This is a genomic window from Mucilaginibacter defluvii (genome assembly GCF_039543225.1).
Taxonomy (GTDB): Bacteria; Bacteroidota; Bacteroidia; order Sphingobacteriales; family Sphingobacteriaceae; genus Mucilaginibacter; species Mucilaginibacter defluvii.
Map to the genome: position 1 here is coordinate 288,357 of NZ_BAABJI010000001.1, position 922,746 is coordinate 1,211,102.

Below are 922,746 nucleotides of genomic sequence, written 5' to 3' on the forward strand. Positions count from 1 at the left end.
CCTTATTATTTACTACGAAAGATATGTAGTTATACAGCCTGGTATTAAAGAAGGTGACGGCATCCAGAAAATGGATTTCCTGACTGAAGAAGAATACCTGGACGTATTAGATACTTTACCAAAAGAGAACCAATATCTTGACGACAAAGATCCACAGAAATTTGTAGCCAAGATGGGTGCCGAAGCGCTTGAAGAACTGTTAAAGCGTATAGACCTGGATTCACTTTCATACAACCTGCGCCACCAGGCTGCAAACGAAACTTCTCAGCAACGTAAAAACGAGGCTTTGAAACGCTTGCAGGTTGTTGAAGCTTTCCGTGATGCACAAGGCCGCATCGAGAATAACCCAGAGTGGATGATCGTTAAGATCGTACCGGTTATCCCGCCTGAACTGCGCCCGTTAGTGCCGTTGGAAGGTGGTCGTTTTGCCACTTCTGACTTGAACGACCTTTACCGTCGTGTGATCATCCGTAACAACCGTTTAAAACGTTTGATCGAGATCAAAGCGCCGGAAGTGATCCTGCGTAACGAAAAACGTATGTTACAGGAAGCTGTTGACTCGTTGTTCGATAACTCACGTAAGGTTAACGCGGTAAAAACTGAAGGTAACCGTGCCCTTAAATCACTTTCAGACATCCTGAAAGGTAAGCAAGGCCGTTTCCGTCAAAACCTGTTAGGTAAACGTGTGGATTACTCTGCCCGTTCGGTAATTGTTGTAGGGCCAAACCTGAAATTACACGAATGCGGTTTACCAAAGGATATGGCAGCTGAACTGTTTAAACCTTTCATCATCCGCAAAATGATTGAGCGTGGTGTGGTTAAAACAGTAAAATCAGCCAAAAAGATCGTTGATCGTAAAGACCCATTGGTTTGGGATATATTAGAAAACGTACTTAAAGGTCACCCGGTGTTACTAAACCGTGCGCCTACGTTGCACAGGTTAGGTATACAGGCGTTCCAGCCGCGTTTAGTTGAAGGTAAAGCTATCCAGCTGCACCCGTTAACCTGTACCGCGTTCAACGCCGACTTTGACGGTGACCAGATGGCGGTTCACGTACCGCTGGGTAACGCGGCTATTTTGGAGGCTCAGGTATTGATGCTTGCATCGCATAACATCCTGAACCCTGCAAACGGTACGCCGATCACCGTACCATCTCAGGACATGGTGCTTGGTTTGTACTACATAACCAAAGGCCGTAAAACTGATGAGAAACGTGTGGTAAAAGGCGAAGGCCTGTCATTCTATTCTGCTGAAGAGGTAATTATCGCCTACAACGAGAAAAAGCTTGACCTGCATGCCTTTATTAAAGTAAAAGCAAACGTCAAAGAACGCGATGGCAGCATCGTCAATAAATTGATCGAAACTACCGTTGGCCGCGTACTGTTTAACCAGCACGTACCTGAAGAGGTTGGTTACATCAATGAGTTGCTGACCAAGAAATCATTACGTGATATTATCGGTGAGGTTGTAAAAACTACCGGTATGGCCCGCGCGGCACAATTCCTAGATGATATTAAGGAATTAGGTTTCCAAATGGCATTCCGCGGTGGTTTGTCGTTCAACCTGAAAGATATCAATATACCTGAGCAAAAAGTTAAACTGATTGACCAGGCATCTAAAGAGGTTGAAGAGGTAATGAACAACTATAACATGGGTTTCATTACAAACAACGAGCGTTACAACCAGATCATTGACATCTGGACACGTATCAACAACCGTTTAACTGCAAACGTAATGGAGATACTGTCAACAGATAACCAGGGCTTCAACTCTGTGTACATGATGCTTGACTCAGGTGCGCGTGGTTCTAAGGAGCAGATCCGTCAGCTGGCAGGTATGCGTGGTTTGATGGCTAAGCCGCAGAAATCAGGTTCAGGTGGTGAGATTATTGAAAACCCGATCCTTTCAAACTTTAAAGAAGGCCTTTCGGTATTAGAGTACTTCATCTCTACCCACGGTGCCCGTAAAGGTTTGGCGGATACGGCGTTGAAAACAGCCGATGCCGGTTACCTGACCCGTCGTTTACATGACGTTGCCCAGGACATGATTGTTGGCGAGGTTGATTGCGGTACCCTGCGTGGTATTTACACAACAGCGCTTAAAGACAATGAGGACATCGTTGAGCCATTGTACGACCGTATATTAGGCCGTACCTCACTTCATGATGTTACCGACCCGCTTACTAACGAATTGCTGGTATCAGCCGGTCAGGATATTACTGAAGAGATCGCTAAAAAAATAGAGAACTCTCCGTTAGAGGGTATAGAAATACGTTCGGTATTAACATGCGAAAGCAAACGCGGTGTATGTACGCTTTGCTACGGCCGTAACCTTGCAAGCGGTAAACGCGTGCAAAAAGGCGAGGCTGTGGGTGTTATCGCGGCACAGTCAATCGGTGAGCCGGGTACACAGCTTACACTCCGTACCTTCCACGTGGGTGGTACCGCATCAAACATCGCGGCTGAATCTCAGATCAACGCAAGGTTTGATGGTATTATCGAATTTGAGAACGTACGTACTGTTGAGTATGAGACAGAAGAAGGCGCTGTTGATGTAGTGTTGGGCCGTTCAGGCGAATTCCGCATTATTGAAGAGGGCAGCAATAAAGTGATCATGACTAACAACATCCCATACGGTTCATACCTGTATATCAAGGATGGCAGCAAGATCACCAAAGGCGACCGTATCTGTTCATGGGATCCGTACAACGCGGTTATCATCTCTGAATTTGCAGGTACTGCAAGGTTCGACGCCGTATTAGAAGGTATTACCTTCCGTGAGGAGTCTGACGAGCAAACCGGTCACCGCGAAAAAGTTATTATCGATACTCGTGATAAAACCAAAAATCCGGTTATCCAGATTGCGGATAACAAGGGCGAAATTATCAAAGGGTACAACATCCCGGTAGGTGCGCACATCGCGGTTGACGAAGGTGATAAGCTTAAAACCGGTCAGGTTATCGCTAAAATCCCTCGTTCAACAGGTAAAACGCGAGATATTACAGGTGGTCTGCCTCGTGTAACTGAGTTGTTCGAGGCACGTAACCCATCAAACCCGGCCGTTGTTACTGAAATTGACGGTGTGGTAACTTTAGGTGGTGTTAAACGTGGTAACCGCGAGATCACTATCGAGTCGAAAGACGGACAGGTTAAAAAATACCTGGTGCCACTTTCAAAACACATCCTGGTACAGGATAACGACTTTATAAAAGCAGGTATGCCGCTTTCTGACGGTTCAATATCACCTGCCGATATATTGGCCATCAAAGGCCCTGCAGCTGTGCAGGAGTACCTGGTAAATGGTATTCAGGAAGTTTACCGCTTACAGGGTGTGAAGATCAACGATAAGCACTTTGAGGTTATCGTTCACCAGATGATGCAGAAAGTATCTATCGAAGATGCAGGTGATACCCGTTTCCTTGAAAAAGAAGCTGTTGACAGCTGGGATTTCATGATGGAGAACGATGAGATATTTGACAAGAAAGTTGTGGTTGATCCGGGAGATTCAACTACGCTTAAAGCGGGTCAGATCATTTCATTGCGTAAACTGCGCGATGAGAACTCAGCACTTAAACGCCGTGACATGAAACTGGTTGAGGTAAGAGATGCCATCGCGGCAACATCAAGCCCGATACTGCAAGGTATTACCAGAGCGTCATTAGGTACTAAGTCGTTCATCTCGGCTGCATCGTTCCAGGAAACTACCAAAGTATTGAACGAAGCCGCTATAGCTGGTAAACGCGACAGCATGCTTGGTTTGAAGGAGAACGTAATCGTAGGTCACCTGATCCCGTCAGGTACCGGTTTACGCGAGTACGAAAACATCCGCGTTGGCTCTCAGGAAGAGTTTGACCGTTTGATGGCTTCAAAAACCGAAGACGTAGAAGCATAAAAACTTCGGCGAACAAATATTTATCAAAGCCTTCCGTTATAACGGAAGGCTTTTTTATTTTAGGCGGTTGCAAACCTAAAAGTAAATTATCCGTTAACTTAAGCTATTATGTTCAGTTTTTTTAAGAAGAAGGCATTGCCTGAGGTGCGGTTTGACTGGCTGGGTACTGATATACACTCTCATTTACTGCCCGGTATAGATGATGGCTCGCCCGATCTGGAATCGAGTATATCCTATATTAAATCTCTAAACCAATTAGGGTTTCAAAAATTTATATGTACGCCACATATTTTTATGGAGGTGCACCCCAATAATCGGGGTACTATAACAGGCGCTCTTGAAAAGGTACTGGCGGCTGACGAAATTAAAAGGCTTGGTGTAAGTGTATCTGCCGCTGCGGAATATATGGTTGATAATGACTTTGGCCCGCTGATGAATGCCGCCGATGGCATGATGGAGCTGCCCGGTAAGCATTTACTGATTGAAATGTCGTACCTTTCAGAAACACCCGATATTGAAAATTATATATTTGAACTAAACGTACGCGGTTATAAGCCTATACTTGCACATCCTGAGCGTTATACCTTTTACCACCGCAAACCCGAAAAAATAAACCGGTTTAAGGATATGGGCTGCCTTTTGCAACTCAACCTGTTATCGGTAACGGGGTATTACGGCCGAGAAGCTAAACATACGGCGTTGAAACTGCTTAAAGAAGGCGTTTACGCGCTGGCAGGTACTGATTTCCATCACGATAAACATTTGCAGGGTTTTTTGGATGCCCGTATCTGGAAAGATGTTTATGACGAAGTTAAAGATTATGGTTTTCGAAATAAGGAATTGTTCGGTTAAAATTGATGAATATTTATCTTGCTGGCAAACAATATATGATGTATAACGTATTAAGCCTCTAAACGACTGTATTATCTCGGTTTGCGATTTTGATAATAAAAGGCGGATAAAAATAAATTTCTTTTCATTTTTTTTCTATTTTAGTAAGAAAATTTAATTTAATATCTATCTTAGCACAGTAATACTGTGGTTATTACAGTAGTTTAATAAATTCATAATAATTATTTTTCTATATAGTAATAAACCCAAACTTTATAACTCACTTCAATCTATATATGAACAAGAAAATCACTAAAATTTGCTGTATTGGAGCAGGATATGTTGGTGGGCCTACCATGGCAGTAATCGCACAAAAATGTCCGCATATAAAAGTTACCGTAGTCGATCTGAACGAAGCGCGAATTGCTGCTTGGAATGATCCCGATACAGAAAATATTCCTGTTTACGAGCCGGGCCTGTCAACGGTAGTTGCTGAAGCACGTGGCCGTAACTTGTTCTTTTCAACAGAAGTGGATAAGGCTATTGATGAAGCCGAAATGATATTTATATCAGTAAACACACCTACCAAAACTTACGGTACCGGTAAGGGTATGGCTGCTGACTTAAAGTACATCGAGCTATGCGCGCGCCAGATTGCCCGCGTAGCTAAAGACGATAAAATCGTTGTGGAAAAATCAACCTTGCCGGTACGTACGGCCGAGGCGGTAAAAAATATCTTACAAAATACCGGTAATGGTGTAAACTACCAGATACTATCGAACCCGGAGTTTTTGGCCGAGGGTACGGCGGTTGAAGATTTGCACGCGCCTGACCGTGTATTGATAGGTGGAGACACCACCCCTGAGGGGCAGGAAGCGCTTAACGCACTTGTTGAGGTTTACGCCAACTGGGTGCCCCGCGAACGCATATTGACCACTAACCTTTGGTCCTCAGAGTTATCAAAACTTACTGCTAACGCTTTTCTGGCGCAGCGTGTGTCGTCGATCAACGCACTGTCTGAACTTTGTGAGCGTACCGGTGCAGACGTAACCGAAGTAGCCCGCTCAATTGGTACGGATAGCCGTATCGGCCCTAAATTTCTTAAAGCTTCTGTAGGTTTTGGCGGCTCATGCTTTCAAAAAGATATTCTGAACCTGGTATATATTGCCCGTTCGTATGGCTTGAAAGAAGTTGCTGATTACTGGGAGCAGGTAATCATTATGAACGATCATCAAAAAAGCCGCTTTGCCAACAATATTGTAAAAACACTTTACAATACCGTGTCAGGCAAAAAGATCGCTTTTCTGGGTTGGGCGTTCAAAAAGGATACTAATGATACACGCGAATCTGCCGCTATCTATGTAGCTGATGCGTTGTTGAACGAAGAAGCGGGCATTGCCGTTTACGATCCTAAAGTACCGGAATCTCAGGTGTTTTTTGACCTTGATTATTTAGGAACACGCAGCCCTGAAAAGAACAAGCAACTGGTTACAAATTTTACCGACCCTTATGAAGCTTGTAAAGATGCGCATGCTATCGCCATCCTTACCGAGTGGGATGAATTCAAAACTTACGATTGGCAGCGCATTTTCGACAATATGAAAAAGCCGGCGTTTGTGTTTGATGGCCGCAGCATTGTTGATTCTGCCGCTTTAACCGATATTGGTTTTAAAGTATATACTATCGGTAAATAAGCGATGGCTTAATTACCGCGATGAATTTTTGTATCAAACTAACTCAAGTCTGAATTTGCAGGTAAAATGTCCCATTTAAGGGCTTTTTATCTGCTTATAATGTTTTGGCTATATAAGCGCATGCGTGTGGTTGTTTTTGCTATGGAAAAAAAGTGTTAGTATTGTAAAATGATCATTTTAATTTATGTATAGAATTTTTCGCGATTGCAGGGTAATCATTGCATTTCTGTTGCTTAGCTATAGCTTCACATCCTGCGTTTCCTATAAAAATGTCCCTTATTTTCAGGATCTGGACTCAACCCAGGTAAAAATAGCTTTAGAGCAATACAGGCCGCAAATAGTACAGCCGAATGATGTATTGAGTATTAAGGTAACCTCGCTAAGCGCCGAGAGTAATGTGTTGTTCGGTGATAACATGACCGAATCGCGTATGGGTGGCGGCAGTAACAATAACAACAACGCCAATACCTTACAATACGGAGGTTTCCTGGTAAACGAAGTAGGCGAGGTGGAACTGCCAACCCTCGGGAAAATCAAGGTAAAGGGTTTAACCACTACACAGGTTAAAGATACCGTAACGGCACTGGCAGCGCGGTATGTTAAAAACCCAACAGTTACCGTGCGGATGCTTAGCTTCAAGATTTCTGTAACAGGTGATGTTACCCGCGCGGGTACATTCCAGATCACTAACGAGCGTGTAAGTGTGCTCGAGGCTATCGCCCTTGCGGGTGATTTACGTGTTACCGCGCGCAGGGAGAATGTGTTGGTGATTAGGCAAAACGGCGATCAGATGCAGTTTGCACGGTTAGACCTGCGTTCAAAAAAGGTATTTGAGTCGCCGTATTTTTACCTGAACAACAATGATGTGATATACGTTGAGCCCAATATTAAACGTTTGGAACGAAACGAAAACTTATATCAGAACACTACATTAATAGTAAGTATTTTAACTACCGTTTCACTTTTAATTTACCGGTTTAGTAGTAACTAAACCACCACCATTTAACTATGCAAGACGGAACAGTAACTGCCCAAAACGTGCAAAATACTGACGAAGAATCGGTTGATTTTAAGCAAATATTATTCAGGTACCTCTATCATTGGCCGTTGTATGTTGTTGCAGCGGTTATCGCTATTTGTGCCGCTTTCTTTTACATGCGCTACACCCCGCCGGTGTATCAGATGCAAACTTCGTTATTAATTAAGAACGACTCAAAAAATGGTTCAGCTCCGCAAATGGCTCTGAGCGAAATTGACCTCTTCTCCAATAATAAAGTTGTTGAAAACGAAATCGAGATTTTGAAATCAAAAGCCTTGATGGAAAAGGTTGTCACCAACCTAAACCTGGGCATTGAATATTACTCAACTAACGACATTATTGAACGGCCGTTATACAAAAATGGGCCTATAGATATGTACGCTATTGAATTTAACCCTAATTCGCGCGCATATGAATTGATGTTCACTTATTTAGGCGGCAATAAATTCGTGGTTCAAAATAAAGAGGGTGAAAAATTCAATGGAGAGTTTGGTAAGATATACCATAAATTCTTCGGTTCATGGAAAATTGATAATACCAAAGATGTTCAGGCGTTCAAAGGCCATGAGATCAAGATCAAGATTGCCAAGCCATACCTCATTGCAAACCGTTTACTAGGTAGTTTATTAATTACTCTACCAACTAAAAACGTTACAGTTTTACAGATTTCCCTTGAGGATGTTATACCAAAAAGGGGAACTGACATCTTAAACCGCTTGATTTTCGAGTACAACAAAGCCGCCGTTGAGGACAAAAACCTGGTTACCGAAAGTACGCTTAAGTTTGTTCAGGACCGTTTAGACTCGTTAGGCAGTGAACTTAACATAGCCGAACGCAGAGTAGAAGAATTCAAAAGCAGCAAGGGTTTAACCAATATCTCATCAGAGGCGGATATGGTGTTGAAGAATATTCAAACTGTTGACGCTAAGCTGAACGAGGTAAACATCCAGTTGAGCGTTATAGAGGGTATAGAGAAATACGTAGCCAATGCAGATCAAACATCTTCAGTACCTACAACACTTGGCCTTAATGACCCGGTATTGTTAGGTTTAATTTCCAATCTTACCGATCTTGAAGCAAAAAAGGCAAGCATATTGTCAAACGGTACGGTTAATAATCCGTTATTAGAGCCCTTGCAGGTACAGATAGAAGCTTCGAAAAGAGCGATAAGCGAGAGTGTGCAGGTAATGAAAAATTCGTTATTACTTACCAAGCGCGATCTAACCTCTACTACCAGCCGGATGGAAGGGGCCATCAGGCAGATACCGAAGCAGGAGCGCCAGTTCATAGACCTGCAACGCCAGCAAACTATTAAGGATAACCTGGTAACCTACCTGTTGCAAAAACGCGAGGAAGCAGCCTTATCATATGCGGCAACCATTGCCGATAGCCGTGTAATTGATGAACCTTATGTGAATGATTCACCAATAAAACCTAAAGCGCAAATTGTTTATACATTGGCTTTGGTGTTAGGCCTGGTTGTGTCAACCGGCTATGTTTATATTAAAGATCAGCTTAACAATAAGATTGCGAGCCAGCAGGATGTGATGGATAAAACCAAAGCGCCAATACTTGGCCAAATTATGTTTAGTGATGGTTTTGAGCCGGTAGTGGTTAAGCCTAAAAGCCGTAAAGCAATTGCCGAGCAGTTCAGGGCATTCCGCACTAACCTTCAATTTGTGTTTGGCGCCAAGCAGGAATCGCATGTAACGTTGTTTACTTCCAGCATGTCTGGCGAGGGTAAAAGCTTCGTGGCGCTTAACCTGGGTGCTGCTTTCGCGATATCAAACCGTAAAACGGTTGTTTTAGAGCTCGATTTACGTAAACCAAAAATCTCAACAAGTTTGGGTATCGATAACTCTTTTGGTATGAGTAATTACCTGATCGGGAAGGCTACAAAAGAGGAAATTGTTAAGCAGAGCGAGGTACATCCAAACCTGTATATTATTAGTTCGGGGCCTATTCCACCAAACCCTGCCGAGTTATTGGAGCAACAGGCGATGGACGACCTGATCGCTTACCTGAAGCAAAATTTTGATGAGATTATTATTGACTCACCACCGGTAGGCCTGGTTACTGATACCCTGATACTTGCCCGTTTGGCTGATCTGAGCTTGTACATTGTAAGGCATGGTTATACCCAAAAAAACCAAGTGCAGATGCTCAATCAGCTTTACGAAGAGCGCAAATTGCCTAAGCTGGGTATCGTAATGAATGCAATTCAGTCAACAGGAAGCTACGGTTACGGTTACGGATATGGCTACGGATATGGCTATGGATATGGCTACGGATATGGCTATTACTCAGATGATAATAACCGTACAAATACTTCTTTCAAAAAGAAAATAGCTAAATTCCTGAGTCGTTTTTAGAATGTAAAGTTTAACAAATGCATATCATTAAATATGCATTTTATTAATAAAAACACCTTTTTAATGACTAAATGCAAAAAATATGAACTATTTTTTGCATTTAGTCATTTTTTTTGCCTTAATTTGTGTTAAGATAATAAATGAGTAGTTATATTACTCATTTATGATGTTGAGTTAAGCGCGTTTAAACATCTACGCAGCACGCCAAATAAATATGCTCGAGACGCTGATTACATCGAAAACACGAATTAAATTGTTGTTAAAATTTTTTCTTAACAGCGATACCAGAGCTTATTTGCGTAGCCTGGAATCCGAGTTTGGCGAATCAAGCAATGCTATACGTTTGGAGTTAAACAGGTTTGAAGATGCCGGCCTGTTGGTATCGTCAGCCTCCGGAAATAAAAAATTATATCAGGCAAACCGCTCTCACCCCTTTTTTAACGAACTGAATAACATAATATTCAAGTTTGTAGGCATTGATGAAATTATTGAAAAAGTATTGCGCCGCATTGGCGATCTGCAATCAGCTTACATAACCGGCGATTTTGCCCGGGGACGCGATAGTAAGGTAATAGACTTGTTACTTGTAGGCGCCGAACTTAACCGTGCCTATGCTGCAAAACTGGTTGAAAAGGCAGAAAAAGTTATAAAGCGCAAAATACGTTTGCTGATAATGGATGCGGAGGAAGTAGACAGTTATATATCTACTAACGAAGCGCTATTAATATGGGAGCGTTAAATTATAGATACCAAGAATATCCGATTGATAAATGAAACTGAAATTTAAAAACAACTTTATAGGGTACTTCCAATTTTACTATAACGTTATAGGCAACAAGCTGCTTTTAAATACCGGTTTAGGTATCATGGTAAGCTTTTTGGATGGTATGGGCCTGGCTATGTTTATGCCCCTGCTGCAATCAGTTAGTGATACCGGCGAAATGAATTCGTCGGGCAAGTCAATGGGTAAGCTGCACTTTTTAACGGATGCCATTACCTCGCTTGGTTTCCAGATCAATCTTAACTCTATACTTGTTGTGCTGGTGCTGTTGTTCGCTGTTAAGGGCGGATTGAAGTTTTTTCAGCAAAACGGGCAGGTGCAATTGTGGTTTTACTTTATGCGCCGCATACGTTTTGCCATGCTGGCACAATTGCAGGGTTTAACTTATCGCGACTTTTTAAAGCTTGATACCGGCCGTATTCAAAACACCCTGACCGGTGAGGTGGGCAGGCTGAACCAAACGGTTAAGTTTTATTTCAATGCCATACAGTCGGCAGTAATGCTGTTAACTTATGTGGTGCTGGCGTTTTTGGCTAACTATCAGTTCGCGCTTATTGTAGGTGTGGGCGCGGGTATATCAAGTTTGCTGTACAGGCGTATTTATCGCTCAACTAAAAGCGCTTCCCTGAGCATATCAAAAACAGGTAACCAGTTTAATAAACTTATAACGCAATCCATTTACTATTTCAAGTACCTTAAATCAACGAACTATTTCGCACGTTTTTCTGACCACATAAAGGGGGTAATACGCGATTCGGAAGAGTTCAATAAGAAAATGGGTTATAACGCCGCTATCACCAATAGTGTTAAGGAGCCCGTTATCATATTAATAGTTGCGGGTGTGATCTATATACAGGTAAGCTACATGGGTACCATGTTAAGTACCATATTGTTAAGCTTGTTATTGTTCTACAGGGCGCTGATGTCATTAGTACTTGTACAGAACTTTTGGCAGAGCTTTATCCAGAACAGTGGTTCGATGGACTCGATAGCCAGCCTTTATACAGAGATGGCAGAAGGGCAGGAGCATGAGGAAAGTAAAGCCTATAAAGGATTTGAGCATGGCATAAAAATCTCGAACAGTTCGTTCTCGTACGATAAGGTTAAGCAGATACTGGATAACGTAAACATAGATATCCCTAAAAACAAAACCATCGCCTTTGTTGGGGAGAGTGGCTCGGGTAAAACCACGTTGGCTAACATCCTGGTGGGCTTATTAAAACCGGATTCAGGCCAACTGTTGGTGGATGGTGATGTGCTGAACCAGTATAACCTCAACAGCTTCCGTAACCGTATTGGTTATATATCGCAGGAGGCCGTGGTGTTTAACGATAATATTTATAACAACATCACTTTTTGGGCTGAACGTACGCCTGAAAATTTAGCGCGCTTTAATAAAGCGGTTGAACTGGCATCGTTAACCGCGTTTATTGACAGCTTGCCCGATAAGGAGAATACCATGCTGGGCGATCATGGTACGTTAGTATCAGGCGGACAAAAACAGCGTATATCCATTGCCCGTGAATTATATAAAGATGCCGACATCCTGATATTGGATGAGGCTACCTCTGCGCTCGACTCTGAAACTGAGCGCGTGATACAGGATAACATTGAAAAGCTGCACGGTACTTATACCATGATCATTATAGCACACCGCTTGTCAACCATTAAAAATGCCGATACCATTTACCTGCTTGAACAAGGGATGGTAGCGGCTAACGGCACTTTTGACGAAATGGTTGAAACGTCTGAACGTTTCAGGCGCATGGTAGAGTTGCAGGAAGTTTAAGAACCGGTTATAATATTTGCAGATGAATAAGAACGAAAGAATTTTTGGCCTTGACCTGATGCGCTGCATAGCGATATTGTTTGTGCTTTTCAGTCATGCCCGGTTTTATCTACCCATTGCCGATCAGCAAAGCATTACTGTGTTGGGCTTTTGGGGTGTTGAACTTTTCTTTGTGCTTAGCGGTTTCCTTATTGGTGGCATACTGATCAAAACATTTGAGAAAGAAGCTACCGGCGGTTCCCTCAAAACTTTTTGGGTGCGCAGATGGATGCGTACGCTGCCTAACTATTACCTTTTTATATTTATTAACATAGCCTGCGTGCTTTTGCTTAAGCCGCCACATATACGCATACAGCATTTGAGCTGGTACTTTGTGTTTTTACAAAATTTTGCCTGGGTTAAACCATCGTTCTTCAATGTGTCATGGAGTTTATGTATTGAGGAGTGGTTTTACATGTTTTACCCGCTGGCTGTTTTATTCTTCAGGTATGTATTCAAGTTCAGCATCCGTAATGCATTCTTAACTGCAACATTGTTGTTTATTATAGTACCGATAGGTTTCCGCTTTTATTGCTTAACTGTAAAACATTACTATTTCTGGCAAACCCGCATGATCGTGATCAGCAGGCTTGATGCCATGATGACCGGTGTATTCGTAGCATTCCTGAAATTTTATCACCGTAAAACTTATGAAAAACTGGTTGGCCCCGGCGCTATAATAGGCGCTGTAATAGCGGCAGGTTTGTTCGTGTTCTATTTAAATAATAACGCAATGGAAGGCGTTAACCCGGTTGTACAGGTGTTCTTTCTAACGGTGATGACGATAGCATTTGCCTTGTTTTTACCGGCTTGCAATAATTTAAAAACTAAGAGTTCAAACTTTGTTTATACGGCTATATATAAAATATCGCTGTGGTCATACTCAATCTACCTGATAAACTTTCCGGTAGTATACGTGCTCAACACGGTTGAAGAGAAATTCGGGTTAAAGGGCGGTGTTTATTCGCTTATATTCTTTGTGTTGTTCTTCGCGCTTAACTTAATTATATCAAGTTATCTGTACAGGTTTGTTGAAAAGCCTTTCCTTACGCTGCGCGATAAATATTTTAAAGAAGAAAAGCCGGGTACCGCGGTACCTGCAACGCCTATAATCAGGTAAACAATTTAGTAGGGATAAGTGACGGGTGTTTAAATAATAGTATAAAACAATTGTAATCAAATTGAATAAATTCAGATGAGAAACTTACAGATCACTACACGCTGGTTAAATAAAGAGCAAAAAACGCTCAAAACTACGTTGGAAGAAGCCAGTGTTCCGGAATTAAGGCAAGGTGAAATTTTAGTTGAAATGCTTGCCATACCTATGCACGGAAGCTTTTGGCTGGCCTCGCACCCGGATGGTATACACCCGCGTCGTGATGAGTTTATGATTGATGACGAATTTGTTTTTGGTAACGGTGGCGTTGGCCGTGTTATCCGCTCAAATGCTGATGCGCGCGAGATAGCCGAAGGTGATTATGTAACTGTATTTGGCCACGTGCCCTGTGAGCATTACGATTGCTACGCCTGTACTGTGTTACACCGTTATACCGAGTGCGACTACGGCGAGAGTACCATCATAGGCCACGGTAAGCACAGCTACGACGGCTCATACGCCAAATACGTAGTATTGCCAAAATACTCGTATGAGATATGCTACCGTAAACACGAAAACCCGACCATACAACAGTTAATGCCTTTCATGTTCGGCTTTTTAATTGCCGATGTGCGTAACGCGCTTACCCGCCATGCCGATTCATTACGTATGCGCAGGTTGCTTTTAGTAGGTTCAGGTTTTTCTGGCTTGATAGCCGCTTATATACACAACCGTACCTGCCCTGAATCAAGAATATTTGTTTTGGATTCATCAGAAGAGCGTTTGGCGGTGATAAAAGCCATCGATCCGGAATCTATAGAAACTTATGTATTGCCTGAAGAGATTGTAGGCGAGTTGAACAACAAACAGCAAAGCCTTGGTTTCAGGCACGAACTGAACAGCAGCATTGAAGATATCGCCAAAAAAATGAAAGCTCATTTTGGTGGCCGTGGTTGTAACCTATTGTTCGATAGTTCATCAGGTAATACAGCGCCGATCTGGGATAACAAAAATATATTGAGCCCGTCAACACACTGTATACCTTTCGGTTTCGGTTCGCACTACATCCTGTTGAATAAGGATCTGATCCAGTTTTCAGGTTTGAATATCATGATGTCTCGCGGAGTGGGTAACATTCGTAACCGTAAAGAGGTAATTGAGTTGATAAAGGCCGGTGCGAGCGCGTTTATTGAGGAGCACCTGATTGAGCCGGCCATACGTTTGCAAGGTTTGGAAGAAGGAATAAAATATATTGACGAAATGCATAATCCGCCAAGGCCACTGCACCAGGTTGGTCATGCATACATTATTCCGAATCCTAACTTCAATGGGTAATGAGGATTGACTTGTTACTTCTGATGTACAATCGTCCGGAGCACACGTTAAGTACGCTTGAGGGATTGGCGGCCAATGGCATAGCGCACGTTAAAGCCTATTTGGATTACTCGGACAAACCCGAAGTGATCGAGAACCAAAAGCAAATACTTGACATTGTACACAACTTTAAAGGACTGAACATTACGCTTACCCAGCGTACCGAAAAGTTTGGCCTTGCAAAAAGTGTACGTACGGCCATGAGCGACGCGTTTGCTGATGGAGCTGATGCTGCTATATTGCTGGAGGATGATTGTGTATTAAGACCGGGGGGCTATGAATTTTTCAGGCAAGGCCTTACCGAGCTGAAGGATAACAAGAAAATACGGAGCCTTTGTGGCTACCTGTTTCCGAATTGTAACTTTATATTTGATCCGGAAGCTGATTTATTGTTGCTCAACCGCTTTTCAACATGGGGCTGGGCAACATGGGCGGATAGATGGCAGCAGTACGAAGTTGACCTGGCAAAAGTGGTATCGTTATTTGATACAATCGGCTTTTCGATAGAGGATTTCTCGACCGATATGGCCATCCTCTCAAAATCTGAAAAGTTTTTGAAAGGCCAGGTAGATATATGGAGCGTGAGCTGGATATTGCTGCATTATCTAACATCCACCTTTGCGGTATATCCAAAGGAGGCTGTGATAGACAATATAGGGCTTGATGGTAGCGGCGCCAATTGCGAAGATACAGAGGTTTTTAAAACAGGTAAATCAAACGCTGTTATTAACCAATACAATTGGAAAGGGCTCAACTACTTTTTGGAAAACGAGGAAATTATTAAAGAGTTTATGGCCATTAACGGCTTAAAAACATATCCGAAACCATAATGGAAAACGTTACAGAATCAGCTATAAATGTAAATGCAGCAGCACTGGAGGCCTTTGCCCAAAAGTTGTTGCTTGCCGCCGGTTTTGATGGACTTTCGTCGCGCACAGCGGCCGAGGGTTTGGTGCAGGCATCATTACGCGGTGTTGATTCGCATGGTATACGGTTATTGCCTCATTATGTAAAGGCGCTAAAGGCCGGGCGTTTAACCCCACAGCCAGAATTTAAATTTGAACAGACGGGGCCAACCACCGGCATCATCAATGCCGACCATGCACTGGGTTTCCCGGCAGGCCAAACAGCCATTGATAAGGCTATGGAGATTGCTGCCCAACAAGGTATGGCCGCGGTAACGGTTACCAATTCGTCGCATTGCGGTATGTTGGCGTACTATACCATACAAGCCGCCAAAAAAGGCTTTTTTGCTTTAGCGGTAACTAACACCACGCCGAGGCTTATCCCGACAGGTTCAAAAAAGGCATTTCTAGGTACTAACCCATTTTGTTATGCCTTTCCGTTGCAAAACGAAGAGCCGCTATGTTATGATGCCGCTACTACGCAGATTACCGGTAATAAAATACAATTATACCGCCAGTTAGGGCTTGCCTTACCTGATGGTGTAGCTGCCGATAAGGATGGCAACATCACCACTGATGCTAAATTAGCCGAGCTGTTGGTGCCATTTGGAGATTATAAAGGCTTTGGGATTGCTTTGCTGGTAGATATACTTTGCGGCGCGCTATGCGGTATGCCTAACGGCGACCAGGTAAGTGCCATGTACGGTGCCGATATATCAGGTAAAAGACTGCTTGGTCAGTTTTACCTGGTATTTGATATCAACCGCTTCAGGCCGCTACAGGCTTTTGCGCAGGAACTGCAGGAAGAAATGGACCGCCTGCGTGCATTGCCATCCGTTGATGGCCGCGCTATAATGGCTCCTGGCGATCCGGAAAAATTGATCAGTGCTGAACGCGCTACATCAGGCATCCCTCTGGAGCCCGAGATTTTTGCATCGTTACAATCGGTTGCTGATGAACTGAATGTAACCGGAATTAATGAGATAATTTTAAACTGATATACATATCTTAATATGGAGAAGAAATCAATAGTACTGGCTATTACACCGGCAAGGGGCGGCTCAAAAGGCGTTCCGCGTAAAAATATTATCGATCTGGGTGGAAAGCCACTTGTTGCACATACCATTACACAGGCGAAAAAGGCCACGCTGATTGACGAGTATATTGTAAACAGTGAGGACGAAGAAATCCGTCAGGTAGCGGAAAAGTGGGGTGCCAATACCATGACCCGCCCGGATATGTACGCCCATGACCAGATATTGCAGGAAGTTGATTTGTTGCTGAAATGGACCGTAGAGCAATTTGAGGAAGCTAACCCGGATAAGCACGTTGATATAGTAGTATTGCTATACCCGACAGCGCCGCTGCGTAATGTATCAGCTATTGATGCTGCTATTGATCTGGTGAAAAACCAGGGATATGATTCGGCATTGAGCTTATACTATGATACCCGTTACCTATGGAGTGTAACCGACGAAGGAACTACAGTAGAACCGCGTAATTACGACCCAAACAAGCGTATGCCGCGCCAAAAAGAATCATGGAACCAATGGGCAGAGAACAAAGCCATTTATGCCACCAAGCGTGATATACTATTTTCTATCGGTCGTATCGGACCAAAATGCGGGTACGTAGAAATGGAAAAATGGCGCTCAATAGACATTGACGAACCTGTAGACCTAGAAATGGCTCGCGCCCTATATCAAGCTAAAAAAGACATACTGGATTCGTAATCATTACACTATTAGTAAGCAATTATTCAAAAGAATATGATCGTCGGCAAAGAATACAAAGACAAGTTTCTCCCCCACTGGGAAAAATGGAAACGCGTAACTTTCCGTGGTTATAATTATGGAGGGATAATTGCGAATGAGTTATCTCATCTTCATCACATAGATGGTAATGGTAAAAAATATAATCTTGCAGGCGAACTGAAATTTTTATTAAAAAGTTTGTTTTATAAGAACTTAAATTTACCAGTTTCTGTAACCAACATATCAGGTAATGCATCTTGTAGCAATACTATTGGTTTTGTAATGGATGATGATAATCGTGGTGATTATTTAAAACAATGTGAATTTGTCTTAAATCAATTGAACGATTATAAAATACGTGTTTTTACAGTTGTTAAGGACGTTAAACTAAAAAAGCGATTTGCTTTTGGCTCAAGCATAAACAAGCTTATAATTGTAGTAAAAGTATTATCTAACGTATCAGTTAAAAAGTCCTTCAAGTCACAGTCATTATCAAAGAATATAAATCTGCTTGCCAAATGTCTTTTTTATTATGATGTGATTGAGAATATTAAACTAAACAAACTCTTAGATAATGTAGATTTATTGATTGCTTTCTCAGATATGAAGCAGTACGGTAATATCTTTGTCCAATCTGCAAAAATACAGGGTATAGTGACAGGGACATTACAGCATGGTATATATATCAGGCACAAAGATGATCAATACTCTCAATCAGCTATTAATTATTTGAATTCACCTGCTGATTACTTATTGGGCTGGGGAGAAAGTATTGTAAACGTTTTTAATGTGGATGGTCAAACGGTTAAGAAAGTATTATTATCAGGCAGTTCTGTAAAAGACTATCAAATAGATGATTACTATACTACAATGGACCAAACCAGATTGCCATCAAATAAATTCGTTGTGTTGTTCTCTCGAAGTACACTAAGGCAGTCAAATGCTGATATGCTTCGCATTTCGCAAATAGTTGCATCCGAAACGGGATATCGGTTTGATGTATTAATGCACCCTACTAATAAAATGGAGCATTATGAGTTTGATAAATGCACTAATCTTAATAAGATTTATCAAGATTCATCATTATTACTAAAACTCATAGATGATTCTGACTTCTGTATTTGCCATTCTACTACTGTATATTTTACATCGTTGTTAAAACACAAAGCTTGTTTTAGGTACGAGGATAAATATTTTATTGATTATGGAGGACTTAATGATAAGTTCAGTGATGAAAAAGAGCTTCTCAACAAAATTACAGAAAGTGCTCATTCTCTTGAAAACGATAAAAAGAAGCAGGTAGAAATGTTGCTAAAACATCAGTTTGGAAATATCGAATATTCTTATAAAAAAAGCATACAAACGTTATTAAATCAAGCCGTTAAAAGTTAAAATATATCTTGTAAAGACTGACTATGAATAAAAAAGCCAGAGTAATTGCATTCTATTTGCCACAGTTTTATCCTATACCTGAGAACGACAAATTTTGGGGGAAAGGTTTTACAGAATGGACGAATGTAGCGGCAGCTAAGCCTCTTTATAAAGGGCATCAACAACCGGTCATTCCCGGAGATCTGAGTTTTTATGACTTAAGATTGCCTGAAATAAGAGAAGCACAAGCTAAGTTGGCTAAAGAGCATGGTGTGGAAGCATTTTGTTACTGGCATTATTGGTTTGGCCGTGGACGTCGTATTCTTGATCGTGTTTTTGATGAGGTAGTTAAATCAGGTACACCTGATTTTCCATTCTGTCTTGGGTGGGGTAACGAGACTTGGTCAGGAATATGGCATGGTTCACCGGGTACTGTGCTTATAAAACAAGAATATCCTGATGTGAGGGACTTTGAGGATCATTTTAACACAATTTTACCAGCTTTTTTGGATAAAAGATATTTAACGGTAGACGGAAAACCTTTATTTCTCATATATCGTCCAGGAGATAAAGATTTCGATATACATCTTTTCGTTTCAACATGGCAGCGACTTGCCAAGCAAAACGGACTCCCTGGCGTATATTTTGTTGGTGTACTCAATGGTAAGAAACCGTCTGAGGTAAGCATGGACGCTCTTGTGTCAAATGCAATTAGCCCTGTGGTAACGCAAGTAGAAAAGAAAAAATTTGGAAATATTCAAATGAAGGCTCGCCGAAAGTTTCCACTTTATAATTCATTTTTTCTACCGCGCCGCATATCGTATAAAGACTTTATTGCTCAGCAAGAAGCGGATGGATTACCTGAAGGCTATTTACCTAACATAGTGCCACGTTGGGATAATACGCCCAGAAGTAAAAAAAGGGGAGTAGTACTAATGGACTCAACGGCTGAGCTTTTTGAGATACATGTTAAAAGCGTAATCAAATCAATCCAAAATAAACCAGAGCAGGAGCGTATAGCATTTCTTAAATCTTGGAATGAATGGGCTGAAGGTAATTACATTGAGCCTGATCGCGAAACTGAAAATTCATATTTAGAAGTTTTAAAAAAATGTGTTGAGGGTTGATATGAAAGTTTTGTTGACATCAAATGCTAATAATCCATATATAACAGAACTTGTAAAAGAGTTGTCAAAAGTAATGGAAATTAAAAATTCAGTTACTGATTTTTGGGAATCCGATGAAATATTTGATGTTGTTCATATACAATGGCCCGAAGAGTTATTTAAATGGTTAGCCCCCTCTGACGAACAGTTAAATCATTTTAAAGTTCGGTTTGAAACTTGGAAAGGGCGTGGAAGTAAAATAGTGATTACAAGGCATAATGAATTGCCAAATAAGGAAGATGCCTTAAGCTTTAAGTCACTTTATGATTTTTCATATGCAACGGCTGATGCGGTTATTCATTTGGGACGATACAGTTTTGAACGGTTTGCTGATAATAGAACTATAAATGAGGTTATTCCACACCATGTTTACACAAGTTATCCAAATTTGGTAAGTCGGAGTGAGGCTAGAAGTAAGCTTGGTATACCTGAAAAAGCTAAGGTTATATTATGCTTTGGAATGATTAGAACAAAGGATGAAAAAAAACTTATTTTTAAGGCTTTCTCCAAATTAAATATCACTAACAAATATTTATTAATACCTGGTTTTTTTGAACGGTATTCTTTTAAAAAACTTCCGTTAAAAAAGACGGTAATTAGATTAAAGCATTATTTTAAAAGTGTGTTTTCAAATCAGTGGCTTGGTTTTAAATTCGTTCCACACAATGAAGTCCAATTTTTTTTCAATGCTGCTGATGTCGTTCTAATACCGAGACTGGAAAATTTGACATCTGGAGTAGTTTATTTATCTCTGGCGTTTAATAAATATGTAGTAGGGCCTGAAAATGGAAATATTACTGAAGTTTTAGATAAGTTTGGCTTTCCGAAATTTAATGGAGCGGATGAATTATCTGTGATCACTGCTTTAGAGAAAGCACTATCTATTGAAGAATGCGGCAAAGTTTCAGAAGCAGCTAAAGAGCAATTTTCATTGTCTCATTCAGTCAAGCTGCATGTAGACCTATACACCACCATAACCCAATAGTCAAATGCGAACTTATACTCCATTCGTCACCGTCATTATCCCCACTTTTAACGATTGGGATAGGTTGGCGTTGTGTTTGCGAGCGTTGGAACGGCAAACTTATCCGGCTGACAGGTTTGAGATTATTGTCGCTAATAACAATCCTGTTGATATAGTGCCTGAGGGTTATAATTTACCTGCTAACTGTCAGGTAATCACTGAGGCAAAACCCGGTTCGTATGCGGCGCGTAACGCCGCGCTTAAAATTGCAAAAGGGGATATATTGGCGTTTACCGATTCGGATTGTATTCCGTATGATGACTGGATCAGCACGGCCGTTAATCATTTTGATAATCATCCGCAATGCTATCGTATTGGCGGCAGTGTAGAGTTGTTTTACCAATCAGCAAAGCTTACTAAAGCAGAGCTATATGAAAGTGTCTTCGCTTTCAACCAGGAGCGATATGTAAACGTAGAAGGAACCAGCATCACAGCCAATATGTTTACTAGGCGTAAGGTTTTTGATGCGGTAGGCGACTTTAATGATACGCTGATGTCGGGAGGTGATTATGAGTGGGGCGTTCGTGCGTTAAAAGGAGGGTTCGGAATTGATTACGTTCCGGAGTTAGTTATTAAACATCCGGCCAGGCATGATCTGAAAGAGATTGCCGACAAAGCCCGCCGTGTTGGTGGCGGACAAGCGGGTTTTCAGCAGAATAAAAAGATCGATAAACTGGGGCACATCATCAGTTTCATAAAAGAAGTAAGGCCAACCGGGGGGGATATCAGGTATATTATGAAGAAAGGGAAAAACCTTTCTTTAAGGCAAAAACTTGACGTTTTCTTTGTTCGATATTACCTCAAGGCCGTTCGTTCAGCTGAGCGTTACAGAGTGTTAACCGGCAAAAAGGCCAGCAGATTTTAGTTATGAAGTTTTCGGTTATCATACCCACATACAATCGTCCGGCATTTTTAAAGGAAGCGCTGCAAAGTGTTGCTGAACAAACTTATACCGACTACGAGGTTGTGGTGATTAATGACCACCAACCTGACCAGGAAGAAGTTGATAGAGTTTGCGCACAGTTTGAAAAAGTTAGGGTTATTCATCATGAGCAATCAAAAGGCGGTAACGCGGCACGAAACACAGGTATAAAAAACTCGGACGGCTCACTGATCGCTTTTCTGGATGATGATGATCTGTGGCTTCCAAACAAACTTGAAGAACATTACAAAACACATAATTCAGCGCCTGAAATCGGGTTGGTTTATTCCAACTGTATCATGTTCAGCGATGAAAGCCCAGCGTTAAGCGAGGCAAAGCGCGATCTGCCGACTGATGTGTTGAACGCAATGCGTAAAGGCGATTTTTGCCCTATTACCACCACCAGTGTTACGGTTACCAAAAAGGCGATAGAAGAGAGCGGGCTGTTTGATGAAAACCTGGTATCTTTTCAGGATTGGGATATGTGGTTTCGCATTGCACATCAATATAAGTTTGCGCATATAGATAAATCACTAATCAAATTTAGGGAGCACTTTGGCGAACGTACATCAAAATCCATAGACAAACGTTTAAAAGGTTTAGGGCAGGTAGTACAGAAATGGAAAGCTAAAGTAGATATGTCGGCATTCAATAAGATTTTTCTGCGTAGAACTTACTACTTTTATGCGTGTGATCTGATAACGGCAAACAAACGGTTAAAAGCTTTGTCATACTCGTCAAAACTGCTAAGCCCGGATTTATTGTCTGTAGATTCACTTAAAAGGTTTATAAAAGTATTGGTTGGTGTAACGCGTCCGGCGCGTACATCTCAACATAAAGTGTAACATGACGCTAAAAAAGAATTTAGCTTTTATATCAGTTTTCCTGCTAATAGCAACCTCAGGTATTCCCTTTTTTCAAGGGCAGATGGGGTTTATCGCTATCGGCTTAATGTGTAGCTTAACAAGCTTTTTGTTGTATACTGATCGAAAAGTTGATAAACGATTCTTATTGTTTATGACAGTCGTGTTACTGGTACAAATATTTCAGGGTGCGTCGGGTGGTCAATATTTCTGGTCTACGTATTTTGGTTTGATGCTGCGCTTTTTTTGGGGTTACATGGTTATCCGTACAACCAAAATGGATTTTTTGAAATTGTACGTCAAGCAATTGTATTTTTTCTCGTACATCAGTATATTTTTCTACCTGGCTATGGTTCTCGTGCCTAATTCAGAGGCCATATTCGGTAAGTTATCGGCGCCATTCGCTTTCTTTCCGTTCAGTTCCACACTCGAAAATTCTGATCAAACTTTCCATATCATTATATATAACTTTCACGGCTACCGGTATTTGTATCAATCTAACGAATCGTTACAGATGATACGTAATTGCGGCCCTTTCTGGGAGCCGGGTGCTTTTGTAGGGTTCCTAATCATGTCGCTGTTTTTCCTGTACATCTCTGAGGGTACAATAAAAAACAAAAAAGGGCTTGTGTTCATCATAGCCATGGCTACTACCTATAGTACTACGGGTTACCTGGCATTAATGTTATCGCTCTTTGTACTGTTAAAAGCTGAGTTTAATAAATATAAGGTAGTGATTATACCGTTGTTAGCGGCTATTTCGATGTATGCCTTCTTCAACTTATCCTTCCTTAATAGTAAAATTAAAGATCAAAGTGCGAAGGATTCTGACAAATCTCGTTTCGGATCAGCCGCGAGGGATTTAGAGTTCTTCTTTGATAGTCCGTTTTTTGGACAGGGTCGTAATGCCGAAAGTGCTTACGGTCAGGCAACATCCGGCGATGCCACAACCAATAACGGGTTAACCAGTACGCTGGCCGGTATGGGTATCGTATATATGGTTGCCTTTTCGTGGATGATAATTTACTCGCTGCGGCGTTTAAGCAAGTTTTACCAGCGACGATCCGTTGTGCCGCTTTATTTCATCTTTTTGCTGATCAGTTTTTCCGAAACATATTATACTATTCCCTTTTTCATGAGTTTAGCATTCTTATATGTAATTACCGACTATAAGATAGGCGCCACCGTAAAAAAGGGATTTAAGATAGCGCCGGTAAAAATTTCTTATTCATAAATAAAGCCAGTTAAGTATATAAGTTTGTATGAAAGTAGCATTAATAGTTCCAACGTTTAACAGGAGCCAGATATTAATGAATCTGGTGAGTTACATCGAAAATCAAACTGTAAAGCCCGAGCTTTTTATAGTGGTTAATGATGGGTCAACTGATAATACCTCTGAACTGCTTGCCGCGCATCCTATGGTTACTGAACTTAAAGGCGACGGCAACCTTTGGTGGACAGGTTCTGTTAACCTTGGCATCAAATACGTTTTGGATAATCATCCCGAAATTGACCATATAATCCTGCAAAACGACGATGTGATAATAGCTGACGACTGGCTGGAAACGCTGATCAAAGTTGGTGAGCAAAATCCTAAAGCTTTGGTAGGTTGTGCTGCCGTTGATTACCGCGATAAGCAATCCATCACTTACGCGGGCAAGTATACCAATAGCTGGTTTGCTTTTAATAAATTTGTTTATAAAGGTAAAAAGCTGGATGAAATTGACCGCGAGTTACCTATTTATCCATTTGACCTGATTGGCCGTGGTATTTTGATACCCGTTGAAGTTTTTCATAAAATAGGCCTGTTTGATGCGGAGCATTTCAAACACCGCGGCGATACCGAACTGCCTTTGAGGGCGCGCAAGGCAGGCTATAAGCTTATCTTATCCTTTAAACCGCTGGTGTTTGAAATGCCTGACAAAACGCATGGTGTAGATATTAAGCAGAAATATACATTTAAAGATGTTAAACCATTCTTTTGGGATTTCAGATCATCAACCTACATTAAATACCGTTTTTATTATTCCAGGATAGTTGCTGATAATCCATTGCAATTCGTTACTTTCTTCACCTTCAGTTTGATGGCGCATTCGCGTAAATTTCTTAGGAGATTTAAGCTGGTATGAGCAGTCCGCTACGTTATTTAAGGGGGTTATCTCAATCGCTTAAAAAGCTTAGCCCATCACTGCATAGTAAAGTACTCAATGTAGCAAATCGCTCGTCGGAGTTATTCATGCTCAAAATTACCGACAAGGGAAAAGGCAACAAGATAGACTATAGCAGCGTATTGTTTAAAACGGTAAAGGTTAGATTTAGCGGTAATAACAATACCATCACATTGGGTAAAAATGCTAAGCTGCTCAATGTAACTATTCATGTTAAAGGCAGTGGGCATAAATTACTTATCGGCGAAAACTGTATCATCCAAAACAGTAAGCTTTGGTTTGAAGACGATAATAGCCTGATAGCTATAGGTGCCGGTACTGATATGCGTGGGGCAGCAATAGCGGTTACAGAGCCATCAGGTAGCATAACCATTGGCGATGGTTGCCTTTTTGCGGCCGGTTTAGATATACGCAATGGCGACTCTCACTCCATATTAGATAAAACAACCGGCAAGCGTATTAATTACGCCAGTGATATCAGCATAGCTGACCGGGTTTGGATAGGCCGGGATGTTTCTATTTTAAAAGGAGCCAGTGTAAGCAGCGAGTCTGTAATTGGTACACGCTCATTAGTGCCGGGCAAGCAATACCCTGCCAATGTACTTATAGCCGGCATACCGGCTAAAGTCGTTAAAGAAAACATTACCTGGGATGCCAAACGGATATATGATAACATATAATCAGCTTGCCCATTAAATTGCATTGTTTTGTTGAAAAAGCATGTAATTGATTAATTTATTATTAAAATTTTATTTTTTTGATTGTATTATTAAAAAAGTATTATTTAATGTTTACTTTCGTAAAGTCGAATATTATATATCTGCCTGAGTGATTTGGTGTAGGGGATATCGCAAGATCATTAAACTACCGATGTTTAAAATCAATTGGTCTTGCCGTTAGTACGGTGTTATATATCGATATAAACAATTAAGTTGTAATAAAAATAGCTGATGCTTTTCAACTCCATCCAATTCGTTGTTTTTTTATTTATCGTATTAATTGTATACCGGTTACTTAACCAAAAAGGCCGGTTGTATTTCCTACTCGCCGCAAGTTACTTTTTTTACGCTTGCTGGAGCTTCAGCTACCTCGGCCTCATATTCTTTACCTCGGCATCCTGTTTTTTAGCGGGATTAATGATTGAAAAGGCGCCTGATAAACGGCGTAAAAAACTGTTTTTAGCGCTGAGTATAGTCATCAACTTTTTGATATTATTTATATTCAAGTATTTTAACTTTGTTGTTCAGGCAGCTCAGGATATATCGGCCTACTTTAATCATCCGGCTCATTTTGATTTTCTGGATATATTGCTGCCGGTGGGTATATCATTCTATACATTTCACTCCATCAGTTACGTGATCGACGTTTACCGCGGCGAGGTACAAACCGAGAAAAACCTGTTCAGGTTCCTGCTTTTTGTATCCTTTTTTCCGCAATTAGTTGCCGGCCCTATAGCCCGTACGCGGGACTTGCTGCCGCAGCTGCGCCATCTCGACAATTATAAGTACGAAAATTTCAGAAAAGGCTTTGTACTCATTTTTTGGGGATTATTTAAAAAGATGGTAATTGCCGACAGGCTGGCAATCTCTGTTAATCATGTATACAACCATGTCGACCAGGCTTCGTCGCTATCATTGATCATCGCTACCATATTTTTCACCTACCAAATCTATTGCGACTTCTCGGGCTACTCTGATATCGCGCTCGGCGTTTCAAAACTGTTTGGTATTGATTTGATGCTCAACTTCCGCTCACCGTATTTCTCAAAAACAGTTACGGAGTTCTGGCGCAGATGGCACATCTCGCTATCAACCTGGTTCCGCGATTATTTGTACATCCCGCTGGGCGGTAACAAAGTATCGCAAGGCAGGTGGATATTTAACACCGTTTTTGTATTCGTGATAAGCGGATTATGGCACGGCGCAAACTATACCTTTTTAGTATGGGGCGCCATACACGGCATAATGCTGGTGATAGAGCGTTACGTGTACGGCCGAAGCATTCGCGATATTCAACCGGGCGTTAATTTCAAAAACATCATCCGCTGGGGCATAACCTATATTATCGTGATCATCGGCTGGGTGTTTTTCCGGGCCAATAATATTTCAGACAGCTTTGCGGTGTTCGGCAAGATACTGGAATTCCGCAATGTAATGCCTGATGTCCGTAGCCTGTTTGTGCCGGGCGGCGCCGAGAGTTTAATCGGCTTAAAATTCTATGATTTTGTGCTGGCCATCTTTTTTATACTGATGCTGGTAACCGTATCATTCGCTGTGCGCAAAAGTGGTATTATCAATGCGGTTTTAAACCTCTCGGCAGTGCCGCGCTGGGCCTTTTATATTGGCGTTACCTTCCTGGTATTATGGTTCGGAAAATTTGGTGTTAACGAGTTTGTTTACTTTCAGTTTTAACAATGGAGAAGAAGATATTAAGCAGGGCCGTAATTTATCTGGTAACCGTTGTAGTTATATGTGAGTTGTTGAGCTTTGTTATTCCGGCAGAAAGTGTAACCGTTCAAAAAAACATGATCAACGCCGTGTACACGCGGCGCGATAAAATTGAGTCGCTTGCCTTTGGCCGCTCACACGGCGGTTCGCTCGATTATAATATATGGGATAAACCAGGTAAAAATTTATCAATGGGTGGTCAGGATATCGCATCCATTAAATATAGCCTTGACTACCTTTCGCCAGAGCTGCCGCATTTGCAGGAAGTTCTTATTTGTATTTCATACTCGTCGCTCTATTTCGATAATGAAGCCCTTTCAAGCGGTAACCTTAACGATGCGCGTAAAGGTTTGTACGCGGCCATTCCATCATATAAACTGATATCAGCGAATGATTATAATAATATGGTGTTCGGCAAGCTATTCGCTTTTATACAAGCCGATTATGGTTTTCGCAAATTGGTTAAAGCGGTAAAAGATAAAGAAGAGAAGAAATCTTCAAAACAAGTTGGCGATATTTTGGTTGATACAGCCAAAATGCTGCAATCGGCCAAAGTGGATGCATTTGATCATAGTAAAGATAAAAAGCTCGCCTTGCAGTATAACCCGCAGATACGTGAACAATATTTAAATTACCTTAAAGAGATAGCGCTAGAACTGAAAGCCAGAAAGGTGAGATGTATTTTTTACACGCCGCCTTTTTACAATGCTTATACTGACAACTATCCGCCAAAAGACATTGAAGAAACAGAAAGGGTAATAGCTGATCTTTGTAAGCAAACCGGTACAACCTATTATGACTTTTCGGCGTATAGAACTATGGCAGACAATATGACCCTGTACAGCAATGCCGATCACCTTAACCTTTCAGGTAAGGAGCAGTTTACAAAAGCCTTTAAAGAGGTGCTTCGCAATGGCAAGGGTCCGGCCGATTATCCTGGCCTGAAGATATTTAAATAAGCGCGTTAACTTTTATTTAACCTGCATTGGGTTATACTTCAGAAACGTGTTAATTAATTGTTGTGTTAATAAAATTTTATTTTATTGCGCTGATAATTAAAAAAATAGTATTTTTATACGCGTTTTAATGCAAATATCCACAGCGGAAAAAATGGGCATTTGTTTATAAGACGCGGTGTTGTGCTTTAAAGCCGACATTTATCTTTTAAAAACGTAACCGCATCGCTAACCTATGAGTAGATGGAAGTATATTAAAACAGTAAAATTATCTGACTTATCCCTGCAACGGATAAAAAAGGTAATCATGAACCGTTTAAAATATATTCCACATTCCTTAGCCTGGAAACTCAACACTGCCCCCGCCAAACAAAGCAAGCTTAATCTGGATAAATACCGTGATCTGCATAAAGGCAAACGTTGTTTTATTGTAGCTAACGGGCCGAGCCTTAAGGTGACAGACCTGAGCAGGCTGGATGGGGAATTTACCTTTGGCATGAACCGCATATATTTGTCCGGTTTTGAGCCTACATATTTGGTGGTTACCGATATTGAAACCATGTTGAAACAGTTTACAGATGAGTTTAGGGAGCGTAAAGGCCCTAAGTTTTATAACTGGCGTACCCGCAACTGGTTTAAGAACGTACCCGATCTTACTTTTATTAACCTTGATTATAACGCGCGCTTTTCAACCAATCTGAATGAATCGGGCTGGGGAGGGCATAGCGTAACCTTTTTGTGCCTGCAGTTGGCTTACCATATGGGCTTTAGTGAGGTAATACTTATAGGCAAGGATCACAGCTATAAAGGCCAGGGCGTACCTGGCCAGTTTGTTGCAGCTACAGATAAGGAAGAGAATCATTTTATAAAAGATTATATACCTAAAGGTAAAGGCTGGAAAATACCCGATTATAAGGGTGAAGAGCTGGCGTATGAACTGGCACGGGAGGCTTTTGAAAAAGATCGCCGCAAGGTGTATGATGCGACGATAGGGGGGATGCTCGATATTTTCGAGAAAAAGGATTATAACTCATTGTTTACTAAAGAACAACCGGCATAAGCTGGCAACATCATAGTTCAAATAAATTATTAATGAAATACGTAGCTGAGATTCCTGTACGATTAGGAAGCAAACGGGTCCCAAAGAAAAATCTCCGTTTAATTAACGGTAAGCCAATGGTGGGTTATGCTATTGAAGCCTGCAAGGGCTCCAAATACATCAGCGAAACCTATATCAATTCCGAAGCTGACATTATGAAAAAATTGTGCGATGATTATGGCGTGCAGTTTTACAAACGTAAGGATGAACTGGCCGAGGATCATATCGTTCAGGATCAGTTTAACTACGATTTTTTATTGAATATTGATACCGAAAACCTGGTAATGGTTAACCCGGTATCGCCACTGGTATTGCCGGAGGATATCGACAGCGCCATTAAGTACTACGAGGATAACCAACTGGATTGCCTGATCTCGGTACGCGAGGAAAAATTACAGTCGTTTTTAGACGGTAAGCCCATCAATTTTAACGATCAGGCATTACTGCCTATGACACAAAACCTGAAGCCGGTACAGCTTTGTGCCTGGACGGTTTGTATATGGAACGCCAAAAAGTTTATTGAGCATTATGAACAGCATGGCTACGCGGTGTTTGTAGGCAATTATGGCTTATATCCGTTTGACCCGGTACGCTCAATAAAAGTAAGCACCGAAGAAGATTTTAAACTTGCAGAATTATACCTATCAGCAAAATCAGCTAACGCTGAAGTAACACCCGAATATTATGAATAAAGTATTGCTTTCACCTTCATCTTTTGGCGAATGTGGCTTACAGCCCATTGAATTGCTTGAAAATGCAGGTTATACCGTTATAAATAACCCTTACAAGCGTAAACTTACCGAGGCCGAGGCTATTGAGCTGGCCAAGGATTGCGTAGGCATAGTAGCCGGTGTTGAACCGCTTACCGCCGCGGTAATGGATGCCCTGCCTGACCTGAAAGTGATTAGCCGTGTAGGTGTAGGTATGGACAGCGTTGACCTTGACCACGCTGCCAAAAAAGGCATCAAAGTGCTAAACACACCTGATGGTCCTACACGTGGCGTTGCCGAACTTACCCTGGCCATGACGTTTGCCATGCTGCGCAAAATACCGCAGGCTGATGCCGCCATGAAAAATAAGGTTTGGAAAAAGCAGACCGGTAACCTTATCATCAACAAAAAGATTGGTGTTATTGGTTTAGGTCGTATAGGCCGTATGGTAGCAGGTTTGTTCAGGGGTATTGGTAACCCGGTTATCGGCTTTGATCTTTACCCGGATACTGCATGGGCTGAGCAAGCCGGTGTTGAAATAGCCGATTTTGAAACCGTGATTTCGCAAGCCGATATTATTACGGTACACGTACCTGGCAATGCCGATAAATCAGCGGTGATAGGCGCTAAGGAATTTGAAAAAATTAAGGATGGCGCATTCCTGGTTAACATAGCCCGTGGTGGTGTTGTTGATGAGGAAGCTTTGTATAACGCGCTTAAATCAGGCAAACTATCTTCAGCAGCGGTTGATGTTTATAACAAAGAGCCGTATGACGGGCCGCTTTGCGAGTTAGATAACATTATACTTACGCCGCACCTGGGCTCGTACGCTACCGAAGGCAAGTTGCAGATGGAGATAGACGCGGCTCAAAATTTAATTGACGCCTTAGCGTAACGGCATGAGCGGCTTATCGGGCAAGTTAAAAGCTGATATAAAGCAGTTGCGTGGAAAGGACAGGAAACCTTTGCCGGTACTCTTTTTAACAAAAAAGAATTATCGTATTGTTATTCTGTACCGCATACTTAACCATTTTCACAAAAGCACTTTGGCGTCGCTTTTATTATTGCCGTTAAGCTTATACTATAGGTTAATGACCAACAGGTACTGTGTTGACCTGCCGGTTGACACGCCGATAGGGGAAGGATTGAGGCTTAATCACTGCTATTGCGTGGTTGTTAACCGTAAAGCCATCATTGGTAATAATGTATATATAGGGCATAGTGTAACTATCGGCTCAAATGGTGACAGGTACCCGGTTATTGGTAATAACGTATTAATAGCTCCCGGTTGCCTTATTATAGGGGATGTTAAAATTGGCGACAATGTAATTATCGGCGCCGGCAGCCTGGTGGTAAAGGACGTTGAAGCCAACTCAATAATAGGCGGGCACCCGAGCAAATTTTTGCGGGTAAAAGAATAACACACACACACAAGGAAAATATAAATTATTAAACAAGTATGAACTTAAAAGTTGGTATTATTGGTTACGGTGTAATGGGTAAAACCAGGCACCAGGCTATTGACGAACTGAAATGCGGCAAAGTTATCGCGGTATCTGAACCGAATAACCAGCCCGAAATTAATGGCTTACCCAATGTTGACCATGACGGGATCATCAAACATCCCGATATCGACATTGTATTTGTTTGTACACCAAACTTTTTGAACAAGGATCTGACCATTCGCTCCCTGAACGCGGGCAAGCACGTTTTTTGCGAAAAACCTCCGGCTTTTACCGAAGCTGATGTGGCCGAGATACGCGAAGCCGAAGTAAAAAGCGGCAAAAAACTGATGTACGGTTTTAACCACCGCCATCATGACAGCGTTATCCGCATGAAGGAACTGATAGACAGTGGCGAGTATGGCAAGGTGTTATGGCTGCGCGGCCGTTACGGCAAAAGCGTTACTGCCGACTACTTTAACCAATGGCGCGCTAAAAAAGAGCTGGCCGGTGGCGGCATCCTGATGGACCAGGGTATACACATGCTCGATTTGTTCCTGTACCTTTCTGGCGATTATGACGTAGTTAAGGCCGAGGTATCAAACCTGTACTGGCACATGGATGTGGAGGATAACGCCTTCGTTATCTTAAAAGATACCAAAACTGGTAAGGTAGCATCACTGCATTCCACCATGACCCAATGGCGTCATCTGTTCTCGCTGGAGATATTCCTTGAAAAAGGTTATATGGTATTGAATGGATTGATCACGTCAACCATGTCATACGGCGAAGAAACCCTTTCGATAGCCCGTAACCGCTCAACCGCCCCTGCCGCTACCTGGAAAGACGAGGTTACCACCAAGTATACCAATAACAATAGCTGGCGTTACGAGGTTGACCACTTTTTTGATGCGGTTACCAAAGATCAGCCGGTGGTCATCGGCACGTCTGACGATGCTCAAAAATTAATGCGAATTATTGACGAAGTATACAAACAAAAAGACTTTTAAAAACAATCAATCATGGATAGAAAGAACACCGTAACCGAACACTTAGTTAGCTACAAACAAAAGATCGTTGATCTGCTTGACCTGATCGATCCGGCTGAGCTTGAGCAGGTAATAACTGTTTTTATCGATACATTTAAAAACGGTAAAACTGTATATGTTGCCGGTAATGGCGGCAGCGCTGCTACTGCATCACACATGCAGGCCGATTTCCGTTTCTTCGTGCGTTATTTCTCAAAATTCCGCCCACGAATACTGGCCCTTACTGACAACGCACCATTGATGACCGCTGTTGGTAACGATACCGACTTTAACGATATTTTTGTTGAGCAGATGCGCGGCGTATTTGGCGAAGGCGATACCTTGGTTGTTATTTCAGCAAGCGGTAACTCAGAAAACCTGGTTCGCGCGGTTGATTTTGCTAACGAGCAAGGTGGTAACTCTATATCATTTATCGGCTTTAAAGGCGGTAAACTAAAAGAGAACAGCAAATACAAAATTTATACGCCAAACCAGGATAAAGATTACGGCCCGATCGAGGATATTCACATGATCATCAACCACATCATTGTGAATTACCTGGCTAAGGACGAAGAATTTTTAAGCCTGTAATTATAAGCAACCGCTGTATAAATGGATAAAGAATTAGCTAAGCAAAGCCTCGATGCCGCTGTAAAAGCAGCCACTAAAGCCGGGAACGCATTAAGAGAATTATTGAGTGCTGATATTAAAATTAACAGCAGCGTAGGTAAGGACATTAAGCTGGAGGCTGACCTGGTGGCCGAAAAGGCGATATTGGATACACTGCATGCCGAGTCGGCATTCGGTATACTGAGCGAAGAGGCGGGTGAAGTGCTGAACGCGGATGGTACCAAAGGCGACTCGCAGTACCAGTGGATTGTTGACCCATTAGATGGCAGCCTTAACTTTTCGAGAGGTATTGATATTTTTTGTACCTCAATAGGGTTATGGAACGGCAGCGAGCCGGTGTTAGGCGTGGTGTATGATTTTATGCACGGCAGGCTATTTACCGGTATAGTAGGCGAGGGTGCCTGGCTTAATGGCGATGCCATCAGCGTAAGTGCTATAGCCGAGAAAAAGGACAGCATTCTGGCTACCGGCTTCCCTGTTTATCTGAAGTTTGATACAGCGGTTCTGCAGGATTTTGTTAAAAATATTCAGGATTATAAAAAAGTGCGGCTATTTGGTTCGGCAGCAACATCACTGGCCTATGTGGCCAAAGGCAGCGTTGAGGCTTATGCCGAAAACAACATTGCTGTTTGGGATGTGGCTGCCGGCCTTGCACTTGTTTTGGCCGCCGGCGGCAAGGCCGATATCAGCAACGGTACAGGCAAAAACTTTCTGAACGTTTATGCTTACAACAGTTTAATACAACAATAATACATGATCGTTGATTCACTCGACAACCTGGAGTTTTACAAAAACATCCACGAGGATATTTACCTGGGTTTAAGATTTATTAAAGGCCTGGGCGCTGATGTGGAGCCGGGTACTTATACCGTATCTCCAACGGCTAAAGCTATTGTAATGGAATACGGTACATCGTACGAAAACGATTTTGGTTACGAAACCCACCGCCACGTTATTGATGTACAATACTGCATTGTAAATACCGAGCTTATACGCTGGGCGCATGTAGATACCCTTACCCCATACATCCCCTATGACGAGGAAAAAGACAGGCGTTTTTATAATAATGACAGCGGTAACTTTACCCCTGTGTTAACCGGCAACGGCATATTCGCGGTGTTTTACCCGTCGGACGGGCATGCACCGCAGTTGTGTTTAAATGAGCCGGAGCAGATTAAAAAAGTGGTTATCAAAATTAAGTGCTGATAAAAAATATGGCAAAAAGTCACTATCTCCCCGCGCTGGATGGCCTCCGTGGCCTGTCGATCATGGTGGTATTGCTGGGCCACATCGGATTGAACATTCCGGGCGGGTTTGGCGTGAACGTATTTTTCTTTATCAGTGGTTTGCTGATCACTAACCTGCTGCTTATCGAGTACGACAAACACGAGCGTATCGATTTTAAGAATTTCTTTATCCGAAGGTTACTAAGGCTATACCCGCCTTTGCTGTTGATGATACTGGTTACCTGCATAGTGCCACCGTTAAATAAAGGTATCACTATGGATAAGGTCTGGCCGGCTTTATTTTATTACCAAAATTATTATTACATAGCCAATTTTGAGGCTTTTCATTCAGGGGCAAGTAAGTCATATTTTGGCTTTATATGGTCATTGGCCATTGAGGAACATTTTTACCTGCTGTTCCCTTTCTTATTCGCGTTCCTGGTAAAAAACAAAAAAGCGCTTATTGGTATCACCGTTACCATTATTGTTTCGGCCTTAGTTTTCAGGTTAATAGGTACTTACCGTTATGGTGTCAACCCTTTTGCGTTTGAATATTGCTACGCCGCAACCGAATGCCGGTCAGACGCGATTATGATGGGCTGCCTGGCCAGTATATTGATTTATATTGACAGGGATAACCGCTTTTTAAAGTTTGTATCATCAGTACCTGTATTCGTGATCGCTTTTATTGCCATGTTGTTGAGCATCGTTATAAAAGATCACTTTTTTAAACAGACCTTTATGTACACCATACAGAGCCTTAGTTTCATGATTATGATACCGGCTATTCTGTATGACAAGAAATATGAGTTTTTAAACCGTTTTTTTTCGACCAAACCTTTGGTGTTTACCGGCCGGTTGAGCTATTCGCTTTATCTTTTCCACCTAATATTTTACAGGTTGGAGGTTGCGTACATCTCTAATGGTAAAAAGGATATGCTATATTATATACTCGGTATCCCCGGAGCATTCCTTTTAGCCACCATAAGCTACTACCTGGTTGAAAAGCCGGTAATGGGGCTCAGGCGGAAGTTCGGTTCGGTAGCCGGTAAAAATACCGACGCGCCCGCCGGTACTGCCATTCCGGAACATGAACCGCAGGTTGCCATTAAAAATTAAAGTATACTTACAGTTTAGAAAAACTGTTAATAAAGATAAAGCGGCGCGGGTTAAGTGCCGCTTTTCAAATAAAATATCAAAATTAATATGCAAAGCTTAATAAAAAAAGGTAGAACTATAATGCAAACCGATGGCCTGAAAGTTTTTTCGGAGCGTTTGGTTAAATATGGCATTGTTAAGCTTAAGCGTGCCTTCCAAAAAAAGGACGAGCATAATATTGAAAAATGGAAAGCGCTGAAAGATAAGTATAAAGGCCAGCGTGTTTTTGTTGTGGGTGCAGGCCCAAGTATCAACAAAACGCCTTTGTATTTGCTTAAGGACGAATATACCATGTGCTTTAACCGCATTAACCTGTTGTACGAGCGCCTGAACTGGCTGCCCGATTTTTACCTGGTTACTGACGATTTAAAGATGAAGGAGATATACAAGGAGATAGACGAGGAAATATTGCCGGTTGTTAAATATGCTTTCTTCCCTGATCTGCACCCCTCAAACGTCGACTTTAAGAGCTATCTGCCCGAGTCGGAAAAAATACACTGGCTGTATATGGATAAGCCGGAATACTCGCTCAATTTACCTGAATGCGGTATCAACAAAACGGTAGTTAACGGCGGCTTACAAATATTGGCCTATCTGGGCTTTGAAGAGATATATATGCTGGGTGTTGACATGACCTTTGCCAAACGCAGTGTTGAAAAAATAAGCGAACGCGATTGGGTGGGTAAAAAAGATGATGACCCTAACCATTTCGACCCGCGTTATGATGGTAAGGGCATGGCCTACCGCAACCCTACGGTTGAGGATATGATTGAGAACTTTAAGGCCGGCCGCCAGTTTTTTGACAAGCACGGTAAAAAGATATATAACGCCTCATTCGGTGGCGTGATGGAAGAATACCCGCGGGCTAACCTTTACGATGTGCTTGGCCTGTCGGACGAAGAACAATTCAGGTTATTTGTAGATATGGTATTGCCGGGTAACACATTTAACACGTTTGACGAAGCCTTCGCCAGCTACGCCACGCTTGAAAGTGCCGACGAGTTCACAACTGAAACAGGCGATTTTATTTGCAGTGCTGATATAGCCCCGGCCATGATTAACAAAGCGGTGTTTACGCATATTCCGTTCGGGCCTTATCAAAATAAATACGTATTCAAAAAACGATAATCCTGATGTAGCAACAGATGAAGATATTATACGTTAGTTTAAAGTTGTTTGATGATTATAATAAACTTACGTAGTTAATCTTTGTCTCACTATAAAACGTATCGTGATGAAGCATAAAATTTTTGCAATAAAATATCTGTTCCTGTTGGCTGCAAGCACACCCGCTTTTGCACAGTCAACCTATTACGTATCTGCCGATGGTAACGATGCTAATGCAGGCACATCTACAAATGCTCCAATAAAAAGTATTGATAAAGCCAACCAACTAATATTAAAGCCCGGCGATGTATTGTCATTTAAAAAAGGTGATGTATTTAGCGGTCAGCTTAACATTAAACAATCAGGCACCAGCGCGGCGCCTATAACGGTGAGCTCGTACGGTAGTGGCAGCAAACCGGTTATTGATGGTTCTGTTGCGGTTACCGGCTGGAAACGTTCATCAGGAAATATCTGGGTAGCGAGCCTGAATGCTTATAACGGTAGCGCTATAAATCTTTTCGCGAATAACCAGCCACTGCCTTTGGGCAGATACCCTAACAGCGGTTATTTAATTATCCGCTCACATTCAGGCAAAACCCAGTTAACCAGCAAACAGTCCTTAAATGGCAACTGGACGGGCGCCGATGTAGTAATACGCAAAAACCTGTGGCAGATTGATACCGACAAGATTATTAGTCAGCAAGGCAATACCTTAACTTTTAAAGGTACGCCTACAGCGATGAATGATAATTGGGGGTTCTTTATACAGGATCACCCTAAAACGCTTGATCGCGATGGCGAATGGTATTTCAATCCGTCAACTAAACAGATCATGCTTTATTCATTAGCTGATCCCGGTAGCAAAAATATCGAAGCCTCGATATATACGGCAGGTATCAACATCGTTGGCCAATCTAACATCGTGATTAAGGATATCGCTATTGCCGAGCAGCGTCAGTTTGGCATCAATGGTAAAAACCTTAAGGGGCTAGCTGTAAAAAACGTAACCATAAGTGATGTTGGTCAGGATGGCATTTCGATATTAGGCCGCGGCAATAATGTAATTATTGATGGTTGCACCATATCGGATATCAATAACAACGCAGTAGTGGTTTACGATCATTCGGGCTTCAGGTTCAGAAATAATACTATCAAAAATATCGGCCTGGTAGTTGGCCGGGGTACTAATAGCTCGGGTAGTTTTGTTGGCTTGCGTTATAATGCTAAGGCTGGTAGCGCTATTATTCAAAATAACACCATCGAGAATGTAGGATATAGTGGTATCGATTTCCGTTCGGCTAATGTTACCATCCAAAACAACCTGATCAAAAATATTAACCTTACCAAGAGTGATGGTGGAGGTATTTATACTTATAGCGGCAAAAATCCTAATAATTATACCAACCAAAAAATAGTATCAAATATTATATTAAACTCTGTCGGATCGTATGACGGATCGTACAATGCCAACCAGAACGCGCATGGCATTTACCTGGACGATAGATCGCACGATATAGATATTCAGAATAATACCATCGCCAATTGCACTGGTTCGGGTATATTTTTAAACGGAGCGAGCCGTATAAATATCCAAAACAATACCTGCTACGGCAACGGTACGCAATTACTGGTAAGTACAACACCGGGTGCCGATCCGGTGAACAATACCATATTGAGTAATATTTTGGTAGGTAAAAAGAAACAGGTAATGTCATTAAACCGTAGCAGATTGCTGCGTACGGCAGTATCTCTGGCCAATTCAAATAAACAACTGCAGGACATTAGTGATGATGCCGCCCGTTTTGAATACAATGCCAGCGGATCGCCAAAGACGATAAACCTTAACGGTACATATAAGGATGCGAATAACAAAACCTATACCGGTAAAGTGACCCTGCAGCCATTTTCATCAATTGTGTTAACTAAGTAAATAATATATATAACCTGATAAACAGTATTTAAAAGAATATGGGTAACGAGTATGATCTGATTTTAATTGGCGGGGGTATTGTAGGCCTGGCCACAGCATTTAAAATAAATTCACGTAACCCTGATCTGAAAATACTGCTGCTTGAAAAGGAAGACCACGTGGCTGCGCATCAAACCGGCCATAATTCAGGCGTTATCCATTCAGGTATATATTACAAACCCAATTCGTACAAGGCGCGCTTGTGTATATCGGGCCGCAGGGAATTGGTTGAGTTTGCTAAAGAGCACCGCATCCCGCATGATATATGCGGTAAGGTGATCGTGGCAACTGATCCGTCTGAACTGCAACACATGAACCGCGTTTACAACAACGGTTTGGCTAACGGGGTTGAAGGTATCGAGAAGATAGGTATCGACCGTATAAAAGAGATCGAACCATATTGCAGCGGTATTGAAGGTATTTGGGTGCCGTGTACCGGTATTATTGATTTTGCAAGCGTTGCCGCTAAATATAAAGAGATAATAGAAGCCCGCTTTCCGCAAAGCAGGGTGTTGACCGGCTACGAGGTAACCGGTATTGACCGCCAGGGTGATGTTACTACGGTAGCCACGCCGAGAGGAATTTTTAAAGCGAAGAATATAATCGCCTGTGCCGGTTTGCAGGCCGACAGGATTGCCCAGAAAACAGGTATTAATACAGATGCACGCATCATCGGTTTCCGTGGCGATTACTATGACCTGTCGGAAAAAGGGATGAGCAAGGTGCGTAACCTGATCTACCCGGTGCCCGATCCTAAATTCCCGTTCCTGGGTGTTCACTTTACCCGCATGATACAGGGCGGGGTGGAATGCGGCCCGAACGCGGTATTTGTATTTAAACGCGAAGGCTACGGAAAAACTGATTTTTCATTACGCGATACGGCTGCGGCTTTCGGTTTTAAAGGTACCTGGAAGTTTTTTGCCAAGCACTGGAAGTTCGGTATCGACGAATATCAGCGTGCTTTCTCAAAACGCATGTTTTTAGATCGCCTGCAAAAACTGATCCCGAGCCTGCAAATGGATGACATTGTACCCGGCAGGGCGGGCGTTCGCGCTATGGCGGTTAGTAGTAATGGTGAAATGATAGATGATTTTAAAATAGAGCAGCAAGGCAACATGATACATGTGCTAAACGCCCCATCACCGGCAGCAACAGCATCATTAGCCATCGGGAATGAGATTGCCGGTATGGCCAGCAAACAGTTTGGGTACTATTAATATTAATTATTTATTATTTTGACAATAAAAAGCTTTTTTATTGTTATCTTCACATAATTTTTTACGTAATGATGTGAAAAATAAAATTTAACATCAATCTGATACATCCTATACAAAATAAATTATCACTCTACTAAACATAATATGGGCAAAAAAGCATTAATTACAGGTATAACAGGTCAGGACGGTGCATACTTAACCGAACTGTTGCTGAGCAAAGGTTACGAGGTTCACGGTATTAAACGCCGTAGTTCATTGTTCAATACCGACAGGATTGACCACCTTTATCAGGATCCGCACGAACTTAACCCGAAACTGGTTTTGCATTACGGCGACCTGAGCGACTCAACCAACCTGATACGCATTGTACAGGATGTACAGCCCGATGAAATTTATAACCTGGGTGCCATGAGCCACGTAAAAGTGAGCTTTGATACACCTGAATATACCGCTAATGCCGATGGTATTGGTACACTGCGTATACTGGAAGCGGTACGTATTTTAGGTTTAACTGAAAAAACCAAGATCTACCAGGCATCAACTTCTGAGCTTTATGGTTTGGTGCAGGCTGTTCCGCAATCAGAAACTACACCTTTCTACCCACGCTCGCCTTACGCGGTGGCTAAGTTATACGGTTACTGGATCACGGTTAACTATCGCGAAGCTTACGGTATGTATGCCTGCAACGGAATCCTGTTCAACCACGAAAGCCCGCTGCGTGGCGAAACCTTTGTAACCCGTAAAATTACTCGCGGTACCGCTAAGATTGCCATGGGCTTACAGGATAAACTTTACCTGGGTAACCTTGACGCGCAACGCGACTGGGGACACGCTAAAGATTATGTTGAGGCGATGTACCTGATATTACAGCAGGAAACTCCGGAAGATTATGTTATCGCGACTGGTGTAACTACCCGCGTGCGTGAGTTTGTTCGTATGTCATTTGCTGAAACTGGTATCGAAATTGAATTTAAAGGTGAAGGTGCAGAAGAAAAAGCATACGTAGTTAGCTGCAACAACCCACTGTATCAACTGCCTGTTGGCAAAGAGGTGGTAGCGGTTGATCCTAAATATTTCCGTCCCACTGAAGTGGAATTGCTGATAGGTGATCCTACCAAATCAAACCAAAAATTAGGCTGGAAACCTAAATATGACCTGCAAGGACTGGTTAAAGAAATGATGGCTTCAGATCTTGAACTGTTTGAGCGTGAAAAATTGCTTAAAGATTCAGGTTATTCTATCAAAAATCAGTACGAATAAGCTATCTAATTAAAGTCTGTATATTTAAATGGATAAGAATTCCAAGATCTATATAGCAGGGCACCGTGGAATGGTTGGTTCGGCCATTTACCGTAAACTGCAAAAGGAGGGTTATACCAATATTATAACCCGCACATCAGCCGAGCTTGACCTGCGCGACCAGAAACAGGTAACTGATTTTTTCGCTGCCGAGAAGCCCGACTACGTGTTTTTAGCCGCCGCGAAAGTGGGGGGTATTGTTGCCAATAATACTTACCGTGCCGAGTTTTTGTATGATAACCTGCAGATACAAAATAACATCATTCATAACGCCCATTTAAACGGCGTTACCAAGCTGATGTTCTTAGGTTCAAGCTGTATTTATCCTAAAATGGCCCCGCAGCCGTTGGAGGAAGATTACCTGCTTACTGGTCCGCTGGAGCCTACAAACGAGCCGTACGCTATTGCCAAGATAGCCGGTATCAAAATGTGCGATGCCTACCGTGATCAGTATGGTTGCAATTACATATCGGTAATGCCTACTAACCTTTACGGTTATAACGATAATTATCACCCGCAAAATTCGCACGTACTGCCGGCATTGATCCGCCGTTTTCATGAGGCAAAGGAGTCGGGTGCGGCTACCGTTACTATTTGGGGTACGGGCTCGCCAAAACGTGAGTTTTTGTTTGCTGATGATTTGGCCGAGGCTTGTTACTACCTGATGGAGCATTACAACGAGCCGGGTTTGGTAAACATAGGTACAGGCGAGGATATTGCTATCAAAGACCTGGCTTACCTGGTGAAAGATATTGTTGGCTTTGAGGGTGACATTGACTTTGATACCACCAAGCCCGACGGTACACCACGCAAGTTGATGGATGTAGGTAAACTGCACGGCTACGGCTGGAAACATACTATCGAGTTGCCTGAAGGCATCAAGCTGGCGTACGAAGATTTTAAAAGCAAACTGTAATCGCTTTAAATATTAATTGATAGCCTTGCCTTGCCCATAAACCGGCGAGGCTATTTTGTTTTATACTTGGCGGTATTAACCCGGCTTAGTAATTTAGTAGTATGGAAGAACAAAACGACAACCAATTAAACATAGAGCTATCTGAAGAAATGGCCGAAGGCATATACTCTAACCTGGCCATCATCACACATTCAACATCAGAGTTCATGCTTGATTTTATACGTATTATGCCGGGCGTACCTAAGGCTAAAGTGAAATCACGTATTATACTGACGCCGGAGCACGCCAAGCGCCTGTTGACCGCTATTGAAGAGAACGTTGCCAAATTTGAAGCTGCCAACGGCCGCATCCGCATACCTGAAGATAATCCCGGTTTCCCGATGAATTTCGGCGGACCGGTAGGGCAGGCTTAATGGTCAGTGGTCAATCATGAAATTAAAGCTGATTTTGTTTTTTTGTGGGATTTGTTTCAATTCGTTGGCACAGCAAGTTCCCAAGCGAGCTTCTTTTGAAGATACCATAAAATTTATTGAACATGAAGTGGTTGATCTGACCGCTATTGGCGATTTATTTATTGTTGATGCTTTTACTGATATATACAAGCAACCTGCTTTATATCAGGATTCAGTTTTAACGTTCTTAAAACAGCATCATACTTATCAGCAAAATGTTATTGCTGCCTGCTCTATGATGGGCCTTCCGCGTGAGCAGTACTTGTCTTTATTGTTATCCTATTATGAACTGTACAAACAGGGTTACATCGATGAAAAGTTACTCAATGAAATCATCTTATTCAATCCTGCTGATTCGAGGTATAAATTCATAAGTAGTTACAATAACGACAAAATGAAGCAATTAGCATTGCTGATACAAAAGGATAAAAGGCTGTCAAAAAAATTTAAAAAGTGGATGGCTAAAATAGCCAGTGGTAAAATTTACAAAGACCTCAAGGGAGGCGGCTTTATTCCGGATTAACTAAAATAAAAAGGCTCACTGTTTAGGTGAGCCTTTTCTGTATTCATATGCTGGATAAATTATTCCCAAAGGTTAGCCGGGTAAGTGCCATTCTCAACCAGCTCAGAAATGCTTTTCTGTACGATTGGCTTGTCCTCTTTGTAAGTAACACCAAACCATTTATTAGCGGTTGGGATCACTTTAAATGATGCCGTACCTGATTTTATCAGTTCGTCAGCCACCAGCGGGATAAAGAATTCAGCTTTAGGGTTGTTTTCATTTTTGTGGGCGAACTCCACGAACATTGGCTCGCTTTGCTTAAATACAGCCGGTGTAAAGCCCCAGAAGTTCATTGATACGCGGGTATCATTTGATAACGGATATTCAACGCCGCCTTCTTCATAAACCACGCTGCCGTCTTCTTTAAAGTAGACCTGGGTACGCTCGTTGATCTCAACCATGTTGCCATTATCATCAACCTTACAAACACCACGTGATACCGAACCATGTTCTGAAAGGGTTTTGTCGATCTGGTAGCCAATCAGCGAGTAAGTATCATCGCTAACTTCGCTGGTCAGGAACTTTGCCATTTTTTCAAAGGCATCATAACCATAAAAATCGTCGGCGTTAATTACGCAGAAAGGCTCGTTAACCTGGTTGCGGGCAGCTAACACCGCGTGGGCGGTACCCCAAGGCTTAGCGCGCTCAATTTCTTTATCAATACCGTATTGCGTCAAATCAAAATTCTGAAAAACATAATCAGTTTCAACGCGGCCATTCAGTTTCGGCTCAAATATGGCTTTAAATGATTCGGCAAACTCTTCGCGAATGATGAAGCTTATTTTACCAAAACCAGCTTTGATGGCATCATATATAGAGTAATCAATAATCGTTTCGCCGTTGGGGCCAAAGCCGTCAATTTGCTTCATGCTGCCATAGCGGCTTGCCATGCCCGCTGCAAGTATCAGTAAAGTTGGTTTCATGTTGTTTTTATGTTATTGGAGTATGTTAATTATTGTTGAATGCAATTTTGAGCATTTGGTTTTAAAAAAAGTGCAGATGTGTTTTTTAAAGTGATATTGTTAACAATAATAACCAGTAATATCCGGAATTATATGCAATAGTAGGTTTTATTGAAAATTTAACACGTTTACCGCAATAATAAAAAGTATTTAATAATAATCTCATCATTATTTCAAAATATTACGCTATGTGCCGCTTTTTAATGCCTTTAGCTATTGGGCATCCCTTAATGATATTTTGTACGTAATTTAGCTGCGATGGGTTATTCAAGTTTACAAGCCTGCGTTGCCGACCTTGAGCGCAATGGCCACCTGATACGTATTAAGGAGGAGGTTGATCCGTACCTGCAAATGGCAGCTATACATCTGCGTGTTTTTGAACACCAAGGGCCGGCCATATTGTTTGAGAATGTTAAGGGCAGTAAGTTCCCGGCGGTATCAAACCTGTTTGGTACGTTGGACAGGTCGAAGTTCATCTTCAGAGATACCTTAGAGAAAGTAAAGACTTTGGTCGACATTAAGAATGATCCTGTTAAGGCTATTAAGAATCCTTTTAAGTACGCCAATGTAGGTTTAACCGCCCTCTCGGCATTACCCATGAAGGTAGGCCGGCGTTCGGCGCCTATCAGCTTTGGCCATACGCAGATAAGTGAGCTGCCGCAGGTAGTGAACTGGCCAATGGATGGAGGCCCTTTTGTAACGATGCCGCAAGTGTACACTGAGGATATGGACAAGCCCGGCATCATGAATGCCAACCTGGGTATGTACCGCATACAACTTGCCGGTAACGATTATGTGTTGAACAGCGAGATCGGCCTGCATTACCAGTTACACCGTGGTATAGGCGTGCATCAAACCAAGGCCAATGCCAAGGGGCAGCCACTCAAGGTAAGCATATTTGTAGGTGGCCCGCCATCGCACCCGGTGGCGGCGGTAATGCCTTTACCCGAAGGCTTGTCGGAAATGACCTTTGGCGGTGCCTTGGGTAACCGCCGGTTCCGTTATTTTTACGATGATGAGGGTTTTTGTATTTCGGCTGATGCTGATTTTGTAATAACCGGTACCGTGATGCCGCATGATAATAAACCAGAGGGTCCCTTTGGCGATCACCTGGGATATTACAGCTTAACGCATCCTTTTCCGCTGATGAAGGTTCATAACGTATATCATCGTAAGGATGCCATATGGTCGTTCACGGTAGTAGGCCGCCCGCCGCAGGAAGATACCAGCTTTGGCGCCTTGATCCATGAGATAGCGGGATCAGCTCTGCCCAAGGAAATCCCGGGCCTTGTAGCTGTTAACGCTGTTGATGCCGCGGGTGTGCATCCGTTGCTGTTCGCTATCGGCAGCGAGCGTTATACGCCTTATTTGAATGAGCGTCATCCGCAGGAGATATTGACTATTGCCAATCATATATTAGGCAAAAATCAACTTAGCCTGGCTAAGTACCTGTTTATTGCTGCTAAAGAGGATGACCCCGAGCTGGACATACATGATATTGGCGGTTTCCTGAAACATATATTGCAACGTGTTGACCTAACCCGCGACCTGCACTTCTATACCAAAACCACAATTGATACCCTTGATTACAGTGGTAGCGGACTAAACAGCGGCAGTAAAGTAGCTATTACCGTAGCCGGAAGTATAAAGCGTGAACTTTGGAATGAACTGCCCACGTGGTTTAGTGTGCCAAGGCCCTTTACCGGCTTTAAGATGGCTATGCCGGGTGTGCTGGCCGTTGAGGTGCCAAAAAATATTACCACCAGCGATATGCCCCTGATGCTGGAGATACTGGAAGAGGAGTTGGGCAACAAAGAATTGAACGGCCTGCCGTTAATTATACTTTGTGACGATGCCGCTTTTACCGCGCAAACCATTAATAACCTGGTGTGGGTAACTTTTACCCGCAGCAATCCATCGCACGATATTTATGGCATTGGCAGCTTTACAGAGCACAAGCACTGGGGCTGTACCGGTCCGCTGATTATTGACGCGCGTATAAAACCGCATCATGCGCCTGTGCTGGAAAAAGATCCGGCTATTGAAAAGCTGGTTGATAAAATGGGTGAAAAGGGCGAGGCCTTATATGGAATTATATAAAGCGCCCTTTAATTATTCAGTAATACCGTAAAGGGAAATCCTAAATAATCAAAAACGATTATTGTTACGTTCCAGGGAATTTAATGCCTTCTTGATTTAAGCGGTTAATCAGCTTTTCCTGCAAGGCTATTTTTACGTTCAGGAATTCGGCAGGCAATACCCAAACGTTTATAATATAAGTAGCGCGATCAAAACCCACACGCACCAGGCCTACTTTTGACGGTTTGTTTTTTACTACACCATCCGTGTTTTGCAGCGCTTCGTTTATAACGGCGATTACTTTCTCGGTATTCGCCGCGTAGGTGAGTTCCACCTCAAAATCAAGCCTGCGGCTTCCGGCGCGGGTAACGTTTACAATTACCTCGTTAAAAAGCTTTCCATTGGGTATAATAATGGTTTTGTTATCAGCGGTGAGCAATACAGTATAAAATATCTGTATCGAGGTTACCTTACCGTCCTGCCCTTGCGCTATAATGTTATCATTCAGTTCAAACGGCTTTAACAGCAAGATGAGCACACCTCCTGCAAAATTTTGCAAGGTTCCGGAAAGCGCCAGGCCGGCAGCAACGCCGAAAGCGCCTACCAGCGTAGTAAATATGGCGGCATCAATACCCATCAACGTCATTACCAGTAAAATCAGCAACACGTTAAGCGCGGTAATGCTCAGGCTGAGCAAAAAAGGCTGTAGGGATGAATGCACCTCTTTGGTGCTCATTTTATTACGGATGCGGGTTTTAAGCAGCCGGATAAACCAAAGGCCTACTATGAGTACTATTAAACCAAAAATTATATTGGGACCGTGGGTAAGGAGCCACGTGTAGGCAGTATCGTAAAGTTTTTCGAGCTTCATGGGTTAAATCAAGACGCTCCGAAATTACTAAAAATCAGAGAAGCGATACCAGAAATTCCGGCGACTTAAGAATTACCCATTCAAAAATACGGGTTTGTATATGTTTCCGTTTCCGGGTTAACTGTTTCATGCGCTGTTTATATCAAATGCTATGCCTCAACGGCCTGGCTTTAAGTAGCTACGCATAAACTAACGCAATAATTACAATGATGGCGGTTATTTAATATTTGATGACAATCACCTTAACATATGTACCCCTAATTATACAGTAAAAAGGTCAGTAAAAAATAAAACCCTGTATGCAATTGCATACAGGGTTTTTATATAGCGATCCCCTCAGCTGAGGAGGGTACGAATGATGTGCTATTACATCATGCCGCCCATGCCGCCGCCGCCCATTGGTGGCATACCGGCACCTGCTTTTTCGTCTTCCGGATCGTCAGCCAACACACACTCGGTGGTTAACAGCATTGATGCGATAGATGCAGCGTTTTCTAAAGCTACACGTCCTACTTTAGTTGGGTCGATAACACCAGCGCCAATTAAGTTTTCGTAAGTGTTGGTACGTGCATTATAACCATAATCAGCAGTACCTTCTTTAACTTTTTGTACTACGATTGAACCCTCGATACCTGCGTTCTCGCAAATCTGACGAAGAGGCTCCTCGATAGCGCGACGGATGATCTGGATACCAGTGTTCTCGTCTTCGTTATCGCCTTTAACATTAGCTAATGATTCAACCGCGCGGATGAAAGCAACGCCACCACCTGCAACAATGCCTTCTTCAACAGCGGCACGGGTTGCGTGTAAAGCGTCGTCAACACGGTCTTTTTTCTCTTTCATTTCAACCTCAGTTGCAGCACCTACATAAAGTACAGCCACACCGCCTGAAAGTTTAGCTAAACGCTCTTGCAGTTTTTCTTTGTCGTAATCAGATGTAGTAGTTTCAATTTGAGATTTGATCTGGCTTACACGAGCTTTAATATCCTCAGCAGAACCTGAACCATTGATGATGGTAGTATTATCCTTATCAACAACAATTTTCTCAGCAGTACCCAGGTAAGATAGATCAGCGTTTTCTAATTTAAAGCCTCTTTCTTCTGAGATCACTGTACCGCCGGTTAGGATAGCGATATCCTCTAACATCGCTTTACGGCGATCACCAAAGCCTGGAGCTTTAACAGCGGCAACTTTCAGTGAACCGCGAATCTTGTTAACTACTAAAGTAGCTAATGCTTCGCCGTCAAGGTCTTCAGATATAATTAAAAGCGGCTTGCCTGTTTGTACTTGTTTTTCAAGCACTGGCAGCAACTCTTTCATTGAAGAGATTTTTTTGTCGTAGATCAGGATGTATGGGTTATCCAGTTCTACTTCCATTTTATCGGCATTGGTTACAAAATATGGTGACAGGTAACCACGGTCAAACTGCATACCTTCTACAGTTTTAACTTCTGTTTCGGTACCTTTTGCTTCTTCAACAGTAATAACACCATCTTTACCTACTTTGGCCATAGCTTCAGCGATCAATGAACCGATAACCTCGTCGTTGTTAGCAGAGATAGAGGCAACTTGTTTGATCTTGTTATTATCCTCACCAACAGTTTGTGATTGCGCTTTCAGGTTTTCAACAACGGTAGCAACCGCTTTGTCAATACCGCGTTTCAAATCCATTGGGTTTGCACCTGCAGCTACGTTTTTAACACCTGCGGTAACAATAGCCTGGGCTAAAACGGTAGCGGTAGTAGTACCATCACCTGCAATGTCAGCAGTTTTTGAGGCAACTTCTTTAACCATTTGGGCGCCCATGTTCTCTAAAGCGTCTTTCAGTTCAATTTCTTTCGCTACTGAAACACCGTCTTTAGTGATTGATGGAGAACCGAATTTTTTGTCGATAATTACGTTACGGCCTTTAGGACCTAATGTTACTTTAACCGCATTGGCTAAAATATCAACACCGCGCTTTAAAGCGTCGCGTGCTTCAACATTGTATTTTACTTGTTTTGCCATTTTTTTAATGATTGAATTAGTGAGTTATTGAATTAATGAGTTTTAAATTCAATACACATTAATTATTTTTTTTGACCAGAAGGAAGAAATCAATAAATCAACCTTCAATAATTCATTAATTGATTAAAGAACCGCGTATATATCAGATTCGCGCATAATTAAATACTCCTTGCCTTCGTAATTGATCTCGGTACCGGCATATTTACCGTATAGTACCTGGTCACCGGTTTTTACGGTTAAGGGCTCGTCTTTTTTACCTTCGCCAACAGCTACTACGGTACCGCGTTGTGGTTTCTCTTTTGCAGTATCAGGGATGATGATTCCGGAAGCAGTTTTTTCTTCGGCCGGAGCAGCTTCCACTACTACCCTGTCTCCGATAGGTTTAATGTTTAATGACATAACTATGCTTAATTTGATTTAATAGATTTTGGTTAAACTTAAATAAGTTGTTAACGCCCTTTTATCATCATCAATTGTGCCAATTGGCTAATTGTACTTTTTGACATTTTAAAACTGTTGTATTGTCAGCAAAACGTTTGACTGAATATTTATCCTTAACAATTTTTTAAAACGGGCGGTGTCATCATGTCAGTTGTAAAGCTTGGTGTTCCCGATCTGTCCGTAGCTATAAACGGCCTATGCATCCCTTAGATAAATGCGTTTACTTATTGTTCTTGTAACGAATTAATGACAAGGTGTATTTATTACAATTAGTTTAAAAAAGCATGTAACATTTTGAACAATTTCGCCTCAAATTCAAAATTGATCAAAAAACACCATGAAACGTATTTACTTAATCCTATTCCTTTTATGCGCTGCGGTTGCAGTTAAGGCACAAGTGGGCCTTGGCGGTGGCGGCGGTTCGAGCATCGTGGGCCGTATATCAGGCACGGTGATCGACTCGCTGACCAAAAAGCCGTTAGACTATGCTACCGTAAGCATTTATCGCAGCGGCGGTACCGCGCCCATGAATGGCGTACTTACCGACGAGAAAGGGAATTTTAAAATAGACAACGTTAAAGCCGGCAGTTATAAAATAGGCGTATCATTTATCGGTTACCCAACCAAGTTTATCGATCCGGTTGTTACAAGCCTGTCAAAACCGGATGCCAACATGGGGCAGATTTTAGTTGCCCCAAGCTCAAAAGCGCTTAAGGAAGTAACGGTTACCGGCCAGGCATCACTGGTTGAAAACCGTATCGATAAAATTGTTTATAACGCTGAGAAGGATCTGACCTCAGCAGGTGGTAACGCTACCGACGTATTGCAAAAAGTGCCGCTGGTATCAGTTGATATGAACGGTAACGTTGCCGTGCGCGGCGATCAAAATGTACGCGTTTTAATTAACGGCAAACCATCCGGCGCTACCTCGGCCAGTTTGAGCGATGTATTGAAAACCATCCCTGCCGACCAGATTAAGAACGTTGAGGTGATCACTTCGCCATCTGCCAAGTATGATGCGGAAGGTTCGGGCGGTATCATCAACATCGTTACTAAAAGTAAAAATGCATCAGGCCTTAGCGGTAGCGTGAGCGGCGGCGTGGGTACCCGTCAAAACAACGGTAACCTAAACTTTAACTACAATAAAAACCGGTTTAATTTTGGCGCTAACATTGGCGGCAATGCCAGCTGGCCGCAAACATCGTATACTGATTTTAACCAGAGCCTTACTGCTGACGGTATCAACCAGCGCAATACCAACAACTCACATAACGAAATAAAACGTCATGGTATCCGCGGATCGTTAACCGCAGGCTATGAGTTTAACGGCTTTAACAGCATCAACAGTACCCTGGCTTTAAACGATGGTGGTTTTAACGCCGATGGTGGTGGTAGTTACTTGTTTGAGAATTTGCTTGACTCGACTCAAAACCGCAGCTATACCGGCCGTACCATATCGCACAATAAATTCAGGGGTTTTGACTGGAATATTGATTATACGCACAAATTCAAGAAACAAGGCCATGAGATCGTTGTGTCGGGACAGTGGAGCCATAGCATCATCAAAACAGATTATACCAACCTGTTCTCTGCGCAATACCAAAGTCAGTTAGCCAATAACAATGGTAAAAACAACGAGTACACCGGCCAGGTAGATTATACTTTACCGATTAATAAAGTGTTCAAACTGGAAGCCGGTGGTAAAACTATCCAAAGGCGTATAAACAGTAATTACGATATTTTTACGGTTGATCCAAACGGCAATAATCCCGAGCTTGACAGGCTAAACTCAAACCTGTATGATTATACGCAGAACGTATATGCCGGTTATGGTGTGTTGACCATTACCCTGCCTAAAAGCTATGCGGTGTTAGTAGGTTCACGTTTAGAGAATACGCGTATTGAAGGCGACCCGGAAGCGCCTTATGCTGATGGAACAAACGCACAAACGCTGGAGCCGTTCAAGGCAAGCTACAATACCTTTATACCGAGCTTAACCGTGCAAAAAGTATTCGGTGCCAACACACTGAAGTTATCATACAGCAAGCGTATACAGCGCCCGAGCTTACAGGTTTTGAACCCGTTCATCAACCGTAGCAACCAGCAAAGCCAAAGCGTAGGTAACCCTAACCTGGCGCCGGAGGTGTCGCAAACGGTAGAGTTGAACTACAACGCGTTTATTAAAACATCGGTGTTAAACTTTTCGGTTTACTACAAAAATACCAGCAACCTGATTGAAGGTATTGCCAGCCCGGTGGAGGATAATGGCGTTGTGATTAACCGTACTGTACAAAATAACGTTGCCGAGAACAACTCTTTAGGCGGTAGCTTTTTTGGGTCGATCAACCCGATCAAGCCTTTGACTATCCGTGCTAACATTAACGTGTTTACTTATAACCCAAGTGTTTACTCGGCGTATGTTGATTTTATAAATCCTGACGCGTTAAAAACCAGGCTGATGACTACCGTATTTGGTAGTGCAACGTTAAACCTGCCAAAGAACTTTATATTCGAGGCATTCGCGTTCAATAACTCGGCGCGCCGTACCATACAGGGTACAAGCCCCGCGTTCGGTATCTACGCTTTCGGTATCAAAAAGCAGTTTATGGATAAAAAGGCATCAATCGGCTTTAACACCATACAGCCTTTCGCGGTTGATAAATCATTCAACCAAAGCATATCAAGCCCGGGCTTTACGCAAAGCGTGCGCACAAGGATTCCGTTCCAATCGTTCGGTATCACCTTTAGCTACAGCTTTGGTAAAATGAGCTTCAGCAACCCGCAGCAAAAGAAAAAGGGCGTTAATAACGACGACGTTAAGAGCGGCGACCAAGGTGGTGGCATGGGTGGCGGCATGAACGGCGGTAACTAAACCACTAATATATTAACTAAGAGGCCTGCCTACAAGCAGGCCTTTTTTTGTTATGCTAAGGGTGGCTAATAAAAACCGTATACTTGCTTAACCATGAAGAGCCTGCTCAATAATCTTACCTTTCGTGTTATCATCGCCATTGTTTTAGGGGTGATAGTGGGTTATTATTTTAAAGGCTTTGCGCCTATTGCGCAGATGATCAGCAAGATATTTATAAACCTGATCACGATGCTGATAGCGCCTATCATATTCTTCACCATTGTTTTGGGCATAGCCAACATGGGCGATATGAAAAAGGTGGGCCGGGTAGGGGGCAAGGCATTGCTTTATTTTGAGATTGTTACCACGTTTGCCTTGCTCATTGGTTTGGTGGTGGCCAATGTGCTTAAGCCGGGGCATGGTATTGATGTAAACAAAAGCGTGGATGCATCAAAGGTAGCTCAATACCAAAAGGCGGCGCATGACATGGATTGGGGCGAATTTATACTGCACATAGTACCACATAACGTTTTTGATGCCTTTACCCGTGGTGATATTTTGCAGATACTGTTCTTCGCCATACTGTTTGGCTACGGCTTGAGCAAAATGGGTGAAACCGGGAAATCGCTGTTAGGCACTTTAGATAAATTGAGCAAGGTGTTCTTTAACATTATGAAGATAGTGATGGCGTTGGCGCCTCTGGGCGCTTTCGGTGGTATGGCATACACTGTTGGTACTTATGGTACAAAGGCATTGCTGCCCATGGCCAAGCTGATGGGTTCGGTTTACCTGACCATGTTTCTGTTTATCTTTGTGGTGCTGCATATTATTTGCCGGTTATACAAGTTCAGCCTGTGGCAATACCTTAAACACATCAGGCAGGAAATACTGGTGGTGTTGGGTACCTCATCATCCGAATCGGCCTTGCCAAGCATGATGGAAAAGATGGAAAAGTTCGGCTGCTCGCGTTCGGTTGTTGGGCTGGTTATTCCCACAGGATATTCCTTTAACCTGGATGGCACCACAATCTACCTAAGCATGGCAACTATATTTTTGGCGCAGGTATATGGCATCCCATTGTCCATAGAGCAGCAGCTAACCATCATAGGTATATTAATGGTAACATCAAAAGGGGCGGCAGCAGTTACCGGCGGGGGCTTTATTGTGCTTACCTCAACATTGGCCGCCATAAAAGTTATCCCGGTTGAAAGTGTGGCTATACTGCTGGGGGTTGACCGTTTTATGTCCGAGGCGCGGGCTATCACCAACCTTATCGGCAACGGTGTTGCTACAGTGGTAATTGCTAAAAGTGAGGGGGAGTTTCATCCACCGAAAGAAATAACCGCCGATGAGAATATCTAATCTTTCTTCTTTTTCTCTTTAGCTTTTTTCTGCTTTTCCAGGTCTTTTTCGCTGATTTTAGAGTTAGCCTTCTTTTCGTCCATATCGCTAACACCGGCGCATTCCTTTATGCCGGCAAACAGGGTTTTCCAAACCAGTTTAAAAAAGGCGTAGTTAACCGGGCGAATGAAATTGACATTTGCCGAGCGTGGCGCTTTGCCCGGCTCGTCGGGATTGTTACGTTCAATCACCAGGTGATTGGCCAGGATGGACATTAAGCCTTTTTTCTTAAGCTTGCCATCATCCTCGTCGCGTTTCAGTATCCCTATTTTCAAGTCATTATACAGCATAGTTACCTTACCTCTGGCGCGGTAACGGTTGGCCTCAATATTAAAATCGAACTGTTTTAAGTTACCCGAGGTAACTTTTACCATGGATATGGGGGCTACGCCGCGATTAATACGCGATAGATCCATAGGCCCTAAACTTCCCCGATAGCTGAAAGCCGCATCCTTATCGGTAAGGTTAAGCGTAAACTTTACATCGAGCCGGCCGCGGTTCATGAAGTAGCTGGTAAGGCTGATGTTACATAGGTTGTTTTTCTGCAACGCGCGCTTGTTATTGGTAATATTAAAAAGCCTGCCGCTTGTTTTGCTGAAGGTAAGCGAACCGGTTTGTCCTGATTTTTTGTTGTACTCGGTGTAAATTAAATTAACCTTCTTTAACGTAACGGTATCAACCCGCAAGCCAAAATCAAGGTTGCGCAGCGCCACATGCGGAAAACTTTTAAAATTCTCTTTAGCTGGCATGCCGATCTTGTTAGGCGCTTTATAAATACTGATGGTGCCGTTGCTGATTTTGATACCCTCAGCAGAAAAGCTTCGGTATTTATAAAAGGTCATGAAATCAAACCGGTTCAGTTGTACCGAATCAAGTGACACCGTGAACCGGTCGCTGCGTGTTTTGTTGAAAAACAGCAGGTTATTAAAGGGTTTGAGTTTGATGCCCTGTATACAAAGCTGTTTGCTGCGGGTTGACAGCTTGATGCTATTAATATCATACAGGTATAAGGCATCCGGCGTTTTGCCGCTGTAATTCTTTATTTCGGTAGTAACGTCCTTACAATAAAAAAAGCGTGAAGTATCGCCCTGTGTGGCCGAGTCGATCAGCAGGTCGGCAGCATGCAGGTTTACCTCATTTATTTCGGTAAGCAGTGGGCGCTTATGCGCGTAATCAATATGCCTGAACTTCAGGTTATCAAGCACAATCTCACCTACATGGATGCTTTTCAGGCTTTTTGAAATACGCTGCCAAATAGTGCGCTTATCGGTACTGGGTTTGTCTTCCGTATTATTGGCTTCATAGCTCATGTCAATTTCAGGCTCAATAAGTATAATGCGGCCGACATCTATTTTTTTGCTGAAATAAAACTTCAGCGCCTTTACACCAGTCAGCGTTATCTGCTTTACCTTAAGGCTGTATAAGTTGTTAGGCGCGGTGTCTGCTTTCTTTTTCGCTTTGTAAACACCGGTGTCAACCTTAAGGGTAGCGCTGTCAATGGTTATTTTACCTTTTAACAAACTTATCCCGGCTTCCTTAAAATCTACAATATAAAGGCTGTCGCTGCTTTCGCGTATGCTGCTGCGCAACTTATCCTGTAGCATGGGTTTAAGGTAATGGTTTAGCACCAGGGCACCGGCAATTATTAAAAGGGCAGCGGTAAGCAACGTATATACCGTTACCCTTTGCCATTTATGCTTTAAAAATTTTGATGCCATTTACAGTCAGGGAGTTTAGTAAGGACTTATTGCTTCAATTTAGGGCAATTTAATCAGCATAACAACAAAAAGCCTATTTTGTTAATTAGCTGACAAACTGTCACCCATAATTTGTATTTTTGCAGCCACAAGAATTTTAGCATGATAGATTTGGTAATTCCGGATAAAACACACGACGAGAACAGGCAGGGCGAAGCTTTAATTTTGGAACCTAACGGTAAAAACAACGGCCGCAAGCTATACATTGAAAGCTATGGCTGCGCCATGAATTTTTCGGACAGCGAGATCGTTGCTTCTATTTTGGCCGAGAAAGGTTTTGAAACCACTAAGGACTATAACAGCGCCGATGTCATCTTCATCAACACCTGCTCAATACGTGAAAACGCCGAGCAGCGCGTGCGTAACCGCCTGAAGGAATTTACGATTGCCAAGGTGAAAAATCCGGATATGGTGGTAGGCGTGCTTGGTTGCATGGCCGAACGCCTGAAATCAAAATTCTTAGAAGAAGAGAAACTGGTTGACGTAGTAGTAGGCCCCGATGCTTACCGCGACCTGCCCAACCTGATAGATAAAGTTGACGGCGGCCAGAAAGCCGTAAACGTATTATTATCCCGCGAGGAAACGTATGCTGATATAAGCCCTGTGCGCTTAAATAGTAATGGCATCAACGCCTTCGTATCCATTATGCGTGGCTGCGATAATATGTGCTCGTTTTGCGTAGTGCCGTTTACCCGTGGCCGCGAGCGCTCTCGTGATGCGCATTCCATCGTTGCGGAATGTACCGACCTGTTTAATAAAGGCTACCGCGAGGTAACCCTACTGGGCCAGAATGTGGACTCATACAAATGGAGCGCGACCACACCTGCACAATATGGTGCTGAAAGCACTGTTGTTGCAGCCGAGGACAAACAAGTCCTCCCCCCCGGGGAAGATTTAAGTGGGGTTGTTGTGAACTTTGCCAACCTTTTAGAGATGGTGGCCAAGATCAGTCCCGAACTGCGTGTACGCTTCTCAACCTCACACCCAAAGGATATCACCGACGAGGTGCTGTACACCATGGCTAAGTACGATAATATTTGTAATTATATACATCTGCCGGTACAATCAGGCAATAGTCGCGTATTGGAGTTGATGAACCGTACCTACGACCGCGAATGGTATATGGACAGGGTGAATGCCATCCGCCGTATTATTCCGGGTTGCGGTATATCAACTGACGTGATCACCGGTTTTTGCACCGAAACAGAGGAGGAACATGCCGACACGCTGAGCATGATGGACTATGTACAGTATGATTTCGCGTACATGTTCATGTACTCCGAAAGGCCGGGTACGCTTGCCGCCAAACGCTACGCTGATGATATTCCGGAAGCTGTAAAAAGCCGCCGTTTGAAGGAAGTGGTTGCCAAGCAGCAGCATTACTCATACATCAAATTACAGGGGCAGTTAGGCAAAGTACAGCGCGTGCTGATCGAGGGCTTCTCAAAAAAATCAGACCAGGATTATTGCGGACGTAACGATCAGAACGCTATGGTAGTATTCCCGGTACACCCGGATTACAAACCCGGCCAATATGCCAACGTGTTGGTTGAACGCACCACTACAGCTACGCTGATTGGTAAGATTATACCTCAGACCCTTTAAAGGGAAGTTGAGACTGCAAGTGCAGGGATAATTAGACTTAAATTTTAACATTATTCCCCCTTTAGGGGGTTAGGGGGCTCATGGATATACAAGAAATTAAACAGCGCTTTGGCATCATCGGCAATTCGCCGCTGCTTAACCGGGCTATAGATATTGCCAACCAGGTTGCCCCTACGGATATTTCGGTATTAATTACCGGCGAAAGCGGTAGCGGTAAAGAGGTATTCTCGCAAATTATACACCAGATCAGTCCGCGCAAGCATGGGCCGTTCATCGCCGTGAATTGCGGTGCCATACCTGAAGGAACCATTGATTCAGAACTTTTCGGTCACGAAAAAGGAGCTTATACCGGTGCCGTAGGCGAGCGTAAGGGTTACTTTGAAACCGTTAACGGCGGTACTATATTTTTAGATGAAATTGCCGAAATGCCGCTGGGCACCCAGGCGCGTTTACTGCGTGTGCTGGAGTCGGGGCAGTTTATAAAAGTGGGTTCGTCCAAAGTTGAAAAAACCAATGTAAGGGTTATTGCCGCTACTAATGTTGATGTATATGACGCGGTTAAGGCAGGCAAGTTCAGGGAAGACCTGTACTACCGTTTAAATACGGTGCCGCTGCGCATTCCACCGCTGCGCGACCGTAAAGAGGATATTTACCTGTTGTTCCGTAAGTTTACTTCAGACTTTACAGCTAAATACCGTACGCCGCCTATCCAACTTGATGATGAGGCCCAGCAGGTATTGATCAACTACTCATGGCCGGGTAATGTGCGCCAACTTAAAAATATGGCCGAGCAGTTGGCCGTGCTCGAACGCGACCGGGTTATTACCGCCCAAACGCTGCTTACCTACATTCCGCACGAAGTAAGCCGCAGCAATTTGCCTATGCGGTTGGATAATCAGCCTAAAGAGGATTTTTCGGAACGGGACATCCTATATAAAGTGCTTTTTGATATGAAGCGCGACATGGTCGAACTAAAAAAACTGGTAGCCAACATTATTGAGCACGGCGGCGTACCGGCCAATTACGATGACCATTCGCAGGCTATAAATCAACTTTACAGGGATATTGAGCTGCCGCAAAACACCGAGGCACAATTTACCTTGCATCATCCCGTTAACACGAATATCAGTACACCGGTAAACACCCACAATGGTAATAACGATTACCATATTACGCACGACGCAGAAGAGGTTGAGGAATCACTTTCGCTGATTGAAAAAGAATCAGACCTGATACGTAAGGCCTTAAAAAAGCACAAAGGCAAGCGTAAACTGGCTGCTAATGAGTTGGGGATATCCGAGCGTACCTTATACCGCAAAATCAAAGAGCTAAATTTATAAGGCTAAATGAGAAGAGTACTTGTTTTTTTTGTTGCGATGACGGGGCTTATGTTCCTTTCACAATCGTGCAGTATATCACTTAACGGCGCCTCCATACCCGCAGGTTTAAAAACCATCAACGTGGAGTTTTTTGAAAACAACGCGCCGCTGGTTGTAAGTAACCTGAGCCAGGATTTTACCGAGGCCCTGAAAGCGCGTATACGTTCACAGTCGAGCCTGAGTATCGTGCGCGATCCGGCTGCCAATGCTACCATGTCGGGCGCTATCGTAAATTATACCATTACGCCGGTATCGGTTGAGGCGACGAATCCCAATACGCCGCCTATAGCCAACGCCTCACGCCTTAGTATTACCGTTAATGTAAAATACACTAACGAAATAGAGAAGAAATACAACTTTGAGCAGCAATTTACCAAATACCAGGATTTTCAGGGCGACATATCATCGCAGGAGCAAACGCTGATACAGAACATTGTACGCCAGTTGGTAGATGATATTTTTAATAAAGCTTTTGCCAATTGGTAAGCAATTCGTAGTTTCAACCTCGTGGATCAGTATAACAATAACCAGCAACACTCATTTTTAGCGCATTTGCTAAGCAACCCGGCCGACAGCGGGGCGGCTTATGTAAGTGAGCTGCAGCAACTGGTGAAAAACTATCCGCAAAGCGGAATATTACAGGCTCTGCTTTCGCGCGCGCTTGACGAGAAGCAAAGTCCCTCCGCAGTGCTTTACTTTGATCCGCAGGGATTATATACCTTAATGCATGCTGCTGCCGGTCTACCAACCGTACAACCAAGCCAAATATATATTCAGCAGGAGCGTATCGCGCCAAAAGCAAAAAATGGTGCCGTTATAACGCAAGCGGTCGATACCCTTGAACAGCCGGAACAAAACATGGCGGGCATTGAAACCGAAGATTTGCCGGAGCCTGAAAGCGAGATAAATGCAGTGCAGGAGGCCGAGGTTGAAAATATTCAGCAGGATGTTATTGACCCGGTTGAGGCATCAACGCAACAACCGGTTGCCGAACCTATAGAGGAAGAGGTTTACGATGAAATAGTAGGCATTGAGGATATAGCGATCTCCGCTAAAACGGATGCGCCTGCTGATAATTCTGATTTAAGTTACGAAGACCCATACAGCGCCGCAGATACCCGCGATTTAGTTAGTAACGCGTCCGAAAGCAGCGAAGCAGCTACAGCGCCCGAAGCCGTAAAACCCCGACTTCAGTTGGATGACGAAGAGGAAAAGCTTATTGTTGGCAATATTGCGGCTACCGATTACTTTATGTTCGATAAGGCGTTCGGGCAAATTGGCGAATCGGTGCCGGAAACTGAAGCCGAATCGTCGTCCGTGCCGGTAAAAGAGGAACCGGAGGATGCCGCAAGCAAAAAGAATGTATCGCGCTACCATGATGAGCAAATGCCTTATACTTTTTTATGGTGGCTTGATAAAACAAGGCACGAGTATTCTGGCATCTATCGTCCGTATTCCAAATATACACCGGAGCAGCAAGCCATTGTAGCCGAAAAAATGGCCGCGGCTGATGCCTTGCAGCAACAGTATATCGAGAATATTTTTCACCTTTCATCAGTTGATAGCTTAGACAAGCATACCGCCGATAACCCGGCTGTAACTGTAAAACACAAAGGCGACGAAATAATTGAGCGTTTTATAAAAGAAGAGCCGCAGATTAAACCCCCGAGCGTTGAGAAGCTCGATAACGAAAATAAGGCCAAGCGCAGCTCAGAAGATGACAGCGAACTGGTGAGCGAAACACTGGCCAACATTTATGCCGACCAGATGCTTTACCACAAAGCCATAGGTATTTACCGAAAATTAATGTTGAAATTTCCGGAAAAAAGCCGTTACTTTGCCGACCGTATACAGAGTTTAGAAAAGAAAACAAGTTGATTATAAACAAATGACAATTTTATTATTAGTTATAGCCGTTATAGTGTGCATACTGTTAGGGCTTATTGTGTTGATACAAAACCCTAAAGGCGGTGGCTTAGCTTCAAACTTTTCAGCATCATCACAATTGATGGGCGTACAAAAAACCGGCGACTTTTTAGAAAAAGGTACCTGGATACTGGCTATTACTTTGATGGTACTTTCGTTAGCTATCAACGTATCTGTTAAAAGCGGTGGTACAACCTCAGGCGACAGTGATTTGAAAAAACAAATAGATAACGCTTCAAAACCGTCAGCACCTGCTACTACGGCACCGGTTCTTCCGGGAGCAGCTGGTTCAGGCGCGGCACAAAAACCGGCTGATACTACAAAGAAATAAGCAAGATAAAATCCTTAAAATATTAAGGCCTCAACATTGTTGAGGCCTTTTTTGTGTTTGAATAATTATCGTGGGCGTAAAAAGTTGCGAGGTACAAAGCAATCGCTTAGTTAAAGCAAGAAGTTAATCCCTTTTGTTAATTTCTTTTGTGCGAACAAAAGAAACAAAAGTCGCCGGCTGTTTAATTTTCTGTGAAAGTTAATGCATCCACGTGCTACCCGAAAATTAAGAGTCCGGAGGAGTTGGTTATGAGCGGTCTACTTATTTTTTAAATGACAAAAAGAAAAGCGTCGGTCTGCCGGAAAACCGTGCCGGGAGTATGGCCTGTGCGGATGAAGGTTTTTTCCGGCTTGATGTTTGGTTACTTTGCATCTAAGGTAAAGTAACTCGTCGCTGCGCCCAAGAGCAGGCTGACTTCAAAAGAAGCACTAACGCTCAATGAAGTAAAATTCACTCCCTGTCCTAAACTTCTTTTGTGCGAACAAAGGAAGCAAAAGTCGCCAGCTGTTTAAATTTAAATACTCTGCCTTGCCTTTATCTCCAGATACCGGTTTATGGTATTGATGGTCAGGTTCTCCGGCGCTGTGAGGATGGATTGTATACCATGCTTGGCCAGCTCTTTCACGATGAGTTTCTTATCGTTGGCAAACTTTTCGGCAATGGTTTTTACGTAGATATGCTCCACATCGCCGGCGGGTTTTTCACTGAGCGATGTCAGTTCGGTGTTTTCAAAAAACACGACCAGCAGCAGGTGGAACTTAGCTATCCGCTTTAAGAACGGTAGTTGCCGCTGCATAGCAAACATACTCTCGTAATTGGTGAAAAATACTACGAGGCTGCGTTGTTTAAGTATCCCGCGAATAGTGGCATACAAGGCCTCCATATTGGTTTCCAGGTAACGCGTTTTCTCCTTATATAACACCTCGAGTATACGGTTAAGTTGCACGGGCCTGCGGTCGGCCGCTACTACCGAGCCTATCTTTTCGGCCACGGTGATCAACCCGGCCTTGTCTTCCTTCTTTAGGGCGACGTTTGATAAGGCAAGCGAGGCGTTGATGGCATAATCCAGCAGACTCAAACCGTTAAAAGGCATTTTCATGGCGCGCGATTTATCGATCACGCAATACACATGCTGCGATTTTTCGTCGGTGTAGGAGTTCACCATAAAGTTACCGTTACGGGCGGTAGCCTTCCAGTTAATGGTGCGATAATCATCACCCGGAACATAAGTTTTAACCTGCTCAAACTCCATGCTGTGGCCCAGCCGGCGGATTTTTTTTATACCATATTCGCTCAACCGGTTTGATATGGCCATCAGCTCGTACCTGCGCATCTGTAAAAACGAAGGATAGGTGGGCAGCGTTTCGGCTTGCTCAAAATTAAAGCGCCTGCTAATCAATGCCAGCGGCGAACGTACAAATACCCTGATCATACCAAAGGTATACTCGCCACGCTTGGTAGGGCGCAGGTTATAGCTTATGCGTTTAGGTATGCGCGGAGAAAGCGTTGTGGCAAACCATACATCGCGGCGTTGAAATTGTACGGGAATCTCATCAATTATGCCCGCTTTTATGTTAAACGGGTAAATACTTTCAACATAGATACCCAACTGGTTATCATCGCTGTTGCTCAGGCGTTCGGGCGCGTGGCGACGGGCAAATATTCCCTGGCTTTTATGGTATAGCAGCACAATATCCAGCAGCACAAGCAGCAAGAACAAGCCCAGCATTACATCCGGAATTATGCCCAGCCAGTTAAACAAAAACCTGAATATATACAGCATACCGCAAACAGCCAGCCCGGCAAATAAGCGGTTGGTTAAAAACAGGTTGGTGTAAAACAGGCCGAAAAACTTTTTCACGCTGGTAAATTATCTTGGCACTTCAATTTTGTGGATGATCTGGCCGATCACATCGTCGGTGCTCAGGCCTTCCATTTCCTTGTCAGGCGTAAGCATAATGCGGTGGCGCAATACGTGCGGGACTACCCAGATAACGTCGTCAGGTGTAACAAAGTCGCGCCCATTGATGGCAGCCAGGGCTTTTGCGGCGTTAATAATAGCCAGCGATGCACGTGGCGAGGCACCCAGGTACAGCGATTTATTATTACGGGTTTCAAACACAATGCGGGCTACAAATTCCAGTATCTTAGGCTCTACGTGAAAGCCGCGTACCTGCTCACGCAGGGCAACAATCTCCTGTGCCGAAAGTACGGGTTGTATATCGCTCAGCTGGTCGGCACGTTTATGCTGATGCTGGTTGGTAATAATGGCTATTTCTTCCTCAAGCGTAGGATATTTAACTTCTATCTTGAATAAAAAGCGGTCGAGCTGTGCTTCGGGCAGGCGGTAGGTACCTTCCTGCTCGATAGGGTTTTGGGTGGCTAACACCAAAAATGGCTCGTCCATTTTGTAGGCGGTGCCATCAATCGTCAGCTGGCGCTCTTCCATTACCTCAAACAAAGCCGATTGTGTTTTTGCCGGGGCACGATTAATCTCATCAATCAGGATGATGTTGCCAAAAATTGGCCCGTGCTTAAACTCAAATTCCGATGTTCGTGGGTTGAAAACAGGTGTACCCAAAATATCCGACGGCATTAAATCCGGCGTAAACTGTATACGGGAGTAAGCAGCATTAATGGCTTTAGCCACCAGTTTAGCGGTCAGTGTTTTGGCAACGCCGGGTACACCTTCAATCAGTATATGCCCGTCGGCCAGTATACCGGCAATTATCAGGTCAATACTTTGGTGCTGGCCTACAATTATTTTGCCCAGCGTATCTTTTATCTGGCCAACCGCGGCGTTAAGCTTGTGCAGGTCGGTACGGTTCTCAAATATTTCTTCTTCCATTTTAATGTCCTGATAAGGTATAAAATTTTTCTATCAATCTGTTCAGTTCTATCAGTTCAGCATCGCTGATGCTGGTTTGGTTAAATATAAAGCCAATGTAATCGGTCATCATGCGTATAAAAGCCGCATCAACGCCCGAGCGTTTGGTAAGCGCTTCTACAAATTCCGGGTCGAGCTTATTGGTTTTAATATTATACTTTTCGCGCAGCGATGTTAAAAAGTATATGGATTTTTTTTGAGCGATGTCAACATTGTTCCGGCGCTCGTAATACACCTGCCCAACGGTAGTTACAAAATCAACGGTAGCATTGGGTAAAGGTGTAACAATAGGTATAGCCCGCTGGCGGCGCTTAATGCCGTAAATAACAAAAGTAAGCAAGCCAAACAACGCGATGTATAATGCCATCCGTAAGGAGTCGTTCGCCAGTATGAAACGCAACGGTGTATCGGTACCGGCCATGCCCTGGGTATAATATTCATCCCAAAGAATGAGTTGAGGCTTGCCCAGATATGATAATGCCGTTGCCGCGTATTGCGCCCCCTGCGTTTTTAGTAAGCTGTAATTGGTAAAAACCTTAGGATTAGCCGAGAGATAGAGGCTGCCTTTGCCAAACCGGTATTTTATAAAGTTTACATCGCCTTTGTTATTTTGCCCGAGCAGTATGGCGCGGCTGCTGTCAACCATGTCAAAATAGTTGCTTACAGCGCCCTTGTCTACAAAGTATTGCCGCTCATTATCCAGTTTGGGGTTAAGAAAAGTGATATATTCCGATGGGTCAACCATCCCGAAGATACTGGCCGTGCTAACGTTTAAACTATCCTGAAACAATTTGCCATACGTTTCGGCTGCGATGAAAACATCATTGCCGTCGCGAATGTAATCCATCAGGAATATATAATCTTCTTCGGATGGGGCAACGCTGCTGGCTACTACAATATACGCCGACTGTTTGTAGGGATCAATGAAAAGCTCAAAAGGTGTTTGCCTGGTAGCATTTATTTTGGCGGATGGAAAGATGTCCTTTATCCGGTTGAAAGTTATAAACGTTCCATAAGGTTTTGTATGCCTATCGTTAAAGGTAACGGTCCAGTCGGTAGGTTTAGGTCGATTGTATTCGAGCACGGCATAGCCGATGACCAGCAGGCCTGCAATAATGAGATATATTTTAAGACTCCTCATTTAAAGCTGCTCCCTGAATTTACTGAATAACTGGTCAATATCGTTATACGCCTGCTCGTCGATATGGAAATTACCATACCATACGTACTCAAAACGGCGGGTTAACGAGCCAAAGGCATCGCGCTGCGGTTTTTGCGCAAGCTCATAATAATATGCTTTGTTCGTTTTGTCTATCTGCCATTGTATAAGCCCTTTATCGCTTAATTGCTTCAGGCATTTGAGATACAGTAAACGCACTGCAAGACGGTAGTTGCGGTTACTAACGGCTTCGTCCAACTCATCGTCAAAATTAATTTCGTGTATGTTTTCCAGTGATTCAACGTAAGGCAGCGACGTTTTTTTTGCGCCTTTACGCAAAAACATACCCACATCAATGCCAATAGCTTTTAATACGAGGAATATTACACCGGCAGCTATAAGTCCCAATATCAAATATTTAAGGATTACCAGCAATAGGGGTGAACGACCAACCTCGGCCGCAAGCATGTTCAACACCCAGGCCACAAACAGATTCCATAACGATAGTTCTTGCTTGGTTTGAGGATCTACGTACTTAAAGTCATCACTTTGGCTGTAAGTATTGATGGCTTCATCGCTGAATTGCCTTACCTGCACGGCAGAACTGTCGCGCGGCATTACCACCGGCTTCTTTTTGCCTTTTTGGGCGAAAGTAAAAACCGATATCAACATGAACAGGCCGAACAGCCAATATGCCAGCGCTTTTATCCGCATATTAATATTCCTCTTCAGGCTGATGGGTGGTGTCCGGACCTTTCTCACCAAGTGTATTAATGCGGCTTAAAATGCCTGTGCCTTCTTTTTGCTCCTCAAAACTGAAATAACATAAGGACATAGCGATAGCCATTAACGAGTAAGAAAGATAAATCAGGCTCAATAATAATGAGAGTACCAAAAGTATAGGGTACATTAAAAAGTCGAGCTGTAATAACGTTTTTGCCGCGATAACAATACCCATCGGCACACTTACTATAGCGCCGCTGAAACTGATAATTAACGATATCACGAAAATGATTCCAAATGTCATCCACCAATTGCCTTTTATCAACTGAAAACACTTGTTAAAGGCATGGCCGAACGATCCGTTCTCCATAATGATGATGGGCAGTATTAAACCGAATACAACGAACAAGTATACGCCGGGTAAAAGGCATAAAAAGCAACCGGCTATGCTGAGCAAGGTAACTACAAAGTACGAGCCTATCGAGCGGAAGAAGTAATATTTAAAATAACCCCAAACCTCAACTAAAGTAGGTTTTTCGCCATCGGTTTTATCTTTATAAACCGCTATATAGCAATAAGTAACTATAAAAATGCTTGTTGCAAATAAAAACAGGCTGGTATAGTTTATAAGCAGGTTTATAAAATAGTTGTCGCCATATTGGCTTGCAAAAACGTTGCTGGGGCGTGATGTCTCCTGCATCTTTGCCTCGGTCATACCTGCGTATAAATTGGCCAGGGTGATGGTGTTGATCACTATAAAAAAGCCGCAAATAACCAGCAGCGGTTTTATCAGTGCCTTAAAATTTTCGCGGATGAAGGTAAACGTATCGCTTATGGTTTCGCCAAAGTCGCGTACGCGGCGTAATTCAAAATGAGGTTTCATCAATATCAGTTTGTAACAAATTAAGCTTTCTGTTCAGCATTGCCGGGTACAGCAACACATACCATATAATAAAGGTGAACGAGGTGGCCAGTATAGCAACACTGGCGGCCATGGGCATTTCGGTATGGCGGGTTACATAACCCTCTAAAAAAGCGGCCACCAAAAATATAGGTACTATGCCGATGGCTATCTTAAGGCCATCAAGCGCACCGCGTTTAAGCGATACCAGGCGTTTGTAAGTTTTAGGGAAAAGCAGGCTGTTGCCCATAATCAACCCTGCCGCGCCTGAAAGTACCAGTGCAGAAATTTCGAGCGTGCCATGTATCCATATTACCAGTACGGATTGCAGCCCCAACCCTTTACTGAAGAAGTAGTATTGGAATGAGCCCAGCATCAGGCCGTTTTGCATCAGGTTATATACGGTACCCACCGAGCAAAGTATGCCCAGTGCATACATGCGTAGTTCAACAAAAATATTGTTGGCTGCAATGGCGGCAAACATCCAGCCCGAACTGCCAAATTTATACACGCCGAACGGGTCGCCTTTGGCAATGTTATCATTAGTCATGTTCACGTAGTCGTTGCCCAAAATAAGGCGCACGAAGGTATCGTCATACATGGCCGATAACATACCGATAAGGCAAAATGCCATAAAAAAAGCGAACGAGTATAGCAACTGCCGGCGGTGTTTATAGAAAATCAAGGGCAGCTCGGTTTGCCAAAACGTTACAAAACGGTTGGTTTTCTCTTTTTTGTTGCGATAAATGGATTGGTGAAATCCCGATGCAAGCCCGTTCAGGTACTGTGTGGTTTTTGAGTTTGGATAGAAAGTTTTGGCGTAAGCCAAGTCATCGGTGATGCTTATAAAGCTGTCAGCCAGTTCATCAGGATCTTTGCTCTTGTTGAGCTCGTACTGTTTCCAGCGCTCCGAATTTTGTTTTATAAACAGGGCCTCACGCATGTTATAAGCTTCAGGGATTTCGGTGTTTAAAATACCGATAAAAAATTAATCTGCAATAAAAATGCAACAATCTGCTATTTTTAGGCCATGCAAACCGTTACCATACAAACCACACAAAATGTAGGCATTGATTATGAAATAGCCGGCGTAGGCGACCGCGTTCTGGCCCGCATGATTGACTACGGTATTTTCATTGCATTAGCAATAGCAGGCGGTATAATCATGACCAGTGGTGGATTTGGTGATAGTATCATGGGATGGTACTTTATAGTTATCGGTACCATCTTTGTTTTGTACGATTTGATTTGCGAAGTGTTCTTTAATGGGCAAAGCCTGGGCAAGCGGGTAATGAAGATCCGGGTGATCAGTTTGAACGGAAAACGCCCAACCTTCGGACAGTATCTCATACGCTGGCTGTTCCGGATAGTTGATTTTATGATAACCGGGGTAATTGGCCTGATATGCGCCGCCGTAACAAAAAATGTGCAGCGCGTAGGCGATATTGTAGCCGGAACCACCCTTATACGTACCAAGCCGCGCACTACTATTGATAACCTGGTGTTTACACCTACGGTTGATACTTATGAGCCGGTATTTAAGGAAGCAGCGCAGTTAACAGATAGAGACATTGCTTTAGTTAACGAGGTAATACATACTTATTTTAAAACAGGTAATGCAACGTTAATATATAATATGGCCGGAAAAATAAAGCAGCATCTCGCTGTAAATCCGCCTGAGACGATGAACGATCTGCTTTTTTTGCAAACCATAGTTAAGGATTATAGCCACATGGTAACCATTAATGCGCAGCTGACAAATAGCTAAAAGGTATAGCGTTGATATTTCGCATGATCCAAAAGAGGGTAGTAATGGCAAAAAAGATAATAGGTGTTTTAGGGTGATAAAGCAGGTGCCATTGTTTAGGTTTGCCTGAAATATAAGAGCTAACCTTAAACAGCATGTGAATAAACAACATCGGTAAACTTAATACCAATAATAGGTTAAAATCACAAGCCTTGACAATTTCACCGTGCAACAATGCATGTAAAGCGCGCTGAGAACCACAACCCGGGCAATCAAACCCGGTTAACAGATAAAAAGGACATTTTGGAAATAGGTTGAACCGCAATGGATCAAAAATATAGTATATAAAAGCCACAGCCATAACAATAGCTATTGTTATGGCTGTAAGTATTTTATTTGAAGTTGTGGTAATCACACCAATTATGGTCTGCTCAAAAAAGCGCCGCTGAAGCCTAACACGACAAAGAACAAAATATATAATATCCAGAACACGATACCAACCCAAAAAGAGATCTTAGTCCATTTGCCTGCTTGTTTAGATGCGTTTTCAGCACCTATGTAATCTCCGGCATCAAAACGATTATTTACAGATGCGGCATTAACAATAGCAACTATCCCCAATGGAATACAGCAAAATATGGTTGCTAAAATTGATTCAACCAGCCAGTTCTTCGGCCTTAAGCCCGGTGTCTGACCAAAACCCGGCGATTGACCGAATGGTGAGTTAGGTTCCATAGTGTGAGATTATAAGATTTAATGTGGTTTATTAACCGCAAGGTAATTGTTTGGTTTTCAGAAATGAAAATTTTTATTCAAATATTCGCCAATGCCAAATTATTCGTAATTTTCTGCCCTTAAACTATTTGATTGTATACCCTACACCTTAACACATGAAAAAACTTATCCCAGGTTTACTTTTGGGCGTGTTTTGCTTATCAGCAAACGCTCAAAAGGCTGTTTCTCCGGCTGCAACGTACCTTAAGCCGTTTGGCAAAATAGAACAGGCCGATCTCGAACTCAAGAACTGCGATTTTGAACCCGATGCCAATGCCGAAGTGCTTTTTGACAAAGCCGACGTTTATTTTGACAACGATTTTAACATTGTTACCGAGCGCCATAAACGCATCAAGATATTCAACGTTAACGGAAAGAAGAATGCCGACATCAGGGTAGAATACTATGGCGGCAACCGTTTGGAGTATATAACCGACCTGCAGGCGCAAACCATCAACCTGGAAAACGGTAAAACCGAGATCACCAAGATTGATAAAAAACTGGTTTTTACTGAAAAGATTGATAAGATGCGTTCGGCGCTGGTATTCTCATTTCCTAATGTTAAACCAGGCTCGGTGGTTGAATTTAAGTACCGCCTCACCGCGAATTCCATCGCCGATTTTCCGAGCTGGTATTTCCAGGGTAAAATACCGGTACGCTACAGCCAGCTAACCACCAAGGTGCCTGAGTATTTTTACTACCGCCCGCAGCTGCGCTCGCCGCGTATGTTTACGGTTAATACTTCTACACAGGAGTCAGGTATGCTGGGTTCAGGTACACAGTCGTTAGGCTATACTATCAACGTTGATACAAGGGGTATGGCCAATGTACACTCGCTTAGTGACGAGCCTTTAATGCGCTCGGATGTGGATAACATGCAAAGCATCGTATTCGGGCTTAACACCGTGAGGCCGATAGGTGGTTTTGTTAAAACCTATGCCGATACCTGGCCCAAGGTTGGCGGTATTTTAGCTGATGATGAGGACTTTGGTAAACAGCTTAAACGTAAGCTGGAAGGTGAAGATGCCATTGTAAATAAAGCCAAACAATTCGCTACTGACGATGAGCGCATAAGCTACGTGTTTAATGAAGTTAAAAAGGTGATGAAATGGAATGATATCGATCGCTGGTTCACTAATGATGGTACCGTAAAAGCCTGGGAGAAAAAAACAGGTAACTCGGCTGAGGTAAACCTTATACTTTTTCACCTGCTAAAGCAAAGCGGTATTAAAGCTTACCCCATGATTGTTAGTACACGTGATAATGGCCGTGTAAACCCGTTCAGCCCTAACCTGCACCAGTTTAACCGTGCCGTGGTTTATATCCCGATTGATACTACCAGGCATTACGTGCTTGATGCAACAAACAAGTATAACCTTTTCAATCATATTCCTGATAACCTGCTTAACTCATCAGGCTTATTTATTGATAAGGAGAGCAACCAGTATGATATCGTTTTTCTACAAAATCTCGAGCCTATAAGGCAATCATTTTATGTAAACGTTGAAATTAAGCCGGATGGTAAAATGGTAGGCACCAACCAGGTGAGCAGCTATGGTTATAATAAGGTATCGCGCACGGCTAAATATAAAACCGACGGCGAAACCAAATTCATCGAGTACCTTAAAAATAAGGATAACAACCTGCGCATATCTTCCATAAAGTTCGAGAATATGGATATTGATACCCTGCCGCTGGTGCAAAGCATTAACTTCGACCTGGATTTGACCGGGTCCGACGGTAATTTTATCTACTTTAACCCTAACGTACTCACCATGACGAACACTAACCCGTTCCTCAGCGAGAACCGTTATACTGATATTGAATTTGGCTACCGCGATAACATGACCTTTACCGGTATGTACAAAATTCCGGCCGGTTACAAAGCCGAAACTTTACCTAAAAGCGTAAGCCTTACCACGCCGGACAAAAGCGTTGTGTTCCGCAGAATGGTAAACTTTTCAAACGACGTGATATCGGTACGTTACTATGTTGACCACCTTAAGACTACTTACTTTAAAGAAGATTATGCCGATTTTCGTGAATTTAGCCGCCAGATGTATGAAATGCTGAATGAGCAGATCGTGTTAAAGAAATCGTAATCCCACATGTTTAAGAGATTGTTTTTATTAGGTATGCTGCTTGCGGGCGGCATACCTGTTTTTGCCCAAAAAGTATCGCCGGAATTATATAAGGCTTCAACCATACCTGATTCTCTTAAAACGGACGCGGATGCTGTATTGCGTTACAAAAGCGAGGAAATTACCATCAGCACACCTGGCCGCAGAATACATAAGGCGCACTCGGTAGTTACCGTGTTAAACGAACATGCTATTGATGAAACCCGCATTATATTACCGTATGATAAAACCTCGTTCATCAATTCTTTCCAGATGATTGTTTATAACGCGGATGGTGGTGTCATTAAAAAATATAAGAAAAGCGATATGTACGACCGGTCGGCTATCGACAATATTTCCATAATAACCGATCAGCGCATAAAGGCTATTTCACATACGGTAGCCTCATATCCGCTAACTATCGAAATGATATTTGAGCTTGAGGATGATGGTATTCTGAGCTATGGAAGCTGGCAGTTGCAGGAAGCGGAACGTTCAGTGCAATACTCATCATGTACGTTTATTGTTAACCCCGCAGCCGGCTTACGCTATAACAATCGCAATACCACCATTAAGCCACAAAAATCAGTTATAAACGGTAACGATGTTTATAGCTGGAGCGTGTCAAACCTGAAGGCTTTTAAAAACGAAAAAGGGGTGCCCGAATGGTGTGTTGCGCCACGGGTTGATTTTTCGCCGGTTAACTTTTCTTATGATAATCGCCCAGGAAAATTAGATACCTGGGAAAATTTCGGCAAGTGGATTCAAGCGCTCAACAGCGATGTAAACACCCTGCCGCCTGCCCGTGCCGAAGAGTTCAGGAAAATGACTGCTAACTTTAAAACGGATAAAGAAAAGGCTAAATTTTTATACGAGTATTTGCAAAAGAACATGCGTTACGTGAGTATTCAGTTGGGTATTGGCGGTTTAAAGCCATTTGCCGCGAGCTTTGTCGACCAAAAAAAGTATGGCGACTGTAAGGCCCTTTCCAACTATATGTACGCTATGCTTAAAGCGGTGAACATACCGGCCAACTATGCCCTGATCCGGGCCGGCGAAAACAGCGAACCTGCTGATTTTGCATTTAGCCAAAACAGGTTTAACCATGCCATATTGTGTATTCCCTTTAAAAACGATACCACCTGGCTGGAGTGCACGAGTGATACACAGCCATTCGGTGTGTTAGGCACATTTACTGAAAACCGTAATGCTTTACTTATAACCGAGAGCGGCGGCAAACTGGTGAGCACGCCTAAAACCAAAGCCGCAAACAATGCCTTTAACAGCAATGTAAATATTAAGCTTAATGCTGATGGCAGCGCGGTATCAACCATAAAATTAAAAAATACCGGTGAGTTCAGGAGTATGATGCTTGGGGTTGCCGAAATGTCGGTTGATGAGCAAAAAGAATTTTTTATCCGGTATCTTAAAATGAAGCAACCCGCTGCATTCAATATTAAGCAAGCCGATGATAAGGATGGCATGAAAGAACTGGAACTGGAAATGGCGTACGATAAATTCAGCGATGTAATTGCCGGGCCGCGCCAGTTTTATAAACCGGCCGCGTTTGACCTTTGGGCATACACCTGCCCGGCGGAAGAAAAGCGCAAAGCTGATTTTTACTTTGACCATCCGTTGTTAAAAAATTGTGTAACCACCATTAGTTTACCCGAAGGGTTTGAGGTGGAGAACATGCCGGCTAATCAAACCTTAAAATTTGCCTACGGCGATTATACTCTGAACTACGCTTATGATGCAGCCAAAAATGAAGTGGTTAGCACGGCTAAATTTACGTTAAACAACCACATTATCCCGGCGGCAAAGTATACCGAAATGCAGCAATACCTGGATAACGTAGCGAAAGCGCAAAACAAAAAGCTGGTTATAAAACGCAAGGCGTAACTTTGCGCCGATGATTTTCAGGCTTGATGAACGTTTGCTGTTTCCGGATCCGGCCCTGGCCGAAGCGGATGGCCTGCTGGCCATAGGCGGCGATTTGAGTGCCGGACGATTGATGCTGGCTTACCAAAACGGCATATTTCCGTGGTATAGTGATGACACACCCATACTGTGGTACTCGCCGCACGAGCGCTTTGTGCTGAACCCGGCAACGGTAGTCATCTCAAAAAGCATGCGGCAGGTACTGCGCTCGGGCAAGTTCAGGGTAACATTTAATACTGCCTTTGCAGAGGTAATAAAGGCTTGTTCGCTGGTACCTCGCGAAGGGCAGGATGGCACCTGGATCACCGGTGATATGATGGCGGCTTACATCAATCTGCACCAACTGGGCAAAGCCCATTCTGTAGAGGTTTGGCAGGATGAGGCGCTGGTTGGCGGCCTGTATGGGGTAGAAGTAGGCAAGGTTTTTTGCGGCGAAAGCATGTTCAGCAAAGTAAGCAATGCTTCAAAAACCGCGCTTATTACACTCTGCAAAACAGGTAAGTACAGCCTTATTGATTGCCAGGTATATACTGAACACCTGGAAAGCATGGGTGCGGGCATGATCGGCCGCGATGAATATATGGCCATACTGCGGCAATAAACTGTTACCTTCGCATTTGTACATGCAAAGCACCAATACACAAGAGCGTATAATTTTAGGCATCGACCCGGGTACAGCCGTAATGGGTTACGGGCTGATCAAGCAAACCGGCTCCAAATTGGAGCTTATTAGCCTGGGCGTGGTAAAAATGGGTAACATTGACGATCACATGCTCAAGCTGCAGCGCATCTTCGAAAAAACGGTAGCGCTTATTGATAACTATCATCCCGATTGCCTGGCAATTGAGGCGCCTTTTTACGGTAAAAACATTCAGGTAATGCTTAAGCTGGGCAGGGCACAGGGCATGGCTATGGCCGCGGCTTTGTCCCGTAATGTTGATATAACCGAATATGCTCCCCGCAAAATAAAACAATCCATAACCGGTAACGGCAATGCCACCAAAGAGCAGGTTGCCGGTATGATACAACGCTTGCTGAATTTTACCGAAACCCCCGATTTTCTCGACGCTACAGATGGCCTGGCCGTGGCGGTATGTCACGCGTTTCAGCGCAGCGTTGTTAGCGGCTCCTCTTCTTCTTCAAAAAAATCATACTCCGGCTGGGATACCTTTGTAAAGGATAATGCCACCCGCGTATCAGGCGTTGGTAAAAAGAAGTAGTAAGGTGTTTATAACTTACCCCAGATGTTAAAAACTATCATTACCTCGATACTTCCCTCGTCGCCTATCTTTGAAAGCACCAAATAGTTCTTTGTAAACACCGTAAGGTTGCCGGTTTTATAACTGGTATTAAAAGGGAACCATGTTAAACTCATGGGCTGACGTTGCAACTGTATCGTTTTAGTCATCAGCGAGTTGTGAATAGTGAATGGTGAGCGGTGAGTAGTGATTGGATGTCATTCCAATGCTCACAACTGACTACTAACCACTCACCAGTGACAACTGACCATTGACCAAAACAAAGCCAGACACCTGCCCTGCGGTATTTGACAGAACTTTCACGCATAGGGTTTTGCCAAAAGAAGTAGCCTGCCTGCCGGCGCCATTGAGCGCTTGCCTGTCGCGCCCTCGTCTTTTGTCAGTACCTGCTGCAACACATACAATAATTTAATTAACGAGGCGCTTATGAAACAGGAAAACGATGAAGTATTGCTACGAGAGAACAAAGACCGCTTTGTGATTCTCCCCATTAATTACCCCCGTATTTGGGAAATGTACAAAAAGCACGAAGCCAGCTTTTGGACAGCCGAGGAAATTGACCTTAGCGACGACCTGAAGCACTGGGAAACGCTTAACGCCGGCGAAAAGCATTTCATATCGCACATACTGGCGTTTTTTGCCGCCAGCGATGGTATTGTGAACGAAAACCTGGCGGTGAACTTTATGAGTGAAGTACAGGTTCCTGAAGCACGCTGCTTTTATGGTTTCCAGATCATGATGGAGAATATACACTCTGAAACATACGCCCTGTTGATTGATACTTACGTTAAAGACCCTGTTGAAAAAGACCGTTTATTCCATGCCATTGATACCGTGCCATGTGTAGGCAAAAAAGCCGAATGGGCCCTTAAATGGATTGAGAACGGCACCTTTGCGCAGCGCCTTGTAGCTTTCGCCGCGGTAGAGGGTATCTTTTTTTCGGGTAGCTTTTGCTCACTGTTCTGGCTTAAAAAACGTGGCCTGATGCCGGGCTTAACTTTTAGCAATGAGCTGATCTCTCGTGATGAAGGTATGCACTGTGAGTTTGCCTGCTTACTATACAGTATGCTTAACAACAAGTTGAGCAAAGAGGAAGCAACGAGCATTATTACCGATGCCGTTGAAATAGAAAAGGAATTTGTAAGCGATGCGTTACCGGTTAACCTGATAGGCATGAATGCCAAGCTGATGAGCCAGTACATTGAGTTTGTGGCCGACAGATGGTTGCAAGAGTTGGGTTATGATAAGCACTATAACGCTACCAATCCGTTTGATTTTATGGAGATGATAAGCTTGCAGGGTAAAACCAACTTTTTTGAAAAGCGCGTAGGCGACTATCAAAAAAGCGGTGTACTAAACAACGTACCCGAGAGCAAATCGTTCTCGCTGGATGAGGACTTTTAACAGCCCCACCCAACCTCCTCTAAAGGAGAGGAGCAAAAAAGATAATTAACTATAATAAATACACTCACTTAGAAACTCCCCCTTTAGGGGGTTAGGGGGCACGCAATATGTTTGTAATAAAAAGAGATGGCCGCAAAGAGTCGGTAAAATTTGATAAGATAACAGCACGTATCGAGAAGTTGTGCTACGGGTTTCAACTGGTTGATCCGATTGACGTTGCCAAAAAGGTGATTGAGGGTTTATATGATGGCGTAACCACTTCGGAACTGGATAACCTGGCTGCTGAAACTGCCGCGTCATTAACCACCAAGCACCCGGATTATGCTTTGCTGGCATCGCGTATAGCTGTGTCAAACCTGCATAAAAACACGGTAAAATCATTCAGCGAAACCATGCGTATGCTGTATGAGTACGTAGATAGCAAGAATGGCAAAAACGCATCGCTGATCGCTGATGACGTTTGGGAAGTGATCAGAGATAATGCTGAAGTGTTAGACAGCACCATTATTTACGACCGCGATTTCGGGTTCGATTACTTCGGCTTTAAAACGCTTGAAAAATCATACCTGCTAAAAATCGACGGTAAAATAGTGGAACGTCCGCAGCACCTGTTTATGCGTGTATCGGTAGGTATCCACAAAAGCGATATCGACAGCGTTATCAAAACTTACAACCTGATGAGCGAGCGTTGGTTCACCCACGCTACACCTACGCTATTCAACGCGGGTACGCCGAAACCACAAATGTCATCATGCTTTTTGCTGACCATGAAGGATGACAGCATTGACGGTATTTATGATACCCTGAAACAAACCGCCAAAATTTCGCAAAGTGCGGGTGGTATAGGTTTGAGCATCCATAACGTACGCGCAACAGGTTCATACATCAGCGGTACCAACGGTACCAGCAACGGTATCATACCGATGCTGCGTGTATTTAATGATACTGCCCGTTATGTTGATCAGGGTGGCGGCAAGCGTAAAGGCGCTTTCGCTATTTACCTGGAGCCTTGGCATGCTGATGTATTCGAGTTTCTTGACTTACGTAAAAACCACGGTAAGGAAGAAATGCGCGCCCGCGACTTGTTCTATGCCCTTTGGATTTCAGACTTGTTTATGAAACGCGTTGAGGCCAATGAGGATTGGAGCCTGTTCTGTCCGCATGAAGCACCGGGTTTAGCGGATTGCTTTGGTGCCGAGTTTGAAGCATTATACACTAAATACGAACAAGAAGGCCGTGCCCGTAAAACCATTAAAGCACAGGAGCTTTGGTTTGCGGTGTTAGACTCACAAGTGGAAACCGGTACGCCTTATTTGTTGTACAAGGATGCCGCAAACGCCAAATCAAACCAGCAAAACCTGGGTACTATAAAAAGCTCAAACCTTTGCACCGAGATCATGGAATACACCTCGGCTGATGAGGTAGCGGTTTGTAACCTGGCATCGCTGGCCTTACCGCGCTACATCAACAACGGCGTGTTCGATCACGAGAAATTATATGAGGTTACTTACCAGGTTACATTGAACCTGAACCGCATTATCGACCATAATTACTACCCGGTTGATGAGGCCCGTAACTCAAACCTGCGCCACCGCCCGATAGGTTTAGGCGTACAAGGTTTGGCTGATACCTTTATACAACTGCGTTTACCGTTTGAAAGCGATGCCGCCAAACAACTTAACAAAGAGATATTTGAAACCATCTACTTCGCTTCAATGACGGCTTCAAAGGATTTGGCTATCCAGGATGGCGCTTACGAAACCTTCAAGGGTTCACCGCTATCACAAGGGAAATTCCAGTTCGATCTGTGGGGTGTAACTCCGGAAAGCGGCCGTTGGGATTGGGAAAATCTGCGCCTTGATGTAATGAACCATGGTGTGCGTAACTCACTGCTGGTGGCGCCAATGCCTACCGCATCAACCTCGCAAATATTGGGTAATAACGAGTGCTTTGAGCCTTATACCTCAAACATCTATACCCGCCGTGTATTAAGTGGTGAATTCATCGTGGTAAACAAATACCTGTTGCGCGACCTGGTTAACCTTGGTTTATGGAACACCACCATGAAGGATAAGATCATCAGCGCTAACGGCTCAATTCAGGATATTCCTGAAATACCTGCCGATATTAAGGAACTGTACAAAACCGTATGGGAAATTAAGATGCGTAACATCATCGATATGGCAGCCGACAGGGGCGCTTATGTTTGCCAGTCGCAATCGCTTAACTTGTTCATTAACTCGCCAAACGCGTCAAAACTTACTTCAATGCACTTTTACGCATGGAAGAAAGGCCTTAAAACAGGTATGTACTACCTGCGTACGCAGGCGGCATCACAAGCGGTTAAGTTTACGGTTGAAAACCAGGGCGGCAAAAACATGGAACCGGTTATCCCGGATCACGTTGCCCAGGTTGCCGATGAGATACCTGCAGGCCCAAGCTGCTCAATGGAAGAGGGCTGCGTAACCTGTTCGGCATAACTACGATCCTGTAGCTATTAAAGTGTCAGTTTAATAGTTTTACTAAAAAAGCGTGGGGCGTTTTGGAATGCGTCCCCGCTTTTTTGTTTACAGGCATTTTTTTGCATGACGAGCATCATCCCCGTAGGTGCTCCCCGTCATGTGTCGCCACTGCGGCATCCAATACATTTGAGGCATAGATCAACTTAAATGTATTATGAAAAATTTACGAATACTACTTGCCGCAATTTTACTTATTACTTCAACAACCACCTTTGCTCAACAGAAAGGCGAATGGAACATTCGCTTGCGTGGTGTGGGTGTTATCCCGCAGGAGAAAGCCAATATAGGCGTAATCGGTGGTGATGTCGACATCAGCAAAAGCTTTATCCCTGAGCTTGATTTTACTTACTACTTCGCCAATAACTTTTCGGCCGAACTGATATTGGGTACAACCCGCCACAAAGTGAAAACCACATCATCAAACCTCACCGCTATTGGCGGCCCTGCATCTGCCGATGTTGACCTGGGTAAAGTATGGTTGCTGCCGCCAACGCTAACGCTGCAATACCATGTGCCTACTGGCAGTATAGTAAGGCCATATATCGGCGCGGGTGCCAACTACACCATATTTTATGGTGCCGATGAAGGCTCGACCGTTAAAGGCGTTGATTACAAGAATAGCTTTGCCTTTGCCGCGCAGGCCGGTGTGGACATCGACCTGAATAAAAAATGGTTTGTAAACGTGGACATGAAGAAGCTGTTCCTCTCAACAGATGTTACAGTAGATGCTTCAAACCTCACCCCGGCGGGTAACCCAAGTCTTGAGCCAACACTGCGCAACATACCTGCCGATGTTAAGATACGCCCATGGCTGATAGGCATAGGTATAGGCTGCCGCTTATAAAAAATTGGTTTAGATAAATAAAAGCGCTGTGCCGGTTAAACGGTACGGCGCTTTTTGCGTCTGTACCAGTAATCAACCAATTGTTCACCTTTACCCTGATCATATAATGATAAACCTGTACCATTTTAAGTTACCCGCAGTCGCGCTTTTATTAATAGCCCTGTTTTACTGCCCGGCGGTTAAAGCACAAACACCGGTTATAGAGTATGAGCCTGATGAAAGTTATGTTGGCTTTAACCAGGGCAAGGGCTGGGCTATAGGCGGGCAGTTCGGGTACGATTTCCCGACAGGGGCGTTGAGCCAAAACTACCGTGTTACCCCGACCTACGGCATAGGCTTATATAAAAAGGTAGATGATTTTACACTGAACTTTAACATTAACCACCATGCTTATCCCGTAAAAAGTAATGCTATAGGCATGGTTGATAACAGGTTTATTGTATTAGGATTTTACTTTGGTGGCGCTTATGATAAATTGATAACGCCTTTTTTTAAGGTATACGGTGGCCTCAACCTGGGGGCCTGGCTTAAGCGTTACGAGGATATTTACAATTATGATGACGAATGCGGTTGTGAAATTAACAATACCAACTTTTACTTTGCTCCTAAGGCTGGTTTTACTTATCTCACCAGTAGCCGCATAGGCATAGGTGTTGAAGCTAAATACAACGTTTATGTAACCGGCTATGATTACGTTACCAATACCAGCGGAGGCAAATTATTCAATTCAGTAGCTGCTACGCTGATACTTACTTATCATTTTTAGCATGTGGGTTTAACTTGTTTTTGTTTGGTTTGTAGTGTTTTAACCGGTAGTTGATTTTTGAATTAATTGGTATTGTTTGTTAGGGTGCATGGGGTTATTTATATACTTTTACCAGTGATAACCTTATCGCAAAGCATGAATATCAACATCCCCAAATTTGCACTTAACATTATAGGTGCGTTATTACTCGTTTTTTTATTTTGCACGGAGGCTGATGCGCAGCGACGCTCAAACCGTGGATTGAACTATGACGGCGACGCGGCGGGTGTTGGCAACGGCGGCTCGGGTGAGTTCGGGTATGCATCATGGGGAGTATCACTACAGGCAGGTTTTGATTCGCCGCAAGGCGATTTGGGCGCGAACTACAAAGGCGCGCCGCTTATCGGCATCAGTGTATCAAAATACGTGGGCAACTTTACCTTCGGCATCACGTTAAGCAGGCACAGCTACAAGCCGGCTATTAACGATGTTTCTGTAAGCGTTGATATGGGCGAAGCAGGGGCTGTTGACCAGAGTGTAAAACTAACTAACAACAGTTTTACCGGTTTTTATGGCAGCGCGATATACAACTTTAACCTATCGGGCGGGTTCAGGCTTTTTGGTGGTGTAAACCTCGGTAACATGACGTCTCGCTACGGTGCAGTGGTGAGCGGTTCACAGGGCAATTTCTCGCAAAGTTATGTAGACAAGTGGGGGTATTTTGCACCTAAACTGGGTATAGATATAGCGCTTAACGACGCTTTCAGTATTGGTTTTGAAGGAAAATATAATATCTTTATGCAAGGCAGCGCCAATAGCCGCACGGGTGGCGATTTTCAGTCTGCTAAGTCGGTTGCTGGTGTGGCTACGCTCACCTACAGTTTTTAGGTGTGCTTAATGAGGATAGGATATGCATTCAAAACATGAGATAATAAGATGTGAACGCTGCAACGCGGCGTTTGAATGCAAGGCCAACTCCTATACCAAATGCCAGTGCAGCGCCGTGCAGCTTACCCTTAACGAAACCCAATACATCAGCGAAAATTACGACGGCTGCCTGTGTGCCCAATGCTTGCTCATCATTCAGCAGGAGTATAGGGAGATGGTACTTTAGTTTTTAAGTCCGTGAGCCCGCACGTCCGAAAGTAAAAGAAGCTTCTTCCGAACTTTCCGTCTTTCGAACTTCCGGACTAATTTCTTACCTTCACAGCCTCATATTCAACACTGAAATAATGAAACTATTAGAAGGAAAAGTTGCCCTGGTTACAGGCGCTTCAAAAGGTATAGGCCGTAAAATAGCCGAAAAATTTGCTGAACAAGGTGCAAAAGTGGCTTTCACTTATTTATCGTCTGTAGAAAAAGGGCAGGCACTTGAGCAGGAGTTACAAAGCTTTGGTACCCAGGTTAAAGGTTACCGCAGTGATGCTTCCAAATTTGATGAAGCCGAAAAGCTGATCAATGATATTGTTACCGATTTCGGCACGATTGACGTAGTGGTAAATAACGCGGGCATCACTAAGGACGGCCTGCTGATGCGCATGACCGAGGAGCAATGGGATGAGGTGCTTGACGTAAACCTGAAATCAATATTCAACGTAACCAAAGCCGCCTCAAAAATTATGATGAAGAACCGTAAAGGCGCGTTCATCAATATGAGTTCGGTAGTAGGTGTGCAGGGTAACGCTGGCCAATCTAACTATGCGGCATCAAAAGCCGGTATCATTGGTTTTTCCAAATCAATAGCTAAGGAGTTAGGTTCGCGCGGCATACGTACCAACGTGGTAGCGCCGGGCTTTATCCGCACCGAAATGACCGACGTGCTCGACCCGAAAATAGTTGAAGGCTGGACAGCCAATATTCCGCTTAAACGTGCCGGTGAAACCGAAGACATAGCCAATGCCTGCGTGTTCCTGGCGTCGGACATGGCAGCTTACATCACCGGCCAGGTTATCGCGGTTGACGGTGGTATGTTATAGACCGTATTTTTGCATAAACACAATAAAAAAACAGCATATTTGGTTATCAAGTATGCTGTTTTTGTTTTCAATAACCTGGGGTGATGTTTCGGGCTGGTGGGTGCCGGTGTGCATGCTTACGGGGCTGTTTTATGCGTGGTTATTGTACAGGCAACCGGTTAACATCTCCAAGAGTTTTCGATACGGGCTGTCTGTGCTGCGGGCATTGGCTGTGGCCCTAATTGCATTTCTGCTGTTATCGCCCCTGGTAAAATCTGTTACTTACAAACCCGAGAAACCGCTGGTGCTGGTGCTTCAGGATAACTCAACATCAGTAAAATCGTCTGCAAATTCTATATCTGCCCCATTAAGGCAGCTAAAGCAGCAGTTAGGTGATGATTACCATGTGCAGGAGTTTAATTTTGATAACGGTTTGCACGATGGCCTTGCCTCCGGTTACAGCGGCAGGCAAACAGACATCGCCTCGGCATTAAAACAATTGAATAACCGCTTTGTAAACCGCAACATCGGTGCAGTGGTTATAGCTTCGGATGGTATATATAATCATGGCGCTGACCCGCGTTATGAAGCCCGCAACATCAAAGCCGGTTTTTACACTATTGCCCTGGGCGATACCACACAACATCGTGATGTTCTCATTAGCAACGTCAACTATAATAAAACCGCTTTTTTAGGGAATGATTTTGAGGTGGAGATACTGGCCTCGGCCTACCAAAGTAACGGCGAAGCTATGCGGCTCAGTATTACCGACGATGGCAGGCAGGTTTACAACCGCGCCATACCAATTAAGGGGAACACCTTCAGGCAGGTAGTGCCGGTTAAACTTAACGCCGGTAAAAAGGGCTTGCATAAATTTACCGTTAACCTTGCGCCGCTTAGCAACGAAGTAACTACCGTAAACAACAATGAAACTTTTTATATAGATGTGCTGGATGCCCGCCAAAAAATACTGTTGGTCTACCAAAATGTTCATCCGGATATAGCGGTCGTTAAAAACGCCATCGAGGTAAATCGCAATTACGAGGTAAAAACTGTATTACTTACTGATTTGGCTACTATAAAACCTGCCGAGTATAACCTGCTGATATTATTTCAATTGCCCGCATCGGCACCAGGAGTTCAGCGATTTGTGGCGAATACCAGCCTGCCGGTTTGGTATATGGCAGGCGCGCAAACGGATATTACTGCTTTAAATGCCAGTCAGCAACTGGTTAGCATTTCGGCCGGCCGCAGCGAAATGCAGGAAGTATTCGCCCAGCCTGCCGAAAATTTCTCGGCATTTACCTTGAGCGATTCGACCCGGCAAAAAATAAATAAAATGCCACCACTACTGGCGCCTTTTGGCAATTACGGCAGCAAGTCGGCCACCGGTATACTATTTAAACAGCGTATAGGTAATGTAAGCACTACTTACCCCTTACTGGCTTTTGCAGCTGAAGGTGGCAGGCGTACAGCCGTGTTAACCGGCGAAGGTTTATGGCGATGGAAGCTGGCCGAGTACGCCGCTTTTGGAAACAACAACGCGCTTAACGAGCTGATGAGCCAAAGCGTGCAATACTTAACGGCCAATGCCGACAGGCAGCAATTTAGGTTGTACCCCGCTAAGGCTGTTTTTGATGAAGGTGAGGATGTGCTGATCAACGCCGAATTATATAATGATGCCCTTGAACTGGTAAACACGCCCGATGCCCGCATTAATATAAGGGACGCAAAAGGACGTAACCTTAGTTTTTTATTGAGCAGGACAGGGCAGAGCTATAGCTTAAATGCCGGGGCATTGCCGCCGGCGGAGTATTCATATACCGCTACTGTTAAATTAGGTAACCGTGCATTTACCGCCTCAGGTAAATTCACCGTGAAGCAAATAGATGCCGAGGCGCGCCAATCGGTTGCGAATCATCAGTTACTGCATGATATAGCCCAGGAAAGCGGGGGTGTAATGCTGATGCCATCAGACTTAGGCAAGCTGTCTGATCTCATCAAAAAGAATGAAAGTGTAAAAACGGTAGTTTACGAGGATAAACACTACAACGAACTGGTAGATTTAAAATGGGTGTTCGGCGCGATACTGCTCGTTATATCTGCTGAGTGGTTTATCCGAAAACGGGAGGGAGAGGTGTAACCGGGTGATTCAACTATGATACAGCCATGCTAAGGTATCCGCGTGCGCACAACTCCTCATACAATATCTTAAACCAATACGTATATTCTTCGGGATGTTCCTTTAAGTCGCGCGCGATCATTTCGGGAGCCATATATAACCAGTCGGCTACCTCGTCGGGGTTTACCTCGGGTTTGCAGGAGTAAGTGCCTGTAAAAACATGGTCAAATTCGTGTTCAAATAAGCCCTCGCCTAAGTCGGCCTTATAAGTGAAAGAGAAAGCTTCGGTAAGTTCACAAGTTATGCCCATTTCTTCCTGCAGCCGTCTTTGCGCGGCATCCATATTACTCTCGCCCGGACGGGGGTGGCTGCAACAGGTGTTCGTCCACAAGCCGGCCGAGTGGTATTTGCCGGCCGCACGTTTTTGCAGCAGTAATTCGCCCCTGTTGTTAAGCAATATAATAGAAAAGGCACGGTGAAGAACGCCCTTATAGTGCGCTTCCATTTTTTCCATAGTGCCTATCGGGTTATCGTTACTGTCAACAAGAATTACTTTTTCCATTTGCTGTATATACGGCAGAATTAGCCATGCGGATGAATGTCAGGGGGGTAAAATACAAACTATAAACGCAAATGTTGTTTAAACATTTCATTAACGCACTGCTCAACACCTGCTCAACCTGATAAGCGGCGTGTAAACGCCGTAAATCAGTTTAAATAATTCGTTGATTTGGTGATGTGATTATTTTATTAATAGTCTGATATTTAATTATTTATTTTAATAGTAACCTTAAATTTTAAATAAAAAACCGTTGTTCGCGCAAATACTTTACAAAATTTGCCTTAACCAATATTTACTTATAAACCATTTAGCGTATGCGTAGTTATTTATTATTGATGCTGTTAATATGTGCCGGTATATTTTCTGCAGATGCCCAGCAGATCACCTCGCCCGATAAAAACCTTGTACTCAATTTTGAGCTTAAGGATAACGGGGTACCAACGTACAGCCTTACATATAAAAAGAAAGATGTTATAAAAACCAGCAAGCTTGGCATCGAAACCAAGGATGTTCCCTCATTTTTAAACGGTTTTACCATTACCGACACACAAAAAAGCACGTTCGACGAAACCTGGCAACCGGTTTGGGGCGAGCAAAAAAATATTCGCAACCATTATAACGAGTTGGTGGTAACACTTACCCAAAAAGCAGAGAAGGATCGTTTTATCCGCATTCGGTTCCGTTTGTTTAATGATGGTTTGGGTTTCCGTTACGAGTTTCCTTCACAAAAAAATCTGAACTATTTTATTATTAAAGAGGAGCACACACAGTTTGCCTTAGCCGGCGATCATAAAGCGTTTTGGCTGCCCGGTGATTTTGATACGCAGGAGTACAGTACCGTAACTTCAAACTTGTCTGAAGTTCGTGGTAAAATGAAGGCCGCCGTTACCCCAAATGTTTCGCAAACCACCTTCTCGCCAACCGGGTTACAAACCCCGCTGATGATGAAGAGCAAAGATGGCTTGTACATCAATATACATGAGGCCGCGCTGGTTGATTACTCGTGCATGTCGTTAAACCTGGATGATAAGAATTTCGTGCTCGAATCATTTTTGACCCCTGATGCTATTGGCGATAAGGGCTATATGCAGGCGCCTACCCAAACACCATGGCGTACGGTTATCGTGAGCGATAAAGCCGGCGATATCCTGATGTCGAAACTGGTATATAACCTGAACGAGCCAACCAAGTTCAAAGATGTATCGTGGATAAAGCCGATTAAATACGTGGGTGTATGGTGGGAGATGATCACCGGCAAAAGCACCTGGGCTTATACCGATCTGGAGAATGTACAGCTTGGAGTAACCGATTACAGCAAGACCAAACCGAATGGTAAGCATGGTGCCAATACACAACACGTTAAGGAGTATATTGACTTTGCCGCTAAGAACGGGATAGATGCCGTATTGGTTGAAGGCTGGAACCAGGGCTGGGAAGACTGGTTTGGCAAAACCAAAGATTACGTTTTCGACTTTGTTACACCATATCCTGATTTCGATGTAAAGGAGCTGCATCGCTATGCCGAATCAAAAGGCGTAAAGATCATTATGCACCACGAAACATCTGGCTCGGTACGTAACTACGAGCGCCATTTGGATACTGCTTACAAGTTTATGGTAGAGAATGGTTACAACGCCGTTAAAAGCGGCTACGTAGGGCAGATCATTCCGCGTGGAGAGCACCATTACGGCCAATGGCTGGTTAACCATTATTTGTATGCTATTACTAAAGCTGCCGATTATAAAATTATGGTGAATGCGCACGAGGCCATCAGGCCTACCGGACTGGCACGTACCTATCCTAACCTCATCGGTAATGAGGCGGCACGTGGTACCGAGTACGAATCATTCGGCGGTAACAATCCCGATCATACTACTATCCTGCCATTCACCAGGCTGATCAGTGGCCCGATGGATTATACGCCGGGTATCTTCCAAACTAAAATTAGCGCTTACAACCCTGACAATAATTCATTTGTACATACCACGCTGGCTAAGCAACTGGCTTTGTATGTAACCATGTACAGCCCGTTGCAAATGGCTGCCGATTTGCCTGAAACTTATAATAAGTTTTATGACGCATTTCAGTTTATTAAAGATGTGGCGGTTGATTGGGATGACTCTTACGTATTAGAGGCTGAGCCCGGCGACTATATCACTATCGCCCGTAAGGCCAAAGGTAAAAACGAGTGGTTTGTAGGCAGTGTTACAGACGAGAACGCCCGTACAGCCGTAGTTAAATTTGATTATCTGCCCAAAGGAAAAACTTACGAAGCTACCATCTATGCCGATGGCAAGAATGCCAGTTACGATAAAAATCCGCAAAGCTATACCATCCGTAAAATTAAGGTGACCTCAAAAACAGTACTTAAACAGGCTGTGGCACCGGGCGGTGGTTTCGCTATCAGTGTAAAATAATAAAATTGGTTCTATTAGGTTTATAAAGGTGTCCCCCGTGTGCGCAAGTGCCGGGGGATTTTTTGTTCTTATGCGCTTTTCTCCATCTCTTATGTAAACTATAAATATTCATACCTTTACCGCATATTTTAACTTATTTATATAAGCCGGTTAATTGTTTATTGGTTATGATGCCTGTACTGCGTTGGGTGAAGTTATGTGTAATTGTAATGCTGATGCCGGTTATTGGTTTTGCCGCCAATATTCGCAGCATTGGTGTGCCTTATGTGCAAAACTACCCTAAAAGCCTGTACCAGGCCGGTAACCAAAACTGGGCCGAAACGCGCGATGCAGATGGCTTGATGTACTTCGCCAATTCGGAAGGGTTGCTGGCTTACGACGGGCAAAACTGGCAGTTGCACCGTATGCCCAACGGCTTGATAGTGCGTGCCGTAGCTGCCGATGGAAGAGGTAAGATTTATACCGGTGCCTTCGGCGAGATCGGCTACTGGTCAAAAAGTGCCTCGGGCGTGTTCAAATATACTTCATTAGCGCACCTCATACCTGCCAAATATCGCCTTAACGAAGAAGTTTGGAAGATATATGTAAGCGACAAGCAGGTTGTATTTCAATCGTTTGGCGTGATATACATTTATAGGGACGGCAAGGTAAGTACTATTAAAACCAAGCCATACCTGTTTTTATTTAAAGCGGGCAGCCGGTTCATTATTGAGCAGCTCAACATTGGCCTTTTTGAAATGAAAGGCAACAAGCTCGAATTTATTAAAGGTAGCGAGATACTGAAAACGGGTGTGCTTACCATATTGCCTTTTGGCGATGGGCGCTATCTTATCGGTACCTCAAAAAACGGATTGTATTTATACGATGGGCAAACCATTACGCCCTGGAAAACCCAGGCTGATGAGTTTTTGCAGCGCTACCAGCTTAACAATGGTGTTGCCATACCCGGCAATTACTTTGCCTTTGGCAGTATATTGAACGGTATCATCATAATTGATCGCGCGGGTAACGTTGTACAGCATATCAACAAATCAAGCGGCTTACAAAATAATACGGTTCTGAGTCTTTATTTAGATAACGAGCAAAACCTATGGGCGGGTTTAGACAATGGTATCGACCGTATAGAGATCATATCTCCGTTGTACTTTTACTTTGATAAGAGCGGCAAATTTGGCACCGTATATTCCAGTATCATCCACAATAATAAAATATACCTCGGTACCAACCAGGGGCTTTATTACAGCGATTGGGTGCCCAACAAAAACCAGCTTTTCCAGTCGTTTGATTTTAAGCTGATACCCGGCAGCCAGGGCCAGGTTTGGGATTTGTCGCTGGTGGATGGCCAGTTGTTATGCGGGCATAACGATGGTACCTTCATTGTAACCGGGGCACAGATCAAGCAAATATCAACTGAAAATGGCGGCTGGATGGTGAAAAAGCTGAATGCCAACCAACTGATACAAGGCACCTATACGGGTTTGGCGGTTTATAAAAAACTGCCTGATGGCCAATGGGCTTTTGATTATAAGATCAGCAATTTCATCATTCCTGCGCGCTATGTTGAGCCCGACGGCAAAGGGAAGATATGGGTAAGCCATGCATACAAAGGCATTTACAGGGTTGAGTTAAGTGCCGATGGGCGTAGGGCAGCGGCTATAAAGTATTATGATGAAAAGAACGGCCTGCCCGGCAGTTATAATATTGGCGTTTTTAACCTGGACAACCGGGTAGTGTTTTCCACCAACAACGGGTTTTATGTGTATGACGACATCAGCGATCATTTTTACAAGTACGATCAGCTGAATAAAAAGCTGGGTTCTTTTGCCTCAGCCAACAAGGTGATACCGGCCAACGGCAGCAAGTACTGGTTTATTGACCGGGGCAGGGCGGCCCTGGGCGATTTAGCTGTAACCGGTAACCTAAACCTTGATTCAACCCGTTTTAGCATACTTAACGGGCGCATGGTGAAGTATTACGAAAATATTAGCCGTATCAGTCCGAGCCTTTATCTTATCAGTATTGATGATGGTTTCGCCATATTTAATGATCAGCCCGAAAAAGCGGTTAAAGAGGCGGGGGTACCCAAAGTGCTGATCAGGCGGGTAGAGAACTTTACGGATAAGATCCGGAATATTACCGACTGGAATAATATCGCGATAGCTTACAGGCGTAACAATATCCGCGTACGCTATGTGCTCCCGGTTTTTCATCAGGCTAAGGTTGAATACCAATACAACCTTAAGGGCTACTCCGGAAGCTGGTCTGAATGGAGTGCGCAGACACAACGCGAATTTACCGGGCTAAGGCAGGGTGATTACCGCTTTGAAGTTCGGGCGCGAATTAACGGGCGTATAACGGATGTAACAACGCTTAATTTTACCATATTACCACCCTGGTATCTTACTAAAACAGCAATTCTTTTCTATATACTTTTTGTTATCGCTGCCTATTATCTGGTACGGCGCTATTACCGCTTTAAACTGCAGATACACAACAAGCGCATGCAGCAGAAATTGCAGCGCGAAAAAGAGGAGTTTTTGAAACGCGAAGCAGAGGCCAACGAACAACGTTTATTTAAGCTGAAAAATGAGCAGTTACAGGCTGACCTTGACCGTAAAGGCCGTGAGCTGACTAATTCAGCCATGAACATTGTTTATAAGAATGAGTTGCTGCAACGTATTCTTGATGAAATTGCCGAACTTAAAGACGCAAACGGAAAAACCTTGCCTGCCGAGCAGCTCCGTAAAATACAAAAGGTGGTTGACGAGGGTAAGAGCGACGAGCGCGACTGGGTGTTGTTTGAGAACAGCTTTAATGAGACCCACGAGAATTTTTTTAAGAAATTAAAAGCCCAGCACCCGGATCTGGTACCCAACGACCTTAAGTTATGCGCCTATCTGCGCATGAATATGAATAGCAAAGAGATGGCATCATTATTGAATATCTCATTAAGAGGAATTGAGATACGCCGCTATCGCCTGCGTAAAAAGCTCGGATTAGAGCATGACAAGAACCTTGTAGAGTTTTTAATGGAGGTTTAGCTACTACATCATCACCTCTCATAAACCGATTAAGCTAATACCTGTACAATTGACACTCACCTCTTGGGTGAGTAGGTGGATTATTTTCATAAATAATTATAAATCAAATAATTAAATTTTATTTCAACTGCGTTTGAGCAAGTATTTTACTGCTGATGTAGTAATGTAGAGTGCAAAAAATTGAAACAATGTACTACACTTCACAGTTTTGCAGGGTGAATACACACAATTATTATTACCTAAAAAATTAATTAACCATTTTATGAAGAGAATAATTACTATCTCATTGTATGGGGTATTGTGTCTGCTTTTCATCAACAGTGCGTTTGCGCAGAATGTTACCGTAAAAGGTACCGTGAAAGACGCTACAACTGGGGAAACGCTAATTGGCGTAAGTATAGCAGTACAAGGAACCCAAACCGGTACTCAAACCGGTCCTGACGGTACGTATACCATTTCGGCTCCGGCCAATGGTAACTTAGCCGTTAGCTATATTGGTTACGCAAGCCAAACCGTAGCCGTTAACGGGCAAAATACAGTAAACATCAGCCTGAAGGCTCAATCAAACGAGTTGCAGCAGGTAGTGGTAGTGGGTTACGGTACTCAGCGTAAAATAGATGTTACGGGTTCTGTAGCGTCAGTAAAGGGCGAGGAAATATCGAAACAGGCATCGGTTAACCCGGTAGGCGCTTTACAGGGTAAAGTTGCCGGTGTACAAATTACTAACAACGGATCGCCGGGCGCCTCACCTCAAATTACCATTCGTGGTTTAGGCACAATTTACGGTGCTACTAACGTGTTGTATGTAGTTGATGGTGTTTGGTATGATGACATCAGCTTTGTTAACCCAGCTGACGTAGAAAATATAAGTATCCTGAAAGATGCGTCGAGTACAGCTATCTACGGTTTGCGGGCCGCTAATGGCGTTGTTTTAGTGACAACTAAACGAGGCAAGAAAAACTCAACCAAGGTTGACTATAATGGTTACGCCGGATGGCAAACCGTTACTAACCCTGTAAAAATGGCTAACGCTACCGAGTACGCAACCATCATTAATGAGTTGTATGCATTGGGTGGCAAAAGCCCTTTGTTCAGCGATCCAAACAGTTATGGCAAGGGTACTGATTGGTACGGCCAGGGCTTGCGCGATGCATTTGTTACCAATCATCAGGTTTCTGTAAATGGTGGCGGTGAAAAATCTACTTACAACATGTCGTTAGGCTACTTGAGCCAGGATGGTAACGTTCGTGGTAACAATTATGAGCGTTTCACGGCACGTATAGTAAACGATATTGAGCCGGTGAAAAACCTGAAGTTCGGTTTTAACATCGGTGGGTTGTACAGCAAGTCAAAAGATATTCCCGGTGGAATATTCCATGAGCTTTATTCAGCAGCCCCGGTAGTACCGGTTTACTATGCTGATGGTAGCTACGGTGACCCGAATGATTTTAACCTTGGTAGCAACCCGGCATTCAACCCACAGGTAACACTTGATTACTTCAATCAAAAATCGCAGAATTACCGATTTAACGGTAACGTTTACGGCGAATTAAAATTCCTGAAAAACTTTACGTTCAAAACCAGTTTAGGTGGCGATATCGGTCAGGCAGAAAGCCGTAATTATAGCCCGGTTTATGCAGCTACACTAACACAACGTAACACCATAAGCGTACTTGGCGTTAACCGCACCGAGACCCGCAACTGGATTGTTGAAAATACCTTAAGCTATTCAAATAAAGTTCAGGATCATAGTTTCACGGTGTTATTAGGACAAACGGCTCAGCGTAATAAATCTTACAGTTTGACTGCCAGAGCACAAAACGTGCCTTATGGTAGCGAGGGGGATTTATACTTGACGCTTGGCGACCAGGATAGCCGTTTCATAAGTGACGGCGGCGGATTGACTACATCAGTATCTTATTTTGGCCGTGTTAACTATTCATTCAAGGATAGATATTTGCTTAATGCGTCGTTAAGAGCTGACGCGAATTCCGGGTTTTATGGCGCTAATTTATGGGCATATTTACCCTCAATAGGAGCCGGCTGGGTTGTGAGCAATGAGTCGTTCATGAAAGATCAGGAGTTATTTAACACCTTGAAAATAAAAGGTAGCTGGGGTAAGGTAGGTAACGCGAATGTACCGCGTAACCCAACTATTCAAGAGGTAACGCAAATACCCCAATATGCGGCTATTTTTGGTGTCGATCAGCAACTATATACAGGTGCTAATATCGCATCATTTGTTCCGCCAACAATTGTTATCGAGCGCGGTGTAGGTACTGATATAGGCATCGAAGCGTCTATGCTTAACAGCCGCTTAACCATTGAAGCTGATTATTATAACCGTAATACCAACCAGGCTATATTTGGCATTCCTATTTTGCAATCATTGGGAGCTAATGTGTCCCGTATAGTCGGAAATCAAGCTCAGTTTCGAAATACAGGCTTTGAATTCAGTGCTGGCTGGAGAGATAAAGTTGGAAAAGACTTTAGTTATTCATTAAGTGGTAATTTTAGCATAAACAATAACAAAGTTGCCGAAGTTGTAACCGGTCTTAACCCAATATATGCGGGAGGAAATGGTATAACGAACGGCGCTTTAGCTACCCGCACAGTATTAGGTCGGCCAATAGGTGAATTTTACGGTTACAAAGTAGACGGCATCTTTCAAACAGCTGAAGAGGTTGCACAGTCATTGCAAACCTCAGCCAAACCAGGTGATTTTAAATACGTAGATACGAATGGTGACGGTATACTCGACAGCCGTGACCGTGTGGCTTTAGGCAATCCAAACCCTAAATATTTCTATGGTTTTAACACCAGCTTTAACTATAAAAACTTTGATCTGGCGTTGGATTTCCAAGGCGTGGCCGGTGTAAGCATATACAACGCTAACATTGCCTATCGCTTTGGTAACGAAAATTTCACCAAAGATTTTTATGATAACCGCTGGCATGGAGCAGGTACATCAAACACCTATCCTTCTGCCGATGTAGGTTCTACTTCAAACTCAGCGCCTAACTCATTCTATGTTCAAAGCGGTGCTTATTTCAGGGTACGTAACATACAGTTTGGTTACACCTTGCCTGGCAATTGGTTAAGTAAATGGAAAATTCAGCGTATCAGGCTGTATGCAAATGCGCAAAACCCAATTAACATCTTTAGTTATAAAGGCTTCAACCCCGAGGTTGGCGGCGCGCCTACCGAAGCAGGTATTGATGCCAACGTGTACCCGCTTTATGCAACCTATAATTTTGGTGTTAACGTAAGTTTCTAATAAAATGAAGAAGATAAATAATCAATATAAACACAGCTTCGTAGCTATGGCTATGCTTGCTACGCTTTTTGTATCTCAAGGATGTAAAAAAAGCTTTTTGGATGTGCCATTGCAAGCACAGCAACCTAGCCAAAACTTTTTTGTGAACGCGGGTGATGCCGATAAAGCAGTAAACTCGTTATACGGTAACCAGCGCGATTGGAATAATGTTGCGTTCGCACCTATAGCGCTTGAAAGTGTAGGCTCTGATGAGGCCGAAAAAGGCAGTACACCAAGTGACGCTACCTTTTTTAATAACTATGATAACTTTACCGTTACTGCCGGCGAAGGCCAGTTAGGTGGTTTTTGGCAAGGAAAATATCAATCTATAAACCTGGCTAACCAGGTGCTTGAGAACGTGCCAAAAATTCAAATGGATGCAGCATTAAAAAACCGTTACCTGGCTGAGGCTAAGTTTATGCGTGCTTACAGTTACTTCCGTTTGGTTAGGGCTTTTGGTGATGTGCCGTTACGCTTGAATTTACCCAAAGATGCGACAGAATTTAATATTCCGCGTACGCCAAAAGCACAGGTTTATGCAGCAATTGAAAAGGATTTGACTGAAGCTGCTGCCGCGCTGCCGCAAAGCTATCCGGCTGACCAGCTTGGCCGTGTTACAAAGGGTGCAGCTTTGGCATTACATGCTAAAGTTGCTATGTATCAGCAAAAATGGGCTGATGTGCTTGACCTAACCAACCAGGTTAAAGGTTTAGGTTACTCATTGTTCCCTAACTTCTATCAGTCGTTCAGGGTAACCAATGAAAATAACTCGGAGTCTGTTTTTGAAATACAGGCTAAGCGTGTTGATGGCAACCCGTCAGCATCTAACTCTCAATATTCACAGGTTCAGGGTGCCCGTGGTACCGTAGGCGGTGGTTGGGGTTTTAATGTACCTACTCAGGAGTTAGCCGACGCATTTGAAGACGGTGATCCGCGCAGGGCTGCAACCATCATGTTCAGAGGCCGTACCACCCCTGATGGCGATGCCGTGCCTGCAAATGCTGATAACCCGATGTATAACATGAAATCGTACGTTCCGTTCAGGTATTTTGTTAGCGGGTATAATGAGGGGGCCGACCAAAATATTCGTGTTATACGTTATGCGGATGTTTTATTAATGAATGCTGAAGCAGCCAATGAACTTGGGCAAACCAGCGCAGCTTTGGAGTCACTGGAGCAGGTAAGGGCTCGTGCCCGTCAGGGTAACAACAGCATATTGCCACGCGTTACTACCACCAACAAAGATCAGCTACGTTTAGCCATATGGCATGAGCGCCAGGTTGAACTGGCCATGGAGTTTGACCGTTATTTCGACGTAATACGCCAAGGCCGCGCCGCGCAGGTTTTTGGGCCTAAAGGCTGGAAGGCAAATAAGAACGAGGTTTGGCCTATCCCACAAAATGAGATCGATTTAAGTGCGGGTGTTTTAACACAAAACCCGGGTTATTAATCACTAAGCATTATCATTCATGAAAAAGTATAGCTTTAAAAATATATTAGGTGTAGCCCTTGCGGGGTTGGCACTATCATCCTGCCAAAAGGATTTTGATCCTAAATCGTATGCCCCGCCATTAAATATAGGTGGTTTTACCAGTGCTGCACAGGTTGCTCCATCAAACCTGGTAGCTCATTGGGCCTTTGATGGTAATTTGGCGGATAGCGTATCAAAAACTGCCGGAACAGCTACCGGTACTTCATTTACCGGCGGCATTAAAGGGCAGGGCTTGCAAGGCGCTTTAAATAGTTATGTAATTACCGCACCCAGTGCAACTATAACCGGTTTAACCAGTTTTACCATGACGGAGTGGGTTAATACGCCGCCGCCATCAACAGGTATAATAGGCTTATTCAGTTTAGCTAAAACCAATGCCTTTTGGGGTAATTTCGAAATTTTTATTGAGAACGGCAGCACCAACGATAACGGTAAGCTTCGTGTGCATTTCTTTAACGGTACCGATGATGTTACCTACGCGCTTGATAACGTGAAAAACATGTTTGATAAATGGGTAAACCTGGGTGTATCGTACAATGAGTCGACCTCGGTAGTAACTGTTTACTTGAACGGATCGGAAGTGGGCAATACCAAACTAAACGGATTGTCGGGTGCGTTAAAGTTTCAAAATACAGGTAACATCGTTTTTGGCTGCGTTCAGTTTCAAACAGATCCGAGCCAGACAACAGCCACCGGCAAGCAAAGCTGGGCAAGTTACCTTACCGGGCAGCTTGATGAGGTACGCATTTACAACAAAGCGTTAAGTGATAATGAAATTAACGCGGTAGTTAAACTTGAAGGCCGGGGCAAATAATTATATAGTGTTTACAATTGGTAGTTACCCACCTCAAAAGGGTGGGTAACTTGTTTAAAAAGTGATTATGGTGAAAAGGATATTGTTCTACTTAGGTTTGATATTAGTCACGGCATCGTGCAGTAAAAGCGGAAATGATACCGTTGAACCGGTAACACCGCCGCCAACGCAGCCGGGTTCGTTTAGTTTTAATGCTTTACGGGTTAATGGGGTATCATCCGGTTTTAACTATCGTAATATCAATACATCGCCCGTAATTAAAATATCTTTCTCGGCAGCTTTGGATAAAAGCACGGTGAAAAACAGCGTCACTTTTAAAACGGCATCCGGCACCAATGTAAACTATGATGCTACTTATGAGGATGATGACAAAACCATCGTGATCAAGCCATCATCTGCCTTACAAAACATAACTAAATACAGCGTTGATGTTACTACCGCGCTTAAAGCTAACAATAAAGGCAGCCTGCAATCGGCTGTATCAGTACAATTGCTAACAGCTATCGATTCAACCGACAAGTTTCCGCGCATTTCTGACGATGCTTTGCTCAATTTGGTGCAGCGCCAAACCTTTAAATACTTCTGGGACTTCGGCCATCCAAACAGCGGCATGGCGCGTGAGCGTAACTCATCAGGCGATGTGGTAACTACCGGTGGTTCAGGCTTTGGCATAATGGCTTTGGTGGCCGCGGTTAACCGCAATTTTATAACCCGCGCCGAAGGTTTGGCACGGATGCAGAAGATAGTCGGCTTTTTAAAAACCGCCGATAAATTTCATGGCGCTTTCCCGCATTGGCTGAATGGCGCTACAGGCAAGGTGCAGCCATTCAGCGAAAAGGATAACGGTGCAGACCTGGTGGAAACATCGTTCCTGATGGAAGGCCTGATTATCGCGCGTCAATATTTTAATGGCGCAGGTAATGCCGAGACTACGCTTCGCAGAGATATTAACGAGTTATGGAACGGCGTGGAGTGGGACTGGTTCCGTCGCGGTGGTCAAAATACCCTCTACTGGCACTGGAGCCCTAACTACAATTGGGACATGAACATGCAGGTAAGCGGCTGGAACGAAGCCCTGTCGGTGTATGTATTGGCGGCATCATCAAACACGCACGCTATACCAAAAATAGTTTACGATAATGGCTGGGCAGGCAACGGCGCTATGCGCAACGGCAACACCTATTTTGGTGTACAATTGCCATTAGGACCTACCCAGGGCGGGCCAATGTTTTTTGAACATTACTCGTTCATGGCCATTAACCCAACCAATTTAACTGATGCTTATGCTGATTATGATAAGCAAACCAAAGCGCACACACTGGTTAACTATAACTACTGTGTAAGCAACCCCAAACAATATAACGGCTATAGCGCCGACTGCTGGGGACTAACCGCCAGCGATATTAAAGGTGGTTATACGGCCAGCTCGCCAACTAATGATGTAGGCGTGATTGCACCAACGGCTGCCCTTGCATCCATGCCTTACGCGCCGGAGGAAAGCATGAAGGCATTAAAGTTCTATTATTACAAACTGGGTGATAAGCTATGGGGCGATTATGGCTTTTATGATGCCTTTAACCTAACCGACCCATGGTTTGCCGACTCGTACCTGGCTATTGACCAGGGGCCTATTGTTACCATGATTGAGAACCATCGCAGCGGCTTGTTATGGAACCTGTTTATGAGTGCGCCCGAAGTAAAAAAAGGCATGAAAGGCTTAGGTTTTTCGGGACCTAATTTATAACACGTTTTTATCGTACATAAAAATGAAGAAACTGATATTATTAACACTGTTGCTATCAACAGCTTACCATTGCTTTGCCCAAAGCAAAAAGAACACGGTAAAATATACGGCCATTAAACCGGTTGGGGTTATCAAAAATTTAAGCGACAGCGCCCTGCTTGATGTGGTGCAGCGCCAAACGTTCCGTTACTTTTGGGATTTTGCCCACCCGGTTAGCGGCATGGCGCTTGAGCGTAGTAACGAGGCTTTTGATTACGGCGGCGAGGTGGTTACCACCGGCGGCACCGGTTTCGGCATTATGGCCATGATTGTAGCGGTTGACCGTAAGTGGATACCGCGCGAGCAGGCGGTTGACCGTATGCTCCATATGGTAAAATTTCTTTCTAAAGCAGATGCTTACCATGGCGTTTTTCCGCATTGGTTGAACGGTGCAACCGGCAAGATCATCCCCTTTGGGCGTAAGGACGACGGCGGCGACCTGGTGGAAACATCATTCCTGTTCCAGGGATTGCTTACCGCCAAACAATATTACAATGGCACAAGCCAAAAAGAAGAAGAGTTGCGCAACCGCATAGGCTGGTTGTGGAGCGAAATTGAGTGGGACTGGTATACCCACGAGCGGGACAACCTGTACTGGCACTGGTCGCCAAACAATGGCTGGGCCATGAATTTTCCGATACGTGGCTTTAACGAATGCCTGATTACCTATGTGCTGGCCGCCAGCGCCGAGCGTTACCCAGTTGACGCTGCACGTATTTATAACCGTGGCTGGGCACAAAGTGATTTTTTTAAAAATGGTAAATCGTTCTATGGCATTAAACTGCCTTTAGGCTTTGATTATGGTGGTCCGTTGTTTTTTTCGCATTACTCTTTCTTAGGCTTAAATCCTCAAGGATTAAAAGATCAATATGCTGATTACTGGGAGCAGAACGTAAACCATACCCGCATCAACTACGCTTACTGTGTTGATAATCCTAAAAAGTTTAAAGGCTACGGCGAAAACTGCTGGGGCTTAACCGCCAGCGATAACCATGAGGGTTATAACGCACACTCGCCAACTAATGATCTTGGTGTAATTACACCGACAGCGGCATTATCAGCATTCCCATACACGCCAAAGGAATCAATGAAAGCACTGCGCCATTTCTATTATGGTTTGGGTGATAAGATATGGGGCGAATACGGCTTTGTGGATGCTTTTAACGAGAGCAAAAACTGGTACGCTAAATCATACCTGGCTATTGACCAGGGCCCTATCGTGGTGATGATCGAAAATCACCGCAGCGGCCTGTTATGGAATTTGTTTATGCGCGCGCCTGAAATACAGGGCGGCCTTAAAAAGTTGGGTTTTGAAAGTCCGGCTATAAAAAGCAACTAATGGTTAGTAGGATAAATATATGGGGCATTGCCTGTGCTTTTCTGCTGTTTGCCGGTGTTGCTACCGCGCAAAACAGCCAGCGTACGTATTGTAACCCGATCAATATTGATTACGGGTACACACCTATCCCCAACTTTTCAACCGCGGGTCGTCACCGTGCTACGGCCGATCCGGTTATTGTTACCTATAAGGGCGATTACTACTTGTTCAGCACCAACCAATGGGGCTACTGGTGGAGCAGCGATATGAGCAACTGGCACTTTGTAGCCCGCCATTTTCTACGCCCCGAGCATAAGGTGTATGATGACCTGTGCGCTCCCGCCGTATGGGTGCAGGGCGATACCCTGCTGGTGTTCGGCTCAACCTATTCAGATAATTTTCCGATTTGGATGAGCACTAATCCGAAAGGTAATGAGTGGAAAGAAGCTATCCACAAGTTTGAGCCCGGCGGCTGGGACCCGGCCTTCTTCAGGGATGATGACGGCAAGCTGTATATGTACAATGGCAGCAGCAATGTTTACCCGGTATATGGTGCCGAGGTTGATCCCACTACATTTCATTTAAAAGGCTACCGTAAGGAGATGTACCTGCTGCAACCTTACAAATATGGCTGGCAGCGCTTCGGCGAAAATCTGGATAACATTTTTCTTGATCCGTTTATGGAGGGTGCCTGGATGACCAAGCACAACAAAAAATACTACCTGCAATACGGTGCCCCGGGTACCGAGTTCAGCGGCTATTCGGATGGGGTAATTGTAGGCGAGGGGCCTTTGGGGCCATTTAAGCCGCAGCCTATGCCGTTTAGCTACAAGCCGGGAGGCTTCGCGCGTGGTGCCGGGCATGGCGCTACCTATCAGGATAAATGGAATAACTACTGGCATGTATCAACCATGGTTATCGCCATAAAAAATAATTTTGAGCGCCGAATAGGTATATGGCCTGCCGGCTTTGACAAGGATGATGTGATGTATTGCAACACCGCCTTTGGCGATTATCCTACCTATCTGCCCACCGGCGAAACGGATCACCTGAAAAGCCGCTTTACCGGCTGGATGCTGCTGAATTATAACAAACCGGTAACCGTATCATCAACCCTGGGTAATTACTCGGCCAACAACGCGGTTGATGAAGATATTAAAACCTACTGGAGCGCCGCGAGCGCCAACGCAGGCGAGTGGATAGCAACCGATTTGGGTAATATAAGTACAATAAACGCTGTGCAGATAAACTATGCCGATCAGGATGCTAATGTATTGGGCAAACCTTCGGGGCCGTTCTATCATCAGTATAAATTACTTTACTCTACTGATAACAAAAGCTGGAAAACTGTTATCGACAAAAGCAAAAACAAGACCGATGTGCCGCATGATTATGTGGAACTGAACAAACCGGTTAAGGCGCGCTATATAAAGTTGGTGAATCAGCACATGCCTACAGGCAAATTCGCCATCAGCGGCTTACGGGTTTTTGGCAATGGCGGTGGTACAAAACCTGATACCGTAAAGGAATTTATTGTACTCCGCACCGAAAAGGATAAACGCGATGCCTGGATTAAATGGCGCCCGGTTGATAATGCCTATGCCTACAATATTTACATCGGCGTGGCATCCGATAAGCTATACAACTGCATTATGGTACATAACGCCAGTCAGTACTTTTTTAAGGCGATGGATAAGGATATGCCTTACTATTTCCGGATAGAAGCCGTTAACGAGAATGGAGTTTCGGAGCCAACGGCGGTTATTAAATCAGAATAGAAAATAAGTTTAACTCAAGTATATACTACAGATTATGAAGTTATCAAAAATAGTCATTGCATCGTGCCTGGTGTTAACAGGCTTCGGGGCATCGGCACAAAAAGCCGCCCGCGATGCTAAGATGGATGCCTACATCAATAAACTAATGGCTAAAATGACGATTGACGAAAAGATTGGTCAGTTAAATTTGCCATCTATCGGCTTTGACGTTACCGGGCCAATATTGAGCCAGGGTGTGGAAGAAAAAATTGAAAAAGGCATGGTAGGCGGTGTATTCAACACCTACACGCCAAACGCGGTGCGCAAGCTGCAAGAATTGGCCATTAAAAAAACACGCCTTAAAATTCCATTGCTTTTTGGTTATGATGTAATACACGGGCACCGTACTATTTTCCCTATTCCGCTGGGTTTATCCGCATCGTGGGATATGCCTTTGATCCAAAAAACCGCCCGTGCTGCTGCTGATGAGGCTACTGCCGATGGTTTAAACTGGGTGTTTTCGCCAATGGTTGATATTGCTCGCGATCCTCGTTGGGGCCGTGTGGCCGAAGGCGGCGGTGAGGATACCTGGCTGGGTTCGCAAATTGCAAGGGCGATGGTTAAGGGTTACCAGGGCGAAAAGAATGACCTTCGTCGTGAAGATGCCGTGCTGGCCTGTGTAAAACACTTTGCATTATACGGCGCTGCCGAAGCTGGTCGTGATTACAACACCGTTGACATGAGTATGCGCAAAATGACCGAAACATACCTGCCTGCTTACAAAGCCGCTGTTGACGCGGGTGTGGCCACGGTAATGAGTTCGTTTAACGAGATAAATGGAGTGCCTGCTGCTGCTAATCACTGGCTGCTTACTGATTTGCTGCGCAACCAATGGGGTTTTAAAGGTATGGTAGCAACCGACTATACCGCCATAATGGAGCTTAAAAACCATGGTATGGGCGATGATGCGCAGGTAGCTAAACTGGCACTGGTTGCCGGTAATGATATGGATATGGTGAGCGATCTGTTTATTGGCGAACTGAAGAAACTGGTTCAGGCTAAAAAGCTGGATGTAAAATACATCGACCTGGCTTGCCGCCGTGTGCTGGAATCAAAATACAAACTGGGTTTGTTTGATGATCCGTACCGCAATATAAGCGAAGATCGTGCTAAGAACAATATCATGAATGCTGAAAAGCTGGCTTTGGCTAAAGAAGCGGCTGAGAAAAGCATGGTATTGCTAAAAAATGATAACAACACTTTGCCATTGCAGGCCGGTAAAAAAATAGCCTTTGTTGGCCCGATGGTTAAAAATCAGCGCGACCTGATCGGTAACTGGAGCGGTGCTGGCGACTGGAAAAAAGCCACCAGCTTTTGGGATGCTTTGCAGGCACAATATCCGTCGAACAAGTTTACATATGCCAAAGGCTGTAATATTTTAGATGATAAGGCGCTGATAGATAAGCTTAATCCGCATGACGCGCAGATCGTATTAGACAGTAAATCGCCTGCCGATATGATTAAGGAAGCGGTTGAAAAAGCAAAGGATGCAGACGTGGTTGTTGCCATGCTGGGTGAAGCGTTCGGCATGAGCGGCGAAGCTGCCAGCCGCAGCGACATTGGTTTGCCGGTAAATCAACTAAACCTGTTAAAAGCCCTGCGCGAAACAGGCAAGCCTATTGTGCTGGTATTAATGAACGGTCGCCCGCTTACTTTACAGTGGGAGCATGACAATACCGCCGCTATACTGGAAACCTGGTTTGCAGGTACTAAAGCAGGCGATGCCATTGCTGATGTACTTTTTGGTAAATACAATCCGTCAGGTAAATTGAGCATGACCTTTCCGCGTAGCGTAGGGCAGATACCCATTTATTACAATGCAAAAAGCACAGGCCGTCCTTTTAACGACGAGCAAAAATATACTTCAAAATACCTGGATATACCTAACACGCCGCTTTACCCGTTTGGCCATGGTTTAAGCTATACTACTTTCAGTTATAGCGATGTTAAGCTGAGCAAAACCAGCATCCGCAACGGTGAGCGTTTACAGGCCACAGTTACGCTGAGCAATACCGGTAAATACGACGGTGAAGAGACGGTGCAGTTGTACATCCGTGATATGGTAGGTTCAGTTACCCGCCCGGTTAAGGAGTTGAAAGGCTTTCAAAAGATATTTTTGAAAGCAGGTGAAAGCAAAACAGTAACTTTTAACGTAAGTACTGACGATTTGAAATTTTACGACATCAACATGAAATATACTACCGAGCCTGGCGACTTTAAGCTGTTCATCGGTAGCAGCTCGGCTGATGTTAAAGAAGCTGATTTTAAACTGTTATAACGATCTTTCTTTTCTCGGATTTTTAGTGTGTTAATTAAGTGTATGCCCGGCCTTGTGCCGGGCTTTTTTGTTGCAGGCATAATCATGTAAATATTACGCGGAATGATGTAAAACTGAGGCGGGCATAGCAGCTTAGCTTTGTAGTAGTTGATTTAACTACCACACCTTTATGATGAATAAACTGCTCCTGATACTTTCATTTTCGATATTGACTGCCCTGCCCGCCCTGGCACAGCACGATCATCATATGCAAAAAGATGTTGCCAGGCCCGATACTGCAAAACATCAGCATAATATGCAAATGGATGATATGGCTGGTATAAAACATGATACTATGGCCATGCCGGGCATGCACCATTCGTACTCGCTTAGTCTGCCCATGAATCGTAATGGTTCCGGCACCTCATGGATGCCTGACAATACACCCATGTATATGCTGATGAAGCATACTAAAAAGGGGATGTTCATGTTTCATGGCAGCATGTTTTTGCGCTACAATAATCAGCAGTTAAATGGCAAAACCCAACGCAGCGATACACAGTTTGATGCGCCCAACTGGTTTATGGCCATGTATAACCGGCAGGTGGGTAAAAACGGTTTGCTAAATATCAGTGCCATGCTGAGTGCCGACCCATGGACGGTTACTGAACGAGGTTATCCGTTACTGTTTCAAAGCGGAGAAAGCTATAAAGGCCAAACCCTGGTTGACAGGCAACACCCGCACGATCTGTTCAGCGGGCTGACCATCGGCTATACACAACGGCTTAGTAAAAAGGTAGATGTGTTCGGCTACTTTGGTTATCCGGGCGAGCCTGCACTTGGCGCTCCCGCGTTTATGCATCGTATTGTAGCGTTGAATGATCCGGATGCACCGCTGGGCCACCACTGGCAGGATGCTACGCACATTACCTACGGAGTAGCTACGCTGGGTGTTCGGGTTGATAAATATAAACTTGAAGGATCGATATTCACCGGCCGCGAACCTGATGAGGATAGGTATGATTTTGATAAGATGCGTTTTGACAGCTACTCGTGGCGGGCATCGTTCAACCCGAATAAGGCATGGGCGTTCCAGGTATCGCAGGCGTATATCAACAGTCCGGAGCTGCTGCATCCCAATGAAAATATATGGAGATACTCCGCGTCGGCATTGTATGCTTCACCGGTATCGCACGATGGAAAATACTTTACCAGTGCATTAGTTTGGGGCATGAATCACAGCGGCCACGGCGACGAACATTCCCTTTTAGCCGAAGGCACGCGCCAGTTAAATAAACAGGCAATATATGGCCGTTACGAATTCGTACAAAAATCAGCCGAAGAGCTGGCGCTCGAGGATCAATTCGGCGCCGCCGTATTCAATGTACATAAACTAACACTGGGCACCAATCGCCGTTTGTTTAAAACAGGCCCGATAGAATACATCAGCGGCATCCAGGCGTCTATCAACTTTGCGCCTGAAAAATTAGACCCGTTATATGGCAGTACCCCCATGAGCGGGCAGATATACTTGCAAATACGGCCGGGACTGATGAAACACAAGATGTAATAAACAAAAAGCGGCATGATTGAAATCATGCCGCTTTTTGTTTATTATTATTACAAAAGCTTTCAGCTTTAGCCTTTACGCTTTCAGCTATTAATAACGGTAATACTCCGGTTTAAACGGGCCTTCAACAGTTACGCCGATGTATTCAGCCTGATCCTGATCAAGCACTTCCAGCTCAACACCAATTTTGGCAAGGTGCAGGCGTGCTACTTTCTCGTCAAGGTGTTTTGGCAGGGTGTATACTTTGTTCTCGTACTTATCGCCATTGGTCCAAAGCTCTAATTGGGCAAGGGTTTGGTTGGTGAATGAGTTACTCATTACAAAGCTTGGGTGGCCTGTAGCACAACCTAAGTTTACCAAACGGCCTTCAGCTAACACAATTACGTCTTTACCGTCAATAGTATATTTATCAACCTGTGGTTTAATTTCAATTTTAGTATTGCCATAAGCGCCGTTTAACCAAGCCATATCAATCTCGTTATCAAAGTGACCGATGTTACAAACGATAGCTTTGTCTTTCAAGGCACGGAAGTGCTGCTCACGTACAATATCCTTATTACCGGTAGCGGTAACCACAATATCAGCCTCAGAAATGGCAGTGCTCAGTTTTTTAACCTCGAAGCCTTCCATGGCCGCTTGTAAGGCACATATTGGGTCAATCTCGGTAACAATTACACGCACACCGGCGTTGCGTAATGAATCGGCAGAACCTTTACCTACGTCGCCATAACCGCAAACAACGGCTACTTTACCGGCCATCATCACGTCGGTAGCACGGCGGATTGCGTCAACCAGTGATTCGCGGCAACCGTATTTGTTATCAAATTTTGATTTAGTTACCGAGTCGTTCACGTTAATGGCAGGCATTGGCAGCGTGCCATTCTTCATGCGTTCGTACAGGCGGTGTACACCGGTCGTAGTTTCTTCAGACAGGCCTTTGATCGCGCCAATCAGTTCAGGATATTTATCCAGTACCATGTTGGTTAAATCGCCACCGTCATCTAAAATCATGTTAAGCGGCTGGCGCTCTTCGCCAAAAAATAAGGTTTGCTCAATACACCAGTCAAACTCTTCGGCGTTCATACCTTTCCAGGCGTAAACCGAGATACCGGCAGCAGCGATAGCCGCAGCGGCATGATCCTGGGTAGAGAATATATTGCATGACGACCAGGTAACTTCAGCACCCAGCTCAATCAAAGTTTCAATCAATACGGCAGTCTGAATGGTCATGTGCAAACAACCAGCAATGCGCGCGCCGGCCAATGGTTTTGAAGGGCCATACTCGGCACGTAACGCCATCAAACCCGGCATTTCAGCCTCGGCCAGTTCAATTTCTTTGCGGCCCCACTCAGCCAGCGAAATATCTTTTACCTTGTATTTCAGGTAAGTAGTCTCTACAGTCGACATATTATTTATTTTTCTGTTATTAGAATGCAAAAGTACATAATAATGTTTTCTTAATGAAATGCGGGCTTGAGGTTCAGCTTATTGGTAAACTTTTTGCTTCAGTACAAACTTAAACCAATCATATGTTAGAACACGCGCTCATTATCGCCATGATAGTATTGTTTATACATGCCTGTAGTTGGCGCGGGATGATATTTGAAGGCATCAAAAAAATTGTTGAACCTAAGGGAATGCTCTATAAGCCGCTATATGGCTGCCCGATCTGCATGACGCCCTACTATGGTACTTTGATCTACCTGCTGTTTTTCCGTCAATCTGTTGCTGATGGCTTGCTTACGGTGGCCGCTGCCAGCGGACTGAATGTTGTATCGGTGTTGCTGATCGATATAAAGGACGGTATTTGCAAGCGCGATGAATAGGGCTACCGTCAAGCCAATGTTATTATTGCGCCTGTGTGAATTGTTTTTGTAGAGAATTGATATTTTTGTATTGATTTAATTTTAAGGATAGTATATGATGTACCCAGAATATTTAGTTGCCCCCATGCGTGCCGAACTGACCAACGCGGGCTTTGAAGAACTTAAAGATGCCGACGCGGTAAAAAACGCCATTGAAAGCGAAGGTACCGTATTGGTAGTTGTTAACTCGGTTTGCGGTTGTGCCGCTGCCAACGCGCGCCCGGCCGCCCGTGCCGCCGTAACTTATGAGAAACATCCGGATAAACTGGTAACCGTTTTTGCAGGTATGGAAAGAGATGCGGTTGATGCTGCCCGTAACTATATGCTGCCTTACCCGCCGTCATCGCCATCAATGGCTTTGTTTAAGGATGGCAAGCTGGTACACATTATCGAGCGCCACCAAATTGAAGGCCGCCCTGCGCAAATGATTGCCGATAATCTGGTATACGCTTTTGATCAGTACTGCTAATCAGTATAAATAAATAGAGAGCCCGTATCGAAAGTTGCGGGTTTTTTTGTGGGACGATCAATCGTTAGTACGGCGGTGCAGCAGCCAGTACCAGCCTAAATTAAAAGCGATAACCGCGTGGTTGAACAGGGTAGGTATCAACCCGTAATATTCGCGCATAATGTTAAAACGCTCAACCAGGCTTTGCCGGTGCTTTTGTTTGGACATGCCGCCCACCAGGTATTTAGCCACATAGCGTTTAACGTTTACAATTCTTTTGGCTTGTCTGGCGGCATGTAATATCCAGTCGATATCGGCACTTAACTGGTAGCGGCTGTCATAAGGTTTTGTCAGGCTGCGCCTGATGTAGATGGCCTGATGGCTTACGCTCATGCCGTATTTAAAACTTCGCCAGTTGAATTTACCGGGTGCTTTGTGGCGGCGCTGGCCGAGGCTTTTACTGTCCGCATCAATCATTTCAGTTTCGCCGTAATAAATATCAGCGTCAGGCGATGATGCGAAAACAGCTTCAATGGTACCGGCATCATATAGCTCGTCCCCCGAGTTCATAAACAACACATAATCGCCGGTTGCTAATGCCAGCCCTTTGTTCATGGCATCATAAATACCCTTGTCTTTTTCGCTCACCAGGCGGGCAATACGGTTTTGATGTTTTTGAATGATAGCTAAAGTACCATCGGTTGATGCCCCATCGATTATGATATACTCAATATTGGCATATGTTTGCCTTAATACCGAAAGCATGGTGCGCTCCACATCGCGTACGTTATTATACACAACGGTGATGATGCTGAGGGTAGGGTTAAACGCTGCCATTTATAATATCGAATTGTAAAGATCAATGTATTGTTTGGCCACTTTGTTATTGGTAAAATTTTCCAATACCTTTTGCCGGGCCGATATTGATAAGCCTACATTATCTTCAGAAAATAACAAGTGCCTGATACCCGCTGCCAAATCGGCCGCTGATTTATATTCAGCCAGGTACCCGTTCTGCTGATGGTCTATCAGGTCAGGTATTCCGCCCGAGTTGAATGCAGCCACAGGTGTACCGCAAGCCAGGGATTCCATGATCATGTTAGGAAGGTTATCTTCCAGCGATGGCGACACAAACACATCCGCGGCACTGTAGATCTCGGCTAGGTCACTTTCAGCGTTGATTATGCTTAGTTCTTTCACCTTGAAGGGAAGGGTAGCGGTGTCGAAATGTTTATTCTTACCGAAGATTACCATTTGTACAGGAGCATCGCCGGTTTGTTGTTTCAGCAGGTGCAAGGCTTCAACCAGGTAAATGATACCTTTGCGGCGGTCGTTTATATTAGCAGCGCCAAAAAGAATAATATTAGCATCGGTATCAATACCCCATTTTTTGCGAACGGCAATTTTATCTTTTGGTGAAAAGGTATCTACATCAATTGGGTTAGGGATGGCAACCGTTGGCCTGCTACCCAACAAGCCGCTGCCGCGCGATACATTGCCCAGCCAGTTGCTGCAGCTTACTATGGTTAGGTTTTGGGCGCTTTGCAGCATAGCGAACTTACGCTGCCATACCTTATGCGAAAGATCATTAGTCTTTGGGCGGCGCAGCATCCAGCAGTTACCGCATTGGTTTACAAAATGATCACAGCCGTTAGAGTAGTGGCAGCCGCCGGTAAAGGCCCACATATCATGCAACGTCCAAACCACGGGTTTGCCTAATTGTAGTAATTGCTGCAGGTTTTTAATGCTGAGGTACCCGGAGTTCGTCCAGTGCAGGTGCAATATTTCAGCTTCCTGTATAGCAGGATGATCGAGTATGTTACTTCCTGAATTTGCAGGTGAAAAAGCAAAACGTACCGATTTGTCCCTCTCCTCAAAAGCGATGAATGGTAAGCGTTCAAGTAAAAAATTAGCTTTGGCTATGCGTTTTCCCGTTGTAGTAGTTACCCTTTGCTCGGTGGTGAGCCTTTGCTGAACGGCCATGGTTACATCAACACCGTTTTGCACCAGCGCTTTAAGCAGGCGCATACAGGCGGCGGGCGCGCCGCCACCGGCATCGGCAGTGTTGATCAATGTAACCTTCATGTATTAAAACCGGCACAAGTATAGCTAATTGCAGGCATTTATGCTTAACATAGGCTGCTAACTAAGCATTGCCTGTTTATAATGCAAAAAGCAGCGGCATGTTTAACAAACCCGCCAATTATTTTACTTTTGAGGAATCGCTAAAAAATCATCAACGTAAAAATGAACCCTTTTGCTTACTTGTTTCAGGACCGGAAAGCTAACCGCGGGAATATAAAAGGCCAGTTGGTGCTTTTTATGTTCAGGCTGGTGCAGTTGATTAACCGCTCGATGGTAGCAAAGGTGATACTTTTTCCATACCTCATGTTTTACCGCTTTTTTGTGGAATGGAGCCTGGGTATCGAGCTGCCGCGCAAGCTAACGGCGGGTAAAGGACTGATCATTTACCATGGGCAGGCACTGGTAGTTAACCAGGGCGTGGTGCTTGGCGAAAACTGTGTGCTGCGCAATTCGGTAACCATAGGGCATAAAAAACTGGCTGACGGAAACTTTAGTGGTTGCCCGCGCATTGGGAACAATGTTGACATTGGCGCAAACGTTTGTATTATTGGCGATGTTACCATTGGCGATAACGTAATAATAGGGGCGGGCGCAGTAGTGGTGAAAAACATACCGGCCAACAGTGTAGCCGTGGGTAATCCGGCGCGCATTATCGAACAAAAAACAACCATAACGGAAACAATTATTACAACAGGTGCTTAAAAATTAAATGGATAATAACTTAACCGACCGCTCGTTCTGGAAATCATTTTGGGAAGCAAAAAAGGGCCTCATTTTTCCTATCAAGGCAAATTACGTATTCGGCGATATATTAGGCAAGCTAATAGCCGAGAAGCAAATAAAAACAGCGATTGAGTTGGGCGGTTTCCCGGGTTATTACGCCACGTATCTTAAAAAGTATCAAAAGCTGGATACTACCCTGTTTGATTACTACATCCACCGCGACATCATCAAAAAGCTGCTTGAGGCAAATGGGTTAAGCGAGTCTGATATTACCATCATCGAAGCCGACTTATTTAACTATACACCCGAAAAACAATACGATCTCGTATCATCCTTTGGGTTGATAGAGCATTTTAACGATACCAAGGCCATTATTGAAACCCATCTTCAGTTTTTAAAACCCGGCGGTGTGCTGTTCATCACCCTGCCAAATTTTGTAGGCGTTAATGGCTGGGTGCAGCGCAAATTCGACCGTGATAATTACGATAAGCACAACATCAACAGCATGAACCTGCAACTGCTGGCCGATAGCTGTCGCCAGTTAGGTTTAAAAGAAGTAGAGTGTTACTACTCCGGCAAGTTTTCCATCTGGCTGGAAAATAAAGCGGAGCAAAGCGCATTGGCAAAAGTTTTTGTAAAAGGCTTATGGTTTGCCGGCAAAGTGTTTACCAAGATAGTACCTGTTGAAAGTAAGGCGCTTTCGCCTTATATTGTGTTAAAAGCGGTAAAGTAGCCTTATAATGAAAATGAAGCAATCGGCAATTAATGTAATAGCAGCAATAGCTGTATCAATTATTGTTTATTTTACAGTTCCGGCACTTTTGTACAACAGCTTTTTTGTTTCATTAGCGCCTGGTTGGCATACTACCATTTACCCGTTTGGGAGCAACTTAAATTTAACTGTGCTTATTTTAATAGTTGCTGTAATTGTGAATTTGTTATTTAAGGGAATAGCAATGTTGTTAAAGAGAATAATTGCACAGTTCTAAAGCGCCAAATACTATTTTTCAGATTCCTAAATTTTGTAAATTCAGGTTCAAGACTTTTTCAGATATTTTATCCGCCACTGCTTTATCAGCCGTAACCCACGTTGTAATAAACTGCCTTTGCGGTTCTTCAAAAAGTTACGAATGGCAATATGTGCCTGCTTGTCTTCCGCTATTATGGTCGGGAATTGCTTTACCGGCTTATCGGTAATTTGCACCTGGTACATATTCTCGATGTTGGAGTGCACACCCGTGCCATCATGCCCGATGTTGTGCACCAAAGAGTGAGATGGGTTCAAAGTCAACCCACCTTTCAAGAATATGGATGCATACCAGCGTATAGCCCAGGAGTTGTTTTTACCTGCCTTGAACTCCTGCATCTGTTTCCAAAAGTTCATGGTGTTCTCTACCGAAAAGCGGTGCTTTTTCTCGTGGTCAAATTGGGCCATCAGCTTATCGATATCCGGCTCAAAGTTTTTCCACGCCCGTGCCCACGTAGCCCATCCCCAACTTGTAGCAATATGATGAAAGAAGGTTTGCGGCAGTTTGTCATTATTTAAACCGTACATATATGCGCCGATGTGCATAACCTGCTCCTCGTTAGCATAGCGGTTAAGCGCCTCGTTAAAATATTGCAGGGTATATTTTGAGGAAAGCAGATCATCCTCAAACACGATCACCTTACCGTAATCGTTCACCAACCGGGTAACACCGTCAATAATAGATGCTGCCAAGCCCAGATTTTGTTCTCGCTCAATAACCCTAACCGATTTAAAGCCTGAAACTGTTTTTACGTATTGCCTTACCTGCTCTACTTTCTCTTTATCAGCGTCGGTTTTGGCTGCATCAGCAAAAATATACAGGCGTGATTCCTCAGCCAGTAAATTTTTTTGCAGGTAGTTAAGTGTTCTGCGGGTATGATCAGGACGGTTATAAACAAATAAAGCAATGGGGGCAAGGTTTTGCATGCTCAGTAAAACAGTATCTTTTTTGATTGAATTAACCGGAATGTAACCGGCAGGTTTTAAAAATATAATAATGCTTACCGGCGTACAAATTTAGCTATCAACTCATCAACCTTTTCGTTAACATCTGCCGATATTTTAAATAAGTAAGTAAGTACCGCGTATACAAGGGCGGTGACGCCGCTACGAGCCATAATATCAAGCCATACATTAGGCAAGCGCCAAAAATTGAAGCCGATAAAATAGCTGATGGCCGCGATAACCACTACCAGCAAATGCTTGTACGTAAAGGGCTGCATTTTAAAGCGGATCTTGATATATAGCCAAGTGGCGAAATTCATACCCACAATAGTAATGAAATAAGCTATTGCTGAGCCCAAACCTTCATAAATAGGGATAAGCAAATAGTTAAGAATGACGCAGATAACGCACATAATTACGGTGATGAGCGTTACCAGGCGGTATTTGTGTGAGGTGGTTATAATATAGCTGTTTAAACCGCCGGTAATATCAGCCAGAAAGCCAAGCCCGATAACTATAAAAAGCATAAAATATTTCGGGTCGGTAAAATCCTTATTACGGGCAAGGGCATACAGGTTATCCCGGTTAATAAATATGCCTATAAACAGCAGCATACCTACCACTAACTGTATGATAGATGTTTTGGCATAAATATCGGCAATATTGGCCATGTTTTTTGTTCGCCACGAATCGGCAACAATGGCGTAAGTGGTACGGCTGAGCGCCTGCGCCGGAATGCTGATCACCATAGCAATATTGAAGTACCAACTGTATACCCCCGTTACCGCATCACTGGCCATAGAGCTTAGCATCAATGTATCTACCTTTTGCAGCAAAGTATAAACAGAACCTGACACGAGCGTAAACATACCGAAGTTGATCATCTCCTGCTTTTTATCGCCGGTTAAGGTGCTTGTTACGCTACCCAGTTTAAAACTTCCGGATACGAGCAAATTGATAAGCAGTATAAGCGAAATAATTCCGTTAACTATAATGTATCCAAATATAAATCCCTCAAACGTGAGCCATTTCTGCGTTATCATCAGCAGCATTATGGTAGTGGCCAGGCGCAACACCACAAACTGTAGTATGTTTGAGAATATGGTACGGTAAACTGCCCGACCCATCATCTCCAAAAAGTTAAAGGCGATGATGAACAACGCCAACGGTATCATGTAATAATAATACTTTACAAACAACGGCGAGCTTTGCGCGTAAGCGCCGATGATGGCTGGTTTAAATACCAGGTACAAAGCTGTTGCAACTGAAAAGCCTATCAATGCCAAAAATGCCACCCAATGAATAAAGCCGTTGTGCTTGCCGTCTTCGGTGCGGTAAAAAGGGAAATAGCGTGCTATAATACTGGGTACACCCATTGCCGACACCAGCGAGTATAATACCGATACGCTGATAACCAGGTTATAAAAGCCGAAATTATTATCGCCAACGATGGGCGGAAAAAGCAATACCGTATTAATATACGCTATTGCCATACCTAAATAAAGTACAAGGGTATTTTTATAAGCCTGTTGCTTTACTATACCCATTGTTTATTTCCATTTTATAGCTATACGTCCGGTATAGTCAATCCGGTTTAACAAAACCGGGAGCTTATGTTGTTTGATATACTCATCCACAGCCTTTCTGGCGCCTTCCCAATGGCCGTAATCATCAATAATCAAAACACCGCCTTGTACCAGCAGCGGATATAAATAATGCAATTCATGCCTGGTGGATTCATAAAAGTCAGTGTCGAGTCTTAATATAGCGATTTTGCCAGGTAGCGTTGCCGGAATAGTATCTTCAACCTTGCCTTTTATGTAAAAAATTTTTTCATCCGGATAGTCAAGCATTCTTACGTTATTTTGCACCTCTTCAATAGTAGAATAGCACCATACTGATGTGGGGTCTTCTTTATCCGATGTATTCATTAGTTCAAGAGCTGACGTGCCGGAGAGTACTTTGTCATCTTCAGTAGGGGCAGACATGCCCTCAAAGGTATCGTATAAGTAGATATTTCTACTCAAATCCTTATTATTTACTAATGTATCTATGGCTGCCATTGAACTTCCGCCGCGCCACACACCGCATTCCACAATATCACCTTCAATGTTATTTTCTGTTATATAGTTTACAGCGTTACATAACGCGGCAATTCTTTCGGGTGTGGTAAGTGTATACGGCTTTACTTTTTTATATGTTTTTATGATGCTTTTGTCAAAGTCAGCGGGCAAGCCATCCACTATTAATCGTTTATCCGGTTTTATTATGTCGTAGCCCAATTTTTTAATAAAGCTCAAAGCTATTTTCTTTATCATTTTATTGCTTTTTTGCGTTTAGTAATAAGGTTGTCAATTTAGATATTCTATTATTAACGTCGTAGTTATTACGAATATGTGCTGCGGCTGCATTGCCAAGTTTCACGGCTAAGTTAATATCACCGGCTATATTCAGCATGTAAGCGCCCATACCTTCAATGTCATGCTCAGGCACCAGGTAACCTGTTTCACCATTGATTACGGCCTCCTTTATACCCGAGTGCAGGGTGCTTACAATGGCCAGTCCCGATGAGCCCGCTTCTAAAACCGACACGGGCGTACCTTCCTTGTCGCCATCAGCCGCCGTAACTGAATGTTGTACAAAGCACCGGCTTTGTTTTAACAACACTTTTATTTCGTCAGGCTTTAAAACCCCTCTTAATGTTACCTGAGCGTCCAGGCCAGATACTCTTATAAAAGCGGCCGTTTCATCAAATAAAGGGCCATTGCCTACCATGTTTAATGTAGCATCCTCATATTGATCAGCTACTATTTTAAAGGCTTTTACGACAGACAGGGGCGACTTTTTCTCCACAAAGCGGCCAATCGAAATAAAGTTTCTCCCGTTGGATGATATGTCTAATTGCGGAAAGGCATGCGTGTCCACTCCGCAGGAAGAAAGTGTAATTTTGTCGGCCGGAGCGCCCATTTGTTTTAAGGTCTCCACCATATCGCCCGACACAGCTATAAAAGCGCTCGCGTAATTAAAAGCCTTTTGATATTGCGCGTAATACTTTTTTACCGTACCGGCGTGGTGAACGTCGGCGCCATGATAATGTATCACCAGCGGAACGCCTGCAAGTTTACAAGCATCGGTAACCATTGCGCCAACCATACCATATTCGGCAAACACCACATCAATTTCATTTTTTGTGAAATAATTTGCCAGAGCCTTGTTGGCTATGCCTATAGATAGCTTTTTAAATATTCGCTTTTGTATCAGATATAACAAAAGTCCCCATTTCGACACGATGATAAACTTGCCCTCATCATCGTACACAGGGAAAGCCCCGCCCCACAGCACCTTTTTGTTGCCGGGCAAACGCTTTATATGTTCTTCAATAAATGTTTCGGAGAAAGCGTTGTTATTGGGTTTTATAATGCATAGGTTAAACTCACCCATCACTTATATCGGCTTTGTAGCAATAACAACGTATAATGATGCATCCCTGTCTCGCTGGCTTTGCGAGTTTATTTTGTTGAATAAGCCGATCATGCCCTGCATCACTAAAGCAAATGGCGGAATCAGGAATTTAGGCATCTTTACCGCTATAGCATCCTGTAACAATTGTAAGCCGCTGGCAGCCAATCCCATAATGCCATGAAAAGAGGAGATGATAAAACCTTCTTTTTCTACCGTTTTGCGCAAGCCCGCGCTCGTCCAGCGCCAATAATCATTCGGGGTAGGGTGATAAAACCAATAACCATGTGTAGTAAGTATTAGCGTGCCGCCGGGTTTAAGTATGCGTAACGCTTCCTGCAGGTAACCCGCAGGCGAGTCTACATGTTCTAACACCTGGTTTGACAGTACGATATCAGCGTAGTTATCAGGCAAGGTGGTCTTGCTGTCGAAATCAATATGGTGTTCGGCTTTCGGGTTCATTTCCAGGTCGACCCCCAGATACTTGCCTACCTTTGGCTCAATAACCGATCGGTAAGGCATATCGCCGCAACCAAAATCAACCAATAGCTTGTTAGGGCTATTGGTTGTTAATTGGTTAATAACTTTTATTGTTGCATCCCGCAGATGTGTTAAATGCACATAGCGCGTATGAAATATAGTAGGATTTAACCTGTCATTCCCTTTCATCCGGCTAATTTAACTTTTGTAACGTTATTCGGGAAAATAATAATCGGGCTTATCTTATTGTTGTGATAATTTGGCCGACTGTTCCTGGGTTAAAACAAAAAGTTTCTGCATTTCGGTATCGCTTATAATGCGGTTATAGATGCGGATATCATCAAGCCTGCCCATAAAATAATATGGCTCGGTACCATCATAAGGGAAAATACTGTCGCGGCCGATGAACAAAGGCGCATCAGTAAGGGCGTTAGGCGTAGGTATGTTTTGTGTAACTGCGTCTAACTTGCCGTTTATGTAAGTGGTATAGGTTTGTGCTTCCAGGTCATACAGAGACGTGATCATATACCAGATACCCTTTTGCAGGTATTTCTCACCCACGGCAAACGGATCGTCGCCGGCGGAAACGCCGTAAGAGGGCCTGCCCACTTTACCTACGCTGGTATGTTGTGCTTCAGCACCCGAAAAAGATAAATGCCAGCCGTTGCGTGAACCCGAACCGCGTTTATGTAATATGGCCGAACCGTGCGAAAGGTTATAAGCATCAACATATATCCAGTAGTTAACGGTAAAGCTGGTGTTATAAAGGCGTAGGTCTTCTTCGTCTTCCACCCTTACAAAAGCACTATAGCCATTAAACTCGTATGCCGAAGCGGGCTTGTTAAATCGGTTCTTTGCATCGGTAATATTATAAACCAAACCGTTATGCTTATTGCCTGAAAGATCCTTGGCATTGCCATCAAACGGATAAAATGCGATGAGGCCGGTTTTTAAACTATCAAGTGTAAGATCAATAGTATCTGTTGGGATTTTGGTGGAGTCAGCTGGATCGCCTTCAGGTTCAAGGGAGGTTGACTGGCAGGAAATAAAGCTTATTGAAAATAATATTGTAGCTAACAATCCAAAAAAGTGCTTCATGTATTTGTGTGATAAAATTTGCACTAATATACGTGATTTTGCAAAAATAGAATAACCCTTATTGATGATTTATGGCTGGAAGAATGGGATTACATATCCACTTTAAATGAATAACAAGTTTTCTTTCTTGGATAACATTTCTTTATATTTAATCAATTGTATTTCCTTTTAACCTTAAAACTAAAAAAATGAAAAAATTAGGCTTACTTTCAATGATGTTGCTGTTTACTGTGACCTCAATTAATGCAGTTGCTGAAGTTAAAATTCCGGCATTGCAACCACCTGCAAGCGCGGGGATAAATTTTGCTACAGTTGATATCGGAGGATTTGCTTATTCCGGTGATAATTATGTTATGTATGGCGATAACGTTACAAATAAAATAGTTGGGGTGTATTTAATTGATATTTATTTCAACCTCACACCGGTTTTTTCATTTACAAACGGGTCTTGGTACTACACAACATATCCTACAGTGTATGCCGGACCTGTGAAAATCAGAAAAACCTCAACCTCCGCACTATTTACTTTTGAAGGGACGACTTTGTATTATTAATAGAAACGTAAATAAAAAAGGGGGCCAAAAAGCCTCCTTTTTATTATATAAAGCTATTTATTGGTTGCCGTATACAACTGCAATATATTGACAAAATTAGAGCGCCCGCGAGGAAGAGCGTGCAGATAACGCGCGTTTTTATGGTCATGATAATGGGTTTTAAGTTTATGTAATGAATAACAAGAACCCAAACCGCATTAACAAGAAAAATTTTCTTTAACAGAAAATTAAAATAAAATGGCCATCCGGTTGGGATAGCCATTTTATTTTAATTAGTAATAATAATATTACGACTGGAATTTTTTACCGTTTACCTTACGCTCGTTTTCAGTTAAGTAAATTTTACGTAAGCGGATGCTTTGCGGCGTAACCTCAATGTATTCATCAGCCTGGATATATTCCATTGATTCTTCAAGCGAGAATTTGATGGCCGGTGCAATACGTACGTTGGTATCACTACCGGATGCGCGCATATTGGTTAACTGCTTGCCTTTGGTAAGGTTAATAACCAAATCATTATCGCGTATGTGCTCACCTAATATTTGGCCTTCATAGATATCTACACCCGGATCAATAAAGAAACGGCCACGATCTTGCAGTTTATCAATAGCAAATGCAGTAGTTTTACCGCTATCCATTGATATTAATACACCGTTTAAACGAGCAGGGATTGTACCTTTCCATGGCTCATAGGCTTTAAAGCGGTGTGCCATGATAGCCTCACCGGCAGTAGCGGTTAATACGTTGTTACGTAAACCGATGATGCCGCGAGACGGGATATCAAACTCAAGGTGTTGTAAATCGCCTTTTGGCTCCATAATCAACAGATCGCCTTTACGCTGGGTAACCAGTTCAATTACCTTGCCGGCAACGTCACCAGGTACATCAACTATCAGGGTTTCAATCGGCTCACATTTAACACCGTCAATCTCTTTAACAATAACCTGCGGCTGGCCCACCTGTAACTCATAGCCTTCGCGGCGCATGGTTTCAATTAGTACTGATAAGTGGAGGATACCACGGCCATATACCAGGTATGAATCAGGCGAATCGGTTTCAACAACACGAAGGGCCAGGTTCTTTTCAGTTTCCTTAATAAGGCGGTCGCGCAGGTGGCGTGAGGTTACAAACTTACCTTCTTTACCAAAGAAAGGTGAGTTATTGATGGTGAACATCATGTTCATGGTAGGCTCATCAATTTTGATAACTTCCAGTTGCTCCGGTTTTTCAAAATCAGCAATGGTATCGCCAATATCAAAACCATCAATACCTACAACGGCGCAAATATCGCCTGCTTTTACTTCGGTAGCTTTTATTTTACCTAAGCCCTCAAAAGTGTAAAGCTCTTTTATACGTGATTTTTGGATAGTACCATCGCGTTTCACCAATGATACCGGCATGTTCTCTTTAATGGTGCCGCGCGCAACACGACCGATCGCGATACGACCTACAAAAGATGAATAATCAAGCGAGGTAATTTGCATTTGCAGCGAACCTTCGTTAAACGGAGCCGGCGGGATGTGCGCCAAGATGGTATCCATCAGCGGGAAGATGTTATCGGTTGGGGTTTTCCAATCGGTATTCATCCAGCCTTGTTTTGATGAACCGTAAATAACCGGGAATTCCAGTTGCTCTTCGGTAGCATCAAGGTTAAAAAATAGTTCAAAAATCTGCTCGTAAACCTCTTCAGGGCGGCAGTTCTCTTTATCAACCTTGTTTACAACTACAATAGGTTTTAAGCCTAAAGCCAAAGCCTTTTGGGTAACAAAACGGGTTTGCGGCATGGCGCCTTCAAATGCGTCGCAAAGCAGCAATACGCCGTCGGCCATTTTTAACACACGCTCAACCTCACCGCCAAAGTCGGCGTGACCAGGAGTATCAATAATATTGATCTTAACGTCTTTGTATTTAACCGAAACGTTTTTTGCAACAATGGTAATACCACGTTCACGCTCCAGGTCGTTATTATCTAATATCAATTCTCCGGTTTCCTGTCCATCACGAAATATTTCGCAGCTGTGCAGAATTTTGTCAACCAGTGTGGTTTTACCGTGGTCAACGTGTGCTATAATAGCTATGTTTCTTATTTTTTGCATGTAAATGCGGCTCTAAAATTTGGCGCAAAGGTACACTTAATTTATTGCATTTTAAAGCTTTTACTACATTATGAATATATTAACAGCGTAGTTATCAGCCCAAAGATTGCCCCTTAAAGCTGATTTGGATACGATTTTAAGCTAATCCGCACACTGTCATTAACATGTAAATCATTATCGCGGTTATATCATGGCTCGGGTTGCTGCGTTTCAATAATATAATTTGTAATTTTGTGCCGATGAATATTCAGGTTGTAATAGTTGTTATTTTATTTGTGGCCGCAGCGTTCTATCTGGGCCGTAAAATATATAACAGCCTGTTTGCCAAAAAAGGCTGCGGTACCAATTGTAAGTGCGGCGTCGATTTTAGCAGCTTACAGCCTGATAAGCATAAATAGCCCTTTATTCCCTAATTTTTGCTATTAACATTTCATGTCACAAAAGCAGGTTTTTCAGGCCGATACGCCTGGCAGATGGAAACGCTTTAAATGGTTTAGCCGCATTTTTTTATTAGTGCTTATATGCGGTATTATTGCCGCCGCTATTACCGTTACCGATAAAACCTATCCCAGCCTTCCAAATTTAAACCCCTCACCTAAAAAGCTTACCGCACAGCAGCTCGAGCAATTAAAGCGCTCAACCAAATACCGAGATTTTAAGATACAGAAAAAGCAACTGCAAAACCTGCAGCAGGCGCGCAGGCTACAGCAACTTAAACACCCCAACAACAAACGCCGCATCAATGCCGCCTTTTACCGGGCATGGGAACCGCAGGCCTACAACTCGTTAGCCGAAAGTTTGCCCAAGCTGGATATGGTTGTGAGCGAAGGTTTTTTTATTAAGCCGGGGGCTAATGTGGTGAACGTGGCTATTGATACCGGGCTCATCAACCTGAATAAAAAGTACAAGAAGCCGGTAGTTGTCAGCCTATCCAACTATGTTAATTACGACAACCTGCGCGGGGGGTACGATACCGAAACACTTAATCGTATTACCGGTAACGCGCAATTGCGGGCCGCTTTTATTGATGACATAGTTACGCAGCTGAAAAAGCGGAATTTTAGAGGGCTTAATATTGATGTGTACGATATAGACATCAACAGCCGTAAGTTCCGCAGTTTTCAAAAAGAACTCTATACTGCCCTGCACGCTGAAGGTCTGATACTTACCCAAAATGTTATTGCCGAGGATGAGAACTACCGGCTGGAACAGTTGCAGCATGTGAACGACTACCTATTCGTGATGGCTATTGATCAGCACAACGAGTCGAGCAACGCGGGTGATGTATCGCACCAGGAATGGGTGGAGGAGCTGATAGATAATGTGTGCGCGCGGGTACCCAGCGAAAAGGTGATACTCACTTTTCCGGGTGGCGGGTTTGACTGGCCTGATAATAGCGTGGGCTCGCCTGTAAGTTACCAGCAGGCTATAAGTGTGGCCAAAGAAAATAGTGCACGTATTGTATTCGATCCGGCATCGGCTAATATGCATTACACTTACCTTGGGCTGGACAGTTTGAGGCACACCGTTTATTTTGCTGATGCGGCCGCCAATTTCAACATCATCCGCATGGCGGACGACTGGGGTACGGCGGGCGTGGCGCTGTGGCGTTTGAGTTATGAAGATCCGCGGTTGTGGAGCTTCATCTCCAAAAACCTCACTATTGATTCGCTGCGTAAAACGGGTTTTGATACCCGTTTGCTGTCATCGGTAGGTTTGAATGATAAGATAGATTACATTGGCGATGGCGAAGTGCTCGACCTGATTACTACCCCGCACGCGGGCGAGATTAAATTGCGGATGGATACCACCAGTTACACCATCACCAAACAGCAATACATTACGCTGCCTACTAAATACGTGATACGCCGCTACGGTTATAAGCCCGGCAAACTGGTATTAACTTTTGATGATGGCCCCGACCCTGACTATACCCCGCGTATATTAGACATATTGAAGCGTGAAAACGTACCTGCGGCCTTTTTTGTGGTAGGCGCAATGGCCGAAAAAAACATACCCCTGCTAAAGCGTATACATGATGAAGGTTATGAAATAGGTAACCATACCTATCTGCATCCGGATATATCAAAAGTGAGCCCGGAGCGGGTAAAGCTGGAGTTAAATGCTACCCGTAAATTAATTGAATCCGTTACGGGGCGCAGCACCATCCTGTTCAGGCCGCCGTTTAATGCGGATGCCGAGCCGCAGACTATTGCCGAGGTAATACCCGTGGCTGAAAGCCGCAGGCAAAGCTATATCAACATCGGCGAATCCATTGACCCTTGGGACTGGTATCCGGGTGTTACCGCCGATAGTATTTACGCGCGCACTATTCGCGATGCGCACAAAGGCTCCATGATATTATTACACGATGCCGGGGGCGATACCCGCGAGGCTACGGTGCAGGCGCTGCCGCGCATTATTAAAGAGCTAAAACGCCAGGGCTACAAGTTTACCACCATTGCCGATGTGATCGACAAAACGCGCGACGATATAATGCCCGTTGTTAAAGATGATGCCAACAGCGGCATTACCGGGCCTTTGTATAACGCCGTGGTGGCAGGTTATTTTTATGGCAACTGGTTTTTGTTCTACGTGTTCTTGTCGGCCATATTTTTGGCGATAGGCCGTATTATATTGATCGGTATTTTGGCTGTAAAGCAATTCTTTGAGAATAAAAACCGCCAGGCAGCTGTGGCCGACACTGATCTGCCGGCGGTTAGTATCATAGTACCTGCTTATAACGAGGAGGTTACGGCGGTTAAAACCATCAACAGCCTGCTTAAATTAAACTATCCACGCTTTGACATTATTTTTATAGATGACGGATCAAAAGATAATACCTACAAAGTAGTAAGCGAGGCGTTTGGCAATCATTCGTCGGTAAAAATATTTACTAAGGCAAATGGGGGTAAGGCATCCGCGCTCAATTACGGCATCGAGTATTCGACTAATGAATACCTGGTTTGTATTGATGCTGATACGCAGTTAAAGAGCGACGCAATTTATCATCTCATGGCATGCTTTACTGATGCCGAGATCGGCGCTGTGGCAGGTACCGTTAAGGTTGGCAATGCGCATAACCTCATCACCATCTGGCAATCCATAGAGTACATTACGGCGCAAAATATGGACAGGCGGGCCTTTGATCTTATCAACAGCATTACCGTGGTGCCAGGCGCTATCGGCGCGTTCCGTAAAGAGGCCATTTATAAAGCAGGTGGCTTTACGTCGGACACGTTGGCAGAGGATTGCGACCTGACCATGCGTATATTGAAGCAGGGCTACGTTGTGCGTAATTGCGGTGATGCTATTGCTTATACCGAAGCGCCCGAAACGGTAAAGATGCTGCTTAAACAGCGCTTTCGCTGGAGTTTTGGGGTAATGCAGAGTTTCTGGAAAAACCGTGATGCGCTATTCAATAAAAAATATCGCTTTTTTGGGATGGTAGGCATGCCTAATATCCTGATCTTCCAGATTATATTACCGCTTTTTGCACCGCTCGCCGACCTGATGATGGTGCTGGCACTTTTTGAGCCTAAGCCTGAGCGTTTGCTGAACTATTACGGGGTTTTCTTGCTGGTTGATTTTGTAGTATCCATTATTGCTTTCCGCATGGAGCGCGATGATTACCGTAAACTCATCTACATCATTCCGCAACGGTTTATGTGGCGGCAGCTGATGTATTACGTGTTATTTAAATCGGTACGCAAAGCCTTAAAGGGTGAATTAAACAGTTGGGGGACCTTGAAACGTACAGGCAGTGTTAAAGTATAATAACTATATTTGATTAGTACAATCTGTTATAATATGCCTGACCGACAGCCGTTTTCAATTAAGCAGCTAAGTGCCGATGATCTTGAAAAATACATAACTCAATTGGCTGATCTGCTGCATGCCTGTGTGCATGCCGGGGCGAGCATTGGCTTTGTGATGCCGTTTTCGCAAACGGATGCGGAGGATTACTGGGCCTCGCGGGTTTTATCGGCCGTGCAAACCAACAGCATCATAGTACTTGCCGCCATAGCCGGTGATGAATTGGTAGGCAGCGTACAACTGGATATAGACACCATGCCCAACCAGCCGCACCGTGCCGAGGTACTTAAGCTGTTGGTGCAGCCGGGTTTTCGCAGGCAGGGCATAGCTAAAACCTTGATGCTGGAGATAGAAAAAATTGCCGAAGAGCACACCCGCAGTTTGCTTACCCTTGATACCCGCACCGGCGATATAGCCGAACCTTTGTATACCTCGTTAGGTTATAAAATAGCGGGCGTTATTCCGGGCTATTGCCTCGATACTTTTGAGGACAGGCTTGACGCTACAACCATTATGTATAAAACGCTGCAATAGCTTTACACCGTTGTGCAGCGCAATACCTACATTTGCGGCATGACCAGCATCTCACCGGAAAACAAAGGCAACGCCAAAACTTACCAGCATATATTTTTCGACCTCGACCATACTATTTGGGATTTTGACCGTAATGCCGAAGAAACTTTGCAGGAGCTTTATGTTATACATAAGTTAAAAGACCTTGGCTTGCCTGTGGCCGATCTGTTCATTGAAACCTATACCCGTAATAATCACCAGCTTTGGGCTGATTACCATTTAGGTAAAATAAATAAGCAGCAACTGCGCGAAACACGTTTCAAAAAAACTTTTCAGGATTTAGGCATCGACCCTGATGTTGTGCCGCAATCGTTTGAGGATGATTACGTGCAGTTGTGCCCCACCAAAACCAACCTGTTTCCGCACGCGCACGAAACGTTGCAATACCTGCAATCCAAATACAGCCTGCATTTAATTACCAACGGCTTTAAAGAGGCCACCGAACTAAAAACAACGGGTACCAATATTGCCGGTTATTTTAATAATATCATCATCTCTGAAATAGTGGGGGTTAACAAACCCGATAAAGCCATATTTGAACATGCCGTTACCCTGGCGGGTTGCACCAAGCATAGTTGCCTTATGGTAGGCGACAGCATAGAGGCCGATGTGCGCGGCGCGCTGGCCTACGGTATGGATGCCATTTACTTTAACCCGCACAATGCCCAAAAACCAGCGGATGTGCCTCAGCAGATCAGTAGTTTGAAGGAGTTGGTGGAATTGTTGTAAATGCCGACGTTGATTTTATGCAACGACGGAATTCAAAGGCAAATCGAAACTCAAACAAGCAACATTTATACTTTTTTATATTTTTGCATCAAACTCATTTATACCAATGGCCGAAATAAGCATTAGCAACCAGGACTGGAACCGCGTTAAAATAAAACTGCAACGCAAATACAATCATCTTACTGATGCGCAATTACAATATACCGAAGGGCAGGAGGACAGCCTGATTACCCGTATTATGGAACTCGTTAACCGCGACCGGGATTACGTGGTTTTTACCCTCAAAAAGGCGCTGGTAAACATTGATAACAATCGCCTGTAAAATTTAAAGACCCTCCGCAAAAACCGGGGGGCTTTTTGTACATTTATATTATAGTAGATAAGACGAATACCGCAAAGTGAAGATCAAAAAATATAAAGTACAGTATTTAGTAACCGGCATCATTGCCGTTGCCGCCATCACCTTCAGTTTTAAAGATGATCTTTTCCAGATATCGAAGAACCTCGACGTTTTTGCCTCGCTGTACAAGGAAGTAAATATCAATTATGTTGATGATATCAACTCTGCCAAAATGGTTAAAACCGGGGTTGATGCCATGCTCAACGGATTGGATCCGTATACGGAGTTTGTGCCCGAATCGGAGATTGAAGATTTTAAGCTGCATTACGTAAGCACGCAATATGGCGGCATTGGCGCATCGGTATTTACACGTGATGATAAAGTTTATATATCCGACGTTTTCAGCGGTTTCCCCGCACAAAAGAATGACATACGCGCGGGCGACCAGATTTTAAAAATAAACGGCTTAACCCTTAACGGTAAAAATAACGAGGAAGCAAGCCAGTTGCTGAAAGGCCAGAAAGGTGCGCCTATAAAAATAGTGTTGAAACGTACCGGAGAGGTAAACCCGATTGAAAAAAACATCCTGCGCGACGAAATAAAGCAACCCAATGTTGCGTATTACGGCATGGTTGATGGCAATATGGGTTATATCAAGCTTGATAAATTCCTGGAGCGATCAGCTGATGAAGTGAATGCCGCGCTTTTAGCTGTAAAAAAGAATAATCCCGCAGGTATTATCCTTGATCTGCGCTCAAACGGTGGTGGTATTTTGCAGGAAGCTGTTAAAATAGTTAACCTTTTTGTGGCCAGGGATGTGAAGGTGGTATCGCAAATGGGTAAAATAAAAGAAAAAAACTATGTGTACACCACACAGGATAACCCCCTTGAACCCGATTTGCCGCTGGTGGTATTGGTAAACAACCGTTCGGCATCAGCTTCAGAAATTGTGGCCGGTACGCTTCAGGATATGGACAGGGCAATCATCATCGGCCAGCGCAGCTTTGGCAAGGGGTTGGTTCAGCAATCATTCAGCCTGCCTTACAACAATCTGGTGAAGATAACCGTGGCTAAGTATTACACTGCATCCGGGCGTTGCGTACAGGAGCTGGATTACGCGCACCGTAAAAACGATGGCAGCGTGGTTAAGGTAGCCGATTCATCCATCCATGAATTTAAAACCAAAAACGGCCGCTCTGTTTATGATGGCAGCGGTGTATCGCCTGATATTGAGGTTAAGCGAGAGAAATTCGCGCGTATTACGCAAACGCTGGTGGCCAAGCTGTTGATATTTGATTACGCTACGCAATATAAAAACACGCATCCTAAAATAGCCGACGCGCGTTCGTTCGCGCTTACTGATGCGGAGTATGATGACTTTGTAAAGTACCTGGCGGGGAAGGATTATAAATATACCACCGCAACCGAAACGCTTTTGAACAGCCTGAAAACCCAGGCCACTAACGAAAAACAGTTTAACGAGATACAGGCTGAATACGAGGTGCTGCGCAATAAGCTGTTGGCCAGCAAGGGTAACGACTTAAAACAACACAAGCAGGAGATAAAAGAGCTGCTTGAAAATGAAATATCAGCGCGTTATTATTTTGAGAAAGGCCGTTACGAAACGCATTTTAAGTACGATAAAGAACTTGCCGAAGCTATTAAAACCATGCAGGATAAGGCGCTGCTTGCCGCTGTATTGTCCGGCCAGGGCAAATATAAAAGCATCGGTAAGCCTCAATTAGCCGCGGTAGCGGTTAAAAAAGATGCCGCTTTGACTGATAGCGACGATGATGAATAGCGGCTTCGGTACACTATCAGTTAATTATTTAATTATTGATATAGGTTAAAAGATATTATAATATCTGAATAATAGATTTTATTGTATTGATAATCAGTGTTTTGTTATTTTTTATAGCTCCTGAATAATGCGTATTTAAACTTTTTGCACGGTATGGTTGTCTTACCATCATAACACAACTAATAAACGTTATGAAAAAGTTTATAATAACAACCGCCATAGCCTTAAGCTTTTTAACTATACAAAAGGCAAGCGCGCAGTTAAGCGTAAATATAAATATTGGTAGCCAGCCGGCCTGGGGCCCTGTTGGGTATGATTATGTAAATTATTATTACCTGCCGGATATTGACGCGTATTATGATGTTCCCGCACGCCGGTATGTATATTTAGATAATAATGTTTGGGTGCACCGTACATACCTGCCTTCTCGCTACCGAAACTATAATTTATATAACGGTTACAAGGTGGTAATTAACGACCGTGACCCTTGGCGTAACCACACGGTTATACATAACAAATATGTAAGCTACCGTGGCCGCCCGAGCACAACCGTTATACGTGATAGCCGCGATGCTAAGTATGTTAAATACCGCACTGTTAATCGTGTAAATGTTAAGCACCAAGGTCCGGGTAAATCATTTGTTAAAGCAAAAGGAAAGGGTCACCCGGGTTACGGCAATGGCCACGGTAAAGGCAATGGCCACGGCAAACACTAAAAGAAAGTTTCTGTCAAAAATAGTAGTAGTAAAAAGTAAAACGGCTGCCCGGTAATGGACAGCCGTTTTCGCTTTTTATAGCATTATTATATACTACCATTTAACGCCCATGTTGTAAAACATGAACGACCATTTATCAGCTTGTTCACTGATGATTTGCGCGGTTGAACGGCCGGCACCATGGCCCGCGTTGGTTTCAATGCGGATAAGTATCGGTGCAGTGCCCTTCTGCATCTCCTGCAAGCGCGATGCGAATTTAAAAGAGTGCGCAGGCACTACACGGTCGTCATGATCGGCCGTGGTGATCATGGTAGCCGGGTAGCTTGCCGGTTTAATGGCATGGTATGGCGAGTATTTGTACAGGTACTCAAACATTTCCTTTGAATCTTCGGCCGTACCGTAATCATACGCCCAGCCGGCGCCTGCGGTAAATTTGTTGTAACGCAGCATGTCTAAAACACCTACAGCCGGGAAGGCTACTTTGCATAGGTCAGGCCGCTGGGTAATGGTGGCGCCTATCAGCAAGCCACCGTTTGATCCGCCTGAAACGGCCAGGTAATCCTTTGATGTATATTTATTTTTGATCAGGTATTCTGCTGCCGCGATAAAATCATCAAACACATTTTGCTTGTTGAGCTTGGTACCGGCAAGGTGCCATTTTTCGCCATACTCACCACCACCACGAATGTTTGGTACGGCATAAATTCCGCCATGCTCCAGCAACACAATGTTCGAGGTGCTGAAACCAGGTGTCATGCTCGCGTTAAAGCCGCCGTAAGCGTAAAGCAGTAACGGATTTTTACCATTCATTACGGTACCTTTTTTATAAGTGATGATCATCGGTATTTTAGTGCCATCCTTTGAGTTGTAGAATACTTGTTTCGACTCATACAGATCAGGATTAAACTGTACGCCCGATTTTTTATATAGCTCAGATTTACCGGTAGCTATATCATACTTAAAAATGGTAGAAGGGTAGATGTATGAAGTGAAGGTGTAGTACAACTCTTTCTCCTCTTTTTTAGCCCCGAAGCCGCCCGCTGAACCCACAGATGGTAAGGTGATATTGCGCTCCAGTTTGCCGTTCATGTCATACTGCTGCACAAACGAGGTTGCATCCTTCAGGTAGCTGGCAAATAGCTTTCCGCCGCCGGTTGATATATTCAATACATTTTCGGTTTGCGGTATCAGGTCTTTCCACTGTGCTGATTTAGGGTTATTAAAGTCAACCGTAACCAAGCGATAATTCGGGGCATTTAAGTTGGTGTGGATGTACAGCTTTTCGCCAACGTTGTCAACCACGCTGTTATCGTTATTAAAGTTATCTACAATATTGATGATCGGGCTGCCTGGTTTGCTCAGATCCTGGATGTAGAGCTCATTACCTGTAGTGGTAGTCGCCGCGCTGATCACCAGGAAGCGTTCATCTTCGGTTAAACCGGCACCAATATAACGGCGCGGTGTTTTCTCGCCGCCGAAAATCAGCTTATCCTCGCTTTGCGGCGTGCCCAGTTTGTGATAATAGAGTTTATGATACTGGGTTAAACCTGCCAGTTGGCTGCCCTCTTTCGGCTTATCGTAGCTGCTGTAGTAAAAACCATCATTACCATGCCATGATGTGCCCGAAAATTTCACGTCGATCAGCGTATCGCCAACCACGCTTTTATCATCCGTTTTTAAAACGATCACCTTGCGCCAGTCTGATCCGCCCTCAGATATCTGGTAAGCCGCCAAACTACCATCCTTGGTAAAGCTGATACCCGCTAATGAGGTAGTACCATCCTTAGAGAATTTGTTAGGGTCCAGAAAAATTTCCGGCTCGCCCTTATCTACCTGGCGCCATAGTACGGATTGGCTTTGCAGTCCATCGTTTTTATAAAAATAGGTGTACTTGCCTTCTTTAAACGGCGCGCCATATTTCTCGTAGTTCCAAAGTTTGGTCAGGCGTTCTTTGATCTGTTCGCGGTAAGGTATTTGCCCTAAATAGTTTTGGGTAACCTTGTTTTGTTCCTGCACCCAGGCTTTCGTGTCGGCGGCGCGATCATCTTCCAGCCAACGGTAAGGGTCGGGCACGGTAGTGCCAAAATAAGTGTCGGTTACGTCGCCCTTTTTAGTTTTAGGGTAAGGTAGAGTTTTAATATTCATGGTTTGTGCATGCGTATAGCCGTATAACATTACGGCCACGCTAAGTAGTGAGGTAAATTTTTTCATCAATAATAAATGATTATGAGGCGTAGCAAGATACAAAAAATACCCCACCCTAATCCTCCCCGAGGGGGAGCATTCTAAGAAAGCTTTGATCAAGGGTTTGTGCTTCATCATCTTTAGTCTGCTCTTGGCCGCAGAGGCCAGTTACTTTACCTTAGATGCAAAGTAACCAAACATCAAGCCGGAAAAAACCTTCATCCGCACAGGCCATACTCCCGGCCCGGTTTTCCGGCAGGCTTACGCTTCTCTTTATTTAATTTGCAAGAAGCATAAACCACTCATAATATATAATTCCGGCCTCTTAATTTTCGGATAGCAGGTGGCTGCACTAACTTTCATAGAAAATTAAACAGCCGGCGATTTTTGTTTCTTTTGATCGCTCAAAAGAAATTCAGGATAGATGATGAATATGCTGTGATTATTTTGCCATACCTAAAGCGTTACATTTTCGTACTTTTGCTTAAATATATCTTTGATAGCATGAATGCTGATGCCGTTAAGCAGCTGAAGGGCCGCTACTGTAATTCGTTAACAGAATACTCCCGCTTTGTTACCCGTGAAGTTAAGATTGGTGATGTACCGTTGGGCGGCAATAACCCCATCCGTATACAGAGCATGACCACTACCGACACCATGGACACCATCGGCACGGTAGAACAATCCATTCGCATGATAGAGGCCGGTTGCGAATACATACGCATTACCGCGCCCAGCATTAAGGAAGCCCAAAACCTGGCCGAAATAAAAAAACAACTACGCATGCGTGGCTATAATGCCCCACTGGTTGCCGATATACACTTTACACCCAACGCCGCCGAAGTGGCCGCTCGCATTGTTGAAAAAGTGCGCGTTAACCCGGGTAATTATGCCGATAAAAAACGCTTTGACCAGATAGACTATACCGATGCCGAATACCAGGGCGAATTGGAGCGGATCTATCAAAAATTCGCCCCGCTGGTAAACATTTGCAAGGAATATGGCACAGCCATGCGCATCGGCACAAACCACGGTTCACTGTCCGATCGTATTATGAGCCGCTATGGCGATACCCCCCAGGGCATGGTGGAGTCGGCTATGGAGTTTATCCGCATTTGCGAATTGCTGAATTACCGTAATTTGGTGGTTTCCATGAAATCGAGCAACCCGCAGGTAATGGTGCAGGCCTACCGTTTGCTGGTTGAAACCATGGTAGCCGAGGGCATGAACTATCCGCTACACCTGGGCGTTACCGAAGCGGGCGACGGCGAGGACGGTCGCATTAAATCTGCCGTAGGTATTGGTACTTTATTAGAGGACGGCCTCGGCGATACCGTACGTGTATCTCTCACCGAAGAACCCGAAGCTGAAGCCCCGGTAGCCATCGCGCTGGTGGAGCGGTATAGTAAGCGGAAATCCGGAAGTCAGGAAGTCCAAAGGACCGAAAGCAAAAATACAACTCCCTCTCCTGTGGAGAGGGTTGGGGAGAGGTATTCTCCTTACGAATATAAACGCCGCGAAACCACCGAGGCAAATGCCTTTATTGGCGGGCACATGGTGCCGAGGGTGGTGGTTGATCTGTCGCAGGCTAATTTGAAAGACCCATCGATATTGAATGATGCAGGTTACCTGTACTCTCCCATACTGGATAAATATAATATGGCCGAGCAGTCGGTTGATTTTGTTTACCTGGGCGATAGTTTGCCGTCATTCACCTTTCCTGGCAACCTTAAACAGCTATATAATTATAGAACATGGGTAGGCTTAGCCAATAAATTTTTGTGCCATCCGGTGTTTACGCTGGATGAATACCTGGACTCCTCTGCCGACCGTTCATCGCCATTGAACTTGGTGCGGGTTACGGCCAATGACTTAATGAGAGAGGATTTCGCTAACCTTCCGAACCACGGTTCATTAGTGTTTGTGCTGGAAACTGACAAGGCGCACGGCATGGCCGATCAGCGTACATTCTTCTTCAAATTAATGGAACTGGGGTTGAATACGCCGGTCATTGTAAAAAGGAGTTATGACTTTATAGTCGATAGTACATCGACCATAGACCATGGAAAATCAACTATGGACTATGGCCGATCGACCATGGACCAAAGAGTTACTTTACTCCAACTTTATGCTGCTACCGATATGGGGGCTTTGCTGGTTGATGGTTTCGGGGATGGCATCTGGATTGACGCGCCTGGGCTGCCTACGCAGGCAATTACCTCAACCTCGTTCGGTATATTGCAGGCTACACGTTCGCGCATCTCAAAAACAGAATATATTTCGTGCCCAAGCTGCGGGCGTACCTTGTTTGATTTGATGATTACCACGCAGATGATCCGCAGCCGTACCAGCCATCTTAAAGGATTGAAGATTGGTATAATGGGTTGCATCGTAAATGGTCCCGGCGAAATGGCTGATGCCGACTACGGCTACGTAGGCTCCGGTACCGACCGTATCACCCTTTACCGCGGTAAGGAAGTGGTGAAAAAGAACGTAACATCCGAAAACGCGCTGGACGAACTAATCAACATCATTCGTGAAGATGGTAACTGGATTGAGCCGGTAGAGAACTAACACTATGCTATGAATAAGTTGAAGTTATTGCTGCCGGTTGCTTTTTTGATGTTAATAACCTCTTGCACAGTTAAACATCAAACTGTACAAACCCGCTCCGTAGCCAACAATGGCAAGGCCTGGGCATCGGTCTGGCAGCAAAGGGCGGCGGAGTACAAGGCATTATGTTTCCAGGCATATAATGCAGCGCGCGTACAGGTTGATCTGGCTATAAAAACACCAACGGATAAACCACTGGCTATTGTTACGGATATTGATGAAACTGTGTTGGATAATAGTCCTTACGATGCGCAGCGTGCGCTCAATAACTTAGAGTTCGATACCAAAACCTGGAAAGCGTGGACAGCCAAAGCCATTGCTGATACAGTTGCAGGTGCCCCGGCGTTTTTAAAATACGCGGCATCAAAAGGCATCACCGTATTTTACATTACCAACCGCGATGAGGACGAACGAGGCGGTACGTTAAAAAATCTCAAGCGCTACGGTTTGCCTGATGCGGACAATGCGCACCTGTTGCTTAAACAAACCTCATCAAGTAAGGAGAGCCGACGCCAGCAGGTACAAAAAACACACAACATCATTTTGCTTTGCGGCGATAACCTGCCCGATTTTGATGCCTTGTATGACAACAAGCCCAACGAGCAAAACCGTGATCAGGCTACCCGTAAACTGGCTAACCAATTCGGAACAAAATATATTGTATTGCCCAACCCGTCGTATGGTGATTGGGAGGGTGCTTTGTACAAATGGAATTATAAGCTGACACCGGCACAAAAGGATTCGGTAATCCAGGCAGCAACCAAAACAGATCAGTAGTTGCAGGTTGTTATAATTTTAGCATTTTTGGCGTATCATAAACAAAAGACATCAGCTAAAGTTATCCATCTATGACAACCATTGAGAACGAACACTTACGCGTATCTATCCGTAGCAAAGGCGCCGAACTTACATCGGTATACAATAAGGCAAATGGTATTGAGCAGCTTTGGCAGGCCGATGAGTCGGTATGGCCCTGGCATGCACCCAATTTGTTCCCGATAGTAGGGATGGTGCTCAATAACGAGCTTTTAGTTGATGGCGAAAAGTATACACTGCCTCGACATGGCTTTGCCCGCAACAGTGAGTTTGTATTGATTGACCAGAGCGAGGTACACGCCACTTACTCGTTACCTAACAGCGCCGAAACGCTGAAGGTATATCCTTATAAATTCGATTTCCAGATAATTTATACTCTTATTGAGAATGCCCTGCGGGTTACTTATAAAGTGATCAACCTGGATGACCGTACTATTTATTTTTCGGTAGGCGGGCACCCGGCTTTTAATGTACCTTTTACAGCAGGCGAAAATTATGATGATTATTACCTGGAGTTTGAAACGGAAGAGGAACTGAATAGATACGTGCTTTCTGATGGCGGATTCCTGACCGGCCAAACCGAACCTGTGGCGCTCGATGGGAAGAAACTCCGTTTAACCAAAGAGCTTTTTAACCGCGACGCACTGGTGTTTAAGAACATCAAATCGAAAATGCTGGTTATTAAAAGCGAAAAGCACGATAAAACATTAACCGTTGAATATCCGCATTTTGACCATTTAGGGATATGGGCAAAACCCGGTGCCGATTTTGTTTGCATTGAGCCCTGGCTTGGGTATACCGATACCGAAGGCCACCCGAACGACATCAGCCAAAAGGAAGCCATACATTCCCTAAAACATGGCCATACCTTTGAAGCAGCATGGTACGTAAGCGTATAAGGTTTTGAATGTTAAATAATTGCAAATTCTCAAAACATTTCAAAGCGTTTAAATATTATTCAGTTTAAAACTCACAATAATTTAACTGCTATGAAAAGGAAAATTTATCTATTAGCTACTACTTTGCTGCTAACTTTTGCAGCTTTTACCAGCAATGCCGCTACTTATAACGACGACAAGAAGGACGGCGTTAATAAAGAGGCCATCGCTAACATGACCGAGGAGCAAAAGCAAGCCCGTGTAGAAGAAATAAAATTACGCGTTGCCGAGATTAAAGAGATGGATAAATCAGAATTGACTAAAGCTGAGCGCAAAGAACTGAAAAACGAGCTTAAAGGTTTAAATAAAGAAGCTCAGGCGCTTGGTGGAGGTGGTGTTTACCTTTCAGTAGGTGCTATCATCATCATCATCCTGGTACTGATCCTGATCCTGTAATCCGGGCAGAAAAATACTTTAATGGAAAAAGCGGCGCGATTTATTGCGCTGCTTTTTTTATGCGAATTTGCCGGATTGTAATTTCCTTAATTCCGCATTGGCATAGTTAAACCATTTGCGGTTGCTTTTGCGCTCTACTGGGGTAAGGTGCGGTTGCTCCTCCAGCATATCGGCCAAAATATCAGCCGCATCCTGGTGCCGGTTATTGCGTATCAAAAATAACGCATATTCATAACGTTGCTCAAAGTAGGAGTAACGGCCCTTCATCAATTTAAATTCAGCTTCGGCCTGTTCAGTTTTACCCGTTTTTTCAAGGGCAATGGCGTATAGTATATGCGAGCGCGAGCGGATGAACTGCGGCAGCTTATATATTTTTTGAGCCGTAGCTATAGTATCATCATAACGTTCGCTTTGGTTATACGCGATTATCAGTTGCTGTAAAACGTGTTCGTTTTCGGCGAAAGCGCCGGTGAGGCTGGCTTCATAAAGCTCAATGGCCTGCTGGGTGTATCCGCCTTCCAGGTAAGCGTCGGCCAGTTTAATACGGTTGGCAAAAGTATCGCTAAAGCGCAACTGCTCCTCCAGGCGTTTGTATTTAACACCGGGATTGATGATGGCCTTAACATCAATATTGGGCTGGCGCATCCTACGGCCCGACAGTACTTCTGAATACAGGTACGCAATGCAGCCGATAACCGGCAGTATAATAATTACCCACAGCCATTTTTGCTGATGCCCGTTGCGTATGCAATGGATGGCGCATATGCCCTGTAAAACTAATGGTATATAATAGAGATAGCTATTATCAAGAGCAAACATAAAAAAGGAATCAGTTAATATGATAAAGCACTAAGTACCATCAAATATAACTAATTCCTTTTGGTTTAAAACAGGCCTAACTGCCCTTTATCGTCCATATCTATATCGTCCGGGTTGGTAATTTCCAGATCGATCTTTTTAGCAGGTTTTTCTTCAGATATATTATTAACGGGCGCGTCCGCAGCGGGAGGGGCGTCAACCGTGGTTTTATCTTCAGGCGTCTGGATAATCTCGGTAGCTTCAACACTGTCCGGTGCCGGATCGGGTACATCGGCGGCATCGTCATGCTCGGCAATCAATTCAACGCTTTGCACCACGTGTGCAGACAAACGGTTGCCCATCGCTTTCATGCCTTTTACATCTATCAGGTCGGCCAGGTTAAGCTCAACTACCTCTGGTATTTGGGTTTTGCCTTTCAGCTGCTCTACCTTAACCACTGCCTGTGCAGCGCCGGAGATGATGATGAGTTTAGATCCGTTTTCATCGCTGATGATACTGGTTTGCCTTCCTATAGCGGTATTTTCAAACACAAAGCGTTTAACCATATAGTTTTTAGCCTTGCCCTCAAAATGCACTACAGTATAAACCTTTTCCGGATCGTATTTTTCAATAACGATCATCTTATCATCAAAATGGTTATTCAGGTCAAAGCTGGTTAACTCGTACACGCCATTGCTCATTACAGTCAATACACGGTCGTCGCCATCAAACTCACCAAGGTACTTACCGCGCCCATCAGCGTTCAGGCGTTTAAGCACCTCATCATACCAAATTTTACGGCCGGCAAGCGTACTCACCCCTTTACTTTTCAGTGTGATTTTTTTAACCGGATATTTGGTTACGATATTACCCATCGAACCGCGGCCCTTGATGCCGATCTCCGCAAAATCCAGATCAAACTGTAATTTTTTAAGCTTGGAATGCGGTTTCAGTTGTATGTTGATCACCTCGGCCTCGCCGTTCGGGTTAGCACTGAAGTATAATGATTTGGAGCCTTTGGTGCCCTTGGTCAAATCGTACTCCTTATCGCGCGTAATGCCGGTTACCGCAAAGCGTTTTACATAGCTTACTCCGCTTTCGCCATCTTTATATACCATATTGTAGATGGTGCGCTCGTCGTTCTTTTTAAATACCGCTACGTGGATGATATCCTTACCCACAAATACTTTATCCTGGATGCGTACTACGCTGAAACGGCCGTCGCCACGGAAAACAATAATATCGTCAATATCCGAGCATTCGCCAACCAGTTCTACATTATCGTCGCGCTTTAAGCCGGAGCCCACAAAACCGTCTACCCGGTTTACATAAAGCTTCACATTGGCCAGGGCCACCTGTGCGGCCTCTACTTTATCAAAAGTGCGTAATTCGGTTTTGCGCCCGCGATCTTTACCGTATTTATCCTTCAGCTTTTCAAACCAGGCTATCGCATAATCATTAAGGTGTTTAAGGTGATGTTTTACTTCCTTAATCTCATCCTGCAGATTCTTGATCTGCTCATCCGTCTTTTTAACATCAAAACGGGTGATGCTGCTCATTGGCTTATCAATCAAGCGCTTGTAGTCCTCGGGCAGTATTTCGCGGTAAAACTGCGGAAAGAAAGGTTCGAACAAGCGGTTAAGCACGCCAACCACTTCCTCAAAATTGGTTGAGCTTTCGTAGTCGGGATGCTTGTACATCCCTTCCTGGATAAATATTTTAAGCAGCGAGCTGAAGAATATCTTTTCCATCAGCTCCTTCAGCCGTATTTCTAGCTCCTGCTTCAGCAGGTCTTTGGTGGTTTCGGTACATTCCACCAGCATATCGTTCACACTAACAAAGCGTGGCTTATCATCCTGAATTACACAGGTATTAGGCGATATGGATACTTCGCAATCGGTAAAGGCGTAAAGGGCATCAATTGTAACATCAGGCGAAATGCCCGGCGCGAGGTGAATGATGATCTCCACATCCTTAGCCGTGTTGTCCTCTATCTTTTTGATCTTGATCTTGCCCTTGTCGTTGGCCGCAATCACGCTGTCTATCAAACTGCCGGTTGTGGTGCTGAAGGGTATCTCGGTAATGGCTAAGGTTTTTTTATCACGCTCAACTATGCGCGCGCGTACCCTTACGCGGCCGCCACGCTGGCCTTCGTTGTAGTTTGAGCAATCGGCCATACCGCCGGTGCTAAAATCGGGCATCAGGTTGGGGCGGTTCCCACGCAGTACTTCCACCGAAGCATCGAGCAGCTCAACAAAGTTATGCGGTAAAACTTTGGTGGCTAGGCCCACGGCAATACCCTCGGCGCCCTGCGCGAGCAGCAACGGAAACTTAACCGGAAGGGTTAGCGGTTCCTTGTTACGGCCATCATAACTTGCTTGCCAGTTGGTGGTATCGGGGTTAAAAACTACCTCGTTAGCAAATTTTGAAAGCCGCGCCTCAATATAACGCGGGGCCGCTGCCGAGTCGCCGGTTACCGGGTCGCCCCAGTTACCCTGAGTATCTATCAGCAGGCTTTTCTGCCCTATCTGTACCATGGCATCGCCAATGGATGCATCACCATGCGGGTGATACTTCATGGTATGGCCAATAACGTTGGCTGCCTTGTTAAAGCGGCCGTCGTCCATCTCCTTTAACGAGTGCAGTATGCGGCGTTGTACCGGTTTTAAGCCATCATTGATGTGTGGCACGGCACGGTCAAGTATTACGTATGAGGCGTAATCCAGGAACCAGTTTTCGTACAGGCCATCAAGTGAGATAACATTGTTTAATTTTTCTTCGCCGTTAGCAGGTATATCGTTAGTCAGATCGTCACTCATTTATTAGCAATAAAAAATATGGATGGGTAAAGATAAGGCATCCCGTGCTATTATCTAAGTCAACTTATGAACATGTTAACTTGATCAGTTTCAATTTAGCAATTTTCTAAAGAAAATTTATCAGCAGCTGTAACCTCTTTAAATTTCGAGGTGTCTTATTAATAAAAACATTAACAAAATTAAATTAACCCCTTAACTACCGTATCATGAAAAATTTAAGGATACTGTTCGCCATGCTGCTGATGCTGGCCGGCAGCTTGGCAAAGGCCAATAACGATGACGATTACAAACTGACAAAAACATACGCTACCAATATTTATGTAGAGGCGGTAACGCTGGGTAAACTAGGAGGTTTCGAGAATATATTGGATAAGGATGCCAAGTTTTGCATACTGATGGGCAACAAGCGTGTGGCTACCTATGGCAAGGCTGAAATGCTGAAGTACATGGAAGCAAATTTAAAGGGAATTAAACAACTGTGCGATACCCATAGTACAGTTGTGGAGGAGAACGGACAAATGTCTGTACTCAAGGTAGAAATGAAGTATGGTAACTTTATCCGTACCAACTACGTGACCTTTGCTGACACAGGCAAAGGCTGGAAAATTACTAATGTTTGCTCGGTATATAAGTAAGCGTTGGTGTATAACAATTGTGTTTAAAGGGTCCCGATTTGGCTTTCAGGGGCCCTTTTTATTTTTATTCCTTGCGGGATGCGCGCAGCATTTGGCCGTAATCCCACCGGTTTACGAGGGCGTTTACAGTTAACGCAATGCGCTTATCGCGCGTGGGCTGGGTTTTGGCACTGTCAATCCATTTAACAAAATAGCCGCGGTGCGATGGTGTGAGCCCGTAAAAGTAATTAGCTGCCTCAGGTTCATATTCCAGGCATTCGGTTAAATCATCGGGTATCTCAACCTTAAAATCCTTATCATCTTCTAACTGCACATGCAACATGGCACCCTCGCCCTTTCGGGTACCTTTTCGCATTTGTCCGTTTATGGGTAATATAAAATTACCTTCGCCGGCCGGCAGCAGGGCTGCACCGGCAATGGCAAAGCCATCCAACAAACCCCGCACGCGGAATGACCGTTTATGGCCGGGCTTAATTTCGGCCGCAATGTGGGCGGGTATATCAATATAAGTCCAGCCGGTTTTATCGCCATTCTCGGCAAACTGTAATATAATGGTTTCAAATGTTATCATAACCGGGTTTTGGCTTTACGGGTATCCATATCTCTTCTTCTGATTCCGGATCATTATTTTTATACTTTTCACCCAATACTTCAAAATGCGGGCGGTCATCTAATAGGTAACCCGACGCGGGCAGCCATTCAGAAAATATATAATTGAAGATGCTGGTGTCCGCACTTGAGCCTTTGTAATTGAACGCGGCATATAGTCCACCCGGCAAATCAAAGGTTTCCATGGCTTCCGGTACAGTTGTTTCTGTATCAATCTCTACCAAGGCCCATTTTTCAAATTCCCTGTTTGCATCAAAGGATTCAAAATAACCTGCGGGATAAACCTGCAGCGAATACAGGTGATTTGATAATGCATTGCTTATTTCTTTACGTCGCGGCATAAAGGTTTGCCACAACTGCCCGGTTCGGTTGTCGGCAATGCTGGTAGTTATATACATACCTATCAATTTTTTTGACATTATTTGCCGCAAGGCGGGATGCTTAAACATGCTAGTTTGCAACGGCATAGGCCAGTAATTACAATACGGTTAAATAATGAGAGTTTTAAGCCTTCAAAACAATCAATTTAAGGCCAATTGTTAAATATATGTTAAAAGTGGTTGTAGAACTAAAATTGTTGTAACGTTTGCAATAGTGCTACTGTCTTATAGATATAAAACAAAACATAATTTATTTATACAAACCTTTAAAACAATAATATCATGAAAACCTTAAAATCAATCCTGTTAGGCTTAGCATTAATCATAACCTCAAACTTTGTAAAAGCCGACGACATCGCTAAATTAACAAAAGATTACGCTGTTAACTCATACATTGAAGCCGTTGCGCATGGTAAACTTGATGGCTTTGCCCAGGTGCTTGACAATGGTGTTAAATTCAGCATGATGCGTGGCCAAAAAAGCCTCAACTTCAGCAAAACTGAAATGTTGAACTTCCTGAAATCAACCAAAAATACTGATCAGGAATGTAAAGTAAATACTTCAACAGTTGAAAGTAACGGCGAGGTTGCCATCGTAAAAGTTGACCTGGAGTATGACGGTTTTACCCGCAGTAACCTGGTAACAATCACCAACACCGGTAACGGCTGGAAAATTACCAGTGTGCACTCAACCTTTAAAGCATAATTACATTAGTTAGTTTTAGTTTATTTTTTCAAGAAAAAGCCTGAAGCAGATAAAATTGCTTCAGGCTTTTTTGTTGCTATTGCCCGGTAGCCGTTTGCGTGGTACCGGCTTTATAGTAAAGCTCGGCCAGGGTTTTCTGATAGCCGGCTACCATACTCTCCCGCTTTATTTTCATATCAATCAGCTTGCTTTCGCGACTGTTGATCAGGAACAAGGTACTCTCACCCAAATCAAACTTCTGCAGCTCACCGGTTAACAGCGTTTGCTGATTGTTGATGCTTTGCACTTGCACCACTAATTGCGAGCGGTAAGCGTTCAGATCGTTATATGACGATCGGATATTGTTACTTATTTCACGGCCATACTGTTGCAGGTCATAATTTAGTTGTTGCTGCTTAATTTTAACCTCGCGTAACTTACCACGTTCCTTACGTAAAAACAAAGGGAAGGCAAATTCAATACCTACCTTATAATTGCTCCAGTTAAAATCATAATAATCGGGCACGTAACTGTTAAAATCGCGCCGGGTGGATAGGAGTGAGCCACTAACGTTGATCTTGGGTTTGAGCATCTCCTGACGGTAGCGCCTGTCAATATCAAGTTGCGCGTTTTTAGCCCGTAGCTTTAACAGTTCGGGGTGTTGCTGCTCGGCCTGCCCCAGCAGGTTCTCCAGCAAAGCGTTCTCCGGCAATGTAATATTATTATTTACCGGCTGCGGTACCGCATTAGGTGGTAGTTCAAGCGGTATGCCTTCGGCATTCCATAGGTGGTTTGATAGTATTAAAGCCGAGTTTTGCAGGGAAATAGTACTTTTTGCAAGTTGTATCTGCCGCTCCTGCACCGTAATACTCGCTTCTACCGAGTCGATAGGCGGTTTATCGCCAATTAAAGTTTGCCGCCTAACGGCTTCAAAACGTTTCTCGGCAAGCGTTACGCCCTCTCTCAATAACAGGTATTCGCGATAGGCATAGTACCAGGCCCAGTAATCCTTGGCAGCGGCGTACCATACGCTGTTTATCTGTTTAACCTTTTCAGCCTCGGCATAATTAACCATAACCTTGGCCTGTTGCAGGGTGCTACGGCGTTCGTCAATAAGCAAACCCTGCCCCAGGGGTATGGTAAGGCCCACGCCTGTTAGCCCCGAAAGTGGTGTGCGTGTTTCCGGATTGGTATAGGTACCCACGCTGCGGTCATACCCAACTTTTAAATCGGCGCCGGCTACGTACAGAGGTACCTTAAGCTCGCTGTTCCAGTTATTATAATACTCAGTATTTCCAAAAAGCTTACGACCAAATGAGGCTTTAATTGCCGGGTCAAAATATCCGGATGACTGTAGCACGTTCGCTTTTGCAGCCTCACTTAGCAATGCGGCCTGTTTTACTATCGGGTGATTGCGAAAAACGATCTCCTCCAGGTCATCAAGCGAGAAAATCTTCCCGGTATCAGTTGCTGCCCTTGGCTGTGCCATAGCGCCAAGCGCGCTAATGAGCATCAGCAGTCCGGCTATGTATCTTCTAAAATTCATAGTTATTTACTTAACTAAGTACAGCAGTTTATTTTGATTTTTCTGCTGCTGTTTCATTGTCCTTGGGTTCTTTTTCCAAGCTTGGCGGGAAACCGTTCAGCTGTCGCCATATTTCATACCATACCGGTACCGAGCGTAAAATGATACGCCCATACACACCCGAACCCTGCCTTAATTGTATTGGCCATGGTTCGTCTTTCGTAGGTACAGGATTTGCTGGCCTGATCAGCACCCGGTACTTACCGCCGTTGCTGCTCACGCGGTCAATAGCCCAAACCTTACCTGCAAATGTGCCTACGGCAACTGATGGCCAACCCGAAAACTGCACCGATGGCCAGCCTTCAAACTGCAGGCGTACATCGCTCGTATCTAAAATCAGCGGAACGTCCATCGCGTTAACATACAGCTCGGCCGCTACCTGCGGATGCAGGGGTTGCAGGGTAACTACTGATTCGCCGTCCTTAATATTTTCGCCTATACCGGCTTTAAGCGTTTTTACCACATAGCCGTCCTGAGGGGCGCGTACGATGTAGTGTCCGCGCCGCACATCTATATTAGCGATATCATTACGCAACTTAGCTATTTCGCCGCGCACGCTGGCACGGCTTGATAACGCCGAACTCAGGTCAGACTGTGTTTTGGCCAGGGTTTCCTGGTACTTGGCGCGGATGTTATCCAGGTCGATACGTGCGTTAAGCAACGCCTGGGTTGAATTGTTGAGCTTGTTTTGCTGCCCAACCACTTTCGCGCGGTCTTCCTGAAGCTTTAAGCGGCGCGTTTCAATGTCGGTTAATGAGAACAAGCCGTCTTTAAAACCCTTTTCGTAACGCGCAAGCCTTGCCTTTGAAGTTTCGTAGTAGTTGGTTACCGCTACCAGGTCGGCGCTGTCCATCTTTACATAGTTTTCTGCCTGGCGTACCTTGTTTTCCGCAGCGGATAACTGAAAGCGCAAGCCGTTGGTAAGCGCCTTTATCTGCGCTTCGGTAGCGTCTATTTTTTGTACGGCCGCTTTTTCGCTGTTTTGTTTGGCTTCCAGTTGTTCCTTCAGCCTAAGCGGAAGTTCAGGGTCAAAGTACGATTGGCTGGTTTCGGATATTACGAGGATGGTGTCGCCTTTTTTCACTTCCTGCCCGTCGCGCACAGTCCAGCGTTCAATACGGCCGCCAATTTGGTTTTGTACGGTTTGCGGGCGGTCTTCCGGCCTCAGTGCGGTTACAGTACCACGGCCGGGTATGGTTTGCCGCCAGGGCAGTAATAATATAATAATGAAAACAATAAGGCAAACCGTCATAATACGCCCTAAAGTTCGTGAACCTTTAATGCTGATCAGTTTTGTGCGGGATTGCTGGGCCAAAGCCTCCATCTCCTCAATATGGGCGGTGTTATGTGATGCAGATGCCATTTTAGTTTTCCTCCTCCAATTCCATATCGGTAACTACGGCAAGTTTTTCACTGCCGGTAACCATGTCAAACAATGTGTTCAGGTTGGTCATTAATTTTTCAACCGCGTAGCTAATTTGTACAACAATTACCTCAGCTGCTACGAACTGCCCAAAGGTCATCTGTCTTTCAACCACAAAGAATGATCCCAGCAGCAGCAGCGCGCCCATCAGCACCGTGCGCAGGGCAACGGCGCTAACAAAAAATTTCCGCAGCACGCTAAAGTGATCGTTACGGGCCATCAGGTATTTTGCGTTTATTTCGTCGGTAGTTTTAACTACTTTATCCATCATTAATTTATTGCCCCTATAATTATCAAGGTCGCCTGCTACTTCCTCCAGATGGGCAACCAGTTCATATTTATGCTCCGACTCTTCAATACTCGTATCAACACCCCGGCGATAGTAAAGTAATACAGTAGCTACTATAGCTCCTATGGCCAAAAAGCCAAAAACAAAGAAAACCGGGTGATAAAACGTAAGCAGTACAGCGCTAAAAAATATCTGCACTGATGAGGCAACAATATCAACCAGCAACTTGGTAAGGCCTTTTTGTATAGTTAAAATATCAAAAAAGCGGTTAACCAGTTCTGGTACATGTTCTCCTTCCAGTTCCTGCTTTTTTATTCGCGGCAGCCTGTAGGCAAACTCCATTGATGTACGTGTAAATATTTTTTGTTCCAGAAATTCAACCAGCGTGAGTTGGCCTATCAGCAGCGCGCCGCCAATAATTACGCCAACAAGCACCACGGTTATCAGCAGGTAGGTAGAGCTATACATAGCGCCGTTTGAGAGTAGGTTGAATACAGCCGTTGTGCCAAGCGGCAAGGTAAGGCCAATTAAACCAATCAGCAGCGCGTAAATAAAAATATAGTTGATGGTTGACCGCTCGTAATGTAACAGTCTAACAAGCCGTTGCCAAGGAGTAGGGGCATTAATGATTTTTTTCTTTTTCATAAAAAGATAAAAAATAATATATTAAATAAAAATGTTGTTAAGTAAGATAGCGGGCGTTCAAAACCGATCGTTTTAAGCTGTAAACGCTTTATTACAAGCACTATGGCTTAAACTATATACATGGTTGTAAATATTATAACCCGATATATAATAAATCAAAGTATAAATGGTTTTGACTTGAGAAAATATTTTCAGGCCATGTTTGGAGGCGGTGTGAGCACATCGCGCAGGGGCTCTTTAAATATGGAGAAGCTATATACCCCGTAAACAGGAGACGATGGAATTATATGGTGTACAATGTTATAAATATAGCCGTATTCATAGCACGAGTACAATTTTTTATCAGCCTTGTCAAAACAGTTTTCACCCGTGCGGTTACTGCCCTCTTCTTCGGCTTTTTCTACGGCGTAGGCTTTGCTGATATTTTTATAGTACCCGATAAACAGATCGCACGATTTTAGCGCCAGCACCGCAATAAGCAGCAGGCCTAAAATTGTTTTAAAATATCCGTTTCGCAGTATCCCTGTCATTTTCAGGTGGCAAATATAAGTCAAAATGAACTTAATGATCTCTGAAAAGCGTTAATAAACTGTTAAAAAACACAAGTGTATGACAAATTTAATTTTTAGTTATCTGCTATTAGCGATTTATTAAACAGTTGTGAGAAAAGTATTAGAAAAGGCTTTCCGATACCTGTAATTTTCGTTTTCTCATATGCGTTTTGATCTAAGAGCCTTTAAAAATATGCGTTGCGATAGGAAATACCACAGTTATAAAGGATAAAATTCGCTAAACATAAGGCAATATCATCAGCATAGGGTAAGTATCAACTTATGATATTTATAAATAATATATAACCTATAAATTATGATGACGTTAGCGCAAAGGATCAACCCCGGGAATTACCTCGCTTGGCTTAAAACATTACTCTGCCTGTTGGTAATATTCAGCTTGTTTTTGGGCAGTTGTAAAAAAGCACAGCGCGGGGATGAGCAGCCCGCGCCGGAGCCGGCAAAAAAGGACACGCTGGCTATTTACACGCCGCAGGAATTTAAAGACAACGACTTTAATAATCCGGCAAGTAAATGGGCTTACAAGCGCAGCCGCCAGTCAGAACATTTCATAGTTTTTTGGGACGCTAAGTACGGGGCGAATGACCCGAACGCTGCTGCAGTGCCCGAGCAATACCGTGTAGATATTAATGACTTGTTGCTAAAGGCCGAAGGTTTTTACAAGCTCAATATCAATACGCTTAAGTTTGCCGAGGTAGGCAATGGTAAATCTAACCTGGATAAATACAAGATGATGATCTTTTTGTATTACCAGGATGAGTGGCTGGCAACAGGCTCCGGGTATGACGATGTGATAGGCGCGCTATGGATAAGCCCCAATACAGTAAAGCCGGTAGGCTCTACGCTGGCGCACGAGATAGGCCATAGTTTTCAATACCAGGTACGTTGTGACAAGGGCGGAGCATTCGGCTTCAGGTATGGGTTCGGCGGTAAGCCGGGCAATGGTTTTTGGGAACAAACCGCGCAATGGCAGGCTTTTCAAAGCTATCCGGAAGAAGCTTTTAGCTCCTATGATTTTGGTGTGTACATGGATAATTGCCATCGTCACTTTCATCATGAAGCACAACGTTACGCGAGTTACTTTCTGCAAACCTATTGGGCATCAAAACACGGTATTGAAATTGTTGGCCGCATTTGGCGCGAGGCCTTGCAGCCCGAGGATGGCATACAGGCCTATATGCGTTTAACCGGCATCAATAATAAACAGCTTAATGATGAAGTGTACGATGCCGCCGCCCATTTTGCCACCTGGGATATTGACGCGATAAGAGACATCGGCGCCGGTTACATAGGGCAGCAACCGTATGAGTTTGACAAGCTGAGCGATGGTAGTTTCCAGGTAAAATATTCGCGTTGCCCGGGTACTACAGGCTTTAATATAGTACCTGTTAAAGTTCCCGCAGGCGGAAACATAATAAAAGCCGCCTTTACCGGTTTGGCCAATGCCGGCGGTTATAACCAGGTTGATGCCGCCAAAGCCGGTTGGCGATATGGTTTTGTTGCCTTACTAAACAATGGTACACGCGTATATGGCACCATGTTCGAAAATAAAAGCGGTGATGCCAACTTTACAGTACCAGCCAATTGCAGCAAACTATGGTTTATAGTAACCGGCGCCCCCACAACGTATGCCCAGCACGGTTGGGATGATGATAACAGCAACGATGAGCAATGGCCATATAAGATTAAATTTACCAACACCACATTGTTAAATGATATTGAGATTCCAACGGGATCAACGCCTAAGGATGTTACTTTTAATATAGATGTTACCGTACCTTACGATACCGAGAACTACAGTCGCAGCACCGTAACTCCTGATCTGGAAAAACTTGCGCAGGCCTTTGTGCTTACTCCGGCACAGATAACGCAAGGATTAGCCAATAAAACCATTAAGTTTTACGCGGTTGAAAGTAACGGTACGCTTAACGCGCAAACTACAGCCAATGGTTACGGCCACTGGTTTAACGCCGCCGGTAATGTTATTGGCTGGGGAGGCGATGCCCGGGTATTCTCAGAAATGAATGCCGATAAGTTTACTTTCGATATAGGGCAATTCCCGAAACAAGTGGTGCTAAACGATAAATTTAACATTAGCCAGGCGCTGGTTTATGAATATGCAACAGATAAAACTGTAACAGCTACCTTTAAATTTGCCGTAACTGTTAAATAAGCCTGATCGCCTTTTATCTGAATTTTTGCAGAAGCCACATCGTAAAAAGGTGTGGCTTTGTGTGAAAATAGCATAGATTTCAGGTATTTACCGGTCGTGTTAATTAAGCCGGTCAAAGTTTTTATACCATATGCGCACGTTGCTAAGTATCCGGGCAATAAAGAATACTTCTAAATAACGTGTTGTTGATTAGCTTAACATGCGCTTTACTTTTTTGCAACATGGTGGATTTAGTTTTGGCACAAACAGAACTATTACACATGAACAATTTTTTACTTAACCGAAAAGCATTAAGTATTGCTGTGGCCCTTTTTGTAAGCTCGGCAGTGGTTTTTACCGCTTGTACCAAGGACAAAAATGACGATGGAGAGGTGCCAACGCCAACCCCAACCGCTCCGATTGAACTGAAAGACTTTTCAGTAAACCCCTCGTTAATTAAAACGATGAGCGGTTTTGAAGATCTGAAGATCACTACCCTGATCAGTTCTGACGATGTGTTGGCTGAGTCGCCAAGCTTTATATTCGGTGCACAGCCTGATGGTGCCGGTATACTTAAAAACCCGGCAGGCGAAGGTTTTATCATGATCAATAATCACGAGATATTGCAATCAGTATCACGCGTGTATCTGGATAAGAACTTTAAACCGGTTAAGGGTGAATACATTGTTGATTCGGACGGCGGCATGACACGATTATGCTCTGCTACCATGGCAACGCCTGAGGAGCATGGTTTTGCTAAACCCACCTTTTTAACTGCCGGCGAAAGCGGTGCCGAATCCATGATCCATGCTATCGATCCGTTAGCTGCTGCTGATAAAAAGAATAATCAAAGAACCGTAGCCGCCCTTGGCCGCTGGAGCGCCGAAAATGCGGTACCACTGCCTAAAGGCAGCTTTACCGGTAAAACCGTTATTATGATTGGCGAAGATGAAGGCGACGGACAACTGGCCATGTATGTATCAAATACCCAAGGCGACCTGCAAAACGGTAAGCTGTATGTAATGAAACGTACCAATAACGATCCTGTTGAAACCAACATGAGCAAAGGCCAGGCTTACGATGTTGAGTTTGTAGAACTTGATAACGTAAAAAGCAGCACCGGCGCGCAATTGCAACAACAAACAATTGATAAAAAAGCTTTGATGCTTGCCCGTGTTGAAGATATTGACTACCGTAAAGGAAGCGATGCCAACGGCCGTGAAATTTATTTTACCGCGACCGGCGTTAGCCAGGGCGATAAGTTAACCCCAGTAAGCGGAAAAACCATGTGGGGCCGTGTTTACAAATTGGTTCTTGATGCTAACAACCCGCTTAAAGGCAAACTGGAAGTAGCGGTTGACGGTGCCGACGATCCGGGTAACAGCATTGTTAACCCTGATAACCTTTGTGTAACCGAAAATTATGTTTACATACAGGAGGACGGCGATTCTTTTTACAAGAACAACAACCACGATGGTACCATCTGGCAATTTGCAATGGCTAACAAATCACTGAAAGCCATGCTGCAAATGAACCATCGCCGTACAGACGCCACGTTTAACACCAAGTATAATCCATCAAACAACTTGCAGTTAAGCACCTGGGAGTATGGCGCTATGTATGATATTTCTAATCTTACAGGCATTCCGAACACATTCGTGGTAAATATTCACCCGCACACCTGGACCAGCGATAAATATAAAAATTCTGACGGTGGCACAACCCGCTTAACCAACAACAGCGAGGGTGGCCAGGTTGTCATCGTTCGTGGCGTAGCCAAGTAATTAGTAATTTTTTCAAAAGGTCCCCCTGTGGTAATGCCGCAGGGGGACTTGTTTATACAGGAATTTTTAATCTCCAATATGTCCGGAAAGTACCGCATCATTATTCCGTTATTACTAATAGTTATAGCTGTGTTCTTTGCGTTCTGCAAACGCGATGAAAAGCCGCCTGCACAGCTCGTAAAGCAATCATTTGATAAGGAACTGGTACAGTTGCAGGCCATAGTTGATCAGAAACTGTTTCCGGCAGTTCAAAAGTTTGATCTGGCAAAAAGCAAAACCGCTTTTCTGGATGCACGAAATCAGTATAAAAGGGTGGAGTATTATATAGAATATTTTTTCCCCTCCACGGCCGTAATGATAAACGGAGCGCCGGTTGATGAAATTGAATTGGGCGAAAACCTGGTTGAAAACCCGACCGGTTTCCAGGTAATGGAAGGCCTGATTTATGGTGACGAACCTGCAAAGAACGCTGATGAGCTGCTTAACGAAGTGAAAAAGATGCAGCTTAACCTGAAAAGGGTTGCCCGCTTTAATGCGCAATACACCATTACGGATGCGCAACTGTTTGATGCCATCAGGCTGGAAATTTTCAGGATAACCGGGTTGGGCATTACCGGCTTTGATACACCTGATGCCTTACAATCTGTACCCGAAGCCGCGACAGCGCTAAGCGGCGTAAGTACTGTACTCGCTGCCTATGGCGATAGTGAGGCGTTAACAACATCGCGGAGGGCTGCCGATTATCTAAATAAAAACCATGATTTTAATAGGTTTGACAGGCTGCTATTTATAACTGATTATATTGATTCGCTGGGTTTACAAATAGGTGAATTACGCAAAAAGCTTGGCATTACTACCGCAGCGAGCGGCTCCGCGCTTAATGATGATGCCGTAAGCCTTTTTCAAAATAAGGCCTTTAATGTAAACAGGTTTGTAGGTAACAGTTCCGAGTTTATCAGCAAAGAAAAAGTAACATTAGGCGAGGCCTTATTTAACGATGTAATCCTGTCCAACAGCGGAAACCGGAGTTGCGCAAGCTGCCATAACACATCAAAAGCCTTTACAGACGGCCTTACAAAAGCAGCTGCCATAAGCGGCAACAAATCACTTCAGCGTAACACGCCAACACTGGCTTATGCAGGTTTACAACGCGCCTTTTTTTACGATCTGAAAGCAGGCTCTCTTGAAGATCAGGCGCTTGACGTGGTTCATCATAAACAGGAAATGGATGGTTCTCTGGATCAGGCTTCGCAGCGTATCAATTTAACTAAACGTTACAAGGCCTTATTTGATAAGGCTTATAATGATAGCACAGGTAAAGCAAACCCTTGGCGTATTCAACATGCGCTGGCATCTTATATACGTTCATTGGCTCCGTTCAATTCCAGGTTCGACCGTTATATGCGTGGCGATAAAACGCAATTGACCAATGAGGAAAAGCGCGGCTTTAACTTATTTATGGGGAAAGCCAAGTGCGGGAGCTGCCACTTTGCGCCGGTATTTAACGGTACCGCCCCACCGCTATTTAATAAAAGCGAGGCAGAGGTATTGGGCGTGCCTTCAAGCGCTGATACGTCAGCCTTAAATATTGATGCCGATCTGGGCCGGTACTCGCTATACAATTATCCGCAGTACAAACATGCTTTTAAAACTTCCACTGTTCGTAATATAACCAAAACGGCTCCGTACATGCACAACGGGGTTTATAAAACTTTAGATGAGGTTCTGGATTTTTACAACAGGGGTGGCGGTGCAGGTATGGGCATCGCGGTTGATAATCAAACGCTTTCGTCAGACAAGCTTAATCTGACCAAACCCGAGATAAAAGCCGTTATTGCTTTTCTGGGAGCTTTAGAAGACCAATAAATAGTTGACACCGGTATTTTACACAGAAAAGGGTGCAGGCTTATGAGTCTGCACCCTTTTGTCATTTGTTGTTATCTTTCGTTCCCGCTTGCGGTAAGGTACCGGTAAACAGCCAGTTGGTTGTAGTAATCGGTATAAGCGGTGGTGAGTGTGCCTGCTGCTTGCTGGTAGCTGGCCTGAGCATCCAGTACATCTGTTACCGGGCTAAGTCCGGCTTTGTAATTATCCTGGTTAACCTTCATGTTTTCAGTGGCCAGTTCCAGGTTTTCGCGCGCGTATACAATTTGTGTCAGTTGGTCTTTCATATTGTACCAGTAGCGCGTTATACCCAGCCTGATCTGGTCCTGGGCATCCCGCAGGTCATTTGCGGCTATGCTTTCGTTAAGCTTTTGCTGTCTTACCTTTTGCTTGCCTCGTCCCCACAAACCGTTTGAAATGGGTATGCTCACGGTTAAGAATCCCGAAGGAACAAATGAACTACCCAAACCGCTGTTAAACGAGCCGGCTTGTGCTGCGCTTATACCTACTGACACGCTGGGCAAGTTATCGCCTTTAGATAAATTGGTCTGAAGTTTTTGTGCATCAATACGTTTCTTAAGTAACTGATAGTCGAGGTTTTTAGCCAGCAACGTATCCGGCGATGCTCCCGGTAAAACCGGTAAACGCTGTTTGTCCAGCGTGTCCTTCATCGTCATGGTCGAATCAAATGCAAGCCCGGTGTACATGGAAAAGTCGAGCAAGGCAACCCGGCGCCCGTTTTGCAGTTTGCTTTTTTGCACCTTTAGCTGACTTAGCTGAACTTTTACCTTTAAGAGGTCATTCCGGGCAATCAATCCCGAAGCGAGCATGTCCTTTTGCATTTTAAGCACGCTGTTAAGCAGTACTTCATTAGCGGCAACAGTTTTTTGCTGCTCCTGTATGTTAACCAGGTTCCAGTATTTTTGCTCGGTTAGCAGCAATACCGAATCTGTTGATTGTTGCATGCGGATTCGCGTTACTTCCAGTTGCAATGCGGCCAAATCGTTGCCGGTTTTTATTTTGCCCCCTGTATACAGCGGCTGCATGCCGGTTACGCCTAGCAGGTAAAAGTTATTAATGCCCTTTTCAAGCAATGGCGGCATGGCCGATATAAAATCCTTAAACCCCAAAAGCCCCACGCCAGTAGCGCTTACCGATGGCAGATAATCGGCTTTGGCGGCTGCCACGCCTGCTTTTGCCGATTCAACACGTAGCTCCCCGTTTTTCAGGGTGTTGCTGTATGATAGCGCCGCGTCTTTACTTTCGCGCAAGGTAATTACCCGTTGCTGGGCAATTGCGGGTATATGGCTTATAGCGATTATTAAAACTAAAATATATCTTTTCATAAACGTTATGTTAAGCATTGGGGCTTGGTTGATTTTCAGTCCGCTGCTTATCTTCTTTACGGAAGAACAGCCAATACATGGTTGGTAATGCAAACAGGGTAAGCAGCATGGATACCAGCAGGCCGAAGCAGATAACCGTACCCAGTGGACCCCATAGTGATGATCGGCTGATGATCATCGGGATAACGCCTACAGCTGCCGCCGATGAGGTCAGGAATATAGGCCGCATCCGTCGTTCTGCCGATAGTTTGGCGGCTTCGAACACCGATGCCCCTTCGTGATGGCGCAGCTCCTCGGCAAAGTCAATCAGGATCACGCCATTCCGTACTACGATGCCGCAAAGCGCAAGCAAGCCTAAAAACGAGGTAAAGCCAAAAGGATAACCCGCAACCAGCAACCCGAACGACGCGCCCAAGATGCTCAGCGGCATGGTGGTTATACTCAGCACAGCGTGTTTTAAGTGCTTAAAGTGCCACAGCAATATCAGGAAGATAAGAATTACGCTCAGCCCTAATGCCATACCCATGGGCCCCATATTTTCGTTTTGCAGTTCGAGTTCGCCACCGTATGTGATCTCAACACCCTGCGGAAGTTTGACTTTTTCGATATCCGGTTGCAGCTCTGCCAGTACACCGTTGGCTACCGCGTCGGGCTCCACATCCATGCGTACTGTAAGCGTGCGTATGCTGTTACGACGAACAATCTGGCCCTCATTCCAGTCCGGTTTAAGCTCAGCTACCTGCCGCAGTGGTACCGCCGCGCCGGTATTGGGCGACATTACCTTGAGCTCATTCAGGCGGGCAACATCCATACGTACTTTTTGGGGCGTTTTGATCTCCACATCTATCGGATAGGTTTCTTCCCAAAGCTGGGTGGCCTTTATGCCGGTTGTTTGGGCGGCTATGGTATTGGCAATGTCGTTTTTGCTGATGCCCAGGCGTGCGGCTTCGGTAGTTTTTACATCGATGCTTAAACCCTGTTGCATATCGTCATAATCCGTACGTACCCAGGTGATCTGTTTATGGCGTTTGCCTATAGCCGCTACTTTGTAAGCTACTCTTTTAAGATCAGCTATGCTGTCTCCCGAGATACGGACTTCGATCGGTGCCTGCGCATTCACCATGTTAAGCTGTTTCATGCGTACATAGGCAATAGGAAACTGCTCGCTGTATTTAGGGATGTACTCTTTGATTAATTCCTCGGTAGCATCTTCCGATTCGGTATTCAGCAATATCTGCGCGTAATTTTTTGCGGGCAGGTTTGGTGCATATACCATGTGAAAACGCGGCGAGCTATTGCCTATAAAGCTGGTGTAATTTACCACACGCTTATCTTTAGCCAGTATGCGCTCCATCTTTTTTACCACACTGTCCGTTTGTGAGAGGCTGTAGCCGCTGGGCAGGTAGATCTCGATAGCGAACTGGTTGCGCTCCACTTTAGGGAACAACTGCTGAGGCAGTAACCCCATCAGGAAAACGCCCACAACTACTGATAGTATAGCGAAAAGCACTGTTAACCGGTAATGGCGCATGGCATTGCCGATGTGTTTATTGAAAAAGTCCTGCAAGCGGTCAAGAAAGGATCTTTTATCATCCTTTTTATCGCCATGCACAAGGCCTTTTTTGATGAATAAGGTGTTAAAGAATGGTACCAGCATCATCGAGATCACCAAGGATAGGGTAAGGGCGATGATGATGGTGATGGGGAACACGCTGATAAAATCCTTGGCTGTACCCGTCATGAAGAACATCAGCGGTACAAAGGTTGCCGATATGGCCAACGTAGCTGTAAACACTGAAGGAAAAAGCTCTTCGGCACTGCTTTTTGCGGCATCCCAAACGGACATGCCATGATCCAGCTTTTCGATGTGATTATCTATAACCACAATCGGGTCATCCACTACTATACCCAGTACCACAATAAGCGCCGCAAGGGTAACTGTATCCAGCTCAATGCCGGCCAGGTACATTATGGCCAGCGTTGCGGCAATGGTTATGGGTATGGTTGCCGCCGCTACTGCCGCCACGCGGAAGGGCAACAACAGCAAGGCCACAATAATTACCCCGATCAGCGCGAAGGCAAACTCCTTCATAAAGTGCGCTATTGATTCATCCACCACCTCGGGCTGATTGGCCAGCTTAACCATCTTGATGTCCTGCGGTAAATGCTCGCGCACCACGTCCAGGCGTTCTTCCAGCTTTTCGCCAAACTGTACAATGTTTTTTCCGCTCACCATTTCCAGCGAGATAATGATGGATTTTGTGCCGTTGGCGGTTACATAGCTGTCGGGTTCCTGGTACTCGCGCTTAATGCTGGCTACATCACGCAGCCTTACGGTGTTGCCTTGCTGATCCTGCTTTATAATTTGTTCGGAAAGATCGGCCTCGGTTTGAAAGAATGTGCTGAGGTGTATCGGGCGGTCGATAACGTTACCCTTTTCAACCCCCGCCGGCGTGATGGCGCCCGCGTTTTGCAGCACCTGCATAATGGTATTAACAGATATGCCCTGCTGTTGCAGTTTGTTATTATCTATATAAACCGATATCTGCTCGTTAAGGTTACCGCTGTGCGATATTTTGGCTACATCCTTAACATGGCGCAACTGCGATTCAATATATTCTACGTTATTCAGTAACTCCTTATACGGGCGGTTTTTTGATTCAACCGCCATAAGCAGGGCAGAGGTACTGCCAAAATCACTGTTCACATAAAAGCCGCGCACTTCCTTTGGCAACTGGGCTTGCAATATGAACATGCCGTTCTTAATCTTATTCCAAAAGGTTTTGCTCTGAACGTCGTTATACTTGTCTGATACCTCAACAAATATGTACATCATCCCATCGCGCGAGTAGGAGTAGGTCTTGGTTTTATCAACTTCGTTATTGCTAAAGAGATACTCTTCAACCTTTTTGGTGAGCTGCTCCTCAACCTGCTTGGCCGAAGCGCCGGGATACATGCCTATTATAACTCCCTGCCTGATGGTAAAATCCGGAAACTCATTCCGCGGCATATTAAATAATGCCGCTATACCGAGTATAAACAATATCAGGGCAAGCACCACCGGAAGTACATGGTACTTCATTGCCCATTCAATCATGTTTTCTTTTTTCTCTTTCATGTGGGCGTTATTTGTTGATGGTTACAGGCGTTTGATCGGCAAGCTTTTGATAGCCAGAGGTGATTAGTTGCTCATTGCCCTTAAGCCCCTCGGTAATGGCAATGCCGTTGCTGTAAAGCTGGCCGGTTTTAACCTGCCGGCGTTCGGCCTTATTGCCTGATGCTACCAGGTACACAAACTGGTTGCCTTTTTCATCAACCTGTACGGCCTGTACCGGTACCACAACACCGGCGCTATCGGTTTTAACGGCGCTTGTTTTTGTTGTATTGAAGTTGACCTTGCTTAACATGCCCGGTTTAAGCATGCGGTCGGGGTTGGATATTTTAACCTTAACATTGTAATTAGCGGAGGTATTAACAGCCAGAACGCCTACTTCAGAAACTACTCCCTCGAACAGGCGGTTGCCTATCGCGTCTATTTTAATAGTGGCCGGTGTGCCAGCCGGAAAGCGGTTCACCTCATTCTCGGGCACTGCTACCAATACCTGTACCGAGCGGGTATCAAGCAGCTGCGCAACAGGTTGCCCGGGGCTGGCCAGGCCACCGGCTTCAAGCATTTTCTGTCCGATATAGCCCGACTCGGGCGCATAAAGGCGCGTGTGCGCAATGTTTTGGTAAGTTGCCTTGGTCGCCGATGTTGCCTGCTCGTAATTTGATTTGGCTTCGAGCATTTTTATTTCGGCAATGCTGCCTTTGCGGTAAACTTCTTCTATACGTCGATAATTTTCCTCCGCAAGCTTAGCCTGCGCCAACTGGGCGTTGTACTGATTGCGATAGGTAGTTTCATCAACCTGTGCAATCAGTTGTCCTTTATTTACATAATCACCGGCTTTTACCGGGAACGATACAATAGTGCCTGAAACCTGGAAGCTCAGATCGATCACCTTATCGGCCTGTAGCGTACCGTCATAAACGGTTTGCTGCGCGGTTTCGCTGTTCACTTTGCTCAGGTCGCTTACCTCAACGGCCAGCGTGTCAGGTCCGCTTTTCGTTTTTTCTTCGTTACTGCATCCGCTCAGGCAAACCAGTACCGCGAGGGCGCCGCCCGCATTAATTATTGATTTCATGGTTTTAGGATAAAACATAAATGTGTGTTTGGCCTTTGTATCTTTTTTGATATATGAATTTTTCGATAAAACAATAAGCAAGTTCAACTGCTTTTTGAGTCGAATACAAAAACACATAAAATGTCCGTATGTTTTATAGGTTTTTTATTTTTATGACTTAAGATTTACCATTTTTGCCGGCGGGGCGTGAACATGAACTGTTTTAAAATCACAGATTTATTTAAAAAGAAGCAGGAAACTGCGGGTGACGGCGTGCGGGAAGAGATTATAGCCGGCGCTGAGATCGCTTTTCAGAAGTACGGGTATTTGCGGGTAACCATGCAGGATATCTCCAAAGAGGCAAAAAAAGTACGCAGTACCGTTTATAAATACTTTGGCAACAAAAATGAAGTGCTTGATGCCGTGGCGATCAAAATAATGTCGGCCATTATTCAGGATTGCCTGCTGGTAATCAGTAAAGAGCATTCATTTGCAATCAACATTGAAAAATATTTTAGCCTGAAGCTGGAAAAAATTAAAGAGCTGATGGTAACGTATGAATTGCTGATGGCCGATTTAAAAGCCGACCCGGCGGTGATCCTCACGCGGTCAAGAATCATGCTGGATGACGAGCTCGCGGTTATGGACGGAATAATTGTATGGGCGATGGAGAACAAGGAAATAAAACCCCTGAACGAGGAAGACCGCATGTTTTTGGCCGAGACGTTATACACGGCTTTTAAAAGCTTCGAGATGGACATTATATTATTTGAGCGTTTCCCGAAATATGACGAAAAGCTATCGTGGCTGGCACAAATGCTTCACAAAGGGCTGTCCTGATAGCTTGTACTTAAACATCGTACAAAGAAAATAATCGCGCCGCACCTTTTAGCACGACGCGATTTTCTCTGTTCCACTTACAGTTTTTCGCGGATGATTCTTACGGGATTACCACGTTCCAACGCGTGGTGGCTGAGCCATTGTTGCTGTTGCCGGGCAATCAGTTGTTCTGCCTGCAGGGCCATTACTTTAGCTTGTAAACGCTCAAGGCAAAGCTTTTTATTTTCGAGTTGCGAACGGCTGTCCATTGCCAAAACCTGTATGCCTGATGGTGCGTGTGTGCCGCGCACGGCGGTTTCAACCTTGTTTACGTTCTGTCCGCCAGGCCCCGAAGCCCGGCAGGTTTCTATTCGTACATCGGCATCATTCCATACAGGCAAAGCTTTAACATCAAACACGGCAACACCCACAAACCAGTTTTTACGCTTGTGCCCCTTACGATAGGGGCTTTCTGCTATCCATTGCACGGTTCCGTGCCAGGCAGCTGTAAAGCTGCTTAGCTCATTACCTTCAGCCGTAAACGTGGCCGATCTGAATGTTTCTTTATTTTCGCCAGCCACTAATTCAAGCGCTTGTGTTTTAATATTTTGTTGTTCGGCTTGTTGCAGCATCAACCGGTAAACCCGGGCAACTGCCCGGCAGCATTCGGCCGGGCCTTTACCGGAGGTTATTTGTATTATAATTTTTTTCATGTAATTACTCTTTACTCATCCTTACTAGTTTAGGCATAAACCTGCCCTGAACATCTACCAGCGCGTGTTGGGCTTCCATCACTTTATCAATGTTTTTATAAGCCTGCGGATTCTCTTCCACGCTGCCGCCAATAAGCGTTACATCAGCATTTGCGAGCAGCTTTTTCAGGCCCGAAACCGTCATGCTGTTTTTTGCTTTTTGCCTGCTCATGGCCCGGCCCGCGCCGTGCGATGCAGAGTACAATGCATCGCCTATACCTTTACCAGCCACCAGGTAAGCGGGTGTAGTCATGCTACCGGGAATAATGCCCATTTCACCGGCATGGGCAGGTGTGGCGCCTTTGCGATGTATAATTGCCTCGCGGCCGTCGGCTAGTTTATCCTTCCAGGCAAAGTTGTGATGGTTCTCAATAACAGTTAGCGGCTTTAAACCCAATGCTTTTAACAGGTTTGCGTGTATACGCTCGTGGCAAGCCCGCGCGTAATCTCCGGCCAGGGTCATGGCAAGCCAGTATTCCTGCCCGGCTTCGGTATCCATATCCAGCCAGGCTAATGGCTGCGCATGGCGCGGCAGTTTACAGGTATTCATGGCCAGCTGGGTATAGTGCTTGGCAATAGCCGCGCCTAAACCCCGGCTGCCTGAATGCGAAAGCAAGGCCACATACTTTTTAGCGGGCAGCCCCAAAGTGTTATCGGCGGCAAGCTCAATCGTACCAAACTCCACAAAGTGGTTGCCGTTGCCTGATGTACCCAACTGCCTCACCGCCTTACCGTGCAATGGCCGCAGAAACGGAAGTTCACGAAACACCGGGCTATCCAATACCTCATGTTCCTGCCTTACGTCAAGCCCGCCTTCCATCCCAAAATGGGTATGGTTTTTTAGCGCTTGTTTTACCTGGTAGGCATAGCGGTTAAAAAAACTCTCGCTTTCATCCACAATAGATAAGGCCATGCGGCAGCCAATATCCATACCTACGGCATACGGTATCACCGCGTTATCAGTAGCCAGCACACCGCCAATTGGCAAACCGAAACCCATATGGGCATCAGGCATAAGCGTTCCCTGTAAGCTAACCGGCAATTGCATGGCCAGTTCCATTTGCGTATGCGCCGCGGCTTCAATGTTGCGGGCACCGTAAGTTTTATAGGGTTGCGGCTGTTGCCGTAGTTCATGCACCGTAAATGCCGCCTCTTCGGGTTTCCCTATTATTTTTTCGGCTATTTTGCACGCCACCACGTCATTGAGGTATTGCTCGGGCCGCTGTAAAATATCAGTCAGCAGGCTAAGCAACTGTCCGTTGGTATGGTGTTTAAAATGTTTTGAAGCTATATTGATCACCAAACTACGCAGCTGATTATCGGTATAGCCAATTTTGCTTAAATCTTTTGTTTTTAAATTGCCCATGTGAGGGTATGATTTTAAAATCCGGTCGGTATATTTTCTTAGTTACCTCTCCGGATGATTTTAAACGCAATTTGTATGTACAGGGCGGCAGCATCTCTGTTAAGGATGAATGCGGATATACCTGCACACTGCAATTGCGTGTCGACTAAATAAATTGATTTAATTACGGGTTTTATTCATCCCGTGGATGGGATATACCCTTTCATGGTGCTACAGCAACCATACTAACAGGCAGGCCAAATATTTAACCGGTTGCATAAATGGCAACATCAGCTAAGCGTTTTCAAAAAATAAAAACAGGGAATGCGGCGGCCGGTCAGGCTTTAGGCGAAAGGGGCGATATGTGAATAAATTCAGTCATGATTCCTTGATATTTAAAAAGTTAACAGATCAGGAATTGATGCAAAGGTAAGATAAAACAAATAATATCTGCAAATTAATTAACAGGTACATCATTAAAGCCAGTTTATGGCGTTATGGTGAGCGGGCAGTAATAATCTGATTGTTATCTTTATCTTTACGGTTCATAAACTTTAAATCACAATTAATTACCATTATATAAATGCATAATAAAAAGCGGGTGTTGTTTTACCTGGTGGATGGAGCTCACAGCGAAATAATGCCCGAGCTGATAGCCAATGGCACCCTACCTAATATAAAACGTATAATTGATGAGGGCACTTACCGCAAGGCTACCAGTTGTTTCCCGTCAACTACAGGCCCCGCCTATCTGCCGTTTTTGACGGGGCACTATCCCGGCACTATGGGCATTACCGGTATACGCTGGTTTGATAAGCAGGAGTTTAAACGCAGCCGCTGGAACAAAATGGCCATGCGCTCGTATTGCGGACCCGAAGCTGCTTTTTTTAACACGGACATGCCGGCAGATAAGCCTACGCTTTTTGAGCTGATGGGTGAATCGTATAATCTGTACAACATGATCACCCGTAATGTTAAGGATGAGTATGATCTGGGTAAAAAGGGCAAAGGCTTGCTATACACCCGTGCGCACTTTTGGAAACACCATCACCCGGTAGATCACCAGGGGCATCAACGCGTGATGGAGATGCTGCAATCGGGTAAGGATTTTGATTTTCTTTTCGCGGTGTTCCCGAGTGTCGACTGGGATTCGCATTACCACCACGTGCGCGACGAACGTACCATTGAGGCTTATAAAATAGTAGATAACAGCTTGGGCGAAGTGCGTGCGCTGCTGCAAAAACAAGGCAAATGGGATGATACCCTTTTTGTGCTGACGTCAGACCATGGCCTTACCCCAACGCACACCCATTTGGATGTGGGCGACTGGTTCACCAACAACGGCCTTAAATCGGTTTATTATCCGGTTATCTGGAAAAGTAACCCAAAGTCAGCGGTGATGATATCAGGTAACTCCTTTGGCGCGGTACATTTGCTTGACCATAAAGGCGACTATGTGCTGCGCGAAAAGCAGATATTTGAGCTGATGGGCAAGGAGCGCTTTGATAAATTATTGAATGAGAACGCCATCGACTTTTCCACTTATCGTGGCGAAGCTGAGAATACCTATTATGTGCACAACCGGAACGGGCGCGCGCTGATCAGGAAAGAAGGGGAGACCTACAGCTACCGCCCTGAAACTGCCGACACGCTTAAACTGGGCGGCGATGTTATGGTAACCGGTCATCGTGCAGCATTGGAAGCGACGTTTGAAGGCGAATACCCGGATGCGCTGTTCCAGATCCATCAATTGTTTCAAAGCCGCCGGGCGGGCGATATTGTATTAAGCGCCAGCCTGGGGCATGATCTGCGCGACTTTTGGGAATACCCGGAGCACGTAGGCTCGCATGGTTCGCTGCACAGGCTGCATATGCATGTGCCGCTTATTTATAATCAAAAAAACTGGGCCACGCATCCGGCCCGCACTGCCGACCTTTTCAATACCATTTTGAAATGGAAAGGCATCACCCCACAATCATCTCAAGGCGAACCGCTATTTTAAACCATGCAAACTAACCCCACCACACCAGCCACCGCCGAAGAAGATAAGCAGCCTGAAAAAGAATCGGTATTTAATAAACAGCTGATTATCAAGGGCTCGTTATGGTTCGCGTTGATTACCATTATCACCATCGCGGGTATATTCTTTTATAATAATACCGGCGATGCGGTAAAAGCGCTTTCACACATATCAGGTAAGTATATAGTAATATGCCTGCTTATGCTGTTTGTTGACCTGATGCTGGGCGGCTGGCGTAACCATATTTACATACAAAAACTGGCACCCGGCGTATCGCAATGGGTGAGTTTTAAGGCTAATGTAGCCAATATGTTTATGGGCGCAGTAACACCCGCGCATGGGGGGGCAGGACCGGCGCAAATTTATGTGTACACCAGCAATGGGGTCACTTTTATTGATGCCTTCGCGATAAGCCTTATCAACATGGGCGCTACGTTGATATTTATGCCCGCTGCCGGCTTTATAGCCATTATGCTGATGGATACCAGCTACGTAAGCGGTATAGTGCCGGCCATGCTGCAGTATGGCTTTATCTTCTTCCTCCTGTTTTTGGTAGCTTTTTTATTAGCGTTTTGGAAACCCACGTGGATAGGTGCCGCCATTAAGCAAATAGCCGTTCTGCTCTCCAAAATAATCCCGAAGAAAAAAGAGAATTTGTATAGATGGGCTGAAAAATCAGGCGCTAATATAGCACGTTATCAGCAAACCTGTAGTGTAATATTGAAGCAAAACCCCTGGCTGTTTCCGTTAAGCATACTGATAACTACCGTACTTTATTTAAACAAGTACTGTTTACAGTATGTGATATTGCTGGGCCTGGGTATTAACACCAGTTTGGTACAGGTTATTTCTATACAGATATTGATCCAGTTCATGATCTACTTTGCGCCGAGCCCGGGTGGCAGCGGCTTTGCTGAGGTGGGCATATCGGTATTATTCGGCAAAATAGTGCCTAAAACCGCCATACCGATCTTTACGTTGCTGCAACGCTCGTTCCTGCTGTTCATTCCGGCTATGGTAGGGGCTTATGTGGTAATCAGCCTGCTGCGCAGGCAATCCGTAAAATATTCGGCTGATAATTAAGATTATGAAACATCAGCAAACCATAAAAGCGTTGACAGATTAAAATCTGCCAACGCTTTTTTTGGTATTAAGAAGATATATATTCCCCAATATTCGCTGCAGCAACACTTAAATTATTGCTTATGACACCACCGGCAGCGAACCGCCGTCAATGGCGTAAATTGTGCCGGTAAGGTAAGCGGCAGATGGTGATACCAGAAAGTGGACAAGCTGAGCAACTTCTTCCGGCTCGGCCATGCGGCCCATTGGTATGCCACCTGTTTGCGCCATCAGTTGTTTCATTCCCTCTTCCGGTGTTATACCCGCCGAGGCTGCATAATCATTTAAAAACTTCACCATCGGTTCTGTCCTGGTAGCACCGGGTGAAACAGTCAATACACGCACACCTTTGTCGGCCAGTTCTGTAGCCAGGGCTTTGCTGTAACTGTTTAATGCGGCCTTAGATACGGCGTAGGCCATATTTAAATTCCATAAGGCCTGTTTCCCGGCAACTGAAGAGATATGGATAATTACGCCGCTTTTTTGTTCGATCATTTGCGGCAGTAAAATCCTGTCCAGCCGGATAGCGGCGATGAGGTTCAGGTCAAGCTCCTGGTGCCAGTGCGCGTCGGTAAGCGTGCTGTGGCCGCCGCCGGGCGTGGTGAGTCCGCCAACGTTATTAATCAGTATATCAATACCGCCAAACGTGTTCTCTATCTCATTAGCCAGCGCGGTTACCTGGTCGGAGTTAGTTAAATCCGCAGCGATAAAATGGTGAGTAGTTTCGTCGGGTTTTGTGCGGGCGCTAACAATAACCGTTGCGCCTGCGGCGGCTAACTCGTCGGCAATTGCTTTACCAATACCTTTGGTACCACCTGTAACCAGGGCTCTTTTTCCTTTGAGATCTTTCAATTCCATGATTTGTGTGTTTGATATTCTGAAACAAATGTTTCAGAATATATTAAAAAAATTATTTAGTTAATTGTTTAATAAAATACTCTGCCATGCGTTTAATCTTGACCGGATCCTTATGCAGGATATAGGATTCGTACCAGCCGGCCCAGGCGCTGTTAAAATAATCGGCCAATAATCCCGGGTCTTCATCGGCGTGGATTTCGCCTTTGTCCATAGCTTTTTTAATCAAGTCATGCAGAAACCGGTACGAACGCTGATCGTCGGCTGCCAGTATTTGCTTTACCCGCTCATCATTAGTAGCTACCTCGAACGCGCTTTTTACGGCCATGCAGCTGTCCTCGCCATTGATGATGATGTTCACCGCTTCGTGAATATAATCCACCAACACGGCTAAGGGCGACCTTTTGCTTGCCAGGCGTTTGTCCCAATCCTGTTTCCTGATATCTGTATAATGCTGTACGCAACGTACAAACAACTCCTGCTTATCACCGATGGTGTTATACAGGCTGCTGCTGTTGATCTGCATAGCCTCGGTGAGGTCGCGAAGTGATGTAGCGTTATAGCCCTTCTTCCAGAAAACCTCCATCGCTTTCCGGATAGCTTCAGCTTCGTTAAATTCTACATTCCTTGCCATTACGATGCAAAGGTAAATAAAATCTGAAACGTCTGTTTCAGATTTGTGTCATAAGCAGCAGTAACAGGTTATGATGCGCATCTCAAAAAAGGTAAGGTATATATATGATCAGAGCGCATATAACGGCAAATACGCAAATGATCAGCACGGCGCCCGAAGCAATATCCTTTACCTGTCCGATAAGCAGATCTTGTTCTTTAGTTACGCGGTCGGCCAGCTTTTCGATGGCCGTATTGAAAAGTTCTGCCATCCAGGCTAAGCCAATCAGCATAAGCGTGATGAGCCATGCCGTGCGATCGACGTTAAGCAGGCTGTTTGTCAGGATCACCGCAATAGCAGCAACAAAGTGGAAAATCATGTTGGGTTCACTACGAAACGCTAACCAAATTCCGTTAACGGAGTACCGGTAGCCTGCCAAATGTTTTTTAATGATATTCATGCCGCTTCTATTTAAAAACGTGTGCTAAGTAAACGATGCCGTAACTGATTAAACAGACCAGCGTTTTTGAGTTTAACGAAGTAAATATATGCTGCTTTTCCTCTTTGGGGTTAAAATTGTAACAGCCAAACAGCCAAAACAAAACCGACATGCCAATGTCCATCCAATCAAAACGGCCGTTAGTTACATGGATCATTTGCAATATCTCCAACGAAAGGCAAAACAGTAATGGCATGTACAGGCAGTTGAAGCGCCTGCCAAATATTATAAAATGGTAAGGTTTAGAAGTTAGTGTTATGCAAAATATCCATAAGCCCTCGGGTAATGAATATACCACTATGTTATTTAAAGGCAGCGCGTTTACAACAATAGCTTTTATATGTGTATACGTTTCAACCGAAATCAGCCAAATTAAAAGCTGGTTCACCAAGGTCTTTTCCGTTCGGTAAAACAGATAGATAAACAGGCTTATAAGCAGCGCTGTAGTTATCAAAGCATATTGCTTTCTCATGGTTTTTGGTAAATAAGCAGTTTGAAATACGATGCGATACCCAGGTTGATCTGCTTTCTTAATTCGAATTTTTTTATTGCCGGTATATCCTCTATGCGGAAAACGGATTTAAAATGGAGAAGCTTAGCGATCTGTTGAAAACTTTGGTCAATGTATCTAAGCCAATTATCAGTTGTAAAATGATTGAGGATAAATACTTGCCCGCCGGGTTTCAATACGCGGTAAGCTTCAGCCAATAGCAACTGCGGGTTATTTACAACTGCAATAACATGCGATAATACGACGTAATCAAATGCCTCATCACTGAATTTAATCGCTTCGCCGCTCATTTCCAAAATACTAATATTGCCCGATCTGTTTTTGCGGGCGGTCTCCAGCATCGTTGCAGAGGTGTCAATGCCGGTAATTTCATGTTTTTTGTAGTGCTTAAAGTGTGCCCCGTTCCCAACGCCAATCTCCAGCAACTTGCCAATGGGCATAGCGTTAACCTCTTTAAACAGTACGGTTTTTTGAGGTTTCAGAAATACATCTACAATAGGGTACAGGAAGGAAAAGTAATTGTAAAAAGCAGCAGTTTTTTTACTCATCTTATTAAAGCGGCAAGTTGTATCTTTATTTTTTTTGTTTTAAAGCGCGCTCGTAATCTTTTAAGCTCTTATCCAAATCCTGCCCGTTATTGTGTATCGATTCGCAGAATACCTTGCACGCCTCAGGGTTCTCGCTATCGTCGCATTGTGTTTCGCAATCAACCTGTGTATTGCGTGGCATAAGTTTGTACAAGTGCGTAACGGTAAAGCCAACAGCCAAAAAAGTGGCGATAACAACGGCGAAGAATAGTTTCGGAAAACGGCTATTCTGCACCGGCCGGACGAACGGCGGGTTATTGAACGGGAAAATATATTTAATCCTTTCGTAATGCCAGCAGAGCAGGTATATGCAGGCAATAACCATTAAGGGCGCCGTAAGTAAGGAGCCTTCAAACCTGACCGCGAATGAAAGGATACAAATATTCAGGATAATGGGCAAATAGAGCAAGGTGCCCAGTAAAACGGTACGTGGAATGAGCAATAACAAGGCAGCCAGTACTTGTGCATAGCCTATAAAAGTGTAATAATAACCCGTATGGTGCAGCGCTTCGAGGTAGTGGCCCATTGGTTGATTATTATGCAGATCGGTAAAGCGCTCCCCGATGATCTTCACATACCCTGCGGGTAAAAACCCCGCAGCGAGCGCCAATCGGGTAAATGTTGTGAAATAGCGCATCCATCGGTTGGCTCTGGCCCTGTAATGAAGGGCATCTAATTTTACAGCTAATGTCATATTTAAAAGTACTTTGCATTACAAAGTTAAAAAATATAATTTTATCCTCATAGCAATTCTGGATAAAACTTCAACGGTACAGGAATAGCCAGAAGCTATGAATGGATGGATGTTAAGCGACATAAGGTTGACCAGCAGGACGCAGCAGTTTATGCGGTAAAACCGGAAACCTTGCGATCTTTTCTGGAAAAGCATAAGCTTTCCATTCAAAAATAATTACTATTATTTGATCTGATAGATTTCACTTATCAAATAAAACTTCCTATTTAAGCCGGTATTATGGTGAACCGGAAACTCGAATCTCCTTTATTCTCAAAAATTCTATAAAAATTTAGTACAATAATTTGGCAACAATTGATTTATTTTAAAGTGTCTGGGCTAACGAAACATGTTAGTAAAATATATTATATAAATTTTTAATAAAAGCCACTTAAATAACCAACCAAGTCAAAAGCATGATCAGCGAGTTAAAGATCAGTTATCTATGCCTGCTTGCCACAGATAAAATTGAGGCAATGTTATGCTATTTAAATTATAGTATCTGGTTGCTATAATTAAATTAGTTATTAAAATTACCAAGGATAGAAATAACCCAATTTTGATTTTAAGTGTCATGGTCGCTGTTTTATGTGTTCTTCACGCTGTAAAATAATCTCTTTTATATTCGATTTTAAAGCTAATGTGTTGCTCCATGTGGGAAGGTGTAGATAAGCGTAAGCAGCTAAATAAATTATGTAAGCGAACGCCAGAACACGTAAATTTTTTCTTTGTTTAACCTTATTTTTCAAATAAAAGAAACTGTTCGTAATTAATAGGCAACTCCCAATTGAGGCAATGTAAACATACCTGTCCGCTGTTATTGAGAATCTTGCTATTGAGAAAAGATTGCTTACTAACAGTATGTGAATAAGAAAAAAGCAGCAGCTGATTATTACCCATTTTGCTCTGAGAATGTCCTTCAGCAGGTAAGGAATCAATGGAATAGCGATTAAGTGAATATAAAGCCAATATGGCATATTTTCGCCTTTTTGAAAGGGAAATGGATATAGATATGATAAGTTTACTGGTATTATGCATTTAGTAGCATATTCACTTATTGTATAAAACGAAAGAGGCAATCGTTGAAATATGTCATAAAAATCTCTTTCATCAACCTGTTGAGAATCTATTGTAATAAAGCCAAAAAGAACAGACAAAATAAATACAGGGATTTTTTCAATCCAAATCAATTTATTGCGAAAGCTTTTACCTTCAGAATAATCAAGTAATAACATACATACCGGAAGTGTAACGGCTTGTTCTTTAGCACCAAACGATAGCGCATATAAAAAAAGTACCCAATAAAAATAATACGCCTTATTACTATTAATGTATTTTAAATAAGTTATGAGTGCCAGCAGATAAAACAGGGCATACAGCTCAACTTTTGATGCAGCCACCCAAGCTACAGGCTCCATATTTATAGGTAAAATACCAAACAGCAAGGCCGTGACGAATGCAATATTTTTTTGATTGCCAATTTTCAAAAAAATTTCAGCATTTAAATGCTGAATAAAAATATATACCAATATGCTGTTCGTCAGATGTAACAATACACTCATTAAATGATAATAACCCGGATTGTACCCAAAAAAGATGTAAAGGGTTGTATAATATAATTGATTTAATGGTGCATACTGACCGTAATAATAATCAGCAAAGATGTGGTATAAATTGTTAAGTGTAAAACCGCTGGTAGTATAATTGTTAGTCACAAACCATTGGTCATCCCAACCAATTAAAAAGTCAAAGTCATATACTTGCCAATAAATAGCGCCTATACATAAAGCTATAATCAATACATGTAAACGGGATATTTGTATTTGACGGAAATAAAGAAGCATTGTGTTCATAAGGTTATAGTTAGCGTGAATATAAGAAAAATTATAGTTTTGAGCTTGACAATCATTTGGTATAATTGACTACCTTAGTTTTAAAACCTAGGCTGAAATTAATGCTTTCACTAAACCGTATCTTCTCGCTTAACTGGCTTACGCTTCTTGCTTTGTTTTTTTATTTATTCACTGCATACAAAAGCTCGGGTTATAATAACGCTGACGAACATTACCAGATAATAGAATTTGCTAATTATAAATTAGGCTTTGCACAAAAGGAAGACCTGGCCTGGGAGTTTCATGACCAAATTCGTTCGTCATTACAACCGGTAGTATGCTTTATGATTTTCAAAGCGGCGGGTTACTTAGGAGCAAATGATCCGCATACACTTGCGTTCATATTACGCGTTATCACCGCAGTTTTGTTGATTGTAATTATCCGTTATTTCATCCTTTCATCCCAACGTTTTATAGAGCAAAAAAATTTATTTGGGTATTTTATATTGTCTTTTTTTATTTGGTATTTGCCTTACATAAACGTTCGGTTCTCGTCAGAAACGTGGTCAGGAGCATTTATTTTACTTTCTATAGCTATAGTTATAAAGCGAAAGCACATTCCAACTATGCTATATGCAATTACTGTCGGCTGTGTATTGGGTTTAGCAATATTGTTTAGATATCAATCGGCAATTATTGCGGGCAGCCTTATTATTTGGTTGTTTTTCAATGGCACAAAAATAAAACACGTAGCTACGGTCATTTCATCTATATCTATCGTCTTATTGATAGGAGCCCTTTTTGACCGGTGGTTTTATGGAGAGTTTTGTTTCACGCTTTACAATTATTTTTACGTAAATATAGTTAAGGACGTAGCTTCGCAATATGGTGTATCACCTTGGTATGGTATCATACTCTATGTAATAAAATCTCCGGGGCCATTTGGGATACTTATTTTTATTAGCTACATCGCTGTAGCCGTCAAACAGCCTAAGCATATACTCATTTGGGTAAGTTTGCACTACTTAATAATTCATTCGATTATACCCCATAAGGAGCTACGCTTTTTGTTTCCTTTGGCCAACCTGACTCCATTGGTCATGATTCTGGGGTATCAAAGTTTAAAGCCTACAATTATTGTTAAGCAAAAGGTTGCCCAACTTACTGTAATAGTATTGATTTTTTTAAATATAGCAGGGTTATTGGCTTTAAACTTTCGAGGAGCCGGCCTGGCGCGCATTTCAGTTTCACAATTTATTGCTCAAAATTATGCCGGTAAAAATATTCAGATTATTTATGTAGGCGATAGTAACCCATATTGGGACTGGGCCATTCCTAAAAATACCTTTTATTATAATAAAAACGTATCCGCTAAAGAAGTTGCGTCTATTTGGAAAGATGATCTAAAAAACTGGATGATTAAAGGGAAAACTAATCTACTTATATTGTCTCCTGACGATATAACAGGGCCACGTGCTGAACAAATGCTTAAAGATTCGGGGCTTAAAAAGGTATTTCAAAGTATACCGGATTACGCTTTGTTTATAAACAGATTTTACAACGAAGATATAAACAGATCATCACTGCTGATTTATGAGTTTAACCGGTGAGTTATTTTTTTTGAAAAAGATAGCCGCCATGCAGGTTGTCGCTATAGTCATAATCAACAATAGCGTTAGTACCATTATGTATTGTCCATGGATGTAACTTTTTTAAAAAAATAATAGGCTGTTCCAAAAAATATCGGTCCGAAAAAAAAGTAATCGTATCAATTTCATTATCTCGAAGAAAATCCATCAACGGTTTATTAGGTAGAAAATGGGCTGAAGTTTCAGTTTGATGGTTTCCTATGTTGATTTCAATCGCTTTTAATGCCCGATCTTGCTGAAAGATGCTGATCAGTATAAGGTTTGTGATACAAAAGTTTAGCAATAAGCCGTATTTGAAAACCCGCGAAAGTACGTTGTTGCTCTCATTGTGCAATGAGAGGTATATGGCTGCAGTAACGTAAAGAATTAAGTAGTACCTAAAGGAGCAACTTGTGGTATATAACGGTAAAATTCCGCAATACACAATAAGTATTATTGCCAATACGCGGTATTGGCTTTTGTTAATAATAGCTGAATAGCACGAGTAAGCTAAATAAAGCAAAATTATTGCACCCCAGGCAGACTGTAGTACTGTTATTACTATACTACCTTGCCACGAGTACACGTGCGTATATATTTTATAGTTAGATAATAGATCGTAAAACGCAATACCGTGATGATATAAAAAGCAGATCGCAAATAAAACCATCAAAACACGGATAGTCCAATCCGGTAGAACGGAATATTGAATTTTAATCTGAGTAATGTTATTCAGCAGAAGTGCTTCGATCAACAAAATAGTTGCTATCAATAAAAAGATTTCAAATAAATTATGTGTTGTTAATAGCGGCGCATAGTATTTTGTAATTAAAAAAAGCGCCACCAAATTGATCATGTTTACTCCGCATACTACGGTTAACTTCCAAAAGTTTTGATCATCTTGATAAAGCATCCATATGGTAAGACCCATAAATAATGCGACACCTAAACTTGAAAATATAACATGATTATAACTACCTAAAATATTGGCAATCCAGAATAATAATGCATAAAAAGTAATGTTGCTGCGTTTATTGTAAATAATGAATAAGCTTAAAAAGCTTATAACGGTGAATAATAAGGTTAAGCTATTCACCTCCCAAGCTATTCGTGGCGAAACAATAAATAGCGCAGCCTGGCCCATCAGTAAAAAGAAAATATATAAATTTTTAATTAACTTATACTTAATGCATACGTACGCTATCAAGAGCATGGATATGCAGTTAAAAAGTACGCCAACAATACGTAGTTGATATACCCCGGCTCCCAAAAGTTTAAAGGCAACTGCCGCCAGCAGGGGTTGTAAAGCGCCGGTGTAATTATTCATTCCCATTAAGCTTTTTAAGCCTTCTGAGTTAATTTTTAGCGCATTTAATCCAGCCCAGGCCTCATCGCCATGCAGGCCTGGTAACACATCCAATTTAACCGACCACCAAAATATAATAATGATAAGCAAAAGGCAAGCCGCTACAGTTTGAAGCCTGTTTAATGTTAAAATGGATGAAATTTTTAAAAACGCCATTGGTTTAGTGAGAAACTTTTACAAAACCTTGCAAAATAGATAATTAACTATAAATTTGTAGTATAACCATAAATTAAACCAATAAACCTAACTTATGAAAAAATCTAAAAGATACACATCTAATTACGCAGGACAGAGTTTTGAGATGTTGCGCTTTAGTTAACACCTATCTGTTTAAACACAAACCTTAAATCACATTAACCTTAAATCACAAATGAAAAAAGGAACCTTATTTTCTTTATCATTAATTTTTGGCTTGTGCCTGCTATTATTTGCATGCAAGCGCGATATAGATAATTACTTACATGATCGTAAGGAAGCGCCGTCAATGCTACTGGAATCAGCCAAAATCTGGTACATGCAACATTTGCAAATGGATGGCACATTGAAGCTAAAACCTTATTGGAAAGATGCCTGGACGGTTAAGTCAACATCTGGCAAAACATTAATATTAGTGCCCGCGCCCGAAAATCACATAGACAATAAAGATATTAGTATAAGGCGTTTTTTCATATTTGGCGGAAACGGTACATCTGTTAATAATGGTACTATAGTAGAATTGCTTGGGGTAAAATATGATGTTAACGATCAGTTTGATTTCTTATTGAAAAACTATGATCGCGATAACATCACGGGTTTTAACGGTGATATAATTCAGTATGATTTAAATTACCACCTTTTGTCAACAAGTAGTTTTAAAAAGGGAATTCGTACAAACAACCTTACAACCATAGAAAGCGGCTCCGCTATTTTAAATAGAGGAGTTGTGTTTGGAAGACCAGGTTTGAAAACTAACACAACTTGCGAACCGATTACCCCAATAAACATCGGCTTTCCTGCTACTTTTTGCACGGGAGGAACTATATACTATTCTGTAGAGCGTGCTTATGACGGTCAATGTATCACATCAGAAGTTAGAACGTACATGTATACCGTATGCCCTGGATCAAGTTCAGGATCGAACGGGAGCGGGAGTGGAAGTGGGAGTGGAAGTAATTCTGGTGGTGTTGGCGGACCTCCCTACGGGGGCGTTGTAGTTACCGTTGGTGATGCCGACCACAGATTGCCAAATTCAAATAAGTTGCCTCCATCTTCTACAACTGATACTCAGTTTCCTAATTTATGTGTTTTTAAATCAATGGAGTGGGTAGCCAAGTATTTTGATTCCAACGCAACTGAACATAGCATACTTCAGGCTTATTGCAATTCGAAGGTAACCGATGGAGTCACCTATGGCGCCATATTTCTCAATGTTGTTCAGAATGGTATCAATTCGACGGAAGTTCCTGCGTTAGTTTCAAAGTATTTCAATTATACAGAATCAATAAGCACTATTGAAAGTGCGATCAACGCCGGTCATCCATTGTTGGCATCAATACTTGTTGGGCCAAATAGTGGTCATGAAGTGATGATAACCGGTTATAATGATGATGGGACAATTGAGTATTTTGATCCCCAAATTGGTACTTATTTCGAAAAACAGCCTAACCAGTTTTATAATTTAATTGAAATTACTAGTAAAAAATAAAATCATGAAAAGGACATTAATACTACTAATTCATCTTGTGCTCATAAGCATGATCTCTTTTGGCCAAAATAGAAGAAAAGATATTCATATTGGCAATTCTGATACTTCAAAGCACGGACTTTTAATATTAAAAATGGAAAATGGTCGGGATATAATTACTGCAGAGCCAAGCTTTGTGATTAGATCATCAGAAATTGCATCACAGAGACTTGTATCTAAATCAGAAATAAAGACAAAGTATAATGATAATAATATATCAGGTGTATTAGAGCTAATTCCAAAAGATGGGTTAGAGATTCTTAGTTTGAAAGAAATATATAAACGCTTTTCCATTGATAGTACCGGCCAATTATTACCAGTTGCAATAGATGGAAGAATTATAAAAGATAAAAAAAATATTTATGCCAGTTTAAATGCAATAAAAAACGTTAAAGTAATTAATGGGAAATATTTGAATATTAACACCAAACTATAAGAAGCAGTTCAATTTAAAAATCAGACTTTAAACAAGGATTTAAAGTTTTTAAATACTATCGATCTAATCGTTAGCACTTTCGTTCAAACAGGGTACATATGGGCTATTGGCATATATATTCTGTTGCAGGCCTTTTATTTAGAGTTAGAAAAAGAGTTAGCCAATTGGTTGCCAAGCATTACAAAAGCTTAAAAGGGAATAATCTAGGTAGCTAACTTATATCTGTTTAAACACAAACCTTAATTACATTAACCTAAAATCACAAATGAAAAAGGGAACCTTATTTTCCTTATCACTAATCTTTGGCTTGTGCCTGCTATTATTTGCATGCAAGCGCGATATAGATAATTACTTACATGATCGTAAGGAAGCGCCGTCAATGCTACTGGAATCAGCCAAAATCTGGTACATGCAACATTTACAAATGGATGGCACATTGAAGCTAAAACCTTATTGGAAAGATGCCTGGACGGTTAAGTCAACATCTGGCAAAACATTAATATTAGTGCCTGCGCCAGAAAAACACATAGACAATAAAGACATTAGTATAAGGCGTTTTTTTGTATTTGATGGAAACGGACTAAGTATTAACAATGGCCTTATTGTTGAATTGCTCGGTTTCAGGTATAACGTTAATGATCAATTCGACTTTTTGTTGAAAAATTATGATAGCGGAAGTATTAAGGGTTTTAATGGTGCTATTTTAAAATATGACGTTAACTACAATGCAATAAAATCCATTGCATATAAAGATGGTATCCAAACGACTGCTGAAGTGAGCTTTATGCAGAAACCAAAACCAAAGAGGGTGCAGATATCAGCAAATAGATTACGACTTAACTCTTGTGGTCCTTATCCACAAATTTTAGTTGGAGTTCCTAATAATATAGGCGAGGAATGTAATGTTGAGTTTTATGTGCTTACAACAAAAGATTCTAACGGTTGCACGGTGCAAGAAATTTGGAATTATGTAAGACATACGTGTCCAGCCATTTGCACCAGTTGTATTCCAGGAGGCAGTTCTGGCGGTAGTGGTAGCGGATCAGGCAGCGGATCTGGAAGTGGCAGCGGTTCAGGCGATAGCCCAAATTATGGAGGGGGTGGAGGCAATCCACCTTATATCACCGACAATCTAACAGACCAATGCTCTAAGAACGTATTGACTTTATTAAGGCAGGATAACTTAAATACTACTATCAGCAATATAATTAACGATGTGTTTGATGCTAATTCTACAGTAAATCTGATTTTTGAACAAGAAACAAATACTTCTCAAAATGAACCTGCTAAAACCGAGGTTTTAGGTGTAAGCAATAACAGATATACTCAGAAAATAACGCTTAATATGCATAGCTTGAATGATGCAAGTCAAGAGTTTAGGGCAGTTATAATTGTTCATGAGATAATGCATGCGTATATGAACTATAACAATCAATATTACCAAAATGCGTTAAAACAACATCAAGCTATGGCAGAAACTTATGTAGAAGATATAAAAGGAGTTGTAAAACAACTATACCCCAATATGCCAAATCAGGATGCTTATGCGATAGTCTTAAACGGACTTGCTGACGCATTTGGCAACAGTTTGCCTACGTATTTTAACACATTGAAGACTAAATATAATGTAACTGATCCGTTAGGTACGTACGAACTCTATCGAGGCGGTCTTTTAGGCACTTCCTGCAATAATTAAACTTATGAAGTATTTGGTGTTCTTTCTGTTATTTTTACTAATAAATAATTGTTTTGCCCAACAAATTAATGGCGATGCCAAATCTTTAAGTGAAACCATTACCAATTCGCTTTTCAAAACGTTTAAACCTAATAGAGATTCGGTAAATAATGTTTGTGAAAGGGGAATTGTATTCGCTTTATTCCAAATTCACAAAGGCCAAATTACAGATGTAACATTTTCTGGTGCTAAACGCCCATTTATTAAAATTGCATTGCAAAACGCGTTAGATTCAATCAATGTCAATCCGGCTAATATGTTGAAATTAATAAATGTCGAAAAGGTATTTCTCTTGCCATTGATTTACGACTTTCAAAATGGGTGTAAATTTCCAAAGTTTGTCGTCGGTAAATCTGATGACACATTCTACAAGCAATATTTAGATGTTTGGATGGAAAGAGACGTTTTGATGCCATCTATTATGAATATGCTGAACTTCAAACAAATAAAACATTTGGATAAAGAAGTGACATTGCTACCGCCCTTTACCATTGGAAACATGGGGCATTAATCAAGTAAGAAATAGCAATCCAGTTCACAGTTACCAGGAATAAACTTTTGTAAATGCTTGTAAAACAAACAAATAACTATAAGTTCTGATATAACCATAAATTAAACCAATAAACCTAACCTATGCAAAAACACTAAAAATTATACATCCTAAATATGCATAACAGAATTTTAGGATGTTTAGCGCTTTTCGTTAGCGCCTATCTGTTTAAACACAAACCTTAAATTACATTAACCTAAAATCACAAATGAAAAAAGGAACCTTATTCTCCTTATCACTATTATTTGGTATCTGTTTACTATTATTTGCTTGTAAGCGCGATATCGATAATTACTTACATGACCGTAAGGAAGCGCCGTCCATGTTGCTTGAATCTGCCAAGATTTACCATATGCAGCATTTACAAGTGGACGGTATTTTAAAACTCAAGCCACATTGGAAAGATGCGTGGATATTTAAACTACAAGATGGGGGTAGCGCCGTAGTTGTTCCATCGGATGAACACAGTGTTAATAGTAAAGATTTAAATATCAGACGTTTTTTCCTCTTTAAAGCTGGTGGAAATCAAATTAACGATGGCCTTATACTAGAACTCGTTGGCCAAAAATTTGATGTTAATGCCAACTTTGATTTGTTATTGAAGAATTATAATCAACGTACCATAACCGGTTTTAATGGTGCAATACTTCAATATGACGTAAATTATAAAGCAATTACATCCGCTATGTACAAGGACGGCGTTCGAGCAAACGCAGAAGTAAGTATTATTTCTCAGGCGAAAACTAAACCCATTAAAGCAGGTATAAGTGTAGGTCGTTTAAAAACAAGCGCATGTGGCAGTTATACGCCGGTATTAGTGGGTGTTCCGCCGGGTATTGCCGATGATTGTCAAGTTTTATTTTATGTGCAGACAACCACAGACTCGGACGGTTGTATTGTATCACAAGTATGGAATTACGTAAGTCATACTTGTCCAGGTACTTGTACAAGTTGTGGAGTAGGTAGTGGATCTGGTAGCGGTTCCGGAAGCGGATCCGGTAGTGGTTCAAGTACAGGCGGACCTCCATACGGCGGCGGCGGTGGTGGGACACCTTGTGCAGGTGACCCGATGTACAGACCTACAATTGCACCTACAGGAAGAGGCATTAATGGTGGTCGGTATGGCAATACGAGGGTAAATTCTGACGGAACGACAAAATTTCACGATGGTACAGATATAAAAATGACACCTAACACTGCAGTTGTATCAATGTATGGAGGAATAGTTACAGACGTGAGGAGTTCCTTCACCGCTGGACAATATGCCGAAAATTCATACGGAAATTATGTAACAGTGCAGTCTACACTCCCTGATGGAACGGTTGTCTCGTTAAAATATAATCATTTAAATGGAGTTAACGTAAGTGTAGGAAGTTCGGTGACCGGTGGATCAACCATCGGGCTGTCCGGAACAACGGGCAATGCCGCAACTAATGGTGTGATACCACACGTACACATTCAGGCGAAAACCTTGGTTAACGGCCAGTGGCAAAAAACCAACCCAGAAACTTACATTAGAACAAAGTTTGATACCGCTGGTGTACCAACAAACCCATGTAATTAATATATATAGTAATAATAAAATGAAAAATATTTTTTTAAAAATGATAATCTGTGTTTTGCCGATATGTGCGAACACATTACTTGCAAGCGCTGCTCATAGGCCTATCCCTAACTTGAGTACGTCATCGATACGATTTGCGTCAGTTGTTGATGTTATTGACGTAAATAAATTGTCACTGCGCGCTGGTACCAGTACAACATTTAATTCAATAGGCCAATTAATTGCACAGAACACCTTGGGAACACCCGTGTCAACAACTACTGAGAACTGGGAAACACTCGATGGAACAGCGACAATTTATAATTATAGTGGAGCCAAGGTTCAGTATTTTGGTGGGAAAATGTATGGTTATATTATAACCAGCTCTAATTGGAGTGTGGGTCAACAAGGCGGTCCTTATATTAAAGTTGGCAATAATTTAAGTACAGTGTCAACACTTTTGCCAAATTATAATTCAAATAAGATAAATGGTACATTGACAGCGCCAATATCAAAAAACGGAGTCGCGACAGATTCATATTTATATATAGAGTTTAATACAAGCACATCTATAATAACAAAAATTTCGATTAAAGATTATTAATTCATATATGGTTAATAATCTAACTAAAGGGCTTTTTTATAGGGATGAACAATTGTTCATCCCTATAAAAAAGTCCTTTAGTTATTTTTGCAGCTCTTTCAATCATTTATTTAGAGCGTATGGCTAAAGTTTCCGTAATAAATTCAACTGTATTCACTACATTATTTATCATAGTAAATGTGGTGGCAAAAGCGCAATCACCAAGTCGAGATACCTTGTTTTATTTGTTAAACCATTCTAAAACGGACTCTTTGGATAGAATGATCAACGAGGAAATAGCCGGTCCAAATGTGTTTTATAAACTCTTATGCAGTTGTATAAAGGGCGAAAAAATGCCGGTATTAAGAGGGAGTGTAAATTTAGAAGAATTGGTAAAAAAGGATATCAAGAAAATTGAATTTATTAAACTATCTTATCTGCTCGCATTAATAAAAGATAATTATCCTGATTTTTCAAAGAAGTATACTCTGTATTTCATCAAACCGAAAAATGACGGTTTTGTGCAGCAAAAAGTATATTTAATAATTGATGGACAAAAAGTAGATTAAGTTTGTTGTGTTTAAGAATATTCGGTAATATTCTTTTAAGTAATAGCCTTGCCAACATTGTTGTAAGTAGCACCGTTGGCAAGGCTTTATTATAATTGACAAATCTTAGCTGACAGTAAAAAGCTATCTACACGCTTTTCGCAACTTAACGCCCCAGCAAATGAAAAATTATCCAACAATTGCCCGTAAAATAAGAACGTATTTATTGGGGGCTTTAATCTTGCTAGGTACATCTGAGGCACTAGTATTTATTCTGTTAGCAGCGTTTTGGGTAAAACCCGCATTTAGTCAGACTAACTTTCGTGAAGTCAATGTGGTAGAAGTTGCAGTCTTTTCGCTTCCCAAAAACGCATCTAATGTTGCACCTGGAACAAAAAGGGTAGCAAGTGATAATTCAACATATGTAATCCCGAAATCCGCCACAGCTGCAAACATAGGTAACATCTTTATTCAACTAAACGGAGCTACCGGTAACACCGACCCTAATTATCTACAAAATTTGGAAAATAATTTTAAAGCTTTAGATAAATCATTGGGAGGTAAATCAGGTTGGAACTTTATAAATAAATTTTTCAACGATTACCATTTATTATTGATTGAACAATTGCATCCTTATGATGCAAATAACGCTAAATACACTTTTTTTTGCTTGTCTAAAGATAAACGGAGCGTTGTAAGTGGAGCTATAGAATTTCCTATGAAGGAACGTTTATCTGGTAAAAGGGAGTTAGATAAGTTGTTATCGAGTATTCATTTTAAATAGTAAGAATTTTTATAATCTTATAACAATTTTAGTTTTTTTCTAGGGATATATTTGATAATATCAAACAGTTAGCGCCTATCTGTTTAAACACAAACCTTAAGTTACATTAACCTAAAATCACAAATGAAAAAAGGAACCTTATTTTCCTTATCACTATTATTTGGCATTTGTTTACTATTATTTGCTTGTAAGCGAGATATCGATAATTATTTACATGACCGTAAGGAAGCGCCGTCAATGCTACTGGAATCAGCCAAAAATCTGGTACATGCAACATTTACAAAATGGATGGCACATTGAAGCTAAAACCTTATTGGAAAGATGCCTGGACGGTTAAGTCAACATCTGGCAAAACATTAATATTGGTGCTGCGCCCGAAAAACACATAGGCAATAAAGACATTAGTATAAGGCGTTTTTTTGTATTTGATGGAAACGGCACATCTGTTAATAATGGTATTATAGTAGAATTACTTGGGGTAAAATATGATATTAACGATCAGTTTGATTTCTTATTGAAAAACTATGATCGCGATAACATCACGGGCTTTAATGGTGATATACTTCAGTATGATGTAAATTACCAATTTATCAAAAGTGCAACTTTTGATAATGGCAAAAAAACGAATAAAGAAGCTCGGATTTCGCATATGGAATCTTCAACTATAAATGCAGGAAGTATTGGCGTAACAAACAGGCTAAAAACAAATACAACCTGCACTGACTTTGAACCCAGTTATGTTGGTTTTCCCGGACTTGTTGCCCCTCCCGGTTGTGTGTTTTGGTACCGGCAGGAAATAGAACGTGATGTAACAACTGGGTGTATGTTATCAAATGTCATATTTTATACTCATACACAATGCAATGGTGTGTGTACAAATTGTGGAAACGGATCAAGTAGCGCGGGCAACGGGAGTGGATCAGGCAGTGGAAGTGGTAGTGGTTCCGGCAGTAGTCCCGATTATGGTGGTGGAGGAACGACTCCTAAAAACATAGATGCTTTAATGAACGATCCGACAAGTCTGACATTGGCTCAAAAACAAAAGATACAAGCGACTTTAAACGAAATTACGAGTAACTGCTTAGGATCAGCTCTTTACAATTCGTTGAAAAACAATAATTTGAAGTTTGATTGGTATGTAAACTCTGCCTCATCCAATCCTGCATCTTACAATCCAACCTTAGAAAGAGTAGTCATAAAAGACGTTAATACTCTTGAGATGTCTCAATTACAAGAGGAGTTATTTCATGCAATGCAAAATCACACAATAAGTGGTGGGTCATCACAGTATCTTCCGCCAGCATCAGGATCTGCAAATATTGAGTTTGAAGCAAAATTAATACGTGATGTGAACGCAATGATTAATAATCAAGTTATCGGTAATGCCATTACTGGTGGAACATATGGAAATTGGTTAATTACGATAACTGATGGTGGTACCCATTTCCCCACATGGTCGGATGTTCAGCCTCAATATTTTAACTATTTAAATACATGGAAAAATCAACAGATAAATAATAACTATAGCAACACGAATGTGAACACAACATTAATTCCATTAACTACGTTTTCAATATGTCTTATTCCCAAAGATTGAAATCTGCGATAAATAAAAATATTATAGCCAATAAAAATAGTTATAGCATTCATAGTATACCTAATGATAAACAAATATCAATAAGCAATTCATCCAACCGTTTAATAAATCAAAAAGCAAATTATGTACCTACGGATTTCTCGGCAAGTTTAAAAAGCAACTACGTTATAACGAAATCCTTCAAAGAAGTGTTTACAGGTCAGCGGGCCAAAGAGTTGGCCACAGAGAAATTTCTATATTTATCTTTTTATGTAAATCATAACGGCCAGCCCATGGAGCTTCAATTTTTAGCACCTGAAAACACATCGTTAACTCCAAACGAGATTGAAAGTTTAGAAAAAGCCTTAAAACGTAATGTAGTCTTCAAAGTGTCAGGCACAAACCTTGAAAAGGGAAATTTTTACGAAGTCTCTTTTTTAGCAAAATACAATAACATTTTTAAATAGGTAAAAAGTATGGTACAGCCCTTGTATTAATTAAGCACTTTTTCATATGAAGGGTCTAACTACCATATGCAGCCTTTTCTATATCATAGTACAAACAACAGGCAGCGACGTTATAAACTTTTCCCTCCCGGAAAATACTGTTAAACTTTCTACCCAACAGTTTACACAATTCTCCAAGAGCAAGTTAAAAATTAGTACGCTGGATAATGATACAAGGGCGCATTATCAAAATGGCGATATAATACTTGCTTTTTGGGATGCAGTACGTCCTTTATTTACTGAGCGGACGCTTGAGTCAAAGCAAAAGGTAAGTGCCAGTATTTTGAAAAGAACAAAGAAAAATGCTGCTATAAAACGTTCGGAAATTATTACCGTAAACAATATACGGTATTTAATATTTCAGTATGAGGTTAATGATAGCGGTAAAATAATATTCAATTCAGATTATTATAATGACAAAAACTTGCGAGGGGAGCTGACATACAACTTTGCCGATAGGGATAAAGCCAACGAATTGTTAAACCAAATACTCAACAGTTCAAAACTACGGTAATCAAGCTTCGAAAACTTGCTTAAATTACTTGTATATGCCTTGGTGGTTCAATACCTGCCAGGGCATATTTACATTATATACTATCAAAGTTACATGTGGGAGTTTAGTTCAAAATATAAATACAAGCTGAAAGCATAACCCTGCAAACAGAAAGCCCGCTATAAAACACTGATAAACGAAGCGTATTGCTTTGTTTTTAATAATAGCAAAGCCAGCGCCTAAAACAAAAGCAAGTGGCAATAAAAATGGAAATATATATCTGAAATCAGCCGAGGATGCATAAGGATAATAGATCCTGAAAATAATCATCATGAAAAGTAATGTGGCAAAGTTTGCCAAAATAGCTATACTGCCATATTTATAACACTTTAAGCATGCCCTAAGCCCCCAAATTACAGTAAGCGGTATAAATGTCAATAAAAACAAGCTCATTATTTGGGCAATTAGCTGTAGGGTTCTATCATCAAACCCAAACTCGCCAAACATGCTTGATTTAAGCAGGAAAAACCAAAAATAATTTCTGCCTTTGGCATCATCAAACGAGTCGGTAAAGGGCGTTTCTACAAAATGTACAGGGTTTAAAAATAAGTAATTCAATGGTTTATTTTGAACAATGGCATTTGCCCCCAAGCCATTTACGTTACCTACAATCAGCCTGGTGCCCGGATCAATCATCCATTGTTCAATTTTTTGATGAAAGGAAAAATAACAGGTAAGCAAAAACGCTGATATAAAAATCACGTATTGACGTTTGTGTTGTTTAACGTAGTTTTTCACTCCTCTGTTGCGATGCAGATCTATCGCTAATAAAAAACCCAATAATATATAAATTATAAATCCATTGGTTTTAGCCCAAACACAAAGTGAACACGTTGCAATGGCAATGTATAAATTTAAGGATTGCTTTGTTAACCACCATTTGCTGGCGAAATAAAAAGCTACGGAAAATAAAGTGTCAAAAAGAATATCGTTGCCTGCGCGAACGCCTATAAAATTGTTTGATGGCCAAAAAAGAAATATGGCAGCCGTAATGATGAATATATGTTTTCTTACGTTTTCAGGACTATTAAGGTTAGGCGTCTTAAAATATAAGTCTATTGTTTTTAAACCGAAGAAATAATAGACCGCGAAAAGTGCGCCAGATAGGCATTGAAGATATTTACCGAATTCAGAATCATCATAAGGATTAGCTAAATTCACTACAGGGTACATTAGTGCAGCAATACGATAATAAAGCGAAGGATGGTAAAATAACCAACCTCCGGTAGCTACCGGAGATTCTCCGTGATTAATAAGATACCTTACATATTCTAAATGCCCGTTGATGTCATAAGAGTATTGATCATGGGGCAATCTGAACAAAAAGCAATACAATAATATTATTGCAAAAGTATACATAACGGCAGTTAGCTTACCATGTATCATTTTTTCTTTAACGTATATTATTGCCGGAAAAAAGAATGTTCCTAAAAACACAATTACAATAAATACTTTAATCGTAGGCTCATCAGGCACCAAATACGAAAGTATAGTGAGCGTAATTAGTAATATTAGCATTGCTATACCGACAACTAAATATTTCCGGTAATATTTAATATTGCAACTAACGTATGTAATAAAATCAAGCCTGAGTGATTTAAGATTGATCAACGGTAATATGAGAATTACAAGCAAGCCTATCCAGTACTTATCATAAAACGTAGTATCGTATAAACTAACCTTTAAACGGCTATCATCACTGGAAATTTTTATTTCAATGTTGTTTTCACCTGGCTTAAGTAAATGTTTAATAGCCAAATATTGCCCATTTTTATCATCACAGTTGTTTGAAGCAAAATAGCTTTGGTCGATCTCCTTATCGTTTATAATGAGTTCGGTAACACATTTGTTCTGTATCAATTGTAATGTACCGTGAAAGATGAACGAGTTTAATACTGAAAGTTTTACCGTATATATTCCACTAACGCCAATACTATCATTTACATAAGGTAGTCTGATACCAACCTCGCTGCCGTTAGGAGCTATCAAAACAGCGTCAGATAAATTAGGCCGTGTTTTTTGTATAAATACGAAAGAGATTAGCAATAAGCACACTGCAAATACCAGGTACAATAACCTTGATTTCATGATAAATTATTTAGGCTCCTCTTGCGTTTCATGGTAACTTTTTTCGGTGTTTAACGTCCAGAGGTTATTTTTGTCATCAATTCCATTGATAATATTGTCAACCGCTACCATTGCAGTAAGCATTGAGTGATCCTGATTATTATATTTATGCATACCATTTCGCCCTATGAGATACATGTTTTTGAATCTGTCCGTATACTGCCGGATCTTGTCAAACTCGTTATAAGTACCAAAATAGGCCGGATAAGCTTTAGGTTCTCTAATTATCGTCGCATCCAAAACGGCTTCACAGGTGACGAATTTTAATTTTTGTAGTTCGGCAACCGCAAACGCAATAAAATCTTCATCCTTTTTTTGCCAGAGCCCATCGCCTTCGTTGCAAAAATATTCTAAACCCAACCACATATGCTTACTATCTGCTACGAGGTAAGGGCTCCAGTTATTAAACAGTTGTAATCTGCCAATAGCAACATCATTTTCCTGTATATAAATCCAGTTGTCTTTCGGCATTGTACCCAAAAGGTTTTCAAACACTTTACCGTCAACTAACAGGCCTACCGTAATAAAATCCCGGTATACTAATCCTTCCGCTATTCTGCTTATTTCGTTTGGTACTTTAGCTCCCATAGCTTTTATGAGGCCTTTTACAGGCATTGTTGAAAAAACGAAAGTTCCTTGATAAACGGCGGTTTTACCATTAGAGTCAATAGATTTTACTTCAACTTGATTTTCGGCTAACCATTCAATACTTTGTACGGTTTGATCGAATATGATGGTACCAGTTAATTTTTGTACTTGATTTGCAACTTCTTCCCATAATTGGCCCGGACCATGTTTGGGATACATAAATTGATTAATCAGGCTGGTTTCAACTTTAGCATTTGTTTTGCCTTTGTTGAAAAAATTACTGATTGCATGTGCCATTGTTTTTGATATAGATAACCCTTTTATCCGTTGGGCGCCCCACTCGGCGGTTATTTGATTACAGGGTACACCCCAAACTTTTTCAGTATAATCTTTAAAAAACGTTCGATATAGTACGATACCAAAGCGATTGATAAAAAAATCTTCCAGGGTGTTTTCATTTTTTCTCGGACTGATTTTCACAAAAGCGTAGGAGGTGAAAATTGCAATCAGTCGTATAACCCCGAGGTTTTTCACAGTTTTGAAATTTAGCCTTAAGGGATAATCAAAAAACCTGCGTAAATAAAGTATACGGGAATGGCGCTCCCGTTTAAGCATTATTAAATTGTTCGGATGTTGAGCATTATTTAGTGCATCCTCGTGAGGAAGAAAGTTTTCCCACCAAGCAGTAACACGTTTAGATTTTGAAAAAAAACGATGTCCGCCTATGTCAATTTTGTTACCCTTGTAATCTACCGTCCTGGAAATTCCTCCTACAACATTGCTTTTCTCAAGTATAACGGGCAAAATATCCGTTCTTTTTAATAATTCATAAGCAGCGGTGAGTCCGGCTGGTCCGGCACCTACTATAATGGCTATTTTTTTACACATAAAGTAAATTGGTGGTAAATAGATTTATGCTTTATGTCTAAGTACCTGAGGGTTGGATGTGACAAAGGGTTAATAGGCATGTTTGTAATCGGTTTAATTGGCTTATCGCAATATAATAAATTAGGCAATAATTTATCAATAGTTAAAAGTCATTATTTTGTATCTTGCTTAAATTTTGCTAATAAACCTAATGCCTGATTTGTATGCGCTGTTGTAACATATTTTTACAGGTTCCAAATTTTAAAAGAGTTTTCATTTTCTTTTACGTTCTTACTGCCGTATTGCTTGGCTTATCGTCATCCTCAGCCGGTCAATCACTTCACTCACTTTCCGGAAGTATTACTGACAGTTTGGACAGGCCTTTGGCATCCGCAACGGTGTTCATTGTCGGGATGAAAAAAATAACCAGTACCAGTAATAAGGGGGCTTTTGGGTTTGAAGGGTTACATCCAGGCACTTATCAACTTTCTGTATCTATGGTCGGTTTTGCAAAACACACTCAAACTGTTTTTATTTCTGACCTATCAGTCAATGTTAATATTAAACTAAAGCCGGTTACCGTTCAACTCACAGAGGTAACTGTCAATGTGATGGGGAAGAAGGAACGGGAAAACTATTTTAAAGTTTTCCAAAAAGTATTTTTGGGAGAGACCGCTAACAGTAAAAAATGCCGCATTGTTAATCCTGATGTTATCAACCTAACGTATGATAAGAAAGCGGGTGTTCTTAACGCTTACGCGGACGAAATAATTGTTATTGAAAACAAAGCATTAGGTTATAGTATTCAATATTCGCTTGTTAATTTCAGTTATCAAATTGCACAGGATAATGCTAGTTTTTTTGGTAACGGTGCCTTTGAAGAATTGCCTGCAGATGCAAAACAAAAAGAAGATTGGGAAGCAGCAAGAGCAAAAGCTTACTATGGTTCAATAATGCATTTTTTTAGGGGGCTTTACAAAGGTAATGCTCGGAGAGAGGGTTTTATCATTCATCAGGCTTTTGAGCGCGTACCAGCATTAGGTGGATTAGACGAGCACGAATACGTTTACATTGATCCAAATGAAATCGATCCGCATGTGATAACCAAACTTGGACCAGATAGTTTAATGAGATTGCAGTTTACTAAGTTGTATATTACTTACGCACCTAAGCAGGCAATTAAACCCCAGCTAATGATAGTCGACGGGCAAAAAAAGCCTGTGCCTGTTGTAAGTAACTGTACATTGTTTTATTTATTAGCTGACGGTACTGCGATCGACCAAAAAGGTGACGCATCTAACCACCAAGGTTATACAGTTCAAGGGAATATGGCCTTGCGCCGCGTTGCAGATCAGCTTCCCTTTGAATATACCTTAAAAGGCAAATAGCTATTGCTGAATTCCAGCAGTTAATATCCTTTCATATAAAGCGATTCCGAGAATGTTGATCAGGCCTTGATAAATCCGGTTTATCAAGGCCTTAAATCATCTTTGATATAATTTTAAAGCAGTTATTTGAAAGATGATGGATGGAACCGCCTTAACTTTAAGAAAGACCAAGTACTATTCGTTTTAAAATCTCAATTAAAAAACTACTTGGGGTTGAAAGCTTTACCTAAAGAAGATATCAACAAATAGAACAGACCTTCCTTGTTAACCGAGGATGGCATTTAGATGATTTGAAACAAGGGGTTTTGACACAAAAAAACCGCTTAATTCAACGAATTAAGCGGTTTCGGTGAGTTTTGAACTCTCTAAGCGGAAATGGATGGGACTCGAACCATTCGTGTTTCGCTTTGATTATCAAGGGTTTTATAATGCCTAATTTAGCAAGTCACCGAATTGGTCACGAGGTTAAATTATCATGATTTTAAAGAATTTTAACGTACAAATTTACTAAAAGAAATATTATAAATCCTAAACCTAAAAATGATACTCTATCTCTAATCAATAATTTCATCAACGACACTTCAGACGGCTAAAGAAAAATGAGCGACCTTATTGGATAGATAGCTAAAACAGTATCCATAAGTGGTAAGGGCTTACAGTTTTCACCCGGTTGATAATCTCACGTCATAATTTTCGTACGGATCAAGTAACGTAATCCTGTATAATCAGGCTTAACAATTTTTCTGATATCAAACGATACAGGAGTGGGAATCGACTCCTGTATCGTTTGTGACTATTTTTTCAGATCGATAATCTCAGCTGCTTTGTTTATTGTTTTTTTAATTAATTTAAAACTGTCAAAAATGTCGCCTGACGCTTTATAAGCATGGTAGTTTAGGGTGTCGCCATCTATTGAAATGATCTGGAACAATTGCGTATCTTCTGCGAACACGTCCATCCAATGCGGCTCTACATCGATCTTGTACATTTTTGGGCCGGCTACTGAAACCACATACATCGGGCCGCCAACTTTGCCCGAAACACCGGTGGGCAGGTTTTGCCCACGGCTGTACGTATGGTCATGCCCCTGCATTAACAGGTCAACATGGTACTTTTCAAAAAGTGGTTTAAAAACTTCGCGAAACTCTTTATTATCACGCCCTTTTGCAGTGGAATATATCGGGTGATGGTAAGTAATCATCGTCCATTTTTGCGGGTTGTTTTTTAGCACATCCTCCAGCCATCTCGCCTGAATTTTCAGCGAAGCAGAATCCAGTACGATCATTTGCGAATTCAATGATATAATTCTGACGTTTGCATAATCAATGTAATATACAGATTCTTTTAGGCCTTCAGGGCCATTTTCTGGCAGGGTGTACTGCGCTTTCCAATGCGGGTCGAGCGTAAGCGTTCGTTGCTCATCACGAAAATATTCATGATTACCGGAGGAAGGGATACTGGGTATCATCCCGTTAATAAAACCGCCGCCAAAATGCCACTCGCCCCATTCATTATCGTTGTTAGATCGATTGATAAGATCTCCGGCGTGTACGATAAACCGTGCGTCGCCATGGGTGGCAAATGCCCGCCTGATAACCCTCGACCATTTTGAACGGATGTCGTTCTGCGCATCGCCCAGATAAATGAAAGAGAATGCCTCACTTTTTGCAGGCGCGGTTTTAAATTGAAACCATTCACTCCAAATATTTCCATCGCCTACACGGTAGGTATAAACCTGGTTTGGCTTCAAATCCTTAAAAGTAACGCTGTGATAGTTCGCTTTCTCGTACTCTTTTCCACTCAAGCTTGATAAAGTGGCAGCATACTCTTTTGATTCCGGCTTCTCCAGCTTAGGAGAACTGTTTTCTATCAGTATTTGCCCAAAACCTTGTTTAACTGTAGTGTCTGTACGCCAGGTTACAGATTGTGTACGCGCAGGATTATCAGACCAGGTAAGAATAATACGATCAGGCACCGGCCCTGCTTTGAATGACTGCGCATATGTTTTAAACCCTGCTACAGTGAAAATGGCCAATAAGGCGGTTTTTATAAATATGTTTTTCATTAGCAATTAATTGAATGGAGTGTACTTGAAACCAATATTGGCCCAGCGTGAATAAAACTTATGGTCATTCGGGCGTCCGTCACCGTAGTCGAGAATGATTTGCGCATTGTTAATGTTGCTGATGCCCATAAAGATGGAAAAGCCATTTCCTATCTTTTGTGATGCGGAAAAGTCAAGCTGGATACGGCCTTTTTCCATCAGGTCATTGGCTTGCACATCAGCCAGTTCTGATATAAAGGTTTCATAAAAGTTGAGTGAAAGGCGGCCTGAAAACCCGTATTTCTCATAGGATAGGGCAGCGTTACCCACTTTTGGGCACATAGATGGCAATCTTACTGTGCGCTCGCTAACAATTCCCGGAACTTTAAATTTTGACTGTATCTGTGTGTAATTCCCGTAAATGCCAAAACCATTCAAAAATCCCGGCAAAAAGGTTAGCTGCTGTTGCCAGGCAAGTTCAAAGCCATACACACGAGCATTTGCACCGTTCACAGTTTGTGTTACCTGATAACCATTGAAATCACCGCCTTGCTGGGTATAAATACTCTCGTAAATATAGTCGTTCACGTTTTTGTAAAATACGCCACCTGATAAAAGGCCAAGCGATTTGAGATAATGCTCAAAAAGAAAATCAAAGTTAGTAGAGGTAGCCTGATCTAAGCCGGGATTACCAATCTTCATGCGTCTGCGGCGCGGTTCAACCTCTTGCCAGGGCACCAGATCATAATATGCCGGTCGCGATAAGGAGCGGGTGACCGCAGCGCGCAAATTGGTGCGTTGATCAAGCGCGTATCTTAAGTTTAGGCTTGGAAAAAAACCATCAAATGACGAGTTAGTGTTAACCTTATTTGTACTAACATATTTACCGGTATTATCAAAGTTTACGATATTACCATTATAACTGAATCCGGTTCGCTCAAAACGTACGCCGGCAATAATATCCAGCTTATCAAGCGTAAGTTTGCCCATGCCATAACCGGCTGCAACGTTCTCACTGCCGCTGTATGAATCCGGGTCGGTGTTTTGGCGGATATAGGTAATATTATCCTCAAATAAATTTTTGTTGCTTTGGTAGTATTGCTCCATTTTATATCCGTCGGCAATGGCACCGGAAAGATTGTATTTGCCGTCAAAGTATTTTTTGCGTTCATAATTACCCAAAAAGTCCGTCAAAGTCAGCTCTCCGGTTTTTAGGGTATACTGATAATAGCTACGGGTATGGTCATCTTCCTTGTACTTATAACGGCCGCCAAATTTTACCATTAGTTTATTTTTTGTACTCAGGTCAAACGTACGTTGTATGTTGGCTGTTGCCTGGCCGTCTTTATCATGCGCAATCTGATGGCGGTTGGTATAATAATTCGTTTTATAATTCGCAGAATTGTTTGGATCAATGTTTCCAAAATTGAATTGCGGAGCGCGCGGATTGGAGATATCCAGTTCGGCGGATAATCCTTCGTTTGCAAAATAGCCATCATAATAAAGCGGCTGATCGTACAAACCGGCGGAGTAAGTCAGGTCTGCATTGGCTTTCCAGTTATTAAACTCCGTTTTGTAACCTAATGAAAGCATGGTCAGGTTCCTGTTGTAATTCCTTGGAGTGCCGCTCGAACCGATAGTAACATCCGTTAACTCATTCAGATTGGTATATTCACCTATGCTGTAACTTTTGGTGCCCCTCGTTTGCAACTCATAAAACTTATTGTATGATCCTCTCAAATAAAACTGGCTTTTTTCTGTCGGAAAAAAATCAAGCTCGGCTTGTACGCCGATGTTTTCCCGTTTCAGGTCAGTGCCTTCCAGTTCAAGGTTTGAAAGCATCAGCTTCTCCTCGCCATTGATCTCGTAAGTGTCATAATCCTTTTGTACACGATCCTCTCCGCGGAAGCTTTTGCTATAATTTATACCGGCAAGGTAGCCCCATTTATTCCGGCGTTTACCATAGGTAAAGGCACCATCAAAATTTTGCTTTTCCACCAGAAAGTTGTGGCCGAACGAACCTTTTACCTGTAATTGTTCCTGTCCTTGTTTAGGCGTTTTTGAGATGATGTTTACTGATCCGGCTGTAGCATCGGCATCCATATCCGGTGTAAGTGTTTTGTTAACCTCGATAGCCTCAACCGTTGTAGAAAGTATACCATTCAAATCAACATCGCGTGAGCTTGTAGAGGTAGAAGGTAGCCTGTTGCCATTTAATGTTATTGACCCCATGGATTGGTCGAGTCCCCTGATGATTACATTACGCGGTAGGCCGTAGCTATAATCAACTGCAAGGCCCGGAACACGTTGCATCGCTTCACCTACGGTTGCATCCGGAAAGCGCTCGATCTGTTCTTCTGACAATACATACTTAACATTGTCTGCATTCCGCATGTTACTCAAGGCAACGGCTTCACCCCGTCTTATGCCGCTGATGGTTATACCGCTTAGGTTATTGCTGGCACTCGCCAATTTAAGCGTTACTGTTTCTGTTTTGCCTTCCTGAACATCCACAGCAAACTCATTACTGGTATAACCTATGTAAGTGATTTGTAACACTGCCTTTCCGGCAGGCACGTTAGAAAATATAAAGTGTCCGTTCAGGTCGGTAACTACTTTTTGGTTAGTACCTTTTAAAACTACGGTAGCGTATGGCAGCACCTTTTCATTCTGCGCATCTTTAACGTAACCCGTAATGCTGCCAGGGCGCGCTTCTTTTGCAGGTGCCGGTTTTAATTTAATGATTATAACGCCATTGGTTTCAACCATCATAAGGCGGTTTCGGTTAAGAACGGGCACAAGTATCTGCCTTGCAGTCTTATGGCTTTCGTTTACTGTTACCTGCTGGGCAGCTACCTCCGCGTTAGTATACACAAAACTTACCTTGGTTTTTTGTTCAATTGCCTTAAATAACTCCGACAGGTGGGCGTTTTGCATTTTCAGGCTGATGGGCATGTCTAAGCCGGTTTGGCCGTTGGCCGGTGATGCATAAAGCAGGTTAATAAATAGTGCGGAAATAACAATATATACGAAACTGATACGCATAATTAATTTCATAGGGCGGGCAGCCCCACTAAAATTTTTCATAATTTTGGGTGTGTTTAAATTTTTAGGATTTATTCATAATACTGAAGGAGCGCGGTTAGTGCCCGCTGCTCCATCAATCAGGGCCGTTTCCGTTGGCGCGGGACCGGCTTTTTTATGGTTGATTATATGCTGTTCCTCCTTTTATATAAATAATATTATTCGTTTGTCTTATCTGCACGTTCATTGCAGCCTTCAAGGTGCTTAGTATACTATGCAAATTCTGATTGTTGAACTTGGCCGTCAGGCGACATGCGGTGTGTTTGTAGGCAGCGGTATCAAACTGGACATTGAACCTTCTTGATATTGTTTGAAGCGCGTCCAGAACTGGGGTTTGTTCAAACGTAAGAATTCCCTTTTGCCACTCCCCGGCCATACCGGGGAATGAACTGTCTGTATGATATTTTCCGGAGTTAACGTTATAAGCCAGCCTCATATTTGGGAGCAAGAAAACAGGTTGATTACTTTGTTGTCGTACGTCTGCAACAACACCTACTTTTCCCGTCGCTACGGCTACACCAATTTCGGGCTCGTTGATGTATGCGCGTACATTGAAACTTGTACCCAGTACGACAGTTTTTAACATCCGGGTCTGAACAACAAAGGGTTGCTTTTTTCGGTGAGTGACCTTAAAAAATGCTTCACCGGTAAGTTTAATGAGGCGGGTGTTATCGTAATCGAAGTTATTGGAGTAAGTGATTGTACTTCCCGAGTTCAACATGACCGTTGTACTATCAGGCAATGTAACCGAGAGCATTTTGCCGCGTGACGCAGAATGGCTGACCCATACTATGTTCTTTTGCTCATGCTTTTGCTTTAAAAGTAAAGCGGCAAACACTACTAATAAGCCCGCACATGCAGCAGCAAACCGTATATAAAGTCTTTTCGGTCTAAATTGGCGTACGTTATTCTCAAAAACAGGTTCTGCCGCTTCACGGGGAAGCTTTTCTGCTAACATCCACAAAGTAACCGCTTCATCGTACAGTTGCTTATGGTCAGGAGAAGCCGCTATCCACTCATCCAATGCTTGACGAGAAGCGTCTGTTTCAGCGTTACTAAACCGCTTAATGATATAATTCCATATTTCGTCTTTCATCATGACTTGATCGGTTCATGATTAAAAGACAAAAAAGAGATTGCCAAATACGGGTTGCTTATCTTAAGTTTTTGTTAGCTAATTATTAAGTAATTGATGCATGTGCTCGTGTAAGAAATTCATGCTCTTAGCTAAATGGTCTTCTACGGTTCGGGTAGATATGCCAAGCTGTTGTGCGATTTCTGCATAACTATAACCTTCTAGACGGTGCATTTTAAAAACACGCTGTCTTTTTTCAGGAAGTTGATTGATTAAGTTTTGTAAGAGTAAGAGTTGCTCTGATTCCCGCATTTTGACTACGGCCTGCTGCTTGCTATCAGAAATAACGGTAAGTTCGTTTGGATCAGTGAATTCTAGATGCTTGCGCTTTTGTTTTTCAAGGGCATTCAAAGAGGCATTCCGTACAGATCTGAATAAATAGGCTTGCAGATTATCGGCCTTAACTTCGTTACTATGAAAGTTAATAATGATATCGTGGACAACGCTGGTGGATGTTTCGTTATCCTTCAAGTATCCATGGGCATAGTTTGTAAGGATATTAACCCATTTTTTGTAAAAAGATTTGAAGGACTTTTCCTTACTCTCAATTTGCGTTTCCTGTTCAAGCTGAATGTCCGTCTTCACGAAATAATACTTGCCGCAAAGCTGGAAACATGGTATTACTTTAACATTAATGCTTTGTTACGAATGAAGTTACTGATGTTATTACCTATCAATTCAATTGATGACCTTGTTTAGCTGTTTTGGTTAAATAAGCAAATATCATATATTAATAGTCCGATCATACGCTATTTCTTTAAAATGTCTGATTTACAAACGTTTGTTAAAAAATACCGTGATTTCACCGTTGTATATTACTTAGAATGGACTTAACTTTAATTGTCTGTTCGTAAAGAAGCGGACAGACTAACCTTATACCCATGATCACAAGAAGCCTTCTACTACTGATGGCGGTGCTGTTTTCGGTTATAAGTACGACCGCACAGCCATACCGCGTATTTTTCGGGAACCTTCATGCGCATACATCGTATTCAGATGGCGCAAAAGACAGGGCGCAAACTAACGTTAAAACACCCTTGGACGAATTTCGATTTGCGCGGGAATCTGAGCACTTGGACTTCCTTGGAATATCAGAACATAATCACAGCCAGGCAGGAATGAGCTTGCGAATTATGCCAAAGGACTGGCCGAAGCCAATAGCGCAAATGAAGACGGGCGTTTCGTCGCCTTGTACGGTATGGAATACGGTGTGATCAGCAAGGGCGGGCACGTCGTTATCTATGGCTCGGACAAACTGATCGGCTGGGAGCCAGGTAATTTTGACGTTTATTCGGCAAAATCAGATTATAATTCGCTTTTCAATCTTTTGTCTGCTAATCGAAAGACTTTTGCTACGCTGGCACATCTTGCACAAACCGATTACGGGAATCTTGCAGCAAGACCATATGATCTTAAGGCCGACCAGGCCCTGTGCAGGGTTGCCATAAGCAGCGGCCCTGCATTTTCAAAAAAGACGGATTATTCTGATAGGGCGCCTATATCCTTCCTGTCGTACTACAAGAGGCTATTGTCATTAGGCTATATCGTAGGACCGGTTATTGATCATGACAATCACAATACGACCTTTGGCCGCATGTCTGCTTCCAGAACTGCTGGATTAGCGAGAGCACTGAGTAGGGATAGTATAATCGATGCATACCGGTCCAATCGCTTCTACGCCACACAGGATTGGAACGCGGTAGTTGGCTTTACCATCAATGGCCAGCCCATGGGAAGTTACTTGAAAACGAGCAGCCAGTTGAAGTTTCAGGTCGATATTAGTGATCCCGACGCTGCAGATAAAGTTAAGACCATCAAAATTCTTTACGGTAAACCAGGACCGGTGAATGGCGAAGATATTGACAAGCACCACCAACCAGCAGGTTAACTACTATGACATGCTGCCCTTTTTTTTCTAATTGTTCCTTTACAAACTGCCACGCATAAGGTGCCTGCCACGCCCTATGGACAAGAACATAAATTTTGGCTTTTGCCTTTAATGGTTTTTTGTCGGCAGCCGGCCGGCCGGCAAAGGTTAGCAGGCACGTGATGATTAATAGTGCCGCGAAAGATAGCTTTTTCATGATGTGGATTATTGATGAATAATTTTTTACATCATGCCATCCACCGAAGTGCCGACACAGAATGGCGCTGTTTATCAAAACAATAACTCAAATCCTAATGAGCTGGAATCGTCGATATTTCGCTGACTATCTTTACGAAGACAAATTTTAACCTGTCTGCTTCACCAATTTGATCCGCTTGCTTTTCACCTCTCCCCGAAGTACGCGGTTGATATCTTCGTTGTTATAATAAAGAATGCCGCCGACTTTGGTAAAGGGAATAGTACCATTGTCCCGCAGTGTCTGAAGAGTGTTGTCTGAAGTTTTTAATAGGTTTTTTACCTGATAACTTTTTAGCCATTTCTTTGGTCCGTCCGAAAAGTTACCCATCAATGCTTTGATCTCCGCCATCAGCTTCTCACCAAAAGCTTCAAGATCTCTGGTTATGATCTCAGTTGCCATAATTAATTGAATTTGTCCTACAAATATGCAGCCTGCTGTAGACGCTACTGTCCGAGTTGCTCCGACTCGGATTATAAAATGAATCAGAGGCAATGCCCTGTATTAAAATCTATCGCTATTTAGCCAAAAGCCGATTCTTAGCGGCATATCGCTTTTAAGTAGAATTGCTATGTGATATATGTGGTTGGACATCAGTGGTTTTCCGTTCAGGCACAGAAATGAATAATCTGTTTTGCAGTTAGCCTTTAATAATAATCTCACAATGAACGTAATGGCCCATTAACGTGTACTGCTTTGTTTCCAGCTACTACGTTCACTTTCCCTCAAATATTCTCAGATATCTTCATGTTATCATAAAAGAATGCATTGCTTAATTTAAAATTTAAAGGCGTGCAAACGTAAAAATGTTAATACATGCTAACTTGTGACTTTTTCAAATAGTTAAAAATTTACATTAATTAATATCTGTACTATTTTGTTTATATCTTGTCAAGCCGAAGATATCGTGTCTGCCAATTAAATTTTATCTATGAAAGTCGATCTTGTCAGAATCAAATTATCGATAGTTTGATAAAGCGTAAATTTACGGGCCCACCCCATCAACCAGCGGACAAACTAGGGATTTCGGTAAGAGCTCTTCATAATTTATTAAATTACATGAAGACAGAACTCAGCGCACCCATCGTCTATAATCATGTTAGAAAAAGCTATTGTCACACTTGGATGGTTATTTCTGCTTTACTTATCAAAGTAAGGAAAAATCAGTATCAGTAAACGAGGAGAACGTATAATATGTCTAAAATCGTTTACATTCTCTTTTTCTTCTCAACCATATGCCGGCTACAGGCACAGTCGCTTGACAACGAGATTTTAGCTACTAGATTTAAAACGTTCAGCAAAAGCCATACTGCGATAGGAATATTCATGCACAGTGACAAAAATGTTTACACTAACAATGAAAAAATTTGGTTCAGTATTTACCAGTTGAAAGCCAATGATAAAAAGGAGTACAGCCCTTTTATGAACGTTTTTTTAATGCGTTCAGATAATCGTAAAGTTGTTTTAGATCAAAAATTTAGGGTAGAGAGGGATATTTGCTCCGGTAATCTTACCCTTCCTGATACTATCGCTCCGGGCAATTATCAATTGGTATGCTTTACCAGCGCGCTGGATGTAAAAGGTGAGCCCTTGTCAAAGTATACACAGCCAATAATTATCAAAAATACCAATGTGCCGGGGTTCGACGTACGTTTAGCCTTGGTGGATTCAACCGCCATTGACGGTAAATTAAAAGTTAAAATTAAGGTGAACCCTGTTGCGTCAGATAGTAAGGCAAAACCTATTTTGCAGGTGTCCTATACGACCGGACAGGCAAGGGAACGGTATATTAGTTCTGAAACAAATGAATTGATAATCCCGGTTTTGCGGGATGAGGTCACCACAATTAACCCAAATCTACAGGCAGCGGTAAGATATGGCGGGAACATACAACATGTAAGCTTGGCGTTGCTCATGCCCGTTAATAGGCAAATAAAGGTTCGCTTTTATCCCGAAGGCGGTAATTTGTCGGCAGGGCTTACCAGTTTGGTGGGTTGGGAAGCGAAAACAGCACAAGGAGCTACCGTACAGTTGGAAGGGCAATTGCTGCAGGACGATAAATTAGTAAGCACGGTCAAAACTAATTCATTGGGCGTAGGTAAATTTATGTTAGCTGCAATGCCCGGTAGTAGTTATAGCCTCAAAATCAAGGCAGGAAATTACCTGAAGTCAGATACGATTGTCCCATTGCCCCGTATATTGCAGGACGGCATTTATATGCATTTAAATGAGGCCGTCGTCAATGATACATTAAGAATTAAACTGCATAGCCTAACGAAAAAGTCCGTACAGGTATTGATCCATAATTATCGCGGAGATTATGTGCTTGCAACAACAACTATCAACCCAGCCGGAAATAAAATTGATCTATCATTAAACACTATGCCAAGGGGTTTGGCAACGGTTACTGTATTGGATAATGCAGGGAAGCCTCTTGCCGAACGGTTGGTTTTTTGCCACTATGATGACAGCACCTCGGTGAACTTTGCGTTAGCGAAAAAAGTATATAAAACGAACGACTCGGTTCAAATAAAATTAAGCCTTAAGGACAATAAAGGTAAGCCGATATTGGGCGTATTCTCTGCGTCAGTGGTGCAGGAGAGCAGGCTTATGGCGAGCGCAAACGACATCGAAACAGCAATTTATTTGAAAAATGAACTAGGTGAATTGCCTATAGATCCTTCGGGCGTTGGGTTCCGTAATAAAGCATACCTCGAGGATGTGTTGTTAATTAGGGGATGGCGAAGATACACCTGGCAAGAATTGATAAACTGGAAACAAACCGATTCCTTGCAAATCCAAGTTCCGCCGGTAAAAGGACAAATTTTCCTGAATAAAAAGCCTATTACATCCCTGGTAGATGTGGTTGTATTAGGCAGTAACCAATTGACGCTGGTTCCCACAAGCGCTGACGGAGCGTTTTTCTTAAATCCCCAAAATCTCTTTGTAGCAGCGGATAAACAAATAAAGCTAAGTGTAAATAAGAGTACGAGAAATTATCTGTTTAAGATAATTGACCCTTATCAAGATCTTGCAACAGCTCTCGCTAAACGTTTGGTTATACCTGCATCACGTGTTTCGCAGCCTACTGCTAATAACAGTGAACAGCCAGCACCAAGCCTTCAAAATACCATCAATTTGCAAACGGTAAAAGTCACAGCCTCTAAGCGAAACGGGGGAGCCCAAAGCTTTCATGGCGAGCCCGGAGTGAATGATTGCGGAGATTATGTAGATGAAGCCGGGCACTTGAACTATGAAAAGAGCAAGAACCGGTTCAAACCAATTAACGGTCGCTGGTATACCAAAGTTACTGATCTGCAAGGATCATACTTCAAAGTTGACCCGATATTTTATACAGGTTGTTTAACCGGCAGCCAGAAAGAAGGCGTTTTCATCAGCGGTATCTACGGCGGTAAAGAATACTATCATGCGGAAACGAGCGCAGTTAACATTTACGGTTCAACACTTTATTGGGGGTCGCAAATTAAAACTGATGCAAATGGTGAAGCTCAAATTAAATTTTCGACAAACGAATTAGCTGATTCCTTTAAGGTTATAGTGCAAGGCATAACGGCCGATAATATGATCAGCGCTACTCAGGAAATCAAAGTCAAATAAGTTTATATGTCTTTACGCCCCCCATTTGTATGGATAAATAGGAACCACGCGCTACATATTAATTTAATTTTTGCAGTAAGTCTGCTTGTGCATGTGTTATATGCAATAAAATGCCTTGGCTACTATCATCCGGACAAACACTTCCAGATTCTCGAGTTTGCCGGTACAAAACTTGCTCTTACTGACAGGAGCTTTTCTGATATGCCATGGGAATTTCATAAAAAGATCCGATCATCCGTACAGCCATATTTCGTAATTGCTGTATCAAGGTTACTGGCTTTAGCAAATGCTTATGATCCATTTACCTTAGTTGTGATATTACAGCTTATTGCTGCCGTATTTTCCTGGATGGTAAGTTCTTTCTTTTTCAAAGTTATCACGCGAAACTCAACTAATATTAATTTAGTTTTTACGGACGTGTATTCGGCTTTGCTGTAGTTATCAGGTTTCAGTCAGCGTTTATTGCTTTGGGTTTATTGCATGGTTAATTATCGTAATATGCGGATATGATTTATTATACTGTCAATAATGGCGATTCCTTGATCAGTCTTTAATACTTTTTGTCGTGACTCTTCTGCTGGACAGTCCCTGCTAAGCGTGCCAATTTTGTTCTGCACGGTATAAGTAAGCCCTGCGAAGCCTATTTCAGTTTTGGCTTTAGCGGCCAGATCCTCTTTAATCTCACTATCAGACGTGCAGCTTGCTAAGGTTGCGCACGCCAGCAAAAGGAGGGTAGACATGGCTGTTTGGTTAATAAGAAACTTCATTTGTATAACTGCATTTAATAATCAGTATAGTTTATTCTAATAAATGACTTCTGTTCAACGTGAGTCAAGCCGGTACCAGCGGCTTCCAAAAGCTTCAATCTCGGAGTCCAGCCCGGTTTTTCCACTGACGAGTTCAACGGCCTTGGTTTTTTCGGGAAAATGATATTTCATTTTGACTGGCTGTTCTGAAAAGTTAAATGATACAAGCAGCTTCTCGTTATTATTACGGTACAAAATACTGATCACATTATCAGCGTCTCCCGCCAGCAAATCCCACGTACCCTGACCTATGACCGGGTGGCCTTTTCGAAGAGCGATCAGTCGGCGTATAAAGTTGTATAATGATAGGGAATCCCGGCGCTGACGGGCGACATTGACTTGCCGATACCCATATTCCGGGTCGTTGATCACCGGTCGTACAATCTTCTTCGAAACAGTAAAGCCAGCCTGTCTGCCGCTGTCCCATTGCATAGGCGTACGCACCGACAACCGTTCCTGAAGGTTCAGGTCGTCCCCCATACCGATTTCCTCACCGTACCGGAGAATCGGTGTACCCGGCAGAGCCAGGAGGAGGCTGTAAGCCTGTTGTAAGCGTCTATGGTCATTGTTCAGCATAGGCGCGAGCCGGCGCCGTATGCCACGGTCATATAACTGCATATTGCTGTCCGGTCCCATTTTTTGATAAACCTTCTCCAACTGTTTTTTATTTAGCTTACCCAGATCGATCTCATCGTGGTTTCGGAGAAAATGGGCCCATTGGTCTGCCGTCGGTTTATTTGTGGTCGCTTTAAGCGCTTTTTTTAAAGGTTTTGCATCCCCGGAAGCTAAAGCATAGAACAAGTATTCGTTAACGTCGAAGTTGAGCATCATGTCCAGCCCGCGATGGTTACCGGCAAAGTAATCTCCGGCCTCCTCCGGTTTTACGTTTGCCTCACCCAGCAACAGCGCACCGGGTTTTACTTTAGCCACGTGTCCCGTCAGCTCTTTGAATAATTTAAAATCATGCGCCGGATGTTCCGCAGATTCCCGCGGATCGTCGATGATAAAGGGAACCGCATCCAGCCGAAATCCGTTCATGCCTTTTTGCAACCAAAAGCTCATGATTTTTTTGGCCTCCGCTACCACCTCCGGGTTTTGGTAATTCAAGTCCGGCTCAAAACGATAAAATCGGTGAAAATAGTAACCGCCGAAAGTGCTGTCCTTCCGCCATGTTTCTTTTTCGACTACCGGAAAGCCCATGCCTTTGTCCCAGTCTTTCGGGCGCTTCCAGGTCCAGAGGTACCAGTCTTTGCGCTCCCGGAACCAGGGATGGCTGGTGGAGGTATGGTTTAATACCAGGTCCATAATCACTTTTATCCGGCGAACTTTTGCAGCGGTTAGCAGCGCCTGGAGGTCGTTCATCGTTCCCAGTCGAGGATCGACCCGGTAATAATCGCTGACATCATACCCATCGTCCTGCCAGGGCGAGGGCTGAAAGGGCGCAAGCCAGATCATCGTTACCCCAAGAGAATCCAAATAACCTAATTTGCCGGTCAAGCCGCGGATATCACCGAGGCCGTCACCATCGCTGTCTTTGAAGGTTTTAATTTCCAGATTGTAAATCACTTCGTTTTTATACCACGCCGGGTCGGTATTGTCCACTGTTGCTGGCACGCTAGTACAACTCCACAGCAAAGTGCTGATGATTACTATCAGATTGAGGTTGATTTTCTTCATGTTTTTTCTGTTACTGCCGGTTTCCAGGTATCGTGGCCGCAGTGCGTGCACTTTACAGGTGAAGGTTGCGGCCGAGAAAGCCCGCACCAGTTACATACAAGTTCACTTGCATGGATCTCCAGTTCATCAACAAAATCCTGGTCACTCGCTGGCAAGACTGATAATCCCTGGATTGCATCCTGATTTTTGATGATACTGAAACCGCCATTTGCCTCCAAATAAACTCTTTTAACCTCGCCAAGGTGAATAATCCCATTGGATCGCAGCTCCGCAACGAGGCGTTCGCGCGAGAGTCCAATTTTTGCCATGGAACGGACATTGATCACCCCATCAGCGAGCAGCTCAGCCACATTACCCTGCGAAAAGCTTTCAAAACGCTGGTTATGGAAAGCGCCTTTTGCGATCACCCGCTGTAGGCCCACGATCACCAGTGCAATCATCACCGCCGGCAGGATACCCCGGTCCGGCGCCATCATTGGTACACCAACCGCCGCCGCCAGAGAAACCAGTGCGGCCAGTTCGTTACGGCTTAATTGTGTCGACATCCGTTTACCCATGCTGCGCATGGCGATTAGCAGGATGAGATAAATGACAAAGGCACGGATGATCAGTTCTACGAAATACATTTCCGGAACTTCACCAATCCAGATACGCTGCCAGTCGAATAGATGAATGTCTGAAGCCTTCATTGAATAGTGATTATGGCTGGCGCCCAGTTTAATGATCCGCAGTCAGCACAATCGGATGCTGCATTTTTTGCTTCCGTATGCCCGCAATTTGCGCATGCTACTTCATCACTCTTTGCCTGCGTATTGATCAGCCGTTGATCGTCCGGTGGTAACAAGGGCAGGCCATATCGGGGTGTCTTATACATATAAATGCTGAATAGACCGTTTGATTCCAGGTACACCCGCTTAACCATGCCCAGATTGAATACCTGGCTGCAGCGCAACTGGCCGAAAAGCTGTTGGCGGGATATACGGCATTTTTCCATTTCTTTAAGCTGTAGCCTGCCATCTTTAACCAGCATACTCAATTCACCCTCCGTCAGGCGTTGAATGGTGGATGACTTGAAGCTCCACCAGCCCACAAAACGCTGTACCGTTAGGGTGAACAGTAAAATTGCTGCGCTCAGCAATATGCCCCGGTCCGGTACCTGCATGGCTACCGATACGATGGCGCCCAGTGTGAGCATGATTGTCATCTCCATAATGGTGAGTTGACCGCTCATGCGCTTGCCCAGCCAGCGTATGATAAACAATAAAAACAGATAAATGATCAGGGTCCGTAAAATGACTTCCGGCAGAAAGGCCGGGGGCGCCTCGCCAAAGAGGATACGCTGTAAATCGGATAGGTGGATTTCTTCTTTTTTCACGTATTCAGCCAGTGCAAAAGAAGCACCACGAAAATCTGTCTTATTGATTTACAGGGAAAATAATTAATTATAAATAAAAAACTTAATAAAGTTACCTTAAGTGTATCGAAGTAGATACAGCAGTGTATGGTCTGTGGGATGCACATCTTTCATCTGCGTTGCACATATAGAGCATTTGATAATATTTGATGAGTGCTGGATTGAGGAGAAATATCTAAATAATGATGCTTACACCCTCTTGTTATAGCTTTCCTGCATACAACGTTTTTTTGTCTTAAATAAAAATTAAACAATTTACTTATTGATTTATTCTACCTTATACATTAGTGAAATTGCTTATCCGCTCATTGCTAACTATTCACACATTTGTCATTTAAAATTTATCTATGGATTCTCTTGAAATATTAGGTCTCATCGCCGGAATATGTACATCGACAGCCAGTATTCCTCAAATAGTTACTACAATAAAGAAGAAGAAAGTAGCCGATGTGTCGCCATTTATGTTTTTGGTATTGCTGGCCGGGAATGTATTGTGGACATGGTACGGATTCCAACGGAGTGATTTGCCCATTATAGCAACGAATCTCTTCTCGGTGTTAATGGACATTGTAATGTTGTTTCTGCGTTTTAAATACCGCAACGAAAGGGTAGAGCACTAGTTTTTACACGTTTGTAGTCGTCCGTACGTTAATTGCATTATTGACATCACATATACTGGTTATTGAAGATACATTGCACGTCTTATAAAAATGCAATGTTAGGTGATGGGGAATGATTTGCGTTCGTTTAAGACATCCACTTTAAAAAACGACCTCCGTGCAAAGTAACGAAGCGCAAACAGGAACGCTGACCAACGGTGCCACCGTCATCAATTATCCAAGTCGTTCCGGTGGCGCGTACGTCTCACTGTAGGACGGCAGCATAAGTATATCCATCAACGTGTCTGCAGCGGAATGTTCGATGTTTATCTTCGCGTAGCGTCATCTTCGGGCCCAAAAGAAAACAGTGAATATTGACGGTACCAGTTACTACATCGATTTTGCCCAGGCTAGAGTGATTAAAATTTACCTTATACATGCCCCTTATTATCCCAATGATCTTTTGTGATTGTACCTGCAGCATCGGTAACAAGACGCCTTGCAAATCGTTCACCTTGTATTCGCCCTTTATCGTCTGCTTTACCTAGAAATAACAACACCGGACGACCAACTTCATCTGTTTTAAACGCCAGGTCATAACGGCCCATTACCCGCTCAATTATGGTGTTAGGTTCATAAGTTTTATCCAGTATTTTTTGAATGTCTTTTCCAAGTTTCATATTGTATTTAATTAAGGGATCAACAGATATTAATTGGAGTAAGCGTAAGTACGCACATCTTACACTTTAAGCGCTACAAAAATTGCACCGCTACCTTCTTTATCCTCGGCGGTTTCAAATGCCTTATTAATTTCATCTAAATTAAAGCTGTGGGTAATCATTTTTTTAGCGTTCAGTTTGCCTTTTGCCAGTAAATCCAAGCACATTTTCATTTCTGACTGAATACCCCAAAACGAATAACTTGCACTGGGGATAATATTGATCTCTGACTTTTGGATATGCTGCCATTCCAGCGGAATAGCTATTTCTCCTTCGTCAAAGCCACCTACAATTACTACCTTTCCGCCAATGCTTGTAAGCGCTACCGCTTGCGGCAAGGTTTGAGGCATTGACTGGCCTCCGGCGCATTCAAACGCTATATCTACACCCTTACCATTGGTGTATTCCATCACTTTTTTAACCGGATCATCATTTTTGGAGTTGATTACAAGATCAGCACCTAACTCTTTAGCCATGGCCAAAGAAGAGTCGACCATGTCAACAATAATAACTTCCGCTCCACTTAGTTTAGCCAGTTGAAGCTGCCCCAGACCAATAGGGCCGGCACCTATTACAGCTACTACATCGTTTAGCTTTATACCACTTAATTGAATGGCATGCATACTTACGGAGAAGGTATCAAGCAAGGCCGCTTCTTCAAAGCTGACATGTTCAGGCAATAAATGTAATTTTTCCGCCGGAGCCATTAAAAACTCCGCAAACGACCTGGACACAGTTTCCATCCGTACTTTGTACAAGTTAGGGCAAAGGTTGTATTGTTGTACCTGGCACCATTCACAAGTGCCATCGCCAAGCAGGGTTTCAACCACCACGCGGTCGCCGGGTTTAACTTTGGTTACATTGCTGCCAACTTCAACCACCTCGCCGGCAAGTTCGTGCCCCATAATTTTATGGGTGAGTTGGGGTTCAGCTTTTTTCCAGTGCCGTAAATCAGTGCCGCATATGCCGGTAACACGTATTCTTACTAGTACCCAATCCGGGTTGGGTATCTCCGGTTTTTCAACATCTTCAATGCTGAAGCGTCCATCTTCTGTTTTTAAGGCAGCTTTCATAATGTTGGTTATTAAGTTTTATTGTTCTGATTCCGTTGTATCAGTATCGGCTTGCTGAGGTTTATTATCTTCGTTGGGCGTATTTCCATAGCCATTGTTATGTTGCTCTCCGGTTGCCTTACCCGCTTCATTGGGTTGCGTTTCATTAAGATTTTCTCCTTTTTGCTGCTCATTACCTTGTTGGGGAGCGTTTTGTATTGATTTCATATTGTTGTTACTAGTTTAATTAAGTGTAAGAAGTGTTAATTCGGCTATAATTCTGCTGGTTCTTTTAAGGCGTTTGATGCAATAGGCGATACTCGGGAAGCCTCACACCATTCTCCATCTTTTAAAATGGATCGTGCAACAAACACCGAGAAAAATTGTACTATGGCTACCGCTAACAAAGCGTATCGTAAGGCAGTGTCTTCGCCTGCATACCTGGCTGTAAAAATGAATAGCAGGCAGCCGAAAAGGCGGCCAACATATAGCCCTGCTTCATGGCTGAAGATGTAAGCAAATTGATTACGTTTTTCTTTAGCGGCCACACATTCAATTACACCTAACTGGATTGGGAAGTAAGCCAGATCAAGCAAGGGACGGGCAAACACCAGGCATACAACAAAAATAATGGCCCCCAAAGCATCAAACCTGAACATATTAATTGCTGAACCTATGACAAATAAGCCAAGCCCGACAGTAAATATTTTTAAGCGGTGCTCCGGCTTTGCCATACGTCCAAGTAAATACAACATTATTGCCGATAGAAGCGACCCGCTTGACTGGATAGAACCAACTGAACCTTCTGCACCTACCAAACGCATAATAAGCATTACCGGGGCAGCAATTATAAAACCTTGAGCAACGCCTTTAAGCGCTGCAAGCGCAAGCATTTTATCCCAAAGCCGATGAAATTGAAAATACAGAAAACGGGCATTAGGCGGGTTAACGAAATTGCCCTTACCCGTAATATAAGATGCTATAAGGGTTAACAAAATAACCAGTGCCGTTAGGATATGATAGGCGCTGTTTAAACTGCCGCCCAGCCAACCAAGTTTTTGTGTAGCGGCTATAAAATAACCAGCCACCAATGGCATTACGATAGATGCAATTGTGAAAAAGAACGTTTCCAGCCCGTAATAGTAATTTCTGTTGTAATCTGTTGTAGTAGTTAACGCTAAAAACACACGGTTTGCCCAGAAAAAGCCGTAGGACAAACCCATGATGAAGCCTATAACCGCTACGCCAAGCATGTTGATATCATTAAAAAGCATCATCACCGCCATATCTACACCGCTTACAATCATGCCAAGGGCGTAAAGCCGGGAGATAGGGAAGCGGCGCAGCAGGAAACCATTGATTGCAAAAGTGATAGGTATACCCGTGCCTTGCGCTAACTGATACACCATTACCAAGCTTACATCATTTGATTTGCGAATGATGTATGCGCCGATGAAAAGCTCAATAACAGGCAATGCGAACGCGTAAGCCATATTGGTTAGCAACAGCATACGCATTTGCTTTGGCTGGCTGTAAAAGTGCTGAATCTCTGCCCGGAGCTTTCCCATTCCGAATAATCAATTTTAAATTATTTGCAAATGGGGCTTCACTTTAATTTCTACCACATCGCAACGCATTGGTTGCGATAGGGCATAGAATATGGATGCCGCTATGTCTTCGGCTCTAAGCATTTCAAGGTCTTCGATTTTCTGTTGCTGATCGGGCACAGATACCGGCTGCATATCAGTGCCTGTAGCACCGGGTTCAATCAAAGTTACTTTGATGCCCAGCTCATTTACCTCTTTGCGTACACTTTCTGAAAAGCCCTGTATAGCAGCCTTGGTAGCCACGTAAACTGAACTGTCTTTCTCGCGTACATCAGCACTCATGGAACCTACATTTATAATGTGGCCGCTTTTTTCTTGCTGCATTCTTTTGATGGCATGATGCGTGCAGGCGATGTATCCCGTAATATTGGTATTGATAATTTGATGCCAGTCTTTATACTCACCATCGCTCACACCCTGAAAAGCAAGTGCCGCGTTGTTGATCAGTATATCCAGGCGGCTAAAATGTTTATAGGCTTCTGCAAATAACTCGTTAATGCCCTGCTCTGTAGCCATATCAGTAATAATCCCTTTTAAAATAATGCCTTTGCTTTCGGCATCACTAAGGGTATCCTTTAAATGATTTTCATCGAGCCCGGTAATCAATACATTGGCACCCCGGTTAGCCAGCAATAAAGCGGTGGCCCTGCCTATACCTGTCGTGCCCCCGGTTATAATGATGTTTTTTTCTTTAAGTGATGTTAAAGAGCCGTTGTTTACTGATGTTTGGTTATTCATAAGTTTCGTTACTTAATCGGTCCATGAAATAATTACTTTTTGATTGCCATGCAGTTCAAATTCATGCAGGCCTTTTTTGCTTTTTTTACTTTCAATCTCTTGCTGATCATTGGCATTGCCTGTCAATACTTTGAACGCTGGCAGTTTCTGATTGTCCGTATTTATGATGCACAAACGGCAGCTAAGCTGCTCGCTGCCCAATAAATTGAAGTGCAGTGTGTTACCTTTAATGATAGGATTTGCGGTAGGATAATCAATAAATACCAGGAAGTTTTGCTCTGGTATCCTGAAATAATGCCGCGGAACGATGCCAAAAGCCAAGCCTGCACCGTAGACTTCCTGACCAACAGCGCCGGATTGTTCCCAGCCATCATGTATATCTTCAAGTGCTACCCATAAATCAGGATCTACTTCACCGGTCTTAACGTCCTGGCTGATCATCTCCTTAGGTAACATCGGCGGATAGTAGAATACGGCTCGGGCTATCATGTATTTAATAAACTCGGCCAGCAGCAGCGAAACAGATGGCAATATTTTTAATCCGTACGAATAGGTTAAAAATTCATGAAAGCCGGCGAATGCTTCAACCTCTTCATACACTGCTGTGTAAGGCGCTTCATTAAGTGGGTATAAAGCAAAAAATGTAGAAAAGTTTTTACTGTAACCATAATTGCAATCCCAAATCGCCATGTTTTTAAATACATTGGCAATGAGCAAATAACTTAAATCATGATAAAGTTCTTTACCGGTTTCTTTATAAAGCCTTATCATGGCTTTGGCAGCGAAAACCGTATTGTTTGCCTGGTAAAATACTTCAAAGCCCCATTGCGTGAGCGATTCGGCAGCTTTTTCGGCTTCTTTAAAGTACTTGTCGTCTTTAGTCAACTCCCATACCTGCAACATAACATGAGCATACAAACCGGCAACATCTTTCTCACCGCCTTCACCCTCCTTAGCCTCAGCCTTTATGGTTTCCAGCGTTTCAATGTTATAAAACACCGGCCACTTATAGTCAAAATGCTTAGCTATTTTTATAGCGTATTCAACTGATGGGAGCAATAAATCTTTAGCCATCTTATCGCCGGCCAAGGCCATTCGTGCTAAGTTTAACAGTGGGTGGTGCAGGTACCAGGAGTCCATTATTTTAGGAACCTTTTGCTCTTCAGATTGATCGAGCATATGCTCTTCAGACGGTAGCCAGCGCATGACCGTGCCCAATTTCTGATCAAAAAATGCAGGTAACCCGCCTCGTATGTCTTCTTCCAACGGATGTTTTTCGCCGCTCCATTTTATATATTCCTGAACAGGTAATAGTACTGCTAACTGTACCATAATCTCCGGCGGGGTATTATAATCGCATACATAGGCATTTAAATAAGGGTGCCCGCTACGGTGCGACCAGCATCCTTTGTTGTTTTGCAGATCGTGTAAAGCTTTCTGCAAAATGTCCGGATAGTCGTGGTAAGGGGTTTCCGGTTTAGGCAGATAGGGGTATACCTGCCCTAAAGCATTTAAAAAACCTTTTGAAATCTCAAATTGGTTTTCCCCAATGTCAGTAGTTAAATGAACCCAGGCATCAGATATTACATACTTCTTTTTAGCCTGTAGTGGTTTATTTAAGGCTGCGGGTAAGCTCAAACCCAGTTCAGGCCACCGTCCGCCAACCACACCTGATGCTGATGTTTCGGTATCATTATTATAATCAGCCAGCGCGGTAAGGTTTTGAAAGTATAAAAATGAACCCGCTTTAGGTTTTGTATAACCGGCATAGATAAGTCCGGACCGACCGCCGGTTTGCGAAACATAAATTACTCCCTCCGAGCCTTTCTTATCTTCAGGAACAAAAACATCACGAGGCCAAAAAGGCACAAATAATTCCCTGCCAGGTGTAAAGGTCACCGTATAATGCAGTAAAGGAGCATCACCTTTTAAAAAAGATAGTTCAACATTGAATTTACCGGCTGAAGAATGCAGTTGCAGGTTAACCCCATTTTCTGTTTCCTCTGTTTTATCAAGAATGATGTTATCAGGTGAATAAGCGGTACGAAAAGCCATATTGGCACCACCGGGCCATGTAACTACTATCCAAAGAGAATCGGTTGATTTTTGAACGTCAAAGAAAAAATCTTTTACAGTTATGGTAAAAACAGGTTCATTACTTTTTTTAAATTGTTCGGCAGCAGTAGCCGCCCATGCAGATACTCCGGTCATGTCATCATTTTTTATAGTTTATAGAATAGGTTTAAAGGTTAGGATTATTCGCCTATCCTGTTAGTTACAAAACTGATATTGATACAGTAAAAAGAGTATTTACTGAATACTCTTTTTACTGTATGCCTAAATAATATGATTGATGGAACAAATCTTCTGATCAGGCAATCGTTCTCTGTTTGTTATTTCAACTGCGAGAGCAGCAATCGCCCGCGTTCGGTATGCTCCTGTATGGTTGCCAATGCAAGGCTTGTAAGATGCTTTACATGCACATCACTGCTGGAGTTTTTATACGCGGTAACCGCATCCTTTAATTTTAGATGGGTGGTTACCTGGCCCTGCATAAATGCTTTATCAAACGCGGCGCCGCTTAGCTTTTGCAAGCTAGCAAGCAAAGCTTTTCCTTCGGCATCAGGTGTTGCAGTAACGCCCATTTCTTTTAATATCATGCCCATGGTTTGTTGTTCGGCCGCTTCAAACTTCGCGAACAATTTAACCTGAGCGTTTGATGCCTTAGTAAGCGCAAGCTGGCTGGTTTGTAATGATGCTGTTCCTAAAGCGAGGATACGCGCAGCTGCCGGATCGGCATAATCAGCTTTATCTGCTAATGCAGCGAAAGGATTTAAAACAGAACTAAAAAAAGTTGCCGCCGTGCCCAGTATAGCGGCACCTTTAACAGATTTACTTAAAAACGAGCGGCGTGTGTTGTAGGTGTTGTTTTTCATAACGTAGATAATTGTTTATGTGTTGATTTATTTATTCTGTGGAATCTTCCTGATCGCCTTTTGGGTCAGATGCCGGCGATTCTTTTAATTTTTCTAATTGCTCATCATTATTTGCCCCATTAATAATCTCCTCTTCGGTTTGATGAGTTTCTTTTAACCCTTTCTGTTTTTCCGGGCCGGCACTGCTTGGCCCGGCTTGGTTTCCTTGCTGGTTCATATTATTCCGATTTGTTGTGGAACATTGTATGTTTTTAAAATGTTTTAATTAGAAATTAAATTATTCATGGAACAACAATATGATGGATGTTTTTATTTCTTAAAATGACAATAAACCATAATCCGACTTAATATCAGATTTTCCTGCCAAAATCATGATTTTTGTCCTTTACTGCTTTTTTTAAGCTTTTTAACTGCCAACCGTTGATGTCTCATGAGATAGCCGTTCAATGCGGTCGTAATAATTTACATACATTTGTAATTGTCCGATGTCCTGATGGGTGATCTTGTGGGTTTTAATTTCTATGATCACAAAGCATTGTAGTAATCTGTTGTAGAAAACCAGATCGACGAAGAAGTCATCGCCGTCCAGATGAATACGCTTTTGCCTGGCTACAAAAGAGAATCCATTACTAAGTTCCAGCATGGACTCCTGAAGGTGGGTTATTAGCGCACTTCAAGATCCTTTTCATAATAAGATGTTTCTGTTTTCAACCCTAAAAATTCCAGGATCATAGGGTCCTTTACTATATCCTCTGGCTTTTAAGGGCGCTGCTCGTTTCTGGCGACTGAAAGAACCTTTTCCTTATCTAAACTCAGTAAAAGCCTTTCATAAAGCTGACTATTGATCTGCCGCTCCATTTGACGAAAGGACCAGTTGTTTTTGATGGTTTCCAGCTGATAGAACTCTCGCTTTCTGTGTTTGATACTGTCATTAGTCTGGAATAATGTGACCAGCTCAATTGTGCAGACAGTGTCTGAACAATTGGAAATCCTCTATAAAACTGGCGAAATAGATTAAGATTTCGAGCAGAGTAACCTCGTCCGAATTGTGGTTGTAGCTGTTCTGCCAGGAATCGGATCAGTTGAGTTCCGTACTCCGCACGGTTTGCACCATGCTGTCCTCATCAAATATTCGCTTACCGATATGCCAATACATGACAACTCTTTCATGGTCGACCGCCCGCACCGCCGCCCCCCGGGCATCAGTGATTGCTTTAATTTCATTGACGAAGGTGAGGTTTCGAAATCGGTAACAAAAGAGTAATCGATGGATTCCAGATAGGGGGCCGCTTTTTATAACGCCATGCAATGTATTCAGCTGTCTTTCTGCGGACGGTTCTGTATTTGGTCAGTGTCGCTTTTACAAAATCTTTGTCGAGCAGTATCTCCAGCTTTGCATTATGTTCATTAAATACTTCCAGCAGCATCCGGTGTATTTCACCCTCCCCAGTATACTTTTGTTTAATCTTGTCCGCGGTAATCAAGTCGTTATTTCTTTTCAGGTCGTCAAAGACACGCCTTATTTCGTTCGTTGCCTCCATAATTTGTGTGTTAACGTCTCAATCTTCAGAACCGTTGCCCCCGGAGGTAGCCGGTTTCAGCATCCCATTTTCTGGGATCGACCTTTCTGCCAGGCGAAATCTCTGCACGTTTGCTGAGATAGGTAATTCTTGCGTACAAGGGTAGCATACCCTGTGAATCTTTTTTTCTTTTATCAGCCCATATCAGGGACTGAAAACTTCTGTGCATTTTTCATTTGATTGAATTTAAAATACCTGAAAATTTTCTTGGACGAGAAATTCTTTTTCGCAGCCAATTTTTACTTGTTCAAGCTATTTAAAACCAATCAATTAACCTCATTATCGGTGACCTTTTATAAGGGAAAAATAGGTCACCGAAATAGTCACTAAAGTCCCGTTTTTCATGATTTTTGACGGGACTAGATCCCTCGGACTAATCGGAACCGCAACCCATTTGATATCATGCGCTCCAAGAATTTATTCGAACCGTTTTGTTATCCTGAAATTTGCGGTAAATTGAGACGTTTTGAGCATTAATTTGTGATCGCAAGTGACTGTATTGCAATTAGTTGATGATTGATTTGATGACTAAATTAGGCCTTCTGAACCAGTCACCGAATAGGTCTCTGGCCGAGTCATAAACCTTGAGGAGAAATGCGTTTTTTTAGCAAAAAAAAACGCTCAGACCAGAAATCTAAGCGTTTTTACAAAGCCTTTCGGCTCTCTAAGCGGAATGGACGGCTCCGTAACCCTGTCCATTTATGTGCTGTTATTCAGTATTTTACCAATTTTCAACTACTGTACTCCCGAATTTTTTCTGAGCAAAGACAATAGCATTCAATATCAAATGATACTAACAAAAATAAGAAAAACCGGCAAATAGTAGCCAATTGTTACCATGATTAAAACATAGGGACATTAAGTGCTGGTGTGATTGGCGGCCATGCTATTGAACTCACCATTCTTTATTCATTACTTAAGCAACCAAAAGCGCTAGCCGGGTAAAATGTCAGGGCCGGGGCGCAACCGCTGAAAGCGGACAACCGCGCCACGCTTGTATAGCCTTGACTTTTTGTCCCGGCGGTGGGCTATCTTTGCGTTTGTGGTGAATAAGATAAATGGAATTTTTATTGGAATTATTTATGTTTAGAGAAGATCATTGGGTATTTACCTGGCAATATTCTATTGCGCTTCCACTTCAACCGTTACGATCTTGTTTACCATATAAGTTCTTCGGTCTTTATCATGCTGCATAGGCTGTGTAATTCCATTACTATCGGTTGCTCTCGACATTAGCTTATGCCGCTGTTGTCCCAGCGGAACCTCCCAGTTGTATTCCCAAAGCCGCCATGCAAACCTAACTGACTTGCCTAATAACTTTGCCGGTTGCCAAGTTTTACCTTCATCGAAGCTAAGCTCTACCTTTACGATTTCGCTTTCGCCGCACCAGGCCGCACCATGCACCCGGTATATTTTACCTGCAGGGATCACTTCGCTTAGCGCTGGTCTGGCGATCTCTGCTTTTACCTGTACTTCGGTAACTGCGGTCAGTGTCGGCTGTTCATCAGTGCGTTTCCAATATGCATATTCCAGGGTTTGCCAATAACCTTCAAACGGCTTATTTACAGCTAATATCTTGGTTAACCATTTCACTGAAGCCATACCATACCAGCCCGGGATGATCGCCCTTACGGGGTACCCATGCTCAGGGCTAAGGTCCTTTCCGTTCATTTGATAGGCAAGGATCACCTCCGCCTGCATCGCTTTAGTAAGCGGTAGACTTCTGGCGAAGTGGATAGCACCGGGAGACTTGGGTTCTTCCGAAACTTCACCTTTATCTGCTCCTTCCAAGATGATCTCGACTGCTCCCTCTTTTATCCCAGCCTTTTCAAGTAACACAGCAAGTGGCACACCTGTCCATTCTGCATTCCCTACGGCACCCTGTTCCCACAACAAGCCTTTTACCTTTGGGGCCAAATTGGCGCGCCCATTTCCGGCGCACTCCAATGTCGCCATCACTTTTTTTGCGGGCAAAGCACGTAACTCATCATAGGTGAGCGTGATCTCTTTATTAACATGCCCACCGATCGTCATTTTCCACTCTTTCGCCTGTAGCTTCGGGATTGGGAAATGAGTGCGTATAAAAAACTGATTGTTTGGTGTAATGGCTTCTGAAAGCATCGGAAAAGGGAATTCAAAATTGACCGGTTCCTTTTCCCTGATGATTAGGCCCGGGAAGGATGGTTCAGATCCTTTATCTGCGTTACTCGCTGAAGCGATTCCCGGAATGATTGCGGTTGCCATGACGGGAACTGTCCCTTTCAGGAAAGCACGTCGTCCGTTATTGTTCGTTCCGTTATTTTGCGCCTTATCCATAATTGACCGATTTTGATTGGAGTGTTAAATAATTAAGGATCGGCAGTGCATTTTGTTTGAACAGGCAATCTCGACCGGTTGCCAACAAATCAGCTTTTCAATTGCTTAGATCTTATGGAAATACCAAGCGCAAACACGAACAAAGAAAAGATCAATCCCGGTGATCATCTGGCCAATGAACGCACCTTTTTGGCCTGGATCAGGACAAGTATCGCTTTAATGGGTTTTGGGTTTGTAGTCGTAAAATTCAGCTTGTTCGTCAAGCAATTATCCCTCGTTATTACTGACAAGATCGTTCTGCCAGGGAAGGGCTTTTCCGCGACCATCGGGATCATACTCGTCGCTATCGGTGCCCTGATGGCCTTGTTAAGTTATTTCAGGTATCGACGTATTGAAAAACAATTGCTTAGAAATACCTACTTTCCTTCGTTCGCCTTATCGCTTTTGCTGACCGTTGCGATAGTACTGGTCAGCGGGTTGCTGCTTTGGTATCTTTTACCCAATACCTGATAAACTCCTTGTGGAACAATTTCTATGCTTTATGGTTAAATAAACATGGGAATACATTCTGAATTTATGGTATCCGCTACGATACCTGGCGGTTCCGATCAGCAATATAAAGTGACGCACCAGGACGAAACATTTGCCGTGGAGACAGATAGCGGAACGATCACACTTATAAATAATGGTGATAATTCATGGAGTATTGTTAACGGTGATATCTCGCAAGAGTCCGCCAATATTATTGGGCAGGCTATTGAAGACCATTATCAGAAGTAATTCTTTCTGAACTATCGCTCAAGCCTTTCGATCATCTTCTTCATTTGTATGATCTCTGCCTGCTGTGCCTTAACAATACTATCCGCCAGTTTGCGCACCTCCGGGTCTTTGAGTTCGGCGTTTTTACTGGTCAGGACCGCTATAGAGTGATGCGGTATCATGCCCTTCATCCACTGGATATCGCCCACAGCGATTTGAAGTCTTACGCCCCATAAGGCAGTGCCGAAAATGACAATACTGAATACCATGATCAAAAAATTCTTCTTTCGATCGGTATACATATTGCGCATCATCATCAACATTAGAACAGCCATCGGGCAGATCATCAGTAAGGTCATGTAAAATCTGGTCAGGTTAAGATAAATATGATCCCACTCATACACATTAAGATACATAACGGCATACATGATCATGAATGACAGCGCAAGCATGATCAGGAAACGTGTATAGACTTTTTTATTCATGATCGATCTTTTATGGTAAAACCCAACTGTTTCTAAAATGTTCATTTGTTAAGATACCATAACCACAGGTTATCAATCATCAAATTTTGTGATATAACTTCAGCCTTTTTCGCTTGTACTTTTGATGTATCAACCAACAAACAAAATGAAACAGCAAGACGAAAATAGAGAAGTGACCAAAGCCTTGGTAAAAGTATCAAAGGCCTTAATTACCGTAAGTGTTTTGTTTGCGGTTTGTATAATAGTGGTGATCGTGACATTGATAGTACCAACTGGTCATTTACCTGGTAAGGATTCCCAGAAGATAAATGGCAGATCCGACCAACCAGTTACCATTCCATCTACCGAAGCCTCTGCCGGTACGACACCACGCCCTATTCCGGCTGATGCATGGAAAGCTCCAAATGATAATACGATACCTGCCGGTAAAGATGGCGAGATGATCAAATATGGCAGGGAGCTTGTAGCACATACCGCCAGATATTTTGGCCCTCAAGGCAGCATCGCGAAGATCACTAACGGGATGAATTGTCAGAACTGCCACCTTGATGCCGGGTCACGCCTTTTCGGTAATAATTATGCCAGCTTTATTGCTAGTTATCCAAAACTGAGCAACAGGAGTGGCAGGGTGGAGCAGCCTGAAGAACGCATCGCTGAATGCTTCGAGCGTAGTTTGGCCGGTAAAGTACCTAACCCATCCAGTAAAGAGATCCAGGCCATGTTGGCTTACATGAAGTGGATCGGCAAGGACGTAAAGAAAGGTCAGAAACTATTTGGAAATGCAACAGAAAAGCTGGCATTCATGGACCAGGCAGCAGACCCGGCCAAGGGCAAGGAAGTGTTTATGATGAAATGCCAAAGCTGCCATGGTGCTAATGGCGAGGGCCTGCTTAACGCCGATAAAAAAACCTACGCCAATCCGCCGTTATGGGGAAAGCACAGCTATAACGATGGCGCAGGCATGTACAGGCTGACCAATTTTGCAGGTTTTGTGAAAAACAATATGCCATATGGCGCTTCATATCATAGTCCGCAATTAACAGATGAAGAGGCCTGGAACGTTGGCGCCTTTGTTAACTCCCAGCCGCGCCCTCATAAGGATCAGCAACATGACTGGAAAGACCTGAAAAAGAAACCGATCGATTTCCCGTTCGGGCCTTACGCCGACCAGTTCAGCGAGAAGCAGCATAAATACGGGCCGTTCAAACCCATCAAAGACGCACAAAAACAAGCATCAATCATCAAATCATAAAATAAGAACCATGAAAAAGTACATCATCATTTTAGCAGCCTTCGCGCTGACCGCTTTCACAAAAACTGTTAAAGCACAACAAACCGATCCCGCCGCCTTTACGGGCGCAACCGCAAAGCTCAAGCATTACGATGCGCTTTACATCATCAATTCCGGCGATGATAAAAAGATCAAGGGGACGTTAAGGAACATCAATAACGCGCTGGAAGATCCAAGACTAAAAGGTAAACTCCATGTTGAACTGATCGCTTTTGGTGACGGCGTGGCTGTTTACATGAAAAGTAGCGCCTATGAGCAAACTTTAAAGGACCTACAGGCAAAGGGAGTGGTGCTGGCACAGTGCGATAACACGATCAAGGAAAGGAAAATTGACAAAGCCGACCTGTTTCCATTCATCTCCTATGTGCCGAGCGGCAACGGTGAGATCATCATCCGCCAATACGAAGGCTGGGCTACTGTACATCCCTAATAAGCATCCTCATTCAATTTATATAAACCATCATGAAATATCTTCAAAAAATAACATTTGCAATAACAGCAATAACAGCCTTGAGTAGCCAGGTAAAAGCACAGGATCACCGATTTGATCCACCCTGGAATACCCCGCCTGAAAGCAAGGTGCAATTTACCGTCCCGGGAGTCGACAATGTACCCGATCTGTTCGGCGACATTAACGACCCGCAACTGGTGGTATTCTTTGCCGGAAATCAGTTCATGTGTATAGACGACCTGCTGGCCGCGTTCAAAAAACAATACCCGCAATACCAGCGTGTATTTGCCGAAACCTTGCCACCGGGCATACTGGCTAAGCAGATCATAGGTGGCAGCATTGTTATTGGGAACATGCGTATCACCTTGAAACCCGATGTTTACACTGCAGGAAAAAGCCGGATCGATCAGATGCCGGAATATTTCAGCAAGACCGCACCTTATGCCTACAACCGTTTAGCTATTATGGTGCAAAAGGGTAATCCTAAAAAAGTGAAGGGATTGAAAGACCTTGGGCGTAACGATGTGCGTGTAAGCATGCCCAATCCGGAGTGGGAAGGAATTGGTAAACGTATAGAGGAAGCTTATGTAAAAGTGGGCGGTGAAACCTTAAAAAATACGATCATGGATACCAAGGTTAAAAACGGCAAAACTTTTCTAACCCAGATACACCACAGGCAAACGCCAATGCGCATTATGTATCAACAGAGTGATGCTGCACCGGTATGGTACACCGAAGCCTATTATCAGAAAATGATCGGTTACCCGGCAGATATGGTGGAGATCCCTGAGAAAGATAACATCAGCGCCACTTATGTGGCCGGACAATTAAAGGCCGCGCCGCACGCGCAGGCTGCGCAGGATTTTATGGACTTTTTAGTAAGCCCGGTAGCCAAATCAATTTACCGGAAATATGGTTTTATAACAAAATAACAATATGAAAAGATCGATCATTATCATAGTTCTCATGGCCAATGTAGCTGTGGCCTTCGCCCAAAAAGACACCCTTCACATTTACGGACCCGGCGGCCCGCTTTCAGCCATGCAGGATTGCGCTAAAGCATTCACCGCTAAAACAGGTATTCCTGTAAAAGTAACCGGTGGCCCGGAACCGAAGTGGCTTTCACAAGCGCAGGCAGACGGCGATGTGATCTACGGCGGTGCGGAATATATGCTTACGCAGTTCATGCAAACCCATCCGGGAATGGTTGATGCAGCCACACGTGTGGAACTTTATAAAAGACGCGCGGCCATATTGGTAAGGTCGGGGAATCCAAAACAGATCACAAGTTTAAAAGATCTTGCCAAACCCGGTATAAAAGTGCTGGACGTGAACGGAGCCGGGCAGTTGGGCTTGTGGGAAGATATCGCCGGTAAAGAAAACCTGATCGGCGCGATACAAAAAAACATCGGCGGTTCCTACGCCAATACCGCGCTGGGCATCGAGGCCTGGAAGAAAGACAAAAGCTATGATGCCTGGATCACCTACGCATCGTGGCACAATAATTTGAAGGATGTTACGCAAGTTGTGGAATTGTCTTTGGCATCACGCTTATATCGTGGTACGCCGGTAGCACTTACATCCAATACCAAACAGGCTACGCAAGCCAAACAGTTCATTCAGTTCTTGCAAAGTGTCGATGGCCATGTGATATTTAAGAAATGGGGCTGGGAATAAAGCTCATATTTAAAACCCTAACATGAACTGAACGACAGAATCAGCCTGTTTTTGCCTTATATGCTTGAGCTGTTTTTCATAACCTTAGGCTATCAACCATCTGTTTTGACGATGAAAATGACTTGGTGTTATGATTGATCTTTGAGTTATAAGCAAAGAGATCATGAAAACTATTCAACGTTATGTACATTATCAATTTGATGACCAAGCAATAATAATTGGCAACAAGGTTATAAATATAGCTGTATCAGTCATCGCCTTGGCAGCAGCTACTTTCCCATTTTTGTTGTTATTTTTCCGACTTAGCTAATAACATTTATCAGTATGTTCGATTTTCGATTACAGGTTTTTCATACAGTGGCCAAGAGGCTGAACTTTACTAAAGCTTCTGCTGAGTTGTATATCAGCCAGCCTGCGGTAACCAAGCATATCAAAGAACTGGAGGAACAGTTCAAAACGACGCTGATAGAACGTAGCGGGAATAAAAAAATATCGCTCACACCTGCTGGCGAAATGTTGCTGGCTTATGCGGATAGACTGGCCGCTGTTTACAACGAGCTGGACTTTGATATGAACCTGCTGATCAAAAAACATTCGGGTACGTTGCGTATCGGTGGCAGTAATACGGTTGCGCAATACGTGATCCCCCCGGTATTAGCCCGGTTCCACGAAAAGTTTAGAGACGTACAAGTGAACCTGGTGCCCGGTAATACTGAGCAGGTGGAACTGGCATTGTTAAACAAAGAGATCGATCTGGGTATAGTAGAGGGCATCCTGCGTAATCCGCAACTCAGCTATCAGGAATTTTTGAGTGATGAACTGGTGCTGATCTGTAGCGCCTCAAATACTTTTAAAAAGGACAGCATTAAACCGGAAGAATTAAAAGATTTACCCTTATTACTACGTGAACCAGGTTCAGGGACTTTGGACGTCATTGCTCACGCTTTAAAGCCTTTCAATATTAAGTTATCAGATCTGAATATCGAGATGCAGTTAGGCGGCACGGAAAGTATAAAGTCTTATTTGCTACACAGCAAATGTTTTGCATTTGTATCTGTGCAGTCGATATTAAAAGAACTAAAATACAACGAATGCAGGATCATTGATATCAAAGATCTGACTATAGAGCGTCCATTTTATTTTATCCTGCCACACGGTCAACCTTCATCGTTAGCAGAAATATTTATGCGATTCGCTAAAAGCTATAAGAGCCTATAAGCCTCTGATATGACTGAAAAGAGAAATAAAGTCATCATCATGTTTATTGCTGAAGCGCCTGGTTCTATCGATAAACATTTTTATTTAAAGAACACCAATTTATTCCGGGCAATGCGCACGGCCTTTGAACAGGCTTTTGGTAAATTTAGTTCTGCTGACGACTTTCTTGACTTTTTTAACAAGTCCGGATGCGTCTTGGATCACCTTTATCCTTTGGGTAAAGAAATATTGACTAAACCAACGGGTTATGCTGCCCGGCAGTTGGCAGATCGCATGCGTTCGCTTCAACCTGATCATGTTATTATTCTAATGAAGCGTATTGCTCCCGTTATCTGCAAAGCTGCCGTCGATGCTGATTTTCCCTCGTCTAAAATTCTAATTACAGCATATCCAGCAGGAAGTGAAAGGAACAGGCAGCTTTTTATAAGAGATGTATCAAATTGGTCAAAAAAAATGTTCGATAATATTTAGTTATCGTGATGTCTGTTTACCATAATAGATCTCTTTACGGCAATAGGATCTGATAGCTTGGTTGGGCTGGAAACTTTCCCATCATTTGAGGGTTTATTTATCATATTCAAATGCTATGAAAATATCTAAATATATCCACTCTTGCCTACTACTGGAAAAAGACGGTTTTCAGTTATTATTCGATCCCGGTAAGTTTACATTTGCCGAGGACTTAGTAAAAGTGGAGCAATTTATTAAAGTCAATGCTGTCATCATTACCCATAGTCATCCCGACCACCTGGACGTGGAACAACTGAAAGCCATCGTTAAATTAAGCGGCGCTAAGATTTATACCAACAAAGAAGTCGCTAAAGAATTAAAAGAGTCCGGGCTATCTTATAACTTGGTTGAGGCCGGGTTGTTCGATATCGGTCCTTTTGCTTTGCAGGCGATCAATGTAAAACATGAAAATATTCTTGATAGTCCATTGCCTGATATGCAGGCCTACTTGATCGATGGCAGGGTCTTAAATCCTGCGGATTCTTTTGGCACTTATGATGATGAATTTCAACAGCCTGAATTATTAATACTGCCTGTTATGGCTCCGTTTACGACAGAGATAGCGGTAGCGGAGTTTGCTGATCATATTAAACCCAAGGCCGTACTACCGGTGCACGATGGCTACGCCAAGGAATTCTTTTTAAAACAACGCTACGAGACCTATAGTAAGCACTTTGAAAAACGAGGGATCGTATTTCATCAGGCCATGCAACCGGGTTTTAGTATTAGCATTTGAAGAAGCAGTATTAGGTAATAGATCTTAAGACTGCTAAATTTACTCAATGATACAGTTTGGCCCTGCGTTGCAATTAGAATTAGAGGCAAATAGCCAGCGTAAGCAGTTGCCTGCCGGTACGGTGCTGATGTCGTCAAACAGTTATGTGCGTTCGTTGCCGGTGCTTTTATCCGGCAGTATGCGGGTGATGCGGCAGGATGAGGATGGCCGCGAAATATTACTTTATTACATTAAGCCCGGCGAAAGCTGCATCATGTCATTCCTGGCCGGGATACATGAAGATACCTCGAAAGTACACCTGGAGGTGGAAGAGGATGCCGATGTACTGATGTTGCCCATTACCAAAGCCAGCGAATGGATAAAGAGCTATCCCGAATGGGCCGATTTTATCTTTAAGCTTTACCACCAGCGTTTTGAGGAATTACTCACGGTAATTAACGAAGTGGCCTTTCAAAAACTGGACGACCGCATTGTTGAACTGCTGAAGAAGAAGGCTGCGGTATTTAATTCCCATGAGTTTCAGCTCACGCACCAGCAACTGGCAGAAGAGTTAGGCACTACGCGCGAAGTGATCTCACGCCTGCTTAAACAGATGGAAAAGAAGGAAATGATCATTCTTTCCCGCAATAAGATCACTTTAAATTTCCCTGTGTAACATAAGTCACTAATTACCGGGCTTAAAGCGGATAGCTTTGTTCCATCAATCATCAGATTTTGGAAATAGCAGGTTACGCAGCTTCGGTTTTAATTGGTTTATCCCTCGGTTTGATAGGCGGTGGTGGCTCTATCTTAACCGTACCTATTCTCGTTTGTTTTTTTGCTATTGATCCGGTATTGGCCACCACATATTCTTTATTTGTAGTTGGGCTCGCAAGCACCGCAGGTGCGGCCAGCCATTATCAAAAGGGCAATGTAGATGTGAAAACGGCATTCTTATTCGGTTTACCCTCATTAACGGCGGTATTTATAATGCGGCGATGGGTAATGCCGATCATGCCAGTTCATTTATTTACCCTCGGCCATTGGGCGTTAACCAAAAGTATGCTGCTGATGCTGATATTTGCCGGGTTGATGCTGGCCGCATCAGTTTCCATGCTACAACGGACAAAAGGAATCGAACTTGCATCAATTGAGATCAATTACCGAAGGCTTATCTTACAGGCCATAGCGGTTGGCCTCATCACTGGTTTTGTGGGGGTTGGCGGTGGCTTTTTGATCATCCCTTCACTGGTATTATTCGCCGGTCTGCCGATGAAAAAAGCTATAGGCACCTCGCTCATGGTGATGGCCATCAGCTCGCTATTGGGGGTATTGGGTGATATCACCGGGCATGTAGCCATCAATTATTCGTTCTTAGCCATCTTTTCGGGTTTCGCCATTGCCGGTATCATTCTCGGCAGTTACCTTACGCGGTTTATCAGCGATACGCGCCTGAAACCGGCCTTTGGCTGGTTTGTACTGGCTATGGGTATCTTTGTTTTAATAAGCACTTTAACCAACTCCTATGAATATCATTAAACACCCCTGGCCCTGGTATGTAGCAGGGCCATTAATAGGCCTCATCGTCCCGGCGCTATTGCTATTGGGTAACAAAACATTCGGCATCTCATCCACCTTGCGGCAGATCTGTGCGGCATGCATTCCTGCAAATGTTTCCTTTTTTAAGTTTGATTGGAAGAAAGATGCCTGGAACTTGTTTTTTATCGCCGGTATAGTGTTGGGAGGATTCATCGCTGCGCATTTGTTATCCAACCCCGGCCCGGTAGCCATCAACCCTAAAACTACCGCCGCTTTACAGCAACAAGGCATCAAAGATTTTACAGGGCTGCTGCCGCAGGATATTTTTGGTTTCAAAGGGCTTGCAACTTTAAAAGGATTTGTATTTATCGTTGTCGGCGGTTTCCTGGTCGGCTTCGGTACCCGCTATGCAGGGGGCTGCACATCCGGGCATGCCATTATGGGTATTTCCTCTTTGCAATGGCCTTCGCTGGTCGCAACCTGTTGCTTTATGATCGGCGGCTTTGTAATGACCTGGTTGATCTTACCTTATTTATTACAGCTATGAGGAACCTGAAATTTTTACTGGTCGGGATGTGCTTCGGTATCATCCTGATCAAATCCGAAGTGATATCGTGGTTCCGCATACAGGAAATGTTCCGCCTGCAAGCCTTCCACATGTATGGCATCATCGGCAGTGCTATTGTAGTCGCCATGATCTCCATCTTGTTGATCAAACGATTCAATATCAAAACGATCCATCAGGAAGCGATCATCATCCCGGATAAGCAGTTTAACTGGGGCTATGTTTATGGTGGTTTGATCTTCGGATTGGGCTGGGCGCTTACCGGTGCGTGCCCAGGCCCCATATTCGCGCAGATCGGCAGCGGCATTTTAGTTACCTCAGTTACCCTGTTGAGCGCCATAGCAGGTACCTGGGTTTATGGTTTATTACGTGAAAAACTTCCACATTGATATGAAAATTGAACAATTTGAAGATAAAGGGCTATCGCATTATTCTTACGCGGTATTAAGCGAATGCGAAAACAAGATCGTGCTGATCGACCCGTCAAGAGACATTACGCCCTACCTGTCTTTTGCCCAAACGCATGGTGCTGCCATCATCGCTGTGATCGAAACCCATCCGCATGCGGATTTTGTAAGCGGACATCTGGAATTGCAACAGGTTACCGGCGCGGTCATTTATTCTTCCAAGCTATTGGGCGCGGAATATGCCCATCAAACATTTGATGATGGTGATGAGATCGTATTCGGTAAAATAAAATTGAAAGCTTTGAACACACCAGGGCATTCGCCAGATAGTATCAGCATTGTTCTGGAGCATGATGGCAAGGACAAAGCTGTATTTACAGGTGATACTTTATTTATTGGTGATTGCGGCAGGCCCGATCTGCGCGAGCAGGCGGGTAACCTAACTGCGAAGCGCGAGGAGTTGGCTAAACTAATGTATCATTCGCTACGCGATAAATTGTTGACTTTAGATGATGTGGTTGGGGTTTATCCGGCACATGGGGCAGGTACCTTATGCGGCAAAGCATTGAGCGAAGCTAACCGCAGTACCATTGGTGCGGAAAAGGCAGGTAACTGGTCATTACAGGAAATTAGCGAAGCGGAATTTGTGCGCGAGTTATTGGCAGACCAACCGTTTATACCCAAGTATTTCGCCTACGATGTCGCCTTAAATAAGCATGGTGCCATAGGCTTAAAAACAGCTTTAGCCGATGTCCCTGTCAAAAAACCAATTACGTTAAACAGCAAACTGTTTATTATTGATGCAAGGCCTGAAGCAGATTTTAAAAAGGGGCATCTACCGGGATCGATCAATATCCAGGACGGCGGCAAGTTCGAGACTTGGCTGGGTAGTATCATCGCGCCGGAAGAAGTGTTTTACCTGGTAGCGGAAAATGAGGAGAAATTAAAGCAATTGATCAGCAAAACGGCAAAGATCGGTTACGAAGCTTTTATAGAAGCTGCATTCGTTGTAGCGGGTGGCGATGAACAAATGGCAGAGCTGCATTTGGCGCATTTTGCAGCGCACCCGGAGCAATATACTATCGTCGATATCCGTAATGAAGCAGAAATAAAAACACAGCCGGTCTTCAGGAACGCCATCCATATTCCACTGTACGAGCTTCGGGAATGTTTAGCGAATATACCTTTAAGTAAGCCTGTCGTAGTACATTGTGCCGGTGGGTACCGCAGTGCTGCGGGAAGCAGTATCATTGCCAACGCGTTGGGGACAAAAACCAAGGTATTTGATCTGGGCGAGGCGATCAAAAACTTTATATCCTAACAATGGCAAACAAAAAAGAACACTGGGAAAACGTTTATGCTCAGAAAAAACTGACCGAAGTAAGCTGGTACGAGCCAATACCGTAAACCTCGTTAACGATCATCAATAGTTTTGACCTTCCCAAGGATGCCGCGATCATCGACATCGGCGGCGGGGACAGTTTATTGGCCGATCACCTGCTGGCATTGGGCTACACCAACATCACCGTTTTGGATATTTCCGCTAAAGCCATTGGTAGAGCAAAATTGAGATTAGGCGATAAATCCAATGAAATTAAATGGATCGTGAGCGATGTACTGAATATTGTAACCGGCGATCAATATGACCTTTGGCATGACCGCGCAGCTTTTCATTTTCTTACCGAACCAGAAGATCAAATCAAATATGTGGCGGCGGTAGCTAAATATTTAAACGCTAATGGAAAACTTATCATCGGGACTTTTAGTATCGATGGCCCGGAAAAGTGCAGCGGATTAGCGGTTGAACGTCATTCACCTGCTTCATTATCAAACATTTTCCGGGAGCACTTTCATTTAACGGGAAGTATGGAGCATATCCATCATACGCCATTTAATACCGGGCAGCTATTTAATTACAGCTGGTTTCAAAATTACCATAACCTGTAGTTATCGGCCATCGCCTTTTATGATAAAAATCATCACTAAATAAGACGGAATTTTGGGGTATCAAAAGCAAAGATCATGGATACCCAACATCAATTAACTCAAACCCATACATTTCTTCACCTGAACGAAAACACCCGCAAATTTATCTTTATTATTTGCGTGACCTTGTGCCTTACACCATTCGTCAGTCCGGCTATCGCGCTGTTATTAGGTTTGGCGGTTGCACAATTATCAGGTCACCCTTACCTGCATTTAAATCATAAGGCTACACACTTGTTGTTACAGGTATCGGTTGTGGGGTTGGGTTTCGGTATGAACGTGCATAGCGCCATGCAGGCCGGTAAAGAAGGCGTGCTGTTTACCATCGCATCGATCAGCAGTACTTTGGTGTTCGGTTTCCTGATCGGCAAATGGCTGAAGATCGAAACGAAAACTTCTTACCTGATCTCAAACGGTACGGCTATCTGCGGTGGCAGCGCCATTGCAGCCATCTCTCCGGTGATCAAGGCCGAAGAAAAACAGATCTCTGTCGCTTTAGGTTGTGTGTTTATACTGAACTCTATCGCGCTGTTTGTGTTCCCGGTAGTCGGGCATTACTTCAACTTATCACAAACCCAGTTCGGTTTATGGTGTGCCATTGCCATTCATGATACCAGTTCTGTTGTCGGGGCTGCCAGTAAATACGGCGCACACGCTTTAGAGGTAGCTACTACAGTGAAATTAGCCAGGGCGCTGTGGATCGTGCCGATCTCATTTTTGTCGACCTTTCTGTTCAAAAACCAATCTAAAAAAGTAGCTATTCCTTATTTCATCGGGTTATTCATTCTGGCAATGATCGCCAACACTTATCTGCCGGTAGTAAAACTGATCAGCCCCTACATGGTCATGATAGCGAAAGCTGGACTTACCTTGACACTGTTCCTGATCGGTGCAGGTCTATCTCGCCAGGTATTGGCTTCAGTAGGATTCAAACCCTTGGTGCAGGGTGTGGCGTTATGGATATTGATCTCAGTGAGCGCCTTGTACGCTATCCTGCATTTGGTATAGATGAACATGGGGTCGAGAAGTATCAAATGCCCTTTTTTCGGTCGGTCGTTTTATTTTTTAGGATCAGGCTGGGTAGTATTTGGTTCTAAACCAAAAAGCCAAATTCACTAATGCTATCAGCGCCGGAACTTCCACAAGCGGGCCGATCACACCGGCAAATGCTTCACCTGAATTAATGCCGAACACGCCGATGGCAACAGCGATAGCCAGCTCAAAATTGTTACCGGTTGCCGTAAAGGCAATAGATGTCGATCTTGAATAATCGGCACCGAATGACTTGCCGATAAAAAAACTGGCAATAAACATAATGGTAAAATAGATCACTAATGGGATAGCGATGCGCACTACGTCGAATGGTATTTTTACAATCAGATCACCTTTTAAGCTGAACATGACGATAATAGTGAATAGCAGGGCGATCAAAGTTATCGGCGATATGAAGGGTACATATTTGGTATTGAACCATGTTTCGCCTTTCAGTTTAATGAGCGTATAACGGCTGATCACGCCCGCTGCAAATGGAACACCTAAATAGATGCCGACCGACTTGGCAATTTCTGCGATCGTAATATTAACAGCCAGACCTTTTAAGCCGAATAGGGGCGGCAGGATCGTAATGAATATATAAGCATAAACACTGTATAACAGCACCTGGAAAATACTGTTCAAAGCGATCAGGCCGGCGGCATATTCACGGTTGCCCTCAGCGAGTTCGTTCCAAACCACAACCATCGCGATACAACGGGCCAACCCGATCAATATCAGCCCGATCATATAATCAGGATGGTCGCGCAATAGTGTGATGGCAAGAATAAACATGAGTATCGGACCGATGATCCAGTTCAAGATCAGCGAAGCGCTCAATACCTTAGTATTGCGGAATACTTCGCCCATGTTCTCGTATTTCACTTTGGCCAATGGCGGATACATCATCAGGATCAGGCCAATGGCCAGCGGGATATTGGTGGTACCGCTCGAAAAGGAATTAATAAAAGTGGCCGATGAAGGGAAAAAATAACCAAGGCCAACACCAATGGCCATCGCCAGGAAGATCCACAAGGTGAGGTAACGGTCAATAAAGCCTAATCGTTGTCTTTCAACAGTCGGCGCGCAGTGGTCAATACTCATTAGTCCTTTAGGTTTTCGTTCACGAAATTCCTTGCGTATTGCCTGATCATTTCCCGCACTTCGCGAAACTGCTCCATAATTTGTTCATCTGTACCGGTAGCTTTGGCCGGGTCCGGAAAATTTTGATGCAGTTTAATAGCCTTGGTTGGGAAGTAAGGACAATTCTCCTTCGCGTTATCGCAAACGGTGATCACGTAGTCGAAAGGGATATCGGCATACTCATCTACATTGTTGGAAGTATGGCCGGATATATCTATACCATCACGCTTCATGATCTCAATGGCTTTGGGGTTTACGCCATGCGTTTCGATACCTGCGCTGTAAATAGTTGCTTTGTCACCTGCAAAATAACGCAGGTAACCTTCGGCTATTTGGCTGCGGCAGCTGTTTCCTGTACAGAGCACTAATATGTTTTTCATTTATAATTTAATTAGAGGTTTTGACATAACGACTGCCGAAACCGGGCAGACATGGGAAAATTCGGATGAAGCTTTTAACGGTTCGGGCACTTCTTCCCGGCTGACGCGTTTAAAGCCATGGTTTTCAAAATGACCAGGAGCTGTTTCTGTCAGCAGAAAAAGCTTGGTCATGTTTTGATCTAAGGCTGTAGCTTCAATTTTTTGCAAGAGTTGAGCGGCGATGCCTTGTTTTCGGAAATTGGGGTGAATGACCACCGAACGCAGTAGACCATTACTGCCGTAGATCTCCACTCCGGCGGCCCCGATGACTTCGCCATCGTTAATGGCGACAAAGAAATTGTTCAGTGTTTCCGGCAGATCTGCATAAGGTAGTTTGGCCAAACTTAAAAGTTCAACTACTTCTGCTTTGTAAGGTTGCGCAGCTTTGATCTCCATGATGAAGTTGTTTAACAGCAGCCCCCGCCCGGTGTGCAGCAGGCTTCAGCGGGTGCAGCCAGGTTCACTAATTGTACTTTTGGTTTTTCAACGACCGCAGGCGCACAACATTCCTCACCCTTATCATTCGTGCCGCAATTGCCGCCGCGACCAATAGCCTTGCATTGCACCGCATCCGGGCGCAGGTCAACGATTAAAGCATTTTCACTCACGATCATTTCATTGGGGAACATTTGGCGGGTATCAAATTCAGAGTTACCGAACTCGATCTTTACTGTACCATTGGGGTTCAGTGGCAGCATTTTCTCGACGATATCCACGATAGATAAAGCTTTGCCTACTTTCATCGAACGCTCTTGCTGTTCGCCCTCCGGCACCCAAAGCTGTACGATAATTTCTGTCCAGGCATTCATTACGCCGCCGCAATCCACGGAAGTGATCGGCGCTTGTTTGATCTCGGTGATATGGTAAGCTGGATCTACCAGTTTGCCTTCTGCATATTGGAATTGCAGGTCAAGGTCCGGATGCTGTAATAAGGTATCCTTAAAGGTTTTCCAATTGTTGGCTTCTATTTTATTCATGGCTTTGTATTTGTTGCTTATTGTAATATTACGATAGATCAAGCCAAAAAATTTTAACAGCAGCTATCGTTCTTTTCTGTGTAAGAGCCAAACAATATATTCAATTCCAGTTGCAGGGCTTTCCAGGCTTTGGGCTCAATACAATAACATACACTCACCCCCTCAATAGTCCCTTGTATCAGACCGGCATTCTTCAGCTCTTTCAAATGCTGCGAAATGGTCGCTTGCGCTAACCCCAGTTCTTCTACCAGATCGCCGCAGATACAGGCATTCGCTTTAATGATCTGCTGTAAAATAGCGATACGAGCGGGATGCGCAATGGCTTTTAACTGCACTGCCAGCTTGTTTTGCTGTTCGTTGAATATGTCCGTTTTGGTAATGCCCATAACTATATTGCAATATTACGATTAAATTGACAATCAACAAATTTTATTAAAAGACAGACTGTATCGATTACAAGCAACTTTAATAACGATAACCTTGACCTCTTTTCTTTTTCTTTTTTGGCCGGTCTGACTGGGGAGAGGCGGCAATATGTGTTTGCTCCAGTAATACATCTAAGAACTTTCCGATTGTTGTACCAGTAGATGCCATCATTTTTTGTGGTGTAGTAAATTGTTGCTGAGCAACTCCTTCGGCTAATTCCTTTATTTGATCTTTATCAGGGGAAAACTGTTCTCCCGCAGAGAGTATGTCCATTTGGCGCCTTTGTTCAAGGCTACCGTTTTTTATTACATTGGCATAAGCCATAGTATCATGCAAGCCACGGTCAAATTTAAAATGTTGATCAAAAATATGCTCGCCACATTGCTTGAAAGCTACCCGGTCAAATTCGCCCATCTTTTTAGAATGTTCGACATTTCTTCCGCGTGAGTTATTCATTGGGCTTAGCTTTACAGTATTGCTGGCATCCTTACGGCTGACAATCACTTGTATGTGCATTTGTTCTCCCGGCTTTCGTTCTCCCCGTTTTTTTAAGCCTTCCTTTACTTCCTTATCCTCATAACTGTAATAGCGGTAATTTTCCAATTTGGCAAACCATATCAAGTCATTGCTATCTTTAATATTGGCCCGGTTAAAATTGCGCGCATATTCATCCATCACCAATACTGCATAACCTTTCAGTAGTTCCTTAACTTGTTCCCGGTTATTCTCTGCGAACAGGTGATTGAGCTCTTTTTGACTCGGGCTGATATTTACAAGGAAGAATTTTGCATCATTGCGGCCGAGTTTAGCAATATTATTATCAATCTTTTGCCTTACTTCATAGGCGGCATAAAGATTATCTGTTTGATTAAACCAATATTCTTGCTGTGCATTATCTAAACGATTCTCCTTTTCCAGATAATTGACCAACCCTCCTGCACTGCCCTTGTTATCTGCTGTTTTGCTGTCTGTTATATTAATAAACATATCTTATCTTAATATTTCTATTTGTGCTTTTGTAGTTGACAACAATTCTTCCTTTTCCCGGCCGGTATTAAAACCACTGATATTTTCCCTGGCTTTCACGTAGCCCTCCAGTATCAACACAAATTGCTTCTTCAGTTGGTCTTTACCGGTTTGTTGAAGTTCTACACGCTTCATCACATCAGCAATAAGTTTAAACCTGTCTGATGCTGTTTGCTGCCCGGCCAGCATTGTATTTAAACTTGGCGACAACGTTTCGTTAAAAAAAGTTATAACATTCCTAAATGCTTCAACCATTCGGTCTACTTCCCGCCGGGTAGGTATCAGCAAATCATTTTCCTGGGTTTTAATGAAGCCAATCAAATCTTTATGGTTCTTTATGAGCGAGTTCTTTAGCATTTCATCATTCAGATCCATTGGATCTTTCTTGCTTTTGTAGAAATAATCTACCATTTGAATAAATATCTGTCGCTTTGTCCTTCCCAATTTCAAGGCAATCTTCTCAAACTTTTGATCGACCGCTTCGGGATACCTTACCGACCTGGTGTTAATGTCTTGCATACATCACAATTTTTTTGTTAAAACTTTGCTGGCATTAAACTATATATCTTGATACATAGATGTACAGATAGCCAGCTATATGGGATACCATTAAGTATCCTGAAATTGGCCTTTTTAAAGCCGTAGGAGCAGGCAAGTATCCCCGGAGGATACTTCAAACCCTTTTTGCAGCGCAAAAAGCAAGCAAAGTAGGGCTCTGCCCAACTTCCGCTTGCTCCCTTATGGGACAAGCCAGGTAGCCATCCATATTTGCACAGTTGATATTAAAAATGGTTGTCGCACTTCGCGCGACAACCATTTTTAATGGCCAAGAGAAGTACTTGAGGGAGTGGACTTGAATGGTGGGTAATATCATTCTTGAGATAATTGAGTAATAAATTGATATGCCGGTAAATTGGTACACTGATATATGTTTATGTGGTTATCCCAATACAAAATAGCTGGATAACAATTTATCCAGTTACATAGATATATTATTACCAACATGGCTTTCAGAGTCGTTTACTTTCCAGTTTTCCGGCCAGTCAACCGTACTTGCTTTTGTCGGGTGATAGGATGGCAGATAGAGGATGTAACCAAAGTCCCGTAACTCTTTAATGCACTTTTGATAAGTGGCGGTGGATGCAATTCTTGACGTCGCCATTAAACCGCTTCTGCTTATTTTAAATGGACGCTGATAGCCTGAGCGCTGCCAAAAAATGAAAAGCCCTGAGAAAAGACTGACATGTGTGGGAAACAACCGCTCATCCTTACCCAGTGATCTGAATAACTTTGAATAGCCTTTTAAATCCATTGAAGATGATAAGGCTTTCATTTTACACCTCCTTCTAACAGTTTGTGAATATCTTCCAACTTGTAATAAAGCATTCCGCCAATTTTGGCAAACCTTAGTGTGCCATTGATACGCAGGTTTTGTAAGGTGCCTGGTGATATATTTAAAAGCTTTCTTACCTCTACACTTTTAAGCCACTTTTTCCCCTGGCTTTCTACAGGCTCGATCATTTGCCTGATCTCCTGGAGCAGGTCTTTTTTAAAATCATTCAAATCGTCTTTCGTGATCACTTCAATTGCCGCCATATTTGATTTGTTTAAATTGCAAAACAGTAAAAATTAATTATCAATGCTGCTAACGACTATCAACATCTATTTGAGAATCGTTGAAATGCCTAAATGATGCAGAACAAATTTAGTTAATGTTTTGATAAAATAAAATAATATCAAAACATTTCTTATTTTTGTATCATTCCACTGAAATATATTTAACGAGAGATATATTACATTTGAAAAATCATCATTGGCAGGTACTTAAATAATGGGGAAGATCGCTTACAAAACATATTTGAATGACAGGCTTAAACAAGTGGACTTTCATGGTACGCCGACATTTCCCTTATACATACAGATTACTCACGAACGAAAAAGCATCTTTTTTAAAAGCTATTATTTCCAGTTACTCTCAAAGCGTAAGTATTTGATCGTTGTTCCGGGTATAGTTTCTAGAGGGCCATCGTTGGAGTTTGTAAAGAGCAGGGAAGAAGTGATTATTAAGTATTGTATTGAACAACTTGGTGATGCTTTTTCGCTCGACATTTTCAAAGCATCATATGATGGCATGAGCACTGATCTGTGTGATATGCTGGAAGGTGGCTTTTTTGAATACCTGTTTAATTTCTTTTGGGACGAGGGAAACCCGTATATGCGGGACGCTATACAAAATGCGGTCTCTACAGTGAACCCGTATGACTTGCTTCATGACTTTAAACGTATGTTTAAAGCCGACTTTTATAATAAGTTGATAGAAAATTCCTTTTTTTATGCGCCTCCGTATTTGCCGCTTTATGGATTTAAAGATGGCCCGCAAAAAGGAGATCCGATTATTTTTTCTGTTATGGATTGGCAGGATGATTCTGTTAAAAAGAAATTTAAAACTTACGTGGAGAAAACTTACCCGTTTGCGAAAGCTGATGAAATAGTAAAAGCTGTAGATACCTGGGCACAAAAGTATTTGTCCTCATTTTCCGGAAAATGAAAAAGCCGCTCCATTTGAAGCGGCTGACAGGAAGTATGTTAACGACTTGGGCCTCTGTAAGGTCGCAATTCTTGTGTAGGCGAAGGTGGTATGAATTTCTCGACAATAGAGTTTATCCGATCGACAAACTTTTCGGGTATATTAATACTTTGATAAACAACGCTTCGATTTTGGATGCTAAGCAAGGAACGAAAATGTTGGTTACTTTTTGAAGCATCAGCGATCTCTACGTTATCAAAGTGATCGGCAAACCGTTCGATATATTCCAACCCTAAATCGTAGTTCTGTTGAATGTTTTTTATATCTACAAAATGTCCACCGTTTTTAACTCTTTCATTCACACGGAAAACAGATTGCTCAATACTATCTAAAGTCAAATAAATCAACTGGGTGGCATAACCGTGCGCTTTAAAATGAGCAACAACATCCATCAATGATTCGTCTCTGAAATTTGTTTCCAAAGTAAAATGCCGTCTATCTTTAACAGCGGTATTCGCCTGTCTAAAAAAATCTTTAGTCGCTTCCTCATATATGCGTCGTTTAGGCATATGAGGTGATTGGGCCTCTATCTGTGCAACAACTTTGTCCACGTCAAAAATAATGGCACCAGGTTTCGACAAATCTTTAGAGAAAGTCGATTTTCCCGCTCCATTTGGCCCCGCGACAAATAATAGTTGCGGGTTTGACATAAGATTAAAGGGTTTTTATAAAGTGTTCCTGATATTTATCGTCCATCCACATCAAGTCCTTGCGGTCAACGTATTCGTGTACCGCATGGGACGTAGTTGGGCAAACAGAGGGATCGTAATATGTGATGTAACCACCTTTAGCAAATTTTTCCTTTTTCATCGCTTCGTAGGTCGGCCTAAGTCGTTCCTGCCTTTCTTCTTCTGATAGATCAAAAAAGGATTTTAAACGTAAGTCGATTGCTGCGTTGTTACTCATGGTTTGACGGAATGTTCTCATACAAATATAAAAATTGAAATATTAAGAATTATGAATGTTGATATTTAGGCGGTCTTGGCTACACGTTTCTTTGGTAACAGTTTAGCCTCTAATTGCGACATGTCTTCGCTGATTTTATGATCCAAAACTTTGGCATATATCTGCGTGGTCTTGATGCTGGTATGCCCCATCATTTTAGATACCGTTTCAATGGGTACACCATTATTTAGGGTAACGGTAGTGGCAAACGTGTGGCGGGCAATATGAAAAGTGAGTTCCTTTTCAATATCACAAATACCTGCAAGTTCTTTTAAGTAAGCATTCATTTTTTGATTACTCATAACAGGTAATAATAGGTTTTCAGCGATACATTGCGGATGCTTATCGTAGGTGCGAATAATACCTGCTGCCACAGGTAAGACAGGGATACGGGAAAGTGTATCTGTTTTTTGGCGCTGGGTATATATCCAGGTTTTGTTGTCAATTCCTTTTACCAGTTCAGAACGTTTAAGCTTTCGTGCATCAACGTAGGCCAGCCCCGTGTAACAACTGAAAACAAAAATATCCCTTACCGTGCGTAAGCGTGCGTTCGGGATTTTCTTTTTTGTCAACCGGTCAAGCTCTTTAGTGTCGAGTACCTGCCTGTAAACCTTTTGGGTACGTGGCTTATAATTCAGATATGGATCGATTGTCAGCCAGCCATTACCCAGACAGATCCGCACGATCTTACCGAGGTTCTTAATATATTTTATAGCAGAATTATTGGCGCACTTACGGACAGTCCGAAGGTAGTATTCAAAATCGTTCAGGAATGCAAAGTTGATCTTGCTAACGGGGATATCAGTAATATTATATTGCCATTGCATAAAATCCTTGGTGTGCATTAAAGCTGTTTCGTAACGCTGCCAGGTGCTTTTCTCAAACTCATGCCCAATCAAAGCTTTCATCTTCTCATTGTGGTCTTCAAATATGGCCACAAGGGTTCTTGCACGTTCTAGTTTACCTGTGTAGCGACTCTTAATGGTTTCTACCGTTACTGTTTCATCGGCAGCAGTCATCTGTCTATGGATTTCGTAAAGCTGATGCTCAATACTGCTCATGAAAGCATTAAGGGAGCGGGCATCTTCTTTATTGCCGGTCGCCCTGCCGGTATCAATATCCCAGCGGTCAGGATTACATTTCCGGCCAATGGAAATTTCGGTACGTTTGCCATCCACAGTGATGCGCAAATAAATAGGGGCTGAACCTGATTCATAATTCTTAGGCTTTCTCAGGCAGAAAAGCACGGCGAGCATAGTTCTCATGTTGTTTTAACTTGCTTTTAAAGTGAACAAAATTGTTAATTAAGTCACTTGAAATCAAGATGCGCAATCACTGAACAGGTTGATATACAGATATATATCAGTTAATTCGGGAGTTGTTTTGTGGCTCGGCTATTAACTCCCGAATTATTGTCATTTTCCTTGCGAAAACTTGAATAATTTGGCTTGGCCGTAAAACAAAAAACCCTTCAAATGATATCATTTGAAGGGTTTTGCTTGGTAATGTTACCTTTTTAGCGGAATGGACGGGACTCGAACCCGCGACCCCATGCGTGACAGGCATGTATTCTAACCAGCTGAACTACCACTCCGTTGTTCGTTTTGGTGGTGCAAATATACGCACCGTTTGATATTCTGCAAGGGGTTTTTGAAAAAAAATATTGGGTTATTTATTGTTTTTATATCAATCCTCAATGTAAGTGTTTCATTATCCATTTGTTAAGTAAATAAAAAAACAAAAAAATTATTAGGTCAGGAGTTAGATTTAATCTCAATGTTTAAGATATCTATGTTTAAGGGATCGATACCGCAACTTTAGCTCTAATTTTTTAATCGTAGAAAGTTAAAAGCTTGCAAATAGCGTTTAAAACAGCGTTATTTGAGTAAACGGGCCGGGAGTGTGCGGCAGGCCTGATTTGCTTAAAATCATGAAAAAAAATATTCTTTGTTTTGGCGAATTACTGCTACGCATAACGCCGGACTCCAATGGCGAGTGGTTGGTAAATAATAGTCTGCCATTTTTTGTTGGCGGTGCCGAGCTTAATGTAGCTACGGCGCTGGCTTTATGGCAGTTGCCTGTTCAATATTGTACCGCTTTGCCTGATAACTATCTCTCCAAACAGTTACTTAATCATTTACAGCAGAAGCATATCGGAACGGACGCCGTATCGTTAAGCGGCGAGCGTATCGGCTTATATTATCTTGCGCAAGGGCAGGATCTGAAGCACGATGCCCTGATCTATGACCGGTCGCATTCATCCTTCGCGGAGTTAAAACCCAGAATGATTGATTGGGACGAAGCACTCAACAATGTGAGTTGGCTCCATTTCAGCGCCATATCTCCCGCGGTAAGTCAAAGCGCTGCCGATGTATGTCTGGAAGCCGTTAAAGCCGCGTCCCGAAAAGGTATAACGGTGTCGGTTGATTTAAATTACCGGGCCAAACTTTGGAAATATGGAAAAACCGCGTGTGAGGTTATGGAGCAACTGCTTCCGTATTGCAACGTAGTGATGGGTAACATTTGGGCGGCTGAGGCGATGCTCGGAATTGAGGTTGTACCTGATATTCACGAGAGCGGACAAAAAAGCATTTACCTGAAAGAAGCGCTGAAAACATCCGAAGAAATAGTTAAACGCTACCCTAATTGCCACACCGTCGCCAATACCTTCAGGTTTGGCAGCGATAAACAGATTGAATACTATACCGCCCTTTTCACCGGTTTGGAGTTTATCAGCTCAAAACAATATACATCCAACCAAATAGTTGATAAGGTGGGCAGCGGCGATTGTTACATGGCGGGTTTAATATACGGGTTGTATAACGATTGGGCACCCCGGCAGGTGCTTGAATTTGCAACGGCCGCCGCTTTCACAAAACTATTTGTTGCTAGCGATACCACCAACAAAATTGTTAACGACATACAAAACGCCATAAGCAATGACTAAGAAAGAACAGGTGCTCGACAGTATAATAGCGCAGGGCATGCTGCCGCTGTTTTTTTATGAGGATGCACAGGTAAGCATTGACGTTACCCGCACGCTTTATAAAGCGGGTGTACGCGTGTTTGAATATACTAATAGGGGCCCCAAAGCGCTTGATAACTATATTGAGTTAAAAAAGATTCAAAAACTTGAGTGGCCTGATCTACATTTGGGTATCGGTACCATTAAATCAGTTGAGGAAGCCGAAGCTTTTATAGGCGCCGGCGCTGATTTTATCGTATCGCCGATCATTAACCCGGAAGTTGGCAAGATTGCTGCTAAGCACAAATTATTATGGATTCCCGGTTGTATGACGCCGACCGAAATTTATACCGCCCAGCAGCACAACGCCTCGCTGATTAAGCTTTTTCCGGCGGGTACGCTTAAACCAGATTTTTTGAGTGCGATACGCGAGCTTTTCCCGGGGCAGCTGTTTATACCTACGGGTGGGGTTGATACTACCAAAGAGAGCATCCTGGCCTGGTTTAGGGCAGGGGTATGCGCCGTAGGTATGGGCAGCAAGCTCATCAGCAAAAAGGTGCTTGATGAAAAATTGTACGATCAGCTTCATCATGACACCTTGTTAGTAAGCGAAATCATCCAGAGTTGTAAATAACATTGTCATTTTCTCGTAATTGTAATAGCCGTGTGTATGAGTATCCCGCAATTGTAGTACATTTGTACTGTAATAAAAATTATTACAGTAATGAATAACGTAAGATTTGCAACGGCGCTGCATGTTTTAACCCTTCACTATTATGTAAAGGATGAAATGCTTACGTCTGAATTTATTGCAGGCAGCATGAATGTTAACGCCGCTGTTGTACGTAAGGAAATAAGCAACCTGCGCAAAGCGGGACTGATTACTACTAAAGAAGGTAAAGGTGGAGGAACATTGCTGGCTAAACAGGCAAAGGATATCCGCCTTTCCGATGTGTATAATGCCATCCGCCAAACATCGCCTTTGGGAAAAAAAAATGTTCCCAATCCGGCCTGCCCGGTAGGTAAACAGATAAATGCCGAGTTAGATGTATTATACAATAAAGCAGAAGAAGCTATGGTGAGTAAACTTGCAGCCACCACGTTAGAAGCATTTTGTAAGCCGATAATTGAATAAAAAAATTTAACCAAAACTGTAAATAAAGTGTTTACAGTATATTGAACAACATAATCAAACTTAATATGAAGGTAGCGTTAATTGGTGCCACAGGCTTTGTAGGCACATCGGTATTGAACGAGCTGGAAAAAAGAGGCCATGAGGTAATTGCCATTGCCCGTAACATCGACAAACTGAAAACCGGTGCGCAGATTACCCCGGTCAAGGCTAATGTTTATAACGAGGACGAAGTCACCGCCGCTGTTAAAGGTGCTGACGCCGTAGTTAATACATTTAATTCAGGCTGGACTAACCCTAACATATATGATGATTTTCTGCGCGGATCAAAGGCCATTCAGGAAGGTACCAAAAAGGCCGGCGTAAAAAGATTTTTTACTGTTGGCGGAGCCGGCAGTTTATATGTGGCACCGGGTGTGCAGTTGGTAGATACACCACAGTTTCCGGCAGATTACAAGGCCGGTGCTACCGCCGCGCGCGATTATTTAAACCACCTTAAAAATGAAACTGAACTGGATTGGACATTCCTTAGTCCGGCTATTGAAATGCACCAGGGCACCGCAGGTATTATTAAAGGCACTTACCGTGTAGGTTTAGAGGAGCCCGTGTTTGATGAAAACCACCGCAGTATTATCTCGGTTGAGGATATGGCCATCGCCATTGTTGATGAACTGGAAACCCCAAAACACATTCGCCAGCGTTTTACGGTAGCTTACTAAAACATGGGGCAAATATTTTGCTAAACAAAACGGGCGTTACATCAATTTGTAACGCCCGCTTTGTTATTTTTTAGGATCGCAAATGGTAGTGAGCTTTTTGGTATAGTCAGGCTCCAGCGGCTCATTGGTTTGGGCCAAACGTTGAGCGCCTACGTTCGCAGGGCAGGCTATGCCATACGGCGCATCGTAAATAATAGGGTCTTTACCAGCCTTATCAATCAACTCTTTCGGCACAAAAATCTGTACCTTGGTTATAGAATATCCCTGCGGAATGTAGCGGATGTAATAGCCATCAGGGTGTAATGACCATGTGCCCGACGGGTACTCGCTGTTATTATTGGGTGCAATGCCGGCCAATACCGCGTATTTTTCCATTTCCTCATAACTTGCGCTGCCTGACGCGGCCAACCGCCTGATGTTGTTCTCGGCTTCAAATACCGCCTGTACAGGTTGGGGAAGTTTGCTTTTGGCACTTTCCATAACGTTATTGGGTAAAATACCCAATGCGCCGCCCTCAAGGGTAAGCAATTGCTCGGGCGTAAGCAATATGGCGGCAGTGGCTTTAATTTCGGTGCTAAAATCGGCAAGTTTGGTACGGGCAATAATGGCCCACAGCAACACCTGTATGTTGCGTTGTTTAACCTCCGGATGTTTTTCGGCGCTTTTTAAAATGTTGATCACCACATTCTTTTTAGGCCCTTCAACCGGGGCAAGCATATAACCATCGCCACTGCTTGGGCCGCGGGTACCGGCGTGCAGGCAATAGCTTTTGTTGGTCATTTCGTACAGTCCGGTACATAATATATAACCGCCGCCTGTAGCTTTTGGCAGCAGGTACAAGGGTTGCGCCGTAACCCCATCCTGAAAGGAGGGTGGTTGTGAGCCCTTGGTTATGGCATCATCTTTAAAATTAGTAGTAATAGCGGCAGGTTGTTTAATAATCTTGTTCAGGTTTAGGCCGCTTCCGGCCAGCATATCGCTACCTTTTTTTAATAAACCGCCTAACTGCGCGTAGCCAGGTTGCGTAATGGCAATACAGGTAATTATTGCAAAAAATAACTTCTTCATGGTAAAGGTGTGTTTAGCATGCCGAAAGATATTAATAGGTTTTTATAGCCGCAATAAAAAGTTTCCTGTAAATTAATAACCGGCCAATCGTCTTTAAACAAAGGTGAAGACGACGCAGCAATAATTTATTTCAACATCATTTAAATGTTAGTTTGTAAAAAAACGCTGCCTTTAATGTGCTAAGGCATCTTACTTAATAAAATAATTTTAGCTTTGCGTTGAATAAAAAATAAGCCAATGAGTGTTCTTGTAAATAAAGATTCCAAAGTAATAGTTCAGGGTTTTACCGGTAACGAGGGTACTTACCATGCCTCGCAAATGATTGAGTACGGTACGCAGGTTGTTGGCGGTGTAACACCGGGCAAAGGCGGCCAAACGCATTTGGACAGACCGGTTTTTAACACCGTTAAAGACGCGGTGGTAAGCACGGGCGCTGATGTGTCTATCATCTTCGTACCCCCGGCTTTCGCGGCTGACGCTATTATGGAAGCTGCTGAAGCAGGCATCAAAGTTATAGTTTGTATTACCGAAGGTATACCTACAAAGGATATGATCCAGGTAAAAGAATATCTGACAGACAAGGATTCTCGTTTAATCGGTCCTAACTGTCCGGGTATTATTACTGCTGATGAGGCTAAAATTGGTATCATGCCTGGCTTTATCTTTAAAAAAGGTAATGTAGGTGTAGTTTCAAAATCAGGTACCTTAACTTACGAGGCGGTTGACCAGGTGGTTAAAGCCGGTTTAGGTATCACCACTGCTATCGGTATTGGTGGCGACCCAATCATTGGTACACCAACTAAAGAAGCGGTTGAGCTGTTAATGAATGATCCGGAAACGCATGGCATCATCATGATTGGTGAAATTGGTGGTGGTATGGAAGCTGAAGCTGCCCGCTGGATCAAAGAGCATGGTACCAAACCGGTAGTAGGCTTTATTGCCGGCCAAACAGCGCCTCCGGGTCGCCGTATGGGCCACGCCGGTGCTATTGTTGGTGGTGCTGATGATACTGCTGCAGCTAAAATGAAGATCATGGCCGAGTGCGGTATCCGCGTAGTAGAGTCACCTGCTGAAATTGGCGCTGCTATGGCTGAAGAGCTGGCTAAATTAGCATAACGCTGAAAGCATAAAGGCGAAAGCTAAAAGCTATTATAATATGAGAAATCCTGGTTGAAAGACCGGGATTTTTTTTGCTTTTAGGCAGAGTCAGCTACGTGTAAACAAGATGCCGGTTAAAACCATTCCGAATGAAATTGAGTATATTTATCTATCAGTGAAATCATCCTAAAGATCGGTGAACTCATAAACAAATCAATAAAATCATACTATGAAATATAACGAACTGACACCCGAAGAAGAAAGGGTAATATTATACAAAGGCACCGAGCGCCCGTTCACAGGCGAGTTACTGAATAACAAAGCCAAAGGCTTGTACGTGTGCAAACGTTGTGATGCGCCGCTTTACCGGTCTGACGATAAGTTTGAGAGCTTTTGTGGCTGGCCAAGTTTTGACGACGAGATACCTGGCGCAGTTCACCGCGAAACAGATGCCGATGGCCGCCGTACCGAAATACTTTGCGCCAATTGCGGCGCGCACTTAGGCCACGTATTTTTAGGTGAAGGCTTTACGGCCAAAAATACACGCCATTGCGTAAATTCAGTATCGATGAAGTTTGTTCCGCTGGAGGATTAATCAACGCGTTCTTCGCGCAGGGCTTCCTTGATTTTCTCGGCGGTAGCCGCAAGCTGGTCCTGCGTGAAATTTAATTTAGGGCGCGAGAAATTAATATCATCCACATGGTTGATCGGGATGAGGTGGATGTGAGCATGCGGCACCTCTAAACCAATAACGGCTACGCCTACACGCTGGCAGGGTACGGCCTTTTCAATTCCTTTAGCTACTATCTTGGCAAAAATCTGCAGGCCGGTATAGGTTTCATCGTTAAGGTCAAACAAGTAATCAACCTCTTCCTTAGGGATAACCAGCACATGGCCTTCGGCCAGCGGAGATATATCTAAAAAAGCCAGAAACTCATTGCTTTCAGCTACAACATGCGCCGGTATTTCGCCCGCTACTATTTTTGAAAAGATACTTGCCATAGAGGGAATTATTGAATTATTTAGAGACTGAATTATTGATTTTAAGTATTTAATTATTGATTATTGAAGGATTGAATTAGTGAATTGTTTTCTGAAAAATCTACAATTCAATCCCTCAATAATTCAATAATTGCTTACCTGCTTATCTCTAATATTTCAAACTCAATTTTACCGGCAGGTACGGTGATCTCTGTTTTTTCGCCTACCTTTTTACCTAACAGGCCTTGTGCTATAGGAGAGGTTACTGATATTTTACCTGCTTTAAGGTCGGCCTCGGTTTCTGATACCAATTGGTAGCTCATGGTAGCACCGTTCTTCAGGTTTTTTATTTTAACTATTGAAAGAGCCAAAACCTTCGAGGTGTCCAGTTTTGATTCATCCAGCAAACGCGCGTTTGATAATACCTCTTCCAGTTTAGCTATTTTGCCTTCGTGCAAGCCCTGTGCTTCCTTAGCGGCATCATATTCGGCATTCTCTGATAAGTCGCCTTTATCGCGTGCTTCAGCAATTGCCTTGGCAATGTTAGCACGGCCTGTAGTTTTTAAATACTGTAATTCTTCCTTTAATTTCTCTAAACCTTCTTTGGTATAGTATGATACCTCTGCCATAACGCACTAATTAAATTTAAACTGTTAATGTTTTCGGTTAATGTCAAAAAAAACCGCCCTTCTTTTTTTGCATAAAAAGAAGGACGCGACTCTTTTAAAAAGCAAACAAGACTATGTAAACCCTTTTGGTCCGCATAGTCTTGCTTTGATATAAAACGAAGATAAAGGATTTAAATTTTAATCTCCAAATTTTTTTGTCAAGTAGAAACTTGATGGTCCATAGGCCATGGTCAATAGTTCATAGCCAGCTTCGTTGTTGAAACTCTGGTCCATCGACTATGACCATGGACTATTGACCATTGACCACCACAGGCAACTTCCCCGCCAGCACCTCGCTTATTTTCCGGTACGATTCAAATGTCCAACCGGCTACATGTGGGGTGAGGATCACCTTGTTGGTTTTGCAAAGGTCGGCATACCATTCCTGTTCGCCCAGCGCCGGGAATTTTTCAACCTCCAGTACATCCAGCGCAGCGCCTATAATTTTACCCTGTTCAATAGCGTTCAGCACCGAACGTACCTTAGCTGTTTTACCGCGCGATGTATTGATGAAGAATATCGGCTTTTTAAAATGGAAAAAGTATTCATCATCAGCCAGGTACTGTGTTTCGGCAGTAAGCGGAACGTGCAGGCTCAGTATATCGCTGTGTTTAACAATTTCTTCCATGCTTACCTCGCGGGCATAGCGGTCGCTAAAGCCGGTTTTGTATTTATCGTAGGCTATAACGTTAACCTCAAATCCGCTCAACTTGCGGGCAAAACTCTGGCCCATGTGCCCGTAGCCAATAATGCCTACGGTGCGGCCCTTCAGTTCATAACCACGGTTTTCTTCACGCAGCCATTTGCCATCACGAACTTCCAGGTTGCCAATGTTAAACTTGTTCATCAGTGCCAGCAACATACCTACGGCATGTTCGCCCACGGCATCTGAGTTGCCCTCGGGGGCGTTATATATTTCGATGCCTTTTTGGGCGGCGTAATCACCATCAATATTATCAATACCGGCGCCGGCGCGGGTAATGAAGCGCAGGTTAGGGGCGGCATCCATAAAGGCCTTATCTACCTCAAATTTTGAGCGAATGGCTAAGCCTTCGTAATTGCCTATAACGGCAAGCGCATCGACCAGTTTAAAGTCGGGGTGGTAATCGCAGGTATAGCCTTTAGCCCCGGCTATTTCCATGTACGACGGATGCAGGTCGTCAACTATTAAAATGTTATTTTTCAAAGCGTAACTATATTCGGTTGGGCGAAAGTACAAATTATTATGCCGCGGAATAAGTTGTGCCCAACAGTTATGACAAAACCTTAACCCTTGGCGCTGTACACGATGGGCTTTGGCACTGCTTTTGGTTTACTACAGCGAGGTAAGCAACTATGTTTGCCGATACATTTCTAATGAAATCATTAAAGAAAATTACGAGCAGCCTGAAACAACAGGCTGACACACTGGCACAACGCGGCTTCAGGCAAATATTTGACCGCATAGACCAGCTTAATATAAAAAAAGGCGTAGATAAACTTGGTTTGGAAGGTTTTATAAACCAATGTGCTTACCTGGCAGCAGGCACCGGTGCCTTATCAGGTACCGGCGGCATATTCACTATGGCACTGGGCATCCCGGTTGATGTGGTGAATTTGATCACCCAGCAATTCCGTGTTACGATGGCGGTTAACTACGCCAAGCGGGGAACGTACCGGATAAGCTTTGATGAATTTATCAAGATCGTAGCGGCATCCTTAAAAGTGGAAGCCAGTATCGCCCTCTCAAAAAACGTGTTGGAAGCCGTTGCCGAAAAACTGATGCTGAAACTCGGCGCACGCGCTGCCCAGCGCTTAGTACCTGTGGTAGGCGCGGTTATAGGCGGTACAGCTAATTATCTTTTTATAAAGCGGATGGGCGAGTCGGTTAAGGAGCTCCATGGTAAGGATGAGGTGATTAAGCTGTAAAGCTTAGTATTTGCGTTTATCGGGGTTTTGTCTATTATCCCAAAACCGAAGCAAAAAAATCTCGTCCGATCTGATAATATAGAACAGTGAATTCTGCTTACCGATTGTGGCTTTACGGATTTGTTTAATTGATGAGGCCTTGAATAAATATGGCTGGCTGGAAATATTATTTATAATGCGTCAACCCGTTCACTAAAGTATTCAACTTCTTTAATCGTCCATTCTTGTGATAGATAGGAGATAATACTTTCGTAGGAGTTTATAGCCTCTGTAGTCCAGTTAACCTTTAAGGCCATATTTGTTTCTCATGTCACGCATTACTGATTCATGATTTCTTACATGGCCATTATTCATGTCTTCAATACCGCGTTCGATACCTGCTTTTACATGTTCGGGTAGATCATTGTAAAAATCGTAATCGTCTTTCAATACAGCCTTAACTTCATTAAGCGTGCGTTCATCTTCTACATTTAATAAAAGGCGAACTAACTCTATTTTTTCTGCCTGTAAGTCCATAATCAAATATAACAAATATTACCTCGTTTCCGTTATCCTATTTGTCAGTGCAACAAAATCACTAACCGTCAATCGTTCGGCGCGCAGCTCAAGCATAGGCTCATCAGTAAGCTTTTCTTTGTTGATAAGTGATGACAGTGCGTTACGCAATGTTTTGCGGCGCTGGTTAAACCCGGCTTTTACTACCTGCCAAAAAAGCTTTTCGTCGCAATCCAATTCTTGAACCTCATTGCGTGTCATCCTTATAACGGCTGACAGTACTTTTGGCGGCGGATTGAATACGCCCGCCTTTACCGTAAACAAATATTCTACCTTATAATAAGCTTGTAAAAACACACTCAATATACCATATTCCTTGCTGCCTGCCTTGGCGTTGCATCGCTCGGCAACTTCTTTCTGGAACATGCCCACCACTTCGGGCACTTGCTGGCGGTTGTCCAGTATCTTAAAAAGTATTTGCGATGATATGTTGTACGGAAAGTTACCGATCACGGCCAATGGCCCATTGAAGGTTGCTGCGAAATCCAGCTCCAAAAAATCAGCATTGATCAGCCTGCTACCCAACTGCGGATATTTCTTGCCTAAAAACTCGTACGATTCGGTATCAATATCAATGAGGTAGGTTTCGTATTCTGTTTTTTGTAGCAGAAAATCAGACAGTATACCCATGCCAGGGCCAACCTCAAGCACCTGCTTATAGCCCAACTGTGGCCTTAGTGCTTCTACTATTTTTGAGGCGATATTTTTATCGGTAAGAAAATGCTGGCCGAGGTGTTTCTTAGCCCTAACTATTGACATGCTGAACAATTATTTGGCAAATTAAGGCATATTTGTGCTTTTATCAGGCAGTGTAATCCTAAAAATATTTAATTTGCGTGATTATTGCTTAATGCAACGATGGCTTGTTTTACAGGTTTTCGGCTTAGAAGCAATATAAAACCGGTGAAATCAAAAATTATTGCCGGTTAAAAATCATAAACATTATGAGCGGTAAAATAAAAGTTGGCATCAGTATAGGTGACGTAAACGGTATTGGTTTAGAGATCATTATAAAAACTCTTTCTGAAAGTAAGGTTTATGATTATTGTACGCCCATTGTTTATGGCCATACTAAAGTTGCGTCTTTTTACCGCCGCTTGAGTAACACCAGCGAATTTGTTTTTAATGTAATAAGCGATGCCTCGCAGGCGCAGCACCGCAAACCTAACATGATTAATTGCTGGGAAGAGGATGTAAAGCTGGAGCCGGGTGTTATAAACGCTACGGGGGGCAAATACGCGCTTATCTCGTTAGAGCGTGCTACTAACGATCTGATAGCCGGAAATATAGACGCCTTGGTTACCGCGCCGATAAACAAGGATAACATTCAAAGCGAAAGTTTCAACTTTCCGGGGCATACCGAATACCTGCAGCAGCGTGGTAATGCTGCCGATTCGCTGATGTTTCTGGTAAGCGATAACATCAGGGTAGGGGTGGTAACCGGGCATATACCCATATCGCAGGTATCAAAAAGCATTACTGCTGAGAAAATACTATCCAAGATTAAAATGATGAACGAAAGCCTGCGCCATGATTTTTGGATACGTAAACCCAAAATAGCCGTGCTTGGCCTTAACCCCCACGCCAGCGACAATGGTTTAATAGGCGACGAAGAACAGCATATTATTACCCCTGCTATTGAGGACGCGCGTAACAACGGCATACTGGCTTTTGGGCCATATTCGGCTGATGGTTTTTTTGCCAGCGGCGCTTACAAGCAGTTTGATGCTGTGCTGGCCATGTACCATGACCAAGGTTTGATACCGTTTAAACAAATAGCTTTTGAAGATGGTGTTAACTTTACCGCAGGATTAAACTTTGTACGTACCTCGCCAGACCATGGTACCGCGTATGATATTTCCGGAAAAAACCAGGCATCAGAACGCTCCTTCCGCGAGGCGCTGTTTACGGCGCTGCACATCGTTCGTAACCGTCGCGAAAATGCCGAACTTACCGAAAATCCGTTAACGCACCATAAGCTGACGAGGGATAGGGATTGATTGGTGAGTGGTGATTGGTGAATAGTGATTCGTTTTTAAAGATAGCATTTAAGCCGAATAAGCTTAAAATAGCGGCAACTGATCTCTATTTAACTAACTACTGATTTACAGCCTGCCTATAAATAAAAAAACACTTTTCAGATTTAGGAAAAATCCCTACATTTGCGGGCTAATTGTTGCTCATTGAAATCATTAAGAAAATATACGATACCATTTTCCGGCTTAAAGCTGGGCAAGCATCGTTTTGACTTTGATGTTGACGACTCTTTTTTTGAGGCGTTTGAGTATTCATTGGTGAAAAAAGCAAAGCTGGCTTGTAACGTTGAGCTTGATAAGCAGGAAACAATGCTGATCCTGAACTTTGAGATTGACGGATGGATCGGGCTTACCTGCGACAGGTGTTTAACTGATTATGAGCATCCCATCCACATTCGCGAGCAGCAGATAGCTAAGTTCAGCGCTGAGGAAGTTGATGAGGATGACGAAATCATCACCCTGGGCAAAAACGATCATGAAATTGATATTACAGGGTTGATATATGAGTATGTAACTGTAGCTGTGCCGTTCATTGCATCATGCAGTGGCGACGGAAGCGCTGATAAGTGTAATAAAGAAATGCTTGATAAGCTGAACGCGCTATCGGGTAGTGACGATGATAAGAACGAGGCGACCGACCCGCGTTGGGACGCGCTCAAAAACATTAAGTAAATAATTATTTAGGAAGTTATGCCAAATCCAAAAAGAAAGTTCTCCAAATCAAGAAGAGATAAACGCAGAACGCATTACAAAGCTGAAGCGCCTACTTTAACAACCTGCAAAACTACAGGTGCTGTTCACCTGCCACACAGAGCTTATACTGTTGATGGTAACGTTTACTATAACGGTAAATTACTGATCGAGAAAACAGCGGTAGCTTAAGTTTAATTTTCACATCTGATGAAGATTGGCTTAGATATTATGGGCGGCGACTACGCCCCTAAAGCAACTGTTTTAGGAGCTATTGAAGCCCGTAAATCCCTTTCGCCCGAGCAAACGCTGGTACTTATCGGCGATGAAAATGTGGCGAAGGAGATTTTGCAGCAAAACAACGTCAGTGCCGACCTGTTTGAGTTTGTGCACACTACCGAGGTAATCGGTATGGGTGAACATCCTACCAAAGCCATTGTGCAAAAGCCCGATGCAAGTATTAGCGTTGGCTTTAAAATGCTTAAGGAAGGACAAATAGCGGCTTTTGCATCAGCGGGCAATACCGGTGCGATGCTGGTAGGCGGTATGTTTAGCGTAAAAACTATTCCGGGTGTTGTACGCCCGGCCATGACAACCATTGTACCCAAACTGAAAGGCGGTTTGGGTATTTTGTTAGATGTAGGCGCCAATGCTGATTGTAAGCCCGATAACCTGCTGCAATTTGGCGTGCTGGGCAGTTTACTTGCCGAAAGTGTTTACGGCATTGAAAACCCGCGCGTTGCGCTGATGAATATTGGCGAGGAAGAGGAGAAAGGTAATATGCTTTACCAGGCTACTTACCCGGTAATGAAAGATACCAACATGTTTAACTTTGTGGGTAACATTGAAGGGCGCGACCTGTTTGGCGACCAGTTTGACATTGCCGTATGCGATGGCTTTACCGGTAACGTTATCCTTAAACTGGCCGAATCCTTTTACGTTATTACCCTCAAAAAAGGACTTAAAGACGAATTTTTCGACCGCTTTAACTATGAGCAATATGGCGGCAGCCCGATACTGGGCCTTAACGCGCCTGTTGTTGTAGGGCACGGCATCTCAAGCCCCGAGGCCATAAAAAATATGGTACTTCTTTCTAAAAATATGGTTGAGAGCAACCTGATTGATAAAATTAAGCAAGCATTTCATTAAATTTCCCAATAAAATGACCAAAATTCGTGCTGCGATCACTGCTGTTGGTGGATATGTGCCCGATTATGTGTTAACCAATAAGGAGCTTGAAACCATGGTTGATACTAACGACGAGTGGATAACCTCACGTACCGGTATCAAAGAGCGCAGAATATTAAAAGGCGAGGGCCTGGCCACGTCTGACCTTGCCGTACCGGCCGTAAAGCAACTGCTTGAAAAACGCGGCATCGGCGCTGAAGAAATTGACCTGATTATATTTTGTACCACGACACCTGATTACCCCTTCCCGGCAACGGCTAACCTGTTTGCTGATAAAATAGGCGCAAAAAATGCCTGGGGCTGGGATTTACAGGCGGCATGCTCAGGCTTCGTGTTCGGTTTAACTACCGGCGCGCAGTTCATTGAATCAGGCAAGCACACCAAGGTATTGGTAGTAGGTGCCGATAAAATGTCGGCCATGGTTGATTATACCGACCGCGCTACCTGTATATTATTTGGCGACGGCTGCGGCGCTGCCCTGCTTGAACCTGATTATGAAGGTTACGGCGTTATAGATTCTATATTAAAAAGTGACGGTGCCGGCATACCTTACCTGCACCAAAAAGCAGGCGGCTCATTACGCCCTGCCTCACACGCTACCATTGATGCCCGCCAGCATTATGCTTACCAGGAAGGGCAGGCCGTATTTAAATTTGCGGTTACCAACATGGCTAACGTTGCTGCCGAAGTGATGGAGCGCAATAACTTAACGGCTGATGATATTGCTTGGCTGGTACCTCACCAGGCTAACAAGCGTATAATTGATGCTACTGCAAGCCGTACCGGAGTACCTGCGGAAAAAGTAGTGATTAACATTGACCGTTACGGAAACACCACCAATGCCACCATCCCGCTATGTTTGTGGGAATGGGAAAGCAAGTTCAAAAAAGGCGACAATATTATATTGGCGGCCTTTGGCGGCGGCTTTACCTGGGGCTCGGCTTATTTAAAGTGGGCTTACTAAAATCAGTTTAAATTATACAGCGTTATTAACTGCCGCAATGGTTGTTAATAACGCTGAACATTATTTTATATGATTTGTTAAAGAATAATTGCCTGCATATCTGCATATTTGCAAGTACGCAGCTATCGCGAGTAAATTTTAGATAATATAATTTTATCCAAGAGAAAACCTATTAACACCCCGATATGGATATTAAACAAATACAGGATCTGATCCGCTTTGTTTCAAAAGCAGGCGTAAATGAAGTTGCAATTGAGCAGGAAAATTTCAAGATAACAATTAAAACTAACCAGGCGCCAACCATAGTTAATGCAACCATTCCAACCGCTCAACCGGTTGTTTCAGCTGCCCCGGCTCAAATACCGGCCGCCGCCGCCAATGTTGCCGAACCAGTTGCTGCCGCTGCAGCAGCCGTTAGTGCCGCTGCCGATACTTCAAATTATATCACGATCAAATCGCCGATGATCGGTACTTTCTACCGTTCAGCAGGACCGGATAAGCCATTATTTGTTAACGTGGGCGACGAGATCAAAGCCGGTACAACCGTATGTATCATCGAGGCTATGAAATTATTTAACGAGATCGAGTCTGAAGTTTCAGGCCGTATTGTTAAAGTATTGGTTGATAATGCATCACCTGTAGAGTACGATCAGCCATTATTTTTGGTTGAACCGGTATAAATGTGCGATGAGGAGATAGGCAGATCTGCAAATGTAGCGTCTGTTATATCGCTTTAATTTTTTAATGTTTACTTGTGTTGAACGCATATGTGCTGGTATCAAATCATCTGCATATTTGCACATCTAAAATCAGCACATCACATTTAAATTATGTTTAAAAAAATATTGATAGCCAACCGTGGCGAAATAGCCCTGCGCATCATCCGCACCTGTAAGGAGATGGGCATTAAAACGGTAGCTGTATATTCAACCGCTGATCGTGAGAGCCTGCACGTACGTTTTGCCGATGAGGCTGTATGTATAGGGCCGCCGCCAAGCAGAGATTCATACTTAAATATCCCTAACATCATTTCGGCTGCCGAATTAACCAACGCTGATGCTATTCACCCGGGTTACGGCTTTTTGTCAGAGAACGCTAAATTCTCAGCTATCTGTGCCGAGTATGGTATTAAATTCATCGGCGCTACGGCTGACCAGATCAACGCTATGGGCGATAAGGCATCAGCTAAAGAAACCATGAAAAAGGCCGGTGTACCAACTATACCCGGTTCAGACGGTTTGTTGAGCAGCGTAAAGGATGGTATAACCATAGCACGTAAAATAGGTTATCCTGTAATATTGAAGGCTACTGCCGGTGGTGGTGGCCGGGGTATGCGCGTAGTATGGAATGATGAAGAATTTGAACCGGCCTGGGATTCAGCCCGTGCCGAATCAGGTGCCGCGTTCGGAAACGATGGTATCTATCTCGAAAAATTTGTTGAAGATCCGCGCCACATCGAAATTCAGATAGTGGGTGATCAGTACGGCAAGGTATCTCACCTTTCTGAGCGCGACTGCTCTATACAGCGCCGTCACCAGAAGTTGGTTGAGGAATCACCTTCACCGTTCATGACCGACAAACTACGTAAAAAAATGGGCGATGCCGCTGTTAAAGGTGCTAAAGCCGTTAAGTACGAAGGCGCCGGCACCATAGAGTTCTTGGTTGACAAAAATCGCAACTTCTACTTTATGGAAATGAATACGCGTATTCAGGTTGAGCATCCGGTAACTGAGGAAGTTATCAACTTTGATTTAATCAAAGAACAGATAAAGGTTGCTGCCGGTATTCCTATCTCGGGTAAAAACTATGAGCCAACAATGCACGCTATTGAGTGCCGTATTAATGCTGAGGATCCGTTTAATGGTTTCAGGCCGTCTCCGGGTCGTATCACCAACTTCCATTCGCCGGGTGGCCATGGTGTGAGGGTTGATACACATGTATACTCCGGTTACTCTATCCCGCCGAATTACGACTCGATGATAGCCAAGGTGATCTGCGTAGCCCAAACGCGCGATGAAGCGCTAAGCACGATGGAGCGTGCCCTAAGCGAGTTTGTGATTGAAGGTATCAAAACAACTATACCATTCCATTTAAAACTGTTAAAAGATCCTAACTTCCGGGCCGGTAACTTTACCACCAAGTTTATGGACACTTTTGAAATAAACGAGAATTAAAACTATTCCGGTAAAATAAAACGTAAATACCCTTGTTAGTAACAGCAGGGGTATTTTATTTACATAGATGAGCGATAACAAACTTATAAAGGCTATAAAGGATAAAGGCAAGAATATTGAGGCCGAAATGTCATTCTTTGACCATCTGGAGGCATTGCGCTGGCATTTAATCAGGGCATCAATAGCCATAGTTTTATTTACCATACTGGCCTTTGTTTTTTACGACTTTGTTTTTGATACGGTAATTATGGGCCCTATGGACCCCCAATTTTTTACCTACCGTATGCTATGTAAACTGGGCGATTACCTCAACCGCCCCGGTTTTTGTATCGACAAGATACCGGGTAAGATCATCAACACCGAAATGGCAGGGCAGTTTACCTTGCAGATCAACTCGGCATTGCTTATCGGTATCACCCTGGGCTTTCCATACCTGTTGTTTGAGATATGGCGCTTTGTTAAGCCTGCCCTGCATGAGAATGAGCGTAAGGCCGCGAGTGGCTTTGTGTTTTACGCCTCAATGCTTTTTATACTGGGCATATTATTCGGTTACTACGTAGTTACGCCCGAGTCGATCTCCTTTTTAGCCGGTTATCAAGTAAGTAAGGTTATCGAAAATACGTTTACTATTGATTCTTATCTATCATCGGTATCAACCCTTACCCTGGCCACGGGTATTGTGTTTGAGCTGCCTATACTGGTTTATGTACTCTCAAACATTGGTATACTCACCGCTAAAACTATGCGCCAGGGGCGCCGGTACGCCATTGTGGGTATATTGGTAGTGGCGGCGGTTATTACGCCTACGCCCGATGTGCTTACCATGATGGTGGTAACCATACCATTGTTCCTGCTATACGAGGTTGGTATTATAGTGGCGGGTATGGTTGAAAAGCGCAGGCTTAAACGCGAGCGTGACGAAATGGCAAAAGCATAATAACGTTACTTCCCTTTTAAAATATTATTGATATTTTAGAGCCCATGAAACAAGGGCTTAAAATAGCTATAGGCGCAGATCATGCCGGCTTTGAATTAAAAGAAGTTTTATTGGATGGTGTTGAAGGCATCGAAGTGAAAGACTTTGGTACCTACACTCCCGGATCTGTTGATTATCCTGACTTTGCACACCTGGTGGCATCGGCAGTTGAGAAAGGCGAGGCCGATTACGGTATACTGATCTGCGGATCAGCAAACGGTGTGGCCATGACAGCCAACAAACACCAGGGCATCCGCGCGGCATTGTGTTGGAAACCTGAAGTTGCCGAGCCTGCCCGCAGCCATAATAATGCCAATGTATTGTGTATACCAGCCAGGCATGTAACCGTAGAGGAGGCACGCGAAATTGTAAATGTATTCTTTACTGTTGAGTTTGAAGGCGGCCGCCACGCTACCCGTGTGGACAAGATATCCTGCTAAACAAAATAGATTTATAAGTCCTGGTGATGTGGCCGGGATTTTTTATTATACGTTTTTTTTAACTGACCATTTTTAATGAAAAGAGTTCCATTATTATTCCTGGCGATAGCGGCAGCCTCATGCAGCTATGCCCAAAAAGATCCGAACGCGGTAAAGTTCGCCAAGTACATTACCGTTGAGGATGCAAAAAAACACCTTTCCATCCTCGCGTCTGACGAATACGAAGGCCGTGAAACCGGTAAACCGGGCGCGGATAAAGCGGCAAATTACATCGCCAACGAGTTTAAAAAATTAGGCCTGCAAGGTCCGGTTAAGGGTTCATACTTTTTAGATGTGCCGCTTACAGAAAATTCATTCAAGGTAAATCCTATAGCAATAGGCGGCAGTACTTTTACTAACGGTAAAGATTTTTACTCACTAACTGCAGCACCCGCAAACACCGTTAAAGCTGCTGATATTGTATTTGTTGGTTATGGTATAACCGACGAAAAATATGACGACCTTAAAGGTACTGATATCGCCGGTAAAGTAGTTTTGGTGATTAATGATGGTGAGCCTATGAAAAACGGCGTATCCTTAATTACCGGGACGGCCACCCGTTCGCAATGGAGCATTAGCCGTGGTAAACGTATTCAAGCTCTGCAAGCAAAAAAACCTGCGTTGATTTTTGCCGTTAACCAGATTGTGGCAAGTAACCTGCAACGTTTTGGCTCAAGCATTTTAGCGCCACGTATGGGCATCAAAAAGGAAGGTTCCGCACAGGCTACAACCACTCCAGTGGTAATAAATATTACAGCTGATATGGCCAATGCGTTGTTAAAAAGCACAGGCAAAACCTATACCCAATTAAAAGAGGAAATTGATGCTGCCGGCGCGCCAAAAACTCAGGTAGTAAAAACACCGGTAGAGGTTAGCTACAGCACCGAAGAAAAAGCGGTAAAAGCGGTTGACGTATTAGGTTACTTACCTGGCTCTGACGCGAAATTGAAGAACGAGGTACTGGTTATCTCTGCCCACTATGACCATATTGGTATTGAGCCGGAAGGCAGCACCAAAACCGATAAAATAAACAATGGTGCTGATGATGACGGTTCAGGCACTACCGGTATGCTTGAGCTGGCCCGCGCGTTCAGCATGGCGAAAAAAGCAGGCAAAGGCCCTAAGCGCAGTATCCTGTTTTTGGGTAATGTTGGCGAAGAAAAAGGTTTATTAGGTTCTGAATATTATTCTGACCATCCTGTATTCCCGCTGGCTAATACCATTGCCGATCTGAATATTGACATGATCGGCCGTGTAGGTGAAGAGTATGCCGGTAAGCCTGATTCAGCTAATTACGTGTATTCAATCGGTTCAAAAATGTTAAGCACTACCCTACACAAAATTGGGGAAGAGGCTAACAATACTTACACGCAGATGAAACTGGATTACAAGTATGACGATCCGAATGATCCGAACCGTTTCTACTACCGTTCAGATCATTATAACTTCGCGCGCTATAATGTGCCGATCATATTCTACTTTAACGGCGTACATGCCGATTATCACCAGCCGGGCGATGAAGTGAGCAAAATTAACTTCCCGCTGCTGGTTAAACGCAGTCACCTGGTTTACTATACCGCCTGGGAACTTGCCAACCGTGCCGAGCGTCCTGCGGTTGATGTTAAAACAGAACAAGGCGTAAAATAGTTAATAGGGCTAAATCAGCCATTGTTAATAAATTGAAAAGGGATGATTAAAACTCATCCCTTTTCGTTTTTATAAAAAACACTACTTTAGCTTTTATGGGTAACACTGCCGATGAATTTTTGATTGCTGCTGAGGATAAGGCGTTTGATGCAGCCCATCGTAATATAATAAACTATAATATTGGTAAGTATGATGCAGCGGTTGACCGGGGCTTGTCAAGATTGATAAACCTTGATACCGCGAAAAAGAAAGGCCATTTGATAAAATGGAAAGCCATGGAAACGCTGGATAAGCTTTTACCCGAGTTTGAGGCCAATTTTCAGCGCAGGGGCGGCAAGGTAATATGGGCTAATGATGCCGAAGAAGCTAACCGCGAGATACTGAACATATTGCAAAAGGCTGGTGCCAAAACCATTGTAAAATCAAAATCAATGGTTACGGAGGAGATCCACCTGAACGAGTTTCTGGAGCAAAACCAGATTGAGAGCCTGGAAACTGATCTGGGCGAATACATTGTTCAGCTGCTTGGCCAGCCGCCTTACCATATTGTTACCCCGGCTATGCACCTTTCTAAAGAGGATATAGCACAACTATTCAACAAACATTTTGGTACCCCGGTTGATGCTACTCCCGAACAGCTTACCCAAAAAGCGCGCGAGCTGCTGCGCGACAAATATTTACAGGCTGATGCAGGCATAACAGGCGGTAACTTTTTAATTGCCGATAGCGGTAGCATCGCCCTTAGCGAAAATGAGGGTAACGCCCGATTAAGCACCTCGTTCCCTAAAATACATATAGCAGTTGTGGGTATCGAAAAAATTATTCCGTCGCTGGTTGATCTTGACCTGTTTTGGCCCATGTTGGCAACCCATGGTACGGGGCAAAATCTTACCGTATATAACACCATATTAAGCGGCCCACGCCAGCCCGATGAAACGGACGGCCCGGAAGAAATGTATGTAGTACTGCTGGATAACGGCCGCACCAACCTGCTCGCGCAAAAGGAGCAGCGGCAGGGCCTGTACTGTATACGCTGCGGGGCCTGCTTGAACGCCTGCCCGGTGTATAAAAATATTGGCGGCCATAGCTATCAAACTACATACAGCGGGCCCATTGGTTCGGTAATTACACCGCATACAAAGGGTATGGAGGATTTTAAGCACCTGAGCTATGCCTCCAGCCTTTGCGGCAAATGTACCGAGGTATGCCCGGTTAAGATAGATATCCACAAAATGCTGCTACTAAACCGCCGCGACGCGGTTAAGGAAGAAAAAGTATCTAAAGCTGAAAAGTGGGGCTGGATGCTTTGGAAGAAAGGTATCCTCAGCCGCAAACTGGTTGATTTTTTTGGTGGCGGCTTAAAAAACCGTTTTATAAAATTACTGTTCAAAAAAAGCTGGGGGCACTACCGCGATATGCCGCATGTGGCCGATAAATCATTCAGCAAGCAATGGCAGGAGCGAGGTAAAAACGATCTTCACTAAAACACTGATGCGTAAAATTATTTTAAATGTAGCTGTAAGTCTCGATGGGTTTATTGAGGGGCCGAACGGTGAGTATGATTGGTGTTTTACCGATCAGGATTACGGCATGGAAGCATTTACAGCTGAAACGGATGCCGTTTTTATTGGCAGAAAGAGCTATGAAGTGTTGCAGGAATACGGTAACCCATGGCCTGATAAAATGCTGTATATATTTTCAGATACCTTAACCGGTGCGGAAGGTAATGCCGAAATTATCCGCTCAGAAAATTTTATAGACCGGATTGATGCTATTCGCCATACCGAAGGTAAAAATATCTGGCTGTTTGGCGGGGCCAACCTGCTTTCACAACTGATAAGCAAAAATTATGTGAACGAGCTGTTACTCTCTGTTCATCCCATCGTCCTGGGCTCGGGCACCCCTTTGTTTAAGGATCTTACCGAACGGTTGGAGCTAAACCTGCTTGATAGCGCGGTATATGATACCGGGCTGGTACAGCTTACTTATTCTATTAAACCCCGGTTTGATTTGGATATGCTGCCTGAATAACGCTTTTAGTGTTTGTTACCAAAACCAAACTCCTTATAGGTGTTCGGCAACTCGTTAGCGCTGCTGAATGCAAAGGTGTAAGATGTCCACCAGGTTTCAAAATCGGCATCTTTACCGCTGGCGGCAACGTCAGTACGAGTTGCGCGTAACATGTAAATACCCTCGCGGCTTAGCTTAAAGAAAATCTGCCCTTTAGCATCGGATATTAAATTTTCGGGATAAATAGTACCCTTGGGTGTTTTAACGTAAAGCTTTATCGGTGCCGACTCTAATGGTTTATTCTGGAAATAAACAATTGCGGTTACATCGTCGCCATAGTTCATTTTGTAAGGATTTCCCTTTAGCGTGAGCTCAAATTCATCGCCCACTAATTTCTCCTGCACACTGCCCGAAGGTTTATCTATCATCACCAGCGTCTTCATGGAGCGGTTGTATTTTTCGCGCACATTCATGGTATGGAAGCTTTTGGCCTTTTTAACCGATTCTTCATTCCCATCAGCCTCAAGGTGTTTCAGGAATGTTTCGCGGTCAATCTCCTGCGTTGCCGATTGGCTCAACTGTAGTAAAGCCAGGCCGCCGTTCGCTACTTCGTAATCTTTAATGGTAACTACGGTATCATTCGCGATGGTAGTCAGCGGTATTTTTTTTGAACCCTCGTACAATGCGAATTTCGCATCCTTTGCTTCCGGGGTTTCGTAATCATCATCTGTTGATGATACATCGGCCTTGAACATGCGCACGCTCAGCTTATCGCCTTTGTGCAAAAAAAAGTTTTCGGCCAACAAAAAATCTTCATTGATGGCAGCAGTTAGCAACACTGCGATGGAAAGGGCGGCAGTAAACAAGCAAAAACGCTTCATGGGCAATACATAGTGATGGAATACCAAACATACAAAGTTTTAAAAATATGTATAGGCTGGACGGGCAATTTTTGCGTTATCGTTACAAAACTTACATTATGTTTATTTTACTTTGAGGCCGCAACGGCGGATAAACATTTTGCGATGGTTGCCGTTAGTTACATTTGCAATTAACAAATAAAGCGATTTGAGTACCTATACTACCTTAATGATATTGTGCGGGCTGGTAATATTTTCATACCTGTTCGACCTTATTGCCGGCAAAACCAAACTGCCGTCGGTACTGCTGTTGCTTTTTTTGGGGATCGCCATCCGGCAGGTTGTAGATTACTTTAGCTGGACAGCGCCTGACTTTAGTCGCATACTGCCCGCCTTGGGTACATTGGGTTTGATACTGATCGTATTCGAAGGCGCTCTCGAGCTTAAATACACGCCTGAAAAGAACGTGGTCATTAAACGATCCTTTCTGTCGGCGTTGTGCATACTACTGGCAACCACGGCTGTAATTACTACTATATTCCACTACATATCGGGCGCGAGTATTTACCGTTGCATTGTTAACGCTATTCCTTTTTGTGTGGTAAGTTCGGCTATCGCGATACCTTCAGCATCGGGCCTGCCAAAAGATAAAAAGGAGTTTATTATATACGAATCATCCTTTTCAGATATACTCACCATTGTTTTCTTCAACTTTATGCTGAGTAACAAGTCGTTTAACTTTACGGCGTTTACAAGCTTAGGGGGCGAATTGTTGCTGATACTGTTTTTCGCGGTGGTATCGTGCCTGCTGTTGTTATATCTTATCAAGAATATTACGCATCACGTAAAATTCTTCCTCATCATATCCATCATTATATTGGTTTACGCGATAGGGCAATCCTATCATTTATCGGCATTGATTGTAGTGCTGGCCTTCGGTTTGTTTTTAAACAACGCCAGCCAGATACATTTTCCGTGGTTCAGGCGTAACTTTTTATACCCTGCCCTGGGGCATGAATTGAAGCAGCTGCTTCAACTATCGGCCGAGAGCGCCTTTTTAATGCGGACCTTCTTTTTCGTGTTATTCGGCTTTACCATGAACATACACCAGTTTAATGATCTTGGCTTATTGATATTGGGCGTGCTGGTGATCGTATCGATCTATCTGATCAGGTTTTTATACATCAAGCTGGCTTTAAAAACCGATATGATGCCCGAATTGGTATTAGTGCCACGCGGATTGATCAGTGTACTGCTGTTTTATAACCTGCCCGAAAAGCTGCAACTACCGCAGATAGATACGGGGCTGCTGTTTATCGTTATCCTATCTACAAGCGTTATTATGAGCCTGGGCCTGCTGGGTAGCCGGAAGTATAAAATACCCGAAGGACAGGAATTTGATAATGTGTAATTACGGCGTAGTAAGCGCCACCGGCAATATCTTTCCGTTAAAAAACTTATGGCCGGTAAGTGCGAAGTCGGCAATGTATTTGCCCATTTCAAAGGCCATCACCGGCGATTGATAACCCGGAAAAGCCTTCTCCAGCATTTCAGTTTGTGCCGAGCCTAAAGCCAGGCAGTTAACGCTGATCTGCTGCTCGGCAAGTTCTTGTGCCAGGCATTCGGTAAAAACGTGCAAGGCTGCCTTACTTGCCGAGTAAGCCGAAAGGCCGGCAAACTTGGCGCTACCCTGGTAACCGCCCATACTGCCTATGTTCACAATATGGCTTCCCGCAGGCATCACGCCTAATAAGGCTTGTGTAATGCGTACATGGCTTAGGTAATTGCTTTGCAGCATATCCACAAAATCAATTTCCTCCAGCTCCTTAAAAGGTTTATTGATCAGTACCCCTGCATTATTTATCAGGGCATCAACCTTATTATCCATATGTGTGCCAATGAATTGCAGCAACGCGGCAGGGTCATCACTAACCAGGTCAAACACTATAGGGTACAAAATACAGTCAGGGTTTATGCTTCGCGATATCTCAAACAAACGCTGTAACTTATCCTGCGAACGGGCAATGGCCATCACCTTGTGCTTGCCTGAAGTAATGAGGTCGATAACGGCTTCAAAGCCTACGCCGCTGCTGGCGCCGGTTATAATAATATTCATGGTAGATGAGGTGTTAGTTTGTCGCTGGCTTGGTTTCTTCCTCTTCGTCGTGTTCCTCAATGCTTGGTAAACCTTCTTCCAGCCGACTGGTGCGTATTACATAGTACACGCCGGTAAGCGCAACAAGTAATGATATGATATAGAATGATATACTTAAAAATACAGCCAGGCCAACATCCATATTAAAGATGCCTGATAACTGGGTGAAAATAGTTTCGCGTGCGCCTGCCCCACCAATGGTGATAGGTACTACCGCCGCCAAGGCTGATACCAGGAATGATAACAGGTAAGGCGCGAATTTTCCATCGAAATCCTGCCCTAACAATACAAATATGATACACAATACCTGTAAGCCCTGCACTAATATAGCCTTGGCATGCGCCTGGAAAAAGTATTTGGTGTATTCGCGAAAGAATTTGTAGGCCACAAAATAATAGATAGCGGTTCCGCCTAAAAAAATACCGCCTGGTATAGCCAAGTGAACATCAATCTGCGGGATGAAGATTATAAGTGTACAAATAATAAAGCCGATAGCCCAGAGGCCGCTCAACCTGTCGAACAATATAGCCCAGAACATTTTTTTTGCCGGTAGCTTGTAGCGCTTGTTTAACAGCCATATTTTATAACCATCGCCGCCAATACCGCCTGGCAGCAAAAAATTATAGAATAAGCCCAGCATATACAGGCGCATGTTAAAACGCGGATCTAACCTAAGGTTAATCGATTTGAAAAAGCTTAACAGCCGCCATGCTGAAACCACCATGGAGGCGAAAAAGGTAAGAAGAGCCACCGCCATCCACCAATAGTTGGCGTGCAGCAAACGGTACTTCACTTTTTCAACAGGCACCTTGCTGAATACATAATATAACAATGCCGATGTTACGGCAATCTTGATAATCAGTTTAGTGGCATCCCACAGTTTTTGTTTCCCGGTTTTTGGCGCCGGGGCATCTGGCATATTTGTCATTACCGCAAAGCTAATAAAATCAGTGCATTTTGTTTTGGGTATTCCTGATAGGGGTATAACATTTAGGCTTGGTTTTTGACGTACAGGTTAACATTAAAACAGTATTTTTGCGCAAAATTTAAAGGGATGAGCAAAGTTAAAGTTGGTATTGTACAAATGAGTTGTGTTGCTGATAAGCAACAGAACCTTGATAAAGCTATCAGTAAAGTGCGCGAGGCAGCAGCCAAAGGTGCCCAGATAGTTTGTTTACAGGAGCTTTTTACATCGCTGTATTTTTGTGATGTAGAGGATTACGACAATTTTAAACTGGCCGAGGCTATTCCCGGCCCGTCAACCGAGGCCATTTCGGCTGTTGCCGCTGAGCTGAATGTGGTGGTTATCGCTTCATTGTTTGAGAAACGTGCACAAGGCGTTTACCACAACACTACAGCGGTTATTGATGCTGATGGCGCTTATTTGGGTAAATACCGCAAAATGCATATTCCTGATGATCCGGGTTTTTACGAAAAGTTCTACTTCACCCCAGGCGACCTAGGTTACAAGGTATTCAATACAAAATACGCCAAAATTGGTGTGCTGATCTGCTGGGATCAATGGTATCCGGAGGCAGCCCGTATTACCGCGTTAATGGGTGCCGAAATATTGTTCTATCCAACGGCTATTGGCTGGGCATCAGCTCAGGACGATATAACCAATACCGATCAGTACAACGCATGGCAAACTATACAGCGCTCGCATTCGGTAGCTAACGGCGTGCACGTAGTGAGTGTGAACAGGGTAGGCGAAGAAGCCGGTTTGAAATTCTGGGGCGGATCATTTGTATCAAACCCGTTTGGTGCGCTGATTTATCAGGCATCACACCATGATGAAGAGGTAACGGTGCATGAACTCGACCTTGAACAATCGGACTACTACCGCAGCCACTGGCCGTTCCTGCGCGATCGCCGCATTGAAACTTATCAGCCGATAACCAAGCGTTTAATAGACGAAGACTAATTTTGTAGTCACTATTTATAACCCATCACCTCATTGCGAGGAACGAAGCAATCTCTTTAAGCAAATCATATTGAATGTCTGAAGAGATTGCTTCGTTCCTCGCAATGACGGTTTAAATATTTTAATGAATGGCTATGAACCATGAACCGTCAACTATGAACCTACCTAACTTAAAAGCCTCCGGCTTCCACTTCCCTGCCGAATGGGCGCCGCATGTGGCTACCTGGCTGAGCTGGCCTCATAAAGAAGCATCATGGCCGGGTAAAATACAGATGATCTATCATCGCTATTGCGAGTTTATCAAGGAGATCGCAGTAGGAGAGATGGTACGTATCAATGTTGTGAATAAAGAGATGGAAGCCTTTGCGCAGCAGCAGCTTACTTTGGTGGGCGCTGATTTGAGCAAGATAGAATTCTTTGAATTTCCTACTAATGATGCGTGGTGTCGCGATCATGGTCCGGCGTTTTTGATCAATCCCGAAACCAAACAAAAGGTGGTGGTTGACTGGGGCTATAATGCCTGGGGCGATAAATATCCTCCGTACGATCTGGATGATATGATACCTACCCGCATTGCCGAATACTACAATTTGCCTGTATATCACCCCGGTATTGTAATGGAAGGTGGTTCGGTTGACTTTAACGGCAAGGGCACTGTATTGACTACCACGGCTTGCCTGTTAAATAAAAACCGTAACCCGCATTTAAACCAGCAGCAAATAGAAGGCTATCTGCAAAATTACTACGGTGTTGAGCAGGTGCTTTGGCTGGGCGATGGCATTATTGGCGATGATACAGACGGCCATATTGATGATATTACCCGTTTTGTAAATGAAGATACCGTGGTTACCGTTATTGAAGAGAACAAGAACGACGAAAACTACCATATTTTACAGGAAAACCTGCAAGCGCTTAAAACCATGCGCCTCATCAACGGCAAACAGCTGAACATTGTTGAGCTGCCCATGCCCGACCCTGTAATTTATGACGACCAGCGTTTGCCGGCATCGTACGCTAATTTTTACATAGGCAATGCCGCTGTGGTAGTGCCAACTTACCGTTGCGCTAATGACGATAAGGCATTGGATATACTGGCCCAGTGCTTCCCGGATCGTAAGGTAGTGGGTGTCGACTCTACCGACATTATCTGGGGTTTAGGAAGTTTCCATTGCCTCAGCCAGCAGGAGCCTGAAGTAATTTAATAAAATGAGGCTGTTACTCGAAACAGCCTCATTTCTAATAATTTTCTAATAAGTAAGGGCGAAAACATAAGTTTTCAAAAAATCCTTACTCTGTTTGGCTCTAATCGATTTTCTTTAAAAACTGATACTGCGCGCTGCACGTAATTGAAGCAACAATCTACCGGTTGTTAAACATTAACGTGAAAGCAGCATTAATCCATAGCAAAACATATTTGCGTATTGCCGCAAGCATACTTTTCATCCTTTTAATAGGATTTAAGGTGGTAGCGCCCGTATTTATAGCGTCTGTTTTGGCTGATAAAGAGCTGGCCTCAAATGCCGATGATGACAGCGATAAGAAATCTGAAAGCAACTCCTCACCTGAAAAGGAATTTTATCCGCCCTTGCATCAAGTCCATAATATCCACTTTTTGGATAGCTATGTTGAGCATTATACGTTTTATAAAGTTGTTTATATAGCTAAGTATTACCAAAAAATAGCCATACCCCCTCCGGATGGCATCAGCATAAACGGCTAAACTTCTTAACCGCGGCGAGGTGCCGCACTTCATCTATTTTATAATCTATCTTTCAAAAAATGAAAACATTTAACCTTTCTTTACAAAGGGCGGCCATGGTATGTGCCGCCGCACTTTTACTGATCACTTCATCGTGCTCTAAGGATAACGATATTGACGATTCTACAGAGGGTTCTATATCTGGCCCCGATATGGCGGTATACGCCTTAACACCAAACAACACACTAGTAAGTTTTAATGCAAAAAATGCATCAGCAGCCACAAAAACAACCAGTATTACCGGTCTGCAAAATAATGAAACTATTTTAGGCATCGATTTTAGGCCGGCTACCGGCGAACTTTATGGAGTTGGTAGTACCAGCCGCATTTATGTAATTAATACGCAAAGTGGTGCGGCACGTGCTATTGGTACAGCCGCATTTACACCGGGTATAAACGGTGCTGCTGTTGGGTTTGATTTTAACCCGACGGTTGACAGGATTCGCCTGGTTACTTCAAGCGGGCAAAACCTGCGCCTGCACCCTGAAACCGGCGCGGTTGCTTTTACGGATGGTACGCTTAATGGCGCAGCCAACGCAAGCGTAACCGCCGCGGCGTATACCCAAAACAAAGCAGGCGCAACCACTACCGAACTTTTTGTAATAGATGTTGCTAACGATAAATTATACAAGCAAGACCCACCAAACGACGGTAAACTGGTTGAAGTAGGCAGCCTTGGTGTAAATGTGGAGCAAGCCGGTGGTTTTGATATTAGTGCGGATGGTAAAGCTGCGTTGGCTGCTTTAACCGTAGGAGGAAAAACCAGTTTGTACAGCATTAACATAACGACAGGCAGGGCTACCAAAATTCAGAACGATTTCGCAGGAGCGGTTACCGGCCTGGCCATACCTACTGAACCGGTTGCTTATGCTGTAAGCGAGGCCAACGAGCTGGTAATATTTAACCCGATGAACCCAAGCCCGGTTGCTAAAGCCATTACAGGCATAGCTGGTGGCGAGAATATTCTGGGTATCGATTTTCGTCCGGTAAATGGACAGTTGTACGCTTTGGGTAGTTCAAACAGGTTATATACTATCAATTTATCATCCGGAGCAGCGACAGTGGTGGGCACTGCACCGTTTACTACCTTACTTTCAGGCACACAGTTCGGGTTTGATTTTAATCCTACCGTTGACCGTATCCGTGTGGTAAGCAATACCGGCCAAAATTTGAGATTACATCCCGAAACAGGTGCTGTTGCTTTTGTTGATGGTCAGTTGTCTCCGGGCAGCCCATCAGTAACAGCCGCTGCGTATACCAACAACTTTGCAGGTGCAACGTCAACCGTGCTTTTTGATATCGACACACAAAACAATACTTTATATAAACAAGATCCACCAAATAATGGTACGTTAGTTAGCGTTGGCACATTAGGCGTAACTGCAACTGCTAACAGCGGCTTTGATATAGGCAGCACCAGCGGCACCGCTTATGCATTATTAAATGTTGGCGGCACCACCAAAGTTTACAGCATTAACCTTACTACCGGCGCTGCAACAGCAGGCGCAACGCTTACGGGTAACTATAAAGCATTTAGCTTAGGTTTAGGCTTTTAGATACTAAAAATCTCATAAAGAGAAACGCCGGGTAGTAATTTACTATCCGGCGTTTCTCTTTTAATGTATCCGTCATTGCGAGGTACGAAGCAATCTCTTCAAGCCAATCACATCAGAAAGTCTAAAGAGATTGCTTCGTACCTCGCAATGACGCTTTAGTATTAAAGTCCTCCCCTTTGGGGAGGATTATTCGCATATTATTCAATTTTTGATGGTGCTCATGAGGGCTTCGCCGTTAGGAGGGGTGAGGCTACTTCAATACCGTTTTCCAGCTTACCATATCACCGATGATCTTTTCTAACTGATCGGCGGCAACGCGTTCCTGTTGCATGGTATCGCGATAGCGTATAGTTACAGTGTTGTCTTCTAATGTCTGAGGGTCAACTGTGATACAGAAAGGTGTACCAATAGCATCCTGACGGCGGTAACGTTTACCAATGGCATCCTTCTCCTCGTATTGCACGTTGAAGTTAAGCTTTAGATTATTCATAATCTCACGAGCTTTTTCCGGTAATCCATCTTTTTTCATCAACGGGAATATTGCAGCCTTAACCGGTGCCAGTACAGGTGGCAGGCGCAGTACGGTACGGCTATCCTGTTTCTCGTCGGTGCTCAGGTCTTCTTCCTCGTAGGCGTTGATCAGCGTAAGCAAAAACATCCTGTCCAAACCTATTGAGGTTTCAATAACGTAAGGTATGTAGTTGCCAAAAGGTTTGCCTGTTGCCGGGTCTATCTCCGGATCAAAATACTGCATTTTTTTGCCGGAGTACTTTTGATGTTGGCTCAGGTCAAAGTCGGTACGGCTGTGTATACCTTCTACCTCTTTAAAGCCGAAAGGGAATTCGTATTCAATATCATAAGCGGCATCAGCGTAATGAGCTAATTTGGTATGCTCATGGTAACGGTATTTTTCAGCAGGCGTACCCAGGGCAAGGTGCCATTTAAGGCGCGCTTCTTTCCATTGGTTAAACCACTCTTTTTGCGTGCCCGGGCGTACAAAGAATTGCATCTCCATCTGCTCAAACTCACGCATACGGATGATGAACTGGCGCGCGATCACCTCGTTACGGAAAGCCTTACCAATTTGCGCGATACCGAAAGGTATCTTCATCCGGCCTGATTTCTGCACGTTCAGGTAATTCACAAATATACCTTGCGCGGTTTCGGGGCGCAGATAAATCGTGTCCGACTCATCAGCGATAGCGCCAACCTGCGTGCTGAACATCAGGTTGAACTGGCGGACGTCTGTCCAGTTACGGGTGCCGCTTACCGGGCAGGCAATTTCCTGCTCAATAATCAGCTCTTTAAGGCGGGGCAGGTCTTCAGCCTTTAAGGCATCATCCATCGCAGTTTGTAAAGCAGCAGCCTTGTCGGTTTTGCCTTCATTTTCGTATTTGGCAATACGGTCTTCCAGCAACTGATCGGCACGGTAGCGTTTCTTTGAATCCTTGTTATCGATCATCGGATCGCTAAAGCCGTCAACGTGTCCGCTGGCTTTCCAGGTAGTAGGGTGCATAAATATGGCGGCATCAATGCCCACAATATTTTCGTGCATTTGCACCATAGCTTTCCACCAGTAAGTTTTAATGTTGTTTTTTAACTCCGAGCCGTTTTGCCCATAGTCATAAACGGCGCTCAGGCCATCATATATTTCGCTCGACTGGAATACGAAACCGTACTCCTTAGCATGTGATATTACGTTCTTAAAAAGTTCGTCGGTTGCTTTACTCATAACAGGGCAAAGATACAATTTAAGGTGAAAGGCAAAAGGTATGGTTTCAATAGTTTACTACCGGTCCTGAATTTCTTTTGAGCGATCAAAAGAAACAAAAATCGCCGGCTACGTCCTGCCCGGTGAAAGCTTATGCTTTGGCAAGACCTGTGATGCTCCGGGCATTCCTGATGCCGGTAGGATAGGTTATTTACGGTTTGTGCGCATAGCTATAAAACGATAATAATACAAAGAAAGCGGGCATGGCCTGGCAGAAAACCGGGCCGGGAGTATGGCCTTGTGCGGCTGAAGGTTTTTTCTGCCTTGATGTTTGGTTACTTTCGCACCAAGGGAATTAACTGGGCCCTGCGCCCAAGAGCAGGCTGGCGATGATCACGAACAAGCATTCAATTAAAAATCGCTTTACTACCTATCCTGAATTTCTTTTGAGCGATCAAAAGAAATAAAAATCGCCGGCTACGTCTTGCCCGGTGAAAGTGTGTGCTTGGGCAAGACTTCTGCTACTCCGGGCATTACTGATGCCGGAAATTTAGGTGATTAACGGATTGTGCTTTTTAATTCCCTCTGCTTTGGAAAAAGGATCGGTGTGATGTTCGCTTTTAAGCTTTAACCTTTCTCCTTTAACCTTTCCCCTTAACTCGTATCTTTACCGCCATCATGAGTATACGGGTATCAGCACTTACCAAAGTTTACGGCGGCCAAAAGGCGGTTGACGGCATTTCGTTTTCGGCGGATAAGGGCGTACTGGGTTTTTTAGGCCCTAACGGCGCGGGCAAATCAACCACCATGAAGATACTTACCGGCTTTATACCGCAAACGTCAGGCACGGCCGAGGTTTGTGGGTTTGATGTAGCCAAACAATCGCTTGAAGTTAGGCGGCACATCGGCTACCTGCCAGAAAATAACCCGCTGTATCTGGACATGTATGTCAAGGAGTCGTTGGGTTTTATAGCTGGCATCCATAAAATAGCGTCACCGCAAAAACGGATTGATGAGGTAATTGAGCAAACCGGATTACGTGTTGAGCGACATAAAAAGATAGGGCAACTATCCAAAGGTTACCGCCAGCGTGTGGGCTTGGCGCAAGCTATACTGCATAACCCCGATGTGCTGATCCTGGACGAGCCTACAACCGGCCTTGACCCTAACCAGCTTATCGGCATCAGGCAGTTAATTACTGAACTGGGTAAAAGCAAAACCATCATCCTGTCAACCCATATCATGCAGGAGGTTGAGGCGGTTTGCAATAAGGTAATCATTATCAATAAAGGTAAAATAGTTGCTGATGATAATCTGCAAGCGTTAAAACAAAAAAACGGTACTTCTTCGCTCGAAGATGTATTTATTAAACTAACTAATGAAAATTTTTATAGCTGATTTTTAACGAGTTGTATTTTAATTGTAAACTTGGATGTAACCTTTTGCCCGGAGCAATGTCTATGTTGCTGAGTTAAAAATAATGGTTATTATAAAGTATCAGTGTGCCGGCCGGGGTTGCTTATTAAGAAAATCAGCAGACTTGATATTCAAAAATAATCCTACTTTTGACTCCGAAAAACAACTTAAATTTTACAACATTCAACTGCAATGAAAAAAACATTACTTGCGTTAGTAGTACTAACAGGAGCTGCATTCAGCTCATTCGCGCAAACCAGCAAACCTGTATCATTTGGTATTAAAGGTGGTTTAAACCTGGCAAAACTTTCAGCTTCAGGTGGTGAAGAAACTATCTCAAGCGGTACGTTAACCTCTTTCCATGCAGGTTTATTTGCTGATGTTGCCGTATCAGAAACATTCTCGGTTCAACCTGCTTTGTTATTCACTCAATTAGGTTCAAAAGAAACCGAAGGTGATGCATCTTACAAAACAACATTAAATTATTTACAATTACCCGTAAACGCGATCTATAGTGCTCCTACAGGTACCGGTAAATTTTTCATAGGTGCAGGTCCTTTTCTTGGCTACGGTTTATCTGGTAAAACTAAATTAAGCGGTGCCGGTGAAGCTAATATGAGCGAAGATATTGAGTTTGGCGATGGTGGCCTTAAAAGGCTCAACGTTGGTGTAGGTGCTTTGGCAGGTTACAAACTTGACGAAGGTTTATTATTAAATGTTGGGTATGATTTAGGTTTGAGCAGCATTATTGATGGAGATGCTGGTTCAATAAAAACCCGTGCTTTTACTATATCAGTTGGTTACGCCTTCTAAGCAAAGCACTACTTCTATAGCATAAAAAGCTCCGCAGATAATTCTGCGGAGCTTTTTTGTTTGGCTTTTATCTAATCGGCATTAAAATAAATTAATTGTAATTTCGGCCATTAAGCAATTACAGCGTGTACCCGGTTTTTAAAAAAGAAATATCCGCCTATTTAAGTTCACTCGTAGCCTACATCACCATCGGCGTTTTTTTGCTGGTGATGGGCTTGTTTTTATGGGTATTCCCTGATTCGAGCATCCTGGAGTACGGCTATGCCAGTTTAGAAAGCCTTTTTAATATCGCGCCCTTTCTGTTCATGTTCCTGATCCCGGCCATCACCATGCGTTCGCTGGCTGAGGAGCGCCGCGAAGGAACTTTTGAGCTGTTGCTCACCCGTCCGCTAACCCATCTGCAAATAGTACTGGGCAAGTATCTGGCCTGTTTGCTGCTGGTGCTGTTCGCCTTGTTGCCCACGCTGGTTTATTATTATTCGGTATATGCACTTGGCGCTACCGAAGGTAATATTGATACCGGTGCCGTTATCGGCTCTTACATCGGCTTGTTTTTATTAGGTGGGGTGTTTGTTGCTATCGGCCTGTTCGCCTCATCTATCAGCAAAAACCAGATAATTGCCTTTACCATAGCCGTTTTTTTGAGCTATTTCTTTTTTTCCGGATTTGATTCTTTGAGCCGGCTGCTATCCCTGCAAAATGCAGATATACAAAGCCTGGGTATTTTAGAGCATTATGAGTCGGTTAGCCGGGGCGTGTTAGATACGCGCGACCTGGCGTACTTTATAATTTTAGCTGCTTTATTTACTGCGCTTACTGTTTTTGTACTTGCCCGGCACCAGCAAAAGGCTTTGACAGGTAAAACGGTGGTATTTGTTTTAGTTGAATTGCTTGCTATCGGCATACTATCAAACGTAGCCTTTACACGTTTTGATTTTACTAAGGAGAAGCGTTTCACCCTGTCGCCGGTTAGCGAGAATTTGATGGATAGCCTGGCTACGCCGGTTAAGGTCATCGTATTTTTAGAGGGCGATAACTTTCCGGGCGGGTTTAAGCGTTTGCAACGCGCTACCCGCGATATGCTGAGCGACCTGCAATCCTATAGCCACGGCAAACTGGAATTTGATTTTGTTGATCCTTTAGCGGGGTTAAGTACCGAAGAGCAAAACACGGCGATCACCGGTTTTCAGGATAGGGGCATTGAGCCAACAAACCTGAGCGTAAAAACGGATGATGGCCTGTCGCAAAAAATGATATTCCCGGCGGCAATGGTGTCAGCAGGTGGAAAGGAAATACCCGTTAAGCTACTGCAAACACGCATCGGCCTCTCGCCGGATGAAGTGTTAAACAATTCTATTCAGAATTTGGAGTACGCCTTTACCTCGGCCATAAAAAAAGCAACCAGCGGCGGCAAACCGCGCGTTGGTTTTACCGAGGGGCACAACGAATTAAATAACATTCAGCTGAATGATGCGCTGCGGTCTTTATCTGACGGATTTTTGGTAGGCAGGGTTGATTTGAAAAGCATCCCGTTTGACAGCCTGAAGAAGCTAAGCCTGCTGGTTATACCAAAACCTGATGCGCCATTTACCGAAGCCGAAAAATTTAAGCTCGACCAGTACATTATGGATGGCGGGCGTGTGCTATGGGCGATAGACCAGGTAAGCGCCGAACTGGACAGCCTGCGTGGCAAGGGCGGCGAGCAACTGGCTTTCCCTAAAAAGCTGAACCTGGACGATCAGCTATTCCGCTACGGCATCCGCATCAATGCCGACCTGGTGGCCGATATGAGCTGCTCGCAAATACCCGTAGCGGCAGGCAATGTAGGCGGACAGGCGCAGATACAATTGGCCCCATGGCTGTTTTACCCGGTGTTCATCCCGCAATCAAAGCATCCGGTGGTAAAAAATGTGGACGGCATCAGTGGTCAGTTTGCCAATAGCATTGATACTGTCGCGGTAAAAAATATAAACAAAACCATACTGCTTACCACATCACCATACGCCAAAAAACTTACTACGCCGCACATGCTATCGTTGCAGGCACTGGAGCAGGAGCCCGACCCTAAGGAGTTCTACAGCGAACCAAAAATTACCGGTTTGCTGTTGGAAGGCAGGTTTGCTTCAAGCTTTCGTAACCGGCCGGTGCCTGATGGGGCGGAACATTTTGCCGTGCTGCCTGAAAGCAAACCCACCAAAATGATGTTATTTAGCGATGGCGATCTGTTTAAGAACCAGGTGGCTACTGACGGCTCGCCGTATCCGTTGGGGTATGACCATTATACCCGTCAAACCTACGGCAACAAAAACCTGCTGCTAAACGCGGTTGACTACCTGACGGACGACTCTGGCCTTATAGAACTGCGTGGTAAGGAGATACAGCTGCGCCTGCTAAACCGTGCGCTGGTACGGGGAAAAAAAACGTACTGGCAGGTGATAAATATGGGCATCCCGTTGTTAATAGTGTTAATATGTGCTATTTTTCAACATTATGTTCGCAGAGTGAAGTATGCGCGCTAAATTTTATACTTTTGATTGACTAAGATTTAAGTAAAATATATGCGATTTATCGTTTCTACATCAACATTGCTAAAGCAGCTACAGGCTGTTAGCGGTGCTTTGAGCAATAGCACGGTTTTGCCCATTCTGGAGAACTTTTTGTTCGAGATAAAGGATGGTAATTTAACCATATCGGCAACCGACCTGCAAACCAGCATGACTACGTCGCTGGCGGTTGAAGCCAAAGAGAATGGCCGTATTGCCATCCCTTCGCGTATATTGCTCGATACCCTGAAATCATTGCCTGAGCAACCTGTAGCCTTCTCGGTTGATGATACCACATTTGCGATTGAAATAAGTGCAGGCGACGGTAAATATAAACTGAGCGGCGAAAACGGCGAGGACTTCCCGAAGATTCCGGTTGTTGAAAATGCGTCATCAGTTAACCTGCCTGCATCGGTACTGGCCGAAGCCATCAACAAAACCATATTCGCGGTAAGTAATGATGAGTTGCGCCCGGCCATGACAGGCGTATTTTGCCAGTTATCGCCGCAGCACCTCACCTTTGTAGCTACTGATGCACATAAGCTGGTACGCTACCGTCGTAAGGACGCTCATGCAGCCAGCGCGACATCGTTCATCCTGCCTAAAAAGGCGTTAACGTTGTTGAAGTCTGCTTTGCCTGCTGAAGATATCAACGTATCGGTTGAATATAACAACACCAGTGCCTTTTTTAAATTCGGCAGCATTAACCTGGTTTGCCGTTTAATTGATGAGCGTTATCCTGATTACGAAGCGGTAATACCGTTAAATAATCCAAATAAATTGAATATTGACCGTTTGGCATTCTTGGGCTCACTTAACCGTGTGGCTATCTATGCCAACAAAACCACCCACCAGGTAAGGCTGAAGATCAACGGTAGTGAGTTGCACATCTCGTCAGAAGATATTGATTTTGCCAACGAGGCACACGAGCGTTTAAGCTGCCAGTACGAGGGTGAGGATATTGAAATAGGTTTTAACGCACGCTTTTTAATTGAGATGCTTAAAAACCTGAGCAGCGAAGAGGTTGTGCTTGAAATGTCGACCCCTAACCGCGCCGGATTATTGTTACCACAAGGCGGAGATGAGAATGAAGATGTGCTGATGCTGGTAATGCCGGTTATGCTTAACAGTTACGCTTAAGTTGTAAACTTAAATTATAATCCAACTAAAAGCCGGGCACTTGTGACCGGCTTTTTTTAAATACCAGGCCATGCGCAAAACATCTGGCGTTATTTTGATTGTATTAAGCTGTTTAATATTTGTATTCGCTATCGCGGATAGGATATCCTATCAAAAATTTAGCGGCGAATTGGGCAGTGGTGTAACAATGGGTTTCATGATGGATTTGAAAGGATTGTTATTATTTGCTGTAATGTTAATATTGGCAGTGTTCCTGTTTATGAGGGGTAAAAAATTGCTTTCCGATCCTCGTTAAATTTCTCCGAATAAGCAATCACAATCTTTTTGCCAACACATATAACAAACATCACAAACATCAGTTATATATTAGCGCCATGAAATTGAGGGTTTCTGTAATTGTTTTAGCTGTTGCTGCTTTGCTGGCCTCGTGCCAAAAGGACGATGTTGCGCCTTCGGTGCCGCCATCAGCCGCTATTAATGTTGTAAACGTTAGCGCGGGCGCTTTTAACTTTTTTATGAACGGTACACGGCTCAACAATACCTCAACCATTTACCCCGACGGCATATCCGGTTATTTAGAGGTTTATTCGGGGCAACAGAATTATCAGTTTAAAAATGACAGGTCGCCTGACGTTGCTTTCACCCTGCCGCTCTCGCTCGACTCTGCCGCGAGCTACACGATCTTTGCCGCCGCGCTTGATACCGCTAACATCATCCTGGTTAATGATGATATAAATATTGAACCTGACACTGCAGTATTTATACGTTTCGTAAATGCATCACCCAAAGTGAATAACATTACCGTATTACTAAATGATACCGCCAGGGTTACTAATGCTGCTTATCGCTCGGTATCTGATTTAATCAGAGTACAGCCCGGAATAAAGAAGTTATCCATAGCCAACACTAACATTAGTGATAGTGTTACGTTTACGCGCGGTAACGCGTATACCATATACAGCAAAGGCGACCCGGCTATAACGGGCGACGGTGGTTTTGGCCTGAGGATTATTCAGAATTAATCGGCAGTAGCAATGAACAACAATAAAAGTAATTTTTTATCAACCCTTACGCTGCTTATAGCGGGTATTATGCTCTTTTCGGCAATCTCATCCTGCTCAAAAAATGGCAATATCAACCCATCCGAAGCTAAGATTGAATACCAGGTAATTAACCTGAGTTACGATGCGCTGCCGGTTTATTTATATGTTAACCTGTTGCGTCAGAATGGTAATAACACTTACAGGTACCCAACGCCATCTGGGTATTTTGGGCTGAATACCATTGATACTCCCTTTCAAATACGTTCGGCATCTACAGGTAATGTAGTTAACTTACTTAAAATAGATAGTACCAACCTTAAACGTGAAACTAAGTATTCGCTATTTATAACCGGGTCGCGTGCGCAAAATACCCTGGGCTATTTGTTTACGGTTGATACCAGCACCACACCTCGCGTTGGCCGTGGTAAAATACGCTTTGTAAACGCGGCACCCGAAGTAACCGGCGCCAGCCAGGGGCTGATACTAACAGCAAATGAAACAGTTGCCTTTCCCCAGCAAAAATTTAACTCTGTAAGTCAATTCATAGAACTACCGGCAGGTATTTATGATTTTAAGATAAAGCCATTTGGCGCTGCCGACCGCACGCTTGAAGAAATAGAGAACACAACCATACAGGATGGCAGGCTGTACACTATATATGCCTACGGCCGTGCATTTGTTGCCGCCAGCGATTCAACCGCTTTTGGCGCAGGTATTTTAACCAACAGATAGTCGATTTTATTTATATTTTTACGGCAAAATTTACCGCTGTGGAAGTAATAAAAAGCATAATTGATTTTATACTGCATATTGATAAGCACCTTGCCCAAATAACGCATGATTACCAGGGCTGGACTTACCTGATACTCTTCCTGATCATTTTTGCCGAAACCGGTTTTGTTGTAACACCATTTTTGCCCGGCGACTCTTTACTGTTTGCAGCAGGCGCCTTAATAGCCGGCGAACAAACGGGTTTAAATATTTATATTTTAGCCTTACTGCTCATTGTTGCCGCGTTTGTGGGTAACACGGTAAATTATATGCTGGGTAATTATTTAGGCCCCAAGGTATTTAAGGAAAATAATAAGATTCTTAAGCTCGATTACTACCTGCAAACCAAAGCCTTTTTTGATAAGCACGGCGGTAAGGCGGTTATTTTCAGCAGGTTTTTGCCTATTATACGCACTATTGCACCCTTTGTGGCGGGCGTTGGCAGCATGCCTTTTGGCCGTTACAGTTTGTATAACATCACCGGTGGTTTTGCCTGGGTAGTCAGCTTTTTATTCCTCGGTTTCTTTTTTGGTAATATACCTGTGGTGAAAGAGAATTTTACGTTGGTAGTATTCGCTATCATACTGTTCTCAATCATCCCGCCAATTTGGGCGGCCATTAAAAGCAGGTCGAGCAAAAAGAGTGTCTAATTTTTAGTTGCTGAGGTCTTAATCAACTTATTCAAATCAGGCTGCCCGGCATCCACCCAGGCGGAAAACCAGTAGCTGGCAGCCTCATACATGGCCGACCGCATTTGCCGCTCAACCATGCCTTTTAAAAGGGAATGATAGGCTCGGCAATATTCGGGCGAGTATACCTTTACTTTTCGTTGCCCGCGTTTCTCCATCGTGTACTTTTTATCAGCAGGGAAACGTTTATTGAGCAAACGCTCTAACCGCAACACACTATCGGCTTTACCGAATGAGCGCTGGCAAATAACAAACGCCTGTGTAAGCGGGTTGTTGATGTACTTAGCCTTTTTGATAGGGTAGCGGTATCTATCAGCAAAAAGTTCAGGCAGGCGGCTCTCCCAGAGCCCGTGTATCCCATCCTGCCCGGTAAGTTGGCCGTCATGATTAAGTACTGTATGCAACGGCACGTGCGCATCGGCTACGTAGTGCGCCAGGTCGGCCGAGTTGCGCAGGATAGATGTGGTATCATGCTCCTTAAAGGCCTTAACCAGCCAGTAGTAGCGTTGCTGTATGGTCCAGGGCAGGGTGCCGTGTTTGAGCATGGTATCACGGGTATAACGTTTATTAAAATCCTTCCACTTACGTGGGATAGTTTTAAACGGCGCTTTTCCGTAACGGTCGGCATTAAAAAAATGGCGCGGTATTTCGGCGGAGTCAACATACCGTCGTTTATCGGCCGTTATGGCATGCTCGGTAATAAAATCAATATTAGCTTTGTAAAATGCAAACATGCCTTTTGGTAAGGCATACACCGCCATCCGGTTGATGCGATGATGGGCGTTATAGCCCCATGACGATAGTATAAACAGGCTTAGAAGGGCAACCGCGCTTAGCGTCGCTTTTTTCATACCCAAATATGCTGATTAACTTTAACATGCAATGTAAAATGATTTTTAAAAAGGCTTTGTATAATTCAAAAAGTGATTGTATATTTGCACTCTTAAAATTTAGAAAATACAGGATAACAAGCTATAAAAGATGGCAAATCATAAATCATCATTAAAAAGAATCAGAGCAAATGCTGCGAAGCGTCTGCGTAACAGGTATCAGGCAAAAACCACCCGTAATGCAATTAAAAAATTAAGAGGTGCAACTACTAAAGCTGAAGGAACAGAACTTTTAGGTAAAGTAATTTCTATGCTTGACCGTTTAGCTAAAAAGAACGTTATTCACAAAAACAAAGCATCAAACAATAAATCAAAGCTTACTAAATTCGTTAACGGTTTAGCATAAGTTTTACTTATTAAACAATACTGAAAAGGGGTAGTGCATTGCATTACCCCTTTTTTCGTTGATCGGGATTTCCAGGTTTAATGAATTAAAAGAATATGCTTATTCATTAATTTAAAAAATTCAGTTCAGACGATAATTCAGGTTCAGGCAAAATTCCATAAATTCGGATCATTTATGAGCGACTACCAAAACCATATCAGTATCAAGGCCTGGGCCGAGGAAGACCGCCCGCGCGAAAAGCTGAGCGGACAGGGCCGCCGGTCGCTTACCGACGCCGAGCTGATTGCCATTTTGATAGGTTCGGGTAGCCGCGATGAATCCGCCGTGGAGCTGAGCAAGCGCATACTTCACCATTACGAAAATGACCTGAACAAATTGGGCAAAGCATCCATAACCGAATTGTGCCGGTTTAAGGGCGTAGGGGAGGCCAAGGCGATCTCCATTATAGCCGCCCTTGAGATTGGCCGCCGCCGTAACGAAACCGAGAGTAAACCGCCCGAAGAGGTAAAAGGGAGTAACGACGTATTTAAATTGATGCGTCGCCACCTGATGGATCTTAACCACGAGGAATTTTGGATAGTGTTGCTCAGCCGCTCATCAAAGGTATTATCAAAGGAGCTGGTGAGCCGGGGCGGTATATCGGGCACGGTAGCCGACCCGAAAATCATCTTTTACATGGCTTTGCAGCAGCAGGCCAGCGCTATTATCCTGATACATAATCATCCATCAGGCAACCTAAAGCCCAGTCAGCTGGATATCGAGCTTACCAAAAAGGTAGCTAATGCCGGCAAGATGCTTGATATTAATGTGCTCGATCATTTGATTATTACAGATAAAGGCTTTTTCAGCTTTGCTGACGAAGGGCTGTTGTAGAATATATTATGGGTTTTGGCTTCAACCTGGGATTAATACTCATTGGAATTCCGCTGTTGATAATATTTAGCTTAATGTGGCTTTTTACAAAGAAGCCATTGTTTGGTAAGTTGTCAGCAATCGTAATAATTGGGGTTATGTTAGCTGTTGTAGCCGGGTTAGTAACAGAAAGACTTACCGCAAAAGTAAAGTTAACGCGTAATGATTATTATGGCGAATACGTAATTGGCCGTGCTTTTTTTCCGGGAATATGGGCTGATTGGCAATACAATAGTTTCCGCTTCGAAATTAAAAAGAACGATTCTGTTTATTTTTTTGTGACAGATAAGGAGCGGTTAATTAAAACCTACAAAGGCAAAATCTCAACAGTAAATCCTTATGGTTCTGAGCGGCTTATAATTCAGATGGATAAGCCGGGGCATCATGTGTTAAATGCCAATCCAACGGTTTATCGTAGCCGGACAGGGTTTTACCTGGTTTTTAATTCGCCACGATATAAAAACATGTTTTTTATCAAAGCAAAATGGAAGCGTTTGCCCGATTGACATCAGCTTTACGCACTTTGTCAAAACATCAAAGTAGTAACGTGGTTATATTTAAACACTAAATTAGAAATCATGATAGAGCCAGAAGATCAATTACAGCAAGACGACCAGTTAAGCCAGAACGACGAGCAATCAAGCCAGCAGGATATACACTCAAACGGTTTTGACGATACCGTTGAGGATTTTGGCGAAATTGATGAAACCAGCAATGCACGCCAAGCCTATGACGCTTCAGAAAGCTCATATACGCTTGATTTTGGCGACGATACAGATCAGGACGAAGATTAATCAGCTTTACTCAGCGTAAGCTATAGTGGCAATGCTTAGCTTAAGGCCGGGTATCTTAAGTAATTCTATACCGCAGGCTTCGAGCGTGGAGCCTGTGGTTACAATATCGTCAACAAGTAATACATGCTTGCCGGTTAACCTGTCCGCATTGGCCACAGTGAATACCTGCTGCATGTTTTCAAACCTCGCGAACCGCGATTTACGTGTTTGCGTTTCTGTAGCTACAACACGTATAAGGTTATTGATTTCGACTGACGTGTTCAACCTTTGCGCTAAGCCATCGGCAAACAGTTCGCTCTGATTATAACCCCGTTTGCGCAGCTTGCTTTTATGCAGCGGCACCGGGATGATGTAATCGATCTTATCAGCTTCATTAACAACGTTTAACTGTTCACCTGCTATATCGCCTAATGTTACACCGATCTGTTTTTCGCCATCGTACTTAAAGCGGTGTACCATGTTTTGTACCTTACCGCCTTTGGTAAAATAAAGCAGCGCATACGCATTTTCAACTTTAAGCTTACCCCAAAATTGGCGTGCAACAATATTCTCCTTTTGCTGATGAAAGTTGGTGTAGGGTAAATCAAAACGGCAAACGGTACAAATAACCTGTTCGCCTTTTACAAGCCGGGTATTACAGGCCGCGCACAGTTCCGGAAAGATCAGCGAAATCAGATCGGCCAAATAAGTATTACGCAGCCACATGTATTTATACGGCTTTTTCCTTTTCCTTAATGGCCAGCTGTCCGCAGGCAGCGTCAATATCTTTGCCACGGCTGCGGCGCAGGTTGGTGATGATGCCTTGCTTTCGCAGATAAGCCGCGAAGGCCTCAACCTTATCTTCGCCGGCATTTATATAGCTGGCAAAAGCGATAGGGTTATACTCAATGATGTTAACCTTGCAGGGCAGGTGCTTGCAAAAGCGTGCCAGTTCCATCGCATCCTGAATGTTATCATTCACGCCGTCAAAAATAATATACTCGTAAGTTACCGGGTTTTTGGTTTTGGCGTAGTAGTATTTAAGCGCGTCGGCCAGTGCCTTAAGCGAGTTTTGCTCGTTAATAGGCATTATGGTATTGCGTTTTTCGTCATTAGCGGCATGCAGCGAAAGCGCCAGGTTAAATTTCACTTGGTCGTCGCCCAGTTTCCTGATCATTTTAGCGATACCCGCTGTTGACACCGTGATGCGCTTCGCGGCCATGTTCAGTCCATCTTCAGATGTTATCTTCTCTATGGATTTCATCATATTAGCGTAATTAAGCAGCGGCTCGCCCATGCCCATGTAAACAATGTTACTAAGCGGCTGATTATAATTTTCACGGGCTTGTTTATCAATCAGCACTACCTGATCGTAAATTTCGTCGGGGTTAAGGTTACGCTTGCGCTCCATATAACCGGTAGCGCAAAACTTGCAGGTAAGGCTGCAGCCTACTTGCGATGATACACAGGCCGTCATACGCTCAGGTGTGGGTATTAATACACCCTCAATTAAGTGGTTATCGTGTAAAATAAAAGAATTTTTTATAGTTTTATCACCACTAAGTTGTGAAGTATGAATTTTAACATTATTGATAGTGAAATTCTGCTCAAGCTTGGTACGTAGTTCTTTTGATATATTGCTCATTTCGTCAAATGAAACGCATGATTTTTTCCAGAGCCACTCATAAACTTGTTTGGCCCTGAAACCCTTTTCGCCCAAAAGAACAAATTGTTCCTGTAAAGCGTTAAGCGTCAAGCTTCGGATATCTGTTTTTGCAGTTGCGGTATTCACGGCACAAAAGTACTTAAATTTAAAAGTTATTGTGTTTTTGTAAAATCATTTCTTTTTATTTGATTAAAAAACAACAACTAAAAGTTAATTGTATTAATTGAATGAGTAGGAGTTCAGGGGGAAGTTTTAGAAGATGCTAACAGATATCAATGAAAAGTTTTAGAGCCGATTACGTTTTTCCTGTTTATGCCGATCCAATAAAAAATGGAATTGTTACTGTTGATGATAATGGCAAGATACTATCCGTCACCAACGACCCTTCAACCATCCCCGGCGAAATAGAACAGTTAAGCGGGGTTATTTGCCCCGGGTTTATCAACACCCACTGCCACCTGGAACTTTCGCACATGAAGGACCGCATTGCGCCCGGTAGTGGTTTGGTCAACTTCGTGCAGGAAGTAATCACGATGCGCCGGAATGTAACTGCCGATGAGCAGGAAGTTGTAAATGCCGCCACTGCTGCCGATGAGATCATGTACAACAACGGCATTGTTGCCGTGGGCGATATTTCAAATACCGACGTAACCGCATCGGTAAAAAAACAAAGCAAAATTTATTACCATACTTTTGTTGAGGCCATGAGCTTTGTGCCCGAACGCGCGCAGGCCGTATTTGACCAGGCGCTGCAAACGCTCGACACGTTCAGGCCGCTTTCCGCGTCCATCACACCACATGCGCCGTATTCGGTTTCAAAGGAGTTATTCCGGCTGATAAAAAAACACAGTGATACCGGCAAGAACCTGATCAGCATACATAATCAGGAGTGCGAGGATGAGAACAAGTTTTATCGTTATAAGCTCGGCGCGTTTAATGATCTGTATAAGTTTTTAGAAATAGATATTGAATATTTTAAGCCGCAGGCGCGAAATTCCATTCAATCCATCATTCCGCTGTTGAGCAATAACCAGGATATTTTGCTGGTACATAACACCTGTACCAACCTGAAGGATATATACTTTGTTAAGCGTTTTGATAAAATGGTGAACTGGTGCTTTTGCCCTAATGCCAACCTTTATATTGAAAAGCGTTTACCGAAGATCAACCTGTTTATTGACCAGGGCTTCAACATTACCTTAGGTACCGATAGCATGGCCTCAAACCATACGCTTTCTATTTTGTCAGAGATGCTGACCATACAGCAACACTATCCGCAAATAAGCCTGGAACGCCTGTTACAATGGGCCACCATAAATGGGGCGAAGTTTTTAGGTGTAGATGACAGTCGGGGAACCCTTGAAAAAGGTAAAACACCCGGACTAAACCTGATAAGCGGACTTGATAACCTTAAAATAACACCTGATACGAAAGTGAAAAGGTTGATATAAAAACAAATGCCTGCTTTACTTAAGCAGGCATTTGTTTTTATGCTACAACTTTCAGATTAAACCGCTAAAGCTAATTCAGCTTCGGCTACAAGCGGATTAATACTTTCGTCATCCTTTTCAACACGCAGATTTTGTACGATGTGCTGCTGACGTGCCGGTGTGTTTTTACCCATAAAGTACTCCAGCAAACCTTTAATGTTGGCATCTTTCAGGATAACCGGGTCAAGGCGGATATCCTTCCCGATGAATAAACCGAATTCTTCCGGCGATATTTCACCCAAACCTTTAAATCGGGTTATTTCGGGCTTATTGCCCAATTTGGCAATGGCATTGCGGCGCTCTTCATCGCTGTAACAATAAATAGTTTCCTTTTTATTGCGCACGCGAAAAAGCGGTGTTTGCAGTATAGATACGTGCCCGGCCTTAACCAAGTCGGGGAAGAACTGCAAAAAGAAGGTCATCAGCAGCAGGCGGATATGCATACCGTCCACATCGGCATCGGTAGCTATCACAATGTTGTTGTAGCGCAGGTTATCAATACCGTCCTCTATATTCAGGGCATGCTGTAGCAGGTTGAACTCTTCATTCTCATAAACTACTTTTTTGGTTAGGCCGAAGCAGTTGAGCGGCTTACCTTTAAGACTAAATACGGCCTGCGTCATTACATCGCGCGATTTGGTGATGGATCCGCTTGCCGAGTCACCCTCGGTAATGAATAGCGTGGTTTCCTGTTTGCGCTCGTGGTTATCGTCAAAATGTACTTTACAATCGCGTAGTTTACGGTTGTGTAACGATGCTTTTTTGGCTCGCTCGTTAGCCAGCTTTTTAATACCGGCTATATCCTTACGCTCACGCTCTGATTGCAAAATGCGTTTTAATAATTCATCATGAACGGCCGGATTTTTATGCAAATAATCGTCGAGCTCTTTTTTTATAAAGTCGTTAATAAAACCGCGCACTGACGGGCCGTCCGGACCAACGTTCTGTGAGCCCAGCTTGGTTTTGGTTTGCGACTCGAATACCGGCTCCTGCACCTTAATGGCAATCGCCGCTACTATAGATGCACGCACATCGGCCGCGTCGAATTCCTTTTTATAGTACTCACGGATGGTTTTTACCACCGCCTCGCGAAAGGCGGCCTGGTGTGTACCGCCCTGCGTGGTATGCTGGCCGTTAACAAACGAATAGTATTCCTCGCCGTACTGCTGCCCGTGCGTCATGGCTATCTCTATATCTTCACCCTTCAGGTGGATGATCGGGTAGCGTAAGGTGTCAGGATTAGTGTGCCGGCTAAGCAGGTCATGCAACCCGCGTTCCGAGAAATATTTTTGACCGTTAAAGTTAATGGTAAGGCCCGAGTTAAGGTAAACATAGTTCCATATCATGTTCTCCACAAACTCCGGTATAAAGCGGTAATGCCTGAAAATGGTATCATCAGGCATAAAGTTGATGGCGGTACCGTTACGCTGTGTAGTTTCCTTTTCAGGCTCGTCACGAACAATTTCGCCCTTGGCAAACTCGGCTATCTTAGTACGCCCGTCGCGGTATGATTGTACAGTAAAAGCGGTAGACAGGGCATTAACCGCCTTGGTACCCACACCGTTCAAACCTACCGATTTTTGGAAGGCTTTACTATCATATTTACCGCCGGTATTTATTTTTGAAACGCAGTCGATCACTTTACCCAGCGGTATACCACGGCCATAGTCGCGCACGCTAACCTTATGGTCGCTCATGTTTATCTCAATAGTGCGGCCGCTGCCCATCACAAATTCGTCAATCGAGTTATCTACAATCTCCTTCAGCAATACATATATGCCATCGTCATACGCTGAGCCATCGCCCAGCTTGCCAATGTACATGCCCGGGCGCAGGCGTATGTGCTCTTTCCAGTCGAGGGAGCGTATGCTATCTTCACTATAATTCGGTTCAGCCATTTGTAAACATAGTTTATCAGGGTGCAAAAATACACCCGGTAACAACAAAAATAAAATTTCGGAAGAGTTACCGCGACTTTAATCTACTAACTTATTAACATTTGGCGGTATAGCCTTGAATTTGAGGCTGCTGCCCGCGCGCTCTACGTTCTTGTAAAATTCCGGGTCCTTTTGGTTGGTAAAGAAAACCATCAGTATAGTACCGGTATGAAACTTTTGTAACGCAATCAGCAAGGCGTACTGGTAATGCCTGGTTTCGGGCATGTCCTCAAGCGTTAATACATACGATCGGCCTGCATCAGCATTGTAACGCTTTAACGCGGCAGGGGGCAGCACACGTGCGAAAGCGTCACGCTGACCTGTAAAAGCAATAGCGTGCGCACGTGCGATATCCCGGTAAATCGAATCGGGATTGGCCAGCTTTAATTGCTCGTCGGTTTTAAAACGCTCGTAACTCGCCCAGTTTTGCTTTTGCGAACGCACCTGGTACCAAACTTCAAACTCCTGGCCCGGTATATCCATTGCGTAGTCAAAAGTAAAGTCTTCGTTATTTAAGGCGGGTATTTCCCTGAAGCCCTTAGGCGGAGTAAACCTTACGTTGGCGGCATTTAAAATGCTATCAAAAACGGCGTATTGGCCGCTTGTTTTAAGTTTAAGGTTGATTTTCTTTGTTTTACGAACCTGGGCTTCGGCGGGTGAGCATGTTACAAATAACACAATTAAAAGCGCAAGCTGTGTTACATGTTTAATAGATAGCCTCATTAATCTTTAGGTGATTACCGAATTTAAAACAAACAATCAGGAATTCAAAATAATATTCAACTGTTGTTTAAATTGTAACACAAGAGTTGCGAGGTTTTTCAGATTTCTAAAATGTACTCAATTACTCTCCGGTTCACATCAAATTCGCCCAACGCGCCCAACATCAATTCGTTTACGGCCGTTTGTACGAGCGAAGTTTCGTTTTGGTTATAATTTAATTCCCGTTTACCCTGGTAATACTTACCCGCTTCAAGCAGGCAGGTAAGCGGTATCAGGCCGATCAGTTCGCTGCCCGTAACTTCCGCACCGAGCTTTTGGGCTTGCCTGCGCACTTCCTCAAATACTAAATGAACCGGGGTGCGTTCAATATTGGTGAGGTTCATAGATACCTGCGCGGCATTATATTCATCCATATACCAGCCAATGGCCTTTACAAACTTAAGGCTGCCTGGCGTGCCCTTATAACCGCTCTCGCGCACGGCATAAGCAATTTTTTTTGCGATATCTACAGATGTAGTACCAAGCGTAATGTTATAAGCCACCAGGTAATTGCGCGCACCAATAACCGTTGCCCCGCGTTTGGCATCCATTTCGGCAGGGCCATAATCAGGCTGCCAGCCGGGCTGGTGTATCTTCTCAAAAAAATCTTCGTACTCGCCGGAGCGGATGATGGACAGGTTGCTCCGGCGCTTATCGGTCTGCGAATTTTCGTACAGGTAAACCGGTATCTGTAACTCATCGCCAACCCGGCGGGCCAACTTATCGGCGTATTGTACCACCTCATCCATGGTAATGCCGCGTACCGGTACCAGCGGACAAACATCGGTAGCGCCCATACGCGGATGCTCGCCTTTTTGGGTGCGCATATCAATCAGTTCGCCTGCGGTTTTAATGGCGGAAAAGGCAGCATCAACTACGGCCCGCGGCTCGCCCGCAAAGGTGATCACCGTGCGGTTGGCATCATGCCCCGGGTCAACATTAAGCAGGTGTACACCCTCAACACTGCTGATGGTATTGGCTATCGCGGCAATGGTATCGGCATTAATGCCCTCGCTAAAGTTAGGTACGCATTCAATAATTTGTTTCATAGGATGATGTGGAAAAATCAGGCCTTTTTCGAGCGCATGGCCTTTAACTGTTTAAGCTGCTTGTTATGGCTGTATTGTTCATATTCATCGCTGCCCAAACCATAAATGGCCACCTTCCCTTCCGCGTTGCTATGAATACCCCAGCCGTAACGCTTAGCCAATGTAGACGCACGCAAACAAGCCTGACCTTTCGAAAAGTATTGCTCACGCGCCGCCTGCTTTTCTGCTCCGCTGATGTTATTTTTCAACGCATAAGCCTCAAATACCACATCGTCCGAAGTAAACTCATACGGATGATGCGCCATCATATCAAACTGGATATTGGCTATTGATTTGTTATCGCCCTTTACCGGCGGAACATCGGCCGCTGTAACCGGGCAATCGTCGGCTACCTGGATGAAGGTATCGTAGTAATTAGTGCTATACATACAGCTATTTATCAGAAACCTTTTTATTGATTGAACTTTCAATTAAGGTAATCATTTCCGGATTTTTACTTTCTTTAGCAGCAGATAATACACTATTTCCCTGCTCGTCATTGGCATTTATATCAGCGCCGTGTGTTATCAAATACGTCGCTATTTCCAGATTGCCACTGTGTGCGGCGTACATGAGAGACGTGGTTTTAAAAGCATCTTTAAAGTTGACATCTGCTTTGTTGTCCACAAGCAGCTTAACTATTTTTACGTGCTTTTTTTGAACAGCTATTATAAGCTGACTCATTTTTAAAAAACCAACACCTTTTTGTACGTTAGGATCGGCCCCTTCTTTTAGATATTTCTCAACGCGTGCTGAATCGCCGTCGGATACAGCTTGAAATAATTTCTTATCTAATTCAGTTTGTCCGAAAGCCGTAGCAGCAAACAATGTAAATAAAAGTGCAGTGATAAGGTTTTTCATTTTGTTGTTTTAGAGCTGTGATTATAATTTGTTTTCAAGCAAATCATGTATAATTAAATTATTTATTGCTGTTTTATTGATAAGATCAGTTATTACAAAACCAATTTCTCAAACAACAACTTCAACTTTTGCGCCGGGTCACCATCGCATAAACCGGGGTGTGTTTTTGATGATTGTACCACCGTGCTGCGGGTAGCCGTTAACCACCTGAAACGTGATGCTACATCCAGCGTACCGATAGGCCCCCCGGCTTTACTGCCCAGGCTGATCTGCTCAAAGGCGGCAAAGTGATGCTTCAACTCGTCAATATCGAGGTCGCTGTACAGGGCTTTCAGCCGGTCGGCATCCAGCTTGTACTCAAAACCCAGGTATTTTTGCTTTGGGCAATACAATATTACCCCTACGTTTATAAATTCCTCGCGCTCTACCCTGGGTACAACACGCACTACGGCATACTCAAACAGTTGCGGCTCGGGCATGCTGTACCTCCTTTACAAAAACTTCCGACGCGGCAATGCGGCGGATCAAAAACTCATAATAAACATCCCTGCGCGCTTCGGGCTCCTCATTACCCAGCCAGCTAAGCGGTATCAGGTCAACTATGCTGCGGATGCGCTCATTGGTCAGGATGGCCTTAAAATCGGCGTCGGCCTGCTCAATTTGTGTGGCCAACGGCAGCAGCACATGGTCTTTTATCTGCGTAAACGGGCGAAGCGACATTTCCTGCCAATTATCCCACGAGTGGTGAAAGTATAACGATGCGCCATGATCTATCAGCCACAACTCCTTATGCCAAACCAGCATGTTGGTGTTGCGCGGGGTACGGTCAACATTGGTCAGCAGGGCATCCAGCCATACAATGCGCGAAGCCAACTGTTCATCCAGGCGGGTAACCACCGGGTCGAACGTGATAGCGCCCGACAGGTAATGCAGCGCCAGGTTAAGGCCAACGCTGGCTTTCAGCAAATCCTGTATCTCCTCGTCGGGTTCTGACCGTCCAAAGGCTGTGTCCAGGTTAGCGAATACCAGCTCGGGCACCCTGAAACCCAGCAGACGGGCAATCTCGCAGCCTATTAGCTCGGCAATCAGTGCCTTAACGCCCTGCCCGGCACCCCTAAATTTGAGTACATATAAAAAATCATCGTCGGCCTCGGCAATGGCCGGCAGCGAGCCGCCCTCGCGCAGCGGTGTAACGTAACGGGTAACGTTTACCGTGCGCAGTTCGGGCCTGAAATCCGCATTCTCCATCCGGCTAAAATAAGGCATTAATGTGAAATATACATTTTGCAAATGCCGCTTTGTAACAGCAATATAACAAAGCAGGATAGAATATTACCTGATGATTTTCGGATTTTAACCACTGCGCCTATAAGTTATGTTTTACTGCACGAGTATCGTAATTTACTGCCAAATTTCCCTGAACAAGTATTTAAACAGATGAACATCCGATCACTAATACCCTGTTTTGCCGCAACGGCGCTTATGTTTCAAACCGCATGGGCGCAGCAGCAAAAAAACGTGCCTTACATGCCTACGCAGCAGCAGGTGCTGCAATCATTCAGGCAGGCTAACGCATTAGATACCGCGCTGAAAAATATAGCCGTAGTAGCCAATGTAAATCCAAACTGGCAACCATCCGGAGATCGTTTTTGGTACAGGAAATCGCTTGATAACCGCGAGGTCGAATACTATATTGTTGATGCCGCTACAGGCAAAAAGCAAAAAGCATTTGACCAGGAACGCCTGGCCAAGGCCATTGAAAAGGTGACTGATAAAAAGGTTGACGGTAAAAGGCTTTGGATAAGCGATATGTTTTTTAGTAATGATAATGGTAGCATAACCTTTAAAAGCGGTGCCGACTGGCTGAAATGTGATCTTAAAAACTATAAGGCTGAAAAAACTACCAAGCCCGACCAGCAGGCTTATAACCCTAATCGCCCGCTGCAACGCCGCCGGTACCGCTGGAGTGGTTTTTATACCGATTCGGTATCGCCAGACAGGCAATGGACGGCGACGCAAAAGAAAGGCAATCTGGTCATAAAAAATAAAAACTCCGGCGAAGAGATTGCTTTAAGTACCGACGGAACGTCTGAGGTGCCTTATAACGAGTTTGCTTGGTCGCCTGACGGGAAGTATATCATTGGCTATCGTGTCACCTATAAGAAAATAAAGGATGTTTATTATGTGCTGAGTTCGGTTGAGGGCACCACCCGCGGCCAGTTACGCAGCCATGATTATGCCCAACCCGGTGATGATTTTACCAGCTATGAGCCTTTTATTTTCAACGTAAAAACAAAAAAGCAACTGAAGGTTGAGGCCGATAAGATAGACTTTTTTGGCGCGCCAGAACTACACTTCCGCGAAGGTAATAGCCGATACTTTACTTTTGAGAAGGTTGACCGCGGGCATCAGCGTTTCAGGCTGATAGAGGTGGATTGCCAAACCGGAAAAACGCGTAATATTATTGATGAACGTACCAAAACGTTTATTTATGAGCAGCGGATATTTACCTATTATCTGCCCAAAACCAACGAAGCGGTATGGGTAACCGAGCAGGATGGTTGGCGGCACGCTTACCTGGTAAATACACTTACCGGCAAGCAACAACTGATAACCAAAGGCAACTGGGTGCTGCGCGATATTGATAGTGTTGACGTACAAAAAAGGCAGTTATGGTTTAAAGGCAGCGGCATGAACGCTGGTGAGGACCCTTACTTTATACACTATTACCGCATTGGTTTTAACGGCAAGGGCTTAATTGACCTGACCCCCGGAAAAGGCAACCACCAGGTAACTTACTCGCCGGATAGAAAGTACATGATCGATGCTTACTCACAGGTTAACGTAGCGCCCGTGGTAGCTTTGCGCAATACCGCCACAGGTAAAAAGATAGCCGATTTAGAAATGGGCGATCTGTCAAAATTATTGGCTACCGGCGTTAAACTGCCAGAGGTTTTTGTGGCTAAGGCCCGCGACGGTAAAACGGATATCTGGGGTGTGGTTTATCGCCCGGCCAATATGGATCCGAACAAGGCCTACCCGGTTATTGAAAACATCTACGCCGGTCCGCAGGACTCATTTGTACCCAAAAATTTCGCAGCTGTTAACGAGATGCAGAGCATTGCCCAACTGGGTTTTATTGTAGTGCAGATAGATGGCATGGGTACGGCAAACCGCTCAAAGGCTTTTCATGACGTATGCTGGAAAAATCTGGCTGATGCCGGTTTTGAGGATCGTATTTTGTGGATGAAGGCACTTGCCGCTAAATATCCACAGGTTGACGTAAGTAGGGTAGGTTTATACGGCACCTCGGCCGGCGGACAAAATGCCGCGGGCGGCCTGCTGTTTCACCCGGAATTTTATAAGGTGGGCGTAGCCGCCTGTGGTTGTCATGATAACCGTATTGACAAGCAATGGTGGAATGAGCAGTGGATGGGTTACCCGGTTGGTCCGCATTATGGCGCGCAATCAAACATTACCAATGCAGCCAAACTTCAAGGTAACTTAATGCTGATCGTAGGGGAGGCCGATGAGAACGTTCCGCCTGAATCAACCCTGCGTTTCGCGGATGAGTTGATAAAGGCTAACAAGGATTTTGAGCTGCTGGTTATACCGGGCATGGGCCATAGCGATGGCGGTGTATACGGCCGCCGCAGTAAAAAGAATTTCTTTATCAAACACCTGCTCAAAACCGAGCCACCGGTTAGGGGTAGCGAAGGGATTTAATAAACAACAACTGCCGGGTTTTACCTGGCAGTTGTTGTTTTAGGCTGTACCAGTTTAAAATATTTAAATCTGCCATAAGCGCTGCGCCCGCCATAAATGGCCTGATACAAACCGATTTGAAGGGGTTTACCATCCAGATCAGGGCGCAGTACCGGGCTGCCGGGCAGGTTGTTCCAACGTTTACCATCATTACTGCCGCGCAGGTAAAACAAGTTGCCGCTGCACTGTATCTGCAAGTGCGGGTAAAAATCAAATCCCGATTGGTTATTGCTTTGCATACGGTTGCCGTTATGCAGGTTAGTAACCAGGTTGCCCACACTCCATGCGGTAAAAATACCGTTCTGTACCAGTTCGTCGGTTTTGTCTGAGCTATCTGTCGCCAGCCTAACCATTAAACCTGCTTCGTTTGATCCTGAAACTTTTTTCTCACGCAAGCCGCTCACATCAGTAACCTGAGTTTCGGCCACAAAATTACCGGTAACGGTTTTATAAAGGAACGGGCCATAAGGCTTATTCCCGTCCCATTTTGAGTCGGTTGATGCAAGCAGCAAGCCGCCGGTATCAACGGCTATTTGATCGGCCGTTTGCTGAGTGGCTTTGCCGATGAAATCTGCCCAAACCGTGCCCTTTGCGCCGGTGGTTAAATAGTTGTGCGGCTTGTTAAAATAATCGCGCAGCGTAATGAAATTCTTGGCCGATGTAGTTAACTTAAACGCTTTAGTACTTGCGGATATATTGCCCGATGCATCGCGCGTTTTTAAGGTGTAGCTGTAACCGGTGTTAGGCTGCAGGCCATCGTTCACAAAATAGGATTCGTTCGTCCACCCGCTTGATCGCCCACCGGCATGGCCGGTTGTTTCGGTAAAGTAATATTGCCTGCCGCTGTTGCCGGTGGTATCGGCCTGCATGGCAATCATGTCCGGACTTAATGCCTTTGGATTTTCAATTATCAATGGCGCTTTAGAAGGTGTCCTTAGTTTATTCTGCCATGCTGTGCTGAGCAAGTGCAGTTCGTTATTGCTAAGTGTTTCGTTAAATATGATCAATTCGGCAATGCTGTTAACAGGCACACGCTTGCCATCTATATCTATATCGGATGAAAGGGTATATCCATCATCATTTTTGATAAGCGGAGAACCAGCGGCAACCTCTTTACCATCCACAAATGATTTTGTATTGCTGCCGTTTGCCGCTATAGTTAGATAATGCCATCTTTCAAAACCGTCTATTGCTCCGTAAAAAGCCATGCCCAACGTGTAGGTTGGCAACGGTTGCCCGCTTTTTAGGTGGATGCTTTTGATATTTGCAACTGCCATCCGTCCGGCTACATCTTTAACTTCGAGGTCAGCGTTCCCGGAGAATCGTCCACCTGCGGCACCTTCGTTTACCCATTGGTTGAGTTGGCCATAATTTAGTTTAGACGCGTCGAAGTAGTAGCCGATAGGCTCTTTAGTAATAGCAGATGCCAAGGCTGTTACCGCCGAATCCGTAAGTGCATAATCATACACCTGCAAGGCGGATATAGCCCCGCTAAACCCGGTACGGCTATCATCCAACCCGCCGATCAGCATATTTTTGGCCGGGCGTAAAAAAAGCATCTTGCCTTCGCTGTTATCCGGCTTGCCGTCAATAAAAATTTTCTCGATACTGCCATTAAAGGTAACGGCTATGTGATGCCATTTAGCTGCTTCGGGCGTGTTGATATAAGCGATATCGCCCCAGCCCCAGTGCTGCACCGCGCCAAAATCCTTACTGCTACCGTAACCGAATATGGCGTTGCTCAGGTCGTAATCACCATTGGTCCAGGTAAGGTAAGGCTCTTCCGGTTGGATGGCAGGGTTATAGATCCAGGCCGATACGGTATAGCTGCTGTTACCGGTTAATGATAAGGGTACCTTAAAATCAGATCCCAGTCGTTCACTCCCGGTAAATACCAGCGCCTTGCGACCGGCTACCATGTCTGCTACCGGGGCATTGCTCCCCGCGGTGAAGTTGCCGCCCTGTTTGCCCTGGTTTGCCCACTTTTTAACCGCTTCGCCCGGCATCAGTTTATCAGCATTCACATCTACCAACATACCTTGATGTTGCACATCTGGTTGTTTGGCTGAGGCTATGATGTCGTTTTGAGGCAGCGCAAGATCGGTACCATAAACTTTTACATTCCATATCGCTTTGTACAGGCCGGGGTATTCCGTGTTATATATGGTGATCCGGATGTAGCGGGCTTTAACATTTGCTTTATCAACCATGGGGCTGCCATGTTGAAGGTTATCAGTTCTGTCGGCAAAGGTTTGCCATTGTTTGCCATCCGTAGAGTATTCAATCAAATATTGATAATACCAGGTAGGATATTCAAACTGGGTGAGTACGGTTTTCACCGTTTGGGTTTTACCCAGATCAACCTGCAGCCAGGCGGGGGATTGATTTCCGCCTGATTTCCAGAGGGTGCCGTTGTTGTTATCGAGGGCAAATTCCGGCTTAAAATCCTCACTGTAAAACGAAGAGGCAGTAACCGGTTTTTGGTAGGCCAGGTCGGGAGCCGTGATGGTATTTTTAGCCAAAAAGCCGATGCCTGTATGTGTCGGAATTACTTTTTCAATATTGCCATCTTTATCAAAAACCAATTTATCGGCACAAACCTGCCGGTGAAAGCCGCCGCCCGAATGCGGGTTGTTATGCCGGTGGTAAACTATATAATACTCACCATTAACCTCAATAACAGATTGATGGCCCGGGCCGTGTACCGTACCATCGGCATTGGTGGTAAGTATGGGGTTGTTTTTACCGTAGGTGAATGGCCCCATCGGGCCTTTGTTGCTCATTACATATTGCACACGGTAAGTTTCGTTTTCGCAATAGCCCGATGAATAGGTGAGGTAATAGATACCCTTGCGTTTAAACATGAACGGCGCTTCAAAAAAATCTTTAGCGATGGTGTTAGGCACCTTATCCAGCACCGAAAAGGTTTTCATATCGGCATTAAGCCTGCCAACGCCCGCGCCGCTGTTGGGGTATATTCCCCAGGTACCCCAGTGCATGTAAAACTGTCCGTCGTCATCCCTGAAGGTTTGCCCATCCAGCGTGATTACGTTGGGTACCATTAAGTTTGATACGATGGATATATTGTCCGCGTTCAACGGTGTCCAGGGGCCGACAGGGGTATTACTCCATGCACCAAAAATTTCAACGGGCTGGCAGTAGTACATGTAGTATTTACCATCATTACCCAAAGTAACATCGGGCGCCCAGATGAATTTGGTGGTTGGCCAGTTCATGTCGTGCATGATCCAGTTCACAAAATCCTTTGATGTCCATACCTGCGATGGGCCGTGGCCGCCGCCATTGCCATCGGTAGTGGCGTAAATGTAATAGGTGTCGCCAAATTTTTTAACGGTCGGGTCGGCAAAGTAGCCGGGGATGATCGGGTTGCCGTTACCCGGCTGCTGCGCGGCATTAGGCTGCGCAAATAATGGATAAGCAAACAGCATCAGTATCAGCAACAGGCAGGCGCTACGCGGCATATATAAATCAAGCTAAGTTTAAACCGACCAATGTAGTTAATGAAGTAAGTGGTTTTGTCGCTTAAATTAGCTGTTAGTAGCCGTTAATTATCTTAGTACCTCATCTCAGCCCTCTTAAAAGGTATTTAAAGAACTTTTCTACTAAGAAAACGAGTATAGGGCTGCCGGAAAACCGGGCCAAGGAGTATGGCCTGTGGGTGGAAGGTTTTTTCCGGCTTGACTTTTGGTTACTTTGTGTCTAAGACAAAGTAACTGGGCCCTGCGCCCAAGAGCAGACTGACGACGTATCAAGCACAAATATCCTGATAAAAGCACCATCATTGCTAATGAGCACAGGGATGTACTGACCCGAGCGTTAGTGGTTGTCACTTTCTTTTTTGCAGAAAAAAGAAAGTAACCAAAGAAGCCTTAGCGTAGCGATCTCATGAGCGCCAATAAAAAACAACAGCGAATAAACTGCCGGCTACGTCCTGCCCGGTGAAAGGTCGTGCTTTGGCAAGGCTTGTGCTGCTCCGGGCATTCCTGATGCCGGTAGGATTGGATATTTGCTGTTTGTGCTTTTGTATATGGTATGATAATTCTATAAATCTTTTACATAATGATGTAAGAGATGAGCGCATTGCTATGGGTAAATTTGTAATATAAATTAATGATCATTATGGCGGCACATAGTTTAAAAACACAAACCTTCCCGGTAACGGGCATGAGTTGTGCGGTCTGTGCAGGCAGTGTTGAAAGCATGGTAGGCGCGCAGCAAGGTGTTAAGGAAGCTGCCGTAAATTATGCCGCCCAAACCCTCAAGGTTACTTATAACGATGCCGAGGTAAACCCTGTAGCCATGCAAAAGGCGGTTCAATCCATCGGGTACGACCTGATAGTAGATACCGAGAACGCGACCGAAAAGCAGGCCGAAGCGCGGCAGGATCATTATAAAAAACTGAAAAATAATTTTATTTACGCGGCTATATTAACATTGCCTGTGGTGGTAATCGGTATGTTTTTGATGGATATGCCGTATGCCAATTACATTATGCTGGTGCTAAGCGCGCCGGTGTTGTTTGTGGCTGGTCGCGCATTTTTTGTGAACGCGTTTAAGCAGGCATCGCACGGCAAAGCTAATATGGATACGCTGGTGGCCATGAGCACCGGCATCGCTTTTCTATTCAGCCTGTTCAATACTTTTTATCCTGAGTTTTGGCACAGGCAGGGTTTACATCCGCATGTGTATTATGAGGCTGCTTCGGTAGTTATCGTGTTTATTATGCTGGGTAAACTGCTGGAAGAAAAAGCCAAATCGAACACCTCATCGGCCATAAAAAAACTGATGGGCTTGCAACCCAATACGGTTATAGTGTTAAAGAATGAGGCAGAGGTTGTACAGCCGCTTGCCGAAGTGAATGTTGGCGACATCATCATGGTTAAACCCGGCGAAAAGGTAGCGGTGGATGGCACGGTGACCGATGGCAATTCTTTTATTGACGAAAGCATGGTCAGCGGGGAGCCGGTGCCGGTTGAAAAACAAACAGGCGATAAGGTGCTGGCCGGTACCATCAACCAAAAAGGCAGCTTCCGTTTCCGGGCCGAAAAGGTAGGGGGCGATACCATGCTGGCGCACATCATAAAAATGGTGCAGGATGCCCAGGGCTCAAAAGCGCCAGTACAAAAACTGGTTGATAAAATCGCGGGCATATTTGTGCCCGTGGTAATTGGCATTGCCCTGTTAAGTTTTGCTGTTTGGCTGATAGCTGGTGGGCAGCACGCCTTAACGCATGGCTTAATGGCCTTGGTTACCGTGCTTGTTATTGCCTGCCCCTGCGCGTTGGGTTTAGCCACGCCAACCGCTATTATGGTGGGCGTAGGCAAAGGTGCCGAAGAAGGTATTTTAATAAAAGATGCCGAGGCGCTTGAACAAGGTCACAAGGTAAACGCTATCGTATTTGATAAAACAGGTACCCTCACCGTAGGTAAACCCGAGGTGAGCGAGTTGTTATGGAGCGATGCCGTTTCGGATAATATCTCAATCTTTAAAAGCATCTTTCTTAGCTTGGAGAAGCAATCCGAACACCCCTTAGCCGGAGCTATTGTGGCGTTTGATGATTTGAAAGATTCTTCAACTATTAAGCTTGATACTTTTGAGAGCATAACCGGTCGTGGTGTACAGGCAGCATATAACGGCGTAACGTATTATGCAGGCAGTCATAAACTGGTAGCCGAAAAACAGATCGTTGTGCCGGCTGACCTGGACGAGGCTATAGCCCGTTTTAAGGATGATGCCAAAACCGTTATCTACTTTGCTGATGGCAGGCAGGTGCTGGCCATTGCTGCTATCAGCGATGTTATAAAGGACGGATCGGCTGAGGCGATCCAGCAACTAACCCGGCAGGGCATTGAGGTATACATGCTTACCGGCGATAACCAGCAAACCGCAGCCGCCATTGCTAGGCAGGCCGGTATTAAACATTACCAGGCTGATGTATTGCCATCAGATAAAGCCGGTTTTATAAAACAATTGCAACAGCAGGGTAAAATTGTAGCCATGGCGGGCGATGGAATTAATGACAGCCAGGCGCTGGCGCAGGCTGATGTAAGCATAGCCATGGGTAAAGGCACCGATATTGCCATGGATGTAGCTAAAATAACCCTTGTATCGTCTGATCTTAGGCAGGTGCCAAAGGCTCTGAGATTATCACGCTTAACGGTGAAAGCCATACGGCAAAACCTGTTTTGGGCATTTATTTATAACCTGATCGGCATACCCATAGCCGCCGGTATACTATACCCGGTTAACGGTTTTTTACTTAACCCGATGATAGCGGGTGCTGCCATGGCTTTAAGTTCGGTATCGGTAGTGAGCAATAGCCTGCGGTTAAAATTTTCAAAACTCTATATTTAATTTTGTTATTCAACATATATGGAAACGCTAAAATTCAAAACCAATATAAAATGCGGTGGCTGTATAGCTGCTGTAACCCCTGCGTTAAACAGCCTTAAAGGTGTTAAAGACTGGCAGGTAGATGTAGCCACGCCCGAAAAGGTGCTGACCATAAACAGTGATGATACGCTATCCGAGCAAGCCATTATAGCCGCTCTTAAAGAAAAAGGCTATCAGGCCGAAAGCATTTAAATTAAGCATGGTGCTGCACATTAAAAATATGGTTTGTGATCGCTGCATCCTCGTTGTTCGGCAGCAACTGGAAAGCCTGGGCTTTGCGGTTACTGATATTGACCTGGGCAGTGCTACCGTACAGCCCGAACCGGATGCTGCCGCGCTTGCTGCCATTGCATCCGCATTAAAAGTATTAGGTTTTGAGCTGATAGATAACGAGAAGGACAAACTGGTTGAACGCATTAAAAACCTGATCATTGAAAAGGTGCACCATAGCGACCTAGCCGAGCAGCAGGTAAACTTTTCGGCTTACCTGGCTGATCATTTGCATAAGGATTACGGACAACTTAGCCGCCAGTTTTCGGACAGTGAAGATACCACCATCGAAAAATTTATCATCCAGCAAAAAATTGAAAAGGTAAAGGAGCTGCTTGAATACGGCGAACTCAACCTGAACGAGATTGCATGGAAAATGGGATACAGTAGCAGCGCGCACCTTTCCGCACAGTTTAAAGCGGTTACCGGTTTAACGCCAAGCCAGTTTAAAAGTAACGGCAAGGGCAGGCGTAAAGCGTTAGATAAAATATAAGTTGGTTTATTTAGCCATGCGGGTCAATGCCTGTTTAATCAGCTCCAGGCCACCATCAGAGTAAGGCAGTTGCAGGGCAAAGGCATGGCCGTGCGCATCCATCTTTAAAAGAGATTTGTACAGGATGTTCACCATCTTATCCGGGTCGCCCTCGTATTTTTTTCGGAAATCTTCATACTGATATTCAAGGAAAACAAGGCAGAGCGCGTTCTCCATGGTTTGTACATCCGCGTCAACCTTAATACGTTTCTTTAGGATGATTTCGCTCACACGGGCAATTTGTTCGTCGCTATAACCGGCCTGCTGCATTAGCTGGGCGGTAACAGTAGCATGATGCTGAGCAAGGTCTTTACGCCATTTCAAGTATGGTTCACGCCCTTCGGGATAACTCTCGCGGGGCATCTCCCAGCGGCCAATGTGCTGGCTGCGCGATGCTAAAAGCAGTTCCTCACCGGCCTCAGGCTGTAATTTTAGTACCCAATCATACAATCGTAAAGCATAAGCATACTCAACCGGGTAAGTAGTGCTGTCCCATTCCAGTGTACGCGGGTCGTGCATGTTATATTCGTCAAATAACCGGAATGCTTCTTTTAAGTTGCTCATAGCGCAAATTAACATTTTAAGCAGGATCAATCCAATACAGAGAGGGTGGTATTGATAATATCGTCAAAAAACGCCTTGTCGGTACTTGATTTTGCCAGCACTTGTATGCCCTTAACGGCGTTGTATAAAAAGCGGGCCAGCGCCCTTGCATCCTGTTTACTGGTAATCTCGCCGCGTTCCTGCCCTTTTTTTATAGCGATGTAAAAGCTCTCCTCAGTGCGCTGCTCGGTTTTGCAAACAATATCTCGGACCTCTGTATCATGCGGAGCAACCTCTACCTCGGCATTCACCATAAAACAGCCCTTTTGTTGCTCGTCGCTTAAAAGCGCGGTTGCGGTGTACTCCAGCATCTGGCGGATGGCTTGCCTGGCAGGTACCGGGCTGTTAGCTATATCGCACATGTGTTTACCACCCGCGTTTTGGTAATGCTCAAGCGCCTTTATATAAAGCGTGTGCTTATCGCCATAGGTATCGTACAGGCTCGAGCGGCTTATGCCCAGGGCATCCACCAAATCCTGCATAGATGTAGCATTGTACCCCTTATGCCAAAATGTGCATACGGCTTTTTTTAATACCTCTTCTTCATCAAAATCTTTACTACGTGCCATAACCGAAAAAGCTTTGCCCTTTAATGGGCAAAGCTAATTTATTTTTATATTAAATGTTTAACAGCCGTATATATAACCTGTTTTACGGCTGCCGCTGTTTAGCGTACGCCGCCGCTAACTATTAATATTTCGCCGGTTAACCAACGTGAATCGTCTGATGCCAGGAATACGGCAACAGGTGCAATATCATCCGGCTGACCGATACGACCGAGCGGTGTGGTTTTTGTAACTTCGTGGTGCATATCGCTACCGATCAAACCTGCAGTATGGGTGCCTTCGGTTTCAACCATACCTGGGTTGATGGAGTTAACGCGGATGTTTTTAGGGCCAAGCTCTTTTGAAAGTACTTTGGTAATCGCTTCAACAGCGCTTTTGGTAGCGGTATAAATTACACTGCCCGGCATATTCAGGTTGGTAATGGTTGAGCCGATGTTGATGATGCTGCCACCACTCTCGCCGAAGCTTTTAACCGCTGCCTGGCTGGCTTGCAATAAGCCCAATACGTTGATGTTGAACTGGCGATGATACTCGTTCGCATCAAAATCTTCAATCGAACCAAAGTTGTATACACCGGCATTGTTTACCAGTATATCAACCTGGCCATAGGCTTGTATGGTTTCGGCAAACAGGCGTTCAACATCCTCGGCTTTGGCTACGTCGCCTTGTACGGCGATGGCTTTGCCGCCAAGGCTTTCTATTTCAGCAACAACCTTATCAGCACCTTCTTTTGATGATGCATAATTTACTACAACGGCTGCACCAGCGGCTGCCAGGTCTTTCGCTATGCCTGCGCCTATACCTTTCGAAGCTCCGGTTATAACGGCAACCTTGTTCTCTAATTTTTTCATTGTGATTTTAATTTCTATTTTTGGAATAATCGTTCCGCAAATATATATTCAATTCGGAATGATTGTTCCGTAATAATGTCATCAGCGTTTAAGATGATAATTTGATGACTTTACAGGCCCTTCGAGCTTAAAATTCAACTCGCGTACTTTTCCATGTAATAAAAACCAGCTTCACATTGTTATAATAAAACCAATGATCTTACACCTCATGAAAAGCAGACTATTATCTCTTATCATAATTTTATGCATACCCTGCTTACTCTTTGGTCAGAATAAAGATACTTGGGTATCCTTTTGGAATGCCGACTCTACCTTGATCGGTTTTAAAGATTCGGCGGGTAAAGTCAGGATCGCGCCTAAATTTTCCGGACTAACATCCGGAGGTAAATTCAATAATATTATAGCGGTAACCGAAAGTACAAACAGCAAATGGTCATCATACTATCTCACAAAATCGGGCAAAAGGGTGGGTAAGGAGCAGCTATATGTTTTTGACAATACGCCCGACTGTGAAAGCGAAGGCTTTATTCGTTTCAGGGATAGCGCTACACATAAGGTAGGTATGTTCAACGCAAACGGAGATGTTGCCATCCCGGCGGAATATAATAATCTGACGCCTGTAGCCAACGGATTAATCATAGCCCAAAGCGGTGGCACTTTCGATGCAAGTAGGATAGATGAACATAACCAATACCCGTGGACAGGCGGCAAAGAAGTATTGATTAACAGGCATAATAAATTATTGATAAACGATTTTAAATATGATGAGGATCTGAATTTGTATTCGCTGATTATTTTAAAAAAACCGAGCAATGATTCGTTAAGAGAAAGTTTTAAGGCTGTAAACGGTGAGTATTATTCATTTATAAATTTCGACAGGGAATTTAAATCATGGTTAAAAGATTCATTGCTGAACAACTTAACCCCCGGTAACCTGCTTAAGCTATGCGATGATTCTGTTTACAATTGGGGTAACAGTGAGCAATGGGAAAAAAAGATCAAAGAAGAATTCATTGATCATAAATTCAGTGTTATAAGGCCTCTTTTGCTCAATCTGAATAACCCTGCCTGCAAATATCAGGTGTTTACTGATAGTCTTAACCCGTTCATTTTTGATTACAACTCAAAAGCGTTTGAAAAATATTTTGATGACTGTGGAGCGGCGTTATATAGAAAATACCCGTTAAAAAAAATCGTGATCACTTACCATATAAACGGTGATATACAGCAGGATCATTTTGATTTTTTGCGCACAGACGAAGGTTACAAATTAATAGCCGTTAGTTTGCGGAGTAACGCAATTAACAGTAATTAAATCACTCCTTGTTGTCCAGCTCCTGCAAATATTGGGAAGGGGTTTTGCCAAATTCTTTTTTAAAGGCTTTGGTAAAATAGGCCTGTGTTTGTATACCCACCCGCAATATTACTTCGGCAATTGATATTTCTTCATGCGTAAGTATGTGCCTCGCTTTATTGAGCCGCACGGTACGGATAAACTCAATGATGGATTGACCGGTAAGTTGCTTAATTAACTCATAAAGTTTGGTGCGGCTCATATTGAGTGTGTCGCACAGGTATTGTACATCCAGCAGGGGATCGGCAATCCGGCTTTCAATAATCCTGATCAGGTCATTAATAAACTGCCGGTCTTTTTCGTTGCGCGCGGCATCCCTGGCTTCGGCGGCATAATCCTCGGTGTAACGGTTTTTGAGACGGCTTTGCCGGTTAAAAATATTGTTGATGGTTAACAGCAGCAGGTTGATGCTTACCGGCTTTGGCAAATAACTATCCGCGCCCGAACCGATTCCCTCTAACTGCGCTTCAAGCGCGTTGCGTGCGGTGAGCATTATAAACGGAATATGCATCGTATGCTGATCCTGTTTAATATGCCGGCAAAATTCCATACCGTCCATTTCGGGCATCATTACGTCGCTAATAATCAGGTCAGGGGCTTGCGCTTCCACTTTGGCCAATCCCTCGCGGCCGTTACCGGCTACTGTTATCCTGAAATGTTTTTGCAGCGAATCCTGCAAAAAGTTGCGTAGCTCGATGTTATCATCAACAAGCAAAATATTTTTTAAATGATGCTTACCGCCATGATCGTCTGTTTGTTCAATCGCGTTTTCTTCGGTGTATTCAAAATAATCATCATTACTAAAAAGGTCAGCGGCGGTATCGGTATTCCCCTTCCAGCGCTCCGCGGCACCATAGTCATGTTCTGATATAGGCAGCGCTATCAAAATATCGGTGCCGCTGTTGCGTTCGCTGTATACCTTGATGTAGCCTTTGTGCAGCAGCGTTAGCGTTTTAACAAAAGCAAGCCCGATGCCCGAACCCAGATGGGCAGATGTAATGCGGTAATAGCGTTGAAAAAGGTTAGGCATTGACTCTGCTGTAATACCCACGCCCGTGTCCGCCACCACAATATACATGTAGGCTTTACCGGCGTAAGCATTTTCAATTTTAAGTTCGTTGGCAAAACGCGGGGCAAACTGGTCCAGGTCAAACAGCAACTTTACTGATACCTGGCCGCCATTGTTGGTGTATTTCAGGGCATTGTTAATCAGGTTAAGCAATATTTTTTCAAGCACCTGCCTGTCAAACAAAACCGTTTTTCCAACAGTGCCGGTATCAACGTTAAAGGCAATTCCTTTTTGCTGTGCCCAATTGTTAAATTCTCCGGTGATTTCCTGTAAAAACAAGCCAATGTTACCCGGTGCTACTTTAAGGCGCAATGCGCCTGATTCGGCCTTACGGAAATCCATCAGCTCGCTTACCAAATGCATCAGCCTTTTGGCGTTGCGGTAAATGGTGCCATGTGCCTGGGCCAGCTCTGTACCGAGTTTTTGCTGATCGCTGTTAATGAGGTTTTCAACCGGCCCGAGTATGAGGCTCAGCGGCGTTCTGAACTCGTGCGATATATTGGTAAAAAACTGAAGCTGGGTTTGGTGTATCTCCTCCCGTTTTTGCTCCTCAAGCTTTTTGAGTTGTTGCTGATGCCTGTAGCGTAAAAAAATGTACACCGCTGCCCCGGCAAACAGCGCTACCAGTACCTTAAACCACCAGGTTTGCCACCATGGCGGCGTTATAACTATGGTGAGGTTAACCCCTTTATTATTCCACAAGCCGTCGTTATTGGCGGCTTTTACATGGAAGGTGTATGTGCCCGGGTCAAGGTTGGTATAAATGGCCTTGTTGGCCTTGGTGTACACGTAATTTTTATCAATGCCCGAAAGCTTATAGGCATACAGGTTGTTTTGCGGCGCTATATAATTTAGCGCAGCGAAAGAGAATGAGATACTTGATTGCTGATAATTCAGTCGTAGGGTTTTAGTTATGCTGATATCCTGTTTAAGTGGTGTACCGGGGCCTATAAAAACCTCTTTATTAAATATCTGGAAACCGGTTACGTATACAGGCGGCACGTAAGGGTTAGCCCTGATCTTATCCGGATAGAAAGTATTGAAGCCGTTTATGCCACCAAAATACATTTCGCCGTCGCGGGCTTTCATAAACGCGTTTACCTCAAATTCCATGGCTTGCAAACCGTCGGCTGTATTGTAGGTGGTTGCCGCGTTGGTTTCGGGGTTAAAACGCAATAATCCGTTTGAGGTAGATATCCATAGCTGCCCGCTATTGTCTTCGGTTATCCCTTTTATAAAAACATGGTCGAGCCCGGCGTTTTTGGTAACAACGCGAAATGTATCAGCCTTTCTATCGAATACATACAAGCCCGAGTGGCCAACCCATAATCTTTTTTTACTGTCAGAAAATATTACCCGTATATCGGGCATGCGCGATCCTTGCGTAAAATAGTGCTTAAAGGTGCCGCTCTTTTTTTGATAACGGTTCAAGCCGCCGTCATCTGTACCAATCCACAGGTCAGTATAGGCATCTTCATTTATGGTTACAATATTGCTGCCGCTTAAAACGGAGTTTCCGGTGCCTTTCGTTACCCGGGTGAATATGCCACTCTCCGGTTGAAAAATATTTAAACCGCCAAAATAGGTACCTACCCAAAGCTTGCCCTCCCTGTCCTGGTAAACCTTTTGTACAAAGTTTGATGATAACGACGTAGCGTCGCCCGTTTTGTTCATGAATCTTGTGAAGCCTTGTGTTTGCGGATTAAATAAATTTAGACCGCCGCCCCAGGTAGCTATCCACACCCGGTTTTGCTTGTCCTCGGTCAGGTCGAGCACCGCGTCAGATCCAAGGCTGCTATTGTCATTAACCTTATTATTGTAAACCCTGAAGGTGTTGCTTGCCTTATCAAACAGGTTTAACCCGCCACCGTCAGTACCAATCCATATACGGCCAAGGTGGTCTTGCTCAAAGCACTTTACATCATTGTAGCTAAGCCCCTTGCCTGATGGTTGCTGCCGGTAAACCTTGAACTTACGGGCCTTTGGTGAGTATACATTTACGCCGCCGCGGTGGGTGCCTATCCAATAGTTGCCCTGCCTGTCCTCAAACAGGGCACTTATGGTACGCTGCGATAAACCATCTTCAAATCCTGCGCGATAGGTGTACTTTTTAAATCCCTTTGTCGAGGGATCAAAAATGTTAAGTCCGCCGTTTATGGTACCCACCCAAATTTGGCCCCTTTTATCGGCAAGCAAGGCCAATATCAGGTCGCTGCCCAAGCTATTCGGGTCGGCATCGCTATGGCGGTAAAAAGTAGGTTTGTTTTTGGCTATGTTATAACTGATCAATCCATTACTTTCTGTAGCAAGCCATAAATTGCCGTTACCGTCCTGTTGTATGCTGCTGACCGCGGTATTGAAGATCGGCTTGCCTTTGGCGGTATAATTGACGAGTCCGCGTTCGGTGCCGAGCCAGACATTTTTTTCACTATCCTGAGAGATGCAATTTACGGCGCCTCCGGTATACATCAGTTTGAATGTACCGCTTGATCGATTCATCAGGTTAAGCCCGGCGTTAGTGCCAATCCAAAGGCGCTTTTGTGCATCTTCAAATATGGCATTCACCCGGTTTCCGTGTAAGGCAACGCCCGGCTGATCTTTACCTACATAAGCCGTAAACGTGCGTAGGCGGTTGTTGTATTGATTAAGTCCGTTGCTGGTACCCACCCAGAGGTTATTTTCGCGGTCGGTATATAAACAGGTAATAAAATTGTCGCTAAGCGAGTTCAGCCTGCCCGGCACGTTTCTGAACACGGTGATCTGCCGCCCGTCATACAGGTTAAGGCCGTCACGCGTGCCTATCCACATAAAACCCCGTTTATCCTGAATGATGGCCTGTATGGTACTGTTTGATAACCCTTCGTTGTTGCCGATGTGATCAAATACCATATCCTGCGCTTTAACGGTACCCGCCAGCGTTAAAAACAGCCAGGTACATATAATGTACATGGCACCGGTAATTAATTTTCTACAAAGGATTGAGGGCATTCAGATTTTATAACGGGCTAAATTTAGGTAACATTCTTTTAAATATGTCCGGTTGACGGTAATCGCGCTTAATATTATGCTGACGTTAGACTAATGTTATACAAAAAGCCTGGTTTTAGTTCAAACTAAGTTAAAACGAACAATTATTATGATGATTTGAACAAACGTCAAGCACTAACATCCGGCTATTATTGTAGTCCGATTATAAACGTCGCATTACCAATAAACCATTTTTAAATGAGAAATTTTTATTTACGAACAACTTTGTTGCTCTTGTTTGCTATGGCCGTAAATTTTGCGTTCGCGCAAACCGGCAGTATTAGCGGGCAGGTGCTCGATGAAAAAGGCCAGCCGCTGCCGGGCGCTTCTGTAACGGCAGGTACACGCTCAACAGCTACTGATGTAAACGGCAAATTTAAGTTAACAGGTTTGCCCGCGGGTGCTAATGCCGTTACAGTTACATTTTTAGGATACCAGCAACTTTCGCAAAGCTTTAACGCCGGTAGCGAAGGCGTAACTATTAACCTGAAACCTGCGGCTGCCTCAGCCTTAAACGAGGTGGTGATTATAGGTTACGGCAGCCAGCAAAAAAAGAGTGTAACGGGCGCCATTTCTACGGTTACGTCCAAGGATTTTCAGAAAGGCAGCATTACCACACCCGAGCAGTTAATTGCGGGCAAGGTACCGGGTGTTACCATTACACCAAATGGCGGCGCGCCAGGCGCGGGCAGCACAATCCGCATAAGGGGTGGTGCTTCACTTACCGCGAGTAATGATCCGCTGATTGTTATCGATGGGGTGCCGTTGAGCAATAACGCCATATCCGGTGCTTCAAACCCGTTGAGTTTAATCAACCCGAATGATATTGAATCATTTACTGTATTAAAAGATGCATCGGCAACGGCCATTTATGGTTCGCGCGCATCAAACGGTGTCATCCTGATCACCACTAAAAAAGGTGCATCGGGTTCACCTAAAGTAAACTTCAGCTCGCAGCTATCCGCTTATAAAGTGGGCAAAAAGGTTGATGTTCTCACTGCCGACCAGTTCAGGACTTACGTAAACGAAAAAGGCAATGCTGATCAGAAAGCTTTACTGGGTAAAGCCAATACCAACTGGCAGGATGAAATTTACCAAACCTCATTGGGTACTGATAACAATATCAGTGTAGCAGGTTCATACAAAAATATACCGTACCGCGTGTCTGCCGGTTACCTTAAGCAAGTAGGCATACTGGTTACTGATAATTTGCAGCGTACAACCGGTGCCATAACACTTAACCCCAAGTTTTTGAATAACCATTTAAAGGTTGATGTTAACCTTAAAGGCGCGCTAACCGATACCCGCTTTGCTAACCAGGGCGCAATTGGTTCGGCGGTGTTTTTTGATCCAACCCAACCGGTATACACTAAAAACACGTTTGGTAACTACTTTGAGTGGACTAATGTTGACAATGTAGGCAATGCAATTCCAAACCCCAACGCACCCCGAAACCCGGTAGCCTTATTGGCACAAAACACCGGTAAAAGCCAGGTAAAAAGGAGCTATGGTAACGCCCAGTTTGATTATAGTATGCATTTTTTGCCTGAACTGCACGCCAACCTGAACCTTGGTTATGATATTTCAAATGGTAAGGGTACCACTTATGTTCCTGCTAACGCGGCGCAAAGTTTTGCCGTAGGGGGCGTAGATAACCGCTATCAGCAGGATGTAAACAATAAGGTGGCGGAGTTTTACCTGAACTATACCAAGGATCTGAAATCAATAAACAGTAATATAAACGCTACTGCGGGTTACGGTTATTATGATTTTTTAACCAAGATATACTACTATCCGAGCTATAATGCAAACGGGCAGGTAGTAGCCGGTTCGCAACCGCTTTTCCCGTTTGATAAACCTCAGAATACATTGATATCATACTACGGCCGTTTAATTTATACCCTTGCCGATAAGTATATTTTAGCTTCATCGGTACGTACCGATGGTTCATCTAAATTCGCGCCCGAAAATCGCTGGGGTGTTTTCCCTTCGGTTGCTTTAACCTGGCGCATCAACCAGGAGTCGTTCCTGAAAGAGTCGAACACGTTAAGCGATCTGAAGTTACGCCTGAGCTACGGTATCACCGGCCAGCAGGATGGCATACCATATTATTCATACCTGCCAACTTACGCGCTTAGCGTTGCATCGGCCAAATATCAGTTAGGTGATACATTTTACAACATGTACGCCCCGGCCGCTTATGACAGATCGTTAAAATGGGAGCAAACCGCAACCTATAACGCAGGTGTTGATTTCGGTTTCCTGAACGGGCGTATCAGTGGTGCGGTTGACGTGTATTTCAAAAAAACCAAAGATCTTTTAAACCGGATCCCCTCTCCGCTTGGTTCAAACTTCAGCAACTTTATTACCACCAACGTGGGTAATATCGAAAACAAGGGTGTTGAGTTCAGCATCAATGCATCACCGGTAAAAAATAAAGTGTTTAGTTGGGATATGGGTTTCAACTTTACCTATAACAATACCCGTATCACTAACCTTACCGCAGTCAACAACCCAACCTATCCGGGCGACCAGGTGGGCGGCATTTCAGGCGGAACAGGAAATACTGTGCAGATCAACTCGGTTGGTTACAGGCCACAAACCTTTTACCTGTACCGCCAGGTTTATGATGCCAGCGGCAAACCAAAAGAAGGTATTTATGAGGATCTTAACGGAGATAACATCATCAACGAAAAGGATTTGTACCGTGTAAAAGCCGCTATGCCGAATTTCATACTCGGCTTCAGCACGCAGTTTAATTATAAAAAATGGTCACTTTCAACCGTACTGCGCTCAAACCTGGGCAACTACGTGTATAACAACACCAAGGCGAACGTTGGTGTAACACGCGGTATACTTAACCCTGCCGGTTATTTGGGTAATGCCAGTACCGAGATATTCAAATCGGGTTTTGATAATAACCAGTACCTGAGCGATTACTATCTGGAGAATGCTTCGTTCCTGAGGATGGATAACCTGGGATTAGGTTACAACGCAGGTAAAATTTTGGGTGATAAGGTAGGTTTACGTGTTAATGCCAATTGCCAGAACGTTTTTGTGATAACTAATTACACCGGCCTCGACCCGGAGATTGCTAACGGTATCGATAACAACTTTTATCCGCGCCCGCGCACTTTCGTTTTAGGTGTTAACCTTGATTTTTAATTACGAATATGAAAGCATTTAAATATATAGCAGGTATAATTATGCTGGCAGCAACGGTAAGCAGCTGCCAGAAAGACCTGAACCGGGTGCCCACAAACGCACTCACTGCCGATAAGGTGTACAGCACGCCCGAAGGCTACAAGCAATCGCTTGCGAAAATTTACGGCGCATTTGCGCTTACCGGTAACGGCGGCCCCGATGCCGGTGAAGGCGATATTGCCGGTATTGACCAGGGCACGTCAGACTTTTTACGATTGTTCTGGAATCTGCAGGAGCTTACTACCGATGAAGCCGCCATTGTATGGAACGACCCGGGACTACAGGATTTCCATGTAATGAACTGGACATCGACCAACGTAATGATCCGCGGATTATACAGCCGTTGTTTATATCATATCACAGCGTGTAACGAGTTCATCCGCGAGTCAACTGATGAAAAGATTGCGTCGCGCAACATCAGCGGTGCTGAAGCCGAAAATATTCGCCGCTACCGTGCTGAAGCGCGTTTTTTGCGTGCCTTTGAGTACTGGGTGCTTATGGATCTGTTTGGCAATCCGCCATTTGTAACCGAGAATGACCCCATAGGTAAATTCACCCCACCGCAAACTAACCGTGCTAACCTGTTCAATTATATCGAAAGCGAATTAAAGGCTATTGAACCGGAATTGGTGGCGGCAAAACAAAATGAGTATGGTCGTGCAGACCAGGCTGCTGCGCAAGCGCTGCTGGCACGTATTTATTTAAATGCCGAGGTATATCTGGGGTCAGGCAACAATAAGTATAACGATGCGATAACTTATGCGGAGAAGGTAATTAACTCTGCTTATTCACTTAATACCTCGTACCGCAGTTTATTTTTGGGCGATAACAACGTCAACAATACCGAAACCATTTTCGCTATTAATTATGATGGGGTAAACTCACAAACCTATGGCGGTACCACTTACCTGATAAACGCTGCCGTAAGCGGCGCGATGGGCCCCGCTACTTTTGGTGTACCTAATGGCGGCTGGAGCGGTATGCGCAGCACACGTAACCTACCCGAAACTTTTGGCGACTACAGCGGCAATACCGACAAGCGCGCCATGTTTGCCGGTAATAAAATTGAGATGGATGATATCACCATTTTTACTGATGGCCTGGCGGTAGCTAAGTTCAGTAACATTACGTCAACCGGCACTACGCCGCCGTCACCCAATGGCGTATATACTTCAACCGATTTCCCGCTGTTTCGCCTTGCCGAAATGTACCTGGTATATGCTGAAGCGGTTAAACGCGGTGGTACCGGTTCAGAGGCTACGGCAATCGGCTATATCAATTTGTTGCGCCAGCGTGCCTACGGTAACAATAGTGGCAACATAAGCACTTACACACTTAACGATGTGCTTAACGAGCGTACCCGCGAACTTTACTGGGAAGGTTTCCGCAGGAGTGACCTGATCCGTTACGGCAGGTTTACCGGCAGCAGCTACCTTTGGCCATGGAAGGGCGGCGCACGCAACGGCCGCGCAGTTGAGGCGTTCCGCGCACTTTTTCCGCTACCTTCATCTGATGTAAATGCTAACCCTAACCTTGTGCAAAACCAAGGCTATTAAACCTTAATTAAATGAGAACTTATATCATAAAAAGCTTATTTATAGCTATGGCCTTGCTGGTAATGCAGGCCTGCAAAAAGGATACGGTGACAGTAAGGTCAGCCGCCGAGGGTACCGCACCGACCCTTAAAGCCAGTGCTACCGATGTGCAATTAAGCAGCGAAACGGCTAATGATAACGCTGTAACCTTTACTTGGAACAAGGCTGATTACGGCTACAACGCCGCTGTGCAATACACTTTGCAGATAGACAAAAAAGGCAACAAGTTTGCCGCTGCCCGCGAGTACGCGCTTGATGGCACCGCGGCGCTCGAGCAAAAATTCACCGTTGGCGATCTTAACAATTCACTCGTATTAATGGGTTTTACACCGGGCGCAAGTGCCGAGCTGGAAGTAAGGGTAAAATCAGAACTGCGTACTAACGTGGATACCTTGTTTTCGAATGTGATTGAAGTTAAAGCTACGCCGTATGCGGTTATTGTAAACTATCCATCGTTGTATGTACCTGCGGCTTACCAGGGCTGGTCGCCTGCAACTGCCGAAAAGGTCGCATCGATATTAGATAATAAAGAGTACGAAGGCTATGTGAATTTTGCTGATGCATCTAACCTGATATTTAAATTTACTACCGATGTAAACTGGACAACCACTTACGGCTGGGCAAGCAGTACTAATACCGATAGCTATGCCGGCGGTACCTTTGCAGCTGGGGCGAATGGTAATCTTTTTGTACCTTCAACAGGGTATTACCTGTTAAAGGCCAATACCAAAAATAATACCTGGGAAGCGCAAAAAACTACTTTCGGTATTGTGGGAGATGCCACACCGGGCGGATGGGATAATGATACCAATATGAGCTTTAACGCCACCACCAAGGAGTGGACGGTAACGGCGAACTTAGCAGTGGGTAAGCTTAAATTCAGGGCTAACAGAAGCTGGGATATTAATTACGGCGATAACAGTCCTGCTAATGGTTTTCTTAAATTAAACGGCGGAGATATTCCGATTACCTCAGCAGGTAGATATACTGTTGTTTTAAACCTGAGCATAGCCGGTAACTATACCTATTCTATCACCAAACTTTAAAATTGAAATGAAAAAGAATTATATACTAACCATGCTGGTATGTGCCGGTTTACTGGCAGGTTGCAACAAGGATATAAGCGCGCCGCAATTTCCTGATGAGCCGATAAACGCGGGTTTTGCCAAAGGTGCCGATGTGAGCTGGGTAAGCGAAATGGAAGATGACGGTATCAAGTTTTATAATAGTGCAGGTGCCGCGCAGGATTTGTTTACCATCCTGAAAGGTAAGGGCATGAACTCGATCCGTTTGCGTGCCTGGGTAAACCCAACCAACGGTTATAATAACACTGCCGATATGGTTGAAAAAGCGGTGCGGGCTAAAAACGCGGGTTACCGCGTTATGCTCGATCTGCACTACAGCGATATCTGGGCTGATCCGGGTAATCAAAACAAACCTGCTGCCTGGGCTAACCTGAGTTTTGCAGCGCTTAAAACCACCGTTGGCACGTATACTGTTGGCGTAATGAATGCGCTGAAAGATAAAGGTATTACGCCTGAATGGGTGCAGGTAGGCAACGAAACTAATGATGGTATGCTATGGAACGATGGTAAATCGTCAGTAAGTATGAAAAACTTTGCCGAGCTGGTAAATGCTGGTTACGATGCGGTAAAATCCGTCAGCAGCAGCAGTAAGGTTATCGTCCACCTGTCAAACGGGTACGACAATAATTTATACCGCTGGATGTTTGACGGCCTCAAAACTAACGGCGCTAAATGGGATGTGATCGGTATGTCGCTTTATCCAACGGCATCAACCTGGCAAAACCTGAACAAGCAGTGCCTTGCCAACATGAACGATATGGTTACCCGTTATGGCAGCGAGGTTATGTTGTGCGAGGTGGGTATGCCGGCTACTGAGGCCGCTGCCTCGAAGGCGTTTTTAACCGACATTATTTTGAAAACCAATAGCGTTGATGGCAAAAAGGGGCTGGGTGTATTTTATTGGGAACCACAATCGTATAATGATTGGGAAGGCTACAAACTGGGGGCTTTTGATGCCAGCGGAAAACCAACCATCGCTTTAGATGCATTTTTGATCGAAAAATTTTAATTGATGAGATTACTCCTGCTAACAGGCTTCATGCTGCTTTTTGCGTTGCCCGGATTTACCCAGCGCAACGCCGCCGCTAAAAGTGGTAACGAAATTTATATTGACAGCAAAGGTATAATGCGTTACGCCGCAAACGGTAAAGAAGCCGCCTTTTTTGGTGTTAACTATACTTTACCGTTTGCTTACGGCTACCGCTCGCATAAAGTGCAGAATATTAACTTAGAGCAGGCTATTGACCGGGATGTGTATCACTTAGCCCGGCTGGGAGTTAACGCTTTCCGTGTACATGTGTGGGATACCGAGATCAGCGACTCGTTAGGTAACCTGAAGCAGAATGAGCATCTGCGCCTGTTTGATTACCTGTTGGCAAAGCTTGAGGAGCGGGGCATACGCATTATTGTAACCCCGATCGCCTTTTGGGGTAACGGCTATCCGGAGCGGGATGAACACACCGGAAGCTTTAGTGATGTTTACGGAAAGGACGGAGCACTTGTACAGGAAAAGGCTTATGTGGCGCAGGAGCGTTACTTGCAACAGTTTTTTAGTCATGTAAATCCGTATACGGGTAAAACTTATGTAAAGGATGCCTTTATAATTGCTACGGAGGTTAATAACGAGCCACACCACAGTGGGCCTAAGGCGCGCGCAACAGAATATGTTAACCGCATGGCCGCGGCTATAAAAAGTGCAGGCTGGACAAAGCCGGTTTTCTACAATATCAGCGAATCGCCCTGGTATGCTGATGCGGTGGCTAAGTCCGTAGCTGATGGCTTTAGCTTTCAATGGTACCCTACGGGCTTAGTTGCCGGGCATCAGCATAAAGGTAATCTGTTGCCGCAGGTTGATCATTATGTTATTCCGTTTGATACCATCCCGGAGTTTAAAAATAAAGCCCGGATGGTATACGAGTTTGATGCGGGCGATGTAATGCAGCCGTATATGTATCCGGCTATGGCGCGGAGTTTTAAAAAAGCCGGTTTTCAGTGGGCAACACAATTCGCTTATGATCCGCTGGGTAACGCGTTTGCCAACACCGAGTATCAAACGCATTTTCTGAACCTGGCTTACACGCCCTCAAAAGCGATAAGCTTGCTTATAGCCGGTAAGGTTTTTCGCTCGGTGCCTGTATTTAAATCATGCGGTAAATTCCCTGCAGATACTTTGTTCGGGCCGTTCAGGCTTAGCTATAAACAACAGCTAAGCGAGATGAACAGCGATACCGAATTTTACTACTCCAACTCAACGGACTCAAAACCGGTAAAGCCATCAGCTTTGGCGCATATAGCAGGGGTTGGTTCATCAGCGGTAATTCAATATAACGGTACCGGCGCTTATTTTTTAGACAGGTTGCCCGATGGAAGCTGGCGCCTGGAAGTAATGCCTGATGCCATACCCGTGAGCGACCCGTTTGCGAAAGCTTCTTTATCTAAACACGTCACCCGCATTTTCAGCAACGAAAGGCAGATGACCCTGAATCTTCCCGGCTTGAATAAAGGTTTCACTATTACGCCGCTTAATGCAGGTAATCAATACACACCTAAAATTGCGGCAGGTTACTTTAGCATTAAGCCGGGTACCTATCGTATCGCGGCATCTGCAAACCCATATAAAAAAGGCAATACGCTTATTAACGGAAACATCAGGCTTGCTGAATTTGTGGCTCCGCCGAATGATAGTTTACAACTTGAGGTAGATCATCAGGCTAATTATAGCGTTGCTGCGAATACGGCGTTTAAGATAAAGGCCGTTGTAGCCGGAATTTCAGCAGGTGATAGTGTGCGGGTATTGGCTAATCGCTTAACGGGCACATACCGCATTGTACCTATGCAGCAAACCGGCGCTTATACTTTTGAGGCCATGGTCCCTGCGGATTTATTGAGTCCGGGTTTACTGCAATACCGCATAGCGGTAACTCATAAAGGTAAGGAGCAGGTAGTATTCCCGGGCGGTCAATCCGGTGATCCGTTCGCCTGGGATTATATCAACCAACAGTACTATCAAACCATTATATCCGCTCCGGGCAGCCCGGTTAAACTTTACAGTGCCGCGCGCGACAAAAACAACGTAATCGTTTATTCGCCCGAATGGAAAACTGATAGCTATGAATATGTAACTAATGCCGATGGCAATTTAGCCATCAGCCTCAACCATAAACCAAGCAATAATGAGTTGGGCGGATTAGAGCTTTTTGTTAAAGATGAAATTTTAACACACGCTGCTAACCTGGGCCAGTATAGCTTTATAACCGTAAATGCATCAGGTAACACACCGGCAAAACTGGTGTTAATTGATGCTGATGCCAATGCGTGGAGCGCGGTCATTAACATTGCGGATGGGACAGTTAAGGTGCCGCTTAGCGCTTTTAAACCCGATAGCCTGGTGTTGCTGCCTCGTCCGTACCCGGGCTTTCAAAGCCTGCGCTTTAAATCGGCAGCGGTATCGAATTTTTCGTTGTTGAGTGTGGAGCGTGTTCAGCTTTTGCTTACCGGCGATAACGCTAAGGCCTTTAATACACTAATAGAAGGCATAAGCCTCGAAACCAAATAATATTAAACTGATGAATTTTGTGTACCGCGGCCTGTGCTGCCTGTTTTTGCTTCTTGTTATTTCTGTACAGCTTTTCGCGCAATCTCCACGCAAGCGGCAACTGTTAAATGAGGGTTGGAAGTTTCACCTTGGGCATGCCGCCAATGCTGAGAAAGATTTTAACTATGGTTTATCAAACATCTTTGCCAAAACCGGCAGGGCCGAAAAAACAGCCATAGCGGTAGATTTTAATGATGCTGCCTGGCGAACCGTACAAATACCGCATGATTGGGCTGTAGAACTGCCCTTTGCCTTCAAAGATAACGATGACCTAAAAGATCATGGATATAAAGCCCTTGGTGGTTTATTTCCTGAAAACAGCATTGGCTGGTACCGAAAAAAATTCAGTGTAACAACAACCGACTCGGGTAAGCGGTTTAGTATTACCTTTGATGGTATTTTCAGGGATGCTAAAGTTTGGCTAAATGGATTTTACATTGCCGCCAACCAAAGCGGTTACGTGGGTTTTACTGTTGACGTTACCAATTACATCAACTTTAAAAAAGAAAACGTGCTGGTAGTACGCGCTGATGCCACGCAATCTGAGGGTTGGTTTTATGAGGGAGCAGGAATTTACCGCAAAGTTTGGCTGAACACTTATGACAACTTACATGTAACGGACGACACGTTTGTGCATACCATTACGCAGGCGGATGGCAAGGCGATGATAACCGTTGAAGCCGACGTAAAAAATGACGGTTTGCAAACTACGGAAGCGACGTTTTACACCTTAATTAAAGACCGTACAGGCAGAATTGTGGCTAAAACGGATGTAAAGCGCGTAAACGTTAACAGCAACGACGCAACCCCGGTAAAGCAACAGGTTTTAGTTGATAAGCCAATCTGGTGGTCTATTGAACAACCATATCTGTATCATGCAGAAATATTGGTTAGCCGGGGCGACAAGGTGATTGATGAACGAAACATACGTTTCGGTATACGCAGCATTGACATTAAGGCTGATGGCGTTTACCTCAATGGTAAGCATGTTAAAATTAAAGGAACCAATAACCACCAGGATCACGCTGGTTTGGGCAGCGCATTGCCCGATTATTTGCAATATTACCGCATCAGCCTGTTAAAGCAAATGGGATCTAACGCGTACAGGGCCAGCCACCATGCGCCTACGCCGGAGTTGCTCGAGGCCTGTGATAGCCTGGGTATGCTGGTGCTTGACGAACAGCGTTTGCTGAACAGCAGCCCGGAATATATGGATCAGTTTGAGCGGCTTGTGAAACGCGACCGTAATCATCCGAGTGTTTTCCTGTGGTCGATAGGTAATGAGGAAGGGTATGCGCAGGTTAACGGCTTCGGCAAGCGTATTGCGCAAACCTTGCTTGCCAAACAAAAGCAGCTCGACCCAACCCGCACAAGCACTTACGCGGCCGATCTGGCTAATGTATTTACCGGCGTAAATGAAGTAATTCCGGTACGTGGTTTTAACTACAGGCAGTTTGCCGTTGCCGATTATCACCGCGATCATCCGCAGCAGCCCATTATTGGTACAGAGATGGGGAGTACGGTAACTACACGCGGTATTTACGTTAAGGATACAGTTAGTGCTTACCTGCCCGATCAGGATATTACCGCCCCGTGGTGGGCCAGTACCGCCGAGCAATGGTGGCCGCTTGCCGCCGAAAATGATTTTTGGCTGGGTGGCTTTATATGGACGGGTTTTGACTATCGCGGCGAGCCCACGCCGTACAAATGGCCCAACATCAGCTCGCATTTTGGCGTGATGGATGTTTGCGGCTTTCCGAAGAATATCTATTATTACTATCAATCATGGTGGAAGGACGAGGATGTGCTGCACATTTCGCCGCAATGGAACTGGCGCGGAAAAGAAGGGCAGAACATTGATGTTTGGGTGAACTCAAACGCCGATAATGTCGAGCTGTTTTTGAACGGTAAAAGCCTTGGCAAAAAGAATATGCCGCGTAACAAACATTTGCAATGGAGTGTTGCCTATCGCCCGGGAACGTTAAAGGCTGTTGGCTATCGCAACAGTAAAAAACTGGTAAGCGAAGTTAAAACTACCGGAGCGGCTTATAAATTAAAGCTAACTCCATCAAAGCAAATATTGCTGGCCAATGGAAGCGATGCCGTGGTAGTAAATGTTTTAATACTGGATAAGAACGGGCTTGAGGTGCCCGACGCCATGCAGGAGATTAAATTCAACTTAACCGGCGGCGCAACCATAATAGGCGTTGGCAACGGCGACCCAAGCAGCCACGAAGATGATAAAATACTAACCGGCCAATGGAAACGTAAGCTCTTTAACGGCCATTGCCAGGTTATCCTGCAATCGGGCAAGAAAGTAGGCAATGCTACGCTTAACGCCACTGCGGATGGTGTTAAGGGTGCTGCGGTGCAGTTTGCTGTTAAATAGTGAACAAGCTATTACCTGCGTTAGCCTATTAATGTGCGTAATGGCTTGTTAACAGCCAGGATTGATAACAATCGGGTTTTGTATTTGCAAGGAGGTGTTTTTTTTAAAGGCAGAAAATAGTTGTCCTTTAGAATAGTTGTCAAGCTTTTTTAACAAATTCAGATTTAAGGGCCATCGCTCCGAACCCGTCAATTTTGCAGTCAATGTTATGATCGCGGTCTACCAGGCGAATGCTTTTAACTTTCGTTCCGGCCTTAATGCCCTGTGGCGATCCTTTAACAGGCAGGTTTTTAATCACGACCACCGTATCCCCGTTTTGTAAGATATTACCGTTGCTGTCCTTTACAATAAATGCATCTTCATCGCTGGTAATATCTTCCGGACTCCACTCGTGTCCACACTCCGGGCAAGCCAGCAGGCCATTCATTTCATAAGTGAAAGTTGATTTACACAATGGGCAAGAGGGCAGCGCTGTCATATGAGAGTTTTTCGCAAAGGTAAGTATTATCAGTAATTATGGATGTATTGTTTAAAAGCTGGTTACGTTACAAAAAATCAAATCGTATTAGCGTGTCGCAGCCGTAGTACCAGGTATTTATTTGGTTGCTTTGCTTGATAAGCTCACTTCTGTGTGTCTGCTAACACAATTAATCAAGTAACAACGTAAGGACATTGTGTTAAGCTATGTATACAAACTCTTAGTAAAGTAAGAGAAGATAATTTACATAATTAGAATAACGATCTTGAGTTTGTCTCTATGAGAACGTTTTGCTCAGTTGGCACCGGAAGAAACAGGTAAATGCAAAAAGCCTCTCAGATTTCTCTAAAAGGCTTTTTTTGTGGTATCAGCTGGAATCGAACCAGCGACACAAGGATTTTCAGTCCTTTGCTCTACCAACTGAGCTATGATACCGCTCCCGTTTTTGGGTCTGCAAATGTAGCTTCTTTTTTTATTTCTGGAAACTTTTTTCAAAAAAACATTCGCAATACGGGTTAACTGCCTGTAAGGCAGTTAAAATATTTTTTACGGAACGTAGCTCTCCAGTATTTTAAAGCCACCTTCGGTTGTAATTTCAACTTGGTTGATGTTTTTCGGCAATAAAATGCTGTCGCCCATTTTAACATCAAGGGTGCCGCCATCATATTTAATGGTATAAGCGCCCGCTACGCAAACATGTATCACAAATGAATCAATGCTGCTGTAGTCGCGCGTGGTGCCCTCGGTAAAGTCAAGTACACTGGTGGTGAAGTACTGGCAGCTCACGGCTTCTACAACCTCGTTTTGCGTATGCTCGTAGGCTGTTTTATATTCCGGGTAAAATTTGTAGTCGATAGCGGCCAGGGCTTCTTCAACGTGCAGTTCGCGCTTGTTGCCTTTGTCGTCAACACGGTCAAAATCGTAAATACGGTAAGTGATGTCTGATGTTTGCTGAATTTCAGCGATCAGCAGACCAGCGCCAATGGTGTGCACACGCCCGGCAGGTAAAAAGTAAATATCGCCGGCGGTTACATCCTCACGGTTCAGAATATCGGTAAGGTGGCCGCTGTTGAATTTTTCGAGGTAAACCTGCTCGTTCACTTCCTGATTAAAGCCGGTAATCAGGGTGGAACCCGGATCGGCCTCGATAACGTACCACATCTCCGTTTTACCGAAAGAGTTATGGCGCTCCTTCGCCAGTTTATCATCAGGGTGCACCTGGATAGAAAGATCCTCATTGGCATCAATAAACTTAACCAGCAGCGGGAAGGTATTACCGAAGCGCTCGTAAACCTTTTCGCCCACCAGTTCGCCTTTGTATTCTTCAAGCAGATCGGCTAATGAGCGGCCTTCAAGCGCGCCGTTCGCTACTACAGACACATCGCTTTTAACGCCCGATATTTCCCAGGTTTCGCCGCAGTTTGGCAGGTTACCGAAATCTTTATTTAAGTAAGTATGTATTTTCTGTCCACCCCAAATTTTGTCTTTGTAGATGGTTTTGAATTTCAGAGGATATAATGCTGACATGATATTAAGTTTTATTGGCCGCTAAGTTATCAGTATTAAATAAGAAAGTAAACGCTAAAATGATTTAACGTTTTGTTATTTCTAAAATAAGGTTTGAGGTTGCCCAAAAAAAACAGGCCGCAATTTATAAAGTTGCGGCCTGTTTTTTTATTAAGATATCTAAATAATTACTTACCCAACTTAGCTTTCAGGTTTTCGTCGATAGCAGCCAAAAATTCTTCGGTGTACAGGTAGTCAACACCATGCTCAACTTTGGCTTTAGCGGTTATAGCTAAATCTTTGGTCATTTTACCACTTTCAACGGTTTCAATACAAACCTGCTCCAGTGTGTGGCAAAAATCAACCAGTTCCTGGTTGCCATCCAGCTTGCCGCGGAACTCTAAACCACGGGTCCATGCAAAGATAGACGCGATCGGGTTGGTTGAGGTTGGCTTACCGGCCTGGTGATCACGATAGTGGCGGGTTACGGTACCATGTGCTGCCTCAGCTTCCATAGTTTGGCCATCAGGCGTAACCAGGGTTGAGGTCATTAAACCTAACGAGCCGAAACCTTGTGCTACGGTGTCGCTTTGTACGTCGCCGTCATAGTTTTTACAAGCCCAAACAAAGTTACCGTTCCATTTAAGGGCGGCGGCAACCATGTCGTCAATCAGGCGGTGCTCGTAGGTAATACCTGCAGCGTCAAACTTAGCTTTGTAATCGTTTTGATAGATCTCTTCAAAAATATCTTTAAAACGGCCATCATATTTTTTCAGGATGGTGTTTTTGGTTGACAGGTACAATGGCCAGCCTTTCATCAGCGCCTGGTTAAAACAAGCGTGCGCAAAGCCTTTAATTGATTCGTCGGTATTGTACATGGTCAGCGCTACACCGTCACCTTTAAAATTATATACCTCGTATGATTGTTCAGGGCTGCCATCCTCCGGCGTAAAGGTTACGGTAAGTTTACCTTTGCCTTTAGCTAAAAAGTCGGTAGCGCGGTACTGATCGCCAAACGCGTGGCGGCCAATGCAGATAGGCGCTGTCCAGTTAGGTACAAGGCGTGGTACGTTACTCATTACAATCGGCTCGCGGAATACGGTGCCATCCAGTATATTACGGATAGTTCCGTTTGGCGATTTCCACATTTGTTTAAGGCCAAACTCCTTTACGCGGGCCTCATCAGGCGTAATGGTAGCACATTTAATACCTACACCATATTGTTTAATGGCGTTTGCGGCATCAATAGTAACCTGGTCATCGGTTTGGTCGCGATATTCAATACCAAGGTCAAAGTATTTTATATCCAGATCCAGGTACGGGAAAATCAGTTTATCCTTAATGAATTTCCAGATAATGCGGGTCATTTCGTCACCATCCAGTTCAACTACCGGGTTTTCTACTTTAATTTTTGACATAACTATCTGTTATTAGGTTTTTTTAAAGGTTTCAAATATATAAAATACAGGTTACGATGCTCCAAATAAATCCGTATAAAAAAAATAATACAATCGATTTACAAAGCAGCAGGCAAAGCTTTTTAAATACAGCTCAAACTATATACACCGTTTTGCCGTTTAACGGGGGACACTTTATTACAACATGCTATCTTATGATTACAAAATTTACCAGAATATTAATGCTTACGGCGTTGTCGGCCCTGGCAACCTTTTCGGCAAAAGCGCAACTTGGCTTTAATTACAGCCAGCACGATCTGGGGCTCGGCGTAAGCACCAACCAGGTTTTCGGCGATGCCGAAAAAACTACTACCACACTATCAGGTAATTTAAGTTATACCTACAATGCTACGCCATTTGTAAACTACATTGTTGAATTGCAGGGCGGTACGTTAAAAGGGGGCGATTCGGTTGAATACCGGTCAGGCAGGCAGTTTAAGAACAATTTCATCGCCGGATCATTACGCGCGCAGTTACAGGCGGGTGAGTTTATTGATTACTCGCGCAGTATGTTGATGGATATTCTTAAAAACGTTTATGGCTCGGTAGGAGTGGGGCTGGTATCAAACCGTATAAAAGAGGTATCGCGCAACTCAAACACCATTCCCGGTTATTATACGCCCGGAAAAGATAAAAGCACGGAATTTTATGTGCCGGTTAAGTTAGGTTATGAATATAAGATATTTAACAGTTACAACGAGCCATCCGTAAAAATCGACCTTGGCTACCAGGTTAACATTATGGCTGGCGAAAACCTGGACGGCTTTGATGCCGGAGATCGTAAGGATATATGGACGCAGCTTACCCTTGCTGTTAAGTTCTCAATCGGCGGCGTTACATCGCACCGCAAGCCTTTAATGCGCGATTGATTTTTGCGTGCTAATAAACATAATCAAACTTTGGCAGGGTTTTTAGTGTTATCTAAGTAATTAAAAACTGAAACCTATGGACCCAAAAAACCAATATCCAGGCTTTAATGATGACGGCCTGGAAAACGATAGCGAACTGAATAGCGAAATCGAATCGGATTCTAACCGTGATGCTGACGTTAATAACGCTACAGACGTAGAGGATTTGAAATTCAATGAGGACGCTGGCAGCTTTGAGCTGGATGTGGATAGCGAGGATCCGGACTATGACCATCCCGATCCGTATAATTCCGTAACAAAGAATGGCGACGACTTTGATTCTACTTACGATGAAGCCAACCCATACGCCGTTGACGAATATATACCAAATGAAAATCTGGAAACGGATGTAGAAAATTTAGGTATGCATATTGACAATGGCAGCATTACCGAGGTTGACCCGGTTGACGAAGCCATATCTCGCACGCCTGAGGATGACCGCGATGACCTGGATGAAGAGGGCTACCCCAAAAACGACGGAGATTATTTGAAATAGATCGATATTGAATGTTAATATGGAGAGCCGATAGTAACGTCGGCTCTTTTTTATTGCACAATCGCAATAACGGAGAGGTTTATATATTTTTTCCCTTTCTACCTTTTAGGAGATAGTTAGAGTGAGGCTTTAATCAATCTCGAGGTTCAGCTTGTTTTTCAACTCCACCAACTGCGGATTTTTGGCTGCCATGTATTGAAAAATCTCCTTGGCACCGTAAGGCTTGCGGTTAGCCTGTACCTCGTCAATCCGGGTGGTAATGTCCAGCTCAAAATTCTTCAGGTTACTGCGAAGGTAATTCAGTAAAAACGGACGCTCGTCGCGCAGGGATGCTTCCTGTACTTTGGTTTCAACTACCACTTCGTAAAGTACGGGGTTCAGCATCGCGGGCTTGCCGGTAAATATGGTAGCCAGTATTTTTTTGCCTTCGGCTTTTACGCGTTCGCCATATAAATTCCAGTAATGTAAAAACTGCTCCTGCGTAAAGCTTTCCTTGTCGTCGCCCTTCAGATAAGGGTCTTCCTCTTCTACAGCTACATCGTCAAGCGCGCTTAAGTTGTTAAGCGATGGTATTTTGATAGATGTAGATGGCGAATGCAGGTTTGGGATAAAAACTTTGGGCTTATCTGCCGGTGGCGGAGTAGCAGTTTGCGCCTGAGCAACCGGACGTGAAGTCTCCGGCTGCGGAGTGTTAACTAGTGGGTTAGCAGCCGGTTGCGGCTTAACTGTATTGTAGCCAACAGGCGTTTCGCTAACAATATTTACGGTGTTAGCTTCAGCCGGTTTAGATGCAGGCGGAGCGGCTATTGCTGGGGTATCAGGTTTTTTTTTTACCTCCCCTTCAGGCAGTGATACGTTGGCGGCGCTGAACATTGCAGGCAAATGGCACATCTTTAACAAAGCCAGTTCTACCTGTAAACGCTGGTTTTTGCTGAGCTTATAGTTAAGGTCGCACTGGTTGGCAATGTTTAATGCCGACAGCAGGAACGATACCGGTGCCGCTTGCGATTGCTGTAAATACCTGTTGCGTATATTTTCGCTTACCTCAAGCAGCTTTAAGGTTGATGTATCTTTACCCACAAGCAGGTTGCGCAAATGCTCTGACAGGCCCGAGATAAAATGCGCCCCATCAAATCCCTTGCCCAATATTTCATCAAACAACAGCAGCGTTTTGGCACTGTCGCCCGCTAACAGGCTGTCGGTAACGTTAAAGTAGTAATCATAATCCAGTATGTTCAGGTTATTGATTACGGATGAATAGGTAACATTGGCGCCCGAAAAACTTACAATCTGATCGAACATGGAAAGCGCGTCGCGCAAGCCGCCATCAGCTTTTTGGGCAATAATGTGCAGGCCATCCGGCTCATAGTTTACCTTTTCCTTTTGCGCTATCGATGCCAGGTGTGCGGCCATATCCTCCACACGGATGCGGTTAAAATCAAATATCTGGCAACGCGAAAGGATAGTGGGCAGTATTTTATGCTTTTCGGTAGTGGCTAATATAAAAATGGCGTAGTTAGGCGGTTCTTCCAGCGTTTTCAGGAAGGCGTTGAACGCCGCCTGCGACAGCATGTGCACCTCATCAATAATGTAAACCTTGTAACGGGCGGCCTGTGGCGGTATGCGTACCTGGTCAATCAGGCTGCGGATATCATCAACCGAGTTGTTTGATGCCGCATCAAGCTCGTGGATGTTGAAGGAGTTGCCATTCATGAATGAGCGGCACGAGTCGCAGGTACCGCAAGCCTCGCCATTTGGCTGCAAATTCTGGCAGTTAATGGTTTTGGCCAATATGCGCGCGCAGGTGGTTTTGCCCACACCTCGTGGCCCGCAAAACAAGAATGCCTGCGCCAGTTGGTTGTTTTTTATAGCGTTTTTGAGGGTGTTGGTTATATGCTGCTGGCCAACAACGGTTTCAAAAGTAGCCGGGCGGTATTTGCGTGCCGAAACAATAAAATTCTCCACAGGCATAAAGGTAGCTAAAAACTTTGGGAACGATAAACAGGTGTTGGTAAAATTAGAAATGCTTTTCCCTGGCGTGTTATAGCAATAAGCGCTTTTTTTAGGTACTCAACGTAGCATGTAGGATTAAACAATAAAGACTTAGCAGTAGTAATGTGAACTTATTTATTCTACTCCATATCCTTTGGAGGGGGGTGGGGTGAGGTTACAGCGCCAAGGCCATCTGCATGGGTTGCAGTGCGTTATTAGCGGTCGCTTTATTTCCATTAATCCTGTAAACAGCCGTTTCAACGTAACGGGAGGCAACGGTTATATGCACGTCACCCGCATGCTGGTTAAATAGTTCGAGTGCCAACTCGGGCGAATTATTATCTTTTGAAAGGTGCGCCAGCAATAGGTGCGTCATGAACGCCGGCCTATGCTCAATAAAAAGTTGCAGTGCCTGGGCGTTTGAAAGGTGGCCTTTACCGCCACGAATACGACGTTTTAAAAAGTAAGGGTACCGGCCATTGTCAAGCATTTGCTCGTCGTAATTAGCTTCTAAAAAGGCAGCGTGGCAAAGCTTAAAATACCTGGTCAGGTTGCTGCATACCGCTCCCAGGTCGGTAAACACGCCTATGGTAATGTCATCATTAGCCACAATAAAGCTGTATGGGTCGGCCGCGTCATGCAGTTTGCTGAATGCGGTTACAGTGAGGCTGCCAATGCTTACCGGCTCATGTTCGGTAAAGTTGACCACACAGTCAAGCATTAAACGGCCGTGCAGCATGGTACCGGGGGTAATGTATACCGGCAGCTTATATTTACGGCAAAGTACGGCCAGGCCGCTAATGTGGTCGCTATGCTCGTGCGAGATAAATATGGCCTTTACCTTGCTCATTTGCAGTCCTGAACGGGCCATGCGGCGCTCTACCTCGCGACAGGAGATACCCACATCAATTAACACGGCTTCATGTTCATTACCAACGTAATAACAATTGCCGTTACTGCCCGAATTTAGTGCTGCAATGTATAATGACATCGCGACAAAAATACCGGATTGTTTTTTAGCTTGATAATTTTTTTAGCAAAATGTTTAATCTTTTTTGCCGTATTGCTTTCGGCCCTGTTCAAAATGCTCCTCGTTTTGCTCAACACGTAAAGCGATAATCTCTTTAACCACATCAGCCGGCAGGCCCTGGCTTGCCTGGAACTGGATGGTAGTGCCTTTTATTTTGCAATCAGGCAGACGATTCTTAAATCGATCGATAACCGCTTTGCTCACCCCATAAAAACCGCAATGATTTTTAAACGCGGCAAAATGTACCAGCATTCCCTTGTACTTATAAGTGGGTATCTGGTAGCTGATGCACTCCTCGGCCTGCGGGGCAGCTTCCCTGATGGCGACGCGCATGTTAGTTAACGCGCTTTTTGCAGGCTCCGGCAATGCAGCGAGGTACTCATCAACCGTCTTGGCTACCAAGGGATTGTCTTTGCTGCTCATCATTAACCGGCGTAAGCCTTTTCCAATTCTGCTATATCTATCTTGATCATGCCCATCATGGCCTGTGCTACACGTTGCGCCTTAACCGGGTCTTTATCCTGCATCAGCTCAATCAGGCGGGTAGGGGTTACCTGCCATGATACACCGAACTTATCCTTCAGCCAGCCACATGCCGATTCGGTGCCGCCATCGCTAATAAAAGTATTCCAGTAATAGTCTACCTCGTCTTGATCTTTACAGTTGATCACGAATGATATGGCCTCGTCAAACTTAAACTGCGGACCGCCGTTCATGGCGGCAAACTCCACGCCGTTCAGTTCAAAATAAGCAACCAGCACCGAGCCGGGTGCACCGGGCATGCCCTCAGTAGCGCGCATTATACTGATCGGTTTCGATTCCTTAAATACGCTCAGGTAATAGTTCATGGCTTCTTCGGCGTTATTGTCAAACCAAAGGAAGGGCGCGATCTTTTGCATAATAGTTAGTTTTTATTGGTTAGAGCAGATTGTTTATACAAACTTACTTATAGCGGCGTTTATTCATGCTGTGCAAAAACGACATATTGAGGGGTCAGGCGCGACAGCCCTCAGCCAAAAGAAACCCGCCCAACCCTCCCAAAGTGAGGGCTTAAAAAGTAAAAGTCCAGTTAATGCTAATAAAGTGTTAACTTTTAAAAGATACAAAGCAAAATTTATCCCCCTCGGGGAGGATTTAGGAGGGGTACATTATCAAACTTTTACTAAATTAGGCTCTCATTACATGATACCATGAGCACAAAAAGCAGACGAAATTTTATAGCAACAACAGCAGTTATGGCAGCATCAACAGCGGCATCGGCATTGCCTTTGGCATCAGAAAAAAGCAAATATCCAATTGTACATCATGTGTTTTTCTGGCTTAAAAATCCTGGTTCGATAGAGGACCGTGATAAGTTGGTAGCCGGTGTGAAAGCATTAGCTAAAATAGAAACCATCAAGCAGATACATGTTGGTGTAGTGGCCAGTACCGAAAAGCGCGATGTGGTTGACAATTCCTGGGGCGTGTCAGAACTGATGTTCTTTGCCGATCTGGAAGGCCAGAAAACTTACCAGGATCATCCCATACACCAGGAATTTATAAAAAACCACAGCCACCTTTGGGAGAAAGTGATTGTGTATGATGCTGTTGAGGCGTAGTTAGTAAACTATCCTATCAATTAAGTTACATAATAATAAAGTTACACACTATCCTCGCCCTGGCATATTAAAAAGGGCACTTTTGCAGCATGAGAATGTTGATAAAGGGGATTGTGAGTATTTTATTACTAACTGCTACCACCAATTTATATGCCCAGCAAACCGGCACAGTTACCGGTGTGCTTACCGATGCCGAAACCAACAAGCCGGTTGAATTTGCGACGGTAGGTTTGTTTGATAAGGCTACCAATCAGCCGGTTAAGGGCGTGCAAACCGGGCTGGATGGAAAGTTCGCCATCAACGGCTTGGCTGATGGTAGCTACCAGGTACGTATAACGTTTGTAAGCTACGCCAGCTTTACCAAGGATAGCATTATCATTAGCGCTGCGAAAAAGGTATTTAACCTGGGCACAATAAAACTTGCACGCACCAACAGCGTGTTGAAAGAGGTGGTGGTTAAGGCGCAGCCTAATACAATACAGCTTGGGGTTGATAAAAAAACCTTTAGCGTTGACCAGAGTTTGGTAAGTCAGGGCGGATCGGCCACTGATTTGCTGAGCAATGTACCATCGGTACAAGTGGATGTGGACGGTAACGTGAACCTGCGCGGCTCAAGCAACGTGCGCGTGCTGATCAACGGCAAACAATCGGCTTTAACAGGCGGCAGCGTAAGCGATATTCTGCAATCGTTACCCGCCAGTTCTATCGAAAATATTGAGGTGATCACTAATCCGTCATCCAAATACGATCCGGAAGGGCAATCAGGTATTATCAACATCATTCTAAAAAAGAATGCCCGGGTAGGATTTAACGGACAAGCCGCTTTTACCGCCGGTAATTACGATACCTATAACGGCAATCTTAATCTGGGTTATCAAACCGAAAAATTTAACCTTTATACCAACTACAGCTACCGCCATGGCAAAAGGGTAGGCAATGGTTTTACCAACAGACAAACGTTTATTGGCGCCGATACGCTGTTCCAGAATCAAACGCAGGATCAGAGCTTTGTGTTCGATTCGCATAACATCAGGGCGGGTATTGATTGGAACGCGGCCGAAAAAACGACCATCAGCTTATCAGGTAATGTAAATACCCGCAAACGCGATCGTTACCAAACCGGCTCAACTGACTTGTTTGGTCAAAGCGGCTTAACCCAGCAAACCATTCAAAACAACGTAAGCAACGGCAGCGGAACAAACTTTGATATCAACCTCGATCTGGACCAGAAATTTAAACGCAAGGGTGAGCAGTTAACCGCTAACTTGGGCTACTCGCGCGGCGATGAGGATAATTACGATTACCTGAACACTGCCTACCGGTATTACGAGCCTGCATCATTAACCAACTTTTTGCAGAACAATTACAACAAGGAGAAAGAAAACAACTGGAACATACAAGCCGATTATGTACTGCCTTTTGCGGATAACAAAGGCAGGTTTGAAGCAGGTTACCGCAGTACCATCGCCAAAAACGATAACGATTATCTGGTTGATACCGCCTTTACCCAAGGCATGTTTCAGCGAGATCTAAGCCAGACCAACCGCTTTTTATATAATGAATATATACATGCCGTTTACGCTAACTATCAGCGCCAGTTTGGTAAATTCGGCATACAGGCCGGTGTAAGGCTGGAGGATGCCAACATACGCACTTCGCTTATTGATAGCGCCAGCACCGTACGTAATAACCAGGATTATTTCAGGGTATATCCGAGCATCTTCCTGAGCCAAAAACTAACCGACGCGCAAACCCTGCAGTTAAGCTATACCCGTAGGGTGAGCAGGCCGAGAGAGCGGCAGCTATCCCCGTTTTTAGACAGGAGCGATCCACTGAACTACCAGCAGGGTAATCCCCTTTTAAGGCCTGAGGATACACATTCCTTTGAGTTGAGTTATATTAATTACTGGAAGGCACTTACGCTGACATCATCGCTGTATTACCGCCTTACTAACCAAAACTTTCAGCGCATAAGCGTGGCGTTGGATAGCAGCCGTACACTTACACGTTTTGAGAATGTGAACAGCGCGCGTAACGCCGGTTATGAACTGATAGCCAAATGGAATTTTTCGCAAGCCTTTGATGTTACCGGTAACGTAAATGTTTATTACCGCCAGATAGATGGTGATGCTGACCTGGGTTTGCAGGAAACATCCGGCTATGCCTGGAATGCCAACATAACAGGTAATATCAAACCCATAAAGAAGCTGGGTGTACAGTTAAGGTATGATTACCAGGGGCCGCAGGTTATAGCACAGGGTAAAATGAAGGCCATGTATGGTTTGGATGCAGGCGTAAAGTATGATATTACCGATAAACTTAACCTGAGCGCTAACGTGCGCGACGTATTTAATACGCGCCGTTTCCGCTCAGAGATCAATAACCTGATAGGGCCGTACCCTTATTATCAGGAGTCGTCAAGGCGTTTTTCTATGCGGGTAATATCGTTTTCGATAGGTTACCGCTTTGGCTCAACCGGTCGCAAAAGCGAAAACAACAAAAAACAAAGCCGCGAGCAAAATCAAGGCGATGTACAGCAGGATGAAGGGATGAGGTAGAACCTCACCCAACCCTCTCCAAAGGCGAAGGAGTGAATAGATATTTATAAAATATTTTGTCATTTCGACAAAGGAGAAATCCGCCGCCGGGGTATAAACACGTGCAGATCTGTTACTATCGTTCGAGATGACAAGGGAAAAAAGCAAGGCATAAACCAATCATAAACTAATTCTCCGGCCTCTTAATTTCCGGGTAGCATTGATGATGCACTGGCTTTCATAGAAAATTAAACAGCGGCGACTTTTGCTTCTTTTGTTCACACAAAAGAAGTTTATGACAGGTAATTAAGATGCTTATAGTGCTTTATTTAACAATTGTGCTCTATCTATCGTTAGTTTGCTCTTGGCCGCAGAGCCCAGTTACTTTATCTTAGACACAAAGTAACCAAAAGTCAAGCCGGAAAAAACCTTCAGCCGCACAAGGCCATACCCCGGCCCGGTTTTCCGGCAGGCCACCACACGTATTAAATAAATTTTTGTTATTACAACATGTCTTGTAACAATTCCTTTACAAATTAATTTTAGCGAAATTTTGTAATATTATGCCTTCCCTGACAAGCGCGCGGCAGCAACCGGCCTTGTTATAACTTACAGTTGATTAAATACTAAAAAATGACCAGACCTCTAAAAAGCTTCTTGCTTGCAGCGTCGGTGTTGGCGGCATCGCTTACCGCTAATGCACAACAGGCGCAGCCCAAACTCGTTGAAAAGGTTACCCGTAAAGGTACCGAGTTAGTTATCCCGTATGAAAAATACGTATTGCCTAACGGCCTTACCGTAGTTTTAACCGAAGATCATTCAGACCCTATTGTTCACGTTGACGTTACCTACCACGTTGGTTCAGCCCGTGAGGAAATTGGTAAATCAGGTTTCGCGCACTTTTTTGAGCATATGATGTTCCAAGGGTCAGACCATGTGGCCAATGGCGATCACTTCAAGATAATTACCGCGGCAGGTGGTACCCTTAACGGTTCAACCAACCGCGACCGTACCAACTATTACGAAACCGTACCCGCCAATCAGCTCGAAAAAATGCTTTGGCTGGAGTCAGACCGTATGGGTTACTTGCTTGACGCCGTTACCCAGCAAAAATTCGAGGTTCAGCGTGCAACCGTAAAAAACGAACGCGGCCAGAACTATGATAACCGCCCTTACGGTTTGGTGGGCGAATATTCTTCACGGTCATTATACCCTTATGGGCATCCATACTCATGGTTAACCATCGGTTATATAGAGGAGTTGAACGCGGTCAGCCTGGCCGACTTGAAAAACTTCTTTTTACGCTGGTACGGACCAAACAACGCTACCATTACCATCGGGGGCGACATCAATACAAAACAAACCCTGGCATGGGTAAGCAAATATTTTGGCGGCATACCACGCGGCCCTGAGGTTAAGAACGTTAACCTGCCTGCGCCGGTGCTGAAGGCAGATCGTTATGTATCGTATACCGATAATTACGCTAAGCTGCCTTTGCTGTCCATAAGCTATCCGGGTGTTAAAATGTACGCCAAGGATATGTCGGCGCTTGATGTACTTTCAAACATCATCGGCCAGGGTAAAAACTCTATCTTCTACAAAAACTTTGTAAAGACCCGTAAGGCGGCCCAAGCTTACATGGGCTCATCAAATACCGAACTTGCGGGCGAGATCAGCATCCGTGTCATCCCGTTCCCGGGCCAGTCATTGGCTGATATGAAAAAGCTGGTGGACTCATCACTGATCGAATTTGAAAAGAAAGGCGTTAGTGATGACGACCTGACCCGTTTCAAAGCAAGTGCAGAGGCCAATTATATCAACGGACTACAAAGCATCAGCGGCAAGGTGTCTGAGTTGGCTGCCGCCCAAACCTTTACCGGTAACCCTAACCAAATAGGCCGCGAGTTAAACGACATCCGCTCGGTAACCAAGGCTGATGTAATGCGTGTTTACAACCAGTATGTAAAAGGCAAGCCTGCTGTTATATTAAGCGTGCTGCCAAAAGGCGGCAGCGCACAGTCTGTTGCTCCTGATAATTATACTATTGATAAGTCAGGTTACAAAGCCCCTGATTATGGTTACAACGGTTTAAAATATGTTAAAGCGAAAGATAACTTTGACCGTGCAAAAGTACCGGGTACCGGCGCCAACCCAGCTATAAAAGTTCCGGCTATATGGACGGCTATAACCTCCAACGGTATCCGCATGGTAGGTACGGATACCAAGGAAATACCGACTGTAACCATTGCTATGTCAATAGACGGTGGTGGTCTGTGGGCTATCAGCAATCCGCAAAAAGCTGGTTTGGCGAATATTGTTGCCCGTATGCTAAATGAGGATACCAAGAACTACACTGCCGAGCAATACAACGCTGAACTGGAAAAACTGGGTAGCGACATCAGCGCGTATGCCACTACCGACAATATTTCAATAGAGGTATCATCATTAACTAAAAACCTTGATAAAACCATAGCGCTGTTACAGGAAAAACTGTTCAATCCTAAATTTACCCAGGAAGCGCTTGACCGTAACAAAACCCAGATAATGGAAGGCTTTAAGCAAGCCAAAACCCAGCCCGCAGGCGTTGCATCAAGCGTGTACAACAAAATTTTGTACGGGGTTGATAATGTGCGTACCTTCTCAACCACAGGTAACGAGCAAACCGTACCGGGCATAACTCTGCAGGATGTACAAAACTACTACGATAGCTACTTTGTGCCATCATTAACTAAAGTGGTTGTGGTTGGCGATATTAACGAGGCTGCGGTTAAAACCAAGCTGGCCTTCCTGAACACCTGGAAAGACAAAAAAGTTGATCTGCCAAAACCTGCTGATGGTAAATCGTTCGATAAAGCTACGCTTTACCTGGTTGACGTACCAAACGCAGCACAATCAGAGATACGAGTTGGTTACCTGAGCGGCCTTAACTATGATGCTACCGGCGATTATTACAAGCTGGGCATAGCAAACTATATATTAGGTGGCGCTTTCAACAGCCGTATCAACATGAACCTGCGTGAAAACAAGGGCTGGACATACGGCGCCCGTTCTGGTTTCGCGTCGGGTAAGTTTGGCGGTAACTTTACTGCGAGTGCTGGTGTGCGTGCCTCATCAACCGATAGCGCGGTAGTAGAATTTATCAAGGAGATAAAAAATTACAATGCCACCGGTATAACTAATGATGAGTTGGCATTTACCAAGCAGTCGATAGGTCAGAGCGATGCGCGTAAGTACGAGACTAACGGACAAAAAGCCAACTTCCTGTCCATGCTGCTGGAGTATGATCTGAAACCAACCTATGTTGACGAGCAGAACAAGATACTGACCGGCATTAACAATATCGAGATCAACACGCTGGCTAAAAAATATTTGAATACCGATAAGATGGTGATACTGGTTGTAGGCGATAAAGCCAAAGTATTACCGGGCCTGCAAAAATTAGGCTACCCAATTGTGGAGCTTGACGCAGACGGCAAAACACTCTAAGTAAAGCTAAATAACAACAGTATAGCCCTTCAGTGAAAATTGAAGGGCTTTTTTGTTGGATTTAAAATGCCGGTTTAACGTAAGGTATGCATTCATCAGGTAATCTTAATTGATTATCATTTTAAGATGAGGTAGGTGTCAATTTTACACCTGTGGCATATTTAACTAAAACTTATTGCTGACTTTTGTGGTAGTGTATTTAAGTCATTCACTATATGAAAATAGTTATCATAGGCGGTGGATTTGCCGGTTTAAAACTGGCCCGCGAATTAAATAACAAAAAGGGGTTTGATATTATGTTGCTTGATAAAGTGACATTTCACCAGTTTCAGCCGCTTTTTTACCAGGTTGCTACAGCCAGCCTCGAGGCCAGCAATATATCGTTCCCGCTGCGTAAGGTATTTCATAACAGCAAAAATGTACGCATACGTTTTGCCGAGGTTGAAGAAATAAAGCCCGAAATAAATACCGTAGTAACCGATGTCTGTAACTTCGAGTACGATTTGCTGGTGCTGGCAACGGGTACGCAAACCAACTTTTTTGGTAACCAGCAAATACAGTCGCACGCCTTCCCGATGAAAACCACTTTTGAGGCATTGCGGCTAATGAACCGCATCATTAATAATTTTGAAGATGCGCTTGAGGTGAATGATGAGGCGGAGAGAAGCCGTATAATGAGTATTGCGATAGTTGGAGCCGGACCAACGGGTGTAGAGCTTGCCGGTGCCTTGGCCGAAATGCGCAAGAATGTACTCCCGAAGGACTATCCGGAGCTTAACTGGGATTTAATGCACATTTACCTGATCGACCATAATAAAAATCCGCTTTCGGCCATGAGCGAAAAGTCAAGCAACGAGGCGAGGCAATACCTGCAGGATATGGGCATTATACTTAAACTCGGGGCCGGTGTTGAGGAGTTTGATGGCGAGCGGATAGTAGAGGATGATGGCGAGATCATCAATGTAAAAACAGTGATATGGGCGGCCGGCGTGCGCGGTAATTTGCCTGAAGGCATCCCACCGGAAAATGTGGCCCGGGGCAACCGTGTAAAGGTCGACCGTTTTAACAAAGTGATTGGCTCCGGTAACATTTATGCCATCGGCGATATTGCCTACATGGAGACTGATCTGTACCCAAATGGTCACCCGCAGCTCGCCAGTGTAGCCGGTGATCAAGGCGAGCACCTGGCAAAAAACCTGATCAGGCAGGCGGCGGGTGATCCGCCCGTGCCTTTTGAGTTTGATAATAAAGGTGTAATGGCTACCATCGGTAAACGAAAGGCGGTGGTTGATCTGGAAAAGCCTAAAATTCACTTTAAGGGCCGCATTGCCTGGTTAATATGGATGTTTTTACATTTAATGCTGATATTAGGCATCAAAAATAAATTGCAGATATTCATCAACTGGGCTTACAAATATTTCACATCTGACCAAAGCCTGCGCCTGGCGCAACGCATACGTGGCAAGGGTGAGGAGTTGCAGATATTCAGGCCGCCCAATCACGCTTCAGTTAATAAGGTATAATGGAATTAGGCATAAGCACTTTTGGCGAAGTTACGCCAGATAATAAAGCAGGCGGTGCGGTAAACGCCCACCTGCGCGTACAGCAATTGCTGGAAGAAGTAAAACTGGCCGACGAGGTTGGCCTGGATGTATTTGCTTTTGGCGAACACCACAGGCCCGACTTTGTCATATCATCACCCGAAGTTTTTATGGCTGCCGCGGCATCCATCACTAAAAATATAAAATTAACCAGTTCGGTAACGGTACTCAGTTCAGTTGACCCTGTAAGGGCTTTTCAGAACTTTGCTACGATTGACCTGATTTCCGGCGGCAGGGCAGAGATTATTGCCGGGCGGGGATCGTTCATTGAATCATTCCCGCTGTTCGGTTTCGACCTGGACGATTATAACGAACTGTTCAGCGAGAAGCTGGACATGCTGCTTAAAATAAGCGAAAGTGAAAAGCTGAACTGGGAAGGTAAGTTCAGGGCGCCTGTAAAAGGGCAGGGCGTTTACCCGAGGCCTTTACAGCAAAAACTACCGGTGTGGATAGGGGTTGGCGGCACACCGGCCTCGGCAAAGCGCGCTGGTGCGTTAGGCTTGCCCATGATTATTGCGATATTAGGCAGCTCGCCCAGGCATTTTGTGAGTTTTGTCGAGTTATATCGCGAATCGGCAGAAAAGGCGGGGCATGATGTAAGCAAACTGCAATTGGGTATCAGCTCGCAGTTTTACGTAGCCGACACCACACAGCAAGCGCAAAATGAATTCTATCCATCATATGAGGCATTAATGAATCGTGTGGGCAGAGATCGTGGCTGGTCGGCCATGACGCGTGAATCATTCAATTACCTGCGCGAGGAAGGCCCGCTTGTGGTGGGTGATACGCAACATGCTGTTGAAAAGATACTGGAGCAATATGAGTTGTTTGGCAATACCCGTTTCCTGGCGCAACTGGTAACCGGGCATACGCCACATGCCCAAATACTACGGAATATTGAGCTTTACGGCACTAAAGTAGCGCCGGAGGTACGAAAACATATTGCCGGGTCTCGGTCTTAGCAAATATTATTTCCTTCAGCCGGGTTGTCTACGCTTTCCATTCCAATCTCGTTAGATGATAAGCGGTATTTAGCAACCAGTTCGTCGAACTTTGAACGCAGCATGGTGTCAATGTTCAGGTCAGGGTCTAACCGGAGCGAGTGAACGCAGAGCGTTTCGTTGGTTTGCTTATTGTAATAGCGGTAATGTATTTGATCTGAATCCATACTAAAGCAACGTTTTGGGTTGTAAAAAGTTCATCACATACATATTACATGCTGCAAACAAAATATGTAATCGCTGTTATTATTTTTGCGCCTCGCCTATGAATACTGATAACAACAAGCCCACTTTAACGCCCGCGCTTACCTGGCTTATGGCCATCGGGGCAGGGGTAGTAGTGGCTAATAATTATTACAATCAACCGCTGCTTGGCAAAATAGCGGCTGAATTTAAAGTTACCGAAGCCAAAGCCAGCCTGATTGCCATGCTTACGCAAATAGGTTACGCTACGGGCTTGCTGCTTATTATTCCGTTGGGCGATATGCTCAGGCGTAAAAAGCTTATTTTGTTCGATTTTATATTTATCGTAATAGCTTTGCTGGCTGCAGGTTGGGCCCGGAGCATCAATATGCTTATGGTCGCGAGTTTTTTCATCGGGTTAACGTCGGTAGTACCGCAGTTGTTTGTGCCGTTGGCCGCCCAGCTGGCTAAGCCCGAAGAAAGCGGTAAGGCCATTGGTACGGTAATGAGTGGTTTACTGGTTGGGGTTTTAACATCACGCACTATAAGCGGGTTTGTAGGCGAGCACTTCGGCTGGCGGTCTATATTTTTTATCGCTGCGGGTCTGATGGTACTGTTGTGGATAGCGTTATATATAAAGCTGCCTGATCTTCGTCCGCAATTTAAAGGTACCTATGGGTCGTTAATGCGGTCTGTGGTATATCTGGCAAAAACGGAACCGGCTTTACGCCTGGCCGCGGCCCGCGGTATGCTGGGTTTTGCGAGCTTTAGCGCGTTTTGGACCACGCTGGTATTCCTGCTTGAAGGGCCGCCATTTTTTAAGGGGGCTGATGTTAGCGGCGCCTTTGGTATAATTGGTGCCGGTGGGGCTATAGCTGCTTCGGTAGTTGGGCGTTTGAGTGATAAAATGAAGCGTTCGCTCATTATTACCGCTACCTTAATTATGATGGTTGCCGCATGGGGAATGTTCGGCGTTTATGGCTACTACTTTGCCGGGTTAATAATAGGGGTGATTTTGCTTGACCTGGGTTTGCAGGCTATGCATATCGTTAACCAAACCATCATATTCGCTTTACACCCCGAGGCACGAAACAGGCTCAATACTGTTTATATGGTATGCTATTTTATCGGTGGGGCGATGGGTACCTGGCTGGGCGGCATCTGCTGGCAAAGCTGGGGATGGATGGGGGTATCTGCTTTAGGCGGGGCGCTTGTTATATGCGCCTTACTGTTACAAGTAGTATTTGGCAGAGAAGAATAGTAAATAACAACACTTTGCCGGGCACCGCCCCTGCACTGTTTTAAAACTGAGTACAGGGCGGTAAGTGACAAAATCAGCCTAACAAATCAAAAACAGGTTTTGCCGTTTTTTGAATGTTGTGTTTTTTACTGTAGAGCATAATCCCAATGGTTAATACTGCAATACAGATTGACAGAGTAGCGGCGATTATAGCATGAGTGATTGGAAACGCCGCTCTGGCTGATGACCCAGTTAAAAATAATCCAAGATCCGGAATAAGCAGGCCTAATAACGGGAAGCTTAAAAAAATTCTGAATTTTACAATATCTTCCATAAACAGATGTTTTTGTTATTACTTTACAAATATATATACTTAATTGTTGAGAATTAAATAAAAAATAAAACAAAATGAAAAAAAGGGTTATTTCACCGCCTCATACACAGTGATTTATATTTTTTACAAGATAGCAGGCAATAATTGATACTTTAGCAGTATAATCTTATATATTATAAACCATGTCGAAAAATTTAATTTTAGGTTTACGAACAGCGATTTACAAAGTGCCTGACCTCGAGGCGGCAAAAAATTGGTATGCACAGGTCTTTAATACGCAGCCATATTTCGACGAAGTATTCTACGTTGGCTTTAATATAGGCGGTTACGAACTTGGTTTGCAGCCTGACGAGCGCAAGGTAGGCGATAATACCGTAATATATTGGGGTGTTGAAAATGCAGAGGGCGCTTATGCAGATTTTTTAGCCGCTGGTGCCACTTCGTTTGAAGAACCGCAAAACGTGGGCGGCGATATTGTTGTTGCTACGGTTAAAGATCCCTGGGGCAATGTTATCGGACTAATTTATAATCCGCATTTTAAAGCCGTGTAAAACGGTTATTTGAAGCGGATATCAAACTTGCCTGTCACCTTATATAGCGTAGCATTTTTACCTGTATCTGATGCCAGGTAAGTTACAAACGTTCCTTTTGCGGCAACGTCATCTTTATTATTAGTGTATTTTTTTAGCGAAAGCTTACCTAAATCCATTTCATGGGCTGATTGGCTCAGGGTAAAACTTGAAGCTGCCTTTGTATTTTCGTTGGCAAATAAAAATTGGCTGCCTTCAACTTTAGTGCTCGATTTGTTTGCGGCTTCACCCAGGCCGCTTATTCCGAAGCTCATGCTGTGAATATCGTTTATAGCGGTGATGCCGAAGTATTTATTGCCCGCTGTATCTACCCTTACAAAGGCAATACTGTCCTCCTCGGCGTTAAAAACGTATGTGCTATCATTAAAAGTAATGCTCAGTTCGCCGGTAGTAGCAATAAAGCTGCCCGATGAGGATGAAAGCGCTGTGCTATCTTTATCATTTGTAAAGCCTTGCAAATCCTCGTCCTTACGGCATGAGGTAAAAACTGCCGAGAGGAGCATTGCAAGCATAAAAAATAAAAAAGTAAACTTTTTTGTTCCCATCCGGACAGATTATAGTTAAATGTACGCATTAATTATTCACAAAATCAATAGCAAAAAGGCAGCCATATGAGTATTTAACATATTTTAACTAATGAAAAAACTTTTTAACTCGCCGTCTAACAAGCTAAATAAAATAATCTTTGTAAAATTCTTTATTATTAAAGAAATATCTGTATATTTGTATTGTTCTTAATAAAACCTTTCCATGCCATGCCTGTAAAATTTAATTCATCTTCAGCCTTTCAACAAAGGGTTGATGCCTATTTTGACCAGTTTAATGTTCATGATAAACAATCAGCCAATAAAACAGATGTGCCTACGTTTTGCGGCTTGCTATTGTTCCTAGGTTTTAACAGCCGCGAAGAATTTATGAGTTACGAACAAAGCGGCCGGTTTTGTTTGATTGCCAAACGAGCCAGGTTGAAAATAGAAGCCGAATATGAAAAACGCCTGCATCAATCGTCCTCAACCGGGGCGGTATTTGCTTTGCGTACAATGGGTTGGGGAGGCGATCAGCCGTTGGGTTCTATCAGCATAAGTCAGCCGGTGCTGCAAATAGAAATCCAGGGTACAGGGTTTACACCTGCGGAAAGCGAAAATTTAGTTGATCTAACATAAACAAATGCCAAAAGGCATATTTTGCATAATGCTTACATCTGTATTATTTGATTTGAATTATAAAGCCACCGATGCTGTTGTTGTCAATCAGGGTGGTACATCTTCAGGCAAAACCTTCGCTATATTACAGGTATTATTTTGTTTGGCTTGCGAAACAGGTGGGTTGGTGATAACCGTTTGCGGGCAGGATATGCCTAACTTAAAAGCCGGTGCCGTGCGTGACGCGCTCGCTATCTACAACTCCAGTTTGCCTTTAAACGCGGCGGTTAAAATGTACAATAAGAGCGACCGTTTTTTTGAATTCATAAACGGCAGCATCATCGAGTTTAGGAGTTACGACAGTGCCCAGGATGCGAAGTCGGGTAAACGGGATTATTTGTTTGTTAATGAAGCCAACGGCATCAGTTGGGATGTATATAACGAGTTAGCGCTCCGCACCAAAAAGCGCGTTTTTTTGGACTATAACCCCAATATTGAGTTTTGGGTTCACAATAAACTGCTTGGGCGGGATGGTGTGCAGCTCATCATATCTGATCACCGGCATAACCCCTTTATTGAGGACAGCGTCCGCCAAAAGATAGAGGCATTAAGGCATATTGACGAAGGACTTTGGAAAGTATATGCACGCGGCCTTACCGGTAAAATAAGCGGGTTGGTATTTAATAACTGGCGGGTTTGCGAAGCTATTCCGCATAATGCCAGGCTGATTGCAACCGGCCTCGACTTTGGATTTACCAATGACCCTACGGCTTGCCTGCAGGTATACCGGCAAAATGGTGAACTATGGGTGCATGAGCTGTTTTACGAACCTGCGTTAACCAACACCGACATTGCAGCAAAGTTAAAGCAATACGGATTAAACTTTAACCATGAAGTAGTTGCCGATAGTGCCGAGCCTAAATCCATAGAAGAGCTTCGGCGCATGGGCTGGCTCATCAGCGCGGCAAAAAAGGGGCCTGACAGTGTAGCCAATTCTATTGATATTTTGCAGCGGTACAAGATAAATATTACCCGGGCAAGCACCAATTTACGTAACGAGCTTGGCCGCTATAAATGGAAAACCGATAAAGCCGGCCGGTCTGTTAACCAACCGGTTGACGCCTGGAACCACCTGGTAGACGCGTTGCGCTACGTAGCGCTGAACAAACTTGGTGTAAATACTAACGGAGCGGTACGGTCAAAGCTGCCCGTGCGCAATACATCTACGGGTACCAACCCATTGCTTGCCGGCATTTTATAACGCATAAACTAAATTATATGATCAATAAAACAGTAAGGACCCATAGCGGCAGGCTGAACATTACCATGCCTGAAAGTTTGGATGAAATAACATTAGGGCAGATGATCGCCCTACAATCGGCAGAAAATTTAGGCGATGCAGAAGCGATCAGTATACTATCGGGCATTCCGGGTGATGAACTCAAGCAAATTAAAGACGCGGCTGAACTATCTATCTTCAGTGAGCAAATATCAAAACTGGCCTTTGCTATAAAAAATCTATATAACAGTGACGATCTGCCCAAATCAGTTACATTAAATATTGACGGAATTAACAAGCAGGTTAAGGTAATCAACGATCTGGCTATGGAGCCGGCCGGCGCTTACTGGGCTGCACGTGATGTTATAGCTGATGAAATAGCCGCTCACATAAAAAAATATGGTGAAGAAAACTGGCAGGCGAGTTTCAACCCCTCGTTACAGGTATGCAGCAAACTGCTGGCACAATATTTTTATTGCAGGGCTACAGACAAATCTTATAACGAATACAATGCCGCAGCATTTATCGACGTAATAAACAGCATGAGGGTAACGGAGGCGCTGCCCATTTCAAAACATTTTTTTACCTCTTATCCGCACTTTTCGAAACCGAAAACCGGCTTCTGGCATCAGTTCCGTCAGCTTTGGAAAAACGTGCAGGCATACAGGCGTTTGAAAAATTTAAGCATGTTAACACCATAAACGCGCTTTCGGGAGGTGATATTACCAGGTGGGATATCATTCTGAACCTGCCGTATGAACGGGTGCTTACCAAACTGCTGCTCAATAAAACCGAAGCCGAATACCAGCGCCGCTACACCGAGATGCTGCAGGCCAGCAAATCTTAAATTTATAAATCAAACCTAAAAATTATGCCTATCCGCAATCAAATCGAAGCCATCGTGCAAAGTCTTGACGGTGCACCGGGTTTTATATACGGTACCGCCAACGAGCTTAATACCCTGGCTGATTCTGCCACCTTTCCATGCATTTTTATGTACCCTTTGGATGGTGTTGAACTATCGCCGCAGGTAAACGGTAAGGTTGATAATATTTTCAACTTAACAATCGAGTTCCTGTTCCAAACTGATTTTGGCGAGTATACGGCCGATAACGAACGTTACGTAGCTGACGCGCTTGCCATGGCCTCGCAATTCATTCAAAAAGCGGCCGCATATCGATCGGGCAGCCGGCGCTACTTCAAAATTAAAACCGGCGATAAAGCCCGTTGCCGCCCGGTGTATAACAAGTTTAATGTAAACACAACCGGCGTAGTGCTCAGTATTGCGCTTGCCGCAACCAACTCTTAATAAATTACAATGGCTATTATCGCAAAAATTGATGTTACCAATTACACCTATACCTATCCCGATTATAATGGGGGAGAAACAGCTTATGCCGATGTGTTTATACGATTGACGGACTCGGTAACAGGCGCGCCGGTTAATGGCAATAACACCGTTGTTTATTATAACGAGATAGAGGGCGGTGGCTATAGTACGTATTCAGTAACCATACCCGGGCAAAGCATGCTTATTTTCAGCGGCATGATCAGTGATATGCGGTATGATTATACGGGTGTTTTGATATCCTCATACAGCAAAAGCTTTGCTATACAATCTGTAGTGCCCGGAATTGAACCATCTAACCCTGTAACGTGCGACCTAAAGATCAACTATGTCAGCATCACCAAATTAGAAAGCGCTCCTGGCTCTGCCGACGGGCAAATAACCGTAAATGCTGCATCAAGCTTTGGCCCCCTTGGGTATAGTATTGATGGTGGCGATACCTACCAGCTATCACCTGTGTTCAACGGTTTGCGTGGCGGGGCGGTACAGGTAACCGTTCAGGACCGTAACCCGCTGGGCTGTACACAGCAAACCACCATCCAGTTACCTGTTCAAACCGGCTTGCTCGTTGATGACCCGTCGGTAACTGTAGGTAACAACACTTCACGCTGGAACGCCGCCTTTAATCCGGTAGTATTTACCTATCAGCGTCGAGATTTTGACGTCACGAAAATTGATAGCTACAACACGCGCGACGAAGGAATAAAGGCGAGGCTTTACGTTAACGGCGATGTAAGCAGGGCACAAAAAGGTGATCCGATTTATTTAAATGCAGGTTTATACAAGGGCGTATTTAAGGTTCTCGATATAATTAGTGGCAGGTTGATTATTGACAGCCCTTATAAAATTAACCAAACCGGTTTTGTGAATATCAACAGCGTGCGCCCTTACTACAAAATGGAAACGCGTATCACCTATCAGGATGCGGACACCGGGCAGGAGCAAACCATTGCGGCCACTCACCGTCCGGATAGTACCGGTTTAACCCGCGCTGATATTTCGACCTTTTTACAAAGCTTGCTGAAAGTTGCAGATAGCAATAATTACACGCAGGTAAACCATCGCGACAACAACCTGAGCGCCAGTTACAGCATAGCGTATGACGAAGTTTGGGATGGTAAATATGCAAATTCCGCTCAGCAGAAATTTACTGCCGTTGCAGGCAACTACTACGTGCTTTACGCGGCTAAACAACTGGGCGAAAAGCATGGCGGTAACCTGGCCGCTTACGTGCCATTCCGGTCAGTTTCCGGGCCATCGCTTAGGGCAAAGTGGGTAACTGATTTTGAAGAACCTGCCCACAGTAATGGTTACCCTTTTGATATCGGTTTTATTTATAGTGAAGACTTATTAGGGCGGCAATTGTTTTGTGAGCTAAACATGCTTGATATTAACCGGAAGCCTTTGCCGGGCGCTTTGCAAAACCAGTACCTGTTGAACGAAAACGGCTCGTGGCTGCTTAACCAGGATAGTAGTAAACTGGTTATAAGCAAGCAAACGGCGGGAGATATTTCTGTACCGGCGCAGTTAGGGCTTAACCGATTGCTTATTAACCAGCAGTTTCCGCAGGAGGCGCATTACATCACTATTGCCCTGAAATACGCCGATGATAACGGGCAGCAAAAAACAGTTACCCAGGTACAAACCATCCGTATGGATAAGGCAATTAATGAGAACTCGGTTTACCTGCGCTGGATCGGTCTTACAGGTTGCTGGAATTATTACCGCTTTGTCTATAATCAAGAAGTATCACTGGATGTGCAGAACGCTGTCATTATCAAAAATTATGTGCACGACTGGGAAAACCAGCAGGGTATTGAGGAAGTGATCAGCAAAAGCGCGGGGCAAAAAGTAAAGGTTATGGCTGAGGATTTGTCGGTTAACGATATAAAAGGTTTGCAATCTATCAAGTACTCGCCAAAGGTTCAGCTATTAGTAAACCGAAACCCGGTTAAATGGCAAACGGTTATTGTGAATACGGCTACTTATGCCGAGTACGAAACACGAAATGGGCAGGCACCATTCAGCATTACCTTTAATATGCCGGCCATCAATATTCAGGCGCAATAAATATAGTATAACATGCAGCTTTTTATAAACGATCAGTTGGTTGATCTGGCCGACGATACCACCATTGCCCTTACCTTTCAAATTAACAACCTGGGCGAAGTGAAAAATCAGCAGGGCAATACCTCAAACCAGTTCAAATTGCCTTTAACACAGCGCAACCGCAGGGTATTGGGCTTTCCGGATGATGTGGCTTTCAATACTGGTGCCCTTTACAAACGTTACAGCGCCAAACTGTTGCGGGATGGCTTGGAGATCATTCCATATGGTATTGCTGAACTTAATAGCGTGGATAATGATACGGCCAACTTAACCGTACTGTCGGGCAACGTTGATTTTTTTGACGCCCTGGGCGGAAAAATTTATGAGATGGGCGATAGTACCAGCCCCTACGGAAAACAGCAGCTTTGGAAGGCGTATGACCATACCTGGAATTTACAGAATGTTGTAGCCTCACAGCAAAAAAAAGAAGGCTGGATCTATCCCATAGTGGATTATGGCAATCTTAAATATAACCCTGCCGGCGGCGAGCACGAAGTGAACGTGCGCAGCTTACGCCCGGGTTTCTTTGTAAAAACCGCCGTTGACATCCTAGTACGCTCAACCGGTTACCGGGCAGATGGCTCTTTGCTCGCTGATACGCTATACGACAGGTTGATTTGCCAGTTCAGTAACAGCAAATGGGAGCACGGTACCGATTATCAAAATCAACGTAATGATTTGAGTGTGGCCGTGTCAATGGCATCTAATTTCGACAGAACTCATCCAACGGTAAAGAATAATAAAGGTACCGTTGAATTCACCCGCATTGACGGCGACGATAGCCAGCAATTTAAAAACCGAAGTACATTTATCGCTAATGAGAATATGAAGGTAGATGTGGCGTTTTTAATTCCGGAATTTGTTTTTAAAGGTGTATTCGGGAGTAAAAACAGGCCAACTTTCAAGTTTATTTTGCGGATAAATCGCAGTGGTAGTGAACAAATATTACAGGAACTACGATTTGATTTGACATCTGATTACACCATTATTCGTGATAGTGTTTTCAGGACTTACTATCAGCGCACTTTTAAAAATCAAAGCTTAATAACTGAAGTTGTTCTAAACAAGGGAAACGGCTTGCGCATAGATTATGAGTTTTTTGATGACGTTCCGTCGGAATTTAGTTTAAAACAAGGCGCTTCGCTTGCCATAACACCCATTAAGCAGGATGTACAATTTGGCCAGTCCGTACAATGTGAGCGTATACTGCCTGATTTGAGTCAGAAGGATTTTTTGAAGGATGTGCTGCAGCGCTTCGGTATTATCTGTCAAACCAACGCAGTTGAGCGTACCATTGTGTTTTCAAGCTTGCGCGATATTGTGAAGAATATTCCTAAGGCTAAGGACTGGACGGCTAAATGCCTCGATCAGGGCAAGCAGATAAGCTACCAGTTGGGTAACTACGCGCAGGTAAATTATATGCAGTTTGAGGAGGATGATGCTATACCGCTAAACTACGGCGGGGCGCAGCTAAATATAGATGATGCTTCGCTGCCTGCTTCGGCCGAGTTATTTAAATCGCCGTTCGCGCCTAGCTTAACCACTCCCTATATTGGCGGACAAATTACGCAGATCAGAATGACGGAGCAGGATAGTGATGATTTTAGCATCGAAGTTGCGCCACGTTTACTGATTAACGAGACACGGCTGGTAAGCGATGCCACGCCAATAAAGTTTATTGACGGTGATGGTAATAGTATAACCCTGAAAAACGACAAAATAAGCGTACCTTATTTTTACAAGGATGGTGCGCCCGATCACTTATGTTACGCAGATATGTTTGATGGTAACATCATACACGCTGGTATAAAAACCCGGTACTATGCAGAACTTGAAAAAGTGCTGCAACAAACCAAAAAGGTAGTTCGATATTTTATGCTTACCCCACGTGATATATTGGAGCTTAACCTGCTCATCCCTATTTACCTGCAGCAGGACAGCGCTTATTACTACATCAATAAAATTGATAGCTGGCGTAAGGGACAGCCTACGAAGGTTGAGCTGATAAGACTTTAATGCTAATTATATTAGTTTTTATGAGTAACATTTTTATGTTTATCACGTAAAAAATAATCATTTTTAAACTGATGAAAAAAATACTCCTTATACTGCTTATCACACTTATAAACTCCCCGGCTTTTTGCCAAAGCAAGGCTGACTCGGTTGAAATAGCTAAAATGCTTAATATTGATAAACTGGCTAAACGGCCCGACCGGTATTTTTTGGCCCGGTACCTTACCGCACGCTTGAAGAAACCGTTGGTGAGGAATATGTGGTTTTGCCGCTTGACTCTGGAATGAAAGAGTTGGGTTACACTTACATAAAGGCTCAAGGATCAAAAAAGAGGCTTTACAGTAATGATATTGAAGGAAAGGTACTTGTGTTAAAAAGTGTGAATAAAGATAGCGCTTATTTTGCCGGTAATGATGGCAATAATTACGTAGCGGTTATTAAGCATGACCGCACCATTTTAAGCATAATTCCTGTAGCTGAATATAAAATAGCCCAAAAATTATATCTCAACAAAACCTTATGGATGAAGTGGCCGGTGATTAATTTTGGGAGTTATGATAACATACTGGCCATCAAATTAAAAAGAGTGCAATTTGAGCCTGTTAAAGTAATTGATATAAAATACGGAACATTGGCATCGCACCCAATAGTATTCATTTTGCAAACTGTAGATGGATCAATAGGTTCAACCGAATGTGGAGTTAGTATTACTAATATTAACACTTCAATCGCTGCTTTTGAAAACCGTTTTTATACCAAAGACCCGAAGCTAATTTACAAATACACACCGGCTACATGGGCTAACCTGAAAAAAGACAAGGTAGTTATAGGCATGACGGAGGAGCAGGTATTATTAATTCGTGAAGACCAGGATGAGGTGAACAAGGTAGTTGTTGGTGGCAAGTATACAAGGATTAGATCTACAGAACCCAAATATCATTCATATCTGTTTTTAAATGGTAGGGTTACCATGGTGAAGGAGTAGTAATATTTATTAATCGCTACTGAATAAAAAATAAATTAATTATGCCATTTGGCATATAAAACATACATAACATGGCAAACTTTTATAACATTGAAGATCAGTTAAAAGCACAGCAGCAGGCCGTTGATGAATTGAAAAATTCATTAACTGAAGTTATAAGTATATACCCTAAATTCGCTCAAGGTTTTGAAGCCGGGTTATCCGCCCTTGGCGAGAAATTACCTGAAGTTGTTGAGTCGATAAAAGACCTCAATGCACAAAACAGGGAACTTGTTGCATCGGGCCAAAAGCCGCAAAGCGTTTTAAAACAACTGGCCTCGTCATTACTTTCATGGAATAGCGTTATATCAGTTGGCATCACACTGCTTAGCGTATACGGAAAGGAGATTTTAAGCTGGGTATCATCCTTATTAAAGGGTGAGCAGCGTTTAACGGCTTACGGCAAAGCGCTCAAGGATAGCCGCATTGTAATGGGGGCGTTAATTGAAGTACAAAAGCGCGGTAATTTATCGGCCCAGGATGAGTTGATTAAACTACGCTTACTTTACAACGCCACGCAGGATGTTACCCTAGGCATGACCGAGCGAAAGAAAGCGGTTAATGCCCTGCAGGAAAAATATCCGGCTTATTTTAATAACGTTAAGGATGAGGTTATTTTAGCAGGGCAGGCTAAAGGCCAGTATGATCAGCTTGCCCAATCCATCATTGCCACGGCCAGGGCACGTGCTGCCGAAAATTTGATGGTAAATAATGAGCAACGTAAACTAACCAATGAAACACGCGCCGGTAAACTTAACGAGGAGCTAAAAGCACAAAAGCAGCAGTTAGAGGCGGCCCGTAAGCATCAAAAAGAATTGGATAAGGTGCCTATGCAAGTTTCAAGTATGGGTGTGCCTGCTTCTGCAAATGGTTCTTTTGGTTATATTGAAATAAATGAGCTTGAGGAAAAAGTAAAGCGTACACAAAAAAGTATTGCTGATTTAAGTACGGATACTACGCTGTTAAACAAGCAGAACGGCGTACTGATTAAAGCGGTCGAAGATGATGTAAAAAAATATGGTGTTAGCCTATTGATAGATACCAAGAAAAATAACGCTGCTATTAATAACTCGTACCGTACCACTATTAAGGAGCAGGATGATCTATTCAGATTGGCCAGCCAGGAGCGGCTTGAGGAAATAGCCGGGCAAACCATACAAACGTTAAAAAGCTATGAGGAGCAAATAAAAACGGCCGAGGTTTATTTTAATAAATTAAGGGCCGGACATGCAAAAAGTAAAAAAGATCTTGCGCAGATTGATACGGAACAAGCCAAAACGCTGAAAGCTATCAGTAACAAATTTCAGCAGGAAGATGTGGCGCAACTACAGCGTTATGAAGACGAGCTGAAGCAACTGAAACTGGATAACATTGACGATGTTACCGCCCGTGAGCAAGCCCGGCTGACGCAGGAAACTGAGGATCGGAATAAGCAGTATCAGAAGGAATATAAAGTTCTCGCTGAGAGAATAGATTTTCGGGAAAAAGCCCTTGATAATGATAAATTGAGTTTTGATCAAATTCAAAATTTAAATGAAACAATAGCTCAAGAGAAGAAACTCCTTGAAGACATGGCCGCCTGGAAAGAGCAGTTTGATACCAGGCAGCAGCAAAAGCAAAACGCGCTTAACCAACAAAATGCCCAGCCCGACAAAAGCCAGGAAGAGCAGGATAAACTCCGGAATGCCATTACTGAAAACGAGCAGAATGGCAAACATTTACAAGCGTTACTACTACAGCAGCAATTGCTTGATTTGCAGCACCAGCAGGCTGTAACAGCGGCCCAAAAACGTGGGGAGTCGGTTGAAAAAATTGAGGCGGATTATGCCGCTAAACGCACCGTGCTCGAGCAGGATTTGGTTAGCGCGAAACTGCATGCAGGCGATAAGCTGATTGACGGAATACTCAAAAATTCAAAAAAGGATTCGGCCATATTTAAAGCTGCCTTTGTGGCCAAAAAAGCCACCGCTGTTGGCGATATTATTATTAGTACGCGAAAAGCTATTATGGAATCGTTACAAGCCTATTCGGGCATTCCGTTTATTGGCCAGGCTTTGGGTATAGCTCAGGCGGCATTTATGGCGGCGCAGGGTGCTACTTCTATTGCCGATATTGTGAAGCAGAAACCGGGGTATGCCCGTGGTGGCCGCTTTATGTCTGACGGGCGGGGGGCGCTACTATCCGGCTATAGCCGTACAGATGACACCAATGCCTATCTGCGTTCGGGTGAGGCGGTAGTAGTTTCAGAAGCCATGCGTAACCCCTGGGCCCGTAACCTGGTAAGCGCTATTAATGTAGCCTATGGCGGGCGCGATTTTTCGACGGGCAATGCCTCGCCCGCTTATGCGCTTGGCGGTGTTTATACCGATGGCGGCAATGCCGGGCGTTATTACAGCCAGCCGGTTAACGATGTTAAGGAAATGGCTAATACGCTGGCCTATCAAATTATAAATAACTTTCCGCCCGTATATGTTGATGTTAAGGATATCAACACACAGCAAAGCATCCTTGCCCGAACGGTTGACCGTGTTAACCTGTAGTTTTTAAACATTGTTTGCCAATATCATTTTCGCTAATTATATTTACCAAAAAAATTAGCAAAATGAACCGCCTGATTTGTACGATAATTTTATCATTAAATTTATCTTTATGTTTTGGCCAGCAAGAAAACGCCGAAAAACTGACCGAAGAGCAACGTACCTATATCGGCCCGTTTCGATACCGTACTTTAAAAGAAACTATTGGCGAAACATACGTGGTATTGCCGTTGAATGTAGATGATATGAGTCGTGGTTATCCTTTTTTAGCTAATGTAACTACCGGCGAAGAACGAGCTAAAGCAACCACAGCAGGCAAGCATTTGAAACTTATATCAATTGATGATGATTTTAATTATGGAAATTTTGTTGATAGTGCAGGGATAAAATATAAGTCAGCAATCTCGACTTTAAAGTCCTTTAACAACATGTCGCCTTTAAAAGATATTGAAAATGCTAGTAAATTATTTCTTAACAAAAGTTTGTGGATCAATTTTAAATTTTTAAAAATAGGTAATCCTTATAATCGCAAGGATGTTTTGGTTAGAATTGATAGCGTACGGTTTGAGCATGTTATAGTTATAAATGTTTCACCGAGTTTAAATAACGATGCCCCTGTATTACTTACAATTAAAACTGATAAAGGCATTGTAGGGCATAGCGTTGTTGATGTGAGTGGAACTAATACAATGCGAGATCCCGTAAATTATTTCAAAAACAAATTTTTCACCAAAGACCCTCAAACCATTTACAAATACCCGGCTACCGTATGGAAAAACATCAAAGCCGGCAAAGTAACTCTCGGTATGACGGAGGAACAGGTAACGCTGATAAAAGGCGACCCGGAACGTGTTAACGTAGTAAAAACAGCTGGCAAGGTATATCGGGATATGATCTACATGGAACCTAAATACCAATCGTACCTCTTGCTTAACGGAAAAGTAACTTTGATAAAGTAAAGTAACTAACCAACAAAGGGATTTTTATTTGTTTAAAATATGCTAAATGGCATAATTAACATATTAATATGAACATTCAAACCGCTAACTCACTTTACCAAACCGGCGTACTTACAACGCTATTTAAATCCGGGCTAATCAGTGCCAAAGTATTTACCTATCGCGAGATCTATTTATGGGTACATGCACAGGTAAAAACACGCGGCATCAGCCTGAACAAAGCGGTGTTGGAGGCCGAAGTGAAATTTGACAAAGCCGAACGTACCGTATGGCGAGCGCTCAACACCTTTACGGAGGAATAGCTGAAAACCGCTCCTAAATCCTCCCCAATGGAGAGGACTTTATTTTATAGCCCTCCCTTTGGGAGGGTTGGGTGGGTACTGCCATACTAATGGCACCATTACATCAATAATTTCTTGCGATATTTGTGTTGTCGAATCGCCTGAACAGGCAACACAATAAATACCTACTGCCAAACTAAAGGCACCAATAAGGCGAAATTAAATCCTGAAATTTGTAATAACGTTTCGCCTCTGATAACGAGGTCATCCAAAAACCTGGATGACCGATAACCCAAATAAGATCCGGACAACCGCTGATTGCGGTTTTAGAGATTACTGTTTAAACCGACAGTTTCAGGAATGCCGTACCGGCATCAGGCTTTTTTCAGCCGCGCATCATGCTTTGATGACAAATAACCAAACTAAAATGAAAATATACTTATATGATAACGAAACGGATAGCATAGGCTCGGGCAGCCTGTCGTCCGCCCACATTAAAACCCAGTTAGATGTTGCCGCGGGTGCCGATGTGGATGTACATATCAGTTCGGCAGGTGGCAGCGCGTTTGATGCCATCGCCATTTACGATATGCTGAAGAAGTACCCCGGCACAGTAACGGTCTATATTGATGCTTTGGCCGCCTCGGCAGCATCAGTGGTAGCCATGGCCGGCGATACGGTGGTGATGGGTAAATACGCCTTACTGATGATCCACAAACCCATGGTTGGCAGCGGCGGTAACGCTGATGAACTGCTGAAAGATGTACAGATGCTGAATGTGGTACAGGAACGCCTGGCGCAGATCTATATGGATAGATCGGGCCTGGACGGTGTTACGATTAACAGCCTGATAAACGCCGTTACCTGGATGGCTGCCGATCAGGCCCTTAGCTTGGGTTTTATTGACCGGGTGGATGATTATAGCGCGCCCATCACCAACAGCCTGCACATTAAACAATTCGCCTCAACCGCGCCTGCGGTATATCAACGCTGCATCAACAAAATACTAAACACAAATACAAACATGAACACGGAGAACAAGGAGCTTATCGAAAAAACGGCTACGGTATTGGATAAGATTATGAATTTCTTTAAACGGGTGGTAAACAAGCATACCATAACCGACAAATGTACCCTGCATCACGAGGGGGAACTGGCCGAGGGCAGCGAGGTTTACCAGGATGAGGAAATGCACCAACCCGCCGGTACCGACATTTACACCACAGCGAACGGCAAAAAACTAAAGGTAACTGATGGCTTGGTTGAGCAAATTGAACAACCGGCACAAACAGAACCCGATGAAGAACCATCGCCGGAAAAACAGAAACAAAAACTTCCGGCTAAAAAGATGGAGGTGGAGAACCGTATCCAGGAACTTAAAGCCCGGCTGCACGCCCAAAATGCCTTGCTTACCGAAGCCCGCGCTGCTTTAGAAACCGCCAATACAAAACTCAGTAAAACAACCGAACAGGTGCGTAACGAGATTCGTTCGGATTTTATGCCTGTAGGCTCCAAACGAAGCGCGAAAGCTAAAACGGAAGAAGTGCCGTTTTTCACTCCGCAGAGCGAACTTGCGCGCACCGCTGTTAAAAAGGCAGTGCAGGATAAAACTACAGCCCCCTAACCCCCTAAAGGGGAAACTCTTGCTCATCAATAAAACCTTATCATCTATATTATTATAACCTATCAATATTCCTAACGCCCCTTTAGAGATTGGGGTACTTCAAATTAACAAATGGCTCAATTTACATTTACAAACAACACCTATGCCGGCGAAGCGCTGGCGGGTTTTATGGCAAGCACGCTGCTAGAGGCCGACTCGGTAAAGCGCGGGCTGTTAACAGTAATTAACGACGTTAAATCGCGCAAGATCATCCTTGATGTTGATGATGACGTAAAACTGCAGGACCCATCGGGTATGTTTAACGATCAGGGTACCACGGCCTCGCAAACAGAAAGTTACCTTGACCCGGTGATCTATGAATTTATGAAACAGGAGCAATGGGACAACCTGGTACAATCATGGGAAGCCCAAAGGCTTAGTCCGGGTGCTTTCAGCGATTACGAAGGCGTTGTCGACCTGTCGGATTTTATGGTTCAACGTTACTTAACCAAAATACAAATTGCTAACGAGCGTTTGTACTGGCTGGGCAAGGGCGCAACCAAAGAGGCTACCTTCACTGCACCATTCATCGGTTTGTTGCCAAGCATCGCGGCAGCGTCAGGCGTGTATAAGGTTGGTTTAAGTAAACCGTCAACCTCAATGGCAGCTACGGCAATTGATGCCTCGGGTGTGGTAACCGTATCAAGCACCGTTACTTTGGCTGATGGCGATGTGGTTACTGTAACCGCGGTTACAGGCAGCAGCAAGGATACTACCAATGGTACCACCGGCGCGCCCAATGTTCAGGGGCAATCGTACTTTATCAAAGTGCTGAGCGCTACTACCTTTAAGCTGATGCGTAACTTTAACGAAATTAACACCCGCAAGCCTGCCACCTTTACCGGTACAGCTACCGCGGCAACCGTAAGCTACATTAATGCCAGCAACGTATTAACTGTTTTAGGCGAGGTATATGCACAGCTTGACCCTGCCGACCGCAGTCAGGACGATTTTAACCTGCAGGTACCGTTACACATAGGCTACGCTTATGCACAGGCACAGGCAGATAAAGCGGTGAACGTATTGAATGCCTTTACCGATAAAAAGAAAATGGACTACCTGGGCATTCCGTTGCAACTGATGAACCACTGGCAGGCTAATACTATTTTAGGGGCGCGTGCGTCAAACCTTTTCCTGGGTGTTGATTTGCTGGGCGATGCTTCAGAGCTTTCAACCGTTTACATGAAACCTTACACTAATGATAACGTGGTTCGCATGAAAGCCCGCATGAAGGCGGCCGTTAACTTCAAGTTCGCTAACGAACTTTTCTACCTGGGCGCGTAACCAAACGCGCACTAACCGAAGCGGATCGTAATGATCCGGCCTGTCGGTATTGTTCTCTCAAAAATCTAATTCATAAAAAACAAGTATGTCGATTTATAATAAAATAAACGCGGGCTTTGCCCTGGGCGCAAGTGAGCCTGTAACCGCCGGTGTTGAGGATGTAATATACATTTTTAACGAGGATGAAATTACGCTGACCTATAGCACCACCAACCCACTGATAGTAACTGGCCTTACTGCCGTGGCAACCGCCAAAGTTTACAAGTTTGAAGGTACTAATAACAGCTTTAATGCTACCTCAAAACTGGCCAAAACACAGGTAGGTCCCCGCTATACCGAGGAGATTGATTTCAACGTGGCCGGCCTGTCGGTTGAAATAAAAGCGCAGCTACAAGCCATGGGTTATGGCAGGGTACGTGCTATTGTGGTAAATAACTACAAAGCCAGTGATTCGGCTGTAGAGTTGTATGGCGCGGTAAATGGCCTGGTACTAACCGAGGCTGAGCGTAACGCTGCTGACGAGGCGCTTGATGGCGGTTACAAAGTAAAACTGAGTAATCCGGAAAAGCTGAAGGAGCCTTATCCGCCGCGTGCCGTATCTATCGCGCCGCAATCAGGCACGGCTACCTATGCCAGCACCATCGCCGCGATTGAAGAATTAGTGGCCTAACCCTATCCTGATGGCTTAAACACATCATTGCCCCGGCCTTTAAATAACCTTATCATCTAACGGGGCCATCAGCATCAATAGCCGCGGGCAATGATCTTAATTATTTTAATAAATGAGTACACCCAAAAAATATGTGTTAAAGCCTGGCAAGCATCAGTTTGCACCCGGCGAAACGGCGGCTCATACCAATGATAACTTAACCGATGAGCAGGCGGAATGGTACCTCAACCGGTATCCGCATATCGCATCGTTATTTGTTAAAGCCGAAGTGAAGGTAAAGGCATCTGGCAAAGAAAAAACACTTAAAAAGCAAAGCGGTGATTTGCAGCGGGAGGGTGGCGAATGAAAACGTATCTCCCGCAAATAGAGCGCCGTATACTGGTAAGGCCCAATCAAACTTTCGGCATTCTTAATTTTGATATTGATAATGCCTATCCGCAACGGATGCTTGAACTGGTAGCGGCATCGCCCACGGCAAAGGATTGCTGGAATAAAAGAGCGAAGTTTATAGCCGGTGTGGGTTTTGAAGAGGCTAAACTGGGTAAGCAGATTATCAACAGCAAGGGGTTAACCCTGGCTAAGCTTTTAAAAGCTGTTGCTACCGATAAAGCCTTGTTTACCGGCTTTGGTATTCATGTAAATTATAACGCCAATTTTAAAATATGCACGGTAAACTATGTAAAGTTTGAGGATATCCGCATGGGCGATACAGATAATGTGGATACTGCAGACAAGTATGCTGTGTATAACGATTGGGGACGAAAGACCTGGAAGCATATATCGCGCAGCAAAGTGATCTTTTTTGACAGGTATAACCCTGACCCTGAAGTAATAAAACAGCAGGTATCAGCAGCCGGAGGCTGGGAGCAATACAAGGGCCAGTTATTTTATTTTAATCCGCAGATTGATGATTATCCGCTGATAGAAGCTGATAGTGTTTGGGAGGATTTTGAGACAGAGGCCGGTATAAAGGCTTTTAACAACCGCGAGGTTACAACCGGTTTTCTGCCGTCAACCATGCTGTTCATGCCGGCCCGTCGCGAGGAAGCGGATAATAGCGGCGGCGTAGGGGAGAGTAACAATTCTCCATCGCAGTTGGAAAAAGACCTGGGTACGTTTCAGGGTGCTAAGAGTGCCCAAAAGATCATTGTAATAGAATACGAGGACGAAAAATCAAAGCCCGAGTTTCAACCCTACTCCATCCAGAATAACGACAAGCTTTTTGAAAGCACGGAGCGCTCAGTTGAGGCGCGTATTATCAAAGGTTTTTCGGTACCAAAGGAGCTGGTCAACCCTGAAAAATCATCAGGCCTGAGCAATGGCGGCGAAAAAAAAGAAGCCATACGTGAATTTAATGACAACACCGCGCCCGACAGGGCAGAGATAACCGAGGTACTGGAGGAATTATTCAGCCATTATCATAAACCTTTAAACCCATCAGGAAACTGGAATATAGTACCTGTACCTGCCAATGTAGCCGAAGATAGTATTGGTGTAAAGGCCGGTTCCGCCATTAACCAGTTATTACTTGCGCAGTTGCCTGCAGAAAGCAAAATAGCCACCCTCATACACGCTTACGGCTTTAAACAGGCTGAGGCAAAGGCCATGGTGCAGGGGTTGATATAACTTGTCAATAATTATTTGCGGATCGGTTTAACTGATTACCTCTATTCATTAATCGACGCTTACTCAAGCGCCGTCATTTTATCACCAATTACATTTTTAAACATGACCCAGATATATTTAATTGACAAAAGCACATTTCAGCAATATCAGGACATATCGGTAAACATTAAACCCGAACGGCTCAATGCCTTCATTAAAAAAGCACAGGATTTGGATCTGAAACCCTTGTTGGGGAGAAATCTTTTCAACAGTTTGATGAGCCATTTTGACGAAGCCGGGATATTGAAGCCGGAGACTCCCCAGCATTATAAAGATCTTCTAAACGGTGCCGAATATCTGGATGATAAAGGAAATATTGTGCTGTATGAAGGTATCATCCCGGCATTGGTATATTTTACATTCGCCCGTTTTATTGAGAACGATGCCGTGCATTATACACCAACAGGCCCGGTGATCAAAAATCAGGACGTGGGGCAGGCGTTGGCTACATCCGAGATCATGAAGCTGGTGCAGCAGCAGCGTAGCATAGCTAACGCTTATGCTAATGACATCGAGCGTTTTCTGGATGACCATAAGGAGCACTTTGCGCAGTGGCAGATGAGTAACAAAAGCCGCATAGCAAGGCAACCAGGTCCACGTATCCGCGCAGTTGACAGAACCCGCTACAATTACCCACTTACCGGTTCAACGCCTGAATTATACTATCCGATAACTGAATTTTTAAACTAATGGCGACTGATAAAAAAATAAGTGAGCTGCCTGTGGTATCGGCGCTTACGGCAGACGATGTATCAGTTATTGTAAAGGATGGAGCTGATTATCAATATAATCTTGAACAGTTGCTTGGCTTTGTAAGCAGCAATATATATGCAGGGGCGAATGTAAGTTTTGGTACAACGTTGCCTCAAAATAACCTTGGTAAAAACGGTGATGTGTTTGTTGATGCGCTTTCCGGGGCTATGTATCAGAAAGTGAATGCTGTATGGCTGAGCACCTATATCCCGGTACCAAATAGTGCAACCGGTAACACCACTATATATGCTTCGGGAATACCGGCTGGAGCAATTGGCGCTGATGGGGATAGCTATGTAAATATCGATACAGGCATTTTTTACAAAAAAAGTAGTGGTGTCTGGCTTCAGGTTTTTTCTATGGCGAGCGGTCCGCAAGGCCCCCGAGGAAACAGCATGCTGAGCGGCACGGCAAATCCGGTTAACAGCATGGGCTTAAACGGCGACTTTTATTTTAATACTACTACGCTTACTGTGTTTGGTCCCAAATCAGCGGGTATTTGGCCTGCAGGCGTAAGCATAAAAGGCGAAGGGGCAAACGCGTTGCTTTATGGTAACTCCAATCCATCAAACAGTTTGGGTAAAAACGGCGACTTCTTTTTAAATGCAACCAGTTACACTTTGTATGGGCCTAAAGCGGATAATGATTGGCCGCAGGGCGTATCGTTAATATACCAACCTGCTGAGGCTATAACCGTAAATATCCCGGAAGGATCATCTATTCCATTTGTAATTGCTTACGCCGCTGAGTTCGGTGACTTTGGAAACGATCCGGTAGTGACTGTCGATTTGATTGCATCAAACAATATTCGCCGATCGGTGAATGATGTGATGATAGAGAAACGCTACTCAGCCGGAAGTTTAAATACAATCCATGTATACGGTCATGACAGTGGCGACGGATCAACCACCATAGATAATTTAATAATCACCATAAAATAAACTTATGAAGAAAATACATTTAATAACGTGGTGCTTAAGCTTTTTTGTGGGTTTAAGTTATGCGCAAAACACCACGACGCTGCCTCAGGGCACCATACAAACCACGCCACAGTTCCGTATTAAAAATCCTGCTGATAGTATGCGGCAGACCTGGGTAACTTTTCCATTTTACGGAGCAAACAGATTTTACTCAGCTACTGAAACCAATAAATTATTGCAGGGATTGAAAAATGATACAATTGCGTTTTTCGGTGTAGACGCCACCAAGTTCGGTTTAAAAGCGGATAGCTTGCCTGGTAGTGCAAATGCAAACGTTAAGGCATTTAACAAAGCAGCAGCTTATGCAAAAGCGAAAAAGTTAAGGTTGATTCTACCTGCCGGTACCATTTATGTAGATAGTACCCTTAATGCAACCGGCTTAAGGGCGGTAATCGGAGGGGGGAGTAATATTACCATGATCAAAATAGCACCAGGTACAGATGTTAGCCGTTTCCCTGAAAACCGAGGAGTTTTGAAGGTTGAGGGTACCGCGTCCTTGCTTTCATCGGTAAGTTCCCCGGTAAAAAAGGGTGATACATCGGTTATTCTGCCGATTAACGTAAACTTAAAAAGAGGGGATATTGTCAGGCTAATTGATACGGTGAATTCGTCCTTCAACCTTTGGCGGACTTATTATAAGGAAGGTGAATATTTTATTGTCAGAAATGACGTGGTAAACGCTAAGGAGATCATTGTAGATCATCCGGTCAATGGTAATTATACAACAATTGCTGGTACTAAATTGTATCAGGTCAAGATGCAACAATGTGATTTGAAAGGGTTTTCGTTGTACGCTATACCCTACACTGCTTCAACAATGAATGGTATATGGTTAAATTACGTTTTCCGCTCTGCTGTTGAAGATGTCGCTGTTTATAACGCTGCGAGAGCGAATATATCCGTAAATCAGTGTCTGGCTTTAAAATTCGATCATATTTTTTCATATAAGTTTGATGAAGAAACCAATTCGGCGAGCGAAACGAGTTACGGGTTAGCGTTTAATAGCGGCTGTCAGGATATGCAGTTGTTAAATTCAGACTTATTTGGATCTCGGCACGGTTTCGCCAGCGGCGGATCTTACGTAAACAGATTTATCTATATTAAGAATACCAAATCATCTTCGGCCAGAGAATTCGGTTTTAACATCCATGGTAATACCCAATTTGCGGTTATAGATGGCAATAATATGCCTACGGGAGCTTCAATAGGAGGAAAGGATATCACCTTTATTAATAACAATGTAGGCTGGAATATCGGAGATGTTGGTAATACAGTTAACTCGCCGGGTACTTCACTATACATAAATGAACCTTGCGGTACTTCTTTTAATATCTCTGGAAATACCTTTCGAGCTAAATACATAAATGCAGATAGTAAAGGTGTGGCTATGAGGGTTTACAAGCCTGTAGATACGTCAGCAGTGTTTTCTTTCGCTAACAATAGCATTTTGTTCGAAAACGCCGCTATGGCCGACAGTAGTGTTGCTTACGCTTTGTTTATAAGTTACAATTTGACCTACGGAAGTGGTAAGTGCTACGCTCAATTTAATATAAAAAATAATATATTCAAAACCACCGACCATATAAAGCGCGTATTAACTACTGTCAACGGTTCAGCAACCAGTAATAGCTATTTTAAAGACATTATTTATGAAGATAATACGACCTATGGTGTCGCTTTAACTGATAATTACGTCGACAATAAAATTTATACGGGGAATAAAATAAATGAGACGAGGTGGAATGGGTTGTCATCTAGGTTTGGAATACAGATATCAGTCTTTAATAACATTTTTAAAGATTATTGTTTATCATCGATTAATTCCGATGTTAATAGAAATGCATATCGATTAACAGACCTGTCTATCGTAAGACGCTCTAATAACTCAGGGTATACCAAAGGTAGCACTCTGGTCAAGACGTCCATTGAAAATGTAGATGATCTGCGGTCTGGGCCGGAAACATATCCTGCATCACAGCAAGATATATTAGTCAATGTAACCGCGGAAGGTGCATTTTCATACCCTTTTTTCAACCAAGGGATTCTTTCATCAGCCATAACACTGGATGTCAGTAAAGCTTCGAAGATAAGAAGTTATCAACTAAGTGGAAACGATGGCCAACTAAACCTCCGCGCTACAAATATGCCAAGCCAAGGCCCCACTATTTCTATGTGGGGAAGGGATTTTGCTAATCCTGGTTACGCTGGTAAAACAACTATCGACGTAGGTGGATATGATAACAGAGGCAGGTTATATTTTAGGCAAATGAATTCAAACGGTAATTACATTTACCCGTTTGAAATGGATTATGCTGGCAATTTTGGCATCGGAACGGTTACTAATTTCTTGGACACGAATCGCCTTGCGGACCGCTTTACAATTAAGGGTAATTCTGCCAATAACTACATTTTAAATTTACAAACAAACACAGGTAATCGGCTTTTTACTGTGGCAAATACCGGCGACTATCCGGTGATGCTGCAAAAAAATGCTGGTAGCCTTGTTGGTTATGCTTTGGGTAGGGCCAACAAAAATAGATTTACATTCGGGTTAACCGCGACCACAGAAAGCGGATCAAACGCTGGATCAAATTTTATTTTCTATGCTTGGGATGACGCAGGAACCACGCCGCAAACAGTATTCAGCGCTAATCGCGCTAATCAAATCGTTTCATTTAAAGAATCGCCGATATTCATAAATACACCTGTTGGCGTTGCTGGAAGTGATAGTTTACTCGTTAAGGACGACTCAAGCAATTCCTTACGTAGAATATCTGCTAACTTTTATGCAGTAGCCGCCAATCAACCGTATTTTATAAAGCTGACCGGTAGCGGTAGTAGCGCAGGAAACACGATCGTTATCCCGCATGGCTTAAGCGGCTTGTCGTCTAACAGCTCGCTATCCGTAACCCCTCGTAATAGTGCATCTCAAGGAATTGCGTATGCTTCGGTTGACGCAACGAATGTTACGGTAACATTTGTTTCACCACCGCCCGCAGGTACAAATAACCTATTGTTTGACATCCTGCTAAAGCCTTAATCTATGAAAATATACACTTTATGGCAGCGGCTCACAGCAGAGACGCCTGCCTTTTTTAAACGCGCGCAGCTTTTCGGGGCCGGCTTAATAAGCCTTGCGCTCTCCCTGTCCGACATCGGAACTTTTTCTGATCGTTTTATTACTATCCTCTCCTCGGTAGGGGCCACTATCGTTGCAATATCCCAGTTCGCGATAAAGCAGTACCTGGGTTCATCTAAAGAAAACGATAACCATGACTAACATCGAGCACAAAGAAATAAAAGGCATCACGCTGAAAAACCTTGTCGTCACAATCTTCAGTATGATCAGCATAGTGGTTTCAGTAATGGCAACATACTTCAAGCTTCAAATCGACATTAGTGAACTCAAGACTGAACAGCAGGCTCAATCGAGAATTAGCGAGATTAGGTTAAAGGTGCTTGAAGAACAGGTGGCATTGTTGCAACAACAAATGAAAGAAATAATAATAAGTAGAAATGAATATAGCCGGAATTTTAAATAAGATAGCAAATTTCATCAAAAACCTGTTTTCAAAGGTATCAGTGGAGATTAGGCAGGCTATTGAAATAGCCGTTATTGTAACAGAAAACCTGAAGACTTTCGTTGATTCGCCGGGTGCAGATGCTTTGACAGCCCTGATACCAGGCACGGTCGACGATAAACTCAAAAATTGGCTGCGACAGGTACTGCCCGCTATATTGGTCAAGTTAAATTTGGCTCAGCATAATGAGGAAAACGTGGTGGCAAAAGCAGTAGCCGAATTGAATGCCATGGATCAGCAAGTTAAGTGCGCTTACCTGCATAGCATATCGGTGCTTTGCGCCTGTGAGGTTTCAAAAAACAGGTTAAGCTGGAGCGATGGGGTTTATTTGTTGGAGTGGTATTATAAAAACAAATATCAGCGTAAATAACGTAGCTCTGTTTGGCGTGGGCTTTGCTTAGCTATGGCTATGAAAGTAGAAATTGAAGCAACCACAAAACAGTTTGATAAACTGCTGCAAATAATTGATAGCGAGCCCGAGCTTGAGTCCCTTAAGCAACAATTGATCAACGGTAAAGCCCTTGCCGACGATAGCCAGGTGGGTGAAGTGCCCCACGAGGGCGATAATGCCATTATTAAGCGTATGGAATAAAAACTTATGCTTAAAACAAATTATCCGGGTTAAACTGCACAGGCATACGCTCCAAGCCCCTCTGATTTATCAGAGGGGCTTTTTGTTGTTATGGGCTACAATTATTAATTTCGGAATACACGTATTTACCTGCTTATAACTATGGAATAAATAAATTATTGGTGCACCTTTGTTTGCAGGATTTTAACGCCGCATTCAATTTTTTTAAATGAGCCGGATGCTTTTGGCTTAAATATTTTACAGTTAGTGATTTAATGAATAAACAGCAATTAGCCGCCAGGATATGGGAATCAGCAAATCAAATGCGTTCCAAAATTGAGGCGAACGACTATAAGGATTATATACTCGGTTTTATTTTTTATAAATACCTTTCGGAGAATGAAGTAAAGTTTGCCCTCAGGGAAGGCTTTACAGCCGAAGATATCAAAGCGTTTTCGGAAGAGAACGAGGAGCCGGTAAATTTTATAAAAGAGAAGATAGGTTATTTTATAGCCTATAAGGATTTGTTTTCAACATGGATAGCAAAAGGGGCCGATTTTGAGGTGTCTGACGTGCGCGACGCGCTTTCGGCGTTCAGCCGTTTAATTCATCCCGGCTATAAAAAGTTGTTCGATGGTATTTTTGATACACTGCAAACCGGGCTCAGCAAATTGGGAGAAACGGCGCAACTGCAAACCAAAGCGATTAGCCAGCTAATACAGCTGATTAAAGATATACCTATGGATGGCCGGCAGGATTATGACGTGCTTGGCTTTGTATATGAGTATCTTATCGAAAAATTTGCGTCAAGCGCTGGCAAAAAGGCCGGTGAGTTTTACACGCCGCACGAGGTTTCTGTTTTAATGTCGGAGATAATTGCCCATCACCTTAAAAACCGCGAAACAATAGATATTTATGACCCTACAAGCGGCTCCGGATCATTACTTATAAACATTGGTAAAAGTGTGGCCAAGCACCTGGACGGGCAAAACAAAATTAAATATTACGCGCAGGAGCTCATGCAAAACACCTATAACCTTACCCGCATGAACCTCATTATGCGCGGCATAAGCATAGGCAACATTGTAACCCGCAACGCCGATACCCTTGAGGATGACTGGCCGTTTTTTGATGAGAGCGACCCGGTGCACTCCTACAAACCGCTGTACCTGGATGCCGTGGTTTCAAACCCGCCCTACTCGCAAAAGTGGGAGCCTGCCGATAAGGATGCCGACCCGCGCTACGCCCGGTTTGGCCTTGCGCCAAAATCAAAAGCTGATTTTGCATTTCTGCTGCATGATTTGTATCATTTAAAGCCCGACGGAATCCTGACCATTGTATTGCCGCATGGCGTACTGTTTAGAGGTGGCGAGGAAGGCACCATCCGCAAAAACCTGGTGGAGCAAAATCATATCGACGCGATTATAGGGCTGCCCGCCAATATATTTTTTGGCACGGGCATACCCACCATTATTATGGTGCTGAAGCAAAAACGCGAGGAAACGGATGTACTGATCGTCGATGCGTCAAGAGGTTTTGTTAAGGATGGCAAGAACAACAGGCTGCGCGCGTCAGACATTAAGCGTATTGCCGATGCCGTTATTGAGCGGCAGCACATACCCAAATACGCCGCGCTGGTGAGCCGCGGGCAGATACGCGAAAACGAGTACAACCTCAATATTCCGCGGTATGTTGACAGTGGCGAGCCCGCCGAAAGCTGGGATATTTACGCTACCATGTTTGGCGGTATACCGGTAAATGAAATTAACGCGCTATCTGTTTACTGGGATGCCCTGCCCGGCCTGCGTGAAAGTTTGTTTACCCATACTTCTGCCGAAATGGCCGAGCTGAAAACCGGCGATGTGGTTAACTGCATTGAAACCCATGCCGGTGTAAAGGCGTTTAACCAAGCCTTTACCGCAGCTTTTACCGGTTTTGACGAGTACCTGAAGGGTAGGCTGATAAACGGCATGATGACGCTGAGCATTGCCAAAGAAATAAACGTATTGAGCGCCGGTATTTTTAGCCGCCTGCAGCAGGTTGAACTGATTGATAAGTACGAGGCCTACCAGTTGCTGGATAACGCCTGGCAAAACATAGCTGCCGACCTGGAGATGCTGCAAACCGAAGGCTTTGCCGCCGCCAAACAGGTTGACGCCAACCTGGTAACCAAAAAGCTTAAGGGCAAGGATGCCGAGATACAGGAAGGCTGGAAGGGCCATATACTGCCATTTGAGCTGGTACAGCGCGAGCTTTTGGGCGATAAACTGCAAAGCCTGATTGCTAAGGAAAACCGCCTGGCCGAAATTACTGCCCTGTACGAAGAACTGCTTGACGGCCTGAGCGATGAGGTTAAGGACAGCGATATTACTAACGAAGCCAAGGACGCCTTTGTGGCGGCCGAAGTGATAAAGGCCGCCAGGGAGATTGCCGCCGAAATGAAAAAGGGAAGGCAATACCGCGATGATGACGATGAAACCAGGATATACCGGGTAAACGCGCTGCTAACCGAAGAGAAAACCCTGAAACGCGAAGCTAAGAACGAGGCCGATGCCCTGCACGCGCTTACCAAAAAAACCATTGAGGCATTAACTGATGAGCAGGCGCGCCGGTTGCTGGAGCGTAAGTGGATAAGCCCGCTGCTGGGCGCGCTGCAAAGCCTGCCGGCCAACAGCATTGCCGCCCTTACCCAAAAGGTGAATTACCTGGCCGGTAAATACAGCGTTACCCTGCAGCAGGTAAGCAACCAGTTACAGGCTACAGAGCAGGCGCTGGCCCAAATGATGGGCGAACTTACCGGCACCGAACATGATATGCAGGGACTTAACGAATGGCAGAAACTTTTAACCGGCAGCGCTGATGGCAACTAAAAAATTACCCGCCATTCGCTTTAAGGGGTTTGATGGGGAATGGGGAGAGAAAAGGTTGGGGGATATTGGCTCTGTGGCTATGAATAAACGGATTTTTAAACATCAAACTGATGATAAAGGAGAAATTCCATTTTATAAAATTGGTACTTTTGGAGATCGACCCGATGCGTTCATATCTAAGTCTCTATTCGATGTTTACAAAAGCAAATATCCTTATCCAGTTAAAGGAGATGTCCTTATTTCTGCCGCTGGAAGTATAGGCAAAACTGTTGAATACCTTGGAGCGGATGAATACTTTCAAGATTCAAATATCGTTTGGCTTAAACACGACAGAAATGCTGTACTAAATGAGTATTTGAAAAATTTTTATTCGGTAGTGAAATGGGACGGTTTGGAAGGGAGTACTATAAAAAGGCTTTATAATAGTAATATTTTAAGAACGATTATTTTGCTACCGGAACTTAGCGAACAAACCCAAATTGGCAATTACTTTAAGGAGTTGGATGGCTTGATTGGTTTGCAGGAGCAAAAGCTGGAAAAGGTAACCAACCTGAAAAAGGCCATGCTCGAAAAAATGTTTCCGAAAGCGGGCGCCGATGTTCCCGAAATTCGATTTAAAGGGTTTGCCGGGAAGTGGGAGAAAATGAGTTTAAGACAAACGGCTGAAAATTTTTACGGCGGAGGGACGCCAAGTACATCAAGCGCAAATTATTGGAATGGAAATATTCCGTGGATTCAATCATCAGATTTAGAAGAAAACGCCTTGCTTAATCTCTCTGTAAAGAAACATATTACAAAATTAGGTTTGAAGCATTCGGCTACAAAATTGATACCTGAAAACTCAATAACAATAGTTACACGTGTAGGCGTAGGAAAGCTATGTATAGTGCCGTTTAAATTTACTACCAGTCAGGATTTTTTTACGTTAAGCAACTTAAACGTAAATATGATATTTGGAGTTTTTGCGATAAGTAATGTAATTCAAAAAGATCTGCATGCAGTTCAAGGAACATCAATAAAAGGAATCACAAAAGATGAATTATTAAAGAAGGAAATTAAAGTCCCGTCAATTAAAGAACAACAAAAAATTGGCAAGTACTTCAAAAATCTGGATGATTTGATCAGCCAATCCAAGCAAAAAATAAAGCAGCTAAAAAACCTTAAGCAGGCCATGCTGCAAAAAATGTTTATCTAAACGCAACATCGCCCCAAACCCAATGATAGTTTATAACAACGAAGCCCTGTTTGAACAAGCGATGATTGAGCTGCTGGCTACCAAGGGCTGGGAGGCCGCCGTGCTTGATAACCCTACCGAAGAGGATTTGCTGAACAACTGGGCCACTATACTTTTTGAAAACAACCGCGAGGTTGACCGCCTCAATAATATCCCGCTCACCCCCGGCGAAATGCAGCAGATACTGGAGCAGATAACCGGCCTGCGCACCCCGCTAAAGCTCAACGGTTTTATAAATGGCAAAAGCGTAGCCATTACGCGCGATAACCCGGCCGACACCCTGCACTATGGCAGGGAGGTGAGCCTCAAGATATATGACAGGCTGGAGATTGCCGCCGGCCAAAGCCGCTACCAGATAGCGCGGCAGCCCCGCTACAAAAGCAAATCAAAAATACTCAACAACAGGCGCGGCGATCTGGCGCTGCTTATTAACGGTATGCCGGTTATCCACCTCGAACTCAAAAAATCGGGCATACATGTAACCCAGGCCAGTACCCAAATTGAAAAATACGCCTATGAGGGTGTGTTTTCGGGCCTGTTCGCGCTCATACAAATATTTGTGGCCATAACGCCCGATGAAACCCTGTACTTTGCCAACCCCGGTCCGGACGGTAAGTTCAACAAGGACTATTTTTTTCATTGGGCCGATTTTAATAACGAACCCGTGAACGATTGGCGGCAGATAGCTGGCTCGCTCATTTCCATACCTATGGCCCACCAGATGATCGGCCTGTATACCGTGGCCGATAATGCCGACGGTGTGCTCAAGGTAATGCGCAGCTACCAGTATTATGCCGCCAATGCCATAAGCGATAAAGTTGCCAGAACCGACTGGAAACGCCCCGACGTGCGCGGCGGCTACGTATGGCATACCACCGGCTCGGGCAAAACCATGACGAGTTTTAAATCGGCCCAGCTGATAGCCAACTCCAAGGATGCCGATAAGGTGGTATTCCTGATGGACAGGATTGAACTTGGCACGCAATCGCTGCGCGAGTACCGCGGCTTTGCCGATGACAACCAAACTGTGCAGGCTACTGAAGATACCTATGTGCTGGTAAAAAAGCTCAAAAGCAATGATCCGGCCGATACGCTGATCGTTACCTCGATACAAAAAATGAGCAATATAGGGGGCGATGAGGATGGCCTCAACAGCCATGACCTGGAGCAGATGCGCGCTAAACGCCTGGTAATTATTGTTGACGAGGCGCACCGCACCGTTTTTGGCGAAAATATGCTGCCAGCCATCCGCAGGGCGTTCCCCCGGGCGGTGTTCTTCGGTTTTACCGGCACACCCATACAGGATGAAAATCAGCGTAAAGAAGCCACCACCTCAACCATTTTTGGTAACGAGCTGCACCGCTACAGCCTGGCCGATGGCATACGCGACCGCAATGTGCTTGGTTTTGACCCCTACAAGGTGCTCACCTACCGCGATCGAGATATACGCAAGGCCGTTGCCCTGCAGGAGGCCAAAGCCGCAACCGAGGCCGAGGCCATTGCCGATGCTGCCAAAAGCGCCACCTACTACCGCTTTATGGATCAGAAAACAGTGCCCATGGCCGGTTATTATGATAATGCCGGGCAATACGTAAAAGGTATTGAGGATTACCTGAACAGCGCGCAGTATGAGCTCGCCGGGCACCGGCTGGCCGTAGTTACCGATATTAAAGAGGGATGGCTGCGGCTGAGCCATAACCATAAGTTTCATGCCATACTGGCCACCAGCAGCATTACCGAGGCTATTGAGTATTACCGGCTGTTAAAGGCTGAATTTCCGGAACTTAAAACCACCGCGCTGTTTGATCCGCATATTGATAATAATGCCGGGTTCGCTTTTAAAGAGGATGGACTGCTGGAGCTGATGGCCGACTATAACCAGCGCTACCAACAGGATTTTACCTTTGCTACGCACGGCAAGTTTAAAAAGGATATAGCCAACCGCCTGGCGCATAAAAAACCGTATGACCGTTTGGAGCGATCGCCCGAAAAACAGCTTGACCTGCTCATCGTGGTTGACCAAATGCTTACAGGGTTTGACTCTAAATGGGTAAATACGCTTTACCTCGATAAAGTGTTGCGGTACGAGAATATTATACAGGCATTTTCGCGTACAAACCGCCTGTTTGGGGCCGATAAGCCTTTTGGCGTAATAAAATATTACCGCATGCCGCATACCATGCATCAAAATATTGATAAGGCGGTAAAACTCTACTCGGGCGACAGGCCTTACGGCTTGTTTGTTGAACGGTTGGACAGGCAGCTGCAAAACATGAATTTTACCTACGGGCAAATTGCCGGTTTGTTTACCAACGCCGGTATACAAAACTTTGAAAAACTGCCCGATGCCGATAGCGTTCGCGGGCAGTTTGCCAAGCTGTTTAAAGCTTTTAACCAGTACCTGCAGGCCGCCAAAATACAGGGTTTTCAGTGGAGCAAAACACAATACACGTTTACCGACCGTAAGCCCCGCCTGGTAATTGATATGCAGTTTGATGAAAACGATTATAACAGTTTGCTGGCCCGTTACAAGGAGATGTTTACCATGCCCGCGGCGGGTAACGGCCAGCCGGGCATCCCTTTTGAAATTGAACCCTATATAGTGGAAATTGACACCGGTAAAATTGATGCCGATTACATGAACTCGCGTTTTGTAAAATACATACGCTCGTTAGAGCAGGCGGATATTACCGACGGGCAGCGCAAGATGATATTGGACGAGCTGCATAAGTCATTCGCCACCCTTACGCAGGAAGAGCAAAAGTATGCCAACATATTTTTGAATGATGTAATGAGCGGCAACGTGCGGCTAAAGGCTGGCAAAACATTTAAGGAGTATGTTACCGATTATTTGTATGAGGCTAAGTACGGTCAAATAATAAAGCTTACGGCCGTTTTAGGCGTGGATAAGGATATGTTGCAGCAAATAATGCAAACCAACGTAACTGAGCTCAACCTGAACGAATATGGCCGTTTTGATGAGCTCAAGCAAACTGTAGACCGCGAAAAAGCTAGGGCGTATTTTGAGAAATTAGCGGGCAGCCCCTTGCCTAATTTCAGCGTCAGTATAAAAATAGACCAGTTGCTTAAGGATTTTATCATGAAAGATGGTTTTGAATTGCCCGGGTAAAGTAAGTTTGACAATTACAAGGGACATTTTGCGGTTAATTGTGCATGATCCCTAAAAAAACCCAGGCATTTATATAGTAAAAAAGCCTCTCTGAATTTTCAGAGAGGCTTTCGTTCTTCCGTGATCCCGCTGGGAACACATATACTTTACTGAGGTGCTGAATATCAGCAGCTTATATTGTCTTCAAAAATTGGTGACCGAAAAGGTGACCGAATACTTTGATTTCTCTTGATGCAATTTGTGTAAGAACTTTGTTGATACAAAGGTAAAAACTTTCCTCTATGATGCAATAGAAAATGATCATCAATAGATCATAATCATTGACACTCCAATAATGATGGGATTGAATATAAATAATGCTTGTGAGTAAATAACACTGGCAATTAGTATCTTCGATTTCCTTCTTGATCACATGCCCAAAATCTCTTTCGCACAACATAATCATTTAGATGCCATCATCAAGATATGGGGGCTTAATCGCGCAACGCTCGGTTTAATGCCCAGAGATGCTTTTAGGGACTGTATCGCTAAACGTTGGATACTGGTTGCGGAAATCGATTCACATGTCGTCGGTTATCTGCAATTCCGGTACACATTCAGAAATCAGACTATTTCTATTGTTCATTTGTGTGTTGATAAAGCATCCAGAGGACAGGGCATTGCTGAAAGTTTACTCAATAAGCTCGTTGATGAATACAAGTCAAAAGCCATAGGAATAAGACTGAATTGCCGTAGCGATTACGAACAGGCAATCGCGTTTTGGACGCGTTATAATTTTCAACCCAAAGGTAATTTACCCAGTCGTGGTAATAACCCCAATGTTCACTTGGTCGTATGGTGGTTCAGTTTTGGGCGTCAGGACCTCTTCTCTGTCCAACAAAATAATAAAGTAAAGGCCATCCTGGATTTCAATATCATTGTTAAGTTGCGCGACTTATCAGTAACTGATAATTCCAGGGACGAGATCAGGCAACTTCAAAGCGATTGGCTCGCTACCGAAGTTGAATATTATCAGACGTCTGAAACGACCAGTGAGATTTTTAGGGACGATAATCAAGAGCGTAGAGAGCGTAGCAAAGTATTTCTCAAAAATTTTCAAGAACTGAACATTGATAAACCAAGTATCAAACAAATTGAGGCAGAATTGCTCAAACTTTTTACGGGCACATCTGATAATGATCGTTCCGACCGACGGCAAATCGCCGAGTCTATTCTTTCAGGTTTTCCATACTTTGTAACTTTAGACGAGGGCATCCTGAAACAAGCCAAAGCAATTTTTTCCCTCTACCGACTCAAGGTAGTTAAACCGTCTGCATTGATCGCCGAAATTGACCTTACTATTCATGCAGAAGATTATTATCCAAGTAAACTGTCGGCTAACAGTTTTACTATCGCCAAAATGCGACCGGATGAACGTTCGGCGATAGATGATAATTTTCTCAATACCGGCAAAGGAGAAAAAAAATCATCTTTCACTGGGCTTATCAATGATCTGGTCGCCAAACCGACAGGTTGCGTGAGAACTATTAAAGAAGCTGAGAAAATCGTGAGTGTATTTGGTTACTTTGAACAAGGCGAAACACTTTATGTTCCAATCATTCGTACAAAGCAATACTCATTACGCCAAACCATCTTTATTCAAAATGTAAACGACCTGCTTAAACTGGCCCTATCAAAAAATAAAAACTTTATTGTTATCGCTGATTCTTGTCTAACGGATATTGAAAAAGATTTATTAACGGGATTAGGCTTCTTTGAGCAGCAAAATACTTATATCAGAGGAATCAAATCAGGTTTGTATGCCTGCAATGAAGTACATGAAGTCATTGCACCGATTGCTGCAAAAATACCGGATCTGAGAAATTTTGCCAGCGGATTAACGCCTGATGCATTCGTTCCTGGCCTGACGTTGGAAAAACTTTTATGGCCGATGAAATTGCGAGACATTGATGTGCCTTGCTTTATTATCCCAATCAAGCCTTACTATGCAAAATCATTATTTGATACGAAGGCAGCCAAGTCAGAACTGTTCGGTGTACAACCCAGTTTAATTTGGAGCATAGAAAATGTTTACTACCGGAACGTCAAACCTAACATAGAAAGATGCCCGGCACGAATACTATGGTATGCCAGTGCGGAAAATTACGCTTTAAGGCAAAAAGCAATCGTAGGCTCATCCTACCTAAATGAAATAGTGGTTGGACCAGCGCGCGAAGTTTTTGCAAAACACGAAAAATTTGGTGTGTATTCCTGGAAAAAGGATATTCTTAAATTGGTCAAAGACGATCCAAATGCTCCGATAAAAGTGCTACGGTTCAGCGACTCTGAGTCGTTCTCATTGCCTGTTTCCATTAATAAAATCAAGGAGATTCTAACTCGGAATGATGAATCAGACAACAATTTCCAGTCGCCGCTTCGTATTAAAAACAGTACCTTTATGGAACTGTACTCGTTAGGTAATGGTTTTTAATTATATGAGCAAGCTGATTCTAATATCTGTCAAAGAAAAGTATGTTGAGGAGATGCTCGCGGGTCGTAAAACCATTGAGCTTAGGAAGTCATCTCCTAAGGCTGAACCGGGAGATATGCTGATCATTTATACTACACAACCAAAAAAAGCGATCACAGCTATTGCAACCGTTAAACAAATTATCAAATGTTCGCCCTGCGAGATGTGGCAACGCTATTCCACCAGGTTGGGAATTGACGCTGACGGATTTAACAAATACTATCAAGACCATAACAAAGCTGTCGGTATTGAATTAACAAGCGTCCTGCCACTCAACGAAGCAATTCTTTTAAGTGCCATAAAACTTATCCATCCAGATTTTACCCCGCCGCAGACCTTTAAGTATCTTAAAAAGTTCAGCACGCTTCGGGATTTTAAACATTTGATTGTTTAGTATCAGCGTTCAGTGGATAGCTAAAATACATTACTCGATAGTCTGCAGATTTTTTAAATTTGACTGTCTTAAACTGGAATAACTAATGCCTTTTAAGCTCTGCTGATGATGGATCATAATAAAAGTCGCTTACTGTACCATCTTTAATTTTGTCAACCATCTGGTCAATTATAAATAATGGCATCAAAAACCATTCATTTGCTTTCACAGGTTTTCCGAATCGGTCATTAATTTCAACTTCTAATTTAGAATTACTAAAAAACCTATGAATGACTTTTTCAAGTTTTACTCTATTAATATTAGCGAGTTTATAAGTGGCGATTACTTCAACGTCCGCCATTAAAAAGGTAGGATCATTTTTAGCGTTAGTAATACGCTTCTTTACATCACCACCTGTCACGCCGATTTTATGGACTAAGGATTTATTAGCTTTAACTAACGGGTGGTCTGACAAACTTCTAAGTACATAAATTGTCCCGCTCTCAAGATCATCTTCACTGCTTTCTCCTGAAAAAAGTGGCCCTGAATTAGGGTCTGTAATAAACCGGCTTGTATCGTCTTTATACATAGCGCGGATTAATGATCGTAATAAAATATTACTTTCAGTACCGTTATCATAAATCACCCTTAATCGCGCGTCATCTTCACCGTTCGGTGCTTTTATAGTTTCTCCAATATCATCTATGTAAGCAATTTGTCCAACGATAATCAAAAACTGACCTTTTCTAATGGTGGTTTTGGTAAACCCTGCATCTTTTCTAAATCTGATTGTGGATCGATACTTTAAACTAATATCGTTTTTAACTTCATCAAACATTGGTTTAAAACGCTCGAAATCTTCACAAATAGCACGGTTGGCAATTTCCTCAGCGGCTTTTTTTTCAGCCTGGGAACGTACATGCTTTAAGTTGGTAATCGAATTTTCCTCAGTTTCATCTACACCAAGTTGTGCAAGCAATTCGTCATCATCTAAATCGTCAGTTTCATCTAATACAGGCTGAAAATTATCAGCCAATAGCCCCTTATCGTCAAATTTTTGGAGCAGAGTTTTACTTTCCTCGCTACCTCGGATTTGATCAAGTCTTATGGCGAATAATCGTTCAAAAATCTCCTTATCCTCCCCATGCTCTGGCAATCGACCATTATCTTGAACAAACTTTTTAATTTCTTCAAAACCTGCTATGATTCGTTCTTCACGAGAATTAAATGTTGCATGCTTCTTGAACTCAACCTCGATACCGAGTTCGGCCAATAGCGCATCATCTTCTTCAGTAAGTATTTTTTTATTAGCCATTTCTTTCTTCAGCTTTAATACGGGCAAGAAATGCGATACCTTGTGCCATACGCTGCTCCCAAGGATCTGCGGATTTAATTTCAGGTAATCTTCCTCTTTCTTTCTTAAATTTTAACGCTCGTTTGGCAAGTTCTCGTGCTTCATCCAAAGTAATATTTGGTTTTTTTCCTGAAATGACTTCAGCCATAGCTTTTAAACTTTGCTCCGTCATTGCTTTAGATAAAATAGAGTAAGCTTCGCTGAATGGGTTAATGCTGTCAATCCAATCCACATCAAGATCGCGCACATCCATTGTAAATCTGCGTACGCCATCTATTAAAGCGGTGCTGCCCCGGCTGCTTAACTCTTCATCATTATTGAGCGTTTCCTTAGCTTTTTGAGTAAGATTAATAGCAGCGATAGCATGTTGCCGAACAGCTTCAATATCCTCATCATCCAATTCAGGATAGCGTTCTTTAATGATTTTCCCCATTCGGACTTGTGTTAATTCTTGTGGAACTAACTCTTTATCAAACAAGCCGCGTTCAATCGTCTGCTTATCTTGCGCAAAAGCGGCTATAACCTCATTCAAATCCTCCTTACAAATACGTACAGCGTCTTTACTCTTAGGCAAGGTTAGGCCCTTAATTTCTATTTGAAATTGTCCAGTTTCTTCATTAAAACCTATATTTTCCTTTTCTGGATCGTAGCCATTTTCCCCGTAATCATATCCTTCCACCGGCCCGTTTTGCGGTCTTTTCGGTGTAAAATTAAATCTTGGTGCCAAAACTTGTTCCATCAGCAAACTTGCTGATATTGCTTTAAGTGTATCATTTACTGCGTCCGTTACCGCGCCTTCGTTAGCATCGGGTTCAGCGATTAAATTTGTGAATCGGGCATGTGTTTTATTAGGGGCATCACGCGTTGCGCGTCCAATAATTTGAACAATTTCTGTAAGACTGGAGCGATAACCGATTGTCAAGGCATGTTCGCACCAAATCCAGTCAAAACCTTCTTTAGCCATGCCAAGCGCAATTATAACATCTACATGATCACGGTTTTTTTTTGCTTCAGGTAATTTCAAAGCGGCAGCAACCCTGTTTCGTTTGGCAACGTCGTCGTCCACCAGGTCTGCAATCTTTAAAGTTCTCCCATCTTTTGTTTTGACTAAATGAAAGCCCGTTTTAGGGTCAATGCCTTGCCAGCTACCTAATTCCTCTATAATATGTTCAACCTCTTTAATTTTATCACCCATACTTTCCCGGCTATTTACATTCGGGATATGTATAATGGTTTTTTCGTCAGCATTAAGTACGTTTATAATCTCATCAGCGTAAGCACCACTATAAAAATAATAGCCCAAATTCAAGGTTTTTAGGTATTCATATCCGTTAAGTTGCTCGTAATAAGTGTAAGTAACAGTTTCAAATTTAGCTTCATCTTCGGGCATTAGTACGGGATTAGCATCCCCTCGAAAATAGGAACCAGTCATTGCTACAATATGTACGCTATCCCTTGCAACAAGTTGTTTTAGTTGAGTACCCAATACATTACCCTCATCAGCGCTGACGTGGTGAAATTCATCGACGGCTATAAGCCTATTATCAAACATTTCTACGCCAAATCGGTCTAATGCAAAACGAAAAGTAGAATGCGTACATACCAAAACTTTATCGTTACTTTCTAAAAATGTTTTTACTGAATTAACCTTGCTACCATCCTCACCAGGAGCGTTACAAAGATTCCATCTGGGCTCAACAACCCAATCATAATGAAACCCATATTTTGTTAATTGCTCATTAGCAAAGCTGGAACCGATGGATTTTTCTGGCACAGCTATTATAGCTTGATTAATTCCCTGATTATTTAATTTATCAAGCGCGATAAACATCAGCGCACGACTTTTACCGGATGCGGGTGGTGATTTTATAAGCAAATATTGTTCGCCTCGCTTCTCATACGCACGCTCTTGCATAGCTCTCATGCCAAGTTCGTTTGATGTCGTCGAACTTTTTGTGCTTTTATAATTGACTGTAACTGTTGGAATTGCTTTTCTCTCTTTCATAAAGCCTTAGGTTTAGAGGTAATATTGGTATAAAGGTCAAAAAGTTTTTGAAGTCGTTCAGTATCATTTCTGAATTGTCGCCCGATATATATACGTTCAATAACTTCATCGTTGCGTTCATGCGCACGTCGCAAATCCTCTGGCATTTCTTCTGAATCGTACAAATCTGCGATGGTGGCAGGAAAATGCCGTTCCCTTGCGATGAGAATGTCCTCTGCACATCGTGTTAGATCAGATTTGTTTTTTTCAGTTAAAAGAGGAACTGGAAACGTATTCCATCCCATTGTATTTGTAAATCGGTAATCTGTTCTCATTCTGGAACAAACAGTTGCAACCCAAATTAAATTCATTTTTGATGCTATAAGCGCCAAAACCCACAACTCCTCGCAAGGCATCCCAAAGGATGAATTAGAAATGGCGGTTTGTGATTTTAGAAGACCAACTGGTAAATACTCTCTATTCTCGGAACTTGTTACTGGAACACAAATTATGGGCGATTCAGGCAAAGGTTTTCTTTCGTCGAATCGATGCGGCCAATTTGCAGCATTGATCGTGGCTTTTTTTGAACTTTCAAGTCGAAAGGCTTTAACTTTCTGTATTCTTGAATAGATAGAGGGTATATTTAAGGCTTCTTGAATATTTTCATCCTCTATCCAAATGCAAAACCTTTGTATACCTCGAATAAGTTCGAGAGAGCCTACAAAAGGTCGAATAAACTTTTCTTTCTGTTCTTCAGTTAAACCTAAATATTCTACTTCATAAGAATCTAAAAGTAAGTGTCCACCATCTGTTGGTGAATTTCCTCTGCTAAACTCTGGTAGCTTACTAATTTGATCTTTACTATTTTTTACTACTATGTTTTCGCCAGATACTAAATACGGATTGATGTTTTCTACTTGCCGAACTATACTTTTTCCGTTTTCGTCAGTTTCAAATATTTTGCGTTTTCCCTTAACGTTCTTTTTAATACCGACTATCACAACTGTAACGCCGGCATTATGAGTTGCCAGATTGGCCCACTTAAATGAAGTATGTGCAAATGAAATTTCATGCCCTGTTCGAAATATAAGCGGCCATAGTATTGCAACCTGTTGCCCTTGGCAAATCGAATTAGTAGTTACTAAAGCTGTAGCAGTATTTGAAACACTTCCAAATTCTGCAGCTTTAATTAACCAAGCCGCAACGTAATCCAACGGTTTCCAATCATCCGTGTATTTTTCGAAAACATTTTTTAAATCATCTTTATGAAGGTCATTCTGTCTTTTGCTTCCTAAATAAGGAGGATTGCCACATATATAATATTCACCTCCCTCATTTTCAAACTCGATTTCCGATTGGTCTTTAGGGGTGTTAAAAAGATCATCACCAAAAAGTTGTACACCTTTACCTTTTACGTCCAACAGGCCAAACCAATCTAAACGAAGTGAATTTCCACAGATAATCCAATTTTCTGCATTTAACGGTAAAAATTCTGCTAATGCAAGTTGTTGACCACGATAGAGTAAATCGCATTGATATTCGGCAATAATTAAAGCCAACCTTGCAACTTCAGCTGAAAAATCCCGAAGTTCAACCCCTCTAAAATTTGTAAGAGGTATTTCCGTTGGTTGATTGTTTTCATTACGCCGTAAATTTATCTCATACTCAATTTCACGTAATTGCTTATAAGCGATTACAAGGAAATTTCCAGAGCCACAAGCTGGATCGAATATTCTTATACGTGAGATACGCTTACGTAAATTTAGTAACTTGCGCGAATTATCGCCTGCATCTGCTAATTGCTCTCTAAGATCATCTAAAAATAATGGATTTAGAACCTTTAATATATTAGGAACTGATGTGTAGTGCATCCCTAATTCCCCACGTTCATCGATGTCAGCAACTGCTTGAATCATTGAACCAAATATATCAGGGTTGATTTTCTTCCAGTCAAGATTACCGACATGCAGTAGATAGGAACGTGCGATTTTTGTAAATTTTGGCGTTTCCGTTGATCCTGAAAATAACTGTCCATTCACGTAAGGGAATGGCATTGCCCAATTTTTTATTTTCTTTTCAATCCGATCTTGTTGCTTAACATCCATCGAGCGAAAGATCTCACTAATAACTTCATGAGTGTTGGATGCATCACTCGCACTTATCTTTTGAACTGTATCAGTGAAAAGGCCATTGCCTTGAAATATATCTGTATCTTCTGCGAAAAAGCAAAAGATTAATCGAGCCAAAAAATGGTTCATATCATGCCTGCGCTCAGGTGAAGCCCATTCAGGATTGTGGCGAAGTAACTCAATATAGAGTTTATTCAAGCGACTGGTTGCCTTTATATCAAAGGCATTTTCTCGAATCTGTTTTACAGTACTAATTCCGGCAAGCGGTAAAAAAAAACCAAAATAGTTATGAAAGGTTGAATATTCGCAACTTACTGTTTCTCCACTAAAAACATCTTCCGCCTGAAAATCCTTTCCATCAGTAGCCAAAATAAATTTAACTTTCCCTTTGACGGTTGAAGGGCTTTGTTTCAATAAAAGCAAAGTTTCATTTACTCTACCTTCATCGCAAACAGCAATATGAATGTTGTTTTGCTGTAAAACGCCCCCAACAATATCTGATTTATTATTATTTCCCGTCCTCAGACGTTTTATTGTGGTTTCTTTATTTCCGAAAGCCGCTAAAAACGAAAAAGGAAATTCAGCACGAACAAAAGGTTGCTCTGCTAACGATGATATGGCTTCTTCGATTTCTACTGCATTCATTCTAAATATTAACTATAACACTAAGAGCAAATAATCTTTGATTTTGAACATTATAAAATATCCAAATCATTAGAAATTAAAACGAAAATTAGTGCGCTTATTCTAACAAGATTAGCAATTTTTTCGTAGCAATTCTATATGTTTTTTCAATTACTGGTGTTATCAAACCCTGTTTTTTTTCATAATTAGTAAATCTTGGTTCAAGATATTAATTGCCGAAAATTAAATAATCTATAAATGATCTGGTTTCAAATGGTTTCTGTTATTTGATCAAACTTTCTTTACATTGCCAACATATTTTATTGATAAGCTAACTCGCTCATCATATGATAAGGTTTATGTTAAAAATCGCTGGCAGCACTATTTGATCGACGTCATATTTTAATCTGCAGGTAGCTTCGTTGTATCATATTGTTCAGTTTTCGAAGCACCGATAATTCTTTTATAACCGTAAATCTCTCGCGTTAGCGCGTCATGGTCATTGACAATACAGCAGTGAAAAGTGTCGAGGTCAATTTTATTATCAGGATCATCAGCTACCATACCGACAATTCACACGATGACAGTGCGGAGATTACTTGGCGGAGTATTACATAAATGGTCAAATCACCGCTATGTTTTGTTCTTATAACATTTAAGCCAACAATTGCATATCTATGATTCTTTGCAATAGTTGCTCCTTTTGACAAGGATCGTTATAGAAGACCTCCTTTACCTTATTATGGAGCTTGGATAAATTGGGTCCTTTTTTTGCACCCAACATAATTAAGTCATCACCGTTAACAGGACAAAGATCTTTTTTGTGAATGTAGTTTTCAATTATTCTTGTGGCTTCTTGTTTAAAATTAAATCCATCGGCCAGCACGTTTAATTCGTTCCTCCAGTTGCTAATCTGAGCTTTCGCTATTTTATTAGTATCAAAAATATTGGAAAGGCCATGATTTTCCAGGACTTTGATCAATACTTGTTCAAATTCAAATACTCCATAATTTCTAAGGATAATATTTATCCAAGCGGGCAAGATAATATCATCGAAATTCTCGTCATTTTTTACTGCTTTCAAACAAGTGAGCAAAGATTCTAAAAGACTAATAATTTGATCTAAAATATAATTCGAACAAGTATTCCAGTCGTCATTGTTGGTTGGAAAACTTTTCTCAATTTTTGAATTGAACCAAGCATCATAAAAATTTTTCTTTTTAATGTTACTTGCTTCAGTCAAGTCTAAATTGTGATTTAAAACTGTTCTTATAACTTGTATGGCTATAAGTATGTCAGTTGATTCGCTAATGCCATATAAGTTGAATTTGTTTTTGATAAAAGTTATATTCCTGGCCGATGCTTCATACAACAAAGCATAGAGCCAATTTATAAGAGTTCTGAAAAAAAGCTCCTCGCTTCCATCACTCATCGTTACAGTAATATCTTTAAAAAATAAGAGCTGGCTATTGCTGATATTTGTGGTTAAATCATTAATTACACTAACTAATGATTTAATGCGTGTATGTTTTTCTATCAATACTTGCATACGCATTAATTTTTAGCAGGTATTGCAATAGGTCCCCTAAAATTAAATGCTATATAAAGTCTTGAAATCTTTTCACCTTCTTGAAAGTAGTTCTTACTAAAATCAGGTAACAAAAATGGAACATAGGCTTGAATTTCATAAATATATATGTCTCCACGTTTTTGACCTTGAGCATAAGAAACAGACCGGCTGATCCTTCCTGAGTATTCTTTAGGCGATCCATCAGGATTTGACGAAAGAAAAGTTTTAGCTAACCTTCGTCTGCCGTATAATGAAAAATTTGTTTCAGCATCCAGAATTTTGAAAGTTTTGAGCGAATCCTTGATTAAACCTTGGTGAAATTCAATTACACCTTTTATGTAATATATCGTTGCTGACTGATAAATCTCATCTTGAGTCAATAGCGCATTAACCAAAAGTGAACAAAAATCCCAGTCCTCAATAGTAAATTTCAAGACTTGCTTTTCATCTGCAAAGAAGTTCTTTTTTGCTTTTGAAATCCACCAGCATTTTAGTAATAAAAAAAGACATTTTCCATCGCCCTTAATATCTAACAAATGGCTTTTGAGATATAAGGCTGCTTCGGAATACTTGGAAGCATCTTTGTCGCTTATCGAACCCACTCCAACAGATGATACGTCATTTAACAATGCTTTTGCGCGGAGGTAAAAGCCGGATGCATATCCACTTACTCGTAAAAAGTTAAAAGTTTCATCTGCAATTTTTTGATTTCCTACAAGTTCATAAAAACTCAACTTTCTTCGATAAAAGTCTTCGATGTTCTGATCACTTACACCCTCTACTTCTACTAATTCAAAAAGTGTACTTAGATATGTTTGAGCATTAATGGTGGCAACTTCGTCCAATATGTCTGCCTTTAATAAATCTTCCGTTGCCCAAGCAAATACATCCAATGCTTGATAATTTTCTGGGTTTGACGCAAACGCGTAATTAAAAGTCTCTTTTAGCAAGTCATAGGTTTCAATCGCTTGTCTATTATTACCAGAGCGTAAAAACTGCTTAATCTTTGTCCCTAAAATAGCAGCTAATTCAACTCTCAAATAGGTGTTTATTGTTCGTTCCTTATAATCCCTGAGTTGATATAGAGCATCACTTACAATATTTTCTGCGCGATCTAATATTGTTATGACAGGTTCAGGCAATTCAAAATTTTGCTTGACAATTTCTCTTAAGAAAGAAGCTTCTTTCAAAATCAATCTTGGATGATATGCAAAGTCGTTTTCACGTAAGTATCTTAATTCATCCGTCAATTGATATAGAAATTCATAAAAATTCTCTTGAGAATTGGGCCCTATTTTACTCAAAAGTTCTACTGCAAATTGGATTTCAGGGTTGGTTTCAGGACCATAGGAAATAAAATCGGAAGATGATATGTTTCTTAAAAGCCTAATTATATAAGTAATTTCTTCCGATTTGCCCCCCAAAAAAGATGTGAGAATTTTGGCTTCCAAAGCAGTTCTGGGGCCAAGCAAAAAGTCGCCTTGATTGTCCTCATACCATTCAATTAATTTTACTTCATTTAATGCGTAAAACAAGTCAGAAGAAAATGTCTTATAACCAATAGTACTAAGTAATAACTCAAATGGAACGTTCAAGCCATACTTCCCAGGTACCATAATGGAAAATATTAGCTGGTCAGCCAGGCTAACATCATCTGCATCGGTATCAGATTCATTTAATTCGGCTAATGAAGTATCATCAATGATTCCAGACTGTTTAAGGTTTGAGTAGAAAGATTCTTTATTTTTAGAATTTTCCTCAACGTCATTATTCGAAAGGAAATCAGAGAAAAAATCAAACTCATTTTTAAGCCCTTGCTTTATAGCAAAACGGGATTCAGGCAAGTATCTATATAACATTGCCAATAGGTTTTGATCCTTAACGGAAGCTATATTAGTCGCTATTAATGGGTTGATTTTACTCAAAAATGTGATGAAGTCCTGTTTTTCATCAGCGCTTAGTGCTATTGGAGATTCAACATAATTATTAGCCTGTGGATTAATTTTGCCAGAAGCATAACTGCTACCAACTAATATTACCTTTCTTCCACGTGTATTTAACCGTTTTAGAAAGCGAAAATAATTATCTGGCTCAAGCATGCCATCCCAAATAACTACGGTAAATTTTGCATTATGATCCTCTGCCCATTTGCAAAAATAATCGATGTCTAGGTCGTCAACCTTCTGATACCGTTTTTCTATGAAAAGAACTGGGCAATGTAATTCAATATATAGTTCATACGCTAATAAACCCAAAGAAGTAGTTTTGCCACTACTCGATTGACCATATAAAATAAATGGGATTTCCTTATATTCTCCACCTTTTAAACTCTTAATTACCATTCCCTTTAATACGGTATAAGAAGTTCTTTTAAATGCAAATCCCTGCGGGTATCCTGCCCAAAATGGGGAAGAATTGGTGGATGACAAAAATCTTCTAAAATCAAAATACCGATCGTCCTCTGAATTTTCGACTTTACTGTAAAAATAACTATCCTCAATGACTGTTGCTGATTTCGAAATTCTACTAACCAGCTCTTGGGGAAGCTTAATCTTCTTTTCATTTATAGTCACCCAGCGCCCATAACTTGTAGTAGCTTCGCTCGTAACAAAATTCAGTCGACCATTTGCTTCCCAGTTTCCAATCAATTCCGAAAGAGTTTCTTTTACAGCAACAACCTTATTGTTCTTAATTAATTCTGCAATAAATTCATTTTCAATAATTTCTTTTGTCGAGCTACATAATAATACTTGTCCATTTCCCAAACCCGATATAACAGGGTATAATTCTTCAATACTTAATTGATCGGTTAACTTATACGCCTCAATAACTAATATACCCTTCGGTGTAATTATTTGAGGCAATTTCTGTAATAGCGGATTAAAAGCATTTTTTCTTCTGGTGAGTTCAAGCTTGTTGAAAGGGGGCCTTTTGCTAATATCTGTTTCAGAGATACTCCCCAATAGATAAGTTAGATGGAGTGTTTGTTTATTCCTCGGATCTGGAACTCGAAATTTTTCATCCGTAATCGGTTGAACCGTCCGCCAATCATTTATAAAAGCGCGTTCTATAACGGTGTCAAACGCCGTTGTATATACAGCAGACCATGGAATTTCTGCGACCTTATAAAGCCACTCTGGTACCGAAATGCTTTTACAAAGGTTGGACATCCAAGATGATACACTCTCATAATCCTTGCTAAGATTAAGTGGCATGAGAGAATTATAATCCGAGAGACTGAGATTAGGATTTGAAGACGAATATTTTTTGATTGTTTTTGACAAAAAAACATCTAAGCCTGTGTCTTTTTGTAAATATGCTTGACCCACAAACAATACTGCCGGGCCTTCTTCAATTCTTTTAATTACGTCCTCAATCATACTTCAATAATAACGAAATATAGTGAATTAGTTGAGGCGTGTTCGACTCGTATTTGAGGAATAACGAATTTAAATTATAAGTTAAGAAAGCCCGAAAACACTCGCTGTTTTCGGGCTTAAACCTAAACCTTATCACAAATCCATGCGAGTGCATGGAAGTATGCAGCTAATATAAAAATCATTTGCTAATACAACTTAATGGGTTCCATTTTCTTTTTTATTAACCATAAGATGCTTTAATCCCGGATCATTCAATACCCGGTCCATAACGGACTGAACGATCTGGTCAACATCGTCTTTAATTTGCAAATAATTTCGCTGTACCATACTATTATCCAGCTTCCGTAGCTCCGGTAATTCTTTGTAAGCATCTGTTTCACGCTTCAGCGCGTCATGATCATTGACAATACTGCAATGAAAAGTTTTAAGATCAATTTTATTATCAGGATCGTCCGCTACCATTCCAACAAACTCACCAGATGAAAGTGCTGAGATTTTACTCGGTGGTACCGCACTCTCCAGCTGTTTTGACTTGCTGATGGAGGTGTCATTACTATTAATAGATAAGCTTTCCCGCTCCTGCATAATCTTCCCAAAACGCTCACTCAGTTGTTTGGCTGTGTCGCCGGTCACCTGGCCGCTAACAATGTTCCCGGTGATGTTCATAATTACATCTGCCTGTTCTTTTCCGTAGTCTTTACGGAGCTGGCTGAAGTCCTGAACGCCGAGGCAAGTAGCTACTTTGTTGCTGCGTGCCGTTGCAATCAGACTATCTATATTATTTAAGTAAATGGTAGGAAACTCGTCAAACACCAGGCTGCTTTTTTGTTTCCCTTTTTTATTCACCAGTTTAACCAGGCGGTTAACATACAAAGACAAGACTGCTCCGTAGATCTGTATTTTCTGAGGGTTGTTGCCAACACACAAAATCTTTGGATCATCGGGATTATTGATGTCCAGTTTGAACTCATTTCCAGATAGAACATAATACAGCTGCGGTGATGCCAGGCGTGCCATTGCTACTTTTGCAGATGCGATCTGCCCCTCCAGTTGTTCGGTAGCATCATTGAGAAAAGCATTTACGAAGGGATTGATCAACACCTCTATTTCCTTTTCGGTACGAAGGATGGTAAAAAGATTTTCGTAGTCCGTCTGCATTAGTTCGATTACATGCGGAAGCGTACAGAACTCACCGTCATTGAACTTGCGCAAAAACCAGATGATAGCAGACAAAAAGTTGATAGGGCTTTCAACGAAGAAGTCGCCCTGGCGCTTAATCCATTCCCGATTTAAACCCATCAGGATTGTCCGGGCCGATTCGGTTGCATCAGTTATATCCAGCATGCCCGATGGGTCTAAAGGATTGCACCGGTTAGTTCTCGTCAGGTCGTCAAAATTTATGTTGTAAAACTTCGGCACCACCTTGTAAGCCGACTTGTTATTCAGCCATGTGTTATAGGCAATGCGGGTAAGATCATCGAACTTAAAATCATAGACGAACATGGTGAACCCTTTCCTGATATGCTGTGTAATGATATGCCGGATCACAAAGTAAGACTTACCGGCACCAGGGCTGCCCAACACCAGTACAGCACGGAACGGATTGATGATATTTATCCAACTGTCCCTCGTTTTGCTTTTAAGCTGGTACTTAGCTGGAAGGTTAATGGAAAACTCATTTTCCAGCTTCCGTTCTTCTTGTGGAAACGTCTCGTTTTCCTTGTTAAAAATATCCTTGTTATTAAACGACGAGCGTATAATGCGCGACAGTAAGGTACCGCCTGTAAGGATCAATAAAAATCCTGTTCCGGTAATAGTCATGTAAATAATTCCAACCGTGGTTACCGGCATTTTAAGCAGCAGTGACAGGTAGCTGATAAAGTACAATAATAAGCCGGTCAACAGGTAGGCGGCTGCTTTTTTAAAGTTGAGTTTATCGTCTTTCTTTCCTCTTGCGCCGATGAGTGATATGGTCAGCACGCCAAGCGCAATTAGCTTGCTGTTATGAAATTTATTAAACAGACCGGTATTCCTGATATTACCCATAAGACGGTCTGTGAATTCCATTGTAAACCGCCACTCGACAAAGGCGGCGTAACAGTAATAATAAAAATGCAATACAAGTATTGTGATTGCTATCAACCTGGTCATGTCAAGAATTTTCCTCAACGCTTGTTCATTTTCTCCGGTATGTGCCATGACTGAAAATTTTTAGTTATTATTCGATAGATTTCTTCTTTTTTTCTTTTTGCGGGTCTTTTTAAATGGGTATGGAACATAATCGCCACCTGTCTCCTGATGCAGCAAGGCGTCCATTATTTCACTGCCTGAGGGTTTACTTTGTTGCTCGGCCTCTTCTTTTGTAAACAGTTGCTGTTGACGAGATACTTGCTCCTGTTTTACTCCAGGTTGGTTGATGGTTGAGAGTCTTTCTAAAAGTCCTTTTGCGCTGTAGGCTTTGCCAAGATCGCTGCCATTGAATACGCACCGGTTTACATTATCAACGTAGGTCAGCCCGTAAATAATACCATCTTCATTTTGGCGGACAGCGAGGTATATACCATCCTTTATTAAATTGTCAGCAAGGGACTGCAGGGACTGCCGTGGTGATTTGAGGAGCGACAGCTCTATAGCATTCTTTATTCTCGTCTTTAGATTATCTGCTGGTGCGTTCTCAAAGCGTTTTTCGAGGAATTTCAGTGTTGGCTGGCTATGGAATAAGCTGGCCTTTACTGGCACACCTACCGGAGTACCATCTCGGTCAATGATCTTATAGAATAAACCGCCGTTGCGATAGGTACTGGAATCTTTCAGTCCACGGTCTGCAATAACATTATACTGGCGCAGGATCGCGTTCAACTCTGGCAGCGATTTGTATTTATAAGACGGCAGAACAGCATCCAGGACGTTGGCAATGGAACGCCGGGATTCTGACTTGCCGTATTCTATTTTAGCTGAGTAAGCAGATTTAATTTTGTAGTCCTTTTTTGCCTGGTCTTCTGCCCGTACAAGGTTATACTCCTGCTCCAGTTCTTTGCGTGCCGGTTCCGACAATTTTCTGCCGATATTCTGCGTGTCTATTCTTGAACCGTCAGCTTTAATTTTTAATGATACGAGGTGCAGGTGCGGATGACCGGCATCGTGATGCTGGTACACTAAATATGGCTGGTCACCAAACCCGATGCGCTCCATATAGGCCGATGCAATTTCAGTTAGTATAGGCTTAGTAAGCGCCGTTTCCGACGGGTCAAAATTGAGCGAAATATGGATACTGTTGCGGGTCACATTCTTGTTCAACTCTGCCTGTTTCAGCAGCATATTTAACCGCTGTGCAGCACTTAATTTTTCTGTGTCCAAAGGATAATTTTGGGCGCAAAGCAATTCCGCTTTTCCTTCTTTTAACTTTAGTTCGTTGTAGTTAAAAATGCGCCTGATCGAGTGTCCGGATTTGATTACTGCAACCATTGTGAAGCTATTTTTTCAATGTAATCTTTGATCTCTGCAACCTTGTTTTCAACAAGCGTTTTACCCTGTTCCCAGGAACGGATAAGCTTTAGGGCATCATCCGATTTATCGATTGTATGCAGCCTTTTTACCGCTTGATTAAAGTTGTTGCCGATGTTGTTTAACTCCTTCCTGAGCAGGATGGCTTCTGCCATAAGGTCATCTAAAGATTTGTCTCGGTAAGTGGCAATAACCGGTTTGCCGAGCAACACATGGCGGGCGTAATCGCTCAATTTCCGGCAGGTAGTCTTCCTGAAATTCTTGCTAATAGTATCATGCTCACTATCTGTCAGGCGGATGTGCAGCCACTTTTTTCTGAAATCCTGTTGCTTTTCCATACACTTATCGTTTACACATTTTCACTTGGATTAAGGAACTCATACCGCCCACGACTTCGGAGTGAGGGCGGCAAGATTGCGGTTGTGTGATACAACCGGACATCTTGCCGATTGCAGCTACCTCGCAATCCGGGAAGCAGCTTTCTGTACTGGAGGACTTATGGCAATTCCTGTTAGCTTCAGCCAACTATGGGTAGAAAGCTCCAATTTGACCGATATTCTGAGTGCGGGCATTCCTGATGTTGAAGTATAAATCAGATTACCAAACAGCCTTTCCTGACAAGATGATCTATCGGTGGGATTGTGTGCAGATTGTCCGTTTAACGGGTAAGGAATCTTATCACTATTTACCTGTCTGCAATTTTGTCGGTGTGTAATAAACCTGTTTTTAGCTGTTAGCAGCCGGACAGGTACTTTCAGCCTGCACCATTTTATTATGATGAACAAGCCCGTTTCAGGTGTTCTTTCAGAGCATTTCATAACCTCTCATTTTCGTTCTCACTTAATCCGAAAGCTAAGGTAGAAACATGCGATATGACTTACACAACCCCGCCATATTTTGAGTAGGATGGCGAAGGTTGTAACCGGTAGATTTGTACTGATAATTTTATTATTCACTTAAAAGAAAATTTATGCTAAGTACAAATGAGTTGGCTGGTGTGTATGATGCGCTACTAAGCATGCCAGGGATGAATGAAAAGGTCAAAGTAAACCTTAATTTAAGCCGGAAAGATGCACTCCTTTTGGGATGCCTGATCAAGAAATCGACAGCAGGAAAAGAAGGCGAAAAAGCAGGTATTATTTTAGACAATTTATCAGCAGAAAATCTGAAGGAATTGGGTGTGTATGCAGATGAGATTTTGAGCAAATCTGAAATGACAGATGTCAGCATCAAACTAACTTCTCTGGGCGGTTCCCGTAAGGAGTAACGGCCCAACTTTTTACATTATAGACTTCGGGTCTTCAGGCCCGATGTCTATAATTTTATGGCTCATCAGCCATACCCTGAAATCATCCGGCGCTGCGGGTTCAAAATGAATAATCCGGTTCTCAAAACCTTCTTTCAGCATTATGGAAAACAATTCCAGTGTTTGTTTGAATTTATAGAGTTCATCAGCCTTATATAGCAGGCCAGGGTATTCATTTTTAGGGGTCATACAAAGAGTTTAGTCACTCAGCTTGGGTTGCATAAAAAGAACGCGGGGCAACTTGAACTGATAGGCACTTAGGAAGCCTGAAAACACAAGTGCACCCGCGCCATAGCGCGAGCGTAATCACCTGTGTCCTGTCTCAAAAAAGTTCCTAAGTTTTTATCAGTTGGACACTGAGCAATACGCTGAACAATATTTTATAGGTGTGCAAAATAATTCATTTTTAAACACCACCGAAAAAGCAAAGGCGCCCTGTTAATGAGGCGCCTTACTCGTTATTATCGAATTACAAGTATTATTTACTTCTTTCTTTTGCAGCCTTATCCCTGTAATGCCTTGCCATGTTGTTATTAAAAAAATGTACAGCAATGAAAAATAGCCCGGCGAAGATCAGGACAAAGCCAATGAGTTTGAGTAACCCTTCCACTTTGGTGGTCACTCTATAACCGGCATACGTCTTAAATAGTTCTACTCCGGCAGCATTTCTCCGGTAAAATTTTCTCCTGTTGACCTGGTATCGCAGGATATAACCTACAACTGTCAGGATAATGCCTAAAATAAGTACCATACTCACCTCCATTATTTTTATTTAACGATTGATAGGTTTCATTAAATGCAGCAAAAATCTTTCCCGTCCAACGTTTTCTTTGCTTCTTTCTTTGTCGTGTTCGGAAACAAAGAAAGAAGTCCCCGCGGTAGCGGGGACAGGTATTCTCAGGCAACAGGAATAGGCTGTGATCTGAAATCTTTCAGGTTTAAAAAAAAGCCTTTATATGCTGTCAATCCGTTTCTAAACAAACTCCACAATAAAGAGCTTCCCATCTGCGCCAAAGATGAATTGATATATAAATCCTGTCTTTCCAAAGCTTCAGCAAGTGAGCAGCTCGGCGTATCGTCCGTTTCTTCGGACTGCCGGAGCAGGTCGCCAAATTCCTCGGTGACAAAAGGCAGTTTTGCTACAACATCGTATTTCTTAGAATTAGGTTGTCTGATATTGCCGATGGTGGACAGAATAACCTGACCGGAGTACTGGCTGTTACCATAGTCCATCCAATATTTAGGGGTATTGAAATAGCTGCTACGGTCACACATCAGAGTTAATATCTCAGCAATGGCAAATCGTGCCTGCACGGTGTCCACGCATGATAGATAAATGCAGGCTTCATAATGTTCAGGAGGCCTGCCTGTAACATCTTTCTGAAACCTGACGGTTTCCGCTTTCCAGTTCGTGCCTGACCACCTGTTAGCACGGTTGATGAGCGCCACAGACTTATATAATCCTGTTTCGCATTCTGCAAATCGCTGCCTGCCTAAATTAGCTGTCGTCACTATATCATCGTCCCAAAGCCTCACCATCAAACCCGCATGGCCCAGAGCAATCAGGCTATCATTCATTTATATAAGTGCAGTAAGCACTTTAGAGCCTGTACCGCCTGCGCCTATCAGGTTCACCGTAACAGGGTTGGTTGCATTAATCAGATTGGTATCTGTAAAGTGTACCTTTATTTTTTCGCTGTCCATAGGAGTAATTTTTTGATGGTTCTTTTAGTGACAATCAGGCGGTCTTTCGGAAAATCTTCTCCGTTTTCTATAAGGCTTTTCCATAGGGACACACAGTTACCATTAACAGGATTATGTTCATTCACTAAGTGACTGAAATAGCTGTTAAAAAAATAGCCTTCCCATGCTGTTGTAAATTCTTTGAGGGATGCAGTTTTCTTAATGCGCACGTCCACCGTTCCCATACAAACATTTCCATCTGCGTACACATTAAAAAACGGAGCATGATATAACGGTGTACTATCTTTTGGCCGCCTGTTGCTTTTAAGGGCGTAAATGTTAAGACTATTTCTGTCGGCAACCCACAGTAGTGCCGGAACGTTTGCCCTGCCATTTGGGATGCCTAAGCCGTCCCTGAAGTAAAAGTTCTGTTGCATTGCTTTTGTGTACCATACAACGCGGTTAGCGGAAGTGTCCACCTGCAAAATATTTGCGGCCATGATGCCATCAGATTTGAGTACGGGCGTTTCTGTTTCTTTGGCTACCCGCAGGGACTGCGCAAGGCGTCCGGCTTCACGAACGGTCAGGGGGTGGGCATTTACGGGCAGGCCATTCCTGTCCATATCAAAACACTCCACGTAACTACCTTTTAACAAGTCTTCAGAGCGGTAAAATACCAGTGCTGTTATAGGATGGTACAACGTTCCGAAGGCTGATTTTATATCGTTTTCCATAACTCGTCATTTAATAGTGATACAAAATATACGTGAGGTCATCTATGAGGTTAAACAGGCGGTTTTCAAACTCAAGTGTATCGTCCGGCAACTTATTTCCATTAAACTGTTTACAGATTACAGGTTCTTCTGTATAGCCATACTCGTTAAACTCGTTATTAACCATTTCCATCAGGCTGTCATAGAGCCACCCTGAACCGTCCGCAAAAAAAGATACATACTTGTCTATGCTTAGTGTATTCTCTGCTTCCTCATTGTCTTCGTCCTCATCTGTTGTAACTGTATGCCGCACGTTTCTGCAATAGCATTCTGTTGGATATTGAGTATAAAGGTTAAGGGCCTCTGCTGCCACATCCAAACATTGCCGTTCAAAGTCATTGCGGACTGTAAAATTTTCTACACGGGGTCGTAACTGTGATAGACTGGCACGGTTAAAGAGTTTTTGTTCTATCGCTTCACCTATCCATTTGGCTTGCTTTAACTCCCTTTTGTAAATTTCGGTTATGTCGCTTTCTTCATCTTCATCCACCCAATCAGACAGCATTTCATATTGCCAGTACAGGTAGCTGTCTTCCTGTGTATAGTAGGGAATATCCGCTACATGATACAGGTACGCACATACAGAAGTCAAGAGGTGGGCTGCATGCTTATATGATTTGTGGTGCAGCATCCTGTAAAGTGGTACTACGGGAATATAATACAGGTTTCTTCCGGTATCGCAACGTTCTTCCGTCTCAATAAAAATCTTGTTTTCGGTTTGTATAAGTCCTATGTTATCCCAATCCCTGACTTTAGCTTTCAGTTGTATTTGCAAATCCCAAAGCGCAAGTGTTACGTTGTAAGGAAAATTGTAGTCATGGGTCGGCATTGGTTCAATGCCATAATGCCTTGTCAGTTGGGCAAGGGACTTATAAAAAGTCCCTGCCTCCATAACTGGTAATTCCTGTGCAGTCAATTTTAATTTAGGCAAAAAGCGTGTTTTTAAAAAAGCATCGGCAGTTGAGATACCGGCACCGCTTTTTTGCTGTCTTTTTGTATTTCTGCGGCATCTTTTGGCCTGTTCATCCAATCGGTGAACTTGGCTAACTGCTCGTAAAGTTCCCGCTGTTTCGGTGCTGCCAGCGGTTTGACCATTCCTGCTATGATATGTGGTTGCATAATCCATTGCTTTAGAATTTATAGTTATCCCTTTGTACCCATCGCACTTTCAAATACATATTGTACCGTATCATCCTTAATAACTGGTGCAGATACCTTTGATGTGGTTAGGATGGGGTATGTATTTGCGTAAAAGTTCATCACTGAATCAACACTCCATTTTGGCTCAGGGTCGGTTAAACGGACTTCCTGACCTTTGTCTTTCAGCACGAATACGCGCTCTAATTGTGTGGCTAATAACATTGTAATAATTTTTAAGGTTTATCATTCTTGTTCTTCTTCGTTCCAATCTTCTTCCTCTTGGTAGTCAGTCCCGTCATGATCTTCGGCAGGCGTATTGTCCGGCGCCTGTGTCGTTACTTTTTCTTCGGGTACTGATACACTGCCGAAAAGGTCGGGCGCAAATTTTTGAGATAAGGAAGATTTACGTTTTTGTATAGCTTCCGCATTTTCGGGGAAAAGTGCAGTGTCAGGGACTTTCATCCATGCGTCTTTGTATTTACCTTCCTTTTCCAGTTCGTCCACTTTTTGCATGGCTTCTTTATACTTCTTTTCTTTTTCGTCTTTAGCCCTCTTTTCTTTATCGGCTTTATCCCTTTCTATTGCCGATTGTTTTTTGGCTTCCTCCAGTTGTTTCATAAATGCTTCCATGTTGTCGATGAGGCCGGAGGCTGCTTCAATAGGTTTAGCTACTTTGTCAAAAAATTCACTATCCAAATCGGTAGCTGTTCCCCGATAATTAAAAGGTATTATCTGAAATTTGGCGTTGTCGCTACAATGTTCATTTATCGGCAACATGGAAACAATCAGATTTTCACCTGCGCCTTTACTGATGGTTAGTTGCAGGTCACCGGAAAAATTGATGCCCGCTATCTGTGAAAAAAAGTTGGTGTTCATAATCTAATGTTTTATGTTTTCTAATGCTTTTAATTTTTCATACAGGTCATTCCAGTATGCCTGTCTTGCTCTGTCCCAAATTTTTGCGGCAGGGCTTGGATTTACATGATTGAAATATTTGAACCTGTCTGCCTGCCGGATGGCTGCATTCAGGTCTGTTACCTTAATGTTTTTACCATCCATATCTTTAATGATTAGCTTATCCATGCCGTAAACTTCAGTTATCAAAAAATAGCTGTATAGCCTGTACCAGTTTTATGTTAGGTTCTTTACGGGTTGTTATGTAATGATTCATGTACTGTATCATAAAGGCACCATTATAGAAATCAAATAGGTTGTCAGCAAATGCGGTGCTGTTGCGGTACAATTCTTCGCGGTGTTTTTCGATGGACTTTTTGATTTCCTGCGCAATGTTTAACCAGCTATCAAAAGTGAAAAAGGAACCTTTCCACGCTTCACGGTATTTTGCCTGATCTTCGGAAAGTGAGTCGGCGATATTTTCTACATATTGAATTATGTTTGGAATCTCATTTTTAAAAAGCTGGTGAAAAAGTTTTGCTTTAGCATGATTATCGAGATTTTCTAAAGTTTGCATAACATTCATTTTAGAGGTGATAAATGCAGGGGCAGTAATGCCCCTGCTATTGACTTAATTAAGGGTCAGTGCATCGGCTCCATACTTGGCGAATGCTTCGCACAGGTCAAACGCTACCTGCGTTTTGCGCTGCGCCTGTCCACCATAGAACAGGTTTTCCATTTTGGCTTCCGCATTTGCGTAATCTTTCACATTCTGGTAATACCCTGTGATGGCATTGTAAGCACCAAACACAGTTCCTTTGGTGGTATCTAACTGCTGCGTTTCATTGTACAGCGCATATTGGAAGGCATTATTAACCATGTTGGTAAAGCGGCTGGATAAATCCTGCTCCCTGCCATCTTTGATAATATCCAATGTTTCTTTGTTGGGTGCGAAAACCATCTGAATAAGGCGGTGTACTTCCTTATCTGTGATGCGAACCTTTGACCATTGGTTAAAGGCTTGTTCCAGTTCATCGGAAAGGCGGTTGGTAATGCCCATCATTTTGTGGGCTTCTTTTAACTTTTCACCTGCGCTTGCAGTATGTTTGATGCGAATAGCGTTCTGTTTATTTCGCATAGCAGCTGATAAAGTATTGGCGCATACAATGCGAATAGGTGTAAACGCTGCGGTAATACTTCCGCTTCCATCGTGTGAGGTGGTTAAAAAGATATACTTTTCTATGAGGTCGTTGTTACCAACTTTGATATAACCCGGTAATTTGGCGGTAATAAAAATGGTTTCACCTTTGCCTAATGCTCCTGCAGTCTCGTATAACATCCCTTCCTGTCCACCTACAATAGCGTCGAAAAATGCGAATGCTTCAGTGTTTTGCACAACGGCGTAGTCCTTGCCCAACTTATCGCCCAATATGGCATGGTTGTCATCGCGGTAAGTAAAGAAGCTGTTATCAGATATGATGCTGCTGCCGTCCGGTAGTGCGTGGGTGTTAGGTGCCTTAATAACGGAGTAGTCCAAACCTGCAAACTGTATCGCTTCCGCACTGGTCGGATAATCCTTAACAATTTGGCCTAACCCATGCCATGCCTGCTCCTGTACGCTGAAAAAGCTGTGCTGTCCTGTAATGCTGTTGAAATTGATATTGTGTGCCATGATAATTTGATTTTAATTGTGTTTTACTGTTAATCCTGTTTTTCTGTGGTCTGTTAGAACGGTAGGTCATCGTCTGCCGGAACGTCTACTCCCTCGGCAGGTGCTGCAATGGCGGGTTTTGCGCTGTGGAATTTGATATTGCGAACATTCAGGGTTAACGCTGCCTGTGGGTCGCCTTGCTTATTGGTGTAGGCTTCCGTACCGATTGCGCCCGTAAGCTCTACTACTGTGCCTTTAGTCAGGTACGGGGCTACCTTGTCCGTAATCCAATACGCACACCGGATAAATTGGGTGTTCTGCTTTACTTCTCCTGTTGCCTTTACCTTGTACGGGTCGTTTACCGCTACGTTGAAGTTGACAACCTTTTTGTCTGTTTTCGTGGTGCGGGTAACTGCATTGGCCGTTACTCTCGCTGTTGTGGTGATGTTCATACACTTCCTTTTTATGAATAAATAATTTGTTGTTTACTTATCCTTTCCTCCGCCTGCTCTTAAAAAACTTTTTCCCAAAAGAAAAAACGGAAAAAAAGAAAGCACAGGAAGTGTATTCCCGGCGGCTGCCAAAAGGAAACGGAATAAGTCCCGCAGGGTGGCGCAGTGAGGAACGAGCGGCGTCATTATGCCGTAGTCTTTTGGCTGCCGATGAGAGGGAATACAAACTTCGCTGCCCTTTTTATCCGTTTTCGATGGGAAAAGGACACTTATCAATTAAAGACATTCAATGGAGATAGAATACAGCTAACGCGGGACCCGTTAGCGATTGCAGCGGATAGCCCGCAGCGAAGCGAGGACTTGCAGCGTAAAGCGTGGGCCGCAGGCAACGGCACAAGAGAGCCCTTAAACGGCGATGCGCTATATTAAATAACAAACCTTATTATAAATTGAAAATAAAAAGTAGCTTTATTCGGCCTGAGTGTTTTAACTGCCATATTATAAAGACCTAAACACAAATGAAATTTGAATTCAAGATAAAATTTGCTGAAAAAGATATAGATCAGTTCATCACCACCCTATACAACGCCTATAGATCGAATTCCAAAGACGAATATTTATTTGATCTCACGGAAATTGAATATATGGCAAGCCAGGAGTTACTTGTATTTTCTGCTATCGTAAAGCTATTTACTCTTGGTGGGATAAACTTTCGAGTGCAATTTTTAAAAAAAGGTATTTCTACTAATGATATAAATGCACGTTCAAAAAGACAGCTAATCCAAATATGGGAAGTATGGAAAATATATCAATTGGTTCCAATGACTGATTTGCCGAAACGATTCGATATCGACGGTAATACAATACAGCGTTTCAAAAAACAAATTAACTATAATCCTATTGCTTCAGAGATATTTAATCGTTTTGGTGTAACACCTTTTATGCAGCTTGACTATGTAACTAACTATACTCAAAATGATATAGGTACTATTGTTGAGCCAATTTATGATTTGAACGCTGCAATAGTATTATTGCTTAAAGAGCAACATTGTTATCATCCTTTTGCAAGTAAGGCTTTGAGCGGCATTATAACTGAAGAATTGTTTTTAAATTTTCTCGACCATTCTTCAAAATCATCCTTCAAAGGATTGCCGAACCTTGCGTTTATGAGCATTTCGATTCAGACTAAACTTGATGAGAAAATTACTACTATTACTAATGTTCAACAAATTAAAAAGCGAAATTTCGAGGAGGAGCTATTGCCTGAAAGCAAAAACTTTTATTATGATAGTACTCGGGCTGTTTACAAGAACTTTCCATATATACAATTTTCATTTTTAGATTTTGGGGAAGGTATTGTCCATACATTAAGCGAACAATTTAAAGCCGTTAACCTAAAACCAGAGAGCACACCAGATGATATATTGCGATTTGCATTCGGCCATACATCATCCAGGCATCCAATTAATCCTAAGTTTGATCAGGAAAATTTTATTCCACGTGGACTTTTTGATGCTATAAGTATCGTCAAACGATATAGAGGACTGATGATTGTCCGGAGCAATGAGGCGAGGATAATTTATGATTATTCAGACCTTACACACCCTGTAGAAGGAACTGCTTTTTCGGAAGACCAAGATTACAATTTTCCTGGAACACTAATCAGCATTTATATTCCAGCTTTGGAAGATACTTCAAGATTCAATAAAGCTGTCATTAAGCCGGAAATCAACTTTTTCAAAATTGCGGGTGTGCAAACCCGTTACCTGAATATTAATAAAATAGTGGACGTATACGGCGAACCAAAGCATAACATCTATAATAAGCTATTCAAAAATCTAAGGCAAGTACTGAAAGCAACACAACCTACGCGACATTTTCTAAATTGTGAGGGAAGTAATTTTATCGATAAAAGGTTGCTAAAAAAAGTAATGTTTTATTTAACCGCAGATTATGATATTAACTATAATAATAACGTAATAATTTTCGGGCTTGATGACGACGCACTGGTACAGGAAATTGAAAATGAGCTATTGAATTTGAGTAGCGAGATTAAAGATTTCAAAATTCATCCGCTACCAATCATAAATTATGATTATGAAAAAAAAGCGCCAAGCATTAAATGGCTGGGTGTGTTTAACATTTCGGATCAGGAGAAACTAAATGATTTATTATTTGAGGAGTTTTCGTTGGCCAAGAGCGACTTTAAAGAGCCACACAATATTGTGGGGCATCTAAACGAGTTTGATGCCTATGGTAACCTAAAAAGTTATTTTCCTGATGGCGCCTTGATAGACAACTTTTTCCTTGAGCAGAGGAATAAGCTGTGTGCTGATCAGATCAACCGACTGATTCTGAAACACAATTGCTTAAGCGAATGCGATGACAAATCAATATTTCTGTGTAATGGGAATTATTATCAATACAAATATGTCGAGTTAACAAATTTACTTAATGATAAAACGGACTGTGGCATCTGCGCCCGCATGCTATTTAATAATTTGAGGCTATGTTTTGATATATCAAAATGCAAGTTTATCGGAGTAACAACAAAAAGTCAGAAGATCTTAAAGTCATTAGAAGAACAGCGCCTGATTGCAACAGAGAATTTTATCATTTTTGATAGTTATCATTCTTTTGAAACTGAGGGCACTTGGGAGATTTTTAATGATACTGATTTTCAATATATCTTAATTTGTGATGTTATAGCTACCGGCTATTTGACGGTACGTTTAAATAAAAAACTAAGTTCACTGGGCACAAGACTTGCAGGTGTTGCAGTACTTGTTGATACTATAAATCCAGGATTCAGTGGTTCTTCAATCAAGGGAAACGCATTGCCTTCAATTACTTCTATCACAAAGTTTGAGATTGAAAGATTTCTAAAGGATGATGTTTCAATCGAATTACAAAAACGTGAAATCATCAGGACGAACATTCATACTAATGTTCCGATTACTTTAAGTATAGATCAAACCAGGTATGATAATTCAATTTTGTTTGATTCAAACGTTAGGTATAACCAGCAGACGCAGGAGATAATAGTTGATAATCGTTTCCTGGACTGGGTTTCACCTAAAGACATCTCTGTGGGATATCTTAAGTATAACAATGTTATACATCCATACTTTTTCAATACTACAGGCATCTTTCAACGTATGGATCATTACCATTTTGAAGAAGTTTTTGCCAGGCTTAATAAAGACTATTTATATAACACACCGATAAAGCTTTTTTATCCGAGGAAATCAGGAGTTGAAACAGTGAACCTGGATAAAATAAAAATGGCCTTAAAGAATTATAACATCGAAGACATAGTGGTGGAGCGAATCGGAACAACGGAAGGTTGGAGATTCCCACACAGCAGTAATTTTTTAAGTTCCAAAATTGACCGGAACGTTTGTCTTATTCTCGATGATGGCTCATGCACCGGGGATTCTCTTATACAAATGGTAGATGAAATTGCGTTTTATGATGCAAAGGAAATTATTGTTTTATGTGTGATTGGGCGGCTGCAAGATCACAAGAGGGAATTTCTTTCGAGGCTAACGCAGGTAAAAGTGAAAGACGGCATGACCATTCCCTTAACAATATACTTTGCTACCCATTGGCATATCCCAACTTATTACTTTGATGATAATCCGAACATTCGTGAAACTCATTGGCTGAATGAGGTGATTCATTTAACAAATACCCCACAGTATATTAAAAATATAGCAAGCAATGTTCTGTCAGAAATACGACCTAAGCAATGGGAGAACTTCAGCGACTATAAATACCTTCCTAAAAACAGGCTCAAAACAAGTAAGTTATCTTTAATAACGGGTGCTGCTTCAGGAGGTGTGACCCTTCCCGAAATGTCCGAACTCTCAATAACACCAAAAAAAGATCTCCTAAAGATCAGAGAGGAACTTGGAAAGGTTACCAGTTACCGCCTATATAAAGAAAGCTTCCAGTTTTTTAATTTCTTTTTTAAGAAATATGAAAACAAGGTATTGAGCCAAAACAGATATAGGGAGATCGAACTTTTATGCGGAACCTTTATTTATGAACCGTACCTATTTGACAAGTTAAGCGGCCTTCCGGATATAGTAGAACAGGTTAAAGAGTTTGTGCGGGTACTTATATTCTCAGACAGGAGAATCTATCGTCTATTGACTTATGAATGGGATAAAAAGGATATTGTACACCTCTTTTTTATTGTATTTAAAGATGAGCAATTATTTGAAGAATTAAATAAAGAGAATAATTTCAGTAAACTGATCGCCTTTACCGAACCTGAATCAGCCCTGAACTATATGCTTTATAAGCTTCTGGCATATATTCCGTTGAAGGTGCAAGATTTTGAAGAAAAAAAATATGATAATCTACTCAAGGAATTGATTGGACGGCAGCTCCAGAGAGTGTCAGGACCTTCTAAAAAATCGTTGAAGAAATATTATAATTTCCTGTATACCCTGCCCTCAAGGGAGGAGTATCTTCCGCAGTTGATGAAACTTAGAATGAATTACCAATTTAATGATGACGCAGGAACTCATGATAGTAAAAAGTCGTTTAATCACAACGTTTCTGCCTTGCTCGCCGGTATCCGGGCTATTATTGTCCAGCTTGGAAAAAAGGGTGCCTTTGATGCCGTCTATATGGAAGAAGTTTTCAGTTCATGGTTTGCGTTATTGGAATATATCAATCCTATTTTAGCATTCGCCCGAACTTTTAACGGATTTCTGGTACCGTACCCTTATTTCGACCTGATGAACAAAGCTGAGACTGGTGAAACATCTTTGAGAGCGCTGGTCGGTGTTGCCGACGGTGTAATCATGTCCTTAAGCGAAAAATTTAAAGACAGTGAAAAGCTGTCTATTGTTGAGAAAAATATTAAAATCATCCAAAGTGGGTATTTCACGGATCAATCTGCTTTTAAAAAACTGATTGTTTCACCAATTTACAATCTTAAAACTTTTTGGGAGGGTTTGATTGATAAGTTGAGTATTGTATCATCGAAAATCAAGGTCACCGATACACCGATCAACAGCAACCTGCAAATGACTATTCCAGAATATTATGCCGAGCAATTATTAATAAATGAATTAGCTACAAACTTAAAAAACCATTCTGATCTGTCGCAAACAGTGATGGTTGAGAGTAGATTTGAAAAAGCTGAAGATTTTGTGCTAACAATAACTAATAAAGTTTCGCCGGCCGAATACGTAAAGAGTAACGGAGAGGGCGTCAAATGCATTCGGCTTATGGGGGCATTTCTCCCATTTGAGTTTCAATACAGTTCAAAAAAATCCAATGATAACTTTATTCAAAAATTAGTATTTAAAGTAGCATAAAATGGATACATCGTTAATAAACTTGTTTGTATATGACACTAAAGAAAATTTCAATAAATCAAAGAAATATATAGGTGCTGAAGGAGTGATTTTTAAGCAGGTGATCCAAATTGAAGACTTTGCTGATTTTCAGAAAAAATTTGATGCGCTTGAAGATAAAGAATACGTGGCCTTAGCAGTACATGTATTTGCTACCGATCAAATATCAGGGATAAAATCATTTGCCGTGTCAGGAATAAAAGAATACTACCCCTCTCTTAATATTATGTATATTTCTGAAGGGAATGCCGATGAGATCAAACATCAGATGGTTGACGCAAAGCTGGTGACCTCAGAAATTTTGAAATATCATGAAATTCAGTCAAACCTAAAAGAAGGCATTAATCCTGCCTTTACAAAACATTACCTGTTAAGTGCGAAGAATTTGCCGGTCGAATCTCAGCAGTCAGTGACCTCGCAAAAAATCACTGATTATCCACAAGTCGATTTAGCGATCATAACTGCATTATATAACGACGAATTTGAGCAACTAAAAAAGTTTTTCGACTTTCCAGCGGCAGATAAAATTAAAACGGCCAAAAAAACTTTTTATATCGGCACGCATAAAACAACAAAGCAAAAGGTTGTTGCAGCAATACCTAACGCTACAGGTATGGTTGATTCATCTATCGTAGCGACCTTGCTGATTGAGTATTTTAGGCCAAAACTATTAATTATGTCTGGTGTCTGTGGTGGGGCAACAGACAAAAAATTTGGTGATATAGTAATTGCCAAGAATATCTTCACGTTTCAAAAAGGAAAAATCTCAGGTATATATTCTAAAGATTCCACGGGAAAGCAAATCCCCCTTGAACTATTTGATAGAACAAACAATAGCATTGACTATGAACATTTGTTCGATGCGGAAGGCAACCAAATTACGATATCCATCGAGAAGTTTGCAATTGAGCACGATAGTATGATTAATATCAACACTGGCCTTGAAGATGAAATCACGCCCCATTTAAAAGATATAAAAAAATTAGTTGCAGCGGACGTCGAATCGACCGGTTTTTTCAAAGACATACCTCAACCAGACATTTCATTCGGTGGAATGGCGTGCAGTACGATGGTCATTAATAAAGAGGGATATTTTGAAGATGTTATAAAAAACGTTCACCGCCATACCTCAGCAGTTGAGATGGAATCATATGGCGTTGCACGAGCATGTGAGTACGCAAATGAAGGAAAGACCAAATTTTTAATTTTCAAATCTGTTATGGATCACACATTCAACAAGGCCGACAATGTTGGTAATATTAACTATAAACAATTTGCTGCATTTACAAGCGCCTCGTTTTTAAACCATCTTCTTACACTTAGTATATTATAAATGGACTAAAATAAATGTATTATGTTTTGAGTAATTTAATCAACTCAAACGGCGCAGGCCGCAGGCAACGGCACTTGTAATAAACAGAATATCTATTGCTTATATTTGTAAAGAGTGATCTTTAAATAAAACATAGCAACATAAATAGGGTGATGACACAACAGGCAGGGGTAACTTTTCAAAATGACCGAAAAAGGAATGTGATCAGCCTGACTGTTCTTTTGCTGCTTTCTTTAGCAACCATCGGTATTGACTTCCTCTATGCACAATTCAGAAACAGTTCATTCTACCTGTCCGAATCTGCACTTTTCAGTAGTTATTGGTTACTGTTTCTGCCTTTATTGAATATTCAGTGGAGACTGGCAGAACAGCTCCAAAAGCCATTTAGCGCATTAATATTTATCCTTTTAGCCACGATTGTTCATCTGGTTTGTTATCCTGTCCTTGTTTGGCTACTATCAGGAAGCTTTTATGAGCATACCTTTTCATACAGGCAAACCTTGCACTATGGATTAACGGATTATTCTATCAAGACCTTACTTGCATACGGGCTGTCATTATTACTCTTAAAAATTTCCAGAGCCGGTATTGTGAATCAATCGGCTGAATTGAATAGCGAAAATGCAGAGCAAGAGAAAGAAAGCTTTGAAACGGCTTTGGTTGTATCAGACGGAAATAACAGGAAGACAGTTATTGTTATACAGGATATATTATACTTCTCTGCTAACTCACCTTATGTCAATATTCACCAGCTATCTAAAAAGTACCTGCATTCAGCAACGTTGAAATCGTTGCAATCACGCCTCGACAACAATCAATTTATACGAATCCATAAAACGTATATTGTCAACATTGAAAAGGTAGTTGGCTACCATTCCCGGCTGAACGGAGATTATGATTTAACACTCATTGATGGTACAATGCTAAGAGTCAGCCGCAATTATGCAGCGACTTTTAAAAGCAGTTTTGAGAATAGTCATCGCCTTATAACGAAATAACCTCACTTCACAGCATCTGATTTGAAAATCAGTGCATTGTTGAGTCACCTTTGCAGGAAACGATGGACGATGAAAAAGTTTTTCTTCTGTAAAGGACTATTAATTTTTTACTTGCTGCTTTCAAGCTGTCACGGTCAGAACACTAAGAATGCCCATGCAACAACAGGAATTGTAGGTGGTGGCTGCGATGGTTGTGAATTAATGTATATCGGCATGCCAAAACAAATCAGTGCAAGCAGTACCAGCCCTGGCTGGAATGAGAAAGGTCAAAAGCTGGTGGTGACCGGGACTGTTTTCCGGACAGACGGCAGAACACCAGCACCCAATGTAATTATTTACTATTGGCAAACAGACAACAACGGCTATTACTCATCTAAAGCAGGAATGAATGAACAAGCAAAACGGCACGGCCATATCCGAGGTTGGGTAAAAACCGATGCAAACGGAAAATATACTGTCCGGACCATTCGCCCTGCACCATATCCTAACCAGACAATGCCTGCGCATATCCACTTATCCATCAAAGAACCTGGTATCGCTAATGAGTATTACCCTGATGAGATTAATTTTGATGATGACAAATTCCTGATTCCGCATTTTAAAAAACATCCGCAGGAAAACCGTGGAGGAAGTGGTGTTGTCAGGGTCTTGCTGAAAGATAGCCTGCAGGTTGCAGAACATAATATCATTCTCGGCCTGAACATTCCGAACTATCCACGAAGACAAAGCACGGCAATTCGATCAGGCTTACCTGTTGGTGAGGATCAGCCATCCTTTACACCATTTCACGCTTATGGTCCGGACAAGGGAACAAGGACATGCCCGGTGTGCAAGTACGGGCGTTACCAGGGCATCATTTATTTTGTGGGTAATAACCCGGACTGGAATGCTATGAAAAACTGGTTAGTCTTTTTGGAGCAGCAAAGTATCGAACGGCAAAAATACCTGAAAGTATATTTTGTTTACGGTAATGAAAAGGACTATGACAAAGGAGTACGGGAAAAGCAGCTGGAGCGTTTAGGACAAGCCCTGCATATCCAAAATACAGCGCTTACCTTCGTACCTTCTTTTGCCGATAGAGATAGCGAAGTCTGGCTCAATAAAATCGATCAAGGTGCCAGCAATACGTTCATCATTTACAGGAACAGGAATATTGTTGATAAATACACAGACCTGAAACCAGTTGCTGAGAACTTTAAAATTATCTCAGAAAGCCTGGACAGAACGCGCGGTGATTATTTTGATCTGCCGGAGCCAAAATACAACTGAGATGCCAACTTGTGGAAGTAAAATTTCATACCTGATTTAATCAAAAAGCGTTAGATCCGGCCCACATGGAGAATTGTTGTTATCGTCTTTAACCCGGAAATTATTCATCTTTTGATCAACCGGCCAGCCTTCCAGCAGGTCATTGGGAACTGCTTTGAGCACTTTCAAGCGGTCAATAACGTTTAAACTTTTATCTAACCAGGTACTGGCTTCCGCTTGTGTTAAGATGCACGGCATGCGGTCATGAATAGCTAACATGAAATCATTGGCGGGCTGCATGAGCATGGTACAGGATGGGATAACGATACCTGTTGCCGGGTCTTTCCATGTGTCCCAAAGACCCGCGCAATAGATCAGCCCTTTGTCCTTACGCTGAAAGAAAAAGGGCTTTTTGTTTTCGCCGCTGCGATACCACTCGTAAAAACCTTCTATAACAAAAACGCAATGCCTTTTGCCAACAAGGTTACGGTAAGTCGGTAACGACTGCATGGTTTCCACTTTGGCGTAGGTGGTGCTGTACTTTGGCTTTTCTGTAGCATTATTGGGAATAAGGCCCCAACGCACATAGTGTAGTTTACCTGGTCTGGCATCAAGGATAACGGGCATTTCACTTCCCGGCGGACGGTTGTTGTCTTTTTCCTGCGCTGTGCCACCTTCTTCTACTCCAGCTTTCTTTGCCAGCTCTTTGCTTTCGCTTACTAATGTCCTTCCACACATAACTTTCTCCATTATATACGTAAATCCGCACCATCGGGATTATACCGCTTTTATGATTTCGTGCCACCTGGTCGTATATCCCTTGCTTAAAAACTCGTGCTTGAGACGCCAGCTTTTGACGTATCCTTCGCTGGCCATTCGCAGTGTGCCCCGTCCGTAGGCAAGGTTAACCCGATCAATTGCTTCAGACAGCAAATCAAGTTTGCCGCCATCGTGCGGCTTAAACAAGTGTAACTGCAATTCCTGCTCATGCACCAGTCCTGTAGCCACCACACCGGCTTTGCGGTATTTCATTCCATGCATAAATAATGCCCTGGCTACCGTGTTGGCGATTTTAACAATGTCATGGGTATTGTTGCTCGCAATAGCGAGCTTGTGTGTATGAGAGGGATAATGCTGAGGGTGGTCTTCCCGGTGTTCATTCGTGTAAAGAAATACCTGCAGGTAAAGACAGCGCAGCCCTGCGCGTCGCAATTTTTCAGCGGCGCGACTGGCATACAATGTAACTGCCTCACAAAGTACAGTCGGGTCTTCAATATAATTCCTGAATGACCGGCTGACGCTAATACATTTGGTTGTTTCGGGCATGTTGTCAAAAGGTATAGCCGCCCGTCCCCACAGTTCGTTCCACATACGCTGCCCCTGGATGGTCATGTGCTGCTTGAACCACATTTCAGGAAGCTCCCTTAGTTGTCCAACCGTTTCAATGCCCAGGCTTTCCAGCTTTTTATAATACTGCCTGCCAACGCCCCACAGATCTTCCACAGGGAATGTGGCCACCGCTTTTGTAATGGCCTCCGGGGTATCGAGTATCATTGTGCCGCCTGACTTTTTTGCTATTTTATTAGCCAGCTTCGCCAGTGTCTTGGTGGGTGCCACGCCGATAGAAACGGGTATGCCGGTGTTCATCACAACGGATGCCCTGATTTTAGGGATTAATGTCTGTAAATCCTGTACACCGCCTAACCACCCGAAAGCCTCATCAATACTATACACATCCAAACGAGGGAACCAGCGGGCCAGGTTTTTCATTACCCGTTCGGAGATGTCGCCGTACAGCACATAGTTGCTGGAAAAAATATTTACATGATGCTTTTTTAAAATGTCCCGGATCAGAAACTCAGGATCACCCATTTTAATACCGCATTGTTTGGCTTCCTCACTGCGTGCGATCACGCAGCCATCGTTGTTACTCAGCACAACGACAGGTTTGCCATTCAATGCCGGATCAAAGAGGCGTTCGGCAGAAGCATAAAAGTTATTGCAGTCACAAAGTGCAAACACGTTCGTAGTCTCCTTTTCTTAATTGTGATGGCAATGTATTGCGGCATATTGCGGTCACTACTCCCCAGATCTGTAAAACCTCACCGTCCGTGGTTTCGATGCGGTCTGTATCGCCTTTAAGGAAAGGGCGGCCGTTTTCTGTTTCATAAGAGCGGCAATGAAAAGCACCGTTAACATAGGCGACGACAATAGCGCCTTTTACCGCTTTCATCGACCTGTCAATGATCAGCAGATCACCGGAACGCAAGCCATAAGTTTTCATGGAATTGCTGTCCATCTGGAAATAAAAGGTGCATTCCGGATCGATCACCAGCCGGTCCACGATATTCAACCGCCCTTCCAGGTAATCATCTGCCGGTGATTTAAATCCTGAAACATCTTGTTCTGCTCTTTGCTGATACTTCCTGATCATGGGGTCACATTAGAAGTACAAAATTATACTAAAAATATTAGCAATTGCAACAACTGGTTACAACGGTTAGGTGTAAACAACAGCAGGATGGTAAAAAAAAGTGTTACGCGGTTAAAAATGAACAGCTTAAGCCGTGAAAAAAAGTATTCAACAATTGCTACCTGGAAAAGGACTTTCAACCGTTGTCAGACTCGGTTCCGAAAACATTATTTTTTTTTAACCACTGTAAAAACTCATCAGGATCTTCCGGCATAAAGTGATGTATCCGGCCATCAGCCAGCAATAAGGAAAACCAGCCGTTCACCGCGTAATATTTCTCGATGTAAGCGGCCTCGTAAAAAAAGCCGGGGAAGCGATCGGGCTTAGCCATGAACTAAGGTTGGAAGGTTCTGGTTCCACGATCACAAAAAGATACGCGGGGCATCTCTATCTGACGGAGGCATTAGGCGTGCCAGGACAAAGTAAAGTGCACCCGCGCGTTAGCGCGAGCGTGTTACCCTTGTCCCTTTGTCCTTGAAAGTGCCTAATTTTCCGTCAAAGGATTCGTGTAAACCGCTGCAATATTTTTTATCGTCTGCAAGATAGATAAAAACTGTCTGCCTGATCGATGGGCAGTCAGAATACTGTTTGAAATTCTATGCGACTGCACGAATTTAAAAAGAGGCCCTTATAGGAGCCCTTCGTCAGCAAAGCTGAAAAATGCGGTCGGCGTCACAATCAGGTGATCGTCGATCTGTATATCTAAAAGATGGCCTCCTTCTTTTAATCGCTGAGTTACAGTTTTATCACCGTTGCTTGGTTTGATGCTACCTGATGGGTGATTGTGCGCTAAAATTATTCTTGGAGCGTTCGCTTTAAGTGCAGCGGTAAAAACAAGTTTTGGATCAACCAAACAACCTTGTGTTGAGCCACTACTCAGGTGATAGTATCCCAAAACCCGCCCTGCATTGTTCAACAGAAGGATTTTGAAATGCTCCACGAACTCTATTGTGTCCATATCCCATACGCTGAGCAATGCCTGGTAAGCATCATTGGATGTACTAACCTGCAGACGATCTGTAGCTTTAACTTTTGTCCTGTAGACCAGTTGAATTTCTGAGACTTGCATAATTGTAAAATTTAAAGTGATGAATCAATTATGCGGTCACACAGGCGGCGGGCGATCAAGGCCATGAAGCAACGGAATAAATGCGCAAGCGTTTATGCCGGAATTTCACTGGCCGCTTCAAAAGCCTGCCGCCTAACTTTGCAGGCTGATTGATGAATGGCTGACTATTCCTTTCTAAACAAATCCGATAGTTAAGTTGGGCAATTTAGCCAAAGCTGAACTTCACTCACCACATTTTGTATAACTCTGTCAAATAAGCCGTAACATTTCAATTTTACCCAGAAATCAGTAACAAACTATTTTTTATTCGGACAAATTGGAAAGTCAGAAAGCACCTCACTATTTTTATAACTTATTGTATATAAGCGAATTAATGTAATTGACATATTTTAGGACTATTTCTTATTCGTCCAAAATCAGCATTATAAATTGGCATGAAAAAAAATTTTAATTTGGTTGTTTAAAATCCTGTGATACTTTCGCTGCACACTGCTTGACACACCAAATGCAGGCACAACTAAACCAAATTGCGACCTTTCCTTATTATAACACTGCTTATGTTAGCGCGATGCTTACAGGCACAAGACCAGGCCGATACTGTACTATCTGCAAAGGACATTAAGGGCTTCGTGCAAGGCATACAATCAAGAATCACCAGCCTGGACAAGACCACGGGTAAGGGTCTGGGAAATTGGTTAAAAGGTATCAGGAAACAGGAAAAAAAAATACAGGTAGAGGTAAGCAAAAAGGACACGACCGCAGCTAAACAACTCTTTGCCGGCAGTACGGCTACCTACGACAAATGGGAACAGCAGCTAAAAGGCAACGATACCACACAGCAGCTCAAAGAATACATCCCTGCATTAGATACACTCAAGACCACGCTGCGTTATCTGGAAGGCAAGGCTGACCCGAAGCAACTGGCAGAAGCAAAGCAACTATTACAGCAATACGAGAGCAAGCTACAGGTTAGCAATACGATTAAACAACAACTTAACGAACGCAAACAGCAACTCACCGGCAAGCTAAAAGAGCTGGGGATGGCAAAGCAACTGGAAAATTATAAGCAGCAGGTTTATTACTATAACCAGCAGTTGAACGAGTACAAAGCCCTGCTTAAAGACCGCAAAAAGCTGGAAGCAAAGACCATTGCCATCCTGCGCAACAGTAGGCTGTATAAGAACTTCCTAAAAAAGAACAGCGTGCTGGCAAAGCTGTTCGGTGTGCCGGAGAATTATGGAACACCTGTGAGCCTTGCAGGACTGCAAACCAGAGCATCAGTCACACAGCAATTGCAGCAACGGTTAGGCAGCATGACCGGTGCGACCGGCGGTATGGATATTAATCCGCAACAATACCTGAACCAGCAAATGCAGGTCGCACAATCGCAACTAAACACACTAAAAGATAAGGCCATCAAACTAGGTATTTCCAATTCCGCAGATGCTGCAGACATGCCCGATTTTAAGCCTAACCTGGAGAAGATGAAAAGCTTCTGGCAGCGGCTGGAATATGGCGTTAACCTGCAGAGCCAGAAAAGCAACAGGTGGTTGCCCAGCATTACCGACATCGGACTTAACATGGGCTATAAGATCAGTGCGAAAAGCGTTGTTGGCATCGGCGCTGCTTACCGCCTGGGCTGGGGACAGCCACTTAGTAAGATCAGGCTGACCCATGAGGGCATCGGCTTAAGAAGCTATCTCGATATAAAAATCAAGGGCAGCATCTGGCTGAGCGGTGGCTATGAGTTGAACTACAATCAGCGGATGAACGACTTAAGCGCTACACTCAAGAATCTGCACGCCTGGCAGAAGAGCGGCCTGATCGGTATTACCAAGAAAATAAAGATCAAAGGGAAGAAGGAACTGAAGACCTCTTTCTTGTATGACTTATTACACAATAATCAGACACCACAGGGACCTGCATTCAGGTTCAGGGTGGGATGGGGATTTTGAAAACAAAAAAGCAAAAACTATAAATAAAAATCGAAACAATAATTCTATTGCTATGAGAAAAGTTGTCTTATTGTTACTTGGGCTGACAGTTAGTATGATAATTACTGCCCAGGTGCAATTACAGTCAGGAAGCGCGGAGTATAGTCTGCCAATTTTTACCTACTCCGATCCAAAGGCCGGCTTAAGTTCTACAATTACACTTAACTACAGTGCCGGCGGAGGTATCCGGGCAGGTCAACTGTCTTCGAACGTGGGTCTGGGATGGGACCTGGTAGCATCAGGTGAAATCGAACGTATACAAAACGGTCAACCTGATGACCAGTATAATCCGATACCCTATACCGGAGCAGGTAATCATTTGATATTAAAAAGGGATACCTATGATGATCAATTTAATCAATACTATGGTGACGGATTTTTGTACACTCCTTACTCAGTCGACGACATACCGAAGTCTATTGCTATCCAACCGAGATTTGGAAAAAAGCAGTGGTATTTTGGTCCATTGGACTACAAGCAGAGTCCAATGGCACTTGCAGATAGAGAACAGGATGTTTTTTCATGTAACCTTAACGGTAGAATTTTACAGTTTGTCATAGGTAAAAATCGAACTATTGAATGTCTTGATGACTCAAAACTCAAAATAGAGTTTACAGAATCAGACATGACCTCAAGCAAGATAAGAACTAAAATCAATTGCTTTATTGTTACAGATGAGACCGGTCTACGCTACAAGTTTAACGCCCTTGAATTAAGTGATGCGGTCAACTTGACTGAAACATATTCGGAAAAAGATAATGATTTTACATTCAATGTTTTTAGGAGTAAGCGAACAGATAACTACATAGTTACAAAATGGCACCTGACTGAAATATCAAATGCCTTAACCGGAGAGCGGATTATTTATAACTACACGGATGTGAACATTGATGTACTTACTGATAAAAATGTTTCCAGTACATTGATAAACGGACAGACTGCCAAATCATTGGTCTTAACTGAAAATAGAACGTTTGTAAAGGGGAAACGCTTGATCAGCGTACAATTTCCAGATGGACACAGTCTGGAGTTGTACTATGGTGGTCATATAAGAATAGATGTTCCAGGTGACGAAGTATTGAATGGGATTGTCTTAAAGTACAGCAACAGGATTGTAAAACGTTTCGACTTTTTACAAAGTTATTTTTATAAAAAGCAAATTGTTGCTACTACTGCTTTTGCACAAAATCCTGCATATGATAAACGTTTTGCAAGACTTTGCCTTAAAGGGTTACAGGTCTCAGGTATTGATGGTGTAACATTACCCCCTTATCAATTTGATTATTACACAGGCTCAGAGAGTCAAGATCCCAAAGATATTGTACCCTCTAGATATACTTTCAGCACTGATGAATGGGGGTATTACAACAAATCCGGATTTGTAGATGATGAAGCAACAACGTATGATAAGAACAAGCTTTACGGTCTTCTAAACTACTTCCTTCACCGGCAAATTTTCCCGAATGCTGCAACCTTCGGTATGTTAAAAAGCGTAACTCTGCCTTCTGGTGGAAAAACGACATATGAATACGAGCAAAATAATTTCTCCAGCGGTCAAATTGAAGATTACGTTGCAGGCGTAAGAGTGAAGAAAATAACCGTATTTGATGACGAAGCAACATCAAGCAATCAGGTCACTGAGTATAGGTACGTTTTAGAGAACGGCTATTCTTCCGGGAAATATTTTGAGGGTACTGGGTCTTTTACTATTGGCCGGGCAATCTCTATTAGAAAATCTGATAATTATGACCAAGGCGGAATTTTTCTATACGACCAAGCTACCAAAGCAGGAATTAATGCTATCAATAAGGTAGGTGGGTATCTCGTAAATATTACACTTTCAGTAGTAAATGTTGGCTGGGCCGGAGGCCCAATAGGTTTCGCTGCCGGTATTTACATAGCATGCCTTGCACCTACAATTTATGGCTTCTTCGACCAATGGGATGATGCATACATGAGTATAACAAATCTAAGCAGTTTTCATAATCAAAACAGGCTGCCTTTCTTATACTCTCGCGTAGAATACAGCACTGTTTCCGCGCAAAATTCAGGGAAAACTGTGGCTGAATTTTCAGTGCCGGCAAATTGGCAGGAGATGGAGAATTTGCAATTTCCTTATAGTGCAAAGCAGCGCTACGAACCGTGGCGGTATGGCCTACCCATCAAAACGTCTATTTATAATAGTGCGGGGGCGCTTATCAGTATTACAGAGAATACCTATCAAATTATAACTACACCGCTTGACAATAATTTTCGCTCCTGTAAGATAGATGCTGATCACTATTTGTCAGGACCCGTAGATTGGCCGGTACATAACGACGATGATGTGGATCCAACATGGATAAAAAGAGAATTTTATAACATGAAAAAAGGTAGATCTGTTCTAAGTTCTACGCTTACTAAACTGTATAACTCATCGAATGCCATATTATCTGAACAGGAAGTGTTTTACGAGTATAACAGTTCAAACAATCTTCTGGCTCACACATACTCTTCTAATAGCAAAGGTGAAATCGAAGGAAAAAGCATCTATTATTCGGATGATTATGATAACTCAAATGTTGCGATACACGCAATGAAAGATAATCATATTATAGGGGTGCCTTTATGTACTGTTTTATGGCGTCAGGCTCAACTTGGTGCTACAAAATTGATGGTTTCAGCCGCAGCAACAGAATATCAACTTCTTTCCAGTGGCAGACTGAGGCCAGTCAAAAAATACAGTACAAATTTATCACAACCTGTTGCAAATTCTCTTACGGATAATCCTGATCCGGCTAACCCTTACAACTACTCATTTTTCGAGCAAGAAGGCGATTTGGTTTATAATATGTGGGGGGACCTGATAAATGTGAGGGACACCAGGGAAGGAAATCACGCAATGATTTATGGCTATCACAAAAGGCGTATAGTAGCTGATGTGGTTGGAGCAAGTCCTGATGAAGTTGTTTATACATCATTCGAAAAAGAAAGCGATGAAAACAATATCGATGATAACGTTAACAATCCGGATAACATGGATATGGGCAACGGATCAAGAATTAGTTATTCGCCTTTGAAAATCAACAACGCCTACACCGTTATGGGTGATTATAACTTTCCGGCAGAAGAAGGCATTTCATTTACTGTCAAAAATAATAAACAATACATTCTTACAGTTTGGGCAACCGATCATGCTATAAATCTTGACGGCGCGCCACCAGATCGCACTGGACCAACTATCAATGGCTATACCTATTATGAATTTGACATTGCTCCTGGTTCAACAAACCTTACATTTTCCGGTGATAGGGGTGTGTACATTGATGAGTTTCGGGTGTACCCGAAGGGCGCAAAAATGAGTACCACTAGCTACGACCCCACATTCGGAAAAACTGCAGAGTGCGACATCAACAATCGCATAAGCTATTTTGAATATGATGGCTTGGGAAGACTTGTTATTGTAAAAGATGACAGAAGGAATATTATTAAAACCTACGAGTACCATTATAAAACCAAATAAATTTTTGAAGATGTTAAATCGATTCATCTTTGCTTTACTGATTGCACTTATTGGTTTTTCAGCATCTGCACAGGAGTCCATCACCGGACCTGATGTTGCAATTGAAGGACTTTCCTATACCTACAATCTTGACCCTTCTAACTATCCGGCTGCGGGAAGTCCTGGCACCTGGATAATAAAAGGGGGTGTTATTCAACAACAAAACGCAGATGCTGCAAACGGGACGATATATGTAACAGTTCAATGGAGTTATCTGAGCTCTAATATGGACCGTGATGGAAGTGTCGCTTACAAATACTCAAACGACAAAGGGTTTAGTATTCATGTGAACATAATTGACTGGTATAATGCTGTAGTAGATTGCAGTACAATTGCGCCACTATCCCAAGAACCAGAATATTTAGCTACACCACAGGTTATAGCAACGCCAGGATGCGCTGTACCTAACGGGATGCCTTTCACAATTGTATACCAATGGGCTTATGCTACCCTACCTGGTATTTACTATGGTGAGGGAAAAACTGAATTTATTGACCTGAATACGATCACGTGGACAGATATTCCTGGTGCAACAAACTATAACCTGACTCCGTTTTCAATGAACTATTTAGGCACCACTGTATACAGACTTCGCACGAAAGTTATAGCAACAGGAAGCGTGCCCTTGCCAGCACGAAATACTTTTTTTAGCTACGCTTTTGTAAAGCTGAGTGAATTTGATGCGGGTTCTATCAGCTATAATACACAAGAACCCTATTTTCAAACAGTAAATCATTCTTTTGCCTGGGCATCAGTTCAAGTTGGTTTAGGTACGGCACCCCTGCAAATAGGTCAGCTACCTTCTAATGGGGGACTTTGTACTTCTAAAACCTACACATGGCAGGTTTCTTATGATGGCGAACCGTGGCAAGACATTTATACTGGCGTCGATCTGCCCTCGCAATTTCACCCGGTAGTAAATATTAACACAAAGATTAGAAGAAGAGTTGAATGTGCCGGTGTTGCCCTCTACTCAAATACACTGACATATGACTATATATATAACTCCCCCTGGACAGAGAACAGGAATTACCTACGGATAAACAGTGTTGAGATTCCCGGCGTAAAAAGTTGGGCACAGGCTGATGCATTGTCTATTGGCGAGAAGCAGCAGGGAACTACCTATTATGATGGATTGCTGCGCCCTATCCAACAAATATGTAAAGAAACCAGTGCTGATGGTGACATCGACGTTTGGAGTGATGTAGTCACCCACATCGAGTACGATGGTGCCGGCAGGAGCGAAAAGCAATACCTATCTTATCCTTCTCAAACTAATATTGGTCTTTTTAAAGAAAATGCGAAGGCGGAACAAATAGATTTCTTTCATAACTATTACAATGAAGGCCCTACTGCCAATACCTTTCGTCAATTAGAGTTTGACAATAATCCATTATCCAGAGCGGTTAAAAGAAGAGAAGCAGGTGAATCCTGGGGTAGTAATACAAATTATAAGGCTCCGGTAGTTGATTATAGCTTTAATAAGGCACAGGAAAACGTTCGTATATGGAATATCGGTGCGGCACCGGGTGACTATCCCAGTACAAGTACTACATATGCTGAAGGCAGTCTCTACAAAATCACACTGAAGGATGAGCAGGAAAAATTAACTGTCCAATATATTGATTTTAGTGGTCAGGTTATATTCTCTAAAGTTCAGTTAAATGACGCGGGGCCAAATCTTGATATGGATGGCTATGATGGTTGGTTATGCACCTACTACGTATACGACGACTTTGGTCGTTTTAGATTCGAAATTACGCCAAGTGCCGTAACAGCACTGAGGAGCTTGAATTGGAATTTAGCTGGAAACCCAACCATCATAGATGAATTATGCTTTTACGCTGATTATGATGCTAAAGGTCGCCAGATAATTAAACATTCCCCGGGTGCGGGTCAGATACATTCAGTTTACGATAGCCGTGATAGGCTCGTGCTTACTCAAGATCAAAAACAGCGAGCCCTTGCTAAGTGGAGTTTCTGCCTTTACGATGAATTTGATCGCCCCGTAGCCAATGGTTTGTTTGAGTCAACGGAAAATCGATCCAGCCACCAGTCGTTTGTTGATAATTCTACTCAGGGAAAGGTTAATGTAACGCTATTTACCGGCATTTCTGAAACTGTCGCGGCCTATAATCCTATTGCCGGAGGCGGGTTTAGTTGCAATAACTGCAGTAATGAAGTAATCAACAAGGTATATTACTATGATGAAAATTCTTTTACTGGAAGTGCAACTTTTGATCCCGGCTATTCATTCGATGGCGTATATTCTTCAATTGCTGAAACATCAGAGTTATCGTTCAGGGTCAATGGCCATGCCGTTGGTTATAAAGAAAGGGTAATTGACCAATTACATGATGACAACAATCCAGGGAATGACAGGTTTCTGACAACAACAATCTTTTATGATGAGCAATTAAGAAACTTCGAAACGATTTCCCAAAATATCAAAGGTGGATTTGATATCAGCGTCGAACTGTTTGACTTTACTGGCAAAGTAATTAATGATTTTGGCCGGCACGCATACCCCAATCATGCGATGGACGGTTTTCAAATTTTTAGTACATACTATTACGACCAGGTTGGACGCTTTCTTTACGGACGTAGAAAATACGGTAGCAATAATTCCTGGAAACAGGTTAAGACACTGCTTTATGACGTATTTGGTAGAATAAAAACAAAAGCATTAGGTCAGGACTACTGGACCGCTACACCTGCCCTCGAAACACTAGAATATAGTTATAACATTCATGGATGGTTGACTGGCATCAACAGAGAGTATGCGTTATCTAATGTTGACCATGACCAGAGAAACAAATATTTTGGATTAGCACTGGATTACGATAATAAAAGCGGAGAGTTCTTGAATAGTCGGCGTAATGGCCAGATAAATGCAGCCGTTTGGAAAACACAAGGCGACAATGTAACCCGGAGATTTGATTATGGTTATGATAATATCGGTCGGTTTGCCAGCGCTTCTTATTTGCAGAAAGATCAGCCTTCAGGACAGTGGAGTAATTTAACAGCTGACTTCAGCGTCAAGGGTATTTCCTACGATGAAAATGGAAACATTTTAACCTACCAGCGAAAAAGCCAGTTGCCCGGGCAGCTTGGCGGTACAATCATAGACGACCTTGAGTATCATTATAAGTATCGGAATGGTATAATGACTAACCAGTTGGACAATGTCATTGATCATGCGATTGGCGATTTCAAGATGGGAGATTTCTATGGCGGTAGTTACAACCAGCAAAATGCTTATGAATATGATGATAACGGCAATTTGATCAAGGATGAATATAAGCACCTGAGCAATACTGGATCGATTGAATGGAACTATTTAGATAAACCCTGGCGTATTAAAAAAGATGGCGTTTCAATTACCGAATTTGTGTACGATGCAAGTGGCGGGAAGCTTCAGAAAATTGTTACCCAATTGCCCACCATTGCAAACAACAATCAAACAACTGTAACGACTACCACATACCTGGGGGATTTTATTTACGAATACACAACCACATCGCCCGCGGATGAGCTGAAATTTATACTCTTTGAAGAAGGTAGAATCAGAATTACCACTCCTGTTAATACCTATGGCAGCCAGATACCTGCCCTCGAAATTTCAGGCGGCATTCAATTTCCTGCCATTTCTAAGATTGGTGTGTTTGATTATTTCGTCAGAGATAATCAAGGGAGCACAAGGATGGTGCTTACTGATGAAGTTCATAAGGAGCGACATGCATGTACAATGGAAACGGCTAATTCGGCCGTACAACAATATGAAGAAATCACTTTTGGAAATGTTGATAATAGCGGCAACGTAAACTCATCGAACGAAGTAGTAGCAACCAGAGTTTTAAAAACAACAAAAAACTGGCAATGCAATTCAACAGGAAACTATGTTAGCAGACTTTTGGCAACATCAACCGATGGTGTTGTAGGGCCTAACATGTTTCTAAAGGTGATGTCTGGTGATAAAGTAAGTGCAAACGTATCTTCCTATTTCCCAGAGGATGATCAAAGTACCAACGTTCCTTTATTAACTCCATTGGCAAACATACTGGTTGGTAATTTTAATAATGCTGTATCCGGTTCACTGCTCAAAAATAATATTAGTAGTATCAATACTGAACTGGTAGACCCTTTCGGTTCACTTGTCAACTTTTTAACAACTCAGGAAGCTAATGCCAACCCGGGTCTTCCTAAAGCTTATTTAAACTGGCTCTTTTTTGATGAGAGGTTTCAGTTAATTAGCGGCGGCTCTGCTCAAATAACCAGGGACTGCGGCCAGGTAACTATGCAGGAACAAATGGCGCCTAAAAATGGATATGCGTTTGTTTTTATAAGCAGTAGAATTCCTCTGCGGGCAGTTTATTTTGATGATTTGGTCGTAAATCATGAGCGTTCTGCAATATTGGAGGAAACACACTATTATCCTGGTGGGCTGAAAATGCAGGCTATCTGTGCGAAAGCACTAAGTAAAATGCCTAATCAATACGGCTATCAGGGGGCCTTTGCTGAAGAGGATGAAGAAAGCGGCTATACTGAGTTTTTTCTTCGGATGTATGATCCGCAATTGAACAGGTGGATCAGCCCGGACCCTTTCGATCAGTTTGAAAGCCCTTATGTTGGAATGGGGAATGATCCGGTGAATATGATCGACCCGTCAGGTGGCTCTGTTCCCGTACCGGTACGATACATCTGGAACGCTTCTAAGCCGCTTGCAGAAGTTGTCGTTGTTTCATCGCCACGTATTGCAGGTGTCATCAGGCTTGGGGGAACAATGGTACTTACCAGCACCGGGGTCCGGTTGAATAATCTAACTCACCTGGCCACGCCATCATCATTTCCCCAACCTGCCGAAGTTACCCGGGCTGCAGCTGGTTCAGGATCTTCAGGTCGGGGGCAAACGGCCAGTGCTCCAAAGAAGAAATGGAGTGAAAAAATTAAAGCGACCAAGTTTGAGTATTCGGAAACCGACAATATTGCACAGTCCGGGGGCAAGTTTGTAACAAACGTTGTTTTTAGCCTTTGGAATGGGTTAGTTGGCACGGCGGAATTTATCGAAAGCCCAATTGAATCGACTGAGAATTTATTCAATGCCATAGATGCCGGTGTCAGCTACATTCAAAATACAGAATTTGATGAAATTTTATCGGATGCCGGAGACTTTGTAAGCGATCCTCATAATTGGGAAGATGCTGTCGCGCTTATCGCGGGACCAAAAGTGTTGCCCAAAATAGGGAAGTTCGGAGGCAAAGTTTTAAATGCTGCAGCGGACTTTGGATCTGCAGCTGTGGGTGCTGCAAGCACAGCTGCGGGTGCTGCGGGGGCGGCAGGGGCTGCTGTTATCCGCCGCGTTTTCGGAGCAGTGCAAAGACACCACGTAATACCCAATCAAATATATAAGGAATTTAAGCATTTTATGCCCGACGGCTACAAGCAAAATGGAGCTTGGAACTTGAAAAAGCTGCCTCGGCCTTTTCATGGAAATCATCCTAAGTATAACGACTTTGTTAGAAGAAGAATAAATTCGATGTTACAAAATGGACCTTTATCCGATCCTGGGTTAAGAAGCTTACAAAAAGAACTTAGATTTGAAATGAATGATATTTTAAAGAACGGTACACACCGAACTTTAAATGATGCATATAGATTTAGATTATGACGAAATACCTACAGTTGAGAATATCAGTTGAACCTTCTATCGTTGGAGTAACGAATGGAGGATGTCAAGGTTGGATAGATGAAAAGAAATATCCTAAAAAGGACTATCTCGAACTTGTAACGTGCAACGATTACAATGTTTTTAAAAGTTTAATTAAAAAAAATGAAACGTTTATCAGTCTTTTGGATAAGTCAAAAATAACTGATGTAATTTATTTCGGACCATTTTTACGGTACTGCCCATTTATGGCAAGAACGCCTTTTTTTGAAACAATAAGCCATTTCAACATTGACGACTATTTTTTAACGGACGCAACTGTCAATAAAAAAGGTGTGGAATTAGTGGAGCAATACAAATTGTTTTGTTTATCCTACATTAACAAAGATTGGATAGATTTCAAGCAAACTACAGCTTCACTAAATGGGCAGATTACCGAAGACAAATTGTTGCATTTGGAAAGCTATGATCAATACCGGAATTCACTAGAAAAACATCCGTTATTGGGGTTAGTAACGGTTTACTTGAACAGTAAATTTGATCAAAGTCTCGATCTTTTCCGGCTACCGATCGGAGGGGGCGGTATTTTCATCTCAGAAAGACTAGCCACTTCCCTTTTTGAAGACCGCCAATATTCGGGGATAGAACTTGTCGATCATGGTACTCAAGTTTACTGTACAAGTAAATAAGATGGAATATAAACTTTGAATTGTGAGGGTATGAATAGTTCTATAAAAACTTAGAATTCCATAATGATTTATTACCATTCCTTTTTGATTTAGATTAAAAAATTATTAGTACGAAGGATTCGGTCAGTGTTGCATATAGCATCAAAACTGCAAGACTATTTAAAACAGTATGTTTTTAGCGGTGTTGAATTTTTACAATAAGCTGAGTAGTGAAAAATATTGAATGCTTTTAACCTTCATTAGGTAAGCCTTATCAAATCGACCACTCTGGTCGTGAGCTTTGTTAGTCGCTTTAGTCTAATCTATTTTTTAACCTTTAAATTTTGCGCTATGCAAAAGCGTATTGGAGGAACTCTGTCCGAAAGCGAAGTATTAGTACAGTTTACAAATGGTAATGAAACTGCCTTAAGGTCCATTTACAATGCCACGTCTGGTAAACTTATACGACAAGCGACAAAAATTGTGGGAGACAATTTTACTGCCAGTTGTATCGTACAGGAAGCTTTTCTAAAGGCCTGGGAGTTGCGTGAACGCATGCGGAGCATATTGCATGTTTACCGTTTTCTGCGGCTGACCGTTACCTGGAAATGTTATGCCTGGCTTAATAAACCAGCTAATCGCTTCAGTCGTACTAAAACGATCTATTACGGTGATATGTCCTTGTTTGAGAATAGTTATTGTCAATCCGTATCATTTCCAAAGCAAGGCACTGAAGAACAGCAACTCGATGCCATAGGAAAAGTACTGCTCTATTTACCTGTAAAAAGCAAAGATATTTTTGACCTGTATTTCTCTAAAGGTTATAGCTATCGTAAGATTGCAGAAAGGTATGGGAGAAGTGTGCAGGGTATATCTGCTGACATTAGACATTCGGTAGCAAAAGTGCGTCAGATGATACAGGTAAAGAGCGAAGAGACGAAGCCTGGAAAAACTTCATTGGCTGCTTATGATGTGTTTCTTCAAGGTGTCCAGCTTACCATCTTCCGCCTCCGTTATGAACAAAAGCAAAGCTTCGAGTGCATTGCAAATACACTCGCCCTACCATTGACTGAAGTGCAGCGGCAATACGTGCGGTCCTATCATCAACTAAGAAAATGTAGTGCATTATGAACGCTAAGCAAGTTACTACACGCAAAATACAGTTAATCATTAACAGCGAGGATCCGCAGGAGGTGCAGAGGATATTCACTACATTATACCAATGGCAGTATGCCTGCTTTCGCGCAGCGAATTACATTTTCACTCATTACTATATGCAGGAACGATTGAAAGACTTTTTCTACCTGTCAGAAGGTATCAAACTAAAGCTGGATAACGTGCTCAAAGATGAAAACGGCATGCTGAATACATCGCGCCAGAATACAGTATATAAAGTACTGTCACAACATTTTAAAGGAACGCTGCCCTTACGTGTCCTGACTACGTTGAATACGCAGCTTTACAAGTATTTCACGGCGGAAAAAGACTATTATATCAAAGGTGAGCGTCCGGTTAGAAATTATCAGCGTAATATTCCAATTCCGTTTAGCGCCGGTGATCTGGTTAAGCTTCACCTTACTGAAGATGGTAAAAACTATAGTTTCAGTCTTTTTAAACAACCGTTCAGAACATATCTGGGAAATGGTCATGACAAATTTGAATTGCTCCAACAAGTTCTGAACGGACAGGTGAAATTATGCGCAAGCGCCCTGCAGCTTTATAAAAAGAAAATCTATCTTCTCCTTACTACTGACCAGGCTATCAGCCCCGTTCAGACAATCGATCCGGATGTTGTTGCAGAAGCATCGTTGGGTATTGATCATCCGTTGGTGCTTACCATACAACGGGAGCGGTTTATTATAGGCAACCGGGAAGAATTTTTATACCAACGGCTGGCTATACAGGCTGCTATGAATCGGGTGCAGCAAACAACAGGAACAGCCCGTGGTGGCCATGGACGAGCAAGAAAAATGAAAGCACTCGACAGGTTCAGCAAGGCTGAGTACGATTATGTGCAGCAGAAACTACATGTATACAGCCGCAGGCTGATAGATCATTGCGTGGATAATGGTGCCGGCACGTTGCTGCTCACACACCAGCAAGACAAGGAGGCGGCTGCAAAGGAAGATGCTTTCTTGTTACGGAACTGGAGTTACCATTCTTTTAAAGAAAAGATCATGTATAAGGCAGCTAAAGCCGGAATACTTGTGATTAGCGAATAACGACTGAGGATGCGGCTGCCTGTACAGCCTTATGGTGAGGTCAACCGACACTCACTAAATTCCACGGAAGAGGATATACAGCGAGTTCCACATTTTTTAAATTCTTGCACGTTTTCATTGAAAAGGGATGGCCTGGTATTTCTATACCGGGCATTTTTTATGATGACAGGGCCCGCATAGAAATGCAGGCCCTTAAAACCAAAACTAACTGTGGCGTAAAATTATTGTAAAATCATTTTTAAATAATTGATTTAATATTTAAATTTCGGATGCCCTTACAAGTCAAGTCCCCATGATTACTGACGAAGCAGAACTTATTCAACTTCTAAATGCAAAAGACCAGCGGGCTTTCGCTATAGTCTATGATCTGTTTTGGGGCACCCTGTACATTCAGGCATTCAAGGTACTAAAGGATGAGGACGCGGCTAAAGACGTCGTGCAGGAGGTGTTTGTAGGCGTTTGGAACAGTCGTGCCCCCATTCAAGGTAACCTTTCAGGTTACTTATACGCCAGTACACGGTTTAAAACACTTAATTATATCCGTAATCACAAGACACAATCAGATTACGTCGATCTATTTGGCTTATATATAGCAGACCATAGCAATGATGTTTTGGATCATGTGCTGGAAAAGGAATTGGAGGAAACAATTGAGATGATGATCAGCAAACTGCCTGCAAAAATGCGTGAAGTGTTTGAACTGAGCCGCAAGGAGCATCTTTCACATAAAGAGATAGCGACATTGTTAGGCATATCTGAAGGTACAGTAAAGAGACAAACCAGTAATGCGTTAAGGCTGCTCAGGACTGGGCTGAGTGACATCGGTTATATTCTACTGGCGGTGATGCTGAAACATCTTACTTAATCTTAGTTTATTTAATCAAATTTCTACATCTGACTGCTCCGAAGCGTGTCTGGTAAATAAACATCCTGAAAGATTCATCTTTATGAAACGCTTTACGACTGCTCTCATTTCCATTACTTTCTTCTCCAACTGCCTTATCCCGGGCGCACCGCATTACCGCTATTATTCATCCAGCAAAACGCCATCGAGAAAAATCACCTTAATATCCTTTCCGGGAAATAAATACACTTATGAGTATCGACCGGCCAACAGCCAGCCCGTGGATAGCGTTTTTTTATACGATCCTGTAAAGTTAGTTGAGCAAAAAATGCTTTATAAAAAAAATGATGACGGAAACCTATTTTCTATTATAAGTAAGGAGGATAAATCCGGAAAAAATATTCTGCAGAATCAATCATACCTGGTCGTAAAAATATATAAAAGTGGCGTTGTTGCTATTGATACACTCGCTGCAGAGAAAATGACTAAATTATAATTTCATCTTCTTCTACATCCTGTGCATTTGGCTCGTGTCTTAGGGTTATAAGTCAAATGTATGGACACCAGAGAAGTCAGGCAACTTATCGACAAATATTTAAACGGTCAATGTTCTGACGAAGAACGGAGGTTGGTAGAAAGCTTTTATGCCGACCAGCTTTCATCAGGAGAAATTTCTGAAGAGATCGAGAGAGGCAATGAACTTAAAGCAGCGATGTGGAAGGTCGTGGCTGGCCATATCGAGCAACCGCCTAAACACAGATTATTCAACTTTCACAGATGGCCAGCTGCAGCTGCCGTACTGCTAATCGCGAGTTGTACGATTGTTGCACTTTGGGTAGCTCGGACGGCTAAAGAACCTGCCCTTACCTTTACTATAACAGATATACCGCCAGGAACTCAAAAGGCTTTCCTGAAGCTGGCTGATGGTCAAGAGGTCATACTCAGTGATGCTAAAAACGGCGTTATTGCCACGCAAAGCCAAGCTACCATAACCAAAAATACAAAAGGCCAAATTGTCTATCAGCATCATGCTGATGCCAAGCCTGTTGGTATTAATGAAATCAGCACACCACGGGGCGGCGAATATCAGGTCGTATTACCAGACCGCACGCATGTTTGGTTGAATGCTGCAACGACCCTCAAATTCCCGACTGCCTTTACCGGTAAAGAAAGAGTGATTGAGCTGGATGGGGAAGCGTACTTTGAAGTGGCAAAAGATAAAAAACATCCTTTCATTGTCAGGTCGAACGGACAATCTGTACAGGTACTCGGTACCCACTTCAACATCAAATCTTACAAAGACGAAAGTGCTATCGTTACAACACTGTTAGAGGGAAGCGTCACAGTGACCAAAAATGGTCATCAAACTTTGCTGATACCAGGTGAACAGGCTATTGCTACAGATAAGATACAGGTAAGCGAGGTAGATGTAGATGCTGCAGTTGCCTGGAAAAATGGTAAAACAGTTTTTGATCACAATGATATACCAACAATGATGCGCGGCTTAAGCAGATGGTATAACGTAGATGTTGAATACAGAGGCAGCGTACCGCAAAGAAGTTTCACCGGCGGCATTTCCAGGCAAAGCAATCTTTCGGGCGTGCTGAAGATCCTGCAGTCAAGCGGTATCAATGCCAGAATAGAAGATAAGAAGATAGTCATTCAACCCTAATGAACATTGATAAACCCTTAATTTGATATGCCTATGGTTAAAGCACAGTAGAAGTAATAGTTAATAGATTAGTTAACCCTAAAATAAAAAGCCGGTCAGTGCGCTAACACTGCCCGGCCCATTTAGGGGAATAACACACCGGAAAACCGGAAAAATCCTTCGACAAGATTTATTTAAGTATTAACCCTCTCAAACAAAAGTATGAATTTTTATACGCTCTCTCACTGGGGGCGCATAAAGCAATTGCTTGTGATCATGAAACTAACTGTTTTCCTCATCATCCTTGCTTGCTTCCAGGTATCAGCGTCAGTTTATGCACAGTATAACGTATCGCTGACCGAAAAAAATGCGCCCTTGTCTAAAATTTTCAAAAAAATTGAATCTCAAACAGGCTACAGCTTCTTTTATGATGATAAGCTGTTAACCGGTACCCACAACATCACACTTACATTAAAGAACGCCACCTTAAAAGAGGCATTGGATAAATGTCTGGCAGATCAACCACTGACCTATTCTGTGGTGGACAAAACCATTGTTATTTCAGCCAAAAGAAAGCCTGAAGCAGCTAAACCAGCGCCTATTTTAATCGTACCAAAGGAAATCAGGGGCATTGTAACTGATTCAGCCGGTATTGGTATCCGGGATGCTGTCATCAGAATCAAGAGCAGCGCCGTGGCAACGAGCAGTGATCAGCTGGGTAATTTTTTGATCCTGTCCAATAGTCCTGATGACAGACTGGTTGTATCGCATATCGGCTATGAATCAGTAGAGTTAAAAGTGGATTATGGCAGTGATCAACCTGTAAGAATTGTGCTTCATCTTGCAACAACAAATTTAAGCCAGGTAACGGTTGTATCTACGGGTTACGAAAACCTGCCTAAAGAGCGCGTAACAGGCTCTTTCTCGCAGCCCCTAAAGCAAATGTATGATGCAAGAGTATCAACTGACGTATTAACCAAACTGGAGGGCATAACCAGCGGCATCGCTTTTAATACGCCCGGCTTAACCGGTAACAGGGAAACAAAAATCAGTGTTCGCGGGAGAAGCACCATTTATGCGAACGACAACCCGCTCATCGTAGTTGACAATTTCCCTTATGATGGCGACATTAATAATATTAACCCAAATGATGTTGAAAGCGTTACCGTACTAAAAGATGCTGCTGCATCTTCTATATGGGGTGTACAGGCGGGTAATGGAGTAATTGTTATAACCACGAAAAAGGGCAAACTAAATCAGCCACTGAAAATTCAGGTTAATAGCAACATTACGGTTAGCAATAAGCCTGACCTAAAATACGATCCGAATTTCCTTACGTCGAGGGATTATATCGATGTTGAACGCTATCTGTTTGCCAATGGCAAATACGACGGTGATATTGCACAAAACGACCCATCCAACCCAACTTCCACTTATCCGCCGATATCGACAGTTGTTGATTTACTGAACAAGGCTAAGAACGGTACAATTTCCCAAGCTGCAGCTGATCAGCAAATCAATGCCCTGCGTAACTATGATGTCAGGAATGATCTGTCAAAGTATTTTTACCGCCGTGCAGTTAATCAGCAGTACAACATCAACTTCAGCGGAGGTACTGACACTTATTCCTATTATTTCTCCGGAGGTTATGATAAGAACCTTGCAACCTTAAAGGGCAACGCTTATGACAGGCTAACATTTAATACGAACAATGTTATTAAACCTGTTACTAATCTTGAACTTTCTATCGGATTAAATTATGTTCAAAGTAATAATACTGCAGATAATACCCTGCCGCAAATCAGAACAGGTGGCGAGTATAGCAGCGTACTTCCGTATACACAACTGGCAGATGCAAGCGGTCAGCCGCAGGCTATCCTCAGCCAATATTCCGCTGATTATGTAGCTGCTTCAGTAAATAAAGGATTTCTAAGCTGGGCGTTCAACCCTCTACAAGAGCTAAGAGAACGTCTTAATACGAGCAATGGTAAACGGAATGATTTCAGATTAAACACCGGAGCCAAATACAGTTTTCTTAATGGATTTAGTGCTGATATTAAATATCAGTATCAGTCAAGTCAATATAATTCAAAATCAATAGCCGATCAGAGAAGTTTCTTAGCAAGGACACTTATCAATAGTTATTCTGTTGTAGATGGGGATGGAAATGTTGTCGGTTATAATATACCGGTGGGTGGAATCTTGAGCACCACTAATGATAACCAGGAAGCCCATCATGGCCGTGGGCAGCTTAATTATTCGCATGTCTGGTCGAGGCACAGTATTTCAGCACTTGCGGGTTTTGAAGTCACCCAAGTAAAGGCAGATCAAACAGCCAATGCACTTTATGGATATAATGACGAACTGGGAATATCCCTGCCTGTTGATTATGTAAATGGGTTTCCGTTAAATCCTTCCGGCTATAATACCATACCCTATAGCGGTAGTGCCGGAGGTACGCTGAACCGTTATCGCTCTCATTTTGCCAATGCAGCTTATTCCTATCTTGAACGCTATACCATTTCTGCCAGTGGCAGGATCGATGCCTCTAATTATTTCGGGGTGAAGACCAACCAAAAGGCAGTGCCACTCTGGTCTGCAGGCTTTAAATGGGATATCTATAAAGACAACTTTTACAAGCTTGACTGGCTGCCTGTTCTTAGCCTTCGGGCTTCCTATGGTTTCCAGGGCAACCTTGATAAAACACTTGCTGCCGTCACTACACTCACAAATGTGGGCGCTGCCGCTAACTGGACGAACGCCAATTATTCAATTATCAACAATTATGGAAATCCCGATCTTCGTTGGGAAAGGATAAGGATGATCAATTTCGGGATCGATTTTGCTTTCAGGAATAACCGTGTAACTGGTTCTATTGACTATTATACTAAAAAGGGAATTGACTTGATTGGCTTCACGGTTTTAGCACCGAGTACCGGAGTAACCGATATGAAAGGTAATTATTCGGGAATGAAGGGTAATGGAATTGATGTTCAGTTAAACAGTCAGAATATCTCAGGGAAGTTCAACTGGACAACCAACGTGATCATTAGTCATGCAACGGATAAGGTCACAACTTATACGGCTGCGCCAGTACCATCGTCCTCACTAGTAGGTTCTAATACCAGTATATCACCTATAATCGGTCAGCCGGTATATTCCATTGTCAGTTTTAAATGGGGCGGCCTGGACGCCCAAACCGGTGATCCGCAGGGTTACCTCTCTGATGGGACACTTTCCAGTGATTACTCGGCTTTAATCAACAATACTCCTAATAACCAAATGGTCTACAGCGGCCCGGCCAGACCCACCTATTTCGGTGGATTCAATAACCGCTTTTCCTATGCAGGTATCATACTGTCGGTGAACGTTAGTTATAAATTCGGTTATTATTTCCGCCGCAGCAGCCTGTCCTATGATTATCTATACCGGTTAGGAATTGGCAATAAAGATTATGCAGAGCGTTGGCAGCAACCCGGAGATGAGAAAGCCACTAATGTCCCTTCTATGACTTACCCGTCTGATCAGAATAGGGATTATTTCTACAATTACTCTTCAGTGCTCGTGGAAAAAGGGGATCATGTCCGGTTACAGGACGTCAGTATAAGTTATGATCTCAATAGCTCAAAACAACGTTGGCTTCCTGTAAAGCAAGTGCAGATTTATCTATATGCTAATAACCTTGGGATCATCTGGAAAGCCAATAAGCAAGGTATTAATCCTGACTATCCGGTTGGAGGAATCAGGACACCAAAAACATTCGCCATTGGATTAAAAGCCTCATTGTAATACCCTTAAACGAAAGAAATGAAAAAGCTACACGACTTAAAACCCATGCTCATAATTTTGTTGCTGGCATTCCTTATAATGAGCTGTAAAAAAGGATGGTTAGACGCAAAGCCATCCAAGTCTCTTGTTGTACCAGGTACCCCGGAAGAATATCAGACCATCTTAGACAATACGTCTTTATTTAACAACGGCGGTCCTATTTGGGGAGAAGTGGCCTCTGACGACCATTACGCTACAGACAACATTGTCAATGCTGCCTCGGCTATTGAACGCAATAGTTATATCTGGGCTAAAGATGTTTTTGAGGGTAATACAGTAGTCAACTGGCAAAATGCCTATAGAAGAATTTTGCAATGCAATATTGTTATCGAGGGTTTAGATGATCTACCTGCAAGCGAGCATCAAACCACCAGTTTTAAAAATACCAAAGGTTCGGCCTATTTCTACCGTGCCTACGATTTTTATAACCTTGCCCAGGAATATTGTAAGGCATATACGGCCAGTACTGCCGCCAGTGACCTGGGCATTCCTCTTCGCCTGAGCGCGAACATTAATGAGAAATCCTTCCGGGCTACTGTTCAGGAAACTTATGATCAGATCATTGGTGATCTTCGGACAGCAAGGGCCCTTGTTCCAGTTTCGCCGGTTTATAAGACTCGTCCTTCGCAGGCTGCAGTTTATGGTATGCTTGCCAGGGTCTATCTGTCGATGGAGGATTATAGTTTAGCCAAAGTTTATGCAGATTCCTGTCTTGCCCTGCACAGTAAACTTCTTGATTACAATACCCTCAATGCTTCAGCATCAAGACCTTTTGTAAGATTTAATGATGAAGTTATTTTTCATTGGTTGACCGGCTTTAGTAATATCACCCGTTTAGGTCAGGTCGATAACTCATTGTATGATCAATACCAACTAAATGATCTGAGAAGGACACTTTTTTATACACCCGCAAAAGTGTTTAAAGGTACTTATGATGGCACATTCAGTCTTTTTAACGGATTAGCTACTGATGAAATATTATTAATACGGTCTGAGTGCCTGGCAAGAGCTGGACAGGTCAACCCAGCCTTATCAGACCTAAATACCCTCTTAAAATCACGCTGGAGTAATTCTGTTCCCTATGTGCCGGTAACCGCATCTTCGTCAACCGATGCATTGGATAAAATTCTTGTTGAAAGAAGAAAAGAGTTAGCATATCGAGGACTGAGATGGACTGATCTGAGAAGGCTCAACAAAGACACCCGTTATGCAAAAACGATTACCCGCACAATAGCCGGGCAAAATTATCAATTACCACCAAACAGCCAGCTGTGTGTGTTTCCCATTCCGATTGAAGAAATCAATGCAAGCGGCATTCCACAAAATCCAAGATAACGACCACAATATGAAAACACTAAATATTTTCCTCATAACACTATTCACGTTAGCTGCGGCAAATGCCCAGCCAAAACGTATAATAAAGCCTGTAAAAAATCTGCAGACAATTATTCAGGGACATATCTCAAGTAAGAATTTTACAGATTCGATTATGATCAGGGTTTGGCCAGACCTTGTTTCATACCGCAAAAAAGATTTCATACCGCGAATTTTTAAACTGCAAAAACTTAAAAACGGAAACTTCAAGTTTGCAATAGATTCGTTATCAGATGTAGCTTACTTTTCAATATCACAAACAGAAGGCGCTTACGTAGCAGGAGATCCATTTTTAAACGAGTTCTTAATCAGTCCTGGTGACAGTATAAATATAAGCGAAAATCCCAGGCCAGGTGCTGAAATAAAATTGGAAAGTGGCAAGATATGGTGCCTTAATTGCAGTAAAGTTCAATTCACAGGCAAGGGCTCGGCGTCGTTAAGACTTCAGTGGGATTTGAAGGAAGCCTATCGAAAAAATCAAGATAGCCTGCAGGTATATCAAAGCAAACTAACCGTGCCAACTTATGAACCAATTGAAGCGATAATTAGAAGAAGATTCAATACTGATATTCCTATTTTATCTTCCGGTTATTCTAAAATACTCAATAGTTATAAAAAGCAAATAGAGCCGGAATTGTTCGAGCTGATTAAAACAAACATTTACGCCGAACGGTACTTTGAATTTATAAGTAATATTGCTGCGTCTGTAGGTCTAAGAGAACCTAAACAGCCTGAGATAGATAGTGCTATTATAGCGTATGAGGAAGTATTGCCAAAAATTAACTTTTTAAAAGGCAGTTCGCAAAAAGCATTACTTCATACGACCTGGTATTCATATGCCTTAGTAGTGAGATCTGCGCTTGAACAACGCTTTTATAAAAAAGACGCTTATTCTTTATTAAAGCAGTATGAAACGGGACCAATGCGTGAGCGGATTGTCACGAACTTTCTTATTGATTACAATAGAAAAAGTAACATTGATAGTCTTGCAAATGACGCCTTAACTTTTGTAAATAAACCGTTCTATCGTTCAATCTTACAAAGTATAGTTCTGGAACAAAAGATCGGAACCCAGGCATACAATTTTGAATTGCCGGATAAAGATGGAAGACTTGTAAAACTTTCCGACTTTAAAGGAAAACTAGTGTTTATTGATTTTTACTTTACTGGATGCGGAGGGTGCAGTGAATATTTTAAAAGGACTTTATCAAAAGTAGAAGATCATTATAAGGGAAATGATAAAATTAAGTTTCTAACAGTTTGCATTGACGTTGAAAAAGCTAAGTGGATTAAGGGATTAAAGCAAGGAATTTATACTTCCGAGATGGCTACTAATTTGTACACAGCGGGAATGGGTTCACAGCATCCTATAACTCAGCAACTGAAAGTTATTTCTTATCCAAATCCCATTGTCATCGATAAAGAAGGCAAAATTTTAAATAACAGCTATGATCAATTGAACGTTGGTCCAAACGATCTTATTTCTCTGCTTGATAAATATCTATGATTGACGTAGCAGGAATAATACAGGAAGGAACATAGTTCCTTCCTGTTGTTAGCTTAGGGGTTTAAAATCACATTTCCCCGATCAGACACGCTGTTGAAGGTGCCAGTTGGATGTTGACCGGCGGCTGTTGGAGCCGAAGTCTGTGACCACAGCGCTTTACAGATGTTGTTGTTGAGCTGATCACACTCAGCGGTTGGCCGGTACTCATAATCTGCAGCATTTGTCGAGCCTGCTGAACCTGATACCCTAACAAAAGTATACAATGCATTGGGTGATGCCTTTTTAAAAGCAACGTTAGGTGCAATTGCACCGAGGATAGCAAGGGCTGCTACAGCCATACGAATCTTCTTCATGATAAAATGTTTTTGAGGTTAATTATTTATGAATTGTCTTTTTACCACTTGGGCTGGGCAAGACTTTCCCTTCTTCCGCTATTTCGATTTTAAAACAGCCGGAAGCAGATGAACAATGTGGTTAACGTTTAAGGGTGGGGTCAGGGTATTAGCTAATAAGTTTTACGTAATGATAGCGGTAGAAATTCCGGTCGTTGCTTTTTGCCTATTTATCAATATCGATATGCCAGCCAACATAGTTACAAGCCCATTAAAGATCAGGTGTTGAGGCCAGCTCAGGGTATTTATAAAACCACTACAACTGCAGGGAACACGGCCAAAAACATGCATTAAAATTAAAACCACATAAACAGTGAAAAAGAGCATGACTATAAAATACGTCCAAAGGCCAATCAGCCGCGTTCGATTGATAAGGACCATAAATCCGATCAGAAGCTCAACAGGCGGCAGGCCATAAATAGCCAACGGAAATGACCAGTGCGGAAACGGCTGATTGCGTACCTGTTCGACGTACCGGTTAAAATCAGCCCATTTGCTTACTGCAGTGTAAATAAACAATGCACTCAATAAGAGGCAAAAAACTTCCAATAGATAATATTTTGCTTTGGTGCTCATAAAAAATGGAATTGCTTATTACTGAATTGTAAAACCAATGAGGTTAAGGGACAAAGTTTGAGAATAGATAGGTCGTGTCTAAGGAGCTTAAGGGACTTTCTGAATCAACACCATTCTTAATACAAACGATCTAAGTAAGGTCGGGTTTTGTTCCTGATTATGTAGTGCAAGTTAAATACGGTATTAACTCGAAAAAAATTTTTCATGGACACAAAAAGGATTTTTTCATACCTAAATAATATTAGAAAACACGGTATGAATTGTTTTATACCTTCTAATTCCCCATTTTTAAGCTTACTCGCAAGTGCAACGATTTCAGCTTCTGTAGATATCAAAAGCAATGATTGTAAAGAACAAAAAAATAAATCTCCGTCTGGTGCTTCAGCACCTGGTTATCTGGCTGATTTATAGTTCATTCATTTTTATTGCAAACCGCTTATCCCGACCCACAGTGAAAATTACAGAAGTACTACTTTACATGGTGCCCTTTTGTCTTGCGTTCTACATCAGTATTCTTTCAATGAATCTATACCGGAAGAAGGGAATATTGTATGTGGTTATAGCCCTTGCAGGGAGCTTTTTCCTCCTTGCTACTTTAGGTTATCTCTATATCTATCAATTACTGCCTGGCTTTGGTATCAAGATATTTACTGATAAGCATTTCAAATACTTCATACAGAGCGCCGTTTTGGGTTATGTACAGTATTCGGCTTATGGCATACTGTACTTCTACATCAGGGAGAATTTCAAAAGAGAAAAAGAGCTTCGGATCGTCACAGCTGAAAAGCTGCAAAAGGAACTTGAGACAGCTCTGCATGAGCAGGAAAAATTACGGTATGAATACGCTTTTTTACGTTCCCAGGTGAACCCACATTTTCTTGTCAACACATTGAATGTATTGTACTCCCATGCGGAAGAACATTCAGAAGTACTTGCGGCTAACATTAAGAGACTGTCTGACATACTGAGTTATTCACTGGAGGCAACAGATAGTGATATGACGACTGTTCCGGCCGAAAAGGAAATCATGCACCTGCGGCAACTAATAGAGATCATTGTTATGCGATTCGGTACTTCCCGCCATATCGATCTGCAGGTCAACGGTGAGGTTGCAGGCCATTACATTCCCCCGCTGACATTTATCACATTCGTAGAAAATGCGTTGAAATATGGCGACTTAAAATCCCCCTCGCAGCCACTTCAGATATTTATTACAGCCGAAAGCCAGCAGTTACATTTCTTTTGCCGCAATCGAAAGAATCAAAATCTTTCACTCATACCCTCTTACGGCATCGGCCTTAAAAATTTAACCCGGCGGCTAAACTTTATTCTTGCAACAACGTATAAGCTTGATGTTTCAGATGAAGAAGAGCTTTATACCATCAGTCTTGTGATTTATAAATGATCAGGTGTACCGTAATTGATGATGAACAACCAGCAATAGATGTAATTACCCGGCTTATTGCTAAAGTGCCGGGTCTGGAAGTGATCAGTACTTCGACTGACCCGATAGAAGGAATAAAAACCGCGATTGATAATAGCACTGACATTCTATTCCTTGATATTGAAATGGATGGGCTTTCCGGATTTGATCTGCTTAATATTATTCCCCCTCAAATGGGCGTAGTGCTTGTCACCGCCTTTTCAAAGTATGCCGTCAGAAGTTATGATTTTAAGGTGCTGGACTACCTGCTCAAACCGGTTGATCTTCCCAGGTTTCTTTTAACCGCTAAAAGAATTGCTGAGTTTGTAAAACCGCCGGTAAACGATTTTATCATGGTAAAAGCGGACCAGAAAGGCAAGCTCATAAAGATTGAACTTAGCGAGATTGATTTCATCGAAAGCAGGAGTAATTATGTGGCGTTCTTCTGCGGAAAGGAAATTATCCAAACGTATATAACCATGCAGGAACTGGAATCGAGGTTGCCGAAAGACCGCTTTATGCGCGTACATAGGTCCTACATTATCTCCCTGTATCAGATAGCGGCTGTTGAAAATGGCGACTGCATTCTCAAGCGCAACACCTTTCGCGTCCCGGTAAGCGCTCATTACAAAGATGAACTTTGGCACTTCCTGCGTAACCGGCTTATTGCCTAATCATTCCCCAATAACGCTTTCAGTTCATCTTCTCCAGGCAACTCTTTCTTCAGATGTTTTGGCAGCTTTGTCGTCAGATTATATTCTGAAACTCCGATAGGCTTATTGGTTAGTCTGAGTGAGTATTCTACTTCCAGCTTGTCTTTTTCCGCACATAGCAAAATGCCGATGGACGGATTTTCCTGCGGCAGCTTAATGGTATCATCGAGTATCTGCAGGTAAAAGTTGAGCTGAGCTGCATGCGCTGGCTCAAACTTTCCAACCTTCAGTTCTACCGCAACCAGGCACTGCAATTTGCGGTGATAAAACAGCAGGTCGATAAAATATTCATTCCTTCCAAGCTTTATTTTGAATTGGTTACCCATATAAGCAAAGCCGTAACCCATTGTAAGTAGCAGGTTTCGTATCTGTAGAATAAGCTTGCTCTCCAACTCCTTTTCCCTGACCGGCTCCTGTAAACCCAAAAACTCCAGATTATATTTACTTCTGATGGTTTCCTCCGCCTGCTGAGCAAGTTGCGGCGGTAGTGTTTCCGGAAAATTATGCTGTTTATTGATCTTCAGATCGGCACTGTAAGCGTCAGCTTTAATAAAGTTCTGCAACACGTTCCTGCTCCAACCGTTTTGTAGCGTCGCTAATGCATAGAATCCCGCTTCCTCAACCGTGGAAGTTTTATTCAGGATAACAAGGTTATGGCCCCAGGGAATTTCTGCGACAAGCTGTCGCAGATTTGGATATTCTGCATACCGCTCATAAAAGCGCCTCATATCCCACAGGTTCCTTGCGGAAAAACCGGAGGTGCCCGGAAATTCTGCCTTCAGGTCCCTCGACAGCCGTTCAACAATAGATTTCCCCCAACCATATTCGCTCTGTCGCTCAATGATTAGTCGTCCAACAGCTTCATAACGGCTGATGAGCTCACGGTTAACTGACCGGATTGCCATAATACGGCCCTGTCTGAACTGGTCGGAAATTTCTGCCAGTAGCTTTTGGTATTCGTTATTAAGTGTTTTCATCGCTGTTGGTTAATATTCTCTGATCTTACTGATGATTTTTTCAAGTGCCTGTATGATCAGTTCCTTGTCCCTGTCTTCACTTTCATATGACTTTGACCGCATACTGTTCCATGACAAATGTTCCTTATCAGGTGTAGAAAGAAACGGCACAATAGCCTTATAGACCGCAGATAAAGAAGTCGCGGTGATGACTTTGGTATCATCGGCGGCTCGAAGAAAAAGGCTGATCTGGTCAACGCTTAGATTACACAATACGCTCAGCTTGCTAAGGTCAGCAGCAGGCCAGTCGAATTTTCCACTATAGGCCGGATTCAGTGAAAGGCTGAGCCTTTTTTCCAGGTGGGCGATCTCATGGTCGTACCAGTTATTCATTAATGCTTTCAGGTCCATATACTGTGGGTTGAATACTACGCCGGGTTTAACCTGCAACTGGTTAAAATGCTTCTTACAATCCAGCAGGAAATCCAGCTTTTCTGTTAAGGTGTCATGCTTATCCATGCCCTGTTGAACCTTACTTATCTGATATTTGACGTATGCTTTACTGTTATAGTTGAGATAAACAAGCAATTCATTGAGCGCCGAGCAGCAGTCTTCTGTTGAACCTGGTTCGTAAAGTAGTTCAAGTTGCCTGAGCAGTTCTTTGCGGTAAACAACCTCCCTGAACGTAACCATGTGATGAAAAACACGTTTATTGGTAAACGCATACAGACTTCCGAGTACAATATCACAAAGACGGTTATCGCCGACATTGGCCTTAAACTCAGTTTTCATGGCATCTAACCGGAGTTTAAATTCTCTTTTGTTGAGTATGAGATACGTGTTGGGGACTTTTATATTCAAACTGAGGTAAGTGCTGAAACGCTCTTCTATAAAGGTTAGCACATCTGTTAGCGCATTAGTGAGCAGTTGAAGTAACTTTCTTACATACTGCTTCGGTTTAGTGTTTTGACGCATCTCGTAAACAGCATCCAGCAACACAACTGTTGAGGAATGATATTGCTGTAGCAGTAACCTGATATGTTTCTCTTTTGCCACTTTTTGATAGACCTGGTTCAGTATAGCAGCTTTGATGTTCTCGCGCTCCTGTTCAAGTCTTGTCGTAAGGGCTGTGAATTCCGCCTGAGTAATCGCGGACCAGTTTATATTCTGGGGATCTAACGTCCGGCTGACGAGGGTGTCAATCCATTCCAGGGCATAGGTATTCTGCATAGTCAACGTTTCTTAAGGTTGTTCCAATAATTGCCTGTATAAGCGATTTAAGACTTTCTGCTGGTAAAAAATAATCCCTTATGCCAAAATGAATTTGCTCTATGCGAAATAAACATTAACCACAGTGAAATAATTAACAGGTAATAAGAACCTGAATTTCAAAGGGGTTCTAAGGGGTACAACTGACGTACAACAATTTTGTACTTGAAAGCGGCTGTTTGATCCGGCTACATTTGTTTCAGATAACGCGGCGGTTCTGTTTAGAGCTGCAGCAATTGTGAAAATGAAACAGTGAAGCTATGTTAAACAACATTACCTGGGGCAACTACCTTGCGGTAGTATTCCTCGCCTTAATTATTTACTACGCATTTATAGGTGTTCGATTCTATTCTCGGGAAATCAGGGCCTTGCTCAGCAAAAAGCAGCCCGCCCGGGTTCCTGTACATACAACGGAGGATCATACTGAATACGACCAGAACGACACACAGGGTGAAGATCCATTTAACACCCGTCAAATCTTCTGAATAAAATCTGGCTGAGCTGTTACCGGATGTTGGATAGTGCAGTGAGATGTGGTTAGGTACAGCAATAAGCCTTCATGCCTTTGTATGCCCTTCATCATTCCCCGGATGAAGGGATACAGGGCTTTAATGTCCAGCAAATAATAATTAAATCAATAGTGAGTATGAAAAAGTGGAGAGTGATCAGAAAAAGCGCTGCATGCTTTGCAGCCTGGATAGTTTTTATGACTGTCAGCATATCCGTCATGGCCCAGGATGGGAACGCGGGTATCAACGAGGCCAATCAAAAGGTCAGAAGCTATTTTGCCGCGGGTACCAACCTGATGTATGCTGTGGGTGCCATCCTCGGTTTGATAGGTGCAGTTAAGGTTTACCAGAAATGGAACGGCGGTGATCAGGATACAAGCAAGGTTGCAGCAGCGTGGTTTGGGAGCTGCGTATTCCTGGTAGTAGTGGCTACCGTAATTAAATCCTTCTTCGGGGTATAATTCTCTTAAAGAAATCTGATATGGAAGCGATACTAATGGGACGCTTGTGGGCATTCATTGCCCAAAATAACCCCGATCTGCGTTTAAGCCTGGAAAATGACTTTGCCGTTCAAAAATACCTGGAAGAAAAGGTAGAGAATGTAGTACCCCTGCTCGAAGGACTACTCAAACAGGGGCGGCCGCTCTATGCGATAGAAGAACTCTGTATGAACGAACTGACAAGGGATCTATACCCCTCGAAATTCAATTACATCGCGCATATACTGGAGGTTGATTTTGAGCAAACCTATGAGCAATACAGGGCCAACGGCTTACTGACCTACGAAGTGATTAACATGATCAATGTGTGTAACCCGCTATTTGAGCAACTCGGATTCAGTGAAGAAAACGCAGAAAGCAGGCAGGTGAATTATGCGATTACCGGAGCGATAGCAGCATATCTGCAAAGTGCCTGAGCGAACGATTCAGGTGTGTGATAACGTGAAAATGAAATGTGAGAGATGGCTTATAACACGCTACATCAATTAAGGGCCAATGTAAGCGCAATTAAGATTGCATTGGAATGGGAAGCAGGTAAAGTACTTTCCGAACAGGATATTCTGGCATTGCAGAGGTATTCCGGTTTCGGCGGTATAAAGGCTATCCACTATCCTTACAGCGTCACAGAAGAATGGCAGCAGATGGGTGCTACGAAGGCCGATTTGAAGTTGTACGAAGACTTGATGCAGTTTCATGAATATTTGGAAAGGCGTTTCAGTCCGGTCGAGTATCGAAATTTCATCAGCTCTTTGAAAGACAGTACGCTCACGGCCTTTTACACACCTGAATTTGTTCCCCAGGTCATCACATCTGTGCTGAAACGGTTTCAGATCAATCCGAAACGCCTGTATGAGCCCAGCGCAGGATCAGGGGTATTCATCCGTCAGGCGGTCGCCAATTTTGATAGCCTGTCTCATGTTACCAGTGTAGAAAAGGACTTGCTAACGGCAAGGGTACTACAGGCGCTGAACAGTAACTATAACATCCCGGTATCCACACATGCGATGGGCTTTGAGGAAGCGCCAATTGATGATAACGGTAAGTATGATCTGCTGATGAGCAATATGCCCTTCGGCAATTATTCTGTTTTTGATGCAGCTTATCCGAGTAAGGATTACAGCGGCAAAATTCATAATTACTTTTTTGTAAAAGGGCTGGATAAGCTGGCCGACGGCGGGTTAATGGCATACATCACTACGGATGCCTTTTTAAACAGCCGCTCTAACTATGAGGTCAGAAAGTATCTTTTTGAGCAGGCCAATTTTGTGGCCCTGACTGTCCTGCCGGATAATTTGATGAAAGAGACTGGCAACACTGAAGCGCCAAATCATTTGCTTATCGTTCAGAAGAACTTACAAAAGACCAGGCTTTCGGTAGTGGAAGAAAAGCTGTTAGAGACGGTTGGTTTGCAAAACGAGTATGGCAGCTATAACAAGAACCTGTATATAAACGAGCATCCTGAAATAGTTTTAGGCACCTCGATCACAGCCGGGAAAAATCAATACGGTAATGCGCACGAAACCGTCTGGCAGGATGGTGACATCAGCGGTCTAAGTGAAAGCCTGTCACAGTCCCTGGCTCTTCAGATCATAGACCGTATTGATCGCAGTTTATTCAACAGCGCTCAGGTCAATATGCTTTCTACGCATGTGGGCCAACAGCTCACCTATATGCCCTTACCGGAGATAAAGCAAAGTGCACCTGGTTTACAATTGGGATTATTCGATGCTGCGCCAGCTGAAACCGTTAGCAAAGTGTCTGCCTATCTGTCCTCCAAAGACAAAGATGTTGTTGATTTATCATCTGCAAGAATCATCAATTACATTAGAACAAAAGACAATCCCGCTCATGAGTCGATAGTCTGTATCACCGCTAAAGCAAAATCGAATAAGCAGTATATCTATAAGCTGGTGTCCAATGTTAAGGAGATCACGCTGCCATCCGCCTGGCTAAAGGCGGATGGGCTAAAGGCAGAACAGCAAAAGCTGGCCGACAATCTTGCTCACTTTGAGCACGAATTCGTCACGGATGTAACCGCACCATTTGCTATTCAATTCCCTCAGAACCTGCCTGTTCTGCAGGACCTTCCATCCTTTTACAAACCGGGAACCCTCTACATTCATGAGGGCAAAATTGGCACTGTTGCCGACAATCCAAAATCCGGGGCAAAACCCGTTTTTATTGCTGACGCTAACCAACCTTCCAATACCGATTTTTATAAGCAATACATCGGCATCAGGGATAGGTTCCTGACACTGCAAAATCAATATTCAACCGATAACTCAGACAATGATTTACGCGCATCATTGAACCATGCGTATGATGAATTGGTGAAATCTGTCGGGTTACTAAATTTCCCAGGGAACCGGAGAAAGGTTTTAAAGGATGAAGCTTTTGGGGCAGTAGTGTTGGCCTCGCTGGAAAGGAGGCACGGAAACAGCTTTGAAAAATCTGATATACTTACAGGTCAGCTCAATGCTCCTCTCCAACAATTCAGATCTGATAATCCGGTTGAAGCTTTAGCCAGCAGTCTGAACCTTAAGAATAAGGTTGATCTTGAATATATCCGGCTTGTAACCAATCTTACTGATGTGCAGGTTCTGGAACAGCTGAAATTTCATATCTACCTGAACCCTGAATCCAGGGAATGGATCACAGCAGATGACTACCTTTCCGGCAATGTGGTTGCCAAGCTGGAAGCGGCGAAGCGCATAGCCGAAGCGTCACCGGAAGATGTGCATCTTCAGGAAAGCCTGAAAGCGATCAGCGAAGTGCAACCTGAAAAAATTCCTTTTGAGTTACTGGACTTCAATCTGGGCGAAAGATGGGTGCCTACCCGTTTATATGACGAGTTTGCTACTGAACTTTTTGAGTGTCCGGTGTCTATTGTATATCTCAGATCGGTGGACATATTTAAAGTCAGCATTTCCCGTACGCAAGCGAAAGTGAGTAGTGAGTTTGCCGTTACCTGTAAGAATGGCAGCAAAGTGTATGGTGACACCCTGCTCGAACATGCACTGGAAAACACATCACCTTACTTTACCTATGAGGAACAGGTTGGTGACAAAAAAGTACGGCTGCCGGATAACGATGCTATTCAATTAGCCCATGAGAAAATAGAAACCATACGTCAGTCATACATCGAGTGGCTTAGTAATATTCCAACCCAAAAGAGGCAGGAATTGGCAGACCTGTATAACGATACCTTCAACTGTTATGTTTTACGGGAATACAATGGTAGCCATCTTACTTTTCCCGGTCTTGATCTTGCGGCACTCGGCATCCAGGAACTGCGGGAAAGTCAAAGAAATGCCTGCTGGCGAATTATACAGAACCGTGGTGCATTGATCGACCATGAAGTTGGATTGGGTAAAACACTCCTGCAAATCATCACCGCTCATGAAATGAAGCGGCTGGACATCGTAGAAAAGCCGGCGATATTATCACTCAAAGCCAATGTAACCGAGATTGCAGATACTTACCGCAAAGCGTATCCCAGTGACCGCATTCTGGCGCCTACAGAAGAGGATTTCACCCCCAAAAACAGGCAACGTCTTTTTCTTGAGATCAAAAATAATAATTGGGATTGCATCATTATGACGCATGACCAGTTTGAAAAAATCCCTCAATCATTGGAAATACAAGTTAAGATATTCAATGCGGAACTCGATAATGTGGAACGCGATCTGGAGACGGTTAAAGACCTTGGCGGTGAAATTTCTAAAAAGATGCTTAAAGGTCTGCAAACCAGGCAAAATAATTTGGTAGCAAAGCTTCGTACAGCTAAACATAATATCGAAAACAAGCAGGATAAGGGGATTACATTCCAGCAGACAGCTATAGATCATCTTTTCGTGGATGAGTCGCATAAATTTAAAAACCTGACGTTTACCACCAGGCATAGCCGCGTAGCGGGTTTGGGTAATATAGAGGGCAGTCAGAAGGCCCTCAACATGCTTTTTGCTGTACGAACGCTGCAGGAAAAGTTCAACGCCGATTTGTGCGTAACCTTTTTATCCGGAACGCCGATCAGCAATAGCCTGACCGAGATGTATCTCATCTTTAAGTATTTGCGTCCCAAAGAAATGGAGCGTCAGGGTATTGAAAACTTTGACGGTTGGGCCGCAGTTTTTGCGAAAAAGACTACCGAGTTTGAGTTCAGTGTCACTAATGAGATTATAGCGAAGGAGCGATTCCGCCATTTTATCAAAGTTCCGGAGCTGGCGCTTTTCTATAACGAAATAACAGATTATAAAACAGCTGTTCATATTCAGCTTGACAAGCCAGGACTGAATGAAATACTATTAGACATTCAGCCTACGCCGGAACAGTCAGCTTTTATTTTAAAGCTTATTGAATTTGCGCGCACCGGCAATGGTGAACTTATTGGAAGAGGCAGGTTATCGCCTGAAGAAGATAAAGGCAGAATGCTTATTGCGACCAACGTCGCCAAAAAGATGGCGTTGGATATGCGACTGGTTAGTGAAAGCCGTTACAGAGATCATCCTGAAAACAAAGTCAGTGTCTGTTGCAGGAAGGTTGCTGAATTATATCGCCAAACCAACGAACATAAAGGCACACAGCTCATATTCTCCGATTTAGGCACACCCAAACCGTATGGTTTTAATGTATACGACGCTATCCGCGAAAAACTTGTTCGTGAGTATAATATACCATCTGGTGAAATTGCTTTTATCCATGAGTGGCCTGCAAAGAAAAAGCCCGAGTTCTTTAAAAAAATGAACAAAGGCGAGATCCGGGTTACCATCGGAAGCACGGAAAAGCTGGGTACAGGAAATAACGTACAAAAGCGAATTGTCGCCATGCATCACCTGGACATACCCTGGCGACCTTCAGATTTGGAACAGCGCGACGGTCGCGGCGCACGTCCCGGAAATATACTGGCGAAACAGATCATGGATAACAAAGTGCTCAATTACATCTATGCCACTGTGCAGTCGTTGGACACCTACAAATTCACGCTGCTCAAAAACAAGCAAACATTCATCAGCCAGATGAAGAACTGTAAGCTGAATGTGCGCTCAATCGATGAAGGAGCGCTGGATGAAAAAAGCGGAATGAACTTCGCCGAATATATCGCCATTCTTTCAGGTGATACCACACTACTGGAAAAAGCGAAGCTTGACAAGAAAATCGCTGCTGTTGAGAGCTTAAAGCACGCTTACTACAGAGAAATAAGCAGGACTAAAACAGATATTTCCTGGAAGCAAAACGAATTAAAATCAAGTCAGGAGACGGTAGAAAAACTTTCAAAAGATTATTCCCTCTACTCGGAGAACCTGATGCATGACAAGGATGGAACAAAGTCGAATCCGCTAACTATTCACGGGCTGAAGTCATCCGATCCGGAAATCATAGGGAAACATATACAGCAGCTTGAAGCCACTCTTCTTCCTGCAGGGCCGGATAAAGAGATCGGTTTATTATACGGCTTCCGGTTATTTGTATCGGCCAGAAGTTCCCGTATCGGAGAAAATGGAAGGATAATAGACCGGGCACATAACTATTTCTATACACAAGGGCCAGGTGATATTAAGTACAGCTTTAATGATGGAACGCCTAACATGGAGAATCCCAAACTGGCAGCGCGGCATTTTATAAATTCACTTGACCGCATTGAGCGGCTGCTGGAAAAATATGATAACAAAATTCTTGAATTGAAAAGTGAGATTCCTCAACTGGAGATTCTTATTACCAAACCTTTTGAGCGGGAAGCGGAACTGGCTGAGATGAAGCAGGCTGTTAGTAAAATGGAGCGCGAGATCGCGCTTGCCATAAAGGAAAAGCAAGCTGTGCAAACAGGTGCCATCAACCCCGAAGCGATAGCCGCCGAACAAACGGAAAAAGCGGTGAAACCGACCCTCAGCATAGCGGAAAATGTGACCGCTGAACATCAGTCCATAAGTAAAAAGAAAAAGTCTTTAAGCATTTAAAATTACAGCTATGGCAAGTGTATATCCCATCAATAAGGGAATTAACAAAAGTATTGAATTCAAAGGTCTGAAAGCGCAGTATATCTGGTATTTCGGCGCAGGTGTGATCGGTTTAATGATCCTGTTTGCAGCAATGTATATCGCTGGCCTAAACACCTTTCTCTGCCTTGCGATCATCCTGTTGCTGGGGACAGGAATGACCATAAAAATTTTCAGCCTAAGTAATAAATATGGCGAGCATGGCATGATGAAAATGTACGCCCGCAAGCAGGTGCCCAAAGTACTGCGCTCAAGAAGCAGGAAGATCTTTCTGATGAAAATTCAGGAATAATCAACAAAAGTGATAACAAGGTAAATCAAGTGAAGATGGAACAAGTGTTGGATGAATTATTACCGATTATGGATGTGGAACATGACTGCATCCTGAGTAAAATGGGCGATGTGACGATTGCCTTTAAAGTAGAACTGCCGGAGATATTTACACTTTCGGATCAGGAGTATGAGGCTTTTCACCAGGCATGGGTCAAAGCAATTAAGGTGCTTCCTAAATATAGTGTACTGCATAAGCAGGATTGGTTTCTGACCACAAATTATAAGGCGGATTTTAAAGCTGCTGATAACAGCTTCCTGAGCCGGAGCAGCGAACAGTTTTTCAACGAACGCCCTTACCTCGCCCATGATTGCTACCTGTTTTTAACCAAAAAGCCGGTAAACAGGAAGACTGCTACATCGCTGTTCTCTTCGCTCTTGAAAAAGAGCATCGTTCCTGAGCAGACCTTAAAGCCTCAACAGCTACAGGATTTTATTGGCAGCGCCGGACAGTTTAAACGCATCATGGAGGATTGCGGGTTTGTAAAGCTGACAAGGCTTACACGCAATGAGCTGATGAGCCAGAGTAGAAAAACAGGGGTAATAGAGAAGTATTGCTATCTCTCGGAACGAAATGATAATTTCCTGATCAACGACATCAGGTTCGATGATGGCCTGCAGGTCGGTGACAGGCACTGCGAATTGTACACATTGGGTGATGCTGCCGATCTTCCTGCACTTTGCGGCAGCAGGATCAACTACGACAAGTATTCTACAGACAAAACAAAATTCAGCATCGGCTTTGCTTCAACGCTCGGCCAGTTGTTGCCCTGCAATCACATTCTCAATCAGTATGTGTTCATTGAGGATGCCCAAAAGACTATTCAGAAGCTGGAAAGTAAACGGCTGCGCCTGCAATCGCTTTCTGCCTATAGCCGGGAGAACATGATCTCCCGGGATGCTACCAACGATTTTCTGAACGAGGCCATCAGCCAGCAGCGCCTTCCGGTAAAAGCACATTTCAATGTACTGGTATGGACAGATGACAAGGAAGAATTGAAGGGTTTGAAAAATATGGTTTCATCTGCATTGGCACAGATGGATGCAGTGGCAAAACAGGAAACAATTGGTGCACCGCAGATATTCTGGGCCGGCATACCTGGCAATGCATCCGACTTTCCGATGAACGACACCTTCGACACATTTGCTGAGCAGGCTACCTGTTTTTTTAATTTGGAGACAGCTTACCGTTCTTCTATCAGCCCGGTTGGTATCAGGCTAAGTGACCGCCAGTTTGGTCGCCCGGTGCATGTCGATATTTCCGATGAACCGATGGACAAAGGTATCTGCACGAATAGGAACAAATTCATACTCGGCCCCAGTGGTTCTGGCAAAAGCTTTTTCACCAATCACATGGTGCGCAGCTATTACGAACAGGGAACGCACGTGGTACTTGTTGACGTGGGGCATAGCTATAAAGGGCTATGTGATATGGTTAAAGGGTATTATTTCACCTACACAGAGGACAAACCGATACGGTTCAACCCTTTCTATATAGGAAAAGGCGACAGCCTTGATACAGAGAAAAAAGAAAGTATCAAAACCTTGCTGCTGGCACTGTGGAAAAAAGATGACGAAGCGTTCAGGCGAAGCGAATATGTCGCCTTATCAAATGCGATCACCGGCTATTATCATTTCCTGATCAGAAATGCAGATGTGTTCCCCTGTTTTGACAGCTTTTATGAGTTTCTGCGGGATGCTTATACAAAAGTGCTGGAAGATGACCGGGTAAAGGAAAAGGATTTTGACGTGGATAATTTCCTGTACGTGCTGCGTCCGTACTACAAAGGCGGTGAGTTTGACTATTTGTTGAATGCCACAGAAAATCTGGACCTCCTGCAAGAACGGTTTATTGTATTTGAGCTGGACAATATAAAGGATCATCCGATACTCTTTCCGGTCGTGACCATCATCATCATGGAGGTCTTCATCAACAAAATGCGCAAGATGAAGGGCGTGCGTAAAATGATTTTAATTGAAGAAGCCTGGAAAGCGCTGATGAAGGAAGGTTTCGCTGAATACATTAAATACCTCTTTAAGACCGTGCGCAAGTTCTTTGGAGAAGCCATCGTGGTTACCCAGGAAGTGGAAGATATTATTTCCTCACCGGTTGTAAAGCAGGCCATCATCAACAACAGCGACTGCAAGATCCTGCTTGACCAAAGTAAGTATCAGAATAAGTTCGACCAGATACAGGAATTACTCGGCCTTACTGAAAAAGAGAAAGCGCTGGTACTCTCCGTCAACAAGGCAAATGATCCGGCGAGAAAATACAAGGAAGTATTTATCAGCCTGGGCGGAGTGCTGTCAAGGGTGTACCGCACAGAAGTAAGCCTTGAAGAATACCTGGCTTACACAACTGAGCAGAAAGAGAAGGTTAAGCTGATGGAATACGCTGAAAAATTCGGCGGTGATTTGAGAAAAGGTATTGCTGCTATGGCAGCGGATTTAAGAATGGCAAGCTAAAGGAGGTCACCATGAAACGAAGTATCAAAATGACAGTACTGGTGTTTGTTGCCAGTATTGTCCTGTTTCCAACAAGACAGGCTGTTGCGCAGATACCTGTTGCTGACGTAATCGCAGGAGCCATAAAGCGTGTTATAAAAGCTGTAGACCTGCAGATTCAACGGCAGCAGAATAAAGTGATCTGGCTGCAGAATGCCCAGAAGACACTTGAAAATACCATGTCAAAGCTCAAGCTCGATGAGATCACAGGGTGGGTAGAAAAGCAAAAAACACTCTACCAGGACTATTATGATGAACTTTGGAAGGTCAAGGCGATCATTGCCTACTACCAGCGCATCCGCGACATCGTGGACAAGCAGGTCAGATTGGTTCGGGAATATCAAAGAGCATGGGGTCTGTTACGACAGGATGATCATTTTAATCCTGGCGAGATTGACTACATGGGCAAAGTGTACAGCGGCATACTAAGTGAAACAGGAAAAAACATCGATCAGATGATGATGATCGTTAACTCTTTCCAAACGCAGATGAGCGATGCGAAGCGCATGGAACTGATCAACCAGGCGGCAGACCAGATCGACCAGAACTATAGTGATCTTAAAGAATTTAATCGTCAGAATATGTTGCTTAGCCTGCAACGTGCGAAGTCGGCCAACGACGCTGCGGCCATCCGGCAGCTGTATAATATTCAGTAACATTTAAATAAAGCATTATGAAAGTCACAATGGTAATACTATTGATATGCGCCGCCTGCGCCTGCGCAAAAGGTCAGACCTTCAGCGAGTGGTTTAAGCAGAACAAGACCCAAAAAAAATACCTGTTACAGCAGATTGCTGCGCTCCAGGTGTATGCCTCCTATCTGCGACAGGGGTATCAAATTGCACAGGATGGCATACACACGGTACGGGATTTCAAAAACGGGGAGTTCCACCTGCACACGGATTATTACAATGCCTTAAAAAAGGTAAACCCTGCTATCAGGAATGATCCCCGGGTAAAGGCTATCGTACAATATCAGGAACAGATCCTTGTCTTATGTTCTGAAACGAAAAATCAGTTTAATGACAGTGAGGCCATGACTGAAGGGGAAATAGCTTATGTCAACCGGACATTTGAACGCCTGCTGAGTAATTGCTCAGGACTGATAGAAGACTTGAATTATGTGATGACCAATGGCACTTATGAAATGAAGGACGATGAAAGGTTGAAGCGTACCCAGATCATCTATGCTCAAATGCAAAGTAATTACAAGTTCATCAGGTCGTTCGCAGGCAGCGCAAAAACGCTCGCGGCTGCCCGCATAAGAGATAAGGAAGATATTCAAAGAAGAAAAATAATCACCGCAAACTAAATCCGTATGAAAAAATATGCAATCGGGGTACTGCTGTTTATAATGGCTGGAACGGTCAAAGCCCAGGATCAGGAAATACAGCAACTGCTGCTCAATGTTGAAAAGCTGGCGCAGTTCAAAAGCATTCTGGCGGATATGAAGAAGGGTTATGAGGTAGTAAGTACCGGCTATAACAAAGTAAGGGATATCAGCCAGGGTAATTTCTCCTTACATAAAACTTTTCTTGACGGGCTGTTAGCGGTGAGTCCTGCAGTCAGGAATTACCGCAAAGTCGGTGAGATTGTTTCCTATCAACTAAAGTTGGTCAGTGAATACCACACAGCATTCGACCGTTTTAAAACAGATAACAATTTCGCCCCTGACGAAATAGCTTACCTGGGCCGGACCTATAATAACCTCATTGACCAAAGCCTCAAGAACCTGAATGAACTTTTCAATGTGGTCACGGCAGGTAAAATGCGTATGACAGATGATGAACGTATCGCAGCTATAGACAGGATACATGCGGATATGCAGGATAAACTCATGTTTCTGCGAACATTCAACAAATCGACGACCGTGCTGCAAATGCAGCGGCTAAAAGAGCGGAACGATGCGCAGGCTATGCGGAAGATACACGGTATAAACTAAAAACAGAGGAGTATGAAACAGTGTGTAAGAGCCACAATTATTGTGGCGGTGGGGATGCTTTTTCCTCTATTATCAAAAGCGCAAAGTGTGGCCGGTGAGATCAACAGCCTGCACGGGGTCCTGGACCAGCTATATGAACAGATGATGCCTAAGTGCACAAAATTAATTTCCGTGGGTCAGGGTATTGCAGGCTTTGCCGCCATCTGGTATATCTCCTCACGTATATGGCGGCATATTGCCAATGCTGAACCAATCGACTTTTATCCGTTGTTCAGGCCGTTTGTACTTGGATTCGCTATTATGATCTTTCCACAGGTTGTTGCGATGATCAATGGGGTATTGAAGCCTACCGTGAGTGCGACTGCTGAAATGGTGCATGACAGTGATAAAGCAATTGCTGTCCTGCTGCAAAAAAAAGAAGAGGCGATAAAAACGACCGATACATGGCAAATGTATGTCGGTGAGAACGGCGAAGGTGACCGTGACAAATGGTACAAGTATACTCATGATGGTGAAGATCCTTCCGGTGAGGGCTTTTTTGACAGTATCGGCAACGATGTAAAGTTTGCCATGTCAAAAGCTTATTACGGGTTTAAAAACTCTATTAAGGAATGGATGAGCGAAGTTCTGCGGGTTCTCTTCGAGGCTGCTGCCCTATGCATTAACACGCTGCGAACGTTTCAGCTGATCGTCCTTGCCATCCTTGGTCCGCTCGTCTTCGGATTTGCGGTCTTTGACGGCTTTCAGCATACGCTGACCTCGTGGATTGCACGATACGTAAACATCTTCTTGTGGCTGCCGGTAGCCAATATATTCGGTTCCATTATCGGTACGGTGCAGGAGCTGATGCTGCAGGCCGATATTGCTCAGATACAACAGACCGGTGACACATTCTTCAGTTCAACGGATGTCGCATACCTCGCATTTCTCATCATTGGCATAGTTGGATATTTCACAGTCCCATCGGTTGCCAATTTCATTATCAATGCCGGTGGTATGGGCGCATTCGGGCAAAAGGTGACCAGTATAACCCAAAGTGTTTCTACTTCCACATCCAATGCAGCCGGAGCAGTTGCAAGCAGGGCGGAAAACGGAGCATTCAACATGATCAATACTCCTAAATATGTTATGGATGGCTACCATAGTACAGGTAATGCCAACAACGAAGGCGGATATAACCACAATAAACTATCTGGTAAATCATAAATTTTTAAGTCATGTTCAGTAAAATGAAAAATATAGATACCGCATTCAGACATGTGCGGACCTTCACTATAGCAGTTATAGCCTGTTCGCTGCTATTCAGTTGCTTTATTGCCTACAAAAGCTTTATGCTGGTCAGTGAAACCAATAGTAAAGTATATATCCTCGCTAATGGCAAAGCCCTGGAAGCTGTAGCAGCAGACCGGAAGGACAATATCCCGGTTGAGGCAAGGGATCACGTCAAGTCATTTCACCAGCATTTCTTCACGCTTGACCCTGATGACAAGGTGATCAAAGCGAATGTTACAAGGTCACTATACCTGGCGGATGGCAGTGCAAAAAGAGAATATGATAATCTACAGGAGAACGGTTATTATTCCAATATCATCTCCGGTAATATCAGCCAGACTATCACGGTTGACAGTGTGGCTGTAGACATGAAAGCTTACCCTTATTACTTCAGGTGCTTTTCAGTACAACACCTTGTCAGACCGACCAGTAACGTTGACAGATCACTTATTACAGAGGGCTACCTGCGCAATGTATCCCGCAGCGATAATAACCCGCACGGGTTCCTGATCGAACGATGGAAGACAATTGACAATAAAGACATCAAAATAGAGAACAGGTAGAAAACAGTTAGGCTATGTGGTTTAAGAAAAGGAAGAGAAGTAACGACCGCAATGGCAGATTTTATCAAAAGATAAATCATGTTGTTGGAAAAATTCAGCATGCCTGGGCCGGATACATGGGAAGAAAGTACAATAATCTTAGCCGGAAAGGAAAGATCATCAGTCTTGCACTTTTTATCGGGGTCGGTGTGACATTCAGCATTTACCGTGCTTTTAATAACATCGGCACCAAACTGAATATCGCCCAGATCCAAAAGCCCGCTTTTACAACAAGCCAGCCGAATACACCAGCACCCAAACTGCCGCAGGTCGAATTGAAACGTATCCGGGCGTATCACCATTATCTGGATAGCCTTGCTAAGTCACCTTCCGGCAAGATGCTGCGGGATAGCCTGCTTGCAAGACATCCCGGCTTACTGGACAGCATCATAGCGATAGAAAAACTTTACAGTAATCAATAAATAAAAAATAAGATCATGGAAAAAGAGAGAACGCCGCAATTCCTGCGGCAAAGGAAGTTCCTGACTGTGCTACCGGTACTCGTGTTACCATTTCTTACGCTGATGTTCTGGGCGCTTGGCGGTGGCAAGACAGATGCAACCGCAGCACCTGTTGTCAAAGATGGCTTGAACATGGAATTACCAGGCGCTCAGTTGGACAAAAAAGAAGTGTTTGACAAGATGAGCTACTACGACAAGGCTGCGTCGGATTCTGCAAAATTGCAGGAACTATCGAAAAACGATCCTTACTACCGGGACTCTGCGGCGTCAGCGCATATCCGGTCTCAGCTAATGGACACAGGTACTCCTGTCGCTACAGGATCGCTTCAGCGATCACCTTTGACGCAGGACGCTAACAGTTCAGAACAGATGGTTTATAAAAAACTGGATGAGCTTAACCGCTCACTGAATCAGCCCCCGCAGTCCACCATGCGCAATGTCAATCCTTACCCGACAGGTCAACCCCCTGCAGTGGACAATAAGGCCGTTGACCGTTTAGAGGGTATGATGCAGGCGATGAACCAGAACGGTGGTGAAGACCCGGAATTAAAGCAACTCAATGGAATGCTGGAAAAGATTCTTGATGTGCAGCACCCGGACCGTGTAAAGGAAAAGATCAAAGCGGAATCAGCAGCCAACCGGGGAAAAGTATTTGCCGTTAGCACTACTGGCAACGGCTTACCGGTCTCCAACTTGGACAGTCAGCAGGATAGCCGGTCGGGAAATTCTGTATCCGGTTTCTTCGGCATGGAGCAAAACGAGCAGAAAGACACAGGTAATGTAATACCTGCCACCATTAATGAAACCCAAACAATTGTTTCCGGCGCTACCGTCAAGCTGCGGCTATCTACTGATATTTTTATTAACGGCGTCATGATTCCAAAGAATACGCTGGTAAATGGTACAGCTTCTTTGAACAATGAGCGCCTGTCCATTGAAATAAAAAGTATTCGTTACGGCCGCTACCTCTTTCCCATCCAGTTATCAGTTTATGACATGGACGGTATGACAGGGATTTATATACCTGGTGCTATCAGCGGCGAAGTAGCGAGGCAATCCGCTGACCGAGCTGTTCAAAATATGGGGATCACCACTGTTGACCCAAGTATAGAAGTACAGGCGGCAAGTGCAGGAATCGAAGCCGCCAAAACATTATTCAGCAAAAAAATGAAACTCATTAAGGTAACGCTCAAGGAAGGTTACCGCGTGCTGCTGTATGATGAGAAGCAGAAGGACAATTATTAATTCAGTCAAATTAAACACCAAGAGTATGAAAAAGAAAAGTGCAGTATGGACAGCGGTGTTAATACTATTCACCGTAGTCCGCAGTATCGCGCAACCTCAATCTGTCCAACCGTACCAGTTGGCCATAAATGTGGTAAAAACAACAACGCTTGTTTTTCCGTCTGCAATCACAAGCGTGGACAAAGGAAGCCGGGATGTTCTGGTACAGAAAGCGACCGGGGTGGATAACGTTCTGCAAATAAAAGCAGGCAGCAGGAACTTCGCGGAAACGAACCTCACTGTTATCACCAATGATGGAAAGTTGTACACAGCTAATGTTCGGTATGCGGAAACCCCAGGTTCGTTTAATTACCGGTTCAGCGGGAACGAGACTGTAGGAGTAACTCAGGCATTTGCTTATAACGATTCGGAAGCCGCCATTGACCGTAATGCCAGGGTAGCAAGTCTATTACCGGCTAACCTTGACAGGCAGACTGACGATAATGGTATCAAGCTGCTGATCGACGGGCTGTTTATCAGTGGCGAAAATCTTTATTTCCGTGTAAAGCTGTCTAACACCACGAATATTAATTATGGGGTGGAACAGTTACGCTTCTTCATCCGCGACCAGGATAAGGGTAAACGAACCTCCACACAGGAAATTGAATCAACGCCTGTTCATGTTTTGGGAGATGGCACAAGTATCATCGGCTCAACCGAAAAGACGCTCGTATATGTGCTCAGGAAATTTACGATACCCGATCAAAAGGTATTTATTATTCAGCTATCCGAGAAAAATGGCGGTCGGAACCTGGAGCTACAGATTAAAAATAAACAACTCATCAAAGCGAAAACGCTGTAATAAAATGTGCAGTTGGTTTAGTTGATATAAGCCAGATGGCCGCACGACGGTCTACTAAACTGGATAAACAACTAATAACTCACCATCAAAAAGATATTACTATGAACGAAAAAAATTATGACTACCTGAAAAACTCAGTGAAGTTTACAGGATTTGGCGAAGAACTGTCAAAAGAATTATATGCAAAAATGAGTACCGGCGAAAAGGATTTTTCCCTGATTCATAACGCAAAGTTTGGTAATGATGCAACGACCACTGTGTTGTATTTCAAGAAATCCAACGAAACCGACAACTACTTCTTTAACAGCTTTGACATCAGCCTCAAAAAACAGAATGAGGAAGCCATCAATCAGACCTTTTACATGGGCAAGGAGAATAATGTTACCCTTAAAGAAGCATATAATCTTTTGAGCGGCCGTGCTATACATAAAGAGCTGAACAAACTTGAAAAACAGGGAGAAAGATGGGTGGCTACCGATGAAAAATATAATGCTTGGGTTCAATTGGATTTCAAACAAACTGATAAAAATGGCAACTATGCGACGAAACAGTTCCACGATGGCTATAAGTTTGACCTGGAGAAAGCAGTAGCAAAGCATCCTATCAAGGAACTGGAGAACATTGATTCCAAATCAAATCTATTACGGTCGCTGGAGCGAGGCAACGTGCAGTCAGTTACGTTTGTGATCGATGGTCAGGAACAAAAGCGTTTTATTGAGGCTAATCCCCAATTCTGGAAGGTAAATGTTTATGACCACAATATGCAGCGGCTGGATGTGAAGCAGACAGCCAGGGAAAGCCAAACGCAGGCCCAATCCCAAGCGCAAAGTGACGGTGTGACAAAGGCAACAAATAAACAGGCAGCTGAAACCGAAGATAGTCCTCAGCAGCAGGCTGCGAAACCACGCAAGAAAAGGTCACAAAAGGTTAGTTAGCAACATAAGGGTGGCCATAGCGCCACCCTTAATATCTATGTTATGACAGTAACTGAAGTCTTAAATAGCTTTTTTACAGCAATACGGAATAATCCCCGCATCAGCATTACCCATATAGGCATTTATGCAGGTTTGCTTGAATACTGGTGCATGCATGGACAGCCTTCTACTATGCGGGTATTTAGTTATGAGATAATGGAACTGGCAAAGGTATCTACTAAAACTACCTATCATAAGTGCATTAAAGAGTTGGCCGATTATGGCTATATTATTTACCGGCCATCTTTTAACAGGAACAAGGGAAGTGAGATATTTTTTTCGGTAGAATCAGGAAGTATAAATTGATAGTTCGGAGGGGCTTACAGAAAGGAGTTGGATGATGGAAAACAAGATTTTAGATAAATTGAATACCTGGCAGGCAGTGGAAGATAAATTAAACTTATCACTCTTAACAGTTGACAAACGTGGCATACTTAAAGAAAAACTGAGATTTTTCGACGATATAATGGGGAGGTTTAACGGCACTCCAAATGCTGAAGAGCAAACTGCTCTCAGAATGATGAGAAGGGAACGAAGTCACATTAGTAAACAGTTATATCCGAATCCTTTTATCCGTTTTATCCGCTCGCTTGCCAACCGTTTTGTTGTTCAGAATATAACGATAGCAAGTTCATTGCTTCAGGAACAAAATAAGCAAATACTGGAAGGTTATGTGAAGCAGCTTGGATTTGGGAGCCTTGCCGAAAAAGTACGTGAACAAATATCAAAGGGGCATCTCCAATTTTCAGTTTCTACTTCCTCATATATCAACGACAAGGAAAGGATTGATCATGAACTGCTGTTTTCCACCAATTCCTCGGGATTGTATCAAATGGATGGATACAAGAGCCGGTTGATGAATGAGACAAAGCCAGGCGAGATCAGGGAGCATTTCTTCAATAGAGAATCTGGAACTACTATCACTGCGAATGAAGCCGTAAATCTGTTATCTGGCCGTGCCATTGAAAAAGCAGGCGTTTGGCAAAAATTTGATCTAAATGATAAAGATCAACATGGCAATTTCCGCATGAAGAAATTTGACTCGCAATATGGGTACGACATCGAAAAGGTATTGAAGAATCTTCCACTGAAAGAAGGCCAGGTACATAACAATTTTAAAAGCCTGCTCCGTAATTTAAAGCAAGGAAACCGTGAACACGTGACCTTCATACATCAGGGAAATGAAACAAAGTACTTCATCCAGGCAGATCCACAGTTTAAATCACTGCAAATATTTGATGAAGGTGATAAAAAAGTTTCGTTAGCTCAGGCGGTAGCTAATAAACAGGCGCAGGTAAAACAAATGGCTGTAGTTGCGGATGACAATAGAAAATCAAAATTGCGAAGGACTAGGCACATCTATTAATGCTCGTAGTGAAATTAAGAGCAATAAAACGACAGTTGTTTTGATTTAAAAGATAATACAAAAAAGGAAGTTATGGCAATAGACTTAATAACCAGAGAAGACCTCCAAAAGTTTAAGAATGACCTTTTGGATGAATTAAGAGCGATCATCATGCACGATCAAACACCGGATATAAAAAAGTGGCTAAAGACTAAAGAGGTCAGGAAGCTTTTACAAATGTCAGCAGGAAAGCTACATTCACTTCGTGTAAGTGGTGCATTAAAGTTCACAAGAATTGGCGGGCTTCTTTATTATGATAAATCGGATATCGAAAGATTATTTAATAAAAACAAAAAACCATGACTGGTAAGAAATCAGATGGCGCTGGAATTTCAATCCCACCGATCAAGGAGCATGTTGTAATTTATTTCATTCAACACGGTAAACCTGAAAATTATGCCATCAATTTTTTCGACCATTTCGCTTCCAATCAATGGCGAAATTCCAGAGGTAGCGTTATCAAAAACTGGAAATGGTGTGCCTGGGACTGGATTTATCAAAAAGTAGTAAACAAATAAAATGAAAGGCCGATTTTTAAATCGGCCTTTCTGTTGTTATGCAGTTTTTCTTATATCGCCAGACTTCGTAAACAAGGCTATTTTAGCTTGGCTCATTGCTACGCTGATTCTTTCCTTTCTTATTTTTCCGTATCGTTGAGTTGTCCGGATACTCTTATGTCCTAACATTTTGCTTACATCTTCTAAGGGTACACCTGCATTTAGCATAATATCAGCAAACGTATGCCTGGCAAGGTGTGTGTTTAAGTTTCTGTTAATTCCACAGAGAACTGATAATTCTTTGAGATAACTATTGTAACGCTGATTAGTATTAACTGGAAGTAAAGCACCTTGTGCTTTACAATAGGGATGAACTTGATATTTGGCTATCAACTTTTCTACTATGGGTAAAATAGGGACCATTTCCGTTACATCGGTTTTCCCCCGCTTCTTTATCAACCAGCGCTCACCCTTTCTACCTACCGTTACGATATGTTCAGACGTCAGGCCGTAAACATCCTGGAAAGCGAATCCGGTGAAACATTGAAATATAAAGACGTCTCTCACTTCGCTTAGCCTTTGTACCGGAAGATTTTTATGGTATATCTTCAGGACTTGTTCCCATTCAAGGGGAGGGATATCTGTTTCATCACCACCGCATCGAAAATCACTAAAGGGATGTTGCGACAACAGCTGCTTTTTCACACTCTCCTTAATGATCTGCTTAGTATTTTTTACATGCTTTTTTGCTGCCGCCTCACCAATTGTCTTTTCATCTGCAACTGTCATAAAGAAATAGAAATCGTCAGCGAAGGTTGTTGTTACCTGGGATATTAAAATATTCTCTTTTCCATACTTATACTTAAGAAAAGCAACAAGTTTATTCTTAGTCGAAACCCAATGCTTGTAGGTCTCGAATGATCTGGTGCCCTTGTTAACTTGTTGGAGGAACTTTGCATTAAACTGATCAACTTCTTCAATCAAGGTTACTTTACATTGCTTAGCTTCAAGTTTGACTTGTTCAGTTTCAACAGGAGGCTTCCCTTTGTAAGCCCGTTTTACCATTTCTGGAGTAACGAGATCATACTGCAATTGCAACGCCGCAAAATGGCTTTTAAGAGCAACAAGAGCGACTTCAATTTGCTGATTGATCTCCTTTACCATCGGACTCTTGCCTATAACACGTTTGTTTTCGGAATCCCAAAGCGAAGGTTCAACAGACTGACTTAAAGAAGTTTCAACTTCCTTGCTGTCAATAGTAATTCTAATGTAGATTGGAGCTTTAAACTGGTTTCCTTTGCTTCTGTTTAGCCACACCAGCAGTGACAGATTTTGTTTGATTTTCATCGCGCACACTTTAAGGTTAAAAAATAAATTTTAGGTCCTTAACCCATTCAACACCAAATCATTCAATCGTAATTCGGTCACCTAATTTACCACTAAAAAAAGGTGACCGAATAGGTGACCGAATAGAATGGTAAACATTGATTCAAAATGTGCAGCTTATTTTATAAAAACCAGATTTACAGGTTGGTTTAAATAAAAAAAGCGCACCTTAGTGCGCTTTCTGTGATCCCGCTGGGACTCGAACCCAGGACCCCAACATTAAAAGTGTTATGCTCTACCGGCTGAGCTACGGAATCATCCTTTAAGTGTCGTGGATTGTTATATCCGTTTCCTTTAAAGTGGTGCAAATATAGGAGTCTGATTTAATGTGTGCAAGCCCTATTTAAAATAAATTTAACGGCTGTTAATAACACATTAACACACAGTCACTAAAATTTTAAAATACCTATCCGGCCTTTATCACCAGCCAGTAAAACCAGGCTTCCGGTACGTGCTTTAAGGCAAACGTTATAACTTCCGCTATCAATTTGTTTCCAGGTTTTGCCGCCATCCGTGCTAAGGTTAGTGCCCGCGGTACCGGTTGCTATAAAGGTTTTGCCTTTAATATGTTCAACGCCTGATTGAAAACCGCCAGGCATCGCTGCCGAAAGGCTGAATTTTTCACCGTTAAATATCGCTGCTACCGAATCCCGCTTTGCCGGCTGCTCATAATCTCCACCTACAACTATTAGTGTAGCATTGTGTTTCGCTATGCCAAATGCCCCCTGGCTGCTTTTGCTTTGCGGCAGGGGCGTGTTAATATATTTCCAGTCCAATTTATTTACCGGCGAACAAATATAGCGGGAAGCCGTTCCGCCGGTGGCTATTAAAATTTGTCCTTGCTGTATGCGCATACAGGTGCCGCTAGCGGCAAAAGCGGCTTCGCCCGGTAAGGCGTCAGGCGCGTTGCTAACCTGTGCCCAGGTATTGCCGCCATCATTAGTTTCGAGCAGCAGGAATTTGTTGTTAATCGGGTCGCCCATAATAAAGCCGTGCTTGCTGTCGGCAAAGTCCATCGCATCTAAAAAATAGGCAGCATCGTTGTTCTCAAAAACTTTTGTCCACGTGTTGCCGCCATCAGTGGTTTTAAGTACCAGGGCCGGGGTGCCTGAGGCAATAACCACGGCTTTCTTCTCTGAAAAAGCCTGAACGTCCCTGAAATCAGCCTTCTCATAACCCTTTACCTGTTGCCATTTCCAGGTTATTCCGCCATCTGTAGTAATGGCTACATGGCCTTTGCTGCCGCTTATCCAGGCCACGCGATCGTTAATAACCGACATGCCGCGAATACTTGCCGTTACAGTTTGCGGAATCAGGGTTACGGTTTGCGCATTAAGCTGTTGTAAGCCGGCGGCAAGCATCAGGATAATTAAAAATGGTTTGAGGTACTTGTTCATAACAACGAATATAAACAGGCTTTATAATGATTTAATATTTTGTTTTCACTATTTCATTAAAGCCATTATATTTGCAGCCTCATTTGAGCCTTTGGTTCATTTAAGCCCGGGTGGCGAAATTGGTAAACGTTGCGGTCTCAGAAGCCGTTGAGAATTGTCTCTTGAGAGTTCGAGTCTCTCCTCGGGCACGCCCCAAAACACAAAACAGATCAGCATAAGTTGGTCTGTTTTTTTAATAACGCAGAGTTATGCCCAGGTGGCGAAATTGGTAGACGCACCATCTTGAGGGGGTGGCATTCGTAAGGATGTACGAGTTCGAATCTCGTTCTGGGCACTTTCAAATTGATATCTTCTCACTTTTACATCGCGAAAACCTCAGTTCTCCCTGAACTTTTTTTACTGCTTTCGGTTACTGCATTAGTGTTTCAGGCCTTTTAAATTTTTACATACATGGCATCAGGTTTTTTTGCAGTACTGGATGATATAACCGCTTTAATGGATGATGTAGCCGTTACCGCCAAGGTGGCATCGCGTAAAACGGCGGGTATTTTGGGGGATGATCTGGCGGTGAATGCCGAGAAGGCTACAGGTTTTCTGGCCTCCCGCGAGTTGCCCGTACTATGGGCCATCACCAAAGGCTCATTTATCAATAAGGTTATCATTGTACCGATAGCCTTGTTGCTAAGCTCATTTTTACCTGCTGCAATCACCATTATATTGGTATTGGGCGGCTTTTACCTGGCTTATGAGGGTGTCGAAAAAATAATCGAGTTCTTTTTCCATAAAGCAAAGCCTGCTCACGCGGTTGTTGCTGAAAATACGCTGGATGACCAAGCCGCCGAGAAGGCTAAGGTGAGGTCGGCCATTACAACTGATTTTATCCTGTCCGTTGAGATCGTTATCATCGCGCTCGGCACCGTAACAGATCGTGATCTGGCCATACGCACGCTAACGGTTTCGGCTGTAGCCATATTGGCAACAGTTGGCGTTTATGGTATCGTAGCACTGATAGTGCGCATGGATGACGCGGGTTATAAGCTGATCAAAAAAAGTAATGACAAAGGCTTTTTGGCAACCCTGGGGCATCTGCTGGTAAAGGCCTTACCGTTGATTATAAAAGTATTGGCAGTGGCGGGTACCATAGCGCTGGTACTGGTATCGGGTGGTATATTTGCGCACAATATTGATTATCTGCACCATTTTGCGCCCGGCATACCTGCAACAATTAAAGAGTTTATATTAGGCCTGGCTGCCGGTTTGCTGGCAGTAGGTGTGACTGGTTTTGGGAAAAAAATATTCGGCTTATATAAGTAACCGCTGAGTGTCTAAACAAGGTTAGCTTTCAATAATTAAAGATCGAGTGCGTCGTCGCAGGTAATATTATTATCTTAATCAAGCCCGGGCGCAAGCAAACGCGGGTTAACGCTGCCGCTGTTAGCTTCGGTAATTTTATGCAGATTATATCGCGTTTCGCCATTGTCGGTATTTACAGTAACCAAGCCGTTTTTATCCCATTGAGCTAAGAGCGCTTTTGCTTCGTTGGTAAGTGCCTCGTCGCTTTCTTTTTGATGTAATGCCAGCAGGTGGGCTGCAATTTCATCAGCGTTACCTTCACCAATATCGGCTAAAGCAAAGGCGAGTTGCTCACGTAAAGCAGCGCTATTATCAAAATGAGCCGGTACATGCAGCGGCTTATGTTCTTCTCTGAATTGCTGATCGTTCATGGTAGGTGATTTGCTTATATTACAATCAAAAAAATATTTTGTTGCAGGTGGTCATCTATTTGTTGATCGTTATTATAAAAAGCCCATTTTTAGCACCTTTTGCCTTTTAGAACAATTGATATCAGTGCTGAGCGATCCGGTTAAAATCCCATACTCTATTTTATTGGCTAACTATTATGCGATAATTGCAAGTGCGTTAATTACTGCTTTTGATGATGTACCTTGCGTTTAAAATAAAAACCAATTAAGCTAAGCCTATACATTATGAGGAAGATATACCTTTTATTCCTGCTTGCTACCACTTTTGTAACCTTTGCAACAGCGCAACGCCGCAAACCGGTTGCGGATAATAGTAACCTGTTGCTTTTGGCCGATAAACCGGCTACCGACTGGATGACCGAGGCTTACCCGATAGGCAACGGCCGTATAGGTGCGATGGTTTTTGGCGGTGTAAAACAGGAGCATATACAGTTTAATGAGCAAAGCCTTTGGACCGGCGACGAAAAGGAAACCGGAGCTTACCAGGCCTTTGGTGACCTGTTTATTGATTTTGAGCAATCCGGCGATAGTACCGTATCAGCTTACACCCGTAAGCTTGATATTACCAAGGCGGTACAAAGCATATATTATAAAGCAGGGAAGGTTAATTATGCAAGAGAATACTTTTGCTCCTTCCCTGATAAGGTATTGGTGTTGCGTTATACCGCTGGGCAAAAGACGGCTTACAATGCTGTTCTTAAACTAAAGGATGCCCACGGTGCCAAAATTACGGGCAAGGGCAACACACTTACTATAAATGGCACGTTGGATAATGGCCTGGCTTATGCCGCTTCGCTAAAGATCATATTAAATGGCGGGCAATCAGCATTAACAAAGGATGCCGACGGCAACGCGCAGCTTTCCATCAAAAAGGCGGATAGCTTTACCATATTGTTAACGGCGGCTACCAACTACAGCAATCAGCAAGCAAAAAAATGGCGAAGTGGGGTAACGCCAATCGCCAAGAATGATAAGATCATGGCTGCCGCTGTTGCTAAACCTTACAGCCAATTACTGGCAAGGCACATCAAGGATTACACAAACCTGTTTGGCAGGGTGAAATTATCCTTGGGCAATGCGCAGGCTAGTAGTGCTGAAACAACCTATCAGCGTATTGTTGCTTATAAAAAGAATAATGATACCGGCCTCGAGGAGCTGCTGTTTCAATACGGGCGGTATTTGTTCATTAGTTCATCAAGGCAGGGTGGTTTGCCCGCTAATTTGCAGGGCTTATGGAATAACAGCAACAACCCGCCCTGGCGATCAGACTATCACTCCAACATCAACATACAAATGAATTACTGGCTGGCCGGGCCTACCAACCTGGCTGAATGCGAGTGGCCGTACATTGATTACATCAACAGTATGCGTTCGGTAAAAAAACAACGTACGCTTGAGGAATATCCCGACGTAAGGGGTTGGACGGTACGTACCGAAAACGGCGTTTTTGGCGGGCAAGGTTATTTATGGAATACCCCCGGCAGCGCCTGGTACATGCAGGCCGTTTGGGATCATTACGCTTTTACCGGGGATGTAGCTTATCTGCGTAACACAGCTTACCCGGTTATTAAGGAGATTGTTGAGTTTTGGGACGATCACCTGAAGCGCCGTGAAGATGGCACCCTGGTTGCCCCCATGGGCTGGTCGCCGGAGCATGGGCCTACCGAGGATGGCGTTACGCACGATCAGGAGATCATATATGATCTGTTCACCAATTATATTGAGGCCGCTACCATACTTAATATCGATAAGCCATACCGCGATCGCGTAGCCGATATGCGTGCGCACCTGCTTAAACCCAAGATAGGTAAGTGGGGCCAATTGCAGGAGTGGGAAACCGACCGCGACGACCCGAAGGATAATCATCGCCACATATCGCACCTGTACGCCTTGCATCCCGGCAGGCAGATCAGCCCGACCACTACGCCCGAACTCGCCGAAGCCGCTCGTGTAACCCTTCAGGCCCGCGGCGACGAATCAACCGGATGGTCAATGGCCTGGAAAATGAATTTTTGGGCACGCCTGCACGATGGTAACCACGCCCACAAAATACTACGCAACTTCATTACCCTTGTTGGCGGCGCAGGTGTTGATTATAACGAGGGTGGTGGTATATACTCCAACCTGTTTTGCGCGCATCCGCCGTTCCAGATAGATGGTAACCTGGGCTACACCGCGGGTATTGCCGAAATGCTGCTGCAAAGCCAAACCGGCGAACTGGAGCTGCTGCCGGCCCTGCCCGATGCCTGGTCGGTCGGGATGGTTAAAGGCCTGGTTGCCCGCGGAGGTTTTGTGATCAGTGAGCTGCAATGGCAAAACAAGCGCATTACCAAGCTGGTGATCACCTCAAAAAATGGGGGCTTATGCAAGCTCAGGCTGCCTAATGGGTTAACCGATGCCACGGGCAAAAGCACCGGTGCCACTTACAGCTTTAAAACAAGGGCTGGCGGTGTTTATACTTTTAAAGCCGGTAAGTAAGGTAGGATTTTTTGTTGTTACGATGCATTTCCGGGCTAATCAGCTTGAGAGGATAGTAATTAATTTAGTTTTTGGTTGAATAACTGCCTAAATCGTTTTAACTTACGGGCTTTAAAAACCAATAAATTAAATTAATAACCCCATTACCTCGCATGAGAAAAACACTTTTCGCATGGTTGCTTGGCTGTTCTGTGGCTTTTGCCCAGGAGCGTAAAGCCCCGGCTTATCCGTTAATTACCCATGATCCTTACTTCAGTATATGGTCAACCACTGATGAGTTGAATAAAGGCACCACCAGCCACTGGACAGGCGCTAACCAATCGCTCACCGGCTTAATTAATATTGATGGCAAGGTTTACAGTTTTTTAGGCAAGCCCGATAAGGTTTATCAAACCATAGTTCCGGCAGGCGAGCAGGAAGCGTACCCGGTAACTTATACCGAAACCAAACCCGGCGATAACTGGATAAATGCTGACTTTGACGACGCGCAATGGCAAAAAGGCGCGGGCGCTTTAGGCAGCCGAGGTTCGGTAGCCAAAACCGTTTGGGCTAAGGATGAGGTATGGATACGTAAGACGTTTACCTTTGATGATCTCTCCGCCGGTACCGTGTACCTTAAAATTCAGCATGACGATAAGGCTACGGTTTACCTTAACGGGCAGCAGATATATACCAAGCCCGACCTGCAAGGTAAATTTGCCTATATACCGTTAACCGGCAATTTGGCTAAAGCATTAAAAAAAGGCCGTAATGTATTAAGTGTTTACGCGGTAAACACCGGCGGCCCCTCATTTGTTGATTTTGGTTTAGTTCAGGAATCCCCGGCAAGCAAATCAATGGCTTTTACCGAAGGCAAACAAAAAAGCCTGCAGTTTAATGCTACCCAAACCGTTTACGAATTTACCTGCGGCCCGGCTGATCTGACGGTGACCTTTACCTCGCCACTGCTGATGAACGATTTAAATTTGCTTGCCAGGCCGGTAAGCTATATTGCAGCCAAAGTGCGCGCCAATGATGGTGCCGCGCATAAGGTTAGCCTTTACTTTGGCGCATCAACCAATGTGGCGGTGCATAATGCTTTTCAGCAGGTGGAGGCAAGTAAGTACACGGCCAACAGCCTGTCGGTACTAAAAGCGGGGACTATTGAGCAGCCCTTATTAAAACGTACCGGTGATGATGTGCGTATTGATTGGGGATACATGTATGTTGCTGTTCCGCAAAGCTACCATGCTATACAAACCATCACCAACACCGGCGATGCGCTGAAAACGCTTTTTGGCCAGCGCGTAGCACAAACTGGTCAGTTAAAAGGGGAGCAACTGGTGCTGAACACTGTTATACCTATGGGCAGCGTAGGCGCAACCGCTAAAGAGCAGTTTGTAATGCTCGGGTATGATGACCTGTACCCGGTGCAATATTTTAAAAATAATTTACGCCCGTGGTGGAATACCGACGGCAAGCAAACTATCGAACAACAACTGGCATTAGCCGCGACGCAATATAAAACCGTAACGCAGCAATGCAACGCCTTTGATAAAAAGCTATATGCCGATGCCCTTAAAAGCGGCGGCGAAGCGTATGCCAACCTTTGCGAACTGGCTTACAGGCAGGCGGTATCAGCGCATAAGCTGGTGAAAAGCCTGGAAGGAGAGATGCTGTTTCTGTCAAAGGAGAATTTTAGTAATGGTTCTATTGGTACGGTGGATATTACCTACCCATCGGCGCCTTTATTCCTGATCTATAACCCTGACTTGGTTAAAGGGATGATGAACGGCATCTTCTACTTTAGCGAGAGCGGCAAGTGGGCAAAACCTTATTCAGCGCATGACCTAGGTACCTATCCGCAGGCAAACGGACAAACTTACGGCGAGGATATGCCGGTTGAAGAATCAGGCAATATGCTGATCCTGGCCGCCGCCATTGCCAAAGTGGAAGGCAATGCCAACTATGCTAAAAAGCACTGGAAAACGCTTACTACATGGGCCGAATATCTGGCTAAGGATGGCTTTGATCCCGCCAACCAGTTATCAACTGATGATTTTGCCGGTCACCTGGCACGCAATGCCAACCTTTCTGTTAAAGCCATAGTTGCCCTTGGCGGTTACGGTACACTGGCCGGCATGATGGGCGATAAGGCAACCGGCCAAAAATACACCGCTATGGCTAAGGATATGGCCAAACGCTGGATGGAAGCTGCCGACGCGGGCGACCATTACGCGCTAACCTTTAATAACAAAAATACCTGGAGTCAAAAGTATAACCTGGTTTGGGATAAGGTGTTAAAGCTTGACCTCTTCCCGAAAGAAGTGTACAGCAGGGAGGTAAAGTACTATCTTACCAAACAGGAAAAGTACGGCCTGCCGTTGGATAGCCGTAAAACCTATACCAAAAGCGATTGGATTACCTGGACAGCCACGCTGGCCGATAACCCAGCTGATTTTAAGGCGCTGATTGCACCTGTTTACACCTACGTTTTAGAAACACCCGACCGTGTACCCATGAGCGACTGGCACGAAACGAAGGATGCCCGCCGCCAAAACTTCACCGCGCGCAGCGTAGTAGGTGGTTTTTACATTAAAATGCTGAATGATAAGCTGAACAAAAAATAACCCTAAGGCTGAATATTAAAAGATCGCCCGGTTGTATAAAACAGTCGGGCGATCTTTTTTTTTTGATGAAGATATTGCCTGTTAATTAAACCTGTCGTTACCGCTTATTTCGCGGTACGGCTGTTTAAAAAAGTTGTTTACCGTTGTGTTAAACTGATCTTTATAATTCACTAATGTTGAATGCCCCGAGTTTGGTAAAATCCACAGGTATGATTTAGGTATACTGGCTGCTATCTCAATGGTGTGCCTGGTTGGGATCGCGTCATGGTCGCCGCCAATTACCAGCACCGGGCATTTTACACGGTGCAGATCGGTCAATATGTTTTTAGGCTCCACCAGCATCATATGGTTTACTTTCCACGCGTTTTTTAATAATGGGGCGGAGCCGGAACGTTTCAGGGAGTCGCGGTATTTTTTGTCGGTTTTGGCTATCTCGTTATAAACAAACGGGTCCAGTGTCGTGGTATCAGGCTTCAGGTTGGCGCCGGTGATGGCTAGTTTGCCTACCTTATCAGGATGGCGCATGGCCAGCAGCAAACCATTGATGCCGCCATCGCTCCAGCCAATTACATAACAATTTTTTATTTGGAGCGTGTCCAGCAGGGCGTTCAGGTCATCGGCCATTATCTCATAGCTCAATGAGTCGCTCAGGTCAGTTGATTTACCCTGCGCCCGGCTATCAACCGCGATAACCTTATAGTTTTTAGCGAAGTAAGCTATCTGGTTTTCAAAATTACTGATGGAGCCGCCGTTGCCATGTACCAGCAGTAAAGGCTTACCACTTCCGTAAGTTTCGTAATACATTTTAAAGCCGCGTATGTTGGCATATTTGCCGGCGGCCGGGTTATTGCCAAAGTTTTGTGCCGATGTTGTAAAACCAGAACCACATAACAGCAGAAATAAAGTATAGTAAAAGCGCATAATAGCCGGAATTAATTAAAGCGGGCCTCTCCCTCAATTTTACGATAAGGTTTGGCTAAAAAATCACTGATGGTATTATTGAATTCATCCTTTTTGTAGATAGGCGTTGCGTGGCCCGAATTGGGAATTATCCACAGGTATGAATTTGGAATATTCTCTGCTATTTCGAGCGTATGGCTGTTCTTGATCACATCATGATCGCCGGCTATAACCAGCACCGGGCATTTTATTTTATGCAGCGCATTTGCGGGTATGTTGGGTTGGTATGATAGCAGGCGCATCACCTTGGCCGTATTTTTAAGCTGTGCCGATGCCGGTTTCATCAGCTTGAGCGAATCCTGTATCTGCCGGTTCCAGCCCATGGCCATACTGTACACCTGCGGATCAACCGCTGTTGTATCGGGGCGCAGGCTGGCACCGGTAATGGCCAGCTTTTTTACCTTGTCCGGATGGCGCAAGGCGAGCAGCATCCCGTTTATGCCACCATCGCTCCAGCCAATTACATTTACCTGTTTAAGCCCCAGATTATCCAGCAGCGTGTTCAGGTCATCAGCCATCATTTCGTAGCTTAAGGAGTCCGACGGATCAGTTGATTTTCCCTGTGCACGGCTGTCAGCCAGTATCACCCGGTAATGTTTGGCAAAGTAAGGTATCTGGAAGATAAAGTTATTGATTGAGCCGCCGTTACCGTGTATCATCAGCAAAGGCTCGCCCTGGCCATAAACTTCGTAGTACAGCTTAATTCCGCGTATGTTGGCATATTTGCCAGTGGCCGGGTTGCGGCCATAAATAGTGGTGTCCATTTCGGCAACTTGTGCATACAATACAGTAGGCGCGAGGTAAAACACTACCGCGCAAAGTAAAAATCTAAACAGGGGCATAAATTTATAATTGGTAAACCCTTAGCATGTAAAAGGGTTACATATAAAGATAGGATATGGTTTTATATTATTGGTTTGATATTAAAATATATTTCAATACCTGCTCATAAATTATTGTTGCTCGCACATGATATTAGCTTGCCTTAATTTGCAGATATTAGCTTTAAATTATAAACCAACCGCCCCTTTTTTAGGGTCGTTTAATTATTCAGGATTATGAAATTTGATGAGCATAAACCGTTGGACATAGCGCTTAACGATTTGTTTGAGCGTTACAGCGAAGGCGTGCCCGCCGTTAAGCAGATCACCGCCGCGCTGGTGGAGAAAGGCGTGGTTGCCTCGCAGCAGGATATTGTGAACGATCATGTTGCTTTCCGTACGCTGGGGCTGCCGCATTTGGGCATAGCTTCATTAAGCAAAATATTTTTGCACTATGGCTACACCCAGCGCGACCATTATCACTTTGAAAAAAAGAAACTGGATGCTTATTGGTTCTCCCCACCGGAGCCTGTTTACCCGCGCATATTTATCAGTGAGTTGCGGGTAGAGGAATTATCACCCGAGGCGCAACAGATCATTAAAAAATATACCGCCGGCATACATAGCGACCCGGTGGATGCGCTCGACGTGGATAATGGTGCAGAGGTTGGCGCTTTCTTTCAAAAACCTTTATGGGATCGCCCCACCAAGGCTGATTACCTGCGCTTGCTTGAAGAGAATGAGTATGCCGCCTGGGTAATTTACAACCGCTATTACCTTAATCATTACACCATCAGCGTGCACGCGCTTAAAAACGGCTACAATACCATTGAGGATTTCAATACCTTCGTCGAGGGTTTAGGCATCAGGCTGAATACCGAGGGCGGCAAGATCAAGACCAGTCCGGATGGTTTATTAAGCCAAAGCAGCACCGTTGCCGAAATGAAGGAAGCCCTGTTTGCCGGTGGCGAAACGCTGGCTATAGCAGGCAGCTACGTGGAGTTTGCCGAGCGCCGTCCGTTGCCTGAATATAAGCACATTCCGGCGGATCAACTTACCGCCGCGCAGCGCCGTGAAGGTTTTGAAACCGGCAATGCTGATAAGATTTTTGAAAGTACATACACCAGTCAAACCAAAAAATAATGGTTGATATACAAAAGATATTAAGCAGATTAAAGATAAATGAGGTTAACCCTGCCTACAGCACCGGCAGTGTTTGGGGCGAAGTAAACAGTCCAAACGCCCATACCATTTATTCACCGGTTGATGGTAAAGCTATTGGCAAGGTAAATATGGCTATCGGGGATGATTATAATAAAGCCGTCGATCAGGCGCAGCAGTCCTTTACTGCCTGGCGTGCCGTACCGGCTCCACGCCGGGGTGAGATCGTTCGCCAGGTGGGCAATGCCCTGCGCGAGGCCAAGGATGACCTCGGCGCACTGGTAAGTTACGAAATGGGCAAGAGTCTGCAGGAGGGCTTGGGCGAAGTACAGGAGATGATCGACATCTGCGATTTCGCCGTGGGGCAAAGCCGCCAGTTGTATGGCCTAACCATGCAATCCGAAAGGCCGTTGCACCGTATGTACGAGCAATATCATCCGTTGGGGGTGGTGGGCATTATATCGGCCTTTAACTTCCCGGTGGCGGTGTGGAGCTGGAATGCCATGCTGGCCCTGGTTTGCGGCAATACTTGTGTTTGGAAACCGTCCGAAAAAACACCGCTTACGGCTGTGGCCTGTCAGCATATCATCAGTAAAGTATTTACGGCGAATGATATTCCCGAGGGCGTTTGCTGCCTCGTTATCGGCGACCGTGAGGTGGGCAGCCTGATGGCTAATGATCCGCGCGTGGCATTGGTATCGGCAACCGGTTCAACCCGCATGGGCAAGGCTGTGGCAACTGCCGTAGCTGCAAGGCTGGGCAAGGTATTGCTGGAATTGGGAGGTAACAACGCCATCATCATCACACCGGATGCTAACTTGGAAATGGCCCTTATCGGCACCGTTTTCGGGGCGGTGGGTACTGCCGGGCAGCGTTGTACCTCAACACGCAGGCTGATTATCCACAGCTCAGTTTATAATGATTTTAAGCAGAAACTGGTAAACGCTTATAAACAGATCAGGATTGGCAATCCGCTGGATAGTAATAACCACATGGGTCCGCTGATAGATACCGACGCGGTGAAAAATTACCTGGATGCTATTGAAAAATGCAAGGCCGAGGGTGGCAATTTTGTGGTAGAAGGTGGTGTATTGGAGGGTGAAGGATACGCATCAGGCTGCTATGTTAGGCCCTGCATTGCCGAGGTAGAGAACAGCTACGCCATTGTACAGCACGAAACCTTCGCGCCTATTTTATACCTCATTAAATACGATACCCTGGACAAGGCCATCGCCCTGCAAAACGGCGTGCCGCAAGGCTTATCATCCGCCATCATGACCAATAATTTGCGTGAGGCCGAGCTGTTCCTTTCCGGCGCGGGCTCGGATTGCGGTATCGCCAATGTGAACATCGGTACCTCAGGTGCCGAAATTGGCGGTGCGTTCGGTGGCGAAAAGGAAACCGGCGGCGGCCGCGAATCAGGCTCTGATGCTTGGAAAGCGTATATGCGCAGGCAAACCAATACCATTAATTATTCAACCCAACTGCCATTGGCGCAAGGTATAAAATTCGATTTTTAGGGGATGCTCGATCACGGACTTCGGGAACTCAAGGAAGCATTAACAGGCGAACTACACACGGATGAACTGATGCGTGTACTATACGCCACGGATGCCTCTGCCTATTCCGAAATGCCGCTGGCTGTAGCCATTCCGGAAAACGAGGCTGATCTGAAAAAACTGATCGCCTTTGCCAATACGTACAAAACCTCGCTGATACCCCGCACGGCCGGTACCTCATTAGCCGGCCAGGTAGTAGGCAAGGGCGTGGTAGTTGATGTATCCAAATATTTTACGGAGATCATTGAAGTAAACACCGCCGAAAAATGGGTGCGTGTGCAGCCCGGCGTGGTGCGTGATGAATTGAACCGCTACCTGCGTCCGTACGGTTTGTACTTCGGCCCTGAAACTTCAACCGCCAACCGCGCCATGATCGGAGGTATGGTAGGTAACAATGCCTGCGGCTCCAATTCGCTGGTGTACGGTAGTACGCGAGATCATACGCTGGAGGTTAAAGCCTTGTTAAGCGATGGCAGCGAAGCGGTTTTCAGGCCGATGAATTTTGATGAATTCATTGCCGCGGGTGAGGGCGACACGCTCGAAGCATCGCTATACCGAACCATCAGGCAGCAGCTCGGCGACTGGGAAACACAGCAGGAGATTCGGCGTGAATTTCCTAAAGAAAGCGTTAACCGCCGCAACACCGGTTACGCTGTTGATGTGCTGGTGAACAGTAACCCTTTTACCGCCGGTGGCGGGGATTTTAATTTTTGTAAGCTGCTATGTGGCTCGGAAGGTACGCTGGCTTTTATCACCGAGATCAAACTGAACCTGGAAGAACTGCCCCCGCAAATAACCGGACTGCTTTGCGTGCACTGCCCCTCGGTGGATGCGGCTTTACATGCTAATATTATCGCCCTTAACTATCAGCCGCGTTCATGCGAGCTGATCGATCATTATATCCTGGATTGCACGCTCGATAATCCATCGCAGGCGCTTAATCGGTTTTTTGTGCAGGGCAGCCCCAAAGCTATTTTGGTGGTGGAGCTATCGGCAAAAAGTGATGATGAGTTGATTGCCATTGCCGCACGGCTTGAGGATGAATTAAGGCAGGGTGGTTTGGGTTATCATTTTCCGTTGCTTACGGGTAAACAGCAAAACGCGGTATGGTCATTACGCAAGGCTGGCCTTGGCTTACTGAGCAATTTGCCCGGCGACGAAAAGGCCGTGGCCGTTATTGAAGATACCGCCGTTGATGCCCTTGATCTGCCCGCTTACATAGCGGAGTTTAACCAAATATTAGCGAAGCATGGTCTCTACAGCGTGTATTATGCCCACGCCGGTTCGGGTGAGTTGCATTTGCGGCCGATGTTGAATTTAAAAACCGCCGATGGTGTAAAAAAATTTCGCATCATAGCGCAGGAAATAGCCGGACTGGTTAAAAAATACCGCGGCTCGCTAAGCGGCGAGCACGGCGACGGGCGGCTTCGCGGTGAGTTCATCCCGCAGATGATAGGGGAGAAGAACTACCGCCTGTTGCAAGCCATCAAGCAAACCTGGGATCCGCAAGGAATATTCAACCCAGGCAAAATAACAGGCACGCCGCCAATGGATGAGCACTTGCGCTATACACCCGGACAGCAGGTGCCGGAGATCAAGACCGTATTCCGCTTTCGCGGGCAAAATATTTTACAACATGCCGAGCAATGTAACGGCTCTGGCGATTGCCGTAAATCGGCGCAGGCGGGCGGCACCATGTGCCCATCGTACATGGCTACCCGTAACGAGCAGGATACCACGCGTGCCCGTGCCAACACGTTGCGCCATTATCTCACTAATTCCGAAAAACTGAACCGGTTTGACCATCCTGAAATAAAGGAGGTGATGGATCTGTGCCTGAGCTGTAAAGGCTGCCGGTCGGAGTGCCCATCCAGCGTGGATATGGCTAAGCTGAAAGCTGAGTTTCTGCAGCATTATTATGATGCCAATGGCACCCCTATGCAGGCGAAACTGATAGCCGCGCTGCCAAAACTCAATAAACTGGGTATGGCCTGGCCGGGACTGTATAATTTTTTTACGGCTGATAACGCTATCGGTAATGCGCTTAAAAAAAGTCTTGGTTTTTCCGCTAAACGTAACCTGCCGAAGTTGGCCCCACAAACCTTGAGGCAGTGGTATAAAAAGCAAGTTGATAAAAAGCAGCAGGGCAAACGTGTATACTTATTTTGCGATGAGTTTACCAATTATAATGATGTAAACATTGGCCAAAAGGCGATTAAACTGCTAAAAGCGCTGGGCTATAATGTAATTATTCCGCAGCACCTGGAAAGCGCGCGTACCATGCTCTCCAAAGGTTTATTAAGGCAGGCCAAAGCGGTGGCTGAAAAAAATGTAGAGCTGTTAGCTCCGCTGATAAGTGAGGATACGCCCTTGATCGGCATCGAACCATCAGCTATCCTGAGCTTTCGGGACGAATACCCTGACCTGGTGCGCGAAGAATTACTGCCACAGGCGCAGCAACTGGCTCAACATGCTTTGTTGTTTGAAGAATTTATCGCCCGTGAAGCAAGAAGTGGCAACATTACCAGTGATCAATTCACTACCGAACACCGGCAGATATTGCTCCATGGGCATTGCCAGCAAAAGGCCTGGAATGTGCAATCGGCATCGCAAACGGCGTTGAGCTTGCCTGCTAATTACCAGGTAGAGGTTATCCCTTCGGGTTGTTGTGGTATGGCGGGTTCATTTGGTTATGAGGATAAGCATTACGATGTTTCTATGCGTATTGGCGAATTGGTTTTATTTCCTGCGGTTCGTAATGCGGAAGCGGGCTGCATTATAGCCGCGCCGGGCACCAGTTGCCGCCACCAGATAAAAGATGGTACGGCGGTGACAGCACAGCATCCGGCGGAAATATTATGGGATGCGTTGGTCAAGACTGATGCCGTTAACTAAAACTTAATATAAAATTTGTTTATCAAGAATGAATTATGTTTAGTTTTGCTAAACATAATTTACAATGGCTACTATTATAAAAATGGTTGTTTTCGATATGGCCGGAACAACTATAAACGAGGAAAATATTGTTTACAAAACGCTTCATCAAGCCATAAACACAGCCGGATATAAGGTTTCCTTAAATAATGTATTAGCTGTAGGCGCAGGTATGGAAAAGCTGCAGGCAATCAAGAGCATATTACAAACTTATCTTGGCGTAAATGATGACCTGATAGCTGACAGCATATTTCAGGATTTTTCAAAGCGGCTGGATGAAGCTTATAGCAGTAGCAGCATGTCGCCGCAGCCCGGCGCGTTGGCTACATTTCAAGCGTTGCATAATAAGGGAATTTTGGTGATATTAAATACTGGCTATAGCGGTAGCGTAGCACGAAATATAATAGAGAAGTTAGGCTGGCAGGAGGGGTTGGAGTTTGACAGGTTGATAACCGCCAGCGATGTAAAAGGTGGCCGCCCCGCGCCGGATATGATTAACCTGGCAGCCCAAATGTACAGCATCAACACAGCGGAAATAGTTAAAATTGGCGATTCGGTAATTGATATTCAGGAAGGTAAAAACGCGGGCTGCGCCATGAGTATCGGTATTACCACCGGGGCGCATACGGTTGAACAACTGCAATCGGCACAGCCGGATCATATCATTAATAACCTGCTGGAGTTGCTGCCGCTGGTTTAATAATAACATAGTAAACAGAAGCGGGACTTGCATCATTTGCAAGCCCCGCTTTTGCGTATAGCTGGTAATATAATTTACTGCCTTGCGGCGATCAGTTGCTCGCAAAGCCCGAATGATAGCGTCATGCCGTTACCACCCAGGCCGTTAATGATGGTTACGCCCGGTTCGGGTTCCAGCACTAGTTCGGTTTGGCCGTTGGTAAGTTTAGGGTAGATGCCGTTCCAGGTTTGTACCACCTGGTTGTTTTTAAAGCGGGTAAAGGTGGCCAGGTAATCCAGTATCATGCGGTTGATGAATTCCTTGTCGAACGGATCGTGCGCCAACGCATACTCATGCGAATCGCCTACGGTAAGTTCGCCTAAATGATTTTGTGACACCATTACGTGAATACCCCATTTCAGGTATTCGGCATATTGATCCTCATAGCGGGCTTTCAATGCCGGTAATGATGGGGCGGCGCCAAAACCGGGGTAGTGGATCATGGAGAGGCTGCCGCAAAGCGACGGGCCAATGCGTAACCCATCAGGCTGTGCGGCAAGGCGCATCATTTGCAGTTTGCATTTGGTGAGCGGTGCCTCGGCAAACAGTTCAGGGTAAAGGGTTTCAAATTCGGCACCGCCGCAAACAAATACTTCATCGGCCTGCCAGGTGCGGCTGCCGCTGCGTACTTCGGTGTCATTTATCGCACTGATAGCGGTGTTCCAGTAAAAAGTTACGCCATGTTTTTCGGCCAGGTAGGCGGCAACCTGCCCGATGGCGGCACGGGCTTCCACAATCATTTCGGTACCACTCCATAACGCGCCCATTAATCCATCCGGGTTTACCGCGGGCGATTTGGCAAAGGCCTCCGCAGGTGATAGCAGGGCGCAATCGCGTACCGATTTGTTCAGATCGGCATATTCGGTCATTACCTGCAGTTCGTCATCATGGTAGGCCAGGTGGAGCGAGCCCACCTCATCATGCCAAATGCCGGCTTCGGTGGCTACCTGCTTCCAGATGCCGCGCGACAGCATGGCGCGTTCAAACAAGGTTCCGTTAGGCTGCCCTATAGGCCATATCATCCCGAAGTTGCGTATGGATGCGCCAACCGCGCGTTCGTTACGCTCAAATACGGTAACCTTATAGCCGCGTGTGGCCAGCGCACGGGCGGTAGCCAGGCCAACAATACCCGCGCCTATAACTATGGCTGATCTGTTATTCATTTTTATACTGCTGATAAATTCAATGTTTTGTTTTGCATTCGCGACCTGCGAGCGCTTTGTAAAAAGTAGATGAGCGAAAGCGTGCCCGCGATGCCGCCGGTAATGGCCAGGATAAGCAAAGCATCCTTAAAAAAAACATCCCAGCTTGCGCTGGGGTTGCCCAGCTCCTTCACCAGCAATACGCTAACGCTGCCCAGGTAGCCAATGGCATCGGCAATGTACATTACAAAGCCAACGTTACTCTTGTAGTTAAAGGAGGCAATCATCCGCTCAAAAAATATGGCATTGTAGGGCACGTAACCGGCGTAAAGGCCCAGTCCGGCAAGCGTCATCCAGGTAACAGTGCTGATGGTACCGGCATTAAACAGCAGGGTTGATATACCGGCAAGCAGGCATCCGCAGATAATAAAAACGTGGATAATGCCAAAGGCTTTCAGGTTATCCTTCACTAAAATTAGCAGACTAATACCTGCCAATACAGCAATGGATATAACCGAATCGATATTGGTATAAATGCTGTTGCTGGTAATACCGAGGCCATGCCAAATCTCCACCTCAAAATTATCACGAATATCGCGTATCACGGTAAGCATAACATACACTGCTACGGTGAGGATGATGCCAGGAAAAAAACGGAGCAAAAAAGCGCGGCGTTCGGCAGCGTTCATAGGGGTGCGCTCGGTACGTAGTAGTTTGTCCTGCTCGGTAGGTGGGGGCATTATCTCTAAAAACAGTACAAATAATATTAGGGGTATGGCAAATAAAGCCCCGGTTAAAAAGGGCATATAATATTCGTTTACATCAAAATTGCTGATGAGCGTGCGCCCGGCGGTTTTAACAAATCCGGAGGCGAATATCAGGCTGATGGATAATACCGCCGCCATAAACTCGGTAGCCTTACGCCCTTCCAGGTACCCGAATACCAGCCCCCAAATCATCCCCAGCGGGAAGCCGTTAACAAACAAAAATATAATATTATAGGGCGCGGGTACCAGCGCAAAGCCTAACAACGCCAGCCATGAAATGCCGATCAATATCAGTATGCTTTTTCCGCGGTTGAGTGCCTTTACCTCGGCTATAAAGCGGATGCCGTAAAATTTGCTCAGGGTGTAACCTAAAACCTGTGCGATAACAAGCCAGGCCTTATAACTTACTTGCATAAACTCAACACCCGGGTAAGTACCTGCCGCGAAGGCTTTGCGAAAAGCATACATGCAGGTGTAAGCCCCAAAGGCGGATATGGCGGCAAGTACCGAAATTACTCCGTAAGGCAATGTCCCTAACCGTTTTTGGAGGCGATGCTTTAAATGGTTGGTTGCATTAGGTATATTTTTGGTATGGGGCATGCTAAACAATTATAGTTTAGCAATAATAAACTTTGTTTATTAAAAATAAACAAAACCAACGTTAAGTTATCTTTAAGTGCTGGGGTGTTCCTCAAAAAAATAAAGTACCAGCATACTTGCTGTGCCCTTGCCCGCATTTTTCGGCGTATGCGCAAGGCGGCCATCAAACAGCATGGAATCGCCCTGACGTAAGGTATAGCTGCCATCCTCAAACTGGTATTCAACAGTTCCGCTTAAAATGTATTTGTATTCATAAGCGTCAGTTTGCACCATTGGGCGATGGGCGCCGGGTTCAAGCTCCAGTATCACCATATCAACCGTGGAGTTTTTGATGGACTGGGTAAATATGCGCTGGTAGTGAAAGCCGTGGGCATCCTCTTTTTCAAAATGCTCGTACTCGCTTTTTCTTTTGATGATGGGTGCCTGCCTGCCTTCTTTGTGCCTGATATCTTTAAAGAAAATATTCAGGTCAATATCCAGCGCTTTAATAATATCAATCAGTACAATAAGGGATGGTATGGTACGGCTGTTTTCAATTTGCGAAATGAGGCCTTTACTTACGTTGGCTTTGGTTGCCAGATCCTGTACGGTAATGTTCTTTTCGCGGCGGCGTTCTTTAATGCGGTTGCTTATCTGTATCAGAATATCGTCTTCCATCTATAATCAGGTTATTGGTTGAACCCAGGCAAAGTATATAATATAATAGCAACACACAAATAATAGAATGTTAAAACGGCCTGGAACGAGATTTTTACATCACTATAAATTATATAACTTTTGTTTAATAACATGTTAATATGTGTGCTTTTGCTTTGCCTTAAGCCATGCTACACACCACACGTACCCCCGAAGTTATAGTTGATGAAGTTTTCGCTTTGTATGAACGCCACGGCGATGAAGATTACATTGGCGAGCCTGTATCGCAGCTTGAACATATGAACCAGGCGGCATCATTAGCGGAGCATGAAGGTTATGATGATGAGGTGATATTAGCCGCTTTTTTTCATGACATCGGTCACCTGTGTGCCGCGCAGGGCGAAGCGGAGAGCATGGACGGTATGGGCAATGTGGATCATGAAAAACTGGGTGCCGATTATTTACTGGAACAAGGATTTTCTGAAAGAGTTGCCAATCTTGTTCGAGCCCATGTTATTGCCAAGCGTTACCTTACCTATAAATATCCGGAATATTACGAGAAGCTTTCGCCAGCCAGCCGGGTAACGCTTGAGTTTCAGGGCGGTATAATGAGTGCTGATGAAGCTACAGCTTTCGAAGCCAATCCGGATAAAGGCCTGATCATCCGTTTCAGGTATTGGGATGATGAGGCTAAGTTGGCGAATATTCCGGTTACTAATTTATCCGTGTTAAAACTGAAAGCGCTGGCGCATCTCAAAAGCCGCGTGTAACAAGCAATATGTTAACAAAGTTGCTGTGTTGTATGTGATTATTGTTATCATTTTGGGCTTCCATTAACATTCCGTCAATAAATCTTTAAGGTTTATTTAAACTAAACTTAGTTTATAAATAATAAACAACATCTATAATTGCTGCAATAAAATTAAAGTCACACCACCGATTTTTTTAAACAGCAAAAATGGAACACTTTTATCCGAATTTAAAAAGGCTGGCGCTATTTATTATGTGCTGCCTCTCACCGGTTATTTTGTTTGCCCAAACAAAAATTACGGGCACAGTAACCGACGAAAACAAGCAACCGCTGCCGGGCGTAACCATAATGTTAAAAGGCAGCAATCAGGGTACATCAACTGATATTTATGGCCGCTTTATTATTACAGCTAACCCCGGCGATGTGCTTGAGTTTAAGTTTTTAGGCTTTGCCCCACAGCAAGCTACCGTTGGCAATAGCAATACCATGGCAGTTGCCCTTAAAGGAGATAGCAAGGCACTAAACGAGGTGGTAGTAACCGCCCTCGGCGTAAAAAAGGAAACGCGACGCATTGGCTACGCTGTGCAAACCGTTAACGGCGAAGACGTAACTACTGCCCGCGATCCTAACCCTATAACTGGCTTAACCGGTAAGGTGGCAGGTTTATCAGTAGGCCCATCGGCTGAGTTGTTGGGTGCGCCAAGCGTGCGTATACGCGGTAACCAGATATCACTTTATGTGGTTGATGGTATTCCTATTAATACCGATACTTACAATATCAGCCCTGACGATATTGATACTTATACTGTACTTAAAGGCCCGGCTGCTGCTGCGTTATATGGTAACCGTGCATCATACGGCGCTATATTAATCACCACTAAAAAAGGCAACAAAAATAAAAAAGGCCTAACGGTTGATGTTAACAGCAGTACCGTTATCAATACCGGTTTCCTGGCTTTTCCGCGTGTGCAAAAATCATACGGCGCGGGCGAGAATACCTTTTACAAATTTGTTGACGGTAAAGGCGGTGCGCCGGGTGGTGTTGATGCCGATTACGATGTTTGGGGTCCTTATTTTGCCGGTCAGCTGATTGAGCAGTATGACAGCCCGATCATTAACGGCGTACGCCAGCCAACCCCTTACACTGCGCGTGGTGCCAATAACCTGGACAACTTTTTGCGTACCGGTTATCAAACCAATAATAACGTGGCGTTAAGCGCTAATGGCGAAACCTATAACATTCGTTTATCAGCGTCGCAGCAGCATCAAAACAGTTATATACCTGAGCAGTACCTTGATATAGCGAACGCTAATATTTATGCTTCATTTAACCCTAACCCACGCTGGAAATTTGAGGGCAATATTAACTACAACCGTCAAACAACCGATAATTTTCCGGATGTGCAGTATGGTCCGAACAGCTTGATCTATAACATCGCTATCTGGACAGGTGCCGACTGGGATGTTAACGCCCCGGATATAAAAGCCATATGGCAGCCGGGTAAAGAGGGTGTTCAGCAGCAGTTTGCAGAATATACCCGTTACCATAACCCATGGTTCATGGTGAAGGAGTGGACCCGCGGCCATTACAAAAATGATCTGTACGGCTGGATGTCTGCCAACTTCAAAATCAACAATAACCTTAATGCTACTTTGCGTTCACAAGTCAATACTTACAATATTTTACGTACCGAAAAAATGCCGTTCTCGGCGCACCCTTACGGCCGTGAAGGTAACCAGGGCGATTACCGCGAAGACCGCCGCAACCTGTACGACAGCAATACCGAGCTGATGTTAAACTATGATTACACCATCAAAAAATTCCTGAATCTGTCGGGTTTGGTTGGCGGTAACATCCGTAGTTTCAATTACAATTCTAACTGGACATCAACCGACTACCTGAACGTACCCGAGGTTTACAGCTTCAGTAATTCTAAAAACCCGGTACAGTCAACCAGTTTCGCGTCAGATATGCGGGTAATAAGCGCTTATTACTCGTTGGATGCCAGCTTTGGTAAGTACGCTACTATATCAAGCACCGGCCGTATTGATAAATCATCGGCTTTCCAGGCGCCTACCACTTATTTTTATCCAAGCGTATCGGTAGCTACCGTAGTATCTGATTACGTGAAACTGCCGGAGGTGATCAGTTTCCTGAAAGCAAGGGCTTCATTCTCAAACATCCGTTCGGATGCTACCTCAACTACAATAGGCCCTGCTCCGTTCAATTCTATTACCGCGCTGGGCGGGTCAACCGGTTCATCTTTATTTACTAATCCACTGGGTTATGGTACTACTTATAACTCACCTTATAACGGTCCGGATTATTCACTGGTGTCATCATACTCAATCAGCAAGCCATACAACAGCCAAACGGCAGGTTACGCGCCTGACTACCTGTACCAAAACAACATCAAAACATCAACCCGTGTAAACTATGAGGAAGGTTTTGATATCCGTTTTCTGCAAGGCCGCGTAGGCTTAAGCGGTACAGCATTCCAGTACATTGATGGTCCGCGTATATTGCCAAATGCTATTTCAACCGCAACAGGTTATACAATTGAGTATGTAAACGCGCTTAAAACCAAAAAGAACGGTTATGAGCTATCGCTTAGCGGTACACCGGTTAAAAACAGCGGTGGCTTTACCTGGGATGTATTAGTGAACTTTGCTACGTTTAAAGAGGTGTACAAAGAGCTGCCTCCGGGTCAGGATACTTACCAAACCTTCTTTAAAGCAGGCGACCGTACCGATAAATTATATGGTACCGCGTTTGTTCGCAACCCTGACGGGCAGATTATTAACGATGCTGCCGGCAAGCCGCTTATTAATCCTGTATCGCAATACTTAGGTAACATGAATGCCAAGTACAACTGGGGCGTTAATAACAAAATACGTTACAAAACCGTTAGCCTGGGCTTCCAGTTTGATGGTTCGGTAGGCGGCGTGATAGTTGATTACATGCACAACAAAACCATGCGTGGTGGTGCCAATATGGAAACCGCTGAAGGTGCCCTGGGAGCCGCCCGTTACCGCGATTGGCAAAACTATGGCAAAGCCGGTTACAACGGCAGCTACGTAGGCGAGGGTGTGGTTATATCAAACGGCGCATCTATCAACTATGATTCAAAAACAGGTGCTGTATTAAATTACGGTGAGCTGCAATACGCGCCAAACAAGCAAACCGCCTTTGTGCAGGATTATGTGAGCAAGTATTATAATGCTGATGAGGCCAACCTGATGAGCAAAACCTTCTCAAAACTGCGTGAGGTTACCATCGGCTTTGATTTTCCGAAACCGATGCTGCAAAAAACCTTCATCCAAAAGGCCACCCTGTCATTATACGGCCGTAACCTGCTTTACTTCTATAAGGATAAGCGCTTTAAGGATGTTGACCTTGACCAGTATAACTATGCTGCGGCTTCAACCGGCCTGCAATCGCCAACCGTGCGCAGTTATGGCTTTAACCTTAACCTGTCATTCTAAACTTACTTAGCACTAACAAAATGAAAAAGATTTTAAAACAATATATATTACCGGTAGCCGTCGCGCTATCAGTAACGGGTTGTAAAAAAAGCTTTGACGAGCTTACCAAAAACAACAACCTGCCAAGTAAGGTGCCCGCCGCGTTATTATTTAACGGCGTGCTTAACAGCATTGCCGAGCTGCCTGACGGCCAAAAAGAGATCTACAGCCAGTACTACCTGTACAACTATGATTATTATGGCAATAACCGTTATGATTTTGGGGGTGGCGATGATTATTACACCGTGCTGAAAAATGTTCAGGAGATGGAGAAACAGGCTGCTGCCACCGGTGGCGCTGCCATAAACCCGTATGAGGCGTTAGGTAAATTCTTTAAAGCCTACCTGTTTAGCAAAATGAGTTTGGAGATGGGAGATATCCCGATGAATGAGGCGCTTAAGGGTCTTGATAAACTGGAGCCGGCTTATGATACGCAAAAGCAGGTAATGCTGCAATCGTTAGATTGGCTGGAAAGTGCTAATAGTGATTTAGGGCAGCTAATAGCCAAACCTAATGATTTTGGTACTGGTGAAGGCGCGTCTTTAAAGCCCGAAAGCGATATATACTTTAAAAACGATTTGCCGTTACGTTGGCAAAAGGTAGTAAACGCATTAAATATCCGCTTGCTTATTCAACTGAGCAAAAAAACCGGTGATGCCGATTTAAAAATAGCTAGCCGTTTTGCTAATATTATCAACAACCCGGCAAAATATCCATTAATGACGAGTAATGATGATAATATGCAATACCTGTTCAGAACGCCAAATAACTTTTACCCGCAAAACCCTAATAATTTTGGGCAAAGTGGTTCGCGTAAAAACATGTCATCTACATATGTTGGCTTGTTAACGCAGCTTAAGGACCCACGTGTATTTGTAACTGCTGAACCTGCACGCGACCTGGTAGACAAGCAAAAACAAAGCCCTACAGATTTTGCATCATTTGTAGGTGCCGATCCGGGGCTTGACCAGGGTGTGATGTACAATAACGCGGGGTTACAGAAGTACTCGTTCCTAAACCGTAAGCATTTTTATTCAACCTATACAGGCGAGCCAAGCATCCAGATCGGTTATCCGGAATTGATGCTGAATATTGCCGAAGGTATTAACCGTGGCTGGGCAAGTGGGGACGCCGAAAACTATTACATTAAAGGCATTCAGGCTTCAAGGGCATCATACGGTATTCCGCAAACCGGCACTTTTACGGCCTATTTTTACCGCCCTGGTTCAACCACAGGCGTTAACGTAGATGGTAATTATGATAATTACACGGTAAGCGCTGATTTCAATACCTATTACAATCAATCTACCGTGAAATATGCCAATGGTGCCGATGGCTTGAAAAAGATACTGCAACAGCAATACCTGGCCTTGTTCCGCCATTCGGGTTTGCAGTCGTACTTCAACTATCGCCGTACGGGTGTGCCCACCTTTACAACCGGTCCGGGTACAGGTAATGGCGGCCGTATAGCCAAACGCTTCCGTTATCCGGATGCGGAGCGCACGGCAAACGCCAAAAATTACCAGGCAGCTTTGGATAAACAATTCAGCGGTAACGACGATATAAACGGCGTTATGTGGATACTTCAATAATTACGTAAAACCAGCAAACGGCCATTAGCAATAATGGCCGTTTGCTTTAAATGGCATCAATATATATGAAAAAATTTGTTTTGATAACGCTTGTAGCCCTAAGCCTGAGTTACGCCAACGCACAAACTAAAACGCAAAACCTGATTATCGTTACCCTTGATGGCCTGCGCTGGCAGGAAGTGTTTCGCGGTGCCGATTCGGTACTGGTCGCCTCAACCTTTACCGGGGATAAGGACGGCGTAAAAAAGAGATATTGGGCAGCCACTGCCGATGAACGGCGTAAAATACTAATGCCCTTTTTATGGTCGGTAGTAAGCAGGCAAGGGCAGGTTTATGGCAACCGCGATCTGGGTAATAAGGATGAAGTGGCCAACCCTTACCATTTTTCTTATCCGGGATATAACGAAATTTTCACCGGCTTCCCGGATAAGCGGATGAACACTAATGACCCAGTCACTAACCCCAACATGAATGTGCTTGAATTTATCAACAAGCAAAAAGGTTATCAGGGTAAGGTAGTGGCCTTTTCGTCGTGGGAACGCTTCCCGCAGATATTGAATGCCTCGCGCTCAGGCCTGCCGGTATATTCAGGTTATGCGGATGTGAAAACCAAGGATGCAAACGAGCGTATCAAATACCTGAATGAACTGCAGCACAACGTACCGCATTACCTGGGCGATTCAACCCGTTTGGATTTTATTAGCTATGAATACACCAAGGAATACATTAAACAATATAAACCCAGGGTAGTATACCTGGCTTTTGATGAAACGGATGATATGGCGCACGAGGGTAACTACAGTTTTTACCTGGACCGGATAAAGCAGGAAGACGGCTACATCAAAGCCCTTTGGGATATGGTGCAGAGCGATCCGGCTTATAAAGGCAAAACCACACTGCTCATCACTTGTGATCATGGTCGGGGCGAGCAACCTATTGAATCCTGGCGCAGCCACGGCGCGGATGTAAAAAACTCCGAGCAAACCTGGTTCGCAGTATTAGGCCCGGATACCCCGCCAACCGGCGAAGTAAAAACCGCTACCACTACTTACCACAAGCAATTTGCCCAAACCATGGCGCTGCTGCTTGGCTTTGACTTTAAGAAAGCCGCCGGACATGAGGTGGGCGATGCCATCATGTCGGTAATTAAAAAATAACTTTATTGCATTATAAAAGCCGGTTCATGCTTGTGAACCGGCTTTTTTGTGTTACTCCGTATAGTTGTACTGGCAAACAATACACATAGTTAGTGATTATACTATCGCTCAATTGCATACAATATGCGGTTGTGATTATTGCAGATAAGTAAAACTCTACTTGTGAAATCAAAAAATAAGAGCCTGAACATCGGGATAATTGGCGGTGGGCCAAGCGCTATGTTCTTGTATAAACGATTGGTGGAGACGGCTGACCCAACAATAAGCGTAACTATTTACGAAAAAGGTAATACCCTCGGGGCCGGTATGCCCTACAGCACAGCCGGTGCCAACGATGAGCATGTTACCAACGTATCTGGTAATGAAATACCCGAATTGGTTACTTCGGTGTCTGACTGGATATGTACGGTATCTAAAGATACGCTCGACAAGTTTAATATCGATCCGGCAAGGTTTAATGAATACAAGGTTTTGCCCCGGCTTTTGTTCGGCCAGTATTTAACCGCCCAGTTTGCCATGCTGTTGCAGCGGGCAAAGGAGATAGGAATGGAAACACAGGTTTATTATAACACCCCGGTTGCGGATGTAGCTAATATTCCGGAAAAAGAGCAAGTGCAGGTAATTACCTCGGTGGGAGATAAATTCATTCACGATGAGATTGCCATTTGCAGCGGCCACATCTGGCCTAAAAAACATGAGGGTAAAGTGCGCAGTTATTTTGATTCGCCTTACCCGCCTGCTAAGTTAACCTTTGCGGCCGATCATGAAATCGCCATCCGCGGATCGTCATTAACTGCTATTGACGCCATCCGAACCCTGTCACGCTACAATGGCAGTTTTGAAAAAGGCGAAGACGGAATGCCGGTTTATTCGGTTTATCCGGAAAGCCGAGGTTTTAAGATGGTGATGCATTCGCGAAACGGCCTGCTGCCCGCGGTGCGGTTCCATCTGGAGGATTCGCATTTGGGTAAGGAAACGGTGTTGAGCAAGGATGAGATTGAAGCCGTTCGCAAGGATAACGAAGGTTTTTTGCCGCTTGATTATGTGTTTCAAAAGAATTTCAAGGATGGTATCAGGCAAAATGATCCTGATTTTTACAAAAAAATCAAGGACATGCAAATGGAAGAGTTTGTTGACCTGATGATGGGCATGCGCGAGCGGCGGAACGCTTTTGAATTACTGCAGGCCGAATATGACGAGGCGGAAAAGTCAATTGAGAAGCGCGAATCTATTTACTGGAAGGAGATGCTGGGTATATTGAGTTTTGCCATGAATTATCCGGCTAAATATTTTTCGGCAGAAGACATGCTGCGGGTGCAGAAAACACTGATGCCGCTCATCTCCATAGTTATTGCTTACGTTCCGCAAAGTTCGGCTAACGAGATGCTGGCTTTGCATAAAGCAGGTGTGCTGGATATTATATCAGTAGGCGAGGACAGCAATGTGGAGCCCGACGACGCAGGTGGTGCCGCCATTACGTACACAGACGAGGACGGCGAACAAAAAACTAAACACTATAAAACTTTTGTGGACTGCATTGGCCAGCCACACCTGGCTTTTAAGGATATTCCTTACAAAAGTTTGATAGATGAGCGTATACTTACCCCTGCCAGGCTCAAATTCAGGGATGCTGAAGCCGGGCAAAAGGCGCTTGAAAAAGCGGACGGCAAGGTGCTGGCTGATGGCTCGGGTAATTACTATCTGAACGTGCCGGGTGTTGCCATTAATGATGATTTTCAGGCAGTTGACGGGTACGGTGCGCTTAACGAGCGTGTATATATTTTAGCGGTACCCTACATAGGCGGCTTCAACCCCGACTATTCAGGCCTTGATTTTGGGGAGGCGGCATCTTTATTAGTAAAAAATGCCATGCTAAGGTAATGGTGGCACAGCTATTGTAAAACATTTATCCAAACATCTAAAAACTATGGAAACGACAGAAAAATTAAATGACGTATTAAACGATTTGATCGAAATCAATAACGACCGTATAGCCGGTTTTGAGAAAGCTATTGCTGATATCAACGATGAAAATATCGACCTGAAAGAGTTATTTCAGACTTATGCTGCGCAAAGCCGCAAATTTAGCCAGGAGCTTACCGCCCTTACTGCCGCACGTGGTGGTGATGTTGAAACCGGTAACAGCGTAAGCGGTACTTTACACCGAGCCTGGATCGATGTAAAATCGTTATTTGGCGGTACCGACCGTGCAAGTATACTTAGTGAAGCTGAAAGAGGTGAGGATGCTATTAAAAAAGCGTATACAACCGCACTTACTGAAGGTGGCCTGAGCGGTGAAGCTTTGCAAACCGTAACTGCACAATCACAAGATATTAATGCTGCCCACGATAGCATTAAAGCACTGCGTGATGCTGCGAAATAATATCAAACTGATAGATATTAATAAAAATGCCCGGCAAAATCCGGGTATTTTTGGTTAAAAATATAGGCTACTGCTGTTGAGTAAGCATTTGATTATAGGTATTAACTGCGCACTAACTGTAAAAATGCTTCCGGGTTGTAAAAATGAAAAGATTTCATTGTGTTATAAATGATTAAACAGCCTGCTTATTTTGCAGGGTGTCTCTAAGTTCCTGTAGCTCTTGCTCATAAGCGCGCATGCGGGCGTGTAGTATATCCACCTCTGTGCGCAGCATTTGTATCTCGGTAATGAGCTTTGCGCCGTCGGGCTTGTTTATTTTTTTGTCGCCCGTGCCCAAAATGAGCCATTCAGGTGAGTATTTTAAGGTAAAGCAAAGTTTGCTGATGAGGTAGTAGCTCATGTCCTGCTTGCGATTGATCACTTTGCTGATGAAGCCCTGGTCAACCCCAATGGCCGCCGCAAGCCCAACCTGCCCGCCGTGATCTTTAACAATAACCTTAAGCCGTTTAACTATACCGTCATCAATCATGATGATGCAAGTATAAACAATTTGATAATGAGGCCAAGGTTAATAAAAAGTTTTTCTGGTGGTTTAAACCTTAACGTTGGCGTGTTTTTTTATGTAGTTAAGTATCAGGTCGAGCTTGTGCGCGTATTCGGGCAGGGGCATTTTGCCGCTGTTATAATCGCGCATGGTTTCGTCGAGCTTTTGGCTCACCTTTTGGTAAAGCGCTGCATTGGCACCCCGTATAGCTGTTAAGGTTTGCTGTACTTTGGTGAGTTTTGACGCAGTAGCCTGTTTCATAAACAGCGGGTCAACGTCCCGGCTTTGCTTTAATACATTGCCAAACTTTTTACGCTGCCGTATCTCAAATATCAGTATCAGCAATAAAATAACAACGCCGCCGTAGGCGTAAGGTAATAACTCACTCATTTTAAAACAGGGGTGCTTTATTACGTTTACGATTAAAGCGGCGTCGTGGTTTTACACCGTGCGGGATTTTTTAAACAGCCTGATGGATATCTTTCTCGTAGCAGTAAAAACTCAATCCGGGCTTATGGGCGAGGCTTATTTCGCCAACGTTTTTATAACCGGCTTTAATGAGCAGGCGTTGCATAGCTGCATTGCTGGTATTGGTATCGGCGCGGGCTTTTGTCAAAGCATTTCGGCGGGCAACCTCATCGGCGTGATCAAGCAGTGCTACTGCAATACCCAAACCCTGAAAGCGCGGACTAACCGCCATGCGGTGTGTAACCACGGCAGGTATATTAATGTCAATATCTGCCTGGGCGTAATCAGGCTCCGGGGCGGTTGTTATAGCGGTTACACCGGCTATCCGTCCGTTGTGTTCAGCAATCCATAGTTGTTTAAGTTCAATATCTTTTGTAAATACTTCAATGTTCGGGTAAGTATTGTTCCATTGCCGGTTGCCGGCCGCCTGCATAAGCGGTACAACTTCGGCAACTATCCGCATAATCTCCGGTATATCGGTAAGCATTGCTTCGCGTATGGTCATCCTTAATAATTAGCTGTTAATGATTATGTTTTTTGTGGATATCCTTTACCAGACATAGCTTTTTTATATCCGCAATTTTTATCGGGAACGGCGCGTACTTAAGCCGGCTGCCCACCATCTCGGTTGTATTGTCTGAGTGTGCTATCACTTCATCAGGTTCATCGCCGGCCAGCAGGCGTTTATACATACGGTAATCGCCCCATTCAATATAGTAAACCTCTCCGGGCAAGATCTTCATGTCATGTATAACCTTCAGGGCTACCCAGCAGCCATTTTCCAGGTAAGGGTACATGCTATGCCCCCAAACTGGCAAGGCGAAGTCGCAATCTTCAATGCCCGGAAAATTCATGTGCCCTACCGGGTTACTGTCGTTTATGTCATTATAAACTTCAACACCCGTAGCGGTGGCAATAACCTCGTACATCGGTATGCCTTCAAAAGTTTTTCGCGTGGGTGCAGGTAAACTGCTGTTTTCTTTATTCTTTATCGGTGAAAGATGTTCTTGGTATATTTCTTTAAATAGTTTTAGTTTTTCTGGATCAATATTTTGCCTGCTTTTTACAATCTCTGTAATTGTGCTGGCCGAGTTGTAGCCAAGCGCTTCCGCAAGCTGGGTGTTATTATAAAAAGCCTTGCCCCGTAACTGTGTATACAGTATGATGAACTCCAAAGTTTCGGGGCGGATGGTTTTAATTTTATTGGGTTTTGCAGATTGATCCATAAAGAAAATATTTATAAATATTCTTGATTTAAATACAGAAATATCTTTATATTTGTTTCGTTGATTGATGCTAAGCTAAGAGAAAATATTTGAACTGCAAAGTGTCCTATCAAGAATTTACAGTAATTAAAGAATTGCAGCATGTATATCGCCTACTTATCACCGGATTTTATTGCGGCTCAAGCCTGTAACATACAGCAGCCGGATATTACACCCGAAGACCTGACCATCTACAACGCGCGTATTGATGGTTATTCAGCGGCTTGTGCTAAGCTGAGCGAGGAGATTGCTGCAATTCAACGTTACCTGCCAGGCTGGCTTCCGGAACGGCCCGGCATCATATAACCAATTAACCGCCCCGTAAAGGGCAGTCATCAAATTAATGTCTAATCCCTGTAGCTGCTGCATGCCGCTACCGATTTAAACAAAGCTCCCCCTAAAGGGGGTTGGGGGGCATATGTCATGATCAAATTATCGCAAAAACTAAAACAGCAGCTATGGTGGTTAATTATTTCAGTTGATTATAACTATAGCCGGATTGCCATTGCAGACAACGACCTGAATGATGAAAATATAACCCTGTGGCTTGAAGATAAGCAGGATTATAAAAACACGCTCGACGAATGCCTACGCATTGACCTGCCCATAGCGCGCTTTGCCCGCCTGATAAAAAGCGAAGGCTTTAATAGTTACGAAGGCACCAAAATGCACGCAAAGAAAGGCTACCTATATAAAGCGCGCATTGAAATAAATGAGCCGCTTACCTGGTACCGCGATGATGCTACCGTAACCGAACAGCTATGGGCGCGTGAGGCTTTGCTTAAAGCTATACTCACGCAGTTGGTTGAAAATGAGGTTTATGATGGTGTTTAGTTACGCAGTGGCATAGTATATGTTTTATATAGTTTAAACTTATACATTATGGAAACGAGATACATCAATACGCAAAACCCGGAAATAAAAACAAGACAGGGAAGCAATTTTTGGGAGGTGATAAAGCCTTTCGCAAAATTTGGTTTAAAAAGTTTGGGTATTATGGCCGGGGCAATGTGGGCCATTATCAAGATCATTCCCAAACCGTCAGAATTTAAACCGGAAAAAAAGCCCTATTAGTGGCATTATTAGCCACTTTGGGTAATAAGTCTACATAGTTTGGTTGTAAGAGTGTGAGTATTTAGATACGCCAAATAATAATGATTTTTTTATTAACAATCTGATTTTAAATTATTTAATTAAAAGTTAGTATCGATTAAATTGTATTTGGCAAGGTGTAGAGTAAAGAGTGGTAACCTTCTTGTATAGTAATCAGTAATTGTTTGGTATTTTAAAATTTAAATCTGAAAACTATGAAAAAGCTATTAAGCGTGCTGGTATTATCAGCCTTTACTTTAGGTTCATTCGCTCAAACCGCTCCTAAAGACTCTACAAAAAGCACAACCAAAACAGACACAGTTAAAAAAGACACTACCAAAAAGAACAAGAAATAATCTGTCTTTTTTAGTCGATATAAATACGACCTTTTGTCTGGACAAAAGTAAAAACCCACTGTATATTTGCAGTGGGTTTTTATTTTTTATGCCTTTTTACAAGTTTACAGAGGCGCCAACTTCATATACTTCATGGAATTTAATGCCCTGCTTTTCAAAATGTTTTTTATAGTTGGCATACCGCTGTTGAATAAAAAAATCTCGCGCGTAGCCATCATGTACCGGTAATATTTGTTTGGGCTGCATCTTATCGGCAAAGGCGGCAATGCCACGTTCGGTAGCAAATGGCGCCGTGGTTATCATCAATAATAATTCAATTCCTTTATAGCCAATTAGTTCATCGCTCAATGTGTCAACCGGGTAAAGCACCTTATTGTTGATCACGAACGCTGTCATTTGTGGTGTCGGATTATCCAGCAATGCCTCATGCGTAACCGGCACTGCGTTTAATATAAACGGGCCGATATTAATTTCACCTTCTTCAATTAATATAAACGTTAAGCCTGCTTTAGTAAGTTGCTCGCCCACCTGGCTGTTGGTATACAGTTGGGCATCGGTAACAGCTAAAATGCTTTGGGTGATCTCCAAGTCAAAATGATCGGGATGGATGTGGGTAATTACAATGCTGTTTACGCCCTTAAACATGTCGGCGGTTACGCGCTCTTCGGTAAAGGAGAATTGGCCGGGGTCGAACAATAATTTATGCCCATCAAACTCAAACAGCAGGCAGGAGTGCAGGTATTTACTAATTTTCATGGTGTGGCTATTTATAAAGTTCCTGTTCGTCGGTATAATAAGTTTTGCGTGTTCCGGCTTTTATTTTGATCTCGGCACCGTCAGGACTATGCGTTTTCCTGGGATTATGGATCAGCATAAAATCTCTAACCTCGCCGTTTATAATATCCGGGTGGGTTTTCCGTATCTGCTTTTCGGCATCCGTCAAAACATTTTTGATGGCTTTAGCCAATGCTTTAACTTTATCAGCGGGTATTTTGTTACTCGCCGAAAATGGTGAAATGCGTGCATGCCATAATATTTCATCTGCATAAGCATTACCTATTCCCCTGATCATCTTTTGATCCAGCAAAACGTTCTTAACAGCCGACTTGGTTTTACCAAGCAATTCTTCACAGTAGGCTTCGTCCGCCTCTTTCGCCAGCGCGTCTAAAGCGTCCTTTGGCTCAGGGTTTAGGGTGGTGGTTGCCGCTTTCTGAAAATCTGTAAGGGTTAGGCCGGTGCCATCGGTAAATAGTATTTCAATCAACGGGTATTTGTTGGCGTTTTTGCCTTCAAATAAAAACAGCTTGCCGTGCAGCATCATGTGCAGGCCAAGCACATCGCCTTTTGAAAATTGAATGTGCAATTCTTTACCATCGCGATAAACTGCCGTTACTTTTTGATGCTGAAGGGTATCATTCAATTCTTCGGCGCTAACATTCAGTTTGCCGCCATGTGTAATAACCTGTTTTACGGTTTTACCTTTTAGCTTTTTGTTGAGATTGTGGCTGAATGCCTGCAGGTCGGGTAATTCGGGCATAATGGTGAAATTTATCTGTAAAAAACAAAGGCGCTGAAATTATGTTCAGCGCCTTTAATGTTTATATAATATCGATTAGAAATCAGAATATAAGTTGCGGAACGAGCTGCGCAACCCAATGCTGAGCATTGCTGTGTTTGAGGTGCCTAAACGGTTGCTGCGCTGGCGATAGATGCCGCCAACTTCCAGTTTTAAGTTATAACGCGGGTTGAGTATAAAGCCCACAGTACCCTCAGCATATTTTAGGGTGGTGTTGATGCCCTGGCCGGTTTCGGTGCCCGGTATCAGGTCGCCGTTGAAACCGCGTAATATGTTTTTACCGAAGTTATCATCGGTGCCGGCTTCGTCAACACCGTATTTAGCATATATCATTTTACCTTGCAGGTCAAAACGGCCAACGGAATAGTTGATAATACCCAACGCCTCTTTAAAATTAGCGCCGAAAGGATGTGCCAGCGGTTCGCTGAAGGCGGTATAGCCGCTCATGCGCTGGGCTCCGGTATACATATAGGGCTGGGCGGTATTGTACTCGGCCAAATAATTCAAATTTTGAATGCCAAACAGGTCGGCACCGCGAACACCTGCCTGCCAGCCTTTGCTGGTTATCGCCTTGCCTTCGCGGCCCTGCACACGGTCGAGCACCAACTGGGCGTAAACGGCATGCTTGTTAAGGAATTTATATTTACCGTTAAACCCAGCTATGGAGTTGCCCGGCTGGCCTGATGGCCCAATTGAGCTGGCGAAGAATACCGGGTTAATAAAGTTTACATCAAAACCACGGCGGTTGCCTTCATCATCAGCTTCGGATGCTATGTAGGCGTTGAAAAACCCTAACGACGCACGCTTGCTGATGGTCCAGTCGATGTAATGGAACGCGGCCCACTTGCGGCGGTTATCGCCATAGGTATCAAACTTAGGCGCCTGCCTGTCCTGCATGTAAGCCCACATGGCGGTATACTGCACCGGGCCCAGCGTTAATGTACCGCGAAAGAAGGGGTAATTAGTGGCGTAATCCGAAAGCAGCAGCGAGCGGTAGCCATCACCTATAAAATTTTTATCCTGGCCTAAAGTAAAATTCAGCTGCTTGATGGGCGTGTATGATATTACGGCGGTTACGTACGACCAATCTTTGGTTTGTTCCAACCCACCCTTACGGTCATACGCCTGGCCGGGTATCATACGGGTTGAGCGTACATACTCGTCAATATACGGCGCAAAGCGTCCCTGGTTTTCAAAACCGCTGGTGTAAAAGGAGAATTTGGTGCCTATGGTACCGCCAAATTGAAAACCGCGGGTGTTAAGCCAGGTGCTTTCCTTGCTTTTAAAGTCGCGGCCTATGGCAAGGTCGGGCAGGTAATCAGCATAAAATGTATAATCGGCTTTGCGTACATCAAACAAATGCTCCCTGAAGAGTTTGCGGTAAACCCATCCCCTGCGGTTAGTATCGGCGCCATAGTTCATCAGCGAATCATACCTTGCGGTAAGCGAGCTATCAATCAGCAGCGGTTTAAAGGCCGTGTGTATATCGTTTGATGTGGAGTACACATCAGCATTAAATTTTTGATAGAACTGGTACTGATAGGGGAGCTGAACTGATTGCGCGCGCGCAAATGTTGCACACAGTAACGCACCGGCCGTGGCCAATATCAGTTTACAGCGTTTAGCAGCGTAGATGTTTTGCATTTACAGTAATTATGGTACAAGATATAAATTATCTACGCAGTAACGTATAAAAAGGTAATGGGTTTTTTACAATTGTATTTAGCATAAATTAACACCTCCTGTTAAAAAAAGTTAATGCCTGTGGTACTCCCTATAAAAAGCGGATATTTACGGCATTGAAGAAACTTTTACATCACTCCACCATGCCTTATAATAAAATTAATAACCTGCTGGGTTGGCTGTGCTTTACAATAGCCGCTATTACCTACACGCTCACCCTCGAGCAATCAGTAAGCTTTTGGGATTGCGGCGAATTCATCTCTTGCGCTTATCGTTTGCAGGTATCGCACCAGCCGGGTTATCCGCTTTTCGCCATGATCGGTAAGGTGTTCTCCCTGCTGTCTTTTGGTGATCGTACCAAGGTGGCGTACTTTACCAATCTCTGCTCGGCCATTGCAAGCGCAGCCACGGTTATGTTTTTATTTTGGACGATAACTGCGTTAGCTAAAAAGCTAACCGCCAAAACCTATACGGATGCCATGCCGCGCCAAAGGCTCATCAGCATAATGGGAGCCGGACTGGTGGGGGCGCTGGCCTTCGCCTTTTCTGATACGTTTTGGTTTTCAGCGGTCGAAACTATCGTGTTTGCCCTGTCGGCGTTATGTATCGCCTTGGTATTCTGGGCCATATTAAAGTGGGATGCCCACGCCGATGAAGCCGGTGCCGATCGCTGGCTGGTGTTCATTGCTTATGTAATGGGATTATCTATCGGTATACACCTGCTTAACCTGCTTACCATACCGGCACTAACCATGGTGTATTACTTCAGGCGGTATAAAAACGTCACCTTTAAAAAAGCCTTTGTGGTGTTTTTATTAGGCGTTACGCTGCTGGCCTTTGTGCAGTATGGCATTATTCAGTACACGGTTAAGTTTGCCGGCTGGTTCGATTTCTTTTTCGTAAACTCCCTGGGCTTGGGCTTTAACAGCGGCGCTATCGTGTTTTTTATTATATTGATAAGTGCAATTGTATGGGGGATTTTGTACAGCATCAAACACAAAAAATATTTCGTGCATCTGGCGCTGATGTGCCTCTCCTTTTTGTACCTGGGCTACAGCTGTTTTATGTATGTGCCTATAAGGGCAACAGCTAACCCGACACTAAACAATACCCATCCCGATAACGCATTTACCTTAGCCAGCTACCTTAACCGCGATCAGTATTCGCCAAGCCCGCTGCTGTACGGCCCGTATTTTGACGGTAAGCCAATCGACCAAAAAAATGGCGCGGCACGCTACCGCAAGGGCGAAACAAAATATGAGAAAACGGGCTACAAGCAAAGGCTGGTTTACGATCATAACACCTTCTTTCCGCGCATGTTTAGCGATGACGGCGACGATCCGCAGTTTTACCGCCAGTGGATGCAGATGGATGAAGGCCACACGCCGAATTTTATTGATAACATGGGCTTTATGTTCAGCTGGCAGATATACCAGATGTACGCCCGCTACTTTTTATGGAATTTTGTTGGCCGGTATAATGATATGGACGGTCAGCAGAGCATGACCTCATTAGATGGTAACTGGACAAGCGGTATATTAGACGGCGGCAAGCATCTGCCTAAATCAGTAACCGAAAGCCCGTCGTACGCGCCTTTATACGGCCTGCCGCTTATCATCGGGTTGCTGGGCATGTATTACCATTTTAAGCGCCGCCGGCGCGATGCCCTGGTGATTGCCCTTTTGTGGTTTTTTACCGGTATTGCGATTGTGCTATATGTCAATCAGCCATCCATACAGCCGCGCGAGCGCGATTACTCCTACGTAGGCTCATTCTATGCTTTCGCCATTTGGATAGGTTTGGGCGTGGTGGCCATCAGCGAGATGTTGCAGCAGCGTTTTAAACTAAAACAAGCATCGGTATTGGCAATGGCGCTTTGCCTGCTTTGTGCCCCGGTACTAATGGCTGCAAAAGAATGGCGCGGGCACGACCGTTCAACCAAACTTACCGCGCACGATATGGCGTATAACTACCTGATATCATGCCCGCCCAACGCTATCTTGTTTAATTATGGCGATAACGATACCTACTCATTATGGTACGCGCAGGAGGTAGAGAACATCAGGCCCGATGTGCGCCTGGTTAACCTGAGCCTGTTTACCAGCGACTGGTTAATTAAGCAAATGCAGCACAAGGTGAACGAGTCGGCACCGCTACCTATTACCATGCCTTTTGATAAGTATAAAGAAGGCGTGCGCGATGTGATCTATTATAACGATGAGCACATCCCGGGGCATGTTGAGGTTAAGGAAGTATTTGATTTTATCACATCTGACGATCCAAGCACGCATGTGGAATATCAGAGCGGCATGGTATCTAATTATCTGCCTACAAAAAACTTTAAGATAACCGTAAAGCCTGACGACGTTATCAAAAACAAGGTTTTAACGGCCGGTCAAACTAAAAACATGGCTGATAGCCTTACCTGGCAGTATAACTCAAACCTGATTATAAAAAACAACCTGGCCATGCTGGATATACTGGCTCATAACAACTGGAAACGGCCAATATGTTTCACCGTTACCGCCGGTACGCGTAACATGATAGGTTTGGATGATTATATGTACCGCGAGGGATTTACTTACCGCCTGTTACCGTTAAAGCCTGATACCTCGCTGCAGGATCAGAGTGCCAAAGTGAATACCGCGGTGATGTTTGATAACGTGATGAATAAGTTCAGATTCGGAAACTTTAAACACGCGCGGTTTTTGGATGAGCAATCGGTAACGATGTTTTACCCTGCGTTAACTACTACATTTTTAACCCTGGCCGATGGCCTGATTGCCGAGGGTAAAACAGATAAGGCACGTAAGGTGCTCAACCGGTTTGACGAGGTGATGCCAAACCTGAATCCGTTTGTGGATGTGGCCAACCGTAAATCGCACATGGCGGAGATGGCTTATCATGTAGGTGATGTTAAGTTAGGTAATAAGCTTACTGGTGATATCTATGATTACCTTACAGATGAACTAAATCACAATGCCTCCGTTTACGATGACAGCCCCGGCCGGGTTGACTTGCGGATGGTGAATTTTGGCGTTTACATTTTGCAGAATATGGTGCGCTATACTAAAGCTGCCCACCAGGATGCGCTTACCGCGAAGATGGAAAAACAACTTAAGATCTACGAGCGAAAATTCGCGGCCGTACTTCAACCGGTAGAATAATAAAAGCAAAAGCAGGTAGTGATTTGCACTGCCCGCTTTCCATATTTTTTAATTTTGCCTTACAGGATTTCTGCCAGTTCGCCAAAGCTTGATATGGTGGCTACCTGTCCGCGCTCCACCTTGCCGAAGCCGTAGTTGCAAAAAATAAACGGAACACCCGCTTTAACGGTGGCTTCGTAATCGCCTTGTGTATCGCCTACGTAAACCGTCGCTTTCAGCCCAAAGTCATTTACTACGTCCACTATATTTTCGGCTTTTGGCTGGCCCTTGGTGCCGTAACACTGAAATCCCTCAAAATAATCGCGCAGTTTGCTGTGGTTAAAAAAGGTTTCGGCATAACCGTTCTGGCAATTACTTACAATAAACAGGCGATAACGCGCCTTCAGGTATTGCAGGGTTTCTTCCAGTTGCGGGTAAAGTTCGCCGCCAAGCTCATTAAGTATTTCCAGTTCAGTTACCGAGCAATGCGCCTTAAACTCGTTACGTTTTTCATCATCCAGGTAAGGCAACAGCTTAACAAATATGGCATCGTAAGCCATACCGGTAATGGAGCGAACGTCTGCCTGGGTAATATCATCTTTTATAAAATCAACCTTTTGCTTGGCCGTTTGCCAGGCCACGGCTACGTTAGCGGTGCTATCCCAAAGGGTGCCGTCGAGGTCAAAAATTATGCTGTCGTATTTATTTTTCAATGATGCTGAAGTATCTGCCATAGGTTGGCAAAGGTAATAAAAGCAAGGGTGCTTATTGTCTGAAAAATGCAATGGTGTTGTTGATGCATTTTGTCATTCGACGAGGAAAAAATGACAACTTTCGATTGATTACTATCTTGTCATATCGAGCGATAGCGAGATATCTGCCTGCGTTCATAATCAGACGACAGATTTTTCGTTGTACCTTGTTCAAAATGACCACTTTTTTCTTTTCAAGTCCTCCCACTCGGGGAGGATTTAGGAGGGGTCAAACAAGCGTAGGCCTGCCGGAAAACCGGGCCGGGGGTATAGCCTGTGCGGCTGAAGGTTTTTTCCGGCTTGATGTTTGGTTACTTTGTATCTAAGATAAAGTAACTGGCCTCTGCGGTCAAGAGCAGACTGACAATGGTAATAGCATTAGCTCTTGATCTTCGCAGTACCATTCGTAAAAGCACAGTTTATTACCTGTCCTGAATTTCTTTTGAGCGATCAAAAGAAGCAAAAATCGCCGGCTTTTTAATTTTCTATTAAAGGCAATGCATCATCAGTGCTACCCGAAAATTAAGAGGCCGGTATTATGATTATTAGCGGTTTGTGCCTTTGTTTGATCGTTATTTGTATAGTCAGTTAAAGATTTTTTGATTTACCCTTTCTTCAACGTCAGCACCGTAATTTCCGGCCAAATACCCAGTCTGCCGGTGAAAGCCAGGAAGCCGAAGCCGCGGTTGACGTACAATTTGCGGTCGTGCTGTTTGGCAAAGCCTGCCCATTGCAGGTAGCGGTATTTAACCGGGCTCCAGCGGAAGCCGGGCGCCTCGATACCAAACTGCGCCCCATGCGTATGTCCCGAAAGGGTTAAATGTACCGGGTTTTCGTGATAACGCACTACATGTTCCCAGTGGGTTGGGTCGTGGGAGAGAAGTACTTTGAAATCATCTTTGCTCAAATCCTTAAGCGCCTTATCCAAATCACCCACCTTTATAAAATCATGCCCCCAGTTTTGTACACCTACAAGGTGCAGCTTTTGTCCGTCCTTTTCAAGGGTAATGTTTTCGTCCAGCATCAGGCGGAAGCCCATTTCTTTATGATGCTGTTTTAGGGTATCCAGGTTTTCTTCTTTAGCTTTCGGGCTGTCCCACTGTATGTAATCCGCATAATCATGATTACCCAAAATAGAGTATTGGCCATATTTAGCTTTGATTTTGCCAAAGCGGCCAATGTAAGGCTCAATCTCGTTAGCAGTATTATTTACTAAGTCCCCGGTGAAAACAAACAGGTCGCTGTTTAACTCAATTACTTTATCAATGCCTTTTTGCACAGCATCAGCGTTATCAAAACTGCCTGCATGAATATCAGATAGCTGCGTGATGGTAAAGCCGTCAAACGCTTCAGGCAGACCCTTAAAATAAACGTTATGGCGATGTACCTTATAATCGTACTTGCCCTTAAACATGGCGTAGAAAAACCCGCTGAACGGTAGCGCCGCTAACAGCACCGCTATTTCGCTGATGAATTTGCGCCTTTCGGGGAAGTACGGCCGGCTCTGTTCGATACCTGTTTTACCTGCGTTAGAGGCTATACCCACCACAAAACGACCAAGGTCGCCAAGCGACAGTACCATTACAAACACTATTTTACTCACAAAAAAGGCCATAAACACACTAAGCGACCACATGTGGAACTGGGATAGCCCGCGGGAAGTGTCGGTAAATGAAATACCGATCACAAAAGTGAGCGTTACACCGATGGACAATATCAGGAAGGTTGATAGCAAAGCCACGCGCCAGCGCGATTGCCAATCGGCAGACAGGGTGCGTAAACCTGAAAATACATACCAGTCAAGCAATAAACTTATTGCCGCGAATATTAGAAAGAAAAGAAAAAAGCCGCCTCTACGCATATAATATATTTAACGCAATTTACCTAAGCATTAGTAATTAAAGCGTAAAAATAGTTGCGTATTACGCTGTTAATGTACGCTTAACAAAAAACGAGCCCCGCTGTTTAAAGCGGAGCTCGTTTTTAAAAGGGGTTTTCAACAGTTAGTATGATTAATGGCGGTGATGACGGCCATGTTTATAGTGCCCCCAGGCATGGCCACGACCAGGGCCATAGTATTTAACTGCACGGTAGCGTACCGGGCGTTCGTAAATAACGGTACGAGGAGCGTAAACCACTGCCGGCCTACGGTAATATACCGGCCTTTCAACAACAACCGGGCGCGGGTGGTAAACTATAGGGCGTTCATACACCACCGGGCGTTCGTAAACTACCGGCGGAGCGTAATATCTAACAGGTGTGCCAAAATTTGCACTAACGCTAACCTGAACCTGCGCGTTAGCTGCTGATACGGCTCCCAAGGTTAAAACAGCAATGGCAAATAATTTTAAAGTTTTCATCTCTCAAAGTTTTAGTTCAACATAAGTAAACAGCCGCCGGTCTCTTAAAAAAATATCAATCATTATCGGCAAAAATTATAAACCTGCCGACGGCTGTTTAAATATTAAACTCACTAAAAAGGCGAGGGTTTAATCAAATCCGTTTTTTACAACCTGGCGTTTTAATTTTTTTTGAGATAGTGGCGTTCGCTTATTGTGCTAATTATTTGATAATAAATGAAATGCTTGAATTGAAGCTATTGGGCGAAAAATTGAAAATTTTTTAATGCTGATGCATATGTTGTTCGTGATTATGCGGCAGATCTCCGGATAGTTCGGGGCGATATTTGGCGCCGGGGGTCATCCAGTAAAGTAAGATCAACCTTGAAAAGCGCAGGTTAAACGGAGCCAGCACAAGTATGGAGCCGAGCAGCAAACCCAGGTATAGCCACGGCGACTCAGAGCCGGTTAGTATAATGGTTGCCACGGTTATGGTAACCATCTCTGCAACGTTCATGGCATAGCTTACATACATGGCCACGTAAAAATATCCCGGTTCGCGTTCAAAGGTAAGCCCGCAGTGGGGGCATCTTTGATACATGTTTTGGCCGGTAAGGTTATACATGCTGTTGGCAAACATGTTACCACGGCGGCATCTCGGGCATTTAGCTTTTAAAAATGCGCCAAACTGAGGTATATATTTAGTATCGTTTTTTGATGTTTGGGTTGCCATGGTATCTAGTTTTTAAAGTTTTTACGAAATTCTTCGGGTGTTAGGCCGGCTTGTTTTTTAAAAAAACGGGTAAAGTATGAGTTGTCAGCAAACCCAAGCCTGCCGCCAATATCGGCAACGGTAAGCTTGGGGTTAATCAGCATACGCTTAGCCTCCAATACTACCCTGTTACGTATTACCTCACCTGCGGATATACCCAGCATATCGTTACACAAAGCATTAAGGTGGTTAGGCGTAATGTACAGCATGGCCGCGTAATCTTTGGGTAGTTTAAGCATGTTGTAATGCTGCTCAATCAGCCGTTTAAAGTTAGCCAGCAGGGTTTTGTTATAGGTAGGCGTTGCGGCTTCGGCGTGTTTTTTATGCTCGCGTGCTACCAATGTAAAAATACGAATCATCGCTGTGCGTATCATATCAAAACGGTAGCGGTCGGTACCGGCGCCCTCGTTCACCACGTTTTCAAACAAGGCCTCAACAGTACTTTTTGTTTGTGGAGTAAGCTGTAATACCGCATCATCGGGGTTGCCGCTTAAAAAAGGTAACTGTTCCAGGTAATCCGGCCTGAGTAAATATGAGGTGAAAAATGCCTGCGAAAAATTGATGATATAACCGTCTATCTCCCCCTCAAAAAACCAGCTATGTACCTGGCCGGGCACCATAAAATATATCTGGCCGGGTTTTACGTCATAGGTTTCAAAGTCGATAACATGGGTGCCGCCGCCTTTAGTAAAGTATACCAAATGATAAAAGCTGTGCTTATGCGGAAAATGCAGCTTGTCGTGCTTTTTGAGGTAACCGGCAAAACGGTCAGCCAGCAAATCATGCTCCTGGTGGCCGCTCAATGTACAAATGTCATATATGGGGTAGCCGCTAATCATACTACAAAAGTAGCGGTTATATGCCACCTGCAATGGTGATAAATAACTAAGGTGTGGTACTTTTTACAGATAAGTAAAATGTTCCATTATTTTTTGATCTCCATTACCTGCATATTAAAGTCAATACCGGCCACAGGTATCTTCTCCCAGTCACTCGTTGCAGAATCTTTATGATAGGTACCGCCGTTAAACAAGCCGATAGAGAAAGCTGTTTCCATACCCGGCGAGGTCTTTAACCATTCTATGCTAACCAATATATCGCCGCTTACCTGAATGTCATAAGGTGCCAGATCGATAACCGGGCGTGATTTGCCTGGTGCCATTGCGCTGGTTATTTCCTGCTTAACCAGGTTTTCGCCAGCTTTTTCATCGGTAAACGGGTAAACGTTTACCTTAAAAGGCAGACTGTCCTGCTGGCGATTATCTACATTAAAAGTAAGCTTGAGCAGTTTTACAGGTTTTTTACCGGCTTTCATTTTTATGCCTACTTCGCCGCCTTTAACGGCGCCAAACGTGTTGTTTGATGAACCTGATCGTAATTTATTACCTATCGTTTTTATTTTCTGTGCTTGCGCTGATAAGGTAACAGAGACGATCAGCATCATCAAAAAGGTTTTAAAGAATAAAGTGGTATTGTAAGTTTTAAATTGCATTTTACCGGGTTTTTGGTTTGTACATCATCAAGACGATGTTAATTCTATGATGGTTGCAAATACAGCCATTTTTTTTGACATTTAATAAATAATCGGCCTAAACAAGTGCATGTGCACACTGTTGTTACATTAGTTAGATTATAAAGATCATGGCAAACTTTCAAGACATCATCGCATCAGATAAACCGGTGCTCATTGATTTTTCAGCCGAGTGGTGCGGCCCGTGTAAAATGATGCCGCCGATATTACAACAATTAAAAAACGCCATGGGCGAGAAGGTAACCATCATTAAAATTGATGTGGACAAGAATCCTTCGGTAGCCAATGCCTACAACATTCAAAGTGTGCCTACGCTGATGGTATTTAAAAACAGCGAAAGCAAATGGCGCCAGTCAGGCGTTGTACAGGCCAGCCAGCTGGAGCAGGTACTTAATCAGTTTATTTGATTAATTATCAGCGTTGTAATTAAACAGTTACTTAGCCTGCTTAAACCTTTGTAGGCAGCGTGCCTCTATTGTGTATAAAACTTACACAATATGAAAGCTAAATTCAATATGATACGCACTGACCTTTACAATGTATTGGTTGAGGGCAACGGCAACAAACAGCAAATGGCAAGGGTGTTTTTTTTGTTGTTTGTGCCGTTATATACACTTTACGCATCCTTTGGTCACTTCAACTAAACCTCAATAACAGTTTAATTTGTTTTAATTACCCGTTTAACTACCGTTTTATCATCCTGTTTAATCATCACCAGGCAAACACCTAAGGGCATTTTACTGATGTCAATAGTCTGCGAAAAGTCGCTACCTGTCTTATTAAATTCATGATTACTGTACACTCTTCCGCTAACGGCATCGGCAAGGCTGATATTTACCTTGTTGTTGCTGTTGTTGCTAAAGCTTACGTTTACATAATTAACCGACGGATTGGGAAACAGGTTAATCGTATAGCCCTGTTGAGTGACTGCAGTATCAGGTTTAGATGCGGCGCCAATTCCCTGTTTTAACGACATAAGCGCGTTACCCGTAACGTTAGGTTTAGGTACCGGAACCACAAAAATCGGTGTTTCGCTGATGTTCAGGATGCACTGCCCATTGGTTATTTTACGCTTGGCGATACCGAGGCCGCCCGCCTGTGGTGTATAAATGCGCACTGAATCAACGCCGGGCAGGTTAAGCGTATCTTTACCGGTAAGGCCCTTTTCGTCGGGTATGTACAATACGTAGGCCGATTCGCCGTCTGCCTCGTAACGGTCAACCACCGGCTTGCTGCTTAACGATTCGGCATAAGTATATTTACCAAAAGCTTTGTTAAACTGATTGATGTATTCAGCGGCCAATTTACGCGAGCGGTTAGGGTTAAGCAGGCCCGACGAACTGTATTGCACCGGGCTTTCAATATTGTCATCATAAGCCTGGTAAAAAAACAGCCGTTCAACTCCACTGCGGGCGTACAAAAAAGCGGTGCGTAAAATCCAGTCGGCCTGGGTTTGCTCAATGGTTTTGTTGCCGATAGGAATGGCGCGTATCGGGCTGTTTGGGTGAACATCATAACCTGCCTCGGTAACCCAAACGGGCATATTGTTGCAATATTTTTTAGCGATGTTAACAAAGTCTCTGGCTTTTTGCAGGGTGTTGTTCACCTCAGGTGCCATGCCGCGTGTAGGTACCGAATTGGGTATCATCTCTGCATCGTGTGAGTACCAGTGATAGTTGATAATGTCCCAGCAAAGGTTTACGGAGCCGTCAGCCTTGTAGCCACGGTTTATGCGGCACCACTCAATCATGCCCATCACATACTCGGGGTTGGCCGATGCGAGGCCTCCCATTACTACCTTCATGTTCGGATCAGCATTTTTTACACCTACACCGGGGCCCATTGTATTTTTGTGCCCATCATAAAATGCTGATAAGTTGGCAGCATACTCATAGGCGGTTTGGTAGGCTTTGCGGCCTTTCCACCATTTATCGCGCTCGTTATCACACTCAATGTATTTAATATAGTTAAGGCCCACGCGCACGGTGTTGACCGGGTCGTCCGTCCAGCGGGGAGAGCTGTTAACCGATAGCAGACTTTTGTTTACAGAGCGGTTACCACCGTACCTTGCCGCGTATTGAAACGCCACCCGTGCCTGCTCGATATATGATTTTGGATCAGAATAGTTAGCGCCGAATTTTACCGGTATGTTTTCGGTATCGCGCTGATCCTCAGGGTACGATTGCAGCAGCCAGTTTGGTAAAGTTTTCAGGTCAGCCAGTACCATAATATTATTTTCGTAGCAGGCTTTATACATGGCGTCATAATTCCAGCCGCCGCTGTGGGTTGGGGCATAGGTAAAGCCACCCTGCTGTGATTCGAGTTTTTCCCAATCCATATAATGCCTGATTTGCGAGAAGGTGCGCATGGCCGCAAGACGCTTGCTTTCTACCACGAAAGGATTAACCGGATCCTCAAAATCCCACTCAAAGGCGTTAACTCCCATAAAATTTTTGAGCGGATAACCGGCGATTGCGGGATTTTCCGGGTCGGTAGGTTGCGATACAGGGGCAGAAGGGCCAGCGGTGTAATTACCGTAAAACTCAATCTCGGTAGGGAACTGGTACCAGCAGTTAAGCACGATATATTTTACGTTGGTAGCAATGGTATCCAGCAAAAACTGGTCGGCGCGTTCAGGGTAGGGGCCAACCCAACGGTTCCAGTATCCGCCACGGTAAGTACCGATGGTTTTGCGTTGCCCCAGGCTATCAATTACGGATACGGTTAACGGGTAGTCGCCAAGGCCACCGGTGTAGTTAAAAAACTTTAGCTTGGCAATATCAATATGCTGCCCTTCAGGCACCGGGTAATAAGCATCGTAATTATTAAATAATTTACCCCAGCCGGTAGTTACTTCGGCATCTGTAATACCGTCAAATAACCGGTTCAATCCGTCGCTTACATTATTTAACTGGTACCAGCGGCTTAGCTCTAAAGGTATTTTTACGTAGCCGTCGGCGGGTTCAGTAACGGGTGGATTACTTGGTGTAGTCGGGTTGCTGCCAATATTTTCGGCCACCAGCTCAATAGCGGGTGATGTTGCGCGGGTACTGTCTTCAACGCCGTAAGCAAATACCTTTTGCGGTATATTATTGCTGTATTTATGTACAATTATGGCATCAGCCTCAACTTCGGCAGGCAAATCAATGGTTTGAAAAATGCCATAAGCAGGCCCGGTAAAGTAGCCCAGCAGTGTGCGTTCGGTGCCGTTTAGCGCATATATCTCGGCGGGTTTATCTTCAAATACGCCCGTAAAATCGTACAGTTTTATTTGCGATATGCGGCTGTGGTATTTAAACCTCAGCATTACATCGGCATAAACAAAGTTGTTTTCCCAGGCTTCGGGCACAAGCACGTCAAGGCTGTCACTTAACCAGGCCGAATAATTTTGACCGGTATTTTTATTTGTCGATACGGATGATACCTGTATGCGCCCGGCAGTAATTTGGGCTGATACCGAAAGAGAAAATGAAAGCAATATTACGGTTAAAATTGCCTTTACATTTTTACAAGCAGAGAATACACACCAATTCATAACCAATACTTTATCTGGCGCCGGGCAAGCGTTTATGCCGGTTAGCCAATTATTAATTAGGGATATGCACTTATACGATGTTAAAACACAAAGGTTGTAGGATTTTATGATTGCGATAATTATTTTTTACAAGGTATTTTATATTGCTTACAAATTAATATTTGCTCATTGGTTCTTGTGCTCAAAATGCGTTAAATTGAATATCATCAATTTGTAATATAATACATGTTTAAACAAATGTTTTTACAAAGCTTAAACCTATTGCTACATTTGTGCATCAAAACAAGTAATTAACACCATAACAATATTAACACGATGAAAAAAACAATGATCCTTTTAGCAGCCGTTTTAATGCAAACTGCTGTTTTTGCGCAATCAACCTGGAAACTTGACAAATCGCACGCTAACCTGAAATTCAGCACTACGCACATGATGCTTTCAGACGTTGACGGCCGTTTTAAAGATTTTGATGCTACCATCACTTCGTCAAAAGCCGACTTTAGCGATGCTAAGTTTGATTTTACCGCCCAGGTAGCGTCAGTTGACACGGATAACGAAAAACGTGATGGCCACCTGAAAAGCGCCGACTTTTTTGACGCGGAGAAATACCCTACGATATCATTCAAGAGCACTAAAATTACGCCTGCAGGTGCCGGTAAATTTAAAGTAGCCGGTAACTTAACTATGCACGGTGTTACCAAACCGGTTACGCTTGACCTTTGGTTCCGTGGTGCAAAAGTTAGCCCGATGACCAAGAAAGATGTTGCCGGTTTTCAGGTTAGTGGTACCATTAAACGTACCGACTTTGGTGTAGGTTCAGTACCTGCAGCCGTAGTAAGCGAAGAAGTTGAATTTAAAGGTAACGGCGAGTTTGGCAAAGCCTAATTTGCCGGTTATCTTAATAATATATAACAAAAGCGCCGCGTGAGTTAATCATGCGGCGCTTTTTGTTTGTTTTTAAATTTTTAGTTTCGGCGTTTACTTCATCCGCTTAAAGATCATAGTGCGCCCGATAAATTTCATGTGCCAATAGCCTTTAACTTTCAATACATCGTTGCCGGCGAGTTTGGCAGTGGCGTTCCATGTTTTACCGCTTTTGGCTTCGTAAATGTGGCCTTCATCGTAGCTTTTATCTTCGGGATCATATTTTAAACCGGTAACTACATCCATGCCTAATAACTTGCGGCCGCGTAGTTTTTCATCCGGGTTATGCTTATCGGTCCACTCGTTCATCGGTTTGCTCTCGTCGTCCTTAAACCAAACCATCTTGCCGCGGTACTCCTCGCCTGAGCGGTACATTTCCACCACCAATTTCTGATCTTCCGACGTCCACTTACCTAAAATGGCGTCGCCATCAGCCTGTACGGCTTTAATTGCCGGTTTATGGGGTGCAGCCAGCAGCAACAAACTTGTTATTAAAAAGGCTTTTAACATGCGGTAGGTATTAAACCTGCAATAATAAGCATCAGTAAGTACGGTTACTTAATAAGCGCTTCAATTTTCCCGAGCAGATCATTCATCTCAAAAGGCTTTGCCAGAAAATCATCGGCACCGGCCTCAAGCGCCGAATCCTTAATATCCTTACTAGCCGATATCATGATCACCGGGATATGCTTCTTGATAACGTCGGCTTTAAGGCTGCGGCAAATGTCGCGTCCGTCCTCACCGCTCATCCATATATCAAGTAACAACAGGTCGGGCAGGTTTTCATGGAGTGCAAGTACCGATGAACCCTCAACGGTTGATGTAACGGTATATCCTTCAAATTCAAGCAGCATCTCAACGGCGTCTACAATGCCCGGATCATCGTCTGCTATCATTATCTTTTTATGCTTAAGGTCAGTCATCTAAAAATATCGTAAGTATCTTATAAAAAATCATTGTTCACAGGCTCAGCGGGAAGGCTAAAATGAAAGGTTGAACCTTCGCCTTCAATACTGTTTACCCACATTTTACCGCCCTCGCGTTTAATAATTTCTGAGGAGATATATAAGCCGAGCCCCAGCCCCGGAAAAGTATGTTGTTTGCTGCCGCTAACGCGATAAAACTGCTCAAACACCCTCTTGTGTTTATCGGGCGCAATACCGATACCAAAATCCTCAACACTCACCGTAAACTCGTTATTTTGGCGTTGTGTGCGTATAATTACCTCACCCTCAGCCGGAGAATATTTTATAGCGTTGCTGATGAGGTTCACCAAAACCTGGCTGATGCGTTCACGGTCCGAGAATATTTCGCCTGTGTCTGCAAAATCATGCACAAGGGTATGTTTTACGGTGGTATGTTGCAGGTCGTCTATCACCTCTCTAACCAGGCTGTTCAGGCTGAACCAGGTTTTGTTGAATTGTAGTTTACCGGAATTGATCTTGGTAACATCAAGCAGATCGCCAATCAGGTTGGTAAGGCGGTTAATCTGGTTATCCATACGGGTAACCATTGCCGCCTTGTTAAGCTCGCCGTCTTTAGTTAACATCGCACCAAGCACCTGCGCGTAGGCTTTTATGCTGGTAACGGGTGTTTTAAGTTCATGGCTGGCAATACCCAGAAAATCATCCTTTTGGCGTTGCAGCTGTTTATGCTCATCAATATCAGTATTGGTGCCAAACCACTTTACAATATGCCCCTCGTTGTAAAACGGTAGCGCACGCGAAAGGTGCCATTTGTAAGCACCGCCGGCGTCGCGCATTCTGAACTCTACCTGAAAAGTGCCGCCCGAGGACAAAGCATCCTGCCATGCCTTGAGCGTACCCTGCAGATCATCCGGGTGAACATAAAAATTCCATTGCCGGTTGTCGGGGTTCGAACCATCAACCCCAAGGTAGTCAATCAATCGGCGGTTCACATAATCAATATCGCCGTTCAGGCTGGCGGTCCATAACTGCACCGGCATAAAATCGGTCACAAAATCAAACTGGTTTATCTGCTCATGCAGTTCTGTATTGGTTTGCTGTAATTTTTTGCCGATGAGTGTTTCCTCCGTAATGTCCGTACAGGAGCCGATATACCCCGCAAAGTTGCCATCATTATAATACTGCGGGTTACCCTTGGCAACACACCAAATTTCTTTACCGTTTTTACCCTTAAGCCTGAAGTTGGTTTCGTAAGACACACGCCGTTTCAGGGCGCTCTGAAAAGTTTTTGCTAAATGGGTCCGATCGTCATCCGCTACGGCGTTTAGCCAACCATCTTTCAGTACTTCGTCATGCGTTTGGCCGGTCCAGTCAAGCCAGGTTTTATTTACATAGGTAATGTTGCCGTCCTTATCAGCCATCCAGAGCGAGGTAGGCGAGGCGGAGGTGATATTATGCAGCAAATGCTGGCTTTCCTGCAGGGCCTGCTTATCGGCCAGTTCCTGCCGCAGATCGCGCGCGATGGTTGCCCGGCCGCTGGGCTCGCCGGTAATAGGGTCGTAAACTATAATGGTTTTTGCGTCAACCGGGATGGCTTCGCCGGTTTTAAAATGGCGATAATTTACCCTGCCGGTCCACGTTCCGGTTGCGGCAAGGTCGCGGGTGTAATCGTCAGTAATCCTTTCCATCTCGCCGGGCATTACATAGTCGGTATTTACGCGGCGGGCTTGCTCCATACCGTCAATACCCACCATCTCGCGGCCAAAGGTATTTACGTAAGTAATATATCCGGCCATAGTGGACAGCGCTACAAAAACGCTGCTGTTGTCAATAAGCGCAAGCAGTTTGGCATTCTCGCTGTTGGTCAGTATTTCACCACTGATGTCAACGGCGGTTCCCGCGAAGCGGTATACTACATTATGGTCATCAAAATAGGCCTTGCCCTTGCAGCGGAGCCAGCGTATTTTACCGTCCGAAGCGCCAATGGTTCGAAACTCGCAGAAGTATTCGCCGTCAGCTCCTGACTCCGGGTCGAGGGCGCGTTGTACCGCTTCATTGACTAAGCCGGAATCATCCGGATGTATGTTACTCAATACTTTATCGTAAGTGGTTACATCATCCTTTGGGAAGCCGTATAACTCCTTACAGCGTTCATCCCAGGTAATGGTGTTATTGAGCGGATCAAGATCCCAGGTGCCTAACTCGCCCGCATATAGCGCGAACCGGGTGCTCTCTTCACTTAGGCGCAGCTTTTGGCGGGTAAGTACCAGCTCGGTTACGTCAGTAGCGGTATTTAAAATACCCCATACCACGCCTATTGAAGTTTTTAACGGCTTGTAGGTAAAAGTGTAATAAAAGCTTTGCAAACGGCCATCAACAATAAGGTCGGCACGGTCTTCGGTGGCCTCATAGGGCAGGCCCGACGTGTATACATTGTCCAGCAGATCATGAAAAGGCTGTCCTTCAAGTTCGGGCAGGGCATCACGCAAAATTTTACCGATTACCTCGGGGCCTTTGCCCCAAAGCCGTAGCATGGCATCATTAGCGATGTGTATGCGCATCTCGCGGCCGGTATAAAGAGCAACCGCCGTTGGCGATTGCTCTACAAGCGTACGGAAAATGTCGTTATCAACAGGTGGTTCAGGTGTAGTTGAGCCGGTCATTTTTTAATCTGAAGCTTGTAAATATATGGCATAGTAGCTAACTTGTTTAGCTTATTATAATACTGTAGCACGCGCATTTGTTTTATTAAAATTGAATTAACGATGTGTTTAAAATTAACCAAAGGGTAAGCATTAAAAAGTAACCTAAAAAGGCAAATAGCCGTATAACGTATAATCCATAGAAAATTTTCATTAAATGAATATTGCGCAACTCCCGGCCAATGAGATGTCCCGGCTTGAGGCTTTGTATAATACTGAATTGCTTGACTCGCCATGCGAGCAGGAGTTTGACGACATTGTTAGGCTGGCATCCGAACTTTGCAGCATGCCTATCTCCCTGATTAGTTTGGTTGACGCTAACCGGCAATGGTTTAAGGCGCGGGTTGGGCTCGAAGCTACCGAAACGCATCGTGATATATCTTTTTGCAGCCATGCCATTTTGCAGGACAATATATTTGAGATACCCGATGCGCGGCAGGATAACCGTTTTTTTGATAACCCATTGGTAACGCACGACCCTTCCATACGCTATTACGCCGGGGTGCCACTGGTAACCAGCACGGGCGACAGGCTCGGTACCCTTTGCGTGATTGACCGTATACCCAGGCATTTGAATGAGCGCCAGCGCTTCGCGCTTAAGGTTTTGGCCGATAATGTAATTAAGGTGGCCGAGCTGCGCATTAAAAACAAGCACCTCAACTATTTAACGCAAACCCAAAAACGGATTATCTCCATATTGGCGCATGATGTACGTAATCCCCTGGCCTCGCTGAAGTCGGTAATTGAATTCAGGAACAGCGACTTGCTTGACGAGGCCGAAACTAACAGCATGATGGGTTCCATCAGTTTGCAACTGGACAGTACCATAGATATGATAGAGAACGTGGTGAACTGGGGCGAAATGCAACTCAAGTTTGACAAGTTTAATTATGATAACATCGATCTAAATGATTTGGTGCAGCGCATTATCGGTTCGCAGGTACTGAACAACCGCGATAAGGGCAATACGATAGTTAATGCCATCGATCAGGATTTTTTCATTAATACAGATAAGCGGGTGCTGGAGTTTATTCTGCGCAACTTAATGAGCAATGCCAATAAGTTTACTGAGAATGGCACAATTACCATCAGCGTAGCAAAAGAAGATAAGCAAACTGAGATTAAGGTTACCGATACCGGCGTAGGTATGCCTGCAAGTAAGGCTGAACAACTTTTTAAAGGCAATGGCAATGAGTCGACACATGGCACGCAGCAAGAAAGAGGGAACGGGCTTGGCTTATTGCTGGTTAAAGAGTTTATTGACAGGATGAACGGCAGTATATCTGTAACGAGCTCTCCGGGCGAGGGATCGTGTTTTAAAGTAGCGCTGTAAATTACAGGTCGGTAAGGCGTGTACGCGTACGTTTAACATAGTTACGTATATCAAGCACAATACCGGCAAAAAAGTAAAATATCAGCGGAAAGCCTACCGCCAGGAATGATGAGTAGATGAAGAACAAACGTATTTTGGCTATCGATACATTAAAGCGGTCGCCAAGGTAAGTACAAACCCCGAAAGAGTAACGCTCAAAAAAGGTGATTATCCTCTGCAACATATCAGCTTAACTTTAATATCTTATTACCAACGGCGCAGTCAAGGCATTTCTTATGATCGCAGTAATTATTTTTTAACTCAAGCAATGCCTGGCTTTCAAACGCCGTTTTAATCTTCAACCCTAAATTAACAAAATCCGCTATAATGTTGTTTGTTTCGGCAGGTAAACTTTCTAACAACTTTAGCGCACGGTTAATGTGGTACTGCTGCCGGTGTTGCTTGCCGTAAGTAAATAAAAATAAAGCTACCGTATTCAGCAGTAAAACGTTTGTTGAAGCCTTGCCCAGGTTTTTTGGCGACGGCTTGCTTTCGGCATCAAAGCGGTAATGGTTTTCCCAATAAGGGTTTATGCTGATGTTGTCAAATAATCCACGTAAAATTTCAACTTCCCGTATCTCCAGTACTTTGCTCAACAGATGGTTTGATTGCATAACGAGCCCCGCAAACTGCGCCAGCCTGATGGTAGGGAAATTCTGCGGGCGCATGCGCATAAACTTCCATAAGTGATTATCAACAGGAGTGAGGTTGTGTTTATGTTTAAGATATTGATACTCATCTTTTAATTTCTGCGGATAATCATCAACCACATCGCCATCCAGAAACCCGGCTTGCCCGAATATCAATGCCTCAATTTGCAGCGCATTGTTTTTGTGTTTGGCCAGCGTGATCTGCGGTAACGACCGTGCCAGCAGCTCAAAAGGCAGGGCATTGGTTTTAAAGCCAAAGTTGGCTGCCAAAAACTGGTAAAAAGTTTCTTCCCAGTCGCCGCGGTTGGTGGCCAATGTAGTTAACACTGCTTCCGAGCGTTTTTCGAGCCGCTCCACCAATATGCGTGATAGCCAGTTGCTCATGGTAAGCTCTTCAACCAGCGTAATGTTCGCCTCGCAGGGAATAAATTGCCGCTCGCCAAAAATGAGGTTATGGTAACGGCCAAACAGATCGGGCGAAATACGGTTATGCAGCTCAAGCGTAGGTAAACGGCGGCCGTTGGGCAGGGTAACCGGGGCATCATCACGATAAACTACGTGTAATATTACATTCTCGTATGCCTTATCTGTAATGTGGTTGTGGCGTTGCCAGTCGGCCGAGGAAATATGCAGTTCCACATTGCCCGCCCAGGTAGTGTCGCCAATGCGCAGGCGTGCGTTTTGAAAATCGGGCCCGGCATGTTTGTTATGCATACCTGCCGAATATACCTCGATCTCGTCACCCTCAACTGTTTTTAGCGCGGTACGGTCAAACAGCCGGAACTTCCATACGTAGTGCAAAAAATCCTCGGTGATAAGCATGCTGCAAAATAATGGTTTTGGTTGGGATTGGTGTAGTTGGATTTGAATTTTCGTTACCTGACTCACCCTGTCAACGCTTCGCTCGACGTCCCTCTCTTCGCGAGCGAAAAGAGGGAAGGGGCAATAACCCTCTTTCCGCCAAAGGCGAAGAGAGGGAGTTAATTAAATATAGGATTGATGTTTGACCTTTTACCTTTTTCCTTTCGGCTTTCACCTAAAATGTCCCCTTAAAAAGAACTACTTTTAAATTATGAATCAAACAGTAACCCCGCCTACTACTGCCGAACGCCTGCGATCCATCATTGGCGGCTCTATGGGTAATCTGGTGGAGTGGTACGATTGGTATGCCTATTCATCTTTTTCGCTCTATTTTTCTGATTCCTTTTTTAAGGATAGCAACCCTACGGTGCGTTTGCTGAATACTGCCGGCATATTCGCTATCGGTTTTTTAATGCGGCCTATCGGCGGTTGGCTTATGGGTATGTTTGCCGACAAAAAGGGACGTAAAACGGCGCTTACATTTTCGGTATTACTAATGAGTTTGGGTTCGCTGATTATCGCCGTTATCCCATCGTATGATAGTATTGGCGTTTTCGCGCCGTTGTTGTTGCTGCTGGCCCGTATGCTGCAAGGCATCAGCGTAGGCGGGGAGTACGGTACCAGCGCTACCTACCTTAGCGAGATGGCCGATAAAAAGCACCGCGGTTTTTATTCCAGTTTTCAATACGTTACGCTAATTATGGGGCAGTTGCTTGCCATGGGGGTACTGGTGCTGCTACAAAGGGTATTTTTATCAGAGGAGCAGCTACATGCCTGGGGTTGGCGCATCCCATTTGTAATAGGCGCTATACTGGCTGTTATTACCATGTACCTGCGCCGCAGTTTAAAGGAATCATCATCCTACCAAAACCAAAAAAACAGCGCCAACCCGTTAAAAGGCACATTACGTGCGTTGGCGCAGCACCCACGGGCGGTGTTCACTGTAATTGGTTTAACATTGGGCGGTACGGTAGCCTTTTATACGTTTACTACCTATATGCAAAAGTTTTTGGTTGATACCAGTAAGTTTACCAAGCCCGAGGCCTCGTTGATATCAACTGTATCGCTGGTTTTCTTTATGCTGCTGCAGCCCTTATTTGGTTTACTGAGCGATAAAATTGGGCGTAAACCATTACTGGTAGCTTTTGGTATACTTGGTACGCTGGTAACCATACCCGTGCTTAAGGCATTGAGCTATACCCACCAGGCCGCACCTGCTTTTATGCTGATTATGCTGGCGCTGGTGGTAGTAAGCTGCTATACTTCTATCAATGCCGTGGTAAAAGCTGAACTGTTCCCGGCCAATGTACGGGCATTGGGTGTTGGGTTTCCGTATGCTATAGCGGTATCCATTTTTGGCGGCACGGCCGAGTATATCGCGCTATATCTTAAAAGTGAAGGACATCCCGAGTGGTTCTTTTACTATGTTACGGCATGTATATTTATATCCTTACTGATATACGGCACCATGAGCGATACCCGCAAGTCATCAAAAATTGAGAATGAATACATCAGCGAGGTATAGCTTTTCAAAAAATCAATAATCAGCAAAAAAGCTTATTTTTGCGCCTTACCAAACGGGTTCGTCCCGGTTTTATATGACCGATAAACAGCACCTTTTTCAGCAGGCGGTACAATTGCTACAGCAGTTGATCGCTACGCCCTCATTCAGCAAAGAGGAAGACCGCACTGCCGACCTTATAGAACAGTTTTTAAAGCAGCATGGCATCGATGTTCACCGTAAACTGAACAACCTTTGGGCATGGAATAAGCACTTCGACCCGGCCAAACCTACCATCCTGCTTAACTCGCACCACGATACGGTAAAACCTAATTCAGGCTACACCCGCGATCCGTTTGATGCTAAGATAGAGGATGGCAAGTTATACGGTTTGGGTAGTAATGATGCCGGCGGTTGCCTGGTATCGCTCATAGCCGTATTCCTGTACTTTTATGAGCAGGAGGGTTTGAAATACAACTTTTGCCTGGCTACTACTGCTGAAGAGGAAATATCTGGTGTTAACGGGCTGGAGCTGATCATCCCTGATTTGGGCGAATTGAGTTTTGGCATAGTAGGCGAACCCACCCAGATGCACCTGGCCATTGCCGAAAAGGGCCTGATGGTGCTGGATTGTGCCAGCCACGGCAAAGCCGGCCACGCTGCCCGCGAGGAAGGGGACAATGCTATCTATAAAGCCCTGACGGATATTGAGTGGTTCCGTAACTTCAGGTTTCCTAAGGAGTCGGAAGTGTTTGGGCCGGTAAAAATGTCGGTTACCATTATCAATGCCGGTTCGCAGCACAACGTGGTACCCGCAAGTTGTACTTTTACCGTTGACGTGCGCGTTACGGACGCTTATCGTAATGAGGAAGTGCTGGAGATCATCCGTGAGCATGTAAGCTGCGAAGTTAAGCCGCGTTCTATTCGCTTAAAACCGTCATCAATTGATAAAACCCACCCGATAGTGCAGGCCGGTATTGCCCTGGGCAGAGATACCTACGGTTCGCCCACAACGTCCGACCAATCATTGCTGGATATTCCATCATTAAAAATCGGTCCCGGCGATTCAGCACGTTCACATACTGCTGATGAGTTTATTTTTGTGGATGAGATACGTGATGGTATAGAGATTTATATTGATATGTTAGAGCAGATTTGTTAAGTTGATTCTTAGATAAGTCACTTCATTACCTGTCTTAAAACTTCTTTTGTGCGAACAAAAGAAGCAAAAGTCGCCGGCTGTTTAATTTTCTGTGAAGGGTAGTGCATCATCAGTGCTACCCGAAAATTAAGAGACCGGAATTATAGTTTATGCTTGTTTAGTAGTAAATCTGAAGCGTTGACCTGCCGGAAAACCGGGCCGGGAGTATGGCCTGTGGATGGAAGGATTTTTTCGGCTTGACTATTGGTTATTTTGTGTACAAGACAAAGTAACTGGTCTCTACGGCCAAGAGCAGGCTGACGATAATTTTGGCAGAAACTCTTAATAAAAGCAAATAGTTCATCATTTGTCCTAAATTTCTTTTGAGCGATCAAAAGAAACAAAAATCGCCGGCTACGTCCTGCCCGGTGAAAGGTTGTGCTTTGGCAGAGTTTGTGCTACTCCGGGCATTACTGATGCCGGTTGTTAGGCTATTTACGGTTGGTACTCGAATATATTTGTCAATTTCTAATAACATAATTTCCAAATGAGCGTTGGCCTGCCGGAAAACCGGACCGGGAGTATGGCCTGTGGGTGGAAGGATTTTTTCGGCTTGACTTTTGGTTACATTGTGTCCAAGACAAAGTAACTGGCCTCTGCGGCCTAAGAGCAGGCTGACGATGATTAAATCACGATTACTTAAATAAAGCACTAACAGTTTATTACTTGTCTTAAATTTCTTTTGAGCGATCAAAAGAAGCAGAAGTCGCCGGCTGTTTAATTTTCTGTGAAGGGCAGTGCATCATCAGTGCTACCTGAAAATTAAGAGGCCGGAGGAGTCGGTTATGAGAGGTTTATGCGTTTTTAATAATTAAAAGAAACGTCGGCCCGCCGGAATCAACCAGCTAAATAGCTTTCGCCTGTCAGCTTTTTAAATTTTCTTTCTTTATTATTCCATCTCATCAGGTAAATCAGCGCGCCCGCCGTGTAGCATAACGGAAATAAAAGTAACAGAAACATCACATCGGCATTCATTGACGGGAAAGTGCCGCTTATTGAAGTGATAAGTAATGCTATGAAAGACATCGGTACGATCAGCATCATGCCCATAACAACGCCGCCATTTTGTAGGCAATATCGGGTGCGGCCTACAAGCCGGTCTTTGTCCCAGGTTTTAACAAATTCAATCCGATTAAGGTCTTCTTCAATAAGGCCTGATTGTTTAAGCTTTTCTATCTTTTTGAGCTGTGAAATCGCATTTTCGTAAAAACTTGATGCAGACAGGGCAAATAATCCTATATATAACATAGAAGGTGACCATAGCTTAGCATCGGCTTTAAAAACTGTGTACAATCCTTCAATTAACAGAAAACATGAAGTAATACAGACAAAATAGTAAACGTTAGCTTTTAGCCTGCCTTTTTTTATAAACCACCGTAAAAGCTTTTCGTTTTTGATTATCATGGCATTATACCGTTTGCCCGGCTAACAAATACAGTACCGCCATACGCACGGCTACGCCGTTTTCCACCTGGTCAAGTATAACGGATTGTTTGCTGTCAGCCACATCGCTGGTTATTTCAACGCCGCGGTTAATGGGGCCGGGGTGCATCACCATGATCTCTTTATCCAGGCTATCCAGTATTTGCTTGTTTAAACCGTAAAGCATGGTATACTCGCGCAGGGATGGAAAGTATTTTATATCCTGACGCTCTAACTGTATACGCAGCATGTTGGCCACATCGCACCAGTTAAGCGCTTTGATAAGGTTATGTTCCACTTTTACACCCAGTGTGCCAATGTATTTAGGTATAAGCGTAGTGGGGCCGCAAACCATTACTTCGGCACCCAGTTGTTTAAGGCAAAGTATGTTAGATAATGCTACGCGCGAGTGCAATATATCACCCACGATCACCACTTTTTTACCGGCAACATCGCCATATTTTTCGCGGATAGAATAAGCGTCCAACAGAGCTTGGGTAGGATGCTCGTGCGCGCCATCGCCGGCGTTTACAATTTGAGCATTTACGTGTTTTGACAGGAAGATGCCCGCACCGGCATAAGGGTGGCGCATCACCACCATATCCACCTTCATGGCTAAAATGTTGTTCACGGTATCAATCAGCGTTTCGCCTTTGCTTACTGATGATGACGACGCCGCGAAGTTTACCACATCGGCCGAAAGGCGCTTCTCAGCCAGTTCAAACGACAGGCGGGTACGGGTGGAGTTCTCAAAAAATATGTTGGCGATGGTAACATCCCTAAGCGAGGGCACTTTCTTTATCGGCCTGTTTAAAACAGCTTTAAAAGTGTCGGCTGTTTGCAATATCAGTTCAATATCTGCCTGAGTCAGATCCTTAATGCCTAAAAGGTGCCTTGTGCTTAATCCTGCCATATTATGTTGATTTCGAAATTCGGAAGTTCGATTTCGAATTTTATTTAAATCTTACTATATACAACTGAGCCGGTAATTTTACTTTACCTCGCTCAACAGCTCTATTTTATCCTCGCCGTCCGTCTCTTTCCAGCTTACTACTACGCGTTGCGATGCTATCGAATCCACCTCGATACCTACATAATCAGCAGCCACCGGTATATGCCTTGAGTAGCGGCGGTCAACCAGGGTAAGCAGTTCCACTTTTTCGGGGCGGCCAAAGGCCTGCATGGCATCCATAGCGGCGCGTATGGTGCGGCCGGTCCACAACACATCGTCCATCATCACCACTTTTTTACCCTCAATAATAAAATCAATACGGGTTTGGTTAGGCACCAGCGGATTTTCGCGCCTGCGAAAATCATCCCGGTAAAAGGTAATGTCCAGGTCGCCCTGTAAAATGGTATCGTTGGGTAATATTTTGCGGAGTTCTTCGGCCACGCGCTTGGCTAAAAATATGCCGCGCGGCTGAATGCCTATAAGTACGGTGTTTGAAAAATCGTTATGATTCTCGATCAACTGACGACACAATCGCTGTATTGTTATCTGAAATTTCTGACCGTCGAGCAGTGTTAGATTTAGCATCGCTGGGATAGATTTGGGCAAAAATATGAAAAAGTTTGATTTTAATACCAGCCCCACGGTATGTTAAGTTAAACTTGCTTATATTGACATTGAATTTACCTGAGAGACCTTACAACTTACCTCCATGCTATATATCAAGCGATTTATTTTTTGTGCAGCGCTGATAACATTTTTCACAAATGCCTTTTGCCAGACAGATACCGGCGGAGTTAAAAAAATAATAAAGGACGCCGAAGCTTATCAAAACAAATATCCCGCAGAAAAACTTTATCTGCACTTTGATAAACCTTATTACGCGGCGGGTGATACCATCTGGTTTAAGGCTTATCTGGTTATGGCGTCTAACGGGGCGCCTTCCGTAAAAAGTTCAAAGCTGTATGTTTCCTTGTTAAATGGCGCACGTGCGGAAGTAGTCAAAATAGCGGTCCCGGTATCGTCAGGCCTCGCACAAGGGTACTTGGTATTGGATGATAGTAATATTCCCGATGGTAGCTACACAGTAAGAGCCTATACCAATTGGATGGGGAATTTTAATAAGGATCATTTTTTTCATAAGCAGTTTTACATCGGGCGGCCTGCTGCAGATTCATGGCTCATATCTTCATCGCACACTCTAAAAAAGGTAGCAAACGGCACCGAGATAAGGCTATCAGTGCAAATTAAGGATTTGCAGCAACGGCCTGAAGGCTATAAGGACGTAGAACTGCGGGTACTTGATGGCAATAAGCCGCTATTTAAAAGTATCAGCGTAACGCCTGATAACGGTATTATTAACACCGCTTTTACTATCCCGCAAAGCAGCGATACGGGTAGTTTTAGCATCAGCCTGGTTAACCTTAAAAATAAGCAACAAAACATAACTTTCCCTTTTTACAGCGGCATGGCGCAAAATATTGATGTGCAGTTTATGCCCGAGGGCGGCAGTTTAATTGCCGGGCTATATAACCGCGTAGCATTTAAAGCCATTGGCGAAGAGGGCTTAGGCGTAAACATAAGAGGCAGTGTTTTTAATTCTAAAAATGAAGAAGTTAGCGTATTTACATCCCTGCATAATGGTATGGGCATGTTCGCCATATCGCCGCAAGCGGGCGAAATTTATACGGCCAAAATCTGGCTGAATGATAGCACGCAAATTAACAGGAAATTACCGCCGGTTAAAACGTCAGGCCTGTCTTTACGGGTTGATAACATATCTAAAGCAGATTCGGTAGTGGTGCAAATTACGGGTACGCCTGATATGGCGGGAAAGCCATTCTCGCTGATCGCCCAGTCGCGCGATGTGATGTATTTTGGATTGCCGTTAACGCTTAACAATGGGATGTATAATCGATCCGTAAGTAAAAAGCTTTTTCCGACCGGCGTAGTGCAGGTTGGCTTATTCAATGCTCAAAACCAGCCGCTTAATGAGCGCCGTTTTTTTGTTGACCACAACGATACCTTGCAGGTTTCAATGGATAAAACGCCAGGCTATTTGCCTCAGGATAGCATCGGGGTGAATTTAAATGTAACAGACCGTGAGGGGAAACCGTTAGCAGGCGCTTTTTCTGCATCGGTTACTGATGATGCGCAGGTAAAGCAAAAAGAATATGCTGAAAACATAATGAGCCGGATGCTGCTGACTGCTGATCTGAAAGGAAATATTGAACAGCCCGGCTGGTATTTTAAAGACGATTCGGTAACAACCCGCCGCGCGCTTGATGTTTTATTGCTTACCCAGGGTTGGACAAATTATACTGTGCAGGATATGCTTAAAGCTGACATTGAACCAAAGTATATTGCCGAGGCAAATAACAGCATAGCAGGCAAGGTGATCAATTTTTTCAAAAAACCGATGAAGAACGCTAAGGTCACTATCATGTCTACCCTGAGCGGCGACCTGTTTGTTGAGGACACGCAAACCGATGATAACGGTTTATTTGCTTTTACCGATTTGCCGGCGGCCGATACCGTGGCTTACACCTTAAAGATACATAACGCCAAAGGCAAAGTACCCAACGGCAGCATACAGGTATTTGAACCATTGGCTATGTGGCCAATGGCTGCTCAAAAACAGCGGCCTGCTCCTTGGTTTTACAAAAGCGACCCTACATTGCTGAATTATCTGCAAGCCAATAAGCAGCATGTAGCAGATAATCGGAAGCTAAATGCCGGTAATGTTAAGGGCGCTCTGCTCGATGAAGTAAACATAAAAGGTAAAAAGGCCGCTAAACGGATTGGCATGGTTTGGGCTACGCCGGTAAAGCAGATAGATGAAAAGGAGTTGATCGAGGCCAGGCGCACAACGCTTAAGGATTTGTTATACAGCAAGCTGAAACGTTTCCGGATATCGAGTACATATTCTCAAACTATATTTACCAAAATAGGCCTTCAGCGCCAGGAGAACTATGTTTATGAGTCGACCCTGATAGGCGACGTGGTAGTTGACGGTATGAGCTTCAGGCGGTTATTAGGCGACGCTATACCCGGCGATCCAACAGGGAGCGGATTTAGCTCCGCAGCTCCCGATGAATTTTTTACTAATATAAATTCGTTTTTCACCCGTTTAAGTGCCGAGGACGTTAAGGATATCCAGATGATGCGCTCAGATGTAAGTTATATTCTATCCATTAGCACCCGTGGGGGGGCAGGGCCTACCCTTAGCGGCAGCAGTTTTGGTAGTTACGTATATCGCCCTATGCCTCTACAGCCACGTAAGGATTTTTATCGCCCGCGTTATCTGGTGCGTAACACTTCGGTATCTGATCTGCGTTCAACCATACACTGGGAACCTAATATAATTACCGATGACAAGGGCAAGGCAAGTTTTTCATTTTTCGCGGCGGCAAAACCGGGCACTTATACGCTGGTAATTGAAGGAACTTCGTTAGACGGGCGTTACGGCCGGAAGATTGAAAAGATCATTATTAACGGGCAGCAAAAGTCAAAGTAAATCCGGTTATAGTATTGTTTATTAACATTGAAAAGATACTGCATGCAATAAAAACAGCATAAGCAAAGCCATAGGCAGCAGGCAAAGCGCAACTATTATATTAACGGTTTTAGTCATGACGCGAATACAAATAAAAAAAGCCGCTGTACCTAAGTACAGCGGCTTTGCTATGAAGATTAAATTTACTAATGCTTATTTTGAATCTTCCTGAGATTTGCGGGCTTCGCTTTCAGCGCCTTCCATCTGTTGTTTTAATTGTGCAAGTACGCTAAGATCACCTAAAGTAGATTTCTCAACAGAGTCTTTCACTTTTTTAACAGCGTTGCTGGCAGCTTTAGCTTCCTTCTTGCGGTTCTCAAAGTCCTGAACGCGTGCTTCAGCGCGTGCTTCTTCCCAGATGCGTGAGTGAGAGATAACGATACGTTTGTTCTCTTTGTTAAACTCAATGATCTTGAATTCGGCAGTTTCGTCAGCTTTAACGCTTGTGCCGTCCTCTTTAACCAGGTGTTTGGTTGGCGCAAAGCCTTCAACACCGTAAGGTAAAGCTACGATAGCACCTTTGTCAGTTACTTTCAAAACGGTACCTTCATGTATCGAGTCGATAGTGAATACAGTTTCGAAGGTATCCCAAGGGTTTTCTTCAAGCTGTTTGTGGCCTAAGCTCAGCTTACGGTTGTCGGTATCAAGTTCCAGAACTACAACGTTCAGTTTCTCGCCAACTTTAGTAAACTCGTTAGGGTGATTCACCTTTTTAGACCATGAAAGGTCAGAAATGTGGATCAAACCGTCGATGCCGTCTTCCAGTTCAACAAACACACCAAAGTTGGTCATGTTTTTAACTGTAGCTACGTGTTGAGTACCAACAGCGTATCTTTCGGCAGCTTGTTGCCATGGATCAGGCGTTAATTGCTTAATACCTAATGACATTTTTCGCTCTTCGCGGTCTAAAGTAAGTACTTGTGCTTCAACCTCGTCACCTACTTTCAGGAATTCCTGAGGGTTACGCAGGTTTTGTGACCATGACATTTCTGATACGTGGATCAAACCTTCAACACCAGGGGTGATTTCAAGGAATGCGCCGTAATCAGCAACGGTAACAATTTTACCTTTAACTTTTGAACCGATCTGGATGTTTTCATCCAAATTTTGCCAAGGGTGCGGGGTAAGTTGTTTTAAGCCAAGGGCGATACGTTTTTTCTCGTCATCAAAGTCAAGTACCACAACGTTGATCTTTTGATCAAGTGCAAGTACCTCACGCGGATGCTCGATACGGCCCCAAGATATATCGGTGATGTGCAGTAAGCCGTCAACGCCACCAAGGTCGATGAATACACCGAAGTCAGTGATGTTTTTAACGGTACCTTCCAATACCTGTCCTTTTTCAAGGCGGGCAACAATCTCAGTTTTTTGGTTCTCCAGGTCGTCCTCAATAAGAACTTTGTGAGATACCACAACGTTTTTGAATTCGTGGTTGATTTTAACAACTTTGAATTCCATAGTTTTACCAACGTACACATCGTAATCACGGATAGGTTTGATATCGATTTGTGAACCTGGTAAGAAGGCTTCAACGCCCATTATATCAACAATTAAACCACCTTTAGTACGGCTCTTAACAAAACCGGTGATGATTTCATCGTTATCTAAAGCAGCATTAATGCGCTCCCATGATTGTTGTGTTTTTGCGCGTTTGCGTGAAAGTACTAACTGGCCGTTAGCATCTTCCTGCGATTCAACAAAAACTTCAACTTTATCGCCTACTTTAAGGTCAGGCATATCACGGAATTCAGAAGCCGACACTAAACCGTCTGACTTGAACCCTACGTTTAACACAACATCTTTACTGTTGATGTTTACTACAGTACCTGTAATGATCTCGCCTTTAGTAATTGAGCTGAAAGTACCATCGTACAGTTGCTCAAATTTCTGGCGGTCTTCGTCATTGTAGTTACCGAATTTTTTGTCATCAGCATCCCAGTCAAAATCTGCTGATGGGGTTGCCAGTTGTAGTTTGATGTCGTCAATAGAAAATGAATCAGCTTCTGATTCAATTGTTTCTTTTTGCGCAGAGGCATTTACTGAATCAAGTTCAGCTTGCTTCGCTTTTAATTCTTTTTCTGCTTCTTGTTTTTTTGCCATTAAATAAATTTTCTCCTTTTCCCAATTATAAATTGGGACTGCAAAGGTAAGGATATATTTTTAGTACAAAAAAATTTATTTAACGTTAAATGTTGATTTTTAGATAGTTTTTATTAACATCAGATGATCTTTTCGGCATTGGAAGCCAATCCTTCGCCTACAGCGTCAAACACCGTTATGTAATTATCATTGATTTTTTGGCGGTAGTCGATAAGCACATGGTCAATGGCCGTTTCCTGCGCCGGGGTAAAGGGCGTAGGCCATACGCGCATGCATATACGTTTAAGCGCGTAGGCTATCTGATGAGTTTCGGCATAGGTGTGCAGGTAGCGTTCGCTTTTAAATCGCTTAAAAAAGTTTAAAAAAACTTCGGGGCGTTCCATTCCGCTGAACGTTAAAAAGCCGGCTATCGTATTGTCAGTGCAGGAGTCCAGGTGGTCATAAAAATCATCAGGGTTTACCTCGCCAGTGGTTATCAGCAGGCTATCTAACAATAGTTCAATGGCGATATGCCCTAAAAAAAAAGGCTTTACGGCCGTGCCCTCAACTATTGGGGCGAGCTCGAGCTTGAGTGCGTGCGAGTGTTCCAGGAAGAAAGCGGATGAGTGAAAAAAACGGTCAACCTCCAAGTGTTTCTTCCAGCCGGCTATAAGCGAACTGATATTTGCATCCGGGTGATCGAGTTTTTCGGGATGGATAATTACATTTTTATCGGCATTCTTGAGCAGGTCGGGGAGTACGGTACCCAGCACAAAGTAGCAGTTTGTGTTATCTCGCTCGTAATAATAATGCGACAAAAAATTCATAGGTGGCGTTTGAATTAAACTTTACGCAATCATCCCAATTTACTAATTTTTAATGAGAACGGTGGCAATAATGTTATTATTTTATCTTTGCAGCTTTTGAAAATCAAGTACAATGAACTTTGTTGAAGAATTACGCTGGCGGGGCATGCTGCATGATATTATGCCCGGAACTGAGGAAGAACTTAATAAGGGAATGGCCTCGGGCTATATCGGTTTTGACCCTACCGCCGACTCGCTGCACGTGGGGCACCTTACCCAGATCATGACGCTGATCCATTTTCAGCGCGCCGGGCATAAGCCTTATGCGCTGGTAGGAGGCGCTACCGGTATGGTGGGCGACCCATCAGGCAAATCGCAGGAGCGTAATTTACTTTCAGAGGATGTGCTGCAGCATAACCTGGAATGTGTAAAAAAGCAACTGGAGCAGTTTCTGAATTTTAACAGCGGCGCCAACAGCGCGCAAATGGTTAACAATTACGATTGGTTCAAGAATTTTACTTTCCTGGATTTTATCCGCGACGTAGGCAAGCACATTACCGTAAACTATATGATGGCCAAAGATTCGGTTAAAAAACGCTTAGAGGGCGATACCGGCATGTCGTTCACGGAGTTTACTTACCAGTTGGTGCAGGGTTATGATTTTTACTATCTCTGGAAAAACCATAACTGTATATTGCAGATGGGTGGCAGCGATCAGTGGGGTAATATAGTTACCGGTACTGAGTTTATACGCCGTAAGGATGCAGGTTCGGCCTTTGCTTTAACTACGCAATTAATTAAAAAGGCCGATGGTACTAAATTCGGTAAAACCGAAAGCGGCGCGGTGTGGCTTGACCCGGCACGCACATCGCCTTATCAGTTTTACCAGTTCTGGCTTAACAGTACCGATGCCGATGCCAAAAGCTACATCCGCATATTTACTTTATTAGATAGGGGAACTATAGAGGCCCTGGATGCCGAACATGATGCAGCACCGCACTTGCGCACATTGCAAAAAGCATTGGCGAAGGATATTACTATACGAGTACACGGTGAAACTGCTTATGAAAAAGCCATAAAATCGTCGGACTTTTTATTCGGTAATGTAGGTATAGAATTTTTGAATGAACTTACTGACGCTGAAGTAAAAGGCATATTTGAGGGTGTGCCTAACTTTAACATTTCACTTAACGAGCTTAACGAAGGTATTAACGCTACGGAGTTATTAGCCGGAAAAACCACCGTATTTCCATCAAAAGGTGAAGCTAAAAAGATGATACAGGGTGGCGGTGTAGCGGTTAACAAAAACAAGATAGCTACGCCTGACGATATTTTCAATGCTGAAAACTTAATTAATGGCAAATACTTGGTTGCTCAAAAAGGGAAGAAAAATTATTTTTTAATTATTGCTGAATAAACATAAATTTCGACATTTTGTATTTATATTTGTATGAATGTCGGAGTTATGAAAAAGGATACAAAAAATGAATTGAATGAGCCGATGGTAGCGTACCTGCCAACGCCTACGCCATACTATAATTTATTGGGTAGCAGTAAATCATTAAAATTCAATACCGAATTTGATATTATTACACTGGCAAGGCAGGGTTTCCCTAAACATGTGTTGCTTAGCCTTGCCAAAAAAATATCGCTGAGCATTCAGGAGTTAGCCAACATACTGCACATCTCTGAGCGTACGCTGCAACGCTACGAAGATGATGCCATCATTAAAAAGGAATACGCCGAAAAGGCGGTTGAGCTTGCCCGCCTGTACAAACGCGGTGAAGAGGTTTTTGGCTCCGCCGATAAATTCAGGCAATGGGTAAAAACACCATCTTATGTGTTTAAAGGTGAAACCCCGGTTTCGTTACTGGACACCTCAGCAGGTTTTGATATGGTGTTCCGTGAGTTGGGCCGCATTGAGCACGGTATATTCGCTTAAAACTGTAAATGATAGTTTACCGCATTACAAGCTGCGATTACGGGCGCGACCTTGCCGGTACCGGCGCACGCCTCTATGGCGGCCGCTGGAACAGCGAAGGCAGGCCGATGCTGTACACCGCATCATCACGATCATTAGCTATGTTAGAGGTGTTGGTGCACTTACCACCACTTTTAGTGCCTGATAATTATTGCCTGGTCGAAATTGAATTACCCGGTAACAGCATTTTGCAGGTAGCTGTTCAAACATTGCCTAATAACTGGCACGATGATATATCGGTATCAAATTTCACCAGGCGTATGGGCGATGAGTTTTTGAAAAAGCAGGAATATTTAATTATGGCGGTGCCATCCATCATTGTTCCGGCAGAGTTTAATTATCTGATCAACCCACGCCATGCCGACATGGAAAAAGCCCGGATTATACATGTTTCTCCTTTCAGGTTTGACGACAGGTTGTTATAGCTGTTAGCTCCTATAATCTGAATTAATCAACACGTTCGGTTTCAGGTACAACTGATCGTGCTGAAAATCAAATACCAGGTTAAACCGCTTGAGCAGATCGTTGCCTAAATAATTTATTTCAAACCCAACCGGGTTTTTGCCGCTTAGCATTAGCGCAGGTACGTTATTGAGCCTGAACTTTCCTAATTGATATAAGGGTGCAACAACTGCTTTTACGGGATATTTCACGCCCCGCGGATCTAAGGCCTCTAACTGTTTAGCTACTTTTAAATTTTGCGGAAAATTATTGCGGGCTACCCAACTGCTGTCCAATATCATGGCACGGTCGGCACCGGTATCCATCAAAAAATCACCCGTATAGCGCTTGCCATTGATGAGGAAACTACCGCCAACGCATACAAACGAGCGGATAAATTTGAGTTTCAGCTTATCATATCCCTTTAAATAAGCCGGTAGTTGTGTATGGATCAGTAAGAGGTGCTTGTCGTAATTCACTTCAACAACCTTGCCTTCAAACAGGTTCCAGCCAAAGCGGCCATCCATTTCATGCGCGGTTTGGTTGTTTATGGCTACCTCGGGATTGTTCCATATCGTATTGCCCATTTGTATTTTACTGATCTTATCCGCCTTACTGAAATCAGGCTTAGTCTGGCCGCGCTGACCGGTAAGCAGGTGCGTTTTATTAAGCATAGCATCACGTATAATGCGGAAATCAAATGAGCCAACATCAAAATGCATGTTTAAGGTATCAATGTTATTTAATATGCATTTTACCTTAATGGCGTTAAATGCCGTCAGCTCAAACGGAATGGTATCAGTAGCGGCGGCAACCTTCTGTTTTGTTTGCGGCGAAATGGCGCTGGCTATCTGCGTATAACACGAATCAATACCATTAAGTAAAACCACAAAATTAAAACGGCTGCCGGGTGTAACCTTTACCCTGATGGAATCGATATCGGTATAAAAGGTAACCCACTTGGTTTCGCGGGTGCGTTCGGCTGTATAAACGTCGGGCCTTATTTGGGGCGACAGGTTCCAGGCATCTTTGTCCAGAAAGCCGCCGTCCCTTATACTTGCCTTTTTTGAGGTCGCTTTTATAACAGGCAGCTTTTGTTGCGCTAAGACCGGGTTAAGGTAGAGTGCTATAAAAAGCAGATAAATATATTTCATGCTTACTCCGGGCTTAGCTGCTGCTATTACAAATCTTTAAGTAGTTCCAGCTTTTTTTGGTTATACTCTTCCTGCGAGATCAGGCTGTTGTCAAAAAGCATTTTCAGCTTCTTGAGCTTTTCGGTCAGCTCATCGGGTTTGGCAACCGGTTCTTCCTTAACAGGCTCCGGTACCAGTATAGGTTCGGGAGCAGGGGCAACCGGGGCTGGTACAGGCGGCTGTATAGCCACATGGCCGGGGTTATCAATATTAACTGAACCTGATTCGGCGCGTTTTTCTTCCAACTCGCGCAGGCGGCGGGCTTCACGTTCGGCCTCTTTGCGTTCCTGTGAGTACTGATAAAGTTTGCGCGCCTGTACTTTAGGCAGGTAATCAACACCCATTTCGGCACCGTTAACCGTTTTTACGGTGAATACCGCGCCAATGATCTCTTCCTTGGTGTATACATCCACAATATCCTTCCAAACAAAATCGATAAACTTTATGGAAAGGCCTAGGTTAGCGGGGGTAAAAAATAGTACCCGCTTATTGGTAAGCGCGATACAATCAGGAAACAGGTTTACCAGCGGTTTTTTTTGTACGGCTATGTACAATATTTCTTCGCCGGTTGTAAGCAGGTCAACCAGGCGCGTATATACTTTTTCAACGGCAGCGGCATCCTGCTGATCGTTAAGATACTTTTCAATCATAAATTTAGCTTTGGGCTTTAACGCAAAAATAGTAAAATACTAATATGCGCAAATTAAGTTTTAGGCTATCAGTAAATTACAGCCGCGAATGTCCGAATTATCAAAGCGTCCAAGTATCTCAAAGGAGCCGTCGGCATAAACCTTACCCAAATCCTGCGTGGCAATAAAAGAACAGGAGTTGATATTAGCCAGATCAATAATGTTAACGCCGCCCGTTTTGCCCGTTTCCATTAAACTTAACGGGTCATTTGGGTCGCGGGTGATGATGCGCATCCAGGGCGGGCAGTTAAATACACCCTCGCCTTTTGAATAAGCCTGCGAGAGCAGTTCCGTCATGCCGTATTCCGAATGTATCGCACTAACGCCAAAGCCCTGGCAAAGCGTAGCGTGCAGTTCATCACGGATCATTTCCTTACGGCGGCCTTTCATGCCCCCGGTTTCCATCACAATCAGCTCCGGGAAATCTATCGGGTAGAGCTCAATGAAATTGAGCAGGGCAAAGGTTACGCCTAATAATAATGTTGGCCTTTTAAGCTCCTGCTGTTTTTTAAGCTGATGAAACAGGTCGGCATGATTGTACAGGTAAAAACCGCTGTCGGGATTGTTTGATTGTTTGATCAGATCCTCAGCCATATAAATAAGCGATGAACCTTCTCGCTCCAGGTAGGAGGGCAGCAGGGCCAGTACCGTATAATTCTTTATATCGCCATAAAATAAACCAAATGCCTTGCGAAAACTCTCCACATACCAGCTTACATCGGCAACATGGTGGCAGCTGGTAATTATGCCGGTAGTGCCCGAACTGGTAAAGGTAACCTCAATATCATCGTGCGAGGTAACTACCGCCTGCGATTTAAAGAACTCCACCGGCAAAAACGGAATGCTGCTAACCTTGTTTACCGAAGCTGCATCAACATTTAATCCGCTTAAAAACTCCTTGTAAACAATGTTATGCTCAGCCTGGTAACTGAACACATCAATTACGGCGCGGTTAAACTCAGCATCATTGTTGATAGAAAATATTTGTTCTTTACCGGGTTTGTTCATCACTGCAAAGATAATTAAATGCCCGGCCATGCAAATTTAACGCCTGCCCGGCCTATCATAATAAAGTAAAATGCGCGTTTAGGTAAACAAGCGTTATGCTTGTTGGTTGTAATATTGCAGCTAAATACTTAGACGATACCAAACATTTAAAGAGCTTATGAAAACGTTAAAATTCTTAAAACTCCCGCTTTTGTTAAGCGTGTTTTTTATACTGACTTCGGCCGCTGACGCAGGCAAGGAAACTGAAAGAATAAACAAATCAACCGAGGTGCTTACGGCATTTACCAAGATGAAAGAGAGCATACCGCACGAATTGTTGCAGGAATACCAGGGCCTTGTTGTAATACCCAAGTTGATTAACGCGGGCTTTGGCATTGGAGGTAAACGCGGCAAAGGCGTGGCCATGGTAAAACTGGCCGACGGTAGCTGGAGCGACCCGGTATTTATAACCATGACCGGCGGTAGCATCGGTTTCCAGATTGGTGTTCAATCGGTGGATCTGGTGCTGGTGTTTAAAAGCAAAGGCGTGCTAACCAAGGTTAAAAACGGCGACTTTACCATCGGTGGTGATGTGTCGGCAACGGCTGGTCCGGTTGGCCGCAGTTCGAGCGCCAGTACCGATCATGAGTTGGATGCCGAGATCTACTCTTACTCACGTAGTAAAGGATTGTTTGCCGGTATCAGCATTAATGGTTCAAACCTGGCAATAGACAAAACATCCATCGCTAATTTTTACGGCGCTAATGCTACCTCGCAGGATATATTCGCTTCATCAAAAAACAGCACAGAAGCGGTAAAAACCTTAAAAGCAACGTTGGCTAAAATGTAAATTATATAACAGGTTATTTTAGAGCCGGACTGAGAAGTCCGGCTTTTTAGTTTGATATGAGGCTCGAAACAATATTGATGCTTAGCGCAACAATGGCGGTATTAAAAACAAAGGACACGAGGCTATGTACCAGCGCAAGCCGACGTATGCGGCGCGAGGATATTTCCACATCGGAGACCTGGAAAGTCATGCCAATAACAAAGGAGAAATACACAAAGTCCAGGTAATCGGGTTGTGATTCATCAGGAAATTGCAGGCCACGGTTGGTGGCGTGCAGTTGTGTATCATAATAAATATGTGCGTAGCGTAACGTAAAAATGGTATGCACCAGCCACCAGGATGTTATTACCGCGCCTAACGAAAGAAACACATGGGCCGCTATTTCATCATCGGTGTGCCATTTGGTTGATTTTAGCAGAATGTATATAGCGGCCAGACTGATGATGGCCGAGCACAAAACGATGATGAAGATCAATGTACGGCTCGAATCTTCAATGCTCGCTATCTTTCGTATCTCTCGCGGGTGAGCGCCGAATATCACTATCCAGTCCAAAATAATAATGCTGGCGGCAAAGCCGATCCAGGTAGTAAGTATAGTTGCCGGTACTGATTTATTATGGAAGATAAAATACGTTCCGCCTGCTACCAATAGCGCGAAAAGGATACGGTAATGCGCGTCGATCCGCAGAAAGAAGCCTTTAGGTTTATGCAATTTGGGGTTGATACCGCTCATGTATCAAATATGAATAAACGCCGGTAAATAATACAGTTGCCGGCAACGAATTTTAGTCGCCGATGATTTCGGCAACACGACCAACCTGCCCATCCTCTAACCTTACTTTTATACCGCGCGAATGATAGGCCGCGCTGGTGAGCAGTTTTTCAACAATGCCGCGGGTGCGTTTGCCGCTGCGCTGATCTTTTTTCAGGATGATATCAACCTCAAGGCCGGGGTAAATATCCTCGCGGCGCTGGCCGTTATTGCCGCCGCCTTCGCTGGTGAGCCTGAATGTGGGTATGCCTGCCATAATATTAATGTGAGGATACAAATTTAAGCCCAACAATTGAACTTATCAGCGTGGCGATAAAAAATAAACGCCAGAAGCTGGCCGGCTCTTTAAAAAACAGGATACCTATAATTACCGTGCCTACCGCGCCAATGCCCGTCCATACGGCGTAGGCTGTGCCCAGCGGCAGCGTTTGGGTAGCTTTGTATAGCAGGATCATGCTCACAGTTAAAAAAAACAAAAAGCCGCCGATCCACGACCAATACAGGCTGCCCGAAGCTTCTTTGGCTTTACCCAAACAGGTGGTAAAGCCAACCTCGCAAAGGCCGGCTAAAATGAGTATAAACCAGTTCATCGTTATCGTATTAAACCCGCTACCGCCTGCTCAACTTTATCAAAATTAAAGCTTGATAATAATTCATTGAACGCCGCGCTGATGTGCTCATTGCCGAGGTTGCCAATGCTACCTTCGTGAGTATGATTTACTGTTTTTTCGGGGTTAAAGTTACCTTGCTCAATAGCTAAACCTACCTGCTTGTAAGCATCACGGAAAGGTACGCCGCTTAATACCTGTTTATTCACTTCTTCTACGCTGAAGAGGTAGGTGTACTTGGCATCATCCAGAATATTGGTTTTTACCTCGATGTTTTGCAGCATAAAGGTGGCCATGTGCAGGCAATTTTTTAGTTCCGTAAAGGCCGGGAACAATAGCTCTTTTAGCAGTTGCAGTTCGCGGTGATAGCCTGATGGCAGGTTGGTGGTCATCATGGCTACATCATTGGGCAGGGCTTGCAGGCGGTTACATTTACCGCGCATAATTTCCCATACATCCGGATTTTTTTTATGCGGCATTATGCTGCTGCCGGTGGTCAGGTTTTCCGGGTAGCTTACAAAGGCGAAGTTCTGGCTGAGGTACAGGCATTGGTCCATTGCCATTTTAGCCAGCGTTGCCGCTATGGATGATAGCGCCTGTGCGATAATGCGCTCGGTTTTACCCCGGCCCATTTGTGCGTAAACTACGTTATAGTTAAGGCGATCAAACCCCAGCAACTGGGTGGTAAGCGTGCGGTTAAGCGGGAACGATGAACCATAACCCGCCGCCGAACCTAATGGATTTTTATTGGTGATCTTGTAAGCGGCCAGCACCAGTTCCAGGTCATCGGCCAGGCTTTCGGCATAAGCGCCAAACCACAGGCCGAACGATGACGGCATAGCCACCTGCAAATGGGTATAACCAGGCAGTAAAACATCCTTATGCTTTTCGCTCAATGCTATTAATTGCTTGAACAAACTTTCGGTTTCAGTAACCACCTGCTGTAACTCATGGCGAAAAAATAATTTCAGGTCAACCAGTACCTGGTCGTTACGTGAACGGCCGCTGTGAATTTTTTTGCCGGCCTCGCCAATGCGGCGGGTAAGCAGCAGTTCTACCTGCGAGTGTACATCCTCAACATGGTCCTCTATTACAAAATCGCCGTTGGCAATCTCTTTATAGATGTTTTTCAGCTCGCCCTGTACCAGCTTAAGATCCTCAGCACTCATCAGGTTGATGCTTTGCAGCATGCGCGTATGCGCCAGCGAACCTAATACATCAAAAGCGGCCATCTGGCGGTCAAACTCGCGGTCGCGGCCTACGGTAAAATCTTCTACTAACTGGTTAACGTTGGTGGTTTTTTGCCAAAGTTTGCTCATGCTGCAAATATGGTAATTTATAGGGAATGTATACCCCTCCTAAATCGTCCCCAAGGGGGAGGACTTAAAAAAATCTTATTAGGTCAAAGTATTAAAATGCTCCCTCTCCTTTAGGAGAGGGATGGGGTGAGGTTTATGCGCTCTACCACATTTTTCCCACTGCTTAGCGCCGCCTCAACGGTGCCCATGGCGGTACCGTCGTACAGGTATTCGCCGCAAAAATACAGGGTGTCATCAACCGGTTGATCGAGTATCTTTCGCGCCTTGTCGCTGCCAACCATGTCATAAGCGTATGATCCGAGGGTGAAAGGGTCGGCGGTCCAGTTGGCAATGTTCCAGGCTATCAGTTTGCTTTTTAATACTTGGGGCGCAATCTTAAAGATATGGCTTAATGATGTTAGGGCGAGTTGCAGCATATCATCATTGCTTGCATCCTTTTTATCAAACGCTGCCGGGCCTCCCAGCCAGCCCGTAAGTACCGGCGTAGCATTTGGGGCTTGCGTCCACCAGGTAGGTACAGCTTCGTTGCTCAGCAAAAATCCCATGGTTTTCAGATTGGCGCCTGCCAATCGAGCCACCACTTCACTATGCCAAAAAGCTTCATCAAACTCAAGCAGTATTTTTATAATAGCGCCAAATCCTATATCTCGTATAGCATCTAAATGGGCGGGAATACCCGGATTGAACCTTACCGCACTCGATGCCGACGCAGGCGCTTTTAAAACACCCAGCGGCAGCGCAATGATAGCTTTCTCTGCTGAATAATGATTTCCATCAGCGCATATCGCCGTAACATTGCCCGCCTGCCAACGTAATTCCTTAACTAAGGTGTTTAACACAATGCTGCTCCCAGCCGACTTGCATGCATCTGCCAGGTATTTTATCATGCGGCAATAACCCTGTGCAACACGGTATTGGTCATCCTCTTCGTTAGTCCACTCGTTGCCAAGGGCTTTGGCGCTGGCCAGGGCAGGGTCGGCAGTATCATAGCCGGATACAAAACGAATGGCACTTTTACGCAGATCGGCATAACGCTCACTGGCAAAGTGTTTATTCAGAAACTCGAGCAGGGGCATATCGTTGTCAAGCTCATTTAATTTATCCAGCATTTCGTCCCAGCCCGCGGTTATCTCGTCATTTTGCGAAAAGCGGCCGTTATCATACCGCCACATCTCAAACCCGGCTTGCCGGTATTTTAAACCGGCTTCATCCAGTAATTGAAGGGTTACGGGCAGGTTGCCATGCACAAACTCAGCGCCTAATTCGGCCTGCTGAAAAAACAGTTCGTTATAAATGGTTTGAATACGCCCACCCGTGCGGTTGCGCGCCTCGAGCACGGTTACCGTTTTGCCGGCTTTAGTTAATTGATAAGCCGCCATTAAACCTGATGCACCGGCGCCAATAATCAGTACGTCTGTTTTTTTCATAAGGTGAAGAGATCGAGGCCAATAAACAAAACCTCTTTACTAACAACAATCATAACGCCTATGGGTTGTTACAGTTGATAAATAATTATGCAAATGCCCGAAGGCCCAACCATCATCATCGCCAAAAATAACCTGCAAAAATTCATAAACAAGCGGGTTATGGCAGCACAAGGTTATACCCCTGCGTTTGAGCCTGCTATACTGGAGGGTAAGGTGCTTACCGATATTAAATCCTGGGGAAAGCACCTGCTGTTATGTTTTGGTAAGATTACCGTACGCGTGCATTTTATGCTGTTTGGCTCCTATAAAATTGATGAGCGCGGTAAAAATAACGCCGTGTTGCAACTGGAGTTCACCAATGGCACGCTATACTTCTATGTAGCCAAATTGCTTTTGATTGAGGATGACCTTGACAAGATATATGACTGGCAGGCCGATATCATGAATGATGATTTTAATCCTGATAAAGTCATTGAAAAAATAAAAGCCAAACCCAACCGTATGATCTGCGATGTGCTGATGGATCAGCAGGTATTTTCGGGCGTGGGCAATATCATCAAGAACGAGGCGCTGTTCCGCTCAAAGGTACATCCGGAAAGTATAGCCGGTTCCATTCCCGCTGCTAAGCTAAAGCAGTTAATCAACCAAACGGTGACTTACACCTTTGAGTTTCTCGACCAAAAACAAGCCGGAACGTTGAGCCGCAACTGGCAAGCCTATGAGCAGGATGAATGCCCGCGCAACCAGGTGCCCTTTATAAAGCAGGAACTGGGCAAAACCAAACGCTGGTGCTATTATTGCAACAAATGCCAGAAGCTGTATAAATAGGCGTTTATTCTTTTTTAAATATGGTGCCCCTGCTGCCCTGTTCAATGTTCAGCTCGCCTTTCGCGGTATCAAAGGTAATCACGATGCCTGCCGGATCGAAGCCGAATTTATCCGTGCCGATAGGTTCCAGCGGGAAATCGCTTTGGCCGGTTGCCTGCGCGGTAAGTACGCCATCCTTTTTTGCGATGGTGATTTTCATGGCGGCCTGTACTATACCATAAATGCCGGTATACTTTGTCAGTTCAGCATCCGTCAGTTTTACATTGCTGAATACGGGTAGCTGGTAAGCTTGCCCAAAGTAAATTTTCAAACTCGCCAAAAGCAGGTTGTCAACAGAAAATGTTCCGCCGTTACTGCAAATAGCTACGGTAAACTTTTCATCCGGAAAATAAACCAAGGCTGAATTGAAGGCATCGATGCTGCCGTTATGGCCAAAGGCAGTTTTATTATCAAAGCGGTAAGCAAACATGCCAGAGCCGAAGTTGCCATTAAGTCTTTTCATTACCTTCAGGCTGCTATCGCTAACCAGTTTGCCGTTAAATAATCCCTCTATAAAACGGGTGAGCTCGGCGGGTGTGGAAACAATGGCGCCTGCACCGCCCGGTATGCTCATATCGGTAGCGGTTTCCGGTTGCCATCCGTTGCGGTATTTAAAAGACTGCGCTTCGCCTTTCTTTGTATTAATGGCACCGCCAGCATAGGTTTTATCAAGGCCGAGTTTACCGGTTATACGTTCTTTTATCAGCTGTGCGTAGCTTTTGCCGGTAACTTTTTGCGCTATAAAACCCAGCAGCACATAGTTGGTGTTGCTATAAGCTGATTTCGTATCCGGATCAAACGCTTTTGGTAATTTTTCGAACCGGGCAATCTGCTGCTGCTCTGTTTGCGTTTGTTTATAGTAGGTAAGGTAAGTACTATCATTAGTAAAGTTGAACAGACCGCTGCGGTGCTTTAACATCAGGCCGATGGTTGTTTTATCCGCCCCGGGTATTTTAGGGTACCATTTAGATAATGGATCGTTCAACTGAAGTTTACCTTCATCAATCAATTGAAAAACGAGGGTAGCCGTAAACATTTTACTGATAGAGCCAATACGGTATTTGGTTTCTACAGTAGCCGGCATATCGGTTGCCGCAATGCCGGTAGCTTTTTGATAGATCACTTTGCCGTTTTGGGAGATGGCCACACTTGCCATTCTGCGGTTGTTTGTTGCCAACACCTCCAGCAGGTTATCGAGCTTCGCTTTATTAAAGGTGTTTTGTGCGAACGCGTTTATGGTTAACGTGATAATGCATGTTAAGGCCAGTAGTGTTTTCTTCATCATGTGATAATTTTCAGTTATGAGACTACATGGCCGCGAGATAAGTTACAGCCTGTTAGGCAAAAGTTTTATATGCCGAATTTTTATACCGGTTTCTAACAAATTTTAAAAACTACCGTCAAATAAGTTGTTAACTAATTAACTTTATATTTGAAGATTATTATAGGATATCGCAGATGCCGCCAAGAGGAAATCAGTTTAAAACCAATACTATAAGGGACGAAAACAAACCCCGAAACCCAGGCACGAAGCCCGAAAAAGGGAGGGTGTTTAAGGTAAATCCCGAACATTTACCTACGTTCGACCTTAAGAATGGCCGTGTTATAAAGGTTGCCGGTTTGTTTTTTTTGATCCTCTCTATCTTTTTCTTAACGGCCTTTACCTCGTATCTTTTTACCTGGCAAGAAGATCAGAGTTATGTATCAAAAGCCAATGGCGGATGGGACAACCTGTTTAAAACCACGCAGGAACTCGCCCTTAAAAACATTGACCCGGTGGTTGATAACTGGCTGGGCAAATTTGGCGCGCTGCTGGCCAATCAATTCATTTTCGAGTGGTTTGGCGTGGCATCGTTCCTGTTCGTTTTTGTGTTTTTTGTGATGGGTTACCGTATGCTTTTTAAGGTGCGGCTGTTCTCCACAAGTAAAATGCTGGCCTATACGCTGTTTTGCATTGTATTTCTGTCTGTAGCGTTTGGCTTTTTCCATTCATTTATCAGGGATACGCCGCATTACCTGGAAGGGCAGTTTGGCTTTTGGAGCAATCGCTTACTGGAAGCGCAGATAGGGCAGACCGGTGTTTTGGGGATATTGGTATTTGCCGCGTTAACGGTATTGATAATTGCTTATAACCTTGATTTTAAGCTACCGGAGCGCAAAGTGAAAGTGAAGCCGGAGGCTGTGCCGGATGTAGTGCCCGAACCGGTAGATTTGATAGACGAAGAGCCATCAGCGCCGGTTGAATGGCCGCGCGCCAATAACCATGGCACCCTGCGCGATAAATTGGCGGCCAACGTACCGAAAACCGAGCCTGTAAGGCCGCAGCCGGTGGTTCAGGAAGTGCCTGTTTTCCATGAACCCGTGGTACTTACACCCGATCCGGTGTTGAACGAACGCGTGATACATGAACCGGAAGAAGAAGAGGAGATACCTTTAACCGTTGAAACAGAACGCCCCACGGCCATCCTGAATATCGAGAAAAGCGATTCGGACAAGGCCAATGACCTTGTGGAGCAGTTCGGTACGTTCGACCCGACGCTTGATCTGGCCAGCTATAAATATCCGCCGCTGGAACTGCTGGAGAACTATGGTACCAATAAAATAGCCGTAAATGCCGAGGAACTCGAAGCGAATAAGAACAAGATTGTTGAAACACTCAATCATTATAACATTGAGATTGATAAGATAAAGGCGACCATCGGGCCAACCGTTACGCTGTATGAGATCATCCCGGCGCCGGGGGTGCGTATCTCCAAGATCAAGAACCTGGAGGATGATATCGCCCTTAGCCTTGCCGCCCTGGGCATCCGTATTATTGCACCAATGCCGGGCAAGGGTACCATTGGTATCGAGGTGCCTAATCAGCACCCTGAAATGGTGTCGATGCGTTCAGTACTCGCTACCGAGAAGTTTCAGAACACCACGATGGATCTGCCTATCGCCTTGGGTAAAACCATCTCTAACGAAGTATTTATTGCCGATCTGGCCAAGATGCCTCACTTGCTGGTGGCGGGTGCTACCGGTCAGGGTAAGTCTGTTGGTATTAATGCCATCCTGGTATCGTTGCTATACAAACGCCATCCGGCTGAGCTGAAATTCGTATTGGTCGATCCGAAGAAAGTGGAGTTAACGCTTTTCCGCCGCATTGAGCGACACTTTTTGGCTAAACTGCCTGACGAGGCGGATGCTATTATTACTGATACTAAAAAGGTGATTAATACGCTGAACTCGTTATGTATCGAGATGGATCAGCGGTATGATTTGTTGAAGGATGCACAGGTACGTAACTTGAAGGAGTATAATGCCAAATTCATCAACCGTAAAATACCTAACCCGGAGAAGCACCGCTTTTTGCCGTTTATAGTACTGATAGTGGACGAGTTTGCCGACCTGATGATGACCGCCGGTAAGGAGGTGGAGATGCCGATTGCCCGTTTGGCACAGCTGGCCCGTGCGGTGGGTATTCACCTGGTTATTGCCACGCAAAGGCCATCAGTAAATATTATTACGGGTACCATCAAGGCAAACTTCCCCGCGAGGCTGGCGTTCAGGGTACTGTCAAAGATCGATTCGCGTACCATTCTGGATGCAGGCGGTGCCGATCAGTTGATCGGTCGTGGTGATATGCTGCTGTCAACCGGCAGCGATCTGATCCGTTTGCAGTGTGCTTTTGTGGATACGCCTGAGGTGGAAAAAATATCATCATACATTGGCGATCAGCGGGGTTACCCAACGGCGCACATGTTGCCTGAATATGTGGGCGATGGCGATGACAACAGCGGCCCTAAAGATTTTAATCCGGACGACCGCGACCCGATGTTTGAGGATGCCGCAAGGCTGATCGTACTGCATCAGCAGGGCTCAACCTCGCTGATACAGCGCAAGCTTAAACTGGGGTATAACCGCGCCGGCCGTATTATCGACCAGTTGGAAGCTGCAGGCATAGTCGGTCCGTTTGAGGGCAGCAAAGCACGTGATGTGCTTTACCCGGATGAGTACAGCCTGGAGCGCCATTTAGAGGCGTTATCGGGCAAGGGGGAGTAACCAATCCAACCCTCCCGAAGGGAGGGCTTTAAATCGAGGTGAAATCCGTCTGCGTTTATAGCTAAGCTACAGATTTCTCGCTATCGCTCGAAATGACATTGAAAATTAAGAAATCAACTTATGTTGCTATTTGCCATCATACTCGCATTAACCTTTATCAGCGGCTTATTTTTGCCCTGGTGGGTAGCCGTGCTTATTGCTTTAGTAGTAGCCTATTTTGTAAAAACTACAGGTAGCGCATTTTGGTCGGGGTTTGCAGGGGTAGGGCTGGCCTGGCTGGCATTCGCGTTACTTAAAACCCTGCCGAATGATAATATTTTAGCCACCCGCATGGCAACGTTGTTCCATCTGCCGCACTGGCTGTATTTGTTGCTGGTAACTGTGGTAATAGGCGGGTTACTGGGTGGTTTTGCGGCGCTTACCGGTAGGCTGATGAGTAAAGCGGTGGAACGCCCGCAATCAGCTTAATCAAACAATCCCTTTTCCTTGCCGATAAATTTTGGCCGCATCAGGTTTAATCCCAGTTTTTTGTTGAATTGATCCGATACATAATCGCTCAGCTCAGGCGAGTAACGTTCATCGTGCTGGTGCATAAAAAACCAAACGGATTGCAGCCCCTTATCAGCCCATTTTTTTATGCGGTCAATCCATTCGTCAACCCGCAGGTAGTCGGTACGGTCAAGGCTGTTGCCTACAAAACGGATAAACGCATGCGGCGTTGGCAGGTGCATGTGCACACAATCTCGTCGGCCGCTGGCATCGGTAATTACCGCGCCTATGTTGAGTTGCTTAAATAAGTTGAAAACCTTTTCGTTGTTCTCGGGCACTGCAAACCACTCCTTGTGCCGCAGTTCTACAAATACAGGTACATCAGTTGGCAGGTGTTCCAGGTATGCCTTTAACTCGGAGAAGCTTTTGGGGGTAAAGTTATCGCTCAGTTGCAAAAACAGCGGCCCCAGCTTATCGCCAAAGGCGGTTATGCCCTCGTAGAAGCTGGTAGTAATTTCTTCGGCGTTCTTTAACCGGCGGATATGACTGATGCTCTGAGAAAACTTGGGGCAAAACCTGAAATCAGGGTTGATAGCCGCCTTATCACGCCATTTGGCGATGGTTTCGGCACCGTAAACCTGGTAAAAGGTGGCGTTAAGCTCGATACAGTCAAAATGCTTAACGTATTCATCTAAAAAGTTAGCGTCTTTAGTTTTGGACGGATATATTTTACCAACCCACTCCTTACGGCCCCACTTGGCGCAACCTACGTGTACCTGCAAGCCGCCCTGCCGGTTTGATGCCGCAAGGGTATCAATGGTGATCTGCGGATCAGCAGGCAACGAGAAGTCTACTAATGCCAGTTCTTCGGGGGCTACACGACCAAATTCCATAAGGGTAGGGGTGTGAATAAATTAACTGCCTAATTCAACAATACGGTCAAACTCCTCGGGTTTTAATGACATAACCGACAAGCGGCCCTGACGTATTAATCCTATATCTTTCAGGCGCTCGTCCGCCTTGATCTGCTCCAGCGTAACCGGTTTCTTCAGCGCCTCAACCGGCGACAGATCAACCACCACCCAGTTGGCATCATCCGTAGTAGGGTCCTGGTAAAACTCCTTAACCACTTTGGCAATGCCCACAATCTCTTTACCCTCATTGCTGTGGTAAAACATCACCAGGTCGCCCTCTTTCATGCCCTTTAGGTTGTTACGTGCCTGGTAATTACGCACGCCATCCCAAAAAGTGCGGCCATCCTCATTAAATTTTTCCCAGCTATATTTAAACGGTTCGGATTTTACTAACCAATATTGTGCTTTTTTCATACTAAAAACAGGGTTTTTGTGCTATCAGGTGCCAAAATAGGTGCCAAAAAAAGGTGAAATTCTACACGTCTAAAAAAGGGCAGAAAACCACCAAAGGTTATCTTTTTACTAACCAATACTGTGTGTTTTTGCTAATGTCTGACGTGTTTTTCATCCTAAAGGTGCCAAAATAGGTGCCAAAAATAACTAAAAAACAGGAACAAAATTCCAGCTTTTTAGGTGTAGTTGTTTTTGGTCAAGCGGTCGGATTTTGCTATATTTGGGCTGTGTTTCGGAAGAACGCTTTTTAAAAAAGCCCAAAAAGAAAATCTGAATTTAGATTTTACCTAAAGGGCTGGTTTTAAAAAAGTTATGGAAAGCACAAAGACAACCTACAAATCATTACTTGTTCAATCTTGGGATAAGTATGAGTTCAAGCTCTACCCCGGTAAAAAGCCTTACATCTATTTCAATTTCTTAAACCCTGAAACGGGCAAAGAAGTACGTATCAAGAAGCTCACAGGTTTAAAACCCGGTTCATCAAAAACGGAATTAAAGAAACAAGCCCATGTTACAGTTCAAGGAATCATTGAACTATTAGCTGAAGGTTGGAATCCTGTCACTGATACTTTCAATGATTTACCGATAACACCACTATCACCAATAACCGAATGCCTTGATTACTGGTTACGGGAGCGTGAACGCAAGCGTGACAACAAAGCGATGAAAGATAAGGCACTTACAATGAATCAGTACTTAGTGACATATTTCAAGAAGTGGTTATCAGCTAAATCTTACCTATATCGTAAGCCTAACACATTCACTAAAATTGATGTTGATACTTTTTTACAGACTACAGCAAGTGAGCGCAATTGGGGCAAGGTTAGTTATAACTGTTACCGTACTGATTTAGGTACTTTTTTCAACTTCTTAAAAACGCTGAAGATAATTTCTGAAAATCCGGTTGAATCATCGGCAAAAAAAAACACAAAAAAGGACTCATCACGATTCAAGATTTTTGAGGCTGATGAATTAACAGAGGTAGTAAAGTTAATGGCGGGTGATAAGGCTTATTTGGGGCTGTATGTGGCATCCAAACTGATTTTTCACTATAATATACGTCCAGTGGAAATAACACGCATACAAGTAGCGGATATTGATTTTGAGAAAGGGCAATTAGTATTACCTCCATCAAAAACGAAGAATGGTAATGAGGCAATATTTAAGCTGAACACTGAAATGTTTAATCTGTTGGATGATTTAACCTCTAATTGTCCTAATTCTTATTTTGTTTTCGGTCATAGGTGTGAGCCGGGAGCAGAACAAATACACCAAGATTACTTTGGGCAAAAGTGGCGTATGTTTAGGAATAAATATAAACTGCCAAAACATCTAAAGCTATATGCGTTAAAGCATTCATCAAACTATTACGATATAGAAAATGGTGCCTCTTATGAAGAAATAAGGCAACGTAACCGTCACGCCAATTTGCAGGTAACTACGCTATATGTTAGAGAAAGATTGTTGAAGAACATCATTCAACCCTCGGCAAACAAAATGTTTTAATATTAGACAGGGGGCATGGAAAATGCCCCTTTATTTTTTACGATTCTTTTTTAGCAAACCAGCCTTCACATTTTCAATTTTTTCTCTGTTGCTTAAATCAGATTTCTTAGCCGTATCCGGGTTGTGTGTGTATTTTGATTTTACAAACTGTACAGCCTCTTTGATGTCGGTAAGGTCTTGGTTTCTCATTTGCCTAATTTCATCAATAATAGCTTGCTGGTTGAATAACTCAGACTTGTAAATGATAATCTGTGTATCAGGATTAAAGTTAGCTACAGCCGCTTTAATCGCATCATTGCGGATTGATTCTAATTTGCTTTGATAGGCATCTTCAGCAAGTTCTTTTTTAATTCTGAATATTTGTTTAGCTAATTGTTGTAACTGTTGCTGCTCAGTCATTCTCAAACTTTACGTAAAGATAATTCCCTGTTTGATTAGTATTAATTGACAGTTTATATAAATCACAGATATTGTTATAGATTTCTTTATTTTTAATAGGTTCAGTACCATACCAAAAATAGGTACTTAGATTTTCACTCTTCACACCTATTTTACTTGTTATGCCGAACTCAAAACACCCGTTTATATGATTACCTATCACATGTAATATTTCCGTATATATTTGATTTAAGTTCATTTAAAACCGTGGCTGATGTTGAATAATCAATTCTTGAATTTGTCTCAAGTTTTCGATAGAAATTCCATTTGCTTCGATTCTTAGATTAGCTGCAAAATTTTCAGCATCTGGATAATTTTCAAACGTAAATTCATAAAATCGATTAAGTATAATTTGGACATCAAATCTTTGATAATGGTTGACAATGTCATTATTAAACCCTTCAAAATATCTTATTGGAATGTGAACTCTAATCATATTACTTAATTGAATGCTAACCATACTTTATAAATCTTACACAAAGATATTGAAAAGTGAGCAAATTTCCAAATATTTTTTTACATAACTAATTGATAATCAAACAAATGTATAAAATATTTTTTATATCTTCGTTTATGGTAGTTGAGTTATAATTGATTCAAAATAAGTGGTTAAGGCTATAAGAGCATGGCGATTCGCCATGTGCTATTCAAGAGGTTTTTTGCCCAAAAGAAAAATGAAAATTGTACATAAACTGCTTTGCAAGTTGAGATATTTTACCTTTTAACATTAGTAATTTTAAGATGATGCTGGAACGGCATATATGGTAAATCATTGAAGTTAAGAAGTGCTTTGCACATTAAGATTACTTAAAATAAATAATGTACTTATACATCAAGGTGGTACAAATTCATAAATACCACCATTTCATTGATTTATAATATCTTTTATCTTTTAACTATTAAATTATTATCTATATATCAAAGTATCATTTGTGGTACAGGAATAAACTATCAAAAGAGGTATGATTAGTGGTACTTATGGATTTGTACCATCTTGAAAATATATATCAAGTCTGAACTTGACAAACAAGATTCTTAATCTATATATGTATTAATCATTCTTTTGATACTTTTTATTTTTTCAAAGTATTTATAGAAAAAAACATTTAATTCCCGGTAGCAGGTTTCCATATTTCAATGCTATCGGGATTATCCCATTGGAAACGGGATTAGGAAATATGATTTAAGGGATAAAACAATGTTAAATGAATTAAAAGATGATAATCTAATTATCTTCAACACTCCTGTAGGTTTCAATGTATCAGATGTTTTTTGTGATTTCACAAAGAAAGACTTACCAAAAATTGAATATTTACTCAACCAAATTAATTGGTGTAAAGACATAAGGGGCTATCAAGTCCATATAGGTAATCACGCTTGGTCGCTATGTATGAGCCGGGGTGAAGTATCTAAAATACTTTCACGTTTAGTTGAACACAAAATCATAACTAAAGCTTCAAACCATAATGCCGGAGTTAATAGTAATGGTTACGTGATGGTTAAGCCTTATACTAATGATAATTCAGTTAAGAAATTCTACCATGTTCAAGATTATCTGTTTCTACAAAAGCTACAAGCCGATAAATGGATTGCGAAAGGCAAAGAACATTCAGCTTATATTAAACCAGCTTCAACCAATACAGAATCAGTTGTCAACTTACAAGCCCGGATAAATCAATTAGAGGCATTATTAATTGAAAATGGTATCTCAATTCCACCAGCGATGGAACTGGTTAAGAATAGTTCAACAAGCAAAAAAATATTGCAAATTCAAAAGCTGGAAGTAATTAGTGAAGCAAGAGATGAACCTGTAGTTGTTAATCAACCTAATCTAATTATCGATGAATTAAACAATCTTAATCCATACCTGAAATTCACTGATGTTGGTAACGATATGGTGGAGTATAGCTATCATTCAAAGCAGGGCTTGATTACGGACTTTAGCGAGCTATCACCTATCCTAAATAGATTAACTATACATACCAAATTTAAATTACTCTCAGACGTGTTAAACAATACCAGTCCTGTGTTTACTTTTCCGCTTATTGGTACTGGTGGTAGGTTATCATTGGAAACCGTTAATCAAGGAGGATATACAATTATAAGTTTCAAACAATTGGCAGCATAACCATTGTAAGAAGTTGAGTAAATTTATATTTTCGCCCTCAAATTTATTACTTATCACAATATGAAAAGACTTTTACTGTCATTAACGGCAATACTTGCCTACTTCAACTCATTTTCTCAGGAGAAATTTACCGGTATCGGTGTTTTCAAAATAGGGTCTGATTCCTCAGTAGTATATAACTATGCTGAAGAAAAATGTAAAAAGGTTAAGGTGATTTCATCTATACCCGTTTTCGACAAAAAATACATCGCAAAAATTAGTAAAGGTGCAGCAGATATTATTGTTGACCCTTGCCCGGATGTATCTGAATACAGATTGGCGTTATATGAAGTTGCCGGAATGAAACTTAAAAACGTTGAATTGACTTTTTATAAAAATAAGCTAATCAAGTTCAGGAGCGATTATAGTACCGAAGTGGTAAATGCGCTTGACCAAAAATATGGAAAGTCTGAATCAACCATCAAATATGATACTGCATCTTGTGTATATCAATTAACCGGCATTACAAGAAAATTAGTTGCAAAAACGTATCATAACAACCGTGAATCTGATGATATACATTTTTCAGCATTTGTGGGCAGTTACTATGATGATAAATGTAATGAGCAATATTATTCAGGTTTATCTTATTCGATACAGGTCTTGGAACAGCTAAAATGTTCAAATGAGGCATCAAAAAATAAGTACACTCCAAAACTTAAAGATGAAAAACAGTTAAAAGATTTATAAAAGCGTTTCAACAATTTAAAGCCTCTCAGATTAATTTTTGAGGGGCTTTTTTTATGAAAAAAAATATTTGAAAAAAGTTTATTAAAAATGTGACTTCTATTTTTTATCGATGTATTTATAGATATGGAAGCAGTTAAAATAATTAAGTTTTATGGGTGCTATTTCATAGCAGACCTCCCGGCAGACTACTATCTGATGATAGACACTCAAAATGATAAAGTAAGATTGATAGACAGTGATTGCTATGGCATCATTGAAATCCTTGATGAGTTAAAATATGATATTAAGAAAATATGAATGAATTTGAATTAACAGAAAGCGTTGGCAGGAAAAAAGCCAAAAGATTATTCAACAAGTATGAGCTTGTTGAGAGCGATAACATATTTTCTTGCTGGGATTTTTCAGGCAGAACTCAATCAATAGCAGATGAAGCGGTGAATTATTTTATTGAGGTTAAAAATCGTGATTTAAAATCAACAACCTACGATACCACCTTTTTAGAAGTTGAAAAATTAAATGCTTTAAAGGCTGTAGCAGATGCTAATGAGAAAGCGGCTATATTCTATTTATGTTTCTTCAACGATGATATAGCGTACATGTTCAACCTCCGTAAGATTGATATTACTAATGTAAGCATATTTCAAATGAATCTAAGGCATAAAACCGCCATTGATGTAGGTATCAAACAGAAGCTTTTGATTGAAATTCCGTTAGAATTAGGTAAGCGATACAAAGTCAATTAAGATGATTTTCACTAAAATACTCATAGTAGCATTAACAGTAAATTGGTTACATACGTTACCAGTTTTTCAAAATCTGCTTACATTGTTAAAGCCATCAATAAAGCTAATGCTATCAGTAAATTCACTTGCTTGGTGGGTTTCAATAATCGCTTTTTTCTATACAAAAGAAGCCTCATATCTCATAGTTGCAGTAACCGCCCCGGTGGTTGCTACTGCTATTAAACACCAATTGCGGGTGTTATCAACTAAATATTAATGACTAATCAACAACAAAAGGAACAGATAATAAATGAATTTTACCGTACCGGACGTATAGACGGTTACTACTTAGGGATTAAATCCAAATCAAAAGAAAACCCCATAAAGCAATATATTAAAGGGTGCTTGTATAAAAGTTACCTACTGCAAAATAATGGTGTACAGGATAATGATTTCATAGAAGATATTTACCAAGAAGCATTCCTGCACTTATGGAATTACGATACTGATAATTTTATTGATGCTTATCAAAATTCAAAGGTAAAAGGCACTCGGATAATAGCCCTGTTAATGCGCATCATAGTATTAAAATGCTTTGCGATTGATAAGAGAACTAATAACCCGAAATCCTGCTTAGTATCAAGATTAGGTTTTGGTTCAGTGTTTAATACTACGAATTACAGCATACCACCGCTGGAATCGCTTAGTGACGATGATGGACAGGAAAAGCAATTAATAATTTTTGATGATGCTGAAGCACAATCAGATTTTGAAGCTGAGTATGGTTTTACACCCGAACAGATAATTGAGCAGCTAAGTCCGGAGGCAAGATTTGTATTTTACCAACTGCTTGGTAAGCAAAAGCCAGGTTCACCATCTAAAGAGCGGAAGCAAGCCAAAGAAGATATGATAAGAGAGATGCAAGTGATTCAAAATCAAATTAAAAAACAATAATTAGTTTTTCCTTTTTAGACTTAATTGTTTAATATCACTTTTATAGTATATGTCATTTTTGTTCTCTTTCTCATCATAAAATATTAAATAGCTATTAGTTTCTCCGATATAATAGTTGCTTGATGTAGATATGACCTTATTGGATGATGTAACTATAAACGTATTAACTGTAGTGTGATTGTAACGGACGTTAAGTGCATCATTATAAGCATATAATATATGTAATATGAAATAAATTGGTAATATCCAAAGTATTATAAATGTGGTTCTACTAAATGATTTCAGGTTGTTTTTAAGGTAGTTTAATGGTATTTGCTGTGATGAGATAATAGCTAAGGATGCAGCGCACATAGATAACATTGTGCGTTTCGAATACATACTCCATTTACCATAAAAATACTTATACAAAGTAAGTATTGTAAGTATGCCTAATATGATATAGCACAAAATCTCAATTAATTTTATAAATGATTTCCCTTTTTCAAAAAGCCATTCCTGTGAACCTTTTGGGTGAATACTCGTGTCTGACGAAAACTTGTAAGGTGCTTTTATTGATAATCCAAAAAGAGTAGCAAAGGACATTCTAAATAAGTCAGTTAAAGCCTCAACTACGAAGTCGTTTAAATCCGTATATCTGAAGATGTTTAAATCAAACACCTGATAGTAAGACCAAAACTTAACACAACTAAATGCTATTATAAACGCAGTAAAAGCAGGAATATACTCAATTACCTTTTTTATATTATCCGTTTTTTCGTCGCTCATAATCTAAACTATCAATATTGGTAAATGTGGAATGTTTCCATGTTTGTTTTTCTCCAAAGTTTGGACAAATTGATTTCCATCTGAATTGTTAAATGAAATTTTTAACAGTAGATGTTCATATTCTCCACGAGAAATTTTTTCTTCTTCGATAGGATTCAAATCGATTTTTAAATCTTTGCCATCGTTTGATTTAAAAGTTTCTTTCCTTGTCGGAATAGATATAACCTTAATGCCTTTAAAATTGATTTCAATGACTTGGAATTCGTAAGCTGTTGAGCCAGAATTTCTTAAACTTACTACGTTATTCCAATCATTTCCCACCCATATATTCCCTACTTCTATACTCGGCATTATATTATCACGTCTACTTAATTCATATAATTTAGCAAGTTTAGAGAGGGAGTTTACTTGTTGCTGGATTTTATCAGCATCCTTACGAGTGTCCCATAAAGTATAGACTGTTGCTAATAATGCAAGTCCCGAAATAATTGCTGACACCCAATTTGCATCAATAGTATTAAACATAAGGTTGATTTTGTTGATAAGGTTAAAAAAGCCTAAACATTATAAATCATCTATAGCTTTTGCTTTTATTTTGGCTGAATTTTCTTTGTCAAAATAGGCTAATTTGACATAACAACTGAAATTCTTATAAGCTATTGATAATTCTATGTCGCCATTTTTGGTAGTCCAAATTGAATTATACCTGCATTTGTCATATTTAACATTACGAAATTTGGATTCGTCATCTTTCGGTTCAGAAATAAGACCATCAAATTTTTCTACGACATCAGAAGGCTTACCGTATTTTTGCGTTAGCATTTCTTTCAAATTAAAGTAATCACCTGAAAGGCTTGACCAAGTATCTTTCTCTGGAAAAGCAACGCCAATTTTGTACACCAAATCTTGCTGGCTTAATGTTCCAACACTAACAATACAACTTTTGTAGCCTGCAAAATCACCTTTTAGTGCTGCAATCCCACTTTCGGTTCCTAAATGTGTAAAACCAATATTTTTAATTTTAGAAATAAACTGATTGAGTGTTCCGTCTATTGGAACGCCCTTGAAAGAAAGATGCTCAGTAGTTTGAGCAATGGTTAACATTGTGGTTAATGCGAAAATCAAGGTCAGGTATAAATTCTTCATATATCTATAAGGCTGTAAGTTCAGGTCTAAAATACAAAAACTCATAAATTTTTCGGGCGCAATTCTCAATCTGCTCTTGCACATACTATTTATTCATAACAGAAGATAAATAGATGGGATTTCAAAAGGGGAGAGCGAAAACCGGAGGCAGGAAACCGGGCGTTAAAAACAAAACTACACAGGAAATTAGGGATAAGATACAGCTTGTGCTATCCAATAAGATTGAAGAATTAGAAGCAGACCTTGAACAAATGAGTGAGTTCAAGCAATGGACTATTCTTAATGCGGTTGCTAAATACGTTATGCCTCAATTATCCAAATCAGATGATACAGTTGAGCATTCAGGTGAAATTAACATCACCGTGAGCTTTACAGATAGTCAGATTGATAAACCTAATGATGATGCCGGGCTTGATATTGAAGAACCGTTTTAATCATCGTTAAAAGTATATGCCCCATGGCGGGATTATAAGAATAAAACGGTACTGTCTAAGCCGTCCGGCTGCTAACTGGTTTAGGAATCACTAACCAATATATGCGGTTTTTGATACTGTAAAGGGCATCTTTTGGTGAAAGGTGCCAAAATCGCAGCCAATTCTCATATAAAAGCCGGAAAAATCAGGACTCCACAAATGTATTGGACGTTAATATAAATCTACCTAAACCACATACCGGACAGCAAAAAGTACTTGATAGCAAAGCAAGATTTAAAGTACTCCTATGCGGTAGGCGTTGGGGTAAATCGCTGATATCTCAAATCATTTCAATACTTGGTATGCTTAACAAAAAGCATATCGCCTACGTTACGCCAACATATCAATTAAGTAAGATATTTTTTCAGGAGATAATCAAGGTTATTCCGGTTCAACTAATTCAATCAGCTAATAAAACCGACCTTATTATTACGCTTAAAACCGGTGGCTCACTAAGTTTCTTAACTGGTGAGAGGTTGGACAGCTTTAGAGGTAGAAAATTTCACACCGTAATAATTGATGAAGCTGCTTATATCTCGGACATAGAATCAGCTTGGTTAAATAGCATCCGACCATGTTTGACGGATTATGCGGGTGATGCTTTGTTTATATCAACCCCACGTGGTAAAAATTACTTCTACAGCCTTTATCTAAAGGGCTTGGATGAATCCAATACAGAATGGGAATCATTCCATTACAGCACTTACGATAACCCATACATAAGCAAATCAGAGATTGAATCAGCAAAGGCTTCATTGCCGGATTCAGCATATCAACAAGAGTATTTAGCGATTGCAAATGCTAATAGTAATTCAGTTGTTGCATCACATTTTATTGAAGCTAATACCATCACAACCTTATCAAAAAAAAAGCCGGTTGTATACGGGATTGACATTGCCAAGTATCACGATTATACGTGTATTACTGGTTTAGATTCGGATGGTGCTATGTGTTACTTTGAAAGGTTCCAGCGTGATAATGAATATACCAAACAGCGCATTAAAGCATTACCATCAAGCATATTGAAAGTAATTGATAGCACACATGGTAGCGTTGGTGATGGCATATTTGAGAGCCTTCAAAGCGAGGGAGTACCAAATATCCTGGGATTTGAATTTACATCCGCTACAAAGCCAAAGTTAATCACGGAACTCATTCTGGACATTGAAAAAGGCAATCTTAAATTCAACGAGATTACCGCAAATGAGCTTTCAATATTTGAATATAGTTATACAAGTACCGGCTACATTAAATATGGTAATGCACCCGGTGGGTTTGATGATTGTGTAATAGCCTTAGCCCTTGCAAATCGCTATAAGAAGCAGATACCGATAAATTTCTTGGCAGGGTTTAGCTTTGGTTAACTATATTTGGAGAAACCTTATTTATGAAACGTTATCTAACTATTATCACCTTAATCGCATTTCTCATTTCTTGTAAATCTAAAGAAGAAAAATTAAAGGAACAGTTCCTACCCATTATTTCAAATGTCGTTAAGCAAGATAGTTTGATTTATAAAATGGACTCATTAACGATTTTCAAAATAGATACACTTAGTGACTTAAAAATCGCTCAACAGCAGATTTCAAATAAATCCAGAGACTTTGAATTTTTTATGTCAATGGTAAAGTCATACAATTCACAAACAGAATTAGCCTATAAATCTGCGAGTTTGAACGCTCAACAAGCTTCATTATACTATAACATTCTCGAATCAGATGTTTTAGGAGATATAGCAAAGGACAAGGTGAAGACTGAAGTAAGTAGAGCAAAAGAGTTAAGTGCAAAAAGTCAAAAATATTTAGATTCAGCTAAACTTGTAAACTCTCAGATTGATAATTTAGATAAGAAAATAAAAAACAAAAAAATTAATACTAAAAACTTCAAGGGCTATGTAGTTTGGTTCAACCTACTTGGTTCAGATAAAAAGAACATGGAAGTTCGTAGGGATTCACTTTATATATTTATTTCACCATCTTTAAGAGTTATTCCAACGAGTAAAGTCTAAAACGGAATATCATCAATCGTTTTAATTTCATCATCAATAATGGGATTATTAAGTTCGGTCATTCCTCGGTTATCTTGGACAGAGATTAAGCCCTCATTAAGGAATGCAATAAATTCATTTGTTTCTATCTCTAAATACGGCGGAATATATGGTACAAAAGAATTTTTAGTAAAGCCTACAAAAGTCAGTGGTTTAATATTGGAGTGATTTTCTGACCGTATTTTTTTTCCGTTAGAATCAGACGGTAAACCAAAATTAGATTCATACACCTCTCCATCAAGTTTGCTTTTAAACGTTCCTCTTATTACGTTTGGTGAAACAACACTGAATGTAATATCATAACTTTCATTTTCAAATTTGTTACATAAAACCTCATTCATAAATTCAGGATTGCGGCTATGCTTAATTTGTTCTTTATTGAGTTGTTGCATCATTATTAAATCAATTATTGTAAATATAAATAATTAAATCAACTGACTATTTATAATCAAAGCTACAATGCAATTGATTGATAAATTACCGACCAGCTACCACGATATAAATTATAAAACCTACATTAAAGTCATTCAATCTATACCGGCAGAATTACCGGATGGATGGGATGAAGAAGAATTTAACAGCTACATCACATTAATACCGCTATCAATATTTCTTGATATACCTGTAATTGATTTGGAACGCTTACCAGCTACTGAACTGGTGCCAATGCTTCAGCGGTTGCAGTTTCTGAATGAGGCTATCCCGGAGGTTAAAACAACGCTTAAATTAAAAGCTGATACTGAACTTACCTATGATGAATTTGTGAGTTATCAGAAGTTGAGGTTATCCCAATGGGATAACATGGAAAAGATATTAAAGCTGATTATAAAAGATAAAACCGCTGATGAGTTAAGCCTTTTGACAATCCCGGAGGTGGTTGCTTGTTTTTTTATGCTGAACAAGCTAACAAACAAATCAATTCAATCATTGAAACGCTCTTTGGGCAAACAGATGGCGAAACAGAATCTGAAATTGATATTGAAGATGTGCAAGGCTCGGTAATGGGTGAATTGCAGAAGCACACTGAAGATAAATTTAAAAATCAATGGGGGTGGATTGACCTTGCAATGCAGGTAGCAAAAGAATCTTTAACCAGCTTTTTTATCGTGATGAATAAACCGGTTTTAGAGGTTTTGACATTAGCCGGGTATTTATCGGCAAAGGTAGAACTGATAGAAAGCAGAGCGAAAAAGTAAAAAAGCGGACAAGACCCCCTGTCTTGCCCGGTGCATTAATCAATTAAGATTAAATATTTAATCTAACAATAATCCAATTAATACAACGCAAAATACGAATAATGGCAAGACAATCAATCACCAGCGCATCAAGGCAAGCCCGTGCTGATGCTCTATCACAGCTTGATAGCATTGGTTCCAGCCGTTCAGAGTTTTCAACTGAGGAAGTTTTTAACACTATGGAATCAGATGTAGCAAACTTTATTCAACGTGTACAGCAAAACATTAATGCTGTTGGTATTGCCAACACTGGTGAAATAGCCGATTTAAGGATGAATGTATCTGATACCGGCATTGATATAATAGGCAAGCCTTATCTAATTTATGTTGACAAAGGCGTGCAAGGTGCTGTAAGTAATGTAAAAGCACCCAATAGCCCTTTCAAATACTCTGATAAGAAGCCTCCGGCAAGTGCTTTTAAGGATTATATCAAACGTAAAAATTTGAATTTAAGAAATGAAGAATTTTATGATTCAAATGCGGGTTCACCTTTTAGTGATTCAGAAGGTGATGAAGCTGCAATTAATAGCGTAGCCTTCGCCATGGCGAATTCTGTTTATCAAACTGGTTTTGCCCCTAAAAATGTCTTCTCCAAGGAACTGCCAAAACTGGTTGATGATGTAACAAAATCAGTAACAAACTTTGCTGCCAGTTTTATCACATCATCAATCAAAGACCAGTATGGTACTGATTTGGTTAAAAAAGCCTTAATTAAAAGATAGGTCTTGAAGTCTTTCAAATGTTATAATTAAGCTTGATGGAAGTAACCCGACATAGACACTTAAATAGTTTTTTATAAGTTCATTTTTAAGTGAATTTTCGTTTTTATACCTTGAAAAATACGTAGGATAAGTGGCTTTGTACAAAGCTACTATCACCTCTTTCTTAGCATTAAGATACCACTTAGGTATTAAGATAACTTTTTTATTGTAAAGTGGTATTTGTACCAATACATTATCTTTAATGTCGCCTTTATCTGCATTTTGACTAAGATTATCTAATACAATGTTAGACAAGTTTTGAAGTTGCAATTCGCTTAAATCTTGGTACTTCAGAAAATCCATCGTTTTATCTATTCCAAACTTCTCATTGTGATTCGGATGATTTTCTTTTAGAAGGAATAACGCAAAAAATAATGGGTCAAAAATATATGAATCAAGGTTTCTTCGTTCCTTTTGACCTATTACTATTACTCTTTCGTTTTCCTCATTATTCAAATCATAATCTATAACCCCAGCAATGCTTTTATTACCACTATCATACAAATCTTTTACTATTTGCCGCACTTTTGAGTAGCCTCCTCCTGAGTTGTCTTTATTGCTTGCAGTTGATATAAAATTTAGTGAAATGTCTGGTTCTAATTGTATTTTTTCATAAACCGATTCTAAGAATTTAGCGTCAATTGCTGCCTCTACAAAAATTTGTTTTTTATGAGTGTAATAGATACTAAGGTTTTTTAAGCCAACTGTTAGGGACTTAATAGCAGTAGCTTTATTTGATTTTTGTAATTTTCGATTACGCATTTCGAAAATGCAATCGTCGTTAGGTGCAAGCGCAACGGTTGTTGGTGAATGAGTTGTAATAATAACTTTTATCTTATTTTCCACAATAAAGACGTTATTCACTACTTCAAAAAAGTCTTTACACATTGTAGGATGTAAGCTTGCATCCGGTTCATCGAGCATAATTACTTTAGGAAGCGATTCAATCAAACCGGCACTTGAGTTGTATAAGGCAAAAATTAACGACATAATTACCTTCTCACCTGACGACAAGAATTCAAATCTTATTTCTTCCTCACTTTTGTTCAAAAGAACAACATCGAAGACATCAGAGGTTATATCAGGTGTCTTGACTTGGTAAGCCGAATTAGCTTTTTTTAAAATCTTATTAAGGAAAATCCAAGGTGCTTCGATATCTATCGGCTTTTCAGTCTCAAATCTTAGACGATAAATGTATTGTTTAAAAATCTGTGACAGATTAGCTTCAAATATATCATAACCAACTATTGGCTGATAAATAGTAAAATCATAAAACTTTAAATCCTGAAGCCTCTTTTTACTGTTTTCTGCCACACTATTTAAAAGGTGAGCCTCAGATGAATCAACTTCAATCACCGCATCATTGTAATATGCTTTATCAGGTCTTAAAAATGAGTTTCTTAATGTTTCATTAATTATATGATAGTTCTTGAAATCTAATGTTGGGTTTATTTGAGAAGCAACAGATAGCGTCTGGCAAACTATTAGTAGTTTTTTTAAATTTGAATAGTCTTGCTGAACAGATTGTTGCCCACCATTTGTGGGATTAAACCTTTGGTTCGGTATGTAGTGAGCATTTAAAGTCTTACCATCTTGGATGAAGTTGCCCTCCATTTCAACAGTTGACAACAACTGACTTTTACCGGAACCGTTGGCACCGGTAATTATAGTTAAATCCGGAAGCTCAATCTCAAATGGCGTTTTAAGCATTGCGCCGTTCCCTTGGAATTTTAATAGCATATATTAGGGTTTAAGTTTTCTCAAATATAATGACAGGCAGACTATTTATTTGAAAGCATTTGATGATTTCAATAGATAAGCAACCACAAAATTTTACACCGGCTAATTCACCCATACAATTCAAGTTTACTTCAGAAAAGCCGGGTACTTTATATTTCAATGTTCAAGTTCTTGATGGTGAAACCGGGGGCTTAATTGCCAATCAGAAATATCAATCATTGCCTAATTTGAACAATGGTGCTGTATGTGATTTATCTTCAGTATTAAACTCTTTTGTTTACAGTCAATTATTACCATCGGTTGACCTATTGCAGCCTGTCAGCAAGCTTGTAAAAGCGTATCAATTAAGTATTACAGATAACTATCTTTCCGGAAGCACTGTTGTTACTGGTTCAACCCTTACAACGGATATTTATAATGTTTGGAACGCCGAATTTGACAGAATTCAATTTACTGATTTTGCCTATATGGATTATGCAGTTAATGCACTTTCCGCTACTATAAAGTTCCTTAATGATAAACCACAAATAAGTAATACTTATAGGGGAAGCAACGAGTATTTATATTTTCTTAATGCTGGTATCAATGGTAAAGTTGAGTTCAAGTTTTATGGTTTTGGGCATACGCTTTTGGGTTCTCATTCGCTATCTGGAATTACAGCAAACACTAAAGCTTACCGGTTGAACGTAAGTCCTAACGCAATCCAAAATTACTACGGTAATGCTCTTTCAAACTTGTATGGTAACTATTCATTTGATGAAATGTTCACTGATACGTTTGGTTCAAATTATGGAATAAATAATGCCAACTATTATACCGTTCAGATTCTTGACAGTAACAATAATCCAAAATCTGAACTCAGAACATACATTTTAAAAAATGATAAGTGCATAGGTGAACCTGTACAAATTGTATTTAGTAATCGCTTAGGTGGGTTTGATTCCGTTACCATGTTCAACCCGGCTGAAACTATAAGCGTTGAAAAATCTATTATCAAAACATACCCATATCAAATTAATTCGGCTGGTGACTACACCAATATAACTGATGGGGTTTATAACGAAACGGATGTTGTTTACCACAAAGTAAGTGAATCAACTTATAAAGTATTCTCAGATGTCCTGAACATTAAAACTGCACAATGGCTTAAATCAATTATTGATTCTGAAAAGGTGTATGTGAAGTTAAGCAATGGAGTTTTCTTACCTATCACGATTAATAACAAATCATATAACTTGAACAACAAGCAGTACTCAACCGGAAATAAAAGGTTGGAATTGGAATTCAAAGTAAGTGAATCAGGCTTGAAGTTCTAACCCGTAAACAGACTATTTATCTCAAACAAAGAGATAAATGGACATTTCAATTTTCGTTTCCGGTGTAACAGCTAATATATCTAACAAAACCGAACCTAAATCTATACCGGCATCAACTGTAGGTGCTGCTTTTTCAGAATTAGCTAACCTTACTAAGACTGCTGTTGAAGCCAAGTTTGATTTAACAAGTGGCGCAACATTGGTAACACAAGTTTCAAATGTAACTGCATCAGTTAATTCTTTGGAATACCTCAAAGCTTTACAGCAAAGCGATACCGATTTATTCAGCATTCAAGATTCCAACGGGTACAATGCTTTAAGATTAACAATTGATGGTAATCTTTTATACCGCAATAAAGTCACCGGGGCAACGGATAGCTGGAACAACCTTAAAGGAAAGAACATAGCTTTCTTAGGTGATTCAATCACTACTGCACCACGTTCACAAGATGGCATAACAGCTAACAATATCTATTGGGGTTTAATCCGTGATAGGTACGGTTGCAATGTTTACGCTAATGGAGTACCAGGTTCTTGTATAGCGCAAAAATCCGGAGTATCAGCCTTTACCACTGATAGCCGTTGGCAGTCTTTAAACTCAACTTTTAACCCTGATGCGGTTGTAGTATTTGGTGGTACTAATGATTTTGGTGGTCAGAATATTCCTTTGGGCACTTATGCCGATTCTGAAACAGGCAAAACCACTTTTTATAGTGCATTAAAGTATCTGTTTCACTCATTACAAGACAGATACAAGGGTTCAAAAATCTTCTTTATGACCCCGATGCAAAGGGCAGATAGGGGTTTTCCATCGCAGAATGCTACTACAGGCTTTTATATGTCGGATTATCAGGATGCGATTCAAAAGGTAGCTAAGGATTACAGTATCATTATTATTGATACCTATCAAAATAGCGGGTTCAATTACTACAATATGGTCAGCGGTGGTACTTCGCCTTGGTCACCGGATGGTCTACACCCTAACATAGCAGGTCACGCACGATTAGCGGATTATGTAGGTAATATTCTCAACCTACACTTCAAACAAGCAGCTTAATAATGAAATTCAAATTAATAATAGAAGGAGCTGATTTCAGTTCTTTCGGGTTGGGTCAATCATCAGATGTATCAACCTATGTAAATAACTTTAATGCTTTGGGTGGTGGTACGCTAACCACAAACGAAAAAACAGCATTACAATCATACTATGATGGTTTAGTAACTGCTAACCTATGGGATAAGATTGAAGTTTTATATCCTTTTATCGGTTCAACAGCAACTTATCATAAATACAATTTCAAGAACTACCAAGATACCGATGCTGCATATAGATTAACATTCTCAAATGATGCTACCAGTGCGCACACTGCTAACGGCTTTGTTGGTGATAGAAATGCGCAACGTTCAGCTAATTCAAATTACTATTGGACTGGTACACTGAGCAGCACTTGTGCAGGTTTTTACAATACCACTGGTGAAGTTGCTGATACCAACAGCCGGGTTGTAATGGGAGGTGCCAGCACATCATCCGCATCAACAAGTATCAGCAGATTAGTTTTAGCAAGGAACTTTTCTAATATTACACAGGGTGAATTAGCAAGAACTACAGGCGGTTTAACATCAGGTGCCACTTTAGACAGAGCAAAAACCGGATTCTTAGCGGTATCAAATAACAGCGGAACAGTAAAACTTTGGGACGGTAATACGATAGCTGGTACTGCAAGTGCTACAATACCACTTACAGGTGGTAATGTACCAGTATATCTATTGGCTTATAGAAATAACTCCATCGAGTTAAACTATTTTTCGGATGTAACTTTAGGTACTGCTTTTATAGCTAAAGGATTTACAGATTCTGATATGGTCAATTTTAGCAATCTAACCAAGGCATATAATCAAGCTTTGGGTAGATAGCGTTATATTTCCTCTGTAATTTTGAAAAATCTTCTATCGGTTAGATAGTTAAAAAATTCAGGGGCTATTGGGTCATCGTCATAAGCGTTAATCTTAAAGTTATAATTGTTCTCCACTAAATATTGCTTAAATGCGTTATATGCCATGTATTGTTGGGTATTCGAATACTTTAATGGTTCGATTGATAAAAATGTTACTATAAGCCTATTCAAATCATTAATTGTTAGATTGGGTTTTTCGTGTTTTAGATAATATTCAATACTGAATTTTTCAATGATTTTAATATAAAATGGATTCGGCACTGTAAAGCTATTTTGCCTCGCAAAAGGTATAAAATAATGCTTGACAAATCTATCTTCATCTTGTGTTAGACCTCGCTCTTTATATCTTATACTAAGAACATCCAAAGTGTAATCCAAAATTTCATCTGATGTTGACAATGTATATATTAAATCAGGTGTTTTCATAATCACCTTTAGCAAATTCTCATTTTCCAAAAATATAGACGGTTGATAAAACTTAGTTATTAAGTGATAAACAATGTTTTTGTCACCTATATCAACGCTATCTAATACATCAATGAATAATTGAAGTTGGTTTTTAGGTGCCGTTTCTTTGGCGTTTATAAAAGGGAAGTAAAGGTTGAAATGTGAAGGATTTTTTAAAATAAGATTTAGGATGCTCTTCAATTCTTCGTCCTGAAGGTCTTTAAAAAGCTGACTCAAATTATCTTGCATTTTATTCGAAAGATTTTGAACATCAACCTTCACTTTTTCAGTTTTGCTTAACGCCTCATTTACTTGGGTTAAGATATTTTGTACTGTAGTTGCCCTATTACTTATCCAAAACCCCAAGCCCGTCAAGGATAATGCTATTATACCTAATGTAATTCCAGCACTTGCTAATACATTTGCAACAGAACTGCTATTACTTGATATGTCGTTTTGAGCAATCTCAACTGAGTGTTTGAGTTCTGCCAATTGCTTATTAACACTTATTAAGCTGTCTTGCAGTTGCGCAACGCTCTTTTTAATATAAGCACTGCTATCAATTCTCTCTTTATTGGCGAAGCAATTGAATGCGATACAGAGAATGGTAAGGGTTAGGTAAAATCTGATTTTCATTTTATGTAAGCATACTATTTATGGTATGCAGGGCTTAAACTACAAGATTTATTTATTAGAACCTAATGGCAATTATGCTGAACTTGATACTGAGGGATTAGATATCTCAACCACATTTTCACTTACCGATATAAAAGACATATCACAGAAAAAAGACACCTTATCAAAGAATATCACATTTGCTGGAACCAAGAATAATAACAGGGTATTTGGTAACGTATTTAATCAATCCCGCCATGTTGACCCTAATATTCAAGAGAGCTTATTTGTCAATTTCTCAGTTAATAAACCTGTTGAATGCTTGGTGCTTGAAAACTCAACGCCCATATTAAAAGGATATTTAAAGTTTAGTAACGCTATAATTGATGATGGTAAAATAAGCTATGAATGTATCATTACCGGTAACATCTTCAATTTTTATTCGCTGTTGGGAGATAAGCTATTATCTGAGTTAGATTTTACTGAATATAACCACCAGTTTGATGTAAGACATATTACTGATAGTTGGGATTCTAATATCACAATAAGCGGTAACACCGTTGCCATGGAAACCGGTAAAGGATATTTATACCCGTTCATAAATTATGGTGATGTGAGTTCACCATACCCATCAGACGTTAATAAAATCCACATTAATAATTTCAGACCAGCCATTTATGTCAAAGAATATTTGAATAAAATATTTGACCAGCCGGAGCTTTCAGGATTCACTTATGAGGTGAAAGGAAACACAGAATTTATTGAAGACTTTAACAGGCTTATAATACCGAATGACAGTGATGTAATGAACCAAAATATGGCTGGTGATACTTTTTTAATGATGTCCAATTTGTTCACTATTCCGGTAAATAAAGCAAGCGGTGATTTACAGGAGCAAAGACGTTATTTAAGGTTTCCATACCGGGTTGATTATTTATCCAGCATTGAAGGCAATAGCACTCCATATCCAAATGAAGATGGTGAAACTGGTAACGTATTTACAGTTGTAAGGGAGTTTAAAACTGATGGTAAGGTAAGCTTCAATTATTCGGCAACCCTTAATGGTAATGCTGATTTCCGTATCAAATTATTGGAGCGTTCAAGCACAACAGAGGAATTTACGGTAGTGGTGGAAAATCTGTTTATGAGTTTAAATAATAACAGCCAAAGCAAGTATGTAGAGTTAATAATTCCGCAACGCACGTTTCAAGTAGGTAAACAGTTTGCTATAAGACTTGACTTCAATGGTTCAATTATTAACCTAAATAGTAACATAACCAATTTAAAATTTGAAACTGGTGCAGTTGTAAATTATAACGTAAAATCCGGTGATTATATAAGCCCGGCACCAGTTACCAATATCAAGCAAAAGGATTTTGTTAAAAGTCTTTCTATGCTATTGAACCTGTACACCTATTCAACGCTTGATAATCCAAAGCATATCATTTTCCAGACCTACAATGATTATTACTCTTATTGCAAGCCTGAAAATATACAATCAACAGCCTTAGACTACACCAAAAAGGTTGACTATTCAAGTAAAGTAACTTTTTCATCTTATGGAGAATTGGCAAAGAAATATTCTTTCACTTATAAAGCTGATTCGGATTATTTCAACAGTCTATACACTTCTAAATATGGTGAAATTTATGGTGCTTATGCTGAAATAGATAGCATAGGTACCGCAGATGAAAAGAAAATTGAATTGGTTTTTTCACCAACGCCTTTAGTTCAATACAATAATACCAGGAGAATTACACCGGAGATTTATAAGCTGGAATCCAACAATTTTAGAAGTACTTACAAAAGCAATATCAGGATTATGTACTACAATGGTTTGAAAGATTGTGAGGGTTATCAAATCGGTAATATGAGTTTCAACGGTAGTACTTTCAACTTCACACCTGAAATACCTATTCCATTTGAACCTAATCATAAGTTTACCTTTTACCCACAAGTAGGACATATAAAGTTTGCTACCGGATTAACAGATAATACTTACATGGCAGACTTGAATTTTGGTATTGCTGCTCAATACTATTTTCCGGCTGATGTTCCACAAGTGCAAGCAATACCAAATAGCTATGATAGGTACTACAGCAACCAAATAAAGGAGCTTACCGATTTGAACAATGTATTGCTGGAAACTGATGTGCTGCTTAGTGAAGCAGATATATCAAATTTAGATATGCGGGTGCCGGTATTCATCAATAACCAGTACGGTAATGCTTATTACAAGATGTTAGAAGTTGAATATAAAAATAGGTTAGAGCCTTCAACTGTCAAGCTGCAAAAAATCAATCTTTAAAGCTTTAATGCGGACTATTTATCCGAAAGGAATAGATGGCAAACAACGGAGGTAATACTCAACAATCTAACGTCTTAATAAATATTGGGGTTCAGGGGCAGCAGCAAATTCAGGCAGCTACTCAACAGGTACAGCAGCTAAATAACACGGCGCAACGAACAGGGCAGGCCAACATGGCCGCCCCTGTGAGAACTTTGCGCCAACAATTGCGGGATGCTAATAACGACCTTCAAAGGATGGCTTCGTTAGGGCAGCAAAACACTGCTCAATTCGCTCAAACTGCATCAAGGGTTGCTCAACTTAGGAATGATATTGATGAGGTAAATAATTCAATTTCCAACTTCAACGGCGAAAATCGTTTTAAGGTCTTTGCAAATTTTGCAAGTGCCGGTGCTAAAGCCTTACAAGGTTACACCGGGGCTATGGCTTTTTTAGGTGTTGAATCTGATGATGCAGCTAAGACTATTGCAAAGTTGCAGGGCTTGATGGCTTTTAATGATGCACTCACATCATTGGATGATATAGTAGATAATTTTAAAGATTTAGGCAGATTATTAGGCATCACCACTACAGCTACACAAGCTCAAACCCAAGCGCAAAATGTACAGGCAGCAGCATCAACAGCACAAGCAACAGCGACCCAAGGTGTAACAGCAGCAAATAATACAGCTACAGCCAGTGCTATTACCCTACGTGGTGCTTTATCCGCTATTGGAATAGGTTTGCTTATTTCAGCCGTAGCTTATTTGGTTACTAATTGGGATAATCTAAAAGCGTCTGTACAAAAACTGATTCCAGCATTGAATGATACTAAAGGTGGTTTTGATAAGATTATGCAGGTAATTTATGGGGTAGGTAATGTTATCATAAATGTACTTAAAGCCCCTATTGATGCACTGATACTTCAATTTAAAGTCCTGTACAGAGTAATGACAGGTGATTTTAAAGGGGCGATAGCTGAATTTAAAGAAGGGGCAAACCAATTGGTTAATGACTTCAATGTCATAAGTAATTATCAATCCGGTGTAGCATCAAAATTGGCAGACCAAAGAGAAGCTCACCGCAAAGAACAGCTAACAAAAGAGGTTGAAAATCTAAAGAACCGTATCGAAATTCAAAAGGCAGCAGGTAAAGATGTTACCAAGCTACAGCAACTGCTTTACAAAGACCAGTTAGAGCTTGCTAAAGGTAATGAAGAGGAAACTAAAAAGCTTAAACAGGAATACGCAGTAGCACAGGCAGCAGAACAAAAAAAGCGAAATGATGAAGCTAAAGCACTTGCTAAAAAGTATTCTGATGATGCTAAAGCTAAGTTAAAAGCTGATTTAGATGAACTTAAAAAGCAAAATGATGATGCTAAGAAAATAGTAACTGATTCAAGTAAATCTCAACGTGATATTGAACTTGAAAACCTTGATATAAAGTATAAAAAGGAGTTCACGCTATTAGAGAAGCGGAAAAAAGATATTAAAGATTATAACCAGCAATTTAAAACCCTGACAGAAGCCCGTAAAGCTGAAGAGGCGGTTATCACGAAAAAGTATGATGATTTAATTAAGGCATACGATGATGAAGTTCAGACTGCTTACCTAAATTCTTACGAAAAAAGAGCGATTGAAATTAATAAAAAAGCTGATGAACTTCTAAAGAATGCTACACCGCAACAGCAGGCAATTATTCAGCAAGATAGATTTTTTCAACTCAATCAGAACACAGCAGAAGCTAAAGCGTCAAGCACCAGCAACAAAGCCCAAACTGATTTAGCCATTGCTGAAGATATAAACCGTCCAAGTGAAACTGATACGCCGGATGAAGCAAGGATTAAGGTTGAGAATTTAGCTAAAGCCCGCTTTGATGCTGAAAATGCCGCCTTTGAACTTAAACGAACACAGCTTGAAGGGCAACAAGAAGAAATTGAACTGTTAACTGCTGAACACAATAAAACCTTAACAGATACGGAGAAAGAGGCTGCTGATGCTAAGAAACAAATAGCGCAAGCTGAATTTGATAATAAGCTTAAAATGTATGATGCCGTTGGAGCAGCAGCAGGTACAGCATCAGAAATTTTAGGTCAAAACACATTGGCAGGAAAATCTTTAGCGGTTGCATCTTCTCTTATCAACACCTATTCAGCCATTGCGGGACAGCTAAGAGCATTTGCAGGTGTACCCATACCGGGTTATGCAATAGCGCAAGCGATAGCAACCGGTGCTGTAGGCTTTGAACAGGTACGTAAAATAATTGACACAAAAGTTCCAACTGTTGGTGGCGGTACTGGTGGTGGAAGCGTAACCGCACCTGTGATAAACAGTCAGGTAATAAACCGGGAGAATAATGGCACCAATGAAATCAGGCAATCAATTGATAATACTGCTAAACAAACTCGAAATATAAGAGCATACATCGTTGATAAGGATTTGGAAAAGCAAAAAAGCAAGACCAATTATTTCAATTCTCAGTCAACAATCTAAACCTAATCACATAAAATGAAAAAATTACCACTTATAGAACTAACCATTAATCCTGAAGATAATTCATTTGTTTCGGCTGTAGCTTTAGTTGAAAACGCTGCAATTGAAAGCGATTTCATTGCATTTTCAAAAGATACAGCAATTGAAAAATTTTCAATTAATGATGAGCGAAAAGAATTGTTAGGTGCTGCTATGATACCTGATGTGCCTATCTATAGAAATTCAGAGCAAAACGGGGAATACATGGCAACGTTCTCAAAGCAAACAATTCGTCAAATTGCGCAGGTCTTTGCTCAAAAAGGACTTTTTAATAGCACCAACATTGAGCATACATTAATACCAGCAGAATCGCTAATATTTCAATCCTACATTACCGACCAAGAAAAAGGAATCAACGCACCCAAAGGGATTGATTGTCCTGATGGTAGCTGGATTATAGGGGTTAAAATCCTTAATGATTCAGTTTGGCAGAATATCAAAGCTGGAAAAATTAAAGGCTTTTCTGTTGAGGGAATCTTCAGAGCAATCGATACTCAAACTACTGTTGAATTATCTAAAGCCAATGATTTTGATAAAGCTATTAATGAGGTGATAGCATCCATTAATGAACTGGTTAATTAATTAGCCGGGCTTACATACTATTTATGGTATAAGCCAAAAAATGGAAAATAAGAAATTAGAAAAATTAATCGGTTCAGTTGACAAGCTTTTAAAGTTTTTCACTGAAAAGAAAGAAGTTTTTGAGGCTGTTAAGGTAAAGGATAGTGATGTTTCAATTGAATCTGCCATGGAAATTGGTGCTGATGTTTCAATCTCTACATCCAATGGTTCAGAGCCAGCTACTGATGGTGTTTACTCATTAGAAAATGATAAAGTAATCACTGTTAAGGATGGTAAAATTGAATCAATCCAAGGTGGTGAAGAAGCAAAGCCAGCAGATGAAGAATTGGCTGATGAAGCCGGTGCAGAATCTACCACTGAAGATGAAAAACCCAAAGAAGACGAAGCTGTAAAAGCTTTAGAAGGCAGGGTTAAATCTTTAGAAGACACCATAAAAACCTTAATGGATTCAATCAATGCGGTACCATCAAAACAAGATGTATCGGAATTCAAAAATCAGCTATTAACAGTCAATGATTCAATAATAGCATTATCAAAGATACCTACTGAAAAATCCCGGGATTCTCGACCAGAGATGAAGGATAGTCAAGAGGATTCAATAAAGAGAGTAGCGAGCCTATTCTACAAGCAATAACGGATTACAAAAAATGGCATTTGATGTTACCAAATTACCTGATTATACTAATCAGGATTCAACAGAATTTATTACCAAGAGTATTTTAGGCGCAAGTACGCTATCAATCTTAGCCCAAAGTGGCAAACTATTAACCAACGTTAAAGGCAAACAAGCTATTCCAATTTCGGATGTTGATGTTGTTTTACAAGACAATTCAACTGATGCAGGAGAACGTAACGCCCAAGGTGGTATGGTGATTGACCAAGTTATCATTGAACCTGCTGAAATCAAATCTTTAACCAACTGGTCAAACCGTCAATTAACTGACAAATTTACCGTTGAAGAATTGAAAGCTAAGTTCAAAGGTCAAAACTATGATAACGCTGCTTTTGCTGAATTTATCGGCAATGAACAAGCTGCTGCAATAGCAAGTATCAATGAGCAGGCTTTATGGCAAGGTGATGTTAATTTACCGGGCACTGGTGCAACTAAAAATCTAAACAGATTTGATGGTTTCTTAAAAAAAATGAAGGTATCAGGCGCAACCGGCGTAGCTATCAACTTATCAGGTTCAACTACTGGTGCTACCATTGTTGACAAACTTAAAAATGGTTTCTTAGCTACTAAAGTTGAGGTAAGAACACAACCGGATTTCCGCTTATTTATCTCAAAAGCTGACTACCAATTATACATCGCTGCTTTGAGTGAAAAGAATCTTTATGTACCCGCAACTGAAAAAGTTTTATTTGGTACAGATTGCCCTATGGAAATTGTTGAAGGTTTAGTGGGAACGGGTACAGTTGTATTTACAAGGCTTCGCAGCTTATACGCTGGTACCGATATGGATTCTGATGCTTCGACTGCTACCAAATATTTTTCACCTGAAACTAAGCAATTGTACATCGATTTTCAATACTCTTTAGGTACTGCTACTGCTATGCACAATGAAATTTTCTACTCTAAAGTAGCTTAATAAAAAGGATAGGAGAGGGTGAATTATGTGTGAAACATTATTACAAACCGCAAGGGATTGCGGAAAAAATACAAAGGATGGTGTAAAATCTGATGTGTACTTGATTGCTTTTGCCGACTTGAAAGCGGTATCAGGTAGTACAGAGGTTTATTCATCATCTGCATCAGGTTTAATAACCGAAATAGCTTTAAAAACAGGCAGTACAAAATTTGTCAAATTCGGTACTGTTGCTAAACAAGCATCAATTAAGGAAACTTACACCTACAACGATAACGGAAGTTATGACATAACCAAAGAGTTAACTTTTACCTTATCAAATGTTGGGTCATTGGCTGCAAGGCAAGGTGTTGAAAAACTGGTATCAAATCCGGTTGCTGCATTAGTTCGTTTGGAAACCGGTACATGGGTAGCTTTTGGATTAAACAACCAATTTATGGCTAAAACCATGGAAGGTGCCGCCGGTACAGGTTCAAATGGTAGGGTTATCACTTTAGCAGGTTCAGATACTGAATTTCTGCAACCAGTAGACCCGGCAATCATTTCAGCATTGATAGCAGCTTAATAGCTTAATCAGGCTTAATCATTCAACCTCTTAGTTAATCGCTAAGGGGTTTTTTTTATGCCCCCGTACTATTTATGTCAAGGGATTATGATACTGATTGACACAGCAAAGCCAAAGCAAAAACTAATACTCACATTAAGTGAAAAGGTAACGGTAAATCAGCCGGAATACCTGTTGGCTTTTACTGGTGATGCAACTAATGATACTTATCAGATTTCGCTTTCTGATAAGCTATCAGCTTCAAATAGCAGGTATGATTTATTTACCGTTGATACTTCGCTTTTCAACGGCATTCCAGCCGGGTACTATACTTACCAAGTTTACCAATATGCAAACAGCATTATTGAAACAGGTAAACTATTAATTCAAATCAAAGAAGCTGAACCTGAAATCATAAGCCCTATCAGAAGCGAAGAATATTTGATTTACAAACAATAATGAGTGAGAAGAGTGCGGGAGATAAAGGATTTCAGGAATTACTAACGTTTGCGAGAAGTATTACACCATTACCTGATGAAGTAATACAAAGTACCAGTGATGATAGATGGGTGAGCTTTGGTACAGATAATTTGTACCCCAACTTTCTTTTAAAACTCTATGGTGAATGCGCATTACACCGGGGAATTGTTGGCAAGAAGCTTAACTTCTTAATGGGGGATGGTATTGTAACCAAAGCCGAATCAAAGCCATTTATAGCGAACATTAATCAAGTTGATTCAGCGGAAGAGTTAATACAAAAACTTAGTTATGATTTTATACTTTTTCAAGCTTTCGCAATTGAAGTGCAATATGATATACTAAATAATAAGCCACTTTATTTTAATCATATTCCTATCAACCACATCAGGAGCAACAGGAGCCGTACAAAGTTTTGGGTATGTCAGGATTGGTTTAAACGCAGGGATATATTAACCTATGATAGGTGGGTAAAGGGTGTTAATGAAGACCGTAAGTCCAAAATATTTTACTATACCGGCTACGCACCAAGTGTAAATAATATATACCCTGATGTTGATTATAAAGCATCAGTTACCGCAATGGTAACAGATATGCTCATTAACAATTGGTTCAAGAATAATATTGAGGATGGTTTTAGCCCTGCTCACATCATCAGCTTTTTCAAAGGAGTTCCAACGTCTGAAGAGAGTAGGGAATTTGAAAGAAAATTTAAGTCTACTTATTCGGGTTCAGATGGCTTGAAGTATCTTATAAATTACAGCACAGGTGGCGATTCTTCAAGTGTTAAGATTGATAGTATTCCAAGCGATGACTATGCTACCAAACTTACAGAAGTCATTAAAAAGGTTGAAAATTCTATTCTTCAATCGCATTCAGCTACTCGTTTACTTTTTGGTGTTGAAACTGAAGGTTCGTTAGGCGGTAACGGTACAGAGCTTGAAATTCAATATGAAATTTTCAAACAAACGTGGGTTAAAAATACCCGGAATGTAATTGAATCAGGATTGAACAAGTTGTTTGCTGATGCTGGTTTACCTTCAATTGAATTCAAAGACAAATCATCATTGTTCAGCAGTTCATTGGATAGTACTACTAAAGAAAAAGTATTAACCATTGATGAATTAAGAAACATTGATGGGAAATCACCTTTGCCTAACGGTGCTGGTCATTATTTAATAGGTGCAACCGTCCCTAACATGGAAAACGGTTTTTCAAATAATGGCAAGAAGCTAACCGGCGAAGATTTTGAATTGGTTAAAGATTTTGGTGTCCATCGTGGTGAATTTGAATTTGTAGCTGATGAAGCTTTAAACTTTGCTGGTGATGATGCTATTGAGAACTATTTAATTTCAGAAAAGATAGACGGCAAATCCATCGCTACCATCAAAGCAGATATTCAAAATGCTTTAGGCATCGATACAACCTCGGAAGCAATCACTGAAAAGATAAATAAGCTCACACAAGCAAAAATAATTTCAAGTGATATAAAGAATGGTAAAGTAAATATTAAGCCTGTAGAGCAGCCTAAAGTAAGCAATGAAGTGCAAGTGATGTATGAATATGTGGTACGTAGCGGATATGGGAAACCGTTGATTGCTACGTCGAGGGATTTCTGCACTAAGCTTATCAATAATGACCGCTTGTATACACGTGCGGATATTCAGCAAATGAGTTCAATTTTTGGATATGACATATTCAGGCATTGTGGTGGCTGGTATTTCAATGCTGATACAGGTAAAGCGGAAAATCAATGTAGGCACGAATGGAAAATGGTTAAAGTGATTAGAAAGGGTAACAGATAATGAAGAGAGTACAGTTTTTAACCGTCCAAGAATTAAAGGCGAATTCAATAATTCAAACTAATGTTGATGAGAAAATCTTGAATCAATGTATCGTTGAGTTCCAGGATTTAGAGCTATCTCAAATTTTAGGTAAAGCCACTTATAAAAGACTTGTAAATGTATTGATTAGCGGTGCAACCATATCGGGTTATACTTATGCTGAAGATGATGTTTTATTACTTGAACACATTAAGCCCGTAATGATATATGGAAGCTTGCTTTATAGCTTATCACCGTTACAGCAAAAGGTAAGTAATAAAGGAATTCAAAACATCACTGATGCCAACGCTCAAATGGGTGATGCTGATAAACTTAGAAATAACTATAATTCAAAGCTGGAAGGCTATAAAAAGCTTTTAATGGAGTACATGGAAACGGATGATAATCCGGAAACTGTACCACCTCAAAATATTGATACCAGTTTTGCTTTTACCGGGATTTCTATTCCGGATAATCAGTACAATGAAGCGGAAGCTTACCGGGATGCTGCTTATAAAACCGGTTATTATAGAAGGGTAATTTACTAATGATAACCATTAACCAATACCTAAAATTAATTGAAAACTTCTTAAAGCAGCATCATCAAATCAACACGGTCATTACATCCAATGAAGCTGATTTTACAGCTTATGACAATGTTGTTTATCCGGTCGCCCATATTGATTATGTAACACAGAGAATCAACGGTGCCAATGTTAGTCACCAGTTTGAAATCATCATTGGTGATTTATTCGACCCTAATATACCTGAGACTGAATTTGAGATTTATTCAGACTGTAATTTGATTGCTGATGATGTGGTTACTTACTTCGCTAATCAGTTTGATACCGGTTATGAGGTTGACGAAAATGTAAGTGTTCAAAAATTTACTGATGCTAATGTTGATAGGGTAGCGGGTTGCGTGTTTGTATTAACCTTTAATCAATTCCGTGAGGCGAATGCTTGCATCATTCCAACTAATGATAACACCCGCCCTTTTGGTGAGCAATTTAATCAGGAGTTTTAAAACTCCATCCCCTTTTCTTAAACATTAAGTAAGCGAATAAAAAACCCACTATTAAGCCGAAATACATTCCGAAAGTAGTTGAGTTCATATCAGATATGCCTGATGCTATGAATTTAAAACTAAATAATATTGGTATTATCACTGCTAATATCCCTGCAATCATTTTAGGTGCCGGAGCAATTGCACAGGCGATGATAGGAACCAAAGAATAAATAAGTCCGAACAAAAATTCAAGGGGTTTAGAACCCATTACATATGCAAACAATACTGCGCTGGAAAAAGCGACTGGAAATAATGAGATAGGTATGCAAACTATCCAACGGAGAATTTTGATAGCCAGCTTCATCTAATATTCTTCAATGGTTTCTATTTTCGCAGCTTTATTCCAGCCTTTGTTTTTGAAGTAGTTATAACTAATCAAGATTCCAGTTCCTAAGCCAGCAGACAAGCCTATGTTACTGGATATACCTAAATAGTTATAAGACTTTAACAAATAAGTTACTGCGTAGATAGAAAATATTGCGCTGACTATCGTTACTGCGGTAACACCCCATTTCTTAGGTTTGGGCACTATCAAACAAGTGATGATTGGTAGCAAAGTAAAACTTATGTATGGAGCTATAAAGTATAAAAAACAACCAATTACTACATCTCCATTAGTTTTTATTTTATGCGAAAACTCGGTTGCGCCCGTGACCTGAATAAGTAAATACAAGAGTGAAACAGTGAGGGCTAATGCGAAAGGAATGCCCAATGACCATCTTAATATCTTAATGAGGTTCATACTTAATATTCTTCTAATTCTTCAACTAAATTTGCCTTATTCCAACCTCTATGTTTAAAAAGCTTGTAGCTTACTAAAAACCCTAATACAAATCCAGCAGTTAAGCCACCCGTGACACTAAGTATTAAAGGGTCCGAATATGCTGATGATACATTGGCAATAAATATGTTAAGAAGCCGATTTCCAAGTACAACTTCACCAATTACAATAACTGCTACCGCACCATATTTTTTAGGTGATGGTACAACATAAGTAGCAGCAATAACCGGAATAAAGCCAATTAATACACAAATTATTACAAAAAAAGATAAATAAGTTGATTCCTCTAACTGGTCAATTCTAAACCTTAGTATTTGAGATAAAATGTAAAAAAATAATCCTGTGATTATATAAGATAAAGGTATGCCAAATACCCATCTAAGAATGTTGATAAGGTTCATAGTTTAAAAATGATATTAACCGTGAAATCCAAATTGCATTGCTATACCCATCAATAGTAAATAACCAAGTATTATTCCGGCAATCCATAATAGTATTTTTGTAATAAGGTTCATAAGCCAAATATAACATAACCCGGACTATTTATCCTGTGAGGATAGATAAAGCGGGAAGGGATTTCATTTACAAAGAAGAGGGTGTTAAGCTTAAAGCTTACCTTGATGTTGCCGGTGTACCCACTATTGGTGTAGGGTTTACTTACTATCCACATGGTGGCAAAGTTAAATTAGCCGATATAATCACTTTAAAACAATGCAACGAATACTTTACTACCATTGTTCAATCTTTTGAAAATGCCGTTTCTAAGGCTGTTAAAATTAATCTCAATCAACATCAGTTCAACGCACTTGTATCATTTTCATTTAACGTAGGTATACAAGCGTTCAAGAGTTCAACCCTACTTGAAAAAATCAATGCTCAATCAACTGAACAAGATATTAGAGCAGAATTCTTGAAATGGAAGCGTGCCGGGGGCAAAGTGGTTGATGGGCTTCTTAAACGCAGAATGAGAGAAGCCAATTTATATTTTACTGCCTAATGTTTAACCTGTTTAATTTCTTCAATGGCTTATGGTCATTTATCAGCAAATTCCTTTTATGGTTCCTTGTTTTTACCACGCCAATACATCAATTCTTGATTACTATTTATGTATTGTTACTGGTTGATTTAATTACCGGTATTTACTGCAAAGTAGTTATCAAAAGAGAGCCTTTTACCAGTAAGCGGTTGAAAGATACCACTGTCAAATTTATTGGTTATTCCATGGCGGTCTTTATAGGGCTTATGGTAGATATAGCGATGCTTGGAGATAGCGCATTGATGTTAGCCCGGATAGTTGCTGGTTATATTATGCTAACCGAATTCCAAAGCGGAATTGAAAACATAAGCATCATCACCGGTACCAACTTATGGGTAATGATTAAGGATAAAGTAACTGAGTTATTTAACTCAAAAATCATTAAACAAAAAGATGAAAATAATTAAGATATTAAAGCTGATAGCGGAAATTGCTACCAGCGTTTTAGAGGCGATTAAAAAGAAGTAACAATATTATTTAATTTTCACAAGTAACTTTAATGACGGAATTGGCTTGCGGGTGTTGTAAGTATTTAAGAAGATGGCTTAGACTTTCTGCAACAGAATCCTCGTCGTTATAAGTTAGTGTAATTTTAAGGAAATGATAAAATTCTAAATCATCTTGAGTGAAAATTACATTGTCGACATTTTCGAGATAAAACGTTACCCTAATGTTCTTCAAATCAGGTTGGAAATAGACGTTAAAGCCTTCCCAATTCCTCGCGTCACCATTTATACTTTCCTCAGTGCCAAATAATATCTCGTTGGCAAAAGTTATTTTGTTTTGGGTTGCATTTACATATAACTCTGCCAACTCTATCGCTTCTTGTGCTTCAATCTCACTTGGTCGTTCATAATAATGTTCAAGCTTATTACGCAAATTTCTAATCTTAGAAATTAAACCAATTGGAGCAATGCCTAAAACTTCAACAAATACTAATGCTCTGTTTTCTCCGTCTTTTGCTTTACGGTTATTCGATTCAATGAACTTATTTATAATTGCTGAGTATTTTTTTGAATTAGATAGATTGAAAATATTTAAAATTCTATCAGTTTGACAATCAATTGCTCGTTTAGCGTTAGTGATGCAGTTCAAGAATCCCCGGAAATTACTCTCTTTTAAGTCCTTTTTTGCATAATTGAGGTAATCAATTGGCTTTAAGTTATAATGAAATGTCAAACCTGTACCTCCTTCATTCGAAATGTATAGATTACTAAAATTGATTTTCGATTTTAACAAAAGCTCCGTAAATTTTGGAATAGAAGGCAATGGAGGCTGTATATCTGACATAAATGTTTAAAGTTTTAGTTGTAATAATGCTAAAAAAGTTAGCAGATTTGTAGGGTGAAATCCCCTGCTAACATACACGTCTTTAAATTTAAAAGTTCCTTAACAGAACTGCCATTGTTTTTATCCACAATCCAATGTGGTTTTCCATCCCCGGCAGAAGATTATTTAGAAGAAGTTTTATCACTTGATGATATATGTATCAGCAATCCGGCAAGCACATTCTTAGGCAGGGTATCAGGTTCATCACTTAAAGATATTTGCATCTATTCGGGTGACATTGTAGTCATTGATAAAAGCCTTACTGCTGTACACCGGGATTTAGTAGTATGCGCTATTGATGGTGAATTCAACGCTAAGATTTTACATATAGACCCTTTGCAGGGCATACGGTTGTTATCGGCTAATTCTGAGTTTGCACCAATTGAGATAAAGGAGTTAACGGATTTTAGGGTATGGGGTGTTATCACTTTTGTGATTCAGGATATAAAGAACCGGAGCAATGATTGGCATTATTGATTGTAATAATTTTTATGCTTCGTGTGAGCGTAATTTTATGCCCTCATTGAACGGTGTACCTGTAGTTGTATTTTCCAACAACGATGGTGCTATTATAGCCCGGAGCGAGGAAGCCAAAGAGTTAGGTATTGATATGGCAGTACCCATATTTGAGGTTAAGAAGTTGATGAAGGTTTATAACATCAAAGGGTTCAGCAGTAACTATACCTTATATGGCGATATGTCCAAGCGCATAAAATACATCATAAGGAAGTTTTTTTCAGAGGTTGAGGATTATAGCATCGATGAATCTTTTGTTAGCTGTAAGGGCTTTGAATACCGTGATTTGTTTAGTTATGTTAAGGATGCAAGAGATAAAATATCTCACTGGTCAGGCGTGCCCGTAACTATAGGCGTAGCACCTACTAAAACTCTTTCAAAGCTTGCTAATCGTATTGCAAAAAAGAAATTTCGGGCTATTGGCGTGTATATAATTGATAGTGAAGAAAAGCGCATTGATGCTCTTCACACCACTGATATAAAAGATTTGTGGGGTGTAGGCAGACGAATAACAGTAAGGCTAAATAAGTTTAATATTTATACAGCTTATGACTTGTCAAAAGTTGACACTGATTGGGCTAAGAAAAACTTTAGCGTAGTGTTGCAGCGTACCGTTTATGAGTTACAAGGTATAAGCTGCATACCGTTAGAACTGGTTGAACCAGCTAAACAAAATATTGCCTCTCAAAAAAGCTTTGGGATTTTTCAAACTGAATTTGAGCCTATGGCAGAAGCATTAGCTAATTATACAGCAAGGGTAGCAGAAAAGTTGAGAAGGCAAGGCTTTGTTGCCGGGGGCATTACTGTATGGTTAGGCACCAATAACTTTTCAAAAACAGATAAGCAATATTTCCCTGAAATAAGCACCGTTTGCGATGTGCCAACAGATTACACACCTTACCTAATTAAACGTGCTGTAGAGGGCTTAAAAGTGATTTACAGAAAAGGTTATCTGTATAAGAGGGTAGGCGTAATGCTTACTGATTTAAGAAACAATTATGATGGTACTCAAAATCTATTTCATTCAAATAGCCGTGATAAAGAAATCGAAATTATCAGGAGAATGGACAGAATAAACCGCTTGAATGGTAGAGATACAATCAGGTCAGCGCAACAGGGATTTAATCACGAATGGAAAATGAGGCAAGAAACATTAACACCAAAATATACAACACGTTTATCAGACATAATCATTATCAAATAACTATATTTAAGACACTAAACTTTATTCAACATGGTTGACTATCTAAAGAGAGTTCTTGTCTACTTAAAGCAAGAATTACCAGTACGATACAAAGACTACGTAGAACTTGATGGTTGGGTAATCAAGTTTGTCATTCCGAATGACGTTCGGTTTGATGATGAATTTGCAGATATTGAAAGGGTTACCGAAACTTACGTAAGAGCTATAAGAGAGCGAAAAGCTGATTTAAACTTCACAGTTTGGCGACCAAATCAGTCAAGAGATTTTATTATATATAAATGAGTTTTATGAAACAAACGTTAGTTGGGCACATTCACAAAACAGGATTCTATCCACCGATAATAAATCATTTTTTATCTGTCGAAGAAAGTGCTGTTTATAATATTAGGCACGAATTACGTCATCCCGGTGCTATTTTCAACATTACCAGTAGCTATTTAATAAATAGTTTAAGCTCATTGATTGATACTTATACTGATGAAGAGTTGTATGATAATACTGATAAAGTAATTTTTGATAAAATCTTTGACAAGTTCCGATTAGTGATTTATGACTTGTTCAAATTCTATGATTCTTGTTTTGAGATAATGGCTTGTTTCTGTGATGCTCCTACTAAACCAATTAAATTTATTGATAGATGGTTGAAGAAAGAAGCTAAAGTACTGTTAGCAGAAGAATTCGAAGTTCAGTTGAAAGAAGATAAGTCGTTTATTTATTTAACGTACAACAAACTTAAACATACAAGTAACACCATCGCTTGGGCTAACTTAATAAGTGAACAGAAGAGATGTATTGGCTATTACTTAGAGGCGCAAACTGCTAAAAGTTTTGTAGGTTCAACGAATGATTCGGAGTTTCCAATTTCTTTGAACAGACAGATTCGTAACATATATTTTTTTCTTTTCAAGATTTCGGAAACATTATGTAATATTCTAAAGGTTCACACTGCGTCTAATAATATTCCTTTCGCATTCAACACAGGAGTAGCTGATGATACGACATGGTGTGACCTATATTACAAAGTTGAAAGTTTGGATAATATTTATTTACCATCAGAAACTGGTAAGTTGATTTATTTTCCATTTTTAGAAAATGAAGCGTTCTACTTCATTGAAGACGTTGTAGACCATTCTGTAAGTTCCAAAGAATTTTGGGAAAACGACACCGAATTTCGGCTTAATTTTGTTACGAGCGGTGATAATTACTCTAAAAAATTCAGTCATCCGCACATGGGTTTAATATAAACCCAGCAAATTAATTCCACTGATTAAAAGCTTTAAAAAATAAACTTCATAGTACAAAAAATAACCTTGAAATAGGTGCCAAAATAGGTGCCAAATGGAGCTTAAAAATTGAAAAATTTTCACTTGTACGTGATAATTCAATAAAGAAGTTTCTATATTGCATCACCGCTTTTGATATCTGCAAAAGCCCGTTTTTGATAGTGTTAAGGCTGTTTTTGCTTTGAAAGATGACACGCAAGGTGTCCATTTGAGAAGGGTTACGAAATAGCTAAAATCACTGAAAAAAGCCCCCCGGTTAAGATTTTACTAACCAGTAGTTCATGTGTAATAATTAAAGTCCAAAGGTGTCAAAAAGAGGTGATAATATAAAGGCCAACTATAAAACTTGAGTTTTTAATATTTACTAATTTTTACAATGATGAAAGCTTTGAATCCATTTTTTGTTCTCGGTACGGTTGGCGTTGTAATTACAGCCATTCTGCATGTTGTTGTTGCTTTAGTGCTTTCAATACCTACGGCTCATAAATCCATCTTCGTGTTATATCCCGTGTTTATTTCATTTCTCGCTATAGGAGCAGGACAAATAATAAAGGGAAGTAAGGCTGTTTCGGAGAGCTAATAATCACTCTCTCAATGCAATATCTTGAACATCAGCTCCCGCATCAACTCACCGGGAGGGAGGTTTGATTCTACGCCTTTGCTTTTCAGGTCGTATTCGCGCAGCAGGCCGATGATCTGCATGGTTTTGGCAAAGTTGTAGTTGCGGGCGGCTTGTTCGTAATCCTTTATAAAGTAGGGGTTCACACCCATTTCCTTAGCCAGATTTTGTGGCGTTTTGTCCTTTACATAATGGTACACCAGCACCTTGCTAAAGTAGTTGTTGAGGTTGCCAAAAAGCAGCACAATGGGGTTGGCCTTAGGGTTGGCCTCAAAGTAGTTGATGATCTGGTTGGTTTTCAGTACATCCTTTTTACCCAAAGCGGCCTGCAGCTCAAAAACATTGTACTCCTTGCTGATGCCAATGTTATGCTGGATGTGTTTCAGGGTAATTTCTTCGCCCTGCGGTACGTTCAGCATCAGCTTTTCCAGCTCGTTGGCAATTTTGGATAGATCGTTACCCAGGTAGTCGGCCAGCAAAGCGGTAGCCTGCTGACTGGCGCGATAGCCTTTCTCCTGCACAAAGGCCTCTATCCAACCGGGTATCTTATTGTCATACAAACTGGTCGATTCAAATACCAGCCCGTTCTTGTCAATGGCCTTATAAGTTTTTTTGCGCTTATCGAATTTGCCGTATTTGTGGCAAAACACCAATATGGTGCTGGGCAGCGGGTTTTCAAGGTAGGCCAGTATGGGGTTAATGTGCTTCTTATCATCGTCGTCCTTACCCCATTTCATCTCCTGCGCTTCTTTTACCAGTACCACCTGGTGGTCGGCCATCATAGGGTAACGCTTGGCGGCGTTAAGCACGGTCATGATGTCGGTATCCTTGCCGTACAGTACGGTTTGGTTAAAGCCGCGCTCGGCGGCGGGCAGGGCGTTATGTTCAATGTAATTGCTTATCAGGTCGATATAATAAGGCTCCTCGCCGTGCAGCAGGTATACAGGTTTAAACTTACGGTTTTTAAGGTCCTTTAGAATATCAGTAGCAGTCATAACTTAAGGTCAAAATTAAGCATTACAAACCGCAAAGGCACGGTATGCCATCGGCATTTTAAAATTACTTATAAACCTTTCGTACCTTGCGGCACTAAATTTTTTGTGTGTAACTGATATGAGTTTGCTGCAACCGCTGGCCCTTCCGCCATACCCTTTTAAAATTACCGAAGCTAACGGACAGCTTACCCTGTTTGATGAGTTGCGCAAGCGAACCATTATTATTACGCCTGAAGAATGGGTGCGCCAGCATTTTGTACAATACCTCATTAACCAAAAGCAATACCCTAAAGCTTTAATGCGATTGGAGGGCGGCCTTAAGCTGAACGGCATGAGCCGCCGTACCGATATTGTGGTATTTAACCGCCAGGGCGAACGTATTTTAATGGTGGAGTGTAAGGCCCCATCAGTAAATATTGACCAAAAGGTGTTTGACCAGATAGCCCGTTACAATATGGCGCATAAGGTGAGTTTGCTGGTTGTTACAAACGGTTTAAGCCACTATTATTGCCGTGTAGATCACAAGGCGGGTAGCTATCAGTTCATACACGATCTACCGGGATTTAATGAGCTTTAGCTGGCGAGGGCTGCCAGAGTCTGCATCTTTTCAAACAGATCCTCAGGCTTAAAGGGTTTTGATACGTAGTTGTTCATGCCCGATGCGTATACCTGCTCCTGTATATCAAACAGGGCCGAAGCTGTAAGGGCGATGATAGGGGTACCTGATTTTTTAGGGTCGGCAAGTTTGCGTATCTCCCGGGCAGCCTCAAAACCATCCATCACCGGCATTTGCAAATCCATCAGCACGATATCGAAATTACCATATTGTAGTTTTTGCACGGCCATGGCGCCGTTCTCGGCAATGGTTGGTACAATCTTCCATTTCGAGAGCAGTTTTTTCATCAGCATTACATTCACCATGTTATCCTCGGCAATTAACACCTGCAGGTGGCTCAGGTCGTTAGCGTCGGACGCGGGGCTGGTGCTTTCAACCGGCTCGGCAACTTCGGTCGATACATCAAACTGCATCTGGAAAGAGAATTCAGAACCTACGCCGGGTTTACTGTTTACATTTAACTGTAACCCCTGTAGCTCAAGTAAACGCTTTACAATGGCCAGGCCAAGCCCGGTGCCGCCGTACTGACGCGTAACGGTAACATTTTCCTGCGCGAAGGGCTCAAATATAGCTTCGAGATTATTTGGAGAGATGCCGATACCAGTATCTTTAACTGAAAATAGTACAGTGCTGGTATTGTGCCTGTCCTCAATGCAGGTAGCGCGCACCCATACGTTGCCCTGCTGGGTAAACTTAATAGCGTTGCTTACCAGGTTAAAAATGATCTGGGTGATACGGGTCGGGTCGCCAAAAAATACCTTATTGCGTAGGCGGCTGTCGATATCCAGCTTAAAAAGCAGGCCTTTTTCTTCAGCCTTTTGGGTAAAGCCGCCGCAAATATTATTAAGCAATTCGGGTAAATTGATGCGTATGTTTTCAAACGATACCTTGCCCGATTCTATCTTGTTAAAATCAAGCACATCATTTACGATTGATAGCAGATTTGACGCGGAGAATTTCAGGATGTCAAGATTCTCTTTCTGATCTGTCCGCGGCTGGTTCATGAGCAACAGGTTCGTCATGCCTATAACCGCGTTCAGCGGTGTGCGTATCTCGTGCGACATGGTCGACAAAAACTCTGATTTAGCATGCGACGACTTCTCGGCCTTATGCATAGCCAGCTCCAGTTTGTTGTTTAGGCGGGTCTGTTCATCACCTATATTTTTTAACTGGCGCATGCTCATTACAAAAGCGTGGTAAAAGTGGCTGATCACGAATATGGTAAGCAAAAAATTGGCAAACACGCAGATAATTACGGTAGATTGTTCAATTTTTTCGGGCTTGAAATTGATGATGTAGCTGGTTTCGTATTGTAATACAAAAAAGCTCAGTATGGGCAACAGGTTGGCCAGTGAATAGAATATGCCCCAGCGATGCCCCAGCATATAAAAGGAGAACAGCACGATCAGGATGATGATCTGTACTGTAATCATGTTTACATCCTGCAGGGTGATGAAAACATTCTCAAGGTTGATAAGCGTACCTATAATCAGCATACCGTGCGATATAAGCGCCCAGTCCGGTTTATAGGTAAGGTACTTGAACATACCCATAACGCTTAACAGAAGCGCCGCTGATGAAATAACAATGGCAGGCTGACTTTGGTAATTAACGCTGGCGAGCAGCAGCAGCATAGACACCATTACGAATAAAAGGCCGTAATAAAGCAGTTTAATACGTGCCTGATCGAGCAGGGACTGCCCGTTATGTAAAATTCGATTTAGTGAAAAATTTAAAAAGCCGGCCCGATTGCTCATGGATAATTTGCGTTCAAAAAAATCGGAAGCGGGTGGGGTAAACCCGCCCCCGTTAATTTATACATGCAATTAGTTAGCCAAAGCCGCGAGGCTTGCCTCAACCACGGCCAGCTTAGCTTCGGCATCCGCCTTCTTCTGCTGCTCGTTTTGTATCAGATCAGGTTTGGCATTCTGCATAAAGCGTTCATTACCCAGCATTCCGTTAACCTTGTTTAACAAACGAGATAACCGCTCTTTTTCTTTTTCCAAACGATCTTTTTCAGCTTCAATATCAATATTCAGTGCAAGGGGCACAAAAAACTCATCGGTATAGGCCATAAAGGCAACCGCGCCATCAACTTTGGCATCCACAAAACTGAAGGCGCTAACGTTGGCAAGCTTTTGGATTACACCGGTATAGCGCTTGTAATCGATACCTGAATTTATTTTTCCCGAAAGTTGTAAACTTTCTTTGGGGGAGAGCTGATTTTTGCTCCTTACGTTACGTACTTGCCCTATAATGGATATCACGACATCCATGTCGCTAATCAGCTGTGTATTTACTTCCCCATTTGCAGGCATTTGCGCCACAATACAACAATCTTTTTCCCCACGTTCGCCAAACAATTTGTCATGCCACAACTCCTCTGTAATAAACGGCATAAACGGATGCAGCAATTTTAAAATATCTTCAAAGTAGCTGATGGTAACGTTATAAGTATGGCGGTCAATAGGTTTTTGATAAGCAGGTTTTATCATTTCCAGGTACCAGGCACAAAAGTCATCCCACACCAGTTTATAGGTGCTCATCAACGCTTCAGACAGGCGGTATTGCCCAAAGTTATCTTCAATTTCAACCAGGGCCTGATTAAAGCGGCTTTTAAACCACTCAATGGCAATGTTGTTAGGGCATTCCAGGCTATTATCAACTTCCCAGCCTTTAACTAACAAAAAGGCATTCCATATTTTGTTACCAAAGCTGCTGCCCCATTTGCAGTGCTCCTCGTCAAACATCAAATCATTACCCGCCGGTGACGAACGCAGCATACCAATACGCACGCCATCGGCACCATATTTTTCGATCAGGTCAAGCGGATCAGGCGAGTTGCCTAATGATTTCGACATTTTGCGGCCAAGCTTATCGCGCACAATACCGGTGAGGTATACATTGCGGAAAGGTATCTCCTGGCGCCATTCCAAACCCGCCATAATCATACGCGCTACCCAGAAGAATAATATCTCGGGCGCGGTAACCAGGTCGTTAGTTGGGTAGTAGTATTTTATCTCCTCGTTATCCGGCTCGGCAATGCCGTTGAATACGGATATTGGCCATAACCATGACGAGAACCAGGTATCCACCACATCGTCTTCCTGGCGCAGCGTAGTAAAAGTTAAGCCTGCTTTTTCAAATTCATACTTTGCTTCATCTTCGGTTTTGGCAACTACCCATTCGTTTTTCTCGTTGTACCAGGCCGGTATACGCTGCCCCCACCAAAGCTGGCGACTGATGTTCCAGTCCTTCACGTTCTCCATCCAGTGGCGGTAGGTGTTGATGAATTTTTCGGGGATCAGCTTAACCTCGCCGTTCAAAACCACATCAAGTGCGGGTTTCGCCATCTCGCTCATTTTACAGAACCACTGCATGGATAGCTTTGGCTCAATAATGGCATCCGTACGTTCTGAAAAACCTATCTGCGATTTATAATCCTCCGTTTTAGCTAACGAGCCGGCTTCCTCTAAAAGTACGGCGATCTTTTTGCGGGCGGCAAAGCGGTCTTCGCCAACCAGTATCTGCGCGCTTTCGTTCAGCGTGCCGTCATCGTTTAATATATCAATTACCTGCAGGTTGTGCTTTTGGCCCAACTGGTAGTCATTCAAATCGTGCGCCGGGGTAACCTTTAAGCAGCCTGTACCGAATTCCATATCCACATACTCATCCAGTATAACCGGTATTTCGCGGTTAATAAGCGGTATCAATACCTTTTTACCATGCAAATGCGTGTAGCGTTCATCATTCGGGTTGATGCAGATCGCGCTATCCGCCATAATGGTTTCCGGGCGCGTGGTGGCGATGGTGAGGAAGTCCGAAAATCCGGAAGTCGATAAGTCCGAAAGTACTTCTTGTTCTATTGCAGTTACTTCCTGCTTTTCATCATCACCTATTACAACCTGTGGTTTTTCATCTTCACTTCCGTCTTTCTGACTTTCGGACTTCCCGTCTTCCGGACTCAAAAAGTACTTGATATAATACAGCTTCTGGTTTACCTCTTTACGGTTAACTTCCTCGTCGCTAACGGCGGTTTTGCCTTGCGGGTCCCAGTTTACCATGCGTACGCCGCGGTATATCCAGCCTTTTTTGTACAGGTGGATAAACGTATCAATCACGGCCTCGCTCATGTGTGGGTCCATAGTGAAAGCGGTACGGTCCCAATCGCATGAGGCACCGAGTTTTTTAAGCTGTTCGAGTATGATGCCACCGTATTTTTCTTTCCACTCCCAGGCGTACTTCAAAAACTCATCGCGGGTAATATCCTTTTTGTTGATACCTTTTTCTTTGAGCATGGCCACAACCTTGGCTTCGGTGGCAATACTTGCGTGGTCAGTACCCGGTACCCAGCAGGCGTTTTTGCCTTTCATGCGGGCGCGGCGTATCAGCACATCCTGAATAGTATTGTTAAGCATGTGGCCCATGTGCAGCACACCGGTAACGTTTGGCGGCGGGATCACAATGGTGTAAGGCTCGCGCTCGTCGGGTACCGATTTAAAAAACTGCTGCTGCAACCAGTAGCTATACCATTTATCTTCAAATTCCTGTGGCTGATATTTACTCATAGTGCGCAAAAATATATAATTGGCATCATAGTTTATAGGTTGATAGTTAATGGTTCATGGTTCATAGTTGTAGAGCGCAGTAAAGTTTACAGTTCATTGTTGGTGAAGGTTTGTCATTACACAGATTAAATTGATGCCTGCAAAACGCCAATCTTCCCCATTTTACCATTAACTATGAACCATCAACTATAAACCAACTTTCCGCCCCACAATAATTTTACAATTACACAGTTATTGATAGTACATAACTTTTGATAGCATGAAAGCACTGTCGTTCAACAGGTTTGTACACGAGATGTTTAAAAAATCGGGGCTTGAGTTCCTGATCAACTGGTTTAACCGGTAACAGCAATTGCGTAATTACATAGCATTTGCATAACTTTAATTTCACAACAACTGACCACAGATGAAATTAAAGTACCTGAGTTTAGCACTCCCTGCATTGCTATGCGCTTCTACAGCTACGTTTGCCCAGAGCGGCAGCAATAATCAGCCTCAAAAATTTATTGATACCCAAAATATGGACACCGCCGTTAAACCCGGTGATGACTTTTTTGAATATGCCAACGGCGGCTGGCTTAAACGCAACGAAATTCCCGCCAAGCAAACCCGTTGGGGCAGTTTTATCATGCTGAGGCAGGAGAGTACCGATAACCTGATCAGCATCCTGAACGAGGTGAGCCAACAAAGCAATCATCCAAAAGGCAGCGTAAAACAACGCACCGGCGATCTGTATGCCAGCGCCATGGATAGCCTCGCCATCGAAAAAAAGGGTTATATCCCTGTTAAAACCGACCTGAAACGTATTGACAAGATTGCCTCTGTACAAGGTGTTGTTAACGAATTGGTTTTTCAGCGTGTTAACGGTTTGGGTAGCCCGCTGTTTGGCTTTGGTGTGGGGCAGGACTCAAAAAATCCGACCAAATATATTGTTAGCCTCGGCCAGGGCGGTACTACGTTGCCTGATCGCGATTATTACCTGAAAAACGATGCCCGCAGTCAGAAAATACAGGAAGCGTATAAAAAATATATTGTTGAATTGTTTAGCTTAACCGGCGTTGCCGCCGATGCCGCGGAGAAGAATGCCGCAGCCATCTGGCAAATAGAGAAAACGTTGGCCAACGCCCAGCTGTCGCGTGTAGCCATGCGCGACCCGAATGCTACTTACAATAAGTTCACGGTAGCAGATTTTAGCAAGACCACGCCAAACCTTAACTGGGTTGTCCTGCTGCCCAAGCTGAAAACCCCGGGGCAAGACTCCATGCTGGTATCAAACCCGGCATTTATGAAAACGGTGGATTCACTGCTAACTGCCACCCCGATTGCCGATATAAAGGTATACCTGAAATGGAATGTGCTTAAAGGCGCGGCCGGTTCATTAAGCTCGCCCTTTGTGAAGGCTAACTTTGAGTTTAACAAAGTACTTAGCGGCCAAAAAGTACAGGCGCCGCGCAGCGAGCGCATGTCGGCCCTGGTTGATGGCAGTTTGGGTGAATTGTTAGGACAGCTTTACGTGGATAAGTATTTTCCGGCTGCGGCTAAGCAGTATATGGAAAAACTTGTGAACAACCTTAAAGTGGCCTACGCCGAGCACATCAAAAACCTGGATTGGATGAGCGACGAAACCAAGGCGCGTGCCCTTAAAAAGCTAAACGCCTTCACGGTTAAAATCGGTTATCCGGATAAATGGCAAACCTATGATGGCCTGAACATTAGCCGTAATGATTACGCGGGCAACCTGCGCAATATCTCAATATGGCGATATAATTATATGGTGAGTAGGCTGGGTAAACCGGTTGACAAAACCCGCTGGGGCATGACACCGCCAACCGTTAACGCTTACTATAACTCGGTAAATAATGAGATCGTTTTCCCGGCAGGCATACTGCGCTTTCCGTTTTTTGATTTTAAGGCTGATGATGCTATTAACTACGGTGGTATAGGCGCGGTTATAGGGCACGAGATCACCCACGGATTTGACGATCAGGGCCGTAAGTATGATGCCGATGGTACCCTGCGCGACTGGTGGACTGCCGCCGATGCCGAAAAATTCAAACAACGCAGCGACAAAGTAGTGGAGCAATACAATGTCCTTGCTGTGTTAGATACCATGCATGTAAACGGCCGCTTAACCCTCGGCGAAAACCTGGCCGATTTGGGTGGGTTAAGCATTGCTTACGATGCCTGGAAGAAAACAAAACAGGGCCAAAGCGGCGAAAAGATTGATGGCTTTACGCCCGATCAGCGTTTCTTCTTGTCGTGGGCGCAGGTATGGCGCAGCAAGCAATTGGCTGAAACCGCCGCCCAGCGCATCCTGACCGATCCGCACTCGCCCGAGGAACACCGTACCAACGCCCCGTTAACCAATATTGATGCCTGGTACAAAGCGTTCAACGTTCAGCCCGGCGATAAAATGTATAAAAAACCTGAAGACAGGGCGAAGATATGGTAAACCCACCCAACCCTCACCTCATCCCGGCCCTCTCCATTAGGAGAGGGAATTGGAATTTACAGTTTAGAAAGAGGGCTTAAAAAAAGAAAATAAAAGTCCTCCCCATTGGGGAGGATTTAGGAGGGGTGACTTATCTTTGCGCCGACTATGTTCATCAATCAATTTTATGACAAGGGCCTGGCCCACGCCTCGTATGGCATTATTCGCGCCGGTAAAATGGTAGTTATTGATCCTGCCCGTAACCCGCAGCAGTATTATGATTTGGCCGCGCTGCACGAAGCCGAAATAGTAGGGGTGATAGAAACCCACCTCCATGCCGATTTTGTGAGCTCGCACCTGGAGATACACCAAACCACCGGTGCTACGGTTTACATCAGTAAATTGGCGGGTGCCGAGTACCCGCACGAAACGTTTGATGATGGAGATATCATAGATCTGGCAGATATCGAACTGAAAGCCATCAACACACCCGGCCACTCGCCAGATTCTATTTGTGTTTTGGTTGAGGATGAGAACGGCAGAGATACCGCCATATTTACCGGCGACACCCTGTTTGTAGGTGATGTTGGCCGCCCTGACTTGCGCGAGAGTGCAGGCAACATCACCGCTAAAAAGGAAGAATTGGCGCGCCAGATGTATCATACCACCCGCCATAAACTGATGATGTTGCGTAAGGACGTGATCGTTTACCCGGCGCATGGTCCCGGCTCGTTATGCGGTAAAAACATGAGTGCCGATTTGCAGAGTACCATCGGTCGCGAAGTGGGCGAAAACTATGCCCTGAAAACCATGGATGAAGCCGATTTTGTGAAGCTGTTAATTGCTGATCAGCCCTTTGTACCTAAATACTTTGGGTATGATGTGGAAACCAATAAAACCGGCGCACCTGCATTTAAACCGGGTATTGATGCCGTTAAGATAGTTGATAACATTAGCGCTCAAAAAGATGTGCTGATAGTAGATAGCCGCCCGGCTGAACAATTTAAGAAAGGCCATTTACCCGGAGCCATTAACTTACAGGACGGCGAAAAATTTGAAACATGGCTGGGCTCAATCGTAGCTCCTGATGAGCAGTTCTATTTGATTGCCGCCAGCGAACACTGTATTAACGAAGCCATTGCCAAAGCAGCCAAAATAGGTTACGAAAAAAATATCATCGCCGCATCAACCGCGTTAAAAAGCGACTTGGTACAAGACGATGTTTTTGATGATGACCTTATAGCTAATCAAAATAAATACACCATTGTTGATGTGCGCAACACCGGCGAAATCGCTAAGGGCAAGGTGTTCGAAAATGCCATCAACATCCCGCTACCCGAATTGCGTGAACGCGTGAACGAGATACCGACCGGCAAACCTATAGCGGTACATTGCGCGGCAGGCTACCGCTCGGCTGCGGCAAGCAGCATTATCGAAGCCACTGTAACTAATGTGCCGGTGTTTGATTATGGGGAGCGGATAAAAGAGTTAATGGTTGCTGGTTCATAGTTCATGGCAGCTCTAACATTACTATGATCTGTCAATCATGAATCAAGAACTTCAAATAGTTACCACTGCTGATGGCTCTAAAACCATCTACAATCCTGCTGTTGGCGAGAATTACCATTCCAAACATGGCGCTTTGCAGGAGAGTCAGCATGTTTTTCTGAACTCCGGATTACGGTATTTTTTGGCGGGCGAAGAGTTAAAAGAGGCTTCGGTACTTGAAGTAGGATTTGGTACAGGCCTGAATTTTTTGCTGACTGCCGATTTTTGCTCAGCTCAGCAGATCAAACTGAATTATATGGGTATTGAGGCTTACCCGCTAACGCAAGAGTTGTTGCAACAAACCGGTTATGATGCCTATTGCTCGCCTGCGTTATGGCAGCAGTTTACAGGCAATTACGAAAATGCGTTAACCGGCGAAGCTAAGTTGAATGAATATTGTAATCTCGAAATAGCGCATACCAAACTGCTCGAATTTACATCGGCCAGGCAATTTGATGTGATCTATTTCGATGCTTTCGCCGCTATCCACCAACCCGAAATGTGGGATGAAACGGCCATTACCCACACACTGCAATTTTTAAAGCCCGGCGGCGTATTCGTTACCTACGCCATTACCGGTAACTTAAAACGCAGCATCAAAGCACTCGGTTTAAAGGTTGAAAAAGCGCCCGGAGCGCCGGGTAAGCGGGAGATGCTAAGGGCGGTGAAGGAAAAGTTTTAATAACTAATCACTAAAAGCAAATTCCGCAATCACCGTTCCATGCTCCGAAATCAAAAACATTCCGCAATCACCACTCCGAACTCCGAAATAACCTCTATCTTTGCCCAAAACATTGCATATGCCTTTAATTCCGCCTGTTACCGGTGCTACGCCGGCTGTTGCTTTTGAACGTTTGTTGAAGATCATGGATGATCTGCGTGAAAATTGTCCGTGGGACAAGAAGCAAACTATCGAGAGCATCAGGCACCTTACCATCGAGGAAACCTACGAGCTTTCGGACGCCATTTTGAGCGGCGATTTGCAGGAGGTGAAAAAGGAACTGGGCGATATTATGCTGCACCTGGTTTTCTATTCGCGCATAGCGTCCGAAACTAATGATTTTAATATTACCGATGTGCTGAACAGCATCAGCGATAAGCTCATCAACCGCCATCCGCATATTTATGGTGATACAGCGGCAGAGGACGAAGCGGCCGTTAAACGTAACTGGGAGCAGATCAAACTAAAAGAAGGCAATAAATCGGTTTTGGGCGGTGTGCCCGCCTCGTTACCGGCTTTGGTGAAAGCATCGCGCATACAGGAAAAAGCCCGCGGTGTAGGTTTTGACTGGGAGGACAAAAGCCAGGTATGGGAGAAAGTGGAGGAGGAGATGCACGAATTTAAACAGGAATTCAACCCGGAAGATCACCGCGACTTTGACCACGAAAAAGCTGAGGGTGAGTTTGGCGACCTGCTGTTCTCACTCATTAATTATGCCCGCTTTATCAATATCAATCCCGAGGATGCGCTCGAAAAAACCAACCGGAAATTTATTAAGCGTTTTCAATATCTCGAGGCAAAAGCGAATGAACAGGGCCGGAAACTGCACGACATGACGCTGGCCGAAATGGACGTTTTCTGGAACGAGGCGAAAAAGTTATAAATTTTTTCCGACGCATGTATCGTTTTACTTTAAGCTGCCGTAATGGTAAAAAAGCTTAAGGAAAATGAAAAGAAAACTGACTAATGTGATGGCCGTAGGCGCTTTATTAATAGGCGTATTAAGCACTGGTTGTTTAAAAAACAACAATGATGATGTAACCCCGTTAGCTGAACTTACAGGTAATTTTAAAGGTTCATATTACATCCTGAAAAGAAAAACCAATGGCACCGGTTTTGATACCGCGAAGAAAATTCCGGTAACCCTGCGCATGAAAGCCGATAGCGGATATACTTTGCGCACGGATAGCGTTAAGGTACACGCCAACAGCAACGGTAACTTTGCTTATGATTATTCATACATCCGGTTTACCGACAAAACGTACTCTGATACGTCAAAAAGAGGCCACCTGGTAGGTACTTACGCGTACTACTATAACGGCACCAAGTTCCAGGTAGCGCGTGGTTCAAATCCTGATACAACCAGATGGATCTATGATTTTAACAAAACGGCTAATTAAGAGCTGATTAATTGTGTCATTAATTACCTTTACCTTCCCCCAAAGGGAATACACAACTAATCCGTCTGAACAGTTAATGCATCTAACCAAAGGCATTGCTGAGAGTGAGCTCATCAGTCAATGTAAAAAAGGCAGCCTGAAATACCAGGAGTTGCTATACAAGCAATTCTATGGCTATGCTATGGGTGTTAGTTTGAGGTACAGCATTAACCGCGATGATGCCTTAGAGGTAGTTAATGACGCTTTTATAAAAGTTTTTAATGCTATACATACTTATAACGATGATAAGCCATTTAAAGCCTGGCTGCGTACGGTGGTTGTAAATACCGCAATTGACCAACGGCGCAAAGGCCTGAAGTTTATGGCGAATACTGACATTGATGAGGCACCGCCCATTGGTCAGGGTGCTACGGTAATAGGCAAAATGAACGCGCAGGATATTTTAAACCTGCTGAATTTACTGCCCGAGATACAAAGCACCATTTTTAATTTGTATGAGATAGATGGTTATAACCATGACGAGATCAGCAAGATGTTAGATATACCGGTTAGCTCATCGCGAGTGTACCTGAGCAGGGCAAAGGAGAAGCTGAGAAAAATTTTAAGTAAGGAGGAGCCAAACTTGTGAAAGAGGAGTTTGAGGACGACTTAAAAAGGCGCATCAGCGAGGTGTTTGATCAATATGACGATGCCGGCGCTGACGAAGGCTGGATGCAGCTCAGAGAGCGGTTTCCGGCGCCTGCGAATAGCCGCGGCGTTACGAGGTTGTGGTGGCTTTCGGCCGCCGCGGTTATTTTGCTGTGCCTGGGTGTAGGTTTATGGTTAAGGTTTGATAAACCCGCTGCATCAAACACAATCGCCGTTAACAAGCCGGTTAAAACCAAACCTGCTCAACCTGAAACGGCAGAGCGAATTGAGCCGGAGCCGGCTAAGGCTAACGGAGAGCGGCAAGAATCTGCAAGCCCTGACATCTATGAAAATAATAATGCCGCTATTGCCGGAGGCTTTATGCCTGATGAACCGGTACTGGCCATGAGGAAAGAGGCATCAAATAATAAACAAGCACAAGCTGTAACTGCGTATAAGCGCGGAGCTGCTGAAAATAACATTGTGGCCGCTGGCCTCATGGAATCAACTGTTAATAGGGGGAAAAAAGACAGTGTGATCAGCACTCCGCGTTCGCAGGCAGCTACTGAACAATATGCCGTTACCACTGTACCGGCACAAAAACCAACAACAACCGTCGACGTGGTTAAACCGCCGGTTGTTCAGCAGCCGGATGTAACGGCGCAAAAACCGATAGACCGCCTGTTCGCCCGTGATTATGCAAGCGATACGCAGAAAAAGCAGGATCAGAAAGCGGATAAGCTGGTAAACTTTGGCGTGTATGCGGCAACTTATGTTAACTATGCCAAGGGCAGCGATAACCGGGTAAATGTTGGCGCGGGTGTATCATCTGATTTCCGGATCTCAAAAAACCTGAAGTTATCCACCGGGGTGTCCATCGCGCAAAACTCATTCAATTATAACGTAAGCAGTCCGGCCGAGCTGCCTGCCGTGGCGGCAGATGCATCTGTGGTAGCTAACTCGTTAAGGGCCGCCGATGAAAAAGGCTTTAATACCTCGATAGCGCCGCCTGCCTTGCAGAACTATAATGCCAGTTTGGTTGGTTTAGATGTTCCGCTGAATTTGAAGTTTGAATTCGATCCGGATAAAAACGATACCTACATATCCGCAGGCGTAAGTTCAGGAACCTTTCTCAATCAAAGCTATAATTACCGTTACAGCTATTCGTCTATCTCCAGAGAGGATAACCGGGTAGTTAACGAAAAAATTGAGCAGGGCTTTGGCAACTTTTATTTTGCCCGTACCCTTAACGTGGCCTTTGGTGTGGGGTATCCGCTGGGTAAAAGCAACCGTTTGGTTATTGAGCCATTTGTTAAGTATCCGCTTGATGGTTTGGGTGCCCAGCAGATAAAATTTGGCGCAGGCGGTATAAACCTCAAGCTTAATTTCCAGGCACGTAAGCGGTAAATCAATCCGCATAACATAAAAAAAAGCAGAAGGAGCGGCAAATTTAGTCAGCTTCTTCTGCTTTTTTGTTAAGGACAGGGTTAAGGTGTTATCCACCTAAAGCTACAAACCAATTTTGAAATACACTATACCTACTTTTAGGTATTATAGCTTATGGTACTAAAAACTGAAGGTTGCCTGGTTGTACTTCAAGCTTCAGTTTTGCAGGTTGCGTATAGTCAATCAATTCATCGTCGGCATGTAAATCAGTACCCATCCAGGTAAGAGTAAAGCTCTTTCCGGTATAAGTTTCGTAAGGGAAGGCAGGGCAATCATTACCATCAATAAGGTGCTGCAGGTAATCAGCAAAATGGCGCCGCTGTTTTTCGGGCAATAAAACCAGCTCAAGCATGCCATCGCCGGGCGAGGCATGGGGTGCGAGCTTTAAATGGGGGCCTATCGAGCAGATGTTCATCACTTCAACAAGCAGGTAACACCCGCTAATTGTTTCGTCGTCTGTGGTAATCACACATTCGCGCGCTTCATAATTCAGTACGATATCCCGGAGTACTTCCTGTGCTTTCTTAATTTCCTTTTCGGGCGTATCAAGCTTGGTTTTGTCCACCAGTTTCATTTCGCGCATTAGCTGGGGGAAGATGCCATAGCCAAACCCCTCTAAAAATAATACCCGTTCTGTCAGTCCGCCAACATAAGTTACATCAAACGGGCTGGTATTTTTATTGTGCCAGGTGTGGATGATATCCTGAACCTCGCCATCAATTTCTAACGTTTTTGCGATGTTGTTCGCGGTGCCAAAAGGCAGCAGTCCTATTAGATGCGGCGCTTTTACATCATCTTTAAGGATGGCCTTGGCTGCTTTACGCACAGTGCCGTCGCCACCTACAATGGCAATTATTTCGGTATCATTGGTGATTTGTTCCCAGCCGTCCTCTTTTATCGACGAATAGTCACACTCAAAATTTTCTTTGGCAAAAAGGGCTATCAGGTTTTCTTTTGAATGCGCTTTATCGCCCGCGCGGGGGTTGTGCAACAGTTTAACTTTCGGCATCGGTAATGTGGTTTAAAGTACAATCAATTAAAACATACCTTTTGTTTTGTGGTTGAAATAATAAACTAACTGTTAAATGTTATGCGGATACTGATCACCAACGATGATGGAATATATAGCCCGGGCATAGCTGCCCTGGCACAAATAGCAAATAAGTTTGGCGAGGTAAGGGTAGTAGCCCCGGATGTAGAGCAATCATCAATGGGCCACGCGGTTACCCATTCAAGGCCGTTGAGTTATAAAAAATCACCCATAGAATTTCCGGGTATAGAGGCTTACCGGGTTAACGGTACCCCGGCAGATTGCGTGGCTTTAGGAACACACCTTTGGTCAAAAACTGATGTGGTGCTATCCGGCATTAATATGGGGCCAAATCTGGGTAATTCCATGTGGCACTCCGGTACGCTGGCAGCGGCAAAACAGGCGGTGTTATTCGGCATTAAAGGTATTGCGCTAAGCACGCCGGTTGGCAAAACCGAACCGGATTTTAAGGCGCTTGAGCCTTTTGTTGAAAAGGTACTAAGCTCATTACTGCAAGACGATAAGCTCGCATTATACAATGTGAACTTTCCTGAGCACCCTACGGATATCACCTGGACGAGGCAATCCGTACGTCTATATGACGGTACTGTTATACCCGGCACCGACCCTATGGGCCGCAAACATTACTGGTTTACCGTAACCCCGCTTGAGCCGGCCGACGAAGGTACAGACCGCTGGGCGGTTGAAAATGGACTGGTTTCCATAACCCCGCTAAGGCTCGATTTGACGAATGAAGAAGAGCTTAAACAAATGATAAAAACACAACCCGTAAGCTTGTAGCAAACGGGCTGCGTTTAATGAATTATTGCTTTGGTTTGTATAAGGTTTGCTCTAACTCACCTTTTCCATCGGCTTCAATAAGTGCTTTTACCTTTTTGTCTATCTTGACTTGATTTTTAGGATCTTGCATATATCGCAATACTTGTTTAGTTGCTTCCAGACCAACCTTTTTAGAGTCTTTTATTTCAGGCTGCATTATTTTAACCCTCACAAGAGCCGCCATATACATGCCAAGATTGTCGCTTTCACCCAAAAATGCACCGGCTGATTCATCAAGGTCAAATTGATATTTCGGTGTGCCTGTCATCCATTTTACCAAATATTGTAGTGATTTTAAGCGCTTAATATCATCTTTCTGGTAAGGCATACTAAGCAAATAGTTTGCAGATTTCAACGCGGCACTGTCCGCGGTAGCATTGTAATCTTCTTTTGTTTCAAGTTTAATCTGGGAAACATCTGGCAGGCTTTGTGCATTAGCGTCAACGCAGCATGTAGCTACGGCCAGTATCGAAATCAATAGTGCTTTTTTCATGATAAGGTACCAGTTCATTATAAGTTTAATACTGGCAAATATATCATAAAATAGCGATCATAATTTAAATGCGTTTTGTTTACAAAGCCTGTTCCAGCCGGCCTTCTTTGTAGGCAGCCATCAGCCGGTTCATATCGTCGCGCAGCAATACATAATTATCGTCGTTATCGGCATAGTCGAGCAATATTTTTAGTGCGCCTATTGATATCTTACGGTCATCCTCAATGTCCGGATTTTGAAGTTGGTATTTAGTAAGCGCGGCCATATACAGGTCGGTTAAATCCTTATCGTCCTCAAAATTTGCCATTATATCTTCGTCCAAAATAAACTCAAAACTCGGTGTTTCTTCCATCCATTTGTTTAAAAAGTTCATTGCACGCAAGCGGGTCGGGTCGTCCTTTATGGCTGGTACCTTGAACAGGTAATCCGCCACCGGCAGCGCTATTGAGTCGGCATCTATTGCGCCTTCTTCGGTCTCCAGGTCGTACCTGTCTAAAGCAGGTAGTTTTTGTGCGTATGTGGTAAAGGCTACTGCGCTGGTAAACAGTAGCATAAGCAGTAACTTTTTCATGGCTTTTAATGGTTTATTTATTAAACAATCAGTTGTTCAATAGGTTTAAAAATAGCGAATTTTAACCTTTTTATCAAGTGGCGTCAGTATGCTTCAGCGCAGGCTCGCCGCTTATATTGCGAGTTGGTTATATAAACGTTATATTTGATGTTTTAAGTAAGGTATATTTATATAAAACGTTTTAGTGCGAGTGCTTATTTAGGCCGGATTTTGCTTTTAAATTTAAAAAAAAGCTTTTTTGGCGTTCAAAGTGTTCGTTTTACAATAAGTTAATTATACATTTACCGCAATTTCTAATCAATAAAAAACACTTATGATCATTATTGCCGATGGCGGCTCAACTAAAACTAACTGGTGCCTGGTAAATGAAGAAGGCAAAAAAGTATATTTTAATACAGAAGGTTATAACCCTTACTTCGTAAGCAAGGAATACGTGATTAACTCATTACGTGAGAATCTGCCTACCGACCTGGAGATCGACAAGATTACAGAGGTAAACTACTACGGTGCGGGTTGTTCAACCGAGGAGAAACGTAACCAGATAAAAGAGTCGATGCAGGTTGTATTTACCTCAGCCAAAGTAAACATCGGTCACGATCTGCTGGCTGCCGCACGTGCGTTGCTTGGCCATACCGAAGGTTTTGCTGCTATATTAGGCACGGGTATGAATACCTGTACTTACGACGGCAAGAACATCATCCAGAATATTGATTCAGGCGCTTACATTTTGGGTGACGAGGGCAGCGGCTGCCACATTGGTAAAAAGCTGCTGGTTGATTACCTGCGTGGTTATATGCCAGAGGCTGTACGCAAGCTTTTTTGGGAAACCTTTAAGCTTACACCTGATGACGTGAATGAGCAGGTATACACCAAGCCATTGGCTAACCGTTTTTGCGCGAGCTTCAGCAAATTTGTGTATGATAATAACGTGCACATTGAGTACTCGCGTAACCTGGTACGTTCATCATTTGTTGATTTCTTTAAAAACGTGGTAACACAATATCCTGACTATCAAAAATATACATTTAACTGCATTGGTTCGGTAGGTTATAACTTCCGTAACGTGTTAGAAGAAGTAGTTGCCGAAAACGGCATGACGGTAGGTAAGATCATTCGTTCACCTATAGATGACCTGGTAAAATATCACCTTGAACTGGCTCCAAGCCAATTATAACAGGTTCAATAACGCATAAAAAAATCCCGCTTCAGTTATGGAGCGGGATTTTTTTTATTGTGACGAATATTTATTTTTCTTCGGATGCGGCGGCTGCAGGTAGCGCATCCATATTCAAATCGTTCTGGAATATCTTGTTGTATTTACGGCGATCGAACTTATACAGTTTGGCGGCACGGTATGACACGCCTTTTTGCTTCTCGCTCAGTTCCTTTAAAAAGCCGTAACTCAGCATTTTTTTGCGGAAGTTACGCTTATCCAGTTTTTTATTCAGTATGATCTCGTAAAGTGACTGTAGTTGTGTTAAAGTGAATTTTTCGGGCAGCAGGTCAAACGCAATAGGCTGATAGTTTAACCGCTTCCTTATTTTGCTGAATGCGCTCCTGAAAATCTCGGTGTGGTCAAATGCCAGTTTGGGCATTTCGTTAACCGGTATCCAGAACGCTTTACGCGCGTATTGAGTAATAGGAGTAAGGTCCTTTTGGCCGCTTATACGTATCAGGGCAAAATAGGCAACAGTAATTACTCGCCCCTGCGGGTGGCGGTTAACCTCGCCAAAGGTATGCAGCTGTTTAATAGGCATGTTGCGCAGGCCGGTAAGCTCATACAAAATACGCTTGGCGCCATCATCAATGCTTTCGTTTTGCCCGACGAAGTTACCCGGCAGGGCGTACCAGTCTTTAAAAGGCTCCTCATTTCGCTCAATAAGTAATATCTTCAACTCGCCGGCCTCGAAACCAAAAATCACACAGTCGATAGAGAATACGGAGTCGAATTTAGGTAGTACTGTTTCCAAAATATAAGTTTATAACAATAGGATAAAGATATGCGTTAATAATAAACAAAAAAATAAAAATAAATTTAATGGTGTAAAGTGCACACACTATCTTCGTACCGTAATTTCGAATACCAAATAAACGCAATGCAAAAACTTTCAAAGATAGCAGTTCTGACATCCGGCGGCGACGCCCCGGGCATGAACCCTTGTATAAGGGCCGTTGTCAGAACCGCGTTATATAATGGATTACAGGTAGTTGGCGTAAGGCAGGGTTACCAGGGCCTTATTGACAATAACATGTATGACATGAACAACCGCTCGGTTAGTAACATACTTAACCTGGGTGGTACCATCTTAAAAACCGCGCGTTGCCTTCCGTTCCGTACCGAAGAAGGTATGGAGCTGGCCTATAAGAATTTAAAAGCCCGCGGGATTGACGGGTTAGTGGTTATCGGCGGCGACGGTACTTTTACCGGTGCCCTGCGCTTCTCAAAAAAATTCCCTGATATTGCGGTAATCGGTGTACCGGGTACTATTGATAACGACTTGTACGGCTCAACCTACACCTTGGGTTTTGATACGGCCACCAATACCGTTATTGAGGCTATCGACAAAATTCGTGATACGGCCGACGCGCACGACCGCCTTTTCTTTATCGAGGTGATGGGTCGCGATTCAGGCGCTATTGCCCTGCGTGCCGGTATTTCATGCGGTGCTGAGGCTATTTTATTGCCTGAAAAGGAAACCGCTATCGAAGAGTTAATCGTGAGTTTAAAAGCAGGCCATTACAATAAAAAATCATCAAGCATTGTAATTGTTGCCGAGGGCGATAAGCACGGTGGCGTATATGATATTGCCAAGGCCGTTGAAAAAGAGGTTAAGAACTACGATATAAAAGTAACCATATTAGGCCACCTACAGCGCGGTGGCAGCCCCAGCAGTTTTGATCGTATTTTGGGTAGCCGTTTAGGTTTTGCCGCGGTAAACGCCATGATAGCCGGTAAAACCCAACAAATGGTGGGCTTGCAGGCAAACAACATCGTTTTAACCTCGCTTGAGGAAGCGCTTAACCAGCACGAGTTTAAACTGGAAGAGGATTTGATGCAGATGATGGAAATACTCTCGATATAATTAATGATAGCAGTTGTTTATAGCGGATCGCATTATGCACACTGGCGCCTTGCCGATAAGGGGCGTACTGTGGCATCATTTAAAACAACCGGTATAAACCCCTATCTTAATGATGAGAAACACATCATCCACGTATTCAATAAGAATATAAATCTCATTCATCACGCTGAGGAGATCAGGAAGATATATTTTTTCGGGCCGGGGCTTTCGTCGCCGGAGATGAAAGAAATAATTCGTAATGCTTTCACTGCTTTTTTTAAATTTGCCAAAATAACAGTAGCGCATGACATTGATGCAGTTGCACTTGCCGGTTGCAAAAATGAGCAGGGCATAGTTTGTATTTGCGGTAGTGGCACCAATGCGGCCTGGTATGACGGCCGTAAGGTAAAAAGCAACAATTTTGGCCTTGGTTATGTACTTGCCGATGAAGGATCAGCCAACTGGCTGGGCAGGCAGCTGCTAAAAGCATTTATAAGTAAGGCCCTGCCTGATAATTTGTGTAACAGGTTTGCAAAGAAGTACAATTACGACCGAAATGCCATTTTGGACAAAGTGTACCGCCAAAAGCAAACGGCACTGTTTTTGAGCTCGTTTAATGACTTCTTTATTGATAATAAGGATGATCAGTACATAAATAAACTGCTTACAACAGGTTTTGAAAAATTAGTGAATACTTACCTGATACCGCTACATAAACAATACCCTGATGCCCCGGTTCATTTTTCGGGCTCGGTAGCCATGCATTTTCAGGATATTTTGCAACCTATAACTGCCAATGCCGGTATTAGCGTAAGCAGCATTGTCAGGTCACCTATAAATAATTTATTAACGTATTACGCAAACAAAAATTAAACAATATGAAAATAGGAATTAATGGTTTCGGCCGTATTGGTCGCCTTGCTTTCAGAGCTGCTGTTGAACGCCCGGACATCGAAGTTGTAGGTATCAATGACCTTGTTGAGCCTGATTACATGGCTTACATGCTTAAATACGATTCAACTCACGGTAAATTCAACGGTACTATTGCTGTTGAGGGCGGTAACCTTGTTGTTAACGGCAAAACCATACGTGTAACTGCTGAGAAAGATCCGGCTAACCTTAAATGGGGTGATGTTGGTGCAGAAGTTATCATCGAGTCAACCGGTTTATTCTTAACCCAGGAGACAGCTCAAAAACACATTGACGCAGGTGCTAAAAAAGTAGTAATGAGCGCGCCGGCTAAGGATGATACCCCAACTTTTGTAATGGGTGTAAACCATAAACAATTAAAAGCCGATCAGCACATCGTATCAAACGCATCATGTACTACCAACTGTTTAGCACCAATTGCTAAAGTACTAAACGATAAATTTGGTATCGAAGAAGGTTTAATGAGCACTATCCACGCAGTAACTGCTACGCAAAAAACTGTTGATGGTCCGTCTGCTAAAGACTGGAGAGGTGGCCGTGGTGCTTACCAGAACATCATCCCTTCATCAACAGGTGCTGCTAAAGCTGTAGGCTTAGTATTACCTGAGTTGAAAGGTAAGTTAACTGGTATGTCATTCCGTGTTCCGGTTGCTGACGTATCGGTAGTTGACTTAACCGTTCGCCTTAAAACAGCTACTTCATACGAGGCTATCAAGGCTGCTATGAAAGAAGCTTCAGAAGGTGACCTGAAAGGCATCCTTGGTTATACTGAAGATGAAGTTGTATCAGAAGATTTTAAAGGTGATGCACGTACTTCAATATTTGATGCTAAAGCCGGTATCGCTCTGAGCGACAACTTTGTTAAAGTAGTTTCTTGGTACGATAACGAGTGGGGTTACTCAAATAAGTTGATCGACCTTGTACAAGAGTTAGGCAAATTATAATCGCCATATCCTTTTATAATACAAAGCCGGCCAAAAGCCGGCTTTGCTGCTTTTAACGCTTCTTGTACGCGTGGTTGTAGCGTTTTGCATTTTTAAGCCGTAGTGTATATAACCAATACCAATATCCTTTATGAGAAAGCTTTTGCTAATCTTTATAGCTGCAACCCTGTTTTCATGCAAAAAGGAAGCTACCTATGGCCCGCTGAAGTTAAAGAACGGACAGGAAGTTGACCTGCTGGTTGATCACCGTTATGGTGCTGATCAGGATGTTTTATTGCTGGCCAACAACAGGAAATCTGCTGAAGCCTATTTGTCCGGATTTAACGATCGCGAACCGGGATACAATTATAAGGTTAAAGCCAAGTTCCATTACGAGGAAAATCCACCTGCTGACGGCCCATCCTACTGGTATGATTTTGTTAAGGTAGAAAGCAAGGAGCAGTACAAGGGTGATGAAGCCTTTACCGTGCCGATGATCGTGTCGTATGTTCCTGGCGGACCGGTGATCAGGCTAAATAAAACAGGCAGTAACTATTACTTTGTGCCTGATAAGTTACAGTTTACTTATGCCGACAATACTGTGAAAGCTGAACTTGAGGAGATATGGGCAAACGTAGAGGAAGTGCAAAATAACGGGCAATTACCTAGATGGAAAGCAATAAAGGCAACGGTTACGCATGATCCTTCAAATTTCGGTAAAGCTTACTTAGTGAAGCAGATCGTGTTTACGCCATAACGGCTTGCTGATTTTACAAATGCAGCTGTAATGAATCATAAGCCAGCTCAATACCATCGGGTAACTCCTGCGAGATAACGTGGTGTTTGCCCAGGCGGTGGCTGATGTGGGTGAAATAGGTTTTCTCCGCGCCGATGCTTTGGGCAAAGGCTATGGCTTCATCAAAGGTAAAGTGTGATATATGCGTTTGCTTTTGCAGGGCGTTTATCACCAAAGTTTTAGTGCCTCTTATTTTCTCCACTTCCTCGGGGGCAATGGTTTTGGCATCGGTAATATAAGTGAAATCGCCAATGCGGAAACCCAGCACGGGCAGCTTGTAATGCAGTACCTCAATAGGAGTAACGGCCAGGCTGCCGATATGGAAAATATCTTCCCTACGGATAGTATGCAGGTTGATTTGCGGGATGCCGGGGTAGCCGGCATTATCAAATATATAGATGAATTCGCGCTTTAGGGCCTGCTGCACCCTTTCTATAGCATACACATCCGTTGGGGTTTGCTGCAGGTAATTAAAAGCGCGCACATCGTCCATCCCTGCCACGTGGTCCTTGTGCTCGTGCGTAAAAATTATTGCATCCAAATGTTGTACATCTGCCCGCAGCATTTGGTAACGAAAGTCAGGCCCCGAATCGATCACGATGTTCTTGCCCTCGGTTTCAATCAGTATCGAGCTGCGCAGACGCTTATCGTGCGGATCATGCGATTTGCATACCTCGCAATGGCAGGCAATAACAGGTACACCCTGCGAAGTTCCGGTTCCTAAAAAAGTTATGGTCACAGTTGCAGGTTGGTTTGTTTAAGCTGGTGTAAAAAAGCAATTTGCTTATCGTCCAGTCGTTTATGATCAATCTCTAACTCACGCAGCAATTCAACTAACGATTGTATACGGCTTTCCAGGTTCGAGAATTTGTTTACCACGATCATCTTACTGCTTTGCAGTAAACAGGCGCCGGTTTTAAAGTTGCCCTTTTCATAACGCACTTTGTAGCCGCCGCTTTTAAGCAGCAGCTCCAGTTTTTCGAGCGTATGGGTGGTTAGCGTTAGCATGGCAAATTATCGTATACTGTCAAAAGTAATAAAGAATGGTTAAGCACCATATGTTTGCGAAAAAGTTTTCGTTTGCATGATAAAACTGCAATTTTGCAGCCGTTAGTTAATCAAATCAATATGCGTATCAATATCATAGGGGCTTCCGGGGCCGGTGTTACTACGCTTGGGCATGCCCTGGCAAATGCAACCGGATATACCTATATAGACAGCGACGATTACTATTGGGATAACGCCGGCCATATATCACCATTTACCGTCAGGCGCCATGCCGATAATCGTAACCGGATGCTTTTGCAGGACCTGCGCAGCCATGGCAACTGGATATTGGGCGGCCCGGTGATGAGCTGGGGTATGCCGGAACATGTGAATTTTGATATGGTGGTGTTTTTGCAATTGTCACCGCAATTACGCATGGCGCGCCTTAAAAAACGCGAGCACGAGCGCTATGGCGATATTATTTATACCGATGCATCACGCAACCGACAGTTTGTTGATTTTATGAATTGGGCTGCCGGTTATGATGATAACACCGCGCCCAGCAGCCGTACCCTGCAAAACCAGCTGAACTGGCTGCAAACACTTAGATGCCCCGTTTTGCGCATCACAGGCGATACCACGGTTGATGATCGCCTTAACCGTGTATTAGCGGCAATGCAACAGGCTGGCACTTAGTTTAAACATCTTCGCTATCCCGTTCGGCTTCTTCCTCAAGGCGGTCTTTGCGCTCGTCTTTTAAATCCTTAATGGTGTCTTTATAATCTTCTTCCAGGTCTTTAAGTTCTTCCTTCATATCGTTACGGGCATCGCGGCGGTCTTCGGCATCCTCAAATTCCTCGTTATTAAAGTCGTCTATGATCTGTTTACGCTCTTGCAGGTAATTTTGCTCCTCGGTGTACAACTCCATTTCAAATTCGAATTTCGATTGCAGGCGTTCAAATTTGCGCTCGTTAATTCGGGTTGTGGCATCATCAGGGTTTTCCAAAACTTGTATCATCATGGCCGAAATCTGCCCATAATAATCCTTGGTCAGCTTAGCTATCTTTCCTCCGGATAGTTTGCCATTTACATCCACGGTTTTTAGTTTGGCCAGCTCCTTGTTTGATTTTCGCATCGCGCGGATCAAACTATCGCGGCTTTGCTTAGGCAGCATTTTCATGGCCGACAGGTCATGGAAATTGTAATTGGCTGGAGTGGTGTTTTTTTGAGCAAAGGCTGTGTTTGCTATTAAGCACACCAGAACAGCAAAAAGGAAAAGGTTTTTCATGATATAAGATTGGTTGGTTTATACAGGTTTGATAAAGCTACACATAAAAGGTTTAACGCGCATAAAAAAAGCGGTGCTTATTGGCACCGCTTTAAAAAAAACACTATGTATTGATTAGTAATTTGTTTTAAGTGTATCAGGCTCAAACTCGGTTTTTAAAGAAGTTGTGAAGCCGGTTCCGCCGGTAGCCCCAGGGTCGTTACTAAATAACTTGCCGGTCAAAATGGTTTTCTTATTACGATAAAACATAACGTTATTTAATGTTTTTTGAGCATATATTACATTGCCACCAAGGTTTGATGCTGCCCATATCGTAACCGTAACCGGGCCTGTGGTATTTAAAATGGATACCGACGTGCCCAGATCAAATGTGCCGCCGTTAAAGTTGCCTTTGTCTTTTTTTAAAGTAATAATGCGTGTTTCATTGGGTACTGTAACAGGCGTGTAATTGAATATTGAAAAGGCCTGGTAGTCATTAACAGTTGCCCTGTATTGAAGTACAGACGAGCTTATCGGCCCTTCATCGGTTAGTATTATCTGTAAACCAGCATTCATGCGTTCAAGCGCTACCTGCTGATTTAAATTCTGATTCGAAACCGTAAAATTTATTTTTTTGTAAAAGAGCGATGTGTTAACGTCAGGTAAAACCGTGTTAGGCTCCTGAATGGTGTATGCGCCTTTAAAACCCATAATTACGGCTGTGTAGTTGCCGGCAGCTAAACTATCAAGCAGGGTGCCGAATTCCTTTGCGCTGCTTATTGATGTTTTTTGTTTAATTAATGTGCCGTTAGTAGTATAAAGCCTGTAAAGTATCGAGCCGATTTTTTGCGCAAGCGAGTCGCCATCAGCTAACAGCTTTTTATCAGCTGATGATTTGCCAATCGGTTCAAGCACTTGCGAAAAGCTGTTTACTTTAAAGTTTACTGTATATAACTTGCCGCTGTTATCAGGTTTAGCGGGTTTATCCTTTTTGCACGAGAAAAGCAGCATTGCCGCTAAAATTGCAAGTATTGTATGTTTCATTTTTGATAGGTTTAATTTAAAATCCGCCGTTTACAGGTTCATCCCATTCATCATCAACGGTTATTGTAAAGCCAGTATTTTTTGGCGTGAACAACTTACCTGATACCAGCGTGCGGTAATTAGCTTTACAAATAACATTTGGTATCACTTTCGTGTCAAACGGGGTATTTGGATCGCTTTTATAATATTTCAAGGTAAGAATATAAGGATTTTCCGTACCAAGTGTTACTGATTTGAATTGTAGATTAGTTGTGCCCACATCTGCAGCAGTAACGTTTTTTGTTTGTTGGTAATGGCCGGTGGTATAATCTATTTCTGTAACCTTTTTTGTTGGATTACTGTAATTAACTACAGGCACTGGCGATGAAGTGATATTAAATGAAGTAAACCGCGCATACGTAAGCTGAATTTTAGTTACATCAGCCGGAATGGCATCTTCAATATTTACAATTAATTCGCTGGTTATCCTTGTTAGTTCGGCGTGGGTTTCAATAGGAGTGTTGGTTACTGTTATAGGTACTACTGCTCTAAATGTGTTTAGTAGCAAATTGTCATCCGAGTAGCCGATTCTGCTTTTATTTTCTGTAGCAGCAAGCATGTTTCCGCCCGCTACAAAATAAGCCAAATAATTGCCGGGAGCCAGGTATTCGCGATATACACCAAAATTACCATCTGATTTCCGGGTGCTGCGGTGCGAAAGATAGTCACGCTTGTCTGATGCTTTATATAACCAATAAACCATGCGCTCAGCTTGTGATGTGTCTACATCATTAATTCCAAGTATGCGTATTGGTTTTTTCTTGTCAAGCGGCTCATAATGCTGTTCAAAGCCGGATACGGAAAATGTTACAGCATACTTTTTCTCGTCGGTTGGAGTAGGCGTATCCTTACTGCCTTTTTTACAGGCAAAGAGGAGTAAAGCCAGTACACTACAAAGTAGTAATGGTTTTTTCATGGTAAATTAGATGTTGTTAATTCATAATTCGACAATTGTCAACAAAAGAGCATTATGCTTATATGAAATAGGGGGATTCATAAGATTTAAGCCCTGCAAATATAAAAAATGCATTATAATTTATTGATTATAATGCATTTAAAGTTTTCATAGCTTGCTTTTACCGAAGGTCAACCACCTCAACGCCTGGGTGCTTTTTGGCATCAAAGCTAAAGTAAGCATCGGCCACCGGAGTGTTAGGCGTAGTGGTTTTAAGCGTGTAATTGTAGCGTGAGCCATTACGATCAAACACCAACACGTTGTAGATCTGTTTTTTGACCTTATCAATCATCAGCCTGATCTTAAAAAACTGGGCTTTCTCGGCTTCCGGGGTCAGGTCAATCACCTGGTAAGTTTTGCCGTTTTGTTTTTGCAGGCCGTTATAAACGTATTTATAACCTTTTTCGTAGATGGTAAATATTTGCGCCGGGTTAAAGGCATCGTCGCCCTGGCCGGCATCATTCACCTGTACCTCTTTTTCGTCAACCATGTAAGTCCACTGGGTTTTACCATCGCTGATGATCTCCTGATCAATAACCTGTTTTTTGCCGGCCGGCTGGTACAGGCTCACCCTGAATTTGTTGCCCTGTATTTTTGAAATCAGCGTACCGGTTTGCGTATTTTGTACGCCTGCCTGTTTGTTATCAACGGTCAATACAAAATCAGTTTTTATGGAGCTATATGAGCGGTATTTTTTGCTCAGCCCGTTCAAAATGGTTTTGGCATCGCCATCCTTTTGGGCAAAGGCGCCATAAGCTTGTACAGCTACCAGCAATGCGAGTATAAAGTATTTTTTCATGTGTTTGTTATCGTAATACCCTAACATAAATAACACGCCGGGGTTTTACTTATAGAGTGATTATGCTGCCGAGGGTTTAATTAATCTACAGTAAGCTTTAATTCCGCTTTGATGCGTTTAGATGGTTCGCGCGGTGCGGTTAGGAAAAGCAGCTCATCCAGCTTACCGGCCTGCCAGGTGGCCAGCATATCATCATAATAAAAACTACCGGGATTGCCTGATTGCCCGCCCGGAATGATGCCATAGCCCTTTACCTGCGGCCCTAACTGCACCACCATGCGCCATGATGGCCCATGCCCGTCAACCAGGGCGTTAACCGTTAACCCGGTGCCTGGCGTGGCAAAGTTGCCCGAGCCAAAACCATCCAACCCGGCAAGGTGCGACACTTCAAAGGGTTTTAATTTGGCCCACGTCCAGTTTTTGGCTGATTTGCCATGGTCGCGCACCAAATTATCAACCGTTTCAATAAAAGCACGGTTTACCACTTCGGCAGCGGTTTCAACAATCGGGGTGTGCTGGTTATCAAACCATTTTGATTTAGGCTGTTTGATGAGCAATTGCTCGGTAACATCCCGGTTAGGAAAACGCAGCGGTATTTTGCTGCTGTTAAACCGGTCGTTCCAGGTCATGCTGTAAAACTTGCGCCACCAGCCATCAAAAATACTTGGCCCCGCCGAGTTTACGGCATAATGCTTATCCCAGCTTTTTACAATTTGATAGGCATGTAATTGCGATTCATCAAGCTTGGTAGTATCAAGGTAGGCGAGCATGGTAGGTAGTACATCCTGCGCTACGATGCTGTACTCATCCAACTGTAAAATACGCAGGCTGTCAACAGTTGCACGCTGCATGGCAGCCAGGCGGTCGTTAATGCGTTTACCACGCTCATAGCCGGCAAACTGCCAGTTGACGTAGTACGGATAAGTTTTATCGGTACTGAACTGGTTGGCTGAGCTTACAAAACCGCGTGGCGGGTTTTTTACCGTTGGATTATGGGTATAAGGTATAAAGCCTTTCCAGTCGTTCCCCGGGTCGCTGCCATCCATAATATATTTGCCCTGTTCAAAGTATTTAAGCGGAATTTTACCATTAGGGGTGATGGAGATATCCTTATTTACATCAGCAAAAATAAAGTTTTGCGCAGGGGCCGAATAGTATTGCAAAGCCTTGCGGTAATCGGCATAATTGGTAGCGCGGTTAAGCAGGTAGAAGGTCTTGAACTCGTCCGACTCATCGTGTGCTATCCACCTCAGCGCATTACCCACTGGAATATAAGCCGGAGCATTTTTAGTTTTCTTAGCCGCGGTTTCATATACTACCGGACCATGGTGCGTGTACAGTACGGTATCATAAACGGTAGGCTTGCCTTTAATAACGATCGCCTCAATACGTTTGGTTACCTTATTCCAGCGGTTGTTGTACCAGTATTCGTTCTTTTTAGTGTCGCGGAATTTTATCTGGTACCAATCCAGCACGGCGGCATCAACATTGGTTACGCCCCAGCTTACCTTGTTGTTAAAGCCGATTACTACGCAAGGCGCTCCAGGCAGCGATACACCGTAAACATTTACCCCCGGCGCGCTCATTTGTATTTGATACCAGATGGATGGAAAGGTCAGATTTAAATGCGGATCATTAGCCAGAATAGGGTAGCCATTGGCTGATTTGCTGCCGCTGATGGCCCAGTTATTACTGCCGATACCTTCCACCTTTTGCTGAGGGTTCGCGGCAGCGTTCATTTGCGCAGTAAAGCTTTTTGAGGGTTGAGGTAAAATTAGCGGCTTAAAATTCCATTTAGTACCTGTCGGGATGATCGGCTCATCGCGCACCGGCCGATCAGGAAACAACTCTTTAATTACATCTGCCCCGAAAAGCTGCAGGGTGTTGGTCATGGCAAACTGGTCAGACCCACCCGCCAGCGTTTGCGACATCAGCTTTAACAAAAAAGCGCAATTAATGGGTTTCCAGGGTTCAGGTTTATAGCCCATTAGCTTAAACTCAAGCGGGTAATCTTTTTCATCCAATCCGGCTATATAGGCGTTAATGCCATCGGTATACGCGTTGATCACTTTGCTCATCACGCTATCCTTCATAATACACTTCAGTGTGTTTTCAGCGCCGTAGCCCATACCCATGCGGCGGGCGGTACGGTCGCGCTCTAAAGCCTTATCGCCCACAATTTCACACAAACGGCCTGCCGCGCTGCGGGTTTGAATATCCATTTGCCACAGCCTGTCGCGCGCGGTGATGTAGCCCTGCGCATAGTACAGATCGTGGTTATTTTTGGCGAAGATGTGCGGTATGCGGCGTTCATCAAATTTGATGGTTACTTCTTCAGTAAGTCCGGGCAGGCTAATTTCATCATCCCCAACCTCTGTACGGTTCTCGGCATTTTGCCAAAAGCCACTTACCGGGTTAAGCAAAGGCGCAATTGCCGGTATGCTGCCAAAGTTGGTTTGTACCGCCCAAAGCAGGGCAACGGTAACAGCGAATGAAAGTAAAGCTTTAAAAAACTTCATCAGGTATGTTGTAAAGGCTAACTAAAGATACTGTTTCCTCTAGTTTATGCCTCCGCTTTTTACGCGGTTTTTTATTCTTGTTTTTTGACTTGTTGCGGCGGAAGTTCCAGGGCTCAACCGGGTTTGCATCCTGCCATAAGCCTAAACGGTTTTGGCGGGCATATTGTTCAAGCTGGGCCAGCTCCGGGTCTTTTGAGTAGGTTTTGTACTCCCAGGCATAGCCGTTTTTTACCAATTCGTGATTCAGGTTACGGCCATCGGCCAAAATTACATAAGCTACCGCGCGGCCATAGTGGTCCTTGTCGCTGCCATTAAGCGTAACATTCTGCCCAAAGCATAATTGGGCGGTATATTGCCGTGCCGCTGTACCAAAGGCTTGCGCTTTTTCGGGGCAATCAATGCCCGCCAAACGCACGGTAATATTTTGCAGGTCATGGCTTAATAGTTCAATGGTGTCGCCATCTTTAATCTTGACCACCTTGTAGGTGTCCTCGGGTAAAGGGTTGCAACCGGCAAGGGCTACCAGCAGAAATATGATGAGCAGGCGTATGTTTTTCATAAGGCGTAAAACGGGGAGCTAAGGTAGGAAATAGTGAGTGGTTAACAGTGAATGGTGAGGTTTATCTTGGAAAAGAGAATGGCATGAATCTTTCAAAAACCTATCTTAGCAAAGCATAACCCAACATTGTCAAAACCATGAGCGATCATAAACTCACTATATATCAACTGCTGCCGAGATTATTCGGCAATACTAATACTACCCGCAAATATTATGGTTCGATAGAAGAGAACGGCTGCGGCAAGCTGAATGATATTAATGAGCGTGCGCTGAGCGAGATCAAAAATATGGGTTTTACACACGTTTGGTACACGGGCGTTATTGAACATGCCACCATGACGGATTACTCCGCCCATGGCATAGCGCCCGATGATCCGGATGTGGTAAAGGGTAGGGCAGGGTCGCCGTACGCCATTAAGGACTATTATGACATCGATCCTGATCTGGCGATTAATGTGCCTAAGCGAGTGCAGGAGTTTGAGGCATTGATCAATCGCACCCACGAGGCCGGTTTAAAGGTAATTATGGATTTTGTGCCTAACCATGTGGCCCGTACCTATTATTCGGATATAAAGCCCGCCGGCGTACGAGATTTTGGCGAGGATGATGATGATACGGTAGCCTTTTCGCCCGTTAATGATTTTTATTATATACCCGGTCAGCCGTTGGTAATACCGGGTGGTTACAACCCCGGTGGCGATCAATTTACCAGCCCGTTAAAAGATGGGCGGTTTGATGAAAACCCGGCCAAAGCCACCGGCGATAATGTTTTTAATGCCTGGCCATCCATCAACAACTGGTTTGAAACCATTAAGCTGAATTACGGGGTTGATTACGTTGCCGGATATCAAACCCATTTTAACCCCGTACCGCCGCTGTGGCATAAAATGCTGCACATCCTGTCGTACTGGGCTGATAAGGGGATCGATGGTTTCCGTTGCGATATGGTGGAGTATGTGCCCTTTGAGTTTTGGGGCTGGCTGATAACGGAAATGAAACAGTGTTACCCCAACGTGATCTTTATCGGCGAGGCATATAACGCGCAGGAGTATCACAATTACTTGTTTAATGGCCGGTTTGATTATTTGTATGATAAGGTAGGTTTATACGATGCCGTAAAGCGCCTTACCCGTAACGAGTGGAATGCATCCACGTGGGACATAAACGCCGTTTGGAACCACCATACCCGCGGTTTTGACGAACGTATGCTGCGCTTTATGGAAAACCATGATGAGGAACGCGTAGCCTCGGCGCCCTTTGCAGGTGATGCCTGGCTGGCCCTGCCGGGTATGATCGTGAGCGCTACGCTATCAACCGGGCCGGTGATGATCTACTTCGGACAGGAGGTAGGGGAGCCCGCGCATGGTGCATCCGGCTTTAGCGCTGATGACGGCCGCACCACCATATTTGATTACTGGGCCGTGCCCGAGCATCAAAAGTGGGTAAACAACCAGGCTTACGATGGTGCGCAATTGCACGAAAGCCAGGTAAGGTTACGCGAATTTTACAGCAAATTGCTTAATGCGGTACGCAATAACGAAGCCCTGCGCGAGGGAGAATTCTACGAGCTGATGATGGCCAATGAGCATCAGCCAGGCTTTAATAATCGCTTGTATATTTACATGCGCTATACGGCCAACGCTCGGGTGCTGGTGGTAGTAAACTTTAACCGCCATGCAGTAGATATTACGATAAAGTTGCCAGACGATCTTATAGCAAGGCTTGGCATTAACGATATAGTTAAATTTACTGATCTGCTTTCAGAGAAGGCGTTTCAAACGGATAACATTCATAACGGCTTGCAATTGAATATCGCGGCTGCAAGCGGATATTTGCTGGCTTTCTAAAACTGATTTATGTAAGGTTCTTTCTTTATCAACTCTACCAAAGTTTTTAACGGCGAACGCATATTGTGTTTGTAATGCGTGTTAGCCCGGTTATGTGACGACTTCTTATAGATATATGGCTCATAAATAGCTTGCATATATTCTCGATCGTCTGTTTTAAATAAAAATACATGATCGCAATAATGCGAGCTTTTTACTACAATTTCAAACTCTTCATTTATACCGTTTTTTTCAAATTCGGGTGCCGGTATTGAGTCGGTAATTATTGTTTTAAACCTTGCTTTTGTAAAATCCAATAACTTAGTTCTCATGGGTTGCCGCTCGTGGTCTTTGCATTCATCAAACCGTTGTACCCAGCTTTTGCCATTTTGCTGCCACATCAGGTATCGTATCTTTTCAACTTCGCATGGCATAAGCGGATCCTGAATACGTGGCTTTGAGCCAACGCAATATTTATAGTAAACCACGGTGGTATTTATTCCGGCTTCTTTTAATTCGGCAATCTTAGCGTTTAGCTTATTATTAGTTTGTGTAAGCCCGATTTTACACATAAGTAGTGTTAATAATAAGGTTAGTATAGGTTTCATGGGCTTGTAAAATTAGAATTAAAGTTACCGCTTTGCCCTTGCAAAACATAGCGGTAATAATATCTTAAAACTACTTTAACTGTAAGCAAAAAATTTTAATTGGTATATGCAAAAGTTCCGGCGTAATGGTTTAAAACATTATATTGCGTTTAAGTTATGCAATGCGCATTTTTGTAGCACTTACTGATTAATTTAAATGGAAGATAACACACTTAACCCAAAAGAGCTGCTCAACGAGTTTGTTGAAGAAGAAGAAGGGTTCAGGCACTTAAATAATCCGGCCGATGGTATTAAGCCCATCACCAAAAAATATCTTGGCGTACCTACGCACGGCGTTGGTTCGGGCAGTAAATATTACTTTACCGATGGCGATGCCAAGGTGGAGCTGATTGTGGTTAACGAGGAGATTATGCGCGTGAGGCTCGCTCCGCACGGTGTTTTCCTGGAGGATTTCTCGTACGCGGTACCTAAGCTCAAGCCTAAAAATATACCGGTACAGTTTACCGAGGATGATAAGGAATTCCGGGTATCAACCGCCAAGGTGAACTGCCATATCCGCAAGGCCGATTTTTTTATCTCTTTCTCTGACCAGAATAACGTAGTTACCAGCAGCGATGCCAAGGCCATGCACTGGGAGGAGAACACCCAGTTTGGGGGTTACTACGTGTTCAGCACCAAGGAGTGCCACCCCGACGAAAACTTCTTCGGCCTGGGAGATAAGCCGACCGAGCTTAACCTGCGTGGCAAGCGCCTGGTGAACTGGAATACCGATGCCTACTCCTTCGCCTGGAACCAGGACCCGCTGTACCGCAGCATACCGTTTTATATCAGCGTAAATGAAGGCATCGCACATGGTATCTTCTTTGACAATACTTTTAAGGCGCATTTCGACTTTGGCGGCGAGGATAAAACCAAAACCAGTTTTTGGGCCGACGGGGGCGAAATGCAATACTACTACATCCACGGTCCGCACATGATGGATGTGGTAAAAAGCTACCACCTGCTTACGGGTACCCATCCTATGCCCCCGCTGTGGGCGCTGGGCTATCACCAATGCCGCTGGAGCTATTATCCCGAAGCCAAATTCCGCGCGGTAGCCAAAGGTTTCCGCGAGCATAAGATCCCTTGCGATGCCATCTATCTGGATATAGATTATATGGACGGTTACCGCTGCTTTACCTGGAACCGCCGCTACTTCCCCGATCCTAAAAAGATGATTGCCGACGCAGCCGAAATGGGCTTTAAAACGGTGGTAATTGTTGACCCTGGTATCCGTGTGGATGATAACTACCCGGTATTTAAAGAGGGTAAAGAGAAGAAATATTTTTGTCGCCGCAGCGATGATTATTATATGGAAGGCCACGTATGGCCAGGCCGCTGCCAGTTTCCTGACTTTACCAACCCCGAAGTACGCGAGTGGTGGGGTAGTTTGTTTGACGAACTGATTGAATACGGCGTAGCCGGTGTTTGGAACGATATGAACGAGCCTGCCGTTTTCGGTTCGGGCACCTTCCCGGCCGATGTAAGGCACGATTACGATGGCTATCGCGGTTCGCACCGCAAGGCGCACAACGTATATGGTATGCAAATGGTGCGTGCCACTTATGAGGGAATGCGCAAAATATTGAAGAACAAACGCCCGTTCACCATAACCCGCGCGGGCTACTCTGGCTTGCAACGTTACGCCTCGGTTTGGACGGGTGATAACGTGGCCTCGTGGGAGCATTTAAGGCTGGGCAATATACAATGCCAGCGCCTGTCTATGTCGGGCATACCATTTTGCGGTACTGATATTGGCGGCTTTAGCGGCGAGCCTGACGGCGAGCTGTTTACCCGCTGGATACAATTGGGGTCGTTCTCGCCCTTTATGCGCGCGCATTCCGCCGGTGATACCAAGGAGCGTGAGCCATGGAGCTTTGGCGAGCCGTTCACGGCCATCAACCGTAATTTTATTGAATTAAGATACCGCTTGCTGCCGTACATGTACTCCGCATTTTGGGAGCATCACCGTTATGGTTTCCCTATACTGCGCCCGGTAGTAATGCAGGAGCAGGATGTGCTGAAGAATCACTTCCGCCAGGATGAATTTACCTATGGCGATAAGATACTGGTTTGCCCGGTGTTGGAGCCCGGTCAAAAAAGCCGTAAGGTATATCTTCCAAAAGGTAAATGGTACAATTTCTGGACAAACGAGGTGATCACCGGCGGCGAAGAGGTTGAAGTGCCTACCCCGCTCGAAACCATCCCGATATTTGTTAAGGCTGGTTCGGTGATACCCGAATACCCGGTGATGCAGTACGTAGGTGAAAAACCAATAGAGGAAGTAAAGCTGAACGTTTACTACAGCGATTACGAAGCCAACTCGTTCTTCTTTGAGGATCACGGTGAATCATTCGCGTACGAGCAGGATATTTACTCCGAGAAGAAGTTTGTAGTAAACGGCGAAGAAAGCTCGCTAACCCTTAACCAAAGCATGGAAGGCTTGTATACGCCGCGTTATGATGGTTATCATTTCCGCGTGATCGGATTACCATTTACACCGACAAGCATCACCATTGATGGTAAGGACATAACAGATTTTAGCATCAGCGATGAAAAAGTGCTGGAATTTAAATACACCAAAACTTTCCATACTTTACAAATAAGTAAATAATACAGTCAGACGATTAAAAATGGCCGGTAATACCGGCCATTTTTAATTTAATACAACATGTTTTATACCGCAGGTAAATAAGTAATTCAAGTGTATAATTAGCCTTTTAAAACTTTATGGCATAATATTAGTTGAATGTATTGTTAAATATTTTATCACAAAAAATATATACGCTATGAAATTATCATTAACAACAATACCTGTGCTGCTGCTTGCCGCAGTAATTGGCCAGGGTTGTGTAAGCAGCAAAAAATACAAACAGCTGCAAACAGATTATAACCGCCTGGATAGCAATACCAAATCTATGCGGATGAAATACCTCACTACCGAGCGAAATTTAGCGGTAGCCACTAACAAGGTTGAAAACCTTACAGACCAGATTGCTACCGAACGCGCTAACAACAAACAGCTGCAGGCCGCGCTCGACAAATGTTTAACCTCAAGCGGACAGGGTAACCTGAACATCTCCAAACTGGTTGACGAAATCAACGCCTCAAACCGCTACATACAACAATTGGTTAATGCCAAAAACAAAAGCGATTCGCTTAACATGGTGCTTACCAACAACCTTACCCGCTCGTTAAACCAGCAGGAAATGAAGGATGTTAATGTGCAGGTGCTAAAGGGTGTTGTATACATCTCACTGGCTGATAATATGCTGTATAAATCAGGCAGCTACGAAATATCTGACAAGGCAGGAGAGACGCTAAGCAAGATTGCCAAGATCATTAAGGATTACAACAATTACGATGTGCTGATCGAAGGTAATACGGATAATGTGCCTATCGCGCAGAAGAACATACGTAGCAACTGGGATCTGAGCGCTTTACGTGCATCATCAGTAGTTCAGGCGTTGCAAAACAATTACGCGGTTGATCCTAAGCGCTTAACCGCCGGTGGCCGTGGCCAGTATAACCCGATTGCTGATAACAGCACCGAGGCGGGTAAAGCCAAAAATCGTCGTACGCAGATCATCATCACACCAAAACTGGATCAGTTTATGGATTTGATAGGTAAAGCGCCTGATCAGCAAGGCCAGCAGGGCACCACGCAACCGGCTACTACGCCACAGCAATAATTAATTAAAACGCTTATAAAAAAGGAGTTATCCGCACAAACGGATAACTCCTTTTTTATTTTATGCGGATAGCTGTTCGCGCTAAAACAAAGGTGTTTTAAGTATGTTCAATTATGATATATTTGAGTATCGATCATCCTATCTCCACAAGGGGAACAATCGCCTGAAAAAGGCATTTTACTATGGCAAAACAAACCAAGAAAACCGAATCAGAAATAACCGACGTTACTACCCAAAAAGTTAAAAAAGCTACCAGGGCAAGTGCCAAACCGGTACCGGCAAAAGGTAGCGAAACTACAGCTTCAACTACACCGGAGGCGGATAGCATTGTTAATGTAGAACAACAAGCCCCTGTTGCCGCCCATGCTTTTAAAGCAGTGGAGCCTTACAGCCGTTTTACCGACTTTGATGTATCGCTGTTTAAGGCGGGCAAGCATTATAAGTTGTACGAAAAATTTGGCTCGCACGTAATTGAACATCAAGGCGTGGTGGGTACGTACTTCGCGGTTTGGGCGCCCAACGCGCAATATGTTTCGGTAATGGGCAATTTTAACGGCTGGAACCGCGGGTCGCACCAGTTGTTGGTCCGTTGGGATAGCTCCGGTATTTGGGAAGGTTTTATCCCCAACGTTGGTGTGGGCGAAACCTACAAATATTTTATCAAGTCGTCTTCAGGTGAAGAGCTTGAAAAAAGCGATCCTTTCGCGTTGCGCTGGGAATTGCCCCCGCATACAGCATCTATAGTGGCTGATACGTATTACGAGTGGACAGACAAGCAATGGATGAGCAACCGGCATGAGCATAACGCATTGGATAAACCTTACTCGGTTTATGAGATGCACGTAGGCTCCTGGGCGCGTAACCCGGAAAGTCCGGATGAATTTTTAAGCTACACGCAGTTAGGTGATAAACTGGTGCCTTACCTAAAGGAAATGGGCTTTACCCATGTGGAGTTTATGCCGATAATGGAGCACCCCTACTATCCAAGCTGGGGTTACCAGGTAAGCGGCTTTTTTGCAGCCTCATCCCGCTACGGTACTCCGCAGCAGTTAATGGAGCTGATTGAGCGCCTGCACAATGCCGGTATAGGTGTGATACTGGATTGGGTACCATCGCATTTCCCCGGAGATGCACACGCGCTTTACCGCTTTGATGGCTCGCATTTATATGAGCATGCTGATACCCGCAAAGGTTATCATCCCGACTGGAAATCATACATATTTAACTACGGCCGTAACGAGGTAAAGGCTTTCCTGATCAGTAACGCTTTATTTTGGCTTGACCGTTACCATGCCGATGGTATACGCGTTGACGCCGTTGCATCCATGCTATATCTTGATTATTCGCGTAATCATGGCGAGTGGGAGCCTAACGTTTACGGCGGTAATGAAAACCTTGAAGCTATATCGTTCCTGAAAGAGTTTAACGAGGCGGTGTATGCTCATTTTCCGGATGTGCAAACCATAGCCGAAGAGTCTACATCATTTACAGGCGTAAGCCGACCAACTTTCGCGGGTGGTTTAGGTTTCGGCATGAAATGGATGATGGGCTGGATGCACGATACGCTGAAATATTTTGCCAATAACCCGGTATACCGAAAGTATCATCACGGGCAAATAACTTTTAGCACCATTTACGCTTTTACCGAGAATTTTATGCTGCCTTTCTCGCACGATGAGGTGGTATACGGCAAACAATCCATGCTCAATAAAATGCCAGGCGATGAGTGGCAAAAGTTTGCGAACCTGCGCCTGCTGTACAGCTACATGTTTAGCCATCCGGGTACCAAGTTGTTGTTTATGGGTAGTGAGTTTGGCCAAGGGAGCGAATGGAATTACCAATACTCGCTGGATTGGCATGTGTTGCAGTACGATTGCCACCAGGGCATAAAAGAAACGGTTAAGGCGCTTAACCATATTTACCGCAGCGAACCCGCGCTTTACGAAAAAGCATTTGACTGGAGCGGCTTTGAATGGGTTGACGGCGGCAATGCTAACGATTCGGTGTTGGTGTACGCCCGCAAAGGGCACAATCCGGCTGACGATATTATTGTAGTATTGAATATGACGCCAGTGGTACGTGAAAATTACCGTGTAGGGCTACCCGCGGCAGGTACCTGGCAGGAGATATTTAATTCTAACGCACGTGAGTACTGGGGTAGTGGTAATGTAACCAACAACCAGGTGCAAACCGAGGCGGTGGAATGGCATGGCAAACCGCAATCTGCCAGCGTTTCGTTGCCGCCGTTGGGCGCGGTTTACCTAAAAAGAATATCTTAATTATAGCTAAAACGTAACAAAAGCGGGTTTTTACTGTTAAATAGAGTAATTACCTGCTTTTTATTTATGTTCAATATTATTTATCTCAGTACGTCAACCACTTTATTAAACGATTTTGAGTTGGCAGAGATATTGTCCGTCAGCCGGGATAACAATGTAATAAACCAAATTACCGGCATGCTGCTTTATGCCGACGGCACTTTTATGCAGGTGCTCGAGGGCGATAAAGATGAGGTGATGCGTACCTACCGCCGCATATTGCTTGACGACAGGCACCGTAATGTGATAGAGCTTGCCGCCGGGCCGCTCAATACACGTAACTTCCCGGAGTGGTCAATGGGCTTCGCCTCGGTAAATGCCGATGTGCTGGAAGAATTTGAGGGCTACATCAATCCGCAAGGCGAAGCCTTTTTAGATACCGATAAAATGAACGCGGCTATTATTATGCTCAAAGGCTTTGCCGAGAATAACAAGATGAACTGATGCTTGTTTTACTTCCTGTAATTAATGGTGTATTCTTGTACAGCTAACGTGTCGCCTTGTTTTAAGCTATTTAAATTACTTGTGCTAAACTCATTAAATACATATCCCATAGCCATGGAGTAACTATTGCCGTTGCTGCGGACAATTTTATACTGTAAAATGCTAAGCTTTAAGTTACTGTTATTTCCATAAGCTACTCTTACATCTTTTCTGCGTGAAGGGTATCCTGATGTTTGATCAACATGTACAATCTCTGAAGTGTACAACACATACGGATCTACAATATTTTCAAAGCCTATAAACAACGGGTATTCGGAGTAAAATAGGTACTGATCTTTTTTTCGTTGTACCGAATACTTAAGATCAAACTTTCCGAAGGTTATCGAATCCTTATTTGTGAAGGTGATGACATTGGAATTGTAGGGTTTGTTATCATCGTCAAGAGTTTTCCAGTTAGCAAGATATTTCCTTATCGCTACTTTATCTTTAAGTTCGGCACCGGCATTAATGTATACACGAACATCACCTTTTTTGCTGATACCGCTAAATTTCAATATATGCGGAAAGCTTTCAATATCATCTTTTTTACAGGCTGACAGCGCAGCCAAGAAGATAAGGATGTATGCGATTCGTATTTTCATGTGACTGATTTAAGTGCGCGCAAATATAACAGAATTGTTATCACGTCTTAATACGGTGTTCATTTTGCTTAAAGGCCTTTTACGTATTTTTGCTACAGATGAAAAATGTTCTTGTCATACTTTTCTTACTGCTCGTTGCAAGCGGCTATGCCCAAACAGATACCACGCAGCAGATTATCGCCGGGCGCAAAAACAGCATCGAACAGCAAAAAAAGCCCTATGTTATCCTGATATCGTCAGATGCTTTCAGGTATGATTTCGCGGATGAATATAAGGCCCAGCACCTGCTTGCCTTTGCTGATAGCGGAGTGCGTGCCGCTTCCATGATACCGGCTTACCCGTCTCTAACCTTCCCTAATCATTACGCCCTTGTAACCGGTTTGTACCCGTCGCATAGCGGACTTGTACACAACAATTTTTATGACCCGAAAACCGGGAGGCGTTACAATAATAACGATAAAAAGGCCGTAGCTGATAGCAGCTGGTATGGCGGTACGCCGTTATGGGTATTGGCAGAGCAGCAGCAAATGCTGTCGGCCAGTTTTTACTGGGTAGCTGCTGAGGCACCGATACGGGGTATCAATCCAACATACTACTATAACTATAACAAACTCATCCCTATTCACCGCCGCATAGCGCAGGTAGGTGAGTGGCTGCATCTTCCGGATGAAAAGCGGCCGCATTTGATCACTTTCTACATGTCAGACGTTGACGATGCCGCCCACAAGTATGGCCCTGACTCCAAAGAAACAGGCGCCGCAGTGCATTTTGTGGATTCGGTAGTAAATGAACTGGTTAAGGTAGCAAAGCAAACAGGTCTGGATGTTAATTTTATTTTTGTGTCTGACCATGGCATGACCCGCGTTGACGACGAACATCCGATGGAATTACCTGTGATTGATACCAATAAGTTTATTGTGGCAGGCGATGGTATTTTGGTGGAGTTATATGTCAGGCCCGGCGCTGATGTGCAGGGCGCTTATAAAAAACTTACGGCCGGGGCTAAAAATTATCAGGTCATCCTAAAAAAAGATATGCCCGTCAAGCTCCATTACGGCGCCGATGATGACCGCTTTAACCGCATAGGCGATATATTGCTAAAACCCGAGTGGCCGCATGTTTTCAAATACATTGGTAAAACGCACATTAACCCGGGGTGGCACGGGCTTGATCCGTACTTGGTGAAAGATGTACACGCCACGTTTATGGCATGGGGGCCGTCGTTTAAAAAAGGCATTAAACCAGGCTCCTTTAACAATGTTAACGTTTACAATGTGGTTACCGCTATACTCGGCCTCAAGCCGAATGAAACTACAGATGGAGACGGCAAATGGGCTGAAAAGATATTGGTGAAACAATAAATTCTGCCTATAATTTTGCTTAAAGGCAGCCCGAAAAAATGAATTGTTATTATCAATACAATGTATTTAAAATGTATGTATTACATTTATTATAATACAATACTATAAGTTTTTAATAATTGCGGCTTTACAAAAATTGTTAAATATTCGCGCGGGTTGTAATTAATAATATTATAATAAGTTTTTTACATTTTTATGGTGTAATTACTACACTGATTTATTATGTTTGCAACAGTAAGTTTTATGCTTACTAATGTGATAAGGTTTAGGTTTGAAGTCCCCAAGCAGCGAGTGTAAGGGGACTTTATTTTTTAAAAGCTTTTTTTGGATCGAAATGAAGCTGTTTTAGTCATTGTCAAATTCACTATAAATTAGCATATTTGCACCGCGAAATAAAACGCAGGCCGGTCCCGTAGCTCAGCTGGATAGAGCAACTGCCTTCTAAGCAGTAGGTCTTTGGTTCGAATCCAAACGGGATCACCCCTTGGGACAAACGAGATAATAAATCGTTTGTCCCTTTTTTTTGCCCCTCTAATTTACTGTTAATCAAGTATATATACTCAAATAATTCCGACGCTTTTGCGGTTCGAACTTTTATTTCCTCAAAAGTGAACTTTTCGGGATAAATCGAACCGATCAGTTTCCGTTTGGCGTACCTGTCTGACTTATAATATATTTTATCTACGATACAAAGGTTCACAAGCGCTTTATCCAATAGCTTTTGTAGTTCACCCATGCTCATATAATCATTCCGCAGATCAGCTATTTTGCCCTCTAATACCTGCATTTCCCTTTCCGCATCTGTCTTAACTGTACGGTAATCGCCAGCATCCAAATCGCCGTTTAACAACAATTCCCTTGCTTTAGTTACCCTGTTATTTAGTGCGGTAATCCTTTCGATATATTGCTTTTTAATGGCGCTGGTGGAAGATGATTCATTGCTGTAAACATCGAGGATCACCTTTTTAAAAACTTCGGCACAAACGGGATTTAAAGAAAAGTCTTTTAGATGGCTTTGAAAGATGCTGTTAACTTCTTCTGCTTTCTCACGGTAGCCGCAAGGTGACTTGCAGTGATAGTAGTGATAATAGCTGGTACGCCCTTTTGATGCGCTGCCGGTCAGCGTACCGCCGCAACGCGGGCACTTTAGATGCCCTTTTAAGGCCAGTTGTTCATCGGCAACTATCTTTACTGCCTTTTTACGTTTGCGCCCGTCCAATACGTCCTGAACATCGTAAAACACCGTTGTACGAACAAGCGGCTCATGTAAGCCGTCCACCAAGTAACTGGCTTCATCTTTCAGTTTTGGAATAACGATCTTGCCGATGTAAGCCGGGTTACGTAGCGCATGCCAAAAGTTGTTCTTACTGCAATCAAGCCCTTTTTGCCTTGCCTGCCGCCATACTTCTGCAACCGTCGTTTGCCCAAAGCTAAGTTCTTCGAAAGCCCACTTTAACGCGGATGCCTGCGGTTGTTTAAAGATGATCGTTTTACGGCCACCTTCCATCGTCCTGTTCTGATAACCCACTGGCGCGGTAGCCATCCAGCGGCCTTCTTTCCGCGCCCTGCGCATCCCGTAAAATACATTTAGTGCACGCCGGTCGTTCTCTATCTCCGGTGCGGTCAGATAGATAGCCAGCATCATCTTATTTTCCGGTACTTCCATGTCCAGCGGCTGTTCAATCGCCTGTGGCTCGACACCAAGATTTTTTAGCGTAGCAATCATTTGATAGGCGTCTGGCGCATTGCGGCTGAACCTGTCCCACTTGGTGAACAGTACAAGGTCGCTCTTGTGCTTATGCTTTCTGAGCAGGCCAAGCAGTTTCGCCCATTCGGGGCGAATAAAAGTTTTAGCCGAATGGTCTTCCATAATGACCTTTCTAACGCTGATGTGGTTGACTTCGCAATACCTTCGTAAGACTTCTTCCTGGCTGCGTTGCGAATAACCTTTATCCGCCTGCTCGTCTGTGCTCACCCTTATGTATAAATCCGCTATCTTCATTTTTAATCTCCTGATTTACAATCAATTTACTCAAAAAATACAATATATCCAAAATTTTCTCTGCCTCATTTTCAGTTATATGGCAGCCTTGTTCTTCAAATAGCTTGATAGCCTGTTCTGTTGTTACATTCCTCTTTTCGCACGATTCAAACTTCATTAAAAACCCAAAAAATATGTTCGTCTGATCGGGTCGGCAAAACAGCTTGCAAACAATGAAGCGCACCACCCGACGATGACGGGCGGGTACTGCGCGGTACCCGCCGCTGCCGGGGTCGAACGCTTGCCGTTCTTGCCAGCAGATAGCAAAGCCCATCATCGAAAGGAAATACCACGCGCACTAAGCATCGCCTTTACGCCCTGAAGGGCTCATAGTATGGTATTCTTATCGCTTAAACAACCGGAGAGCAAGCAGGATAAACTGTCAAGGGTGGCGAATTTAGATGCAACTCAATCGCCATTCACATGCCCTTGACTGTTTTTCCTGCGGAGCTAATTTTGTGTCCGCGATAGGATACCGTCAAACACAACAGTACAAAACAGGAGCAAGAATAGGTAGCAGGTTTAGTAGTAAGATATTACCGTAGGTTATAGAGAATGTCACATAGAACAGTTACAAAAAAATGAAACAGCCGAACAATATCGCTATAACCGCAAATCTGTAAAGCCTGTTATCACAGAACAGTATAACTATGTAACTGACAAAGCAGTTATATGAGAGGTACAAAACGTATTACTGCAAAGGCGGCGAGGCTGGCTACGGCTGGTCTGCGCGTATGCGCTGGAGAGCCGTAGCTTGCCGGAACCGCAAACAAACTACAGTTCAAGCCATGTATCCTACAGATCGGCTGTCAACAGGAATTTATTGTAAATGCGCTTAGTCAGTTCAATAAGCTGATGTACTTTCGTTTTTACCGCTGCTGCCTTCGCATTGTTGGCGGCATAGTTGTCCCTATACCGCACATCGATATAAGCATTCTTTAACACCTGAAACAGCTCCTCGTCCTTCGCATCTTCAAGATTAAATACGCCAGTAAAATCCATAGTGAACATTTCAGTGATAGCGAGCAGTCGTGACAGGTTATGATTATTGATCTCGTAACCAATTACCACACGGATGATGGCGACCAATAAACATTCTGCCGATTGGTGCAAAAGGAACAGCGCGGCATTAGCGGATTTTTGCCGTATGCACCAATCTGCGGTATCATAGAACTGTTTGCCCTGCTGGTACCAGCGGTGCCAATAGTCGGCCTGCTTTAAGGCATCAGGAGAAGCTTTCGAAACGGGAGGCACCGGCAACAGCAGACCGCCCGATAAATAGATTATGGGGCATGATAATGACTGGCAGAAAAAAGGGTTGCTTTTGGCAACGGCGGATGTAAAAGCGCTGGCGTAATGCACCAAGACAGTCACCTTTGCGATTGCTTCACAACTCTGCTCGAGGTTGCCATTCAGATGCTGCGCCTGCCGCTGCTCATCGTCCGATGTCAACACCAAAAGGAATATCTTACCTGATAAATCCGGCCTTACTCCAAGATAGATAACGCATTGCACAGTCTGCACCTTATCCTTGATAACGGTAACCAAGCCCCTAAGCATATCGTTATAGGCCGATGGGATTACAGCATTCAACTGGTAAAAGGTTATGCCGTTCGCTTGATTGCTTGTTATTTCTGTAACTTGTGCGGCGGTTACATCGCGGTCACCTTTACTCTTTAAATGTGGCAGCGCCTTGCTACGCTGGTAGATCAGCCATGATGCGGAATACAGTTTTTGCAGGTTCTCATAGATGGCAATGAAATCAGCCGTAACGACCCAACCTTCGCCGCTGATACGGGACAGGCCATGTTCCAGCCATTCGTATAGCTGAACCCGGTAGTCCGGTGGGCTGTATTTGCTAAAGATGTGCCCGATAACCGAAAACGGATCGCACAGCTCCGCTTCATTCAGGTTTTGTGGATAATCCCGCCATGCGTCACGTTCACTTGAGATTAGGTCTGCGTTTATCATTCCGACAGTCTCGCCGCGTTTCCACAGCACCCACGCGGCTTCTATCAAAATAATGTTCGATTCTTGGAAACTTAACAGGCTGCCGGGATTGCCGTTCCTGCCGGTGTAATAGGTCTTACTGAATATCGCCTCCCGCCATGACGCTAAACGAGCCAACTGGTCGGGTAGCCAGTCATCGTCGAAGAATGCGTCCATGGCAGTTACCGGATCGCCGATCTCTTTCAGGGTAAGGTATTTGATTGGGTTGCCCCAATCGCTTTGCTTATCTGCTTGCATAGTAATTGATTTAATGCCTGTCTGTATTGGCAAGCCTATCAAATTTCAAAAGCAGGTGTTTACTAAACTATTCCTGAATCTTCTATCGAAGAATGGCACCGGGATAAATTAGTTTTGCGATAGTCCTTTAAGCCGCAATAGGCATGAAGGGCATTTTTTACTATATTTGTTTAAGCCTTACATTTATACCCGATGAGTACAACAGCAGAAAAACCCAACCAAATACATCATGGCCGCAACGTAAAACGCTTTCGCGAAATGCTGGGGCTGAAGCAGGAGGCACTTGCTTTCGAGCTGGGCGAGGACTGGAGCCAAAAGAGGGTTTCCCTGCTGGAAGCGAAGGAAACCATCGAGGAAGATATACTGGCGCAAATTGCGGCGATATTGAAAGTTCCTGTAGAGGCAATTAAGAACTTCGATGAACAAGCAGCGATTGTATATTTTAATACTTTCAATGATAACAGTTTTAACAATGGTGCATACAATGCTTACAACTGTAATTTTAACCCAATAGAAAAAATCGTAGTTCTTTACGACGAAAAGGTAGCATTATTAGAGCGCTTACTTGAAAGTGAAAAAGAGAAGGTACAATTATTGAAAAATCGCGAGTGATTACTAAATCAATTTCTACTACAAACTATCATTTCTCTATCTCAAGTTTTTTGTAGATGAAAGCCTTTACCTTTAATTTAGCAGTTAATTCAAGGTCGTACCGCCGAATATGTTCAATAAATTAACGAAATAACACTATCATAGTTTACGTAAGCAACTACTCGTTAAATTAAACCTCACTTTAAATTCCTACGCGTAAGTATTTATTAAAAGGCATACTTGCTCAAGGAAATTCTCAACATCCTGATTTGTAAAAAAATATTATTTTAGCGAGTAGAATACTAATTAACGAGTAGTACTTTTACTAATAAACCTTAATCACTTGACAACACTAATTATAGCATTCACTTTATTCGCCATAGCCTTATCTTGCTTAATGGTGATTGTTTTGGATAAAATCGTCAAATTGCAGAGCCAAGTTTCATTAAAGTCTCTAAAAAAGAAAAAAAGAAAGGTTTTCAGTAACAAAAAGGACTTCAATTGGAAAGTTAAAATTAGTCTGCTTTTTGCCGTGCTTTTGATCTTCTTAGGATTTGGCGCGCCTTTTATTCTTACAAGGAAATCCTTGAATGAAGATTTTGATTTCACAAATACCGGTCAAATTGGTGATACCATTGGAGGGTTAATGAATCCGTTTATAGCGCTTTCAGGAGTGATAGTAACTGGCTTGGCATTTTATATTCAATATAGAGCTAACAAGCAACAACGCGAACTATTTGTGGAGGAACAAGCAGCTAACACTAAACAATTACAAGATCAAATTAATCATCAAAATTCAGAGATTAAGGTACAGCAGTTTGAATCTCAGTTTTATGAAATGCTTAGCCTTCATCGGGATAACGCGACTGAAATGAGAATAAATGGCTATGACTTCAAGGAAATACGCAATAAAGAGGAGGTTTACTTAGATAGGTTTGAAAAGGTAACTGAAGGACGGAAAGTATTTGTTACAATGAAAACCGAACTTGAATGCTTATTTGGGATTTGGCTAAATTTATTCCCAAAACTTGGCAAAGAGGGATTCAAAAAATGTTATTTATTGTTTTTTTCTGGGCTGGATGAGTTTAAAAAGAAGTTTCCAGAGGATGCTGAATTCATTGCTAAGGTAACCAAGGCTAGGGAAAGACACGAAGAGCCGGATATAGATAACATCAAGTTTAATAGCGTAAGAAAAGAATATTTGCCTAAAGCGCAGCTTTATTTCAACTATAAACCATTTTCGGGACACGCATCACGTTTGGGACACTACTTTCGACATTTATTCTTAACAGTTAAGTCAGTCGTAAAAAGCAAGGAAATTAAATCCTATAAAGAGCGAATGCGATACTTGAAGCTACTTCGAGCGCAATTATCGAATCATGAGCAAATTTTGTTATTTTATAATTGGCTTGGGGATTATGGAGAGGCTTGGGAGAATGACAGCAACCGTTTCTTTACTGAATACTGCATGATACATAATTTGTGGCATGACACTTTGTTCGATGATGAGCTAATAGAAAGTGCTGTCAACGAACTTCGTACAAAGAAAACAGATTTAAGGAAAAAAAACATGTTTGAAATCGATTAGTATTTTTCCTGATTTTTATAATTATGTGTCGTTATCGCAAAACAAGCGATTTCATGAAAATAAGTTATTAAAGTACGGTCTCGTAGGTTAATAATATAAAGACCCCAATGCACTCGCTGCCGGGGCCTTCAACCTAAACCTTATCACAAATGCAAGTTGGTCTTGCATTGAACCACGAAATTATAAAATTCTTGGACTTATCGCCTGTTCATTCTGACGTTTCGCTCACGGTGCCGATCTTTACCATAAATCGCCTCATCATCCACATCGTCGCTGATATCAATGTTCACAGAAGTGTCCAGCCTATCAAATTCAGGATCGCTGTCAGCACTATGAAGTAGATCAGCATCCGGTGATTGGCTTTGCTTTTCTTCAATTCCGTTTCTATTGCTTCCACTTTCGTCAATAGCTCTGTCAGTAATTGCTGCCGTTTCATTGCGTCCGATTTGCCATGTTTCAATATTTCCTGTAACAATGAACTTTCTGTCGGTGTTATTTCCGACTTGGGCTGTTCGGCTTTTGCCTGTTCCCACTCCCTCGTCATATTGTTGTTTTGTTCTAACGTTTGCTGCGCTAACCGCCGCGCTGCCTCTGCTTTGTTCATAGTTAATATTTTTGAGGATTTCCGACCATTTGAAACGATTACCCAATGCCTGCCCCCGAATCTTGATACCGTTATGAAAGTAGGTGATGCCGCTTATCCTGCCGGTAGATTGCTGATTGAACAACAACCCGATGCCCTGGCCTTCACATGCCGAAATGAACTCCTGCAAGGTGTTATATCGCGACCGTAATATTTGGCTAACCTTCTCCTGCAACATGATCTTGTCGGATATGATGCCCCGGCGATCCAGCATTTCAAGTTCCGTTTTTGTGGGTGCCTTGCGTGGCGGCATGTTCGAGATTTTTGCGGCATTTAAATACCCTGCTTTCACCTGTCGCTCGGTGAACGGTTTTATGCCCTCAGGTATCAGCCTGCTCGCCGCTATCTTTTGCAGGGCGTATTTGATTTCCAACTCCCGTAATATCGCTTCGGCTTTTTTGTAATTGTTACTATCCGAAACTACACCACCATCAAACTTTATCCTGTTAGCCAGTAGATGCACATGCGCATGTTCTGCATCGTAGTGCCGGAAGATCAGGTACTGGTTATTGTCAAAACCGTTCAGTTCAAGAAACTCGAGGGCAATGGCAAGCATCTTTTCGTTATCCAGTTTGTCGCTATCAGCAAAATTGAGGCTGGCATGATATACATATCTGTTGAGGGAGGGGCGCAAGCCACGCACCACTTCGACCTCTTGTCGGATGAGACGCATGTCCATGAGAGCGAAGTTGCTGTCGAGCAAAATAGCCCGCTTGCTTTCGTCCGGATGGCGCATCTTGTTCAGGTTATACTGCAACGCCCCCATAAAGCTTTTTCCTATTTTTTGAACGGCTATCAATCCAGTAATAGTTTGATGATAAGTTGCTGCTGCTCGGACAGCTCGAGCAGTACCTTGCGAAGCCCATATGGCACCTTGCCGGAATTCACATGTCTTGCAAGCTGGTTGATGTTTATACCGATCTTCTTTAGTTCGGTGTAAACATCAACGTCGATTCTAGGCATCTTTTGTTTAGGGTAACTGCCCCTGAAAATCTTTTCCCGCGCTAACAGTCGGGGGCTTATGCCGAACATAGCTCCAAGCTCATTGAGCTTGCGTTGTTCTTCAAGCGTAAGCCGGATGGTGAATATCACCGACCGCTTTTCTTCTTTCGAAACCTTTGGCCTTGCCATTGTTTGAATGATTTAAAACGCTCTCCTGCGCACACGTCAACTAACGCATGTCGGATAGCAGAGCCTCAACCCCAATCGGGATCGCTACAGATTCTCTCCGTATTTATAAGACGGTGATTAGAGCACCGGCTTTTGGCGCGTGTTACGCCCGCAACCAAATATAACGATTAGCTATCTAAAGCACTTAAATTTCTTCTAAGATGTGCGGAACGAAGTGAGGTATATCGCTTCCCGGCTTGTCCGGGCAAGCCGTTTCGGTATTACCGAAACATTGCTTGCTTTAATTACTTAGATATCAAATATTCTGTTTATATCTGATATAGAAAAGATCTTTCTCCAGCCACTGTAGCTATTTTCAGATTGAGCAAAAAATGCATCTTCATATTCTGAGAAAATTGCCCCACCTCCATTGCATTTAAAGATTCACCGCTTTGTTATGTACTTTCTTAAGTTATTTCACTTTTTCAGTCATTTTTATAGGACCTGAAAATTTAAGGCACGCCTGGCAATATCCACAAAGCGAACTGTATTTTTGCCGTACCAAAAGCCCATTAATCAAAACAAAACCCAGATGGACACCTATTCCTTTTATCTCAAATTTGAAAGTATTGTAGAAAAGCTGCTTCGCGACTTTAATTTTCATATTCAAAAGCAGCAACAGCAGGTGATCGATTCCAAACGGTACCACATCGACCTGCTGATCAACCGTTACAACCTGACGATACTAGTAGAGCTCAAGTTTTACCGCAGCAAAAAGGGTGTGGCCGGCGCGGTACGTGATGCTGGGCAACAATTGGTCAGTTTGCTGAATGCTTATAATAGTCCGGCAAGTGGTTTATTGATTATTGCGGCCTATGCGACGCCCGAACTGCGCGATGAGCTAAGAGCTACAGGAATCATTTTATGGGATCGAAGCGATCTATATAATTTGATCAGGTTTGGTTTAGGGAGTTCCCAGTTACTTGAAGAGTTCGAGCAATTGCTGAATGAAGCTAAACAAGGTTTAGATACAGAAGATGTATTTGCTGATGTAGTGATCAGCAAAGAATCGCCGGACACATATTTCGAACTGCTGGCAAAACATTTTGTTCGTTCAGCAGTGCCGCCGTCAACAGCCCCGAAGAAAGACTATTGTGCCGAGCTCAACGCGATACCAGAAGGTAAAGCTGGCTGGAATAATTATGAGCGCAAATGCATCGAGATTTTACACTATTTATTTGAGGATGACTTAAACAACTGGCATACGCAAAGTTCCACCGATGACGGGTTGAGCAGGTTTGACATGATCTGCAGAATCGTTTCGGCTGATGACTTTTGGAAAAGCCTAATCCAGTCGTTCAACTCCCGCTACGTATTATTCGAATTTAAGAATTATGCTGATCCCATCGGACAGGATCAGATCTACACGACGGAACGATACCTATACGTTCGCGGCTTGCGCGCTGTTGGCTTCATCATCGCCCGCAATGGTGGAAGTGAACGTGCCAAAAGTGCCGCTAAAGGCGCCTTACGAGAGCACGGCAAGCTCATGCTGATCCTAGACAACCACGACCTTTGCGAGATGGTAAAGCTTAAAGCTAGTGGAGGCTTGCCCAATGATTATTTGTCGGTTAAGCTGGATGATTTCCTTATCACATTGAGCAGGTAATTTCATGTGACAGTTTAGAAAGCTGCACGAGGTTATTGGAATCGAAATATTGCTTAAATTTTTTTTCTTTCCCTATTTATTTTTTATGAGTATTATATATATTGCGTCATATGACAGCAATTGAAATGCTTCTTAATGAGCATGGACCAATGATTTCCAGCGAACTCGCGAGAAAACTGGCAAAGGTGGAAAACATAGGCTTCAACACGGCGAGCCAACGGGTGTCAAGGGCAGAAGGCATTGAGCGTGTGCAGGGTTTTTTTAAGAGCAATCAGTCCCTTATCTTCTTGCCTAACCAGCAGCAAGGCAGGGAAGTATTGAAACTGCTTGCGCAACAAATGGAGTTGCACGGCAAGAAATACTGGTTCACGCTGAATGCCCTTAAGTACCATGCAGGGACCGTCAGTACCGACTTTTTGCAAACGTATTCTTATTACCCCGTAGAGCCGGTGTCCTCACACTTTACTTTTGCCGAGGTTATACAAAAATTCGTGCTGGAAGGCATATTGGTTTATGCTCCTGGCACTTATTCTTTTGCGCCTCGGTTGCGGTACAATTCCATGAATGCATTTCTGGGCCAGACGTTGGAAACAATCAAGCTGAATGTATTGGATAACTTTAAAGAACTTGCACGCAATATCGGCTGGGTCTCTTATGAGTCCTTCAAACAATTCGCTACCTACGGAAATTTCAATTGGGCATTCATGGGCGTATCGCCGGTAAGAGGATTAAAGACGGGCAAAGAATTCGGCTTTGTAATCGGTGATATTCTGTTGGGCCGCCCTACCTATAAAAAGGATGTTGAGTTCTTTGTCCGGAAAATTGAAACCGTACAATCTTACAAGGGAGCCTCTCGGGTCATGCCTGTACTGCTGGTCGATAGCCTTGATAAAGAAGCCTTTCAGTATCTGAAAGAAAAAGGTGTCATCATTGGCGTCATTAAAGAACTGTTTGGGGAAAAGTATGCGAAGACGCTTAACGACCTGATCACGATTTTAACCAATGCAGCGGCCAGTCTGGCCAAGAACCCAAACCAATACCTGCAGTTGATCAATGAGCTCCGCAAATACAATGATGGCCTGCTCAAAAATATTAAGGGAGCCCTATTTGAATATGTCGCAGGGCACTACTACATCTACAAGCATGCTTCGCTCGACATGGGCTGGGAGATTGTTGAAAACGGCGCGGCGCATGAAATGGATGTGAGGGCCACCTTTGGGGACAAGGTCATCATCGCTGAATGTAAAGGCCGGATCTCGCCAACTCCTATCGAGGATATTAACAAATTTGTGCGAATCAAGATACCTGCCTTTCGCAGTTGGCTGGAAAAAAACGATACCCATCGGAATAAATCCATCGAATTCGAGTACTGGTCATCGGCCGGCTATACGGAAGATGCTTTGCTCAGGATAGAAGAGCTAAGGGCCGAATATAAACGAAATATAGTCACCTTTCTTGGCCCTCTGGAAATCATGGCTCGGGCCAAAGAAATGAAGAACAAGAAGCTGCAAAAAGAGCTCGACACCTTCTTTTTCAAATCAAACGTATAAAAAAGGGGCTCGGCATAGGCGATCCCCTTAACAAAGCTGAAATTAATGTCAATGTCTGTTCTTCGCAGTGCTGACATCTCTTTTCAATACGACTTCAGATTTGTTCACTCAGTGCTATATTAAAGTTCAAAAAGTTTCTTTGTCACGTTAAAAATGTGATTTTCAAAAGCATCAAAAGAATCGCGAATGCGAATTTTATTTGAATCCGATGAGGCATCATAATAATCGATTATGCGTTGAGGCACACCATAATCGCTGGCAACCTTAGCTTGATCTGAAAAAGCGTTATATTCAAGTTTTGTTAATAGCCGATCCAAACCTTGAACATCTTCGAAGGCCTTAGACTCTATTTGAGAAATAAAGTATTTATACATGGTGTTAAATACTCCCAGATACTTGACAAGTTGGTATTTAAAAGTATTATAAATCAATTCAGACGCCTTACGCATCGCCTTATCAACATCTTCTTTTAAAGTATCGACTCGATAATCAAAAAGGCCCTTGAATCCATCTTTCAAGTAAAAGTATAAAGAATAAGTAATTCGAGAATAATCGCGCTGTATAAATTCGCCACTACTATTCTTGTACGATGATTTCTCCAATAAATGCAAGAAATTTTTATCTCTAACAATTGGTTTTATTGTTTCGATGAATATTTGAAAGCCATCGAAATCAATTTGATTTTGAACAATTTTTTGTACTAAATCCTTAATTTTATTTAACTGCGAGGAATTCAAATTATAAATACCGTCATAAACTACCAATTTATCTTCCCGTCCAATTGTCTTGAATAAATGCATTATGTCGTCGGGTATTCCTCGGTCTTCTTGAAGTTGTTTTACTTGTTGCTTTTTCTCTTTGCCAGCATTACTCAAAAACGGATCAGTGGTCATATCAAGATCTGCTCCATCCTTAGTTACATTTATGTCAAAATTTTTATGTTTAATCCCTCCGTCGTTAGAAGAAATGACTTTATCAAAGGTGTTCTGAATTGACACAATCGACCCTTGGTAATGTTCCATAAATCGACCGGCCCTACCAGCAATGTTTTTGGCACAAAAGCTTTGAGAGGTTTGCTGCCTTTTTTATCAAATAGTGCAATTAAATTTTTTGCAGAGGTGTTTACTCCCTCAGTTATCGTTGTCGTACAGACCAAAATCGTTAGGCCCCCATTTTTGGAATTAAACAATTTGATAATCTCTTTTTGAATGTATTTTGGAACTACGCCATGATGAATGCCAATTCCGCCTTTTAGAGCTTTTATCACGCACCAGTTAACATCATAAATCCTTTCCAAGTGATCTACGAAAAGTTGAAATTCCTCGTGAACCGGCTTTTTGGTCAGCTGCCAAGACAAGATGTAATTAGCATAAGTTTCGACGGTTACTTTCGTGCTGCAATATGCAATCGTTTTGTGTTCATTTTCAGGCTTTCGCAGAAAAAAATTTTTAATTAAAATTTTAAGTCTACCTGATTTTGACAAAATGTTTTTGCCATCTTCAGTAAAGTCAATTTCGATGCCATCTATTACTTGTCTTTTTTTGTTTTTTATAACATCATAAGTTTTACCAACAATTTCATAATTATTTTTATTTATAAGTTTGATTGAATAATTGGCGAGGAATAAATCAAATGACTCATTATAATATGGATTTAATACGTTATCAAAAGATATATAGGGACCGGCAAGCATCAAATCAGATTTAGGATTTCGTAATGCATAATAGATTGCCATCCGATAAGCTAAATCACGGTCGTGTTCTTTAAGTTCCTCCTGATCATTATCCATATATTCATTGTCGATCTTATAAACTTCATCGACAAAAACAAAATCAGGTTCTAATTGAGCACCTTTTTTATCTAAAAAAGACAGATAACGTTCTGGAGTGAAAATAAACACATTTTTCTCGCCATACTCCTCTTTACCGTCACTGAGAGTGTGTATGGAGTAATTATTTTCTTCAAAATAACTATATGTCTCTGTAACCCCTCCTAAAAACCGGACTGCTTAAAGGACGAAAAGTCTTAACTTTAAACAGCCAAACGATGAAGAACTCAATTATTACCGAAGCACAGATTGTAAAAGCCATCAAAGAGTATGAAGGTGGCCGTGAGCTCAACGATGTATGCCGCGAACTCGGCGTGCACAAATCAACCTTTTACAACTGGCGTAAAAAGTATGCCGGTATGGACAGCCAGGAACTGAAGCGACTGAAAGAGCTGGAGGAAGAAAATCGTAAACTGAAGCACATGTATGCAGAGCTGGCTTTAGATCACAGCCTGTTAAAAGACGTACTCTCAAAAAAGTTCTAAAGCCCTGCCAGCGCAAAGACATGGTTGCTTACTTAATGGAATTTCGTCAAGTAAGTATTAGCAGGGCTTGTCGGGTAGTAAAGCTGCCCAAATCCATGTATTATTATAAGAACGTCAGAGATGATTCAGAGACCATTGATAAACTGCTCGAGCTATCTGAACGGCATCCGACTGAGGGTCAGGATTTGTATTACAGCAGAATTCGGCAACAGGGCTTGCTATGGAACTATAAGCGTGTAAGACGGGTTTACCTGTTATTGGGTATGAATCGCCGCAGAAAGGTCCGCAGACGAGTGCCTGCACGCGTTAAAGTGCCATTGATCGTACCTGAACAGGCTGGAGATACCTGGTCTATGGACTTCACGTGTGATGTGCTGATGAACAAAAGAAGGTTCCGAACGCTGAATATCATTGATGATTTTAACCGGGAAGCTATTGCTGTGGAAGCAGCTTATACGATGCCTGCCATGCGGGTAACTCAGATTCTGGAGCGAACCATTCATGAACAAGGTAGGCCAAGCTGCATCAGGGTAGATAATGGCCCTGAGTTTATCAGCAAGGAGTTTAAGGATTGGTGTGAAAGCAAGGGTATAAAAGTCCAGTATACACAGCCCGGAAAGCCTATGCAAAACGGCTATATCGAACGGTTCAATAGAACCTTCCGAGAAAACATATTGGATGCTTACTTATTTGAAGACATCAACCAGGTACAGGTTTTAGCCGATGAATGGATGGAAGATTACAATTACAGTAGGCCGCATGAAGCATTGGGAGGTATTACTCCAAATCTTTTTAAGCGGATGAAAAACATAAACCAACAACAGTATCACAATGAAAATTAACTTTTATCCAATTCTGCAGGCCAGCCCTGTATCAGGTGGCTTTTACTTCAAAGCTATATTCACATGGTGGCATATACTTGCAGTGATTGCTGTATTTATTTTGATAATATATTTAATAAGGAAAAAACTTAAATAACAGATAATTTAGTTTATTTAACACCAGTCCGAACTAAGGGAGGGTTACAATTTAGGTTGAAGGAAATCCATTTAGTTATTTCGTCTTCTTCCTGGATCAACCGATTAAAATCATCAATAAAGTCACTGCAATCTTTTACAAAGTTTTTTGCAACTGCTATGTAATAAGTAAAGTTGTTTGGATCAGTAATCAAAGTCGGATTGATCAAGCTGTAAAGGGCAAACTTTGTTACTTCTTTCCCGAACTCGTCCTTGCTGAGGTTGTTGTTATAATTTTTACACTGAATTATACCATTTGTATCTCCGTTCATGGAGAGTACGCAATCTTTTCCATCATCAGCAACACCAGGCATCAGGCTGATGCGGTTATGTTTCGCCAGCATAGCATTTTCCACGAGCACATCAAAAATGCTGTAGAGCAGTTCCTCAAACCTTTTTGGATTAGGAAGACGGTTATATGGAAATGGTTCGCCTGCTAGTACCGCAGGTTTCTCTGAGTGTGATAAAAATTGGTTTTTGGTTTGCTGATCAGTCATTAATGGTTGCTATAATACAAAGAGTAACCATAAAGATACAAGCCAATCAATACAAAAAAACATGTAATTTACTAACAGTCTAACAAAAAACCATTGTAAATTAACTATTGGTAATTACCGCAATTGTTGTCAATCGGGTTATCGGATAAATAATCGAGCCCATTAAATCATTTACCATGGCTAATCATCATTACCTACCGCAATTCTATCTGCGGGGGTTTACTAATAAAGAGGGAAAATTCTTAATCTATTCCGTAGCGAAAGACCGCTTCAAGGGCGGCAATAAATGGTTTTCACCGGCCAGCCATTTCTTTCTACCGGACGATAATATCGCTCCAGCAGAAGGTTGGCCCGATGATTATCTGGAAACGATTTATAGCGCAAATGAAAGCCGCTATGCCAGGATTTTAGACAAGATTAAAGCAGTTGATCAAGGGTTTGGGTTGATCAACGAGGACGTCGTGTGGCTCAATTTTTTTGCGGGAGAATTGTTCTGGCGGGTGCCTTCTCAGCGCGAATTGATAGGTTCGGCAACCAGTCTTGATCAATTGAACCAATTGGGTGTTGCCGTGATTGATAGAATAACTATGCAACAGATAGATCCGAAGCAACATGCAGAATGGGTGAAGGATGATCCCTTCTATTTCAAAAGACTGCGGAATGTGTTGCCAGCGACTAACTACTGGAATATGTTAGATTGCAAATGGCCTTGTTCGGTTAAGACATTCACTCGTCCTTTTCCTGCGATTTGCAGCGACAACCCGGTGATGCTCCGTCATCCAGAGAAAGCAGATGCATTTTTGGATGACCTGATCTTTCCGCTGGCGCCGAATAAGGTGTTCTTTCGCATCAGGAATATGCGGGAAGTTTTTAACCCGAACCTCAAATTTTATATCGATATGCTGATGTTGCTCCAGGCAAAGGAATATGTATGTTGTGTTGATCCGCACTACCTCGAAAGACTGTATACTGTCTATAAGCAAAATTTTGACACGGTAGACGAACTTAGACAGATGGTATTCGGGCATTTTACAGGTAGTCAATAATTGCGCGCCATCTATCAGGTAGAACCGTGGGGCTGTCGTTTCAAATGATCGGTAGATTATCTTCTGGCTGCGTGATTCGAGACCAGTTAGATGCACGGAAATGGGCTCGAACCGATATTTAGTAATTTGCCACTGTCTTTAGATTTTCCAGTAAATGGTTCGAAAAAAGTCCAATAGGGTTCACAAGTTATCTCTAAAAGCTCTATGTCAAAAAGATGTAGAGCTTCTTTTTTATATTTAGCCTGCTTAATCCTTCTTCTTATCCAATAACGTTCAATTATTAAGTGCTTAGTTGTTTTCTTTTTGGTGTAAAACGAAGAGTGCGTTTTTACTTTAAATTAAACATTTTAATTATTTTGACGTTTGTGATAGAAAGGCATCACATGAAAACTTTAGTAGCAGTACTTCTTGGAACGGTAATCAGTTTTGGAAGCATGTCGGCAAGCGCACAAACGTCGCGCGGGCAGCAGAAGAAGGTCAAGAAGCAAACCAGGGAGAACACTTTAAAAGACACCAGCGGCTCTAGTTCGGCAGATACGAGTGGCAGCAAAACCCAACCTGGCGGCAAGCGTGATCAGCCGGCCACCCTAACTGCTGATACTACAGGTAAGCAGCCGCAAAGGTAGGCATGATAATTGGAAGAAAGTTTCTGTTTCTTCGACATGATTCTCATGCAATCATAAGCAAAAAGGTGTGCATCAACAATGTACACCTTTTTGTTTTCAAGCTAAATAAATTACTTTGACGATGCCTTTACACAGTTGGGCACTGTCTTTCCGTCTTTCTTCTTGGTTCCGTCCTTTTTATACCCGCTCCAGCACGGGTCTTTTTTCTTTTTAGTTGCCATAGTTGTAGATGTTTATAAGAGTAAGGGCAACAACTGTTCCATGCCTAGCTTTTATTCTTATCTGGAGTAGTTTAGGATGGAAGTGAAGGCAAATTCGTAATATCCTTAAACCGAAGATTGTTCATAACTCGGGTTGGCGTTATCGGCATAAAACCGCCTTTTAACTTATATTTGCGCGATTATGAGTACAGAGAAGTTAGCCGCGCATACCCAAAACAGAACTTTTTATTTTACCATCGTTCAGCAATCCGAGCAGGAGATACGCATCAGCATGTATAACACCTCATACACACTTATAAAACAAAACGTTGGCTGGCGTAATGCCCCAACCAACTATTTCAACATGGCCCAACACCTGATAGACGCGGTGGTTGAGGCTGTTACAGAAGCAGATGTTAAAGCCGTTTAACCACAGGTTTCATCACCAACAAATCACCTCAAGTCCGATAGTTTTAACACGATCCGGTTATTTTGAGGCTTAATACGATATAGGCCGCCGGCGCCGCTTTGTTCAACCGATCCCCATGAAGTTGATAATTGATAAGTGTGGCCGTCAAACTCATATACTGCAGTGTTTTTTTCTACACCTTTAAAAGCTGTTTTAGCGCCATCTTCTACATAAAGGTCGAGGTACCAATTAGCTGCAGGGTTATTTTGGGCGGTGATAACTAAGGCATCTTCCTGCATATCAATCACAAAAACGCCGTTGTTAACCGGCCATGTTGCCCTTGCCGTTGTTTTATTAACGTTGGCAAATACCGGATCGCCGCCTTTAACCTGCGTCTCATTGCCGTTAGCGCCAGTCATCAGCCGGAAGCCCTCTGGCTTATCACGGTTACCCCACTGAAAGCCATCAGCCACAGGCAGCGTGTAAAAAAAGCTTTTGTTAATGGTAGTTACGCTTTTTAAGTATTTATCGGGCACGGTTTCGTTAAACAAGTGTATATCTGTTATGCGCAGGTTGCCGTTTTCCCAAAGCAGGTTAGTGCGATAAAAGCGACTGTTATACCATATAGTTTTCTTGTTGTTCTCGCCCAAATCTTTACTCACCGCAAACGTAGTAGCCGGTGTTACCTTGTAAGTTTTGCTGAACCACCTGCCTGATGTGGACATGGTTTCCACACGTACCTTACCCGCTTTTTTTAGCTTGGCGATGATAGGCATCTGCCACTCCAAACCTTTTTTCATAGCTGCCCAGGTAAAGGAGTTTTCCTGACCGGCCTGGGTATAGTTAAAACCCAGCGACGGATCATTGGTAAACGTATTAAAAAACCAGTTTATCCACTGTTCATTACCGCCGGCATGGGTATAAACAGGCTCCAGTGTAGTTACCGAGGTGCCGTCGGCATATTGCCGTATAGGGTCGCTGCCCAGCATCCGGAATACAGGTACCGGCAGTTGCTTATCGGCATGTTGGGCAGGCATGTAAGCGTTAACCCGGCTCGGGTAATAAGCCTGGTTCCAGTAGCCTCCCCAAAGGGTAAAACCATCGGTGCCCACCTGGTCCTTGCAGTTTGCCGATGCCACAATTTTGTACTTATCGTACATATAATTGAGCGAGTGCGCATCAATAACCCATGCCGCTACGGATTTTGGATAGTAACCAAATATTGCTTTAAAATCGGCAAAGTAAACGTCTATTATCTTTTCACGTTCGGAAGGCGTATAGCCAACCGAAAAACCTATGTCCGAATGCCAGTCCCAGGCATACTTTCCACGCCACTTGATGCCCGCTTTCTCAATAAGCGGTTGCGGTAACTCCCACCAGGCACCAATTTCAAAGCTGTTTTTGGGTAAGGTTTTAAGCAGTTGCTGGTAACGCTTGTCTATCAGTGCATCATATTGCAGCAAAAATGTTCCGCCGAGGTTATGCTGTTTCATCAGGTTTATCTGGTTAACAACAGTTTGGTAAAGCACATCCTTAGTTATCGCGGCATCACGCGGTTCAATGTCACGTATAAAGTTTACAATGTTGATGATCTTCGGTTCCGCTCCACTTTTTTTGGATGCTTTTTGACCAAATGCCTTGTAGCCATTAAATATGCTAAGTACAAGGACAAGCGGCCATAGCCCGGTGATTTTAAAAACGGAGAAACGACGTAGTAAGTTGCGGCGAAGTAATGGCATAAGGCTGTTTGGATAATTAATTTAATTGTTTGGTTGATACAAATGGCGCATCACCTGATGCTTGATTTTACCAAAGTATACAAATCAATTAATTCAACCTTCCCTGTCAGTCTGTTTGCGGGCATCAACAACCCAGGTAACCCGCCATACGGCAGGCTTCCATGGCGTTGCTTACGTTTAGCTTTTCAAAAATATTTTGCCGGTGGCGGTTTACGGTATTGATGCTAAGCGATAATTGTTCGGCAATTTCTTTGCTGCGCCGTCCAAGTTTAATAAGCTGCAGAACTTCCTTTTCGCGCTCGGATAGCAGTCCATTGAATTTCAGCCCGTCGTCTTCAACTACTTTGCCGGTACGGTTGTTTACAATTACGCCAGCCGGAGCGTCAAAACCGGGATGATCGTAAACGCGGTTATATAAACAAAGCGCCAGCCATATACTGCCGTTTGCCGAGCTGCCGATATAGATCAGCCGGTGTTGTACAGTAATGTATTGCTCGTCATTATCGCGTATGCGCAGCCGGGTGATCAGCCCGTAATCGGTGCGCTCGGCCACGGGCACTGCTTGCAGCAATTTAAAAAAGCTGAATTCAAGGCGGTATTTTTTCTGCAGGTCATCCGGGTGTACGCGGTTAAGCAGGTCATCTTCCCATATTGTATCAATACTTTCCGCTTTGCGCTCAAGCCCGATCTGCTCGGTTAGTGAACCATAGTAAAGGTAACTTTTCCGCGCGTTCATATCGCTTAATACACTAATGCCGTTTTCAAGCCCGGTATATAACCGGGCTATGCTGCGGGCGTTTTCCAGTTGCTGCGCCGCATTTGCCGTATCAAAGTTTTGCGAAAATAATTTTATATCGAGCAGGTTGCGCATATATATGGTGATTTATAACCATTGAACAATGTTTACAGGGTTATTACCTTTACGAACATATGAAGAAACTTCTGTTTACCATAGCCTTACTATATGGTTTAAATCAAGCTAATGCCCAAAGCCTCGAAAAGATGCAGTGGTATAACGAGCCCGAACGCTGGGAAATTAAAAATAACGCGCTAATTATGCAGGTAACGCCCAAAAGCGATTACTGGCGCATATCGCACTACGGTTTTACGGTTGATGATGCGCCGTTTTATTATAGCCTTTATGGCGGCGAGTTTGAGGCCAAAGTAAAACTTACCGGCGCCTACAAAGCCCGTTTTGACCAAATGGGATTGATGATACGTACCGATCATGAAAACTACATCAAAACAGGTGTGGAGTTTGTTGACGGAAAATTTAATGTTAGCACTGTAGTTACGCATGGCAAAAGCGACTGGAGTGTTTTGACGCTCGACAAAGTTCCGCCGTTTATATGGATTAAAGTGGTGCGCCGGCTGGATGCTGTGGAGATATTTTACTCGCTGGATGACAAGAATTATATCATGACGCGTAACGCACCCCTGCAGGACAATAAACCGGTAATGGTGGGTGTAATGGCGGCCAGCCCTGATGGTAACGGCTTTGAAGCGCGCTTTGAAAATTTCAAGGTTAACCACCTGCCCGATCAGCGAAGGTTAGAGTGGCTAAAAGCACATCAATAGTATTTTTAACTGCCGGATATTTAACAGGTCCGGCAGTTAAATTTTTCGTTATTGTGAAAAAGATGTTATATTGCTGCAACAAATCCGGACCTTAGAAATACCAGTTATGAACAAACGATTTTACTTTGCATTTACACTGATTTTCGCGGTGATACTTGTTGGCTGCAGCAAAAAAGATAAAGAGGTAATTGATTGCAGCAATTTGATAGCCGAAATAGGGCCAACCAATATTATTCTGAAATTTACGGACAAAACTAGCGGTGAAAATCTCATCCTCGCAAAAGAAATAACTGATGCAGATGTAACCGTGACTGATAAAAAAACAGGCAATACTGTAAAGGCCTGGCGAATAACAAAATCGGAAACAGCTGAATCGCCAATAAACGGTACACTTGGTTTAGCTATATTTGGTGAAACTACAGGTGTTTTTAATTATCAAATTACCATTAAAGATGTAGGTAGTGCTGTATTGTCATATACGATTACTAAAGAAAAAGGCAGCGCATGCCGTCCTTTTTACTACCCTGTAAAAGATGTTAAAATAACCGACCGCGAGTATAGCGTTTTAACCATTGATGGAAAAGAAATAAACAACTTCCTGATAATAAAGCTGTAACTCAAGGTAAGCCTAATTCTGAAACTCATCTTCCAGGCTCTCTCGCAAATCATAAAGCAACCATTGGCGGTTAATAGCCGACCCTCTTTCGCTGCGTAGCAGTTGTAAAAAATCATTAACGCCGATTGGTTCATTGCCGTTACCGTGTATTAATACTATACTACCCGGCGTAGCCCGCTGCCCCTTTGCCAGCCAGGCATCACTACCCACCTGTATTAAGCCGTAAGTAAGCACCTTGTCAACCACGGCTTTGTCAGATACCAATCCCGGGAACCGAAAAACACCGATGGCACAAGGCCGTGTTGCAGCATGGCTATTTCTATTCCAAGTATTTCAAAACGGATATCCGTTCCGGGCTTAAGCAAAAAGTTATCCTGCAAAGGTATGCCGGGGCTGTAATGATGGTTGTACGTGTGATTTATCCAGGTTATGGAGAGGTCGCCTGCTTTTTCCAGGCTTTTCAGCCAGTCAATATCCGCGCGGTGAGTAAGCATAAACCTGCCCGATATGGATAATGATAGGGGTACCGGTTTTTCTGTTTTACCAAACGCAATAATAAGCGACGTGAATATCACACGGTCCAGCGGTTTGTGTGATGGGCAAAGATCAATAGTAAGATTTACACCTTTTTCCCTGGTAAAACCTTGTATAATGCCTGCATCCTGCATCGGTAGGGCTTGTTCACCAGCATGCGCGAGGGCTTTAAAATAGGGTGTGGCAGCGTTAGCAGCTTCTATATTTTTCCAGGCTTCAGTCTGTACTGTTAATGTTGACGCGGTTATAACCTGCGTTCTCAATGTGTTCAGGTCAACTGCCAAATACGATTTTTCGCCATCCTTCAAAAAGCTACGCAGCGTTAGTAAGTTTTCACCCTGGTACTTACCGGTAGCATAGTAAATGCTGTATGCTTCAATATTTTGCGCGGTTAAAGTGGTCGTAGTTAAAGCTTGTATTATAACGAGGCTGATGATGAACTTTAAAAATATCCGGCGGTTGCTTAATAAATAAACCATGTTGAAGTATCAATGATATTATAGCTCTAATTTATTGAAATTACTATATTCGATACGGCGATTTAAGAAACGTTTAACCGTTTTTTAAGCTGCGCTGATATATTTCTGATTATGCTGAATAAACCTATGCAACCGCAATTCGCTTCTTATAAAACTACAGGCATCCGCATGCAGCAAACCATGCGCTGGTTTGGTCCGGCAGATCCGGTTACGTTGCACGATATCAGGCAGGCGGGTTGCACAGGTATTGTTACCGCTTTGCATCATATTCCAAACGGGGTTGTATGGCCGGTTGAGGAGATCAGGGAGCGGCAGCAACTCATTGCCAATGCCGGTTTGCAATGGAGTGTGGTGGAAAGCCTGCCAGTGCATGAGCATATCAAAACACAAATCGAGGGATTTGAGGAGTTGATAGAGAATTATAAAACCTCCATCCGCCACCTGGCGCAATGCGGTATAAAAATAATTACCTACAACTTTATGCCCGTGCTGGACTGGACACGCACCGATCTGGACTATGCCGTGGAAGATGGCAGCCGTGCCCTGCGCTTTGAAAAGGCTGCTTTTATTGCTTTTGATGTATTAATGCTGCAACGCGAGGGTGCCGAAAATGATTATACCGCTGCCGAACTGCAACGTGCGCACCAACGCTTTGCGCAAATGAGCGAGGCCGAAAAAGCCATACTCGCTGCCAATATTATTGCCGGTTTGCCGGGCAGCGAGGAGCATTTTACCATTGATAATTTCAGGGATGCGCTATCAATCTATAAACATATCGATGCTGACGGATTACGCGCTAACCTGGTTTATTTTTTACAGCAGGTGATACCTGTTGCCGATGAATGCGGGGTTAAGATGGTGATCCACCCAGATGATCCGCCATACCCCATACTGGGTTTGCCGCGAGTGATAAGCACAGCTGCCGATCTGGCGTATATTTTTAATGCTGTGCCCTCATTAAGTAATGGTTTGTGTTTTTGTACCGGATCATTCGGTGTGCGGGCGGATAATGATCTGCCGGAAATGGTGCGGCAGTTTGGCGACCGGATAAATTTTTTGCACCTGCGTAATGTTAAGCGCAATGAGCATGGCGACTTTTTTGAGGATAACCACCTGGAAGGTGATACGGACATGTACGCCGTAATTAAAGAGGCGGTGCGGGTAATGAAACAGCGAAACCTCTCCATTCCTGTTCGCCCCGACCACGGGCACCAGATGCTGGATGATCTGCATAAAAAAGTTAATCCCGGCTACTCCGCCATAGGGAGGCTCCGTGGTCTGGCCGAAATTCGTGGGCTGGAACTGGGTATATTACGCAGTCAACTGCAAACCGGTGCAGATGTACATTTAGTTTAAGGATGCCTGATAAAACTTCCGGCTATCGGCAGCAAAATTTTGGTTAACCGCATCATCAACATAAGGCATGTGGCCTGATTGGTAGTAATGCGCGTTTACCCTTGTTTTAAACGCGCTGTTAGCCAATAGCTGTTTAACCGATGTGTTGATGGTAGCCACCGGTGTAGCCAGATCATAATAACCCGCCACGATGTTTACCTTTAACGCTTTATGCTTGTTAAGCAACCCGGTTAAGGCAGGCAATACATTCAAATAACCGCCTTCGGCACCGGGGCCGTAATTCCAGTTTGGCGTTGCGGTAGTGGCCAGATAGGGGAGGGCGTTACGGTACTTCAGCTCATCCTCAACATAAGTTTTAAATGCCTGCGGAAATACAGCCCTCAGGCGTGCCGAACTTGGGTCGGCCTGACCGGCTTCGCCGCTTGTGCGCGCGTCAAATATGCCTACACGGCTGTTGTTCAAAACCTGGCGGGTAAATATATGGTCGGGTATCCGGCCGTTAAGCCGGCAGATGGTGTGTTCGGGTAAGCCGGTAATCAATCGTAAGGTGTCGGCAATGGGCTGTGTTATGGTATCGCCGGAGGCTAAAAACCGGCTATAGGTATTAGCGCTAAAATTCTCTGCAATCCTATACAATTCGCTGCCGGGCAATGCCTGCCATTCCGCGCTTAAACGCTGATGATATTGCGCGGCCAGCGCGTAGCTTGGCAGATATAACGGGTAGGCTGCCGTATTTTTGTCCTTAAAGCTGATTAAACGGTAATTAAGCGCGGGCGAGATCAGTGTTAGCCCTGCTACCTCAATATGCTGCTCGTCGGCTAAATACGCTGCCAAACCCACGGCGCGTGCGCCGCCATAGCTTTCGCCGGTTAAAAATATGGGGCTTTGCTGCCGGTTGTTGGCGGCAAGGTATTGCTTAATAAAGTGACCTATTATCCTGATATCTTCATGGTAGCCATAAAACCGGCGGGCATCGGTGCCATCCACCGGGCGACTGTAGCCTGTACCAACCGGATCAATAAATACCAGGTCGGTAAAACCGAGCCAGGTGTTTTGATTGGGCTGATAACCCGCCTTGCCGTGCACACTGCGCACCGGCCCGAAAGCGCCCATGTGCAGCCAGATGGACGACGAGCCGGGGCCGCCGTTAAACACGAAAGTAACCGGGCGATTTGGCTGGTCATTGTTTACCTTATAGGCAGTGTAAAATATGTTGGCGCCAAAACGGCCATCTGCTACTTGCAGGTAACCGGCTGTTGATGTGTAATTTAAGCGCCTATTGTTAAGTGTAATGGTATGCGCCGAATTAGTGTTTGTTAGCGCTGATGCACCGGCAGCCTTGGCAAAAGTCAAGCTGCGTGACGCCGCACCCCATGAACTAAAAAGGGTAACAATAACTGCGGCTGTAAGTGCAAAATAAGCCAGTCGGAAAATATATACGTGTAGACGGGAAGATGCGAACATGGAAAAATATCAGTAAGTTTTATAATGAGAAAATGCTGTGTAGCAGCGTGCCGAAGGGGGATTAACAGCAGCAACACATGACCCCTTGGCACAGAGGCATTCGCATTATTGAACCTATGATATTTTGAGTAGTCATATCAGATGATGCAAATGTAACAGACCAATTTGATACTTCAAAATAAAATCTATTGATTTAGTAGAATTTATTTATTTGGCTTGATGGTTAAGTAGTACCGTCATCAATATTTTACGTTGAGGATGATAGTTTTAAGGGCGATAGCTGTATTTTAGGGCGAATTAAACTATACTGTTCTAACCAATCACTTTTTATGAAATTTATTAAAGCCGGCATATTAGCAATATGTGCCGTAAACGCGGCATTCGCACAGGATGCCGACCTGGTGAAGTATGTAAATACGTTGCAGGGCACCAATTCTGAACACAGGCTAACCCGCGGGAATACTTACCCTACAACGGCCTTACCCTTTGGTATGCACACCTGGACACCCCAAACCGGTAACAATGGCGATGGCTGGAAATACCAGTACAAAAAGGAAACCATCCGCGGCTTTCAGCAGGCACACCAATGCAGTTCGTGGACCAATGATTACTGCGTTTTCTCGCTGATGCCGGTAGCCGGTAAGCTGGTGGTTAATGAGGATGCCCGCGCCTTAAAATTCAGCCATGCCAACGAGGTAGCCAAGCCAAACTATTACAAGGTTAAGTTTGATAACGGTATCACTACCGAAATTTCGCCATCCGAGCGTGGGGCACACCTGCGTTTCAGTTTTACCGGTGAGGGTGATAACTTTTTGGTGCTGGATGGCTATACCGAAGAAAGCGACATCAAAATTGATATAAAAAATAAAAAGATAACCGGCTGGGTACACAACGGGCGCGGCTTAACCGATAATTTTAAAAGCTACTTTGAGGTGATCTTTGATTCGCCTATAGTAGCCTGCGGTACCTGGACAAAAGAGAACGATAAGATCAATCCATCTGAAACAGCTATACAAGGCAAAAAGGTAGGTGTTTACGTACAGTTTAAAAGCGGTAAGCGCTCGGTACAGGCCAAGGCGGCATCATCATACGTAAGCCCGGAGCAAGCCGACCTGACCCTGCAACGCGAACTGGGTAAGGACAAAAACCTGGAAGCTACCAAACTTGCTGCCCAAAAAGTATGGAACAAGCACCTGAGCCGCATTTTGGTTGAGGGTGGTACCGAGGAAGAGAAAGCCACATTTTATTCCTGCTTCTTCAGGGCGAGTTTATTCTCGCGCCAGTTTTTTGAGTACGATAAGAATGGGAAACCTTATTACTTTAGTCCGTATGACGGCAAGGTACACGAAGGCTATATGTATACTGATACCGGCTTTTGGGATACCTTCCGCGCGCAGTTTCCGCTAAATGCTTTAATGTACCCTAAAATGCACGGGCAATATATGCAGGCCATGCTTGCCGCTTACGATCAGTGCGGCTGGCTGCCATCATGGTCGTTTCCCGGCGAGGCGGGCAGCATGATCGGTAACCATGCCATATCATTATTTGCTGATGCCTGGGCAAAGGGCATCCGTACGTTCGACCCTAAAAAAGCGCTGGAAGCCTATCGTCACGAAGCATTTAATAAAGGCCCCTGGGGACCGGCAAACGGTCGTGATGGTTGGAAGGAATACTTTGAGCTGGGTTATGTGCCTTATCCAAAATATCGCGAAGCAACAGCCAAAACTTTGGAATATGCTTATGATGATTTTTGTGGTTACCAGTTAGCCAAAATGACCAATAACCCGTTTTATGAGGGCATTTTTGCCCGCCAGATGTATAATTACAAAAATGTATTTAACCCAACAACCGGCTTTATGCAGGGTAGGGATGGTGATGGCCAATGGTCAACCAATTTTGACCCGATAGAGTGGGGCGGCCCTTTCACTGAAGGCGCGCCTTGGCATTGGGTATGGTCGGTTTTTCATGATATTAAAGGCTTAACAGGCCTCATTGGGAGCGACCAGAAATTTGTGGCCAAGCTCGATTCGGTGTTCACCGAGCCCAATAAATTTAAGGTAGGAACTTACGGTGGCCCGATACATGAAATGACCGAAATGGCCATGATCAACATGGGGCAGTACGCGCATGGCAACCAGCCTATACAGCACATGGCTTATTTGTATAACTATGGCGGGCAGCCCTGGAAATCGCAATACCATTTGCGTAATATTATGAGCAAGTTGTATAACGCTACTGAGGATGGTTATCCGGGTGATGAAGACCAGGGCCAAACCTCATCATGGTACGTACTTAGCGCGCTGGGCCTTTACAGCGTTTGCCCTGGTACAGATCAATACGTAGTGGGCAGCCCGGTATTTAAAAAGGCAACCATCACGTTCGAAAACGGCAAAAAATTCGTGATCGATGCTACCAACAACAGCCAGGCCAATGTATACATACAATCAGCCAAACTGAACGGTAAAGCCCACACACAAAACTATATTACTTATGGTGATATAATGAAGGGCGGTACATTTAACCTGCTGATGGATAGTAAACCAAACACCTCGCGCGGTATTGCTGAGGGCGATAAGCCATTTTCGGTCGGCAAAATAAAAAAAACTCGATAACAACAAAGCCTCCCGATATATCAGGAGGCTTTATTGTTTATAATCAATTACGGTTATTATACTGCTTTAGCTTTCGCTTTATCTAACGCATCCTGACCGTATTTTTTTAAATTGTTTACTAAATCCGGTGCTTTGTCTAAAACATCGTCTACTATCGAGTGGCCATTAGCGTCACGTTTGGTTAAGTAGCTTACACCATAAGCTACGGCTGCACCTAATGCAATAAATTTAAGTATGTTCATGGTATTTATCTGTTTGTTATATAGATATGTACAAGGATGGTGCCAACCTTATTTCGCCTCTCCTAATATTTCATCAATAACACCAAATTCTTTGGCCTCATGGGCTATCATCCAGTAGTCACGGTCTGATACCTCATGCACCTTCTCATAGCTTTGGCCGCTGTGTGTAGCTACAATAGTATACAGGTCTTTTTTTATCTTGGCGATTTCGCGGGCGGTTATTTCAATATCGGCCTGGGTGCCCTGTACGCCGCCTGAGGGCTGGTGAAGCATCACCCGCGAATGTTTAAGGGCGGCACGTTTGCCGGGTGCACCGGAGCATAACAATATGGCCGACATGGATGCTGCCATACCTGTGCAGATGGTTGCCACATCAGGCGATATAAAGTGCATAGTATCATAAATACCCAGCCCGGCATACACCGAGCCGCCCGGAGAGTTGATGTACAACTGAATATCCCGTTTGGCATCGGCTGATTGAAGAAAGAGCAGTTGCGCCTGTATAATGTTGGCGATCTGATCGTCAATAGCCGAGCCTAAAAAGATGATTCGGTCCATCATTAGCCGCGAAAAGACGTCCATCTGAGCAACATTAAACTGCCGTTCTTCCATAATGTAAGGGGTAGTAGCCATGGGGATCTGCATGGTGTTAATGTGATTGATGTAAGCATCAACCCCTGATTTTTGGGCATGGCGATGCCCCACCGCATAGCTGCGGAATTCGTTAGTGTAATTCATAATGCTTTCGTTATTTAAGGAAATATAATTGTGTCATTTCGACGAGGTACGAGGAGAAATCTGTCGCTTTACAATGAACGCAGGCGGATTTCTCTCTATCGCTCGAAATGACATGTTTATTGTTTAAGTGGGTTTATTTAAAAAGATTCATCACCGGCTTAGCGAACGTGCGATGCTGTTTGTCATTAAAAAGCTTTTGATGTACTGTATCGATCTCTGCCCTTAATTGTTCGCGGCTGTATTGTTTAACCAGTTCAACGGCTTGTTGCTGTGCCTTTACATCTATAAGCAAATCATGATCAAGCAGCATCCGCGCTTCAAAAAGCAGTTTGTCGCCCGTTGGTAATTCTCCGGCGAGGTATTCCTCTGTAAGTTTGATATTATTCAATGAAGTCCTCATACTGCAATGCTTTTTGTTTAACGGTATCGCGCACTTTTTCGAGGCACTTGTATTTTTGCACGGTAGCCGAGCGTATACCCGAGTAGCCGAATGTGGTGGCTATATCTTCCGCATCCAGCTTATCGTAGTAAAAGGCTTTGAGCATATCCATACACCTTTTGCCGGCAGTGGCCAGGTAGGCGAGGAGTTTGTTGGTTGACGGTTGCGTTGCGTCTTCAGCATCGGTAAAGTCGTTATCAGCATCCAAACGCTGCTCCCTGCTTTTAGCGCGATAGCGTTGCAGCCAAATATGGCGTGCCGTGCCGAACAGGTAGCCGTTTTCGGTAGTATTGATATCTGTGCTGTTAACCAGTACTTTTTCATAATAGCTAATCAGCGCATCCTGAAAAACATCTTTAGCCTCGTCAAAGCTGCCGCCCATTTTGCTGACGTAGGCCGCCACCGCCGGGAAGGCGCTTTGATACAGCTTGCTGAAAAGCTGCTCCCGGTTTTGAGCTGTGTTATTAAACGCTGCCATATTATCGCTTTTATAATGATGTGTAAGTTAGCGGTCAACTATCACCCGCTAATTTAAACTTTTAACATACAAGTAAAACTGCCTGCGATGATACCGTGGTTATTTTACATTTATTTTAACAATAGTTGCTTAATATTGCATGTTGAAAAAGCAGGACACCATCACACCATTCCTCCTCCATAAATGAAAAAACTTACTGAACAGAATGCTGCGCGGTACACCCTTGTGTTGATAGCCATCACCTTTATTGTGCGTGTACTTATAGCCGCCTACACCGGTTTGGGTATAGGCGAATCATACTATTTTCGGGGCGCTTTAAGTCTTGAACTGAGTTACTTTGATCAGCCGCCTTTATTTTTCTGGTTAAGTTGGCTAAGTATCAAAATATTAGGGTTAAGTACATTTGCCCTGCGTTTCCCGGCGGTGATATTATTCGCGGGTACAAGCTGGTTTTTGTTTTTGCTGTCGCGAAAGTTGTTTAATGCCAAAGCCGGTTTTTGGTCCGTTGCCATCATGAATTTAAGCGCGGTGTTTACCGTGGCTATTGCCTGCTGGTTTCAGCCCGACGCGCCGCTGATGTTTTTTTGGATGGCGGCGGCATACTACATAGCCCGAGTAATGGATATTAACCAGGAGCAGGCCTCATCGCGCAACGCGTATATGGGCTGGCTTTGGGTGGGGGTCCTGATGGGTTTGGCTACGCTGAGCAAGTACCACGTACTATTCCTATTTGCGGGAGTGTTTATGTTTGTGGTAGCTAACAAGAACCAACGCCACTGGCTGCGTCACCCCGGGCCATATCTGGCGGTGCTGTTGACTTTGATCATCGCCTTCCCGGTTATTTGGTGGAACTACAAGAATGACTGGGCATCATTCGTTTTCCAGGGTTCGCGCGCGGGTGATGGCGGTGAGTTTAAACTGCACCCCGAGTGGTTTTTGCGCAGTATTGGCGGACAGGCCCTTTGGCTGCTGCCCTGGGTTTGGGTGCCCATTATCAGGCAATTTATTCGTTCATATAAGGAGCGTAATACATCCATAGCATACAGCTTCGTTTTCTGGACATCGGTTTTACCTATAGTATTTTTCACCGTGGTTACCCTTTGGGCCGACTTGCAGTACCATTTTCACTGGCAGGCACCAGGCTATATGATGCTGTTTATGCCGCTGGGGTATGTTATAGACAAAAAGCTGAACGGCGTGCCTGAACAAGCCAGATCCACCCGCCGCTGGTTGCGGTTTTCAACCGGTTTTACAGTGATTGTGATCACGGTATTGAGCCTGCACATGGTTACCGGCTTTTGGCAAAGCTATGGACCTAAATGGATAGTAGGCCTTGCCGGCGATACCGACGACCCGACCATTCAGGGCATCGACTATGATGATATTTACAAACGCTTTGAAAAAGAAGGCTGGTTCAAAAACGATCATCTTTTTGCAGGTGCGCCACGCTGGTGGTTAACCGGCAAGGTGGATTGGGCGTTGAAAGGCAAAAAGGATATTATCTGCTTTAATAACGATCCGCGAAATATGGCTTTCCTTGTTGATCCGAATAAACTGTTAGGGTACGATTGCGTGGTGATAGGCCAGCGCCACCAGATAAATGTGGATAATGATGTAAAGCCATTCTTTGATTCGGTTGAGCAACTGCCTGATATTGCCATTATGCGTAACGGGGTGGATGAACTGCACCTGCAGGTGTACTACTGCAAAAATTTTCATGTACCGGCGCAGGAACGTAATGATTTGCCGCTGTACAAGCAATTAACCGGCAGGCCGCCGTTTGGTAAGTGACCTTTATTAGCCTTCTCTATGGGAGAGAACTATGTTTAGATAAATGAGATTAACCGGCGCGGCAAAGTTGGTGTGAGTAATTACGGGGAGTTATGATAAAAGGGTTTATCACTATGCCAAAAATACTTAATGCCTTGCTTTGCAAATTCCCGTATTTGGAGCTTTTTACTAACCTCACTAAAATGCGTTACACAAAAGTAAAATCCATTCTCTCACTTTTTTTTGTACTGTTATTGCCTGTGTTTTTACGGGCGCAATCAAACAATAGTTCATCAGGCAGTAATCTTAACAAATTGCAGCAGCAGTTTGTGGATCTGCGGTTTGGTATGTTCATCCACTTTAACATGCCTACTTACTGGAATGCCGACTGGCCTGACCCGGAAGCCTCGCCTGCGTTGTTCAATCCTAAAAAATTGAATGCCGACCAGTGGGCAAAGGCGGCTAAATCAGCCAACATGACCTATGGTTGCCTAACCACCAAGCACCACAGCGGTTTTTGTATTTGGGATACCAAGAGCACCGATTACAGCGTGATGAATAGTCCGTATAAAAAGGATGTGGTGAAGCAATTTGCTGATGCGTTCCGCGCTAATGGCTTAAAGGTGATGCTGTATTATTCTATTTTAGATACGCATCATAAGATTCGTCCTAACCAGATAGAGCCAGAGGATATTGAGATGATCAAAACCCAGTTGACTGAACTTTTAACTAAATATGGTAAGATAGAAGCGCTGATTATTGATGGATGGGATGCACCATGGTCACGCATTTCTTATGATGATGTATCATTCCAGGATATCTATAACCTGATCAAAAAATTGCAGCCTGAATGTTTGGTGATGGATTTGAACGGTGCCAAATATCCGGGTGATGGTTTATATTATACCGATATCAAGACTTATGAAATGGGTGCCGGTCAGCGTATGGCTAAGGACGTGAAGCGTATGCCAACCCTGGCTTGTTTGCCTATCAACAGCGCCTGGTTCTGGAAAGAGGATTTCCCGACGGTACCGGTACGCGAGCCGCAAAAAATAGTTAACGAGCTGATCAAACCACTGAATGAAGCCAGCTGTAACTTCATCCTGAACGTTGCGCCAAACCGCGATGGTTTGATTGATGATAACGCCCTGGCCAGCCTGAAAGAAGTGGGTAAACTTTGGAAGAACGAAGGCCCTACCACCAAACTTTCACCGTTGGAAGACCCGATAATAGCCAGCAACATCGCCATCAATGCACCGGCTAATTCAAGCTGGAGTGATGACATGAACATTATGGACTTCGCTAATGATGATGATTACCATTCGTCATGGCAGTCAAACCCGCGGGTTAAAGAGCCCTGGTTCGAGATCGATTTTAAGAAGGACAGGTCATTCAACACCATCGTCGTGTTCGAGTCAAAAGCCAACATCAGCAAATATAAACTGCAATACTGGGACGGCGCGGCCTGGAAACAAATATTCAGCGGTGATAATGCCGAACGTGTAAAACTTCACCGTTTTGACCGCGTTTGGGGCAGCAAAGTGCGCATTCAGATCGAAGGATCTAAAGAAAACCCATCAATAGCCGAGTTCCAGGTGTTTGATGAAAGGAGATAGGTTTTAATCTATTGAGTTGGGTGCTTCGTTTTTCTGGTATTGATCAATATCAATCGAAGCATCTAACTCAATAGCTCTTTTAAACAAATTATCCGCCTCTGTTATATCATTAATCTTTAAATAATAAATACCTAAGCCTTTATACAAATACGCGTTTTCGCCGTCTGTTTTTAAGCTAAGTTCAATCAAATTTTTCCCCTCTTTTAGCTCTCCTTGTAGTATTTTGCAATAGCCCAGATATCCTGAAATAAACGGGTAATCTTGATTTATGCCAAATATCTTTTGCAAGTTATCTACTGCTTCTTCATAAAGGCCTAATTCTGTTTGTAAGTAACTTAGTGATAATATAGAGTCTACATTATTCGGTAATATTTGCAGGGACTTTTTGTAATAAGCAACGGCTTCATTTTTTTTACCTGATTTATGATACACACTTGCGATAACATCCATGTCATACCATTTTAAAGACCGTTGTTTAGCAAAGTTTTTAATCATATTTTCCGCCTCCTGTAATCTTTCATTCGCAATCAGGGTGTAGATATACCATCTTTGAATTTCAGTATTATTTGGTTTAATATTGTAAGCCTGCTGCATATATGTCAAAGAAACTTCGTGGTTTTCATCGTCGTAATTGGCTACGCCCTTTAAATAGTGAGAGAAAGCCTTACCTAAATTTAAAGCGAATGCTATACGCTCTCCGTCAGTTGAGCCTATTTTTGAACGTTTTGCTATCAGGTTATGATATCCAACATAAACTGAGTAACAAAGCATGATAACGCATAATAGTTTAATAGCGCCATGTACGTCAAAATAGAGTGAGAGTAACAAAACAGATAGCGCAAATAATAAAGTAGTTATACAACCAGAAAGTAGTATCAAGATGTATTTAATATAGTTGTACTCAACTTTATTACTCAGGCAATAACCAGCGCACTTAAAAGGAAAGTTTGGCGTAACCTGAATTTTTAGATGCTTTATTCGGAAAGAGAAAGTATTTTTTTGTGGAGAAGATGAGCCTATTAAAATATCAATGTTATCGGGCTTGGTAAATATAATATATGCTAAGGCATGCCCTAGTTCATGTGTCAAAACGATAAATGGAGCGCAGATTATTATACCCGTAATAACAAGTAAATAAAATACTAAGGTCATAAATCGCCCTAAGATACAATTGTATCAGCTAAAAAAACAACTGCTCCGCCTTTAATTTCTTCTGTACATCCTGCTTATAATTCCTGCCGATGGGGAGTTCGTGGCCGTTAACCTCGAGGCTGTAGGCGTAAAAGGAATTAATTTTTGATAATGATACAATGAACGACCGGTGTATGCGCACAAAATGCCTGTCGGGCAGCATCTCCTCTAAAAAGCTTATTTTTTGCTTGCTGATATACACCTGGTCGGCTGTTACCACTTTTACGTAATCGCGTATGCTTTCTATCCACAAAATGGCGTTGATGTTGAGTTTGATGGTCTTACGGTCTACCTTAATATATAAAAATGCTTCCTGGTCGCCAACCGGGGTTTCATGAGCCAGGCGCGTGGTGCTGCGGTTATCATATAGTTGATAAACCTTGTCCATGGCACGCAAAAAACGGTCGAAAGAGATGGGTTTCATCAGGTAATCCACGGCATCTAACTCAAAGCCTTCCAGCGCATATTCGCTGTAGGCGGTGGTAAATATGGTTTTTGGGCGATTTTTAAGGCTGCGCAAAAAGTCGGTACCGTTGAGGCCCGGCATCTTAATGTCCAAAAACATCAGGTCTACCGGTTTTTGCTGCAACATTTGGAAGGCCTGTATGGCGTTACCGCATTTGCCCGCTATTTCAACATCGCTAAAGTTTTCCAGGTAGCTGCTTATTATCTCTATGCCGTGCGGTTCATCATCAACTATAAGCGTACGTATTTTCATGTAGTATGGCTGTAGGTAAGGCTTGTTCGCGCCGGGTGAGCGTGAGTTCAAGCACAATTAAAAAAGCTTCATCATCATCCAGAATTTTAAGGTTATGCTGCTGCGGGTACAAAAGTTCAAGCCGCTTTTTAACGTTTTGCAAGCCAATGTTGCCAAAGTGCCTGTCCGCGTCGCTCTTAACCTGTTCCGGTTTACTATTAGACGCTTTAATTTTTAATACGTTACTATTAACCGATAAATTGATGTTGATCCAGTTATGGCCCACCTTTTCACTTGCGCCATGCTTAAAGGTATTTTCAATAAAGGGCAGCAGCAACAGGGGGGCAATGTACAAGCCGTTCAGGTTGCCGTTGATGTTAAAGGTAAGGTCGAGCCGTTCTTCGTAACGCAGTTTTTCCAGCTCAGTGTAATGCTTTAGCATCCGCACCTCGTTGCTTAGCCGCACCAGGTCGGTATTGCATTCGTACAGCATATACCGCAGCATTTCTGACAGACCCAGCACCGTATTTGATGATTTGGGCGAGTTTTGCAGCGTGAGCGAATACAGGTTGTTAAGCGTATTGAACAAAAAATGCGGGTGCAGCTGCCCTTTCAAGGCATCCAGTTCGGCTTTCAGCGCGGCCTGCTTACGCTCATGCCACATTTTAAAATACTTTACACCAATGCCAAAACAAGCCACCAGGTTAAGGCTTTTAAAGGCATTGATAAAATAAACAGGATGCAGGAACAGCTCACTCAGCGACTCTCCATGGTACGGATCATCAAACTCGCCCAGGTAGCGTTTGGCCAGGTAAGGGTAGGCAATAAAAATATCCACAAATCTTGAGGTGAGGCTCAACACTATATTGGTAACTATCAGCCCTACACCAAACTGAACATGTTTACCCGCAAGCAGGTAACGCGGTATAAGCCAGTAGCCAACAGCGTAAAACAGCGCCATGTGTACGGGCATAAAAAACACGTTGTTATGCAGCGCTATTTCCCAGGTGCTTTTAAACGAGTACATCATTACAAAAAAGGATGATACTGTAAGCCAGAACAATATATGCTGTAGCACACGGTTGCCTGTAATTGCCGATATGTTTATACCCTTTGCCATGTACTAATTTACCTCAAATATTTGATCTGTAAGTGTATAGCAGACGAAATGCAGGCAAAGTATGACGAACAGCATCGTTCAGTATATCGGCGGTAATAAAAAGCGGATAAACGGCTTCCACAATGCTTTTCAGGCAGCTTGTGCTGTTTGGGGTTACGAGTATCGTGCCTGCTTTATTAAGGTAGCAGGAGAGGTTACTTTTGGGATATAAAATTTAAATACATCACAATGAAAAAAATGATACTTGTAATGGCTGTAACAGTTATGGCCTTTACCCAAAGCATAGCCCAAAACAAGGCAGATTCAACACAAGGTTACTGGGTAATTGAAAGTAATGTTAAAACCCCTAAACTAAATACAGTTAAGTTTTATAATGATAACAATCACCTGGTGTATCAGGAAACGGTAAATGCCAAAATAAAACTAAGCGATAAAAGAGTGCAAAAGGCATTGAACAAAATACTGATGGTAATGGTAAACCAGCGCCGCTATACTGCCGATCAGGAACTTATCAGCATCTACCTTGCAAAACAATAAATAAAAAAAGTCAGCAATGCCCCGTATAGTAGCGGGGCTTGTTGTTTTATTTCTTTTGATAACTACCAAACAACTCAACCAATATATCCGGATTATCGGATATAATACCGTCTACCTTTATGGCGGCCAGTTGTTTCATGGCCTGGGCATCATTCACTGTCCACGGTATTACCTTAACGCCCGCCGCGTGCGCGTTGTTCACAAAGGTGGCATCAATCTGTTTATATTCCGGGCTGATGATGGGCGGTTTAAATCCCAGCTTATCCATATTTTGCCGATAGGTATTTTTGTTGGATACCAAGTAGGCCAAAACCACTTTCGGGTATTTGGCGTGCAGGTATTGCAACGGGCGCTCATCGAATGATTGTATGTTGCTGCGGTTTAGTAAATTCTTTTGTTTTACGATGGCCATTACCTTGTCGGCAATCACATCCGGCACGGGGTGTTCCACATTATCCCCTTTGGGCGAACATTTAATTTCGATGTTGTAATAAACCGGTTTCAGGTGTTTGGCCTTGGTATATTTATCTACCGCGTCAATCATTTCGGTTAGCAGCGGTTTGTAGGTATGCATCTTTTTTTGCGCGGTAAAACCGGAGTGAACTTTGGTGCCGCCATCGTATTTTTTAATGCTGTCATAAGGCATGGCATACAGCAGCAGGCTTTTTTGCTCGGCTTTGCTGATCTCGCTGCCATCAGGTTTCAGCATAAAATCGGCATTCATGTACGTATCGTGCGATACTACCACCTGGCCGTCCTTTGAAATCACCACATCCAGTTCAAGCGTGCGCGAGCCAAGGTCAACAGCATGTAGCATGGCCTCAATAGAATTTTCGGGCATCAGGGCACGGCCACCGCGATGGGCTTGCAGGTCGATGCTGTTTTGTGCTGATGCAGCCAGCAGGCAACAGCTAAATAGGGTAGTAAGTAAGTATTTCATAAGCCCCGCAATATCCGCTTTTTGTACAAATGATGGCGGTTTTACCATGTAAAGCTTTTGTTAAGCAGTATTTAGGACTTTAATAAATTGGCAGTTTTGTGTGCTATATTAACCTGTTTCCAATTTATGTTATATTGTTACACTACTATAAAAAGGGTATTGTAACTTTATAAAACCAAATCTACCTTTATGATGAAGAAAATCGCCCTTTTGCTGCTACTGGCAAGCCCCATCGCTGTCCTGGCCCAGCATTCCGTACAAAAACTATGGCAAACCGATACGACTTTGAATACGCCCGAATCTGTTTTACCCGCCGGCAAGGTGATGTATGTTTCGCTCATCAGCGGCAACTCCAACGCTAAGGATGGCGTTGGCGGGGTAGCGAAAATCTCCACCGAAGGAAAAATAATTGATACCGCCTTTGTTACCGGCCTTAACGCTCCTAAAGGCATGGGCATTTATAAGAATACGCTGTACGTGGCCGATTTAAGCGAACTTGTTTCGGTAAACCTGAAAACCGGGGCGGTAACAAAAAAGCTGGTCGACGAAAACGCGGGGTTGAACGATGTAACCATTGATGATAAAGGTGCCGTTTATGTATCCGACCCTAAAAATGCCCGGGTGTTTAAATTTGAGGGCGATAAGCAAGAGGTTTATCTCACCGGATTAAAGGGCGTTAACGGCGTAAAAAGCATAGGTGCCGATCTTTACGTACTTACATCCGACGCCGCATACAAGGCTGGTGCCGATAAAAAGCTGACCAAGGTTTGTGACCTGGAACACGGCGGCGATGGCATTGAGCCCGTAGGTAATGGCGATCTGCTGATCACCGCCTGGGTAGGCTACCTGTATTATGTTACCCCCGATGGTAAGAAACAAATATTACTGGACACACATGAAGGCAAAAGCAAAACGGCCGATATTGGTTACGATCCTAAAAAGCGTATAATTTATGTGCCCACATTTTTTGGCAACTCAGTAACCGCTTATAAACTTAACTAATCCGGTATAAAATGAAATTAAAGCGCTTTGTTTTTGTAGCTATACTCAGCTGGATAACCATCATAACCGCATCGGCCCAAACGCCTGCCGAAAAGCAGGTAGCAGCAGCCGTTGATACGCTTTATAAAGCAATGGTTGATGCTAATAAAATTACCCTAAGCAAACTTACCGCTGCCGAATTAAGCTTTGGCCACTCCAGCGGAAAGGTGGAAGATAAAGCCGCTTTTATTGATGCGCTGGTTAGTGGTAAATCAGATTTTACAAGTATTGCTACCAGTAATCAAACCATAACTATTACTGGTGATGTAGCCATAGTAAGGCACATACTGAACGGCGAGATACTGGACGGTGGCAAACCCGGTACGGTAAATCTGGGCATATTGCTGGTATGGAAAAAGCAACAAAAACGCTGGATCTTGTTGGCCCGCCAGGCCTATAAGGTACCCTGATACTCGCTGTACTATATTAATGGCAAGGCACTCCGTTTGTGGGTGCCTTTGCTGTTTTATAGCATTGCCCGTTAAGAGGTTAAAAGCGCACGCTATCAGGTTAACATATTACATCAAAATGCTATGATACTGAATTTTGGTAATTCAGTTAATGCCTTTATTTGTTCATGCTTATCTATTCTGTTTTGCGGATGAGCAGCGGGCCATGTATTGCCCCCGATTATAAACCATAATAAATAAACTTTTAACTATCGCTCCCGGTATGCGGCTATGCAGCGCATAACCCTTGTTTGCTGATGTTATGAAATCGATTGAAACCAATAATAACCTGATATAATATGAACCTGAAAATTTACAAACCTATTGTTTGGCTGGTGGCATTTATTTGCCTGTGCTGTACACAAATTTATGCCCAGGAGGCCGTACAGATCACCGGGACGGTTAGCACCTCAAAGGGTGAGATGCTTGCCGGGGTATCGGTACGGATAAAAAACACCACCACCGGTACCGTTACAGATGCTAACGGTAAGTACACGCTGCGAGTACCTAACCGATCGGCTATATTGCAGGTATCCTACATAGGCTTCGCTACCAAAGAAGTGCCGGTGGGTACGGGCAATGTGCTCAATATTGTTCTGGAAGATAACTCCAACCAGTTGAACGATATTGTGGTGACCGCCCTCGGTATCAAGCGCGAATCAAAAAAGCTGGGCTACTCTACCGCCACTGTAAACACCGATCTGCTCACCGTAAACCGTACGGTTAATGTAGGTAACAGCCTGGAAGGTAAAATAGCGGGCGTTAACGTTACGCCGCCTGCCGGTGGCCCAGGCGGGTCAACCAAAATACGTATCAGGGGGCAGTCGTCCTTCGGGCCTAATAACTCGCCCTTAATAGTTGTTAACGGTATTCCCATTAATAATACCGCGGTTTCCGCCGGTGGATTTGCCGGCAATGGCGGTGGTAACGTAACCGGTGGCTCGTCTGACCAGGGCGATGGTTTGCAGAGTATCAACCAGGATGATATAGAAAGCATGACGGTGCTTAAAGGAGCCGCCGCTGCCGCGCTGTATGGCTTCCGTGCTAAGGATGGCGCTATCATCATTACCACAAAAACTGGTAGCAAAACCGTAGGCATTGGCATCGAACTAAACTCCAACTACCAGGCCGACCAGGCGCTGGATTACACTGATTTTCAGTACGAATACGGCCAGGGCGAATATGGTAAGCGCCAAACCACCCTTGCTGAGGCGCAAACCTTTGGCGTACATAGCTTTGGCGAAAAGTTTGATGGCGCGCCAACCATTCAGTTTGATGGCTCTACACAACCATATTCTCCTTTCAAGGATCGTATATCAAGGTTTTATCGCATAGGCCGGAGCTTTTCTAATTCGGTGGCGATCTCCGGCGGTAATGATAAGGGCAGCTTCCGCTTGTCATTCGCTAATAACGATGCAAATGCCATTATGCCTAACTCTGATTATCATAAAAAGATATTCAACCTCGGCCTCAACTATAAGGTTACGCCAAAGTTGACGATGCAGTTAAATGCCAACTACTCAAACGAGTATAACCACAACCCGCCGCAAATAGGTATTCAGGATATGAATGCCAATACCACCATTTATACCTTGGCCAATAGTATCAATACCGACTGGCTGAAGAATTACAAGGATGCCAACGGTAACGAAATGCCGCTATCGCGCTTTACCAACCGTAATAACCCGTATTGGGTTGCCTTGCAAAGGTTTGAAAATGTGCACCGCGACCGTATATTCGGCAATGCCTCATTACGTTACCAGTTTACCCCTTGGCTGTACGTGCAGGCACGCATCGGGCAGGATTACTTTACCCGCCCATACAACTACAACCGCCCGACGGGCACTCGCTCTATCGGCGCGGTAACCACCGGTTTTAACGGCTATTACTACCAGGATGTAACCACCTTCAGGGAGCGTAACATGGACTTCCTGATTGGGGCGAATAAAAAGGTAAAGGATTTTGGCTTTGACCTGACCGTTGGCGGTAACGCCATGAAACAGGTTAGCGATGTAATGGGCACCGCGGTTACCAACTTCTTTGTGCGCGATCTGTATACCATCAGCAACGGGCAGGTTAAAAACCCTAATTACAGTTATGCTGAAAAGCGTGTTAACTCGGTTTATGGTATGTTCGAGATATCGTATAAAAACTTTTTGTACGTAACCGCCACTGCACGTAACGATTGGTTCTCTACCCTGAACATCAACACCAACAGTTACCTGTACCCATCAGTAAGCGCCAGCTTTGTTTTCAGCGAAGCGTTGCGTATGCCATCATGGATTGATTACGGTAAACTGCGTGTAGCATATGCCGAAGTGGGTAGCGATACTGACCCTTACGCCAATTTATTATACTACTCACTTAACTCTAACCCGTTTGGCGGTACCGCGCTGGGGTCGATTAATAGCGATATTAGTCCGAACGCAGGCTTACGTCCGCTAAAGGTGAAGGAAAAAGAAGCCGGTTTAGAGATCAGGACGTTTAACAGCCGCCTGAACCTCGATATGTCGGTATATGAAAAGAATACCGTTGATGAAATATTGAACGTAGACGTTTCGGTGGCGTCGGGCTTCAATTCAACTAAAGTAAATATTGGCAAGCTGCGCAACCGTGGCGTTGAGGCATTGCTGACCATTGTGCCTGTAAAAAATACCGGCTTTAACTGGGAAACCGCTTTCAACGGATCGTACAATGCATCAAAAGTTTTGGATCTGGCCAACGGACAGGCACGGGTAGACGTGGGTACGGGTGAGTTTTTTGGTACCGTATCGCACGAGGTAGGCTTGCCGCTGGCATCACTGCGCGGGTTTGATTACCGTCGCGACGATCAGGGCCGTATCGTTACTATAAACGGTTTACCGCAGCGTGGTGAGCTGACCACCTTTGGCAGTGCCATACCTAAATGGGTAGGCGGCTGGACAAATACCTTCCGCTACAAAGGCTTCCGCGTATTTACACAGGTTGATTTTAAGGCCGGTGCCAAAATAATGTCCAACTCCAACCTTAACTTTTTACGTGAGGGCTTGTCGCAACAATCGCTGGTTGGCCGCGAGGGTGGGGTAGTGTTTGACGGCGTTAACCCTGATGGTACGCCCAACACTACCGCAGTTGAGGCCGAAACCTTTTACTCTAATTATCGCACAACTAACATCGCCACACCATTTATTTACAATGCGGCATTTGTAAGGTGGCGCTCCATATCAGTAGGGTATGATTTCAGTAAATACATGAAGAAAACCTTTGTTAAGGGCCTCAATGTATCGCTGCTGGTTAACAACGTGCTGATGATCAAAAAATACATTGATAACCTCGATCCGCAGGCCAGTGTTTCCGCGTCAGATAACCTGCAGGGCATCGAATCGCACACGCTGCCAACCACGCGCAGCTACGGTATCAACGTAAATGTTAAACTCTAACCATCCCGAAATCATCATGAAAAAGAAATATATCATCGCCTTACTGGCATCCATGATAACGCTTGGCGCCTGTAAAAAGAATTTTGAGGAGATCAATGTGAACCCGGTGCTGCCGGCAGACCTTGAACCTTCATACCTGTTCTCCAATGCCCAGTTCAGCGCCGCGCTGCCTAACTATTATTATCAGCCTATGATAGTGCAGCAATTGATCACACCCAACACCGGCGTGCTTGAAGGCGGCAACCATAACGTGAGTTACGACCCAAATACCAACATCACCTTTAACTATATGTATCGCAGCACCAGTAACACATCGGGTGCAATAGTAACCGGGCCGGTGGTGCTGCTTACTACCGTGTTGGATAAGCTAAAAGATCAGCCTGCGCGCAGCAACCTGTACAACATGGCCCGTATTTTTAAGGCCTATGTGTTTATGATACTGGTTGATACCTATGGCGATGTGCCTTATACCGAGGCCGGTAAGGGTTACCTGGAAGGCATCAATCTGCCTAAATATGATAACCAGCAGGATATATACAATGATATACTAAAGGAGCTTGACGAGGCAACCAAAGCGCTGGATGCCAGCAAAGCTATTGAGGCAGGCGACCTGTTTTATAAAGGCGACATCCCGAAATGGAAAAAACTGGGCAACTCCTTGTTGCTGCGTGCCGCTATGCGTTACAGCAAAACAGATGCTGCCAAGGCGCAACAATATGTTACCATCGCGGTAAATGGCGGACTGATGCAATCAAACGCTGATAATGCTTTGATACAGTTTAACAGCACATTTAATAGCCCGACCGGTAGCTGGTTTCAGGCAACTGAGCGTGGTAACATTTACCTGGCCGCGCCGTTTGTGGAATATTTACAGGATACAGATGACCCGCGCCTGCGTGTTATCTCGGTTAAATACGCGCAGCCCGCCAACCCGCTGGCAACGGTTGGTACCGAGAATACTAACCCTGCCGATCAGTTGGGTATGCCTTTGGGTTATAATGAATCTACCATCAGCACTGCGCCGGGCTTTCCGGGACGGCTTGGCGCGGGCTACGCGTACTCGCAGGTTAACCGCCGCACCTTGGGTAAAATTGATATACCGGAGTTTTATGTAACCTACTCGCAAACAGCCCTGCTGTTGGCCGAGGCCGTGCAACGCGGCTGGGCAACAGGTAATGTGGCAACACTTTATGCTAATGGCGTAAAGGCGCACATGGATCAGCTGGCGCAGTATGATGGCACGGCTACGATAAGTGAAGATGCCCAAAATGCCTATTTGCTGGCGCATCCGCTTAGCCCGGCAAATGCTTTGGAGCAGATTAATACACAATACTGGGTGTCATCCTTTTTAAATGGTAATGAGGCCTGGGCTAACTTTCGCCGCAGCGGTTATCCACAGTTAACGCCAAACCCTTATCCAACGGCTGATGCCTCGGTAAAGGGCGCGTTCATCCGTAGGCTTACCTATCCGCTGCGCGAGCAAACTGTGAATGCTGCCAACTACCAGGCGGCGGTAGCGCATAATGGTCCGGATAACCTGGCCACGCGCGTATTCTGGGACAAGGAATAACCAACGAATTACCACCTATGAAAAACAGGATCATAATGCTTGCAGCGCTGCTTTTGGCGGCGCTGCATTTACAGGCGCAGCAGGTAACCCTAACCGTCGAACAGATCAAACTGCTTACCGCCGACTGGAAAGGCGAGCGTTCGCCTGATGGCCGTCCCTACGTGGCTGACGATGTACTGGAGCGTTTTAAAAACGTGGGAATTGAGGATGTTTGGGGCTTTTTGCGCGGCAAGGGCTATCAAAACCAGTTTGAGGGCGATTGGATGATACTGCATCCCGATAGCGTAATGGTTGGCCGGGCAGTAACTGCCCAATATATGCCCCTGCGCCCTGATGTGGATAAGGTAATTAAGGATAAAGGCAAAGCCGAAGGCCGTGTTGGCCCAACCAACTCGTGGCCGATTGATGTATTGAAGAATGGCGACATCTATGTGGCCGATGGTTTTAACAAGGTGGTTGATGGTACGCTGATTGGCGATAACCTGGGTAATTCCATCTATGCCAAAACCAAACGGGGCGTGGTATTCTACGGCTCGGTGCGCGACCTGGAGGGGCTGAACGAGATCAAGGGCTTTAACGGCTGGATCAAAGCGGTCGATCCATCGTATCTGCAACAGGTAATGCTGGCGGGTATCAACGTACCAGTACGTATCGGGCGCGCTACGGTACTGCCCGGTGATGTGGTGCTTGCCAAGCGTGGCGGTACGCTGTTTATTCCCGCATCTTTGGCAGAAGAGGCAGTTATCACCGCTGAATTTATTGTGCTGCGCGACGAGTACGGCCACCAGCGCCTGCGCGAAGGAAAATACACCCCAGGGCAAATAGATAGCCAGTGGACCGAGGAGATCAAAAGCGATTTCATCAAATGGCTTAACAGTTACCCCGGTAAACTGCCCATGACCCGCAAACAACTCGACGATTACATGAAGAACCGTACTTGGTAACCCTACTAAACCTATAGTGATATGAAAAATGAACTACTCAGGCTGTTAGCCAACGGCAAGCAATTGGATAAACAATCAAAGGCAACACTTCCATCAATCCAACCCGAAGAAAGCAAGGACTCGGCAAGGCGCGATTTTTTGAAGAAGTCGGCATTAGGCGGTGGCCTGGCGCTGGGTGGTATGCTGTTCGCATCTGCCGATGATACGCTAGCGCAATCAACCTCAAAAGTTAACCGCAACAGCTCACCCTCGGAATTGAAGATAACAGATATGCGGTACATTGTACCCATGACCACTGTAGGCCGATGCCCTATCATCCGCATTGAAACCAACCAGGGCATTTACGGGTTGGGCGAGGTACGCGATGGTGCCGACCCACGCTATGCGTTGATGCTCAAAAGTCGCATTTTAGGCATGAACCCTTGTAGTGTGGAGATGGTATTTAAGGCCATCAAGCAATTCGGTTTTCATGGCAGGCAGGCAGGCGGGGTTTGCGCGGTAGAGATGGCGCTGTGGGATTTGGCCGGTAAGGCGTATAATGTGCCAGCTTACCAGTTGCTGGGCGGTAAATACCGTGATACTGTAAGGCTCTATGCCGATACCCCCGAGGAAGAGGATATGAGCGTTTTTAGCGCCAAGGTGAAGGACAGGCTGGTTACCAAGGGCTATACCTGGCTAAAAATGGACCTGGGTATTGAACTAATAAAGGATATACCCGGCACTACCGTTAACTCCGGTTTTTGGAAAGGTAGCCAGTGGAGCGATAAACCCATGACACTGGGGAATACCAAGCACCCTTTTACCCAGATACAGATCACCGAGAAAGGGCTTGACGAAATAGCCAAGTATGTAGATAAGGTACGCAGCGCGGTAGGGTATGATGTGCCGCTATCGTCAGACCATTTTGGGCATTTTGATACCAATAACGCCATCAGGCTGGCCCGCAAACTGGAGCCATACCGGTTGGCATGGATGGAAGATATGGTGCCTTGGGAGTATACCCAGCAGTGGAAAGAGATCACTAATGCGATAGAAACTCCAACATTAACGGGAGAAGATATATACCTTAAAGAAGAATTCATTAAATTGGTCGACCATCACGCGGTTGATATCATCCACCCTGACCTTTCATCGTCGGGTGGGTTGCTTGAAACCAAAAAGATAGGCGATTATGCGGAAGAACATGGCGTTGCCATGGCCATGCACTTTGCCGGTACGCCGGTAGCCTTTATGGCCAATGTGCATTGCGCTGCCGCTACGCAAAACTTTTTGGCGTTGGAGCATCACAATATTGATTTGCCTTACTGGGAAAGCTACGTGAAAACGGTTGATAAAAAGCCGCTGATCGATAAAGGTTTCGCCCTCGTGCCCGACTCGCCGGGCCTGGGTATTGAGCTGAACGAGGATGTGCTGAAACAACACCTCGACCCGAAAGACAAATCATGGTTTGTACCCACCAGGGAGTGGGATGAGAAACGATCGTGGGATAGGTTATGGAGTTAATTAACCAATTTAAAACTTAAAAAACTTATGGTACCAGCTAAAGTTTATTACGCGTTCTCGTTTCTTATTTTATTGGGTTTTATAACGGTATCAGCAACGGGCCACCCGCAATGGGGTGGCTGGTTGCTGATGCTTTTTTTTATAGCCCTTGCCTTGGCCTTCAGGCAGCATCCAAAGCTCAAGGGCTTCTCGTTTACCATCATGATCTTCGCGGCGGTGAGTTTGGCCATGTATTATCCGCAATACTTTGTTCAGGTTGGCGATTTTAAATTGTCAAAGCTCATCATCCCCTTATTGCAGATCATCATGTTCGGTATGGGCAGTGAACTGAGCATGAAGGAGCTTGCTTTGGTATTAAAACAGCCCAAGACCATCATCATCGGCGTAATTTGCCATTACACGGTGATGCCGCTGGTGGGTTTTATTTTGGCTAACACCTTTAACTTTCCGCCGGAGATTGCGGCGGGCATCATACTGGTAGGTTGCTGCCCGAGTGGTTTGGCATCCAATGTTATGTCATACCTCGCCCGGGCTAACCTGGCACTGTCTATCGCTATTACTACCGTATCAACCTTACTGGCTCCGGTGTTTACCCCTCTGCTGATGCGCTTACTAGCAGGCAGGTTGGTTGAGGTACATTTTTTAGATATGGCCTGGGATACCACGAAGGTAGTTTTGCTGCCTATCATTGCGGGTGCCCTGTTCCATGCCCTGGTGCGCGGCAAGGTTAAATGGCTGGATAGTATTATGCCTTTGATCTCCATGATCGGTATCGGCCTCATCATCGTGGTCATTACCTCCGCAGGGCATCAAAGTTTATTAAATGTGGGCTTGTTGCTTATCGTGGCGGTATTTATTCATAACGTATCCGGTTACGCGCTGGGTTACTGGCTGGGCAGGTTAATGGGTTTTGCCGAAAAGGATTGCCGTACCATATCCCTCGAAGTAGGCATGCAAAACGGCGGACTTGCTTCGGGGTTGGCACTGTTGATGGGCGGACTGGCAACCATCGGGCTGGCGCCGGCAATTTTTGGTCCGCTGATGAATATCACCGGCTCATCATTAGCTACCTGGTGGCACGGCAAAATTCCGCCTGAAGACTTGCAGGCTGAAGCTGCTGCGGAACCACACCCCGTAATCAATTAATGTTGACATGAAGATACAATTGTTTAAGCCCTTGCTCGCTTTGATGGCGATGCTGGGCTTCTACGCTGATGCTTTCGCACAGGCCGATTCCACCGTTATCCATTTATGGAAAAACGGCGCGCCGGGTTTTGAAAGCCGCCGTACCGAACCTGAAAAGGGTGATAAATACATCAGCAATATTCATAATCCATCCATAACGGTTTATTTGCCACCTAAAGATAAGGCAAACGGTGCCGCGGTGCTGGTATGCCCGGGCGGTGGGCACCGTATGCTGGTCATTAATTCGGAAGGAAGGGAAGCGGCGCAGTTTTTAAACAGCCTGGGCTTTGTAGCGGTTGTTTTAAAGTACAGATTGGCGCGAGATACTAACTCTGTATACAAATTAGATGTACATGCCCCGCAGGATGCCATGCGTGCCATGCGGCTTATCCGCAATAACGCCAAACAATGGGGTGTTGACACTGCCCGTATCGGCATGATGGGCTTTTCGGCTGGCGGCGAAGTGGTGGATATGGTTGCCTTCAACACCTACAAGCAACCCCTTAAACCTACTGATGCGGTTGACAAGCTGAATTATAAACCGAACTTCGTTATCCTGGTTTATCCCGGCCCGTTAGGGGTGCCGCAAAAGGTTGAACGCGATGCACCCCCGGCATTCTTAATAGCGGCTAATGATGATGTATGCTGCTCGCCGCCTATTGTTACCCTGCTGCAAAAGTACCGCGAGGCAGGCGTACCCGTTGAGGCGCATATTTTTTCAAAAGGCGATCATGCTTTTAATATGGGTAAGCGCGCCAAACTGCAATCGCTAAAAGCATGGTCGCAACGCCTTGCCGACTGGTTTGCCGATAACGATTATTTCAACAAGCAGGCAGGGAAATAATCATTATTTATCCATCACGATAATCTTATAATCATCCAGCCGGTCGGCGGTAAAATTCACATAGCCATCGGCATAAGTAAATTTAACCGGCCTGCCGTTCAGCAGGTCGGTTACACGGGCGGGTTTATACCCGCTTTTTATTTTCAGGCTGATGTTGTACACCGGCAAGGGCGGCAGGTAGCTTGTTGAGCTTACGCCGGTAAGGTTGATGAGGTGCAGTATCAGCCCGTTATTATTGATTTTATTTGCCGGGGTGTTTTTAGCATATTGCTGCAATACTGTTTCTACCTTGGGATGCGCGTTGGTGATTAGTTGCTTCCCGGCATCGGGGTAAATATTATTCAGCACATCAAGTAATATCTGTTTATGTTCCTGGTAGCCATTGTTATAATACAAGCGCCCCGCGTTAAAGGGCAGCAACACCGCTTCGGCCGCGCCATGCTGCTTAATGGCCATCATTTTATCGCCGGTAACATCATGCCCGCCAATAATTTCCGGCGGACCGGTACGGCCTTTAGCCAGCAGCGGCAGGCCTGTTTTATCCGCGGAAGAGAAGTCATACAAGGCCAGGTTATACTTCATAAAAAGCATGGTTTGTCCTCTAAAGTTTTTAAAGATGGCTCTGTCCTCAGGTACCAGATAGTTGCCTGCCGCGTCGTTAGTGAGGCTTTTCAGTTTAGCGCCAAAAAGTTGACTTAACAAAGCCGGGTTATCATTTAAGGCGATGTTAGTGGCTATCAGGTTAGTGCCGTTAGCTATAGCCGCTTTTAATTGCTTTACGCCGCCATCGTTCAAAAAGGTAATATCAGGCAAAATGATCACCTTATAGTTTTTGAGCTTATCGCCACGGTTTTGTAGTTGGTTATCTTCAATAATATCAAAGGGGATGTGCGCCTCCTGTAATATCTGCTGTATGCCGCGGTACTCCTGCATGGGTGTGCCATTAGGCCACGAACCGGGCGCTATCACCGCTATTTTAGCTATGGATGTATAGCGGCCAAAGTAAGGCTCATACTTTTTATGCAAACCGTAGATCTTTTCTATGGTTTTAAAATTGCGTTCATCCTCATAACCGCGTGTATCGCCCATCATACTCAGGTCCAGGCCCGAGCCGTGCGCCATATTTTGGTACAACCTTATCGATATCTCCTCCGGCTCAATGGCGTTATATCTCGATTGAAAAGAGATCTGCTGTATGCTGGCATTGCTGATGATATGATCCGGAAAGGTGGTACCCGCGTTGTTCACATTATCAGCCGCGCTGTAAGGCCACAGGGGCAAAGTCGGTACGGCCTGCGTTTCATGGCGTATGATGTCCACATACTGATCGGTATAGGTACATATAGCTGCCTGCGGATTTTTGCTTTTTACCAGCGTGTATAGCCGTTTGCCCCATTCATCCAGCGTGAATTTTTTAAACGCGAGATATTGCTGGTACAAGTTGTCAGCCTTATTTTCTTCAACAGGCAATGCCTTGCCGCCGCTAAATTTGGCAAAGCGTTTTTTATCGTATTCATTTTGGTCGATACCCATGTAGCGGCCCTCGTAGGTGTTATTCACCTGGTAGCCGGGCATATTTAAAAATATGCCGTCGATAGGGTAGATGTCCATCACCTCGCTAACAATGCCGAAGGCGCACTGCTGTACATACGGCCCGTTGATAGATACGGTGTACATGCCGGGGTTGGTCATGCGCTCACCTTTGGGTGAGAGGTAACACCAGTCGGGGTGGGCTTTATAAATGCTCTCGTGTACGCGGCTAAAATCAAACCTAACAATAACCTTAATGCCCTGCTGATGGCATTTGGCCACCACATCCTTCAAAAAATCGCGTTTAACGTAAGGATTTCGGTATTGATAGGGCAATTTGGTCGGATAAAAAGCCATAATACCACCCGCGTTGATGATGAGTGTGTTGGCCGAAAATTTAACCAGGTCAGTAACCAGCGAGTCGGGGTTGAGGGTGGCGGCTTCATAATCGGGCAGGTTGGTTTGTATCACCCTGAGGTTATTGCGTTTCCACCAGCCCGGGTCAGTAGTTTGCTGTTGTGCCCGGCCGGGCAACCAAAGTATAAGTGCTGTAAGCAGAAATAATATTGTACGCATGCGGATGATTAAACTACGCCACATGCTCAACATGGATGTAATTGGCCCGGTATTCCAGTGGGTGTTTGTTGGTTACCGCCTTAAACTGGTGGTAAAAATGCGATATGTTGTTGTAGCCGCAGGCATAGCCTATCTCGGCAACATTTAAGTCCTGTTCGGCCAGCAGGCGACAGGCATGGCCAATGCGCACCTCTATTAAAAAATCAAAATAAGTTTTCTTGGTTTTTGATTTAAAGTAGCGGCAAAAGGAGTGTTTGCCCATCGCGATCAGGTCTGCCACTTCTTCTATAGTAATCTTATTCTGAAAGTTATTGAAGGTGTATTCAAAAATCTTATTAATGCGCGATTTATCAATATTGTTAGCCTCATGGTTAAAGCCGTTGCTTGATATGGTAGAGTATTCCTGTGCCGAGGCTATCAGCTCCAGCACCGTCAGCAAATGCACTATACGTTTGCCCGGATGCTCGTTCAGCATATCGTCAATAAGTCGCGCAACTTTTTTACGCGTTTCGCCATGTATTCGCAGGCCGAGCTTGGCGTACTCCAGTAAGCGGCTGATGTGCTTTAACTCCGGCAGGCTTAATAAATGGTTGCCCCAAAGTTCCTGCTGAAAAAGGATCACTACCGATTCGCCAACCCTTTCATCCGTACGCTGCATGTATTTCTTCTCATGCCTGAAGGTGTGGGGCAGGTTGGAGCCGAACAAAAAGGTATCGCCGTTTTTAAAAGGGCCAACATGGTCGCCTATTAAACACGTGCCCGAGCTGCGCTTGATCAGCAGCAACTCAATCTCCGGATGATAATGCCACGAACTCAGCATGGCTTCGCCTACATCCTTATGAATGTTAAAGGAGTGGTCGGGCGTTGGCGTGGCTTTTTTCAGGATAGCTTTCATATTTAGGTTTTGGGTTTTCAGGTCAACATAGTACATGGCCTGATCATAAAATTGCACCGCCGCACTCTCAAAACATCAACACAGGGGCGGTAACATGCTACATCGGGTTTGGTTATTTGCTAAACCGTAGTAGCTAAAAATATGCAGAACATGCGTTTACAAATGGTTATCCTAATATACTAAACTAAAAATCAATGTCAACCGCGGGTTAATATATTACATGGTATTTAATGGAATTTACAACGAGTGCTATTCAGCATAATCAACCTGCTGTGTAATATATTAACCGAATAATGCGGTTTATTTTCAAGTTTGTAAAAGCCGTTTTTTTGGCTCGGTAAAATGCTACTTTAGTGGCCACCGCAATCAATTATTCACCTGATAATCTGCCTATGCTTGTCGTATTTTTATGCATTGTGCTGCTCGTTATGCTGGTAAGCTGGTTTAAGCTTAACCCCTTTATCGCTTTTTTGGTAGTGTCAGTTATAGCGGGGTTGCTGCTGCAAATACCCGCTGTTAAGCTGCTTGCATCCATACAAAAAGGCCTTGGCGATACTTTAGGCTCACTGGCGGTTATTATTTGCCTTGGGGCAATGCTGGGTAAACTGGTGGCGGTTAGCGGGGCGGCGCAAAAAATAGCGTCGGTACTGGTTAACGCAGTAGGTATTAAATATATACAATGGGCACTGGTAGCCACCGGGTTTATTATAGGCATACCATTGTTTTATGGTATCGGCTTTGTGTTGATGGTGCCGCTCATATTTTCGGTTGTATACAAATATAAAATACCAGCTGTTTTTATCGGCCTGCCTATGCTGGCCTCGTTGTCGGTAACGCATGGTTTTCTGCCGCCGCATCCCTCGCCGGCAGCGCTGGTCGTACAATTCAACGCCAACATGGGCATCACGCTGTTATATGGGTTGATCATTGCTATACCCACCATTATTTTGGCCGGACCCGTTTTTGCCCAAGCGCTTAAACGCATCCCGTCAAACCCGCTGGCCACCTTCAGGCCCGAAGATATCCCTGCTGATCAATTGCCCGGTGCTTTCATGAGTTTTGGCATCGCGCTATTACCTGTAATATTATTAATGGGCACCGCGTTACTCCCCGCCATGTTCAATTTATCTGCCGATGCGGCAAAGTGGCTTACCTTGATTGGCGATCCATCCGTAGTAATGCTCATCACTTTAGGCGTAGCATCTTACTTCCTAGGTACGGCTCAAGGCCGTAGCATGAGCCAATTGAACACGATTTATACGGATGCCGTGAAGGATGTAGCGCTCATCCTGCTTATTATTGGCGGCTCCGGCGCTTTTAAACAGGTATTGGTGGATAGCGGGGTGGATAAGCAGATTGGCCATTACCTGCAACAGCTACCGCTCGATCCATTAGTGTTAGGCTGGCTGATCGCGGCTATCATTCGCGCCAGCCTGGGCTCGGCAACGGTTGCTGGACTTACCGCCGCGGGCATTGTAGCTCCACTGATTATTCAAACGCATGCAAACCCTAACCTGATGGTGCTGGCTATCGGCGCGGGCAGCCTCGCGTTCTCGCACGTTAACGATTCGGGTTTCTGGCTGTTTAAGGAGTATTTCAACCTGAGCATGAAAGATACTTTCCGCTCGTGGTCGGCTATGGAGTCGCTTATCGCCGTTATCGGACTGGGCGGCGTAATGCTGTTAAAAACTTTTATGAGTTAATATAACACATTCATTCGCTCAAATGTTATCAGTGCTGATATGTTAATTTGTACCTGAAAACGCTTTTTAAACTATTGGCCGGTTCATACATCCGGTAACTCAAAATTATGGAAAACAAAAAATACGGAATTATAGGATTAGGTAAAATGGGCGCCAACCTGGCTTTACAAGCCGCGGAAAAAGGCTACCAGATATTAGGCTATGATAAGTTTGTGCCGATCATTCCTGAACAGCAAAACCTGCAGATAGTGGATGACCTGGCTGCACTGGTTGCCGGGTTGGATCGTCCCCGGAAAATATTTATTTACATACCCGCCGGTGCGGCTATTGATAGTGTGATCACGGAGTTAAAACCCCTGCTTGAGGAAGGAGACATTATTATTGATGGCGGTAACTCCTATTGGGGCGACAGCATCCGCCGTGCCGAAAAACTGAAAGAAGAAGGCCTGCACCTGATAGATTGCGGCACCAGCGGCGGCATAAACGGCGCGCGTAACGGCGCCTGCTTTATGGTAGGCGGCGATAAAGATACCGTTGGCCAGATAGAAGGCCTGCTGCGCGATCTGGCCGTGCCGCACGGTTACTCTTATACCGGCAATTCCGGCTCGGGGCACTTTGTAAAGCTGGTGCATAACGGCATTGAGTTTGGTATGCTGCAAGCCATTGGCGAGGGCATGGCCCTGCTGGAAGGCTACCGCGAAAAGCTTGACGTAAGCGATATACTGCATACCTGGAACCACGGCTCGGTAGTGCGCTCGTGGCTGGTAGAGCTGATGAAGCAGTTGTATGACGAAAAACAAGGCTACAACGTACCATCATACGTGGAAGATACCGGCGAGGTAAACTGGCTGGTGAGCGATGCCATGAGCATGGAAGTAGCCATACCGGTTATAGCACAATCGGTAATGCAACTGATCGCCTCGCGCGATTCGGCTAATATTGCCCCGCGTGCCATCGCCATGATGCGTAACGGTTTTGGCGGGCATCCGTTTGGCCCGGAAGCGGGTATTGAGTACGAGCGTCATTTTGGCCGGGTAGGGGGCTTCCCGCCGGTAAATATGGATCCGGGGATTGTGCAGTCGTAAAAAAGGTTATACTGCAAGGTTTGCAGTTCTTGCGTATAATGCATAGCATTGTATATCAATTATAATCTCCTGATGAAAAACATATTTTTTTTCCTGCTGATGATCGGCATGGTGCCTGCATTTGCTCAAAATCCGCAGGTAAAAACCGCTAACGGATTGCTTGAAGGTGTTACTGAAGCCAGCGGCATACGCTCGTACAAAGGTATTCCTTTCGCGCAACCCCCGGTTGGCGATCTGCGCTGGAAAGCGCCACAAGCCCCCAAAAACTGGACAGGTGCACGCAAGGCTGATAAATTTGGTCCGCAAGCTATGCAGCGTTTCATCTTTAGCGATATGGTTTTTCGAAGTGATGGTAAAAGCGAGGACTGCCTGTACCTCAACTTGTGGACTCCAGCTAAAAAAGGCAATGAAAAACTGCCGGTGCTGGTTTACTTTTACGGTGGCGGCTTTATGGCCGGCGATGGCTCCGAACTGCGTTACGATGGCGAAAGCATGGCAAAAAAAGGCATAGTGAGTATTACCGTGAACTACCGCCTGGGCGTTTTCGGCTTTATGGCACATCCTGAACTAACAGCGGAGTCGCCTAATCACGCCTCGGGCAATTATGGTTTGCTGGATCAGCACGCCGCTTTGGAGTGGGTTAAAAAGAATATCGCTGCGTTCGGCGGAGATCCGTCAAAGGTCACTATAGCGGGTGAATCGGCGGGGTCTATGTCGGTGAGCGCGCAAATGGCATCGCCGTTATCAAAAGGTTTGTTCAATGGTGCTATCTGCCAAAGCGGCGCTATACTGGGTAATTTGTCACCTATGCCGCGCGAGCAGGCGGAGCAAACGGGCGTAAAATTCGCAACCACTGCCGGGGCTAACACTTTGGCTGATCTGCGTAAGCTATCTGCTGATAAATTGCTTGAACTATCTGCAAACACACGCTTTGCGCACATTATTGATGGCTATTTCTTAACCGAGAAACCTGAGGCTACCTTTGCCGCCGGTAAACAAATGAATGTGCCATTGCTTGCCGGATGGACATCCGCTGAGGTGGGTTACCAGGGTTTGTTAGGTAATCATCCACCTACCTTATTTATTTTTAAGGATGCGGTGCAAACCCTGTATCCCGGTAATGCAGATAAGATTTTGGATGCCTACCCTGCAACCAGTGATAATGAAGCTAAGCTGGCGGCTACACAGCTTGCCTCAGACAGGTTCATCGCTTATAGTACATGGAAAATTATAGATATGCACAGCAAGTCGAGCAAAATGAATGTGTACCGCTACCTTTTTTCGCAAAAACGCCCTGACACAACCCAAGTGCTGATCGGTGCACCCCATGCTTCGGATATTGAATATTCGCTGGGCAACCTGCCGCTTATTAAAGCTTTTAAGTGGACGCCTGGCGACTATAAGGCATCACAAATTACGCAGGACTACTTCGCTAATTTTATCAAGACCGGTAACCCTAACGGTAAGGGTTTACCCGTATGGAACGAGGTAAAGAGCGGCAAGCCACCCATACAGGTGCTCTCTGCTGAAACCATAGCCAAGCCGGATGATACGGCAAAACGCTATGCCCTGATGGATGAACTGAATACAAAAAAGTGACAAGAAATTAAATTAAGTAAGTGGTTACGTATTTATTACGTAAGTGCTTACTTAAATAGCTCAAAACTGTATTGCGCTGTGCTCCAAAATTCATCTAACATGATGATGCGGGGTTTAAAGAATGAAATAAGTGCCGGCCAGTCATCCCTACGGAAGATGCTTACGTTGTGCACCGTTTTGCTGATGCGGGTAGTGTGTTTGCCATACAGGTCCATGTGATCAGGCTGCCAGTCCCATTCTTCCTGCAGCTGGCCGGTAAATAAACGCTTGAATTCTAAAAACTGCTCGTAAAAAAGGGCACGTATATCAGCGTCGGGATGCGAAAACTCAACGGCAATAGTGGCCGAACGGTTATCGGTACTCATCTTAAAAAACAAGTGCCTGATGCCCGTTTTATAGTTTATCCAGTTAATTTTTAATCCGTCGGCAGATGGCTGGGGCGCTATGTACTGGCCGAAAGCCGTCCAGAATGCCTGCCTTATTTGTGAAGCTTGATCCTTTGAGTACAAATTAATTTTTAGGGCAAAGGTAGCGTAATTGTACAAGCGTTAAAGCTGCCCTGCCAAATATTTAAAACTATATAAGCCCCGCCGTCATTATATAAGGTTTAAAAACATCTATGAAAAACCTGACAGAAATATTTAAGGTGACGAACGGCAGTAAATTCTCACTGGCGGACTACAGTACCGACTATACCGGCGATTATGTAAAGGCCGATGCCGAAGCCGTGCTAAAAGATATTATTGCACAGATATCGCGCAAGCAAACAGAATTATACGCGGCTAACAGCCAATCATTGCTCATCATCTTCCAGGCAATGGACGCTGCCGGTAAGGATAGCGCTATAGCGCACACCATGTCGGGCCTTAACCCGCAGGGCTGCCAGGTGTACAGCTTTAAACAGCCCAGCACCGAGGAGCTGGATCACGATTTTTTGTGGCGGCACTATAAGGCACTGCCCGAGCGGGGGCGAATCGGTATACACAACCGCTCGCATTACGAAAATGTGCTGGTATCAAAGGTTCACCCGGAAAATGTACTGAATGAAAAGCTACCTGGTATAAATAATGTGAAGGATATTGGTGATGATTTTTGGAAGCAGCGTTATAAAAGCATCCGCCATTTCGAGAAACATTTAACGGCTAACGGAACGGTTGTGATAAAATTTTTCCTACATCTCTCTAAAAAAGAACAAAAGGAACGCTTTTTAAAACGCATAGCCGAGCCCGATAAAAACTGGAAATTTGCCTACGGCGATATTTACGAACGTGAACGCTGGGACGATTACATGAAGGCTTACGAGCAGGCGATAACCGAAACGGCTACGGATGATTGTCCATGGTACGTAGTACCGGCGGATAAAAAATGGTTTACGCGTATAGCCATCTCCACCATCGTGCTCCAAACGCTTACGGCGCTTAACCTGCAGTACCCGGAGTTGCCAGATGCCGAACGCGCCAATCTGCAAAAAGCCAAAGCTGTTTTAGAAGCCGAAAAAGATTGAAACTGTAAACACGTTGCCAACACGCACGTGCTATATTTGGAGATATATGGAAACCATTGTTTGGGGAATTATAGGTTGCGGCGATGTAACCGAAAAAAAGAGCGGTCCGGCGTTTAACAAGGTGCCCAATAGCAGGCTGGCCGCCGTAATGCGCCGTGATGCCGCCAAGGCTGAGGATTATGCGCGCAGGCACGGCGTACCTAAATGGTACAGCGATGCCGGTGAGCTTTTGGATGACCCTGAAATCAACGCGGTTTATATTGCTACGCCGCCATCATCGCATTTGCCATACGCTTTGGAGGCGCTTAAAAAAGGCCACAAGGTATATGTTGAAAAGCCGGTAACGCTAAACGCCGCCGAAGCAGAGGCTATTGCCGATGCGGTTAAAAGCGCCAACGGTAAACTGGTGGTTGCCCATTACCGCCGCCGGGTGCCCCTGTTTTTGCGTATAAAACAGCTACTGGATGAAGGTGTGGTAGGCGAGGTACGCACCCTACAGTTACGTATGTGGCAAAGCCGCAAACCGGCGCTGGTGGCCAAAGTGGCCGATAACTGGCGGGTTAACCCGGAGCTTTCGGGTGGGGGATATTTTCATGACCTGGCGCCGCACCAGCTGGATTTGATGTTGTATTATTTTGGCGAGCCTGAAACGTATTCGGGTTACTCGCTTAACCAAGCCGCCGCTACACCGGCCGACGACCATGTTTGCGGTACCATCCTGTTTAAAAACAATATCGTGTTCAACGGCTCCTGGTGTTTTAATGTGGGTGATGAGGAGCAGGTGGATAGCATTGAGATTGTAGGCACCCGTGGCCGCATTACCTTTGCCTGCTTTGGCAATTACATTAAATGGCACAGCGAACGGCAGCATAACACCGAGGAGTTTGTACACCCGGAGCATATACAGCAGCCCATGATAGCGGATATAGTACGTTATTTTAAAGATGAAGTGCCCAACCCTTGCACCATCGACGAGGCCGTTACCTTGATGAAAATAATGGATGCCTTTACAGGTAAGCCATAAAGTTTATTTTTGAAGAATGGATAGTATCGAAATAAAAACAAATAAAGTTAGCGCCGCTGAGGATCTGGAAAAGGTGTTTGCCATCAGGCGTGAGGTGTTTGTGGGTGAACAGAATTGCCCGCCCGAACTGGAGTGGGAGAATGAGGAGGAATCGACACATTTTTTGGCTACAGTAAATGGTGAACCTGCCGGTGCCGCGCGCTGGCGCAAAACCGAGAATGGCTATAAGCTGGAACGTTTTGCCGTGCTAAAGCAGTACCGGGGCAAAGGTGTGGCGCAAGCCGTAGTGCAAGCTGTACTCAATGATCTGCCTGCCGATGCGGATTATATTTACCTGAATGCCCAGGTACAGGCAATGGGTTTATACGGCAAATTTGGATTTGTAGCCGAAGGGCCAGAGTTTGAGGAAGCTGGTATTCAGCATTATAAAATGGTATTTAAGGGCAGCAGGTAATTGCTGCTCCCGTTAATCCATTTGGCTGCCTTACAGTCAATACCGTTATGAAAAACCTTTACACAATTTTATTGGCATTGCTGTGCGCGTATAGTGCGTCGTCACAAACGGTATCAACCTACCGGGCTGATCTGGATGCAGTATACTTGGCTCTTAAAACCACGCCTTCCTATAAGGATCAAATAAAAAGTGAAAACAAAAAGCGATATGAAGCGCTGTATCAGTCGTTACAGGCGCAACAGCCCGAATCATCACTTGATGAATTTTATTTGCTAACACGTCTTGTACAGGCGTTAAAGGATAATCATTTGGGTTTTTACCAATGGAGTAATAATAATGTTGATCAGTTAAAAATAGCTGATAGTACTTATGTAAGTACTTACCTAAATTCAAACGAGTTTAAATTCTTTCCTAAAACCAATATGAATGTAGATTCACTCGAAAAAGCATTGACCGGCAAACCCCGTAATGATGTTGAGGGAATTTACTACTTGGGTGATTTTTTAAAAGCAGGGATCTATCGCACCATTAAGCATGATAGCCTGGTGGCTGTGGTGCTGTCGGCCAAGCAACGTATTTGGCAGCGGGGGCAGCTTGCTGCTATTATCAATGAGGTATCGCCCGGTAATTTTGAAGGGGTATGCGTTAACCCGGTATACAAGATATTTGAATACAATCATCGTATAAAGTATGTTAGCAATACGCTCAACCTGTATTATGTATGGACCAAGTTTCCGGGCGAGACAGATTATACCAGTATACCCGCCGGTACGCCTAACTATCAGCTTAAAAATATAGATGCTCAAACCCAGTACCTGCGTTTGGGGAGTTTTTCAACCAACAACAAATCGTTGGTAGAATCGCAACGGTTTTATGATAGCGTTAAAACGCTGGTTAACGCGCCTCGCCTTTTGGTCGACATTCGTAACAACGGCGGTGGGGGCTGGAAATCATCAAAAAAATATCTTGACCTGATCGTCAAACACAGCAAAAAGGCGCAGGTATATGTGCTTACTAATTACTTTACAGTAAGTAACGCCGAGCAATTCACGTTAAAATTAAAAGGTCGTAAAAACATTACCGTGTTGGGTGCCGATACCAAGGGAATGCTTACTTACGGCAGCAATTACGGCAAAACGGAAACCACGCCCAGCGGCAAGTACAAACTGTACCTTACCGATATGCGCGATGATGGAAATTACCTGCAATACGAAGATATTGGCGTTAAACCCGACAGGTACTTGAGCCCGGATAGTGATTGGATAGGGCAGGTGCAAGCTATTATCAATAGCAACTAAACGATAAAGGCTCCTGTTACAGGAGCCTTTATCGTGGGCAATCATTTTTATTATTGGTCGGCCTTAGTAACGGCGTTGTTTTGCGCGTCGGCCTTTTCTTTAATAAATTTACGGATGATGAGCCTGTTACCACCGTTGTAACTTACGTAGCTGGCTACCCAGTTAATAAATACCACCCAACGGTTACGGCCGCCCATCAGTGATATCAGGTGGATGAACATCCAGGTCATCCAGGCAAAAAATCCGCTCATCCTGATCTTGCCGATATCAGCAACCGCTTTGTTACGGCCAATGGTGGCCATGGAGCCTTTGTCGAAGTATTTGAACGGCTCGGTTGGTTTGCCTTCAATAATGTTCAGGATGTTTTCGGCAACTTTAACACCCTGCTGCATAGCCACCTGCGCAACACCCGGGTGCCCGTTTGGTGTAGCCTCGGTAATGCTGGCTGCAACGTCGCCAATGGCGAAGATATTGGTGCTGCCTTCAATTTGGCTGATGGCGTTGGTCTTAATACGGTTACCGCGTACCACATTTTCCTTTTCAATACCGCCCGGTACCTGGCCCATTACACCTGCGGACCAAATCACGCTTTTGGTTTTGATGCTTTTACCACCCTCAAAATTAATTACCTCGCCATCGTAGCTTTCAACCTTAGTGCCTAATAACAACTCTACACCCATACCGCGCAAGGCTTTCTCAGCAGCTTTTGATGCTTCTTCTGACATCGGTCCCAGCACCTTCGGCAAAAAGTCAACCAGATAAACTTTCATTTCTTCCTTACGCAACTCCGGGTAATCCTTGGTCAGTATGTGGTTGCGTATCTCGGCTAATGATCCGGCAAGTTCCACGCCTGTAGGGCCGGCACCCACCAGTACAAAGTTCAGGTAAGGCTCACGTGCTTCTTTTGATGGCTGCAATACAGCGGCCTCCAGGTTTTGCAATATCAGGTAACGTATGTTAAGCGCCTCAGGGATGGTTTTCATCGGCATGGCAAAACGCTCAATATCTTTGTTGCCAAAAAAGTTGGTGGTTGATCCGGTGGCAATTACCAGGTAATCGTAATTAATATCGCCGATGCTGGTTTCAACAAAGTTATTCTCTTTATTGATCGATTTTACCTCGGCAATACGGAAGCGGAAGTTTTTTTGATCGTCAAATTTTTTACGGATAGAAAAGGCAATGGATTCGCACTCCAAACTACCCATAGCCACCTGGTAAAGCAGCGGCCAAAAGCCATGGTAGTTGTTTTTATCGAGCATTAATACGTTAACCGGCTTGTTCTTCAGCTTTTTGGCTACCTCAATGCCGCCAAAGCCTCCGCCTACAATTACTACTAATGGAAATTTAGAATTTTCGAAATCCATGTGTTATGGTATGTATATATTTTAATTAAATAGTTTGCTGTATGTATAAAACAAAAAAGCCCCAAATGTTCTTTGGGGCTTTCTTAAATTTTGTCATATTTTATTTAAGACCTTTTTTCCCAAAGTCAATGATTACCGGCGTTGCCACACAGATGGACGAGTATGTACCAAATGTGATACCGATAAGCAGGGCGAAAGAGAACCCTCTGATTACGTCGCCGCCAAAGATAAACAATACGATCAATACAAACAGTACCGTAAGTGAAGTAATTATGGTACGGCTTAAGGTGCTGTTTATCGCGTTGTTGATAACCACTTCAGTACCCTCACCTTTGTTGTTATGGAATTTCAGGTACTCACGTATACGGTCAAACACAACCACGGTATCGTTAATGGAGTAGCCAATAACGGTCAGGATAGCCGCGATAAACGCCTGATCAATATCCAACGAGAACGGTAGCGCATCCTTAAACAGGGAGAAGAATGACATTACCAGCAAGGCATCGTGCACGGTAGCAACCAATGCACCCAGGCTATACTGCCATTTACGGAACCTGATCAGGATATAAGCCGCGATAACCAGTATAGCAAATATAACGGTTAAGCTGGCCGAAGTTTTAAGGTCGTTTGATATGGTAGGGTCAACCTTGGTACGGCCAACTATGGTATAGTTAGGCGATACCTCTTTTAAGCCCTTATTTAACGCGCTTTCTACTTTAGCATCCGCGTCTTCTGATTTATCTTCAAGCAGGTAGTTGGTGGTGATGCTCAGTTTGTCTTCACCAAAAGTTTTAACCTCTGCCTTACCAACACCCAAGTATTTGGTAACGGCCTCACGGGTTTGTTCAGCGTCAATTTTTGAATCCTTAAACTGAACGATGTAGTTATGGCCACCCTGGAAATCCACGCCGTAGTTGAAGCCGCGGGTTACGATTGATACGATACCGGCAGCAATGAACAGACCAGAGAAAGCGTAGAATTTGAAACGGTTTTTAACAAACGCGTAGTTAGCATTTTTAAAAGTGTGTGAGCTCCAGGCGTGTGAAAACTTAATATCCCAGCCTTTTTCAAGCATCCACTCAAATATTAATCTCGAGATCAATAACGAACAGAATAATGAAGTTACGATACCAATCATCAGCGTGCTGGCGAAACCTTTTATAGGGCCCGAACCGAAGACTAACAGGATGAAAGCTGTTAAGAAAGTACTGATGTTAGCATCAAGGATTGATGACAGGGCATGTTTAAAACCGTCGCTGATAGCTTGTTTTAATGATTTGCCTTCGGCCATTTCCTCACGTACACGTTCATAAACCAGTACGTTGGCATCCACCGCTATACCCAGGGTTAGCACGATACCGGCGATACCAGGCAGGGTTAACACGGCGCCCATGCTGATGAGCACACCCATCAGGAATACAACGTTGATTAATACAGCAACTACCGCTACGCTACCTGCGCGGTTGTAGTATACCACCATAAATACCAGTACTACAACAAAGCCAAGTACGCATGACAGTAAACCTGCGCTGATAGCTTCCTGACCTAATGACGGGCCAACCACAGCATCATTAACAATGCGGGCAGGGGCAGGCAAACGGCCTGCTTTTAACACGTTAGCTAAGTCTTTTGTATCTTCCTGGGTAAAGTTACCTGAGATGGATGATACACCGCCTGAAATCTCGTTCTGTACGTTAGGGGCAGAGTAAACATTGTCATCCAATACAATGGCGATAGCTGCTTTTGATGGCGCAGCTTCGGCAGTAATGTTTTTCCAGGCTTGTGCACCGCTTGAGTTCATGATCATCTGAACGTCAGGGCGGCCTTTTTCGTCAACGTCAGCTTTCGCGTCAGTAATTACGTCACCCGTTAATACAGGGCCGTTTTCAGCGCCTGATAATTTGATGGCATAAAGCGTGAATGCTTTATCTTTAGTATCAGTACGTGGTTTTACATCCCACAGGAATTTAATATTGTTAGGTGTTACGCTTTTTGCTTCAGCTGTTCTCAGCATGTCGTTTACCTTGGCTGTATCCTGCAGTTTGGCTATACCCACCGCAGGGCCAGGCATTAACTGCATACCGTTTTGGCCTTGATAAACCGCCGGGGTAAGCACGGCGAATAACGGGTTAGCGTTTTGTTGTTTTAATTTGTTGCCGGCCGCAGCGCTGTCTTTACCTGCACCTTTGCCCAGTTTGCCTAATAACGATCCGTTGTTTTTACCGGCAGTATCTTTAGCGGCAGGGGCAGCTTTAGCGGTGTCAGCAGTAGTTGCTGAAGCTGTTTTGTTTTTAGCAGCAAGTAACTTATCAATGTTGGTCAGGATAGGGTAGACTTCCTGATTATCGAACGTTTTGTAGAATTCTAATTTGGCGGTACCCTGTAACAGTTTACGTACACGCTCCGGATCTTTAACACCAGGTAGCTCGATCAGGATACGGTTAGTACCTTGCTGCAACTGGATGTTAGGCTGCGCAACGCCAAACTGGTCGATACGGGTATTTAATACCGTGTACGATTGCTTAACGGCCGCGTTAGCCTGATCCTGCAGGTAAGTTTTTACCTGGTCATTGCTCGCATTAAATTTCAGGTTAGCCTGATTATCTTGTGTAGAGAAGATAGTGGCAAGCTTACCGCTTGGGTTCAATTTCTCATACTCCTCAACAAAAAGGGTAATGTAATCCTTCTGGCTGGTTACCTGCGCTTTTTCGGCATTGGTTAAGGCCTGGTTAAATGCAGGGTCAGGATTGTTGTTGCCCAGCTTTTTTACAAGCTCACGCAACGATACCTGCATGGTAACGTTCATGCCGCCTTTAAGGTCAAGACCGAGTGCCAGCTCATGAGCTTTGCAATACTGGTATGTGTGGTTGAACAGCGGATAAACCGGTTCCATTTCAATCGAGTCGAGGTAGGCTTTTTCTTTATCAGCGTTGCCTTTGGCGTATTCCCTTGCGTCGCCCTCAACCTTCTGTGCAACCAGTGTTAGTGAAAAGTAATAGAAACTGATCAGCGCCAGTACTATTGCAAAAAATTTGATGATCCCTTTACCTTGCATCGTGAAGAAGTATAACTATTGAATATATTATAATTTAGTCTTTTATAACTTTTTTTAATAAGACGGCAAATCTAATAAAATTTCTACAGCGAGGAATTTTAAATTAAAACAAAATAAATAGCCGGTTGTTAGCGCTTTTCAAGTGTGAAAATGGAGTAGGCGTAGGCATGTTTTTCGTCAGCCTCGTAGTTGGTCCGCGCGGTTTCTACCCATTCACTATAGTCTATTTCCGGGAAAAAAGTATCGCCTTCAAAATCGTGATGAACAATGGTGAGATATATTTTATCTGTTACCGGCATGGCCTGTTTGTAAATTTCCGCCCCGCCAACAATAAACACTTCATCTTCACCGGCGCATATAGTTAACGCCCTCTCAAGGCTGTTAACTACCTCGCAACCCTCAATGCTGATGTTTTGCCGGGTGATGACAATGTTACGGCGCTTAGGCAGCGGTTTGCCTACGGAATCAAAAGTTTTACGGCCCATGATGACCGTATGGCCGCTGGTAGTGTTCTTAAAGTGCTTTAAGTCGTTAGGCAGATGCCAGAGCAACTGGTTGTTTTTACCAATGGCGTAGTTTTGCGCTATGGCAACTATGATGGATGTAGTCATTTATTTCGAAATTGTTTGGGTGTTGGCTACTATCCATTTTTTGATTTCATCAAAACGGGTTTCACCTGTGCTCGCACTGATCACAAACTTATATTTTTCGGTTTCAGATGGATGAAGATATAAGCCGTCTAAGCGCAGTAGGATTTCCATCATCACATAGGCAATACGTTTGTTGCCATCCATAAAAGGATGATTGATAATGAGGCTTTCAAAAATAGCCGCGGCTTTGTCAATAGCGGTAGGGTACAGATCGATGCCATCAAATGTTGCAAACGGACGGCTTAATGCCGATTCAAGCAGGCTGTCTTCGCGAACACCTTTGCTTCCGCCAAATTCGTCGATCAGCCTGTTGTGAATACGGACAGCGGATTGAAAACTGATCATTGCGCTAATTTTCGGAGCAACTCTTTGTTTTCTGAAATTATAGCGTCCACGTGGGCATCAAGAGCATCATCATCCCAGTATTGCTTTTTATTGATCAGATCAAGCAGTTCCTTCAAATCTCGCTCAGGCAGTTTTTCAACAGCCTTGTGTATCTCCTCTTTTAATTCGGCAATGCTCATAATTTCAAATTTACACAAATCCACTGACTAAACCGCTACTACTCCTTTAATGTGCGGATGCGGGTCATAATTCTCCAGCGTGAAGTCTTCGTACTTAAAATCAAAAATATTGCTCACAGCGGGGTTTATGCGCATGGTAGGCAGCGGCCTGGGCTCGCGACTGAGCTGCAGGTTTACCTGCTCCAGGTGATTATTGTAAATATGGGCATCGCCAAAGGTGTGGATAAAATCACCGGGTTGCAGGCCGCATACCTGAGCCACCATCATAGTAAGCAGCGCGTATGACGCGATGTTGAACGGCACGCCCAAAAATATATCGGCACTGCGCTGGTACAACTGGCACGATAGTTTGCCATCGGCTACATAAAACTGGAACAGGGTATGGCAGGGTGGCAATGCCATTTTGTTTACCTCGGCCACGTTCCATGCCGAAACGATGATGCGGCGCGAATCAGGATTTTTTTTGATCTGATCGATGATCTGGCTGATCTGGTCGATATGCCCGCCATCCGGCGTAGGCCACGAGCGCCACTGGTGCCCGTAAACCGGCCCCAGGTTGCCATCGGCATCGGCCCACTCATCCCAAATGCGTACGCCGTTATCTTTTAAATATTTAATGTTGGTGTCGCCCTGCAAAAACCATATCAATTCGTGGATGATCGATTTAAGGTGCAGCTTCTTGGTGGTCACCATCGGGAAGCCTTCCTGTAAGTTAAAACGCATCTGGTAGCCAAAAACGCTGATGGTGCCCGTGCCTGTGCGGTCGTGCTTCTGGGTTCCGTTCGCTATCACATGGCGCATCAGGTCTAAATACTGTTTCATTGTTTTATGGGTTGCTGGCCGTAATGGCGTTTGCTGCAAATAAAAATAATCTATTTTTGGAAACCTACGGTTGTGAGTAACTATACCGCCGTTGTTAATCTTTTTCTATGATCAATTTTCCGAATGCAAAAATAAACATTGGCCTCAATATTACCGAACGCCGGCCTGATGGTTACCACAACCTCGAAACCGTTTTTTACCCTATCTGGATAAAAGACGCGTTGGAAATTATAGAAGCAGGTGAATTAACATTCGAGGCATCAGGCATCGGCATTCCCGGCAGGGTAGAGGATAACCTTTGTGTTAAGGGCTATCATCTCATCAAAAAAGATTACGACCTGCCGCCGGTTAGCATTCATCTGCACAAAAATATTCCAATAGGTGCGGGCCTTGGCGGTGGCTCCGCTGATGCTGCTTTTTTTATCAAATTGCTCGATGAGCAGTTTGGTCTGAATTTAACTATTGAGCAAATGGAGGGCTATGCCCGGCAGCTCGGTGCCGACTGTGCTTTCTTTATCCAGAATAAGCCGGTATACGCCCACGAGAAGGGCGATGTATTTAAACCCGTACAGCTCGATCTGTCGGACTATAAAATTGTTTTGGTGATGCCGCCCGCCCATGTATCAACAGGGGAGGCTTACCGTGGTGTGCGACCGAAACGTTCGAAAGCATCATTGCAGGAGCTGGTACAATTGCCGGTAGCCGAATGGCGGCGGCATATCAAAAACGATTTTGAGGAGTCGATATTCAAAAATCATCCCGTCATACGTGGCGTAAAAGCAAGCCTGTACGAAGCCGGCGCATTATACGCCAGTATGAGCGGCAGTGGAGCCTCTGTTTTCGGTATATTTGAAGAGACGCCTGATTTAGGAATGTTGGAGAAAGATAATCAGGTGTATCACCTCACTCAACTCTCTCCACCCGGAGAGGGCTTTAAAGTATATAAATAAAAAGCCCTCCCCCTCGGGGAGGGTTGGGTGATCCCTGGGGAGGGGTGATAGGGGTCACACTCCCGCATCTTCAGACACTCCTTCGCCAAACGCCGCAATCCAGTCGCTGCTGTCGCCTTTGCCTTTGGCTACCTGGGTAAGCAGGCGGGTATTTACCAGTGATACCAGCGGTGCCGGTACCTCGCTTTTTTGCGTTAATGCCAGCGCCAGCCGCGCGTCCTTATAGCCCAGTTTGGCCTTGAATGCAACGGGGTCATAATTTTTGGCGGCGATGAATTTTCCGTAGTTCTGAAATATGGGGCAGGCAAAAAGTGTGGAGCTAAAAAAGTCGGCTACCTGCTGGCGGTTCAATCCGTTTTTTTCAGCAATGGTGTAGGCCTCCGCCATCGTCTCCAGCGCGGCCATGATCATGAAGTTGCCGGTAAGTTTTACCACGTTGGCGCCGCCCGTGGATTCGCCAAAATCAATGATGCCCTGACCCATGGCATTCAGCATATCCTCGGCTGATTTTTTAACATCCGTTTCGCCCGAAACACATATCCATAATTTCTTCGCGGCAGCGGCCTCAGGCCTACCAAAAACAGGGGCGGCCAGATAGCCTGTTCCGGCCTCTCTATGCAGGGCCAAAAGCTGCTCTGATGTTTGCGGCGAAATGGTGCTCATGGAAATGTGCAGCGCGCCTTTTTGCATCGTCTTTAAAATGCCGTCGGTGCCGGTCACTATCTCCGTTACCACCGCGTCGTCGGCCAAAATGGTAATGACAAAATCAACCCCTTCGGCAGCCTGCGCAGGGGTGCTGCAAGTGGTTATTGATGCCTGCTCCAGCTCGCCGGCTTTAGAAGCCGTGCGGTTGTAAACTTGTAAATGATAACCGGCGGCTATCAGGTTTTTTGCCATCGGTATACCTAAATTTCCGAGGCCTATAAATGCGATCTTTTTGTCCATAGTAGTTAGCTGATGTAATCGCGATCTTCATCGCTTAGTGTATCGGTTTTGTTTTTGTTATACATGGTGTCATGATATTGTTCAATATCATACTTCTGTTTTTTTGGCCGGCCTACTATCACTCCCACAACAAATGCGGCTACAGCAACGCTTGCCATCACCACCAGTTTTGATGCATACATGGAAGTGAATAAAATATTAAACGGAACCTCGTCCCGGTTTTGCATAATAACGATGGTAAGTAGTACGGCGATCATAATCGCCACGATAGTTTTGATGCTCATGTTATGCGAGTTTATGTATATAACCAATATCCGCATTTTATGTGTTTTTATTAAACGCTTGTTTTGTCGCGCTACTATTAATTATAGGTATTACAGTCTTTGTTTAAATACAATAACCCACGCCACCAAATTCTCTCCCTAAAAGCCGGCGGATAAAAATTGTGCGAATGTTTGGCAAGGTGTTTGCAACATAGTAAACAGTAGATGGTGATTACCCGCGCGGGATGATTTTGAGCGTACATCTGCCTTGCCAAGTAAGCCATAATAAAGGCCATATTCCTGCGCAATTTTCTATTAAAAACACTGCGGCTGTATACAAACTATACTACTGCGCGTTTTTTCGACAATTCTTCATTCAGGTGTTCAATACACTATCGTTGTAATCATTCATAAAAACTTTTTAGGAAATTATTATTTAGATAGTATATTTTAATGTACTGAATATCACGTTATTGTTACGTTAAAAATTTGCCTTTTTAAATAATTGCTAATTTATTTAGTATTTCAATGTTGGTTTTAAATTGGAATTAATAAATAGATAAATTATATAAACTTTATAAGTATCTGATTTTTAACCTTTATTGTGTTTTACTTTAAATGAATTTTGATTTTTTATTTTAAAATAATCGACATATATAGTGATCTAATCCAAAAAGCATTGACCGAATCTTTATACACTATCTTGAATTTTGATTTTTGCTGTGCGTGCGAGAAATGATTAAATTGGACCAGAATGCCTCGAAAAATTAGAGTGGCTTAAAAGGCTTAAAAACGGCCTTAAACCAAGGCTGTGAAAATCCCCTACCCGATAGGTGTGGGATTGAATCAGGCAGAAAAAATTAACGTTTGATACGGCGTTTAGCGATCTGTTTCTGGGCTACAGGAAACAAAAAAATAGTGGACAGAATGATGATCGCTCCTGCCCAGAATCCGGGTGTCATCTTCTTCATGTCGCCAAAAAAAAGTGCCGCCATGATGATACCGTAGACCGGCTCAAGGTTGGTTATAAGCGCGACTTTGAATGCCGATAGTTCGCGCATTACAGACACGCCGGCAACGTATGCCAGGGCTGTGCAAACGGTGCCCAGGAGCAAAAGATAGCCCGCATCCGGCACGCTCAACTGCATGTATTTGTTGAAGCCACCGGTGAAAAAAAGATACATGCTGATCCATAAAACGGCGCCGCCCAGCTCGTAAAAAGCAATCACCGGGGCATGTAATTTCTGCGCCTGCTTCGAGTTTATGATGGAAAAAAGACTGGCAAGTAGGGCGCTTATAAGTGCTGTGATAATACCCTTAGTGTATTTAAATTCAAATTTAAAAATCAAAATTATCCCGGTTGTGATGAGTAGCCCGGCCAGTATTTCAAGCTTTGAGATGGCCTTTTTACTTACCAAAGGTTCAATAACGGCAGTGAACAAAGTGATTGATGAAAGGCATACCAGTGTTACCGAAACGGTAGATAATTTGATGGCGGCGAAGAATAGAATCCAGTGCCCGCCAACCAGGGCGCCGGTGAAGATGAGTGCCAAAAATGAGCGTTTACTCACCTTAAAATCGGTGCGGCTGAATTTAAAATATAGGAATAATGATACCACCGCTATCACCACCCGGTACCATACCAATTGTATGGCCGGTACCGAAATCAGCGCGCCCAAAATGCCCGTAAATCCCCATATAAAAACCGTGAAATGCAGTATCAAAAGGTTGCGGTTCAGGGCGGTTTTTGAGGCCGTTTCCGGGGTGTTTTTTATCATTTTTATTTGGGTGCTTTCAGCAATAAATAATAGCCTAAAACGCCGAACAAAGCATTCGGTATAAACACCGAAATCAGCGGCGGTACGCCACCCTGAATGGCAAAAACGGTAGCGAATTTATCAACCACGATGTAGGCGAAACACAGGAAAATACCGATACCCAAAGGCAGGCCGATACCCCCGCGTACCTTTCGAGACGAAAGGGAAACACCCATTAAAGTGAGCACGTAGGTAGATAGCGGATATACAAAACGCCGGTACTTTTCGTAGTAAATAGCGGGCAAAAATTCAGGCCGGCGCAGCTTCTCTTTTTCAATAGTAGCGTTAAGTTCGGCCATGGGCATGGCGGTATATTCGTTATCTATTTTAATAAAATCAGAGGGATGCATTTCCAGTACCGTATCCTTCTGCGGGGCATTCCTGATGCGGGTTTCCTTCAGTCCGTTTACATACCTTATATCCGGGCTCATGATGCTCCAGCGGCGTTTTAAGGAGTCGTATGTAATACGGTCTGACGTGAGCTTTTCGCGCAGTTTATCGCCATCATACTTTTCCATTATAAAGGTATAACCGGTGTTGATGGTCTTATCAAAATTCTGCAGGTACACATACGTATTCTTGTCAATCTGCATGTGTACATCGCTGCGAGTAGGGTCGCCATTGCCGTTAAAACCGTTCTCGTTCTCAAAGGTAATTTTGAGCTTATTGGTATACGGGATGAGGTAAACGTTGGCATAAAACGATATGATGAATACAACTGTAGCCGATATAAAATAAGGCCTTAAAAAGCGGTTAAAGCTGGCCCGGCTGCTCAGTATCGGTACAATTTCGGTCTGGTTGGCCATCTTCGCGGTAAAGAAAATTACCGCCAGAAAGTTGATCAGCGGTGACAGCATGTTCATGTAAAACGGAATGAAACCGCCGTAATAATCGGTAGCGATTTCATACACAGAACTGCCTGATTGCAGGAAATTATCAATGTGCTCGGAGATATCGAACACTACCGTAATAACCACAAAAATCATCAGCGTAAAGGCAAAAGTGCCCAGGTATTTGCCGATGATATACCGGTCAATTACCGGTAAATATTTCCTGATGATTTTCTTCACAGTTTATAAACGTTGCCCCAGGGTTTTAACCATTTTATTCTTCCAGTCGTAAAAATCACCTACAATAATGCGTTCACGCGCCTGCCCAACCAGCCATAAATAAAAGTGCAGGTTATGCAATGATGCTATCTGCGCGCCCAGCATTTCGCCCGAGTGGATGAGGTGCCTTAAATAGGCCTTGCTGTAAGCCGTATCGGCAAACAGGTCGCTATCTGCCTCAATAGGCGTAAAGTCGTTCTTCCACTTCTCGTTCTTAATATTTATGATGCCGTTTTTTGTGAAAAGCATGCCATTGCGGGCATTGCGCGTAGGCATTACACAATCAAACATATCTACGCCCAAGGCAATGTTTTCGAGTATGTTAACCGGTGTACCTACGCCCATTAAATAACGTGGTTTTTGCTGCGGTAATATATCGCATACAATTTCTGTCATGGCATACATTTCCTCGGCCGGTTCACCTACTGAAAGGCCGCCTATAGCGTTGCCTTCACGCTCAAATGAGGCGATAACCTCGGCTGAGCGTACACGTAGATCTTTATATACCGAGCCCTGCACTATCGGAAACAATGTTTGGTTGTACCCATATTTAGGCTCAGTGCTATCAAAGCGGTCGCAGCAGCGTTTAAGCCAGCGGTGCGTCATCTCTATAGAGTTTTTGGCATAGCGGTAATCGCAGGGGTACGGCGTACACTCATCAAAAGCCATAATAATATCGGCCCCAATAATGCGCTGAATGTCCATCACATTCTCAGGCGTAAACAGGTGTTTTGAGCCATCCACATGCGAGCGGAAGGTAACCCCTTCCTCCTTTATTTTACGTACATCAGTAAGCGAATACACCTGGTAGCCGCCGCTATCAGTTAAAATGGGCTTTTCCCAGCCGTTAAACTTGTGTAAACCACCTGCCTGTTCAATAGTATTGAGACCCGGCCGCAGGTATAAATGGTAAGTGTTACCTAATATAATTTGTGCTTTAATATCATCAGCCAGTTCGCGCTGATGTACGGCTTTTACAGTACCCGCGGTGCCCACAGGCATAAAAATGGGGGTTTGTATGGTGCCGTGATCGGTAGTTATCTCGCCCGCCCGGGCTTTCGAAAACTTATCTTGTGCTGCTAAAGTGAATTTCATTATAAGAATGCAAAATTAACAAATAACTGTATACTAAATATTTGTTTATTTTTAGCTTGACATAGGCCTTATTTCGGCTGATTTTAACAACTTTGCAGCTATAAATTTTTCGGTTGGAAACGTATTTACTCGACGCGCTGCTGTTATTTTTTCAGATCTGCTTCATCAGTCAGCTTTTTTATTTGGTAGGATATCACAGCAAACTCGCGGCATACAAGCCGCTGGAGCAATTGCAACCAGCAAATATCCCGGTTTCTGTAATCATCAGCGCACGTAATGAGTATGATAACCTTAAATATAATTTACCGCTTATATTAGAGCAAAACTATCCTGATTTTGAGGTAGTGGTGGTTAACGATTGCTCGGTTGATGAGTCGGATTTGCTACTACTCGAGCTGCAAAACCGGTACAAACACCTTAAAGTAGTTACCATAACTGAACACGTACGATTTAAAACGGGTAAAAAATTCGCGCTCACCTTAGGTATAAAAGCGGCTAAAAACGAACATTTATTGTTTACTGATGCCGATTGTACTCCCGCGACTGACGATTGGGTTGCCCGTATGGCGCTTAATTTTACAACAGGTGCGCAGATAGTTTTAGGCTATTCGCCTTATACCAAAACAGGGGGCTTTATAAATACCTTCACCCGGTTTGAAACGGTGAAAACCGCTATTAGCTACCTCTCAGCCGCCCTGCGCGGCGATGCTTACATGGGCATAGGCCGCAACCTAGCTTATACCAAAACCTTGTTTTTTAGCAATAAGGGCTTTGCGGCGCATATGCACGTATTGCCGGGCGATGATGATCTGTTTGTAAACCAGAATGCCACGCCTGATAATGCCATCATCGAGATACACCCCGACGCGTTTATGTACACGCAATCTAAAACTACCATGAGTGGCTGGTACCGGCAAAAAAAACGGCACATGGGGGTAGGTAAATTGTATAAAAATAAACATCGCCGAATGTTGAGCTGGGATGCCATGAGCGGCTTTTTATTTTATATATTACTGGCGGTTTTGTTAGTTTTAAAGGTGGAACCGCTGCTGGTTTCAGGTATGTTTTTTTTGCGTTTGCTAACAATAATTTTAATTTATAATAAAATTTTAAAAACTTTAAAAGCAAAAGATTTGTTGATTTATTTACCAATCCTTGACATTGTTTACTACATTTATTTGAACATATTCGGATTGATTGGGACATTCATAAAAACAACCCAATGGAAATAAACACCAATTTCACCGAGAACGCCAAAAACGATTTTCATTTAGTTGTAAAGGCTCGCCAGGGCGACCAAAAAGCCTATGCTGATCTGATGGTGCGTTATAAGGATTCCATCTATTTCATGATCCTCAAGATGGTGAACAATAAGGAAGACGCCATGGACCTGATGGTGGAAACCTTTGCCAAAGCCTTTGAAAAACTGGATAAATATCAGCCTGATTACGCATTCAGCACCTGGCTGTTCAGGGTGGCTACTAACAATTGTATTGATTTTATACGGAAAAAAAAGCTGAATACCATGTCTATCCACGGTATGCTGGACGAAGAGGGTGAGGAAAAACCACTGCAAATAAGAGCCGATACGCTTAATCCGGAAGAAACATCTATAAAAAAACAGCAAACTAAGGAGCTGAAACAACTGATTGAAGGCTTACCTTTGCGTTATCGAAACCTTATTACCCTGCGGTATTTTGATGAACTATCGTACGAGGAGATAGCCCAGCAGCTTGACCTGCCTTTAGGTACTGTTAAAGCACAATTGTTCAGGGCGCGCTATCTGCTGGGTAATATTATTAACCGTTACAACCGGGATGACATCTGAAATTCTACTAAAATACTTTCCTGAAATTACTGCGGAGCAGTTAAAACAATTTGAACAACTGCCCGATCTTTACACGCACTGGAATAACCAGATCAACGTAATATCTCGTAAGGACATTGATCAATTGTATGAGCGCCACGTGCTGCACTCCTTAGGCATAGCCAAGGTAATGGCCTTTAAACCCGGCGAAAAGGTGCTTGATGTGGGTACCGGCGGCGGTTTTCCGGGTGTGCCCTTAGCTATTATGTTCCCGCAAACGCGGTTTCATTTGGTCGATTCGATCGGTAAAAAAATCAAGGTGGTAACCGAAGTTGCCGCTGCGTTAGGTTTGCAAAACCTGCAAGCTACACATGCCCGTGCCGAGCAGATCAATGAAAAATTTGATTTTGTGGTATCGCGCGCGGTTACGCGTTTAAAGGAGTTTTATCCCTGGGTAAAGGGTAAGTTCAACAAGCAATCGGGCAATGTTTTGCCTAACGGGATACTGTATTTAAAGGGGGGGGACCTAAACGAAGAAATTGCCGAGTCGGGTTTAACCGTTCAGCAATTCTATCTCAAAAACTACTTTGATGCGGAGTTTTTTGAGACCAAGCAGGTGATATATGTTAAGGTTTAGCTTTTAGGATAATATGCTGTAATAACCACTTCGTTTAAGGAATAGTTGGTTTTATCTGATTTCTCTATTATATATAAAGACTCCTTTTTATCAGCATTTGATGCGTCCTTTGGTCCACTTGGCTCAAAAAATATTTTATCATCCGGCATCATGATCTGGTACGATACAGGTATGGTATAGTCGGCATTAGGTTTCGCTGGTAGTGGATCTTTGTAAGTCAAAATGGCCCGTGCAATCTCTTTTGAAAGCGCTTCGTTTGGCGAACGCAATACAATCACATCCTTTATCGTGTTATCAGCATTCAATACTAATTTGAAAAGGGTACGGCCGGTAACTTTGTTCTCTAATTCTACCCTCGGGTAGCGCGAATGCTTGGCAATGTAAGCGTAAAAAGCACTGAAATCATCTTGCTGCTTTACAACCTGAGCAACTTTAGTTTTTTCAATTTTAGGCGGAGTACCGGGTTGTGCCCGAATGTTTAAATCCTTAGCCTGTTTGCTTGTTAACCCGGTTATGGTAACGGTGCATATAAAATTCGCATTTTTAGTTAGGGATGATTTCCGAAAACGCACATAGTCATTTGCGAGGGTAACAAAATTTACGCCTATTATATAGGTACCAGGTTCAACCTTTAATTTACCCGAAAATTTATGAAAAGCGCTTACTGCGGCATTGCCAAACACATTTTTTGCCGGCGCTAACAGTCTTACATCGCCAACCCCACCGCTTTTATCTACATCAAAACTTACACTCAGGCCCGCAAATTTTGTTTTATTGATTTCTGACGCGGGAAATTTTATGTGCTTGCCAAGGTAAGTGGTTAAGGCCGTGAAATCGTTTTTAACAACAGTCGGCGCGGGTATCCTCAAACCGGTATCAGCCTGATGTAGCTCGGTGGTTAAAAGATTAATTTCTGCCTTTGTTGCCTCACCTCCGCTATACAGATCAAACGTTGGATAATCCTTACTAAAGCTAAGTGTTGATAGGCACAATGTTCCGGCCGTGATTGGGATGGCCATCAGGTATTTCAGCCTTGCTGCGCTACCTGAACGTGGTTTGTTTAACATAACTATACGGTTTTTTAAAAGATTAGCATTGAAAAACGAGTTGGTTGCCGCCGGGCCTTGCAAACCATAGGCGCTGTTAAGCAGGAAGGAAGAGTAGGTGATGTTATCGGTTTCGGTGGTAGCGGTAAACTCGTCGGCAATGTACTCATGTACGGTTTTCAGGCTGTTTTGCAGCATGTAAACTACCGGATTAAACCAGTTCACCATCTTTAGCAACTCAGTAAAAACAATATCTGCCGAGTGTTTTTGCCCGATATGCACCATTTCGTGCGCGATAATAGTGTGCCTGTTATGCAGGTTTTTACCGATGAACAGGTAATTAAAGAATGAAAAGCCGGTGTTTTCGTCCTCAAGTTCAATAAGGTCACAATGTACGGAATTGATCTTTTTACTGTTGCTGATGATGCGGTAAAGCTTAAAAAGCTTGATGCCGAACAGCACCAACGCGATAACCACGCCCAGCACATATATCCCTGATAAAACGTTTGCCAGGTTAATTGCTACCGGGTTAGATACCGGGGCAACCTGTTGAAAATTAATCGTGGGGACAACCGTTGGTGTTGTGGCAACGCTAACCACCTGGGCAGCTGTTTCCGCAGGTTTCAGCCAGCCAATCTGCATAAAGGGCAGCAAAAAGGCTATAACGCTGGTGCTGATCAGGTACCAGCGGTTAGCGGTATAAAAGGTTTCGTTACGCAGCAAAAGCAGGTAAAGTGCGTAAAAAATCGCCAGGTAGAGGTTGGCTTCGAGCAGGTAATACAGCCAGTTCATTTCTTCTCATTTTTAAGTTTTTCAATCAGTTCAGCAATTTCATCCAACTCCTTTATGCCGAGTTTCTTTTCGTCGGCAATGAACGACACCAGGCTTTTATAGGAATTATCAAAATAATTGTTAACTATCTTATTGAGGCTGAATTTTTTGTAATCATCCTCGCTTATTAGCGGAAAGTACACGTGTGAGTTGCCGTAAGCCTTATGGTCAACAAAACCCTTACCCTCCAGCACGCGCACCACAGTTGATACGGTGTTGTATGCAGGCTTTGGTTCGGGCATTCGTTCGAGTACATCTTTTACAATGCCCTCGTTGAGTTGCCATAGTATCTGCATCACTTGCTCTTCTGCCTTGGTTAGTTCCTTCGTCATTTATACCTAAACTATTTTTATAGTTACAAATGTATAACTATATATGTAGTTTGCAAACTATTTTTATAGTTTATTTTAAATGCTAAAATAGTTAGGACGATTAAGCGCTATTTTTTATTTTCGGTCGATTTAAAACCATGTCGCTACTCCATCAAATTGCCCTTACAAACCTTAAAAACATAGGTGCTACGCTTTCAAAAACCATAGTTGCCTACTTTGGCGATGCCGAAAAGGTGTTTGCCGGTAACGAAAAAAGGTTGATGAAGGTGCCCGGCATCGGCGAGAAAACGGTAGCCGGCTTAAATTTTGCCGAAGCCCTGCGCAAGGCTGAAGCGGAAGCGAAGTTTGTGGAGAAGCATAATATTGATGTGCTTTTATATACCGATCCGCGCTACCCGAAACGGTTGAAAAATTGTCCGGACGCGCCTTTGCTGCTTTATAGCAGGGGCAAGGCCAACCTTAATACCCAACACGTAATCAGCATAGTAGGAACGCGCAACGCTACCGATTACGGTAAGCTGCTTTGTAAACAATTGATAGAAGAGTTGCAGCAGTACAATGTGCTGATAGTAAGCGGGCTTGCCTTGGGTATTGACGTAGCGGCGCATAAGGAGTGCCTGCGTTTAAATGTGCCAACCATAGGCGTGTTAGGGCACGGACACGACCGGCTATACCCCAGCCAGAACAAACAGGTGGCCGAAAAGATGCTTGAGCAGGGCGGCATACTAACCGAATATCCATCAGGCACCCGGCCCGACAGGGAGAAATTCCCGGCGCGTAACCGCATAGTGGCCGGTATGGCCGATGCTACCATTGTGGTTGAAGCCAGCATAAAAGGCGGCGCGCTGATTACCGCGGAAATTGCCAACTCCTATAACCGCGATGTGTATGCCTTTCCCGGCAGGTTGGGTGACGAGTTTTCAGAAGGATGTAACTTTTTGATACGTAACAATAAGGCAGGATTAATTACCTGTATGGCTGATGTGGCTTACAGCCTGGGTTGGGAGAAGAACGACAGCGTTAAACCGAAAGAGCAATTGGCTTTACCTATCGATTTGCCCGATGATGAGCGACTGATTTTAAATATTTTGCGGGAATATAAAACGCTCGCCATTGATGAACTGACCATAAAAACCGGCATGCCCATGAGCCAGCTGGCCATGGCTTTGCTGAATATGGAGATGCAGGGCTTTATTACCTCGCTGCCCGGTAAAGTTTACCGTTTAGGTTGATCAGGGCGCATCGTAAAATAGCAGTTTGCCTGCATCTTCGGTAACTTCGGCCCAACTTTCAATATCCAGTTCAATTAATGCGATTCCTGAAGTATCCATTTGCTGCGGCGAGCCGGTGAGGTAGTACAGTATTTCGCTGATGCCGGGGTTATGTCCAACCAAAGCAACAAAATTGGCGCCGTCAGTAAACCTGCTAACTACTTCAAGCAGTGTTTTAGGTGTGGCATCGTAAATATCTTTATTGGTCTGCGGCTGATGGATAGATAAATGTTCCGTAAAAATATGGGCTGTCCCCATGGTACGTAACGCCGGGCTCGATATCAATAACTGCGGTTTTATGCCTTTGGCCATAACCCGCTCAGCCATCGTAGTGGCTTCGCGAATGCCTTTTGGGGTAAGCGGGCGTTCAAAATCAATATATCCACCCTCGTGGGTAGCTTGCGCGTGGCGTATTAGCAGCAGTTTTTTCATATTTTAAATCAAGATGATTTAATTTCAACTGACGGCGCAAAGTTTTGTTTTTTAAAAATTGGTGGGCAGAATTAGCGGTTTATTTATCGGCGAAATCAACAATAGGCGCTTCGGGCATATCGTTCATGCATTTAAAATGCCCCAGTGGGCATTTGGGCAAGCCAAATTTTGAGCAGGGGCGACAGGAGAGTTCAATCCCGGCCACCAGCGTTTCATCAACCTGGTAGGGTTGTACGCCCAACAATTCCGGCACGGTTCCGCCCCAGATGGAGGCTATCGGTTTGTTAAAAGCCTCGGCAATATGGGTAAGGCCGGTATCAAAACCGATAATACTTTTAGCTTGCGACACCAGGAAAACCGATTCATCAAGCGTAGTTTTGCCACATAAGTTGATGACACGGCTGCCGACATCAGCGCTTATCTCATCCCCATTGGCGGCTACATCATTACCACCCAATAGTACGATGGGCAGGTTAATTTGCTTACAAATATTGGTGATTTTGTAATTCGGCATCCGCTTGGTAAAGTGCGTTGCCCCGATTATAAAGGCCACAAAGCCGTCTTGGTGCGATGCAGGCAGTAAATTCGTTAAGCTGTATTGTCCGTTTATGTAGTAGTTGATAGGCTCCCCATCGTTTACTACGCCTAAAAATGTCACGGTTTCAAGGTAGCGGTCAACCAAATGCGTGTGCGGCACTAAGTCCAATTTGAATTTTAGGCTAAGCCATTTACGTAAACGCTGCTTTTTGTAGGTAGATGCCGGTATGCCGGTACGTAGTTTAATAATGGCGGTGCGCAGGTTGTTGTGCAAATCAATAATATGATCGTACTTTTCGGCTTTTATCTCACGGATGGTTTCGCTCAGCGTATCTTTTAACAACAGTAGCTTATCCAGGTAAGGGTTATTGTTGTAGATGTATTTGAATGCCGGCTTGGTTAAAAAATGGATCTCGGCATTTGGCAATTGCTTTTTGAGGCAGCGTACAACAGGAGTGGTATAAATAATATCGCCCATCGAGCTAAAGCGGATCACCAGTATCTTCATACTTAACCGGCCTTGTTTTGATCTTTTATCCGGTTAATAATAGATGTTGATGAATAGCCTTCAACAAAAGTAATGGTTTTTACCTCGCCGCCATTGGCTATCACTTCCTTAGCGCCTACAATATTTTCAACCGAGTAATCAGCGCCTTTTATCAGTATATCAGGCAGTAAAGTACTGATCAGATCAAGTGGTGTATCCTCCCCGAAAATGATAATGGCATCTATAAAAAACATAGCGGCGAGCAAAGCCGCACGACTGTTTTGATCGTTAATAGGGCGGCTTTCGCCTTTTATGCGCTTTACGGAGCTGTCACTGTTCAGGCCCAGTATCAGTTTATCGCCCGCCTCGGCGGCTTTAGCCAGGTAGGTAATGTGGCCGATGTGCAGCAAATCGAACACGCCATTAGTAAAAACTACCTTTTTGCCTTCGGCCTGCCAGCCCGAAACTAATTGTTTAGCGGTATCAATATCGCGGCATATTTTGTTTACCAGTGTTTTTTCCAGATCAATGCGCATAGATGAATATCGTTAAAAAGCGTTGTCAATGGCCTTGCAAATAATGTGGCCTATCAATATATGCATTTCCTGAATACGGGCGGTAACTTCTGATGGCACGATGATATTCAAATCACACGCACCATTCATTTTACCACCATCGCGACCGGAGAGTCCCAATGTTCTCAGTCCTTTTTGCCTGGCTATAGCGAAGGCCTGCAAAATGCTTTCGCTGTTACCGCTGGTTGATATACCAATAAAAATATCTCCGGGCTGACCGAGGCCTTCCAACTGGCGGGCAAAAACACGGTCGTACCCATAATCGTTACCGATGGCCGTAAGTGCCGATGTATCAACTGTTAAAGCTATGCCGGGTAGCGAAATGCGCTCCTTTACATAACGGCCGGTTAATTCCGCCGCGATGTGCTGGGCATCCCCGGCGCTGCCGCCGTTGCCGGCAAGTATTACTTTTTTGCCATCTTTTAAAACAGAAAGTACGGTTTCGCAGGCCGCGTTAATATCATTTTGTAACGTATCTATAACCTTTTGCAAGGTTTGCTGATGCTCTAATAGTTCTTCAATCACCATAATTATTGGCGTGTAGCAATGTGTTCCTTAATCTGTTCAACTGTAGTGGTTGCACTTCCAATTTCTTTTATAACGATGGCCGCGGCATGGTTACCCAGTTCACAAGCCTCTTCAATATCAAATCCGGATGCCATAAAATAGGCGATGGCAGCCAATACGGTGTCGCCCGCGCCGGTAACGTCAAATACCGACGTTGCCTTTACCGGCAGCAATTTATGGGTTAATTCGCTTAATATCACCATACCTTCTTCGGATAAAGTAACTACCAGGTATTCGGCTTCTGTTTGCGTAAATATGGTTTTGGCAGCCAGCTTAACCTCATCGAGCGTGTTTACACGAGCAGCACGCGCGGCCTCGCCAAGCTCCTTACGGTTTGGTTTTATCATGTATGCGCCGCGGTATTTGGTATAATCCAATCCTTTCGGATCAATAATTACCTTTTTACCTGCCGCATTGGCCAGCGCTATTATACGTTGCGTTAATTCAGGCGAAAACAAACCTTTGCTGTAATCGCTCAGTATTACTATATCCGCTTCGGCAATAAGTGGCTCAAGCTTGGTAATGACCTGATTTTCCAAATCGCCGGTTAGATGATTGGTAACTTCCCTGTCAATACGCAGTAACTGGTGGCTCCCGGCCAAAACGCGGGTTTTCACCGTTGTTGTGCGATCCGGATCTATAACCAGCGCGTCTGTTTGTACACCATCAGCCTCAAGTATTTGGGTGAGTTGCTCCCCATAAATATCATTGCCGATAATACCGCAAACCATAACACCAGCGCCCAGCGAAATCAGGTTTTGTACCACGTTGCCCGCCCCGCCCAATGTGGTGCTCTCGTTTTTTAAGTTTACGATAGGCACCGGCGCCTCCGGCGAGAGGCGGGTAGCGCCGCCGGTTATATAATGGTCAACCATCAGGTCGCCTACTACCAGTATATTGGGTTTACTGCCTGTTTGCTGCAGTTGTGTTATTTTATCGATTAGCATTTGTGTTTCTTAAATAGCATTAACCACGTTTTTGTTTAAAAAACTCCTGTATCTGCTGTAACGATAAAGCATTTAAACATCTTTCTTTAAATAAACCGCCTTTACGTGCCGCATAAACGCCGAACTGCATATCGTTGTGGCCTTCTTTACGGTGCGCATCCGGGTTAATGGATAGCCAAACGCCTTTATCCAGCGCGTATTGTTGCCAGCGCCAATCAAGGTCAAGCCGCAGCGGGTTGGCATTTATCTCGATCACCACCTTATTAGCCGCGCAGGCATCTATCACTTTTTTATGATCTATCTGGTAACCGTTACGGCTAAGCAGCAACCTGCCGGTAGGGTGCCCCAGTATGGAGGTGTACGGGTTTTCAATTGCTTTGATTAGGCGGGTTGTAGCCTTATCAATATCCATTTTCAGGTTGGCGTGTATTGATGCTACTATGAAATCAAACTTTTGCAAAATCTCTTCCGGGTAATCCAGTGATCCATCGCTTAAAATGTCCGACTCGATACCTTTAAATATATAAAAACCATCGATTTTTTTATTCAGATGGTCTACTTCCTCATGCTGCTGCAGCACCCGTTCAATGCTCAGGCCTTTGGCATATACCGCGGTACGACTATGATCGCACATGCCCAGGTATTCCAGTTTCAACTCATCACGGCAGTATAAAGCCATTTCCTCAATGGTATGCACACCGTCGCTCCAGGTGCTATGGTTATGCAGCGATCCGTTCAGGTCGGCGAAGGTGATCAGCTTAGGCAGGTTATTGTGGGCGGCTTTTTCTATGTAAGTATCGCCTTCGCGCAGTTCAGGCTGAATCCATTCCAGGCCAGCTTTTTTGTAGATCATCTCCTCGCTTACAGGCTGCAGCAACGGCTCCGGCAAACGGCGGAGTACCGCCTCTACATGTTCGTCGCTCCCGGTATTTAAAAACAGCGTTTTATAATATTCGTCTTTGCTAACGCAAACTATATCAACCAGTAGGCCGTTTTCCAGCTCGCCGGTTACGTGGTTGTCTATTACTTTTATTGAGGTTAACAGGTTTGATTGCTCCAGCGTGGTAAGCGCAACATGTGCATCATTGGTGCCGATAACGATATTCAGTTCGGTGATGATCTCGCTGTATCGCCTGAACTCGCCGGCTATATGTTTAAGCGCTTCCGGAAAGATAGCTTTGATTTGATCAAAAAATTCCAAGGCTTCCTGCTCCACCTGTGCGTACAGGAATTTGCCGTTGCTGGCCATGCGGAACTCAATCGCCTTAATAATTTCGGCCTGGGTTTTAGCACCGAAGCCTTTCAGCTCAATCAGGCGGTTCTCGTTACAGGCATACAGCAGTTCGCCGGTGTTTTCAATGCCCATTTTGCGCCAGATTACACCCACTTTTTTAGGGCCGATGCCTTTGATGCCCATCATCTCCATTACCCCCTCCGGCGTTTTTTCAATAAGCGCCTGCAGCTCTTTAATAGTGCCGGTTTGCAGCAGTTCGGTGATTTTACCGGCGGTACTTTTGCCGATGCCGTCAACATTTTCCAGTTCGGCCGGTGTTTTATCAGCTACCTTAAAAGGCAGCTTGTCAACCTTAAAGGATGCATTGGCTATGGTGCGTATTTTGAAACTGTTTTCCTCGTGCAGCTCCATCAGTTGCGATAGCAGGCGCAGGGTACGGGCAATAGGTTTGTTTTCCATGCAGAAATTTCGGCTGTAAAAATACAAAAGCCGCCCTGTAACAAGGCGGCTTCTTATAAAATTGTTTGCTATTTATTTTATAACCACGTTAAACGGCAGGCGGGCCTGCGGAACACGCATAATACTCTTTACCTGTTTAATTTGCTCGTAGTAGCGGTAGTCATCCCCAAGTTCTGACATCAGCAACCTGGTTTTTATTTGTGCACTGAACGTAGCACCCAGGCTTTTGAAAGGGCTGTCCTGCTCAGGGTATTCAACTACCTTATAATTTTTGACGTCGGCTTTTTTGGCTGCGGCCTTCACGGCATCTTCAATATTGCCCAAGCGGTCAACCAAACCAATTTTTAAGGCTTGCTTACCCGTCCATACACGGCCCTGGCCAATGCTGTCAATATAACGTTGCGATTTTTTACGGCCTTTAGCCACTACGCCGGTAAATACATCATAACCATGGTTAACCTGGTTTTGCAAAATGGCGCGCTCGGCAGGAGTAAGCGGGCGCGAAATATCACCCAGATCGGCGTATTTGCTGGTTTTAACATTGTCAAAAGTTACACCCAGTTTATCGTTAAAGAATTTTTGCATGTTAGGCAGCACTGCGAATATGCCTATTGAACCGGTAATGGTGTTCGGCTCCGCGAAAATGGAATCGGCCGCGCATGAAATATAGTAACCGCCCGAAGCGGCCACATCGCCCATTGATACCATAATTGGTTTTACCTTTTTGGTAAGGGCTACTTCACGCCAGATAACATCCGATGCCAGTGAGCTGCCGCCCGGTGAGTTTACACGTAATACAACTGCTTTCACTTTATCGTCCTCACGTGCTTCGCGTAATGCTTTTGATAGTCTGTCAGATCCAATGGTGTTATCATTGCCGTCGCCGCCGGTTATTTCGCCCGAGGCATAGATCATGGCGATGCGGTTGCGTGATGAACCTGAGTTTTCTTCTTCCTTATCAGCGCCACCATTGGTAGGGGCACTATCGTATTCAGTAATATTAACCGCGTTTAAATCATCTTTCAGATCGGTTTTGGTGCGTTTCTTCAGTTCAGCCAAAACTTCGTCCTTATATTTCAGGCCATCAACCAGTTTCAGGCGCAAGGCATCTTCAGGGTAACGCACCGTCATGTTATCTGCATAATTAAACAGCGAGTCGCGGTTGATTTTTCTGCTTTTGCTGATGCCGTCGAGAAAATGCCCGAACATGGAGTTAAGGTATGATGTTACCTGCAAGCGGTTAGCATCGCTCATTTTGGTTAGTAAAAATGGCTCAACAGCGCTTTTGTAGGTACCAACTTTAATCACCTGTGCTTCTATGCCCAGTTTATCAAGCGCGCCTTTTAAAAAGGTAACTTCTGAATTAAAACCGCTTAACTCAAAAAAACCTTGCGGATTAAGGTAAACTTTATCGGCAACGGATGCCAGGTAGTAAAATGATTGCGTGTAAACTTCGCCGTAGGCGATGATGAACTTACCGGACTTTTTAAAGTCGATCAGGGCATTGCGTATCTCCTCGGTAGTTGCCTGGCCCGATGCAAGGTAACTCTCGTTAAGATAGATGCCTTTTATATTTTCATCTGTCTTAGCCTTTTTAATATTAGCCAGTATATCGTTAAGGCCCAGGTTTTTTTCCTCAAAGCCTAAAAATTCAAGTTCGGCAAGCGGGTTATAGGGCGTTCGTTCGTTTATGGGCTTCCTGAATTCGAGTGTAAGAATGGAGTTGGCTTCGACCGTGGTTGATTTTTCGGAAGCTGACGACAGCACGCCGGCAAAAATAAATACCGATAGCACACCTAATATTATAGTAGCAGCAAAAATACCAACCACCGTAGCGAGTACAAATTTGAAGAATTGTTTCATTAAATACGCTTAATCTTTTTATCTATGCAAACTTAATAATTCGGTGCATATAACAGTAAGAGCTACCGGGTTATAATTTGTTACAATGGCAGAGGTATTTTTATTGTTGGGGAGTAACCTTGGCGACCGCCAATCACTTTTGGCGAGGGCCATCGGGTTTGTAGCACAGCAGACGGGTACTGTAATAGCTGAATCGGCCGTTTATGAAACACAATCATGGGGCAAAACAGACGAGCCGGATTATCTGAACCAGGTAATTCAACTACGAACTGAACTTGAACCCGAAGCTCTGCTGGATATTTTGCTGGAAATAGAACAGCAAATGGGGCGGGAGCGGCGGGAGCGCTGGGGCGCGCGGGTTATTGATATAGATATTTTGTTTTATGATGACCGTGTTATCAATACTCTGCAACTGCAAATTCCGCATCCGCGATTACACGAAAGGCGCTTCACCCTTGAGCCACTTGCCGAAATTGTGCCATACTTAAAACATCCGGTTTTAAAAAAGGATAATTTGCAGTTACTAAATGAGCTGCAGGATAACTTGATTGTTAAAAAATTATAGCTTTGTAAATTATAATTCCAATTGTATGCCAGTTAACCAGGACCTTGACCTTTCTTTTCTGTACGAAATTGCCGACGGCAGTGATGAGTTTATTGTAGAATCTATCGGTATGTTTTTACAGCAAACGCCTGATTTGCTGCAAAACATCAGTGTTGCCATATCAGCGGCTGATTGGCCGAACGCGGCAAGCGCCGCCCATAAACTAAAGCCCAACCTTGGTTTTTTTGGAATGCTTAACAGCCAGGCTTTATTGCAGGATATTGAACTGCAATGCAAAACAGGCTCGCCTGATGCTGCCGATGTAGTGCAAAAGTTTAAAATCGTTAATGATAACTTAACGGTTAACCTTGCCGAACTTGAAAGGGTAAAACAGGAAAAAGAAGCCGGGCTGTAATTAAGCCTGGTGCAGTGTGAACGAGTAGCTTTCCATAATCAGGTTAGCCAGCAGGTTTTTACAAGCCTCGTCAACCTTGGCGGTAGCAGCAGCTTCGCTTTCAGCCTCAATCTCTAATGTAATGTGTTTGCCAATGCGCACGTTTTGAATTTCGGAAAGCCCAAGGTTTTTCATGCTGCCGGTTACGGCTTTACCCTGAGGGTCCAATATTTCTTTTTTTGGCATTACATCGATCTCAGCCTGAAACTTTATCATTTGCTAATTTGAATTGAATTAATGATAGGGTGATATAAAATATGATAACCACCGGAACAGCGGCAAATTTAAAAAATAGTATCAATATTGCCGAGAGCAGCAGCAGTAAATAGCGATAAATATTCTTATTAAAGTCGCGATTCTTGAATTTTAACGACATCAGCGGCAGCTCGGCAACAAGCAACGCGCACATAATCAACACAAAAACGGTTAAAATATACGGGTTGAAAAGTATCTTGCCAACATCCGGTATTTGCTGTAAAATAAGCGGAAAAGAGGCGATCAGTATGGCGTTGGCCGGTGTTGGCAAGCCTATAAAGCTTTCGGCCTGGCGCGTATCGTTGTTAAATTTGGCCAGGCGTAAGGCCGAAAATACAGGAATCAGGAAGGCTACAAATGGCAAATATTCGCTCACCACACCTAGTTGTGGGCCCTGCTGGTAAAATTCATATAAAATTACAGAAGGCAGCACACCAAAACTTACCATATCGGCCAGCGAATCCAGATCCTTGCCTATACCCGAGTAGGATTGTAACACCCTCGAGGCAAGGCCGTCAAAAAAATCAAATATCGCTGAAAGGAAAATAGCGTACGACGCAAAAATCAGATAGTCAGACGTAAACGTTAACACGATGCCTATACAGCCGCTGAACAGGTTAGCACAGGTAATAAAATTCGGAAGGTGTTTTCTGACGCGTTTCTTCATTTCAAGCCATGAAGGTATCAATAAAAGCGAAGTTACAAGTTAAATTTCGCTAACTTATAAACTTCGCAATTATTAAATTATTATGAATTCATCGAGATCAGGAATTCTTCGTTGGTTTTTGTGCCTCTTATCTGGCTTTGCAAAAACTCCATTGATTCCTGCGAATTCATGTCGGCAAGGTGATTACGCAATATCCATATACGCTGCAATGCGTCGCGGTCAAGCAACAGATCATCGCGGCGGGTACTTGATGCGGTAATATCAATAGCCGGGAATATACGTTTGTTAGATAGCTTACGATCCAGCTGAAGTTCCATGTTACCGGTACCCTTGAACTCTTCAAAAATAACCTCGTCCATTTTTGAGCCGGTTTCGGTAAGTGCTGTAGCGATGATGGTTAATGAGCCGCCATCCTCAATGTTACGGGCCGCGCCAAAAAAGCGTTTTGGCTTGTGCAGCGCGTTTGCATCCACACCACCCGAAAGTATTTTACCAGATGCCGGGGCAACGGTGTTGTAGGCACGGGCAAGGCGGGTTATTGAGTCAAGCAGGATCACCACGTCGTGTCCGCACTCAACCATACGCTTAGCTTTCTCTAATACAATGTTTGCAATTTTTACGTGTCTTTCGGCAGGCTCATCAAAGGTTGATGATACTACCTCGGCACGTACGCTGCGCGCCATATCAGTAACCTCCTCCGGGCGTTCGTCAATCAGTAAAATGATCAGATATACCTCGGGGTGGTTTTTGGCGATGGCGTTGGCAACATCCTTTAATAACATGGTTTTACCCGTTTTAGGTTGCGCTACAATTAGCCCACGCTGACCTTTACCTATTGGCGAGAACAGGTCCATTATACGGGTAGAATAGTTGCCCGGGTCAGTAAACAGGTTCAGCCTTTCTGAAGGGAACAATGGCGTAAGGTGATCAAAGGGAACGCGGTCGCGCACTTCAGCCGGTACACGGCCATTGATGGCCTCAACACGTACCAGCGGGAAGTATTTTTCACCTTCTTTAGGCGGGCGTATGCTGCCGCGAACGGTATCGCCGGTTTTTAAGCCAAACAGCTTTATTTGCGACTGTGATACGTAAATATCATCAGGCGAGGTTAAGTAGTTGTAGTCTGATGAGCGAAGGAAACCATAACCATCAGGCATAATCTCCAGCACACCTTCGTTGATGATGACATTGTCAAAATCAAGGTTGATGGCTTCCTGTTGTTTTTGCTGATTAGGGTTAATGCGGCGCTCAAATTTTTGCGGGCGTTGCTCGGCAGGGGCTTCTTGTCTGGCAACGGGCGCTGCTTCAGCCTGTACCGGTGTAACTGCTTCAACCGGTGCTTCCTCAACCTGTTCAATAGCCGGAGTTTCATCCTCGGCGGCATCAAATAAATTGGTATCATTAAGTGGTACCTGTGGCTTGCGGGCGGGCTGTGGGGTAGCTGTTTTTACGCTTCGGGTTCTTTTACGCGGTTTGTCGTCAGCGTCGGCAGTGTCAGCCTGTGGCGTAGCTGCAGGCTGTGTTTTTTCGGCATAGTTTTGTTCAACTATGCTTTGTTGGGCTTTGGCAACTTCAATTAGTTGCTGCTGCTCCTTTATGCGGGTAATAAGCTGGGCTTTCCGCAGTTCGTCGGCCTCGGCTATACCTAAACTTTTAGCAATCTCACGCAACTCTGACACGAGTTTATCGTTCAATTCAATCTTATCGGACATGATTTGGATTATAGTTCAAAAGAATTATTTTGTTTGACAGGTTTATCCCCGTATTCCATACGCAGCACTTCGTAACATCATGCAACTGTTATAAATAAATAACCCGGAATTTAAATTGTTTCTTTAGTGCAAGAAAAATTCAAAGAGGAAAACACTGCAATGTTACTTAAATATTTTCAAATAGCAAACTATCAAAAATATTTATAGTACATAAGGCTAACAGTACAACTAATTTTTAGTTTTTTTGACCCTCAAATTATTTTGCATGATTTCGAGACAACAGCTTATTGAACAGATTAAATTAAAACGCAGCTTTTTATGCGTGGGCCTGGATACCGATATAAACAAGATACCCGACTTTTTAAAGCAATATCCCGACCCAATATTTGAATTCAATAAGCGCATAATTGATGCCACTAAGGACCTTTGTATAGCCTATAAACCCAATGCCGCTTTTTACGAAAGCCGTGGCGTAAAAGGCCTGCAAGGCCTGGTTGATACCTATAGTTACATACCTAAGGATATACTCAGCATTATTGACGCCAAGCGTGGCGATATCGGCAATACATCTGACATGTATGCCCGGGCCTTTTTTGATGAAGCCGAAACCGGAATGGGCTTTGACGCCATCACCGTAACCCCTTATATGGGTAACGACAGTGTGACGCCGTATTTAAAGTATGATGGTAAATGGATCATCCTGCTGGCGTTAACATCATCTGTAGGAAGTAAGGATTTTCAATACCTGGAAACGCCCGACGGCCACCTGTTTGCAACCGTAATTAAAAAAGCCAATACCTGGGCCGGTGCCGACAGGCTGATGTTTGTTGTAGGCGCTACCAAGAGCACCGAATTTACCAGCATCCGCAAATACGCGCCCGACAATTTTTTATTGGTGCCCGGGGTAGGGGCGCAGGGTGGCAGTTTAGAAGACGTGTGCCAATACGGTATCACTCCGGATTGTGGCCTGATCGTAAACGCGTCGCGATCTATCATCTACGCCTCCAACGGTGAAGATTTTGTCGAAGCGGCTCGCGAGGAAGCGAAAAAGCTTCAAAAAGCGATGGAAGTGGAGCTGGAAAAGGCGGGGATTATTTAGACTGCGGAGTTCGGAAGTTAGATTGCGGAATTTGATCAATCACCTAACGTTTTGTCATTTCGATCGAGGTACGAGGAGAAAACTGTCGCTTTACAATTTGCGGACAGATTTCTCGCTATCGCTCGAAATGACAGTATTTATGGTATGATTAATCGAAAATTCCGAAATCAAACGTCCGAAATCCGAAATCAATTTACGCTTTCAGATCGCCTTCTATCGAATCATCAATAGTAGTGCCCATAATAGCGCCCGCAATTTGTTTAACAAAGGCGATGGCGTTGCCGTGTTTATTGTCCCAGTAGTGGCCTTGCGTTGGCGTTACCTTGATGATGCTGATGCGCGGATCGCTTTTGCCCTCGGTAAACCAAACTTTAAGAACCGGATCCCACAGTTCATCAATTTTGCTTTTATCTTCGCTGATCTCGGCTATGCCATACACGTTTAAAAAGCCGGAGTACGATGACCCCTGGAATAACAACTGCACAAACGGATCGGCGGCAATCTCTTCGTTCTTGTGGCTGTCGTTGGCGCTTAAAAACCACATGTCGCCATTATCGTCAATTTTTTGCGGCGACATAGGGCGGGTTGAAAAAGGCAGTCCTGTTTTTATATTGCTACAAAAAAAGCAGGTGTCGGCCTTTTCGGCTAATTGCTTAAGCTTTTTCCAGGCTTCGTTGCCTTCCAGGTTCTCAATGTTATCTTCGGGCTGATTGGCGTTAATGCTGTCCATGGTGTAAAATGTTTTTCTGGTTAATAATGTTTCATAACAACCCATCTCGACACCTAATTGTTTAACCTAATTGTGCGTCAGATAATTTATCTGTTTGAAAATAAGCTGAAAAGAACAAAATAAAAGCTGTTTTGAAATAACGCCTGCTACCCCGCTCTACTTTAATTTGTTGCTGATTATAAACCAATCAGCATTTTTTTTCCAGGCCATTCAGCATTTGCAGTATCCGGCAATATCGATATAAAAGCGGCCGCTATTATCGTGTAGCGTACCTGTATGCGGTTGAAGCTTGTGTAAAATGATGCCTTACATCAATTTACTAACCTAAAAATTCAATTTAATGAGAACAGTAGTTGTACTGGCACTTTTAAGTGCGCTAACCTTTTTTTCGGCGTGTAAAAAATCAGCAGAGGTAAAAAGCACCGCCCAGCCAGCCGAAACTACCGGCGGCGGTTTAAAAACTACTGCGGCACCAACTTTTGCTTACGGGGCCGACATTAGCTGGATAACCGAACAGGAGGCATCCGGCAAAAAGTTTTACAATAGCAGCGGCACCCAGCAGGATATTTTTACGGTGATAAAAAGTAAGGGCATAAACGCCGTAAGGTTCAGGGTATGGGTAAATCCGTCAAATACCTATAACTCAACAGCCGATGTTATTGCCAAGTGCAAGCGTGCCAAGGCTGCGGGTTTAAGCATCATGATCGATTTTCATTACAGCGATACCTGGGCCGATCCCGGTAATCAAACCAAACCATCCTCCTGGGCGAGCCAGGATTTTACCACGCTGATGTCGACCGTTTACAATTACACTTACAACACGCTTAATACTATCAAGTCAAACGGTATTACGCCTGATTACGTGCAGGTTGGTAACGAAACCAGCGACGGTATGCTGTGGCCTGATGGCAGGGCATCGCTATCTGCCACCAACTTTAAAAATTTTGCCTGGCTAATCAATTGCGGTTATGATGCCACTAAGGCTATCTTCCCATCGGCCAAGGTGATTGTGCATGTGGCCAACGGGTTTAACAACACTACAACCCGCTGGATATTTGACGGCATAAAGGCTAACGGGGGCAAATGGGACATATGCGGTTTTTCGGTATACCCCTCAACAAGCGGCTGGCAAACCACCAATAACCAGGTGCTGGCCAACATGAAAGATATGGTGAGCCGTTACGGCAAGCAAGTGATGATCTGCGAAGCCGGGATGGATGTTTCGGCGGCATCAACCTGTAAATCATTCCTTACAGACCTGATCGCCAAAACCAAGTCAGTTTCGGGTGGATTGGGTGTATATTACTGGGAGCCGCAAGCCTACGCAAGCTGGAAAGGCTACAACATGGGCGCGTTCGATAGCAGCGGCAAGCCTACCGTAGCCATGGACGCCTTTATACATTAATTGATTAAACCTGTGCAGGCGGGACGGTTGTTGCCGTTCCGCCTTTAATAATTTATAGCCCGGCAAACATCAGTTTCCGCTCCGGAAAGCGCGCGGCGTAGCCGGAAACAATATTGCGTATATAATCATTACCCGGGTAGGGTGTCAGGTGCTCTTTTAATTGTTGCAGGCTCTCCGTTTTAAAGTAATGGGATATGTAGCCCATGCCATAAAAACGGCCTTTTTCTATCAATATACAGCTGTGCTCGTCAATCGTGCGGCCTTCATCGCGTATGGCAAATGTAGGGAGAGCTTCGTTAAGCGATTCAACGGCGAGGTTAACTCTCTCGTTATAGTCATCAGCGCTCATACCGCCGCAACAGGCACAGGCATGCTTATGGATGCCATTGCATTCGGCATTGTTTTTTTGAATAAAGCAAAGCTTGGGGCACAGGCCAAAGGTATCTATCAGTTGGTTAAGCAAATTGTAACCCTCTAACAAAGAGTTGCAGGCATATAAGGGCATCTGGTGCTTGCGGTGCTTATCAACCGCCAGGCGCACGTAACCCCGCTGGTCTATATAATCATACAATGCATAGCCTTGTTCAAACCGTTTTAAGGAGCGGTTGTATTGCGGCCAAAGGCGCTTGATCTCTACAGCTTCAAGCACAAAGGCGATCAGCTCGGTACCGCAAATCTGGTAACTGATGCTATAGATGTTCTTTAAAAATTCCTGGCGTTGCCTACCGGTATTATTGCCTGTAAAATGGCTGCAAACACGCTTTTTCAAATTTTTTGCCTTGCCTACATATATCACCTTGCCCTTGCTATCATGAAAGTAATAAACCCCGGGCGTGTAAGGCAGTTGCTCCACATACTGCTTGGGCAGGTTGGCCGGCAGCACCTGTTCTTTTGAGTTTTGTTTAAGCGCTTTGGCAATGTGTTTGTCGGCATCAGCAGCCAGCAGCATGGTAAACAAGGCGGCTGTTGCCTCGGCATCCCCCGCTGCACGGTGGCGGCTATGATTTACAATGCCCAACTGCGAACACAGCTTACCTAAACTGTACGACGGAAAGCCCGGCATTATTTTACGCCCTAGCCGCACGGTGCACAGTTTATTGCAATGCAAATCGTACCCGGCCTGCGCTAAATGATGGCGCACAAACGAGTAATCAAAATTAACGTTGTGCGCTACAAATATTTTGCCTTCTAATAGCTGATAAACCTCGTGCGCCACATCTTTAAACAATGGGGCCGGGGCCACCATATCATTACTGATGCCGGTTAAGGCCTGTATATAAATGGGTATTTCCCGCTGTGGGTTGATAAGCGTGTCAAAGCGTTTAACAACCTGCACGCCATCATGAATACAAATAGCTATTTCCGTAATGCCGTTAGCGTTGGCATGCCCTCCCGTCGTTTCAATATCCACAATAGCGTACATAATTCAAATGTACTGTTTTTTGTTAGAATGCTAAATAAATTAGTGAATGAAAGGTTGATGATTCACGGCAAACTTTCAGCCTGATAAAGCGGTTACTTATGCGGATGATATTGGTAGACATGGAAATAAATTTACGGGCAATTAAACGGATGGCCGGAGCCATATTTATAGGTATTGTATTAAACGCTTGCAGCGAAAAAGGCGGGATCGGCATTTTCAAAAAGCAATCGCCGCACGAAGCTTACGGCCAACGGTTGAAGGATGCCGGGCTTGATCGTACCGCCATGGGCAACAAATGGTTATTAATTGCCGATCAGGTTATCGCTAAACCACTCGATATCAACATCCCTTACCGCGAAACAGGTTACTTTGCGGCTGATAAGGCCGGTGGTACCGCCTTGCGTTTTACAGTTAAGCGCGGAAAAAAGATCAGCATCGCTATAACTAAAAAGCCGGCTAACATTAATATTTATGCTGATTTATTCGAACTTAATGGTACCGAAACCAAACGAGTAGCCTTTGCCGATACTACCGGTAAGCCATTAGAGTATGAGGTTAAACGTGATGGCAGCTATCTGCTGCGCCTGCAACCCGAACTACTGATAAGCGGCGAGTATACGCTCACCGTCACCGATGGGCCTTCGCTCGGTTTCCCCGTATCGGCAAGTGGTAAACCAAACATAGGCAGCTTTTGGGGTGTAAACCGCGACGATGGCACCCGTAAGCATGAGGGTATTGATATCTTCGCCCCGAAAGGCACACCGGCCATTGCTGCGGCGGGCGGTACGGTGAACAACGTTACTAATAATAATCTGGGTGGCAAAGTAGTATTTTTTCGGCCGGATGGAAAAGATTATACGCTTTATTACGCCCATCTGGATAGTCAGCTGGTGCAAAACGGACAAACCTTAAAGCCCGGCGATACCATTGGCCTGGTGGGCAATACTGGTAACGCCCGTAACACGCCCTCGCATTTACACTTTGGCATATACACTTCGGGCGGTGCTATTGATCCGCTGGCGTTTGTGGACAGAAAAATTACTGAACCCCCGGCAATAACAGCGGCCTTAAATAATTTGAACAGTACGGTACGCACCTCAAATTTGGTAAACCGGCTTTATAACGCGCCTGATATTAAAAGCAGCCAAACACTCAATTTGCCTAAAAACTCCGTGCTTACCGTTGAGGCGGCTGCAAGCTCGTGGTATAAGGTAAGGCTACCCGATGGGTTGATAGCTTACATCAGCAGTAAAAGCGTAACTGATGTAAATGTACTGCGTAGCATCACCTTAAAAAACGCCCAACCATTACTGGATGCCCCTGATAGCATTAATGCCCCTGCCAGGCGGCAACTTGCGGCAGGCAATAAAGTAGGCGTATTGGGCGCTTATAGAAATTATTACCTGGTTAGAGACGGTGAAGAAATCGGCTGGGTGAAGGAACTGTAAATTAATATCATTGTGGCAAGTACCTGTCAAGTGATGACCAATACTTGTCTTTATATATATTATAATCAATTTTTATCGTACCATTATACTTTTGCTGTAGCTGGTATAAAACTTTTGATGGCTTTCTGAAATCTTTGCAGGCGAAGTATATTTCGCGGGTGTTTTCACCTGTTTCACGCCCTAAATTCAGGTATCCATTGTGATCGGGCAATTGTTCAGTTATTTCATTTTCAATTAAATCAAGTTGTTTGTAAGTTGGTTTATCCGGTAAGCCGTTTGTGTTTTTACCATCGTAGTTAATGGCTATTGTTAACATCCACGGATGAGATGGTTTTGCATCACACTGTAGTAAACTTTGGTTAATTACAGCTACAAACGGACCTTGCTGTCCTTCGAACTCAAATGCAGTGTATGAATCTATCATATTATCAGCTATTCTTATGCCTTCATATTTTTCAACAAATTCTTTTTCACGCCACTCCAGGTAAGATTTTAGTTTTTTCAACCGGAATCAGATCATCTTCAATCTCACTGCTTTTTACAATGCTTAAATTATCAATTGTTGTGGCAAACTTCATTTCGCCTAAAAAGTTGTCCAAAAAAATGTATATACCGTTTCCGATAGCATCTTTATTACCATCATTTAATTCGTCATGCGTTATTTTAATGTGGATGTCATCTGGTTTGAAAGGATTACTAAGCCCAGTAAAATGTATATTATCGGCGCTGAATTTTAGTCCTGCCATATCTATGTTAACATCGTTAATATTTAATTCAGGTTTAAGAGCCGTAAATTTCCACCTACTCAGTATTGGCGCCGCGGCAACAAGTTCTTCAACAAAAACTATGTTTTTCACATCTCCATCGGGTGTTAAAATAAGCTCAGCTTTACTGTCACTATTCATCCCCGTTAAAAAGTAAAGGCTATCTTTTAGTTCGTTCAGTTTTGGCGATAACTCCTTAAAAAAATCGTTTTCAATATTAGTTCCTTTCTTAACTGCGTTAAAAAATTGCTGCTCGTGTTTAGAAAACCAAACCCAGAAATCGTTATATGTTTTTATTGGTTGATAGGCGCTGCCAAATAATTTATTAAAAAAGCCCATGGTAAATTGCAATAAGTTAAGCCGTCTAAAGTAATAAATAGTGCTTGATAAGTCGTCGGCATTAGCTGAAATTTGCAACACGACGATTATTTGATTAATTATTTCAACATCCCTCATTTTCTCAACAACAGTAAAAAAACTGTTAAAATTTGTTACCTTTGTATCCCGTACACAAACAATTTGACGAGAGGTTAAAACTGTCGTCAAAATTCAAAAAACAACATGACCAAGTATATTTTTGTTACGGGCGGCGTTACTTCGTCGTTAGGGAAAGGTATTATTTCCGCTTCATTAGCTAAACTCTTACAGGCGCGTGGTTACCGTGTAACCATCCAAAAGTTCGACCCTTACATCAACGTCGACCCAGGAACGCTTAACCCTTACGAGCATGGCGAATGCTATGTAACCGAAGATGGTGCCGAAACCGACCTTGACCTTGGCCACTACGAGCGTTTTTTGAATACGCCAACGTCGCAATCAAACAATATTACTACCGGCCGTATCTACCAAAACGTGATCAATAAAGAGCGTGAAGGCGCCTTTTTGGGTAAAACGGTACAGGTTGTGCCGCATATTACGGATGAGATCAAACGCAACTTCCGCATATTGGGCGAGAGTGGCGATTATGATATCGTGATCACCGAAATTGGCGGTACCGTGGGCGATATTGAGTCGCTGCCGTTTGTGGAGGCTGTACGCCAGTTCCGTTGGGAAGTTGGCTCAAGCAACTCGCTGGTTATCCACCTTACCCTTGTGCCGTTTTTGGCCGCCGCGGGCGAGTTGAAAACCAAGCCGACACAGCACTCTGTTAAAATGTTGCTGGAATATGGTATACAGCCTGATATACTGGTTTGCCGTACCGAGCATCACCTCACGCCGGATCTGCGTAAAAAAATAGCCCTTTTCTGTAACGTAAATATCAATGCGGTTATCGAGTCGATAGACGCGTCGACCATTTACGATGTGCCTTTGCTGATGCTGAAAGAACAGCTGGATAAAACTGTACTGACCAAATTTAAGCTTCCGCATAAAAATGACCCTGACCTCGAAAGCTGGAAAGACTTTTTAGGCCGGTTGAAAAACCCGACGTCCGAAGTGCGCATTGGCTTGGTAGGTAAATATGTGGAGCTGCCGGACGCTTATAAATCCATCACCGAGGCATTTATACACGCGGGCGCTAAAAACGAGTGTAAAGTTAAGGTGGAATATATCCACTCCGAGCAATTAACGCCGGGCAACGCCATTGATAAATTAAAGGGTCTGCATGGTGTATTGGTAGCCCCAGGCTTTGGCGAGCGTGGTTTTGAGGGTAAGATTGAGGCTATCCGCTATGTGCGCGAAAACAATATCCCATTCTTTGGTATATGCCTGGGCATGCAGTGCTCGGTAGTTGAGTTTGGCCGTAACGTGCTTAAACTGGAAAACGCCAATAGTACCGAAATGAACCCTGACACCAAATACCCGGTGATCAGCATGATGGAGGAGCAAAAAAATATTACGGCCAAAGGTGGTACCATGCGCTTGGGCGCTTATCCGTGCGATCTGAAAAAAGGATCAAAAGCGGCCGCTATATACGGTAAAACCCATATCAGCGAGCGCCACCGCCACCGCTATGAGTTCAATAACGAATACCTGAAAAAGTACGAGGAAGCCGGTTTAATACCATCGGGCATTAACCCTGAAAACGGTTTGGTTGAGATAGTTGAGCTTAAAAACCACCCGTATTTTGTAGGCGCGCAGTTTCACCCTGAATTAAAATCAACAGTTGCTAATCCGCATCCACTTTTTATTAACTTTGTCGCCGCTTCGCTGGCTTACGCCCGCAAGAATTAATTATTGTTCGATTTTAAATAATGGATAGAAATACGTTCACAGGATTATTCCTGATCATGCTGATAATGGTAGGCGGGTTTTACCTGATCAAACCATCACCAGAAGAAATAAAAAAGGAAAAAGAGCGCACAGAGGCTGCAGCAGCGGCAAAAAACGGTAAAAAACCTGCGGCTACCAAAGCTGCGGCTACTGCCGCCCCGCAAACTGTTGATTCTGCTGCCTTGAAAGGGCCATTCGGTTCGGCCGTAGCGGGTAAAGCCCAGCAAATAGTGCTTGAAAACAGCGACGTAAAAGTTGAATTAAGCACCCTTGGCGGTAAAGTAGAGTCGGTTGAACTGAAAGGTTACAAAACCTTTGATAAAAAAGCGCTGGTTCTGTTTGATGGCGATGGTAATACCTTCGGTACTACGGTAAACGCAGCAGGCCGTAATTTTAACACTGCTACCCTTTACTTTGCGCCGGTACAAGCGTCAAAAAACAATGTAACCCTGCGTTTAAGCTACAGCCCAACGCAATATATTGATTATACTTACACGCTTGCCGACAAAGGCTTTAAGCTCGACCTGAACATTAAGCCTATCAGTATGGATGCGCTGATTGGCAACAACGGTGTGTTAAACCTTAACTGGGCCGCCAGCCTGCACAAGCAGGAAAAAGATATGACGCAGGAACGCCAGTTCTCTACAGTTTACTACAAACTGCTTGATGATAACGTGGAGCACCTGAGCGTAAGTGAAGATGAGCAGAAAGACGTTACTGACAAAAAAGTAAAGTGGGTATCATTCAAGCAGCACTTTTTCTCGAACGTGCTAATCAGCAAAACCGGCTTTGAAAAAGCTAAGCTGGCAGTTAGCACCGACGTAAACAGCCAGGCTGATGTTAAGCAGATGAAGGCTGACCTTGCGGTTGCTAAAGATGCAAGCGGCACTTATCCGCTGGAATTTTACTTTGGGCCTAATCAGTTTGAAAGACTTAAAGATCAGGGTTATGACCTGCAGGAGCAGGTTGACATGGGCTGGGGGCCGCTTAAGTACATCAACCGTTTTGCGGTGTTGCCTATATTCAATGCCTTAAACGCCTTTAACTGGAACTACGGTATCATAATATTGGTATTGACCATCCTGCTTAAAGTAGTGCTGTCGCCGCTTACCTATAAATCATACCTTTCGATGGCTAAAATGCGTGTGCTTAAGCCGGAGATGGATGAAATTAAAGCTAAAGTTGGTGAGGATAACCCTACTTTATTGCAACAGGAATATTTGAAGCTTTATAAAAAGGCAGGTGTAAACCCGTTAGGTGGTTGTTTGCCTTTATTGCTGCAAATGCCTATCGTGATTGCGTTCTTCCGCTTTTTCCCGAGCTTGTTTGAACTGCGGGGCGAGAGCTTTTTGTGGATGAAGGATCTATCTACTTATGATGCCGTGATCTCCTGGGGACAAACCATACCGGTATTGGGTAATCACATCAGCTTAATGTGTTTGCTGATGACTATCTCAACCCTGATCTACACTTACTTTAATAACCAATTATCAGGCGCTACCGGTCAGATGAAGTACATCGGTTATATTACGCCGCTTATCTTCTTCGGTATGCTGAACAGCTACCCGGCAGGTTTGAACTACTACTACTTCCTGGCTAACATGTTAACGTTTGGCCAGCAATACCTTATCCGCCTGATGGTTGACGATAAAAAGATCCACGCCAAAATTCAGGAGAACAAGGCTAAGCCGGAAGATCCTAAAAAGAAAAAATCAGGTTTCTCTGCCCGTCTGGAAGAAATGATGCGCCAGCAGCAACAGGCTCAGCAGAAAAAGAAATAACGAATTGATTTTAACAATCTTATAAAAGCCCTTCTTCTAAATCGAGGAGGGCTTTTTGTTTGCGTTTTCCTTATTCCCATGTCATATCGAGCGGTAGCGAGATATCTGTACATATCCAATACCCAAGCGCTTTTTTACCTGTCCTGAATTTCTTTTGAGCGATCAAAAGAAACAAAACTCGCCGGCTGTTTAATTTTCTGTGGATGTTAGTGCGACCTCCTGCTACCCGGAAATTAAGAGGCCGGATTGATAGTTAATGAATAGTTTTGTGCTTTAATTTAATTTTCGTTGTCATTTCAACGGATGAGAAATGACAATGAATTTTTTCGGATTTTCCTCTCGGGTAGGATTATTCACTATCATTTTTTTTAGCGGTTCTCATGAGGGCTTTGCCGTTTAGGGGTGATTAAGCAACTTCAAATCCTCAGGTGTATCAATAGCATGTGTTTCCAGTTCTGTTTCGGCAACCTGTATGCGGTAGCCGTTCTCTATCCAGCGGAGTTGCTCCAGTTTCTCGGCGGTTTCCAGTGATGATATGGGTAGCTTGGTGATTTGCTGCAGTACATCGGCTCGGTAGCCGTATATGCCTATATGTTTAAAATAGGTATGGAAGCCCAGCCAGTTCTCCGGTTCCTCGCCGCGCAGGTGGGGCAGGGGCGAACGCGAAAAGTAAATAGCTTCTGACAGTTTGTTGATTACGACCTTGGGCGAGTTAGCGTTCAACAACTCTTGTACAGTTTTAATTTGCTTAACCAGTGTAGCTATCTGCGTTTGCGGGTTGCTGAAACAATGCGCCAGCTTGGTGATCTGCTCCGGGTCAATATAAGGTTCATCGCCCTGGATGTTAATAATCACCTCATATTCCGGATGCTGTAGCGCTACCTCGGCACAGCGGTCGGTACCGCTTTGATGGTCGGCGCTGGTCATTACCACGCGGCCACCAAAAGCGATAACATGTTCAAATATGCGCTCGTCATCCGTAGCTGCCACAACCGCTGCCAGGTCCGGGCATTTGGAGGCTTGCTCATACACACGTTGTATCATGCTCTTGCCCGCAATATCAACCAATGGCTTACCCGGAAAGCGGCTCGATGCATAGCGGGCAGGGATGATGCCTAAAATACTGCCCCTCCCGGCCTCCCCTGAAGGGGAGGAAATGTTTTCTCTATTTGATATATTGGGCATAATTAAGATAAGTTATTTTTCAAGTCCCCTTCAGGGGATTTAGGGGCTCCTAAAATAACCCGTGAATCTCCCTTTCAATCATCTGCACAATGGTGGCCATATCTTCGGTATTATTGGCAAAGTCAAGGTTGTCCTTATCCAACACCAGTAACTTACCCAAATCATAGCCGTTTATCCATTTCTGGTATTTCTCGTTCAGTTTTGAAAGATAATCCAGCCTGATACCGCTCTCATATTCGCGGCCGCGGCGCTGTATGTTGTTTACCAGCGTAGGCACAGATGCCTTAAGATAGATCAGCAGGTCAGGCGGTTTGATAAACGAGGTGATGTTATCAAATATTGAACGGTAATTCTCGTAATCGCGCGTGGTCATAAGGCCCATATCATGCAGGTTCTCCGCAAAAATAAAGGCATCCTCATAAATGGTACGGTCCTGTATCACGTTGCGCCCGCTTTTTTGTATCTCGATGATCTGGCGGTAACGGCTGTTTAAAAAGTATATCTGCAGGTTAAAGCTCCAGCGTTTCATGTCGCTGTAAAAATCCTCAAGGTAAGGGTTGTTATCAACGGCTTCAAAAAGCGGTTCAAAGCCATAGTTTTTGGCCAGCATTTCGGTGAGGGTAGTTTTACCGGCACCTATGTTTCCTACAATAGCAATGTGCATGTGCGTTTGGTATTAGGTCGGTTAGTCAGTTAGTCGATAGACCATAGACGATAGACCATAGTAATTTAATAAAGCGTATTTTTCACTATGGACTATTGACCATCGTCCACAGACTGCCTAATATACACCAACAACCCTTAACTGTCAAAAAAGTTGTAAGGTATTGCCTCTAAAAACAGAGTGGTCAGTTTGTTAGAATTTTCTGAACCCGATTATCTCGCGTACTTCGCGGATGGTTTTGTTAGCACTTTCGCGGGCTTTTTCGGCACCAAGGCTGGCCACACGGCTAAGGTAGGCGCTATCATTGGCAATATCGTTTATGCGTTCGCGGATTGGGGCCGTAGCATTCACCATATCCTCGGCAAGCTGCTTTTTCAGGTCGCCGTAGCGTACTTGCATGGTGTTGTACAGGTTGTCAAAATGCTGGTATGTATCTTCGGTTGATACTACTTTCATCAGATCGAACAAATTCTGTATCTCCTGCGGTTTTTCCTGGTTTTCAGCGGTTGGGCCACTATCGGTAACAGCACGCATTACCTTTTTGCGGATCACCTCAGGCGCGTCGGACAAATAAACAGCATTAGCCTCACCTTCAGATTTACCCATTTTGCCCTTGCCATCCAGTCCCGGAATTTTTACCAGGTTACTGCCATAGCTAAATGCGTATGGCTCGGGGAAGTAATCGTTGTTATATAGTCTGTTAAAGCGGTTGCCGAAGGTGCGGGCCATCTCCAGGTGCTGCTCCTGATCTTTACCTACGGGTACTTTAGTAGCTTTATGGATGATGATATCCGCCGCCATCAAAACCGGGTAGGTAAGCAGGCCCGCGTTTACGTTATCGGCCTGTGCACGCACTTTGTCTTTAAAGGATGTGCTGCGCTCCAGCTCACCTAAATAGGCGTTCATGTTGAGGTACAGGTACAGCTCGGCCACTTCAGGCACGTCCGACTGTACGTAAATAGTAGCCTTTTCCGGGTCAATGCCTGCGGCAAGGTATTCAACCAGTACTTGTTTTACATTGCTGTGCAGGTCTGCAGGGGTGGGGTGCGTGGTAAGCGAGTGCAAATCGGCAATAAAAAAGTAGCAGTTATACTCATGCTGCATCTTTATAAAATTCTGTATTGCGCCGTAATAATTACCCAAATGTAAGTTTCCGGTAGATCGTATGCCACTAACAACTGTTTCCATAGGGGCGAAAGTAAGAATTTTTATATTTTTGGCACCGATGAAAATGTTTTTAAGAAAGGCCCACGCCCGCTTGTACAGGTACAGTGTAGGCTTTTTTTACTTCGTTTTCTGGCCTTTACTGTATTATTACTCACGCAAACCGGAGCGCTACCCCGCCATGAATAAGGTGCGCAGGGCCTGGGGTTTTGTGAGTTCGCTGGTAGCCGGCATTACCTATAAAATTAAGTATGAACAGCAAATAGACTGGAGCCGTACCTACATTATTTGCCCTAATCACACGTCTAATCTTGATATAACCGCGCTGAGCATCGCCATAAAAAACAACATTAGTTTTATGGGGAAGGATGAACTGCTGGATGGGCTGGTAACCGGCCTATTTTTCCGTACGGTTGATATACCGGTTAACCGCGAAAGTAAGATGTCGTCATTCCGGGCATTCAAAGCTACCGCCGAGCGCCTGCAAAAGGGCGTTACGATGATAATTTTTCCGGAAGGCACTATTCCGGATCATTATCCCCCCGAGATGATTTCGTTTAAAAACGGGCCTTTTCGGCTGGCTATTGAACATAAAATACCTATCATCCCGGTAACATCCCTTAACACCTGGCAAATATTATGGGACGATGGCCTTAAACATGGCAGTAAACCCGGCGTTTGTAATATATTTGTACATAGGCCAATTGAAACGGCTGATTTAACCATTGATGATACCGATGCCCTGCGCGACCAGGTGCACAGCATCATTCAGCAAAAACTGCAAACCGCATGACGATTGACAAGCAAACAGTTGACAAAATAGCCCACCTTGCCCGCCTTGAACTGGCCGAAACCGAGAAAGAGGAGCTGATGAAAGACATGAGCCAAATACTCGATTTTATGGCCAAGCTTAACGAGGTAGATACCGCAGGTGTTGAACCGCTGGTATACATGACCACCGAAGATAACGTGTTGCGCGAAGATGTTGTAAAGCACGAAATAACCACCGAGCAAGCCCTGCTCAACGCCCCTAAGCACGATGGCAGCCACATATTGGTGGCTAAGGTGATTGACAGGTAGTTTTTTGTCTTTGACCTTGATTTTTAGGATTTTGGGAGTACCTTGATCAATAACGTTGATAGTCAAATCAAAGTAGTCGTTGTAATCTCAAAAATCAATATAAAAAACTAAAATCGAGGTAATCCCAAAATCCTAAAAATCAAGGTTAAGAATATAATTTCAACCGTGTAACAATTACCCCGAAACCATAGTCAAACCAACAAAAACTAATGCAGCCACTTATTACCCTTACCGATATAGGCCGGAGATATGTTATTGGCAGTGAGGTTATTCACGCGCTTAAATCAGTATCGTTAACCATAAACAAAGGAGAGTTTGTGGCCCTGATGGGGCCTTCGGGTTCGGGCAAATCAACGCTGATGAATATTTTAGGGTGTTTAGATACCCCTTCAAAAGGCGAATATGTGCTTAACGGCATTAACGTAAGCCATATGAGCGATGACGACCTTGCCGAGGTGCGTAACTCCGAAATTGGCTTCGTTTTTCAAACATTCAATTTGTTGCCGCGTAACAGTTCGCTCGAAAATGTAGCGCTTCCGTTGGTTTACGCCGGCATAAGCAAGACCGACAGGCTTGCGCGTGCGCACAAGGCGCTCGAAAATGTAGGGCTTGGGCATCGGGTTGATCACAAACCCAATGAGCTTTCGGGCGGGCAGCGCCAGCGTGTGGCCGTAGCACGGGCGTTAATTAACAACCCATCCATTATATTAGCTGATGAGCCTACCGGTAACCTCGATACCAAAACATCTATCGAGATAATGGGGCTTATTGAGGATATACATGCCAAAGGCAACACTATTATACTGGTAACGCACGAAGAGGATATTGCCCAGCATGCACACCGCATTGTGCGTATGCGCGATGGGCTGATCGAAAAGGACTATATAAACCCAGATATACATACCGTTTTAAAGGAACGGGAATTATTATAAGCAGAAAGAGCCGCTGTTAACAGCGGCTCTTTCTTTTTTGGTAACTTTTTTCCATACTCACTTATACTCGGTGAAACCGTCTCGCCATTTTATCTGGCAGCCACACATAGGCATTCTTTAAACAGTGTGCGCAGAAAAAACGACGGATAGGTAAGAAAAACAATAGCGCTCCGAGAGGATTGGTTTTACTCTCGAAATGAAAAGGCGCTCCACAAGTGCACCTTAACGTTGATTTTTCAGTTCTCATAAAATGTAGATAATAAGCACTGCCTTTCAACATGATCGCTGTCAGGCGTTAATAATCACAAAACTCCTCAGTTTTACATTTAGGTTACGTAAGATTTTGGTATATCATTACATGGTTCTGTAAACAAATTTTGTGCTAATGTTACCAAATTGTTATGTTATTGATTTAATTGACTGATAATCAAGCGAAAATTTTATACGAAAAGAAGCCCGCCGATAACAGCGGGCCTTTTTCGTGTGAAATAAAATTTTATAGTAATTTGTCGGCAAGTAGCTTGTCAGCTACTATTTTTACGGTTTTGTCTGATACATCCATCTCCGAGGTGTACTCGTCATGCGACGTATTGATTTCACTTTTCCATACATTTTTACGCAGCTCTGTATCAAAAAGCGATATTTCATAAGCGCCTTTTGACCATCCGGATACAGTTTGTCTCAAATAAAGGACGGCCTCAGGTTTAAAGTCCACTATTTTTTGGTTAATATCAGCCTCTGTATCTAATGAAAGTGGGGTTTTAATATAATATTCAGTCTCAATACCGCGCTTAATAAAGTCGGCGGTAATACCTTTGGTTATTGAGGATCCGTACTCCATGCTTTCCTTGCTGCAATAAGTAACGATGTAAATTTTACGGGGTTTCTTGGTGTAACCTTCCTGTTTATTTGAAGCTATGTTTACAGATGCGCAGGCTTGCAGCAGTAACAACAAGCCGGCAATAAAATGTTGTAGTTTTCTGTTCATGATGTGGTTTAGATGTATCATCAGATCAATTTATCTTCCTGGAGTTTTTTTATTACGTTATTAACCGCAACCTCTGCCGATTCGGTGATGCCAAATGCGCCATATACTTTTGCAAGGCCTTTCCAAACCGGTTTTTGCGTTTTGCCATCAATCAGTGTAAGATCAAGCTTGGCATCGGTTACGGTGCCGTTGGTATAGGTAATGTGCGTTTGTTTAATTACCAGTAACGCCTGCGGATCGTAATCATTGATCTTTTTTAATACATCTTCTTCAGTGTCGAGTGATAGCGGATCACGCAAAAAGCCGTTCGACTGGATGTTTTTTTCGCGAAGCTTAGCCTTCAAACCGGTGAAAAATGTTTGGCTAAAGTTTTTTGTTTCTTTTGCGCCATTTACAATGATGTAAACCTTGTAAAGTTTCTCATTGTAGCTGGCTTGTTTTGATGATTCGATTTTTGCAGAAAAGCAGGATTGCAGACTGCCTATTATTAACATGCATGCCGCAATACGAAGTAAATTCTTCATGTTTTGTGTGATAATCCAGTTTAAGTATCAGGGTAAATTCGAAGGCAAAAATATTAAAATATTTGAGCTTTTGGTGTATTTGTAACGCTAAGCCTCAAAACCAACACTTACTAGCTATTTTTCTTCACAATAACACGCCGATAAGTGCTTAAAAATCCTATTTTTAGCGCCGCTAAAATTGATGCAGCAAGATCAGTTTTTCAATTAAGTAATTATTGTAAAGATGAAAGTTTTAAAATTTGGAGGAACATCTGTAGGCAGTCCTGAAAGGATGAAAAAACTGCTGGATATTGTTGATGCTTCTCAACGTCAGATCGTGGTGCTTTCGGCAGTGTCGGGCACAACAAACAGTTTAGTTGAAATAGGGCAGGCATACCTTGCAGGCGATAAACCCAAGGCAGCCTCATTAATTGCTGCATTAAAGGGTAAGTACGAAGTTTTTATCCAAGAGCTTTTCGCTAACGAAGAATACCGTGCGCAAGGCAAGGAAGTGATCGATTATCATTTTAACCTGCTTACCGGCCTGGCGAATGATCTGTTTACGCCTATTGAAGAAAAGATAATACTGGCGCAGGGCGAGCTGCTTTCGACCACCTTATACCATGTTTATCTGAAAGAGATCGGTGTGCCGTCGGTACTGTTACCGGCGCTCGATTTTATGAAGATTGATGAAGATAATGAACCTGTGGTTGATTACATCACCTCGCACCTTACCCCATTGCTTGATAAGCATCCGGATAATAACCTGTTTATTACACAGGGTTATATTTGCCGCAACAGCTTTGGCGAAATTGATAACCTGCGCCGTGGCGGCAGTGACTACACCGCATCACTGATAGGGGCAGGCATACGCAGCGAGGAAGTACAGATATGGACGGATATTGACGGTATGCACAACAACGATCCGCGTATTGTTAAAGGCACGCAGCCAATTGCCCAGCTATCGTTTGATGAGGCAGCCGAGCTGGCTTACTTTGGCGCAAAGATATTGCATCCGCAGAGTGTGTTCCCGGCGCAGCGTTACAAAATACCGGTACGCTTACTTAATACTATGGATCCGCAGGCCCAAGGTACGCTGATCACTAACGAAAGCGAAAAGAACCGTATAAAATCAATCGCCGCTAAGGATGATATAACCGCTATTCGCATACAATCAAGCCGTATGCTGCTGGCTTATGGCTTTTTGAGGCGCGTTTTCGAGGTATTTGAGCGTTATAAAACCTCTATCGATATGATCACCACGTCGGAAGTGGCGGTGTCATTAACCATTGATGATACCACCTACCTTGGCCAGATAGAAGCTGAGCTGAATACCTTCGGCAGTGTGGAGATAGAAACTAAGCAAACTATAATTTGCGTAGTTGGTGATTTTGGCACTGATAAGCACGGTTACGCCGCGCGCGTGCTGGAAGCTGTAAAACATATTCCGTTGCGTATGATATCTTACGGTGGCAGTGAGCACAACCTGTCGTTACTGGTAAAAACCGAAGAGAAAACCGAAGCGTTGCGCAGTTTACACAGCCGTTTATTTTAACGGCATTTGTTGCATTTTGCCTGTACGCAGGCATTTAAGTTTGCTATAAAATGTTTAACGATAATGTTATAGATCGTTTCCAGGGTTTGGAAACGCCTTTTTATTACTACGACCTCGATCTGCTGCGCCGCACATTGGCTGCTTGTAACGAGGCCGCCGGTAAATACGGCTTTCATGTCCATTATGCCATGAAGGCGAATTTTGACGAGCAGGTGCTCCGGGCCATTCAGTCCTACGGTTTCGGTGCTGATTGCGTGAGCGGTAACGAAGTGTTGGCCGCGCTGAAGCATGGTTTCGGTAAAGATAAGGTGGTATTTGCCGGCGTAGGTAAATCAGACAAAGAAATAATTGCCGCCTTAGAGGCCGATATCTTTTGCTTCAATGTAGAATCGGTGCAGGAGCTGGAGGTGATTAACGAGCTTGCCGCCGCCCGTAATAAAAAAGCCCGGGTGGCTATCCGTATTAACCCCAATGTTGACGCGCATACCCATCACTACATTACTACCGGGCTTGATGAAAATAAATTTGGCATCAACACATGGCAGCTTAACGATGTAGCCGAGAAACTGCGCAGCAGCGCCAGCCTGGAGTTTGTAGGCATACACTTTCACGTAGGTTCGCAAATTACCGATATGGAAGTGTTCAGGAGTTTATGCGTGCGCATTAATGAGATCCAGGCCTGGTTTGAGGATCGCGGCTTTACCATAAAAATACTCAACGCCGGCGGCGGTTTGGGGGTAAATTATTACAGTCCGGATGAAAACAACATAGCCGATTTTGAAAGCTACTTTAAGGTTTTTAAGGACTTTTTGAATGTTAAGCCGGGCCAGGAAGTGCACTTCGAATTAGGGCGTGTATTGGTAGCACAATCAGCAGCGCTTATTTCGCGCGTGTTGTATGTAAAGAATGGTCAGCGTAAAAACTTTCTGGTGCTTGATGCCGGCATGACCGAGCTGATCAGGCCGATGCTTTACCAAGCTTATCACCAGATAGATAACTTAAGCCGCAAGCCTGAGAATGTTACCGACGCGGTGAAATATGATGTGGTAGGCCCGATATGTGAAAGTACTGATTGTTTCCGTAAGGATGTTGAGCTGCCGCAATCATACCGTGGCGACATTATCGCGGTGCGCACAGCAGGCGCTTACGGACAAGTTATGGCATCAGGCTATAACCTGCGCACGCCTGTACAAAGTGTTTATTCGGGCGAATAACTTATTTACAAAACAAACCTGAGTATAAGGTGTTGTACGGTAAAACGGCGTAAGTGCATACGCCGTTTTATGTTTCCGTATCACAATGAACGACGAATACAACCGCCTTAAAGCCGTAAACAGGTTTATCTCTCTTAACTCATCAACAAGCCGCGATTTAGCCGGAATTGCGGAATTAACCGCCCGGCTGTGCGATGCCCCTGTAGCATTAATAACCCTTTTGGGTAAAGATACCCAATGGTTTAAAGCGCGTAAAGGTGTAGACATGGAAAGCACCCCCAGGCAAATCGCATTTTGTAATCATACCATAAAAAAGCGAGATGTTGTAGTGGTGCCTGATATGAAACTAGATGTGCGTTACTCGTCAAACCCGTTAGTTAGCGGCGATCCTAATGCCCGCTTTTACGCTGGTTGCCCGTTAATAACTGATGATGGCTATGCTGTAGGTAGCCTATGCGTAGTAGGATTTGAGCCGCGTGAATTAGATGTAGATGAAAAAAACACGCTCAGAATGCTGGCCCGCCAGGCCATTAACCTGATGCAGCTCGACTCCAACCTGCGTGAGCTGGAATTACATCATAAAAACTCCCTGCAAAACAGCATGGATCTGATGGACTCGGAGCTGAAGCTGAAAGCGATATTTGACAGCAGCAGCGATCAGCATGTACTGGTTGACCGCGGTATGCGCATCATGGCCATGAACAAAGCAACGGTATCAGCCCTGCACAGTGTGCTTAATATAATCCCCGAAATTGGTACCCATCTTTTTGAATATGTAGACCAACACACAGGGATTGAGTTAAGGCAGTTGGTTAACCAGGCATTTGGCGGCCGTTCTATCAAAAGAGAATTACTGGTATGGCGCGGCACGCCGCACGAGGGCTGGCGCGAAGTGAAGCTCGTGCCTATCCGCAACATTATAAATGAGGTGGTGGGTGTAGCTATAAACGCTGTTGATGTTACACATAACAAACTCCAGGAAGAGCAGATCAGGGTACAAAACGAGGCGCTTACACGGATAGCCATCATACAATCGCATGAATTGCGCCGCCCGGTGGCATCGTTGCTGGGGCTGCTGCATGTAATGAAGCTGGAGCAGGATAAAATGGGTATTGAGGAGTATATGGAGATGATGCAGCTGGTTGTTGATGAACTGGACCAGAAAATAAAACTGATTGTTAAAGACTCAGAAGATACCATTAATAGCAACCTGTCAATAGTAGCCTGATTGTAAATACATGCTACGCAGGTGAATATATTTGTTGCTTTGCCGATTATTATACCTACCTTGCGTGCTTTATAATAAACAATACAATGCAAAAACAAGGAACAGTTAAATTTTTCAACGTTACAAAAGGTTTTGGTTTTATAGTGCCCGACAGTGGCGAACAAGAAATTTTTGTACACTCAACCGGCCTTATCGATGAGATACAGGAGAACGACAAAGTGGAGTTTGAGGTTGAAAACGGCCGTAAAGGCTTAAACGCGGTAAAAGTAAAAGTTATATAATTATATATCATTTTATTGATCGTTAAAAGCACCGGTTTTTGCCGGTGCTTTTTTTATGCAATCAGGGCAACGACTATTGCACCGGCAAGCGTAGCCAAAAAATTCACCATGTTGTTATCAATCACTTGTTTGCGTTCTAATATTGCGCCCAAAAGTGAGTCGGCAAAGTTACCTGCGGCGCCTGCCAGCGCTATGGCTGCAACCGGCCAGCCGAAACCGGCAAACAAACTGTAAACCATAGCTATTAACAGGCCACCCGCCAAACCAAGCACTGTACCTTCCAGGCTGATCACGCCGTCGAGCCCGCGTTGATCTTTTTTCCAGCTGATGATATTATAAAAGTTACGCCCGTAAATTACGCCCAGTTCGCTCGATGCGGTATCGGCTGCGGCAGTAGCGAACGCGCCTGCAATCATCAGCAGCATTTCATCCATATGCGCCGGAAACAGCATGGCAGCTACCGACAGTATGGCCGCTATGCCGCTGTTAGCCAGTACCTGCCACGTATCGCGCGGAGCGTTATCATCATCACCATTAATTTTTAGCTTCAGGTACTTTTTGTGTGATGTAGCGGCGGTGCCGATTATAAAAAATGCGGTCATCAGCAGCACGCCGGCAAAGCCGGTGCCTATGTAAAGTAACAACGCGGTTATAGCGCCCGTAAAGGCAGCCCAGCGGGTGAGTTTGCGCCGCTTTACCGAAAACAGCATACCTGCGGCAAGCAACAGTAAAAGCAAAATATAGGCGATGGTGGCAGAGATCATGCAGCGTCAAATATAAATTATTTACTTTGCAGCAGTATTATGAGCGATATTTTAGGACAGGCAATTTATAATTACCACCATAGCGATAGGGTGAGTAAGTTGTGGATATACAACCGTTACGGCCCACGCGAGGAAATGCCCGTACGCACTTACTTTAGGAATGAAGATGATATGCCCGACCTGGAATGGTGTGCCCTGAACCATTGCAATGGCAGCGTGCTCGACGTTGGCGCGGGAGCGGGAAGCCACAGCCTGGTGCTGCAGCAATGGAATGCCGCGGTAACCGCCCTCGATATATCTCCGCTGGCCACGGATGTTATGCGGGCGAGAGGGGTAGCCGATGTAATACAAGCGGATATATTTGCATACAACGCAAGGCAGTATGATACCTTGCTGATGCTGATGAACGGTATCGGTATAGCGGGAGACCTGGATGGCTTTCGGAGGTTTTTAAGACATGCCAAAACGCTTTTATTACCAGGCGGACAATTACTGTTTGATTCGTCGGACGTGGCATACCTGTATCCTGACGGCATACCCGATAGGGATTATTACGGGCAAATATCTTATCAATATGCCTACAAGGGCGAGCGTTCTGAATGGTTCAGTTGGTTGTATATCGACGAGAAAACAATGCTCGAAATAGCCGGCGAAGAAGGCTGGCAGGTTGAGGTGATTTTTGAGGACGAGTACGGCCAATATTTAGCTAAGCTTCATCCGGTAAGCCGTTTGTAAGTAATCGGCAACTATAATTAACGTTATGTAAAATTATATACTCATTAATTAAAATATGATATTTTTTACGGATGATTAGCTAATCCCGATTACCTTCACGTAAGCATCCCCAATTAACTGCTGTTACTATTGCTGCACATGCCGAATACTTTGCCTGTTTTAATCAAAAAAATGATCGGCGAGCCTGCGGAATTTATTCTGGAGCAGCGCATTTTTCACACGGTATGTTTGGTAACGGTTATTGCCCTCTTCCTCAACGTTTTTTCAAACCTTTATATTGATATGCCCCAACTGGCAGCCCTTATGGCAGGGGGGATTGTGCTGGTTGCAGTAGCTTACTACCTGTCGAGAATATGCCGCTGGTTTACCTTTAGTATCACTTTATATAATATACTAAGCAACTGCCTGCTGATAGCCAATTTTTTTGATAATTCAGGCACACGCGGCCCTACAGCGCTTATTTTTTTGCTGGGATGCTTTATCAATATATCGGTAGTGCCTAAAAAGCAATACTGGTTTTGGATTGTGGCGAATATCGTTATTGTGCTCGGCCTGATGGGATTAGAGTATTTTGATACCAGCGCCGTGCCTTCCACCTATCCAGATCGGGAGAGCCGTTATTTCGATTTCATGTACTCGTACCTGGTGGTTGCGGTTATTATTTCGCTTATTACTACCTACATCAGGCGCAGTTATGATTTTGAACGCCTGCGGGTAGAGCATAAGGCGGAAGAGCTTGAACAATCAAACTTAACTAAAAACAAACTGTACGCTATTTTAGCGCATGATTTGCGGGCACCCTTAAGTTCGATACAAAATTACCTTGAAATACTATCAGAGTTTAAGCTGGAGGAGAGCGAGCGGATGTCGATAAAAAAGGATTTGCTTAACGCTACCCAAAACACGCAGAAAATGCTGTCGAATTTGCTTACATGGACAAAATCGCAAATGGAAGGCGTAAATGTAAACCTGGCTACCGTTAATGTTAGCGACGTATTGCAAACCACCCTGCAAATTCAAAAGAACGAGGCGCAGCGTAAAGGCATAACGCTGATAAGCAAACTGGAAGATAAAGCCCCCGTTGTTGCCGACCCCGATATGCTGCAGCTTATTGTGCGTAACCTGATCAATAATGCCATAAAGTTCAGTAATAACGGCGGCAGTATCATCGTAAAATCCGATTATAATGATGAGGAATGCTGTATCAGCATAATTGATACAGGAATCGGCATCCCACCCGATCAGCAGGCAGAAATGTTTTCGTTGCGTGCCAAATCAACATATGGTACCGGCAATGAAAAAGGCGTAGGCCTCGGCCTGCTGCTATGCAAGGAGTTTACAGAATTACAGGGCGGTAAAATATGGTTCAGCAGCGAACCTGACCAAGGCACTACCTTTTGCATTGGCCTTAAAGTTTATCGTGGCGATAGCTTTGTAAAAAACGAGTTAAAGGCCGCTACCCGGGTATAATGCTACTTTAACACCGCCTTTGTTGCACCATAGCCGAATTTTTCCTTTCGCGCGTCCATAAAGGTTTGCACCTTGTTGTTGCGGCCAAGCGCTTTATGTAATTCATGCCTTAAAATGCCGTTGCCTGCGCCATGTATAAATACAATTTCGTGTAACTGGTGTACAATGGCTGCATCGAGCTTTTTATTAAAATGATCGAGTTGTATTTTCAGGATCTCGGCACTGCTCAAAAAATGATAATCATCGCGCAGTTTTTCGATATGCAGGTCAACTTCGTTTTCGGGTTTGCTAACTATATCGGCTTTTTCTTCGGCAGTTTTAAAAAAGCTTTCCTTTAGTTTACCTGCATCAATTACCAGTTCATCTTCATCAAGCCTGAAAAGCCAGCCCTGTAAGCCAGTTACCGGCAGTTTTTGCTTAGCTCCTGCAAAATCCTTGGCCTTAAATTTTTCGGAATAAGTAAGCGGCGAAGGCGGTTGCACGTTTTGAGCCGTATGGTAAATAATATTAACGCTTAGCTTAGGCCATACCTGCAGGTCGGCCAATTGAGCGGAATATACCTGCACACTTGTTTTCGGCTGAATAATGCCGGCAAACTCGCCTTTGTACTTTTTATCATGCTCGCCGTACAGTGAAACTAATAGTTGGAACGATGTAGTGTTTATTAACTGAAAATGAACCACCGAGCTTGCCCGGCTATCGGGTACTGCGGCAAAGTATACACCGCGAGCGATAAATTCTCCCGCAGGTATGGGAGTAACAGTGGCTGCTTTGGGCTCGGCTTCCTTCGCGTCATCCATATGCCCGTACACAGATGTGACTTTGCTGGCCATAACAGGAATCTCAAACCCGTCATCACCCGTAACGCCAATCATCTGCTCGTCAATTATGCGGGTAACATAGCCTTCCAGTTTTTCGTCAATAAACCTTACAAAATCGCCTAACTTATGCTTCATGTGGCAAAGTTACGGCATCGTGGGCAATAAGCAACATCCTGCCGTCATTTACTCCATTGGCATATAATTTTCTCAATAAAAAAGTGAATTATCTTATAAGATAAAATACCGGTATTGATTTATGATTGTTATGAATAATGCTTTTATTAAGCATATTTTTAACCGGATATCCTACTAATCATCCTGTACCATGAAGAACGTGCCCGGTGTAAATAAGCTTGATAATGCATCATTTTATACCCTGTTTATGCATAACCTTAACCGGTTGTATTTTGGCAAACGATACCTTGCAGGTAAAATAAATGAATTGATTGACCTTGCTTCGTTCAGATCACTTAAGCTGGGTTTAGAAGAATTTGCTGAAGATTTAGAGAAACAGATTGATCGAATGGATGCGATATATAAAATTATCGGTGAAAAACCATCTGATGAAAATTGTAATCCTATCAAATCAATTATACGAGACAATTTTTGTCTTGATGATCCGCAGAACTCAGCAGTAGTTAATGATACTGATATTATGCTGTATTTGCAGATGCTTGAACATATTAATATTACTGCATGCCACATGCTTAAATTACTTGCCGATAAGCTTAATAACACGGAGGTAAAGCAATTGCTTATTGAGTGTTTTGATGAGGCCGTTGATAACGACGGACTATTTGGATTGATATCAAAAGAATACCTCGGGGTTGAATAATTAACCTTTATAGCATAGCTTTACAGCAGTTTACATTATTAACTTGCTGACCTCACACTATGCTTAAAAAATTACTTTTTACAACCTTGCTTGGCGCTGCCGTTTACCAAACGCAGGCGCAAAGCCTTTACACGCCGCGTGATATTAAGGCGGCCTTTGCCAAACAAACCCGCTCGCCTGATGGTAAGCCCGGTAAAAACTACTGGCAAAACCGTGGCCGTTACAACATTACCGTAACGGTTGATCCAAAAACGCGCAATGTTAATGGTACCGAGCAAATTATTTATATCAACAATAGCCCGGATACGCTACGGTTGCTAAACCTCAAATTCATACTGAATACACACCGCCCGGGAGCAGCCCGTTTCTCGGCTACGGATAAGGATTACCTTACCGAAGGCATTCAAGTTGATAAAATGCAGATAAATGGCAGTACCCAAAAGTGGAACAACGAGCCATCAGGTACAAATCGCGGTGTTCGTTTAGCTAAACCCCTCAACCCCGGCGACTCGCTGAAACTGGATATCGACTGGCATTTTCAGGCATCGGTACAAAGCGGAAGGGAAGGGATGTTGAACCCGTCAACCATGTTCCTGGCGTATTTTTACCCGCGTGTAGCCGTGTACGATGATTATAACGGCTGGGACACTTTGGAATTTTTAGACGCGCAGGAGTTTTATAATGACTTTAACGACTATACCCTCAACGTAAAAGCGCCTAAAAATTTTATTGTTTGGGCTACCGGTACGCTGCAAAACGCCAAAGAGGTGTTACAGCCGGAGTATTACAAGCGCTTACAAAAATCGTTCACCAGCGACTCGACTGTTCATATAGCCACGGCTGATGACATCGCCAAAAAGAAAGTTACCGCGCAAAAGGACCTGAATACCTGGACATGGACCTGCACCAACATTAGCGATGTGGCCCTGGCCGTAAGCGATAATTATGTGTGGGATGCCGCCAGTGTGATTGTTGATCCGAAAACCAAACGCCGCGCCAGCATGCAGGCCGCCTTTGCCGATTCGGCCGCTGATTTTCATAAAGTGGTACAATTCGGCAGGCATAGCTTAAGCTGGTTATCACAAAACTGGCCGGGCGTACCTTACCCGTTCCCTAAAATGACCTCAGTAATGGGGTTTGCCGATATGGAATACCCGATGATGTGTAATGACAGCCATACCGATAGCTTTGATTTTACGCAGTTTGTTCAGGATCACGAGATTGCCCATACCTGGATGCCATTCTACATGGGTATAAACGAAAGCCGTTACGCGTTTATGGACGAAGGCTGGGCTACAACGTTTGAACTGCTGATTGGCACTGCCGAGTTTGGCAAGCAAAAAGCGGAGAGCTTATTTAAGCAATTCCGCGTGGCGGGTTGGATCAACAATAAATCAACCTATCAAGATCTGCCTGTAATTACGCCATCAAGCGAGTTGCGCATGGGTTACGGTAACAATGCTTACGGTAAGCCGGCCTTAAGCCATTTAGCGTTGAAGGATATGCTGGGCGACGAGCTGTTTAAAAAAGCCCTGCACGGTTATATGGACCGCTGGAATGGTAAACATCCAATTCCGTGGGACTATTTTAATTCAATGAGCAACGTATCAGGGCAGGACCTGAACTGGTTTTTTAATAACTGGTATTTTACCAATTATTATATCGACCTGGCTGTACAAGGCGTTACCAAAGCTGATGGTGGTTACAGTGTGGCTGTACAAAACGTTGGTGGCTTCGCGGTGCCGTTTGATGTAAAGGTAACTTATGCCGATGGCAGCACCGAAAACCTGCATCAAACACCTGCAGTTTGGAAAGCCGATCAAAAGCAAGCGGCAATCGCCATAAAAACCACCAAAACGATACAAAGCGTAACGCTTGACGGTGGTATATTTATGGATGCAACAGTGAGAGACAATACATTTAAATTGTAATCAATTCTATAAAAAAGAACCCCGGCCAAATTTTGAACGGGGTTCTTTTTTATATAAATAAATGTATTATGAATTCTGTACAGAATTGTTCCAATTGTTAGCAGTCTCTTTTACAGTACCCTTAGCTTCACCAGCATATTCGCTGCCTTTAGCTTTTGCTGTATCAACAAGTGTATCGGTATAGTCAGATACATTCTCTTTAGCATGTTGGAATTTTGATTTTGCGCGGTCAACAATATCGTTGCTGTACTCTTTAACACTTGAAGCAGCTTTGTTGGCTTTCTCTTTAGTTGAGTCGAGCAGGTCGCTAAAGTAATCAGCAATTTCTTCACGGGTAGCTTTACCGCTGTCTGGTGCCAGCAATAAAGCTGCTGCCGCACCTGCTGCAGCGCCTATTAATAACGCGGCAACTAATTTTGATTGATCTTTCATGTCTTTCTTTTCTTTTTTTATAGATGATTCTAAGTTTTAACAAAATAGAATTACGCTGGTTTAGATTATTTTACAAAAAATTACGAGCCGTATGGATAAGTGATATATTTATTGAGATAATTCAAATTACTTAAACCGATGAAGGTAATCCTTATTATTTATGCCTATTATTCTGTAACGGTTCAGGAATTGCTCAAAGACTTAAATTAGAAAAGCGCGTTACAGATCATTCGGTATATGTAAAAGGTAATGGGTTTGAAGGAATGATATTTGATAAAAGTTATAAGAATAAACTATTGGATGGTTTGATGACTTTAAAAGATTTACTCCCCATACCGCCGACATTATGAAAGCGGAGGGCTTATTGAAAAGAAAATTGTCTGACCTGGCAAATAAGTACAACCAACAATATGTTGAAAAGAACCTTAAAAAGTATATACGCCAGTATGTCGGTACAGTAAATGCAAAAGGCGAGCGTGAAATATTTATTAGCTTTTTATGGAAGGAAGATTTAGATGTTAGCGATATTGCTAAAATTGACCCGAAGACCGACTTATATTACTGGCAAAAAGATTGGGTGACAGTTGCTGATGGCGGAAATCATTGCTGGCAAATTATGATCAACTTAAAAAAAAGCAAGATATTCGATTTTAGTGTTAACGGAGAGGGTTGAGCCCTATACAGCTAATTGCACTCTGTTGACTATCCCATATTGACCCTATCCACCTTTAATTGTACATTTGTATATAAATTCAATATTAATTGATGTCTGAACAACTTGAACACGTAAAGTGCCTTATTATAGGCTCTGGTCCGGCGGGATATACTGCCGCTATATATGCAGCCCGTGCTGATCTGAAACCGGTATTATACACCGGTATGCTTGCCGGTGGCCAGCTTACCCAAACTACCGAGGTGGAGAACTACCCTGGTTATCCTGAAGGTATTTTAGGCCCTGAAATGATGCAGAATTTTGAGAAACAGGCATCACGTTTAGGTACCGATATCCGCTTCGGCTATGTAAGTTCGGTTGATTTTTCGAGCCTGCCGCATAAGGTGGTGGTTGACGAAAGCAAAACCATCCTCGCCGATACGGTGATCATTTCAACCGGTGCATCTGCAAAATGGCTGGGTTTAGAGTCTGAACAAAAATATAACGGCTTTGGCGTATCGGCCTGTGCCGTGTGCGACGGTTTCTTTTTCCGCGGGCAGGATGTAGCCATAGTTGGTGCCGGTGATACCGCTGCCGAAGAAGCCACTTACCTGGCCAAGCTTTGCCGCAAGGTATACATGATTGTTCGCCGCGATGAGTTCCGTGCCTCAAAAGCAATGGTTCATCGCGTACTGAACACGCCAAACATCGAAGTATTATATAACACCGAAACCAAGGAAATATTGGGTGATGGGCAGACCGTAAATGCCGTTAAGGTGATCAACAACCAAACGAATGAGGAAACCAACCTTGATGTTACCGGTTTCTTTGTAGCCATCGGCCACCATCCGAATACGGAGATTTTCCGTGGTTGGATTGATATGGATCCGACGGGTTACATTATTACCAAGCCTGATTCATCAGAAACCAATATCGAGGGTGTGTTTGCCTGCGGCGATGCGCAGGATCATATTTACCGCCAGGCTATTACTGCCGCCGGTTCAGGCTGTATGGCAGCTATCGATGCCGAGCGCTACCTGGCAGCTAAAGAGCATGTGGTTACCGCTTAACATTACATAAGTAAAAATATATAAAGGCCATGTTCATTAATTTGAATGTGGCCTTTTGCTTATATGGCAATATTTTAGTCCGAATTTCCTTTTAGCTTTGCCGCCTTTGTAATAATTGAGTAACAGGATTATAAAATTGGCAAAATCTGTTATATTCACCACATCATAATTATTTAAACTATCCGTTTTTAAATTGATGTATAAAAAGATTGCTTTATTGCTGCCCCTGGCTTTTGGCCTATCTGTCAACCAATTAAACGCCCAAAATACTGATTCCAATCCGGGCATCATCCCGGCCCCGGCATCTGTCCGTAAAACAGCCGGTGAGTTTACGCTAAGCAGGCAAACTACGCTGCTGGCCGATACGGTAAACAATAAAGCCGTTCAGTTTCTGGCCGATTTTTTAAAAAGCAAAGCCAACCTGGCTATACCGGTGCAGCACAACTCCGGTAAAAATGTGAGCAACAGCATGGTGCTTACCTCAACAGGTACCGAAAATATGCCCGCCGAAGGTTACCGGTTAACCATCACGCCCGACAAGGTAACAATTGCAGGTAAGGGAGCCGGGTTGTTTTATGGCATACAATCTTTCATCCAGTTATTCCCTGATGACAAGGCAGGAGCGATAAAACTGCCGTCGGTTGTGGTTGATGATTACCCCCGCTTTGGCTACCGTGGTTTTATGTTGGATGTATGCCGCCACTTTTTTACGGTGGAGGCTGTTAAAAAGTACATCGACCTGCTGGCCTATTACAAGCTCAATAACTTTCACTGGCATTTAACGGATGACCAGGGCTGGCGTATCGAGATCAAGAAATACCCTAAGCTTACCCAGGTGGCCAGCCGCAGGGCGCAAACGGTTATCGGTAATTATCACGACCGTACACCACAGCAATTTGACAATACCCCGCATGGCGGTTATTACACGCAGGAGCAGATTCGCGAGGTAGTTAAATACGCTGCCGACCGTTACATTAACGTAGTGCCCGAGATTGAGATGCCGGGCCATGCTATGGCAGCGCTCGCAGCATATCCTGAATTGAGCTGCGACCCAAGTCAGACTTACAAGGTTGCCGAAACATGGGGCGTATTCGAGAATGTTTTTTGCCCGAGCGAGAAAACGTTTTCATTTTTGCAGGACGTATTGACTGAGGTAATCGAGCTTTTCCCGAGCAAGTATATTCATATAGGGGGAGATGAAGTGCCTAAAGAGGCCTGGAAAAAATCGGCGTTCTGCCAGAAAATGATCCGCGATCTGAAACTTAAGGACGAGCATGGCCTGCAAAGTTACTTTATACAGCGTATGGAGAAATTTGTGAACACTAAAGGCCGCAGCATTATTGGCTGGGATGAGATATTGGAAGGCGGCCTTGCGCCAAACGCTACGGTAATGAGCTGGAGGGGTGAGTCGGGCGGTATTGAGGCGGCTCAGCAAAAGCATAACGTGATCATGACACCGGGCACAAATGGCCTCTATCTTGATCACGCACAAGATAAGCTATACCGCGAACCATTCGGCATTGGCGGTTACGCGCCGCTGGCCAAAACATACAGCTATAACCCAACGCCCGGCGCGCTTACGCCCGAGCAGCAAAAATACGTCATCGGCGTGCAGGCAAACTTATGGACGGAGTACATCGGTACTGAAAACAAGCTGGAGTACATGATGCTGCCAAGGCTTATCGCCCTGTCAGAAGTAGCCTGGTCGCAGCTGGCGAATAAGAACTTTACCAATTTTTCGCAGCAGCGCCTGCCACGGCATTTGGCACGGTTGGATGAATTGAAATACAACTACCGCCTACCGCCAGCCATTGGCGCTGTTGATACCATCATGTTTGCGCCGCAGCTTACGGTCGATCTAAAATCACCGGTTGAAGGTGCAAAAGTATATTATAATATTGACGGTTATCCGGTAACGGATAAAGATATTCTGTATAGTGCGCCTGTTACGTACACAGTGCCGCCGGGACAGTACCGCGAGCTGCAAACCATCGTGGTATCGCCATCGGGCAAAACCAGTCGGGTTGCCAAAACAACGGTTTACAATGTTGGGCCTTTGCCTGCGGTACAGTTTCAGGGTAACACCAAAGGTTTAAAGTACCAGGTTTATGCAGGCGCGTTCGGTAACACCGGCCGTATTGAGAGCGGTGGATTGTTGGATACCGGCATGGCCAAAACTTTCAGCCCGCTATCTTTTAAAAAGGAGAACATCAACTTTGGAGTGATTTACAGCGGATATATCAATGTTGATACCGATGGTGTTTATGGCTTCGCTACATCAAGCGATGATGGCTCTGTTTTGCTGATAGACGACCAGCCCGTAGTTGATAACGATGGCCGGCATAACCTGTATGAACAGGGTGGTTCAGTCGCGTTGCAAAAGGGCTTTCATAAAATAACGGTAAAGTATTTTAACATCAACCCTTCGGCAATACTACGGGTGTACATGACGATGCCTGGCAAGCCAAAAGGTGAACTTTCGCCCGAATCTATTTTAAACTGATTAATTTAAAACTATTGATAAGCCATGGGTATAAAAAACTATGTGGCCATACTGCCCTGCCTGGTTTTACTTTGGGGGTGTGGCGGTAATGATAAAAAAAATGCATCGCCCGCTAAAAAGCCGGCCAAACCGGCATTGCAGGCGCCCTTCAGGTATCACAAGCATGTTGAGGTAGCGCCCGGTAATGATTTTGATGTGTATAGCTGGGGGCGGGGAGCAAAGGATGTAGGCTCATTGCTTATCCTGCATTCTGACTCGGCCGAGATGAAATATACCACCACAACCGGCGACCTGGAAGGATCGGTTGTTGACGTATATAATACTGATATGGATTCGGACGGTAACCCGGAACTGCTGGTACAGGCTGACGCTAGGGACACTACCAATTTTGTTAATATTTATTCGTTTGAATTTAACGGCAATGATGCCCGCAAGCTCGATTTTCCGAAGCTGACAAAAAAGCAGCGAAAAGGCTACCGGGGTAAGGATAACTTCTACGTTAAAGAGGGTAAGTTCATCCGTGAGTTCCCTATTTACGAGAGTGACAGTACAGGCGCAAAACTTACCGGCGCCAAAAGGGTATTTGAGTACGGCTTGCGTGGCAACAATTTCACGGTTGAGCAGCTCAGCAAGGATTCGACTGATAAAACCCAGCCGGTAGCGGCAGTAAGCGAGCCCGTGCAGCAGGAAAATAAATCATTGGTAAGCCGGTCCACTAAAAAGAAACGCTCATCATCATCACACCGTAGAAAGCGCCGCAGGCATCGGGGCTAAGCGTTGGCAAGCCTGATCATTTCTTTTGCGTTGTAAACGGCTTCAACGTCAATGTCGTTATTAAAATAGAACCAGCCCTGGCTGGTTTTTTTGTTTTGCTTAATTGCAGTTATTACCCGTTGCAAATCAGCCGTTGAGTAAGGTGATTTATAAAGTAGCGGCACACCATGAAACCGGTAGTATACCAGCGGTGTATTTTGTACAACAGTATCGGGCAGGTCGGGGTGGCTCATGCCGCAAAAACTAATGTTATGTTTACCTAACGCATTAATTATATCATCCCGCCACCAGCTTTGGTGCCTGGGTTCAAACACGTTACCGAAAGCCGGATCAAGGTTGTTAATAACGCGTTCCAGCTTGTCATGGTTATAAGTAAATCGCGGCGGCATCTGGAACAATACGGGGCCGAGCTTATCCTGCAAGCCATTGTTAATGGTATCGTAAAAGCTGCTCAGCATATCAACCGAATTATGAAACTGCTTAAAATGGGTAATGGCTCGCGGCGCCTTTACAGAAAAACGAAACTCTGGCGGACTATCATCATACCATTTCTTTAACGTTTTTAACTCCGGGAAGCGGTAAAAGGTGACATTAAGTTCGAGGGTAGAGAAATGCTGACAGTAAAACTCAAACCATTTGCGCATGGCCAGCTTTTCCGGATAGAATTTGCCGCGCCAGCCCTTGTAATGAAAACCCGAACAGCCAATATGCCAATCCATGTAAAAAGCGTTTATTAAATAATGAGGCCGGTTAAACAATTGTTTTGCTTGATCGCATTTTGCACATTTGTAAATAACGTATGCACTTTTTATATCCCGCGTTTTTGTTTGCCTTAGCCTCGCTTGCCATACCGGTAATTGTGCATTTGTACAATTTCAGGCGGTACAAAAAAGTGCACTTTAGTAATGTGCAGTTTTTAAAGCAGTTGCAGGAGCAGCAGGCCTCCCGCCGTAACCTGAAGGAGCGGCTGATATTAGCCGCAAGGCTGTTGGCCTTACTATTCCTGGTGCTGGCATTCGCAAAACCCTATATAAGCAAGCAGGATGGAACTGTTGCCGGGCAGCAGCATAATGTGAGCATCTTCATTGACAACTCTTACTCCATGCAAACCCTCAACAGCGAGGGTAGCCTGCTTGACCAGGCCAGGCAAAAAGCCAAAGAAATTGCGGCCGCATACGGAATTAACGACCGCTTTCAGCTGCTTACCCATGATTTTGAAGGGCGGCATCAGCGCCTGCTTAGTCGCGATGAGTTTATGGATGCGGTTGATGAGGTGAAGATCACAGGCCAAAACCGTAAGCTCGACCAAATATTATCGCGCCAGCGGCAATTATTAATGAGTGGCGCAACGGGCACCCGTGATGTTTATGTTTTGTCTGATTTTCAAGATAATACAGCCGATAATAAAAAGATAGCGGGTGATAAAAGCATCAACGTAAACCTGGTACCATTAAAAGCCAATAATCTGCCTAACGTAACGGTTGATTCGGTGTGGCTGCTAAGCGCCGTACACAAACCCGGCGACGAAGAAAAGCTGGTGGTGAAACTCCATAATTATGCCGATCAGGAAGCTGCTGGCGTGCCCCTAAAGCTTTTCATCAATAAACAGCAAAAGGCAATGGCCAGCTTTACACTTGGTCCGCGCAAAACGCTTACAGATACGCTCAGCTTTTCAGGCCTTAGCGCGGGCTGGCAGCGTGGCGAATTGCAATTGCAGGATAACCCGGTAACTTTTGATAATAACTTTTACTTCGCCTTTAACGTGCGCCTGCGGATGCCCGTGCTGATTATTGATAATGGAACAGAAAATCCTTTTTTGAAAGCCGCATTTGGCGCGGACAGTTTTTTTAAGGCCGACCGTACGCCCGAGGGGAACGTTGATTATGCCGCTCTAGGCAATTACCCTTTAATTGTGCTTACCGATGTGAAAAATATTTCGGCAGGCTTAGCGCGCGAACTGGGTAACTTTGTAAAAAAGGGCAATACGCTCGCCGTTTTCCCGGCGGCAGATGCTGATGCGGAAAGCTACCGTGCATTACTGCAGCCCTTAGGCGCCGGGTATCCATTTCGCATAATTAACAATGAAAGTAAAGTTGAGCGGCTTAACCTGCAAAATCCCTTATTTAAAGAGGTTTTCGATGCCATGCCGCAAAACCCTGATCTACCAAAGGCCAAAAAATATTTTGAATTGAGCAGGGCAGGGCAAGCCGATAACATGATGACCTTACCCGGTGGCGATGCTTTCTGGTCGGGTTATAAAAGTGGCGCGGGTATGGTTTACGTATCGGCAGTGCCCTTGAATGATGATTTCAGCAACCTGCAACGCCACGGCCTGTTTGTGCCCGTACTGTATCGTATAGCGCTGTTAAGCGGGCACGACCTGCCATTGTTTAACACCCTGGGCGGTGGTGAATCAATTGAAACCATACCGGTTCGCTCGTCAGAAAAAGAAGTGTTGAAGTTGACTAAGGATGATTTTGAGATCATACCCGACGTTCGCCAACAGGATGGCAGTACCCGCCTTTACGTGGCCGATCAGTTGCAGCAACCTGGATTATATGATTTAAAAAAAGGCGACAGTACCGTAGCTGTACTGGCGTTTAATGACAACAGGAGTGAGTCTGATTTAAGCTATTTAAGTGCGGACGATATAAAAAAAATATTACCTGAGGCGAATACGAAGTTAATTAACGCAAACCGCCCGTTGGCTTCGGCAATTAATGAGGTAAATAATGATACACAATTATGGAAACTTTGTATAATTTTGGCGTTGATATTTCTGGCCGCCGAAATTGTGCTCATCAGGTTATATAAAACCGGTGTTGCCGTTACTGCCGGCCAGGCAACGTCAACCCAAACTACTCAATAAAGCAACGCTGATGAATTTGCTTATAAAATCCGCTCTCGTTTTACATCCCGAATCTGCATTTCATAAAAAAACCGTCGATATTTTAATTGCCGATGGCATTATTAAACAAATAGCTGACGCTATTGATAATAGTTCTGCGGAAGTGATCGACGCTAAAGGAGCCGTTATTGCGCCTGGTTTTTTTGATCTTAATTGCAAGATTGGCGAGCCCGGCCTCGAAACAAAAGAGGATATCAATACAGGTACGGCTGCCGCGGCTGCCGGTGGTTTTACCGGGCTTGCTTTGATGCCTGCCACACAACCGCCCGTACACTCCAAAACAGAGGTTGAATACCTGATCAATCGTGCTAAAGGCAATCTGGTTGATGTTTATCCGCTGGGTACTATATCGCATAAACGCGAGGGTAAGGATTTGGCCGAAATGTATGATATGTATAAAAGCGGCGCAAAGGCCTTTACCGATGCCACCCGCCCCGTGCAGGATGCCGGCCTGATGGAGCGCGCCATGCTTTACGCGCACGGCTTTGGCGCCAAAGTATTCTCATACCCAGAGGATGCCGCCATTGCGGGCAAAGCCAAAGTAAACGAAGGCCATATCAGTACCCTGCTGGGCATGAAGGGCATACCGCCGCTTGCAGAAGAACTGATGATCGCCCGAGATATATATCTGGCCGAGTATACCGACTCCAGCATCCACTTTAGTACCATATCTGCCGGTAGCTCGGTGAAACTGATCCGCGAAGCGAAAGCAAAAGGGCTTAACGTAACTTGCGACGTTGCCGCTCACCATTTGGTGTTGACGGATGAAGTACTCTTAGATTTTGATAGCTTGTACAAGGTAAAACCGCCGCTACGCACGCAAAAAGATATTGACGCCTTGCTGGAAGGCCTTGCCGATGGCACCATTGACGCCATAGTATCGCAACATACCCCGCACGAGGTTGAATTTAAGGATGTGGAGTTCGAGATAGCGGAGTTTGGCATTATCGGATTACAAACCGTGCTGCCCCTGGCTGTAAAAGCGGGATTAACTGCTGAGGCTATTGTTGAAAAACTGGCTGTCAATCCGCGCAGGGTTTTATCGGTGCCGATACCGGCTTTTGCCGAGGAAGAGGCCGCCAACTTTGTATTGTTTGATACCGGAGCAGCGTGGGAGTACACCCGGGCAAACAACTATTCCAAATCAGCCAATTCGCCGTTTATAGGGCAAACATTAAAAGGTAAAGTATTATTAACCTGTAACAATCACCAAGTATTTAAATCAGAATAAGCATATGGTAGCTCAAAAAGTACAGTCGGCCATTGAGGCAGCTTTAAAAGCTTTTAAACAGTATGGCGGCTTTGATGCCACAGCGCTTCAAGGTAAATTTGAGTCGGTATTTGCTGCCGATGAGGATTTTATAAGCAAGGTTGACCTGTTAGACGGCGTGTTTGACGACAATCCGCAGCTTGAGCCTTTGCGTGAGGTTTTCTTTGACCTGCTGCTCATCAACTTTTTTAGCGCCGATGTTAAAAAACTTGAAGAGGATTACCTGGACAGCCCGGAATGGGCCAAAATTGAAGACGAAACTATTGACCGTGGTACCGAGTTGCTTAACGTTTTGCTTTACCTTAACGAGTGTGCCGACGAGGAAATAGAACCTGGCCTGGAAGATTACCTGAAGGAATTTTTGCTGGTTGATGAAGACGAGTTTCAGGATGAGCACCGTATTTATGAGCCGATTATCGCCAACCAGATACTGGTTGAAGCTCCCTTTGATGAAATTAAAAAGGTAGCGGAGAAATTGCCTGCTGATTCGGAGTTAAAAGAGCTTTTCTACCCGGTGATGGCTTTCTTTCAGGATGTTGAACCAACAGCCGACGTTAAGGCGGCAGTAGCCCAAAGCGCGCCCGATGCGGAGTTTGACGTGCCTGTTTACGAGATTTTAGTTAACTTTAAATAAACCTAAATTATTTCGCCATGAGCACCGAAACCAAAGATCAGCAAATCAGAAAGGCTGCGATATCAAGCGGTATTATACTTGGTATTGCTTCAACCATCTTAACCGTTTTTTCGTTTTACTTTACCACCGGTATGACAACGAATTTTTGGTTAATAATTGGCAGTCCACTTATTTTCGCCATTCTATTGCCAATCGTTGTCGCTTCATTCATAACACGCGATCTGCGAAAAAAAATCGGTGGCTTTTGGAATTTCAGGCAAGCAACTTCAGGTATATTTATCATGTTTGTCATTTCGGCTATTATCAGCTCCTTGTTTTATTCATTGGTTTTTTCTAAGATCATTGAGCCGCAATCTGTAGAGAAATCTAAAGTTGCTACAGGTAATGCTGTTACCGCTATGATGGAAAAAGCGAATGCTTCTCAATCGGATATTGATAAAGCTGTTGACGATATCAACAAAAAGTTCGACGAGCAGGCCGACATTACTTTCGGTAAAATCCTGATGAATATCGGCATCAGCTTAATCGTTTGGTTTATTGTATCCTTGATATTTGCTGCTATTTTTAAGAAAGATCCGCCAGCATATATAGATGCAGACAATTATTCGCCACCGCAACCGTCGGTATAATAAAAAATGAAGCGCTCAATAGGGTGCTTTTTTTGTGTTGTTATATTTTATGTGATAGATTTCTCGTTCGTCAAGATGATAATATAAAAGGCGCAGGCCATGTCACCCTGAGCTTGTCGAAGGGTCGAGCGCGGGCCTTACCCGGCGGGGAGTGCTTCGACAAGCGCAGCATGACATGGGATAAGACTTAAAACAATGACGGTGTCAGCAGATAAGGGCCTTTAGTTTTTCCTTTATAAAACAAAAAGCGCCAATAGTAATACTATCAGCGCTTTTTATTATTGTTAAGCCGCTACTTATTTCGGCAGTATGTGCTTAAATATATCGTTGCCGAAGGCAAACAGCATCAGCGATATCAGTAATACAAAACCTACCATTTGCGCGCGTTCAAGGAACTTATCGCTCAGTGGCTTGCCCTTTATCATCTCGATTAATAGAAATAAAGCATGACCGCCGTCAAGTGCCGGTATAGGCAACAGGTTCATCAATGCCAACACCATTGAAAGCAGGCCGGTAAGGCTCCAGAAACGGGCCCATTCCCACTCACCACCGTACAACGTAGCAATACCTATCGGGCTTGATACGGCTTTGGTAGCCTTTACTTTGCCGGTGAACAGTTTACCCAAACCTTTTGCATTATCAACAAAAGAGGTAACGGCGCGGTTAGCGCCAATAGGCAGCGACGCGAAAAAGCCATAGTCAATAGTCTTCTCCGGAATATCGAATTTGTTAGCAAAACCTATGGTACCATCCTTGCTGGTTTGTACAGGTAGGTCAAGCTGATTGCCATTGCGGTTTACCTGTAATGTAACCTTGCGGTTTTTTAGCGGTTTTAATGCCGATTGCAACTCATCAAAATAAACTACAGGCTTATTGTTTACAGCGGTTATAACATCGCCCTTAGCCAGCCCTGCTTTTATAGCCGTGCCGGTAGGGAGCAAGCTGTCAACCTTTATTTTGGAACGGGGCACACGGCTGATGAACTGCTCTATACCCAGGTCAGATATATCATTTAAAATATCCGCCGGAATAGCGATATCCAGCTTCTGGCCATTACGGTCAACGTTCAGCGTGGCGTTATCAATCAATACTTTTGAACTGCTGATATCTTCAAAACGCTCAACCGGTTTGCCGTTGATGGCGTATATTTTATCACCGGCGCGTAGGCCGATCTTCTGGCCGATGGTACCGGGTACAATACCATATTTTATCTGATCATTCGGGATATAGCTCTCGCCATATTTAACGGTCAGCATCCAGAAAATAAAAATACCTACGATGATATTGACAATGATGCCCCCCAGCATAACGATCAGGCGTTGCCAGGCCGGTTTTGAGCGAAACTCCCAGGGCTGCGGCTCGCCTGCCATTTGCTCAGTATCCATCGATTCATCAATCATACCGGCAATTTTCACGTAGCCACCCAAAGGCAGCCAGCCTATTCCGTATTCAACACCTTTATAATTAAATTTAAACAGGCTGAAATTCCAGGCATCAAAAAACAGGTAGAATTTTTCAACCTTGATACCAAATGCGCGGGCCGCTATAAAGTGGCCAAACTCGTGCAAAATTACCAGGATTGAAAGGCCAAGCAAAAGCTGACCGATCATTACAATTACGTCCATTTATTAATTTGTATCAAAATGTAAAAGCCTTTAACGGCAAAGTTTGTATTAAATTTTGAGCTAACAAGCGCGTCTGCCTGTCAGTCTCCATATAGTCGTGCAAGGCAGGCGTTTCAATAAACTCAATTTTTTGCATGCAGGCGTCAATAACATCACTCATGGCTAAAAAGCCGGTTTGTTTATTCAGAAACGCTGCTACCGCAACCTCGTTGGCCGCGTTAACAATACACGGCATATTACCACCCGCGCCAAGCGCATCAAATACCAAACCAAGATTACGGAATGTCTTTATGTCAGGCTGCTCAAAAGTAAGCGAGGGGTAAGCGGTAAAGCTGAAGCGTTTAAAGTTATTAGCGATGCGCTGCGGATAACCCAGGGCGTATTGTATGGGCAACTTCATATCGGGGAGGCCCATTTGCGCCTTTATCGATCCATCCTGAAACTGTACCATGGAGTGGATGATGGATTGCGGATGCACGATCACCTCAATTTGCGAGGGCTCCAAATCAAACAACCATTTGGCCTCAACCACCTCTAACCCTTTGTTCATCAGTGAGGCTGAATCAATGGTGATTTTAGCGCCCATTACCCAGTTAGGATGTTTCAGGGCATCCTCACGGGTAACGTTGGCCAGGTAAGCGGCGTCCCGCCCACGAAACGGACCGCCCGAAGCGGTCAGGATGATCTTCTCTATCGGGTTTTGTTCTTCGCCAACCAGGCATTGAAATATAGCCGAATGCTCCGAATCTACAGGTAATATCTTTACCGCATGCTCGCGTGCAAGGTCCGTAATCAATTCACCGGCAACTACCAGGGTTTCCTTATTCGCTAACGCGATATCTTTACCGGCCTTTATGGCGGCAATGGTGGGTTCTAAACCGGCAAAGCCTACCATGGCGGTAAGCACTACATGTATTTCGGGCAAGGTAACCAGTTCAACAATGGCCTTGTGCCCGGCGTGTACCTGTATGTCGGTTTTTGCCAGGGCCTCTTTGACCTGACCGTATTTGCTTTCGTCGCAAATGGCTACGTGGGTAGGGTAAAATTCCAGCGCCTGCTGTATTAGTAAATCCGCATTATGGTTGGCTGTCAGCAGCACTACCTGGAACAGGTCGGGGTTTTCGGTAACCACCTCAAGCGCCTGTGTGCCAATGCTGCCTGTTGAGCCTAAAATGGCTATGTTTTTTATTTGAGCTATATTATCAAACATCATCTGTCGCTATGCGGAGTAGTAACCGCAGCAGCGTTTAATTTATGTACTGTTTCAATTCGTCCGCTATCTTCCTGTCGTTTGCCAGGCGCGGCACTTTATTCTGGCCGCCCAATTTACCCTGCGACCGCATATAATTTATAAAAGTATCCTTTTTTACACTATTGACTATCAAGGGCTGTAAAATGTTACCCTCAATCAGGTCAAAATAGTAAATATTTTTCTTTTGCAGGGCTTTATCAACCTTAAGGGCAAAAGCTTTTAGGTCGGCAGGTTCTTTGCCGAACTCCACAAACCATTCATGGTAAGGGAGTTGCCCGGCTTCTGGCGTTACCTGCGGCGCTACGGTAAATTCCACCACATCCAATCCTTCTTCTTTAGCTACGCTCATCAGCGCATGTTCCACTTCTTCACCAATAACGTGCTCGCCAAAGGCGGATATGTAGTGTTTAATACGCCCACTTACAATGATCTTATACGGATCCTTAGAGATAAACTTAATTGTATCGCCAATGCTGTAACCCCAAAGGCCGGCATTGGTATTAAGTATAAGCGCGTAATTCTTATCCAGTTCTACATCTGCTAAGCTGATACGGGTAGGGTTATCGTTAAAATATTCATCCGCCGGAATAAACTCATAAAACATGCCCAGGTCAACCTGTAAAAGCAATCCGCGTTCTTTTTGCGAATCCTGGAAGGCAATAAATCCCTCTGATGCCGGGTAGGTTTCAATTGTATCAATCGCGAAGCCAATGCTTTCTTCTATACGGGCACGGTAGGGCTCGTAGTTTACACCGCCATATACGTATAGTTTAAAATTCGGGAAAATATCCTTTATCTTTTTGCCCCCATGCTTGGCGGATAGCCGGTCGAAATACATCTGGCACCAGGGTGGTATGCCCGATATCAGGCGCATATCCGCCTGGCTGGTTTCCTCCACAATGGCGTCTACCTTTTGCTCCCAATCTTCAATACAATTTACCTGGTAACTTGGCAACCGGTTTTTTTGCAGATAGCCCGGTACATGGTGCGCTACAATGCCTGACAGGCGCCCAACAGGTACACCGTTTTTTTCGGCCAGCTCAGGGCTGCCCTGTAAAAATATCATTTTGCCATCCACAAACTCAGCGCGGCCGGTTTCGTGAATATAGCTGAGCAACGCGTTGCGGGCTGCCTTTATATGCCCCGGCATGCTTTCCTTTGACAAGGGGATATATTTTACGCCCGATGTAGTGCCCGAGGTTTTGGTGAGATACAAGGGTTTGCCCGGCCAGGTAATATTAGCCTCGCCGGCAACAATACGTTCAATATAGGGGCGAAGCTCCTCGTAATCGCGTACGGGTACCAGGCGTTTAAAATCTTCATAAGTACGTATCTGGCTAAAGTTATGCGCCTTGCCAAATTCGGTATCCCTGGCTTGTGCTATAAGCTCAAGAAATGTTTTTTGTTGTAGCGCCACCGCGTTTTTACGCTGTTTATTAAGCTGGCGGTTAACGTAGGCGGCAAATATTTTACTTAGTGAGGCTTTTAAACCCATAGCTTAGTCGGTTTCGGCAACGCTGTCGTCAACATCCATATGGCTGTATACCAGCTTGCGGTAGGTAACGGCCAGTACAATGTTTACAAAAGGGTAGGTAAACAGTATTGCAATTGAAATAATTGGGTAAAAGTTTGACAGCGCAATGGGCAAGGCGATAAGCAATAAAATTATACCTAATATGCTTATAATTTTAAGCAGATAGCCTTTAGTAAGCGCAAAGCTTTGTTTTAACGATTCAAATGGCCCTGAATGGTCATCCACAATAAAGGTATTGAAAAACATGATGCGAAAAGCTAAGTATAGCCCGACTATGGTACTGATTATCATCACCAGGTTTTGTAAATCTTCATACGGTTCGAGCATGTTAACGCCGATGTTATAATTGGTAACAATAAATGCCAGCAAAAATACTACAGCCAGGTAGCTTAACACCATTTTTATAGTGGGAATGATCTGCGAGAACTCAAATTCATAATATTCGCTATCTATCACCGTAAATATCAATTTATACAAACCCAATGTGGAGTAGGCCTGAATAAACAGCATGATGAACGAGAATATCATGGTCGATGTAAAATCGTCCGGCGAAAAGGTAAATGCCAGCGCAACAGAAAGTATACCTAACAACAAAAAGGTAACAGCCGAATAAACAATGATAGTTACAAAGTTACCCTTTAAAATGTGCCATGAAGTTTTTAAAGTTTCTATAATAGAAAACGGATGGTACATATACAGATGCTAAGCGTTTTTCATGATAACTCGTTTCCAAAAATCCTGCATAAAGCCAAAGCCATAAGCTACCAGCTGTATAAAGGATGTTATTATGCTCAAAAATGCAATTTTTAGGGATTTATTTTGAGTTAAAGCGTGAAAAAATATTAACAATATGTAAACAGCTAATAAAACATTGCAAAGTTGGGCTACAGGCCATTGCAATAAATTAGCTACTAATGTAAAGCCTAGCCCCAGCGTAAAAACCGCCGGAAAAAAGTGAACCGCTTTTAACTGGTGAGGAAAGAATTTATAAATATTGATACGCGCCCGGCCAAAAAAGTGCAGCTGCTTATAAAATTGTTTAAAATTGGTGCGCCGCTTATGGTAAACAATGGCATCAGGTATCAGGCCGATTTTAAAACCGGCGGTATGCACGCGGATGCTGTACTCAATATCCTCGCCGAGGCGCGTGATGATAAAGCCACCTACCTTTTGCCACACCTTGCGCGATAAGCCCATGTTAAAGCTGCGCGGATGAAATTGCCCGCCCATGTTTTTTTTGTTGCCACGGATGCCGCCGGTGGTAAAAGGCGAGGTCATGGAATAGCTTATGGCTTTTTGAATGGGGGTGAAGGATGTGTGCGCCGCATCAGGCCCGCCATACATGTCCAGCCAGTTTACAGTAAGGGAGTTGTTAACCGTTTCCAGGTAATTAGGCGGAATCAGGCAATCCGAATCAAAGATAATGAAGTAGTCGCCTTTAGCGCGTTCAAAACCAAAGTTGCGTGCAAAGCCCTGGCCCTCATTAGCTTTTACGTAATAGGTTAGATCGAGCTTATCCTGAAAGCTTTTTACGATATCGGCAGCATCATCTTTTGAACCGTCCTCAATAACCATCACATCAAACTGCTTATAAGTTTGCAGGGTGAGCGTTTCCAGCAGTTCTTTTATCTCCTGCGGGCGGTTATATAAAGGTATAATGATGGTATAGTGCATGCGTCTTATTGGGTATGCTTTCAGGGGTTATGCGCAGATATTATATAAGGTGCAACCAATAATCTAAACCGTTTCCTCAATCTGGTAATTATTTCTGTCGCTCGAGTTGCGCGAAACCAGTTCGGCCACAAACCCGGTTAAAAACAGTTGGGAGCCCAAAATAATGGCTACTAAGGCTATATAAAACAGTGGATTGTCTGTCGTGTCGCGATAATGCTCATTACGGGCAATGTGGTAAAGCTTTTCAAATATGATCCATAATGCCATCACCAGGCCCGTGAAAAAACTAAGCACGCCCATAGTTCCAAAAAAGTGCATAGGGCGTTTGCCGAACTTACCTACAAAAAATATCGATAACAGGTCCAGAAATCCGTTAATGAACCGGCTTAAACCGAATTTTGTTTTGCCGTATTTACGGGCGCGGTGCTCAACCACCTGCTCGCCTATTTTGGTAAAGCCCGCCCATTTGGCCAATACGGGTATGTAGCGGTGCATTTCGCCGTAAACCTCAATATTTTTAACTACAGCCTTGCGGTATGCTTTAAGGCCGCAATTAAAATCGTGCAGGTTATGTATGCCCGACATGCTGCGGGTAGCCGAGTTGAACAGTTTGGTCGGGATAGTTTTGCTCAGCGGATCATATCGCTTGGCTTTCCAGCCGGATATCAGGTCATATTCTTCTTCGATAACGCGGCGGTACAGTTCGGGTATTTCGTCGGGGCTATCCTGCAAATCGGCATCCATGGTGATTACCACATTACCTTGTGCCGCCTCAAAGCCCACATTCAACGCGGCTGATTTACCGTAGTTACGCCTGAACTTTACGCCCCTTAAATGCTGGTTGCCCTGTTTAAGCCGGCAGATCATATCCCACGAGCCATCCTTGCTGCCATCATCAACCAGTATCACCTCATAGCTGAATTTATGCTCGTCCATTACCCGTGCTATCCAAGAGGTAAGCTCGGGCAACGATTCCACTTCATCATATAAAGGTACTACTACTGATATATCCATTTAATAAGCCTTGCTTGCGGCGTTGCAAAAATATAAAAAAAGCGGGAATGGCATTTAAGGTAATAACTTGGTGCACTAACGTATAAATTAGCATATTTGTGTATGCTTAAAACCTTTCTTACATTTTTGATAGTTATAGTTTTTTTTGATGCCGCAAATGCTCAATCTCCCGCGCCATTTACTGATACGGTAATTTATTATGCCAAAAGCAGAGAACGGGTAGCATCTGCTAATAATGCATACTACACACATAAAATTTTACCTTTAGACCCGGAGAAAAACTTATACCCGGTTGTAGAAACTTACAAGAACGGTAAACTTAAGTTAAAAGCTTATGCCCAAAAGCCGGATGGTACTGAGTTTAATGGGAACTATTTCGAGTATTTTGAAAATGGCCGTCGAAAAACAATGGCGACTTATTTAAACGGTAAATCTGTTGGAAGAGAATATAAGTATTATCCAAATGGACAATTGTACACCATTAAAGAGGTGGATGGTTATGGTTGGCGGATGCTTGAGTGCCATGATACAACAGGGGTAGTTGTTACGAAGGATGGCGAAGGTACATGGTTAGATTACGATTATGATAATGAACACTTTTATATTTCAGGCCCGGTTAAAAATGGTGATAAAAGCGGAGAGTGGGCTGTTCAGGTAAATGATGACATTTTGGAAGTTCAAGAATACTCTAATGCCGGATCGTTTATCAAAAGCTATTTTAAAGATAAAAAAGGCCGGGTTGTCGAATGGTCGGATGATATCGTTCCAGGCCCCGGTTACAGTAGTGTACCTGTTTTCAAAGGTGGGCTGCATGCTTTCGGAAGGTTTTTGGCCAAGAATATAAGATATCCAGCCCTTGCACGGGAAAAGAATAAGCAGGGACGCGTGTTTATATCCTTTATAGTAACTGAAACAGGTAAGCTAAAAGATATTAAGGTGTTAAAAGGTATTGGTTTTGGGTGCGACGAGGAGGTGGTTCGCGTCATGAAATTATCACCTGATTGGAAACCTCAATATTTAAATGGTAAACCAGTAAAAGAGCTTTACACTGTTCCAATAGCTTTCAATTTGGCAAATTGATTAAAATAGAGGCGCTTAGTGATCACTCAGCGCCTTTTCTAATATTTACGCATACTCAACTATAATATCTCCAGTACTTTCCCCGTACGCTCACGTGTAGCATCGGCCAATTGTTCGTTATTTGAGAGAGACTGCCCGTAGGATGGTATCATCTGCTTAAGCTTAGCCTGCCACGCGGCTGACCGTGCTTTATCCTTAAAGCAGCGTTCTATCAACTGGATCATGATAGGTACTGAGGTTGACGCGCCCGGCGATGCGCCTAACAAAGCAGATATACTGCCATCGGCAGAGGTAACTACTTCGGTACCAAATTCAAGCTTTCCGCCCAGTTTGTCGTCTTTTTTGATGATCTGTACACGCTGGCCGGCAATATCTAATTTCCAGTCGCTTTGTTTGGCTTGCGGGTAATAATCCTGTAAAGCTTTCAGCCTGTCTGCAGGTGATTGCATTACCTGGCCGATCAGGTATTTGGTCAGCGCCATTTCGTGCAGGCCTACTGATAGCAACGGTTTTATATTATGCAGCTTGATAGATTTAAACAGATCAAGCAGTGAGCCTTTCTTTAAAAAACGGGTTGAGAAACCGGCATACGGGCCAAACAGCAATTCACGCTTGCCGTTTACCATGCGGGTGTCCAGGTGAGGTACTGACATTGGCGGCGAACCTACCGAAGCCTTGCCGTACACTTTGGCATTATGTTGCGCAACAACCTCAGGGTTAGTACATACCAGCCATTGCCCGCTTACCGGGAAACCGCCAAAGCCCTTACTTTCAGGTATGCCCGATTTTTGCAGCAGGGGCAATGCGCCGCCGCCCGCACCTACAAAAATAAATTTGGCTTCAAGCTTTCGGGTTTTGCCTGTAGAGTTGTCTTTAATATCTATTTGCCAGTTGTTGTTATCCTTGTTGCGCTTGATATCTTCAACCTCGTGGTTAAGGCTCAGCTTTACGCCGGGCTGGCTTTGCAGCTTGTTAATAAGCGAGCGTGTAAGCGCGCCAAAGTTAACATCGGTGCCAATATCCATATATGTGGCCGATACCTTTTCGCCTGGCTGGCGGCCATCCATAATTAATGGGATCCACTGTTTTAGCTGGGCGGCGTCTTCAGCATACAGCATATCTTTAAAAAAGTGATGCTTTACCAGCGCTTGTTGTCTTTTTTTAAGATATTCTACATTCTCATCGCCCCAAACAAAGCTCATATGGGGTACCTTGGTTATGAATTCTTTTGGCGATGACAGGTAACCCGTTTCAACCAGGTGCGCCCAAAACTCCTTGCTAATCTCAAACTGCTCGGCAATTTGTATGGCTTTTTTTATTTCTATTGAACCATCGGGCTTTTGCGGCGTATAGTTAAGCTCGCAAAAAGCGGAGTGGCCGGTACCCGCGTTGTTCATCGCGTCCGAACTTTCGGCGGCAATAACATCAAGGCGCTCAAATATTTCAATGGTGAGGTCGGGCTGGAGCTCTTTAAGCATAACCCCTAAGGTGGCGCTCATAATACCCGCGCCTATCAACACCACGTCGGCATAATTGCCCGCAACACTGTTCGTATTGTTCATTCTCTGTACAAAAGCCCGTTTAAATACAAGGGCACCAAAAATATTAACTGATTAAAACCAAAACGGTTTTTGATTTAAAAATTGTGGCCGGGAGTTTTAATAAGCTTCTTTCTTGCTCAAACCGCATTCGTAAATCATGGCAATTTTAATAAAAAAATACAATAAAGTGCCGGTTTGTGTTAAAACCCAATCATACAATTACTATAAATTTTATATTGATATGATAAAATTACGAAATATGATAAACCGTAGCTGACAGGTATGAGATTGACTTAAATTGACGATTACGTAATTTTTAGATTTTATTGCGGATGCCAGGTTTTGTTAAACGTTAAAATACTTTTATAGAAATGTCAGTATTTCTTAAATTGAGTTGTATTTGTACGTAATTCTCAAAAAAATGTTAAATATTTTATGAAATTATTATGGATTTTATAAAAATAAATTAAATTCGCCTCAATAATTAGTTGCTATTACAACAAACTGTTATTAAACCCCAACAATTTTTAAAAAGAAATAAATAAAACAATGGCAAAACTTGAGTACATCTGGCTTGACGGCTACAAACCAACACAAAGCCTGCGCAGCAAAACAAAAATCGTTAAAAGTTTTAGCGGTAACGTAGAGGATTTAGATAACTGGAGCTTTGACGGTTCATCAACTGAGCAGGCACCAGGTGGTTCGTCAGATTGTATCTTAAAACCGGTATACGTAGTTCCTGATCCGCAGCGTAAAGATGGTTGGTTGGTAATGTGCGAGGTACTTGATTCAACAGGTAAAGCGCATGAGTCAAACGGCCGTGCTTTGATCGAGGATGACGACAATGATTTCTGGTTCGGTTTTGAGCAGGAGTATTTCCTTTGGGATCCAGCAACCAACAAACCGCTTGGTTTCCCTGCAGGTGGTTACCCTGGTCCGCAAGGCCCTTACTACTGCTCAGTAGGCGCTAACAACGCTTTCGGTCGCGAAATTGTTGAAGAGCACTTAGACGTATGTTTAGAGGCTGGCTTAAATGTTGAGGGTATCAACGCTGAGGTTGCTGCCGGACAGTGGGAATTCCAGATATTCGCTAAGGGCGCTAAAGAAGCCGGCGACCAGATCTGGATTGCGCGTTACCTGCTTGAGCGTATTGGCGAGAAATACGGAGTATCAATTAACTGGCATTGTAAACCGCTTGGTCAGCTTGATTGGAACGGTTCAGGTATGCACGCTAACTTCTCAAACACATTATTACGTACCGCTAACAGCAAAGAGAAATTCGAGGCAGTTTGCGAGGCCTTCCGTCCGGCTGTGGCTGAGTGTATCGCCGTTTACGGTGCCGATAACGATCAGCGCTTAACCGGTAAACACGAAACCGCTTCTATCCACGACTTTAGCTATGGTGTATCTGATCGTGGCGCTTCAATCCGTATCCCGCTTTACGCAGTTGATCACAACTGGAGTGGTTACCTGGAAGATCGTCGTCCTAACTCAGCTGCCGATCCATACAAAGTAGCTGCGGTTATCATCAAAACTGTAAAATCAGCTAAGATCTAATCAGGTCAGCTCATTTATATACTTGGTCCCCCGGTTTTTAAAAACCGGGGGATTTTTTTTAGCCAACCTATCCTAAACGGCGAAGCCCTCATAAGCACCGCTAAAAAATAATGATAGTGAATAATCCTCCCCGAGGGGGAGGACTTTGATAAAATAAGAATGAGTCATTGCGAGGTACGAAGCAATCTCTTGAGGGCAAGAGAGCGTGAAAAGCTTAAAGAGATTGCTTCGTACCTCGCAATGACGTAATGAGAATAAGGATGAAAAAAGCAAAGCACAACCCATAAATATCCTATTTTACCGGCATCAGTAATGCCCGGAGTAGCATAAGCTTTGCCAAAGCATAACCTTTCACCGGGCAGGACGTAGCCGGCAGCTTTTGCTTCTTTTGTCTGCACAAAAGAAGTTAAGGACAGGTAACAAATGCTGTTTTAAAAAGCCTTATAACCCAAATAATCTCCGCCATCAATAATCTTTAACCCATCCACTGGCCAATTGTAGGCATAAACCCAGCAGTTAGTCAAGCCCGAATCAGTTTCAACGGGAGTTAATAATCGTACATATTCATGCGGTTGAAGGTCGTTTGGGGAGATGCCTTCATACTCATCTAATATGGGCAACACTTCATCGGGCTTATAAATGCTATAAATGCTGCCGTAGACATATCCGCCCGAATCATCAATAATAGCGCCGGGATATTCACCAACATCATACAAGGTACCCCGTGTGCGGCCTTTGCTTATAAAGGTGCAATGCCTTTGCAGGTATGCGGCAAACTGGTTATGCTTTACAAGCAGGGTGCCGTAAACAAAAAGCAGGCAGGCGTTATCATTCATCAAGCAGCAAAATACCGGTATATAATGGGCTTTGCAAAAACTTTACTAATTTCACTTTTGGCTATACCTTTGCACCCATGACTAAAGACCAACTCATCGACTACATTAAAGACAATAGCATCACCAAAATAAAATTTGCCTTTGCTGATATTGACGGCGCTCTGCGTGGAAAAACCATCAGCACGCAAAAGTTTTTAGATGGTTTGCAGGATGGTTATGGCTTTTGCGATGTTGTGTTTGGCTGGGACATAACAGATGCCGCTTATGATAACGTAAAGGTTACCGGCTGGCATAGCGGCTACCCCGATAAGGATTGCCGTATAGATCTGACAACCAAACGGAACATCCCCTGGCAAGGTAATATCCCTTTCTTTTTGGCTGATTTTAGCAAAGCCGATGGCAACGATCTGCAAGCATGCCCGCGCAGTTTGTTGAAGCGTATAGTTAAGCAATGCGATGACATGGGCTACCATGCCGAATTTGCGCAGGAGTTTGAGTGGTTCAACTTTTTAGAAACGCCGCATAGTTTGGAGCAAAAGGGATTTATCAATATGCAGCCCTTAACCCCGGGCATGTTTGGCTACTCCATATTGCGCACCTCGCAGCAAAATGATTTTTATAATGATCTGTTTGATCTGCTTACACAATTTGATATCCCGATTGAGGGGCTGCATACCGAAACCGGTCCGGGCGTTTACGAAGCTGCCATTGTACACGACGAAACCCTGCGCGCTGCCGATAAGGCCGTGCTGTTTAAAACCGCAGTAAAGGAGATCGCCTCCAAACACGGCATAACCGCCACTTTTATGGCCAAATGGAATGCGGATTTGCCGGGCTGCAGCGGGCACATTCATCAAAGCTTGTGGGATAAGGATAAGGAAAATAACCTGTTTTACGATGCCGCCGATGAGCATAACATGAGCGATCTGCTCAAGCATTACCTGGCCGGGCAGTTATATTGCCTGCCGCATTTGCTGCCTATGTACGCGCCAACCATTAACAGCTATAAGCGATTGGTTGAAGGAGCCTGGGCGCCAACTACCATTACCTGGGGATTTGATAACCGCACAACGGCCATCCGTATATTGAACGATAGTGAAAAATATACCCGGTCAGAAATGCGTATACCCGGTTCTGATACCAACCCGTACCTGGCCATAGCCGCGTCGCTGGCTTCGGGGTTGTATGGCATTAAGCATAAGTTGGACCTGAATATCCCCGCCACCGAGGGTAATGGTTACCAGGATCTGCGCAATGGTCGTTTGCACAGCAACCTGTACGATGCCGCCATCGCTATGCAAAACTCATCGGTAGCTAAGGAGCTTTTTGGCGAAGGTTTTGTTGATCATTTTACCAATACCCGCATCTGGGAGCACCGCCAGCACGCCAAAGCCGTGACCGACTGGGAGTTGAAACGCTATTTTGAAGCAATATAGATTGATTTCGGATTTAAAAATCCGGATTAATTTCTGGGGCTATCATGCAAGAAATTTCACCCCTCTTTGCGCAGCAGAGGGGCAGGCGGTGAGTAAAACTCAAAATAATTCCCAATCTTTGCGGCGATTATAAATTCTAAATGGACTATTCAGTTATTATTAAGGCGGCGTGGGATGGATACGATGCGTCAAAAACCATAAAAACGATTGAGGATATCAGCGCGAAGGTTTCAACCAATCACGTTTACCGCATTACGTTTGATGATGACGATATCATCATTGCCAAGCTATCTTATTTTGGTAAATACGAGCATTTTAAGGAAGATCACCGGCTGATCCACGCGCTGTCAAACAACCTGCTTTACCCGTTTGAGACACTGCTTTCTAAATCATTATTAAAAAATAACCGGGTTTACACCTATCGTTATAAACAAGGCAAAAAGGATGTCTGGGTGGTATTTTATAACCCGACCCGTATTATGACGCGCCTGCCCCGCCAGTTGGAAGAGGAGCATATTATGAAGCTCGGCCAGCAGGTGGGCAAATTTCACAAGGCCTGTTCGCGGGTGAAGAATGTGTTGCCCAAATCGTCAAAAACACTGCGTACGGATATCAATATCCTACTGGAGCAGATCGCCAAAAACGAAAAGCATTTTGGCAGCCGTATGCAGGCGGATTATGTAAAATACCATTGTGAACTGTTCCTGAAAAACCGCTCAAAATATAACCTCAACTCGTTTGAGATTATCCCGGTATTTATTGACTGGAACATCGGCAACTTTTCGGTAACGCCCGACCTGGAGCTGTATTCGAGGTGGGATTATGATTGGTTCAGGATGAGTTACCGCATACTCGATTTTTATTTTTTCAGCAGGGTGGTATCCACCATTGGCGACCGCACCGTGTTCAGCTACGTGATCGATACCATGATGGAAGACCGTTTTATCCTCTTTTTACAGGAATATCATAAAGTTAATCCGCTCAAGGCGGATGAAATTCGTTTTTTAAAGGAGGTTTACCGCTTTTTTATTCTTAATTATGTAATTAAGGATGGCAAGTACTTTTTCCACGAGCAATATGCCAAAAAGTTACAGGCCGAGGCTTTTGAGATCTACCTTCCATCAGTTGACAGGGATTTCAACGCCGAAAAGATAATTGATGCCTTAAAGCTTACTTAATGCAGCGTATAGATAACTTTAAATCCATTATAGACCGTTACGAGATTATATTTTTTGATGCCTTTGGCGTTTTAAAGAATTACGAGGGCTTGGTACCCGGTATCGAAAAGACCTTTGAATACCTGACCCGGCAGGGCAAGGAGTATTATATTGTTACCAATGATGCTTCACGTAGTCCGGTGGAACTGGCCCAATCGTACCACAAAAAGGGTTTAACGGTTATCGATCCGGAGCGTATCATCTCATCAGGGATGCTCACCAAGGAGTATCTCGATCTTAAAGTTAAGGATGGCATTGTAGCATTTTTAGGTACGCCGGAGTCGGCGCACTATATTGATAACGAGGGCAGGCACACCATGCCGGTATCGGCGGTTAACAGCAGCAATATTGATAAGGTTAATGCCCTCGTTTTTATGGATGATGAGGGCTTTAACTGGTTTGAGGATATTAACAAGGCGGTAAACATTCTGCGCAAGCGCCCCATACCGGCCATTGTAGCCAATACCGATTATGCTTACCCGCTCACTGCTAATGATATAGCCGTGGCTATTGGGGGGATTGCCAACATGGTAGAGAGTATTGTTGGCAAGGAGTTTATCCGCTTTGGTAAGCCCGATTCGCAGATGTTCATGTTCGCTTATGATATGATACGTGAGCGCCGTGCCATCAGCAAAAAGGATATTGTAATGGTGGGCGATACCCTGTTTACAGATATTATGGGTGGCAATAAGTTTGGCTTAGATACCGTGCTGGTGCTCTCCGGCAATACCCTGCCCGGCGACGCGGAATCAAACATTCACTCAACAGGGATTGTGCCTACATACATTTGCCAAAGCGCGGTTATTGAGGATGGCGGTTTCGGCTTTTAATAAATAAATGTAGCTTATACATTTTTTAATTGGTGCAGAAAATTATATTTGTCTTTACCAATTAAATTATCAGAATGAAGAAAGCGCTTCTATGTTTAGGGCTTTGCCTTGCCTGCATGGCAGGTTTTTCCCAGCAAACAGCCTCATTTACTAACCCGCTGCTGCCTGGTGGTCCTGATCCGTGGAATACTTATAAGGACGGGTACTACTACTACACCCATACCACCGGCAACCATCTGGCCATCTGGAAAACAAAGGACATTACCGACCTTAAATCCGCCGAACGGAAAACAATCTGGACACCGCCTCCGGGCACCATGTATTCTAAAGAAATATGGGCGCCGGAGCTGCATTTCATCCGCGGTAAATGGTATATGTATTTTGCTGCTGATGATGGGAATAACGATCATCACCGCATGTACGTGGTAGAAAACGCTTCGGCTGACCCCATGCAAGGCGAATGGACATTTAAAGGCCAGGTAAAGGATGCTACCGGCAAGTGGGCTATTGATGGTTCGGTATTTGAAAATAAGGGCCAGCTATACATGATATGGGCAGGCTGGGAAGGCGATGTAAACGTAAAGCAGAACATTTACATAGCCAAAATGAGCAACCCCTGGACTATTAGCAGCGAACGGGTAATGATAGCCACGCCGACTTATGCGTGGGAAAAGGATGGCGACCTGCCCGGCGGCAAACACCTGGATGTGAACGAAGGGCCGCAGATACTGATGCACGGTAAGGACATTTTCCTGATCTACTCGGCCAGCGCCTGCTGGACGGATAATTACGCCCTGGGTATGCTGCGCGCAAAAGCCAACGCTAACCTGCTCGACCCAAAATCATGGAAAAAATCGCCGGAGCCGGTATTTAAGCAATCGCCCGAAACGGGTGTTTACGCGCCGGGACATAACTCCTTCTTCAAATCGCCGGATGGCAAAGAGGACTGGATTCTGTATCACGCTAACTCTAACCCCGGCGATGGCTGCAGCAACAAGCGTTCGCCGCGTGCCCAAAAGTTTACCTGGAATAAGGATGGCTCACCTAACTTTGGTGTACCGCTTAGTACAAGTAAACCGTTAGCCAAACCATCCGGAATTAAATAAAAACCAATTAAACTACTTATAATGAAGATCAAAAGTATTTTAGCCGCGGCAATGTTGTGTTTCGCCTCAATGGCTAACGCGCAGGATGCCGCCAAAAAGCCGGCCTATATACCGCCGGTTATCCCCGGCAGGTGGACGATGGAAAAAGCCAATATCTGGTATGCCCAATACCCCTGGATGAGTGGTGCCAACTATATACCTGCCTATGCCATCAACCAAATGGAAATGTGGCAGGCCGAAACATTTGACCCGGCGGCTATTGACAAGGAATTTGGCTGTGCCGAAGGTATAGGCTTTAACCTGATGCGCGTGTTTTTGCACAGTCAGGCCTGGAAGGCTGATGCCCCCGGGTTTAAAAAACGTATAGACCAGTTTTTAGGTTTGGCCGATAAGCATCACATCAAGATCATGTTCGTGTTTTTTGATGATTGCTGGAACACCGGAGCCAAGCCGGGCAAACAGCCGGAGCCAAAGGTTGGCGTGCATAATTCGGGCTGGTTGCAGGACCCCGGCTTTATTGTAAAAAAGCCGGAAGATTTCGCCTATCTTAAAAAGTATGTTACCGATGTACTCACCACCTTTAAAAACGATAAGCGCATATTATTGTGGGATTTATACAACGAGCCCGGTAATAAAGACAAAGGCAATCAATCAATGGAGTTGCTGGTAGAGGTGTTTAAGTGGGCGAGGGCGGTAAACCCGTCGCAACCTGTCAGCGCCGGTATGTGGAAATGGGAATTATATGAGCTGAACGCGTTTCAGGCCAATAATTCGGACGTGATAACTTATCATAATTACAATCCGCTGGATAACCATGAGTTTATGGTTAAAGTGTTGAAATTTAATGCCCGTCCTTTAATATGCACCGAGTACATGGCCCGCACCCGTAACAGTACTTTTGAAACGGTAATGCCAATGCTGAAAGAGCAAAACGTGGCCGCTATAAACTGGGGCTTTGTATCAGGTAAAACCAATACCATTTACTCATGGGAGAAGGTAATCCCTGATGGCAGTGAGCCGCCGCTATGGTTTCATGATGTTTTCAGGAAAGACGGTACGCCATACAAACAAGCCGAGGTTGACCTGATCAAAAAATTAAACGGAAAATAAACCAATCAAATAAACTTTATGAAAAAACACTTTTTGCGTTCTATCGCACTGGCATTACCGGTTTGTGCAATATATTTGTCCGCCTGTAATCAGCAAGCAAGCAAAAATTCAACCGACACTATGACCGACAGTACTACCGCAGCAGCGGCGCCGCAAGCCGCCGCGTTTGATACCACCATTGATGGTAAAAAAGTTCAGCTATTTACCCTTAAAAATAAAAGCGGCGCCCAGGTAAGCATCACTAATTATGGCGGCCGTTTGGTGAGCCTGCAGGTGCCTGATAAGGATGGCAAACTTACCGACGTTATAGTAGGCCCCGGCAGTGCCGAAGGCTTTGTAAAATCAACCGAGCCTTATTATGGCGCGTTGATCGGTCGTTATGGTAACCGTATCGCCAAAGGTAAATTTAAGCTGGAAGGCAAGGAGTACAGCCTGTTTACCAACAACGGTGCTAACACACTCCATGGTGGTAAAAAGGGTTTTCAGTATGTGGTTTGGGATGGCACGCAGCCTGATTCGTCAACCCTGGTGCTTACCTACCTGTCAAAAGATGGTGAGGAGAACTTTCCTGGTAACCTAAACGTGAAAGTTACCTACCATTTCACAGATGATAATAGTTTAGATATTAAATATGAAGCCACTACTGATAAAACTACCGTTTGTAACTTAACCAGCCACGGCTTTTTTAACCTTAACGGTTGCGGCAGCGGCGACATCCTGAAACACGTTTTACAGGTTGATGCCGATAGCTACATTCCGGTTGATGCCGGCCTGATTCCGTTTGGCCGTATTGATAAGGTAGCCGGTACACCGTTTGATTTTAGCAAGCTTACCGAAATTGGTGCCCGTATTGATACCAATGCCAACGAGCAGCTAAAAAACGGCAAAGGTTACGATCACAACTTTGTGCTGAACAAGCATGATATTAATAAATCAATTGCCTCGATAACAGGCGATAAGAGCGGCATAACCATGGATATTTATACCGAGGAGCCGGGTCTGCAATTCTATAGCGGTAACTTTATGCAGTCAAAAAACGAGATGAAGTATGGTAAGATGGATGATTTCCGCACCTCGTTCGCGCTGGAAACACAACATTACCCTGATTCACCAAATCAGCCATCGTTCCCTACAACGGTATTAAAACCGGGCGAAACTTATAAAACTCACACCATCTATAAGTTTACAGTAAAAAAATAAGCATTCGCTTATCCTAATTAAAGTCCTGCCGCGCAACCGGCAGGACTTTTTTTGTATCATAGGCCCCGTTAAATCGTTACTTTTACAAATAAAACAAACGCATTTTGCTTATAGATAACCATGGTCGGCCAATAAATTACCTGCGCCTTGCGGTGACAGACAGGTGCAACCTGCGCTGTTTTTATTGTATGCCCGAGGATGGCCTCAACTGGTTATCACGTACCGAGTTGCTCAGTTATGAGGAACTGTTGCGAATCAGTAGCATGCTGGTAAGCATGGGGGTGAGCAAGATTCGAATTACCGGCGGCGAGCCATTTGTACGGCGGGATCTGATGCAATTACTATCGTCGCTAGCTGCGCTTAACGGGCTTGATGAACTGACCATTACCACCAACGGCGTACTTACCGCGTCTTATGTAAATGAGTTAAAGCGCCTGGGTATCCGCTCGGTAAATTTGAGTCTGGATACGCTGGATGCGGCACGTTTCTTTACCATTACCCGCCGTGATGAATTCGCGGCTGTAATGCACACGCTGGAAGAATTGCTGAAACATGGTATCGACGTAAAAATTAATACCGTGGTTATGGAAGGCAAAAACACGCAGGATATATTACCCCTGGTTGAGCTGACCCGTGAACTGCCCGTAAGCGTTCGCTTTATAGAAGAAATGCCCTTTAACGGCGATGGGCACCGGTTTAGCGGCATAGCCTGGGATCATGTGCGTATTATGAATGAGATCAGGCAAAGCTATCCACATCTAACAAAAGCGGTGGATGAACCGTTTTCAACAGCATACAATTATACTATACCAGGCCATAAAGGTAATGTTGGCGTTATTGCCGCTTACTCGCGCACTTTTTGCGGTACCTGCAACCGTATAAGGATAACGCCCACAGGTATTCTAAAAACCTGTTTGTATGATGATGGTGTGCTTAACCTGCGCGATAAGTTGCGGATGGGCAATACTGATGAACAAATAAAACAGGCGCTTTTACAAGCGCTGAACAACCGCGTTATTGATGGCCATGAGGCGGAGCGTCTAGTAAAGTCAGCCGCGAACATTCACCAATCAATGGCCGCTATTGGCGGATAAAAATTTACTATGATAACAGTTGAACAAGCTGAACAGATAATACTCGAAAACAGGAGCGACCTCGGTGCCGAGATCACCCTGTTTGATACATCGGCAGGCCGCGTGCTGGCCGAGACCATCCGTGCCGACCGTGATATGCCGCCATATAACCGGGTAATGGTTGATGGCATCGCCATAAAGTATAGTGCCTTTGAGCGGGGCGTCCGCATATTTAAAATAAAGGCAGTACAAGCGGCCGGAGCAATACCCGTTGAGATTGGCGGTGATGAAGAATGTATAGAGATCATGACCGGGGCTGCCATGTCGAAGTCGGTAGATACAGTGATACGTTACGAAGATATTACCATCGGCGAAGGCGAGGCGATTATCAACCTGGCAACAATTGAAAAGGGACAAGGCCTGCACCTCAAGGGTGCCGACCGTAAGCAGGGCGATGTACTGGCTGTACCCGGTCAGTTAATCACTCCGGCAGTGCTCAGCCTTATCGCTTCGGTAGGCGAGGCGGAGGTGCGGGTTAAAAAGGTTCCACGTATTGTGGTTATTTCTACAGGCGATGAAGTGATCGAGGTGCATAAACACCCAACCCCTTTCCAGATACGGCGGTCAAACAATTATACTGCGCAGGCTACCCTTAAAACACTTGGTTACGAGGCCTCAGTACTGCACCTGCCCGATGATCCGGAAGTTATGCGGAACCAGTTATCGCAGTGTTTTCAGTATTCCGATGCCATTATACTGGCTGGCGGTGTTTCGGCCGGTAAGTTTGATTATCTGCCGCAGGTACTGATTGATTTGGGGGTTGAGCAACTTTTCCATAAAGTAGCGCAGCGGCCGGGCAAACCGTTTTGGTTTGGTAAACATTGCAACGGCGTGCCGGTATTCGCTTTTCCGGGTAACCCGGTGGCGGTGTACTTGTGTATGCACCGGTACTTTATACCCTGGCTGTATGCAACTTTAGATCAGCCGCAACCCGCGCCGGTTTATGCCATGCTGAATAATGACCTGGAATTTAAACCCGAACTAAAATACTTTTTGCAGGTTAAGTTATTTGTTAACCAACAGGCGCAACTGGTGGCCGAGCCAATAGCAGGTAACGGCTCAGGCGATTTTGCCAACCTTGCCGATGCCAATGCCTTTATGGAATTTCCAGCCGATAAAGTGTTATTTAACAAAGGCGAAGTTTATCGTGTACACCTCATTAACTCCTTATAAATATGAACTTAACGCATATAGATAGTAAGGGCAACCCCACCATGGTTGATGTGGGCGCTAAGCAGGTAACCGCACGCAAGGCCGTGGCACAAAGTATTGTTTTATTGCCCGATGAAGTTTTAACTTTACTGGAGGGCGATGAATTGCGGAGCAAAAAAGGGCCGGTATTTCAAACCGCTATTATAGCGGGCATAATGGCCGCCAAAAAAACCGGTGAGCTGATACCGCTTTGCCACCCGCTGGGTTTGGACAACTGCTCGATAACCATCAGCTTTAACACTGAGCGTGAGGTGGTAGTAGAGTGTACCGCTGCCATAACCGCGCGTACCGGGGTAGAGATGGAGGCATTGGTGGGCGCATCCATAGCGGCGCTAACTATTTATGATATGTGCAAGGCCATGAGCCATAACATCGTGATAAAAGAAACGCGGCTTGTTGAAAAAACAGGAGGGAAGAATGACTTTAAACGGGCATAACAAACATACCAAACTGGCGAGGCCGTCGCTGGGTAGTTTCGGGCGTAACGAGTGGGCAATATTGGGCGCACCTTGCACCGTAATTAAGCTGCTGGCCGATGAGGTGATCAAAGCGCTGGCTCCCGACTATAAAGGTGCCTACGCCGATACCACACATGCCGATGATGTGACTAACGCTCCCGGTCGCTTAGGCGCGGGAGCAGTATTGGAATATACCGATCAGTTGCAATATTCACAGTTAAGTTATGCCGCGCCGCTATCGCCGTTTCAATTAAGGCAGCATTTTTCGCAGGCTGATTTTGTGCTGGTTAACGGCAATCATCAGCAGGCCAAAGCGCAGGTGCTGATACTTGACGAAAACAAAAAGGCATCGCTGCAAAAGCGTGTTTCGCAATTAACCAACGTGGAATTGATACTGGTGAGTGATAATATCAATGAGGTGTTTGATTTTATTGAGGAAGCCGTTCCAAATTGGCGCGATATACCGGTGCTTAAATCAGATGACCTTCAAGGCATTGTCATGTTCTTTAAAAGTAAGCTGATACAAAATCTGCCGAAAATTAACGGGCTGGTACTTGCCGGGGGTAAAAGCCAGCGCATGGGCTTTGACAAAACAGCCGTAAAGTGGCACGATAAGGAACAGCGCTATCACGTTGCCGATATGCTGCGCGGTTTTTGCAACGAGGTATATATATCCTGCAGAGCAGAACAACAAGAGCTTGTAGATAAAGATTATGCTGTATTGCCAGATACCTTTACCGATCTGGGGCCGTACGGGGCAATTCTTTCGGCCTTTCGAAGCGAGCCGGACAGTGCCTGGCTGGTAGTGGCAACAGATCTGCCTTTGCTGGATGAAACGACCATACAACATTTAGTCGCTTTGCGCAACCCTGCCGCTATAGCCACGGCTTACACCAGTGGGTTCGATGGCTTGCCCGAGCCGCTTATCACTATTTGGGAGCCTAAAAGCTATCCGCAATTGCTGGCGTTTTTGGCGCAGGGCTATAGCTGCGCGCGCAAGGTGCTGATCAATAGCGATACCTCACTTATACCGCCGGCCAACCCGGATGCGCTGACCAACGTGAACACGCCGGACGAGCATGACCGCATTAAACAATTACTCCACCAAAAAATAGCATCACATGACTAATGATTGGGCGCGATACCATTGCCAGATAGCCTTACCCGGCTTTGGCGAAGCAGCGCAGCAGCGTTTGCAGCAGGCCAGTGTGTTGATTGTGGGTATGGGCGGTTTAGGGTGCCCAACCGCTTTGTACCTTACTTCGGCAGGGGTGGGCACTATAGGTATTGCTGATTTTGATACGGTTAGCGAGGGTAACCTGCACCGGCAGGTATTGTATGGTCCGGATGATACAGGCAGTAATAAAGCCGCTGTAGCGTGCCGCAAACTCAGGCAGCAAAACCCGGCGGTTGAATTTGTACCGTATGAGCAGCGTTTAACCGCCGCCAACGTATTCGATATTATAGCAAAGTACGATGTTGTGGTTGACTGTACCGATAATTTTGAAACCCGCTACTTGCTGAACGATGCCGCCGTTATCAGCGGAAAACCGTTGGTTTATGGTGCTATTTACCAGTTTGAAGGGCAGGTTGCGCTGTGGAATGTTGCACACCAAAGCGGTGGCCGCACGCCCAACTATCGCGATTTATACCCAAAGGTAAATGCCGCCCAGATACCAAATTGTACGCAGGGCGGTGTAATACCAACCCTGGCCGGCATTATTGGTTGCCTGCAAGCTAACGAGGTGCTTAAATACATTACCCAAACCGGTGAATCACTCGCCGGCAAACTCCTGGTATTTGATGCCCAAACGCTGCAAAGCCGGGTTGTAAAAATAGGTACGCTTACCAAAACCAACATCACCACGTTACTGGTCGCGGCAGAGGAGGTGCCGGATATCGATCAAACCGAACTTAAAAAGCGCATTCAGGGTGATGATGTACAACTGATTGACGTACGTACGGAGGAAGAACGCCTTGCGCATCATATCGGCGGCAAACATGTTCCGCTTAGTGAGCTTGAAAATAATCTGCACGAGGTTGATCCCAATAAAACCAATGTGTTTTATTGTGCATCCGGCAAGCGCAGCGCCGAAGCGGTCAAGATAGCCAGCCGCGCATTGCCCGATAGTAAAGCGGTATCCTTAAAAGGCGGCCTGAACGAGTGGCTCGACGAAAACGGATAAGTAATGCTTTATGGATGCGCGGCTACCCAAACTTCGCCATCCTCAAAAAATTCCTTTTTCCAGATGGGTACGGTTTGTTTAAGGGTATCGATGATATAACGGCAGGCGGTAAAGGCAGCATCACGGTGCGCGGCAGATACGGCGATGGTAACCGGTATTTCGCCAACCTGTAATACGCCAGTACGATGATGGATCAATACTTTTTGAAGTGGCCATTGCTCAAAGGCCGCGGCAGCGATCTTTTCTATCTCGCGTATGGCCATGGTTTGGTAAGCCTCAAACTCCAGGCGTAAAACAGTTTTGCCTTTGGTTGCATTGCGTACGGTGCCAATAAAAACGTCAATCCCGCCGCTTTCAGGCGTCATTACCCATTGGCTGCAATTGGTAACATCAAGCGGCTCATCGGTAATCAATATGTTAATAGGGGAGCTGCTCATCATTATCCGCCGCTTACAGGTGGAATAATGGCCACTTCATCACGCTGATGAATATAATCCTCGGGCAGGGCGTATTCGTTATTTACGGCAATGAGGTATGATGAAAGTTGCTTTAACCGGGGGTATTGTTGTTCCAAAGTATATTTCAGGCTCATAACGGTGGCATCGTTCACCAATTCCAGTTGTATGGATGGCGCGTTAAAAATATCCTTAGCAACACCAAATGCCAAAACAGTGATCGTCATAAAAAACTTTAAATAGTGGCTTAACAAATATAGAAACATAAATTAAGAATAGCCTCCAACTAATAATTGCCGTTACCGTTTACATAATCATTATACTTTTGCTTAAATCCTGTTTATCTATGAAATACCTTTTTCTCGGCCTGGCTATCGTTTTTGAAGTTATCGGTTCAAGCCTGCTTCAGGCATCGCACCAGTTTACCAGGCTTTTGCCCGGCATTATGGCGGTGGTGTGCTACCTGTGCTGCTTATATTTTTTTTCTAGCTCGCTTAAAAGTATTCCGTTGGGTGTAGCTTATGCCATTTGGGGAGGCTTGGGCATTGTACTCACCGCGCTGGTATCGGTTTTTGTGTTCAGGCAATCGCTGGATATACCCGCCATCATTGGCATAACGATGATTGTTGGGGGAGTTATCGTGATGAACGTTTTTTCAAAATCTGTATCTATATAAATTAAATATTTGATTATTAAATATTTAATACAATTTATTAATTGATTTTGAAAGTAGTATATAAAGTATATAGATTTTATATACATTTGTGTCATCATATCATGAAAACACAGCAATTAACATCTGTTAAAAAAATCACGCTCCATTGCCAACCAAGTGCCGGTATGTGTTGTTGTTGCTATTGATCGAACGGAAAATAAACTCAATTGATCGTACTTTTTGCAACAACTAAATTAAATGAACACGTATACATATTACGATGAAGTGGCTGTAAATGAGGCCCTCTTATCCCCCAATACTCAAAATTTCAACAACAACGAGCTTTCCGGTAATTATACCGATCTGAATCTTTCAGCCGATAGTAACCGCTGGTACGAATATGATAATGGCGCTGTAACGCATGGTTATATTGATCTTAGAAAGTTTAATAACAAGCCGCTGGTAGTCGCTTTTTATTCGGGCAGTTTGGGTAACGCGGGTTTAAACCTGTTACGTTCGCTTAACGCTATCCAAACCGAGGTAAGGGCCAATGGCGGTAATTTATTAGTAGTGATACCTAAGGCGGAGCAGCATTTAGCGCAGATAGCCTGGCTTAACAGCCTGACCCTGAGTTTCTACGTTGATGAGCAGAATGCTTTAGCCCGTCAGCTTGGTATATATCAGGAGCTTTTAGCCGGATGGAATGATGGGGCGGCTAAAAATGTAATGCTACCCGGCGTTTATGTTTGCGATGCGGATCGTACGGTAGCCTACAGCTACGTTTATCGTAGTGAAATAGGTGGTTTTTCGGCCGGAGACGTTATATCCGCAGTGTATAATTCAGCGCGTTTTATAAACAAAAAAGAATTTATATAATTAGTTTCAAGTAGGTTAAAGTGCCAGGGGGATGAACCATGTGTTTATCCCCCTTTATTTTGCATATTTATACAAATTATCAGGCTGATGAATACCGATAAAAAAGATTATGACGCGGTAGTGGTAGGTTCGGGCCCCAACGGGCTTGCCGCTGCCATACTATTACAGCAGCAGGGGCTGCAAGTGTTGGTGGTTGAAGGTAAAGGCACCATCGGTGGGGGACTCCGCAGTGCAGAATTAACCTTGCCTGGTTTTAAACACGACATTTGCTCGGCTATTCACCCGCTGGCTGCCGGTTCGCCGTTCTTTGCCAGGTTACCGCTTCATCAGCATGGGTTGGAATACATAGCGCCCGAGGTAGACGCTGCGCACCCTTTTGATGATGGTACGGCGGCTGTACTAAAACGTTCGGTTGATGAAACCGCTTCATTGTTGGGTGCGGATGCCGATACCTACCATAAACTTATAGGGCCCGTTGTAAAGAACTGGCCGGGTATGGCTGCTGATATTTTGGGTCCGCTGCATATTCCGTCCAAACCATTTGCTATGGCGCATTTTGGTTTATCGGCGTTGCAACCGGCTACTATGCTGGCCAAACAGTTTAAAACCGTGCAAGCCAAGGGCCTTTTTGCAGGCATGGCGGCTCACTCCATACAGCCACTTAGTAACCTGGCAACATCGGCTATAGGCATGGTGCTGCTGGCTAACGGGCATATCGGCGGCTGGGTAATACCCAAAGGCGGCTCTCAGAGCATTGCCGACGCGCTGGCCGGCTACTTTATATCGCTGGGCGGAAAAATTGAAGTTAACACCTACATCACCTCACTCGCACAATTGCCATCTGCGCGTGCTATATTTTTTGATGTTACGCCTAAACAACTGCTGCAAATTGCGGGGCATAAATTTTCATCGATTTATAAATGGCAATTGGAACGTTATCGTTACGGCGATGGGGTATTTAAGGTTGACTGGGCGCTTGACGGCCCCGTTCCTTTTACCGCCGAAGAATGCCGTAAGGCAGGTACGGTACATATTGGGGGTACGTTGGAAGAGATCGAAATTTCCGAAAAAGCATCCGCCGCAGGCATACATTGCGAAAAACCATATGTGTTGCTGGCGCAGCAAAGCCTTTATGATACTACCCGCGCGCCCGAAGGTAAGCATACGGTTTGGGCCTACTGCCATGTTCCCAACGGATCAACCCGCGACATGACAGAAATCATTGAGAACCAGATAGAACGTTTCGCGCCAGGCTTTAAGGAAAGGATACTGGCAAAGCATACATTTAATACCGCCCAAATGCAGGAGCATAATCCCAATTACATTGGCGGCGATATAAACGGCGGTATAATCGATATCGGGCAATTGTATACCCGTCCGGCACTGCGCTGGTCTCCATACAAAACATCAGCAAAGGGGATGTATATCTGTTCTTCGTCAACCCCTCCGGGTGGTGGCGTGCATGGCATGTGCGGGTACAATGCCGCCAAGCGCGCCTTGAAGGATATTTTTAATATTAAGATAGGCAAACTTTAAAAAGCCTCGTTCAAGCCCAAAAACAGACCTTTAGCGCCGTATTTACCAAAGGCGTAATCAATACAAAGGTTGGTGCGCGTAGCTTTGTTAAACAGTACACGCAAACCCGCGCCGCCACCGGGTTGCCATACCTGCCCGATCTTGGTTCCCAGATCATCATTAGCGGTTTGCATGTTAAAAAAGGTAACTCCGCTGATGAACTTGTTCCGGGTGATCGGGAAACGGTATTCCACCTCCGAATAAGCGTATTGTGTGCCCTTAAAATAAGTAACGGTATACCCGCGCCCGCTGCGGAAGCTTGGGTCGCGGCCTGTGCCCGGCAATTCCAGGTAGGGCAGGGCACCGCCGATAACAAACGATGTCCAGTTCCAAAAAGCGATAACATGCTCGGGGTTGCGTTTTGAGAGGCTCCAGTATTTCCTGAAATCAGTAGTTAACTGTGTAGCGTTTTTAGTGCTCCCAATCCAGGTTTGGTTTACCCGTATACCGGCATCAGCATAAATGCCTTTATAAGCGCGGTTTTGGTTATCGCGGGTGGTGAATTGCGCGTTAAACAGCAAGCCGTTCGAACTGTAACTGCTGTTATTGAATCCGTTACGCTCATTGTAAATGTAATAAGGCGTTTGTGTTTCGCCAACGGGGTTATTTCGGTCTTCAATACTCCGCCTGATATCAAACGAGACCCCGGCACCTAAAAAAAGATTATCAGTTACCTGTTTGTAAACCTTTTCGCGGAAATTATAAAACAGCGAATGTAGTACATATCCTTTACGGCCAGGATTGCTTAATACCCTGTCTGCTTCGCTGCCGTTAGCGGCCTCGCCAATGCCTATACCAAAGTCAGGTGTTAGCGTTTTAGCGGCCACTAAACTGCCTTGTAAATTCCAGTGATTGCCCGGTGTAAATACGTTATGGCTCAAATAAAAATAAATAATACCTTTAGTAGTAATAGACGCGGATGTTGCCGCTACCGACATTAGCGTACCCGGCTCTTTACCTAATACGCGGCCTGCAACTGCTTTAATCCCGATCTGGAAACCAATACTCGGGTTTGAGGCCACGTTAGGCATCAGTGTAATTCCCGATTTCTTTTTAAGCGAATCGGGCTTTTTGTTTGGATGGATTACATCCTGAATGAGGTCACTAATGTCATACTGCCCTGCGTACTCGAGTTTTGGCTTTTTAATAGTATCGGCTTGCAACGAGTCGGTTTTAAGTGAATCGGTAGTAGCATGTACCTGCGCATAACCCTGCTTGCCAAACAATACCGACAGGGTGAGCAATACAATGCCTTTAAGTATAGTAGTGTATCTTAATTGTTTTTGCACAGTTTTCAGTTTAATTTTTATGCAGATGATGATCAAATAAAACTTAACCTTTAACCTATTTATTATCAAAAGGTTTTTTTGCCGCTTAACACCGGGGTACTAATTCGCCCGGTGGTTGTAAAAATGTTTAAAACATTACCGTTGTTATATTTGGATTTAATCTAAATAGTATTACTTTTGTTTCACACACTTCTACAAAAAAGGGAATGCAGGTTAAAGAGGTAGTTGATCACGTAACATTTATAGAGGTTTTTACCACAGCGCATGGTGCCATTTATCAATCAGACAGTGAGAGCTGCTGGTATATTGATTTTGCCGGTAAACTTGCCCGTTTTGATTACCGTTGCCTGCTTAAATTGAACAAAGCCATCAACAGCATCGATATTGAGCAAAAACTGATGGATGCCCAGTCGCCGGATATGGAAATCATCTTTATTTGTGCTTGTGATGATACCTATGTGTTAACCCTTACCCAGATCATTCATTTTAAAGAGCTTTTACAAGGTACTTTTGTAATGCTCGATCTTAACCAGATCATCTACAATCGTATTTACCGCACCGCGGTTTAATTGTACTTAGATTGCTTCTATATTGTTAATATTTAATTGTTTGGCTTGCTATAGCACTATCTTTGCAGTGTTATAAATGATTAAAACAGTTAGATCATGAAAGATATCATCCGTATAAAATCACTTTTATCAACAGAGATAGAAGAGGTTTTAAATCAGCAAATTAAAAAAGAAGCGCAATCAGCGTCGATATATTTAGCCATGGCTTCATGGTGCGACCGTAATGGTTTTGATAACTCAGCCGACTATTTTTATAAACAATCTGAAGAGGAAAGAGAACATCAGCTTAAATTCTTCAAATATGTTTTAGATATGGGTGGCACCGCGATATCTCCGGAGGTTACGAATATCAAAATTGAGTACAACTCGTTCCGCGAGGTATTTGAGGATGCATTGGAGCAGGAAGTAAGCGTTACCGAATCAATCAAAGCCATTGCCAGCCGTTGCTATAAAGAGCAGGATTTTGTAACCCTGGAGTTCCTGAACTGGTTCTTTAAAGAGCAACGCGAAGAGGAATACAAAGCCCGCCGCGCGCTGGAACTATTCGAAGTTATTGGCGAAGAAGGTACCGGCCGTTGGGAAATTGACCGCCATATCCCTAAAATCAGCTACAGCAGCGAGGCTTAATCCTGCTGCTGCATGAGGTTAGCTAACATGCGTAGCACCTCTTTTTCTGAATATTCTTTAAGCCATATATTTTCAGGCTGCATGTTACAGACCGGTGCAAACTTGCACCGGTCTGTGCATTCTATACGTATCACTTCAATATCCACGTTGCTCTTGTTATGTTTAACAAAGCTCGATGCCATTTTATAAGTGTCCTTTCCGCCTCGTTTTCCGCATTTGCTGCCGGTGCATACATACAGCACTTTATCGGGCACCTCAAATTTTCCCATGTAACAAATTTATGTATTCATACTCAAACGGCTGTTATAATATTTTCGGTATAACGCTTTAAATTAAGCTTAAAACAATTCCGACATTATGTTTATTAGCTTTGTAGTAAACCGCTGCGAGTCCTTTCGGGCACAAATTTTGTGTTTGTTTACCAATTAAGATTATATTTGAGTGTTTTTTCGTTTTAATGAATATTAAAACAGAACAATAAAAACGAGTCATGAAATACAACATCCTCGCTTTTGCTGTACCGCTCTTTGTAGTATTTATGCTGCTGGAGTATTTCGTCGCAAAACAAAAAAAACTAAAGCTGTTTGATCTTCACCGTTCAATAGCTAACGTAAGCATCGGTATATTAGAACGTTTAACTGATGTGCTTGCTGCTGCGGTATTTTATGGCGTTTACGATTATCTGCAAAAAACATACGGCATATTCGAAATAAAGCCTACCATAGCCATGTGGATCCTGCTTTTTTTGGGTACCGATTTTATATGGTACTGGTACCACCGCCTGGCGCACGAAATGAATGTACTGTGGGCGGTGCACGTAGTACACCACCAAAGCGAAGATTTTAATTATACTGTATCTGCGCGTATTACCTTGCTGCAGGCTATGGTGCGTACAGGTTTTTGGAGCGTACTGCCCATATTAGGCTTCCCGGCCGAAATGATTGTGGTGATGCTGTTGATCCATGGCCTGTACCCGTTTTTTGTGCATACGCAGGTAATAGGCAAACTGGGTTTTTTAGAATACTTTTTAGTTACGCCATCTCACCACCGTGTTCACCATGCCTGTAATGATGAGTACCTGGACAAGAACTATGGCGATGTACTGATCATTTGGGATAAGCTATTCGGTACATTTAAAAAAGAGGATGAAAAGCCTGTTTATGGCCTTACCCACCAACTGAATACTTACAGTTTTATGTGGCAGCATTTCCATTTCTTTATAGAGCTATGGATAATGGTTAAGCGCGAAAAAACGCTGAAGGGCAAAATCAAAATGATATTCGGCAGTCCCAACCTGATCGATCCGGCTGCACGTGAAAAAGCGGAAAGCGTATTCGGTATAAAGCATCATGAAGAACCGTTGCAGCAACGACTGAACAATTACGTAGTGTGGCAGGTGATTTTTATGCTGATAACCTTGTTCTTTTTCATACTGTTTGAGTTTGAGCTGGGTGCGATGGAGAAATTCTTATTCACCACGTTTACCGTGCTTACGCTCATTAATTGCGGTGCAATTATGGAGCAAAAAAAGTGGGTTTTCGCGGTGGAATTTTTACGCATGCTGGTAATAGGCAGCGCATTGTATATCTATAATGCCGATTACCATATCGTAACTTTCTTTATTTGCGCGGTTTTAGCTTTACTGGCCCTGTTTTACCGCACGGTTGAAGAACGTTATCTGTCTGTTGTTTACCAGGAGCAATAAAAAAGATGAAATACAAAATAAAGGGCCGATAGTTAAAACTACCGGCCCTTCGCATTTATATATTAAAGTGTCAGCTTTAGCAATTGCCGTCAGGTCCGCATGAGTCGCCGTCAGCATTCAATAGCTGCGGTTTTTCTTCGCTTTTAACCTTGTCTAATACTTGTTTAAATACCTCGGTAGGCTGCGCCCCTGATACAGCGTATTTATTGTTGAATACAAAGAAAGGTACACCCTGTACGCCTATCTGGCGCGCATGGTAAATATCTTCTTCCACCTCCTGTTTGTAAGCATCGCTTTTTAATGCGGTTGCTATTTCAGCCGCATCCAGCCCATTGGCTGTGCCTATCTGTATCAGCGTTTCTGTATCACTGATGTTTTTGCCCTGGGTAAAATAAGCGTCCAGTAAAGCTTCTTTTACCTCGTTCTGCTTATTATGTTTAGCCGCTAAGTGCAGCAGGCGGTGCGCATCAAGTGTGTTGGCTATTTTGGCTATATCAAAATCATATTTTAAGCCAAGCTCGGCAGCTTGTGCGGTAACGTAGGCATTCATCTCCTTAGCTTTTTCAAGCGGAAAGCCTTTGCGGTTAGCCAGGTACTGATCAACCGTTTGCCCTTCTACATATTGCGCGTCAGGGTCGAGCTGGAAGCTGTGCCAAATAATCTCCACGTCATCTTTAAAACCATCGAGGGCGTTTTCAAAGCGGCGCTTGCCTATATAACAAAACGGACAAACAATGTCCGACCAGATATCTACTCTCATGTTACAAAGGTAAGCGCATACGGTATGAAAAATAGTTACCCAATTGTAAGGTTTTACAAGCCCCAGGCAGTAACAACTATATTGCGATTGCCGCCGCGATAACGATGTTCGCACAAATAAATGCCCTGCCAGGTACCCAGCGCAGGCCTGCCGTTTGTTATAGGTATAGTTACCGAACTGCCCAGCATGGCAGCTTTCAGGTGGGCCGGCATATCGTCTGATCCCTCGTAATCGTGCTCATAGTCGGGGTCATTCTCCGGTACCGCTTTATTAAAATACATCTCAAAATCCATACGTACGGTTGGGTCGGCATTCTCGTTAATGGTGAGTGAGGCTGACGTATGCTGAATAAAAACCTGCAGCATGCCTGTTTTAATTTCGCTGAGCTGAGGCAGGGCCTGCAAAACATCATCGGTAATGAGGTGAAAGCCCCTGCGACGAGCGGCCAGGCGTATGTATTGCTGATATATTTTCATGTTGTTGTTGGTAATGTGCGCTAATATACTGAACTTGAAATCGGCATAAATGGTTTAAAGATGGCTGAAATAACTATTATTGGCAGTGGCGACGCCTTTGGCAGCGGCGGCCGCATGAGCACCTGTTTCTATGTAAAGGCTGATGCCGGAAACTTTTTGATTGACTGCGGTGCGAGCGCCATACCCGGTATCAAGAAGCACGGTATCGCCCCGGATGATATTGACGCTGTGCTAATAACACACTTCCACGGCGACCATTATGGTGGTTTGCCATTTTTATTGCTGGAAATGGCGGTTTACGGGCGTTTAAAGCCGCTCGTGGTTATTAGTCCGCCCGGATGCAGGGAACGGTTGGAAAAATTGCTTGAGTTGCTATATCCCGGTACTGAGGTTTGGGGCAAGCTGAATATCAGCTTTCATGAATATGAAGTACACAAACCACTCGATATAAGTTTGCTTAAGGTGACTGCGTTCCCTGTGATTCACACCCCCGAGGCACTGCCGCATGGTTTGCGTATTCAGGTTGATGGAAAGGTAATTGCCTATTCAGGAGATACTTCATGGACGGATGAACTCGTACCTTTAAGCGCTGATGCTGATCTGTTTATCTGCGAATGCAATTTTTTTGGGTTAGAAGTAAAGAATCACCTCAACTATCAAACACTTAAAGAAAAACTGGCTCTTTTATCTTATAAAAAGATATTGCTTACGCACTTTGATAACGAGATGATGCGGAATTTTGACGCTGTAGAACTACCCTGCGCCTCGGATGGTATGCGTTTTGCCGTTTAGCTGGCCAGGCGGCTTTTGTCAAACCATTTATTAACCACCTGCTCCAGGTCGGTAATATCAAATGGTTTAACCAATATATCGTTGGCATTGCAGGCGCGGGCAATATCGTCAAGCCCTACAACGGCTGATACGATGATCACCGGAATATGAGTTGTTTCATTATTTGCCTTTAACCGCGCACAGATCATATCACCGGTTATATTGCCGCTCAGCGAGTAATCAAGCAATACCACGTCGGGGTTTATAGATTTAACCGCCTCTAAATAATGTGCCGGCGGAGTTTGCGATACCTGGTAACCGGCATCCGTGAGAATGTAATCAACTATTTCAGCAATAGCTTCATCGTTTTCAATAAGAAGAACACTTTTAGTCATATCTGCATGCTTTATGTAAAACAGGCAATAAGATAGGCGATTGTCTGAATTATATTATGAATATAAATACTTAAGATAAAGGTAAGGCTTATTTCGAGATAAACAAGAGGTTTGACGAAATAACAGAAGTTAAATTTCAGTTAATACAGCTTAGCGATCGGTGAAAAATGACTGTAAATCAGTTTATTCCTATAGGTTGTTGGATTTTTATGTTTTAATTATAAATTAAAATCAGACAGGCATTAGAGTATCGATTAAAACGTATCATATCTTTGAAAAAAATACCTCACCTTAATAAATAAATGCATTTAATTAAAGATATACAATATAAGCTGGAAGCGATATTGCCCGTAAAACGCATTAAAACGCGGTTAATTGACTTGGTGTCGTACGCTTCGGATGCGGGTTTTTACACACTTATACCACAGGCGGTAGTACAGCCGGTTAATGAGGAAGAGGTGATCGCGTTATTTGAATTCTCACAAGCTCACAATATACCGCTGGTGTTTCGTACCGGGGGGACGAGCCTTTCAGGGCAATCTATCACGGATGGTATCCTGGTTGATCTGAGTCAGCACTGGGATAAGATCAGTATTGAAAAAGGCGGCAGCGAGGTGCGTGTGCAGCCCGGCATAACCGGCGGTATGGTGAACAGCTATCTGCGCAAGCATAAAAAAAAGATAGGCCCCGACCCGGCAAGCATCAACTCGGCCATGATGGGGGGCATACTTTCCAACAATTCAAGCGGCATGTGTTGTGGCGTAAAGCAAAATTCTTATCACACGGTAAAGCATATCCGCTTTATTCTGCCTGATGGTAAGGTATTCAATACCGAAAATAAGGCCGATTATCTTCGTTTTGAGCGGGATTGTATCGCGTTATATCAGCTGCTTAAAAATACCCGTGAAAAACTGCTGGCCGATACCGAGCTATATGATAAGATCCGTAATAAATACCAGATAAAAAACACCGTTGGCTACGCCGTTAACGCGCTGATAGACCATGAACACCCGCTGGATATTTTGGCGCACCTGCTGATAGGTGCCGAAGGTACGCTGGCCTTTATTGCCGAAACGGTGATGAATACAGTGCCCGAATATCCTTTTAAATCAGCGGCACTGCTGTACTTTCCGGATATTTATACCGCTTGCCAGGCTATCGCGCCTTTAAATGATTCAGGAGCGAAAGCTATTGAACTGATGGACAGGGCATCGTTACATGCTATTGAGCACATGCCCAATTTGCCTGCGGTAATAAAAGGCCTGCCCGAACAGGCATCGTGCCTGCTGGTGGAGTTTCAGGAAGATACCTATGCCGAGATCGAACAAAAAGTGAATAGCTTCTTGCAACAGGCAGAAACGTTAGCCTTATTGCATGCCCCTGTTTTTACCTCAAACCCGCAGGAACTGGAGTATTACTGGAAGATACGCAAGGGGTTGTTCCCCTCGGTAGGGGCGGTGCGGGCGAGTGGCTCAACCGTTATTCTGGAGGATGTGGCTTTCCCGGTTCCAAAGTTGGGCGATGCGATCCTCGATCTGCAAGCACTATTTAAAAAATATAAGTATAACAATGCCATCATTTTCGGCCACGCGCGGGATGGTAATATCCACTTTTTGATCACCCCGGAGTTTAACTCGCCTGATGAGGTTACCCGTTACGATAGGTTTATGCAGGAAGTGGTAACCATGGTGGTTGATAAATATGATGGTGCCTTGAAGGCCGAACACGGTACTGGCCGCAACATGGCACCCTTTGTTCAAACCGAATGGGGCGATGAGATTTACGCCATTATGAAGCAGATAAAAGAGGCGGTTGATCCGGCTAACCTGCTTAATCCGGGGGTTATTATTAATGCCGATAAAAATGTCCACATTAAAAATATTAAGCCCCTGCCAACGGTTGAGCACGAGGTGGACAAATGCATAGAATGTGGTTACTGCGAGCATAAATGCCCCAGCCGTAATATCACCACAACACCACGCCGCCGTATAGTTATCCGCCGCGAACTGAAAAAGATGGAACTAAGCGGTGACGCGGCCAATCATAAAATATTGCTTGATCAGTACCAATACGATGGTATGGACACCTGTGCGGTTGACGGCCTTTGCGCCACCGCCTGCCCGGTTGATATCAATACCGGCGAACTGATAAAGCGCCTGCGCCGCGAAAACCATTCGCCGCTGGCTAACAAGGTTGCGCTTAACGTTGCCCGTAATTTTGGTGTTGCTATGGGCGTTGCCCGCTTCGCCTTAGCCGCAGGCAGCATGGTGAACAGAGTATTTGGTGCTAAGGCGATGACCAACATAACCACAGCGTTTAAACGCGTTATCCCCGCCATGCCTTTATGGACGGAGCAATTAACCACCCCACCCAATTTAAGCCTGATAAAACAAAGCCGGGGCAAACAGCCGCAGGATGCAGAGGTGATCTATTACCCAAGCTGCATATCGCGTATGCTGGGCAGCGGTGTTAAGGGAAAGAAAAGCGTGATGGATGCCTTTATGAGCGTATCACAAAAAGCGGGCATAAAAGTAAGCATACCCGGCAACGTGTTGGGCAGTTGCTGCAGCCAAATATTTTCATCAAAAGGTTATGCCGATGCCAATAAGTATATGGCCAACGTTTTTATTGAACGTATGTGGGAGGCCAGCAATCAAGGTAATATAAAAGTAGTGATCGATGTAAGCTCATGCGCCTACGCCATTAAAAATATGCGCCATTATTTAAGCGCGGACAATCAGGAGAAGTTCGGCCGCATGACTATTTTAGACTGCGTGGATTACCTGCACGATATGGTAATGCCCCGGCAGCAAAACATCAGCAAAAAAGGCACGGTGGTGTTGCACCCGGTTTGCTCGTTGCAAAAAATGAATACACAGGGTAAATTCATAGCGCTGGCACAGCATTACGCAGCACGTGTTGATATACCGGTACATGGCGGTTGCTGTGGTATGGCCGGCGACCGTGGTTTCCTGGTTCCCGAGTTAACCGCCTCAGCCACGTTGCCCGAAGCATTAGAGGTGCAGCAGAAGCCGTATGACGGTTATTATTCATCCACCAAAACCTGCGAAATGGCCATGTCTCACGCCGTAGGGCAGGATTATGAGTCGATACTTTACCTGCTTGATGAAGCGATGGAATAGAAGCATATAGATCATAATCCTCATTCTCATAAATTATTTTAAAATAAATTTGCGCAACTGAAAAGTTGCATTTAAATTAGCAACTGAAAGGTTGCAGATTATAGAAATGAAACAGGATATATTTCAAGCCATAGCTGATCCGACCCGTAGGGCTATTTTAACCCTGCTCGCGGTGCAGGCGTTGACTCCAAATGTAATGGCAGAAAAGTTTGATATGAGCAGGCAGGCGGTATCAAAGCATATTAAAGTGTTACAGGAATGCGATTTGGTTAAGCCCGAACACCAGGGTAGAGAGATCTATTATCACTTCAACGCTAAAAAGATGCAGGAATTTGACCATTGGTTAGCGCAATTCAGGCAAAATTGGCAAGCGCAGTTTAATCAACTCGACAAACTATTATCAACCATTAAAGAAGAAAAATAATGAACAACAACGACTTGCTGTTTGATTTCAAAGTTGACAAAGTAGCTAAAACGGTATACATCACCCGCGAATTTAACGCCGGCCTTGATCTGGTATGGGATGCTTTTAGCAGGCCCGAACTGCTGGATCAATGGGGTGCACCTGCACCAATGCGCGCCAAAACTAAGTATATGGATTTCAAAGTAGGAGGGCGCAGGTTTTACGCCATGGTAAGTCCGGATGGGCAGGAGCGCTGGTCTGTTCAGGAATTCACTTCCATCACCCCGAAAACCAATTTTAAGATGTACAACACTTTTGCGGATAAGGATGAAAACAGGGAGCTGCCGGGGTCAGACTGGGATTATAACTTCAGCGAGCAAGATGGAATAACTAAGGTCTATATCGTTATCTATAACGAATCGTTTGAGCGTTTGGAGAAATTACTGGAAGGTTTCAAGATCGGTTTCACCATGACATTGAAAAACCTGGAAGAGCTACTGGTTAAGTTATCATAAATCATTTCTAAACATATTAATCAATAAAATAAACACCATGAGAGCAATTAATCCCTGGATCAACTTTAACGGTAATGCCGAAGAAGCGTTCGATTTTTACCAATCAGTTTTTGGCGGCGAGTTTACAAAGATCGTCCGTTTTAAAGATTTATCAAGCCCTGAGTTTCAGGTGCCCGAAGATGAGGCGAACAAGATCATGTACATCGGCTTGCCGCTTGGCAAAAACAATGTATTGATCGCTAATGATGTTCCCGCATTTATGGGGCAGGTAAATGAAAATGAAAACCGGTCGAAAATATATGTGAGTGCCGAAAGCCGTGACGAAGCCGAGAAAATATTTAACGGCTTATCAGCAGGCGGAGATATTGAGGGGCCGATTGGCGACAGCCCGTGGGGCACCTATGCCGGCATGTTCCGGGATAAATATGGCATTGAATGGATAGTTGAATTTGATCCTGGTTATATAGGCTAAATACAAACTAAATAAAAAGGCTGCCCTAAATTAAGGCAGCCTTTTTATTGAATATTATTGTCGGCAATCAAGCTGCCGGGGCAAGCATTTTGATGAATGATGCCAGTTTCTCCTTCATTTCGCGGCGGTCAACAATAAAGTCGAGGAAGCCGTGTTCCTGAACAAACTCCGCGGTTTGAAAGCCTTTCGGCAAATCCTTCTTGATAGTTTCCTTGATAACCCTTGGACCCGCAAAACCTATCAGTGAGCCTGGCTCGGCAATGTTGATATCGCCCAGCATAGCGTATGAGGCGGTCACACCACCCGTTGTAGGGTCAGTAAGCAGGGAGATGAACGGCAATTTAGCCTGGCTTAGTAACGCCAGCTTGGCCGATGTTTTGGCCATTTGCATTAGCGAAAAGGCTGCTTCCATCATACGCGCACCGCCTGATTTCGAGATCAGAAGGAATGGGAACTTATGCTGTATGCAATAGTCAATGGAACGGGCAATTTTTTCGCCTACAACTGAACCCATTGAGCCGCCGATAAAGTTGAAGTCCATACATGCAATTACAATATCCTGCCCGTCAATTTTACCATTTGCCGAACGCAATGCATCCGTCAATCCGGTTTTTTTTGTGGTTTCCTTTATACGGTCGGTATATTTTTTGGTATCCTCAAAATGCAGCGGATCGCCCGAACGCAGGTTGCCAAATAATTCAGTAAATTCGTTGTTATCAAATAAAATTGAAAAATATTCTTTTGAGCCGATACGCAGATGATAGCCGCAATAGTGGCAAACATACTGGTTCTCAACCTGCTCCGAATAATGAAGGGGTTTTTTACATTCAGGGCATTTATTCCAGATACCATCCGGTGCTTCTTTCTTTTCCTGAGTAGTCGTAATTATCCCCTTAACTTCTCGTTTAAACCACGCCATATCGTTTTCTGTGTCTGTCAAAATGTGATGCAAAGAAACAAAAAAAATAGTTCACTTAATTGTTTCTAATAAATTGAGTTTTTAAGCGTTAATATTACATGTGTGTAGTTATTACACTATGTTTATAAAAAAACAGCATATAATTAGCCGTTTACATCATATAACAAGTTTAATTTTATATCTTCGGAGCCCAAACCAAACGTTAAATAATTAATGAGTTTAAAAGATTATAAAGGCGTTCTGCACGGCGATCAGGTGCAGGAGCTATTTGAGGCAGCTAAAAAGCATCAGTTTGCTTTACCTGCGGTAAACGTTATAGGTACAAACACTGTAAACGCTGTTATGGAAACGGCTAAAGCGGTAAATTCACCTGTTATTATTCAGCTTTCAAACGGCGGAGCACAGTTCTACGCCGGTAAATCATTAGATAATTCAAAACTTCAGGCTTGTATATTAGGCGCTGTATCAGCAGCTAAGCACGTGCACCTGCTTGCTGAGCACTATGGTGTTGCGGTTATTTTACATACCGACCACGCCGCAAAAAAACTGTTACCATGGATTGACGGTTTGCTGGAGCACGGCGAAAAATTCTTTGCCGAAACAGGCAAGCCATTGTTCTCATCGCACATGCTCGATCTTTCTGAAGAGCCGATCGAGGAGAATATCGAAATATCAGCTAAATACCTGGAGCGCATGGCCAAAATGGGCATGACCGTAGAGATTGAGCTTGGTGTAACCGGTGGTGAGGAAGATGGTGTTGACAACAGCGATGTTGATAGCGCCCGTTTATACACCCAGCCCGAAGAGGTTGCCTACGCTTACGAAGAACTATCAAAAGTAAGCCACCGCTTTACCGTTGCGGCCGCCTTTGGTAACGTACACGGTGTTTACAAACCGGGTAACGTAAAATTACAGCCGGTTATTCTGCACAACTCTCAGGAGTTTTTGAAACAAAAACACAATATTACTGCTGAAAAACCGATCAACTTTGTATTCCACGGTGGATCAGGTTCAAGCCAGGAGGAGATCCGTGAGGCTATCTCTTACGGTGCTATCAAAATGAATATCGATACCGATATGCAATGGGCTTTCTGGGAAGGTATTAAAGATTTCTACCAATCAAAAGAAGCTTACCTGCAAGATCAGATTGGTAACCCGGAAGGTGAAGACTCTCCAAACAAAAAATACTACGATCCGCGCGTTTGGTTACGTAAGGCTGAGGAGAACTTTGTAAAAAGGTTAACCGTTGCCTTCGGCGATCTTAACTGTATCGACGCCAACAGCAAACTGTAATTATTCATAATAGTGATAAAAAGGAGCGTGGGTTTAAACCTTGACGCTCCTTTTTGGTTTATAAGCATAACATCCACACTATATTATAATATGCCAAAGACCAGGAAAAACTTATTTGAACGTTTTGCCAACTGGGCTACAAACGCCACAGGCAGTTCTACTGCGTTTATAGTAGCGTTTGCTATCATTATTATTTGGGGTGTTACAGGGCCAATCTTTGGTTACTCAGATACCTGGCAGCTGGTTATCAATACCGGTACTACCATCGTCACGTTTTTGATGGTATTCCTGATCCAGAAAACGCAGAATAAAGACTCAAAAGCTATCCACCTGAAATTAAACGAACTGATAGCATCGCACCAGGGAGCCAGCAACCGCATGGTTGATATTGAGGACCTGAACGAAGAAGAGTTGGATAAACTGCACAAATTTTACGAACAACTGTCTGATCTGGCCGAAAAAGAGGACGATATTTTGTGTACTCACTCCATTGATGCGGCCAATGACAACCATAACACTAAGCTGGAGTTAAATAAACACTCGCGCAAACACAAAAATTAAAAGCTCAGCGCTTTTTGGAATAAACTTTGATAATGCTTCTTATGTTAAATAAGATGCCGTGAATACTGAACTGTTTCAAGAAACGCTGACTCGCCTCAGATTACAAGCCGATGCCTACCGTTATAACTTGTCTCGCTACAAAAAGGGGTTGAACGTGCTGAATGCCAACATTAATAAATTTAATGTAGAGTTGTTGAACACCCGCCTGAAATTTGAAAAACTGGTTGGCGAACCTTCAGATGAGGTGCCGGTAATGAAACTTTATTCATACAACGAAAGGGTAGCCTAACCTTTAAATTCCCTACTTTCTTCTGAAATAAGTGTTTGGATGGTATCTTTGCCGATACCTCTTTCAAATATTTTTTACCATTTTAAATTTGAAACTAAAGCGAAAGTATTAACTTCATACTTTCTAAATCATGTTTCATAAACACTAAAAATGGGAAAAATCACGTTTTTTTTTAAAATTGTAATTTTAACACTTATTTTGGTTCCGGCGGTTTTGATGCCGGGAACAGCGCAGTCAAAAAAAACTGATTTTAAATATTCAGCTTACCTGTTTGCTTATTTTACCGGTAACCAAAAAAACGACGAAGCTATACATTTTGCGTTAAGTAATGACGGTTATACCTATCGTGCGTTGAACCATGACCAGCCGGTAATCAACTCCGCCAAAATAAGCGAAACCGGCGGCGTGCGCGATCCGCATATTATGCGCGGCGCCGATGGCAAAACATTTTACATGGTGGCTACCGATATGGTATCTGACAAGGGATGGGACTCAAACCGAGCTATGGTGCTGCTTAAATCAACTGATTTGATTAACTGGTCGTCGGCCGTAGTTAATATACAAAAACGGTTTAAGGGTAATGACAGTTTGATGCGTGTATGGGCACCGCAAACCATTTATGATGCTGCGAAAGAAAAGTACATGATCTACTGGTCAATGAAACATGGCCGCCGCGGGCGCGATATTATTTATTACGCTTATGCTAACGCCGCTTTTACTGATCTGGAAACAGAACCTAAGCAGCTTTATTTTAGTCCGGATAACGGCTCATGCATTGATGGCGAGATTGTAAATAAAAGCGGTATATTCTACCTTTTTTACAAGACGGAAGGCGCCAATCTCGGCATTAACATAGCTACATCAACCAAGCTTACCGAGGGTTATACAATGCAAAGCAGGGACGTGCAGCAGACCAAAGAGCCGGTAGAAGGCTCGGGCGTATTTAAGTTGAATGATGGCAGCGGGTACATATTGATGTATGATGTTTATGCCAGCGGCCGCTACGAGTTTACCAAGAGTACCGACTTTAAAATATTTACGGTAGTTAACAGCGATGTGAAAATGAACTTTCACCCGCGCCACGGTACGGTAATGCCGATCACCGCCGCCGAGGCGGCGAGGCTTTCAGCCAAATGGCTTAGTGCTGATGAAGTGTTAACCTCTGCAGCTAACCCGGCTTTGAAAACAATCAACACAAAGTTAGATACCAACGCCAAAACGCTTGAACTTGCCGTAAAGCCAGGTACAGCGTTAACCGCCTTTAACCCCGGGTTTATTACCTTTCCGGGTGTTACGGTAACGCCAAAGGCAGCTAACCTTTCAACCGGCCCTAAAATTTTTACGGTAAGCATAGCAGGTAAGGCGCCGGTAAAATACAAAGTAAGCGCGGTTGAAAACCACAACCCGGTTTTGGCGGGCTTGTATGCCGATCCTGATATTTTGTATGCCGAAAAAACAGGCAAGTTCTATTTGTACCCAACCAGTGATGGTTTCGACGGTTGGTCAGGCAAATATTTCAAAGCCTTTTCATCACCGGATATGGTGAATTGGAAAGATGAGGGCGTGATACTCGATTTGCCAAAGGATGTAAAATGGGGTAAGCGCAACGCCTGGGCTCCGTGTATTATTGAAAAAAAGATAAACGGCGTATATAAATATTTCTACTACTTCTGCGCTGCACAAAAAATAGGGGTGGCGGTTGCCGATAATCCGGCCGGACCGTTTGTTGATTCGGGTAAGCCACTGATAGATGCTTTTCCCGAAGGTGTTACCAACGGGCAGCAAATAGATGCAGATGTATTTACCGATCCTAAAACAGGTAAAACCTATCTGTACTGGGGTAACGGCTACATGGCCGGCGCTGAGTTGAATGAGGACATGGTTTCGCTAAAACCGGGCACCACCAAGGTTTTAAAACCGGGTAACGATTACCGCGAAGGCACCTACGTGTTTTACCGCAACGGTAAGTATTATTTTATGTGGTCTGAAGATGATACCCGCAGTCCGGACTACCGTGTGGCATACGGCGTATCTGACTCGCCGCTGGGCGAGATTTCTATACCTCAAAATAGCATCATTCTGAAAAAGGACGCTGCACAGGGCATTTACGGTACGGGCCATAGTTCGGTTATACAAATTCCGGGTACTGATGAATGGTATATTGTATATCACCGGTTCAACTATCCGAAAGGGATAACCATGGGTGGAGCCGCCGGCTTTAACCGTGAGGTTTGTATTGACAGGATGTATTTCAATGCCGATGGCACTATCAAACAGGTGGTGCCTACACACAAAGGTATAGCGCCCGTAAAAGTAAAAAAGTAGTATATTATTTATTCTTAACCTATGAAGATCAATTATATAACCCTGGCAACGCTGTTTGCATTTGGTACGGCATCTAACGTGCGTGCGCAAACCGCTACAAAGCAACTTACCGTTACTATTGATGGTAGCAAAACGGCGCAAACGGTACATAACATTGGCGCTTCGGGTTGCTGGTTCTCTGAGGGAATTGGTAAATACTGGCCATCAGCCAAGCGCGAAAAAATAGCCGAACTGCTTTTTAGCAAACAAAGTGATGCGCAGGGAAATCCTAAAGGTATTGGCCTATCTGCCTGGCGTTTCAATATTGGCGGTGGTACTGCCGAACAGGGTGACAGTAGCGGTATAGTTGATTTCAGGAGGAGAGCCGAGAGTTTTCTGGCTCCGGATGGTACGTATGATTGGAATAAACAGGCCGGTTACCAATGGTTTGTGCGTAAGGCTAAAAGTTATGGAGTTGAAAACCTGATTGCTTTTTCAAATACCCCACCGGTGCAGTTCACTAAAAACGGCCGTGGCTTTAAAACGGAGAAGGATTATATATCAAACCTGAAAGAAGATAAATACGACGCCTACACAGCCTTTTTAACCGAGGTGATTAAGCATTTTGATAAGGAAGGGTTGCACTTCAGCTACATCAGTCCGGTTAATGAGCCACAGTGGGATTGGTCGAATCCGCCTGGGAAGGCCAGCCAGGAGGGCAGCCCCTGGACGAATGCCGAGATACACCGGGTTATTAAATCGCTTAACGCCGAACTTGAAAAAAATAAGCTGTCGACCAGAATATTAACTACCGAGGCAGCCATGCTTACCTATTTGTATAGCGGTAAAACAGCATCGTCCAAACAAATACAGCAGTTATATGCCGATACCGCCAAGTTGAATTTCAGTAAGCTCAAATTTGTGCCGCCGGTAGTGGCCGGCCACAGTTATTTTACTGATAAAGGCGATAGCACCATTATAAACGTGCGCAAAAATGTTGCGGATACAGCTAAGAAATACGGACTTGAATACTGGCAGTCGGAATATTCGATGCTTGACGATGGTTTCAGGGAAGGCGAAAAAGGCAGGCGCAGCGCTATTGATTGCGCGTTGTTTCTGGCTAAAATGATACACCATGACCTTACCGTGGGCAACGCATCAGCATGGCACCTCTGGAACTCGTATGAACCGGGCGGCGCCGAGTTTGATACGCGTTATTACCTCATCGCCCTCAACCCAAATAAAGAATACACCGACGGTGAATTTACCGTCACCAAAAATTTATGGGCCATGGGTAACTACAGTTTATTTGTACGCCCCGAGATGAAACGCATTGCGGTTAAGCGTAATGATAACCTTAATTTATACAAGCAAGCGCAGGATGTAATGGTTTCGGCTTATACCAATGGTAAAGGTAAGCTGGTGGTGGTTGCGATTAACTATACCAGGGATATCACCGCCTTAAAGCTTAATTTGAGTAATCTTAAAAAAGGATCAACCTATCGTACCTATGTTACCTCGGCAGCGGCGGACGATAACCTGAAGGCTTCGCTGGTGCAAAAAGCAGGCGGGCCGGTAATGCTGAAGCCGAGATCGGTTACTACTATTGTGTTTAATTAGACGAGGCGCAATGATTTAATCAGTACATATCATTAATATTATTTATATTTTTACCGTAACAATTATAAGCACCGGGCATTACTCGCATGCCTGTATTTAACGCTTTTCTGATATAATTTACGGTAATAGCGCGCGTAGATGAGGGGGTTTTTTAAAATTTTGATATGCTTGCTGCTGCTTTTTGGGGTTAAAGCATCAAACGCGCAGGTGTGGCGTACAGCCTCCGGTGGGCTAAAAGCGCCCGGCAGTTTCGCGCAAAAAGTTTATACTACTAATGATGGTTTACCATCGCGAAGCACCACCTGCGCCATACGTGACAAGCGTGGATTTATGTGGGTAGGCACAGAGAATGGCCTGTGTAAGTTTGATGGCTACACGTTTAAGACTTATGTAACTGTACCGGGCAACAGCAACACCATCACCAGCAACTACATTAACGCGATAGTTGAGGACAGAAAGGGCCGGTTATGGGTAGGCACCATGGATGGGTTAAATCTGTTCGATCCGCTTACTGAGCAGTTCACGCGGTTTTATCATAACGACAAGGATGGGCATTCGCTCAGCAATAATAAAGTATTCAGTTTATTGGTTGATAGCCGGGGCACTGTGTGGGTTGGTACCGATGATGGCTTTAACCAGTATAATACTACTGAAAATAAATTCATCGTTTACCAGCCCGATGCCGGTTCGGCTACGGCGATGAAAGGCAAATCTGTTAACGCTATAATTGAGGATGGGCAAGGCAACCTCTGGCTGGGTAACTGGAGCAGCGGCCTTAATAAGTTTGAAATAAAAACGAGGCGTTTTACCAATTACAAACAGGCTTATAAGCCTGGCGCTAAAAACCCTAATGATGTTTGGGCGATATGTGCCGACGATAAGGGTAAAATATGGATAGGTACCTATTGGAACGGGCTTTTCCGTTTCGACCCGGAAACATCGCAATTTAAGGCTTACCCTTGCACGGCGGGAAGAAACTCAGCGGTGTTTAGCATCATGAATACGGGGCAAAACACCCTGATGATTGGCGGAACTGAGCGCTATTACTGGTTTAATACCGAGGACGGGGGTTGGCAGATGTTACCCGGTACATCCAATTTTTCAAACGGAAGCACGTATGCTGATCAGGATGGAATTTTGTGGATATGCTCAAACGGCGGCTTAACCAAAATTGACTACGGACAGTACAAATTCAACCTGTTTAAGCTCAATATTGATAATCGTGTAGTAAAAAGCATTTTAGTTGCCGGTACCGATATGTGGGTGGGCACAAACAACGGTTTGTTTAAATATGGTTACCAAAACGGAAACTCCCGGTCAACTGTTTATACCAAGGCCAACGGCGCGCTGCATAGTGATGATATTACCAAGCTTTACCAGGACAGCAAAGGGAGTGTCTGGGTGCTTACGGAAAATGGTTTTGATAGGTACGATGGGCAAACTAACCGCTTTACGCATTTTGAACATCATTCCGCTATAGGTAGTTTATTTAATGAGGATGTTTTCCGGGACATTATTGAGGTTGATCCCGGTCAGTACTGGTTAGCTACCGACGCAGGCCTTAAGATATTTGACAGTAATGCAGGTAAGTTTAAGCATTACTATAATCAAAAAAACTATAAATATTCTATTGATAATAATCACCTGTACAGCCTGCTAAAAGATGGCGACCATACCGTGTGGATAGGTACCTATGGCGGGGGGCTTAGTCGTTTCGACCGCCGTACCGGCAGGTTTTATTCCTATACGGCTGACAATAACACACCGGGCAACATCAGCAACAACATCGTTAAAACTATTTTGCCCGACGGGCACGGCAATCTCTGGGTTTGTACGCCTGATGGCTTGAACAAGTTTAATAAGCAAAAAGGAACATTTGAGGTTTACTCGCGCCGTAACGGTTTTGCAAGCAATGTTTTTAATGATATAACCCTTGATGCGGGCGGCAATTTATGGGCACTTACTGAAAATGGCGTGTCGGTGCTAAATCCGTCAAAAAAAACGGTAAGGAATTTTGACGAGGCTGATGGGTTATTTGTAAACAATGTAATGTACAATGCCGGCGGAAAAGGTATATACATCGCGGGTAGCGAGGGGATAATATATTTCGACCCAATGCGCGTACCATATAACAATCGCGTACCCCCGGTTTATTTTTCGGATTTTCAGGTATTCAATAAATCAATAGTACCGGGCGACAAGTCGCCACTGCGTGAAAACCTTAACCTGGCAAAAGAGGTTAAACTCAACTATCAGCAAAGTGTATTCTCGGTAGAGTTTGTTGCGCTGAGCTTTACCCATCCTGAAAAAAATGAATATGCGTATAAGCTTTCAGGGTTTGATAAAAAATGGAATTTTGTAGGTAAACAGCGTAAGGCAACTTATACTAACCTAAACCCAGGTACTTACACATTGTGGGTTAAGGGCTCTAATAACGATGGCGTTTGGAATAATGCAGGCCGCAAGCTTACCATTATCATTATGCCGCCATGGTACCTTACCTGGTGGGCGTATGCCTTGTACGCGCTTGCGGCTGTCGGCGTGGTGTATGGCTACATCAGGTATAGGGAGCGGCAGGCGCATTTAGAGTATGAAATACGCATATCACATATAGAAAACGAAAAAGAGAAGGAGCTGAGCGAAAAGAAACTTTCATTTTTCACCAACATCTCGCATGAGTTTCGTACGCCGCTTACACTCATCATAAACCCCGTAAAGGAGTTGTTGTACCGTGATGATAAAAATGTTGATACCACCAATTTAAATGTGGTATACCGCAACGCGCGCCGTTTGCTTAGTTTGGTTGATCAGCTATTGCTTTTCCGTAAGGCCGATTTAAAAGGGGATAACCTAAAAATAGCGCAGCTGAACGTGGTGAGCCTGAGCAAAGAGGTGTTTTTATGCTTCAGCCACCAGGCACGTTCAAAAAATATCCGGTTTGATTTTGATACGGATATTGAGAGCGCTGAATTATTTGCCGACCGGGAAAAGCTGGAGATCGTTTTATTTAATCTGCTCTCGAACGCTATAAAATTTACACCTGAGAATGGTAGGGTTACTCTTTCGATAAAAAACAGCGCTGATAATGTAGTGATTGAGATAGGGGATACGGGCTGCGGCATTCCTGATTCGACGGGTGAAAAGCTGTACGACCGCTTTTACCAGGAGCCGGGTGTAAACAACGCGCTTAAAGGCGGCTTTGGAATCGGCTTGTACATTGTACGTACGTTCATCGAAAAACATAAAGGAAGCATTACATATCAAAGCAAAGTAAACCAAGGTACTACGTTTACCATATCCTTATTAAAGGGCCGCACTCATTTGAATGATTGTGAGATTATTGAAGATACCGATACGCGTTCAGAATTCCTGAAGGAACTCATTGAGGATGAAGTTACCGCTAACGCAAGGGTAGAGGCTGCCGAGGAAATGTTGTATGATGAGCAGTTGGCTACCGATGCTAAAACCCTGCTTATAATTGATGATAATGATGATGTGCGCGAGTACTTGAAACAAATATTCAGGTTAGAATACCGCATTTACGAAGCCAACAACGGCGAAACCGGCTTACAAAAGGTTAAAGAGTATCTGCCCGATCTGGTTATCAGTGATGTGATGATGCAGGGAATGAGCGGCATTGAGCTTTGTAACGTAATTAAAGAAGATGTAGCCGTATCACATATACCGATCATATTGCTTACGGCCAGTTCATCGCCTGAAATTAAGCTAAAGGGTATTGAGGGAGGCGCCGATGATTACATCAGCAAGCCTTTTGATAAGGAGATATTGAAGGCGCGCGTCGCCGGCATACTCAAAAGCAAAAATAACCTGCAAAAGTATTTTTATAACGAGGTAACGCTTAACTCGGCCAATCTGCGTATATCTGCCGAGTATAAGGAATTTTTGGACAATTGTATCAGCGTGGTGAACAAGCACATCACTGATCCTGATTTTAACATCCAGGTACTCGCTGACGAGATAGGCATGTCGCGCTCAAACCTCTTTAAAAAAATCAAATCGATATCCGGCCAATCGGCCAATAGTTTTATCCGGTTCATCCGTTTGCGCAAGGCGGCTGAATTGTTTATCAATACCGATAACACCATATTGGAGACCTCTTATCTCGTTGGTATTAATGATCCGAAGTACTTCCGCGAGCAGTTCAACAAGCTGTTTAACATGAACCCGTCGCAGTACATTAAAAAGTACCGCAAAAATCTATCGGCGAGGCTTTCTGTTAACCCCGATCTGGTAAAATATAGGTAATGGGGTTAATATCAGTATCTTAATCATTTTTTAATAAGTTAAGTATAGGAGGTAAATTATCAGTTTACCCCCTTTTTTTTATGCATTCCCCCCTTTTTGGCGATGCTTTTAAACGCCAACTTAGCCACATAAACCTAAAATAACCGCTTGGCTTATTTAAATATGTAATGCTTGGGCTGTAGCCCTGCTATTGCAGCAACGCGGACTATTTTACCAATTACTAATTTTTATTTAACCATTTATGAGCATGAGAAAAACTCTACGAAATGAAGTATCGCCTCCATGTTTATCGTCAAAAGCGGCTTTGGCAATTGCCCTGCTTGCTTTGTCGGTAACTGCGGTAAGGCCGGTACATGCCGCGGTAATTAATCCGTTGCACCGGGTTAGCGCTAATGTTAACAAGTTTCCGGTAAGCGGTGTGGTGACTGACGAAAAAGGCGCGCCACTGCCGGGTGTAAGTGTTACCGTTAAAGGAACCACTACCGGTGTTGTTACCGATGTTGACGGTAAATACGCCTTGCAGGCAAACAGCGAAAGCGATGTGTTGGTATTCTCATTTATTGGTTACCAAACCGTTGAAAAACCTATCGGCGGCAGTTCAAAAGTGAACATTCAGTTAGCGCCCGACAACAAATCATTAAGCGAAGTTGTGGTAGTGGGTTACGGCACACAGAAAAAGGAAACTTTAACCGGATCCATATCCCAGGTTAAAGGTGCTGACCTAGTTAAAAGTCCGCAGCCCAACCTGTCAAACTCCCTTGCCGGCCGTTTTTCGGGCGTGGTAATCAATAACCGCAGCGGTGAGCCGGGTTATGATGGTTCAAACATCACTATCCGTGGTTTGGCAACAACGCGTAATAACAGTGTTTTAGTGGTTGTGGATGGAGTACCGGGCCAAATCGGCGGTTTAGAGCGTTTAGACCCGAATGATATCGAGAGCGTATCGGTGTTAAAGGATGCATCTGCTGCAATTTACGGTAACCGTGCTGCAAATGGTGTTATACTGGTAACTACTAAACGAGGTAAAACCGGTAAACCATCTATTAATTATACTTTCAACCAAGGCTTCAGTTCTCCAACCCGTTTGCCTAAAATGGCCGATGCGGCTACATATGCGCAGATCATGAATGAGATCGTGTATGATTCAAGCCCGTCCGGCGGTTTAAACCAGGCTTACACCGAGGAGCAGATACAAAAATTCAGGGATGGTTCTGATCCGTTACTATATCCAAATACGGATTGGATTGACCAGTCGCTAAAAAAGGTAGCGCTGCAAAACCAGCAAAACCTGTCGGTAAGCGGCGGTAACGAAAATGTGAAGTATTATACCTCATTAGGTACCATTTACCAGGATGGTATTTACAAAAACGGTGTAACCAAATACAAGCAATACAACTTCCGCTCAAATATCGATGCAAATATTTCAAGCCGCTTAAAAGTAGGCCTGTCATTATCGGGCAGGCAGGAAAACAGGCAATTCCCGCAAATTGGCGCGGGCGATGTTTTTCGTTCTATTTATCGTGCTAAGCCTATTATCTCTGCTTATTATCCTAACGGGTTGCCAACAACCGGTATCGAAAACAATAACCCGGCTGTTCAGGTAACAGACGCGGGCGGTGCTGTTGATAACCCTACACAAGTATTTAATGGCATTTTGCGTGGTAGCTATCAATTACCGGGTATTGAAGGGCTATCATTAGACGGTTTCTTTTCGGTTGATAAATCACATGCGTTTAACAAAAGCTTCAGCAAGCCTTATGTATTGTACCGTTACGATCAGGCAACAGATACTTATTTGCCGGTTATAACAGGTGGTAACAACCAAAAGGCTACTTTGAGCGAGAGCTATAACAGCAACTCACTGGTTACGTCAAATATCAAGTTAAATTTTGCGCGCAAATTCGGCTTGCACGATTTCAGCGCCTTTGTAGGTTACGAGCAAAGCAAAACGCATGGCGAATATTTTGATGCGCAGCGCTTTAACTTCCTGTCTACACAACTGCCTGAGCTTTCGCAAGGTGGTACCGCTGCCACCGATTATTTAAACTCCGGTTACAGCACAAACTATACCCGCCGCAGTATCATCAGCCGTTTAACGTACAATTACGACGAGAAATACCTTTTCGAGGCGCAATTCCGTGCGGATGGTTCATCAATATTTCCGGGCGGCAAAAACTGGGGATATTTCCCATCATTCTCCGGTGCATGGCGCGTTTCAAAAGAGGATTGGTTCAAGGATAATGTTAAAGCCGTTAACGATTTAAAGTTCAGGGTTTCATATGGTACCTTGGGTAATGATGCAGTTGATCCTTTCCAGTACTTTGATAACTTTACGTTATATACTAATGGTTTTGTTTCCGGTAGCGACCCGCGCATTTTACCGGGTATCAACCTCACCAAGTTAGCCAATCCCAACATCACTTGGGAAACATCCCGCAAGCTCGACCTGGGTATCAACGCAGTAATATTTAATAACTTTACTATTGAGGCTATATACTTCAGCCAAAAAAGGTCAAGTATTCTTACTGCGCGAAATGCGTCTATACCGGGTTCTTCGGGTATAGTAAACCCTTACGGCGGTCCTAACCTTACGCCTGATGAAAATATAGGTAAGGTGAACAGTTCAGGTTTTGAGGGTACATTGGGTTATAATTCAAACAACCAGGGTTTCAACTGGGGTATCTCAGGTAACTTTACATTTGCTAAAAGCAAAATAGTATTTATTGACGAGGCCGCAGGCGTACTTGATTATCAGCGCCAAACCGGTTTGCCAATAGGTACGTCATTACTTTACAACTCAATCGGCTTATTCCGTACCCAGGCAGAACTGGATGCATACCCGCACGTTCCGGGCGCGAAAGTGGGCGACTTGAAATACCTTGATTATAATAATGACGGTAAGATCACCGCGGATGACCAAACCCGTACCAAGTATGGCAACATACCTCAAATTACTTACGGCTTCACCGCAAATGCATCGTACAAAAACTTTGATGTATCCCTGTTATTTGCCGGACAGGCACAGGTTAGCCAGTATGTATTGCCTGAAGCAGGTAGCGTAGGTAACTTTTACAGCAGCTGGGCTGATAACCGGTTTAGTCCTTCAAATCCTAACGGTACTTATCCTCGCGTAACCGAACGGGCATCAAACGCTATCAGTGGTGGCCAGTACAATAATACCTTCTGGTTAAATGATGCGTCGTTCCTGCGTTTGAAAAACGTTGAACTTGGTTATAACGTACAGGCATCCTTCCTGCAAAAAATCAAGATATCAGGTTTAAGGGTTTATGCCAGCGCGTTCAACTTGTTTACTATAAGCAAGGTTAAGGATTATGATCCGGAAGGCACGAGCGGCAGCGGCCAGTTCTATCCGCAACAACGTATTATCAACTTAGGTGCAAGTGTTAAATTTTAATTGAAGTAAAGATGAAATTGATGTATAGAAAGCCGCTTTATATGGTACTTGGTGCCATGAGCCTGGCGGCTTGTAAAAAGGATTTTTTAAACGTTACGCCTACGTCAATCGTAGCTTCGTCGGCAATATCATCAGATACGTCTGTTTTTGAGGCCTTTGTTACCGCGCGTTACATCGGCACACGTTTACAGGATAAAGAGGCTGATGGTTCAAACCCCGGTTTTGGCCGTGGTTTTGAGTATAGCATGATGAGCTCATTTACCGATGAGTCTATTTACAATAATGATGACGCTACGTGGTTAATTCAACGCGGGCAGTTAGCGCCCGAAAACCTCGGCAGCGCCGGTGTAATATGGGGCAGAAGCTACCGCAGCATACGCGAGTGTAACTATGCCCTGAGCATTTTACCGGGCCTAACCATGAGCCAGGGACATAAAACCAGGTTAGAAGGCGAATTGAAATTTATACGTGCATACCGCTATCACGACCTGATACGCAACTATGGTAAAGTAGTACTAATGGGCGACAGGGTGGTGGGCCTGACAGATAATTTGCAGGACCCGGCACTGTTTACCCGTGCCTCTATTAAAGATGGTTTAGATTACACCGTAGCGCAACTTGACGATGCGGCTGCCAAATTACCATTGAACAATGATGGCACCTGGGAATTAGGCAGGGCTACCCGTGGCGCCGCTTTAGCGTTAAAAGCACGGTTGTTGTTGTATGCTGCAAGTCCGCTTTACAATAGCGGTACCTGGGCAGCCGCGGCTACTGCTGCACAAGCCGTTATCGCGCTTAATAAATATGGTATTTATGCAGGCGGTTACCGTAACATGTTCTTGGTAAACGAAACTAACGAAGTAATATTTGAACGCCTGTTTACCAAAAACGCCAATCACGTACACCTGGAAATTGCCAACGGGCCAAACGGCTATGGTGGTTGGGCAGGTAATTCGCCATTGCAAAATTTGGTTGATGATTATGAAATGACAAGTGGTAAGCCGATAACCGATCCTACTTCAGGCTATGACCAGAATGAGCCGTACGCAAACCGTGATCCACGTTTTTATGCAACTATTTTATTTAATGGCGCCCCTTACCGCGAGCGTAATATTGAAACCTTTGTGCCCGATGGTAAAGATAGTCGTGATGGTATTGACAACTGGAACACTACCAAAACAGGTTACTACCTTAAAAAGTATATGAACGATGCTTATCCGTTACAAAACCCTTGGGGTAATGCAGGCTTTCAGCCTTGGATATACATTCGTTATGCAGAGGTGTTACTGAACTTTGCTGAAGCGGCTAATGAATCTGTAGGCCCTGATGCGGTGCCTACGGGCGCAACAATGTCAGCAAGGCAGGCGGTAAATATGGTCAGGAAACGCGTAGGTGTAAACATGCCTGATGTTATCGCGTCAAACCAATCGGCCATGCGTGAGGCCATCCGCCGCGAACGCCGTATTGAGCTTGCCTTTGAAGAACACCGTTTTTACGATGTTAGGCGTTGGAAGATAGCTGACGTTACAGAAAATAAACCAGCGGCCGGTGTAACCATCACCAAAACCGCTACAGGATTTACTTACACACCCAAGGTTGCGCTTGACGGCCGCCGCTTTGAAACCAAACACTATTGGTTGCCAATACCAAGAAGTGAAATTCAGGCTTCAGGCGGACAACTACAGCAAAACGAAGGTTACTAGTAAGTTGGTTGGTTGGAAAGAGGGCGGGGGCGTTTGCCCCAGCCCTTTATTTTGCTAAGCCAAACATGATTGTTTAAAAGCCAATAAATTATACATTACTTAACCCCGTATTATGAAGCAATTTTCCTGCTCAGTTATTACATGCCTGCTTGCCGCCCTGCTGCTTGGCGGTTGCTCGGCATCAAAAAAGCAGCAGCACTCTTTCGGCTTGGCCGACAGCACTTTTTTGCTGGATGGTAAGCCATTTCAAATCATATCCGGCGAAATGCATTATCCGCGGGTACCGCGCGAGGCATGGCGCTCGCGTATGAAGATGGCCAAAGCCATGGGCTTAAACACAATTGGCACCTACGTTTTCTGGAACGTGCATGAGCCGCAAAAAAACAAGTACGATTTTACCGGTAATAATGATGTTGCCGAGTTTGTACGCATTGCCAAAGAAGAAGGCCTTTGGGTGGTATTACGCCCAAGCCCGTACGTATGCGCCGAATGGGAGTTTGGCGGCTATCCATACTGGTTACAAAACGAAAAGGGCCTCGAAGTGCGCAGTAAAGAAAAACAATACCTGAATGAATACCGCGAATACATAAACGAGGTAGGCAAACAGCTTGCCCCGTTGCAGATAAACCATGGTGGCAACATCCTGATGGTACAGGTTGAAAACGAGTATGGCTCATACGGCAGTGACAAAGAGTACCTGAAGATTAACGAAAAGATGTTTAGGGATGCCGGTTTTGATGGTATACTTTCAACTTGTGATCCGGTTCCGGCGCTTGAGGGAGGGCATTTGCCTGGTTTGCTACCCGGCGTTAACGGTATTGACAACCCGAAACAGGTAAAAGAACTAGTTAACAAATACAATAGCGGCAAAGGGCCTTATTTTGTTGCCGAATGGTACCCGGCCTGGTTTGACTGGTGGGGAACACCGCACCACACCGTACCTGCCAAAGATTACGTAAACCGCCTTGATTCAGCTTTACGTGGTGGTATATCAATCAATATGTACATGTTTCATGGTGGTACCACCCGCGGTTTTATGAATGGCGCTAACTTTAAAGATAGCACACCGTACGAACCGCAAATAAGCAGTTATGATTATGATGCCCCGCTTGATGAGGCCGGTAACGCTACCGACAAGTTCATGCAGTTTAGGGAAGTGATCAAAAAGAATTTGCCGGCCGGTACAAAAATTCCGGATGTGCCTGCTGCCAAGCCATCAGTGGCAATGCCTGCCATCAAAATGCAAAAGCAGGTGAGCGTGTTTAACATAGTTGGTACGCCAAAGCAAAATAAAACGCCGCTTACTTTTGAGGATATGAACCAGGCCTATGGCTATGTGCTTTACCGTACAACAATTAAAGGCGGCAGTAAAGCCAAGCTTAAAATAAAGGATCTGCGCGATTACGGTATAGTATTCGTTAACTCTAAAAGAGTGGGTATGCTCGACCGCCGTTTAGGGCAGGACAGCATGATAGTTGATTTACCGGCAGGCGATGTAACCCTTGATATACTGGTTGAAAACATGGGCCGTATCAACTTTGGTCCGTATTTGCTCAAAAATAAAAAGGGCATAACCGAAGCCGTATTGCTTAACGGCGCGCCGGTATATGATTGGAAGATGTTTCAATTGCCATTTGATGAGCCGGAGATAGCCAAAATTACCGGAAACCAGCCCGTGACTGATCAGCCGGTATTAAAATATGGCGAGTTTTCACTTACCGATACCAAAGATACCTACCTGGATATGCGCAGATGGGGTAAGGGTGTGGTTTGGGTAAACGGGCATAACCTGGGCCGTTACTGGAGCATTGGTCCGCAGCAAACCGTTTATGTACCTGCCGAGTGGCTTAATAAAGGTAAAAATGAGGTTGTGGTTTTTGAACTGATAAAACCTGACCAAACCGAATTAAGCAGTTTGGCTAAGCCGATACTGAACGATTTAAAGTAAATTGTAAATACCCCTTTAATAAAAACGCAGCCTGAAAGCTGCGTTTTTGTTTTAACCTATTTTGGCTTTCATATCTACCGGTTGGCTTTTATTAATGATGTTGTGTATAATTTCATCCAGTTCTTTAGCCGAAATATTCAAATATTCAAGCATCAGTTTACTATCATGATCGCATGGGGAATTATTTAACAGATCAAGCAAGCCCAATATACGGGCCAGCGGCGCGCGTACGATGTGCGATTGTGTCCAGGCGATCTCCTGCAATTTGGCATTTCTGTTTTCAATAGCGTGTATATAGTTCATGCGTTCGGTAATGTCCTGCATGGCGCCTATGATGCGCTGAGCCCGGCCTTCATCATCAAATATTAAAAAGCAGCGGTCCAAAACTGTTTTATAACTGCCATCGGCACACCTGAACCTGTACTCATTTGTAAATCTTGATAATCTGCTCGACATGGCATACTCGGCCGTGGCAATTACCTCTTCTATATCATCAGGATGAACATGCCCGTACCACCATTGATAGGTATTATGCAGGTCTTTGTGCCCGAATATACCTGCAATGCCATGGTTCCATTTTATTTGGCCGGTAATGATATTTAAATCCCAGATGGCATCACTGGTTGCTTTTGATACAATATTATACCTTTCAAGATGCTCTTTAATTACATTATCCTGCTGCACACGCTGGGTAACATCTCGCGAGTTAAGTACAATACCTTCAACCGCGGGGTCGTCGCGCAAATCGGTAATAACGGTTTGCAGCCATCGGCCGTTATCTTTACTACCCGTAAAAAGTAACGGTTGCAATTCAAAACGCTGATGTTCGCTGATGTTAGCTAACACGTTACCCATCATTCCGGCATCGGCGGCGGTAAGGTATTGGCTGATATTGCTGCACAAGAGTTCTTCGGCCGTAATGCCAATAATATTAATTGCATTAGGGCTCACGTATTTGTAATTGCCCTGGCTGTCAATAATACATACCAGGTCAGAGCCTTCCTGTATTAACGCCCTGAAGCGGCGCTCACTTGTTTTTAAAGCATCTTCAGCTTTCAGCTTATCGGTGTAATCAATAGCAATTACAATACGTGCTGAACGGCCGTCATAGTTGATGGCATTGCCGCGTGTGAGTACGCTTATTATTTCGCCGTTCCGTTTAATGTGTCTCGAAATCCCCGTATGCTGAACTCCTTGCCTGATCTCGTTAAGTATAATCTGCTTAAACATAGGCATATCTTCAGCTGGCCTGATGTTGAGCAGGTTCATAGCTTTAAACTCATCCCGGCTGTAACCGTAAATTTCAATAGCGGCATCATTAACATCGAGGTATTCCAAGGTATCAACATCATAAACAAACATGGGGTGCGGACTAAGCTGAAACAGATCGCTATAGCGATTTTTTAACATTTCCAGGTCTTGTTCTATCAGCTTGTTTTCGGTTATATCAAGGCAGGCGCCAACCATTTTTATGGGCATGCCATTGCTATCGCTTTTTAACGTTCCCCATGATCGTAGGTAACGTACCTCGCCGTTCGGCCTGATGATCCGCTCCTCAAAGCTAACGTCCTGTTTGTTTACTAAAACGCCAGATATAATATTATATACCCGCTGTCGGTCTTCATTATGCAATAGTTCCTGATAACCTTCAAAAGTTGCCTCAAATTCGCCTTTGTTAAGGCCGTAAATATTGTACAGCGTGTCTGACCAGGTTACTTTATTATGAACCACATCCCAGGCCCAGTTTCCAAAATGTGCTAACTCCTGGCCTTGCGTCATCAGTCGCATAGTTTCTTCAAGAGTGGCGGCATATTGCCTGTTTTCAATAATAACTTTTAGCAGCGCCGCGGCACGCTCAATAATTTTTATTTCGTGCTGCTCAGGCGCTCGTACTTGTTTATAGTATAAACCAAACGTTGCAACAACCTCATTTACGCTGTTCATTATAGGGTACGACCAGCAGGCCCGCAAGCCGTTATTCAAGGCCGCCTCACGATAATTTTCCCAGAGTTCGTCAGTAGTTATATCCGCGCTGATTACAGGTCTCTTTAAATACGCGCAAGTACCGCATGAGCCAACTTTAGGTCCGATTTTTACCCCCTCAATGGTTGATGCATATGCTTTGGGTAGGGATGATGATGCCCAGTTATGTAGCCGGTTATTCTCTACCCGCATTATTGAGCATACCATCTCCGGAAATATCCATTCAATACCTTCAATATAATTGTTGAGTACATCTATAAGCGGAGTTCCGGCGCGGGAGTTAAGTTCTAAAATGCGCTTTTCCAGCCGCTCCAGGTTATTGGCGAGTTCGGCGTCTTTGGCGGATTTTAGTTGTACGGTAATGTCATGCGCCATCACAATCCGCACGTTCGGCCCCCAAGTTGGCAAAACCCTTGAATTAACAATTGTGTCAATCACCTCGCCGCTTTTAGTGACGAGGCGTATCTGTTGGTCGTTAGGCAGGCCTCTATTCACTTTCTCATCCACCGCCTGCTTTAGGGCCTGGGCATCGGCGGGGTGCCAAAGCGCTTGCACGGTGATGTTTAGGTACTCTTCGAGCGTATAGCCATAAATCTGCTGGGCGGCCTGGTTAGCAGCCAAAAACTTCAGCGTCATGGCGTCATACGCCCAGGTAGGTACGGGGCTGTAGTTAAAAAGGTCGAAACTTTTATGGCGATAATCTTCTGTGCCGCTGGTAGCAGAGCTATTGAAATTCTGAACGATGCAGATCAGTTGATTTTCGCCATCCAGCACGGGGTAAGTATCAATGCTCCACATCGTATCATTAATAATCGCGAAAAGTTTTTCGGGATAAGCAAGCTTGTTGTTTTGTACATCTGCAACGGATTGCTTGAGCAAATGCCGGGTTTCCGTCTTAAAATACTTTTCCAGAAAATCGTCATAGTTTAAATTTACAAAACTATCCCGGTCGGCATTCAGGGCATCAGCTAAGGCCCGGTTAACAAAGGCGATTGACCCTTCATGCTGTGCAGACAGCAGCAGGCAAGGCACAGGCTGAGCATCAAAAACCACTTCAATTTCCCTGAACGTCATATATATGCGGAAGGTTAAGTGAATTTACATTTTATCCCACAAAAAGTGAATATAACTTACTAACAGTCAATTACGAAATCTACTTTAACGCAGTTTTTATTGCCTCATCAGTAACCCCTGCCATAACTTCGTAACCTTTACGGTTAGGGTGCACGCCATCTGTTGTTAACTCGGCCTTTTGTCCGTTCTTTTCATCTTTTAACGGCGTAAAATAATCAAGTAGCACCAGTTTTTTTTTCGCGGCGTACGCCTTTATAACCTTGTTGAGTGCCATGATGTTTTCGGCGGCAGGGTAGCCCTTACGCCATGGGTATTCATAAACCGGCAGATAGGCGCACAAAATAGGCTTTATATTATTGCTTTGTGCCAATTCTACCATCGAGCGGATGTTGTTCATGATGCTCTCAATGGTTACATGGCCGGTTGAGCCTGCCAGGTCATTACTACCGGCAAGTATGATCACGGCTTTGGGTTTAAGGTTGATCACATCCTGCCTGAAACGAATAAGCAGCTGCGGCGACAGCTGTCCGCTTATGCCGCGGTCAATATAATTTTTATGGTTTTCAAAATATTCGGGCATGCGGGTTTTCCAGAATTCAAATATCGAGCTGCCTAAAAAAACTACCCGCTTTTCGCCGAGTTTAGCTGCTGGTAAACTTTCATTCTCTTTAGCGTAATGGCGCAGGTCAGCCCAGTCATCACGGAAATCTTCCTGCGCAGGTTTTTCCTGCGCAAAAAGTGTTGAACAGCAGATAAATAAAGAAATAATAGTAAAGCTGATTTTCATATACAGAACAGGTTAATTTTATGGTCGGCAAAAGTTAACAATTATTTACTTCATGGTAAAAGTATTTTGCTGGCAACTTTGTAACTTAGGCATAGCCAATATAAACTCGCCGCTCAGTATTTATTCGTTGTTGTAACCATCCTGTAGTTTATACGTACACCCACTTTAGGAGTATTGTTTTTATGAGATATGGCGCTTTACGCATAGCCCTTATTTATGTGATTGTGAGTTTCGTTTGGATCATGTTTAGTGATCAGGCGCTTAAATATCTTTTTAATGATACCAACAGGAATTTAATTCTAACGTTCGGCACTTTTAAGGGCTGTTTTTTTATTATTTGTACAGGCGTGTTTCTGTATCTGCTAATCCGGTCAGACGACCGGAAGTTAAAACAAAGTGAAAGCCAGTACCGCGAGATTTATGAAGGCAATTATACGCCGAAATATATATATGATGCAGGCACACGGCGTATTGTGTCGGTAAACGCTGCCGCCGTAGCCCTGTATGGGTATCCGGCCGAAGAATTCCTGAAAAAAAGTGTTGACGAAATAACCGCGAAACCCCAACAGGTGTGCATGGCATTAGCATGCGACGATGTGATGAGTGAATCTGGCAAAAATTCATGCCAGATAAAGGCGGATGGTTCTACGTTCTACGTTAATCTGTCATTACGCGATATTCAGTTTAACGGCAAACCACATGTTTTGGCTATGGTGCGCGATATGACGGAGCAGGTTTTATACCAGCAATCGTTAGACAAGATTAACCGGGATTTACAGGCAGAAAAGAAAAAACTCAGTGAAACCCAACTGATATCAAAAGTAGCCGGTTGGGAGTTTTACCCGACATCCAATAACCTTATCTGGTCTGACGAGTTTTACGAGATATTTGGCGTAAGTAAGGAAGACAAGCGACCTGCTTTTGAGATATACGTTAGCCACATCTTTCCGGAAGATCGAGACCTGATGCTGAAAGGCTTGCATGAACTGGTTTCCGAAGGCAAGCAAATGGATGTTACCCACCGCATCACCGCTATTGATGGCAGCATTCGTTATGTAAGGCAGCTTGCGCGGCTCGAAAGCGCGTCCCCCGACGTTAAGGTAGTCGGTTCGGCGCAGGATATTACCGAACTGAAAACGCTGGAGATTGAGCGGAACAAGTATCTGTATAACTTTGAGGATACGCTTAACAGTATATCCGATGCTTTTTTCGCGCTCGATCATGATATGCGCATTATCCGCATAAACGAAGCCTTCAGGCAAATGACGGGACAACCAACATCAGCGGTTTTAGGAGAGAGCATATTTAAGGTGTTCCCGAAAGAGCGTAACCGTTTTTACCCTTATTATCAGAGAGCCTTAAAAGAGCGCGTAATAACCAAGCGCGAAGATTACTCGGAAGTGCTTGACAAATGGATACGTATGTCAGCCTTCCCCACAAATGACGGCGTTTCGGTTTATTTTTCGGATATAACGGAAGACAGGCTAAAAGATATCAAGCTTAAACAAGCTGTTGAACGTTACGAACTGGTTGCACAGGCAACACATGATGTAATTTATGATATGGATATGGTGAATGACAGCATTATGTACAACACCAGCTTAACACACCTTATTAATGTACCCTTTGATCAGGTTCAGTATAACCTGGCCTGGTGGCGCTCGCTGATACATCCCGCTGACGCTGCCGAGGTAGTAGCCAGCCAGGAGCGTGTTAAACGCCTGCGCAAAACCAACTGGGAGTGTGAGTACCGTATTTATTGCGGCAACGGTGAGTATAAATACGTGATGGATCAGGGCTATTTCGTGTTTAATGAAAATCATGAGCCGGTACGCTTAATCGGCGCTATAAAGGATATCGACGCACTTAAAAGATCGATCCAGGAAAATAAGCGCCTGGCCGATATTATTAAGCGGGTAAATAACATGATTATTGTAACCGATCGTGATGAAAAAATCACCTGGGTAAACAATGCTTTTGAACACATTACCGGTTATAACCTGAGTGATATTAAAGGACGGTTGCCATACCAGGTTTTAGGCAGACCAGATGCAGGTGAGCCCATGGGTGCAGAATTTGCCGAAAAGTTAAATCAGCACAAGCCATTTAATATTGATATGGTTATATATACAGCTGAAAATCAGGAATTATGGGTTTCGGCCGAGTTTACGCCGTTTAACGACGGCAATAACAGGTACAACGGTTACATCGCTGTATATCAGAATATCACCTATCGCAAAGAAAAAGAGATGGAAATTCAGCGCCAGAATGATTTTTTGCGCGAATTGGCCTGGATGAGTTCACATCAAATGCGGCGGCCCGTAGCAACCATGTTGGGGCTAATGAATTTGATTGATATAGCTGACAAGGAAGAGGATAAGAACGAGATATTACCTATGCTGGGCTCAAGCATAAGAGAGATGGATGAAATAGTGCATGACATACACGTAAAAATAAACGATGCCCTGCACAATGAACCCGTTAATCGTGAATCGGGCGAGGGTTGACAAACCTGAGCGGCGGCTGTGGCAATTGGTGGCGATAAAGTAACCACCAGATTTTCTTTTATAAGTTCTGATCATACCTGATTGTTAATTTTTCTTCAGAATGCCTTTGCGAAAACATGGGCATTTTTGTTGGCGCCATATTCTAACTTCGTGGTGTAACAAAATCTTTAGGTTAAATAATGCCAGGGCTGTTGGTATCTAAAAAAGGCATGCCTATTATTGCTGATTGATTAAAAGGTTTTAGCAAATGATGATAAAAAGATACTCAGGTTTTGTTGCTATGGCTGCTTATGCCATTGCATTGCTGCAACCTCAGGTAGCCTCCGCACAATCCGGTGTGAGTGCAACCGATCCGGCAAGCGCGGTGAATGTATTTCTCGGTACTTCCGGAGATCATGGGCAGCTATCGCCCGCGGCATCATACCCGTTCGGGATGCTGAGCATAGCGCCGCAAACGTATCCAAACCTGCATGCCGGGTATGAGCATAATGCAAAAAAAGTACTTGGCTTTACGCATAACCGTTTTGAAGGTGTGGGCTGCATGGGCAGCGGCGGTAATATACTAATCAAACCGTTTTTGGGAGATGATCCGGATGAGACGGAATTGCTTAAATCAACCGAAGCTGCCGGCCCCGGTTTTTACCGCATTGGCTTTGAAAACGGCATCAGCTCAAATATAGCCGTTCATAAAAATTCAGGTATTGAGGCATATTCTTTTCCAACTGGTAGTAAGCATGGCTTTTACATCAACCTGAGCCATACGCTGGCAAACGGCTTTGTAGCCGAGGAGCATACCGCAAATGCTAACAGCCTGAGGGGTTGGGTTGACGCACGTACAACCTGCGGTGCCGGTGTTTACCGTACATATTATTACATTGGTTTTAGTGCCCCGGTTAAATTTGAGGCAGACGCCGATCATAAACTGACGCTTAGGGTTGAGGGTACAAATAATAATGTAACGCTAAGCTTAGGCATTTCATCTGTTGATGTGGCACATGCGCAGGCATCGGCCAAAAACAATGGTACAGAAGCCTTACAGACTGCCAGCCATACCGATTGGAACAAAACCCTGGGTGCCGTTAAGGTAAGCGGCGATGCAGAAACACAGAAGCTGTTTTATTCTTTACTCTACCGTACGGTGCAGTCGCCGTACCTAATTTCGGAGGCTGACGGTACTTACCGCGGTACGGATGGATCGTTGCAAAAAACAAATAAAACGGCGTATAACGGCTGGTCTATCTGGGATAATTACCGCACCCAATTACCGCTGATGTCGTTATTATATCCTGACCGGTATGCAGATATGGTTACATCCATAGCATCTATGTATAAGTATGGCAAAAAAGATTACGCTACGCAGCATGAGCCTTCCAACACGGTGCGTACAGAACATGCCATGGTAGTTTTGCTGGATGCCTGGCGTAAAGGTTTTAAGTTTGACATTAAGGGCATAGCCGATTCCCTGATTGCTGAAGGCAACCGGCTCGATTTTGCCAAACCCGATAAAGCGCTGGAGTCAAGCTATGATGCCTGGGCACTGTCGCACCTGATGGATATTGCAGGGCGAAAAGCAGAAAGCGCTAAGTTCAGGGCAATCGCTTTAAAGTATAAAGATTACTGGGAAAAGGATTTTAAGGACGTTACCAAACGTGATGTTGACCGTATGCAGGCACGTGGGCTATACCAGGGCACGATATGGCAATACCGATGGTTTGTTCCATTTGATGTTAAGGGTTTAATTAATCTGGTTGGGGGAGAGCAGAAGTATATAGAGCAGTTGGATTACTTTTTTGCTAATGACCTGTACAATCATGCTAACGAGCCGGATATCCAGGCCCCTTTCATGTATAACATGACTTCGCAGCCATGGAAATCCCAGGCGCTGGCCCACAAATATGCGGCTGATACCGTGGTGCAATATTATTTTAACGACAATAGCAGGGGTATTGACCCATTTGTAAACCGGATATACCGTAATCAGCCTGATACTTACGTGCGTACGATGGACGATGACGGCGGCGCCATGTCGGGCTGGTACGTTTTTACGGCCTGCGGTATTATGCCTGCCTGCGTAGGCGAACCGGCATTTTACCTGAATGCACCATTGTTTTCGGGCGTGAAGTTCAACTTTCCTGATGGTAAGCAATTCAACATCACCACCACAAATTTCGCAGCGAAAAATATTTACATCACTTCGGCCACGTTAAATGGCAAGCTGCTTAACCGTAACTGGTTAACCTATGCCGAACTCCGTAAAGGCGGAACGCTAAACCTTGCCTTAAGCGATAAACCCGACAAAAACTGGGGTACCAAAGATCAGTACATAACAGATATAAATGCTAAATAACAAAACGGTGGCTGTTTTATTTAAACAGCCACCGTTTTGTTATAAAGTGTAATTTCTAAATCCTAAACTCTAATAGAGCGTTACTCACCACTCACCACTCACCACTCACCGCCTTACTGCACTACTTTCACCGTGCGGCCGCCGCGGCCTTCGTTATTAAATACCCGTAAATTAAGTTGTGGCGAGTAGGGGATGCTGTCAGTAAACAGGCGACTGTTAGCATCAGGCTCGGTGCCATCAGTTGTGTAGCGGATGGTGAAACCCGGTAATTGCACGTTGGCACGCACAAGGCCATTCTCAATTACAATACCCGGTGTAGGAATGCGGTACTGAAAACCACCTGCATAATGATCGAGCTTTGGCAATTCATTTTTGCCTACTTTGTTGGCGAATGCACCCCAGGCCTGGTTGTACATGGCTTCGCTTTTCGCTATCTCCGGCTCGGTAGCCCATTGTGGGTCAGGTGCCCAGGCGCGCTCGGCTACTGCCAGCAACTTGGGCAGCAACAGGTATTCCTGCTTTTCGGGCGAAGTAATCACCTCGGCCCAAAGCGGCGATTGTATGCCTACAATATTGCGTTTGCCAGCTTCCGTTAATTGTTCTTTGCCATCAAAATACCCTGCCTTAAGCGGCTGGCCCTGCTCATTCTCCTTTTGGTTTTTATAGTAGTTGTAGGGGATAAACGAAAATGGTTTATTCAGGTCGACATAACCACCCCAATATTGCCCGCGCTCGTAAAAGCTGGTGTTATAAGCCAGGTCAAGGTACAGGTTAGTAACGTTGGTTAATACTACTTTATAACCGGCATTGGCCAGCTTATAGGCCAGGTCTTCATTTCCGGCCAGGTTGTTCCAAACATCGGTGTGGAAGTTTTCGTTGGCGAAACGCGGGTCAACAACCAAGCGTTTACGTCCGTTAACCATGCCGCTTGTCAAACCAATCTCTTCCCAGCCGGATAGGTACAGGCTTTTTGATTTGAGCATGTTATTTACCTTACCGAAGTAATAAAACCATAGGTCGGATGTGTTCTTAATGCTTGAGTCTCTTCTCATCAGATCGGCGATAACCGGCGATTTTTCCCATACGCCGGCAGGTACTTCGTCTCCGCCAAAATGTATGGTTTGTAAAGGCGCGCCGGCCTCTTTGTACATCGCGATCAACTCGTCAGATACCTTCTCCAGGAAAGTGTAAACAGACGGTAAGCCCACATTTATTACGTTATCGCTAAAACCCTGTACCGAGCGGTAGCTTGATTTATCATTGATATCGCGCAGCAAATATTGTTCCGCCTCGGCCTTTTTGCCCAGTTTCATCAGGCGTTCGTAACGTGCGTTCATTGCTTTAATAGCAGCGCGCGCATGTCCGGGTGTCTCTATTTCGGGTATTACTTTGATGTGTCTTTCGTTGGCGTAACGCAAAATCTCTACAAATTCCTGCTTGCTGTAATAGCCGCTGCCCGCCTGGTTGGTGGTATCAGGGCCTGAGCCGTAAGCGGGGTTGATGGCGTTAAGTTCATTGGTGCTATGCCCCCGTGTTGAGCCGGTTTGGGTAAGTTCAGGCAAGCCGGGTATCTCTATGCGCCAGCCCTCATCATCAACAAAGTGCATGTGCAGCACATTGAATTTGTAAAAGGATAACAGGTCGATCACCTTAATTACCTGCGATTTTGGCTGGAAATTTCGCGCAACATCCATCATAAACGCGCGGTGCTCAAAACGTGGCGCGTCTGTAATGGTAACGGCAGGAATATCAAAGTTTTTTTGCGTACCCGCCCATGCGCTTGCCGGCAAAAGGTTTTTTAACGATTGCAGGCCATAAAATATACCGGCACCGTTAGTAGCGCTGATGGTTATACGGCCTGGGGTTACTTGTAGCTGGTATCCTTCCGCGCCGTTATTGCCACCTTTTTGCAGTACAATAACATTATATTTTTCGGTAAAACCGGTTTGTGGTTTACTGCCTAAAACTTTGGCCAGTTCCTCTTTAAAATAAGTAGCCTCCTTAATAAAAGCCGGGTCATTAATAATTTTAACCTGCGGATTAAGTTTAAAGGTACCGGCGGTACGTTTGTAGCTTACCGGGGTAGGCAATACCGGCGATAAGTTAGCCGCAGGCACATCAGTTATCAACTGGTTTTGGCGGTATACTTTTTCGGCAAGCGCTTTCTCGCTTTGGTCAGTATTTACTTGGTTTGAGATATCTATAAGCAGCGGATAGCCTTTTTCAGGTTCGTTATTAAAAACGATATAAAATCCTTTCGGGAAGTCGGTAATATCCTTAACATGCCCTTGCAATACGCTTGATGATATAGAGTCTCCGGGCGCTACACTTTTAAAGCCACTACCTGGATATAGTGCGAAAAGGTCGCCGTTGACACGGTCTACCAACAATATTTTATCCGGGCCGGTGCGAGTAGTTGTGGCATTAAAATATATTTTCCACCCTTTTGCGGGTATGGGTTTACTGCCTTTGTTAACTAAGGTTATCAGCGCGCGCGCCTGTGTGGTATTGGCGTATGGGTTTTCAACAATCTGCCAGCTCAGCCTCACATCAGCGGCATTAAACGGATTTTTGCTTTGTGCCAGTGCCAAGGCACTCATCATCACAGAAAATATTATTAAAACCGATTTTCTCATAAATATATATTTGAGGCGAGCCCCTTAGTTTAACACGTAAATATATTGCGTAGTTGCAAAAAACCTGCCGATAATTATTTTAAGCTATTCAGCGGCTTATAGTGATGCTTCATTGGCATCCGGCTGAACAGTAGTATTTGTGTGATAACTTATTAACCCCTCAATTGGCGCTTTTATAATGTTACCGGTACGCATACCATAGGTTTTAGCAACATCGCTAAGTATTGCCGAAAACATATAGCCTATTGATCCGACGCAATTAAGCGAATAAAGTTTAAAATCAGGGTAAAGGGAGATCATGTTCTCAAAGCAATCAGTAAAAGCTTTGCGGATAATACCATTAATGTAAGGGTGCTCCATGCGTGGCGCAATAAAGCGTACAAAGCCGGCACAAAAACGGTTAGGTAAGGGTTTAGAATGCGCGTGCTCCACAATATCATCAGGCGTGAGGCCGTATTCGTTCCAAAACTCAACACGTAAATCCTCCGGCAACTGGCCCCGGCCATAACTTACCAGTAACTGCTTGCCGATGTAAGCGCCGCTGCCTTCATCGCCCAGCATAAAGCCCAGCGAATCAATTTGATGTATTATTACTTTACCGTCGTACAGGCAACTGTTTGCACCGGTACCTAAAATAGCCACAAAACCGGTATCGTTGCCCAAAACGGCGCGGGCCGCGGCCAGCAAATCGTGTTCAACTTCAATATGCGCATGTTTAAAAACGCGTGCCAGCGCCGTTTCAACTATTTGATTTTTATCACCGCTGCAACCGGCACCATAAAAGTATATTTCTTTAACATTCTCTGCATCAAGGTTAGCAGGCAGCCTGTCTATTATGGCGTAATAAATGTAATCCGCATCAACATAGTATGGGTTGAATCCTTCAGTATCAAAATATGTTATGGAGTTGTTGTCGCCCAACAGGCACCAATCCGTTTTAGTAGAGCCGCTGTCTGCAATAAGTTTCATTATAATATTTTTAAAGTGTGATATGCCCTCCCGGTAATACCACCGGCCGACAGTTAATTTTGCTACGATACTTTTAGATGTGGACAGCTAAGTTTATAGTAGTCAGTTAAACCAAAACTAATAAAAAGGTGCATAAACTTTAAAATATATTTAAAAAGATTTTTTGTGTTTTATAAATTTCGATTAAGTATTTCGATAAATTGTAACGCTGCTGCGTATATTAGCGTCTTACATTTAACTATACGTTGCAGAACTTAAATTTGAGTGTTGTGTTTGTCAAAGACCGGATCATCAACAAAAATTTTTGCTATTTGAGTATTATAAACCTGTATGTTTAACGCCAACAAAAAAACAGCTAAGCTTTATGCGGAAATAATACAACATTTGTATTATGGCGAACAACTATCGAGCGCGGAGCTCAGCGCACGCATTGATAAAAGCATACCGCTGGTTACGAAGGCGGTGAACCATCTGATTGAGGCGGGTTTTGTTATTGAGCAAGGTTATGCCCCTTCAAGCGGCGGCCGCAGGCCGTTGATGTATTCCGTTCGGCACGATAGGTTACATATTGTTACCGTAGCGATGGATCAGCTTTCAACACGTATCGGTATTGTTGACCTTCTGAATAATTTTGTTTCACCGGTAGAAATCATCAGCTTAAACTTACAGGACAATCCGCAAGCGCTCAATTCACTGGTATCAATAATCAACACGCACATTGAGCAATCAAAAGTTGATAAGGAAAAGATAATAGGGGTGGGCATTGGCATGCCCGGCTTTGTTAACGTAAACGAAGGTATTAACTATACTTACCTTGACGCAGGCAACAAAAGCCTTACGCAGTATTTGGCCGACGCGGTAGAGCTGCCGGTTTACATTGATAATGATTCGAGTTTGATCGCTTTATCTGAATTAAAGTTCGGCATCGCTAAATCAATAAAGGATGTAATGGTGATCAACATCGGCTGGGGTATAGGTTTGGGTATGATCATCAACGGGCAGATTTTTCGCGGTGAGAATGGCTTTGCGGGAGAGTTTAGCCACATACCTATTGCAGAGGAAGGTGCGCTTTGTGCCTGCGGTAAGCAGGGATGCCTGGAAGCCGAAGCCTCATTAATGGCCGTAGCCCAAAAAGCTATTGAGGGGGTTGAAAGTGGCCAAAAATCGAGCCTGCAGCATTATATTACAGATGATCATTCAAACCTTGCAGTCGGTAATGTGCTGATGGACGCTGCCAATAAGGGCGATCAGTATGCTATCGAACTGCTTTCAGACGCGGCTTACAAAATCGGCCGCGCGCTATCTATTCTGATACACATCCTGAACCCTAAGGCAATCGTACTCAGCGGCAGGGGAGTTAAAGTAGGAAAACTTCTGTTAGCGCCAATACAACAGGCGCTTAATAAGTATTGTATACCACGCCTGGCACAAGGCACCGAGCTTTTTATATCTGAAATAGGCTTTGATGCTGAACTGATCGGCGCGGCCATCCTGGTTATGGAAAGCTTTAACAAGATGCACGGCGGATTGCAAAAAAAATAACAAACATTATAGTATTTATACCGTATATAAACCAGCAAATCGCGTTTTATACTTTGTAAAATATTTAATAAGTTTTATTTATTATTTAAAAAATATAAGTAAGTTTGTTCAATTTGCAGAGTAACCAAACTCAATCCACTATATGTCACGACTCAACCTGCTTGAAGAAACCCGATACGAAAAATTACCGGTTACGGTATTTCCTGATTCGATAGCTGCCTCAAACAGTGTAGCTGCACGCATAGCCGCACTTATACGCGACAAACAAAGCCGCGGAGAAACTACCGTTTTAGGTTTGGCTACAGGCGCAACCCCGGTTAAGGTTTATAAAGAGCTGATTCGTTTACATAAGGAGGAAGGCTTAAGCTTTAAGAACGTCGTTACTTTTAATCTCGACGAGTACTTTCCGATGCAGCCTAATGCCGAGCAGAGCTATGTTACTTTTATGAAGCAACAACTGTTCGATCATATCGACATCGATCCTGCGAATATTCATATTCCTGATGGTACGCTGGCAGAAGCCGATGTAGCGCAGTTCTGTATCAATTACGAGCAAAAAATAAATTCATACGGCGGGCTCGACCTGCAGATATTGGGTATAGGCCGTACCGGTCACATTGGTTTTAACGAGCCGGGCTCGGCGCCAAATTCCGGTACACGCCTGGTAACGCTGGATGACCTGACCCGCCGCGATGCTTCGCGCGATTTTGGCGGTAAGGAGAATGTACCTACCAAAGCCATTACCATGGGGGTAGGTACCATATTCAAGGCCCGCGAGATTATTTTAATGGCCTGGAACCTTAAAAAAGCCAGTATCATTAAAAAAGCGGTTGAAGGTTCGGTGTCATCTGAAGTACCGGCTACTTACCTGCAACTGTCTGATAAGGTGGAGTTCATCCTTGACCAGGATGCTGCTGCCGAGCTTACCCGTTTTGATACACCTTGGCTGGTTCGTGATTGTGTTTGGGATATTCAACTGATAAAAAAAGCGGTGGTTTGGCTTTCAAAAACCACCGGTAAGCCCATCCTTAAACTTACCGAGGAAGATTATAACAACAATGGCATGGCGCAACTGGCAACTGAAAAAGGGCCGGTGTACAATATCAACATTGATATATTTAACAAGTTACAGCATACCATTACCGGCTGGCCGGGTGGTAAGCCTAATGCTGACGACAGCCAGCGCCCTGAACGTAAGGATCCGGCTAAAAAACGCTCCATCATTTTTTCTCCGCATCCTGATGATGATGTGATCTCGATGGGTGGCACATTCATTCGACTGGCCGACCAAGGGCATGAGGTACACGTAGCCTACCAAACATCAGGCAATACAGCCGTTTGGGATGATGACGTGCTGCGCTTTATGGAATTTGCCATCGATTTCAACAAGGCTCAAGGTATTGATACCACAACGCTTGAAAATACTTACCGCGAGAGCCGTGAGTTTATAGGCAAAAAGCTCCCAAATCAGCCCGACCAGATTGCTATACGTGATGTTAAGGGATTGATACGTAAGGGAGAAGCCATAGCCGGAGCAAGGTTTGCCGGTTTACCCGATGAGAACATCCACTTCCAGAACCTGCCATTTTATGACAGGCAAAAAACTAACAGCAATGTAAGTTTTGAAGATGACATACAACAAACCATTGAGCTTTTACGTAAAGTAAAACCGCACCAGGTATTCGCCGCCGGTGATTTTGCCGATCCGCATGGTACACACAAAGTTTGCTTTGATGTGATTTTGGCCGCATTGCAGCGCCTTAAAGGTACCGAGGAATGGGTTGACGATTGCTGGCTATGGCTGTACCGTGGCGCATGGCACGAGTTTGAGATACACGAAATACAAATGGCCGTTCCACTTTCACCGCAGGAGGTGATGCGTAAGCGTTTGGCCATATACAAACACCAGTCGCAAAAGGATTTGCCGGTATTCCCGGGGGATGACGCACGCGAGTTTTGGGTACGTGCCGAGCAGCGCACTGCCGAAACTGCCCGTTCGTATGATGAGCTTGGCCTCGCCGAGTACGAAGCCATTGAGGCCTTTGTGCGCTGGGAGTTTTAATAAGAGCTTTTTTTAGTTAAGGGGTTAATTAAAAAAGAAGCCTGGTGTTCCGCTTAATTGCAGAACCCAGGCTTAATTGTTTTACCTCGTACCTTGTTCGCAATGACAAATTGATTGTTAATCAAAAGCACAAACCGGAAATAACCTTTTCTACCGGCATCAGGAATGCCCGGAGCAACTCAAGCCTTGCCAAAGCATAACCATTCACCGGGCAGGACGTAGCCGGCGATTTATTCGCTATGTTTATTTTAATTGTGCTCATGAGATCGCTAACGCTAAGTTTTGCTTCTTTTGCTCGCACAAAAGAAGTTTAGGACAGGTAGTGAACTCTGTTTACGAAAGTGCTTCTTTTTAAACGATTATGCTTTGACTATCGCCAGCCTGCTCTTGGCCGCAGAGGCCAGTTACTTTGTCTTAGACACAAAGTAACCAAAAGTCAAGCCGGAAAAAACCTTCATCCGCACAGGCCATACTCCCTGCCCGGTTTTCCGGCAGGCCTACGCTTTTTTTTATTATCAGTTCAGTTCAAGAAAAATAAGCGGCTTCGAATAAAATTGGTAATATCATCAATATGGCGAGGGGTATTTTTACTGATTACCGGAGCTTAGTTACTATGAACTAATAGCACCTATATTCTTTAGCAACTTTCTGTTCTCCCGGCGGTGTATCAGCCTGTATACTATAGCATAAATTACAGGGAGTATCAGCAGGGTAAGTATGGTTGAGGTAACCAGACCGCCAATTACCACAATGGCCAGTGGCTTTTGCGTTTCAGAACCGATACCGGTTGATATGGCCGCGGGCATCAGGCCAATGGCAGCCATCAGGGCGGTCATTACCACGGGGCGTACCCTTGATATTACTCCATCAAGCAGGGCCTCGTCAAGGTGCATACCCGCTTGCAGGTTTGTGCGGAAAACCGATATCAGGATCACCCCGTTTTGGATGCACACGCCAAATAAGGCTATGAAACCAATACCGGCCGATATGCTGAAGTTGATGCCCGTAATGTGCAGTGCCAAAATACCGCCTATTAATGCGAAGGGTACGTTCAGCAATACCAGCAGGGCATCTTTACTGTTACCAAAGGTTACAAACAATATCAGGAATATCAACAGTAAACAAATCGGTACTACGTGTGCCAGGGTACTTGATGCACGTATCTGGTTTTCAAACTCACCATTCCAGGTAAAAGAGTACGCATGAGGTAATTGTACATTCTTGTTTACCTTCGCTTGCGCCTCGGCAATGGTGCTGCCCAAATCGCGGCCACGGACAGAGAACTTTACGGCAATATAACGTGAATTGTTATCACGGTATACAAAGGCCGGCCCGGTAATCTCCCGGATGGTTGAGATCTCCTTGATGGAAATTTTTGAACCGTTAAGGGTTGGTACCATGAGTTTTTCAATATCTTCTTGTGTGGCGCGGTATTGTTTTTGGTAACGAATGCGGATGTCGAACTTACGCTCACCTTCGTATAGCTGGGTAGCCGCTTTACCGCCAATGGCCATCTCGATTACAGAATTGGCATCCGCAGTAGATACCCCGTACAAGGCCATTTTACGCTGGTCAAGCTCTATCCTGAACTCGGGCTGGCCAAGGTTACGCAGCACGCCCAGATCGGTTACGCCATCAACATGTTTGAGTACCGACATTACGGCATCTGCCTTTTTATCCAGCACATCAAAGTCCGATCCGAATATTTTTACCGCCATTGATGCGGGCACACCGGCCACCGCCTCAGCCACGTTGTCAATAATAGGTTGCGAGTAGTTGAACACAATACCCGGAAACTGACTTAGTTTTTTATCCATTTCGGCAATCAGTTCATCCTGGGTAATGTGGCGTTTCCATTGCTTTTTTGGGAGCAGATCTACCTGTATCTGCACGTTAAAAAAGCCTTTCGGGTCGGTACCGTCGTTGGTACGGCCTACCTGCGATAGTGTTTGTTTAACCTCCGGAAAGGTAGCCAGTATGGCGCGCATCTTATTGGTAACATTAACCGAGTTCTCCAGCGAGCTGCTCATCGGTAATTGTGCCGATACCCAAAGCGCACACTCGTTAAGCTGAGGTAAAAATTCGGTACCCAACAGCTTAGCCGACATAAAGGTTAATACCATAGCGCTCATGGCCACTATCAGGCTCATTTTTTGGTTACGGTATGTAAATCTGAACATCTTTTTTATGCCATTCTCAAAAAACAACACGATAGGGTTATGCTTTTCGCGTACGTTTTTGCGCAGTAGCACGCTCGAAAGGGCAGGTACTAATGTAAGCGTAAACAGCAGCGCGCCTAACAAGGCGAAGGCCAGTGTATAGGCCAAAGGCGAAAATATTTTTCCTTCTACCTTTTGAAATGCGAAGATCGGGATCAGGCAGGTAATGATGATCAGTTTAGAGAAAAAGATAGCCTTACCCATTTCGGCTCCTACATTTTTGAAAAGGCCCAGTTTGGCAAGCTTGTTGAACTTTTCCATACCGACCTCTTTTGCCCGGTGATCAAGCGCTACAAACAGACCCTCGACCATTACCACCGCTCCATCTATGATTATACCAAAGTCGACAGCGCCCATTGAGATCAGGTTAGCCGTCATGCCCTTTATCCGCATACAAATAAACGCGAACAACAAAGCCAGCGGAATAATTATGGACACGGTAAGCGTGGTGCGCCAGTCGGCCATGAACAACAATACCACTACGGTTACCAGCACAATACCCTCTAAAAGATTATGTATTACCGTTTCTGTACAAAACTCCATCAGAATGGTGCGATCGTAAAAGGTGTCTATCTTAACATCCTTAGGTAGCACGTTCTCGTTCAAATCCTGAACCTTGTCCTTAATACGAACCAATACATCAGCAGGGTTTTCGCCCTTACGCATAACTACTATGCCTTCAATTACATCGTTATCCTTATCGCGCCCAACCTGGCCCAGGCGGGGCAAACCGCTTTCTTTAATGACCGCGATGTTTCGAGCTAAGATAGGTACGTTATTAACGTTTTTGATGATAATATTCTCGATCTCGCTGATGTTGTTGATCAAGCCTATACCACGCACCACAAATGCCTGGTTGTTCTTTTCAATCACATCGCCACCTACGTTAATGTTACTGCGGTTGATGGCATTGTAAACGTCCAGTGACGTAAGCCCGTATTTTTGCAATAACGATGGGTTAACGCTCACTTCATAGTCTTTTTCCTCGCCGCCAAAGCTGTTCACGTCGGCAACGCCGGGGATGGCTTTGAACTGGCGGTCAAGCACCCAATCCTGTATGGCGGTAAGCTCATGCAGCGATTTGGTTTTGCTTTTTAAAGTGTAACGAAAAATCTCGCCGGTTGGACCATATGGCGGCTCAACCTCTGGTTTTACACCGTCAGGCAACTCGGCATTGCTAAGGCGGCTCAATACCTGCTGGCGGGCAAAAGCATCGTCCACGTCATCATCAAAAATAATGCGAACGTATGACAGGCCAAAGGATGAGGTGGTGCGCAGGTTAACCTTTTTTTGCACCGAGTTTAATACGGTTTCCATAGGTATGGTTACCATTTTTTCAACCTCCTCGGCACTGCGGCCCGGCCATTGCGCTATGATGATGATCTGTGTATTGGTAACGTCCGGGAAGGTTTCAATAGGGGTATTAGTATAGCTCCACACACCGACCACGGCAAGTACCGCGGTTAAAAAAAACACGAAGGCCCGGTTGCGCAGCGAAAAATATATGATGCTTTTAATGAATTTGTTCATTGTAGTAAATATTGCGCCGATGCCAAAGGCAAAGCGGCAGTGATACGGATCAGGCGGTTATTCGCCTAGCAGGGCGTTGTATAAAAACAATTGATTTTGAGATATAATGCGCTCGCCCGGTTTTAACCCGCCTGCTATATAGGTTACGCTGTCAACCGTTTTTACCGGGTTAACCTCGCGGATCTCCATATCGCAACGGTTATTGTATACCACCACGTAGTTTTTGCTGTTATCAAATATTACGGCTGATGCAGGCAAGGCTACAGCGGTGCCGCTTTCATTATTGGTAACCACCACATTGGTAAACATTTCGGGTTTAAGCAGCAGGTCTTTGTTCGGCAGAGAGATGCGTACATTCATCACCTTGCTGTCCGGATCTAACACAGAGTTCACCAGGTCAATCTTACCAGTAAATACCTTATCGGGATAGGCGATGGTAGTCACTTTGGCCGTGTAACCCTGTTTTACTTTAGCAATGTCGCTTTCAAAAACGTTGGCGTTTATCCAAACATCCTTCATGTCTGATATGGTGAACAAACTCTCATTATTATCCGGCCTGATAAAGTTGCCTGCCGATATATTCTTTTCAACCACATACCCATCTCGCGGGGCGCGGATAACCAATGTACCGTTCGCGCTGGTATTGCCCCCGCCGTTAATGGCTATCTGCTGTTTTACCTTATCATCAGCGGCCTGGGCTTTGGCGTAGTTCTCTTTAGCTTCGGTATAATCACGCTCGCTTGATATACCGTTTTTGTACAGATATTCGGCCTGTTGTAACTGGCGTTTGCTGATGGCCACATCGGCACGGGTTGATTGCTGATCGGTATAATTACCGGCTACATCGGCGCTGCGCAGTACGGCAAGCACCTGGCCTTTGGCTACTTTATCACCTAATGATACCTTAACATCCGTAACCTGTCCGCCTGCGAAGGGGAATACCTTTACTACCTTATTCTCATCAAATGATACCTCGCCGGTGAGCGAAAGTTCATCCTTAACCTGCGATACCTTAACGGTGTCTATTTTGATCATGCGTGCCATGGAATCGCTTACGCAAACCTTTTTGGTTTCCATGGTGCCGGTTTTATGTTCCTCGCAGGCGCTCAGCGCAAAAACTAAGGCTATGGCGCTATATGCTAATTGCTTTTTCATTGTATTTATAATAGGGTTACAGAGGATCAATTACAGTGGTGCCTACCGCGAAATTCAGGTCGGCAATGGCTTTGTTCAGGTTATATTGCTGTTGCAATATTTTCAGCTTGGTGTCTTTGTATGAGTCAAAGAAATCCACAAACTCGGGCAGGCTGATCTGCCTTTGTTTAAAGCTCTTCAGCATACTGGTGTACAATTGGTCGTAACGGTCGTAAAAATCGGTTTCGCTTTGGCCCAGCAACTGGTTGCTGAGGCGGTACTGATTTACAGCCGAATACACATCATTTTGTAGTTGCAGCGCGTTGTTTTGTACTACAAGCTGCTGGCCTTGGGCGCTCAATTGTGCTGCTTTAATATTACCCTGATTGCGGTTAAAAAGGGGAAGGGGGACCGAAATTTGCAAACCCACATAATGTGGCGCATAGTTGCTGTTTTGGTCATAGGCTACGCCGATGGTAACGTCGGGTTTGGCTAAGGCTTTTTGCAGCAATACGTTATCGTTATTTTGCTGTAAGGTATACTGGCCGGCCAGGTAATCGCCACGTAGGGTTTTGGCTTTTTCAGCAAGCTCAGCTGCGTTTAATGGTGTGTTTGTTGCCTTGAAACTTATTTGTGGAAATACAAATTTATCAGCAGATACACCAAGCAATGTTTTAAGCTCACTTTGCAGTTGCGTAAGCTGGCGGTTGTTCTCCACCAAATCATTCTGCAAGCTAAAAAGCAATGCTTTTAACCGCACCACATCTTTTAGTGAATTATTGCCTGCATCATACGATTTCTGGATTGCATTAACCAGGTTTTGTGCCGATGCTATTTCGGTTTGATAAACTTTGCCCTGCTCTGCAAGATTTGATATTTGCGCAAAATCAAGCAGCAGGTTGTAGCGCAGGTTGCGCAGCAGGTCGTCAAACGCGGCTTGCTGTATGCTGGCATCATCCTTGGCTACCTTTACCTGTTTGCCACGTTTGCCGGCAGTGGTAAATACCTGGCTGAGTTGCAAAAATATCTGCCCGGTGTTTTTGCTGTGGTCAAAAAACTTGCCTGAGTTGTCAGTAATATTTTGATCGGTGCTTAACACCGGGTTATCCCACAAACCAGCCTGTTTAATGAGTGCCTTTGAGGCATCTACATTATACTTTTGGGCCAGTAAGGTAAGGTTGTTCTGTAAAAAAAGACTTTCGCTGTCCTTAAAGTTCAGCTTTAGGGTGTCTGTCTGACTGTAGGCCTTCGGGGCGCTGCATATTGCCAGTACGGGCAGCAGTAGTTTGAATAAGTTTTTATAAGGTGCCATTATAGTTTTGTTCTGATCTTTCGATAGATCAAAACTATAATGGCCGAATTGGAAGCGAATTAAACCTGCATTAAAATGCCATTAGAATTTAAAATGCACTGTTTTTAGCAAATTCAACAATAAAAGTACTGCCTGTTTTACCGTCTGATAATACTTTTATGCGCCCGTGGCAAAGCTGTATTATTTTATCGGTGATATACAGGCCGAGCCCGCTGCCGGGCAGTTTTTTAACATTGCCCGCGCGGTAAAAAGGGCGCAGTACTTTCTGGCGGTCATCTTCTGCTATGCCCGGTCCCTGATCGGTAATGGCAATACTCACCTGTGTTGGCAAGGCTTCAAACTTAATGCTCACCGGCTCGCCGCCTGAGTATTTAAAGGCGTTTTCAATAATATTGTTTAATGCAATGTATAGCAGGGGTTTATTCCCTGAAATTTCGAGATCACCTTCGTTCTCCGGCATGGTGCCTAAGGTGAGGTGCAGTTTGCCAGAGCCTTTCTTTTCTGTCCAGCTTTCATGCAGTTCCCACAGCAATTCGTCAATCCGCACCGGTGATATTCTGGCCTGGGTATAATTCATATCTACCTGCGCCAGTTCCATCAGGCTGGTAATGGTTTCCTGCAGGCGCAGGGCATCGGCAGATATGGATGCCAAAATTCGCTCATACTCATCAGTATTCCGCGCTTTGGTTAAGGCAACTTCAACCTCGCCCATAATACTGGTGAGCGGGGTGCGCAACTCGTGCGAGGCATTGGCTACAAAAGTTTGCTGCAGTTCAAAAGCGTTTTCAAGCCGCTCCAGCAGGCTGTTAAAATTGCTGATCAGTTCATCAATCTCATCCTTATTGTTCTCCTCCTCAACCCGCATGTGCAGGTTGCTTGAGCGTATTTGCCCCATTTGGGTGATAACCTTTTTAATAGGGGCGAGTGCACGGTTGGCAAATAATTGCCCTGCAAAAAATAATACCGCGGTAAATATTATAAATAATACAACACCTACCTGGCTCAGCATGGTAACACGGCGGGCAAAACTACGGTCAACGGCCGATACCAGTATCACAAAATCGCCCTGATTATCATGATACAATTTACCTACCACCTGGCGGTTGCCATCCTGGTATTTGAGGTACTTATCCTTACGTACCTGTTCAATGATGGTATCAGTCCAAAAAATGTTGTTATGGGTATTAAAAGCCGATTTATTATCGTTATCATAAACCTTTATCACTTCGCCGCTCAGCTTATCAAGATAGCGTTGCTGTACCTGTACCAGCGAGTCGGCATTGATCTCATCGGCCTTTAAATAAAGTTGTGAGGCTACGTTGGCGCGGTCGGTAAGGCGGTTATAAAAATCCTCGCGAGAGAAAGAATACACCGCCAGGTACAGCGCCACCAGCACCAGCAGCAAAGCACCCGAACTGATGAGCGTAAAATATAACGACAGGCGGGTTTTGATCTTCATTACCTGTTATTTTTCCTTTAAAATGTAACCCATGCCAATTACGGTGTGTATCAGCTTCTTGTCAAAACCCTTTTGAATTTTGTTGCGCAGGTAGTTCACATACACATCAACCATGTTTGTTTGCGTATCAAAATTGATTCCCCAAACCTTTTCGGTGATATACTCACGTGATAACAGCTTGTTGGCATTGCGGATAAAAAGCTCCAGCAGGGCATATTCCTTGGCGGTCAGGGCTATCTGCTTACCCGCGCGCTCGGCGGTTTTATCCCAAATGTTGAGTTTAAGGTCGCTAAAAGTGAGGAAGTGGTTTTCGCCGCCGTCATTCGCGGGCTGCCTGCGGCGTAGCAATGCTTCAATCCGGGCAAGCAATTCCTTAAAATGGAATGGTTTAACCAGGTAATCGTCGGCACCCGCGTGCAGACCGTTTACTTTATCATCAATTGTGCCCAGCGCGCTTAATATCAGCACCGGTGCCTCCGGCTGTTTCTGGCGTATCTGTTTACATAGCTCCATGCCGCTCAGCAGGGGCAGCATCATATCGAGGATGAAAACGTCGTACTTATTTTGCAGCATCATGGTAAGCCCGGCTATGCCATCCTCAGCCACGTCAACGCTGTAGCCGTGCTCTTCCAGTCCCTTTTTTATAAAGGACGAAACTTTTTCTTCATCTTCAACTAAACAAATACGCTTCATATTAATTAGCGGCTATTAATATGCAATTTTAAGCATTTAATAACCTACTATAAAGCGCTTGCTTATTTAGCGGCGGTTATGCTGTAAATCACACCGTTCTCATCGTCAGAAACATAGATGATGCCTTCGGTTTTAGATGCTATGATACCGGTGGGCCTGCCAATGCGGCTTTTGCCATCGTTACTTAAAAAGCCCCAAAAAAAGTCGGTAACCTTGGTTGGCTGGCCATTTACGTATTGAATGCGCTGTACTTTATAACCCTCGGGTTTTTTGCGGTTCCAGGAGCCGTGCCAGGCAACAAGGGCATCATTTTTAAATTCTGAGAAATCTTTGGTGTCGCCAATAAACCTGAAATCAATGGGCGCGGAATGCGCCGGAAACGTAATTACAGCCGGCACGGTTGTTTGCGCATAACCATCTTTGGTACCCCCAACAGGGTCTTCGCGTGTAGGATCCACCTGCCGCTTGCCGAAAACCATGGGCCAGCCATAGTCTCCCCCATCCGTTATTTTGTTAAGTTCTTCGGGCGGAATTTCATCGCCGCGCCAGTCGGTACCGTTATCGCATCCCCAAATTTCTTTTGTTTCAGGATGCCAGTCAAAGCCTATGGTATTGCGCAAACCTTTTGCAAACACCCGGCGCGCGCTGCCATCAGGTTTAATTTGAAGCATGGTGGCGTGTTCTTTATTAGTTTCACCACAGTCATTGCAATCACTGCCTACGGTCATGTACAACATGCCGTCCTGCCCAAAGGCTATCATGCGGTTGTTGTGCTGGCTGCCCTCGGGCAGGTCTTTAATGAGAGTGGCTGTATCTGTAACAGAACCATCAACATTTATGCGCCCGCGCTTTAATATTTTGCTGGACGCCACGTAAAGCCAGCCGTTATGTATAGTAATGCCATGTACATCCTCAAACTTCCAGATTGTTTTAACATTGGCGAAGCGGCCTTTAGCGTCCTTACCGGATAGGTGTAGTACGTCCCCCTTATCGCGCCGGGTAACGTAAAGCGATCCATCAGTATTAACTGCCATTATACGGGGCTTGCCCAAACCGGTTGCGGCAATGCTTACCCTGTATCCATCGGGTACTTTTAAATTAGCGGCCATCCCCTCGGTAAATTTTACCTGTGCCGGGTAATTGGTGTTGATGGTTGCGGTGAATTTTTCGTCGGGCGCTATGCCCTTCTGGGCGAAAGCGAACGTGGGTAAGGCTGCTGAAAGTGTTAAAATAAAGAATGTGTTTTTCATGGAACTGATAGATATAACTGATTAACAAGCAGCGGTAAACAATGTTGGGTTGTAGTTAATTTATTATATCAAAAATTAATTAAAATATAACTTTATACTTCTCCTGGTATTATTACACCGCTAATTAGTCGCTAAAGCACCCGTAATAGTTAAACTTTCGACGCTAAGTTTGTTAATAAATAAATGCTAAAATTATGAATACAGCCGATTTTGAAATTAAAACCAATATCCAGATCAGTAAGCCAATAGCTGAAGTTTTCGAGGCAATTGTTGATCCTCAAAAAATGTCGAACTATTTTATTGCAAACGGAAGCGCACGATTAGAAGAAGGGAAGCAGGTAATGTGGAGCTTTCCGGAGTTTGAAGGGGAGTTTCCGGTAAATGTGAAAAAGATTGATGCCAACGAGCTTATAGCGCTTACCTGGGATGTTGAAGGTACACCGTTTTTAGTAGAGATGATATTAACGCCGCGCGGAGATAACGCCACCAAGCTTACTGTTACCGAAAAGAGTACGGCCGCCGAGCGGCCATCCATACAATGGCTTAAAAATAATACCGAAGGATGGGCCAACTTTTCAGCCTGCTTAAAGGCTTATCTGGAGTATGGCATCAATCTGCGTAAAGGGGCGTTTGATTTTATGAACGACGATAAATAATTATAGCTTTTATTTTGCGCAAAACGCTATTTTTAAGGCGTTATGAGTATAAAAGTTATCGCGTTTGATGCGGATGATACCCTTTGGGTAAATGAGCCGTACTTCAGGCGTACCGAAGAAGAATTTTATAAACTGCTGAATGAATTTTTGCAGCAGCACGCGCTTGAGCGGGAGTTGCTGAAAACCGAAATCGGCAACTTAAAACTTTACGGCTACGGTGTAAAAGGCTTCATCCTATCCATGATAGAAACGGCCCTTACTGTTACAAACAATACTATCCCGGCTGAGATTATCGGGCAGATAATCAACTTAGGTAAAGCGCTGCTCGATGAGCCGATTGAATTGCTGGATGGTGTTGAAGAGGTTTTAAGCGGGCTTAAAGAACGTTATCACCTGGTGGTAGCCACGAAGGGTGACCTGCTCGACCAGGAGCGCAAACTCAAGAAATCGGGTTTGAGCCATTATTTTCATCATATCGAGATCATGTCTGAAAAGGACGATGCCAATTACCTCAAACTGGTAAAGCACCTTGATATTCAGCCGGATGAATTGCTGATGATCGGCAACTCTTTAAAGTCGGATATTATGCCGGTGCTCAACATTGGCGGCTCGGCCATACACGTGCCTTACCACATAACATGGGCGCATGAGCAGATTGAAGATACTATTGATAACGAAAAATTTGAGAGTATAGTTAGTATTAGAGAGATATTGGAAATGGTGTAAAGCCTGTCCTTAACTTCTTTTGAGCGATCAAAAGAAACAAAACTTAGCGTTAGCGATCTCATGAGCACAATTAAAATAAACATAGCGAATAAATCGCCGGCTACGTCCTGCCCGGTGAATGGTTGTGCTTTGGCAAGGCTTGTGCTGCTCCGGGCATTACTGATGCCGGGTTTATAGGTTATTTACAGATTGTGCGTACAAATTGTCATTCCGAACGAAGGTACGAGGAGGAATCTGTCGCGTGGCAATGACGCGTGCAGATTTCTCACTACTGCATTGAAATGACAGGTTAAAAAAGTGTTTAAATAAGTAGCCCCTCTACATAGGAGAGGGGCTGGAGTAAGGTATCAATCCTTACGGTATAAAACCATTCCGGCGTGGTATAATATACCATCTCTGAAGTCGCCATCAGCGGTAAAGCCGGTGTCATCAACATATTCAATATGGTCGCCTTCAATGGTGTAAATGCCCTGGTAGGCGCTTTCGCGGTTACCGCGGGCTTCATCATAACGGCCGTTGGGTAACAAATTGTGGCGTATATAACCATCCTTGGTTACCCACATGCCCGCATACTTATTATCCATTTTGTTATTATTATCAGTTTCAATTAGGCATCAAAGCCGGTTGTTACAGTTACCTCTTTCCAGGTTTCCAAATCGTTTTTAATACTTTCTATTTTTTTATAGGCCATGTTGTAAGCGTCCTCACCTAAAAATAAATGTACCGGCGGGTTTTCAGCTTCGCTTACTTTGATCATGGCAAGGGCTGCTTTTTCAGGATCGCCACCTTGGTTGCCGTTAATTTCGTTTTCGTGTTGATTTTGCGAATCACGCACGCTTTTATACTCAGCAATCGGATTTGCAGGCGTCGCCATTGAGCCTGATGTCAGGAAATCGGTACGGAAATACCCCGGAGATACCACTGTAGCATGTACGCCAAACTCTCTTATTTCGGCCGCTAACGATTCGGTAAAACCATGCACCGCAAACTTGGTAGCGCAGTAAATCCCGAAGCCCGGGAAATCACCGGTAAAACCACCGATTGAGGCAATGTTAAATATATGGCCTGAACCCTGCGCCCGCAAATGCGGCATAGCCTTGCGGATTACGTTTAGCGAGCCGAATACGTTTACCGCGAAGTTTTCGTAGCTTTCTTCTTCGCTCAGTTCTTCCAGGCTGCCGAGCATACCGTAACCCGCGTTGTTTACCACCACGTCTATTCTTCCGAAGTGTTTAACGGTTAGGTCAATGGCTTCGGCTACGCTTTGCTCGCTTTTGATATTCATTTCGAGTGGTAAAAACTCATCATTAGGGTTGCCTACAGCCTGGTTAAGATCGGCTGCGTTGCGTGAGGTAGCGGCTACGTTGTAACCGGCTGCCAGTAATTGTTTTACCAGTGATAGCCCCAAACCTTTTGAGGCCCCGGTAACAAACCATGTTTTTTGCTTCTTCATTTTTTATAGTATTATTAATCGTCTTAATTTAAAAATCTGTTGATTTGGTACGCGCTTCGTATTGTTTGATCTCGGCGCTCAACCGTTCTAATTTTTCATTAGCGCGGGCATACGCGTCGCTGCCCAGTAAGAGGTACAGCGGCGGGTTTTCCATGGCGGCCAGCTCAATCATAGCAACGGCTGCCTTGTCGGGGTCGCCTGCCTGGTTACCGCTCATTTTAAGGTATCTGTCATGCGTAGCGCGTACGGCTGTGTATTCAGGAATCGGGTTTTTGCCTATATAGATAGAGTCGGGCTCCAAAAAATTGGTGCGGAAACCGCCCGGCGCCACAATTGTTGCCTTGATGCCAAACTCTTTAATATCGGCGGCTAATGATTCGGTTAAACCTACAAGCGCATATTTGGTGGCGGCGTATATAGCCCAGCCGGTATTTGCGGTAATGCCCGCTATTGATGATATGTTGATGATGTGGCCTGAGCGTTGCGTACGCAGGTATGGCATGGCCTGGCGAATTACATTCAGTGAGCCAAAAACGTTTACATCGAAGCTGTCGCGTGTTTCGGTATCGCTTAACTCTTCTACGCTGCCACCAATACCATAGCCGGCGTTGTTTACCACCACATCAACACGTCCAAATTTTTCAACGGTGCTTTTGATGGCAGAAGCAATAGCGGCTTCATCTTTTACATCAGCCTGCAGGGGTAAAAAATTATCGTTAGTGCCGGCGGCGTTAACTAATTCATCCAGCTTGCGCGATGTGGCGGCTACCGCATGGCCCGCGTTTAAAAGGTTTTTTACAAGAGAAAGGCCTAAACCTTTAGAGGCCCCGGTTATAAACCATATTTGCTTGTTTTCCATTGTATTGTTTTTTGTTATTAACAATACAAAGGTAGTATGGGTTTAAAGCGGAGCGATAGCGTTTATCAAACTAAAGATTGCAAAATTCACACATTGCGATAGGCAGACGGTGTTAGTTGTGTTTGTTTTTTGAAAAAGTTGTTAAAATGTGCCGGTTCATCAAAGCCAAGGGTATAACTTATTTCGGCTATGTTCCAGTTGGTATGCTTTAACAGCACACGGGCTTCATTAGCCAGCCGCTCAAAAATATGGCTGGTTGTGGTACGGCCGGTGGTTTGGCGTATGGCCCGGTTAAGGTGGTTAACGTGTACCGAAAGTTTATCCGCAAAATCATTGGCCGAACGCAGGGTAAACCGCTGCGAGGTTGATTCTATCGGGAATTGCCGCTCCAGCAGTTCGGTAAAAATGGCCGTAATGCGCGAGTTCGCGTCCGGGTGTCGATACAGGTTTTCAGTGGGTTGCAGTTTTAAAGCGTAGTGAATTACTTCATTTACGTAATTGTTCAGCAAATCATATTTAAACCGGTAATCAGAGGCTATTTCCTTAAGCATCTTCTCAAAAATCTGCGAAAGTTCATCGTATTGCTCATCCGTAAGTACATATGATGGCTTGCCGCCCGGCGTAAACATAGGCAAGTCGGTTATGTTGCTGCGCAGGCGTTCGGTAAAAAAGCCTTCCTTAAATATACAGAAGTAACCGCGCATATCGTCAGACATGGACTCGAACGTATAAGGCACGTTCGGGTTAAAAAACATCAGTGTTTTACCATCCACGTCAACGCTTTTATCGGCATAATGGTAGCGGCATTTACCGGTGAACAGGGTTATTTTATAGTAATCGCGGCGGGTATATTTTACGGGCGCCTTATTGGGGCCGTGGCAGTCTTCCAAACGAAAAACGTTAAAGTGACCAATATCTTGACCAAGATTATCAGGCAACCAATCAAACTTGCTTTTATAAAAATCTTCTAATGATTCTGTTCCGGCTATCATATCTCAAAGTTATATAATTCAAACCATTGAATGCAAATGTGGGTTTATGCAGCTCAATAAAAAATGTAACAACATTGCAATAAGCCCGTTTTTGTAATATGTAATTAAACATCAGCTTAATATTAATTGTTAAGTTAGCAGAGTTCAAATTCATATTTATACATCATGGAAAACAACAGCCGTCGTAAATTTATACAAACCTCACTTGCCGCTACCGCCGCGGTAACCGTAGGTAACTCATTTATTGCAAACGCCATAGCCGGTGAGCGGGAGCCCGCAGCCTTTGCGTTTAAGCAGGTGCCGCTGCCTTTTAAGTATGCCGACCTTGAGCCGAGCATTGACGCGCTTACTAACGAGATACATTATACAAAGCATCACGCCACCTATATTAAAACCATCAACGAGTTGATAGTAAGCGAAAAAATACCTTACAAAACCGAGAAGGAATTTTTCGCCAATGCATCAAAAATATCAGCTAAGGCGCGTAACAATGCCGGTGGTGCCTGGAACCATAACTTTTTTTGGGAGAGCCTGAAAGCGCCGTCAAACGCTGCGCCAACCGGTAAAGTAGCTGACGCGATTAATGCTTCATTTGGCTCGTTTGATAAATTTAAGGCTGAGTTTACCGATGCCGCTACCAAACGTTTTGGCTCAGGCTGGGCATGGTTGGTTAAGGATGGCGCTAAGCTGAAAATCGGCTCAACGCCTAACCAGGACAACCCTTGGTTTGATACCGCTGAGATTAAAGGTACACCACTTTTAGGTCTCGACGTGTGGGAGCATGCCTACTACCTAAAATACCAAAACAAACGCCCGGACTACATTAATGCATTTTGGAATGTGGTAAACTGGGATGCCGTTGCTAAAAGGATGGTATAGTAAGTAGTGAATGGTGAGTAGTGAATATTTAAGCATTCACTACTCACCATTCACTACTTACTATACTAAATTGTCGTCGGTTTATCCGGGACGTTTTTCTTTTTTCGGAATACCGGAAAATTCATCGGACTAAGATTCGGTCTTTCATCGCCCAGTAGTACGCCCCACTGTTTAAACTGCTCAGATCTGTCAAACATGATTTTTAGTACGGCAATGATCGGCAGCGCCAAGAACATAGCTGATATACCGCCCATGGTACCGGCAAGTATCACACCAACTATAGCTGCCAGCGCATTTATCTTCACTTTGGAGCCTACAATGCGTGGCATCAGTATATTGTTATCTAAAAACTGAACTACGGCTATAGCACCCAGTACAATAAATATTGGCAGTATTTGCTGTGATGAGGCCAGGGTAATTAGTACGCCTAAAACGTTACCAATCAATGCGCCGAGGTAGGGTATGAGGTTTAAAAAAGCGAAAATTACACCTATCAATAGCGCGTGCTTTATGCCGAACAAAAACAGGATCAAGCCCAATAGTACAGTGATATAAGTAATCTGTATCAGCAAGCCTATCAGGTAGCTTTTTATAATGCTTTCGGTGGCACGCATACCTTCTTCAACCTTGGTATGCTGTTCTGATTCAAACCACATAAATACAAAGCGTACCAGCAGGTTTTTATAAAGCAGTATAAGGTAGATATATATAGGTAGCAAGCCAAAAAATAACAATATGCTACCTACCGAACCGGCCGCACCTCCTAAAATATTACCAAGAGACCCAAGTAATTTGTTGCTTTGCTCGTCAATAAATTTAAGCTGTTCTTTAGCGGAATAGTTAAAATCATCAGCTATCCACTGACTGAGGGAGTTAAGGTGCTTGCCTACGTTTTTTTCAATCTGCGGAAAATCGGCCACCAGTGAGCCTATCTGTGCTGAAAAGAACCATACGATCAGCCCCAAAAATATGAATAAAAGTAATATAGGAAGAAATATAGCCAGCACCTCGGGTACTCTAAGTTTTCTGAAAAAACGGAGTACAGGTAATAGCATCAGGCTAATAAAAAAAGCCATTAGCAAGGGCATTATTATATTTTGGCCAATAATAAATATTGCACCTGCAAGCGCGAGACCGAGAAGCTCGATCGATCTTTTTACCGTAATGGGTATCTCTTTCATAATTCAGTTAAAAGTATAAGCGAAAACTGCTCCTTTTGTTTAGGCAATAAAACCAATATTTAGTGGCTTTTTATCAATTATTATTGCATTGTTTTAACGCCGGTAAAAATTGCTGTATCTATATTTGTAAATCATGGCAGCGCATCAGGATATATTTGAACTTCAGGATATAAGAAATCTGGTTGATACCTTTTACGGCAAGGTGCAGCAAAATCCATTAATCGGCCCTGTTTTTAATGAGCGTATTCAGGATAGATGGCCGCAGCATCTCGAAAAAATGTACAGCTTTTGGCAAACCGTTTTGTTGGAAGAGTATACTTATTTTGGCCGCCCGTTTCCGCCGCACGCGCAGTTGCCTGTTGAGCGTGAGCATTTTGAAACCTGGCTAAACCTTTTTAACGAAACTGTTGATGAACTTTTTACCGGCGATAAAGCTACCGAAGCAAAATGGCGGGCAGGCAAAATGGCCGAGATGTTTCAGATCAAACTAGCTCACTTCCGTAATTCAGATCATAACATCCTGTAACAATCAGGTGATTTGCAAAAACGTTTTTTCAATAATTTTTATCTAAAAGTTTTTTATCTGTATGTTTAACAGCTAACCAACGCTAATTAAACATGCCTGTAAATTTACGCTTACGCGAGTTTTTTTGCCTGATTGTTTTATCTCTGATTTCTGTGTCAGCCGTTTTTTCACAGCAACGGCAGGTAACTGAAGTTGCGCCGGGGGTGAAAAAAATAACCATCGGCAAAACAGATCCATTAACACCCTACAGTTTTTGCGATGAGAAACCACAGGTGGCTGCCATGCAAAAGCTGCCCGCCGGTAATTTGCCTTTTGATATCAACAGCATCGGGATTAACATCAGCGAAAGGGGAGTACTGGTTGAAGTACCATTGGACGATAAGGAACAGCTTTATGGCTTCGGCTTGCAGATAGGCTCGTTTAACCAGCGCGGTTTGCGTAAAAAACCTATCGTTAACGATAATCCGTCAACCAACTTAGGCTATACTCATGCGCCTACAACTTTTTATGTATCTAATAAAGGCTATGGCATACTGGTAAACACCGCCCGCTACACTACCTTTTATTGCGGCACTACCGCTAAAAATGTTAACGAGGTAAAGGCATCTTCACAAAGTAATGGAGGCAACTCGGTAAGTGAGCTTTATGGTAGCAAAGGTACAGCCGCAGGCTATGTATCGGCCGATGTACCCGGAGCCAAGGGTATCGAGATTTACGTTTTTGAAGGGCCGGATATGCTGAGCGTGATGCAGCGTTACAACCTGTTTTCGGGCGGTGGTGCACTGCCTGCCATTTGGGGCTTAGGCGTAAAATACCGCGTTAAGGCTGATTTTAAGCAGGATCAGGTTAAAAAGATGGCGGCTTATTTTCGGGATAACCATATTCCTTGTGATGTGCTGGGGCTTGAACCACGCTGGCAAACGGCATCGTACTCATGCTCGTACGTTTGGAATAACGAGTTTTTCCCTAATCCGCAAAACCTGATCGATAGCATGAAACGTCAGGGTTTCCATATCAATTTGTGGGAGCATGCCTTTGTTAATCCTAAATCGCCATTGTATACGCAGTTGAAAAATAAATCAGGCAATTATTTGGTATGGAACGGTTTAGTGCCCGACTTTGCCGATAAGCAGGCCACTAAACTATTTGCTGATTACCATCAAAACACTTTTGTGAAGCAAGGCATATCCGGCTTCAAAATGGATGAGTGCGATAACTCTAACATCACCATGGGCGATGCCACCTGGAGTTTCCCGGAGCATAGCCGTTTCCCTTCGGGGTTGGATGGTGAGCAGATGCACCAGGTATTTGGTGTGCTATACCAAAAGGCCATTTATAACATCTACAAGCAAAATAACATCCGTACTTATCTGGATGTGAGGGCTTCAAGCTCCTTTGCGTCATCCTACCCGGCAGCCTTATACAGCGATACTTACGATCATAATGAATACATCGGCATGGTAGTCAACTCCGGTTTTTCGGGGCTGATCTGGTCGCCGGAGGTGCGGGAATCAAACACGGTGAAAGACCTGATGCGCCGTAGCCAAACGGCCGTATTATCGGCACAGGCGTTATACAACTCCTGGTACCTGCAAAATCCACCATGGCTGCAAATCAACATCAAACAAAACAACAACAACGAGCTGATGGCCAATGCCAAAGAGGTAGAGGCTGATGTACGCAAATTGCTGAACTTCCGCATGAGTTTGGTGCCTTACCTGTATAATGCCTTTGCTGATTATCATTTTAAAGGTATCCCGCCGTTCAGGGCTTTGGTGATGGATTATCCTAATGATGAAAAGGTACATAACATACCCGACGAGTATATGATAGGGCAGGGCATTTTGGCCGCCCCGCTTACCGAAAAGCAAAATGAGCGCAAGGTTTACCTGCCAGCCGGTAACTGGTACGATTATAATACCGGTAAAAAGATGGACGGCGGTAAGGAATATACCATCAATACGTCGTTTACCGAACTGCCCATCTTTATAAAAGAAGGCACGGTTTTGCCAATGGCCAAACCGGTTGAATATGTTACACCCGACACCAAATTTGAGATAACCTGCTATGTTTACGGTGAAAAAGCGACAGGTAGTTTATTTGAAGATGACGGCGTTACCTTTAATTACGATAAGGGAAATTACAATAACATCAGCCTGAACTATCAGAGCACCAAGGGCAAGGCGGAGCGTAAAGGCAACTTTAAAAGCAATAGGTTCATTATTAAAAAATGGGAAGTAATTAAATAAAACATCCACTCATACTAAATACATCACTTAATACAAGCACATGAAGAAACAAATTTTACTCACTACTTTACTGCTTTCGGCAGGTGTGAGGCTGATGGCGCAAACCATTGATCTTACCTCGCCCGATAACAAGATCAAGCTGACGGTTGACCTGAAGGACAGGATCAACTATTCTGTAAGCGTTAACGGCGATGCACTATTAAGCAACTCGTACCTGCAACTTGACCTGGGCAAGCAAAAGCTTGGCGAAAAACCAAGGCTGATTAAAAAAGCCGTTACTGCTGTTAATACTGTTTTGCACCCGGTAGTATCTTTAAAAAATAGTTCGGTGCCTAATAACTACAACCAGTTAAGGCTTGATTTAAAGGGCGATTACAGCGTAGAGTTCCGTGCTTATAATGATGGGGTGGCTTACCGTTTCATCACCAATAAAAAGGATTCTATCGCTATAAATAACGAGGATGTTCACCTGAACTTCGCGGATAACGTGGAGGCATCGTACCTGGAAACCGGGGGCTTTAAAACTTCTTATGAGATAGTTTACCAACGCAAGCCTTTAGCTGACGTAAACAAAGGTAGAATGAGCGTGCTACCAATTTTGTTCGATAACAAAAAATACAAAGTGCTGCTATCAGAGGCTGATCTGTATGATTATCCGTGCCTTTTTGTAAAGTCAACCGGTGATAAAAGCGTTGATGCCATATTTCCTAAAGCGCCGCTGGCTTTTGGTCCGGATGGCGACCGCAGCCTGGAGATCAAAAAAGAAGCGCCTTATATTGCTAAAACAGCAGGCAAGCGCAACTTCCCGTGGCGCTTTGTGGTGATCACTGATCAGGATAAGGAGTTGGTAGAAAACCAGATGGTTGCTCGTCTGTCAACCCAAAACCAGTTGAAAGATACCAAATGGATAAAGCCCGGCCAGGTGACCTGGGAGTGGTGGCACAATGCTTATGTTTACGGTGTTGATTTTAAGTCGGGCTATAACCAGGATACGTACAAGTATTATATCGATTTCGCTTCAAAATATGGCATCCCGTACATCATTATGGATGAAGGTTGGGCTAAGACTACCGAGAACCCATTTGAGCCAAACCCTACCATCAATTTGCACGAACTGATTGATTACGGTAAAAAGAAGAACGTAAAGATCATCCTGTGGTTCACCTGGCTATCGGTTGAGAACCACTTTGATATATTTGAAACCCTGAAAAAATGGGGCATTGCCGGTATGAAGATCGACTTTATGGACCGCAGCGACCAGTGGATGGTTAACTATTATACCCGTGTTGCTAAAGAAGCGGCCAAGCACCAAATACTGGTTGATTTCCACGGCGCGTTCAAGCCTGCAGGTTTGGAGTATGCATATCCTAACGTATTGTCGTACGAGGGTGTTATTGGTATGGAGCAAAATATTGGAGGTGGTTGGGCTACGCCGGATAATAACCTGTATCTGCCTTTTCTACGTAACGCTGTTGGTCCGATGGATTACACACCAGGCGCCATGCGTTCGGCCCATAAAAAGGATTACAAACCAACCTGGGTAAATACTATGAGCATTGGTACGCGTGCGCATCAACTGGCTATGTACGTAGTATTTGAAAGTGGCCTGCAAATGCTTGCCGATAACCCGTATAATTATTACCGCGAGCCGGAGGCCATTAAATTCATTACCAGTGTGCCGGTAACCTGGGATGAAACACGTGTGCTTGATGCCTCGCTGGGCGAGTACGTAGTTACCGCGCGCCGTAAAGGTGGAAACTGGTTTATTGGCGCCATGGGCAACAGCAAACCGCACGAACTGACCATCAACACCAGCTTTTTAAAGCCGGGCGTTACCTATAACATTACGTTGATAAAGGATGGCATTAATGCCGATTTCCAGGCGATGGACTTTAAACAGGTTACCAAAACCATAAAAGCCGGAGAAGCTATCGACATAAAAATGGAAGCTGACGGCGGTTGGGTCGCGCGTATTGAACCGGCTAATTAAACCATTCACATCTAACACATCTGAGCAGAGGATGGGCGAAAGCTCATCCTCTTTTTTATTTATTTTTGTCAGTTAGACATTTATTATAACTTTACGGCTTACAGTTAAACCAAATTAAATTAATTCCATACTTTACAAGCAATGAAAAAAATCAGTTTTCGTTCTATTGCGGTCGCGTGCCTTTTATCGGCGGGTGTGGCTCATGCCCAGGACAGGAAGGCACCATCGTACCCCTTAGTAACACACAATCCGTATTTCAGCATCTGGTCAAACACCGATAAGCTAACCGAATCATCAACTAACCATTGGACAGGCGCTACACAATCATTATTAGGTGTTGTTAATGTTGATGGTAAGTTTTATCGTTTTTTAGGTCAGGCGGCTGATAAGTACAAAACCATATTACCGGCATCGGATGAAAAAGGTTACAGCGTTAAATACACCGAAGCGAAACCTGCTGATGACTGGAGCAGCGCGAACTTTAACGATGCTTCATGGAAAACCGGTGCTGCGCCATTTGGTGATAATGATCAGGTAAAAACCAGCTGGAAAAGTCATGACCTATGGGTGCGCCGTACATTCAGCTATATTAAAACTGATTTAAATGAGCTATACCTGAAAATGAACCACGACGATAACGTGGAGGTTTACTTAAACGGCGATAAAATATTAGACCGTGAAGGCTGGACAAATGATTTCAAAATGATCAAGCTGAGCAATAGCGTTAAAGGTAAACTTAAAGACGGCGAAAACGTATTAGCTATACACGTAGCGAATACCGCCGGTGGCCGTTACCTTGATGCCGGTTTAGTGGAGAAGATTAAGGATGTTAGCGGCAGCAAAATGGAGATCGCCAAACAAAACGCGGTTACCGTTAACGCTACCCAAACCATCTATAACTTTACCGCAGGCGGTGTTAACCTTGATGTTACCTTTACCTCGCCATTATTAATGAGCGATTTGAACCTGATTGCAAGGCCGGTAAGCTATATAGCCTACAAAGCCAAAGCAAATGATGGCAAAAGCCATGCGGTTAAGGTGTTATTCAGCGCGTCAACAGATGTAGCGGTTAACACGCCGGTGCAGGAGGTTAAGGCTACTAAATACGCTACAGCAAAGCTCTCTATCTTAAAAGCCGGTACTACCGCGCAGCCCGTGCTGCAAAAACGTGGCGACGACCTGCGTATCGACTGGGGTTATATGTATGTTGCAGCCCCTAAAGCCGAGAACGTATCACAATTTATCACTGCCGAAAGCGAAGCCGCTACCGCGTTTGTTAGTGGCAGCCGTGCGTCAACAGCGCAGCAAGGCCGTTCACTGGCGCTTAACACGGTTATACCGTTTGGTACAGTAGGCGCAATCGCTGTAGAAAAATATGTGGAGCTGGGTTATGATGAGGTATATTCTATCCAGTACTTCAAACAAAACCTGCGCCCATGGTGGAATAATTCAGGTAAGCAAACTATTGAAGGCCAGCTGGCTTTAGCTGCTGATCAGTATAAATCGGTGATCAGCAAATGCCAGGCGTTCGATAAAACTTTATATGCTGATGCTAAAAAATCAGGCGGTGCAAAATATGCCGACCTTTGTGTGCTGGCTTATCGCCAAAGCATCGCGGCGCATAACCTGGTAAAAAGCCCGCAGGGCGATCTGCTTTGGTTGTCAAAAGAAAACTTCAGTAACGGATCAATCAACACCGTTGATATTACCTATCCATCAGCGCCAATGTACCTGATTTACAATACCGGTTTACTTAAAGGTATGATGAACGGGATATTTTATTACAGTGAAAGCGGCAAATTCCCCAAGGATTGGGCAGCGCACGATTTGGGTACCTATCCGCTGGCTAACGGCCAAACCTATGGTGAGGATATGCCGGTTGAAGAATCAGGCAACATGATCATCCTGACCGATGCTATTGTAAAGGCTGATGGCAACGCGGCTTACGCCAAAAAACATTGGGATGTATTAAGCAAATGGGTTAACTATCTTGTTCAGGATGGTTTTGATCCTAAAACACAGCTATGTACGGATGACTTTGCCGGTCACCTGGCGCGTAATGCCAACTTATCAGCAAAAGCTATTGTAGGTATTGCCTGCTATGCCGATATGGCCCAGCGTTTAGGTGATACTAAAACTGCCGACAAATATCGCGGCATTGCTAAAGGCATGGTAAGCAAGTGGATGGAGCTTGCCGGTGATGGCGACCACTATACCCTTACCTTTGAAAATAAAGGCACCTGGAGCCAGAAATACAATCTGGTTTGGGATAAAGTATTAGGCCTTAACCTGTTTCCGCAGGAAGTATACAACAAGGAAATAAAGTACTATCTTACCAAACAAAACGAATTTGGTTTGCCGCTGGATAGCCGTAAAACCTACACAAAATCTGACTGGATTTTATGGACCGCTACCCTGGCTAATAACCAAAAGGATTTTGACGCGTTGGTAAACCCGATATGGAAATTCGCCATGGAAACACCATCACGTGTTCCGCTGAATGATTGGCACGAAACTACCGATGGTAAAATGGTAGGTTTCCAGGCGCGTAGTGTGGTAAGCGGTTACTACATGAAAATGCTTTACGATAAAATGCAATCAAAAAAATAAACCAACTATGCGTTTACCTGATTTGAGAAGAACCTGGCTTTTAACACTGCTGGCATTGCAGGGCGGCAGTCTTATGGCGCAAACTGCTACAGCCATTAAGCAGGTTGATAACAGCAAGGTTAACAGTTACTACGTATCAAACAAGGCCCCGTTACGGCAGCAATACTTTGTAAAGCTGCCGGTAACGGCCATAAAGCCAGGCGGCTGGTTGCTAAAGCAACTGGAGCTGCAGCGTGATGGCCTCACCGGTAACCTGGGCGAGATCAGTATATGGCTTTCAAAAAAAGATAATGCCTGGCTAAGTAAGGATGGCAAGGGCAAATATGGCTGGGAAGAGCTGCCTTACTGGCTGAAAGGCTACGGCGATATGGCCTACGTGCTTAAAGACCCGAAGATGCTGAAGGAAACCAAATTCTGGATAGAGGCGGTGCTTACCAACCAGCGCGATAACGGCGATTTTGGCCCGGATGTAGAGAAGGGCCCGGGCAAGCGCGACTTGTGGACGAACATGCCGATGCTCTGGTGCCTGCAATCATATTACGATTATTCAAAAGATCCGCGCGTACTTGAGGTAATGACCAAGTACTTCAAATGGCAGCTAAGCATTCCTGATGATAAATTTTTAGAGGATTACTGGGAGAAAAGTCGCGGCGGCGATAACATGCTGAGCGTTTACTGGCTGTATAACCGTACCGGAGATAAATTCCTGTTGGATCTGGCTACCAAGCTGGATAAAAACACATCCGACTGGAGGCAAAAGGGCAACCTGCCCAACTGGCATAACGTGAACATCGCACAATGCTTCCGTGAACCGGCTACCTATTACCTGCAAAGTAATAACCCTGCCGATTTGCAGGCTACCTACGATGTGTTTAAACTGACGCGTGACATTTACGGACAGGTACCGGGCGGCATGTTTGGTGCCGACGAGAATGCCCGCAAAGGCTATGATGACCCGCGCCAGGCTGTTGAAACCTGCGGACTGGTAGAGCAAATGACATCAGACCAATACCTGCTGCAATTTACCGGCGATACCTTTTGGGCCGATAACTGCGAGGATGTAGCGTTCAATACCTTCCCGGCGGCATTTACTTCAGATTATAAGGCCTTGCGATACCTTACCGCGCCCAATATGGTGGTGAGCGATAGCAAGAACCATGCGCCGGGTATTGATAATACCGGTCCGTTTTTGGCCATGAACCCGTTTAGCAGCCGCTGTTGCCAGCACAACCACTCGGCAGGCTGGGTATATTATAACGAGAACAGCTGGATGGCTACGCCCGATAATGGTGTTGCAGCATTGCTGTACGCTCCGGGCGAGGTTACGGCAAAGGTTGGATCAGCGGGTGCTTTGACCAAGATCATCACCACAACGCAATATCCGTTTAACGATGTGATCGACATGAAGGTGATCACTTTTGATAAAAACGTCTTCCCGGTATACCTGCGTGTACCGGCGTGGTGCAGCGCTCCGGTAGTAAAGGTAAATGGCAAGGTGGTTAAGGTTGCGGCAAAGGGCGGCGAATATATCAAGCTGGATAATACCTGGAAAAACGGTGATAAGATAAGCCTGCAACTGCCTATGAAAATAGCGGTAAGGCAATGGGCTAAAAATAAAAACAGCGCCAGCGTTAATTATGGCCCGCTTACTTATTCACTTAAAATAGATGAGCGCTATGAGCAAAAGGACAGTAAGCAAACCGCCATCGGTGATTCGCAATGGCAGGAAAATGCCGACCCGGTGAAATGGCCAAGCTGGGAGATATACCCTGCATCAGCCTGGAACTATGGGTTGCTGCTGAACAGCCAAAAGCCGGAGCAATCGTTCACGGTGGTTAAAGGCACCTGGCCTGCAGATAATAATCCGTTTACCAACAAATCGGCACCCATTATGCTGAAAGCTAACGGTAAACAGATACCGGGCTGGCAGATAGACCAGTACGGTTTATGCGGCGTACTACCGCAAAGCCCGGTTAAAACCGAGCAGCCGCAAACCAGCCTTACGCTGGTACCTATGGGCGGTGCAAGGTTACGTATAGCATCATTCCCGGTTGTGCAATAATCTGCAAATAGTAGGATAATACATTTCAGCAAGGCGTGAGAGTACATACTTTCACGCCTTGCTTGCTTATGCGCGGCTTATTGGTAATATTTAACGTTACGCATAAATCGGTTTATCAAATTTTATATACATTAGCGCAAACCAAATTGTAATCTTTTAGCACCTTTATGGATCAGAAGCCCAAATTAACCGAGAAAAAGTACCTCATAGTTTTCATTTTCGTAACGTCGCTATTTATGCTGTGGGGCATAGCCATTACCATGGGCGATGTGTTGAATAAGCATTTTCAAACCGTATTAAGTTTAAGCAAATCGCAATCCGCATACGTGCAGGTTTCTATGTTTGGCGCCTATTTTATTATGGGTATTCCGGCGGGTATCTTCATGAAAAAATATGGATATAAGAAGGGTGTGTTGTTAGGGTTGTTTTTATATGCTTTAGGCGCGTTTTTGTTTGTACCTGCTGCCAGTGCCGTATCGTTTACTTTTTTCAGGGTAGCCTTGTTTGTTCTGGCCTGCGGATTAGCTACATTAGAAACTGTTGCACACCCGTTTGTGGCCTCGTTGGGCGATCAGCGTACCAGTGACCAGCGTATAAATTTCGCACAATCTTTTAATGGTGTTGGTGCCATATTAGGCCCGTCAATAGGTAGTTACTTTATATTAAGAGGGGTGGACGCCGGGTCGGTAGATTTAACATCGGTAAAGGTTTTATATGTGGTGATCGGCGCTGTAATAGCATTGATAGGTTTACTCTTTTCGTTTGTAAAAGTACCGGTGTTGAGTGACCCTCATGTTATCGCTACTGATACGTATGCCATAGATGCGAATGAAAATGTAAAAGAGGGTTTTTTAAAGGAGCTTAGCTGGCTATCAAAAAGAAAGCATTATGTATTTGCGGTAATAGCGCAATTATTTAACGTGGCTGCACAAGGTGGTACCTGGGCTTTCTTTATAAATTATGGTGAAGAAGTGATGGGCTTTGATTCTGAGAAAGCCGGTTACTTTTTATCGTTAAGTATGGTAATGCTAATGGTTGGCCGCTTTATCGGGACTTTCTTGATGAGCTACATTGCTCCCAATAAATTGCTGGCGATATTTGCCGGCGGAGCTATTGTTATGTGTATTGTAGCGGCGCAAGGTTACGGCTGGGCGTCATTCATAGCATTGTTATTGATCAACTTCTTCTTCAGTATAATGTTTCCTACTATCTTCAGTTTAGGGTTGAAAGATTTGGGCAGGCATACAGAGCAGGCTTCATCATTCATCGTGATGGGTGTTGTGGGCGGCGCGTTGTTCCCGCCCGTTATGGGCCTGATAGCCAATACAGATGTAGCTAAAGCATACTATCTGCCCATTATATGTTATGCGGTTATCGGCTTGTTTGGCTTACTGTATCCAAAGTTAAACAAGAATATAAACCGGGCATAATAAATGTATTTGTTACAATTGAGGTAAATAGCTATTATTACAAACTATTTTAACCTATAGCTTATAGCTCATGCAAAAATATACGGGCGAAACTCCGGTCCTGGTTGCTGTTGATTGTATCATCTTTGGTTTTGACGGTTGGAACATCAAGCTTTTGCTGGTTCAGCGTAACCTCGATCCCGAAAAAGGGAAGTGGAGCCTGATGGGCGGCTTTATGCAGCCCGGCGAATCACCGGATGACGCGGCAAACCGTGTGCTTGAACATCGTACGGGGTTAAAGAACGTTTATATGGACCAGTTCAGGGTTTTTGGCGGGCCTGACCGCGATCCGGTAGAGCGTACACTATCCATTGCCTATTACGCTTTGATCGATATTAACAAATACGAGAAGCAGTTAAATGACGATCACCATGCTGAATGGTTTCTGCCCGAAGAAATGCCCGAACTGATTTTTGATCACAATGAAATGGTTAAGCTGGCACGCCGTCAACTGATGTACAAAGCGGCGTTGCACCCTATATTATTTCAGCTATTGCCAGAAAAGTTTACCATCCCGCAACTGCAGGCCTTGTACGAGGGGGTTTACCAAACCAAGTTTGACGACCGTAACTTTAGCCGTAAGCTGCTCTCAACCGGTTTGTTGATAAAGCTGGCCGAAAAGGATAAGCAATCATCCAAAAAAGGTGCGTTTTACTATACGTTGGATCAATCTCACTACGAAGAGAACTTTGAATCCTTCCTGAATTTGGTGCCCAATCCAAATAAATTCTTTCAATAAAAACCATTTTGTATATTTATTAACCAATTATAAAACAGGTTAATAATATTCTAAGTGCGTGCTCATTATCAGGCTATACTTTTATGGTTTTTGTTGCTTTGCACGTTAACTGCCGGTGCGCAGAGCTATACCACCAGTAGGGGTACCAAATTTTGGGTAGCCTACACCGAGCACATATCTGCTACAAGTACACGTGCAAGCGATAGCCGGATGGTACTATACATCGCTTGCGATGTTGGTACTTCAGGCAAAGTAAGTATTGCCGACGGTGGCTTCAGTACAAATTTTAATGTGCCTGCAAATGGTGTAGCGGAGGTGGAGATACCGGCTTACGCGCAGTTAATAGGCACGGGCACAAAACTAAAGGGTATATATGTAGAGGCTGATAAGCCTGTGGCTGTTTACGCGCACATCTTCGCCTTATCTGTATCAGGAGCTACGCTGGTGCTGCCTGTAAACACGTTGGGTAAGGACTATTATACCATCAATTATACCCAAAAATCAAATTCGTTAGATAACAATCAGGATGAGGCGGTAAGCTACTCCCAATTTGCCGTTATTGCAACCGATGACAATACCACGGTAGAAATTACGCCCAGCCAGGCGCTTAGAGACGGTAACGCCGCCGGCGTGCCGTTTTCAAAAAAACTTAAAAAAGGTGAAGTTTATCAGGGGCAATCAGAAACAGATCTGACCGGTACGCGCATACGATCAATAAGTACTAACAACGATGGTTGTAAAAAGATAGCCGTATTTGCAGGCAGCACCAAGCTCGCTATAGGTTGCGATCGGGCCAATTATACATCAGACAACGTTATACAGCAGGTTTATCCAACAGCATCATGGGGTAAAAGTTATATTACGGTGCCGCTTAGAGGCAGGGCTTATGATATTTTCAGAGTGGTACTTAGCGAACAGAATACCGCTATAACGCTTAATGGTACGCTGATGAACCCGCCGGCGCCCGGCGTTAATTATATTGAATTTCCATCATCCCGAATTAATGTAATTAAGGCAGATAAGCCTGTGCAGGTGGTACAATATGCGGTTACACAAACACAAACCGAAAATTGTATACCCGGCAACGAGCGGCTTGGCGACCCGGAGATGATTTACCTGAACCCCCTTGAGCAAACGCTTGATCAGGTTACCCTGTACTCGGCAAGAAACAATAATATACAAGCCAATACTATTAACGTGGTTGTAAAAACAGCCGATGTGCCTACGTTCAAGCTGGATAGCCAGCCCTATGTGAATTTTACTGCCGTGCCTGGCAATATCGCATATTCGTACGCGCAAATAGCTGTTTCCAGCGGGGTGCATAACCTGTCGGCAGCAAGCGGATTCAATGCTACAGCCTACGGTTTTGGTCAGTATGAATCCTACGGCTACGCGGCAGGTGCCAACCTCGATAATTTGAATGAGCGCATTGTGTTAACACCGCCGGGGGGGACGGGCAGTTTTTTGGCGGGGTGCTCAAATGTTGATTATCATTTGCAATTAGCGCTTCCATACCCCACAAATTCTATAAAATGGGTACTGCATGATAGTACCGAGGTTACACAGAATAATCCGGCTTATACCACCGCATCGGTTAACGGCGGTACGGTCTATTATTACCGTTTACCCAATGTGGTTAATTACCGGCCCGGCGACTACCTGGTAAAGGCAATAGTTAACCCGCAACAGGTGGACGATTGCGGCTCTACGCGCGACATTGAGTTTTCTTTTAATATTTCAGACCCGCCGGTGGCACGTTTCGCGGTGCAGAATGTGTGTTTAAAAAATGAAATGCTTTTTGCTGATAGCAGCCGGGCGCGCGGAAGCGCCATAAAAACCTGGCACTGGGATTTTGGCGATGGCAGCGACAGCTATGAACAATCACCAACTCACTTGTACGTAGCCTCAGGCACTTACAATGTTAAGCTTACAATTACAAATAACAACGGCTGTACCGATGAGCGTTTGAAAAGCGTTACGGTATACCCGCTTCCGGTTGCTGATTTTACCTATGCAAACAGGTTGTGCTCGGCAGGAGATATGGTCAGGCTCAATGGTACCTCGCCTGCACTTGCCGACATTGCCGAATGGCAGTTTGACTTCGGCGATGGTACACCGCCGGTAAGTTTTACTGATAATAAGCCTTATCATCAATACGCTACGGGTGGCACCTTTATAGTTACCTTGCGCGTGCGATCAAAAAGTACAGGTTGTTACAGCGACCCCGTTAGCCATACCCTAACAGTGAATACCGCGCCTGTCATCAACTTTGCCGTGCCCGAAGTTTGTGTGGCCGATATGGCAGTATTTGAAAATAATACGCTGCTTGCCGATGGTACCGACGGGCAGATCACTTACTCGTGGAACTTTGGCGACCCTGCATCCGGCAGCGCCAATACAAGTTCAGCAAAAAACGGTGCGCACCATTATACCCGTGCCGGGTTATACCAGGTAAAGCTTACGGCAGCTGCCAGTAATGGTTGCCTGGTAACAAAAACAGCCGAAATTGTGGTTAGCGGCGACACGTTTAGCGGCGGTGTATTGGTTGAAAACCAAGCCAACCTGTGTGTGGCCGAGCCGGTAGCTTTTGTAAATAACGCACGTGTTAATCAAGGTGAAATAATTAAGGTTGATTGGTATTTTGATGTAATTAATAAGCCGGGCGAGAAGCTTACACTAACCAGAGCCAATATGCCGGCAGATGGCAGGGTAAGTCATTTGTACGATCCGTTTAGCTTTCCGGCAAGTAAAACCTTCAAGGTGCGCATGGTGGTATATTCTGGCCTTAACTGTAGCGAGCAGTACGAAACGGATATTACCGTATACGCGCAACCCAACATCAACATAAGTTCTTCATCAGGCTTTGTTTTGTGTGAGGATAGCGCGCCGGTGCAATTCACAGCAAACGCTAACGGTATTAACGGCACAGGCACGTTTTCAGGTCAGGGTGTTAACCAAAGCGGAAATTTTATTGCCGCAGATGCCGGGCCGGGTATACATACGCTCACTTATACATTCCAGTCGGATAGGGGATGTCCTGCTATTAAAACTTTCGATATCACGGTGAGTAGGCTGCCTGTTGTAACAGTGCCCGCGGTAGTTAATGTTTTTAACGGGCGAGGGAAGCAGCCAGGCCTGAGCGCTACAGGCGAAGCGCTCACCTATAAATGGCTGCCATCAGAAGGGCTTAGCCGGGATGATGTGCTGAACCCCGAGATTACGTTGAATAACGATATGACTTACCGCCTTACCGTAACATCCGGCGCTTGCAGTGTGGTAAGCATGGTAAAGGTAGAGGTGCATAGACAGCTTACCATCCCCAACACGTTTACGCCTAATGGCGATGGTATAAACGATACCTGGAATATTGATCTGTTACAAAGCTTTCCGGATTGTGTAATTACGATTGTTAACCGTAACGGCGCACGCGTATTCTCGTCAACAGGTTACACTGCCGCTTGGAATGGCACCATGAACGGCAGCATATTACCCGCCGGAACGTATTACTATACTATCGACTTAAAGGATGGCAGCAAGCCATATAGTGGCTACCTAATGCTTTTACGTTGATTATAACTCCTTACGCAGGCGCGCCACCGGAATATTCATCTGCTCACGATATTTGGCTACTGTGCGGCGGGCTATGTTGTAGCCGGCTTCCTTTAATATTTCAGTAAGCTTCTCATCTGCCAGCGGGTGGCGTTTGTCTTCCTTGCCGATATGCTCTTCCAGTATCTTTTTAACTTCTTTATTTGATACCTCTTCACCGCTTTCGGTTTGTATGGCTTCAGAGAAGAACGATTTAAGCAGAAAAGTACCATGTTCTGTTTGCACGTATTTAGAGTTGGCCACGCGTGATACCGTTGATATATCCATGCTGATCCTGTCGGCAATATCTTTCAATATCATCGGGCGCAGGTTTTTATCATCGCCGGTTAAAAAGAAATCGTACTGATATTGCATAATGGCATTCATGGTTTTAAGCAGGGTTTGCTGGCGCTGCTTAATGGCATCAATAAACCATTTTGCCGAATCGAGCTTTTGCTTAACAAACTGTACCGCTTCTTTCAGTTTCTTATCTTTTTGTGATGCCTTGTCATAATGCTGAAACATCTCCTGGTACGAGCGGCTAACTTTTAATTCAGGGGCGTTTTTAGCGTTGAGCGTTAAAACCAATACACCATCATTATTGGTAATATGAAAATCGGGTATTACCTGTAGCTGTTTAGTGTTCACCTCGCTGGAATCACCCGGTTTCGGGTTCAGTTTCAGTATCTCACCAACTACAGCCCTCAATTCGCTCGAATTCATGTTAAGCGCGCGTTCAAGCTTATCGTAATGCTTACGTGTAAACTCGTCCAGGTATTCCTCAACTACCAGTATTGCTTTTTTGATGATCGGGTCGTTAACATCCTTGCGCCTTAACTGTATTAGCAGGCACTCCTGTAAAGTACGGGCGGCAATTCCCGGTGGGTCAAAGCTTTGTATCACCTTCAGCATATCCTCAACTTCCTCGTCCTCTGCCATTACATTGGCTGAAAACGCCAGATCGTCTGTTAACGACATGATAGGCCTGCGCAGGTAGCCGTCGTCATCAAGGCTGCCGATGATCTGTTTACCGATTAAGAAGTCCTTGTCTGACAGCAGCAGCAAATCAAGCTGCGATTGCAGGTTCTCGATAAAGGAATTCTGGATAGCGATGGGCATCTCTTTCTTATCTTCCTCATCGTCTCCATTCTGATCGTAGCGCGAGCCGTAATCATTTACGCTGTCATCCTGCAGGTAATCATCTATATTAAACTCATCAGCCTCACCGCCCTCGTTGTCTGAGCTGCTGAAATCGTCATCCGGGTCGCGGTCCGGGTATTGTTCTTCGGGCTCGTTTAATGACAGGCTGAAATCTTCAAGCGCCGGGTTATCTTCCAGCTCTTCTTTAATACGGGTATCCAATGAAACAGTAGGTACCTGCAGCAGCTTTATAAATTGTATTTGCTGAGGCGATAACTTTTGTAATAGCTTTTGTTGAAGATTTTGTTTTAACATAGTTAAGCAGGGCCAAAATTACATCAAATTAGCCATAACTTTAAAATAAGTTATTTGTTGAGTGTAATAATGATTGTAAATAGACAAACTAATACATTTGTTTTGAGGGGATATTATTTTTTATCTTTATTAAACTTAAATTTTTGAGATATGGGCTTTGCTAAAGAATTTAAAGAGTTTGCCATGCGTGGAAACGTGGTCGATCTGGCGGTGGGTGTTATCATCGGCGCTGCATTCGGCAAAATTGTAACCTCGCTGGTTAATGATGTGATAATGCCGCCGATAGGCTATGTAACCGGCGGCGTTGATTTTTCGGATAAAAAGATACTGCTTAAAGCTGCCGACCCGGTAACGAAAACCGCCGAGGTATCTATATTATATGGTAACTTTATTAACACCATTATCCAGTTCCTGATTGTGGCATTCTGTATATTTATCGTGGTAAAGGGCATTAATTCCTTAAAAAAGAAAGAAGAGGCCGCACCCGCTGCACCCCCGGCACCCAGCAAAGAAGAGGTTTTGCTTACCGAAATACGCGATATACTGGCCCGTAAATAAGCTGGATTGTGTGTATGTGGATAAATACCTCCATATACTATTAATATTAGTTAACAGGATATTTGATAAAAGCAAAAAAAGCACTACATTTGCGCTCTTTATTTTTTAAATCGATAAACGACGAATAACAATATACAGCGATGAAAAGAACGTTTCAGCCATCTCAAAGAAAAAGAAGAAATAAGCACGGTTTCCGTGAGCGTATGGCATCTGCTAACGGCAGAAGGGTTTTAGCTTCAAGAAGAGCTAAAGGCAGAAAAAGATTAACCGTTTCTGACGAGCGTCGTCACAAAGCTTAATTCCGGCTCCTGTAAAGTTGCGGTTTATAGGGGTGCCGGGCATTTATAATTTCCTGGTTAAACCCTGCAGCTACAACTCATGTATACTTTTAAAAAAGAAGAACGGTTATGTAATAAACGGCTTATCGCTGCTTTATATCGTAACGGTTCTTCTTTTTTATGTTACCCCTTCAAGGTTTCCTGGATGCCCGTTGAGACTATCGAAGCTCCGGTTCAGGTAGTGTGGTCGGTAGCAAAAAAACGGTATAAACGAGCGGTTGACCGTAACCTGGTTAAACGCCGTATCCGCGAAGCCTATCGCCTTCACAAACAGGAGTTGCTTTACGATCACCTGTCCAGCAAAAAAATCATCCTTTCTATAAGCTATATCGGCAAAGAAATTACTGAATACGCGTTTATGGAGAAAAAGATGATCAAATTGCTGATGCAACTAAGTGGAGAGGTGTCAAAATGAAATGGCTAATAAATTTTCTTAAAGCCATAACAGGTGCATTCTTCATAGCGCTTATCCGTATTTACCAGTATTTTCTTTCGCCTTTATTTGGCGCGGCTTGCCGCTATACGCCGTCGTGCTCGCAATATGGCATCCAAGCGGTAAAAAAACATGGCGCTTTTAAGGGTGGATGGTTAACTTTGAAGCGCATTGCACGCTGCAATCCCTGGGGCGGCCATGGGCACGACCCGGTACCTGATTGATCCTGAAATATGAACACCATACTGCAAATTGAAACCGCTACCACCGCCTGTTCAGTCGCCCTGGCTGTAAATGGTAATGTTGTAGCCTCCAAAACCATTAATCAACGTAATATTCACGCCGAGGTAATTACCCTGTATATTGATGAACTACTTAAAGAAGCTGGTGTTGAATACACAATGCTTGATGCTATAGCGGTTAGCGCCGGTCCAGGTTCGTACACAGGTCTGCGTATAGGTATATCAACCGCTAAAGGGCTTTGTTTTGCGTTGGATAAACCGCTGATCGCTATTGGAACGCTTGAAGCCATGGCTAAGGGTTTCATCGCTTCAGGCGCGGGGCAGATTGATGATAATACCTTGCTGTGCCCCATGATTGATGCCCGTCGTATGGAAGTTTATACTGCCTTATTTACCGCCAATGGCGAACGCGTTACCGAAACATCAGCCGAAATAATTGATACAAACAGTTATGCCGATCGCTTAGCCAACGGAAAGATCATATTTTTTGGCGATGGTGCTCCAAAGTTTGAGGAAGTGTTAACTCATCAAAACGCCGTTATTGTGCCAGGTTTTGTTAACTCGGCCGAGCATCTTGCCCAGCCGGCCTTGCAAAAACTACAGGCCGCCGCGTTTGAGGATGTAGCTTATTATGAACCTTTTTATCTGAAAGACTTTATAGCCGGTAAAAAAGCGCTATAGTTCGCCGCCGCCTTTGCGCTTGCCAAATATCTTGTCGAAAAAGCGGCCGAAAAATCCTTTTTCTTCACCCATCGGGATATAGCTGGCATTAAGCGGACTTTCAACCGGCCTGCCAAATTTCAACGAGAAACCCAGAAATACATCGGCACCTGTATAGGCTGAGTTGTTGCCAAATCGTTGTAATACCATTCGGCCGGTAGGCAGTAATCTTTCCGATCCGAGGTAAAACTCAAAATTGGGCGATTTGTACATAAATTGGCCGCCAAAGTTAAACAAGCGCAAATCATTGTATGATGCCGTTGCTGTAATGGTAAGGTTATTATACTGAAGGTGGTTAACCAGCGCGCCGGTAATCCCCGGATAAAAAAGCTGCTTTTGCACAATTAGTGTGGGCATCAAACCAAAGGTACGGTCGTAATTAAAGAAGTATTTTTTGGCTACGCTTGCCTCGGCTACGCCGTCGGTAGGGGTAATAAATGAGCCCGTGCTCATATACCCCGACTTAAGCAGGTTTGATAACTGGTTGCGCACGGTATCTTCCCGCCAAGGCCGTGAAAGATCAGTTAACGTGGTTGAGCCTAAAACCCGGTAAGTGTTTGATTTACCGCTCCAGTGAATAAATCCCAGATCTTTTACGTTACCCTGCCATATATATCCTCCCTCGTTTTTATAAGAACCACCGATAGATACCGATGCCCCCGGGTTGCGGAAATTAGGCGCGAAAGTGCTGGCTTTAAAACGCCCGGCATTTTCACTGGCATAATACAAACCATCTAAGGCAAGTTCTGCGCGGTCTGCGGCTTTATCAAAGGCAATGCTCGAGTTATTGATCAATATTTCCTGGTACTGCAAACCCATCAAAAAATTCACCTTAAAGCCAAAAGCCGCCCGTTTGCTTAATTTTTCGCGATACGAAAAGCCTATCTGGTGGTACGTTTGGTAGTAGCCCTTACTATTCAATATCTGATTGTATGCCTGGTTTTGAAAGTTGGCCGATCCGTTAAATAGCGCTATGCTTTCATCGGTAATGGTGCCGTTGGCCTCACCTTTGGTTTTAAAGGATATGCCCATTTCCTTATCGCCCTGCATCCCGGCATACCACTTAAACATCAACAGGTAAACGCCGGTGTTGCCAATTACGTGGTTCAGTTTCCCTTCACCTACTTTTAGCTGGGAGTTATCATACCGCTCATCAAACAGGCGGGTTTGTACAGAGCGTTGGGCATTACCGGTTAAGAAAGCGTATCCGCCAAAATTAGGTATCAAAAAGTTCGATGCCATATTATAGCTCGAATCGCGGATGAATGACCGTTGCGAAGGGTTTTCAAAAGAGTCGAACAGCGTCCCGGTATTGTATTGCGAAAACTGCTGCGCCGCTGCAAACATAGAGGGGATTAACAGCAAAAACAGTAGTAAAAATTTCTTCATATATATTAAATAGCACTTTGTGCCGGCGCCTGTTTATTAGTGATGCTTGTTAAACGCATTTAAGCCGTTAAGGTTGATTAAATTTTTATTAAATGGGGTTTAGTTTGATGCTATTGTATTTTGCTGACTCCGCAAAGTATCGGCGCCGATACAAAAATTAGTGTAAAAACTATTACCCGAGGCAGTTAACTGATAGGATGCTCCATATACATTTTGCCAGCCGGGCGTACCCTCGTTAAATGCGGTATAAGTTTCTGTATGCATATCGCGCTTAAAAACGTACCGCGCGTTTTTGCTATGTACAAAATAACAAATGTTCCCCCTTTGCGACATCAGGTTATCAAAGTTAATGTATTCGCCGGCTTTGGTCAGGAATTTCCGGTTCATATACATTTCATAATAACTTTGTATTTCAGGGTAGGTTGCCGCCATGATAAGGTAATTGTCAACAATCATAAAATACGGCTTACGAAAGCTGCCAAAAACATCACCCAACAAATAATACATCAGCCTGTCGTAATTAAGCCTGCCGCTGTTCTCGCTCATTTGCGAGCTGATGTTTAAAAAATGCGGCAGTAATTTCGATCCGTTTTTAAGCGCTACAATGCCGAGTTTTTCCTGGAAGCGGGTAGTTAATACCGCGAACTCGTTAGCGGTAAAGCCATTAAAAGCCTGTCGTATGTTGACGCCGGTTTCGTTTTTTATAGTAGTAAATAAAGCAGCCTCTTTTTTAGCGACACCCGTATTGTGCTGCCATCTATCCAGGTCATTAAAAAACTGTTGAGTATTTGATAGTGTAAAGCTGTTATAAAATGCCGTGGTTGATGGCATTATGTTTTTCAGGTGATTGTCGGCAGGTTTTTGGTTGATAAAAACATTCAAATAACCATGCCTTCCGCCCTGCGTAAGCGACGAGGTGCCGTTGAACATCAGCGCGTCGCTTTTATAGTTCAAACTCAGTTTAGCCGTTGATGCCAGCCCGTAAAAGTTGACTGGCAAATTGGTGGTGTTCTTAAAATAGCCGGCAAGCAGCGGATTGATTTGCTGGTAATTAATATACAGCGAGCCAAGCGCGTTGTTATCCGGTTGGGCAGGTTCTACAGCAAATACGGGTTTGTCTGTATAAAACCCCGCCGCGCGGGATGCCAGTTCTTTCGAAAAGCTTCCTGAAAAAATGCCTTTACCTTTATTGATGATATAAAAACGCTTTTTTATCGCCTTGATGTATACAATCCAACCCTTGCTTTTACCCTGCGCATAGTCAGATAAGATTAACAGCGGATTTTTTGCCAGGTCGTTAAAATCAGACGCTTTAAAGTTTTTAGGGGCAACCGCCGTAAGCAGCAGGTTAGTGCCGTTTTGCGCCGGGTGTACCGATACAAAAATGTGCTGCCCGCTGAACAAGCCATCTGCATTGGTGCCGAGCAAATTACGTAGTGTATCTAATTCATCAATGTTTTCTTTGCCGGATATGGCCGCAAGCAAGGTGTTGTTCCTGAATATATCGTAGAAGCTCGCATCGTTCGGAAACTCGAACACTACGGCTGCATCTGCCGGTACGTTGCGCATAACCTGGCTGGTATGCCTGCCCGGTGGGTTCAGGCTTTTAAAGTATGCTACCGTAATATAACCGCAGGCAACAAGCAAAATAACCGTAATAAAAATTATGCGTTTCATTTATATGTTTGCACTTGCAAGTTATGCAAATTATGGCACTGCATTAAACGTTACTTGCCAAAATTACCCTAACTTAGTCTTTTTATCTTTCAATGAATAAACAAATCATTTTTACCGCGGCCATATTCGGGGCGGTAGCGGTAGTGTTAGGCGCTTTTGGCGCGCATGGTTTGCGGGCACTGATTACTGAAAGGCAGCTCGAAGTTTGGCAAACCGGCGTTCAATACAACTTTTATCATGTTTTCGCACTACTGTTTCTATCTACTTTTACACGTTTTAAAATCAAATTAATTGCGGCGGCATACTATTTATTTACGCTGGGTATTGTGTTATTCTCCGGGTCGCTGTACCTTTTATCGTGCCGCGAGCTGTTGGGCTGGGGCTGGTTAGGTATCTTGGGGCCAATTACACCGGTTGGTGGTTTGCTGTTTATTGCCGGCTGGATATGCCTGGCAATTGCGGCCTTACGTCACCGTTAATATTATTACATGCTGGAGTTCGCACCCTCAAATACATCCGACAGGAAAACGCTTTTTATCGAGGTTATTTTGCCATTGGCAATAGCCAAAAACTATACCTATCGTGTGCCTTTTGAAATGAATGATGCCGTTGCCATTGGCAAGCGGGTGGTAGTGCAATTTGGTAAAAGCAAACTGTACACCGCTATCGTTGCGGCTATCGGCACGCAGGCTCCTGAAAAATACGAGGCTAAATACATCCTTGAGGTGCTGGACGAACAGCCTATAGTAACCCCTTACCAACTTCAGCTTTGGCAATGGATAGCCGAGTATTACATGTGCAATGTAGGCGAGGTGATGAATGCCGCGCTACCCGCGGCTTTAAAACTGGCCAGCGAAACCAAGATAGTGCTAAACAAGGATTTCCTGATTGACCGGGCTACCTTGCACGATAAAGAGTTTCTGATTGCCGAGGCGCTCGACCTGCAGCCGGAGCTTACCGTAAGCGATATTGCCAAACTGCTGGGCCAAAAAACGGTAATGCCAATATTGAAAGGGATGTTTGAGAAGAACATCATCAATATATCCGAAGAGGTGAGCGACCGGTACAAGCCCCGCAAGCGTACCTTCATTACCCTTAACCCTGTTTATCATAACCAGGATAACCTGCGCGAGTTGTTCAGTATTTTGGAGCGTGCGCCTAAACAGGCCGATGCGTTGCTGACGTATATGAAACTGGCCCGGCATCAAAAGGCAGTATCAAAAAATGATATTGCTGAGGAGAGCGGCGCTGGTCCCGCGGTTATAAAGGCACTCATTGAAAAAGAAATATTTTTTGCTGAGGAAAAGAGCGTGAGCCGCCTGCATTACGAGCAGGAAAATGACACCGGCATATTTGACCTGAGTGAGCTGCAGCAAAATGCGTTAAATGATATACAGCGGCAATTTGAGGATAAAGATACCGTACTGCTATACGGCGTAACCTCATCGGGCAAAACGCAGATTTATGTGCGCCTGATAGAGGAGATGATAAACAGCGGCAGGCAAGTATTATATCTGCTACCGGAGATTGCGCTGACAACGCATATCATCGAACGTTTACGTGCATATTTTGGCAGCAATATCGGCGTATATCATTCCAAGTTTAATGATAACGAGCGCGCCGAGGTATGGCAGAAGGTGCTGAACGGCGATTACCGGGTGATACTTGGTGCGCGGTCATCCGTTTTTTTGCCGTTTGATGATCTGGGGCTGATCATAGTTGACGAGGAGCACGAAACATCGTACAAACAATTTGACCCGGCTCCCCGTTACAACGCCCGCGATGTGGCTATTTATCTTTCGGCTATGTACAAGGGCAAGGTATTGCTGGGTTCGGCAACGCCATCGTTCGAGAGTTATTTTAACGCCCGTGTACATAAATACGGCTTAACCGAATTAGTGCAGCGTTATGGCGGCGTTGAGCTGCCGGATATTGAGGTGGTAAGCATAGCCGAAGAAACCAAACAAAAAACCATCCAATCGCACTTTACCGGTGTGCTGATGAAGGATATGCGGCAGGCTATTGAAAACAAGGAGCAGGTGATCCTGTTCCAAAACCGGAGGGGCTACGCGCCCTTGCTCATGTGCCGTACCTGCGCCCATACACCTAAATGTATCAATTGCGATGTAAGTTTAACGTACCATAAAAGCAGCGGTAAACTGCATTGCCATTACTGTGGTTATAAGGAGGATTCGCCCAGTATATGCCCCGCCTGCGGGTCAACCCATTTGGAATACAAAGGCTTTGGTACCGAAAAGATTGAGGATGATTTGAGTTTGCTATTACCCGATGCTCGCCTTGCCCGAATGGATATGGACACCACACGATCGCGCAACGCGCTGCAAAATATACTCAACAATCTCGAGGAGAAAAAAATAGACATACTGGTGGGCACCCAAATGGTGGCTAAGGGGCTTGACTTTGCCGATGTTACCGTGATAGGTATTATTAACGCGGATAGCCTGCTCAAGTTTCCGGACTACCGGGCTAATGAGCGTAGTTATCAGCTGCTATCGCAGGTGAGCGGCAGGGCAGGGCGAAGGGGTAAACGCGGCAAGGTAGTGATACAAACTTATGACACCGGCCACCGGGTGTTAAGGCAGGTGATCGAAAATAATTACCACGACCTGTATTTTACCGAGATGGAAGAGCGGCGCAGTTTTAAATACCCGCCGTATTACCGCATCATCAACCTGGATATTAAGCATAAGGATCCGGATGCGTTATACAACCAGTCGATTTACCTGGCTAATGAGTTACGTAAGCAATTTGGCGATAGGGTGATTGGCCCTGAAGCGCCGCTGGTGAGCCGCATACGCAACTACTACATTAAAACCATTATGCTTAAGTTTGAAAAGGATGGCATCTCCATTAACAAAGCCAAGGCCGTTATACGCGATGTGATTATGCAGTTTCAAACCACCAAGCTGAGCAAGGGCGGCATTGTACAGCCTGACGTTGACCCGTATTAACTTACTTTTTACTGATATTGTTAATATGTACCTGCGGAAAACCGTTGTTGGCTATCATGCCGCAGCTGAACCGTGTGCTTAAATTATTATAACGCACTTTAACCCGCAAACTATCCTGCATAAAGCTTGCAGGCAGGTTGTCAGGGCTGTACATGGTATTGTTCATCAATATCAGCCATCCGCAACCGTCTGCCGCAGGCGAGCCGGTGTTGAGCACAATGCCTTCAGCCTGCTTTTCATTTTTATCTTTTTTACAGGCTGTAAACATGCTTGCCAGCGTAATGCATAAAACGATTAATATGATGCGTGGTTGAATAATTATTTTCATGCCATGGGTGTTTAATTGCCGGTACGTGTAATTTTAACAGGATGCTACACAAACAGATAAATTAAACCTCAGGCTGTAGCATGGCTTCAGCCTCGGTTAACCCCGCAATTTTAGCTAACTTTGGCAGCAAATGGCCTACAAAAGTATTGATAACTATCGTGAAAAAGGAGCGCGCAAGCGGCTGATAGAACTATTGAGAAAGAAGGGCATTGAAGATGAAAACGTATTAAATGCCATGTGGGAAGTTCCGCGGCATTTCTTTTTTGATGAAACTTTCTGGAACCAGGCATACAAGGATATCGCTTTCCCGATAGGTGAGGGGCAAACCATATCTCAGCCATACACCGTAGCTTACCAAAGCCAGCTGTTGCATATTAATAAAGGCGATAAAGTGTTGGAGATAGGCACCGGAAGCGGTTATCAAACCTGTATATTATTAAAGCTTGGCGCAAAGGTTTATACCATTGAACGCCAGCAGGCCCTGTACGAACGCACGGTTGACGGCCTTACCCGTTTAGGATACAAACCTCATTTTTTTTTAGGCGATGGTTCAAAGGGCATACCCGGGCATGCGCCGTATGATAAAATCATTGTTACTGCAGGCGCGCCCACCGTGCCCGATGTTTTGCTGCAGCAACTCAAAATAGGCGGTATTTTAGTGATCCCTGTAGGAGATGAAAACTCCCAGCAAATGGTAACCATACTAAAAGTTGGCGAGCACGATTACGAAAAAGTAGTGTTAGACACCTTTAGGTTTGTACCGCTGGTAGGGGATAAGGCGTGGTAGTAGCCCCCGGCCCCTAAAGGGGAGTTTGTATTGCAAATGATTATCAAGTTTCCCCTTTAGGGGACGGAAGGGACTGCTACTTTAACTTTTCATCACCCTGTCCAGTTCGCGTTTGCTGTCGCGTTCTTTCATGGTTTCGCGCTTGTCAAAGTCTTTTTTACCCTGTGCCAGGGCTATTTCCAGCTTGGCAAAGCCCCGTTCACTGATAAATAATGCCAGCGGAATAATGGTAAAACCCCGCTCTTCACCCTTGGTAAGTAGCTTTTTTAATTCCTTTTTGTTGAGCAGCAGCACGCGGTCGCGCTTGGCCTCGTGGTTGTAGAATGAGCCGAACGAATACTCTGAAATATGCAAATTGCGCACATAAAGCTGTCCGTTTATAAAGCTGCAAAAGGCATCGTTAATATTGGCCTTACCCTGGCGTATTGATTTTATTTCGGTACCCAGCAGTTGAATACCGGCCACATACTTATCCAGTACGTGGTATTCAAAGTAGGCTTTTTTGTTTTTTATGTAGATCTTATCCTGGCTCATGTCTCTCTGTAGGTGCAAATATGCGAATTTATTTTGCTTGGGGCTTAACAACCAGTACCGGAACGTTCACCATGTGCCGTACGGTGTTTACGGTGGTGCCGAATATTAAATCCTTAAGTACCCGGTGCCCGTGCGATCCCATCACCATAAAGTCAATACCCTCGTCGTTCACAATTTTAGCGATAGCCTTAGCTGGCATTCCGTAGCCAATGTAACCGCGGGCGTTATATCCCATTCGTTGCAGGTCATCAATGTACAGATCCAGGTTTTTTACGTCGCTTTGCGTTTCACGGTCCATCACTTCAGTTTCGTGGTATCGTGCGGCGGCAGTTTCAACCACATGGATTAAAGTATAAGCCGCATCCTTACCACCCTGCATAATAGCATGGCGAATAGAATCGCGGTCGTTAGCGCTAAAATCAATGGTAATGGCAATGTTGTTATAAATTATCGGGCTGATATCGCCAATAGCGGTAGCTTCACCATGTGGTACACGGGCCGGCCTTTCCTTTAGCTTAAATAATAGCGGCCTAACAAAAATATATAGCAGCAACACACCTATGCCGATGATCAGCGGCACTACAATGGCATATATCTCTACGCGGGCGTTAGGGTAGCCGCTTATCCAATCGTTCACCTGGTCAATAACCAGCTTAACGTTAAGGCCTACAATCAATACGGCGCTTATCCACGCCGCTATTTTTGCGAGTGGCCCAATAGCAAAACCCTGCATCTTGGTTTTGTCGGACGTGAAGTGTATCAGCGGAATAATAGCGAAACCCAATTGCAGGCTCAATACCACCTGGCTCAATATCAGCAGATCGCTCAGTGCATTCTCGCCGAAATATAGAATGGTAAATACGGCAGGCAATATGGCCAGCAAACGGGTAAGCAGCCGGCGCATCCAGGGAGCAATACGCAGGTTAATGTGGCCTTCCATAATGATCTGCCCGGCAAGGGTACCCGTAACGGTGGAGCTTTGTCCGGATGCAATTAAGGCTACAGCGAACAGCACAGGGGCTATCTTTCCAAAAATATTTTCGAGCAATTTGTAGGCATCCTGTATCTCGGCAACTTCAAAATAACCATTTTTAAAAAAAGCACCCGCGGCCAGTATCAATATCGCGGCGTTTACTAAAAAAGCCAGGTTAAGCGCTATCACCGTATCAAACATGTTGAATTTTAGCGATGCTTTGATGCCCTCTTTGGTACGGCTGATCTTGCGTGTTTGCACCAGCGACGAATGCAGGTACAGGTTGTGCGGCATCACCGTAGCGCCAATAATACCTATGGCTATGTAGAGCATTTTATGGCTCACCTCATCGTTTTTAAACAGGTTGTTGGGGATAAAACCTTTGGCTATCTCCACCACATCCGGCTTAACAATAAACATCTCTGTTAAAAAAGCAATGCCGATAACGGAGATCATCGATACAATAAAGGCTTCCAGCTTTCGCATGCCTTTGTTCATCAAGAACAAAAGCAGCACGGTATCGGTAATAGTAAGTACCACGCCCCATATCATGGGCAGGCCGAACAATAGGTTAAGGCCAATGGCCATACCGATGATCTCAGCAAGGTCGCAGGCTATAATGGCTATTTGAGCGAGGATATATAAGCAAAAGTTAACAAAGCGGGGATAAGCGTTTTTTGAGGCTTGCGCCAGATCGAGCCCGCGCACAATGCCCAAACGCGCACTTAATGATTGTAACAATAGGGCGATGAGGTTAGAGGCCAGCAGCACCCATATCAGCCGGTAACCAAAAGCGCTGCCGCCGGCAATATCAGTAGCCCAGTTGCCCGGATCCATATAGCCAACACTTACCAGGTAGGCCGGGCCCAAAAAAGCGAATATCTTTCGCCAGCCTGTGCGATGTTCCGTATTTACCGTTCCGTGTACGTTGCTTAATGACTCACTGTGCCTGTCGTCCATATTTATTTTGTGGCTCCCGTATCTTTTTCGCTTTTGTAAACGTTAAACAAAAGCTGATGTTTTTAATAAGTGTATTTTCTCAAATCTAATAAAAAAAATTAGATAAGACTAATAACTGAATAAAATATACTTTTGAATGACTGCACCTTATAAAAATATTATTTCGCTAATATTTTTATAGTATATATTTGTACCACGATGGCCGCCGAATTAGATAAAATAGATCTGCAAATTTTAAAGATATTACAAGAGAACGGAAGGATCACTAACCTTCAGCTCTCTAACGAGATAGGGCTTTCACCGGCGCCTACGCTGGAGCGTGTGCGTAAGCTGGAGAACTCGCACTACATCAAAAGCTATCACGCGCTGGTTGATGAGGAAAAGCTTGGCCTGGGCATAAAAACCTTTATACAGGTATCGCTCGATTTTCATAAAAGCAATACCATCCAGGTGTTTTTAGAGGAAATTAAGAACATTAAGGAGGTGACCGAGTGCCATCACGTAACCGGCCAGTGCGACTTTTTACTGAAGGTTTACGTGCGCGACATAAAATCGTACGAGCAATTGATCATGGAAAAAATAAGCCGCATTGGCGTGGTAAAAACATTCCATACCATGATGATCATGTCAACCAATAAAAAGGAACCAATCATTCCTTTAGAATATTGATTCGCTTTTAAAGAAGCAATTAAAACTGTCTTTCATCCATCGAAAGTAGCCAATGTCGCGGGGTAACCTTCTATTAGGTGGATATAACTTTCCCGTTTTTTTATAAACTAAAACTTGAGCATTAGGCTCTTGCTGATTTACCAAATAAACGCTGTCTCCAAAGGTGTGGCTTTTGAAATCTACTTTTTTGCAGATATAGTTTTCATTTACCTTTTTTATTATTATCAAATGCGGAGTTTTTTGCATTGTCCAAAAACCAGTGTGCTCTAAAGCTTTTATTTGGCCAAGTTTAGACACTTTGTAATGGAAGAATGTAATGAAAAGAAAAAATATGACTGTAAAAACGAAGCGGCTTAAGCGGATTTTTATACTGTATAAAACTAATATACTCAGAAATGTTAGCGATCCGTACAGCATAAATATTTGAAATATTTGAGGGATTACCAACATTAGTTCCCTTAGATCAATTGAGCAATTTTCTCCTGAAACTTTGAAGTAATGAAAATACTCATGCCAATACCAATATGCATTTAAATAGCAATATCCTGTTGCAATAGTTATTACAGAAGTTATGTGACTTTCAATATACTTAAATACTGGATTGATATTTCGCTTAAAAACGTAAAAAGAAAACCACTCTTGTAGCGCTGCGAATTTACTTGGCATTGTGATAAGTTAATTGTACTAAAGATTATTTGCAGCACTAAGAATTGCTTTCACCCGGTCGGCATTAGTAACAATCACACTATACTCATCCACGTCGGCACCGCCCATCAAAATATGGTCGTTGCGGTAAAGCATGTGGCTGCTAACTCGTGTTTTGGCGGTGGAGTGCACTTCTTTAGCGCCGGTAAAGCGCACAATATCATTCACGTTATTTTCGTCGACACCGCAACCCGGCATGATGCTTATACGCCCTGCCGATTGCTGCACCAGGCTGGCTATAACGCTCGCGCCCTCAATGGCGGTGGTTTTGCCGCCCGAGGTAAGCACACGTTCGCAGCCTATCTCAATAATATCTTCCAAAGCCTGGTGAATATCGGCCGCCATATCAATAGCGCGATGGAAAGTTACGCCAAGGCCCCATTGTTTGGCAATCTCCACCAGTTCTTTACAGCGCGGCTTGTCTACATGCCCTTCGGGGGTGAGCATGCCTATTACAACGCCATCGCATCCGGCTTCAATGCAATGCCGTATGTCGGCTTTCATAATCTCAAACTCTACATCATTGTAAAGAAAATCACCGCCCCGCGGCCGTATCAAAACGTAAATTTTAATATGGAGCAGTTTGCGGGCAAGTAATATTTGCCCCGCTGATGGCGTAGTGCCGCCGTCGCTCAAATTATCGCACAGTTCAACACGCGTTGCGCCGCCTTCCTGTGCCGCCACTGCCGATATTACGGAGTTGGCACAAACCTCAAGTGATACCATTCAGGATTTTACTAAGCTATAAAGTTAGCAATAAATATATTACTTATTATTTGTTGCTTTTATAGTAAAACTTACCTTTTATCAAGCGGTCTTGTTTCTCGCTGTCGCAAACGGCATAGCTGAAACCGTCCTGCAGGGCAAAAGCGCCGTACTCGCCTTTTTTGTTGATGGCCAAAAAGCCAACCTGTATCTCTTTGGCGGTATCGGGTTTCTTTTTTACGATGCGCATAACGGCCTCCTTGCAAGCGGCCTCGGGCGAGTAACCCTGGCGCATCAGCTCTACCACCAAAAAGCTGCCCACGTTGCGGATCACTTCCTCGCCAACGCCGGTTGAGGTAGCGCCGCCCACCTCGTTATCAACATACAATCCGGCGCCGATAATAGGACTATCGCCTACGCGGCCGTGCATTTTAAAGGCCATGCCGCTGGTGGTACACGCACCGGATATATTGCCTTTGGCATCAATAGCCAGCATGCCGATGGTATCGTGGTTATACTGGTTACCCGGTTTTTGGCTGTTCTCAATATTCATTATCGGCTTGTACTGTTTGGTTTCAAGCCATTTTTTCCATTCCTTTTCTGATTCCGGTGTGAGCAATTTTTCCCGTTTAAGGCCCTGCTCAACGGCGAATTGGGTAGCACCCTCACCAACCAGCATTACGTGCGGCGTTTTTTCCATCACCATGCGGGCCACCTCTATAGGGTGCGCTATATATTCCATTGCCGCAACCGAGCCGCAATTGCCCTTTTCGTCCATGATGCAGGCATCAAGGGTTACGTGGCCGTCACGGTCGGGGTAACCGGCGCGGCCTACGGTATGGTTATTTAAGTCGGCTTCCGGTATTTTAACGCCCGCTTCAACCGCGTCGAGCGCGCGGCCGCCTTTGCCTAAAATGGTCCAGGCCTCTTTGTTGGCGGCAATGCCAAAATCCCAGGTAGATATTACTACCGGCAATTTAGGTGCAGCAAGGCTTAATGGTTTGGCAAAACTGGTTGATATTGTGGCGCAAGCAGCGCTTGCAGATGATATTTTAATAAAATTTCGACGCGATAACATGGTTCAATATAGCTAAATTATACTAATGGCAAAGTTAGCAGTTTAATGTAAGTGTATTTTTACGTTCAATGATCTTGTTAGAATAGCCGGCGGCAAGCATGGCTTTTTTGTTTAATTTCGTCGCGATGAACCGTATAGACCGTATATCAGCCATATTGATCCAGCTACAATCGCGCAGGGTGGTTAAGGCTGCCGATATTGCCGAGCGGTTTGGCATCAGCCTGCGTACGGTTTACCGCGATGTTAAAACCCTTGAAGAGGCCGGTGTACCGCTGATGGGCGAGGCTGGGGTAGGGTACTCCATAATGGACGGCTACCGTTTGCCGCCGGTAATGTTTACCCGCGAGGAAGCAACGGCTTTTTTAACCGCTGAAAAATTTATTGAAAAGCTAACCGATAGCTCTACTACCAGCTACCATCGCTCCGCAATGGATAAGATACGCGCCATTCTGCGTACCGCCGAAAAAAATACGTTGGAGGATCTGGATGGCAGCATTGCTGTAATTCAGAGTCGAAGCCAGCAGCAGGCAGATAACCAGGATCACATCCAGACCATACTTAATGCTATAACGCAAAAGCGCGTAATGCAACTTGATTATTTTGCTTACCACACCCAGCAGCAAACCAGCCGTATGGTTGAGCCGGTGGGCATTTACTACCTGGACAGCTTTTGGCATCTGATAGCGTATTGCCGTATGCGCAAAGATTATCGCGATTTCCGGCTCGACCGCATCAAGGGCATCAGCATAACTGATGATGTTTTTTCGGGCCAGCATCCCGCATTGAAAGATTACATCGCCCAAACAGCCCGTGAGCATAAGCTTGAAACGGTGATCATGCGTATACAAAAGAATGTATATCAATATCTTACCAGCCAGAAATATTACAACGGCTTTGTATCAGAAAGGTTAGATGGCGATGAATGGGAGATGACCTTTTTAACCATTTCTATTGAAGGTTTTGCCCGTTGGTTTATGATGTATGGGGATATGGCCAGCATTATAACGCCTGATGCGTTAAAGGACCGTATTCAGGAGATTGCACAAGCCATCGTTAAAAAATAATTTCGGAAAATTTTACTGCTGACATAGGGTTGTCACCCGGTGGATGTTTTTTTGCACACAACAGCAATTAAGCTGTTGTACATATTACCGTAACACACCATCATCATGACAGACATCACTTTAACCACCACTGTTGACTTTACTTCATCCAAAGAAAAAGTTTGGCAAGGGCTCACTGACCCCGCTTTAATTAGACAATACTTTTTTGGCACACAACTTATTACCGACTGGACCATTGGCAGCCCTATCATTTGGACGGGAGAATGGGATGGTGTTGTTTATAAGGATAAAGGCACCGTGCTGGAAGTTATCCCCGGAGAATTAGCTAAATACACTTACTGGAGCAGTATGTCGGGAACGGAAGATGTGCCCGAAAATTATCAGATTGTAAGCTATCGCCTTAGCGACAACAATGGTGGTACCCGGCTAACCATTACGCAGGAAAACATTGCCGACGAAGAAAAGAAGCAACATTCCGAACATAACTGGCAAGCCCTGATGGCCGAGCTTAAAAAACTGATCGAGTAATTAAGCCTGCGGATTGAATGCCATACGCTGACCGGACAGGTGATGGTTCACAAAATGACCGCCATCCCAAACCAGATTGCCCGATACAATGGTGCTCACTACGCTCGATTTAAAGGTTGATCCTTCAAAGGGGCTCCAACCGCATTGGTATAAAATATTGTCCTTTTCAACCTGCCAAGGTTTGTTCAGGTCAACAAGTACCATATCGGCCCAGTAGCCTTCGCGTAAAAATCCGCGCCTGTCAATTCGGAAACAGGTGGCCACGTTATGTGCCATCTTTTCTGTTATTTGCTCAAGGGTGATCTTTCCCTGATGATAAAGTTCCAGCATAGCCGTAAGAGCGTGTTGTACCAACGGACCGCCTGAAGGTGCCTGCATATAAGGCTGGGCTTTCTCTTCAATGGTATGCGGAGCATGGTCGGTAGCGATAACATCTATTCGGCCATCCAATACTGCTTTAAGGATGCCTTCGCGGTCGGCGGCGGTTTTAACGGCCGGGTTCCATTTTATCAGATTACCCTTGGTTTCATAATCTGCATCACTAAACCAAAGGTGGTGTATACAGGCCTCAGCGGTGATTTTTTTATCCGCAAGCGGGATGCTGTTATCAAAAAGGTGTGTTTCTTTTTCAGTAGAAATATGCAATATGTGCAGCCTGGTGCCATGCTTTTTAGCCAGCTCAACCGCCAGTGATGATGAAAGGTAGCAAGCCTCGGCGCTACGAATCACCGGGTGTAAAGATATGGGGATATTTTCTTCACCCAGCGTCGTTTTATAATGGTTGAGGTTATGCTTGATGGTGGCCTCGTCCTCGCAATGCGTAGCGATCAGCATCGGCGAGTTGGTAAAAATATTTTCGAGCGTGGTGCGGTTATCCACCAGCATATTACCGGTTGATGAACCCATAAAAACCTTAATGCCGCAAACGTTACGTGCGTCGGTGCGTAAAACCTCGTCTAGGTTGTCATTGCTGGCACCCATAAAAAATGAGTAGTTAGCCAGCGAGCTATTGGCTGCGATGGCGTATTTGTCGGCTAATAACTCCTGCGTAAGCGTATTAGGTATAGTATTAGGCATTTCCATAAAGGAGGTGATACCACCTGCAACCGCCGCCCTTGATTCCGTAAAGATTTTGGCCTTATGCGTCAACCCCGGCTCGCGAAAGTGCACCTGGTCATCAATACAGCCCGGCAGCAAGTGCAGCCCCTCAGCGTTGATCTCGGTATCAGCGTTAGCATCGATACTGGTATCAATGCGTTCAATAAAACCGTCTTTTATCAGGATATCGCCATTGAATTGCTTGTTCTCGTTAACAATAGTAGCTGCTTTTATCAGGATGGATGCCATGGGGCAAAGATATTAAAATTACGATTTGCTAATCAAGTAAGTCAATTAGTAATCGCTTTATTGCCTGTCCTGAATTTCTTTTGAGCGATCAAAAGAAACAAAAATCGCCGGCTGTTTAATTTTCTATTAAGGGTAGTGCTTCAACCTGCTACCCGAAAATTAAAAGGCCGGAATGATAGCTTATAGAGGTTTGTGCTTTCTTTATTTTGTTATACATGAAGAACTAAACAAAGTACAAACCCTAATATACTAAAACTCCGGCATCAGTAATGCCCGGAGTAGCACAGGCATAGCCTAAGCAGGTACTTTCACCGGACAGGACGTAGCCGGCGAATTATTCGCTTTGTTTGTTTTTATTAGTGCTCATGAGATCGCTAACGCTAAGTCTTGCTTCTTTTGTTCGTACAAAAGAAGGTTAGGACAAGTAATGATCTTTCAGAACTATTTCAGCTTCAACCCAAATACTTCCGGATAAGCCAACGCGGTTTTAAATATCAGGTTGAGGGAGTCGGTTACCCATATCTCGCCGTTGATGGCTTTTTGTAATACCTCATGTGCGGGTAGGGTGAGCACCCGTATGTCTTCGGTAATATCTAACTTTTGTTCGGAGTTAAATTCAGCGTCAAACAATACAAAACCGTAGGTGATCTGCCGTAGTTTGGTTGGGTTGTTGGCTATTTTACCCATGGGTATTAGGCGGTTGGCAGTGGCTTTAATGCCGGTTTCTTCTTCCAATTCGTTCAATGCCGACTCCACTATGCTTTTGTTTTTTTGCTGCATACCGCCGGGCAGTTCAAGCAACACCTGGCTTAGGGCATGTTTGTATTGCTCAACCAATACCACCTCGTTGTTTTTGGTGATGGCCAGCACCTGTACTACATCGCCAAGGGGAGAAAAATAGTAATCGTCAACAATACTGCCGTTGGCTAATTCAACGGTATGTTTTAATATCGGGAACCACGGGCTTGGCGATACATCTTCCTCGCCCAGCAGTTTCCAGGGTTTTATTTCTTTGTCGGTCATTTTTAGTATTCAGGCTGAATTTGGCCCTAAAAATATTAATTACCGCCGAACAAAGCGCCATTTATCATCATATCATCAAATAGCTTAGGGAGATGTTACAGATAAGCGCACCTTAAAAGAAAAAACTATCTTTGCGGCATGGCAGAAACGTTTGATGATTTTAAGTTTAACCGGCAGATATTAAATGCCATTACCGATGCCGGTTATGAGCAGCCAACGCCCATACAGCAAAAGGCTATACCGCCAATCAGCAACGGGCAGGATGTGATGGGTATTGCCCAAACCGGAACGGGTAAAACGGCGGCCTATGTGCTGCCCATCATCATGAAGCTGAAATATGCGCAGGGCGAAAACCCGCGTGCCTTGATTATAGCGCCAACCCGCGAGTTAGCTTTACAAATAGAAGAGAATGTGCGCACGTTCGCCACTTATACCGATCTGCGGGTAGTGGTATTGTACGGCGGTATCGGCCCCAAAACACAGATAGAAAATATAAACAAAGGCGTTGATATTATTGTAGCCACTCCCGGCCGTTTTATGGATGTTTACCTGGCCGGACATATTGTTACCAAGGGTTTACAGATTTTAGTGTTGGATGAAGCTGATAAAATGATGGACATGGGCTTTATGCCGCAGCTTAACCGCATTTTAGAGGTGGTGCCGCGCAAACGGCAAAACCTGCTGTTCTCGGCCACCATGTCTGACAAGGTGCACCAACTATCCGCCAATTTCCTGGAACACCCAACCGTGGTTGAAGTTACGCCGCAGGCCACCCCGGCGGCTACGGTAAACCAAAAGCTGTATTACGTGCCGAATATCAAAACCAAAATCAACCTGCTTAAAAAGTTGCTTGAAGAGGATGGTGATATACGCAAATTGATCATCTTCTGTAAAACACGTACTTCGGCCGAAGGGGTATTTCGCTTTTTATCACGCAAGTATAAAGAGGACGAGGTAAGGGTGCTGCATGCCAATAAAGGACAAAACACCCGCATCAACTCCATTAATGCTTTCCGTGCCGATGAGGTGAAGATACTGGTAGCTACCGATGTGGCAGCCCGCGGTATTGATGTGAATGATGTAAGTCACGTAATTAATTTTGATGTGCCGATAGTGATCGAAGATTATGTGCACCGCATAGGCCGTACCGGCAGGGCCTATCAGTCTGGCGAGGCTATTACCTTTTGTAACCCGGCTGAGGAGTATTACATCCGCAAGGCGGAGAAACTCATCAGGCAGCAGATACCGGTGCAGACTATTCCGGCTGATGTTTTTGTAGAAGAAACACCGTATGAGGAACGGCAGGATCAGGCCAAAGAGATAGATATGCAGAAGCGCCGTGAAAATCCCGATTTTAAAGGGGCTTTCCACGAGAAGAAAACGCTGAATCAAAAAAAGAAATTCGAGGCCGAAAAAGCGAAGCGCAATCCTCGCGTAGCAAAAAAGCTGAGCACCAAACGATCATCAAAAAGAAAATAAACACTGATGAAATTCAGGATAACACCTTTAAACATCGCCTCGGCGTTTTTAATTGTGCTTGCCGGCTATATATGGATATACGGGGCAAGCATAACCGGCAGCCAGTACGAAAGCTGGAGCGGTACTATTGTATGGATATTTTTGCTGTTCGCCTTCGTGGTGGCTTTTCTGGATATCACCTTCCGTAATTTTTTTAAGGAAACCCGCACTTTATGGATTATTGAACTGAGCTTTATAGCCTTGGTTATTATACTATTACTACTTGTTAAATAAATTATAAAAATGAAAAAAGCCGAAATAAAACTGACTATTGAACTTGACGATAATAACGTGCCTGAGAACATCCTATGGGAGTCAACCGATTCGACCAATAAAGAAGCCTTGCCTGTAAAATCAATGATGCTGGCCCTGTGGGATCAGAGTTTTAAAAATACCCTGCGTATTGACCTTTGGACCAAGGATATGCCGGTTGACGAAATGAAACGCTTTTTTTACGAAACCCTGCAAACCATGGGCGACAGCTTTTTACGCGCCACAGGTGAAAAGAACATCGTAGAGGACTTGCGCGACTACTGCGCCCACTTTGCCGAAAAAATGGAAATAACCCGATAATTAGCGCTATGCGTATACCTTCATTACTTTCGCTTGTTGGCTTTATTATGGTTATTGCGGCTACATATTGCCCTATGCTGCGCCCGTTCGGGTTAGTAAGCATGAATGTTTATGACATGAACGAGCCTTTCGGTATGGTGATACTGATCGTGGCGGTTATCGGGATGATAGGCGTGGTGTTTAACCGGGTAAAGGTTGCCCGTATCGCCGCGTGGGGTACCTTAATACTTGCGGTATTGTTATATGCCGGTGCGTACTTTAAGGTGCATACTTCATTTGATTTTTTGCACATGAATAAAGTATCAGCATTCTTAGCCTCAAAAATAAAATTTAAATGGGGCTGGTATGTTTTGTTTACCGGGGCGGTACTGTGTTTAACCATCCTGTTCTCCAGGAAACCGTTCGTTGTCAAATCGGTAAGCGAAACTGTTTAATAAGCAGATTGTTTATTTTTTCGCTCAACTTTTTTCAAGGTTCTGCGTATTACAATATCTCAACTTTATTTAAAATATTTGCAGTATATAAACCAAATAAATGGCTAATCTTTCTTTCCGTACGCAGGTACTAACCGGTTTTGCAATATCTGTAATTCTCGTTTTTATAGTAGCTGTATTGTCATACCGCAGTATTAACCAGCTTGAAGATGATACTGTAAAGGTTGAGCATACTCAACAGGTTATCAAAACGTCGACCAGTTTGTTGCAGCAACTTATTGATGCCGAAACCGGCATGCGCGGTTATTGCGCTACCGGTAAAAAGCCTTTTTTGGAGCCTTATAACTCCGCCTTACCAAGTATAGGAAGCGATTTGGACAAACTGCGCGGGCTGATTGAAGATAACCCGGTGCAGGTAAAGCGTGTTGAAATTTTATATAAGCTAATAGGCAACCAGCTGGGTATTTTGAGCAATAACATTAAAACCCGCGATGATAAGGGCTTGAGCTATATGGTGGCTAATGATATGCTGATCAACGGCAAAGCCAATATGGATAAAGTACGGGCCGTTATTACAACCGTTATTGAAACAGAGCAGGCCTTGCTGGTTAAACGAAAAAATGCCACCAAGGTTTCGTCAGACCAGGCCATATTTATAATTATAGCAGGTTCGGCAATATTCCTGGTAATCATTATCATCCTGTTCTATTACATCCAAGGCACATTCAATCGCCAAAAGAAAATTGAGCAGGAGATTACCGACACCAACGTTCAGTTAGGCGCGGTTTTGCGCGAAAATGAAGCCAAAAACTGGCTGCTTACCGGTACCGGCCTGCTTAACGAGAAGATGCAAGGCCAGCAAACCGAGAAGGAACTTGCAACCAACGTTATAAACGAGATTTGTAATTATACAGGCGCGCTTACCGGTACATTTTATTTGCTGAATGACCAGGATGAACGTCTTGACCTGTACGGATCCTACGCGTTCCACAACCCGGATTCGCTGAAAAAAACCATACGCTTGTCCGAAGGGGTGCTGGGCCAGGTCGCTGTTGAGCAAAAAGCCAAAGTGGTTAAAGGGAAGCTGAATAGCAAGCTGGAGCTGAGTACATCGGTACTGGCAAATGAGCTTACCGACAGCTTTATTGTACCATTCTTTTACGATAAAAAACTGAAGGGTGTAATGGAACTGGCCTACCAGGGTGAGATGCATGAAGCTGTGCGCGATTATATCCTGAGCGCTACTAACGATATCGGCATCGCCATAAACACGTCGCAGGCACGCACCATCATGCACGATCTGTTTGAAGAAACACAGCAGCAGGCCGAAGAATTGGAAGCGCAACAGGAAGAGATGCGTGTTACCAACGAGGAGTTGCTTAACAAAACAGAAATGCTACAGGCTTCAGAAGAGGAGCTACGCGTGCAGCAGGAAGAATTGCGCACGATCAATGCTGAACTTGAGGAGAAGGCAAGTTTACTTGAAGAGAAAAATCAGGCTATTGAAGAAGCTCGCCAGGCTATCAACCTGAAAGTTGAGGAGCTTGAATCTACCGGAAAATACAAATCGGAGTTTTTGGCGAACATGAGCCACGAGCTGCGTACGCCGCTTAACAGTATTCTGGTATTGGCGCGTATTCTGAAAGACAATAAATCAGACAACCTGAGCGAGGATCAGTTAAAGTATGCCAGCGTTATCTTTAATGCAGGTAATGATTTGCTAACGCTGATCAATGATATCCTTGATCTTTCAAAAATTGAATCGGGTAAGCTGGAGATGCAGAATGAGCATGTACGGGTTAACGATATTTTGAAAGATATGGAAATGATGTTTGGCGAAGTGGCGGCTAATAAACGCATTAGCTACACCACCAGCAGCACCGCCAATATTCCAGCGACGATATTTACCGATAAGGTTCGGGTGGAACAAATTATCAAAAACCTGCTTTCAAACGCGTTCAAATTTACGTCAGAAAATGGCAGCATTATGCTGAACGCTACCGCCAATACCGTGAACGGAACCATCAGTTTCCATATTAAGGATACAGGTATTGGTATACCTGCTGAGAAGCAAAAGCTGATCTTTGAGGCATTTCAGCAGGCGGATGGATCGACCAGCCGTAAATATGGTGGTACAGGCCTGGGCTTATCCATTAGTCGCGAACTTGCAGCGTTGCTTGGAGGAAGAATAACCTTACAAAGCGAGCAAAACGTGGGCAGTGAATTCACGCTGACCATACCTTTTGAGGCCGCCCAAACTGAAACAAACGAAGAAGATGTACTACCTACCGTAGAGACCTTCTCTCCGCCGAAAGAGTTTTTAAAACCGGCCGCGCAAATAGCCAAAAAGAAAAACGGCGAGCCGCTGGTGGTAATTGTTGAGGATGATAAGAACTTTGCCGACATCCTGAAAGATTACTCGCGGGATCATGGTTATAAATCCATCATGGTAAACGAGGGTACCAACGCCTACCAGATAATTAAGGACAGCCAGCCCGATGCCGTAATATTAGATATTATGCTGCCGGGCAAGGATGGCTGGCAGATACTGCGTGAGCTTAAGCATGACGAAGCTACTATGCATATACCGGTACACCTCATGTCGGCCGGCGAGGCCGCGGCTAACCGTGTGCGTAAAGAGGGGGCTATCAGTTTCATGAAAAAACCTATTGATACCAACGCGCTCGATAAGTTGTTTACCGATATTATGCAGCAAAGCGGCGCTAAATTCAAGCAGATATTACTGGTTGAGGATCATCAGGCACAAAGCCAGGCGCTTAAGGATATGATGCAGGCGCAGGGTATTGAGGTTGATCAGGCTTTCGATGGCGAATCAGCCTACCGCATGCTGCATGAAAATGAATACCAGTGTGTAATACTTGACCTTAACCTGCCTGATATTTCAGGGCTGGACCTGTTGGATAAGATCAAGGCGGTTGATAAATTCCTGGAGCTGCCGGTTATCATCAACACCGCTATGGAGCTTGACAAGACATCGGTAACCAGGCTGATGCAGTACGCCAACGCGATGGTTATTAAAACCAACAAATCGTCGGACAGGCTGATAGATGAGGTTAACTTGTTCCTGAACAAAATTGCCGAATCATCAAAAACAGAGGTTGACCTTACAGCTCCAAAACCAAAATCAATATCAAAAGGCAAAGAAGTCATCAAAAACAAAAAGGTATTGATTGTGGATGACGATATGCGTAACATATTTGCCCTGAGCAGCGCGCTGCAAAGCTATGATATGAACGTGGAGATAGCCAACGATGGGGAAGAGGCTTTAGCAAAACTTGACGAAATACCCGATGTTGATATTGTGCTGATGGACATTATGATGCCTAAGATGGATGGCTACGAGGCTACACGCCAGATCAGGAAGCAAAACAAATGGGCTAAATTACCTGTAATAGCGTTAACGGCAAAGGCCATGAAGGATGACCGGGAAAAATGCATAGCTGCCGGCGCTAACGATTATATAACCAAGCCGGTTGATATGGACAGGCTGATAGCGCTGATGCAGCTTTGGCTCGAAAGCTAATATAATGAAGGTACAGTTAAGCGGCATAACACCCGAGGAGTTAAACGAATTGATTACTCTGGTTAAGGGGGTACACGGGTTTGATTTTAGCGATTACGGCAAGGCATCGCTTACCAGGCGCGTAAGCCGTATCATGAGCCTCAAAAAGCTTTCGTTTTATGAGCTAAAGCACCGGATTGTAAATGCCGAAGGCTTTTTTCAGCACTTTTTAGAGGAAGTTACGGTTAATGTAACTGAGATGTTTCGCGACCCTAACTTTTACCGCTCGGTAAATGAGTTGGTTGTGCCTTACCTGTCCACCTATCAGCATGTAAAAATATGGACGGCCGGCTGTTCATCAGGTGAGGAAGTTTATTCGCTGGCTATCCTGTTGCGCGAAGCGGGCATTAAACACAAATGCTTTGTTTACGGAACCGACATTAATACCGAGGTTTTAAAAGAGGCGCGTAAGGGTATCTACAGCTTTCGCAAAATAAAAAGCTATGCCGAAAATTATATTTACACGGGTTTAAAGGGGTCGCTAACCGACCATTTTACCATTATGTATGATGCCGCCACCATTCACAGCGAATTAAAGCAGGATACCTTGTTCTCGGTACATAACCTGGTTTCGGACGGCGTATTTAATGAATTTCAGCTGATTACCTGCCGCAACGTTTTCATTTACTTTGATAATAAATTACAGGAACGTATACTCGATCTGTTTTATAACAGCCTGGCGCCTCATGGCTTTTTATGCCTTGGTTCAAAGGAAACGATACGGTCTGAAGCGTTCCGCAAAAAGTTCAAGGTGATCAACAGTAAAGAAAATATATACCAGAAAATTGGCATTTGACGATAATATATTGCAGCGTTGGCAGCAGGCCGAAGTGCTATTAATTGGCGGCTCGGCAGGCTCTTTCAAGCTGTTTTTTAACATCGTTAAACATGTTGATGTTGATATTAATAAGGTTATAATACTGGTGATGCATCGTAAAAAGAATTTTTTTAGCGAAATAGAAAAACTCTTTTCAGAGCACTCTCGTATATATATCCGGGAAATTACCGATAAAGACGCATTAAAGCATAATACCATTTTTATCGCTCCTGCAAATTACCACACGCTGATTGAGAAAGAGGGATATTTCAGTCTCGACGTTTCTGATCCTGTATGGTATTCCAAGCCCTCAATTGATGTGACTTTTGATAGCGCTGCTGAGGTTTTTAATGAGCGGTGTGTAGCGATATTGCTTTCAGGTGCTAACCAGGATGGCGCCGAAGGTTTATTGAAATTGCGGCAGGCCGGTTCGCTCACCATCGCGCAGGACCCATCTGAAGCTGAAATGGCAGAAATGCCGCGTTCGGCTATCGAATTGGGCGCCGCCGAACTTGTTTTGACGACGGAAGACATTCTTAAATTAATACGAACTTAGCCATATACCCCACACAATTAATAAATGATCCCTGTTAACATTCTTATTGTAGATGATAGAGAAGAGAATATTGTCGCGCTTGAAGCTCTGCTAAAACGTGATGACATTCGTATCTACGCTACTACCTCACCTAACGAAGCACTCAAGATTGCCTGGGAAAACCCCATAGCCATTGCGCTGGTTGACGTGCAAATGCCCGAGATGGATGGCTTTGAGCTGGTTGAGATGCTCAAATCAAACCCACGTACGCGGGATATTATGGTAATATTTGTAACCGCAATATCAAAGGAAGCAAAATATGTAGTAAAAGGTTTAGGCGTTGGCGCGGTTGATTACCTGTATAAACCTCTGGATCCGTACATAACATCAGCCAAGGTCGATGCTTTTGTGCAGCTTGCCCGCAGCCGTGATGAGATAAAACTGAAGAACGAAGAGCTACAGAACTATGCTACGGTAGTAAAAAATTCCGCGGATATTATTTGTACCGTTGATGCGCAAACGCTGCGTATTTTAAGCATCAACCCCGCCGCCGAGCAGATATTGGGTTTTAAACCCAGCGAACTGATTGATGCCAGCATTGTTGACCGGGTTGTTGAAGCTGACCAAATCGCTTTCAGGCAAAAACTGGCCGATGTAATTAAAGAACGCCTAACCTATTCGGTTTTCGAGTTTCAGTTCGAAACTTTTAATAAAAACGTCATTTGGGGGGAGTGCCGGGCGTCATACCGTAACAAAATGCTGTTCCTCAACATTAATGATGTTTCGCCGCAAAAAAGTTATCAGCAGCAGCTAATCAAATCAAAGGAAGCCGCGGAACTTGGCAAAAAAACCAAGGAGAACTTTTTAGCTAACATGAGCCATGAGTTGCGCACGCCTATAAACGGAATATTGGGTATTACCAACCTGCTGCGCAAAACAGAAGTGAACGAGCAGCAGATCAATATGCTTAACCTGCTCGAGGTGTCATCCCAGTCATTGCTTGGGGTGGTAAATGATGTGCTGGATATATCAAAGATTGAAGCCGGCAAGTTTAGCATCATTCGCAGTCCGCACAACCTGCACGAAATTGTGAAGTCTGTTTACGGCCTGCTTAAATTTAAGGCCGACGAAAAGAACATCGAATTCATATTTGAACTGGCGCCGGATGTGCCCGAGAATATCATGGTTGATTCATTGCGCCTTAACCAGGTGCTCATGAATTTGTTGAGCAACGCGATAAAATTTACAGAGCGTGGTTTTGTAAAGTTGAGTGTTAAAACGCTCGACAAAACGGCCGACCGTGCCAAGATAGAGTTTTGCATCAGCGATAGCGGTATCGGTATCGCCGCTAATCACCTTTCAAAAATATTCGACTCGTTTGAGCAGGCCGAAGATGATACTTCGATAAAATACGGTGGTACCGGCCTTGGCCTCGCTATTGTTAAAAAATTAGCGGAGTTAAAGGGTGGCGAACTGAAAGTTACAAGTAAAGTAGGCGAGGGCAGCGAGTTCAGGTTTATAAACTGGTACACACTTACCGAAATGCCTAAGGAAAAGCAAGAGCGTCGCCCTACCGAAACGCTGTTGCCGTTCAATAACGTAAGCATACTGGTGGCTGAGGATAACATGGTGAATCAGTTTATGATCAGCAAATTGTTGAAGGACTGGAATGTGGCTGCCGAGATAGTGGATAACGGCCGCAAAGTGCTGGAGAAACTCAGGCTAAAAGATTATGATATTATTTTGATGGATACTCACATGCCCGAGATGGATGGCTACCAGGCCGCAAAATCAATACGTATGGATTTCGAAGACCCCAAACGTACCATCCCGATCATATCCCTATCGGCAGCTACTTTAGATTATGAGCAGAAGGAGGCGTTAGCAGCGGGTATGGATGACGTATTATCGAAACCCTTCCAGCCTTATCAACTGCACGAAAAGATAAGCAAGCTTTTAAAAAAGCGTTCGCTTAAAACGCCAGTTTAGTTTGGCCGGTGCCTGCAATGCGCGCCTCATGTTCAAGCAACCATTGTTTGCGCCACAGGCCGCCCGCGTAGCCGGTAAGGCTACCGTCTGATCCGATAACGCGGTGGCAGGGCACTACTATCCATAAATTATTTTTCCCGTTTGCTGATGCGATGGCGCGTATGGCAAGCGGGCTTTTCATTTGGTTGGATAGCGCCGCATAACTGGTGGTGTTGCCGTAAGGTATCTGCAGCAGTTGCTGCCAAACCTTTTGCTGAAAATCGGTACCCGCCTGCTTTATCGGAAAGTCAAAATCCTTGCGTTTGCCCGCAAAGTATTCATCAAATTGCAGGGCTACCGTTTTAAGCAATTCGGTTTCCGGCTCATTCGCTTCAATATCTTCATCACGGATGGATATCGCGCTGATAAAGCCGTCATCGTCAGTAATGCGGGCAACGCCAAGCGGGGTACGGTAAAATAAATTCACAGGCATAGGGTAAAGTTAGGGCTTTTAAAATATCGGCAAAAGCAAAATCACAAACCTGCGCTTATTATATTTGCAGCTCATGGAACTTATCGGTCAAACGCTTACGCTGTTAAAAAAGGAAATATTGCTGGAGTGGCGCTCAAAGTATGCCTTTAACGGGGTATTGCTGTATGTGGTATCAACCGTGTTTGTGTGCTACATAGCCTTTAGTTTAAGCGCCGGTTTTACAGGCAGCAGCGGTTACCCGATAGTATGGAACGTGTTGTTCTGGATCATTATGTTGTTTGCTTCCGTTAACGCTATAGGCAAAAGCTTTGTGCAGGAGAGTAGGGGTCGTTTGCTGTATTACTATTCCATAGCCAGCCCGCAGGCCATTATACTTTCAAAAATTATTTATAACATGCTGCTGATGGCGCTGCTAAGCACGTTGGCTATCATCGTTTACGTTGTGTTCTTTAAAAATGTAGTAGGCGACCCCTTACTGTATTTCGCTTCGGTAATTATTGGCAGTATCAGCTTTTCAACGGTTTTTACCATGATATCGGCCATAGCTTCAAAAGCAGGTAACAACGGTACGCTGATGGCCATATTGAGTTTCCCGGTTATCATTCCTGTAATATTGATTTTGATCCGCTTCAGTAAAAATGCCATGGATGGGTTAGACAGGAGCCTGAATTACGGACATTTAGGCGCGTTGGCGGCCATTAACGCAATAGTTATCGCAACATCGCTGTTGTTATTCCCTTATCTATGGCGCGATTAAAAACTTTCTTTTCCGGGCTGATTGTTATATGCCTGCTTGTATTGGCGACCCCTGCGTTTGCGCAGGATGGCACCATAATCGGTAAGGTTACCACCGCAGGCGGAAAGCAACCCCTGGCCAAAGCCAGTGTGTTTTTAAACAATGCTACGTTCGGCACTACCTCGGCAGATGATGGATCATTTACCTTACGCGGGGTGAAGCCCGGCCAATACCAATTGGTAGTAACCAGCGTGGGTTACCAGGAAGCGGTGCAAACAGTGATGGTTAGCAATACAACGCTTACGCTGAATATCGATCTTAAGCAAAAAAATATGATGCTGCGCGAGGTGGTGATCATGACGGATGCTGACTGGAAAAAGAATTACGAAATATTTAAGCAGGATTTTATCGGCACTTCCGAAAACTCGAAGAAGTGCTATGTGGTTAACCCGCGGGTAGTAAGCTTATCTTATAAAAGCTCTAAAAAAACATTGGAGGCTTTCACGGACGAATTTTTAGTGGTAGAGAACCGTGCGCTGGGCTACCGGGTGAAATACATGATTAATGACTTCAAAACCGATAAGCTGAACGGGATCATATCATACGAGGGTAGGGCGCTGTTTGAGCAGTTGCCGGGCAGCGAAGCCCAAAAACAAAAATGGCGTGAGAAACGGAAGGAGGCTTACTACGGCTCGGCAAAACATTTCTTCCGTTCGGTTTATGCCGATACGTTTGAGGATGACGGTTTTATTGTAAAGCCATTTATGCGCGAGCCAAACCCCGAACGCGCCCCCGAGGAGCTGATACAACGCAAAATAAAGCAATTCAGAACCACTAACCGCGATTCGGCAAACTACTGGATCAACATGTCAAACATGCCTAAGTATTACCATGAGATGCTGGGCAAGGAGCTGTTAAAACGTAACCAGTTCTTCTTTAAAACTAATGATCCGGGTATATTCGGTTTAGGGGTAAACAAGTACATGCTTTATGTGATCTACACCAAAAAGCACGAGGAAACCAACTTCAGGGACCTGTACCGACCGCTGGATATGGAAAACTTCGAGATAAGTACAATGACTTTCCCTAAGCCTGTTATTTATTTTGATATGAATGGGCGCGTATTGCAGGATCCGCCAATGGTGGAGGGCACATGGTCAAAAGCCAAACTGGCCGAATTGCTACCGCTTGATTATATGCCCGGTGATTGAGTTTTTAGGCATAATATGACCTGAAATTATCAATACCGTATAGGCCGCTTCCGGCGTTCTATATTAAAAATTGTTACATTTGTCGCCACAAGTTATTTTATGAAGTTTATGTACCAAACATGGTGGAAAGTGCTGGCCGTACTGCTGGTATTAACAACCGTCATAGCCGGTTTTTTGATACAGGTGCCACGTTTGCCCATCGTTCATGAAACCATCCGTAATACATTTTTTCATGTGCCTATGTGGATGGCCATGTTCATCGTGTTCATTATATCGGTAGTGTATAGTATAAAATATCTTCGTTCGGCCGATCCAAAACACGACCTGATAGCGGTTGAATGCGTAAATGTTGGCGTTTTCTTTTTCATATTAGGCCTCATTACCGGTATGATATGGGCACGCAATACCTGGGGCGAGTACTGGAGTAATGACCCTAAACAGAACAGTGCCGCCATTGCATTTTTGTTGTACTGTGCTTACCTCGTGCTGCGTAATGCAATAGATGAAGAGCAGAAACGAGCACGTATATCGGCCATCTATAACATTTTTGCTTTCCCGGTAATGATTGTGCTTATTATGGTACTACCCCGCATGACGGATTCATTACATCCCGGTAATGGTGGTAACCCGGCTTTTAGTAAAATTACCGATAACAACGTACGTATGATTTTATATGTAGGTTTTATCGCCTGGAGTTTAATGGCAGTTTGGATAGCCACCCTGCGCTACCGCATCCGCCTGATTGAATACAAACAGAATTCCCTTGATTAATGATGAAGAAATTATTCTCCCTGATAGTATTGTTGTTAAGCGTTACCGCCGTTTTCGCCCAAAATGGCGCCGATATTGAAATGGCCGACACGCTGCGCAGCTCCGGCAAAATATACGTTGTAGTGGCTACTTTGGCCATTATTTTCGTTGGTTTGGCCATTTATTTGTTCTCGATAGATAAAAGATTAAAAAAAGTCGAAAACGAAAAATAGTTCAAAAATTTAGTTTGTGTTGTTTAAACATTGGTTTAAATTGATTGTTATGTAGTGTAGCCAAAACACTATGGGTTTTAACATTTGCAGTTGTGCTAAAATTTGTGTCAACTTTGCGCATATATTAACACCCAATTATTTACTCATACCAAATATCTATGTCAGATAATTCGTTATTAGATCAGAATACACACTTTTTTGGTGACGTATGCAAGAACTTTGACTACGCCGCTAAATTTACCAAACATGATGCCGGCCTGCTCGATCAGATCAGGTCATGCAACAGCGTTTACCGTTTCCGTTTCCCTATACGCCGCGGCAACGGCTTCGAGGTTATTGATGCCTGGCGTGTGGAGCACTCACACCATCAATCGCCAACAAAAGGCGGTATACGTTACAGCGAGTTTGTAAACGAGGATGAGGTGATGGCACTTGCTGCGCTCATGACGTATAAATGCGCCATTGTTAACGTGCCATTTGGTGGCGCTAAAGGCGGTATCCGCATCAACCCTAAAAGCTACAGCGTGCAGGAGTTGGAAAACATTACCCGTCGTTACACTGTCGAACTTATAAAAAAGAATTTTATAGGCCCCAGCATTGACGTACCCGCACCTGATTATGGTACCGGTGAGCGCGAAATGAGTTGGATTGCCGATACTTACGCTACCATGAACCCCGGTCAGTTAGATGCCATGGGTTCGGTAACCGGAAAGCCTATTGCGCTGCATGGTATACAGGGCCGCCGTGAAGCTACCGGCCGTGGCGTGGCTATCTCTATCCGCGAGTGTGTTGGCGTTGCTGAGGATATGCAGAAACTGGGTTTGCCAACAGGTATTTCAGGCAAACGCATTATTGTGCAGGGCTTGGGTAACGTAGGTTTTTACACCGCTAAATTTTTACAGGAGTACGGCGGCGTTATAGTTGGCATTTGCGAGTTTGAAGGCGCCATTTATAATGCTGATGGCTTGGATGTGGAAGCTGTTTTCCAGCACCGCAAGGCAACAGGTTCAATTTTAGGCTATGCCGGCGCTAAGCAGGAGTTTAAAAACTCCGGTGAAGGCCTGGAGCAGCCGTGCGATATTCTGGTACCTGCCGCTTTAGAGAACCAGATAACTGCCGAGAATGCAGACCGTATACAGGCTAAAATTATAGCTGAAGGCGCTAACGGTCCGACAACTCCGGAAGCGGAAGCCATATTTTACGCTAAAGGTGGTATTATTATCCCGGATATGTATGCCAACGCGGGTGGTGTAACTGTATCATACTTTGAGTGGTTGAAAAACCTTTCGCACGTGGCGTTCGGTCGTATCAATCGCCGGTTCGAGGAGAATAACAACCTTAACCTGGTAAACATGGTTGAGGGTATCACCGGTATATCATTAACGCCTGCTCAGCGTGCAACTATCGTTAAAGGGTCGTCGGAACTGGAACTTGTTAACTCAGGTTTGGAAGATACCATGATCCGCTCGTACCACGAGATACGTGAAACTTATAAGCTGGAAAAAATTGATACCCTGCGTACGGCGGCCTTTGTTGGCGCTATTAACAAAATAGCTGTATCGTACCAAAACCTCGGTGTTTGGCCATAATTACAGCCGCAAAATATGTTTATCAGCGCCGTTGCATTTCAATGCAGCGGCGTTTTGCTTTAGCGAAATTATAACCGGGGCATGATAGAGTTACCGTTTGTTTAACACAGATTTGCATTTAACGAAAACAAATCATCGCCCGTAAAATTAATATTAAATGAACCATCTGGCTAATTCAACATCACCATACTTACTTCAGCACGTTAATAATCCGGTTGACTGGTACCCATGGGGGCCTGAGGCTTTGCAAAAAGCCAGGGATGAAAACAAGCTGATACTGGTAAGTATTGGTTACTCTGCCTGTCACTGGTGCCACGTAATGGAACACGAGAGTTTTGAGGATAAGCAAGTGGCCGCCGTAATGAACGAGTACTTCGTGTGCATTAAGGTTGACCGTGAGGAACGCCCCGATGTAGACCAGATTTATATGAGTGCCGTGCAATTGATGACCGGTCGGGGTGGTTGGCCGTTAAACTGCATCTGCCTGCCCGATCAGCGGCCTATTTACGGCGGTACCTACTTCCGTAAAAATGAATGGACATCCTTATTGTTTAACCTCGCCGATTTTTATAAGCAAAAACCAAAGGAGGCGGAAGAGTATGCGGTGAAATTAACCGAAGGCATTAATCAATACGAGTCGGTTGATTTTATTGAGAAAACAGAAGATAGGTACACACAAAAGGATCTGCAAACGATTATCAATAACTGGAAAAAGTATTTTGATAACGTTGAAGGCGGCTTTGGCGCGGCGCCCAAGTTCCCGATGCCTAACAGCTGGATCAGCCTGATGCGTTACGCGCATCTAAGCAAGGATGCCGAGGTGACAGCCGCGGTGGAACTGACATTAAAAAAGATGGCTTACGGTGGCATTTACGATCATGTAGGCGGCGGTTTTGCACGTTACGCGGTTGACGGGCACTGGCATGTGCCGCATTTCGAAAAGATGCTATATGATAACGGGCAGCTGTTAAGCCTTTATGCCGAGGCCCATAGCTGGAAGCCAGATATGCTTTACAAGCAGGTGGCTACAGAAATCACTGAGTTCGTTTTACGCGAGCTCACATCAGAGGATGGTGGCTTTTATTCGGCGCTTGATGCGGACAGCGAAGGGGTAGAGGGCAAGTTTTACACATTTACTAAAGCTGAATTGTACCAAATTCTTGGTGATGATGCAGATCTGTTCAATATTTATTATAACGTTACTGAAAATGGTAACTGGGAGGAAGAACGTACCAATGTATTTTTCCGTAACCGGGATGATGAATCGTTAGCTGCTGATCTTGGGCTTAGTGTGGATGACCTGCAACGAAAAATACGTATACTCCGCGAACGCTTGCTTGATGCCCGTGGTTTACGCGTAAGGCCGGGGTTGGATAACAAGATTTTAGCCTCCTGGAACGGGTTGATGCTGAAAGGGCTTTGCGATGCCTACCGTGCTTTTGGTGAGGCTGAATATCTGCAATATGCTTTGTCAAATGCTAACTTTATATTGAATAACCTGATTACTTCTGCAGGTAAATTATCCCGTTTGTACAAAACGGATATACCGGGCGGCGAGGGTTTGGCTTTTCTGGATGATTATGCTAATGTTATCGATGCTTTTATTACTCTGTATGAGGTTACATTTGATGAAGAATGGATAACCAAAGCACGTAGCCTTGCTGATGTAGCAGTCAATAATTTCTATGATGAAGAGGGCGGCATATTCTTTTACACTGCTGCTGATGATGAACTGCTGATTGCCCGTAAATCAGAAATAATGGATGGTGTAACGCCTGCATCAAACTCAACCATGGCGCGTAACCTTAAAAAGCTCGGGCTTTTGTTTGACAATGAGCAATACCTGGAAGTTTCGGCACAGTTACTGCGGAATATTATGCCGTACCTGGGTAAGTATGGCTCGGTTTACTCTAACTGGATCATGCTGCTTACGGATGAGGTTTACGGGGTGTATGAAGTGGCGGTAACCGGTGATGATTTTGAAAACCATCGCCGTGATATTGAGAAAAAGTATATTCCCAATAAAATAATGTTGGGTGGCACCGCGGGAAGTTTACCTTTGCTGCAAGGGAAGTTTGGGGATGAAACACAAATTTTTGTGTGCCGCGATAAAACCTGCGGCTTACCATCCACAACTGTTAACGAGGCTTTAAAACAAATTGAAGCCTGATTACTTATATTAAAAACGACTATAATGAAAATTGAACCAAAGCACGTAGTATCATTAACATATGACTTGTATGTTGACAACAACGGTACCGAAGAAAAAGTAGAAAGCGCGACCGAGGAGCAACCACTTACCTTTTTATATGGTGCAGGCCAGATGCTGCCAAAATTTGAAGAGAACTTAAGCACGCATTCAACCGGTGACAGCTATGAGTTTCGCCTCACTGCCGAAGATGCGTATGGTGAATATGACGAAGAGGCTGTTGCCAATTTGCCAAAAGAAATGTTTGAAGGAGCAGAAATCCCGGAGATAGGATCGATCATCCCGTTACAGGACAACAATGGCAACCGTTTCCGTGGCCAGGTGGTATCAGTAGCGGAGGATGCGGTTATTGTGGATTTAAACCACCCGATGGCTGGTCAGGAATTGCACTTTAAAGGCACTATACTGAACGTACGCCCGGCAACCGAAGAGGAACTGGCCCATGGCCATGCCCACGGTCCGGATGGTCATCACGATCACTAAGATCATAAAGCAAAAGAGGCGCCTGACAGGCGCCTCTTTTGCTTTTGTTAAAATAAAACTCTGCCCCGGCTATCAAACCGGCAGGTAACTATAATCGTCATACCTACGTTTTGGCCGTTTTTGGATGCAGGCAAAAATATTTTATCCTCAGGCTCAATCGCGTCTAAAGGCATATCTGCAACCTTATTGATATTAATAAAACCACCCGGCCGTGTTATCCTGATCTTAAAATCCGCAAGGCGCCCGCCCGGGCTAACTAATAATTCAACCGTAGCGACAAGTGTGGTATAATCAAATTCCTCTAACCCGGCAGGCATTTGTATCAGCTTTACGTATGGCATGTAGCCAAAATATACGCTTCCGGGTTTTATAGGTGGCGCTATAGCATCGTTAGGTTTTATCTCGTCGTCTATAATATATCTTACCGAGCGCATGGTATCAACAGGAGAGGAGTATACGATAGCATGTTTGTCGTAATCATAATTTTGCAGCAGTTGCCCGGTCTTGCTGTAATAATGCCACATGCCTACCCGCTTGCCGCGCTCGTAACGGCCACTTGCTATTACCGTTTTTTTACGGTAGATGGCCTGGTAAAACCCATGCCTGATTGAGGGGCTATCCGCTAAAACAGAATATCGTTCCTGCACATCCTGTATCAGCTTCTCATCCCGTTTTTGTGTTACCTGTGCAAATAAATTCAACGTAGTTACGCAAAGCAATAAGGCAAAAAAGTATTTCATCGTTATTAGAATAAAAAAAGCCGGCTTAGGTTTATTTTCTAAAAAAATAATTTTTGCGCTTTATCCTCTGCGTCCCCCTCCGCCACCTCCGCCGTTGCCGCGTCCACCTCGTTCAGCGCCGCCTTCCCGGCGTTCGTCACGATTACCGCCACCCATACCACGGCCCGCAAATTTGCGGAAACGGTAGCTAAATGTAAACAAAAAGTATCGCCCCAAACGGTTAGTCCGCGAATCCACAGTTACATTACCGTTTACTGAACGGCTGATACCGGTATTCTGGTTCAGCAAATCAAACCCTTGTAGCCTGAACGATGCTGAATTTTGTGCCAGAAACTGGTACTCTATATAAGTGCTAATAATAGCCGGGTTAACACTGCGCGAGCCAAAGCCGCTGTTTATTTGTTTGTATATATTGTAACCCAGTATCCACCCATCAAAAAAGTAATTGCGGCCATCAAGACCAATATTCCAGGTATTCACGTTGCGGTTAAGCGGGCGTTCATCATTAGTTAAACTATTTTTTGAGGTATTAATGCTATAGCTACCGCTAATCTCGGTGTCCATCACACTATCAATATCTGCGCGGAATTTTAAGCCCTGTGTTAAAACAAGATTTTTAACCAGGTTACGTTCATTCTCAATAAATGTTACCTGATTATTATAATTGCTACTTCCGTTAAGCGACACCGTGAACGATTTATTGGTAAAGGGTTTGGTGGTAAAAGCATAATTGCCGTTGAGGGAGTAAAACCCATCGGTATTTAAATAGCGGGTTTCCTGTATTAAACGCCCGGTGCCCGAGGTATCATCAAGCCTGACAGGTTTGGTGTTTGATACGATATTATTAGAAGTGGTATTATAATCTACATTAACAAATAATGAATTGCCGCTTTGTACATTAAACTGGTTAAAGCGCAGGCTGTAACGCATGTTAAACTCCGGCTTCAGGTCAGGGTTGCCATACACCCGGTTCTGCGGATTTGAAAGGTCGGGCTTAGGTTGTAACTGATAAAAGCTGGGTTGCTGGTTTGAGCCGTTAAAGTTAAAGGTAAGCGTACGGTTAGGTGTAAACTTGTAAATAAAATTGGCGTTAGGTATATAATTAACCGTATTGCGCGATGTACGTGTCCCCTGAAACTCGCCCTGCAAAGTAGTAGGTTGTAAACCCATACCCAGTGTTAAATTGTACTTAGTTTTAATGCTCCGCAAGTTTAAACCAAAACGGTTATTAATAAACTGGTAATTATAGACCGTGCTTAACGAATCAACATAAGTGAGCTCGTTGGTGTACGGATTAATACGATAGTTAAAACGATCGTTCTTGTTATCGGTATAACTATAATTGTAATTAGCTTCTAAAAAGGTGGTTTGGCTGAGTGGCTCTGTATATGAAAGGCTTGCTCCGAAGCGATCCGTTGAGCCGGCGGTATTTATCTGCTGATATATGGTATCGCGCAAGCCGTTTTGCTGATTTTGGGCGTTGTATAAATCCTGCGAACGGTTGGTGTTGTCAGATGAATTCGCATTCAGGTTGATACTGAAATTGCGGCCCTTTTTTTTGAACCGGTGATTAAACAAAAAATTACCCCCGTAGTTAGGCGAGCGGTTATTGCCGTTATTATATTGCTGCCCAACATCGGTAACGCCATTTCGGTTATTTATAAAGTCGAGCTTATTGTCATTACCTGATGTGCTGAGGCTAAAGTTAGGGCTAATCTTAAAAAAATTAAGGGTATCAGGTTTGTATTCCAGGTTAAAATCAACGTGATGGCTGGTGTTCCAATTGGTGTTATTGCTTTGGTTGTTACGGGTAATAGCCCCTGAAGTGTAAAGTTCTTCCCTTAGGGATGATGAGATAGTATTGCGGTCATTGTCATCAATACTATAACGTCCGTCAAATTTTATTTTCTTCCCAAATTCATTACTGTACCTTACCTGTCCGGATCGCTGCGTGTTTATACCGTTTTGGTTACCATCGGTATTATTAAAATTTCCCAGTACTGAAATTTGTTCCTGATTGTTAAAATGATTGGCAAATACGCGGGTGTTAAAGCGTTTCTCATTACCAACACCGGCGTTTAAGCGGCCAAAGTTGCCAACGTTACGGTTCTTTTTAATAGTGATGTTTAATATTTTGGCGGGTTCGCCGGTTTTTATACCGGTTAGGTTAGCTTGGTCGCCATAGTCATCAATTACCTGTATGTTCTCCACAATATCGGCCGGCAGGTTTTGCGTGGCCAGTTTAGGGTCGCCCGCAAAAAAGTCTTTACCGTTTACACGTACCTTGGTAACCGCCTTGCCGTGCGCGTTGATGTTGCCATCTTTATCAACCTCAATGCCGGGCATTTTCTTCAGCAGGTCCTCGGTCGGGGAGCCGTCTCGCACCTTATAGGCCGCGGCATTGTATTCTACAGTATCCTGCTTTATAGTGATAGGTGGTTTGATCGCGGTAATATTTACAATACTCAACAGGTTATATTGCGTTTTTAATTTAATAGGTTTTAAACTGGCTGATGCCTCGTCGGTTAGCTTAAATTCACCTTTGTATATTTCATAGCCGATACCGGTTATGGTAAGTTTAAAAGTGCTGCCCTTTACCGCCGGAAACTTGAATTTTCCTTCCATATCGGTCGCGACGCTCATGCTGTCGGTAGGTGTTATCAGCTTAACGCTGATACCGGGTAGCGTAACGTTGGCACTATCAACTACTGAGCCAGTAACCTGGCGGGCAGTTTGTGCATGTACGGTTATAAAAAGTGTAAGTGTAAAAAAGGTAAGTAGTAGTTTTTTCAAGTGGCTAAGGGGGTTAGTTGGGGTGTTGGACGATGAAGATACCGCATAGTTTAACACCCCCGTACAGTGTAATATAAATGTTGCACTAAAAATGTTTGGCAGACAATTAAACCCTCATTTATGCGTTTGAGTATTATAATCTCTCAGCAAGTATATTCACACGCGTTGTAAGATTTTTACATTAGTGTGATAAATAATACTTATCTTCCCACTTTCCTAATAGTTTAAAAATTTAAATCCATTTCAAATTTATGGCCTTTATTCATACGGTACTCGAAGCACCTGCATACGGTTGGCAGGATGGTGATGGCAATCTTTCGAAACCTTCGCCAGCCAAAATTCTAAAAGCATTTGCAAGCCGCATGAATGTTTTTAAAAACCGCCGCAATTGGCTCCCCTTAATGAGCTGGCTGATGGTGTTGGCGTTAACGCCTTTTTTCCTGCTTTTCATATTTAAATATTTTAGCCTAAAACTGCTGCTTATCACTTTTATATACAGCATGGTGGTTATGGGTACGCATGGCACTATCTGGTACCATCGTTACTGCACACATAGGGCTTTCAAATTCCGCAATAATTTTTGGCGTTTTGTTACCCAAAATCTTACATTGAAAATTATCCCTGAGGAGATATATGTGATCTCGCACCATGTGCATCACGCCCTGTCTGATCAGCCGGGCGACCCATACAACGCGTCGGGTGGCTTTTTGTATTGTTTTTTAGCGGATGCCAATCATCAACCTATAAATCGCAACATGAGCGAGAACGATTACAACCGTTGCGTAACCCTGATGAAACACACAGGGGTAAAAGCCAATACTTATGCGCAATATAAAAAGTGGGGTACGGTGGCTAACCCGTTTTATAGCGTAGCCGGTGTGTTATTAAGCTGGGGGTTTTGGTTTACCGTATTTTACCTGCTTGGTGGTATAGCTTTAGCTTGCGCGCTGCTTGGCGCCGCCGGTTTTTGGGCGGTAGGCGTGCGTACCTTTAATTACGAAGGCCACGGCAAAGGTAAGGATATGCGCCGCGAAGGGGTCGATCATAATCGTAACGATATGTCGGTTAATCAGTTGTGGCCGGGTATTGTAGCGGGCGAGTGGCATAATAATCACCACTTGTTCCCTAAAAGCGCGCGTTCGGGCTTTAAGCCATACCAGGTTGATATGGCTTGGTATTACATAAAAGCCATGCACTTTTTTGGTGCGGTAACTTGTTATAATGATTCCAAAAAACGCTTTTATCAGCAATATTATAAACCTGTGCCCGTGGTAGAAAGGGTATGCCCCAAAACCGGGCTGATCCTGACCGAAATTTAAAATATGATAACAGCCACCGGCAAGGTGGCTTTTTTGTATGCGGCATTTTTGCCTTTTAATGTTTCATTTTAAGGGAGCAATAACTACTTTAGTAGGGCAGATGCCGTGGTGATGCTTTTTTTACCATGCGGTGTTTGTGATACTAACCAGTTACAAACCATGAGTTACTCCCGAAGAAGTTTTTTAAAAAGCTCGGCTATGTTGGCCGCCGCGGCGGCTTTACCGAGTTACGCCGGTGCTGCCGATAACAAACTGCATCGCAACGTGCTGCAATTGTACTCCGTACGTGATGAAATGCGTACCGATCCCAAAGCCACGCTGAAACGCCTGGCAGAGCTGGGTTACCGCCACGTAGAGCATGCCAACTACTCCGACCGTAAATTTTATGGCTTTACCGTAAAGGAATTCAAAGCTATATTGAATGATAACGGCTTAACTATGCCAAGCGGGCACACTACCATGGCCCGGCAAGACTGGGATGCTTCTAAAAATGATTTTACCGATAAGTGGAAACAAACCGTTGAGGATGCCGCCGCTATCGGTCAACGTTTTGTGATCAGCCCGTCATTATCAGGCGCGGCCATGACCGCCGATGAGATGAAACCTTATATGGAGCAGTTTAATAGGTGCGGCGAGCTGTGCAAAAAGTACGGCATGAAATTCGGTTACCATAACCACGATTTTGAATTTGAACAACGCATTGATGGTATACTCTTGTATGATTTTATGCTGCAACATACAGATCCGGCGCTGGTTGCCCAACAACTGGATATTGGCAATATGTATATGGCCGGCGCTAACGCGCTCGACTACATAAAAAAATATCCGGGCAGGTTTGAGCTGATGCACGTGAAAAACATGATAAAAGCCGGCCAAGAAAACGGCAAACCCAAATACGAAAGCTGCCAGCTTGACAAAGGTTTGCTTCCGTTAAAACAAATACTTAAGGCCGCCAAAAAAACTGCCGGAACATCATATTTTGTAATAGAGCAGGAAGAATACCAGGGGCTTGGCCAAAGCGAAAGCGCGGGTATTGATTTGGCCGTAATAAAAAAATGGGGCTATTAGTAACTTATTTATGGCATAATACTTTTTTAATAATAAAGTTATTAAGTTTGGAAAGCACGGCTTTCTATAGTCAAACCTGCATTTAGCGCACGGTGGCGTTAAATAAATCAACACTGATAATAGTTTAATGGACAGAAGAGTTGCGATTAAAAATCTGGCGTTAGTATTAGGGGGAGCTACGCTTTTTCCGAAGGATATGCTTGCGGGCAGCAGTAATTTGATACAATTAAAAAACGTAAAAATTACGCTTGCGCAAGAAAAACTACTTGCCGAGGTTGCCGAAACCATTATACCTAAAACAACCAGCCTAGGCGCTAAGGACATGGGCTTGCACCTTTTTGTATTGCTTATGCTGGATGATTGCTACAACAAGCAGGATCAGCAGCAATTTACCGAAGGGCTAAAACAATTTGCAGCGTTGGCCGCTAAAACGAGCGCCAAGCCATTCGCATTATGGCCGCAGGCACAACGCGAGGCATTGCTTTTAACGTTTGAAAACGGAAAGGCCGGCACCAGTGAGTTAAACGCATTTTACCGCATTACTAAGGATAAAACGGTACAGGGGTACACCCAATCAAAATATTTTATGACAAAAAAGGTGGTTTATGAGCTTATACCGAGCAGGTATAATGTAGACGTGCCTGTAAAAACCAATAATACAGCAGTAAAGCATGGCTAATTTAAACATCGACAGCGTTAAGGAACGTACCTTCGATGCCATAGTTATCGGATCGGGAATAAGTGGGGGCTGGGCTGCCAAGGAGCTTACCGGAAAAGGACTTAAAACGCTGGTACTTGAGCGTGGCCGGGATGTTAAACATGGTATTGATTACCCTACCACCAATATGTACCCCTGGGAATTTAAGCATCGCAATGAGATGCCATTATCGGTACGCGAAGAAAATCCTATAGTTTCACGCTGCTACGCTTTCCATGAAGATGCAGCGCACTTTTTTGTAAAGGATAAAGAGCACCCTTACATACAGGAAAAACCTTTTGATTGGATACGCGGCTACCAGGTAGGCGGTAAATCGCTGCTATGGGCGCGCCAAACCCAGCGCTGGAGCGACTTTGATTTTGAAGGCCCTGCGCGCGATGGCTTTGCTGTCGACTGGCCTATCCGTTATGCCGACATAGCGCCATGGTACAGCTACGTCGAAAAATTTGCCGGTATATCGGGCAATAAAGATGGTATTGCCGAACTGCCTGATGGTGAATTTTTACCGGGCTTTCCATTAAATACAGTCGAAAAATATTTTAGCGATCACGTTAAAAAAGCTTACAGTAACCGACACGTGATCAGCGCGCGTTGCGCGCACCTTTCAAAGCCTGAGCCAATCCACTTTGAGCAGGGCAGGGTACAGTGCCAGAACAGGGTGCTTTGCCAGCGTGGTTGTCCGTTTGGTGGCTATTTTAGCAGTAATGCCTCAACCATTCCATGGGCCATGAAATCAGGCAACATGACCTTGCGCCCGTTTTCAGTAGTGCAATCGATTATCTACGATGAAAACAAAGGAAAGGCAACCGGCGTACGTGTTATCGACACGAACACCAAAGAAGTTATTGAATATTACGCCCGCATTATTTTTGTTAACGCGGCAGCATTAAATACCAACATGATATTGCTTAACTCTACCTCAAACCGTTTTCCTAACGGCCTGGGTAATGATAGCGGCGTGCTGGGCAAATACGTAGCATTTCACCTTTATACGGCTACTGTTAATGCCGATGTGGATGGATACACCGAATTCAAAACCGAAGGCCGCAACCCGGCCGGTGGTGGGTATATACCACGTTTCCGTAACGTTTACAAGCAGGAAACCGATTTTCTGCGTGGTTATGCTGCCGGTTTAGGCGCGTATCGTTCAACGCATACCGATTCATCAGGTGTTGGCAGTAAACTAAAAGACAGTCTGGCTAACCCTCAATTGGGCGGCTGGAGAGTAGGCTCGCACATGATGGGCGAAACCATACCAAAAGAAAGCAATTACGTAAAGCTGGATAAGGATCAGAAAGACCAGTGGGGCATGCCGCTACTACGTATCTCGGTTGATTATGATGATAACGACCGTAAAATGACCAACGACTACCTGGAGCAGGTAGGCGAGATGTTTGAAACGGCCGGCTTCAAAAACATACGTAAGGAAATAACCCAGGGCAAAGCGCCGGGTCTGGATATTCACGAAATGGGCGGCGCACGCATGGGGCATGATCCAAAAACATCCATCCTTAACAAATGGAACCAGGTGCATACCTGCAACAATGTGTTTGTTACCGATGGTGCCTGCATGACCTCAACAGCCTGCCAAAACCCTTCATTAACCTACATGGCTTTTACCGCCCGCTCGGTTGATTACGCCGTTAGTGAAATGAAAAAAGGAAACCTCTAAATCAATTAAATTAAACATAATACACCGGTATTACTACTATGACTAAGGAAACTGAAAACAATTCGAGACGGAGTTTTATCAAGAGCGGCGCGCTGGCAGCGGCCGGTTTCATGATTGTGCCACGCTACGTGCTTGGCGGTAAAGGTTATACTGCACCAAGCGATAAGCTGATAGTTGCCGGTATTGGTGCCGGTGGTAAAGGTAAAAGCGATATTGCCAACTTCTACAAAAGCGGTAAGGCTGAGATAGCTTACCTGTGCGATGTAGATGATCGCGAGGCGGCGGAATCGGTAAAGAATTTCCCTAAAGCTAAATACTATAAAGACTGGCGTAAACTGCTGGAAAAAGAGCACAAGCATATTGATGCCGTTTCGGTTTCAACGCCTGACCATAACCACGCCATTATCGGGCTGGCAGCAATGCAGCTTAAAAAGCACGTATATATACAAAAACCATTAACCCACGATATTTACGAGGCGCGTGTTTTAACCGATGCCGCTAAAAAATACAAAGTGGTAACCCAAATGGGTAATCAGGGTTCATCAGGAGATGGTGTAAGGCAGTTAAAGGAGTGGTTTGATGCAGGCCTTATCGGCGATGTAAATACCATTTACTGCTGGACAGACCGCCCGGTATGGCCGCAGGGTATTCCATGGCCATCAAACAAAGCAACCATACCTAAAGAACTGGATTGGGATTTATGGCTGGGTACTGCACCAAATAAGGATTATATCGAAAAATTAGTACCGTTTAACTGGCGCGGCTGGTGGGATTATGGTACAGGCGCGTTAGGCGATATGGGTTGCCACATTATGGAGCCCGCTTTCCGTCTGTTAGATCTTACCTATGTAAAGGATGTACAATCAAGCGTGGGTACGGTTTATACTGACATCTTTAGGAAAGGTTATTTCCCTGAAAGCTGCCCGCCATCAAGCCATATTACCATGACGTTCCCTAAAACAGCCAAAACCAAAGGCGATGTAACCATTCATTGGATGGATGGCGGTATACAGCCGGAAAGGCCTGCCGAGCTTGGCCCTAATGAAACATTTGGCGATGGTGGTAACGGTATGCTGTTCGTTGGTTCAAAAGGTAAAATGATGGCCGGTACTTACGCGGTTAACCCGCAACTGTTGCCAACCTCGCGCACCAAAGAAGCAAACGTTCCGCAAACAATAAAACGTGTGCCGGGTGGCGATAACGGCCACTACGCGCAATGGGTTGAGGCTTGTTTAGCCGGTTACGGTAAAATGGAAGTGAGCTCGCCGTTTGAGATTGCCGGTCCGTTAACCGAGGCATTGCTGATGGCCAACTTATCAATCAGGGGCCATGCCGTTGAGGTTAAAGATGCACAGGGCCGCAGTTCGTTCCCTGGTAATGATATTAAACTGATCTGGGATAACCAGAACATGAAGGTGACCAACTTTGATGCCGTTAACCAATACGTAAAACGCGAATACCGCGAAGGCTGGAAACTGGGTGTATAATTGCCCCCGCCGCCTGAGCGAATAAATATCTGAGAATATAAACACAACCGATGAAACTGAAATTAGCAATGATTGGCGGTGGACAGGGTGCCTTTATTGGTGCTATACACCGCATTGCCTCACGTATTGATGACCATTATGAACTGGTGGCCGGCGCATTCAGCAGCAATGCCGAAAAATCCCGCGCCAGCGGCTTAGCACTTGGTGTATCACCTGAGCGTGCCTACACTTCGTACCAGGAGCTTATCGAAAAAGAAAAGCAATTGTCCGAGGACGAACGCGTACAGGTAATCAGCATAGTAACACCTAACCATGTGCACTTTGAGCCAACCAAACTGGCTTTGGAGAATGGTTTTCACGTGATATTGGATAAACCCATGACCTTCTCGCTGGACGAGGCAAAGGAACTGGAAAAGGTAGTAAAAAGCAGTGGTAAGCTGTTTTGCTTAACACATACTTATACCGGTTATCCAATGGTAAAAGAGGCAAAGCAACTCATTGCTTCAGGTAAGATCGGTAAGGTGCGCAAGGTATATGTAGAATATCCGCAGGGATGGTTAAGCACATTTTTAGAAGGAGAGGATAACAAACAGGCCTCATGGCGTACCGATCCGGGTAAGAGCGGAATAGCCGGTGCCATGGGCGATATCGGTACCCATGCCTTTAACTTGGCCGAATATGTTACCGGCCTGCAAACCACCAAGCTGAATGCCGATATCAACGTAGTAGTTGAAGGCCGTAAGCTGGATGATGACGGCGCGGTGCTGTTAAAATACGATAATGGTGCAAGTGGCGTGCTGATGGCTACCCAAATTGCCGCGGGCGATGAGAACAACGTTAAAATACGTGTTTATGGTGAAACCGGCGGCATTGAGTGGCAGCAGGATATAGCCAATACCTTATTGGTTAAGTACCTAGATAAGCCAACCGAAATATGGCGTACCGGCGGCGGCTACACCAGTAGTTTTGTAACCGGTAACATGCGTGCGCCGGCCGGTCATCCCGAAGGTTACCTGGAAGCCTTCGCCAACCTGTATAAAAACTTCGCCTTAACGGTTAAAGCAACAATTGAAGGTAAGGAAGCTGAGGCTGTATGGCTTGATTTTCCGGGTGTGGAAGAAGGTGTACGCGGGATGGCGTTTGTGGAGAACGTGATCGCCTCGGGCAAATCGGATAAAAAGTGGACTGATTTTGTGATCTAAAACCAATAAAACATATATGAGAACCATTAAAGGACCCGGAATATTTTTAGCCCAGTTTGTTGGCCCTAACGCGCCGTTTGATAACCTGAAATCTATTTGCGATTGGGCAAAGGGTTTAGGCTACAAAGGTGTGCAACTGCCAACCAATGATCCGCATTATATCGACATACAAAAAGCGGCCGAAAGCCAAACTTATGCCGACGAGATAAAAGGTATTGTTAACGAGGCAGGTTTAGAGATCACTGAACTTTCAACCCACCTGCAAGGTCAGTTGGTTGCCGTCAACCCGGCTTACGATCAGTTGTTCGACGCCTTCGCGCCCGAGCAGTACCGTAACAACCCCAAGGCGCGTCAGGAGTGGGCGGTACAGCAGCTAAAATACGCTGCTAAAGCATCGCAAAACCTTGGTTTAAATGCCCATGTAACCTTTAGCGGCGCGCTGATATGGCAAACCGTTTACCCATGGCCGCAACGCCCCGCAGGTTTGGTTGATACCGCATTTACCGAGTTAGCCAAACGCTGGGAACCTATCCTGAACGTGTTTGACGAGCATGGTATTGACCTTTGCTATGAGATCCATCCGGGTGAGGATTTGCACGATGGTATTACTTATGAGATGTTCCTTGAAAAAGTGAACAACCATAAGCGTGCCTGCTTGCTGTATGATCCATCGCACTTTGTGCTGCAATGCCTGGATTATTTGGAGTATATCGACATCTATCACGAACGTATAAAAATGTTTCACGTTAAGGATGCCGAGTTTAACCCGACCGGTCGTCAGGGTGTGTATGGCGGTTACCAGAACTGGGTTGACCGTGCAGGCCGTTTCCGCTCATTAGGTGATGGTCAGGTTGATTTTAAGGCGATCTTCAGCAAAATGGCGGCTTACGATTTTGAAGGCTGGGCTGTGCTGGAGTGGGAGTGTGCCCTTAAACACCCGGAAGATGGCGCGCGCGAAGGTGCCGAGTTCATCAAGAACCACATTATCCACGTAACCGATCATGCCTTTGATGATTTTGCATCAGCAGGCGGCGACGAAGCGTATAACAGAAGATTACTGGGGTTGCAGTAAAACCTCAATAAAGCCCTCTCCAAAATGAGAGGGCTTTTTTACCATTAGCTTAATACCATACCTATGAAAAAGCTTTTTTTGATTTTTGCAGCCGGTGTGCTGTTCGCCTCATGCGGCGGAGAAACCAAAACCAATACGGAAACTGCGGATACTACCGCTGCTGACGCGACAGAAGTAGCCGCGACTGACTCGGCTGCTGACAACGATACAATAACGCCGACTGATAAACCGGTATCTCAACCTCCGGCTGAGCAAAAGGAACAACCCGAGAAAAAAGAACAGCCGGAAAAGCCCGAGAAGCCCGAAGCTGTGGCCGGATCCGTAAAAGGCGGCGAACTGATTAAGGCCAGCGACTGCCTTACCTGCCATAAAGAAGATGTTAAATTAGTCGGCCCGGCGTATGCGGATGTTGCCAAAAAATACAAACCAACCGCTGCCAATATTGATATGCTTGCCGATAAGGTAATAAATGGCGGCTCGGGCAACTGGGGCCAGATACCGATGAGCCCGCATCCTAATGTGTCAAAAAATGATGCAAAAGAGATGGTAAAGTATATATTAGCGGTTAAATAATAATTAAACCAAAACAGACCATAAAAAATGACCTTTACTAACCGCTTTAAATTATCAGCCATGATGTTCCTGGAGTTTTTCATCTGGGGTGGCTGGTTTGTTAACTTAGGAACTTATCTGATAAAAAATTTTAAAAGTTCTGGATCAGAGGTAGGTGCAGCTTATCTGACTCAATCAATAGGCGCTATTGTTGCTCCTTTCATCATCGGTTTAATTGCCGACAGATTCTTTTCGGCACAAAAAATATTAGGTGTATTACATTTATTAGGTGGATTACTTTTATGGAGAGCCTCAACTTCTGAAGGTTTTACAGCATTTTATCCTAACATATTAATATACATGATTTTATATATGCCGACATTGGCCTTAGTGAATTCTGTAGCGTTCCGTCAGATGGATAACCCACAAAAGCAATTCCCTCCGATAAGGGTTTTGGGTACTTTGGGATGGATATTCGCAGGCTTTTTGGTAAGTTGGTTAAGTTGGGACAAACTTGGGAGTGAAGCTGCTTTGGTAAATACATTTAAAATGTCTGGCACTGCTTCATTGATTTTGGGTCTGTTTAGCTTCACTTTACCTGCTACGCCTCCTGTTAAAAAAGGACAGCAGGTTTCCGTTGGTGATGTTTTAGGACTTGATGCAATCGGTTTATTGAAAAACAAGTCTTACCTGTTTTTTTTCATAGCCTCTGTAGCTATCTGTATCCCTCTGGCATTTTACTACGGCTTTGCTAACGTTTTTTTACAGGATGCAGGTGTAAAAGGAAGTACTATAACACAATCATTGGGACAAGTTTCTGAAACTGTTTTTATGATATGTATTCCTTTTTTCTTTGTGCGTTTAGGTGTTAAAAAGATGTTGGCTATTGGTATGTCTGCCTGGGTGTTACGATATGTTTTATTCGCCTACGGCAACGGAGATACCAATTATTGGATGCTATTAGGCGGTATAGTTCTGCACGGTATCTGCTACGATTTCTTTTTTGTCACAGGCCAGATTTATACAGACAATCTAGCAGGCGAAAAGTTCAAAAGTTCTGCGCAGGGATTTATCACGTTGGCCACTTATGGTGTAGGGATGTTGATAGGATCAATCTTATCAGGTAAAATATATGATTCAAACGTAGGTTCTGATGGTTCGATACAATGGCAGTCTATTTGGTTAGTTCCGGCTGGTATTGCTGCTGTGGTGTTGGTGTTATTCCTGCTGCTTTTCCGTGATAAAAAACACGTTGAAACACAGCCCGGTGTTGATGCCGAGGACGCCGAAATTGTATTGTAATTAAACTAAAGCACTGATATTTAATCAAAGTAAATAACAATAAAAAATATTGCACATGACAAACAGACGTACATTTTTAGGTCAGGCCGGTTTACTGGGCGCGGCCATGCTTTTAAGGCCCGATCTGTCATCGGCCAAGGGTGTAAGTAAAGTTGGTTTACAACTTTACAGCCTGCGCGATTACCTGCCAAAAGACGTAAAAGGCGTTACCGAAAAGATTGCCAAAGCGGGTTATAAAGAGGTTGAAACCTATGGTTACTCCAAACAAAATGGTTTTTGGGGATTGGATGCCAAAGCCTACGGTCAGTTGCTGAAAGCTAACGGACTGGTTTCGCCAAGCGGGCATTACGGTATCGAATCATACTTCCGTGATGGCAGCGATAAAGAGATCAATGAAGCCATTGAGGCCGCTAAGATCATCGGTTCAACCTACGTGATATTACCATGGATGGGCGGCGAACTGATTGATACGGTTGACAAGTGCAAAGCTATGGCGCAAAAATTCAATAAGGCAGGTGAAATGGTAAAAAAAGCCGGACTTAAGTTTGGTTACCATAACCACAATTTTGAATGGAAACCTGTTGGCGATACCTCATTTTATGATGTGTTGTTAAAGGAAACTGATGTTAACCTTGTTACCCTTGAGCTTGACCTGTACTGGGTTTATCGCTCAAACCTTGATCCGGTTAAAATGCTTAACGAAAACCCCAACAGGTTTAAACTGGTACACGTAAAGGATGCCGATAAAGCTAACAAAGAGCTTAACACAGAGGTGGGCAAAGGGTTAATAGACTATAAAGCGATTTTTGCCGCTGCACAAAAAGCAGGTGTTAAACACTTTATAGTTGAGCAGGAAAACTTTACCAATATTGATCCTTACGTGAGCATTGGCGAAAGCATTTCATACGTAAAAACATTATCTATATAAAAAACCAATTACTGTGAATAATAAAACTATACTGACACTGCTGCTTGCTTTTGGCAGCGTATCGGCATTTGCGCAAAACGCCAAACCCGAGGATACTGAGGTTTGGGAGCCGGTACCTAAAGTGGTTACACCGGGCAAAACTACCGCCGAAGCACCATCAGACGCTATTGTGCTGTTTGACGGAAAGAACCTTAACGAATGGGCATCAGCCGATGATAACAGCAAGCCCGCTAAATGGGATGTGGCTGGTGGTGCCCTTACTGTGAAAAAAAGCGAAGGGGGCATAGTAACCAAACGTAAATTTACCAATTACCAACTGCATGTTGAATGGCGTGTGCCTGCTAATATTACCGGCACAGGACAGGGCAGGGGTAACAGTGGTATCTTCCTGGCCTCAATAGGCAAAGGCGATGCGGGTTACGAGTTACAAGTGCTCGACTCGTACAACAATAAAACTTACGTTAACGGACAGGCGGGTAGTATCTACAAGCAATTTCCGCCGTTGGTAAACCCAACCCGTAAACCGGGCGAGTGGCAAACCTACGATGTGATCTGGACCGCGCCAACCTTTAACGAGGATGGCAGCGTGAAAACCAAGGCCTATGTTACTGCTTTCTTGAACGGTGTACTGGTACAAAACCATACCGAACTGTTAGGCCCAACCCAATATATTGGCAAACCATCGTACCAAAAACATGGTGCGGCACCAATTTACCTGCAAGCACACGGCGACCCAAGCGAGCCGCTAAGTTTCAGGAATATTTGGGTTAGAGAGTTGTAAGCTTAATATATAATAAATTATTTTAAGGCCATGCGTAAGCATGGCCTTTGTTGTTTATTGCAGATGTACTTAAACACGGGTATAGTTGGCAAACTTAAAATCTTCAGCATTGTTGTTACGCAATACATTGATATGAACCGTCTTCAAAAAAAACTCGAAAAAATTGGTCGCGACCCTAAGGTAACCGCCAAAGCCGTAGGCTTGCGGTATGTGACTGATACCATGCCGGGATATACCCGCAAAAAATCAGGCAAGGGCTGGAGTTTTTATGATGCCGATGGTGCTTTGGTTAAAGATAAGGAACTGATAGCACGTTTCAACAAACTGGTGATACCGCCCGCATATACCAACGTGTGGATATCTCCGCATGAGAACGGGCATCTGCAGTTTACCGGCGTTGACGCTGCCGGACGGAAGCAATACCGCTACCACCCGGAATGGAACCAGATACGCAATCAATCAAAATATTATCGCCTGCAAACCTTTGCCGCGCACTTACCCGCCATACGCGAGCAGGTGGATAAGGATCTGGCACGCCGGAATATGGGATATGAGAAAGTAGTAGCCCTGGTTGTAAGGCTGATGGAACTGACCAGCATCCGTGTGGGCAACGAATCGTACAAAAAACTTTACGGCTCATTTGGCCTAACTACTTTACAGGATAAACATGTAAAGATTGAGGGTTCAAACATGCGTTTTGAATTTAAAGGAAAGAAGGGTGTATATCAAAAAATATCGCTGCAAAGCAAAAAGCTGGCACGGCTGGTTAAGCAATGCCGCGATATTCCGGGTAAGGAGCTGTTTCAGTTTTATGATGACGAAGGCAAGCGCTGCACAATTGATTCGGGCGATATAAATACCTACCTTAAAAATATTACCGGCGAGGATTTTACCGCGAAGGATTTTCGCACCTGGGCAGGCAGTGTGAGCGCCTTATTTGCCTTTAAAGAAGCTGGCGAGTATGATAATGCCTCGGACTGTAAAAAGAAGATTGTAAGCGTACTTGATGAAGTAGCAGTTGTTTTAGGCAATACCCGTACGGTATGCAAAAAATACTATGTGCATCCGCTGGTAATAAAAACCTATGAGGACGGAACGTTATTTAAATACATTGGCCATTTAGATGAAGATAAAGAAGAAAAAGCATCTGAGCTGCGAACTGCCGAAAAGGCATTATTGAGCATACTTGAAAATGAAAAGCTGGCACAGGCCAGCTAAGCATATATTTATTTTTTTCGATCAACAAATTCATCACATTGGCAGCAGTAACCACCGTTATTACAGGAGCAACATCAGGCATAGGGAAGGAAACAGCTTTAGCGCTGGCTAAAAAAGGGCATGGTTTATATTTATTAGTGCGGGATGTAGTGCGCGGCGACGAACTGGCGAGGCAGCTTACCGAGCAGACCGGCAATAAGGAAATCTACAGCATAAAATGCGACCTGAGCGATCTGCACAGTGTGTACACCGCAGCCGAGAAGTTGAAAAGCAAATTATTTGCTGTAAACGTATTGATCAATAATGCTGGCGGTATGTTCCCGCAGCGCGAATTAAGTAAGGATGGTTTTGAAAAAACATTTGCCGTTAACCACTTAGCGCATTTTGCCTTGTTTCATCACCTGCTGCCTTTGCTGCAGAAAGGACAGGCGCGTGTAATCAGCCTAAGCTCAGAAGCCCATCGGGTAGGCAAGATCGATTTGGATGGCATCAACAGCGAGAAAAAATATTCACTTATGCGGGTGTATGGCATGGCTAAGTTGTTCAACATCTTCTTCACCAAATCAGTAGCCGAAAAATATCAGGATAAAGGTATTACCGCCTTCGCCGTGCACCCCGGCGTAGTAAATACATCGTTCGGCACCGGAACGGGTGGCTTTACCGGCTTCATGCTTTCATTAGCAAGGCCTTTTATGATTACCGCCGAGCAGGGAGCAAAGACATCGGTTTACTTGGCTACACAAACCGGCTTGCATACAAAAAGCGGATCCTATTTTAAAAAGTGTAAGGTGGCAGGTACATCATCCGCAGCTAATGATGTTACTGCTCGCGAAAAGCTCTGGCAGTTGAGCGAAGAGTTGCTTAAGCAGCATCCGCCTGTGTAACAGTGTTGGTATATTTATGAAATCGGGCTGCAAATGTGTGGCGGCGCATTATATTTACTGCTCAATCTCACCCTGAATATGTTGATCAGTAAAAAAACATTTATCACAATTGGTTTACTGGCTGTTGTGGCTGGTACATCCATGATGTCGTTTAAAAGCGAAGCCCCCACCGAAGAAAAGAAGTTTAAGAATCTCAAGGTTTTACCCAAAAACATCACTGAGGATCAGATGCATGATGTGATGGAAGAATGGGAGCATGCCCTTGGCGTGCGCTGCAGCTTTTGCCACGTGCGCGATACAGCCACCAAAAAAATGGACTGGGCGAACGATGCCAAGCCCGAAAAGGAGATGGCGCGCAACATGTATAAAATGACCGCCATGCTCAATAAAAAATACTTCCATGCTAAAAAGAATGAGCTGGGCATGATGGCCGAAGAGGGCGTTAACTGCAACAGCTGCCATCGTGGCAATGCCCACCCGGAAGTGGTGCCAGCGAGTAAAAAGAAAGATTGATTTTATTGGTTCGGGTAGTATTTAAACGGCTATCAATTTTAATTAGTAGTAAAAAACTAAAACAAGCGGCGTGTAAAGCGGGTTATAGTAATATGAAACAGCCCTCAACCAGGCTGTTGATCTATCACTAAAAATACACGCCATGGAAAACTACGAAACTTTAGTGGATGCCACTAACGACCTTCTGAAAAGAGGATATACAGCTAATTTGAGTTTGGATGAAGACTCAGTGAATGACAAAGAGCGCGGTATTGAAATGCTGCCCGAGGAATTTGAAATTGATGAGTTCTATCGTTTTGAAGGGCCAAGCAACCCTTCGGATATGTCTATAGTTTACGCTATCAGTTCAGAAAAGTATAATTTAAAAGGTGTGTTGGTAAATGCTTACGGTGTGTACGCCGACAATGCCACTGCTGCCCTTTTAGCAAAGCTGCACCATAACCAGGTAAGCGATCACTTACATGGTGAGGACAGGCCTAAAGCCTAATGCTTCAATCAGGAGCTGGAATAACAAAATAGGGCTTTATTAAAATAGCGACGGATTTAATATCCGTCGCTATTTTGTTTGGTAATAATATACAATAATACACATAATTGATTATAATCCCTTGCGCTCTTTTTCCTTACGTATTTTTTCTTCTTGTATGTAGTTTAACAAGTAAAGCACAATGATTATTACATATCTCCACGGGATGATATATCCAGCCGATTCCGGCAATCGGCCAAAATATCTCCCTGTATGCTCATCAAAATTAAGGCTGAAAAATATATGACTTGTTATTAGGGATGACAAGGACATCCAGTACAGAGTTTCTTTCGTCATTAGGACCGGCTAATCAAATTGCCATTAGCCCCTATCTGGCGGGTTAAAAAGAAGCGCGGGGCCTCACCAATCACCGCGCCTGTCGAATTGCGCACACAAAGAGTGATAACCCCACGCCATAGCGTACGATACATCATTCCCTCGTTGTGTGTCCAGATTTAGAAGTTTCGACAGTTCGGTGATCTGAAAACGAGTTCGCTCATTAAAATTACCCAAAGGTAAGAATTACTCCTTATCTTCTGGTAAGCTATCTGGCATATCTTCTTTTGGAACTGACATGATTCCTAGCAATATCTTATCGAAGTCCGTCAAATCTTCATCCGATGATTCTGATTTTACCTGGTTGATTTTTTCTTCAAAGTCTTCCCAGCTTTTTGATTTACCCATTATCGATAGGAGTTTGTTGGTTAATATTTGGACATTTGCAAAATCAATTATATTTTCGATTTGAGGAGGATACGCCATCTTACTGGTTTTACAACGCCTTTCTATATCCTTATTATCTTGAGGGAATAAGTTAGGAATTATATATTGCTCTACGACACCCCTTAATTCAAATCGCCTTTTTTTGACCTCAGCAGGTGTATAACTCCAGCCATGTAACCTGAATATTTGCTTATTGAATAGCTCTGTTATTTCGTTACTCCCCATCGCTTATCCTATTAACTGTGAGTATGTTATTTTAAAGCCCTGCATCTGTTCTAAAAACATATTGAACCTATTATAACTGGTCTGCTTTCGAGTGTTATACCTGAACACCACCTCATCAACATATCTTTGAAGATGCTTTTTACTGGTTTTGTGATAGATACCCATTATTGCTCTTTTTATCCATGACCAGAAACCCTCAAGGGTATTGGTATATACATCTCCTTCAGCATACTGTTTAGCTCCATGGTTCACAATCTGATGATTATACCGGCTATGCAGCCCATTGTATGCCTGCCACTCATCAGTCATTAACCTGGCGCCCTTCTTTACGCGCTCACCAATGATCGGTTGCAAGGTGCTTGATTTTGTATCTGCAACAACTTTAGCAAAAACATCACCGCCGCGCTGTACAAGGCCAAATACCGGGGCTTTTACCTTAGTGCTTCGGCCATGGGTATCACCGGTCCTTTTTGATTTGTGCTTGTTGCCTTCCTTACCGCCAACATACGTTTCATCTGCCTCTACTATTCCTTCCATTTGCTTTTGAAATGATTTGTGCTGAAGAGCAAATCTTATTCTATGAAGCATAAACCAAGCTGTCTTCTGAGTAACTTCTATATCTCTGGCTAACTGATGGCTGCTTATTCCTTTCTTATGAGCTGTAATGAAATATATAGCCATGAACCATTTTTGCAATGGTATCTTAGTTGCCTCAAATATACTCCCTGTCAAAACAGTAAAATACTTGTTAGTATTACGGCATTTATACTTCCCGTTTGCACATTTATAAACACTTGAATTTTTATCAAATGGAGATACAACATTGCCTCTCCACATTATTTTTTCCAGATGACTCACGCAGCATTTATCGTCCGGAAATTGTTTTATGAGTTCAAGTATACTGTTAAACGGTTTCGGCAAAAACATTATAAGATAGATTGATGCCGCAAATATAAGTAGATGGTTACACAATTTAATTAAAAAATAAGTTAGGGCATACAGATTTGTCTGGTATACCCTAACTTTAGTTCGAAGTAATTAATTGACAACCTTGTTCGGAAGCCGCTTGCTATCCCTATAAAACTTATAGTGGGAGCGCCGAGGAACTAAGCGCTGCCTGACGCGTTCAGGACATGTTGAAGCACCGAACATACCACTTTGTTAATTTAATTTACTTCTATACAGGCCGTTCCCCCAAGAACGGCCTGTTTTATTTTAAAGAACATTTAAAAAGTTAGGAACCGAAATTCCTAACTTTAATGCGAGATAGTTAAACTGCAATCATAGTCAGATAAAACTTGCGGCTCCCCACAACTTGCGGAGAAACCACCGATGATCGAGGTGCGGTCTGGATGTATCCAGGCGGTGTTTAAAGAATCTGACCACCACAAGGTTGTTAGTTTATTACCTCTGAGCGAGCCGTCCCACAAAAACGGCTCGTTTTATTTTACCGGTGTGACTTGTGTTTTTTCATATATTATTACCTTTTGTTTTACGGGCACGGAGTTGATGGAGTATCTTCTTGCCGCGCGCCTGTATGGCGGCGGTACCATCGCGCATTAAAAATTCCATCTGGTTGGCCAACTCGTCAGCTATCCAATCGTATCTACTACTTAAATTCAGCAACGCCTCAGCCGCCGAAGCTTTAACGGCCACCAATACTTTAGGATCTATCAGCCAGTCAAAAAGTTTTTCAACTACCGCTTCCAGGTCAATCGCCGCTAATGTTGCTTTTATTTTTTCCGGTGATCTATGGTTGGTGAGCCTGATAATTGTATTAGCGTAATGGCGCTGGCTGCTTGGGTAACTAACCTCCGGAAAACGTTGCATCAGGTAAGGCAGATCACTTACATGTTCTTCGGCATTAACTATGATCACATTCTCCAGCAGCCATGATGCGCGAAAAGCTATATTCTTATCGGGATGAAACGTAATATCGATCAACGCCCGTAAAGGAAATTGATGCTCCCGCATAAGCACGGTGAGCGATAGCACGCGGGCTTTACCCATGGTAGCCGATATCTGTTTAATAAGTTCGTTTTGTGTAAGCATGATGATGCAGGCCTTGGCCAATATTACAAAAACCAACCCAATAGCTTTTGATTAATTAGTAAATTGCATAAGCAATTTTACTGCTGCATCATTATGTCAAACATCAGCCTGATAATTGAAGAACGCCCGCGCGATATTGGTAACTTTTTAGTTGGGCGTTTGCTGCCGTTTAGCAGCAAGCGGATGGTGGGGCCGTTTATCTTCATAGATCACATGGGGCCGGCCAAACTCAGCGAATACCAAAATATCGACATCGCCCCGCATCCGCATATCGGCCTGTCAACACTTACTTATCTGTTCGAGGGCGCTATTATGCATAAGGATGGCCTGGGCAGCGGAATGGAGATAAAACCCGGCCAGGTAAACTGGATGACCGCCGGCAAAGGCATTGCCCATTCAGAGCGTACGCCTGAATACCTGCGCATGTCCGAAAAGCAATTGCATGGCTTACAAATTTGGGTAGCATTGCCCAAACATCTCGAACAAATGGAGCCTGAGTTTTACCATGCCGAAGCTGAAGCCCTGCCCGAATGGGAGCAGGATGATGTACGCTATAAACTAATTGCGGGCGAATTTGCAGGCAAAAAATCGCCGGTACCGGTTTATAGTCCGCTTTACTTTATGGAGTTGAAAAGCAATTGCAGGCAAAGCGTAAAAATAGGCCATGAGCTTTACGGCGAATGTGGCCTTTACATATTAGAGGGCAATATTGAAAGCGAAGGCGCCACTTATCAGCCTAAAGAATTATTGGTAGCTAAAAACAGCCGATTATGTGAATTTACGATGGATGCAGGCACCACTATTTACTTTTTTGGCGGTGAGCCTTTTGCTGAAGAGCGTTTTATTTACTGGAATTTTGTAGCAACCAGTCGGGAACTAATTGAGCAGGCTAAGCAAAAATGGCGCAACCAGGAATTTGCCCCCGTACCCGGCGAAACCGATTTTATACCCTTGCCACCCGAGCCCAGGGAAATTAAATTTAAGTGATGTTACTTGATATCCAAAAACTGGTTGCTTACCCATTTGTTGTCCATGCCAATGCGGCTCCAGTTATTTTTTTGCTCGGCGATGAATAGTTCCTGCCCTTTGATATAGGCGCCTACCTTTTCAAACGATGTACCCGGCCCGGTGCGCACATTAAGCGTATTGGCCGAAACCGTGGCATGTTTTACATCGGTAGTATATTTTGCGGCTACCCAGTGCTGCTGGCTTCCGGATATGCGGTACCAGCCGTTCTTATCTTCATAAACCCGTAACACCGCACCCAGCGTGGCTGCTGCCCTGTCGGTGACTTTGAGGCTTGCCGCATCCGGCTTGGTACGTATGTTAAGCGAGCTTACCGTAACCATAGCGTATTTAATAACCTGCCCGGTTATTTGTGGCGTAGGTTGCGTAAGTACCGATACCAGCGGCAAAAAATTATTTTCGCAGTCGCTTACCTTGTTGCCGCCAAAAAAGGCTGTGCCCGGACAGCTTTTATTGTTTTTAGCGCCGTTGTTACGTACGCCGCTTGTAAGGTCAAACCAGTGGTGATAAACAATGGCATTGGTATTTACCGGCAGGCTAAAGCGGGTGCAAAGCTTGGCAGTTATGCGCACTATGGTATCGCGCTGTTCCACGGTCATGTTATCCTTACCGGTATCAAAGTTACCCAGGTTTTCAATGCAGATGGCGTTGGCGTTTTGGCCGGTAATGCAGGCCGGTGAGCGCTCAAGCGACCGGCCCGTAAGTATCGTCCCATCCGGAAAGGTGGTAAAATGCTGCCCTATTGCTGCCCAGCCGTTATGGTTAATGTGGTAATCCTGCATACCTTTTTGCAACTCAAAGTGGTTATTGCCCTTAAACAGCGAGTACGGAGGGCTGTAGGTATGGTGTTGTTGAATAGTGAGCACAGTGCGTGCTACTTTAAGCGAGTCTATCCAGGTTTCAAATTCCTGAACGGTCATTTTCGTGAATCCGAATTTTGAAGTCATAATTAATTGATGTGAGATTTAAGTAATAAAGCAGGGCAGGCCCTGCAATAATTGTTATAAAGTTTGGGTTAGTTTTTAGTGGGATCGGGCTTTAGGCTACCCGAAAAAGTATATGCTAATATAGCGAAATAAAACGACAATCAGGCGAGTAAAATAGCGGTAGCGTTACCGTTTTTACACGGTTGGTTGTTAATGCTGATTAACAAAATATTAATAATCAGGCTTATTTAGATTAACAATGCGGTAATAGTTTTGGCGCTTATATATCAACTTAAAAAACTGTATGAAGTATCCTTTACTATTTATCTCATTACTGGCCATTGGTTTTGCAAGCTGTTCAAAAGAAGACACAGCACCCGAAACCGAAAAGCCCGAAGAAGAATTCTTTGTGAATGAAGACGCGGCTACATTTGCCGAAATTGGGTCAATTGATATCGGCGAGACCGGGGCAGCCGAAATTTCGGCATTCGATGCGCAAACCAAACGTTTGTTCGTGGTAAATAACGATGAAAAGAATGGCGCTGTAAATCGTATTGATGTACTTGATTTCAGTGATCCTAAAAACATGAAATTGATACACTCTATTAGCATGCAGCCTTATGGCGGCGCTGTTAACAGTGTTGCGGTTTTTGACGGCAAGCTTGCTGCGGCTATCGAATCAACCGATAAACAGGCTAACGGTAAGGTTGCTGTGTTTAAAACCAGCGATTATGCCGAGATCAAATCTGTTACCGTAGGTGCACTGCCGGATATGATCACTTTTTCTCCGGATGGAAAATTCATACTTACCGCCAACGAGGGCGAACCTAACGCTGCTTATACAAATGATCCGGAAGGTTCCATATCTATTATCACAGTTGATAACAACTACGCGGTGACGACTGTAAACTTTTCAGCTTTCGCAAGTAAGCAGGCTGAACTGGTAGCCAAGGGTTTCCGTGTATTTGGCCCGAGCAACAGCTTTGTAAAAGATATTGAGCCGGAATACATCACTGTGTCTGAGGATTCAAAAACAGCCTGGGTAACCTTGCAGGAAAACAACGGCATCGCCAAGATCAATCTTACCACTAAAACTATCACCGATATTTTTCCGCTTGGATTTAAAGATTACACCGCCGACGGTAACGAAATCAACGTAACCGATAAAGATGGCGGCAGTACGGTTTTAGCTAAATGGAATGTAAAAGGTGTTTACATGCCTGATGCAATTGCATTGGTAGAATCAAACGGAACGCCATACTTATTCACTGCTAACGAAGGCGACGCCCGTGAGTATACCGCTTTTGTTGAAGGTGAGCGTATCGGTAAATTAACGCTTGATCCGGCTGCTTTCCCTAACGCTGCTGATTTGCAAAAAGAAGCGCAGTTAGGCCGTTTAAACGTCACTAAAACCCTTGGCGATGCTAATGGTGATGGTAAGTATGAAGCGCTGTATTCATTTGGCGCACGCTCATTCAGCGTATGGAACGGTAACACGGGCGCCCAGGTGTTTGACAGCAAGAACGAACTTGATGTTAAATCAATTGCCGCCAATGTGTATGACGATGGCCGCAGTGATGATAAATCAGTAGAGCCGGAAGGTATCACCGTAGGGAAAGTAGGCAATAAAAAAGTAGCTTTTGTAGGTATGGAACGTGCCGACGCAGTGGCCGTTTATGATGTTACCGACCCGAGCAAGCCCTCTTTCCTGCAATTATTTAAATGCGGCGACGCGCCGGAAGGCGTATTGTTTATCCCTGCCAAAAACAGCCCAACCAAAAAGAGCTTGTTAGTAGTTAGCAGCGAGAACGATGGCGTAGTTAAGGTATACACGCCAATACAATTTAATAACCCTCAACCTTAATACAATAAAAATGCCCGCGTTACAGCGGGCATTTTGTTTATCCGGAATGTTAGTTACGCACAAAGGTTTTTTGGTAACCCAGCGGACTTTTGCCCGTTATCTGCTTAAAATATTTATGAAAGCTGGCAAAATTGTAAAAGCCGCTTTCGTAGCATATTTCTTTAACGTTCAGTTGATTATCAATAAGCAGTTTGCAGGCATGGCCAACCCGTATCTCATTAATAAACTGTGAGTAAGTTTTATGGCTGCGCGATTTAAAGAACCGGCAAAACGAGTTTGGGCTAACGTTGGCAATAGCCGCAATCTCTTCCAGTTTGATTTTGTTTTTAAAGTTGGCTATGGTATAGTTGTATATGGCGTTTATACGGTCCTTCTCCGCTTCCTGAAAGTTGTAATGAAAACCCATTGATGCTAACGCCTGTTTTTGCGGATGGGCGCCAAGTGCCATTAAAATATCCATCAGCAGCATAATTTTGGATGGCCCACCGGTGCAAACAATACGTTCCATTATATTACCGGTCTCGGTATTTGTAATACTGTCCCTTACTCTAATACCTCGTTTCGCCTGCTCAAGTGTATCTTTGATAACTTTATTTTCAGGTAGATTTAAAAACACATCGCCCCAAAAGTTCTCGTTAAAATGTATCACGATAACGTCTACACGGCTTGCATCCTCAGCAAAATATTCATCATCATATTTCCAGAAATGGGGTAGGTTGCCGCCAACGAGCACAATATCGCCGGTTTTAAAATGTTCAATACTATCGCCGATAAATTGCGTACCGCCGCCGTTCTTAAAGTAGATCAGTTCGGCTTCCGGGTGATAATGCCAGTGGCTGTTAATGTCGGGCTCCGTATCGCGCCTGGCGCTAAAGGATTGAACAATATTGGTTGATACTTTTAGTAGTTGGGGTTTCATTACGGTATCATGGGTTTATAATAACGTGAAATAAGCTTAAAATACCTATTAAACAAAAATTAAACCTCGTTTAGTACAATATCGCTTAATAGTACGACAAAAAACAATAATTTTTAATTTACCTGTTTATCTTTATTTGTAACATTACTTTTATAAAACCGCCCCGTTATCAGGGGGCTGCTAATCATAATCAACGCGTGAAAAAATATTGCCTTACTATTGATCTGTATAACGATCCGGGTTTGATTGCCGCTTATGAAGACTGGCACAAAAAAGTTTGGCCCGAAGTATTGCAGAGTATTACCGACAGCGGAATACTTAACATGGAGATATACCGCTTTGCGGACAGACTGTTCATGATAGTTGAAGCAGATGATACCTTTACCTTCGAGGCTAAGGCACAGGCTGATGCCACGAATGCCAAGGTACAGGAATGGGAAACGCTGATGTGGCAATTTCAGAAGCCTATGCCACAGGCAAAATCCGGTGAAAAATGGATGCTGATGGATAAGATATTTGAATTGAAGTAAGAACACCAATGCCTGATAGTAACAACACAACCTATATACAAATACACCCCGCTGATAATGTATTGGTGGCGCTCACCAACTTAGCAGCAGGTACACCTATACAGTTTAACGGCGAGCGCTTTTTGCTTGCTACCGATGTTGCCGCCAAGCATAAATTCACCATAAGTGACTTAAATGCAGGCAACGATATATTTATGTATGGCGTGTTAGTGGGCAAGGCTAACCAGCCCATACCGCAGGGCTCTGCAATTACGGTTGATAACGTAGTGCATGCCTCGGGTGAATACCACCTGGGCAACCGTAAAACAGACTGGCATAAACCTGATGTATCGGCGTTTGAGGGGCGTACCTTTATGGGCTATCACAGGGCAGATGGTTCGGTGGGAACCTGCAATTATTGGCTGGTCATTCCGCTGGTGTTTTGCGAGAACCGCAATATCAATGTATTAAAGGATGCGCTGACCGAAAAGCTGGGCTTCACCAAACCGCGTGGTTATACCAACGAGGTTGACAAACTGGTTGATATGTACCGTACCGGCCAGTCGGTTGAGGAGATATTGCAAGCCGACCTGGAGTTAACACCGGAGAGCAAAACCGCGCAAAAGATTTTCCCTAATATTGATGGTATAAAATTCATCAACCATGATATGGGCTGCGGCGGCACGCGTATTGATTCGGATGCGCTTTGCGGGCTGCTTGCCGGTTACATAACCCACCCTAACGTGGCCGGTGCAACGGTGTTGAGCTTAGGTTGCCAGCACGCGCAGGCGAGTATACTACGCAGCGAGATAGAAAAACGCGACGCTAATTTTAGCAAGCCATTTTATATTTTAGAGCAGCAGCAATTGGGTACCGAGAGCACTTTATTGCAGCAAGCCTTAAAGCAAACTTTTGCCGGGCTGATAGAAGCCAATAAAGTTGAAAGGCAACCTGCACCACTATCAAAACTTTGTGTGGGTTTGGAGTGCGGCGGCTCAGATGGTTTTTCAGGTATATCAGCCAATCCTACGCTCGGCTATTTGTCGGATATTTTAGTGAGCCTGGGCGGCAGCGTTATCCTGGCTGAATTTCCGGAACTATGCGGCGTAGAGCAGGAACTGAGCGACCGCTGTATTGACGTGCCAACTGCCGAAAAATTTATGCACCTGATGCGTACGTACAACGCCCGCGCCGAGGCTGATGGTTCAGGCTTTTATGCTAACCCGTCACCCGGTAATATAAAGGATGGATTGATCACCGATGCCATTAAATCAGCAGGGGCGGCCAAAAAAGGCGGTACATCCCCTGTAACAGCTGTGCTGGATTATCCCGAAAAAGTAACCAAACCCGGCCTTAATTTATTATGTACGCCCGGTAGCGATGTGGAAAGCACTACGGCAGAGGTGGCATCAGGAGCTAATATCGTGTTGTTTACTACGGGTTTAGGCACACCAACAGGTAACCCGGTAGCGCCGGTTATCAAGGTGGCCACCAATACAGCCTTATATAAACGCATGCCCGATATTATTGACATCAACTGCGGTACCATCATCGAAGGGGAAGAAACCATAGCGCAGGCTGCCGAGCGTATGCTAAATTACGTGATAGAGGTAGCCAGCGGCAACATCACGCCGAAGGCAGTTAAATTAGGTCAAGACGATTTTATTCCATGGAAAAGAGGGATATCATTATAATTATAAACCATGTTCAGTTTACAAAATAAAGTAGCGGTAATTACCGGCGGCGGCAGTGGTATCGGCAAAGCCATATCATTATTATTTGCCAAACAGGGTGCTGCGGTACATATTATCGAACTAAATACGGACGCCGCAACTGATGTAGTTGCCGAGATAATAACCGCAGGTGGCAAGGCACAGGCCCATGCAGGTAATGTTACTGACCAGGCCGCGATAAGCGCCATATTCAATGGTATTGGCAAAGTGGACATACTGGTAAACAACGCCGGCATTGCCCATGTAGGCAATCTGGAAAATACCGGCGAAGCTGATTTTGAACGCATTTTCCAGGTGAACGTAAAAGGCGCTTACAACTGCCTTTACGCTGCTGTACCGCTGATGAAACAGAACGGTGGCGGCGCTATACTAAACATGGCATCCATAGCTGCGCATGTGGGCATTACCGACAGGTTTGCCTATAGCATGAGCAAAGGGGCGATATTTGCCATGACCTTATCGGTAGCGCGCGATTACCTGAAAGATAACATCCGCTGCAACAGCATATCACCGGCGAGGGTGCATACGCCTTTTGTTGACGGTTTTATAGCCAAAAATTATCCGGATAACCAGGCCGAAATATTTGAGAAATTATCCAAAAGCCAGCCCATCGGCCGGATGGCTAAACCGGATGAAATAGCTTCGCTGGCCTTGTACCTTTGTGCTGACGAAGCGGGCTTTACTACCGGTACCGATTACCCTATTGATGGTGGTTTTATTACGCTGAACAATTAATTTGATATATGAAATTAATAAGATACGGTGCCGCCGGTCACGAAAAAACCGGTGTACAGATTGATGGTGTTAACTACAGTACTGCCGGTTTCGGCAGCGACTATAACGAGCAGTTTTTTGAAGCAGGTGGTATCGAAGCGCTGGCTGCTTACCTGAAAGATAACCAGAATAAACTTGAAAAGATTGATGACAGTGAGCGTTTGGGAAGTCCGATTGCCCGTCCGTCAAAAATTGTATGTATTGGTTTGAACTATGCCGATCACGCGCACGAAACCAATGCTCCGCTGCCACCCGAGCCGGTGATCTTTTTTAAGAGTACTACTTCGCTGGTTGGTCCGTATGATAATGTGGTGATTCCTAAAAATTCCGTAAAAACGGATTGGGAAGTGGAATTGGCAGTGGTTATCGGCAAAAAGGCATCGTACGTTGAAGAGGCCGATGCTGCTGATTACATAGCCGGTTATGTACTACACAACGACGTATCAGAACGGGAATTTCAATTAGAGCGTAACGGTACCTGGGATAAAGGCAAGGGCTGCGATACCTTTGCGCCGATGGGTCCGTTTTTGGCCACGCCGGATGAATTGGGTGATATCAATAACCTCAGCCTTTGGCTAAAGGTAAATGGCGAAATCATGCAAAACGGCAGTACTTCGAACCTTATATTCAACATACCGTTCCTGGTATCATATGTAAGCCAGTTCATGACGTTGCTGCCCGGTGATGTTATCTCAACCGGTACACCTGCAGGGGTAGGCCTTGGCTTTAAGCCGCCGGTATATCTAAAGCCCGGCGATGTAATGGAACTCGGTATTGATGGTTTGGGTTCATCAAGGCAACTGGCAGTGGCTTATGAAAAAAATTGATTCGCACCAGCATTTCTGGCAGTATAACCCGGTAAAGGATGCCTGGATAACCGATGATATGTCGGTAATTCAACGCGATTTTTTACCTGATGATCTTTTGCCTTTACTGCAGCATAACCAGATTGAAGGCTGCGTGGCGGTACAGGCTGATCAAAGTGAAGCAGAGAATAACCTGTTGCTTGGGTTGGCTAAGAACGCACCGTTTGTAAAAGGTATTGTGGGATGGATTGATCTCCGCGCCGAAAATGTCGACGAGCGATTGCAATATTACAAGCAGTTTGAGCTGATGAAAGGCTTCAGGCATGTTTTACAGGCCGAAGATGCATCATTTATGCTGACTGAAGAATTTAAGCGAGGCATATCAAAGCTGGCCGCCTACGGCTTTACTTATGATATACTTATCACAAACGAACAACTAAAAGCAGCTAATGAGCTGGTAGCATCTTTCCCCAATCAAAAGTTTGTTATTGATCATTTGGCCAAACCCGGAATAAAAGCCGGTGATATTGACATTTGGGCAGAAGATATCACAACCATAGCCAGGCTTAAAAACGTATATTGTAAAGTATCCGGTTTTAGCACCGAGGCTGATTGGTACCATTGGACGCTTGACGATGTCAGGCCGTACCTCGATGTTGTTTTCAGGCAGTTTGGTATAAATAGAGTGATGTATGGTTCTGACTGGCCGGTAAGCATAGTTGCGGGCGGATACAACCGGGTTATTCAAAGCCTCGAAACTTATATGCAGCAGTTTAACGCGCAGGAGCAAAGCTTGTTCTGGGGTGAAAACGCTGCTGAATTTTATAACTTAAAAAAATAACTGGTCTTTTATGGATCTGAAACTCAAGGATAAGGTAATTATTGTTACCGGCGGAGCGCGGGGCATAGGCAAAGGCATTGTGCAGGTATTGGCTAATGAGGGTGCCATTGTGGCCATTGTAAGCCGTACCGAAACCGAGAATTTAAAAACACTTGGCGAGGTAGAAGCGGCAGGTGGTACCGGCTTCCAGGTAGTGGCCGAGCTTTCAAACCCTGAAGCCAGCAAAGCCGCGGTTGAAGCGGTTGTTGCCCGCTATGGCCGCATTGACGGACTGGTGAACAACGCAGGCGAAAATGACGGCGTTGGGTTGCAAAGCGGTAACTACAATAAATTCATGCAATCGCTTCACAAAAACCTGGTGCACTATTATATGATGGCGCACCATGCGTTGCCTTACCTGATTGAAAGTCAGGGAAGCATAGTTAATATAACTTCAAAAACAGCCGAGACAGGTCAGGGCGGAACATCCGCTTACGCGGCTTCAAACGGTGGCCGAAACGCGCTTACCCGCGAGTGGGCAGTTGAATTACTGCCGCACAACATCCGTGTAAACGCGGTTGTGGTTGCGGAGTGTTACACGCCGTTATATGAGCGCTGGATACAAACGCTGGGCAATCCGGAAGAAAAACTCAAAGAGATCACCTCAAAAATACCTTTAGGCAATCGGATGACGACTACCGAAGAATTGGGCAACGCCGTGGCGTTCCTACTATCGCCGGTATCGAGCCATACCACCGGGCAACTGATTTATGTTGATGGGGGTTATGTGCATCTGGACAGGGCCATATCCTAAATATTTGTGCAGATGAAGGTCGGGTTATTTGTTCCGTGCTATATAAACCAGTTTTACCCCAAGGTAGCTATTGATACGCTGGAACTTTTAGAGAAATTTGGGCTTGAAGTGGGTTATCCGCTCAATCAAACCTGTTGCGGGCAGCCGATGGCCAATTCGGGTTACGAGCATTTAACCGGTTCAACCAACGAGCTGTTTACCCAAAACTTTGCCGGGTACGATTATATTGTGTCGCCATCCGGCAGTTGTACGCTGCATATTAAGGATCATTTACACTCAGATGAAGCTCCTGCCGAAGCGAAGAATATCCGCTCACGCATTTATGAGCTCACCGAGTTTTTAACGGATATCATTAAGATTGATAACATTAAAGCCAGCTTTCCGTACCGGGTAGGGCTGCACCAAAGTTGCCATGGGCAACGTGGACTAAAACTTGCGCAAATGACGGAGCTTACCGCGCCTGCCTTCTCCAAACCGGAGCAACTGCTCAAAATGGTTAACGGCATTGAACTGGTGCCTTTAACCCGTGCCGACGAATGCTGCGGCTTTGGCGGCACGTTTTGCGTGGCTGAGGAAGCGGTATCCGTAAAAATGGGAAAGGACCGAGTGGCTGATCACATAAAAAACAACGCCGAATACATTACCGCGGCCGATATGAGCTGCCTGATGCACATGGAAGGCATCCTGAAACGCCAGAAAAGCCCGGTAAAAGTGGTGCATATTGCTGAAATTTTAAACGCAGCTATGGTATGAGTGCAGGAAAGGATCACGCGGCATTAGCCCAGGTTTTTAACAACGACGAAAACCGTGTAGACTGGCACGATGAAACCCTGTGGTTTGTGCGTGCCAAGCGCGACCGCGCCAGTCATGGTATACCTGACTGGGAACTACTGCGAGAAACAGCATCGCAAATAAAACATAACGTACTCTCAAACATGCATAATTACCTGGTGCAGTTTGAAGAGAATGCCCTTACCAACGGCATCAAAATACATTGGGCCGCTGATGCCGCTGAGCATAACGCCATCGTGTTATCCATCCTGAAAGAAAAGGGAATTGACCGTATGGTGAAAAGCAAATCCATGCTTACTGAGGAATGCCATTTGAATGATTTTTTGCAGGATAACGGTGTCGAGGTAATTGATTCTGACCTGGGTGAACGTATTGTTCAACTGGCTAAAGAACCACCCAGCCATATTGTGCTGCCTTGCATCCATAAGAAAAAGGAAGAGATAGGCGATATATTTCACGAGCATTTAGGTACAGCCGCCGGCGAATCTGACCCGCAGATACTGACAGAAACCGCCCGACAACACCTGCGCGAAATATTTATAACCCGCCGTGCCGCGCTAACCGGCGTAAATTTCGCCATTGCCGAAACAGGCGAGTTTGTGGTTTGTACCAACGAAGGTAATGCCGATATGGGCGCCCATTTAGCCGATGTACACATAGCCAGTATGGGCTTTGAAAAGCTGATCCCCCAGCGTAAACACCTCAGCGTGTTTTTACGTTTGCTTACGCGCAGCGCCACAGGGCAGCCCATTACTACGTATTCAAGTCATTTTAAAAAGCCGCGCCCCGGCCAGCAAATGCACATCATTATTGTGGATAACGGGCGCAGCATACAGTTAGGCCGCGAAGATTTCCGTAACTCATTAAAGTGCATCCGTTGTGGCGCTTGTATGAATACCTGCCCGGTTTACCGCCGTAGTGGGGGGCATAGTTACCATACGGCTGTGGCAGGGCCAATAGGCTCTATACTGGCACCCAACCTGGATATGGAAAAGTACGCCGACCTGCCATTCGCATCAACGCTTTGCGGGTCATGTTCCAACGTTTGTCCGGTTAAAATTGATATTCACGATCAGTTATATAAATGGCGGCAGGTGATCGTAAAAAACGGTTACTCCACCAAAACCAAAACAGCCATGATGAAGGGCATGACCCTGGCTTTATCATCCCCGGCAATATTTAACCTGTCGGGTAAGGCCGGCAGGTTGGCTTTAAGATATATCCCGTTCGCGGTAAATAATGGCCTTAACCCCTGGTTCAAGCAGCGCGATATGCCGACACCACCGGAGGACTCATTTACCGACTGGTACAAGAAGAACCGGAAAGGAGAGAAGCCATGAGCCGTGAAAGCATCCTGAATGCCATCAAACAAAATCAACCTGAACTTAGTCCTTTACCGACCGAGGTTGACTTCTGCTTTGAAGATATTAATCCGGTAGAGAAATTTAAACAGGTACTGGAATTTATTGGCGGCAAATTGCATGCCGTAAGTAACTATGCTGAAGCTAAGGAATATCTCGATTCGGTAATGCCACCCGCAGGGCAATGGATAACTGCTGTTCCTGAATTTCAGGATCATGCTGCTTTTGTTGAACCCGGAGATCCGCACCTGCTTGAAAATGTGGATGTAGCCATAATAAAAGGCCACTTTGGTGTTGCCGAAAATGGTGCCGTTTGGGTAACGGAGGAATTAATGG

The 922,746-nt window shown here is 43.8% G+C and carries 831 protein-coding genes, 6 tRNA genes, 2 pseudogenes and 1 riboswitch (2 of these 840 running past the window's edge); of the genes and pseudogenes, 505 read left to right on the top strand and 334 right to left on the bottom strand.

What is annotated here, in order from left to right:
- From rpoC to ABD960_RS01445, 38 genes are all read left to right on the top strand, one after another.
- Nucleotides 1-3,892: the 3' portion of a DNA-directed RNA polymerase subunit beta' gene (gene rpoC, locus ABD960_RS01260; protein ID WP_345329015.1), read on the top strand. 395 nt of this gene lie to the left of the window's left edge; only the last 3,892 of its 4,287 coding nucleotides appear in the window; the start codon falls outside the window, past its left edge; it ends in the stop codon at nucleotides 3,890-3,892.
- 108 nt (nucleotides 3,893-4,000) lie between these two features.
- Complete coding sequence (locus ABD960_RS01265) at nucleotides 4,001-4,744, top strand: tyrosine-protein phosphatase (RefSeq protein ID WP_345329016.1); 744 nt, start codon at nucleotides 4,001-4,003, stop codon at nucleotides 4,742-4,744.
- 275 nt (nucleotides 4,745-5,019) lie between these two features.
- Nucleotides 5,020-6,417, top strand: a complete 1,398-nt coding sequence (locus tag ABD960_RS01270; protein WP_345329017.1) for a UDP-glucose 6-dehydrogenase — start codon at nucleotides 5,020-5,022, stop codon at nucleotides 6,415-6,417.
- A 184-nt stretch (nucleotides 6,418-6,601) separates the two neighbouring features.
- Entirely contained in the window at nucleotides 6,602-7,408 is an 807-nt protein-coding gene (locus ABD960_RS01275) for a polysaccharide biosynthesis/export family protein (protein ID WP_345329018.1), read from the top strand.
- Nucleotides 7,409-7,425: 17 nt separating this feature from the next.
- On the top strand, nucleotides 7,426-9,828 hold the full coding sequence (locus ABD960_RS01280; protein WP_345329019.1) for a GumC family protein: 2,403 nt from the start codon (nucleotides 7,426-7,428) through the stop codon (nucleotides 9,826-9,828).
- A gap of 256 nt (nucleotides 9,829-10,084) precedes the next feature.
- On the top strand, nucleotides 10,085-10,567 hold the full coding sequence (locus ABD960_RS01285; RefSeq protein WP_345329020.1) for a hypothetical protein: 483 nt from the start codon (nucleotides 10,085-10,087) through the stop codon (nucleotides 10,565-10,567).
- 31 nt (nucleotides 10,568-10,598) lie between these two features.
- Nucleotides 10,599-12,398, top strand: a complete 1,800-nt coding sequence (locus ABD960_RS01290; RefSeq protein WP_345329021.1) for an ABC transporter ATP-binding protein — start codon at nucleotides 10,599-10,601, stop codon at nucleotides 12,396-12,398.
- A 22-nt stretch (nucleotides 12,399-12,420) separates the two neighbouring features.
- Nucleotides 12,421-13,557 carry an acyltransferase family protein gene (locus tag ABD960_RS01295; RefSeq protein WP_345329022.1) on the top strand — a complete coding sequence of 379 codons (1,137 nt, stop codon included), beginning with the start codon at nucleotides 12,421-12,423 and terminating at the stop codon, nucleotides 13,555-13,557.
- A gap of 75 nt (nucleotides 13,558-13,632) precedes the next feature.
- Nucleotides 13,633-14,868, top strand: a complete 1,236-nt coding sequence (locus tag ABD960_RS01300; protein ID WP_345329023.1) for an alcohol dehydrogenase catalytic domain-containing protein — start codon at nucleotides 13,633-13,635, stop codon at nucleotides 14,866-14,868.
- Nucleotides 14,868-15,737 (top strand): hypothetical protein, encoded by an 870-nt coding sequence (locus ABD960_RS01305; protein WP_345329024.1) that lies wholly within the window; start codon nucleotides 14,868-14,870, stop codon nucleotides 15,735-15,737. The genes ABD960_RS01300 and ABD960_RS01305 overlap by 1 nt, the downstream gene beginning before the upstream one ends.
- On the top strand, nucleotides 15,737-16,810 hold the full coding sequence (locus ABD960_RS01310; protein WP_345329025.1) for an Ldh family oxidoreductase: 1,074 nt from the start codon (nucleotides 15,737-15,739) through the stop codon (nucleotides 16,808-16,810). Before ABD960_RS01305 ends, ABD960_RS01310 begins: the two co-directional genes overlap by 1 nt.
- Before the next feature lie 15 nt (nucleotides 16,811-16,825).
- Nucleotides 16,826-17,545: an acylneuraminate cytidylyltransferase family protein gene (locus ABD960_RS01315; protein WP_345329026.1), complete on the top strand. Its 720-nt coding sequence runs from the start codon at nucleotides 16,826-16,828 to the stop codon at nucleotides 17,543-17,545.
- 36 nt (nucleotides 17,546-17,581) lie between these two features.
- On the top strand, nucleotides 17,582-18,958 hold the full coding sequence (locus ABD960_RS01320; RefSeq protein WP_345329027.1) for a hypothetical protein: 1,377 nt from the start codon (nucleotides 17,582-17,584) through the stop codon (nucleotides 18,956-18,958).
- Nucleotides 18,959-18,981: 23 nt separating this feature from the next.
- Nucleotides 18,982-20,064 carry a glycosyltransferase WbsX family protein gene (locus ABD960_RS01325; RefSeq protein ID WP_345329028.1) on the top strand — a complete coding sequence of 361 codons (1,083 nt, stop codon included), beginning with the start codon at nucleotides 18,982-18,984 and terminating at the stop codon, nucleotides 20,062-20,064.
- Nucleotide 20,065: 1 nt separating this feature from the next.
- Nucleotides 20,066-21,088, top strand: a complete 1,023-nt coding sequence (locus ABD960_RS01330; protein ID WP_345329029.1) for a glycosyltransferase family protein — start codon at nucleotides 20,066-20,068, stop codon at nucleotides 21,086-21,088.
- Nucleotides 21,089-21,092: 4 nt separating this feature from the next.
- The gene (locus tag ABD960_RS01335; protein WP_345329030.1) at nucleotides 21,093-21,992 is read left to right on the top strand and encodes a glycosyltransferase family 2 protein; all 900 of its coding nucleotides are present in this window, start codon (nucleotides 21,093-21,095) and stop codon (nucleotides 21,990-21,992) included.
- Between the two features lie 2 nt (nucleotides 21,993-21,994).
- Nucleotides 21,995-22,894 carry a glycosyltransferase family 2 protein gene (locus ABD960_RS01340; protein WP_345329032.1) on the top strand — a complete coding sequence of 300 codons (900 nt, stop codon included), beginning with the start codon at nucleotides 21,995-21,997 and terminating at the stop codon, nucleotides 22,892-22,894.
- Between the two features lie 172 nt (nucleotides 22,895-23,066).
- Complete coding sequence (locus ABD960_RS01345) at nucleotides 23,067-24,146, top strand: O-antigen ligase family protein (protein ID WP_345329033.1); 1,080 nt, start codon at nucleotides 23,067-23,069, stop codon at nucleotides 24,144-24,146.
- 28 nt (nucleotides 24,147-24,174) lie between these two features.
- Nucleotides 24,175-25,041, top strand: coding sequence for a glycosyltransferase family 2 protein (locus tag ABD960_RS01350; RefSeq protein ID WP_345329035.1), 867 nt, complete (start codon nucleotides 24,175-24,177; stop codon nucleotides 25,039-25,041).
- Complete coding sequence (locus ABD960_RS01355) at nucleotides 25,038-25,760, top strand: acyltransferase (RefSeq protein ID WP_345329036.1); 723 nt, start codon at nucleotides 25,038-25,040, stop codon at nucleotides 25,758-25,760. The genes ABD960_RS01350 and ABD960_RS01355 overlap by 4 nt, the downstream gene beginning before the upstream one ends.
- Nucleotides 25,761-26,111: 351 nt before the next feature.
- Complete coding sequence (locus ABD960_RS01360; protein ID WP_345329038.1) at nucleotides 26,112-27,491, top strand: MBOAT family O-acyltransferase; 1,380 nt, start codon at nucleotides 26,112-26,114, stop codon at nucleotides 27,489-27,491.
- A 2-nt stretch (nucleotides 27,492-27,493) separates the two neighbouring features.
- A complete protein-coding gene (locus ABD960_RS01365) occupies nucleotides 27,494-28,486 on the top strand; it encodes a hypothetical protein (protein WP_345329040.1) in 993 nt (330 codons plus the stop codon).
- 232 nt (nucleotides 28,487-28,718) lie between these two features.
- Nucleotides 28,719-29,543, top strand: a complete 825-nt coding sequence (locus tag ABD960_RS01370) for a 6-hydroxymethylpterin diphosphokinase MptE-like protein (RefSeq protein ID WP_345329042.1) — start codon at nucleotides 28,719-28,721, stop codon at nucleotides 29,541-29,543.
- A gap of 32 nt (nucleotides 29,544-29,575) precedes the next feature.
- On the top strand, nucleotides 29,576-30,274 hold the full coding sequence (locus ABD960_RS01375) for an acylneuraminate cytidylyltransferase family protein (protein ID WP_345329044.1): 699 nt from the start codon (nucleotides 29,576-29,578) through the stop codon (nucleotides 30,272-30,274).
- Nucleotides 30,267-31,187 carry a phosphoglycerate dehydrogenase gene (locus ABD960_RS01380; RefSeq protein WP_345329045.1) on the top strand — a complete coding sequence of 307 codons (921 nt, stop codon included), beginning with the start codon at nucleotides 30,267-30,269 and terminating at the stop codon, nucleotides 31,185-31,187. The genes ABD960_RS01375 and ABD960_RS01380 overlap by 8 nt, the downstream gene beginning before the upstream one ends.
- A gap of 4 nt (nucleotides 31,188-31,191) precedes the next feature.
- Nucleotides 31,192-31,713: a serine acetyltransferase gene (locus ABD960_RS01385; RefSeq protein WP_345329047.1), complete on the top strand. Its 522-nt coding sequence runs from the start codon at nucleotides 31,192-31,194 to the stop codon at nucleotides 31,711-31,713.
- Between the two features lie 38 nt (nucleotides 31,714-31,751).
- The gene (locus ABD960_RS01390) at nucleotides 31,752-32,744 is read left to right on the top strand and encodes a Gfo/Idh/MocA family protein (protein ID WP_345329049.1); all 993 of its coding nucleotides are present in this window, start codon (nucleotides 31,752-31,754) and stop codon (nucleotides 32,742-32,744) included.
- Between the two features lie 12 nt (nucleotides 32,745-32,756).
- On the top strand, nucleotides 32,757-33,353 hold the full coding sequence (locus ABD960_RS01395; RefSeq protein WP_345329051.1) for an SIS domain-containing protein: 597 nt from the start codon (nucleotides 32,757-32,759) through the stop codon (nucleotides 33,351-33,353).
- Nucleotides 33,354-33,374: 21 nt separating this feature from the next.
- Nucleotides 33,375-34,142: an inositol monophosphatase family protein gene (locus ABD960_RS01400; protein WP_345329053.1), complete on the top strand. Its 768-nt coding sequence runs from the start codon at nucleotides 33,375-33,377 to the stop codon at nucleotides 34,140-34,142.
- A gap of 3 nt (nucleotides 34,143-34,145) precedes the next feature.
- Entirely contained in the window at nucleotides 34,146-34,598 is a 453-nt protein-coding gene (locus tag ABD960_RS01405; protein ID WP_345329055.1) for a NanQ anomerase/TabA/YiaL family protein, read from the top strand.
- A gap of 8 nt (nucleotides 34,599-34,606) precedes the next feature.
- Complete coding sequence (locus ABD960_RS01410; protein ID WP_345329057.1) at nucleotides 34,607-35,737, top strand: acyltransferase family protein; 1,131 nt, start codon at nucleotides 34,607-34,609, stop codon at nucleotides 35,735-35,737.
- Between the two features lie 87 nt (nucleotides 35,738-35,824).
- The gene (locus ABD960_RS01415; RefSeq protein ID WP_345329059.1) at nucleotides 35,825-36,904 is read left to right on the top strand and encodes a 6-hydroxymethylpterin diphosphokinase MptE-like protein; all 1,080 of its coding nucleotides are present in this window, start codon (nucleotides 35,825-35,827) and stop codon (nucleotides 36,902-36,904) included.
- Between the two features lie 106 nt (nucleotides 36,905-37,010).
- On the top strand, nucleotides 37,011-38,813 hold the full coding sequence (locus ABD960_RS01420) for a right-handed parallel beta-helix repeat-containing protein (RefSeq protein WP_345329061.1): 1,803 nt from the start codon (nucleotides 37,011-37,013) through the stop codon (nucleotides 38,811-38,813).
- A gap of 38 nt (nucleotides 38,814-38,851) precedes the next feature.
- Nucleotides 38,852-40,069, top strand: a complete 1,218-nt coding sequence (gene lhgO, locus ABD960_RS01425; protein WP_345329063.1) for an L-2-hydroxyglutarate oxidase — start codon at nucleotides 38,852-38,854, stop codon at nucleotides 40,067-40,069.
- A gap of 144 nt (nucleotides 40,070-40,213) precedes the next feature.
- Nucleotides 40,214-41,329 (top strand): GDP-mannose 4,6-dehydratase, encoded by a 1,116-nt coding sequence (gene gmd, locus ABD960_RS01430; protein WP_345329065.1) that lies wholly within the window; start codon nucleotides 40,214-40,216, stop codon nucleotides 41,327-41,329.
- Between the two features lie 28 nt (nucleotides 41,330-41,357).
- Nucleotides 41,358-42,284 (top strand): GDP-L-fucose synthase, encoded by a 927-nt coding sequence (gene fcl, locus ABD960_RS01435; protein ID WP_345329067.1) that lies wholly within the window; start codon nucleotides 41,358-41,360, stop codon nucleotides 42,282-42,284.
- Between the two features lie 101 nt (nucleotides 42,285-42,385).
- Nucleotides 42,386-42,697, top strand: a complete 312-nt coding sequence (locus ABD960_RS01440; protein ID WP_345329068.1) for a DUF3467 domain-containing protein — start codon at nucleotides 42,386-42,388, stop codon at nucleotides 42,695-42,697.
- Nucleotides 42,698-42,713: 16 nt separating this feature from the next.
- Complete coding sequence (locus ABD960_RS01445; RefSeq protein ID WP_345329070.1) at nucleotides 42,714-43,259, top strand: hypothetical protein; 546 nt, start codon at nucleotides 42,714-42,716, stop codon at nucleotides 43,257-43,259.
- 59 nt (nucleotides 43,260-43,318) lie between these two features.
- Here the strand turns inward: ABD960_RS01445 and ABD960_RS01450 are convergent, their stop codons facing one another.
- Nucleotides 43,319-44,221: a nucleotidyltransferase family protein gene (locus tag ABD960_RS01450; protein ID WP_345329072.1), complete on the bottom strand. Its 903-nt coding sequence runs from the start codon at nucleotides 44,219-44,221 to the stop codon at nucleotides 43,319-43,321.
- 297 nt (nucleotides 44,222-44,518) lie between these two features.
- Between ABD960_RS01450 and ABD960_RS01455 the strand changes: the two genes are divergently transcribed.
- Nucleotides 44,519-46,360, top strand: coding sequence for a UbiD family decarboxylase (locus ABD960_RS01455; RefSeq protein WP_345329074.1), 1,842 nt, complete (start codon nucleotides 44,519-44,521; stop codon nucleotides 46,358-46,360).
- Nucleotides 46,361-46,424: 64 nt separating this feature from the next.
- Here the strand turns inward: ABD960_RS01455 and ABD960_RS01460 are convergent, their stop codons facing one another.
- From ABD960_RS01460 to groES, 3 genes are all read right to left on the bottom strand, one after another.
- On the bottom strand, nucleotides 46,425-47,210 hold the full coding sequence (locus tag ABD960_RS01460) for a mechanosensitive ion channel family protein (RefSeq protein WP_345329076.1): 786 nt from the start codon (nucleotides 47,208-47,210) through the stop codon (nucleotides 46,425-46,427).
- A gap of 366 nt (nucleotides 47,211-47,576) precedes the next feature.
- Entirely contained in the window at nucleotides 47,577-49,217 is a 1,641-nt protein-coding gene (gene groL, locus ABD960_RS01465; protein ID WP_345329078.1) for a chaperonin GroEL, read from the bottom strand.
- Nucleotides 49,218-49,340: 123 nt separating this feature from the next.
- Nucleotides 49,341-49,616 (bottom strand): co-chaperone GroES, encoded by a 276-nt coding sequence (gene groES, locus ABD960_RS01470; RefSeq protein ID WP_345329080.1) that lies wholly within the window; start codon nucleotides 49,614-49,616, stop codon nucleotides 49,341-49,343.
- Nucleotides 49,617-49,995: 379 nt separating this feature from the next.
- Here groES and ABD960_RS01475 point away from each other — a divergent pair, with 379 nt between their 5' ends.
- Together ABD960_RS01475 and ABD960_RS01480 are read left to right on the top strand one after the other, a co-directional pair.
- Nucleotides 49,996-52,530: a TonB-dependent receptor gene (locus ABD960_RS01475; protein WP_345329082.1), complete on the top strand. Its 2,535-nt coding sequence runs from the start codon at nucleotides 49,996-49,998 to the stop codon at nucleotides 52,528-52,530.
- A 93-nt stretch (nucleotides 52,531-52,623) separates the two neighbouring features.
- Nucleotides 52,624-53,871, top strand: coding sequence for a dicarboxylate/amino acid:cation symporter (locus ABD960_RS01480; RefSeq protein WP_345329084.1), 1,248 nt, complete (start codon nucleotides 52,624-52,626; stop codon nucleotides 53,869-53,871).
- Here ABD960_RS01480 and ABD960_RS01485 read toward each other — a convergent pair.
- Complete coding sequence (locus ABD960_RS01485; RefSeq protein ID WP_345329086.1) at nucleotides 53,868-55,628, bottom strand: hypothetical protein; 1,761 nt, start codon at nucleotides 55,626-55,628, stop codon at nucleotides 53,868-53,870. The genes ABD960_RS01480 and ABD960_RS01485 overlap by 4 nt on opposite strands.
- 141 nt (nucleotides 55,629-55,769) lie before the next feature.
- On the opposite strand from ABD960_RS01485, the gene ABD960_RS01490 reads away from it, so the two are divergent.
- From ABD960_RS01490 to secG, 5 genes are all read left to right on the top strand, one after another.
- The gene (locus ABD960_RS01490; protein WP_345329087.1) at nucleotides 55,770-57,272 is read left to right on the top strand and encodes a MiaB/RimO family radical SAM methylthiotransferase; all 1,503 of its coding nucleotides are present in this window, start codon (nucleotides 55,770-55,772) and stop codon (nucleotides 57,270-57,272) included.
- An 80-nt stretch (nucleotides 57,273-57,352) separates the two neighbouring features.
- Complete coding sequence (locus tag ABD960_RS01495) at nucleotides 57,353-58,612, top strand: sigma-54 interaction domain-containing protein (protein ID WP_345329089.1); 1,260 nt, start codon at nucleotides 57,353-57,355, stop codon at nucleotides 58,610-58,612.
- 6 nt (nucleotides 58,613-58,618) lie between these two features.
- On the top strand, nucleotides 58,619-59,137 hold the full coding sequence (locus tag ABD960_RS01500; RefSeq protein ID WP_345329091.1) for an LptE family protein: 519 nt from the start codon (nucleotides 58,619-58,621) through the stop codon (nucleotides 59,135-59,137).
- 21 nt (nucleotides 59,138-59,158) lie between these two features.
- Nucleotides 59,159-60,529: a hypothetical protein gene (locus ABD960_RS01505; protein ID WP_345329093.1), complete on the top strand. Its 1,371-nt coding sequence runs from the start codon at nucleotides 59,159-59,161 to the stop codon at nucleotides 60,527-60,529.
- Nucleotides 60,530-60,539: 10 nt separating this feature from the next.
- Nucleotides 60,540-60,908 (top strand): preprotein translocase subunit SecG, encoded by a 369-nt coding sequence (gene secG, locus ABD960_RS01510; RefSeq protein WP_345329095.1) that lies wholly within the window; start codon nucleotides 60,540-60,542, stop codon nucleotides 60,906-60,908.
- 514 nt (nucleotides 60,909-61,422) lie between these two features.
- Here the strand turns inward: secG and ABD960_RS01515 are convergent.
- From ABD960_RS01515 to ABD960_RS01540, 6 genes are read right to left on the bottom strand one after another with little or no spacing between them, the layout of a single operon-like run.
- Entirely contained in the window at nucleotides 61,423-62,769 is a 1,347-nt protein-coding gene (locus ABD960_RS01515; protein ID WP_345329097.1) for a DUF58 domain-containing protein, read from the bottom strand.
- Between the two features lie 9 nt (nucleotides 62,770-62,778).
- Nucleotides 62,779-63,756 carry an AAA family ATPase gene (locus ABD960_RS01520; RefSeq protein WP_345329099.1) on the bottom strand — a complete coding sequence of 326 codons (978 nt, stop codon included), beginning with the start codon at nucleotides 63,754-63,756 and terminating at the stop codon, nucleotides 62,779-62,781.
- 1 nt (nucleotide 63,757) lies between these two features.
- Nucleotides 63,758-64,936 (bottom strand): DUF4350 domain-containing protein, encoded by a 1,179-nt coding sequence (locus tag ABD960_RS01525; protein WP_345329101.1) that lies wholly within the window; start codon nucleotides 64,934-64,936, stop codon nucleotides 63,758-63,760.
- A complete protein-coding gene (locus tag ABD960_RS01530) occupies nucleotides 64,937-65,668 on the bottom strand; it encodes a DUF4129 domain-containing protein (RefSeq protein ID WP_345329102.1) in 732 nt (243 codons plus the stop codon).
- Between the two features lies 1 nt (nucleotide 65,669).
- Entirely contained in the window at nucleotides 65,670-66,560 is an 891-nt protein-coding gene (locus ABD960_RS01535; RefSeq protein WP_345329104.1) for a glycerophosphoryl diester phosphodiesterase membrane domain-containing protein, read from the bottom strand.
- The gene (locus tag ABD960_RS01540) at nucleotides 66,544-67,521 is read right to left on the bottom strand and encodes a stage II sporulation protein M (protein WP_345329106.1); all 978 of its coding nucleotides are present in this window, start codon (nucleotides 67,519-67,521) and stop codon (nucleotides 66,544-66,546) included. The genes ABD960_RS01535 and ABD960_RS01540 overlap by 17 nt, the downstream gene beginning before the upstream one ends.
- An 87-nt stretch (nucleotides 67,522-67,608) precedes the next feature.
- On the opposite strand from ABD960_RS01540, the gene ABD960_RS01545 reads away from it, so the two are divergent.
- Nucleotides 67,609-68,346 carry an RDD family protein gene (locus tag ABD960_RS01545; protein WP_345329108.1) on the top strand — a complete coding sequence of 246 codons (738 nt, stop codon included), beginning with the start codon at nucleotides 67,609-67,611 and terminating at the stop codon, nucleotides 68,344-68,346.
- Here the strand turns inward: ABD960_RS01545 and ABD960_RS01550 are convergent.
- On the bottom strand, nucleotides 68,321-68,740 hold the full coding sequence (locus ABD960_RS01550) for a DUF2752 domain-containing protein (RefSeq protein ID WP_345329110.1): 420 nt from the start codon (nucleotides 68,738-68,740) through the stop codon (nucleotides 68,321-68,323). The two genes, ABD960_RS01545 and ABD960_RS01550, sit on opposite strands and share 26 nt — an antisense overlap.
- A 5-nt stretch (nucleotides 68,741-68,745) precedes the next feature.
- A complete protein-coding gene (locus ABD960_RS01555; RefSeq protein ID WP_345329112.1) occupies nucleotides 68,746-69,060 on the bottom strand; it encodes a CD225/dispanin family protein in 315 nt (104 codons plus the stop codon).
- Between the two features lie 155 nt (nucleotides 69,061-69,215).
- Between ABD960_RS01555 and ABD960_RS01560 the strand changes: the two genes are divergently transcribed.
- The 12 genes from ABD960_RS01560 (at nucleotide 69,216) to ABD960_RS01615 (ending at nucleotide 84,032) form a co-directional block, all read left to right on the top strand.
- Nucleotides 69,216-71,201: a DUF3857 domain-containing protein gene (locus ABD960_RS01560; RefSeq protein WP_345329114.1), complete on the top strand. Its 1,986-nt coding sequence runs from the start codon at nucleotides 69,216-69,218 to the stop codon at nucleotides 71,199-71,201.
- 6 nt (nucleotides 71,202-71,207) lie between these two features.
- Nucleotides 71,208-73,121 carry a DUF3857 domain-containing transglutaminase family protein gene (locus ABD960_RS01565; RefSeq protein ID WP_345329116.1) on the top strand — a complete coding sequence of 638 codons (1,914 nt, stop codon included), beginning with the start codon at nucleotides 71,208-71,210 and terminating at the stop codon, nucleotides 73,119-73,121.
- 10 nt (nucleotides 73,122-73,131) lie between these two features.
- Nucleotides 73,132-73,761 (top strand): leucyl/phenylalanyl-tRNA--protein transferase, encoded by a 630-nt coding sequence (gene aat / locus ABD960_RS01570; protein ID WP_345329118.1) that lies wholly within the window; start codon nucleotides 73,132-73,134, stop codon nucleotides 73,759-73,761.
- A 22-nt stretch (nucleotides 73,762-73,783) separates the two neighbouring features.
- A complete protein-coding gene (gene ruvC / locus ABD960_RS01575; protein WP_345329120.1) occupies nucleotides 73,784-74,380 on the top strand; it encodes a crossover junction endodeoxyribonuclease RuvC in 597 nt (198 codons plus the stop codon).
- 88 nt (nucleotides 74,381-74,468) lie between these two features.
- Nucleotides 74,469-74,714: riboswitch (cobalamin riboswitch) on the top strand.
- A 131-nt stretch (nucleotides 74,715-74,845) separates the two neighbouring features.
- Nucleotides 74,846-75,823, top strand: a complete 978-nt coding sequence (locus tag ABD960_RS01580; RefSeq protein WP_345329122.1) for a ribonucleoside-diphosphate reductase small subunit — start codon at nucleotides 74,846-74,848, stop codon at nucleotides 75,821-75,823.
- Nucleotides 75,824-75,930: 107 nt separating this feature from the next.
- A complete protein-coding gene (locus ABD960_RS01585; RefSeq protein ID WP_345329124.1) occupies nucleotides 75,931-78,303 on the top strand; it encodes a ribonucleoside-diphosphate reductase subunit alpha in 2,373 nt (790 codons plus the stop codon).
- Between the two features lie 196 nt (nucleotides 78,304-78,499).
- On the top strand, nucleotides 78,500-79,189 hold the full coding sequence (locus tag ABD960_RS01590; protein WP_345329126.1) for an OmpW/AlkL family protein: 690 nt from the start codon (nucleotides 78,500-78,502) through the stop codon (nucleotides 79,187-79,189).
- Between the two features lie 106 nt (nucleotides 79,190-79,295).
- Nucleotides 79,296-79,955, top strand: coding sequence for a hypothetical protein (locus ABD960_RS01595; protein ID WP_345329128.1), 660 nt, complete (start codon nucleotides 79,296-79,298; stop codon nucleotides 79,953-79,955).
- 135 nt (nucleotides 79,956-80,090) lie between these two features.
- Entirely contained in the window at nucleotides 80,091-80,822 is a 732-nt protein-coding gene (locus ABD960_RS01600; RefSeq protein WP_345329130.1) for a hypothetical protein, read from the top strand.
- 22 nt (nucleotides 80,823-80,844) lie between these two features.
- Complete coding sequence (locus ABD960_RS01605; RefSeq protein WP_345329132.1) at nucleotides 80,845-81,048, top strand: cysteine-rich CWC family protein; 204 nt, start codon at nucleotides 80,845-80,847, stop codon at nucleotides 81,046-81,048.
- Nucleotides 81,049-81,166: 118 nt separating this feature from the next.
- A complete protein-coding gene (gene fabG / locus ABD960_RS01610) occupies nucleotides 81,167-81,910 on the top strand; it encodes a 3-oxoacyl-[acyl-carrier-protein] reductase (RefSeq protein ID WP_345329134.1) in 744 nt (247 codons plus the stop codon).
- Between the two features lie 52 nt (nucleotides 81,911-81,962).
- Nucleotides 81,963-84,032 carry a hypothetical protein gene (locus tag ABD960_RS01615; RefSeq protein ID WP_345329136.1) on the top strand — a complete coding sequence of 690 codons (2,070 nt, stop codon included), beginning with the start codon at nucleotides 81,963-81,965 and terminating at the stop codon, nucleotides 84,030-84,032.
- Nucleotides 84,033-84,045: 13 nt separating this feature from the next.
- Here ABD960_RS01615 and idi read toward each other — a convergent pair whose 3' ends face one another.
- Entirely contained in the window at nucleotides 84,046-84,573 is a 528-nt protein-coding gene (idi, locus tag ABD960_RS01620) for an isopentenyl-diphosphate Delta-isomerase (RefSeq protein WP_345329138.1), read from the bottom strand.
- 314 nt (nucleotides 84,574-84,887) lie between these two features.
- On the opposite strand from idi, the gene ABD960_RS01625 reads away from it, so the two are divergent.
- The 10 genes from ABD960_RS01625 to ABD960_RS01670 all read left to right on the top strand — a co-directional run bounded on the left by ABD960_RS01625 (nucleotide 84,888) and on the right by ABD960_RS01670 (nucleotide 104,398).
- On the top strand, nucleotides 84,888-86,990 hold the full coding sequence (locus tag ABD960_RS01625; RefSeq protein ID WP_345329140.1) for a glycoside hydrolase family 97 protein: 2,103 nt from the start codon (nucleotides 84,888-84,890) through the stop codon (nucleotides 86,988-86,990).
- 167 nt (nucleotides 86,991-87,157) lie between these two features.
- A complete protein-coding gene (locus tag ABD960_RS01630) occupies nucleotides 87,158-90,031 on the top strand; it encodes a triple tyrosine motif-containing protein (protein WP_345329141.1) in 2,874 nt (957 codons plus the stop codon).
- Nucleotides 90,032-90,293: 262 nt separating this feature from the next.
- Complete coding sequence (locus ABD960_RS01635; RefSeq protein WP_345329143.1) at nucleotides 90,294-93,308, top strand: SusC/RagA family TonB-linked outer membrane protein; 3,015 nt, start codon at nucleotides 90,294-90,296, stop codon at nucleotides 93,306-93,308.
- A 4-nt stretch (nucleotides 93,309-93,312) separates the two neighbouring features.
- Nucleotides 93,313-94,797: a RagB/SusD family nutrient uptake outer membrane protein gene (locus ABD960_RS01640; RefSeq protein WP_345329145.1), complete on the top strand. Its 1,485-nt coding sequence runs from the start codon at nucleotides 93,313-93,315 to the stop codon at nucleotides 94,795-94,797.
- A 19-nt stretch (nucleotides 94,798-94,816) separates the two neighbouring features.
- Entirely contained in the window at nucleotides 94,817-95,653 is an 837-nt protein-coding gene (locus ABD960_RS01645) for a LamG domain-containing protein (RefSeq protein WP_345329147.1), read from the top strand.
- 67 nt (nucleotides 95,654-95,720) lie between these two features.
- Nucleotides 95,721-97,397: a glucoamylase family protein gene (locus ABD960_RS01650; RefSeq protein WP_345329149.1), complete on the top strand. Its 1,677-nt coding sequence runs from the start codon at nucleotides 95,721-95,723 to the stop codon at nucleotides 97,395-97,397.
- A 22-nt stretch (nucleotides 97,398-97,419) separates the two neighbouring features.
- Entirely contained in the window at nucleotides 97,420-98,775 is a 1,356-nt protein-coding gene (locus tag ABD960_RS01655; RefSeq protein WP_345329151.1) for a glucoamylase family protein, read from the top strand.
- A complete protein-coding gene (locus ABD960_RS01660) occupies nucleotides 98,775-100,532 on the top strand; it encodes a discoidin domain-containing protein (protein WP_345329153.1) in 1,758 nt (585 codons plus the stop codon). Before ABD960_RS01655 ends, ABD960_RS01660 begins: the two co-directional genes overlap by 1 nt.
- 34 nt (nucleotides 100,533-100,566) lie before the next feature.
- Nucleotides 100,567-102,849 (top strand): beta-glucosidase BglX, encoded by a 2,283-nt coding sequence (gene bglX, locus ABD960_RS01665; protein ID WP_345329155.1) that lies wholly within the window; start codon nucleotides 100,567-100,569, stop codon nucleotides 102,847-102,849.
- Between the two features lie 169 nt (nucleotides 102,850-103,018).
- Complete coding sequence (locus tag ABD960_RS01670; RefSeq protein ID WP_345329157.1) at nucleotides 103,019-104,398, top strand: hypothetical protein; 1,380 nt, start codon at nucleotides 103,019-103,021, stop codon at nucleotides 104,396-104,398.
- A gap of 90 nt (nucleotides 104,399-104,488) precedes the next feature.
- Here the strand turns inward: ABD960_RS01670 and ahcY are convergent, their stop codons facing one another.
- Nucleotides 104,489-105,805 (bottom strand): adenosylhomocysteinase, encoded by a 1,317-nt coding sequence (gene ahcY, locus ABD960_RS01675; RefSeq protein ID WP_345329159.1) that lies wholly within the window; start codon nucleotides 105,803-105,805, stop codon nucleotides 104,489-104,491.
- 122 nt (nucleotides 105,806-105,927) lie between these two features.
- Here ahcY and ABD960_RS01680 point away from each other — a divergent pair, with 122 nt between their 5' ends.
- Both ABD960_RS01680 and ABD960_RS01685 read left to right on the top strand, forming a co-directional pair.
- Nucleotides 105,928-106,224: a hypothetical protein gene (locus tag ABD960_RS01680; RefSeq protein ID WP_345329161.1), complete on the top strand. Its 297-nt coding sequence runs from the start codon at nucleotides 105,928-105,930 to the stop codon at nucleotides 106,222-106,224.
- Nucleotides 106,225-106,321: 97 nt separating this feature from the next.
- Complete coding sequence (locus ABD960_RS01685; RefSeq protein WP_345330071.1) at nucleotides 106,322-106,732, top strand: BrxA/BrxB family bacilliredoxin; 411 nt, start codon at nucleotides 106,322-106,324, stop codon at nucleotides 106,730-106,732.
- A 57-nt stretch (nucleotides 106,733-106,789) separates the two neighbouring features.
- Here ABD960_RS01685 and ABD960_RS01690 read toward each other — a convergent pair whose 3' ends face one another.
- Both ABD960_RS01690 and ABD960_RS01695 read right to left on the bottom strand, forming a co-directional pair.
- Nucleotides 106,790-107,548, bottom strand: a complete 759-nt coding sequence (locus ABD960_RS01690) for a glycosyltransferase family 2 protein (protein WP_345329163.1) — start codon at nucleotides 107,546-107,548, stop codon at nucleotides 106,790-106,792.
- Complete coding sequence (locus ABD960_RS01695; RefSeq protein WP_345329164.1) at nucleotides 107,549-108,796, bottom strand: glycosyltransferase family 4 protein; 1,248 nt, start codon at nucleotides 108,794-108,796, stop codon at nucleotides 107,549-107,551.
- A 162-nt stretch (nucleotides 108,797-108,958) separates the two neighbouring features.
- Here ABD960_RS01695 and ABD960_RS01700 point away from each other — a divergent pair, with 162 nt between their 5' ends.
- From ABD960_RS01700 to ABD960_RS01710, 3 genes are read left to right on the top strand one after another with little or no spacing between them, the layout of a single operon-like run.
- A complete protein-coding gene (locus tag ABD960_RS01700) occupies nucleotides 108,959-109,498 on the top strand; it encodes a serine acetyltransferase (RefSeq protein ID WP_345329167.1) in 540 nt (179 codons plus the stop codon).
- A gap of 7 nt (nucleotides 109,499-109,505) precedes the next feature.
- Entirely contained in the window at nucleotides 109,506-110,252 is a 747-nt protein-coding gene (locus tag ABD960_RS01705; protein ID WP_345329169.1) for a class I SAM-dependent methyltransferase, read from the top strand.
- 7 nt (nucleotides 110,253-110,259) lie between these two features.
- Complete coding sequence (locus tag ABD960_RS01710; RefSeq protein WP_345329171.1) at nucleotides 110,260-110,508, top strand: hypothetical protein; 249 nt, start codon at nucleotides 110,260-110,262, stop codon at nucleotides 110,506-110,508.
- A gap of 47 nt (nucleotides 110,509-110,555) precedes the next feature.
- Here the strand turns inward: ABD960_RS01710 and ABD960_RS01715 are convergent, their stop codons facing one another.
- From ABD960_RS01715 to ABD960_RS01740, 6 genes are all read right to left on the bottom strand, one after another.
- Complete coding sequence (locus ABD960_RS01715; RefSeq protein WP_345329173.1) at nucleotides 110,556-111,473, bottom strand: glycosyltransferase; 918 nt, start codon at nucleotides 111,471-111,473, stop codon at nucleotides 110,556-110,558.
- Nucleotides 111,474-111,547: 74 nt separating this feature from the next.
- Nucleotides 111,548-113,038 (bottom strand): oligosaccharide flippase family protein, encoded by a 1,491-nt coding sequence (locus ABD960_RS01720; RefSeq protein WP_345329175.1) that lies wholly within the window; start codon nucleotides 113,036-113,038, stop codon nucleotides 111,548-111,550.
- A 3-nt stretch (nucleotides 113,039-113,041) separates the two neighbouring features.
- Entirely contained in the window at nucleotides 113,042-113,809 is a 768-nt protein-coding gene (locus ABD960_RS01725) for a TylF/MycF/NovP-related O-methyltransferase (protein ID WP_345329177.1), read from the bottom strand.
- A gap of 1 nt (nucleotide 113,810) precedes the next feature.
- A complete protein-coding gene (locus ABD960_RS01730; protein ID WP_345329179.1) occupies nucleotides 113,811-114,932 on the bottom strand; it encodes a glycosyltransferase in 1,122 nt (373 codons plus the stop codon).
- Between the two features lie 3 nt (nucleotides 114,933-114,935).
- Nucleotides 114,936-115,619, bottom strand: coding sequence for a class I SAM-dependent methyltransferase (locus tag ABD960_RS01735; protein WP_345329181.1), 684 nt, complete (start codon nucleotides 115,617-115,619; stop codon nucleotides 114,936-114,938).
- Between the two features lie 54 nt (nucleotides 115,620-115,673).
- The gene (locus tag ABD960_RS01740; protein WP_345329183.1) at nucleotides 115,674-116,528 is read right to left on the bottom strand and encodes a LamG domain-containing protein; all 855 of its coding nucleotides are present in this window, start codon (nucleotides 116,526-116,528) and stop codon (nucleotides 115,674-115,676) included.
- Nucleotides 116,529-116,716: 188 nt separating this feature from the next.
- On the opposite strand from ABD960_RS01740, the gene ABD960_RS01745 reads away from it, so the two are divergent.
- The gene (locus tag ABD960_RS01745; RefSeq protein WP_345329185.1) at nucleotides 116,717-117,082 is read left to right on the top strand and encodes a hypothetical protein; all 366 of its coding nucleotides are present in this window, start codon (nucleotides 116,717-116,719) and stop codon (nucleotides 117,080-117,082) included.
- 287 nt (nucleotides 117,083-117,369) lie between these two features.
- On the opposite strand, the gene typA is transcribed toward ABD960_RS01745, so the two are convergent.
- Nucleotides 117,370-119,178, bottom strand: a complete 1,809-nt coding sequence (gene typA / locus ABD960_RS01750; RefSeq protein ID WP_345329187.1) for a translational GTPase TypA — start codon at nucleotides 119,176-119,178, stop codon at nucleotides 117,370-117,372.
- A gap of 239 nt (nucleotides 119,179-119,417) precedes the next feature.
- On the opposite strand from typA, the gene ABD960_RS01755 reads away from it, so the two are divergent.
- From ABD960_RS01755 to ABD960_RS01785, 7 genes are all read left to right on the top strand, one after another.
- Nucleotides 119,418-119,576 (top strand): FeoB-associated Cys-rich membrane protein, encoded by a 159-nt coding sequence (locus ABD960_RS01755; protein ID WP_345329189.1) that lies wholly within the window; start codon nucleotides 119,418-119,420, stop codon nucleotides 119,574-119,576.
- 34 nt (nucleotides 119,577-119,610) lie between these two features.
- Nucleotides 119,611-122,955, top strand: coding sequence for a trifunctional glycoside hydrolase family 18/polysaccharide deacetylase/glycosyltransferase family 2 protein (locus ABD960_RS01760; protein WP_345329191.1), 3,345 nt, complete (start codon nucleotides 119,611-119,613; stop codon nucleotides 122,953-122,955).
- Nucleotides 122,956-122,988: 33 nt separating this feature from the next.
- Nucleotides 122,989-123,528, top strand: coding sequence for a GNAT family N-acetyltransferase (locus ABD960_RS01765; RefSeq protein WP_345329192.1), 540 nt, complete (start codon nucleotides 122,989-122,991; stop codon nucleotides 123,526-123,528).
- Nucleotides 123,529-123,567: 39 nt separating this feature from the next.
- The gene (locus ABD960_RS01770) at nucleotides 123,568-124,296 is read left to right on the top strand and encodes a YjjG family noncanonical pyrimidine nucleotidase (protein ID WP_345329194.1); all 729 of its coding nucleotides are present in this window, start codon (nucleotides 123,568-123,570) and stop codon (nucleotides 124,294-124,296) included.
- A gap of 106 nt (nucleotides 124,297-124,402) precedes the next feature.
- The gene (locus ABD960_RS01775; protein ID WP_345329196.1) at nucleotides 124,403-124,618 is read left to right on the top strand and encodes a hypothetical protein; all 216 of its coding nucleotides are present in this window, start codon (nucleotides 124,403-124,405) and stop codon (nucleotides 124,616-124,618) included.
- Between the two features lie 76 nt (nucleotides 124,619-124,694).
- Nucleotides 124,695-126,437 carry a S41 family peptidase gene (locus tag ABD960_RS01780; protein ID WP_345329197.1) on the top strand — a complete coding sequence of 581 codons (1,743 nt, stop codon included), beginning with the start codon at nucleotides 124,695-124,697 and terminating at the stop codon, nucleotides 126,435-126,437.
- A 191-nt stretch (nucleotides 126,438-126,628) separates the two neighbouring features.
- The gene (locus tag ABD960_RS01785; protein WP_345329198.1) at nucleotides 126,629-127,153 is read left to right on the top strand and encodes a hypothetical protein; all 525 of its coding nucleotides are present in this window, start codon (nucleotides 126,629-126,631) and stop codon (nucleotides 127,151-127,153) included.
- Between the two features lie 93 nt (nucleotides 127,154-127,246).
- On the opposite strand, the gene ABD960_RS01790 is transcribed toward ABD960_RS01785, so the two are convergent.
- On the bottom strand, nucleotides 127,247-129,328 hold the full coding sequence (locus ABD960_RS01790; protein WP_345330072.1) for a prolyl oligopeptidase family serine peptidase: 2,082 nt from the start codon (nucleotides 129,326-129,328) through the stop codon (nucleotides 127,247-127,249).
- 513 nt (nucleotides 129,329-129,841) lie between these two features.
- Between ABD960_RS01790 and ispG the strand changes: the two genes are divergently transcribed.
- The 4 genes from ispG (at nucleotide 129,842) to ABD960_RS01810 (ending at nucleotide 134,100) form a co-directional block, all read left to right on the top strand.
- Entirely contained in the window at nucleotides 129,842-131,911 is a 2,070-nt protein-coding gene (gene ispG, locus ABD960_RS01795; protein ID WP_345330073.1) for a (E)-4-hydroxy-3-methylbut-2-enyl-diphosphate synthase, read from the top strand.
- Between the two features lie 9 nt (nucleotides 131,912-131,920).
- The gene (locus ABD960_RS01800; protein WP_345329199.1) at nucleotides 131,921-132,727 is read left to right on the top strand and encodes a 5'-nucleotidase, lipoprotein e(P4) family; all 807 of its coding nucleotides are present in this window, start codon (nucleotides 131,921-131,923) and stop codon (nucleotides 132,725-132,727) included.
- Between the two features lie 71 nt (nucleotides 132,728-132,798).
- Complete coding sequence (locus ABD960_RS01805) at nucleotides 132,799-133,665, top strand: aldose 1-epimerase family protein (protein ID WP_345329200.1); 867 nt, start codon at nucleotides 132,799-132,801, stop codon at nucleotides 133,663-133,665.
- A 90-nt stretch (nucleotides 133,666-133,755) separates the two neighbouring features.
- Entirely contained in the window at nucleotides 133,756-134,100 is a 345-nt protein-coding gene (locus ABD960_RS01810) for a hypothetical protein (RefSeq protein ID WP_345329201.1), read from the top strand.
- Between the two features lie 57 nt (nucleotides 134,101-134,157).
- Here ABD960_RS01810 and ABD960_RS01815 read toward each other — a convergent pair whose 3' ends face one another.
- The gene (locus ABD960_RS01815; protein ID WP_345329202.1) at nucleotides 134,158-134,919 is read right to left on the bottom strand and encodes a PLDc N-terminal domain-containing protein; all 762 of its coding nucleotides are present in this window, start codon (nucleotides 134,917-134,919) and stop codon (nucleotides 134,158-134,160) included.
- Nucleotides 134,920-134,984: 65 nt separating this feature from the next.
- Complete coding sequence (locus tag ABD960_RS01820) at nucleotides 134,985-137,717, bottom strand: DNA gyrase/topoisomerase IV subunit A (protein ID WP_345329203.1); 2,733 nt, start codon at nucleotides 137,715-137,717, stop codon at nucleotides 134,985-134,987.
- 206 nt (nucleotides 137,718-137,923) lie between these two features.
- On the opposite strand from ABD960_RS01820, the gene ABD960_RS01825 reads away from it, so the two are divergent.
- Nucleotides 137,924-138,352, top strand: a complete 429-nt coding sequence (locus tag ABD960_RS01825; RefSeq protein WP_345329204.1) for a hypothetical protein — start codon at nucleotides 137,924-137,926, stop codon at nucleotides 138,350-138,352.
- Nucleotides 138,353-138,416: 64 nt separating this feature from the next.
- On the opposite strand, the gene ABD960_RS01830 is transcribed toward ABD960_RS01825, so the two are convergent.
- Nucleotides 138,417-138,923, bottom strand: coding sequence for a YdeI/OmpD-associated family protein (locus ABD960_RS01830; RefSeq protein ID WP_345329205.1), 507 nt, complete (start codon nucleotides 138,921-138,923; stop codon nucleotides 138,417-138,419).
- Nucleotides 138,910-139,380: a GyrI-like domain-containing protein gene (locus ABD960_RS01835; protein WP_345329206.1), complete on the bottom strand. Its 471-nt coding sequence runs from the start codon at nucleotides 139,378-139,380 to the stop codon at nucleotides 138,910-138,912. The genes ABD960_RS01830 and ABD960_RS01835 overlap by 14 nt, the downstream gene beginning before the upstream one ends.
- Before the next feature lie 243 nt (nucleotides 139,381-139,623).
- On the opposite strand from ABD960_RS01835, the gene ABD960_RS01840 reads away from it, so the two are divergent.
- Nucleotides 139,624-140,046, top strand: coding sequence for a nuclear transport factor 2 family protein (locus tag ABD960_RS01840; RefSeq protein ID WP_345329207.1), 423 nt, complete (start codon nucleotides 139,624-139,626; stop codon nucleotides 140,044-140,046).
- Nucleotides 140,047-140,122: 76 nt separating this feature from the next.
- Here ABD960_RS01840 and ABD960_RS01845 read toward each other — a convergent pair whose 3' ends face one another.
- The 4 genes from ABD960_RS01845 to ABD960_RS01860 all read right to left on the bottom strand — a co-directional run bounded on the left by ABD960_RS01845 (nucleotide 140,123) and on the right by ABD960_RS01860 (nucleotide 144,497).
- Complete coding sequence (locus ABD960_RS01845; RefSeq protein WP_345329208.1) at nucleotides 140,123-141,571, bottom strand: TolC family protein; 1,449 nt, start codon at nucleotides 141,569-141,571, stop codon at nucleotides 140,123-140,125.
- A gap of 28 nt (nucleotides 141,572-141,599) precedes the next feature.
- Nucleotides 141,600-142,973 carry an HlyD family secretion protein gene (locus tag ABD960_RS01850; RefSeq protein ID WP_345329209.1) on the bottom strand — a complete coding sequence of 458 codons (1,374 nt, stop codon included), beginning with the start codon at nucleotides 142,971-142,973 and terminating at the stop codon, nucleotides 141,600-141,602.
- Nucleotide 142,974: 1 nt separating this feature from the next.
- A complete protein-coding gene (locus tag ABD960_RS01855) occupies nucleotides 142,975-143,967 on the bottom strand; it encodes an ABC transporter transmembrane domain-containing protein (protein ID WP_345329210.1) in 993 nt (330 codons plus the stop codon).
- A gap of 191 nt (nucleotides 143,968-144,158) precedes the next feature.
- Nucleotides 144,159-144,497 (bottom strand): hypothetical protein, encoded by a 339-nt coding sequence (locus tag ABD960_RS01860; protein ID WP_345329211.1) that lies wholly within the window; start codon nucleotides 144,495-144,497, stop codon nucleotides 144,159-144,161.
- 337 nt (nucleotides 144,498-144,834) lie between these two features.
- On the opposite strand from ABD960_RS01860, the gene ABD960_RS01865 reads away from it, so the two are divergent.
- The 3 genes from ABD960_RS01865 to ABD960_RS01875 all read left to right on the top strand — a co-directional run bounded on the left by ABD960_RS01865 (nucleotide 144,835) and on the right by ABD960_RS01875 (nucleotide 150,341).
- Complete coding sequence (locus tag ABD960_RS01865) at nucleotides 144,835-146,712, top strand: DUF4859 domain-containing protein (protein ID WP_345329212.1); 1,878 nt, start codon at nucleotides 144,835-144,837, stop codon at nucleotides 146,710-146,712.
- 260 nt (nucleotides 146,713-146,972) lie between these two features.
- Nucleotides 146,973-148,475 carry a PhoX family protein gene (locus ABD960_RS01870; RefSeq protein ID WP_345329213.1) on the top strand — a complete coding sequence of 501 codons (1,503 nt, stop codon included), beginning with the start codon at nucleotides 146,973-146,975 and terminating at the stop codon, nucleotides 148,473-148,475.
- Nucleotides 148,476-148,553: 78 nt separating this feature from the next.
- Nucleotides 148,554-150,341, top strand: coding sequence for a cytochrome c peroxidase (locus ABD960_RS01875; RefSeq protein WP_345329214.1), 1,788 nt, complete (start codon nucleotides 148,554-148,556; stop codon nucleotides 150,339-150,341).
- A gap of 71 nt (nucleotides 150,342-150,412) precedes the next feature.
- Here the strand turns inward: ABD960_RS01875 and ABD960_RS01880 are convergent, their stop codons facing one another.
- From ABD960_RS01880 to ABD960_RS01890, 3 genes are read right to left on the bottom strand one after another with little or no spacing between them, the layout of a single operon-like run.
- Complete coding sequence (locus ABD960_RS01880; RefSeq protein WP_345329215.1) at nucleotides 150,413-151,705, bottom strand: TolC family protein; 1,293 nt, start codon at nucleotides 151,703-151,705, stop codon at nucleotides 150,413-150,415.
- A gap of 10 nt (nucleotides 151,706-151,715) precedes the next feature.
- Complete coding sequence (locus tag ABD960_RS01885; RefSeq protein WP_345329216.1) at nucleotides 151,716-154,823, bottom strand: efflux RND transporter permease subunit; 3,108 nt, start codon at nucleotides 154,821-154,823, stop codon at nucleotides 151,716-151,718.
- A gap of 7 nt (nucleotides 154,824-154,830) precedes the next feature.
- Nucleotides 154,831-155,889, bottom strand: a complete 1,059-nt coding sequence (locus tag ABD960_RS01890; RefSeq protein WP_345329217.1) for an efflux RND transporter periplasmic adaptor subunit — start codon at nucleotides 155,887-155,889, stop codon at nucleotides 154,831-154,833.
- 192 nt (nucleotides 155,890-156,081) lie between these two features.
- Between ABD960_RS01890 and ABD960_RS01895 the strand changes: the two genes are divergently transcribed.
- A complete protein-coding gene (locus tag ABD960_RS01895) occupies nucleotides 156,082-156,708 on the top strand; it encodes a TetR/AcrR family transcriptional regulator (protein ID WP_345329218.1) in 627 nt (208 codons plus the stop codon).
- Nucleotides 156,709-156,785: 77 nt separating this feature from the next.
- Here ABD960_RS01895 and prfH read toward each other — a convergent pair whose 3' ends face one another.
- Together prfH and ABD960_RS01905 are read right to left on the bottom strand one after the other, a co-directional pair.
- The gene (prfH, locus tag ABD960_RS01900) at nucleotides 156,786-157,400 is read right to left on the bottom strand and encodes a peptide chain release factor H (RefSeq protein WP_345329219.1); all 615 of its coding nucleotides are present in this window, start codon (nucleotides 157,398-157,400) and stop codon (nucleotides 156,786-156,788) included.
- 4 nt (nucleotides 157,401-157,404) lie between these two features.
- A complete protein-coding gene (locus ABD960_RS01905; protein ID WP_345329220.1) occupies nucleotides 157,405-158,805 on the bottom strand; it encodes an RtcB family protein in 1,401 nt (466 codons plus the stop codon).
- An 8-nt stretch (nucleotides 158,806-158,813) separates the two neighbouring features.
- On the opposite strand from ABD960_RS01905, the gene ABD960_RS01910 reads away from it, so the two are divergent.
- The 3 genes from ABD960_RS01910 to ABD960_RS01920 all read left to right on the top strand — a co-directional run bounded on the left by ABD960_RS01910 (nucleotide 158,814) and on the right by ABD960_RS01920 (nucleotide 161,887).
- The gene (locus ABD960_RS01910) at nucleotides 158,814-158,954 is read left to right on the top strand and encodes a hypothetical protein (protein ID WP_345329221.1); all 141 of its coding nucleotides are present in this window, start codon (nucleotides 158,814-158,816) and stop codon (nucleotides 158,952-158,954) included.
- A 413-nt stretch (nucleotides 158,955-159,367) separates the two neighbouring features.
- A complete protein-coding gene (locus tag ABD960_RS01915) occupies nucleotides 159,368-160,786 on the top strand; it encodes an alkaline phosphatase family protein (protein ID WP_345329222.1) in 1,419 nt (472 codons plus the stop codon).
- A gap of 3 nt (nucleotides 160,787-160,789) precedes the next feature.
- Nucleotides 160,790-161,887, top strand: a complete 1,098-nt coding sequence (locus ABD960_RS01920; RefSeq protein ID WP_345329223.1) for a lysylphosphatidylglycerol synthase transmembrane domain-containing protein — start codon at nucleotides 160,790-160,792, stop codon at nucleotides 161,885-161,887.
- Nucleotides 161,888-162,007: 120 nt separating this feature from the next.
- Here the strand turns inward: ABD960_RS01920 and ABD960_RS01925 are convergent, their stop codons facing one another.
- The 7 genes from ABD960_RS01925 to ABD960_RS01955 all read right to left on the bottom strand — a co-directional run bounded on the left by ABD960_RS01925 (nucleotide 162,008) and on the right by ABD960_RS01955 (nucleotide 167,577).
- Nucleotides 162,008-162,784 (bottom strand): SDR family oxidoreductase, encoded by a 777-nt coding sequence (locus tag ABD960_RS01925; protein WP_345329224.1) that lies wholly within the window; start codon nucleotides 162,782-162,784, stop codon nucleotides 162,008-162,010.
- A 52-nt stretch (nucleotides 162,785-162,836) separates the two neighbouring features.
- Nucleotides 162,837-163,415 (bottom strand): TetR/AcrR family transcriptional regulator, encoded by a 579-nt coding sequence (locus ABD960_RS01930; RefSeq protein WP_345329225.1) that lies wholly within the window; start codon nucleotides 163,413-163,415, stop codon nucleotides 162,837-162,839.
- Nucleotides 163,416-163,497: 82 nt separating this feature from the next.
- Nucleotides 163,498-163,854 carry a diacylglycerol kinase family protein gene (locus tag ABD960_RS01935; RefSeq protein WP_345329226.1) on the bottom strand — a complete coding sequence of 119 codons (357 nt, stop codon included), beginning with the start codon at nucleotides 163,852-163,854 and terminating at the stop codon, nucleotides 163,498-163,500.
- 7 nt (nucleotides 163,855-163,861) lie between these two features.
- Nucleotides 163,862-164,365: a hypothetical protein gene (locus tag ABD960_RS01940; RefSeq protein ID WP_345329227.1), complete on the bottom strand. Its 504-nt coding sequence runs from the start codon at nucleotides 164,363-164,365 to the stop codon at nucleotides 163,862-163,864.
- The gene (locus tag ABD960_RS01945) at nucleotides 164,362-164,952 is read right to left on the bottom strand and encodes a class I SAM-dependent methyltransferase (protein WP_345329228.1); all 591 of its coding nucleotides are present in this window, start codon (nucleotides 164,950-164,952) and stop codon (nucleotides 164,362-164,364) included. Before ABD960_RS01945 ends, ABD960_RS01940 begins: the two co-directional genes overlap by 4 nt.
- A 25-nt stretch (nucleotides 164,953-164,977) precedes the next feature.
- Nucleotides 164,978-165,685, bottom strand: a complete 708-nt coding sequence (locus tag ABD960_RS01950; protein WP_345329229.1) for a hypothetical protein — start codon at nucleotides 165,683-165,685, stop codon at nucleotides 164,978-164,980.
- Nucleotides 165,686-166,296: 611 nt separating this feature from the next.
- Nucleotides 166,297-167,577: a hypothetical protein gene (locus tag ABD960_RS01955; protein ID WP_345329230.1), complete on the bottom strand. Its 1,281-nt coding sequence runs from the start codon at nucleotides 167,575-167,577 to the stop codon at nucleotides 166,297-166,299.
- Between the two features lie 101 nt (nucleotides 167,578-167,678).
- Between ABD960_RS01955 and ABD960_RS01960 the strand changes: the two genes are divergently transcribed.
- Nucleotides 167,679-169,166, top strand: a complete 1,488-nt coding sequence (locus tag ABD960_RS01960) for a glycosyltransferase family protein (RefSeq protein ID WP_345329231.1) — start codon at nucleotides 167,679-167,681, stop codon at nucleotides 169,164-169,166.
- A gap of 1 nt (nucleotide 169,167) precedes the next feature.
- Here the strand turns inward: ABD960_RS01960 and ABD960_RS01965 are convergent, their stop codons facing one another.
- Nucleotides 169,168-170,706, bottom strand: a complete 1,539-nt coding sequence (locus ABD960_RS01965) for a hypothetical protein (protein ID WP_345329232.1) — start codon at nucleotides 170,704-170,706, stop codon at nucleotides 169,168-169,170.
- Nucleotides 170,707-170,920: 214 nt separating this feature from the next.
- Between ABD960_RS01965 and ABD960_RS01970 the strand changes: the two genes are divergently transcribed.
- The 12 genes from ABD960_RS01970 to ABD960_RS02025 all read left to right on the top strand — a co-directional run bounded on the left by ABD960_RS01970 (nucleotide 170,921) and on the right by ABD960_RS02025 (nucleotide 181,048).
- On the top strand, nucleotides 170,921-172,234 hold the full coding sequence (locus tag ABD960_RS01970) for a C39 family peptidase (RefSeq protein WP_345329233.1): 1,314 nt from the start codon (nucleotides 170,921-170,923) through the stop codon (nucleotides 172,232-172,234).
- Nucleotides 172,235-172,238: 4 nt separating this feature from the next.
- The gene (locus tag ABD960_RS01975) at nucleotides 172,239-172,709 is read left to right on the top strand and encodes a hypothetical protein (protein WP_345329234.1); all 471 of its coding nucleotides are present in this window, start codon (nucleotides 172,239-172,241) and stop codon (nucleotides 172,707-172,709) included.
- A 265-nt stretch (nucleotides 172,710-172,974) separates the two neighbouring features.
- The gene (locus ABD960_RS01980) at nucleotides 172,975-174,405 is read left to right on the top strand and encodes a hypothetical protein (protein ID WP_345329235.1); all 1,431 of its coding nucleotides are present in this window, start codon (nucleotides 172,975-172,977) and stop codon (nucleotides 174,403-174,405) included.
- A gap of 4 nt (nucleotides 174,406-174,409) precedes the next feature.
- Nucleotides 174,410-174,955 carry a hypothetical protein gene (locus ABD960_RS01985; protein WP_345329236.1) on the top strand — a complete coding sequence of 182 codons (546 nt, stop codon included), beginning with the start codon at nucleotides 174,410-174,412 and terminating at the stop codon, nucleotides 174,953-174,955.
- A 247-nt stretch (nucleotides 174,956-175,202) separates the two neighbouring features.
- On the top strand, nucleotides 175,203-176,558 hold the full coding sequence (locus ABD960_RS01990) for a M23 family metallopeptidase (protein ID WP_345329237.1): 1,356 nt from the start codon (nucleotides 175,203-175,205) through the stop codon (nucleotides 176,556-176,558).
- 19 nt (nucleotides 176,559-176,577) lie between these two features.
- Nucleotides 176,578-177,141, top strand: a complete 564-nt coding sequence (locus tag ABD960_RS01995; protein ID WP_345329238.1) for a hypothetical protein — start codon at nucleotides 176,578-176,580, stop codon at nucleotides 177,139-177,141.
- 119 nt (nucleotides 177,142-177,260) lie between these two features.
- On the top strand, nucleotides 177,261-177,689 hold the full coding sequence (locus tag ABD960_RS02000; protein WP_345329239.1) for a hypothetical protein: 429 nt from the start codon (nucleotides 177,261-177,263) through the stop codon (nucleotides 177,687-177,689).
- A gap of 160 nt (nucleotides 177,690-177,849) precedes the next feature.
- On the top strand, nucleotides 177,850-178,452 hold the full coding sequence (locus tag ABD960_RS02005) for a hypothetical protein (protein WP_345329240.1): 603 nt from the start codon (nucleotides 177,850-177,852) through the stop codon (nucleotides 178,450-178,452).
- A 123-nt stretch (nucleotides 178,453-178,575) separates the two neighbouring features.
- Nucleotides 178,576-178,752, top strand: coding sequence for a hypothetical protein (locus tag ABD960_RS02010; RefSeq protein WP_345329242.1), 177 nt, complete (start codon nucleotides 178,576-178,578; stop codon nucleotides 178,750-178,752).
- Nucleotides 178,753-178,966: 214 nt separating this feature from the next.
- Nucleotides 178,967-180,049, top strand: a complete 1,083-nt coding sequence (locus tag ABD960_RS02015) for a hypothetical protein (RefSeq protein WP_345329243.1) — start codon at nucleotides 178,967-178,969, stop codon at nucleotides 180,047-180,049.
- Complete coding sequence (locus tag ABD960_RS02020; RefSeq protein ID WP_345329244.1) at nucleotides 180,028-180,495, top strand: hypothetical protein; 468 nt, start codon at nucleotides 180,028-180,030, stop codon at nucleotides 180,493-180,495. The genes ABD960_RS02015 and ABD960_RS02020 overlap by 22 nt, the downstream gene beginning before the upstream one ends.
- A gap of 46 nt (nucleotides 180,496-180,541) precedes the next feature.
- On the top strand, nucleotides 180,542-181,048 hold the full coding sequence (locus ABD960_RS02025) for a hypothetical protein (protein WP_345329245.1): 507 nt from the start codon (nucleotides 180,542-180,544) through the stop codon (nucleotides 181,046-181,048).
- Between the two features lie 108 nt (nucleotides 181,049-181,156).
- Here ABD960_RS02025 and ABD960_RS02030 read toward each other — a convergent pair whose 3' ends face one another.
- Together ABD960_RS02030 and ABD960_RS02035 are read right to left on the bottom strand one after the other, a co-directional pair.
- A complete protein-coding gene (locus ABD960_RS02030) occupies nucleotides 181,157-182,845 on the bottom strand; it encodes a hypothetical protein (protein ID WP_345329246.1) in 1,689 nt (562 codons plus the stop codon).
- A 336-nt stretch (nucleotides 182,846-183,181) separates the two neighbouring features.
- Nucleotides 183,182-184,690, bottom strand: a complete 1,509-nt coding sequence (locus tag ABD960_RS02035) for an NAD(P)/FAD-dependent oxidoreductase (protein ID WP_345329247.1) — start codon at nucleotides 184,688-184,690, stop codon at nucleotides 183,182-183,184.
- A gap of 203 nt (nucleotides 184,691-184,893) precedes the next feature.
- Here ABD960_RS02035 and ABD960_RS02040 point away from each other — a divergent pair, with 203 nt between their 5' ends.
- On the top strand, nucleotides 184,894-186,057 hold the full coding sequence (locus tag ABD960_RS02040) for a carboxypeptidase-like regulatory domain-containing protein (protein WP_345329248.1): 1,164 nt from the start codon (nucleotides 184,894-184,896) through the stop codon (nucleotides 186,055-186,057).
- A 793-nt stretch (nucleotides 186,058-186,850) separates the two neighbouring features.
- On the opposite strand, the gene ABD960_RS02045 is transcribed toward ABD960_RS02040, so the two are convergent.
- The 4 genes from ABD960_RS02045 to ABD960_RS02060 form a co-directional block, all read right to left on the bottom strand.
- Entirely contained in the window at nucleotides 186,851-188,122 is a 1,272-nt protein-coding gene (locus ABD960_RS02045; RefSeq protein ID WP_345329249.1) for a purple acid phosphatase family protein, read from the bottom strand.
- Between the two features lie 6 nt (nucleotides 188,123-188,128).
- Nucleotides 188,129-191,188: a TonB-dependent receptor gene (locus ABD960_RS02050; protein WP_345329250.1), complete on the bottom strand. Its 3,060-nt coding sequence runs from the start codon at nucleotides 191,186-191,188 to the stop codon at nucleotides 188,129-188,131.
- Nucleotides 191,189-191,300: 112 nt separating this feature from the next.
- On the bottom strand, nucleotides 191,301-192,284 hold the full coding sequence (locus tag ABD960_RS02055; protein WP_345329251.1) for a FecR family protein: 984 nt from the start codon (nucleotides 192,282-192,284) through the stop codon (nucleotides 191,301-191,303).
- Between the two features lie 75 nt (nucleotides 192,285-192,359).
- Nucleotides 192,360-192,905, bottom strand: coding sequence for a sigma-70 family RNA polymerase sigma factor (locus ABD960_RS02060; protein WP_345329252.1), 546 nt, complete (start codon nucleotides 192,903-192,905; stop codon nucleotides 192,360-192,362).
- A 613-nt stretch (nucleotides 192,906-193,518) separates the two neighbouring features.
- Here ABD960_RS02060 and ABD960_RS02065 point away from each other — a divergent pair.
- Nucleotides 193,519-194,208 carry a hypothetical protein gene (locus ABD960_RS02065; RefSeq protein ID WP_345329253.1) on the top strand — a complete coding sequence of 230 codons (690 nt, stop codon included), beginning with the start codon at nucleotides 193,519-193,521 and terminating at the stop codon, nucleotides 194,206-194,208.
- Nucleotides 194,209-194,551: 343 nt separating this feature from the next.
- Here ABD960_RS02065 and ABD960_RS02070 read toward each other — a convergent pair whose 3' ends face one another.
- Nucleotides 194,552-194,845: a helix-turn-helix domain-containing protein gene (locus ABD960_RS02070; protein WP_345329254.1), complete on the bottom strand. Its 294-nt coding sequence runs from the start codon at nucleotides 194,843-194,845 to the stop codon at nucleotides 194,552-194,554.
- Nucleotides 194,846-195,637: 792 nt separating this feature from the next.
- On the opposite strand from ABD960_RS02070, the gene ABD960_RS02075 reads away from it, so the two are divergent.
- Both ABD960_RS02075 and ABD960_RS20955 read left to right on the top strand, forming a co-directional pair.
- Nucleotides 195,638-198,061: a hypothetical protein gene (locus tag ABD960_RS02075; protein ID WP_345329255.1), complete on the top strand. Its 2,424-nt coding sequence runs from the start codon at nucleotides 195,638-195,640 to the stop codon at nucleotides 198,059-198,061.
- A gap of 6 nt (nucleotides 198,062-198,067) precedes the next feature.
- Nucleotides 198,068-198,499, top strand: a complete 432-nt coding sequence (locus ABD960_RS20955; protein ID WP_425563464.1) for a hypothetical protein — start codon at nucleotides 198,068-198,070, stop codon at nucleotides 198,497-198,499.
- Nucleotides 198,500-198,549: 50 nt separating this feature from the next.
- On the opposite strand, the gene ABD960_RS02080 is transcribed toward ABD960_RS20955, so the two are convergent.
- Genes ABD960_RS02080 through ABD960_RS02095 form a run of 4 tightly spaced genes read right to left on the bottom strand, consistent with a single transcriptional unit; the run spans nucleotide 198,550 to nucleotide 201,919 of the window.
- Nucleotides 198,550-198,828 carry a hypothetical protein gene (locus tag ABD960_RS02080; protein ID WP_345329256.1) on the bottom strand — a complete coding sequence of 93 codons (279 nt, stop codon included), beginning with the start codon at nucleotides 198,826-198,828 and terminating at the stop codon, nucleotides 198,550-198,552.
- Between the two features lie 54 nt (nucleotides 198,829-198,882).
- Nucleotides 198,883-200,544: an alpha-amylase family protein gene (locus ABD960_RS02085; RefSeq protein ID WP_345329257.1), complete on the bottom strand. Its 1,662-nt coding sequence runs from the start codon at nucleotides 200,542-200,544 to the stop codon at nucleotides 198,883-198,885.
- On the bottom strand, nucleotides 200,541-201,233 hold the full coding sequence (locus tag ABD960_RS02090) for a DUF421 domain-containing protein (protein WP_345329258.1): 693 nt from the start codon (nucleotides 201,231-201,233) through the stop codon (nucleotides 200,541-200,543). The genes ABD960_RS02085 and ABD960_RS02090 overlap by 4 nt, the downstream gene beginning before the upstream one ends.
- Nucleotides 201,230-201,919 carry a DUF421 domain-containing protein gene (locus tag ABD960_RS02095; protein WP_345329259.1) on the bottom strand — a complete coding sequence of 230 codons (690 nt, stop codon included), beginning with the start codon at nucleotides 201,917-201,919 and terminating at the stop codon, nucleotides 201,230-201,232. The genes ABD960_RS02090 and ABD960_RS02095 overlap by 4 nt, the downstream gene beginning before the upstream one ends.
- A 386-nt stretch (nucleotides 201,920-202,305) precedes the next feature.
- Here ABD960_RS02095 and ABD960_RS02100 point away from each other — a divergent pair, with 386 nt between their 5' ends.
- Nucleotides 202,306-202,578 (top strand): SemiSWEET family sugar transporter, encoded by a 273-nt coding sequence (locus tag ABD960_RS02100; RefSeq protein ID WP_345329260.1) that lies wholly within the window; start codon nucleotides 202,306-202,308, stop codon nucleotides 202,576-202,578.
- Nucleotides 202,579-202,988: 410 nt separating this feature from the next.
- Here the strand turns inward: ABD960_RS02100 and ABD960_RS02105 are convergent, their stop codons facing one another.
- The 13 genes from ABD960_RS02105 to ABD960_RS02160 all read right to left on the bottom strand — a co-directional run bounded on the left by ABD960_RS02105 (nucleotide 202,989) and on the right by ABD960_RS02160 (nucleotide 213,505).
- A complete protein-coding gene (locus ABD960_RS02105; protein ID WP_345329261.1) occupies nucleotides 202,989-203,237 on the bottom strand; it encodes a hypothetical protein in 249 nt (82 codons plus the stop codon).
- Nucleotides 203,238-203,296: 59 nt separating this feature from the next.
- Entirely contained in the window at nucleotides 203,297-204,349 is a 1,053-nt protein-coding gene (locus ABD960_RS02110) for a zinc-dependent alcohol dehydrogenase (RefSeq protein ID WP_345329262.1), read from the bottom strand.
- 18 nt (nucleotides 204,350-204,367) lie between these two features.
- Nucleotides 204,368-204,556 carry a hypothetical protein gene (locus ABD960_RS02115; protein ID WP_345329264.1) on the bottom strand — a complete coding sequence of 63 codons (189 nt, stop codon included), beginning with the start codon at nucleotides 204,554-204,556 and terminating at the stop codon, nucleotides 204,368-204,370.
- A 44-nt stretch (nucleotides 204,557-204,600) separates the two neighbouring features.
- Nucleotides 204,601-205,896, bottom strand: coding sequence for an MFS transporter (locus ABD960_RS02120; RefSeq protein ID WP_345329265.1), 1,296 nt, complete (start codon nucleotides 205,894-205,896; stop codon nucleotides 204,601-204,603).
- A gap of 15 nt (nucleotides 205,897-205,911) precedes the next feature.
- Entirely contained in the window at nucleotides 205,912-206,673 is a 762-nt protein-coding gene (locus tag ABD960_RS02125; protein WP_345329266.1) for an SDR family oxidoreductase, read from the bottom strand.
- A gap of 12 nt (nucleotides 206,674-206,685) precedes the next feature.
- Nucleotides 206,686-208,884, bottom strand: coding sequence for a hypothetical protein (locus ABD960_RS02130; protein ID WP_345329267.1), 2,199 nt, complete (start codon nucleotides 208,882-208,884; stop codon nucleotides 206,686-206,688).
- Between the two features lie 182 nt (nucleotides 208,885-209,066).
- The gene (locus ABD960_RS02135) at nucleotides 209,067-209,609 is read right to left on the bottom strand and encodes a DUF4142 domain-containing protein (RefSeq protein ID WP_345329268.1); all 543 of its coding nucleotides are present in this window, start codon (nucleotides 209,607-209,609) and stop codon (nucleotides 209,067-209,069) included.
- Between the two features lie 31 nt (nucleotides 209,610-209,640).
- Nucleotides 209,641-209,826 (bottom strand): hypothetical protein, encoded by a 186-nt coding sequence (locus ABD960_RS02140; protein ID WP_345329269.1) that lies wholly within the window; start codon nucleotides 209,824-209,826, stop codon nucleotides 209,641-209,643.
- A 189-nt stretch (nucleotides 209,827-210,015) separates the two neighbouring features.
- Nucleotides 210,016-210,273: a PDDEXK nuclease domain-containing protein gene (locus tag ABD960_RS02145; RefSeq protein WP_345330074.1), complete on the bottom strand. Its 258-nt coding sequence runs from the start codon at nucleotides 210,271-210,273 to the stop codon at nucleotides 210,016-210,018.
- A gap of 148 nt (nucleotides 210,274-210,421) precedes the next feature.
- Nucleotides 210,422-210,691 carry a DUF1016 N-terminal domain-containing protein gene (locus ABD960_RS02150; RefSeq protein WP_345330075.1) on the bottom strand — a complete coding sequence of 90 codons (270 nt, stop codon included), beginning with the start codon at nucleotides 210,689-210,691 and terminating at the stop codon, nucleotides 210,422-210,424.
- A gap of 138 nt (nucleotides 210,692-210,829) precedes the next feature.
- Complete coding sequence (locus ABD960_RS02155) at nucleotides 210,830-211,150, bottom strand: hypothetical protein (protein WP_345329270.1); 321 nt, start codon at nucleotides 211,148-211,150, stop codon at nucleotides 210,830-210,832.
- A gap of 25 nt (nucleotides 211,151-211,175) precedes the next feature.
- Nucleotides 211,176-211,358 (bottom strand): Arm DNA-binding domain-containing protein, encoded by a 183-nt coding sequence (locus ABD960_RS20960; RefSeq protein ID WP_425563465.1) that lies wholly within the window; start codon nucleotides 211,356-211,358, stop codon nucleotides 211,176-211,178.
- Between the two features lie 953 nt (nucleotides 211,359-212,311).
- A complete protein-coding gene (locus ABD960_RS02160; RefSeq protein ID WP_199502030.1) occupies nucleotides 212,312-213,505 on the bottom strand; it encodes a sulfite oxidase in 1,194 nt (397 codons plus the stop codon).
- Between the two features lie 114 nt (nucleotides 213,506-213,619).
- Here ABD960_RS02160 and ABD960_RS02165 point away from each other — a divergent pair, with 114 nt between their 5' ends.
- Together ABD960_RS02165 and ABD960_RS02170 are read left to right on the top strand one after the other, a co-directional pair.
- Nucleotides 213,620-214,015: a YidH family protein gene (locus tag ABD960_RS02165; RefSeq protein ID WP_117392409.1), complete on the top strand. Its 396-nt coding sequence runs from the start codon at nucleotides 213,620-213,622 to the stop codon at nucleotides 214,013-214,015.
- Between the two features lie 45 nt (nucleotides 214,016-214,060).
- Nucleotides 214,061-214,285, top strand: a complete 225-nt coding sequence (locus ABD960_RS02170; protein WP_117392408.1) for a hypothetical protein — start codon at nucleotides 214,061-214,063, stop codon at nucleotides 214,283-214,285.
- Nucleotides 214,286-214,296: 11 nt separating this feature from the next.
- On the opposite strand, the gene ABD960_RS02175 is transcribed toward ABD960_RS02170, so the two are convergent.
- Nucleotides 214,297-214,749 carry a DUF305 domain-containing protein gene (locus ABD960_RS02175; RefSeq protein ID WP_157541629.1) on the bottom strand — a complete coding sequence of 151 codons (453 nt, stop codon included), beginning with the start codon at nucleotides 214,747-214,749 and terminating at the stop codon, nucleotides 214,297-214,299.
- A 145-nt stretch (nucleotides 214,750-214,894) separates the two neighbouring features.
- Here ABD960_RS02175 and ABD960_RS02180 point away from each other — a divergent pair, with 145 nt between their 5' ends.
- The 15 genes from ABD960_RS02180 to ABD960_RS02250 all read left to right on the top strand — a co-directional run bounded on the left by ABD960_RS02180 (nucleotide 214,895) and on the right by ABD960_RS02250 (nucleotide 226,116).
- Nucleotides 214,895-216,001 (top strand): c-type cytochrome, encoded by a 1,107-nt coding sequence (locus ABD960_RS02180; RefSeq protein ID WP_117392771.1) that lies wholly within the window; start codon nucleotides 214,895-214,897, stop codon nucleotides 215,999-216,001.
- Between the two features lie 10 nt (nucleotides 216,002-216,011).
- Nucleotides 216,012-216,470 (top strand): DsrE family protein, encoded by a 459-nt coding sequence (locus ABD960_RS02185; RefSeq protein WP_117392407.1) that lies wholly within the window; start codon nucleotides 216,012-216,014, stop codon nucleotides 216,468-216,470.
- 32 nt (nucleotides 216,471-216,502) lie between these two features.
- A complete protein-coding gene (locus ABD960_RS02190; protein WP_157541625.1) occupies nucleotides 216,503-217,423 on the top strand; it encodes a molybdate ABC transporter substrate-binding protein in 921 nt (306 codons plus the stop codon).
- A 4-nt stretch (nucleotides 217,424-217,427) separates the two neighbouring features.
- The gene (locus tag ABD960_RS02195) at nucleotides 217,428-218,168 is read left to right on the top strand and encodes a substrate-binding domain-containing protein (protein WP_117392405.1); all 741 of its coding nucleotides are present in this window, start codon (nucleotides 217,428-217,430) and stop codon (nucleotides 218,166-218,168) included.
- 163 nt (nucleotides 218,169-218,331) lie between these two features.
- Entirely contained in the window at nucleotides 218,332-218,478 is a 147-nt protein-coding gene (locus ABD960_RS02200) for a hypothetical protein (protein WP_157541623.1), read from the top strand.
- Between the two features lie 14 nt (nucleotides 218,479-218,492).
- Nucleotides 218,493-219,386, top strand: coding sequence for a LysR family transcriptional regulator (locus ABD960_RS02205; RefSeq protein WP_117392404.1), 894 nt, complete (start codon nucleotides 218,493-218,495; stop codon nucleotides 219,384-219,386).
- A gap of 9 nt (nucleotides 219,387-219,395) precedes the next feature.
- Complete coding sequence (locus ABD960_RS02210; RefSeq protein ID WP_117392403.1) at nucleotides 219,396-219,857, top strand: hypothetical protein; 462 nt, start codon at nucleotides 219,396-219,398, stop codon at nucleotides 219,855-219,857.
- Nucleotides 219,858-219,972: 115 nt separating this feature from the next.
- A complete protein-coding gene (locus tag ABD960_RS02215; protein ID WP_117392402.1) occupies nucleotides 219,973-220,632 on the top strand; it encodes an MBL fold metallo-hydrolase in 660 nt (219 codons plus the stop codon).
- A 46-nt stretch (nucleotides 220,633-220,678) separates the two neighbouring features.
- A complete protein-coding gene (locus tag ABD960_RS02220) occupies nucleotides 220,679-221,287 on the top strand; it encodes a Crp/Fnr family transcriptional regulator (RefSeq protein WP_117392401.1) in 609 nt (202 codons plus the stop codon).
- Between the two features lie 59 nt (nucleotides 221,288-221,346).
- On the top strand, nucleotides 221,347-222,150 hold the full coding sequence (locus ABD960_RS02225; protein ID WP_117392400.1) for a sulfite exporter TauE/SafE family protein: 804 nt from the start codon (nucleotides 221,347-221,349) through the stop codon (nucleotides 222,148-222,150).
- Nucleotides 222,137-222,697: a YeeE/YedE family protein gene (locus ABD960_RS02230; RefSeq protein ID WP_117392399.1), complete on the top strand. Its 561-nt coding sequence runs from the start codon at nucleotides 222,137-222,139 to the stop codon at nucleotides 222,695-222,697. The genes ABD960_RS02225 and ABD960_RS02230 overlap by 14 nt, the downstream gene beginning before the upstream one ends.
- Nucleotides 222,694-223,104, top strand: coding sequence for a DUF6691 family protein (locus ABD960_RS02235; protein ID WP_199502029.1), 411 nt, complete (start codon nucleotides 222,694-222,696; stop codon nucleotides 223,102-223,104). The genes ABD960_RS02230 and ABD960_RS02235 overlap by 4 nt, the downstream gene beginning before the upstream one ends.
- Before the next feature lies 1 nt (nucleotide 223,105).
- Nucleotides 223,106-224,443 (top strand): MBL fold metallo-hydrolase, encoded by a 1,338-nt coding sequence (locus tag ABD960_RS02240; protein ID WP_117392397.1) that lies wholly within the window; start codon nucleotides 223,106-223,108, stop codon nucleotides 224,441-224,443.
- Nucleotides 224,444-224,544: 101 nt separating this feature from the next.
- Entirely contained in the window at nucleotides 224,545-225,069 is a 525-nt protein-coding gene (locus ABD960_RS02245; protein WP_262512204.1) for a class I SAM-dependent methyltransferase, read from the top strand.
- Nucleotides 225,070-225,144: 75 nt separating this feature from the next.
- Entirely contained in the window at nucleotides 225,145-226,116 is a 972-nt protein-coding gene (locus ABD960_RS02250) for a YeiH family protein (RefSeq protein ID WP_117392396.1), read from the top strand.
- Between the two features lie 63 nt (nucleotides 226,117-226,179).
- On the opposite strand, the gene arsB is transcribed toward ABD960_RS02250, so the two are convergent.
- The 9 genes from arsB to ABD960_RS02295 all read right to left on the bottom strand — a co-directional run bounded on the left by arsB (nucleotide 226,180) and on the right by ABD960_RS02295 (nucleotide 231,727).
- Nucleotides 226,180-227,244 (bottom strand): ACR3 family arsenite efflux transporter, encoded by a 1,065-nt coding sequence (gene arsB / locus ABD960_RS02255; protein WP_117392395.1) that lies wholly within the window; start codon nucleotides 227,242-227,244, stop codon nucleotides 226,180-226,182.
- A complete protein-coding gene (locus ABD960_RS02260) occupies nucleotides 227,244-227,663 on the bottom strand; it encodes an arsenate reductase ArsC (protein ID WP_117392394.1) in 420 nt (139 codons plus the stop codon). The genes arsB and ABD960_RS02260 overlap by 1 nt, the downstream gene beginning before the upstream one ends.
- On the bottom strand, nucleotides 227,664-228,098 hold the full coding sequence (arsN2, locus tag ABD960_RS02265; RefSeq protein WP_117392393.1) for an arsenic resistance N-acetyltransferase ArsN2: 435 nt from the start codon (nucleotides 228,096-228,098) through the stop codon (nucleotides 227,664-227,666).
- A gap of 11 nt (nucleotides 228,099-228,109) precedes the next feature.
- The gene (locus ABD960_RS02270; protein WP_117392392.1) at nucleotides 228,110-228,679 is read right to left on the bottom strand and encodes a DUF6428 family protein; all 570 of its coding nucleotides are present in this window, start codon (nucleotides 228,677-228,679) and stop codon (nucleotides 228,110-228,112) included.
- A 53-nt stretch (nucleotides 228,680-228,732) separates the two neighbouring features.
- A complete protein-coding gene (locus ABD960_RS02275) occupies nucleotides 228,733-229,065 on the bottom strand; it encodes an ArsR/SmtB family transcription factor (protein WP_117392391.1) in 333 nt (110 codons plus the stop codon).
- Nucleotides 229,066-229,144: 79 nt separating this feature from the next.
- Nucleotides 229,145-230,092, bottom strand: a complete 948-nt coding sequence (locus ABD960_RS02280; RefSeq protein ID WP_183553389.1) for a DUF5712 family protein — start codon at nucleotides 230,090-230,092, stop codon at nucleotides 229,145-229,147.
- 3 nt (nucleotides 230,093-230,095) lie between these two features.
- The gene (locus ABD960_RS02285) at nucleotides 230,096-230,650 is read right to left on the bottom strand and encodes a BfmA/BtgA family mobilization protein (RefSeq protein ID WP_147321999.1); all 555 of its coding nucleotides are present in this window, start codon (nucleotides 230,648-230,650) and stop codon (nucleotides 230,096-230,098) included.
- A 460-nt stretch (nucleotides 230,651-231,110) separates the two neighbouring features.
- A complete protein-coding gene (locus ABD960_RS02290; RefSeq protein WP_117392388.1) occupies nucleotides 231,111-231,464 on the bottom strand; it encodes a hypothetical protein in 354 nt (117 codons plus the stop codon).
- Nucleotides 231,461-231,727, bottom strand: a complete 267-nt coding sequence (locus ABD960_RS02295; protein WP_117392387.1) for a helix-turn-helix domain-containing protein — start codon at nucleotides 231,725-231,727, stop codon at nucleotides 231,461-231,463. Before ABD960_RS02295 ends, ABD960_RS02290 begins: the two co-directional genes overlap by 4 nt.
- Before the next feature lie 235 nt (nucleotides 231,728-231,962).
- On the opposite strand from ABD960_RS02295, the gene ABD960_RS02300 reads away from it, so the two are divergent.
- Nucleotides 231,963-232,679: a hypothetical protein gene (locus ABD960_RS02300; protein WP_183553390.1), complete on the top strand. Its 717-nt coding sequence runs from the start codon at nucleotides 231,963-231,965 to the stop codon at nucleotides 232,677-232,679.
- Nucleotides 232,680-232,717: 38 nt separating this feature from the next.
- On the opposite strand, the gene ABD960_RS02305 is transcribed toward ABD960_RS02300, so the two are convergent.
- The 4 genes from ABD960_RS02305 to ABD960_RS02320 all read right to left on the bottom strand — a co-directional run bounded on the left by ABD960_RS02305 (nucleotide 232,718) and on the right by ABD960_RS02320 (nucleotide 235,257).
- The gene (locus ABD960_RS02305) at nucleotides 232,718-233,368 is read right to left on the bottom strand and encodes a zeta toxin family protein (RefSeq protein WP_117392385.1); all 651 of its coding nucleotides are present in this window, start codon (nucleotides 233,366-233,368) and stop codon (nucleotides 232,718-232,720) included.
- Between the two features lie 4 nt (nucleotides 233,369-233,372).
- A complete protein-coding gene (locus ABD960_RS02310; protein WP_147321997.1) occupies nucleotides 233,373-233,645 on the bottom strand; it encodes a hypothetical protein in 273 nt (90 codons plus the stop codon).
- Between the two features lie 44 nt (nucleotides 233,646-233,689).
- A complete protein-coding gene (locus ABD960_RS02315; RefSeq protein WP_117392383.1) occupies nucleotides 233,690-234,928 on the bottom strand; it encodes a site-specific integrase in 1,239 nt (412 codons plus the stop codon).
- Nucleotides 234,929-235,183: 255 nt separating this feature from the next.
- A tRNA-Asp gene (locus ABD960_RS02320) sits at nucleotides 235,184-235,257 on the bottom strand.
- 336 nt (nucleotides 235,258-235,593) lie between these two features.
- On the opposite strand from ABD960_RS02320, the gene ABD960_RS02325 reads away from it, so the two are divergent.
- The 4 genes from ABD960_RS02325 to ABD960_RS02340 all read left to right on the top strand — a co-directional run bounded on the left by ABD960_RS02325 (nucleotide 235,594) and on the right by ABD960_RS02340 (nucleotide 238,479).
- The gene (locus tag ABD960_RS02325; protein WP_345329271.1) at nucleotides 235,594-236,610 is read left to right on the top strand and encodes a PfkB family carbohydrate kinase; all 1,017 of its coding nucleotides are present in this window, start codon (nucleotides 235,594-235,596) and stop codon (nucleotides 236,608-236,610) included.
- Nucleotides 236,603-237,262, top strand: a complete 660-nt coding sequence (locus ABD960_RS02330) for a beta/alpha barrel domain-containing protein (protein WP_345329272.1) — start codon at nucleotides 236,603-236,605, stop codon at nucleotides 237,260-237,262. The genes ABD960_RS02325 and ABD960_RS02330 overlap by 8 nt, the downstream gene beginning before the upstream one ends.
- A 90-nt stretch (nucleotides 237,263-237,352) precedes the next feature.
- Nucleotides 237,353-237,763, top strand: a complete 411-nt coding sequence (locus tag ABD960_RS02335; protein ID WP_345329273.1) for an RrF2 family transcriptional regulator — start codon at nucleotides 237,353-237,355, stop codon at nucleotides 237,761-237,763.
- 65 nt (nucleotides 237,764-237,828) lie between these two features.
- Complete coding sequence (locus ABD960_RS02340; RefSeq protein ID WP_345329274.1) at nucleotides 237,829-238,479, top strand: NAD(P)-dependent oxidoreductase; 651 nt, start codon at nucleotides 237,829-237,831, stop codon at nucleotides 238,477-238,479.
- 63 nt (nucleotides 238,480-238,542) lie between these two features.
- On the opposite strand, the gene ABD960_RS02345 is transcribed toward ABD960_RS02340, so the two are convergent.
- Nucleotides 238,543-239,547, bottom strand: a complete 1,005-nt coding sequence (locus ABD960_RS02345) for a hypothetical protein (RefSeq protein WP_345329275.1) — start codon at nucleotides 239,545-239,547, stop codon at nucleotides 238,543-238,545.
- Nucleotides 239,548-239,784: 237 nt separating this feature from the next.
- Between ABD960_RS02345 and sucD the strand changes: the two genes are divergently transcribed.
- On the top strand, nucleotides 239,785-240,663 hold the full coding sequence (gene sucD / locus ABD960_RS02350) for a succinate--CoA ligase subunit alpha (RefSeq protein WP_232178454.1): 879 nt from the start codon (nucleotides 239,785-239,787) through the stop codon (nucleotides 240,661-240,663).
- Nucleotides 240,664-240,874: 211 nt separating this feature from the next.
- The gene (locus tag ABD960_RS02355; RefSeq protein WP_232178453.1) at nucleotides 240,875-241,240 is read left to right on the top strand and encodes a methionine-R-sulfoxide reductase; all 366 of its coding nucleotides are present in this window, start codon (nucleotides 240,875-240,877) and stop codon (nucleotides 241,238-241,240) included.
- Here the strand turns inward: ABD960_RS02355 and ABD960_RS02360 are convergent.
- The 3 genes from ABD960_RS02360 to ABD960_RS02370 all read right to left on the bottom strand — a co-directional run bounded on the left by ABD960_RS02360 (nucleotide 241,237) and on the right by ABD960_RS02370 (nucleotide 243,480).
- On the bottom strand, nucleotides 241,237-241,647 hold the full coding sequence (locus ABD960_RS02360; RefSeq protein WP_345329276.1) for an HIT family protein: 411 nt from the start codon (nucleotides 241,645-241,647) through the stop codon (nucleotides 241,237-241,239). The two genes, ABD960_RS02355 and ABD960_RS02360, sit on opposite strands and share 4 nt — an antisense overlap.
- Nucleotides 241,648-241,781: 134 nt before the next feature.
- Nucleotides 241,782-242,255, bottom strand: a complete 474-nt coding sequence (gene greA / locus ABD960_RS02365) for a transcription elongation factor GreA (RefSeq protein WP_345329277.1) — start codon at nucleotides 242,253-242,255, stop codon at nucleotides 241,782-241,784.
- A gap of 289 nt (nucleotides 242,256-242,544) precedes the next feature.
- Nucleotides 242,545-243,480, bottom strand: a complete 936-nt coding sequence (locus ABD960_RS02370; RefSeq protein ID WP_345329278.1) for an NAD(P)-dependent oxidoreductase — start codon at nucleotides 243,478-243,480, stop codon at nucleotides 242,545-242,547.
- 170 nt (nucleotides 243,481-243,650) lie between these two features.
- Here ABD960_RS02370 and ABD960_RS02375 point away from each other — a divergent pair, with 170 nt between their 5' ends.
- Nucleotides 243,651-244,202: a hypothetical protein gene (locus tag ABD960_RS02375; protein WP_345329279.1), complete on the top strand. Its 552-nt coding sequence runs from the start codon at nucleotides 243,651-243,653 to the stop codon at nucleotides 244,200-244,202.
- Between the two features lie 279 nt (nucleotides 244,203-244,481).
- Here ABD960_RS02375 and ABD960_RS02380 read toward each other — a convergent pair whose 3' ends face one another.
- On the bottom strand, nucleotides 244,482-244,718 hold the full coding sequence (locus ABD960_RS02380) for a hypothetical protein (protein WP_345329280.1): 237 nt from the start codon (nucleotides 244,716-244,718) through the stop codon (nucleotides 244,482-244,484).
- 18 nt (nucleotides 244,719-244,736) lie between these two features.
- Nucleotides 244,737-245,516, bottom strand: coding sequence for a 16S rRNA (adenine(1518)-N(6)/adenine(1519)-N(6))-dimethyltransferase RsmA (gene rsmA, locus ABD960_RS02385; protein ID WP_345329281.1), 780 nt, complete (start codon nucleotides 245,514-245,516; stop codon nucleotides 244,737-244,739).
- A gap of 185 nt (nucleotides 245,517-245,701) precedes the next feature.
- Here rsmA and pdxA point away from each other — a divergent pair, with 185 nt between their 5' ends.
- The 12 genes from pdxA (at nucleotide 245,702) to ABD960_RS02445 (ending at nucleotide 256,942) form a co-directional block, all read left to right on the top strand.
- Nucleotides 245,702-246,757 carry a 4-hydroxythreonine-4-phosphate dehydrogenase PdxA gene (pdxA, locus tag ABD960_RS02390; protein ID WP_345329282.1) on the top strand — a complete coding sequence of 352 codons (1,056 nt, stop codon included), beginning with the start codon at nucleotides 245,702-245,704 and terminating at the stop codon, nucleotides 246,755-246,757.
- Between the two features lie 183 nt (nucleotides 246,758-246,940).
- Entirely contained in the window at nucleotides 246,941-247,465 is a 525-nt protein-coding gene (locus ABD960_RS02395) for a YceD family protein (RefSeq protein ID WP_345329283.1), read from the top strand.
- Between the two features lie 18 nt (nucleotides 247,466-247,483).
- Complete coding sequence (gene rpmF, locus ABD960_RS02400) at nucleotides 247,484-247,675, top strand: 50S ribosomal protein L32 (RefSeq protein WP_232178443.1); 192 nt, start codon at nucleotides 247,484-247,486, stop codon at nucleotides 247,673-247,675.
- 18 nt (nucleotides 247,676-247,693) lie between these two features.
- Complete coding sequence (gene plsX / locus ABD960_RS02405) at nucleotides 247,694-248,632, top strand: phosphate acyltransferase PlsX (protein WP_345329284.1); 939 nt, start codon at nucleotides 247,694-247,696, stop codon at nucleotides 248,630-248,632.
- A 13-nt stretch (nucleotides 248,633-248,645) separates the two neighbouring features.
- Nucleotides 248,646-249,635 (top strand): beta-ketoacyl-ACP synthase III, encoded by a 990-nt coding sequence (locus ABD960_RS02410; protein ID WP_345329285.1) that lies wholly within the window; start codon nucleotides 248,646-248,648, stop codon nucleotides 249,633-249,635.
- Nucleotides 249,636-249,820: 185 nt separating this feature from the next.
- On the top strand, nucleotides 249,821-250,315 hold the full coding sequence (gene accB / locus ABD960_RS02415; protein WP_345329286.1) for an acetyl-CoA carboxylase biotin carboxyl carrier protein: 495 nt from the start codon (nucleotides 249,821-249,823) through the stop codon (nucleotides 250,313-250,315).
- A gap of 150 nt (nucleotides 250,316-250,465) precedes the next feature.
- Nucleotides 250,466-251,809, top strand: a complete 1,344-nt coding sequence (gene accC / locus ABD960_RS02420) for an acetyl-CoA carboxylase biotin carboxylase subunit (protein WP_345329287.1) — start codon at nucleotides 250,466-250,468, stop codon at nucleotides 251,807-251,809.
- Between the two features lie 67 nt (nucleotides 251,810-251,876).
- Nucleotides 251,877-252,746 carry a twin-arginine translocase subunit TatC gene (tatC, locus tag ABD960_RS02425; RefSeq protein WP_345329288.1) on the top strand — a complete coding sequence of 290 codons (870 nt, stop codon included), beginning with the start codon at nucleotides 251,877-251,879 and terminating at the stop codon, nucleotides 252,744-252,746.
- 44 nt (nucleotides 252,747-252,790) lie between these two features.
- Nucleotides 252,791-253,225 (top strand): ribose 5-phosphate isomerase B, encoded by a 435-nt coding sequence (gene rpiB / locus ABD960_RS02430; protein ID WP_228950082.1) that lies wholly within the window; start codon nucleotides 252,791-252,793, stop codon nucleotides 253,223-253,225.
- A 75-nt stretch (nucleotides 253,226-253,300) separates the two neighbouring features.
- Nucleotides 253,301-254,911 (top strand): M28 family peptidase, encoded by a 1,611-nt coding sequence (locus ABD960_RS02435; RefSeq protein WP_345329289.1) that lies wholly within the window; start codon nucleotides 253,301-253,303, stop codon nucleotides 254,909-254,911.
- A 95-nt stretch (nucleotides 254,912-255,006) separates the two neighbouring features.
- Nucleotides 255,007-256,395 carry a LutB/LldF family L-lactate oxidation iron-sulfur protein gene (locus ABD960_RS02440; RefSeq protein WP_345329290.1) on the top strand — a complete coding sequence of 463 codons (1,389 nt, stop codon included), beginning with the start codon at nucleotides 255,007-255,009 and terminating at the stop codon, nucleotides 256,393-256,395.
- Nucleotides 256,396-256,402: 7 nt separating this feature from the next.
- A complete protein-coding gene (locus tag ABD960_RS02445) occupies nucleotides 256,403-256,942 on the top strand; it encodes a dihydrofolate reductase family protein (protein WP_345329291.1) in 540 nt (179 codons plus the stop codon).
- 5 nt (nucleotides 256,943-256,947) lie between these two features.
- Here ABD960_RS02445 and ABD960_RS02450 read toward each other — a convergent pair whose 3' ends face one another.
- Nucleotides 256,948-257,802 (bottom strand): DUF4198 domain-containing protein, encoded by an 855-nt coding sequence (locus tag ABD960_RS02450; protein WP_345329292.1) that lies wholly within the window; start codon nucleotides 257,800-257,802, stop codon nucleotides 256,948-256,950.
- A gap of 208 nt (nucleotides 257,803-258,010) precedes the next feature.
- On the opposite strand from ABD960_RS02450, the gene ABD960_RS02455 reads away from it, so the two are divergent.
- Nucleotides 258,011-259,192 (top strand): cation:proton antiporter domain-containing protein, encoded by a 1,182-nt coding sequence (locus ABD960_RS02455; protein ID WP_345329293.1) that lies wholly within the window; start codon nucleotides 258,011-258,013, stop codon nucleotides 259,190-259,192.
- Here ABD960_RS02455 and ABD960_RS02460 read toward each other — a convergent pair whose 3' ends face one another.
- Entirely contained in the window at nucleotides 259,193-259,897 is a 705-nt protein-coding gene (locus ABD960_RS02460; RefSeq protein ID WP_345329294.1) for an SDR family NAD(P)-dependent oxidoreductase, read from the bottom strand.
- A 13-nt stretch (nucleotides 259,898-259,910) separates the two neighbouring features.
- Nucleotides 259,911-260,864 carry a lysylphosphatidylglycerol synthase transmembrane domain-containing protein gene (locus tag ABD960_RS02465; RefSeq protein ID WP_345329295.1) on the bottom strand — a complete coding sequence of 318 codons (954 nt, stop codon included), beginning with the start codon at nucleotides 260,862-260,864 and terminating at the stop codon, nucleotides 259,911-259,913.
- A 126-nt stretch (nucleotides 260,865-260,990) separates the two neighbouring features.
- Here ABD960_RS02465 and ABD960_RS02470 point away from each other — a divergent pair, with 126 nt between their 5' ends.
- The 4 genes from ABD960_RS02470 to ABD960_RS02485 all read left to right on the top strand — a co-directional run bounded on the left by ABD960_RS02470 (nucleotide 260,991) and on the right by ABD960_RS02485 (nucleotide 265,175).
- Nucleotides 260,991-261,860: a carbon-nitrogen hydrolase gene (locus ABD960_RS02470; RefSeq protein WP_345329296.1), complete on the top strand. Its 870-nt coding sequence runs from the start codon at nucleotides 260,991-260,993 to the stop codon at nucleotides 261,858-261,860.
- A gap of 155 nt (nucleotides 261,861-262,015) precedes the next feature.
- Nucleotides 262,016-263,062 (top strand): agmatine deiminase family protein, encoded by a 1,047-nt coding sequence (locus tag ABD960_RS02475; protein ID WP_345329297.1) that lies wholly within the window; start codon nucleotides 262,016-262,018, stop codon nucleotides 263,060-263,062.
- Nucleotides 263,063-263,241: 179 nt separating this feature from the next.
- Nucleotides 263,242-263,580 carry a hypothetical protein gene (locus ABD960_RS02480; RefSeq protein ID WP_345329298.1) on the top strand — a complete coding sequence of 113 codons (339 nt, stop codon included), beginning with the start codon at nucleotides 263,242-263,244 and terminating at the stop codon, nucleotides 263,578-263,580.
- A gap of 59 nt (nucleotides 263,581-263,639) precedes the next feature.
- A complete protein-coding gene (locus ABD960_RS02485; protein ID WP_345329299.1) occupies nucleotides 263,640-265,175 on the top strand; it encodes a DUF4394 domain-containing protein in 1,536 nt (511 codons plus the stop codon).
- Nucleotides 265,176-265,425: 250 nt separating this feature from the next.
- Here the strand turns inward: ABD960_RS02485 and ABD960_RS02490 are convergent, their stop codons facing one another.
- Nucleotides 265,426-266,907, bottom strand: coding sequence for a glycine--tRNA ligase (locus tag ABD960_RS02490; RefSeq protein ID WP_345329300.1), 1,482 nt, complete (start codon nucleotides 266,905-266,907; stop codon nucleotides 265,426-265,428).
- 657 nt (nucleotides 266,908-267,564) lie between these two features.
- Here ABD960_RS02490 and ABD960_RS02495 point away from each other — a divergent pair.
- From ABD960_RS02495 to ABD960_RS02530, 8 genes are all read left to right on the top strand, one after another.
- Nucleotides 267,565-268,284, top strand: a complete 720-nt coding sequence (locus tag ABD960_RS02495; protein WP_345329301.1) for an ATP-binding cassette domain-containing protein — start codon at nucleotides 267,565-267,567, stop codon at nucleotides 268,282-268,284.
- Nucleotides 268,285-268,494: 210 nt separating this feature from the next.
- The gene (locus tag ABD960_RS02500; protein WP_345329302.1) at nucleotides 268,495-269,115 is read left to right on the top strand and encodes a porin family protein; all 621 of its coding nucleotides are present in this window, start codon (nucleotides 268,495-268,497) and stop codon (nucleotides 269,113-269,115) included.
- A gap of 125 nt (nucleotides 269,116-269,240) precedes the next feature.
- The gene (gene gldG, locus ABD960_RS02505; protein WP_345329303.1) at nucleotides 269,241-271,634 is read left to right on the top strand and encodes a gliding motility-associated ABC transporter substrate-binding protein GldG; all 2,394 of its coding nucleotides are present in this window, start codon (nucleotides 269,241-269,243) and stop codon (nucleotides 271,632-271,634) included.
- 39 nt (nucleotides 271,635-271,673) lie between these two features.
- A complete protein-coding gene (gene dnaN / locus ABD960_RS02510; RefSeq protein ID WP_345329304.1) occupies nucleotides 271,674-272,798 on the top strand; it encodes a DNA polymerase III subunit beta in 1,125 nt (374 codons plus the stop codon).
- A gap of 70 nt (nucleotides 272,799-272,868) precedes the next feature.
- Entirely contained in the window at nucleotides 272,869-273,093 is a 225-nt protein-coding gene (locus ABD960_RS02515) for a hypothetical protein (RefSeq protein WP_345329305.1), read from the top strand.
- A 79-nt stretch (nucleotides 273,094-273,172) separates the two neighbouring features.
- A complete protein-coding gene (locus tag ABD960_RS02520; protein WP_345329306.1) occupies nucleotides 273,173-273,820 on the top strand; it encodes a DUF4397 domain-containing protein in 648 nt (215 codons plus the stop codon).
- 12 nt (nucleotides 273,821-273,832) lie between these two features.
- Entirely contained in the window at nucleotides 273,833-274,573 is a 741-nt protein-coding gene (locus tag ABD960_RS02525) for a DUF4397 domain-containing protein (RefSeq protein WP_345329307.1), read from the top strand.
- A 38-nt stretch (nucleotides 274,574-274,611) separates the two neighbouring features.
- Complete coding sequence (locus ABD960_RS02530; RefSeq protein ID WP_345329308.1) at nucleotides 274,612-275,262, top strand: DedA family protein; 651 nt, start codon at nucleotides 274,612-274,614, stop codon at nucleotides 275,260-275,262.
- Here ABD960_RS02530 and ABD960_RS02535 read toward each other — a convergent pair.
- Complete coding sequence (locus ABD960_RS02535) at nucleotides 275,259-276,152, bottom strand: zinc dependent phospholipase C family protein (protein WP_345329309.1); 894 nt, start codon at nucleotides 276,150-276,152, stop codon at nucleotides 275,259-275,261. The two genes, ABD960_RS02530 and ABD960_RS02535, sit on opposite strands and share 4 nt — an antisense overlap.
- Before the next feature lie 130 nt (nucleotides 276,153-276,282).
- Here ABD960_RS02535 and rpsT point away from each other — a divergent pair, with 130 nt between their 5' ends.
- From rpsT to ABD960_RS02555, 4 genes are all read left to right on the top strand, one after another.
- The gene (gene rpsT, locus ABD960_RS02540; protein WP_194103699.1) at nucleotides 276,283-276,537 is read left to right on the top strand and encodes a 30S ribosomal protein S20; all 255 of its coding nucleotides are present in this window, start codon (nucleotides 276,283-276,285) and stop codon (nucleotides 276,535-276,537) included.
- Nucleotides 276,538-276,711: 174 nt separating this feature from the next.
- A complete protein-coding gene (radC, locus tag ABD960_RS02545) occupies nucleotides 276,712-277,410 on the top strand; it encodes a RadC family protein (protein ID WP_345329310.1) in 699 nt (232 codons plus the stop codon).
- Nucleotides 277,411-277,547: 137 nt separating this feature from the next.
- Nucleotides 277,548-277,955 carry a hypothetical protein gene (locus tag ABD960_RS02550; protein WP_345329311.1) on the top strand — a complete coding sequence of 136 codons (408 nt, stop codon included), beginning with the start codon at nucleotides 277,548-277,550 and terminating at the stop codon, nucleotides 277,953-277,955.
- A gap of 72 nt (nucleotides 277,956-278,027) precedes the next feature.
- A complete protein-coding gene (locus tag ABD960_RS02555) occupies nucleotides 278,028-278,243 on the top strand; it encodes a hypothetical protein (RefSeq protein WP_345329312.1) in 216 nt (71 codons plus the stop codon).
- Between the two features lie 6 nt (nucleotides 278,244-278,249).
- On the opposite strand, the gene ABD960_RS02560 is transcribed toward ABD960_RS02555, so the two are convergent.
- Together ABD960_RS02560 and rlmN are read right to left on the bottom strand one after the other, a co-directional pair.
- Entirely contained in the window at nucleotides 278,250-279,017 is a 768-nt protein-coding gene (locus ABD960_RS02560) for a ComF family protein (protein WP_345329313.1), read from the bottom strand.
- A complete protein-coding gene (gene rlmN / locus ABD960_RS02565; protein WP_345329314.1) occupies nucleotides 278,953-280,014 on the bottom strand; it encodes a dual-specificity RNA methyltransferase RlmN in 1,062 nt (353 codons plus the stop codon). Before rlmN ends, ABD960_RS02560 begins: the two co-directional genes overlap by 65 nt.
- Nucleotides 280,015-280,163: 149 nt before the next feature.
- On the opposite strand from rlmN, the gene ABD960_RS02570 reads away from it, so the two are divergent.
- Nucleotides 280,164-281,339, top strand: a complete 1,176-nt coding sequence (locus tag ABD960_RS02570; RefSeq protein ID WP_345329315.1) for an amidohydrolase family protein — start codon at nucleotides 280,164-280,166, stop codon at nucleotides 281,337-281,339.
- Nucleotides 281,340-281,395: 56 nt separating this feature from the next.
- Here ABD960_RS02570 and ABD960_RS02575 read toward each other — a convergent pair whose 3' ends face one another.
- The 7 genes from ABD960_RS02575 to ABD960_RS02605 all read right to left on the bottom strand — a co-directional run bounded on the left by ABD960_RS02575 (nucleotide 281,396) and on the right by ABD960_RS02605 (nucleotide 287,292).
- Nucleotides 281,396-283,276, bottom strand: coding sequence for a DNA topoisomerase IV subunit B (locus tag ABD960_RS02575; RefSeq protein ID WP_345329316.1), 1,881 nt, complete (start codon nucleotides 283,274-283,276; stop codon nucleotides 281,396-281,398).
- 78 nt (nucleotides 283,277-283,354) lie between these two features.
- Nucleotides 283,355-284,038 (bottom strand): hypothetical protein, encoded by a 684-nt coding sequence (locus tag ABD960_RS02580; RefSeq protein WP_345329317.1) that lies wholly within the window; start codon nucleotides 284,036-284,038, stop codon nucleotides 283,355-283,357.
- Nucleotides 284,039-284,136: 98 nt separating this feature from the next.
- A complete protein-coding gene (gene ftcD / locus ABD960_RS02585; RefSeq protein WP_345329318.1) occupies nucleotides 284,137-285,126 on the bottom strand; it encodes a glutamate formimidoyltransferase in 990 nt (329 codons plus the stop codon).
- A 17-nt stretch (nucleotides 285,127-285,143) separates the two neighbouring features.
- Entirely contained in the window at nucleotides 285,144-285,554 is a 411-nt protein-coding gene (locus ABD960_RS02590; RefSeq protein WP_345329319.1) for a DUF6157 family protein, read from the bottom strand.
- A 4-nt stretch (nucleotides 285,555-285,558) separates the two neighbouring features.
- Nucleotides 285,559-286,026: an ankyrin repeat domain-containing protein gene (locus tag ABD960_RS02595; protein ID WP_345329320.1), complete on the bottom strand. Its 468-nt coding sequence runs from the start codon at nucleotides 286,024-286,026 to the stop codon at nucleotides 285,559-285,561.
- A 92-nt stretch (nucleotides 286,027-286,118) separates the two neighbouring features.
- Nucleotides 286,119-286,505, bottom strand: a complete 387-nt coding sequence (locus ABD960_RS02600) for a DUF3037 domain-containing protein (protein ID WP_345329321.1) — start codon at nucleotides 286,503-286,505, stop codon at nucleotides 286,119-286,121.
- Nucleotides 286,483-287,292, bottom strand: a complete 810-nt coding sequence (locus ABD960_RS02605; protein WP_345329322.1) for a HipA family kinase — start codon at nucleotides 287,290-287,292, stop codon at nucleotides 286,483-286,485. Before ABD960_RS02605 ends, ABD960_RS02600 begins: the two co-directional genes overlap by 23 nt.
- Before the next feature lie 216 nt (nucleotides 287,293-287,508).
- Here ABD960_RS02605 and ABD960_RS02610 point away from each other — a divergent pair, with 216 nt between their 5' ends.
- The gene (locus tag ABD960_RS02610; protein WP_345329323.1) at nucleotides 287,509-289,752 is read left to right on the top strand and encodes a S9 family peptidase; all 2,244 of its coding nucleotides are present in this window, start codon (nucleotides 287,509-287,511) and stop codon (nucleotides 289,750-289,752) included.
- Nucleotides 289,753-289,772: 20 nt separating this feature from the next.
- On the opposite strand, the gene ABD960_RS02615 is transcribed toward ABD960_RS02610, so the two are convergent.
- Entirely contained in the window at nucleotides 289,773-293,273 is a 3,501-nt protein-coding gene (locus ABD960_RS02615; protein ID WP_345329324.1) for a family 43 glycosylhydrolase, read from the bottom strand.
- A 658-nt stretch (nucleotides 293,274-293,931) separates the two neighbouring features.
- Here ABD960_RS02615 and ABD960_RS02620 point away from each other — a divergent pair.
- From ABD960_RS02620 to ABD960_RS02630, 3 genes are read left to right on the top strand one after another with little or no spacing between them, the layout of a single operon-like run.
- A complete protein-coding gene (locus ABD960_RS02620; RefSeq protein ID WP_345329325.1) occupies nucleotides 293,932-296,166 on the top strand; it encodes a heavy metal translocating P-type ATPase in 2,235 nt (744 codons plus the stop codon).
- Between the two features lie 18 nt (nucleotides 296,167-296,184).
- Nucleotides 296,185-296,397, top strand: coding sequence for a heavy-metal-associated domain-containing protein (locus tag ABD960_RS02625; RefSeq protein ID WP_345329326.1), 213 nt, complete (start codon nucleotides 296,185-296,187; stop codon nucleotides 296,395-296,397).
- 7 nt (nucleotides 296,398-296,404) lie between these two features.
- A complete protein-coding gene (locus tag ABD960_RS02630) occupies nucleotides 296,405-296,968 on the top strand; it encodes a helix-turn-helix domain-containing protein (protein ID WP_345329327.1) in 564 nt (187 codons plus the stop codon).
- Nucleotides 296,969-296,974: 6 nt separating this feature from the next.
- Here ABD960_RS02630 and ABD960_RS02635 read toward each other — a convergent pair whose 3' ends face one another.
- From ABD960_RS02635 to ABD960_RS02645, 3 genes are all read right to left on the bottom strand, one after another.
- Complete coding sequence (locus ABD960_RS02635; protein WP_345329328.1) at nucleotides 296,975-297,571, bottom strand: DUF4202 domain-containing protein; 597 nt, start codon at nucleotides 297,569-297,571, stop codon at nucleotides 296,975-296,977.
- Between the two features lie 26 nt (nucleotides 297,572-297,597).
- Entirely contained in the window at nucleotides 297,598-298,179 is a 582-nt protein-coding gene (locus tag ABD960_RS02640) for a TetR/AcrR family transcriptional regulator (RefSeq protein WP_345329329.1), read from the bottom strand.
- A 98-nt stretch (nucleotides 298,180-298,277) separates the two neighbouring features.
- Nucleotides 298,278-299,027: an SDR family NAD(P)-dependent oxidoreductase gene (locus tag ABD960_RS02645; RefSeq protein WP_345329330.1), complete on the bottom strand. Its 750-nt coding sequence runs from the start codon at nucleotides 299,025-299,027 to the stop codon at nucleotides 298,278-298,280.
- A gap of 208 nt (nucleotides 299,028-299,235) precedes the next feature.
- On the opposite strand from ABD960_RS02645, the gene ABD960_RS02650 reads away from it, so the two are divergent.
- The gene (locus tag ABD960_RS02650) at nucleotides 299,236-300,342 is read left to right on the top strand and encodes a WG repeat-containing protein (RefSeq protein ID WP_345329331.1); all 1,107 of its coding nucleotides are present in this window, start codon (nucleotides 299,236-299,238) and stop codon (nucleotides 300,340-300,342) included.
- 1 nt (nucleotide 300,343) lies between these two features.
- Here ABD960_RS02650 and ABD960_RS02655 read toward each other — a convergent pair whose 3' ends face one another.
- Nucleotides 300,344-304,399 carry a hybrid sensor histidine kinase/response regulator transcription factor gene (locus ABD960_RS02655; RefSeq protein ID WP_345329332.1) on the bottom strand — a complete coding sequence of 1,352 codons (4,056 nt, stop codon included), beginning with the start codon at nucleotides 304,397-304,399 and terminating at the stop codon, nucleotides 300,344-300,346.
- A 276-nt stretch (nucleotides 304,400-304,675) separates the two neighbouring features.
- Here ABD960_RS02655 and ABD960_RS02660 point away from each other — a divergent pair, with 276 nt between their 5' ends.
- From ABD960_RS02660 to galA, 6 genes are read left to right on the top strand one after another with little or no spacing between them, the layout of a single operon-like run.
- Nucleotides 304,676-307,642, top strand: coding sequence for a SusC/RagA family TonB-linked outer membrane protein (locus ABD960_RS02660; RefSeq protein ID WP_345329333.1), 2,967 nt, complete (start codon nucleotides 304,676-304,678; stop codon nucleotides 307,640-307,642).
- 8 nt (nucleotides 307,643-307,650) lie between these two features.
- Nucleotides 307,651-309,237 (top strand): RagB/SusD family nutrient uptake outer membrane protein, encoded by a 1,587-nt coding sequence (locus ABD960_RS02665; RefSeq protein WP_345329334.1) that lies wholly within the window; start codon nucleotides 307,651-307,653, stop codon nucleotides 309,235-309,237.
- Nucleotides 309,238-309,248: 11 nt separating this feature from the next.
- Nucleotides 309,249-310,322 carry a SusE domain-containing protein gene (locus ABD960_RS02670; RefSeq protein ID WP_345329335.1) on the top strand — a complete coding sequence of 358 codons (1,074 nt, stop codon included), beginning with the start codon at nucleotides 309,249-309,251 and terminating at the stop codon, nucleotides 310,320-310,322.
- Between the two features lie 7 nt (nucleotides 310,323-310,329).
- A complete protein-coding gene (locus ABD960_RS02675; protein ID WP_345329336.1) occupies nucleotides 310,330-311,370 on the top strand; it encodes a glycoside hydrolase family 53 protein in 1,041 nt (346 codons plus the stop codon).
- Between the two features lie 3 nt (nucleotides 311,371-311,373).
- A complete protein-coding gene (locus tag ABD960_RS02680) occupies nucleotides 311,374-313,917 on the top strand; it encodes a membrane or secreted protein (RefSeq protein ID WP_345329337.1) in 2,544 nt (847 codons plus the stop codon).
- A 10-nt stretch (nucleotides 313,918-313,927) separates the two neighbouring features.
- Nucleotides 313,928-316,345 (top strand): beta-galactosidase GalA, encoded by a 2,418-nt coding sequence (gene galA, locus ABD960_RS02685; RefSeq protein ID WP_345329338.1) that lies wholly within the window; start codon nucleotides 313,928-313,930, stop codon nucleotides 316,343-316,345.
- A gap of 139 nt (nucleotides 316,346-316,484) precedes the next feature.
- Here galA and ABD960_RS02690 read toward each other — a convergent pair whose 3' ends face one another.
- The 4 genes from ABD960_RS02690 to ABD960_RS02705 all read right to left on the bottom strand — a co-directional run bounded on the left by ABD960_RS02690 (nucleotide 316,485) and on the right by ABD960_RS02705 (nucleotide 319,747).
- Nucleotides 316,485-316,823 (bottom strand): zinc ribbon domain-containing protein YjdM, encoded by a 339-nt coding sequence (locus tag ABD960_RS02690; RefSeq protein WP_345329339.1) that lies wholly within the window; start codon nucleotides 316,821-316,823, stop codon nucleotides 316,485-316,487.
- Between the two features lie 362 nt (nucleotides 316,824-317,185).
- Nucleotides 317,186-317,258, bottom strand: a tRNA-Phe gene (locus ABD960_RS02695).
- Between the two features lie 111 nt (nucleotides 317,259-317,369).
- Nucleotides 317,370-318,350 carry a type I phosphomannose isomerase catalytic subunit gene (locus ABD960_RS02700; RefSeq protein WP_345329340.1) on the bottom strand — a complete coding sequence of 327 codons (981 nt, stop codon included), beginning with the start codon at nucleotides 318,348-318,350 and terminating at the stop codon, nucleotides 317,370-317,372.
- A gap of 167 nt (nucleotides 318,351-318,517) precedes the next feature.
- Nucleotides 318,518-319,747: an NADP-dependent isocitrate dehydrogenase gene (locus tag ABD960_RS02705; protein ID WP_345329341.1), complete on the bottom strand. Its 1,230-nt coding sequence runs from the start codon at nucleotides 319,745-319,747 to the stop codon at nucleotides 318,518-318,520.
- 194 nt (nucleotides 319,748-319,941) lie between these two features.
- Here ABD960_RS02705 and ABD960_RS02710 point away from each other — a divergent pair, with 194 nt between their 5' ends.
- Together ABD960_RS02710 and ABD960_RS02715 are read left to right on the top strand one after the other, a co-directional pair.
- Nucleotides 319,942-320,655: a hypothetical protein gene (locus ABD960_RS02710; RefSeq protein ID WP_345329342.1), complete on the top strand. Its 714-nt coding sequence runs from the start codon at nucleotides 319,942-319,944 to the stop codon at nucleotides 320,653-320,655.
- A 76-nt stretch (nucleotides 320,656-320,731) separates the two neighbouring features.
- Nucleotides 320,732-321,190 (top strand): hypothetical protein, encoded by a 459-nt coding sequence (locus ABD960_RS02715; RefSeq protein ID WP_345329343.1) that lies wholly within the window; start codon nucleotides 320,732-320,734, stop codon nucleotides 321,188-321,190.
- Between the two features lie 129 nt (nucleotides 321,191-321,319).
- Here ABD960_RS02715 and ABD960_RS02720 read toward each other — a convergent pair whose 3' ends face one another.
- The 4 genes from ABD960_RS02720 to ABD960_RS02735 form a co-directional block, all read right to left on the bottom strand.
- The gene (locus ABD960_RS02720) at nucleotides 321,320-323,155 is read right to left on the bottom strand and encodes a DNA polymerase III subunit gamma/tau (RefSeq protein ID WP_345329344.1); all 1,836 of its coding nucleotides are present in this window, start codon (nucleotides 323,153-323,155) and stop codon (nucleotides 321,320-321,322) included.
- Nucleotides 323,156-323,357: 202 nt separating this feature from the next.
- The gene (locus ABD960_RS02725) at nucleotides 323,358-324,173 is read right to left on the bottom strand and encodes an MBL fold metallo-hydrolase (RefSeq protein WP_345329345.1); all 816 of its coding nucleotides are present in this window, start codon (nucleotides 324,171-324,173) and stop codon (nucleotides 323,358-323,360) included.
- 54 nt (nucleotides 324,174-324,227) lie between these two features.
- Nucleotides 324,228-324,638, bottom strand: a complete 411-nt coding sequence (locus ABD960_RS02730) for an iron chaperone (protein ID WP_345329346.1) — start codon at nucleotides 324,636-324,638, stop codon at nucleotides 324,228-324,230.
- Nucleotides 324,638-325,111, bottom strand: coding sequence for a VOC family protein (locus ABD960_RS02735; protein ID WP_345329347.1), 474 nt, complete (start codon nucleotides 325,109-325,111; stop codon nucleotides 324,638-324,640). The genes ABD960_RS02730 and ABD960_RS02735 overlap by 1 nt, the downstream gene beginning before the upstream one ends.
- Nucleotides 325,112-325,447: 336 nt before the next feature.
- Between ABD960_RS02735 and ABD960_RS02740 the strand changes: the two genes are divergently transcribed.
- The 5 genes from ABD960_RS02740 to ABD960_RS02760 all read left to right on the top strand — a co-directional run bounded on the left by ABD960_RS02740 (nucleotide 325,448) and on the right by ABD960_RS02760 (nucleotide 334,396).
- Nucleotides 325,448-325,810 (top strand): Dabb family protein, encoded by a 363-nt coding sequence (locus ABD960_RS02740; RefSeq protein WP_345329348.1) that lies wholly within the window; start codon nucleotides 325,448-325,450, stop codon nucleotides 325,808-325,810.
- 89 nt (nucleotides 325,811-325,899) lie between these two features.
- The gene (locus ABD960_RS02745) at nucleotides 325,900-328,368 is read left to right on the top strand and encodes a TonB-dependent receptor (protein WP_345329349.1); all 2,469 of its coding nucleotides are present in this window, start codon (nucleotides 325,900-325,902) and stop codon (nucleotides 328,366-328,368) included.
- Nucleotides 328,369-328,980: 612 nt separating this feature from the next.
- Nucleotides 328,981-331,833, top strand: coding sequence for a M16 family metallopeptidase (locus tag ABD960_RS02750; RefSeq protein WP_345329350.1), 2,853 nt, complete (start codon nucleotides 328,981-328,983; stop codon nucleotides 331,831-331,833).
- Nucleotides 331,834-332,048: 215 nt separating this feature from the next.
- Nucleotides 332,049-333,356 carry an NAD(P)/FAD-dependent oxidoreductase gene (locus ABD960_RS02755; protein ID WP_345329351.1) on the top strand — a complete coding sequence of 436 codons (1,308 nt, stop codon included), beginning with the start codon at nucleotides 332,049-332,051 and terminating at the stop codon, nucleotides 333,354-333,356.
- Nucleotides 333,356-334,396, top strand: coding sequence for an LLM class flavin-dependent oxidoreductase (locus ABD960_RS02760; RefSeq protein ID WP_345329352.1), 1,041 nt, complete (start codon nucleotides 333,356-333,358; stop codon nucleotides 334,394-334,396). The genes ABD960_RS02755 and ABD960_RS02760 overlap by 1 nt, the downstream gene beginning before the upstream one ends.
- Here ABD960_RS02760 and ABD960_RS02765 read toward each other — a convergent pair.
- Nucleotides 334,393-334,602: a hypothetical protein gene (locus ABD960_RS02765; protein WP_345329353.1), complete on the bottom strand. Its 210-nt coding sequence runs from the start codon at nucleotides 334,600-334,602 to the stop codon at nucleotides 334,393-334,395. The genes ABD960_RS02760 and ABD960_RS02765 overlap by 4 nt on opposite strands.
- 98 nt (nucleotides 334,603-334,700) lie before the next feature.
- On the opposite strand from ABD960_RS02765, the gene ABD960_RS02770 reads away from it, so the two are divergent.
- Nucleotides 334,701-335,879, top strand: a complete 1,179-nt coding sequence (locus tag ABD960_RS02770) for an MFS transporter (RefSeq protein WP_345329354.1) — start codon at nucleotides 334,701-334,703, stop codon at nucleotides 335,877-335,879.
- A gap of 73 nt (nucleotides 335,880-335,952) precedes the next feature.
- Here ABD960_RS02770 and ABD960_RS02775 read toward each other — a convergent pair whose 3' ends face one another.
- Nucleotides 335,953-336,192, bottom strand: coding sequence for a hypothetical protein (locus tag ABD960_RS02775; protein ID WP_345329355.1), 240 nt, complete (start codon nucleotides 336,190-336,192; stop codon nucleotides 335,953-335,955).
- A gap of 182 nt (nucleotides 336,193-336,374) precedes the next feature.
- Between ABD960_RS02775 and ABD960_RS02780 the strand changes: the two genes are divergently transcribed.
- Nucleotides 336,375-336,743, top strand: coding sequence for a VOC family protein (locus ABD960_RS02780; protein ID WP_345329356.1), 369 nt, complete (start codon nucleotides 336,375-336,377; stop codon nucleotides 336,741-336,743).
- A gap of 5 nt (nucleotides 336,744-336,748) precedes the next feature.
- On the opposite strand, the gene ABD960_RS02785 is transcribed toward ABD960_RS02780, so the two are convergent.
- On the bottom strand, nucleotides 336,749-337,327 hold the full coding sequence (locus tag ABD960_RS02785; protein ID WP_345329357.1) for a hypothetical protein: 579 nt from the start codon (nucleotides 337,325-337,327) through the stop codon (nucleotides 336,749-336,751).
- 210 nt (nucleotides 337,328-337,537) lie between these two features.
- On the opposite strand from ABD960_RS02785, the gene ABD960_RS02790 reads away from it, so the two are divergent.
- The 29 genes from ABD960_RS02790 (at nucleotide 337,538) to ABD960_RS02930 (ending at nucleotide 370,778) form a co-directional block, all read left to right on the top strand.
- Nucleotides 337,538-337,945, top strand: a complete 408-nt coding sequence (locus tag ABD960_RS02790) for a terminase small subunit (protein WP_345329358.1) — start codon at nucleotides 337,538-337,540, stop codon at nucleotides 337,943-337,945.
- 28 nt (nucleotides 337,946-337,973) lie between these two features.
- Nucleotides 337,974-339,185 (top strand): PBSX family phage terminase large subunit, encoded by a 1,212-nt coding sequence (locus tag ABD960_RS02795; protein ID WP_345329359.1) that lies wholly within the window; start codon nucleotides 337,974-337,976, stop codon nucleotides 339,183-339,185.
- Nucleotides 339,186-339,202: 17 nt separating this feature from the next.
- Complete coding sequence (locus ABD960_RS02800; protein ID WP_345329360.1) at nucleotides 339,203-339,904, top strand: hypothetical protein; 702 nt, start codon at nucleotides 339,203-339,205, stop codon at nucleotides 339,902-339,904.
- Nucleotides 339,847-340,050 carry a hypothetical protein gene (locus tag ABD960_RS02805; RefSeq protein ID WP_345329361.1) on the top strand — a complete coding sequence of 68 codons (204 nt, stop codon included), beginning with the start codon at nucleotides 339,847-339,849 and terminating at the stop codon, nucleotides 340,048-340,050. Before ABD960_RS02800 ends, ABD960_RS02805 begins: the two co-directional genes overlap by 58 nt.
- A 24-nt stretch (nucleotides 340,051-340,074) precedes the next feature.
- Nucleotides 340,075-340,512, top strand: a complete 438-nt coding sequence (locus tag ABD960_RS02810) for a hypothetical protein (protein WP_345329362.1) — start codon at nucleotides 340,075-340,077, stop codon at nucleotides 340,510-340,512.
- Nucleotides 340,513-340,521: 9 nt separating this feature from the next.
- Complete coding sequence (locus tag ABD960_RS02815) at nucleotides 340,522-342,621, top strand: hypothetical protein (protein ID WP_345329363.1); 2,100 nt, start codon at nucleotides 340,522-340,524, stop codon at nucleotides 342,619-342,621.
- Between the two features lie 12 nt (nucleotides 342,622-342,633).
- Nucleotides 342,634-344,676: a hypothetical protein gene (locus ABD960_RS02820; protein WP_345329364.1), complete on the top strand. Its 2,043-nt coding sequence runs from the start codon at nucleotides 342,634-342,636 to the stop codon at nucleotides 344,674-344,676.
- Nucleotides 344,677-344,747: 71 nt separating this feature from the next.
- Nucleotides 344,748-344,960, top strand: a complete 213-nt coding sequence (locus ABD960_RS02825) for a hypothetical protein (protein ID WP_345329365.1) — start codon at nucleotides 344,748-344,750, stop codon at nucleotides 344,958-344,960.
- The gene (locus ABD960_RS02830; protein WP_345329366.1) at nucleotides 344,957-345,658 is read left to right on the top strand and encodes a hypothetical protein; all 702 of its coding nucleotides are present in this window, start codon (nucleotides 344,957-344,959) and stop codon (nucleotides 345,656-345,658) included. The genes ABD960_RS02825 and ABD960_RS02830 overlap by 4 nt, the downstream gene beginning before the upstream one ends.
- Before the next feature lie 71 nt (nucleotides 345,659-345,729).
- The gene (locus ABD960_RS02835; protein WP_345329367.1) at nucleotides 345,730-348,237 is read left to right on the top strand and encodes a coiled-coil domain-containing protein; all 2,508 of its coding nucleotides are present in this window, start codon (nucleotides 345,730-345,732) and stop codon (nucleotides 348,235-348,237) included.
- 215 nt (nucleotides 348,238-348,452) lie between these two features.
- On the top strand, nucleotides 348,453-349,193 hold the full coding sequence (locus ABD960_RS02840; RefSeq protein WP_345329368.1) for a hypothetical protein: 741 nt from the start codon (nucleotides 348,453-348,455) through the stop codon (nucleotides 349,191-349,193).
- A 68-nt stretch (nucleotides 349,194-349,261) separates the two neighbouring features.
- Nucleotides 349,262-349,495 (top strand): hypothetical protein, encoded by a 234-nt coding sequence (locus ABD960_RS02845; RefSeq protein ID WP_345329369.1) that lies wholly within the window; start codon nucleotides 349,262-349,264, stop codon nucleotides 349,493-349,495.
- A gap of 406 nt (nucleotides 349,496-349,901) precedes the next feature.
- Nucleotides 349,902-351,098 (top strand): head maturation protease, ClpP-related, encoded by a 1,197-nt coding sequence (locus ABD960_RS02850; protein WP_345329370.1) that lies wholly within the window; start codon nucleotides 349,902-349,904, stop codon nucleotides 351,096-351,098.
- Between the two features lie 111 nt (nucleotides 351,099-351,209).
- Nucleotides 351,210-352,421 carry a hypothetical protein gene (locus ABD960_RS02855; protein WP_345329371.1) on the top strand — a complete coding sequence of 404 codons (1,212 nt, stop codon included), beginning with the start codon at nucleotides 351,210-351,212 and terminating at the stop codon, nucleotides 352,419-352,421.
- Between the two features lie 85 nt (nucleotides 352,422-352,506).
- On the top strand, nucleotides 352,507-353,091 hold the full coding sequence (locus tag ABD960_RS02860; protein ID WP_345329372.1) for a hypothetical protein: 585 nt from the start codon (nucleotides 352,507-352,509) through the stop codon (nucleotides 353,089-353,091).
- Between the two features lie 112 nt (nucleotides 353,092-353,203).
- Complete coding sequence (locus tag ABD960_RS02865; RefSeq protein ID WP_345329373.1) at nucleotides 353,204-353,437, top strand: hypothetical protein; 234 nt, start codon at nucleotides 353,204-353,206, stop codon at nucleotides 353,435-353,437.
- Nucleotides 353,434-354,717, top strand: coding sequence for a hypothetical protein (locus ABD960_RS02870; protein WP_345329374.1), 1,284 nt, complete (start codon nucleotides 353,434-353,436; stop codon nucleotides 354,715-354,717). The genes ABD960_RS02865 and ABD960_RS02870 overlap by 4 nt, the downstream gene beginning before the upstream one ends.
- 102 nt (nucleotides 354,718-354,819) lie before the next feature.
- Nucleotides 354,820-355,446: a DUF6712 family protein gene (locus tag ABD960_RS02875; protein WP_345329375.1), complete on the top strand. Its 627-nt coding sequence runs from the start codon at nucleotides 354,820-354,822 to the stop codon at nucleotides 355,444-355,446.
- A complete protein-coding gene (locus ABD960_RS02880) occupies nucleotides 355,446-356,450 on the top strand; it encodes a hypothetical protein (protein WP_345329376.1) in 1,005 nt (334 codons plus the stop codon). The genes ABD960_RS02875 and ABD960_RS02880 overlap by 1 nt, the downstream gene beginning before the upstream one ends.
- 4 nt (nucleotides 356,451-356,454) lie before the next feature.
- On the top strand, nucleotides 356,455-359,529 hold the full coding sequence (locus ABD960_RS02885; RefSeq protein ID WP_345329377.1) for a hypothetical protein: 3,075 nt from the start codon (nucleotides 356,455-356,457) through the stop codon (nucleotides 359,527-359,529).
- Between the two features lie 3 nt (nucleotides 359,530-359,532).
- The gene (locus ABD960_RS02890; protein WP_345329378.1) at nucleotides 359,533-359,769 is read left to right on the top strand and encodes a hypothetical protein; all 237 of its coding nucleotides are present in this window, start codon (nucleotides 359,533-359,535) and stop codon (nucleotides 359,767-359,769) included.
- On the top strand, nucleotides 359,762-360,031 hold the full coding sequence (locus ABD960_RS02895) for a hypothetical protein (RefSeq protein ID WP_345329379.1): 270 nt from the start codon (nucleotides 359,762-359,764) through the stop codon (nucleotides 360,029-360,031). The genes ABD960_RS02890 and ABD960_RS02895 overlap by 8 nt, the downstream gene beginning before the upstream one ends.
- The gene (locus ABD960_RS02900) at nucleotides 360,006-360,440 is read left to right on the top strand and encodes a hypothetical protein (protein WP_345329381.1); all 435 of its coding nucleotides are present in this window, start codon (nucleotides 360,006-360,008) and stop codon (nucleotides 360,438-360,440) included. Before ABD960_RS02895 ends, ABD960_RS02900 begins: the two co-directional genes overlap by 26 nt.
- A 39-nt stretch (nucleotides 360,441-360,479) precedes the next feature.
- The gene (locus tag ABD960_RS02905; RefSeq protein ID WP_345329382.1) at nucleotides 360,480-360,662 is read left to right on the top strand and encodes a hypothetical protein; all 183 of its coding nucleotides are present in this window, start codon (nucleotides 360,480-360,482) and stop codon (nucleotides 360,660-360,662) included.
- Nucleotides 360,663-360,916: 254 nt separating this feature from the next.
- Nucleotides 360,917-363,511: a type I restriction-modification system subunit M gene (locus ABD960_RS02910; RefSeq protein WP_345329383.1), complete on the top strand. Its 2,595-nt coding sequence runs from the start codon at nucleotides 360,917-360,919 to the stop codon at nucleotides 363,509-363,511.
- Entirely contained in the window at nucleotides 363,501-364,706 is a 1,206-nt protein-coding gene (locus tag ABD960_RS02915) for a restriction endonuclease subunit S (RefSeq protein WP_345329384.1), read from the top strand. Before ABD960_RS02910 ends, ABD960_RS02915 begins: the two co-directional genes overlap by 11 nt.
- 22 nt (nucleotides 364,707-364,728) lie before the next feature.
- Nucleotides 364,729-367,875 (top strand): type I restriction endonuclease subunit R, encoded by a 3,147-nt coding sequence (locus ABD960_RS02920; protein ID WP_345329385.1) that lies wholly within the window; start codon nucleotides 364,729-364,731, stop codon nucleotides 367,873-367,875.
- A gap of 412 nt (nucleotides 367,876-368,287) precedes the next feature.
- Nucleotides 368,288-370,345 (top strand): GNAT family N-acetyltransferase, encoded by a 2,058-nt coding sequence (locus tag ABD960_RS02925; RefSeq protein WP_345329386.1) that lies wholly within the window; start codon nucleotides 368,288-368,290, stop codon nucleotides 370,343-370,345.
- 4 nt (nucleotides 370,346-370,349) lie between these two features.
- Nucleotides 370,350-370,778, top strand: a complete 429-nt coding sequence (locus tag ABD960_RS02930; protein ID WP_345329387.1) for an ASCH domain-containing protein — start codon at nucleotides 370,350-370,352, stop codon at nucleotides 370,776-370,778.
- A gap of 82 nt (nucleotides 370,779-370,860) precedes the next feature.
- Here ABD960_RS02930 and ABD960_RS02935 read toward each other — a convergent pair whose 3' ends face one another.
- The 8 genes from ABD960_RS02935 to ABD960_RS02970 all read right to left on the bottom strand — a co-directional run bounded on the left by ABD960_RS02935 (nucleotide 370,861) and on the right by ABD960_RS02970 (nucleotide 385,640).
- Nucleotides 370,861-372,072 (bottom strand): GIY-YIG nuclease family protein, encoded by a 1,212-nt coding sequence (locus tag ABD960_RS02935; RefSeq protein WP_345329388.1) that lies wholly within the window; start codon nucleotides 372,070-372,072, stop codon nucleotides 370,861-370,863.
- Nucleotides 372,065-374,116 (bottom strand): DEAD/DEAH box helicase, encoded by a 2,052-nt coding sequence (locus ABD960_RS02940; RefSeq protein ID WP_345329389.1) that lies wholly within the window; start codon nucleotides 374,114-374,116, stop codon nucleotides 372,065-372,067. Before ABD960_RS02940 ends, ABD960_RS02935 begins: the two co-directional genes overlap by 8 nt.
- The gene (locus ABD960_RS02945) at nucleotides 374,113-376,869 is read right to left on the bottom strand and encodes a class I SAM-dependent DNA methyltransferase (RefSeq protein ID WP_345329390.1); all 2,757 of its coding nucleotides are present in this window, start codon (nucleotides 376,867-376,869) and stop codon (nucleotides 374,113-374,115) included. The genes ABD960_RS02940 and ABD960_RS02945 overlap by 4 nt, the downstream gene beginning before the upstream one ends.
- Before the next feature lie 634 nt (nucleotides 376,870-377,503).
- Nucleotides 377,504-378,397 carry a hypothetical protein gene (locus ABD960_RS02950; RefSeq protein ID WP_345329391.1) on the bottom strand — a complete coding sequence of 298 codons (894 nt, stop codon included), beginning with the start codon at nucleotides 378,395-378,397 and terminating at the stop codon, nucleotides 377,504-377,506.
- Between the two features lie 5 nt (nucleotides 378,398-378,402).
- Entirely contained in the window at nucleotides 378,403-381,798 is a 3,396-nt protein-coding gene (locus tag ABD960_RS02955) for an SIR2 family protein (RefSeq protein WP_345329392.1), read from the bottom strand.
- A gap of 195 nt (nucleotides 381,799-381,993) precedes the next feature.
- Nucleotides 381,994-383,997 (bottom strand): conjugal transfer protein MobC, encoded by a 2,004-nt coding sequence (gene mobC / locus ABD960_RS02960; protein ID WP_345329393.1) that lies wholly within the window; start codon nucleotides 383,995-383,997, stop codon nucleotides 381,994-381,996.
- 12 nt (nucleotides 383,998-384,009) lie between these two features.
- Complete coding sequence (locus tag ABD960_RS02965) at nucleotides 384,010-385,263, bottom strand: relaxase/mobilization nuclease domain-containing protein (protein WP_345329394.1); 1,254 nt, start codon at nucleotides 385,261-385,263, stop codon at nucleotides 384,010-384,012.
- Entirely contained in the window at nucleotides 385,251-385,640 is a 390-nt protein-coding gene (locus ABD960_RS02970; protein ID WP_345329395.1) for a plasmid mobilization protein, read from the bottom strand. Before ABD960_RS02970 ends, ABD960_RS02965 begins: the two co-directional genes overlap by 13 nt.
- 632 nt (nucleotides 385,641-386,272) lie before the next feature.
- On the opposite strand from ABD960_RS02970, the gene ABD960_RS02975 reads away from it, so the two are divergent.
- Nucleotides 386,273-386,569 (top strand): hypothetical protein, encoded by a 297-nt coding sequence (locus ABD960_RS02975; protein ID WP_345329396.1) that lies wholly within the window; start codon nucleotides 386,273-386,275, stop codon nucleotides 386,567-386,569.
- Nucleotides 386,570-386,581: 12 nt separating this feature from the next.
- Here the strand turns inward: ABD960_RS02975 and ABD960_RS02980 are convergent, their stop codons facing one another.
- The 12 genes from ABD960_RS02980 to ABD960_RS03035 all read right to left on the bottom strand — a co-directional run bounded on the left by ABD960_RS02980 (nucleotide 386,582) and on the right by ABD960_RS03035 (nucleotide 393,201).
- Nucleotides 386,582-386,797, bottom strand: a complete 216-nt coding sequence (locus ABD960_RS02980) for a hypothetical protein (protein WP_345329397.1) — start codon at nucleotides 386,795-386,797, stop codon at nucleotides 386,582-386,584.
- Between the two features lie 289 nt (nucleotides 386,798-387,086).
- Nucleotides 387,087-387,359 carry a molybdenum ABC transporter permease gene (locus tag ABD960_RS02985; protein ID WP_345329398.1) on the bottom strand — a complete coding sequence of 91 codons (273 nt, stop codon included), beginning with the start codon at nucleotides 387,357-387,359 and terminating at the stop codon, nucleotides 387,087-387,089.
- Between the two features lie 146 nt (nucleotides 387,360-387,505).
- Nucleotides 387,506-388,186: a PRTRC system ThiF family protein gene (locus tag ABD960_RS02990; protein ID WP_345329399.1), complete on the bottom strand. Its 681-nt coding sequence runs from the start codon at nucleotides 388,184-388,186 to the stop codon at nucleotides 387,506-387,508.
- The gene (locus ABD960_RS02995) at nucleotides 388,187-388,312 is read right to left on the bottom strand and encodes a hypothetical protein (protein ID WP_345329400.1); all 126 of its coding nucleotides are present in this window, start codon (nucleotides 388,310-388,312) and stop codon (nucleotides 388,187-388,189) included.
- Complete coding sequence (locus ABD960_RS03000) at nucleotides 388,294-389,025, bottom strand: PRTRC system protein B (RefSeq protein ID WP_345329401.1); 732 nt, start codon at nucleotides 389,023-389,025, stop codon at nucleotides 388,294-388,296. Before ABD960_RS03000 ends, ABD960_RS02995 begins: the two co-directional genes overlap by 19 nt.
- Before the next feature lie 10 nt (nucleotides 389,026-389,035).
- Nucleotides 389,036-390,190, bottom strand: coding sequence for a hypothetical protein (locus ABD960_RS03005; protein WP_345329402.1), 1,155 nt, complete (start codon nucleotides 390,188-390,190; stop codon nucleotides 389,036-389,038).
- A 17-nt stretch (nucleotides 390,191-390,207) separates the two neighbouring features.
- Nucleotides 390,208-390,426 (bottom strand): PRTRC system protein C, encoded by a 219-nt coding sequence (locus ABD960_RS03010; protein WP_345329403.1) that lies wholly within the window; start codon nucleotides 390,424-390,426, stop codon nucleotides 390,208-390,210.
- A 21-nt stretch (nucleotides 390,427-390,447) separates the two neighbouring features.
- Complete coding sequence (locus tag ABD960_RS03015; RefSeq protein WP_345329404.1) at nucleotides 390,448-391,080, bottom strand: PRTRC system protein E; 633 nt, start codon at nucleotides 391,078-391,080, stop codon at nucleotides 390,448-390,450.
- Between the two features lie 3 nt (nucleotides 391,081-391,083).
- The gene (locus ABD960_RS03020) at nucleotides 391,084-391,287 is read right to left on the bottom strand and encodes a hypothetical protein (RefSeq protein WP_345329405.1); all 204 of its coding nucleotides are present in this window, start codon (nucleotides 391,285-391,287) and stop codon (nucleotides 391,084-391,086) included.
- Nucleotides 391,288-391,297: 10 nt separating this feature from the next.
- A complete protein-coding gene (locus tag ABD960_RS03025; protein WP_345329406.1) occupies nucleotides 391,298-391,675 on the bottom strand; it encodes a hypothetical protein in 378 nt (125 codons plus the stop codon).
- A gap of 54 nt (nucleotides 391,676-391,729) precedes the next feature.
- On the bottom strand, nucleotides 391,730-392,770 hold the full coding sequence (locus ABD960_RS03030; protein ID WP_345329407.1) for a DUF932 domain-containing protein: 1,041 nt from the start codon (nucleotides 392,768-392,770) through the stop codon (nucleotides 391,730-391,732).
- A 53-nt stretch (nucleotides 392,771-392,823) separates the two neighbouring features.
- Nucleotides 392,824-393,201 carry a single-stranded DNA-binding protein gene (locus ABD960_RS03035; protein ID WP_345329408.1) on the bottom strand — a complete coding sequence of 126 codons (378 nt, stop codon included), beginning with the start codon at nucleotides 393,199-393,201 and terminating at the stop codon, nucleotides 392,824-392,826.
- Between the two features lie 210 nt (nucleotides 393,202-393,411).
- On the opposite strand from ABD960_RS03035, the gene ABD960_RS03040 reads away from it, so the two are divergent.
- The 5 genes from ABD960_RS03040 to ABD960_RS03060 all read left to right on the top strand — a co-directional run bounded on the left by ABD960_RS03040 (nucleotide 393,412) and on the right by ABD960_RS03060 (nucleotide 402,176).
- Nucleotides 393,412-393,630 carry a hypothetical protein gene (locus ABD960_RS03040; protein WP_345329410.1) on the top strand — a complete coding sequence of 73 codons (219 nt, stop codon included), beginning with the start codon at nucleotides 393,412-393,414 and terminating at the stop codon, nucleotides 393,628-393,630.
- A gap of 215 nt (nucleotides 393,631-393,845) precedes the next feature.
- Nucleotides 393,846-398,537: a hypothetical protein gene (locus tag ABD960_RS03045; RefSeq protein ID WP_345329411.1), complete on the top strand. Its 4,692-nt coding sequence runs from the start codon at nucleotides 393,846-393,848 to the stop codon at nucleotides 398,535-398,537.
- A 1-nt stretch (nucleotide 398,538) separates the two neighbouring features.
- Nucleotides 398,539-399,909 carry a phosphorylase family protein gene (locus ABD960_RS03050; RefSeq protein ID WP_345329412.1) on the top strand — a complete coding sequence of 457 codons (1,371 nt, stop codon included), beginning with the start codon at nucleotides 398,539-398,541 and terminating at the stop codon, nucleotides 399,907-399,909.
- A gap of 152 nt (nucleotides 399,910-400,061) precedes the next feature.
- Nucleotides 400,062-400,907: a LytR/AlgR family response regulator transcription factor gene (locus ABD960_RS03055; RefSeq protein ID WP_345330076.1), complete on the top strand. Its 846-nt coding sequence runs from the start codon at nucleotides 400,062-400,064 to the stop codon at nucleotides 400,905-400,907.
- Nucleotides 400,908-400,976: 69 nt separating this feature from the next.
- On the top strand, nucleotides 400,977-402,176 hold the full coding sequence (locus ABD960_RS03060; protein WP_345329413.1) for a dioxygenase family protein: 1,200 nt from the start codon (nucleotides 400,977-400,979) through the stop codon (nucleotides 402,174-402,176).
- A 36-nt stretch (nucleotides 402,177-402,212) separates the two neighbouring features.
- Here the strand turns inward: ABD960_RS03060 and ABD960_RS03065 are convergent, their stop codons facing one another.
- The 5 genes from ABD960_RS03065 to ABD960_RS03085 all read right to left on the bottom strand — a co-directional run bounded on the left by ABD960_RS03065 (nucleotide 402,213) and on the right by ABD960_RS03085 (nucleotide 405,697).
- Nucleotides 402,213-402,893: an SOS response-associated peptidase gene (locus tag ABD960_RS03065; protein ID WP_345329414.1), complete on the bottom strand. Its 681-nt coding sequence runs from the start codon at nucleotides 402,891-402,893 to the stop codon at nucleotides 402,213-402,215.
- 39 nt (nucleotides 402,894-402,932) lie between these two features.
- Nucleotides 402,933-404,177, bottom strand: a complete 1,245-nt coding sequence (locus ABD960_RS03070; RefSeq protein ID WP_345329415.1) for a Y-family DNA polymerase — start codon at nucleotides 404,175-404,177, stop codon at nucleotides 402,933-402,935.
- The gene (locus ABD960_RS03075; protein ID WP_345329417.1) at nucleotides 404,161-404,589 is read right to left on the bottom strand and encodes a LexA family protein; all 429 of its coding nucleotides are present in this window, start codon (nucleotides 404,587-404,589) and stop codon (nucleotides 404,161-404,163) included. The genes ABD960_RS03070 and ABD960_RS03075 overlap by 17 nt, the downstream gene beginning before the upstream one ends.
- A gap of 175 nt (nucleotides 404,590-404,764) precedes the next feature.
- Nucleotides 404,765-404,959 (bottom strand): hypothetical protein, encoded by a 195-nt coding sequence (locus tag ABD960_RS03080; RefSeq protein ID WP_345329418.1) that lies wholly within the window; start codon nucleotides 404,957-404,959, stop codon nucleotides 404,765-404,767.
- 297 nt (nucleotides 404,960-405,256) lie between these two features.
- Complete coding sequence (locus ABD960_RS03085; RefSeq protein ID WP_345329419.1) at nucleotides 405,257-405,697, bottom strand: JAB domain-containing protein; 441 nt, start codon at nucleotides 405,695-405,697, stop codon at nucleotides 405,257-405,259.
- A gap of 557 nt (nucleotides 405,698-406,254) precedes the next feature.
- Between ABD960_RS03085 and ABD960_RS03090 the strand changes: the two genes are divergently transcribed.
- The 12 genes from ABD960_RS03090 (at nucleotide 406,255) to ABD960_RS03145 (ending at nucleotide 428,991) form a co-directional block, all read left to right on the top strand.
- A complete protein-coding gene (locus ABD960_RS03090; RefSeq protein WP_345329420.1) occupies nucleotides 406,255-407,652 on the top strand; it encodes an AAA family ATPase in 1,398 nt (465 codons plus the stop codon).
- Between the two features lie 52 nt (nucleotides 407,653-407,704).
- The gene (locus tag ABD960_RS03095) at nucleotides 407,705-411,193 is read left to right on the top strand and encodes a hypothetical protein (protein ID WP_345329421.1); all 3,489 of its coding nucleotides are present in this window, start codon (nucleotides 407,705-407,707) and stop codon (nucleotides 411,191-411,193) included.
- Entirely contained in the window at nucleotides 411,141-416,900 is a 5,760-nt protein-coding gene (locus ABD960_RS03100; RefSeq protein ID WP_345329422.1) for a DUF6443 domain-containing protein, read from the top strand. Before ABD960_RS03095 ends, ABD960_RS03100 begins: the two co-directional genes overlap by 53 nt.
- Nucleotides 416,897-417,586, top strand: a complete 690-nt coding sequence (locus ABD960_RS03105) for a hypothetical protein (RefSeq protein WP_345329423.1) — start codon at nucleotides 416,897-416,899, stop codon at nucleotides 417,584-417,586. Before ABD960_RS03100 ends, ABD960_RS03105 begins: the two co-directional genes overlap by 4 nt.
- Before the next feature lie 330 nt (nucleotides 417,587-417,916).
- Nucleotides 417,917-418,696: an RNA polymerase sigma factor gene (locus ABD960_RS03110; RefSeq protein ID WP_345329424.1), complete on the top strand. Its 780-nt coding sequence runs from the start codon at nucleotides 417,917-417,919 to the stop codon at nucleotides 418,694-418,696.
- Nucleotides 418,693-419,787, top strand: coding sequence for a hypothetical protein (locus ABD960_RS03115; protein ID WP_345329425.1), 1,095 nt, complete (start codon nucleotides 418,693-418,695; stop codon nucleotides 419,785-419,787). The genes ABD960_RS03110 and ABD960_RS03115 overlap by 4 nt, the downstream gene beginning before the upstream one ends.
- A 292-nt stretch (nucleotides 419,788-420,079) precedes the next feature.
- Nucleotides 420,080-420,652: an RNA polymerase sigma factor gene (locus ABD960_RS03120; protein ID WP_345329426.1), complete on the top strand. Its 573-nt coding sequence runs from the start codon at nucleotides 420,080-420,082 to the stop codon at nucleotides 420,650-420,652.
- 82 nt (nucleotides 420,653-420,734) lie between these two features.
- Nucleotides 420,735-421,127 carry a hypothetical protein gene (locus tag ABD960_RS03125; protein WP_345329427.1) on the top strand — a complete coding sequence of 131 codons (393 nt, stop codon included), beginning with the start codon at nucleotides 420,735-420,737 and terminating at the stop codon, nucleotides 421,125-421,127.
- Between the two features lie 60 nt (nucleotides 421,128-421,187).
- Complete coding sequence (locus tag ABD960_RS03130) at nucleotides 421,188-422,303, top strand: FecR domain-containing protein (RefSeq protein WP_345329428.1); 1,116 nt, start codon at nucleotides 421,188-421,190, stop codon at nucleotides 422,301-422,303.
- Nucleotides 422,304-422,558: 255 nt separating this feature from the next.
- Entirely contained in the window at nucleotides 422,559-426,071 is a 3,513-nt protein-coding gene (locus ABD960_RS03135; protein ID WP_345329429.1) for a SusC/RagA family TonB-linked outer membrane protein, read from the top strand.
- Between the two features lie 18 nt (nucleotides 426,072-426,089).
- A complete protein-coding gene (locus ABD960_RS03140) occupies nucleotides 426,090-427,445 on the top strand; it encodes a RagB/SusD family nutrient uptake outer membrane protein (protein ID WP_345329430.1) in 1,356 nt (451 codons plus the stop codon).
- 10 nt (nucleotides 427,446-427,455) lie between these two features.
- Nucleotides 427,456-428,991: a TlpA family protein disulfide reductase gene (locus ABD960_RS03145; RefSeq protein WP_345329431.1), complete on the top strand. Its 1,536-nt coding sequence runs from the start codon at nucleotides 427,456-427,458 to the stop codon at nucleotides 428,989-428,991.
- 53 nt (nucleotides 428,992-429,044) lie between these two features.
- Here ABD960_RS03145 and ABD960_RS03150 read toward each other — a convergent pair whose 3' ends face one another.
- Nucleotides 429,045-429,344, bottom strand: coding sequence for a hypothetical protein (locus ABD960_RS03150; protein WP_345329432.1), 300 nt, complete (start codon nucleotides 429,342-429,344; stop codon nucleotides 429,045-429,047).
- A gap of 162 nt (nucleotides 429,345-429,506) precedes the next feature.
- Entirely contained in the window at nucleotides 429,507-429,959 is a 453-nt protein-coding gene (locus ABD960_RS03155) for a MauE/DoxX family redox-associated membrane protein (RefSeq protein ID WP_345329433.1), read from the bottom strand.
- 340 nt (nucleotides 429,960-430,299) lie between these two features.
- Here ABD960_RS03155 and ABD960_RS03160 point away from each other — a divergent pair, with 340 nt between their 5' ends.
- The gene (locus tag ABD960_RS03160) at nucleotides 430,300-431,364 is read left to right on the top strand and encodes a sensor histidine kinase (RefSeq protein WP_345329434.1); all 1,065 of its coding nucleotides are present in this window, start codon (nucleotides 430,300-430,302) and stop codon (nucleotides 431,362-431,364) included.
- On the top strand, nucleotides 431,361-432,056 hold the full coding sequence (locus tag ABD960_RS03165; RefSeq protein ID WP_345329435.1) for a LytR/AlgR family response regulator transcription factor: 696 nt from the start codon (nucleotides 431,361-431,363) through the stop codon (nucleotides 432,054-432,056). The genes ABD960_RS03160 and ABD960_RS03165 overlap by 4 nt, the downstream gene beginning before the upstream one ends.
- On the opposite strand, the gene ABD960_RS03170 is transcribed toward ABD960_RS03165, so the two are convergent.
- Together ABD960_RS03170 and ABD960_RS03175 are read right to left on the bottom strand one after the other, a co-directional pair.
- Nucleotides 432,053-433,072, bottom strand: coding sequence for a PDDEXK nuclease domain-containing protein (locus ABD960_RS03170; RefSeq protein ID WP_345329436.1), 1,020 nt, complete (start codon nucleotides 433,070-433,072; stop codon nucleotides 432,053-432,055). The genes ABD960_RS03165 and ABD960_RS03170 overlap by 4 nt on opposite strands.
- 9 nt (nucleotides 433,073-433,081) lie before the next feature.
- Nucleotides 433,082-434,281: a hypothetical protein gene (locus ABD960_RS03175; RefSeq protein WP_345329437.1), complete on the bottom strand. Its 1,200-nt coding sequence runs from the start codon at nucleotides 434,279-434,281 to the stop codon at nucleotides 433,082-433,084.
- 745 nt (nucleotides 434,282-435,026) lie between these two features.
- Between ABD960_RS03175 and ABD960_RS03180 the strand changes: the two genes are divergently transcribed.
- The 18 genes from ABD960_RS03180 to ABD960_RS03265 all read left to right on the top strand — a co-directional run bounded on the left by ABD960_RS03180 (nucleotide 435,027) and on the right by ABD960_RS03265 (nucleotide 453,417).
- Nucleotides 435,027-435,290: a DUF4134 domain-containing protein gene (locus tag ABD960_RS03180; protein WP_425563466.1), complete on the top strand. Its 264-nt coding sequence runs from the start codon at nucleotides 435,027-435,029 to the stop codon at nucleotides 435,288-435,290.
- Nucleotides 435,291-435,310: 20 nt separating this feature from the next.
- Nucleotides 435,311-435,745 (top strand): DUF1896 family protein, encoded by a 435-nt coding sequence (locus ABD960_RS03185; protein ID WP_345329439.1) that lies wholly within the window; start codon nucleotides 435,311-435,313, stop codon nucleotides 435,743-435,745.
- Nucleotides 435,746-435,847: 102 nt separating this feature from the next.
- Complete coding sequence (locus ABD960_RS03190; protein WP_345329440.1) at nucleotides 435,848-441,283, top strand: Eco57I restriction-modification methylase domain-containing protein; 5,436 nt, start codon at nucleotides 435,848-435,850, stop codon at nucleotides 441,281-441,283.
- Between the two features lie 10 nt (nucleotides 441,284-441,293).
- Entirely contained in the window at nucleotides 441,294-441,614 is a 321-nt protein-coding gene (locus ABD960_RS03195; RefSeq protein WP_345329441.1) for a DUF4133 domain-containing protein, read from the top strand.
- Between the two features lie 35 nt (nucleotides 441,615-441,649).
- Complete coding sequence (locus tag ABD960_RS03200) at nucleotides 441,650-444,118, top strand: TraG family conjugative transposon ATPase (protein ID WP_345329442.1); 2,469 nt, start codon at nucleotides 441,650-441,652, stop codon at nucleotides 444,116-444,118.
- A gap of 11 nt (nucleotides 444,119-444,129) precedes the next feature.
- Nucleotides 444,130-444,813, top strand: a complete 684-nt coding sequence (locus ABD960_RS03205; RefSeq protein WP_345329443.1) for a conjugal transfer protein TraI — start codon at nucleotides 444,130-444,132, stop codon at nucleotides 444,811-444,813.
- Nucleotides 444,814-444,830: 17 nt separating this feature from the next.
- Nucleotides 444,831-445,469, top strand: a complete 639-nt coding sequence (locus ABD960_RS03210; protein WP_345329444.1) for a hypothetical protein — start codon at nucleotides 444,831-444,833, stop codon at nucleotides 445,467-445,469.
- Nucleotides 445,470-445,475: 6 nt separating this feature from the next.
- Nucleotides 445,476-446,099, top strand: coding sequence for a TerB family tellurite resistance protein (locus ABD960_RS03215; RefSeq protein WP_345329445.1), 624 nt, complete (start codon nucleotides 445,476-445,478; stop codon nucleotides 446,097-446,099).
- A 12-nt stretch (nucleotides 446,100-446,111) separates the two neighbouring features.
- On the top strand, nucleotides 446,112-447,305 hold the full coding sequence (traJ, locus tag ABD960_RS03220; protein WP_345329446.1) for a conjugative transposon protein TraJ: 1,194 nt from the start codon (nucleotides 446,112-446,114) through the stop codon (nucleotides 447,303-447,305).
- Between the two features lie 11 nt (nucleotides 447,306-447,316).
- Nucleotides 447,317-447,934 carry a conjugative transposon protein TraK gene (gene traK / locus ABD960_RS03225; RefSeq protein ID WP_345329448.1) on the top strand — a complete coding sequence of 206 codons (618 nt, stop codon included), beginning with the start codon at nucleotides 447,317-447,319 and terminating at the stop codon, nucleotides 447,932-447,934.
- 14 nt (nucleotides 447,935-447,948) lie between these two features.
- Nucleotides 447,949-448,395 carry a hypothetical protein gene (locus ABD960_RS03230; protein WP_345329449.1) on the top strand — a complete coding sequence of 149 codons (447 nt, stop codon included), beginning with the start codon at nucleotides 447,949-447,951 and terminating at the stop codon, nucleotides 448,393-448,395.
- A 15-nt stretch (nucleotides 448,396-448,410) separates the two neighbouring features.
- A complete protein-coding gene (gene traM / locus ABD960_RS03235) occupies nucleotides 448,411-449,679 on the top strand; it encodes a conjugative transposon protein TraM (protein WP_345329450.1) in 1,269 nt (422 codons plus the stop codon).
- Nucleotides 449,680-449,704: 25 nt separating this feature from the next.
- The gene (traN, locus tag ABD960_RS03240) at nucleotides 449,705-450,520 is read left to right on the top strand and encodes a conjugative transposon protein TraN (RefSeq protein WP_345329451.1); all 816 of its coding nucleotides are present in this window, start codon (nucleotides 449,705-449,707) and stop codon (nucleotides 450,518-450,520) included.
- Nucleotides 450,521-450,621: 101 nt separating this feature from the next.
- Nucleotides 450,622-451,455: a hypothetical protein gene (locus ABD960_RS03245; protein WP_345329452.1), complete on the top strand. Its 834-nt coding sequence runs from the start codon at nucleotides 450,622-450,624 to the stop codon at nucleotides 451,453-451,455.
- A 42-nt stretch (nucleotides 451,456-451,497) separates the two neighbouring features.
- Nucleotides 451,498-451,800: a hypothetical protein gene (locus tag ABD960_RS03250; protein WP_345329453.1), complete on the top strand. Its 303-nt coding sequence runs from the start codon at nucleotides 451,498-451,500 to the stop codon at nucleotides 451,798-451,800.
- Between the two features lie 34 nt (nucleotides 451,801-451,834).
- A complete protein-coding gene (locus ABD960_RS03255; RefSeq protein ID WP_345329454.1) occupies nucleotides 451,835-452,860 on the top strand; it encodes a hypothetical protein in 1,026 nt (341 codons plus the stop codon).
- 72 nt (nucleotides 452,861-452,932) lie between these two features.
- Nucleotides 452,933-453,202, top strand: coding sequence for a helix-turn-helix domain-containing protein (locus ABD960_RS03260; RefSeq protein ID WP_345329455.1), 270 nt, complete (start codon nucleotides 452,933-452,935; stop codon nucleotides 453,200-453,202).
- Entirely contained in the window at nucleotides 453,199-453,417 is a 219-nt protein-coding gene (locus tag ABD960_RS03265) for a hypothetical protein (RefSeq protein ID WP_345329456.1), read from the top strand. The genes ABD960_RS03260 and ABD960_RS03265 overlap by 4 nt, the downstream gene beginning before the upstream one ends.
- Before the next feature lie 36 nt (nucleotides 453,418-453,453).
- On the opposite strand, the gene ABD960_RS03270 is transcribed toward ABD960_RS03265, so the two are convergent.
- From ABD960_RS03270 to ABD960_RS03280, 3 genes are all read right to left on the bottom strand, one after another.
- Nucleotides 453,454-454,743, bottom strand: coding sequence for a site-specific integrase (locus tag ABD960_RS03270; RefSeq protein WP_345329457.1), 1,290 nt, complete (start codon nucleotides 454,741-454,743; stop codon nucleotides 453,454-453,456).
- A 223-nt stretch (nucleotides 454,744-454,966) separates the two neighbouring features.
- Nucleotides 454,967-455,039: transfer RNA gene (locus tag ABD960_RS03275), tRNA-Lys, on the bottom strand.
- A 132-nt stretch (nucleotides 455,040-455,171) separates the two neighbouring features.
- A complete protein-coding gene (locus tag ABD960_RS03280) occupies nucleotides 455,172-456,179 on the bottom strand; it encodes a YCF48-related protein (RefSeq protein WP_345329458.1) in 1,008 nt (335 codons plus the stop codon).
- Nucleotides 456,180-456,283: 104 nt separating this feature from the next.
- Here ABD960_RS03280 and ABD960_RS03285 point away from each other — a divergent pair.
- The 3 genes from ABD960_RS03285 (at nucleotide 456,284) to ABD960_RS03295 (ending at nucleotide 457,493) form a co-directional block, all read left to right on the top strand.
- Nucleotides 456,284-456,367: transfer RNA gene (locus tag ABD960_RS03285), tRNA-Leu, on the top strand.
- 62 nt (nucleotides 456,368-456,429) lie between these two features.
- A tRNA-Leu gene (locus tag ABD960_RS03290) sits at nucleotides 456,430-456,513 on the top strand.
- 116 nt (nucleotides 456,514-456,629) lie between these two features.
- Nucleotides 456,630-457,493, top strand: a complete 864-nt coding sequence (locus tag ABD960_RS03295; protein ID WP_345329459.1) for a DUF808 domain-containing protein — start codon at nucleotides 456,630-456,632, stop codon at nucleotides 457,491-457,493.
- Between the two features lie 74 nt (nucleotides 457,494-457,567).
- Here ABD960_RS03295 and ABD960_RS03300 read toward each other — a convergent pair whose 3' ends face one another.
- Nucleotides 457,568-457,903: a hypothetical protein gene (locus tag ABD960_RS03300; protein ID WP_345329460.1), complete on the bottom strand. Its 336-nt coding sequence runs from the start codon at nucleotides 457,901-457,903 to the stop codon at nucleotides 457,568-457,570.
- Between ABD960_RS03300 and ABD960_RS03305 the strand changes: the two genes are divergently transcribed.
- The 3 genes from ABD960_RS03305 to ABD960_RS03315 all read left to right on the top strand — a co-directional run bounded on the left by ABD960_RS03305 (nucleotide 457,902) and on the right by ABD960_RS03315 (nucleotide 463,029).
- A complete protein-coding gene (locus ABD960_RS03305) occupies nucleotides 457,902-458,135 on the top strand; it encodes a hypothetical protein (protein WP_345329461.1) in 234 nt (77 codons plus the stop codon). The two genes, ABD960_RS03300 and ABD960_RS03305, sit on opposite strands and share 2 nt — an antisense overlap.
- Nucleotides 458,136-458,167: 32 nt before the next feature.
- Nucleotides 458,168-460,420: a glycoside hydrolase family 95 protein gene (locus ABD960_RS03310; protein ID WP_345329462.1), complete on the top strand. Its 2,253-nt coding sequence runs from the start codon at nucleotides 458,168-458,170 to the stop codon at nucleotides 460,418-460,420.
- Between the two features lie 152 nt (nucleotides 460,421-460,572).
- A complete protein-coding gene (locus tag ABD960_RS03315; protein ID WP_345329463.1) occupies nucleotides 460,573-463,029 on the top strand; it encodes a glutaminase family protein in 2,457 nt (818 codons plus the stop codon).
- 81 nt (nucleotides 463,030-463,110) lie between these two features.
- Here ABD960_RS03315 and ABD960_RS03320 read toward each other — a convergent pair whose 3' ends face one another.
- A complete protein-coding gene (locus tag ABD960_RS03320; RefSeq protein ID WP_345329464.1) occupies nucleotides 463,111-463,950 on the bottom strand; it encodes an alpha/beta fold hydrolase in 840 nt (279 codons plus the stop codon).
- A gap of 11 nt (nucleotides 463,951-463,961) precedes the next feature.
- A complete protein-coding gene (locus ABD960_RS03325; protein ID WP_345329465.1) occupies nucleotides 463,962-464,831 on the bottom strand; it encodes an alpha/beta fold hydrolase in 870 nt (289 codons plus the stop codon).
- 216 nt (nucleotides 464,832-465,047) lie between these two features.
- Between ABD960_RS03325 and ABD960_RS03330 the strand changes: the two genes are divergently transcribed.
- The 4 genes from ABD960_RS03330 (at nucleotide 465,048) to ABD960_RS03345 (ending at nucleotide 471,164) form a co-directional block, all read left to right on the top strand.
- Nucleotides 465,048-465,953, top strand: a complete 906-nt coding sequence (locus tag ABD960_RS03330) for a DUF1338 domain-containing protein (RefSeq protein WP_345329466.1) — start codon at nucleotides 465,048-465,050, stop codon at nucleotides 465,951-465,953.
- The gene (gene amaB / locus ABD960_RS03335; protein ID WP_345329467.1) at nucleotides 465,953-467,491 is read left to right on the top strand and encodes an L-piperidine-6-carboxylate dehydrogenase; all 1,539 of its coding nucleotides are present in this window, start codon (nucleotides 465,953-465,955) and stop codon (nucleotides 467,489-467,491) included. Before ABD960_RS03330 ends, amaB begins: the two co-directional genes overlap by 1 nt.
- Before the next feature lie 3 nt (nucleotides 467,492-467,494).
- Nucleotides 467,495-470,425, top strand: a complete 2,931-nt coding sequence (locus ABD960_RS03340) for an FAD-linked oxidase C-terminal domain-containing protein (protein WP_345329468.1) — start codon at nucleotides 467,495-467,497, stop codon at nucleotides 470,423-470,425.
- 64 nt (nucleotides 470,426-470,489) lie between these two features.
- The gene (locus ABD960_RS03345; protein WP_345329469.1) at nucleotides 470,490-471,164 is read left to right on the top strand and encodes an HAD-IA family hydrolase; all 675 of its coding nucleotides are present in this window, start codon (nucleotides 470,490-470,492) and stop codon (nucleotides 471,162-471,164) included.
- Nucleotides 471,165-471,238: 74 nt separating this feature from the next.
- Here the strand turns inward: ABD960_RS03345 and ABD960_RS03350 are convergent, their stop codons facing one another.
- From ABD960_RS03350 to ABD960_RS03360, 3 genes are all read right to left on the bottom strand, one after another.
- Complete coding sequence (locus tag ABD960_RS03350) at nucleotides 471,239-472,366, bottom strand: TIGR03364 family FAD-dependent oxidoreductase (protein ID WP_345329470.1); 1,128 nt, start codon at nucleotides 472,364-472,366, stop codon at nucleotides 471,239-471,241.
- A 2-nt stretch (nucleotides 472,367-472,368) separates the two neighbouring features.
- The gene (locus tag ABD960_RS03355; protein ID WP_345329471.1) at nucleotides 472,369-473,712 is read right to left on the bottom strand and encodes a DUF5690 family protein; all 1,344 of its coding nucleotides are present in this window, start codon (nucleotides 473,710-473,712) and stop codon (nucleotides 472,369-472,371) included.
- 72 nt (nucleotides 473,713-473,784) lie between these two features.
- Nucleotides 473,785-474,369 carry a helix-turn-helix domain-containing protein gene (locus ABD960_RS03360; protein ID WP_345329472.1) on the bottom strand — a complete coding sequence of 195 codons (585 nt, stop codon included), beginning with the start codon at nucleotides 474,367-474,369 and terminating at the stop codon, nucleotides 473,785-473,787.
- Nucleotides 474,370-474,536: 167 nt separating this feature from the next.
- On the opposite strand from ABD960_RS03360, the gene ABD960_RS03365 reads away from it, so the two are divergent.
- The 6 genes from ABD960_RS03365 (at nucleotide 474,537) to ABD960_RS03390 (ending at nucleotide 483,756) form a co-directional block, all read left to right on the top strand.
- Nucleotides 474,537-475,118: a phosphonate degradation HD-domain oxygenase gene (locus ABD960_RS03365; protein WP_345329473.1), complete on the top strand. Its 582-nt coding sequence runs from the start codon at nucleotides 474,537-474,539 to the stop codon at nucleotides 475,116-475,118.
- A 188-nt stretch (nucleotides 475,119-475,306) separates the two neighbouring features.
- Nucleotides 475,307-478,585, top strand: coding sequence for a SusC/RagA family TonB-linked outer membrane protein (locus ABD960_RS03370; RefSeq protein WP_345329474.1), 3,279 nt, complete (start codon nucleotides 475,307-475,309; stop codon nucleotides 478,583-478,585).
- A 20-nt stretch (nucleotides 478,586-478,605) separates the two neighbouring features.
- Nucleotides 478,606-480,216: a SusD/RagB family nutrient-binding outer membrane lipoprotein gene (locus ABD960_RS03375; protein WP_345329476.1), complete on the top strand. Its 1,611-nt coding sequence runs from the start codon at nucleotides 478,606-478,608 to the stop codon at nucleotides 480,214-480,216.
- Between the two features lie 65 nt (nucleotides 480,217-480,281).
- Nucleotides 480,282-481,373 (top strand): alkaline phosphatase family protein, encoded by a 1,092-nt coding sequence (locus ABD960_RS03380; protein WP_345329478.1) that lies wholly within the window; start codon nucleotides 480,282-480,284, stop codon nucleotides 481,371-481,373.
- A gap of 162 nt (nucleotides 481,374-481,535) precedes the next feature.
- Nucleotides 481,536-483,254, top strand: a complete 1,719-nt coding sequence (locus ABD960_RS03385; RefSeq protein WP_345329479.1) for an FAD/NAD(P)-binding protein — start codon at nucleotides 481,536-481,538, stop codon at nucleotides 483,252-483,254.
- A gap of 46 nt (nucleotides 483,255-483,300) precedes the next feature.
- Nucleotides 483,301-483,756 carry a ferritin-like domain-containing protein gene (locus ABD960_RS03390; RefSeq protein ID WP_345329480.1) on the top strand — a complete coding sequence of 152 codons (456 nt, stop codon included), beginning with the start codon at nucleotides 483,301-483,303 and terminating at the stop codon, nucleotides 483,754-483,756.
- A gap of 172 nt (nucleotides 483,757-483,928) precedes the next feature.
- Here the strand turns inward: ABD960_RS03390 and ABD960_RS03395 are convergent, their stop codons facing one another.
- From ABD960_RS03395 to ABD960_RS03410, 4 genes are all read right to left on the bottom strand, one after another.
- On the bottom strand, nucleotides 483,929-484,285 hold the full coding sequence (locus ABD960_RS03395; protein ID WP_345329481.1) for a helix-turn-helix transcriptional regulator: 357 nt from the start codon (nucleotides 484,283-484,285) through the stop codon (nucleotides 483,929-483,931).
- 63 nt (nucleotides 484,286-484,348) lie between these two features.
- On the bottom strand, nucleotides 484,349-484,690 hold the full coding sequence (locus ABD960_RS03400) for a hypothetical protein (protein ID WP_345329482.1): 342 nt from the start codon (nucleotides 484,688-484,690) through the stop codon (nucleotides 484,349-484,351).
- Nucleotides 484,691-484,760: 70 nt separating this feature from the next.
- Complete coding sequence (locus tag ABD960_RS03405) at nucleotides 484,761-485,273, bottom strand: GNAT family N-acetyltransferase (RefSeq protein WP_345329483.1); 513 nt, start codon at nucleotides 485,271-485,273, stop codon at nucleotides 484,761-484,763.
- Between the two features lie 16 nt (nucleotides 485,274-485,289).
- Nucleotides 485,290-485,994, bottom strand: a complete 705-nt coding sequence (locus ABD960_RS03410) for a S24 family peptidase (protein WP_345329484.1) — start codon at nucleotides 485,992-485,994, stop codon at nucleotides 485,290-485,292.
- Between the two features lie 141 nt (nucleotides 485,995-486,135).
- Here ABD960_RS03410 and ABD960_RS03415 point away from each other — a divergent pair, with 141 nt between their 5' ends.
- From ABD960_RS03415 to ABD960_RS03430, 4 genes are all read left to right on the top strand, one after another.
- Nucleotides 486,136-486,339, top strand: coding sequence for a hypothetical protein (locus tag ABD960_RS03415; RefSeq protein WP_345329485.1), 204 nt, complete (start codon nucleotides 486,136-486,138; stop codon nucleotides 486,337-486,339).
- A 117-nt stretch (nucleotides 486,340-486,456) separates the two neighbouring features.
- Nucleotides 486,457-486,867 carry a hypothetical protein gene (locus ABD960_RS03420; RefSeq protein WP_345329486.1) on the top strand — a complete coding sequence of 137 codons (411 nt, stop codon included), beginning with the start codon at nucleotides 486,457-486,459 and terminating at the stop codon, nucleotides 486,865-486,867.
- Nucleotides 486,868-486,915: 48 nt separating this feature from the next.
- On the top strand, nucleotides 486,916-487,107 hold the full coding sequence (locus ABD960_RS03425; RefSeq protein WP_345329487.1) for a hypothetical protein: 192 nt from the start codon (nucleotides 486,916-486,918) through the stop codon (nucleotides 487,105-487,107).
- 233 nt (nucleotides 487,108-487,340) lie between these two features.
- The gene (locus tag ABD960_RS03430; protein WP_232176741.1) at nucleotides 487,341-487,481 is read left to right on the top strand and encodes a hypothetical protein; all 141 of its coding nucleotides are present in this window, start codon (nucleotides 487,341-487,343) and stop codon (nucleotides 487,479-487,481) included.
- Between the two features lie 96 nt (nucleotides 487,482-487,577).
- Here the strand turns inward: ABD960_RS03430 and ABD960_RS03435 are convergent, their stop codons facing one another.
- The 3 genes from ABD960_RS03435 to ABD960_RS03445 all read right to left on the bottom strand — a co-directional run bounded on the left by ABD960_RS03435 (nucleotide 487,578) and on the right by ABD960_RS03445 (nucleotide 490,701).
- Nucleotides 487,578-488,237, bottom strand: a complete 660-nt coding sequence (locus ABD960_RS03435) for an MBL fold metallo-hydrolase (RefSeq protein WP_345329488.1) — start codon at nucleotides 488,235-488,237, stop codon at nucleotides 487,578-487,580.
- Between the two features lie 7 nt (nucleotides 488,238-488,244).
- A complete protein-coding gene (locus ABD960_RS03440; protein WP_345329489.1) occupies nucleotides 488,245-489,018 on the bottom strand; it encodes a DNA-formamidopyrimidine glycosylase family protein in 774 nt (257 codons plus the stop codon).
- Nucleotides 489,019-489,093: 75 nt separating this feature from the next.
- Nucleotides 489,094-490,701, bottom strand: a complete 1,608-nt coding sequence (locus ABD960_RS03445; protein ID WP_345329490.1) for a capsule assembly Wzi family protein — start codon at nucleotides 490,699-490,701, stop codon at nucleotides 489,094-489,096.
- Nucleotides 490,702-490,856: 155 nt separating this feature from the next.
- On the opposite strand from ABD960_RS03445, the gene ABD960_RS03450 reads away from it, so the two are divergent.
- Nucleotides 490,857-493,907 carry a glycosyltransferase family 117 protein gene (locus tag ABD960_RS03450; protein WP_345329491.1) on the top strand — a complete coding sequence of 1,017 codons (3,051 nt, stop codon included), beginning with the start codon at nucleotides 490,857-490,859 and terminating at the stop codon, nucleotides 493,905-493,907.
- A gap of 59 nt (nucleotides 493,908-493,966) precedes the next feature.
- On the opposite strand, the gene ABD960_RS03455 is transcribed toward ABD960_RS03450, so the two are convergent.
- The 6 genes from ABD960_RS03455 to ABD960_RS03480 form a co-directional block, all read right to left on the bottom strand.
- Nucleotides 493,967-494,620 (bottom strand): HAD family hydrolase, encoded by a 654-nt coding sequence (locus tag ABD960_RS03455; RefSeq protein WP_345329492.1) that lies wholly within the window; start codon nucleotides 494,618-494,620, stop codon nucleotides 493,967-493,969.
- Nucleotides 494,621-495,242: 622 nt separating this feature from the next.
- The gene (locus tag ABD960_RS03460; RefSeq protein WP_345329494.1) at nucleotides 495,243-496,499 is read right to left on the bottom strand and encodes a metallophosphoesterase; all 1,257 of its coding nucleotides are present in this window, start codon (nucleotides 496,497-496,499) and stop codon (nucleotides 495,243-495,245) included.
- A gap of 151 nt (nucleotides 496,500-496,650) precedes the next feature.
- A complete protein-coding gene (locus ABD960_RS03465) occupies nucleotides 496,651-496,998 on the bottom strand; it encodes a hypothetical protein (RefSeq protein WP_345329495.1) in 348 nt (115 codons plus the stop codon).
- A 262-nt stretch (nucleotides 496,999-497,260) separates the two neighbouring features.
- On the bottom strand, nucleotides 497,261-497,710 hold the full coding sequence (locus tag ABD960_RS03470; RefSeq protein WP_345329496.1) for a DUF983 domain-containing protein: 450 nt from the start codon (nucleotides 497,708-497,710) through the stop codon (nucleotides 497,261-497,263).
- Nucleotides 497,711-497,715: 5 nt separating this feature from the next.
- Nucleotides 497,716-498,588: an AraC family transcriptional regulator gene (locus ABD960_RS03475; RefSeq protein ID WP_345329497.1), complete on the bottom strand. Its 873-nt coding sequence runs from the start codon at nucleotides 498,586-498,588 to the stop codon at nucleotides 497,716-497,718.
- An 86-nt stretch (nucleotides 498,589-498,674) separates the two neighbouring features.
- Nucleotides 498,675-499,241, bottom strand: a complete 567-nt coding sequence (locus tag ABD960_RS03480) for a hypothetical protein (protein ID WP_345329498.1) — start codon at nucleotides 499,239-499,241, stop codon at nucleotides 498,675-498,677.
- A gap of 149 nt (nucleotides 499,242-499,390) precedes the next feature.
- On the opposite strand from ABD960_RS03480, the gene trxA reads away from it, so the two are divergent.
- Nucleotides 499,391-499,687 carry a thioredoxin gene (trxA, locus tag ABD960_RS03485; protein ID WP_345329499.1) on the top strand — a complete coding sequence of 99 codons (297 nt, stop codon included), beginning with the start codon at nucleotides 499,391-499,393 and terminating at the stop codon, nucleotides 499,685-499,687.
- A 90-nt stretch (nucleotides 499,688-499,777) separates the two neighbouring features.
- Nucleotides 499,778-499,924, top strand: coding sequence for a hypothetical protein (locus ABD960_RS03490; RefSeq protein WP_345329500.1), 147 nt, complete (start codon nucleotides 499,778-499,780; stop codon nucleotides 499,922-499,924).
- 14 nt (nucleotides 499,925-499,938) lie between these two features.
- Here the strand turns inward: ABD960_RS03490 and ABD960_RS03495 are convergent, their stop codons facing one another.
- Nucleotides 499,939-502,815, bottom strand: coding sequence for a T9SS type A sorting domain-containing protein (locus ABD960_RS03495; protein WP_345329501.1), 2,877 nt, complete (start codon nucleotides 502,813-502,815; stop codon nucleotides 499,939-499,941).
- Between the two features lie 315 nt (nucleotides 502,816-503,130).
- On the opposite strand from ABD960_RS03495, the gene ABD960_RS03500 reads away from it, so the two are divergent.
- Nucleotides 503,131-503,700 carry a YceI family protein gene (locus ABD960_RS03500; RefSeq protein WP_345329502.1) on the top strand — a complete coding sequence of 190 codons (570 nt, stop codon included), beginning with the start codon at nucleotides 503,131-503,133 and terminating at the stop codon, nucleotides 503,698-503,700.
- 93 nt (nucleotides 503,701-503,793) lie between these two features.
- On the opposite strand, the gene ABD960_RS03505 is transcribed toward ABD960_RS03500, so the two are convergent.
- The 3 genes from ABD960_RS03505 to ABD960_RS03515 are packed head-to-tail and all read right to left on the bottom strand — an operon-like array spanning nucleotide 503,794 to nucleotide 507,328.
- Nucleotides 503,794-504,249 carry a DUF2147 domain-containing protein gene (locus tag ABD960_RS03505; protein WP_345329503.1) on the bottom strand — a complete coding sequence of 152 codons (456 nt, stop codon included), beginning with the start codon at nucleotides 504,247-504,249 and terminating at the stop codon, nucleotides 503,794-503,796.
- 44 nt (nucleotides 504,250-504,293) lie between these two features.
- Nucleotides 504,294-504,635, bottom strand: coding sequence for a response regulator transcription factor (locus ABD960_RS03510; RefSeq protein WP_345329504.1), 342 nt, complete (start codon nucleotides 504,633-504,635; stop codon nucleotides 504,294-504,296).
- 47 nt (nucleotides 504,636-504,682) lie between these two features.
- A complete protein-coding gene (locus ABD960_RS03515; protein WP_345329505.1) occupies nucleotides 504,683-507,328 on the bottom strand; it encodes a PAS domain-containing protein in 2,646 nt (881 codons plus the stop codon).
- A 196-nt stretch (nucleotides 507,329-507,524) separates the two neighbouring features.
- On the opposite strand from ABD960_RS03515, the gene ABD960_RS03520 reads away from it, so the two are divergent.
- A complete protein-coding gene (locus ABD960_RS03520; RefSeq protein WP_345329506.1) occupies nucleotides 507,525-508,700 on the top strand; it encodes a GAF domain-containing sensor histidine kinase in 1,176 nt (391 codons plus the stop codon).
- Nucleotide 508,701: 1 nt separating this feature from the next.
- Here ABD960_RS03520 and ABD960_RS03525 read toward each other — a convergent pair whose 3' ends face one another.
- Both ABD960_RS03525 and ABD960_RS03530 read right to left on the bottom strand, forming a co-directional pair.
- Nucleotides 508,702-508,923: a PspC domain-containing protein gene (locus ABD960_RS03525; protein WP_232176721.1), complete on the bottom strand. Its 222-nt coding sequence runs from the start codon at nucleotides 508,921-508,923 to the stop codon at nucleotides 508,702-508,704.
- A gap of 1 nt (nucleotide 508,924) precedes the next feature.
- Entirely contained in the window at nucleotides 508,925-510,211 is a 1,287-nt protein-coding gene (locus tag ABD960_RS03530; protein WP_345329507.1) for a DUF2851 family protein, read from the bottom strand.
- A gap of 250 nt (nucleotides 510,212-510,461) precedes the next feature.
- Here ABD960_RS03530 and ABD960_RS03535 point away from each other — a divergent pair, with 250 nt between their 5' ends.
- Both ABD960_RS03535 and ABD960_RS03540 read left to right on the top strand, forming a co-directional pair.
- The gene (locus tag ABD960_RS03535) at nucleotides 510,462-511,775 is read left to right on the top strand and encodes an MFS transporter (protein WP_345329508.1); all 1,314 of its coding nucleotides are present in this window, start codon (nucleotides 510,462-510,464) and stop codon (nucleotides 511,773-511,775) included.
- Between the two features lie 73 nt (nucleotides 511,776-511,848).
- Nucleotides 511,849-512,913, top strand: coding sequence for a M20 family metallo-hydrolase (locus ABD960_RS03540; protein WP_345329509.1), 1,065 nt, complete (start codon nucleotides 511,849-511,851; stop codon nucleotides 512,911-512,913).
- Nucleotides 512,914-513,283: 370 nt separating this feature from the next.
- On the opposite strand, the gene ABD960_RS03545 is transcribed toward ABD960_RS03540, so the two are convergent.
- From ABD960_RS03545 to pyrR, 4 genes are all read right to left on the bottom strand, one after another.
- Nucleotides 513,284-513,646 carry a hypothetical protein gene (locus ABD960_RS03545; protein ID WP_345329510.1) on the bottom strand — a complete coding sequence of 121 codons (363 nt, stop codon included), beginning with the start codon at nucleotides 513,644-513,646 and terminating at the stop codon, nucleotides 513,284-513,286.
- A 143-nt stretch (nucleotides 513,647-513,789) separates the two neighbouring features.
- A complete protein-coding gene (locus ABD960_RS03550; RefSeq protein WP_345329511.1) occupies nucleotides 513,790-514,200 on the bottom strand; it encodes a hypothetical protein in 411 nt (136 codons plus the stop codon).
- Nucleotides 514,201-514,360: 160 nt separating this feature from the next.
- A complete protein-coding gene (locus ABD960_RS03555) occupies nucleotides 514,361-515,287 on the bottom strand; it encodes an aspartate carbamoyltransferase catalytic subunit (RefSeq protein ID WP_345329512.1) in 927 nt (308 codons plus the stop codon).
- Nucleotides 515,288-515,365: 78 nt separating this feature from the next.
- The gene (gene pyrR / locus ABD960_RS03560; protein ID WP_232176715.1) at nucleotides 515,366-515,911 is read right to left on the bottom strand and encodes a bifunctional pyr operon transcriptional regulator/uracil phosphoribosyltransferase PyrR; all 546 of its coding nucleotides are present in this window, start codon (nucleotides 515,909-515,911) and stop codon (nucleotides 515,366-515,368) included.
- A 124-nt stretch (nucleotides 515,912-516,035) separates the two neighbouring features.
- On the opposite strand from pyrR, the gene ABD960_RS03565 reads away from it, so the two are divergent.
- Complete coding sequence (locus tag ABD960_RS03565; RefSeq protein WP_345329513.1) at nucleotides 516,036-518,840, top strand: hypothetical protein; 2,805 nt, start codon at nucleotides 516,036-516,038, stop codon at nucleotides 518,838-518,840.
- A gap of 192 nt (nucleotides 518,841-519,032) precedes the next feature.
- Here ABD960_RS03565 and rpsA read toward each other — a convergent pair whose 3' ends face one another.
- Together rpsA and ABD960_RS03575 are read right to left on the bottom strand one after the other, a co-directional pair.
- The gene (gene rpsA, locus ABD960_RS03570; RefSeq protein ID WP_345329514.1) at nucleotides 519,033-520,979 is read right to left on the bottom strand and encodes a 30S ribosomal protein S1; all 1,947 of its coding nucleotides are present in this window, start codon (nucleotides 520,977-520,979) and stop codon (nucleotides 519,033-519,035) included.
- 119 nt (nucleotides 520,980-521,098) lie between these two features.
- Nucleotides 521,099-521,785 (bottom strand): hypothetical protein, encoded by a 687-nt coding sequence (locus tag ABD960_RS03575; RefSeq protein ID WP_345329515.1) that lies wholly within the window; start codon nucleotides 521,783-521,785, stop codon nucleotides 521,099-521,101.
- 112 nt (nucleotides 521,786-521,897) lie between these two features.
- Here ABD960_RS03575 and tyrS point away from each other — a divergent pair, with 112 nt between their 5' ends.
- Genes tyrS through ABD960_RS03590 form a run of 3 tightly spaced genes read left to right on the top strand, consistent with a single transcriptional unit; the run spans nucleotide 521,898 to nucleotide 524,170 of the window.
- Nucleotides 521,898-523,181: a tyrosine--tRNA ligase gene (gene tyrS / locus ABD960_RS03580; RefSeq protein ID WP_345329516.1), complete on the top strand. Its 1,284-nt coding sequence runs from the start codon at nucleotides 521,898-521,900 to the stop codon at nucleotides 523,179-523,181.
- Nucleotides 523,182-523,229: 48 nt separating this feature from the next.
- Nucleotides 523,230-523,706 (top strand): type II RES/Xre toxin-antitoxin system antitoxin, encoded by a 477-nt coding sequence (parS, locus tag ABD960_RS03585; RefSeq protein ID WP_345329517.1) that lies wholly within the window; start codon nucleotides 523,230-523,232, stop codon nucleotides 523,704-523,706.
- Between the two features lie 8 nt (nucleotides 523,707-523,714).
- The gene (locus ABD960_RS03590) at nucleotides 523,715-524,170 is read left to right on the top strand and encodes an RES family NAD+ phosphorylase (RefSeq protein WP_345329519.1); all 456 of its coding nucleotides are present in this window, start codon (nucleotides 523,715-523,717) and stop codon (nucleotides 524,168-524,170) included.
- A 3-nt stretch (nucleotides 524,171-524,173) separates the two neighbouring features.
- Here the strand turns inward: ABD960_RS03590 and ABD960_RS03595 are convergent, their stop codons facing one another.
- From ABD960_RS03595 to ABD960_RS03605, 3 genes are read right to left on the bottom strand one after another with little or no spacing between them, the layout of a single operon-like run.
- A complete protein-coding gene (locus ABD960_RS03595) occupies nucleotides 524,174-525,340 on the bottom strand; it encodes an aspartyl protease family protein (RefSeq protein WP_345329520.1) in 1,167 nt (388 codons plus the stop codon).
- 26 nt (nucleotides 525,341-525,366) lie between these two features.
- The gene (locus ABD960_RS03600) at nucleotides 525,367-526,029 is read right to left on the bottom strand and encodes a PH domain-containing protein (RefSeq protein ID WP_345329521.1); all 663 of its coding nucleotides are present in this window, start codon (nucleotides 526,027-526,029) and stop codon (nucleotides 525,367-525,369) included.
- Nucleotides 526,030-526,089: 60 nt separating this feature from the next.
- Nucleotides 526,090-527,076, bottom strand: coding sequence for a LuxE/PaaK family acyltransferase (locus tag ABD960_RS03605; protein ID WP_345330077.1), 987 nt, complete (start codon nucleotides 527,074-527,076; stop codon nucleotides 526,090-526,092).
- 157 nt (nucleotides 527,077-527,233) lie between these two features.
- Between ABD960_RS03605 and ABD960_RS03610 the strand changes: the two genes are divergently transcribed.
- Nucleotides 527,234-527,905, top strand: coding sequence for a lipid-binding SYLF domain-containing protein (locus ABD960_RS03610; RefSeq protein ID WP_345329522.1), 672 nt, complete (start codon nucleotides 527,234-527,236; stop codon nucleotides 527,903-527,905).
- Nucleotides 527,906-527,951: 46 nt separating this feature from the next.
- Here ABD960_RS03610 and ABD960_RS03615 read toward each other — a convergent pair whose 3' ends face one another.
- The 5 genes from ABD960_RS03615 to ABD960_RS03635 form a co-directional block, all read right to left on the bottom strand.
- Nucleotides 527,952-528,638 (bottom strand): DUF1345 domain-containing protein, encoded by a 687-nt coding sequence (locus ABD960_RS03615; RefSeq protein ID WP_345329523.1) that lies wholly within the window; start codon nucleotides 528,636-528,638, stop codon nucleotides 527,952-527,954.
- Between the two features lie 52 nt (nucleotides 528,639-528,690).
- A complete protein-coding gene (locus ABD960_RS03620; protein WP_345329524.1) occupies nucleotides 528,691-528,933 on the bottom strand; it encodes a YwbE family protein in 243 nt (80 codons plus the stop codon).
- Nucleotides 528,934-528,937: 4 nt separating this feature from the next.
- Entirely contained in the window at nucleotides 528,938-529,267 is a 330-nt protein-coding gene (locus tag ABD960_RS03625; protein WP_345329525.1) for a DMT family transporter, read from the bottom strand.
- A 2-nt stretch (nucleotides 529,268-529,269) separates the two neighbouring features.
- Nucleotides 529,270-530,604, bottom strand: coding sequence for an argininosuccinate lyase (gene argH, locus ABD960_RS03630; protein WP_345329526.1), 1,335 nt, complete (start codon nucleotides 530,602-530,604; stop codon nucleotides 529,270-529,272).
- 110 nt (nucleotides 530,605-530,714) lie between these two features.
- The gene (locus tag ABD960_RS03635) at nucleotides 530,715-532,031 is read right to left on the bottom strand and encodes a flavin monoamine oxidase family protein (protein WP_345329527.1); all 1,317 of its coding nucleotides are present in this window, start codon (nucleotides 532,029-532,031) and stop codon (nucleotides 530,715-530,717) included.
- A 93-nt stretch (nucleotides 532,032-532,124) separates the two neighbouring features.
- Here ABD960_RS03635 and ABD960_RS03640 point away from each other — a divergent pair, with 93 nt between their 5' ends.
- Nucleotides 532,125-532,859, top strand: coding sequence for a DNA-formamidopyrimidine glycosylase family protein (locus tag ABD960_RS03640; RefSeq protein ID WP_345329528.1), 735 nt, complete (start codon nucleotides 532,125-532,127; stop codon nucleotides 532,857-532,859).
- Between the two features lie 4 nt (nucleotides 532,860-532,863).
- On the opposite strand, the gene ABD960_RS03645 is transcribed toward ABD960_RS03640, so the two are convergent.
- Nucleotides 532,864-534,183 carry a serine hydrolase domain-containing protein gene (locus tag ABD960_RS03645; RefSeq protein WP_345329529.1) on the bottom strand — a complete coding sequence of 440 codons (1,320 nt, stop codon included), beginning with the start codon at nucleotides 534,181-534,183 and terminating at the stop codon, nucleotides 532,864-532,866.
- Between the two features lie 173 nt (nucleotides 534,184-534,356).
- On the opposite strand from ABD960_RS03645, the gene ABD960_RS03650 reads away from it, so the two are divergent.
- Both ABD960_RS03650 and ABD960_RS03655 read left to right on the top strand, forming a co-directional pair.
- Nucleotides 534,357-536,942, top strand: coding sequence for an FtsK/SpoIIIE family DNA translocase (locus ABD960_RS03650; RefSeq protein ID WP_345329530.1), 2,586 nt, complete (start codon nucleotides 534,357-534,359; stop codon nucleotides 536,940-536,942).
- Nucleotides 536,943-537,062: 120 nt separating this feature from the next.
- Nucleotides 537,063-537,410: a hypothetical protein gene (locus ABD960_RS03655; RefSeq protein ID WP_345329531.1), complete on the top strand. Its 348-nt coding sequence runs from the start codon at nucleotides 537,063-537,065 to the stop codon at nucleotides 537,408-537,410.
- Here the strand turns inward: ABD960_RS03655 and ABD960_RS03660 are convergent.
- Both ABD960_RS03660 and ABD960_RS03665 read right to left on the bottom strand, forming a co-directional pair.
- A complete protein-coding gene (locus ABD960_RS03660; protein ID WP_345329532.1) occupies nucleotides 537,407-538,324 on the bottom strand; it encodes a DUF72 domain-containing protein in 918 nt (305 codons plus the stop codon). The genes ABD960_RS03655 and ABD960_RS03660 overlap by 4 nt on opposite strands.
- Nucleotides 538,325-538,345: 21 nt before the next feature.
- Entirely contained in the window at nucleotides 538,346-538,759 is a 414-nt protein-coding gene (locus tag ABD960_RS03665; protein WP_345329533.1) for an EVE domain-containing protein, read from the bottom strand.
- Between the two features lie 351 nt (nucleotides 538,760-539,110).
- On the opposite strand from ABD960_RS03665, the gene ABD960_RS03670 reads away from it, so the two are divergent.
- Nucleotides 539,111-540,304: a tyrosine-type recombinase/integrase gene (locus ABD960_RS03670; RefSeq protein WP_345329534.1), complete on the top strand. Its 1,194-nt coding sequence runs from the start codon at nucleotides 539,111-539,113 to the stop codon at nucleotides 540,302-540,304.
- Nucleotides 540,305-540,334: 30 nt separating this feature from the next.
- Here the strand turns inward: ABD960_RS03670 and ABD960_RS03675 are convergent, their stop codons facing one another.
- Both ABD960_RS03675 and ABD960_RS03680 read right to left on the bottom strand, forming a co-directional pair.
- Nucleotides 540,335-540,703, bottom strand: coding sequence for a hypothetical protein (locus ABD960_RS03675; RefSeq protein WP_345329535.1), 369 nt, complete (start codon nucleotides 540,701-540,703; stop codon nucleotides 540,335-540,337).
- A 238-nt stretch (nucleotides 540,704-540,941) separates the two neighbouring features.
- Nucleotides 540,942-541,202, bottom strand: a complete 261-nt coding sequence (locus ABD960_RS03680; RefSeq protein WP_345329536.1) for a hypothetical protein — start codon at nucleotides 541,200-541,202, stop codon at nucleotides 540,942-540,944.
- Between the two features lie 738 nt (nucleotides 541,203-541,940).
- On the opposite strand from ABD960_RS03680, the gene ABD960_RS03685 reads away from it, so the two are divergent.
- From ABD960_RS03685 to ABD960_RS03700, 4 genes are all read left to right on the top strand, one after another.
- Entirely contained in the window at nucleotides 541,941-542,870 is a 930-nt protein-coding gene (locus tag ABD960_RS03685; RefSeq protein WP_345329538.1) for a hypothetical protein, read from the top strand.
- Nucleotides 542,871-542,930: 60 nt separating this feature from the next.
- On the top strand, nucleotides 542,931-543,599 hold the full coding sequence (locus tag ABD960_RS03690; RefSeq protein ID WP_345329539.1) for a hypothetical protein: 669 nt from the start codon (nucleotides 542,931-542,933) through the stop codon (nucleotides 543,597-543,599).
- A 293-nt stretch (nucleotides 543,600-543,892) separates the two neighbouring features.
- On the top strand, nucleotides 543,893-544,342 hold the full coding sequence (locus ABD960_RS03695; protein WP_345329540.1) for a hypothetical protein: 450 nt from the start codon (nucleotides 543,893-543,895) through the stop codon (nucleotides 544,340-544,342).
- A 255-nt stretch (nucleotides 544,343-544,597) separates the two neighbouring features.
- A complete protein-coding gene (locus ABD960_RS03700) occupies nucleotides 544,598-545,275 on the top strand; it encodes a hypothetical protein (RefSeq protein WP_345329541.1) in 678 nt (225 codons plus the stop codon).
- Here ABD960_RS03700 and ABD960_RS03705 read toward each other — a convergent pair whose 3' ends face one another.
- From ABD960_RS03705 to ABD960_RS03715, 3 genes are read right to left on the bottom strand one after another with little or no spacing between them, the layout of a single operon-like run.
- Entirely contained in the window at nucleotides 545,276-546,040 is a 765-nt protein-coding gene (locus ABD960_RS03705; RefSeq protein ID WP_345329542.1) for a hypothetical protein, read from the bottom strand.
- A 3-nt stretch (nucleotides 546,041-546,043) separates the two neighbouring features.
- Nucleotides 546,044-546,565 (bottom strand): hypothetical protein, encoded by a 522-nt coding sequence (locus ABD960_RS03710; RefSeq protein WP_345329543.1) that lies wholly within the window; start codon nucleotides 546,563-546,565, stop codon nucleotides 546,044-546,046.
- A gap of 39 nt (nucleotides 546,566-546,604) precedes the next feature.
- Nucleotides 546,605-547,186, bottom strand: coding sequence for a hypothetical protein (locus ABD960_RS03715; RefSeq protein WP_345329544.1), 582 nt, complete (start codon nucleotides 547,184-547,186; stop codon nucleotides 546,605-546,607).
- Between the two features lie 113 nt (nucleotides 547,187-547,299).
- Here ABD960_RS03715 and ABD960_RS03720 point away from each other — a divergent pair, with 113 nt between their 5' ends.
- The 3 genes from ABD960_RS03720 to ABD960_RS03730 all read left to right on the top strand — a co-directional run bounded on the left by ABD960_RS03720 (nucleotide 547,300) and on the right by ABD960_RS03730 (nucleotide 549,667).
- A complete protein-coding gene (locus ABD960_RS03720; protein ID WP_345329545.1) occupies nucleotides 547,300-547,620 on the top strand; it encodes a hypothetical protein in 321 nt (106 codons plus the stop codon).
- A gap of 203 nt (nucleotides 547,621-547,823) precedes the next feature.
- A complete protein-coding gene (locus ABD960_RS03725; protein ID WP_345329547.1) occupies nucleotides 547,824-549,023 on the top strand; it encodes a terminase large subunit domain-containing protein in 1,200 nt (399 codons plus the stop codon).
- A 23-nt stretch (nucleotides 549,024-549,046) separates the two neighbouring features.
- Nucleotides 549,047-549,667: a hypothetical protein gene (locus ABD960_RS03730; protein ID WP_345329548.1), complete on the top strand. Its 621-nt coding sequence runs from the start codon at nucleotides 549,047-549,049 to the stop codon at nucleotides 549,665-549,667.
- Here ABD960_RS03730 and ABD960_RS03735 read toward each other — a convergent pair.
- The gene (locus ABD960_RS03735) at nucleotides 549,664-550,101 is read right to left on the bottom strand and encodes a hypothetical protein (RefSeq protein ID WP_345329549.1); all 438 of its coding nucleotides are present in this window, start codon (nucleotides 550,099-550,101) and stop codon (nucleotides 549,664-549,666) included. The genes ABD960_RS03730 and ABD960_RS03735 overlap by 4 nt on opposite strands.
- Before the next feature lie 64 nt (nucleotides 550,102-550,165).
- Here ABD960_RS03735 and ABD960_RS03740 point away from each other — a divergent pair, with 64 nt between their 5' ends.
- The 3 genes from ABD960_RS03740 (at nucleotide 550,166) to ABD960_RS03750 (ending at nucleotide 551,663) form a co-directional block, all read left to right on the top strand.
- The gene (locus tag ABD960_RS03740; RefSeq protein ID WP_345329550.1) at nucleotides 550,166-550,708 is read left to right on the top strand and encodes a hypothetical protein; all 543 of its coding nucleotides are present in this window, start codon (nucleotides 550,166-550,168) and stop codon (nucleotides 550,706-550,708) included.
- Nucleotides 550,708-550,902 (top strand): hypothetical protein, encoded by a 195-nt coding sequence (locus ABD960_RS03745; RefSeq protein ID WP_345329551.1) that lies wholly within the window; start codon nucleotides 550,708-550,710, stop codon nucleotides 550,900-550,902. The genes ABD960_RS03740 and ABD960_RS03745 overlap by 1 nt, the downstream gene beginning before the upstream one ends.
- 101 nt (nucleotides 550,903-551,003) lie before the next feature.
- Nucleotides 551,004-551,663 carry a hypothetical protein gene (locus tag ABD960_RS03750; protein WP_345329552.1) on the top strand — a complete coding sequence of 220 codons (660 nt, stop codon included), beginning with the start codon at nucleotides 551,004-551,006 and terminating at the stop codon, nucleotides 551,661-551,663.
- Here the strand turns inward: ABD960_RS03750 and ABD960_RS03755 are convergent.
- Nucleotides 551,649-553,442: an AAA family ATPase gene (locus ABD960_RS03755; protein WP_345329553.1), complete on the bottom strand. Its 1,794-nt coding sequence runs from the start codon at nucleotides 553,440-553,442 to the stop codon at nucleotides 551,649-551,651. The two genes, ABD960_RS03750 and ABD960_RS03755, sit on opposite strands and share 15 nt — an antisense overlap.
- Nucleotides 553,443-553,504: 62 nt before the next feature.
- Here ABD960_RS03755 and ABD960_RS03760 point away from each other — a divergent pair, with 62 nt between their 5' ends.
- The 3 genes from ABD960_RS03760 to ABD960_RS03770 are packed head-to-tail and all read left to right on the top strand — an operon-like array spanning nucleotide 553,505 to nucleotide 556,672.
- Nucleotides 553,505-554,758 carry a hypothetical protein gene (locus tag ABD960_RS03760; protein WP_345329554.1) on the top strand — a complete coding sequence of 418 codons (1,254 nt, stop codon included), beginning with the start codon at nucleotides 553,505-553,507 and terminating at the stop codon, nucleotides 554,756-554,758.
- A 37-nt stretch (nucleotides 554,759-554,795) separates the two neighbouring features.
- Nucleotides 554,796-555,815 carry an SGNH/GDSL hydrolase family protein gene (locus ABD960_RS03765; protein ID WP_345329555.1) on the top strand — a complete coding sequence of 340 codons (1,020 nt, stop codon included), beginning with the start codon at nucleotides 554,796-554,798 and terminating at the stop codon, nucleotides 555,813-555,815.
- A gap of 2 nt (nucleotides 555,816-555,817) precedes the next feature.
- The gene (locus tag ABD960_RS03770) at nucleotides 555,818-556,672 is read left to right on the top strand and encodes a hypothetical protein (RefSeq protein ID WP_345329556.1); all 855 of its coding nucleotides are present in this window, start codon (nucleotides 555,818-555,820) and stop codon (nucleotides 556,670-556,672) included.
- A 2-nt stretch (nucleotides 556,673-556,674) separates the two neighbouring features.
- Here the strand turns inward: ABD960_RS03770 and ABD960_RS03775 are convergent, their stop codons facing one another.
- Nucleotides 556,675-557,796, bottom strand: coding sequence for a hypothetical protein (locus tag ABD960_RS03775; protein WP_345329557.1), 1,122 nt, complete (start codon nucleotides 557,794-557,796; stop codon nucleotides 556,675-556,677).
- A 25-nt stretch (nucleotides 557,797-557,821) separates the two neighbouring features.
- Between ABD960_RS03775 and ABD960_RS03780 the strand changes: the two genes are divergently transcribed.
- The 10 genes from ABD960_RS03780 (at nucleotide 557,822) to ABD960_RS03825 (ending at nucleotide 568,632) form a co-directional block, all read left to right on the top strand.
- Nucleotides 557,822-560,083: a hypothetical protein gene (locus ABD960_RS03780; protein ID WP_345329558.1), complete on the top strand. Its 2,262-nt coding sequence runs from the start codon at nucleotides 557,822-557,824 to the stop codon at nucleotides 560,081-560,083.
- Nucleotides 560,084-560,118: 35 nt separating this feature from the next.
- Nucleotides 560,119-562,554 (top strand): hypothetical protein, encoded by a 2,436-nt coding sequence (locus tag ABD960_RS03785; RefSeq protein ID WP_345329559.1) that lies wholly within the window; start codon nucleotides 560,119-560,121, stop codon nucleotides 562,552-562,554.
- A 15-nt stretch (nucleotides 562,555-562,569) separates the two neighbouring features.
- Nucleotides 562,570-563,175: an XkdF-like putative serine protease domain-containing protein gene (locus ABD960_RS03790; protein WP_345329560.1), complete on the top strand. Its 606-nt coding sequence runs from the start codon at nucleotides 562,570-562,572 to the stop codon at nucleotides 563,173-563,175.
- A gap of 40 nt (nucleotides 563,176-563,215) precedes the next feature.
- Complete coding sequence (locus tag ABD960_RS03795; protein ID WP_345329561.1) at nucleotides 563,216-563,809, top strand: hypothetical protein; 594 nt, start codon at nucleotides 563,216-563,218, stop codon at nucleotides 563,807-563,809.
- Between the two features lie 13 nt (nucleotides 563,810-563,822).
- Nucleotides 563,823-564,764 carry a hypothetical protein gene (locus ABD960_RS03800; RefSeq protein WP_345329563.1) on the top strand — a complete coding sequence of 314 codons (942 nt, stop codon included), beginning with the start codon at nucleotides 563,823-563,825 and terminating at the stop codon, nucleotides 564,762-564,764.
- 25 nt (nucleotides 564,765-564,789) lie between these two features.
- Nucleotides 564,790-565,326, top strand: a complete 537-nt coding sequence (locus ABD960_RS03805; protein WP_345329564.1) for a hypothetical protein — start codon at nucleotides 564,790-564,792, stop codon at nucleotides 565,324-565,326.
- An 87-nt stretch (nucleotides 565,327-565,413) separates the two neighbouring features.
- Complete coding sequence (locus tag ABD960_RS03810) at nucleotides 565,414-565,764, top strand: hypothetical protein (RefSeq protein WP_345329565.1); 351 nt, start codon at nucleotides 565,414-565,416, stop codon at nucleotides 565,762-565,764.
- Nucleotides 565,764-567,587: a hypothetical protein gene (locus ABD960_RS03815; protein ID WP_345329566.1), complete on the top strand. Its 1,824-nt coding sequence runs from the start codon at nucleotides 565,764-565,766 to the stop codon at nucleotides 567,585-567,587. The genes ABD960_RS03810 and ABD960_RS03815 overlap by 1 nt, the downstream gene beginning before the upstream one ends.
- A complete protein-coding gene (locus ABD960_RS03820; protein ID WP_345329567.1) occupies nucleotides 567,587-568,153 on the top strand; it encodes a DUF6712 family protein in 567 nt (188 codons plus the stop codon). Before ABD960_RS03815 ends, ABD960_RS03820 begins: the two co-directional genes overlap by 1 nt.
- The gene (locus ABD960_RS03825; RefSeq protein WP_345329568.1) at nucleotides 568,153-568,632 is read left to right on the top strand and encodes a hypothetical protein; all 480 of its coding nucleotides are present in this window, start codon (nucleotides 568,153-568,155) and stop codon (nucleotides 568,630-568,632) included. The genes ABD960_RS03820 and ABD960_RS03825 overlap by 1 nt, the downstream gene beginning before the upstream one ends.
- Here ABD960_RS03825 and ABD960_RS03830 read toward each other — a convergent pair.
- Genes ABD960_RS03830 through ABD960_RS03840 form a run of 3 tightly spaced genes read right to left on the bottom strand, consistent with a single transcriptional unit; the run spans nucleotide 568,616 to nucleotide 569,856 of the window.
- Nucleotides 568,616-568,978, bottom strand: coding sequence for a hypothetical protein (locus ABD960_RS03830; RefSeq protein ID WP_345329569.1), 363 nt, complete (start codon nucleotides 568,976-568,978; stop codon nucleotides 568,616-568,618). The two genes, ABD960_RS03825 and ABD960_RS03830, sit on opposite strands and share 17 nt — an antisense overlap.
- Nucleotides 568,979-569,416 carry a hypothetical protein gene (locus tag ABD960_RS03835; protein ID WP_345329570.1) on the bottom strand — a complete coding sequence of 146 codons (438 nt, stop codon included), beginning with the start codon at nucleotides 569,414-569,416 and terminating at the stop codon, nucleotides 568,979-568,981.
- Between the two features lie 2 nt (nucleotides 569,417-569,418).
- Nucleotides 569,419-569,856: a hypothetical protein gene (locus tag ABD960_RS03840; RefSeq protein ID WP_345329571.1), complete on the bottom strand. Its 438-nt coding sequence runs from the start codon at nucleotides 569,854-569,856 to the stop codon at nucleotides 569,419-569,421.
- A gap of 149 nt (nucleotides 569,857-570,005) precedes the next feature.
- Here ABD960_RS03840 and ABD960_RS03845 point away from each other — a divergent pair, with 149 nt between their 5' ends.
- Both ABD960_RS03845 and ABD960_RS03850 read left to right on the top strand, forming a co-directional pair.
- Entirely contained in the window at nucleotides 570,006-570,452 is a 447-nt protein-coding gene (locus ABD960_RS03845) for a lysozyme (RefSeq protein WP_345329573.1), read from the top strand.
- On the top strand, nucleotides 570,452-570,898 hold the full coding sequence (locus ABD960_RS03850; protein ID WP_345329574.1) for a phage holin family protein: 447 nt from the start codon (nucleotides 570,452-570,454) through the stop codon (nucleotides 570,896-570,898). Before ABD960_RS03845 ends, ABD960_RS03850 begins: the two co-directional genes overlap by 1 nt.
- Before the next feature lie 70 nt (nucleotides 570,899-570,968).
- On the opposite strand, the gene ABD960_RS03855 is transcribed toward ABD960_RS03850, so the two are convergent.
- Nucleotides 570,969-571,781: a hypothetical protein gene (locus ABD960_RS03855; protein WP_345329575.1), complete on the bottom strand. Its 813-nt coding sequence runs from the start codon at nucleotides 571,779-571,781 to the stop codon at nucleotides 570,969-570,971.
- Between the two features lie 114 nt (nucleotides 571,782-571,895).
- Here ABD960_RS03855 and ABD960_RS03860 point away from each other — a divergent pair, with 114 nt between their 5' ends.
- The 5 genes from ABD960_RS03860 to ABD960_RS03880 all read left to right on the top strand — a co-directional run bounded on the left by ABD960_RS03860 (nucleotide 571,896) and on the right by ABD960_RS03880 (nucleotide 575,403).
- Nucleotides 571,896-572,297, top strand: coding sequence for a LexA family protein (locus ABD960_RS03860; RefSeq protein ID WP_345329576.1), 402 nt, complete (start codon nucleotides 571,896-571,898; stop codon nucleotides 572,295-572,297).
- A complete protein-coding gene (locus ABD960_RS03865) occupies nucleotides 572,281-573,540 on the top strand; it encodes a Y-family DNA polymerase (protein WP_345329577.1) in 1,260 nt (419 codons plus the stop codon). Before ABD960_RS03860 ends, ABD960_RS03865 begins: the two co-directional genes overlap by 17 nt.
- Before the next feature lie 30 nt (nucleotides 573,541-573,570).
- Nucleotides 573,571-573,822: a hypothetical protein gene (locus ABD960_RS03870; RefSeq protein WP_345329578.1), complete on the top strand. Its 252-nt coding sequence runs from the start codon at nucleotides 573,571-573,573 to the stop codon at nucleotides 573,820-573,822.
- A gap of 5 nt (nucleotides 573,823-573,827) precedes the next feature.
- Nucleotides 573,828-574,784, top strand: coding sequence for a hypothetical protein (locus ABD960_RS03875; RefSeq protein ID WP_345329579.1), 957 nt, complete (start codon nucleotides 573,828-573,830; stop codon nucleotides 574,782-574,784).
- A 415-nt stretch (nucleotides 574,785-575,199) separates the two neighbouring features.
- Nucleotides 575,200-575,403, top strand: coding sequence for a hypothetical protein (locus ABD960_RS03880; protein WP_345329580.1), 204 nt, complete (start codon nucleotides 575,200-575,202; stop codon nucleotides 575,401-575,403).
- Nucleotides 575,404-575,414: 11 nt separating this feature from the next.
- Here the strand turns inward: ABD960_RS03880 and holA are convergent, their stop codons facing one another.
- The gene (gene holA, locus ABD960_RS03885; RefSeq protein WP_345329581.1) at nucleotides 575,415-576,437 is read right to left on the bottom strand and encodes a DNA polymerase III subunit delta; all 1,023 of its coding nucleotides are present in this window, start codon (nucleotides 576,435-576,437) and stop codon (nucleotides 575,415-575,417) included.
- Between the two features lie 118 nt (nucleotides 576,438-576,555).
- Here holA and ABD960_RS03890 point away from each other — a divergent pair, with 118 nt between their 5' ends.
- Nucleotides 576,556-577,014, top strand: a complete 459-nt coding sequence (locus ABD960_RS03890) for a type I restriction enzyme HsdR N-terminal domain-containing protein (RefSeq protein WP_345329582.1) — start codon at nucleotides 576,556-576,558, stop codon at nucleotides 577,012-577,014.
- Here the strand turns inward: ABD960_RS03890 and ABD960_RS03895 are convergent.
- Both ABD960_RS03895 and ABD960_RS03900 read right to left on the bottom strand, forming a co-directional pair.
- Nucleotides 577,011-578,810, bottom strand: a complete 1,800-nt coding sequence (locus tag ABD960_RS03895) for an ATP-binding protein (RefSeq protein WP_345329583.1) — start codon at nucleotides 578,808-578,810, stop codon at nucleotides 577,011-577,013. The genes ABD960_RS03890 and ABD960_RS03895 overlap by 4 nt on opposite strands.
- A 69-nt stretch (nucleotides 578,811-578,879) precedes the next feature.
- Nucleotides 578,880-581,621, bottom strand: a complete 2,742-nt coding sequence (locus ABD960_RS03900) for a valine--tRNA ligase (RefSeq protein WP_345329584.1) — start codon at nucleotides 581,619-581,621, stop codon at nucleotides 578,880-578,882.
- A gap of 406 nt (nucleotides 581,622-582,027) precedes the next feature.
- Here ABD960_RS03900 and ABD960_RS03905 point away from each other — a divergent pair, with 406 nt between their 5' ends.
- The 7 genes from ABD960_RS03905 (at nucleotide 582,028) to ABD960_RS03935 (ending at nucleotide 589,755) form a co-directional block, all read left to right on the top strand.
- Nucleotides 582,028-584,073: a M13 family metallopeptidase gene (locus ABD960_RS03905; RefSeq protein ID WP_345329585.1), complete on the top strand. Its 2,046-nt coding sequence runs from the start codon at nucleotides 582,028-582,030 to the stop codon at nucleotides 584,071-584,073.
- A gap of 147 nt (nucleotides 584,074-584,220) precedes the next feature.
- Nucleotides 584,221-585,561, top strand: coding sequence for a rhodanese-like domain-containing protein (locus ABD960_RS03910; RefSeq protein WP_345329586.1), 1,341 nt, complete (start codon nucleotides 584,221-584,223; stop codon nucleotides 585,559-585,561).
- Nucleotides 585,562-585,598: 37 nt separating this feature from the next.
- Complete coding sequence (mnmC2, locus tag ABD960_RS03915) at nucleotides 585,599-586,282, top strand: tRNA (5-methylaminomethyl-2-thiouridine)(34)-methyltransferase MnmC2 (protein WP_345329587.1); 684 nt, start codon at nucleotides 585,599-585,601, stop codon at nucleotides 586,280-586,282.
- Nucleotides 586,283-586,400: 118 nt separating this feature from the next.
- Complete coding sequence (gene mazG, locus ABD960_RS03920; protein ID WP_345329588.1) at nucleotides 586,401-587,204, top strand: nucleoside triphosphate pyrophosphohydrolase; 804 nt, start codon at nucleotides 586,401-586,403, stop codon at nucleotides 587,202-587,204.
- Nucleotides 587,205-587,268: 64 nt separating this feature from the next.
- On the top strand, nucleotides 587,269-587,721 hold the full coding sequence (locus ABD960_RS03925) for a hypothetical protein (protein ID WP_345329589.1): 453 nt from the start codon (nucleotides 587,269-587,271) through the stop codon (nucleotides 587,719-587,721).
- A 13-nt stretch (nucleotides 587,722-587,734) separates the two neighbouring features.
- A complete protein-coding gene (locus ABD960_RS03930; protein WP_345329590.1) occupies nucleotides 587,735-588,349 on the top strand; it encodes an RNA polymerase sigma factor in 615 nt (204 codons plus the stop codon).
- Nucleotides 588,346-589,755: a hypothetical protein gene (locus ABD960_RS03935; RefSeq protein WP_345329592.1), complete on the top strand. Its 1,410-nt coding sequence runs from the start codon at nucleotides 588,346-588,348 to the stop codon at nucleotides 589,753-589,755. The genes ABD960_RS03930 and ABD960_RS03935 overlap by 4 nt, the downstream gene beginning before the upstream one ends.
- Before the next feature lie 151 nt (nucleotides 589,756-589,906).
- Here ABD960_RS03935 and ABD960_RS03940 read toward each other — a convergent pair whose 3' ends face one another.
- Complete coding sequence (locus ABD960_RS03940; RefSeq protein ID WP_345329593.1) at nucleotides 589,907-590,803, bottom strand: diacylglycerol/lipid kinase family protein; 897 nt, start codon at nucleotides 590,801-590,803, stop codon at nucleotides 589,907-589,909.
- Nucleotides 590,804-590,884: 81 nt separating this feature from the next.
- Between ABD960_RS03940 and surE the strand changes: the two genes are divergently transcribed.
- Nucleotides 590,885-591,625, top strand: a complete 741-nt coding sequence (surE, locus tag ABD960_RS03945; RefSeq protein ID WP_345329594.1) for a 5'/3'-nucleotidase SurE — start codon at nucleotides 590,885-590,887, stop codon at nucleotides 591,623-591,625.
- Between the two features lie 22 nt (nucleotides 591,626-591,647).
- Here surE and ABD960_RS03950 read toward each other — a convergent pair whose 3' ends face one another.
- Both ABD960_RS03950 and ABD960_RS03955 read right to left on the bottom strand, forming a co-directional pair.
- Nucleotides 591,648-592,157, bottom strand: coding sequence for a hypothetical protein (locus tag ABD960_RS03950; RefSeq protein ID WP_345329595.1), 510 nt, complete (start codon nucleotides 592,155-592,157; stop codon nucleotides 591,648-591,650).
- Between the two features lie 79 nt (nucleotides 592,158-592,236).
- Nucleotides 592,237-592,728, bottom strand: coding sequence for a hypothetical protein (locus tag ABD960_RS03955; protein WP_345329596.1), 492 nt, complete (start codon nucleotides 592,726-592,728; stop codon nucleotides 592,237-592,239).
- Between the two features lie 313 nt (nucleotides 592,729-593,041).
- Here ABD960_RS03955 and ABD960_RS03960 point away from each other — a divergent pair, with 313 nt between their 5' ends.
- Nucleotides 593,042-593,902, top strand: a complete 861-nt coding sequence (locus ABD960_RS03960; RefSeq protein ID WP_232176676.1) for an N-acetylglucosamine kinase — start codon at nucleotides 593,042-593,044, stop codon at nucleotides 593,900-593,902.
- 70 nt (nucleotides 593,903-593,972) lie between these two features.
- On the opposite strand, the gene ABD960_RS03965 is transcribed toward ABD960_RS03960, so the two are convergent.
- Nucleotides 593,973-594,698: an NUDIX hydrolase gene (locus tag ABD960_RS03965; RefSeq protein ID WP_345329597.1), complete on the bottom strand. Its 726-nt coding sequence runs from the start codon at nucleotides 594,696-594,698 to the stop codon at nucleotides 593,973-593,975.
- 126 nt (nucleotides 594,699-594,824) lie between these two features.
- Here ABD960_RS03965 and pfkA point away from each other — a divergent pair, with 126 nt between their 5' ends.
- The 4 genes from pfkA (at nucleotide 594,825) to ABD960_RS03985 (ending at nucleotide 598,400) form a co-directional block, all read left to right on the top strand.
- A complete protein-coding gene (gene pfkA / locus ABD960_RS03970; protein WP_345329598.1) occupies nucleotides 594,825-595,811 on the top strand; it encodes a 6-phosphofructokinase in 987 nt (328 codons plus the stop codon).
- 3 nt (nucleotides 595,812-595,814) lie between these two features.
- Nucleotides 595,815-596,663, top strand: a complete 849-nt coding sequence (locus ABD960_RS03975; RefSeq protein WP_345329599.1) for a hypothetical protein — start codon at nucleotides 595,815-595,817, stop codon at nucleotides 596,661-596,663.
- Between the two features lie 5 nt (nucleotides 596,664-596,668).
- Complete coding sequence (gene gap, locus ABD960_RS03980; RefSeq protein WP_345329600.1) at nucleotides 596,669-597,664, top strand: type I glyceraldehyde-3-phosphate dehydrogenase; 996 nt, start codon at nucleotides 596,669-596,671, stop codon at nucleotides 597,662-597,664.
- A gap of 130 nt (nucleotides 597,665-597,794) precedes the next feature.
- Nucleotides 597,795-598,400, top strand: coding sequence for a hypothetical protein (locus ABD960_RS03985; RefSeq protein WP_345329601.1), 606 nt, complete (start codon nucleotides 597,795-597,797; stop codon nucleotides 598,398-598,400).
- A gap of 13 nt (nucleotides 598,401-598,413) precedes the next feature.
- Here ABD960_RS03985 and ABD960_RS03990 read toward each other — a convergent pair whose 3' ends face one another.
- Both ABD960_RS03990 and ABD960_RS03995 read right to left on the bottom strand, forming a co-directional pair.
- Nucleotides 598,414-599,178, bottom strand: coding sequence for an MBL fold metallo-hydrolase (locus ABD960_RS03990; protein ID WP_345329602.1), 765 nt, complete (start codon nucleotides 599,176-599,178; stop codon nucleotides 598,414-598,416).
- Nucleotides 599,175-599,447 carry a hypothetical protein gene (locus ABD960_RS03995; RefSeq protein ID WP_345329603.1) on the bottom strand — a complete coding sequence of 91 codons (273 nt, stop codon included), beginning with the start codon at nucleotides 599,445-599,447 and terminating at the stop codon, nucleotides 599,175-599,177. Before ABD960_RS03995 ends, ABD960_RS03990 begins: the two co-directional genes overlap by 4 nt.
- Nucleotides 599,448-599,567: 120 nt before the next feature.
- Here ABD960_RS03995 and ABD960_RS04000 point away from each other — a divergent pair, with 120 nt between their 5' ends.
- The gene (locus ABD960_RS04000; protein ID WP_345329604.1) at nucleotides 599,568-600,122 is read left to right on the top strand and encodes an AAA family ATPase; all 555 of its coding nucleotides are present in this window, start codon (nucleotides 599,568-599,570) and stop codon (nucleotides 600,120-600,122) included.
- Between the two features lies 1 nt (nucleotide 600,123).
- On the opposite strand, the gene ABD960_RS04005 is transcribed toward ABD960_RS04000, so the two are convergent.
- The 6 genes from ABD960_RS04005 to ABD960_RS04030 all read right to left on the bottom strand — a co-directional run bounded on the left by ABD960_RS04005 (nucleotide 600,124) and on the right by ABD960_RS04030 (nucleotide 606,608).
- A complete protein-coding gene (locus ABD960_RS04005) occupies nucleotides 600,124-600,714 on the bottom strand; it encodes a hypothetical protein (RefSeq protein ID WP_345329605.1) in 591 nt (196 codons plus the stop codon).
- Nucleotides 600,715-600,828: 114 nt separating this feature from the next.
- Nucleotides 600,829-601,737 (bottom strand): hypothetical protein, encoded by a 909-nt coding sequence (locus ABD960_RS04010; RefSeq protein WP_345329606.1) that lies wholly within the window; start codon nucleotides 601,735-601,737, stop codon nucleotides 600,829-600,831.
- A 16-nt stretch (nucleotides 601,738-601,753) separates the two neighbouring features.
- Complete coding sequence (locus tag ABD960_RS04015; RefSeq protein WP_345329607.1) at nucleotides 601,754-602,692, bottom strand: hypothetical protein; 939 nt, start codon at nucleotides 602,690-602,692, stop codon at nucleotides 601,754-601,756.
- 160 nt (nucleotides 602,693-602,852) lie between these two features.
- On the bottom strand, nucleotides 602,853-603,530 hold the full coding sequence (gene lolA1, locus ABD960_RS04020; RefSeq protein WP_345329608.1) for an outer membrane lipoprotein periplasmic chaperone LolA1: 678 nt from the start codon (nucleotides 603,528-603,530) through the stop codon (nucleotides 602,853-602,855).
- A gap of 80 nt (nucleotides 603,531-603,610) precedes the next feature.
- Nucleotides 603,611-606,049, bottom strand: coding sequence for a penicillin acylase family protein (locus tag ABD960_RS04025; protein ID WP_345329609.1), 2,439 nt, complete (start codon nucleotides 606,047-606,049; stop codon nucleotides 603,611-603,613).
- On the bottom strand, nucleotides 606,036-606,608 hold the full coding sequence (locus tag ABD960_RS04030) for a thermonuclease family protein (protein ID WP_345329610.1): 573 nt from the start codon (nucleotides 606,606-606,608) through the stop codon (nucleotides 606,036-606,038). Before ABD960_RS04030 ends, ABD960_RS04025 begins: the two co-directional genes overlap by 14 nt.
- A gap of 137 nt (nucleotides 606,609-606,745) precedes the next feature.
- On the opposite strand from ABD960_RS04030, the gene ABD960_RS04035 reads away from it, so the two are divergent.
- On the top strand, nucleotides 606,746-608,455 hold the full coding sequence (locus tag ABD960_RS04035; RefSeq protein WP_345329612.1) for an alpha-amylase family protein: 1,710 nt from the start codon (nucleotides 606,746-606,748) through the stop codon (nucleotides 608,453-608,455).
- Here ABD960_RS04035 and ABD960_RS04040 read toward each other — a convergent pair.
- The gene (locus tag ABD960_RS04040) at nucleotides 608,452-609,042 is read right to left on the bottom strand and encodes a hypothetical protein (protein WP_345329613.1); all 591 of its coding nucleotides are present in this window, start codon (nucleotides 609,040-609,042) and stop codon (nucleotides 608,452-608,454) included. The genes ABD960_RS04035 and ABD960_RS04040 overlap by 4 nt on opposite strands.
- A 196-nt stretch (nucleotides 609,043-609,238) precedes the next feature.
- Here ABD960_RS04040 and ABD960_RS04045 point away from each other — a divergent pair, with 196 nt between their 5' ends.
- The 4 genes from ABD960_RS04045 to ABD960_RS04060 all read left to right on the top strand — a co-directional run bounded on the left by ABD960_RS04045 (nucleotide 609,239) and on the right by ABD960_RS04060 (nucleotide 615,535).
- On the top strand, nucleotides 609,239-611,695 hold the full coding sequence (locus ABD960_RS04045; protein ID WP_345329614.1) for a glycoside hydrolase family 31 protein: 2,457 nt from the start codon (nucleotides 609,239-609,241) through the stop codon (nucleotides 611,693-611,695).
- Between the two features lie 175 nt (nucleotides 611,696-611,870).
- Complete coding sequence (locus ABD960_RS04050; RefSeq protein WP_345329615.1) at nucleotides 611,871-612,773, top strand: OmpA/MotB family protein; 903 nt, start codon at nucleotides 611,871-611,873, stop codon at nucleotides 612,771-612,773.
- Nucleotides 612,774-612,955: 182 nt separating this feature from the next.
- On the top strand, nucleotides 612,956-615,052 hold the full coding sequence (gene glgB / locus ABD960_RS04055; protein ID WP_345329616.1) for a 1,4-alpha-glucan branching protein GlgB: 2,097 nt from the start codon (nucleotides 612,956-612,958) through the stop codon (nucleotides 615,050-615,052).
- 66 nt (nucleotides 615,053-615,118) lie between these two features.
- On the top strand, nucleotides 615,119-615,535 hold the full coding sequence (locus tag ABD960_RS04060; RefSeq protein WP_345329617.1) for a BLUF domain-containing protein: 417 nt from the start codon (nucleotides 615,119-615,121) through the stop codon (nucleotides 615,533-615,535).
- Between the two features lie 8 nt (nucleotides 615,536-615,543).
- Here ABD960_RS04060 and ABD960_RS04065 read toward each other — a convergent pair whose 3' ends face one another.
- On the bottom strand, nucleotides 615,544-616,176 hold the full coding sequence (locus ABD960_RS04065; protein ID WP_345329618.1) for a hypothetical protein: 633 nt from the start codon (nucleotides 616,174-616,176) through the stop codon (nucleotides 615,544-615,546).
- 98 nt (nucleotides 616,177-616,274) lie between these two features.
- On the opposite strand from ABD960_RS04065, the gene ABD960_RS04070 reads away from it, so the two are divergent.
- Both ABD960_RS04070 and ABD960_RS04075 read left to right on the top strand, forming a co-directional pair.
- Complete coding sequence (locus tag ABD960_RS04070) at nucleotides 616,275-617,537, top strand: alkaline phosphatase family protein (RefSeq protein WP_345329620.1); 1,263 nt, start codon at nucleotides 616,275-616,277, stop codon at nucleotides 617,535-617,537.
- A 406-nt stretch (nucleotides 617,538-617,943) separates the two neighbouring features.
- A tRNA-Arg gene (locus ABD960_RS04075) sits at nucleotides 617,944-618,017 on the top strand.
- A 739-nt stretch (nucleotides 618,018-618,756) separates the two neighbouring features.
- Here the strand turns inward: ABD960_RS04075 and ABD960_RS04080 are convergent.
- The 3 genes and pseudogenes from ABD960_RS04080 to ABD960_RS04090 form a co-directional block, all read right to left on the bottom strand.
- Nucleotides 618,757-619,539, bottom strand: a pseudogene (locus ABD960_RS04080) (recombinase family protein); the annotation flags it as partial.
- The gene (locus ABD960_RS04085) at nucleotides 619,487-619,855 is read right to left on the bottom strand and encodes a hypothetical protein (RefSeq protein WP_345329622.1); all 369 of its coding nucleotides are present in this window, start codon (nucleotides 619,853-619,855) and stop codon (nucleotides 619,487-619,489) included. The pseudogene ABD960_RS04080 and the gene ABD960_RS04085, both read right to left, overlap by 53 nt.
- A gap of 518 nt (nucleotides 619,856-620,373) precedes the next feature.
- The gene (locus ABD960_RS04090) at nucleotides 620,374-621,825 is read right to left on the bottom strand and encodes a HEPN domain-containing protein (RefSeq protein ID WP_345329623.1); all 1,452 of its coding nucleotides are present in this window, start codon (nucleotides 621,823-621,825) and stop codon (nucleotides 620,374-620,376) included.
- Nucleotides 621,826-622,017: 192 nt separating this feature from the next.
- Here ABD960_RS04090 and ABD960_RS04095 point away from each other — a divergent pair, with 192 nt between their 5' ends.
- Both ABD960_RS04095 and ABD960_RS04100 read left to right on the top strand, forming a co-directional pair.
- A complete protein-coding gene (locus ABD960_RS04095) occupies nucleotides 622,018-622,437 on the top strand; it encodes a helix-turn-helix transcriptional regulator (protein WP_345329624.1) in 420 nt (139 codons plus the stop codon).
- 322 nt (nucleotides 622,438-622,759) lie between these two features.
- The gene (locus ABD960_RS04100; RefSeq protein WP_345329625.1) at nucleotides 622,760-624,004 is read left to right on the top strand and encodes a putative phage abortive infection protein; all 1,245 of its coding nucleotides are present in this window, start codon (nucleotides 622,760-622,762) and stop codon (nucleotides 624,002-624,004) included.
- A 197-nt stretch (nucleotides 624,005-624,201) separates the two neighbouring features.
- On the opposite strand, the gene ABD960_RS04105 is transcribed toward ABD960_RS04100, so the two are convergent.
- Nucleotides 624,202-625,446 (bottom strand): relaxase/mobilization nuclease domain-containing protein, encoded by a 1,245-nt coding sequence (locus ABD960_RS04105; protein WP_345329626.1) that lies wholly within the window; start codon nucleotides 625,444-625,446, stop codon nucleotides 624,202-624,204.
- Entirely contained in the window at nucleotides 625,443-625,778 is a 336-nt protein-coding gene (locus ABD960_RS04110) for a MobC family plasmid mobilization relaxosome protein (protein ID WP_345329627.1), read from the bottom strand. The genes ABD960_RS04105 and ABD960_RS04110 overlap by 4 nt, the downstream gene beginning before the upstream one ends.
- Nucleotides 625,779-626,349: 571 nt before the next feature.
- Between ABD960_RS04110 and ABD960_RS04115 the strand changes: the two genes are divergently transcribed.
- Nucleotides 626,350-627,426 carry a restriction endonuclease gene (locus ABD960_RS04115; RefSeq protein ID WP_345329628.1) on the top strand — a complete coding sequence of 359 codons (1,077 nt, stop codon included), beginning with the start codon at nucleotides 626,350-626,352 and terminating at the stop codon, nucleotides 627,424-627,426.
- A gap of 110 nt (nucleotides 627,427-627,536) precedes the next feature.
- Nucleotides 627,537-628,976, top strand: a complete 1,440-nt coding sequence (locus ABD960_RS04120; RefSeq protein ID WP_345329629.1) for a hypothetical protein — start codon at nucleotides 627,537-627,539, stop codon at nucleotides 628,974-628,976.
- A 119-nt stretch (nucleotides 628,977-629,095) separates the two neighbouring features.
- On the opposite strand, the gene ABD960_RS04125 is transcribed toward ABD960_RS04120, so the two are convergent.
- Together ABD960_RS04125 and ABD960_RS04130 are read right to left on the bottom strand one after the other, a co-directional pair.
- The gene (locus tag ABD960_RS04125; protein ID WP_345329630.1) at nucleotides 629,096-629,974 is read right to left on the bottom strand and encodes a hypothetical protein; all 879 of its coding nucleotides are present in this window, start codon (nucleotides 629,972-629,974) and stop codon (nucleotides 629,096-629,098) included.
- Nucleotides 629,899-630,765 (bottom strand): hypothetical protein, encoded by an 867-nt coding sequence (locus tag ABD960_RS04130; protein ID WP_345329631.1) that lies wholly within the window; start codon nucleotides 630,763-630,765, stop codon nucleotides 629,899-629,901. Before ABD960_RS04130 ends, ABD960_RS04125 begins: the two co-directional genes overlap by 76 nt.
- 257 nt (nucleotides 630,766-631,022) lie before the next feature.
- On the opposite strand from ABD960_RS04130, the pseudogene ABD960_RS04140 reads away from it, so the two are divergent.
- Nucleotides 631,023-632,131, top strand: a pseudogene (locus ABD960_RS04140) (IS3 family transposase).
- Nucleotides 632,132-632,280: 149 nt separating this feature from the next.
- On the opposite strand, the gene ABD960_RS04145 reads toward ABD960_RS04140, so the two are convergent.
- Entirely contained in the window at nucleotides 632,281-632,802 is a 522-nt protein-coding gene (locus ABD960_RS04145) for a hypothetical protein (protein ID WP_345329633.1), read from the bottom strand.
- 176 nt (nucleotides 632,803-632,978) lie between these two features.
- Here ABD960_RS04145 and ABD960_RS04150 point away from each other — a divergent pair, with 176 nt between their 5' ends.
- The 3 genes from ABD960_RS04150 to ABD960_RS04160 all read left to right on the top strand — a co-directional run bounded on the left by ABD960_RS04150 (nucleotide 632,979) and on the right by ABD960_RS04160 (nucleotide 635,104).
- Nucleotides 632,979-633,848, top strand: a complete 870-nt coding sequence (locus ABD960_RS04150) for a DUF4238 domain-containing protein (protein WP_345329634.1) — start codon at nucleotides 632,979-632,981, stop codon at nucleotides 633,846-633,848.
- Nucleotides 633,849-634,282: 434 nt separating this feature from the next.
- Nucleotides 634,283-634,474: a hypothetical protein gene (locus tag ABD960_RS04155; protein ID WP_345329636.1), complete on the top strand. Its 192-nt coding sequence runs from the start codon at nucleotides 634,283-634,285 to the stop codon at nucleotides 634,472-634,474.
- Between the two features lie 402 nt (nucleotides 634,475-634,876).
- A complete protein-coding gene (locus ABD960_RS04160) occupies nucleotides 634,877-635,104 on the top strand; it encodes a hypothetical protein (RefSeq protein ID WP_345329637.1) in 228 nt (75 codons plus the stop codon).
- 23 nt (nucleotides 635,105-635,127) lie between these two features.
- Here the strand turns inward: ABD960_RS04160 and ABD960_RS04165 are convergent, their stop codons facing one another.
- Both ABD960_RS04165 and ABD960_RS04170 read right to left on the bottom strand, forming a co-directional pair.
- Nucleotides 635,128-636,822, bottom strand: coding sequence for a hypothetical protein (locus ABD960_RS04165; protein ID WP_345329638.1), 1,695 nt, complete (start codon nucleotides 636,820-636,822; stop codon nucleotides 635,128-635,130).
- 124 nt (nucleotides 636,823-636,946) lie between these two features.
- The gene (locus ABD960_RS04170) at nucleotides 636,947-637,693 is read right to left on the bottom strand and encodes a response regulator transcription factor (RefSeq protein WP_345329639.1); all 747 of its coding nucleotides are present in this window, start codon (nucleotides 637,691-637,693) and stop codon (nucleotides 636,947-636,949) included.
- Nucleotides 637,694-637,752: 59 nt separating this feature from the next.
- On the opposite strand from ABD960_RS04170, the gene ABD960_RS04175 reads away from it, so the two are divergent.
- Both ABD960_RS04175 and ABD960_RS04180 read left to right on the top strand, forming a co-directional pair.
- Nucleotides 637,753-638,400: a DUF1349 domain-containing protein gene (locus tag ABD960_RS04175; protein ID WP_345329640.1), complete on the top strand. Its 648-nt coding sequence runs from the start codon at nucleotides 637,753-637,755 to the stop codon at nucleotides 638,398-638,400.
- Nucleotides 638,401-638,506: 106 nt separating this feature from the next.
- Nucleotides 638,507-639,016: a hypothetical protein gene (locus tag ABD960_RS04180; protein WP_345329641.1), complete on the top strand. Its 510-nt coding sequence runs from the start codon at nucleotides 638,507-638,509 to the stop codon at nucleotides 639,014-639,016.
- Between the two features lie 12 nt (nucleotides 639,017-639,028).
- Here the strand turns inward: ABD960_RS04180 and ABD960_RS04185 are convergent, their stop codons facing one another.
- Together ABD960_RS04185 and ABD960_RS04190 are read right to left on the bottom strand one after the other, a co-directional pair.
- A complete protein-coding gene (locus tag ABD960_RS04185) occupies nucleotides 639,029-639,262 on the bottom strand; it encodes a polysaccharide deacetylase family protein (protein ID WP_345329642.1) in 234 nt (77 codons plus the stop codon).
- Nucleotides 639,232-640,029: a polysaccharide deacetylase family protein gene (locus ABD960_RS04190; protein ID WP_345329643.1), complete on the bottom strand. Its 798-nt coding sequence runs from the start codon at nucleotides 640,027-640,029 to the stop codon at nucleotides 639,232-639,234. The genes ABD960_RS04185 and ABD960_RS04190 overlap by 31 nt, the downstream gene beginning before the upstream one ends.
- 126 nt (nucleotides 640,030-640,155) lie before the next feature.
- Between ABD960_RS04190 and uxuA the strand changes: the two genes are divergently transcribed.
- Complete coding sequence (uxuA, locus tag ABD960_RS04195) at nucleotides 640,156-641,385, top strand: mannonate dehydratase (RefSeq protein WP_345329644.1); 1,230 nt, start codon at nucleotides 640,156-640,158, stop codon at nucleotides 641,383-641,385.
- Here the strand turns inward: uxuA and ABD960_RS04200 are convergent.
- A complete protein-coding gene (locus ABD960_RS04200) occupies nucleotides 641,377-642,849 on the bottom strand; it encodes a S10 family serine carboxypeptidase-like protein (protein WP_345329645.1) in 1,473 nt (490 codons plus the stop codon). The genes uxuA and ABD960_RS04200 overlap by 9 nt on opposite strands.
- Nucleotides 642,850-643,178: 329 nt before the next feature.
- Here ABD960_RS04200 and ABD960_RS04205 point away from each other — a divergent pair, with 329 nt between their 5' ends.
- Entirely contained in the window at nucleotides 643,179-645,461 is a 2,283-nt protein-coding gene (locus ABD960_RS04205; protein ID WP_345329646.1) for a GH92 family glycosyl hydrolase, read from the top strand.
- A gap of 56 nt (nucleotides 645,462-645,517) precedes the next feature.
- Here the strand turns inward: ABD960_RS04205 and ABD960_RS04210 are convergent, their stop codons facing one another.
- The 4 genes from ABD960_RS04210 to ABD960_RS04225 form a co-directional block, all read right to left on the bottom strand.
- Entirely contained in the window at nucleotides 645,518-645,703 is a 186-nt protein-coding gene (locus ABD960_RS04210; RefSeq protein WP_345329647.1) for a YtxH domain-containing protein, read from the bottom strand.
- Between the two features lie 48 nt (nucleotides 645,704-645,751).
- Nucleotides 645,752-646,441 carry an ATP-dependent Clp protease proteolytic subunit gene (locus ABD960_RS04215; RefSeq protein WP_345329648.1) on the bottom strand — a complete coding sequence of 230 codons (690 nt, stop codon included), beginning with the start codon at nucleotides 646,439-646,441 and terminating at the stop codon, nucleotides 645,752-645,754.
- A gap of 133 nt (nucleotides 646,442-646,574) precedes the next feature.
- The gene (locus tag ABD960_RS04220; protein WP_345329649.1) at nucleotides 646,575-646,841 is read right to left on the bottom strand and encodes a hypothetical protein; all 267 of its coding nucleotides are present in this window, start codon (nucleotides 646,839-646,841) and stop codon (nucleotides 646,575-646,577) included.
- Nucleotides 646,822-647,358 carry an RNA polymerase sigma factor gene (locus ABD960_RS04225; RefSeq protein ID WP_345329650.1) on the bottom strand — a complete coding sequence of 179 codons (537 nt, stop codon included), beginning with the start codon at nucleotides 647,356-647,358 and terminating at the stop codon, nucleotides 646,822-646,824. Before ABD960_RS04225 ends, ABD960_RS04220 begins: the two co-directional genes overlap by 20 nt.
- 183 nt (nucleotides 647,359-647,541) lie before the next feature.
- On the opposite strand from ABD960_RS04225, the gene ABD960_RS04230 reads away from it, so the two are divergent.
- Complete coding sequence (locus ABD960_RS04230; RefSeq protein ID WP_345329652.1) at nucleotides 647,542-649,149, top strand: ArnT family glycosyltransferase; 1,608 nt, start codon at nucleotides 647,542-647,544, stop codon at nucleotides 649,147-649,149.
- A gap of 113 nt (nucleotides 649,150-649,262) precedes the next feature.
- Nucleotides 649,263-650,744, top strand: coding sequence for an alpha-L-fucosidase (locus ABD960_RS04235; RefSeq protein WP_345329653.1), 1,482 nt, complete (start codon nucleotides 649,263-649,265; stop codon nucleotides 650,742-650,744).
- A gap of 3 nt (nucleotides 650,745-650,747) precedes the next feature.
- Here ABD960_RS04235 and ABD960_RS04240 read toward each other — a convergent pair whose 3' ends face one another.
- Genes ABD960_RS04240 through ABD960_RS04250 form a run of 3 tightly spaced genes read right to left on the bottom strand, consistent with a single transcriptional unit; the run spans nucleotide 650,748 to nucleotide 653,752 of the window.
- Nucleotides 650,748-651,896, bottom strand: coding sequence for a tetratricopeptide repeat protein (locus ABD960_RS04240; RefSeq protein WP_345329654.1), 1,149 nt, complete (start codon nucleotides 651,894-651,896; stop codon nucleotides 650,748-650,750).
- A 28-nt stretch (nucleotides 651,897-651,924) separates the two neighbouring features.
- Complete coding sequence (locus tag ABD960_RS04245; protein WP_345329656.1) at nucleotides 651,925-652,653, bottom strand: LytR/AlgR family response regulator transcription factor; 729 nt, start codon at nucleotides 652,651-652,653, stop codon at nucleotides 651,925-651,927.
- Complete coding sequence (locus ABD960_RS04250) at nucleotides 652,628-653,752, bottom strand: sensor histidine kinase (RefSeq protein ID WP_345329658.1); 1,125 nt, start codon at nucleotides 653,750-653,752, stop codon at nucleotides 652,628-652,630. Before ABD960_RS04250 ends, ABD960_RS04245 begins: the two co-directional genes overlap by 26 nt.
- A 61-nt stretch (nucleotides 653,753-653,813) precedes the next feature.
- Between ABD960_RS04250 and ABD960_RS04255 the strand changes: the two genes are divergently transcribed.
- Both ABD960_RS04255 and ABD960_RS04260 read left to right on the top strand, forming a co-directional pair.
- Nucleotides 653,814-653,963, top strand: coding sequence for a hypothetical protein (locus tag ABD960_RS04255; RefSeq protein WP_345329659.1), 150 nt, complete (start codon nucleotides 653,814-653,816; stop codon nucleotides 653,961-653,963).
- Between the two features lie 17 nt (nucleotides 653,964-653,980).
- The gene (locus ABD960_RS04260; protein ID WP_345329660.1) at nucleotides 653,981-654,289 is read left to right on the top strand and encodes a hypothetical protein; all 309 of its coding nucleotides are present in this window, start codon (nucleotides 653,981-653,983) and stop codon (nucleotides 654,287-654,289) included.
- A 46-nt stretch (nucleotides 654,290-654,335) separates the two neighbouring features.
- On the opposite strand, the gene ABD960_RS04265 is transcribed toward ABD960_RS04260, so the two are convergent.
- Nucleotides 654,336-655,229, bottom strand: a complete 894-nt coding sequence (locus ABD960_RS04265) for a glycerophosphodiester phosphodiesterase family protein (protein ID WP_345329661.1) — start codon at nucleotides 655,227-655,229, stop codon at nucleotides 654,336-654,338.
- 189 nt (nucleotides 655,230-655,418) lie between these two features.
- Between ABD960_RS04265 and ABD960_RS04270 the strand changes: the two genes are divergently transcribed.
- The 8 genes from ABD960_RS04270 to ABD960_RS04305 all read left to right on the top strand — a co-directional run bounded on the left by ABD960_RS04270 (nucleotide 655,419) and on the right by ABD960_RS04305 (nucleotide 666,184).
- Nucleotides 655,419-656,231, top strand: coding sequence for a strictosidine synthase family protein (locus tag ABD960_RS04270; RefSeq protein WP_345329662.1), 813 nt, complete (start codon nucleotides 655,419-655,421; stop codon nucleotides 656,229-656,231).
- An 11-nt stretch (nucleotides 656,232-656,242) separates the two neighbouring features.
- Nucleotides 656,243-656,680: a nuclear transport factor 2 family protein gene (locus ABD960_RS04275; RefSeq protein WP_345329663.1), complete on the top strand. Its 438-nt coding sequence runs from the start codon at nucleotides 656,243-656,245 to the stop codon at nucleotides 656,678-656,680.
- Nucleotides 656,681-657,018: 338 nt separating this feature from the next.
- Nucleotides 657,019-660,138 carry a SusC/RagA family TonB-linked outer membrane protein gene (locus ABD960_RS04280; RefSeq protein ID WP_345329664.1) on the top strand — a complete coding sequence of 1,040 codons (3,120 nt, stop codon included), beginning with the start codon at nucleotides 657,019-657,021 and terminating at the stop codon, nucleotides 660,136-660,138.
- Nucleotides 660,139-660,154: 16 nt separating this feature from the next.
- Complete coding sequence (locus tag ABD960_RS04285) at nucleotides 660,155-661,708, top strand: SusD/RagB family nutrient-binding outer membrane lipoprotein (protein ID WP_345329665.1); 1,554 nt, start codon at nucleotides 660,155-660,157, stop codon at nucleotides 661,706-661,708.
- A gap of 17 nt (nucleotides 661,709-661,725) precedes the next feature.
- The gene (locus ABD960_RS04290) at nucleotides 661,726-662,652 is read left to right on the top strand and encodes an RraA family protein (RefSeq protein WP_345329666.1); all 927 of its coding nucleotides are present in this window, start codon (nucleotides 661,726-661,728) and stop codon (nucleotides 662,650-662,652) included.
- Between the two features lie 21 nt (nucleotides 662,653-662,673).
- Entirely contained in the window at nucleotides 662,674-664,155 is a 1,482-nt protein-coding gene (locus ABD960_RS04295) for a mandelate racemase/muconate lactonizing enzyme family protein (protein WP_345329667.1), read from the top strand.
- A 27-nt stretch (nucleotides 664,156-664,182) separates the two neighbouring features.
- Nucleotides 664,183-665,301: a bile acid:sodium symporter family protein gene (locus ABD960_RS04300; RefSeq protein WP_345329669.1), complete on the top strand. Its 1,119-nt coding sequence runs from the start codon at nucleotides 664,183-664,185 to the stop codon at nucleotides 665,299-665,301.
- A gap of 7 nt (nucleotides 665,302-665,308) precedes the next feature.
- On the top strand, nucleotides 665,309-666,184 hold the full coding sequence (locus ABD960_RS04305) for an alpha/beta hydrolase (RefSeq protein ID WP_345329670.1): 876 nt from the start codon (nucleotides 665,309-665,311) through the stop codon (nucleotides 666,182-666,184).
- A 3-nt stretch (nucleotides 666,185-666,187) separates the two neighbouring features.
- Here ABD960_RS04305 and ABD960_RS04310 read toward each other — a convergent pair whose 3' ends face one another.
- Complete coding sequence (locus tag ABD960_RS04310; RefSeq protein WP_345329671.1) at nucleotides 666,188-668,290, bottom strand: alpha-amylase family protein; 2,103 nt, start codon at nucleotides 668,288-668,290, stop codon at nucleotides 666,188-666,190.
- Nucleotides 668,291-668,303: 13 nt separating this feature from the next.
- A complete protein-coding gene (locus tag ABD960_RS04315; protein ID WP_345329672.1) occupies nucleotides 668,304-669,242 on the bottom strand; it encodes an AraC family transcriptional regulator in 939 nt (312 codons plus the stop codon).
- A 335-nt stretch (nucleotides 669,243-669,577) separates the two neighbouring features.
- Here ABD960_RS04315 and ABD960_RS04320 point away from each other — a divergent pair, with 335 nt between their 5' ends.
- The 3 genes from ABD960_RS04320 (at nucleotide 669,578) to ABD960_RS04330 (ending at nucleotide 673,572) form a co-directional block, all read left to right on the top strand.
- A complete protein-coding gene (locus ABD960_RS04320) occupies nucleotides 669,578-670,888 on the top strand; it encodes a gluconate:H+ symporter (RefSeq protein WP_345329673.1) in 1,311 nt (436 codons plus the stop codon).
- 107 nt (nucleotides 670,889-670,995) lie between these two features.
- A complete protein-coding gene (gene gnd / locus ABD960_RS04325; RefSeq protein WP_345329674.1) occupies nucleotides 670,996-671,973 on the top strand; it encodes a phosphogluconate dehydrogenase (NAD(+)-dependent, decarboxylating) in 978 nt (325 codons plus the stop codon).
- Nucleotides 671,974-672,045: 72 nt separating this feature from the next.
- Nucleotides 672,046-673,572, top strand: coding sequence for a carboxylesterase/lipase family protein (locus tag ABD960_RS04330; protein WP_345329675.1), 1,527 nt, complete (start codon nucleotides 672,046-672,048; stop codon nucleotides 673,570-673,572).
- 47 nt (nucleotides 673,573-673,619) lie between these two features.
- Here the strand turns inward: ABD960_RS04330 and ABD960_RS04335 are convergent, their stop codons facing one another.
- Nucleotides 673,620-674,081: a DUF4268 domain-containing protein gene (locus tag ABD960_RS04335; protein WP_345329676.1), complete on the bottom strand. Its 462-nt coding sequence runs from the start codon at nucleotides 674,079-674,081 to the stop codon at nucleotides 673,620-673,622.
- A 110-nt stretch (nucleotides 674,082-674,191) separates the two neighbouring features.
- Here ABD960_RS04335 and ABD960_RS04340 point away from each other — a divergent pair, with 110 nt between their 5' ends.
- The 4 genes from ABD960_RS04340 to ABD960_RS04355 are packed head-to-tail and all read left to right on the top strand — an operon-like array spanning nucleotide 674,192 to nucleotide 677,852.
- Nucleotides 674,192-675,076 (top strand): polyphosphate kinase 2 family protein, encoded by an 885-nt coding sequence (locus ABD960_RS04340; protein ID WP_345329677.1) that lies wholly within the window; start codon nucleotides 674,192-674,194, stop codon nucleotides 675,074-675,076.
- Nucleotides 675,077-675,122: 46 nt separating this feature from the next.
- On the top strand, nucleotides 675,123-676,100 hold the full coding sequence (locus ABD960_RS04345; protein WP_345329678.1) for a Gfo/Idh/MocA family protein: 978 nt from the start codon (nucleotides 675,123-675,125) through the stop codon (nucleotides 676,098-676,100).
- A gap of 16 nt (nucleotides 676,101-676,116) precedes the next feature.
- Complete coding sequence (locus tag ABD960_RS04350; RefSeq protein ID WP_345329679.1) at nucleotides 676,117-676,554, top strand: GNAT family N-acetyltransferase; 438 nt, start codon at nucleotides 676,117-676,119, stop codon at nucleotides 676,552-676,554.
- Nucleotides 676,555-676,601: 47 nt separating this feature from the next.
- Nucleotides 676,602-677,852: a S41 family peptidase gene (locus ABD960_RS04355; RefSeq protein WP_345329680.1), complete on the top strand. Its 1,251-nt coding sequence runs from the start codon at nucleotides 676,602-676,604 to the stop codon at nucleotides 677,850-677,852.
- Nucleotides 677,853-677,902: 50 nt separating this feature from the next.
- On the opposite strand, the gene ABD960_RS04360 is transcribed toward ABD960_RS04355, so the two are convergent.
- The 6 genes from ABD960_RS04360 to ABD960_RS04385 form a co-directional block, all read right to left on the bottom strand.
- Nucleotides 677,903-679,216, bottom strand: coding sequence for an NAD(P)/FAD-dependent oxidoreductase (locus ABD960_RS04360; RefSeq protein WP_345329681.1), 1,314 nt, complete (start codon nucleotides 679,214-679,216; stop codon nucleotides 677,903-677,905).
- Nucleotides 679,217-679,316: 100 nt separating this feature from the next.
- Complete coding sequence (gene secDF / locus ABD960_RS04365) at nucleotides 679,317-682,271, bottom strand: protein translocase subunit SecDF (RefSeq protein ID WP_345329682.1); 2,955 nt, start codon at nucleotides 682,269-682,271, stop codon at nucleotides 679,317-679,319.
- A 128-nt stretch (nucleotides 682,272-682,399) separates the two neighbouring features.
- Nucleotides 682,400-682,882: a dihydrofolate reductase gene (locus tag ABD960_RS04370; RefSeq protein WP_345329683.1), complete on the bottom strand. Its 483-nt coding sequence runs from the start codon at nucleotides 682,880-682,882 to the stop codon at nucleotides 682,400-682,402.
- A complete protein-coding gene (locus ABD960_RS04375) occupies nucleotides 682,883-683,266 on the bottom strand; it encodes a type II toxin-antitoxin system death-on-curing family toxin (protein ID WP_345329684.1) in 384 nt (127 codons plus the stop codon).
- On the bottom strand, nucleotides 683,263-683,445 hold the full coding sequence (locus ABD960_RS04380; RefSeq protein ID WP_345329685.1) for a hypothetical protein: 183 nt from the start codon (nucleotides 683,443-683,445) through the stop codon (nucleotides 683,263-683,265). The genes ABD960_RS04375 and ABD960_RS04380 overlap by 4 nt, the downstream gene beginning before the upstream one ends.
- Before the next feature lie 27 nt (nucleotides 683,446-683,472).
- Nucleotides 683,473-684,267, bottom strand: coding sequence for a thymidylate synthase (locus tag ABD960_RS04385; RefSeq protein WP_345329686.1), 795 nt, complete (start codon nucleotides 684,265-684,267; stop codon nucleotides 683,473-683,475).
- Between the two features lie 107 nt (nucleotides 684,268-684,374).
- On the opposite strand from ABD960_RS04385, the gene ispE reads away from it, so the two are divergent.
- The gene (gene ispE / locus ABD960_RS04390) at nucleotides 684,375-685,217 is read left to right on the top strand and encodes a 4-(cytidine 5'-diphospho)-2-C-methyl-D-erythritol kinase (protein ID WP_345329687.1); all 843 of its coding nucleotides are present in this window, start codon (nucleotides 684,375-684,377) and stop codon (nucleotides 685,215-685,217) included.
- A gap of 54 nt (nucleotides 685,218-685,271) precedes the next feature.
- On the opposite strand, the gene ABD960_RS04395 is transcribed toward ispE, so the two are convergent.
- The 5 genes from ABD960_RS04395 to tgt form a co-directional block, all read right to left on the bottom strand.
- The gene (locus tag ABD960_RS04395) at nucleotides 685,272-686,162 is read right to left on the bottom strand and encodes an NAD(P)-dependent oxidoreductase (protein WP_345329688.1); all 891 of its coding nucleotides are present in this window, start codon (nucleotides 686,160-686,162) and stop codon (nucleotides 685,272-685,274) included.
- Between the two features lie 5 nt (nucleotides 686,163-686,167).
- Nucleotides 686,168-686,446 carry a hypothetical protein gene (locus tag ABD960_RS04400; RefSeq protein WP_345329689.1) on the bottom strand — a complete coding sequence of 93 codons (279 nt, stop codon included), beginning with the start codon at nucleotides 686,444-686,446 and terminating at the stop codon, nucleotides 686,168-686,170.
- A gap of 839 nt (nucleotides 686,447-687,285) precedes the next feature.
- The gene (locus tag ABD960_RS04405) at nucleotides 687,286-688,203 is read right to left on the bottom strand and encodes a DMT family transporter (RefSeq protein WP_345329690.1); all 918 of its coding nucleotides are present in this window, start codon (nucleotides 688,201-688,203) and stop codon (nucleotides 687,286-687,288) included.
- 2 nt (nucleotides 688,204-688,205) lie between these two features.
- On the bottom strand, nucleotides 688,206-689,312 hold the full coding sequence (locus ABD960_RS04410; RefSeq protein WP_345329691.1) for an LptF/LptG family permease: 1,107 nt from the start codon (nucleotides 689,310-689,312) through the stop codon (nucleotides 688,206-688,208).
- 3 nt (nucleotides 689,313-689,315) lie between these two features.
- A complete protein-coding gene (gene tgt, locus ABD960_RS04415) occupies nucleotides 689,316-690,446 on the bottom strand; it encodes a tRNA guanosine(34) transglycosylase Tgt (protein ID WP_345329692.1) in 1,131 nt (376 codons plus the stop codon).
- 113 nt (nucleotides 690,447-690,559) lie between these two features.
- Here tgt and ABD960_RS04420 point away from each other — a divergent pair, with 113 nt between their 5' ends.
- Genes ABD960_RS04420 through rsmG form a run of 3 tightly spaced genes read left to right on the top strand, consistent with a single transcriptional unit; the run spans nucleotide 690,560 to nucleotide 692,890 of the window.
- Entirely contained in the window at nucleotides 690,560-691,678 is a 1,119-nt protein-coding gene (locus tag ABD960_RS04420; RefSeq protein WP_345329693.1) for a glycosyltransferase, read from the top strand.
- Nucleotides 691,669-692,274, top strand: coding sequence for an RNA polymerase sigma factor (locus tag ABD960_RS04425; protein WP_345329694.1), 606 nt, complete (start codon nucleotides 691,669-691,671; stop codon nucleotides 692,272-692,274). Before ABD960_RS04420 ends, ABD960_RS04425 begins: the two co-directional genes overlap by 10 nt.
- Nucleotides 692,264-692,890 carry a 16S rRNA (guanine(527)-N(7))-methyltransferase RsmG gene (gene rsmG / locus ABD960_RS04430; RefSeq protein WP_345329695.1) on the top strand — a complete coding sequence of 209 codons (627 nt, stop codon included), beginning with the start codon at nucleotides 692,264-692,266 and terminating at the stop codon, nucleotides 692,888-692,890. Before ABD960_RS04425 ends, rsmG begins: the two co-directional genes overlap by 11 nt.
- Here rsmG and ABD960_RS04435 read toward each other — a convergent pair.
- Both ABD960_RS04435 and ABD960_RS04440 read right to left on the bottom strand, forming a co-directional pair.
- Nucleotides 692,887-694,728: a M56 family metallopeptidase gene (locus ABD960_RS04435; RefSeq protein ID WP_345329696.1), complete on the bottom strand. Its 1,842-nt coding sequence runs from the start codon at nucleotides 694,726-694,728 to the stop codon at nucleotides 692,887-692,889. The two genes, rsmG and ABD960_RS04435, sit on opposite strands and share 4 nt — an antisense overlap.
- On the bottom strand, nucleotides 694,725-695,099 hold the full coding sequence (locus ABD960_RS04440) for a BlaI/MecI/CopY family transcriptional regulator (RefSeq protein ID WP_345329697.1): 375 nt from the start codon (nucleotides 695,097-695,099) through the stop codon (nucleotides 694,725-694,727). Before ABD960_RS04440 ends, ABD960_RS04435 begins: the two co-directional genes overlap by 4 nt.
- 137 nt (nucleotides 695,100-695,236) lie before the next feature.
- On the opposite strand from ABD960_RS04440, the gene dprA reads away from it, so the two are divergent.
- A complete protein-coding gene (dprA, locus tag ABD960_RS04445) occupies nucleotides 695,237-696,331 on the top strand; it encodes a DNA-processing protein DprA (RefSeq protein ID WP_345329698.1) in 1,095 nt (364 codons plus the stop codon).
- Here dprA and ABD960_RS04450 read toward each other — a convergent pair whose 3' ends face one another.
- From ABD960_RS04450 to sppA, 7 genes are all read right to left on the bottom strand, one after another.
- Nucleotides 696,332-696,802 (bottom strand): SixA phosphatase family protein, encoded by a 471-nt coding sequence (locus tag ABD960_RS04450; protein WP_345329699.1) that lies wholly within the window; start codon nucleotides 696,800-696,802, stop codon nucleotides 696,332-696,334.
- Nucleotides 696,803-696,881: 79 nt separating this feature from the next.
- Complete coding sequence (locus ABD960_RS04455) at nucleotides 696,882-697,847, bottom strand: glycosyltransferase family 9 protein (protein ID WP_345329700.1); 966 nt, start codon at nucleotides 697,845-697,847, stop codon at nucleotides 696,882-696,884.
- Nucleotides 697,848-697,849: 2 nt separating this feature from the next.
- Nucleotides 697,850-698,362, bottom strand: coding sequence for a D-glycero-beta-D-manno-heptose 1-phosphate adenylyltransferase (rfaE2, locus tag ABD960_RS04460; protein ID WP_345329701.1), 513 nt, complete (start codon nucleotides 698,360-698,362; stop codon nucleotides 697,850-697,852).
- Between the two features lie 12 nt (nucleotides 698,363-698,374).
- Entirely contained in the window at nucleotides 698,375-698,929 is a 555-nt protein-coding gene (locus tag ABD960_RS04465) for a D-sedoheptulose 7-phosphate isomerase (protein WP_345329702.1), read from the bottom strand.
- A gap of 2 nt (nucleotides 698,930-698,931) precedes the next feature.
- Nucleotides 698,932-699,915: a D-glycero-beta-D-manno-heptose-7-phosphate kinase gene (rfaE1, locus tag ABD960_RS04470; protein ID WP_345329703.1), complete on the bottom strand. Its 984-nt coding sequence runs from the start codon at nucleotides 699,913-699,915 to the stop codon at nucleotides 698,932-698,934.
- Nucleotides 699,916-699,934: 19 nt separating this feature from the next.
- Nucleotides 699,935-701,608 carry a helix-hairpin-helix domain-containing protein gene (locus ABD960_RS04475; RefSeq protein ID WP_345329704.1) on the bottom strand — a complete coding sequence of 558 codons (1,674 nt, stop codon included), beginning with the start codon at nucleotides 701,606-701,608 and terminating at the stop codon, nucleotides 699,935-699,937.
- A gap of 72 nt (nucleotides 701,609-701,680) precedes the next feature.
- Nucleotides 701,681-703,471, bottom strand: coding sequence for a signal peptide peptidase SppA (gene sppA, locus ABD960_RS04480; protein WP_345329705.1), 1,791 nt, complete (start codon nucleotides 703,469-703,471; stop codon nucleotides 701,681-701,683).
- A gap of 85 nt (nucleotides 703,472-703,556) precedes the next feature.
- Between sppA and folK the strand changes: the two genes are divergently transcribed.
- Together folK and ABD960_RS04490 are read left to right on the top strand one after the other, a co-directional pair.
- Nucleotides 703,557-704,036 carry a 2-amino-4-hydroxy-6-hydroxymethyldihydropteridine diphosphokinase gene (gene folK, locus ABD960_RS04485; RefSeq protein ID WP_345329706.1) on the top strand — a complete coding sequence of 160 codons (480 nt, stop codon included), beginning with the start codon at nucleotides 703,557-703,559 and terminating at the stop codon, nucleotides 704,034-704,036.
- A 25-nt stretch (nucleotides 704,037-704,061) separates the two neighbouring features.
- Nucleotides 704,062-704,430, top strand: a complete 369-nt coding sequence (locus tag ABD960_RS04490) for an Hpt domain-containing protein (protein WP_345329707.1) — start codon at nucleotides 704,062-704,064, stop codon at nucleotides 704,428-704,430.
- Here ABD960_RS04490 and purS read toward each other — a convergent pair whose 3' ends face one another.
- From purS to rho, 3 genes are all read right to left on the bottom strand, one after another.
- Nucleotides 704,431-704,685 carry a phosphoribosylformylglycinamidine synthase subunit PurS gene (purS, locus tag ABD960_RS04495; RefSeq protein ID WP_345329708.1) on the bottom strand — a complete coding sequence of 85 codons (255 nt, stop codon included), beginning with the start codon at nucleotides 704,683-704,685 and terminating at the stop codon, nucleotides 704,431-704,433. It abuts the gene before it with no gap.
- On the bottom strand, nucleotides 704,666-705,391 hold the full coding sequence (locus tag ABD960_RS04500; protein WP_345329709.1) for a CDP-alcohol phosphatidyltransferase family protein: 726 nt from the start codon (nucleotides 705,389-705,391) through the stop codon (nucleotides 704,666-704,668). Before ABD960_RS04500 ends, purS begins: the two co-directional genes overlap by 20 nt.
- An 80-nt stretch (nucleotides 705,392-705,471) precedes the next feature.
- Nucleotides 705,472-707,103: a transcription termination factor Rho gene (gene rho / locus ABD960_RS04505; RefSeq protein ID WP_345329710.1), complete on the bottom strand. Its 1,632-nt coding sequence runs from the start codon at nucleotides 707,101-707,103 to the stop codon at nucleotides 705,472-705,474.
- Nucleotides 707,104-707,371: 268 nt separating this feature from the next.
- On the opposite strand from rho, the gene pyrF reads away from it, so the two are divergent.
- On the top strand, nucleotides 707,372-708,202 hold the full coding sequence (gene pyrF / locus ABD960_RS04510; RefSeq protein WP_345330078.1) for an orotidine-5'-phosphate decarboxylase: 831 nt from the start codon (nucleotides 707,372-707,374) through the stop codon (nucleotides 708,200-708,202).
- Between the two features lie 193 nt (nucleotides 708,203-708,395).
- Here the strand turns inward: pyrF and ABD960_RS04515 are convergent, their stop codons facing one another.
- Nucleotides 708,396-708,932: a pyridoxamine 5'-phosphate oxidase family protein gene (locus ABD960_RS04515; RefSeq protein ID WP_232176579.1), complete on the bottom strand. Its 537-nt coding sequence runs from the start codon at nucleotides 708,930-708,932 to the stop codon at nucleotides 708,396-708,398.
- A gap of 340 nt (nucleotides 708,933-709,272) precedes the next feature.
- On the opposite strand from ABD960_RS04515, the gene ABD960_RS04520 reads away from it, so the two are divergent.
- Complete coding sequence (locus ABD960_RS04520) at nucleotides 709,273-710,337, top strand: glycoside hydrolase family 53 protein (RefSeq protein ID WP_345329711.1); 1,065 nt, start codon at nucleotides 709,273-709,275, stop codon at nucleotides 710,335-710,337.
- Nucleotides 710,338-710,389: 52 nt separating this feature from the next.
- On the opposite strand, the gene ABD960_RS04525 is transcribed toward ABD960_RS04520, so the two are convergent.
- Nucleotides 710,390-711,760 (bottom strand): exonuclease domain-containing protein, encoded by a 1,371-nt coding sequence (locus ABD960_RS04525; protein WP_345329712.1) that lies wholly within the window; start codon nucleotides 711,758-711,760, stop codon nucleotides 710,390-710,392.
- A gap of 98 nt (nucleotides 711,761-711,858) precedes the next feature.
- On the opposite strand from ABD960_RS04525, the gene ABD960_RS04530 reads away from it, so the two are divergent.
- Complete coding sequence (locus tag ABD960_RS04530) at nucleotides 711,859-713,208, top strand: peptidoglycan DD-metalloendopeptidase family protein (RefSeq protein ID WP_345329713.1); 1,350 nt, start codon at nucleotides 711,859-711,861, stop codon at nucleotides 713,206-713,208.
- A 7-nt stretch (nucleotides 713,209-713,215) separates the two neighbouring features.
- Here ABD960_RS04530 and ABD960_RS04535 read toward each other — a convergent pair whose 3' ends face one another.
- Complete coding sequence (locus ABD960_RS04535) at nucleotides 713,216-713,713, bottom strand: DUF695 domain-containing protein (RefSeq protein WP_345329714.1); 498 nt, start codon at nucleotides 713,711-713,713, stop codon at nucleotides 713,216-713,218.
- Nucleotides 713,679-714,518, bottom strand: a complete 840-nt coding sequence (locus ABD960_RS04540; RefSeq protein ID WP_345329715.1) for a hypothetical protein — start codon at nucleotides 714,516-714,518, stop codon at nucleotides 713,679-713,681. The genes ABD960_RS04535 and ABD960_RS04540 overlap by 35 nt, the downstream gene beginning before the upstream one ends.
- A gap of 15 nt (nucleotides 714,519-714,533) precedes the next feature.
- On the opposite strand from ABD960_RS04540, the gene pyrG reads away from it, so the two are divergent.
- Complete coding sequence (gene pyrG / locus ABD960_RS04545) at nucleotides 714,534-716,144, top strand: CTP synthase (RefSeq protein ID WP_345329716.1); 1,611 nt, start codon at nucleotides 714,534-714,536, stop codon at nucleotides 716,142-716,144.
- Nucleotides 716,145-716,164: 20 nt separating this feature from the next.
- Nucleotides 716,165-717,964: a membrane protein insertase YidC gene (yidC, locus tag ABD960_RS04550; RefSeq protein ID WP_345329717.1), complete on the top strand. Its 1,800-nt coding sequence runs from the start codon at nucleotides 716,165-716,167 to the stop codon at nucleotides 717,962-717,964.
- A gap of 396 nt (nucleotides 717,965-718,360) precedes the next feature.
- Here the strand turns inward: yidC and kdsB are convergent, their stop codons facing one another.
- The 3 genes from kdsB to trpS form a co-directional block, all read right to left on the bottom strand.
- Nucleotides 718,361-719,149, bottom strand: a complete 789-nt coding sequence (gene kdsB / locus ABD960_RS04555) for a 3-deoxy-manno-octulosonate cytidylyltransferase (protein ID WP_345329718.1) — start codon at nucleotides 719,147-719,149, stop codon at nucleotides 718,361-718,363.
- Nucleotides 719,150-719,198: 49 nt separating this feature from the next.
- The gene (locus tag ABD960_RS04560) at nucleotides 719,199-719,813 is read right to left on the bottom strand and encodes a deoxynucleoside kinase (RefSeq protein ID WP_232176577.1); all 615 of its coding nucleotides are present in this window, start codon (nucleotides 719,811-719,813) and stop codon (nucleotides 719,199-719,201) included.
- Nucleotides 719,814-720,005: 192 nt separating this feature from the next.
- Complete coding sequence (gene trpS / locus ABD960_RS04565) at nucleotides 720,006-721,001, bottom strand: tryptophan--tRNA ligase (RefSeq protein ID WP_345329719.1); 996 nt, start codon at nucleotides 720,999-721,001, stop codon at nucleotides 720,006-720,008.
- A 37-nt stretch (nucleotides 721,002-721,038) separates the two neighbouring features.
- Between trpS and ABD960_RS04570 the strand changes: the two genes are divergently transcribed.
- The 3 genes from ABD960_RS04570 (at nucleotide 721,039) to ABD960_RS04580 (ending at nucleotide 722,989) form a co-directional block, all read left to right on the top strand.
- Entirely contained in the window at nucleotides 721,039-721,770 is a 732-nt protein-coding gene (locus tag ABD960_RS04570) for a lysophospholipid acyltransferase family protein (RefSeq protein ID WP_345329720.1), read from the top strand.
- Nucleotides 721,767-722,057 carry an Asp-tRNA(Asn)/Glu-tRNA(Gln) amidotransferase subunit GatC gene (gatC, locus tag ABD960_RS04575; protein WP_345329721.1) on the top strand — a complete coding sequence of 97 codons (291 nt, stop codon included), beginning with the start codon at nucleotides 721,767-721,769 and terminating at the stop codon, nucleotides 722,055-722,057. Before ABD960_RS04570 ends, gatC begins: the two co-directional genes overlap by 4 nt.
- Before the next feature lie 209 nt (nucleotides 722,058-722,266).
- Nucleotides 722,267-722,989 carry an ABC transporter ATP-binding protein gene (locus tag ABD960_RS04580; protein WP_345329722.1) on the top strand — a complete coding sequence of 241 codons (723 nt, stop codon included), beginning with the start codon at nucleotides 722,267-722,269 and terminating at the stop codon, nucleotides 722,987-722,989.
- A 496-nt stretch (nucleotides 722,990-723,485) separates the two neighbouring features.
- Here the strand turns inward: ABD960_RS04580 and ABD960_RS04585 are convergent, their stop codons facing one another.
- Together ABD960_RS04585 and ABD960_RS04590 are read right to left on the bottom strand one after the other, a co-directional pair.
- Entirely contained in the window at nucleotides 723,486-723,977 is a 492-nt protein-coding gene (locus tag ABD960_RS04585; protein ID WP_345329723.1) for a hypothetical protein, read from the bottom strand.
- A gap of 20 nt (nucleotides 723,978-723,997) precedes the next feature.
- Nucleotides 723,998-724,501 (bottom strand): hypothetical protein, encoded by a 504-nt coding sequence (locus ABD960_RS04590; protein ID WP_345329724.1) that lies wholly within the window; start codon nucleotides 724,499-724,501, stop codon nucleotides 723,998-724,000.
- Between the two features lie 223 nt (nucleotides 724,502-724,724).
- Here ABD960_RS04590 and ABD960_RS04595 point away from each other — a divergent pair, with 223 nt between their 5' ends.
- From ABD960_RS04595 to ABD960_RS04610, 4 genes are all read left to right on the top strand, one after another.
- Complete coding sequence (locus ABD960_RS04595) at nucleotides 724,725-726,035, top strand: aspartate kinase (RefSeq protein ID WP_345329725.1); 1,311 nt, start codon at nucleotides 724,725-724,727, stop codon at nucleotides 726,033-726,035.
- 50 nt (nucleotides 726,036-726,085) lie between these two features.
- Nucleotides 726,086-727,249, top strand: a complete 1,164-nt coding sequence (lysA, locus tag ABD960_RS04600; RefSeq protein ID WP_345329726.1) for a diaminopimelate decarboxylase — start codon at nucleotides 726,086-726,088, stop codon at nucleotides 727,247-727,249.
- 85 nt (nucleotides 727,250-727,334) lie between these two features.
- Nucleotides 727,335-728,477 carry a GAF domain-containing protein gene (locus ABD960_RS04605; protein ID WP_345329727.1) on the top strand — a complete coding sequence of 381 codons (1,143 nt, stop codon included), beginning with the start codon at nucleotides 727,335-727,337 and terminating at the stop codon, nucleotides 728,475-728,477.
- 86 nt (nucleotides 728,478-728,563) lie between these two features.
- Nucleotides 728,564-728,758 carry a cold-shock protein gene (locus ABD960_RS04610; RefSeq protein WP_194099717.1) on the top strand — a complete coding sequence of 65 codons (195 nt, stop codon included), beginning with the start codon at nucleotides 728,564-728,566 and terminating at the stop codon, nucleotides 728,756-728,758.
- Between the two features lie 53 nt (nucleotides 728,759-728,811).
- Here the strand turns inward: ABD960_RS04610 and ABD960_RS04615 are convergent, their stop codons facing one another.
- Nucleotides 728,812-729,522 carry a DUF92 domain-containing protein gene (locus tag ABD960_RS04615; RefSeq protein WP_345329728.1) on the bottom strand — a complete coding sequence of 237 codons (711 nt, stop codon included), beginning with the start codon at nucleotides 729,520-729,522 and terminating at the stop codon, nucleotides 728,812-728,814.
- Nucleotides 729,523-729,561: 39 nt separating this feature from the next.
- Here ABD960_RS04615 and ABD960_RS04620 point away from each other — a divergent pair, with 39 nt between their 5' ends.
- Together ABD960_RS04620 and ABD960_RS04625 are read left to right on the top strand one after the other, a co-directional pair.
- Nucleotides 729,562-730,257, top strand: coding sequence for a class I SAM-dependent methyltransferase (locus ABD960_RS04620; protein ID WP_345329729.1), 696 nt, complete (start codon nucleotides 729,562-729,564; stop codon nucleotides 730,255-730,257).
- 171 nt (nucleotides 730,258-730,428) lie between these two features.
- Nucleotides 730,429-731,727, top strand: a complete 1,299-nt coding sequence (locus ABD960_RS04625) for a sensor histidine kinase (RefSeq protein WP_345329730.1) — start codon at nucleotides 730,429-730,431, stop codon at nucleotides 731,725-731,727.
- 2 nt (nucleotides 731,728-731,729) lie between these two features.
- On the opposite strand, the gene ABD960_RS04630 is transcribed toward ABD960_RS04625, so the two are convergent.
- Entirely contained in the window at nucleotides 731,730-732,683 is a 954-nt protein-coding gene (locus tag ABD960_RS04630) for a Smr/MutS family protein (protein ID WP_345329731.1), read from the bottom strand.
- 190 nt (nucleotides 732,684-732,873) lie between these two features.
- Between ABD960_RS04630 and ABD960_RS04635 the strand changes: the two genes are divergently transcribed.
- Nucleotides 732,874-733,383: a DUF892 family protein gene (locus ABD960_RS04635; protein WP_345329732.1), complete on the top strand. Its 510-nt coding sequence runs from the start codon at nucleotides 732,874-732,876 to the stop codon at nucleotides 733,381-733,383.
- Nucleotides 733,384-733,442: 59 nt separating this feature from the next.
- Nucleotides 733,443-735,314 carry a M1 family metallopeptidase gene (locus tag ABD960_RS04640; RefSeq protein WP_345329733.1) on the top strand — a complete coding sequence of 624 codons (1,872 nt, stop codon included), beginning with the start codon at nucleotides 733,443-733,445 and terminating at the stop codon, nucleotides 735,312-735,314.
- Nucleotides 735,315-735,380: 66 nt separating this feature from the next.
- Here ABD960_RS04640 and ABD960_RS04645 read toward each other — a convergent pair whose 3' ends face one another.
- Nucleotides 735,381-735,746, bottom strand: a complete 366-nt coding sequence (locus ABD960_RS04645) for a YtxH domain-containing protein (RefSeq protein ID WP_345329735.1) — start codon at nucleotides 735,744-735,746, stop codon at nucleotides 735,381-735,383.
- A 346-nt stretch (nucleotides 735,747-736,092) separates the two neighbouring features.
- On the opposite strand from ABD960_RS04645, the gene ABD960_RS04650 reads away from it, so the two are divergent.
- The 4 genes from ABD960_RS04650 (at nucleotide 736,093) to ABD960_RS04665 (ending at nucleotide 740,745) form a co-directional block, all read left to right on the top strand.
- The gene (locus ABD960_RS04650) at nucleotides 736,093-736,419 is read left to right on the top strand and encodes a hypothetical protein (protein ID WP_345329736.1); all 327 of its coding nucleotides are present in this window, start codon (nucleotides 736,093-736,095) and stop codon (nucleotides 736,417-736,419) included.
- Between the two features lie 92 nt (nucleotides 736,420-736,511).
- The gene (trxB, locus tag ABD960_RS04655; RefSeq protein WP_345329737.1) at nucleotides 736,512-737,468 is read left to right on the top strand and encodes a thioredoxin-disulfide reductase; all 957 of its coding nucleotides are present in this window, start codon (nucleotides 736,512-736,514) and stop codon (nucleotides 737,466-737,468) included.
- A 196-nt stretch (nucleotides 737,469-737,664) separates the two neighbouring features.
- Entirely contained in the window at nucleotides 737,665-739,971 is a 2,307-nt protein-coding gene (locus tag ABD960_RS04660; protein WP_345329738.1) for a family 20 glycosylhydrolase, read from the top strand.
- A 24-nt stretch (nucleotides 739,972-739,995) separates the two neighbouring features.
- Nucleotides 739,996-740,745 (top strand): hypothetical protein, encoded by a 750-nt coding sequence (locus ABD960_RS04665; protein ID WP_345329739.1) that lies wholly within the window; start codon nucleotides 739,996-739,998, stop codon nucleotides 740,743-740,745.
- On the opposite strand, the gene ABD960_RS04670 is transcribed toward ABD960_RS04665, so the two are convergent.
- Nucleotides 740,742-741,464 carry a DUF72 domain-containing protein gene (locus ABD960_RS04670; protein ID WP_345329740.1) on the bottom strand — a complete coding sequence of 241 codons (723 nt, stop codon included), beginning with the start codon at nucleotides 741,462-741,464 and terminating at the stop codon, nucleotides 740,742-740,744. The two genes, ABD960_RS04665 and ABD960_RS04670, sit on opposite strands and share 4 nt — an antisense overlap.
- A gap of 80 nt (nucleotides 741,465-741,544) precedes the next feature.
- Between ABD960_RS04670 and ABD960_RS04675 the strand changes: the two genes are divergently transcribed.
- From ABD960_RS04675 to ABD960_RS04690, 4 genes are read left to right on the top strand one after another with little or no spacing between them, the layout of a single operon-like run.
- A complete protein-coding gene (locus ABD960_RS04675; RefSeq protein ID WP_345329741.1) occupies nucleotides 741,545-743,614 on the top strand; it encodes a BatA domain-containing protein in 2,070 nt (689 codons plus the stop codon).
- Between the two features lie 10 nt (nucleotides 743,615-743,624).
- Nucleotides 743,625-744,884, top strand: coding sequence for a dihydroorotase (locus tag ABD960_RS04680; RefSeq protein WP_345329742.1), 1,260 nt, complete (start codon nucleotides 743,625-743,627; stop codon nucleotides 744,882-744,884).
- Nucleotides 744,885-744,888: 4 nt separating this feature from the next.
- Entirely contained in the window at nucleotides 744,889-745,557 is a 669-nt protein-coding gene (locus ABD960_RS04685; protein ID WP_345329743.1) for a hypothetical protein, read from the top strand.
- Nucleotides 745,558-745,574: 17 nt separating this feature from the next.
- The gene (locus ABD960_RS04690) at nucleotides 745,575-746,186 is read left to right on the top strand and encodes a DUF4199 domain-containing protein (protein ID WP_345329744.1); all 612 of its coding nucleotides are present in this window, start codon (nucleotides 745,575-745,577) and stop codon (nucleotides 746,184-746,186) included.
- Nucleotides 746,187-746,482: 296 nt separating this feature from the next.
- Here the strand turns inward: ABD960_RS04690 and rseP are convergent, their stop codons facing one another.
- The 6 genes from rseP to ABD960_RS04720 form a co-directional block, all read right to left on the bottom strand.
- The gene (rseP, locus tag ABD960_RS04695) at nucleotides 746,483-747,811 is read right to left on the bottom strand and encodes an RIP metalloprotease RseP (protein WP_345329745.1); all 1,329 of its coding nucleotides are present in this window, start codon (nucleotides 747,809-747,811) and stop codon (nucleotides 746,483-746,485) included.
- A gap of 13 nt (nucleotides 747,812-747,824) precedes the next feature.
- Nucleotides 747,825-749,024, bottom strand: a complete 1,200-nt coding sequence (locus ABD960_RS04700; RefSeq protein ID WP_345329747.1) for a 1-deoxy-D-xylulose-5-phosphate reductoisomerase — start codon at nucleotides 749,022-749,024, stop codon at nucleotides 747,825-747,827.
- Between the two features lie 34 nt (nucleotides 749,025-749,058).
- Complete coding sequence (locus ABD960_RS04705; RefSeq protein WP_345329748.1) at nucleotides 749,059-750,558, bottom strand: GH3 auxin-responsive promoter family protein; 1,500 nt, start codon at nucleotides 750,556-750,558, stop codon at nucleotides 749,059-749,061.
- A 3-nt stretch (nucleotides 750,559-750,561) separates the two neighbouring features.
- Nucleotides 750,562-751,290: a hypothetical protein gene (locus tag ABD960_RS04710; protein ID WP_345329749.1), complete on the bottom strand. Its 729-nt coding sequence runs from the start codon at nucleotides 751,288-751,290 to the stop codon at nucleotides 750,562-750,564.
- A gap of 9 nt (nucleotides 751,291-751,299) precedes the next feature.
- Nucleotides 751,300-752,271: a glycosyltransferase family 2 protein gene (locus ABD960_RS04715; protein ID WP_345329750.1), complete on the bottom strand. Its 972-nt coding sequence runs from the start codon at nucleotides 752,269-752,271 to the stop codon at nucleotides 751,300-751,302.
- A gap of 63 nt (nucleotides 752,272-752,334) precedes the next feature.
- A complete protein-coding gene (locus ABD960_RS04720; protein ID WP_345329751.1) occupies nucleotides 752,335-753,285 on the bottom strand; it encodes a glycosyltransferase family 2 protein in 951 nt (316 codons plus the stop codon).
- A 102-nt stretch (nucleotides 753,286-753,387) separates the two neighbouring features.
- Here ABD960_RS04720 and ABD960_RS04725 point away from each other — a divergent pair, with 102 nt between their 5' ends.
- Complete coding sequence (locus tag ABD960_RS04725) at nucleotides 753,388-754,365, top strand: energy transducer TonB (RefSeq protein ID WP_345329752.1); 978 nt, start codon at nucleotides 753,388-753,390, stop codon at nucleotides 754,363-754,365.
- Nucleotides 754,366-754,424: 59 nt separating this feature from the next.
- Here the strand turns inward: ABD960_RS04725 and ABD960_RS04730 are convergent, their stop codons facing one another.
- Nucleotides 754,425-755,927: a malate:quinone oxidoreductase gene (locus ABD960_RS04730; RefSeq protein WP_345329753.1), complete on the bottom strand. Its 1,503-nt coding sequence runs from the start codon at nucleotides 755,925-755,927 to the stop codon at nucleotides 754,425-754,427.
- A 528-nt stretch (nucleotides 755,928-756,455) separates the two neighbouring features.
- Here ABD960_RS04730 and ABD960_RS04735 point away from each other — a divergent pair.
- A complete protein-coding gene (locus tag ABD960_RS04735) occupies nucleotides 756,456-757,463 on the top strand; it encodes a glutamine synthetase beta-grasp domain-containing protein (RefSeq protein ID WP_345329754.1) in 1,008 nt (335 codons plus the stop codon).
- Nucleotides 757,464-757,894: 431 nt separating this feature from the next.
- Here ABD960_RS04735 and ABD960_RS04740 read toward each other — a convergent pair whose 3' ends face one another.
- The gene (locus ABD960_RS04740; RefSeq protein ID WP_345329755.1) at nucleotides 757,895-758,299 is read right to left on the bottom strand and encodes a gamma-glutamylcyclotransferase family protein; all 405 of its coding nucleotides are present in this window, start codon (nucleotides 758,297-758,299) and stop codon (nucleotides 757,895-757,897) included.
- Nucleotides 758,300-758,376: 77 nt separating this feature from the next.
- Here ABD960_RS04740 and ABD960_RS04745 point away from each other — a divergent pair, with 77 nt between their 5' ends.
- The 11 genes from ABD960_RS04745 to ABD960_RS04795 all read left to right on the top strand — a co-directional run bounded on the left by ABD960_RS04745 (nucleotide 758,377) and on the right by ABD960_RS04795 (nucleotide 770,187).
- Nucleotides 758,377-759,735 (top strand): glutamine synthetase family protein, encoded by a 1,359-nt coding sequence (locus tag ABD960_RS04745; RefSeq protein ID WP_345329756.1) that lies wholly within the window; start codon nucleotides 758,377-758,379, stop codon nucleotides 759,733-759,735.
- A gap of 140 nt (nucleotides 759,736-759,875) precedes the next feature.
- A complete protein-coding gene (locus tag ABD960_RS04750; protein WP_345329757.1) occupies nucleotides 759,876-760,913 on the top strand; it encodes a hypothetical protein in 1,038 nt (345 codons plus the stop codon).
- Nucleotides 760,913-761,782, top strand: a complete 870-nt coding sequence (locus ABD960_RS04755; protein ID WP_345329758.1) for an HAD-IIA family hydrolase — start codon at nucleotides 760,913-760,915, stop codon at nucleotides 761,780-761,782. The genes ABD960_RS04750 and ABD960_RS04755 overlap by 1 nt, the downstream gene beginning before the upstream one ends.
- 74 nt (nucleotides 761,783-761,856) lie before the next feature.
- Nucleotides 761,857-762,888: a glycoside hydrolase family 43 protein gene (locus ABD960_RS04760; RefSeq protein WP_345329759.1), complete on the top strand. Its 1,032-nt coding sequence runs from the start codon at nucleotides 761,857-761,859 to the stop codon at nucleotides 762,886-762,888.
- Between the two features lie 21 nt (nucleotides 762,889-762,909).
- Nucleotides 762,910-763,998: a cellulase family glycosylhydrolase gene (locus tag ABD960_RS04765; RefSeq protein ID WP_345329760.1), complete on the top strand. Its 1,089-nt coding sequence runs from the start codon at nucleotides 762,910-762,912 to the stop codon at nucleotides 763,996-763,998.
- 120 nt (nucleotides 763,999-764,118) lie between these two features.
- Nucleotides 764,119-765,198, top strand: coding sequence for an aldose epimerase family protein (locus ABD960_RS04770; RefSeq protein WP_345329761.1), 1,080 nt, complete (start codon nucleotides 764,119-764,121; stop codon nucleotides 765,196-765,198).
- 104 nt (nucleotides 765,199-765,302) lie between these two features.
- A complete protein-coding gene (moaA, locus tag ABD960_RS04775; RefSeq protein WP_345329762.1) occupies nucleotides 765,303-766,292 on the top strand; it encodes a GTP 3',8-cyclase MoaA in 990 nt (329 codons plus the stop codon).
- Between the two features lie 9 nt (nucleotides 766,293-766,301).
- A complete protein-coding gene (locus tag ABD960_RS04780; protein WP_345329763.1) occupies nucleotides 766,302-767,504 on the top strand; it encodes a molybdopterin molybdotransferase MoeA in 1,203 nt (400 codons plus the stop codon).
- A 2-nt stretch (nucleotides 767,505-767,506) separates the two neighbouring features.
- Nucleotides 767,507-767,980 (top strand): cyclic pyranopterin monophosphate synthase MoaC, encoded by a 474-nt coding sequence (gene moaC / locus ABD960_RS04785; RefSeq protein WP_345329764.1) that lies wholly within the window; start codon nucleotides 767,507-767,509, stop codon nucleotides 767,978-767,980.
- Complete coding sequence (locus ABD960_RS04790; protein WP_345329765.1) at nucleotides 767,940-769,130, top strand: NTP transferase domain-containing protein; 1,191 nt, start codon at nucleotides 767,940-767,942, stop codon at nucleotides 769,128-769,130. The genes moaC and ABD960_RS04790 overlap by 41 nt, the downstream gene beginning before the upstream one ends.
- Nucleotides 769,123-770,187, top strand: a complete 1,065-nt coding sequence (locus tag ABD960_RS04795) for a ThiF family adenylyltransferase (RefSeq protein WP_345329766.1) — start codon at nucleotides 769,123-769,125, stop codon at nucleotides 770,185-770,187. The genes ABD960_RS04790 and ABD960_RS04795 overlap by 8 nt, the downstream gene beginning before the upstream one ends.
- Nucleotides 770,188-770,195: 8 nt before the next feature.
- On the opposite strand, the gene ABD960_RS04800 is transcribed toward ABD960_RS04795, so the two are convergent.
- Together ABD960_RS04800 and ABD960_RS04805 are read right to left on the bottom strand one after the other, a co-directional pair.
- Nucleotides 770,196-770,627: a molybdenum cofactor biosynthesis protein MoaE gene (locus tag ABD960_RS04800; RefSeq protein ID WP_345329767.1), complete on the bottom strand. Its 432-nt coding sequence runs from the start codon at nucleotides 770,625-770,627 to the stop codon at nucleotides 770,196-770,198.
- Entirely contained in the window at nucleotides 770,627-770,869 is a 243-nt protein-coding gene (locus ABD960_RS04805; RefSeq protein WP_345329769.1) for a MoaD/ThiS family protein, read from the bottom strand. Before ABD960_RS04805 ends, ABD960_RS04800 begins: the two co-directional genes overlap by 1 nt.
- 119 nt (nucleotides 770,870-770,988) lie before the next feature.
- On the opposite strand from ABD960_RS04805, the gene ABD960_RS04810 reads away from it, so the two are divergent.
- From ABD960_RS04810 to ABD960_RS04820, 3 genes are all read left to right on the top strand, one after another.
- On the top strand, nucleotides 770,989-771,318 hold the full coding sequence (locus tag ABD960_RS04810; RefSeq protein ID WP_345329771.1) for a DMT family transporter: 330 nt from the start codon (nucleotides 770,989-770,991) through the stop codon (nucleotides 771,316-771,318).
- A gap of 237 nt (nucleotides 771,319-771,555) precedes the next feature.
- A complete protein-coding gene (locus ABD960_RS04815; protein ID WP_345329773.1) occupies nucleotides 771,556-772,173 on the top strand; it encodes a redoxin domain-containing protein in 618 nt (205 codons plus the stop codon).
- Between the two features lie 87 nt (nucleotides 772,174-772,260).
- Nucleotides 772,261-773,709: a phytoene desaturase family protein gene (locus ABD960_RS04820; protein WP_345329774.1), complete on the top strand. Its 1,449-nt coding sequence runs from the start codon at nucleotides 772,261-772,263 to the stop codon at nucleotides 773,707-773,709.
- Here the strand turns inward: ABD960_RS04820 and ABD960_RS04825 are convergent.
- Nucleotides 773,706-775,037 (bottom strand): BamA/TamA family outer membrane protein, encoded by a 1,332-nt coding sequence (locus ABD960_RS04825; RefSeq protein WP_345329775.1) that lies wholly within the window; start codon nucleotides 775,035-775,037, stop codon nucleotides 773,706-773,708. The genes ABD960_RS04820 and ABD960_RS04825 overlap by 4 nt on opposite strands.
- Nucleotides 775,038-775,243: 206 nt before the next feature.
- On the opposite strand from ABD960_RS04825, the gene ABD960_RS04830 reads away from it, so the two are divergent.
- On the top strand, nucleotides 775,244-775,606 hold the full coding sequence (locus ABD960_RS04830) for a hypothetical protein (RefSeq protein WP_345329776.1): 363 nt from the start codon (nucleotides 775,244-775,246) through the stop codon (nucleotides 775,604-775,606).
- 96 nt (nucleotides 775,607-775,702) lie between these two features.
- Nucleotides 775,703-776,233: a ferritin gene (locus tag ABD960_RS04835; RefSeq protein ID WP_345329778.1), complete on the top strand. Its 531-nt coding sequence runs from the start codon at nucleotides 775,703-775,705 to the stop codon at nucleotides 776,231-776,233.
- Here ABD960_RS04835 and ABD960_RS04840 read toward each other — a convergent pair.
- Nucleotides 776,230-776,502 carry a (2Fe-2S) ferredoxin domain-containing protein gene (locus tag ABD960_RS04840; protein ID WP_345329780.1) on the bottom strand — a complete coding sequence of 91 codons (273 nt, stop codon included), beginning with the start codon at nucleotides 776,500-776,502 and terminating at the stop codon, nucleotides 776,230-776,232. The genes ABD960_RS04835 and ABD960_RS04840 overlap by 4 nt on opposite strands.
- A 221-nt stretch (nucleotides 776,503-776,723) precedes the next feature.
- Here ABD960_RS04840 and ABD960_RS04845 point away from each other — a divergent pair, with 221 nt between their 5' ends.
- The gene (locus ABD960_RS04845; RefSeq protein WP_345329781.1) at nucleotides 776,724-777,938 is read left to right on the top strand and encodes a sterol desaturase family protein; all 1,215 of its coding nucleotides are present in this window, start codon (nucleotides 776,724-776,726) and stop codon (nucleotides 777,936-777,938) included.
- A 76-nt stretch (nucleotides 777,939-778,014) separates the two neighbouring features.
- On the opposite strand, the gene ABD960_RS04850 is transcribed toward ABD960_RS04845, so the two are convergent.
- Both ABD960_RS04850 and ABD960_RS04855 read right to left on the bottom strand, forming a co-directional pair.
- Nucleotides 778,015-778,698, bottom strand: a complete 684-nt coding sequence (locus tag ABD960_RS04850; RefSeq protein ID WP_345329783.1) for a DsbA family oxidoreductase — start codon at nucleotides 778,696-778,698, stop codon at nucleotides 778,015-778,017.
- Nucleotides 778,699-778,751: 53 nt separating this feature from the next.
- Nucleotides 778,752-779,174 (bottom strand): secondary thiamine-phosphate synthase enzyme YjbQ, encoded by a 423-nt coding sequence (locus tag ABD960_RS04855; RefSeq protein WP_345329784.1) that lies wholly within the window; start codon nucleotides 779,172-779,174, stop codon nucleotides 778,752-778,754.
- Nucleotides 779,175-779,234: 60 nt separating this feature from the next.
- Between ABD960_RS04855 and ABD960_RS04860 the strand changes: the two genes are divergently transcribed.
- The gene (locus tag ABD960_RS04860) at nucleotides 779,235-779,966 is read left to right on the top strand and encodes an MBL fold metallo-hydrolase (protein ID WP_345329785.1); all 732 of its coding nucleotides are present in this window, start codon (nucleotides 779,235-779,237) and stop codon (nucleotides 779,964-779,966) included.
- Here the strand turns inward: ABD960_RS04860 and ABD960_RS04865 are convergent.
- Nucleotides 779,963-780,340 carry a response regulator gene (locus ABD960_RS04865; RefSeq protein ID WP_345329786.1) on the bottom strand — a complete coding sequence of 126 codons (378 nt, stop codon included), beginning with the start codon at nucleotides 780,338-780,340 and terminating at the stop codon, nucleotides 779,963-779,965. The genes ABD960_RS04860 and ABD960_RS04865 overlap by 4 nt on opposite strands.
- Before the next feature lie 302 nt (nucleotides 780,341-780,642).
- Here ABD960_RS04865 and ABD960_RS04870 point away from each other — a divergent pair, with 302 nt between their 5' ends.
- The 4 genes from ABD960_RS04870 to ABD960_RS04885 all read left to right on the top strand — a co-directional run bounded on the left by ABD960_RS04870 (nucleotide 780,643) and on the right by ABD960_RS04885 (nucleotide 784,873).
- Nucleotides 780,643-783,483, top strand: coding sequence for an FAD-binding and (Fe-S)-binding domain-containing protein (locus ABD960_RS04870; RefSeq protein ID WP_345329787.1), 2,841 nt, complete (start codon nucleotides 780,643-780,645; stop codon nucleotides 783,481-783,483).
- 106 nt (nucleotides 783,484-783,589) lie between these two features.
- Entirely contained in the window at nucleotides 783,590-783,907 is a 318-nt protein-coding gene (locus ABD960_RS04875; RefSeq protein WP_345329788.1) for an ArsR/SmtB family transcription factor, read from the top strand.
- Nucleotides 783,907-784,401: an SRPBCC family protein gene (locus ABD960_RS04880; protein WP_345329789.1), complete on the top strand. Its 495-nt coding sequence runs from the start codon at nucleotides 783,907-783,909 to the stop codon at nucleotides 784,399-784,401. The genes ABD960_RS04875 and ABD960_RS04880 overlap by 1 nt, the downstream gene beginning before the upstream one ends.
- A 37-nt stretch (nucleotides 784,402-784,438) precedes the next feature.
- Entirely contained in the window at nucleotides 784,439-784,873 is a 435-nt protein-coding gene (locus ABD960_RS04885; RefSeq protein WP_345329790.1) for a VOC family protein, read from the top strand.
- A gap of 67 nt (nucleotides 784,874-784,940) precedes the next feature.
- On the opposite strand, the gene accD is transcribed toward ABD960_RS04885, so the two are convergent.
- The gene (gene accD, locus ABD960_RS04890; RefSeq protein ID WP_345329791.1) at nucleotides 784,941-785,792 is read right to left on the bottom strand and encodes an acetyl-CoA carboxylase, carboxyltransferase subunit beta; all 852 of its coding nucleotides are present in this window, start codon (nucleotides 785,790-785,792) and stop codon (nucleotides 784,941-784,943) included.
- A 213-nt stretch (nucleotides 785,793-786,005) separates the two neighbouring features.
- Between accD and fbaA the strand changes: the two genes are divergently transcribed.
- The 9 genes from fbaA to ABD960_RS04935 all read left to right on the top strand — a co-directional run bounded on the left by fbaA (nucleotide 786,006) and on the right by ABD960_RS04935 (nucleotide 803,191).
- Nucleotides 786,006-787,085 carry a class II fructose-bisphosphate aldolase gene (gene fbaA, locus ABD960_RS04895; RefSeq protein WP_345329792.1) on the top strand — a complete coding sequence of 360 codons (1,080 nt, stop codon included), beginning with the start codon at nucleotides 786,006-786,008 and terminating at the stop codon, nucleotides 787,083-787,085.
- Between the two features lie 90 nt (nucleotides 787,086-787,175).
- A complete protein-coding gene (locus ABD960_RS04900; RefSeq protein ID WP_345329793.1) occupies nucleotides 787,176-787,646 on the top strand; it encodes a low affinity iron permease family protein in 471 nt (156 codons plus the stop codon).
- Nucleotides 787,647-787,704: 58 nt separating this feature from the next.
- Entirely contained in the window at nucleotides 787,705-787,935 is a 231-nt protein-coding gene (locus ABD960_RS04905) for a hypothetical protein (RefSeq protein WP_345329794.1), read from the top strand.
- Between the two features lie 150 nt (nucleotides 787,936-788,085).
- Nucleotides 788,086-790,260, top strand: a complete 2,175-nt coding sequence (locus tag ABD960_RS04910) for a glycoside hydrolase family 43 protein (protein ID WP_345329796.1) — start codon at nucleotides 788,086-788,088, stop codon at nucleotides 790,258-790,260.
- Between the two features lie 21 nt (nucleotides 790,261-790,281).
- On the top strand, nucleotides 790,282-791,859 hold the full coding sequence (locus ABD960_RS04915) for a glycoside hydrolase (RefSeq protein ID WP_345329797.1): 1,578 nt from the start codon (nucleotides 790,282-790,284) through the stop codon (nucleotides 791,857-791,859).
- A 138-nt stretch (nucleotides 791,860-791,997) separates the two neighbouring features.
- A complete protein-coding gene (locus ABD960_RS04920; protein WP_345329798.1) occupies nucleotides 791,998-796,125 on the top strand; it encodes a two-component regulator propeller domain-containing protein in 4,128 nt (1,375 codons plus the stop codon).
- A gap of 247 nt (nucleotides 796,126-796,372) precedes the next feature.
- Nucleotides 796,373-799,540 carry a SusC/RagA family TonB-linked outer membrane protein gene (locus tag ABD960_RS04925; RefSeq protein WP_345329799.1) on the top strand — a complete coding sequence of 1,056 codons (3,168 nt, stop codon included), beginning with the start codon at nucleotides 796,373-796,375 and terminating at the stop codon, nucleotides 799,538-799,540.
- A gap of 11 nt (nucleotides 799,541-799,551) precedes the next feature.
- Nucleotides 799,552-801,243 carry a RagB/SusD family nutrient uptake outer membrane protein gene (locus tag ABD960_RS04930; RefSeq protein WP_345329800.1) on the top strand — a complete coding sequence of 564 codons (1,692 nt, stop codon included), beginning with the start codon at nucleotides 799,552-799,554 and terminating at the stop codon, nucleotides 801,241-801,243.
- Nucleotides 801,244-801,355: 112 nt separating this feature from the next.
- Nucleotides 801,356-803,191: a glycoside hydrolase family 35 protein gene (locus ABD960_RS04935; protein WP_345329801.1), complete on the top strand. Its 1,836-nt coding sequence runs from the start codon at nucleotides 801,356-801,358 to the stop codon at nucleotides 803,189-803,191.
- 51 nt (nucleotides 803,192-803,242) lie between these two features.
- On the opposite strand, the gene ABD960_RS04940 is transcribed toward ABD960_RS04935, so the two are convergent.
- On the bottom strand, nucleotides 803,243-806,248 hold the full coding sequence (locus ABD960_RS04940; protein ID WP_345329802.1) for a PAS domain-containing protein: 3,006 nt from the start codon (nucleotides 806,246-806,248) through the stop codon (nucleotides 803,243-803,245).
- 79 nt (nucleotides 806,249-806,327) lie between these two features.
- Complete coding sequence (locus ABD960_RS04945) at nucleotides 806,328-807,035, bottom strand: SGNH/GDSL hydrolase family protein (protein WP_345329803.1); 708 nt, start codon at nucleotides 807,033-807,035, stop codon at nucleotides 806,328-806,330.
- A 182-nt stretch (nucleotides 807,036-807,217) separates the two neighbouring features.
- Between ABD960_RS04945 and ABD960_RS04950 the strand changes: the two genes are divergently transcribed.
- A complete protein-coding gene (locus ABD960_RS04950) occupies nucleotides 807,218-809,542 on the top strand; it encodes a PAS domain S-box protein (protein ID WP_345329804.1) in 2,325 nt (774 codons plus the stop codon).
- Between the two features lie 247 nt (nucleotides 809,543-809,789).
- Nucleotides 809,790-811,889 (top strand): glycoside hydrolase domain-containing protein, encoded by a 2,100-nt coding sequence (locus ABD960_RS04955; RefSeq protein ID WP_345329806.1) that lies wholly within the window; start codon nucleotides 809,790-809,792, stop codon nucleotides 811,887-811,889.
- Nucleotides 811,890-812,002: 113 nt separating this feature from the next.
- On the opposite strand, the gene ABD960_RS04960 is transcribed toward ABD960_RS04955, so the two are convergent.
- Both ABD960_RS04960 and ABD960_RS04965 read right to left on the bottom strand, forming a co-directional pair.
- Nucleotides 812,003-814,525 carry a family 20 glycosylhydrolase gene (locus tag ABD960_RS04960; protein ID WP_345329808.1) on the bottom strand — a complete coding sequence of 841 codons (2,523 nt, stop codon included), beginning with the start codon at nucleotides 814,523-814,525 and terminating at the stop codon, nucleotides 812,003-812,005.
- A 96-nt stretch (nucleotides 814,526-814,621) separates the two neighbouring features.
- On the bottom strand, nucleotides 814,622-815,494 hold the full coding sequence (locus ABD960_RS04965; RefSeq protein ID WP_345329810.1) for an N-acetylglucosamine kinase: 873 nt from the start codon (nucleotides 815,492-815,494) through the stop codon (nucleotides 814,622-814,624).
- A gap of 330 nt (nucleotides 815,495-815,824) precedes the next feature.
- Here ABD960_RS04965 and ABD960_RS04970 point away from each other — a divergent pair, with 330 nt between their 5' ends.
- The gene (locus ABD960_RS04970; protein WP_345329811.1) at nucleotides 815,825-817,036 is read left to right on the top strand and encodes an ROK family transcriptional regulator; all 1,212 of its coding nucleotides are present in this window, start codon (nucleotides 815,825-815,827) and stop codon (nucleotides 817,034-817,036) included.
- Nucleotides 817,037-817,178: 142 nt separating this feature from the next.
- A complete protein-coding gene (nagB, locus tag ABD960_RS04975; protein ID WP_345329812.1) occupies nucleotides 817,179-819,098 on the top strand; it encodes a glucosamine-6-phosphate deaminase in 1,920 nt (639 codons plus the stop codon).
- A gap of 121 nt (nucleotides 819,099-819,219) precedes the next feature.
- On the opposite strand, the gene ABD960_RS04980 is transcribed toward nagB, so the two are convergent.
- The 7 genes from ABD960_RS04980 to ABD960_RS05010 all read right to left on the bottom strand — a co-directional run bounded on the left by ABD960_RS04980 (nucleotide 819,220) and on the right by ABD960_RS05010 (nucleotide 828,695).
- Nucleotides 819,220-819,360, bottom strand: a complete 141-nt coding sequence (locus ABD960_RS04980; RefSeq protein WP_345329813.1) for a hypothetical protein — start codon at nucleotides 819,358-819,360, stop codon at nucleotides 819,220-819,222.
- Nucleotides 819,361-819,709: 349 nt separating this feature from the next.
- On the bottom strand, nucleotides 819,710-822,847 hold the full coding sequence (locus ABD960_RS04985) for an efflux RND transporter permease subunit (RefSeq protein WP_345329814.1): 3,138 nt from the start codon (nucleotides 822,845-822,847) through the stop codon (nucleotides 819,710-819,712).
- 57 nt (nucleotides 822,848-822,904) lie between these two features.
- Nucleotides 822,905-824,002 carry an efflux RND transporter periplasmic adaptor subunit gene (locus tag ABD960_RS04990; RefSeq protein ID WP_345329815.1) on the bottom strand — a complete coding sequence of 366 codons (1,098 nt, stop codon included), beginning with the start codon at nucleotides 824,000-824,002 and terminating at the stop codon, nucleotides 822,905-822,907.
- A 16-nt stretch (nucleotides 824,003-824,018) separates the two neighbouring features.
- Nucleotides 824,019-825,293, bottom strand: a complete 1,275-nt coding sequence (locus ABD960_RS04995; protein WP_345329816.1) for a TolC family protein — start codon at nucleotides 825,291-825,293, stop codon at nucleotides 824,019-824,021.
- 88 nt (nucleotides 825,294-825,381) lie between these two features.
- A complete protein-coding gene (locus ABD960_RS05000) occupies nucleotides 825,382-826,752 on the bottom strand; it encodes a sensor histidine kinase (protein WP_345329817.1) in 1,371 nt (456 codons plus the stop codon).
- A gap of 6 nt (nucleotides 826,753-826,758) precedes the next feature.
- Nucleotides 826,759-827,445: a response regulator transcription factor gene (locus tag ABD960_RS05005; protein WP_345329818.1), complete on the bottom strand. Its 687-nt coding sequence runs from the start codon at nucleotides 827,443-827,445 to the stop codon at nucleotides 826,759-826,761.
- A gap of 62 nt (nucleotides 827,446-827,507) precedes the next feature.
- Nucleotides 827,508-828,695, bottom strand: a complete 1,188-nt coding sequence (locus ABD960_RS05010) for a PQQ-dependent sugar dehydrogenase (protein WP_345329819.1) — start codon at nucleotides 828,693-828,695, stop codon at nucleotides 827,508-827,510.
- A gap of 194 nt (nucleotides 828,696-828,889) precedes the next feature.
- Between ABD960_RS05010 and ABD960_RS05015 the strand changes: the two genes are divergently transcribed.
- Complete coding sequence (locus tag ABD960_RS05015) at nucleotides 828,890-829,351, top strand: SRPBCC domain-containing protein (protein WP_345329820.1); 462 nt, start codon at nucleotides 828,890-828,892, stop codon at nucleotides 829,349-829,351.
- Nucleotides 829,352-829,393: 42 nt separating this feature from the next.
- The gene (locus tag ABD960_RS05020) at nucleotides 829,394-830,077 is read left to right on the top strand and encodes an HAD family hydrolase (protein ID WP_345329821.1); all 684 of its coding nucleotides are present in this window, start codon (nucleotides 829,394-829,396) and stop codon (nucleotides 830,075-830,077) included.
- A 347-nt stretch (nucleotides 830,078-830,424) separates the two neighbouring features.
- Here the strand turns inward: ABD960_RS05020 and ABD960_RS05025 are convergent, their stop codons facing one another.
- From ABD960_RS05025 to ABD960_RS05040, 4 genes are all read right to left on the bottom strand, one after another.
- Nucleotides 830,425-830,661 (bottom strand): Atu4866 domain-containing protein, encoded by a 237-nt coding sequence (locus ABD960_RS05025; RefSeq protein ID WP_345329822.1) that lies wholly within the window; start codon nucleotides 830,659-830,661, stop codon nucleotides 830,425-830,427.
- Between the two features lie 23 nt (nucleotides 830,662-830,684).
- Nucleotides 830,685-831,530 carry an oxidoreductase gene (locus ABD960_RS05030; RefSeq protein ID WP_345329823.1) on the bottom strand — a complete coding sequence of 282 codons (846 nt, stop codon included), beginning with the start codon at nucleotides 831,528-831,530 and terminating at the stop codon, nucleotides 830,685-830,687.
- 28 nt (nucleotides 831,531-831,558) lie between these two features.
- Nucleotides 831,559-832,389: an SDR family NAD(P)-dependent oxidoreductase gene (locus tag ABD960_RS05035; protein ID WP_345329824.1), complete on the bottom strand. Its 831-nt coding sequence runs from the start codon at nucleotides 832,387-832,389 to the stop codon at nucleotides 831,559-831,561.
- Nucleotides 832,390-832,475: 86 nt separating this feature from the next.
- A complete protein-coding gene (locus ABD960_RS05040; protein ID WP_345329825.1) occupies nucleotides 832,476-833,381 on the bottom strand; it encodes a helix-turn-helix domain-containing protein in 906 nt (301 codons plus the stop codon).
- A gap of 165 nt (nucleotides 833,382-833,546) precedes the next feature.
- On the opposite strand from ABD960_RS05040, the gene ABD960_RS05045 reads away from it, so the two are divergent.
- Nucleotides 833,547-834,260, top strand: a complete 714-nt coding sequence (locus ABD960_RS05045; protein ID WP_345329826.1) for a superoxide dismutase — start codon at nucleotides 833,547-833,549, stop codon at nucleotides 834,258-834,260.
- A gap of 65 nt (nucleotides 834,261-834,325) precedes the next feature.
- On the opposite strand, the gene ABD960_RS05050 is transcribed toward ABD960_RS05045, so the two are convergent.
- The gene (locus tag ABD960_RS05050; protein ID WP_345329828.1) at nucleotides 834,326-835,441 is read right to left on the bottom strand and encodes an AI-2E family transporter; all 1,116 of its coding nucleotides are present in this window, start codon (nucleotides 835,439-835,441) and stop codon (nucleotides 834,326-834,328) included.
- Nucleotides 835,442-835,574: 133 nt separating this feature from the next.
- Here ABD960_RS05050 and ABD960_RS05055 point away from each other — a divergent pair, with 133 nt between their 5' ends.
- The 8 genes from ABD960_RS05055 (at nucleotide 835,575) to ABD960_RS05090 (ending at nucleotide 850,656) form a co-directional block, all read left to right on the top strand.
- Complete coding sequence (locus ABD960_RS05055) at nucleotides 835,575-835,967, top strand: group III truncated hemoglobin (RefSeq protein WP_345329830.1); 393 nt, start codon at nucleotides 835,575-835,577, stop codon at nucleotides 835,965-835,967.
- A gap of 92 nt (nucleotides 835,968-836,059) precedes the next feature.
- Complete coding sequence (locus ABD960_RS05060; RefSeq protein ID WP_345329831.1) at nucleotides 836,060-838,216, top strand: glycoside hydrolase family 31 protein; 2,157 nt, start codon at nucleotides 836,060-836,062, stop codon at nucleotides 838,214-838,216.
- A gap of 40 nt (nucleotides 838,217-838,256) precedes the next feature.
- Nucleotides 838,257-840,206, top strand: a complete 1,950-nt coding sequence (locus tag ABD960_RS05065; protein WP_345329832.1) for a glycoside hydrolase family 97 protein — start codon at nucleotides 838,257-838,259, stop codon at nucleotides 840,204-840,206.
- A 141-nt stretch (nucleotides 840,207-840,347) separates the two neighbouring features.
- Nucleotides 840,348-842,816, top strand: a complete 2,469-nt coding sequence (locus tag ABD960_RS05070) for a glutaminase family protein (RefSeq protein WP_345329833.1) — start codon at nucleotides 840,348-840,350, stop codon at nucleotides 842,814-842,816.
- 7 nt (nucleotides 842,817-842,823) lie between these two features.
- Nucleotides 842,824-844,878: a beta-L-arabinofuranosidase domain-containing protein gene (locus ABD960_RS05075; RefSeq protein WP_345329834.1), complete on the top strand. Its 2,055-nt coding sequence runs from the start codon at nucleotides 842,824-842,826 to the stop codon at nucleotides 844,876-844,878.
- Nucleotides 844,879-845,045: 167 nt separating this feature from the next.
- On the top strand, nucleotides 845,046-846,308 hold the full coding sequence (gene fucP / locus ABD960_RS05080) for an L-fucose:H+ symporter permease (protein ID WP_345329836.1): 1,263 nt from the start codon (nucleotides 845,046-845,048) through the stop codon (nucleotides 846,306-846,308).
- Nucleotides 846,309-846,378: 70 nt separating this feature from the next.
- Nucleotides 846,379-847,086 carry an NUDIX hydrolase gene (locus ABD960_RS05085; protein ID WP_345329837.1) on the top strand — a complete coding sequence of 236 codons (708 nt, stop codon included), beginning with the start codon at nucleotides 846,379-846,381 and terminating at the stop codon, nucleotides 847,084-847,086.
- A gap of 54 nt (nucleotides 847,087-847,140) precedes the next feature.
- A complete protein-coding gene (locus ABD960_RS05090; protein ID WP_345329838.1) occupies nucleotides 847,141-850,656 on the top strand; it encodes a PKD domain-containing protein in 3,516 nt (1,171 codons plus the stop codon).
- Here ABD960_RS05090 and rpoN read toward each other — a convergent pair whose 3' ends face one another.
- Nucleotides 850,657-852,129 (bottom strand): RNA polymerase factor sigma-54, encoded by a 1,473-nt coding sequence (gene rpoN / locus ABD960_RS05095; protein WP_345329839.1) that lies wholly within the window; start codon nucleotides 852,127-852,129, stop codon nucleotides 850,657-850,659.
- Between the two features lie 150 nt (nucleotides 852,130-852,279).
- Between rpoN and mscL the strand changes: the two genes are divergently transcribed.
- From mscL to tsaB, 5 genes are all read left to right on the top strand, one after another.
- Complete coding sequence (mscL, locus tag ABD960_RS05100) at nucleotides 852,280-852,687, top strand: large-conductance mechanosensitive channel protein MscL (RefSeq protein WP_345329840.1); 408 nt, start codon at nucleotides 852,280-852,282, stop codon at nucleotides 852,685-852,687.
- 140 nt (nucleotides 852,688-852,827) lie between these two features.
- Entirely contained in the window at nucleotides 852,828-852,986 is a 159-nt protein-coding gene (gene rpmH, locus ABD960_RS05105; RefSeq protein ID WP_173415870.1) for a 50S ribosomal protein L34, read from the top strand.
- A gap of 79 nt (nucleotides 852,987-853,065) precedes the next feature.
- A complete protein-coding gene (gene rnpA / locus ABD960_RS05110; protein WP_345329841.1) occupies nucleotides 853,066-853,440 on the top strand; it encodes a ribonuclease P protein component in 375 nt (124 codons plus the stop codon).
- On the top strand, nucleotides 853,437-853,682 hold the full coding sequence (gene yidD / locus ABD960_RS05115; RefSeq protein WP_345329842.1) for a membrane protein insertion efficiency factor YidD: 246 nt from the start codon (nucleotides 853,437-853,439) through the stop codon (nucleotides 853,680-853,682). Before rnpA ends, yidD begins: the two co-directional genes overlap by 4 nt.
- Nucleotides 853,683-853,691: 9 nt before the next feature.
- Nucleotides 853,692-854,381 (top strand): tRNA (adenosine(37)-N6)-threonylcarbamoyltransferase complex dimerization subunit type 1 TsaB, encoded by a 690-nt coding sequence (tsaB, locus tag ABD960_RS05120; RefSeq protein ID WP_345329843.1) that lies wholly within the window; start codon nucleotides 853,692-853,694, stop codon nucleotides 854,379-854,381.
- Here tsaB and ABD960_RS05125 read toward each other — a convergent pair.
- Together ABD960_RS05125 and ABD960_RS05130 are read right to left on the bottom strand one after the other, a co-directional pair.
- The gene (locus tag ABD960_RS05125; protein WP_345329844.1) at nucleotides 854,376-855,809 is read right to left on the bottom strand and encodes a DUF5723 family protein; all 1,434 of its coding nucleotides are present in this window, start codon (nucleotides 855,807-855,809) and stop codon (nucleotides 854,376-854,378) included. The two genes, tsaB and ABD960_RS05125, sit on opposite strands and share 6 nt — an antisense overlap.
- Nucleotides 855,810-855,908: 99 nt before the next feature.
- Complete coding sequence (locus tag ABD960_RS05130) at nucleotides 855,909-857,486, bottom strand: hypothetical protein (protein WP_345329845.1); 1,578 nt, start codon at nucleotides 857,484-857,486, stop codon at nucleotides 855,909-855,911.
- Nucleotides 857,487-857,578: 92 nt separating this feature from the next.
- Between ABD960_RS05130 and ABD960_RS05135 the strand changes: the two genes are divergently transcribed.
- Together ABD960_RS05135 and priA are read left to right on the top strand one after the other, a co-directional pair.
- The gene (locus ABD960_RS05135) at nucleotides 857,579-857,965 is read left to right on the top strand and encodes a DUF423 domain-containing protein (RefSeq protein ID WP_345329846.1); all 387 of its coding nucleotides are present in this window, start codon (nucleotides 857,579-857,581) and stop codon (nucleotides 857,963-857,965) included.
- 9 nt (nucleotides 857,966-857,974) lie between these two features.
- The gene (gene priA / locus ABD960_RS05140; protein ID WP_345329847.1) at nucleotides 857,975-860,458 is read left to right on the top strand and encodes a replication restart helicase PriA; all 2,484 of its coding nucleotides are present in this window, start codon (nucleotides 857,975-857,977) and stop codon (nucleotides 860,456-860,458) included.
- A 1-nt stretch (nucleotide 860,459) separates the two neighbouring features.
- Here the strand turns inward: priA and ABD960_RS05145 are convergent, their stop codons facing one another.
- Nucleotides 860,460-860,786 (bottom strand): hypothetical protein, encoded by a 327-nt coding sequence (locus tag ABD960_RS05145; RefSeq protein WP_345329848.1) that lies wholly within the window; start codon nucleotides 860,784-860,786, stop codon nucleotides 860,460-860,462.
- Nucleotides 860,787-860,916: 130 nt separating this feature from the next.
- On the opposite strand from ABD960_RS05145, the gene ABD960_RS05150 reads away from it, so the two are divergent.
- A complete protein-coding gene (locus ABD960_RS05150; RefSeq protein ID WP_345329849.1) occupies nucleotides 860,917-861,573 on the top strand; it encodes a protein-L-isoaspartate(D-aspartate) O-methyltransferase in 657 nt (218 codons plus the stop codon).
- 81 nt (nucleotides 861,574-861,654) lie between these two features.
- Here the strand turns inward: ABD960_RS05150 and smpB are convergent, their stop codons facing one another.
- Both smpB and ABD960_RS05160 read right to left on the bottom strand, forming a co-directional pair.
- The gene (smpB, locus tag ABD960_RS05155) at nucleotides 861,655-862,107 is read right to left on the bottom strand and encodes an SsrA-binding protein SmpB (protein ID WP_345329850.1); all 453 of its coding nucleotides are present in this window, start codon (nucleotides 862,105-862,107) and stop codon (nucleotides 861,655-861,657) included.
- Between the two features lie 28 nt (nucleotides 862,108-862,135).
- A complete protein-coding gene (locus tag ABD960_RS05160) occupies nucleotides 862,136-864,040 on the bottom strand; it encodes an Nramp family divalent metal transporter (RefSeq protein WP_345329851.1) in 1,905 nt (634 codons plus the stop codon).
- A 198-nt stretch (nucleotides 864,041-864,238) separates the two neighbouring features.
- Between ABD960_RS05160 and ABD960_RS05165 the strand changes: the two genes are divergently transcribed.
- Nucleotides 864,239-864,709: an Lrp/AsnC family transcriptional regulator gene (locus tag ABD960_RS05165; RefSeq protein ID WP_232176334.1), complete on the top strand. Its 471-nt coding sequence runs from the start codon at nucleotides 864,239-864,241 to the stop codon at nucleotides 864,707-864,709.
- On the opposite strand, the gene ABD960_RS05170 is transcribed toward ABD960_RS05165, so the two are convergent.
- The 3 genes from ABD960_RS05170 to ABD960_RS05180 are packed head-to-tail and all read right to left on the bottom strand — an operon-like array spanning nucleotide 864,698 to nucleotide 867,197.
- A complete protein-coding gene (locus ABD960_RS05170) occupies nucleotides 864,698-865,375 on the bottom strand; it encodes a hypothetical protein (RefSeq protein ID WP_345329852.1) in 678 nt (225 codons plus the stop codon). The two genes, ABD960_RS05165 and ABD960_RS05170, sit on opposite strands and share 12 nt — an antisense overlap.
- Nucleotides 865,376-865,393: 18 nt before the next feature.
- Nucleotides 865,394-866,140, bottom strand: coding sequence for a copper homeostasis protein CutC (locus ABD960_RS05175; protein ID WP_345329853.1), 747 nt, complete (start codon nucleotides 866,138-866,140; stop codon nucleotides 865,394-865,396).
- Between the two features lie 46 nt (nucleotides 866,141-866,186).
- Nucleotides 866,187-867,197 (bottom strand): glycosylasparaginase, encoded by a 1,011-nt coding sequence (locus ABD960_RS05180; protein WP_345329854.1) that lies wholly within the window; start codon nucleotides 867,195-867,197, stop codon nucleotides 866,187-866,189.
- Nucleotides 867,198-867,295: 98 nt separating this feature from the next.
- Between ABD960_RS05180 and ABD960_RS05185 the strand changes: the two genes are divergently transcribed.
- Both ABD960_RS05185 and ABD960_RS05190 read left to right on the top strand, forming a co-directional pair.
- Nucleotides 867,296-868,261, top strand: coding sequence for a helix-turn-helix transcriptional regulator (locus tag ABD960_RS05185; protein ID WP_345329855.1), 966 nt, complete (start codon nucleotides 867,296-867,298; stop codon nucleotides 868,259-868,261).
- A gap of 105 nt (nucleotides 868,262-868,366) precedes the next feature.
- Entirely contained in the window at nucleotides 868,367-868,789 is a 423-nt protein-coding gene (locus tag ABD960_RS05190; protein WP_345329856.1) for an SRPBCC family protein, read from the top strand.
- Here the strand turns inward: ABD960_RS05190 and ABD960_RS05195 are convergent, their stop codons facing one another.
- On the bottom strand, nucleotides 868,790-870,136 hold the full coding sequence (locus ABD960_RS05195; RefSeq protein ID WP_345329857.1) for a dihydroorotase: 1,347 nt from the start codon (nucleotides 870,134-870,136) through the stop codon (nucleotides 868,790-868,792). It abuts the gene before it with no gap.
- Nucleotides 870,137-870,577: 441 nt separating this feature from the next.
- On the bottom strand, nucleotides 870,578-871,159 hold the full coding sequence (locus ABD960_RS05200) for an NUDIX hydrolase (RefSeq protein WP_345329858.1): 582 nt from the start codon (nucleotides 871,157-871,159) through the stop codon (nucleotides 870,578-870,580).
- A gap of 138 nt (nucleotides 871,160-871,297) precedes the next feature.
- On the opposite strand from ABD960_RS05200, the gene ABD960_RS05205 reads away from it, so the two are divergent.
- The 8 genes from ABD960_RS05205 (at nucleotide 871,298) to ABD960_RS05240 (ending at nucleotide 880,608) form a co-directional block, all read left to right on the top strand.
- Nucleotides 871,298-872,638 (top strand): DEAD/DEAH box helicase, encoded by a 1,341-nt coding sequence (locus tag ABD960_RS05205; RefSeq protein ID WP_345329859.1) that lies wholly within the window; start codon nucleotides 871,298-871,300, stop codon nucleotides 872,636-872,638.
- Nucleotides 872,639-872,644: 6 nt separating this feature from the next.
- A complete protein-coding gene (locus tag ABD960_RS05210; protein ID WP_345329860.1) occupies nucleotides 872,645-872,911 on the top strand; it encodes a hypothetical protein in 267 nt (88 codons plus the stop codon).
- A gap of 9 nt (nucleotides 872,912-872,920) precedes the next feature.
- The gene (gldC, locus tag ABD960_RS05215; RefSeq protein WP_232176315.1) at nucleotides 872,921-873,250 is read left to right on the top strand and encodes a gliding motility protein GldC; all 330 of its coding nucleotides are present in this window, start codon (nucleotides 872,921-872,923) and stop codon (nucleotides 873,248-873,250) included.
- An 8-nt stretch (nucleotides 873,251-873,258) separates the two neighbouring features.
- Nucleotides 873,259-873,684, top strand: a complete 426-nt coding sequence (locus ABD960_RS05220; protein WP_345329861.1) for a hypothetical protein — start codon at nucleotides 873,259-873,261, stop codon at nucleotides 873,682-873,684.
- A 100-nt stretch (nucleotides 873,685-873,784) separates the two neighbouring features.
- On the top strand, nucleotides 873,785-877,228 hold the full coding sequence (locus tag ABD960_RS05225; protein ID WP_345329862.1) for a response regulator: 3,444 nt from the start codon (nucleotides 873,785-873,787) through the stop codon (nucleotides 877,226-877,228).
- A gap of 4 nt (nucleotides 877,229-877,232) precedes the next feature.
- Nucleotides 877,233-878,063 (top strand): CheR family methyltransferase, encoded by an 831-nt coding sequence (locus ABD960_RS05230; protein WP_345329863.1) that lies wholly within the window; start codon nucleotides 877,233-877,235, stop codon nucleotides 878,061-878,063.
- Nucleotides 878,053-878,640: a chemotaxis protein CheB gene (locus ABD960_RS05235; protein ID WP_345329864.1), complete on the top strand. Its 588-nt coding sequence runs from the start codon at nucleotides 878,053-878,055 to the stop codon at nucleotides 878,638-878,640. The genes ABD960_RS05230 and ABD960_RS05235 overlap by 11 nt, the downstream gene beginning before the upstream one ends.
- A 24-nt stretch (nucleotides 878,641-878,664) precedes the next feature.
- Nucleotides 878,665-880,608, top strand: coding sequence for a hybrid sensor histidine kinase/response regulator (locus tag ABD960_RS05240; RefSeq protein WP_345329865.1), 1,944 nt, complete (start codon nucleotides 878,665-878,667; stop codon nucleotides 880,606-880,608).
- On the opposite strand, the gene ABD960_RS05245 is transcribed toward ABD960_RS05240, so the two are convergent.
- Nucleotides 880,592-881,080: a methylated-DNA--[protein]-cysteine S-methyltransferase gene (locus ABD960_RS05245; RefSeq protein WP_345329866.1), complete on the bottom strand. Its 489-nt coding sequence runs from the start codon at nucleotides 881,078-881,080 to the stop codon at nucleotides 880,592-880,594. The two genes, ABD960_RS05240 and ABD960_RS05245, sit on opposite strands and share 17 nt — an antisense overlap.
- 73 nt (nucleotides 881,081-881,153) lie before the next feature.
- On the opposite strand from ABD960_RS05245, the gene ABD960_RS05250 reads away from it, so the two are divergent.
- From ABD960_RS05250 to ABD960_RS05280, 7 genes are all read left to right on the top strand, one after another.
- Nucleotides 881,154-881,837, top strand: coding sequence for a heme exporter protein CcmB (locus ABD960_RS05250; RefSeq protein WP_345329867.1), 684 nt, complete (start codon nucleotides 881,154-881,156; stop codon nucleotides 881,835-881,837).
- On the top strand, nucleotides 881,825-883,027 hold the full coding sequence (locus ABD960_RS05255; protein WP_345329868.1) for a carboxypeptidase-like regulatory domain-containing protein: 1,203 nt from the start codon (nucleotides 881,825-881,827) through the stop codon (nucleotides 883,025-883,027). The genes ABD960_RS05250 and ABD960_RS05255 overlap by 13 nt, the downstream gene beginning before the upstream one ends.
- A gap of 108 nt (nucleotides 883,028-883,135) precedes the next feature.
- Complete coding sequence (locus tag ABD960_RS05260) at nucleotides 883,136-883,798, top strand: 2-vinyl bacteriochlorophyllide hydratase (RefSeq protein WP_345330079.1); 663 nt, start codon at nucleotides 883,136-883,138, stop codon at nucleotides 883,796-883,798.
- Nucleotides 883,798-884,010, top strand: coding sequence for a CcmD family protein (locus tag ABD960_RS05265; protein ID WP_345329869.1), 213 nt, complete (start codon nucleotides 883,798-883,800; stop codon nucleotides 884,008-884,010). Before ABD960_RS05260 ends, ABD960_RS05265 begins: the two co-directional genes overlap by 1 nt.
- Nucleotides 884,011-884,168: 158 nt before the next feature.
- Nucleotides 884,169-885,599, top strand: coding sequence for a Glu/Leu/Phe/Val family dehydrogenase (locus tag ABD960_RS05270; protein ID WP_345329870.1), 1,431 nt, complete (start codon nucleotides 884,169-884,171; stop codon nucleotides 885,597-885,599).
- 157 nt (nucleotides 885,600-885,756) lie between these two features.
- Nucleotides 885,757-887,769, top strand: a complete 2,013-nt coding sequence (locus ABD960_RS05275) for a thioredoxin domain-containing protein (RefSeq protein ID WP_345329871.1) — start codon at nucleotides 885,757-885,759, stop codon at nucleotides 887,767-887,769.
- 24 nt (nucleotides 887,770-887,793) lie between these two features.
- A complete protein-coding gene (locus tag ABD960_RS05280; RefSeq protein WP_345329872.1) occupies nucleotides 887,794-888,291 on the top strand; it encodes an FKBP-type peptidyl-prolyl cis-trans isomerase in 498 nt (165 codons plus the stop codon).
- A gap of 47 nt (nucleotides 888,292-888,338) precedes the next feature.
- Here the strand turns inward: ABD960_RS05280 and ABD960_RS05285 are convergent, their stop codons facing one another.
- Complete coding sequence (locus ABD960_RS05285; RefSeq protein ID WP_345329873.1) at nucleotides 888,339-889,031, bottom strand: toxin-antitoxin system YwqK family antitoxin; 693 nt, start codon at nucleotides 889,029-889,031, stop codon at nucleotides 888,339-888,341.
- Nucleotides 889,032-889,091: 60 nt separating this feature from the next.
- Nucleotides 889,092-891,824, bottom strand: coding sequence for an outer membrane beta-barrel protein (locus ABD960_RS05290; protein ID WP_345329874.1), 2,733 nt, complete (start codon nucleotides 891,822-891,824; stop codon nucleotides 889,092-889,094).
- A gap of 251 nt (nucleotides 891,825-892,075) precedes the next feature.
- Between ABD960_RS05290 and ABD960_RS05295 the strand changes: the two genes are divergently transcribed.
- The 15 genes from ABD960_RS05295 to ABD960_RS05365 all read left to right on the top strand — a co-directional run bounded on the left by ABD960_RS05295 (nucleotide 892,076) and on the right by ABD960_RS05365 (nucleotide 907,027).
- The gene (locus ABD960_RS05295) at nucleotides 892,076-893,143 is read left to right on the top strand and encodes a fatty acid desaturase (RefSeq protein ID WP_345329875.1); all 1,068 of its coding nucleotides are present in this window, start codon (nucleotides 892,076-892,078) and stop codon (nucleotides 893,141-893,143) included.
- Nucleotides 893,144-893,302: 159 nt separating this feature from the next.
- Nucleotides 893,303-894,211, top strand: coding sequence for a sugar phosphate isomerase/epimerase family protein (locus ABD960_RS05300; RefSeq protein ID WP_345329876.1), 909 nt, complete (start codon nucleotides 893,303-893,305; stop codon nucleotides 894,209-894,211).
- Between the two features lie 127 nt (nucleotides 894,212-894,338).
- Entirely contained in the window at nucleotides 894,339-894,890 is a 552-nt protein-coding gene (locus ABD960_RS05305; RefSeq protein ID WP_345329877.1) for a gluconate 2-dehydrogenase subunit 3 family protein, read from the top strand.
- Complete coding sequence (locus ABD960_RS05310) at nucleotides 894,883-896,601, top strand: GMC oxidoreductase (RefSeq protein WP_345329878.1); 1,719 nt, start codon at nucleotides 894,883-894,885, stop codon at nucleotides 896,599-896,601. Before ABD960_RS05305 ends, ABD960_RS05310 begins: the two co-directional genes overlap by 8 nt.
- A gap of 38 nt (nucleotides 896,602-896,639) precedes the next feature.
- Nucleotides 896,640-898,088 (top strand): Gfo/Idh/MocA family protein, encoded by a 1,449-nt coding sequence (locus tag ABD960_RS05315; RefSeq protein WP_345329879.1) that lies wholly within the window; start codon nucleotides 896,640-896,642, stop codon nucleotides 898,086-898,088.
- A 50-nt stretch (nucleotides 898,089-898,138) separates the two neighbouring features.
- Nucleotides 898,139-899,290, top strand: a complete 1,152-nt coding sequence (locus ABD960_RS05320; protein ID WP_345329880.1) for a Gfo/Idh/MocA family protein — start codon at nucleotides 898,139-898,141, stop codon at nucleotides 899,288-899,290.
- A 16-nt stretch (nucleotides 899,291-899,306) separates the two neighbouring features.
- Nucleotides 899,307-900,362 (top strand): sugar phosphate isomerase/epimerase family protein, encoded by a 1,056-nt coding sequence (locus ABD960_RS05325; RefSeq protein ID WP_345329881.1) that lies wholly within the window; start codon nucleotides 899,307-899,309, stop codon nucleotides 900,360-900,362.
- Between the two features lie 63 nt (nucleotides 900,363-900,425).
- Entirely contained in the window at nucleotides 900,426-900,935 is a 510-nt protein-coding gene (locus tag ABD960_RS05330) for a c-type cytochrome (RefSeq protein WP_345329882.1), read from the top strand.
- A gap of 27 nt (nucleotides 900,936-900,962) precedes the next feature.
- Nucleotides 900,963-902,216, top strand: coding sequence for a nucleoside permease (locus ABD960_RS05335; RefSeq protein ID WP_345329883.1), 1,254 nt, complete (start codon nucleotides 900,963-900,965; stop codon nucleotides 902,214-902,216).
- A gap of 55 nt (nucleotides 902,217-902,271) precedes the next feature.
- On the top strand, nucleotides 902,272-903,144 hold the full coding sequence (locus tag ABD960_RS05340) for a sugar phosphate isomerase/epimerase family protein (protein ID WP_345329884.1): 873 nt from the start codon (nucleotides 902,272-902,274) through the stop codon (nucleotides 903,142-903,144).
- 13 nt (nucleotides 903,145-903,157) lie between these two features.
- Complete coding sequence (locus tag ABD960_RS05345) at nucleotides 903,158-903,925, top strand: 3-keto-disaccharide hydrolase (RefSeq protein WP_228952301.1); 768 nt, start codon at nucleotides 903,158-903,160, stop codon at nucleotides 903,923-903,925.
- A 63-nt stretch (nucleotides 903,926-903,988) separates the two neighbouring features.
- On the top strand, nucleotides 903,989-905,143 hold the full coding sequence (locus ABD960_RS05350; protein WP_345329885.1) for a DNA topoisomerase IB: 1,155 nt from the start codon (nucleotides 903,989-903,991) through the stop codon (nucleotides 905,141-905,143).
- Nucleotides 905,144-905,181: 38 nt separating this feature from the next.
- Nucleotides 905,182-906,027 (top strand): SDR family oxidoreductase, encoded by an 846-nt coding sequence (locus tag ABD960_RS05355; protein WP_345329887.1) that lies wholly within the window; start codon nucleotides 905,182-905,184, stop codon nucleotides 906,025-906,027.
- A gap of 78 nt (nucleotides 906,028-906,105) precedes the next feature.
- Nucleotides 906,106-906,540 (top strand): c-type cytochrome, encoded by a 435-nt coding sequence (locus tag ABD960_RS05360; RefSeq protein WP_345329888.1) that lies wholly within the window; start codon nucleotides 906,106-906,108, stop codon nucleotides 906,538-906,540.
- A 142-nt stretch (nucleotides 906,541-906,682) separates the two neighbouring features.
- Nucleotides 906,683-907,027 (top strand): phosphoribosylpyrophosphate synthetase, encoded by a 345-nt coding sequence (locus tag ABD960_RS05365; RefSeq protein ID WP_232176260.1) that lies wholly within the window; start codon nucleotides 906,683-906,685, stop codon nucleotides 907,025-907,027.
- A gap of 561 nt (nucleotides 907,028-907,588) precedes the next feature.
- Here the strand turns inward: ABD960_RS05365 and ABD960_RS05370 are convergent.
- The 3 genes from ABD960_RS05370 to ABD960_RS05380 form a co-directional block, all read right to left on the bottom strand.
- Entirely contained in the window at nucleotides 907,589-908,014 is a 426-nt protein-coding gene (locus tag ABD960_RS05370; RefSeq protein WP_345329889.1) for a hypothetical protein, read from the bottom strand.
- Nucleotides 908,015-908,017: 3 nt separating this feature from the next.
- The gene (locus tag ABD960_RS05375) at nucleotides 908,018-908,941 is read right to left on the bottom strand and encodes an IS1595 family transposase (protein WP_345329890.1); all 924 of its coding nucleotides are present in this window, start codon (nucleotides 908,939-908,941) and stop codon (nucleotides 908,018-908,020) included.
- 543 nt (nucleotides 908,942-909,484) lie between these two features.
- Entirely contained in the window at nucleotides 909,485-910,066 is a 582-nt protein-coding gene (locus ABD960_RS05380; protein WP_345329891.1) for a hypothetical protein, read from the bottom strand.
- A 93-nt stretch (nucleotides 910,067-910,159) separates the two neighbouring features.
- On the opposite strand from ABD960_RS05380, the gene ABD960_RS05385 reads away from it, so the two are divergent.
- Entirely contained in the window at nucleotides 910,160-911,053 is an 894-nt protein-coding gene (locus ABD960_RS05385; protein WP_345329892.1) for a pirin family protein, read from the top strand.
- A gap of 2 nt (nucleotides 911,054-911,055) precedes the next feature.
- Here the strand turns inward: ABD960_RS05385 and ABD960_RS05390 are convergent, their stop codons facing one another.
- Nucleotides 911,056-912,039 (bottom strand): SH3 domain-containing protein, encoded by a 984-nt coding sequence (locus ABD960_RS05390; RefSeq protein ID WP_345329893.1) that lies wholly within the window; start codon nucleotides 912,037-912,039, stop codon nucleotides 911,056-911,058.
- A gap of 283 nt (nucleotides 912,040-912,322) precedes the next feature.
- Here ABD960_RS05390 and ABD960_RS05395 point away from each other — a divergent pair, with 283 nt between their 5' ends.
- On the top strand, nucleotides 912,323-913,882 hold the full coding sequence (locus ABD960_RS05395; protein ID WP_345329894.1) for a choice-of-anchor I family protein: 1,560 nt from the start codon (nucleotides 912,323-912,325) through the stop codon (nucleotides 913,880-913,882).
- A gap of 49 nt (nucleotides 913,883-913,931) precedes the next feature.
- Here the strand turns inward: ABD960_RS05395 and ABD960_RS05400 are convergent, their stop codons facing one another.
- The gene (locus ABD960_RS05400) at nucleotides 913,932-914,801 is read right to left on the bottom strand and encodes an AraC family transcriptional regulator (protein WP_345329895.1); all 870 of its coding nucleotides are present in this window, start codon (nucleotides 914,799-914,801) and stop codon (nucleotides 913,932-913,934) included.
- Between the two features lie 197 nt (nucleotides 914,802-914,998).
- Between ABD960_RS05400 and ABD960_RS05405 the strand changes: the two genes are divergently transcribed.
- The 9 genes in view from ABD960_RS05405 to ABD960_RS05445 are tightly spaced (at most 12 nt apart) and all read left to right on the top strand, a layout consistent with a single transcriptional unit that may run on beyond the window.
- A complete protein-coding gene (locus tag ABD960_RS05405; protein ID WP_345329896.1) occupies nucleotides 914,999-915,331 on the top strand; it encodes an L-rhamnose mutarotase in 333 nt (110 codons plus the stop codon).
- 8 nt (nucleotides 915,332-915,339) lie between these two features.
- Complete coding sequence (locus ABD960_RS05410; RefSeq protein WP_345329897.1) at nucleotides 915,340-917,004, top strand: UxaA family hydrolase; 1,665 nt, start codon at nucleotides 915,340-915,342, stop codon at nucleotides 917,002-917,004.
- Nucleotides 917,005-917,013: 9 nt separating this feature from the next.
- Nucleotides 917,014-917,778: an SDR family NAD(P)-dependent oxidoreductase gene (locus tag ABD960_RS05415; RefSeq protein WP_345329898.1), complete on the top strand. Its 765-nt coding sequence runs from the start codon at nucleotides 917,014-917,016 to the stop codon at nucleotides 917,776-917,778.
- 8 nt (nucleotides 917,779-917,786) lie between these two features.
- The gene (locus ABD960_RS05420) at nucleotides 917,787-918,644 is read left to right on the top strand and encodes a fumarylacetoacetate hydrolase family protein (protein WP_345329899.1); all 858 of its coding nucleotides are present in this window, start codon (nucleotides 917,787-917,789) and stop codon (nucleotides 918,642-918,644) included.
- Nucleotides 918,631-919,464, top strand: coding sequence for an amidohydrolase family protein (locus tag ABD960_RS05425; protein WP_345329900.1), 834 nt, complete (start codon nucleotides 918,631-918,633; stop codon nucleotides 919,462-919,464). The genes ABD960_RS05420 and ABD960_RS05425 overlap by 14 nt, the downstream gene beginning before the upstream one ends.
- Before the next feature lie 10 nt (nucleotides 919,465-919,474).
- Nucleotides 919,475-920,257, top strand: coding sequence for an SDR family oxidoreductase (locus ABD960_RS05430; protein WP_345329901.1), 783 nt, complete (start codon nucleotides 919,475-919,477; stop codon nucleotides 920,255-920,257).
- 12 nt (nucleotides 920,258-920,269) lie between these two features.
- Nucleotides 920,270-921,010 (top strand): (Fe-S)-binding protein, encoded by a 741-nt coding sequence (locus ABD960_RS05435; protein WP_345329902.1) that lies wholly within the window; start codon nucleotides 920,270-920,272, stop codon nucleotides 921,008-921,010.
- On the top strand, nucleotides 921,007-922,389 hold the full coding sequence (locus ABD960_RS05440) for a lactate utilization protein B (RefSeq protein WP_345329903.1): 1,383 nt from the start codon (nucleotides 921,007-921,009) through the stop codon (nucleotides 922,387-922,389). Before ABD960_RS05435 ends, ABD960_RS05440 begins: the two co-directional genes overlap by 4 nt.
- A protein-coding gene (locus ABD960_RS05445) for a LutC/YkgG family protein (protein WP_345329904.1) crosses the window boundary here: on the top strand, nucleotides 922,386-922,746 show its 5' portion. 218 nt of this gene lie beyond the right edge of the window; 361 of the gene's 579 nt are visible here — the first part of the coding sequence; it begins with the start codon at nucleotides 922,386-922,388; its stop codon lies beyond the right edge, outside the window. Before ABD960_RS05440 ends, ABD960_RS05445 begins: the two co-directional genes overlap by 4 nt.

Excerpts from the sequence above, each read along its gene's own strand:
- ABD960_RS04440 (WP_345329697.1), bottom strand. The coding sequence starts at position 695,099 with ATGACGAAGGAACTAACCAAGGCAGAAGAGCAAGTGATGCAGATACTA.
- ABD960_RS05150 (WP_345329849.1), top strand. The coding sequence starts at position 860,917 with ATGGCCTACAAAAGTATTGATAACTATCGTGAAAAAGGAGCGCGCAAG.
- ABD960_RS02445 (WP_345329291.1), top strand. The coding sequence starts at position 256,403 with ATGCGTAAAATTATTTTAAATGTAGCTGTAAGTCTCGATGGGTTTATT.
- ABD960_RS02160 (WP_199502030.1), bottom strand. The coding sequence starts at position 213,505 with ATGGATAAGGCGCAAAATAACGGAACGAACAATAACGGACGACGTGCT.
- ABD960_RS03060 (WP_345329413.1), top strand. The coding sequence starts at position 400,977 with ATGAAAAAGTTTTTCTTCTGTAAAGGACTATTAATTTTTTACTTGCTG.
- ABD960_RS02915 (WP_345329384.1), top strand. The coding sequence starts at position 363,501 with ATGGCAACTAAAAAATTACCCGCCATTCGCTTTAAGGGGTTTGATGGG.
- ABD960_RS01460 (WP_345329076.1), bottom strand. The coding sequence starts at position 47,210 with ATGAAGCTCGAAAAACTTTACGATACTGCCTACACGTGGCTCCTTACC.
- ABD960_RS03000 (WP_345329401.1), bottom strand. The coding sequence starts at position 389,025 with ATGGAAAACGATATAAAATCAGCCTTCGGAACGTTGTACCATCCTATA.
- ABD960_RS04475 (WP_345329704.1), bottom strand. The coding sequence starts at position 701,608 with ATGGAAAACAAACCTATTGCCCGTACCCTGCGCCTGCTATCGCAACTG.
- ABD960_RS03355 (WP_345329471.1), bottom strand. The coding sequence starts at position 473,712 with ATGCCCCATACCAAAAATATACCTAATGCAACCAACCATTTAAAGCAT.
- ABD960_RS05265 (WP_345329869.1), top strand. The coding sequence starts at position 883,798 with ATGATGAAGAAATTATTCTCCCTGATAGTATTGTTGTTAAGCGTTACC.
- ABD960_RS03905 (WP_345329585.1), top strand. The coding sequence starts at position 582,028 with ATGAAATTAAAGTACCTGAGTTTAGCACTCCCTGCATTGCTATGCGCT.
- ABD960_RS02285 (WP_147321999.1), bottom strand. The coding sequence starts at position 230,650 with ATGCAAGACATTAACACCAGGTCGGTAAGGTATCCCGAAGCGGTCGAT.
- ABD960_RS02270 (WP_117392392.1), bottom strand. The coding sequence starts at position 228,679 with ATGAATAAAATAGAAGCCAACAATTGGAAAACCTTTAAGGATACCTTA.
- ABD960_RS03975 (WP_345329599.1), top strand. The coding sequence starts at position 595,815 with ATGATAGCAGTTGTTTATAGCGGATCGCATTATGCACACTGGCGCCTT.
- ABD960_RS03035 (WP_345329408.1), bottom strand. The coding sequence starts at position 393,201 with ATGAACATCACCACAACAGCGAGAGTAACGGCCAATGCAGTTACCCGC.
- ABD960_RS04270 (WP_345329662.1), top strand. The coding sequence starts at position 655,419 with ATGATGAAGAAAATCGCCCTTTTGCTGCTACTGGCAAGCCCCATCGCT.
- ABD960_RS01605 (WP_345329132.1), top strand. The coding sequence starts at position 80,845 with ATGCATTCAAAACATGAGATAATAAGATGTGAACGCTGCAACGCGGCG.
- ABD960_RS01770 (WP_345329194.1), top strand. The coding sequence starts at position 123,568 with ATGACCAGCATCTCACCGGAAAACAAAGGCAACGCCAAAACTTACCAG.
- ABD960_RS03635 (WP_345329527.1), bottom strand. The coding sequence starts at position 532,031 with ATGAAAAAAACAGACGTACTGATTATTGGCGCCGGTGCATCAGGTTTA.
- ABD960_RS05020 (WP_345329821.1), top strand. The coding sequence starts at position 829,394 with ATGAGTATAAAAGTTATCGCGTTTGATGCGGATGATACCCTTTGGGTA.
- ABD960_RS04640 (WP_345329733.1), top strand. The coding sequence starts at position 733,443 with ATGCTTAAAAAATTACTTTTTACAACCTTGCTTGGCGCTGCCGTTTAC.
- lysA (WP_345329726.1), top strand. The coding sequence starts at position 726,086 with ATGTTTAACGATAATGTTATAGATCGTTTCCAGGGTTTGGAAACGCCT.
- ABD960_RS04045 (WP_345329614.1), top strand. The coding sequence starts at position 609,239 with ATGGAAGATAACACACTTAACCCAAAAGAGCTGCTCAACGAGTTTGTT.
- ABD960_RS04300 (WP_345329669.1), top strand. The coding sequence starts at position 664,183 with ATGGTACCAGCTAAAGTTTATTACGCGTTCTCGTTTCTTATTTTATTG.
- ABD960_RS05430 (WP_345329901.1), top strand. The coding sequence starts at position 919,475 with ATGGATCTGAAACTCAAGGATAAGGTAATTATTGTTACCGGCGGAGCG.
- ABD960_RS04295 (WP_345329667.1), top strand. The coding sequence starts at position 662,674 with ATGAAAAATGAACTACTCAGGCTGTTAGCCAACGGCAAGCAATTGGAT.
- ABD960_RS02855 (WP_345329371.1), top strand. The coding sequence starts at position 351,210 with ATGGCTCAATTTACATTTACAAACAACACCTATGCCGGCGAAGCGCTG.
- fbaA (WP_345329792.1), top strand. The coding sequence starts at position 786,006 with ATGAGTTTAAAAGATTATAAAGGCGTTCTGCACGGCGATCAGGTGCAG.
- ABD960_RS02235 (WP_199502029.1), top strand. The coding sequence starts at position 222,694 with ATGAGGAACCTGAAATTTTTACTGGTCGGGATGTGCTTCGGTATCATC.
- ABD960_RS04845 (WP_345329781.1), top strand. The coding sequence starts at position 776,724 with ATGAAATACAACATCCTCGCTTTTGCTGTACCGCTCTTTGTAGTATTT.
- ABD960_RS02230 (WP_117392399.1), top strand. The coding sequence starts at position 222,137 with ATGAATATCATTAAACACCCCTGGCCCTGGTATGTAGCAGGGCCATTA.
- ABD960_RS03955 (WP_345329596.1), bottom strand. The coding sequence starts at position 592,728 with ATGAAAAAGTTACTGCTTATGCTACTGTTTACCAGCGCAGTAGCCTTT.
- ABD960_RS02165 (WP_117392409.1), top strand. The coding sequence starts at position 213,620 with ATGGAAATACCAAGCGCAAACACGAACAAAGAAAAGATCAATCCCGGT.
- ABD960_RS02640 (WP_345329329.1), bottom strand. The coding sequence starts at position 298,179 with ATGGCACGTAGTAAAGATTTTGATGAAGAAGAGGTATTAAAAAAAGCC.
- ABD960_RS01810 (WP_345329201.1), top strand. The coding sequence starts at position 133,756 with ATGAAAAGGAAAATTTATCTATTAGCTACTACTTTGCTGCTAACTTTT.
- holA (WP_345329581.1), bottom strand. The coding sequence starts at position 576,437 with ATGACTGCTACTGATATTCTAAAGGACCTTAAAAACCGTAAGTTTAAA.
- ABD960_RS02125 (WP_345329266.1), bottom strand. The coding sequence starts at position 206,673 with ATGAATAACCAAACATCAGTAAACAACGGCTCTTTAACATCACTTAAA.
- ABD960_RS02180 (WP_117392771.1), top strand. The coding sequence starts at position 214,895 with ATGAAACAGCAAGACGAAAATAGAGAAGTGACCAAAGCCTTGGTAAAA.
- ABD960_RS01420 (WP_345329061.1), top strand. The coding sequence starts at position 37,011 with ATGAAGCATAAAATTTTTGCAATAAAATATCTGTTCCTGTTGGCTGCA.
- ABD960_RS05425 (WP_345329900.1), top strand. The coding sequence starts at position 918,631 with ATGAAAAAAATTGATTCGCACCAGCATTTCTGGCAGTATAACCCGGTA.
- ABD960_RS03865 (WP_345329577.1), top strand. The coding sequence starts at position 572,281 with ATGATTGGCATTATTGATTGTAATAATTTTTATGCTTCGTGTGAGCGT.
- ABD960_RS01530 (WP_345329102.1), bottom strand. The coding sequence starts at position 65,668 with ATGCGGATAAAAGCGCTGGCATATTGGCTGTTCGGCCTGTTCATGTTG.
- ABD960_RS01650 (WP_345329149.1), top strand. The coding sequence starts at position 95,721 with ATGGTGAAAAGGATATTGTTCTACTTAGGTTTGATATTAGTCACGGCA.
- ABD960_RS05255 (WP_345329868.1), top strand. The coding sequence starts at position 881,825 with ATGGCGCGATTAAAAACTTTCTTTTCCGGGCTGATTGTTATATGCCTG.
- ABD960_RS02525 (WP_345329307.1), top strand. The coding sequence starts at position 273,833 with ATGAACAACAATAAAAGTAATTTTTTATCAACCCTTACGCTGCTTATA.
- ABD960_RS04160 (WP_345329637.1), top strand. The coding sequence starts at position 634,877 with ATGAGTACAGAGAAGTTAGCCGCGCATACCCAAAACAGAACTTTTTAT.
- ABD960_RS04085 (WP_345329622.1), bottom strand. The coding sequence starts at position 619,855 with ATGATGGGCTTTGCTATCTGCTGGCAAGAACGGCAAGCGTTCGACCCC.
- ABD960_RS04870 (WP_345329787.1), top strand. The coding sequence starts at position 780,643 with ATGCATTTAATTAAAGATATACAATATAAGCTGGAAGCGATATTGCCC.
- gmd (WP_345329065.1), top strand. The coding sequence starts at position 40,214 with ATGGGCAAAAAAGCATTAATTACAGGTATAACAGGTCAGGACGGTGCA.
- ABD960_RS01625 (WP_345329140.1), top strand. The coding sequence starts at position 84,888 with ATGCGTAGTTATTTATTATTGATGCTGTTAATATGTGCCGGTATATTT.
- folK (WP_345329706.1), top strand. The coding sequence starts at position 703,557 with ATGGCAGAGGTATTTTTATTGTTGGGGAGTAACCTTGGCGACCGCCAA.
- ABD960_RS04370 (WP_345329683.1), bottom strand. The coding sequence starts at position 682,882 with ATGACTACATCCATCATAGTTGCCATAGCGCAAAACTACGCCATTGGT.
- ABD960_RS02785 (WP_345329357.1), bottom strand. The coding sequence starts at position 337,327 with ATGGGAACAAAAAAGTTTACTTTTTTATTTTTTATGCTTGCAATGCTC.
- ABD960_RS04065 (WP_345329618.1), bottom strand. The coding sequence starts at position 616,176 with ATGAAAATACGAATCGCATACATCCTTATCTTCTTGGCTGCGCTGTCA.
- ABD960_RS05185 (WP_345329855.1), top strand. The coding sequence starts at position 867,296 with ATGGCTTTTTTGTTTAATTTCGTCGCGATGAACCGTATAGACCGTATA.
- ABD960_RS01355 (WP_345329036.1), top strand. The coding sequence starts at position 25,038 with ATGAGCAGTCCGCTACGTTATTTAAGGGGGTTATCTCAATCGCTTAAA.
- ABD960_RS04730 (WP_345329753.1), bottom strand. The coding sequence starts at position 755,927 with ATGAACAATACGAACAGTGTTGCGGGCAATTATGCCGACGTGGTGTTG.
- ABD960_RS02750 (WP_345329350.1), top strand. The coding sequence starts at position 328,981 with ATGACCAGACCTCTAAAAAGCTTCTTGCTTGCAGCGTCGGTGTTGGCG.
- ABD960_RS01660 (WP_345329153.1), top strand. The coding sequence starts at position 98,775 with ATGGTTAGTAGGATAAATATATGGGGCATTGCCTGTGCTTTTCTGCTG.
- ABD960_RS01695 (WP_345329164.1), bottom strand. The coding sequence starts at position 108,796 with ATGAAGGTTACATTGATCAACACTGCCGATGCCGGTGGCGGCGCGCCC.
- ABD960_RS04245 (WP_345329656.1), bottom strand. The coding sequence starts at position 652,653 with ATGAAAATACGTACGCTTATAGTTGATGATGAACCGCACGGCATAGAG.
- ABD960_RS04850 (WP_345329783.1), bottom strand. The coding sequence starts at position 778,698 with ATGAGAGTAGATATCTGGTCGGACATTGTTTGTCCGTTTTGTTATATA.
- gldC (WP_232176315.1), top strand. The coding sequence starts at position 872,921 with ATGAAAAAAGCCGAAATAAAACTGACTATTGAACTTGACGATAATAAC.
- ABD960_RS03720 (WP_345329545.1), top strand. The coding sequence starts at position 547,300 with ATGGGATTTCAAAAGGGGAGAGCGAAAACCGGAGGCAGGAAACCGGGC.
- ABD960_RS02175 (WP_157541629.1), bottom strand. The coding sequence starts at position 214,749 with ATGAATAAAAAAGTCTATACACGTTTCCTGATCATGCTTGCGCTGTCA.
- ABD960_RS04260 (WP_345329660.1), top strand. The coding sequence starts at position 653,981 with ATGAAAAAAATGATACTTGTAATGGCTGTAACAGTTATGGCCTTTACC.
- ABD960_RS01715 (WP_345329173.1), bottom strand. The coding sequence starts at position 111,473 with ATGCAAAACCTTGCCCCCATTGCTTTATTTGTTTATAACCGTCCTGAT.
- prfH (WP_345329219.1), bottom strand. The coding sequence starts at position 157,400 with ATGAAAAAAATTATAATACAAATAACCTCCGGTAAAGGCCCGGCCGAA.
- ABD960_RS01475 (WP_345329082.1), top strand. The coding sequence starts at position 49,996 with ATGAAACGTATTTACTTAATCCTATTCCTTTTATGCGCTGCGGTTGCA.
- ABD960_RS02410 (WP_345329285.1), top strand. The coding sequence starts at position 248,646 with ATGACCAAAATTCGTGCTGCGATCACTGCTGTTGGTGGATATGTGCCC.
- typA (WP_345329187.1), bottom strand. The coding sequence starts at position 119,178 with ATGCAAAAAATAAGAAACATAGCTATTATAGCACACGTTGACCACGGT.
- rfaE2 (WP_345329701.1), bottom strand. The coding sequence starts at position 698,362 with ATGCGCATTGATCTGGAAAAAACACTGGTAAACAAAATATGCCGCGAT.
- ABD960_RS02500 (WP_345329302.1), top strand. The coding sequence starts at position 268,495 with ATGAAAAAAACATTACTTGCGTTAGTAGTACTAACAGGAGCTGCATTC.
- parS (WP_345329517.1), top strand. The coding sequence starts at position 523,230 with ATGAAAAAGGATACAAAAAATGAATTGAATGAGCCGATGGTAGCGTAC.
- ABD960_RS02590 (WP_345329319.1), bottom strand. The coding sequence starts at position 285,554 with ATGTATAGCACTAATTACTACGATACCTTCATCCAGGTAGCCGACGAT.
- ABD960_RS04180 (WP_345329641.1), top strand. The coding sequence starts at position 638,507 with ATGAACAAACGATTTTACTTTGCATTTACACTGATTTTCGCGGTGATA.
- ABD960_RS03500 (WP_345329502.1), top strand. The coding sequence starts at position 503,131 with ATGAAAAAAACAATGATCCTTTTAGCAGCCGTTTTAATGCAAACTGCT.
- ABD960_RS02580 (WP_345329317.1), bottom strand. The coding sequence starts at position 284,038 with ATGAGGCTATCTATTAAACATGTAACACAGCTTGCGCTTTTAATTGTG.
- ABD960_RS01560 (WP_345329114.1), top strand. The coding sequence starts at position 69,216 with ATGAAAAAACTTATCCCAGGTTTACTTTTGGGCGTGTTTTGCTTATCA.
- ABD960_RS01525 (WP_345329101.1), bottom strand. The coding sequence starts at position 64,936 with ATGAGGAGTCTTAAAATATATCTCATTATTGCAGGCCTGCTGGTCATC.
- sucD (WP_232178454.1), top strand. The coding sequence starts at position 239,785 with ATGAGTGTTCTTGTAAATAAAGATTCCAAAGTAATAGTTCAGGGTTTT.
- ABD960_RS01290 (WP_345329021.1), top strand. The coding sequence starts at position 10,599 with ATGAAACTGAAATTTAAAAACAACTTTATAGGGTACTTCCAATTTTAC.
- ABD960_RS04450 (WP_345329699.1), bottom strand. The coding sequence starts at position 696,802 with ATGAAAAAACTGCTGCTAATACGCCACGCGCAAGCTACCCACGAGGGT.
- ABD960_RS02240 (WP_117392397.1), top strand. The coding sequence starts at position 223,106 with ATGAAAATTGAACAATTTGAAGATAAAGGGCTATCGCATTATTCTTAC.
- ABD960_RS01415 (WP_345329059.1), top strand. The coding sequence starts at position 35,825 with ATGCAAAGCTTAATAAAAAAAGGTAGAACTATAATGCAAACCGATGGC.
- ABD960_RS01745 (WP_345329185.1), top strand. The coding sequence starts at position 116,717 with ATGAAAAAATTAGGCTTACTTTCAATGATGTTGCTGTTTACTGTGACC.
- ABD960_RS01975 (WP_345329234.1), top strand. The coding sequence starts at position 172,239 with ATGAAAAGGACATTAATACTACTAATTCATCTTGTGCTCATAAGCATG.
- uxuA (WP_345329644.1), top strand. The coding sequence starts at position 640,156 with ATGCAACCGCAATTCGCTTCTTATAAAACTACAGGCATCCGCATGCAG.
- ABD960_RS02690 (WP_345329339.1), bottom strand. The coding sequence starts at position 316,823 with ATGACAGCGCTGCCCTCTTGCCCATTGTGTAAATCAACTTTCACTTAT.
- ABD960_RS03890 (WP_345329582.1), top strand. The coding sequence starts at position 576,556 with ATGAGTTTGCTGCAACCGCTGGCCCTTCCGCCATACCCTTTTAAAATT.
- argH (WP_345329526.1), bottom strand. The coding sequence starts at position 530,604 with ATGAGCAAACTTTGGCAAAAAACCACCAACGTTAACCAGTTAGTAGAA.
- idi (WP_345329138.1), bottom strand. The coding sequence starts at position 84,573 with ATGGAAAAAGTAATTCTTGTTGACAGTAACGATAACCCGATAGGCACT.
- ABD960_RS01640 (WP_345329145.1), top strand. The coding sequence starts at position 93,313 with ATGAAGAAGATAAATAATCAATATAAACACAGCTTCGTAGCTATGGCT.
- ABD960_RS05050 (WP_345329828.1), bottom strand. The coding sequence starts at position 835,441 with ATGAAAGAGATACCCATTACGGTAAAAAGATCGATCGAGCTTCTCGGT.
- ABD960_RS03415 (WP_345329485.1), top strand. The coding sequence starts at position 486,136 with ATGTATATCGCCTACTTATCACCGGATTTTATTGCGGCTCAAGCCTGT.
- ABD960_RS03250 (WP_345329453.1), top strand. The coding sequence starts at position 451,498 with ATGACAGTAACTGAAGTCTTAAATAGCTTTTTTACAGCAATACGGAAT.
- ABD960_RS04455 (WP_345329700.1), bottom strand. The coding sequence starts at position 697,847 with ATGAAGATACTGGTGATCCGCTTTAGCTCGATGGGCGATATTATTTAT.
- ABD960_RS02065 (WP_345329253.1), top strand. The coding sequence starts at position 193,519 with ATGGAATACGGTGTGATCAGCAAGGGCGGGCACGTCGTTATCTATGGC.
- ABD960_RS01310 (WP_345329025.1), top strand. The coding sequence starts at position 15,737 with ATGGAAAACGTTACAGAATCAGCTATAAATGTAAATGCAGCAGCACTG.
- ABD960_RS03795 (WP_345329561.1), top strand. The coding sequence starts at position 563,216 with ATGGAAAATAAGAAATTAGAAAAATTAATCGGTTCAGTTGACAAGCTT.
- glgB (WP_345329616.1), top strand. The coding sequence starts at position 612,956 with ATGGCAAAACAAACCAAGAAAACCGAATCAGAAATAACCGACGTTACT.
- ABD960_RS02490 (WP_345329300.1), bottom strand. The coding sequence starts at position 266,907 with ATGAGTAAAGCAACCGACGAACTTTTTAAGAACGTAATATCACATGCT.
- ABD960_RS05370 (WP_345329889.1), bottom strand. The coding sequence starts at position 908,014 with ATGGGGAGTAACGAAATAACAGAGCTATTCAATAAGCAAATATTCAGG.
- ABD960_RS02945 (WP_345329390.1), bottom strand. The coding sequence starts at position 376,869 with ATGAATGCAGTAGAAATCGAAGAAGCCATATCATCGTTAGCAGAGCAA.
- lolA1 (WP_345329608.1), bottom strand. The coding sequence starts at position 603,530 with ATGAAAAAATACTTTATACTCGCATTGCTGGTAGCTGTACAAGCTTAT.
- ABD960_RS01295 (WP_345329022.1), top strand. The coding sequence starts at position 12,421 with ATGAATAAGAACGAAAGAATTTTTGGCCTTGACCTGATGCGCTGCATA.
- ABD960_RS05320 (WP_345329880.1), top strand. The coding sequence starts at position 898,139 with ATGAAACTGAAATTAGCAATGATTGGCGGTGGACAGGGTGCCTTTATT.
- ABD960_RS04900 (WP_345329793.1), top strand. The coding sequence starts at position 787,176 with ATGCCAAAGACCAGGAAAAACTTATTTGAACGTTTTGCCAACTGGGCT.
- ABD960_RS02975 (WP_345329396.1), top strand. The coding sequence starts at position 386,273 with ATGCTAAGTACAAATGAGTTGGCTGGTGTGTATGATGCGCTACTAAGC.
- ABD960_RS02185 (WP_117392407.1), top strand. The coding sequence starts at position 216,012 with ATGAAAAAGTACATCATCATTTTAGCAGCCTTCGCGCTGACCGCTTTC.
- ABD960_RS03090 (WP_345329420.1), top strand. The coding sequence starts at position 406,255 with ATGTTAGCGCGATGCTTACAGGCACAAGACCAGGCCGATACTGTACTA.
- ABD960_RS04795 (WP_345329766.1), top strand. The coding sequence starts at position 769,123 with ATGACTAATGATTGGGCGCGATACCATTGCCAGATAGCCTTACCCGGC.
- ABD960_RS01670 (WP_345329157.1), top strand. The coding sequence starts at position 103,019 with ATGATGAATAAACTGCTCCTGATACTTTCATTTTCGATATTGACTGCC.
- ABD960_RS04060 (WP_345329617.1), top strand. The coding sequence starts at position 615,119 with ATGTTCAATATTATTTATCTCAGTACGTCAACCACTTTATTAAACGAT.
- ABD960_RS01600 (WP_345329130.1), top strand. The coding sequence starts at position 80,091 with ATGAATATCAACATCCCCAAATTTGCACTTAACATTATAGGTGCGTTA.
- ABD960_RS05395 (WP_345329894.1), top strand. The coding sequence starts at position 912,323 with ATGAAGTATCCTTTACTATTTATCTCATTACTGGCCATTGGTTTTGCA.
- ABD960_RS03470 (WP_345329496.1), bottom strand. The coding sequence starts at position 497,710 with ATGGCAACCCAAACATCAAAAAACGATACTAAATATATACCTCAGTTT.
- ABD960_RS01820 (WP_345329203.1), bottom strand. The coding sequence starts at position 137,717 with ATGAGTGACGATCTGACTAACGATATACCTGCTAACGGCGAAGAAAAA.
- ABD960_RS04215 (WP_345329648.1), bottom strand. The coding sequence starts at position 646,441 with ATGAATTACACTAACGAATTCCGCAGCTATGCGGTGGGGCATCGCCAT.
- ABD960_RS03925 (WP_345329589.1), top strand. The coding sequence starts at position 587,269 with ATGAAAAGAAAACTGACTAATGTGATGGCCGTAGGCGCTTTATTAATA.
- ABD960_RS02000 (WP_345329239.1), top strand. The coding sequence starts at position 177,261 with ATGGCTAAAGTTTCCGTAATAAATTCAACTGTATTCACTACATTATTT.
- accD (WP_345329791.1), bottom strand. The coding sequence starts at position 785,792 with ATGGCGTGGTTTAAACGAGAAGTTAAGGGGATAATTACGACTACTCAG.
- ABD960_RS04000 (WP_345329604.1), top strand. The coding sequence starts at position 599,568 with ATGCGTATCAATATCATAGGGGCTTCCGGGGCCGGTGTTACTACGCTT.
- ABD960_RS04165 (WP_345329638.1), bottom strand. The coding sequence starts at position 636,822 with ATGCCATTACTTCGCCGCAACTTACTACGTCGTTTCTCCGTTTTTAAA.
- ruvC (WP_345329120.1), top strand. The coding sequence starts at position 73,784 with ATGCAAAGCACCAATACACAAGAGCGTATAATTTTAGGCATCGACCCG.
- ABD960_RS02290 (WP_117392388.1), bottom strand. The coding sequence starts at position 231,464 with ATGAAAGCCTTATCATCTTCAATGGATTTAAAAGGCTATTCAAAGTTA.
- ABD960_RS04950 (WP_345329804.1), top strand. The coding sequence starts at position 807,218 with ATGAGATATGGCGCTTTACGCATAGCCCTTATTTATGTGATTGTGAGT.
- traK (WP_345329448.1), top strand. The coding sequence starts at position 447,317 with ATGTTCAGTAAAATGAAAAATATAGATACCGCATTCAGACATGTGCGG.
- ABD960_RS04830 (WP_345329776.1), top strand. The coding sequence starts at position 775,244 with ATGCAGGTTAAAGAGGTAGTTGATCACGTAACATTTATAGAGGTTTTT.
- ABD960_RS04670 (WP_345329740.1), bottom strand. The coding sequence starts at position 741,464 with ATGGATTGGCATATTGGCTGTTCGGGTTTTCATTACAAGGGCTGGCGC.
- ABD960_RS02345 (WP_345329275.1), bottom strand. The coding sequence starts at position 239,547 with ATGAAGAAGTTATTTTTTGCAATAATTACCTGTATTGCCATTACGCAA.
- ABD960_RS02970 (WP_345329395.1), bottom strand. The coding sequence starts at position 385,640 with ATGGAAAAGCAACAGGATTTCAGAAAAAAGTGGCTGCACATCCGCCTG.
- ABD960_RS03440 (WP_345329489.1), bottom strand. The coding sequence starts at position 489,018 with ATGCCCGAATTACCCGACCTGCAGGCATTCAGCCACAATCTCAACAAA.
- ABD960_RS02870 (WP_345329374.1), top strand. The coding sequence starts at position 353,434 with ATGAAAACGTATCTCCCGCAAATAGAGCGCCGTATACTGGTAAGGCCC.
- ABD960_RS03705 (WP_345329542.1), bottom strand. The coding sequence starts at position 546,040 with ATGAGCGACGAAAAAACGGATAATATAAAAAAGGTAATTGAGTATATT.
- ABD960_RS03330 (WP_345329466.1), top strand. The coding sequence starts at position 465,048 with ATGAAATTTGATGAGCATAAACCGTTGGACATAGCGCTTAACGATTTG.
- ABD960_RS03340 (WP_345329468.1), top strand. The coding sequence starts at position 467,495 with ATGCTCGATCACGGACTTCGGGAACTCAAGGAAGCATTAACAGGCGAA.
- ABD960_RS02475 (WP_345329297.1), top strand. The coding sequence starts at position 262,016 with ATGAACCTACCTAACTTAAAAGCCTCCGGCTTCCACTTCCCTGCCGAA.
- ABD960_RS03855 (WP_345329575.1), bottom strand. The coding sequence starts at position 571,781 with ATGTCAGATATACAGCCTCCATTGCCTTCTATTCCAAAATTTACGGAG.
- accB (WP_345329286.1), top strand. The coding sequence starts at position 249,821 with ATGGATATTAAACAAATACAGGATCTGATCCGCTTTGTTTCAAAAGCA.
- ABD960_RS02135 (WP_345329268.1), bottom strand. The coding sequence starts at position 209,609 with ATGAAAAACAACACCTACAACACACGCCGCTCGTTTTTAAGTAAATCT.
- ABD960_RS01910 (WP_345329221.1), top strand. The coding sequence starts at position 158,814 with ATGATTTTAAAATCCGGTCGGTATATTTTCTTAGTTACCTCTCCGGAT.
- ABD960_RS01690 (WP_345329163.1), bottom strand. The coding sequence starts at position 107,548 with ATGGCAGCGTTTAACCCTACCCTCAGCATCATCACCGTTGTGTATAAT.
- ABD960_RS05135 (WP_345329846.1), top strand. The coding sequence starts at position 857,579 with ATGAATAAACAAATCATTTTTACCGCGGCCATATTCGGGGCGGTAGCG.
- ABD960_RS02665 (WP_345329334.1), top strand. The coding sequence starts at position 307,651 with ATGAAAGCATTTAAATATATAGCAGGTATAATTATGCTGGCAGCAACG.
- ABD960_RS04205 (WP_345329646.1), top strand. The coding sequence starts at position 643,179 with ATGAAATTTATTAAAGCCGGCATATTAGCAATATGTGCCGTAAACGCG.
- ABD960_RS04240 (WP_345329654.1), bottom strand. The coding sequence starts at position 651,896 with ATGACCTTAGTATTTTATTTACTTGTTATTACGGGTATAATAATCTGC.
- ABD960_RS02025 (WP_345329245.1), top strand. The coding sequence starts at position 180,542 with ATGAAGGGTCTAACTACCATATGCAGCCTTTTCTATATCATAGTACAA.
- ABD960_RS02725 (WP_345329345.1), bottom strand. The coding sequence starts at position 324,173 with ATGTCATTATACATTGCAGCACTAAATTCGGGCAGTAACGGCAATTGT.
- ABD960_RS01480 (WP_345329084.1), top strand. The coding sequence starts at position 52,624 with ATGAAGAGCCTGCTCAATAATCTTACCTTTCGTGTTATCATCGCCATT.
- ABD960_RS01990 (WP_345329237.1), top strand. The coding sequence starts at position 175,203 with ATGAAAAAAGGAACCTTATTCTCCTTATCACTATTATTTGGTATCTGT.
- ABD960_RS04350 (WP_345329679.1), top strand. The coding sequence starts at position 676,117 with ATGGATAGTATCGAAATAAAAACAAATAAAGTTAGCGCCGCTGAGGAT.
- ABD960_RS01490 (WP_345329087.1), top strand. The coding sequence starts at position 55,770 with ATGATAGATTTGGTAATTCCGGATAAAACACACGACGAGAACAGGCAG.
- ABD960_RS05055 (WP_345329830.1), top strand. The coding sequence starts at position 835,575 with ATGGCAGCGCATCAGGATATATTTGAACTTCAGGATATAAGAAATCTG.
- ABD960_RS03760 (WP_345329554.1), top strand. The coding sequence starts at position 553,505 with ATGATTTCAATAGATAAGCAACCACAAAATTTTACACCGGCTAATTCA.
- ABD960_RS05195 (WP_345329857.1), bottom strand. The coding sequence starts at position 870,136 with ATGGCATCCATCCTGATAAAAGCAGCTACTATTGTTAACGAGAACAAG.
- ABD960_RS02300 (WP_183553390.1), top strand. The coding sequence starts at position 231,963 with ATGGGGAAGATCGCTTACAAAACATATTTGAATGACAGGCTTAAACAA.
- ABD960_RS04925 (WP_345329799.1), top strand. The coding sequence starts at position 796,373 with ATGAGAAAAACTCTACGAAATGAAGTATCGCCTCCATGTTTATCGTCA.
- ABD960_RS01590 (WP_345329126.1), top strand. The coding sequence starts at position 78,500 with ATGAAAAATTTACGAATACTACTTGCCGCAATTTTACTTATTACTTCA.
- trpS (WP_345329719.1), bottom strand. The coding sequence starts at position 721,001 with ATGGAAACAGTTGTTAGTGGCATACGATCTACCGGAAACTTACATTTG.
- ABD960_RS01720 (WP_345329175.1), bottom strand. The coding sequence starts at position 113,038 with ATGGGTATAGTAAAGCAACAGGCTTATAAAAATACCCTTGTACTTTAT.
- ABD960_RS05360 (WP_345329888.1), top strand. The coding sequence starts at position 906,106 with ATGTTGATCAGTAAAAAAACATTTATCACAATTGGTTTACTGGCTGTT.
- ABD960_RS03445 (WP_345329490.1), bottom strand. The coding sequence starts at position 490,701 with ATGCAAAACATCTACGCTGCTAAACGCTGTAAACTGATATTGGCCACG.
- pyrG (WP_345329716.1), top strand. The coding sequence starts at position 714,534 with ATGACCAAGTATATTTTTGTTACGGGCGGCGTTACTTCGTCGTTAGGG.
- ABD960_RS02340 (WP_345329274.1), top strand. The coding sequence starts at position 237,829 with ATGAAGGTAGCGTTAATTGGTGCCACAGGCTTTGTAGGCACATCGGTA.
- ABD960_RS01760 (WP_345329191.1), top strand. The coding sequence starts at position 119,611 with ATGTCACAAAAGCAGGTTTTTCAGGCCGATACGCCTGGCAGATGGAAA.
- ABD960_RS01595 (WP_345329128.1), top strand. The coding sequence starts at position 79,296 with ATGATAAACCTGTACCATTTTAAGTTACCCGCAGTCGCGCTTTTATTA.
- rpmF (WP_232178443.1), top strand. The coding sequence starts at position 247,484 with ATGCCAAATCCAAAAAGAAAGTTCTCCAAATCAAGAAGAGATAAACGC.
- ABD960_RS05315 (WP_345329879.1), top strand. The coding sequence starts at position 896,640 with ATGACTAAGGAAACTGAAAACAATTCGAGACGGAGTTTTATCAAGAGC.
- ABD960_RS02990 (WP_345329399.1), bottom strand. The coding sequence starts at position 388,186 with ATGAATGATAGCCTGATTGCTCTGGGCCATGCGGGTTTGATGGTGAGG.
- ABD960_RS03820 (WP_345329567.1), top strand. The coding sequence starts at position 567,587 with ATGAAGAGAGTACAGTTTTTAACCGTCCAAGAATTAAAGGCGAATTCA.
- ABD960_RS04750 (WP_345329757.1), top strand. The coding sequence starts at position 759,876 with ATGGACTATTCAGTTATTATTAAGGCGGCGTGGGATGGATACGATGCG.
- ABD960_RS04585 (WP_345329723.1), bottom strand. The coding sequence starts at position 723,977 with ATGAACAGAAAACTACAACATTTTATTGCCGGCTTGTTGTTACTGCTG.
- ABD960_RS04145 (WP_345329633.1), bottom strand. The coding sequence starts at position 632,802 with ATGACTGATCAGCAAACCAAAAACCAATTTTTATCACACTCAGAGAAA.
- rpsA (WP_345329514.1), bottom strand. The coding sequence starts at position 520,979 with ATGGCAAAAAAACAAGAAGCAGAAAAAGAATTAAAAGCGAAGCAAGCT.
- ABD960_RS04110 (WP_345329627.1), bottom strand. The coding sequence starts at position 625,778 with ATGGCAAGGCCAAAGGTTTCGAAAGAAGAAAAGCGGTCGGTGATATTC.
- ABD960_RS03075 (WP_345329417.1), bottom strand. The coding sequence starts at position 404,589 with ATGATCAGGAAGTATCAGCAAAGAGCAGAACAAGATGTTTCAGGATTT.
- ABD960_RS04220 (WP_345329649.1), bottom strand. The coding sequence starts at position 646,841 with ATGAGGACTTCATTGAATAATATCAAACTTACAGAGGAATACCTCGCC.
- ABD960_RS04690 (WP_345329744.1), top strand. The coding sequence starts at position 745,575 with ATGAGCACCGAAACCAAAGATCAGCAAATCAGAAAGGCTGCGATATCA.
- ABD960_RS05180 (WP_345329854.1), bottom strand. The coding sequence starts at position 867,197 with ATGTTATCGCGTCGAAATTTTATTAAAATATCATCTGCAAGCGCTGCT.
- ABD960_RS03210 (WP_345329444.1), top strand. The coding sequence starts at position 444,831 with ATGAAAGTCACAATGGTAATACTATTGATATGCGCCGCCTGCGCCTGC.
- ABD960_RS05220 (WP_345329861.1), top strand. The coding sequence starts at position 873,259 with ATGCGTATACCTTCATTACTTTCGCTTGTTGGCTTTATTATGGTTATT.
- dnaN (WP_345329304.1), top strand. The coding sequence starts at position 271,674 with ATGCGATTTATCGTTTCTACATCAACATTGCTAAAGCAGCTACAGGCT.
- ABD960_RS03175 (WP_345329437.1), bottom strand. The coding sequence starts at position 434,281 with ATGCAGAATACCTATGCCCTGGAATGGATTGACACCCTCGTCAGCCGG.
- ABD960_RS02205 (WP_117392404.1), top strand. The coding sequence starts at position 218,493 with ATGTTCGATTTTCGATTACAGGTTTTTCATACAGTGGCCAAGAGGCTG.
- pyrR (WP_232176715.1), bottom strand. The coding sequence starts at position 515,911 with ATGCTAAATCTAACACTGCTCGACGGTCAGAAATTTCAGATAACAATA.
- ABD960_RS03170 (WP_345329436.1), bottom strand. The coding sequence starts at position 433,072 with ATGAAAACACTTAATAACGAATACCAAAAGCTACTGGCAGAAATTTCC.
- ABD960_RS03590 (WP_345329519.1), top strand. The coding sequence starts at position 523,715 with ATGATAGTTTACCGCATTACAAGCTGCGATTACGGGCGCGACCTTGCC.
- nagB (WP_345329812.1), top strand. The coding sequence starts at position 817,179 with ATGTCACGACTCAACCTGCTTGAAGAAACCCGATACGAAAAATTACCG.
- ABD960_RS04635 (WP_345329732.1), top strand. The coding sequence starts at position 732,874 with ATGAAGAACGTGCCCGGTGTAAATAAGCTTGATAATGCATCATTTTAT.
- ABD960_RS02600 (WP_345329321.1), bottom strand. The coding sequence starts at position 286,505 with ATGCCCGAGCCGCAACTGTTTGAGTATGCCGTAGTGCGTGTTGTACCC.
- ABD960_RS03730 (WP_345329548.1), top strand. The coding sequence starts at position 549,047 with ATGAAACGTTATCTAACTATTATCACCTTAATCGCATTTCTCATTTCT.
- ABD960_RS02325 (WP_345329271.1), top strand. The coding sequence starts at position 235,594 with ATGAAAAAAAATATTCTTTGTTTTGGCGAATTACTGCTACGCATAACG.
- ABD960_RS05205 (WP_345329859.1), top strand. The coding sequence starts at position 871,298 with ATGGCAGAAACGTTTGATGATTTTAAGTTTAACCGGCAGATATTAAAT.
- ABD960_RS04770 (WP_345329761.1), top strand. The coding sequence starts at position 764,119 with ATGACCGACAGTACTACCGCAGCAGCGGCGCCGCAAGCCGCCGCGTTT.
- ABD960_RS04405 (WP_345329690.1), bottom strand. The coding sequence starts at position 688,203 with ATGATAAAAAACACCCCGGAAACGGCCTCAAAAACCGCCCTGAACCGC.
- ABD960_RS02195 (WP_117392405.1), top strand. The coding sequence starts at position 217,428 with ATGAAAAGATCGATCATTATCATAGTTCTCATGGCCAATGTAGCTGTG.
- ABD960_RS03710 (WP_345329543.1), bottom strand. The coding sequence starts at position 546,565 with ATGTTTAATACTATTGATGCAAATTGGGTGTCAGCAATTATTTCGGGA.
- ABD960_RS01615 (WP_345329136.1), top strand. The coding sequence starts at position 81,963 with ATGCTGTTTTTGTTTTCAATAACCTGGGGTGATGTTTCGGGCTGGTGG.
- ABD960_RS05085 (WP_345329837.1), top strand. The coding sequence starts at position 846,379 with ATGCAAAAATATACGGGCGAAACTCCGGTCCTGGTTGCTGTTGATTGT.
- ABD960_RS03700 (WP_345329541.1), top strand. The coding sequence starts at position 544,598 with ATGACTAATCAACAACAAAAGGAACAGATAATAAATGAATTTTACCGT.
- gatC (WP_345329721.1), top strand. The coding sequence starts at position 721,767 with ATGACGATTGACAAGCAAACAGTTGACAAAATAGCCCACCTTGCCCGC.
- ABD960_RS03525 (WP_232176721.1), bottom strand. The coding sequence starts at position 508,923 with ATGTTGCAGAGGATAATCACCTTTTTTGAGCGTTACTCTTTCGGGGTT.
- ABD960_RS20955 (WP_425563464.1), top strand. The coding sequence starts at position 198,068 with ATGTCTTTACGCCCCCCATTTGTATGGATAAATAGGAACCACGCGCTA.
- ABD960_RS02630 (WP_345329327.1), top strand. The coding sequence starts at position 296,405 with ATGGTGCTGCACATTAAAAATATGGTTTGTGATCGCTGCATCCTCGTT.
- ABD960_RS04930 (WP_345329800.1), top strand. The coding sequence starts at position 799,552 with ATGAAATTGATGTATAGAAAGCCGCTTTATATGGTACTTGGTGCCATG.
- ABD960_RS01520 (WP_345329099.1), bottom strand. The coding sequence starts at position 63,756 with ATGGAAGAAGAAATATTTGAGAACCGTACCGACCTGCACAAGCTTAAC.
- ABD960_RS03325 (WP_345329465.1), bottom strand. The coding sequence starts at position 464,831 with ATGCCCCTGTTTAGATTTTTACTTTGCGCGGTAGTGTTTTACCTCGCG.
- ABD960_RS04305 (WP_345329670.1), top strand. The coding sequence starts at position 665,309 with ATGAAGATACAATTGTTTAAGCCCTTGCTCGCTTTGATGGCGATGCTG.
- mobC (WP_345329393.1), bottom strand. The coding sequence starts at position 383,997 with ATGGCACATACCGGAGAAAATGAACAAGCGTTGAGGAAAATTCTTGAC.
- ABD960_RS02085 (WP_345329257.1), bottom strand. The coding sequence starts at position 200,544 with ATGAAGAAAATCAACCTCAATCTGATAGTAATCATCAGCACTTTGCTG.
- ABD960_RS04970 (WP_345329811.1), top strand. The coding sequence starts at position 815,825 with ATGTTTAACGCCAACAAAAAAACAGCTAAGCTTTATGCGGAAATAATA.
- ABD960_RS05005 (WP_345329818.1), bottom strand. The coding sequence starts at position 827,445 with ATGAAGCGTATTTGTTTAGTTGAAGATGAAGAAAAAGTTTCGTCCTTT.
- ABD960_RS02860 (WP_345329372.1), top strand. The coding sequence starts at position 352,507 with ATGTCGATTTATAATAAAATAAACGCGGGCTTTGCCCTGGGCGCAAGT.
- ABD960_RS02920 (WP_345329385.1), top strand. The coding sequence starts at position 364,729 with ATGATAGTTTATAACAACGAAGCCCTGTTTGAACAAGCGATGATTGAG.
- tyrS (WP_345329516.1), top strand. The coding sequence starts at position 521,898 with ATGAACTTTGTTGAAGAATTACGCTGGCGGGGCATGCTGCATGATATT.
- ABD960_RS03390 (WP_345329480.1), top strand. The coding sequence starts at position 483,301 with ATGGAAACGACAGAAAAATTAAATGACGTATTAAACGATTTGATCGAA.
- ABD960_RS03620 (WP_345329524.1), bottom strand. The coding sequence starts at position 528,933 with ATGGCAGGCATACCCACATTCAGGCTCACCAGCGAAGGCGGCGGCAAT.
- ABD960_RS01580 (WP_345329122.1), top strand. The coding sequence starts at position 74,846 with ATGAAACAGGAAAACGATGAAGTATTGCTACGAGAGAACAAAGACCGC.
- ABD960_RS03370 (WP_345329474.1), top strand. The coding sequence starts at position 475,307 with ATGGAACACTTTTATCCGAATTTAAAAAGGCTGGCGCTATTTATTATG.
- ABD960_RS02675 (WP_345329336.1), top strand. The coding sequence starts at position 310,330 with ATGAAAAAGAATTATATACTAACCATGCTGGTATGTGCCGGTTTACTG.
- ABD960_RS02250 (WP_117392396.1), top strand. The coding sequence starts at position 225,145 with ATGGATACCCAACATCAATTAACTCAAACCCATACATTTCTTCACCTG.
- ABD960_RS03685 (WP_345329538.1), top strand. The coding sequence starts at position 541,941 with ATGTTAAATGAATTAAAAGATGATAATCTAATTATCTTCAACACTCCT.
- ABD960_RS03575 (WP_345329515.1), bottom strand. The coding sequence starts at position 521,785 with ATGAATTTTTTGTCGCATTATTATTACGAGCGAGATAACACAAACTGC.
- ABD960_RS04050 (WP_345329615.1), top strand. The coding sequence starts at position 611,871 with ATGAAATTATCATTAACAACAATACCTGTGCTGCTGCTTGCCGCAGTA.
- amaB (WP_345329467.1), top strand. The coding sequence starts at position 465,953 with ATGGTTGATATACAAAAGATATTAAGCAGATTAAAGATAAATGAGGTT.
- ABD960_RS01925 (WP_345329224.1), bottom strand. The coding sequence starts at position 162,784 with ATGGAATTGAAAGATCTCAAAGGAAAAAGAGCCCTGGTTACAGGTGGT.
- ABD960_RS03105 (WP_345329423.1), top strand. The coding sequence starts at position 416,897 with ATGACGAAATACCTACAGTTGAGAATATCAGTTGAACCTTCTATCGTT.
- ABD960_RS02380 (WP_345329280.1), bottom strand. The coding sequence starts at position 244,718 with ATGGACTTACAGGCAGAAAAAATAGAGTTAGTTCGCCTTTTATTAAAT.
- ABD960_RS05165 (WP_232176334.1), top strand. The coding sequence starts at position 864,239 with ATGGCCGCCGAATTAGATAAAATAGATCTGCAAATTTTAAAGATATTA.
- ABD960_RS03800 (WP_345329563.1), top strand. The coding sequence starts at position 563,823 with ATGGCATTTGATGTTACCAAATTACCTGATTATACTAATCAGGATTCA.
- ABD960_RS02140 (WP_345329269.1), bottom strand. The coding sequence starts at position 209,826 with ATGAACCAGCAAGGAAACCAAGCCGGGCCAAGCAGTGCCGGCCCGGAA.
- ABD960_RS04225 (WP_345329650.1), bottom strand. The coding sequence starts at position 647,358 with ATGGCAGCGTTTAATAACACAGCTCAAAACCGGGAGCAGCTTTTCAGC.
- ABD960_RS01495 (WP_345329089.1), top strand. The coding sequence starts at position 57,353 with ATGGATATACAAGAAATTAAACAGCGCTTTGGCATCATCGGCAATTCG.
- ABD960_RS04780 (WP_345329763.1), top strand. The coding sequence starts at position 766,302 with ATGATAACAGTTGAACAAGCTGAACAGATAATACTCGAAAACAGGAGC.
- ABD960_RS03640 (WP_345329528.1), top strand. The coding sequence starts at position 532,125 with ATGCCCGAAGGCCCAACCATCATCATCGCCAAAAATAACCTGCAAAAA.
- ABD960_RS05060 (WP_345329831.1), top strand. The coding sequence starts at position 836,060 with ATGCCTGTAAATTTACGCTTACGCGAGTTTTTTTGCCTGATTGTTTTA.
- dprA (WP_345329698.1), top strand. The coding sequence starts at position 695,237 with ATGTCGCTACTCCATCAAATTGCCCTTACAAACCTTAAAAACATAGGT.
- ABD960_RS04230 (WP_345329652.1), top strand. The coding sequence starts at position 647,542 with ATGAAAAAACTTACTGAACAGAATGCTGCGCGGTACACCCTTGTGTTG.
- ABD960_RS02955 (WP_345329392.1), bottom strand. The coding sequence starts at position 381,798 with ATGATTGAGGACGTAATTAAAAGAATTGAAGAAGGCCCGGCAGTATTG.
- ABD960_RS01740 (WP_345329183.1), bottom strand. The coding sequence starts at position 116,528 with ATGAAGCACTTTTTTGGATTGTTAGCTACAATATTATTTTCAATAAGC.
- ABD960_RS04940 (WP_345329802.1), bottom strand. The coding sequence starts at position 806,248 with ATGACGTTCAGGGAAATTGAAGTGGTTTTTGATGCTCAGCCTGTGCCT.
- ispE (WP_345329687.1), top strand. The coding sequence starts at position 684,375 with ATGATCAATTTTCCGAATGCAAAAATAAACATTGGCCTCAATATTACC.
- ABD960_RS01880 (WP_345329215.1), bottom strand. The coding sequence starts at position 151,705 with ATGAAAAGATATATTTTAGTTTTAATAATCGCTATAAGCCATATACCC.
- ABD960_RS01405 (WP_345329055.1), top strand. The coding sequence starts at position 34,146 with ATGATCGTTGATTCACTCGACAACCTGGAGTTTTACAAAAACATCCAC.
- trxB (WP_345329737.1), top strand. The coding sequence starts at position 736,512 with ATGTCTGAACAACTTGAACACGTAAAGTGCCTTATTATAGGCTCTGGT.
- ABD960_RS04005 (WP_345329605.1), bottom strand. The coding sequence starts at position 600,714 with ATGAAAAACCTTTTCCTTTTTGCTGTTCTGGTGTGCTTAATAGCAAAC.
- ABD960_RS03270 (WP_345329457.1), bottom strand. The coding sequence starts at position 454,743 with ATGAAAATCAAACAAAATCTGTCACTGCTGGTGTGGCTAAACAGAAGC.
- ABD960_RS01830 (WP_345329205.1), bottom strand. The coding sequence starts at position 138,923 with ATGATAACATTTGAAACCATTATATTACAGTTTGCCGAGAATGGCGAT.
- ABD960_RS03870 (WP_345329578.1), top strand. The coding sequence starts at position 573,571 with ATGGTTGACTATCTAAAGAGAGTTCTTGTCTACTTAAAGCAAGAATTA.
- ABD960_RS03715 (WP_345329544.1), bottom strand. The coding sequence starts at position 547,186 with ATGAAGAATTTATACCTGACCTTGATTTTCGCATTAACCACAATGTTA.
- ABD960_RS03360 (WP_345329472.1), bottom strand. The coding sequence starts at position 474,369 with ATGGAAGACGATATTCTGATACAGATAAGCAACCGCATTAAAGAACGC.
- ABD960_RS03200 (WP_345329442.1), top strand. The coding sequence starts at position 441,650 with ATGGAACAAGTGTTGGATGAATTATTACCGATTATGGATGTGGAACAT.
- ABD960_RS04280 (WP_345329664.1), top strand. The coding sequence starts at position 657,019 with ATGAACCTGAAAATTTACAAACCTATTGTTTGGCTGGTGGCATTTATT.
- ABD960_RS03550 (WP_345329511.1), bottom strand. The coding sequence starts at position 514,200 with ATGTTATATATAGGATTATTTGCCCTGTCTGCATCAAGTTTTTACGAA.
- ABD960_RS04500 (WP_345329709.1), bottom strand. The coding sequence starts at position 705,391 with ATGAAGAAACGCGTCAGAAAACACCTTCCGAATTTTATTACCTGTGCT.
- ABD960_RS02050 (WP_345329250.1), bottom strand. The coding sequence starts at position 191,188 with ATGAAAAATTTTAGTGGGGCTGCCCGCCCTATGAAATTAATTATGCGT.
- ABD960_RS05400 (WP_345329895.1), bottom strand. The coding sequence starts at position 914,801 with ATGAAACCCCAACTACTAAAAGTATCAACCAATATTGTTCAATCCTTT.
- ABD960_RS03135 (WP_345329429.1), top strand. The coding sequence starts at position 422,559 with ATGAAACTAACTGTTTTCCTCATCATCCTTGCTTGCTTCCAGGTATCA.
- rpsT (WP_194103699.1), top strand. The coding sequence starts at position 276,283 with ATGGCAAATCATAAATCATCATTAAAAAGAATCAGAGCAAATGCTGCG.
- rpoN (WP_345329839.1), bottom strand. The coding sequence starts at position 852,129 with ATGTTAAAACAAAATCTTCAACAAAAGCTATTACAAAAGTTATCGCCT.
- ABD960_RS04360 (WP_345329681.1), bottom strand. The coding sequence starts at position 679,216 with ATGGATTTCGAAAATTCTAAATTTCCATTAGTAGTAATTGTAGGCGGA.
- ABD960_RS04680 (WP_345329742.1), top strand. The coding sequence starts at position 743,625 with ATGAATTTGCTTATAAAATCCGCTCTCGTTTTACATCCCGAATCTGCA.
- ABD960_RS02575 (WP_345329316.1), bottom strand. The coding sequence starts at position 283,276 with ATGGCTGAACCGAATTATAGTGAAGATAGCATACGCTCCCTCGACTGG.
- ABD960_RS01365 (WP_345329040.1), top strand. The coding sequence starts at position 27,494 with ATGGAGAAGAAGATATTAAGCAGGGCCGTAATTTATCTGGTAACCGTT.
- ABD960_RS01860 (WP_345329211.1), bottom strand. The coding sequence starts at position 144,497 with ATGACAGGGATACTGCGAAACGGATATTTTAAAACAATTTTAGGCCTG.
- ABD960_RS02620 (WP_345329325.1), top strand. The coding sequence starts at position 293,932 with ATGGCGGCACATAGTTTAAAAACACAAACCTTCCCGGTAACGGGCATG.
- ABD960_RS02280 (WP_183553389.1), bottom strand. The coding sequence starts at position 230,092 with ATGTTTATTAATATAACAGACAGCAAAACAGCAGATAACAAGGGCAGT.
- ABD960_RS02360 (WP_345329276.1), bottom strand. The coding sequence starts at position 241,647 with ATGGCAAGTATCTTTTCAAAAATAGTAGCGGGCGAAATACCGGCGCAT.
- ABD960_RS05040 (WP_345329825.1), bottom strand. The coding sequence starts at position 833,381 with ATGATAGCCGGAACAGAATCATTAGAAGATTTTTATAAAAGCAAGTTT.
- ABD960_RS04235 (WP_345329653.1), top strand. The coding sequence starts at position 649,263 with ATGCCAAAAATACTTAATGCCTTGCTTTGCAAATTCCCGTATTTGGAG.
- ABD960_RS02865 (WP_345329373.1), top strand. The coding sequence starts at position 353,204 with ATGAGTACACCCAAAAAATATGTGTTAAAGCCTGGCAAGCATCAGTTT.
- ABD960_RS03830 (WP_345329569.1), bottom strand. The coding sequence starts at position 568,978 with ATGAAGCTGGCTATCAAAATTCTCCGTTGGATAGTTTGCATACCTATC.
- ABD960_RS04355 (WP_345329680.1), top strand. The coding sequence starts at position 676,602 with ATGAAAAACCTTTACACAATTTTATTGGCATTGCTGTGCGCGTATAGT.
- ABD960_RS05175 (WP_345329853.1), bottom strand. The coding sequence starts at position 866,140 with ATGGTATCACTTGAGGTTTGTGCCAACTCCGTAATATCGGCAGTGGCG.
- ABD960_RS02040 (WP_345329248.1), top strand. The coding sequence starts at position 184,894 with ATGCGCTGTTGTAACATATTTTTACAGGTTCCAAATTTTAAAAGAGTT.
- ABD960_RS04170 (WP_345329639.1), bottom strand. The coding sequence starts at position 637,693 with ATGCGCAACCTGCTCGATATAAAATTATTTTCGCAAAACTTTGATACG.
- ABD960_RS05125 (WP_345329844.1), bottom strand. The coding sequence starts at position 855,809 with ATGAAGAAATTTTTACTACTGTTTTTGCTGTTAATCCCCTCTATGTTT.
- ABD960_RS04865 (WP_345329786.1), bottom strand. The coding sequence starts at position 780,340 with ATGACTAAAAGTGTTCTTCTTATTGAAAACGATGAAGCTATTGCTGAA.
- ABD960_RS04705 (WP_345329748.1), bottom strand. The coding sequence starts at position 750,558 with ATGGGTTTAAAAGCCTCACTAAGTAAAATATTTGCCGCCTACGTTAAC.
- ABD960_RS02755 (WP_345329351.1), top strand. The coding sequence starts at position 332,049 with ATGAAAATAGTTATCATAGGCGGTGGATTTGCCGGTTTAAAACTGGCC.
- ABD960_RS04200 (WP_345329645.1), bottom strand. The coding sequence starts at position 642,849 with ATGTTCGCATCTTCCCGTCTACACGTATATATTTTCCGACTGGCTTAT.
- tsaB (WP_345329843.1), top strand. The coding sequence starts at position 853,692 with ATGAACACCATACTGCAAATTGAAACCGCTACCACCGCCTGTTCAGTC.
- ABD960_RS05420 (WP_345329899.1), top strand. The coding sequence starts at position 917,787 with ATGAAATTAATAAGATACGGTGCCGCCGGTCACGAAAAAACCGGTGTA.
- ABD960_RS01785 (WP_345329198.1), top strand. The coding sequence starts at position 126,629 with ATGAAAAAGTTTATAATAACAACCGCCATAGCCTTAAGCTTTTTAACT.
- ABD960_RS01875 (WP_345329214.1), top strand. The coding sequence starts at position 148,554 with ATGTCCGGAAAGTACCGCATCATTATTCCGTTATTACTAATAGTTATA.
- ABD960_RS02435 (WP_345329289.1), top strand. The coding sequence starts at position 253,301 with ATGAAAAGAGTTCCATTATTATTCCTGGCGATAGCGGCAGCCTCATGC.
- ABD960_RS05200 (WP_345329858.1), bottom strand. The coding sequence starts at position 871,159 with ATGACCGACAAAGAAATAAAACCCTGGAAACTGCTGGGCGAGGAAGAT.
- ABD960_RS04035 (WP_345329612.1), top strand. The coding sequence starts at position 606,746 with ATGAGCGATCATAAACTCACTATATATCAACTGCTGCCGAGATTATTC.
- rseP (WP_345329745.1), bottom strand. The coding sequence starts at position 747,811 with ATGGACGTAATTGTAATGATCGGTCAGCTTTTGCTTGGCCTTTCAATC.
- ABD960_RS02455 (WP_345329293.1), top strand. The coding sequence starts at position 258,011 with ATGATATTGTGCGGGCTGGTAATATTTTCATACCTGTTCGACCTTATT.
- ABD960_RS02880 (WP_345329376.1), top strand. The coding sequence starts at position 355,446 with ATGGCGACTGATAAAAAAATAAGTGAGCTGCCTGTGGTATCGGCGCTT.
- ABD960_RS04030 (WP_345329610.1), bottom strand. The coding sequence starts at position 606,608 with ATGAAAAACATACGCCTGCTCATCATATTTCTGCTGGTAGCCCTTGCC.
- ABD960_RS03615 (WP_345329523.1), bottom strand. The coding sequence starts at position 528,638 with ATGAGCGGTATCAACCCCAAATTGCATAAACCTAAAGGCTTCTTTCTG.
- ABD960_RS02820 (WP_345329364.1), top strand. The coding sequence starts at position 342,634 with ATGCAGCTTTTTATAAACGATCAGTTGGTTGATCTGGCCGACGATACC.
- ABD960_RS02710 (WP_345329342.1), top strand. The coding sequence starts at position 319,942 with ATGATTACAAAATTTACCAGAATATTAATGCTTACGGCGTTGTCGGCC.
- ABD960_RS05075 (WP_345329834.1), top strand. The coding sequence starts at position 842,824 with ATGCGTTTACCTGATTTGAGAAGAACCTGGCTTTTAACACTGCTGGCA.
- ABD960_RS04150 (WP_345329634.1), top strand. The coding sequence starts at position 632,979 with ATGGCTAATCATCATTACCTACCGCAATTCTATCTGCGGGGGTTTACT.
- ABD960_RS03690 (WP_345329539.1), top strand. The coding sequence starts at position 542,931 with ATGAAAAGACTTTTACTGTCATTAACGGCAATACTTGCCTACTTCAAC.
- ABD960_RS03015 (WP_345329404.1), bottom strand. The coding sequence starts at position 391,080 with ATGAACACCAACTTTTTTTCACAGATAGCGGGCATCAATTTTTCCGGT.
- ABD960_RS01995 (WP_345329238.1), top strand. The coding sequence starts at position 176,578 with ATGAAAAATATTTTTTTAAAAATGATAATCTGTGTTTTGCCGATATGT.
- rpmH (WP_173415870.1), top strand. The coding sequence starts at position 852,828 with ATGAAAAGAACGTTTCAGCCATCTCAAAGAAAAAGAAGAAATAAGCAC.
- ABD960_RS01850 (WP_345329209.1), bottom strand. The coding sequence starts at position 142,973 with ATGGCATCTGCATCACATAACACCGCCCATATTGAGGAGATGGAGGCT.
- ABD960_RS02610 (WP_345329323.1), top strand. The coding sequence starts at position 287,509 with ATGTTTCAAACCGCATGGGCGCAGCAGCAAAAAAACGTGCCTTACATG.
- ABD960_RS03775 (WP_345329557.1), bottom strand. The coding sequence starts at position 557,796 with ATGAAAATCAGATTTTACCTAACCCTTACCATTCTCTGTATCGCATTC.
- ABD960_RS02670 (WP_345329335.1), top strand. The coding sequence starts at position 309,249 with ATGAGAACTTATATCATAAAAAGCTTATTTATAGCTATGGCCTTGCTG.
- ABD960_RS01455 (WP_345329074.1), top strand. The coding sequence starts at position 44,519 with ATGGGTTATTCAAGTTTACAAGCCTGCGTTGCCGACCTTGAGCGCAAT.
- ABD960_RS02910 (WP_345329383.1), top strand. The coding sequence starts at position 360,917 with ATGAATAAACAGCAATTAGCCGCCAGGATATGGGAATCAGCAAATCAA.
- ABD960_RS05025 (WP_345329822.1), bottom strand. The coding sequence starts at position 830,661 with ATGGATAATAAGTATGCGGGCATGTGGGTAACCAAGGATGGTTATATA.
- ABD960_RS05170 (WP_345329852.1), bottom strand. The coding sequence starts at position 865,375 with ATGCCAAGTAAATTCGCAGCGCTACAAGAGTGGTTTTCTTTTTACGTT.
- ABD960_RS03315 (WP_345329463.1), top strand. The coding sequence starts at position 460,573 with ATGAGAAAAACACTTTTCGCATGGTTGCTTGGCTGTTCTGTGGCTTTT.
- ABD960_RS04915 (WP_345329797.1), top strand. The coding sequence starts at position 790,282 with ATGAAGATCAATTATATAACCCTGGCAACGCTGTTTGCATTTGGTACG.
- ABD960_RS04155 (WP_345329636.1), top strand. The coding sequence starts at position 634,283 with ATGTCGGCAAGCGCACAAACGTCGCGCGGGCAGCAGAAGAAGGTCAAG.
- ABD960_RS03740 (WP_345329550.1), top strand. The coding sequence starts at position 550,166 with ATGCAATTGATTGATAAATTACCGACCAGCTACCACGATATAAATTAT.
- ABD960_RS02550 (WP_345329311.1), top strand. The coding sequence starts at position 277,548 with ATGTTAGCTGTTGTAGCCGGGTTAGTAACAGAAAGACTTACCGCAAAA.
- ABD960_RS05145 (WP_345329848.1), bottom strand. The coding sequence starts at position 860,786 with ATGAAAATAATTATTCAACCACGCATCATATTAATCGTTTTATGCATT.
- ABD960_RS04910 (WP_345329796.1), top strand. The coding sequence starts at position 788,086 with ATGGGAAAAATCACGTTTTTTTTTAAAATTGTAATTTTAACACTTATT.
- ABD960_RS03880 (WP_345329580.1), top strand. The coding sequence starts at position 575,200 with ATGATGAAAGCTTTGAATCCATTTTTTGTTCTCGGTACGGTTGGCGTT.
- ABD960_RS03305 (WP_345329461.1), top strand. The coding sequence starts at position 457,902 with ATGGTAGGTGATTTGCTTATATTACAATCAAAAAAATATTTTGTTGCA.
- rfaE1 (WP_345329703.1), bottom strand. The coding sequence starts at position 699,915 with ATGCTAATCGATAAAATAACACAACTGCAGCAAACAGGCAGTAAACCC.
- ABD960_RS02120 (WP_345329265.1), bottom strand. The coding sequence starts at position 205,896 with ATGGGAAAGCTCCGGGCAGAGATTCAGCACTTTTACAGCCAGCCAAAG.
- ABD960_RS01345 (WP_345329033.1), top strand. The coding sequence starts at position 23,067 with ATGACAGTCGTGTTACTGGTACAAATATTTCAGGGTGCGTCGGGTGGT.
- ABD960_RS03790 (WP_345329560.1), top strand. The coding sequence starts at position 562,570 with ATGAAAAAATTACCACTTATAGAACTAACCATTAATCCTGAAGATAAT.
- ABD960_RS04330 (WP_345329675.1), top strand. The coding sequence starts at position 672,046 with ATGAAAAACATATTTTTTTTCCTGCTGATGATCGGCATGGTGCCTGCA.
- ABD960_RS02680 (WP_345329337.1), top strand. The coding sequence starts at position 311,374 with ATGAGATTACTCCTGCTAACAGGCTTCATGCTGCTTTTTGCGTTGCCC.
- ABD960_RS02100 (WP_345329260.1), top strand. The coding sequence starts at position 202,306 with ATGGATTCTCTTGAAATATTAGGTCTCATCGCCGGAATATGTACATCG.
- ABD960_RS01585 (WP_345329124.1), top strand. The coding sequence starts at position 75,931 with ATGTTTGTAATAAAAAGAGATGGCCGCAAAGAGTCGGTAAAATTTGAT.
- ABD960_RS01350 (WP_345329035.1), top strand. The coding sequence starts at position 24,175 with ATGAAAGTAGCATTAATAGTTCCAACGTTTAACAGGAGCCAGATATTA.
- ABD960_RS02045 (WP_345329249.1), bottom strand. The coding sequence starts at position 188,122 with ATGAAAAACATATTTATAAAAACCGCCTTATTGGCCATTTTCACTGTA.
- ABD960_RS03435 (WP_345329488.1), bottom strand. The coding sequence starts at position 488,237 with ATGAAAATTAGTAAATACCTGCACTCCTGCCTGCTGTTTGAGTTTGAT.
- ABD960_RS03425 (WP_345329487.1), top strand. The coding sequence starts at position 486,916 with ATGGAAACGAGATACATCAATACGCAAAACCCGGAAATAAAAACAAGA.
- ABD960_RS02260 (WP_117392394.1), bottom strand. The coding sequence starts at position 227,663 with ATGAAAAACATATTAGTGCTCTGTACAGGAAACAGCTGCCGCAGCCAA.
- ABD960_RS01855 (WP_345329210.1), bottom strand. The coding sequence starts at position 143,967 with ATGAAAAAGAAAAAAATCATTAATGCCCCTACTCCTTGGCAACGGCTT.
- ABD960_RS02645 (WP_345329330.1), bottom strand. The coding sequence starts at position 299,027 with ATGAAAAAATTAGAGAACAAGGTTGCCGTTATAACCGGAGCTTCGAAA.
- ABD960_RS05305 (WP_345329877.1), top strand. The coding sequence starts at position 894,339 with ATGGACAGAAGAGTTGCGATTAAAAATCTGGCGTTAGTATTAGGGGGA.
- ABD960_RS03780 (WP_345329558.1), top strand. The coding sequence starts at position 557,822 with ATGCAGGGCTTAAACTACAAGATTTATTTATTAGAACCTAATGGCAAT.
- ABD960_RS04340 (WP_345329677.1), top strand. The coding sequence starts at position 674,192 with ATGAAAAACCTGACAGAAATATTTAAGGTGACGAACGGCAGTAAATTC.
- ABD960_RS01935 (WP_345329226.1), bottom strand. The coding sequence starts at position 163,854 with ATGAATATCATTAAAAAACATTTGGCAGGCTACCGGTACTCCGTTAAC.
- ABD960_RS01960 (WP_345329231.1), top strand. The coding sequence starts at position 167,679 with ATGCTTTCACTAAACCGTATCTTCTCGCTTAACTGGCTTACGCTTCTT.
- ABD960_RS03045 (WP_345329411.1), top strand. The coding sequence starts at position 393,846 with ATGGCAAGCCAGGAGTTACTTGTATTTTCTGCTATCGTAAAGCTATTT.
- ABD960_RS01635 (WP_345329143.1), top strand. The coding sequence starts at position 90,294 with ATGAAGAGAATAATTACTATCTCATTGTATGGGGTATTGTGTCTGCTT.
- ABD960_RS01725 (WP_345329177.1), bottom strand. The coding sequence starts at position 113,809 with ATGATAAAGAAAATAGCTTTGAGCTTTATTAAAAAATTGGGCTACGAC.
- ABD960_RS05340 (WP_345329884.1), top strand. The coding sequence starts at position 902,272 with ATGACAAACAGACGTACATTTTTAGGTCAGGCCGGTTTACTGGGCGCG.
- ABD960_RS05065 (WP_345329832.1), top strand. The coding sequence starts at position 838,257 with ATGAAGAAACAAATTTTACTCACTACTTTACTGCTTTCGGCAGGTGTG.
- ABD960_RS04120 (WP_345329629.1), top strand. The coding sequence starts at position 627,537 with ATGACAGCAATTGAAATGCTTCTTAATGAGCATGGACCAATGATTTCC.
- ABD960_RS03195 (WP_345329441.1), top strand. The coding sequence starts at position 441,294 with ATGGCAAGTGTATATCCCATCAATAAGGGAATTAACAAAAGTATTGAA.
- plsX (WP_345329284.1), top strand. The coding sequence starts at position 247,694 with ATGAAGATTGGCTTAGATATTATGGGCGGCGACTACGCCCCTAAAGCA.
- ABD960_RS03010 (WP_345329403.1), bottom strand. The coding sequence starts at position 390,426 with ATGTTATTAGCCACACAATTAGAGCGCGTATTCGTGCTGAAAGACAAA.
- ABD960_RS02815 (WP_345329363.1), top strand. The coding sequence starts at position 340,522 with ATGGCTATTATCGCAAAAATTGATGTTACCAATTACACCTATACCTAT.
- ABD960_RS03735 (WP_345329549.1), bottom strand. The coding sequence starts at position 550,101 with ATGATGCAACAACTCAATAAAGAACAAATTAAGCATAGCCGCAATCCT.
- ABD960_RS04395 (WP_345329688.1), bottom strand. The coding sequence starts at position 686,162 with ATGGACAAAAAGATCGCATTTATAGGCCTCGGAAATTTAGGTATACCG.
- ABD960_RS05160 (WP_345329851.1), bottom strand. The coding sequence starts at position 864,040 with ATGGACGACAGGCACAGTGAGTCATTAAGCAACGTACACGGAACGGTA.
- ABD960_RS02570 (WP_345329315.1), top strand. The coding sequence starts at position 280,164 with ATGAAAAGTTTTAGAGCCGATTACGTTTTTCCTGTTTATGCCGATCCA.
- ABD960_RS04980 (WP_345329813.1), bottom strand. The coding sequence starts at position 819,360 with ATGAGCACAATTAAAATAAACATAGCGAATAAATCGCCGGCTACGTCC.
- fucP (WP_345329836.1), top strand. The coding sequence starts at position 845,046 with ATGGATCAGAAGCCCAAATTAACCGAGAAAAAGTACCTCATAGTTTTC.
- secDF (WP_345329682.1), bottom strand. The coding sequence starts at position 682,271 with ATGCAAGGTAAAGGGATCATCAAATTTTTTGCAATAGTACTGGCGCTG.
- ABD960_RS02090 (WP_345329258.1), bottom strand. The coding sequence starts at position 201,233 with ATGAAGGCTTCAGACATTCATCTATTCGACTGGCAGCGTATCTGGATT.
- ABD960_RS03535 (WP_345329508.1), top strand. The coding sequence starts at position 510,462 with ATGAATCAAACAGTAACCCCGCCTACTACTGCCGAACGCCTGCGATCC.
- radC (WP_345329310.1), top strand. The coding sequence starts at position 276,712 with ATGAGCGACTACCAAAACCATATCAGTATCAAGGCCTGGGCCGAGGAA.
- ABD960_RS03840 (WP_345329571.1), bottom strand. The coding sequence starts at position 569,856 with ATGAACCTTATCAACATTCTTAGATGGGTATTTGGCATACCTTTATCT.
- ABD960_RS02220 (WP_117392401.1), top strand. The coding sequence starts at position 220,679 with ATGATACAGTTTGGCCCTGCGTTGCAATTAGAATTAGAGGCAAATAGC.
- rnpA (WP_345329841.1), top strand. The coding sequence starts at position 853,066 with ATGTATACTTTTAAAAAAGAAGAACGGTTATGTAATAAACGGCTTATC.
- ABD960_RS04720 (WP_345329751.1), bottom strand. The coding sequence starts at position 753,285 with ATGGATATATCAGTAGTAGTACCTTTATATGATGAAGTGGAATCGTTG.
- ABD960_RS03110 (WP_345329424.1), top strand. The coding sequence starts at position 417,917 with ATGCAAAAGCGTATTGGAGGAACTCTGTCCGAAAGCGAAGTATTAGTA.
- ABD960_RS04800 (WP_345329767.1), bottom strand. The coding sequence starts at position 770,627 with ATGATGAGCAGCTCCCCTATTAACATATTGATTACCGATGAGCCGCTT.
- ABD960_RS01945 (WP_345329228.1), bottom strand. The coding sequence starts at position 164,952 with ATGAGTAAAAAAACTGCTGCTTTTTACAATTACTTTTCCTTCCTGTAC.
- ABD960_RS05300 (WP_345329876.1), top strand. The coding sequence starts at position 893,303 with ATGAGTTACTCCCGAAGAAGTTTTTTAAAAAGCTCGGCTATGTTGGCC.
- ABD960_RS05390 (WP_345329893.1), bottom strand. The coding sequence starts at position 912,039 with ATGACTTCAAAATTCGGATTCACGAAAATGACCGTTCAGGAATTTGAA.
- ABD960_RS01930 (WP_345329225.1), bottom strand. The coding sequence starts at position 163,415 with ATGGCAAGGAATGTAGAATTTAACGAAGCTGAAGCTATCCGGAAAGCG.
- ABD960_RS01950 (WP_345329229.1), bottom strand. The coding sequence starts at position 165,685 with ATGACATTAGCTGTAAAATTAGATGCCCTTCATTACAGGGCCAGAGCC.
- ABD960_RS02655 (WP_345329332.1), bottom strand. The coding sequence starts at position 304,399 with ATGTACATTATATGTACCTGGCTGTTTTTAACGCTGGCGGGTACCGTT.
- ABD960_RS03745 (WP_345329551.1), top strand. The coding sequence starts at position 550,708 with ATGGGTGAATTGCAGAAGCACACTGAAGATAAATTTAAAAATCAATGG.
- ABD960_RS04345 (WP_345329678.1), top strand. The coding sequence starts at position 675,123 with ATGGAAACCATTGTTTGGGGAATTATAGGTTGCGGCGATGTAACCGAA.
- ABD960_RS03510 (WP_345329504.1), bottom strand. The coding sequence starts at position 504,635 with ATGATAGCAGACGATGATCCGGGCATTGTAGACGCCGTTGAGATGCTG.
- ABD960_RS03995 (WP_345329603.1), bottom strand. The coding sequence starts at position 599,447 with ATGCTAACGCTAACCACCCATACGCTCGAAAAACTGGAGCTGCTGCTT.
- ABD960_RS02985 (WP_345329398.1), bottom strand. The coding sequence starts at position 387,359 with ATGGTACTTATTTTAGGCATTATCCTGACAGTTGTAGGTTATATCCTG.
- ABD960_RS05230 (WP_345329863.1), top strand. The coding sequence starts at position 877,233 with ATGAAGGTACAGTTAAGCGGCATAACACCCGAGGAGTTAAACGAATTG.
- ABD960_RS04995 (WP_345329816.1), bottom strand. The coding sequence starts at position 825,293 with ATGGCACCTTATAAAAACTTATTCAAACTACTGCTGCCCGTACTGGCA.
- ABD960_RS02905 (WP_345329382.1), top strand. The coding sequence starts at position 360,480 with ATGAAAGTAGAAATTGAAGCAACCACAAAACAGTTTGATAAACTGCTG.
- ABD960_RS04400 (WP_345329689.1), bottom strand. The coding sequence starts at position 686,446 with ATGAGCATCAAAACTATCGTGGCGATTATGATCGCCGTACTACTTACC.
- ABD960_RS04960 (WP_345329808.1), bottom strand. The coding sequence starts at position 814,525 with ATGAGAAAATCGGTTTTAATAATATTTTCTGTGATGATGAGTGCCTTG.
- ABD960_RS01800 (WP_345329199.1), top strand. The coding sequence starts at position 131,921 with ATGAATAAGTTGAAGTTATTGCTGCCGGTTGCTTTTTTGATGTTAATA.
- ABD960_RS02825 (WP_345329365.1), top strand. The coding sequence starts at position 344,748 with ATGAAAAAAATACTCCTTATACTGCTTATCACACTTATAAACTCCCCG.
- ABD960_RS03835 (WP_345329570.1), bottom strand. The coding sequence starts at position 569,416 with ATGAACCTCATTAAGATATTAAGATGGTCATTGGGCATTCCTTTCGCA.
- ABD960_RS03785 (WP_345329559.1), top strand. The coding sequence starts at position 560,119 with ATGGCAAACAACGGAGGTAATACTCAACAATCTAACGTCTTAATAAAT.
- ABD960_RS04610 (WP_194099717.1), top strand. The coding sequence starts at position 728,564 with ATGCAAAAACAAGGAACAGTTAAATTTTTCAACGTTACAAAAGGTTTT.
- ABD960_RS04560 (WP_232176577.1), bottom strand. The coding sequence starts at position 719,813 with ATGCACATTGCTATTGTAGGAAACATAGGTGCCGGTAAAACTACCCTC.
- ABD960_RS04650 (WP_345329736.1), top strand. The coding sequence starts at position 736,093 with ATGAAAGCGGAGGGCTTATTGAAAAGAAAATTGTCTGACCTGGCAAAT.
- ABD960_RS04735 (WP_345329754.1), top strand. The coding sequence starts at position 756,456 with ATGGCAAAACTTGAGTACATCTGGCTTGACGGCTACAAACCAACACAA.
- ABD960_RS03055 (WP_345330076.1), top strand. The coding sequence starts at position 400,062 with ATGACACAACAGGCAGGGGTAACTTTTCAAAATGACCGAAAAAGGAAT.
- ABD960_RS01915 (WP_345329222.1), top strand. The coding sequence starts at position 159,368 with ATGCATAATAAAAAGCGGGTGTTGTTTTACCTGGTGGATGGAGCTCAC.
- ABD960_RS02155 (WP_345329270.1), bottom strand. The coding sequence starts at position 211,150 with ATGGAGGCAACGAACGAAATAAGGCGTGTCTTTGACGACCTGAAAAGA.
- ABD960_RS01870 (WP_345329213.1), top strand. The coding sequence starts at position 146,973 with ATGAACAATTTTTTACTTAACCGAAAAGCATTAAGTATTGCTGTGGCC.
- ABD960_RS03100 (WP_345329422.1), top strand. The coding sequence starts at position 411,141 with ATGACAGAAGGAATATTATTAAAACCTACGAGTACCATTATAAAACCA.
- ABD960_RS01920 (WP_345329223.1), top strand. The coding sequence starts at position 160,790 with ATGCAAACTAACCCCACCACACCAGCCACCGCCGAAGAAGATAAGCAG.
- ABD960_RS04025 (WP_345329609.1), bottom strand. The coding sequence starts at position 606,049 with ATGAAGTTTTTTAAAGCTTTACTTTCATTCGCTGTTACCGTTGCCCTG.
- ABD960_RS03530 (WP_345329507.1), bottom strand. The coding sequence starts at position 510,211 with ATGCTTATCACCGAGGATTTTTTGCACTACGTATGGAAGTTCCGGCTG.
- ABD960_RS04095 (WP_345329624.1), top strand. The coding sequence starts at position 622,018 with ATGAGTACAACAGCAGAAAAACCCAACCAAATACATCATGGCCGCAAC.
- ABD960_RS03255 (WP_345329454.1), top strand. The coding sequence starts at position 451,835 with ATGGAAAACAAGATTTTAGATAAATTGAATACCTGGCAGGCAGTGGAA.
- ABD960_RS03460 (WP_345329494.1), bottom strand. The coding sequence starts at position 496,499 with ATGCGTAGAGGCGGCTTTTTTCTTTTCTTTCTAATATTCGCGGCAATA.
- ABD960_RS03625 (WP_345329525.1), bottom strand. The coding sequence starts at position 529,267 with ATGAACTGGTTTATACTCATTTTAGCCGGCCTTTGCGAGGTTGGCTTT.
- ABD960_RS04010 (WP_345329606.1), bottom strand. The coding sequence starts at position 601,737 with ATGAAACATACAATACTTGCAATTTTAGCGGCAATGCTGCTTTTCTCG.
- ABD960_RS02305 (WP_117392385.1), bottom strand. The coding sequence starts at position 233,368 with ATGTCAAACCCGCAACTATTATTTGTCGCGGGGCCAAATGGAGCGGGA.
- ABD960_RS01410 (WP_345329057.1), top strand. The coding sequence starts at position 34,607 with ATGGCAAAAAGTCACTATCTCCCCGCGCTGGATGGCCTCCGTGGCCTG.
- ABD960_RS01775 (WP_345329196.1), top strand. The coding sequence starts at position 124,403 with ATGGCCGAAATAAGCATTAGCAACCAGGACTGGAACCGCGTTAAAATA.
- ABD960_RS01790 (WP_345330072.1), bottom strand. The coding sequence starts at position 129,328 with ATGTTATACGGCTATACGCATGCACAAACCATGAATATTAAAACTCTA.
- ABD960_RS01370 (WP_345329042.1), top strand. The coding sequence starts at position 28,719 with ATGAGTAGATGGAAGTATATTAAAACAGTAAAATTATCTGACTTATCC.
- ABD960_RS03380 (WP_345329478.1), top strand. The coding sequence starts at position 480,282 with ATGAAAAAATTTGTTTTGATAACGCTTGTAGCCCTAAGCCTGAGTTAC.
- ABD960_RS05380 (WP_345329891.1), bottom strand. The coding sequence starts at position 910,066 with ATGCTTACACAAAACGAACTTATTAAACAGATATCGGCTACCATGGGT.
- fabG (WP_345329134.1), top strand. The coding sequence starts at position 81,167 with ATGAAACTATTAGAAGGAAAAGTTGCCCTGGTTACAGGCGCTTCAAAA.
- fcl (WP_345329067.1), top strand. The coding sequence starts at position 41,358 with ATGGATAAGAATTCCAAGATCTATATAGCAGGGCACCGTGGAATGGTT.
- ABD960_RS03490 (WP_345329500.1), top strand. The coding sequence starts at position 499,778 with ATGAAAGCTAAATTCAATATGATACGCACTGACCTTTACAATGTATTG.
- ABD960_RS03165 (WP_345329435.1), top strand. The coding sequence starts at position 431,361 with ATGATCAGGTGTACCGTAATTGATGATGAACAACCAGCAATAGATGTA.
- ispG (WP_345330073.1), top strand. The coding sequence starts at position 129,842 with ATGAATGCTGATGCCGTTAAGCAGCTGAAGGGCCGCTACTGTAATTCG.
- ABD960_RS02130 (WP_345329267.1), bottom strand. The coding sequence starts at position 208,884 with ATGACCGGAGTATCTGCATGGGCGGCTACTGCTGCCGAACAATTTAAA.
- ABD960_RS02835 (WP_345329367.1), top strand. The coding sequence starts at position 345,730 with ATGGCAAACTTTTATAACATTGAAGATCAGTTAAAAGCACAGCAGCAG.
- ABD960_RS01685 (WP_345330071.1), top strand. The coding sequence starts at position 106,322 with ATGTACCCAGAATATTTAGTTGCCCCCATGCGTGCCGAACTGACCAAC.
- ABD960_RS02705 (WP_345329341.1), bottom strand. The coding sequence starts at position 319,747 with ATGTCAAAAATTAAAGTAGAAAACCCGGTAGTTGAACTGGATGGTGAC.
- rho (WP_345329710.1), bottom strand. The coding sequence starts at position 707,103 with ATGTCCGATAAGATTGAATTGAACGATAAACTCGTGTCAGAGTTGCGT.
- ABD960_RS03410 (WP_345329484.1), bottom strand. The coding sequence starts at position 485,994 with ATGGATCAATCTGCAAAACCCAATAAAATTAAAACCATCCGCCCCGAA.
- ABD960_RS03065 (WP_345329414.1), bottom strand. The coding sequence starts at position 402,893 with ATGTGTGGAAGGACATTAGTAAGCGAAAGCAAAGAGCTGGCAAAGAAA.
- ABD960_RS04835 (WP_345329778.1), top strand. The coding sequence starts at position 775,703 with ATGAAAGATATCATCCGTATAAAATCACTTTTATCAACAGAGATAGAA.
- ABD960_RS04710 (WP_345329749.1), bottom strand. The coding sequence starts at position 751,290 with ATGTACCATCCGTTTTCTATTATAGAAACTTTAAAAACTTCATGGCAC.
- ABD960_RS02965 (WP_345329394.1), bottom strand. The coding sequence starts at position 385,263 with ATGGTTGCAGTAATCAAATCCGGACACTCGATCAGGCGCATTTTTAAC.
- ABD960_RS04250 (WP_345329658.1), bottom strand. The coding sequence starts at position 653,752 with ATGGCAAAGGGTATAAACATATCGGCAATTACAGGCAACCGTGTGCTA.
- ABD960_RS01865 (WP_345329212.1), top strand. The coding sequence starts at position 144,835 with ATGATGACGTTAGCGCAAAGGATCAACCCCGGGAATTACCTCGCTTGG.
- ABD960_RS01380 (WP_345329045.1), top strand. The coding sequence starts at position 30,267 with ATGAATAAAGTATTGCTTTCACCTTCATCTTTTGGCGAATGTGGCTTA.
- ABD960_RS01965 (WP_345329232.1), bottom strand. The coding sequence starts at position 170,706 with ATGGCGTTTTTAAAAATTTCATCCATTTTAACATTAAACAGGCTTCAA.
- ABD960_RS01730 (WP_345329179.1), bottom strand. The coding sequence starts at position 114,932 with ATGGGTGAGTTTAACCTATGCATTATAAAACCCAATAACAACGCTTTC.
- ABD960_RS04255 (WP_345329659.1), top strand. The coding sequence starts at position 653,814 with ATGACGAACAGCATCGTTCAGTATATCGGCGGTAATAAAAAGCGGATA.
- ABD960_RS05385 (WP_345329892.1), top strand. The coding sequence starts at position 910,160 with ATGTCAAACATCAGCCTGATAATTGAAGAACGCCCGCGCGATATTGGT.
- ABD960_RS01885 (WP_345329216.1), bottom strand. The coding sequence starts at position 154,823 with ATGAAAGAGAAAAAAGAAAACATGATTGAATGGGCAATGAAGTACCAT.
- ABD960_RS02980 (WP_345329397.1), bottom strand. The coding sequence starts at position 386,797 with ATGACCCCTAAAAATGAATACCCTGGCCTGCTATATAAGGCTGATGAA.
- ABD960_RS03115 (WP_345329425.1), top strand. The coding sequence starts at position 418,693 with ATGAACGCTAAGCAAGTTACTACACGCAAAATACAGTTAATCATTAAC.
- arsN2 (WP_117392393.1), bottom strand. The coding sequence starts at position 228,098 with ATGGAGATCAAAGCTGCGCAACCTTACAAAGCAGAAGTAGTTGAACTT.
- ABD960_RS02890 (WP_345329378.1), top strand. The coding sequence starts at position 359,533 with ATGAAAATATACACTTTATGGCAGCGGCTCACAGCAGAGACGCCTGCC.
- rsmG (WP_345329695.1), top strand. The coding sequence starts at position 692,264 with ATGACATCTGAAATTCTACTAAAATACTTTCCTGAAATTACTGCGGAG.
- ABD960_RS04985 (WP_345329814.1), bottom strand. The coding sequence starts at position 822,847 with ATGAACAAATTCATTAAAAGCATCATATATTTTTCGCTGCGCAACCGG.
- ABD960_RS03505 (WP_345329503.1), bottom strand. The coding sequence starts at position 504,249 with ATGTTAAAAGCCTTTTTAATAACAAGTTTGTTGCTGCTGGCTGCACCC.
- ABD960_RS02035 (WP_345329247.1), bottom strand. The coding sequence starts at position 184,690 with ATGTGTAAAAAAATAGCCATTATAGTAGGTGCCGGACCAGCCGGACTC.
- ABD960_RS02595 (WP_345329320.1), bottom strand. The coding sequence starts at position 286,026 with ATGAAAAACCTTATCACTGCACTTTTATTTACATTGTTTGCTGCTACG.
- ABD960_RS04130 (WP_345329631.1), bottom strand. The coding sequence starts at position 630,765 with ATGGATAATGATCAGGAGGAACTTAAAGAACACGACCGTGATTTAGCT.
- ABD960_RS04760 (WP_345329759.1), top strand. The coding sequence starts at position 761,857 with ATGAAGAAAGCGCTTCTATGTTTAGGGCTTTGCCTTGCCTGCATGGCA.
- ABD960_RS01445 (WP_345329070.1), top strand. The coding sequence starts at position 42,714 with ATGAAATTAAAGCTGATTTTGTTTTTTTGTGGGATTTGTTTCAATTCG.
- ABD960_RS02615 (WP_345329324.1), bottom strand. The coding sequence starts at position 293,273 with ATGCCGCGTAGCGCCTGCCTGTTGCTGATACTGATGCTGTTTGCTTAT.
- ABD960_RS02010 (WP_345329242.1), top strand. The coding sequence starts at position 178,576 with ATGAAAAAAGGAACCTTATTTTCCTTATCACTATTATTTGGCATTTGT.
- ABD960_RS02005 (WP_345329240.1), top strand. The coding sequence starts at position 177,850 with ATGAAAAATTATCCAACAATTGCCCGTAAAATAAGAACGTATTTATTG.
- ABD960_RS01970 (WP_345329233.1), top strand. The coding sequence starts at position 170,921 with ATGAAAAAAGGAACCTTATTTTCTTTATCATTAATTTTTGGCTTGTGC.
- ABD960_RS04880 (WP_345329789.1), top strand. The coding sequence starts at position 783,907 with ATGAACAACAACGACTTGCTGTTTGATTTCAAAGTTGACAAAGTAGCT.
- ABD960_RS02745 (WP_345329349.1), top strand. The coding sequence starts at position 325,900 with ATGAGAATGTTGATAAAGGGGATTGTGAGTATTTTATTACTAACTGCT.
- ABD960_RS03655 (WP_345329531.1), top strand. The coding sequence starts at position 537,063 with ATGTTGCTATTTGCCATCATACTCGCATTAACCTTTATCAGCGGCTTA.
- ABD960_RS04665 (WP_345329739.1), top strand. The coding sequence starts at position 739,996 with ATGGGTATAAAAAACTATGTGGCCATACTGCCCTGCCTGGTTTTACTT.
- ABD960_RS02715 (WP_345329343.1), top strand. The coding sequence starts at position 320,732 with ATGGACCCAAAAAACCAATATCCAGGCTTTAATGATGACGGCCTGGAA.
- ABD960_RS04515 (WP_232176579.1), bottom strand. The coding sequence starts at position 708,932 with ATGGACAGCATTAACGCCAATCAGCCCGAAGATAACATTGAGAACCTG.
- ABD960_RS02200 (WP_157541623.1), top strand. The coding sequence starts at position 218,332 with ATGAAAACTATTCAACGTTATGTACATTATCAATTTGATGACCAAGCA.
- ABD960_RS01705 (WP_345329169.1), top strand. The coding sequence starts at position 109,506 with ATGGATAATAACTTAACCGACCGCTCGTTCTGGAAATCATTTTGGGAA.
- ABD960_RS04595 (WP_345329725.1), top strand. The coding sequence starts at position 724,725 with ATGAAAGTTTTAAAATTTGGAGGAACATCTGTAGGCAGTCCTGAAAGG.
- ABD960_RS01265 (WP_345329016.1), top strand. The coding sequence starts at position 4,001 with ATGTTCAGTTTTTTTAAGAAGAAGGCATTGCCTGAGGTGCGGTTTGAC.
- ABD960_RS01535 (WP_345329104.1), bottom strand. The coding sequence starts at position 66,560 with ATGAAACCTCATTTTGAATTACGCCGCGTACGCGACTTTGGCGAAACC.
- galA (WP_345329338.1), top strand. The coding sequence starts at position 313,928 with ATGAATTTTGTGTACCGCGGCCTGTGCTGCCTGTTTTTGCTTCTTGTT.
- ABD960_RS03475 (WP_345329497.1), bottom strand. The coding sequence starts at position 498,588 with ATGATTAGCGGCTACCCCATATATGACATTTGTACATTGAGCGGCCAC.
- ABD960_RS01335 (WP_345329030.1), top strand. The coding sequence starts at position 21,093 with ATGCGAACTTATACTCCATTCGTCACCGTCATTATCCCCACTTTTAAC.
- ABD960_RS02075 (WP_345329255.1), top strand. The coding sequence starts at position 195,638 with ATGTCTAAAATCGTTTACATTCTCTTTTTCTTCTCAACCATATGCCGG.
- ABD960_RS03950 (WP_345329595.1), bottom strand. The coding sequence starts at position 592,157 with ATGAAAAAAGCACTATTGATTTCGATACTGGCCGTAGCTACATGCTGC.
- ABD960_RS03605 (WP_345330077.1), bottom strand. The coding sequence starts at position 527,076 with ATGAACAAACCCGGTAAAGAACAAATATTTTCTATCAACAATGATGCT.
- ABD960_RS01655 (WP_345329151.1), top strand. The coding sequence starts at position 97,420 with ATGAAGAAACTGATATTATTAACACTGTTGCTATCAACAGCTTACCAT.
- ABD960_RS01735 (WP_345329181.1), bottom strand. The coding sequence starts at position 115,619 with ATGAAAGGGAATGACAGGTTAAATCCTACTATATTTCATACGCGCTAT.
- ABD960_RS01545 (WP_345329108.1), top strand. The coding sequence starts at position 67,609 with ATGCAAACCGTTACCATACAAACCACACAAAATGTAGGCATTGATTAT.
- ABD960_RS03520 (WP_345329506.1), top strand. The coding sequence starts at position 507,525 with ATGAATATTGCGCAACTCCCGGCCAATGAGATGTCCCGGCTTGAGGCT.
- ABD960_RS05245 (WP_345329866.1), bottom strand. The coding sequence starts at position 881,080 with ATGCCTGTGAATTTATTTTACCGTACCCCGCTTGGCGTTGCCCGCATT.
- ABD960_RS01955 (WP_345329230.1), bottom strand. The coding sequence starts at position 167,577 with ATGAACACAATGCTTCTTTATTTCCGTCAAATACAAATATCCCGTTTA.
- ABD960_RS04805 (WP_345329769.1), bottom strand. The coding sequence starts at position 770,869 with ATGACGATCACTGTTTTGGCATTTGGTGTTGCTAAGGATATTTTTAAC.
- ABD960_RS04885 (WP_345329790.1), top strand. The coding sequence starts at position 784,439 with ATGAGAGCAATTAATCCCTGGATCAACTTTAACGGTAATGCCGAAGAA.
- ABD960_RS04945 (WP_345329803.1), bottom strand. The coding sequence starts at position 807,035 with ATGAAAATCAGCTTTACTATTATTTCTTTATTTATCTGCTGTTCAACA.
- kdsB (WP_345329718.1), bottom strand. The coding sequence starts at position 719,149 with ATGCCCAATATATCAAATAGAGAAAACATTTCCTCCCCTTCAGGGGAG.
- ABD960_RS02070 (WP_345329254.1), bottom strand. The coding sequence starts at position 194,845 with ATGGCAACTGAGATCATAACCAGAGATCTTGAAGCTTTTGGTGAGAAG.
- ABD960_RS02275 (WP_117392391.1), bottom strand. The coding sequence starts at position 229,065 with ATGGGCATTACCAAAACGGACATATTCAACGAACAGCAAAACAAGCTG.
- ABD960_RS02515 (WP_345329305.1), top strand. The coding sequence starts at position 272,869 with ATGCGCAAAACATCTGGCGTTATTTTGATTGTATTAAGCTGTTTAATA.
- purS (WP_345329708.1), bottom strand. The coding sequence starts at position 704,685 with ATGATAAAGTTTCAGGCTGAGATCGATGTAATGCCAAAAAAAGAAATA.
- tatC (WP_345329288.1), top strand. The coding sequence starts at position 251,877 with ATGAGCGATAACAAACTTATAAAGGCTATAAAGGATAAAGGCAAGAAT.
- ABD960_RS03160 (WP_345329434.1), top strand. The coding sequence starts at position 430,300 with ATGATTGTAAAGAACAAAAAAATAAATCTCCGTCTGGTGCTTCAGCAC.
- ABD960_RS02555 (WP_345329312.1), top strand. The coding sequence starts at position 278,028 with ATGATAGAGCCAGAAGATCAATTACAGCAAGACGACCAGTTAAGCCAG.
- ABD960_RS03900 (WP_345329584.1), bottom strand. The coding sequence starts at position 581,621 with ATGAGTAAATATCAGCCACAGGAATTTGAAGATAAATGGTATAGCTAC.
- ABD960_RS01985 (WP_345329236.1), top strand. The coding sequence starts at position 174,410 with ATGAAGTATTTGGTGTTCTTTCTGTTATTTTTACTAATAAATAATTGT.
- ABD960_RS03345 (WP_345329469.1), top strand. The coding sequence starts at position 470,490 with ATGGCTACTATTATAAAAATGGTTGTTTTCGATATGGCCGGAACAACT.
- ABD960_RS02735 (WP_345329347.1), bottom strand. The coding sequence starts at position 325,111 with ATGCAAAAGATCGCGCCCTTCCTTTGGTTTGACAATAACGCCGAAGAA.
- ABD960_RS01710 (WP_345329171.1), top strand. The coding sequence starts at position 110,260 with ATGAAAATGAAGCAATCGGCAATTAATGTAATAGCAGCAATAGCTGTA.
- ABD960_RS03020 (WP_345329405.1), bottom strand. The coding sequence starts at position 391,287 with ATGGATAAGCTAATCATTAAAGATATGGATGGTAAAAACATTAAGGTA.
- ABD960_RS03480 (WP_345329498.1), bottom strand. The coding sequence starts at position 499,241 with ATGCAATTTAAAACTTACAATACCACTTTATTCTTTAAAACCTTTTTG.
- ABD960_RS02170 (WP_117392408.1), top strand. The coding sequence starts at position 214,061 with ATGGGAATACATTCTGAATTTATGGTATCCGCTACGATACCTGGCGGT.
- ABD960_RS04520 (WP_345329711.1), top strand. The coding sequence starts at position 709,273 with ATGAGAACAGTAGTTGTACTGGCACTTTTAAGTGCGCTAACCTTTTTT.
- ABD960_RS02790 (WP_345329358.1), top strand. The coding sequence starts at position 337,538 with ATGCCTGTAAAATTTAATTCATCTTCAGCCTTTCAACAAAGGGTTGAT.
- ftcD (WP_345329318.1), bottom strand. The coding sequence starts at position 285,126 with ATGAAACAAATTATTGAATGCGTACCTAACTTTAGCGAGGGCATTAAT.
- ABD960_RS04580 (WP_345329722.1), top strand. The coding sequence starts at position 722,267 with ATGCAGCCACTTATTACCCTTACCGATATAGGCCGGAGATATGTTATT.
- ABD960_RS05415 (WP_345329898.1), top strand. The coding sequence starts at position 917,014 with ATGTTCAGTTTACAAAATAAAGTAGCGGTAATTACCGGCGGCGGCAGT.
- ABD960_RS03095 (WP_345329421.1), top strand. The coding sequence starts at position 407,705 with ATGAGAAAAGTTGTCTTATTGTTACTTGGGCTGACAGTTAGTATGATA.
- ABD960_RS03660 (WP_345329532.1), bottom strand. The coding sequence starts at position 538,324 with ATGGAATTTGGTCGTGTAGCCCCCGAAGAACTGGCATTAGTAGACTTC.
- ABD960_RS03650 (WP_345329530.1), top strand. The coding sequence starts at position 534,357 with ATGCCGCCAAGAGGAAATCAGTTTAAAACCAATACTATAAGGGACGAA.
- ABD960_RS03150 (WP_345329432.1), bottom strand. The coding sequence starts at position 429,344 with ATGAAGAAGATTCGTATGGCTGTAGCAGCCCTTGCTATCCTCGGTGCA.
- ABD960_RS05260 (WP_345330079.1), top strand. The coding sequence starts at position 883,136 with ATGTACCAAACATGGTGGAAAGTGCTGGCCGTACTGCTGGTATTAACA.
- ABD960_RS03765 (WP_345329555.1), top strand. The coding sequence starts at position 554,796 with ATGGACATTTCAATTTTCGTTTCCGGTGTAACAGCTAATATATCTAAC.
- ABD960_RS03395 (WP_345329481.1), bottom strand. The coding sequence starts at position 484,285 with ATGATTGATGACGGTATAGTTAAACGGCTTAAGGTTATTGTTAAAGAT.
- ABD960_RS01540 (WP_345329106.1), bottom strand. The coding sequence starts at position 67,521 with ATGCGTGAGGCCCTGTTTATAAAACAAAATTCGGAGCGCTGGAAACAG.
- ABD960_RS03515 (WP_345329505.1), bottom strand. The coding sequence starts at position 507,328 with ATGACCGGCTCAACTACACCTGAACCACCTGTTGATAACGACATTTTC.
- ABD960_RS04490 (WP_345329707.1), top strand. The coding sequence starts at position 704,062 with ATGCCAGTTAACCAGGACCTTGACCTTTCTTTTCTGTACGAAATTGCC.
- ABD960_RS03365 (WP_345329473.1), top strand. The coding sequence starts at position 474,537 with ATGCTACACACCACACGTACCCCCGAAGTTATAGTTGATGAAGTTTTC.
- pfkA (WP_345329598.1), top strand. The coding sequence starts at position 594,825 with ATGCAAAAACTTTCAAAGATAGCAGTTCTGACATCCGGCGGCGACGCC.
- ABD960_RS03310 (WP_345329462.1), top strand. The coding sequence starts at position 458,168 with ATGAGGAAGATATACCTTTTATTCCTGCTTGCTACCACTTTTGTAACC.
- ABD960_RS04955 (WP_345329806.1), top strand. The coding sequence starts at position 809,790 with ATGATGATAAAAAGATACTCAGGTTTTGTTGCTATGGCTGCTTATGCC.
- ABD960_RS03300 (WP_345329460.1), bottom strand. The coding sequence starts at position 457,903 with ATGAACGATCAGCAATTCAGAGAAGAACATAAGCCGCTGCATGTACCG.
- ABD960_RS05410 (WP_345329897.1), top strand. The coding sequence starts at position 915,340 with ATGCCTGATAGTAACAACACAACCTATATACAAATACACCCCGCTGAT.
- ABD960_RS03080 (WP_345329418.1), bottom strand. The coding sequence starts at position 404,959 with ATGGCTAAGCCCGATCGCTTCCCCGGCTTTTTTTACGAGGCCGCTTAC.
- ABD960_RS02830 (WP_345329366.1), top strand. The coding sequence starts at position 344,957 with ATGAAAGAGTTGGGTTACACTTACATAAAGGCTCAAGGATCAAAAAAG.
- ABD960_RS02295 (WP_117392387.1), bottom strand. The coding sequence starts at position 231,727 with ATGGCGGCAATTGAAGTGATCACGAAAGACGATTTGAATGATTTTAAA.
- ABD960_RS03910 (WP_345329586.1), top strand. The coding sequence starts at position 584,221 with ATGTTCATCAATCAATTTTATGACAAGGGCCTGGCCCACGCCTCGTAT.
- ABD960_RS04175 (WP_345329640.1), top strand. The coding sequence starts at position 637,753 with ATGAAGAAACTTCTGTTTACCATAGCCTTACTATATGGTTTAAATCAA.
- ABD960_RS02780 (WP_345329356.1), top strand. The coding sequence starts at position 336,375 with ATGTCGAAAAATTTAATTTTAGGTTTACGAACAGCGATTTACAAAGTG.
- ABD960_RS04115 (WP_345329628.1), top strand. The coding sequence starts at position 626,350 with ATGGACACCTATTCCTTTTATCTCAAATTTGAAAGTATTGTAGAAAAG.
- ABD960_RS03665 (WP_345329533.1), bottom strand. The coding sequence starts at position 538,759 with ATGAAAAAAGCACAATATTGGTTAGTAAAATCCGAACCGTTTAAATAT.
- ABD960_RS01300 (WP_345329023.1), top strand. The coding sequence starts at position 13,633 with ATGAGAAACTTACAGATCACTACACGCTGGTTAAATAAAGAGCAAAAA.
- ABD960_RS02935 (WP_345329388.1), bottom strand. The coding sequence starts at position 372,072 with ATGGCTAATAAAAAAATACTTACTGAAGAAGATGATGCGCTATTGGCC.
- ABD960_RS05365 (WP_232176260.1), top strand. The coding sequence starts at position 906,683 with ATGGAAAACTACGAAACTTTAGTGGATGCCACTAACGACCTTCTGAAA.
- ABD960_RS03825 (WP_345329568.1), top strand. The coding sequence starts at position 568,153 with ATGATAACCATTAACCAATACCTAAAATTAATTGAAAACTTCTTAAAG.
- ABD960_RS04070 (WP_345329620.1), top strand. The coding sequence starts at position 616,275 with ATGAAAAATGTTCTTGTCATACTTTTCTTACTGCTCGTTGCAAGCGGC.
- ABD960_RS01485 (WP_345329086.1), bottom strand. The coding sequence starts at position 55,628 with ATGGCATCAAAATTTTTAAAGCATAAATGGCAAAGGGTAACGGTATAT.
- ABD960_RS01330 (WP_345329029.1), top strand. The coding sequence starts at position 20,066 with ATGAAAGTTTTGTTGACATCAAATGCTAATAATCCATATATAACAGAA.
- ABD960_RS04685 (WP_345329743.1), top strand. The coding sequence starts at position 744,889 with ATGGTAGCTCAAAAAGTACAGTCGGCCATTGAGGCAGCTTTAAAAGCT.
- ABD960_RS02355 (WP_232178453.1), top strand. The coding sequence starts at position 240,875 with ATGAAATATAACGAACTGACACCCGAAGAAGAAAGGGTAATATTATAC.
- ABD960_RS03670 (WP_345329534.1), top strand. The coding sequence starts at position 539,111 with ATGGAAAGCACAAAGACAACCTACAAATCATTACTTGTTCAATCTTGG.
- ABD960_RS04265 (WP_345329661.1), bottom strand. The coding sequence starts at position 655,229 with ATGAAATACTTACTTACTACCCTATTTAGCTGTTGCCTGCTGGCTGCA.
- ABD960_RS03295 (WP_345329459.1), top strand. The coding sequence starts at position 456,630 with ATGGCATCAGGTTTTTTTGCAGTACTGGATGATATAACCGCTTTAATG.
- ABD960_RS04590 (WP_345329724.1), bottom strand. The coding sequence starts at position 724,501 with ATGAAGAATTTACTTCGTATTGCGGCATGCATGTTAATAATAGGCAGT.
- ABD960_RS04285 (WP_345329665.1), top strand. The coding sequence starts at position 660,155 with ATGAAAAAGAAATATATCATCGCCTTACTGGCATCCATGATAACGCTT.
- ABD960_RS01305 (WP_345329024.1), top strand. The coding sequence starts at position 14,868 with ATGAGGATTGACTTGTTACTTCTGATGTACAATCGTCCGGAGCACACG.
- mnmC2 (WP_345329587.1), top strand. The coding sequence starts at position 585,599 with ATGAATCAAGAACTTCAAATAGTTACCACTGCTGATGGCTCTAAAACC.
- rsmA (WP_345329281.1), bottom strand. The coding sequence starts at position 245,516 with ATGTCAATAGTTAGGGCTAAGAAACACCTCGGCCAGCATTTTCTTACC.
- ABD960_RS01385 (WP_345329047.1), top strand. The coding sequence starts at position 31,192 with ATGAGCGGCTTATCGGGCAAGTTAAAAGCTGATATAAAGCAGTTGCGT.
- ABD960_RS05035 (WP_345329824.1), bottom strand. The coding sequence starts at position 832,389 with ATGGAAAACAAGCAAATATGGTTTATAACCGGGGCCTCTAAAGGTTTA.
- ABD960_RS04820 (WP_345329774.1), top strand. The coding sequence starts at position 772,261 with ATGAATACCGATAAAAAAGATTATGACGCGGTAGTGGTAGGTTCGGGC.
- ABD960_RS03595 (WP_345329520.1), bottom strand. The coding sequence starts at position 525,340 with ATGAAATATATTTATCTGCTTTTTATAGCACTCTACCTTAACCCGGTC.
- ABD960_RS05190 (WP_345329856.1), top strand. The coding sequence starts at position 868,367 with ATGACAGACATCACTTTAACCACCACTGTTGACTTTACTTCATCCAAA.
- ABD960_RS02850 (WP_345329370.1), top strand. The coding sequence starts at position 349,902 with ATGAAAATATACTTATATGATAACGAAACGGATAGCATAGGCTCGGGC.
- ABD960_RS03140 (WP_345329430.1), top strand. The coding sequence starts at position 426,090 with ATGAAAAAGCTACACGACTTAAAACCCATGCTCATAATTTTGTTGCTG.
- ABD960_RS03420 (WP_345329486.1), top strand. The coding sequence starts at position 486,457 with ATGATCAAATTATCGCAAAAACTAAAACAGCAGCTATGGTGGTTAATT.
- traJ (WP_345329446.1), top strand. The coding sequence starts at position 446,112 with ATGAAACAGTGTGTAAGAGCCACAATTATTGTGGCGGTGGGGATGCTT.
- ABD960_RS03815 (WP_345329566.1), top strand. The coding sequence starts at position 565,764 with ATGAGTGAGAAGAGTGCGGGAGATAAAGGATTTCAGGAATTACTAACG.
- ABD960_RS04090 (WP_345329623.1), bottom strand. The coding sequence starts at position 621,825 with ATGCAAGCAGATAAGCAAAGCGATTGGGGCAACCCAATCAAATACCTT.
- ABD960_RS01450 (WP_345329072.1), bottom strand. The coding sequence starts at position 44,221 with ATGAAACCAACTTTACTGATACTTGCAGCGGGCATGGCAAGCCGCTAT.
- ABD960_RS05330 (WP_345329882.1), top strand. The coding sequence starts at position 900,426 with ATGAAAAAGCTTTTTTTGATTTTTGCAGCCGGTGTGCTGTTCGCCTCA.
- ABD960_RS01905 (WP_345329220.1), bottom strand. The coding sequence starts at position 158,805 with ATGGGCAATTTAAAAACAAAAGATTTAAGCAAAATTGGCTATACCGAT.
- ABD960_RS01845 (WP_345329208.1), bottom strand. The coding sequence starts at position 141,571 with ATGAATTTTAGAAGATACATAGCCGGACTGCTGATGCTCATTAGCGCG.
- secG (WP_345329095.1), top strand. The coding sequence starts at position 60,540 with ATGACAATTTTATTATTAGTTATAGCCGTTATAGTGTGCATACTGTTA.
- ABD960_RS01390 (WP_345329049.1), top strand. The coding sequence starts at position 31,752 with ATGAACTTAAAAGTTGGTATTATTGGTTACGGTGTAATGGGTAAAACC.
- ABD960_RS04740 (WP_345329755.1), bottom strand. The coding sequence starts at position 758,299 with ATGAATGATAACGCCTGCCTGCTTTTTGTTTACGGCACCCTGCTTGTA.
- ABD960_RS01375 (WP_345329044.1), top strand. The coding sequence starts at position 29,576 with ATGAAATACGTAGCTGAGATTCCTGTACGATTAGGAAGCAAACGGGTC.
- ABD960_RS05350 (WP_345329885.1), top strand. The coding sequence starts at position 903,989 with ATGTACTTAAACACGGGTATAGTTGGCAAACTTAAAATCTTCAGCATT.
- ABD960_RS01765 (WP_345329192.1), top strand. The coding sequence starts at position 122,989 with ATGCCTGACCGACAGCCGTTTTCAATTAAGCAGCTAAGTGCCGATGAT.
- ABD960_RS02810 (WP_345329362.1), top strand. The coding sequence starts at position 340,075 with ATGCCTATCCGCAATCAAATCGAAGCCATCGTGCAAAGTCTTGACGGT.
- ABD960_RS03495 (WP_345329501.1), bottom strand. The coding sequence starts at position 502,815 with ATGAATTGGTGTGTATTCTCTGCTTGTAAAAATGTAAAGGCAATTTTA.
- ABD960_RS04990 (WP_345329815.1), bottom strand. The coding sequence starts at position 824,002 with ATGAAAAAGCAATTAGCATATAGCGCCATAGCCTTAGTTTTTGCGCTG.
- ABD960_RS02210 (WP_117392403.1), top strand. The coding sequence starts at position 219,396 with ATGACTGAAAAGAGAAATAAAGTCATCATCATGTTTATTGCTGAAGCG.
- ABD960_RS04920 (WP_345329798.1), top strand. The coding sequence starts at position 791,998 with ATGAGGGGGTTTTTTAAAATTTTGATATGCTTGCTGCTGCTTTTTGGG.
- ABD960_RS05030 (WP_345329823.1), bottom strand. The coding sequence starts at position 831,530 with ATGAAGAAGCAAAAAACATGGTTTGTTACCGGGGCCTCAAAAGGTTTG.
- ABD960_RS02315 (WP_117392383.1), bottom strand. The coding sequence starts at position 234,928 with ATGAGAACTATGCTCGCCGTGCTTTTCTGCCTGAGAAAGCCTAAGAAT.
- ABD960_RS02625 (WP_345329326.1), top strand. The coding sequence starts at position 296,185 with ATGGAAACGCTAAAATTCAAAACCAATATAAAATGCGGTGGCTGTATA.
- ABD960_RS04965 (WP_345329810.1), bottom strand. The coding sequence starts at position 815,494 with ATGAAACTTATTGCAGACAGCGGCTCTACTAAAACGGATTGGTGCCTG.
- ABD960_RS04380 (WP_345329685.1), bottom strand. The coding sequence starts at position 683,445 with ATGAGCATTGCCGAATTAAAAGAGGAGATACACAAGGCTGTTGAAAAA.
- ABD960_RS01680 (WP_345329161.1), top strand. The coding sequence starts at position 105,928 with ATGTTAGAACACGCGCTCATTATCGCCATGATAGTATTGTTTATACAT.
- ABD960_RS05275 (WP_345329871.1), top strand. The coding sequence starts at position 885,757 with ATGAACCATCTGGCTAATTCAACATCACCATACTTACTTCAGCACGTT.
- ABD960_RS05130 (WP_345329845.1), bottom strand. The coding sequence starts at position 857,486 with ATGAAACGCATAATTTTTATTACGGTTATTTTGCTTGTTGCCTGCGGT.
- moaC (WP_345329764.1), top strand. The coding sequence starts at position 767,507 with ATGAACTTAACGCATATAGATAGTAAGGGCAACCCCACCATGGTTGAT.
- ABD960_RS02485 (WP_345329299.1), top strand. The coding sequence starts at position 263,640 with ATGAAAACATTTAACCTTTCTTTACAAAGGGCGGCCATGGTATGTGCC.
- ABD960_RS03465 (WP_345329495.1), bottom strand. The coding sequence starts at position 496,998 with ATGAAAACTTTAAAATTATTTGCCATTGCTGTTTTAACCTTGGGAGCC.
- ABD960_RS04855 (WP_345329784.1), bottom strand. The coding sequence starts at position 779,174 with ATGAAAATATATCAGCAATACATACGCCTGGCCGCTCGTCGCAGGGGC.
- ABD960_RS02535 (WP_345329309.1), bottom strand. The coding sequence starts at position 276,152 with ATGAAAAAAGCGACGCTAAGCGCGGTTGCCCTTCTAAGCCTGTTTATA.
- ABD960_RS02995 (WP_345329400.1), bottom strand. The coding sequence starts at position 388,312 with ATGGACAGCGAAAAAATAAAGGTACACTTTACAGATACCAATCTGATT.
- ABD960_RS04530 (WP_345329713.1), top strand. The coding sequence starts at position 711,859 with ATGCGGATGATATTGGTAGACATGGAAATAAATTTACGGGCAATTAAA.
- ABD960_RS04625 (WP_345329730.1), top strand. The coding sequence starts at position 730,429 with ATGATCGGCGAGCCTGCGGAATTTATTCTGGAGCAGCGCATTTTTCAC.
- ABD960_RS05240 (WP_345329865.1), top strand. The coding sequence starts at position 878,665 with ATGATCCCTGTTAACATTCTTATTGTAGATGATAGAGAAGAGAATATT.
- ABD960_RS01340 (WP_345329032.1), top strand. The coding sequence starts at position 21,995 with ATGAAGTTTTCGGTTATCATACCCACATACAATCGTCCGGCATTTTTA.
- ABD960_RS02885 (WP_345329377.1), top strand. The coding sequence starts at position 356,455 with ATGAAGAAAATACATTTAATAACGTGGTGCTTAAGCTTTTTTGTGGGT.
- ABD960_RS03600 (WP_345329521.1), bottom strand. The coding sequence starts at position 526,029 with ATGATTGAAAAGTATCTTAACGATCAGCAGGATGCCGCTGCCGTTGAA.
- ABD960_RS05335 (WP_345329883.1), top strand. The coding sequence starts at position 900,963 with ATGACCTTTACTAACCGCTTTAAATTATCAGCCATGATGTTCCTGGAG.
- ABD960_RS01270 (WP_345329017.1), top strand. The coding sequence starts at position 5,020 with ATGAACAAGAAAATCACTAAAATTTGCTGTATTGGAGCAGGATATGTT.
- ABD960_RS02520 (WP_345329306.1), top strand. The coding sequence starts at position 273,173 with ATGAAATTGAGGGTTTCTGTAATTGTTTTAGCTGTTGCTGCTTTGCTG.
- ABD960_RS04935 (WP_345329801.1), top strand. The coding sequence starts at position 801,356 with ATGAAGCAATTTTCCTGCTCAGTTATTACATGCCTGCTTGCCGCCCTG.
- ABD960_RS02335 (WP_345329273.1), top strand. The coding sequence starts at position 237,353 with ATGAATAACGTAAGATTTGCAACGGCGCTGCATGTTTTAACCCTTCAC.
- ABD960_RS04605 (WP_345329727.1), top strand. The coding sequence starts at position 727,335 with ATGAACGACGAATACAACCGCCTTAAAGCCGTAAACAGGTTTATCTCT.
- ABD960_RS02700 (WP_345329340.1), bottom strand. The coding sequence starts at position 318,350 with ATGTCAGCATTATATCCTCTGAAATTCAAAACCATCTACAAAGACAAA.
- ABD960_RS01755 (WP_345329189.1), top strand. The coding sequence starts at position 119,418 with ATGAATATTCAGGTTGTAATAGTTGTTATTTTATTTGTGGCCGCAGCG.
- ABD960_RS05010 (WP_345329819.1), bottom strand. The coding sequence starts at position 828,695 with ATGAAAAACACATTCTTTATTTTAACACTTTCAGCAGCCTTACCCACG.
- ABD960_RS03185 (WP_345329439.1), top strand. The coding sequence starts at position 435,311 with ATGGAAGCGATACTAATGGGACGCTTGTGGGCATTCATTGCCCAAAAT.
- ABD960_RS02950 (WP_345329391.1), bottom strand. The coding sequence starts at position 378,397 with ATGCAAGTATTGATAGAAAAACATACACGCATTAAATCATTAGTTAGT.
- ABD960_RS05250 (WP_345329867.1), top strand. The coding sequence starts at position 881,154 with ATGGAACTTATCGGTCAAACGCTTACGCTGTTAAAAAAGGAAATATTG.
- ABD960_RS03430 (WP_232176741.1), top strand. The coding sequence starts at position 487,341 with ATGAAAAAGCTATTAAGCGTGCTGGTATTATCAGCCTTTACTTTAGGT.
- ABD960_RS03155 (WP_345329433.1), bottom strand. The coding sequence starts at position 429,959 with ATGAGCACCAAAGCAAAATATTATCTATTGGAAGTTTTTTGCCTCTTA.
- ABD960_RS04275 (WP_345329663.1), top strand. The coding sequence starts at position 656,243 with ATGAAATTAAAGCGCTTTGTTTTTGTAGCTATACTCAGCTGGATAACC.
- ABD960_RS02440 (WP_345329290.1), top strand. The coding sequence starts at position 255,007 with ATGGGTAACACTGCCGATGAATTTTTGATTGCTGCTGAGGATAAGGCG.
- ABD960_RS03125 (WP_345329427.1), top strand. The coding sequence starts at position 420,735 with ATGAAACGCTTTACGACTGCTCTCATTTCCATTACTTTCTTCTCCAAC.
- gnd (WP_345329674.1), top strand. The coding sequence starts at position 670,996 with ATGGAAAACAAAAAATACGGAATTATAGGATTAGGTAAAATGGGCGCC.
- ABD960_RS03025 (WP_345329406.1), bottom strand. The coding sequence starts at position 391,675 with ATGCAAACTTTAGAAAATCTCGATAATCATGCTAAAGCAAAACTTTTT.
- ABD960_RS04435 (WP_345329696.1), bottom strand. The coding sequence starts at position 694,728 with ATGAACTGGCTGTATTACCTGCTCGAAGCCAACCTCTACCTGGCGATT.
- ahcY (WP_345329159.1), bottom strand. The coding sequence starts at position 105,805 with ATGTCGACTGTAGAGACTACTTACCTGAAATACAAGGTAAAAGATATT.
- ABD960_RS01700 (WP_345329167.1), top strand. The coding sequence starts at position 108,959 with ATGAACCCTTTTGCTTACTTGTTTCAGGACCGGAAAGCTAACCGCGGG.
- ABD960_RS03645 (WP_345329529.1), bottom strand. The coding sequence starts at position 534,183 with ATGATGAAGAAAACACTACTGGCCTTAACATGCATTATCACGTTAACC.
- ABD960_RS03695 (WP_345329540.1), top strand. The coding sequence starts at position 543,893 with ATGAATGAATTTGAATTAACAGAAAGCGTTGGCAGGAAAAAAGCCAAA.
- ABD960_RS01555 (WP_345329112.1), bottom strand. The coding sequence starts at position 69,060 with ATGGAACCTAACTCACCATTCGGTCAATCGCCGGGTTTTGGTCAGACA.
- mazG (WP_345329588.1), top strand. The coding sequence starts at position 586,401 with ATGCCTTTAATTCCGCCTGTTACCGGTGCTACGCCGGCTGTTGCTTTT.
- yidD (WP_345329842.1), top strand. The coding sequence starts at position 853,437 with ATGAAATGGCTAATAAATTTTCTTAAAGCCATAACAGGTGCATTCTTC.
- ABD960_RS03770 (WP_345329556.1), top strand. The coding sequence starts at position 555,818 with ATGAAATTCAAATTAATAATAGAAGGAGCTGATTTCAGTTCTTTCGGG.
- tgt (WP_345329692.1), bottom strand. The coding sequence starts at position 690,446 with ATGAAATTCACTTTAGCAGCACAAGATAAGTTTTCGAAAGCCCGGGCG.
- ABD960_RS05070 (WP_345329833.1), top strand. The coding sequence starts at position 840,348 with ATGAAAAAAATCAGTTTTCGTTCTATTGCGGTCGCGTGCCTTTTATCG.
- ABD960_RS01835 (WP_345329206.1), bottom strand. The coding sequence starts at position 139,380 with ATGTCAAAAAAATTGATAGGTATGTATATAACTACCAGCATTGCCGAC.
- ABD960_RS01940 (WP_345329227.1), bottom strand. The coding sequence starts at position 164,365 with ATGAGAAAGCAATATGCTTTGATAACTACAGCGCTGCTTATAAGCCTG.
- ABD960_RS01315 (WP_345329026.1), top strand. The coding sequence starts at position 16,826 with ATGGAGAAGAAATCAATAGTACTGGCTATTACACCGGCAAGGGGCGGC.
- ABD960_RS02110 (WP_345329262.1), bottom strand. The coding sequence starts at position 204,349 with ATGAAAGCTGCCTTAAAAACAGAAGATGGACGCTTCAGCATTGAAGAT.
- ABD960_RS04660 (WP_345329738.1), top strand. The coding sequence starts at position 737,665 with ATGTATAAAAAGATTGCTTTATTGCTGCCCCTGGCTTTTGGCCTATCT.
- ABD960_RS03610 (WP_345329522.1), top strand. The coding sequence starts at position 527,234 with ATGAAAACGTTAAAATTCTTAAAACTCCCGCTTTTGTTAAGCGTGTTT.
- ABD960_RS04210 (WP_345329647.1), bottom strand. The coding sequence starts at position 645,703 with ATGAACATACTTAAATTTATTGCATTAGGTGCAGCCGTAGCTTATGGT.
- ABD960_RS03350 (WP_345329470.1), bottom strand. The coding sequence starts at position 472,366 with ATGAATAACAGATCAGCCATAGTTATAGGCGCGGGTATTGTTGGCCTG.
- ABD960_RS02650 (WP_345329331.1), top strand. The coding sequence starts at position 299,236 with ATGAAAAGCAGACTATTATCTCTTATCATAATTTTATGCATACCCTGC.
- ABD960_RS03085 (WP_345329419.1), bottom strand. The coding sequence starts at position 405,697 with ATGCAAGTCTCAGAAATTCAACTGGTCTACAGGACAAAAGTTAAAGCT.
- ABD960_RS04525 (WP_345329712.1), bottom strand. The coding sequence starts at position 711,760 with ATGTACGCTATTGTGGATATTGAAACGACGGGAGGGCATGCCAACGCT.
- ABD960_RS04425 (WP_345329694.1), top strand. The coding sequence starts at position 691,669 with ATGGAAATAAACACCAATTTCACCGAGAACGCCAAAAACGATTTTCAT.
- ABD960_RS02330 (WP_345329272.1), top strand. The coding sequence starts at position 236,603 with ATGACTAAGAAAGAACAGGTGCTCGACAGTATAATAGCGCAGGGCATG.
- ABD960_RS04745 (WP_345329756.1), top strand. The coding sequence starts at position 758,377 with ATGACTAAAGACCAACTCATCGACTACATTAAAGACAATAGCATCACC.
- ABD960_RS02465 (WP_345329295.1), bottom strand. The coding sequence starts at position 260,864 with ATGACAAATATGCCAGATGCCCCGGCGCCAAAAACCGGGAAACAAAAA.
- ABD960_RS03755 (WP_345329553.1), bottom strand. The coding sequence starts at position 553,442 with ATGCTATTAAAATTCCAAGGGAACGGCGCAATGCTTAAAACGCCATTT.
- ABD960_RS03245 (WP_345329452.1), top strand. The coding sequence starts at position 450,622 with ATGAACGAAAAAAATTATGACTACCTGAAAAACTCAGTGAAGTTTACA.
- ABD960_RS03145 (WP_345329431.1), top strand. The coding sequence starts at position 427,456 with ATGAAAACACTAAATATTTTCCTCATAACACTATTCACGTTAGCTGCG.
- ABD960_RS02895 (WP_345329379.1), top strand. The coding sequence starts at position 359,762 with ATGACTAACATCGAGCACAAAGAAATAAAAGGCATCACGCTGAAAAAC.
- ABD960_RS02930 (WP_345329387.1), top strand. The coding sequence starts at position 370,350 with ATGAGCAAGCTGATTCTAATATCTGTCAAAGAAAAGTATGTTGAGGAG.
- ABD960_RS03960 (WP_232176676.1), top strand. The coding sequence starts at position 593,042 with ATGATCATTATTGCCGATGGCGGCTCAACTAAAACTAACTGGTGCCTG.
- ABD960_RS02875 (WP_345329375.1), top strand. The coding sequence starts at position 354,820 with ATGACCCAGATATATTTAATTGACAAAAGCACATTTCAGCAATATCAG.
- sppA (WP_345329705.1), bottom strand. The coding sequence starts at position 703,471 with ATGAAACAATTCTTCAAATTTGTACTCGCTACGGTGGTTGGTATTTTT.
- ABD960_RS05280 (WP_345329872.1), top strand. The coding sequence starts at position 887,794 with ATGAAAATTGAACCAAAGCACGTAGTATCATTAACATATGACTTGTAT.
- ABD960_RS03260 (WP_345329455.1), top strand. The coding sequence starts at position 452,933 with ATGGCAATAGACTTAATAACCAGAGAAGACCTCCAAAAGTTTAAGAAT.
- ABD960_RS04810 (WP_345329771.1), top strand. The coding sequence starts at position 770,989 with ATGAAATACCTTTTTCTCGGCCTGGCTATCGTTTTTGAAGTTATCGGT.
- ABD960_RS02495 (WP_345329301.1), top strand. The coding sequence starts at position 267,565 with ATGAGTATACGGGTATCAGCACTTACCAAAGTTTACGGCGGCCAAAAG.
- ABD960_RS02470 (WP_345329296.1), top strand. The coding sequence starts at position 260,991 with ATGAGCAAAGTTAAAGTTGGTATTGTACAAATGAGTTGTGTTGCTGAT.
- ABD960_RS03540 (WP_345329509.1), top strand. The coding sequence starts at position 511,849 with ATGACCGATAAACAGCACCTTTTTCAGCAGGCGGTACAATTGCTACAG.
- ABD960_RS01895 (WP_345329218.1), top strand. The coding sequence starts at position 156,082 with ATGAACTGTTTTAAAATCACAGATTTATTTAAAAAGAAGCAGGAAACT.
- ABD960_RS02635 (WP_345329328.1), bottom strand. The coding sequence starts at position 297,571 with ATGAGCAACTTAAAAGAAGCATTCCGGTTATTTGACGAATATAACATG.
- ABD960_RS03565 (WP_345329513.1), top strand. The coding sequence starts at position 516,036 with ATGCTATATATCAAGCGATTTATTTTTTGTGCAGCGCTGATAACATTT.
- ABD960_RS03215 (WP_345329445.1), top strand. The coding sequence starts at position 445,476 with ATGAAAAAATATGCAATCGGGGTACTGCTGTTTATAATGGCTGGAACG.
- ABD960_RS03400 (WP_345329482.1), bottom strand. The coding sequence starts at position 484,690 with ATGAGTGAGTTATTACCTTACGCCTACGGCGGCGTTGTTATTTTATTG.
- ABD960_RS04465 (WP_345329702.1), bottom strand. The coding sequence starts at position 698,929 with ATGGTGATTGAAGAACTATTAGAGCATCAGCAAACCTTGCAAAAGGTT.
- ABD960_RS01980 (WP_345329235.1), top strand. The coding sequence starts at position 172,975 with ATGAAAAAGGGAACCTTATTTTCCTTATCACTAATCTTTGGCTTGTGC.
- ABD960_RS04375 (WP_345329684.1), bottom strand. The coding sequence starts at position 683,266 with ATGATCAGTTTTCAATCCGCTGTCCGTATTCACAACAGGCTGATCGAC.
- ABD960_RS03230 (WP_345329449.1), top strand. The coding sequence starts at position 447,949 with ATGTGGTTTAAGAAAAGGAAGAGAAGTAACGACCGCAATGGCAGATTT.
- ABD960_RS01565 (WP_345329116.1), top strand. The coding sequence starts at position 71,208 with ATGTTTAAGAGATTGTTTTTATTAGGTATGCTGCTTGCGGGCGGCATA.
- ABD960_RS02190 (WP_157541625.1), top strand. The coding sequence starts at position 216,503 with ATGAAATATCTTCAAAAAATAACATTTGCAATAACAGCAATAACAGCC.
- greA (WP_345329277.1), bottom strand. The coding sequence starts at position 242,255 with ATGGCAGAGGTATCATACTATACCAAAGAAGGTTTAGAGAAATTAAAG.
- ABD960_RS04620 (WP_345329729.1), top strand. The coding sequence starts at position 729,562 with ATGAGCGATATTTTAGGACAGGCAATTTATAATTACCACCATAGCGAT.
- ABD960_RS02765 (WP_345329353.1), bottom strand. The coding sequence starts at position 334,602 with ATGGATTCAGATCAAATACATTACCGCTATTACAATAAGCAAACCAAC.
- ABD960_RS03205 (WP_345329443.1), top strand. The coding sequence starts at position 444,130 with ATGAAACGAAGTATCAAAATGACAGTACTGGTGTTTGTTGCCAGTATT.
- ABD960_RS02740 (WP_345329348.1), top strand. The coding sequence starts at position 325,448 with ATGGCAGCATCAACAGCGGCATCGGCATTGCCTTTGGCATCAGAAAAA.
- ABD960_RS04765 (WP_345329760.1), top strand. The coding sequence starts at position 762,910 with ATGAAGATCAAAAGTATTTTAGCCGCGGCAATGTTGTGTTTCGCCTCA.
- ABD960_RS20960 (WP_425563465.1), bottom strand. The coding sequence starts at position 211,358 with ATGCACAGAAGTTTTCAGTCCCTGATATGGGCTGATAAAAGAAAAAAA.
- ABD960_RS05045 (WP_345329826.1), top strand. The coding sequence starts at position 833,547 with ATGGAAAACAACAGCCGTCGTAAATTTATACAAACCTCACTTGCCGCT.
- traN (WP_345329451.1), top strand. The coding sequence starts at position 449,705 with ATGAAAAAGAAAAGTGCAGTATGGACAGCGGTGTTAATACTATTCACC.
- groES (WP_345329080.1), bottom strand. The coding sequence starts at position 49,616 with ATGTCATTAAACATTAAACCTATCGGAGACAGGGTAGTAGTGGAAGCT.
- ABD960_RS03455 (WP_345329492.1), bottom strand. The coding sequence starts at position 494,620 with ATGGCAGATACTTCAGCATCATTGAAAAATAAATACGACAGCATAATT.
- ABD960_RS03675 (WP_345329535.1), bottom strand. The coding sequence starts at position 540,703 with ATGACTGAGCAGCAACAGTTACAACAATTAGCTAAACAAATATTCAGA.
- ABD960_RS03985 (WP_345329601.1), top strand. The coding sequence starts at position 597,795 with ATGAGAAAGCTTTTGCTAATCTTTATAGCTGCAACCCTGTTTTCATGC.
- ABD960_RS01840 (WP_345329207.1), top strand. The coding sequence starts at position 139,624 with ATGAAAACCTTAAAATCAATCCTGTTAGGCTTAGCATTAATCATAACC.
- ABD960_RS04875 (WP_345329788.1), top strand. The coding sequence starts at position 783,590 with ATGAAACAGGATATATTTCAAGCCATAGCTGATCCGACCCGTAGGGCT.
- ABD960_RS03030 (WP_345329407.1), bottom strand. The coding sequence starts at position 392,770 with ATGGCACACAATATCAATTTCAACAGCATTACAGGACAGCACAGCTTT.
- gap (WP_345329600.1), top strand. The coding sequence starts at position 596,669 with ATGAAAATAGGAATTAATGGTTTCGGCCGTATTGGTCGCCTTGCTTTC.
- rpiB (WP_228950082.1), top strand. The coding sequence starts at position 252,791 with ATGAAACAAGGGCTTAAAATAGCTATAGGCGCAGATCATGCCGGCTTT.
- ABD960_RS01275 (WP_345329018.1), top strand. The coding sequence starts at position 6,602 with ATGTATAGAATTTTTCGCGATTGCAGGGTAATCATTGCATTTCTGTTG.
- priA (WP_345329847.1), top strand. The coding sequence starts at position 857,975 with ATGCTGGAGTTCGCACCCTCAAATACATCCGACAGGAAAACGCTTTTT.
- ABD960_RS01805 (WP_345329200.1), top strand. The coding sequence starts at position 132,799 with ATGACAACCATTGAGAACGAACACTTACGCGTATCTATCCGTAGCAAA.
- ABD960_RS03850 (WP_345329574.1), top strand. The coding sequence starts at position 570,452 with ATGTTTAACCTGTTTAATTTCTTCAATGGCTTATGGTCATTTATCAGC.
- ABD960_RS05440 (WP_345329903.1), top strand. The coding sequence starts at position 921,007 with ATGAGTGCAGGAAAGGATCACGCGGCATTAGCCCAGGTTTTTAACAAC.
- yidC (WP_345329717.1), top strand. The coding sequence starts at position 716,165 with ATGGATAGAAATACGTTCACAGGATTATTCCTGATCATGCTGATAATG.
- ABD960_RS02460 (WP_345329294.1), bottom strand. The coding sequence starts at position 259,897 with ATGAATATTATTATAACCGGCGCCAGCAGCGGCGTAGGCTTTGAAGCC.
- groL (WP_345329078.1), bottom strand. The coding sequence starts at position 49,217 with ATGGCAAAACAAGTAAAATACAATGTTGAAGCACGCGACGCTTTAAAG.
- ABD960_RS05310 (WP_345329878.1), top strand. The coding sequence starts at position 894,883 with ATGGCTAATTTAAACATCGACAGCGTTAAGGAACGTACCTTCGATGCC.
- ABD960_RS01395 (WP_345329051.1), top strand. The coding sequence starts at position 32,757 with ATGGATAGAAAGAACACCGTAACCGAACACTTAGTTAGCTACAAACAA.
- ABD960_RS04190 (WP_345329643.1), bottom strand. The coding sequence starts at position 640,029 with ATGGTTTATTTATTAAGCAACCGCCGGATATTTTTAAAGTTCATCATC.
- ABD960_RS01825 (WP_345329204.1), top strand. The coding sequence starts at position 137,924 with ATGAAAAATTTAAGGATACTGTTCGCCATGCTGCTGATGCTGGCCGGC.
- ABD960_RS03805 (WP_345329564.1), top strand. The coding sequence starts at position 564,790 with ATGTGTGAAACATTATTACAAACCGCAAGGGATTGCGGAAAAAATACA.
- ABD960_RS04615 (WP_345329728.1), bottom strand. The coding sequence starts at position 729,522 with ATGATCTCTGCCACCATCGCCTATATTTTGCTTTTACTGTTGCTTGCC.
- ABD960_RS02775 (WP_345329355.1), bottom strand. The coding sequence starts at position 336,192 with ATGGAAGATATTGTAAAATTCAGAATTTTTTTAAGCTTCCCGTTATTA.
- ABD960_RS03280 (WP_345329458.1), bottom strand. The coding sequence starts at position 456,179 with ATGAACAAGTACCTCAAACCATTTTTAATTATCCTGATGCTTGCCGCC.
- mscL (WP_345329840.1), top strand. The coding sequence starts at position 852,280 with ATGGGCTTTGCTAAAGAATTTAAAGAGTTTGCCATGCGTGGAAACGTG.
- ABD960_RS03875 (WP_345329579.1), top strand. The coding sequence starts at position 573,828 with ATGAAACAAACGTTAGTTGGGCACATTCACAAAACAGGATTCTATCCA.
- smpB (WP_345329850.1), bottom strand. The coding sequence starts at position 862,107 with ATGAGCCAGGATAAGATCTACATAAAAAACAAAAAAGCCTACTTTGAA.
- ABD960_RS03320 (WP_345329464.1), bottom strand. The coding sequence starts at position 463,950 with ATGCGCTTTTACTATACTTTATTTCTGCTGTTATGTGGTTCTGGTTTT.
- bglX (WP_345329155.1), top strand. The coding sequence starts at position 100,567 with ATGAAGTTATCAAAAATAGTCATTGCATCGTGCCTGGTGTTAACAGGC.
- ABD960_RS03130 (WP_345329428.1), top strand. The coding sequence starts at position 421,188 with ATGGACACCAGAGAAGTCAGGCAACTTATCGACAAATATTTAAACGGT.
- ABD960_RS05000 (WP_345329817.1), bottom strand. The coding sequence starts at position 826,752 with ATGAAGATCAAAACCCGCCTGTCGTTATATTTTACGCTCATCAGTTCG.
- ABD960_RS03810 (WP_345329565.1), top strand. The coding sequence starts at position 565,414 with ATGATACTGATTGACACAGCAAAGCCAAAGCAAAAACTAATACTCACA.
- traM (WP_345329450.1), top strand. The coding sequence starts at position 448,411 with ATGGAAAAAGAGAGAACGCCGCAATTCCTGCGGCAAAGGAAGTTCCTG.
- ABD960_RS01630 (WP_345329141.1), top strand. The coding sequence starts at position 87,158 with ATGATGCCTGTACTGCGTTGGGTGAAGTTATGTGTAATTGTAATGCTG.
- ABD960_RS01440 (WP_345329068.1), top strand. The coding sequence starts at position 42,386 with ATGGAAGAACAAAACGACAACCAATTAAACATAGAGCTATCTGAAGAA.
- ABD960_RS04645 (WP_345329735.1), bottom strand. The coding sequence starts at position 735,746 with ATGAAAGATCAATCAAAATTAGTTGCCGCGTTATTAATAGGCGCTGCA.
- ABD960_RS02115 (WP_345329264.1), bottom strand. The coding sequence starts at position 204,556 with ATGAAATCAATACAAAACGCTCCCCAACAAGGTAATGAGCAGCAAAAA.
- ABD960_RS04860 (WP_345329785.1), top strand. The coding sequence starts at position 779,235 with ATGGCTGAAATAACTATTATTGGCAGTGGCGACGCCTTTGGCAGCGGC.
- trxA (WP_345329499.1), top strand. The coding sequence starts at position 499,391 with ATGGCAAACTTTCAAGACATCATCGCATCAGATAAACCGGTGCTCATT.
- arsB (WP_117392395.1), bottom strand. The coding sequence starts at position 227,244 with ATGAGTATTGACCACTGCGCGCCGACTGTTGAAAGACAACGATTAGGC.
- ABD960_RS01280 (WP_345329019.1), top strand. The coding sequence starts at position 7,426 with ATGCAAGACGGAACAGTAACTGCCCAAAACGTGCAAAATACTGACGAA.
- ABD960_RS02310 (WP_147321997.1), bottom strand. The coding sequence starts at position 233,645 with ATGAGAACATTCCGTCAAACCATGAGTAACAACGCAGCAATCGACTTA.
- ABD960_RS02375 (WP_345329279.1), top strand. The coding sequence starts at position 243,651 with ATGAAATCATTAAAGAAAATTACGAGCAGCCTGAAACAACAGGCTGAC.
- ABD960_RS02055 (WP_345329251.1), bottom strand. The coding sequence starts at position 192,284 with ATGATGAAAGACGAAATATGGAATTATATCATTAAGCGGTTTAGTAAC.
- ABD960_RS05015 (WP_345329820.1), top strand. The coding sequence starts at position 828,890 with ATGAATACAGCCGATTTTGAAATTAAAACCAATATCCAGATCAGTAAG.
- ABD960_RS02925 (WP_345329386.1), top strand. The coding sequence starts at position 368,288 with ATGCCCAAAATCTCTTTCGCACAACATAATCATTTAGATGCCATCATC.
- ABD960_RS02660 (WP_345329333.1), top strand. The coding sequence starts at position 304,676 with ATGAGAAATTTTTATTTACGAACAACTTTGTTGCTCTTGTTTGCTATG.
- ABD960_RS02605 (WP_345329322.1), bottom strand. The coding sequence starts at position 287,292 with ATGCCTTATTTTAGCCGGATGGAGAATGCGGATTTCAGGCCCGAACTG.
- ABD960_RS03405 (WP_345329483.1), bottom strand. The coding sequence starts at position 485,273 with ATGACCATACGCGAAGCAATGCTTACCGATATACCGGAGATTATGCGG.
- ABD960_RS02020 (WP_345329244.1), top strand. The coding sequence starts at position 180,028 with ATGTCTTATTCCCAAAGATTGAAATCTGCGATAAATAAAAATATTATA.
- accC (WP_345329287.1), top strand. The coding sequence starts at position 250,466 with ATGTTTAAAAAAATATTGATAGCCAACCGTGGCGAAATAGCCCTGCGC.
- ABD960_RS05270 (WP_345329870.1), top strand. The coding sequence starts at position 884,169 with ATGTCAGATAATTCGTTATTAGATCAGAATACACACTTTTTTGGTGAC.
- ABD960_RS03940 (WP_345329593.1), bottom strand. The coding sequence starts at position 590,803 with ATGCCGAAAGTTAAACTGTTGCACAACCCCCGCGCGGGCGATAAAGCG.
- ABD960_RS01815 (WP_345329202.1), bottom strand. The coding sequence starts at position 134,919 with ATGTTTGCTCTTGATAATAGCTATCTCTATTATATACCATTAGTTTTA.
- ABD960_RS04815 (WP_345329773.1), top strand. The coding sequence starts at position 771,556 with ATGAACACGTATACATATTACGATGAAGTGGCTGTAAATGAGGCCCTC.
- ABD960_RS03265 (WP_345329456.1), top strand. The coding sequence starts at position 453,199 with ATGACTGGTAAGAAATCAGATGGCGCTGGAATTTCAATCCCACCGATC.
- ABD960_RS03750 (WP_345329552.1), top strand. The coding sequence starts at position 551,004 with ATGGCAAGACAATCAATCACCAGCGCATCAAGGCAAGCCCGTGCTGAT.
- ABD960_RS02940 (WP_345329389.1), bottom strand. The coding sequence starts at position 374,116 with ATGAAAGAGAGAAAAGCAATTCCAACAGTTACAGTCAATTATAAAAGC.
- ABD960_RS02450 (WP_345329292.1), bottom strand. The coding sequence starts at position 257,802 with ATGAAGCGTTTTTGCTTGTTTACTGCCGCCCTTTCCATCGCAGTGTTG.
- ABD960_RS03680 (WP_345329536.1), bottom strand. The coding sequence starts at position 541,202 with ATGGTTAGCATTCAATTAAGTAATATGATTAGAGTTCACATTCCAATA.
- ABD960_RS04320 (WP_345329673.1), top strand. The coding sequence starts at position 669,578 with ATGCTTGTCGTATTTTTATGCATTGTGCTGCTCGTTATGCTGGTAAGC.
- ABD960_RS04700 (WP_345329747.1), bottom strand. The coding sequence starts at position 749,024 with ATGATGTTTGATAATATAGCTCAAATAAAAAACATAGCCATTTTAGGC.
- ABD960_RS01500 (WP_345329091.1), top strand. The coding sequence starts at position 58,619 with ATGAGAAGAGTACTTGTTTTTTTTGTTGCGATGACGGGGCTTATGTTC.
- ABD960_RS04630 (WP_345329731.1), bottom strand. The coding sequence starts at position 732,683 with ATGAAGCATAAGTTAGGCGATTTTGTAAGGTTTATTGACGAAAAACTG.
- surE (WP_345329594.1), top strand. The coding sequence starts at position 590,885 with ATGCGGATACTGATCACCAACGATGATGGAATATATAGCCCGGGCATA.
- ABD960_RS03050 (WP_345329412.1), top strand. The coding sequence starts at position 398,539 with ATGGATACATCGTTAATAAACTTGTTTGTATATGACACTAAAGAAAAT.
- ABD960_RS04290 (WP_345329666.1), top strand. The coding sequence starts at position 661,726 with ATGAAAAACAGGATCATAATGCTTGCAGCGCTGCTTTTGGCGGCGCTG.
- ABD960_RS05285 (WP_345329873.1), bottom strand. The coding sequence starts at position 889,031 with ATGAAATACTTTTTTGCCTTATTGCTTTGCGTAACTACGTTGAATTTA.
- ABD960_RS01320 (WP_345329027.1), top strand. The coding sequence starts at position 17,582 with ATGATCGTCGGCAAAGAATACAAAGACAAGTTTCTCCCCCACTGGGAA.
- ABD960_RS02215 (WP_117392402.1), top strand. The coding sequence starts at position 219,973 with ATGAAAATATCTAAATATATCCACTCTTGCCTACTACTGGAAAAAGAC.
- ABD960_RS02770 (WP_345329354.1), top strand. The coding sequence starts at position 334,701 with ATGAATACTGATAACAACAAGCCCACTTTAACGCCCGCGCTTACCTGG.
- ABD960_RS05325 (WP_345329881.1), top strand. The coding sequence starts at position 899,307 with ATGAGAACCATTAAAGGACCCGGAATATTTTTAGCCCAGTTTGTTGGC.
- ABD960_RS05375 (WP_345329890.1), bottom strand. The coding sequence starts at position 908,941 with ATGTTTTTGCCGAAACCGTTTAACAGTATACTTGAACTCATAAAACAA.
- ABD960_RS03375 (WP_345329476.1), top strand. The coding sequence starts at position 478,606 with ATGAAAAAGATTTTAAAACAATATATATTACCGGTAGCCGTCGCGCTA.
- ABD960_RS03120 (WP_345329426.1), top strand. The coding sequence starts at position 420,080 with ATGATTACTGACGAAGCAGAACTTATTCAACTTCTAAATGCAAAAGAC.
- ABD960_RS04755 (WP_345329758.1), top strand. The coding sequence starts at position 760,913 with ATGCAGCGTATAGATAACTTTAAATCCATTATAGACCGTTACGAGATT.
- ABD960_RS03040 (WP_345329410.1), top strand. The coding sequence starts at position 393,412 with ATGAGAGGGAATACAAACTTCGCTGCCCTTTTTATCCGTTTTCGATGG.
- ABD960_RS02080 (WP_345329256.1), bottom strand. The coding sequence starts at position 198,828 with ATGAAGTTTCTTATTAACCAAACAGCCATGTCTACCCTCCTTTTGCTG.
- pdxA (WP_345329282.1), top strand. The coding sequence starts at position 245,702 with ATGAGCGGTAAAATAAAAGTTGGCATCAGTATAGGTGACGTAAACGGT.
- ABD960_RS02730 (WP_345329346.1), bottom strand. The coding sequence starts at position 324,638 with ATGATGAGCAGCAAAGACAATCCCTTGGTAGCCAAGACGGTTGATGAG.
- ABD960_RS04715 (WP_345329750.1), bottom strand. The coding sequence starts at position 752,271 with ATGCACTATACCATCATTATACCTTTATATAACCGCCCGCAGGAGATA.
- ABD960_RS04675 (WP_345329741.1), top strand. The coding sequence starts at position 741,545 with ATGCACTTTTTATATCCCGCGTTTTTGTTTGCCTTAGCCTCGCTTGCC.
- ABD960_RS02900 (WP_345329381.1), top strand. The coding sequence starts at position 360,006 with ATGAATATAGCCGGAATTTTAAATAAGATAGCAAATTTCATCAAAAAC.
- ABD960_RS03180 (WP_425563466.1), top strand. The coding sequence starts at position 435,027 with ATGACTGTCAGCATATCCGTCATGGCCCAGGATGGGAACGCGGGTATC.
- ABD960_RS04385 (WP_345329686.1), bottom strand. The coding sequence starts at position 684,267 with ATGAAACAGTATTTAGACCTGATGCGCCATGTGATAGCGAACGGAACC.
- ABD960_RS04310 (WP_345329671.1), bottom strand. The coding sequence starts at position 668,290 with ATGCGTACAATATTATTTCTGCTTACAGCACTTATACTTTGGTTGCCC.
- ABD960_RS02800 (WP_345329360.1), top strand. The coding sequence starts at position 339,203 with ATGATCAATAAAACAGTAAGGACCCATAGCGGCAGGCTGAACATTACC.
- ABD960_RS04015 (WP_345329607.1), bottom strand. The coding sequence starts at position 602,692 with ATGAAAAAACCATTACTACTTTGTAGTGTACTGGCTTTACTCCTCTTT.
- ABD960_RS04570 (WP_345329720.1), top strand. The coding sequence starts at position 721,039 with ATGAAAATGTTTTTAAGAAAGGCCCACGCCCGCTTGTACAGGTACAGT.
- ABD960_RS03895 (WP_345329583.1), bottom strand. The coding sequence starts at position 578,810 with ATGAGCAATCGGGCCGGCTTTTTAAATTTTTCACTAAATCGAATTTTA.
- ABD960_RS04725 (WP_345329752.1), top strand. The coding sequence starts at position 753,388 with ATGCTTAAAACCTTTCTTACATTTTTGATAGTTATAGTTTTTTTTGAT.
- ABD960_RS05295 (WP_345329875.1), top strand. The coding sequence starts at position 892,076 with ATGGCCTTTATTCATACGGTACTCGAAGCACCTGCATACGGTTGGCAG.
- ABD960_RS01325 (WP_345329028.1), top strand. The coding sequence starts at position 18,982 with ATGAATAAAAAAGCCAGAGTAATTGCATTCTATTTGCCACAGTTTTAT.
- ABD960_RS02105 (WP_345329261.1), bottom strand. The coding sequence starts at position 203,237 with ATGAAACTTGGAAAAGACATTCAAAAAATACTGGATAAAACTTATGAA.
- ABD960_RS02760 (WP_345329352.1), top strand. The coding sequence starts at position 333,356 with ATGGAATTAGGCATAAGCACTTTTGGCGAAGTTACGCCAGATAATAAA.
- ABD960_RS05210 (WP_345329860.1), top strand. The coding sequence starts at position 872,645 with ATGAAATTCAGGATAACACCTTTAAACATCGCCTCGGCGTTTTTAATT.
- ABD960_RS04040 (WP_345329613.1), bottom strand. The coding sequence starts at position 609,042 with ATGAAACCTATACTAACCTTATTATTAACACTACTTATGTGTAAAATC.
- ABD960_RS02795 (WP_345329359.1), top strand. The coding sequence starts at position 337,974 with ATGCTTACATCTGTATTATTTGATTTGAATTATAAAGCCACCGATGCT.
- ABD960_RS05225 (WP_345329862.1), top strand. The coding sequence starts at position 873,785 with ATGGCTAATCTTTCTTTCCGTACGCAGGTACTAACCGGTTTTGCAATA.
- aat (WP_345329118.1), top strand. The coding sequence starts at position 73,132 with ATGATTTTCAGGCTTGATGAACGTTTGCTGTTTCCGGATCCGGCCCTG.
- lhgO (WP_345329063.1), top strand. The coding sequence starts at position 38,852 with ATGGGTAACGAGTATGATCTGATTTTAATTGGCGGGGGTATTGTAGGC.
- ABD960_RS03555 (WP_345329512.1), bottom strand. The coding sequence starts at position 515,287 with ATGGCAGGATTAAGCACAAGGCACCTTTTAGGCATTAAGGATCTGACT.
- ABD960_RS01400 (WP_345329053.1), top strand. The coding sequence starts at position 33,375 with ATGGATAAAGAATTAGCTAAGCAAAGCCTCGATGCCGCTGTAAAAGCA.
- ABD960_RS03005 (WP_345329402.1), bottom strand. The coding sequence starts at position 390,190 with ATGGATTATGCAACCACATATCATAGCAGGAATGGTCAAACCGCTGGC.
- ABD960_RS02845 (WP_345329369.1), top strand. The coding sequence starts at position 349,262 with ATGAACATTCAAACCGCTAACTCACTTTACCAAACCGGCGTACTTACA.
- ABD960_RS05435 (WP_345329902.1), top strand. The coding sequence starts at position 920,270 with ATGAAGGTCGGGTTATTTGTTCCGTGCTATATAAACCAGTTTTACCCC.
- ABD960_RS01645 (WP_345329147.1), top strand. The coding sequence starts at position 94,817 with ATGAAAAAGTATAGCTTTAAAAATATATTAGGTGTAGCCCTTGCGGGG.
- ABD960_RS04840 (WP_345329780.1), bottom strand. The coding sequence starts at position 776,502 with ATGGGAAAATTTGAGGTGCCCGATAAAGTGCTGTATGTATGCACCGGC.
- ABD960_RS01890 (WP_345329217.1), bottom strand. The coding sequence starts at position 155,889 with ATGAAATCAATAATTAATGCGGGCGGCGCCCTCGCGGTACTGGTTTGC.